Origin of the sequence: Leptolyngbya sp. NK1-12, from assembly GCF_032598965.1 — a bacterium.
In the GTDB taxonomy this organism is placed as follows: Bacteria; Cyanobacteriota; Cyanobacteriia; order Elainellales; family Elainellaceae; genus Elainella.
Genome location: NZ_CP053586.1, coordinates 685,686 through 1,608,431 on the forward strand (window position 1 = coordinate 685,686; position 922,746 = coordinate 1,608,431).

805 protein-coding genes, 7 tRNA genes, 11 pseudogenes and 1 riboswitch (2 of these 824 running past the window's edge) are annotated in these 922,746 nt (G+C 51.1%); of the genes and pseudogenes, 431 read left to right on the top strand and 392 right to left on the bottom strand.

Annotation, left to right across the window (positions count from 1 at the left end; translation table 11 throughout):
* On the top strand, positions 1 to 380 hold the final stretch of the coding sequence (locus HJG54_RS02395) for an ATP-binding protein (RefSeq protein ID WP_316433138.1). It extends 2,767 nt beyond the left edge of the window; 380 of the gene's 3,147 nt are visible here — the last part of the coding sequence; its start codon lies beyond the left edge, outside the window; the stop codon is at positions 378 to 380.
* Between the two features lie 129 nt (positions 381 to 509).
* On the opposite strand, the gene HJG54_RS02400 is transcribed toward HJG54_RS02395, so the two are convergent.
* Both HJG54_RS02400 and HJG54_RS02405 read right to left on the bottom strand, forming a co-directional pair.
* Positions 510 to 3,119: a M1 family metallopeptidase gene (locus HJG54_RS02400; RefSeq protein ID WP_316433139.1), complete on the bottom strand. Its 2,610-nt coding sequence runs from the start codon at positions 3,117 to 3,119 to the stop codon at positions 510 to 512.
* A gap of 215 nt (positions 3,120 to 3,334) precedes the next feature.
* Complete coding sequence (locus HJG54_RS02405) at positions 3,335 to 5,431, bottom strand: amylo-alpha-1,6-glucosidase (RefSeq protein WP_316433140.1); 2,097 nt, start codon at positions 5,429 to 5,431, stop codon at positions 3,335 to 3,337.
* A 246-nt stretch (positions 5,432 to 5,677) separates the two neighbouring features.
* On the opposite strand from HJG54_RS02405, the gene HJG54_RS02410 reads away from it, so the two are divergent.
* The 8 genes from HJG54_RS02410 (at position 5,678) to HJG54_RS02445 (ending at position 13,002) form a co-directional block, all read left to right on the top strand.
* A complete protein-coding gene (locus HJG54_RS02410; RefSeq protein ID WP_036001408.1) occupies positions 5,678 to 6,289 on the top strand; it encodes a peroxiredoxin in 612 nt (203 codons plus the stop codon).
* Between the two features lie 234 nt (positions 6,290 to 6,523).
* Positions 6,524 to 6,778: a hypothetical protein gene (locus tag HJG54_RS02415; protein ID WP_036001410.1), complete on the top strand. Its 255-nt coding sequence runs from the start codon at positions 6,524 to 6,526 to the stop codon at positions 6,776 to 6,778.
* A 20-nt stretch (positions 6,779 to 6,798) separates the two neighbouring features.
* Positions 6,799 to 8,016, top strand: a complete 1,218-nt coding sequence (locus HJG54_RS02420; RefSeq protein ID WP_316433141.1) for a murein transglycosylase A — start codon at positions 6,799 to 6,801, stop codon at positions 8,014 to 8,016.
* Between the two features lie 368 nt (positions 8,017 to 8,384).
* On the top strand, positions 8,385 to 10,310 hold the full coding sequence (locus HJG54_RS02425) for a cation:proton antiporter (RefSeq protein ID WP_316433142.1): 1,926 nt from the start codon (positions 8,385 to 8,387) through the stop codon (positions 10,308 to 10,310).
* Positions 10,311 to 10,537: 227 nt separating this feature from the next.
* Positions 10,538 to 10,672: a hypothetical protein gene (locus HJG54_RS02430; RefSeq protein ID WP_316433143.1), complete on the top strand. Its 135-nt coding sequence runs from the start codon at positions 10,538 to 10,540 to the stop codon at positions 10,670 to 10,672.
* A gap of 418 nt (positions 10,673 to 11,090) precedes the next feature.
* The gene (locus HJG54_RS02435; RefSeq protein WP_316433144.1) at positions 11,091 to 11,780 is read left to right on the top strand and encodes a MotA/TolQ/ExbB proton channel family protein; all 690 of its coding nucleotides are present in this window, start codon (positions 11,091 to 11,093) and stop codon (positions 11,778 to 11,780) included.
* A 107-nt stretch (positions 11,781 to 11,887) separates the two neighbouring features.
* Complete coding sequence (locus HJG54_RS02440) at positions 11,888 to 12,583, top strand: ExbD/TolR family protein (protein ID WP_316433145.1); 696 nt, start codon at positions 11,888 to 11,890, stop codon at positions 12,581 to 12,583.
* A gap of 248 nt (positions 12,584 to 12,831) precedes the next feature.
* Positions 12,832 to 13,002: a hypothetical protein gene (locus HJG54_RS02445; protein ID WP_158672999.1), complete on the top strand. Its 171-nt coding sequence runs from the start codon at positions 12,832 to 12,834 to the stop codon at positions 13,000 to 13,002.
* A gap of 151 nt (positions 13,003 to 13,153) precedes the next feature.
* Here HJG54_RS02445 and HJG54_RS02450 read toward each other — a convergent pair whose 3' ends face one another.
* The 3 genes from HJG54_RS02450 to gloA all read right to left on the bottom strand — a co-directional run bounded on the left by HJG54_RS02450 (position 13,154) and on the right by gloA (position 16,239).
* A complete protein-coding gene (locus HJG54_RS02450) occupies positions 13,154 to 14,368 on the bottom strand; it encodes a HEAT repeat domain-containing protein (RefSeq protein ID WP_316433147.1) in 1,215 nt (404 codons plus the stop codon).
* A gap of 187 nt (positions 14,369 to 14,555) precedes the next feature.
* On the bottom strand, positions 14,556 to 15,641 hold the full coding sequence (locus tag HJG54_RS02455) for a DMT family transporter (protein WP_316433148.1): 1,086 nt from the start codon (positions 15,639 to 15,641) through the stop codon (positions 14,556 to 14,558).
* Positions 15,642 to 15,807: 166 nt separating this feature from the next.
* Complete coding sequence (gene gloA / locus HJG54_RS02460) at positions 15,808 to 16,239, bottom strand: lactoylglutathione lyase (protein ID WP_316433149.1); 432 nt, start codon at positions 16,237 to 16,239, stop codon at positions 15,808 to 15,810.
* 169 nt (positions 16,240 to 16,408) lie between these two features.
* Between gloA and truB the strand changes: the two genes are divergently transcribed.
* Positions 16,409 to 17,323, top strand: a complete 915-nt coding sequence (gene truB / locus HJG54_RS02465; protein ID WP_316433151.1) for a tRNA pseudouridine(55) synthase TruB — start codon at positions 16,409 to 16,411, stop codon at positions 17,321 to 17,323.
* Here the strand turns inward: truB and HJG54_RS02470 are convergent.
* Positions 17,320 to 17,877 carry a pentapeptide repeat-containing protein gene (locus HJG54_RS02470; protein WP_316433152.1) on the bottom strand — a complete coding sequence of 186 codons (558 nt, stop codon included), beginning with the start codon at positions 17,875 to 17,877 and terminating at the stop codon, positions 17,320 to 17,322. The genes truB and HJG54_RS02470 overlap by 4 nt on opposite strands.
* A gap of 222 nt (positions 17,878 to 18,099) precedes the next feature.
* Positions 18,100 to 19,221, bottom strand: coding sequence for a ligand-binding sensor domain-containing protein (locus HJG54_RS02475; protein ID WP_316433153.1), 1,122 nt, complete (start codon positions 19,219 to 19,221; stop codon positions 18,100 to 18,102).
* Between the two features lie 286 nt (positions 19,222 to 19,507).
* Between HJG54_RS02475 and HJG54_RS02480 the strand changes: the two genes are divergently transcribed.
* Complete coding sequence (locus HJG54_RS02480) at positions 19,508 to 19,873, top strand: rhodanese-like domain-containing protein (RefSeq protein WP_316433154.1); 366 nt, start codon at positions 19,508 to 19,510, stop codon at positions 19,871 to 19,873.
* Between the two features lie 61 nt (positions 19,874 to 19,934).
* Positions 19,935 to 21,737 carry an ABC transporter substrate-binding protein gene (locus HJG54_RS02485; RefSeq protein WP_316433155.1) on the top strand — a complete coding sequence of 601 codons (1,803 nt, stop codon included), beginning with the start codon at positions 19,935 to 19,937 and terminating at the stop codon, positions 21,735 to 21,737.
* Here HJG54_RS02485 and HJG54_RS02490 read toward each other — a convergent pair.
* Positions 21,734 to 22,765, bottom strand: a complete 1,032-nt coding sequence (locus HJG54_RS02490; RefSeq protein WP_316433156.1) for a GUN4 domain-containing protein — start codon at positions 22,763 to 22,765, stop codon at positions 21,734 to 21,736. The genes HJG54_RS02485 and HJG54_RS02490 overlap by 4 nt on opposite strands.
* 334 nt (positions 22,766 to 23,099) lie before the next feature.
* Between HJG54_RS02490 and HJG54_RS02495 the strand changes: the two genes are divergently transcribed.
* From HJG54_RS02495 to HJG54_RS02510, 4 genes are all read left to right on the top strand, one after another.
* A complete protein-coding gene (locus HJG54_RS02495) occupies positions 23,100 to 23,735 on the top strand; it encodes an FMN-dependent NADH-azoreductase (RefSeq protein WP_316433157.1) in 636 nt (211 codons plus the stop codon).
* Between the two features lie 168 nt (positions 23,736 to 23,903).
* Entirely contained in the window at positions 23,904 to 24,890 is a 987-nt protein-coding gene (locus tag HJG54_RS02500; protein WP_316433158.1) for an NADPH:quinone reductase, read from the top strand.
* Positions 24,891 to 25,002: 112 nt separating this feature from the next.
* Positions 25,003 to 26,262 carry an FGGY-family carbohydrate kinase gene (locus HJG54_RS02505; protein WP_316433159.1) on the top strand — a complete coding sequence of 420 codons (1,260 nt, stop codon included), beginning with the start codon at positions 25,003 to 25,005 and terminating at the stop codon, positions 26,260 to 26,262.
* A 124-nt stretch (positions 26,263 to 26,386) separates the two neighbouring features.
* Complete coding sequence (locus HJG54_RS02510; protein WP_036001446.1) at positions 26,387 to 26,683, top strand: YkvA family protein; 297 nt, start codon at positions 26,387 to 26,389, stop codon at positions 26,681 to 26,683.
* A gap of 264 nt (positions 26,684 to 26,947) precedes the next feature.
* Here HJG54_RS02510 and HJG54_RS02515 read toward each other — a convergent pair whose 3' ends face one another.
* The 3 genes from HJG54_RS02515 to HJG54_RS02525 all read right to left on the bottom strand — a co-directional run bounded on the left by HJG54_RS02515 (position 26,948) and on the right by HJG54_RS02525 (position 29,341).
* On the bottom strand, positions 26,948 to 27,295 hold the full coding sequence (locus tag HJG54_RS02515; protein WP_316433160.1) for an antibiotic biosynthesis monooxygenase: 348 nt from the start codon (positions 27,293 to 27,295) through the stop codon (positions 26,948 to 26,950).
* 89 nt (positions 27,296 to 27,384) lie between these two features.
* Positions 27,385 to 28,053, bottom strand: coding sequence for a phosphoribosyltransferase (locus HJG54_RS02520; RefSeq protein WP_316433162.1), 669 nt, complete (start codon positions 28,051 to 28,053; stop codon positions 27,385 to 27,387).
* A gap of 406 nt (positions 28,054 to 28,459) precedes the next feature.
* Positions 28,460 to 29,341: a 4-hydroxybenzoate solanesyltransferase gene (locus HJG54_RS02525; RefSeq protein WP_316433163.1), complete on the bottom strand. Its 882-nt coding sequence runs from the start codon at positions 29,339 to 29,341 to the stop codon at positions 28,460 to 28,462.
* 865 nt (positions 29,342 to 30,206) lie between these two features.
* On the opposite strand from HJG54_RS02525, the gene HJG54_RS02530 reads away from it, so the two are divergent.
* Together HJG54_RS02530 and cphA are read left to right on the top strand one after the other, a co-directional pair.
* Positions 30,207 to 31,022 carry a cyanophycinase gene (locus HJG54_RS02530; RefSeq protein ID WP_316433164.1) on the top strand — a complete coding sequence of 272 codons (816 nt, stop codon included), beginning with the start codon at positions 30,207 to 30,209 and terminating at the stop codon, positions 31,020 to 31,022.
* A gap of 393 nt (positions 31,023 to 31,415) precedes the next feature.
* The gene (gene cphA, locus HJG54_RS02535; RefSeq protein WP_316433166.1) at positions 31,416 to 34,145 is read left to right on the top strand and encodes a cyanophycin synthetase; all 2,730 of its coding nucleotides are present in this window, start codon (positions 31,416 to 31,418) and stop codon (positions 34,143 to 34,145) included.
* A gap of 45 nt (positions 34,146 to 34,190) precedes the next feature.
* On the opposite strand, the gene HJG54_RS02540 is transcribed toward cphA, so the two are convergent.
* Positions 34,191 to 34,352, bottom strand: a complete 162-nt coding sequence (locus HJG54_RS02540; protein ID WP_036001460.1) for a twin-arginine translocase TatA/TatE family subunit — start codon at positions 34,350 to 34,352, stop codon at positions 34,191 to 34,193.
* Between the two features lie 86 nt (positions 34,353 to 34,438).
* Between HJG54_RS02540 and cbiE the strand changes: the two genes are divergently transcribed.
* Positions 34,439 to 35,746, top strand: a complete 1,308-nt coding sequence (gene cbiE, locus HJG54_RS02545) for a precorrin-6y C5,15-methyltransferase (decarboxylating) subunit CbiE (protein ID WP_316433168.1) — start codon at positions 34,439 to 34,441, stop codon at positions 35,744 to 35,746.
* Here cbiE and HJG54_RS02550 read toward each other — a convergent pair.
* Together HJG54_RS02550 and HJG54_RS02555 are read right to left on the bottom strand one after the other, a co-directional pair.
* On the bottom strand, positions 35,726 to 36,316 hold the full coding sequence (locus tag HJG54_RS02550) for a CPBP family intramembrane glutamic endopeptidase (RefSeq protein ID WP_316433169.1): 591 nt from the start codon (positions 36,314 to 36,316) through the stop codon (positions 35,726 to 35,728). The genes cbiE and HJG54_RS02550 overlap by 21 nt on opposite strands.
* A gap of 456 nt (positions 36,317 to 36,772) precedes the next feature.
* The gene (locus HJG54_RS02555; RefSeq protein ID WP_036001465.1) at positions 36,773 to 37,171 is read right to left on the bottom strand and encodes an AbrB family transcriptional regulator; all 399 of its coding nucleotides are present in this window, start codon (positions 37,169 to 37,171) and stop codon (positions 36,773 to 36,775) included.
* Between the two features lie 509 nt (positions 37,172 to 37,680).
* Between HJG54_RS02555 and HJG54_RS02560 the strand changes: the two genes are divergently transcribed.
* The 4 genes from HJG54_RS02560 to HJG54_RS02575 all read left to right on the top strand — a co-directional run bounded on the left by HJG54_RS02560 (position 37,681) and on the right by HJG54_RS02575 (position 41,915).
* Entirely contained in the window at positions 37,681 to 38,760 is a 1,080-nt protein-coding gene (locus tag HJG54_RS02560; protein ID WP_316433170.1) for a succinate dehydrogenase/fumarate reductase iron-sulfur subunit, read from the top strand.
* Between the two features lie 114 nt (positions 38,761 to 38,874).
* Complete coding sequence (locus HJG54_RS02565; protein WP_316433172.1) at positions 38,875 to 39,873, top strand: glycosyltransferase family 10 domain-containing protein; 999 nt, start codon at positions 38,875 to 38,877, stop codon at positions 39,871 to 39,873.
* Between the two features lie 131 nt (positions 39,874 to 40,004).
* Positions 40,005 to 40,994, top strand: coding sequence for an Npun_R2821/Npun_R2822 family protein (locus HJG54_RS02570; protein WP_316433173.1), 990 nt, complete (start codon positions 40,005 to 40,007; stop codon positions 40,992 to 40,994).
* A 15-nt stretch (positions 40,995 to 41,009) separates the two neighbouring features.
* Positions 41,010 to 41,915 carry an Npun_R2821/Npun_R2822 family protein gene (locus tag HJG54_RS02575; RefSeq protein WP_316433174.1) on the top strand — a complete coding sequence of 302 codons (906 nt, stop codon included), beginning with the start codon at positions 41,010 to 41,012 and terminating at the stop codon, positions 41,913 to 41,915.
* A 16-nt stretch (positions 41,916 to 41,931) separates the two neighbouring features.
* On the opposite strand, the gene HJG54_RS02580 is transcribed toward HJG54_RS02575, so the two are convergent.
* A complete protein-coding gene (locus HJG54_RS02580; RefSeq protein WP_316433175.1) occupies positions 41,932 to 42,222 on the bottom strand; it encodes a YggT family protein in 291 nt (96 codons plus the stop codon).
* A 78-nt stretch (positions 42,223 to 42,300) separates the two neighbouring features.
* Positions 42,301 to 43,626, bottom strand: a complete 1,326-nt coding sequence (locus tag HJG54_RS02585; RefSeq protein WP_316433176.1) for a M23 family metallopeptidase — start codon at positions 43,624 to 43,626, stop codon at positions 42,301 to 42,303.
* 285 nt (positions 43,627 to 43,911) lie between these two features.
* Here HJG54_RS02585 and HJG54_RS02590 point away from each other — a divergent pair, with 285 nt between their 5' ends.
* On the top strand, positions 43,912 to 44,178 hold the full coding sequence (locus HJG54_RS02590; RefSeq protein ID WP_316433179.1) for a hypothetical protein: 267 nt from the start codon (positions 43,912 to 43,914) through the stop codon (positions 44,176 to 44,178).
* 69 nt (positions 44,179 to 44,247) lie between these two features.
* Here the strand turns inward: HJG54_RS02590 and HJG54_RS02595 are convergent, their stop codons facing one another.
* Positions 44,248 to 45,108, bottom strand: a complete 861-nt coding sequence (locus HJG54_RS02595; protein WP_316433181.1) for a biotin--[acetyl-CoA-carboxylase] ligase — start codon at positions 45,106 to 45,108, stop codon at positions 44,248 to 44,250.
* Positions 45,109 to 45,351: 243 nt separating this feature from the next.
* On the opposite strand from HJG54_RS02595, the gene pgeF reads away from it, so the two are divergent.
* A complete protein-coding gene (pgeF, locus tag HJG54_RS02600) occupies positions 45,352 to 46,233 on the top strand; it encodes a peptidoglycan editing factor PgeF (protein WP_316433182.1) in 882 nt (293 codons plus the stop codon).
* A gap of 16 nt (positions 46,234 to 46,249) precedes the next feature.
* Here pgeF and HJG54_RS02605 read toward each other — a convergent pair whose 3' ends face one another.
* A complete protein-coding gene (locus HJG54_RS02605; protein ID WP_316433184.1) occupies positions 46,250 to 47,578 on the bottom strand; it encodes a dihydroorotase in 1,329 nt (442 codons plus the stop codon).
* Positions 47,579 to 47,970: 392 nt separating this feature from the next.
* Between HJG54_RS02605 and lepB the strand changes: the two genes are divergently transcribed.
* The 3 genes from lepB to HJG54_RS02620 all read left to right on the top strand — a co-directional run bounded on the left by lepB (position 47,971) and on the right by HJG54_RS02620 (position 50,510).
* A complete protein-coding gene (lepB, locus tag HJG54_RS02610; protein ID WP_316433185.1) occupies positions 47,971 to 48,762 on the top strand; it encodes a signal peptidase I in 792 nt (263 codons plus the stop codon).
* A gap of 159 nt (positions 48,763 to 48,921) precedes the next feature.
* Positions 48,922 to 49,365, top strand: coding sequence for a photosystem II protein PsbQ (gene psbQ, locus HJG54_RS02615; RefSeq protein WP_316433186.1), 444 nt, complete (start codon positions 48,922 to 48,924; stop codon positions 49,363 to 49,365).
* Between the two features lie 35 nt (positions 49,366 to 49,400).
* The gene (locus HJG54_RS02620; RefSeq protein WP_316433187.1) at positions 49,401 to 50,510 is read left to right on the top strand and encodes an NAD(P)/FAD-dependent oxidoreductase; all 1,110 of its coding nucleotides are present in this window, start codon (positions 49,401 to 49,403) and stop codon (positions 50,508 to 50,510) included.
* A gap of 7 nt (positions 50,511 to 50,517) precedes the next feature.
* Here the strand turns inward: HJG54_RS02620 and HJG54_RS02625 are convergent, their stop codons facing one another.
* The 4 genes from HJG54_RS02625 to HJG54_RS02640 all read right to left on the bottom strand — a co-directional run bounded on the left by HJG54_RS02625 (position 50,518) and on the right by HJG54_RS02640 (position 54,992).
* A complete protein-coding gene (locus HJG54_RS02625) occupies positions 50,518 to 51,264 on the bottom strand; it encodes a peptidoglycan-binding domain-containing protein (protein ID WP_316433188.1) in 747 nt (248 codons plus the stop codon).
* A 482-nt stretch (positions 51,265 to 51,746) separates the two neighbouring features.
* Positions 51,747 to 53,396: a GTP-binding protein gene (locus HJG54_RS02630; protein WP_316433189.1), complete on the bottom strand. Its 1,650-nt coding sequence runs from the start codon at positions 53,394 to 53,396 to the stop codon at positions 51,747 to 51,749.
* A gap of 142 nt (positions 53,397 to 53,538) precedes the next feature.
* Complete coding sequence (locus tag HJG54_RS02635) at positions 53,539 to 54,438, bottom strand: class II fructose-bisphosphate aldolase (RefSeq protein WP_316433190.1); 900 nt, start codon at positions 54,436 to 54,438, stop codon at positions 53,539 to 53,541.
* Positions 54,439 to 54,770: 332 nt separating this feature from the next.
* Entirely contained in the window at positions 54,771 to 54,992 is a 222-nt protein-coding gene (locus HJG54_RS02640; RefSeq protein WP_316433191.1) for a hypothetical protein, read from the bottom strand.
* A 300-nt stretch (positions 54,993 to 55,292) separates the two neighbouring features.
* Between HJG54_RS02640 and HJG54_RS02645 the strand changes: the two genes are divergently transcribed.
* Positions 55,293 to 55,859, top strand: a complete 567-nt coding sequence (locus HJG54_RS02645) for a hypothetical protein (RefSeq protein WP_316433192.1) — start codon at positions 55,293 to 55,295, stop codon at positions 55,857 to 55,859.
* A 406-nt stretch (positions 55,860 to 56,265) separates the two neighbouring features.
* On the top strand, positions 56,266 to 56,859 hold the full coding sequence (locus HJG54_RS02650) for a DUF3177 family protein (RefSeq protein WP_036001498.1): 594 nt from the start codon (positions 56,266 to 56,268) through the stop codon (positions 56,857 to 56,859).
* 17 nt (positions 56,860 to 56,876) lie between these two features.
* Here the strand turns inward: HJG54_RS02650 and mutL are convergent, their stop codons facing one another.
* The gene (mutL, locus tag HJG54_RS02655; RefSeq protein WP_316433193.1) at positions 56,877 to 58,583 is read right to left on the bottom strand and encodes a DNA mismatch repair endonuclease MutL; all 1,707 of its coding nucleotides are present in this window, start codon (positions 58,581 to 58,583) and stop codon (positions 56,877 to 56,879) included.
* Between the two features lie 498 nt (positions 58,584 to 59,081).
* A complete protein-coding gene (locus tag HJG54_RS02660) occupies positions 59,082 to 60,782 on the bottom strand; it encodes a DUF3352 domain-containing protein (RefSeq protein ID WP_316433195.1) in 1,701 nt (566 codons plus the stop codon).
* A gap of 214 nt (positions 60,783 to 60,996) precedes the next feature.
* Here HJG54_RS02660 and HJG54_RS02665 point away from each other — a divergent pair, with 214 nt between their 5' ends.
* The 6 genes from HJG54_RS02665 (at position 60,997) to HJG54_RS02690 (ending at position 68,200) form a co-directional block, all read left to right on the top strand.
* The gene (locus HJG54_RS02665) at positions 60,997 to 61,533 is read left to right on the top strand and encodes a hypothetical protein (RefSeq protein WP_316433196.1); all 537 of its coding nucleotides are present in this window, start codon (positions 60,997 to 60,999) and stop codon (positions 61,531 to 61,533) included.
* Between the two features lie 104 nt (positions 61,534 to 61,637).
* Positions 61,638 to 62,726: a hypothetical protein gene (locus HJG54_RS02670; protein WP_316433198.1), complete on the top strand. Its 1,089-nt coding sequence runs from the start codon at positions 61,638 to 61,640 to the stop codon at positions 62,724 to 62,726.
* A 162-nt stretch (positions 62,727 to 62,888) separates the two neighbouring features.
* On the top strand, positions 62,889 to 64,502 hold the full coding sequence (locus tag HJG54_RS02675; RefSeq protein WP_316433199.1) for a HAMP domain-containing sensor histidine kinase: 1,614 nt from the start codon (positions 62,889 to 62,891) through the stop codon (positions 64,500 to 64,502).
* A gap of 106 nt (positions 64,503 to 64,608) precedes the next feature.
* A complete protein-coding gene (locus HJG54_RS02680; protein ID WP_316433200.1) occupies positions 64,609 to 64,899 on the top strand; it encodes a glutaredoxin family protein in 291 nt (96 codons plus the stop codon).
* Between the two features lie 58 nt (positions 64,900 to 64,957).
* Positions 64,958 to 66,457, top strand: coding sequence for a UDP-N-acetylmuramoyl-L-alanyl-D-glutamate--2,6-diaminopimelate ligase (locus HJG54_RS02685; RefSeq protein WP_316433202.1), 1,500 nt, complete (start codon positions 64,958 to 64,960; stop codon positions 66,455 to 66,457).
* 129 nt (positions 66,458 to 66,586) lie between these two features.
* On the top strand, positions 66,587 to 68,200 hold the full coding sequence (locus HJG54_RS02690) for an ATP-binding protein (RefSeq protein ID WP_316433204.1): 1,614 nt from the start codon (positions 66,587 to 66,589) through the stop codon (positions 68,198 to 68,200).
* A 28-nt stretch (positions 68,201 to 68,228) separates the two neighbouring features.
* On the opposite strand, the gene serS is transcribed toward HJG54_RS02690, so the two are convergent.
* Positions 68,229 to 69,512, bottom strand: a complete 1,284-nt coding sequence (gene serS, locus HJG54_RS02695; RefSeq protein WP_316433205.1) for a serine--tRNA ligase — start codon at positions 69,510 to 69,512, stop codon at positions 68,229 to 68,231.
* Between the two features lie 939 nt (positions 69,513 to 70,451).
* On the opposite strand from serS, the gene HJG54_RS02700 reads away from it, so the two are divergent.
* Together HJG54_RS02700 and HJG54_RS02705 are read left to right on the top strand one after the other, a co-directional pair.
* A complete protein-coding gene (locus HJG54_RS02700) occupies positions 70,452 to 71,324 on the top strand; it encodes a PEP-CTERM sorting domain-containing protein (protein WP_316433207.1) in 873 nt (290 codons plus the stop codon).
* 183 nt (positions 71,325 to 71,507) lie between these two features.
* Positions 71,508 to 72,173 carry a class I SAM-dependent methyltransferase gene (locus HJG54_RS02705; protein ID WP_316433209.1) on the top strand — a complete coding sequence of 222 codons (666 nt, stop codon included), beginning with the start codon at positions 71,508 to 71,510 and terminating at the stop codon, positions 72,171 to 72,173.
* A gap of 25 nt (positions 72,174 to 72,198) precedes the next feature.
* Here the strand turns inward: HJG54_RS02705 and HJG54_RS02710 are convergent, their stop codons facing one another.
* On the bottom strand, positions 72,199 to 73,527 hold the full coding sequence (locus HJG54_RS02710; RefSeq protein ID WP_316433210.1) for a hemolysin family protein: 1,329 nt from the start codon (positions 73,525 to 73,527) through the stop codon (positions 72,199 to 72,201).
* Positions 73,528 to 73,899: 372 nt separating this feature from the next.
* Here HJG54_RS02710 and mfd point away from each other — a divergent pair, with 372 nt between their 5' ends.
* The 3 genes from mfd to HJG54_RS02725 all read left to right on the top strand — a co-directional run bounded on the left by mfd (position 73,900) and on the right by HJG54_RS02725 (position 78,823).
* The gene (mfd, locus tag HJG54_RS02715; RefSeq protein ID WP_316433211.1) at positions 73,900 to 77,424 is read left to right on the top strand and encodes a transcription-repair coupling factor; all 3,525 of its coding nucleotides are present in this window, start codon (positions 73,900 to 73,902) and stop codon (positions 77,422 to 77,424) included.
* 338 nt (positions 77,425 to 77,762) lie between these two features.
* The gene (locus HJG54_RS02720) at positions 77,763 to 78,053 is read left to right on the top strand and encodes a hypothetical protein (RefSeq protein WP_316433212.1); all 291 of its coding nucleotides are present in this window, start codon (positions 77,763 to 77,765) and stop codon (positions 78,051 to 78,053) included.
* Entirely contained in the window at positions 78,050 to 78,823 is a 774-nt protein-coding gene (locus HJG54_RS02725; RefSeq protein ID WP_316433213.1) for a Uma2 family endonuclease, read from the top strand. The genes HJG54_RS02720 and HJG54_RS02725 overlap by 4 nt, the downstream gene beginning before the upstream one ends.
* Before the next feature lie 15 nt (positions 78,824 to 78,838).
* On the opposite strand, the gene HJG54_RS02730 is transcribed toward HJG54_RS02725, so the two are convergent.
* On the bottom strand, positions 78,839 to 79,069 hold the full coding sequence (locus tag HJG54_RS02730; protein ID WP_316433215.1) for a hypothetical protein: 231 nt from the start codon (positions 79,067 to 79,069) through the stop codon (positions 78,839 to 78,841).
* A gap of 108 nt (positions 79,070 to 79,177) precedes the next feature.
* On the opposite strand from HJG54_RS02730, the gene HJG54_RS02735 reads away from it, so the two are divergent.
* Positions 79,178 to 79,435: a helix-turn-helix domain-containing protein gene (locus HJG54_RS02735; RefSeq protein ID WP_316433216.1), complete on the top strand. Its 258-nt coding sequence runs from the start codon at positions 79,178 to 79,180 to the stop codon at positions 79,433 to 79,435.
* On the opposite strand, the gene HJG54_RS02740 is transcribed toward HJG54_RS02735, so the two are convergent.
* Positions 79,420 to 79,878 carry a DUF29 domain-containing protein gene (locus HJG54_RS02740; RefSeq protein WP_316433217.1) on the bottom strand — a complete coding sequence of 153 codons (459 nt, stop codon included), beginning with the start codon at positions 79,876 to 79,878 and terminating at the stop codon, positions 79,420 to 79,422. The two genes, HJG54_RS02735 and HJG54_RS02740, sit on opposite strands and share 16 nt — an antisense overlap.
* Between HJG54_RS02740 and HJG54_RS02745 the strand changes: the two genes are divergently transcribed.
* The 3 genes from HJG54_RS02745 (at position 79,872) to HJG54_RS02755 (ending at position 82,768) form a co-directional block, all read left to right on the top strand.
* The gene (locus HJG54_RS02745; protein ID WP_316433218.1) at positions 79,872 to 80,084 is read left to right on the top strand and encodes a hypothetical protein; all 213 of its coding nucleotides are present in this window, start codon (positions 79,872 to 79,874) and stop codon (positions 80,082 to 80,084) included. The two genes, HJG54_RS02740 and HJG54_RS02745, sit on opposite strands and share 7 nt — an antisense overlap.
* A 37-nt stretch (positions 80,085 to 80,121) precedes the next feature.
* Positions 80,122 to 82,332 (top strand): pentapeptide repeat-containing protein, encoded by a 2,211-nt coding sequence (locus HJG54_RS02750; RefSeq protein WP_316433219.1) that lies wholly within the window; start codon positions 80,122 to 80,124, stop codon positions 82,330 to 82,332.
* Between the two features lie 163 nt (positions 82,333 to 82,495).
* Positions 82,496 to 82,768 (top strand): hypothetical protein, encoded by a 273-nt coding sequence (locus HJG54_RS02755; protein WP_316433220.1) that lies wholly within the window; start codon positions 82,496 to 82,498, stop codon positions 82,766 to 82,768.
* Here the strand turns inward: HJG54_RS02755 and HJG54_RS02760 are convergent.
* Positions 82,755 to 83,327, bottom strand: a complete 573-nt coding sequence (locus tag HJG54_RS02760; RefSeq protein WP_316433221.1) for a hypothetical protein — start codon at positions 83,325 to 83,327, stop codon at positions 82,755 to 82,757. The two genes, HJG54_RS02755 and HJG54_RS02760, sit on opposite strands and share 14 nt — an antisense overlap.
* 870 nt (positions 83,328 to 84,197) lie before the next feature.
* Between HJG54_RS02760 and HJG54_RS02765 the strand changes: the two genes are divergently transcribed.
* The 7 genes from HJG54_RS02765 to HJG54_RS02795 all read left to right on the top strand — a co-directional run bounded on the left by HJG54_RS02765 (position 84,198) and on the right by HJG54_RS02795 (position 91,294).
* Positions 84,198 to 86,201: a GspE/PulE family protein gene (locus tag HJG54_RS02765; protein ID WP_316433222.1), complete on the top strand. Its 2,004-nt coding sequence runs from the start codon at positions 84,198 to 84,200 to the stop codon at positions 86,199 to 86,201.
* Between the two features lie 118 nt (positions 86,202 to 86,319).
* The gene (locus HJG54_RS02770) at positions 86,320 to 87,435 is read left to right on the top strand and encodes a type IV pilus twitching motility protein PilT (RefSeq protein WP_316433223.1); all 1,116 of its coding nucleotides are present in this window, start codon (positions 86,320 to 86,322) and stop codon (positions 87,433 to 87,435) included.
* A gap of 134 nt (positions 87,436 to 87,569) precedes the next feature.
* A complete protein-coding gene (locus tag HJG54_RS02775) occupies positions 87,570 to 88,802 on the top strand; it encodes a type II secretion system F family protein (RefSeq protein ID WP_316433224.1) in 1,233 nt (410 codons plus the stop codon).
* A 333-nt stretch (positions 88,803 to 89,135) separates the two neighbouring features.
* Complete coding sequence (locus HJG54_RS02780) at positions 89,136 to 89,768, top strand: hypothetical protein (protein ID WP_051925871.1); 633 nt, start codon at positions 89,136 to 89,138, stop codon at positions 89,766 to 89,768.
* Positions 89,769 to 90,111: 343 nt separating this feature from the next.
* Positions 90,112 to 90,321, top strand: coding sequence for a DUF2997 domain-containing protein (locus tag HJG54_RS02785; RefSeq protein ID WP_316433225.1), 210 nt, complete (start codon positions 90,112 to 90,114; stop codon positions 90,319 to 90,321).
* A gap of 62 nt (positions 90,322 to 90,383) precedes the next feature.
* The gene (locus tag HJG54_RS02790; RefSeq protein ID WP_036001565.1) at positions 90,384 to 90,770 is read left to right on the top strand and encodes a DUF1257 domain-containing protein; all 387 of its coding nucleotides are present in this window, start codon (positions 90,384 to 90,386) and stop codon (positions 90,768 to 90,770) included.
* A gap of 71 nt (positions 90,771 to 90,841) precedes the next feature.
* Positions 90,842 to 91,294 carry a ferredoxin gene (locus tag HJG54_RS02795; protein WP_316433227.1) on the top strand — a complete coding sequence of 151 codons (453 nt, stop codon included), beginning with the start codon at positions 90,842 to 90,844 and terminating at the stop codon, positions 91,292 to 91,294.
* A 21-nt stretch (positions 91,295 to 91,315) separates the two neighbouring features.
* Here the strand turns inward: HJG54_RS02795 and priA are convergent, their stop codons facing one another.
* Positions 91,316 to 93,811 (bottom strand): primosomal protein N', encoded by a 2,496-nt coding sequence (gene priA, locus HJG54_RS02800; RefSeq protein WP_316433228.1) that lies wholly within the window; start codon positions 93,809 to 93,811, stop codon positions 91,316 to 91,318.
* A gap of 1,349 nt (positions 93,812 to 95,160) precedes the next feature.
* Here priA and HJG54_RS02805 point away from each other — a divergent pair.
* The 6 genes from HJG54_RS02805 (at position 95,161) to HJG54_RS02830 (ending at position 102,520) form a co-directional block, all read left to right on the top strand.
* A complete protein-coding gene (locus tag HJG54_RS02805; protein ID WP_420717378.1) occupies positions 95,161 to 96,192 on the top strand; it encodes an RNA polymerase sigma factor, RpoD/SigA family in 1,032 nt (343 codons plus the stop codon).
* 32 nt (positions 96,193 to 96,224) lie between these two features.
* Positions 96,225 to 97,223 (top strand): GNAT family N-acetyltransferase, encoded by a 999-nt coding sequence (locus tag HJG54_RS02810; RefSeq protein ID WP_316433231.1) that lies wholly within the window; start codon positions 96,225 to 96,227, stop codon positions 97,221 to 97,223.
* Between the two features lie 120 nt (positions 97,224 to 97,343).
* Complete coding sequence (locus HJG54_RS02815; protein ID WP_036001577.1) at positions 97,344 to 97,553, top strand: hypothetical protein; 210 nt, start codon at positions 97,344 to 97,346, stop codon at positions 97,551 to 97,553.
* Between the two features lie 75 nt (positions 97,554 to 97,628).
* The gene (locus tag HJG54_RS02820; protein WP_316433232.1) at positions 97,629 to 98,093 is read left to right on the top strand and encodes a hypothetical protein; all 465 of its coding nucleotides are present in this window, start codon (positions 97,629 to 97,631) and stop codon (positions 98,091 to 98,093) included.
* A gap of 134 nt (positions 98,094 to 98,227) precedes the next feature.
* A complete protein-coding gene (locus HJG54_RS02825; protein ID WP_316433233.1) occupies positions 98,228 to 101,722 on the top strand; it encodes an SUMF1/EgtB/PvdO family nonheme iron enzyme in 3,495 nt (1,164 codons plus the stop codon).
* 234 nt (positions 101,723 to 101,956) lie between these two features.
* On the top strand, positions 101,957 to 102,520 hold the full coding sequence (locus HJG54_RS02830) for a Uma2 family endonuclease (RefSeq protein ID WP_316433234.1): 564 nt from the start codon (positions 101,957 to 101,959) through the stop codon (positions 102,518 to 102,520).
* 464 nt (positions 102,521 to 102,984) lie between these two features.
* On the opposite strand, the gene HJG54_RS02835 is transcribed toward HJG54_RS02830, so the two are convergent.
* Complete coding sequence (locus HJG54_RS02835) at positions 102,985 to 103,605, bottom strand: TetR/AcrR family transcriptional regulator (RefSeq protein WP_316433236.1); 621 nt, start codon at positions 103,603 to 103,605, stop codon at positions 102,985 to 102,987.
* A 197-nt stretch (positions 103,606 to 103,802) separates the two neighbouring features.
* On the opposite strand from HJG54_RS02835, the gene HJG54_RS02840 reads away from it, so the two are divergent.
* Entirely contained in the window at positions 103,803 to 105,077 is a 1,275-nt protein-coding gene (locus tag HJG54_RS02840) for an HlyD family secretion protein (protein WP_316433237.1), read from the top strand.
* 113 nt (positions 105,078 to 105,190) lie between these two features.
* Here HJG54_RS02840 and HJG54_RS02845 read toward each other — a convergent pair whose 3' ends face one another.
* Positions 105,191 to 105,538 (bottom strand): four helix bundle protein, encoded by a 348-nt coding sequence (locus HJG54_RS02845; protein ID WP_316433239.1) that lies wholly within the window; start codon positions 105,536 to 105,538, stop codon positions 105,191 to 105,193.
* Between the two features lie 253 nt (positions 105,539 to 105,791).
* Between HJG54_RS02845 and HJG54_RS02850 the strand changes: the two genes are divergently transcribed.
* The 4 genes from HJG54_RS02850 (at position 105,792) to HJG54_RS02865 (ending at position 111,788) form a co-directional block, all read left to right on the top strand.
* Positions 105,792 to 107,891: an ATP-binding cassette domain-containing protein gene (locus HJG54_RS02850; protein ID WP_316433240.1), complete on the top strand. Its 2,100-nt coding sequence runs from the start codon at positions 105,792 to 105,794 to the stop codon at positions 107,889 to 107,891.
* Between the two features lie 5 nt (positions 107,892 to 107,896).
* Positions 107,897 to 109,000 (top strand): ABC transporter permease, encoded by a 1,104-nt coding sequence (locus HJG54_RS02855; protein WP_316433241.1) that lies wholly within the window; start codon positions 107,897 to 107,899, stop codon positions 108,998 to 109,000.
* 251 nt (positions 109,001 to 109,251) lie between these two features.
* Positions 109,252 to 110,376 carry an ABC transporter permease gene (locus tag HJG54_RS02860; protein WP_316433242.1) on the top strand — a complete coding sequence of 375 codons (1,125 nt, stop codon included), beginning with the start codon at positions 109,252 to 109,254 and terminating at the stop codon, positions 110,374 to 110,376.
* Between the two features lie 98 nt (positions 110,377 to 110,474).
* The gene (locus tag HJG54_RS02865; RefSeq protein ID WP_316433243.1) at positions 110,475 to 111,788 is read left to right on the top strand and encodes an efflux RND transporter periplasmic adaptor subunit; all 1,314 of its coding nucleotides are present in this window, start codon (positions 110,475 to 110,477) and stop codon (positions 111,786 to 111,788) included.
* A gap of 47 nt (positions 111,789 to 111,835) precedes the next feature.
* On the opposite strand, the gene HJG54_RS02870 is transcribed toward HJG54_RS02865, so the two are convergent.
* The 3 genes from HJG54_RS02870 to HJG54_RS02880 all read right to left on the bottom strand — a co-directional run bounded on the left by HJG54_RS02870 (position 111,836) and on the right by HJG54_RS02880 (position 116,345).
* Positions 111,836 to 113,302, bottom strand: coding sequence for an NAD(P)(+) transhydrogenase (Re/Si-specific) subunit beta (locus HJG54_RS02870; RefSeq protein ID WP_316433244.1), 1,467 nt, complete (start codon positions 113,300 to 113,302; stop codon positions 111,836 to 111,838).
* Between the two features lie 63 nt (positions 113,303 to 113,365).
* Positions 113,366 to 115,042 carry a Re/Si-specific NAD(P)(+) transhydrogenase subunit alpha gene (gene pntA, locus HJG54_RS02875; RefSeq protein ID WP_316433245.1) on the bottom strand — a complete coding sequence of 559 codons (1,677 nt, stop codon included), beginning with the start codon at positions 115,040 to 115,042 and terminating at the stop codon, positions 113,366 to 113,368.
* A gap of 355 nt (positions 115,043 to 115,397) precedes the next feature.
* Positions 115,398 to 116,345: a pentapeptide repeat-containing protein gene (locus HJG54_RS02880; protein ID WP_316433246.1), complete on the bottom strand. Its 948-nt coding sequence runs from the start codon at positions 116,343 to 116,345 to the stop codon at positions 115,398 to 115,400.
* Positions 116,346 to 116,620: 275 nt separating this feature from the next.
* Here HJG54_RS02880 and HJG54_RS02885 point away from each other — a divergent pair, with 275 nt between their 5' ends.
* Positions 116,621 to 117,073, top strand: coding sequence for a Fur family transcriptional regulator (locus HJG54_RS02885; RefSeq protein ID WP_316433247.1), 453 nt, complete (start codon positions 116,621 to 116,623; stop codon positions 117,071 to 117,073).
* Between the two features lie 206 nt (positions 117,074 to 117,279).
* On the opposite strand, the gene HJG54_RS02890 is transcribed toward HJG54_RS02885, so the two are convergent.
* Positions 117,280 to 117,353: transfer RNA gene (locus HJG54_RS02890), tRNA-Val, on the bottom strand.
* A 109-nt stretch (positions 117,354 to 117,462) separates the two neighbouring features.
* Here HJG54_RS02890 and HJG54_RS02895 point away from each other — a divergent pair.
* Entirely contained in the window at positions 117,463 to 118,848 is a 1,386-nt protein-coding gene (locus HJG54_RS02895; protein ID WP_316433249.1) for a TldD/PmbA family protein, read from the top strand.
* A 27-nt stretch (positions 118,849 to 118,875) separates the two neighbouring features.
* Here HJG54_RS02895 and HJG54_RS02900 read toward each other — a convergent pair whose 3' ends face one another.
* Positions 118,876 to 119,148 (bottom strand): GlsB/YeaQ/YmgE family stress response membrane protein, encoded by a 273-nt coding sequence (locus HJG54_RS02900; RefSeq protein WP_316433250.1) that lies wholly within the window; start codon positions 119,146 to 119,148, stop codon positions 118,876 to 118,878.
* A 137-nt stretch (positions 119,149 to 119,285) separates the two neighbouring features.
* Positions 119,286 to 120,290, bottom strand: coding sequence for an EamA family transporter RarD (rarD, locus tag HJG54_RS02905; protein ID WP_316433251.1), 1,005 nt, complete (start codon positions 120,288 to 120,290; stop codon positions 119,286 to 119,288).
* A gap of 265 nt (positions 120,291 to 120,555) precedes the next feature.
* Here rarD and HJG54_RS02910 point away from each other — a divergent pair, with 265 nt between their 5' ends.
* Positions 120,556 to 122,811 (top strand): ATP-binding protein, encoded by a 2,256-nt coding sequence (locus HJG54_RS02910; protein ID WP_316433253.1) that lies wholly within the window; start codon positions 120,556 to 120,558, stop codon positions 122,809 to 122,811.
* A 116-nt stretch (positions 122,812 to 122,927) separates the two neighbouring features.
* On the opposite strand, the gene HJG54_RS02915 is transcribed toward HJG54_RS02910, so the two are convergent.
* The 7 genes from HJG54_RS02915 to HJG54_RS02945 form a co-directional block, all read right to left on the bottom strand.
* Positions 122,928 to 125,096 carry a PAS domain S-box protein gene (locus HJG54_RS02915; RefSeq protein WP_316433254.1) on the bottom strand — a complete coding sequence of 723 codons (2,169 nt, stop codon included), beginning with the start codon at positions 125,094 to 125,096 and terminating at the stop codon, positions 122,928 to 122,930.
* A gap of 170 nt (positions 125,097 to 125,266) precedes the next feature.
* Entirely contained in the window at positions 125,267 to 126,679 is a 1,413-nt protein-coding gene (locus HJG54_RS02920; RefSeq protein WP_316433256.1) for a flavin monoamine oxidase family protein, read from the bottom strand.
* Between the two features lie 78 nt (positions 126,680 to 126,757).
* Positions 126,758 to 127,789: a glutaminase A gene (gene glsA / locus HJG54_RS02925; protein WP_316433257.1), complete on the bottom strand. Its 1,032-nt coding sequence runs from the start codon at positions 127,787 to 127,789 to the stop codon at positions 126,758 to 126,760.
* Between the two features lie 5 nt (positions 127,790 to 127,794).
* Positions 127,795 to 128,553, bottom strand: a complete 759-nt coding sequence (locus HJG54_RS02930) for a MinD/ParA family ATP-binding protein (RefSeq protein WP_316433258.1) — start codon at positions 128,551 to 128,553, stop codon at positions 127,795 to 127,797.
* Positions 128,554 to 129,038: 485 nt separating this feature from the next.
* Positions 129,039 to 130,877, bottom strand: coding sequence for an ATP-dependent zinc metalloprotease FtsH3 (gene ftsH3 / locus HJG54_RS02935; RefSeq protein WP_036001623.1), 1,839 nt, complete (start codon positions 130,875 to 130,877; stop codon positions 129,039 to 129,041).
* Between the two features lie 223 nt (positions 130,878 to 131,100).
* Positions 131,101 to 132,063, bottom strand: coding sequence for a quinolinate synthase NadA (gene nadA, locus HJG54_RS02940; RefSeq protein WP_316433260.1), 963 nt, complete (start codon positions 132,061 to 132,063; stop codon positions 131,101 to 131,103).
* 307 nt (positions 132,064 to 132,370) lie between these two features.
* Complete coding sequence (locus HJG54_RS02945; protein WP_316433261.1) at positions 132,371 to 132,574, bottom strand: hypothetical protein; 204 nt, start codon at positions 132,572 to 132,574, stop codon at positions 132,371 to 132,373.
* A 381-nt stretch (positions 132,575 to 132,955) separates the two neighbouring features.
* Between HJG54_RS02945 and HJG54_RS02950 the strand changes: the two genes are divergently transcribed.
* Both HJG54_RS02950 and HJG54_RS02955 read left to right on the top strand, forming a co-directional pair.
* Entirely contained in the window at positions 132,956 to 133,282 is a 327-nt protein-coding gene (locus HJG54_RS02950) for a BON domain-containing protein (protein ID WP_036001632.1), read from the top strand.
* A 134-nt stretch (positions 133,283 to 133,416) separates the two neighbouring features.
* The gene (locus tag HJG54_RS02955) at positions 133,417 to 133,962 is read left to right on the top strand and encodes a DUF937 domain-containing protein (RefSeq protein WP_316433263.1); all 546 of its coding nucleotides are present in this window, start codon (positions 133,417 to 133,419) and stop codon (positions 133,960 to 133,962) included.
* A 61-nt stretch (positions 133,963 to 134,023) separates the two neighbouring features.
* Here the strand turns inward: HJG54_RS02955 and queG are convergent, their stop codons facing one another.
* A complete protein-coding gene (gene queG / locus HJG54_RS02960) occupies positions 134,024 to 135,229 on the bottom strand; it encodes a tRNA epoxyqueuosine(34) reductase QueG (RefSeq protein ID WP_316433265.1) in 1,206 nt (401 codons plus the stop codon).
* 34 nt (positions 135,230 to 135,263) lie between these two features.
* Here queG and HJG54_RS02965 point away from each other — a divergent pair, with 34 nt between their 5' ends.
* Both HJG54_RS02965 and speA read left to right on the top strand, forming a co-directional pair.
* Positions 135,264 to 135,812 (top strand): phosphate-starvation-inducible PsiE family protein, encoded by a 549-nt coding sequence (locus HJG54_RS02965; protein WP_316435599.1) that lies wholly within the window; start codon positions 135,264 to 135,266, stop codon positions 135,810 to 135,812.
* 126 nt (positions 135,813 to 135,938) lie between these two features.
* Entirely contained in the window at positions 135,939 to 137,999 is a 2,061-nt protein-coding gene (speA, locus tag HJG54_RS02970) for a biosynthetic arginine decarboxylase (RefSeq protein ID WP_316433267.1), read from the top strand.
* 11 nt (positions 138,000 to 138,010) lie between these two features.
* Here the strand turns inward: speA and HJG54_RS02975 are convergent, their stop codons facing one another.
* The 4 genes from HJG54_RS02975 to HJG54_RS02990 form a co-directional block, all read right to left on the bottom strand.
* Positions 138,011 to 139,570, bottom strand: a complete 1,560-nt coding sequence (locus HJG54_RS02975; protein ID WP_316433269.1) for a S8 family peptidase — start codon at positions 139,568 to 139,570, stop codon at positions 138,011 to 138,013.
* 385 nt (positions 139,571 to 139,955) lie between these two features.
* Positions 139,956 to 140,828, bottom strand: coding sequence for a lipoyl synthase (gene lipA, locus HJG54_RS02980; protein ID WP_316433270.1), 873 nt, complete (start codon positions 140,826 to 140,828; stop codon positions 139,956 to 139,958).
* Between the two features lie 62 nt (positions 140,829 to 140,890).
* The gene (locus HJG54_RS02985) at positions 140,891 to 141,574 is read right to left on the bottom strand and encodes a queuosine precursor transporter (protein WP_316433272.1); all 684 of its coding nucleotides are present in this window, start codon (positions 141,572 to 141,574) and stop codon (positions 140,891 to 140,893) included.
* Positions 141,575 to 141,658: 84 nt separating this feature from the next.
* On the bottom strand, positions 141,659 to 142,945 hold the full coding sequence (locus HJG54_RS02990; RefSeq protein ID WP_316433274.1) for an SH3 domain-containing protein: 1,287 nt from the start codon (positions 142,943 to 142,945) through the stop codon (positions 141,659 to 141,661).
* Between the two features lie 238 nt (positions 142,946 to 143,183).
* On the opposite strand from HJG54_RS02990, the gene HJG54_RS02995 reads away from it, so the two are divergent.
* Positions 143,184 to 144,056, top strand: coding sequence for an SDR family oxidoreductase (locus HJG54_RS02995; protein ID WP_316433276.1), 873 nt, complete (start codon positions 143,184 to 143,186; stop codon positions 144,054 to 144,056).
* 66 nt (positions 144,057 to 144,122) lie between these two features.
* On the opposite strand, the gene HJG54_RS03000 is transcribed toward HJG54_RS02995, so the two are convergent.
* The gene (locus HJG54_RS03000; RefSeq protein ID WP_316433277.1) at positions 144,123 to 144,383 is read right to left on the bottom strand and encodes a hypothetical protein; all 261 of its coding nucleotides are present in this window, start codon (positions 144,381 to 144,383) and stop codon (positions 144,123 to 144,125) included.
* A 137-nt stretch (positions 144,384 to 144,520) separates the two neighbouring features.
* Here HJG54_RS03000 and HJG54_RS03005 point away from each other — a divergent pair, with 137 nt between their 5' ends.
* From HJG54_RS03005 to HJG54_RS35345, 9 genes and pseudogenes are all read left to right on the top strand, one after another.
* Complete coding sequence (locus tag HJG54_RS03005) at positions 144,521 to 147,715, top strand: valine--tRNA ligase (RefSeq protein ID WP_316433279.1); 3,195 nt, start codon at positions 144,521 to 144,523, stop codon at positions 147,713 to 147,715.
* A 176-nt stretch (positions 147,716 to 147,891) separates the two neighbouring features.
* On the top strand, positions 147,892 to 148,389 hold the full coding sequence (locus HJG54_RS03010) for a hypothetical protein (protein ID WP_316433280.1): 498 nt from the start codon (positions 147,892 to 147,894) through the stop codon (positions 148,387 to 148,389).
* Positions 148,390 to 148,595: 206 nt separating this feature from the next.
* Positions 148,596 to 148,733, top strand: coding sequence for a type II toxin-antitoxin system Phd/YefM family antitoxin (locus tag HJG54_RS03015; RefSeq protein WP_316433281.1), 138 nt, complete (start codon positions 148,596 to 148,598; stop codon positions 148,731 to 148,733).
* Positions 148,734 to 149,023: 290 nt separating this feature from the next.
* Positions 149,024 to 149,191, top strand: a complete 168-nt coding sequence (locus HJG54_RS03020; RefSeq protein WP_316433282.1) for an N-6 DNA methylase — start codon at positions 149,024 to 149,026, stop codon at positions 149,189 to 149,191.
* A 110-nt stretch (positions 149,192 to 149,301) separates the two neighbouring features.
* On the top strand, positions 149,302 to 149,445 hold the full coding sequence (locus HJG54_RS03025; protein ID WP_316433283.1) for a hypothetical protein: 144 nt from the start codon (positions 149,302 to 149,304) through the stop codon (positions 149,443 to 149,445).
* A 13-nt stretch (positions 149,446 to 149,458) separates the two neighbouring features.
* Positions 149,459 to 149,689: a DUF2281 domain-containing protein gene (locus HJG54_RS03030; RefSeq protein ID WP_316433284.1), complete on the top strand. Its 231-nt coding sequence runs from the start codon at positions 149,459 to 149,461 to the stop codon at positions 149,687 to 149,689.
* Between the two features lie 8 nt (positions 149,690 to 149,697).
* Positions 149,698 to 150,093 carry a type II toxin-antitoxin system tRNA(fMet)-specific endonuclease VapC gene (gene vapC, locus HJG54_RS03035; protein ID WP_316433285.1) on the top strand — a complete coding sequence of 132 codons (396 nt, stop codon included), beginning with the start codon at positions 149,698 to 149,700 and terminating at the stop codon, positions 150,091 to 150,093.
* Positions 150,090 to 150,398: pseudogene (locus HJG54_RS03040) on the top strand (restriction endonuclease subunit S); the annotation flags it as partial. The gene vapC and the pseudogene HJG54_RS03040, both read left to right, overlap by 4 nt.
* Positions 150,399 to 150,409: 11 nt before the next feature.
* Positions 150,410 to 150,866, top strand: a pseudogene (locus HJG54_RS35345) (transposase); the annotation flags it as partial.
* Positions 150,867 to 151,191: 325 nt separating this feature from the next.
* On the opposite strand, the gene HJG54_RS03050 reads toward HJG54_RS35345, so the two are convergent.
* Entirely contained in the window at positions 151,192 to 153,201 is a 2,010-nt protein-coding gene (locus tag HJG54_RS03050; RefSeq protein WP_316433289.1) for an ABC1 kinase family protein, read from the bottom strand.
* 425 nt (positions 153,202 to 153,626) lie between these two features.
* On the opposite strand from HJG54_RS03050, the gene recN reads away from it, so the two are divergent.
* Both recN and HJG54_RS03060 read left to right on the top strand, forming a co-directional pair.
* Entirely contained in the window at positions 153,627 to 155,480 is a 1,854-nt protein-coding gene (recN, locus tag HJG54_RS03055) for a DNA repair protein RecN (protein ID WP_316433291.1), read from the top strand.
* 323 nt (positions 155,481 to 155,803) lie between these two features.
* A complete protein-coding gene (locus tag HJG54_RS03060) occupies positions 155,804 to 156,982 on the top strand; it encodes a citrate synthase (RefSeq protein WP_316433293.1) in 1,179 nt (392 codons plus the stop codon).
* A 9-nt stretch (positions 156,983 to 156,991) separates the two neighbouring features.
* Here HJG54_RS03060 and hpsU read toward each other — a convergent pair whose 3' ends face one another.
* Genes hpsU through HJG54_RS03075 form a run of 3 tightly spaced genes read right to left on the bottom strand, consistent with a single transcriptional unit; the run spans position 156,992 to position 159,587 of the window.
* The gene (gene hpsU / locus HJG54_RS03065) at positions 156,992 to 157,624 is read right to left on the bottom strand and encodes a hormogonium polysaccharide biosynthesis acetyltransferase HpsU (RefSeq protein ID WP_316433295.1); all 633 of its coding nucleotides are present in this window, start codon (positions 157,622 to 157,624) and stop codon (positions 156,992 to 156,994) included.
* A 12-nt stretch (positions 157,625 to 157,636) separates the two neighbouring features.
* On the bottom strand, positions 157,637 to 158,596 hold the full coding sequence (locus tag HJG54_RS03070) for a glycosyltransferase family 2 protein (protein ID WP_316433296.1): 960 nt from the start codon (positions 158,594 to 158,596) through the stop codon (positions 157,637 to 157,639).
* A gap of 31 nt (positions 158,597 to 158,627) precedes the next feature.
* Positions 158,628 to 159,587, bottom strand: coding sequence for a glycosyltransferase (locus tag HJG54_RS03075; RefSeq protein WP_316433298.1), 960 nt, complete (start codon positions 159,585 to 159,587; stop codon positions 158,628 to 158,630).
* 323 nt (positions 159,588 to 159,910) lie between these two features.
* On the opposite strand from HJG54_RS03075, the gene HJG54_RS03080 reads away from it, so the two are divergent.
* Positions 159,911 to 160,450, top strand: coding sequence for a photosystem I reaction center subunit XI (locus tag HJG54_RS03080; protein ID WP_316433300.1), 540 nt, complete (start codon positions 159,911 to 159,913; stop codon positions 160,448 to 160,450).
* Positions 160,451 to 160,687: 237 nt separating this feature from the next.
* Here HJG54_RS03080 and HJG54_RS03085 read toward each other — a convergent pair whose 3' ends face one another.
* The 4 genes from HJG54_RS03085 to HJG54_RS03100 all read right to left on the bottom strand — a co-directional run bounded on the left by HJG54_RS03085 (position 160,688) and on the right by HJG54_RS03100 (position 164,082).
* Positions 160,688 to 161,638 carry a flagellar assembly protein H gene (locus HJG54_RS03085; protein WP_316433301.1) on the bottom strand — a complete coding sequence of 317 codons (951 nt, stop codon included), beginning with the start codon at positions 161,636 to 161,638 and terminating at the stop codon, positions 160,688 to 160,690.
* A gap of 198 nt (positions 161,639 to 161,836) precedes the next feature.
* Entirely contained in the window at positions 161,837 to 162,832 is a 996-nt protein-coding gene (gene ilvC / locus HJG54_RS03090; RefSeq protein ID WP_316433302.1) for a ketol-acid reductoisomerase, read from the bottom strand.
* Between the two features lie 96 nt (positions 162,833 to 162,928).
* On the bottom strand, positions 162,929 to 163,471 hold the full coding sequence (locus HJG54_RS03095; RefSeq protein ID WP_316433304.1) for a hypothetical protein: 543 nt from the start codon (positions 163,469 to 163,471) through the stop codon (positions 162,929 to 162,931).
* 182 nt (positions 163,472 to 163,653) lie between these two features.
* The gene (locus HJG54_RS03100; protein ID WP_316433305.1) at positions 163,654 to 164,082 is read right to left on the bottom strand and encodes a hypothetical protein; all 429 of its coding nucleotides are present in this window, start codon (positions 164,080 to 164,082) and stop codon (positions 163,654 to 163,656) included.
* Positions 164,083 to 164,138: 56 nt separating this feature from the next.
* Between HJG54_RS03100 and HJG54_RS03105 the strand changes: the two genes are divergently transcribed.
* From HJG54_RS03105 to HJG54_RS03120, 4 genes are all read left to right on the top strand, one after another.
* On the top strand, positions 164,139 to 164,960 hold the full coding sequence (locus HJG54_RS03105; RefSeq protein ID WP_316433307.1) for an SDR family oxidoreductase: 822 nt from the start codon (positions 164,139 to 164,141) through the stop codon (positions 164,958 to 164,960).
* Positions 164,961 to 165,011: 51 nt separating this feature from the next.
* Positions 165,012 to 165,881: a DUF6671 family protein gene (locus HJG54_RS03110; protein ID WP_316433309.1), complete on the top strand. Its 870-nt coding sequence runs from the start codon at positions 165,012 to 165,014 to the stop codon at positions 165,879 to 165,881.
* A gap of 297 nt (positions 165,882 to 166,178) precedes the next feature.
* Positions 166,179 to 167,618, top strand: coding sequence for a TldD/PmbA family protein (locus tag HJG54_RS03115; protein ID WP_316433310.1), 1,440 nt, complete (start codon positions 166,179 to 166,181; stop codon positions 167,616 to 167,618).
* A complete protein-coding gene (locus HJG54_RS03120) occupies positions 167,615 to 168,961 on the top strand; it encodes a TldD/PmbA family protein (protein ID WP_316433312.1) in 1,347 nt (448 codons plus the stop codon). Before HJG54_RS03115 ends, HJG54_RS03120 begins: the two co-directional genes overlap by 4 nt.
* Before the next feature lie 100 nt (positions 168,962 to 169,061).
* Here HJG54_RS03120 and HJG54_RS03125 read toward each other — a convergent pair whose 3' ends face one another.
* Positions 169,062 to 171,785 carry an ATP-binding protein gene (locus tag HJG54_RS03125; RefSeq protein WP_316433314.1) on the bottom strand — a complete coding sequence of 908 codons (2,724 nt, stop codon included), beginning with the start codon at positions 171,783 to 171,785 and terminating at the stop codon, positions 169,062 to 169,064.
* Positions 171,786 to 172,270: 485 nt separating this feature from the next.
* Between HJG54_RS03125 and HJG54_RS03130 the strand changes: the two genes are divergently transcribed.
* From HJG54_RS03130 to ispD, 4 genes are all read left to right on the top strand, one after another.
* Positions 172,271 to 173,152 (top strand): MBL fold metallo-hydrolase, encoded by an 882-nt coding sequence (locus HJG54_RS03130; protein WP_316433316.1) that lies wholly within the window; start codon positions 172,271 to 172,273, stop codon positions 173,150 to 173,152.
* A gap of 111 nt (positions 173,153 to 173,263) precedes the next feature.
* Positions 173,264 to 173,638: a hypothetical protein gene (locus tag HJG54_RS03135; RefSeq protein WP_316433317.1), complete on the top strand. Its 375-nt coding sequence runs from the start codon at positions 173,264 to 173,266 to the stop codon at positions 173,636 to 173,638.
* 35 nt (positions 173,639 to 173,673) lie between these two features.
* On the top strand, positions 173,674 to 173,946 hold the full coding sequence (locus tag HJG54_RS03140) for a DUF2584 family protein (protein ID WP_316433318.1): 273 nt from the start codon (positions 173,674 to 173,676) through the stop codon (positions 173,944 to 173,946).
* A 51-nt stretch (positions 173,947 to 173,997) separates the two neighbouring features.
* Positions 173,998 to 174,690, top strand: coding sequence for a 2-C-methyl-D-erythritol 4-phosphate cytidylyltransferase (gene ispD, locus HJG54_RS03145; protein WP_316433319.1), 693 nt, complete (start codon positions 173,998 to 174,000; stop codon positions 174,688 to 174,690).
* A gap of 499 nt (positions 174,691 to 175,189) precedes the next feature.
* Here the strand turns inward: ispD and HJG54_RS03150 are convergent, their stop codons facing one another.
* On the bottom strand, positions 175,190 to 176,116 hold the full coding sequence (locus HJG54_RS03150) for a methylenetetrahydrofolate reductase (RefSeq protein ID WP_316433320.1): 927 nt from the start codon (positions 176,114 to 176,116) through the stop codon (positions 175,190 to 175,192).
* Positions 176,117 to 176,378: 262 nt separating this feature from the next.
* On the opposite strand from HJG54_RS03150, the gene HJG54_RS03155 reads away from it, so the two are divergent.
* The 3 genes from HJG54_RS03155 (at position 176,379) to HJG54_RS03165 (ending at position 178,125) form a co-directional block, all read left to right on the top strand.
* Complete coding sequence (locus HJG54_RS03155; protein ID WP_316433322.1) at positions 176,379 to 176,726, top strand: cupin domain-containing protein; 348 nt, start codon at positions 176,379 to 176,381, stop codon at positions 176,724 to 176,726.
* Positions 176,723 to 177,430, top strand: coding sequence for a cyclase family protein (locus tag HJG54_RS03160; protein WP_316433323.1), 708 nt, complete (start codon positions 176,723 to 176,725; stop codon positions 177,428 to 177,430). The genes HJG54_RS03155 and HJG54_RS03160 overlap by 4 nt, the downstream gene beginning before the upstream one ends.
* Before the next feature lie 77 nt (positions 177,431 to 177,507).
* A complete protein-coding gene (locus tag HJG54_RS03165; RefSeq protein WP_316433324.1) occupies positions 177,508 to 178,125 on the top strand; it encodes a hypothetical protein in 618 nt (205 codons plus the stop codon).
* Positions 178,126 to 178,149: 24 nt separating this feature from the next.
* Here HJG54_RS03165 and HJG54_RS03170 read toward each other — a convergent pair whose 3' ends face one another.
* The 8 genes from HJG54_RS03170 to HJG54_RS03205 form a co-directional block, all read right to left on the bottom strand.
* Positions 178,150 to 178,851, bottom strand: coding sequence for a Crp/Fnr family transcriptional regulator (locus HJG54_RS03170; protein WP_316433325.1), 702 nt, complete (start codon positions 178,849 to 178,851; stop codon positions 178,150 to 178,152).
* Positions 178,852 to 179,193: 342 nt separating this feature from the next.
* Positions 179,194 to 179,625: a pentapeptide repeat-containing protein gene (locus HJG54_RS03175; protein ID WP_316433326.1), complete on the bottom strand. Its 432-nt coding sequence runs from the start codon at positions 179,623 to 179,625 to the stop codon at positions 179,194 to 179,196.
* 533 nt (positions 179,626 to 180,158) lie between these two features.
* Positions 180,159 to 181,061, bottom strand: a complete 903-nt coding sequence (locus HJG54_RS03180) for an inositol monophosphatase family protein (protein ID WP_316433327.1) — start codon at positions 181,059 to 181,061, stop codon at positions 180,159 to 180,161.
* 37 nt (positions 181,062 to 181,098) lie between these two features.
* Positions 181,099 to 182,508, bottom strand: a complete 1,410-nt coding sequence (locus tag HJG54_RS03185) for an N-acetylmuramoyl-L-alanine amidase (protein WP_316433328.1) — start codon at positions 182,506 to 182,508, stop codon at positions 181,099 to 181,101.
* 343 nt (positions 182,509 to 182,851) lie between these two features.
* Positions 182,852 to 183,475 (bottom strand): TMEM165/GDT1 family protein, encoded by a 624-nt coding sequence (locus HJG54_RS03190; protein WP_316433329.1) that lies wholly within the window; start codon positions 183,473 to 183,475, stop codon positions 182,852 to 182,854.
* A gap of 397 nt (positions 183,476 to 183,872) precedes the next feature.
* A complete protein-coding gene (locus HJG54_RS03195) occupies positions 183,873 to 184,493 on the bottom strand; it encodes a TetR/AcrR family transcriptional regulator (RefSeq protein ID WP_316433330.1) in 621 nt (206 codons plus the stop codon).
* Positions 184,494 to 184,641: 148 nt separating this feature from the next.
* Positions 184,642 to 186,774 (bottom strand): putative bifunctional diguanylate cyclase/phosphodiesterase, encoded by a 2,133-nt coding sequence (locus HJG54_RS03200; protein ID WP_316433331.1) that lies wholly within the window; start codon positions 186,772 to 186,774, stop codon positions 184,642 to 184,644.
* Between the two features lie 144 nt (positions 186,775 to 186,918).
* Entirely contained in the window at positions 186,919 to 187,608 is a 690-nt protein-coding gene (locus HJG54_RS03205) for an N-acetylmannosamine-6-phosphate 2-epimerase (protein ID WP_316433332.1), read from the bottom strand.
* Positions 187,609 to 187,791: 183 nt separating this feature from the next.
* Between HJG54_RS03205 and HJG54_RS03210 the strand changes: the two genes are divergently transcribed.
* The 3 genes from HJG54_RS03210 to HJG54_RS03220 all read left to right on the top strand — a co-directional run bounded on the left by HJG54_RS03210 (position 187,792) and on the right by HJG54_RS03220 (position 191,614).
* Positions 187,792 to 188,844 (top strand): glucokinase, encoded by a 1,053-nt coding sequence (locus HJG54_RS03210; protein ID WP_316433334.1) that lies wholly within the window; start codon positions 187,792 to 187,794, stop codon positions 188,842 to 188,844.
* 572 nt (positions 188,845 to 189,416) lie between these two features.
* Complete coding sequence (locus HJG54_RS03215) at positions 189,417 to 189,680, top strand: hypothetical protein (protein ID WP_316433335.1); 264 nt, start codon at positions 189,417 to 189,419, stop codon at positions 189,678 to 189,680.
* Positions 189,681 to 190,375: 695 nt separating this feature from the next.
* Positions 190,376 to 191,614, top strand: coding sequence for a sigma-70 family RNA polymerase sigma factor (locus tag HJG54_RS03220; RefSeq protein WP_316433336.1), 1,239 nt, complete (start codon positions 190,376 to 190,378; stop codon positions 191,612 to 191,614).
* A gap of 109 nt (positions 191,615 to 191,723) precedes the next feature.
* Here HJG54_RS03220 and HJG54_RS03225 read toward each other — a convergent pair whose 3' ends face one another.
* Together HJG54_RS03225 and HJG54_RS03230 are read right to left on the bottom strand one after the other, a co-directional pair.
* On the bottom strand, positions 191,724 to 193,277 hold the full coding sequence (locus HJG54_RS03225) for a hydroxysqualene dehydroxylase (protein ID WP_316433337.1): 1,554 nt from the start codon (positions 193,275 to 193,277) through the stop codon (positions 191,724 to 191,726).
* 116 nt (positions 193,278 to 193,393) lie between these two features.
* Positions 193,394 to 193,996, bottom strand: coding sequence for a Uma2 family endonuclease (locus HJG54_RS03230; protein WP_316433338.1), 603 nt, complete (start codon positions 193,994 to 193,996; stop codon positions 193,394 to 193,396).
* A gap of 142 nt (positions 193,997 to 194,138) precedes the next feature.
* Between HJG54_RS03230 and HJG54_RS03235 the strand changes: the two genes are divergently transcribed.
* Both HJG54_RS03235 and rlmN read left to right on the top strand, forming a co-directional pair.
* Positions 194,139 to 195,725 carry a Na+/H+ antiporter gene (locus HJG54_RS03235; RefSeq protein ID WP_316433339.1) on the top strand — a complete coding sequence of 529 codons (1,587 nt, stop codon included), beginning with the start codon at positions 194,139 to 194,141 and terminating at the stop codon, positions 195,723 to 195,725.
* A gap of 96 nt (positions 195,726 to 195,821) precedes the next feature.
* Complete coding sequence (gene rlmN / locus HJG54_RS03240) at positions 195,822 to 196,967, top strand: 23S rRNA (adenine(2503)-C(2))-methyltransferase RlmN (protein WP_316433340.1); 1,146 nt, start codon at positions 195,822 to 195,824, stop codon at positions 196,965 to 196,967.
* Here rlmN and HJG54_RS03245 read toward each other — a convergent pair.
* The gene (locus tag HJG54_RS03245; protein ID WP_316433342.1) at positions 196,906 to 197,202 is read right to left on the bottom strand and encodes a hypothetical protein; all 297 of its coding nucleotides are present in this window, start codon (positions 197,200 to 197,202) and stop codon (positions 196,906 to 196,908) included. The two genes, rlmN and HJG54_RS03245, sit on opposite strands and share 62 nt — an antisense overlap.
* A 482-nt stretch (positions 197,203 to 197,684) precedes the next feature.
* Complete coding sequence (locus HJG54_RS03250) at positions 197,685 to 198,635, bottom strand: stage II sporulation protein M (protein ID WP_316433343.1); 951 nt, start codon at positions 198,633 to 198,635, stop codon at positions 197,685 to 197,687.
* 285 nt (positions 198,636 to 198,920) lie between these two features.
* Here HJG54_RS03250 and HJG54_RS03255 point away from each other — a divergent pair, with 285 nt between their 5' ends.
* The gene (locus tag HJG54_RS03255) at positions 198,921 to 199,880 is read left to right on the top strand and encodes a hypothetical protein (RefSeq protein ID WP_316433344.1); all 960 of its coding nucleotides are present in this window, start codon (positions 198,921 to 198,923) and stop codon (positions 199,878 to 199,880) included.
* A 67-nt stretch (positions 199,881 to 199,947) separates the two neighbouring features.
* Positions 199,948 to 200,739 carry an RDD family protein gene (locus tag HJG54_RS03260; RefSeq protein ID WP_316433345.1) on the top strand — a complete coding sequence of 264 codons (792 nt, stop codon included), beginning with the start codon at positions 199,948 to 199,950 and terminating at the stop codon, positions 200,737 to 200,739.
* 15 nt (positions 200,740 to 200,754) lie between these two features.
* On the opposite strand, the gene HJG54_RS03265 is transcribed toward HJG54_RS03260, so the two are convergent.
* A complete protein-coding gene (locus HJG54_RS03265) occupies positions 200,755 to 201,012 on the bottom strand; it encodes a chlororespiratory reduction protein 7 (protein ID WP_316433346.1) in 258 nt (85 codons plus the stop codon).
* Between the two features lie 5 nt (positions 201,013 to 201,017).
* On the bottom strand, positions 201,018 to 202,049 hold the full coding sequence (pdhA, locus tag HJG54_RS03270; RefSeq protein ID WP_316433347.1) for a pyruvate dehydrogenase (acetyl-transferring) E1 component subunit alpha: 1,032 nt from the start codon (positions 202,047 to 202,049) through the stop codon (positions 201,018 to 201,020).
* A 1,118-nt stretch (positions 202,050 to 203,167) separates the two neighbouring features.
* Here pdhA and HJG54_RS03275 point away from each other — a divergent pair.
* The 3 genes from HJG54_RS03275 to aroH all read left to right on the top strand — a co-directional run bounded on the left by HJG54_RS03275 (position 203,168) and on the right by aroH (position 207,365).
* Complete coding sequence (locus tag HJG54_RS03275; RefSeq protein ID WP_316433348.1) at positions 203,168 to 205,513, top strand: IMS domain-containing protein; 2,346 nt, start codon at positions 203,168 to 203,170, stop codon at positions 205,511 to 205,513.
* A gap of 297 nt (positions 205,514 to 205,810) precedes the next feature.
* Positions 205,811 to 206,632: a signal peptide peptidase SppA gene (gene sppA, locus HJG54_RS03280; RefSeq protein WP_036001769.1), complete on the top strand. Its 822-nt coding sequence runs from the start codon at positions 205,811 to 205,813 to the stop codon at positions 206,630 to 206,632.
* A gap of 331 nt (positions 206,633 to 206,963) precedes the next feature.
* Positions 206,964 to 207,365: a chorismate mutase gene (aroH, locus tag HJG54_RS03285; protein ID WP_036008054.1), complete on the top strand. Its 402-nt coding sequence runs from the start codon at positions 206,964 to 206,966 to the stop codon at positions 207,363 to 207,365.
* 14 nt (positions 207,366 to 207,379) lie between these two features.
* On the opposite strand, the gene HJG54_RS03290 is transcribed toward aroH, so the two are convergent.
* Positions 207,380 to 208,663 (bottom strand): Glu/Leu/Phe/Val family dehydrogenase, encoded by a 1,284-nt coding sequence (locus tag HJG54_RS03290; RefSeq protein WP_316433350.1) that lies wholly within the window; start codon positions 208,661 to 208,663, stop codon positions 207,380 to 207,382.
* Between the two features lie 784 nt (positions 208,664 to 209,447).
* Between HJG54_RS03290 and HJG54_RS03295 the strand changes: the two genes are divergently transcribed.
* The 11 genes from HJG54_RS03295 to HJG54_RS03345 all read left to right on the top strand — a co-directional run bounded on the left by HJG54_RS03295 (position 209,448) and on the right by HJG54_RS03345 (position 221,229).
* On the top strand, positions 209,448 to 212,324 hold the full coding sequence (locus tag HJG54_RS03295) for a cation-translocating P-type ATPase (RefSeq protein WP_316433351.1): 2,877 nt from the start codon (positions 209,448 to 209,450) through the stop codon (positions 212,322 to 212,324).
* Between the two features lie 22 nt (positions 212,325 to 212,346).
* Complete coding sequence (gene recF / locus HJG54_RS03300; RefSeq protein WP_316433352.1) at positions 212,347 to 213,492, top strand: DNA replication/repair protein RecF; 1,146 nt, start codon at positions 212,347 to 212,349, stop codon at positions 213,490 to 213,492.
* A 139-nt stretch (positions 213,493 to 213,631) separates the two neighbouring features.
* A complete protein-coding gene (locus tag HJG54_RS03305) occupies positions 213,632 to 214,063 on the top strand; it encodes an ExbD/TolR family protein (protein ID WP_316433353.1) in 432 nt (143 codons plus the stop codon).
* Between the two features lie 119 nt (positions 214,064 to 214,182).
* Entirely contained in the window at positions 214,183 to 215,205 is a 1,023-nt protein-coding gene (locus HJG54_RS03310) for a PstS family phosphate ABC transporter substrate-binding protein (protein WP_316433354.1), read from the top strand.
* Between the two features lie 128 nt (positions 215,206 to 215,333).
* The gene (locus HJG54_RS03315) at positions 215,334 to 216,167 is read left to right on the top strand and encodes a hypothetical protein (protein WP_316433356.1); all 834 of its coding nucleotides are present in this window, start codon (positions 215,334 to 215,336) and stop codon (positions 216,165 to 216,167) included.
* A gap of 158 nt (positions 216,168 to 216,325) precedes the next feature.
* Positions 216,326 to 216,967 carry a L,D-transpeptidase gene (locus HJG54_RS03320; RefSeq protein ID WP_316433357.1) on the top strand — a complete coding sequence of 214 codons (642 nt, stop codon included), beginning with the start codon at positions 216,326 to 216,328 and terminating at the stop codon, positions 216,965 to 216,967.
* A 115-nt stretch (positions 216,968 to 217,082) separates the two neighbouring features.
* Positions 217,083 to 217,664, top strand: coding sequence for a putative glycolipid-binding domain-containing protein (locus HJG54_RS03325; RefSeq protein ID WP_316433358.1), 582 nt, complete (start codon positions 217,083 to 217,085; stop codon positions 217,662 to 217,664).
* Between the two features lie 57 nt (positions 217,665 to 217,721).
* On the top strand, positions 217,722 to 218,774 hold the full coding sequence (locus tag HJG54_RS03330; protein WP_316433359.1) for a low specificity L-threonine aldolase: 1,053 nt from the start codon (positions 217,722 to 217,724) through the stop codon (positions 218,772 to 218,774).
* Between the two features lie 176 nt (positions 218,775 to 218,950).
* The gene (locus HJG54_RS03335) at positions 218,951 to 219,292 is read left to right on the top strand and encodes a DUF4870 domain-containing protein (protein ID WP_316433360.1); all 342 of its coding nucleotides are present in this window, start codon (positions 218,951 to 218,953) and stop codon (positions 219,290 to 219,292) included.
* A 22-nt stretch (positions 219,293 to 219,314) separates the two neighbouring features.
* A complete protein-coding gene (locus HJG54_RS03340) occupies positions 219,315 to 220,391 on the top strand; it encodes an EI24 domain-containing protein (protein ID WP_316433361.1) in 1,077 nt (358 codons plus the stop codon).
* A 28-nt stretch (positions 220,392 to 220,419) separates the two neighbouring features.
* Positions 220,420 to 221,229: a sulfite exporter TauE/SafE family protein gene (locus HJG54_RS03345; protein WP_316433363.1), complete on the top strand. Its 810-nt coding sequence runs from the start codon at positions 220,420 to 220,422 to the stop codon at positions 221,227 to 221,229.
* A gap of 66 nt (positions 221,230 to 221,295) precedes the next feature.
* Here the strand turns inward: HJG54_RS03345 and def are convergent, their stop codons facing one another.
* A complete protein-coding gene (def, locus tag HJG54_RS03350) occupies positions 221,296 to 221,856 on the bottom strand; it encodes a peptide deformylase (RefSeq protein WP_316433364.1) in 561 nt (186 codons plus the stop codon).
* Positions 221,857 to 222,168: 312 nt separating this feature from the next.
* Here def and HJG54_RS03355 point away from each other — a divergent pair, with 312 nt between their 5' ends.
* A complete protein-coding gene (locus HJG54_RS03355) occupies positions 222,169 to 222,819 on the top strand; it encodes a molybdenum cofactor guanylyltransferase (protein WP_316433365.1) in 651 nt (216 codons plus the stop codon).
* Between the two features lie 103 nt (positions 222,820 to 222,922).
* On the top strand, positions 222,923 to 223,183 hold the full coding sequence (locus tag HJG54_RS03360; protein ID WP_316433366.1) for a hypothetical protein: 261 nt from the start codon (positions 222,923 to 222,925) through the stop codon (positions 223,181 to 223,183).
* A gap of 6 nt (positions 223,184 to 223,189) precedes the next feature.
* Here the strand turns inward: HJG54_RS03360 and HJG54_RS03365 are convergent, their stop codons facing one another.
* The 3 genes from HJG54_RS03365 to rsmH all read right to left on the bottom strand — a co-directional run bounded on the left by HJG54_RS03365 (position 223,190) and on the right by rsmH (position 226,721).
* Positions 223,190 to 224,104, bottom strand: coding sequence for a Uma2 family endonuclease (locus HJG54_RS03365; protein WP_316433367.1), 915 nt, complete (start codon positions 224,102 to 224,104; stop codon positions 223,190 to 223,192).
* A 122-nt stretch (positions 224,105 to 224,226) separates the two neighbouring features.
* Positions 224,227 to 225,435: a glycoside hydrolase family 10 protein gene (locus HJG54_RS03370; protein WP_316433369.1), complete on the bottom strand. Its 1,209-nt coding sequence runs from the start codon at positions 225,433 to 225,435 to the stop codon at positions 224,227 to 224,229.
* A 350-nt stretch (positions 225,436 to 225,785) separates the two neighbouring features.
* Positions 225,786 to 226,721, bottom strand: coding sequence for a 16S rRNA (cytosine(1402)-N(4))-methyltransferase RsmH (rsmH, locus tag HJG54_RS03375; RefSeq protein WP_316433371.1), 936 nt, complete (start codon positions 226,719 to 226,721; stop codon positions 225,786 to 225,788).
* Positions 226,722 to 227,185: 464 nt separating this feature from the next.
* Here rsmH and HJG54_RS03380 point away from each other — a divergent pair, with 464 nt between their 5' ends.
* The 5 genes from HJG54_RS03380 to HJG54_RS03400 all read left to right on the top strand — a co-directional run bounded on the left by HJG54_RS03380 (position 227,186) and on the right by HJG54_RS03400 (position 233,380).
* The gene (locus tag HJG54_RS03380) at positions 227,186 to 227,455 is read left to right on the top strand and encodes an ATP-binding protein (protein ID WP_316435600.1); all 270 of its coding nucleotides are present in this window, start codon (positions 227,186 to 227,188) and stop codon (positions 227,453 to 227,455) included.
* 7 nt (positions 227,456 to 227,462) lie between these two features.
* Positions 227,463 to 227,927, top strand: coding sequence for a response regulator (locus tag HJG54_RS03385; RefSeq protein ID WP_316433372.1), 465 nt, complete (start codon positions 227,463 to 227,465; stop codon positions 227,925 to 227,927).
* 731 nt (positions 227,928 to 228,658) lie between these two features.
* Entirely contained in the window at positions 228,659 to 230,953 is a 2,295-nt protein-coding gene (locus HJG54_RS03390) for an ATP-binding protein (protein WP_316433373.1), read from the top strand.
* A complete protein-coding gene (locus tag HJG54_RS03395) occupies positions 230,907 to 231,365 on the top strand; it encodes a response regulator (protein WP_036008071.1) in 459 nt (152 codons plus the stop codon). Before HJG54_RS03390 ends, HJG54_RS03395 begins: the two co-directional genes overlap by 47 nt.
* Positions 231,314 to 233,380: a response regulator gene (locus HJG54_RS03400; RefSeq protein ID WP_316433374.1), complete on the top strand. Its 2,067-nt coding sequence runs from the start codon at positions 231,314 to 231,316 to the stop codon at positions 233,378 to 233,380. Before HJG54_RS03395 ends, HJG54_RS03400 begins: the two co-directional genes overlap by 52 nt.
* Positions 233,381 to 233,391: 11 nt before the next feature.
* Here the strand turns inward: HJG54_RS03400 and HJG54_RS03405 are convergent.
* A tRNA-Val gene (locus HJG54_RS03405) sits at positions 233,392 to 233,463 on the bottom strand.
* Between the two features lie 195 nt (positions 233,464 to 233,658).
* On the opposite strand from HJG54_RS03405, the gene HJG54_RS03410 reads away from it, so the two are divergent.
* The 4 genes from HJG54_RS03410 to mgtE all read left to right on the top strand — a co-directional run bounded on the left by HJG54_RS03410 (position 233,659) and on the right by mgtE (position 239,589).
* Entirely contained in the window at positions 233,659 to 234,639 is a 981-nt protein-coding gene (locus HJG54_RS03410) for a cysteine synthase A (RefSeq protein ID WP_316433375.1), read from the top strand.
* A 38-nt stretch (positions 234,640 to 234,677) separates the two neighbouring features.
* On the top strand, positions 234,678 to 234,959 hold the full coding sequence (locus HJG54_RS03415; protein ID WP_316433376.1) for a (2Fe-2S) ferredoxin domain-containing protein: 282 nt from the start codon (positions 234,678 to 234,680) through the stop codon (positions 234,957 to 234,959).
* Between the two features lie 405 nt (positions 234,960 to 235,364).
* On the top strand, positions 235,365 to 237,953 hold the full coding sequence (locus HJG54_RS03420; RefSeq protein WP_316433377.1) for an EAL domain-containing protein: 2,589 nt from the start codon (positions 235,365 to 235,367) through the stop codon (positions 237,951 to 237,953).
* A 271-nt stretch (positions 237,954 to 238,224) separates the two neighbouring features.
* Positions 238,225 to 239,589 carry a magnesium transporter gene (gene mgtE, locus HJG54_RS03425; RefSeq protein ID WP_316433378.1) on the top strand — a complete coding sequence of 455 codons (1,365 nt, stop codon included), beginning with the start codon at positions 238,225 to 238,227 and terminating at the stop codon, positions 239,587 to 239,589.
* 4 nt (positions 239,590 to 239,593) lie between these two features.
* Here the strand turns inward: mgtE and HJG54_RS03430 are convergent, their stop codons facing one another.
* The gene (locus tag HJG54_RS03430) at positions 239,594 to 240,403 is read right to left on the bottom strand and encodes an HAD family hydrolase (RefSeq protein ID WP_316433379.1); all 810 of its coding nucleotides are present in this window, start codon (positions 240,401 to 240,403) and stop codon (positions 239,594 to 239,596) included.
* Between the two features lie 131 nt (positions 240,404 to 240,534).
* A complete protein-coding gene (locus HJG54_RS03435; RefSeq protein WP_316433380.1) occupies positions 240,535 to 240,927 on the bottom strand; it encodes a hypothetical protein in 393 nt (130 codons plus the stop codon).
* Positions 240,928 to 241,164: 237 nt separating this feature from the next.
* On the opposite strand from HJG54_RS03435, the gene HJG54_RS03440 reads away from it, so the two are divergent.
* The gene (locus HJG54_RS03440) at positions 241,165 to 242,271 is read left to right on the top strand and encodes a DUF1517 domain-containing protein (RefSeq protein ID WP_316433381.1); all 1,107 of its coding nucleotides are present in this window, start codon (positions 241,165 to 241,167) and stop codon (positions 242,269 to 242,271) included.
* A gap of 20 nt (positions 242,272 to 242,291) precedes the next feature.
* Here HJG54_RS03440 and HJG54_RS03445 read toward each other — a convergent pair whose 3' ends face one another.
* The 3 genes from HJG54_RS03445 to HJG54_RS03455 all read right to left on the bottom strand — a co-directional run bounded on the left by HJG54_RS03445 (position 242,292) and on the right by HJG54_RS03455 (position 248,703).
* A complete protein-coding gene (locus HJG54_RS03445) occupies positions 242,292 to 243,899 on the bottom strand; it encodes a TM0106 family RecB-like putative nuclease (RefSeq protein WP_316433382.1) in 1,608 nt (535 codons plus the stop codon).
* 322 nt (positions 243,900 to 244,221) lie between these two features.
* A complete protein-coding gene (locus HJG54_RS03450; protein WP_316433383.1) occupies positions 244,222 to 247,398 on the bottom strand; it encodes a hypothetical protein in 3,177 nt (1,058 codons plus the stop codon).
* Positions 247,399 to 247,821: 423 nt separating this feature from the next.
* The gene (locus HJG54_RS03455) at positions 247,822 to 248,703 is read right to left on the bottom strand and encodes an ABC transporter permease (RefSeq protein WP_036001828.1); all 882 of its coding nucleotides are present in this window, start codon (positions 248,701 to 248,703) and stop codon (positions 247,822 to 247,824) included.
* A 59-nt stretch (positions 248,704 to 248,762) separates the two neighbouring features.
* Here HJG54_RS03455 and folP point away from each other — a divergent pair, with 59 nt between their 5' ends.
* The 6 genes from folP to moeB all read left to right on the top strand — a co-directional run bounded on the left by folP (position 248,763) and on the right by moeB (position 254,116).
* Entirely contained in the window at positions 248,763 to 249,740 is a 978-nt protein-coding gene (folP, locus tag HJG54_RS03460; RefSeq protein WP_316433384.1) for a dihydropteroate synthase, read from the top strand.
* A gap of 555 nt (positions 249,741 to 250,295) precedes the next feature.
* Positions 250,296 to 250,961: a dienelactone hydrolase family protein gene (locus HJG54_RS03465; protein ID WP_316433385.1), complete on the top strand. Its 666-nt coding sequence runs from the start codon at positions 250,296 to 250,298 to the stop codon at positions 250,959 to 250,961.
* A gap of 35 nt (positions 250,962 to 250,996) precedes the next feature.
* A complete protein-coding gene (locus tag HJG54_RS03470) occupies positions 250,997 to 251,677 on the top strand; it encodes a Uma2 family endonuclease (protein ID WP_316433386.1) in 681 nt (226 codons plus the stop codon).
* A gap of 30 nt (positions 251,678 to 251,707) precedes the next feature.
* Positions 251,708 to 252,196 carry a M67 family metallopeptidase gene (locus HJG54_RS03475; protein ID WP_316433387.1) on the top strand — a complete coding sequence of 163 codons (489 nt, stop codon included), beginning with the start codon at positions 251,708 to 251,710 and terminating at the stop codon, positions 252,194 to 252,196.
* Positions 252,197 to 252,288: 92 nt separating this feature from the next.
* Positions 252,289 to 252,744, top strand: a complete 456-nt coding sequence (locus HJG54_RS03480; RefSeq protein ID WP_316433388.1) for a retroviral-like aspartic protease family protein — start codon at positions 252,289 to 252,291, stop codon at positions 252,742 to 252,744.
* Positions 252,745 to 252,940: 196 nt separating this feature from the next.
* Positions 252,941 to 254,116, top strand: a complete 1,176-nt coding sequence (gene moeB / locus HJG54_RS03485) for a molybdopterin-synthase adenylyltransferase MoeB (RefSeq protein ID WP_316433390.1) — start codon at positions 252,941 to 252,943, stop codon at positions 254,114 to 254,116.
* Positions 254,117 to 254,465: 349 nt separating this feature from the next.
* Here moeB and HJG54_RS03490 read toward each other — a convergent pair whose 3' ends face one another.
* The 8 genes from HJG54_RS03490 to HJG54_RS03525 form a co-directional block, all read right to left on the bottom strand.
* On the bottom strand, positions 254,466 to 255,746 hold the full coding sequence (locus HJG54_RS03490; RefSeq protein WP_316433392.1) for an O-antigen ligase family protein: 1,281 nt from the start codon (positions 255,744 to 255,746) through the stop codon (positions 254,466 to 254,468).
* 7 nt (positions 255,747 to 255,753) lie between these two features.
* Positions 255,754 to 256,437 carry a Uma2 family endonuclease gene (locus tag HJG54_RS03495; RefSeq protein ID WP_316433394.1) on the bottom strand — a complete coding sequence of 228 codons (684 nt, stop codon included), beginning with the start codon at positions 256,435 to 256,437 and terminating at the stop codon, positions 255,754 to 255,756.
* A 539-nt stretch (positions 256,438 to 256,976) separates the two neighbouring features.
* Positions 256,977 to 257,480 carry a hypothetical protein gene (locus HJG54_RS03500; RefSeq protein ID WP_316433395.1) on the bottom strand — a complete coding sequence of 168 codons (504 nt, stop codon included), beginning with the start codon at positions 257,478 to 257,480 and terminating at the stop codon, positions 256,977 to 256,979.
* 93 nt (positions 257,481 to 257,573) lie between these two features.
* Complete coding sequence (locus tag HJG54_RS03505; protein ID WP_316433396.1) at positions 257,574 to 257,993, bottom strand: type II toxin-antitoxin system VapC family toxin; 420 nt, start codon at positions 257,991 to 257,993, stop codon at positions 257,574 to 257,576.
* On the bottom strand, positions 257,990 to 258,244 hold the full coding sequence (locus HJG54_RS03510; protein WP_316433398.1) for a DUF2281 domain-containing protein: 255 nt from the start codon (positions 258,242 to 258,244) through the stop codon (positions 257,990 to 257,992). The genes HJG54_RS03505 and HJG54_RS03510 overlap by 4 nt, the downstream gene beginning before the upstream one ends.
* Positions 258,245 to 258,331: 87 nt before the next feature.
* Entirely contained in the window at positions 258,332 to 259,774 is a 1,443-nt protein-coding gene (gene wbaP / locus HJG54_RS03515; protein WP_036001866.1) for an undecaprenyl-phosphate galactose phosphotransferase WbaP, read from the bottom strand.
* Between the two features lie 21 nt (positions 259,775 to 259,795).
* Positions 259,796 to 260,923 (bottom strand): glycosyltransferase family 4 protein, encoded by a 1,128-nt coding sequence (locus HJG54_RS03520; protein ID WP_316433401.1) that lies wholly within the window; start codon positions 260,921 to 260,923, stop codon positions 259,796 to 259,798.
* A 546-nt stretch (positions 260,924 to 261,469) separates the two neighbouring features.
* Positions 261,470 to 262,771, bottom strand: a complete 1,302-nt coding sequence (locus HJG54_RS03525; RefSeq protein WP_316433403.1) for a TAXI family TRAP transporter solute-binding subunit — start codon at positions 262,769 to 262,771, stop codon at positions 261,470 to 261,472.
* 481 nt (positions 262,772 to 263,252) lie between these two features.
* On the opposite strand from HJG54_RS03525, the gene HJG54_RS03530 reads away from it, so the two are divergent.
* From HJG54_RS03530 to HJG54_RS03540, 3 genes are read left to right on the top strand one after another with little or no spacing between them, the layout of a single operon-like run.
* Positions 263,253 to 264,629 (top strand): DUF3747 domain-containing protein, encoded by a 1,377-nt coding sequence (locus HJG54_RS03530; protein ID WP_316433404.1) that lies wholly within the window; start codon positions 263,253 to 263,255, stop codon positions 264,627 to 264,629.
* A gap of 31 nt (positions 264,630 to 264,660) precedes the next feature.
* Positions 264,661 to 265,713 (top strand): S-layer homology domain-containing protein, encoded by a 1,053-nt coding sequence (locus HJG54_RS03535; protein WP_316433405.1) that lies wholly within the window; start codon positions 264,661 to 264,663, stop codon positions 265,711 to 265,713.
* Entirely contained in the window at positions 265,713 to 266,057 is a 345-nt protein-coding gene (locus HJG54_RS03540; protein WP_316433406.1) for a hypothetical protein, read from the top strand. Before HJG54_RS03535 ends, HJG54_RS03540 begins: the two co-directional genes overlap by 1 nt.
* A 51-nt stretch (positions 266,058 to 266,108) precedes the next feature.
* Here HJG54_RS03540 and HJG54_RS03545 read toward each other — a convergent pair whose 3' ends face one another.
* The 3 genes from HJG54_RS03545 to HJG54_RS03555 all read right to left on the bottom strand — a co-directional run bounded on the left by HJG54_RS03545 (position 266,109) and on the right by HJG54_RS03555 (position 268,882).
* Positions 266,109 to 266,495 carry a YidH family protein gene (locus HJG54_RS03545; protein WP_316433408.1) on the bottom strand — a complete coding sequence of 129 codons (387 nt, stop codon included), beginning with the start codon at positions 266,493 to 266,495 and terminating at the stop codon, positions 266,109 to 266,111.
* 23 nt (positions 266,496 to 266,518) lie between these two features.
* Positions 266,519 to 267,013 (bottom strand): DUF2127 domain-containing protein, encoded by a 495-nt coding sequence (locus HJG54_RS03550; RefSeq protein ID WP_316433409.1) that lies wholly within the window; start codon positions 267,011 to 267,013, stop codon positions 266,519 to 266,521.
* Between the two features lie 192 nt (positions 267,014 to 267,205).
* Positions 267,206 to 268,882 (bottom strand): alpha-amylase, encoded by a 1,677-nt coding sequence (locus HJG54_RS03555; RefSeq protein ID WP_316433410.1) that lies wholly within the window; start codon positions 268,880 to 268,882, stop codon positions 267,206 to 267,208.
* Between the two features lie 293 nt (positions 268,883 to 269,175).
* On the opposite strand from HJG54_RS03555, the gene HJG54_RS03560 reads away from it, so the two are divergent.
* The gene (locus HJG54_RS03560; RefSeq protein ID WP_316433411.1) at positions 269,176 to 273,093 is read left to right on the top strand and encodes a CAAX protease; all 3,918 of its coding nucleotides are present in this window, start codon (positions 269,176 to 269,178) and stop codon (positions 273,091 to 273,093) included.
* A gap of 296 nt (positions 273,094 to 273,389) precedes the next feature.
* On the top strand, positions 273,390 to 274,874 hold the full coding sequence (locus tag HJG54_RS03565; protein ID WP_316433412.1) for a calcium-binding protein: 1,485 nt from the start codon (positions 273,390 to 273,392) through the stop codon (positions 274,872 to 274,874).
* 112 nt (positions 274,875 to 274,986) lie between these two features.
* On the opposite strand, the gene HJG54_RS03570 is transcribed toward HJG54_RS03565, so the two are convergent.
* Both HJG54_RS03570 and HJG54_RS03575 read right to left on the bottom strand, forming a co-directional pair.
* The gene (locus HJG54_RS03570; RefSeq protein ID WP_316433413.1) at positions 274,987 to 275,436 is read right to left on the bottom strand and encodes a tetratricopeptide repeat protein; all 450 of its coding nucleotides are present in this window, start codon (positions 275,434 to 275,436) and stop codon (positions 274,987 to 274,989) included.
* Entirely contained in the window at positions 275,433 to 276,056 is a 624-nt protein-coding gene (locus tag HJG54_RS03575) for a hypothetical protein (protein WP_316433415.1), read from the bottom strand. Before HJG54_RS03575 ends, HJG54_RS03570 begins: the two co-directional genes overlap by 4 nt.
* Before the next feature lie 746 nt (positions 276,057 to 276,802).
* Between HJG54_RS03575 and HJG54_RS03580 the strand changes: the two genes are divergently transcribed.
* From HJG54_RS03580 to dinB, 3 genes are all read left to right on the top strand, one after another.
* Positions 276,803 to 277,213: a response regulator gene (locus HJG54_RS03580; RefSeq protein ID WP_036001896.1), complete on the top strand. Its 411-nt coding sequence runs from the start codon at positions 276,803 to 276,805 to the stop codon at positions 277,211 to 277,213.
* A 513-nt stretch (positions 277,214 to 277,726) separates the two neighbouring features.
* Positions 277,727 to 280,711 (top strand): PAS domain S-box protein, encoded by a 2,985-nt coding sequence (locus HJG54_RS03585; RefSeq protein WP_316433416.1) that lies wholly within the window; start codon positions 277,727 to 277,729, stop codon positions 280,709 to 280,711.
* 245 nt (positions 280,712 to 280,956) lie between these two features.
* Positions 280,957 to 282,051: a DNA polymerase IV gene (dinB, locus tag HJG54_RS03590; RefSeq protein ID WP_316433417.1), complete on the top strand. Its 1,095-nt coding sequence runs from the start codon at positions 280,957 to 280,959 to the stop codon at positions 282,049 to 282,051.
* Between the two features lie 67 nt (positions 282,052 to 282,118).
* Here the strand turns inward: dinB and HJG54_RS03595 are convergent, their stop codons facing one another.
* The 3 genes from HJG54_RS03595 to ruvC form a co-directional block, all read right to left on the bottom strand.
* Entirely contained in the window at positions 282,119 to 282,568 is a 450-nt protein-coding gene (locus HJG54_RS03595) for a hypothetical protein (RefSeq protein ID WP_316433419.1), read from the bottom strand.
* Between the two features lie 382 nt (positions 282,569 to 282,950).
* A riboswitch (cobalamin riboswitch) is annotated at positions 282,951 to 283,150 on the bottom strand.
* Between the two features lie 64 nt (positions 283,151 to 283,214).
* A complete protein-coding gene (locus HJG54_RS03600) occupies positions 283,215 to 284,495 on the bottom strand; it encodes a transposase (RefSeq protein WP_316435601.1) in 1,281 nt (426 codons plus the stop codon).
* A 191-nt stretch (positions 284,496 to 284,686) separates the two neighbouring features.
* Positions 284,687 to 285,169, bottom strand: coding sequence for a crossover junction endodeoxyribonuclease RuvC (ruvC, locus tag HJG54_RS03605; protein ID WP_316433420.1), 483 nt, complete (start codon positions 285,167 to 285,169; stop codon positions 284,687 to 284,689).
* A 574-nt stretch (positions 285,170 to 285,743) separates the two neighbouring features.
* Between ruvC and HJG54_RS03610 the strand changes: the two genes are divergently transcribed.
* Together HJG54_RS03610 and HJG54_RS03615 are read left to right on the top strand one after the other, a co-directional pair.
* Positions 285,744 to 286,151: a GNAT family N-acetyltransferase gene (locus tag HJG54_RS03610; protein WP_316433421.1), complete on the top strand. Its 408-nt coding sequence runs from the start codon at positions 285,744 to 285,746 to the stop codon at positions 286,149 to 286,151.
* A 177-nt stretch (positions 286,152 to 286,328) separates the two neighbouring features.
* Positions 286,329 to 287,861 carry an AAA family ATPase gene (locus HJG54_RS03615; RefSeq protein ID WP_316433423.1) on the top strand — a complete coding sequence of 511 codons (1,533 nt, stop codon included), beginning with the start codon at positions 286,329 to 286,331 and terminating at the stop codon, positions 287,859 to 287,861.
* A gap of 16 nt (positions 287,862 to 287,877) precedes the next feature.
* Here HJG54_RS03615 and HJG54_RS03620 read toward each other — a convergent pair whose 3' ends face one another.
* The 7 genes from HJG54_RS03620 to HJG54_RS03650 all read right to left on the bottom strand — a co-directional run bounded on the left by HJG54_RS03620 (position 287,878) and on the right by HJG54_RS03650 (position 292,007).
* Positions 287,878 to 288,537 (bottom strand): Na(+)/H(+) antiporter subunit B, encoded by a 660-nt coding sequence (locus HJG54_RS03620; RefSeq protein ID WP_036001903.1) that lies wholly within the window; start codon positions 288,535 to 288,537, stop codon positions 287,878 to 287,880.
* Positions 288,534 to 289,238 carry a DUF4040 domain-containing protein gene (locus tag HJG54_RS03625; protein WP_316433425.1) on the bottom strand — a complete coding sequence of 235 codons (705 nt, stop codon included), beginning with the start codon at positions 289,236 to 289,238 and terminating at the stop codon, positions 288,534 to 288,536. Before HJG54_RS03625 ends, HJG54_RS03620 begins: the two co-directional genes overlap by 4 nt.
* Positions 289,231 to 289,515 carry a monovalent cation/H(+) antiporter subunit G gene (locus tag HJG54_RS03630; protein WP_036001906.1) on the bottom strand — a complete coding sequence of 95 codons (285 nt, stop codon included), beginning with the start codon at positions 289,513 to 289,515 and terminating at the stop codon, positions 289,231 to 289,233. The genes HJG54_RS03625 and HJG54_RS03630 overlap by 8 nt, the downstream gene beginning before the upstream one ends.
* Positions 289,516 to 289,598: 83 nt before the next feature.
* Positions 289,599 to 289,865 carry a hypothetical protein gene (locus HJG54_RS03635; protein WP_036001909.1) on the bottom strand — a complete coding sequence of 89 codons (267 nt, stop codon included), beginning with the start codon at positions 289,863 to 289,865 and terminating at the stop codon, positions 289,599 to 289,601.
* Positions 289,862 to 290,245 carry a Na+/H+ antiporter subunit E gene (locus HJG54_RS03640; protein ID WP_036001912.1) on the bottom strand — a complete coding sequence of 128 codons (384 nt, stop codon included), beginning with the start codon at positions 290,243 to 290,245 and terminating at the stop codon, positions 289,862 to 289,864. The genes HJG54_RS03635 and HJG54_RS03640 overlap by 4 nt, the downstream gene beginning before the upstream one ends.
* The gene (locus tag HJG54_RS03645) at positions 290,242 to 291,675 is read right to left on the bottom strand and encodes a cation:proton antiporter (RefSeq protein ID WP_316433426.1); all 1,434 of its coding nucleotides are present in this window, start codon (positions 291,673 to 291,675) and stop codon (positions 290,242 to 290,244) included. The genes HJG54_RS03640 and HJG54_RS03645 overlap by 4 nt, the downstream gene beginning before the upstream one ends.
* Positions 291,672 to 292,007: a cation:proton antiporter subunit C gene (locus HJG54_RS03650; protein WP_316433427.1), complete on the bottom strand. Its 336-nt coding sequence runs from the start codon at positions 292,005 to 292,007 to the stop codon at positions 291,672 to 291,674. The genes HJG54_RS03645 and HJG54_RS03650 overlap by 4 nt, the downstream gene beginning before the upstream one ends.
* 966 nt (positions 292,008 to 292,973) lie before the next feature.
* On the opposite strand from HJG54_RS03650, the gene HJG54_RS03655 reads away from it, so the two are divergent.
* A complete protein-coding gene (locus tag HJG54_RS03655) occupies positions 292,974 to 293,831 on the top strand; it encodes a hypothetical protein (protein ID WP_316433428.1) in 858 nt (285 codons plus the stop codon).
* 156 nt (positions 293,832 to 293,987) lie between these two features.
* On the opposite strand, the gene HJG54_RS03660 is transcribed toward HJG54_RS03655, so the two are convergent.
* The 3 genes from HJG54_RS03660 to HJG54_RS03670 all read right to left on the bottom strand — a co-directional run bounded on the left by HJG54_RS03660 (position 293,988) and on the right by HJG54_RS03670 (position 296,659).
* Entirely contained in the window at positions 293,988 to 294,755 is a 768-nt protein-coding gene (locus tag HJG54_RS03660) for a sterol desaturase family protein (protein ID WP_316433429.1), read from the bottom strand.
* Positions 294,756 to 295,009: 254 nt separating this feature from the next.
* A complete protein-coding gene (locus tag HJG54_RS03665; RefSeq protein WP_316433430.1) occupies positions 295,010 to 295,903 on the bottom strand; it encodes a Uma2 family endonuclease in 894 nt (297 codons plus the stop codon).
* 141 nt (positions 295,904 to 296,044) lie between these two features.
* On the bottom strand, positions 296,045 to 296,659 hold the full coding sequence (locus tag HJG54_RS03670; protein ID WP_316433431.1) for a hypothetical protein: 615 nt from the start codon (positions 296,657 to 296,659) through the stop codon (positions 296,045 to 296,047).
* A gap of 708 nt (positions 296,660 to 297,367) precedes the next feature.
* Here HJG54_RS03670 and HJG54_RS03675 point away from each other — a divergent pair.
* The 4 genes from HJG54_RS03675 (at position 297,368) to HJG54_RS03690 (ending at position 300,010) form a co-directional block, all read left to right on the top strand.
* Entirely contained in the window at positions 297,368 to 297,568 is a 201-nt protein-coding gene (locus tag HJG54_RS03675) for a hypothetical protein (protein WP_316431171.1), read from the top strand.
* 43 nt (positions 297,569 to 297,611) lie between these two features.
* Entirely contained in the window at positions 297,612 to 298,436 is an 825-nt protein-coding gene (locus HJG54_RS03680) for a creatininase family protein (protein WP_316433432.1), read from the top strand.
* Between the two features lie 178 nt (positions 298,437 to 298,614).
* Entirely contained in the window at positions 298,615 to 299,211 is a 597-nt protein-coding gene (locus tag HJG54_RS03685; RefSeq protein ID WP_036001931.1) for a sigma-70 family RNA polymerase sigma factor, read from the top strand.
* A gap of 10 nt (positions 299,212 to 299,221) precedes the next feature.
* Positions 299,222 to 300,010 carry an anti-sigma factor domain-containing protein gene (locus HJG54_RS03690; RefSeq protein WP_316433433.1) on the top strand — a complete coding sequence of 263 codons (789 nt, stop codon included), beginning with the start codon at positions 299,222 to 299,224 and terminating at the stop codon, positions 300,008 to 300,010.
* A gap of 4 nt (positions 300,011 to 300,014) precedes the next feature.
* Here HJG54_RS03690 and HJG54_RS03695 read toward each other — a convergent pair whose 3' ends face one another.
* Positions 300,015 to 301,799 carry a hypothetical protein gene (locus HJG54_RS03695; RefSeq protein WP_316433435.1) on the bottom strand — a complete coding sequence of 595 codons (1,785 nt, stop codon included), beginning with the start codon at positions 301,797 to 301,799 and terminating at the stop codon, positions 300,015 to 300,017.
* Between the two features lie 166 nt (positions 301,800 to 301,965).
* Between HJG54_RS03695 and HJG54_RS03700 the strand changes: the two genes are divergently transcribed.
* Entirely contained in the window at positions 301,966 to 305,238 is a 3,273-nt protein-coding gene (locus HJG54_RS03700; protein WP_316433436.1) for an alpha-mannosidase, read from the top strand.
* 101 nt (positions 305,239 to 305,339) lie between these two features.
* On the opposite strand, the gene HJG54_RS03705 is transcribed toward HJG54_RS03700, so the two are convergent.
* A complete protein-coding gene (locus tag HJG54_RS03705) occupies positions 305,340 to 306,035 on the bottom strand; it encodes an aldehyde oxygenase (deformylating) (protein ID WP_036001940.1) in 696 nt (231 codons plus the stop codon).
* A gap of 243 nt (positions 306,036 to 306,278) precedes the next feature.
* Here HJG54_RS03705 and HJG54_RS03710 point away from each other — a divergent pair, with 243 nt between their 5' ends.
* The 9 genes from HJG54_RS03710 (at position 306,279) to HJG54_RS03750 (ending at position 314,472) form a co-directional block, all read left to right on the top strand.
* Positions 306,279 to 307,100 (top strand): carbohydrate ABC transporter permease, encoded by an 822-nt coding sequence (locus HJG54_RS03710; protein WP_316433439.1) that lies wholly within the window; start codon positions 306,279 to 306,281, stop codon positions 307,098 to 307,100.
* A gap of 398 nt (positions 307,101 to 307,498) precedes the next feature.
* Positions 307,499 to 307,711: a hypothetical protein gene (locus HJG54_RS03715; protein WP_211621553.1), complete on the top strand. Its 213-nt coding sequence runs from the start codon at positions 307,499 to 307,501 to the stop codon at positions 307,709 to 307,711.
* A 155-nt stretch (positions 307,712 to 307,866) separates the two neighbouring features.
* Positions 307,867 to 308,775, top strand: coding sequence for a segregation/condensation protein A (locus HJG54_RS03720; protein ID WP_316433440.1), 909 nt, complete (start codon positions 307,867 to 307,869; stop codon positions 308,773 to 308,775).
* A 219-nt stretch (positions 308,776 to 308,994) separates the two neighbouring features.
* A complete protein-coding gene (locus HJG54_RS03725; RefSeq protein ID WP_036001949.1) occupies positions 308,995 to 310,161 on the top strand; it encodes a sugar phosphate nucleotidyltransferase in 1,167 nt (388 codons plus the stop codon).
* Positions 310,162 to 310,421: 260 nt separating this feature from the next.
* Positions 310,422 to 311,090 carry a DUF2301 domain-containing membrane protein gene (locus tag HJG54_RS03730; RefSeq protein ID WP_316433443.1) on the top strand — a complete coding sequence of 223 codons (669 nt, stop codon included), beginning with the start codon at positions 310,422 to 310,424 and terminating at the stop codon, positions 311,088 to 311,090.
* A 188-nt stretch (positions 311,091 to 311,278) separates the two neighbouring features.
* Entirely contained in the window at positions 311,279 to 312,439 is a 1,161-nt protein-coding gene (gene dprA / locus HJG54_RS03735; protein WP_316433444.1) for a DNA-processing protein DprA, read from the top strand.
* A 104-nt stretch (positions 312,440 to 312,543) separates the two neighbouring features.
* Positions 312,544 to 312,939 (top strand): VOC family protein, encoded by a 396-nt coding sequence (locus HJG54_RS03740; RefSeq protein ID WP_316433446.1) that lies wholly within the window; start codon positions 312,544 to 312,546, stop codon positions 312,937 to 312,939.
* A gap of 32 nt (positions 312,940 to 312,971) precedes the next feature.
* Positions 312,972 to 314,003: a glycerophosphodiester phosphodiesterase family protein gene (locus HJG54_RS03745; protein ID WP_316433448.1), complete on the top strand. Its 1,032-nt coding sequence runs from the start codon at positions 312,972 to 312,974 to the stop codon at positions 314,001 to 314,003.
* Between the two features lie 106 nt (positions 314,004 to 314,109).
* Positions 314,110 to 314,472, top strand: a complete 363-nt coding sequence (locus HJG54_RS03750) for a DUF6464 family protein (protein WP_316433449.1) — start codon at positions 314,110 to 314,112, stop codon at positions 314,470 to 314,472.
* Between the two features lie 272 nt (positions 314,473 to 314,744).
* Here the strand turns inward: HJG54_RS03750 and HJG54_RS03755 are convergent, their stop codons facing one another.
* The 4 genes from HJG54_RS03755 to HJG54_RS03770 all read right to left on the bottom strand — a co-directional run bounded on the left by HJG54_RS03755 (position 314,745) and on the right by HJG54_RS03770 (position 318,967).
* Positions 314,745 to 316,220, bottom strand: coding sequence for a PPC domain-containing protein (locus HJG54_RS03755; RefSeq protein ID WP_316433450.1), 1,476 nt, complete (start codon positions 316,218 to 316,220; stop codon positions 314,745 to 314,747).
* Positions 316,221 to 316,646: 426 nt separating this feature from the next.
* Complete coding sequence (locus tag HJG54_RS03760; protein ID WP_036001963.1) at positions 316,647 to 316,847, bottom strand: hypothetical protein; 201 nt, start codon at positions 316,845 to 316,847, stop codon at positions 316,647 to 316,649.
* 150 nt (positions 316,848 to 316,997) lie between these two features.
* On the bottom strand, positions 316,998 to 317,999 hold the full coding sequence (gene fmt / locus HJG54_RS03765; protein WP_316433451.1) for a methionyl-tRNA formyltransferase: 1,002 nt from the start codon (positions 317,997 to 317,999) through the stop codon (positions 316,998 to 317,000).
* Between the two features lie 62 nt (positions 318,000 to 318,061).
* Complete coding sequence (locus HJG54_RS03770; RefSeq protein ID WP_316433452.1) at positions 318,062 to 318,967, bottom strand: OmpA family protein; 906 nt, start codon at positions 318,965 to 318,967, stop codon at positions 318,062 to 318,064.
* Between the two features lie 654 nt (positions 318,968 to 319,621).
* Here HJG54_RS03770 and HJG54_RS03775 point away from each other — a divergent pair.
* Positions 319,622 to 320,323 (top strand): hypothetical protein, encoded by a 702-nt coding sequence (locus tag HJG54_RS03775; RefSeq protein WP_316433453.1) that lies wholly within the window; start codon positions 319,622 to 319,624, stop codon positions 320,321 to 320,323.
* 67 nt (positions 320,324 to 320,390) lie between these two features.
* Here HJG54_RS03775 and HJG54_RS03780 read toward each other — a convergent pair whose 3' ends face one another.
* From HJG54_RS03780 to HJG54_RS03790, 3 genes are all read right to left on the bottom strand, one after another.
* Positions 320,391 to 321,563: a DUF4335 domain-containing protein gene (locus HJG54_RS03780; RefSeq protein ID WP_316433454.1), complete on the bottom strand. Its 1,173-nt coding sequence runs from the start codon at positions 321,561 to 321,563 to the stop codon at positions 320,391 to 320,393.
* Positions 321,560 to 322,165 carry a DUF3038 domain-containing protein gene (locus HJG54_RS03785; RefSeq protein ID WP_316433455.1) on the bottom strand — a complete coding sequence of 202 codons (606 nt, stop codon included), beginning with the start codon at positions 322,163 to 322,165 and terminating at the stop codon, positions 321,560 to 321,562. The genes HJG54_RS03780 and HJG54_RS03785 overlap by 4 nt, the downstream gene beginning before the upstream one ends.
* A 259-nt stretch (positions 322,166 to 322,424) precedes the next feature.
* On the bottom strand, positions 322,425 to 322,709 hold the full coding sequence (locus tag HJG54_RS03790; protein WP_316433456.1) for a DUF427 domain-containing protein: 285 nt from the start codon (positions 322,707 to 322,709) through the stop codon (positions 322,425 to 322,427).
* Positions 322,710 to 323,168: 459 nt separating this feature from the next.
* Between HJG54_RS03790 and HJG54_RS03795 the strand changes: the two genes are divergently transcribed.
* The 3 genes from HJG54_RS03795 (at position 323,169) to HJG54_RS03805 (ending at position 327,003) form a co-directional block, all read left to right on the top strand.
* Positions 323,169 to 325,127 carry a long-chain fatty acid--CoA ligase gene (locus HJG54_RS03795; protein ID WP_316433457.1) on the top strand — a complete coding sequence of 653 codons (1,959 nt, stop codon included), beginning with the start codon at positions 323,169 to 323,171 and terminating at the stop codon, positions 325,125 to 325,127.
* A gap of 113 nt (positions 325,128 to 325,240) precedes the next feature.
* Positions 325,241 to 325,690, top strand: a complete 450-nt coding sequence (locus HJG54_RS03800) for a YlqD family protein (RefSeq protein ID WP_036001973.1) — start codon at positions 325,241 to 325,243, stop codon at positions 325,688 to 325,690.
* Between the two features lie 2 nt (positions 325,691 to 325,692).
* Positions 325,693 to 327,003, top strand: coding sequence for a dihydrolipoamide acetyltransferase family protein (locus HJG54_RS03805; RefSeq protein ID WP_420717323.1), 1,311 nt, complete (start codon positions 325,693 to 325,695; stop codon positions 327,001 to 327,003).
* Between the two features lie 225 nt (positions 327,004 to 327,228).
* Here the strand turns inward: HJG54_RS03805 and HJG54_RS03810 are convergent, their stop codons facing one another.
* A complete protein-coding gene (locus HJG54_RS03810) occupies positions 327,229 to 328,677 on the bottom strand; it encodes an NCS2 family permease (protein WP_316433460.1) in 1,449 nt (482 codons plus the stop codon).
* 461 nt (positions 328,678 to 329,138) lie between these two features.
* Between HJG54_RS03810 and HJG54_RS03815 the strand changes: the two genes are divergently transcribed.
* On the top strand, positions 329,139 to 329,927 hold the full coding sequence (locus HJG54_RS03815) for a hypothetical protein (protein WP_316433461.1): 789 nt from the start codon (positions 329,139 to 329,141) through the stop codon (positions 329,925 to 329,927).
* Between the two features lie 225 nt (positions 329,928 to 330,152).
* Here the strand turns inward: HJG54_RS03815 and HJG54_RS03820 are convergent.
* The 8 genes from HJG54_RS03820 to HJG54_RS03855 form a co-directional block, all read right to left on the bottom strand.
* Positions 330,153 to 330,244: transfer RNA gene (locus HJG54_RS03820), tRNA-Ser, on the bottom strand.
* A 128-nt stretch (positions 330,245 to 330,372) separates the two neighbouring features.
* Entirely contained in the window at positions 330,373 to 330,843 is a 471-nt protein-coding gene (locus HJG54_RS03825; protein ID WP_316433462.1) for a response regulator, read from the bottom strand.
* Positions 330,844 to 330,915: 72 nt separating this feature from the next.
* Positions 330,916 to 332,904, bottom strand: a complete 1,989-nt coding sequence (locus HJG54_RS03830; protein WP_316433463.1) for an ATP-binding protein — start codon at positions 332,902 to 332,904, stop codon at positions 330,916 to 330,918.
* A 486-nt stretch (positions 332,905 to 333,390) separates the two neighbouring features.
* Positions 333,391 to 337,026 carry a methionine synthase gene (metH, locus tag HJG54_RS03835; RefSeq protein ID WP_316433464.1) on the bottom strand — a complete coding sequence of 1,212 codons (3,636 nt, stop codon included), beginning with the start codon at positions 337,024 to 337,026 and terminating at the stop codon, positions 333,391 to 333,393.
* 134 nt (positions 337,027 to 337,160) lie between these two features.
* Positions 337,161 to 338,321, bottom strand: coding sequence for a 4-hydroxyphenylpyruvate dioxygenase (gene hppD / locus HJG54_RS03840; protein WP_316433465.1), 1,161 nt, complete (start codon positions 338,319 to 338,321; stop codon positions 337,161 to 337,163).
* A gap of 131 nt (positions 338,322 to 338,452) precedes the next feature.
* Positions 338,453 to 339,160, bottom strand: coding sequence for an SDR family oxidoreductase (locus tag HJG54_RS03845; protein WP_316433466.1), 708 nt, complete (start codon positions 339,158 to 339,160; stop codon positions 338,453 to 338,455).
* Between the two features lie 88 nt (positions 339,161 to 339,248).
* Complete coding sequence (locus HJG54_RS03850; RefSeq protein WP_316433467.1) at positions 339,249 to 340,040, bottom strand: hypothetical protein; 792 nt, start codon at positions 340,038 to 340,040, stop codon at positions 339,249 to 339,251.
* 457 nt (positions 340,041 to 340,497) lie between these two features.
* Complete coding sequence (locus tag HJG54_RS03855; RefSeq protein ID WP_316433468.1) at positions 340,498 to 341,307, bottom strand: WecB/TagA/CpsF family glycosyltransferase; 810 nt, start codon at positions 341,305 to 341,307, stop codon at positions 340,498 to 340,500.
* Between the two features lie 907 nt (positions 341,308 to 342,214).
* Between HJG54_RS03855 and HJG54_RS03860 the strand changes: the two genes are divergently transcribed.
* Positions 342,215 to 342,664 carry an ATP-binding protein gene (locus HJG54_RS03860; RefSeq protein ID WP_316433470.1) on the top strand — a complete coding sequence of 150 codons (450 nt, stop codon included), beginning with the start codon at positions 342,215 to 342,217 and terminating at the stop codon, positions 342,662 to 342,664.
* 33 nt (positions 342,665 to 342,697) lie between these two features.
* Here the strand turns inward: HJG54_RS03860 and larC are convergent, their stop codons facing one another.
* Positions 342,698 to 344,131: a nickel pincer cofactor biosynthesis protein LarC gene (gene larC / locus HJG54_RS03865; RefSeq protein ID WP_316433471.1), complete on the bottom strand. Its 1,434-nt coding sequence runs from the start codon at positions 344,129 to 344,131 to the stop codon at positions 342,698 to 342,700.
* Positions 344,132 to 344,166: 35 nt separating this feature from the next.
* Between larC and HJG54_RS03870 the strand changes: the two genes are divergently transcribed.
* The 3 genes and pseudogenes from HJG54_RS03870 to HJG54_RS35350 form a co-directional block, all read left to right on the top strand.
* Positions 344,167 to 344,820: an L-threonylcarbamoyladenylate synthase gene (locus HJG54_RS03870; protein ID WP_316433473.1), complete on the top strand. Its 654-nt coding sequence runs from the start codon at positions 344,167 to 344,169 to the stop codon at positions 344,818 to 344,820.
* Positions 344,821 to 345,190: 370 nt separating this feature from the next.
* Positions 345,191 to 346,579 (top strand): HetZ-related protein, encoded by a 1,389-nt coding sequence (locus tag HJG54_RS03875; RefSeq protein ID WP_316433475.1) that lies wholly within the window; start codon positions 345,191 to 345,193, stop codon positions 346,577 to 346,579.
* 398 nt (positions 346,580 to 346,977) lie between these two features.
* Positions 346,978 to 347,769 (top strand): annotated as a pseudogene (locus HJG54_RS35350) (serine/threonine protein kinase); the annotation flags it as partial.
* Positions 347,770 to 348,192: 423 nt separating this feature from the next.
* Here the strand turns inward: HJG54_RS35350 and HJG54_RS35355 are convergent.
* From HJG54_RS35355 to HJG54_RS03905, 6 genes are all read right to left on the bottom strand, one after another.
* On the bottom strand, positions 348,193 to 348,366 hold the full coding sequence (locus tag HJG54_RS35355) for a hypothetical protein (protein WP_420717379.1): 174 nt from the start codon (positions 348,364 to 348,366) through the stop codon (positions 348,193 to 348,195).
* A 1,407-nt stretch (positions 348,367 to 349,773) separates the two neighbouring features.
* Complete coding sequence (ftsH, locus tag HJG54_RS03885) at positions 349,774 to 351,567, bottom strand: ATP-dependent zinc metalloprotease FtsH (protein ID WP_316433477.1); 1,794 nt, start codon at positions 351,565 to 351,567, stop codon at positions 349,774 to 349,776.
* 282 nt (positions 351,568 to 351,849) lie between these two features.
* Positions 351,850 to 353,808: a primary-amine oxidase gene (locus HJG54_RS03890; RefSeq protein WP_316433478.1), complete on the bottom strand. Its 1,959-nt coding sequence runs from the start codon at positions 353,806 to 353,808 to the stop codon at positions 351,850 to 351,852.
* A 230-nt stretch (positions 353,809 to 354,038) separates the two neighbouring features.
* Positions 354,039 to 354,929 (bottom strand): alpha/beta hydrolase, encoded by an 891-nt coding sequence (locus HJG54_RS03895; RefSeq protein WP_316433479.1) that lies wholly within the window; start codon positions 354,927 to 354,929, stop codon positions 354,039 to 354,041.
* 108 nt (positions 354,930 to 355,037) lie between these two features.
* Positions 355,038 to 355,706: a hypothetical protein gene (locus tag HJG54_RS03900; RefSeq protein ID WP_316433480.1), complete on the bottom strand. Its 669-nt coding sequence runs from the start codon at positions 355,704 to 355,706 to the stop codon at positions 355,038 to 355,040.
* A gap of 338 nt (positions 355,707 to 356,044) precedes the next feature.
* Positions 356,045 to 356,749, bottom strand: coding sequence for a rhomboid family intramembrane serine protease (locus HJG54_RS03905; protein WP_316433481.1), 705 nt, complete (start codon positions 356,747 to 356,749; stop codon positions 356,045 to 356,047).
* Between the two features lie 771 nt (positions 356,750 to 357,520).
* On the opposite strand from HJG54_RS03905, the gene HJG54_RS03910 reads away from it, so the two are divergent.
* The gene (locus tag HJG54_RS03910; protein WP_316433482.1) at positions 357,521 to 358,480 is read left to right on the top strand and encodes a DUF389 domain-containing protein; all 960 of its coding nucleotides are present in this window, start codon (positions 357,521 to 357,523) and stop codon (positions 358,478 to 358,480) included.
* Between the two features lie 28 nt (positions 358,481 to 358,508).
* Here the strand turns inward: HJG54_RS03910 and HJG54_RS03915 are convergent, their stop codons facing one another.
* Positions 358,509 to 360,266 (bottom strand): NAD-binding protein, encoded by a 1,758-nt coding sequence (locus HJG54_RS03915; protein WP_316433484.1) that lies wholly within the window; start codon positions 360,264 to 360,266, stop codon positions 358,509 to 358,511.
* Between the two features lie 176 nt (positions 360,267 to 360,442).
* Here HJG54_RS03915 and HJG54_RS03920 point away from each other — a divergent pair, with 176 nt between their 5' ends.
* The 4 genes from HJG54_RS03920 (at position 360,443) to HJG54_RS03935 (ending at position 364,768) form a co-directional block, all read left to right on the top strand.
* The gene (locus tag HJG54_RS03920; RefSeq protein WP_316433485.1) at positions 360,443 to 360,778 is read left to right on the top strand and encodes a hypothetical protein; all 336 of its coding nucleotides are present in this window, start codon (positions 360,443 to 360,445) and stop codon (positions 360,776 to 360,778) included.
* A gap of 297 nt (positions 360,779 to 361,075) precedes the next feature.
* Positions 361,076 to 362,245, top strand: a complete 1,170-nt coding sequence (locus HJG54_RS03925) for a DNA topoisomerase IB (protein ID WP_316433486.1) — start codon at positions 361,076 to 361,078, stop codon at positions 362,243 to 362,245.
* Positions 362,246 to 362,368: 123 nt separating this feature from the next.
* Positions 362,369 to 363,520, top strand: a complete 1,152-nt coding sequence (locus tag HJG54_RS03930; protein WP_316433487.1) for a leucine-rich repeat domain-containing protein — start codon at positions 362,369 to 362,371, stop codon at positions 363,518 to 363,520.
* Positions 363,521 to 363,808: 288 nt separating this feature from the next.
* Positions 363,809 to 364,768, top strand: coding sequence for a c-type heme family protein (locus HJG54_RS03935; protein ID WP_316433488.1), 960 nt, complete (start codon positions 363,809 to 363,811; stop codon positions 364,766 to 364,768).
* 3 nt (positions 364,769 to 364,771) lie between these two features.
* Here HJG54_RS03935 and HJG54_RS03940 read toward each other — a convergent pair whose 3' ends face one another.
* The 3 genes from HJG54_RS03940 to HJG54_RS03950 form a co-directional block, all read right to left on the bottom strand.
* On the bottom strand, positions 364,772 to 367,342 hold the full coding sequence (locus HJG54_RS03940; RefSeq protein WP_316433489.1) for a protein kinase domain-containing protein: 2,571 nt from the start codon (positions 367,340 to 367,342) through the stop codon (positions 364,772 to 364,774).
* 101 nt (positions 367,343 to 367,443) lie between these two features.
* On the bottom strand, positions 367,444 to 368,415 hold the full coding sequence (locus HJG54_RS03945) for a DUF1822 family protein (protein ID WP_316433490.1): 972 nt from the start codon (positions 368,413 to 368,415) through the stop codon (positions 367,444 to 367,446).
* A complete protein-coding gene (locus tag HJG54_RS03950) occupies positions 368,412 to 369,053 on the bottom strand; it encodes a sigma-70 family RNA polymerase sigma factor (protein WP_316433492.1) in 642 nt (213 codons plus the stop codon). Before HJG54_RS03950 ends, HJG54_RS03945 begins: the two co-directional genes overlap by 4 nt.
* Before the next feature lie 706 nt (positions 369,054 to 369,759).
* Here HJG54_RS03950 and HJG54_RS03955 point away from each other — a divergent pair.
* A complete protein-coding gene (locus tag HJG54_RS03955; protein WP_051925220.1) occupies positions 369,760 to 370,659 on the top strand; it encodes a calcium-binding protein in 900 nt (299 codons plus the stop codon).
* 108 nt (positions 370,660 to 370,767) lie between these two features.
* Here HJG54_RS03955 and HJG54_RS03960 read toward each other — a convergent pair whose 3' ends face one another.
* Positions 370,768 to 371,529, bottom strand: a complete 762-nt coding sequence (locus HJG54_RS03960) for an ABC transporter ATP-binding protein (protein WP_316433495.1) — start codon at positions 371,527 to 371,529, stop codon at positions 370,768 to 370,770.
* Positions 371,530 to 371,754: 225 nt separating this feature from the next.
* On the opposite strand from HJG54_RS03960, the gene trxA reads away from it, so the two are divergent.
* Together trxA and katG are read left to right on the top strand one after the other, a co-directional pair.
* The gene (trxA, locus tag HJG54_RS03965; RefSeq protein ID WP_036002030.1) at positions 371,755 to 372,078 is read left to right on the top strand and encodes a thioredoxin; all 324 of its coding nucleotides are present in this window, start codon (positions 371,755 to 371,757) and stop codon (positions 372,076 to 372,078) included.
* Positions 372,079 to 372,983: 905 nt separating this feature from the next.
* Entirely contained in the window at positions 372,984 to 375,212 is a 2,229-nt protein-coding gene (katG, locus tag HJG54_RS03970) for a catalase/peroxidase HPI (RefSeq protein WP_316433496.1), read from the top strand.
* Positions 375,213 to 375,344: 132 nt separating this feature from the next.
* On the opposite strand, the gene HJG54_RS03975 is transcribed toward katG, so the two are convergent.
* The 12 genes and pseudogenes from HJG54_RS03975 to HJG54_RS04030 all read right to left on the bottom strand — a co-directional run bounded on the left by HJG54_RS03975 (position 375,345) and on the right by HJG54_RS04030 (position 385,348).
* Positions 375,345 to 376,145, bottom strand: a complete 801-nt coding sequence (locus HJG54_RS03975) for an ADYC domain-containing protein (RefSeq protein WP_316433497.1) — start codon at positions 376,143 to 376,145, stop codon at positions 375,345 to 375,347.
* Positions 376,146 to 376,177: 32 nt separating this feature from the next.
* A complete protein-coding gene (locus tag HJG54_RS03980; protein WP_316433498.1) occupies positions 376,178 to 376,447 on the bottom strand; it encodes a pentapeptide repeat-containing protein in 270 nt (89 codons plus the stop codon).
* Positions 376,448 to 377,031: 584 nt separating this feature from the next.
* Entirely contained in the window at positions 377,032 to 377,532 is a 501-nt protein-coding gene (locus HJG54_RS03985) for a hypothetical protein (protein ID WP_316433499.1), read from the bottom strand.
* Positions 377,533 to 377,846: 314 nt separating this feature from the next.
* Positions 377,847 to 378,251: a DUF3574 domain-containing protein gene (locus tag HJG54_RS03990; protein ID WP_420717325.1), complete on the bottom strand. Its 405-nt coding sequence runs from the start codon at positions 378,249 to 378,251 to the stop codon at positions 377,847 to 377,849.
* A gap of 64 nt (positions 378,252 to 378,315) precedes the next feature.
* The gene (locus tag HJG54_RS03995) at positions 378,316 to 378,561 is read right to left on the bottom strand and encodes a DUF3574 domain-containing protein (RefSeq protein ID WP_316435603.1); all 246 of its coding nucleotides are present in this window, start codon (positions 378,559 to 378,561) and stop codon (positions 378,316 to 378,318) included.
* Positions 378,562 to 378,612: 51 nt separating this feature from the next.
* Positions 378,613 to 378,969 (bottom strand): annotated as a pseudogene (locus HJG54_RS04000) (DUF3574 domain-containing protein); the annotation flags it as partial.
* Between the two features lie 38 nt (positions 378,970 to 379,007).
* Positions 379,008 to 380,804, bottom strand: coding sequence for a calcium-binding protein (locus HJG54_RS04005; RefSeq protein ID WP_316433500.1), 1,797 nt, complete (start codon positions 380,802 to 380,804; stop codon positions 379,008 to 379,010).
* A 251-nt stretch (positions 380,805 to 381,055) separates the two neighbouring features.
* The gene (locus tag HJG54_RS04010; RefSeq protein WP_316433501.1) at positions 381,056 to 382,174 is read right to left on the bottom strand and encodes an ABC transporter substrate-binding protein; all 1,119 of its coding nucleotides are present in this window, start codon (positions 382,172 to 382,174) and stop codon (positions 381,056 to 381,058) included.
* Between the two features lie 41 nt (positions 382,175 to 382,215).
* Entirely contained in the window at positions 382,216 to 383,016 is an 801-nt protein-coding gene (locus HJG54_RS04015; RefSeq protein WP_316433502.1) for a peptidylprolyl isomerase, read from the bottom strand.
* A 367-nt stretch (positions 383,017 to 383,383) separates the two neighbouring features.
* Complete coding sequence (locus tag HJG54_RS04020) at positions 383,384 to 383,824, bottom strand: nuclear transport factor 2 family protein (RefSeq protein ID WP_316433503.1); 441 nt, start codon at positions 383,822 to 383,824, stop codon at positions 383,384 to 383,386.
* Positions 383,825 to 383,881: 57 nt separating this feature from the next.
* Positions 383,882 to 384,646 carry a hypothetical protein gene (locus tag HJG54_RS04025; RefSeq protein ID WP_316433504.1) on the bottom strand — a complete coding sequence of 255 codons (765 nt, stop codon included), beginning with the start codon at positions 384,644 to 384,646 and terminating at the stop codon, positions 383,882 to 383,884.
* A gap of 213 nt (positions 384,647 to 384,859) precedes the next feature.
* On the bottom strand, positions 384,860 to 385,348 hold the full coding sequence (locus tag HJG54_RS04030) for a DUF3291 domain-containing protein (protein WP_316433505.1): 489 nt from the start codon (positions 385,346 to 385,348) through the stop codon (positions 384,860 to 384,862).
* Positions 385,349 to 385,561: 213 nt separating this feature from the next.
* On the opposite strand from HJG54_RS04030, the gene HJG54_RS04035 reads away from it, so the two are divergent.
* A complete protein-coding gene (locus HJG54_RS04035; protein ID WP_316433507.1) occupies positions 385,562 to 389,179 on the top strand; it encodes an NB-ARC domain-containing protein in 3,618 nt (1,205 codons plus the stop codon).
* A 197-nt stretch (positions 389,180 to 389,376) separates the two neighbouring features.
* Positions 389,377 to 389,626, top strand: a pseudogene (locus tag HJG54_RS04040) (IS982 family transposase); the annotation flags it as partial.
* Positions 389,627 to 389,891: 265 nt separating this feature from the next.
* Here the strand turns inward: HJG54_RS04040 and HJG54_RS04045 are convergent.
* The 8 genes and pseudogenes from HJG54_RS04045 to HJG54_RS04080 form a co-directional block, all read right to left on the bottom strand.
* Positions 389,892 to 391,034 (bottom strand): sensor histidine kinase, encoded by a 1,143-nt coding sequence (locus HJG54_RS04045; RefSeq protein WP_316433508.1) that lies wholly within the window; start codon positions 391,032 to 391,034, stop codon positions 389,892 to 389,894.
* A 3-nt stretch (positions 391,035 to 391,037) separates the two neighbouring features.
* Positions 391,038 to 391,679 (bottom strand): YbhB/YbcL family Raf kinase inhibitor-like protein, encoded by a 642-nt coding sequence (locus tag HJG54_RS04050; protein WP_316433509.1) that lies wholly within the window; start codon positions 391,677 to 391,679, stop codon positions 391,038 to 391,040.
* A 369-nt stretch (positions 391,680 to 392,048) separates the two neighbouring features.
* Positions 392,049 to 392,969, bottom strand: a complete 921-nt coding sequence (locus HJG54_RS04055) for a calcium-binding protein (protein WP_316433511.1) — start codon at positions 392,967 to 392,969, stop codon at positions 392,049 to 392,051.
* A gap of 247 nt (positions 392,970 to 393,216) precedes the next feature.
* The gene (locus tag HJG54_RS04060; RefSeq protein ID WP_316433512.1) at positions 393,217 to 394,170 is read right to left on the bottom strand and encodes a J domain-containing protein; all 954 of its coding nucleotides are present in this window, start codon (positions 394,168 to 394,170) and stop codon (positions 393,217 to 393,219) included.
* Between the two features lie 908 nt (positions 394,171 to 395,078).
* Positions 395,079 to 397,050 (bottom strand): annotated as a pseudogene (dnaK, locus tag HJG54_RS04065) (molecular chaperone DnaK); the annotation flags it as partial.
* A gap of 231 nt (positions 397,051 to 397,281) precedes the next feature.
* Positions 397,282 to 397,917: a TVP38/TMEM64 family protein gene (locus tag HJG54_RS04070; protein WP_316433513.1), complete on the bottom strand. Its 636-nt coding sequence runs from the start codon at positions 397,915 to 397,917 to the stop codon at positions 397,282 to 397,284.
* Positions 397,918 to 398,081: 164 nt separating this feature from the next.
* Positions 398,082 to 401,660: an AAA-like domain-containing protein gene (locus HJG54_RS04075; RefSeq protein WP_316433514.1), complete on the bottom strand. Its 3,579-nt coding sequence runs from the start codon at positions 401,658 to 401,660 to the stop codon at positions 398,082 to 398,084.
* Positions 401,661 to 401,941: 281 nt separating this feature from the next.
* Positions 401,942 to 403,648, bottom strand: coding sequence for an AAA-like domain-containing protein (locus HJG54_RS04080; protein WP_316433515.1), 1,707 nt, complete (start codon positions 403,646 to 403,648; stop codon positions 401,942 to 401,944).
* A gap of 756 nt (positions 403,649 to 404,404) precedes the next feature.
* On the opposite strand from HJG54_RS04080, the gene HJG54_RS04085 reads away from it, so the two are divergent.
* Entirely contained in the window at positions 404,405 to 404,728 is a 324-nt protein-coding gene (locus tag HJG54_RS04085; RefSeq protein ID WP_036002052.1) for a DUF1825 family protein, read from the top strand.
* A gap of 17 nt (positions 404,729 to 404,745) precedes the next feature.
* Here HJG54_RS04085 and HJG54_RS04090 read toward each other — a convergent pair whose 3' ends face one another.
* The gene (locus HJG54_RS04090; RefSeq protein ID WP_051925877.1) at positions 404,746 to 406,644 is read right to left on the bottom strand and encodes a penicillin-binding protein 1A; all 1,899 of its coding nucleotides are present in this window, start codon (positions 406,642 to 406,644) and stop codon (positions 404,746 to 404,748) included.
* 215 nt (positions 406,645 to 406,859) lie between these two features.
* Here HJG54_RS04090 and tyrS point away from each other — a divergent pair, with 215 nt between their 5' ends.
* A complete protein-coding gene (gene tyrS, locus HJG54_RS04095) occupies positions 406,860 to 408,092 on the top strand; it encodes a tyrosine--tRNA ligase (protein ID WP_316433516.1) in 1,233 nt (410 codons plus the stop codon).
* Positions 408,093 to 408,126: 34 nt separating this feature from the next.
* Here the strand turns inward: tyrS and minE are convergent, their stop codons facing one another.
* The 3 genes from minE to minC form a co-directional block, all read right to left on the bottom strand.
* Positions 408,127 to 408,756, bottom strand: a complete 630-nt coding sequence (gene minE / locus HJG54_RS04100; RefSeq protein ID WP_316433517.1) for a cell division topological specificity factor MinE — start codon at positions 408,754 to 408,756, stop codon at positions 408,127 to 408,129.
* A gap of 74 nt (positions 408,757 to 408,830) precedes the next feature.
* A complete protein-coding gene (gene minD / locus HJG54_RS04105; RefSeq protein ID WP_036002060.1) occupies positions 408,831 to 409,637 on the bottom strand; it encodes a septum site-determining protein MinD in 807 nt (268 codons plus the stop codon).
* Positions 409,638 to 409,865: 228 nt separating this feature from the next.
* Complete coding sequence (minC, locus tag HJG54_RS04110) at positions 409,866 to 410,642, bottom strand: septum site-determining protein MinC (RefSeq protein WP_316433518.1); 777 nt, start codon at positions 410,640 to 410,642, stop codon at positions 409,866 to 409,868.
* A 607-nt stretch (positions 410,643 to 411,249) separates the two neighbouring features.
* Here minC and HJG54_RS04115 point away from each other — a divergent pair.
* Positions 411,250 to 411,975: a uracil-DNA glycosylase gene (locus tag HJG54_RS04115; RefSeq protein WP_316433519.1), complete on the top strand. Its 726-nt coding sequence runs from the start codon at positions 411,250 to 411,252 to the stop codon at positions 411,973 to 411,975.
* A gap of 13 nt (positions 411,976 to 411,988) precedes the next feature.
* Here HJG54_RS04115 and HJG54_RS04120 read toward each other — a convergent pair whose 3' ends face one another.
* The 7 genes from HJG54_RS04120 to HJG54_RS04150 form a co-directional block, all read right to left on the bottom strand.
* Positions 411,989 to 413,908, bottom strand: a complete 1,920-nt coding sequence (locus HJG54_RS04120) for a BamA/TamA family outer membrane protein (RefSeq protein WP_316433520.1) — start codon at positions 413,906 to 413,908, stop codon at positions 411,989 to 411,991.
* Positions 413,909 to 414,019: 111 nt separating this feature from the next.
* The gene (locus HJG54_RS04125; RefSeq protein WP_316433521.1) at positions 414,020 to 414,607 is read right to left on the bottom strand and encodes a hypothetical protein; all 588 of its coding nucleotides are present in this window, start codon (positions 414,605 to 414,607) and stop codon (positions 414,020 to 414,022) included.
* An 11-nt stretch (positions 414,608 to 414,618) separates the two neighbouring features.
* Complete coding sequence (locus tag HJG54_RS04130; RefSeq protein ID WP_316433522.1) at positions 414,619 to 415,692, bottom strand: diguanylate cyclase domain-containing protein; 1,074 nt, start codon at positions 415,690 to 415,692, stop codon at positions 414,619 to 414,621.
* A 558-nt stretch (positions 415,693 to 416,250) separates the two neighbouring features.
* On the bottom strand, positions 416,251 to 417,009 hold the full coding sequence (gene pyrF / locus HJG54_RS04135) for an orotidine-5'-phosphate decarboxylase (RefSeq protein ID WP_316433523.1): 759 nt from the start codon (positions 417,007 to 417,009) through the stop codon (positions 416,251 to 416,253).
* Between the two features lie 225 nt (positions 417,010 to 417,234).
* Complete coding sequence (locus HJG54_RS04140) at positions 417,235 to 420,714, bottom strand: DEAD/DEAH box helicase (RefSeq protein ID WP_316433524.1); 3,480 nt, start codon at positions 420,712 to 420,714, stop codon at positions 417,235 to 417,237.
* A 117-nt stretch (positions 420,715 to 420,831) separates the two neighbouring features.
* On the bottom strand, positions 420,832 to 421,017 hold the full coding sequence (locus HJG54_RS04145; protein WP_316433525.1) for a hypothetical protein: 186 nt from the start codon (positions 421,015 to 421,017) through the stop codon (positions 420,832 to 420,834).
* 15 nt (positions 421,018 to 421,032) lie between these two features.
* Complete coding sequence (locus HJG54_RS04150) at positions 421,033 to 423,180, bottom strand: polyribonucleotide nucleotidyltransferase (protein ID WP_420717380.1); 2,148 nt, start codon at positions 423,178 to 423,180, stop codon at positions 421,033 to 421,035.
* A gap of 699 nt (positions 423,181 to 423,879) precedes the next feature.
* On the opposite strand from HJG54_RS04150, the gene HJG54_RS04155 reads away from it, so the two are divergent.
* Positions 423,880 to 424,983: a hypothetical protein gene (locus HJG54_RS04155; RefSeq protein WP_316433527.1), complete on the top strand. Its 1,104-nt coding sequence runs from the start codon at positions 423,880 to 423,882 to the stop codon at positions 424,981 to 424,983.
* Here HJG54_RS04155 and HJG54_RS04160 read toward each other — a convergent pair.
* Entirely contained in the window at positions 424,980 to 426,092 is a 1,113-nt protein-coding gene (locus tag HJG54_RS04160) for an ABC transporter ATP-binding protein (protein ID WP_316433528.1), read from the bottom strand. The genes HJG54_RS04155 and HJG54_RS04160 overlap by 4 nt on opposite strands.
* Before the next feature lie 89 nt (positions 426,093 to 426,181).
* Between HJG54_RS04160 and HJG54_RS04165 the strand changes: the two genes are divergently transcribed.
* From HJG54_RS04165 to HJG54_RS04180, 4 genes are all read left to right on the top strand, one after another.
* Positions 426,182 to 427,885, top strand: coding sequence for an iron ABC transporter permease (locus tag HJG54_RS04165; protein ID WP_316433529.1), 1,704 nt, complete (start codon positions 426,182 to 426,184; stop codon positions 427,883 to 427,885).
* A gap of 62 nt (positions 427,886 to 427,947) precedes the next feature.
* Positions 427,948 to 428,457 carry a pentapeptide repeat-containing protein gene (locus HJG54_RS04170; RefSeq protein WP_316433530.1) on the top strand — a complete coding sequence of 170 codons (510 nt, stop codon included), beginning with the start codon at positions 427,948 to 427,950 and terminating at the stop codon, positions 428,455 to 428,457.
* Between the two features lie 273 nt (positions 428,458 to 428,730).
* Positions 428,731 to 430,167: a BCD family MFS transporter gene (locus tag HJG54_RS04175; protein ID WP_316433532.1), complete on the top strand. Its 1,437-nt coding sequence runs from the start codon at positions 428,731 to 428,733 to the stop codon at positions 430,165 to 430,167.
* A gap of 134 nt (positions 430,168 to 430,301) precedes the next feature.
* Complete coding sequence (locus HJG54_RS04180) at positions 430,302 to 431,108, top strand: inositol monophosphatase family protein (protein ID WP_316433533.1); 807 nt, start codon at positions 430,302 to 430,304, stop codon at positions 431,106 to 431,108.
* A 12-nt stretch (positions 431,109 to 431,120) separates the two neighbouring features.
* On the opposite strand, the gene HJG54_RS04185 is transcribed toward HJG54_RS04180, so the two are convergent.
* Complete coding sequence (locus HJG54_RS04185; RefSeq protein ID WP_316433534.1) at positions 431,121 to 432,191, bottom strand: hypothetical protein; 1,071 nt, start codon at positions 432,189 to 432,191, stop codon at positions 431,121 to 431,123.
* A 738-nt stretch (positions 432,192 to 432,929) separates the two neighbouring features.
* Here HJG54_RS04185 and HJG54_RS04190 point away from each other — a divergent pair.
* On the top strand, positions 432,930 to 433,478 hold the full coding sequence (locus HJG54_RS04190; RefSeq protein ID WP_316433535.1) for a chlorite dismutase family protein: 549 nt from the start codon (positions 432,930 to 432,932) through the stop codon (positions 433,476 to 433,478).
* 573 nt (positions 433,479 to 434,051) lie between these two features.
* Here the strand turns inward: HJG54_RS04190 and HJG54_RS04195 are convergent.
* Complete coding sequence (locus HJG54_RS04195; protein ID WP_316433536.1) at positions 434,052 to 434,636, bottom strand: carboxymuconolactone decarboxylase family protein; 585 nt, start codon at positions 434,634 to 434,636, stop codon at positions 434,052 to 434,054.
* A 106-nt stretch (positions 434,637 to 434,742) separates the two neighbouring features.
* On the opposite strand from HJG54_RS04195, the gene HJG54_RS04200 reads away from it, so the two are divergent.
* Positions 434,743 to 435,114: a winged helix-turn-helix transcriptional regulator gene (locus tag HJG54_RS04200; protein WP_036002077.1), complete on the top strand. Its 372-nt coding sequence runs from the start codon at positions 434,743 to 434,745 to the stop codon at positions 435,112 to 435,114.
* 161 nt (positions 435,115 to 435,275) lie between these two features.
* Here the strand turns inward: HJG54_RS04200 and HJG54_RS04205 are convergent, their stop codons facing one another.
* The 10 genes from HJG54_RS04205 to HJG54_RS04245 all read right to left on the bottom strand — a co-directional run bounded on the left by HJG54_RS04205 (position 435,276) and on the right by HJG54_RS04245 (position 442,158).
* A complete protein-coding gene (locus HJG54_RS04205; protein WP_316433538.1) occupies positions 435,276 to 435,758 on the bottom strand; it encodes an AAC(3)-I family aminoglycoside N-acetyltransferase in 483 nt (160 codons plus the stop codon).
* A gap of 66 nt (positions 435,759 to 435,824) precedes the next feature.
* A complete protein-coding gene (locus tag HJG54_RS04210; protein ID WP_316433539.1) occupies positions 435,825 to 436,379 on the bottom strand; it encodes a nuclear transport factor 2 family protein in 555 nt (184 codons plus the stop codon).
* Positions 436,380 to 436,524: 145 nt separating this feature from the next.
* Positions 436,525 to 437,037 (bottom strand): DUF1993 domain-containing protein, encoded by a 513-nt coding sequence (locus tag HJG54_RS04215; protein WP_316433540.1) that lies wholly within the window; start codon positions 437,035 to 437,037, stop codon positions 436,525 to 436,527.
* Positions 437,038 to 437,358: 321 nt separating this feature from the next.
* On the bottom strand, positions 437,359 to 438,123 hold the full coding sequence (locus HJG54_RS04220; protein WP_316433541.1) for a glutathione S-transferase family protein: 765 nt from the start codon (positions 438,121 to 438,123) through the stop codon (positions 437,359 to 437,361).
* An 80-nt stretch (positions 438,124 to 438,203) separates the two neighbouring features.
* Positions 438,204 to 439,652, bottom strand: coding sequence for an amidase (locus tag HJG54_RS04225; protein WP_316433542.1), 1,449 nt, complete (start codon positions 439,650 to 439,652; stop codon positions 438,204 to 438,206).
* Between the two features lie 14 nt (positions 439,653 to 439,666).
* Positions 439,667 to 440,329, bottom strand: a complete 663-nt coding sequence (locus tag HJG54_RS04230) for a TetR/AcrR family transcriptional regulator (RefSeq protein ID WP_316433543.1) — start codon at positions 440,327 to 440,329, stop codon at positions 439,667 to 439,669.
* Between the two features lie 166 nt (positions 440,330 to 440,495).
* Entirely contained in the window at positions 440,496 to 440,846 is a 351-nt protein-coding gene (locus tag HJG54_RS04235) for a DUF5615 family PIN-like protein (RefSeq protein WP_316433544.1), read from the bottom strand.
* The gene (locus HJG54_RS04240; RefSeq protein ID WP_316433545.1) at positions 440,840 to 441,100 is read right to left on the bottom strand and encodes a DUF433 domain-containing protein; all 261 of its coding nucleotides are present in this window, start codon (positions 441,098 to 441,100) and stop codon (positions 440,840 to 440,842) included. Before HJG54_RS04240 ends, HJG54_RS04235 begins: the two co-directional genes overlap by 7 nt.
* Before the next feature lie 154 nt (positions 441,101 to 441,254).
* A complete protein-coding gene (locus HJG54_RS35360) occupies positions 441,255 to 441,422 on the bottom strand; it encodes a DUF2268 domain-containing putative Zn-dependent protease (protein ID WP_420717326.1) in 168 nt (55 codons plus the stop codon).
* A gap of 45 nt (positions 441,423 to 441,467) precedes the next feature.
* Positions 441,468 to 442,158, bottom strand: a protein-coding gene (locus tag HJG54_RS04245) for an IS1 family transposase (protein WP_316433546.1) whose coding sequence is annotated in 2 segments (ribosomal slippage) — positions 441,468 to 441,828 and positions 441,827 to 442,158 — 693 coding nt in all. Because the reading frame shifts where the segments join, the coding sequence is not laid out codon by codon here.
* Between the two features lie 214 nt (positions 442,159 to 442,372).
* Between HJG54_RS04245 and HJG54_RS04250 the strand changes: the two genes are divergently transcribed.
* A complete protein-coding gene (locus tag HJG54_RS04250) occupies positions 442,373 to 442,609 on the top strand; it encodes a hypothetical protein (RefSeq protein WP_316433547.1) in 237 nt (78 codons plus the stop codon).
* 2 nt (positions 442,610 to 442,611) lie between these two features.
* Positions 442,612 to 442,848 carry a hypothetical protein gene (locus HJG54_RS04255; protein ID WP_316433548.1) on the top strand — a complete coding sequence of 79 codons (237 nt, stop codon included), beginning with the start codon at positions 442,612 to 442,614 and terminating at the stop codon, positions 442,846 to 442,848.
* Positions 442,849 to 443,145: 297 nt separating this feature from the next.
* On the opposite strand, the gene HJG54_RS04260 is transcribed toward HJG54_RS04255, so the two are convergent.
* The 4 genes from HJG54_RS04260 to HJG54_RS04275 all read right to left on the bottom strand — a co-directional run bounded on the left by HJG54_RS04260 (position 443,146) and on the right by HJG54_RS04275 (position 447,386).
* Entirely contained in the window at positions 443,146 to 444,045 is a 900-nt protein-coding gene (locus HJG54_RS04260; protein ID WP_316431724.1) for an IS110 family transposase, read from the bottom strand.
* A gap of 743 nt (positions 444,046 to 444,788) precedes the next feature.
* Entirely contained in the window at positions 444,789 to 445,853 is a 1,065-nt protein-coding gene (locus tag HJG54_RS04265; RefSeq protein WP_316431575.1) for an IS110 family transposase, read from the bottom strand.
* A gap of 93 nt (positions 445,854 to 445,946) precedes the next feature.
* Positions 445,947 to 446,351: a RidA family protein gene (locus HJG54_RS04270; protein ID WP_316433549.1), complete on the bottom strand. Its 405-nt coding sequence runs from the start codon at positions 446,349 to 446,351 to the stop codon at positions 445,947 to 445,949.
* 153 nt (positions 446,352 to 446,504) lie between these two features.
* Positions 446,505 to 447,386, bottom strand: coding sequence for an AraC family transcriptional regulator (locus HJG54_RS04275; RefSeq protein ID WP_316433550.1), 882 nt, complete (start codon positions 447,384 to 447,386; stop codon positions 446,505 to 446,507).
* 151 nt (positions 447,387 to 447,537) lie between these two features.
* Here HJG54_RS04275 and HJG54_RS04280 point away from each other — a divergent pair, with 151 nt between their 5' ends.
* Positions 447,538 to 448,596, top strand: coding sequence for an IS110 family transposase (locus tag HJG54_RS04280; RefSeq protein WP_316431578.1), 1,059 nt, complete (start codon positions 447,538 to 447,540; stop codon positions 448,594 to 448,596).
* Positions 448,597 to 449,244: 648 nt separating this feature from the next.
* Here HJG54_RS04280 and HJG54_RS04285 read toward each other — a convergent pair.
* The 7 genes from HJG54_RS04285 to HJG54_RS04315 all read right to left on the bottom strand — a co-directional run bounded on the left by HJG54_RS04285 (position 449,245) and on the right by HJG54_RS04315 (position 453,350).
* Positions 449,245 to 449,463, bottom strand: coding sequence for a DUF5615 family PIN-like protein (locus tag HJG54_RS04285; RefSeq protein ID WP_316433551.1), 219 nt, complete (start codon positions 449,461 to 449,463; stop codon positions 449,245 to 449,247).
* Positions 449,460 to 449,690 carry a DUF433 domain-containing protein gene (locus HJG54_RS04290; RefSeq protein ID WP_316433552.1) on the bottom strand — a complete coding sequence of 77 codons (231 nt, stop codon included), beginning with the start codon at positions 449,688 to 449,690 and terminating at the stop codon, positions 449,460 to 449,462. The genes HJG54_RS04285 and HJG54_RS04290 overlap by 4 nt, the downstream gene beginning before the upstream one ends.
* Positions 449,691 to 449,737: 47 nt before the next feature.
* Positions 449,738 to 450,136 (bottom strand): VOC family protein, encoded by a 399-nt coding sequence (locus HJG54_RS04295; RefSeq protein ID WP_316433553.1) that lies wholly within the window; start codon positions 450,134 to 450,136, stop codon positions 449,738 to 449,740.
* A 176-nt stretch (positions 450,137 to 450,312) separates the two neighbouring features.
* A complete protein-coding gene (locus tag HJG54_RS04300) occupies positions 450,313 to 451,098 on the bottom strand; it encodes an alpha/beta fold hydrolase (protein WP_316433556.1) in 786 nt (261 codons plus the stop codon).
* A 141-nt stretch (positions 451,099 to 451,239) separates the two neighbouring features.
* Positions 451,240 to 451,839 carry an ASCH domain-containing protein gene (locus tag HJG54_RS04305; RefSeq protein ID WP_316433557.1) on the bottom strand — a complete coding sequence of 200 codons (600 nt, stop codon included), beginning with the start codon at positions 451,837 to 451,839 and terminating at the stop codon, positions 451,240 to 451,242.
* An 18-nt stretch (positions 451,840 to 451,857) separates the two neighbouring features.
* Entirely contained in the window at positions 451,858 to 452,448 is a 591-nt protein-coding gene (locus HJG54_RS04310; protein WP_316433559.1) for a flavodoxin family protein, read from the bottom strand.
* Between the two features lie 89 nt (positions 452,449 to 452,537).
* Positions 452,538 to 453,350, bottom strand: a complete 813-nt coding sequence (locus HJG54_RS04315; protein WP_316433561.1) for a helix-turn-helix transcriptional regulator — start codon at positions 453,348 to 453,350, stop codon at positions 452,538 to 452,540.
* A gap of 679 nt (positions 453,351 to 454,029) precedes the next feature.
* Here HJG54_RS04315 and HJG54_RS04320 point away from each other — a divergent pair.
* Positions 454,030 to 454,227, top strand: coding sequence for a hypothetical protein (locus HJG54_RS04320; RefSeq protein ID WP_316433562.1), 198 nt, complete (start codon positions 454,030 to 454,032; stop codon positions 454,225 to 454,227).
* A gap of 161 nt (positions 454,228 to 454,388) precedes the next feature.
* Here HJG54_RS04320 and HJG54_RS04325 read toward each other — a convergent pair whose 3' ends face one another.
* Genes HJG54_RS04325 through HJG54_RS04335 form a run of 3 tightly spaced genes read right to left on the bottom strand, consistent with a single transcriptional unit; the run spans position 454,389 to position 457,697 of the window.
* Positions 454,389 to 455,735 (bottom strand): diguanylate cyclase domain-containing protein, encoded by a 1,347-nt coding sequence (locus tag HJG54_RS04325; RefSeq protein WP_316433563.1) that lies wholly within the window; start codon positions 455,733 to 455,735, stop codon positions 454,389 to 454,391.
* Between the two features lie 5 nt (positions 455,736 to 455,740).
* Complete coding sequence (locus HJG54_RS04330; RefSeq protein WP_036002089.1) at positions 455,741 to 456,130, bottom strand: response regulator; 390 nt, start codon at positions 456,128 to 456,130, stop codon at positions 455,741 to 455,743.
* A 40-nt stretch (positions 456,131 to 456,170) separates the two neighbouring features.
* On the bottom strand, positions 456,171 to 457,697 hold the full coding sequence (locus HJG54_RS04335) for an ATP-binding protein (RefSeq protein ID WP_316433564.1): 1,527 nt from the start codon (positions 457,695 to 457,697) through the stop codon (positions 456,171 to 456,173).
* Positions 457,698 to 457,901: 204 nt separating this feature from the next.
* Between HJG54_RS04335 and HJG54_RS04340 the strand changes: the two genes are divergently transcribed.
* From HJG54_RS04340 to HJG54_RS04365, 6 genes are all read left to right on the top strand, one after another.
* Entirely contained in the window at positions 457,902 to 458,117 is a 216-nt protein-coding gene (locus tag HJG54_RS04340) for a hypothetical protein (protein WP_316433565.1), read from the top strand.
* A 155-nt stretch (positions 458,118 to 458,272) separates the two neighbouring features.
* Entirely contained in the window at positions 458,273 to 458,428 is a 156-nt protein-coding gene (locus HJG54_RS04345; RefSeq protein WP_316433566.1) for a hypothetical protein, read from the top strand.
* 410 nt (positions 458,429 to 458,838) lie between these two features.
* The gene (locus tag HJG54_RS04350; protein WP_316433567.1) at positions 458,839 to 459,435 is read left to right on the top strand and encodes a hypothetical protein; all 597 of its coding nucleotides are present in this window, start codon (positions 458,839 to 458,841) and stop codon (positions 459,433 to 459,435) included.
* A gap of 536 nt (positions 459,436 to 459,971) precedes the next feature.
* A complete protein-coding gene (locus HJG54_RS04355) occupies positions 459,972 to 464,162 on the top strand; it encodes a PAS domain S-box protein (protein ID WP_316433568.1) in 4,191 nt (1,396 codons plus the stop codon).
* An 11-nt stretch (positions 464,163 to 464,173) separates the two neighbouring features.
* On the top strand, positions 464,174 to 465,262 hold the full coding sequence (locus HJG54_RS04360) for a hybrid sensor histidine kinase/response regulator (RefSeq protein WP_316433569.1): 1,089 nt from the start codon (positions 464,174 to 464,176) through the stop codon (positions 465,260 to 465,262).
* A 209-nt stretch (positions 465,263 to 465,471) separates the two neighbouring features.
* Positions 465,472 to 465,954 carry a cupin domain-containing protein gene (locus tag HJG54_RS04365; protein ID WP_316433570.1) on the top strand — a complete coding sequence of 161 codons (483 nt, stop codon included), beginning with the start codon at positions 465,472 to 465,474 and terminating at the stop codon, positions 465,952 to 465,954.
* 14 nt (positions 465,955 to 465,968) lie between these two features.
* Here the strand turns inward: HJG54_RS04365 and HJG54_RS04370 are convergent, their stop codons facing one another.
* A complete protein-coding gene (locus HJG54_RS04370) occupies positions 465,969 to 469,811 on the bottom strand; it encodes an NB-ARC domain-containing protein (protein WP_316433572.1) in 3,843 nt (1,280 codons plus the stop codon).
* Between the two features lie 286 nt (positions 469,812 to 470,097).
* On the opposite strand from HJG54_RS04370, the gene HJG54_RS04375 reads away from it, so the two are divergent.
* The 7 genes from HJG54_RS04375 to HJG54_RS04405 all read left to right on the top strand — a co-directional run bounded on the left by HJG54_RS04375 (position 470,098) and on the right by HJG54_RS04405 (position 479,877).
* On the top strand, positions 470,098 to 471,276 hold the full coding sequence (locus tag HJG54_RS04375) for a BMP family ABC transporter substrate-binding protein (RefSeq protein WP_316433573.1): 1,179 nt from the start codon (positions 470,098 to 470,100) through the stop codon (positions 471,274 to 471,276).
* 479 nt (positions 471,277 to 471,755) lie between these two features.
* Positions 471,756 to 472,862, top strand: a complete 1,107-nt coding sequence (locus HJG54_RS04380; RefSeq protein ID WP_316433574.1) for an ABC transporter permease — start codon at positions 471,756 to 471,758, stop codon at positions 472,860 to 472,862.
* Positions 472,863 to 473,032: 170 nt separating this feature from the next.
* Positions 473,033 to 473,965, top strand: coding sequence for an ABC transporter permease (locus HJG54_RS04385; protein WP_316433576.1), 933 nt, complete (start codon positions 473,033 to 473,035; stop codon positions 473,963 to 473,965).
* 186 nt (positions 473,966 to 474,151) lie between these two features.
* Positions 474,152 to 475,168, top strand: a complete 1,017-nt coding sequence (locus tag HJG54_RS04390; RefSeq protein WP_316433577.1) for a formamidase — start codon at positions 474,152 to 474,154, stop codon at positions 475,166 to 475,168.
* Positions 475,169 to 475,303: 135 nt separating this feature from the next.
* Complete coding sequence (locus HJG54_RS04395; RefSeq protein ID WP_316433578.1) at positions 475,304 to 475,987, top strand: cysteine hydrolase family protein; 684 nt, start codon at positions 475,304 to 475,306, stop codon at positions 475,985 to 475,987.
* A gap of 257 nt (positions 475,988 to 476,244) precedes the next feature.
* Positions 476,245 to 477,792 carry an ABC transporter ATP-binding protein gene (locus HJG54_RS04400; protein WP_316433579.1) on the top strand — a complete coding sequence of 516 codons (1,548 nt, stop codon included), beginning with the start codon at positions 476,245 to 476,247 and terminating at the stop codon, positions 477,790 to 477,792.
* A gap of 111 nt (positions 477,793 to 477,903) precedes the next feature.
* Complete coding sequence (locus HJG54_RS04405) at positions 477,904 to 479,877, top strand: calcium-binding protein (protein WP_316433581.1); 1,974 nt, start codon at positions 477,904 to 477,906, stop codon at positions 479,875 to 479,877.
* Positions 479,878 to 480,350: 473 nt separating this feature from the next.
* Here HJG54_RS04405 and HJG54_RS04410 read toward each other — a convergent pair whose 3' ends face one another.
* The 7 genes from HJG54_RS04410 to HJG54_RS04440 form a co-directional block, all read right to left on the bottom strand.
* Positions 480,351 to 480,839, bottom strand: a complete 489-nt coding sequence (locus HJG54_RS04410; protein WP_316433582.1) for a surface-adhesin E family protein — start codon at positions 480,837 to 480,839, stop codon at positions 480,351 to 480,353.
* Complete coding sequence (locus tag HJG54_RS04415) at positions 480,793 to 481,494, bottom strand: tetratricopeptide repeat protein (protein ID WP_316433583.1); 702 nt, start codon at positions 481,492 to 481,494, stop codon at positions 480,793 to 480,795. The genes HJG54_RS04410 and HJG54_RS04415 overlap by 47 nt, the downstream gene beginning before the upstream one ends.
* Before the next feature lie 242 nt (positions 481,495 to 481,736).
* Positions 481,737 to 481,808, bottom strand: a tRNA-Cys gene (locus tag HJG54_RS04420).
* 134 nt (positions 481,809 to 481,942) lie between these two features.
* Positions 481,943 to 482,329, bottom strand: coding sequence for an alr0857 family protein (locus HJG54_RS04425; protein WP_316433584.1), 387 nt, complete (start codon positions 482,327 to 482,329; stop codon positions 481,943 to 481,945).
* A 26-nt stretch (positions 482,330 to 482,355) separates the two neighbouring features.
* Entirely contained in the window at positions 482,356 to 482,886 is a 531-nt protein-coding gene (locus HJG54_RS04430) for an HNH endonuclease (RefSeq protein WP_316433585.1), read from the bottom strand.
* Between the two features lie 86 nt (positions 482,887 to 482,972).
* Entirely contained in the window at positions 482,973 to 483,164 is a 192-nt protein-coding gene (locus tag HJG54_RS04435; RefSeq protein WP_316433586.1) for a hypothetical protein, read from the bottom strand.
* Positions 483,165 to 483,361: 197 nt separating this feature from the next.
* A complete protein-coding gene (locus HJG54_RS04440) occupies positions 483,362 to 484,594 on the bottom strand; it encodes a saccharopine dehydrogenase family protein (protein ID WP_316433587.1) in 1,233 nt (410 codons plus the stop codon).
* A 162-nt stretch (positions 484,595 to 484,756) separates the two neighbouring features.
* On the opposite strand from HJG54_RS04440, the gene HJG54_RS04445 reads away from it, so the two are divergent.
* Together HJG54_RS04445 and HJG54_RS04450 are read left to right on the top strand one after the other, a co-directional pair.
* Positions 484,757 to 485,422 (top strand): SDR family oxidoreductase, encoded by a 666-nt coding sequence (locus HJG54_RS04445; RefSeq protein ID WP_316433589.1) that lies wholly within the window; start codon positions 484,757 to 484,759, stop codon positions 485,420 to 485,422.
* Positions 485,423 to 485,667: 245 nt separating this feature from the next.
* Positions 485,668 to 486,318 carry a DUF4126 domain-containing protein gene (locus HJG54_RS04450; protein ID WP_316435604.1) on the top strand — a complete coding sequence of 217 codons (651 nt, stop codon included), beginning with the start codon at positions 485,668 to 485,670 and terminating at the stop codon, positions 486,316 to 486,318.
* A gap of 48 nt (positions 486,319 to 486,366) precedes the next feature.
* Here HJG54_RS04450 and HJG54_RS04455 read toward each other — a convergent pair whose 3' ends face one another.
* Both HJG54_RS04455 and HJG54_RS04460 read right to left on the bottom strand, forming a co-directional pair.
* Positions 486,367 to 487,110, bottom strand: coding sequence for a response regulator transcription factor (locus tag HJG54_RS04455; RefSeq protein ID WP_316433590.1), 744 nt, complete (start codon positions 487,108 to 487,110; stop codon positions 486,367 to 486,369).
* 11 nt (positions 487,111 to 487,121) lie between these two features.
* The gene (locus tag HJG54_RS04460) at positions 487,122 to 488,318 is read right to left on the bottom strand and encodes a sensor histidine kinase (protein WP_316433592.1); all 1,197 of its coding nucleotides are present in this window, start codon (positions 488,316 to 488,318) and stop codon (positions 487,122 to 487,124) included.
* Positions 488,319 to 488,635: 317 nt separating this feature from the next.
* Between HJG54_RS04460 and HJG54_RS04465 the strand changes: the two genes are divergently transcribed.
* The 6 genes from HJG54_RS04465 to mscL all read left to right on the top strand — a co-directional run bounded on the left by HJG54_RS04465 (position 488,636) and on the right by mscL (position 496,062).
* Positions 488,636 to 488,785 carry a hypothetical protein gene (locus HJG54_RS04465; protein ID WP_316433593.1) on the top strand — a complete coding sequence of 50 codons (150 nt, stop codon included), beginning with the start codon at positions 488,636 to 488,638 and terminating at the stop codon, positions 488,783 to 488,785.
* A 114-nt stretch (positions 488,786 to 488,899) separates the two neighbouring features.
* Positions 488,900 to 489,448 (top strand): DUF3455 domain-containing protein, encoded by a 549-nt coding sequence (locus HJG54_RS04470; protein WP_316433595.1) that lies wholly within the window; start codon positions 488,900 to 488,902, stop codon positions 489,446 to 489,448.
* Positions 489,449 to 490,098: 650 nt separating this feature from the next.
* Complete coding sequence (locus HJG54_RS04475) at positions 490,099 to 491,613, top strand: calcium-binding protein (RefSeq protein ID WP_316433596.1); 1,515 nt, start codon at positions 490,099 to 490,101, stop codon at positions 491,611 to 491,613.
* A gap of 548 nt (positions 491,614 to 492,161) precedes the next feature.
* Positions 492,162 to 492,557: a hypothetical protein gene (locus HJG54_RS04480; protein ID WP_211619663.1), complete on the top strand. Its 396-nt coding sequence runs from the start codon at positions 492,162 to 492,164 to the stop codon at positions 492,555 to 492,557.
* 164 nt (positions 492,558 to 492,721) lie between these two features.
* Positions 492,722 to 495,373, top strand: coding sequence for a DUF4912 domain-containing protein (locus tag HJG54_RS04485; RefSeq protein WP_316433597.1), 2,652 nt, complete (start codon positions 492,722 to 492,724; stop codon positions 495,371 to 495,373).
* A 308-nt stretch (positions 495,374 to 495,681) separates the two neighbouring features.
* The gene (gene mscL / locus HJG54_RS04490) at positions 495,682 to 496,062 is read left to right on the top strand and encodes a large conductance mechanosensitive channel protein MscL (protein WP_316433599.1); all 381 of its coding nucleotides are present in this window, start codon (positions 495,682 to 495,684) and stop codon (positions 496,060 to 496,062) included.
* Between the two features lie 350 nt (positions 496,063 to 496,412).
* On the opposite strand, the gene HJG54_RS04495 is transcribed toward mscL, so the two are convergent.
* The 3 genes from HJG54_RS04495 to ftsH2 all read right to left on the bottom strand — a co-directional run bounded on the left by HJG54_RS04495 (position 496,413) and on the right by ftsH2 (position 501,300).
* Entirely contained in the window at positions 496,413 to 497,948 is a 1,536-nt protein-coding gene (locus tag HJG54_RS04495) for a glycoside hydrolase family 13 protein (RefSeq protein WP_316433600.1), read from the bottom strand.
* A gap of 528 nt (positions 497,949 to 498,476) precedes the next feature.
* The gene (locus HJG54_RS04500) at positions 498,477 to 499,142 is read right to left on the bottom strand and encodes a GNAT family N-acyltransferase (RefSeq protein ID WP_316433601.1); all 666 of its coding nucleotides are present in this window, start codon (positions 499,140 to 499,142) and stop codon (positions 498,477 to 498,479) included.
* A gap of 271 nt (positions 499,143 to 499,413) precedes the next feature.
* Positions 499,414 to 501,300: an ATP-dependent zinc metalloprotease FtsH2 gene (ftsH2, locus tag HJG54_RS04505; protein ID WP_316433603.1), complete on the bottom strand. Its 1,887-nt coding sequence runs from the start codon at positions 501,298 to 501,300 to the stop codon at positions 499,414 to 499,416.
* Between the two features lie 801 nt (positions 501,301 to 502,101).
* On the opposite strand from ftsH2, the gene HJG54_RS04510 reads away from it, so the two are divergent.
* From HJG54_RS04510 to HJG54_RS04530, 5 genes are all read left to right on the top strand, one after another.
* On the top strand, positions 502,102 to 503,169 hold the full coding sequence (locus HJG54_RS04510; RefSeq protein WP_316433604.1) for a ParM/StbA family protein: 1,068 nt from the start codon (positions 502,102 to 502,104) through the stop codon (positions 503,167 to 503,169).
* Positions 503,170 to 503,558: 389 nt separating this feature from the next.
* Positions 503,559 to 505,880: an ATP-binding protein gene (locus HJG54_RS04515; protein ID WP_316433606.1), complete on the top strand. Its 2,322-nt coding sequence runs from the start codon at positions 503,559 to 503,561 to the stop codon at positions 505,878 to 505,880.
* Positions 505,877 to 506,350, top strand: a complete 474-nt coding sequence (locus HJG54_RS04520; RefSeq protein WP_036002165.1) for a response regulator — start codon at positions 505,877 to 505,879, stop codon at positions 506,348 to 506,350. The genes HJG54_RS04515 and HJG54_RS04520 overlap by 4 nt, the downstream gene beginning before the upstream one ends.
* 2 nt (positions 506,351 to 506,352) lie before the next feature.
* Positions 506,353 to 508,989, top strand: a complete 2,637-nt coding sequence (locus HJG54_RS04525; RefSeq protein ID WP_316433607.1) for a response regulator — start codon at positions 506,353 to 506,355, stop codon at positions 508,987 to 508,989.
* 213 nt (positions 508,990 to 509,202) lie between these two features.
* Positions 509,203 to 509,643, top strand: coding sequence for a hypothetical protein (locus HJG54_RS04530; protein WP_316433608.1), 441 nt, complete (start codon positions 509,203 to 509,205; stop codon positions 509,641 to 509,643).
* 41 nt (positions 509,644 to 509,684) lie between these two features.
* On the opposite strand, the gene HJG54_RS04535 is transcribed toward HJG54_RS04530, so the two are convergent.
* The 3 genes from HJG54_RS04535 to HJG54_RS04545 form a co-directional block, all read right to left on the bottom strand.
* Positions 509,685 to 511,196 (bottom strand): M16 family metallopeptidase, encoded by a 1,512-nt coding sequence (locus HJG54_RS04535; RefSeq protein ID WP_316433609.1) that lies wholly within the window; start codon positions 511,194 to 511,196, stop codon positions 509,685 to 509,687.
* 61 nt (positions 511,197 to 511,257) lie between these two features.
* On the bottom strand, positions 511,258 to 512,814 hold the full coding sequence (locus HJG54_RS04540; protein WP_316433611.1) for a M16 family metallopeptidase: 1,557 nt from the start codon (positions 512,812 to 512,814) through the stop codon (positions 511,258 to 511,260).
* Between the two features lie 104 nt (positions 512,815 to 512,918).
* A complete protein-coding gene (locus HJG54_RS04545; RefSeq protein ID WP_316433613.1) occupies positions 512,919 to 513,218 on the bottom strand; it encodes a hypothetical protein in 300 nt (99 codons plus the stop codon).
* A gap of 373 nt (positions 513,219 to 513,591) precedes the next feature.
* Between HJG54_RS04545 and HJG54_RS04550 the strand changes: the two genes are divergently transcribed.
* The 6 genes from HJG54_RS04550 to HJG54_RS04575 all read left to right on the top strand — a co-directional run bounded on the left by HJG54_RS04550 (position 513,592) and on the right by HJG54_RS04575 (position 518,132).
* Positions 513,592 to 514,368, top strand: a complete 777-nt coding sequence (locus HJG54_RS04550) for an MlaE family lipid ABC transporter permease subunit (protein WP_316433615.1) — start codon at positions 513,592 to 513,594, stop codon at positions 514,366 to 514,368.
* 115 nt (positions 514,369 to 514,483) lie between these two features.
* Positions 514,484 to 514,885, top strand: a complete 402-nt coding sequence (locus HJG54_RS04555) for a DUF3119 family protein (RefSeq protein ID WP_316433617.1) — start codon at positions 514,484 to 514,486, stop codon at positions 514,883 to 514,885.
* Between the two features lie 122 nt (positions 514,886 to 515,007).
* Positions 515,008 to 516,252: a DUF3086 domain-containing protein gene (locus tag HJG54_RS04560; RefSeq protein ID WP_316433618.1), complete on the top strand. Its 1,245-nt coding sequence runs from the start codon at positions 515,008 to 515,010 to the stop codon at positions 516,250 to 516,252.
* 153 nt (positions 516,253 to 516,405) lie between these two features.
* Positions 516,406 to 517,068: a glycerol-3-phosphate 1-O-acyltransferase PlsY gene (gene plsY, locus HJG54_RS04565; protein ID WP_316433619.1), complete on the top strand. Its 663-nt coding sequence runs from the start codon at positions 516,406 to 516,408 to the stop codon at positions 517,066 to 517,068.
* Positions 517,069 to 517,077: 9 nt separating this feature from the next.
* The gene (locus tag HJG54_RS04570) at positions 517,078 to 517,203 is read left to right on the top strand and encodes a hypothetical protein (protein WP_316433620.1); all 126 of its coding nucleotides are present in this window, start codon (positions 517,078 to 517,080) and stop codon (positions 517,201 to 517,203) included.
* A 125-nt stretch (positions 517,204 to 517,328) separates the two neighbouring features.
* Complete coding sequence (locus HJG54_RS04575) at positions 517,329 to 518,132, top strand: SIMPL domain-containing protein (protein ID WP_316433622.1); 804 nt, start codon at positions 517,329 to 517,331, stop codon at positions 518,130 to 518,132.
* An 81-nt stretch (positions 518,133 to 518,213) separates the two neighbouring features.
* Here HJG54_RS04575 and HJG54_RS04580 read toward each other — a convergent pair whose 3' ends face one another.
* The gene (locus HJG54_RS04580) at positions 518,214 to 519,614 is read right to left on the bottom strand and encodes a UDP-N-acetylmuramoyl-tripeptide--D-alanyl-D-alanine ligase (RefSeq protein WP_316433623.1); all 1,401 of its coding nucleotides are present in this window, start codon (positions 519,612 to 519,614) and stop codon (positions 518,214 to 518,216) included.
* A 448-nt stretch (positions 519,615 to 520,062) separates the two neighbouring features.
* On the opposite strand from HJG54_RS04580, the gene rpsU reads away from it, so the two are divergent.
* The 5 genes from rpsU (at position 520,063) to sds (ending at position 527,019) form a co-directional block, all read left to right on the top strand.
* Positions 520,063 to 520,242 (top strand): 30S ribosomal protein S21, encoded by a 180-nt coding sequence (gene rpsU / locus HJG54_RS04585; protein WP_058881784.1) that lies wholly within the window; start codon positions 520,063 to 520,065, stop codon positions 520,240 to 520,242.
* 339 nt (positions 520,243 to 520,581) lie between these two features.
* Positions 520,582 to 521,394 (top strand): carbon-nitrogen hydrolase family protein, encoded by an 813-nt coding sequence (locus HJG54_RS04590; RefSeq protein ID WP_316433628.1) that lies wholly within the window; start codon positions 520,582 to 520,584, stop codon positions 521,392 to 521,394.
* Between the two features lie 110 nt (positions 521,395 to 521,504).
* Positions 521,505 to 522,989, top strand: coding sequence for a cation:proton antiporter (locus HJG54_RS04595; RefSeq protein ID WP_316433630.1), 1,485 nt, complete (start codon positions 521,505 to 521,507; stop codon positions 522,987 to 522,989).
* A gap of 616 nt (positions 522,990 to 523,605) precedes the next feature.
* Positions 523,606 to 524,508, top strand: a complete 903-nt coding sequence (gene murI, locus HJG54_RS04600; RefSeq protein WP_316433632.1) for a glutamate racemase — start codon at positions 523,606 to 523,608, stop codon at positions 524,506 to 524,508.
* Positions 524,509 to 526,047: 1,539 nt separating this feature from the next.
* Positions 526,048 to 527,019, top strand: a complete 972-nt coding sequence (sds, locus tag HJG54_RS04605) for a solanesyl diphosphate synthase (RefSeq protein WP_316433633.1) — start codon at positions 526,048 to 526,050, stop codon at positions 527,017 to 527,019.
* A gap of 285 nt (positions 527,020 to 527,304) precedes the next feature.
* Here the strand turns inward: sds and HJG54_RS04610 are convergent, their stop codons facing one another.
* Positions 527,305 to 527,772 (bottom strand): hypothetical protein, encoded by a 468-nt coding sequence (locus tag HJG54_RS04610; protein WP_316433634.1) that lies wholly within the window; start codon positions 527,770 to 527,772, stop codon positions 527,305 to 527,307.
* A 794-nt stretch (positions 527,773 to 528,566) separates the two neighbouring features.
* Here HJG54_RS04610 and hetZ point away from each other — a divergent pair.
* The 3 genes from hetZ (at position 528,567) to HJG54_RS04625 (ending at position 533,236) form a co-directional block, all read left to right on the top strand.
* The gene (gene hetZ / locus HJG54_RS04615) at positions 528,567 to 529,703 is read left to right on the top strand and encodes a heterocyst differentiation protein HetZ (RefSeq protein WP_036002200.1); all 1,137 of its coding nucleotides are present in this window, start codon (positions 528,567 to 528,569) and stop codon (positions 529,701 to 529,703) included.
* Entirely contained in the window at positions 529,696 to 530,727 is a 1,032-nt protein-coding gene (locus HJG54_RS04620; RefSeq protein ID WP_316433635.1) for a hypothetical protein, read from the top strand. Before hetZ ends, HJG54_RS04620 begins: the two co-directional genes overlap by 8 nt.
* Positions 530,728 to 530,926: 199 nt before the next feature.
* A complete protein-coding gene (locus tag HJG54_RS04625) occupies positions 530,927 to 533,236 on the top strand; it encodes a transglutaminase TgpA family protein (protein WP_316433636.1) in 2,310 nt (769 codons plus the stop codon).
* Here the strand turns inward: HJG54_RS04625 and HJG54_RS04630 are convergent.
* Together HJG54_RS04630 and HJG54_RS04635 are read right to left on the bottom strand one after the other, a co-directional pair.
* The gene (locus HJG54_RS04630) at positions 533,172 to 534,059 is read right to left on the bottom strand and encodes a DUF6816 family protein (protein WP_316433637.1); all 888 of its coding nucleotides are present in this window, start codon (positions 534,057 to 534,059) and stop codon (positions 533,172 to 533,174) included. The two genes, HJG54_RS04625 and HJG54_RS04630, sit on opposite strands and share 65 nt — an antisense overlap.
* 9 nt (positions 534,060 to 534,068) lie before the next feature.
* Positions 534,069 to 534,476, bottom strand: coding sequence for a ChuX/HutX family heme-like substrate-binding protein (locus HJG54_RS04635; protein WP_316433638.1), 408 nt, complete (start codon positions 534,474 to 534,476; stop codon positions 534,069 to 534,071).
* Positions 534,477 to 534,634: 158 nt separating this feature from the next.
* Between HJG54_RS04635 and HJG54_RS04640 the strand changes: the two genes are divergently transcribed.
* The 9 genes from HJG54_RS04640 to HJG54_RS04680 all read left to right on the top strand — a co-directional run bounded on the left by HJG54_RS04640 (position 534,635) and on the right by HJG54_RS04680 (position 543,819).
* Positions 534,635 to 534,883 carry a hypothetical protein gene (locus HJG54_RS04640; protein ID WP_316433639.1) on the top strand — a complete coding sequence of 83 codons (249 nt, stop codon included), beginning with the start codon at positions 534,635 to 534,637 and terminating at the stop codon, positions 534,881 to 534,883.
* Between the two features lie 1,016 nt (positions 534,884 to 535,899).
* Positions 535,900 to 536,703, top strand: a complete 804-nt coding sequence (locus HJG54_RS04645) for an SDR family NAD(P)-dependent oxidoreductase (protein WP_316433640.1) — start codon at positions 535,900 to 535,902, stop codon at positions 536,701 to 536,703.
* Between the two features lie 417 nt (positions 536,704 to 537,120).
* Complete coding sequence (locus HJG54_RS04650) at positions 537,121 to 537,306, top strand: hypothetical protein (protein WP_036002215.1); 186 nt, start codon at positions 537,121 to 537,123, stop codon at positions 537,304 to 537,306.
* A gap of 363 nt (positions 537,307 to 537,669) precedes the next feature.
* Positions 537,670 to 538,515 (top strand): choice-of-anchor W domain-containing protein, encoded by an 846-nt coding sequence (locus tag HJG54_RS04655; RefSeq protein WP_316433643.1) that lies wholly within the window; start codon positions 537,670 to 537,672, stop codon positions 538,513 to 538,515.
* A gap of 440 nt (positions 538,516 to 538,955) precedes the next feature.
* A complete protein-coding gene (locus tag HJG54_RS04660) occupies positions 538,956 to 539,867 on the top strand; it encodes an alpha/beta hydrolase (protein ID WP_316433644.1) in 912 nt (303 codons plus the stop codon).
* Positions 539,868 to 539,924: 57 nt separating this feature from the next.
* Positions 539,925 to 540,473: a nuclear transport factor 2 family protein gene (locus HJG54_RS04665; RefSeq protein ID WP_316433645.1), complete on the top strand. Its 549-nt coding sequence runs from the start codon at positions 539,925 to 539,927 to the stop codon at positions 540,471 to 540,473.
* 112 nt (positions 540,474 to 540,585) lie between these two features.
* Positions 540,586 to 540,792, top strand: a complete 207-nt coding sequence (locus tag HJG54_RS04670; RefSeq protein WP_316433647.1) for a hypothetical protein — start codon at positions 540,586 to 540,588, stop codon at positions 540,790 to 540,792.
* A gap of 130 nt (positions 540,793 to 540,922) precedes the next feature.
* Positions 540,923 to 542,881: an excinuclease ABC subunit UvrC gene (gene uvrC, locus HJG54_RS04675; RefSeq protein WP_316433649.1), complete on the top strand. Its 1,959-nt coding sequence runs from the start codon at positions 540,923 to 540,925 to the stop codon at positions 542,879 to 542,881.
* A 179-nt stretch (positions 542,882 to 543,060) separates the two neighbouring features.
* A complete protein-coding gene (locus HJG54_RS04680) occupies positions 543,061 to 543,819 on the top strand; it encodes a hypothetical protein (protein ID WP_316433650.1) in 759 nt (252 codons plus the stop codon).
* An 82-nt stretch (positions 543,820 to 543,901) separates the two neighbouring features.
* Here the strand turns inward: HJG54_RS04680 and HJG54_RS04685 are convergent, their stop codons facing one another.
* A complete protein-coding gene (locus HJG54_RS04685; protein ID WP_316433652.1) occupies positions 543,902 to 544,615 on the bottom strand; it encodes an ATP-dependent Zn protease in 714 nt (237 codons plus the stop codon).
* 74 nt (positions 544,616 to 544,689) lie between these two features.
* Positions 544,690 to 545,637: a D-alanyl-D-alanine carboxypeptidase family protein gene (locus HJG54_RS04690; protein ID WP_316433653.1), complete on the bottom strand. Its 948-nt coding sequence runs from the start codon at positions 545,635 to 545,637 to the stop codon at positions 544,690 to 544,692.
* Positions 545,638 to 545,850: 213 nt separating this feature from the next.
* On the opposite strand from HJG54_RS04690, the gene HJG54_RS04695 reads away from it, so the two are divergent.
* Positions 545,851 to 546,825 carry an AEC family transporter gene (locus HJG54_RS04695; protein ID WP_316433655.1) on the top strand — a complete coding sequence of 325 codons (975 nt, stop codon included), beginning with the start codon at positions 545,851 to 545,853 and terminating at the stop codon, positions 546,823 to 546,825.
* 46 nt (positions 546,826 to 546,871) lie between these two features.
* Here HJG54_RS04695 and HJG54_RS04700 read toward each other — a convergent pair whose 3' ends face one another.
* Entirely contained in the window at positions 546,872 to 547,360 is a 489-nt protein-coding gene (locus tag HJG54_RS04700; RefSeq protein WP_316433656.1) for a hypothetical protein, read from the bottom strand.
* A 383-nt stretch (positions 547,361 to 547,743) separates the two neighbouring features.
* Here HJG54_RS04700 and HJG54_RS04705 point away from each other — a divergent pair, with 383 nt between their 5' ends.
* Together HJG54_RS04705 and gap are read left to right on the top strand one after the other, a co-directional pair.
* Positions 547,744 to 549,177 carry a phospholipase D-like domain-containing protein gene (locus HJG54_RS04705; RefSeq protein WP_316433657.1) on the top strand — a complete coding sequence of 478 codons (1,434 nt, stop codon included), beginning with the start codon at positions 547,744 to 547,746 and terminating at the stop codon, positions 549,175 to 549,177.
* A gap of 235 nt (positions 549,178 to 549,412) precedes the next feature.
* Positions 549,413 to 550,435, top strand: coding sequence for a type I glyceraldehyde-3-phosphate dehydrogenase (gap, locus tag HJG54_RS04710; RefSeq protein WP_316433659.1), 1,023 nt, complete (start codon positions 549,413 to 549,415; stop codon positions 550,433 to 550,435).
* Between the two features lie 123 nt (positions 550,436 to 550,558).
* Here gap and dapF read toward each other — a convergent pair whose 3' ends face one another.
* Positions 550,559 to 551,401, bottom strand: a complete 843-nt coding sequence (dapF, locus tag HJG54_RS04715; protein ID WP_316433660.1) for a diaminopimelate epimerase — start codon at positions 551,399 to 551,401, stop codon at positions 550,559 to 550,561.
* 228 nt (positions 551,402 to 551,629) lie between these two features.
* Between dapF and HJG54_RS04720 the strand changes: the two genes are divergently transcribed.
* Positions 551,630 to 551,842 carry an Hfq-related RNA-binding protein gene (locus tag HJG54_RS04720; protein WP_036002247.1) on the top strand — a complete coding sequence of 71 codons (213 nt, stop codon included), beginning with the start codon at positions 551,630 to 551,632 and terminating at the stop codon, positions 551,840 to 551,842.
* A 39-nt stretch (positions 551,843 to 551,881) separates the two neighbouring features.
* On the opposite strand, the gene HJG54_RS04725 is transcribed toward HJG54_RS04720, so the two are convergent.
* Entirely contained in the window at positions 551,882 to 552,364 is a 483-nt protein-coding gene (locus HJG54_RS04725; protein ID WP_316433661.1) for a hypothetical protein, read from the bottom strand.
* A 366-nt stretch (positions 552,365 to 552,730) separates the two neighbouring features.
* Between HJG54_RS04725 and HJG54_RS04730 the strand changes: the two genes are divergently transcribed.
* Positions 552,731 to 553,780, top strand: a complete 1,050-nt coding sequence (locus tag HJG54_RS04730; RefSeq protein ID WP_316433662.1) for a YgfZ/GcvT domain-containing protein — start codon at positions 552,731 to 552,733, stop codon at positions 553,778 to 553,780.
* Positions 553,781 to 553,805: 25 nt separating this feature from the next.
* Here HJG54_RS04730 and HJG54_RS04735 read toward each other — a convergent pair whose 3' ends face one another.
* Positions 553,806 to 555,230 (bottom strand): ATP-binding protein, encoded by a 1,425-nt coding sequence (locus HJG54_RS04735; RefSeq protein WP_316433664.1) that lies wholly within the window; start codon positions 555,228 to 555,230, stop codon positions 553,806 to 553,808.
* Positions 555,231 to 555,325: 95 nt separating this feature from the next.
* The gene (locus HJG54_RS04740; RefSeq protein ID WP_316433665.1) at positions 555,326 to 555,877 is read right to left on the bottom strand and encodes a heme NO-binding domain-containing protein; all 552 of its coding nucleotides are present in this window, start codon (positions 555,875 to 555,877) and stop codon (positions 555,326 to 555,328) included.
* Between the two features lie 541 nt (positions 555,878 to 556,418).
* Here HJG54_RS04740 and HJG54_RS04745 point away from each other — a divergent pair.
* On the top strand, positions 556,419 to 557,582 hold the full coding sequence (locus tag HJG54_RS04745; RefSeq protein WP_316433667.1) for an iron-containing redox enzyme family protein: 1,164 nt from the start codon (positions 556,419 to 556,421) through the stop codon (positions 557,580 to 557,582).
* Between the two features lie 115 nt (positions 557,583 to 557,697).
* Here the strand turns inward: HJG54_RS04745 and HJG54_RS04750 are convergent, their stop codons facing one another.
* Positions 557,698 to 558,234: a thioesterase family protein gene (locus HJG54_RS04750; RefSeq protein ID WP_316433669.1), complete on the bottom strand. Its 537-nt coding sequence runs from the start codon at positions 558,232 to 558,234 to the stop codon at positions 557,698 to 557,700.
* Between the two features lie 218 nt (positions 558,235 to 558,452).
* On the opposite strand from HJG54_RS04750, the gene HJG54_RS04755 reads away from it, so the two are divergent.
* Entirely contained in the window at positions 558,453 to 559,292 is an 840-nt protein-coding gene (locus HJG54_RS04755; RefSeq protein ID WP_316433671.1) for a universal stress protein, read from the top strand.
* 149 nt (positions 559,293 to 559,441) lie between these two features.
* Here HJG54_RS04755 and psbM read toward each other — a convergent pair whose 3' ends face one another.
* Positions 559,442 to 559,549 carry a photosystem II reaction center protein PsbM gene (psbM, locus tag HJG54_RS04760; protein WP_036002266.1) on the bottom strand — a complete coding sequence of 36 codons (108 nt, stop codon included), beginning with the start codon at positions 559,547 to 559,549 and terminating at the stop codon, positions 559,442 to 559,444.
* A gap of 82 nt (positions 559,550 to 559,631) precedes the next feature.
* Positions 559,632 to 560,057: a 2Fe-2S iron-sulfur cluster-binding protein gene (locus HJG54_RS04765; RefSeq protein ID WP_316433673.1), complete on the bottom strand. Its 426-nt coding sequence runs from the start codon at positions 560,055 to 560,057 to the stop codon at positions 559,632 to 559,634.
* 244 nt (positions 560,058 to 560,301) lie between these two features.
* Between HJG54_RS04765 and psbB the strand changes: the two genes are divergently transcribed.
* The 6 genes from psbB to metK all read left to right on the top strand — a co-directional run bounded on the left by psbB (position 560,302) and on the right by metK (position 566,563).
* On the top strand, positions 560,302 to 561,834 hold the full coding sequence (gene psbB / locus HJG54_RS04770) for a photosystem II chlorophyll-binding protein CP47 (protein ID WP_036002269.1): 1,533 nt from the start codon (positions 560,302 to 560,304) through the stop codon (positions 561,832 to 561,834).
* Positions 561,835 to 561,953: 119 nt separating this feature from the next.
* On the top strand, positions 561,954 to 562,052 hold the full coding sequence (locus HJG54_RS04775) for a photosystem II reaction center protein T (RefSeq protein WP_036002272.1): 99 nt from the start codon (positions 561,954 to 561,956) through the stop codon (positions 562,050 to 562,052).
* A gap of 271 nt (positions 562,053 to 562,323) precedes the next feature.
* Entirely contained in the window at positions 562,324 to 562,896 is a 573-nt protein-coding gene (gene nrdR, locus HJG54_RS04780; protein ID WP_036002277.1) for a transcriptional regulator NrdR, read from the top strand.
* A 310-nt stretch (positions 562,897 to 563,206) separates the two neighbouring features.
* Entirely contained in the window at positions 563,207 to 564,175 is a 969-nt protein-coding gene (locus HJG54_RS04785; protein ID WP_036002280.1) for a 30S ribosomal protein S1, read from the top strand.
* A gap of 173 nt (positions 564,176 to 564,348) precedes the next feature.
* The gene (locus HJG54_RS04790) at positions 564,349 to 565,095 is read left to right on the top strand and encodes an HAD family hydrolase (RefSeq protein WP_316433676.1); all 747 of its coding nucleotides are present in this window, start codon (positions 564,349 to 564,351) and stop codon (positions 565,093 to 565,095) included.
* Positions 565,096 to 565,306: 211 nt separating this feature from the next.
* Positions 565,307 to 566,563, top strand: a complete 1,257-nt coding sequence (metK, locus tag HJG54_RS04795) for a methionine adenosyltransferase (RefSeq protein WP_316433678.1) — start codon at positions 565,307 to 565,309, stop codon at positions 566,561 to 566,563.
* A gap of 210 nt (positions 566,564 to 566,773) precedes the next feature.
* Here the strand turns inward: metK and HJG54_RS04800 are convergent, their stop codons facing one another.
* The 5 genes from HJG54_RS04800 to HJG54_RS04820 all read right to left on the bottom strand — a co-directional run bounded on the left by HJG54_RS04800 (position 566,774) and on the right by HJG54_RS04820 (position 572,077).
* Positions 566,774 to 567,142 (bottom strand): response regulator, encoded by a 369-nt coding sequence (locus HJG54_RS04800; protein ID WP_316433679.1) that lies wholly within the window; start codon positions 567,140 to 567,142, stop codon positions 566,774 to 566,776.
* A gap of 186 nt (positions 567,143 to 567,328) precedes the next feature.
* Positions 567,329 to 568,252, bottom strand: a complete 924-nt coding sequence (locus HJG54_RS04805; protein ID WP_063834728.1) for an SPFH domain-containing protein — start codon at positions 568,250 to 568,252, stop codon at positions 567,329 to 567,331.
* Between the two features lie 57 nt (positions 568,253 to 568,309).
* A complete protein-coding gene (locus HJG54_RS04810) occupies positions 568,310 to 568,783 on the bottom strand; it encodes an NfeD family protein (RefSeq protein WP_211627634.1) in 474 nt (157 codons plus the stop codon).
* 175 nt (positions 568,784 to 568,958) lie between these two features.
* On the bottom strand, positions 568,959 to 570,917 hold the full coding sequence (locus tag HJG54_RS04815; RefSeq protein WP_316433681.1) for an alpha/beta fold hydrolase: 1,959 nt from the start codon (positions 570,915 to 570,917) through the stop codon (positions 568,959 to 568,961).
* A 122-nt stretch (positions 570,918 to 571,039) separates the two neighbouring features.
* Positions 571,040 to 572,077 (bottom strand): glycosyltransferase, encoded by a 1,038-nt coding sequence (locus tag HJG54_RS04820; RefSeq protein ID WP_316433682.1) that lies wholly within the window; start codon positions 572,075 to 572,077, stop codon positions 571,040 to 571,042.
* Positions 572,078 to 572,195: 118 nt separating this feature from the next.
* Between HJG54_RS04820 and HJG54_RS04825 the strand changes: the two genes are divergently transcribed.
* Complete coding sequence (locus tag HJG54_RS04825) at positions 572,196 to 572,687, top strand: TIGR00725 family protein (RefSeq protein WP_316433684.1); 492 nt, start codon at positions 572,196 to 572,198, stop codon at positions 572,685 to 572,687.
* A 287-nt stretch (positions 572,688 to 572,974) separates the two neighbouring features.
* The gene (locus HJG54_RS04830) at positions 572,975 to 573,265 is read left to right on the top strand and encodes a DUF7219 family protein (RefSeq protein WP_316433686.1); all 291 of its coding nucleotides are present in this window, start codon (positions 572,975 to 572,977) and stop codon (positions 573,263 to 573,265) included.
* Between the two features lie 38 nt (positions 573,266 to 573,303).
* Here the strand turns inward: HJG54_RS04830 and HJG54_RS04835 are convergent, their stop codons facing one another.
* From HJG54_RS04835 to recQ, 4 genes are all read right to left on the bottom strand, one after another.
* Entirely contained in the window at positions 573,304 to 574,056 is a 753-nt protein-coding gene (locus tag HJG54_RS04835; RefSeq protein WP_316433687.1) for a metallophosphoesterase, read from the bottom strand.
* Positions 574,057 to 574,524: 468 nt separating this feature from the next.
* A complete protein-coding gene (locus HJG54_RS04840; RefSeq protein ID WP_316433688.1) occupies positions 574,525 to 575,241 on the bottom strand; it encodes a DUF1995 family protein in 717 nt (238 codons plus the stop codon).
* An 81-nt stretch (positions 575,242 to 575,322) separates the two neighbouring features.
* Positions 575,323 to 575,838, bottom strand: a complete 516-nt coding sequence (locus HJG54_RS04845) for a hypothetical protein (protein WP_316433689.1) — start codon at positions 575,836 to 575,838, stop codon at positions 575,323 to 575,325.
* Between the two features lie 241 nt (positions 575,839 to 576,079).
* Positions 576,080 to 577,954, bottom strand: coding sequence for a DNA helicase RecQ (gene recQ / locus HJG54_RS04850; RefSeq protein WP_316433690.1), 1,875 nt, complete (start codon positions 577,952 to 577,954; stop codon positions 576,080 to 576,082).
* A 117-nt stretch (positions 577,955 to 578,071) separates the two neighbouring features.
* Between recQ and HJG54_RS04855 the strand changes: the two genes are divergently transcribed.
* Positions 578,072 to 578,143, top strand: a tRNA-Gln gene (locus HJG54_RS04855).
* Between the two features lie 248 nt (positions 578,144 to 578,391).
* On the top strand, positions 578,392 to 578,694 hold the full coding sequence (gene ureA, locus HJG54_RS04860) for an urease subunit gamma (protein WP_036002301.1): 303 nt from the start codon (positions 578,392 to 578,394) through the stop codon (positions 578,692 to 578,694).
* A 52-nt stretch (positions 578,695 to 578,746) separates the two neighbouring features.
* On the opposite strand, the gene HJG54_RS04865 is transcribed toward ureA, so the two are convergent.
* Together HJG54_RS04865 and xseA are read right to left on the bottom strand one after the other, a co-directional pair.
* Positions 578,747 to 579,034, bottom strand: coding sequence for an exodeoxyribonuclease VII small subunit (locus HJG54_RS04865; protein ID WP_316433691.1), 288 nt, complete (start codon positions 579,032 to 579,034; stop codon positions 578,747 to 578,749).
* Positions 579,035 to 579,065: 31 nt separating this feature from the next.
* The gene (xseA, locus tag HJG54_RS04870; RefSeq protein ID WP_316433692.1) at positions 579,066 to 580,331 is read right to left on the bottom strand and encodes an exodeoxyribonuclease VII large subunit; all 1,266 of its coding nucleotides are present in this window, start codon (positions 580,329 to 580,331) and stop codon (positions 579,066 to 579,068) included.
* Positions 580,332 to 580,702: 371 nt separating this feature from the next.
* On the opposite strand from xseA, the gene recA reads away from it, so the two are divergent.
* Positions 580,703 to 581,776 (top strand): recombinase RecA, encoded by a 1,074-nt coding sequence (gene recA, locus HJG54_RS04875; RefSeq protein WP_036002305.1) that lies wholly within the window; start codon positions 580,703 to 580,705, stop codon positions 581,774 to 581,776.
* 69 nt (positions 581,777 to 581,845) lie between these two features.
* Here recA and HJG54_RS04880 read toward each other — a convergent pair whose 3' ends face one another.
* Positions 581,846 to 582,589, bottom strand: coding sequence for a hypothetical protein (locus HJG54_RS04880; RefSeq protein ID WP_316433693.1), 744 nt, complete (start codon positions 582,587 to 582,589; stop codon positions 581,846 to 581,848).
* A 382-nt stretch (positions 582,590 to 582,971) separates the two neighbouring features.
* Between HJG54_RS04880 and panB the strand changes: the two genes are divergently transcribed.
* Positions 582,972 to 583,763 carry a 3-methyl-2-oxobutanoate hydroxymethyltransferase gene (gene panB, locus HJG54_RS04885; protein WP_316433694.1) on the top strand — a complete coding sequence of 264 codons (792 nt, stop codon included), beginning with the start codon at positions 582,972 to 582,974 and terminating at the stop codon, positions 583,761 to 583,763.
* Between the two features lie 306 nt (positions 583,764 to 584,069).
* Here panB and HJG54_RS04890 read toward each other — a convergent pair whose 3' ends face one another.
* Positions 584,070 to 584,396, bottom strand: a complete 327-nt coding sequence (locus tag HJG54_RS04890; protein ID WP_036002313.1) for a hypothetical protein — start codon at positions 584,394 to 584,396, stop codon at positions 584,070 to 584,072.
* Between the two features lie 135 nt (positions 584,397 to 584,531).
* Positions 584,532 to 585,629, bottom strand: coding sequence for a magnesium chelatase ATPase subunit I (gene bchI / locus HJG54_RS04895; RefSeq protein ID WP_316433696.1), 1,098 nt, complete (start codon positions 585,627 to 585,629; stop codon positions 584,532 to 584,534).
* Positions 585,630 to 585,846: 217 nt separating this feature from the next.
* On the opposite strand from bchI, the gene HJG54_RS04900 reads away from it, so the two are divergent.
* The 5 genes from HJG54_RS04900 to HJG54_RS04920 all read left to right on the top strand — a co-directional run bounded on the left by HJG54_RS04900 (position 585,847) and on the right by HJG54_RS04920 (position 589,687).
* Positions 585,847 to 586,158, top strand: coding sequence for a hypothetical protein (locus HJG54_RS04900; protein WP_316433698.1), 312 nt, complete (start codon positions 585,847 to 585,849; stop codon positions 586,156 to 586,158).
* Complete coding sequence (locus HJG54_RS04905; protein WP_316433700.1) at positions 586,158 to 586,532, top strand: hypothetical protein; 375 nt, start codon at positions 586,158 to 586,160, stop codon at positions 586,530 to 586,532. Before HJG54_RS04900 ends, HJG54_RS04905 begins: the two co-directional genes overlap by 1 nt.
* 24 nt (positions 586,533 to 586,556) lie before the next feature.
* Positions 586,557 to 587,459, top strand: coding sequence for a glutathionylspermidine synthase family protein (locus tag HJG54_RS04910; protein ID WP_316435605.1), 903 nt, complete (start codon positions 586,557 to 586,559; stop codon positions 587,457 to 587,459).
* A 118-nt stretch (positions 587,460 to 587,577) separates the two neighbouring features.
* Positions 587,578 to 588,405: a 4-hydroxy-tetrahydrodipicolinate reductase gene (dapB, locus tag HJG54_RS04915; RefSeq protein WP_316433702.1), complete on the top strand. Its 828-nt coding sequence runs from the start codon at positions 587,578 to 587,580 to the stop codon at positions 588,403 to 588,405.
* A 574-nt stretch (positions 588,406 to 588,979) separates the two neighbouring features.
* Positions 588,980 to 589,687, top strand: a complete 708-nt coding sequence (locus HJG54_RS04920) for a phosphate ABC transporter permease (RefSeq protein ID WP_316433704.1) — start codon at positions 588,980 to 588,982, stop codon at positions 589,685 to 589,687.
* A gap of 208 nt (positions 589,688 to 589,895) precedes the next feature.
* Here HJG54_RS04920 and HJG54_RS04925 read toward each other — a convergent pair whose 3' ends face one another.
* A complete protein-coding gene (locus tag HJG54_RS04925) occupies positions 589,896 to 590,228 on the bottom strand; it encodes an MGMT family protein (protein ID WP_316433705.1) in 333 nt (110 codons plus the stop codon).
* Between the two features lie 168 nt (positions 590,229 to 590,396).
* Between HJG54_RS04925 and HJG54_RS04930 the strand changes: the two genes are divergently transcribed.
* Both HJG54_RS04930 and thyX read left to right on the top strand, forming a co-directional pair.
* The gene (locus HJG54_RS04930; RefSeq protein WP_316433706.1) at positions 590,397 to 591,230 is read left to right on the top strand and encodes a hypothetical protein; all 834 of its coding nucleotides are present in this window, start codon (positions 590,397 to 590,399) and stop codon (positions 591,228 to 591,230) included.
* 94 nt (positions 591,231 to 591,324) lie between these two features.
* Positions 591,325 to 593,202 (top strand): FAD-dependent thymidylate synthase, encoded by a 1,878-nt coding sequence (gene thyX / locus HJG54_RS04935; protein ID WP_316433708.1) that lies wholly within the window; start codon positions 591,325 to 591,327, stop codon positions 593,200 to 593,202.
* An 11-nt stretch (positions 593,203 to 593,213) separates the two neighbouring features.
* Here the strand turns inward: thyX and HJG54_RS04940 are convergent, their stop codons facing one another.
* Positions 593,214 to 593,789 (bottom strand): Uma2 family endonuclease, encoded by a 576-nt coding sequence (locus HJG54_RS04940; protein WP_316433710.1) that lies wholly within the window; start codon positions 593,787 to 593,789, stop codon positions 593,214 to 593,216.
* A gap of 96 nt (positions 593,790 to 593,885) precedes the next feature.
* Here HJG54_RS04940 and HJG54_RS04945 point away from each other — a divergent pair, with 96 nt between their 5' ends.
* The 4 genes from HJG54_RS04945 (at position 593,886) to HJG54_RS04960 (ending at position 596,230) form a co-directional block, all read left to right on the top strand.
* Positions 593,886 to 595,076 (top strand): tetratricopeptide repeat protein, encoded by a 1,191-nt coding sequence (locus HJG54_RS04945; protein ID WP_316433711.1) that lies wholly within the window; start codon positions 593,886 to 593,888, stop codon positions 595,074 to 595,076.
* Between the two features lie 104 nt (positions 595,077 to 595,180).
* Complete coding sequence (locus tag HJG54_RS04950) at positions 595,181 to 595,690, top strand: hypothetical protein (protein ID WP_316433712.1); 510 nt, start codon at positions 595,181 to 595,183, stop codon at positions 595,688 to 595,690.
* 23 nt (positions 595,691 to 595,713) lie between these two features.
* Complete coding sequence (locus HJG54_RS04955) at positions 595,714 to 595,986, top strand: BrnT family toxin (RefSeq protein ID WP_316433714.1); 273 nt, start codon at positions 595,714 to 595,716, stop codon at positions 595,984 to 595,986.
* Positions 595,973 to 596,230 carry a hypothetical protein gene (locus HJG54_RS04960; RefSeq protein ID WP_316433716.1) on the top strand — a complete coding sequence of 86 codons (258 nt, stop codon included), beginning with the start codon at positions 595,973 to 595,975 and terminating at the stop codon, positions 596,228 to 596,230. The genes HJG54_RS04955 and HJG54_RS04960 overlap by 14 nt, the downstream gene beginning before the upstream one ends.
* A 410-nt stretch (positions 596,231 to 596,640) precedes the next feature.
* Here HJG54_RS04960 and HJG54_RS04965 read toward each other — a convergent pair whose 3' ends face one another.
* Positions 596,641 to 597,369 carry an HAD family hydrolase gene (locus tag HJG54_RS04965; protein WP_316433717.1) on the bottom strand — a complete coding sequence of 243 codons (729 nt, stop codon included), beginning with the start codon at positions 597,367 to 597,369 and terminating at the stop codon, positions 596,641 to 596,643.
* A 195-nt stretch (positions 597,370 to 597,564) separates the two neighbouring features.
* Between HJG54_RS04965 and HJG54_RS04970 the strand changes: the two genes are divergently transcribed.
* The 3 genes from HJG54_RS04970 (at position 597,565) to HJG54_RS04980 (ending at position 601,494) form a co-directional block, all read left to right on the top strand.
* Positions 597,565 to 598,476 (top strand): ROK family protein, encoded by a 912-nt coding sequence (locus HJG54_RS04970; protein ID WP_316433718.1) that lies wholly within the window; start codon positions 597,565 to 597,567, stop codon positions 598,474 to 598,476.
* 475 nt (positions 598,477 to 598,951) lie between these two features.
* The gene (locus tag HJG54_RS04975) at positions 598,952 to 599,353 is read left to right on the top strand and encodes a hypothetical protein (protein ID WP_036002347.1); all 402 of its coding nucleotides are present in this window, start codon (positions 598,952 to 598,954) and stop codon (positions 599,351 to 599,353) included.
* Between the two features lie 227 nt (positions 599,354 to 599,580).
* Complete coding sequence (locus tag HJG54_RS04980) at positions 599,581 to 601,494, top strand: ABC transporter ATP-binding protein (RefSeq protein ID WP_316433720.1); 1,914 nt, start codon at positions 599,581 to 599,583, stop codon at positions 601,492 to 601,494.
* A gap of 24 nt (positions 601,495 to 601,518) precedes the next feature.
* On the opposite strand, the gene HJG54_RS04985 is transcribed toward HJG54_RS04980, so the two are convergent.
* From HJG54_RS04985 to HJG54_RS04995, 3 genes are read right to left on the bottom strand one after another with little or no spacing between them, the layout of a single operon-like run.
* On the bottom strand, positions 601,519 to 602,370 hold the full coding sequence (locus tag HJG54_RS04985) for an ion transporter (protein WP_316433721.1): 852 nt from the start codon (positions 602,368 to 602,370) through the stop codon (positions 601,519 to 601,521).
* On the bottom strand, positions 602,367 to 602,795 hold the full coding sequence (locus HJG54_RS04990; protein ID WP_316433722.1) for a VOC family protein: 429 nt from the start codon (positions 602,793 to 602,795) through the stop codon (positions 602,367 to 602,369). The genes HJG54_RS04985 and HJG54_RS04990 overlap by 4 nt, the downstream gene beginning before the upstream one ends.
* A 26-nt stretch (positions 602,796 to 602,821) precedes the next feature.
* On the bottom strand, positions 602,822 to 603,409 hold the full coding sequence (locus tag HJG54_RS04995) for a PAP/fibrillin family protein (RefSeq protein ID WP_316433724.1): 588 nt from the start codon (positions 603,407 to 603,409) through the stop codon (positions 602,822 to 602,824).
* A 387-nt stretch (positions 603,410 to 603,796) separates the two neighbouring features.
* Here HJG54_RS04995 and HJG54_RS05000 point away from each other — a divergent pair, with 387 nt between their 5' ends.
* The 5 genes from HJG54_RS05000 (at position 603,797) to HJG54_RS05020 (ending at position 608,024) form a co-directional block, all read left to right on the top strand.
* The gene (locus tag HJG54_RS05000) at positions 603,797 to 604,030 is read left to right on the top strand and encodes a DUF3134 domain-containing protein (protein ID WP_316433725.1); all 234 of its coding nucleotides are present in this window, start codon (positions 603,797 to 603,799) and stop codon (positions 604,028 to 604,030) included.
* A 165-nt stretch (positions 604,031 to 604,195) separates the two neighbouring features.
* Positions 604,196 to 605,341, top strand: coding sequence for a phospho-N-acetylmuramoyl-pentapeptide-transferase (gene mraY / locus HJG54_RS05005; RefSeq protein ID WP_316433726.1), 1,146 nt, complete (start codon positions 604,196 to 604,198; stop codon positions 605,339 to 605,341).
* Positions 605,342 to 605,524: 183 nt separating this feature from the next.
* Positions 605,525 to 606,736 carry a hypothetical protein gene (locus HJG54_RS05010; protein ID WP_316433727.1) on the top strand — a complete coding sequence of 404 codons (1,212 nt, stop codon included), beginning with the start codon at positions 605,525 to 605,527 and terminating at the stop codon, positions 606,734 to 606,736.
* A gap of 175 nt (positions 606,737 to 606,911) precedes the next feature.
* On the top strand, positions 606,912 to 607,304 hold the full coding sequence (locus HJG54_RS05015; RefSeq protein ID WP_316433728.1) for a DUF4346 domain-containing protein: 393 nt from the start codon (positions 606,912 to 606,914) through the stop codon (positions 607,302 to 607,304).
* Between the two features lie 243 nt (positions 607,305 to 607,547).
* Positions 607,548 to 608,024 carry a 2TM domain-containing protein gene (locus HJG54_RS05020; protein ID WP_316433729.1) on the top strand — a complete coding sequence of 159 codons (477 nt, stop codon included), beginning with the start codon at positions 607,548 to 607,550 and terminating at the stop codon, positions 608,022 to 608,024.
* Between the two features lie 40 nt (positions 608,025 to 608,064).
* On the opposite strand, the gene HJG54_RS05025 is transcribed toward HJG54_RS05020, so the two are convergent.
* The 3 genes from HJG54_RS05025 to HJG54_RS05035 all read right to left on the bottom strand — a co-directional run bounded on the left by HJG54_RS05025 (position 608,065) and on the right by HJG54_RS05035 (position 610,421).
* Positions 608,065 to 608,964 (bottom strand): retropepsin-like aspartic protease family protein, encoded by a 900-nt coding sequence (locus HJG54_RS05025; protein WP_316433731.1) that lies wholly within the window; start codon positions 608,962 to 608,964, stop codon positions 608,065 to 608,067.
* A 96-nt stretch (positions 608,965 to 609,060) separates the two neighbouring features.
* Positions 609,061 to 609,756 (bottom strand): 5'/3'-nucleotidase SurE, encoded by a 696-nt coding sequence (gene surE, locus HJG54_RS05030; RefSeq protein ID WP_316433732.1) that lies wholly within the window; start codon positions 609,754 to 609,756, stop codon positions 609,061 to 609,063.
* A gap of 101 nt (positions 609,757 to 609,857) precedes the next feature.
* On the bottom strand, positions 609,858 to 610,421 hold the full coding sequence (locus HJG54_RS05035) for an SRPBCC family protein (RefSeq protein WP_316433733.1): 564 nt from the start codon (positions 610,419 to 610,421) through the stop codon (positions 609,858 to 609,860).
* Between the two features lie 352 nt (positions 610,422 to 610,773).
* On the opposite strand from HJG54_RS05035, the gene HJG54_RS05040 reads away from it, so the two are divergent.
* The 6 genes from HJG54_RS05040 (at position 610,774) to hemC (ending at position 614,702) form a co-directional block, all read left to right on the top strand.
* Complete coding sequence (locus HJG54_RS05040; RefSeq protein WP_316433734.1) at positions 610,774 to 610,962, top strand: hypothetical protein; 189 nt, start codon at positions 610,774 to 610,776, stop codon at positions 610,960 to 610,962.
* 92 nt (positions 610,963 to 611,054) lie between these two features.
* Positions 611,055 to 611,237, top strand: a complete 183-nt coding sequence (locus tag HJG54_RS05045) for a hypothetical protein (protein WP_036002368.1) — start codon at positions 611,055 to 611,057, stop codon at positions 611,235 to 611,237.
* A gap of 36 nt (positions 611,238 to 611,273) precedes the next feature.
* Positions 611,274 to 611,648, top strand: coding sequence for a hypothetical protein (locus HJG54_RS05050; protein WP_211622645.1), 375 nt, complete (start codon positions 611,274 to 611,276; stop codon positions 611,646 to 611,648).
* Between the two features lie 18 nt (positions 611,649 to 611,666).
* Positions 611,667 to 611,969, top strand: a complete 303-nt coding sequence (locus tag HJG54_RS05055; protein WP_316433735.1) for an acylphosphatase — start codon at positions 611,667 to 611,669, stop codon at positions 611,967 to 611,969.
* Positions 611,970 to 612,117: 148 nt separating this feature from the next.
* Positions 612,118 to 613,491 carry an HlyD family type I secretion periplasmic adaptor subunit gene (locus HJG54_RS05060; RefSeq protein ID WP_316433737.1) on the top strand — a complete coding sequence of 458 codons (1,374 nt, stop codon included), beginning with the start codon at positions 612,118 to 612,120 and terminating at the stop codon, positions 613,489 to 613,491.
* A 248-nt stretch (positions 613,492 to 613,739) separates the two neighbouring features.
* A complete protein-coding gene (gene hemC, locus HJG54_RS05065) occupies positions 613,740 to 614,702 on the top strand; it encodes a hydroxymethylbilane synthase (protein ID WP_316433738.1) in 963 nt (320 codons plus the stop codon).
* Positions 614,703 to 614,715: 13 nt separating this feature from the next.
* Here hemC and HJG54_RS05070 read toward each other — a convergent pair whose 3' ends face one another.
* The 32 genes from HJG54_RS05070 to rplC all read right to left on the bottom strand — a co-directional run bounded on the left by HJG54_RS05070 (position 614,716) and on the right by rplC (position 633,959).
* Positions 614,716 to 616,011 (bottom strand): metallophosphoesterase family protein, encoded by a 1,296-nt coding sequence (locus HJG54_RS05070; RefSeq protein ID WP_316433739.1) that lies wholly within the window; start codon positions 616,009 to 616,011, stop codon positions 614,716 to 614,718.
* A gap of 125 nt (positions 616,012 to 616,136) precedes the next feature.
* On the bottom strand, positions 616,137 to 617,240 hold the full coding sequence (gene prfA, locus HJG54_RS05075; RefSeq protein ID WP_316433741.1) for a peptide chain release factor 1: 1,104 nt from the start codon (positions 617,238 to 617,240) through the stop codon (positions 616,137 to 616,139).
* A gap of 100 nt (positions 617,241 to 617,340) precedes the next feature.
* A complete protein-coding gene (gene rpmE / locus HJG54_RS05080; protein ID WP_036002378.1) occupies positions 617,341 to 617,574 on the bottom strand; it encodes a 50S ribosomal protein L31 in 234 nt (77 codons plus the stop codon).
* Between the two features lie 49 nt (positions 617,575 to 617,623).
* Entirely contained in the window at positions 617,624 to 618,037 is a 414-nt protein-coding gene (gene rpsI / locus HJG54_RS05085; protein ID WP_036002379.1) for a 30S ribosomal protein S9, read from the bottom strand.
* Entirely contained in the window at positions 618,037 to 618,492 is a 456-nt protein-coding gene (gene rplM / locus HJG54_RS05090; protein WP_316433742.1) for a 50S ribosomal protein L13, read from the bottom strand. The genes rpsI and rplM overlap by 1 nt, the downstream gene beginning before the upstream one ends.
* Positions 618,493 to 618,537: 45 nt before the next feature.
* Positions 618,538 to 619,428 (bottom strand): tRNA pseudouridine(38-40) synthase TruA, encoded by an 891-nt coding sequence (gene truA, locus HJG54_RS05095; RefSeq protein ID WP_316433743.1) that lies wholly within the window; start codon positions 619,426 to 619,428, stop codon positions 618,538 to 618,540.
* A gap of 32 nt (positions 619,429 to 619,460) precedes the next feature.
* Positions 619,461 to 619,811, bottom strand: coding sequence for a 50S ribosomal protein L17 (gene rplQ / locus HJG54_RS05100; RefSeq protein WP_036002381.1), 351 nt, complete (start codon positions 619,809 to 619,811; stop codon positions 619,461 to 619,463).
* Between the two features lie 55 nt (positions 619,812 to 619,866).
* The gene (locus tag HJG54_RS05105) at positions 619,867 to 620,814 is read right to left on the bottom strand and encodes a DNA-directed RNA polymerase subunit alpha (RefSeq protein WP_036008297.1); all 948 of its coding nucleotides are present in this window, start codon (positions 620,812 to 620,814) and stop codon (positions 619,867 to 619,869) included.
* A gap of 136 nt (positions 620,815 to 620,950) precedes the next feature.
* Positions 620,951 to 621,346 (bottom strand): 30S ribosomal protein S11, encoded by a 396-nt coding sequence (rpsK, locus tag HJG54_RS05110; protein WP_036002383.1) that lies wholly within the window; start codon positions 621,344 to 621,346, stop codon positions 620,951 to 620,953.
* 231 nt (positions 621,347 to 621,577) lie between these two features.
* Positions 621,578 to 621,961 carry a 30S ribosomal protein S13 gene (gene rpsM / locus HJG54_RS05115; RefSeq protein ID WP_036002384.1) on the bottom strand — a complete coding sequence of 128 codons (384 nt, stop codon included), beginning with the start codon at positions 621,959 to 621,961 and terminating at the stop codon, positions 621,578 to 621,580.
* A gap of 106 nt (positions 621,962 to 622,067) precedes the next feature.
* Positions 622,068 to 622,181, bottom strand: a complete 114-nt coding sequence (rpmJ, locus tag HJG54_RS05120) for a 50S ribosomal protein L36 (protein WP_072009746.1) — start codon at positions 622,179 to 622,181, stop codon at positions 622,068 to 622,070.
* Between the two features lie 230 nt (positions 622,182 to 622,411).
* On the bottom strand, positions 622,412 to 622,636 hold the full coding sequence (gene infA / locus HJG54_RS05125) for a translation initiation factor IF-1 (protein ID WP_036002386.1): 225 nt from the start codon (positions 622,634 to 622,636) through the stop codon (positions 622,412 to 622,414).
* Between the two features lie 234 nt (positions 622,637 to 622,870).
* Positions 622,871 to 623,431 carry an adenylate kinase gene (locus tag HJG54_RS05130; RefSeq protein WP_316433744.1) on the bottom strand — a complete coding sequence of 187 codons (561 nt, stop codon included), beginning with the start codon at positions 623,429 to 623,431 and terminating at the stop codon, positions 622,871 to 622,873.
* Positions 623,431 to 624,741 (bottom strand): preprotein translocase subunit SecY, encoded by a 1,311-nt coding sequence (gene secY, locus HJG54_RS05135; protein WP_036002390.1) that lies wholly within the window; start codon positions 624,739 to 624,741, stop codon positions 623,431 to 623,433. Before secY ends, HJG54_RS05130 begins: the two co-directional genes overlap by 1 nt.
* A gap of 98 nt (positions 624,742 to 624,839) precedes the next feature.
* Positions 624,840 to 625,286, bottom strand: a complete 447-nt coding sequence (rplO, locus tag HJG54_RS05140) for a 50S ribosomal protein L15 (RefSeq protein ID WP_036002391.1) — start codon at positions 625,284 to 625,286, stop codon at positions 624,840 to 624,842.
* A gap of 62 nt (positions 625,287 to 625,348) precedes the next feature.
* Positions 625,349 to 625,867 (bottom strand): 30S ribosomal protein S5, encoded by a 519-nt coding sequence (gene rpsE / locus HJG54_RS05145; RefSeq protein ID WP_036002392.1) that lies wholly within the window; start codon positions 625,865 to 625,867, stop codon positions 625,349 to 625,351.
* A 113-nt stretch (positions 625,868 to 625,980) separates the two neighbouring features.
* Entirely contained in the window at positions 625,981 to 626,349 is a 369-nt protein-coding gene (gene rplR, locus HJG54_RS05150; RefSeq protein ID WP_410503817.1) for a 50S ribosomal protein L18, read from the bottom strand.
* A complete protein-coding gene (gene rplF / locus HJG54_RS05155; RefSeq protein ID WP_211623426.1) occupies positions 626,346 to 626,885 on the bottom strand; it encodes a 50S ribosomal protein L6 in 540 nt (179 codons plus the stop codon). The genes rplR and rplF overlap by 4 nt, the downstream gene beginning before the upstream one ends.
* 95 nt (positions 626,886 to 626,980) lie before the next feature.
* Complete coding sequence (gene rpsH / locus HJG54_RS05160; RefSeq protein WP_036002395.1) at positions 626,981 to 627,382, bottom strand: 30S ribosomal protein S8; 402 nt, start codon at positions 627,380 to 627,382, stop codon at positions 626,981 to 626,983.
* A 23-nt stretch (positions 627,383 to 627,405) separates the two neighbouring features.
* Positions 627,406 to 627,951, bottom strand: a complete 546-nt coding sequence (gene rplE, locus HJG54_RS05165) for a 50S ribosomal protein L5 (protein ID WP_036002398.1) — start codon at positions 627,949 to 627,951, stop codon at positions 627,406 to 627,408.
* 147 nt (positions 627,952 to 628,098) lie between these two features.
* Complete coding sequence (gene rplX / locus HJG54_RS05170) at positions 628,099 to 628,410, bottom strand: 50S ribosomal protein L24 (RefSeq protein WP_316435608.1); 312 nt, start codon at positions 628,408 to 628,410, stop codon at positions 628,099 to 628,101.
* 32 nt (positions 628,411 to 628,442) lie between these two features.
* Positions 628,443 to 628,808, bottom strand: coding sequence for a 50S ribosomal protein L14 (gene rplN / locus HJG54_RS05175; RefSeq protein WP_036002404.1), 366 nt, complete (start codon positions 628,806 to 628,808; stop codon positions 628,443 to 628,445).
* Between the two features lie 37 nt (positions 628,809 to 628,845).
* Positions 628,846 to 629,097: a 30S ribosomal protein S17 gene (rpsQ, locus tag HJG54_RS05180; protein ID WP_036002406.1), complete on the bottom strand. Its 252-nt coding sequence runs from the start codon at positions 629,095 to 629,097 to the stop codon at positions 628,846 to 628,848.
* A 3-nt stretch (positions 629,098 to 629,100) separates the two neighbouring features.
* A complete protein-coding gene (gene rpmC, locus HJG54_RS05185) occupies positions 629,101 to 629,328 on the bottom strand; it encodes a 50S ribosomal protein L29 (protein ID WP_316433746.1) in 228 nt (75 codons plus the stop codon).
* A gap of 3 nt (positions 629,329 to 629,331) precedes the next feature.
* Positions 629,332 to 629,751 carry a 50S ribosomal protein L16 gene (rplP, locus tag HJG54_RS05190; protein WP_316433747.1) on the bottom strand — a complete coding sequence of 140 codons (420 nt, stop codon included), beginning with the start codon at positions 629,749 to 629,751 and terminating at the stop codon, positions 629,332 to 629,334.
* Positions 629,752 to 629,768: 17 nt separating this feature from the next.
* Positions 629,769 to 630,518, bottom strand: coding sequence for a 30S ribosomal protein S3 (gene rpsC / locus HJG54_RS05195; protein WP_036002411.1), 750 nt, complete (start codon positions 630,516 to 630,518; stop codon positions 629,769 to 629,771).
* Between the two features lie 135 nt (positions 630,519 to 630,653).
* Positions 630,654 to 631,013, bottom strand: coding sequence for a 50S ribosomal protein L22 (rplV, locus tag HJG54_RS05200; RefSeq protein ID WP_316433748.1), 360 nt, complete (start codon positions 631,011 to 631,013; stop codon positions 630,654 to 630,656).
* 45 nt (positions 631,014 to 631,058) lie between these two features.
* Positions 631,059 to 631,337, bottom strand: coding sequence for a 30S ribosomal protein S19 (gene rpsS / locus HJG54_RS05205; RefSeq protein WP_036002416.1), 279 nt, complete (start codon positions 631,335 to 631,337; stop codon positions 631,059 to 631,061).
* A 49-nt stretch (positions 631,338 to 631,386) separates the two neighbouring features.
* On the bottom strand, positions 631,387 to 632,250 hold the full coding sequence (rplB, locus tag HJG54_RS05210; protein ID WP_036002418.1) for a 50S ribosomal protein L2: 864 nt from the start codon (positions 632,248 to 632,250) through the stop codon (positions 631,387 to 631,389).
* A 22-nt stretch (positions 632,251 to 632,272) separates the two neighbouring features.
* Positions 632,273 to 632,581, bottom strand: coding sequence for a 50S ribosomal protein L23 (locus HJG54_RS05215; protein ID WP_036002428.1), 309 nt, complete (start codon positions 632,579 to 632,581; stop codon positions 632,273 to 632,275).
* Complete coding sequence (gene rplD / locus HJG54_RS05220) at positions 632,571 to 633,203, bottom strand: 50S ribosomal protein L4 (RefSeq protein WP_316433749.1); 633 nt, start codon at positions 633,201 to 633,203, stop codon at positions 632,571 to 632,573. The genes HJG54_RS05215 and rplD overlap by 11 nt, the downstream gene beginning before the upstream one ends.
* Before the next feature lie 111 nt (positions 633,204 to 633,314).
* Positions 633,315 to 633,959: a 50S ribosomal protein L3 gene (rplC, locus tag HJG54_RS05225; protein WP_316433750.1), complete on the bottom strand. Its 645-nt coding sequence runs from the start codon at positions 633,957 to 633,959 to the stop codon at positions 633,315 to 633,317.
* A gap of 811 nt (positions 633,960 to 634,770) precedes the next feature.
* Between rplC and ndhN the strand changes: the two genes are divergently transcribed.
* From ndhN to HJG54_RS05240, 3 genes are all read left to right on the top strand, one after another.
* A complete protein-coding gene (ndhN, locus tag HJG54_RS05230; protein WP_036002436.1) occupies positions 634,771 to 635,247 on the top strand; it encodes an NAD(P)H-quinone oxidoreductase subunit N in 477 nt (158 codons plus the stop codon).
* A 142-nt stretch (positions 635,248 to 635,389) separates the two neighbouring features.
* Positions 635,390 to 636,571 (top strand): circadian clock protein LdpA, encoded by a 1,182-nt coding sequence (gene ldpA / locus HJG54_RS05235; RefSeq protein WP_420717331.1) that lies wholly within the window; start codon positions 635,390 to 635,392, stop codon positions 636,569 to 636,571.
* A 129-nt stretch (positions 636,572 to 636,700) separates the two neighbouring features.
* Entirely contained in the window at positions 636,701 to 638,569 is a 1,869-nt protein-coding gene (locus HJG54_RS05240; RefSeq protein ID WP_316433755.1) for a R3H domain-containing nucleic acid-binding protein, read from the top strand.
* A 220-nt stretch (positions 638,570 to 638,789) separates the two neighbouring features.
* On the opposite strand, the gene glyA is transcribed toward HJG54_RS05240, so the two are convergent.
* From glyA to HJG54_RS05275, 7 genes are all read right to left on the bottom strand, one after another.
* Positions 638,790 to 640,058, bottom strand: coding sequence for a serine hydroxymethyltransferase (gene glyA / locus HJG54_RS05245; protein WP_420717381.1), 1,269 nt, complete (start codon positions 640,056 to 640,058; stop codon positions 638,790 to 638,792).
* Between the two features lie 526 nt (positions 640,059 to 640,584).
* On the bottom strand, positions 640,585 to 641,409 hold the full coding sequence (larE, locus tag HJG54_RS05250) for an ATP-dependent sacrificial sulfur transferase LarE (protein WP_316433757.1): 825 nt from the start codon (positions 641,407 to 641,409) through the stop codon (positions 640,585 to 640,587).
* A 107-nt stretch (positions 641,410 to 641,516) separates the two neighbouring features.
* Positions 641,517 to 641,996 (bottom strand): type II 3-dehydroquinate dehydratase, encoded by a 480-nt coding sequence (aroQ, locus tag HJG54_RS05255; protein ID WP_316433758.1) that lies wholly within the window; start codon positions 641,994 to 641,996, stop codon positions 641,517 to 641,519.
* A 305-nt stretch (positions 641,997 to 642,301) separates the two neighbouring features.
* Positions 642,302 to 642,439, bottom strand: a complete 138-nt coding sequence (locus tag HJG54_RS05260; protein ID WP_316433759.1) for a hypothetical protein — start codon at positions 642,437 to 642,439, stop codon at positions 642,302 to 642,304.
* Positions 642,440 to 642,598: 159 nt separating this feature from the next.
* A complete protein-coding gene (gene mdh, locus HJG54_RS05265; protein WP_316433761.1) occupies positions 642,599 to 643,570 on the bottom strand; it encodes a malate dehydrogenase in 972 nt (323 codons plus the stop codon).
* Between the two features lie 72 nt (positions 643,571 to 643,642).
* Positions 643,643 to 643,858: an NAD(P)H-quinone oxidoreductase subunit O gene (locus HJG54_RS05270; protein WP_316433763.1), complete on the bottom strand. Its 216-nt coding sequence runs from the start codon at positions 643,856 to 643,858 to the stop codon at positions 643,643 to 643,645.
* Positions 643,859 to 644,119: 261 nt separating this feature from the next.
* Entirely contained in the window at positions 644,120 to 644,923 is an 804-nt protein-coding gene (locus HJG54_RS05275) for a hypothetical protein (protein ID WP_316433765.1), read from the bottom strand.
* 133 nt (positions 644,924 to 645,056) lie between these two features.
* Between HJG54_RS05275 and HJG54_RS05280 the strand changes: the two genes are divergently transcribed.
* Together HJG54_RS05280 and HJG54_RS05285 are read left to right on the top strand one after the other, a co-directional pair.
* Positions 645,057 to 646,592 (top strand): SagB/ThcOx family dehydrogenase, encoded by a 1,536-nt coding sequence (locus HJG54_RS05280; RefSeq protein WP_316433767.1) that lies wholly within the window; start codon positions 645,057 to 645,059, stop codon positions 646,590 to 646,592.
* A 16-nt stretch (positions 646,593 to 646,608) separates the two neighbouring features.
* Positions 646,609 to 647,145 (top strand): GNAT family N-acetyltransferase, encoded by a 537-nt coding sequence (locus HJG54_RS05285; protein ID WP_316433768.1) that lies wholly within the window; start codon positions 646,609 to 646,611, stop codon positions 647,143 to 647,145.
* 299 nt (positions 647,146 to 647,444) lie between these two features.
* Here HJG54_RS05285 and HJG54_RS05290 read toward each other — a convergent pair whose 3' ends face one another.
* On the bottom strand, positions 647,445 to 648,575 hold the full coding sequence (locus HJG54_RS05290; RefSeq protein WP_316433770.1) for a DegT/DnrJ/EryC1/StrS family aminotransferase: 1,131 nt from the start codon (positions 648,573 to 648,575) through the stop codon (positions 647,445 to 647,447).
* Between the two features lie 234 nt (positions 648,576 to 648,809).
* On the opposite strand from HJG54_RS05290, the gene HJG54_RS05295 reads away from it, so the two are divergent.
* Both HJG54_RS05295 and HJG54_RS05300 read left to right on the top strand, forming a co-directional pair.
* On the top strand, positions 648,810 to 649,532 hold the full coding sequence (locus HJG54_RS05295) for a precorrin-2 C(20)-methyltransferase (RefSeq protein ID WP_316433773.1): 723 nt from the start codon (positions 648,810 to 648,812) through the stop codon (positions 649,530 to 649,532).
* 293 nt (positions 649,533 to 649,825) lie between these two features.
* Complete coding sequence (locus HJG54_RS05300) at positions 649,826 to 650,899, top strand: energy transducer TonB (protein WP_316433774.1); 1,074 nt, start codon at positions 649,826 to 649,828, stop codon at positions 650,897 to 650,899.
* 12 nt (positions 650,900 to 650,911) lie between these two features.
* Here HJG54_RS05300 and HJG54_RS05305 read toward each other — a convergent pair whose 3' ends face one another.
* Both HJG54_RS05305 and HJG54_RS05310 read right to left on the bottom strand, forming a co-directional pair.
* Positions 650,912 to 651,430 (bottom strand): DUF456 family protein, encoded by a 519-nt coding sequence (locus HJG54_RS05305; protein WP_316433775.1) that lies wholly within the window; start codon positions 651,428 to 651,430, stop codon positions 650,912 to 650,914.
* An 89-nt stretch (positions 651,431 to 651,519) separates the two neighbouring features.
* Positions 651,520 to 652,182, bottom strand: coding sequence for a cofactor assembly of complex C subunit B (locus HJG54_RS05310; protein WP_316433777.1), 663 nt, complete (start codon positions 652,180 to 652,182; stop codon positions 651,520 to 651,522).
* Positions 652,183 to 652,473: 291 nt separating this feature from the next.
* Here HJG54_RS05310 and HJG54_RS05315 point away from each other — a divergent pair, with 291 nt between their 5' ends.
* Positions 652,474 to 653,775, top strand: coding sequence for a D-alanyl-D-alanine carboxypeptidase (locus HJG54_RS05315; protein WP_316433778.1), 1,302 nt, complete (start codon positions 652,474 to 652,476; stop codon positions 653,773 to 653,775).
* 23 nt (positions 653,776 to 653,798) lie between these two features.
* Here HJG54_RS05315 and lptC read toward each other — a convergent pair whose 3' ends face one another.
* The 3 genes from lptC to metG all read right to left on the bottom strand — a co-directional run bounded on the left by lptC (position 653,799) and on the right by metG (position 657,457).
* A complete protein-coding gene (gene lptC / locus HJG54_RS05320; protein ID WP_316433780.1) occupies positions 653,799 to 654,962 on the bottom strand; it encodes an LPS export ABC transporter periplasmic protein LptC in 1,164 nt (387 codons plus the stop codon).
* A gap of 156 nt (positions 654,963 to 655,118) precedes the next feature.
* Positions 655,119 to 655,733, bottom strand: coding sequence for an NYN domain-containing protein (locus tag HJG54_RS05325; protein ID WP_036002486.1), 615 nt, complete (start codon positions 655,731 to 655,733; stop codon positions 655,119 to 655,121).
* 134 nt (positions 655,734 to 655,867) lie between these two features.
* Complete coding sequence (gene metG, locus HJG54_RS05330) at positions 655,868 to 657,457, bottom strand: methionine--tRNA ligase (protein WP_316433782.1); 1,590 nt, start codon at positions 657,455 to 657,457, stop codon at positions 655,868 to 655,870.
* An 830-nt stretch (positions 657,458 to 658,287) separates the two neighbouring features.
* On the opposite strand from metG, the gene HJG54_RS05335 reads away from it, so the two are divergent.
* Together HJG54_RS05335 and HJG54_RS05340 are read left to right on the top strand one after the other, a co-directional pair.
* Positions 658,288 to 659,007, top strand: a complete 720-nt coding sequence (locus tag HJG54_RS05335; protein WP_316433783.1) for a lysophospholipid acyltransferase family protein — start codon at positions 658,288 to 658,290, stop codon at positions 659,005 to 659,007.
* A 2-nt stretch (positions 659,008 to 659,009) separates the two neighbouring features.
* Positions 659,010 to 659,816: an alpha/beta fold hydrolase gene (locus HJG54_RS05340; protein WP_316433784.1), complete on the top strand. Its 807-nt coding sequence runs from the start codon at positions 659,010 to 659,012 to the stop codon at positions 659,814 to 659,816.
* A gap of 109 nt (positions 659,817 to 659,925) precedes the next feature.
* Here the strand turns inward: HJG54_RS05340 and pip are convergent, their stop codons facing one another.
* On the bottom strand, positions 659,926 to 660,873 hold the full coding sequence (gene pip, locus HJG54_RS05345; RefSeq protein WP_420717382.1) for a prolyl aminopeptidase: 948 nt from the start codon (positions 660,871 to 660,873) through the stop codon (positions 659,926 to 659,928).
* Positions 660,874 to 661,047: 174 nt separating this feature from the next.
* Between pip and HJG54_RS05350 the strand changes: the two genes are divergently transcribed.
* A complete protein-coding gene (locus HJG54_RS05350) occupies positions 661,048 to 661,428 on the top strand; it encodes a hypothetical protein (protein ID WP_316433786.1) in 381 nt (126 codons plus the stop codon).
* Positions 661,429 to 661,484: 56 nt separating this feature from the next.
* Here HJG54_RS05350 and HJG54_RS05355 read toward each other — a convergent pair whose 3' ends face one another.
* Complete coding sequence (locus tag HJG54_RS05355) at positions 661,485 to 661,679, bottom strand: hypothetical protein (protein WP_036002502.1); 195 nt, start codon at positions 661,677 to 661,679, stop codon at positions 661,485 to 661,487.
* Between the two features lie 625 nt (positions 661,680 to 662,304).
* On the opposite strand from HJG54_RS05355, the gene HJG54_RS05360 reads away from it, so the two are divergent.
* From HJG54_RS05360 to HJG54_RS05375, 4 genes are all read left to right on the top strand, one after another.
* Positions 662,305 to 662,652 carry an STAS domain-containing protein gene (locus tag HJG54_RS05360; RefSeq protein WP_316433787.1) on the top strand — a complete coding sequence of 116 codons (348 nt, stop codon included), beginning with the start codon at positions 662,305 to 662,307 and terminating at the stop codon, positions 662,650 to 662,652.
* Between the two features lie 101 nt (positions 662,653 to 662,753).
* On the top strand, positions 662,754 to 665,498 hold the full coding sequence (locus HJG54_RS05365) for a TIGR03960 family B12-binding radical SAM protein (protein ID WP_420717332.1): 2,745 nt from the start codon (positions 662,754 to 662,756) through the stop codon (positions 665,496 to 665,498).
* Positions 665,499 to 666,327: 829 nt separating this feature from the next.
* The gene (locus HJG54_RS05370) at positions 666,328 to 668,409 is read left to right on the top strand and encodes an Rne/Rng family ribonuclease (protein WP_316433789.1); all 2,082 of its coding nucleotides are present in this window, start codon (positions 666,328 to 666,330) and stop codon (positions 668,407 to 668,409) included.
* Between the two features lie 69 nt (positions 668,410 to 668,478).
* Complete coding sequence (locus HJG54_RS05375) at positions 668,479 to 669,117, top strand: ribonuclease HII (RefSeq protein WP_316433790.1); 639 nt, start codon at positions 668,479 to 668,481, stop codon at positions 669,115 to 669,117.
* A gap of 147 nt (positions 669,118 to 669,264) precedes the next feature.
* Here HJG54_RS05375 and HJG54_RS05380 read toward each other — a convergent pair whose 3' ends face one another.
* The gene (locus HJG54_RS05380) at positions 669,265 to 669,870 is read right to left on the bottom strand and encodes a DUF1997 domain-containing protein (protein WP_316433791.1); all 606 of its coding nucleotides are present in this window, start codon (positions 669,868 to 669,870) and stop codon (positions 669,265 to 669,267) included.
* Between the two features lie 267 nt (positions 669,871 to 670,137).
* On the opposite strand from HJG54_RS05380, the gene pheA reads away from it, so the two are divergent.
* Positions 670,138 to 671,013 (top strand): prephenate dehydratase, encoded by an 876-nt coding sequence (pheA, locus tag HJG54_RS05385; protein WP_036002515.1) that lies wholly within the window; start codon positions 670,138 to 670,140, stop codon positions 671,011 to 671,013.
* 32 nt (positions 671,014 to 671,045) lie between these two features.
* Here the strand turns inward: pheA and HJG54_RS05390 are convergent, their stop codons facing one another.
* The 7 genes from HJG54_RS05390 to HJG54_RS05420 all read right to left on the bottom strand — a co-directional run bounded on the left by HJG54_RS05390 (position 671,046) and on the right by HJG54_RS05420 (position 678,442).
* A complete protein-coding gene (locus HJG54_RS05390) occupies positions 671,046 to 671,687 on the bottom strand; it encodes an LON peptidase substrate-binding domain-containing protein (RefSeq protein WP_316433793.1) in 642 nt (213 codons plus the stop codon).
* A gap of 213 nt (positions 671,688 to 671,900) precedes the next feature.
* Positions 671,901 to 672,209: a 30S ribosomal protein S10 gene (gene rpsJ / locus HJG54_RS05395; RefSeq protein WP_316435610.1), complete on the bottom strand. Its 309-nt coding sequence runs from the start codon at positions 672,207 to 672,209 to the stop codon at positions 671,901 to 671,903.
* Between the two features lie 132 nt (positions 672,210 to 672,341).
* On the bottom strand, positions 672,342 to 673,571 hold the full coding sequence (gene tuf, locus HJG54_RS05400; protein WP_036002532.1) for an elongation factor Tu: 1,230 nt from the start codon (positions 673,569 to 673,571) through the stop codon (positions 672,342 to 672,344).
* Between the two features lie 25 nt (positions 673,572 to 673,596).
* On the bottom strand, positions 673,597 to 675,717 hold the full coding sequence (fusA, locus tag HJG54_RS05405; protein WP_036002533.1) for an elongation factor G: 2,121 nt from the start codon (positions 675,715 to 675,717) through the stop codon (positions 673,597 to 673,599).
* A 96-nt stretch (positions 675,718 to 675,813) separates the two neighbouring features.
* Positions 675,814 to 676,284 carry a 30S ribosomal protein S7 gene (gene rpsG, locus HJG54_RS05410; RefSeq protein ID WP_036002535.1) on the bottom strand — a complete coding sequence of 157 codons (471 nt, stop codon included), beginning with the start codon at positions 676,282 to 676,284 and terminating at the stop codon, positions 675,814 to 675,816.
* Between the two features lie 277 nt (positions 676,285 to 676,561).
* Positions 676,562 to 676,936: a 30S ribosomal protein S12 gene (rpsL, locus tag HJG54_RS05415; protein ID WP_036002537.1), complete on the bottom strand. Its 375-nt coding sequence runs from the start codon at positions 676,934 to 676,936 to the stop codon at positions 676,562 to 676,564.
* Between the two features lie 390 nt (positions 676,937 to 677,326).
* Positions 677,327 to 678,442 (bottom strand): metallophosphoesterase family protein, encoded by a 1,116-nt coding sequence (locus HJG54_RS05420; RefSeq protein ID WP_316433794.1) that lies wholly within the window; start codon positions 678,440 to 678,442, stop codon positions 677,327 to 677,329.
* Between the two features lie 374 nt (positions 678,443 to 678,816).
* Here HJG54_RS05420 and trmB point away from each other — a divergent pair, with 374 nt between their 5' ends.
* The gene (gene trmB, locus HJG54_RS05425) at positions 678,817 to 679,464 is read left to right on the top strand and encodes a tRNA (guanosine(46)-N7)-methyltransferase TrmB (RefSeq protein WP_316433796.1); all 648 of its coding nucleotides are present in this window, start codon (positions 678,817 to 678,819) and stop codon (positions 679,462 to 679,464) included.
* Positions 679,465 to 679,468: 4 nt separating this feature from the next.
* Here the strand turns inward: trmB and HJG54_RS05430 are convergent, their stop codons facing one another.
* Complete coding sequence (locus HJG54_RS05430) at positions 679,469 to 680,974, bottom strand: phospholipid carrier-dependent glycosyltransferase (protein ID WP_316433798.1); 1,506 nt, start codon at positions 680,972 to 680,974, stop codon at positions 679,469 to 679,471.
* Between the two features lie 214 nt (positions 680,975 to 681,188).
* On the opposite strand from HJG54_RS05430, the gene HJG54_RS05435 reads away from it, so the two are divergent.
* From HJG54_RS05435 to HJG54_RS05450, 4 genes are all read left to right on the top strand, one after another.
* On the top strand, positions 681,189 to 682,742 hold the full coding sequence (locus HJG54_RS05435) for an FAD-dependent oxidoreductase (RefSeq protein WP_316433799.1): 1,554 nt from the start codon (positions 681,189 to 681,191) through the stop codon (positions 682,740 to 682,742).
* 247 nt (positions 682,743 to 682,989) lie between these two features.
* Positions 682,990 to 683,523, top strand: a complete 534-nt coding sequence (locus HJG54_RS05440) for a cyclic nucleotide-binding domain-containing protein (RefSeq protein WP_316433800.1) — start codon at positions 682,990 to 682,992, stop codon at positions 683,521 to 683,523.
* Positions 683,524 to 683,527: 4 nt separating this feature from the next.
* Complete coding sequence (locus tag HJG54_RS05445) at positions 683,528 to 684,361, top strand: SirB1 family protein (protein ID WP_316433801.1); 834 nt, start codon at positions 683,528 to 683,530, stop codon at positions 684,359 to 684,361.
* Positions 684,362 to 684,492: 131 nt separating this feature from the next.
* The gene (locus tag HJG54_RS05450; RefSeq protein WP_316433803.1) at positions 684,493 to 686,001 is read left to right on the top strand and encodes a hypothetical protein; all 1,509 of its coding nucleotides are present in this window, start codon (positions 684,493 to 684,495) and stop codon (positions 685,999 to 686,001) included.
* A gap of 54 nt (positions 686,002 to 686,055) precedes the next feature.
* Here the strand turns inward: HJG54_RS05450 and HJG54_RS05455 are convergent, their stop codons facing one another.
* The 4 genes from HJG54_RS05455 to HJG54_RS05470 all read right to left on the bottom strand — a co-directional run bounded on the left by HJG54_RS05455 (position 686,056) and on the right by HJG54_RS05470 (position 690,334).
* Positions 686,056 to 687,159 carry a DUF3616 domain-containing protein gene (locus HJG54_RS05455; RefSeq protein ID WP_316433804.1) on the bottom strand — a complete coding sequence of 368 codons (1,104 nt, stop codon included), beginning with the start codon at positions 687,157 to 687,159 and terminating at the stop codon, positions 686,056 to 686,058.
* A gap of 74 nt (positions 687,160 to 687,233) precedes the next feature.
* Positions 687,234 to 687,602, bottom strand: a complete 369-nt coding sequence (locus HJG54_RS05460; RefSeq protein WP_316435612.1) for a HesB/IscA family protein — start codon at positions 687,600 to 687,602, stop codon at positions 687,234 to 687,236.
* Between the two features lie 123 nt (positions 687,603 to 687,725).
* On the bottom strand, positions 687,726 to 688,103 hold the full coding sequence (locus HJG54_RS05465) for a phosphomannose isomerase type II C-terminal cupin domain (protein WP_316435613.1): 378 nt from the start codon (positions 688,101 to 688,103) through the stop codon (positions 687,726 to 687,728).
* Positions 688,104 to 688,426: 323 nt separating this feature from the next.
* Positions 688,427 to 690,334 carry a phosphodiester glycosidase family protein gene (locus HJG54_RS05470; protein ID WP_316433805.1) on the bottom strand — a complete coding sequence of 636 codons (1,908 nt, stop codon included), beginning with the start codon at positions 690,332 to 690,334 and terminating at the stop codon, positions 688,427 to 688,429.
* 1,220 nt (positions 690,335 to 691,554) lie between these two features.
* Between HJG54_RS05470 and gltB the strand changes: the two genes are divergently transcribed.
* The 7 genes from gltB (at position 691,555) to HJG54_RS05505 (ending at position 701,938) form a co-directional block, all read left to right on the top strand.
* Entirely contained in the window at positions 691,555 to 696,186 is a 4,632-nt protein-coding gene (gene gltB, locus HJG54_RS05475; protein ID WP_316433806.1) for a glutamate synthase large subunit, read from the top strand.
* Between the two features lie 471 nt (positions 696,187 to 696,657).
* On the top strand, positions 696,658 to 697,134 hold the full coding sequence (locus tag HJG54_RS05480) for a DUF3574 domain-containing protein (RefSeq protein WP_316433807.1): 477 nt from the start codon (positions 696,658 to 696,660) through the stop codon (positions 697,132 to 697,134).
* A gap of 80 nt (positions 697,135 to 697,214) precedes the next feature.
* The gene (locus HJG54_RS05485; protein ID WP_316433808.1) at positions 697,215 to 698,543 is read left to right on the top strand and encodes a four-carbon acid sugar kinase family protein; all 1,329 of its coding nucleotides are present in this window, start codon (positions 697,215 to 697,217) and stop codon (positions 698,541 to 698,543) included.
* Between the two features lie 134 nt (positions 698,544 to 698,677).
* Positions 698,678 to 700,402, top strand: a complete 1,725-nt coding sequence (locus HJG54_RS05490; protein WP_316433809.1) for a CapA family protein — start codon at positions 698,678 to 698,680, stop codon at positions 700,400 to 700,402.
* 97 nt (positions 700,403 to 700,499) lie between these two features.
* On the top strand, positions 700,500 to 701,624 hold the full coding sequence (locus tag HJG54_RS05495; RefSeq protein WP_316433810.1) for a hemolysin family protein: 1,125 nt from the start codon (positions 700,500 to 700,502) through the stop codon (positions 701,622 to 701,624).
* A 149-nt stretch (positions 701,625 to 701,773) separates the two neighbouring features.
* Positions 701,774 to 701,855, top strand: a tRNA-Tyr gene (locus HJG54_RS05500).
* A gap of 11 nt (positions 701,856 to 701,866) precedes the next feature.
* Positions 701,867 to 701,938, top strand: a tRNA-Thr gene (locus HJG54_RS05505).
* Between the two features lie 453 nt (positions 701,939 to 702,391).
* On the opposite strand, the gene HJG54_RS05510 is transcribed toward HJG54_RS05505, so the two are convergent.
* Positions 702,392 to 702,706, bottom strand: a complete 315-nt coding sequence (locus HJG54_RS05510; protein WP_316433811.1) for a helix-turn-helix domain-containing protein — start codon at positions 702,704 to 702,706, stop codon at positions 702,392 to 702,394.
* Between the two features lie 4 nt (positions 702,707 to 702,710).
* Positions 702,711 to 702,932 (bottom strand): type II toxin-antitoxin system RelE/ParE family toxin, encoded by a 222-nt coding sequence (locus HJG54_RS35365; RefSeq protein ID WP_420717334.1) that lies wholly within the window; start codon positions 702,930 to 702,932, stop codon positions 702,711 to 702,713.
* 363 nt (positions 702,933 to 703,295) lie between these two features.
* Here HJG54_RS35365 and HJG54_RS05515 point away from each other — a divergent pair, with 363 nt between their 5' ends.
* The 7 genes from HJG54_RS05515 to HJG54_RS05545 all read left to right on the top strand — a co-directional run bounded on the left by HJG54_RS05515 (position 703,296) and on the right by HJG54_RS05545 (position 711,529).
* Positions 703,296 to 703,892, top strand: coding sequence for a hypothetical protein (locus tag HJG54_RS05515; protein ID WP_316433813.1), 597 nt, complete (start codon positions 703,296 to 703,298; stop codon positions 703,890 to 703,892).
* 18 nt (positions 703,893 to 703,910) lie between these two features.
* A complete protein-coding gene (locus HJG54_RS05520; RefSeq protein ID WP_316433814.1) occupies positions 703,911 to 704,138 on the top strand; it encodes a nucleotidyltransferase domain-containing protein in 228 nt (75 codons plus the stop codon).
* A gap of 482 nt (positions 704,139 to 704,620) precedes the next feature.
* Complete coding sequence (locus HJG54_RS05525) at positions 704,621 to 705,892, top strand: DUF1254 domain-containing protein (RefSeq protein ID WP_316433815.1); 1,272 nt, start codon at positions 704,621 to 704,623, stop codon at positions 705,890 to 705,892.
* Positions 705,893 to 706,198: 306 nt separating this feature from the next.
* The gene (locus HJG54_RS05530) at positions 706,199 to 707,524 is read left to right on the top strand and encodes a DUF1254 domain-containing protein (protein WP_316433816.1); all 1,326 of its coding nucleotides are present in this window, start codon (positions 706,199 to 706,201) and stop codon (positions 707,522 to 707,524) included.
* 430 nt (positions 707,525 to 707,954) lie between these two features.
* On the top strand, positions 707,955 to 709,712 hold the full coding sequence (locus HJG54_RS05535; protein WP_316433817.1) for an iron uptake porin: 1,758 nt from the start codon (positions 707,955 to 707,957) through the stop codon (positions 709,710 to 709,712).
* A 78-nt stretch (positions 709,713 to 709,790) separates the two neighbouring features.
* Complete coding sequence (locus tag HJG54_RS05540) at positions 709,791 to 710,564, top strand: calcium-binding protein (protein WP_316433819.1); 774 nt, start codon at positions 709,791 to 709,793, stop codon at positions 710,562 to 710,564.
* A gap of 50 nt (positions 710,565 to 710,614) precedes the next feature.
* Positions 710,615 to 711,529, top strand: a complete 915-nt coding sequence (locus HJG54_RS05545) for a MarC family protein (RefSeq protein WP_316433820.1) — start codon at positions 710,615 to 710,617, stop codon at positions 711,527 to 711,529.
* Positions 711,530 to 711,536: 7 nt separating this feature from the next.
* Here the strand turns inward: HJG54_RS05545 and HJG54_RS05550 are convergent, their stop codons facing one another.
* Entirely contained in the window at positions 711,537 to 712,181 is a 645-nt protein-coding gene (locus HJG54_RS05550; protein WP_316433821.1) for a Uma2 family endonuclease, read from the bottom strand.
* Positions 712,182 to 712,528: 347 nt separating this feature from the next.
* Between HJG54_RS05550 and HJG54_RS05555 the strand changes: the two genes are divergently transcribed.
* Both HJG54_RS05555 and HJG54_RS05560 read left to right on the top strand, forming a co-directional pair.
* Positions 712,529 to 713,824, top strand: a complete 1,296-nt coding sequence (locus HJG54_RS05555; protein WP_316433822.1) for an AAA-like domain-containing protein — start codon at positions 712,529 to 712,531, stop codon at positions 713,822 to 713,824.
* Positions 713,825 to 714,032: 208 nt separating this feature from the next.
* Complete coding sequence (locus HJG54_RS05560; RefSeq protein ID WP_316433823.1) at positions 714,033 to 715,418, top strand: metal-dependent hydrolase family protein; 1,386 nt, start codon at positions 714,033 to 714,035, stop codon at positions 715,416 to 715,418.
* A gap of 57 nt (positions 715,419 to 715,475) precedes the next feature.
* On the opposite strand, the gene HJG54_RS05565 is transcribed toward HJG54_RS05560, so the two are convergent.
* The gene (locus tag HJG54_RS05565) at positions 715,476 to 716,105 is read right to left on the bottom strand and encodes a hypothetical protein (protein WP_316433824.1); all 630 of its coding nucleotides are present in this window, start codon (positions 716,103 to 716,105) and stop codon (positions 715,476 to 715,478) included.
* 250 nt (positions 716,106 to 716,355) lie between these two features.
* Here HJG54_RS05565 and HJG54_RS35370 point away from each other — a divergent pair, with 250 nt between their 5' ends.
* A complete protein-coding gene (locus HJG54_RS35370; RefSeq protein WP_420717335.1) occupies positions 716,356 to 716,625 on the top strand; it encodes an META domain-containing protein in 270 nt (89 codons plus the stop codon).
* Positions 716,626 to 716,694: 69 nt separating this feature from the next.
* Entirely contained in the window at positions 716,695 to 720,348 is a 3,654-nt protein-coding gene (locus tag HJG54_RS05570) for an AAA-like domain-containing protein (protein ID WP_316433825.1), read from the top strand.
* Positions 720,349 to 720,384: 36 nt separating this feature from the next.
* Here the strand turns inward: HJG54_RS05570 and HJG54_RS05575 are convergent, their stop codons facing one another.
* From HJG54_RS05575 to HJG54_RS05585, 4 genes are all read right to left on the bottom strand, one after another.
* Positions 720,385 to 720,936: a hypothetical protein gene (locus HJG54_RS05575; protein WP_316433826.1), complete on the bottom strand. Its 552-nt coding sequence runs from the start codon at positions 720,934 to 720,936 to the stop codon at positions 720,385 to 720,387.
* Between the two features lie 18 nt (positions 720,937 to 720,954).
* Positions 720,955 to 722,148, bottom strand: coding sequence for an ImmA/IrrE family metallo-endopeptidase (locus tag HJG54_RS05580; RefSeq protein WP_316433827.1), 1,194 nt, complete (start codon positions 722,146 to 722,148; stop codon positions 720,955 to 720,957).
* Positions 722,149 to 722,574: 426 nt separating this feature from the next.
* Positions 722,575 to 722,862 (bottom strand): HNH endonuclease, encoded by a 288-nt coding sequence (locus HJG54_RS35375; protein ID WP_420717336.1) that lies wholly within the window; start codon positions 722,860 to 722,862, stop codon positions 722,575 to 722,577.
* Positions 722,849 to 723,070: a hypothetical protein gene (locus HJG54_RS05585; protein ID WP_316433828.1), complete on the bottom strand. Its 222-nt coding sequence runs from the start codon at positions 723,068 to 723,070 to the stop codon at positions 722,849 to 722,851. Before HJG54_RS05585 ends, HJG54_RS35375 begins: the two co-directional genes overlap by 14 nt.
* Positions 723,071 to 723,173: 103 nt before the next feature.
* Here HJG54_RS05585 and HJG54_RS05590 point away from each other — a divergent pair, with 103 nt between their 5' ends.
* The 5 genes from HJG54_RS05590 (at position 723,174) to HJG54_RS05610 (ending at position 725,064) form a co-directional block, all read left to right on the top strand.
* Entirely contained in the window at positions 723,174 to 723,302 is a 129-nt protein-coding gene (locus tag HJG54_RS05590) for a hypothetical protein (protein ID WP_316433829.1), read from the top strand.
* Between the two features lie 154 nt (positions 723,303 to 723,456).
* Positions 723,457 to 724,236 carry a DUF4058 family protein gene (locus tag HJG54_RS05595; protein ID WP_316433830.1) on the top strand — a complete coding sequence of 260 codons (780 nt, stop codon included), beginning with the start codon at positions 723,457 to 723,459 and terminating at the stop codon, positions 724,234 to 724,236.
* A gap of 62 nt (positions 724,237 to 724,298) precedes the next feature.
* The gene (locus tag HJG54_RS05600) at positions 724,299 to 724,604 is read left to right on the top strand and encodes a hypothetical protein (RefSeq protein ID WP_316433831.1); all 306 of its coding nucleotides are present in this window, start codon (positions 724,299 to 724,301) and stop codon (positions 724,602 to 724,604) included.
* Entirely contained in the window at positions 724,598 to 724,846 is a 249-nt protein-coding gene (locus HJG54_RS05605) for a type II toxin-antitoxin system VapC family toxin (protein ID WP_316433832.1), read from the top strand. Before HJG54_RS05600 ends, HJG54_RS05605 begins: the two co-directional genes overlap by 7 nt.
* On the top strand, positions 724,843 to 725,064 hold the full coding sequence (locus tag HJG54_RS05610) for a hypothetical protein (RefSeq protein WP_316433833.1): 222 nt from the start codon (positions 724,843 to 724,845) through the stop codon (positions 725,062 to 725,064). Before HJG54_RS05605 ends, HJG54_RS05610 begins: the two co-directional genes overlap by 4 nt.
* Positions 725,065 to 725,071: 7 nt before the next feature.
* Here HJG54_RS05610 and HJG54_RS05615 read toward each other — a convergent pair whose 3' ends face one another.
* Positions 725,072 to 725,635, bottom strand: a complete 564-nt coding sequence (locus HJG54_RS05615; RefSeq protein WP_316433834.1) for a Uma2 family endonuclease — start codon at positions 725,633 to 725,635, stop codon at positions 725,072 to 725,074.
* A 204-nt stretch (positions 725,636 to 725,839) separates the two neighbouring features.
* On the opposite strand from HJG54_RS05615, the gene HJG54_RS05620 reads away from it, so the two are divergent.
* The 10 genes and pseudogenes from HJG54_RS05620 (at position 725,840) to HJG54_RS05665 (ending at position 736,794) form a co-directional block, all read left to right on the top strand.
* Complete coding sequence (locus HJG54_RS05620; protein WP_316433835.1) at positions 725,840 to 726,688, top strand: bile acid:sodium symporter family protein; 849 nt, start codon at positions 725,840 to 725,842, stop codon at positions 726,686 to 726,688.
* A 26-nt stretch (positions 726,689 to 726,714) separates the two neighbouring features.
* Positions 726,715 to 727,689 (top strand): formylglycine-generating enzyme family protein, encoded by a 975-nt coding sequence (locus HJG54_RS05625; RefSeq protein ID WP_316433836.1) that lies wholly within the window; start codon positions 726,715 to 726,717, stop codon positions 727,687 to 727,689.
* Positions 727,690 to 727,725: 36 nt separating this feature from the next.
* Positions 727,726 to 730,080 (top strand): arylsulfatase, encoded by a 2,355-nt coding sequence (locus HJG54_RS05630; RefSeq protein WP_316433837.1) that lies wholly within the window; start codon positions 727,726 to 727,728, stop codon positions 730,078 to 730,080.
* A gap of 349 nt (positions 730,081 to 730,429) precedes the next feature.
* Positions 730,430 to 730,602 (top strand): annotated as a pseudogene (locus tag HJG54_RS35380) (pirin family protein); the annotation flags it as partial.
* Positions 730,603 to 730,833: 231 nt separating this feature from the next.
* Positions 730,834 to 731,169 (top strand): pirin-like C-terminal cupin domain-containing protein, encoded by a 336-nt coding sequence (locus HJG54_RS05640; protein WP_316435614.1) that lies wholly within the window; start codon positions 730,834 to 730,836, stop codon positions 731,167 to 731,169.
* A gap of 202 nt (positions 731,170 to 731,371) precedes the next feature.
* Positions 731,372 to 732,301 (top strand): HAD family hydrolase, encoded by a 930-nt coding sequence (locus HJG54_RS05645; protein ID WP_316433838.1) that lies wholly within the window; start codon positions 731,372 to 731,374, stop codon positions 732,299 to 732,301.
* Between the two features lie 31 nt (positions 732,302 to 732,332).
* A complete protein-coding gene (locus HJG54_RS05650; RefSeq protein ID WP_316433839.1) occupies positions 732,333 to 733,013 on the top strand; it encodes a sulfatase-like hydrolase/transferase in 681 nt (226 codons plus the stop codon).
* Between the two features lie 170 nt (positions 733,014 to 733,183).
* Entirely contained in the window at positions 733,184 to 735,550 is a 2,367-nt protein-coding gene (locus HJG54_RS05655) for an arylsulfatase (RefSeq protein ID WP_316433841.1), read from the top strand.
* Between the two features lie 181 nt (positions 735,551 to 735,731).
* The gene (locus HJG54_RS05660; RefSeq protein ID WP_316433842.1) at positions 735,732 to 736,340 is read left to right on the top strand and encodes a hypothetical protein; all 609 of its coding nucleotides are present in this window, start codon (positions 735,732 to 735,734) and stop codon (positions 736,338 to 736,340) included.
* 49 nt (positions 736,341 to 736,389) lie between these two features.
* Positions 736,390 to 736,794 carry a DUF1622 domain-containing protein gene (locus HJG54_RS05665; RefSeq protein WP_316433843.1) on the top strand — a complete coding sequence of 135 codons (405 nt, stop codon included), beginning with the start codon at positions 736,390 to 736,392 and terminating at the stop codon, positions 736,792 to 736,794.
* Here the strand turns inward: HJG54_RS05665 and HJG54_RS05670 are convergent.
* Positions 736,785 to 738,602 carry an ATP-binding protein gene (locus HJG54_RS05670; protein ID WP_316433844.1) on the bottom strand — a complete coding sequence of 606 codons (1,818 nt, stop codon included), beginning with the start codon at positions 738,600 to 738,602 and terminating at the stop codon, positions 736,785 to 736,787. The genes HJG54_RS05665 and HJG54_RS05670 overlap by 10 nt on opposite strands.
* A 366-nt stretch (positions 738,603 to 738,968) precedes the next feature.
* On the opposite strand from HJG54_RS05670, the gene lgt reads away from it, so the two are divergent.
* Both lgt and cobM read left to right on the top strand, forming a co-directional pair.
* A complete protein-coding gene (gene lgt, locus HJG54_RS05675) occupies positions 738,969 to 739,859 on the top strand; it encodes a prolipoprotein diacylglyceryl transferase (protein ID WP_316433846.1) in 891 nt (296 codons plus the stop codon).
* 284 nt (positions 739,860 to 740,143) lie between these two features.
* A complete protein-coding gene (gene cobM / locus HJG54_RS05680) occupies positions 740,144 to 740,932 on the top strand; it encodes a precorrin-4 C(11)-methyltransferase (protein ID WP_316433847.1) in 789 nt (262 codons plus the stop codon).
* Between the two features lie 25 nt (positions 740,933 to 740,957).
* Here the strand turns inward: cobM and HJG54_RS05685 are convergent, their stop codons facing one another.
* Both HJG54_RS05685 and HJG54_RS05690 read right to left on the bottom strand, forming a co-directional pair.
* Positions 740,958 to 741,539 carry a hypothetical protein gene (locus tag HJG54_RS05685; RefSeq protein WP_316433848.1) on the bottom strand — a complete coding sequence of 194 codons (582 nt, stop codon included), beginning with the start codon at positions 741,537 to 741,539 and terminating at the stop codon, positions 740,958 to 740,960.
* A gap of 214 nt (positions 741,540 to 741,753) precedes the next feature.
* The gene (locus tag HJG54_RS05690; RefSeq protein ID WP_316433849.1) at positions 741,754 to 743,667 is read right to left on the bottom strand and encodes a PAS domain S-box protein; all 1,914 of its coding nucleotides are present in this window, start codon (positions 743,665 to 743,667) and stop codon (positions 741,754 to 741,756) included.
* Positions 743,668 to 743,829: 162 nt separating this feature from the next.
* On the opposite strand from HJG54_RS05690, the gene HJG54_RS05695 reads away from it, so the two are divergent.
* Positions 743,830 to 746,052, top strand: coding sequence for an AAA family ATPase (locus tag HJG54_RS05695; RefSeq protein WP_316433850.1), 2,223 nt, complete (start codon positions 743,830 to 743,832; stop codon positions 746,050 to 746,052).
* A 125-nt stretch (positions 746,053 to 746,177) separates the two neighbouring features.
* Here HJG54_RS05695 and HJG54_RS05700 read toward each other — a convergent pair whose 3' ends face one another.
* The gene (locus HJG54_RS05700; protein ID WP_316433851.1) at positions 746,178 to 747,371 is read right to left on the bottom strand and encodes an RNA-guided endonuclease InsQ/TnpB family protein; all 1,194 of its coding nucleotides are present in this window, start codon (positions 747,369 to 747,371) and stop codon (positions 746,178 to 746,180) included.
* 197 nt (positions 747,372 to 747,568) lie between these two features.
* Here HJG54_RS05700 and HJG54_RS05705 point away from each other — a divergent pair, with 197 nt between their 5' ends.
* Together HJG54_RS05705 and HJG54_RS05710 are read left to right on the top strand one after the other, a co-directional pair.
* On the top strand, positions 747,569 to 749,278 hold the full coding sequence (locus HJG54_RS05705) for a hypothetical protein (RefSeq protein ID WP_316433852.1): 1,710 nt from the start codon (positions 747,569 to 747,571) through the stop codon (positions 749,276 to 749,278).
* Positions 749,279 to 749,283: 5 nt separating this feature from the next.
* Complete coding sequence (locus tag HJG54_RS05710) at positions 749,284 to 751,704, top strand: filamentous hemagglutinin N-terminal domain-containing protein (RefSeq protein ID WP_316433853.1); 2,421 nt, start codon at positions 749,284 to 749,286, stop codon at positions 751,702 to 751,704.
* Between the two features lie 310 nt (positions 751,705 to 752,014).
* On the opposite strand, the gene HJG54_RS05715 is transcribed toward HJG54_RS05710, so the two are convergent.
* The 5 genes from HJG54_RS05715 to HJG54_RS05735 all read right to left on the bottom strand — a co-directional run bounded on the left by HJG54_RS05715 (position 752,015) and on the right by HJG54_RS05735 (position 758,180).
* Positions 752,015 to 752,824: an ABC transporter permease gene (locus HJG54_RS05715; protein WP_036002664.1), complete on the bottom strand. Its 810-nt coding sequence runs from the start codon at positions 752,822 to 752,824 to the stop codon at positions 752,015 to 752,017.
* 25 nt (positions 752,825 to 752,849) lie between these two features.
* On the bottom strand, positions 752,850 to 753,704 hold the full coding sequence (locus tag HJG54_RS05720) for an ABC transporter permease (protein WP_316433854.1): 855 nt from the start codon (positions 753,702 to 753,704) through the stop codon (positions 752,850 to 752,852).
* A 38-nt stretch (positions 753,705 to 753,742) separates the two neighbouring features.
* Entirely contained in the window at positions 753,743 to 755,071 is a 1,329-nt protein-coding gene (locus HJG54_RS05725; RefSeq protein ID WP_316433855.1) for an ABC transporter substrate-binding protein, read from the bottom strand.
* A 239-nt stretch (positions 755,072 to 755,310) separates the two neighbouring features.
* Entirely contained in the window at positions 755,311 to 756,483 is a 1,173-nt protein-coding gene (locus HJG54_RS05730) for an ABC transporter ATP-binding protein (protein ID WP_316433856.1), read from the bottom strand.
* A gap of 449 nt (positions 756,484 to 756,932) precedes the next feature.
* On the bottom strand, positions 756,933 to 758,180 hold the full coding sequence (locus HJG54_RS05735) for a Zn-dependent hydrolase (RefSeq protein ID WP_316433857.1): 1,248 nt from the start codon (positions 758,178 to 758,180) through the stop codon (positions 756,933 to 756,935).
* A gap of 94 nt (positions 758,181 to 758,274) precedes the next feature.
* Here HJG54_RS05735 and HJG54_RS05740 point away from each other — a divergent pair, with 94 nt between their 5' ends.
* Complete coding sequence (locus HJG54_RS05740) at positions 758,275 to 758,517, top strand: hypothetical protein (protein ID WP_316433858.1); 243 nt, start codon at positions 758,275 to 758,277, stop codon at positions 758,515 to 758,517.
* 408 nt (positions 758,518 to 758,925) lie between these two features.
* The gene (locus HJG54_RS05745) at positions 758,926 to 759,333 is read left to right on the top strand and encodes a gamma-glutamylcyclotransferase (RefSeq protein ID WP_036002679.1); all 408 of its coding nucleotides are present in this window, start codon (positions 758,926 to 758,928) and stop codon (positions 759,331 to 759,333) included.
* A gap of 12 nt (positions 759,334 to 759,345) precedes the next feature.
* On the opposite strand, the gene HJG54_RS05750 is transcribed toward HJG54_RS05745, so the two are convergent.
* On the bottom strand, positions 759,346 to 759,843 hold the full coding sequence (locus tag HJG54_RS05750; protein WP_316433859.1) for a GNAT family N-acetyltransferase: 498 nt from the start codon (positions 759,841 to 759,843) through the stop codon (positions 759,346 to 759,348).
* 44 nt (positions 759,844 to 759,887) lie between these two features.
* On the opposite strand from HJG54_RS05750, the gene HJG54_RS05755 reads away from it, so the two are divergent.
* A complete protein-coding gene (locus HJG54_RS05755) occupies positions 759,888 to 761,690 on the top strand; it encodes a CocE/NonD family hydrolase (RefSeq protein WP_316433860.1) in 1,803 nt (600 codons plus the stop codon).
* A gap of 4 nt (positions 761,691 to 761,694) precedes the next feature.
* On the opposite strand, the gene HJG54_RS05760 is transcribed toward HJG54_RS05755, so the two are convergent.
* Positions 761,695 to 763,806 (bottom strand): M14 family zinc carboxypeptidase, encoded by a 2,112-nt coding sequence (locus tag HJG54_RS05760; RefSeq protein ID WP_316433861.1) that lies wholly within the window; start codon positions 763,804 to 763,806, stop codon positions 761,695 to 761,697.
* A gap of 495 nt (positions 763,807 to 764,301) precedes the next feature.
* On the opposite strand from HJG54_RS05760, the gene HJG54_RS05765 reads away from it, so the two are divergent.
* From HJG54_RS05765 to HJG54_RS05780, 4 genes are all read left to right on the top strand, one after another.
* Positions 764,302 to 765,009 (top strand): response regulator transcription factor, encoded by a 708-nt coding sequence (locus HJG54_RS05765; protein ID WP_036002687.1) that lies wholly within the window; start codon positions 764,302 to 764,304, stop codon positions 765,007 to 765,009.
* Between the two features lie 41 nt (positions 765,010 to 765,050).
* The gene (locus HJG54_RS05770; protein WP_316433862.1) at positions 765,051 to 765,695 is read left to right on the top strand and encodes an ABC transporter permease; all 645 of its coding nucleotides are present in this window, start codon (positions 765,051 to 765,053) and stop codon (positions 765,693 to 765,695) included.
* 136 nt (positions 765,696 to 765,831) lie between these two features.
* A complete protein-coding gene (locus HJG54_RS05775; RefSeq protein ID WP_316433864.1) occupies positions 765,832 to 767,166 on the top strand; it encodes a GAF domain-containing sensor histidine kinase in 1,335 nt (444 codons plus the stop codon).
* 115 nt (positions 767,167 to 767,281) lie between these two features.
* On the top strand, positions 767,282 to 767,512 hold the full coding sequence (locus HJG54_RS05780; protein ID WP_316433865.1) for a hypothetical protein: 231 nt from the start codon (positions 767,282 to 767,284) through the stop codon (positions 767,510 to 767,512).
* A gap of 69 nt (positions 767,513 to 767,581) precedes the next feature.
* Here the strand turns inward: HJG54_RS05780 and HJG54_RS05785 are convergent, their stop codons facing one another.
* Positions 767,582 to 767,731, bottom strand: coding sequence for a hypothetical protein (locus HJG54_RS05785; RefSeq protein ID WP_316433866.1), 150 nt, complete (start codon positions 767,729 to 767,731; stop codon positions 767,582 to 767,584).
* On the bottom strand, positions 767,709 to 768,377 hold the full coding sequence (locus tag HJG54_RS05790) for an ABC transporter permease (protein WP_316433867.1): 669 nt from the start codon (positions 768,375 to 768,377) through the stop codon (positions 767,709 to 767,711). The genes HJG54_RS05785 and HJG54_RS05790 overlap by 23 nt, the downstream gene beginning before the upstream one ends.
* 453 nt (positions 768,378 to 768,830) lie before the next feature.
* On the opposite strand from HJG54_RS05790, the gene HJG54_RS05795 reads away from it, so the two are divergent.
* Positions 768,831 to 770,273 (top strand): circularly permuted type 2 ATP-grasp protein, encoded by a 1,443-nt coding sequence (locus HJG54_RS05795; protein ID WP_316433868.1) that lies wholly within the window; start codon positions 768,831 to 768,833, stop codon positions 770,271 to 770,273.
* A gap of 20 nt (positions 770,274 to 770,293) precedes the next feature.
* Positions 770,294 to 771,247, top strand: a complete 954-nt coding sequence (locus HJG54_RS05800; protein WP_036002693.1) for an alpha-E domain-containing protein — start codon at positions 770,294 to 770,296, stop codon at positions 771,245 to 771,247.
* Between the two features lie 27 nt (positions 771,248 to 771,274).
* On the opposite strand, the gene HJG54_RS05805 is transcribed toward HJG54_RS05800, so the two are convergent.
* The 3 genes from HJG54_RS05805 to HJG54_RS05815 all read right to left on the bottom strand — a co-directional run bounded on the left by HJG54_RS05805 (position 771,275) and on the right by HJG54_RS05815 (position 774,657).
* Positions 771,275 to 772,420 (bottom strand): hypothetical protein, encoded by a 1,146-nt coding sequence (locus HJG54_RS05805; protein WP_316433869.1) that lies wholly within the window; start codon positions 772,418 to 772,420, stop codon positions 771,275 to 771,277.
* A gap of 39 nt (positions 772,421 to 772,459) precedes the next feature.
* Entirely contained in the window at positions 772,460 to 773,905 is a 1,446-nt protein-coding gene (locus tag HJG54_RS05810) for an MBOAT family O-acyltransferase (protein WP_316433870.1), read from the bottom strand.
* A 614-nt stretch (positions 773,906 to 774,519) separates the two neighbouring features.
* Positions 774,520 to 774,657 carry a hypothetical protein gene (locus tag HJG54_RS05815; RefSeq protein ID WP_316433871.1) on the bottom strand — a complete coding sequence of 46 codons (138 nt, stop codon included), beginning with the start codon at positions 774,655 to 774,657 and terminating at the stop codon, positions 774,520 to 774,522.
* Between the two features lie 384 nt (positions 774,658 to 775,041).
* Here HJG54_RS05815 and HJG54_RS05820 point away from each other — a divergent pair, with 384 nt between their 5' ends.
* The gene (locus HJG54_RS05820) at positions 775,042 to 775,911 is read left to right on the top strand and encodes a transglutaminase family protein (RefSeq protein WP_316433872.1); all 870 of its coding nucleotides are present in this window, start codon (positions 775,042 to 775,044) and stop codon (positions 775,909 to 775,911) included.
* A gap of 4 nt (positions 775,912 to 775,915) precedes the next feature.
* Here the strand turns inward: HJG54_RS05820 and HJG54_RS05825 are convergent, their stop codons facing one another.
* On the bottom strand, positions 775,916 to 776,671 hold the full coding sequence (locus HJG54_RS05825) for a proteasome-type protease (RefSeq protein ID WP_316433873.1): 756 nt from the start codon (positions 776,669 to 776,671) through the stop codon (positions 775,916 to 775,918).
* 226 nt (positions 776,672 to 776,897) lie between these two features.
* Between HJG54_RS05825 and HJG54_RS05830 the strand changes: the two genes are divergently transcribed.
* From HJG54_RS05830 to HJG54_RS05850, 5 genes are all read left to right on the top strand, one after another.
* The gene (locus HJG54_RS05830) at positions 776,898 to 777,104 is read left to right on the top strand and encodes an RNA-binding S4 domain-containing protein (protein ID WP_036002709.1); all 207 of its coding nucleotides are present in this window, start codon (positions 776,898 to 776,900) and stop codon (positions 777,102 to 777,104) included.
* 121 nt (positions 777,105 to 777,225) lie between these two features.
* Positions 777,226 to 777,648: a photosystem II complex extrinsic protein PsbU gene (gene psbU / locus HJG54_RS05835; RefSeq protein WP_211622353.1), complete on the top strand. Its 423-nt coding sequence runs from the start codon at positions 777,226 to 777,228 to the stop codon at positions 777,646 to 777,648.
* Between the two features lie 165 nt (positions 777,649 to 777,813).
* Positions 777,814 to 779,520, top strand: coding sequence for an L-aspartate oxidase (gene nadB, locus HJG54_RS05840; RefSeq protein ID WP_316433874.1), 1,707 nt, complete (start codon positions 777,814 to 777,816; stop codon positions 779,518 to 779,520).
* A gap of 155 nt (positions 779,521 to 779,675) precedes the next feature.
* A complete protein-coding gene (locus HJG54_RS05845; protein WP_316433875.1) occupies positions 779,676 to 781,244 on the top strand; it encodes a metallophosphoesterase family protein in 1,569 nt (522 codons plus the stop codon).
* A 739-nt stretch (positions 781,245 to 781,983) separates the two neighbouring features.
* Positions 781,984 to 782,877, top strand: coding sequence for a beta-1,6-N-acetylglucosaminyltransferase (locus HJG54_RS05850; RefSeq protein ID WP_316433877.1), 894 nt, complete (start codon positions 781,984 to 781,986; stop codon positions 782,875 to 782,877).
* Positions 782,878 to 782,955: 78 nt separating this feature from the next.
* On the opposite strand, the gene HJG54_RS05855 is transcribed toward HJG54_RS05850, so the two are convergent.
* From HJG54_RS05855 to HJG54_RS05865, 3 genes are all read right to left on the bottom strand, one after another.
* Positions 782,956 to 785,028, bottom strand: coding sequence for a response regulator (locus tag HJG54_RS05855; RefSeq protein ID WP_316433878.1), 2,073 nt, complete (start codon positions 785,026 to 785,028; stop codon positions 782,956 to 782,958).
* A gap of 1,159 nt (positions 785,029 to 786,187) precedes the next feature.
* The gene (gyrA, locus tag HJG54_RS05860; RefSeq protein WP_316433879.1) at positions 786,188 to 788,770 is read right to left on the bottom strand and encodes a DNA gyrase subunit A; all 2,583 of its coding nucleotides are present in this window, start codon (positions 788,768 to 788,770) and stop codon (positions 786,188 to 786,190) included.
* A 190-nt stretch (positions 788,771 to 788,960) separates the two neighbouring features.
* On the bottom strand, positions 788,961 to 790,247 hold the full coding sequence (locus HJG54_RS05865; RefSeq protein ID WP_316433880.1) for a cation:proton antiporter: 1,287 nt from the start codon (positions 790,245 to 790,247) through the stop codon (positions 788,961 to 788,963).
* Positions 790,248 to 790,620: 373 nt separating this feature from the next.
* Here HJG54_RS05865 and nei point away from each other — a divergent pair, with 373 nt between their 5' ends.
* Genes nei through HJG54_RS05880 form a run of 3 tightly spaced genes read left to right on the top strand, consistent with a single transcriptional unit; the run spans position 790,621 to position 793,705 of the window.
* Entirely contained in the window at positions 790,621 to 791,439 is an 819-nt protein-coding gene (gene nei / locus HJG54_RS05870; protein WP_316433881.1) for an endonuclease VIII, read from the top strand.
* A gap of 59 nt (positions 791,440 to 791,498) precedes the next feature.
* Complete coding sequence (locus HJG54_RS05875) at positions 791,499 to 792,278, top strand: Uma2 family endonuclease (RefSeq protein ID WP_316433882.1); 780 nt, start codon at positions 791,499 to 791,501, stop codon at positions 792,276 to 792,278.
* A gap of 32 nt (positions 792,279 to 792,310) precedes the next feature.
* The gene (locus tag HJG54_RS05880) at positions 792,311 to 793,705 is read left to right on the top strand and encodes an aminopeptidase P family protein (RefSeq protein WP_316433883.1); all 1,395 of its coding nucleotides are present in this window, start codon (positions 792,311 to 792,313) and stop codon (positions 793,703 to 793,705) included.
* A gap of 6 nt (positions 793,706 to 793,711) precedes the next feature.
* On the opposite strand, the gene HJG54_RS05885 is transcribed toward HJG54_RS05880, so the two are convergent.
* From HJG54_RS05885 to rseP, 10 genes are all read right to left on the bottom strand, one after another.
* On the bottom strand, positions 793,712 to 794,914 hold the full coding sequence (locus tag HJG54_RS05885) for a homocysteine biosynthesis protein (protein ID WP_316433884.1): 1,203 nt from the start codon (positions 794,912 to 794,914) through the stop codon (positions 793,712 to 793,714).
* Positions 794,915 to 794,939: 25 nt separating this feature from the next.
* Positions 794,940 to 795,149, bottom strand: coding sequence for a hypothetical protein (locus tag HJG54_RS05890; protein WP_316433885.1), 210 nt, complete (start codon positions 795,147 to 795,149; stop codon positions 794,940 to 794,942).
* 104 nt (positions 795,150 to 795,253) lie between these two features.
* Positions 795,254 to 795,757 (bottom strand): GyrI-like domain-containing protein, encoded by a 504-nt coding sequence (locus HJG54_RS05895; protein ID WP_316433886.1) that lies wholly within the window; start codon positions 795,755 to 795,757, stop codon positions 795,254 to 795,256.
* Positions 795,758 to 795,901: 144 nt separating this feature from the next.
* Positions 795,902 to 796,477, bottom strand: coding sequence for a protein-L-isoaspartate O-methyltransferase family protein (locus tag HJG54_RS05900; RefSeq protein ID WP_316433887.1), 576 nt, complete (start codon positions 796,475 to 796,477; stop codon positions 795,902 to 795,904).
* 44 nt (positions 796,478 to 796,521) lie between these two features.
* A complete protein-coding gene (locus tag HJG54_RS05905) occupies positions 796,522 to 796,905 on the bottom strand; it encodes a hypothetical protein (RefSeq protein WP_316433888.1) in 384 nt (127 codons plus the stop codon).
* Between the two features lie 243 nt (positions 796,906 to 797,148).
* Positions 797,149 to 797,451, bottom strand: coding sequence for a 30S ribosomal protein S14 (gene rpsN, locus HJG54_RS05910; protein WP_036002746.1), 303 nt, complete (start codon positions 797,449 to 797,451; stop codon positions 797,149 to 797,151).
* A gap of 83 nt (positions 797,452 to 797,534) precedes the next feature.
* Complete coding sequence (locus tag HJG54_RS05915) at positions 797,535 to 799,001, bottom strand: sensor histidine kinase (protein WP_316433891.1); 1,467 nt, start codon at positions 798,999 to 799,001, stop codon at positions 797,535 to 797,537.
* Between the two features lie 239 nt (positions 799,002 to 799,240).
* Complete coding sequence (locus tag HJG54_RS05920) at positions 799,241 to 800,668, bottom strand: hybrid sensor histidine kinase/response regulator (protein WP_316433892.1); 1,428 nt, start codon at positions 800,666 to 800,668, stop codon at positions 799,241 to 799,243.
* Positions 800,669 to 800,691: 23 nt separating this feature from the next.
* On the bottom strand, positions 800,692 to 801,429 hold the full coding sequence (nth, locus tag HJG54_RS05925; protein WP_316433893.1) for an endonuclease III: 738 nt from the start codon (positions 801,427 to 801,429) through the stop codon (positions 800,692 to 800,694).
* A 179-nt stretch (positions 801,430 to 801,608) separates the two neighbouring features.
* Complete coding sequence (gene rseP, locus HJG54_RS05930; protein ID WP_316433894.1) at positions 801,609 to 802,712, bottom strand: RIP metalloprotease RseP; 1,104 nt, start codon at positions 802,710 to 802,712, stop codon at positions 801,609 to 801,611.
* A 590-nt stretch (positions 802,713 to 803,302) separates the two neighbouring features.
* Between rseP and sbcD the strand changes: the two genes are divergently transcribed.
* The 3 genes from sbcD (at position 803,303) to menD (ending at position 808,787) form a co-directional block, all read left to right on the top strand.
* Positions 803,303 to 804,628 (top strand): exonuclease subunit SbcD, encoded by a 1,326-nt coding sequence (sbcD, locus tag HJG54_RS05935; RefSeq protein ID WP_316433895.1) that lies wholly within the window; start codon positions 803,303 to 803,305, stop codon positions 804,626 to 804,628.
* 804 nt (positions 804,629 to 805,432) lie between these two features.
* Entirely contained in the window at positions 805,433 to 806,788 is a 1,356-nt protein-coding gene (locus tag HJG54_RS05940) for a septal ring lytic transglycosylase RlpA family protein (protein ID WP_316433896.1), read from the top strand.
* 229 nt (positions 806,789 to 807,017) lie between these two features.
* The gene (gene menD / locus HJG54_RS05945) at positions 807,018 to 808,787 is read left to right on the top strand and encodes a 2-succinyl-5-enolpyruvyl-6-hydroxy-3-cyclohexene-1-carboxylic-acid synthase (protein WP_316433897.1); all 1,770 of its coding nucleotides are present in this window, start codon (positions 807,018 to 807,020) and stop codon (positions 808,785 to 808,787) included.
* A gap of 225 nt (positions 808,788 to 809,012) precedes the next feature.
* On the opposite strand, the gene psb27 is transcribed toward menD, so the two are convergent.
* The gene (psb27, locus tag HJG54_RS05950) at positions 809,013 to 809,411 is read right to left on the bottom strand and encodes a photosystem II protein Psb27 (protein WP_036002767.1); all 399 of its coding nucleotides are present in this window, start codon (positions 809,409 to 809,411) and stop codon (positions 809,013 to 809,015) included.
* Positions 809,412 to 809,698: 287 nt separating this feature from the next.
* Here psb27 and HJG54_RS05955 point away from each other — a divergent pair, with 287 nt between their 5' ends.
* From HJG54_RS05955 to HJG54_RS05970, 4 genes are all read left to right on the top strand, one after another.
* On the top strand, positions 809,699 to 810,421 hold the full coding sequence (locus HJG54_RS05955; RefSeq protein ID WP_316433899.1) for an AzlC family ABC transporter permease: 723 nt from the start codon (positions 809,699 to 809,701) through the stop codon (positions 810,419 to 810,421).
* Between the two features lie 59 nt (positions 810,422 to 810,480).
* Positions 810,481 to 810,795, top strand: coding sequence for an AzlD domain-containing protein (locus tag HJG54_RS05960; protein ID WP_316433901.1), 315 nt, complete (start codon positions 810,481 to 810,483; stop codon positions 810,793 to 810,795).
* 445 nt (positions 810,796 to 811,240) lie between these two features.
* A complete protein-coding gene (locus HJG54_RS05965) occupies positions 811,241 to 812,506 on the top strand; it encodes a S8 family peptidase (protein ID WP_316433902.1) in 1,266 nt (421 codons plus the stop codon).
* A gap of 183 nt (positions 812,507 to 812,689) precedes the next feature.
* Entirely contained in the window at positions 812,690 to 812,929 is a 240-nt protein-coding gene (locus HJG54_RS05970; RefSeq protein ID WP_316433904.1) for a ketohydroxyglutarate aldolase, read from the top strand.
* Between the two features lie 45 nt (positions 812,930 to 812,974).
* On the opposite strand, the gene HJG54_RS05975 is transcribed toward HJG54_RS05970, so the two are convergent.
* Positions 812,975 to 815,008, bottom strand: a complete 2,034-nt coding sequence (locus tag HJG54_RS05975; protein WP_316433905.1) for a CRTAC1 family protein — start codon at positions 815,006 to 815,008, stop codon at positions 812,975 to 812,977.
* A gap of 1,180 nt (positions 815,009 to 816,188) precedes the next feature.
* Here HJG54_RS05975 and HJG54_RS05980 point away from each other — a divergent pair.
* The gene (locus tag HJG54_RS05980; protein ID WP_316433906.1) at positions 816,189 to 816,938 is read left to right on the top strand and encodes an aspartate/glutamate racemase family protein; all 750 of its coding nucleotides are present in this window, start codon (positions 816,189 to 816,191) and stop codon (positions 816,936 to 816,938) included.
* 211 nt (positions 816,939 to 817,149) lie between these two features.
* Positions 817,150 to 817,488, top strand: a complete 339-nt coding sequence (locus HJG54_RS05985; protein WP_316433907.1) for a hypothetical protein — start codon at positions 817,150 to 817,152, stop codon at positions 817,486 to 817,488.
* Here HJG54_RS05985 and HJG54_RS05990 read toward each other — a convergent pair.
* The 4 genes from HJG54_RS05990 to HJG54_RS06005 all read right to left on the bottom strand — a co-directional run bounded on the left by HJG54_RS05990 (position 817,467) and on the right by HJG54_RS06005 (position 823,385).
* Positions 817,467 to 819,677, bottom strand: coding sequence for an EAL domain-containing protein (locus HJG54_RS05990; RefSeq protein ID WP_316433908.1), 2,211 nt, complete (start codon positions 819,675 to 819,677; stop codon positions 817,467 to 817,469). The two genes, HJG54_RS05985 and HJG54_RS05990, sit on opposite strands and share 22 nt — an antisense overlap.
* On the bottom strand, positions 819,670 to 820,071 hold the full coding sequence (locus tag HJG54_RS05995; protein ID WP_316433909.1) for a response regulator: 402 nt from the start codon (positions 820,069 to 820,071) through the stop codon (positions 819,670 to 819,672). The genes HJG54_RS05990 and HJG54_RS05995 overlap by 8 nt, the downstream gene beginning before the upstream one ends.
* Before the next feature lies 1 nt (position 820,072).
* Positions 820,073 to 822,829, bottom strand: coding sequence for an ATP-binding protein (locus tag HJG54_RS06000; protein WP_316433910.1), 2,757 nt, complete (start codon positions 822,827 to 822,829; stop codon positions 820,073 to 820,075).
* Positions 822,830 to 822,935: 106 nt separating this feature from the next.
* Positions 822,936 to 823,385, bottom strand: coding sequence for a hypothetical protein (locus HJG54_RS06005; protein WP_316433912.1), 450 nt, complete (start codon positions 823,383 to 823,385; stop codon positions 822,936 to 822,938).
* A gap of 452 nt (positions 823,386 to 823,837) precedes the next feature.
* Here HJG54_RS06005 and HJG54_RS06010 point away from each other — a divergent pair, with 452 nt between their 5' ends.
* Positions 823,838 to 825,373, top strand: a complete 1,536-nt coding sequence (locus HJG54_RS06010; protein ID WP_316433914.1) for an alanine/glycine:cation symporter family protein — start codon at positions 823,838 to 823,840, stop codon at positions 825,371 to 825,373.
* A 25-nt stretch (positions 825,374 to 825,398) separates the two neighbouring features.
* On the opposite strand, the gene HJG54_RS06015 is transcribed toward HJG54_RS06010, so the two are convergent.
* Positions 825,399 to 825,620 (bottom strand): hypothetical protein, encoded by a 222-nt coding sequence (locus HJG54_RS06015; RefSeq protein ID WP_316433915.1) that lies wholly within the window; start codon positions 825,618 to 825,620, stop codon positions 825,399 to 825,401.
* Between the two features lie 291 nt (positions 825,621 to 825,911).
* Here HJG54_RS06015 and HJG54_RS06020 point away from each other — a divergent pair, with 291 nt between their 5' ends.
* Both HJG54_RS06020 and HJG54_RS35385 read left to right on the top strand, forming a co-directional pair.
* The gene (locus HJG54_RS06020; RefSeq protein ID WP_316433916.1) at positions 825,912 to 826,334 is read left to right on the top strand and encodes a universal stress protein; all 423 of its coding nucleotides are present in this window, start codon (positions 825,912 to 825,914) and stop codon (positions 826,332 to 826,334) included.
* 25 nt (positions 826,335 to 826,359) lie between these two features.
* A pseudogene (locus tag HJG54_RS35385) lies at positions 826,360 to 826,479 on the top strand (plasmid pRiA4b ORF-3 family protein); the annotation flags it as partial.
* Positions 826,480 to 826,851: 372 nt separating this feature from the next.
* Here HJG54_RS35385 and HJG54_RS06025 read toward each other — a convergent pair.
* The 3 genes from HJG54_RS06025 to HJG54_RS06035 all read right to left on the bottom strand — a co-directional run bounded on the left by HJG54_RS06025 (position 826,852) and on the right by HJG54_RS06035 (position 833,818).
* On the bottom strand, positions 826,852 to 827,928 hold the full coding sequence (locus tag HJG54_RS06025; protein WP_316433917.1) for an ABC transporter substrate-binding protein: 1,077 nt from the start codon (positions 827,926 to 827,928) through the stop codon (positions 826,852 to 826,854).
* A 162-nt stretch (positions 827,929 to 828,090) separates the two neighbouring features.
* Positions 828,091 to 831,594: an AAA-like domain-containing protein gene (locus HJG54_RS06030; protein WP_316433919.1), complete on the bottom strand. Its 3,504-nt coding sequence runs from the start codon at positions 831,592 to 831,594 to the stop codon at positions 828,091 to 828,093.
* Positions 831,581 to 833,818: an AAA-like domain-containing protein gene (locus HJG54_RS06035; RefSeq protein ID WP_316433920.1), complete on the bottom strand. Its 2,238-nt coding sequence runs from the start codon at positions 833,816 to 833,818 to the stop codon at positions 831,581 to 831,583. The genes HJG54_RS06030 and HJG54_RS06035 overlap by 14 nt, the downstream gene beginning before the upstream one ends.
* A 433-nt stretch (positions 833,819 to 834,251) precedes the next feature.
* Between HJG54_RS06035 and HJG54_RS06040 the strand changes: the two genes are divergently transcribed.
* The gene (locus tag HJG54_RS06040; protein ID WP_036002802.1) at positions 834,252 to 834,470 is read left to right on the top strand and encodes a DUF4278 domain-containing protein; all 219 of its coding nucleotides are present in this window, start codon (positions 834,252 to 834,254) and stop codon (positions 834,468 to 834,470) included.
* A 336-nt stretch (positions 834,471 to 834,806) separates the two neighbouring features.
* A complete protein-coding gene (locus HJG54_RS06045; protein WP_316433921.1) occupies positions 834,807 to 835,298 on the top strand; it encodes a hypothetical protein in 492 nt (163 codons plus the stop codon).
* A gap of 249 nt (positions 835,299 to 835,547) precedes the next feature.
* Here HJG54_RS06045 and aqpZ read toward each other — a convergent pair whose 3' ends face one another.
* A complete protein-coding gene (gene aqpZ, locus HJG54_RS06050; protein ID WP_036002809.1) occupies positions 835,548 to 836,315 on the bottom strand; it encodes an aquaporin Z in 768 nt (255 codons plus the stop codon).
* A 1,486-nt stretch (positions 836,316 to 837,801) separates the two neighbouring features.
* On the opposite strand from aqpZ, the gene HJG54_RS06055 reads away from it, so the two are divergent.
* The 5 genes from HJG54_RS06055 to HJG54_RS06075 all read left to right on the top strand — a co-directional run bounded on the left by HJG54_RS06055 (position 837,802) and on the right by HJG54_RS06075 (position 841,916).
* Entirely contained in the window at positions 837,802 to 838,326 is a 525-nt protein-coding gene (locus HJG54_RS06055; protein ID WP_316433923.1) for a DUF937 domain-containing protein, read from the top strand.
* Between the two features lie 1,621 nt (positions 838,327 to 839,947).
* Positions 839,948 to 840,187 (top strand): hypothetical protein, encoded by a 240-nt coding sequence (locus HJG54_RS06060; protein ID WP_316433924.1) that lies wholly within the window; start codon positions 839,948 to 839,950, stop codon positions 840,185 to 840,187.
* 50 nt (positions 840,188 to 840,237) lie between these two features.
* A complete protein-coding gene (locus HJG54_RS06065; protein WP_036002822.1) occupies positions 840,238 to 840,516 on the top strand; it encodes a hypothetical protein in 279 nt (92 codons plus the stop codon).
* 21 nt (positions 840,517 to 840,537) lie between these two features.
* Positions 840,538 to 840,792, top strand: coding sequence for a hypothetical protein (locus tag HJG54_RS06070; protein WP_316433926.1), 255 nt, complete (start codon positions 840,538 to 840,540; stop codon positions 840,790 to 840,792).
* Positions 840,793 to 840,953: 161 nt separating this feature from the next.
* Complete coding sequence (locus tag HJG54_RS06075) at positions 840,954 to 841,916, top strand: hypothetical protein (protein ID WP_316433927.1); 963 nt, start codon at positions 840,954 to 840,956, stop codon at positions 841,914 to 841,916.
* A gap of 149 nt (positions 841,917 to 842,065) precedes the next feature.
* Here HJG54_RS06075 and glgP read toward each other — a convergent pair whose 3' ends face one another.
* Entirely contained in the window at positions 842,066 to 845,089 is a 3,024-nt protein-coding gene (gene glgP / locus HJG54_RS06080; protein ID WP_316433928.1) for a glycogen/starch/alpha-glucan family phosphorylase, read from the bottom strand.
* 601 nt (positions 845,090 to 845,690) lie between these two features.
* Entirely contained in the window at positions 845,691 to 845,873 is a 183-nt protein-coding gene (locus HJG54_RS06085) for a hypothetical protein (protein ID WP_316433930.1), read from the bottom strand.
* Positions 845,874 to 845,985: 112 nt separating this feature from the next.
* Here HJG54_RS06085 and HJG54_RS06090 point away from each other — a divergent pair, with 112 nt between their 5' ends.
* The 4 genes from HJG54_RS06090 (at position 845,986) to HJG54_RS06105 (ending at position 849,370) form a co-directional block, all read left to right on the top strand.
* Entirely contained in the window at positions 845,986 to 846,600 is a 615-nt protein-coding gene (locus tag HJG54_RS06090) for a hypothetical protein (protein ID WP_316433931.1), read from the top strand.
* A gap of 184 nt (positions 846,601 to 846,784) precedes the next feature.
* Positions 846,785 to 847,264 carry a hypothetical protein gene (locus tag HJG54_RS06095; protein WP_036002833.1) on the top strand — a complete coding sequence of 160 codons (480 nt, stop codon included), beginning with the start codon at positions 846,785 to 846,787 and terminating at the stop codon, positions 847,262 to 847,264.
* Between the two features lie 339 nt (positions 847,265 to 847,603).
* The gene (locus HJG54_RS06100) at positions 847,604 to 848,380 is read left to right on the top strand and encodes a hypothetical protein (RefSeq protein WP_063834735.1); all 777 of its coding nucleotides are present in this window, start codon (positions 847,604 to 847,606) and stop codon (positions 848,378 to 848,380) included.
* Between the two features lie 105 nt (positions 848,381 to 848,485).
* Positions 848,486 to 849,370: a hypothetical protein gene (locus tag HJG54_RS06105; protein WP_036002836.1), complete on the top strand. Its 885-nt coding sequence runs from the start codon at positions 848,486 to 848,488 to the stop codon at positions 849,368 to 849,370.
* Positions 849,371 to 849,499: 129 nt separating this feature from the next.
* On the opposite strand, the gene HJG54_RS06110 is transcribed toward HJG54_RS06105, so the two are convergent.
* Positions 849,500 to 852,394: a tetratricopeptide repeat protein gene (locus HJG54_RS06110; RefSeq protein WP_316433932.1), complete on the bottom strand. Its 2,895-nt coding sequence runs from the start codon at positions 852,392 to 852,394 to the stop codon at positions 849,500 to 849,502.
* 297 nt (positions 852,395 to 852,691) lie between these two features.
* On the opposite strand from HJG54_RS06110, the gene HJG54_RS06115 reads away from it, so the two are divergent.
* Positions 852,692 to 853,582: a formylglycine-generating enzyme family protein gene (locus HJG54_RS06115; RefSeq protein ID WP_316433933.1), complete on the top strand. Its 891-nt coding sequence runs from the start codon at positions 852,692 to 852,694 to the stop codon at positions 853,580 to 853,582.
* Positions 853,583 to 854,234: 652 nt separating this feature from the next.
* On the opposite strand, the gene HJG54_RS06120 is transcribed toward HJG54_RS06115, so the two are convergent.
* Both HJG54_RS06120 and HJG54_RS06125 read right to left on the bottom strand, forming a co-directional pair.
* Positions 854,235 to 854,861 (bottom strand): TenA family protein, encoded by a 627-nt coding sequence (locus HJG54_RS06120; RefSeq protein WP_316433934.1) that lies wholly within the window; start codon positions 854,859 to 854,861, stop codon positions 854,235 to 854,237.
* A gap of 415 nt (positions 854,862 to 855,276) precedes the next feature.
* Positions 855,277 to 856,290, bottom strand: coding sequence for a phosphoribulokinase (locus tag HJG54_RS06125; protein WP_316433935.1), 1,014 nt, complete (start codon positions 856,288 to 856,290; stop codon positions 855,277 to 855,279).
* Between the two features lie 775 nt (positions 856,291 to 857,065).
* Here HJG54_RS06125 and petH point away from each other — a divergent pair.
* Positions 857,066 to 858,289: a ferredoxin--NADP reductase gene (petH, locus tag HJG54_RS06130; RefSeq protein ID WP_316433937.1), complete on the top strand. Its 1,224-nt coding sequence runs from the start codon at positions 857,066 to 857,068 to the stop codon at positions 858,287 to 858,289.
* Between the two features lie 62 nt (positions 858,290 to 858,351).
* Here the strand turns inward: petH and HJG54_RS06135 are convergent, their stop codons facing one another.
* Entirely contained in the window at positions 858,352 to 858,993 is a 642-nt protein-coding gene (locus HJG54_RS06135) for a histidine phosphatase family protein (RefSeq protein WP_316433938.1), read from the bottom strand.
* Positions 858,994 to 859,219: 226 nt separating this feature from the next.
* On the opposite strand from HJG54_RS06135, the gene HJG54_RS06140 reads away from it, so the two are divergent.
* The 3 genes and pseudogenes from HJG54_RS06140 to HJG54_RS35390 all read left to right on the top strand — a co-directional run.
* Positions 859,220 to 859,546 carry a hypothetical protein gene (locus tag HJG54_RS06140; protein WP_316433939.1) on the top strand — a complete coding sequence of 109 codons (327 nt, stop codon included), beginning with the start codon at positions 859,220 to 859,222 and terminating at the stop codon, positions 859,544 to 859,546.
* 102 nt (positions 859,547 to 859,648) lie between these two features.
* Entirely contained in the window at positions 859,649 to 859,894 is a 246-nt protein-coding gene (locus HJG54_RS06145; protein WP_316433940.1) for a hypothetical protein, read from the top strand.
* 297 nt (positions 859,895 to 860,191) lie between these two features.
* Positions 860,192 to 860,389: pseudogene (locus HJG54_RS35390) on the top strand (calcium-binding protein); the annotation flags it as partial.
* A gap of 27 nt (positions 860,390 to 860,416) precedes the next feature.
* Here HJG54_RS35390 and HJG54_RS35395 read toward each other — a convergent pair.
* Positions 860,417 to 860,586 (bottom strand): annotated as a pseudogene (locus tag HJG54_RS35395) (P-II family nitrogen regulator); the annotation flags it as partial.
* 612 nt (positions 860,587 to 861,198) lie between these two features.
* On the opposite strand from HJG54_RS35395, the gene HJG54_RS06155 reads away from it, so the two are divergent.
* On the top strand, positions 861,199 to 862,422 hold the full coding sequence (locus HJG54_RS06155) for a sodium-dependent bicarbonate transport family permease (RefSeq protein WP_316433942.1): 1,224 nt from the start codon (positions 861,199 to 861,201) through the stop codon (positions 862,420 to 862,422).
* A 97-nt stretch (positions 862,423 to 862,519) separates the two neighbouring features.
* Positions 862,520 to 862,852 (top strand): P-II family nitrogen regulator, encoded by a 333-nt coding sequence (locus HJG54_RS06160; RefSeq protein WP_316433943.1) that lies wholly within the window; start codon positions 862,520 to 862,522, stop codon positions 862,850 to 862,852.
* Positions 862,853 to 863,078: 226 nt separating this feature from the next.
* On the opposite strand, the gene HJG54_RS06165 is transcribed toward HJG54_RS06160, so the two are convergent.
* Positions 863,079 to 863,291 (bottom strand): hypothetical protein, encoded by a 213-nt coding sequence (locus tag HJG54_RS06165; protein ID WP_316433944.1) that lies wholly within the window; start codon positions 863,289 to 863,291, stop codon positions 863,079 to 863,081.
* A gap of 400 nt (positions 863,292 to 863,691) precedes the next feature.
* On the opposite strand from HJG54_RS06165, the gene HJG54_RS06170 reads away from it, so the two are divergent.
* From HJG54_RS06170 to HJG54_RS06180, 3 genes are all read left to right on the top strand, one after another.
* Positions 863,692 to 864,486 carry a pre-peptidase C-terminal domain-containing protein gene (locus tag HJG54_RS06170; RefSeq protein WP_316433945.1) on the top strand — a complete coding sequence of 265 codons (795 nt, stop codon included), beginning with the start codon at positions 863,692 to 863,694 and terminating at the stop codon, positions 864,484 to 864,486.
* Positions 864,487 to 864,777: 291 nt separating this feature from the next.
* Entirely contained in the window at positions 864,778 to 865,542 is a 765-nt protein-coding gene (locus HJG54_RS06175) for a peptidylprolyl isomerase (protein ID WP_316433946.1), read from the top strand.
* A gap of 53 nt (positions 865,543 to 865,595) precedes the next feature.
* A complete protein-coding gene (locus tag HJG54_RS06180; RefSeq protein ID WP_316433947.1) occupies positions 865,596 to 866,291 on the top strand; it encodes a Uma2 family endonuclease in 696 nt (231 codons plus the stop codon).
* A 2-nt stretch (positions 866,292 to 866,293) separates the two neighbouring features.
* On the opposite strand, the gene HJG54_RS06185 is transcribed toward HJG54_RS06180, so the two are convergent.
* From HJG54_RS06185 to HJG54_RS06195, 4 genes and pseudogenes are all read right to left on the bottom strand, one after another.
* Positions 866,294 to 866,578, bottom strand: a complete 285-nt coding sequence (locus HJG54_RS06185) for a hypothetical protein (protein ID WP_316433948.1) — start codon at positions 866,576 to 866,578, stop codon at positions 866,294 to 866,296.
* A gap of 6 nt (positions 866,579 to 866,584) precedes the next feature.
* Positions 866,585 to 866,635 (bottom strand): annotated as a pseudogene (locus HJG54_RS35400) (hypothetical protein); the annotation flags it as partial.
* A complete protein-coding gene (locus HJG54_RS06190) occupies positions 866,617 to 866,793 on the bottom strand; it encodes a hypothetical protein (RefSeq protein WP_316433949.1) in 177 nt (58 codons plus the stop codon). The gene HJG54_RS06190 and the pseudogene HJG54_RS35400, both read right to left, overlap by 19 nt.
* Positions 866,794 to 866,806: 13 nt before the next feature.
* On the bottom strand, positions 866,807 to 867,673 hold the full coding sequence (locus tag HJG54_RS06195) for an NB-ARC domain-containing protein (RefSeq protein WP_316433950.1): 867 nt from the start codon (positions 867,671 to 867,673) through the stop codon (positions 866,807 to 866,809).
* Between the two features lie 402 nt (positions 867,674 to 868,075).
* On the opposite strand from HJG54_RS06195, the gene HJG54_RS06200 reads away from it, so the two are divergent.
* From HJG54_RS06200 to HJG54_RS06230, 7 genes are all read left to right on the top strand, one after another.
* Positions 868,076 to 869,044 carry a sodium-dependent bicarbonate transport family permease gene (locus HJG54_RS06200; RefSeq protein WP_316433952.1) on the top strand — a complete coding sequence of 323 codons (969 nt, stop codon included), beginning with the start codon at positions 868,076 to 868,078 and terminating at the stop codon, positions 869,042 to 869,044.
* 22 nt (positions 869,045 to 869,066) lie between these two features.
* Positions 869,067 to 869,378, top strand: a complete 312-nt coding sequence (locus HJG54_RS06205) for a P-II family nitrogen regulator (protein ID WP_316433953.1) — start codon at positions 869,067 to 869,069, stop codon at positions 869,376 to 869,378.
* 61 nt (positions 869,379 to 869,439) lie between these two features.
* The gene (locus HJG54_RS06210; protein WP_316433954.1) at positions 869,440 to 870,132 is read left to right on the top strand and encodes a carbonic anhydrase; all 693 of its coding nucleotides are present in this window, start codon (positions 869,440 to 869,442) and stop codon (positions 870,130 to 870,132) included.
* 185 nt (positions 870,133 to 870,317) lie between these two features.
* On the top strand, positions 870,318 to 870,932 hold the full coding sequence (gene bioD, locus HJG54_RS06215; RefSeq protein ID WP_316433955.1) for a dethiobiotin synthase: 615 nt from the start codon (positions 870,318 to 870,320) through the stop codon (positions 870,930 to 870,932).
* 15 nt (positions 870,933 to 870,947) lie between these two features.
* Positions 870,948 to 872,267, top strand: coding sequence for an adenosylmethionine--8-amino-7-oxononanoate transaminase (bioA, locus tag HJG54_RS06220; RefSeq protein ID WP_316433956.1), 1,320 nt, complete (start codon positions 870,948 to 870,950; stop codon positions 872,265 to 872,267).
* A 50-nt stretch (positions 872,268 to 872,317) separates the two neighbouring features.
* Positions 872,318 to 872,899 carry an Npun_F5749 family FMN-dependent PPOX-type flavoprotein gene (locus HJG54_RS06225; protein WP_316433957.1) on the top strand — a complete coding sequence of 194 codons (582 nt, stop codon included), beginning with the start codon at positions 872,318 to 872,320 and terminating at the stop codon, positions 872,897 to 872,899.
* Positions 872,899 to 873,081: a hypothetical protein gene (locus tag HJG54_RS06230; protein WP_316433958.1), complete on the top strand. Its 183-nt coding sequence runs from the start codon at positions 872,899 to 872,901 to the stop codon at positions 873,079 to 873,081. The genes HJG54_RS06225 and HJG54_RS06230 overlap by 1 nt, the downstream gene beginning before the upstream one ends.
* Here the strand turns inward: HJG54_RS06230 and cysE are convergent.
* The 3 genes from cysE to HJG54_RS06245 form a co-directional block, all read right to left on the bottom strand.
* The gene (cysE, locus tag HJG54_RS06235; protein ID WP_420717339.1) at positions 873,078 to 873,866 is read right to left on the bottom strand and encodes a serine O-acetyltransferase; all 789 of its coding nucleotides are present in this window, start codon (positions 873,864 to 873,866) and stop codon (positions 873,078 to 873,080) included. The genes HJG54_RS06230 and cysE overlap by 4 nt on opposite strands.
* A gap of 205 nt (positions 873,867 to 874,071) precedes the next feature.
* Entirely contained in the window at positions 874,072 to 874,413 is a 342-nt protein-coding gene (locus tag HJG54_RS06240) for a resolvase (RefSeq protein WP_316433959.1), read from the bottom strand.
* Between the two features lie 233 nt (positions 874,414 to 874,646).
* A complete protein-coding gene (locus HJG54_RS06245; RefSeq protein ID WP_316433960.1) occupies positions 874,647 to 876,134 on the bottom strand; it encodes an ABC transporter substrate-binding protein in 1,488 nt (495 codons plus the stop codon).
* Between the two features lie 401 nt (positions 876,135 to 876,535).
* Here HJG54_RS06245 and HJG54_RS06250 point away from each other — a divergent pair, with 401 nt between their 5' ends.
* Positions 876,536 to 877,219 (top strand): SOS response-associated peptidase, encoded by a 684-nt coding sequence (locus HJG54_RS06250; protein ID WP_316433961.1) that lies wholly within the window; start codon positions 876,536 to 876,538, stop codon positions 877,217 to 877,219.
* 51 nt (positions 877,220 to 877,270) lie between these two features.
* The gene (locus HJG54_RS06255) at positions 877,271 to 879,502 is read left to right on the top strand and encodes an Eco57I restriction-modification methylase domain-containing protein (protein ID WP_316433962.1); all 2,232 of its coding nucleotides are present in this window, start codon (positions 877,271 to 877,273) and stop codon (positions 879,500 to 879,502) included.
* Between the two features lie 74 nt (positions 879,503 to 879,576).
* Here HJG54_RS06255 and HJG54_RS06260 read toward each other — a convergent pair whose 3' ends face one another.
* Positions 879,577 to 879,798, bottom strand: a complete 222-nt coding sequence (locus HJG54_RS06260) for a hypothetical protein (RefSeq protein WP_316433963.1) — start codon at positions 879,796 to 879,798, stop codon at positions 879,577 to 879,579.
* Positions 879,799 to 880,002: 204 nt separating this feature from the next.
* On the opposite strand from HJG54_RS06260, the gene HJG54_RS06265 reads away from it, so the two are divergent.
* Positions 880,003 to 881,004 (top strand): helix-turn-helix transcriptional regulator, encoded by a 1,002-nt coding sequence (locus tag HJG54_RS06265; RefSeq protein WP_316433964.1) that lies wholly within the window; start codon positions 880,003 to 880,005, stop codon positions 881,002 to 881,004.
* Between the two features lie 7 nt (positions 881,005 to 881,011).
* On the opposite strand, the gene HJG54_RS06270 is transcribed toward HJG54_RS06265, so the two are convergent.
* Entirely contained in the window at positions 881,012 to 881,314 is a 303-nt protein-coding gene (locus HJG54_RS06270) for a HigA family addiction module antitoxin (protein WP_316433965.1), read from the bottom strand.
* 10 nt (positions 881,315 to 881,324) lie between these two features.
* Positions 881,325 to 881,612 (bottom strand): type II toxin-antitoxin system RelE/ParE family toxin, encoded by a 288-nt coding sequence (locus HJG54_RS06275; protein WP_316435617.1) that lies wholly within the window; start codon positions 881,610 to 881,612, stop codon positions 881,325 to 881,327.
* A gap of 309 nt (positions 881,613 to 881,921) precedes the next feature.
* On the opposite strand from HJG54_RS06275, the gene HJG54_RS06280 reads away from it, so the two are divergent.
* Entirely contained in the window at positions 881,922 to 884,426 is a 2,505-nt protein-coding gene (locus HJG54_RS06280) for a TonB-dependent siderophore receptor (protein ID WP_316433966.1), read from the top strand.
* Positions 884,427 to 884,587: 161 nt separating this feature from the next.
* The gene (locus HJG54_RS06285) at positions 884,588 to 885,406 is read left to right on the top strand and encodes an iron-siderophore ABC transporter substrate-binding protein (RefSeq protein ID WP_316433967.1); all 819 of its coding nucleotides are present in this window, start codon (positions 884,588 to 884,590) and stop codon (positions 885,404 to 885,406) included.
* Between the two features lie 39 nt (positions 885,407 to 885,445).
* Here HJG54_RS06285 and HJG54_RS06290 read toward each other — a convergent pair whose 3' ends face one another.
* Positions 885,446 to 885,637: a DUF4351 domain-containing protein gene (locus HJG54_RS06290; protein ID WP_316433968.1), complete on the bottom strand. Its 192-nt coding sequence runs from the start codon at positions 885,635 to 885,637 to the stop codon at positions 885,446 to 885,448.
* Between HJG54_RS06290 and HJG54_RS06295 the strand changes: the two genes are divergently transcribed.
* Complete coding sequence (locus tag HJG54_RS06295; protein WP_316433969.1) at positions 885,631 to 885,951, top strand: Uma2 family endonuclease; 321 nt, start codon at positions 885,631 to 885,633, stop codon at positions 885,949 to 885,951. The two genes, HJG54_RS06290 and HJG54_RS06295, sit on opposite strands and share 7 nt — an antisense overlap.
* Before the next feature lie 27 nt (positions 885,952 to 885,978).
* Entirely contained in the window at positions 885,979 to 886,209 is a 231-nt protein-coding gene (locus tag HJG54_RS06300; RefSeq protein WP_316433970.1) for a hypothetical protein, read from the top strand.
* Between the two features lie 107 nt (positions 886,210 to 886,316).
* Here the strand turns inward: HJG54_RS06300 and HJG54_RS06305 are convergent, their stop codons facing one another.
* From HJG54_RS06305 to HJG54_RS06320, 4 genes are all read right to left on the bottom strand, one after another.
* A complete protein-coding gene (locus tag HJG54_RS06305; RefSeq protein WP_316433971.1) occupies positions 886,317 to 886,466 on the bottom strand; it encodes a hypothetical protein in 150 nt (49 codons plus the stop codon).
* Between the two features lie 20 nt (positions 886,467 to 886,486).
* Positions 886,487 to 886,873, bottom strand: coding sequence for a FeoA family protein (locus HJG54_RS06310; protein WP_316433972.1), 387 nt, complete (start codon positions 886,871 to 886,873; stop codon positions 886,487 to 886,489).
* Between the two features lie 203 nt (positions 886,874 to 887,076).
* Positions 887,077 to 888,087: an ABC transporter substrate-binding protein gene (locus tag HJG54_RS06315; protein WP_316433974.1), complete on the bottom strand. Its 1,011-nt coding sequence runs from the start codon at positions 888,085 to 888,087 to the stop codon at positions 887,077 to 887,079.
* Positions 888,088 to 888,127: 40 nt separating this feature from the next.
* Entirely contained in the window at positions 888,128 to 888,979 is an 852-nt protein-coding gene (locus HJG54_RS06320) for a class I SAM-dependent methyltransferase (protein WP_316433975.1), read from the bottom strand.
* A gap of 89 nt (positions 888,980 to 889,068) precedes the next feature.
* On the opposite strand from HJG54_RS06320, the gene HJG54_RS06325 reads away from it, so the two are divergent.
* The 5 genes from HJG54_RS06325 to HJG54_RS06345 all read left to right on the top strand — a co-directional run bounded on the left by HJG54_RS06325 (position 889,069) and on the right by HJG54_RS06345 (position 894,227).
* Positions 889,069 to 890,082, top strand: coding sequence for an AraC family transcriptional regulator (locus HJG54_RS06325; RefSeq protein WP_316433977.1), 1,014 nt, complete (start codon positions 889,069 to 889,071; stop codon positions 890,080 to 890,082).
* A gap of 162 nt (positions 890,083 to 890,244) precedes the next feature.
* A complete protein-coding gene (locus tag HJG54_RS06330) occupies positions 890,245 to 890,484 on the top strand; it encodes a hypothetical protein (RefSeq protein WP_316433978.1) in 240 nt (79 codons plus the stop codon).
* Complete coding sequence (locus HJG54_RS06335; protein ID WP_316433979.1) at positions 890,472 to 890,912, top strand: type II toxin-antitoxin system VapC family toxin; 441 nt, start codon at positions 890,472 to 890,474, stop codon at positions 890,910 to 890,912. Before HJG54_RS06330 ends, HJG54_RS06335 begins: the two co-directional genes overlap by 13 nt.
* 167 nt (positions 890,913 to 891,079) lie before the next feature.
* The gene (locus tag HJG54_RS06340; RefSeq protein ID WP_316433980.1) at positions 891,080 to 892,306 is read left to right on the top strand and encodes an ABC transporter substrate-binding protein; all 1,227 of its coding nucleotides are present in this window, start codon (positions 891,080 to 891,082) and stop codon (positions 892,304 to 892,306) included.
* A gap of 130 nt (positions 892,307 to 892,436) precedes the next feature.
* Positions 892,437 to 894,227 carry an ABC transporter ATP-binding protein gene (locus HJG54_RS06345; protein ID WP_316433982.1) on the top strand — a complete coding sequence of 597 codons (1,791 nt, stop codon included), beginning with the start codon at positions 892,437 to 892,439 and terminating at the stop codon, positions 894,225 to 894,227.
* Positions 894,228 to 894,235: 8 nt separating this feature from the next.
* Here the strand turns inward: HJG54_RS06345 and HJG54_RS06350 are convergent, their stop codons facing one another.
* Complete coding sequence (locus HJG54_RS06350; RefSeq protein WP_316433983.1) at positions 894,236 to 894,817, bottom strand: EamA family transporter; 582 nt, start codon at positions 894,815 to 894,817, stop codon at positions 894,236 to 894,238.
* 116 nt (positions 894,818 to 894,933) lie between these two features.
* Between HJG54_RS06350 and HJG54_RS06355 the strand changes: the two genes are divergently transcribed.
* From HJG54_RS06355 to HJG54_RS06370, 4 genes are all read left to right on the top strand, one after another.
* Positions 894,934 to 895,332 (top strand): DUF1636 family protein, encoded by a 399-nt coding sequence (locus HJG54_RS06355; protein ID WP_316433984.1) that lies wholly within the window; start codon positions 894,934 to 894,936, stop codon positions 895,330 to 895,332.
* Between the two features lie 100 nt (positions 895,333 to 895,432).
* Complete coding sequence (locus tag HJG54_RS06360; protein ID WP_316433985.1) at positions 895,433 to 896,017, top strand: Uma2 family endonuclease; 585 nt, start codon at positions 895,433 to 895,435, stop codon at positions 896,015 to 896,017.
* A 248-nt stretch (positions 896,018 to 896,265) separates the two neighbouring features.
* Positions 896,266 to 896,832, top strand: a complete 567-nt coding sequence (locus HJG54_RS06365; protein ID WP_316433986.1) for a Uma2 family endonuclease — start codon at positions 896,266 to 896,268, stop codon at positions 896,830 to 896,832.
* Between the two features lie 94 nt (positions 896,833 to 896,926).
* Positions 896,927 to 897,589 (top strand): Uma2 family endonuclease, encoded by a 663-nt coding sequence (locus HJG54_RS06370; protein ID WP_316433987.1) that lies wholly within the window; start codon positions 896,927 to 896,929, stop codon positions 897,587 to 897,589.
* A gap of 148 nt (positions 897,590 to 897,737) precedes the next feature.
* On the opposite strand, the gene HJG54_RS06375 is transcribed toward HJG54_RS06370, so the two are convergent.
* Positions 897,738 to 898,439 (bottom strand): Uma2 family endonuclease, encoded by a 702-nt coding sequence (locus tag HJG54_RS06375; protein WP_316433988.1) that lies wholly within the window; start codon positions 898,437 to 898,439, stop codon positions 897,738 to 897,740.
* A gap of 171 nt (positions 898,440 to 898,610) precedes the next feature.
* Between HJG54_RS06375 and HJG54_RS06380 the strand changes: the two genes are divergently transcribed.
* The 6 genes from HJG54_RS06380 to HJG54_RS06405 all read left to right on the top strand — a co-directional run bounded on the left by HJG54_RS06380 (position 898,611) and on the right by HJG54_RS06405 (position 906,649).
* Positions 898,611 to 899,642, top strand: coding sequence for a helix-turn-helix transcriptional regulator (locus HJG54_RS06380; RefSeq protein WP_316433989.1), 1,032 nt, complete (start codon positions 898,611 to 898,613; stop codon positions 899,640 to 899,642).
* Positions 899,643 to 899,807: 165 nt separating this feature from the next.
* Entirely contained in the window at positions 899,808 to 902,390 is a 2,583-nt protein-coding gene (locus tag HJG54_RS06385; protein WP_316433990.1) for a TonB-dependent siderophore receptor, read from the top strand.
* A 309-nt stretch (positions 902,391 to 902,699) separates the two neighbouring features.
* Positions 902,700 to 903,644 carry an ABC transporter substrate-binding protein gene (locus HJG54_RS06390; RefSeq protein ID WP_316433991.1) on the top strand — a complete coding sequence of 315 codons (945 nt, stop codon included), beginning with the start codon at positions 902,700 to 902,702 and terminating at the stop codon, positions 903,642 to 903,644.
* A 650-nt stretch (positions 903,645 to 904,294) separates the two neighbouring features.
* Entirely contained in the window at positions 904,295 to 904,543 is a 249-nt protein-coding gene (locus tag HJG54_RS06395; protein ID WP_316433993.1) for a hypothetical protein, read from the top strand.
* Between the two features lie 527 nt (positions 904,544 to 905,070).
* The gene (locus tag HJG54_RS06400) at positions 905,071 to 905,772 is read left to right on the top strand and encodes a PHP domain-containing protein (protein ID WP_316433995.1); all 702 of its coding nucleotides are present in this window, start codon (positions 905,071 to 905,073) and stop codon (positions 905,770 to 905,772) included.
* 25 nt (positions 905,773 to 905,797) lie between these two features.
* Complete coding sequence (locus tag HJG54_RS06405; protein ID WP_316433997.1) at positions 905,798 to 906,649, top strand: DUF3598 family protein; 852 nt, start codon at positions 905,798 to 905,800, stop codon at positions 906,647 to 906,649.
* Between the two features lie 108 nt (positions 906,650 to 906,757).
* Here the strand turns inward: HJG54_RS06405 and HJG54_RS06410 are convergent, their stop codons facing one another.
* Positions 906,758 to 907,354, bottom strand: coding sequence for a chromophore lyase CpcT/CpeT (locus HJG54_RS06410; RefSeq protein ID WP_316433998.1), 597 nt, complete (start codon positions 907,352 to 907,354; stop codon positions 906,758 to 906,760).
* Positions 907,355 to 907,799: 445 nt separating this feature from the next.
* On the opposite strand from HJG54_RS06410, the gene HJG54_RS06415 reads away from it, so the two are divergent.
* From HJG54_RS06415 to HJG54_RS06430, 4 genes are all read left to right on the top strand, one after another.
* A complete protein-coding gene (locus tag HJG54_RS06415; RefSeq protein WP_316433999.1) occupies positions 907,800 to 908,726 on the top strand; it encodes a putative selenate ABC transporter substrate-binding protein in 927 nt (308 codons plus the stop codon).
* Between the two features lie 10 nt (positions 908,727 to 908,736).
* Complete coding sequence (locus HJG54_RS06420) at positions 908,737 to 909,486, top strand: phosphonate ABC transporter ATP-binding protein (protein ID WP_316434001.1); 750 nt, start codon at positions 908,737 to 908,739, stop codon at positions 909,484 to 909,486.
* 10 nt (positions 909,487 to 909,496) lie between these two features.
* Entirely contained in the window at positions 909,497 to 911,191 is a 1,695-nt protein-coding gene (locus HJG54_RS06425) for a PhnE/PtxC family ABC transporter permease (RefSeq protein WP_316434003.1), read from the top strand.
* Between the two features lie 99 nt (positions 911,192 to 911,290).
* Complete coding sequence (locus HJG54_RS06430) at positions 911,291 to 911,938, top strand: hypothetical protein (protein ID WP_316434004.1); 648 nt, start codon at positions 911,291 to 911,293, stop codon at positions 911,936 to 911,938.
* Positions 911,939 to 911,952: 14 nt separating this feature from the next.
* Here HJG54_RS06430 and HJG54_RS06435 read toward each other — a convergent pair whose 3' ends face one another.
* Positions 911,953 to 912,387, bottom strand: a complete 435-nt coding sequence (locus tag HJG54_RS06435; protein ID WP_316434005.1) for an SRPBCC domain-containing protein — start codon at positions 912,385 to 912,387, stop codon at positions 911,953 to 911,955.
* Positions 912,388 to 913,233: 846 nt separating this feature from the next.
* Here HJG54_RS06435 and HJG54_RS06440 point away from each other — a divergent pair.
* Positions 913,234 to 914,625, top strand: a complete 1,392-nt coding sequence (locus HJG54_RS06440; RefSeq protein ID WP_316434007.1) for a malic enzyme-like NAD(P)-binding protein — start codon at positions 913,234 to 913,236, stop codon at positions 914,623 to 914,625.
* On the opposite strand, the gene HJG54_RS06445 is transcribed toward HJG54_RS06440, so the two are convergent.
* A complete protein-coding gene (locus HJG54_RS06445; protein WP_036002967.1) occupies positions 914,622 to 916,064 on the bottom strand; it encodes a PLP-dependent aminotransferase family protein in 1,443 nt (480 codons plus the stop codon). The genes HJG54_RS06440 and HJG54_RS06445 overlap by 4 nt on opposite strands.
* A gap of 561 nt (positions 916,065 to 916,625) precedes the next feature.
* Here HJG54_RS06445 and HJG54_RS06450 point away from each other — a divergent pair.
* From HJG54_RS06450 to HJG54_RS06460, 3 genes are all read left to right on the top strand, one after another.
* Positions 916,626 to 916,937 carry a hypothetical protein gene (locus HJG54_RS06450; protein WP_316434008.1) on the top strand — a complete coding sequence of 104 codons (312 nt, stop codon included), beginning with the start codon at positions 916,626 to 916,628 and terminating at the stop codon, positions 916,935 to 916,937.
* A 213-nt stretch (positions 916,938 to 917,150) separates the two neighbouring features.
* Positions 917,151 to 917,681, top strand: a complete 531-nt coding sequence (locus tag HJG54_RS06455) for a GNAT family N-acetyltransferase (RefSeq protein ID WP_316434009.1) — start codon at positions 917,151 to 917,153, stop codon at positions 917,679 to 917,681.
* Positions 917,682 to 917,748: 67 nt separating this feature from the next.
* Entirely contained in the window at positions 917,749 to 918,276 is a 528-nt protein-coding gene (locus tag HJG54_RS06460; protein ID WP_316434011.1) for a DinB family protein, read from the top strand.
* Between the two features lie 125 nt (positions 918,277 to 918,401).
* Here the strand turns inward: HJG54_RS06460 and HJG54_RS06465 are convergent, their stop codons facing one another.
* Positions 918,402 to 922,746, bottom strand: partial view of a BTAD domain-containing putative transcriptional regulator gene (locus tag HJG54_RS06465; RefSeq protein WP_316434012.1) — the 3' portion only. The gene runs 80 nt beyond the window's last position; 4,345 of the gene's 4,425 nt are visible here — the last part of the coding sequence; its start codon lies off the right edge, out of view; its stop codon occupies positions 918,402 to 918,404.

Here is a 922,746-nt window from a genome sequence, read left to right on the forward strand (position 1 = left end):
CATCCCGCCCACCCGTGCGGGCGCTGGTCCAGTATTTGCAAACCGCTGGGTTTCGCAGTGCAGTCAGCCATAGTTGGGAAAAGGTACAGCATGCCCTCCAGCATCAAAGCGTTGATCTGTTGCTGTTCTGCGTCACTCCCGTGACCTCGGCTGCAATAGTCGCCCAGATGGTACATAGCCTACAACAGCTTGCCAATTATCCGCCGGTAGTAGTTTGGAACTACCATAGCCAAACGGCAACCTCTGCTTCAGAAGCATCCGAATGGAACCGAGTGGCCACTCGGATTTTGCCTCCATCTCTCTCAATCCTGGAACTGCTGGTCCAAATCAACCAAACCCTGGCTGAATCTCGTCAGCATTTGGGGGCAACTCAGCGGTGAGGGGAAACAGGAGTCATATCAAATCCGGTTGATCAGCCAGAGTTCGGATAGAGGCGTTTCGGCGAAACGCCTGTATAACGCGGCATTTAAATTTAGGGCGTTTAGTCGGATTTGATATCAGGAGATCCCTCAACCCACCTCTTGTTTTGCCTTCGCCTCCAGTGTTTCCAAACGGCTACGCAATTCCTGGTTGTCTTTCTTGAGCTGCTCCAGTTCTTCTTGCAGTTTTTTCACGGCTTTGTCAGGACCGATAGCTTTGCTGACTCGCTGTACCGCCTCTTCTGCCATTCGCCGCACCCGACCATCTGGGGTTTGCTCAATTAGAGCAGACAGCAGCCCCATCGCTTTGACGGTTTCCATTTGCCCCAAGGCGCTCACCGTAGCCACCTGGGTTAAGAAAAACGACTCGCGGGATAGCTCTTCCAACCGATTCAGAATCCGTTCTAGATTGACATTCGTTTGGCCGCTGGAGATGGCCCCTAGAGCACGAATGGCTGCCAGCCTCAACGCTTGGGGAGTACCTGCTTTGGTGTATTGCAGCACCAGATCGAGAGCGGCTTCTGAGGTCTTGAGCTGACTCAGGCCAGCAATGGCTCCACTACGAACCGTTTCGTTCCATCCAGCCCGTTCTGTCAGCACCGAGCGATAGAGCTGTAACAGGATTTCGGTTTCCGGACGGTCGTCGGAGCTTGCAGTGAAGTTTGCGGCAATGCTGCCCAATCCCGATAGGGCGGAGGCTTCCACGTAGTAGCTGGCGTCTCCTTGCTCAGCTACAGGCTTAAGAACAGCAAAACTTTCTGGCGTCTTGATTCTTGCCAGTGCACCCACCACTGACCGACGTACCCGCGCCTCTGGATCGGCCAAACCTTGCGTTAACTCAGTAAATGCCTGGTCCAGCTTGACGCTCCCCAACTGCTCAGCCACCTCGGCCCGCACAGCCCAGAATGGTTCTTGCTTCAGGGCGGCGGCCAATGCCTTCACTGCTTCTAAACCGCCCTTCTTAGCAATTGCTTCGGCTGCATAGATCCGAGATACCGGGTCTGGGTCGTACTGCAACTGAGCTTTCAGTTCGGCCAGCGGATACTCCAGCGTCACGGTTTTGAGGTAGGCATTGCCCACATCAAAGCTGACAAACTGGGGCTTCTCGGACAGCGGAAAATAAAAGCTCTGCTCATACTCATGCACCCGCACCGTGAAGGTTTGCAGCGAGGTGGTGCCTTCTTTGACCAATCCAAAACCAATCGGAACTTTCAGATCAAACAAGCCACTGCTGCTGCTGGTATCACCCGGTTTGGCCTGGGTTTGGGTAATGGTGATTTTGGCCAGCTTGCTGTCTCCATCCCAGGTGTAGGCAACTTTATATTCCGGATGGCCGCCGCGAAACACATACTGGTCAAACAAAAACTGCAAATTACGTCCGGTAGCTTTTTCGATTGCTCGCAGCAGATCCACCGTCTCGACCGTGCGGTGAGCATTGTCTTGCACAAAGGTGCGAATAGTTTTGAAGAACAGCTCGTCGCCCAACTCGGCCCGGATCATGTGATAGACACAGGCTCCCTTTTCGTACAGATGCCGGTCGTAGAGTTCGATCGCTTCTCGGTAGATGTGGGTGACAATTGGGCGGCGGTAGCGGGAGCTGTCTTCGCTCAGGTAGCTGCGGGCTTCGTTGAGCAGGTAATAGGCCGCTTCGTTGGCTCCATATTCGTGGTTCGTCCACAGGACTTCGGCATAGGAAGCCATTCCTTCTTTAATCCAGGCATGGGACCAATGCTTGATCACGACCAGATCGCCAAACCACTGGTGGGCCAATTCGTGTGCAACTAAGCTTTCAGCATTGCGGTTGTCGAGTGTGGCGCGTTCATCCAGCAGGCAGCGGTCGGTTAATAGCGTCGTGGAGGTGTTTTCCATCCCGCCAAAGATGAAATCTTCGACGCAGATCTGGGCGTATTTGGGAAACGGATAGGGATAGCCGTAGGTCTGGCTGAAGAACTCGATCATGCGGGGCGTTTTGCCCATGGTGCGGCGGGCGTCGGCTTCGCGGCCTTTTTCCACATAGTAGACCACGGGTTTACCCTGCCATTCGTCGCGCAGTTCGGCAAAGTCTCCCACGGCTAAGGTCATTAGGTAGGTGGGATGCACTTCCTTTTGCAACCAGTGGTAAATTTTGTCGTCCCCGATGGCCTCAGTTGACACCAGTTCACCGTTGGAAATAGCGAGATAGGGCTTGGGCACCCGGACGCGAATCTCGGAGGTCGCCAGTTGGCCAGGGTAGTCGAAGCAGGGGAACCAATAGCGCGAGTCTTCATCTTCGCCTTGGGTCCAGACTTGAGTTGGCTTGTGGGGATAATCCGGAGTTGGGGCAATAAAATAAATGCCACGCTGGGGTCTTTCCACCTGATAGGCAATGACGAGGGTGAGGGGCTTACCAGCTTGGGTGGTGGGCTGAAGCCGGATGTGCAGTTGTTCCCCATCGTAGTCAAACGGTTGCAACACATCATTAACTTGCACCGTATTAATCTGCAGATTCACAGCATCCAGCGTCAACCGATCGATCCCACTGCGGACTGGATTGAGCCGAATCTGACAGGTGCCCTGGTAGCTCTGATTCGGAATATCGAGATGCAAATCTAGAAAAATATGCTCTACTTGGCCGGGGCGATCCGGGTTGTAGTGGGGTTTTGCCCCTGGTAGCTCAAATGATTTGCGTCCGTTATTCTCATCGAAGGAAAAGTATGGCATGTACAGCTCGCCCGGATTCAACAGAATAATTCAACAAAAACAAACAACAAACTAGTGCGACCAATCAAGGAAGGGCAGTATAGGGATTTACTGTGCAAAATCAGTGAACTGACTCTCGTAGCTCCCCTTAGAGATAGGGCCTTCGCCAGTTTGCGATGCCACGGCACCAACAGCGGCTCTAGATTCAGAATAGAACAGACTCAGGCTAGCAAAAACTAATCCACTTCATCTTGCCTTTCCTGTGGAGGCTGCACCCAGTGGCGAATCACCTCAGCCACCGACCACGCCTGGGCAATCGCTCCCTTGGGAGCATGGGGAGCATCACCGTCAAACATTTCTGAAATGGACCCCAGACAGGCTTGGTGCTGAAAGTGGTGTAGCAAAGGCTGCCAGTCAAACGGAACTGGATCATCCGGATAAAACCGTTGCCAAGCTCGAATAAATGGACCAATCAACCAGGGCCATACGGTCCCCTGATGATAAGCGCGGTCCCGCTGCCAGATCCCACCACGATACTGTCCGATGTACTGCGGATCGGCAGGGTCGAGAGACCGTAACCCATAGGGGGTTAGCAGCCGCTGCTGAGCCACCTGCACCACTGAGCGACCAATCGCCTCTGAAAAACCACAGTGTTGCAGCGACAGGGCAATCACGGCATTGGGGCGAATCGTCCGGTCCGGCGAATCATCCGGGTTGATTGTGTCAAACAGATAGCCCTCAAGCAGATTCCAATAGATTTGCAGCGAACGTTTCACCTGCTCGGCTTGTGTCGCATAGCGGCGAGCCTGATTCGTCAACGTGGCGGCATCCATTGGTAAGAAGTCAGACTGAGACTGCTGCAATCGTTCTGCCCATTGCTGCGCCCAACAGAGCGCCGAATACCAGAGAGCGTTGATTTCTACAGGCTTACCGCGTCGAGGCGTCACCGGTTCCGCTTCCACCACCGCATCCATCCAGGTAAGCGCTACCTGCGGCGAATCCCACGTAACTAATCCATCAAAAGCATCGACCCGAATACTGTAGAGCGTGCCTGCCATCAGACCTTTATAGATGCCCCAAACCACGGCATACTGCTCTGCTAAAAACTCCCAGTCCTGGCTAGCCTCCAGATAAAGTCCCAAGGATTCCACCCACCACAGCGCCGCATCAATCGTGTTGTAAAACGGTTTGGCTCCAGCATCAGGAAAGGCATTGGGAATCAACCCCTGCTGGCAATATTGGCCGAAGGTGCGCAGCAGCCCCCTAGCCAGATCAAACCGTCCGGTTGCCAGCGTCAATCCTGGTAGGGCAATCAGCGTATCGCGGCCCCAGTCATTAAACCAGGGATAGCCCGCAATCATCGTCGGACCCTTGGTAGACGCCCGGTACACCAGAAACTGATCCCCAGCCTGCAACAATCGCCGCCGCAGCTCAGCCTCCGCTCTTACGCCCCCATCTTCCCTCGTTCGGCGAGGCTCACGAGCCGCATCTCCCCCATCTTCCTTCTCTTCCCCAGATCCCTCCCCCAACCGCTGCCGCTCCGCCATCAGCGCCTGCTCAAAACTATCCGCCTGTAAGGGTGAAGAAAATCCATCAACGCGAACGCATGCTTCTAGCGTCACGCTGTCTCCCGGAGCCATCATCACCATCAGACAGCCCGGACTGTAAAGGTCTTCGACATCGGCTAAGCCGCGCTGGGTTTCTTCGGGATAGCGGTAGCCCCAATACCAAATTCCGTCGGGTTGGTAGTCGCCGTGGGTCCAGGTCAACTGCCAGGGAGTGCCGAACCAGTCGGAGCGTTTGGCTTGCAACAAAATGCCGTTGGGTTCAACCCACTGGGCAAATTGAAGATCGGGCTGAGCCTGCTGCTGGTAGTGAAAAATTCGGTCGCCGATCAATGGCCTCAGTTTCAGAACGGCTGGTTGATGACCGTGGTACTGATACTGAATCAACACCCGATTACAGAATTGGGGTGCTCCTGTTGCGGTTGATACGAGACCGTAGGGCATCAACAACCGCCGAGTCAACTGCCAGTGAGATTGTCCCCAGATCCAAGTCGGCACCGGATCGACCTCAAACCCCTGCAATAGGCGATATCCAAGCGGCGCAACCGCTCCACTTTTCCAGAAATTAACGCCCAATTCCACCGATTGTCCGGCTATCTCCAGACTGGCATCAATGCGAGCCAGCAGCAAGGTTCGTTGCCCAGGCGGATCAAGAGCTGCGCTCAGCCAACCGTGGTAGGTGCGAGTATGGGCATCGCAAATGGTGCCGCTAGCAAAACTTCCCAATCCATTCGTCAGCAGCCATTCTTTGGTATCTAAATTATCCATGCCCCCTACGTTGAATGGCTGTTTGGTTTACCAGTCAGACTTAATTATTGGCAAACCTACGGTTTTAGGCAACAGGGAAGCAATACTCAGTACTGAGATTGCCTACCTCTACTCAAAATCGTTATGACTATGATATAGTTGTTACAGTTCTTTAAGCATATGCTCTGCTGGCGGCTGAAGCTTAGTCGGCTAGTTAAGAGCAACACTTTATTGAAAGTAGACGTAGTTAGTTAAGGAGATTCATTCATGACCCTGACCTACAGTTCCGAAGGATGTCTCCGGGTTGGTCAATCTGCACCTGACTTCACGGCCACTGCTGTATACGATCAGGAATTCAAAACAATTAAGCTATCAGACTATCGCGGCAAGTACGTTGTTCTGTTCTTCTACCCGCTAGATTTCACCTTTGTTTGCCCTACTGAGATTACCGCATTTAGCGATCGCTACGACGAATTCAAAGCCATTAACACGGAAATTTTAGGTGTATCGGTAGACAGCGAATTCTCTCACTTGGCTTGGACGCAAACCGATCGGAAGTCGGGCGGAGTTGGCGATTTAGCGTATCCGCTAGTGTCAGATATCAAGAAAGAAATCAGCGCAGCTTACAATGTGCTCGATCCAGAAGCCGGTATTGCTCTGCGTGGTCTGTTCATCATCGACAAAGATGGTGTGATTCAGCACTCCACAATCAACAACCTGGCCTTCGGTCGTAGTGTGGATGAGACGCTGCGGACGCTGCAAGCGATTCAGTATGTACAGTCTCACCCCGATGAAGTTTGCCCTGCAAACTGGAAGCCCGGTGATGCCACGATGAATCCTGATCCGGTTAAATCGAAGGAATTCTTTGCGGCAGTGTAGTAAAGTGATCGATTAAATCATCTGATTGGTTTCCGTAGGTGGGTTGCGACCCACCTTTTTTGTGGCTGTGATTTTGCTGCTGTGATTGCTGTAGGTTTAGGGTGGCGCTGTTGAACTGCTTTCCGATCGGGGAATATTGACAGGGAATGTTGACCCCGTTGCTCGACTAGGTGAATAGCCATTTTCCCTCGGGCTAACGTAGGGTATTGTTGTTAAGGCGTTGAGGATGATCCTATGCCCAGAACTCCGAGTGAATATGCCGTTCACATCCTGCTGGAAGGGGGGCACCGCGAAGAAGTCCGCTTCTCGACTATCCAGGATTTTCAAAAGTGGTATAGCGGCGAACTGGTGCCCAAATCCGGTTCCGATGATTTCATTAACGTGCCGCTGAAAACAATGCAGGGCGAGTATATGGTGCTGCGTCCGTCGCAGGTAGTGGCCTTGCGAGTAGAGCCAGTCTTCTACGGCAGCGTGGATCGAGATTTTTGAGGTTGAGTTTTTACATCGCGATGAAACCGTTTGTCTGGCTTGCTATCAGTTTGGGCACAATGCTCTCGCCTATGCCAGCCCAGGGGCCAATTCAGATCAGTCAGGGTGTAACGAGTCCAGACTCCGCTCCTCCGATTCAGACGAACCAAGAGCAGGCCAGACTCCCCCTCCAGCGGGTGGAATGGAGTGCAGAGGTGTCATCTGAGCTAGGTTTAGACGATCGGCTCTGGAGTCGGTCCAGCGATCGAGCGGCTTTGGTCACCGCTATCGACTACTCGCTTGACTATTTGCAAACGCCAGAAGCGGTCGCCGCCTATCAAGCCTATCTAATCTCTGACTTTAGCTTGGAGCGAGTGCGTCGGAGTTTGGCCCGATTTCGCCAGTTGGTTTTGACGGCCCGTTCGCCAGAAGCGCTCCGCTCGGCGGTCCAGCAGGAGTTTGACCTGTACCAGTCCGTTGGTTCGGATGGGGAGGGAACCGTCAGCTTTACGGGCTACTTTGAGCCGGTTCATGCAGCTAGTCGGGTTCGTACAGGCGACTTTCGCTATCCCCTCTATCGCCTACCGCCCGATTTGAAGCAATGGCCGACGCCGCATCCTACTCGTTTAGAGCTAGAGGGAGCAGATGGGTTGCAGAATCAGCGCCTCCGAGGGTTAGAACTAGTTTGGCTGCGGGATCGCCTGGAAGCCTATCTGGTGCAGGTGCAGGGGTCAGCCCGCCTCCAGCTCACAGACGGGTCAGTGATGGCGATTGGGTACGCTGGACGGACCGACTATCCCTATGTCAGTATCGGACGGGAACTGGTGAATGCCGGGAAGATTGCCGAATCAGACCTGACGCTAGCTGCCGTCAGAACCTACTTTCGCCAACACCCAGCCGAGCTAGATCGATACCTGCCGCGCAATAACCGCTTCGTCTTCTTCAAGGAAACAACTGGTTCACCGGCCACTGGCAGTCTGCGGGTTCCGGTCACGGCTGGACGCTCGATCGCGACCGATAAATCGTTAATGCCTCCAGGCGCTTTAGCCCTGATCTATACTCAGCTGCCTGAAAGCCAAGCAGAGGATGCGCTGCCCGTTAGCCGCTATGTGCTGGACCAGGATACAGGCGGAGCCATTCGCGGTGCTGGACGGGTCGATTTGTTTGTCGGGACTGGCACTGCCGCAGGCGAACAAGCAGGCCAAATCAACCACACTGGGCAGCTATACTATCTGCTGTTGAAATCCCCTAGTTCCTAGCTTGAGGCAATCCGGCTTGAGCGTAATCTGAGGGATACAGGTATCCCTCCTGGCCAGTGCTATGCTAAGTAGACTGTGGTAACTGATGTGTTACTTAAACTGTTCTTATAAAATAGAAGCACAACATAAATCGCGCTCATAGGTCCGACGACGGAAACCATTGATACTAGAATCAAGCAGTTGGGAGTAGGAACTGAAGCTAGGCATTCTCAAGACAGATTCTCAAGACCACGTCTGCTATTTCTTATGATTGCTGTGAAGTTGGATCAACCTTCGCTAGTGGTGAGTGGGCCAAACAGTGGACCAAGACCATCCGGCAGTGCAGCTCGGAATCAGAAATAGCGGGTAGTTCACCTGAGTCAGATTTTATGAATGCTGCTGCTCTTGAAATTACCCTCCAAATGGTCCTAGCCGTTATTGCAGGAATCGGTGCCCAAGTGTTGGCCGATTACCTCAAAGTGCCTAGCATCGTGTTTTTGCTGCTGTTTGGCATCCTGCTAGGGGCTGACGGTATGGGTTGGTTACACCCTAATATGCTGGGTGTTGGGCTAGAGGTGATTGTCTCCCTCTCGGTAGCCCTGATTTTGTTTGAGGGTGGTCTAAATCTGCAATTGCGCGATTTGAGCCGGGTTTCTGTTAGCCTACGCAACCTCGTCAGCTTTGGCGTTTTGATCACCTTGCTGGGCGGCGGTATGGCGGCTCACTGGCTGGGCGAATTTCCCTGGACGATTGCCTTTCTCTATGCCTCGCTGGTGGTCGTCACAGGTCCGACAGTGATCAGCCCCCTACTGAAGCAGGTGAAGGTAGATCGGCAGGTCTCAGTGCTGCTCGAAGGCGAAGGAGTGCTGATCGACCCAGTGGGTGCTATTTTAGCGGTGGTCGTCCTAGATATTATTTTGAACGGCGACACCGATCCCCTGTTTATTGTCAGCGGGCTGTTGCTCCGGTTGGGAATTGGCGGTGGCATTGGGGCATTGGGCGGCTGGCTGTTGAGCTATCTGCTGAAGCGGGCCTCGACTCTGTCAGATGAGCTGAAAAACCTGGTGGTGTTGGCGGGCGTCTGGGGGTTGTTTTGTTTGGCGCAGCTGATTCGCAGTGAGTCAGGTCTGATGACGATGGTGACGGCTGGTATGGTGGTGGGGGCAGCCTCGTTGCCAGAAGAACGCCTGCTGCGCCGCTTCAAAGGCCAGTTGACGATCCTGGCGGTTTCGGTGCTGTTTGTGCTGCTAGCGGCAGATTTGTCGATTGCCAGCATCTTTGCTCTGGGCTGGGGATCGCTGCTGACCGTTCTGGTGCTGATGTTTGTGGTGCGGCCGCTGAATATTTGGCTGTGCACCTGGAACAGCGATATGAACTGGCGGCAAAAGTGCTTCCTTTGCTGGGTGGCTCCGCGTGGCATTGTTTCGGCCTCGGTGGCGTCTCTATTTGCGATTCTACTGACACAACGGGGCATCAATGGCGGCGACTCGATCAAAGCCCTCGTATTTCTGACGATCATTCTCACCGTGTTTCTGCAAGGTCTTACAGCTCAGTGGGTGGCGCGCCTGCTGCGGATTACCTCCACCGAAGCTACCGGAGCTGTGATTGTAGGCTGCAATCCCTTAGGCCGCCTGATCGCCAAACTATTCCAGGACCGAGGCGAATCAGTAGTACTGATCGACACCGATTCAGAACAGTGCCAGATCGCTGAGGCAGAGAGTTTCAAGGTCTTTTCCAGCAGCGCCCTCGACGTAAATGTGCTAGAAAAGGCTGGATTAGCCAAAGCGGGAACGTTCCTCGCGCTCACCAATAATGCTGAAGTTAATCTAGTCTTGGCCCAGCGAGCTGCCGAAGAATTCAAACCACCCCGGATTTTTGCCGTTTTCCCTAATGAAGCTCAAGCCAATGCCAGCGCCAACTCGCCCAAGATCCAGCAGGCATTTACACCCCAGATGCCGCTGAAAACCTGGAATCGTTATCTGGAAGAAAAGGCTGTCAAGCTGGGCGAAACCGTCCTGCGCGACTCAGATCTGCAGTTCCAGCAAGCCCATTTACGAGCGCTAATTCGGGCCGGGGAACTGGTGCCACTGCTGCTAGAACGAGACGACAAACTGACCGTGGTGCCCGCAACCGAAGAGTGGCAGGTCGGCGATCGGTTGATTTATCTCCTGCACGATCCACGTCCCAAGCTGCTGCGTCAGTTGGCCGGTGGCAACAACCAATCCACGCTAGTGTTGGAAAAACTGCCGCGAGTCGAGGAAATTCCAATTGCGGCGCTGACGGTGGAAGTGGGCAGTGAAGGGGCGACCGGGTGATCGAGCATTATTTCGCCAGATCATGGCGGAGTCACGGCAAAGAACAACCAACTGTTTGGCAACTCAGTGCTCTATCGCTATCATGCTAGCCCTCTCTAGCGCGACTTGCCCGAGTCGATACGATACTGGCCGACAAGACTTAAAATCCCTCTCCCTTACCTGAAACATTTTTTTACAATTGATTAAGGCACATCATTCTGTGAAGCACTCATTGACTTATGGCAATTATGGACGATCGGAAAAAGCGGATTATGGAGCACCTGGCTCGCAGCACTGGAGATTTCATTAAGAAGCCGACTTCTACGATGTCGGACCAGCGCAAACAGCAGATCATGGATCACGTTCGCCGGACTAGCGGTTGATAGCAGCTCAACAGACGCATCATCTGCTCGATTGTTTAGTTGAGTTGCCTCCCTGCCTCTAGTGACTGGCGGGGATTTCTTTTAAAAAAATGGGATTCGCTAGTGGGAGCAGCTGACTTGGACTGGACTTTAAAAATCCTTTTGTTGGAGTTTGAGACGATTCGATATATTGGTCTGTTGAAGAAAGCAGATGCTAAAACAGGGCAGAAACTCTCTAGAATTGAGAAGTTTGTCTGAGTAAGTCAACCGAATCACTGGTCCAGAGTCATGGTGCAAGCGTCTTGTTTAGGGCGGGCGGCTTGTCTACACTCCATTTCCCCTTTGATTGGGTTGAATCAGTCAACTGGCAATTCAGCATTTGTTAAGTGAGCGTCCTTCTGGGTCGAGCTGCCGTTCAGCATGGAGGTAAAACCAAACCGTGAGTATTTCTGAGCTATTTGCCAGCGGTGGTCCCGCAATGGTGCCTTTACTGTTTCTCTCGTTTCTGGCACTGAGCACCATTATTGAAAGAGCATGGTTCTGGTCGAAGATCCTGACCCACGAACGGGAGATTGCGGGACGGGTGTTGGAGGCAGCACGACGCGATTGGGATGCGGCGACTGAAATTGCTCGCAAATCGTCGAACCAACCGATTGGGCGATTTCTTTACTCGGCGCTGGAGTTGCAGGATCCAGATCCGGAAGTGTTTCAACTGGCGCTGCAGGCAACCGCAGACGAAGAGTTGGCGACCATGCGACGGGGCGATAAGGTGCTGGAAGCAACAATTGCCCTAGCGCCCTTGTTAGGTCTGTTGGGAACGGTCCTCGGCTTAATTCGGTCACTCAGAGACATCCGAATTAGCGATATTGGTACTGATTCCACGGCTGGTGTAACGCTGGGAATTTCAGAAGCGCTGATCAGCACCGCAACGGGATTGATTGTGGCGATTACGGCTCTGGCGTTCTATCGCCTGTTTCAAGGCTTTATTAGTGGGCAAGCCAAGCTATTCCGTCAGTCAGGCAATGAGTTGGAGCTACTCTATCGCAAAGGTTGGTCCCAGCGCCATCGTGCAAAACCAATCCAAGATGCACCTGCTAATTTTGCGCCGCCGATTGTCGAGGAAAAGTAGGCAACTTCTGGAGCATGCTCTAGAGAATGATCAAGTAAACAAGCCAAGCAATAAGCAACAGGTCAGGGTTAACGAAACCAGCCGTTTAAGCTGTTGAGAATTTTGTTATGAAAATTGATTTAGATTCCACAGAACCCGACGTTCGGATTGAAATTGTCCCGCTGATTGACGTTATCTTTTGTATTCTGACGTTTTTTATCCTGGCAGCCGTGACGCTGACGCGCCAAGCCGCGATCAATGTCGATTTGCCTCGCGCCGCCAGTGGCACCACTCAAATGCGGCAAATTTTGATCGTGAGTGTGGATCCAATCGGTCAGGCCTATGTTGAAAAGCTGCCGGTCACCAAAGACCAGCTCTATCAGGCCATCGTGAATTTTCGCCAACAGAATCCAGAAGGCATGATGGTACTGTATGCCTCTCGGGCCGCTAGCTACAACGATGTGGTCCAGGTGCTGGATCTGCTGCGTTCTGCGGGAGGCGACCGAGTCGCTTTAGCGACCTTACCAGGCGAAGGTGACACCCCAAACGCGCCGAACGCGCCATTTCCTGACCTACCATCTGGTACTACAGTTCCTAATGGTTCGCTCTCCCCGACGCCACTTCCGACGCCGGGTGCTAATCCATTTAACTTAGATACTTTCCCCACCTCACCAGGTGGCGGCAATCTTCCCAGCCCCGGATCCAATGGTTCCAGTGGCTCCAATCCGGCGGATGGCTTGGGTAGTCCCTCTGGTTTGAGTAGTCCTTCCAGGCTGCCCGCTGCTTCTACGCGACCTCAGACGACGCCCTCTGGAGAAGATTAAACTGGAGAAAATTAAACCAGTCATTCAGGCGATCGGCTCTGCTTCTTGATTAATGTAACCTGTAGCTGAAAAATTGGCTGCCCTCAAGCCCATAGCGGATAGGGAAAATTTTTGAGCAGTGCCTATGTAATTTTTGCATTGATTTTTTGTGAAAGGTGCATCAAATCTAGCAAAATGTGTCTTTTGTTATAGACAGTAACCAGCCAGAATACGGCAAACTGTTGATATCGTAGTGCTGTTAAAAGATCATGGTCAGCAACCAAACGCAATCTGATGAAAAGCAGCGCCAGGCTGCCATAGACGGGTTTATCGGTGGAACTAACCAGCAGTTCAACTTTGATGTGTGGGCCGTTGCAGTCAAACGACAAATGCTAGCTGCGCTAAAGAAGCGGGAGAGTAATCGAGTGAATTGGGACTGATACAGCTTTCCTCAACTAGCAGGAATTCAGCTAGATTCACGTTGTGCTACTCCTATAAAAATGATTTTAGATATCTCTTAATCCTCGGTGCTTCACTGAGGCTTTATTTTGGGGATCGATTGGGATTTAATTGGACGCTATTTTTTGGCTTCTAACTTTTATCTTCTAACCCAGGCGAGCGGGGCGATAACGAGTCGGCGTCTCGTCGGTTTAATTCTCCAGCAGAATTCGTTGAATGAGTAGCTTGCTCCAGTTCTGGTAATGTCCGGAGGCGGTTCAGTTGGCCCAAGGCCCAGCGGGCCGTTTCCTGAACTTCTGCATCGGTATCGCTAGCGGCATACTGCACCAACTGACTCACCTGGGTGATCAAGTCATAGATGCGGGTCATGTCGCGAATCGCATTCTTACGGACATCAGCACTTTCGTCTTGTAGCGAGATCAACAAAGCTCGATTCATCGGCTTGAGGGCGCGGGTACTGATTTCGGCAATCGCGGCCAAGATCAAACTGCGCTGTTGAGAATCTGCATCTACCAGCAAATCTACCAAAGGCTGAATCGCCCGCGAATCGCCCCGCTGGCCCAATTCCCAAATGGCTTTACGTCGTTTGGCAACCTCGCTGTGGTGCAAATCGGCGATCAGGGCTTGCACAATGTCCACCTTTGCGAGGCGGGTTGTTGGTGTAACGCTGATCGAATCTGCAGCGTGAATGTCAGATTGAATATCAGATTGAGTACTTGAGATTGACATATCCGCCGTTTGAGGAGCCGAAACTGAAATGTCTGAAATTTGGCTCTCGCTTGGCGAATTGTCCGGTTGAACGGCCTTTGGCAAAATGTTGGTCTGGTCAGTAGCCGGATTAGCCGGATTAGAAGAGGTTGGATCGAGTATTTGAACGGCTGGTGCAAGGGAATTAGTCTTTGAGTCAGCCTGTCGAGCTGGATCAAACGAGCGGCGTTGCCAGGAACGGCGTCCTACTGCCACTCCTCCACCCGTCAGCAGCAGAGCAAGCATCACCCACCCCAACTGATTGGTTCCAGAGGAATTAGCTGCATTGGCCGCAGGCGTTGGGATAGATGCTGGCTCTGATGGAACCGAATTGGCCGTTGGGTTGGCTGCTGGATTAGCGACTGGCTTGGTGCGACTGGCTGAACCTGGATTAGCTGGAGCCGAGCTGGCTTTGTTCGCTGGAGGATTGGCCTGAGCGTTGACCTTAGCCTTAGCCGGAATGGAGCTAGACTGAACCGAACCCATTGAAGCCGGACTCGGTTGGGCTGGACTTGCCTGAACGCTAGCTGTTTCTCTGAGTTCCAAAAGCTCCAGACTCAGACAGGCCGCCACTAGCAGTAACTTGAAACGATGAACCATAGCATCGAAAAGCTGTTTACAGACCAACGGTAAACAGAAAATAAGTCAACTCAAGCCATATTTCCCTGTCCACAGGACTTGGGGGTATGACTTTTCTATATTAAGCCCCTGCAACCGCTAGGACGATCACAGGGGCAATCAGTAGGCTAGAGATAATAGGTAAAGCAACACCCGTTTAGCAGAATTTTTAAAGCGACGAAGCTTCCGATTCGGCTTCTACAGATCGCACAGTTGGTAAATCGGTTGATAGATCGGTTAGGTCAGCCCCATCCGGTTCTGGCAATGCTTCACCCGTACCCGAAAGCCACTGCCGCCAAGTTTGCATCCGTTGCCCTAGCTGGTCCCGCTGGTTAATTAGGTAAATGCTGATCAAGGTCAGAACCACACCAAACCACTGCAATGGATCCAGCACCTCGGCCAAAAACAAATTGCCAAACAGCAAGGCAAACACGGGTGTCAAAAAGGTAAGTGAACTAAAGCTCGTCAGGTTGCCGCTCGATGCGAAATAGAAGAACAAGCCGTAGGCAATGGCACTACCAAAAATAGTGGAATAGGCCAGAGCAACCCAATCTGAGCCTTGTAGATACTGCCACTGGTCCGCTTCCCAAACCGCAGAGCCAAGAAACAGAGGAATGCCACCCAGAATCATGTGCCAGCCCGTTGCAGTGACCGGATCGGCATAGCGGCTAACATACCGTACCATCACGGTTCCCACAGCCATCGATAGAGCAGCTAGCAGCATCAACCACTGGCCGTTTTGGAACACAGCCTCCACAATCGACGGTTGCTCCAGCACCACATTGCCCTGCCAGAAGCCCAACAACCAGTCCTGCGGAATGCCCAACAAACTGATGCCTACCACGCCAAAACACAACCCCAACCAGCCCCACAGCCCCACCTGCTCACCAAACAGCAAACGGGCCATCAGGGCTACCGCTAGTGGCTGCGAGTCAATCATCACCGAACCAAGTCCAGCTCCGGTCCGCATCAAGCCCTCGGCTAAAAAGCCTTGAAATAGGGTACCGTCTACCAACGCGAACAAACAAATCCAAAACCAGGCTGACCAGCCCTTCGGCTGGGGTCTTCCCATCCAGAGTGAAGCCAGCAGAATTAATCCACCTGCGGGCAGCAGCCGCACGCCTGCCATAAATAGGGGCGTTGTGTGGGGCAGCGTCCCCTTCATCGCGACCATTGCTGTGCCCCACAGGAAGAAGGGCGCAATCAGCAGCAGCGGAGCGAAGGGCAATCTTGACTCAGTTAGCTTGATGTGCATGGGCTAGTCGGGTTCAGTCCTAGGTATTTACCTGATTGTAGTCAATTATGTATTTCTGTTAAGGAAATTAACGTTAAATTTCCTACAATTCGACCCCTGCAATTCAGCCTTAGACTGAGTGCTCCTTTCTGATGGCTATTTCAAACTGCTTAAATTTCATTTGGCGCTAAACGGTTTGGGCTGTAGCCGTCTGACGTTCAGCAGCCGATCCCTGCGTGCCCAACTGAATCAGCTCGACTTTGTAGCCATCTGGATCTTCCACGAATGCAATCACGGTGGAGCCATGTTTCATCGGCCCTGGTTCGCGAGTGACTTTGCCTCCCAATGCTCTGATGCGGTCGCAGGTTTGGTAGATGTCATCCACACCAATTGCGATATGGCCGTAGGCATTGCCCAAGTCATAGTGATCGGTTCCCCAGTTGTAGGTCAGCTCCAGTACCGTGTGGTCCGCCTCATCGCCATAGCCGACAAAGGCCAACGTGAACTCACCACCTGGATAGTCTTTTTGGCGCAGCAGCTTCATGCCCAACACATCGCAGTAGAACTTCAGCGATTCTTCTAGATTGCCGACGCGCAGCATGGTGTGCAGTAAACGCATAGGGTTCTCCTCGTAAGTGATTGAGCGCGTAATTGCGCTTGATTGCTCCGGCTCGATTTCTCTAATCGAGAGCCAGTTGTTCTACTAGTTGTTCTACTAGTTGTTCTACTAGTTGTTCTACTGAAAGGGTAAAGTAAAAAGGCTCAAGGCTGCAAAATCATCAGACACCGTGCAAGGATTCCTGAATCTCCACAAACCGTTTGGCCTCACCTCCCATGATTGTGTGGCTCGCGTGCGGCGGTTACTGAAATTGAAGCGAGTTGGGCATGGTGGGACTCTCGATCCAGCAGCAACAGGTGTTTTGCCTATTGCGATTGGGAGAGCTACACGCTTACTGCAATATCTGTCCCACGAAAAAACCTATCGGGCCAAAATTCGGTTTGGGATCACTACCAGCACCGATGATCTGGCAGGCGAAATCCTTACCCAAGCGCCCGCAGCCCACCTCAGCCTAGCCCAGCTCCAGCGGGCACTACCGCAGTTTCAAGGCACGATCGAGCAGATTCCCCCCAGCTATAGTGCCATTCAGGTCGGCGGCAAACGGCTGTATGAATTGGCCCGCTCTGGACAGGCTGTAACCGCTCCCAAGCGCACAGTAGAGGTACATCGGATTGAAATATTGGCCTGGCACCCAGGGGAATTTCCCGAACTGGAGCTTGACATTGCCTGCGGCAGTGGCACCTATATCCGTTCGATTGCGCGGGATTTGGGTGCAGTTTTGGGCATCGGAGGCACCCTGGCCGCCCTGATTCGCACCAGCAGTAGCGGCTTCCATCTGAAGGACAGCCTGACATTGGACCAGTTGGAACAGCAAATTACGGCCAATTGCTTCGGACCCCTGCCACCAGCCCTAGCGCTGCAACACCTGCCGCTGATCACCCTGCCCCTACCGCAGGCCAATGATTGGCAACAGGGCAAACGTCTCGTTTGGGAGGAATTGCCAGATTCTAAGCAGGCTGATCTAACCCTGCTCCTATCCACTCCCTGTCGCCTGCAAACCAGCAATGGCGCATTCCTCGGTATTGGGCAAGTCACAGAGACCCAGAGCGGCAAATTGCTGATCCCAAAACTGGTCTGGAGTTAGGTGCCTTTCTCATCCTCTGCTAAATCGTCCCTACGATAGCCATCAGGAAAGATGGTGGTTTCATCATAGAGAGCAGCCTGGATGTTGGCAGCAATCGCACGAAACAGCGTACAGCGATGCAGGTTGGCTCCAGTAAACTCAGCCTGTTCTAGATTGGCGTCAGTCAGGTCTGCTCCGGTCAGATCGGCATTGGTGAGGTCGGCTTGGCGCAGGTCAGCGCTACGCAGGTTGGCCTGGATCAGAGTAGCGGCTTGCAGGTGGCAATACCACAGATCGGCCCGGAACAGGTTGGTTTCACTCAAATTGGCCTGGGAAAGATCGGCCATTTGCAACCGACTGTTACCCAACTCGGCTCCTTGCAGGTTGGCTCCTTGCAGATTAGCGCGGCTGAGGTTGGCATAGGGTAAATAGGCTCCTCGCAGATCGCTGGCTCGTAAGTCGATCTCCTGTAGATTGCATTCAAATAAATTGGCTTGACTTAAATCAACATTGCTAAAATCGCGTCTGCCGTTGGCGTAGTCGGCCAAAAGCTGTTTAACACTGATTCGTTGCATATAATCAAACGTTTTTGGCAAAAGAAAGCACTATCCCCTCGCTAGAGCGGTAGCGCGTTTTTTTGAGTATTTATGCTTATCTAGCAATAAATGTTTACATAAGTGGATTAAGAACCGGCCTTTACTTAATTTTTTTTTCAAGCTTGAAAAGAAAAGCTAAAGAAATACTCGGTTCGGCCCAGTTCAGTAGTAATGGGGCAGCCTGCTCAAGGCCAGCTAAAATCAAGGACGGCTCAAGCCCAAGTGTGGTCTAGCTCGTCCTGTTGTCAGGCTGACCCAGGCCAATCCCTCACGAGTGCCAACCCAGGTTTTGTTGCCGGTATTAGTGGCCACATCTAATATCCGCCCAGAGGGTAGTCCAGGAATCTCGTTGACGATAGCGCCATTGTAGCGATTGACCACATATAACCCATTGTCTGTACCGACCCAGAGAAAACCGAGATCATCAAACTGAAGCGAGGTAATGCTTCTGCCACGAAAGGCTGTTACTGACCGCTCTACATCGCCCGATTGGGGATCCACCACCAGTAACTGGCTCGGCGTCCCAACCCATAGATCGCCGTCTGGAGCCACAGCCAATGCCTGCACTGTTGCGCCCGGCAGATTGGCGCTGCGGTTGATGATAAATGCGCTAGCCGTATTCACTTGCACTAAGCCATCCAACGTTCCTACCCAGAGTTGACCTGCCCGATCCAGGGCTAAAGCATTGGCACTTTCTCCAGGTAGAGTCTGGAGAGTAGTCATCAGCAGTCCTTCATCCGGGCTAATCAGGGCCAAGCCTTTGTCGGTGCCCACCCAGAGGAAGCCACGTTGGTCCACGAGCAGCGACAGGACTTTGTTAGACGGTAAGGCAAAGTTCTGAGCCGTAATTTCGTTACTGCGCGGATCAACCCGCTGCAAGCCGGTATAGGTACCAACCCAAACACGACCCACTCGGTCTTGGGCCATGTCGCCAATGACCACATTCGGCAAACTTACCCGCTCTAAAATACGGCCTGTGTTCGGGTCCAGATTCGCCAAACCTTGCCAAGAGCCGACCCAAAGGTTCCCACGAAAATCCCGTTGTAGAGCTGTAACGCGATAGTCTGGCTCCAGCGGTGGCGGAGTGGGCCGGGGCGTGAGGCGGGGCAGCAGTCGAGGCAACGGGGGACGGGGCGACGGATCTGGAACTGAGGGGGACGGTGACTCGGTTGGACTGGCGATTGGACTGGCGATTGGAGTCGCAGGACTAGCTGGCGGTTGAGCGACTGTAGCCAGTGGATTCTGAAGTAGATTCAGCAGCGGCAACGTCGCTACAACCAGCCCAGACCCAAGCAAAACCCGAAGATGTTTAGGCACGTCCATGATTTAGTTCAACCCAATAATCCAACCACACCGTTTTTTAATTCTATTCTGAGAAGAAAATCGTAGCGCGGTGTTAAGGAATTTTTGTGGAACGCGATCGGCAGAAGAGTAGATGGGTGGGATGAGACGCATCGGAAGTGAGTACAATTGCTTATTTAATTTCACTGCAAATGTCAAGAATGCATAACTTAAGTAATCAGTAAATATTTTCTCAATAAAAATTTGCGCAACCTGAGAAATATTGTTACATTGCAAGGGAACTCCCACAGTTGCCAGTTGAATTCCTATGCTGTTTGGTATCTTGCCGCTTGCACCTCTGCGGCCCAAATCTCGTGTCTATGACCTGAAGGCTCGTCTCGATTGGGGTAAGCCAGCTTTGACGATTATCGATGTGCGCGAGCGCCATGAATTTCAGTTCAGTCATATTCTGGGTGCCATCAATATGCCAATGCCCGAATTGACTCGCCGTGCCCGCGCCACGCTGGAACTCGATCGCGATATCTACCTCTATAGCGATACCGACGAAGACACAGCACTAGCGGCTCAACAGCTTCGTCAAGCTGGATTTTGCAACATCTCGGAACTGCAAGGCGGGCTACCAGCCTGGAAAGCAATGGGCTACCCGATCGAAAAGGGGTTTGTGGTGGCTTAGGGTTCCTTTCCCCTATCAGGCTTTCCTAGCGATATGATCCAGAAAGCCGAGCGCAGGGGAGATGACCGCTGGAATGCTGAAGCTGAAATGGAATGTGGGGTTGAGGCAAGCAATGACGTTGCTATTGACCCTGGTATTAATCCTGTCGCTGGTGGCCTGTAATCCAAGTCAGTTTCGCACGCAGGCCGCCCAGGTGCCTCGGTTGGTGAGAACTACGATTAGCGAACCCAAAACGTTTAATTACGTCACGAGTGATGACGCTAACTCTTCTGAAATCATCGCCTTGCTATACGATAGCCTGCTGTCTACCAACGGAGTGACGGGGGAACTAGAGCCTGGGCTAGCGGAATCGTGGGAAATTTCCCCAGATCAAAAGCGAATTATCTACAAACTGCGACCAGGACTGAAGTGGTCGGACGGCACTCCGATTACGGTCGATGATATTGTCTTTACCTACACCGACATTATTTTCAACGAGAAAATTCCCACCAGTACGGCAGATATTTTCCGGATTGGCGATGAAGGGATATTTCCTACGGTGCGCAAGCTAGATGAGCAGCGGGTGGAATTCGCAGCACCCGAACCCTTTGCGCCGCTGCTGCGGTTTGCAGGTGGCGCTTTTTTACCTAAACACGCGCTGGAGAAAACGGTTACGACCCTAGACTCAGAAGGCAATCCGCAGTTTTTGTCAACCTGGGGCACCGATAGCGATCCGAAGCAGATTGTTGGCAGTGGCCCTTATCGGATCAAGAGCTATCAGCCAAGTGAGCGGGTGATTTTAGAGCGCAATCCCTACTACTGGCGCAAAGACGCCCAGGGCAATCAGCAGCCCTATATTGAGCAATTCATTATTCAAATCGTGGCTTCCACCGATGTGTCGCTGATGCAGTTTCGGGCCGGTGGCGTCGATTTAGAAGGCGTAACACCCGATTCCTTTTCGCTGATCAAACGGGAAGAAGAGCGCGGTAATTTTAGGATTTACGAAGGTGGTCCGGCCCTCAGCTCGCAGTTCCTCAGCTTTAATCTCAATATGGGTAAACGCAACGGCAAGCCGGTCGTCGATCCGATCAAGTCGCGCTGGTTTAATACCCTAGAGTTTCGCCGAGCGGTAGCTCACGCGATTGACCGCCCCACCATGATCAACAATATCTACAAAGGTCTGGGAGTGCCGCAGCATTCACCGATCTATATTCAAAGCCCCTATTATTTTCCGCCAGAAAAGGGACTGCCGACCTATGAGTATGACCCGGCCAAAGCGAAAGAGCTATTACTCCAGGCAGGCTTTAAGTATGATGCCGCCAATCGGTTAGTGGATGCCGAGGGCAATCTGGTGCGTTTCTCGCTGATCACCAACGCGGGCAACAAAATCCGTGAGGCGATGGCGACCCAAATCAAACAGGATTTAGCCCAGATTGGCATTCAGGTTGACTTTCAGCCAATAGCCTTCAATACGCTGGTCAGCAAAATGTCGGACACGTTGGACTGGGATGCAATTTTGCTTGGTTTTTCTGGGGCGGGGGTGGAGCCGGATGGAGGCCGCAATGTTTGGTCGCCCAACGGCCGGCTGCATGTGTTTAACCAAACTCCTGCTCCTGGGCAGCCGCCTTTGGAAGGACAGCAATTTGCCGATTGGGAAATAGCACTGGGTCGTCTTTATGTCCAGGGTGGGCAGCAGCTCGATGACGAAAAACGCAAAGCCATCTATGCCGAAGCCCAAGTACTAGCGCAAACCTATGTGCCGCTAGTTTTTCTGGTCAATCCCCTATCGCTATCGGCAGTCAGCAACCGGATTCAGGGAGTCAACTATGCCGCCCTTGGCGGTGCCCTGTGGAATATTCATGAGCTGCAGCTCACTGAGAACTAAGCAGGTTTCGGGTTTGAACCAATAGTTGCATCGGTAGCAGTTGCTCCCGGTCCAGACGAATTCTGGGCAATCACGCTCATGCGTCCCATGAGCGCCTGCATACCGCCCACCCAACACCACCAGCCCATATAGGGCAAGGCTGGGAGATGACCCGGTTCTGCTGCTAGGGAATAGTCGAGCGATTCGTAGTTGATCCAGGAATTGATCCGGTACCAGCCTACGAGCCGAGCAAATATTTCAAGATTCTCTTTCTTAGCCGCTCTCACCTGTTGCCAGATCCGGGATTGGACACTCAAGCCAAACTGAGGAATGCCTTGCTGATCAGTACTAAACTGAATCCAGAGCTGATCAATCGTCTGCAAATCCTGCTTGGGAATGCGAGCCACATCGATTAACTGCAGGGTTTTGCCTTGCTGGCCGCTGGCGGTCAATAAACATTCATGGGTTTCGTGATTAGCGGCCTGCCAATCTCGCTCATTCAGCCGTCGCCAGAGCCGCGTGTAGTTCGCGTTTCGGCCAGAGCGCAGCATTTGAACGGGTGGAATTCTGCGGTTGGGGATGACTAAAGCCGCTTGCCATTGGCGCAATTGCTGTTGGCTGGCAGGTGTTAAGGCGAGCGGAAAATTTTCTCGTTGCAAAGCGGCAAATAGCTGTTGGTCAAAAATTGTCCAACGAACTACTAGATTGATCGCTCTCGCTGTTCTTCTAGATAGATTGAGGCGAATTCGCACTTGTCGCAATTGGGGTCTTGAAGTTTGCCAAGTGCGCTGTTTGCAGGTTTCTTCAACCTGTTGATAATAGAACAAAATATTTTTGTAAACTTCCTGTTCGACTCTGGTTTTGGTGCTCTCGTCTAGGGTGTAGTTCACCAATCTTTGGTGCCAGCGCTGGGAAAGCTTCCAGTCTTTGGCATCCTGAAACGGTGCATGTCCGGTTTTGAGGCGCTCCACCAGCGCTTCGCAATACGCTGTTTCTGCTTCGAGACGGTATCCCAGAATCCCAGAACCCGTGGAAATTACTGTAGCCATAGGTGTAAAAAGTAGTGACGTTCAGGAAACCCAGCATCAGTACTCTATAGGAGCAAAGGCTGGCTTTTATGCAGACGTTAAGCAGTTGACGTTAGATGATTATCGAAACCGTTATCGAGTGATGGTGTAGATGGTATGCACGCAGAAGATTGTTATTTGAAGAACACCCTGAAATTTCGTCCGAGTTTCTACGGAGAGCTTCAGTGAAGGAATACAGGATTTCGGAAAACCTGACTGGAAAGCCGCAGGAAGCGGCAGAGCAGCAAATTAGTCGATGCAACCTCGGCAATCAGCGGTATAAGTGAGAGCAGGACGTTGGGCAAGGAGCACTGATATGAGCGTTTCGCAGAGACCCTTACTGCTGCATCTAGACTCTAGCCCTCGTCTGCAACAGTCATTTTCGCGACGATTGACACAACGGTTTGTAGATACATGGGAACAAGCTAACCCAAATAGTCGGATTTTGTATCGGGACATTGGTCGATTTCCAGTTCCTCATATCGATGAGCTTTGGGCCGCGGCCTACGAGGCAGAACCCACCTCGCGAACGCCAGAGATGCAAGCCGCACTGACCCTCTCTGATCGGTTCATCAACGAACTTGTGACTGCCGAGCGCTATGTGTTTGGCATTCCCATGTACAACCTGACCATTCCTTCCAGCTTCAAAGCCTATATTGACCAGATTGTTCGTCGCGATCGGACTGTGTCGTTTCAAACTGGCAATCCAGAGGGGGCATTAAAAAATAAAAAACTATTGGTGATCACTACGCGCAAATTCAGCTACCGCTCTGATTCTGGTCGAGCTGAACGCGATTTTCAGGAGCCTTATCTGCGCAGCATCTTTGCAATTCTTGGCGTCACGGATATCACCTTTGTTCATGCTGATCATCTGGCTGCTGAGGTTGACATTCAACAGCGGTTCCTAGCTGAAGCAGAGCAAACGCTCGATGCCTTGGCACTGCAGTGGTAGAGAGTTTGATCAAAATTGATCAACGCTTTTATGAATAATTTTTCTTAAATAATCTGTAATCGCAACAGTCTTGATTGTGTGACTTGAAATTTTATGGATGCAGAAATACTGGGATGAAATAGCGGCACGCAGCTGATTACAGTTCAAGAAACAGGAACAGCAAACTATATGAAAGCAGCATGGTATGAGCGATTAGGGCCAGCACGGGAAGTTTTGATTGTTGACGAAACCGCCGTTCCTACTGTTAACCCGGGGGAGGTGCTCGTTCGGGTGCATGCTTCGGGTATTAATCCGTCCGATGTAAAGCAGCGCAGCGGTTGGGGTGGGTTAAAGATGCGATCGGCACGGGTGATTCCCCACAATGATGGAGCGGGCGTGATTGAAGCCGTTGGAGAGGGAGTTGCGCCTGAACGAGTCGGTGAACGGGTTTGGCTCTATAAAGCCACCTTTTCGCACTCGATGGGCACAGCTGCAGAATATGTAGTGGTTCCCAGCAACCAAGCTGTGCCACTGCCAGGGACCACCGACTTTGCCGAAGCGGCCTGTTTAGGAGTCCCCGCCATGACTGCCCATCACTGTTTGTTCAAGGATGGTGCGATTGAGGGGCAGACGGTGTTGGTTACGGGAGGCGCTGGAGCGGTGGGCTATTATGCCGTGCAGTTGGCCAAGTGGGGAGGCGCTCAGGTGATTACTACCGTCAGTTCTGAGGTCAAAGCCAAAGCGGCTAGAGCAGCCGGGGCTGATCATGTGCTCAATTACAAAACAGAAAACGTAGTCGAACAAATTCGGGACATCACCGGCCATAGAACTGGAATTGATCGGGTAGTAGAGGTGGATTTTGCCGGAAATTTGAGTATGAATTTGGCAGTATTGAAAACCAATAGCGTTATTGCCACCTATGCCTCTGATTCTGATTTCAACGCCCAAATCCCGTTCTATTCGCTCATCTACAAAAACCTGACGGTGCACTATGTCCTGGTCTACGCTATGTCCGAAGCAGCCCATCGCGCTGCTATTCAAGACATCACCACTTGCCTGACCACAGGCATACTGAAACATCAAATCGCCCATCGCTACAGCCTCGACCAAATCGCTACCGCCCATGAAATGCAGGAAAGCGGCACTGTAACTGGCAAGCTTGTCATTCAGTTTTGATGTCATCCCCCTGATATTGGTCAAATAACCCAACCACTTCCCAGCAACCATTCCTCTCCCCTCGTTCGGCGAGGCTCACGAGCCGCATCTCCTCCATCTCCCCTACCTCCCCATGTCCTCCCCCACCTTCCTCGGCATCGACTTTGGCACCTCCGGAGCACGCGCCATCGTAATCAACCTGCAGGGTGATATTCAGTCCCAGGCCACTCGGCCCTTTACTCAGCAGACGACGACTATTTGGCAAGCTAGTCTATTTGAGCTGATCCAACAGCTTCCTGTCCCGTTACGCCAGTCCTTACGCGCTATTGCCATTAATGGCACGTCTTCTACGGTGCTGCTGTGCGATACGGTTGGCCGTCCCCTCGATGCGCCGATTTTGTACAACGATGACCGGGGAGCAGCCGTACTCGATCAGGTTAGAGCAATTGCACCGGCTCAGCATACTGTGATCAGCGCTACATCGAGTTTGGCAAAGCTGCTGTGGTGGATCAAAGAACAAGGCATCAAAGTTAACAGCCAGACCGAACGGCCCTATTTTTTGCATCAGGCCGATTGGCTGGCTTTTTTGCTGCACGGCAAACTGGGCATCAGCGATTACCATAATGCCCTGAAACTGGGCTATGATATCGAGCATTTGCGCTATCCTGACTGGTTGCAGAGGCTGCAATTGCCAGTTTACTTGCCAGATGTTTTGGCTCCGGGTCAGGCTGTTGCACCAATTCGGCCTACCCTGGCATCCCAATTTCAGATTCCGACCGACTGCCTGATCTGCGCTGGCACAACCGATAGTATCGCTGCCTTTTTAGCCAGTGGAGCCAGCCAACTCGGAGAAGCCGTGACCTCGCTTGGTTCAACTCTGGTGCTAAAACTGCTAAGTCAAACTCGGCTTGAGGACACCCGCTACGGCATTTACAGCCATCGGTTAGGCAATCGCTGGCTTGTGGGAGGAGCATCTAACACAGGCGGGGCGGTACTCAAGCAGTTTTTCAACCAGGCGGAACTGCAACAGCTCAGTCTGCAAATTCAGCCCGATCAGCCCAGTTCGTTGGATTATTACCCGCTGCTGAAACCCGGAGAACGCTTTCCGATCAATGATCCAACCCTCACGCCTCGTCTAGAACCGCGCCCCGATCAGCCGGTTGCTTTTTTGCATGGCCTCCTCGAAAGCATGGCTCGAATCGAAGCCCAAGGCTATCAACTGCTGCAACAGCTTGGTGCGGCTCCCGTAACGCGAGTTTACACAGCGGGTGGTGGTGCCCAAAATCCAGCTTGGACTGCCATACGTGCGCGTCATCTGCAGGTGCCGGTGCTGCCTTCGGCTCAAACTGAAGCGGCCTACGGAACTGCACGTCTGGCTCAACGCAGCAGCTAGTAATTCCAGCTTAGGAGCGTATCGGTTCTCTACCCTAAAATCGATTCGGATCTCTCCCCAAGCAAGTTACTCTACAGTCAACTTGCACCTGTCAGAATAAAGAGGAAATCGAGAGGAACACGCCATGTCTAATTCGTTTACTGATTGGTATCGCAAATTGATTCGCAACTCCAAATACCGCTGGTTGATCATTCTAGGAACGCTGTTCTATCTGCTCAGCCCCATTGATCTATTGCCCGACATTATCCCAATCGTGGGTCAAATCGATGATGTATTGATTCTGACGGTGTTGGTTTCAGAAGTTTCGCAGATTCTGATTGAGCGAATTAGAGCCGTCAAAAGCAAAGATACAGATGCGGTTGCCGATCAATCAACTGCGTCTACCGATTCGGTGGATGTTAATGCGGTTCAGGTTGACTAATCAAGCATGAGGCAGATTCGCCATGCTAGCAATCGTTCATCAGTCTGATTGTTTACTTTTGTTCCAACCTGTTTACCAATCTGTTCATCAATTGGTTCTTCAGAAACAGGAAGCAACATCTGCCTCTGCCTCTAACCGTCTCGCCTTAGCTAGCTAATCGACTGTAGTTGGGTACTTGCATGGGCTAGTGAGTGTTATATCCCCTATATCTCCACTCATTCTTATTCCAATGCGTTTCGTTATTAGTTTACCCCTACTTTCAGCTTACTTAAGCGAATGATCATCGGATTCATCTTCAGGTTGAATCTCACAAACTACTTCGCAAAATGAAGTAATGGGATGGCTAGCGAATAAAGGAGCCATCTGCTTGAGAATAGTTTCGTTTGCCTCGTTGCGATTGGCTTCCATATCGGCGGCGCTCTCCCAAAAAATAATTGCGATGCCGCGATCGGTACCCGGTTCCTGCATTAAATAGGTGCCTTGAAAGCCTTCTCCGTAGGTGGCAATTGCCTGCTCATAAAGCCGCTGAGCTTCTTCAAACTTGCCTGCTTTAAATTCGCCAATGGCTACGTAGGCAAACTTGTGCTTTAAAAAATCTTGAAAATCCGACATAGTATCCTCTCCAGCAAACCAACCAAGTGGCTTTCAGTCTACCGCAACTCAATTACTGAACCGCGAACTGTCTGGTTATCTTCAGATTTTCAACCGAGCGAACATTCTGCCTGATTTTCTGCCGCCTGCTTCAGCAACCGACAAACCTCTTCATCCGTAGTCTGGGAAAAATCTTTGTACCACATACCAATCGAATACAGTGGTTCAGGTGTGGCTAAACAAACGACATCTTGGACCAAATTCTTCAAAGCCTCACAGACGGTCGCAGGAGCAACCGGAGCGGCTACAACAATGCCTTGAGGATGCTGCTTTTGAAGCGCGGTAATAGCTGCTCTGAGAGTGGAACTGGTCGCGATACCATCGTCTACTAAAATAATCAGCCGATCGCGGATCTGGGGAATGGGACGGTCGCCTCGGTAGGCTTGCATCCGGCGGTCTAGCTCCTGTTTTTCACGACTAGCCACTTCTAGCAAGGCTTGCCGCGAAATCTTCATACTGCGCAGCACGTCGTTATTGAGAACCATGATGCCGTCGGGAGCAATCGCTCCCATGGCCAGCTCTTCTTGCCCCGGTACCCCCAGCTTGCGAACCAGGCAAATATCCAACGGCAAATTTAAAGTTTGGGCAATCTCAAATCCTACTGGCACCCCACCTCGCGGTAAGGCCAGCACCAAAGCACCCGAACGATCGGCGTAGTTGGCTAGCTTGGCAGCCAGTAATTTTCCTGCTTCGGCCCGGTCATGAAACTTGGAATTCATAGAGATGGACCTCCTGTGCCTGTACTGATTCACCTGTACTGATTCACCTGTACTGGGAGGCGTTATGGAAGAGAGTGGGACTTGCGTTTCCTCGATTGGTTCCGCTTCAACTATTTTCTCTTTAACTTTAGTGACCCAAACTTAGTAACCTAAACTTATAGTGACCCAAAGCCTGTTTGAAGACCCCCACCTGAAGGTTTGAATTCAACACCGCCGATCCCAATTTGACCTGTCTTTTGATAGAAATCAAAAGATTGATCAATCGAAGTATGGACAAAGGCTGTTGGCTCGCTAAAGGCGTTGGCTAGAGGGAGCCATATTTCCTCAGGCTATCTCGATTTTCCTCAAGCGCATCAAAACCTTGGATATTCTTTACGGTTGCAGGCACAGCTAATCATCGGAATCGTTAGAACAGAGCACCCACAATCATACCTATCAATAGAACAAAGCCGAGCCAGACATTTTGGCGGAAAACTTGGCCATACAGGTTAGGGTCGGGATGTGACGCACGCAGTTGCCAGTAGTGCCATAGCCAGCCAGCACCCACACCAATCAGTGCCAACCAGTAGCCCCAGCCCAAGGATGTAGTCAGCCCTTCTCCTACCAAAAGCAACACACTACCCACCAAGCACAGGCCCACCACCAGCGGCGACTGTGCGCCAAAAAAGCGAGCGCTCGAATTGACGCCAATTCGCTCGTCGTCCTCCCGGTCGGCCATTGCGTAAACTGTATCGAAGGCCAGCGTCCACAGTACGGTCGCACCCCACAGCAGCCAAGCCGCTCGGTCTAAACCGGCGGTCACCGCACTCCAGCTAATCAATACCGTGAATCCCCAGCAGAGCGACAATACCAACTGCGGTACCGGAAAGACGCGCTTCGCCAATGGATAGAGCAGAATGAATGGGACTGCTGCTACGCATAGCCAAAAACTAAATGGATTTAGATAGGCAGCTAACCCCCAAGCGCAAGCAAAGGCCACGATAGCCACGCCAATTCCGGTTTTAATGGAAAGAGCACGAGCCGCTAAGGGACGATTGCGGGTGCGGGCCACCTGTGGATCAATATCGCGGTCCCAGAGGTCATTCACCACACAGCCAGCGGCACTCGTGGCTAAGCTTCCCAAAATAATTACCAGCACTAATTGCCAGGGTGGGGTTCCATTGGCAGCTAAGACGACAGCCCACAGAGCTGGAATCATTAGAATCAGCCGGCCAGCCGGTTTGTCCCAGCGCAGCAGTCGGGCAACGGTTAACCAAACAGGTTCAGATTGAGAAGGCTGAGTCAGCATGGGCGCAGGTTACATCTAAATCAGATTCAATCAACAAAAAATTCAATCAACAAAAAACTGAGGCTACCAATCGTAGTCTACACACCGTAGTCTATACAAAAGTCTAACCTTCTTAACCTTTTAAATAGGCCGCAAGAAGATTTTGTCTTTATTTAGCCTCTCAAAGCGTCAAGGGTTGAGCTATCAAACTGCCAAATTCCTGACTGGCCGGTTAACCGGTTCCCAAATCAAGAAAAGCAAATAAATATAGAACGCTATTGGAACCTGTAGAGAGAAACTGGAGTCGCAAACCCTAGTAAACTCAGGTCTGCCAAAGCGGCAGACTGTATCTGAACCATCAATTCCAAGGGGCAAAGTCAGCCATAATCAAACGAAATGGTTGTCAGCAATACTGCTGCAAACGGTTGTTGCAAAAAACTTTTGCAGACTCTTGCCCCGCTCAAGCTGCTGATCGAGATGTAGAAGTTCCTGAACGAATGGCAGAGACAGGCAGACGGCTAATAAGGGATCTTCGTCTCTGCATCGATTGGTCTCGCCAGCAGACTGCTAAATAGGGACAGCTTGAGTCTGTCTCAGAAGTCTGTACCAGGTTAACCCTTTTGCCGCTTGGGTTCTGAGGATTTTGAGGAACTTCTTCTGCTTTTAGGATAATTTAAGAAAGGATTGAGATTGTTTCCAAGAGCCGTAGAGATAGGCCAACTACTCTCCTTGATAAAGTAAGCGGACTTGACTGTAAAGTAAGCGAATGAATAGAAATGGCATCATGTTCAGTCGGTTTCTGGAGCAATTAATTCAGCGAGTGCCCAAATTGTCGTCCAGAAACGATATGATGCTGCAACTAGATTCACAACCCCTTGAGCAGAGGATGCCTCAGCCCACGAAAACAGCCGTCTTAGTGATTGGCGGAGCCGAAGATAAAATTCATGGACGACAAATTCTGCAAACCTTCTTTCAGCGATCGGGAGGTGCAGATGCTCGCATTGCGATTATTCCTTCTGCCTCGCGAGAGCCGACCGTGATTGGCAGCCGCTACCATGACATCTTTGAAGAGATGGGAGCCAAGGCCATCGAGGTGCTGGATATCCGAGAGCGGGAGCATGGCGAAGATGCGGTCTGGCAAGCCTTTGTGGAAGACTGCACTGGCGTGTTTATGACTGGCGGAGACCAGTTGCGGCTGTGTGGTCTGCTGGCCGACACCCCGATTATGGAACGCGTGCGGATGCGGGCGCAGATGGGAGAAATTACCCTGGCTGGAACCAGCGCTGGAGCTGCCGTGATGGGATATCACATGATTGCGGGCGGTGGCAGTGGCGAACCCCCCAATCGTTCGCTGGTTGATATGACTACAGGTTTGGGGATCATTCCAGAGGTGATTGTGGACCAGCATTTCCACAACCGGAATCGGATGGCGCGGTTACTCAGTGCAGTTGCTTCCAACATCGACAAGATGGGAATTGGCATCGATGAAGATACCTGCGCCATGTTTGAAGGCAACGGCACGTTTCAGGTGATTGGCAGAGGCACTGTCACCGTGGTTGATCCTACCGACGTATCCCACACCAACTATGCTCAAATCAGCGCCACCGATCCGATCAGTATTCATAACCTGCGGGTGCATATTCTCAGTCATGGCGATCGGTATGACCTGCACAAACGTCAGGTAGTTCCGGCTAACCGCTAATCGATGCCGCTTGATGCCTAACTCTAAATGGAGTACGGAAAATAGAGTACAGACAGGATATTTAAGCAGAGGGACGACTTAGGATGAAAGATACGGCGTTATGGAAATAACCTGTCAAAATGAAAGTTACACCCTCAGAAGCCAACTGAATCACCCCTATTCATCTAAATTGAAGGGGTATGATCTTGCAAAATCCTGCCTTTTGATCTGACCGTTGAGCTGCTACTACACCCAGCCGATGGCTGATTTTGCCCATCTGTTTCTGAGAAGTTTTTGCAAGTTCTCAGGCCAAACTGTTCGTGGTGAACGGTTTAGTGCTTTCTGAGGTTAAAGACTAGACTAGTGTTGCGCTTGCTGTCCTGCCGCTAGAACATCTTTTTATTCGATTACCCTATGAAAATTCTCAAAACTCAAACCCTTCGTGGTCCGAATTACTGGAGTATTCGTCATCATAAGTTGATCGTGATTCGTCTCGATCTAGAAGGTCTGGCAGCAACCCCGACCCACCAAATTCCTGACTTCTACGAAGGGCTAGCAGAAGTGCTCCCCAGTTTAGCCGAACTCACGTCTGCTGATGATCCAGATGGTTTTCTAGAAAGAGTTCGTCGAGGCACCAGCTTAGCGCAGGTTGTGGAGCATGTGGCTCTAGAGCTACAGACAATGGCTGGCATGCCGGTTGGGTTTGGCCGCACTCGTGAAACCTCAGATCCTGGCGTTTATCAGGTGGTGTTTCAATATGTCGATGAGCAGGCAGGGCGCTATACCGGACGGGCGGCAGTCCGGCTTTGCCAAAGCATTATCGAAACGGGTAGTTACCCGCGCAGTGAACTAGAGCAGGATCTCCAAGACCTGCAGAATTTTGCGGCCCAGGCTGCCCTTGGCCCCAGTACTGAAAATATTGTCAAAGAAGCTGAAACCCGAGGAATTCCCTGGCTGCCCCTCAGCGCCCGCTCGTTGATTCAGCTTGGTTATGGTGTGCACCAAAAGCGCATTCAGGCGACCCTTACCGGCAACACCGGCATTTTGGGGGTAGAGCTAGCGTCTGATAAGGAAGGAACAAAGCGAATTTTGCGGGATGCTGGAATTCCGGTTCCACGGGGTGCCGTGATTTATTATCTAGACGAATTGGAACAGGCGATCGAGGATGTGGGCGGCTTCCCGATTGTGATTAAACCGCTAGACGGCAACCACGGACGCGGAATCACGATTAACATCAACACTTGGGAATTGGCAGAAGAAGCCTATGATGCAGCCAAAGAGGTGTCGAAAGGCGTGATTGTGGAACGCTACTACCGGGGGCGAGATCATCGAGTACTGGTGGTCAATGGCAAGGTGGTGGCGGTAGCAGAGCGAGTGCCAGCTCATGTTGTTGGAGATGGCAAATCTACAATTTCAGAGCTAATCGATGAAACAAACCGCGATCCGCGCCGGGGCGATGGCCACGAAAACATCTTGACGCGCATCGAACTAGACCGCACCTCTTGGGAACTGCTGGAGCGTCAGGGGTACGACCTGGATACGGTGCTTAATCGTGACGAAATTTGCTACCTGAAAGCAACGGCGAACCTCAGCACGGGTGGTACGGCGATTGACCGCACCGACGAAATTCACCCCGAAAATGTCTGGATTGCCCAGCGAGTTGCCAAAATTATTGGCCTCGATATTGCTGGTATCGATATTGTCACCTCCGATATTTCCAAACCACTGCGGGAAGTGGATGGGGTAATCGTAGAAGTGAATGCCGCCCCTGGCTTCCGGATGCACTTCTGCCCCAGCGAAGGCATTCCCCGCAATGTGGCCGAACCAGTGCTGGATATGCTGTTTCCACCTGGTACACCCAGCCGAATTCCGCTGCTTTGTGTCACTGGTACAAACGGCAAAACGACCACGACCCGCCTGCTGGCCCATATTCTTAAATCGATGGGGCGCACGGTGGGCTACACCACTACCGACGGCATCTACATTGGTGGCTATCTAGTAGAGAAGGGCGATACGACCGGCCCCCAAAGTGCTCAAACAATTCTGCTGGATCCGACGGTGGAAGTGGCGGTTTTAGAAACGGCACGGGGTGGTATTTTGCGCTCTGGCTTGGGCTTTAGCGAGTGCGACATCGGGATTGTGCTGAATGTGGCTGCTGACCACTTGGGCATTGGCGATATTGATACGGTAGAAGATCTGGCCCACCTCAAGAGTGTGGTCGTTGAGACTGTTCAGCCCAACGGATATGCCATTCTCAATGCCGATGATCCCTTAGTGGCGGCGATGGCAAGCCGGGTGCGGGCGCAGGTGGCCTACTTCTCGATGAATGCTGATAGTCCCTTGATTCGCAGTCATACCCAGCAGGGGGGGTTAGCCGCCATCTACGAAAATGGCTATCTCTCGATTCTGAAAGGCGATTGGACCTTGCGAATTGAACAAGCGGTGAATGTGCCGATTACGATGGGAGGACGGGCACCCTTTATGATCGCCAATGCGCTGGCTGCGAGTTTAGCTGCCTTTGCTCACGGCATCCGGATTGAAGATATCCGCACTGCCCTACTGACCTTCCAGGCCTCGGTAGGCCAGACGCCAGGACGGATGAACCTATTTAACTTGGGTCATTTCCATGCCATGGTGGACTACGCCCACAATCCGCACAGCTTTGAAGCGATTGGCGCTTTTGTCCGCAATTGGCCGGGCGAGAAGATTGGGGTAGTTGGCGGCCCTGGTGACCGGCGTGACGAAGATTTTGTGGTCCTGGGTACCCTGGCAGCCCAGATATTCGATCGGATTCTGGTGAAGGAGGATGACGACAACCGAGGGCGTCCCCGTGGTGATGCCGCTCGTTTGATTGTGGAAGGAATCACTGCTGCTCAGACCCAGGTAGCTTACGAGGTGATTCTGGATGAAACCACAGCTGTCAATACTGCCCTCGATAAGGCTCCAGCCGGCAGTTTAGTGGTGATTTTTCCCGAAAGCGTCAGTCGGGCAATCAAGCTGATTGAAGCGCGCAATCCGCGGACCGAACTCGCCCTACCGCCCCACACATCGATCGGCGCTATGAATGGAGAAGCCGCCTCATCAACGGTGAGGGATAGCGCTGTGGCTGCCGAATCGCAAGAATATGTCCAGTCGGGGGGCTGAGGCTCTTTCTTCCTAACCCCCAAGGGCCTGCCGCCTTCGGTTGGCCTATTCTTCTGCGTCGGCTTCGTCTGATTTACCGACTTCTTCCTTAAAACCACGCAGAGTTTTCCCTAGGGCATTGCCCAATTCAGGGATTTTTTTAGGACCAAAAAAGAGTAGCGCAGCCAGGGCAATTAAACCCACTTCTGCCCAACCAAGATGTAGCATGACAGTCTCCTCGCGGTGGTCTAGAACGTGATTCCTTTTTAACTATAAGGTTTAACTATGAAGGGAGTTGCGAGGAATTGAGATGGATGGCTAATCAAGCCCTTACTCCAGTGCAGGTAGTCGGGATTGGCTTAGATGGAGCAGATGGTCTAACCGAATCGTTGCGTCTCTTGATCGAGCATGCCACACTGCTAGTTGGCAGTGAACGTCACCTCAGCTATTTTCCAAATCATGCGGCAGAGAAATTGCCTCTGACTAATTTTCGCCTAGTCATTGACCAGATCCGTTCCCGCGTGGTCGCCTCAGATCGGACCGATCTCTCTAAGTTGGCCAATCCGTTAATTGTAGTGTTGGCATCTGGTGATCCCCTGTTTTTTGGTTTTGGGCGGCTGCTGCTGACTGAGTTGCCAGCGGATTGGTTGACGTTCCATCCCCACCTCAGCGCAGTACAGCTTGCTTTTAGCCGCATTAAGCAACCTTGGCAAGATGCTCAGTTAATTAGCGCCCACGGACGCTCACTGGATGAGTTGACCAAAGCCCTACAGCGGGGAGCCGAAAAAATTGCCGTGCTGACCGATGGCACCAATACTCCAGCCGAGATTGCCCACTTGGTAGTGAAGCTCGATCATCCAACTCAATACCAAATCTGGGTTTGTGAAAATTTGGGCGGTGCTCAAGAGCGGGTGCAATCCTTTAGACCAAAAGACCTGCTGACCCAAACGTTTGACCCATTGAATGTGGTTGTGCTGCTGCGGCTGCCGGACACGGTACGCCAATCGCTCAACCCTGAGAAATTGCCTTTGTTGGGCATCCCCGATTCCCACTTCCTCAGCTTTAGTGACCGCCCTAGGCTCATGACCAAGCGAGAAGTCCGCATTCTGGCTCTGGGTGAATTAGCGCTGCAACCTCAGCAAATCGTTTGGGACATTGGGGCTGGGACCGGCTCGGTCGCGATTGAAATGGCGCGGCTCTGTCCTACAAGTCACGTCTATGCCATCGAACAGACGGCAGCAGGGGTGAGTTTAATTCAGCAAAACTGCCAGCGCTTTCAGGTAGAAAATGTAATTCCCATTCATAGTGCTGCGCCTGATGCATTGCTCCATCTACCCGCGCCGGATCGCATCTTTATTGGGGGCAGTGGCGGCCATTTAGTCCCGATTCTCAACTATTGCAGTCAGCACCTCCAACCAGGAGGCAGGATAGTGCTAGCGCTGGCAACCCTAGAGCACCTGACTGATACGATGCAGTGGTTAGCAGGTCAACCGATTTGGCAACACCAGCTTCTCCAGATTCAGCTCGCTCGCTCAGTACCAGTTGCCAATCTGAGCCGTTTCTCACCCTTAAACCCAGTCATGCTGGTCATCCTCAGCCGCTCAGAGCAACCAACTAATTAACCCCAGCCCAGTGGTCAGCAAAAATAGCAGCCCTAGAATTCCTGCTAAGGGTTTACCTGCTAAGCCGGTCAGCCAAGCCGGAGCTTTGCTATTGGAATGAATGGATAGCGCATCGAGACTCGCAATCACCCAAACCCAACCAGCATGTAGTCCCCAGGCCAAACCTAAATTCCCGCTATCCACCCAACGGGCCAGCACCAGCACCATTCCCATCAACCACAAACCGGGGAGCTGAGGCAAGACTGATTTTCCTTCCCAAACGCCATGCAACAGAGCAAAAATCCCACTAGCCACAGCAGTTGCCAGCCACACCGGCAAGTCTCGCTGGAGCTGATTCTGCAGAAAACCGCGAAAGATCAATTCCTCTGTCCAGCCGATCCAGAGTGCTAAACCTAACATCAACAGCACCTGCCAGTAGACTCCTAAATCTGCTTGAGGTTCTGCCTCAGGCGTGGGTGATTGATCAAGCCAACCTAGGCCATACTGCACGGCAAATAAAAGCGCTAAGCTTGCACTGCCAATGGCAAAACCCCATCCTACGGCTGCTAACTGGGATTTTGCTAAGGACATACCGTAGGTTGTAAAGCTAGTACCCTCAACCCAACAAAAGCCCCACAGTACGAGAGGCGCAAGCAAATATAGCGAAGCCAGCAAAGGCAATTTTTGAGCAGCAGTGCTGGGCTGAAATGGTCGCCAATTTAGTTTAATAGCGCTTGGAATAGCAAACGGTAACCACAAACCGAGCCAAATCGCAAAGAAACTAGTAATCTCGAGTAGCGAAGGAATTCGGGTCAAATGAACTCACTTAATTACAAATAATTAAAGACACCTGAAGAAGATTGACAAACCGGATAGAAGCTCAGCCAAATAACAGGCTAAACCACCTCAATTCAAGTTTATTTAAGGCGCAGACCGCTTATCAGAAACTTGAGTGAAAAACCGAGCACTCCATTAATTTTTAACAATTAATGCGTTGGCAACGTTACTGACCTCTATGCCTGAAAATCAGGACAACTATCCAGCAAGCTATGCTTCCGTATCGTCTACGTCATCTTCGCTACTACTAATCTGAATTAAATGAATGTGCTTGTAGCCTAATTTAATTTCAAACTCATCTCCAGGCTTCAATCCCATCTTTTCCGTATAGGTTGAGCCAATAACAATCTGTCCGTTTTTATGGACACTGACGCGATAAGTCGGTTCCCGGCCACGACCGTCCTTGGTACCTTCTGCATCGAGTGTAGTACCTTTGGCTTCTAACAGAGCTTCAAAGAAATCTGCCAAATTAACACGAGTTTGGTTATTCTTCCCAACTGTGTAATACCCACACCGTTTTGCTTTTTCTCGTCGCGGTAAGTGCGAAAGCTCCTTCACTTTTTGTAGTAGGGCTTTGCCCGTCAATGGAGCTGTTGCAGTTTCAGTCATCGCTTCCCGATTGTCCGTAAAATTCCAAATTGCTAGGCAGAGATTGTCTCTTAGTTTTATATAAAATAATAGCTTTAAATCTCTGTGATTCAGTAAAGACTTGAGCAATTCAGCAGTAAAACAGATGAAGCTTGGTCAAATACTTGATCAAATTCAAAGATTTCTAAAAATTTTACAAGTCTTCTTTTAAGATCAATTTTTTTGATATTTGACCAATTAAGCCACTTATTTAATTATTGAAAGTGTTGGTTGTGTCCTAAGCTGCTGATCTGCTAATCCATCCTCTACAGACATGCTGGAAAAGGAGATGAATGCAGCCCAGGCAAGACCATTAAACATGCTCTCAGTTGAATTCAGTTAGATTTAGTAGAGCAGTTGCTAGCACGTGATCCAACTAAAGTAAACATCAAAGTAAACAATCAGATTAAACCAATCCGGCAACTCCGCCTAGCTAGAAAGATTAGGACTAAACTGGAAACTAGGACTCATTAATTCATTCGTTTCAATTTATGCACGTTCTTTTTCAGGTGATCCGGCAAGATGCTGATGCGGCACCTCGAATTCAAACCTATCAGTTGGACGTAGAGCCGGGAAACACCATTCTGGACTGCCTCAATCGCATCAAGTGGGAGCAGGATGGAACGCTCGCCTTTCGCAAAAATTGCCGCAACACGATATGTGGAAGCTGCGCCATGCGGATCAACGGTCGGTCTGCCCTAGCATGCAAAGAAAACGTTGGCAGCGAATTGGCCCGGCTCCAAGAAATTGCAGCCCATTCTCCTATGCAAAACGGCACCGCTGATGTACCTACTATCACTGTCGCCCCAATGGGCAATATGCCGGTGGTTAAAGATCTGGTTGTCGATATGAAAAGCTTCTGGGACACCCTGCAAGCGGTCGATCCCTTTGTCAGTACAGCAGCGCGCCAGGTGCCGGAACGGGAATTTTTGCAGTCCCCGGCAGAGCGGGAGCGGCTGAACCAGGTCGGCAACTGCATCCTCTGTGGTGCATGTTATTCCGAGTGCAACGGGCGGGAAGTCAATTCAGAATTTGTCGGTCCCCATGCCCTGGCCAAAGCCTATCGCACTATCGCTGATTCTAGAGACAGCCAGACTGAGCAGCGGCTAGAACGGTACAACGAAGGTACAAAAGGTGTCTGGGGCTGTACTCGCTGCTACTACTGCAACACGGTCTGTCCAATGGGTGTGGCACCAATGGAGCAGATCAGCAAAATCAAGCAGGAAATTTTAGACCGCCTTCCCACCGAAAGCAGTCAAGCCCAACCGGTGAGCCGTCCGATTCGTCACCGGCGAGTGTTGATTGAGTTGGTTAAGCAAGGTGGCTGGATCGATGAGCGGCGATTTGGGGTCAAGGTGGTCGGCAACTCCTTCCGTGACCTAAAAGGACTATTTAGTCTCGCACCTTTAGGCTTCCGGATGCTGGCTCGTGGTAAGTTCCCCATGAGCTTTGAACCCTCAGAAGGCACGGCTGAAGTCCGCTCGTTGATCGAAGCAGTCCAGAGTTTGGAGCAGCAATCCCAGCAATCTCAATTCCATCAATCTACTGTAGAAGCTAGCGACAAAAGCTAGCGACAGAAGTTAGGACCAACTCTAGCATCCTCTGCCCTCGGCTCGCGTCTGTTGCCCTGTTTGCCATTCCGGGAACTCTACACATGACCCTTGGTTCTCGGTGAAGCAACAGGCATGAGCAAAAAAGTGGTTGGCATGATTACCTCCTATGAGGGATTATCTCAAGGAGATTGGCTGTGGAAGCAAACGCCGCAGCCTTTTGGTGTTTGGAAAGATATCCAAATTCTCAGAAATGCACCAAACCCAGATTTTTTGTTGCTGTATCAGTACAATTTCTTTCAATCTGCAGCAACCTCCCGGTGCAACCGCCTGTTGAGCAACCCTCTCGGTATTCTGAATCCGTTTCAAACGTCTAATCAGCCGCAACCAGCTGCCGCTTTGGAGTCGTCAGCTCCTGATCTACGAGGAATAGCAAAAGAACGGGCGATCTATTTGCTGCGCGAACCACCCCTGCCAGAAATTCTGCAAAAAAATCAGGCGAACTACCTCGCTGCACAGGATTATTGCGGCTATGTTTCTGGGCCTGATGACTCTGCCCCCACACCAGACTATATGCCCGCCATTTGGTATGTCTCCAACACGTTTGAGGAATTAGACAAGGGCCGTGTACCCGATAAACTTCGCGCTTGCAGTTGGATTACCTCTGGGATTAATCGGACTGAGAACCACCGGAAGCGGTTGGACTTTCTGCATCAGCTCCAGCAAACTCCAGGCGTTCAGATTGATGTGTTCGGTCGCAATCTACCAGCCACAGTGCAAACCATTGGGGAGCTGCAAAACAAATGGTACGGCATGGCTCCCTACTACTACAACCTGGCGATTGAAAACTATGCTGACAATCACTGGTACGTCAGTGAAAAGCTGTGGGATGCCCTACTTTGCTGGTGCCTTCCCATCTACTACGGTGGTCCCGCAGCCGATCACCTCTTGCCTCCAGACAGCTTTCTGCGGTTACCCAGTCTCGATGAAAAAGGAGTGGCCTACATCCAAGAAGTTACCTCTACTCCAGAAGCATGGTACGCCGCTAAAGACGCTATCGCCGAAGCTCGCCAAATCATTCTGCACAAACTCAACCTGCTCAACTGGCTCTCAGAATTTGTAGAGAAGTTTTAAGGTTTGGTCGCATAGCGTCTCCGCAGGAGAAATTTTGTCGCTTGCGTCTGCACAGCAGTATTTCATCTCCCCTACCTCCCCCATCTCCCCTACCTCCCCCATCTTCCCCATCTTCCTCACCCACCCTCTCCATGAACGGAATCTGCACCCTCGCGAACGATCTCGTCTACGACCAACTGATTGCCTTGCTCAACAGCATTGAAGCTATCTATGGTCACACAATGCCGGTTTGCATTTATCCCTACGATGACCGGGTTGAAAAAATTGCCGAGGCTATCCGAGCACGGCCCCAGGTTCAGCTCTATCAGGATCGCGCCTCCATCGAACGCTGGGATCAGTTTGTGCGTCAAATTTGGGATTTACATCCAACGGCGCGGCAGCGCTGGGGCAATAGCGATCCCGCTTACTATCATCGTGTAGGTACCCATCGGCGTTTTTGTGCTTTTGATGGCCCATTTGAGCGCTTCCTTTACATGGATGCCGATACGCTGCTGCTCGACTCGGTAGATTCTATTTTTGCTGCCCTAGGCCGGCATGATTGGGTCGTGTATGACTTTCAGTACAAAGACCCGACTCATGTATATGAAATGGGTACAGCCAAGCTGGACCAGATATTTGGCCTGGAGCGGGTGCAAACTGAAATCTTTTGCTCGGGATTTTATGCCTCGAAGCGCTATTTGTTTGACCAAGCGGCTAGAGAGCAGTTGTTGCAAGCTTTACGAAATGGCGATGCGGAAATTCTTTATCCCATGGCTCCCGATCAAACCATTCTCAACTACATGGTGATGAAATCGGCAATCTCGTCGCTCAACCTCGCCTTGAGCCTGCCTGCATCGCAACGAACGGGGAACTCAGTAACTTCGCCCCACTTTATCGAGCGAGATCACCGGCTCTATGACCGCGGCAAACGGCTCACCTATCTACATTACATCGGTATTTCAAGCCAGTGGTTTGCTCGCCTCTGTGCTGGTGAAAACATTGATTTTCCGTATCGCGATCTTTTTTTGCACTACCGCTATCTCAAGGAACCCCGTCCATCCTTCTCTACCCTGCCCAAACCCTACAATGCACGGCCCAGCTTAATGCAGCGGGTGATCAAGAAAGTCGGGCTAGGTCGCTAACTTTAGGAGAAACTCATGCGTGGAATTTATATTGTTGCAAATGACCGAGTCAGTGAGAATGCAATTGCCTTACTTAGTAGCATTCGAGCCTACGATGACCAAGTTCCGGTCTACCTAATCCCATTTGACGATCAATATCAGCAGGTAGCAGCTAGCTTAGCTGAGCTGTATCAGGTGCAGGTCTTTCCTGATCTGGAATTTCTAGAGCAATTCACCCAAACGATTGGCCAGATCTTCGATCGCGATTTTCTGCGGTTGCCCAATAAAATGCGGAAGCTAATCGCCTGGTTTGGCCCGCTAGAGGAATTCCTTTATATCGATACGGATATTCTGGTCTTCCAGAAAATTGCGGAGGTTCTGGATTACCTGTCGGAATATGACTTCCTCTGCTGCGATTATCATCATGCTGGAGAAGGCTTGAAAAATGTCTTCTCAGAATTGGTACGGGAACAGGGCATCTTCAGTGAGGCCCAGCTCCAGGATGTGTTCAACAGCGGCTTTTGGGGATCAAAAACAGGTGTGATCTCAGAAGCGCAAATGTACGAACTGCTGCGCGAGTGCGCAGCACACCGCGAATATTTCGACTTTTCTCAGCAAACAACCGACCAGCCAATCCTCAATTACCTGGTGCTGAAAGCGATGCCCAAACGGCTCAATCTGGTGCGAACGATGGAAAACGCCCCTGGCAGTTGGGCTGGCTCCGCTCATTTCCAGGAGAAAAACGACAGGCTCTACGACCGGGAACAGCCGCTTTGGTACCTGCACTGGGCTGGAATTGCCATGCGCCCCGGCAGCCCCTACCGCTCTCTATGGGAGTACTACCGCTACCGCAATCAAGCTAAACCGGAATTTATCGCACCGCTCAGCCCTAGCAAACCGCTATGGCAACGAGCGCTAGCAAAACTGACCGCAAAAAAATAGCTTTCTTCTTTATTTCTTAGACTCGATTTAGCATCGTCAACAATCCCTGTTGCCCCAGCAGAATTTCGCGTAAAAAGCTGAAGATGCCCACCCAGACGATCGGGGTGATATCTACTCCACCGATGGGGGGCACCAGCTTTCGCAAGGGAATCAGAAATGGCTCTGTGGGCACCACTACTAAATTAAACGGAAATCGGGTTCCGTCAGCTTGGGGGTACCAAGTCAGGACGATGCGGAAAATAAACAGAAAAATCAGCACCCCCAGCAGGGGACCTAGAATCAACGAGGCGATTGAAGTTGCAGTCATAAACGATCCAAAAACTCTAGCATAGGTGCGAAAACGGCCTATCAAGATACACCCGTTCCCGCAACCACTTTGATCTTATCAATCCTGGGTCTGTGCTTGAAGTTTTGTTTCAGCTTTGGCTTCGGACTGGGTGCCTGGTTGAATGTCTGCCTCGGATTCGGCTGTAGCTTCGGATTTGGTTTGAGCCATTTCTAGCGCTTTGGTAAAGCTAGCGGAGCGAATGGTAGCCAGTTGGGGTGGATAGGCTAAGCCCAGCTTCAGGGCGCTGACAAACTGTGACAAAGCATTTTCTAGAGCACCGCCCGCATCCATGACAATCCAGCCGTTGGGTGTTTTCTTGCGGAACTCAAAGTGCAGGTGAGGACCAGTAGACAAACCGGTGCTGCCAACCCGTCCGATTACTTCGCCCTGCTTCACGGTTTCACCTGGCTTGACAAAAATTTCCGATAGGTGGGCATAAAGGGTTTCTTCGGCACCGTTCTGGTGTTGTAGCACTACGGCCAGCCCGTATCCTCCCATGAAATCAGCCACGGCCACTTTGCCGTTAAACGCTGCCAAGACAGGAGTTCCGTAGGGCGCTCCTAAGTCTGTACCAGAGTGGAATCGACTTTCTCCCATGACGGGGTGAATGCGCCAGCCAAATGCTGAAGTAATGGCAGCCGGAATGGAGAGCGGGAACAGAAAGCTGAGGTTGGCGTTGCTCAAGCGCGCGGGAGGACGAATCGTTAAATTGTAGTAATCGCGTCCAGACGGAGTAGTTCGCCCACCATAGACCACACTCAGGCTCATGTCGCCAAAATTGCCTGGATTGGCCTGGAAACCGTTCTGGGAAGTTGCTTCTCCTAGGCTATAGGAACAAACGCTATTCGGCACCCCGCCGCCGGGTTGAACGACTGCCTCACAGCCTGTGGACCGCTCAGACAGCACCACGCTTGGATTATCGGTAGCTCCTAATGAATAGGGCGTCGGATCAATCAGACCACCTGTGCCGGACTGACCAAAGGCGGATTCCGCTTGTTCGCTCAGGTTGGGGCTGATCAATGGTGAAGACGCATCAGCCGGTTGGGTTGATGCATCGGATGGTAGCTCGCCAGCCGGACTAGACAGCTCCAGATCTACAGATCTAGAGGGAGCAGGCTCAATCGGCGCAGGTTCAGGCACGGGTTCAGGCGGAGCTGTGAATGATTCTACAGGCGCTTCTATAGGCGCTTCTACAGGTGGGAGAGCCTCTGCCGCGGGTGGATCGGACAGCAGCAATTCTTGAGCACTGGGTACAGCCATATCAGAAGCGGCTTGCGCCAGAACTGGAGCTGCGGTTCCCATGCTGAGCCAACAGAGTCCTCCCAACCAGAGGAGACTCAGATGGGGGTGACGATAGGCTTTGGCTGAATTCGCGTGAGTCATTCCTCAATCCTTACAGACGACGGGCTGCTTTAATCGCTTAAATGGGGCTTGTTACACTCAACCCCTAGTGTCGTGTCAATGCCAATTAAAAATATCACATCCCGACGGGAAGCAGTTTGGCCTTGTTCCAAGCAAATACCCTAATCTTTATCCAGCAATTCAACATGTAAAGATTCCTCCAGTCGGTTAATAAAGATTTGATTAGAATCTGATCGACATCGGAAATTGGGCCACCAGACTGGGAATTACAAGCTATGTCTAGCGATCGATCAGTGTCCGGAACTTATGCGTCGTCGCCTGCACCGACTCGGACTGTCTCTACTGCTTACTGCTGGGGTAATTGTTTGGCAACAGCAGGAAAACAGCCGTTCAGCCAAGCATTTGCCGTTTCCTTTTACGGCTCAAACCACCACGGCTCAAATCACCACGGCTCAAACTGCAAATAACCACCAGTTACCAGAGAAGGCCAACCGCGATTCAGACCTACGCGCCTTCCTGAAAGCCGTACAGCCACTGCAATTATTGAATCATGACGAGCAAAAGCGTGACTGACACCTCCGAAAATCTCTGGGATTTTTGGAATTCAAATATAGTTGATTAACTATTGATTTGATCAACTAACTAGCCATAGCCGAGACTCAATTCACCTGGTTTCACCCAGATCTGGGTCGATGGTCCAGCAGACGTCAGTTCAACCTGTAATGCTCCATGTGGGGAAACCCCAATTACGATTCCGCGCCTTCCATCGATCGTGACGGCTTGGCCCAAATTAATCAATAGGCTCTGGTAATTCACCATGAGGGCATCAATTCCCTGTTGGCAGTAGGTGCTATAGCCCCGGAGCAAACCCGCAATTGTGACGGCAGCCAGCTCTTCTAAAGACTGAACTGGCGATTGCATTGGTGAATCTGATCTGGCCAGAATTGACTGTAGATTAATTCCGCTGGGCGGTACTGGGTTTTGCCAGTTGATCCCGACTCCAATGACTGCTTGGCGGAGGCGCTGTTGGCTGATTCGCGTTTCCGTTAGAATGCCGCCTAGTTTACGCCCCTCAAAAACCAGATCATTCAGCCATTTGATCCCCACTGGAATGCCCTGTTGTCGAAGGGCAGCGGCAATTCCCCAAGCGCTACACAGGGTTAAATGTGGCCCGCAATCCACCGGAAGATTGGGAGTGAATCCAAGCGATAGGTACAGTCCACCGGGAGGGGAACTCCATTGGTGGCCTCGCTGGCCCCGCCCTGCCGTTTGCTGAAGGGCAATTACAATCACATCAGGCACATCAGGCACATCAGGCACATCAGGCACATCAGGCTGTTCGTCCTCCTGCTGCAACCGTTCCCAAGCGACCTGATTAGTAGAAGGAGCTGTTTCCACCAGATGCAGGTGAGCCGGAACCACCGCTAAAAGCGTTGCGTCAGGGCAGATGGCAACACCCAGAGTGGCTAGGGAGGTTTCGAAGCGGGAGCGATCAAATGTCATGGCTGGATTTACGTCGGGTTCGGTCGCGGAGGTTTGTGAACCTGCCTAGCAGTCATCAATGCGAAGCGACTGCTTCAAGCGAAGCTAAAAGCAGAGCTAAAAGCAAAGCTAAATTACTCAGCATACAAGGCCGTCCGCGTGAACTCCGCTAAGTGAGTAGCTGGGTTGAATTGTGTCTAATTGTGAACCGAGATAGCGGTAAGCTTTGGAAGGCAGCATGCAATTTGATTAAACCTTAGAATTATGCACACCTGGCACTGGCATACCTGGCAAGGCGCTTCCTACTTAACCTGTAGTTTGCTCAAAGATTGGGCACATGGCTTTTTGACCCAGCAGTTCTGGTCTCGTCCGCCAGAGGCGTTAGTGGACATGCTTCGGCCAACGGCTCAGGTCTATCGCGTTAAACAGGTGCATGGCGACCGGGTGCTCAACGCTTCGGCTTTGGAACCCATGAGCCGTCTATCTAGTCCACGGGAAAAGGCTCCTGAAAGCCCAACTCAAAACTCCACTGCATCTGCTGATCCCGTGTTATCAGAAGCAGACGGACTGTTTACCACCGATACGAATCAGGCGATTTGGGTTTGTACCGCCGACTGCACACCTGTTCTGATTGGTGACATTGCCACCGGTCAGGTTGCCGCCGTTCATGCGGGATGGCGTGGTACAGCTGCCGCGATCGTGCCCAAGGCGATTGAGCAACTGCAAGCTCAGGGTAGCCAAATTCAGGATTTGCGGATCGCAATGGGGCCAGCTATTGCTGGAGAGGTATATCAGGTTTCCACAACCGTTGCCGCTCAAGTGGGCGCAACCATACTGCCAGATACCGGACAGCCAGATCCGGTGAACCCACAGGCAGCACTTGCAGATACTGACGAGATTCTGGCCCAACTGCGGCAATTACCCAACTCCCCCATACTCGACGATCCCCAACCAGGACGAGCACGACTTGATGTCCGTCGAGTCAACGCCATGCAGCTTGAGCAACTCGGCATTGAACCCAATCAGGTGGCCATTGCGCCTTACTGCACCTATCAGAACCCAGAGCTGTTTTTCTCCTATCGGCGTCAGCCCCAGAAGAAAGTGCAGTGGTCTGGTATTGTCAGCGGCGGTTCGGATGACGTATGAACGACGACTGTATCCATTACTCCTTGAACATTAAGGCTCGTCCGCGCACATCAGTATGAAGTTTGCCGTATTCGTAGACCACCTGGCCGCCCACAATTGTCACCACAGCCCAGCCGGTCAGATCCCATCCTTCAAAGGGACTCCAGCCGCATTTGGTCTGTAATTCTTCGCGACGCACCGGACGGTAAGTATTCAGATCGACCAACACTAGATCGGCGTCATATCCGGGGGCAATTCGGCCTTTATTGGGAATGCCATAGGCTTCAGCTACGGCAGTAGACATCCAGTGGGCAACTTGAGGAACGGTGCAGCGGCCCTGCATGGCTTGGGTGAGCATCAACGCCATTGAGGTTTCTACTCCTGGCATTCCAGAAGGAGTATTGGGGTAGCCTTGGGCCTTTTCTTCCAGCGTGTGGGGAGCGTGATCGGTGGCAATGAAGTCGATCACTCCATCGAGTAGCGCCTGCCAGAGGACTTCATTGTCGTGGGGCGAACGCAGCGGTGGATTCATTTGGGCTAGGGTACCAATCGTTTCGTAAGCGCTGGTATTGAGCAGCAAGTGCTGGGGTGTCACTTCGGCAGTGACCCAGGCGGGTTTGTCTTGCCGGAGTAAGTCGGCTTCTTCAGCGGTAGACATGTGCAGAATGTGCAAGCGGCGCTGGTATTTTTTCGAGAGTTTGAGCGCCAGTTGGGTAGCCTGCAAAGCAGCCTGATTATCCTGGATTTGGGAATGAATGGCCGGATCGGTAATGCCAGCAAACTGCTGACGGCGCTGCAAAATCCGATCCTGGTCTTCCGCGTGGACCGCAATTAATCGATTGCCGTGAGCAAAAATTTCTTCCAATACCGGTTCCCGATCGATCAAGAGTGGGCCGTGCATTGATCCCATAAAAATCTTGATGCCGCAAACTGGTCTGGCTTGCAGCAGTTCAGTCAGATTGTCTCCGGTGGCCCCAATAAAAAAACCATAGTTGACCAGGGATTTTGCAGCAGCGCGGCGTAGTTTGTCGTCTAGAGCCGCCTGATTGGTCGTTAAAGGGCGTGTATTGGGCATTTCCAAGAAGGAGGTGATTCCGCCCCTGGCACAGGCACAGCTCGCGGTGAACAGGTCCTCTTTGTGTTCCAATCCTGGTTCGCGGAAATGCACCTGCGGATCGATCATTCCGGGCAACAAAGTCAAGCCTGTTGCGTCAATTTCTCTGACGTCTGGGGCGGGATCGGCAATCTCTGGTGCGACTTGTAGGATCGTGTGGTCGCGGGTCTGGACATCGCCCAGTAGGAAGGTACCATCGGGTAGCAAAATTCTGGCGCGACGAATCAGCAGCGAGGAAGGAGAAGCAGTCATAGTGGGTTTAAGGTACAAAGCGTTACATTGGGTTTAGCCCATCGGGTTGGAGCGGTTGGTAGCACCGCTGGTCGCACATCTCGAACGGTGTGGCTTCAGCCAGAAGCGTAGCCAAGACCAATTCAACACCAACTCAGCCAAATCATCATGCGTCTCATGCAATGGTTGCAGTTAGCGGATCTCCAGTTAGAATTCATTAAGTCTATAAGTCTACAAGTCTATAAGTCTACGACAGCAAGTCTATGACAGCAGAGGTTGCATGAACGGTTTGATGTTGCATTCTTTGATACATTAGCGATCCATCAGCGCGATGCTTTTACTTTAGACTACTGTTTACTTTTGTCTAACCCAAATCTTTGTCCGCCCAAATCAAGGGGCATTTGTCCGAACCCATGCCAACGAATCCAAATCCAGATTTTTCTTCGGAAACAGAGCATTCCAAACAACCAACCCCTACCGGGTCATCCTCTAAGAGTCCTGGTAAGAGTACCGGGCGGCCTCCCCAGAAAGATTCAGAGGGAGGTTGGAAGGAGGTTGCCAAAACCATCGGCCTGAGTCTAGTGCTAGCGCTGGGAATCCGCCAATTTGTGGCCGAAGCTCGCTACATCCCATCCGAATCGATGGTGCCAACGCTGCAAATTAATGACCGTCTGATTGTGGAAAAACTGAGCTACCGCTTTCATAGCCCAGAGCGGGGTGACATTATCGTGTTTATGCCGCCGGATGCTGCCGGACGCTACTGCCTAGGCATCCAGGACCCAAACGTCAGAATCAAAGATGCATTTATCAAGCGGGTCGTGGCATTGCCAGGTGAAAAAGTAGAGGTGCGAGAGGGTACAGTTTTCATCAACGATCGGCCGCTGCAAGAGAGCTACATTGCCGCCAAGCCGGAGTATCAGCTCCCCCCCAGTATCGTACCGCCAGATTCGTTTCTAGTATTGGGCGACAACCGCAACAATAGCTGCGATGGACACTTTTGGGGACCAGTCCCTAGCGAAAATATTATTGGGCGGGCTGCATTTCGCTTCTGGCCGCCTAGCCGCATGGGAGGCATCAGCGAACAACAGCCGGTCTTAGGACCACCCCAACCTCCTGCTTCACTCGTCCAGCCCACTCCTCTAGAACCCCAGCCGCTAGAGTCGCCGGGTCAGCCAATCCCAGGAGCGCCACCTGCCCAGCCCTAACTGCCTAACGCAGATCACGACTCGGGGATGCTATCGGGCTTGAGACCCCCCAGTCTCCTTTCGCCTCTTTAACCAGGGACAGGTTACTGATAAGGTCAAGGTAGAGCAGATGCTCTGCATAATTTGGTGAGCAAGTTAAACAATTTAGACGATTTAGACATGGCACGTTTTCGATCGATCTTGGCTTTCGTTTTAGTTATCGTTACCACCCTCCTGATGAGCTGCGGGAATGCCACACCAACGGCAAAAGGCCCCCTGTATACTGATGCTCAGCTAGAGCAAATCCAGCGCTACAGCGAAGAGGTCCAAACCCTGCGCGACCGGATGCTGGAAATTCCTCCGCTGGTGCAGCAGCAGCAGTGGAACGACGTAGAATCCTTTATTCACGGTCCGCTAGGAGAATTGCGGATTAGAATGAGCCGTCTGGCCCGTTCCCTCACGCCCAAGGTTCAAAAGGATGCGCTGGCGGCAGCCAAAGAGGTATTTGAGCATCTCAATGCTATCGACGAAGCAGCTCAAGAGCGAGATAGCGTCAAGGCGTTGCGCAACTACAATCAAGCTCTGCAAGATTTTGAGAGCTTCTTCCAGTTTCTGCCCAGCTGAAGAATGACGCTAACGTTCTGAAACAACCAAGCTGAATGAAGCATGTTGTTGTAATTGGCTGTGGGGTTGTAGGAGCAATGATTGCCTATGAGCTGAGCCAAATCTCTGCTTTACAGGTAACGGTGCTCGATCGGCAACCCCCTGCCCAAGCCGCAACTGGAGCGGCTTTGGGTGTGTTGATGGGCATCATTAGCCAGAAAACCAAGGGCCGAGCTTGGGCTATGCGGCAGGCTAGCATTCGGCGCTACCGCACGCTGCTACCCGAACTAGAGGCTGATGGTCAACAGCTGACCTGGAATCGCCAGGGCATTTTGAAGCTGTGCTTTGCCAATGAGGATCTGGAACGCTGGCAAGAATTAGCTACTTTACGGCAGCAGCAAGGTTGGCAACTTGAACTCTGGTCGCCTGCGCAGGTCCAGGCTCACTGCCCTCAGATCGACAGCTCTGCCATTACAGCCGCCATCTATTCGCCGCAAGATTATCAGGTAGACCCAACTGCTCTCACGCTAGCTTTGGTCAATGCGGCCCAGCAGCGGGGCGTTAGCTTTCACTTTGATGCAGATGTGCAAACGTTGGTCGCCAGCCAGCCGCACTACTGCGAGCAGGTTGTCACCTCCGTTGGATCGGTATCTGCCGATTGGCTTGTGATTGCCGCAGGGCTAGGGTCAACGCCTCTGACTGCCTGTTTGGGCCAGACGGTGCCGACTCACGCAGTTCTGGGCCAAGCCATGCGGGTTCGTCTCCCCCAGCCCTTGGGAGACCAGACCTTTCAGCCTGTGATTACCGGCAATGATATCCACATTGTGCCAGTTGCTGATCACGAGTACTGGGTAGGAGCAACAGTAGAATTTCCAGTTGACCAAGCGCCAATTGTTGCCGATTCAGAGCAACTCACAGCCGTTTGGCAAGGGGCAATTGACCTTTGTCCGGCCTTGGCTGATGCGACAATTCTAAAAACTTGGACCGGACTGCGTCCCCGTCCCCAAAACCGGGCTGCACCCATTGTGGAACCTTTGGCAGGTTATGCCAATGTTTTCCTAGCCACTGGTCATTACCGCAACGGCGTCTTGCTCGCCCCTGCCACAGCTCAGCTGGTGCGTTCAGCTTTGGAGACGCATGACTTTACAGACTCCGAATCTCGCTAACCCGCTTCTAGCAACCCCCCGAGGCACAGTTCAAGATATCTGAATCAGGAGGCTCGGTTGAACCTCGGTAGCGCTCAAAGTAATCTACACGGGCATCAAAGCCAAATCCTTGCAAGCGTCCGGCCACTTCACGAGCGCTGGCGTAATTTGGATAGCCACCCGCATTGATGAAGGTACCTGCCAGAGCACCATCTAAAACTGCATTCGGCACAATTTGCTGCACTGCCGCTAGATTACCAGATCCGCCTGGCACAATTACCACATAGGGGCCAATGACCGCAGGTGGCAATACAGGAGATGGCGGCTTGATGCCAGGAACCAGAATATTATTTGGCACTGAGCTGACAGGTATCCCAGAATCAACAACTGGCGTGTAGGAAGGGCTGGACGCAATCGGCACACCTCCAAACAGAGCCGTCCATGTCTCTGGACCTACCACCCCATCTACTAACAGACCATTGCGTCTTTGGAAGTGCATTACTGCATCTCGGGTTTGACAGCCAAAAATGCCATCTGCCGGAATACCCAGCGCCGCTTGCACGTCCGCTACATCAGGTCCTTTAGCGCCCAAGCTCAGCGAAGTTGCATAGGCTTCGGCAGTCATACTCAGCACGCCTCCAATCACCGCCAAGCTTAACAATCCTTTCCACGCAGAGCTTGACAATTTTTGAGTCAGCACCTTAAATGGCTTCAGCTTAGGAGGTATGCCTGAGCTTTGGTCAGCAAAGGCAAAGTAATTTGATAGCGATTTCATGGTTTCCTCGCTCAACTTTGTGATTGTCTGTACAAACTCAGGTGCGCGGCAATGGCTCGATCCGGCAATCGGGCCTAGCCACTCTAAGCTATGAGATTGCGGCTGTCTTGGGAATCAATTTGCATTAGCCCCGGCAGGCTACGCGTTTGTTGTTCCATAACAGCAGTTGCTTCTCAGACCCGAACGGCACAATCCTTCTCAGGTCAAGCAGCAAATCTCCTAGGCTTTCTCCTGAATTATCTTTTACTAATATTTATTCTCTCTCGAAAATTTGTCTGACGCTAGATGCTAAAACGGTTCGAGGCGATTATCCGTTGCGGGTCTCTGCTAAATCTAGCGGTACCGTCCCAATTTTATCCGGTGAATGACGCCATAATTAGCGTTATATAATTTTTTTACGGAAGGGATATTTTTTTGCCTAGAGCAGGTGGTTTTCTGCATCTAGTGTCTTATTTTATCTTTTAATCAGAGAATAATCGCTTTTAGCGGGAACTCCAGTGCTGGGACTCCAACTTGGCTTTCAGCTCATCTTTAATTCGGTTGAGAATTGAAGTTTCATCGAGTGAGGCGAGAATCTGATCCACCACTGCTTTGGGGCCGTTGGGTCCCCAGGTAGCGCCATTCGCTAGATAGGTTTTGCTGACCTGGCCAATGCTGTAGGAAGCCAAGCCACCAATTCCCGCTTGAGTCAGGGCAATCGTCATATAGGGCAGCAGCGAAACACCACCAGTAGCCGGAGCCGATAATCCCAAAAAGCCTTTCAACGAACCCAACCCCAGAATGCCAAGCAGCTCGGTTGCCGTCACCCCCCCCATGCTGATCAAGATTTTCCGCAACAGCTGAATGGCATCCTGCTGAGTCATGGAAATGCCGTAGAGCCGAGATAGAGTTAGAATCATGGCCCCATCGATCACGGCACTGCTGAAAAGGTCTAGAACTGTCACCGGATTCAGGGCAATCGCCACCGCTTTGGTCATTACCGTATTCCAGATAATTTGCTCAGCACTATGCTCCCGAATCGCCATTTTGCGCTGCACTACCTGTTCGTGAATGTCATCGGCATACAGCATCGTGTTTAGGGCCACCAGCGACTTGCCTTCCCGATGCAAGATTTCTAGAATCTTTAGCTTCAGGTCTTCGACTTGAGCGCTGCCGCGATGCAGTTGTGCTACAAGCTGCCCATCGGAACGCCGCATGGCTTGCGCTACCAGGGGGGACGCCGCCGCCATCACAATTTCATCGGGCGATAACAGTTCCCGCACCCGCTCGTCGCGAATTTTTTCGTAAATAGCCTGCCGGTCTGCCTGAGGATATTGGTCGATTTTATTGAACACCAGCAAGATCGGCTTACTGGCCTGTCGCAGTTCCGAGAGCGCCTCAAACTCAACCTTAGTAATGTCTCCAGCTACAACAAACAGAATCAGATCGGCCTGTTTTGCTAACCGTCGCGCCAAGGCTTCACGAGATTCACCATCAATTTCGTCGATGCCAGGGGTATCGATCAGCTCGATGCGGGAGTGGCCTGCACCCGGCAACGAAACGCGCCATAGATCGTTGGTACTGCCTGCCACAGATTCTCGGGTGACGCTCCATTCGGCGGTTTGGACCGTTTGGGTGACGCCATGAATCGGACCAGTCTCGAAGATGTCTTGACCCAGCAGCGCATTCAGCAGCGAGGATTTACCCCGTCCCACCATGCCAAACACAGCAATCTGAATCACCTGGCGATCAAGCTTGTCGAGCATTCTCTCTAAACTGTGCAGCTCGACTTCCAGTCCAGAGCGCTCGCGAGCCGACAAATCGAGCCGTTCCACCAGTTCATGCAGCACATCTTGCGCTTGGCGATAGTGCAGTTCGGCCTGGATCTCGCCTAGTTCAGTAACAATATCGGTTAGATCCGGATCGATCAAGGCCAAATCCGATGTGGGAGCCGTATCTGAATTGATCAACTCTAGATCAACTGGATCAAACAAATCCGCTTCGTCAGTCAATTCAGGAAAGGGATTGTTGGCGGTTGACTGCTCTGGTTGACTGGCTGGTTGATTGGTTGGTTGATTGGTTGATTGATTGGCATAACGGCGTTTGTTTGCCTGTTCGGCCTGTTCAGCATCAAAAGCATCAAATGAGGTCAATTCCAATCCTCCACATTACCGGCTTGCTTCAGCAGCGGTAAACTAAATGCGCTCATAGAATCTGCTCGCACAAATTCCTACAAGCAGGTTATCTCTGCTGACTACAATGCTGAGCTACCTCAATTTTAGGAGATGCAAAACCTTACCGGACGGTGTTTGTCAACATCTGGGCATAGGGAGTCTGATGCAAATGCGCTTTGTTGCCTGACCCAAATAACTGCATTTTTTCGATCACGACCTGTTGCATGGCGGCAATTGACTGTTCCATGCAAGGCAGTAAATCAGCTTTGCGAGCATTACAGATATCCGATTGCAGGGTGTGCATATAGGCTTGTCGCACCTCAGTATTGACATTAAATTTGCAGACCCCAAGCTGAATCGAGCGGCTAATCATGGCGGCAGGTAGACCAGACGCACCGTGCAGCACCAGCAGCATATCCTTACCAACAGTTTCACCGATCCGGATTAAGCGATCAAAATCCAATCTGGGTTCGCTGCGGTATTCTCCATGCACATTCCCAATTGTGACTGCTAAGGCATCAACTTGAGTTGCGCGGACAAATTCCCCTGCCTGTACTGGATCGGTCATTTTGGCTTCTTTTTCAGCAACTGATAAGCCATCCTCGGTACCACTGATGCGGCCAATCTCCGCTTCGACTACGGCACCGTAACGATGAGCTAACTGAGTCATTTCACGAGTGAAGCTTAAATTTTCGGCATAGGGCAAATGGGAACCATCGGCCATAATCGAGTTCATACCTGCTTCTAGCGCGAACCGAATTGCTTCAGCAGAGGTACTGTGATCGAGGTGAACCGATATCGGCACGGTAGCAGATCGAGCGGCTTCTAAGCAGAGCGACACGAGTGGAGAACCGCCATACTTCAACGAACTAGGATGGATTTGCAGCATCGCCGGACTTTGCACAGCCTCTGCTGCCGATACAACGGCCCGCACGCCCTCCAGATTGTAAATATTGAAGGCTCCAATCGCGTAGATGTGACGTCGAGCCGTTTCTAACAGTTCGCGGGTTGAACTCAGCATAGACGCACTCCTAGCCACGAGAAGAGATTGTTCAAATCATACCCCGTAGCCTGGGCAATGGCTTGTAGCAATGGCTTGTAGCAATAGTTATGTAGTAAGTAGAACAACATAATTAAACATGAAACCCAAAGGGGGTGTTGTCGCCGCCCTTCGGGCGGCGACAACACCCTGATCTTGGTTTTAATTAAGTTGAATTACTTAGTAGCTTGTGGCGATTCGCTGAAGTGGGTTGGAATCAGTTGCCAAAAGTGTGTTAGTCAGCGCTAAGCAAGAGAGCAGCAGATGTAGAAAACACTCAATTTATAGATGGTTATAGATGGGAAGTGTAAAAACTAACGAGTGCCGCCACCACTGCGATGTCGAGGCATGCCAGTACCAAAGGTAGGAAAATCGGCAGTATCAGCAGTCACGATAGTAGCGTCCATAGTGGCATCCATAGTGGCGTCCAGGGGCCGTTGAGATACGACGGATGGAATCGACCCGATTGGAGCAAAAGGTAGGAGAGCGGCCACGATCAAGAAGCTGTGTAGTAGGAGAAAACATTGTTTGCGCATGGTCGTAATCCTTGGGGCATCAGCAGGTCTAAGGATTACTAGGCTGGGTTTTGTCAAACTATGCAGCGGCAGAGGGTTGAAGTTAGCAATTCATCACAATTGCTCCAATCATCTAAATCAATCCAAGCAATCCAAGCAATCCAAGCAATTGATCCAACCAACCAATTGATTGATCAAAATCATCAAACGCGAGCAAGCTGCCTGCACTTTATGAAACCAGGTTGAGTGACCAACTCGAAATTTTTGATCCAGAAATGTCTATGATCGATGTTAGAGATAGATGCTAGATCCTGTGCCAACATGCCGAAATTCGCCGATATTCGCGCCTGGGAACAAGCTGAAATGCTGATGCAGCCGGTGTTTATTCGCGTGATTGACAACATTCGCAAGCAGCTCGAGCAAAGCACCTGGCAAGGTACCTATCAAGATACCCCCATCTGGCCGGAAGGGGTACCAGAAGAAACAAAAGCACGAGTGGCCCAACTCCAAGCGCAACTTGCAACCGCAACACCCGAAGAAGCGGAAGAAATCGAAGAGCAATTGGCGCGGCTACCCAGCCCTCAACCCAGCTATATTCTGTGTTTAAAGAAAGGAGAGCGGCAAATTACGGTAGATCTCTGGCAACTCTGCTATCAAATCTGCTTCCGCAACTATAGTCCGGTTTTGAATGCGCTCGATCAGGATCTGATTGTGGAGGTCGATACCCGCTTAATAGACAATATGGGTGAGGTAGACTGGCTGCGACTCGACGAAAAAGCCAAACAGTTAATTGAGCAAATCTTTGTTAGCCTTTCCCCCCACCGAGTGGCTGCCGACCCAGATGATTCCGAGCCGCTTGAGACAAATGAACCTGAATCCGGTGAATAGGTGTAGAAACAACAGCTTATACCAACCACTGATTCCATAGAAGTTGAATAGAATAATCTATTCACAAGCGATTCATGGCCCAAACAAAACCGGCAAATCATCTCGTCATTATGAATTGAAGCGAATAGATATAACCTTACATATGATCTTTAACACAGGACAGGACTAACTACTTGGCTAACTACTTAACGATGAGCGGTATGTAGATAATTACAGCTGCTGCTGAATCAGTGGTGATTTAGTGGTGATTCAGTGGTGATAATGAAACTGCATATCAGTCCACCAACCAGCCCTAAATCAGCTCGCTTAGTTTTGCCCTAATCTCCTACCTATCAGGCACGAAGCGAATGATTGATGCTACCCTTAAGTCTGGATCTTTGATTAGAAAAAACGTTATAGGGCTTCTATGTCACAGGACTTGCTGCGCTCGCTGGTTTGGATGGACTACAGACTGGCCGTGCTATTTACCGTAATTCTGCCGCTAATCTTATTGATTTGGGCATTTGTAAAGCGGGCCGAAGCCATGCAGCGGTTGCTGATCATCTACTGGCGCGTTGCGAGCCTACTGGCTATCACAATCTACCTTCTGATTGGAAATTTTCCAATTGGCTTTATGACTGGTTTCCTCGCCTGCATCCTAATTCCGCTCAGCCTCTGGTTTTGGGCCGATCTGAATGAGGAGATCTATGAGCAGTCGTCGTCTCCCTTGAAGCTGACGTTCACTTCCTGGCGTTGGGCCGTCAGTGTTTACAGCATTTTAGGGGCCATAGCCAGTATCCCGTTTCTGCAATGTGCCATCTCCCAAGCTGCCTTTGCGACCCCCTTTTGTCAGGTTTGGCTGGAGGCTCCCTTGGGTTTCAAAGATGCATTCCATCCCAAATATCAACCGGGCTTCTTGGGATTCCTCGGAATCACTGCCTTGATTATCTACGTGCTCTATTTCGGCTACTTTGTGCTGGTGCGGTTGGGAAAACAGGGACGCTCTGCCGTTGAGCAGTAAGATTCGGTTCATTTGGATCAATCTTCAATGCCGTGGCTTTTACCGATTACCCAATGCCGTCGGAAAAAACGAGCCAAACTAGACTCTTCCAGCGATAGGTAGATAGGACGCCCATGCGGGCAGGTGCGAGGGTTGCGAGTGCACTGCCACTGCTCCAGCAATGTCTGCATTTCGAGCAACGACAGCGGTGTACCGTTGCGAATGGCCGTGCGGCAAGCAGTAGCCACCAGAGCCGATTCTAGGTTTCCGCCTTGGCTCAGCTCCCAGAGCGCCTCTCCACAGTCCGCCCGCTCCGCCAGCATTTCGGGAGCCGAACGGACCGCCCACCGCTGCTCTCCAAATGGTTCTACTTCAATGCCCAACCGCTGCAACTGTTCCAACTGCGCTGTTGATAGCGGTCCCAAAACCAGGGGCGAAGCCAGCGGGACAATCTGCCAACGGTTGCAAAGCTGTTCGTAGAGGACCCGCTCATGGGCGATATGTTGTTCGATCAGCCACATCCCGGTCGGGTGCTCAGCCAAAATGTAGCGGTTGTGAACTTGGGCAATTGCCTTTAAAGGCAAAAGGGTTTGGGGTGAGCGGGCGGCGGCATCGTCTGAAGCAGGCGACTCTGGTTGAATTACACGGCTGGTGCGGTAGATGCCATCCGCTTCGGCTACTTTCAAGACTTGGCTGAGGCGAGCAGCATGAGCAGCCTCTGGAAGTTGGCTCAGGCTAGACTGCAAGGCTTGATCGATCGCCTGCTGAATCTGAGTTTGCCATTGGTCTAAGTAGCGCAGGTAAATCTCTGTTTTGGCCGGATGGCGGTTCCAATCAACTTGAGCAGGGGGCACCTGGAGATGCAGAAAACACACCGGAAAGCGCTCTCGCGGCAGGGCACGGCGGAGAGTACTGAGCACAACCTGCGTCAATTCGGGCAACTGCACGATCCGACCATTGACGGCAATGTGAATCCAATCTGGACGATGGCGATGACAGCGATCGGGAAGGCCGAGGAGTAGGTAGAGTGATGCGGCGGAAAGTGAGGTGGGGAAAGTGGGGGACGGGCTGAGTTCCTGGAAATCGCTGGGTTGAGCCTCCTTGAGAAGCTGCGTCAGGATAGACTTGGCTGAGGCTCCTCCCCAAATTGCCAACCAGGGTCGGTCATTCTGCTCAACTTGCCACGTCACCTGGGGATGACACAAGGCTAACTGCTGAACCACCTGCTGCACGCTACGAAGCTGTTGGGTTGGACTTGGTAAACTTTGGCGACGCGAGGGCCATTGGGCAAACAGATGGGAAGCCGTCACGATGGTGCCCGTTGCTAAGGCCACGGTTTGGACCTGAACTGGCTCGCCCTGACGATTATAAGTGACTCGATAACCGCTCTCACTGTGATTAAAGCGACTACAAATTTCTAAGTCAGCCAACTGAGCAATGCTGTGCAGCGCCTCCCCGCGAAATCCCAAACTGTGAACCTGCCCCAAATCGGCGGTGGTTTGAATTTTGCTGGTGCTGTGGGGAAGGGCAGCCTGTTCTAAATCGGTCAACGTCATGCCGATTCCATTGTCAGTGACACGGACACGCCAGCAGTCGGTCCAAACAGAGATGCTGATGCGCGTCGCGTTGGCGTCGAGAGCGTTTTCGGCCAGTTCTCGCACTACAGCTGCTAGAGAGTCGATCACTTCTCCAGCCGCAATTAGATGAATGACTTCAACTGGCAGAGCCTGAATTTGCGTTGTCATGCCTTTCAGTGTAGTGCGTGGCCACTGATTTGTGAGCCTGGGTATGAGCTTCGGTATGAGCCTTGATCCGAACTGAGTGGCGAGACACCTCATCCAACCGAGTGGCTGAATGAGTTAAGCCAGTAGGAGGAATGGGTGGGCATCAGTGGGCGAGATTTTTCCATGTCAAAATACCTACTTAGGTGAAACAAGCGGTGGAAGTGGAAAAGCGACAAAATTTCTACATTGAAGGTGTGAGTAATCAGCAACTGCGCTAAGTAAGTGTAATGAATAGAATGATTCAGGAACCCGTAGCACCTTCATTGCCAAACAAAAATCGGATCGCATTTACCATCAAACACACCGTGATATCACTGAGTGATACTTGCCGTATTTCTTGCGCTGCTGCTAACCGCTGTTTAGACCACTGCTGGCTGGATGATGCTCAGCGCGAGCAGGGAGAACGCTGTTTGGTAGCCTGCTGGCAAAGCTTGCACCATGCCGATCAGCACCCTGAAACTATGCTCCATCCAGATGCAGCCAAATCGCTCCCCGCAGGCCAGCTTCATCCGTGCCATAGCTGCTGATCACAGCAGAACGCAAGCTACTGACAAGAGTTTTAGGCAGTTCCAATCCGCGTATGGAACGCAGTAGCTGCTCTAGCGCCTCCTGGTTTAAGTACAAATAGCCCTGGTTCGGGGTTTGCAGTTGGGCGATGGCATCCTTGATATCAGAGGTTGTGGCTGACTGAGCAGCGAGAGCTTGTTCTAATGCTTCGAGCGAGGTGGCAAAAAGCTCATAGTCACCAATTGTTGTGCGCACTCCTGCTACTTCCGCTCGCAGAGATGTAAGCTCTGGTTTAGCCGCTTCAGTTTTAAGTTTGATCCAGGCAGAAATAGGTTGGTTATCTAGCGATAAAGCCCCAAGACTAATGCCCTGCTGTTGGGCGACTTGGTCAAGCTGTTCAATGCTTGTCTTGGTTTCTGCCGTCTGCTGCGCCACAAACACCCAATCAGACTGAGACCGACCATTAGCGGGGAGTTGGACCAAGGCATATTCCCCAGTCACCCAATCCAGTGCATCGTCCGGAAACTGGAGTTCCCACTGCTGTTGCAACCGCAGCCAGGGCTGCTGCAATTGACTGTGCTCGGCACGGTTTGGAGAGCCATCGGCCCAGATACTAGCAATTTGACTTTGCCACTGAGTTTGAGTGGTGGGCAGGTCGCGACTAGCGATGGCAAATCGGCTGTTGGTGGGAATGAATTGCAGAATGGGACTGGCATTAGTCATTGCTCCCCGGACCGGCTGCGCGTTGGGAGTAGTGGTTAATAGCAGCGTATCGGCCAACAATCCTTGCCTTGCAGGCTTGAGCGCCGCCGCCATCGCTTCATAGTGCGGTTTCTCTAAACCAGATTCGGTGGCTGCTATCTTAGATGCTGTTGCAATAGTGCTGTCAGCTAACCAATTGCCAAACTGAGCCAAATTAACATAAACCAAGCCCAGTTTTGACCCGGTCAATTTTTCTAGCGCTTGCTGATAGGTAAAGCTCTGCTCCAGATTTAAATCAGATACTTGGACGTCGTTTAGCGCTTCTCGCATCACTTTGGGATAGTTAGCAAACAGAACATAGCGTCCTCCTACAATTGCGCTAGTTAAGCTGGGTTGCCCAGCGGCTATCTTTTTATTGGCAGCATGAATTAACTGAACTCCAGCAAACTGCTCGAATACCAGGTCACGAGCATTAGCGCGTCGTTGCCAAAAGGACTGTAGCGATTCTTGGGCCAATTCTGGATCATCAGCCACCAAAACCAAAAGATAGCCAGGCTGCAACCCATCCGCTGCATCCCGGTTGACATCGGGTGTTGTCAGCGCAAATGTCACTTCATCGCCCAACCAAGTTTTGAGATCACGGTCGTAATCCAAGCCGCTGCTAGCAAATACGCTTTGCTGCCACTGGCGCAGTCCAGTTTGCAGTTGGCGACGATTGGCTGGCGAGGTTTCTGCTAACCAAAACGACTCTAACCGCTCGGGGTTGACCAGCAGCGTTACCATAGCTACCGCCTGCCGCGAGACAAACATGGCCGTGGTTGGTTGAGTTGCGATTTGTTTGGGTACTTGTGCCCCACTACGAGCCGTCAGCCAATAGGCTCCTGCCGTCCCGATCAACAGCAGCACAAGCACAACGCCAGCTAAAACCGAAAAAAAGGAGCGGGGTTTCATGGGTCACCCTTGATGGATTACGCGATTCCGAATTACAAACGGATTACAGAGTGGATGCCATAGCTACAGAAGGTGCAGCATCCAAACAGACCACCCCTTAGTGTAGTACTGCGGGTGCAGCAAGCCAAAAGGTGTCAAATTTTAACTTGTAATTGGTTCTTGTCACCAACTGGCTGTTTGTAACCCTGTTTGTAACTCTTTCTGTCACTAATTTATGCTGATTGTGATTTGTCCGGGTGTACATCCCCCGGATTTAACCGCTAGTTTTGTGCAAGCACTCGATTGGCCTGCTGAGCCGCTGGTTCTTACTGAGCGATTACCCATCTATTCTCCGCCTCATATTCTGACGTTCTTACTCCAGCAAATCCCCCCATCACAGCGTCAAACACCGATTTTGCTGATTGGGTTTAGTGCCGGTGTTGTAGGCGCAATTGGGGCAGCCTACCTATGGCAAATCTTGGGTGGACGAATTATGGCCCTGATTGCGATAGATGGCTGGGGAGTGCCGCTATTCAGCCCGTTCCCGATCCACCGCATCAGTCACGATGCTTTTACCCACTGGAGTTCAGCCTTACTGGGAGCAGGACAAGCCAGCTTCTATGCTGAGCCAGCTGTTGCCCATTTAGAGCTGTGGCGTGCTCCTCAAACAGTTTGCGGTTGGTCAGTCCAATCATTTGCACCGAGATACCACCGAATCACTGCCGCCCAATTTTTACATGACTTATTGCAGCATTACCAGATCAACGCTTGAGAAAATTAAAAAGATGATGAGGATCGGTGTCACTGCTATTAAAGATGATTTAGTTAAAGATATTGTTGTAAGAATTTAGAACAAATCATCAACTCAGAATCAGCATGGACAGACGACCTGAATCGAGCAGGAACGGAAAGTCAGAACTGAATGGTAAAGTGATTTACCCGATTGTTGAAGTTAGGCGGGTAGTGCAGCCGCGAGTTTACACACGTCGGCACCCGTCCTTGTTGCCGTTAGTGTTTCTCTGTTCAATGATCGGGTTGGGAATTGTTCTGTTTGTCAACGGCACTAGGCAGCTAGAAACCAGCGAGCAAGTGCCTAGGTCTGAAGCATTTCGCTGGGCTGTGAATCGAGCTATGAGTGCCGCAGAACTAACTCAAACGGCCCAATCAGCTAAAGAATGGCAGCAGGTAGCCAACTGGTGGCAAGAAGCCGTGAAGCTGATGCAGGCAGTTCCTAAATCAGACGCTAACCATGCCGTGGCACTAGCCAAAATTACTGAATATCAGACCAATCTGGCCTATGCTCAAAATCGCTCAGCCGCTGCTGCTGACCAACCTGCCGCTACGAAAAACCTCTGGGGCATTGGCTCCCGCCGGGCAATGGTCCTCAAACTGCAAGGCCCACCAACCGAAGTCGATCGCTATGATTCCATGTGTAAAGAAATCCTCCATTATGGCAAAAGCAGGATCGAGCTGAGTAATGGTATGGTGACCCAGTATGAAGACTTTGACCGCAAATTCAAGGTCTCTGAAACAGAACCACCTCCTTCAGCCCGCAGTGGTTCAGCCTGGAACCTAGGTTCAACAAAGGAAGATGTGTTTCAAATTCAAGGAACTCCTACCCGGATCGTCAACTATGACTACTCGGACCGGGAAACGCTGTACTACGGCAGCAGCACTGTTGAACTAACCAAGCAGCGGGTCACTGGCTATAGCAACGAAGGTGGCAATCTTCGAGTACGGATTGTGCCAATCTTGAGCGGCAACGAGGGCGCGGGTAACGTTTGGACGCTGGACTCTAGCCGAGAGGAGATTCTGCGGGTCCAGGGTACTCCAACTCAGGTGTTACTCGATAATTCAGCCTGCTCTGAAACGTTTTACTATGGCAGCAGCAGCATCAACTTCAAGAATGGTTTTGTAGCTGGCTATGACAATCTCGACAGGAATCTGCGTGTCAAAACCCGATAGGCCGCATTAAGTGTCTTGCCCTATAGAATCTGAACAATCTGAACAATAATTAACAGAGCCAGTTAAGGGGGAGATCGCGAATCGGTTGGTTCGGTTTTGAGCTTGTTGCAACTCCACAGATACCAGTATTGTCGTAGTAGAGCGCCTTCTAAGCCTCTTTCTATGCCTAGACTATTGCAACAGAGTCGATGCAGTCTCGTGTATAAGTGGTATCTACCAACATTAAGTGAAATCTTGAGCCTGAGTGGGTTGGAGCAAAACCAGCACCCCATTCAGGACAATCAATCGCACCAATTTCCGGCTCAGCAGCGCCTCAAAGCCGAGCGGGAATGGGCAGGAGCGGTTGCGGCCCTCAATGGCTTATTGCAGCAGGGGGTCGAGTCTGAGTCTACCACGCTCAATAGCGCACCTCAGGGTAGCCAAAATACGCCACCTGTGACAGGATTGCTGCTCTCTGGCCCGTTTCCGGTGTTGCAGCAGGCCGCTTGGATGGATCAAATTGCCACCTGGGTGTTTACGGTGGGTTCACCGGGAGAAGTGGTGCAGCTTTTGCCAGCCGCTGAGCACAAACCAGAGGTTCCCTGGAAAGAAATTCCTACCCTACCGCTACGTCCCGATGATCCCTTGGCAGCTGAGCAGTTTTGTCTGGCGCTGACACCAGAGTTTAGTTTGGTCATGACGCTGGGAGAAACGGCAGCCCATCAACCCGCGTTTCTGTTTTCGTTTGATCCAGACGTAGTGTGGCAAGTATGGCGGTCGCTTCAGGCTCGGTTACAGCTTACGGCTCCCCCGCTGGCTGCTGCTGTTGACCGCATGGTGAAACAATTCACTCCCGTCGTGCCGGACTATCGCATTGTCACCCAATTCAGCCGGCTGATGTTGGCTAATTTGCCCGAACCCTTTGAATTAGTAGGGAAGCGGGCCGTCTCTCAGGCTACAGTGGTTGAGCCAGTAATGCCAACTGCTCCAGCTACTCCGCCATCTACCCCGGCAGTGAGTACTCAAATGGAGAATGCTGCCGAATCTGTGCAATCAACGCCTAGCAACTGTGTCGATGCCGAACTGTTGCAAGCGCTAGCCCACGAAGTGCGGACGCCCTTAACCACGATTCGCACTCTCACTCGACTGTTGCTCAAGCGCAAAGACCTGAATCCTGATGTGCTAAAGCGACTAGAAGTGATCGATCGGGAATGTACTGAACAAATCGACCGCTTCAACTTAATTTTCCGAGCGGTAGAATTGGAAACCACGCAAACCAAGCAGGCTTTGATGCCGCTTGCGCCGATTTCTCTGACTCAGGTGATTCAGCAGAACTTAGCGCGTTGGCAACAGCAGGCCAGTCAGTACAGCCACAAGCTCGATATCCTGCTGCCGCAAAAACTGCCAATGGTGGTCACCGACCCGGTGATGCTGGATCAGGCGCTAACTGGACTGATCGATCGCATTACCCATCGCCTGCCGCCGGGGAGCCATATTCAGGTGCAGGTAGCGCTAGCTGGACATCAGTTGAAGCTGCAATTCCTCTCTCAGCCCCAGTCGGCATCAACCACCCTGCCAAAGGATAGCAAAGCCAAAATGGGATTTGCTCCAGCGGTGCGCTCGATTGGCCAACTGCTGATGTTTCAGCCCGAAACCGGCAGCCTCAGCCTCAGTCTGGCGGTGACGAAGAATTTGTTCCAAGCGCTTGGCGGCAAAATGACTGTGCGCGAACATCCTCAAGCGGGTGAAGTGCTGACTATTTTTCTGCCGCTCGCTTCTCGCAAACCCGAAGAGTAGTGTTTACTCAAGGATTAGTGTTTAATAGTCTCCAGAGATTTGAGAAATTTAGAATCTCTAGATAAGGTTGCGACGCTACTTTGCAGCTTCTAGAGGAGAATAAGCAATGCGACTGATCTTATACAGTAAGCCAGGCTGTCATCTCTGCGAAGGGTTGCAGGAGAAGCTAGAGCAAATTTCCAGCCTCGATTTGCAGCTAGAAATTCGCGATATTACCAGCCGCGACGATTGGTTCCAAGCCTATCAGTACGAAATTCCGGTGCTGTTTCTGGCTGGTTCGACCCCAGATGCAGCCCCGACTCCGATTCCACGTCCTTCTCCTCGTGCTTCAGTGGCCCAGCTTGAGCAGATGTTACAAAAATATCTGACGGAAGCGGCGAAAAATGAGACAAAATAAGCGCAAGCAAACGCACAAAAACGCAAAGAGACGAGTTTGAGGCAGAAGGAGTGTGGAGATGAAGCTGAAACAACTGTTGGCAACGCTATCGGTATCTTGCCCTGAGCATCCAGCTCTAGAGACGGAAGTGAAGGGTTTGACAACCAACTCCCATGCCTGTCAACCGGGAGATGTGTTTATGGGCATGCCGGGTACCCGCGTCGATGGTGGTGAGTTTTGGCCGAGTGCGCTCACGGCCGGGGCAATTGCTGCCGTGGTGTCTCCGGCAGCCGCCGAAAAGACCGCCAGCGTGATCCAGACCCACAATGCCTGTGTAATTCCGATGGCGGATATGGCTCAAGCCTGTGCCCAGCTCGCTGCCGCGTTTTATGACTATCCAGCCCAAAAGCTGAAGCTGGTGGGAGTGACGGGCACCAACGGCAAAACAACCACTACCCACCTGATCGAGTTTCTGCTGCTGCAAAGCCAGCAACCCACTGCTTTGTTGGGGACTCTTTATGCCCGCTGGGCTGGTTATCAGCAAACCGCCGTCCACACAACTCCCTTTGCGCTCGAACTTCAGCAGCAGTTGGCAGAAGCCGTCGCCGCAGGGTCCCAGTTGGCGGTAATGGAGGTGAGTTCCCATGCGCTGGCTCAAGGGCGAGTGTTGAGCTGTCCGTTTGAGGTAGCGGTGTTTACCAACCTGACGCAGGATCACCTGGACTACCACAAGGATCTGGAAGACTACTTTGCTGCCAAAGCGCTGCTGTTTAGTCCGGATTACCTAAAGGGGCGGGCGATTGTCAATCTCGACGATCCTTACGGGCGTCGCCTAATCAAGCAGTTGAACCCAGCGCAGGTCTGGTCCTATAGCGTTACCGATCAAACCGCAGATCTATGGACCAGTGATCTGGTGTATGAAGCAGAAGGCGTGCGAGGTCGGCTACACACACCGCAAGGCACAATCGAGTTTCAGTCGCCGCTGGTGGGACAGTTTAATTTAGCAAATCTGCTGGCTGCTGTAGGAGCCGCCCTGCATCTAGGGGTGGATCTGGCTACGATTGCCGCGGCTTTACCGCGTTTTTCGGGCGTACCGGGTCGGATGGAACAGGTGCAGATTCGGTCGGATCAGGATATCAGCGTGATTGTGGATTATGCCCACACGCCAGATAGTTTAGAGAATATGCTGCGGGCAGCCCGTCCATTTATCAGCGGGCGGATGATCTGCGTCTTTGGTTGTGGCGGCGACCGCGACCGCACCAAACGTCCCAAAATGGGGGCGATTGCGGCTGAACTCTCCGACTGGCCAGTTGTCACCTCTGATAACCCGCGTACCGAAGATCCAGAGCGAATTCTGCAAGATATTTTGACTGGCATTCCGGCCTCCGTGAATCCTACGGTAATTGCCGATCGGGCTGAAGCAATCCGCACTGCCATTCTGCAAGCCCAACCTGGGGATGGCGTTTTAATTGCCGGTAAAGGCCACGAGGACTATCAAATTTTGGGCACCGAGAAGGTGCATTTCGACGACCGGGAGCAGGCACGGGCGGCTCTAGAACAGCGCTTGCTCGGTAGTTGACAGCGAGCTTGCTGAAGGCGAGCTGAAGGCAAATTGAGCAATTATTGACGTGGTTCAAGTTTGGGAAATCGACCATGTATAGAATGAGTTAGGTGCAGAGTCAAGTTTCCTTTTTTACCGTTCAATGTCATGAACCCATTACCCCAACCAGATGTGTCGTTGTATGAGCTAGCTGTCAACACTGACCCAACGCCGCATCCCCTTCAGCTAAGCCCCACCACGTTCAAATCGATCGTGGGATTGTTTCTAGATTTTTTAATTGAGCAGAATTTACCGGCTACGATTTGGCTCAAATTACCGCGAGGCGAGGCGTGGCAAGCCGAAGTCGATCGCTTCTGCCAATTGGCTACTGCACCATACTCGATCTACAGCCTGCAAACCTATCAGAAAACAGACCCAAACCAACCGAGCCAACCCGTCACCGCTACGCCAGTCAAGCCGTTATCAGCCGCCGCTAACTGGGAGGGTCTGCGGATTCAGAGAGCAGGCCGAGAGTTACCAGACTTGCCGCTCGACGATGTCGGACTTGACGATGTCCCCGGTTTTTCCGATAACCCAGCCGAAAACTCCAGCATCCACTATTTGCCTCTGGCACCCGACAGTCAGTTAAAACGCGAGTATTTTCTTTTAGTTGCAGCTCCTGCGTTCTACGGTTTAGTGTTGACCCATCGGCCTCGTTCGGTACAGCTAAGCGAAGTCGCCAAGCTGGGCCAAAACCCAGATGACAGCTTGGAGCGCAAGCACCCGCTGTTGGGCATTTGTTCGTTTGAGCAAGTGGTGGTGCAGAAAGTGCTGGAAGCTGGAATTCACTCCGCCATTTGCTTTGGGCAACCCGATGCAGCAGCGAACCAAACACTTAGCGATGGATTGATCTCTTGGGCCAATCTACAACAGCACAACTCGGTTGAACCGCTTGATCCAGCTTTGCTCGGTCGGCTCTTGACCAAACAGATTCAGCGCCAAGAAGACCTGTGGCGAACAAGTGCGGCCCAGCGACGACAGGTAGAGCACATTCCCCAATTGCAGCGAGAAAATCAGGAACTGCTGACCGCACTCCGCCTGAAAGATGAATTTATCAAAACAATGGGACTGGAGCTACGCACGCCCTTAGCCACGATGAAGACGGCCCTGTCGCTGCTGAATTCTCCGAGTGTCAAACCACCCCAGCGTCAGCGCTATATGGAGATGCTGAGTCAGGAGTGCGACCGACAAAGCTCCTTAATTGCTAGTGTTTTGGACTTAGTGCAGCTAGAGAGCAGCGCCGAAGAAATGCCAATGGAATCGTTGCGATTGTCCGACATTGTGCCGGGTGTGGTCAGCACCTACCAGCCTTTAGCCCAAGAGAAGGGTGTCATGTTGGCCTATGTGGTGCCAGAGGATTTGCCATCCGTGTCTTGCCTCTCGGCCTGGTTGAAACAAATTGTGATTAATCTGCTAAACAACAGCATCAAATTCACCCCCAAAGGCGGCCAAGTTTGGGTGCGTGCCCGTCAGCAGGGGGACTCGGTGCAGCTCGAATTCCGCGATACGGGGATTGGCATCGCCTCCAGCGACCTGCCGCGCATTTTTGAACGCTTTTATCGAGCACGGGGACTCCAAACCGAAGACAGCAACGGTGTGGGGTTGGGATTATCGATTGTGCAACAGCTTTTGCTGCGCTGCGGCGGTTCCATTTCGGTGAAAAGCAAACAGGGCGAAGGCTCGGTTTTTACCGTGCTGCTGCCAGTTGCCTCCGAAGGATAAGGGTGCAATTTGGAGTCGCCAGACAGATTCAAGCAATCACATCTCGTCCCAAATAGGGCTGAAGCGCTTCGGGAACGCTGACCGTGCCATCTGGCTGCTGATAGTTTTCCAAAATTGCGGCCATGGTTCGCCCCACGGCTAGCCCGGAGCCGTTAAGCGTATGCAGAAACTGAGTGCCCTTTTTGCCCGCCTCTTTGAACCGCAGATTACCGCGTCTGGCTTGAAAATCTCGACAGTTGGAGCAGCTTGAAATTTCGCGGTATTTGCCTGACGAGGGCAACCAGACTTCAAGATCGTAAGTTTTGGCTGCCGCGAATCCCAAATCACCAGTGCAGAGTTCAATCACGCGATAGGGCAGTTTCAGCGCTTGCAGAATCGCCTCGGCATCCCGCAGCAGGGTTTGGTGCTCTTGCTCTGACGTATCGGGATGAACAAACTTAAACAGCTCTACCTTGTCGAACTGGTGCAGACGAATCAGACCGCGTGTATCGCGGCCATAGCTGCCGGCCTCTCGACGAAAGCAGGGGGTATAGGCGCAGTAATGCAGCGGTAGCTCTTCAGCGGCCAGGATCTCATCTCGGTGCAGGCTATTGAGCGCCACTTCAGCGGTGGGCAGCAGCCAGAGGTCGTCTTTGTCGCACTTGAAGCTTTCTTCCGCAAATTTGGGCAACTGGCCCGATGCCGTTAGAGAGGTTGTATTCACCAAGAAGGGCGGGCTGACTTCCAAGTAGCCCGCTGCCGTTTGTTGATCCAGCATGAACCGAATCAGCGCCCGTTCCAACGCAGCGCCTGCTCCCACCAAGGTGACAAATCGACTCTGGGCTATTTTCACCGAGCGCTCAAAGTTGAGAATGCCAAGCTTTTCGCCGATTTCCCAGTGGGGCAGAATGTTTGGGTTCTTAGGCAGATACTCGTCGCCCCAACGTTTGATTTCAACATTTTCTTCCTCGTCTTTGCCGAGAGGCGTGGTTTCGCTGGGTAAGTTGGGAATCGTCAGCATCAGCGCTTCCAACTGCGCCTTCAACTCCTTTTCCTGCGGCTCTAGTTCGCTCAACTGAGCCTTCACCTGGTTGCCCTCGTCCCGCAACACCTGAATTTCCGGATCATCCTTCGCGCCCGATTTGATTTTTTGACCCACCAACTTGCCGATCTCGTTGCTGCGGGCTTGGAGTTGGGAGCGATTTACCTCTAGCTGCCGCTGCTGCTGATCGAGTTGCAGAATCTGCTGAATCGGTTCGCTGTAGTCGCTGCGGCGGTTCAAACGGGCAAGAAACTGGTCTGGATTTTCCCGGAGTTGTTTAAGGTCAATCACGGTAGTTTACTCTGGCTGAATTTGCTGAATCGTACTGAATCTACAGCTTTTTCCGCTCTGGTAAGGTACGAGAGGTGTGGGGCCGAAGTCCCCACGCAGAGGCACGGCCCCTGCACCCCATTTTTTGTACTTCATTAGCCTGGAAAAGGCTGTAATTTACTGATTTACTTGGCTAGATTTACTTGGCTAGTTTACTGGGCTAGAGTTCCGAGTCACCAATCGGACTGCCAATACATCAGGATAACCTTTCTTGTGGAATTTGCTGAGCAGGTGAGCGTTCTTTCCTTAGAGGATGTTTGAAACGGATCAAACGTGTTGCATTGCCCCCCAACCCCCACCCGTGGGGCAGGACTTCCGATCCCGTATTTCGGTGCCCCCCAACCCCCCACCCGTGGGGGACTTCCAATCCCGTATGTCTGGTTCACAATCCCCATCGATGGGGGATGTAGGGGGCTGGTTCAAAGTCCCCCACTAGTGGGGGATTTAGGGGGCGGTGCGGGTTGCATCGGCGACTTTTAAAACACCCTCTTAGTTCAGAATTGCTAGTTCAGAATTGCGAAGATTGACTTTTCTGGAAGCCATTTAAGTAAAGTTAGCTAGGTGGAGCCAAGGATAAAACAAATCGAAACTCAGCACTTTTTAAGAGCATTAGCTAGTGACACCACGGACTGGTAGTCTACATCTTTATGAACAGATCTTTGAGATTACGTGTTTTCAATAAAAGCAGTTATGAAGACATTAAGGCATGTTCATAAAAGGCCGAATTCTAGCTTTCGTTTGTTGAAATACTACAGAGTTTTCTACTACTTTCTACCTGTCAATAGAATTCATTTTTTCTCAAGGATTAACAACAAAAAATCCGTGATTTTTCTCGCTTGTTTCTGTTTGGCTCCACACCATAATGCGAATTGTCAGACGATTGAGCATGAGGGAAAAACCATGAGATCTGCTCGCAATACTCTCTTTTCTGCCACGCTAGCTACGATTGCTACGATTACGTTTGCCAGCTCTGCTGAGGCAATTTCTTTCAAGATTACTAAGGGCATTGCCAATCCATTTACGGGTGCAACAAATGAGGGTGCATATTCTGATTTTGCTGGGATGAAAGGCACTACCACGATTGATTTTAATTCGGGCTTTGGCAATCAGGGTGATAAGACGGTAGTAGCGGCAAAAGATAAGAAAGGGAAGGCTTTAGTTACCTATCACTTTGAAAAGGGAATGGAAACCAGCAGTGGTCAAACCGGCGTTTATGCTGACAAATGGGCACCTGCTGGATGGGAAGCAACGACCACTCCCAAGTCAAATGATTCCGTGAATTACATCAAGGATGAAGCCGGCAAGGTGATTGGTGAGTCGGTCTACAACGACTCCAAGTATCTGGCTGTGTTCAGCGGCAATATGATGCGCATCACCTTTGCCAAAACCATGAACTACTTTGGTATCAATTGGGGTGCAATCAGCGGCGGTAATACCTTTTCCTTTTTCCGCAACGGGCAGGAAGTTAAAACCTTCACCACGGCGGATGTCGATCCAGTTGCGCCGATTCGGGCGAGCTGGCAGAACGGGGGTGAAGGCAGTGGCTATCTCCACTTCTACTCCAGCGGCAAGGCTGACATCTTCGATGAGATTCGGATTACTCAAGCTGGCGGCGGCGGTTTTGAGACCGACAACCACTCCTTCCGCGCCGGTAGAGATGGCTTCGACTTTGACAATCCTGAGGACGTTCCCGAACCCGCAATGACGCTGGGGCTAGTGGCAGTCGGCAGTGCATTTCTACTGAGGCAGAGCCGCAAAAAGGAACTAGCTTAGTTTCTAGTTCACTTCAATACATTTCAAATCAGGATTCAGAGGATGGGCACTGCTCATCCTTTTTCGTTTTAATTCAATTTCTCTTCTTGCCTCTTGCGGTTGTCTTCTGTTCTGAAAGTCTTTTGTTTTAGAATGCAATGTGCCACTTTAATCATCTGGCGGTTAAAACCGCGGCTATACAAAATGTCGGACAAGACTTTTCTTGATGCCTCCCTCTACCAGTATTTACTCTCGGTTTCGCTGCGGGAGCCAGAGGTTTTACAACAACTGCGGCAAGAGACGGCTAACCATCCGATGAGCCAGATGCAGATTGCCCCCGAACAGGGACAATTCATGATGCTGCTGGTTCAGTTGATGGGAGCGAAAAAAGCCTTAGAGGTCGGCGTCTTTACGGGTTACAGTTCGCTGGCAGTGGCCTTGGCCCTACCTGCTGATGGCAAACTGATCGCCTGTGATGTGAGCGAGGACTATACCAACGTGGCCCAACGCTATTGGCAGCGAGCCGGTGTGGCTGACAAAATTGATTTGCGGATTGCTCCGGCCCTTGAAACCTTAGATGCTCTCTTAGCCGACGGGCAGGCCAACAGTTTTGACTTTGCCTTTATCGATGCCGACAAAAGCAACTATCCAGGCTACTACGAACGCGCCCTCCAGCTTGTGCGCCCAGGTGGCCTGATTGTCATCGACAATGTGCTGTGGTCTGGACGGGTGGCTGATCCGGACGTGCAAGATAACCGCACCCAGGCGATCCGCGCTTTTAACCGAGCGCTGCATCAAGACGACCGCATTTTCCCCTGTATGATCGCGATTGCCGACGGCCTGACGCTAGCTCTGAAAAAGTCGGCTTGAATTGCTGAAATTCCGTTAATCCTGGTTAAATTCCGCTGCCCAACTCCTCGCTGTTCAGATTAGATTTTGGCGGCACTACTAGCACCTTATCAACCCGGTTGCCGTCCATATCCATTACTTCAAACCGAAATCCTTCCCATTCAAAATGGTCCGACGATTTGGGGATTTGTCCCAGTTGGGTAATCACAAACCCGCCCAGCGTCTGGTAATTGCCACGATCCTCACCGGGTAGCTCATCCAAGTCCAGTAGGTCTTTGATTTCCTCAACCGAGAGCATGCCATCCAGCAACCAGGAGCCGTCTTCGCGTTGAATAATCTGTTCTTCGGGTGGGTTATCGGCAAAGGGGACATCGCCAATAATCACCTCCATCACATCATTCAGCGTTACCATGCCTTGAATCACACCGTACTCGTCCACGATCATGGCGATATGGGTCCCCGATTGCTTAAATCGTTCCAGCACCTTCAGCGCCGGGGTGCTCTCTGGCAAAAACAAGGGTTGGCGCAGCAAAGTCGCCAGATCGATCGGTTCACCAGATAGGCTGCGGGTCAGAACATCGGTGACATGTACCACGCCAAGCACATTATCTAGAGTTTCTTGACAAACCGGAAAGCGGCTATGGCGGCTCTCGACCATTTTGCGACGGTTGATTTCGGCGGAGTCGTTTAAGTCGAGCCAGACAATATCGGGCCGGGGGGTCATGATGCCGCTCACCCACTGGTCGCCCAGCCGAAATACCCGCTCCACCATGTCCTGTTCAGCCGCTTCAAACATGCCGGCTTCGGCTCCCTGCCGCACCAAAACCTTGATTTCTTCTTCGGTCACTAACGGCTCGGTGGAAGCAACATCGGCCCGCAGCAGCTTCAGCACCGCTTCTGTGGATAGGCTCAGCAAATGCACAATCGGACTGGTGAAACGGGCAATGCCGCGCATCGGCACGGCCACCGCAGTAGCAATTCGCTCTGGGCTATTGAGGGCCAAGCGCTTCGGCACGAGTTCCCCGATGATCAGCGACAAATAGGTGATCAGCAATACCACAATCCCGAAGGCAATCGCCTCACTCGAAGCTCGCAGAGCCGGAATCAGGGAGATGTAGGGCACGAGACTGCCAGCTAGGGTAGCACCGCCAAACGCACCGGTAAGAATGCCGATTAGGGTGATGCCAACCTGGATCGTCGAAAGAAATTGATTGGGCGAATTGGCGAGGTCAAGCGCCACCTGGGCCTTGTGGTTTCCCTGCTCGACCAGCTCCTGAAGTCTGGCTCGACGGGACGATACAATCGCCATCTCCGACATGGAAAACAAGCCATTCGCCAGGATCAGCAGCAGGATTACCAGGATTTCGAGGGACATGAACGATGCTAACGCCTATTTTGTAAGAGTGAATTTGAGAGCACATATCCAGAGCTGACCGATCGGCTTCACCCAACCGAGCAGGTTATGCCGCAGTTCTGGATATAGAGCAAGGTAACATTCTCTCACTTCAGTTGGCTGATCCTGATGCATCAGGATTACTTGGGCAGAGCCAGATCATGTCAAAATGGTGACTTTAAGTAAATTCCCGGCAGCGAAAGTTTATTGGTTTATTTGACAGCAGGCTCCACCCAAGCGGGGAACCCGCACTCTAGCGCAAAGGACAAGGCGCGTCGGGTAGTTCACAATATAAAAGCATCACAATAGATAATTGGTTGCTGTCATTGCGTTTGTGGTTCTTTTCCAGGGTCTATGGCTTTTTCCTCCATCACACGGGCGTTAGCACGACTGCCCCTTACGAATGAACTCCTCACGAAGCTGAATCAGCAGCGGGTGCTGACGCTGAACGGCGTTGCTCGCTTGCCCAAGGGGATAGTGGCTTCCAGCTTAGCCCAAGCTCAGCAGCGCAATTTACTAGTGATCACCGCCACGCTAGAAGAAGCCGGACGCTGGGCAGCCCAACTGGAAGCGATGGGTTGGCCAACGGTGCACTTTTACCCCACCTCAGAAGCGTCGCCCTATGAGCCGTTTGATCCAGAGTCGGAAATGACGTGGGGCCAGATGCAGGTTTTGGCCGATCTGCTGAAAGTCCAAGACCCAGACACCGCCACATCCAAAGCTGCCGCACCCGCCGCCATTGTTACCACCGAACGCGCCCTCCAACCCCATCTGCCGCCAATTACTGCCTTTCGGCCCTATTGCCTCACGCTCTCCAGAGGCATGGAGTTAGACCTAGAAGCCTTGAGCCAGCAGCTTGCCAACTTGGGCTATGAGCGGGTGCCGCTGGTAGAAACCGAAGGGCAGTGGAGCCGTCGCGGCGATATTATCGATGTTTTTCCGGTCGCTGCCGAACTGCCGGTGCGCCTGGAGCTGTTTGGGGATGAGTTGGACCATTTGCGCGAATTTGATCCGGCCACCCAGCGCTCGCTCGACAATACCGATCGGCTGATTCTCACCGCCACAGACTTCAGCCCGATCATCGTACAGGGGCTACGAGACGAGAGCGATCCGCAACAGGGATTTAAGCCAGAAGTGCGAGCCTTATTGTCGGCAGAGGAACTGGAACAGCTACAGGCTGGTCAGCCTCCGGAAGGGATGCGGCGGTTTCTGGGTGCCGCGTTTGAGCAACCCGCCTCGCTGCTAGATTATTTGCCCGAAAATACGCTGATTGCGATTGACGAAGTCGAACAATGCCGCGCCCACAGCGATCGCTGGTTTGAACATGCCAACGAACAATGGCGCGAACTGGCTGCCAGCTCAGAATCTCGCTCACCACTTCCCGCAATCCATCGCCCGTTCACGGATTCATTAACCGCCACTGAACCCTATGAACGGCTTTATCTATCCGAGCTAGCCGAAGAAGGCAACGGGTTAAATTTGGCGAGTCGTCCGGTCCCGGCCACGCCGCATCAGTTCGGTAAACTGGCAGAAACGCTGCGGCAAGAGCGGGATCGGGGCTTTTCGGTCTGGCTAGTGTCGGCCCAGCCCTCTCGTTCGGTGGCACTGCTGCAAGAGCATGACTGTCCGGCTCAGTTTGTACCCAATCCGCGCGACTACCCGGCAATCGACAAACTGCAAGCCCAACGGGTTCCGGTTGCCGTCAAGTATTCCGGACTGGCCGAGCTGGAAGGATTTATTCTGCCCACGTTTCGCTTAGTTGTCGTTACGGATCGGGAGTTCTTCGGGCAGCATTCCCTGGCCACACCCAGCTACATTCGCAAACGCCGACAGGCCGCCTCCAAACAGGTTGACCCGAACAAGCTTCAGTTGGGCGATTATGTCGTCCACAAAAATCATGGGATTGGCCGGTTCCTGAAGCTAGAGAGCCTGACGATCAACAACGAAACCCGCGAGTATCTGGTACTGCAATATGCCGATGGCTTGCTGCGGGTGGCGGCGGATCAGCTCAATGCCCTGTCTCGCTTCCGGGGGGCGGGCGACAAGGTGCCGGAACTCAGCAAAATGACCGGCAAAACTTGGGAAAAAACCAAGAGCAAAGTCCGCAAAGCCGTCAAAAAGGTGGCGATCGATTTGCTGCAACTCTATGCCCAACGCGCTCAGCAGCAGGGATTCGCCTATCCTCCCGATACGCCTTGGCAAGAAGAACTGGAGGATTCTTTTCCCTATCAGCCCACGCCGGATCAGCTCAAGGCGACCCAGGATGTGAAGCGCGATATGGAAGATGCTCGCCCGATGGATCGGTTGGTCTGCGGCGATGTCGGCTTTGGTAAAACCGAGGTAGCGATCCGGGCCATCTTCAAAGCGGTGACGGCTGGCAAACAGGTGGCCTTACTTGCACCCACAACGATCCTGACTCAGCAGCACTACCACACGCTGAAGGAACGCTTTGCCCCCTATCCGATTCAGGTCGGTCTGCTGAACCGCTTCCGCACTGCCGAAGAGCGCAAAGAGATTCAGCAGCGATTGGCGACTGGTGAATTGGATGTGGTGGTGGGCACCCATCAGCTTTTGGGCAAAGGCGTCCAGTTCAAGGATTTGGGTTTGCTGGTGGTAGACGAGGAGCAGCGCTTCGGTGTCAATCAGAAAGAGAAAATCAAATCGCTGAAAACCCAGGTGGATGTGCTGACCCTCAGCGCCACTCCGATTCCTCGCACGCTTTATATGGCCCTGTCGGGTGTGCGGGAAATGAGCCTGATTACGACACCACCGCCTTCGCGTCGTCCAATTAAAACCCATTTGTCTCCCTACGATCCGGAAGTGGTGCGGACGGCAATTCGGCAAGAGCTGGATCGAGGCGGGCAGGTGTTTTATGTGGTGCCTAGAGTCGAAGGGATTGAGGAAGTTTCGGCTCGCCTACGGGAAATGATTCCCGGAGCCAGAATCGCGATTGCCCACGGCCAAATGATGGAAGGCGAACTCGAAGCGACGATGCTCACCTTCAGCAACGGTGAGGCAGACATTCTGGTTTGTACCACGATCATCGAGTCAGGGTTGGACATTCCGCGAGTGAACACCATCCTGATCGAGGATGCCCAGAAGTTTGGCTTGGCCCAGCTTTATCAGTTGCGCGGTCGAGTCGGGCGAGCCGGAATTCAGGCCCATGCCTGGCTGTTTTACCCGAAGCAAAGTCAGCTTACCGATACAGCACGGCAGCGGCTGCGAGCGATTCAGGAATTCACCCAGCTTGGCTCTGGCTATCAGCTGGCCGTGCGCGATATGGAAATCCGCGGCGTGGGCAATTTGCTTGGCGCAGAACAATCGGGCCAAATGGATGCGATTGGCTTTGATCTATACATGGAAATGCTGGAAGAAGCAATCAAGGAGATTCGCGGTCAAGAGATTCCGCAAGTTGATGACACGCAAATCGACCTCAACCTGACGGCCTTTATTCCAGCCGACTACATCCCCGATCTGGATCAAAAGATGAGCGCCTATCGAGCCGTAGCTTCGGCCCAAACCAAACGCGAACTGGCAGAAATTGCCGCCGACTGGAACGACCGCTACGGAGCAATGCCACCTGCTGCCAGCCAGCTTTTGCGCGTGATGGAACTGAAGCAGCTCGCCAAATCGCTTGGGTTTAGCCGCATCAAGCCCGAAGGCAAACAGCATATTGCCCTGGAAACCCCGATGGAGGAACCGGCCTGGAATTTGCTGAAGGAAAACCTGCCGGGGCACCTGCAAACTCGCTTTATCTACACACCCGGTAAGGTGACGGTACGCGGATTAGGCGTGCTCAAAGCCGAACTGCAAGTAGAAAATTTGCTCGACTACCTCAACCGGATGAAAGGTGGGTTGCCCGAAGCGGCAATTGCTTAGAAGCGCCTTGCTCATCTCGTTCTAGACAGCAGTTGCTACCTGATGTTTGGCAGCTTCTTAGAGGATGGTTTAAAAGGCGCCGATGCAACCCGAACCGCCCCCTCCATCCCCCATTCTGTTCGTTGCCGCGCTCGAAGCGCGAGGGGGGACGTTGAACCAGCCCCCTAAATCCCCCATCAACGGGGACTTTGAACCAGAACTACGGGATCAAAAGTCCCCCAATAGTGGGGGATTTAGGGGGCAATGCAACATGTTTGATCCGTTTCAAACATCCTCTTAGTCAGGATGTTCACCATTGAATTCCATGCCAAAATCTAAATACTCCAGTACTATCAACTATGACTGAACGACTAGATCGCATTGAAGCCGCCATTGAAGCCAATACCGCAAACATCGATAGAAATGCAGCAGAAATTTCTAGGCTTCAAGTGTCCCTCGCAGAGGAAAGAGCCGCGATTGCTGAACTGCGTGCAACGGTAAACTCGCTCGTGCAGGTGGTGGAAATTCATCAGCGCAACTTTGAAGTAAGTCAGCGCAACTTTGAGGCAGGTATGACCGAAATTCGAGGCTTGCGAACCGAGAGTCAGCGGCTACTAGAGCATCTGTTTGGTCGAGGAGAAAATTCATGACCACACTCCTTTCCCCTACTCCAACCACTGAACCTTTCTATCCGAGTGCTGACGGTGAACCTGTGGCAGAAACCTACGATCATCTCTACGCGCTCTTAACCGTTCTGGAAGTGTTACGCCAACATCTGGAAGGCCGCCAAGCCACCGTCTTGGGCAATCAGTTTCTCTACTACGCTCAAGGTTATCCCCGCTTGCGGGTGGCACCAGACGTGATGGTGATTTTCGACGTAGCGCCCGGTGGCCGCGACAATTACAAAATCTGGGAAGAAGGTCAGGTGCCGAGCGTCATTTTTGAGATGACCTCTGAAAGCACCCGCGAGCACGATCAGGTCTTTAAGCGAACGCTTTATGAACAGCTCGGCGTGCAGGAATACTGGCTATTTGATCCCAAAGGCGAATGGATTCCAGGGCAGTTACAGGGCTATCGATTACGCGGCGAACAGTATGAGCCAATTCAAGATTTTTGTAGTCAACCTCTTCAGTTGCGGCTACAGGTTGAGGGTAAACTGATTGGCTTTTACCGACAGGATACCGGTGAAAAACTGCTGGTACCCGATGAACTAGCTCAAGCCCTGCGGCAAGAGGTGTTTGCTAGACAACAAGCCGAAGCAGAGGCCGAGGAAGAACGCCAGCGAGCTGAACAAGAACGCCAACGAGCTGAACAAGAACGCCAACGAGCTGAACAAGAACGCCAACGAGCTGAAGCCGCAGAAGCCCAGGTCGAGCAGCTCAGAGCCAAGTTACGAGAGCTAGGCTCGGAATTAGAGTAGAAGCGGCGAAACCAGTTAAACCCGTGGACATTTGAGGACAGCAATCGCTTCGCCTGGATTTTGGGTGGGTAAGGGCTGGCCCCAGTCTCCGACTTCGGCAAATCCTTGCAGGTAGAGTTGGTGAATCGTGGTCAATACCCAGTTGGGTTCGCCAATCAAGATCACCCGATTCCAACGCGGATCGAGGTTAGCAAAATTGGGGGCAGGAGGATTGAAATCCCCACCCGACAAGAATTCTTCAGCCATAAAAATCTGTCTTCACAGAGGTGTTTGTAATTACAAACACTATCACTCTATCGGTTGTTTGTAAACACAAACATTTACTTGGTTATGCGCCTCTGACACTATTGGGGCATGGGAAAGGCAGGGAAAGCGCTTAGGCAGGTACTAGAAACCTATGGGATTAGCCAAAATCGATTGGCGGTGACAATGGGGATCAACCGTTCTACGGTCTACCAATGGTTTAAGGAAATTACCGATCCTTCGGCTGAATCTGTGACTGAAATTGTCAAAGCTCTGCGTCAACTCAACGAAACGGCGGCAGAAGACTTTATTAATCTGTATCTGGAACGAACTCGGCAGGCTGACCAGTCCGATCACTCTGGCAAATAGTCCAAATCCAGCACCTGTTCTGGCGTAAACGGACAGTCGTTGGGAAACTCGCTGATAGGTTTGTCGGTCTCTACAGCGGCTAGCTTACGTGCTGCTTGGTAGCTTTTAGCAAATCGTTGCTCAAAATACCGTCTTAAACTTGGACTTTCTTCAAATGCCCGCTCTAGCCGCCTGCGATGCTCCAGCAACGTATATCGCCAACTGCTCGACCGTTTTTCTGGCTGATACTGATACTTGAGCAAATGCATCAACACTATTTCTAGATTGCTCTCCACTGTGCGCCGTTCACTTCGGCCCATATCCGCGATTTCTTCGGCTAGGTTTTCTAGATCCAGCTCGTCTAGTTTGCCCGTGCGCAGCAAGTGTGCCATTTTTTCTAGCCAGAGATAATAGTCTTGTTCGTAGAGACTGGTTGCCGGGGATTGGGGAGAGGGAGTTGTCATGGCATTGTAAACTCAAGCGTCCAGATGGGTTCTTTTTGATTTTGCCGCAGGTTTGGAAGAGCCTATCGCTGCGCTTGGCATGTTTCTTAATGAATCGAGCGATCTTTTTCGGGTCGGTCAAGGATATTCTGATCGAGTGCAGCCGTCAGTATCACACCATTGAAAACCGCTTGTTTCAGCCGCCAATTTTGCTCATGTTTGTCTGAGACCTTTCAGCCCAGCAACTCTATTCGAGAATTTGCCGTGGCAACTCAGTGTCGTTCATCGCGGTTTACATCAACCATTCGTTTGCTCGCCAATCTGATTAAGCTGATTTTGCTGCTGAGTATTGTGATGGCCGCTAGTAGCTGCTGGTATTCCCAACCTGCTGTTGCTGCCGTTGCCCTGCCGGAACGCGCACCCCTGACCCTGGAATTGTTGCAGGCGCGGCTGAAATCACCAATGCAAACCGAGGGCATCCGAACTCTGGATTTGCGTCAGCTTGTGATTGACTTGCGCCCCGAAAATGTAGCCTTCCGCGACCAGTTTTATCACCTGATTCAAACCCAGATTCAGCGGTCTCAGGAGGCGCTCGGCATCGATCTGAGCTACTCGGTGATCCAGGGAGAATTTAAATTCAGCGATTTGGGTCTGCGGACACCGCTGTATGGTCAGTCGCTGTTGCCCATCTTTAGCGAAGCAGAACAGGCCCAGCTTGCCCGCGATCGGCGGCGGCTTTCTCAGTTGAGCCAGTTGTCGCGCTCTCTATTGATGCAGTCTCAGGTGACTCCTTTGCAAATTACAGTTCTGCGGGCACCACTGCTGCTGGTGCAGACTCGATTTGAGGGCTTTGTTAATTTCACCAATACTTTCTTTTTAGGCCGGGTGGAAGCGCAGGGAGCCACCTTCACCCAAGAGTCGGATTGGTCTGAAACGCGATTTAGTCGCTCCGCCAACTTTGCCAATGCTGTGTTTCAGCGTGATGTGCGGTTTCGTAGCGCCATTTTCTTTAATCGCGCCCGCTTTAATCAAGCGCTGTTTCAAGGAAGCGTCAATCTTCAGAGCAGTGAATTTCGAGCCTCAGCTAGCTTTAATCAAGCCGTATTTCAACAGTTCGCCAATTTCACCCGCATCCAGTGGCGAGACACCGCCGATCTGTCTGTGACCCGCTGGCGTGATGCCGTCCTGTTCGACCGCGATCAGTTTTTCCAGGCGCTGTTTTTGAGTGAAGCCGTGTTTGAAAAAACCGTCAGTTTTCGGCAGGCCGAGTTTGATCAAACGGTGAATTTACGCGGAGCCACGATTCTCGATCAGGCCGATTTTGCCGATGCCCGCTTTGCTGAACGCGCCTATCTAAACGTGCCGAACTTGCAGTTTGATCCAAGGCTGGCCAGGATTTTGGGCGATCCGGGCAAAATTGGTCGCGTGTTGTCAGTCCCGACGCTACAAGGCAACGAAACGCTGCTGCGCAATCTAGTACAAAACTTTCGCCAGCTACAGGAAATCACCGACGCTAATGAGATTCAATACACCACCGAGAAACTGCGCCTGCGCCAGTTGCAGCAGCGGTTGCTGGGCATCGATCTGAACTTTGCCAAGCCTGCCGTTCTCAAACAGGTAGGCTTTTCTGAAAAACAGATCGCCGCCATTCAGGCTGCTCGCGCTGAACAACCTTTCCGCAACATCAGCGACCTGCTGCGCATCAACCAAATTGACTTCGCTACCTATGTGAAAGTGCGCGACCGGATCACGGTGGGTCAAGCCTCGACTCCTTCGGGTTGGTTATTAGATGGCTTTCACTGGGTCGGACTGAGTTTGCTGTTGCTGCTGACGCGCTATGGCACCAGCTTTTGGCTCGTGCTGGGGGTAGGGCTAATTGCGGTGGCACACTTTGGCGTGCTGTTCTGGCTGCTCGATCGATTTCGACGGCTGCATCCTCGGCCGATTGTGCCAACCGTCTCGGAAATTCTCTGGGTGGCAGGCGGGTTTACGCTGCTGACCCTGTCTGGCTTGGCGGCCATTTTTCGCGTCGGAGACTATCCCTGGTATACGCTAGCCTGTCTGGAGCTGGTGATTGTGCCGGTTCCTAGCCTACTAGTACTGCTAACCTACTGGCAGGGACGCTACCACGATCTAATCAGCGAAAGCTATCTAGTAGAGGATAGCAGTCTCCGGCAGTTGCGGTTTTTGATTGGCCGTTTGCCGAATATTCCGTTCACCCCTACCTTTCGAGAAAGATTTACGCCGATTGTCTGGGACCGTCGCTGGAGCTGGCTCAACTATTTTGACTTCAGCCTGAATAATCTGATGCGGTTCGGCTTCAACGATCTGCGCCTACGCGACCAGCATATGCCCGGTCTGATCACCGCTTTGGTCTGGTATCAGTGGAGCCTGGGCATTCTCTACTTCGTTTTGCTGCTGTGGACGCTTTCCCAAACCATTCCCGGACTCAACTTGTTGATTTATTTCAAGTAACCCGGATTAGACAAATAACTCATCTAATACCATTTCCCTTGAATCGGGCTACAGATTACACCGTCCAACGGGTTGCGGTATGCCGCTTCCATCATTCAAAACTCAAAACTCAAAACTAAGAATTGATATAATCCATCGGACGATGAATCAGTGAGGTGCTGGGATGAAACTGAATGGGTTGGCTGCTGTTAGTGTCATGGTGCTTTTGGAGTTGGCTCAGAAGTTAGGAGCTAGGAGTCAGAAGGTGGGGTTATGGCCCTGTCGTTGGTTCCCCAGCAGATGCAGTCTCAGCTACTACAAGCCCACCCTACTCAAGCCCAATCTACCGTTTCTCAAGGTGCTCCACCGCCAGTCCAATTTCCAGATCCCTATCCACCCATCCACCGTTCGGCTGAGCCGCTCACGGCGAAGCCCATCCACCCCTACCGCTGCTTAATCGCATCCAATAAAGCCGTCAGCGCCTTGTCTTCCGAAGAGTTGATCTGGCGGTCCAGCATCGCAATGCCCACTGCTTTGGAAAGGGCAACTGCCGCGACATCGGTATCGAGTTCTTCGGTCAACTGATCGAGCGATTGGGGCACCTTCAATGCGGCTCGGATGCCGGCCAGCATCTCCTCCTCGAAGCCTAGGCTTTGCAGTTGCGGATAGAGGGATTCCCACTCCAGCGGACGATCGGGATTGCCAGCCTGAATTACATAAGCCAACAGCCGCTGAAGTTTGCGTTCCTGTACCGGCGTGAGCGGCGAAGCTTGGGGTTGGGTCGGTGCGTTGGCTCCATTGCGCTCCAGGTTCTGCAAAATTTTTTCCCAATCGCAATCGTCGCAGGAGTCAGGTTTACCTACGGTCAGCGAAAGCTGAATTCGATTCGATTCGGTGTGCAGTTGGGTAACGTTGGCCTGCACGCCCAAAAACCCTAGCCACTGAGCAATGGTCGTCACCAGAGTTGAATAGGTGGCATGACTGTTAGCCAGAAGCCGAATTTGGGTGCGAACCATGGGGCGCACAATTTGTGACAGCATACCCTTTTGATGTGAAGAACGGCATAAAAGAACTAATAGATACTAGAACTATTGCTTTATCGCTCAAAATAGTCAACGTTTAGCGAGGCTTGGTCATCGTTTGTTCAAACCAATACCCTCTCGCAACTTGCTAAATCAGAGCTGTTATTCTCTCCAAACCTTGTTTAATGGTTACATAGAGTGCTTCTGTGATCTTTGGCATAAGCTACCTTAAAGCGAAGGTGTAGAATCACCCTAGGCTTAGGGGTCTCTCATGGTTCAGGGTGCTTCAGCGGTTAGTGATTGAATGCATGTGTTTAATTTTGTTTCGCGATTGGTTAGCAATAAGGTTTCGCCACCAGAGCTTAGGTTAAATGTCTGGCAGATAGACTAGCGTTGCAGATGTACCGGTTGGTCTTTGGCATCTGGCAAGGCAGGTGTTTGGTCTGCCTAAATCAAAGTAGGCCAGTTTCAGTTTTTAAAGCTGAATAGCCAAACTTTATTAGTAACGATCGCTTTTGAGGTACCACTTTTGGAGGATTGTATTCTAGGGGATTGTAAATTCCCTGATTACATTGAATCCCGTAGTTAGTTTAATTAGATTCGGTTTGCTCAGGTGCCATCTATCTATGATTCTGCCTATGATTCTGCGAGTTCCGAATAATCGTCCGCTTCAGTTTAGTTTTTACGTTTCTGAGAAATTTTTGAGCTAAACGCGATTTTAAATTTATTTATTCTGGCCTTGGTTTTATCTGTCTTTGGTTGGTCGTTGGCTGATGGTGCCTTTCTGAACCCATCCAGCAGGAGTCAATTCAGCCAAGACTTTTGGGAACACTCTACTCTGTAAGGAACCTATCTGCATCAGCTATGGCTAATTCCTCGTCGCAGCGGCGCGCCCTGATCGTTCAACACAATTTTTCTCCCTTCAGCAACAAACTGGTTCAGTCGGGCTTTGTCAACAATGAACAGATGCAGCAAGCGCTGATTGAAAGTCGCAAGTCAGGTCGGCCACTCACCGATGTGCTGGCGATGATCACCGGGCAACAGTTGCCGCCTGATTTATTACGTCAATATAAGAAGCAACAGCTATTTGAACTAAAAATTCTCTATGGCGTCGAGTCGCTGGACCCAGAGATTAACCAGATCAATGCCAGCCAGCTCAGTCAGCTGATCGAGACCTTGATCCCGGTTGATATTTGCCGCCGCTATCGTCTGATTCCACTTAGCCGCACCGACGGAGAACCGCCCTCGGTGTTGGTGGCAATGGTGAATCCCGATGATCTAGCAGCCCAGGACGACCTGAACCGGATTCTGCGCCCGCAGGGATTGACACTGCAGCGAATGGTAATTACCGCAGAGGATTACCAGCGCCTGATTTCCCAGTATCTAGACGAGCAGGTTGAACGACAAAAGCAGCTGGAGTTTGAATCCAAAGTTGATGTCAAATCCGATATTGAAAACCTGGATTATCTCGACTTAGAAGAGCCGGCAGATGATCTGGAAGTCAACCTGGATGCGGCACTCGAGGATGCAGATGCAGCTCCCATCATTACATTGGCAAATAAGATCCTGGCGAAAGCGCTCCAGGACGGTATTTCAGATATCCACATCGAGCCGCAAGAAGACTATCTGCGGATTCGGTTCCGCAAAGACGGGGTATTGCGCCAAGGGCTAGATCCACTGCCGAAAAAGATTATTCCAGCGGTAACGGCCCGTTTTAAGATCATGGCCAACCTCGATATTGCCGAACGGCGCGTGCCCCAAGATGGCCGGATTCGACGTCTGTTTGACGGTCGCAAAGTAGACTTCCGGGTCAATACCCTACCCAGCCGCTACGGTGAAAAGGTCGTACTGCGGATTCTGGACAACTCGGCTACCCAGCTCGGTTTGGATAAGCTGATCACTGACCCCGAAACGCTGCATATCGTCAAAGAAATGGTGTCGCGTCCGTTTGGGCTGATTCTGGTGACGGGTCCAACCGGTTCCGGAAAAACCACGACGCTCTATTCGGCCTTGGCCGAGCGCAACGATCCGGGTATCAACATCAGTACGGTAGAGGATCCGATTGAATATTCGCTACCCGGTCTGACTCAGGTGCAGGTGCTGCGCGAAAAAGGCATGGACTTCGCCTCGGTACTGCGAGCTTTCCTGCGGCAAGACCCGGATGTGATTCTGGTGGGTGAGACCCGCGACAAGGAAACTGCCAAAACCGCCATTGAAGCCGCCTTAACCGGCCACTTGGTTTTGACCACCCTGCATACCAATGATGCTGCCAGCGCTATTGCTCGGCTCGAAGAAATGGGCATTGAGTCCTTTATGGTCTCCAGCTCGTTGATTGGAGTACTAGCTCAGCGACTGATGCGCCGTGTTTGTCCTGATTGCCGCATTCCCTACAATCCCAGCTCCGAAGAGCTGGCCCGCTTTGGTTTGTCGAGTTCCCGCGATGCAGAAATCACCTTCTATCGAGCCAATACCCTCACTAACGAGGAAATTCATCAAGCCAGCGTCGAGAATAGTCTTTGCCCCACCTGCAAAGGATCGGGATATAAAGGCCGCTGTGGGGTCTACGAGGTGATGCGCGTGACTGAACGCATGCAGACTCTGATTACCGAAGGCGCTCCCACCGAGCGGATCAAGGAAGCTGCCGTCGAAGAAGGCATGAAAACCCTGTTGGCCTATAGCTTGAACCTAGTGCGTCAGGGGGCAACCACTCTGGAAGAAGTGGAGCGGGTCACCTTTACCGATACTGGTCTGGAGGCGGAGCTGAAAGCCAAACGTAAATTGTCGCTTACCTGTCGCTGTTGTGGTGCTGAGCTGAGGCAGGAATGGCTGGACTGCCCCTACTGCACAACGCCCAGATTTCAGGATTAAAATTGCCGGTTGACATAGCAGAAAAATCTCAGTTTTGATTTTCCTACCCCCTTCCGCTACTTGACCGCTGTTTGACCAACAGCATTGGCGCACTTCCCTGGCATAAGGAGAGAACGTTATGGAGCTAATGATCGAAGACTTGATGGAACAACTAATCGAAATGGGCGGGTCTGATATGCACCTGTCGGCGGGTCTGCCTCCCTATTTCCGGATTAGCGGTCATCTCACCCCAATTGGCGATGAACCAATGACGGCAGAACAGTGCCAGCGGCTGATCTTCAGCATGCTCAACAACACTCAGCGAAAAAACCTAGAGCAAAACTGGGAGCTAGACTGTTCCTACGGCGTCAAGGGCTTAGCTCGTTTTCGGGTAAATGTCTATAAAGATCGAGGCACCTATGCCGCCTGCTTACGGGCGCTTAGCTCCAAAATTCCCAGCTTCGACAAACTCGGTCTGCCGGATGTGGTGCGGGAAATGTCAGAAAAGCCACGCGGGCTGATTCTGGTAACAGGGCCAACCGGTTCGGGTAAAACCACAACGCTGGCCGCCATGATCGACCTGATCAACCGCACTCGGGCCGAACACATTCTTACCATCGAAGACCCCATTGAATTTGTCTACGAGCCGATCAAAAGCCTGATTCACCAGCGCCAGTTGGGCGAAGATACCAAGAGCTTTGCCAATGCGCTGCGAGCTGCCCTACGGGAAGACCCGGATATTATTCTGGTGGGGGAAATGCGGGACCTGGAAACGATTTCGCTCGCCATCTCCGCCGCAGAAACGGGCCACTTGGTCTTTGCTACGCTGCACACTAGCTCTGCTGCCCAAACCGTAGACCGGATGATCGACGTATTTCCAGCAGAGCGGCAGCAGCAAGTGCGGGTCCAGCTCTCGAACTCGCTAGTTGCCGTCTTTAGCCAAACCTTAGTCGCCAAGAAAAACCCCAAGCCTGGTGAATTTGGGCGGGCAATGGCACAAGAGATCATGGTTGTCACGCCCGCAATTGCTAACCTGATTCGGGAAGGCAAAACCTCACAAATCTACTCGGCGATCCAAACTGGCGGCAAATTGGGCATGGTGACGCTAGAAAAGGTGCTGGCCGATCTGTACAAAGCAGGCACGATTTCCTTTGAAGCGGCCATGTCCAAAACCTCTCGCCCGGATGAATTGCAGCGACTGATTGGCAACGCCCCCATGCCCGCCAAGCCCGGTATGCCTGCCGCTGCTAAGTAGGTTACACCCGATGAGGGGATCAGCCGCATGCAAGACGCTCAAAAAGATCGTTCATTCCGAGACAAATAGATCTACGATGAACGAAAAATCCCCTGACTGTCCTGAGAACTTCTTCACTTCGATGGTTGTAAGCTATGCCTACCTATGTCGTTCGAGCGAGAGACACTAAAGGAAACCCAAAACGCGAAAAAATCACGGCTAACTCCCCGTCCGAGGCTCGCACGGCTTTACGGGAAAAAGGACTGTTTGTCCAAGAGCTGACCGAAGACCGAGGGTTGCTTGAAAAACTCAGCACTCTTGACCTCAAGGACATCCAAACGGCTTTGACCAGCGTCACGGTGAAGGACAAGGCGGTGTTTTCGCGCCAGTTTGCTGTGTTAATCAATGCGGGAGTTGCCTTGGTGCGCGGATTAGGCGTGCTTTCCGATCAGTGCCCCAATCCTAAACTCAAGAAAGCGCTTCAGGAAATTAGCGCCGATGTGCAACAGGGCACCAACCTCTCGGATGCAATGCGGAAGCACCCCCATTGCTTTGATGGCCTCTATGTCAGCATGGTACAGGCTGGTGAAGTCGGCGGTGTGCTGGATGAAGTCATGAACCGTCTTGCCAAGCTGCTAGAAGATGTGGCGCGACTGCAAAACCAGATCAAGTCCGCCATGACCTACCCGATTGCGGTCGGCACAATCGCGATTCTGATTTTTCTGGGCATGTGTATCTTCCTGCTGCCCATCTTTGCCAACATCTTCGAGGAATTGGACGCTGAGCTACCCGCCTTCACCGCCTTCATGATTGGCATTAGCAACTTTCTACGTAGTCCCTATGTACTGATCCTGGTTGCAATTTTGCTGTTGCTGGGCTTTGCCTACCGGCAGTACTACAAAACCCGGGTCGGCCGCGAAACGATGGATCGGTTCTTTCTGAAAATGCCCCTATTCGGCGATCTGATCCAGAAGACTGCTACAGCTCGCTTTTGTCGCACCTTTGGTGCCCTGTCTCGGTCGGGTGTGCCAATTCTGACGGCGCTGGAGATTGTCCGGGATACGGCAGGCAATCAGGTGATTGCCAATGCGGTAGATGAGGCCCGCAAGGAAGTGCAAACCGGCGGCATGATCAGTTTGGCGCTGCAACGCGAAAAGGTATTTCCGGTGATGGCAATTCAGATGATCAGCATTGGGGAAGAAACCGGCGAAATTGACACCATGCTGATGAAGGTGGCTGACTTCTACGAAGACGAAGTGGAGCAGGCGGTCAAGGCCCTCACCAGTATCCTGGAACCGATCATGATCGTGATCCTGGGGGGCATGGTCGGATCGATTCTGGTCGCCATGTATCTCCCCATCTTCGGCATTATGGATGCAATTAAGTAAATATGCCACTTTGGCTTGCTTTGACTTGTGAGTGTCCCCCTGCTGCGGTAGGGGGATTCTACTGAGATGGGTGATTCAAGTCATTCCGTTGTCTTCCAGAACTCGCTAAAATGCGAAAGACTTGCTCGTCTCGCTTGCAAGCCTCCTTGATTGGGGGATTTAGTAAAGTCCCAGCTATCCTGCTGCCAACCGTTAAACGTTTTAAATTAAACGTTTCAAACTAGGCGTTTCAAACTAGGCGTTTCAAATCTCCTTAAATTCGCTAGCTACCAAATAAAAAAGCTTGATTTCAACCCTTTGATGCACTCGCGCAATTATTTCAACTTTTCTGATATGCCGGTTAAACAAATCCATTACGAAGAAGTTTTAGCCGAATGTAGTGATTATCGGGGAGCGATTGCCCTGCTGCGTCAGTTTCGCCCTTACCTAGAACTGATTCCCAGCATGCGTCGCCCTCAAGAGAGCGTGATTCCCCTGCCCCTGCCGCTGATTCGGCTGCGCAATCCCGTTTCTGCCGCGGCGACTAGACAAACCGATGTAGCGTCGGGGGAAGTAGTGCGGCTACCAGCTGATATCGCGATTTTGATGTGCGACCCGGAATGGAAGATTAAAACCGGGGTTGAGATTTTTGTGTTGATCCATCAGCCCCATGAAGATTTTTCGGCGCTGTTGGGCCGCTGGCGACAAACCCAGATTTGGCTGAATCAAGGCTACGAGTGGATCATGCCCAAACGCCATCAGCATCTGCTCAGTGAGGGAGCCGACGATATTCACCCGCTGTTTGTAATTTTTCCAGAGACCCCAGAGCGGATTCGGCGAGGCTTACGCGGTGCCTGCTTACCCTATGTAATGCAGACGGTTTATGCCTTGGATGAAGGGGAATGGCTCGACGACGCCCTAGAAGCTAGTACAGATGATTTACTGCTGGATGACTCGTTTATCAACACCGACGACGCCCTCGATTAGCCAAGCTGGCCTTCAAACACCGAGAAATTCATAGAATCTGGTCTATCCACTCCCCAAAAGATTGATCATCAAGCCTCCGCTTTTCTACCCAAAGGTATCCTTGACTGCATCGGTGAGTTAAGCGAAACTAACTTAAGAACTGAAGTATAGCCTCATTGTTTTGCTAACTTTTTTAACTTTTTAAGGCAGACTAATTCGTTTGGTCAGAGTTAGTTAACAATAGACTCATTTACACTTGCAGGCTATGTGTAGTTTTCCTACTTGTGCAGTTAGTGTAAATAGCTTGGCAAGTTGCTGCCAGTAAGGCTGTTGTAGTTGTGGTTTACGCCTGAGGACTAGTGGAATGGAAACGCTGGAGTTCATCATTTATCCAGACGGTCGAGTGCAGGAAAAGGTAACAGGTATCATTGGGGCCTCTTGTGCCGAAGTTACAGCGGCGATTGAGGCTCAGCTAGGTCAAGTGTTAAGCCAAGAAACAACCTCTGAATATTTTGCTCAGTCTGTGCAGCAGTCCGTGTCGGCTCAAGCTCAAACAACCTACAGCGAGTGGTAACTATCACCGCTTGGTTCTCGTGTCCTGTCCAGTTTCATCCAGTTTGTTTAACGAAATCTCCCATGTCACACTTTAGCCAAATTAAAACCCAAATTCGAGACCTCACCTCGTTACAGGCGGCTTTGACCGATCTGGGCGTTGCCTGGAAGTCTGGACCTCAACCTGTGCGAGGCTACCGTGGACAAACTCGGACCGCCGAGATTGTGATCGAGCAAAGCAATGGCTACGATATCGGCTTCAGTCAGAATCAAGACCAATACGAGCTGGTGGCCGATTTGCAATATTGGCAACAGCCGCTGACGGTTGAGGGCTTCCTCAGAAAAGTCACCCAGCGCTATGCCTACCACACCGTACTGAAGGAAACCGGCCGCCAAGGCTTTCAGGTAGCCGAACAAGAGCAAAACCCAGATGGCTCGATCCGGTTAGTGGTTCAACGCTGGAGTGCCTAGGTTCACTTTTTCGTAGAAGCCCGCTCCAGTCGGGCTTTTGTTTTTTAAATTCTTTTACACAAGAGATTGGCATGGATGAATTCCACTCTCCTGCAACCAGTTCCACCCATTCCTCCACTGACTTTGCTGCCAATTTAGCACCAGAGCTTGGCGGTCACTTACGGGATGCCCCGGAGCGGACTGGGCTGGAGCCAGAATTAGGCGGCATAGTGCGCCAGAAGGGAGTCTACGTCGATGAGATTACCTGCATTGGCTGCAAGCACTGTGCCCATGTAGCTCGCAATACCTTCTACATTGAGCCAGACTATGGCCGTTCACGGGTAATTCGTCAGGATGGGGATTCCGAAGAAGTGATTCAGGAAGCCATCGATACCTGCCCGGTAGACTGTATCCACTGGGTGGACTACACCGAACTCAAGCGGCTCGAAGAGGAACGCAAATATCAAGTGATTCCAGTCGTTGGCTTTCCGGTGGACCGGGCCGTGGTGGCCGTGCGGCGGCGGCAGCAGCGGAAAAAGCAGTAGATTGCATGCAATCACCGCAAGTCATAGCAAATGCAGCGGATCCACATCGACAGTTAAGCTGATACCGGCAGGACAGTGGGACCGTAGCTCCGCCAGATCGGGCAGAGGCAGTGGGACGCTGGACCAGGATTTGAGCAGAATTTGCCAGCGATAGCGTCGCGCCACGCGCGGAACCGAGGCAGCAGTGGGACCCAAAAGCTCGCAGTCGGGTTGGTTTGCTAGCACCTGGCGCAAAAAATCAGCTAGCTGCTCAGCCGCTTGACCGACCGTGGGCGCATCTAACCCACTCAGCCGCAGCAACAGCAACTGGCCATAGGGTGGATAATGCAAGGCAGCCCGATGCTGTAATTCGGTGGTAACAAAGGCAGCATAGTCCTGGCGCGCTACCGCTTCAATGACCGGATGCTGGGGCGAATAGGTTTGGATTACGACTCGACCCGGATGCTCTCCCCGTCCGGCTCGTCCAGCTACCTGGGTTAGGGTCTGAAAGGCTCGTTCACTGGCGCGGTAATCGGCTAAGTGCAGCAGGCCATCGGCAGCCACTACCCCTACCAGCGTTACTTGGGGCAGATCGATTCCCTTGGTCAGCATTTGGGTTCCGACCAGCAGATCGGCTTCGCCTTGAGCAAATCGGTTCAGCAAGGCCCGGTGAGCGCCCTTGGTGCGGGTGGTGTCGCTGTCGTAGCGGATGCAGCGCAAATCGGGCAGAAGCCGGTTCAGTTCTTGAATTAGCCGCTGTGTGCCGCTACCAAAATACTTTAAGTAAGGAGAACCGCAGGCCGGACAGGCGTGAGGATGGGTCTGCCGATAGCCGCAGTAGTGGCAATGTAATGATTCGTAACCACCTTCGCGTGGTTGGTGATAGGTGAGTGAGACATCGCAATAAGGGCATTCCATCACGTAGCCACAGCTGCGGCAGGAGACAAAGGTGCTGTGCCCCCGCCGGTGTATAAACAGAATGCCTTGCTGGGATTGGCTTTTGAGATTTTGTAGCACCTGTTGGAGCGAACGGCTAAACAAGGAGCGATTGCCTTGGCGCAGTTCTTCCCGCATATCCACGACTTCGATCGGGGGTGGAGGCTGGGCGTGAATCCGCTCTGGCAAGGAAAGATAGCAAGTCTGTCCCTTGGTCTCAGGAGGGTTGAGGCTTGGCTTCACACTGAGCCAGGTTTCCAGCGATGGAGTAGCAGAACCCAAAAGCAGGGGACAGTCAGCCAGTTGAGCACGCCATTGGGCTACGGTGCGAGCATGGTAGCAGGGGGCAGGCTGGTCTTGCTTGAAGCTATCGTCGTGTTCTTCATCGAGGATGATCAGACCCAAGTTAGCTAAAGGCGCAAAAATCGCTGAGCGGGTGCCAATCACCACCTGAGGAGTTGCGTTCAGCATTTGCCGCCAAGTATCATAGCGTTCTCCAACGGACAGCGCACTGTGATAGACACAGACTCGACTGCCAAAGCGGGCACGAAAGCGATCCGTGAGTTGGGGCGTTAGGCCAATTTCAGGCACCAGCACTAGGGCTGACTTTCCCTGGTGCAACAAGGGCGCAATTGCCTGTAAATACACTTCGGTTTTGCCTGAACCGGTAACGCCATGCAGCAGCAGTTGACTAAATCCAGAAACGGACGTTAGCGTTTCTAACGCTTGCTGTTGGGCTTCGGTCAGAACCTTGGGTGGATCGGGCTGACATACGGACGTGGCCTCCAGCCGCAGCACCTCCCTAGACTGGATCAGCAAATAGCCTTTTTGCGCCAGGGTTTTCAGCATCGAAGAGCTGACCTGGCAGGTCTGCAGCAACTCCTGGAGTCCGATTTCGCCACCGCGCCGCCGCAACACATCCACGACTTCCTGCTGCCGGGGGCTGAGATCGCCAACTCCCATTTCCGCCGTCAACGCCACCATCTGTCGCTGTTTAGGTCGCACCGGTGTAGGGGATTCCAGATAACTTTCTACCCAGCCTTGCTGCAACAATTCCCGCAGTCCCTGGTTGGCGTGCCGCACCTGCCGTTGCAAATACTGCCAGGAATAGTCTCCCTGTTTTTGGTTTTGCAATAGCTCCAGGATGCGCTGGGCTGCCGGGTGAAATAGCGGTGCTTTGCTGGGTGGGGTCAAGAGACGAATTCGGCGCTGAGAGCGAGCCAATAACCCTGGGGGTAGAGCAATCCGGATCACCTGCATTAAGGGAGTGCGATAGTACTCGGCAACCCGCTGTAACAATGTCCAGTAGGTGGGCGGGAAAAAGCCAGGGCTGACCACGTCCGCGATTGGCCGCACAGCAGAAGGGTCCAGATCAACAGGTAGCTGATCGACCCAGCGAATCGCAATTGCGCCCACCTGTTGCACCCCAAACGGCACGCTCAAGACATCGCCTGCTTGCACTGGCAGAGCCGGCGGTACCGAGTAGGTGTATAGCCCCTGCGCGCCCGGACAATCGACCAAGACTTCGATCCACCGTTGCGGCAGGGATGCATCAGATGCATCAGAGTAAATCAAGTGGGACTCAGCTACGGCGAATATCATAGCAGTGCAGGCAGCGCATTTAAGTACATCTATACTATTATTAAACCGGAATCAAACCGAATCAGAACTGAAGAAGGATTAAAGCATATCCGATTGTCTGAATAATGACTGAGATAAAACTTGGCAATTTTATACTTAAGTTGATCTTTTGTTTCATTCATTTAAGGACTTTAAATTTCTTAAACTGAACAAGCTGACGTGGGCGAGGCAGCGACAGCCCTAAACGCTAGACAAGCCAATGGCCCATCCCAGATTGATTTCACAAATTATTAGATTACTGTTTTATTACAAAAAGCGTTGCAGTCACTGGGTTGCACGGACTGCACTGCCCGACTCAACCGATTTTTTGCAAAAAATTTGGGTTGGGTACTTGATATCAGACGAGAGACTGCTATATTAGACTCACCTTCAGCCAAGTTCTAAGGTTGGGGTGCTTCAAGCAGTTAGGGGCGTTTTCCGAAGTTGCAGAGATGCTGTTACACAGCAGTTTGCCAATGTTGGTTAATCCATTTGCATTTAGGAGCGGAATCCATTACCCTGTAGCTGTATTTTTCGGAGGGCTGAGTTCTTAGCAAATAGCAGCGTTGATTTAAATCTCTCTGAAGTTAGGCTTGACACTGGGGAAAAGTCCTGTAGATTAGCCTTAAGTTGAAATCATTAGTTGGGCAGACATCATTTCGTTTCTGGTAATCAGTTCGATAGAGTCTTCAGAAAGTTTTTTGCCGCTGTTTCGCTAGGCGATTGTTGTTCTTGCAGCTATCTCCCAATAGCTTCTCAAAACCTTGAATTTAGGTGATTGCTCAACAGGGTAGTTGCACTGTTGAAGTTTATTCCTAGATTTATTGTCCCGATTTGGTTTACCTAGTTTGGTGATTGGATCGATTAAAGCAATTGATTTAGTTATACCGAACGAAATCGAATGAAATCGAACGAATTTGGCTTATGGAGAATGGGGTTGCGTTTGCTGATGGCATGCTAATGCCAAGGAAATGAGTAACCGATCAGAACCGCTTTATTTATTGGTTTGATTGAAATTGGTTGAAATTGGTTGCATCTGAGAGCAGGCATTTCCCACGAGGTTTAGCTACTGCTGCATTCCTTGATCAGGTTGATCAAACTTGGTTACGCACCGTTACCCTGTTGGCCCCAATCGACCCAAACAGTTGACTCACAAAACTACGACGGCGTTATTCAATCACAACTTACAGATAATGAGCAATTCCATTCTTAATTCAACGGATCCATTACGGCTAGCTGATTTGGGCGATGCCTATTTAAGTGAGACAGAAACAGATATAGTTCAGTCTATGGACATTTCTGAAGCTGCGCGTGCCGTCGAAGGCAGTGAAATGGCCGCCATCATTGGGTTTGGTTCAGAAGAAGACCTCGAAGATCTGATGGCTAGCCGCGCTTCGGGATATCGCAAAACCATCTCGGACGATGCGGTCGGAGCGTTCTTCAAAGAAATGGCTCGCTATCCGCTGCTGAAGCCCAACGAAGAGGTAGAGCTAGCTCGCCGCGTTAAGTTTTTAGGCGAAGTCGAAGAGTTGCGGCAACAATTGCAAGATGAGCTAGGGCGGATGCCTACCAAAGCAGATGTCGCAGCCAAATTAGAGCTAACCGAACGCCAGCTAGAACATCGGCTGTACTTGAGCCGCGTGGCTAAGCGCAAGATGATTCGCTCGAACCTACGTTTGGTGGTTTCCATTGCCAAACGCTATCTGAATCGGGGCGTTCCGTTCCTAGATCTGATTCAGGAAGGCGCACTCGGCCTAAACCGGGCCACCGAAAAGTTTGATCCTGACAAGGGCTACAAATTCTCTACCTACGCCTACTGGTGGATTCGCCAAGGTATCACCCGTACCATTGCCAATGACGCCCGCACAATTCGCCTGCCCATCCACATTGTGGAAAAGCTGAACAAGCTGAAGAAAGCCCATCGCGAATTGCGCAAAGAATTAAATCGCAATCCGACGGAAATGGAATTGGCCGCAGCATTGGATATGACGGCAGATCAGCTGCGTAATTTGCAGCAGGTACGGCGGCGCTCGCTGTCGCTGAATCATCGCGTAGGCAAAGGTGAAGATACGGAATTGATGGAATTGCTAGAAGATAGCAGCACTCAATCTCCGGAAGCCCAAATGAGTGAAGCGATGATGCGGCAGGAGATTTATGCAGTTCTAGGCGAAGTGTTGACCGAACGAGAACGCGATATTATTGCTCTGCGCTACGGCTTAACTACGGGTGAAACCCACACGCTAGAAGAAGTTGGCGGTATCTTCAACCTATCACGGGAACGGGTGCGACAAATTCAAACCAAAGCGATGCGAAAATTGCGCCGCCCGCAGGTAGCCTCCCGTCTCAAGAGCTGGCTGCGCTGAGTCAGTAGCTACGTTCTATTTCTACATAATTCATGCCTGACTCCGTTATTCCTTCTAGCGACATCCAGTCTGCTCGCGTTGCCATTCGCTCGGCTGTGTCTAGCGATGTGCCGACCCTGTTCAACTTAATCAGGGAACTGGCAGAATATGAGCATCTCGCTGATCAGGTTGTCGGTACGGTTGAGGCACTCCATAGCCACTTGTTTGACCAGTCCTGTATTGAAGCATTGGTGGCCGAGTCAGATGGGCAGGCAGTTGGATTTGCGCTCTATTTTGTCAATTACTCCACATTCCTCACTCAACCTGGTTTTTATTTAGAAGATCTGTTTGTGCGGCCAGCCTATCGGGGTTGTGGTGTGGGGAAGGCGCTGTTATCAGCATTAGCGAAGCTAGCTCTAGAGCGAGACTACGGGCGGCTAGAGTGGAGCGTTTTAGATTGGAATGCCCCTGCAATTGGATTCTATCAGCGAATTGGGGCACAAGTTTTACAAGATGCCCGCATCTGCCGTGTGACTGGAGCGGCGTTGCCATTGTTAGCTGAGGGTGGATCAGCTGGGTTGTCATGGAATCTGCGTCCAATTACGGCGAATGACATCGAGGATGTTTTTGCGCTAGTGAGAGCGAATATTGAATATGATGGCAATTTGCATCTATTTGTAGGCAGTCCAGAGGCATTGGCCGAGCATTTGTTGCAGCACTCCTACGCTGAAGTGGTGATTGCCGAGCAGCATCAGCAAGCGGTTGGTCTGGCGCTATTTTGCACCAACTACTCCACCTTTTTGACCAAGCCAGGATTGTTTGTTGAAGATTTATTTGTGCGGCCAGAGTATCGCGGTCAGGGCATTGGGCGTTCGCTATTGGCCTACTTGGCCCAGCAGGTGCTCAACCGCAACTACGGCAGATTAGAATGGTGCGTTCGGACCTGGAATCAGCGAGCGATTGAGTTCTACCAACGACAGGGAGCCGTAATTTTACCCGACTGGCGTGTCTGTCAGCTCTATCGAGATGCCATCGAGCAGTTAGCGGCCTGAAGGGTTGATGGAGCTAGGATCCAGGAATTTCTGCATTTTTGGAAAAATTTTTCCTTCCTAGCAGCAGGTTGATTTAGGCTAGAGGGTGGCTATGCCGACACTACGGTTGGAGGAATATCTATGGCAACGATTTGGGTAAACGAGCAGATTGATCCCTGCGGTATCATTCGGGCCTGCATTGCTTGCTGTGACGAAACTCAGGCACAGGAATGTCACGATTCGTTTGAGTCGAACCTGACGCTAGAGCAAAAAGCGCAGGGCTGGGTAGCCCAAATCCGGACGGTGGAATCTTGGGATGAAGTGCCGGTGAATGCGCTCAAGCTAGACTGAAAGTAAGTTTTGAGTTTTGAGTTTTAAGTTTTGAGTTCTAAGTTTTGAGTTTTAAGTTTTGAGTTTTAAGTGCTAATGCTCGAATCTCGCTTGGTGCAGGCTCGGCTATTACTTTGGCAGATCTGGCAGGTTTTGCGCAGGCTGGGACAGCATGTGATGGCGCTGATCATTGCTGTTTTGATGCCATGGGCTATCTGGCTGGGTTTGCCTTCGCTATTTGGGTACTGCACTGGCGCTGAAGTGAATGCAGGACTGTTGACAAACTTAATTGAGGCGGCGCTGCCGCTGACAGAATGCGAAGAAATCCTCCAGCCGGATGCCGCCGAACGACGCGGTCCCATGACAGAAGCACGGCCTGATCTCAACCACTGGATATTACGAATCGAAGCTCCCATCAACGCAAATGAGTCCGTGCTGCTGCCCAATCAGCCTCTACAGTTCAATTTACTCAACCTGTTTGACCAGCCTTACTACACCACCTTCCCCGATGCCTCAACCCATCTAGTTCAAGAGCCAGCCATGCGGCCCCTGTGGATGTAAGCCCGTCCAGACGGATGCCCAGCCTCAGGTAGAACCAGCCGAGGAGGGAAGTGCTAGGACATGGAGCTAATTGGCCATTTCTCCTTTGCGGTTAAACTGAGATTACTTATCTCCACCCTGTTCAAAATCAACGAATGAGCCAGTGGGTTCGGCGCTTACTGCTAACTGTCACTGTTCTAGCGACCATCCCTTTGGTGTTGGCACCTGTTAACCGTGAGCCAGCCTGTGATTCTAATACGCTAGATCAAGCCGTTGAGCAGCTTGCAGATGATCAGAAGCGTACTGATGCCCAAAGCAGATTAGAACAGTGCAGTGCAGCATCAGCTAAATCTCTTGCTTTTGCCCTGAATGCTGATACAGCCGCTATGCGTGTTGCTGCCGCCAAAACCTTGGGACAAATTGGCTGGGAGGCAAAGTCGGCAGTTCCGGCTCTGGTGTCGGTGAGTCAAGAAGATAGCGATCTGCAAGTGCGGAGCGAGGCGGTTCGGGCGTTGAGTGCGATTGGTCGAGACAGTCAGAGCTATTCTGACCAATTGCGAGGGTGGCAAACCGGAGAAATTTCCGACCTGCAAGTGCTGCAACAACAACTGAATACGGTGTTGGCTGCACTAGAGAAAGATCAACGAACCTGGCCAACCAAAGCAGCGGATTTAGATGCCCTGAGGCGGACTCGGAATGTGCTGCAAACACAGTGGCAAAATTTGACTGATCAGCCGAGCTATCAGGTCGTTTCTTGGGTACAGGCTTATCCCTGGATCGCGGCAGCAGGCTTGCTGGGATTGGTTTTGATTAGCAGCTATGGCGGCATTTTCCTGCTGAGGCCCATCTGGTTACTGAAAGTTGGGGATGAACTCGTCAAAACCATAGCCAGAATTCCGGCAATCGGCCCATGGCTGAGTAGCTTGCTGCAAGGATTAGTGCCGTTGAAGTATCATTCCCGCGTATTGGATGCTTGGGTTGCTCAGCAACGGAATACGGCAACTGCCAACTTCACCAGCCCGGTGAATATCACAGTAGGTGACCGCGCCATTCATGTGCCATTACCTGTGAAGTTCAATGGTAATTCTGAAACGGAATTTGGACCGCAAACTCTCCGGCCTTGCTTTCAGCAATCGCGTCTGTGTTTACTGATTACCGGCGAAGGAGGAGCGGGAAAAACCAGCCTTGCCTGTCAGATTGCCCGCTGGGGTTTGGAGCACAAACTGGCAAAGCACGCCATTCTGCCCATCTTGATTGAGCAGGAGTTGGAACCATCCGACAACTTACTAGAGGTGGTGCAGGGTCGGCTTCAGGCACTGGTGGCTGCCGCAGAGCCATTAGATCCACCTCTGATTGCAGCCCTGTTGCGAAAACGGCGCATCCTGGTGATTGTGGATCACCTATCGGAAATGACTAAACCGACGCAAACCAAAATTTGCCCTGCTGATCGGGAGTTTCCCATTCATGCCCTGATCGTTACATCCCGCCTGCTAGAACCTTTAGGTGGTGCTCCCAAGACGGTGCTGGAGCCAATGCGAGTTGAAGGCAACCGGCTGTCTGAGTTTGTCAATGCCTATCTGACAGCCAAAGGGAAACGGCATCTGTTTGAAGATGAGGATTACTTTGAGATTTGTCGCCGCTTGTCGCGCATGGTTGGGCAGCGCAATATCACGGTGTTGCTGGCCAAGCTCTATGTTGATCAGGCAATCGAGCAGCAGCAAGGAGCGGGTGGAACGCTGCCGGATTCGGTTCCAGAGTTAATGCTGAGTTATCTGAATCAGCTCAATCGTGCTATTGAACCCGCCAATCAGTGCGATCCGCTTCAGGTGCAGCAGGATGCCGGGGTGATTGCTTGGCAGTGTCTCAAACAAACCTACCGTCCTGCGGCGGCCAAACAGGCAGATATTCTAGCGGCCTTAGCCGTTCAAGGATCGGAAGCAGATGCCGAAAATCGATTAATTTATCTGGAAACCCGACTACGCCTGCTGCAAACGCTAGAACCCGGAAACAAACTGCGGATTGTTCTAGACCCTCTAGCTGAATACTTGGCGGCCCACTATCTAGTGGACTGGTTCCATTCTCCCTCAATGCAGACAGCCCCTGATTTCCTGACCGAGTATTTCCAGGAGTTAAGTGAGTCTCAGTCCAGTTGGGCGGACCCGGAAGCGATGTGGCGTCAGTTCTTCGCCTCGATTGATCAACGGTTGGACCAGGCTAACGAAACCCCAGAGACAATTCAAGGATTTTTGCTGGCCGTGCGCGACTGCTGTTTGGCAAAGCCGCAGGAAACCAGGATTCCCGCCTTTGTCCCAGAAGAACTGGCCCGTAAAGCCGGATTAGACCCAGAAAACTTGCGGCTGATGCAGGAAAAACGCCGCGTTCGCTTGCTGATTTCAGAACTCTCGGATCCAGAGTTGAAATATCGGCTTCGGGCAGCGGAAGATTTGAGTCAGTTGGGAACCAGCGCCAAAATCGCCGCGGCTAATTTGATCGGCATGCTGGAAAATCGCAATCAAATCCTGGAGGCACGGCAGGCGGCAGCCCAAGCCTTGGGTAAATTGGGCATGGGGGCAGAAAACCTGCTGGCGCTTTTGACTGATGTTGACGAAGAACTGGATATGCGGCGCAGTGCGGCGGAAGCGTTGGGCGTGATGAAAGCCGGAACCGAGCAACTGCTGCGCCTTCTGGAGGATGGAAACCAGCCCTTGCGGCTGCGCCAGAGTGCGGCCAGAGGTTTGAGTCTGATTGGGGCACCTAGCGGAGCGGCGGTGCCGATGCTGATCGTGACGTTGCAATCTGACCAGGCTATCACCCAGGTGAAATCGATCCCAGTCTGGAAGGAATGGCTCAGCGAGGAATTGAGCCTGGATCTGGTGCAGATTCCGGCAGGTGAGTTTGTGATGGGGTCGCCTCCAGAGGAAGTGGGGCGGGATTGGTACAAGAATTCTTACCCCGAATTGGAGGGAGTGGATGTCGAGGCACAGCATCGAGTAGCGGTGTCCGCCTTTGCCATGAGCCAGTTTCCAATCACGCAGGCGCAATGGCGGTTCGTGGCATCGCTTCCTAGAATTAAGCGAGATCTGGACCCCGACCCGGCCCATTTCAAGGGCGGTCAGCGTCCGGTAGAAGCAGTGTCCTGGTATGACGTAATCGAGTTTTGTGCTCGCCTATCGCAGCATACGGACAAAACCTATCGCCTACCCTCGGAAGCCGAGTGGGAATATGCCTGCCGGGCTGGCACCACGCAGCCGTTTCATTTCGGGGAAATCCTTTCGACCGATCTGGCTAACTATGACGGCACCTACAGCTATGGCAACGGCGAACCAGGAGTCTATCGCCAACAAACGACGGAAGTCGGCAGTTTTGGTGTAGTGAATGGATTTGGCTTAGCCGACATGCATGGCACTGTCTGGGAGTGGTGTTTGGATCACTGGCATCCGTCCTATCAAGGTGCACCAACTGATGGTAGTGCTTGGGTCGCCGATGGAAATGATCGCTACCGAGTACTGCGCGGCGGTTCCTGGTTCCTCAACCCTGGCTACTGTCGCTCTGCTTACCGCGGTCAGCTCACCCCCGGTAATCTAGACATTCTCGTTGGTTTTCGGGTCGTTTGTGTTTCCCCCTGCACTCTTCAGTGTCAGAATCGGTGAATGGGAATTCACTGAGCGTACCGCAGAAGAGTCCAGATTTGCTCCCGTGATGCTCACATCAGCATCCAAAAATTAAACCGAGCCGGATGGTTTGGTAGGTTCGCCGAAAACCCGTCCGGTTGATTCAATAATTCCATAGTATTTTTGCACTACAGTACTATGGTGCTATGGTGGGTATGAACCCTTCTAAGATAGGTACAAGCCTTATCCAACTCCTGTTGCAAGGAGGTTCAAATGGTACAGTCTCCATCTAAACCCATTACTTTAGAGGAATTTCTGAAGCTGCCAGAAACTAAGCCTGCCAGTGAGTACATTGATGGGCAGATTATCCAGAAGCCAATGCCCCAGGGAAAGCACAGCACAATTCAAACCGAGTTTTCTACTACTATCAATGCGGTTCTTAAACCTCAACAAATTGCACGAGCGTTTTCAGAACTGCGTTGCACGTTTGGTAGGCGCTCAACGGTTCCAGATGTATCTGTGTTTACTTGGGAGAGAATTCCCCGTGACCAAAATGGTGAGGTTGCTAATACCTTTCCGATAGCCCCTGACTGGACAATTGAAATCCTGTCACCTGACCAAAGTCAAACAAAAGTAACCAAAAATATTCTGCATTGTCTTAATCATGGAACTCAAATGGGTTGGTTAATTGACCCCGATGAGCAAACTGTTTTTGTCTATCTTCCAAAGCAGCAACCAGAAGTGTTTGACCAGTCAGAGCAAAAGCTGCCAGTTCCCCCCTTTGCCAATGAGTTAAATTTGAGTGTAGGTTTGGTATTTGGTTGGTTGCTGGAGTAAAGCGGTCCATGTAACCGCACGTCTCACAATTCAAATGCCGCCGACGGATGAAAGCTGCTGATGTTGGGTTCAAGGTTATCTGCTGCCGCACAACTTTACCGTTGGGCAGCTCATCTCAACCATGCCGATACTTGGCACCTGCGACAAACTATTTTTTCAAATCTGGTGTTTGCGAGATGTCAAATGATTCGCAACTTTCTCGCTTCCCATGTGGCAAGTATAAATCCCTTAAGGATTCAAACGATTGGAATTAGGGGATGTCATTAGGTCATTAGCCTACAACTTTATTTTGGAAGCACTATGTCTATGCAGCTTCACATTAAATCAACGCTGCTACCCAACCTTGCCTAATGCTGCAATTTGTTTGGGTCAAGAGCATTTGGGTCAAGAGCCAGCCGTGCAGCCTCTGCGGATATAAGCCTGAGCACTAGAAGCAATAGGTAAGCTATTGATCGAAGTATAGGTTAACTCGAATCTGAACGCTGCACAATTAGCGCCACGAGCTGTTTGATCACCCGCTCGCCCTCCAGAGGCGAAACCTGTTTGCCGTAGAGAATTTCCTGAGCCAGCAAGAACGAAACCAACGATCCAGAAAAAATATGGGCTGCTGCTTCTGGGTCCGTGATCTTGAGTTCTGGATGGGCACGAAAGTAAGCGCTGAGCATCTGGCGGCCTCGGTGAATCACGGTGCGGCTATAGAGTTGAGCCAATTCTGGAAACCGCGCCGACTCGGCAATCAGTACCCGAAATAGATTCAGGTATTCTGGGTTGCCCAGCTTATGCAGAAACACCGTCGCCAACTGGTGCAACAGCACGTCCGGCTCACCGTGCAGATCCTGCATGCCCAGTTCCCGCTGCAAGCGATGGATCGTCACCCGCTCGACTAGGGCGGTAAACAGACCTTCCTTATCTTGAAAATGGCTATAAATCGTTTGTTTCGAAACGCCTGCTGCCGCCGCTACCCGATCCATGCTAGTACCAGCATAGCCGTGGTTCAAAAACACCTGAATCGCGCCCTGGAGAATTTGCTCGCGTTTCTCAGCTAAGGGAGAATCATCCAGTCGCTTTGGTTTTGCTGCTCTCACAGGCAAGCTCCTCAGATAGGGAAATCAGCATGTAAACAATTCAAACAGAACCTTGCCCTTTAGAAGGGGACGATCTAGGATTTGTCGTAATTCATCATACTGGACAGTCTAGTTTGATGACTAGCCAGGTTCACAGATCGATAAACAATCGATAAACATTAGCCCAATAACCTTGCTTCAGAACGGGGAGAAGCGCGATGGCACAAACTCTTCCAGGTCCACAAACGGGTAGCCAGCGTCAGCTAGAGCCAGCCGAGGGACGAGACTCACCCAAACGTTTAGCAAAAATCCGTCGTCTGCTGCCACTTGGATTAGCGGTTGTAGGGGCCGGAGCCGCCGCTTGGTATTTCTTCTCCCGTCCCGAATCCGACGCTTTAGAGTTCAGTGGCCGCATCGAGGGCTATGAAACCGATATAGGGGCTAAAGTGCCCGGACGAGTGATTGATGTGACGGTACGCGAAGGGGCAGAAGTGCGGCAGGGGCAACTGCTCGTCAAACTCGATGATGATGAAATTCAGGCGCAGGTGGCCGGAGCCGAAGCACGAATTCGTGCCGCCAAACAGCAAGAGCAAAACGCCCGCCTCCAGCTTTCGGTAATCGAGAGCCAAATTACTGAAGCGGAATTGCGCTGGCAGCAGTCCAAGGGCGACACCACCGGACGAATTTCCCAGGCCGAAGCCCAAGTGGCCACCGCTACTGCCCAGCTCAAACAGGCCGAGGCGCAGGCAATCGAAGCCCAAGCCCAGCTCAATCTGGCCCGAACTGACCGCGATCGCTATGCCCAACTGGTGCAGGACGGAGCCGTCACCCAGCAGCAGTACGACCAGCGCGAAACCACCTATCAGGCTGCCCAAGCCACCCTAGAGAGCCGCCAAGCCGCCGTCGCTGCTGCCCAACGTCAGGTCAATGCCGCCCAAGGCAACCTGACCCAATCCCAAACCACCAGCCTCAATCCCGACATCAACACCGCCCAGCTTAATCGCCTCACCACCCAGCTCAAGCAGGCTCAAGCTGAACTCAAAGCGGCCCAAGCCGAAGTTGCCAATGTCGAAGCCGAGCGCAACCGCATCCAGGCTCAGCTCAAAGAACTGACGATCAACAGCCCGATCAATGGCGTCGTTACCAGCCGCAGCGTTGAACCGGGCGTTGTAGTTACGGCGGGAAAAACTCTGCTGTCGGTGCTGGACTTGAACACTGTCTACATGCGTGGTTTCATTCCCCAAGGTGACATCGGCAACGTGCGCGTCGGCCAAACTGCTCGCGTCTACCTCGACTCCAATCCCGATCAACCCCTAAATGCCCGCGTAGCTGCTGTCGATGCCGAAGCTTCCTTTACGCCAGAAAATATTTACTTCAAAAAAGACCGAGTCCAGCAGGTATTTGGAGTGCGCTTAGCGATTGAAGAGCCGGGGGGATTTGCCAAACCAGGCATGCCGGCTGATGCGGAGATTCTAGTTGAGAGGGAGAGATGAATTGAGTTTTGAGTTTTGAGGTTTGAGTTGCGGTGGGATAGGGGGGAGGGAGAGTTTTGAGTTTTGAGTTTTGAGTTTTGGCTTCCGGTGAGTCAGCCGAACCGAGTTTTAAGTTAGGAGGAATGGGTGGTGGTTTTGACGATGGCAGTGAGGATGCGGATTAGCTCTTCGACATGGGCGAGTTCTTGATCAACTGCAAAATCGATTAGTTTGGATTGTTGTAAGAGGCGTAACCAGTACTTTGTTTCTCTAGCTTCTTTAGAGGCGATAGCCATTTTGGCGAGAAAATCTTTACGGCTTTGCCCTGCGCTTGCTTCTTCTACGTTTGCTCCAATACTCGTGCCACTCCGCAAAAGCTGTTTAGACAATACATATTCCTTTCGCACCTGAAGCATTCGATACAGCTCAATAATTTCCAAAGCAAATTCAAAACTCTTCTGTTGAATAATACTCTCCGCCATAAATTTTCTGAATTACCAAATTTCCAACTCATATCACCACTCCTATCCTTCCCATAGAAAACCTCAAACCATCTCCCAAAACCTCTTTAAAAACCTCAAACCTCAAACCTTCCCTCCCCCCTATCCCACCGCAACTCAAACCTCAAAACTCAAAACTCAAAACTCAAAACTCAATTCATCTCTCCCTCTCAACTAGAATCTCCGCAACTCAAAACTCAAAACTCAAACCTCAAAACTCAAAACTCCCCTCCCCATGTCCCACTCCATTGCAACTCAACACTCAACACTCAACACTCAACACTCTTTTCATGCCATCCAAGTTCGAGGGTTACAAAAACGCTATGGTCAGATTGCGGCAGTACGCGGTGTTGACTTTACGGTACAACGAGGAGAAATTTTTGGGCTGATTGGTCCCGACGGGGCGGGCAAAACCACCACATTTCAGATTTTGGCAGGCGTGATGGAAGCTAGCACTGGTGAGGTGGAAGTTTTGGGACGGTCGCCTCGTGAGGCGCGGTTGGGCATTGGTTACCTGACACAGCAATTTTCGCTTTATTTGGACCTGAGCATTGACGAAAACATTCGCTACAGTGCCGGATTGCGAGAAGTGCCGCCCCATCGGCTGGCTGAACGCCGCGACCGCTATCTGAAGCTGATGAACCTGGATCGGTTTGGCGATCGATTGGCTGGGCAACTCTCAGGCGGGATGAAGCAAAAGCTGGCGCTCTGCTGTGCCCTGATTGCTCAACCGGATGTGCTGCTGCTAGACGAACCCACAACCGGCGTTGATCCAGTATCGCGACGGGAATTTTGGGATATTTTGGCAACCTTGGCCAGTCAGGGTGTAACGATGGTGGTAGCGACGCCCTACCTGGATGAAGCCGAACGCTGTAACCGGATTGCCCTGATGTACGAGGGCCACATTCAGCAAACCGGCACCCTAAAACAACTGCGGCAAAGTTTGAGATTGCAGCGCTTGGAAGTGCGGACTAGTCAGTTGGCAGCGGTAGAGCGGGTGTTGACGGAGCAGATTCAGGAGTGGCAGGGAGGTAGAGATGAGGGAGATGCGGCTCGTGAGCCTCGCCGAACGAGGGAAGGTGGAGGAGAGTTTCCGTTGGTGGATGTGCAGACGTTTGGCGATCGGTTGGATGTGTTGGTGCATTCCCATCAGGCGGGAGAGGCCGCAGTGCGGCAGATTCTTCAGCAGCACCGGCTCCCGCTGGACTCGGTAGAAGCAGTAGAAGCCACGCTGGAAAATGTGTTTGTTACCCGTTTGCGACAGCAGGGAGCCGATCCGCCTTTTATTCCCCTACCGCGCTCAGAACCACCAAGACTCGGTTCGGCTGACTCACCGGAAGCCAAAACTGAGAACTCGGTTCGGCTGACTCACCGGAAGCCAAAACTTACAACTTCTAACACCGCCATCCAAACGCGTCACCTCTATAAGCAGTTCGGTAATTTTCAGGCGGTTAAAGATGTGACGCTGCAAGTCCGCTATGGCGAAATTTATGGATTGCTGGGGGCCAATGGTGCTGGCAAAACGACCACAATCAAAATGCTGTGCGGGCTGCTGGAACCGAGCGGTGGCGAAATTTCTTTAGCAGGCGAGCAGCGTAATCTGCGGAGTCCGGAACTACGGCGACGAATCGGCTATATGAGCCAGAAGTTTACACTCTATGATGACCTGTCGGTGGTGCAAAACCTGGAGTTTTATTGCGGTGTGTATGGAGTGCCGCGTCCTCAGCGTCGTCAGAAAATTGACTGGGTGCTGGAAATCTGCGGTTTGGTGGGGCAGGAGGATATGCTTACCGGACGCTTGCCCGGAGGGTGGAAACAGCGAATCGCCTTTGGAGCCTCGGTGATGCATGAGCCGGAAATTTTGTTTTTGGATGAGCCAACATCAGGCGTGGATCCGTTGGCCCGCCGGCAGTTTTGGCGGCTGATCGAGGATTTTGCCCGTCAGGGAACGGCAGTGCTGGTGACGACCCACTATCTGGAGGAAGCCGAACACTGTAACTCGATGGGCTTTATGGTAGCAGGAGCCGTGGTAGCCGAAGGTTCACCTAGCCAAATTAAAGCTGCCCAACCCGGACAGTTGATCGAAATCGTCACGAACCAAACCCAAGCCGCTTCGGATTTACTCAAAACCCAGCTCGATTCTTGGCGCGTTTCGATTTTTGGCGACCGGCTGCATGTGGTTCTGGATCATCCCGATACCGAAATTGCTCAGATCCAAACACTATTTCAGCAGTACCAAACCGATACCTCACCCTTACATATCTATTCGCTGCGTCGCGTTCCTTTTTCCCTAGAAGATGCATTCATTGGAATCGTTCAACGTGTGGAGATTTAATTGCCATGAGAATCTGGAGTCAATGCGTGAAGGAGCTAGCCCAATTTTTGCGGGACCGCCTCACGGTGGCGTTAGCGTTCATTTTGCCGTTACTGACCCTGTTCATTTTTGGCTTTGCGATTCGACTAGAGGCTAAAAATATTCCTGTCGCCGTTCAGGATTTCGACAACAGCCCCCTCAGCCGCAGCTACATCGAACGTCTATACGCCACTAATCAACTTCAGTCGAGCCGTTGGGATGGAATCGGTTCGCCTCAAGCTGCCCTCGATCAGGGAATTGCCAAAGCTGCGGTGATTATTCCGCCTGAGTTCTCCCGACGGATCAAAGCCGGTGAAACCAGCCCGGTCCAGGTCTTAGTAGACGGTACCGATGTCAACAACGCCCGCGTCATCCGCAGCAGCATTGAAGCCACTACCCGCTTCTTTGTCCGCAATTCCCAATTGCAAACCAACCCTTCTCTAATTCAGGTGCGCAGTCGCATTTGGTTCAACCCTGGGCGGCAAGAATCCCTCTACATTGTTCCAGGTACCTGTGCCGTGATTCTGTGGATTTACCCCTCGTTGCTGTCGTCGATTGCGATGGTGCGAGAAAAAGAGCAGGGAACCATCATTCAGGTCTATGCCTCTAGCCTCAGTGCTGAAGAGTTGATTTTGGGCAAAGGTTTAGCCTATCTAATTGTTGGGCTTGGCATTGCCGCAGTGGTGATCTCAATTAGCGTAATCATCTTTGGCTTACGCTTTGCTGGCGACCCCACTCCATTCTTGATCAGCACGCCGATCTTTGTAGCCTCTGCCACGATGTTTGGTCTGATGGTAGGCACTCGTGTTCCCAACGTCACCACTGCTGTTCAGGCTGTTGCGACAACTGGATTCTTAACAGCCCTACTCCTCTCGGGCTTTATTTATCCCCTTAGCAATATTCCGTTTCCCCTTTCCCTAATTTCCAATATTATTCCAACGCGCTATTTTATCCCCATTATTCGTGACGGATTTGTACGGGGCACCGGATGGCTAGGCGTCTGGTTTTACCTGCTGATGCTAATGCTGCTTTGCCTGCTGTTATTCAACATAGCTCGTCGTAACCTCAGCCGCATGCAGCTTCCTGATTAGTTGAGTGGACGGGAAGACGGGGAGATGGCGGCTCGTGAGCCTCGCCGAACGAGGGAGATGCGGCTCGTGAGCCTCGCCGAACGAGGGGAGATGGGGGGCTAGAGTAAAATGAAACACTGCTACTGCCTCCGGCGACGCGACGCGCAGAAGTCAGCTACAAAACTACGCGCTCTCCCTAACGGCAAGCTATCGGCAAACGCGCAGGTTATGCCACCAAAACTTAAAACTCAAAACTTAAAACTCAAAACTTTATGCAAAAGCTTCTCTCTCGCCTACTCAATAGCCGGATTTGGGCTTTGGCCATCAAAGAAATTAACCAGATTTTGCGCAACAAACAGTTGATTTTTCTGCTGGTGTTTCCGCCTACAATTCAGCTTTTGGTGTTTGGCTTCGCCCTTAGTCCCGATGTGCAGTTTCTCAAGCTGGGAATCGTGGATTATGCCAATAGCCAGATGAGCCGCGAACTGGTGGCTGCCATGACCGAGAACCAGATTTTTGTGGCCCAAAGCTATTTGTTTAACGAAACTGAGCTAGCTGAACAGGTGCGATTGGGACAGGTGACGGCAGGACTTGTGATTCCGCCCGATTTTGATCGCCAGTTTCAGCAGGGACAATCACCGGAAATTCAGTTGCTGATCGATGGCACCGACGCTAATACGGCTGGTATCGCCAATGGCTATATGACCCAAATCGTCAATCGGTTTAGCCGCCGCCAAGTCAACGCCAGTCCACCCTTAATTGAACCGGAAGTTATTTTTCTCTACAATGCTGGACTCAATAGCACCTGGTTTTTTGTTCCTGGCGTCTTGGGCTTGGTGCTGACCCTGACTAGCTCGCTGGTTTCCTCCTCAGCGGTAGTGCGCGAAAAGGATACCGGCACCTTAGAACAGCTGTTGATGACGCCAGCCGCCGCCTGGGAAATTCTGCTGGCAAAAATTGTGCCTTTGTTTATTCTGCTGATTGGCGATGTGTTTTTAGCGCTGGCCGTAGCCAAGATTGTTTTCCAGTTGCCGTTTCGAGGCAATATGCTAGTCTTTTTGCTTGTATCTGCCGTTTATTTATTCGTTGGTATCAGCATTGGCATTCTGCTGGCTACTATTGCCAAAAATCAACAACAGGTCGTGCTGACGTCGTTCTTTGTCAATTTGCCGCTGATCCAAACCTCTGGGGCAATTGCACCGATTGAAAGTATGCCTGCATTCTTTCGTTATCTGTCGCTGTTGAATCCCCTGCGGCATTATGTGGCGATTGCTCGCGGGTTTCTGCTCAAGGGCGTGGGGGTAATGGAGCTGTGGCCACATGTGTTGGCGTTAATCGGGTTTGCTATTCTGTTGCTGACAATCAGCGTCAAAAAGTTTCGCAGTCAGTTGAGCTAGGCAGTCACTGAAGTTAGACCAGTTCGGTTAAACAGTGAGTTGAACCAGATAGGGTGATAATAAAAGCAGCTTCGGCTATTCCCCCTCGCATTTCTGCCATGCTGCCGTTTTCCCATCCTTCGCTTCGGCGCAAGCAATCTGTCAACTGGGTTATTCTCTCAGTCAGTGGTTTGCTGTTGCTGGGTTGCAATCCTGCTGCCAACACCAACGCCCAATCGGGGGCTGGTAGACCTGGAGATCCCGATGCGCCGGTTGCCGTTGAAACTGCGGTCGCTCAAACTGGCAGTCTGGAGGCGGCCATTGAGTACACAGGCACCACTGCTCCGGTGCGCGAAGTTTCGCTGCGTTCCCAGACCGAGGGGCGATTGTTGGACTTAAGCGTTGATATAGGAGATCGAGTCAGTCGGGGGCAGCCCTTAGGCCAAGTCGATAATCAGCTTTTAGTAGCACAGGTCAACCAGCAACGAGCCGAGTTAGCCGCCCTCGCGTCAGAAGTGGCCCAGGCCAAGGCCGAAGTCAGCGATGCCAAAGCCCAGGTCGAGCAGGCGCGGGTTGAATTGCAACAAGCCCAGGCGGACGCCAATCGCCTCCTTGCCCTCAGCCAGGAAGGAGCGATCACAGCCCAAGCCGCAGAACAAGCTGTCACGGCTGCCCGCACCGCAGAACAAACGTTGCGATCGGCCCAGGAGCGTGTCCGCACTCGACAGCAGGCCGTCATGGCTACCCAGGGGAGAGTGGCTGCCCAGCAAGCTACCCTAGCCGAAGTGCAAGCGCGGGAAGCTTTCTCAGCCTTAACGGCTCCAATGGCCGGTGTGGTGTTGGAGCGGGTGGCTGAACCGGGTAACTTGCTCCAACCAGGCGATCCGGTCCTGAGGCTAGGCGACTTTAGTATCGTCAAAGTGGTGGTGCAGGTGTCGGAGCTAGAGCTGGGCAACTTGCGAGTTGGACAATCGGCCCAAGTCCGGCTCGATGCTTTTGCCAACAGCGCTCCGCATCGTGCAGAGAACACAGACAGCGTCCGAGGAACCATTGCCCGGATTTCTCCCGCGGCTGACCCCACAGCCCGATTGGTGCCCATCGAAATTACCCTACCCAACCCAGAAGGACGGATCGGGAGTGGCCTATTAGCACGGGTGCAGTTTCAGTCTAGCCAGAGCAATCGGGTAGTTGTGCCAGAAAGGGCATTCACAGTAGGGGGAGATGCAACTAAGCCAACCGTATTTGTTTTACAGGGAACAGGCGAGGAGAGAAAAGCCGTTGCGCGCTCGGTACAAATTGGTGAACGTGCTAATGGACAGGTGGAGATTCGCTCTGGTCTACAGCCAGGAGATACGTTTGTGGTTCGCAGCAATCAACCACTGAAATCAGGCCAATCTGTGCGCTTGAGTATTCTTTCTGAAACATCATCGTGAGCGATTGCTCGAGCAATCATCGAGAGGTGAAGCCGGAGGGCTATTACCTACGAGCGACTAGCTGCAAGCGGCGACACTGCCTCCTGCTCAACCATCTTGCTTAAAATCGCATCCATGTTCTTGCGGGCATCTCCGAATAGCATCCAGGTATTATCTTTATAGAATAGGGAATTCTCAATTCCTGCATAGCCGCTAGCTAGGCTGCGCTTCATCACGATCACAGTCGCGGCCTTCCAAACCTCCAAAACTGGCATACCCGCAATCGGACTGTTGGCATCTTCTAGCGCACTTGGGTTCACCGTATCGTTGGCCCCAATTACCAACACTACATCGGTTTTGGGAAAATCCGGGTTGATTTCATCCATCTCTAGGACAATGTCGTAGGGTACGTTGGCTTCTGCCAGCAGCACGTTCATGTGCCCGGGTAATCGGCCTGCCACAGGGTGAATCCCAAACCGTACCTCGATGCCACGCTCCCGCAGCAGTTTGGTAATTTCCGCCAGAGGATGTTGGGCCTGAGCCACCGCCATGCCGTAACCTGGTACTACGATTATTCGCCTAGCAGCACACAACCGATTCACTGTCTCCTCTATCGTCGTCGTCTGCACTTCACCCGTCGTTTGTTCGCCTTGTGGTGTCGCAACACCAGTTCCAGACCCAAAACCGCCCAGAATCACGCTGAGGAATGAACGATTCATCGCTCGACACATGATGTAGCTGAGAATAGCACCGCTGCTGCCGACCAACGCTCCGGTGATAATCAGCAAATCATTGGAGAGCATGAATCCAGCCGCAGCGGCTGCCCAGCCTGAGTAACTATTCAGCATCGAGATGACTACCGGCATATCTGCGCCACCAATCGCCATCACGAGATGAACGCCCAGGATTGCAGCGAGAACCGTCATAAACAATAAAGATTGTAATCCAGTAGGGAATGCGTTAGATAATCCAGCAGATACCCCACTGCTGAGATTTGCGCTCATAAATTGCGCGCCCAGAGCAATCGATGCTAGCACTAACCCTAGATTCAGCCAGTGACGGGCCGGTAACAGCAAAGGTTTACTGCTAATTAGTCCCTGCAACTTTCCAAAGGCAACAATTGAGCCAGTAAAAGTAACTGCACCAATAAAGACACCAATGAAAATTTCCAGCTGATGAATCGTGGCTTCTGCTCCAGTGAGGGAATCCGGTTGCAGGTAATTAGAAATGCCAACTAAGACAGCCGCCGCCCCCACAAAGCTGTGCAAGATTGCGACCATCTGTGGCATCGCCGTCATCGCTACCCGAGAGGCCGCCAGCATACCAACCACGGCAGCAGGCAAAACAGCTCCTGCTAGAATTCCGTCACTGTCGATTCCAAGACCAATGGCGGTCGCCACAAAGGCAATTATCATTCCCACCATGCCATAGAGGTTGCCTCGACGCGCCGTTTCCTGGTTAGACAACCCTCCTAAACTAAAAATGAACAGGACGCTAGCAGCAATGTAAGCGACGGTCTGAAGATTTTCGAGCATGATTGATTCCCACAGTTATTTCTGAATCTATTCTTAGAGCGACTTCTGAACCCGCATCTGAAGCTATTTCTGAAACATCTTGAGCATGCGTTGCGTCACCCAGAATCCACCAACAATATTGATGGTTCCTATAAAGACCGCAATTGCCCCCAAAACAGTCGTAGCCAACGAGGCATTGGTCAATTGCAGCATGCCACCAATGATGATAATGCCACTAATTGCATTGGTAACGCTCATCAACGGTGTGTGCAAGGCAGGTTTTACATTCCAGATCACTTGCCAACCTACAAAGCATGCAAGCACAAAGACTGTGAAATGGGATAGAAACGAAGACGGTACCCAGAAGGCAATCGCAAGCAATGCAACACCTGCCAGAAGCATCCAAATCCACGAGGTAGGAAGCTCTTGTTGCTGGCTGGAGTCAGGGGTCGAAATAGGTTGGGCAGAGGATGAGGCGGTTGTTCGCGGCGGAGCGACAGTGGTTTTTCCGTCCAGATTGTTCTGCTGAGTGGGGTTTGTAGACGCTGCCTGAACCGGCAGAGCAACAGCATCTTTCTTGGGTAAAGGCGGCGGATAGGTAATCTCACCGTTGTAGCTGACCAGCGCGCCACGAATCACCTCATTCTCTAGATCAATCTGGTAGTGCTCTGCTCCGCCGAGTTCTGCCAGCAAATGGCAGAGGTTGGTGCCATAGAGTTGGCTAGCTTGTTGCGACATACGGCTGACCAGATCCGTCAGGCCGACAATCGTGACTCCTTGATGATGAATGATTTTGCCCGGTTGCGTAACAGCACAATTGCCTCCTTGCTCAGCTGCCATATCGACAATCACCGATCCGGGACGCATGGTTTCTACCATCTCCCGCGTGATCAGCAGCGGCGCTTTGTGACCGGGAATCAGCGCTGTAGTGATAATAATATCGACCTCTTTGGCTTGAGCCGCAAACAGCGCCATTTCAGCCTGAATAAACTCCTCGCTCATTACCTTGGCATAGCCACCTTCACCGCTGCCATCCTCGGCAAATTGCAGCTCCAAAAACTCAGCTCCTAGGCTTTGCACCTGCTCTTTTACCACTAGACGTGTATCAAAAGCACGCACAATCGCTCCCAACCCCTTTGCCGTTGCAATTGCGGCCAGACCAGCCACACCTGCTCCAATCACTAAAACCTTGGCTGGGGGAATCTTGCCAGCGGCAGTAATCTGACCGCTAAAGAACCGTCCGAAGTGGTTGGCGGCTTCAATTACAGCCCGATAGCCTGCCAAGTTGGCCATTGAGCTTAGGGCATCCATTTTTTGGGCGCGAGTAATCCGGGGTACCGCATCCATTGCCAACACCGTCGCTTGGCGAGCCGCCAGTTTAGCCAACAGGTCTAAATTTTGCGCCGGATAGATAAAACTAATCAACGTGCTACCTGCCGCCAGCATCTCGGCTTCGTGATTTCCGGTTGGCCGGACGGTTGGAGGCCGCACTTTCAGCACAATATCAGCTGACCAAACCGTTGCTGCATCGACGATTTGGCACCCCGCCTCGCAGTAGGCAGCATCTGCAAAGTGAGCTGCTTCGCCAGCTCCTGATTCAATCAGAACTTCAAACCCCAGCTTCTGCAAAGTTTTCGCCGTTTCGGGTGTGGCTGCAACCCGATCTTCCTGCTCAACAATTTCCTTAGGAATGCCGACCGATTTTTTAGTTTTCTGGGCTTGGGCGGGGAACGGTTCTAATCTAGGTACAACGTCTACCATAAACTCTCCTCGATGCGGCGATTTGGACTAGAGGAAACGAGTGTTCAAGCGCTTTTCAGGCGAAGCAAAAAAGATGTTCCAAAAGCATCACGCTAGCGTAATCGTTGGAACGCCTCTGTTTTTGATTCTGTTTTTGAAGTGATTGCAGTTTGATCTATGGGATCATTCTACTCTGCTCTTGTTACTTTGAATACAAAAGTAAACACTGACAGAATTCGATCCTTTACAAATCAAAATATTAAAAAACACTACAAAGAACCGAACGGTGACCAAAAATCAACAGCAAGCTTGTAAACGTTTTTGAAGATGTTGAATGCAGCCTCGTTTAGAAATAACTCTATCCTCATCAACCTCATCAATTAGAGCGGACAGTACTTTGAGGTAAAATCGCCCAATTCAAATTTGTCTCCTTTAAGCTGCCTAGATTCAGCTTGGCATTGCTCAGATCGGCACCCCGTAGAATGGCGAAACTTAAATCAACCTCGGTTAGCACGGTTTGGTGCAGTATGGCAGCGCTCAAGTTGGTTTCCCGTAAACTAGCCCAGCTCAGATCGGCCTCGGTCAAATTGGCCCTAGTTAATTCGGCCCAATCCAATCTAGCGCCCCGCATTTCTGCCAGCATCAGCGTGGTATCGATCAAGTTGGCGCAAGATAAATTTGCACCCGTCAAATTCACACCGTTTAGATGGGCTTGACTGAGGTTGGCACCACCCAGATTGATGGCGCTCAGATTGGCTCGGCTCAAGTCAGCTTCCTGTAGTACGGCATTACTGAAATCGGCTCGCTCCAGATTAGCGCCGCATAAAATCGTTCGGTGCAGCTTTGCTCCAATCCCATGCACTCGGCTTAGATCGGCAGTTGATAAATCAGCCTCACTCAGATTGGCAGCATTCAGGTTGGCTCCAATCAGGTTGGCAGCGGTCAACGTAGCTCGTATCAAATTGGTCTCATGCAGGTTGGCTCGACTGAGATTAGTCTGATCCAAAATTGTCTGTCTCAACGTGGCTCGCCACAGGTTCGCTCCGCTTAAATCTGCCCTGGTCAGATCCACTTCGGATAGATCAGTGCCGGATAGCTTTGCTCCACTCAGACAAGCTTCCCGCAAATTGGATTGCCGCAAAACGACTCCATTTAAGTTCACATCGATCAAATTGGCTCCGCTTAGATCCACCCCAATCAAAACGGCTTTTCTCAACGTAGCTCCCCTGAGATCGGCTTCATGCAGGTTGACCTCACTCAGGTCTACAGCCCCGAAGTCCCGCTCTCCTGTGGCATATCGCCGTAGGAGTTCTTTTGCGTCCATAGAATTTCTATGTTCTATAATCGTTGTTTTTATAAATCGTTAATTTCAATCATAGGTTGTTTTTCAAAGCCCTATCTCTTCTCTTTCCTTTGATTTCTCTTTTTAGTTATATTTATTCATGTTTATGCTTCAATTTTACGCATGGTCGGTATGAGTACAAATAGACAGGCCAGAAGATATAAACTCGTAATGAGTACTGCTTAACTCTAGTTTTGTGTAGTATGGAAATACTGGCCATAATGTGGAGCTGGCCATAACGTGGAGAAGCTAGGTTTATGGCTCCCAGTTTGAAGTCCTACGAAGAGTGTCTAATTTATTGTCGTCAGCAAGGAATGCGCTTAAGCAATCAACGTCAGCTCGTTCTCAAGCTTTTGTGGGATACGGATGAGCACCTGCCCGCTAGCGAAATCTACGATCGGCTGCGTCAGCGGGGTGAGGCTATCGGTCATACTTCGGTGTACCAAAACTTAGATGCGTTAGCGAAAGCTGGAGTGATTGAGCGTGTTGAACGGGCAGAAGGATGTCTCTACAGCCATCACACCTCCTCCCATTCCCATGTTCGTTGCCTGGACGATAACCGTCTGCTAGATGTCGATGTGAAGCTGCCCCCAGAGTTGGTGAAAGCAGTCGAGCAACAGATAGGGCTTAAAGTAATTGATTACCACATTGAATTTCTCGCCTGTAAGCCATCAGAAAACGCCGATGTTGTTGATCAAGACGTGATCTGATGCAGGGTCAACCGCTGGATAATTCTGGCAACCCGCTGCAGATTGTTCTCCCAATCGGATAGCACATGAAATATGAGAGAACCTCCGGGGAATTCCATCGACATAATCGTCCGCTGACTCTATACCTCTCTTAGCTTGCCAGCCGTTTCCTCAGATCAGCCGACCTCCAGGCAAACTGAATTCTCCACTGGCTACCATACAAGCGATGGACACAACTGGACTCGAACCAGTGACCCCTACGATGTCAACGTAGTGCTCTAACCAACTGAGCTATGCGTCCGTGACGATTTACTAAAGTAGCACATTTTTCGGTCAGACGGCAAGTGCGACCAAGAAGCCGAACCATGTCTAGAATATAGAGACACCCTTGCAACTGAGAGGATTCACTCGTGGTCACGTCTGTTTCACTGCAAGATCGGCTTTCGGATGCCATCGCACCCTATCGCAATCAGGTTGACTATCTAGAAATTCGCTTAGAGCAGAGTGAATCGACGGTGATTGCCTATCGGGGCCGCCAGTTGGATGCGGTGGATCGCAGCTTTTCTTTGGCCGGCGGCATTCGGGCCTGTCATAAGGGCGGCTGGAGCTTTGTGACATTCAACGGGTTGGCCGATCTGAACCAGCGCATCGAAGAAGCGATTGCCCAAGCTAAGCTAATCGGTAAAGAAACAACCCATCTCGCCTCAGTCGAGCCGATACAAGACTATGTCGCAGTCGAAATTGCCAGGGACCCACGCGGTATCGCATTGGATGTGAAACGGCAGTTGGTCGAGGGTTACAATCATCTACTGCTGGAGATGGACCCGCGCATTCAAACCACCATGACCAGCTACAGCGATCGGTTTGGCGTCACTTATTTCGTCAACTCGTTGGGTAGCTGCATTGCCCAGGAACGGCTGGATGTGTCGGGACGATTTGGCGTGGTGGCTCGCGGTGAAGGCAACGTGGTACGGCAGGGATTTGAATCGGTTCATTCCCGTTCCGATTACAGCGTCTTGGAAGGAATTGAAGCTCAGGTCAAGAGTGCAGCAGAGCGGGCCGTACGGCAGTTGGAGGCCAAGCCAGTCAAGGGTGGTCAATACACAGTGATTCTCGATCCCTATCTGGCTGGGGTGTTTATTCACGAAGCGTTTGGGCATTTGTCGGAAGCAGATTTTGTCTACGAAAATCCCAAAATGCAGGAGTTACTGGTGCTGGGCAAACCAATGGCGATTCCTCAGCTAAATGTGGTGGATGATGCTACCATGCCTGGACTGCCCGGTTCGCTGAAATACGATGATGAAGGGGTTCCGGCTCAGCGCAAGTACTTAATCAAAGACGGAATCTTGACCCAGCGTTTGCATAGTTTGGAAACCGCCGGCAAGATGCAGGAACAGCCTACTGGCAACGCCAGAGCACTGAATGCCGCCTATCCGCCAATTGTGCGGATGACAAATACCGGAATTGAAAGCGGTGACCAAACCTTTGAGCAAATGCTGAGCGATATCGAAGAAGGCGTCTATGCCGTGCGGATGCTGGGCGGTCAAACCAATGGCGAGATGTTTACCTTTGCGGCGGCAGAAGGCTACATGATTCGCGATGGGCAGTTGGCTGAACCAGTCAGCGACGTCACCCTCAGTGGTAATGTCTTCCAGACGCTCAAGGACATCGAAGCGATTGGTAATGACTCGATCTACCGTAATGGCGGCTGCGGCAAAGGGGGCCAGTCTCCCTTACCGGTAAGTGTGGGTGGCCCCCATGTGCGCATCAAGAACGTGGTTGTAGGCGGTCGCTAGAAGCTAGCTCTTTACTCGGACTTATGTTTACAAAGCTCGGCTTCTCACCAGCAGTCCCCAGAGATAGATGGTGATGATTGCGCCGAGCGTGGCGATAAACAATCCGGGAATTGTAAAGCCTACGGATGCAAGCTGCAAAGTTCCAGTCGAAAGCAACGTGTACAAACTGCCACCCACGAATGCTCCAACGATGCCAAGCAGGATAGTACCGAGAATACCACCACCGACGTAACCGGGATAAATGGCCTGGGCAATTGCACCAGCCAAAAGTCCTAAAATAACCCACGCGATAATTCCCATCGCTACACCTCCAGAGTATATTGAAAAAGTATTGATTGATACGATCAATCGTTACGTTCAGATTACGAACTAGAGCTAGGAAACTGCTTCTATCTAGAGGGGTAGCTAGGTGAACCAAAAGGAGTAAAGTGACTCTGCTAGCTCACGCGCTGGATGCGCCACGCAGTCAGGCTATAGACCGCGAGCGCGGTCCAGATTAAGCCAAAGGTGATCGCGTGCGTCTGGGTGAAGGGTTCGTGATAGAGAAAAACACCCAAGATCAGCTGCAAACTGGGAGCCAAATACTGAAAAAATCCTAAGGTCGAGAGCCGGAGGCGTTTAGCGGCATTGTTAAACCAGAGCAGCGGGAACGAGGTGACAATACCGCAGCCAATAAAAAGCCAATTCAATGTCCAGCTCGTATTCCAGTGGCCGGTACCGGTACTCGCTCCATAGCCAACAATGGCTAGCGCGACGGGTGTAATCAGTAAGGTTTCCACGGCCAAGCCCGCCATGGGCGCTACCGCCACCACCTTGCGTAATAGCCCATAAAAGGCGAAGGAAAAAGCCAAGCCCAGAGCAATCCAGGGCACTGCCCCAAACTGCCAAACAAAATAGGCAACTCCTAGTCCAGCCAGTAAGACAGCGATCTGTTGCCCCCGGTACAGCCGCTCTTTCAAAACCACAAATCCGAGCAGGACGTTGACGAGAGGATTGATAAAATAGCCGAGGCTAGTCTCTACTACCCGATCGGTATTAACGCCGTAGATATATAATCCCCAGTTAAAGGCGAGTAAACCTGCCGTCAGCAGCAGTGCTCTCAGATATTGGGGCTGCCAGACCCGCCAAAATTCCGCTCGTCGATTTTGTAACCACAGTACCGCGATCAGCAGCACCGCCGACCAGATCATGCGATGGCTCAACACTTCCACCGCAGGCACTTGGGCAAAAAATTTCCAGTAGATCGGCAGCAACCCCCAAGAACCGTAAGCCAGAATTGCGTAGAGGGCACCGACGGGCATGAATGAAGTTGGATCGGACTGAAGAGAACGCGCCACAGGTAAACCAAACAACTGCAATGGAATGGGCTTGAACCAGCCGCAAAGCCCTACGGTAACGCAACCAAGCTGTAATTGACAGGTACACTTCGGCTGCAATTCCATAGGCACAGAAAGAACCTAAACTGCGCGGGGGGTAGGGGTAAGGGGTAGGGGGTAGGGGGTAAGGGGTAAGGGGTAGGGGGTAGGGGGTAAGGGGTAAGGGGTAGGGGGTAGGGGGTAAGGGGTAGGGGTAAAGCTTAGTCACTGCGAGCATTAACAGTAAACAGTAAACAGCATCTGATGGGTTGGGGTGCTTGAGCAAATCGGCTGAGTTATTTGTCTCTGGCAATGGGGAAACTTAGAAGCATATTCCCTGCTCGATGCGGCTATGCCATTGAATGCCCCTAAACTCAATGCCAAACTGAACGCCCTGAACCATAGTGTCCTGCGCCAAAAATTCCGATTTCCGCAACCTCTACCCCAACTGCCCTTGCTGGCCGTTCTAGTCGTACCGTTTCTACTACAAATCTTCACTGCGGTAGGGCTGGTCGGATATTTTTCCTTCAGGAATGGACAAAAAGCGATCAATGATTTAGCCAATCAGTTGCAGCGAGAAGTCAGCGCCAGAGTCGATCAGCATCTCGATTCCTATCTAGCATTACCCCATCAGATTAATCAAATCAACCTAAACGCGATCAAGCAGGGAATGCTAGACCTCTATGATCTGGACAATTCAGGGCGCTACTTTTGGAAACAGGCGCAAATTTTCAAGCAATTTGGCTTTATTGGCTATGCGCTGGAAGATAATACCAATTCGGGAGCATGGCGCTGGCCGCAGGGACATAATGCGGCAATTATTTACCATCCCGGCGGCAGTTTGAAGGATTACACCTATGAGGCCGATCAGGACGGCAACCGCAAAAAGTTGCTGCATGTCACTGATTTCTATGCTCCGGCAGGCGATTCCTATGTGGAGGCGGTGAAAGCTGGTAAAGCCCTCTGGACGCGCATCTACACGCTGGACGAGTTTGAGGGCTATATTGCCGCCGCTGCTAACGTGCCGATTTACGATGCCAACCAAAAATTAATCGGCGTATTGGGCATTGATTTGTTTTTGACAGAAATCAGTGCCTTTTTGCAGCAGATCCAGGTCAGTCCGACTGGGCGCGTGTTCATTATGGAGCGGGACGGCATGCTGATCGGCAATTCCAGCTCTCAACCCACCTATCGAGTCGAAAACGGCAAAACTCATCGCCTCCGGGCTACCGACAGCGATGATCCGCTGATTCGGGCTACGGCGAGCTATTTGCAGCAGCAATTCAACGGCTTTCAGCAGATTCAATCCCCTCAGCAGCTTACGTTCCAGTTCAATCAAGATCGCCAGTTTGTAGAGGTTTCACCTTGGCAAGATGAATATGGAATCGATTGGCTGGTGGCGGTCGTAGTGCCAGAGTCGGACTTTATGGCTCAGATCAATGCCAACACTCGCACTACGACTACCCTATGCTTAGTGGCGCTGGCGGTCGCAACAGTGCTGGGAATCTACACCTCACGCTGGATTACCCGAACAATTTTGCGCTTGGGCACGGCAAGTCAGGCCATCACCGCCGGGAATTTGAATCAACAAGTCCAACCGTCTGTGATTCGAGAGGTCAACAGCTTAGCGCAATCGTTCAACCAAATGGCATCCCAGTTGCAAGCCTCGTTTTTGGCGCTGGAGCAAGTGAATACTGAGCTGGAAGATCGAGTAGAAGCCCGGACCGCCGCTTTGACCGCTACGTTAGAGGAACTGCGTCGTACCCAAGCCCAAATGGTGCAAAGCGAAAAAATGTCGGCTTTGGGTCAGATGGTGGCCGGCGTAGCTCACGAAATCAACAATCCGGTGAACTTCATTCACGGCAATGTGGACCATGCCCAAGCCTATGCTGAAGAATTGCTGCACCTGTTGCAGCTTTACCAACATCACTATCCCAAACCAGTGCGAGAGATCCAAACTGCTCTCGACGCTGCCGATCTGGAGTTTATCGAGCAAGACTTTACTCAGCTCTTCCACTCGATGAAACTGGGTTCTCAACGCATTAGCGACATTGTCCAATCACTACGCTCCTTTTCCAAGCTAGATGAGGCGGGAGTTAAAAGCATCGATCTGCACGAGGGAATCGACACGGCGCTGCTGCTGCTGCAACACCGTTTGAAACCCCAGCCGGGTCGATGCAAAATTCAGGTCATTCGAGACTATCAGCAGCTACCACTAGTGGAATGCTATCCTGGTCAAATTAACCAAGTATTTATGAATATTCTGAATAATGCTATTGATGCGCTAGAAGAAGCAATTTATATCGAAGGTTTAGTCGAGCCAGTTATCAAAATTCGTACAGTAGCTAGTGAGAATGAATTTGTAAAAATTTATATTTCTGATAATGGAATTGGGATAAACCCAGCGATTGTTCCACGCCTATTTGACCCATTTTTTACGACTAAACCAGTTGGCAAAGGCACTGGTATCGGCTTATCCATTTCCTACCAGATTGTGACCGAAACCCATCGTGGCTCGCTGGAATGCAATTCCGAAGTCGGCCAAGGCGCTGAGTTTGTGATTACGATTCCAACACATTACAATACTGCAAGAGAAGGCAGTAAGTAGGTCAACCGTTTTTTTAGATCCTATAGTGGGGGTATCTTGCCGGCTGCGAGTGGGACGCTCGCACTCTATTTATTTGTTTAAGAAGTATCTCGTAATATTCAATACAAGGTACTTCTTTAGCTCCAAAATTCATCGAGATTCATATCTGCCATTTCCTGCTGCACTTCCTGAAAGTAGGTACTTTCGGTTAACATAGCAACTTCCTTTTCCCGCTTGTTTTGGTCAATTTCGATTCTCAATTCTTCCAATTGTCGTTTTAACTCATCCTCGCGACGTTTGCGCTCTGTAATATCTTGAACAATACCTTCGTAGTAGAGAATTTGACCACTGTTGTCTTTTACGGCACGGGCATCAACCTGTGTCCAAATGATACTGCCATCTTTACAATAGCAACGGTATTCAAAATCTTTGACCGTATCTTGGGCTGCTAGCAATGCTCTAAATTCAGCCCGCTTTTCTGGATCAACATAAAGTTGCTTGCCAATATCAGTAACACTTTCGAGCATCTCACCGGGCGAATCATACCCATAAATCTTGGCCAGGGCTGGGTTCACATTAATGTACCGACCGTCGGGCGTAGATTGAAAGATCCCTTCTAAAGCATTTTCAAAGATGCTGCGATAGTTTTCTTCGGCAATCCGTAACGCTTCTTCGGCTTGCTTGCGATCGGTAATATCGCGCACCATAATCAATATTTCATTGTCTCCCAATACCAGAATTCGGACTTCTTCATCCTGGGCTTGACCATCCATGGTCAGGCGTTGTTCATAGACCTGCAATTCACCTGTGGCTAGCGCTTTTTGGATGTAGTGCATTCGCAGTTCCGCTAAATCGGGCGGGAGTGATTCCTGCACAGTATTTCCAGGATTAAATCGCCTGACGCCGTGAACTCCTCGTAAGCGATCGCTCCCCACAATATCCAAATAGGTGCCATCTCCTTTGGCACGAATCATTAAATCGGGGATAGCGGTGACAATGGCGCGGTTCGTTGCTTCGCTCTGGCGGAGTGCAGCAAAGGATTCCTCTAGTTGTTTCGCCATCGAGTTGAAGGAACTTGCCAGGGTATCAATTTCCGTAATCAGGCCGGGTTCCACCTGCTGATTGAGTTCCCCTTGAGCCAGCTTGTCGGAGGCTTGAGAGACTCGCTGGATTGGCTTTGCAACCCAACGAGACGTGAAGATCCCAATTGCGATCGCCGCCGCCAAAGCTCCTAGGCTCAACCACAGAGCATTCCGGCGACCCGCATGGATTTGCCCCATAAAATCTGATTCGGGAATGGTAAGAACCACCAACCAATCTAAATTGCCATCCTGAAACGGAAAAACTTGAACATATTGCCGTTCTCGATTCAGGTTGAAATCGAGTTGTTGAACCGACTGAATGTCGTTGAGTTGGCGAAAATGACGATTGAGCTGCTCGGCGGTTGTCCGAATCGTGGCATTCGGACTGGCGGTGGCCAACAGTCGTTCGCTCGCTTCGCCTTCCCCAACCACCATCGCCTCTTCAGACGAAGTTGCCACTAGTCGTCCTGATCGCTCCATAATAAATGCAGTGCCGGTCTGACCAATCTTCAGGTTCCGCAGGAACATACTCAATTCCTGGGGCAAGAAAAGGTCAGTTCCACAAACTCCTATCAGCGCATTACTGGCTGGATCATAGACCGGGAAGCTGGCCGTAATCGTAGGAAACAGGGTGGAAAAGGCAAGGTAAATGTCGCTCCAAGCTTCTCCACCCGCTGTCTTTGCAGCCTGATACCAGGGACGCACCCGTGGATCAAAGGGTTTATCAAAACGGCCCCTAGGCACGGTACGATTGCCCCGATCATCCAAGACAAAGCCCTGGCGGATAAAGTTTGTATCCGCATTGCTGAATTGCAGCACAATTTCCGTGCGGTCTTGCTCCGACAGCCGCCTGGCTCCCAAAAAACCACTCTGCTCATCCCCACAATACACAAAACTTAAGGTTTCATAGAGCTGCAACTGTTGCCAAAAGTGATAATGCCCCCTGGGGTTGCTGACATCAATATCTCCCTGGGCAAGGGCGGTGGCATTCAGGCGGTTGATGGCCTTGGGAAGGCTAACGTAGGTCTCTAGCCGTTCCGTAATCCGACTGGTCAATTCGGTGCGGAGCTGACTGGCAACCTCGTTAACGGACTGTTGCGCACTGCGGTAGACAATCCAACCCACCAGCCCAACGGCAGTAATAATCTGCAATACAAAGGGGACGACAAGGGTAGTCCGGAGGCGGAATTGACCTGAAGATTTCCTGGTAGCTTTACCAATCATTGATGCCATCTCCACCCACAATCCAGTCCTGCGACTTGCGTTCTGGTGCAGTGACATTGGATCAGTACAATCCGAAATTCTTGGAACGTGCAGAGGAGGAATTTGCGGGTAAGGGCAGTTTGTGTAGAGTTCATAGTACAGTTTGTATCTGGTTGTATCTGGCAACTTGTCTAACGGGCGGCATGAACGTCCTGAGCGGCATGAATGGCCGATTCGATTGCTCCCTGAATCCAGCGAGTCTTGAATTTGCTGCAATGATCTCCGGCAAAATACACCCGCCCTTCTGGAGCAACAATATCGTTGAAACTGGACATCGTACCGGGTTCTAATAACGCCCCGACCCCACCCGCGTAGGGATCGTTACCCCAGTGGTGATACACCGCGACTTCAAAGGTGCGATCGATTTGGGGGTGAATTTCTCGCAGATTTTCGATCGCCTGCCGGATCAGATAATCGCGGGGCAAACTGGCAAAACAGATTGCATCCCGCCCCCAGGTGTAGCTGGCAAGCAGCGCCCCTCGCCCCGTCTCCTGCCCATGTTGAGGATAGAAGACATTGCGAATCGCTAAATCAGTCACGGAGCCGCCGCCGTGGATGCCATCATCATTCTCCCAAAAGCGCGAACTGCACTGCATGAAAATCTTCGAGGAGGAGTCGTAATTGAGTTGACGAATAGCGCGGCGTTTACGCGGGGAGAAGGCGGGAGTGACTTCAATGTGCCGCATCAAACTGAAGGGAATCGTGACAATCAGATAATCTGCGGTTTCTTGAAACTGTCCCGCCAGCGTTTGATAAGTGACCGTGACTTGATTGGCGGCGTTGTCGATCGCCTCCAGGGATGCCCCAAGCCGGATGTGTTTGCCTAGAATCGGCAGAAATGCATTCGGTAACGCATCTGAGCCATCCACCAGATAGACCATGTTGGAAAAGGTATTGGAGTATTCATGATGCAAATAGCTGACAAAGGAGGAATTCATCCGAGATTCGACATTGCCCAAAATGCCCAGCATCTCGATCGCCCCTTCTGACCAGCCTGAATGACGCAGAAACCCCCGCAGGGAAAAATGATCGTATTCTGCAATGATCTGATCCCAAACGGCTTCCCCCTGCTCCAGGACGCGATCGTAAATCGGCTTGAACGTAGCTTTCAGCAGATCTTCGGGGTGTTTGCCTGATTCGTGGGGATGCACATCAAAGACAAATTTCTGGGGATCAAATTCCTTGCGCCGCACCCGCTTGCCTTGCAAATAAATGTAAGCATTGGGATTTGTCACGATAAAGGGTTCGGTTTTGAGGCGAAATCGTCTGACATACGCCATCGTCAACTCGTGACTTTGCGGAATGCGCATCGCTCCCATTTCAGCCCGCAGTCCGGGAGCCAGCCCATCTCGCACCGTGTAAATGCGTCCCCCAACCCGGTGCTGCGCCTCCAAAATCGTGATCTTGTGACCTGCCCGCTTCAGCAGATCGCCAGCCACCAGTCCTGCCATCCCTGCCCCCACAATCACAATCTTTTTGGGGCGGCTATTCCCAGGCTGCAAACCTGCTTCGATCGTAGCTAACATCTCAGTTTGGTGCATCATACCTCCTTATTCTGCTGTAGAAACGGTTGAATCCAGGAATATTGAGTGCTTTCGATCATTCCTCGGATAAACCTGCCCCTACCAATCATTGATGCCATCTCCACCCGCAATCCAGTCCTGCAACTCGCGTTCTGGTGTAGTTACATTGAATAAGTGCAGCCCAAAGTCTTTTGCAAGCTCCTCACAGACCTTAATGCCGCGTACACTGTTGCCCTTTGCATCTAGGGGTGGAGAGAAGGTGCCAATGCCCAATTTCCCTGGAGCGATCGCCGTAATCCCACCACCCACGCCACTCTTAGCCGGTAGCCCCACCCGGTAGGCCCACTCGCCGGAGGCATCATACATGCCGCAGGTCAGCATCACGCTAATTACGTCCTGGACATAGCGTTCATCGATCGCCCGCTCTTTCGTAACCGGATTCACGCCGCCATTCGCCAGTGTAGCGGCCATCATCGCCAGATCTTTAGCGTTCACCAAAATTGAACATTGCTGGAAGTAGAGATCTAATGTTTCATCAATATTGGGGCTAACCATGCCAAAGTTCAACATTAAGTAGGCCATTGCCCGGTTGCGATAGCCTGTGGCTTTCTCAGATAGAAAGACGGGCACGTTGATGTCATGCTCTCGACCGGTGTAGCGCTTGAACATTTCCAGCAATCGTTTCAGGCGTTCGGTGCCGGTTTTGCCTTTGATCAGGTCGGTCGTGGCGATCGCGCCGGCGTTCACCATAGGATTATAGGGGCGATTCGTCACCTCATCCAATACGATTGAATTAAAGGCTTCCCCGGTTGGCTCCACGCTCACCTTGCTGTTGACATACTCCCGACCATGATCTTCTAGCGCTAAGCCAAACACGAAGGCTTTGGAAATTGACTGAATCGTAAATAGCTGGTCACAATCTCCCACTTCAAAGACATGTCCATCCTGCGTCACCACGCAAATGCCAAACCACTCTGGTTTTGCCAAGGCTAATTCAGGGATGTAATCGGCCACATTTCCCTGATTGAGGGAACGATATTTCTCGTACAACTCATTCAGATAGCTACGGAAGGGAGACGTAACCGCTGTGATGGAACTGGTAAGGGATTGCAAATTTCCTAGCTCAGACACGGCGTTTATCCCTCCACAATTTGTTGGGCCACATGGCGAAATTCTTGGCTCACTGGATGTTCCGGGTATTTCACACAAAATACCCCTTCACTGGCGAGCTGGACGATATCTTCCGATAGGGGAAACACTCCCGCCACCGTTTCGCTATAAGTTTCTTCCACTTTCTGTTTCAGCGCTTCTAGATTCAGCTTGCTGTGAGCTTTGTTGATAGTCAGCAGCATTCTGCGAACGTTGAGTTGCCGTGCCACATCGATTGTGACTGCCGTGCCCTGGTAATCTTGCTTGTCGGGGCGTAGAATCAGAATCAGCACATGGGAGATAGCAATCGATAAAAAGGTTTCCTTGGATAAACCGGGATGGGTATCAATAAACAAATAATCTAATTGCAGCGCTTTAACTAAACTACGGAAGCCATCATTCATCAGCTTGACATCGTAGCCATCTTTTAAAATGCGAGCAATATCATCTGCTTTTACGCTAGAAGGAACCAGATAAAGTGTACCGTTGCCATTCAGCCCGACATTATTACTAACATCATAGGCAGCATCTTCGATTGCAATTTCTCCCCATAAGTAGCTATTCAGGGTTTTGCCCATCTGCTCTGGCTCTAAGCAAAACAGATTATGAATTCCTGGCGAGGGAACATCCGTATCTACAACACCCACACGATTTCCCAATGCCGCAACAGTGGTGGCTAAATTGGCAGTAAAGTTGGACTTACCCGTCCCACCTCGATATGAATGGACTGAAACAACTTTCGGCATATTGATATCTAAGATGTAGAAAGGCTTGTATCCGGCAATGTACCAGATAATGTTAAATACAGCAAATGTTATGCATTTATTAATAGCTATTTTTTTAAAGAAAAATGTATTATCTGAAACAGATTTATTGTTTCAGATGTGCAGTCGTAGTTAATTTAGTCCGCTTACTCGAATCACGGTTCTAGCGAGTTCTATTCAACGAAAACCCAGGCAGCTATTGCTAGCCGCAACTTCGCAATTCTCCACTGAGTTCTCAACTATAGCTTGCAAAGGTCTGCCTCACCTATATTCCTGACACATCACTAATACCCTTTCTTCCTTGTAATTGGGCCACAGCTCACAAGGCTTACCAGACTGCGTTGTGCAGGTTCCGTAACTTAAAACTAAGAGGATATTGCACTGAACAGACCTGCATATCGACGCAAAAAAGGGTGGCTTTTGCCACCCCAAATTTCTGAATTCAAACTAGTCTAGATTCGGTGAACTCAGGCAATCGAAGCCACTCTCACATCGTTGGTGGCCAGTAGCTCCTGTAGCTCTTCCGCATCAACCGTTTCCCGTTCAATCAGCATCTCTGCCAACTTATCGAGTACGGCTCGGTTCTCAGTCAAGACCGACTTGGCGCGGCGATAGGCTTGATCGACTAAGTTACGAACTTCATCGTCAATCGCAGCAGCCGTTTCTTCTGAGAAATCCCGCTCGGCCATGATGTCGCGTCCGAGGAACATGCCACCCTGAGACCGACCCAGCGCCACCGGACCCAGCCGATCGCTCATGCCGAACCGCGTCACCATTTGACGAGCCACTCGCGCTACTTGCTGCAAGTCATTCGATGCGCCGGTTGTCACCTCTTCTTCGCCAAACACCAGCTCTTCAGCAATCCGTCCGCCTAGAGCGACGGCCATCTGGTTTTGCAGATAGGAGCGGGAGTACAGGCCCGAATCCATCCGGTCTTCGCTGGGCGTGAACCAGGTTAAACCACCGGCACGACCACGGGGAATGATGCTGATTTTCTGTACCGGATCGTAGTCAGGCATCAGCGCGCCCACCAGAGCATGACCGGCCTCGTGGTAAGCCACCAGCGACTTGCGCTTCTCGCTCATCACCCGGTCCTTCTTCTCTGGACCTGCCAAGACCCGGTCGATCGCATCGTTGACTTCATCCATCGAGATCTCGGTCAGGTTGCGACGGGCAGCCAGAATCGCGGCTTCGTTCAGTAAGTTGGCGAGATCAGCGCCGGTAAAGCCAGGAGTCCGGCGGGCAATCTTCTCCAGATCCACATCCTTAGACAGGGTTTTGCCACGCGCGTGGACATTCAGAATTTCTAGACGACCCGTGTAGTCAGGCCGATCCACCACCACCTGCCGGTCAAATCGACCGGGGCGCAGCAAGGCCGCATCCAGTACATCCGGACGGTTGGTAGCCGCGATGATGATGATGCCCGTGTTGCCCTCGAAGCCATCCATTTCGGTCAGCAACTGGTTCAGGGTTTGTTCGCGCTCATCGTTGCCACCGCCGAGACCCGCGCCCCGCTGCCGACCTACGGCATCGATCTCATCGATAAAGACAATACAGGGCGCATTGGCCTTCGCCTGCTCAAATAGATCCCGGACCCGCGAAGCACCAACGCCCACAAACATCTCTACAAACTCAGAGCCGGAAATGCTAAAGAATGGCACACCCGCCTCGCCCGCAACCGCCCGCGCCAGCAAGGTTTTACCGGTACCGGGAGGTCCGACTAGCAGTACACCTTTAGGAATTTTTGCCCCGACGGCGGTGAAGCGATCGGCGTTCTTCAAAAAGTCCACCACCTCAGCCAGTTCCAGCTTCGCCTGTTCAATCCCAGCCACATCGCCAAAGGTAACCTGAGTCTGCGGCTCCATCTGCACGCGGGCACGGGACTTACCAAAATTCATCGCTTGGCTACCCGGACCGTTCTGGGCACGACGCAGCACAAAGAACAGCACCACCAGCAGCAGGAACGGAATCAACAAGGTACTAAGCACCCTGGCCCAGACATTATCTTCTGCTTGAGGTGAAACCGAGATATCAACCCCATTGGTCTGCAAAATGTTGAGTAGTTCTGGATCGGCAGGCAGGTTGACCGCCACTCGCTGACCGTCACTGGTCGTCACCAGCGCTCTAGAGCGATCGGCACTGATGTTGACCTTCTCGACCTGACCCGTTTCAACCCGATCAATAAATTGACTGTAGCGCCAAGAAGCTGTGCTCTGGGGCTGCCGGTCTAGCAAGGCCGTTGCTAAGAAAACGACCACCACCACCAACAAGGCATACAGTCCTGCATTTCTCCACCGCTTATTCACCGAGGCTTTTCCTCCTAAAACTTTTAGTGCGAGGACAACTCATATTCTTAATATTTATTAATGTAACCGATCCCTTGCCAAATTGCGCTGGGTTCGCTATCGCACTATAGGACCATTTTGCCATTTGTGATTGGAAATGGGGAGATGGGTGGGGAGTAGGGGGTGGATGAGTGGGGGGTGGGGGTGGATGAGTGGGGGGTAGGGGGTAGGGGGTGAATGGGGATCAGCTCATTTCTAGCATGCGTTGGATTGGTTTGAGGGCGGCGAGTCGGGTAGATTCGGGTAGGGTGACTTCGGGAGCGCGGTTTTTCATGGCTAGATAGAGTTTTTCGAGGGTGTTGAGGCGCATGTGGGGGCATTCGTTGCAGGCGCATTGGTTCATCGGTGGGGCGGGGATGAACTGCTTGTTGGGGGCGGCTTTCTGCATTTGATGGATGATGCCCGGTTCTGTGGCTACGATAAATGAGTGCTGGGCACTTCGCTGCACATAGTTCAATAGAGCCGTGGTGGAGCCGATGTATTGGGCGTGGCGCAGGACGGCGTCTTCACATTCGGGGTGGGCAATCACTTCTGCTTCGGGGTGCTGGATCTGCAACTGCACAATCTTCTTTTCTGAGAAGGTTTCATGCACCATACAGCTCCCCTGCCACAGCACCATGTCGCGTCCGGTCTGTTCAATCACATAGCGGCCTAGGTTGCGGTCGGGGGCAAAAATAATCGGCTGATCTGGCGGAATTTGGTTGACGATTTTGACGGCGTTGGAGCTAGTGCAGATAATGTCGCTCATCGCCTTGATCTCGGCGGTGCAGTTGATGTAGGAGATCACCAGATGGTTGGGGTACTGGGCTTTAAAGGCGGCAAAGGCATCGGGAGGGCAGCTATCGGCCAAAGAGCAGCCCGCGTTCAGATCCGGCAGCAGCACCAGTTTATCGGGATTGAGGATTTTGGCGGTTTCAGCCATGAAGTGAACGCCGGCAAACACAATCACATCGGCATCGGTCGTGGCGGCCTGTTGCGACAAGCCCAAGGAATCACCCAAATAATCGGCCACATCCTGAATGTCGGGATCTTGGTAGTAGTGGGCCAGAATTACCGCATTCAGTTCCTGCTTAAGCGCAGCGATGGCACTGAAGTAATCAATCGGGGATGTCGTTGGTTTTTGGTAAAAAAGTGTAGTTGCAAACACAGTTATTCGTTGATTTCTGTTGATTGAGCTAGAAAGATAGGGATGTTTAGTCCTCTAATTATAGTTTTTCTTACCAAAAATGACTGCGGCAGAACTGGTGAAAATTAACGGATAGCAGCAAGAGCTGAGCGATACTGCGCCCTATTCCATGAACTCTGGGCATGACGGCAAAGATTAGTACGCAGTTCGCTAACGGGCCACAGGTAAACCTAAACCGTGAATCAGGATGCCGAGGATCTGATCGAGGTTCGCACGATCTGCCTATGCTGCCCTCCTGATTTTAGGAGGCAGTTAGTCAGCAGTAGGTTTACAAATCTTCTGGGTAGACCCACTGGGGTGGAGCCATGCGCTTTTTGCGGATTGCTTCTTCAGCGATCTCCAGCATCCGGTCGAGCGATGTTTCCTGAATAAATTTAGCGGCCTGTTCTTGATACTCCTTGTTCGGGCACTCGTCACCCAAAACACAGCCATTCACGCAGGCTTCTGCGCAGTTCACCTCAGTTGGATTCATCAGTGTGCTCCTCTCTTTCGATTCAGTCAGATGTTCGGTCGGATATCTGCCGCAGATTGCGCTGCACCATTTGCCATTTTGCCATGATAGAAAGTTTACTTGTACCAGTTTGGGGCCAATCGTCCACGGCTTACTAACGAAAGCGGTTGGTTCAAAGCTATTGTTTCAAGTCATCCAGCTAGCCCAAATCTGACCTACGGCTGATCTGCGCTTAACGAGTGGACTGTACAATCCTGCGTAGTTCAATAATCATCTGAGCGCTGGAACTAATTCACACCAGCTTATAGACGGAACCTTTAAATTAACCTTTCCTTTTTCCGGGGTTAAGGCGGTTCGCTGATAATCTGACTGATTGATTCTACTTTCTGTGGAGATGAAATTATGGGATTTTTGAATAGAATTTTCGGCAAAAAGAAAGAAGAAGTTCCAGCGACTCCTCCTGCCCCTAGCGATCCGGGAATTCCGCCCGCCAAGGTAGGACTGAATGGGGAATTCGACGAAAGCGGCCTAGCTAAGCGGGTAGCTTTAGCGTTCGATAATGATGCTGAGTTAGAGCCTTTGGACAATCTCTGGGTAGCCCAGCTTAGCAGCAAAGTCGTGCTGAAAGGCAAAGTACCCAATCAGCAATTGCTTGATAAGGCTGTGAGAGTTGCCAGCGGTGTAAATGGTGCTACCGAGGTTGATACCAGCCAGGTTACGGTTGGTTAGCTCCTAGGTTCGTAATTAGTCCATCACTGTGATAGAGACGGGAAGAGCACGCCCAGTGACCAAAGTGCCTGCTTTACCCGTCTTTTTTTCGCCATCAAATCAATCTACTGCTCAAGTTTAGTAAATCTGGAATCATGGGACTTTTTGATCAAATCCTTAGCGCGGTCAACAATCCGAATCAGCAGGCTAGCCCAGATCAGTTGGGTGCGATTCTTAACACCGTGCAGCAACTATCAAATCGACAAGGGTTGAATCCATCGACCACGCAAACGGCAATGTCGGTGGTGGGCAGCTACGTCCGCTCGGCCCTCCAGCAACAACGCAACGCAGGCGGCAATGCCAGAGCCGAAGCGATTGTGAACCAATATGGCGGCACGAGTCCCAGCCTAGGTGCCCTAGACGCTTTGTTTTCTCCTGCCCAGCAGCGCCAAGTGGCCGATGCCGTGGCTCAGCGCACCGGCATTAGTGCCGATCAGGTGATTGCCCTGTTGCCGATTCTGGTGCCGATTGTGCTGAATCTGTTGAAGCAGGGTTCCACGACCCGGACTGCGAATGCCCCAACTGCCAACACCACAGGCAGCAATTCCGTGCTAGACAGCTTCCTTGATGCCGACGGCGATGGTGACGTAGATGTGGGCGATGCCATGTCCCTAGCAGGCCGGTTTTTGAATCAGCGTTAACGCCAGTTCCACACCGCGCCATACCCATTGCTTCACCCGTTTGCTTCACCCGTCAGGACGGCTAACTCGACTCACTCGACGTTGAGCCATCTAGATTAGCGCGGGCATTGCGTCTCAGCATGGCAGGCTTAATTCGGCGCAGAGCTGAGGCAGGAAATCGGCGCTCCCACTCCTCGTCGCTGAGTTGGGCCAGTTCGTCCAGAGTAGGTGCCACATTCCAGGGATAGGGCTGAAATTCGACCACATCGGTTTCCTGCGCAAAGCGCTGATTCCACGGGCAGACATCCTGGCAAATATCGCAGCCCGCGACCCAGCCTTGCATTCGCTGAGCGATCTCTGGCGGCAGGGTTTCAGCTCGATTCTCGATTGTGTGATAGGCGATGCAGCGATTGGCATCCACCACAAACGGTTGAATAATCGCCTGAGTCGGACAGGCTTCCAGACAGCGGGTGCAGGTGCCGCAATGTTGGGTATGGGGTCGATCTGGCATCAGCTTTAGATTGGTCAGCACTTCGCCCAAAAACACCCAAGAGCCATATTCACGGGTGATTACGTTACTGTTCTTAGCGATCCAACCAATCCCAGCCCGTTCGGCCCAAACTTTATCCTGTACCGGGCCAGTGTCCGCATAGTAGCGCACTTCAATCGGTTCAGTGTCTGAGCCTTGCGACGTGAGCCATAGCGTCAGGGCCTTCAGTTTTTTGTGCAAAATTCGGTGATAGTCGCGGCCCCAGCCATAGCGAGAAATTTTGGCATAGCGGCTTCCTTCACGCTTCCTTTCCTTATCTGGACGCTGGTGCGGTGTGTAGTAGTTCAAGGCCACGCAAATCACCGACTGCACCGACGGCATCATGGCCCGAATATCTCGCCGCCTTGGGTTCGCCATCCAGTCCATGTCAGCGTGGTAGCCCCTGGTTAGCCAGGCTTCTAGGGGAGATGGGGGAGATGGGGGAGATGGGGGAGATGGGGAAACAGGATTGTCCAAGCCCCGTGAGTATGCTACAGGTTGGTGTTCACGAAGCAAGTACAAAGCACTTAGCGCGTCTGTTGCCGCAGTTCGTTCGTTACCGTAGTCTGCCCGAAAACCGAAGGACTTAGGGTTTTCACCTTCCTCACCTTCCCCACCTTCCCCCGTTCGGCGAGGCTCACGAGCCGCATCTCCCTCACCTCTCCACTCCTCCACCGCCGCAATTCCCACCTTATGAAAGCCCAACTCTAGCGCTTTCTGCTTGATTTGCTCTGGGCTGATGGAACGTGAAATAGACATGATGAAACAGGATTTTGGATGAACTTTGAGCCAGATGCACTCGGATTTGCCCAACCCAACTATTCTAAAAATTGGGAGGTTGGGACAACATCTTCGTCCTGCTCAGTTGTCCATGCGGTTTTTGCAACGATTCATTCAACAACTTACATCCCCTAGCAGCAACGAATCCTTTCTGGGCCGGGTTAAAAAAGTCGAGGTTCTGGTTGCCAAACTATTGTCAATCTTGATGATTGGTGTATTGCTGGTGGCCTTGGCCGATTTGGGGCTGGTTTTATTTCAGGAGCTATTTGCAAAGCCACCCTATGGGTTTTTCTCAACCACCTTGATCGAGATTTTTGGCGCGTTTCTGAATATCTTGATCGCGCTAGAGGTGTTAGAAAATATTACGGCCTATTTGCGCGGTAGCGGCATTCGGATCGAGCTGGTGATTATCACTGCCCTGACGGCAGTTGCTCGTAAGATCGTGATTTTTGATTTTGGCAAACTCTCTGGTTTGGAGTTAATTGGCCTAGCGGTAGCGATTTTTACCCTGTCGATCAGCTATTGGTTAGTACGACGCACGAATCGGATTCACAAAGACTGAAAAAGAAAAGACTGAAAAAGAAAAGACTGAAAAGCCGGAATCCTGTTGGCCTCACTACCCACAGCGACCAAATGAATACGATAAACTAGCATTTCGGGCAATTATTCTGAGGTGACAACGCAAAGAATGGCAAAGCAATCGATCGGACCGGCCATTAGGAATGGCACGGCTGCTGAACAGTCTACTGAGCAATCTACTGCATCGGTGTCCCGTTCGGATCAGGCAGCCCCGACAGCAGCGACGCGGCAGGAAACAGACCGGCAGGAAGAAAAGCGACGCTGGACGATCGAAGATAGCGAAGCGCTCTATCGAATTCAGGGCTGGGGCGAGCCGTATTTTTCGATCAACGCGGCGGGTCATATCACGGTTTCTCCCCAGGGCGATCGAGGCGGTTCGGTAGATTTGTTTGAACTGGTCAACGCGCTGAAACTGCGAAATTTAGGTTTGCCTTTACTAATTCGGTTCTCGGATATTTTGGAAGACCGCATCCAACGGTTGAATGCCTGTTTTGCCAGAGCGATCGCCCGCTACAACTACCCCGGTACCTACAAGGGCGTATTTCCAGTCAAGTGCAATCAGCAGCGCCATCTGGTAGAAGACTTGGTGCGGTTTGGTAAGCCTTATCAGTTTGGCTTAGAAGCCGGATCGAAACCAGAATTGTTGATTGCGCTGGCTACATTAGACACACCCGGAGCCTTACTGATCTGTAACGGCTATAAAGACCGCGAATATGTTGAAACGGCGACATTGGCACAGCGATTGGGCTATACGCCGATTATTGTGCTGGAACAGGTGGAAGAGGTCGATCTGGCGATCGCGGCAGCTCGCAAACTGGGTGTGAAGCCGATTTTGGGAGTGCGGGCCAAGCTGAGTGCCAAAGGAATTGGCCGCTGGGGTACCTCAGCGGGCGATCGGGCCAAGTTTGGCCTCACGATTCCGGAAATTATTCAGGCGGTGGAGAAGCTAGGGGCCGCCGACATGCTCGACTGTTTACAGCTACTGCACTACCACATTGGCTCTCAGATTTCGGCGATTAATGTGATTAAAGAAGCGATCCGCGAAGCTAGCCAAATCTACGTTGAGCTGGCCCATCTGGGCGCAAACATGAAATATCTAGATGTAGGCGGCGGCCTCGCAGTCGATTACGACGGCTCCAAAACCAACTTCTATGCGTCCAAAAACTACAGTATGCAGAACTACGCCAGTGATGTAGTCGCAGAAGTCAAGGAAGCCTGCGAAGAGCGGAATATGCCCGTCCCTACACTGGTGAGTGAAAGCGGGCGAGCGATTGCCTCGCATCAGTCGGTGCTGGTGTTTGATGTGCTGGGGACAAGCGATGTGCTGCCGGAACTGCCGGAACCGCCCCACGAAAAGGATCCGCTGGTAATTCGCAACCTCTACGAAACCTACCAGTCGATTAGCGTCGAGAACTACCAGGAAGCCTATCACGATGCCACCCAATTCAAAGAAGAAGCGGTGAGTATCTTTGGCTTTGGCTACCTCAGCCTCACGGATCGTGCCCGCGCTGAACGCCTCTACTGGGCCTGCTGTGCCAAAATTTTGGAAATTGTCCGGCAGCAGGAGTATGTCCCCGATGATCTGGAAGACCTAGAAAAGATCATGGCCTCGATCTACTACGTCAATCTGTCCGTATTTCAATCAGCTCCTGATAGCTGGGCAATCGATCAGCTCTTTCCAATCCTGCCGATCCATCGCTTAGACGAAGAACCAACTCGCCGCGCCACCTTGGCTGACCTCACCTGCGACAGCGATGGCAAAATCGATCAGTTCATCGATTTACGTGATGTCAAGTACGTGCTGGAACTGCATCCGCTCAAGCGCAAAGAAGGTGATGGCACCCAGTCCCACGAGCCATATTACCTGGCAATGTTCCTCAACGGGGCTTATCAGGAAATCATGGGCAATTTGCACAACCTGTTTGGCGACACCAATGCAGTCCACATCACTCTGACGCCCAAAGGCTACCAGATTGAGCATGTCGTTAAGGGCGATACCATGACCGAAGTACTGGGCTATGTGCAGTACGATTCTGAAGATCTGGTGGAAAACATTCGCCGTCGTACCGAACAAGCTTTGCAGGAGAGCCGGATTACTCTGCAGGAATCCCAGCTCTTACTGCAAAACTATGAACGTAGTCTGAGTCGCTATACCTATCTGGCAATTTAAGGTCTAGGGATTTAAGGACTCACCTCAACATTGCGTGGGTTAGCCGTCCGGGTCAAGATGCTGTAAACCTGGCTGGGAGCTAGGTTAGGGTTAGCGCTCAGCATCAGGGCGGCTACTCCTGACACATGGGGAGCCGCCATTGATGTGCCATTGAATTCAGTAAATTGCTCCAGCGGTAGGGTAGAACGAACGGCCACCCCCGGAGCCACTACAAAATTGCCCAGAGAGCGCCCAGCCGGATTGGAGAATAGTGCCATTCGCTGCTCTCGATTCACGGCCCCAACGGCAATTCCCAGATTGTTGATCATGGCGCGGAATGCTAGCTCTGAGGGTTGCACCATACCTTCGTTAATCCGATCGTTGCCAGATGCAACCACCACCACTATCCCCGCTTGAGCGGCCCGTTGCAACGCTGCCCCCAGCTCAAAATCGTAGCGAATTGCCTTGCGCAGGCTGAGGTTGATCACTTTGGCACCATTGTTAATAGCGTAATCAATACCGCGAATAACATTGAGATTTAAGGTTGGGTCGTCAATCGTTGAGTTTTCGTCAAAGACGCGCAGCGGCATGATTTTAGCATCAGGAGCTACGCCGGTGACGCCAGTACCATTGCGAGCAGCCGCGATCGTTCCGGCTACGTGGGTACCATGTCCATCGGTGGGTAAATCATTAGGATCATTATCATTGCTAAGAAAGTCCCAACCACGCACATCATCGATATAGCCGTTTTGGTCATCGTCAATTCCGTTCGCGGCAATTTCCTTTGAGTTAGTCCAGATGTTGTTCGTTAATTCAGAATGGGTGTAATCAACGCCAGAATCAAGCACCGCCACCGTGATTCCCTGTCCGGTGAACCCCTGTTCCCAAACTGCAGGAGCTTGCACCAGATCCCGACCCCAATCATCGCCACCCAATAGGGTATTGGTGCGGAAAGCAGGACGATTAACTGCTCTAGCTACGGCTGATCCTGCATCAACTAAGCCCGATCCGTAGAAAAAGTCAAACTCGCTGGAAGAGGCTGGATAAACCCGAAAATTAATGGTATAGCGCCCCGTGGCTCGCGGATTTTCGCTAGTAACCCGCAATCGATACTGCACACCTGGTTTGACAGTGAAAACCAGCCGTGAGTCGGAACTGAGAAAATCACTACCATCGGTAAAGCGCGTGTTGAAACCGCTCAAGAGGAGCCTGCCTCTGCGGCTGCGGCCTCCCACCAAGTAGAGATAGGAATCAAACTTACGAGACCGCAGGCTGACTTCTACCAACTGCCCAACTCTCGCGCTCCTTGGTAGGGACCAGTCTTCGTAGTAGTAACGCTTCCTGGCATTCGGGTCGAGCCGATCTCGCCGATCCAGGCTGCCGACGCCCTGAAAGCGTTTAACCCCCGTGTTGGTCTGTGGGCCATCCTGAAGACGATAGGGTCTAAAGGCCAAGGATTTAGCAAGGCGCTGCTGGCGTTGTTTCAGGGGAGCTGAACTGGGGCTACTCCCCAACATAGGCAGCGAAGCTGGGAGTAAAGAACGAGAACCAAGACGGGAGGTGAAGTTGCTCATACTTTCTAACGTTGTCATCAACAGTTTCATCGGGAACCACTCATACCAATTCCCTGCAAAGCCGATTCTGCATCAGATGCCATCGCTCGGTACAGTAATTGATGACAGTAATTGATGCAGCGGCTAGGTTTCACAATTGCGAATTGCGAATTGCGTTTTTCTGACGGCATGTCAGTATTACTGATTGGTAACTGATTGGTACAAGACTGCTCTGATGTTATCAACAGCTTGGTTGGCAAGAGGAAAAAACTATACAGCGTTTTTCTACTCATGTGAGGTAGAGGGTTGTGGGGACGAAGCCACCACGCAGGGGCAGTGCCCCTGCACCCCGTTTTTCGTACTTCACTAGCCTGAAAAAGGCTGTAAAGCTCGAAGTAAGCTCTTAATTCTGCTTGGTCTAGGTTCACCTACGCGGATGCTGCTGCATCAGCACTCGCACCTGCTCAGCGTGATAGGAACTGCGCGTCAGTGGCGAAGACACCACCTGCAAAAAACCCAATGATTCACCAAACTGCCGCCAAGCGTCGAACTGTTCGGGACGAACGAATTCCTGCACGCCTAAGTGTTTGGCGCTGGGCTGGAGGTACTGGCCGATGGTTAAAATATCGCAATCCACCGTCCGCAGATCCTGGATTACCTGCCGCACTTCAGCATCGGTTTCCCCCAAACCGACCATAATCCCCGATTTGGTGTAAATCTGAGGCGCAATCTCCCGTGCCCGCTGTAATAGATCCAGTGAGCGCTGATAGTCTCCTTGCGGACGGGTGCGGCGATACAGGCGTGGCACAGTTTCGGTATTGTGGTTCAACACTTCGGGCTTGGCCTGCAAAATCATCGCCAAGGCGTCCCAATTGCCACAGAGGTCTGGAATCAATACTTCAATCGTGGTTTGGCGCGAAACCGCCCGCACCGCAGCAATACATTCGACGAACTGAGATGCACCTCCATCAGCCAAATCATCCCGATTTACCGAGGTGATCACCACATGGTTCAGGTTCATCCGCCGCACGGCTTCCGCCAGTCGAGTGGGTTCGGTTGAGTCAAGCGGCTTTGGTTTCTTCTCAAAATCAATATCGCAATAGGGGCAGGCGCGGGTACAGGCCGGTCCCATGATCAGAAATGTGGCAGTTCCGGCATTGAAGCATTCACCAATATTGGGACAGGAGGCTTCTTCACAAACCGTATTCAGCCCCAGATCGCGCAAAATGCCTTTAACGTTACCAACTCGCTCCCACTGCGGTGCTTTCACCCGCAACCACTCTGGTTTGACTGTCACGTGACTCACTCACTGAATGTTACTAAACTTCATTCTATGCCATGCGTTTCGGCGCTCACTAGCTAGCGACCTGCCCCCGTGAGCCGGAAGGGATTGAAATTGGTATGGCGGTCATAGTAGTCTTCTCGCTCTTGCTGCTTCAGCCAGCCCGTGACGGCATAGGTGACTGGGGTAAACAGAATCTCGACGCCGCACTTAAACAAATAATTCGAGACAATCAAGGTCCAGAGTAGACTATTGGGCACCACGCCGGTAAAGGCAATCAGAATAAACAGAGCCGTATCGATGACCTGTCCGATTAGGGTAGAGCCAATCGTGCGCAGCCAAAGCTGTCTGCCGTTGGTGATTAGCTTCAGCTTGGCCAGGGTGAAGGAATTGGAAAACTCGCCCGCAAAGTAGGCTACGAGGCTAGCGATTACGATACGGGGCGTCAGACCCAGAATCTTTTCATATGCCTCTTGGTTCGGCCAGTCGGGAGCAGGCGGCAAGGCCCCTACGATCATGAAGGTGAGCGACATCAGCAAAGCGGCACAAAAGCCAATCCAGATCACCTTACGGGAGCGGCCATAGCCGTAGACTTCGGTGAGAATGTCGCCAAAAATATAGCTGAGCGGAAATAAGATAGTGCCCCCATCAAAGGTCAAGGGGCCAAATGCCACAATCTTGGTCGAGGCGACGTTGGAAATCAGCAAAACGGTGACAAACAGCGCCGTAATTGTGTCGAGGTGCCGAAAGGATTTGTTCACAGGATAGTTAACAGAGCAGCTAGGCGTAATTCACACTTACCCATTTTACGTGTCATTTCAGGCAAATTAGGCTCTACGGCTCGGCTAGTTGGGCACTACCAGATCGCTCCGCACCCAGCCCATACCGCCACCGACTCCAACCTGATACCAGATATGGCCATCCTCGCCCTGAGCACTGCCAAAGATCTGCACGGGTTCCCCCGGAGCCGCCATTCGTCGCACCCGCGAGTTGGGGCTAGCATATTCTCGGATGTTGATCGCAGAGCCTGGATCTCTAGCAGTTAGAACCGCGCTGCCACCCATGCCATAAGGCGGTCCCCCATTGCTTGGAGGCTGCTGTGGATAAGGGGGTTGGGAATAGGGGGGTTGCGCGTAGGAGGGGGGGTAAGGCAGCGGCGAGTTCGGTGCTTGAGAGTAGGGCGGTTGGGTGTAGGGCGGTTGGGTATAGGGCGATTGGGCAGGGGGCGACTGGGCAGGAGGTGCTTGAGAGTAAGGTGGCTGAGAATACGGAGGCTGGCTGTAGTTCGGTGAGTTGGGGGTTGGCATCGGGGCAGTTCTACGAGGAGCAGACGGATCGGGAGATTGCTGGACCGCAGGCGGTTGGGCTGCGACTAGATCCCCCCGCACCCATCCGGCAGCCCCGGACTCGGACCGCACCTCATACCAGGTGTAGCCATCGCTGCCTTGAACCTGATTCGAGATCTGAACCCGCTCTCCTACAATGCCAGTCGCCTGGATATCAGCCTCGGTACTAGCACTACTGCGAATATTGATTGGGGCAGTGGGATCGCTGGCGCTTAAATAGGCGGTTTGTCCCACCTGAGCCGGGTTGCCTGCTTGGTGAGGCGGTCGATTCGCAGGGGGTTGCGTCCCTGGTTGAGCTGGATTGGGAGACGGCTGGGTAGTTTGCTCAACTACACCACCAACCGCTTTGGCCAAACTCAAGGCTTTGGCATAGCTGGTAAAGCTAGCAACTTGAACTGTAGGGATGCCACTTTTGTCACGGGTGGCGCTGATGGCATCCCCGCAGTATTGGGAGCGAATTTCCTCGATATTGCCACCATCTACAAACACGGAATACCAGGTGCCGCTCGGTTCAGAAGTGCGATCGCCGCAGGTAGGTAAGGGAAAGGCAAACTGGGAGGATTCAGCCGCAGGACTTTCCGTGCCGCTCGCCGATGGGCTAGGCTGGGGAGGGTAGGTTGCCGCATTGGGGTCAGCCGCCGCGTCTGGCTGAGACAGCATTTCATCCTCGTAGAGGGGAGGCGCAACGCAAGCCGTTAACAGCCCCAAACACACCAGAGTCAGGAGCAGCTTTTCAGAACGATACCGATGAATCAGCATGAAGGGATGGGTCGCTCTGGGTTTCATGGAAAACAGCCTTCAAAAATGTGGGTGCAGCAACTGGTTCATGAATAACGAAACTGAATCGAAAATTGCGACCAAGCATTGGAACCGGAAAATTTCCGATGCCGCTAGATGGAGAGGCAATAGAAAGCCAAAATACGGTACATCTGGTGTTAAGAGCCAGTTTAGCAGTTTATTCAGATCGTCCGTATTATTCTATCTCCAACTAAATTAAATCAACTCAAATGAACCCCCAGCCCAGATGAAAAAGCTTCTTGTGACCGGAGCCAGTGGCTTTCTAGGATGGCATCTCTGCCAGCTCGCCCAATCCCAGTGGCAACTCTACGGCACCTACCACACCCATCCCAGTGAGGTTCCCGGCGTCACCCTGCTGCCGCTGGATTTGACCGACTATCAGGCCATCAAGCAGGTGATGCAAACCGTGCAGCCCGATGCAGTGCTGCACATTGCCGCTCTGTCTAGCCCTAATGCCTGTCAGTCCGATCCAGACCTGTCCTACCGCATCAATGTAGTTGCGTCTTGGGAACTGGCGGGACTCTGTGCCGAAGCTGGAATTCCCTGTGTTTTTACCTCGTCAGAGCAGGTGTTTGATGGGTTGAATCCGCCCTACCGTGAGACCGACCCAGTCTGCCCGATCAACCGGTACGGTGAGCACAAAGTGGCAGCAGAGGTAGGAATGCAGGAGCGCTGTCCTGGTGTCGTGATTTGTCGAATGCCGCTGATGTTTGGCGCTGCCCCCACGGCTAGCAGTTTCATCCAACCCTGGATCAAAATGCTGCGAGCCGGACAGTCGATTAATTTATTCACCGACGAAATTCGCAATCCAGTCAGCGGTATGGATGCAGCTCAGGGAATTTTTCTGGCGCTGGCTAACGTCAAGGGAATTATTCATCTAGGCGGCATCGAACGACTCTCGCGTTATCAGTTAGGCTGTATCTTGGCCGAGGTGTTGCAGCTCCCGATCGATCAGCTCAACCCTTGCCGACAGGCCGATGTTCAAATGGCAGCTCCCAGACCGCCCGATGCCTCACTCAATAGTGAATTGGCCTATAGTTTGGGATACCAGCCTAAGGGTTTTAAAGACGCGATCCTAGCCCTACAAGCTGAGCTGTGAGGTCCGCTGAAGTGCGAACTAATTGAAAAAGTACACTCAAGTGCACTGGAGCTTTCACCCAATCTGCTACTCGGCGAGAAGGCTGCGCCTAAGAGTGGTGTTTGCCTGCATGAAGGCTTCAATATCTGCTGCTGCTGCTTCTAACGCTTGCAAACTAGAGGTTTCGGTTGCTACAGCGTTAACCACAGTTGATGCAGGCTGCTCTTGGTTCAGGGTTTGGTTGGATGCTGGTGCGGTGGGGGCTTCTAAGCAATCCGCAAGCTGATCCAAAGAGGCAATGAAGGCCTGAGCCGCAGCATGACGGAGTTCCTGCTGGTGGTGATCCATATAAAATGGCTGCCCCAATGAACAATAAGCTTTAAGGTTCCCACTATGGACCAGTTTATTGCTGCCCGCGTCAAGTAAAAGCTTTTTTTAATAAACTACTAAGATACTAAGAAGCGTTCTCGTTACCCAATCAACCCATGACCGCAGCGATTCCCACCCTCGCCAGCCAGTACGATCCCGCAGTGACCGAAGCCAAATGGCAACACTTTTGGGAGGACAAACAGGTCTTCAAGGCCGATCCCAACCGCGAAGGCGACCCCTACTGCATCGTGATTCCGCCGCCCAACGTCACGGGTAGCCTGCACATGGGCCATGCCTTTGAAAATGCCTTGATCGATACGCTGGTCCGCTATCACCGCATGTTGGGGCGCAATACGCTCTGGCTCCCCGGCACCGACCATGCCAGTATCGCCGTGCAGACGCTTCTAGAAAAAGAACTGCGCCAGCAGGGAAAAACGCGCTATGACGTAGGACGGGACGCCTTTTTGAAGCGCGCCTGGGAATGGAAAGAGGAATCGGGCGGCACGATTGTGGGACAGTTGCGTAAGCTGGGCGTCTCGGTGGACTGGTCGCGGGAACGGTTCACGATGGATGAGGGCTTGTCGCGAGCCGTACTGACAGCCTTCAAGCAGCTTTACGACGAGGGGTTGATTTATCGCGGCAAATACATGGTCAACTGGTGTCCGGCCAGCCAGTCGGCAGTGTCGGATCTAGAGGTGGAAAATCAGGAAGTCAACGGCCATCTCTGGCATTTTCGCTATCCGCTTACTGATGGGTCTGGTTATGTAGAAGTGGCGACGACTCGACCGGAAACGATGCTAGGCGATACGGCAGTGGCGGTGAATCCTGACGATGAGCGCTACAAGGCGATTGTGGGTAAAACGGTGCTGCTGCCTATCATGAATCGGGAGATTCCAATTATCGCCGACGAGTATGTCGATGCCTCCTTTGGCACCGGCTGCGTCAAGGTGACCCCGGCGCACGATCCGAACGACTTCGAGATGGGCAAACGCCACAACCTGCCCATGATCAACATCATGAATAAGGACGGCACCCTGAACGAGAATGCTGGCGAGTTTGCCGGCCAGGATCGATTCAAGGCCCGCAAGAACGTGGTGCAGCGCCTAGAGACAGATGGCGTTTTGGTCAAAGTCGAAGACTATAAGCATACAGTGCCCTACAGCGATCGGGGCAAGGTACCAGTGGAGCCGCTGCTCTCGACCCAATGGTTTGTCAAAATTCGCCCCCTAGCTGACAAAACGCTGGACTTCCTCGACAACAGAGGCGAACCCGTATTCGTACCGGAACGCTGGACCAAGGTATACCGCGATTGGCTGGTGAGTTTGCGCGACTGGTGTATTTCCCGCCAGCTTTGGTGGGGTCATCAGATTCCAGCCTGGTATGCCGTCAGCGAAACCAACGGCGAAATCACCGACGAGACGCCCTTCTTTGTGGCCACCAGCGAAGCCGAAGCCCGCGCTCAGGCCGTGGCTCAGTTTGGCGACACTGTGCAGCTTGAGCAAGACCCCGACGTACTCGACACCTGGTTTTCTTCGGGACTCTGGCCCTTCTCGACGATGGGCTGGCCGGAACAAACCGCCGACTTGGAGCGCTACTATCCCACCACCGTGCTCGTGACTGGCTTTGACATCATCTTTTTCTGGGTGGCGCGGATGACCATGCTGGCGGCTCACTTCACCGGGCAAATGCCGTTTGGCACTGTGTATATCCACGGTTTGGTGCGGGACGAAAATAACAAGAAAATGTCCAAGTCGGCCAATAATGGTATCGATCCGCTGATTTTGATCGACAGATACGGCACCGACGCGCTGCGCTATACCCTGGTGAAAGAAGTGGCCGGAGCCGGTCAGGATATCCGTTTGGAATATAACCGCAAAACTGATGAATCCGCTTCCGTCGAAGCCTCGCGCAACTTTACCAACAAGCTGTGGAACGCCTCTCGGTTTGTGATGATGAACCTGGACGGCAAAACCCCAGCCCAGCTCGGCCAACCCAATCCTGCCAATCTAGAACTGAGCGACCGTTGGATTCTATCGCGCTATCACCAGGTAGTGCAGCAGACCCGCCGAGAACTCGATAGCTACGGTTTGGGAGAAGCGGCTAAAGGACTGTACGAATTCATCTGGGGCGACTTTTGCGACTGGTATATCGAGCTGGTCAAGTCACGGCTGCAAGCGAACGCAGATCCGACCTCTAGACAAGTGGCCCAACAGACGCTGGCTTATGTTCTGGAAGGCATCCTGAAGCTGCTGCATCCGTTTATGCCCCACATTACCGAGGAGGTTTGGCACACGCTGACCCAAACTGGAGAGGAGCGCTGTTTAGCCCTGGAAGCTTACCCCGAAGCAGATACAACCCTGATTGATCCCGATCTAGAGCAGCGCTTTGATCTGCTGATTGCCACGGTTCGCACGATTCGCAACCTGCGGGCCGAGGCAGACATCAAGCCGGGTGTGAAAATCAAAACCTTCCTAGAAACTGAAGACGAGCGGGAACGGCAAATTCTCACCGCTGGGCAGACCTACATCCAGGACCTAGCCAAGGTGGAGGACTTAACAATCAATGGCCCAACTGATGCAGAACCCGTCCCGTCTGAACGAGCGGCTAGAGCAGCAGAATCCCCCATTGACGCTGACACTCCTGTGGAGTCCTCTAGCCAGCAGATTTTTTCTGGCACTCTGCCTGACAGCAACAAAGCCGTCTACAAACGAGCTGCCGTGACGGTGGGTTACCTTGTGCTGTTGCTGATTGGTGCCAAAATTCTGTTGGCCGTTGTGGGAGCTGTCGATGACCTGATCCTGATTTCGCCCTTGCTGAAGCTGATTGGGGCTGGCTACACTGCCTGGTTTATTTACCGGTTCCTCAGCCGAGCCGAAATGCGGCAGGAACTCCGCGAGCAAATTAATCAGGCCCGCGAGCAAATCCGAGGCAATTTCACAACCCAACCCATGCCGGTAGAGCCGCCGATCCCCACAACCGTGGTGCCAGTGCCGCCACCCGTCTCCCCGCCGCCCACTCAGCCGCCCTCTAGCCAGTCCAACGCCAGTCAGCAAATTGCCAGCGTAGTGGGCACCGTGCAGGTGGTGATTCCGCTGGCAGGTGTGGTAGATGTGGATGCGCTGAAGGCCAAACTTCAGAAAGATCTGAGTAAGGTGGAAGCCGAGATTGCAGCATTGTCGCAGCGGTTGGGTAATACTAATTTTGTGGATAAGGCTCCCGCTGAGGTGGTGCAAAATGCTAGAACTGCGTTAGCAGAAGCCGAGAAACAGGCAGAAATCCTGAGGGAGCGCTTGAAACCGTTGCAATCCTGAGGTGTCAGGCTAAGGCACAAACTTTGCGATTCGCTAGCTGATTGTTCCTGTGAAATGTCGTCACCCGATCCTGTTGCCTGTCCTCTTGATCCGAGTGATCCGAGCGAACCCCAGCCGCACAAAGCAGCAGGATCAAAGGATATACTTTTCTCAACAATCAATCCCGTTTCACGATCATGTGGCATCTGGTTCAGGTAAAAAGGAACGATCCTGAGGGCAAAGCTTATCTACAGTTACTTGCCCAGCAAAAGGCTGAACATGCCTGGACAGTAGTGTCGGATGAGGGAAATGACCTCTGTATCGACAGCTCCACCGATGGGTTTGCCGAAAATGGCTATCTTGAGGGGGCACTGCTGTTGGCGGAATTGACGACCTCACGCCAAGTGCAAAGGGTGCAGGACGCTACCCCCTGGATTTTGGAGCTGATCGAACAATACCTGGGAGCAGGTGTCAGCCCCGCATTACTGCAAGAAGAAGTACAGCGAGCCGAGCAATGGCGGCAGTCTCTCACGCTCAAGAGTCAAGAATTGCAGCGTCGTGCTTTAGAGATGGAAGCTCGTCGGGAGCAAATCCAGGAACTAGAGGAAAACCTGAAGCAAGAAAAAGAGAAACTTGAAGCGCTGGCAGCTCAGTTTAAATCCAACATTAATGGTTCAGACGATCAATCCACCTGACTCGCTTTGATATGGGCACTTACTAGAACACATGGTTGACCGGGGTCAGCAAGGTTGAAATTCAAATACAAGGTGTGTGACTGCACAGGCAGTGGCATTCAATTCAATTCGACGCTGTTGCCTCCATATCCAGAGTTGACAATAACTCAGATGTGGTGTTGGCTATCCTGTGATTAAATAGCCGTTTGGATAGCTATCTCTTGACCATGTCTGACCCTTTCCCTCAGTATTCCATTGCCCAAGCGCGCGACCAGCTTGCCCAGTTGATCCATCAGGCGGAGCAAGGAACTCCCGTTGAGATTACTCGCCGGGGAAAACGAGTGGCAATTATTTTGTGGGAATGATTTGATTCTGGTTACAAATAACACCTCAGATTACGCAGATTTCCAAAATCTGCAACTTCAGAACTGATTTATTCCTTAATTCATGCCCTGTTTATACCTGCCACCAGTGATATTGTTCAAAAGCTATGGAACCTATGTAACGTCTTGCGGGACGATGGTGCTACATACTTGCAATATGTCACTGAGCTGACTTACCTGCTGTGCCTTGAGATGATGCAGGAGACTGGGAATGAGTTCCAACTCTGCATACGATTTTGCGGCTGCCAACGAGGATCTTTTATGCTCAGGGCGTGAAAACGAACGTTTTGTTTTTCACACAAGGCAAAAAGGAGAAGGGAAACACTCAAGAGGTTTGGGTGTATGACATGCGTGCCAATATGCTTCAGTTTGGCACGCGCACCCAGCTCACCCGATCGCACTTTGCCGAGTTTGAAGCAGCGTTGGCGATGATCCGCTAGGGAGTCCTGCCAGTCTTGCTAAACGCAAAGACACAGGCGAACAGGGACGGTTTCGCCGATTCACTCGTAATTGGATTGCCGATCGCAACGAAAACCTGGATATTGCCTGGTTGCGGCATGAGGACGAAAACGGGACTGAGGAATTGCCCGAACCCGCTGCCCTTGCCCAGGAAGCCATGATTGAACTGGAAGCGGCGATCACAGAGCTTCATGGAATCCTGGCAGAATTGGGAGAAGAGGTCGTTGAGTTGTAGAAGGAGGTAAACCATGACGCTTGAGCAAGCCATTTTAGAAAAGGTGCGATCGCTATCGCCTGACAAACAGCAGGAAATTCTGGACTTTGCTGAGTTTTTGCTCCAAAAATCCCGGACGGCTTCTCCTCAGAAATTGTCCATTCAGCCTAAGCAATCGCTAGCAGAGTTTTATGGCTGTATTCAAGATGAGACTTTCATCAGACAGCCCCAAGGTACGCAACCTGACCGAGAACTTTTGGCATGAGATATTTGTTGGATACTAACACCTGCATTGTTTACTTAAGGGGGAGAAATTCCAATCTGAGGCAGAGGCTGGATAATACTCCAGTTCAAGATATGGCTGTTTGCTCAGTCGTAAAGGCAGAACTGGCTTATGGAGCGATGAAAAGTGCGAACCCACAACAAAATTTCGCATTGCAGCAAGCATTTTTGCGACAATTCACCTCCTTACCTTTCGATGATCTTTCAGCAGTGGCATTTGGAACGATTCGCGCACAGTTAGAAACCGTAGGAACCCCAATCGGCTCCTATGATCTGCAAATTGCCGCGATCGCTCTTGCAAACAACCTAACCCTGATCACGCACAACAACACCGAGTTTAGCCGTGTGGATGGTTTGGAGATCGAAGATTGGGAGGTTGAAGTGTGAGTGAGCTACCCGAAGGTTGGATTTATACACTTCTTTCAGACGTTGCTCCCTGGCGTTCAGGTGGTACACCGTCTCGTAATAATCCTGTGTATTACGGGGGTAGCATTCCGTGGATCAAAATTGGAGAGCTTGGGCAAGGAGTTATTACAGACACAAAGGAAAAGATTACCGAGCTAGGCTTGCAGAACTCAAGTGCCAAGCTCTTTCCTAAAGGTTCCGTAGCAGTAGCGATGTATGGTGCCACTATTGGAAAAACTGCAATTCTAGGGATTGAAGCAGCAACCAACCAAGCCTGTGCAGTGGGCATTCCAATAGAAGGGCTAAACAGATTCACGGGCAACAACCTAAGGACAAAGACAAGCGCTACAGCGTCCATGCACCCGAAACCAAATGCATTGCCAAGGGCAAAGTTCACAAGCACTACGAGTTTGGATGCAAAGTAGTGCTTGTGACGACCCTCCAAAGCAACTGGATTGTTGCTGCCGATGCTGTGCATGGCAATCCCTATGATGGGGCAACGTTGAAAGAGGGCCTCAAGCAGACCGACCGTTTGACGGGGCAGCGGCCCAAGCAAGTTTTTGTAGACCAAGGATTTCGGAGCAAAGCTCACCATCCCGAAGATGTTGAAGTGGTGATTGCGAGTAGGGGCAAACGCCCCCCTCAAACGCTTGCTGAAGCGCCGGAGTGCGATTGAACCGGTGATTGGTCATACTAAGCAGGATCATGCGCTCAAACGCAACTACTTGCGGGGCAAAACGGGAGACCGCATCAATACATAGTGGCTCCGCTGGTTAAGCTTGCTCCAAACGCTTGAACAGAAGTTTTTCAGGGACGACTATTTAGGGGGCAGATCCCTGCCATGTCATTCAGCAAATGTCTCAACCGATTCATAACCTGGGAACATAAACCTGACTACGGATTAACCCTGGCTTATAAAATGGCTGACATTATTGCTAAGCACTGGCCAAATACTGACAGCTAAGTGATAGCTAAGCTTGCGGCTGTGTTCTCACCCGTGAGCTAAGCATAGGGCTAGCGGTTTGCGGCAGGCAAAGCACTCTATTGAGAGAGAAGCTCAACCAGTTCTACTAAGCATTTCTACTGAGCAGTTCTACTGGGCAGCGCTGGTGTCTTGGTAGGCGTGCGATAATCATTTGCTCCACGCAGGTCTGGATCAGTGCGCAACAGCAGTTCCCGTATCAGGCGGGCGGCGGCGCGTTGGGCGAGGCCATTGACAATGTGTTGACCAAACTCATGAGTTTCTGGTTTTACCAGGATGCGCGGAATCAGCGGCACAAGCTGCATCGGATCAAAGCCAGGGGTTTCCTGTAGCAGATCGATAATCCGCATCACATGATCTAACGTGCTGGGTTCAGTAGTGGCTAATGGGGCCTGGTGCTCTAGTCCAGCCCATTCCCAGAGCTGTGCCCGCACCTGCTCGATGGCATTCCGCCCCGCCGCATCGATGCCTTTGATAATTTCTTCGGCCAGGTTGTCGCGAATGAAGGCTCCCCGTTCCGACAGCAGGAACTCCAGCGTTTGTTCCAGCACCTGGTTAATATCGTAATCCGGACTGTTGCGGGCATTGCGCAGCAAATTCTCCAGACGATTCCAGCGAAACCGACCATTCTTGAACAGTAAATCTTGCAGCGAAGCGCGCAGTTCCGGCGATGAGTCGGTCAGGAGCCGTTTCGCGACATAGGGATAGGCTTTGCTCAGCACCTTGAAATTCGGGTCTACATTGATGGCAATCCCTTCCAGCGTCACCAGCGAGCGGATGATCAGCGCATAGTAGGCGGGCACTCGGAACGGAAACTCGTACATAATCTCCGAGAGCTGATCGGTGATGCTCTTGATGTTAATTTCTGCCACCGTGCCATTCAAGGCATTGTCGAACACGCTGGCGAGAGCGGGCACAATCGGCGCCAGGTCGGTTTCGGGTGACAGGAACTCTAGCTTGACATAGTCCTGCGCCAGCGAATCAAAATCGCGGTTCACCAAATGCACCACGGCCTCAATCAAGCCATAGCGCTGGTAGGGCTTCACCTCGCTCATCATGCCAAAGTCGAGGTAGGCCAACTTACCATCAGGAGTCGCCAGCAAATTGCCAGGATGGGGGTCGGCGTGAAAGAAGCCATGCTCTAGCAACTGCCGCAGCGAACACTGCACGCCCACATCCACCAAGTAGCCCGCATCGATGCCCTGAGCGCGAATTTCCTGGAGTTGGGTTAGCTTGGTGCCGGTGATCCACTCCATGGTCAGGACGCGCCGCTGGGTATATTGCCAGTAGATGCGCGGTACATACACATCCGGTAAATGACCGTAGAGTTGGGCAAACCGCTCGGCATTGCGTCCCTCTTGCGTGTAGTCCATTTCTTCAAAAATGCGGGCACCAAACTCATCCATGATGCCAACCAAATCGCTGCGGATGCGCTTGAAGTTCTTGTTGGCCCACACGGCAAGCTGCCGCAGAATGTAGAGATCGAGCGTAATCTGCTGCGCCAAACCAGGACGCTGCACTTTCACCGCTACCGTTTCGCCACTCTTGAGTTTGCCTTTGTACACCTGCCCTAATGACGCCGCTGCCAGCGGATGATCCGACAGTTCGGCGTAGATCTGATCCGGCGAGTCTCCCAGCTCCTCTTCGATAAAACGAAAGGCAATCTCATTTGGGAAGGGCGGCAACTGGTCCTGTAGCTGGGCTAGTTCTTCCAAATAGGCAGGTGGCACCAAGTCGGGCCGAGTCGAAAGCGCCTGCCCCACTTTGATATAGGCCGGTCCCAGCGTCGTCAAAATTTCGCGCAGTTGAGCAGCTCGCTTCGGCTGTTTACGTTCCACTGAGTTGGTGCGCCGATCCCACCAGAGAGCCACCATAAACGTAGAAAAAATCCAAAACACGCTGAGGATGCGGCCCCAAACTTGCAGGAACCGCCCCCGATAATGCTGGGCAATCGCCACCGGATCGTACCGTTGTGCCACCGCCTCCGGATCCAACACATTCACCTGCACCGATTTGAGGTGTTCCTCTGGAGCGGGATGAAGTTCACTTTCAACTACAATTCCTGGAACTGGCTCGGTGCCTGAATCAGACGAAGATAGGGTTTGCATTGAGTCTCCGGTATATCGATCAAGCAGATTCCAACAAGCGATTCTGAATAATCTATGAATAATCTAAATAAACAGTGGGTTGCGCTTCCCTGTTTCACTCTACTCATAACCAGGTTGTGTTCTGGTCACTACGCCAGCGCGATAACCAGTCTGCCGCAGTACGGATTCCTGATAGCTTGCCGATCGGACCTCAATCAGACCTCAACCTGCCGCAGAACCGACTTAATTATATGTAAAGCATTGTAAATGTATTGTAACAGTGCAGTGGGGTCTTGTCTTGACCAGACCGGGCTAGGCTGAAGGGTAGAGGAGCGGCAGGGCTAGATCTGGTTGTCGCTTTCACCTTAGGAGTGATTGAAAAGCAAAGTCAACCACTAAACTGATAGATGAGTGTCTTGGCTCTACTACTCCGTCGTGATTGATTCATGCTGATTTCCCTTCAGATTGAAAACTTTGCCCTGGTTGACCAGCTCGATTTGGAATTTGGTGCCGGACTCAATGTATTAACGGGAGAAACAGGAGCCGGAAAATCGATTATTTTAGATGCACTCGATGCGGCCTTGGGTGGAAAGGTCTCTAGCCGCGCTATTCGCACCGGAGCCGAACGTGCCCTGATTGAAGCGACCTTTGACCTCGATCCATCCCTGATTGCCTGGTTAGCCGAGCAGCAAATCGAGCTGGTGGATGACATGACGCTAGTGTGCAGTCGGGAAGTGGTGGCGGGCCGAGGCAATGTGCGCAGTCGTTCCCGCGTCAATGGCGTGCTGGTGAACAAACAGCAGATGGAATTTTTGCGCGACCGGTTGCTGGAAATCACGGCTCAAGGCCAAACGCTGCAGCTCGGTCAACCCAATTTGCAGCGCGAATGGCTGGATGGTTTTGGGGGAGTCGCCCTAATTCAGCAGCGGGAACAGGTGGCTGCCGCCTACCAGGTAACCCAACAAGCTCTGCAAGCCCTAGAAAAGCGACGCCAGTTTGAGCAACAGCGCCTGCAGCAGCTCGATCTATTCGAGTATCAGGCCAAGGAACTGACTGCAGCCCAGTTGACCGAACCCGACGAACTCAACCAACTCGAACAGGAACGCCAGCGGCTCAGCCATAGCGTGGAGCTACAGCAGCAGAGCTATCAGGTCTATCAGGCGCTCTACCAAAACGACAGCGGCGACTCAGCCTGTGCCGATTTGTTAGGCGAAGCAGAGAATTTGCTGACGGATATGTTGCGCTACGACTCTCAGTTGCAGCCGATTCTGGATATGGTCAGCGAAGCGCTAGCGCAGGTGGAAGAAGCCGGACGGCAAATCAACGCCTATGGCGAAAGTTTGGAAACCGATCCAGAGCGGTTGCAGACCGTCGAGGAGCGAATCGTCCAGCTCAAGCAGATCTGCCGCAAATATGGCCCTACCCTGGCTGATGCCATTGCTTACAGTCAGCAAGTTCAGCGGGACTTGGAAGAACTCAGCGGTGGTGGCCAATCGCTGGAAGTGCTAGAGAAAAACTATCAAGAGCGTCAAGCCGCTTTGGAAGCTGCCTGTGCCCGTCTCACTGAGCTGCGTCGATCGGCTGCTAATCAGCTCGAAGCCTTGCTGGTGAAGGAATTAAAACCTTTGGCAATGGACAAAGTCCAGTTCAAAGTCGAGATTACGCCCATCGCCCCCAATGCAACCGGCGCGGACCGAGTAGCCTTTTTGTTTAGCCCCAACCCCGGCGAACCGCTGCAACCCCTGGCGGAAACCGCCTCTGGCGGTGAGATGAGTCGGTTCCTGTTGGCACTGAAAGCCTGCTTCTCGCAGGTGGATGCCGTTGGCACAATGGTATTTGACGAGGTGGATGTGGGGGTATCGGGTCGAGTAGCGCAGGCGATTGCCGAAAAGCTACATCAGTTGGGCCAGCAGCATCAGGTTTTGTGTGTTACCCACCAGCCGATTGTGGCGGCAATGGCCGATTCTCACTTTCGTGTCGATAAGCAGGTAATTGACCCCAACGGCAAAAAGCGTGGCAAATCCAAAAAGGCAAATGCTGCTCCAGCCACCAATGGTGCCCAGCCCGACTCCGAGGTGAGAACGGTGGTGCGCGTGATCTTGCTGAACGAACAGCAGCGGCGCGAAGAACTGGCCCAAATCGCGGGCGGCAAATCAGACCAGGAAGCGATTGCCTTTGCCGATTCTCTCCTAGCGCAGGCGGCCCAGACCCGCTCAGCCAAATCGACCAAAGCTACCTCCAGTCGGGCTGCTGCTAAAACCAAACCCCTTTCCAAAGCGAAGACACTCCATCCCAATTGAGCTGCTGAGTCAGCCCTTTCTTAAGTTTGGTCAGCTAAACTGCCGCAAGCGGGTCTGGCTTTGTATCATGAACATCTAAGCAGTTGTTTTCTGGTGCAGCGGTTTGGAGAGTTGCGCCATCTGGTACCATTTCCTCCTGAGGTACCTATAGTTCTGATGAATCATGCCGATTCATGCCAGCAAACTCAGACTGGTTCAAGGCAGACAAAACCAGGCAGAGGAATGTGTAAGGCTTAGATGGGTCAACCAACCTGTCAATCTTAATCAGCGATTGCTCAATTCAATTCGCTCAGTTCAAATCGTTTCGGGCACATGGTGAAATTATGACGTTCTGCGAATACAGACCCGGCCTGGAGGGGATTCCGGTCACACAATCCAGCATCAGCTTTGTCGATGGGCAAAGGGGCATTTTGGAGTATCGAGGTATCAGCATCGAGGAACTGGCTCACCACAGCACATTTCTAGAGACCTCGTTTCTGCTGATTTGGGGCCATCTCCCCTCCAAGGACGAACTGGCCGAGTTTGAACATGAAATTCGCTACCATCGGCGCTTGAAGTACCGCATCCGCGACATGATGAAGTGCTTTCCCGAAAGTGGTCATCCGATGGATGCGCTGCAAGCTTGTGCCGCCGCCCTCGGTTTGTTCTACTCCCGCCGCGCGCTCGACAACCCGGTCTATATCCGCGATGCAGTGGTGCGGCTCTTGGCCAAAATTCCAACTATGGTAGCCGCCTTTCAACTGATGCGGAAGGGAAATGACCCGGTGCAACCCCGCGATGACCTGGACTATGCTGCCAACTTCCTCTACATGCTGAAGGAGCAGGAACCCGATCCGCTGGCCGCCCACATTTTTGATGTTTGTCTAACGCTACACGCGGAACATACCATCAATGCCTCGACGTTCTCCGCAATGGTGACCGCTTCCACCCTGACCGATCCCTACGGCGTGGTTGCCTCGGCCGTTGGCACCCTGGCTGGACCGCTGCATGGCGGTGCTAACGAAGAAGTGATCTGGATGCTAGAGGAAATCGGTTCGATTGATAACGTCGAGCCGTACCTGGACGATTGCTTGCAGAAAAAAGCCAAAATCATGGGCTTTGGGCACCGAGTCTATAAGGTGAAGGACCCGCGAGCGATTATTTTGCAGGAGCTAGCCGAACAGTTGTTCGAGAAGTTTGGCCGCGATGAGTACTACGACATCGCTGTAGCCCTAGAAAAAGCCGTTGAGGAGCGCCTGGGTCACAAAGGCATTTACCCCAACGTTGATTTCTATTCGGGTCTGGTGTATCGCAAGCTGGGGATTCCGACGGATTTATTCACGCCGGTGTTTGCGATTGCTCGCACCGCTGGCTGGCTGGCCCACTGGAAAGAGCAGTTGGCTGAGAACCGCATCTTCCGCCCAACTCAGATCTATACTGGCGACCGCAACATGCCCTATGTGCCGATCGAAAAGCGCCAGTCGGCTCAAGATCAAGCCCTGCTTGGCATGGTCACTGGCTAGAGAACTGGGTTACAAATTCGAGATCTGCCTGAGATAGCGGGGCTGACAGGGGCTACCCCAGCACACCTGCTGATTTGGCATGTCTCGCAAAACGGTACTGCGCGCCCCGATCACCGCATTGGCTCCGATTTGCACTCCGGGCGCAACAAAACAATCCGTCGCAATCCAAGCTCCATTGCCAATGATAATTGGAGCGGTTTTCAGTCCAAAGGCCGGGTCCTGGAGGTGGTGACTGCCGGTACAGAGGTAGGTTTTCTGAGAAATGACACAGTGCTGCCCGATCGCAATTCGGTCGAGACTATAGAGCACCACATCATCGCCAATCCAGCTATAGTCGCCAATGCTGACGTTCCACGGATAGGTAATGCGGGCAGTGGGACGAATGCTAACACCCTGGCCGATTTTGGCTCCAAACAGACGCAACACCGCTACCCGCCAACGATGAGCCGCATGAGGCGTCAAGGGGAACACAATTGCCTGCACCAACCACCACAGTAAAATCACTGCACCGGGTCGTCCTCGGTCAAACCAGGACTGATCATAGTGCCGCAGATCGACCAAGGCCGGAGCATTAGGATCGAAGCAGAACTGAGGATGATCGCGATCGCTGAGGCAAGGCGGCTGGGAATTAGTGAATGTCATAGGTGAGTTCAATCAAGCTTCGGGCTGGGGAATGGGATCAAGCGAGGCAGGGGTTGCAGCTATCGGAGCCGGATCAGTCACTCGATCCAGATCAGCCACCTTATTCAGACGACCGCCGTATTGCAGCTCGTAGAGCTTGACGCCAATTTGATATTCGTATTGGCTCAGCAGCCGCGCGTAGATGTAGCCCGCCTTGCCGTCTAAAAAGCCTAAACGCAGCACATAGGCTAGGAAAAATCGCAGTGTTGGTTTGAAGGGGAGTCGCACCCAAATTTTCTTGAGAAAACGCTTCCGCTGCACTGAATCGCCGAACAAACTTGCGCCAATTGTGCCACCTTCTCCCATGCCGGTGAGCAGATTGTAATACACTCGCGCCTCCCAGTTGGAATAGCGATTATGACGCTCTAACCAGTGGAACATGTCGCGAAAATCGATGTGGTCCATGTCGTGTTTGAGATAGCCCACTTTTCCCTCTAGCACTACATGCTCATGCACTTCGTTATCGCCTGTGTTGCGAATCTCTTCGGTATTCAGGTTTTCGTAGCGGCCCTTGGCATGACGGAATAAGCGCAGATTCCAGTCGGGGTACTTGCCTCCATGCCGAATCCATTGCCCCAGAAAGTAAACGCGACGGTTGAGGTAGTAGCCGTCATAGTCGGGATTCTGAATCGCGATGGCAATCTCGTCCCACAGTTCCGGCGGAATCCGCTCATCGCAGTCAACGATCAGCACCCATTCATTGCGAAACGGCAAATTTTCTAACGACCAGTTCTTCTTCTTGGGCCAGCGGCCATTGAAGTGAAACTGCACTACGTTCGCGCCATACCGTTCGGCAATTTCCACGCTTTGATCGGTGCTCTGGGAATCGACGACAAACACTTCGTCCGCACGGGCAACACTGGCCAAACAAGCTGGCAGATTCGCTTCTTCGTTCTTGGCCGGAATCAATACAGAAACAGGAATTTTATTCATGGTTTAGGTTGGTGGAATAAAAACTTGAAACTTATTTAGCCTTCAGCATTCCTGCAACAGCCGCTTTGAGATAGCCAATTTGCCCATAGGCATAAGCCAAGTTGTCGAACCGGGCAGCAGGATCATTCAAATACTTGAGCGAACGGTAGAGACCCCTGAGTAAACGTTCACTGCCTCTTGTTAGTTGGCCTAACCCCGCTCGTCCTGCAAGCTGTTCACGGTAACATTCACTGATGCCTTGCCACCAGCCTCGATTTAGAAACCAAACTTGATTCAACCGTTCGGGAGCGACATGGTGAGCCACATGGGCATCGGGTAAGTAGGCCACCTGCCAGCCCCGTTTTAGGGCCAGTTCGGTCATGTGCAGTTCTTCGTTCGAGAGCAGGCTTTTACCAACTCGACCCAGGTTGACATCAAAACCGCCGACTTGCTCTAGGAATGAGCGTCGAATCGAGTAGTTTAAACCACGCGGCGTCAAGCCAGGTCGATCGATCAGAACCGTTGATTTGCCCAAATCATAGGCACCTAAATTGCTAGCTAATCCGGTTGAGAGCCAGCGGGGCGGTTGGCAACCTTCGGGCCAGAGCAGGGTAACCCGACCACCGGCAATCGCTAGCTTTTCGTTTGCAACATAGGCGGCGTACAAGACCGATAGCCACTGGGGACTTGCTACCGCATCATCATCTAAATAGGCCAAGATCGGAGCTTGAGTGTGTTTTGCACCCGTATTGCGAGCAATGGATAACCCGGTGATCGGTTCGTAAACATAGCGCAGACGAGGATCTCTAGAACGGCCTGCAACCACCTGCTTGGTATCATCGGTTGAAGCATTGTCTACTACAATCACTTCAAATTCACCGGCGAACTCTTGCTCCAGTAAACTATCGATGGCAGCCCCTAGATAGGAGGCTCGATTGTGGGTGCAAATGATCGCAGCAATTTGGGGATGAGGCAGAGAATCCGACAAGGAATCAGGCAAAGGATCAGACATAAAACACAGAACCCGTGGGCGGGGTAACGTTCACCCGCTAGAGTGCCCAGACCGATGCAGCGGCTAACTGTCACTAACTGCAATAAACCAGTCCAAATTTGACTAAGCCTATTGATTAAGACTATTGATCAAGACTATTGATTAAAACCATTAACCAAGGCCAGCAAATCAAATTGGCGGCTGTTATCGCGACTACGGTGAGGCGCAACTTCAGCTCTTCCCTAGAGTGGAATCCTGTTTCTACTGGTTTGTGGCTTGGGACAGACGGTTTGCTGAAGAGAAATGCTTAAGATAGCCTGCAATCCTACAGATTGGTTGAAAATATGGCTACATTCGTTGAACAGGTTGATCGCTCGAAAGAGCGCCCCCGCGATCCGAGAAACCGTGAGGTTGTGCATTCCGTAGGCGACCCACAGGTTGGTAATTTGGCGACGCCGATCAACTCGTCTGATTTAGTCAAAGCGTTTATTAGTAATTTGCCAGCTTACCGGAAAGGACTGTCCCCTATCCGACGCGGCTTGGAAGTGGGTCTGGCTCACGGCTACTGGTTGGTGGGGCCGTTTGCTAAGTTCAATCCACTACGGTTCACGGAAGTGGGAACGCTAGTAGCGCTGCTCTCGGCGATTGGCTTAGTCGTGATCTCGACTCTGGCCATTTCCCTCTACGCCGCTGTAAATCCGCCTGCACCCGTAGCAACCCTGACCACTCCCAGACCACCCGAAGCCCTGAAGCGCCAAGAAGGTTGGGATGAGTATGCTGCAGGTTTCTTCTTGGGCGGCGTCGGTGGTGCTGTGTTCGCCTATGCAATTCTGGCGAATGTGGATGTGCTGAAGAACTTCCTGAATTTAGTCGGACTAGATTAGCGCAAGTCTGCCAAACCATTCAGTCCTGCTGCGGCTGAGATTAGCGCACAGAGCATCTAATCTCAGCTTCTACCACAAAACTCAGAGCGGAGCAGCCAAAAGCATAATTTTCTTTAGAAACAGGCGGTATTCAGCGGCATTGTCCCATAACAAACATTTTGAGCCAGCAGGTTTCAGCGTATTAATCAGGAGTGGTGGCAATTCAGTTAAACTAATTCACCTGTATCTCCCCTCCATCTAGGGAGCAGATCCTTGCACTCGTTCAATTAGCTCTTGACGGGACAATTGTGACAATTGCAGCAAGATCGCACTATACTCTTCAACCGGCAGTTGCAATAAGGTGGGAATGACGGCTAAGAGTTGCTCATCCAACTCGCCAAACCGCAGTTTCAGTAGATTCTCTACAACTAGTCGCTGTCCCCGTTGTTGCCCGCGCTGCTCTCCACGCTGCTCTCCACGCTGCTCTCCACGCTGCTCTCCACGCTGCTCTCCACGCTGCTCGACCTGCTGCTCCCACTCCAAGAAAGCTCGCGATAGCGTCATCACCAAACCATCCTCCTCGTTGTCGAACGCTTGACTCAATTCTATATTGATTTTCCAATTTGCTAGGATTCGCAGCGCCATTATCCGTCGCGGATCTTCCCTAGAGAGCGCCAACACCTCCTCAATTGCCTGCTGCTGCGTGCTACCCTTGCCCAAGACCCGGAGCCACAGCGTCTCCTCGGTGGCTGGAAGCTGATGAATCGAGACAATCGCCGTTTTGTGGGCGGGGGGCAACCAATAGATACCGGGGAGCCAGTCGTCACTGGGGCTAGCACCAAACTCACGCAATAGGGTTGCCGAAACGGAAGCGGTGAGAATCCAAAGCTGGGGCAGTTGATTATCGCTGAGGTTGGGCTGACGGCGTTGGACATCCGCTTGCAGCCACAGTAGCTTGAGTAGACAGGAGCGCACTTCAGCGAGACTGGGCGGATTGCGATAGGGTTCTAGCAAACAAGGGGTGGCAGCAATGCGTCCCAGCAGTCCAAGCGAGGCAAGCTCAGCAACAGATTGGGGAGTAGGAATGAAGTAGAGATCAACCTGCTTGGGTTCACCCGGTATTTCGTAGCTGCGTTCAACCGTACCAAAGGGAGCGAGGAACTCATCAAGAAATTGTTTGGTGTATTGATCAAAGCGAAGACGAGTCACTGATTGTAAATAGTGTTGTAATTTGATTGTGTATTACTTTGCTACAGGAACGAGTAGATTTTGTTGCTTCTCTCACCAGAAAGCTTGAGAATAAGGGAAGTGAGAAAAGAGCATCAAAAAAGACCAAAGCAAAAAACACGCTTGGCCTCTCTGATTCCCTACCGCAAACAGTAGGAAATTGATTTTTTCTAATCTTGATTAGGCTTTCTTCAGCCAGCTAAACATGGCCCGCAGATCCTTTCCGACTTCTTCAATTGGGTGCTCAGCTTCGCGGCGGCGCATGGCGGTAAATCCAGGTTTGCCGGCCTGGTTTTCTAGAACAAATTCTCGCGCGAATTGGCCGGTTTGGATCTCGTGCAGGATTTTCTTCATTTCGGCGCGGGTGGCGTCAGTGACAATGCGAGGGCCACGTGTCAGGTCGCCGTACTCAGCAGTGTTGGAAATACTGTCGCGCATTTTAGCCAAGCCGCCTTCTACGATCAGGTCTACGATCAGCTTCACTTCGTGCAAACACTCAAAATAGGCTAGCTCCGGCTGATAGCCTGCATCAACCAGGGTTTCAAATCCGGCTTTGATCAAAGCGCTCAAGCCACCGCACAGCACCACCTGCTCACCAAACAAATCGGTTTCGGTTTCTTCCCGGAAAGTAGTTTCCAAAATTCCAGCGCGGGTGCCGCCGATTCCCTTGGCATAAGCCATCGCCCGGTCGCGAGCTTGCCCAGACGCATCCTGATAAACCGCAAATAAACAGGGCACCCCTTCGCCCTGCGTGTAGGTACGACGCACGAGATGACCCGGACCCTTGGGCGCAACCATGACGACATCGACATTAGTGGGAGGCACGATCTGAGCGAAGTGGATATTGAAGCCGTGGGCGAAGGCCAACACGTTACCTTCCTTCAGATTGGCCTCGATCTCATTTTTGTAGACCATTTTCATGGTCTCGTCGGGCAGCAGAATCATGATCAGATCGGCGGCGGCGGCGGCATCGGAGACGGATTTGACCGTTAGCCCTTCGGCCTCGGCCTTCGCTGCTGACTTACTGCCGGGATAGAGTCCGACAATCACATTCATGCCGCTGTCCTTTAAGTTGAGGGCATGGGCATGGCCTTGAGAGCCGTAGCCGATAATCGCAATGGTTTTTCCGGCTAATAGGTCTAAATTCGCGTCAGCATCGTAGTACATCCGAGCCATAGGGGTCTCTCCATCCGCAAGCGTGTATCTGCAAGTGTTAGATCATAACAGAAACTGATGTCACCCAGCGTTACCCCGGCTGAAACGACGCCAAACCTACTTGCTGGTGGGCAGAAACGGACGCATGATCATAAACCCGGCTCCGAAGGCCGATAAAACTACTACCAAAACGGTTAAGGTGAGCCACAAACCGCCCAAGCCTTTCGCTGCTTTCGTTTGCTCGATGCGTTGCGGGGTGGCAGCTTCTTCGGTCAACCATTCGCCCTGCGGCTCTCCAGGAGTTCTCAGCCGAGCGGCCATTGCGGAAGCGGCAGCTGTTTCTTCCCAAGTGGGGCGGTCGGCCATTGAAGGGGTGCCCTGCTGAGGAGGACGCGGCGGAATCGAATAAAGGCCATGATCGGCATTGATCCACGGCTGTAGACTCAGCACAGACTGCACGACGCGCTGCATCTCCTGCCGCAGCATCAGGTTTTCTTGACCAAGCTGCTGATTTTTGCTGTTGAGCGAATCCACCATTGCCCTTGTGGCCTGCAATTCGGCAGCCAGCTCTCGATACACCGAAATCGGCACCGAAGGAGCACCGGAACCAGAGGCAGGAACGGCAGAACGAGCAGCGGAGTGAGATTGATTTGACTTCATGTGGCCTACGACAACCTTTGATGAGTTTCATCCAGGAAAGACATGCCCAGAATGGTAGTTGAACTTGCGGATTTTGGCATGAATTTGGAGCCAGATTTTTGTAAAGGGGAGGGACGAAGCATTTGCTAAATCGTCTAAAGTGCGAGCATACAGAATCTATCAGCAAATGCTTCGCCCTTACTTTAAGCGGCAAAGGGTTTGATCCAGCCCCGCTGCATCAGGCGATTGAGGATTAGGGCTACAATGCCAAACAACAGCAGGCTCTCTAGCAATCCCAGGCTAAATGACCCATAATCTAACTTCGTTTCGAGCTGGGGTAAGCACCGGACTAGACTAAACGCCAGCACCGCACCAGACTTAAGCTGAAAATTTTGATCCTGCCGCACGATATAGCGATAGGTGACGCCAAACAAAAAGCCGCTGATGCTAGCCACGCCGAGATGAAGCAGGGTGGACCAATCCAGCAACTGACTCAGCCAGGTATCGTCATCGATGAGATGGTTGCGAATCCAGACATTGCTACTCACAGTTGCCAAACTCACTAACGTGGCAGCAATGGCTCCAGTCAGCGCGGCTTTGAGAGATTCAATTCGCTCAGCAGCTTGATTCATGGCGCTTGATTCGTGGTAGGTAAAGAAGTGATCGGTCTAGAAGAAATACGAGCTTGATGAACGTTACTATTATCGGCTGTGGCTATGTGGGTTCGGCAGTGGCGCGATGCTGGCGGCAGCAGGGATTGACCGTAACAGCCACGACCACGACCCCTGAACGCATCCCCGAACTAGCTCAATTGGCGGATCGGGCGATTGTGGTACAGGGAACCGACGCTTCTGGGCTGCAGGCGTTACTGCACCATCAGCAAGTGGTGTTGCTGAGTGTGGGTGCCCCCAATCGTTCACTCTACCAAGACACCTACCTGGCAACGGCGAAAACCCTGGTCCAGCTTCTCAGCCAAAATAGCAGCGTCGAGCAGGTGATTTATACCGGCAGCTATGCCGTCTATGGGGATCATCAGGGCGCTTGGGTGACGGAGGAGTCATCGATTGCACCCGCCAACGAAAATGGCGAAATTTTGGCCGAAACCGAGCGGGCATTGCTCAGCGCCAGTAGCGATCGCCTCAAGGTTTGCGTATTGCGCTTGGGCGGTATCTATGGTCCGGGTCGAGAGCTGGTGAAAATCTTTGGGCGAATTGCCGGCACGACGCGGGCGGGCGATGGCACTGATGCCAGCAACTGGGTGCATTTAGACGACATTGTCGGCGCGATTGAGTTTGCCAGAGTGCAGCAGCTTCAGGGTATTTATAACCTGGTGCAGGATCAGCCAATCACCACTGGCGAGCTATTTGACGCCATTTTTAGCAAGCACAACCTGCTCCCAATTCGTTGGGATCCGGCTCAGCCCAGTACTCGCCCTTACAACGCGCGGGTTTCTAATCAGAAGCTGCGGGCGGCGGGCTATCAGGTTCAGCATCCGGTGATTGAACCGTAGGCAAAACCTCCTCAACTTGTTCAGCTATCAACAAACCTAGTGAATCAGTCCATGTCTACCCTAGAGTTTTTTGCGAGTCAGACTGCCGTTTTAGCCACGATGCACCGCAAAGAAGACGTAATTGCACCGCTGCTAGAGCAACAACTAGGACTGCAAATTGTCGTGCCTCAGAATTTTAATACCGATCGGTTTGGTACCTTTAGCCGCGAGGTGAAGCGGGCGGGCAGCCAGCTAGAGGCGGCCCGGATTAAAGCCCAAGCAGCGATGCAGGCCACTGGAGCAGCAATCGCTCTGGCCAGCGAAGGTGCATTTGGTCCCCACCCGGCTATGCCCTATTTGCCCTGCAATCGAGAATTGGTGCTGCTGCTCGACTCGCAAAATCAATTGGAAATTGTCGGCGAAGCCCTTTCTACCGAAACGAACTTTAGCCAAACTCAGGTGAAAACGCTGGCCGAAGCACTTCAGTTTGCCGAACGGGTCGGGTTTCCGCAGCATGGGCTAGTGGTGATTGCCGGTGAGAATGCTGGTACGGATACAGTAACGGCAGACCAAATCATCAAAGGCATTGTCACCGAAGCGCAATTGGCTGATGCGTTGGAATGGGCCTTGGCGCAGACGCAAACCGCCTGGATTGAAACCGATATGCGAGCCATGTACAACCCAACCCGGATGCAGGTGATTCGCCAAGCCACCGAGAATTTAATCGCCAAGGTCAAGCAGTCCTGCCCCCACTGCGGTCGTCCGGGGTTTGAAATTCGAGAGCGCAAAGCCGGCTTGCCCTGCGGTCTCTGTGGCTTACCAACGGCTCTGACCCGTGCGGTGATTTATCGGTGTCAAGGCTGTGGCTTTGAGCAAGCCGTCGAATTCCCTGACCAAGTCACTACAGCCGATCCCACCTACTGCTCCTACTGCAATCCCTAGCTAGTCAACTCAGCAGTTGCTATAGCCAGTCTGTTTGATCACTTTTTAATCACCTTTTGATCCCCTGTAGAAGGCAGAGACCGAACCTAGATCACCCTGCCAGTGCGGCTGATTCGCTAGAATTTAGGTCTGTCGCTCGCTCTTTGCTGGGCTTACCAAAATTGATAGGTTTCGTTCTGCATAACCAGGAGGCCGATTAACGATAAGCAACTTCCAGTATTCGTTTTAGCTTTCATCTTGCATTTCTAAACTGTATTGTTGGTTATTCCATCCTCTTAAAGGAAACAAAACGCTGAAATGATCGCTGAATTATCAAAAGCTCTTGACTCGCTGGAGATCGCTGCGGATTGGAGCGGGTTACGAGTCGTGAAAGAAGCTAGCACCTATCGGTCTGTGCGAGACGGACTGCCGCAGCGCAATGGCAAATCAACCACCCAAGGCGTTATGGTCGAGGTGATGGTCAACGGTCAGATTGGTTATGGTGCGACCAATTCGCTTCAGGCTGCCAACTTGCAAGCTGCTGCGGAGGTGGCCTATCAACAGGCGCTAGCGGCCAGCCGCTGGGCAATTTATCCGCTCACCCCTGCCGTGCGTCCCAAAGTCACCGGCCAGTACAGTTCCCCCTTTGTCAAACCAGCCGACGCGCTGTCGCCGCAGGAAATCAACGACCTGCTGATGCGGATCTGTCAAACTTTGAAGGTGTCGGATCGGATTGTGCAGACTACCGCCACGGCAATTACCAACGAAATCGAATCCTGGTTTGTCAGCAGCAATGGGTCTGAGGTCTATCAAAAATTCCTGATGCTGGAAACCGGCTATAACGCTACGGCTCAGGATGGGGCGATTGTGCAACAGCGCAGCAATAATGGTCATCTGGCCAACTGTTATCAAGGTGGCTGGGAGCTGTTTGTTTCACCAGATCTGTGGTCGCAGGTGCAGCAAATCGGCGAACAGGCGGTGGAACTGCTAACGGCAGAAGAATGCCCCACCACCGTGACCGATCTCGTCCTGGCTCCCGACCAAATGATGCTGCAAATTCACGAAAGCGTAGGGCATCCGCTAGAACTAGATCGGATTTTGGGCGATGAGCGCAACTATGCCGGCGGTAGTTTTGTCAAACCGACAGATTTCGGCCAGCTTTCCTATGGCTCCGAACTAATGAACATCACGTTTAATCCTACCGTGCCGGGTGAATTCGCCAGCTACAGCTTCGACGATATTGGTGCACCAGCCACGCGAGAATATCTGATCAAAGCCGGTACCTTGCTGCGCGGTTTGGGCAGTTTAGAGAGTCAGGCCCGCATCGGCAAACCGGGGGTGGCTTGTGCGCGGGCATCCTCCTGGAACCGGCCTCCGATCGACCGGATGGCGAATTTGAATTTGGAACCCGGCACCGACTCGTTCGAAGAGTTGATCGGCGATATCGAACAGGGCGTTTACATGGAGGCCAACCGCTCCTGGTCCATCGACGATCAGCGCTACAAGTTTCAGTTCGGCTGCGAGTACGCCAAACGGATCGAGAACGGCAAACTGACCAAAACCCTACGCAACCCCAACTACCGCGCCACTACGCCGGAATTCTGGCATCGACTGGTACGCGTCGGCAATGAATCTACCTGGCAGATGTACGGCACGCCCTACTGCGGCAAAGGCGAACCCAATCAGGCGATTCGGGTAGGACATGGCTCGCCGACCTGTGTATTTGCTGGCGTGGAAGTGTTTGGAGGTGGAGCGTGAAGCTGATTGCAATCGATGGTTTAGAGCAAACCTTTGACCGAGTGGCGACAGCGCTGTTGTCCGATCTCCGAGCTGACGAGCAGTTGCGCCTAACGCTGATGGGTGAACAGAGTCAGTTTATTCGATTCAATACGGCCAAAGTGCGGCAGGCCGGCTGTGTCGGAGACGGCACCCTCAGCCTCACCCTGATGCAAGACCAGCGCAACGGCTATCGCTCGATTCCCTTTACCGGCGATTGGGAAACCGATTGGCCGCTGGCCCAAACCGCCCTAGCCGAACTGCGCCAAGAAGTCCCCCAGTTGCCGGTTGATCCCTATCTGGTGCTGCCCGAAGGCAATGCGACTAGCCGCGAGATTCACCAGGGTCAGATCCTGGCTCCCGACACCGTCGTTGAATCCCTGTTGCCGCAGGTGCAGGGCCTCGATTTTACTGGCATCTATGCGGGCGGTTCGTTGGTGCGGGCCTATGCCGATTCGGCTGGGCAGAAACACTGGTTTGCTACCGACACCTTCTCGCTGGACTATTCCCTGTTCACCGCAGATGGACAAGCTGTAAAAGGCACCTTCGCGGGCAACCAATGGGATCCAGTAGCCTATGAAGCGAAACTCGCCGATTCTAAACGCCAGCTTGAACGCATGGCCCAACCGCCCAAAGCAATTCCTCGCGGTCAGTACCGCACCTATCTAGCTCCCGCTGCCGCTGCCGAACTGATTGGGCTGTTTTCGTGGGGAGCCGTGAGCGAAGCTGCCCTTCAGCGGGGTGGTAGTGCCCTGGGTTTGCTGCAACGGGGTGAAAAACAGCTTTCTCCAGCCTTTACCCTAACGGAAAACTTCCAGCGGGGGCTGGTGCCGCGCTTCAATGAATGGGGCGAAATTGCGCCAATAGAACTGCCGCTGATTGTAGAAGGCCGCTTCAAAAACACGCTGATTAGCTCCCGCACCGCCAAAGAGTATGGCAAAACCGCCAACGGAGCTGCAGGTGGGGAATATCTGCGCTCGCCCGAAGTCACCCCCGGCACGCTAGCCGCCGAGCAAATTCTGACTACCCTCGACACTGGCCTATATCTGTCGAACCTGCATTACCTCAACTGGAGCGACCGGCCCACTGGACGGATTACCGGCATGACGCGCTATGCCTGCTTTTGGGTCGAACACGGCGAACTTGTAGCCCCAATCGAAAACCTGCGCTTCGACGAAAGCCTCTACCGGTTTCTCGGCGATAACCTGATCAATCTCACCGAATTCCAGGAATTCATTCCCGAAGTCGGTACCTATGAGAACCGCAGTCTGGGAGGCATTTGGGTACCTGGATTATTAGTTGAACAGTTCACCTACACGCTTTAAAACTCAAAACTTATCTCAGATCCAACTAAACGCCCTAATTTAGCCGCTGTACTGTAGAGGCGTTTTGGCAAAACGCCTCTACTACGCGAACTCTGGCTGATTAACCGGATTTGATATGACCTGCCCCTCTAGCCATCGGCAACTGAATCATAAACGTTGTGTGGCCAGAGTGACTCTCAACGTGAATTTCTCCGTTCAGCTTTTCAACTAAGCCTTTGACTAACGCTAACCCCAAGCCAGTGCCGCCATGCTTCCACGGATCGGTGCTGGGAATGCGGTAAAACTTGTCGAAAATGCGCTCCTGTTCATCTTCCGGGATTTCGGTGCCAGAGTTGGTGACGCTAATCAAAAAGGTAGGACTACCCCCATTCGCAGGACCGGGATCAGCTTCAGTCCGTCTCGGCACCTCAGTGCTGCGGGCCGCTGGTTTGGCTGAAGCCGTTTCCACAATGCTCGCTGTAACCACAATTTGTTCGCCAGCCGGGGTATATTTGCAGGCATTATTGAGCAATTCGCTGAGAATGCGTTCCAGATCCGACAAATCGGTCGTTAGGGGTGGCAATTCGGGTGCTAGCTCTAGCTGAAGCTGCTGGTGTTGTAGTTGCGCTCGCTCGACAAACGGCTCTACAACATGGGGAATCCAGGTTTTCGGGTCGATGGTGGTAGGGACATAGGGTTCGGTGCCTGCATCGAGGCGCGATAGATCCAGCAGGTTATTGATCAGCGTAATTTCTCGCTGTCCCTCATCCTTGAGGATTTGCAAATAGCGAAAGACCGATTCAGCCGTGGCCTCGGTTAGCCCAATCCGCTCCAGGCTCATCTCCAGAAGCTGGGTCGCCATTTTGATATTGGCCATTGGTGTCCGCAGCTCGTGGGAAACGGTGCTGAGGAAGTCGTCCTTGATTCGGTGCAAATGTTCTAGCTCCTTGACTTGGGCCTGGGCCATTTGGTAAAGCCGCGATTGACGTAGAGCAATAGCGCACTGATTGGCCACCTGCTGCACCAAGCGAATTTCCTCTGGATTGAACCACCACTGATGCGATTTAAACAACCATAGATCGCCCAACACTCCCTGGTCATCGGTGACCGGACAGGCCAGACAAGCAAACCGAGCATCTTCACAAACGTCCCGCAGCAGTGGCTGGGTGAGGCAAAACTGGGCATACTGCCGTTGCAGCAACTGCTGATAAAGTTCTGGAACCTGGTCCATCGCCATTGATTTTCCCTCAGCTTTGGGATAGTCAGCGCAGAGATACTCGTAATAGACCGTTGAGGTGCGAGTTTCCAGATTGTAGAGCGCCACATCACAGCCCTGAAGGCCCAGTTCCAGCGCCAGCTCTCGCACTACGGTTTGCAAAATTTGGGCTTCGTCAAGACTATCCCGCACTTTTTCAGTAATTCGCCGCAACAGATCTTCAAACTCCAGGGCTTGTCGCAGTTGGGCCGTCTGTTCACGCACTTGAGTTTCTAAGGTAGTATTGGCAACCTCGATCTGCTGAAAGGAAAGACCAAGCGTTTCCGCCATTTGATTAAAGGCTTGTGCCGTGATCTGGATCTCCTGAATCGGCAGCACTTCTGGTACTCGTTGGTTCCGATCTCCGTTCGCCATCGCTTGGCTGGCTTGGCTGAGTTGCTGCATAGGTTTAGCGATCCAGCTAGAGGCCAATATGCCTAGACCCAACGCGATCAAAACAGCCGTGAGACACAACAATACGGTAACGCGACTATTGTGGTCGATCTGAGCCATGAAGTCGGTTTCGGGAATCACCACTACAATCAGCCAGTCCAACCCCAACGAATCGCGATAGGGCAAGACCCGCACATATCCCCGCTGTCCGTTGTCTGAGAAAGTCAGATGCTGAGGAGTTGTGATCTGGGCAAAGTCGCCAAACTGCTGCAGGAGCTGTTGAGCCGTCTGCCGAATTAAAGGATGGGAACTATCTGCTGCAGAAACTTGGCTCAGTTTCACCTTACCGTTTTGCTGTATGGTGCGATAAGGCAAGGCGTCGGTTGAGGTACCAATCAAGTTGCCATTGCGCTCAACAATGAACACCAAACCAGTTGCACTGATCTGGAGACTATCCAGAAATTGGTCAATCACAGACACCACCACGCCCGCTGAGGCGACTCCTTCTAGCTGGCCCGTTTGCAGATCGTAGATTGGCACATTGGCGTTGAGCGACAAATCGCGATTGTCTGGGGTTTGAAAAATCTGGCTCCAGACGGGTCGTTTGGCTTGCACCGCAGCCCGATACCAAGATATTTGCCGTACATCCGGCTTTAGGAAGGTTCCAACCAACCGAGTTTTCTCACCCGTTGAGTCGAGCTGATAGTTATGTACTTGGCCCTGGTCAGACGGATCCAGCTTCAGCAAATGCAGGCCGCCGCGTCGATTCACCGCTCGTAAATAGCCCTGCTCGGTGCCAATCAAAATGCCGCTGACCGAGTTAAACTGCTGCAACTGATGGAATAAATACTGCTCCAGAGCTGGGGGATTGTTCAACTCCAACTGGTTGAGCTGCACCGCATTTTGATTAATTGCCGTAATGAACTGCGGCGTTGCTAAATAGGTTTCCAGCTTCAACCTCACCCGCTCGCTAATTTCATTCTGGAGCTGCACCGCCAACCGATTCACCGTTTGTTGCCCGTGCCACCACGACAGCCAGCCGATCAAGGCCACCACCACTACAATCTGGATCAGGCTGGGAACTGTCAGCAGAATACGAATCGGAATTTTCTGGAAGTAGCCAATTCCCGAACATTTGCCAGCAGACTTTAAGGAAGGAACATCACGACGCAGCATGAAATCAGCGAAGTTGCTCAAGAGGTTTATCACCTGCTTTCACAGCTACAGGCAACTAATCAGATGAAAATTAGATGAAATTGACAAAGCGTAGGAGTCAAAAACGAAAAACCGCCGGAGACAAACTATAGCCAATCTGGAGCCGATCTGAGCAGATTTTGTGCAGGTGAATTCGGGATTCTACCGCTACCTCATTGCTAATTGATAGGGTGACGCTCTGCAAAACTGAGTTTGAATTCCCGCTGCCGACTTCAGCTCCCTTGACTCAGCCGAACAAGGTATCGATGGAAAGTGCAGAACTGGGGTAGAAATTAAACCAAAGCACCCTGATCTGTGAAAGATTTTCCACAATAGAGATAGTGCCTACAGAATCATCAGACAAAATCATTAGGCAAATTTTTCAGCGATAGACAAGTAGAGAGGAAACGAGTGTCTGCGAAGATGCACTGAATGACTACCTTAACTAATGACTATAACCTGCAGATTTGGCTAGGAGCGAGTTTGACATGGCTCATTTAACCCAACGCCGTCCCGAAAACACGGAAGGCGATTTCTACGTCGATTCCACCTGCATTGATTGCGATACCTGCCGCTGGATGGCACCAGAAGTATTCTACGAAATTGGCGATCAGTCGGCGGTCTATCATCAGCCAACCAATGAAACTGAACGCCTACGAGCAATGCAGGCGCTGCTATCCTGCCCAACCGCATCAATTGGCACGATCGAAAAACCGACTGATATCAAACAAGCCCAAGACAGTCTACCGAATCAGCTAGCCGAGCGAGTATATCACTGTGGCTATCACGCTGAACGCTCATTTGGAGCCGCGAGCTATCTGATTCAGCGCCCCGAAGGTAACGTGCTGGTTGACTCCCCCCGGTTTGCACCACCCCTGGTCAAACGTTTGGAACAGCTCGGAGGCGTGCGCTACCTCTACCTCACCCATCGCGACGATGTGGCCGATCACCAAAAGTTTCGTCAGCATTTTGGTTGCGAACGGATTTTGCATCAGGATGAAATCAGCAGCAGCACTCGCGATGTTGAAATTAAACTCACTGGCCTAGACCCAATTCAATTTGCTCCGGATTTGCTGATTATTCCGGTGCCCGGTCATACCAAAGGCCACACGGTTCTGCTCTACGACCAAAGGTTTCTGTTTACCGGCGATCACTTGGCCTGGTCCCCGCAGTTGAATCATCTTTACGCCTTTCGCAGTGCCTGCTGGTACTCCTGGACTGAATTAACTCACTCCATGCAACGCTTAGCCAACTACTCGTTTGAATGGGTACTTCCCGGCCACGGACGCCGCTTCCACAGCGACCGAGCCACCATGCGGCAGCAAATGCAGCAATGCCTAGCCTGGATGGAAGGGAAAGGGAAGTTTTAAACTTTAAGGTTGGGGGCAACCGCAGTTTGAGTTAGAAGGCAACAAAGTCAGGTGGGGTGAACCGGTGTAGGGATGATAGGGTGAAAGGGATGTGATTGGCCCGATTGCCTCATGGATATTAGCGGCACTTGGCTTGGAACCTACTGGCAGAATGGTCTACCCACTCGCTTTGAAGCCACCTTTGTGCAAAGCGGTAATTCCCTCAGCGGCAGCATGCTCGACGACAATTATTTGGGCGAAGCACAGCTCAGTGGTGAGGTGGTTGGGCGCAGCATTCGGTTTACCAAACGCTATCTCACCAGCTCACCCAATCCGGTCGATTATTCCGGCACAATTGCCGAGGATGCCAACTCGATGGCGGGCAATTGGCGCATTGGCTGGCTGTATTCGGGCAAATGGGAAGCGCATCGCTCGAATCAGGATTTGATGGCGGATCTAAAAAATCGCCTAGAGCAGAAGGTGCCCGCAACCGCCAATACACCATAAATACACACCACAAATACATTGTGAGAGCAATACCGATGGGAATGCCCTGTCAAGTCAATAGCATTTTGAAGCTGGCTCGTGGTCAAGATTTTCCGGAACCGCTGTTGCTGAATGCGTCCCATCAGGCGATTAAGTCAGGTTATCGGATTATTCCGCTCGATGTGCCGCTGCCCCTGGTAGATGAAGCATGGCTAGCTTACGCCGATGTGATCATTCATCAACTAGTCTGGCAAGACAACACAACTACGCTCAGCTTTACAATTAACCGGCTTTACGAGACTCCCTTTTCGGTCAAAATTGAGGAGTAAACGGATCGGAGCGCCGCATCCCAACTCTGATTATTGCAGGGGTATCTAATCGTGCATTTGTTAATTCCAGCTGCCGGATCGGGTCGCCGTATGGGCAGTGAACGCAACAAACTGCTGCTGCCGCTATTGGGTCAACCGGTGCTAGCCTGGACGCTACAAGCCGCGAAACAGGCCGAATCAATCGAGTGGATTGGCATTATTGGGCAACCCTGTGATTGGCAAAACTTCAAAGCGATTGTGGCGCAGCTTGGACTGGAAGATACGGTGCAGTTCATTCAGGGGGGGGCCACCCGGCAAGAATCGGTTTATTGCGGCCTCAAGGGGTTGCCCACAACGGCAGATCGGGTTCTGATTCACGATGGTGCCCGCTGTCTGGCTACACCCGATTTGTTTGATCACTGCGCTGAGGCTCTGCGGGACTGCTTAGGGCTAATCGCCGCTATCCCCGTGAAAGACACAATCAAAGTAGTGGATGCTCCGACTCAACTGATCACCGCAACGCCAGACCGCAGCAACCTCTGGGCGGCCCAAACACCGCAAGGATTCGTGGTACAGGATCTCCTTCAGTGCCACGAGCAGGGCATTCGTCAGGGTTGGGAAGTCACCGATGATGCCGCCTTATTCGAGCAGTGTGGTCTACCGGTGAAAATTGTGCTCGGAGAAGAAACCAACCTGAAAGTAACTACGCCGGTGGATTTGGCAATCGCTGAGTTCATTCTGAAACAACGCTCGATGCTCCCATAGGATTTCAGTGAGAAACAGGGGCAGAAGCAGGGACGGTGGAAATCAACAAAACGGATGCCCTCACTCCAGAGGAAGCAGCAGAGCTTAACGCGATTGGAGAACTCGATCGCATCTTCACCTATCTCAACTCGCTTCTGGTCGCTCAGCAATGACGCTCAGCAAATAATATCTAGATATCGAAAAGGGTAGTGGTTTATGGTATCTACGTGATATCATTTACAAGCAATACTGATTGAGTAACTTAAGACAACATCGATATCACCTCCTGCTGATTCTAAGTCAAGATGGTTTAAAATACGAAAACCCCCAAACAGGGTTTGTTTGAGGGCTGGAGTTCCTGAAAATCGTCACTGGTGATAATAATGACAATTAGATAAAAACTTTACAAGAGGGGTTTGACCCATTCAAAAAGAATGAAGCAGCGATGAAGCACTTGTAAAGCAACGATGAATCACCTTGTACAGTAGAGCAAACGGCAGACCTGAAGGGCGTTGCAGTCTCATCCAGCTACTGCTGCAACTCCCGCCCGGTCCAGAATTTGCGGAATCAAATCTTCCCGCCTCACCGCCATAATGTGAACCCCTTGGCAAAGCTGACGCGCCAGTTTGACTTGCTCTGCCGCAATTTGTACTCCTTCGTCCAGCGGATCCGTCGCCCGTTCTAACCGATCGATCAAATCTTGCGGAATCTGTACGCCCGGAACATTGCGGTTGATAAACTGGGCATTTTTGGCTGACTTTAGCAAGAAAATTCCGGCCAGGATCGGCTTGTTGCAACCTGCAGCAATTTGATCCATGAATTTTTCCAAGCGGTCAAAGTCCGAGATCAGCTGGCTCTGAAAGAACTTTGCTCCTGCCTCTACTTTGCGTTCAAACCGGCGTTGTAGCCCAGACCAGCTCGGACATTGAGGGTCTACCGCGGCTCCCGCGAACAGAGCCGTGGCTCCATCCGGTAAAGGTTTGTCGTTGAAATCTACACCTCGGTTGAGCTTATCAATCAGCTTCAGGAGCCGCACCGACTCTAGCTCGAATACGCCGCGAGCAGTGGGATGGTCGCCGGCCTTGATTGGGTCGCCAGTCAGCGCCAGGATGTTCTGAATTCCCAAAGCCTGAGCGCCCATCAGATCAGCTTGTAGACCAATCACATTCCGGTCGCGACAAGCCATTTGACAGACAGGTTCCAGTCCATGCTGTCGTAGCAAAACTGCCGCCGCTAGCGAAGACATCCGCAGCACTGCGCGACTGCCATCGGTAATATTCATGGCGTGCACGCGCCCTTTCAGCAATTGGGCCATTTGCAGCATGTGAGTTGGATCGCCGCCTTTGGGGGGCATCACCTCTGCGGTAATCAAGAACTCTTTTGCCTCAACTGCTTGCTGGAAGCGGGAAATCGGAAACGCTAGTTCAGCCGGAGAAGAATTGGACATGATCATTCAGTAGAAGATTCGGAAAAGCAAAGTTGAGTAGGTATAGCCAGAAGCAGCCGACTGCAACGCTATTTATGAGTCTATAGACTCAATGTTTAAATTCCTCTGTCTGAATGTACGAATTCATTGGCTTTTTGGGATTGGCTCAGGTTTTGTGTTTTTTTAACAAATCATCGTCGTTGCAAGTTCCGCAATCTGCTGGTCCGGTTAGATTTGCTGCACACTATGGAGTGATAGAAGAAATTTCACCCACTGGCAGCCAATGAAACGAATTGCTCTGAATGACTTGCCTGAAGAATCAGTGTCCCACAATCCGGCTATCAAAAAGAAGGTAATGCTGCGTTTGGGTGAGCTTCCCCACCTGACCAACTTCTCCCAAGCTCGGTTTGCCCCCGGCCAGGTTGCCGCAGCCCACGCTCACACCGATATGTGCGAGGTGTTTTTTGTCGAGGCGGGCGCTGGACTGATTTGCATTGATAGCCAGGAGTATGCCCTGACGGTCGGCACCTGTGTGGCGGTGGAACCGGGTGAGCAGCATGAAGTCCGCAATACGGGTTCCGAAGAGCTGGTGCTGACCTATTTTGGCCTGCGGGTGGAGCCAAGCCAATGAACCAAATGCCTTGGCGCGTGGTAGACCTGACCCATCCCCTCACTGCTACCATGCCCCTCTGGGCAGGCGATCCGGCCATCAAAATCCAACCCTGGGCTAGCTACGACCAGGAAGGCTACATGATCAATCGCCTGACCATCGGTGAGCATAGCGGTACCCACTGGGGCACACCCAACAGTTTCATTCCCAACGCCAGAAGCGCCGATCAGTTTACGGCACAGGAGCTGGTGGTTCCGGCCGTGGTGTTGGATAGGCGTGAATCGGCTGCACTCAACCCCGATTACTGCCTTTCTTTGGCCGATGTCGAAGCTTGGGAGGCAAGGCATGGGCTAGTTCCGTCCGGTAGCCTTGTGATTCTGTTTACCGGCTGGCAAGATCGCTGGAGCCATTCTCCTAGCTTTTTTAACCGAGATGCGCAAGGAACCTGTCACTTTCCGGGCTTTGGGGCAGAGGCCGTGGCCTTTCTGATTGCAGAACGCCACATTGTTGGCCTGGGAACCGATACGCATGGAGTCGATCCGGGAAGCGATCCTACCTACGCCGCCAGCATGGCTATCTATGAAGCTGACGGCCTCATTCTGGAATGTTTGGCTGGACTCGATCAACTGCCTCCAACGGGTGCAACTCTGGTAATCGGAGGATTGCCGGTTCAAGGCGGTTCGGGCAGCCCTGCCAGGGTATTGGCCTTGATTTCGGCAGTATAGAAGGTTACTCGGCAACTCACTGCTGCATCTTGGGGCGACTTGGGAATCTTGAGTATGGTCCTGCTCTAGCCTTCCTTATGGGTAAACTACGATTGACTTCAGCCAACTTGCAGCAGCAGTTGCAGCAGCTCCGATTTCAACAGCACAACATTCTACACCAATCCATTGTTGTGGGGCAGGTCGGGTTGCTGACCTGCGGAATTTTGCTAACCCTATTGGCAGGTCATAGTACCGCCCACGAAGGCTATGCCCGTCAGCGCCTCCAATTTCAGCGAGAGCGGCTTTCTAGGCCAACGGCAGAGCAACCGCCTGCATTTAAGCCAGGAACACTGGGAGTTTGCCATCTGTATCAGCTGTCGGGCTATTTAGCGATTGATCCACAGGGACAGGTAGTGCCCTTGAGTGAGTACTGTGAGCAGCAGCGCAATTGGGCCTGGTACGAAACCGGCGATTTTTGGCAAGAATTCCGTGAAGTGGCCAGTGCTGAAACGCTCAGCTATGCCCAAACCTTGGACCGCGACAAAGTCGAAGCCTACGCCCAGTCGATTTGCTCTTTCTTGGCCAACGGCAGCACAGTGCAGGAATTGGCCGAGATCAGAACAGATGCTCACCTCCCGGCAGATTTTGAGCGAGCGGTGACCGTAGCCGCGGTGAAGACCTTTTGTCGAGAGCATCGCCAGCAGATCAGAGAATAGGAGTTGGAGGCTAGTTTCAGCCCTTCAGACCAGAGTTCGTTCCAAGGCGGCCACATCGGGGATGCAGAGAATATCTCGCTCCCGCTGGATTAACCCTTTCTTTTCCAGCTTGCTGAGGACGCGGGTGACGGTTTCTCTAGCTAAACCACTGAGGCTACTCAACTCCCGATGGGGCAAATTGGGAATTTCGATACCTTGTTCACCAGGCTTGCCTTGCCCATCGGCCAAAAACAACAAAATGTCCGCTACTCGCGAAACGCTATCCGACTCTCGCAGCCGCAAACGTCGGTTAACCTGCCGCAAACGACGAGCCATTAACTGTGCTAGACGGATACCGGACTGGGGTTCGTTTGTCAGTAATTGTACGAAATCCTGAGCTGGCATATTGCCAATGATGGTAGGAACCAGCGTAATCACATCCGTGGACCGGGGGACTTCGTCGAGTGCTGCCATTTCGCCAAATAGCTCACCCTTACCTAAAATGTTGAGCGTTACCTCCTTACCATCTAAATTGTAAGTCCGAATTTTTACCCAACCGTCTAGAATAAAATATACTGAGCTGCCCCAATCGTTTTCGAGAAGCAGCACCTGGTTAGGAGGATGGTTTCGCACAACAACATGAGCCAAGGCTTGCTCAACGCTAGCCTCTGGCAAACCCTTGAAGAAAGGATTAGAACGAATTAGCGAAGCATCCCGTGTTTCGCGGGAATTGTACCGATCGTGCATGGAACCATGCCACTAACAATAGAGGGAGCAGTGAAGCAGACAGAAATCAGAAAAAACAATCAGAAACAATCAGAACTTATACACCCCGAAAACTGTACCAAGTCAGAAACTAGACAAACTAGAAGGACATTGTCGATTGCCAACTGTCCCCATCCCAGCGTAGCCGATTTTTTCTCAGTTAGATGAATTAACTGAGTTTAGTTTTAATTAAGTTTTAATGGTTGGCTTAGTTGTAACTGTTCAAGTTTAATCCCGTTAGACCAAAATAAGCCTAAGGGGCAGACTCACAGAGATCATAGCCCAGAGTCTACCCCAACTTTTGACAAAAGTTTATCAAGTTATCTATTCGCCACCAATACTGATGCTAGTACCGTAGATTTGAGCATCGGTTAAATTCAAGGCCTGCATGGTTGCGCCGGTTACATCCGCATGATATATGACAGCACGAGTTAAATTGACGCTGGTCAGGTTGGCTTCATTGAGGCTGGCATTGGTGAGATAGGCACCCGTCAGGTTAGCGCCTTCTAGATCGGCACCCGTTAGGTCTGCGCCTTCTAAATTCACACCCGTCAAGTCGGCACCGCGCAAATCAGTGCCGCGCAAATCAGCCCCAATCAAATGAGCTTGGCTGAGATCGGCATCCCGGAGGTCGCAACCCGCACAGGCGCGAGTATCAAGGAGTTGCTGCACATGGGCCGGGTTTTCCGCTTGAGCTGGGAGCGTCAGCAATAAGGTCGGCAACAAAGTCAGTGTTGCTAAAATAGAACGCTTCATAATCCGTCCTCCGTAAAATCGAGATGCTACGCGGTTGCTTCAACGGCCTTCTGATTAGCTACAGAGGCAATACTGCAAATTCCGAAAGCACAGCCAAGCCTCGGTGTCACAGGACAACGCTAAACCCCAGTCGCCCACCGGTTCAATCAGTCGCTTAAGTCCTTAAGAATGGCTGGAGCTTAACCCACGCATAGCGTTGCTATGGAATCTATGGAATATCCAGTTGGCAAGTTTCAATCAAAGCATTAACCAGAGCCGTGAAGCGATATCTCCTAACCTGCTTCTCCAACTCAAACCGATTTGACTCACACGGACAGATTCACCAACTCAAACAAGAACACGGCTCAAACTACATTCGCAATCACACCTAGTAGCCACCAAAACTTAGCAGTCACCAACAAGATGGTTATTATGGGCTTTCTAGCTTTTTCTAGCCTACTTATAGCGTAGAGTGTCAGGCTCAAAATTGCCTCACCCAAATGAAGGAAATGCCGCCGTCTGCATTCATTCTATGCGGCTAGAGGCAGAGCCTACTAAAATCGTTGTTCCGGTAACGGGCAGCACTCTAAAACGGCTTGCTGCAGGCAGGGTAACAAAGCCGTCACATAGCTACGCCAGCCAATAATGATGGGCTGCTGATGGGCCAAGGACTGGGCATCAATTCCATCGGGCATGAATCGTAAGGGTTCGCCGTTTAAGTCGCAACAAACCAAGCCAGCCGCTTGGGCCAAGGCAACCGGAGCTGTGGTGTCCCATAGTTTGACGCGGCGATTCAGGTACAGGTACAGTCCAGCCTGACCGCAGATGACTTGCAGCACCTTGAGGCCAAAACTGCCAATCGAGCTAAACTGAGCAGCAGGAATCAGATGAGCAATGGCGCTACCAAAACGTTTCTGATCTCTATATCCCAACAGAATGGGGCAGAAGTTGGCGGACGGATGGGCCGGCTCGACCGGCTGGAGTGGTTCTGCGGAGGCCATTCCTGTTGCTTGAAATAGGCCAATCTCAGAACCACCGTAATAAAGCTGATGAACCGCTGGAGCGTAGATCCAACCCGCCACTGGCTGATGCCTCACGAGCAGTCCGGCCATGACCGCATAGTGGGAGCGGCCGTGAATAAAGTCATCAGTACCATCTAATGGATCGACAAACCACTGTCGATCGGAAGGGGTAGCAAAGGCGCTCCAGGAATCTGGATTTTCTTCGCTAATGATGCAATCTGCCGGAAACAAACGTGTCAATCCTGCAGTGAGTTGCCGGTCCAAAGCACGATCCACGTCAGTGACATAGTCGTGCTTGCCTTTTTCATACACCTGAAACTCGTGGGCAGCCATTTGCTGGGCGGTCTGTCCGCAGCATTGCATCAATTGACGCATGGCTTGAATTTGGGCAGCGGTGAAGGGTGGCATGATCAGGGGTGGAGTGGAAGTAGTCAACTGTATTCTCGCTAAAGCATCCACTCAACGGTAGCGACTAGAAAGTATCGACAATGTATTGCAGGATTCCACGAGCAACAGCTTTGGCCAGAAGCTCACGAAAGTTGGAGTCGGCCAGTCTAGGAGCATCTTCTGCACCCGTCACAAATCCCAATTCAACCAGACTAGCTGGCATGTTAGTGCGTCGCAAAACAAAAAATCTGGCTTCTTTGACACCGCGATTGTTCATGCCAGTTGCCTCCAGCAAGCTGTCTAGCAGGTAGGCGGATAACTCTCGACCAGCAGCAGACGAGTAAAAATAGGTTTCGACCCCATTGACATCAGGGCGGCTCATGCTGATGGCATTGGCGTGGATGCTGACAAAAATATCGGCGTTGGCGCGATTAGCCAGAGCAACGCGAGGTTCAAGGCCCACTTCACGCTCATCGGCGCGGGTCAGAATAATCTCAGCTCCATTCTGTTGCAGCAGTTCGGCTACCCGCAAACTCACCTCCAGAACAATATCGGTCTCCCGTAGACCCCCAATGCCAATCGCCCCCGGATCGCGTCCGCCATGACCTGGATCGATCACAATCAAAACGCGCTGGTTTGCCACATTTGGCAGTTGGTCTAGGGGAGGCAGGATGCGCGTCCGAGTGGTTTCACCCGGAACAAACCGCCGCTGGGGACGCCCAGCCAAGCTCAGCGCAAGCGACTGACTGACCCGGCTAATTTCACCAATTTGTACACCCGGTGCGGGTTGTAAGCCAATTATCACACCGCTTTCAGCTTGTTGGGCACGCAGGCTTAGCAATGGGCTGCGGTTATCCAACGTAGGGTTCGTGAAATCTCTAGCCAAGCGAGCTTGAGGAATGCGAATTTGATAGGTGGAGGTAGTCTGGTCCCAGCCGCTGGTATAGTTGGTCAGAGGTTGATCGGCCCGAATTGTCACACCTCGACCGTTGGTAGCGACTTCAACCGTTTGAATCACAGCTGCATCAACATAGGGAATGACTTCGATCGGAATGCGGGTTTCACGGTCACGGTTAGCGCGGCGCTCAGCTCGACTGAGGCGTCTGGGAGGCGGCAGTTGCACACTCCAGCCCGTTTGGCTGGTGCCCTGTACGATTACCTGAGCGGGGTCAATCGTGTATTCGTTCTCCAATTCGATCACGATTCGGGCAGTATCATCGTCTTCGCGGCGGATTTCAATCTCGTCGATGGCTCCGTCTCCATCTTCGCGGATGCGCCTGCGCTCTAATGACGTGTTGGGTAGGTCAATGACCAACCGCACCGGATCAGTCAAAAGCTGGACTCTTGGTTGAACCGGCTCATCGGTACTGAAGATAAGCTGGTTCTGAGCCTGATTGAACTGCCAGGACTGTAGCCTCGCGGCTTCTGCAGATAGGGAAATTAACAAAACACTGAGGGTGCCCAGCACGCCGGACATTAACCAGGGAAGTTTCACAATTCGGATGGCTCCTCGCGATTATCGCGATTGATCACTCAAGGATTGGGAGTAAATGAGGTCGATGAAGTGAGTAAATCTGGGACTCGATTGACCTTACAGAATGGGGAGACAAACAGCAGCAAAATCTATCCCAGTCAGAGCAGCAAGCCCCCTGAGGACATCATGACTTCTACCCGCATCCACGATATCAAAGAACGGCTTCTTCGGGTCGAGGGGCGAGATCTTTTTCGCTACCAATGCCCTAGCCAACTCAGTAATTGAAGCCACCCAGACCCTAATCAACGATTAGAGCAAATGCAGAGCCAGTAACAAATCCTACCTTACTCGTTACTTGCTATCCTTAAGCATGCAGCAGTTCATACAAACCAACAGCAGCAAAAATCAGGAATAGCGTACCGCCCAGCATAGTAATCGTGCGTTCAGAAATACGGCCACACACCATTCGCCCGCAAACTACTGCAATGGCGGCGCAAACAGCATGACCTAGAATAGCGCCTAACGCCACACCGATTGGATTGTTAGCCGCCGCAAGGGCAATCGTAGCGATCTGAGTGCGATCGCCCCACTCTGCTAAAAAGGTCAACCCAAAGGCTTCTGTGACAATGGCAAAGGGAGTATGCCGCTTGGGCAGCTTTTCTTCAGCCTGCTTAACCGCCATCAGTGCTTCTTGCTGCTCTTCCACGCAGGCTTGATCCGTCATCTGACTAGCGTTGTAGAGTAATTTGAAGCCAAAGCCCATAAACAAGAGCACTTTAGCCCAATGCACATAAACGGCTGGCAGTAGGGTAGCCGCCTGACCAAATAGCACTGACAAAATGGTCATCAGAGCCAAGGCTGCCACTGCCCCTACAAACACCCAACGCCGGGGATGACGCATCGCCAAAATAGCGGCAATAAAAAACGTCTTATCGCCCAGTTCGGAAACGGTAATTAATAAAAGCCCTGCGGTAAAAGCAGTCAACATCCTCAAGCTCCTCTCTCAAATCGGTAGGGAATCAATGGATTTGAGTGAGCTTGATGAACCAATAAGACTCCACCAAGCTCACATCTGTGAACTTAGTGAAGGTCTCACTTACAAGCCTCTGAACGCTCAGAATGAAAACACGGCTTTACCCTACCTTGCTTCATCCAGACTTTAAGCGATCAGCGCCTGTCACTTAAGCCAGGTTCATCACCAGTATGTTGACTTAAGTAGTCTAGCCTACGAGAAATTGGCTGAAAAACCTTTTTAAGAAAGGCTCAAAAGTGCCTCTATGCTAGCAGCTACTCCCCTTCGCTTCAGGATGAATCTAACGTTTGATGCTGTTCTCTGTCAATAGGTAGAGGCAAAATGGATAGTCAGGCACTTGAGTAACCAAGTTTTAAGAAGCAGGCGCAGCCAGCACCCCATTTAGGAAAATATCGGCCATGCCTTCAGCCATCTCCAGCATGGCTTGGGGAGACGAATCACCAGGCATAATCGTGTCTCGACTGAACCCGGCAATGGTAAACATGCCTAAGAAAACTTGAGCCACAATTCGAGGATTCATGCGGCGATAGATGCCCTGATCCATTGCCGTTTCAAAAAAAGCTTCCGCCACATCCGTCATTTTAGTGATCACCTCAGACTGAATTTGTTCGCGTAGGTCTGGATGAAACTGCGCTTCCATGAAGCAAACCCGCAGCAGATCAGCATTTTGGTGTAGGTTCAGCATCCGTTTCCGCATCACCTGAGCGATGGCTTTGTAACTGGCCATTTCACTCAACTCGGTGAGCAAATCCGTCAGAATTTCGACCCAACCTTGAGTGGCAACCTCGATCAAAATCGCTTTTTTATTTTCGAAGTGACGGAAAATTGTCCCCTCAGCAACACCAGCTTCCTGCGCCAAATCCCGCGTGGTCGTACCATCATAGCCGTGGCGAGCAAACAGCTTCCTAGCGGCTTGTAAAATGCGAGTTTGGGTTTCTACCTCAGTCGAAGCATTGGAGAAAACAGGGCGCATAATAGCAAATTACCTAGGGTTATTTAGCCGATATTAGCGGTATTACCTGCTGAAGTGATGGGGTAATCCGTAAAACTTTACAGATTATTACTGAATTGATCAAAAGGTTGATGCAAATCGCTGCGCAATCCCAGGAAATTTAGCAATTCTACACACTGCGGTTGCCAAACGGCTTAAACTGGCCCTGCTCTAGTTCCTGCGTCAACAGGGTTTCGATCGCTTGCACATCTCGCGGTTGGGAAAACAAATAGCCTTGGGCGTATTCACAGCGGAGCGAGCGGAGCTGAGCTAATTGCTTGGGAGTCTCCACCCCTTCAGCCACCACCTCCATGCCCAGATTCCAGGCCAGGGTAATGATGGTTCGCACGATTGCCAATTGTTCGCCATCGATATCTACCCGCTGAATAAAGGAGCGATCGACCTTGAGCGTGTCAATCGGAAACCGATGCAGATAGCTAAGAGAAGAATAGCCAGTGCCAAAATCATCAATCGCCAACTGAATGCCAAGTTGCTTCAACTGAGTCAGCGTGGTAATCGCCGATTCGGCATGGCCCATTAGGACGCTTTCGGTAATCTCTAGCTTCAGGTATTCACCAGCCAGTTCGGTTTCTTGCAAAATTTGGTACACTTGGTCAACTAAGTAGGGCGTAAACTGCTTACTGGAAAGATTAATGTTCACCGTCAGGGGTTGCCAGTCGGGGAACTGCTTTTGCCATTGGCGCATCTGACGGCAAGCTTCTCGCAACACCCATTCGCCAATTGAGTTAATCAAGCCGCTTTCTTCGGCAATCGGTACAAACTTGGCCGGTGAAATTAGCCCCTGCTGGGGGTGCTGCCAGCGAATCAGAGCTTCAAACCCCACGAGGCGATTGGTGCGCAGAGAGACTATGGGCTGGTAGTGCAAGCGTAATTCTTGCCGCTCGATCGCTCGCCGCAGGTCCGTTTCCATTTGCAGCAAGGCCACTGCCGAACTGTGCATGCGGGGATGAAAAATTTGATAGCGGCCTCTTCCCTGGGTTTTAGCCCGGTACATAGCGAGATCGGCATCGCGCAGCAGATCGTCTGGACGGTTAAAGCCAATGCTGCTGAAGGTAATGCCAATACTGGCGCTGGTGAAAATTTCTCGCCCTTCCAAATTGAATGGAGCGGACAGTTCCTGCAGAATTTTCTGAGCAGCCATAATCACCTGATCATGGATTTTGATGTTCTCCAGCAGCACAACAAATTCATCTCCCCCCAATCGGGCAACCGTATCGTTGGGGCGCAGGCAGGTTAGAAGCCGCCGTGATATTTCACTCAGAAGCTGATCGCCAATGGCATGCCCTAGACTGTCATTGATCATCTTGAAGCGGTCTAGATCAATAAACAAAACCGCGAATAAATAGTCGGGTTTACAACGGGCCAAATCGCCAGCGGACCTTAAGCGTTCCATCAGGAAAACCCGGTTGGGTAGACCAGTCAGAGTATCGTATAACGCATCATGAACGAGCCGTTCTTCAACATGTTTGAGGCCAGTCACATCAGTTTGAATGCCTACAAACCGAATGGCTTTCCCAAGAGCGTTCCGGACCACTTGGCCGCGACTGAGCACCCAGCGATAGCTACCATCTTGATGCAAAATTCGATATTCGCTTTCAAATCGCCAGCTCAATCCTTCTAGGTGAGCAGTCAGTTCTCGCTGGACCCAATAGCGATCCTCTGGGTGAATTCGCTCCAACCAAGCGTCGGGGCAACTGTCAATCTCGGTTTCCTGGTGTCCTAGCATCCGTTTCCACTGAGGCGAAAAGAAGATGCCATTGGTTTCTAGGTTCCAATCCCAGAGGCCATCGCCGGTTCCTGCGAAAGCAAGCAAATAGCGTTCCTCATTCTGGTGTAGCTGATCCAGCGCCATGCTGAGCTGCTGCTTTTCTTGCAGAGCGTGAATCACATACTCCAACAGTGAGACTGTCAAATCCGCCTTTGAGAAACAGGTGATGCCGCTCAACCGAAAAACCGCCTGTTCCTCGGGGCTGTCGGTCAAGAATAGAATCATCCCTTTATAGTTATCAAAGATTGACTCATGTACGAGTCCCAAGACACTGTGTTGCCCTAGCCGGCTGTTGAGTAGATAAACCTGGTGCTGTTGTTGCGCTAACGATTGCAGAACGGCTTCAAAGGTTTCTACCTGTTCCAGCTCATACCGTTGTTCAGGATAGGTCTGAAATTGAGCAATTAACCCAGCAATTAAGATAATATCTTCGGGATCATCTTCGGCTAAAAGGATACGGACTGATTTGCACATAGCTCATGGGATCCACCTCGATCGAGTGAAACATAAGGTCCAACCGAGAGTATTTTCAGAATTCCCACAATTTAGCTCAATGCTCAATTTGGATAAGCGGTTGGATGCAGATCCGCTTGATGCTCACATCGATGTTTACACAAACTAATTTTGCAGGGCTGCACAGTAAGCCGTGACAAGGGCGTCGATACCCGTAATTGCTGTGCCAACTACAATCGCGTAGGCCCCTAGGTCGAGCGCCTGTTGGGCCATTTTGGGTGAAGCAATGCCGCCTTCGCAAATTACGGGAACCTCCAGCTGCTCTACCATTTGGCCAAGTAGATCAAAGCCCGGTGGGGTGAGGTGCTCGGTTGCTGACGTATACCCATAAAGCGTGGTACCGACCAGATCGGCGCCAGCTGCGGCAGCTTGCAGCGCAGCATCCAGGCTGTCCACATCGGCCATCACGGGTTTGTCGAGCTGCTGGTGAATTTGTTGAATCAAGCCAGCAACCGTTTCACCGTTTGGACGTGGGCGTAAGGTAGCATCAATCGCAATAATATCGGCACCGGCAACAGCAATAATTTTGGCGTGATCAAACTGGGGTGTAATGTAAACCTGATAGCCTGGGAGCTGCTGTTTCCAAAGGCCAATGATCGGCACATCGACTCGCTGCCGCACCGCTTGAATATGAGACGGTGTGTCAATCCGGACTCCTACCGCACCGCGATTCACGGCAGCCTCCGCCATTGCAGCAATTACATTCGGATCATGCAGAGGCGATTCAATGGGCGCTTGGCAAGAAACAATCAAACCCTGGTGCAATTGCTGAATTACCGAAGAAGACTCTGGCATAAAGGGTGGAGGAATCGGAATATTGATCAAGCCTGATCAAGCCAGTCTCTGGCCTATCGTTCACCCCCAGTTAATCATAAATTGCCTCGGATTTGAAACCGCTCAAGGCGGATCTCACAGCATGGCTGAGAAACTAAGCTTGAATAGAGAAGCAAATTATTCCAGTTCACCCAAGCGTATACCATGACACAGCTACTGGCAGGAGATACAGGCGGCACAAAGACCATTCTGCGGTTAGCGGAAGCCTCTCCCAGCGAAACAGGTATCCCCAAGTTAACCACTCTATATGAGAGGCGTTTCATTAGCGCTGAATTTGTCGATCTGGTGCCGCTAGTGCGCAAATTTCTGACCGAAGCGGCGGTGGAATTAGGCTACATGCCCGCTCCGGAGAAGGCCTGCTTTTCGATTGCTGGACCTGTGATTAACAATACTTGTAACCTGACCAACTTATCCTGGTTTCTAGACGGCGCTCGGCTACAGCGCGACCTAGGCATTGCCAGAGTTGAGCTGTTAAACGATTTTGGTGCGGTCGGACACGGCATCGCTGGCCTGGAACCATCCGACCTTTACACCTTACAGGAAGGAGAACTCCAGCGTCATGCACCCATTGCTGTAATTGGTGCTGGCACCGGGTTGGGCGAAGGCTTTTTAATTCCAGTTGACGATCAGTATCGTGTGTTTGGGACCGAAGGGGGACACACAGACTTCGCTCCCCGCTCAGAATTGGAATTTCAGCTTTTGAAATATCTGCGAGACAAACTCAGCCTCTCGCGAATTTCGGTAGAACGAGTGGTGTCGGGCATGGGCATTGTAGCCATCTACCAGTTCCTGCGCGACCGGCAGGCAATTGGCGAATCGCCCGAGGTAGCTAGCGCCATTCGCACCTGGGAAGGAGAAGCCGGCCTGACCGAAAAATCAATTGACCCAGCTGCAGTCATTGCAGTGGCAGCGGCAGAGCAACAGGATCCACTCTGTAAAAAAACAATGGAGCTGTTTGCAGAACTTTATGGCGCAGAAGCTGGCAACTTAGCCTTGAAATTGTTGCCCTATGGTGGGCTTTATATTGCGGGTGGGGTAGCGGCGAAAAACCTGCCGCTGCTAAAGTCAGGTATTTTCATCAAATCCATGAACGATAAGGGACGCATGCGGCCTCTGATGGAGCGAATCCCCGTCCACGTAATTTTGAATCAAAATGTTGGGCTAATTGGAGCTTCGCTTTATGCACTAAAGCTGTAGCAGGATCCCTATCCAGGCTAGCAGCCTAAAACTACTCGTAATGCATGGATGGCTAGAAATGTAAAGCAATGTTTGCTTGAATCAATCACCACATGTTCCTATATCATGACATTTGGTTAAAGAAAGCCTTACTCGCCGGATTCTCTGCAACATAGTTGTTTGCGTAGAACTGGTATATCAGCCAACCTTAACTATTACTTATGAGTATAGTTAGCTATTGCTTTACAAAGCGTTTGTCTATAGCGGTTATAGATGCGAAATCACTTCTTGCAAAGTTACCGCTGCCAGCTCAACCCGCTAGCCTTCAAGCATCAGGTTGATAATGAGCAACTCGCGGACGCAGGTTTCGTCTGCGTAGGCGTGACTTCAGTTGCCAGCATCTAGTGTCTATCAATGCTGATGTTTAATGCAAGCTGCCTCCTAATTACCTACACTTTGCAACTGCCGCTTGGCAGGAAATTTGACAAAAATAAAAAATTGTATCTTTAGTTACAAAATTCTTGTTTACAGCTGCTATTGCCCCTAGAATAGTAGCAATAGATACTGATTTTTTATATTTGGGATTGGGTCCGATGATTGATTGGGACGAAGCGTTTGAATATTTGCCGGGTTTAACAGTCGAACTGAAATCGCGTCCTGGTGTTGTAGATACGGTGGTTGGCTACGACCTAACAATGGTGCCACCGATTTGGCTCAAGAATGACCCTTGCCCTCGCTATCCGCATGAATTGCGGGTTGTATCACGGTCGAGTGTACAAGCCTGTAGCTTAAATGCTGACGTTGCAAGCAATCAGAACCAAGCGGGTTCCAATGCCGGCCTGTTGTCAATTCGCTGATCTCAATTTGCGAGTCAGGCTCAGCCAGAAGAGCAACGTTAGCTAGAAGTCGAGGCGGTTACGCGCAGGGTTGATCCGCGTATTGATTCACTCACAACGAAACTGCTGCCTGACGATTGTGCAGCTCAATGACCAGAGAAGCTTACTCAAAAAGCTTTAACCGATCCGCCCCAGAGAGTAGCTGCTGTGAGTAAGCTTGTAAGTGCGTTTACGCGACGCATCGTGCCAGTGTTGGAGCGTCGCTGTTCGTATACCTTATTCTTTGGATAAGGAAAATTTATAGGCAAATATTCGTCATGATGGGTTTGTGATTTGACATCAGCGTCAGATTATGAAAAGCAAAGATTAATTACGAATAGTGTAAAACGGTATAAGCTGGAGCAGAAAAATAAGAGAATATCAATTCTGCGCAAATGGCGCATCCAGCTTTACAATAAATAGACCCTCATACAATTTCAAGCTCTAGCTACAAACGGGAGGCTCAGGACGGTTTTCCCCCTCATCTCTTCCCGTTATTTTGTGGTGAGCTTTGAAAGAATTAGTAGTAGCTGCCTACTTGACCGGGTCGGGTGATTGTCAATCCCCAGGTCAGAGGATGTATCGTGCGGAGGTTTCTCTGTATGGTGACATCCGAAGGTTTTGTATGGCAGTTGATTGGCCTGCATATAAGCGGATTATCTATAGGAGACAGCTCTATGATCATTACAACTCAACGAAAACGAGCCGCCCCTAAGGCTGGCAAGGTGCCCTTTACTCATAAAACCGCTCGTCGTTCTATCCCTGAGCCGGAGATAACGCTTGACTCCAGCAAGGTTGATCTCAGTCAGCAGAGCGGACTCAGCCCAGTTGAGCCAACTGCTGTGATCCCCGTATTGGAATCAGAGCCAGAGCTTGGGATCGATGATGGTTTACTGGATAGCGTTGATGTGCAATTTACCGCAGCAAATAAAGCCGACTCGACCTATCTTGGGGATGCGGTCCGGCAATATTTGGTCGCGATTGGTAAATTTCCACTGCTGACGGCTGAACAGGAAATCGTCTACGGTCGGCAAATCGAGCAAGGTCAAGCCCTACTAGCTGCTCAGCAACGAGCGCAGGAGAAGTTTGGGCTAGGCGATGCCTTACCGACATTAGAACAATGGGCTGAAGCAGCTGAAGCAACGCCAGAACAGGTGCAGCGAACGATGAAAGCCTATCAACAAGCGGTGGATAAGCTGGTTGTCCACAACCTCCGCTTGGTAGTAGCTGTCGCCAAAAAATATCTCAACAAGTCGAAGCGGTTAGATTTTCTAGACTTGATCCAGGAAGGGACGGTAGGACTGCGTCGCGGGGCAGAAAAGTTTGAGATCAGCAAAGGCTATAAGTTCTCAACCTATGCCTACTGGTGGATTAGACAAGGCATCACTCGCGCCATTGCCGAACAGGACAACATGATCCGCCTGCCGATTCACATTAGCGAGAAGTACAACAAGCTAAGAAGAAGCCGCGCTATCTTAACCGGTCAGTTGGGACATGCTCCCACCCTGGCTGAGGTCGCAGAAGCATCGGGGATCGATGAGACTAAAGCTAAGAACATCATTGAATCTGTCAAGAGTAACGCCACCGCTTCGCTATCACATCGAGTCGGGAAGGACGAAGACAGAGAGTTGGGTGATCTGATCGCAGATGAGCATCATCAAAGCCCGGATAGCATGTTGGATGCCATGACTCAGCAAGAGATGGTAGCCGATCTGCTCAGCGAGCTAAAAGAAAAAGAAAGACAGGTGATCATTTTGCGATTTGGCTTGGATGACGGTACTGCCAGATCTCTACAAGAGGTTGGGAATATTTTGAACCTCTCTAGAGAACGGGTGCGCCAGATCGAGCGCAATGCGATGACTCGGTTGAAAAGTCTGACTAAGACCAAAAAAGTCAGCATTGATCTCGTATTCTAGTTTTCCATCCATTTCGGAATTAACATCTGTGTATTCAATTCTCAGCTCCGTGGGGGTGAACAACCGTTTGTCTCCACGGAATTTTGTTTCTCGGTTTTTGCCTCTTCCTTTAAGGCAACCAAATATTGGGCAGCAGTTGACCAATCGATCTTCTAGCGCTTTGATTTAGCCAGCGCGCTAGTTGAATGTGGGCCTCATCGGGTTCTACTGGGATAATGGCCGCAGGAGTGCCCATCCTGAGCTGAGCGATCACCTGGTTAGCCGCCTCTAGGCCAGTCACATAGGCTTTTTCCTGCGACCAAGATCCATGCCGGCTGACAATCCAATCGCCGCTCATCCAAACATTTTCGATGCAGGTGGTTCCTGGCAACATTGAGGCATAGCTGCCTGGCGCAAAATGAGTAACCGCTCGCGGCAGGCGAATTACGCTGCTATCTACCACCATGGCGGTACGAAATTCTGGAACGCAGGTTGCCAGATCGCGCTGAACTTTAGCCACGATCTGCTCATCGTCCAACGGCAAAAGCTGATTAGCATGGTAGAAATCCGCCTCGATAACGCTGCCCGACGCATCTTGCCATTCATTGTGCAGGGCGTTTAGATCAAAAAATGTCCAGCCCGTGGTGGCATCAAACCCAAAGCAAGCGTTGGATGGTAAGGGCACCTTCACCCTGCAGTCAAACCACAGACGAGTTGCCAACACATCCACCGCACCCAGATTCATCAAATTACAAAATTGCGGTAAGCGCCGCAAGCTAGAGCTGTTACTGACTATCTTCTGCATGCCGGTCACGCCCACCGCAAAAATCACGCCATCGGCTGCAAAGCGCTCCTCGCCACAAATCACCGCTTTGGCTCGCAGGTAAGATTGGGCTGGCGCTGCCAATCGATCCCCATTTTGCTCGCTGTTCTCCAACACAATATCGGTAACACGTCGATTGGTCAGCACCCGTCCGCCTAGCTGCTCGATTCGCTGTAACCAAGGGCGAAAGATCAGTTCTCCCACCGTACCGCGACACCAAACCACATCGAAGTTGGGCTGATGGGCCAGGATGAAGTAGTAGAGCATTCCCAGGGCTGCCGCAGCAGAGCATTGTTCACCGGGTGCAAACAGTCCCACCAACAGCATTGGTTCAAACGAATCGCGATAGAGCCTTGCCGAAACTCCAAACTGCTTAAACAGCTCACGGGCCGTTACCGGATCGTAGCACCGCCAAGCCTCGTCTGAATTGTCAAAGTCGATCAAGGCATAGAGCAGTGGCAGGGCCGAAAGACGGTCGCTGAGGGGCAATCGGCGGAAGTTGGGATACAGAAAGGTGCCGAGGGGAGTGGGCAGCCAGGGTTCAGCCTGAAAAATGGGCGATTCCACTTCTAATCCGGTAGGGGAATACTGAGCCGAGCGCGTCCAGTCGGTAAAGGGCTGCAAGCCCAACTGATCCACTAGAGAAAAAATATTGCGATAGGGGTACCAAAACCCATGAATGCCAGCCTCAACTGAGCGTCCCTGCGTCGTTTTCCAGCCGGCTACTAGCCCACCAGGATAGGCTCCTGCTTCTAGTAAGGTGACATCGTATCCTTGCTGCGCCAGGTGATAGGTGGCTCCCAGACCGGCCCACCCTGCTCCAATCACGACAATACGCGGACGCTGTGAATCCTGAGACATGATTCTTCTTTCCAACCGAAATTGCGCTTCACTGTCTAGGGAAATTTTGCACTCAGCACTGGCTCTCAAATATCCACCCCTACGATGGCTCGATTGCTGGATCGATCCCACTGTTTCTATGCCACCAATTCGTCAAATTTTTGCTCAAAAATCCGGCTGAGATCTAATACAAATCCAGGCAAGAGATCCTCGCCAGATAAACTAACTGGGGCATCAAGCACTTCGACGGGTTGTTCTGGGCGATAAATTTCTACCTGTCGATCTTGAGGGTTGATCAGCCAACCCAGCAGTACGCCATTATCAATGTATTCCCGCATTTTGGCACGGAGCACTTCCAACTCATCTGATTCAGAGCGCAGTTCAATCACGAAGTCTGGAGCAATGGGGGGAAAGCGACGCTTTTGTTCTGAAGTCAAAGCATCCCATCTGGCTTGCTTGACCCAGGCAGCGTCCGGAGAACGATCAGCACCATTGGGCAGCTTGAATCCAGAGGAAGAGCTGAAGACAACTCCCAAACTGTTTTGACGATTCCATAGGCCCAAATCAATAATTAGGTCAGCTTCGCGCTTACCTCCTTCTCCGCCGACCGGTGACATGACGACTAATTCTCCGTTTGATGTCCGCTCAAACTTACCATCGGGGTTGTTCTGGCAGAGTTGATAGAAGGCTTCATCTGTAAGTTCAAAGGGTGGAGATAGCTTTACAGTGACAGCGACCATAGTCAATTACAAAATGTAGAGATTATCAGAGAAGGCAGCATCACTACTAGGCTAGACCAAGATGGTCCAGGTAGACTGACGCGAAACAGGCGACTATGATTAGCGAGGTATTCTATTCATCTCACTGATCATCTCAACGATTATGGAAATTGCGTCGGCGCTGAATGCTGTTCAGGGCGAGGAAATGATTGAGGCCAATCTGAAACAGTTTTTGTTAGTTTTGTCGATCTCGTTAGGCGTAGCAACATTACCACAGGTTTTTAGTTGGTTGCGCCAAATTCCCTATACCCTGTTGCTGGTGATCGTGGGACTAGGGTTGGCCTTTATCGATGTGCGGCTAGCGGACTTGTCTCCAGAATTGATCCTGTCGATCTTCTTGCCACCGCTGTTATTTGAGGCGGCCTGGAATCTGAAATGGTCCGAACTGAAGCGGAACCTCGTGCCGATCAGCCTTTATGCCGTATTTGGGGTAGTGATTTCGGTCGTGGGCGTGACGCTAGGACTGAACCAACTGGCTGGACTGACGCTAACGACGGCCCTGCTGCTGGGAGCCAGCCTCTCCGCCACCGATCCGGTTTCGGTGATTGCCTTGTTTCGCGAATTAGGGGTCGGCAGCCGCCTATCGACAGTGATGGAAGGCGAAAGCTTGTTCAATGATGGGATGGCCGTAGTTGCCTTCGAATTTCTGGTGGCATCCTCCTTGGGAACGATTGAACCAACGCTACAAACCACACTGATTCAGTTCATTCAGGTGGTTGGAGTCGGCCTTGCGGTAGGAGGATTACTGGGATTTGGCATTTCGTTTCTGACGCAACGGTTTGATTTGCCGCTGGTAGAGCAATCGCTGACGTTGGTATCAGCCTATGGTAGCTATCTGCTAGCTGAAGAGTTTGGCGGCTCAGGTGTGATTAGCGCGGTGATTACGGGGTTGATTTTGGGCAACTTCGGCTCCCGGATTGGGATGAATCCCCGCACCCGGATTATTGTTACCGAGTTTTGGGAATTTCTCGCCTTTTTTGTCAATTCAATTATTTTTCTGTTGATTGGCGATCAGGTGCGCTACACCAATCTAGTGGGAAATCTTGGCATCATCGCCATTGCTATCGGCGGCATGATCGTAACGCGAGCCATTAGTGTCTATGGTCTGGGTAAATTAAGTAATGTGATCACCGAAACGGATTTATCGCTGGGCGAACAGACGGTGCTATGGTGGGGCGGACTGCGGGGTTCGGTGTCGATTGCCTTAGCGTTGAGTGTGCCAACCCAACTGCCAGAGCGGGATATGATTATTTCCACTGTGTTCGGCGTAGTGTTATTTACGCTATTAGTGCAGGGACTCACAATCAAACCGTTACTGCAAAAACTGAATCTCCTAGGAGACCAGCCCTTACGACAGCAGTACTCTGAATCGGTGGCTCGGCTGGCGGCGCTGCAGCGAGTTTTAGAGTATCTTCAGACAATTGACGACCGTCCCGGCATCGAACCAGATTTCTATCGCTATCAAGAAGCTCTGCTCAAAGGCGAAATTAGCCGGTTAGAGACCGAAATCGACAAGCTCCAGAACAGCTATCCCAATCTGCGCGACTACATCACCGACCAACTGCGAGAAGAGCTGTTGAGTGTGGAAGCCAATACCTACGCCGAGCTAGTCCAAACCGGACGACTGAATCGGGAACTGGCTCCTTTCTTGCAACAGACTGCAGAAGGCAACGACACTTTGCAAGCATGAGTCTAAAGCACAGAGTCTCGAGCCATACCTGAGTGTTGCGCCGCCATCCAGCTCCCACCGGTAAGATAGAGAAGCGAATCCGAGTTGCCATTGGTCATGTCTCTTTCCTTCTCTACCGAGCCAGTTCAGCCTTCCCTATCCGTCTCTCCTCTAGAGCAGCCGGGTGGACAAGCTGCCGCTAAACCGCTTCTAGGCCAATCCCTAGCTGATTTAACCGCCTGGGTTCAACAGCAGGGCCAGCCTGCCTATCGCGGCAAACAGCTACATCAGTGGATTTATCAACAAGGCGTGCGCCATCTCAGCGACATTTCCGTTTTTCCTAAGCAGTGGCGGACTGAACTGACCGATGTTCCCGTCGGGCGCTCCACTCTGCACTACCGCTCGCAGGCCCCGGACGGCACGGTCAAATTTCTGCTGCGTCTCAGCGATGGCCAAATCGTAGAAACTGTCGGCATCCCCACCTACAAACCAACCCTAACTCAACCCTCAACCCTCAACCCTCAACCCTCCCTAGACCGCCTCACAGTTTGTGTCTCGTCTCAAGTCGGCTGCCCAATGGCCTGCGATTTTTGCGCCACGGGTAAGGGCGGCTTTCAGCGCAACCTGGAAGTACACGAAATCATCGATCAGGTACTGACCGTACAGGAAGATTTTGGGCAGCGGGTCAGCAATATTGTGTTCATGGGCATGGGGGAACCGCTGCTGAATAGTGAGAATGTATTAGCTGCCGTGCGCTCGCTGAATCAAGATGTGGGGATTGGGCAACGCCTGATCACGATCTCGACCGTTGGCATTCCCGGACGAATCCGACGACTGGCCCAACATCAGCTTCAGGTCACGCTGGCCGTGAGTCTGCATGCCTCTAATCAAACGCTGCGAGAACAGCTAATACCCAGCGCTCGTCAATATCCGCTAGAGGCGTTGCTAGAAGAATGCCGAGAGTATGTCAACCTGACGGGGCGGCGGGTCACCTTCGAGTATATTTTGCTGGCCGGATTAAACGACTGTCCAGAACATGCCGTAGAGCTAGCTAACCATCTGCATGGGTTTCAGAGCCACGTCAATCTGATTCCCTATAACCCAATTCAAGAAGTCGATTATCAGCGCCCCGACGAGCGACGGATTCAAGCTTTTGTCCAAGCGCTGAAGCAGAAGAAGATTGCCGTGAGCGTGCGGCGCTCTAGAGGTTTAGCAGCGGATGCGGCCTGTGGGCAGCTTCGGGCGTCCCAATCGCAGCCTTGATCACCGAGTTAGCCGATTTAAAGTTAGCCGATTTACCAAAGGGAATACCGGGTGCATAGGCTTCGATCACTCTGCCGGTTTGGGAGCAGGTGGTCATCAGATAATCGCATTCGGGACACTGAGTATGAATGCGCTGATGGCTGATGGCGTGATAGCGCTCTGCTGGGCTGCCGCAATTGGGACAGCGAACCATTTCTATCACTGAATCAATCGCCAATTCTACTCTTGATTCCACGTTTGATTCCACATTTGATTCCACTGATTCAACTGTTTGCACGTTCATTTGCACGTTTAATTCCCCTTTGAATACTTGCATTAAAAGATTGCCCTGAAACCACAGCAGTTTCTCCAAACTGCCGGAATCACTGTTTACAAGGCTGTTTACAAACTGTGAATACTCAAGTCAAAACAATCAACCAATCTTAAGAAGATTAACGATTGGATTTTCCTAATCCAGCTCCCCTATTAAATCATGACTAGAAATCTTCAAGAAAACAAGATGAAAATCATGAAAACTCTATAGGGATCAGCAGAATAGGAGCTAGTTTTTATTTAAGGTTTTCTTAAGGTAATGTTCATCTGCCCACAGATAGGTAGCCTATTTTTAGAGAAAAAGTAATTTATGTTACGGATTTTTAAGAAATTCTTCAGATCTAGCTTGGTAAGGATGGTTTTAGTTTGCTGACTTGCTATGTTTAACCTTCATTTGAATTGGCACTATTTACGTTGATTGAAGTAATAAATTAAGCCCACCAACAGTCCAATTCCCACCAGATATTTAATCGGGTTTGGAACCAAGGGGCTAGGCGAGAAAAATCCTTCAATGGCTCCAGCAATCACTAGCAACGGTACAATCCCAAACACAAGCTGAGCCGCCTGTTGCCCATAGAGCTTGAGCGCATCAACACGGCGATATTGACCCGGAAACAGAATTGCTCTGGCAATCAAAAAACCAGCCGCCACAGCTAAAAAAATAGCGGGGAGTTCTAGCGAACCGTGGGGAAACACAAAGGCCCAAAACGGAAAGGCCAAGTTGTTCTGCCCTACCAAAGCGCCAATTGTACCTAGCAGCACACCGTTAATCAAAACCACATAGGTCGTCAGTAAGCCTGCCGTGATCCCACCGGCTACGGCCATAAATGAGACCCTGATATTGTTAATCATGATGCTGCTGGAGGCAAATGGCTCAATTCCCACAATCGATCCAGTCCACAACTCCTGCCGATCCCGCACCTGGGAAATCAGCTCCGACGGCACCACCAGCGCCAAAAAGGTCGGATCGCGCCATGCTAACCACCAGCTCACCACGGCAGCTAGCCCAAACAACCCTATAGCTAAGGCAATATAGCCTCTGGAGCGCTGAACCACGGCTGGAAACCCCCAGCGGTAGAATTCGCGCACGGCATTCCATTCTTGCTGCCTTGAACCTTGATAGATCTGGGAATAGGCGCGGGTAGCCAGAGCTTGCAAATTTCGCACGACCAAGTCACCGACCTGCTGGGTGCGGGCACGGGCCAGATCAGCAGCAACCGAACGATACAAACTCGCCAAGGTTTGAATTTCACCAGCGCTGAGGGATTTTAGACCGCGTTTTTCCACCTGATTGAGCAGCGTATCAAGCTGTTTCCAACTCTGTTCTCGACGAGCAATCCAGCGCTGAATGTTCATAAACCCTGTAGTAATCGCAGTTTAAACCGGGAAAACTGACACCAGCCTAACCGATTCCCTACGGCTGAGCACTGTTTCACTGGGTTTTTGCTGGGTTTTCGCTAGCAGTCTGCATCTTTTATGGTTGAAATGGAAGCAGCATACCTGAGCAATGTGGCTGAGCCATCTTCTGTAAAGAAGAACCGCAAGATTAAGGAACCCAGTTCATGGGAAGGGTATCGTCTTGATTAGAAATGGATTTTCTAGGGCTTGTCTGTATACCAGCGATAGTGGAGCAAAAATCCGATGACTGCCAGTTCTAACCTCCAAGGTCCTCTCAGTGTCGGCAATGTGGTCAGTGCCGGGTTACGCCTATACAGCAATCATTTCAAGCAGTATTTTGGCACCGCTCTACTTGCCACCCTATGGGTGATTTTGCCAATTGTAGTGATGGCATTTATCGTTGGATTTTTTGCTGTAGCACAGAATTATTACGCCCTGCTGGGGCTGATTATTCCAGCCTGGATCGTTCTGTTGCTTTACTGTATTGGCAAATACATGGCTGGTTCTGCGGCCATTTCTCGGCTTGCCTTTGGCGAGCTAACCAGCGAGCCGGAAACAACTCGCGATGCCAAGCGGTTTACCAACTCCCGCCTCTGGTCGTTTGTTTGGATGTCGCTGCTGCTGGGACTGCTCTACTTCAGCGTTGTGATAGCGGCCTACATTGGTATAGCAATTGTATTTGTGGCGATTTTTGCAGCTTTGGGAGTAAACCCTTTCAGTGCTCCCCAGCCCAATGTTAGCGATCCTGGTTTGCTGATTGGGATTGGCCTATTATCGATTCTGCTGATTCTACTGGTACTTGGCTTGCTGCTGTGGTTGGCAGCTCGGTTCGCGGTTCCAGAAGTGGCTTTGGCCGTAGAAACTGAGGTGGGAGCAATTGAATCCCTTGGCCGCAGTTGGCGTTTAACCCAAAAGAATGGTTGGCGAATCATCCTGATCCTAGCTGTCACCTTTCTAATCACCCTGCCCTTGGTTATTCTGATCCAGCTCTTGACCAATCTGGTGCAAGGAGGCTTTGCTGCCGTTGCATCGGACCAGACTGTTGACCCGGCCCCATTTTTGCTGCTAATTTCCTATGCCGTCAGCTTCTTGGGTAATGTGTTTATGCTGCCGCTTTGGCAGGCGATCAAGGCTGTGATTTACTATGACCTGCGCAGCCGTCGGGAAGGATTTGGTCTGCAACTGCGCGACCGTCAGATTTAGTAACTAGCTTTGTTGATTGGATGCAACTTTTTTTGCTCCAGCTCTCCTCGCAACCGCTGTCCTGACTATGCCCTTGTTCAAACACGTTAAACTAACGACTCCTGAAAGCGTTGAGCTAGAGTTTACGCTGGCGGGCATTGGCAGCAGAGCACTGGCTTTGCTGATCGACTATCATCTGCTGGGCATGGGGTTAGTCGGATTTTGGATCCTTTGGATTATTTTTGCCAACCGCTTGATGACCTATCTCAGTCGGCTGGAGATTAATTACAGTCAGGTGCCGCTCTGGCTGTTGGCGATTGGTCTGCTAATTTCGTTTATTGTTTACAGCGGCTACTTTGTTTATTTTGAAGTTGTTTGGCAAGGGCAAACGCCAGGCAAACGGTTTGCAAAGATTCGGGTGATTCAAGATGACGGCAAACCTGTTGGCCTATCACAAGCAGCACTGCGAGCACTCCTGCGGCCCATTGACGACATTCTATTTATTGGCGTTTTCTTTATTTTCTTCGGTCAGCAAGAGAAACGAATCGGCGACTGGGTAGCAGGGACGCTGGTGATTCAAGAAGCACGCCCCCAGCTCAAGAAAACCCTGTCCATCTCAGAGACAGCCCAGCAGCTAGCAGCTCAACTGCCGGAAATAACTGACTTAACCCAACTGCTGCCGGACGATTTTGCAGTGATCAGCGAATACTTGCATCGACGCGCTGCAATGACTAGACCAGCCAGACGAGAACTGAGCCTGAAGCTAGCCCGTGAAATTCGCGCCATTATCAACCTGGAGGAAATTCCCCCGGAGCTGGACTCAGACCAGTTTTTAGAGGCCGTGTATGTCGCCTATCAGCAGCAGTTTCCGACCTACTAGCCACCCTTCTAGCTGCTACTTCTCTAGTCGCACCACAAACCACTGCAGGTAGTGAGCCGGATCGAGATTGAACTCACAGGCAGTTTCCATCAGATGGCGTGCCTGGGTATCCAGATCGGTGAACTGACTCAGATCAGGTGGAAGATCGTCTTGCTGATCCGCCAAGAGGTCCTTCAGTTTTGCTAACAGCTCATCGGCCGTGAGCAACTGCTCGGGCAGATTTGGCTCTAGCACGACATAGGCATCCCCTTGGTACATGATCGGGTCAGGCATGGGCCTTACTCATCCTCTGCAAATACAAACCGGTACAGTTCGCTGGGGTCGGGTTCGGGGCTGGATTGAGCAAACTCAACTGCCTCGTCCACCTCTGCCTGAATCCGCTTCTCGATTGCCTTGAGTTCGTCTGCTTGGACTAGCTTCTGGTCGATCAGATGATTCGCCAGTTTTTTGAGCGGATCGCGGGCTAACCAGGTTTCTTTTTCAGCTTTAGAACGCAATTCATCCGGATCGGCCAAGGAGTGCCCCCGGAAACGGTAGGTGAGGCATTCGATCAGGGTTGGGCCTTCTCCAGCGCGGGCGCGAGCAACTGCCTCTTGCGCTACGGTGCGAACGGCTAGCACATCCATTCCATCTACTTCGATCCCAGGCATCCCAAATACGCTGGCTTTTTTGAAAATCTCTGGCTGGGACGTGGCCCGCTCGTGCGCCATGCCAATCGCCCACTTGTTGTTTTCCACCACAAAAATAATCGGCAGATCCCACAGAGCTGCCATGTTGAGACACTCGAAAAACTGACCGTTATTGGTAGTGCCATCGCCAAAGAAAGCTGCCGTCACCTGATCGGCAGCTTCATCCCCCATTACCTCTCGGCGATACTTGGACTGAAAGGCTGCACCCAGTGCTACCGGAATGCCTTCTCCAATGAAGGCATAGCCACCCAATAGCCGATACTCTGCAGAAAACAGGTGCATCGAGCCACCTCGACCTTTGCTACAGCCCGTCGCTTTGCCAAATAGCTCAGCCATGACATTACGAGCCGGAACGCCAACGCTGAGGGCGTGGACGTGGTCGCGGTAGGTGCTGCAGACATAGTCTTCTCCTGGTCGCATTGCCTTGATTACACCAGTAGAGACAGCTTCTTGTCCGTTATAAAGGTGGACAAATCCAAACATTTTGCCGCGATAGTACATTTCAGCGCACTTGTCCTCAAAGAAGCGCCCGAGCACCATGTCTTCATAGAGCATCAGGCCGTCTTCACGGGAAATGGGGGCAATCGAGGGTAGCGTTGGAATTGTCCGTTCCTGAGTCATGAATTGATAGTATCCTTAACAGTAGTAAAACAACAGTAAATCTCAGATCGGTTTAGCCGACTGGTTTAACCTGGGGTTTGGGTTAATAACGCAGTTCTAGATATTATCAAGTTTCGGGGTTACGAATCTATCTAGTTCATCACCACTTCATCTCTGGACTGCATCTACTTAAATTCTGTTAAAAAGCCCAGTCTCGCCCGATTGTACGTCCCGATTGTACGTATTGAGTGTGTGCATCAAGACCAGCATTTGAAGCTTCATTTTGTACTGACTCCACTCCTCACCAGCAGGGCGTCTTGCACCATCAGGATAGGTTTTGCCACAAAGCTGTTTGCAGACAAATCCTTGCAGACAGATCACAGATTTGCTAAACCTGCTCTCAGGAGGTGTGTCGGCTAATCACGGCTAATCAATCAGCTAATCAATCAAGTTAATTCGATTCCAGAACTGGAAACTGGTCTGAAGTTTGTTCGCATCTTTGGTTCGCGCCTCTGATACGACTCCCTGGATATGGCTCTCCCAATATATATCGCTTGTCTAGACAGCTCAGCTTAGGTTGGTGACTCTACTCCGCCCTGCCAGCGCTACTCGTTGATTCCCCGACTTTTTCACCTTATAACTCTATTCTGCTCCACGATATAGCGCGATTTTCTTATCTTCTGATCAGAAAAAGGTTTAATCCTAACACTAAGAAGCATGGAAACCATAGATTCTAAATTAGGGAAGCACTAGTCCAACTCGATTAGCTCGTCCATCGGATGGAATTTTCTCAGCAAGTCCGTGTGGTATAGATGGAGATCCGCTAAAATTGACGAGCCTTGCCTGGTATCGCAAGGAGCAAGGGAGTACATAAGTTCGCAGTGGCAGTGATGCATAGAGTTTAATCTTTTTTACTGCACGTAACGAAGGGGTTGCACTTCTCAAGAGTCCAGCGTATAAAGCAGGGTAAGTTTTTAGTAAACTCTCCGGTGACGAAACGCAAAATTGATAATGGTTTGCCCCTACCAGAGGCAAAACTATGGAGTCAACCTTTGTAGTTGCTGAACGGTCGAGGTCTATCGTAGAACTGGGGAAAGTTTACTTTTAGTGTCAGTTGTAGATTGCAGGGGATAGGGAACGTGCGAATTCCGCTGGATTACTACCGGATTCTTGGTTTACCGATTCAGGCGACTGCCGAACAGTTGCAGCAGGCTCATCGTGATCGGATCCAGCAACTTCCCCGTCGCGAGTTCTCCGAGGCTGCCATTGTGGCTCGTAAGCAGCTGATCGATCAGGCTTATGGCATCCTTTCCGACCCGGTTCAGCGTCAAGATTACGACGCCAGCTTTTTGGCGAAATCCTATGACCTGCTCGACACTGGCAAACTAGAGGGCGAGGAAGAAGCTGCACAGCCGGAACCGCTTGATCCAGAGTGGGGAATCGATCCCTACACCCCCTGCATTGAGATCGAGGAATCCCAGTTTATTGGGGCGCTGCTAATTCTGCTGGAGCTGGGCGAATATGAGCTGGTGCTGCGGTTGGGGCGTCCCTACTTGGGCAATGGCTCTTCTGGAATTGCAGATGGCAAACTGGGTGATCCAGAGATTGTGACCGCTGATATTGTGCTGACGGTTGCTCTAGCCTACTTGGAATTAGGTCGGGAGCAGTGGCAGCAAGGGCAGTATGAGAACGCTGCTGCTTCCCTAGAGAATGGGCAAGATCTGCTGTTGCAGGAAGGGCTGTTCGCCAATATTCGGGGTGAGATGCAGTCCGATCTGTTTAAGCTGCGCCCTTATCGGATTTTGGAGCTGGTATCGCTGCCGGATCAGCATGAAGAAGCTCGGCGGCAGGGCATTAGTTTGCTGGAAGATATGCTGCATGATCGGGGCGGCATTGATGGTAGCGGTGACGATCAGTCAGGGCTGGGGGTGGATGATTTTCTGCGATTTATTCAGCAGTTGCGCAGCTATCTCACTTCAGCCGAACAGCAGATGCTGTTTGAAACCGAGGCCCGTCGTCCATCTGCAGTAGCTACGTACTTAGCCGTCTATGCCCTGCTGGCGCGTGGATTTGCTCAACGTCAGCCAGCCCTAATTCGTCGCGCCAAGCTGATGCTGGTGCGGTTGGGCAGTCATCAGGATGTGCACCTCGAGCAGGCAGTTTGTTCACTGCTGTTGGGCCAAACCGAAGAAGCTAGCCGTGCTCTAGAGCTGAGTCAGGAGTTTGAATCCCTGGCTTTCATTCGTGACCATTCTCAAGGATCGCCCGACCTGCTGCCAGGGTTATGCCTATATAGCGAACGCTGGTTCCAAAATGAAGTATTTCCCCACTTCCGGGATTTGCAGCAAAAGCAGGCATCTCTAACCGAGTATTTTGCCGATGAAGATGTACAGGCTTACCTAGAAGAGTTACCCACGGAGCCTGCTGCTTCCACTCCACCAGCTGCGGCCTATCCAGCGCCCTCACGGCGGGAGCTAAACCTCTCTAGCGAGGCGCAAACGATTGGCCGCGATGTGAGCCCCACTTATGCCTCGATGCCAAGCGCTACGGCAACAATGGAACCTGGCTACTCCACCGCACCCAGTCCTGCTGCGACCACATCGGCACCGCAGACCGGGCAGACTGGCAACCAATCGGCCTCTCGCTTAGGCAAAAATCCCCGCGAGCGCTCAACGCCCGTGCCCCAAGAAGCGATTCGTCAGCCCTCTGTCAACGGTACCCGCCCGTCCGCCCGTCGTTCAGCCCGCCTAGCGGCGAATCTACCGGCTAATTTGCGCCTCGATCGGATTTTGCTGTTGGCTGCCTTGGGTCTATTAGGGCTAATGCTGCTAGGTTTTCTGGTGGGTAAGCTGCTGAATCGGCCCCAAACTAACACGGCTTCTAGCAGCAATACGGTTGGAACCAATCAGGCCACTCCGGCTCAAACTGGCTTTTCTGCTTTTGTGAATGAGCAAAAAGACACGATTACAGCCAGCGCGCCCCTCAGTGAAGATAATGCACCCGAAATTGTTAAGGCGTGGCTAGATGCTAAGGCAGCCGCTATGGGCGAAAATCATGACATCGAGCAGCTTGAGCAAGTTCTGATCGATCCAGCTTTAGCTCAGCAGCGGGCACGAGCCGAAGACATCAAGGCTGAAAATGCCCATTGGAAGTTTGAACACTCCAATATCGAGATTGTTTCGGTTGAAACGGACGAAACAGCAACCTCCACAACCGACGCAGCCGAAGCTGCAACCACCGATGGAACCGATACGGCGGATGCAGACCCCACTAATGATGCCGATTTAGAACTGGACGCTGCTAATAACACTAACGAGGATGGTCAGCAAGCCGCGATTGAAGCCTTGGTGAGCGAAAAGGCAGAGTTCTACACCAATAGTCAAATTGATACGACTGCCTCCTACGACTCAACGGTGCGCGTCCGCTACAGCCTGGTGCGCCAAGATGGACAGTGGCGGATTCAGGAAATGCAGGTCTTGGAATAAGGCTTGAGTTTTCTAGTTTTGAGGTTTGGTGGCAGAGCCTGTGTGCAGCACGCTGATTTGAGTTTTGTAGCTTGCTTCTGCGGGTCGCGTAGGCTTGCCAGGGGCAGTCGCAGTGGTTTGAGTAAATTCAGGATAGGCAAACTCAGTGACCTCTGTGTCTCTGCGGTTCGCATTCCTCCGCTGGCGTCTGCAGTCAAAGTCTCCAAAATCAGAACTGCATGCTTACGGCTGCCTCAACTGCCTGATTTAATTTTGTACACTGGATCACACAACATCAGCCTCACGAGTAAATAACGCATGGTTTGGCCTTTTAAGCCTCGGTTTCGCAAACAAATTGCCCGAATTGAAGTTACAGGAGTGATTGCGGGGGCCACTCGCAAACATCTGCTTGAAGCCTTAAAAACAGTTGAAGAACGCAAATTTCCAGCTCTGCTGCTGCGGATTGACAGTCCGGGTGGGACTGTCGGTGACTCGCAAGAAATCTATAGCGCCCTGAAGCGATTACGCGACAAAGTCAAAATTGTGGCCAGCTTTGGCAATATTTCAGCCTCTGGCGGAGTCTATATCGGCATGGGAGCCGAACACATTGTCGCCAATCCCGGTACCATCACCGGCAGTATCGGCGTGATTTTGCGCGGCAACAACCTGGAACGGCTGCTCGACAAGATCGGTGTTTCCTTTAAAGTGATCAAGTCAGGCCCCTATAAAGACATTCTTGCCTTCGATCGGGACTTGACCCAGCCGGAGCAGACCATTTTGCAAGAGCTGATCGATACTAGCTATCAGCAGTTTGTCCAAACAGTGGCCGAAGCTCGCAACCTGACGGTGGACACGGTCAAGAGTTTCGCTGATGGCCGCATCTTCACGGGTCAGCAAGCGCTAGAGTTGGGGATTGTGGATCGGCTTGGAAGCGAAGAAGACGCCCGCCGCTGGGCTGCCGAACTAGCCGGACTCGACCCCGATAAGACCCAGTGCTACACCCTGGAAGAGCCAAAAAGCCTGTTAAGCCGGATTTTGCCTGGTCGCAGCCAGGTTTCGCCCGCCTTTGCCGCTGGCTTAGATTGGGTCGAGTTCGAATTGTCTACGAGCGGCTTACCACTGTGGCTTTATCGCCCTTAATCGCCCTTAATCGCCCCTAATAGAGTTGAGGTTTGAGCGTTGAGGTTTGAGTTAACTGGGTCAAGCGTCTGGTTTGAGCAGTGAATTTTGAGTTGTGATTTTGAGTTGTGAATGCTGAGTTTTGAGTTAAATTGGGTCAAGCATCCAGAGTACGATTCATAGTTAGTGTGTACTAATTAACACTCATAGATGATTTGAGCACCCCATTCATACCAATTCTCTGAATGCAAAAATTAAAGCTAATTGGTTCAAAACTTGAATCTCAAACAAACTTCAAGGCTCAACTCAAATCTCAAATTTCAAAACTCAGCATTTAAGGGAGGATACCTACGTGGGCTGGAAAGTCAGGGCAATTCGGGGAGCAACAACGGCGGCAGAAAATTCTAAGGCGGCGATTCGAGAGGCCGTCACAGAGTTACTCGATGAACTCGAACGCTATAACCGGCTCGACCCTGACGATATCATCAGCATTACCTTCTCGGTGACTCGCGATCTAGATGCGATTTTTCCAGCTTCCGTTGCCCGCGAACGCCCGCTGTGGCAAAATGTACCGCTGTTGGATGTGCAGCAGATGCATGTTGAAGGAAGCCTAGAACGCTGCATCCGCTGTTTAATTCACATCAATACTCCCGACCCCTATGTCAAAATTCACCACGCCTATCTAAGGCAGGCCAAACACCTGCGGCCCGATCTGAGTATGGTGGATTTAGGTATGGTAACAATACCCGAATAGCCGCAGAAGAGCGGCTAGCTAGTGTAGTCATCCCGCGTGCCTTTGGCTTCGATGGCTTCGGCCAATCGCTTTAAAGCATGGACATAGGCGGCGGTCCGCATCGAGCAGGACAGTTCGTGGGAGATCACCCAGATCAGCTCGGTTTCGCGGGTCATTTTTTCCTTCAGGCGCTGGTTCACCTCTTCCAAACTCCAGTAGTAGCCGCAGCGATTCTGCACCCACTCAAAATAGCTAACCGTGACGCCGCCTGCATTCACCAGAATATCGGGAAATACCTGAATGCCTTTTTCCTCTAGAATTTGATCGGCAGCCGAGGTAATCGGTCCATTTGCCACTTCAAAAATGAAGGGTGCGCGAATGCGAGCCGCATTTTCTCCAGTAATCTGATTTTCTAAGGCCGCTGGTACCAAGATATCGACATCCAGTTCTAGTAATTCGGCATTGGTCAATACTTCGTGATCAATACTGTTGCAAACCGTGCCTTTGCAATACACGGCCTTGATGCCTCGGGTTGACTCTTTAAACTGACGAATGCTGGGAATATCCAGCCCCTCTGGGGCATAAACTCCACCCTGGGAGTCGCTTACCGCTACGACCTTATAACCAGCTCGGAACAGCAGTTCCGCAATCACAGAACCGGCATTACCAAAGCCCTGCACCGCAACTGTAGTTTCCTCCGGACGCCGGTCATACTTCGGCATCAAGGTTTGAATCGTAAAGAAGGCCCCCATTGCTGTGGCCGTTTCGCGTCCTAGGCTGCCGCCCATTGTCAGGGGTTTGCCAGTAACTACGGCTGGAGTAATTTGTCGTCGGATTGTACTGTACTGGTCCATCATCCAACCCATAATCATCGGATTGGTATAGACATCGGGGGCCGGAATATCAATATCGGGGCCAATAAAATCGGCGATTAAGTCAATATAACCGCGACTCAAGCGTTCCAGTTCAAACTTGGACAGTTCCTTAGGGTTGAGCGTAATGCCACCTTTGGCTCCACCAAAGGGAATACTGAGCGCCGCACACTTAAACGTCATCCAAAACGCCAGGGATTGCACCTCATCGAGGGTGACACTAGGATGAAAGCGGACACCACCTTTGGTGGGACCCCGGCTGTCGTCGTAGCGGACGCGGTAGCCTTGAAACACCCGCAGCGAGCCGTCATCCATGCGGACTGGAATTGAAACCGTCAGGCTAGCTTTGGGAAACTTTAAGCGCTCGATCGCATCTTCGTGGATCGTGACGTATTGCAAAGCTTTTTCCAGCCGTTGATTGGCGTCTGATAAAAGAGTGGCTGTCATAATAAACATTTCCTCCTGCACAGGCGGGGTGAATGAAGAGAGCGCCTGGCACATTGCTTTATTTTCTATTAAACTGTATCAAAAAATACAAAATTGGGGGTTTGGCATGAAAGGTTAGGTTTCTTTACGGAAATTAATCTGGTTAGGAGGCAGGAGGCAGGAAACACGAGTTAGGAAGGAGGAGGCACAGTAAGCAACAGTCTGGGTTTTGACTATTGGGAGTATGTTCTTAAATCAAGATTTTGCTTCCTATATACAGCGTTTTTCACTCATGTGAGGGGTGAGGGGTGTGGGGGCGAAGCTCCCATGCAGGGGCGCTGGCACCCCGTTTTTCGTCCTTCACTAGCCTGAAAAAGGCTGTGAAACAAGGGCTTGGATTGTTTGGTTGGATTGTTTGGTTGGACTGTTTGGTTGGACTGTTTGGGAAACCGTCGCTGTTCAAACTCCCCTACCGGTGGAGGATTATAGCCTTGCAGGCATCCCAGAAAAGGGAGCGGACCAGACGACAAAATCCTTTTCAAACAGCTGTTTAGGAAAAATTCTGGCTGTTGAAAAAATCTAACCCCTGACTCCTGACTTCTGACTCCCAACCGTTATAGGATCGCTATAGCCTCTAGCTTCACGGCCCTGGTTATAGTTTGGTTACAGTTTAGTTATTGTTTACATAACTCATCATGTCAGAAGTGCTAGCGCCCTAACTGCTTAAGGTTAGGATGGAGTTTTGTGATCAATTTCTGATTCTGATTGTTCTCTAGATTATTTTGATTGTCGCCGCATTGAATCCATGACCACCGAAATAAAAGCGAGCCAGCGAATGCTCTGGCACACCTCCGATGCAGATCGAGCGCTGGAACTGTTGCAGAGTAACCGTCAAACTGGCTTGACTGCTCAACAGGTGGCAGAACGGCAGCAGCAATATGGCCTGAACGAGCTAGAAGACACGGGCGGACGTAGCGCTTGGGTGATCTTGCTCGATCAGTTCAAAAACATCATGCTGATCATGCTGATTGCGGTGGCGATCATCTCAGGTTTACTGGATTTTGCTGACTGGCGAGCCGGAGAACTGCCCACAGGCGATATTCCCTTCAAAGATACGGTCGCGATTTTGGCGATTGTGATCCTCAACGGCATTCTGGGCTACATGCAGGAGAGCCGTGCTGAGAAGGCCCTAGCTGCCTTGAAAAATCTGGCCTCGCCGCGGGTTCGCGTGGTGCGGGAAGGCCGAATTAGCGAGATTGACGCTAAGGATCTGGTACCGGGGGATGTGATGTTGATGGAGGCCGGCATGCAGGTCGCAGCGGATGGTCGCTTGCTGGAAGCGATCAACTTGCAGGTGCGAGAAGCCGCCCTCACCGGGGAAGCCCATGCCGTTAGCAAACAGGTCCACACCCAACTGCCCGAAGACACATCTGTGGGCGACCGGACCAATATGCTGTTCCAGGGCACCGAAGTCGTTCAGGGACGCGGCACAGCACTCGTTACCAATACCGGCATGCAGACCGAGCTGGGTAAAATCGCCTCGATGTTGCAATCGGTTGAGACTGAGCCAACTCCTTTGCAGCAGCGAATGGATCAGTTGAGTCAGGTGCTGGTCTACGGCTCGCTGGCGCTGGTGGCGGTGGTGGTGATTGCGGGGTTGATCATCTCGGGCGTCGGCAAGTTCCGCGAGCTGTTGGAAGTGTCGCTGAGTATGGCGGTGGCCGTCGTTCCAGAAGGTTTACCGGCGGTAATTACCGTAACCCTCGCCTTGGGGACCCAACGAATGGTGCGTCGCCATGCCTTGATTCGCCGTTTACCTGCTGTAGAAACCCTCGGTTCCGTTACAACCATTTGTTCCGACAAAACGGGCACCCTGACGCAAAACAAAATGGTGGTGCAGATGGTTAGCTCAGGGAGTGGGGCCTTTCGTGTCACAGGCGAGGGTTACTGTCCCGAAGGCGAATTTCTGGTGGCCCATAGCCATACTCCGATTCAGGTTGCCAGCTATCCCGATCTCCATGCGCTGCTGTTGGCGGGAGTGTTGTGCAACGATGCGGCCTTGCAAAAAGAACAGGGCGAATGGGCGATTATTGGCGATCCCACCGAAGCAGCCTTGCTGGTGGTCGGCGCAAAGGCTGGACTAAACCAGAGCGATTGGACCTATCGTTTACCCAGAGCAGACGAGATTTCCTTCACCTCGGAGCGGAAACGCATGAGCGTGATTCTGTCTCGCCAGCTCGAAACCAACGGTAAAACGACTCCTGTATCTAATGCTGAGCTGCCCTTCGTCGTGGCTGATGCCCGATGGATTCTCTGCTGCAAAGGCTCACCAGAGCTGGTGTTAGAACGCTGTCAGCAGATTCAGATCGGCAAAACCGTGCAACCCCTCACCCCTGATCTGCGGCAGCAAATTCTGGAGGAAAATAACCATTTCGCCAGTCGGGGGCTGCGCGTTTTGGGACTGGCCTATCGGCCTTTGGGGACCCGTCCGCCATCAGGGGCCGAAGAAGCCATCGAGCAGGAGATGGTGTGGCTGGGGCTAATCAGTATGCTAGATGCGCCCCGCTCTGAGGTGCGGGAGGCGGTGGCCCGCTGTCGAACTGCCGGGATTCGTCCAGTCATGATTACGGGCGATCACCAGTTGACGGCGCAGGCAATTGCGGAGGATTTAGGGATTGCCAGCCCCGGCGATGAGGTATTGACTGGGCGCGATCTAGAAAAAATGGACTTACCCGAACTACAGCAGCATGTGGATCGAGTTAGCATCTATGCTCGCGTGTCGCCCGAACATAAACTGCGAATCGTCCAGGCGCTGCAGAAACAAAACAAAATTGCGGCCATGACGGGCGATGGTGTGAATGATGCGCCAGCTTTGAAACAGGCGGATATTGGGATTGCGATGGGCATTACCGGCACCGATGTCAGCAAAGAAGCCAGCGATATGGTGCTGCTCGATGATAACTTTGCCACAATTGTCGCCGCTGTTGAAGAGGGTCGAGTTGTCTACACCAATATTCGTCGCTTTATCAAGTACATCTTAGGGTCCAATATCGGCGAAGTGCTGACGATTGCCGCCTCACCGCTAATTGTTGGAGCCGCCGGAGTGCCCTTGTCGCCGCTACAAATTCTCTGGATGAACCTAGTTACCGACGGTTTACCGGCTCTTGCCTTAGCTGTAGAACCCGCCGAACCCAACGTGATGCAGCGCCCGCCCCATGACCCCAGCGAAAGTATTTTTGCTCGCGGTTTGGGCTGGTACATGGTGCGGATTGGGATCATTCTGGCAATTATCACAATTGTGCTGATGGCATGGGCCTATCCCTATACACAGGCTACTCCCGGCGATCCGCAACGCTGGAAGACGATGGTGTTTACCACCCTGTGTCTGGCGCAAATGGGACACGCGATGGCGATTCGCTCTAACACGCAGCTCACGGTAGAACTGAATCCATTCACCAATCCCTTTTTGTTGATTGCGGTTGGGTTAACCACGATTTTGCAGTTGATGCTAGTTTATGTACCACCCCTGCGCGATTTCTTTGGCACCCACTACCTGAATGCCACCGAACTTGGCATTTGTATTGGCACTAGCCTATTGATGTTTGTTTGGGTGGAGCTAGAAAAACTGTTCTGCCGCTGGTATTTTAAACGGCGACCTGGCCGCATCAATCCCGTCGATTAGGCCGCCTGATCCAATCATTGGCATGTATCTCAAAACCCTCCATCTGAAGCAGTTTCGCAACTATCACGACCAGCAGGTGGAGTTTGTTGCGCCCAAAACAATTCTGGTGGGAGATAATGCCCAGGGCAAGTCGAATCTGCTAGAGGCCGTAGAACTGTTGGCGACGCTGCGCTCGCATCGAGCTTTGCGGGATCGCGATTTGGTACTAGATGGGGAACAGGTTGGGCAGATTCAGGCGACGCTGGAACGGCATGAGTCTCCTGTGGACTTGGCTTTAACCCTGCGCAGCAACGGACGCCGCACCGTCAGCCTCAATGGCGAAACCCTGCGCCGCCAGCTTGATTTTCTGGGTGTACTCAATGCTGTACAGTTTTCCAGCCTGGATCTGGAACTGGTGCGAGGCAGTCCGGGAGAGCGACGCAACTGGCTCGATACTCTCCTAACCCAGCTCGAACCGGTGTATGCCTACATTTTGCAGCAGTACAACACCGTACTCCGGCAGCGCAATGCCTTGCTGAAACAACAGCGCCTTGACGATCTGGCCCTTCCTGCCAACGCTCCGCCCCACTCAGCAGCCGACCTGACCCAACTGGCGATTTGGGACGCCCAGCTAGCCGCGATTGGCGCGCGCGTCATCCGCCGTCGCAGTCGGGTGATCGAACGCTTGGCTCCCTTAGCTCAATCCTGGCATCAGGCCATCAGCAACAGCACCGAGCAGCTAGAGATTCGCTATGCGCCGAATGTAACCATCACAGAAGATGATCCGGCATTAATTCAGCAGGCATTCCTCGACAAATTGCAGCAACGAGCCGTAGCCGAACAGCATCAGGGCACCACGCTGGTCGGCCCCCACCGAGACGAAGTGGAATTTATCATCAACCAAACCCCAGCCCGCCAGTACGGTTCCCAAGGCCAGCAGCGCACCCTTGTTTTGGCGCTGAAGCTGGCAGAACTGAAATTAATCGAAGCCGTGATCGGCGAACCTCCGCTGCTGCTGTTGGACGATGTCTTGGCAGAACTTGACCTGAACCGGCAAAATAAGTTATTGGAAACGATCCAGGATCACTTTCAGACCTTGATCACCACTACCCATTTGGGAGCCTTTGATGCCCAGTGGTTAAAATCCTCGCAAATCTTGACAGTAAAAGCTGGCCAAATTCAAGTCTGAAGCAGAGTTAGAATAAAACGTGAATATGGAATTGAGCTTGAATAAAATGAAAATATGAATATGAATGAAAATATAAATATGAAATGATTGGATTTACTGAATAGATTCCCCAATCAACCCAGCCTAACTTGAGGTAGTCATGCGGTTCAGAAATCGACAAGCAGATGGAGAACTACCAGAAGTCAATCTGGTACCGATGATGGATGTATTAATGACGGTCTTGACCTTTTTTATCATCGTCTCAATGACCTTGACCGGACGGCAAATCACCAATGTCACCTTGCCTCAAACCGATGGAGCAGGGGTCAAAACCGAGAACGAGGACAAGGCATCTCTGGTGATTGGCTTGAACTCAGAAAATCAGATTGTCCTGGAAGACAACGTGATCGATACCAATCAGCTCTCTGATGCGATGCAGACATTTTACACCGAGCATCCTGATGGAGTTGTGCTGCTGAAAGCTGATCGCGACTTAGATTACAGCAAAGTGGTGCAGTTGCTCAGAACCATGCGTGACATTGGCGGCGATCGGGTTTCGTTAGCAATTGAACGCCAACCCGAATTGGATTAACCAAACCATAACCTGAACTTAACGCTTTTATCTTTCTTCATATCACCATTTCTTAATCCTCATCCGTTACGGTGTCAGTGGCGAAACGTACTTATCTGATGCACCAAGGAGTGTAACGTATGGTGGCGAACGGAGTTCGAGGCAAATTAAGCCGATTCACTCTGTTTGTGGCGGCTGGAGCGGTTGCGGCAACCCTTGCTTCCGTCCCCGCAGTATTTTCTCAAGGAACTTCAACAATTAAAATCGACGGTTCAAGTACCGTCTTTCCGATTACAGAAGCAATGGCTGAAGAATTCCAGGCCGCCAATCGGGGCGTTAACGTCACCGTTGGGATTTCCGGTACGGGCGGTGGGTTTGAAAAGTTCTGCAATGGCGAAACCGATATTTCTAACGCTTCTCGCCCGATCAAATCCTCTGAAATGGAGGCGTGCAAGGCGGCTGGCATCGAGTACATGGAATTGCCCATCGCCTACGATGCTCTGACCGTGGTGGTTAATCCTCGCAATAGCTGGGCTTCTAGCCTGACGGTGGAAGAACTAAAAGCGATGTGGGAACCGGCGGCCCAGGGTAAAATCACCAACTGGAATCAGGTGCGATCCAGCTTCCCCGATGCCCCGCTGAAGCTGTTTGGCCCTGGCACTGACTCTGGCACATTTGACTACTTCACGGAGGCAATTGTTGGCGAATCGAAAGCCAGCCGAGCCGACTACACCGCCAGCGAAGATGACAACGTATTGGTGCAGGGTGTATCTCGTGACGAAAATGCGCTTGGCTACTTTGGCTTTGCCTACTACGAGCAAAACAAGCAGCGCATCAAGTCGGTTCCGATCGACAATGGCGATGGTCCAGTAGCTCCCAGCCGCGAATCGGTGGAGGACGGTACCTATCAGCCCCTGTCGCGGCCGCTGTTTATCTATGTCAGCAAGCAGGCAGCTGAACGGCCAGAAGTGCGCAACTTTATTGATTTCTATCTCAGCAGCACCGACTTGGTCACAGAGGTGGGTTACGTCCCTCTGCCCAGCGAAGCCTATGAGCTAGCGAAGCAAAATTTCCAAGCCGGCAAGGTCGGCAGCGTTTTTGCCAATCGGGAAACCGTGGGCGTCAGAATTCCGGATCTGCTGCGGCTAGAGGGCCAGCAGTAAGCGCTGAGGCACCGCTAGTTCAGGGATGCATTAACCAGCTGACTAAATTCATCAATTGAACCAATTGAGTCAATTCCAACTCTTGGGGCAGCAATTTGTCCCAAGGGTTTTCTATGGAGGCATGTGCTATGAAATCTCTACTCACATTTGTCGCCCATCCGATGGTAGCCCTGTCCCTTCTCCTACATGGATTGCTGCTGGCGATGCCTCTGCCACCCGCACCGGAACCAATCCCTGAAGAAGAGCCAGAGGAAGAAGTCCAAATTTCTAGCTTAAAGTCCCTGACCCGGCCTGCCCCCAAGCCAACGCCTACCCCAGTGGCGACACCTACCCCCCTACAGCCCAAACCGCCAGTACAGAAACCCGTTGTGGCTCGCCCACCCGTTCCTCCTCCAGTTCCTCCTCCAGTTCCCACACCAACTCCCATAGCGCCGTCTCCCACGCCCACACCGACCGTGGCTGCCACCCCTACTCCCGTCGCGACGCCTGCCGTGGAAGCTAGCCCTTCCCCCGAAGCAGACCAGGAATTGCAGGATTTTTTAGGACAGTTTCAAAGCAGCATCGGTGGTGTTGGAGCCGACGAAACGGCTGGACTCGGCATCCCTTATTATCTGTTTCAGCAGCCAGAGCTATTTTTTACACCGGATAGCCTGGCAGCAGCCGACAGCAATGGCACAGAACCGGTCAGGGTGGATGGAATTGACGACATTTTGTGGGCATCGCGCAAGCGACCAGATGCTGTTTACCAGGAATTGCAAACTCTATTCGAGGGCTTCAGCTTCACCGAGGCTGGTGAATATGGAGGTGGAACACTCTATCAGGTCACCAAAGGCAGCACCGTTCGCTTTATCAACCTAATTCAATCCACTGATCGAACTGCCACCTTTGTTGTGATTTGGAATCGCGATCCCAATGTTCCAGCCGCGACAGCAACCATGCCAGTCCCAGCCGCCGCTCAGTAGCTTGATACTTCTTCTGCCGCAACTAGGTGCAAAATGGCAAGAGACGCTAAATTATTACGTAGGTCGTCTTGAGCTTGGCTTGAAAATGCGGCGGTATGAGCCTTAAACTTCTCCGTTTCTTCCACCCAGCCCGACTCCGTGTAGTCTGCTTTGCATCTGTGCTGTCAATTTTGCCAGTACAGTCACTTAATGCGTCGCCCCCCGATCCCAATTCGTTCCCTGCAACGCCAACGATTCAAAATTCACCGCATCTACCCGTTCATCCAGTCAGTAGTGCTCCAGCTTCTACTGCCAATTTTGTCCCCCAGAACGTCCTAGACGCGGCCAATCGGCTGGCAGCAACTACTACTGTTCCTCCCTTGCCAGGGCTGGGCTATGCCGATCGGTTTTTACCTGCGCCTGACCTGCGAGCCAATACCCGCTTGGTAATTAGGCTAAACGAGCGGCGCGTGTATGTTTATCAAAAAAATCAGGTTGCTACCAGCTTTCCGGTAGCGATTGGACGCGACGGCTGGGAAACACCCGTGGGGCGGCATCAGGTCATCCAAATGCTGCATGATCCGATTTGGGAACATCCCTTTACCGGCGAACGGGTTCCTCCAGGCCGCAATAATCCTTTAGGGGCACGCTGGATTGGCTTCTGGACCGATGGTACTAACTATATCGGCTTTCACGGCACACCCAATGAAGAAACCGTCGGGCGGCCCGCGTCCCACGGCTGCGTTCGCATGTACAACCGAGATGTAATTAAACTATTCGAGATGGTGAAAATCGGCACTCCGGTTGAGGTCATCCCCTGATGTTCCCTATGTTTTCGTGATACAGATGACCGGAATGCTTCACCGTTCCATACCTCAGCAAATCAATTGAATCAGAGGCAGCAGTCGATTCGAATGCAAGCAAGGGAGAGAAGCAATGGATCGAACCGTGATGTGGATGCAGTGGAACAACTTAGGGATGGAACAACTACATATCGAGAATAATCAGAATGGCATTATAGCTGATAGCGTAGTAGTTGGAGTAAAGGATGGTAAACCGTTTAGAACACGCTATCAGATTGATACCGATCAGGATTGGCAGGTGCGAAAACTGCAAATTGAATTGCTCAATGCAGGTGGAACGGGGTTAACCATTCATTCAGACAAAGAAGGACAGTGGTGGCAAAACAGCGAGCAGCCGATTCCACAGCTAAGCGGTTGCCTTGATGTCGATTTATCAGCAACGCCCTTTACCAATACGTTGGCTATTCGACGGTTGGCCTTGCAACCCGGAGACTCCTGCGATCTGACTGTGGTTTATGTTGCCGTTCCAGAAATGCAGGTTCGAGCTGTGCCACAACGCTACACCTGTTTGGAGATTAATTCTCAGGGTGGCATTTATCGTTATGAAGCTCTAACACGAAACTTTTCAGTCGATCTCCTGGTTGACCGCGATGGACTCGTGATTGAATATCCCCAAACGTTCCGTCGAATTTGGTCGGTTGAAGAACCACGTTAATCTTTAAGAAATTCATTTTTGGATTCGGCTCTAAACTCAACTTCTAATCAAACAAACATGAATTTAACCCCAGATCTACCAGAACAGTTCGCCAGCGATAACTATTCTGGCATTTGTCCAGAAGCACTTGACTACATGCTGAAGGCCAATTATGGCAGTGCACCCGCCTATGGAGACGACTACTGGACGCAACGAGCCGCCGATCAGTTTCGAGAATTATTCCAAACCGACTGCGAAGTCTTTTTCGTGTTCAACGGTACCGCTGCTAATTCGCTCGCCTTGGCTGCCCTCTGTCAGTCCTACCACAGCGTCGTGTGTCATGAAACAGCCCATATCGAAACCGATGAATGCGGTGCACCTGAATTTGCTTCGAATGGCTCCAAGCTGCTGTTGGGTAAGGGCGAAAACGGCAAACTCACACCTGCTGCGATCGAAACTATCGTGCAAAAACGCACGGACATTCACTATCCCAAGCCCAAGGTGATCAGCCTCACCCAAGCCACCGAGCTAGGCACACTCTACACTATTGATGAACTGCTGGCGATTCGAGCCATTGCCGACCGCTATCAGCTCCGCATTCACATGGATGGTGCCCGGTTCGCCAATGCCGTAGCCGCGATGAACGTCACGCCCGCTGAACTGACCTGGAAATGTGGCGTCGATGTGCTGTGCTTTTGCGGCACCAAAAACGGCATGGCAGTTGGTGAAGCAATCATTTTCTTCGACAAAGCACTGGCCGAAGATTTTGCCTATCGCTGCAAACAGGCCGGTCAGCTTGCTTCTAAAATGCGGTTTATCTCGGCTCCCTGGGTTGGGTTGCTGGAAACTGGGGCTTGGTTGCACAACGCTGATCATGCCAATCAGTGCGCAGCTTACCTAGAGCAAAAGCTACTGCAAATTCCAGGTGTGCAGATTCTGTTTCCAAGAGAAGCTAACGCGGTTTTCGTCAAACTACCCGAAGCGGTGATTGCAGCACTGCGGGCTAAAAACTGGCTGTTTTATAACTTCATTGGCAATGAAGGAGTGCGGTTCATGTGCTCTTGGGCCACGACTCCAGCTCGGATTGATGAACTGGTGCAGGACTTAGAACAGACGATGTGCAATTCATAGGTTGTAATTCATCATTAGGTTCGGGAAACGCCAATGTAGAGGTAGGGAACTCTACAACTGGCATTACGTTAGTACCAGTAGGATATAGCTGTGAACTAAATTTCTGCAAATAATTTTGCAAATGATTTGTAGAATTTGCAGAATCCACCGCTGAAAACTCAATCAGGAGAGCGCTCATGCACACTACTACCGATGTCGAAAAGCGTAAATTGCTATCATCCTTATGCCACGGCTCTATCTTTTTTAGTGCCTTACTCGTTTCCATAGCTGTGCCGATCGGCATCTGGTTTGTTTCAGAAGATCCGGTTGTGAAGGAAAACGCCAAAGAAGCGCTCAACTTTCACTTCAACGTTTGGCTATATGGAATATTGCTAGTTCCTCTATCGTTCATCACCTTTGGTTTGGCAGGCGGCCTCTGGTGGCTCGTTCATTGGGGCTTGACCATCTGGGCGATTTATCAATGCTTGAACACTCCCGATCAGCCCGTTCACTACCCGTTTATTTTCCGGTTGCTTTAGTCAGAAGTGATGCACCACTGCTATGCCCCAACCCACTCCCCCTAGCTCACCCCCACTGCGACGCGGGCCGGGCAGTTTCTTGATTGGAGCGTCCTATCCCTTACGAGCGTTGAAGTTACTGATCGAAACGCCGCGCCTGCGCCGGGATGTGCTGCTGCCGATTTTGCTGAATCTGGTAATTGGCGTGACGCTCTATGCCGGACTGCTGTTCACTGGACTACAGGCGATCGATACGCTGCTAGCAGCCTTGCCCACCTGGATAGCCCATACACCTCATCTAGAAGTTAGCTGGGCTGGGGATTGGTCTACTGTTTGGTCTACTTGGTGGTCTAGCTGGTGGTCTACAGCCACAGCCGCCTTACCCCATTGGAGTTGGCCTAGTTTGCCATCCTTTCATTGGCCAACTTGGCTGCCTGCGTTGCCGGTCCTGCATCTACCATCCTTCCATTTGGCCCTGCCAGACTGGTGGCCGTCTTTACCGAAGCTCGTCGTGCCAAGCTGGGTGGCAAATCTATCGGATCTGGGTTTGGCAATTCTGATCTGGATTTTGCGGTTGGTGCTGGTGGTGACGCTCCTGCTGATTACCGGGTTCATTTTGCTGCAATTTGGCGTGCTGTTGGGGTCGCCCTGGTATGGGCATCTCTCCGAAGAGATGGAAAAGCTGCAAACCGGGCGGCTCGGTCTGATTTCAGTGAATCCGGCAGTGGAGATCGGGCGGGTCGTGTTGTACGAGCTGAAAAAGCTAATCTTGACGGTTGGGATTGGCTTGCCCCTGTTGCTTTGTCATTTTTTTCCGGGGCCGGGAACGCTGATTGCTACTACAGGCGGAATTACGCTGGCGGCCACCGTGGTTTGCCTTGATTTTTTGGATGCGACCCTAGAGCGACGCCGTCTCCCCTTTCGGCAAAAGCTCAACACAATTCTGCGCACCCTGCCGGCGAGTGCAGGCTTTGCCCTGGCTTGTTTGACGCTGGTCAGCATTCCCTTCTTCAATTTGCTGGCAATTCCCGTCTGTGTGGCAGCGGGAACCCTGTTTGCCTGCGATTGGGTATTGCCACAGCTACAAGAGCCGCAGACCGCTCGGCGCAAAATGTTGTAGAGTAGGCAAGCCGCGCTGGGATTGGGCCATGCTAGAAACACCATTGGGCTGGGGTTTGCTGTTCGTTTTGGGCAGCTTTACTGGCGTTTTGTCTGGCTTACTGGGCATTGGCGGTGGCTTGCTGATGGTACCCGCTCTGACGCTGTTTGGTGTGCCCCTGGTGCAGGCAACGGCAACTAGTTTAGTGGGAGTGTTTCTCAGTTCGATATCGGGCAGTTTGCGCAACTTCAGAGCCGGAGAACTCAACTGGCGCGTCTCGCTAGTACTGGCCGGGTTTGGCATCGTTACCGCTCAGGTAGGCGCGTGGTTGGGCGATCAATTGCCAGATGCCTTGCTCTCGATTGGGTTTGCGGTACTGCTGCTCCTGACGATCTACCTGATGAATTTGCGGCAGCGATTACAGCGCCAGCAAGCTGGCAGTCAAGATGCTACCAAAACAGTTTCTGATTCAATTCGCTGGAAGCCAACCGCAGCTATTGGCTTACTGGCAGGCGTGCTGTCAGGATTGTTTGGCGTCGGTGGTGGTGTCGTGATGGTGCCACTGCAAATGCTGTTTTTAGGAGAATCAATCAAAGCGGCGGTGCGGACTAGTTTAGGGGCAATTGTGGCGATTGCCATTTCTGGACTGGCCCAACATGCATGGAATGGCAATGTGCTGTGGATCCCCGGACTTTGTTTGGGAATGGGTGGTGTTTTAGGTGCTCAGTTTGGAACTCGGTTGTTGCCTCGCTTACCCGATCAGACGGTCAACTTACTGTTTCGGGTCTTTTTGATCGGTTTAGCGGTGTATATGCTCCTGAGAGGACTTTCTGCTTGGGGCTTTCTAAACTGGGTTTGAACTATAGTTGCAACAACTTCAATGGATGAATAAACGGTGTCTTCTATAAGTATTCAGCGACTGGTATCAAGCAACCGTGCGAGTCGGAACTAGACGACAGAGATATTCTTGGTCGGTAACAATGTCTCTAACGCTTTCGAGGCGATCAAGAAATACCATGCCATTCAAATGATCCAGCTCATGCTGAAAGATGCGAGCTACAAAATCGGTCAGCTCTTGACGAATTAGCCCGCCCTCGCGGCTGATATACTCCACCTCGATCCAGCGATAGCGCGGCACAAGTCCCCGGATTCCCGGCACGCTAAGGCATCCTTCCCAATCCTTCACGACCTCTCCGGAATGGCTGACTAGATGGGGATTCACCATCACCGTTGGTTCCATCACTGGCGCATGCGGATAGCGAGCATTTGGACGAGATGCCACAATCAACAACCGATAGGGAACAGCAACTTGGGGAGCCGCGATCCCAACCCCGTTCAACTCGATCAAGGTAGTGAGCAAATCATCGATCAACGCTTGGATGTTGCGGTCATGGACATTGTCAATCGGCTGAGCAATCTGGCGCAAAATTGGATTGCCCAACTGGGAGATTTCTAAGCGCTTGGGCGCAGTTTGTACAGTGGTCATAGCTTGCCTCGCTTGACGATAGACCTCCAGCCTAACTTTACCCTGATCTTTTCAGCCATGTCGTATCCCTTAAGGCTAAATTTATTGAGTCCTTGCTGAAAATTAAAGCAAAAGTTTTAAGCTTTAAACTTTGAGTTTTAAGTTTTAAGTTGTGAACTGTGAGTCTGGACAACCGGCAAACGTATCAAAAGGTTTACTTAATCATCAGCGGGCAAGTTTTGGGTCTGAAGTTGTGAGGATGGTTGAAAACTGGTGAATATAATTCCGGTAAGAGCAAAGTAGTTGTAGGAATCGAATTAGATATGAGGTGACATGGCACAGACCAAGCTACAAAGAATTAATGCTATTGTGCTGGCGGGTGGACTCAGTTCCCGCATGGGGCAAGACAAAGCCTTGATTGCGATCGATGGAGTGCCGTTGCTGCAACGAGTCTGTTGGGTAGCACTGCAATGCGTCAATTCGGTTTATGTGGTGACGCCCTGGGTTGATCGTTATCGTCCGCTGCTGCAAGACTCTGACCCGCCAATTCAGCTAGTGCAGGAAGTGCCACTGCCGAACGAAACCATTTCTTCAACCACCACTCATGGCCCCCTGATCGGATTTTTGCAAGGGCTGTCCCAGGTTCAAGCCGCTCCAAACGATTGGGTGCTGCTGTTGGCTTGCGATTTGCCCAACTTAAGTCCAGAGATTTTGCAGCAGTGGCTGAGTGAACTACCCTCTACTGCAACCACCACTATTGCCTGCTTGCCTCGGAATCCGGCGGGCTGGTGGGAACCGCTATGTGGCTTTTACCGAGTTGGGTGTAGGGCCTCGCTAGCGGCCTATGTACAAAATGGCGGACTTTCGTTCCAGCAATGGTTAGCCAATCAAGCGGTTGAAGCCTTACCCTTGACTGACTTTGAGATGCTGTTCAATTGCAATACACCAGAGGAGTTGCGGCAGGTGCGAGGCCATCTTGAGTGAGGGATAAAAATGGGAGAGAGGCAAAAGCCAGGAGTCAGAAGCAATTTGATCTAATGACAGTCTATGGTGTAGCTTTTGATAGTAAGGTTTGTCTGTAATGCCTATGGGTAGCCAATCAACTTTCAGAACTGTTTTTCTACTCGCCTTGATGGGGGGCTGGTTGATTGTAGGCGCATCGCTGATGTACCTGTTTCCGCTATTGGCGGATCTTTTAGTTTCCTCGGAGCGTACTCACGTGTGGATGCAAACCCTTAGCCGCAGTGGTTACAATCCTATGCTGGCTGTAGTTGCAGGAGGCATCACCCTGATTATTACCGTGATAGGTAATATTATTTGGCACCAGCGGTCTGAGGGCAAAATTTAGAGTATTTTAGAGTATCAATTTGCCTTTGCAGTAGTCTTCGATCTGAGCTGCTGACAATCCCAACAGTTGAGCAACTTGTTCCATCGCCATGCCGGTTTCTAACAAATTGCGAGCTGCTTGCAGCAGTTGAACTTGGGACTGCTCTGCATCAGTGAGTAACCAGTTCCCCTCTTGATCGCACCAGCGCAACCAAAAACCGGGCACGGCTTCAAACACGCCTTGCCAAATCCCCAAACCAATTTCTAAATCCGCTAACCAGACAATTGGATTATTTGCGTTCAGCGGTTGTTCTTGATATTGACCGCCATCGAGTTTGAAGTAGCGTAACCGTTGTGTATGGCGGCTATAAACCAAATAGTGAGGCACCCGCAAATAGCGCTCGTATACCTCTAATTTAGTAGGGGAGGTAGGAGGTGCAGTAATGGGTTGTTCAGAGTTATTTTTTGGGTCACTTTCCACGGGATTGGCTGCGGCTGTAGACGATGCTGGGTTTGTCACTTGAGCTGTTTGATCGTAAAAGCGTCCCAAATCTTCCATTTCCGTACCGGGAGACAGAAACTCAATCATCACGTAGGGGTTCTTGCCTTCTTGCCAAACGACATAACTACGCCGCAGGTCTTCGCCTTCATACAAGTGCGGCACATCAACGGCTAAAAACCAGTCAGGCCGCTTATACCAAAGCGGGTGATTGACATCGTAGTACAAATTCAGGTCAGACGCTGTAAACCAATTTTCGCGGCTATATTCCCGCAAGCGAAGGGAACTGCTCAGCAACTGAGGCTGAAGATCATGAAATACATCTGGCACACCCGGCTCCTGGGGATTCTCACTCGGCAAATCGTACATGGTCGGCAGCGTTTCACGCGGTGAGCGAGGTGGATCAACCTGCTCTAGACTCGGTTTGTGAGTAATGGGAGTCATCGTCACCCTCAGCAGTTAACTACATGCTTTATCCCTAGTTTTACTCCAAGTTGGGACCTGCGGAAATTTTGACAGCAGCCAAGTTGCTGATCTACGAATGCACTGCGATCAGCACATGCCTGTTAAAGCCGAGTTGAGCGAACGGCCTGGTAGGGAAAGAGGGACTGAAATCCCGCTTGCCGTTGTTCTGGAGGCTCTGGTGCATAGTCCCACAGGCTTTCGTAGTAGAAAAAGCAGATGCCTAACCCCTGAGCGCGGGCCGACTGGGTTTGGGCTTGAATCATGGACATTGCCACCGGATTGTTGCGTAGACCAGTCAAGATACCGATACCCGTAGGAATTTTTTGCCTCGCTTCTCGAATTTCTGAACGAGTGATTTGCTCTAGAAAACTTTGCAGATTGGGACGATACACCTGCACAATCAGCTCATCCACCGCATTTTGCCGCACCCACGCCAGCCAGTCCTGAAGATGGAAGCGATAGGCGAAGTCATAATAATTAGGCGAAATCGAGAAAATGGCCTGCGGTTTAACCGCTTTGACTGCGTTGTGTAGCTGCACCATAAAGGCAGTGATTTTGTTGGCTCGCCAGCGCACCCAATCCGGATCCTTGGGGTCTGCCGGAGGGGTCTTGCCAGTTTCTTTTTGGTACAAACTAATCGTGTAGCTATCGTAGCCGAATTCGTTCGGCAAGCTCATGTGATCGTCAAACTGAATGCCGTCAGCATCGTAGCGAGTGACGATTTCGAGTACAAGACTAGAAATAAACTGCTGCACCTCTGGACGAAACGGATTCAGCCATACCACTTCCCCAGCGGCGCTCATTGAGGTTTTGGTACCATCCTGCTTTTGCGTCAGCCAGTTGGCATATTTGGTCGCCAGTTCTGAGGTGGGTGGAGCCATAAAGCCAAATTCAAACCAGGGGACTATAAGCATGCCGCGAGCATGGCCCTGAGCAATCAGATCGGCCAGGATATCCTGACCCTGAATGCCGCGATAGACAAAGGATTGAATCCCAGCTTGCTGCACCACCGTACTAGGATACATGGCATAGCCCGCATTCCAGACCACCGGATAGATTGTATTGAAATTCAGTCGGGCCAGTTGACCAACTGCATCCTGTAGTTTGGCGTGATCTCGCAGAATATCAGTGTCGTTGGTGGTCATCCAGACGCCGCGAATCTCCTGCCGGGGATATTGGGCCACCGTTGGGACAAAGGCACTCGCCATCAGCACCGCCATCAACGATAGCAAAAACAAGGCTGGCAGCAACCATCGGGTTGAGCATCGCCATCCTTTGGTCATGAAACGGGTCATGTTAGGCACGGTCATAGGCTGAACTGGGATGGAAGCAAGCGATTGGACAAATGACACCCCCCCAAACCGGGAGCAAATCGACTAGCCCTATAGTCTACAAGTTTTTGGCCGGGTTAAATCACTCTTGCTGGATTTGATTTAGACAAATGGCCAGTATATTGACCTGTTGGCAATCACAGGCGCTTGAAAATTTGAATGATTTGCTGACCAAATGGTTCCTGAAGCTCAGTAGATCGAAAATGAATTCGTTTTGCTCGCTAAACTTGAGTTCGTTCGCGCAGTGTGTGCATAGCACAATCCTCTTCTGAGATGCGCGCAGGGCTATTATGTCGATAATAGTTATCTTGAATAGTTATCTTGAATAATTATCTTGAATAGTTATCTTGTGGATCGATTGAATATTCATCAGCTATTCGCATTGCTATTCGCAGTTTGGCAGAGCGAGCACGGGAATTTTGCGCGATTTCGGTTTCACCGGGTGCAATTGGCTTTTTGGTGATCACTCGCAAAAGGTCTGAGTCCTTGAGGGCGTGTTTGACGATTCGATCTTCTAAACTGTGGAAGCTAATAATGGCCAGCCGCCCGTTAGGTTTGAGCCACAGGGGTGCTTTTTGTAGAAAGGTTTGCAGTACGTCTAGTTCTTGGTTGACGGCGATGCGCAGGGCCTGAAAGGTGCGGGTAGCTGGATGAATTCTGCCATAGCGGTAGGAGCGCGGCACGGAGTGAAAAATGGTTTCTGCGAGTTCGGTGGTGGTCTGAAACGGTCGGCGTTCGACAATCCGGCGAGCAATTTGGCGTGATAGTCGCTCTTCGCCGTAGGTGTAAATTAGATTTGCCAGGTCAGTTTCGTTCCAGGTGTTGACAATCTCAGCGGCGGTTAGGTCTTGTTGGGGATTCATCCGCATATCTAGCGGTGCCTCTTGCCGGAAACTGAAGCCCCGGTCGCCCCAGTCAAACTGGGCTGAGCTGACGCCTAAATCGGCCAAAATGCCGTCAAATCGCTGGTTTCCTGGCTCAAAAACGGCAAAGTTAGTGTGGTGAAACTGTACCCGATTGCCATACTCGGCTAACCGTTGCTGAGCGGCTTGCAATGCCTGTGGATCTTGATCTAACGCTGTCACTCGCACATCGGCTGCGGCTGCCAGAATCAGGGCGCTATGACCACCGCCGCCCACGGTGGCGTCCAGATAATGCCCGCCTGCCTGAACCGCCAATCCCTCAACTACCGCTGACGCTAGGACAGGAATATGCACAAAGGCTTGATTTTCTTGGCTGACAATTGGCTCCACAGGGTTGCCCATCTCGACTGTCCTTCAGCTTACCGCATTCTAAAGTTTCGCAATATGATGATAATCCTCAACTCGATGCAGCCAGGGACCGAGCGAATTCGTCAGATTGTTTTGTCGCTGCGCACCTTCTCTCGCACGGACGAAGCGGAATTCAAATCTGTAGATGTCCATAGATATTCATGAAAGAGATATCTATGAAAGAGATATCTATGAAAGCATCGAAAGCACCCTGCTGATTTTGCAACACCGACTCAAAGCCCAACCCCCACGCCCCGTGATTGAAGTTATAAGATTACGTAAATCTACCACTAGTTGAATGCTATACTGGACAGATAAATCAGGTTGTTATGAACCTTTTGGTGAATACGATTGATTCCCTTGAAGACAGCAGCGCAAGGCGATCTTAAGACACCATAGACAGCCCGAATCAAATCACAATCCGAACTGCATTTGATACAGACTGGGCAGAAGTTGCCATCGCCGATAACGGTAGCGGTATGCCACCAGAAATTCAACAGCGAATTTTTGATCCTTGCTTTACCACCAAACCACCTGGAAAAGGCACCGGAATGGACTTATCGATCAGCTACCAAATCATTACAGAAAAACATGGTGGCAAATTAGAGTGCTTTTCCACTCCTGGGAAAGGCACCGAGTTTATGATGCGAATTCCTTTACGTCAATCAGTTCCTTCATTTCAGGGAAAATTTACGCCATCGACCGAAATTTCGGTCTTAATGAAGTAAAGTTTGGATGAGAGCATCTTTTGACCCGGATATGGAAGAACCTGCGGCAGAGCAATTGATTTTGATTGTGGAAGATAACCCTGACCACATTCAGACCATTCAACAGACACTAGCCCAAACAACCCTACAGCCGCAGATTATAGCCATTGGCAACGGGGAGCAGGCGATGCAATTCCTGCGACAACAGGGCGACTATGCGAGTACCCGCCGACCCGATTTGATTTTGCTGGACTTGAATTTGCCTGGAAAAGACGGCAGAGAACTGTTGGCCGAGCTGAAAGCCGATCCCCAGCTGCGGCGCATTCCGGTGGTGGTCCTAACTATGTCAACCGAGGAAACGGATATTTTGAATAGCTACACGCTCCAAGGCAATTGCTATGTGATTAAATCCTCGGATCTGGAACAGCTTGCCCAAATTGTCAAACGGATTGAAGAATTTTGGTTAGAAATTGTAACTCTTCCAGGAGAGTAAGCGTTCACATAATTAACTCTTTGTTTTAAGAAAAATGCACCTTTATTGTTTAAAACCAAGTTTTGATTGGATTTTGCTGTGATCCAAAACCAATTTTTTAATTTTTCAAAGCTTTTGATTTATTTAATAATTCTCTTTAGTCAGCCCCCATGCTGCAATCCACCACTGTACGGAAATCAGGGCATTCTTGCCCAATGCTAGCGCCCTAACAGATAGCGATTCAGCCTAGTAGAATATGAGGGAAATGGCGGCAATTGAGTTGATTAATTCGATAGCTAGCTGAATCGCTGCAATCTGCGTTGACCAAAATAGGATGTAAATGAACTAGTTCTTTTGTTGACCACCCGTCCTGATTGACTGGCAAATCTTTGGTTTTGCCATTTTGTTTAGCAGGAAATCAATTTCCTAGCTCATAACAGAAGTCCCCAAATCCGTCAAAGGAGAAGGATTTAGTCCATTTGAATGAACTTACGCTACTAGCTCGGAATTTCAATTCTGAGCAGGTTTTATATCAGACAAACAGCCATCACTTCAATTCGCGTTCTGCCCTTTGAGTTAGAAAGTATTGAAAGATTGCTACATCACTTGCACCTTCTCAAACCTAGGTGTGGTGATTTTCTAGCTTGCTTGAGAACGCTATCAGCTTCATTGCCCGTTTCGTTTTCATTAGCTGCAAAAAACCGTTTTACTCACCTTATCCATTACTTTGTGTGGAGGTATCCATATCCAATATGAACCTAGAGCAAACACCGAATCTGACTAGCCTGAAACAGCCTTCGATTCGTAGCTTGACGCAAATCCAACCCCACGGCGTTCTGCTGGTTTTGCAAGAGCCAGATTTAACAATTTTGCAGGCCAGCCGCAATGTTTCGACTGCCTTTGACATGTCCGTAGAACAGGTAATTGGCAAAACCTTAGACGAGATTCTCGATTCGTTTCAGGTGGATCGGTTCCGCACGGGCTTGAGCTACGAGAATCTGGATTTGATCAACCCTACGAAGGTCTGGGTGCGGCGGAAAGGCGATGATTATCTGGTGTTTGATGCGGTGTTTCATCGCAGTGCCGACGGGTTCTTGGTATTGGAACTAGAGCCAGCCTTGACGCACGAAAATATTCCGTTCTTGAGTTTTTACCATCTAGCGCGGGCCTCGATTAATCAGCTAGAAGCCACCTCGAATCTGCAAGATTTCTGTCAAATTATTGTGCGGGAAGTCCGCAAGGTAACGGGGTTTGATCGGGTGATGCTCTACCGATTTGACCAAGACGGGCATGGCGAAGTGGTGGCGGAAGAAAAGCTGGCAGAAATGGAATCCTACCTGGGACTGCACTATCCGGAATCGGATATTCCCCAACCCGCCCGCAAGATGTTTCTCTCCAATTGGATTCGGGTAATTCCCGATGCCAAAGCCTCGCCGGTGGAGCTGTATCCTCGCCAGAATCCGATCACCAACCAATCCACCGATCTAACCCTCTCGATTTTGCGCAGTGCCTATCCCTGCCATCTGGAATACCTGCACAACATGGGCGTCGGAGCCTCGCTGACGATCTCGCTCATTAAAGATCAAACCCTCTGGGGGCTGATTGCCTGCCACCACCGCACGCCGAAACAAGTGCCCTACGAGCTGCGCAAAGCCTGCGAATTTTTGGGCCGAGTGATTTTTGCCGAGATTTCCACCCGCGAAGAAACGGCAGACCACAACTATCGAATCAAGCTGGCTCAGGTGCAATCCGCCCTGGTCGAATGGATGTCGCAAGAAGATAATTTCATCGATGGCCTCACCCAACACGAACCGAATTTACTGGAATTAGCCAACGCTAGCGGCGCGGCGATTTGCTTCAGCGGCCACTGGACGACCCTGGGCCGCACCCCACCCGAAGACGAATTGAATTACCTGGTGCAGTGGCTCGCCAAAACTGTGGATGGCGAAGTGTTCTACACCGATTCGCTGCCGCTGGTTTACTCCGACGCAGAGCGATTCAAGGATGTGGCGAGCGGTTTACTGGCGATTCCAATTTCCAAACGCAGCTATGTGCTGTGGTTCCGGCCTGAGGTGATCCAAACCGTGAACTGGGGCGGCGATCCCCACCATGCCTATGAGGTGCAGCAGAGCGGCAATGACCTGAAACTCTGTCCGCGGAAGTCGTTTGAGCTGTGGAAGGAAACGGTACGGCTGAAGTCCTTGCCCTGGAAGCCGGTCGAGATCAAGGCCACGCTAGAACTGCGCAAAGCGATTGTCAACATTGTGCTGCGGCAGGCAGAAGAACTAACTCTGCTGGCTCAGGATCTAGAGCGCTCGAACGCCGAACTGAAGAAGTTTGCCTATGTCGCATCCCACGATTTGCAAGAGCCGCTGAATCAGGTGGCCAACTATGTGCAGCTTTTGGAGATGCGCTATGACGAAGCCCTGGATCAAGACGCTAAAGAGTTTATCGGCTTTGCGGTGGAAGGTGTCGGCCTGATGCAAACCCTGATCGACGATGTGCTGGCCTACTCCAAGGTAGATTTGAAAGGCATCGAGTGGGAGTTGACTGAAGTGGAAATGGCTCTGAATCAGGCCCGCAATAATCTACGCGGACGAATTGCCGAAACCGGCGCGGTGATTACTTCAGATCCCATGCCCACGATTGTGGCTGACGGTACCCAACTGATGCAGTTGTTCCAGAATCTGATTGGCAACGCGATCAAGTTCCGCAAACCCGAAGAGCCACCCCAGATTCACATTGGCGTGCAGCGACAGGAAGACGCGTGGCTGTTCTCGGTGCAAGACAACGGCATTGGCATCGATCCGCAGTTTGCCCAGCGAATTTTTGTCATCTTCCAGCGGCTGCATACCCGCGATGAATATCCCGGTTCAGGCATGGGGCTGGCCATCTGCAAGAAAATTGTCGAGTGTCATCGGGGCCGCATCTGGGTGGAATCACAACTCGGTGAAGGGGCCACTTTCTATTTCATGATTCCGGTAGGAGGGCGTGAGCGCAATGCTGGCGGACGCAAAAAGCAAAATTATCTTTCTGGTGGAAGATAATCGCGGCGATATTCGCTTAATTCAAGAAGCGCTGAAAACCACTGCCGTTCAGTGTCAGGTGATTGTGGCACGGGATGGCATGGAGGCAATGGCCTACCTGCGGCAGGATGGGGATTTTGCAGAAGCGGTGCGTCCGGACCTAATTCTGCTCGACCTCAACCTGCCCAAAAAAGACGGGCGAGAGGTGCTGGCGGAAATCAAAGCCGATCCAGCCCTCAGGCACATTCCTGTCGTGGTGCTCACTACCTCGCGTAACGAAGAAGACATCTGCAAAAGTTATGATCTGCATGTCAACTGCTATATCTCCAAATCACGCAACTTGGCTCAGCTATTCAAAATTGTCCGGGGGATTCAAGAATTTTGGTTGGAAACTGCAACATTGCCACCGCCCGCTCCAGCGGTAGAATCTTGATCAAAGTGCTGTTGGTCGAAGATAATCTAGCCGAAGCTCGGTTTCTGCAAGAAGTGTTGCAGGGAACCCTCCTGAGCCATTTCCAACTCACCCATGTCAAACGCTTAGCCGAGGCAACCGAGCAACTTAAAATCACCTGCTTTGACGTGATTCTGCTCGATTTGACCCTGCCTGACAGTACCGGCATTGCCTCTCTCGATACCTTGCTGGGCCAAGCTCCCAACCTGCCGATTGTGGTGCTCACCAACACCAACGACGATGAACTAGCCGTAGAAGCGGTACGGCATGGCGCACAGGATTACCTGTTTAAACGCCAAATTAACCAGGCCGTGCTAGTCCGCTCACTCCACTACGCAATTGAGCGCAAACATGGAGCCGAAGCGCTGCGCGAAGCCAACGAAGCTTTGGAGCAACGGGTACAGGAACGCACGGCAGAACTGGCCACTAGCAACGAACTACTGCGACAAGAAATTGAATGGCGGCAAGGCATTCAAGAACGTCTGGAGTTGGCTCAGCGAGCCGCCAAAATCGGCATGTTTGAATGGAACATTCAAACTCACCAAATCACCTGGACTGCAGAACTAGAAGCCCTCTACGGACTAGATCCCGGCAGTTTTGATGGCCGCTTCGACGCTTGGATACAAGCCCTCCACCCGGATGATCGCAGTCAGATCGAACAAGAACTGTGGCAGGCCGTTCGGATCGGTGAGGGCATCAACAGCGAGTTTCGCATTCTCTTACCCGCTGGAGAAATCCGCTGGATCGCCATCAAAGGTAGCCTGTTTCGAGATGCGACAGGTCATCCCCTGCGGCTGATTGGCATCCACATGGACATCACCGAAAAGAAGCAGCTCGAAGCCCAGTTTTTGCGGGCACAGCGTTTAGAGAGCTTAGGCACCCTAGCTAGCGGCATTGCCCATGACCTCAACAATATTCTGACGCCGGTTCTAGCTGTAGCTCAGTTACTGCCGTTGAAACTACCCGATGCCGATGAGCAGGTGCAGCGGATGCTGGTGATTTTAGAAAGCAGTGCCCGTCGCGGTACCGAGCTAACTCGCCAAATTCTCTCCTTTGCCCGTGGGGTCGAAGGCAAACGCGGCTGTTTGCAAATCAACCATCTGCTGCTGGAAATTCAAAAAATCATTCAGCAAACATTGCCCAAATCGATCGAAATTCTAGTCGATCTACCTGCTGACTTATGGACGATTTTAGGCGATGCCACCCAACTCCATCAGGTATTCATGAATCTCTGTGTCAACGCTAGAGATGCTATGCCAGAAGGCGGCATGCTAGAAGTTACAGCTAAAAACCAAATTATTGAGCAAGAGTATGCCCGTCTTCATCTAGATGCTCAGCCAGGAGCGTATGTAGCTGTAACTGTAAGTGATACAGGAACGGGGATGACATCGGATACATTACACCGAATTTTCGATCCCTTCTTTACTACCAAAGAAATTGGTAAAGGAACAGGACTGGGACTCTCAGCTGTCCTGGGAATTGTCAAAAGTCACGGTGGCTTCATCGATGTGCAAAGCCAAATTAACCAGGGCAGCCAATTTACCATCTATTTGCCCGCTAGCCAAGCCGACGACATGCCTCCTGACGAACCGTCAGAGTTACCTTTCGGCCAGCAGGAATGCATTCTGGTTGTAGACGATGAAGCAATGATCTGCGAAACGACCAGAGCTACTCTGGAGGCATATAATTACCGTGTGCTGACGGCCAGTAGCGGTATTGCAGCAATCACCCTTTTAGCTGACCATCCCACTGAAGTTCACACCGTACTCGTTGATCTGATGATGCCTCAAATGGATGGGTTGGCCGTTATTTCAGTCCTACAGCGGTTTAATCCTAATCTCCGTGCAGTGGCTATGAGTGGCCTCCATTCCCCCGAAACGATTGCCCAAGCCAAGCACCTGGGCTTCCAGGACTTTCTGCTCAAACCCTTCACCACTAAAGAACTCTTGCAAGTCGTCGCAACCCAAACTCGCCTACGAACGACTAATGGCCAATAGCAAACAAAAAATGGGCGATACTGGATTCGAACCAGTGACCCCTTCCGTGTGAAGGAAGTGCGCTACCACTGTGCTAATCGCCCTAGATTCCTGCCGGAGCTGAACCACTCTAAAAGTTGGGTGTAGGGTCCGCTCCGGAGTACTATATTAGCTCAAAGTTCCACCTTTTGGGAAATGCCAGCCATGAATTTCGGGCCTTTTTATAAAAGTTAGTTTGGTCGCCCCCATCCACACCTCGATCGGTGAGAATTTTATAGGTACAGCTAGGTAATTCGAGCATGGATATCAAAGACGGATTTGTAGGTGCAGTCGGCAATACCCCCCTAATTCGGCTCAACAGCTTTTCTGAAGCAACCGGATGCGAAATTCTGGGCAAGGCAGAGTTTCTCAACCCTGGTGGGTCGGTGAAAGACCGGGCAGCACTCTACATCATTCAGGATGCTGAAGAAAAAGGGTTACTGAAACCGGGCGGCACCGTCGTAGAAGGCACGGCTGGCAATACCGGGATTGGCCTCGCCCATATCTGCAATGCCAAGGGCTACAAGTGCTTAATTATCATTCCCGACACCCAATCGCAGGAAAAGATGGACATGCTGCGGACGCTAGGAGCTGAGGTGCGGCCCGTACCGGCGGTCCCCTATCGGGATCCCAACAACTACGTCAGGCTATCTGGCAGAATTGCGGCTGAGATGGAGAATGCAATTTGGGCCAACCAGTTTGATAACCTCGCCAACCGCCGTGCCCACTACGAAACTACTGGGCCAGAGATTTGGGCGCAAACCGACGGCAAAATTGATGCTTGGGTCGCAGCAACCGGAACCGGCGGCACCTATGCAGGCGTCTCGTTATTTCTAAAAGAAAAAAACCCAGACGTGAAATGCGTTTTGGCCGATCCAATGGGTAGCGGTCTCTATAGCTATGCCAAAACCGGAACGATTACAATCGAGGGAAACTCTATCACCGAGGGGATTGGCAATAGCCGCGTTACCGCCAATATGGAAAATGTGCCGATCGATGATGCAATGCAAGTCGAGGATCCAGAAGCGCTGCGGGTAATCTACCAACTGCTGCGCCAAGATGGGTTGTTTATGGGTGGTTCGGTGGGTATCAATGTCGGAGCTGCGGTTGCTCTAGCCAAACAACTCGGTCCTGGCCACACGATTGTCACCGTGCTGTGTGATGGCGGTGCCCGTTACCAGTCTCGTCTGTTTAACCGCGAGTGGCTGGCGAACAAAAATTTGCTGATCGATGGCATCTAAAACTAAGCGTGTGTCAGCTATAGTCTGTCGCTCTCACCATGTCCACTAAAACTGTTCTGATTTGCCAGAACACCACCTGTCGTAAAGCGGGAGCGGCCAAAGTGCTGGCAGCTTTTCAAACTGAATTCTCGCCCAACGCCACAATCCAGGGCTGTGCCTGTCTGGGTCAATGTGGCAACGGGCCGATGGTGCTCGTGATGCCCGACCAGGTCTGGTATTCTCGGGTTCACCCTGATGAAGTACCGACTATTGTGCAGCAGCATCTGCGGCGTGGTCAGCAGGTCAAGGCTTTGTTATATCCTAAATATCATCCATCCTAAGGGAATCTACAGAAGCTTTTGATAGCTTCAAGCAATCTAGTCTGTGAAACTGCGCTTGCTGCGCTCCAACGGCTCAGCTTTATTGAAGATAACCCAGAATTAGCGATACGCTTGATCTGACCCATTTCTCAGTTCGGTTCTATCTATATTTTCTACTAGAAAAAAATACAGACCTGCTGATTTTAGAGTTTCACGACTTCACCTCTTACCCGCAATTTCTCTAGCTCAGGTACCTAGGCACACAGCCATGAGCCACTAGCTTGAGCAATGCTTGATTCCCAGCGATGCCGATAGTCTGTCTTCTATGCCTTCTGGTTCTGATTTGGAGTGCCTTCCCAGAATCATAAGTCGTTTCACCGAGTCCCAATCAGCCCAATTTCAACGTGAGGGGTGCAGCCGCTGATTATGACCAAGTCACCGCTGGTATTTAACCAGAATCGCTACTACAAGGGGTTTGCTCATACTGGTCTTTCCGCGAATCTACTCACGCAAGCATTTCCATTCTATTTAGCCTTTCGGGCCGACGGCCAGCTCGTGCAGATTGGAGATGCCATGCAGCGGCTCTGTCCTCACCTCACCCCAGGTCAACCAATTGATTACTACTTTCAGCTTCGACAACCCAGCGTTGAGTTTCAATCCCTGACTCAGCCGCTCGATGATTTGCTGCGGTTGGAATGTCTAGCTAACCAAGTCCAGTTTGAAGGCCGCGCCATTTATGTTGAACAGCAGGAACTGATTTACTTTCTTGGCTCGCCTCGCCTCGATGATGCCTACGCCTTAAATTCACTGGTTGCTAAGGTGGCCAACCGATCCAGTCGCGGTGCCGCCTCGGATATGCTGCTATTGCTTCAGGCGCGCGCCACCAGCCTATCGGATACACGCCGACTGGCTGAAAAAATTGCCGAACAGCGGGCTGAGCTACGGCAGGCCCTGCGACAGGCTGAGCTAGCTACGGCAGTATTAGAGCAAGCGGCTGACGCGATTGAAATCACCGATGCCGATGCCCGTTTACTCTACGTCAATCCAGCCTTCGAACGCATTACCGGCTATCAACGCGATGAGGTGATGGGCAAAACCGTTGCCGAATTGTTTTGTCTGGGACAGCCCGACGAGATTTTGTATCAAGAGATTGCCCGAACCATTGCGGCAGGGAAGGTCTGGCAAGGCTCCTGTATGGGTAGGCGCAAGGACGGCTCATCCTATCCTCAAGAAGTGACGATTTTTCCAATTCACAACAAAGCGGGACAAATTACCAATCGCGTCGCCATCAAGCGGGATGTTAGCGACCGTCAACGCACCCAAGAAAAGCTGGGCAATTCCCTTTCACTGCTGCAAGCCACATTTGAAGCCACTGCCGACGGCATTTTAGTCACGAATGGGCAGGGAAACATCCTCAATTTCAACCAAAAGTTCGCTGAGCTTTGGCAAATATCAACTAATCAGCTCATTTCTTGGGATCAGTTTCATGATCTGAAGTTCATCGCTCGCTTTCTCAAGCATCCTTACCAGTTTTCTAGCCGGATCCAAGAACTCTACACACAGCCGCAGATTGAAAGCCACGACATTTTGGAGCTGAAAGACGGGCGCTATCTGGAAGGACGGTCCTGTCCCCAGCGCTCAGGCGATTCCGTAATTGGGCGAGTCTGGAGTTTTCGGGATGTCACTGAACGGCTGCAAACCGAAGCCAAAATTCGTTACCAAGCCTCTCACGATCTGCTCACTGGCTTGCCCAACCGGATGTTTTTCAATCAGCGGCTAGCTGACGCACTAACTGAGGCGATTCGGCAGCAAAAGCTCTTAGCCGTGATGTTTATAGACCTGGATCGCTTCAAGCTAATCAACGACTCATTGGGACATGCTGCTGGAGACCAGTTGCTGCAAGAAGTTGCACAGCGGTTGCGCACTTGCCTGCGGAAGCACGACCTAGTGGCGCGCTGGGCTGGTGATGAGTTTACGCTGCTCTTAACCGATATCAACTGTGTTGAAGATGCTGTCACCATTGCCCAAAAGATCCTCTGGGCGATGAAAGCTGACTTTAAGCTAGAGGGGCACAGGCTCCACATTAGCAGCAGCATTGGCATCGCAGTTTACCCCAACGATGGTGAAGACGCTGAGACTCTGCTCAAAAATGCCGATGCCGCCCTCTACCGGGCCAAAGACAGCGGACGCAATGGTTATCATCTCTATACCTCGGCAATCAACTCAGAAACCTCGGAATGGCTAGCGCTGGAAAGCCACCTGCACCGTGCTCTGGAACGCCGGGAGTTTGTGCTGTATTACCAGCCGCAGGTGAATGTGGTAACAGGGGAGATTACCCAAATGGAAGCGCTTTTACGCTGGCAACACCCAGAAATGGGGCTAGTGTCGCCCGCTAAGTTCATTCCCCTAGCCGAAGAAAATGGTTTGATTGTACCAATTGGCGAATGGGTGCTGCGTACTGCCTGTGCCCAAACTTGCGCTTGGCAGGCGGCTGGTTTACCTCCAGTCCAAATTGCCGTCAATCTTTCGGCGCGTCAATTGCGGCAGCCCAATTTGGTCGAGATGGTGGCGCAGGTGCTGAGCGATACGGGATTGGCTCCCCGCTACCTGGAGCTGGAAATTACCGAAACCACCGTGATGAAAAACGTGGAGCTGACCAAAACAATTCTCTGCGAACTGCACCGCATGGGTGTTTCGATGGCAATGGATGATTTTGGCACTGGCTATTCGTCGCTCGGCTATCTGAAGAAATTTCCCTTTAATACCCTCAAAATCGATCAGTCCTTTGTGCGAGATTTGACCACCGATCCAAACGACAAGGCAATTGTGGCCGCCATTATTGCAATGGGACGAGTGCTGAATCTGAAACTAGTAGCCGAAGGCGTTGAGACCAAGGTGCAAGAACATTCGCTGCTCTCGCTCGACTGTGAAGAAATGCAGGGCTATTTGTTTAGTCCGCCCCTATCAACCGAAGAAGCGACGCTGCTGCTAGAGAGTCAGCTTTTGCACTCTTGAGATCCACTCGCGAATCTGATTAATCCGGATGGTTGCTTCGGTTTATGCCGATTTTTTGAAAATGGATGTAAATTGTGAATCTCCCTTCTGGGGGTAACCACTCAGACGCATTCGCGGCTAATATGTACATTAGCAGTGCTATGCCCCTAGGCGGCACTGATGTTGAATTTAGAGTTCTTATGGACCGAAGTCCATTCCCCCACAGTACATTCCCTCTCTAGGCTGGTGAGCCGTTAGTCTCCCAGCGCGTGGGAGGCTATAGGAGGTTGTCATGCTCACTACCCCAGAGAAGCACATTTCTCTAGCAGAGTTTACTGGGACAGAAGTTGCGGGCTTAAACCAAGTCAAATGGGAGTTGAATCAACTTCCGGCTGTGGATGTTGGTGATTACATTGTGGATCTCCCGTCCGAACGGCGCGCCATTGCCTTCCGACTGCTGAACAAAGACATTGCTACTGATGTATTCGAATATCTGCCGCCCGACATTCAGGAAGAGTTGATCAGCTCCTTGCAAGCGGCGGATGTGCGGCGATTGGTGGAATCGATGCGTCCCGATGACCGGGCCGAACTGTTTGACGAACTACCCGCCCGGATTGTTAAACGCCTGCTGCAACAGCTCAGCTCCAGCGAACGCCAAGCCACCGCCACGATCCTCGGCTATCCGGAAGGCACGGCAGGCCGGGTGATGACCACTGAATATGTGCAGTTGCGCGAAGGGCTGACCGTTGGTGAAGCGCTGGAAAAAATCCGTTCGACTGACCAAGACAAAGAAACCATCTACTACGCCTATGTCACTGACGATCAGCGGCGCTTGGTGCGGGTGGTATCCCTGCGGCAGTTGTTCTTCACAATTCCGACAACGCTGGTGCGAGATGTGGCCAGTACCCGCGTGATCAAAGCCTACACCCAGATGCCGCAGGAAGAAGTGGCGCAGATCATGAAGCGCTATGACCTGATTGCCTTGCCAGTGGTGGATCGGGAAGACCGGCTGGTGGGGATTGTCACCATCGATGATGTGGTGGATATTCTGGAAGAAGAAGCCACCGAAGATATCCAAAAGCTAGCGGGTGTCAGCGGCGGTGATGAATCGGCCCTAGCTTCGCCCCAAGTTACACTACGCAAACGTCTCCCCTGGCTGGTAGGCAACATTGCCCTTTATATTGGTGCAGCGAGTGCAATTGCACCGTTTCAGGGGGTGATTTCGCTGGTGCCAGTTCTGTCAGTCCTGATGCCGATTTTGGCCAACAGCAGTGGCAATGTGGCGTTTCAAGTTCTGTCTGTAACGGTACGGGGCTTGGGTGTAGGCGAAATTACTCCTAAAGATACGCTGCAAGTTTTGCGCAAAGAGATTTTAGCGGGAATCGGAACGGCGCTGGTGCTAGGACTTGCCCTGAGTCTGCTATCTCTCGTTTGGGCACCGCCGCACGAACGCTGGGTTGGGGCATTGGCAGGACTGGTAATGCTGACGAATGTGCTGCTTGCTGTCACGCTGGGCACCCTGTTGCCGATGGGCCTAAAGCGGCTCAACCTCGATCCAGCCCTGATCAGCGGCCCCCTGTTGACCACTACCCTGGATGCAGTTGGGTTTCTCACCTTCCTCAGTCTGATTTCAGTTGCTTTGCGGATAGTTGGATAGATTTTTACTGGAGACGTTCATTAGAGCGTCTTTTTTCATGACTTTTCATATACGACACGAGTTCACAAAAGCCTGCAACTTCAGCCTTCTGAGTCAGATAGGCAGGTAGATGGGTGATTTGGTCTACATAGTGCCGCAGGTTCGCGACCCCGACTGAAACCGGAAAATAGTTGGGGTCGAACAAACTCTGGTCATTGGGGCTGTCGCCCACAGTGATGACCTCAACTGGCGTAAGCTGCGGAAAATAGCGGTTTAGAACCGTTTGCAGGCCGATTGCCTTTTCCTGCTGCAGCGGCTTGATATGACATTGCACCGTACTATAGGTAAACCCCCAGCCCTGCTGATGACAGCGGCTCTGCATGTGCTGCAACTCTCTTAAGCTCAGCCCTTGCACATCGAAGGTCCAATCTGTGATCCGAAACGGATTGTCGGTGGACTCTTGGATTTTGGGGAATTCTCGCTGTAAATCAGCGAACATCTGCGCCAGCTTTTGGCGATGCTCGACGCGATTAGAAATATCAGACAGGCCAATAGCTACTTCGTCTCTGGAGTAGTACAGGCCCCCGTTTTCAGCAATTGCTCCAGCTACGGGCAGATAATGCACAATCGCACTGACCCATCCCGCCGAACGTCCGGTGACAATCAGCACAGGAATACTAGCCTCTGCTAGCTCCGATAGGGTTTGCAGCAGTAGAGGAGTAAATTTTTCTGCCTGCGTCAGCGTACCATCCATGTCGGTAGCAATCAAACGCACTGATTGAAGTGCAGCAGAGGTGAGTGGCTGCAAGGGTTGCCAGGATTGGGTAAAGGTCATGGGCAGAATTTCAACTATGACTTTCAACTATAGTGTTTGCCAGAAGAGATAGGCCACTGTTGTGGGCGCGAAGCGCCCCTACAACAATATCTCCGTCCTCACTGTCGTGGCGACGGCTATATAACTTTCAACTACAGGCGAACACGAGTAAGAAGCCAAGGCATGAGCGCAAACACACCCAGCATGATGTAGTAGATTGTGCCAGAGACCGGATCAGGGTTGATCAACGATTCAGTCGGCGACAATCCGCGCAGTCCCATACCGACCGCGATCTCTGCCAGCAGCAGCAGACCTAGAGCAATCAGACCCAAACTAAATAGACTCCAGGAATTCGTGAAATCAGCATGCTGCCTCACCCAACGCGCCGCTAGCCCAATTGCAATCAACATCAGCGGCATCTCCAGCAGCTCAGCCATTCTAGTTCCAACATGGGGCGCAACCAACAGGACGCGAATAAAACCAAGCACAAATCCAGCCCCGAAAACAATAGCAAAGTAAATTACAGCTAGCTTGAATACCTGCATAGGGCAATCTGGTGGAAGATAAGAAATAAAAGGGAATAGCGACAGGGAATTCTGAGAAACTACCAGGTAGCTTACAAGGCTCTCAACTGAATAACTGGTTAGAACGCTGGTCCTACAACTAGTACCTAAAATCTTATTGGTTGTCTTACCAAAAGTCAGGGTAGGATTTGAGGCGAGGCAGGCCAGAGAAGGTTAGAGAAAGCTAGAGAAGGTTAGAGAACAACAGGGAGCAAGAACATGTACCGCAATGGCAGACCGCGCTTGTTTTGGTCATTGATTTTACTATTAGCATTGGTGAGTACGCTGTGTCTGTACCAACTTGCGACTACGACACTACACAGTGCCCTACAACAGGGAGTACTATCGGCCAATGTCAATCAAGCCGCGATTTCTGGCGGACGGGCTAAAGGCGGCACCTTTAATCGGCCCTCGTCGCCAGCCCCCAGCTATAGCCCAACTCCCAGCTACAGTCGGTCTGCTCCCAGGGGTTATTCAGAAGGTTACTCTGATTATGATGAACGGCCAAGCCGCCCCTATCCCCGCTCTTACTATCCCAGCTATCCGGCTCCCGCACCGATTCTAATTCCCTTTCCTGCTGCTCCTGGTCCAACCTATATCCCCAGCCCAACCTATGCTGAACCCGTAGACGACGGATTAGATGTTGGCTTCATTTTTGTATTGCTGGTTTTAGGTTTTGCTGTTTTACCGATTGTTCTCAACTATATTCGTTTAAGTTCTACTAAATCTGAGCAAACGGGCGCTGATCAGCTAAACGAATTGGCAAACGACGTGGTAACTGTGACGCGGCTACAGGTAGCCTTACTCGCTCAGGCTCGCGAACTTCAGCGAGACTTAACGACCCTTGCCGAGCAAGCAGACCTGAGCACCAAGCAAGGTCTATCCGAACTACTGCGGGAGACGATTCTGGCCCTGTTGCGCAACCCGGAGTACTGGACCCATGCGCGCAGCAGCTCCCAAACCCTAAAAACTCGCGAAGCAGGCAGCCGCCTGTTTGAACGCCTCTCTCTGGAAGAGCGCAGTAAATTCAGCATGGAAACGCTGGTGAATGTGGGTGGCCAAGTACGTCGCCAAACCCTGCCGACCAGCGATGCTGATCCGGCGGCTTACATCGTCGTGACCCTGTTGGTAGGTACCGCCGATGATTATCCCTTGATCGGTACGGTGCGGTCCACTAGTGAACTGAAACAGGCACTGCAACGGTTGGGTGCGATTTCCCCCGACTATCTGCTGGTCTACGAACTGCTTTGGACACCACAGGATGAGCGAGACAGCCTCAGCCGCGAGGAGTTAATTGCCCAATATCCAGACCTGGTCCAGCTTTAGAGACCCACCCACTCACCCACTCACCCACCCATTAAACGCAATGAAGAATGGGGAGTCGGCTGACAGAACTGAACTAGCCAATCCTTAATTCGATAGGTCGCGCGGCAGTCGTCTTCGTTGTAGCGCAGGATCGCGTCTAGATATCGCTGTTCACCCGTTTCCATCCATTGGGCAAACCAGCAAATCGACTGGGCACCGCCAGCATCCGGATCGCGCCAGTTGAAGCCGAGCCAGCGGGCAATTGGCTTCAGGGCATAGCTCTCAACCGGCAGAATTGCTACACGGGTAACGCGCTCATGCAAATCGATAAAGCGGTGCATCAAGGGTTCTACCAGCTCCGGAGGCGTGTTGTAGACTTCTCCTAGCCGCCGTACTGCCTGCACCTCGTAGGGGCAAAAGTGAAAGATGGGCGCATCGGCATAGCGCCAGACAAGATCCAGAAACTGTCGCCAAATTAGTTCTTCTTCGGCAGTCGATTGGGCCAGCAGCGGGTAGAAAGTTTCGGTCTGAGTAACCCGGTTGACCACGAGTAGCCCATGCAGATAAATCAAACTTGGTTCTGGTGCAGCTTCGATGTCGAAGTAGAGTTCGATGGGCGCAGTGGGCAGTTCATCTAGGGAGAGCAATAGCTCGGCAGGCTCTGACGCATCGGCAATTGCCTGGTTATAAAGCATAGCTTGCGCCTGTTTCACCAACCGCTGGGCGACTTGCAGGCCGAACCCAGGGAGGTTTTCCAACTGCTTGGGATTAGCTGAGGCCAGTGCTTCCAGGGTAGTTAGCTCAAGAGCGCGCAAATGCGTATAGCGACTGGGCGTTACCCCCGGCAGCAACGATAGGTGGGTATCAATTTGGGCCAGTTCGTAGCAATGGTTAAACCACTGGCAGAGGTCGCAGCGGTTATGGGCGATAAACACTTCCGGTTCTTCGGGGTGCAGCAGGGTTTGAATGCAGTCTCGCAAAATGTCCTGCATCCGGGGCACCGTTTCAGTCAGGTTCACCGCATAGGCTCCCCGCTGCCGCAGAAACAGCCAGCCAGTTTCCGGCCAAGCTCCCTGCACTGCAGTTAATACATAGGCATGAAAGGCAACAGTAATCTGATAATCCATTTTGGGCCGTTTGCCCAGGCGAATATCGGCAGGTACATAGATCCAATCACCAAAGATCGACTGACCGGGCTGTTTAATCAGCAAATTGGGACAGCTCACGAGCCGCAGGCCATTCTCTAGCTCGACCAGCAGCACTGCCTCAGCGATTCGCTCCACGCCCTGCTGCATCAGAGCCAATGTAGCGGTAGCTCCTGCGGTCCAGTCTCTGGCTGGATATTGGGGCCGGTGGGCTGTTTCCTCCCTGAGGACAGTTTGCCGATGGGCTAAACTATCTTGCCGCAGCTTGGCGACATAATCGCTCGGCGGGTCTCGCTGCTCTGGATCGCCATATAGCTCTAGAAAGGCTCGCCGCTGACAGCGCTGATATTGAAACAGCAAATCGTCTGTTAACCAAATGCCCTCCGGACTCGACTGAACGGGCACAGAGGGCAGGGGCAACAAGTTTTTAGACACTAGAACCGAGAAGGCTGGTTGGCATCCCTCAGCCTCCTGGAAGTTAGGTCGGTGAGGGCTAACGGACAAGAGCCTCCTGCTTAGACAGGGCAAAACTGCCAGAGGCATGAAGAGCGAGGCGTCTCAGTGGCGATTCTGCTATCGGCCAACCGCAGGACTGAGTAAGGCTGCACAAACTTCGACTCAGGTGCGTTCGGCTCAAAGGGGTTCGGCTAGCGGCCTGTCGGCAATGGCTCATACCGGCTGGGATCTCACAGAGAGGTTGGATCTTTGTTGAACCAATTCCCTATGAATGTAACTTGATTTCGACCTGTTTGGCTATGGGGGCAGAGATTTTTATATTGGCAAGGCTGGCAAAACGCTAACCAACTAGCAACAACTGCACAGAAACCTAACTGCCATACTCCGCATCTGTCACCATTTGCGAGGTTGTAGCCTGCGGCTTCAGCCAGGGAATTTTGGCATCCTGAGCTAGCTTCAGCGCCACCGCATGAGCACCATAGCGATTCAAGTGGCTGGGGTCAGAAAAGTAGCTGTATTGCGTGGTCCATTGTTCGCTCAGGTCGCGGAAGACAAAGTTGCGCTGCTGCAAACTGAGCTGCACCATATAGTCGCGAAATTCCTGCTCGTATTCCAACCGTACTGGATCAAGGTAATCCTCAGTCAGGGGCAGATTAACAAACACCACCGGAATCTGGCTAGCTGCGGTGAACTTTAACAATGCCTGCAGCGCCGCCTCTTGGCTGCCGGAAATGCGGAAGTTTTCGTAGTCACTATCGTATGCGCCTAATACTCTGGCGTATTTCTGGTAGTAGGTGGCCGGATTAAACTGGGTTGCCAGCGACAAAAAGCCGGTTTCATCCGGTAGGGATTGGCCCGTTTTGAGAATTTCGCTCACCTGTGAATCCGCATCATCCGCCCCGGATGCCACATCCGCTACATCACCGGGCAACAGGCGAACCATTTGCTGCTGTAGCCAATGTTTCAACTGGTCTCGGTCGGTTTGCCTGCCGGTGAGTTGACCCACTTGCTGACTCAACCAACGGTCGATCGACTGGTAGCTATCAGTCAAGCTGGTGTTGATACTGGGCTGGGCGGCGGGAGCGGTGGTCTCTGTTGAGCTGTGGGGAATGGCGAGCGTTCCGGCCAACAGTTCGCGATAGGCGGGCGACGCTACCATGCCGTTATAGGTAACATCGACTGTACCGCTGTTAAAGGCCCGTGCGCCATCGGCCCAAACGATCATACGGGGAAGCTGTTCGGGGGTAAGAATATGCTGCACCAATAGGTTCACCACCTGAGCGGTTGCGCCATTAATGCCAAAGTTGAACACCTTAGCATCGTCATAGCCCAGATCGGCCAGGGCATTTTGCAGCGCCAGTGGATCAACCCCTCGCAGCGCTCTGGAGCTGCCGACAATCAGCACATCCGGCGGACCAAACTGCTCCACAAATCGATAATAGAGCTGAAGTTTTTCATCCAGCAGCGGGCTGTTGAAGCTGGGCAAGGACGGGGCTTCAGCTAAAATTTCTGCCGTGATCAACGGAGCCGTTTGGCTGCGAGGCGTGTAGGCCAATCGGGTCGGCTTGGTAGATGCATCATTTAGCGGAGTTGGCTCAGAGCGAGTAAAGCTACTGCTGTTAAAGGTATCGTCTTGCGGCGGTTGGGCTGCCTGTGGCAACTGGGGCATTGGCGAAGCAGTCTCGGTCTGAGCCGTTGTAGGTTTAGAGGCAGCAGAGATGGTTGCTGATTCACCACGGGGTTTGGCTTGAGCCAGCTTTTGAGACACCTGCCCCAGAATCCAGTTGGTTTGCAGCAGCAGTAACAGGCCCGCCGCGCCCCAGATCCAGACAATTTTCTGACCCTGCGGGCTGCTCTGACCGGGTAGAGCATTCACACCTGTGGTGGCATGGGGCATAAATAGCTGGGAGCGTAATAGGAACTGCTGAGTGCTCTGAAGCAAACGCCGCTGCCAATTCGTCCAGACGTTCTGAATATCTTCAGGCGTCAGATCGGGCCGAATAACAGCTTCACCAGGCTGGGGCAATAGGTCAGCCACATAGGCGTCGGTAGCGGCAAATTCGGGCGCGACTTCGGGCACCAAGCGGGAACGTGCCACAAAGTCGATGCCATAGCTCCAGAGCGGTTTCTTTTGTCCAGCGCGGCGGCCATAGATGCGCACTCCGGCAATCCCAGGGAGATCGAGCTGGCGCAAAAAGCGAATTACCGTTGGAGTGACCTGCTTGCGGTCTGGACAGCGAAACGCCTCGCTCATCACATGCAGCAAATCTTGCTTGGGCAATAGCCGCAGCCGAATCCCGCCGGTCGCGAGATAGGCATCCAAATCCGAGTTAAGCAGGCGGTGCAGCAAAAAGGCGATTGCTTCCCAGTCACCCTGTTTGGCTAGGGTTAGGGCCGATTCGGCCAAAGCAGGATGCTGAGCGGCTGGCAAATCCAACCATTCCACCCAGACGGGTGTGTCCGATTCGGGCACCTGACCATAGAGCGTAGCCGCATGAATTCCCTGGGGCGCAATCGCTTCTAATAGTAGAGCCAAATCGGCTTTCAGGCGCTTGTGCTGGTCGATAATTAGGCTGGGCGGTTCGGACGGCTGGGCGGCACAGCAGAGGTGTAGCGTTGTAGCGTTCAGCGTCGCAGTAGTGATCTGCAAATGCAGCGAGCGAATGTCCTGATTCAGCAAGCGTTGAATCGCCATCACATCACCCCAGCGTGCCCAGTCGCGCAGCATCGCTTCTGGCGGCGTCAGGTCTACACGCAGGGTCCAGTCGGGTCGGGTTTCTCCAGCCACCTGAAACAAAATTACAGCGTCGTGAAACCCTTCGATTTCGAGCTGGCGCAACTTTTGCGTAATCGGCTCACTCAGCAAGGACGGGTCAGGGCTATAGGCAGCTTCGCAGGACACCCAGAGGCGTTTGCTGGTTAGCGCCAGAGGCAAGTCTTGTGGCAAATCTTGCGGCAAGTCTTGCTGTACCGTAGCTGGCGGCACGTAGGGAATTGCTTTCACACTTACCCGCACACCCACACCCAGTTCATTCAGGGTTTCACTCAGGTAGCAGGCAATTGCCATCTCCTCTCCCCGTTTAGCGAGGACGGTGTTGGAGAGGGTGAGGGCAGCCAGATCGGGTGGAGGGCTGACGGGCTGACGGGCTGATGGAGTCGGGGCGACGGTGGCTAGGGCTGGGGTGCAGAGTTGGGCAAGGTGGTGATCTAGTTGATTTAGATAAATGGGGGCGACCCAGGCAGGGCGTTTTTCGTCGGGTTGGCAGCCGTATAGCCGCACTTGATAAAGCAGTGGTTCGCCAGCGGGCAGCAGCTTAGTAAAGTCTGTGTCTTTCAGAATCGGCAGCAGCCATTGCAGCAGTTCGGTCTGATCTGGGCAGGGCGTTTGACGACAAAGCAGGTGCAGGGTATTACCGCGCAGCCGATATTGAATCTTGAACCCGCGACGAGCAAACGTGTAATGCAGCCACTGCTCTAATCGGGAGGTGGTGCGCTTAAAAGCGTGATTTTGACCTGGTTTAGCAGACTGGTTCGCAGACTTAGACATGCAACTCTAAACGCTTGGCTGGCTAGACGAGTGGGTAGACACAGGCTATGCCCTGGTCGGGTACTTGCCGGGCATCTATCAGGCATATAGAATACTCGCTCTTTTGCAGATCGCTCACGCCATGTTAACGATGTTAGTAACTGGATAAATGGCTGGTCAATTGAAAAGCACCCAGATTCAGGCAAGCTAAATCTCTAGGCTGGCGCTACAATTCTTTGCCAGAACAGCATTGTAGCCGTTTGAGAGAGCTTAGGCAGGCGCTCTGACCTCGACCCCAAATCAAAGGCTTTGGGCAATAATTCTTTATTTTACTTAACAATTCGACCAAGCTAATTGTGACCGTGATGTCAAAATCTTTATTAAGCGCAAGAGGAAAAGAGAGGCTTCCATCCGATCTTTAGGAGCTAATTGTCAGATATTTTCCTACTCCTGTCTCGACAGGGGATTAATCAACTCGTTTAACCCTTCTCCAATCAACGACAGCCCCACCACAAGCAATGTCAGCGCCAGCCCAGGAAACAGGGCCGTCCACCAAATCCCTGTCGGTAGGGCATCCAATGCCTGCTGCAAATCACGGCCCCATTCCGGTGTTTCTTCTGGTAATCCCAAGCCGAGAAAGCCCAGTCCCCCCAACACGAGTACGGCATCAGCAGCATTCAGAGTAAAGAGAACTGGAACACTCTGAATGACATTAAAAAATAGATAGCGAAACAACACATGCCAGGTTGAAGCACCCATTGAGCGAGCAGCTTCGATGAATAGTTCTGTCTTAACGCTGACCGTATGGTTGCGCACAACCCGATAATACTGTGGAATATAGGCAATGCTGAGGGCAATCGCCGCATTCCAGATGCCTCTACCTACCACAAACGCCAGCGTCACCGACAGCAGCAGCCCCGGCAGCGTGTAGATGGTGTCCATTAAGAACAGCAGTGCCCGATCCAACCTGCCGCCCAAGTAGCCGCTGACCATGCCCAAGGGCACTCCAACCACCAAACTCAACACCGTTGCTGCCACCACTACCTGCAATGCTGCCTGCGTGCCAAACAATGTGCGCGAAAACACGTCGTACCCTTGCCGAGAGGTGCCAAACCAGTGGGCCAGCGAGGGCGGTTCGTGAATTGGGTTTGCTAAGGCTTCCATCGGATCCTGAATCCAACCCCAAGACTGAAGCAAGGGTGCGAACACAGCGATTAGCACAAATAGCAGCGTGATCACAATTCCAGCCACCATCATTTGGATCGAAAGGCGCGGGTACTGGGAAAGGCGACGCAAACCGGGAAGACGAAATTGACTGACAGCCATGCGTGCAATTGGAAAAGAATCTGTTTCATCTTACCGTTTACGTGTAGTGCAGTTAAAACATGCTATATAAACTTCCTCTACCGTCCAACTCTACCGTCCAACTCTACCGTCCAAAGTTGATTGAAGCCAGAATGACGAATTCTCAACCTTCAGTTACGCTCAACACCTCACTCACTCTCAGAAACCAAACCTTTGAGTGGGGCAGCCAAACCTATCTGATGGGCATTTTGAATGTGACTCCCGACAGCTTTAGCGATGGCGGCCAGTTCAATACCCTAGAATCAGCCCTAAAGCAGGCTCAGCACATGGCGACTAGCGGAGCGCATATCCTCGATGTTGGTGGCCAGTCTACTCGGCCTCAGGCAGAAGATATATCGCTAGAGACCGAGCTACAGCGGGTTGTGCCGGTGATTGAAGCCATACGCTCCAGCTCCGACCCTGTCCTCCAGGCAATTCCCATTTCCGTTGATACGACTAAGGCCGAAGTTGCCAAAGCCGCCGTGCTGGCCGGAGCCGATTTGGTCAATGACATCTCGGGGGCTACGTTTGATCCAGCTATGCTGCCAACAGTGGCGGAATTGGGCGTGCCTATCGTCCTGATGCATATTCGCGGTACGCCCAAAACCATGCAGCAACACACTAATTACCAAGACCTGATCGGTGAACTCGTCCATTTTCTGGCCCAACGAGTTGAAGCCGCCATCGCTGCTGGCATTGCTCCTAACCAGATTCTGCTCGATCCCGGCATCGGCTTTGCTAAAACCTTCACCCAAAATCTAGAGATTCTCCAACAGCTTCCTCAACTGCGGAGTCTCGGCTTTCCATTGCTAGTTGGCACCTCTCGTAAAAGCTTTATCGGCCACATTCTCAACCAGCCCGATCCAAAACAGCGCGTTTGGGGAACAGCAGCCACCTGCTGTGCCGCGATTGCCGGCGGTGCGGATGTACTGCGAGTACATGATGTGCCAGAAATGCGAGATGTGTGTCGAGTTACAGATGCCATCTGGCGATCGCATGGCCCTAGCATTGCTCCTTAATCCCTTAATGTTGCATCTCTATTGGTTGAGTGGTTCACTCTGGGATGGATACTGATTAATAATTTCTAGAATCCGTGGCGTAAACACCTGGTTGCTAAGCTGAATGGATGTTTGGAGAAGCTGGGGTGTAACCATAACTAACTTTTCACCTGTTAGGGGTTGATAACGGTGCTAAGTAAACTCAAACTTATCCATTCTGTTTGCTTCAATATAGATTTAACATATTCGTAGAAATTGAATCTCTGCATTAACAACTTTACACGTTTCAAATCATTCGACGCATCAAACAATAGCTTGAGTGCTTTCAGCCACCTATGTAGAACACAATCAGTTTCTCATATCACCAGCAAGACATTCGAGCGGGTTGGGGCATTTAACTCGCTGTCAACAAAACATCTTCGATCAGGGCAGTGGTCTCTTCATATCGAGTCATATCGAGTCATATCGAGAATTAATTCTTGTCAGCGCAAAATTTTAAAACTCTGCCATCGTTCCCATCCTCCCCCCTCCACCCCCTCAGGTACGATAAAAATAACGCACAGGGGAAACAAAATCATGGGACAAGAAATTCTCGATATTGGCTATCTAGCACTGCCAGAGAACCCCAACGGTCTGGGAGTAATTGTGATTCAAGAATGGTGGGGGTTGGTGCCACACATCAAGTCGGTGGCGGATCGGTTTGCGGCTGCCGGATTTGTCACCCTAGCGCCTGACCTCTACAAAGGCAAAATAACCACCTCCCCAGACGAAGCAGGCCGGATGTTGATGGCATTGAACATTGAGCAGGCTGCCAAGGATCTGGAGTCAGCCATCGATTGCGTGTTGAAGCACCCGGATGTGAAGCAGAAAAAGCTGGGCGTGGTTGGCTTCTGCATGGGCGGACAGTTGGCGCTGCTGGCGGGTACTGTGAGTGACCATGTGGGAGCAATCGTAGACTTCTACGGCATTCATCCCAAGGTGAGGCCCGATTTCTCGAAACTCTCGGCTCCCGTCCTGGGATTTTTTGGCGAGCAGGATCCGTCCGTACCACCCGCAGCGGTCTATCAGTTGGAGGCTGACATTCAGCAAGCCGGAGGCACCATCGAAGTGCGCATGTACGGCAACGCAGGCCACGCTTTTTTCAACGACTCGCGTCCAGAAGCCTATAACCCAGAAGCCGCCGCCGATGCTTGGCAGCGCACGCTAGCTTTCTTACAGCAGCAGCTAACCGCTCAATCTTGACTCATCAGTCTTGACTCATCGGTCGCGAGGTCCTCATGAACCCAATTTCAATTGCAGATATTCCTCCACTGGAAAGCGGTGATCACCTCACGAGTGAGGAGTTTGAGCGGCGCTATCAAGCTATGCCTGATCTCAAAAAAGCCGAACTGATCGAAGGAGTTGTCTACGTGCCAGCCGCCCTCCGCTTTAGAAGTCATGGCAAACCGCATGGCCACATCATGACCTGGCTCGGTACCTATGAAGCCGTGACACCCGGTGTAGAGATAGGCGATAATCCCACAGTTCGGCTAGATCCATTCAATACACCTCAACCTGATGCAGTACTGTTAATTAGCGAAAATGCGGGTGGACAGGCCCGAATCAGCGCAGATGACTATATTGAGGGCGCACCCGAACTCGTGATAGAGGTTGCAGCTAGCAGCAGTGCGATTGACTTGTATGAAAAGAAACGAGCTTATTGCCGGAATCATGTGCAGGAATATTTGGTTTGGCAGGTGTTGGATCAAAAATTTGACTGGTTTCTACTGCACGGAGATGACTATGCATCGTTAGAGCCAGATGCTGATGAAATTCTAAAGAGCGCTACCTTTCCAGGTCTGTGGTTAGCCAGTGCAGCCTTACTGAGCGGTGATATGGCGCATGTGCTGGCTGTTCTACAGCAGGGTCTTCATTCACCAGAGCATACCGACTTTGTAAAGCGGCTCCAGCAGATATAATGTCCTCTTCGCAGAAGATAGAAGTATGAAATGCTACGCCTGACTCCAGACCACCTGCAAACGCTGCACCACCACGCCGAACGCACCTATCCAGAAGAGTGCTGCGGGATTCTCTTGGGTGCGATTCAGCAGCAGGCAGACCAACCTCACAAAACGCTGGTAGACCTAATCGAAACCGAAAACGCCTGGAGTGAAGCAGTCGCGGCTGAGCTTGAGTCAGTGGGCATTGCATCATCTCGTCATGCGTCAACAGCAGCGCGTCGGGACCGCTACTGGATTGATCCGCAAATGCTGCTTCAAGCCCAAAAACAAGCTCGTGATCGCGGCTTACAGATTATCGGCATCTACCATTCTCATCCGGATCATCCAGCGATGCCGTCCGAAACCGACCGCCTGCTGGCCTGGGCAGAGTACTCTTACATCATTCTTTCAGTGCAGCAAGGCAAGGTAGCCGAGACTCGCAGTTGGTCACTGGATGAACATCATCAGTTTCGGGAAGAAAAGTTGGTGGTGCGCTAGTGGTTTTCCTGCGGCTTTCCTGTGGTCTGCATGTTGTGAAAAACCTGGCATAGTTAAGTTAGCAAGAAATTCGGGCAAGTTGGAGTAGAAAGATGCGACGCAGAACACCAGACAACGAGATGGGAAGAATCTTGACCACTTTGACTATCACGAACCGACTTGATGAGGGACTTGCATCCCGTGGCGTTATTTCACCTGAGCAAATTCGCTCTGTGACGCTCAAAAACGTTTTAGTCGATACCGGAGCCACGACCCTCTGCCTACCTGCCGAAACGATTGCCCAACTTGGACTGGAGCTGCTGAGGGAGGTTGATGTTGCTACCGCTACCGGAATTGGCAAAGCCAGAATTTTCCAGGATGCCAAAATTTCCCTGCTCGGACGCGAAGGCACGTTTGAATGTCTCGAACTCTCCGGCGGTCAAAACCCACTGCTGGGTGTGATCCCCCTGGAAGCGCTTGGGATTGAGCTAGATCTACAAAACCAGCAGCTCGTTCTGTTGCCAATCAGCCCAACGCAAACCTACTTAACCATCCTCTCAGTCGCTTAGAGACTGGAAATAACATTGAACACCTGCTGTTGCGTCATTTCCAGCATCTTTCGCCGCCACAGCAAATCTAAAATCTAACCAGCAAAATCCAAAATCGCGCATCTCTACTGCTTCAATAGAAAGACAGCCACATTTTCAAATACCCCTCAAACACCCCTCAAACAGTTCAACCCTTTCATGATCTTGCAAATTTGCCATGCTCAATCCCAATCTGGATGAAGTCCAGTTAAGTAAAGACGACTACGAACGCTATTCCCGTCACCTGATCCTGCCAGAGGTTGGGGTAGATGGACAAAAACGCTTGAAAGCAGCTAGCGTGCTCTGTATCGGCACCGGGGGATTAGGTTCGCCCTTGTTGCTCTATCTAGCGGCAGCTGGAATCGGACGGATCGGCATCGTTGATTTTGATGTGGTGGATACGTCTAACCTGCAACGGCAGGTGATTCACGGCACCTCCTGGGTCGGAAAACCCAAGATTCAGTCTGCCAAAGATCGCATCTTGGAAATTAACCCCTACTGTCAGGTAGACCTCTACGAGACGCGCCTCAGTTCCGAAAACGCGCTGGGTATCGTCGAACCCTACGACATTGTGGTGGACGGCACCGACAATTTCCCCACTCGCTATCTGGTCAACGATGCCTGCGTGCTGCTGAACAAGCCCAACGTCTACGGCTCGATTTTCCGGTTTGAAGGACAGGCCACGGTCTTTAACTACGAAGGCGGCCCCAACTACCGCGACTTGTATCCGGAACCACCCCCGCCGGGACTGGTGCCTTCCTGTGCTGAAGGCGGCGTGCTGGGGATTCTGCCTGGAATCATCGGCGTGATTCAGGCCACCGAAACCGTAAAGATTATTCTGGGCACTGGGCAAACTTTGAGCGGTCGCTTACTGCTCTACAATGCGCTTAACATGAGCTTCCGGGAGCTGAAACTGCGCCCGAACCCAGACCGCCCGGTGATCGACAAGCTGATTGACTACGAAGAATTCTGCGGGATCCCGCAAGCCAAAGCAGCCGAAGCCCAACAGCAGTTCAATATGGAAGAAATCACAGTTCAACAGCTCAAACAAATCCTCGACAACGGCGCAGACGACTACGTACTGCTCGATGTCCGCAATCCAAACGAATACGAGATCGCCAAAATTCCTGGCTCGGTGCTGGTGCCCCTGCCCGATATCGAAAACGGCGACGGAGTTGCCAAAGTGCAAGAGATGCTCAACGGCCACAAGCTGATTGTTCACTGCAAAATGGGCGGACGCTCGGCCAAGGCGATCGGCATCCTGAAGGAAAAAGCGGGTATCGATGGCATCAATGTCAAAGGTGGCATCAACGCCTGGAGTCAGGAAGTCGATCCGTCGGTACCGCAGTACTAGGCACGGCAACTAGGTGGTAGCCCCCTAAATTCCCCTCTCTGGGATGCCCGTTAGGGCCATATCGTGGAGGACTTTGAAAGTCCGGTTCCACCCAGAATTGGCTACGGTATACACACAAGTCGAAGATCCCCCCATCTCCCTTACCCAAAGGGGGGAACCGGAGGCGAAGCCTGGGCGCAGTCCATACCAACCAAGAATTGAAGTCCCCCTTGATAAGGGGGATTTGGGGGGATCCAACCCTTACATTGAGTCGCAATCGAGATCTGTGTACACGGTAGGAATTGGAGGGAGCAATTATCCGCCGATTCAGCAACGCCTAGGATCAGTTCGATCTGCCTCGATTCAATAGTCAAGCAGGTGTAGTCTCTGAACGCACCTGCTTTTGCGTCAGCGAGTATAGCCCAGCTAATACAACCCAGTTGGTGCCGTTAATCCGGGCATCGTAGAAAGTGACATCAAATAAGGCAAAGGCGACACAGCCCGCAAATGAGAGCAGATAGGCGAGGAGAATTGCTCGGTTCGTGGGGTCGTCTGACCAAGCTCCAAGCTGCCGCACGGCTCGATAGCAAATTCTGCCGACGAACAGCGTGACTAACAGCATTACCGGAATGCCGGCCTCAACCGCCAGCAGCAGCCAAAAATTGTGGGGATGGGCGACAAAGTCATAGTCTGGAATCAAACCGGGCGGGTATTCCAGCTTATAGTTACCCAAACCCCAGCCGAGCAGCGGGCGCTGTCTCAGCAAGCCCAGAGCAAACCGCCAAACCCCAACCCGCGGATCGTCAGCCCAATCGGCCACAGCCAGCGACCGTCCGCCAATCCCAAACCAGGCTGCGCCCGCTACCAGAGCTGCGACTCCTACCAATCCGGTAATCAAAATCACACGACTCGCTTGGGTAAACAAGCTAAACACCAGCAACTGACCGACTGCCACCAGTAACCCATTGCGCGAGCCAGAGGCAAAAATCCCCAGCAAACACGAGAAAGTGCCAATGTAGAGCAAAAGCATTTGCCATTTCGGCAGTAAAAGCGGCTGTTTTGCCAGCGAATCTTCTAACATCGAACTTTGGCGGCGCTGCCAGGAGTAATAGAGAATCAGCCCCAGCCCCAAGCCCAGCACCAGCACCAGATAGCTGGCCAGCGCATTTGGATGCCCAAACATCACCATGGCTCGACCGGCATGGGGACGCGCCCGATACCACCGCGATAAGGCAGTCCGCCTCAACCAACGCGGAATTCCTTCTGCCCGCAGCACATATTCCAGCATTGCCAGCAGGTTGATCGGAATCGTGGCAATCACCATATCGGTGGCGAGTCGGGCCAGTGGCTCAACTCCCTTCAGCAGGTAGGGCAGCACCGAAAACAGCAGCAAATAGGGCAGAAAGTTAGCTAATTGCAAAAACGCTTCGGCCCGATTCGCGGCAAACAAACAGCTCAGCAGCAGCAATCCCGTGATTACGAGCAGCAAATTTCGAGTCGCGCGGTCCAATGCCGACTGGCGAAACTTGGCATAGAGCAACCCGATTACCGCAATCAATCCGGGAAAGACGGCAAAGTAGAAGTAGGGCAAGCTGACAAAACTGAACCGAAACAGCTTCCAGATAAAAGAGAGGGAGCGAAGCGTTTGCATGAAATGATTATTGATTCAACCGCTGTATGAATGCAGTATGTTCAGATGATTGCAATCCTGCTTGCAAAACTGCCAGTACCTGTTGCATGTTTCCAGTTAATAACTCTGTACTCGCCAACCGTAGCCCTGGAAATACCCGGCTGCATAAGATTCCTGTTGCATCTATCGGTAATTGTACATATTCTCCTTGCTCCAGCACAAACCAACTTAGTGTTTGGTCGAGCACTTGCCAGACGATATACTCCTGCACACCATTGCGACGGTACACCTGTTTTTTAGCATGTAGGTCAATCGCTGCACTGCTAGCGGCAATTTCCACAATTAGCTCAGGTGCCCCTTCAATGTAGTCATCATCGCTCAATCGGGCTTGACCTCCGACTGCTGGGTCAATCAGCAAAACAGCATCAGGCTGTGGTTCGTTGTCTAGGTCAAGCCGTACCGTTGGATTGTTGCCCAGTAATACGCCAGGAGTTGCCGTTGCATAGGTAAATAACCAGCCAATCATCCAACCATGCGGTTGACCACGGCTTCTAAACCGCAGCGCAGCAGGCATGTAGACAATTCCTTCAATCAATTCGGCTTTTTTGAGGTTGGGCATTGCGGCATAGCGTCGCTCAAATTCATAGCGGTTCAACCGATCGCCATTTTCGAGCGGAGGAATGGTCAGGCGTTGGGTCGGAGGTTTAACCATAAGTGGTGGAGAATAGACCTATGCTCATTCTATTGAATCGCTTGGCTTTCGCTTCACCATTACCCAAACGCAAGCGCTCGATTAGCTGATGGGCTTAAAGGATTAGTCATTGTTTGGTTCGTCTTCTTCATCGAGCATTCCAAATAGGGCAGTAGCTCCGGCAATCGTGTCAACCTAGCTTTTGACTTCGCCCTTCTCCTACCCGCGAATCCATTGCGGGTTAATCAGGGAAGTCTGCTCTAGGAGCAGTCTTCTCGCAGAGTCGCAGACTAGACGAGGTTTTAGTCTACAGGAGCACAATCGTCCCCTATTCTGTTTCTATCCAGCGGCATTAGCAAAGGTTCAAGCCCGAATTTTTGACCATCAAGCGCGATGGGTTGAAGTTCGCCATCGCATCTCCACCATTCAACCGCGATGGGCTGAAGTACAACGGTGAATCTTCAAGATTGGAAGGCGATTGTTCCAGCTACAACTCCGAACTGCCAAAGTTCAAGCGTGATTCTCCAAGATACGTGCAGCATCCTCAGCCCATCAACGGCCTAACTTGCCTGTTTAAGCGGCGTATTAGCAGGTTCAGCAACAGACTTCGCAGGTTTGGTTTTGATCGCTTTGAATAAACTACCGAGCTGTTCGGCAATTGCTTTTAGGCCCGGAGTCTTTTTGGCGGCGGTTTTCACATAGTCATAGACCGTGAGGCTGCTGCTCATCGCTTCACTGCTAACGGCCATCAGCGTATCATCCACCTGTTCGGTGAGTTGGCGCAACAGCATCAGCAATTCACTCAGATTGCTAGCAAGCCGGTAGTCGTTGGCAAAACCTTCTAGATCAAAACTAGCGGGCAGAATGTTGCGATTGCTTTGGGCGACACTGAGGCTGTTTTGCACAAAGGCGAGGCGTTTGTCTCCCATTTTGTAGAGCCGCTTGCGTTCCTCGGCGCTGAGGGTAATCAGGAAGGGCAGTTTTTGCTGAATTGTGGCGATTGCCTGTTTGATCTCTTGCAGCTCGGCGTCGGTGAGGGTCGTGTTGATGTCTGAGTAAGGCATAGGTCAGGTTCCCGAATCGTTTGTCTGTAGAGTTCCCTCACGACAGCGATTCGCAACGCCATTTTTCTATGTCTTACCTTCGTCTGCCTTTCTCTAAACGGGCGGCATGATCACAGGAATCACCTGATTAGTGTCCTTACGGTAAATTTGAAAGTCGCTATCAAGTGTAAGAATGGCACTGCCTCTGTACTGCTCCGCCATTCGCACTAAACAGGCATCTGCTAGCGACATCGGAACGGAATGGTAGCGGCTCATCAATCTCCTGACAGCCACCGCTTCTTGACCCAGATCAAAAGGAATCTGGAGATAGCCATCTGCAATTAGGGATAGAACCGTCTCTTCCCCTGCATAAGTACGGCGGAGCAAGAAGCACGCTTCAGAAATGACTGCTTCACAAGTTAACAAAGGCTGTGCAATTGTGGTTAATTCTGCTGTCACCCAAGCGTGCCACTGATCTTGAGGTTTCAGGAAGGCAACCAGTGGACCTGTATCTAACAAAACTTGCTGTCTCATTCCTCGCCAAAGCCTTCCATGTAAGCTTTGTTCGTCGATAAATCTGAAGGTCCTCCTTCCAAACAGCCAATATAGTCTCTGGCAGCTTCTAGAAAGGATATGCTGGGCTGCTCTGCCTGCTCGGAAGGCTGCTGATTTATGGCTCTCTCCTGCTTACTTCTGAGGAATTTTGCGAAGTCCAAAACCTCTTGTTGTTCGGTTGAAGAGAGCGTCTGTAAAGTTTCCAGGATCTGCTGTTGAATTGGTTGCATAAGGGTCCTGCCTCATTTTCTTCATTGCTTTAACTACTCTAAGTCTTCAGCGAGGCTTGCTGCCCTTACCGACTTAATACCAAGCGCTCAATACGCGCCCTCACCCGACAGCACCACCCAAACCGTGCGTAGCAGAATATAGACATCCAGCCAAACCGACCAGTTGCGGACATAGTAGGCATCGAGGCTGACCCGCTCCTCGTAGGTGATGTTGTTGCGGCCAGAAACCTGCCAGAGGCCGGTGAGACCCGGAATCACCTTGGTATAGAGCGGAAACTTGTCGCCATAGCGGGGAATCTCCTCATCAATGATTGGGCGCGGCCCCACCAGGCTCATTTCGCCTCGCAGAATATTCCAGAGTTGGGGCAGTTCATCCAGGCTAGTGCGGCGCAGAAACCGACCGATGCGAGTCACACGCGGGTCATAGCGCAGCTTCTGGTCGCGTTCCCAGGCTTCCCGCAGTTCAGGATGCTGTTCAAAATAGGTTTTCAGCGCATAGTCCGCGTTTTGGACCATGGTGCGAAACTTCCAGGCTTTAAAGGGCTGCCCGCCTTGCCCGATGCGGATCTGGCTGTAGAAAATGGGTCCAGGCGAGTCGAGTTTAATCAACAGCGCAATCAGCAGAAACAACGGCAGCACCAACAGACCGCCAATCAATGTAGCAGCCAGATCGATCAAAAACTTGGTCAAACGCGGACCGGGTAGCAACAGCCGCTGCCGCACTTCTAGACCCAGGACACCGCCCATATCCTTGGCTTCCACCCAGAGGCTCGAAAACTCAAACAGATCGGGGATCACCAGCAAGTGGGCAAAACTGCTGCCATAGCGCTCCAGCAGACTCAGCAACCGATCGCGCGGCACTCCTGGCATTGCCACAATCGCGTAGGGAATTTTGCGCGTCCGGGCCAGGGCAGGTGCTAGCTCCACACCACCCACCACCGGCACGCCATGCAGCGAACCATGCTTTTTGGGATCGTCATCCAGCACCAGCACCGGCTTGAGGCCAATTCCGGGACGACGCTTGAGCGTGCGAATCACCATACTGCCGGTTTTGCCCGCACCCAACACCATCGTCGGGTAGCCCCACCAGCGCTTGCGGGCAAACAGCAATCGTGCCACCGCCCGACAGACAATCACCAGCAGCAGCGACAGCGCCCAGGCCATCACAAACACACCCCGCGAGTAGATCTCACCTTCTCGCTGCATAAATACCATCGCCGCCAGGGCCAGGTACATCAGAGTTGTGGCCAGACAAAGCCAGCGCATCTCATCCACCGGGCTAATGGCAACGCCGGGATAGAGTCCCACAATCGCATAGGCGGCAATAAACAGACCCAGGACAGGCCAAAGCTGCCAGTACAGCGAGGGAGCAAACTGTCCTTCTAACGCCAGCCTGGTATAGACGCTGATGATGCTCGCCAACACGATCGCCAACAGGTCGGCCCCGATCATCACGGCGTAGGTCGGCCAGGATCGCGTCGAGATAGTCAACGCCACGAGCGCAGGGGGTAACGTGCGGTTAAGTTGCATTGCAATTTATTACTCCTCACGCTAATACTGTAGGGCATCCTTCCGCTGAAATTCTGTCCATTTTTGATCGATATAGGCAGAAAGTTCTTGGCGGAACCGCTCTGGCCTAAATTTTTCGGCATTTTGGCGCAATTGGTCGGGATCAAATGCGATTTGCCCAGTTTCAAAGGCTTTGACCGCATCGACTAAGCTGACCACCGTTTGTTCGGGAAATAACAGGCCGGTTTTGCCTGGAATCACCGTCTCGGCGGCTCCGCCCTTGCCGTAGGCAATCACCGGTGCTCCGGCAGCCTGCGCCTCGACCAGCGTAATGCCGAAATCTTCAGCGGCGGCATAGACAAATGCCTTACAGCGCTGCATCAAATCGACGATTACAGCCTCGGATTGGTGTCCCAAAATCGTCACGTTGGGGCGAGCCAGCGACTGGAGAAACTTGCGCTCGGCTCCATTCCCAACCACGATTAGGGGCAGTTGGAGCTGGTTAAAGGCTTCTACAATTAGACCAACCCGCTTATAGGGCACAAACCGGGACAACACAAAGTAAAACTCCTCGCGCTGCTGCTTGGGCACAAACTGCTCGACCGCCACCGGCGGATAGATGACGCGAGCCGGACGCCGATAGGTTTTACGAATCCGCTGCGCCACAAACCGCGAGTTGGCAATAAAGTGATCCACCCGATTGGCGCTGGCCACATCCCACAGCCGCAGATAGTGCAACACCAACTGGGTCAACCCTGCCTTGAAGCCGCGCGTCAGCTTGGCTCCCTGTAAGTACTGCTGCTGCAAGTCCCAGGCATAGCGGATGGGGGTGTGCATGTAGCAAATATGGAGCTGATCGGCGCGGGTCGTGACGCCCTTGGCAACGGCATGGTTGCTCGACAAAATCAGATCGTAGTCCGACAGGTCAAACTGCTCGATTGCCAGCGGCATCAGCGGCAGATAGTTGCGAAAGCGCGGATTAGCAAAGGGCAGCTTTTGCAGAAACGAAGTTGTAACTGGCTTGTGCTGAATAAAAAACTTTAGCTCCTCAGGCAAAAACTCCACCAAACTAAACAGATCAGCCTCTGGATAAAGCCGCAGCATTTGCTCCACGACCCGCTCTGACCCGGCATAGGTGACGAGCCATTCGTGCACAATGGCAGTTTTCATGGGCGTTTCACTCTCACACTTCTCGTGATTGTCCCAGAGAAGGGGACTCGATTCATCTGTCTGATAAAGCTACAGCTTTCATAAACAGGTTGTGAACAGGGGGTGTGGGGGCAGTGCCCCCACGCAGGGGTTTCACCCCTGCACCCCTTCATATCCTGCAAAGGATGGCTGTAGTTGATAAAGCTAAAGGAACTTGTCAATGTCTGAACGCCTCACCTCAGCCAATCAAAACGCCCATGAGACCCACTAACGACAATTCCAGCTTCTCTCTGTCGATTAGTCATTCAAGGAGCAAACAATCTTCTAAACAGATCAACATCATCAATTTGCAGATCCGTAGTGCCAGCGTCTCGCTGGCACGGGCAAGATGCCCGCACTGCATCTACTGTATTAATTAATTAGGTCAACTTAATTTGGTTGACCTAATTAATGCTGATGATATTAATGAAGTAATTTGAGACAACATACCCTGTGCAATCTCCCAACACTCAGAGCAATCGGTATTTTATGACTCCTACCCCCTACCCCCTACCCTACCCCCTACCCTTAATTGTTCTGATAAGTACGCTGATTCATCACGATCATTTCCCGATGCCGCAGGGTAGTCATGGCCACCTCCCAGGGAAACACGAACGATTGGAAGGATTCGGGCGAAATTTTGTCGATGTCGAGATCGATGACAACGCGCCGCAGAATCTCGAAGAGCTGAGTGCGGATAGCTTCTAACTCGTCTAGATCTTCTGTTTGCTGCATCTGCTCAATCAGGGCCAGAATTTTTTGGTTGTACAGGTCAGCCCGATTTTTTTGTCGGCCTTGGAGCCAGAGGCGCAACTGCCACAGACCAGATACAGCCAAAACGCCCACCGAGAACATCAGGCCAATCGGTTCAGCATACTCTACCAAAAAGATGGGCCGATCCTTGTCGTAAAACGCCTGTGCTCCTGGATGTAGCGGCAGTCCCAAATTCTCGCCCGATTCTGGCAACCGCATAGTGGCCGCCCGTGGATAAATGGCCACAATTTCGTTGCGAAAATCAAACAGGGTGCGGGTAATCTCCTGAATTACCTCGGTGTTGGCATCTTCGCCAGTAATCAGCACAGCTCGCACGCCCACCACTGGAAGCGTTTCGGGCGGAATCGGACCTGCACCATCGTAGGTACCTTTGGGAATGGTCGAGGCTTCCAGATAGGGCAATGACAACCGCAGTGAATCGACTTGATCGATGGCAACAAGCTGGGAACGACTGGTTTTCAGCAGCTCACTCATAGCTGGGTTCCCCAGGGCCATGACTCGAAACAGGGCATCTACGTCTCCCTGTTGCAGGGCAGCATAGGCTTGTTGGGGTGGCAGGGGCAGGGGGGTAAAACCAGGCTGGGCCTGTGAGCCTAACCCATAGTGCTGACTCAGTAGCCAAAACAAATTGTAGGAGCCGCTGCCTTTTGGCATCAAAGCAACTCGTTTGCCCCGCAAATCCTGGACAGACTGAATTTGCGAATTGGCGCGTGCCACAAGATGAAACACTTCTGGAAACAAATAGGCAACCGCTCTAGCCGTAGGCCGACTGGGGGTGTCGCTTTGCACAATTGCTAACTGGGCTGCTTTTTGGTCCAATAGCTCCAGATTTTCCTGTGCTCCGGCGGTTTCCTTGACCGTAATCTTGATTTTGGGATGGTGGCGGCTGACTACCGTGGCCAAGGCTTCGGCAAACGCATAGTACTCTCCCTCCTTGCTGCCCGTGGCAATCACGAGCTGATGGACTCGATTTTGGCTGTGCACCCACTGCACGGTGAATCCAATTGCGGCCAGTACGCTCAACAACACGAAGGGCAGCGTAAATTTAGGTTGCATTTCGCCTCTGTTTTGGGGAATTTGATTTATTTTAGATGGCTTTCCAGCAGACACTAGGCTGGATTGGGCTACAGTTTGGGACTACAGTTCTGATTTTAGAAAAGTAAAGGTTTGGCAAAAATCACCAAGGCAGCAATGGATACAAAACAAGGAGTTTTTCGCTGAAATAGGTTAATTTCCAGAGGGGAATCCTCCTCAGGAGCCTTGTCCGATGGAAACGCCTGTGCTTAACTACATAGCTGAAGAAAACCCACAGACAATTGGAACTCTTCAGTTCGACTCAGCCGTCTCTAGAGAAAAGCTGACTAGCGAGTAGGGGCGTAACGGTTAAGGTAATACGGACTTTTCAGGGTATCCTAGCCTAGTCCTTCACCGTTGCAATGACTTCAGTTTTGGGCAAGAGTTTCTGTAAAAAACCTTGGCTAGGTTTCCGGTTTGATGTTCTTTGCTTGTTGACTCACACTTTCCATTAGGTACAACCATGAGCATGGCGTTTTGGCAGCGTTTGGCAGTTCTGGCAATTTTGGGGCTTGGCAGCGTCAGTCCGGCGGCAATGGCAGCCCAATTTGAGCAGCAAGAAGTGGATCAAGATCGCTTCATCGTGGTGGCTGCGCCGGGCGGAGAAATTGGCTACAAGCTGCTGATTTTGGAGCAACTGAACGATAAACGTCCCTGCTGGAGCGAAACAGGCAGTAACCCGTCTCAGGTCGAACCGCTGCTGCTCAGCTTTGACTTTACCGGGATTTGCAACCGGATTGTGGACAGCAATGGCTTCTCGGTCCGCACTGCTGGGCAGGATCAGGCGTTGCACTATAGCCTGCGCATCGTTCGAGACGGTAACGACCTGGTGCTGGTGGCCGATGCCAATGCCGATCGGGATACATTGATTGAGATTGGCCGCACCTACGGGATGCCAAATGGCTTTAGCCGAATTGTTTTGAATCCCGGCTGGCGGTTGACCCGTCGCGCCTTTAACGGTCGGCCTGTGGGCCATATTTACCTCACCTACGACCAGCCGATCGAAACGCTGATTGCTAGCTCGCGTCGCAATCTGGGTATGGGTGGCCCAGCCCCCGCTCCAACTCTGCCGAATCCTGCGCCAGAGCAGTTCCCTGCTGAAGCGGAAAGTATCATTCCTGTGCCTTCTCTGCCGCCTGGAGATGCGCCTGTTCCCCCACCCCCGCCTCTGAATCCCAGACCTGTACCCACGCCTCCAACCGGGTCACCCAATAGCACAGCTCCGAGTAACCCAGCGCCCAGCCTCAGCAGTATTCTGCCACCGCCGCCGCCCGCTAACCCAACGGATACCCCAACGGATACCCCAACCGATGCGGCTCCGGAATCTCCTCCCACAATTGCCAATCCACCTGCAGATAGGGAAACACCATCTGCTGAAGCAACCCAACCCAATCGCCCAGTCCCCCAACGCACCAGTTCGGCCCCTAGTCGGGTCAGTCCCCCTGCAGTGGGAGTTCCGGCCACGTCCAATTCGGGAGGAGCGGCACTGCGGCCCCGGTCCCAGCGGCGAGTCACAGGTTCTTCTGAATCAACGACCGAACGGACCACAACTGCTCGTAACGCTAACCGAAATACCACCCAAGCGGCCAACCGTTCAGCGCCTGAAGCAGATTCATCGCATGATCAGACGCTAGCCGAAACCTATCAGGTAATTGTCGTAGCCGACGATGCCGAACTGCAAGACAAGGTGCGGGCTATTTCTCCCAGCGCCATTCTGACGACGATCAACGGCCAGGTAGTGATGCAGGTAGGACTATTTCGGAACCGGGAAGACGCCGACCGGCTGCAACAAAGATTAAGTTTAGAGGGGTTGCCAACCGCTGTAATTCCCGTAAGATAGCCAGTAGAGAAAATTCTTGAGGTGCATTGCCATGGCTGGTCAGCCCCCTTCTCCTGGCTCCGATCGCAGAGATCCGCTCAGCTTCGATGAGCTAGTTGCCCTGATTGTAGCTTTTCTCGTGATTGGAGCTGTACTGTGGTGGAGTTTGGGGCGTCGAGCCGAAACCTGGTTGGGGCAGCTCTCTCCTGGTCTAACTCGCAGTGAAGCAGAGCCATCGCCCCTAGATCCGGCTCAGCGTGACACCGTCGAAGTTGCACCGGTTGGCCCCACCGCTGGCCCCACAACTCCTTCACCCCTGCCTCCCGGCACAGTAGGGGGAACGGTGGATCGGACTACGGTTGGAGTGTCGCCTGCACCTCGTGGTCCGCGCACAGTAATTATTCCTGCAGTTCCTGGTTTGCCCAGGGCGGCTGAGCCTGAAGCCTCGCCTGCTGTTCCATCTCCATCGCCCCAGGTTGCTCCTCAAGTGGTTGTTCCCAGTCCGTCGCCTGAAGCGGCGGTCAACTTCCCTGACCTTTCACCTAATTACTGGGCCTATCCTTTCATTGCAGAGCTAGCCAGACGCGGCATGATCTCTGGATTTGAAGACGGTAGTTTTCGTCCGGACCAGCCGGTCACTCGCACTCAGTACGCCACTCTGGTTGGCGAGGTGTTGCCTGATGTCCGGCAGGAGTCCCAGGCTTTTCCCGATGTGCCGGTTAACTTTTGGGGCAAGCCAGCGATTGACGAAGCTGTGAAGTCTGGGTTTCTGAGGGGCTATCCTGACACCAGCTTTCAGCCAAATCAGCCCATTTCTCGGATGGAAGTGTTGCTGTCGCTCGTGAACGGCTTTCAGTTGCCCAAACCTGCTGATCCAGCTGCACCGCTGCAAGTTTTTCAAGACCGCGATCAGATTCCGGAATGGGCCAGACCCGCTGTAGCCGCCGCCACTCAGGCCAATGTAGTTGTCAGCCATCCCAACGTCAATCAGTTTAACCCCAACCAACCTGCAACACGGGCCGAGGTAGCTGCTATGCTGTATCAGGCGTTGACCACCACCGGGCAACTGCCGCCGATCCAGTCTAACTACATTGTTCGACCCTGATGCTTGATTTTGAGGATTATTCCCTAACCCAGCCCGCCGTCCTGGTGACGATCTTGGCGGAGGCGATTTTGCGCAGCAGCATCGAAAAACTGTTGAAGAACCTGAAGGTCTACGGCTATTCTGTCAGCGAGGTAGACGGAGTAGCGAAGCGAGTACAGCGGTTTGGTACAGCTCCCTCCGAAGCAGCTCCGACCGAAATTGAAAACTATACTACTGTCAGCATCGAGATTCGGGCAGTGGTCTCAGCCGAGCTATCGAATGTAATTCTCTATGCCCTGAAGGAACAGCAGCGGGAGTTTGCGATTGTCGTGTATCGCCAAAAGATCGAGGCGCTGCTAGAGTAAGCGCTTAGAACTAGGACCAAGCTTAGGCACTGAATGACCTTCAGGCTTAACTTAAGTCTTGATCAGAATGGCGACGAAGGCAAAGATGCCAATCAGCAGCAGAGAAGTAGCCACCACAACCCCGTGGGAACGCCGTGAGATGTAGAGATAGTCATCGCGCTGAATGCGCTTCAGTTCCTGTCGGTGCTCCAGGATGGCAATAGTAATGGCATAGACGCCAACGGCAATAAACATTAACCCCACCAACCGCGACAGCCGAATTACGTCTGGATCCGTTGTGGCTCGGTTAATTGCCGCCACAATCTGATCAATCCCAAACCCAAAGCTAATCAGTGAGAGCGAGGTGCGAATCCAGGCCATGAGGGTGCGTTCTGCGGCGGCGCGGTTGCGCTCCTTGGCTAGCTCGTTGGTCAGATTTCTGGGAGGCGGTTGGTTCATAGATCGGGCTTACCGAGACCAACCTATGGCTGCTTTTGGACAGAGGTAGCTAGTTTCTGGAGGCGAGTCCACTGGTGCCGCAGTAGATAGCCGAACACTAGCAGGTTAAGCACCAGAATCCCACCTCGGCTCCAGGCAGGATGGGTCAGTAACTCGTAGGCCTCGACCAGCAGCGGCAGCCCCACAAACAGCAGCATCAACAGGTGTGCCCATTGCTTGTGGTACCACAGCCCAACGGTGACAATGCCCAGCACAATTGCATAAACGCTAGTCAACTGAGCCACTAGTTGCAGATGCTGGGGCTGGATGTGCAAAACCGTGTTCAGCAGCCACTGACTGAGGGCCGATTCCTGATCCAGTCGGTCTTGAATAAAGGATTGGACAAAGACAATCAACGCATCGTAATTTCTCCAGCTAAAGGCACAAATCAAGCTAATGGCGATCAGGCTAAAAACAACGAACCCTTTGTAGGCAACGATAGCCTTTAAGCTGATTGAGCGTTGAATCTGACTGGTCATAGATTTGATTGAGGAGTCATTTTGAAAGCATAACAGACAAAATGGCACAGTTGCGCTTGGTAGGGCAGCCGTGTTCGTTTGACAGATTCGTTTGGCAGATTACTTCTACCAAGACAAAACAAGACCAAACAAGACCAAACGATCTCCCTTTCTGGAGAAGAACGAAGGGAAGATCGTTACCAAATCCTGGCGTTAGTCAATCATCGCAATCCCAAACGGTGAAACTAGTTCCGACAGCAGAGACTGCAACGTTTGCTGTTCCACCCAGACGGAAACCGATCCTCCGTTACAGCGAAACTCGCCCCAGCCGTGCTGATTGGTTTGAATTGGCTGTTTAATGTGCTCCGTCAGGTCGTAGAAGGTGGCATTGGGTTTACCTACTTCCATCCATTTGCTGCCTCCCGGTCCGTCGCTCATAATTACCGCCATTGCTCTGGGATGCTGTTCGGAACCCAGGCGCGTCCAGCCAATCACATCGGGATGGTCGAAGTAGTCGTATTGGGGACCATAGGCAAAATGCTTGCGGGCAAACAGCAGTCGGTCGATGATCCACTTGTGCGAGTCCATCCAAATTTCATACTCGTTACCATCCCGTCCCTTATCTCGGTAATGAGCACCGTAATAATCTGCATAGAATACACAGGGATAGCCTTCAGCCCGTAGCAGAATGATCGCATAGGCCAGCGGCTTAAACCAAGATTCCACCATTGATTCCAGAGCTTGCAGCGGCTGGGTATCGTGGTTGTCCACCAGCGTCACGGCAAATAGGGGCAGGTGTTTCATCAAGGTATTATCTAAAATGCTGCGCATATCATAGTAGCCGCCAGCCTTACTGGCTCGATGGAAATTGTAGTGCAGCGGCACGTCAAATAGATTGAGCTGACCGCCAGCATTGCCAATGTACCAGCTCAAAGTACCAAAATCTTCTGTCCAATATTCACCCACACAGAATAGATCGCGTTGTGCTCTATGTTCCAGATGACCCAGCCAGTCGGTAAAGAAATCGCCCTGAATATGCTTGATCGCATCTAGGCGGAATCCATCCACTCCGATCGTATCCATCAGCCACTCGCCCCAATATTTCAGTTCGCCGCGCACTTCTGGGTGGTTGACATCGAGGTCGCAGCCCATCAGGTAGTCATAGTTGCCTAACCGCAGATCGACTTTATCCTCAAAGTTTTTATCCTTCATGCGGTAAACAGCTCGGTAGCCTGGATCGTAGCTGTTGTAATCGACCGAATCGAAGTGCCACCAGCGCCATTTCATGCTGGAATATTTATCACCGCGTCCAGGAAAGTCAAACCGAGTCCAGGATTTGATATTGCGCGGTTCACCCAAAGGACGATTGCGGTCATTCGGATCAAATGGAATGGCTGCAAATTCTTCCTCAGCATCACCGCCCATCTTGTGATTGAAAACAACATCAGCGTAGATCTGCAACCCAGCCTGACGAGCTGCTTGAACTGCGGCTGCATACTCCGCTTTTGTGCCGTACTTCGTCCGCACCGTTCCCTTTTGATCAAACTCGCCCAGATCGAATAAATCATAGATACCGTAACCAACATCATACCCACCACCATTCGCTTTGCAGGCAGGCGGTAGCCAGAGAGCCGTAAATCCAGCCTTCGCCAGATCCTTTGCCGTTTGTTTTAATTCATTCCAGTGATTGCCATCGGGTGCAATATACCAGTGAAACCACTGCATCATGGTGCCATTGAATTCAGCAGAGGCTTTGCGCGCGACTAGGTCTGGGTAGTTCTCGTCCAGCCAAGTTTGCAAAGACGTTTTGGCAGCTTCTAGCACTTGGGGACTTAGCTCTTTCCCCAAGGATTGAAACCGCTGCTGTAACTGTTGAAATACATTAGCCATAGGTTTAAGGAATCATTAGGTTGCACTAAAGACTTTACACTAGGGCGGCTGATCGCTGGGGTTCGCGGGGTAACGTTATGGGGAGGTGGGGAAGGTGGGGAAGATGGGGAAGATGGGGGAATTGGTAGTTTCTGGTTTAGGAATGACTGGACTATGTATGGTCAATGACTATGTATAGTCATTGACTATTACAACCACAGCTTTCTCTCTAACAACCGATAATAAGATGGCAATAGTTTGGCATGATCGGTAGGTTGTGGTGAGGCTGGCGCTAGCAACGAATGGGGGGAAGGATGGAAACTGCGATTCCGTGGGAGCTATTCGGCGGAGCCTTTGGGCTAAGTGCGGAAGTGTTTCAAAAGACGGATGCGATTCCTCACGGTCTGACTGGGGCGCTGCTGATCGTGCTGCTGGCCCAACTATCGCTGGCAATTGGGCAAATTATTGTTTTGTTTGTCAATCGGGTGAAGCCCATCCGGTTTGTGTTTAGTTTGCTGATCAGTGCGGTGCTATACACGTTTGGCTTTTTGTTTCTCGTGTTTAGCACATGGCTGATCTGTCAGTTGCCGTGGTCGGCGTCGGTGTCGTTCCTGACGCTGGTGAAAGTGCTGGGGTTGAGCTATGCGCCGCTGCTGTTTGGCTTTTTGGGAGCCTTGCCCTATCTAGGTGAGCCGATTTTGACGCTGCTGTCGGTTTGGCATCTGCTGGCAATGGTAGTCGGGTTCAATGCCGTGACGCAGGTGGGCATTGGCGAGGCGGTTGGCTATGTGGCTTTTGGTTGGGCGGTTAAGCAGATTCTGGAGCACACGATCGGCCAGCCGATTGCCAAGTTTGGTAAGTCGGTTGCAGATTGGGTGGCTGGCGTCAAACTGGCCGAGAACCAGGAAGAACTGGTGCAAATCATCAAAGCAGGGCTGGGGCCATCGTCTCCCATTTTGGCGGCAGAACAACTTCGATCGGCGCGACAATCGTTTGAGCAATCGGCTGAACTGTGGTTGCGAACAGCACTACGCCAACGAGTTCCGTCTCCAGCCACTTCGATTGGAGTTGATCTTTCTACCTCTGAGCCGGTCAAACCCGAACCCACTCGTAAACCCAGCAAACCCGAACCCACGATTGATCCGGTTTCCTCTGCCATCCCCCCAGCCTCTGGTGCAGATTCTGGTTCCAATTCGGGCGTTGATGCCGTTGCAAATCAGTCTTCGCCAAGCTCGACGGCTCAAGCCTTGGGTCTCGTTGCAGCACTGCTGGGCATGGTTCTGCTGTTTGTGCTGGTAGCGTTCTCCCTCAGACCGATTCAGTTGGCATTGTTGGGTTGGCACGACAATTTACCAGAATTGCTGCAAGTTCTGGTTGATTTGGCTTGGCTGGGGGTGATTGCCCTGGTGTTTGCTGGTTTGCTGGCACCGCTAGAAACGCTGGGCTGGTGGGCAGGCTGGTACGACGATGATGTGGCCACCGCTGCGGAAACCCAGAGTCGAGCTACTGCAACGCCAACCGGCGACAGCTTGTTCCCAACCGCACCCACCTCTGCCGCTCAGCCTGTCCCTCCTGCTTTTCTGCCTCTGGCTCAAACCGATGCGCCCAGCCGCTACGTAATTTACCTCGATGGGATTGGCCAATCCGGTGAGGAATATACTCCTGATGTGGAAGACTTCTTGGCGGCGCTACTGCCAACTTTGCCCAAGGATGTGGCCTTTATCCGCGGCCTAATGATGTACTCGGTGCTGAACAAGCCGTTAGATCAAGATCGACCGCTGGCGTTTCTGTGGCGCATGGCTGATAAAATGCGGTGGAGCAATCCGGCGGCTCTGTTGGGCGTTTTGCTGAATCTGCGCAATCTAATTATCGTGGCCGTGTCAGCCGATAAGCGCTATGGCCCCATCTACAACCAGGGCATTGCTCAGGTGCTCTACAACGGATTAATTGAGCGTAACTATCAGCCTGGCAGTGGAGTGCCCGTGACGTTGGTTGGCTTTAGCGGCGGAGCACAGATGTCAGTAGCCGCAGCCCCCTATTTGCGGCGAGCGATTGAAGCCCCGATTGAGGTGATCTCGCTGGGTGGCGTCATCAGCGCCAACAATAATTTTTTGAAGCTGGATCACCTCTACCATTTAGTGGGCGACCGGGATGTTGTTGAGCGCTGCGGCCCGATTTTCTTTCCCGGACGCTGGAAACTGTTTCCCCTGTCCTACTGGAACCGAGCCAAGCGCCAAGGCAAAATCAGCATCACTTCGCTAGGACCAGTCGGGCATCAAGTTCCAGGCGGTATCATGGACCCCGATCCAATTTTGCCCGATGGCCGCAGTCCGCTTCAGCAAACGGTTGACCTGATTCAGCAAATCCTCACCGACCAGTTCTTAGCTCCTCAGCCAGCCAAGCCAAAAGCGCTCAGCAACTATGACCTCTACAAACGGGCGGCTTTCAACGATCCGGCCTACTACCCACTTGAGCAAACGGTTGACCCAAACTGGTATCACCCAATTGGCACCTGGATGGGGCGGCTGATTTTGCCACAGCTCCATGAACGGCAGGCTATTCGAGGTGTGTTGTTTGAAGTGCACCATGCGGATAGGGGCTATGAGCATCTGGTGGGACAAATCGTCAAATTGCGCTGGATTGATACGCCGTTGATCAAAAGTTTTGTTCAGGCGGCTCGGCATGACGTTCACTTTAGCGCTGCGGCAGACTATTCCAGCGAGTATGGCGGCTTAGTTCATCCCGAACGGTTGAACCATTGGCGGCAGGTAGGGCCACTGGAGTCGTTGGCCGGTGCCCATCCCACCGATGACCTGATCGTGATGCTGGACGGCGAGGTGCAGGTCGAAGACAATACCACCCTGCGGATCGTCAATCAACCCGTACAAATTACCGGACGCTACTATGGCTTAGTACGATTCCTCCAGCCAATTGCGGGTAGTGACCAGTTTCGCGTCGAGCATTTTAATCCCACTACAGGCCAGTTCGATGGAGGAACCGAAATCGTCCGCCTGCCGCCCGTGATCGCCGATCAAAACGGCTGTTTTCCCTCTACCACTCGCGCTCTGGAGCAGTCTCCCCTGAACGAAATGGGCTGGTACATCTATGGGGCCAAGGATGGGGCGGGTCTGTTTGTAGTTCAGTCCTACGCACCCCGGTCGCTGCTGCGGCTCCAGCCCGATCAGGTGATTTTCGGCTACAAGCCAGCCTACCGCTATATTCGCAAACAAACCTGGGCCAACATCAAGGCCAAGAAGGGGCAGATCAGTTCGGTACTCTTGAGTCCAGAGCTGAGCCTGCAGGAACCAAATGCACCAGAGCTAAATGTACCAGAGCTGGATGCGCAAGAGTTGCAAGAGTTGAAACACCAACAAGCCATTGACGCTTGGCCAGAGGGTACCCGCGCCTTGGTGCTGCATACCTACGGTGGCATTGGCGGCCAGAAACGGGAACCCGCAGCGGCGACGCCGTTGTTTTTTGGCCATTTTGCCTATGGCTTAGCCACCGTGGTGCGCGATCCGCTCACGCACGAACTGCGGTTTGAAATTCAGTACTACCAGGTCTACACCCACAACACCGATGGCATCGTTGCGGGAACGCTGCACTGGTCGCGCTATATGGGCGATCGGCAGTTTGGTTGGGCAGGGGTGCGTCCGGTCTGTGACTTGCTGGTGAAGCTGGACGCCTTTACCGAGGATTTTGAGATCTACGGCTACAAAAGCTCGCCCCTGAACCTGATGCTGCGTCACTTGCAGGTGATGACGGCCCGCTACCGGATTGGTGATGGCACCGGCGGCACCTATGTTGGACTGGCGAATAACTGCTCGCAGGATTCCAACCAAGCGCTGTTTGCCAGCCTCAACAGTTTGGAGCGGGCGATCGAGGCCGATGCGGTGTCGCTGCAAAATTGGTTGTCGAGTTCGCAACAGGCAAGCCGCTATCAGCGGTTGGTGGAGTTGATCAATGCCCTACAGCGGGAACTGCAACCCTTGGGTGCTCCCCGTTCCGACTGGCAGAAAAACGAATACAACCTAGGCTGCACCCTAGAAGATAGCCCCTTGCGCAACTTCAAAGCGGGGTTGGGAAGCTGGCGCACTCTCCTGCCCCGCTTGGCTAGCGATACGGTCGTGCGCATCTTTTTGCAGTTCGATGCCTCAGTTTGGGTGCTGCGGACTAACCAAATTGGTGGTTATGACCCAGACATAGAACCAATTGCCCCGATGACGCTTTGAAGTTCATTTAGTATCCCTGGTAGCAATTTGCAAATGCTGGGAACCCTGGAACAGGTCTGCGCTGGATTTGTATTCTGTGGTGTTACGCCTACAAGCTGAGCACTACAGCCTGCACTTAGTTGAATGACTTACACTCCATCCAGGCTGTTTTTGCCATCGTCTACTCCTAAGACGAGCAGTAGCCGTTGCAGACCTAAATTTTATCGGATTGGTTTTGCTAGAGCAGCTTAGGAAAGCTGGCTGCTCTGGTTTTCTCTGCTGATTCGCGCTATCAACTCAACAACAGAGGAGCTTTAATGGTTACTTCCCCCATCAACCTATCTGGCCTCAATGGTACAAATGGTACGACGCTATTTACTGATACCAATAGAGCGTTAGGACCATTCGGTGACATCAATGGCGATCAGATCAGCGATTTTCTCGTCAGGGATACCAACAATCCTCCGGGTCAGACCGGTAAGGCTTATATTCTGTTTGGCACGCCCACCTATCCCGCCTCATCTACTTTCAATCCCGCCAACCTGAATGGGGCCAACGGCTTTGCGGTCAATCTGCCCAGAACGCCAGATCCAAACAATCAAGTTACCCCCTTTATCGAAGCGGCAGTGCATTCACCCGGCGACGTTAATGGCGACGGCGTCAATGATTTGATCATCAGCTATTCCCCTGCCAACGCTCAAGTTCCCGGATCCGGTGAAGTCTCAGCTCCGGCGGTGGTGCAGGTTATCTTTGGACGCAAAACTGGCTACACGCCTATTCTAGATACGAGCAATCTGAACGGTACCAACGGCTTCACAATTACCGGCGGCTACTTCTACAGCAGTAGCGATCTCAACAATGATGGCGTCAGCGATATTGTGCTGGCCAATCCCATTGCCTCACCCAATGGTCAAGCCCAAGCCGGACAACTCTATGTGCTCTATGGTAAGCGCAACGGCTTTGCAGCCACAGTTGATGTCGGAGCGATTAACAGCACCAACGGTTTGGTGATCAACGGTACCGGAGTGAATACCCGCTTGGGCGCATCTGACTTTGAATCGAGTGGTGATTACAACGGAGATGGTATTTCCGATTTAGGCATTTTTCGCAGTGGCTTCGGTCCTGGAGAAACCGTTACAGCTCAACTGCCCAACTACATCATCTACGGTTTCAATGGTGCTGTAGCTGGATTAACCACAACCGCGCCCAACATCGATGCGGCTGGAGTCAATGCCCCGCTGGCAGTTGATTTGGCAGAAAACACTCTCGGCATTGATTTTCCCGGCAGCCCCCTGATCCGAACATTGCTGGCTGGATTCCTCAATGTTAGCGGCACAGCACTCGACGATGTCTTGCTTGGCGACGATGCCAATAACTCGCTGGCCGGAAATGCCGGCAACGATGTGATCGAAGGTCTAGACGGTGATGACCTCCTGGTAGGTGGTGCTGGCTTCGATACGCTCACCGGCGGTGGTGGCAAAGATACCTTTGGCTTTGGCATCGGACAAGCTTTCAACCGCGCCTTGATCGGCGTGGATCAAGTCACCGACTTTGGCGTCAGGGAAGACAAGATCCAAATTGATCGCACCACCTTCACAAAAGTCAAGAATCTCTCGTTCGAATCGGTAGAAAATCTGAGGCAGGCTCGCCGCAGCAATGCGCTAATTGTCTACAACGAAAGATCTGGCGCGTTGATCTACAACGAGAACGGTGCGAGAAACGGATTTGGCAATGGAGGTCAGTTTGCGTTGCTGACGGACGGCCTGAATTTGACAGCCAGGAATTTCTCTGTGGTAGCCTGATTTGTCGCTACCTAAAACCTGATAAAACGATGCTCACCCCCCGATGCTCACCCCCAACCCTGAGTCAGGTGTTGGGGGTGAGTATCTGCTTCTGATTGTTTGAAAGTTTGCTCTATTTGATTGGGTTAGTGCCATTATCCAACAGTTCGGCAGCCTCAGCGTAGGAACGGGTGGTTTCAGGAATGGATTTCAGGATAGCTTTAGCTTCGGAGATTTTGCCCTGTTTGAGCTTGGCCTGCCCCAGAGTCAAAATGGTTTCTGCCCACAGATCTTGTAGTTGATTCGCTCTGAGGAAATTCTCGTCTTCGACGGGAATTGTTTGCAGCAGGGCAATCGCGTCTACATAGCGGGAACGACTAGCCAGGGAAAACGCCATTTCAATCACATTGTCGGACAGGTCGGCCTTTGGATTGACGTTAGATTCGGAGGCGGCGTCTGGCAGATCTGCCGTAGCGTCAGCCGAGGCCTCAGCAGGTGAATTTAAACTCGATAGGTCATGTCCCCAATAGCCCCACAGACCGAAAAAGATCAGTGAGCCTAAAAATGCTAGCCTCAGCCTCATGGGTTTACCTCCTGAACAGTTGTTTTTTCAGGTTTAGTCGCAGCAATTAGCTTGATCGGCAGAATTGCAGCCGTCATCAAAGCCAACGGCAAGTAAACCACCATGTTTTCTTCAGCTCGATGCATAAATTCCTGCAGGAAGAAGTACCAGAAAAACAGCATCCCAGTGCCATGTAGGCTGTTCCAAAGCCAAGGTGAAATCCGGCGACGGATGTTTCGGAAAGAGGTCACGGTCATCGCCACCAAGAAACCGTAGCAGATAATCGATAGAATCAACTCTAGCCCTTCAATATTCGGCTCTCGCGTCATTATGATTAAGGTTGTGAAACCAAGGGCATGGTAAAGATAGACAATCGCAAATGCCAAACCCAGGTATTTTCGATTGGCCAACAGCCAGTAAGCTTTGCGTGACGGAATCAGCTTATACAAGCTACCGCTCAAACTCAGCATGAAAAACAATGGAAAAGAAACGCGGCCCGTGGCTCGAATGGTCAGCAAAACGCCAGTTTCTGTCAAGCCATGGGCGAACAGCAGTAATAGCATCATTGTTGCTACGCTAATTGACGTTAGCGTTACAATCTCCCAGGTTCTGAACCGATCCCAACGCATAAGTTGCAGCATAACTTTCACTTGGCACTCATTATTTACTTCTGGTTTTATCCAGCGTTCGATCTCTCGTCATGGATAGATGCACTGATAAGACTATCTAGCGAGTTGATTAAATAACCAGAACATCATATATTTCCATTAAATTATATGAACCTGCCTTACATTCTAGGCTCTTATTTTTCCTATCTAAAAAATCTTTAAAGCCAGCTCACATAGAATACCGCTAATATATTTCGGAGACTGACTAGCACAGTTGTAAATTAATATCCCTATCTATCCCAATAGACATTCAACTTCTAGCTGCGCTCGAAATCTTGCAATAGAATTCTGCAATCCTGGCTCAGAAGCTGGTCAAATTCAGGAGAACTGCACCCGCCTTACAACTCTAATGAAGGCTTCTGTCAAAGCATAAGCAATATCCTATAGTTTTACAATGAAGAAGCCGCAGGGTTCGATAGAACTTTACAGAATGCCTGTGGTTACTGCTGTTATCTTTAAGATATAAATTCGCCAGCTAACCTGTAAAGCCCTTGAGGAAATAGCGGCTTACACCACAGCGATTGCCGACGCTACTTTAAAGTTGAGTCTAAAATTAAGCTACAACGGCAGCCTATCCGCTGAACCTAGCTATTTGCACATCTTCCCTAAGCAGGAGGGCGAACAGAAATCACTCTTTTGTGAGAGACAGCCCAACCCCCTCAGCGAAGACAATAATCTTATCTCTACCTGCACAGTATGTTGCCAAATACACAGTTCTAATGAATGTTTTGCGCTCTAAGCCAGTTTCTGAAGCCAGCCGCATCCTGGTGATTGATGATATTGAAGATAACGCTTTTTTACTACAAACGCTTCTAGAGAGTGAGGGCTATCGGGTTGAAGTAGCTAGCAGTGGGCCAGTTGGGCTGAACTTAATCGAAACCACCCCGCCAGATTTGGTGCTGCTCGATGTGATGATGCCAGAGATGAATGGCTTTGAAGTGGTGCAGCGAATTCGCCAAAACTCCACCCTCCCGTCCATTCCAATTTTGTTGATCAGCGGCCATGCTGAAGCTGCATCAGCCCAAATAGCGGGGATTCGTGTAGACGGATTTGTTAGTAAACCAATTGATTTTGAGGAACTATTGAGTCGAGTTCGGGCAATTTTGCAGTCTAAGCCTGTCCTGAGTTAGCCTGGTCTGAGTTAGATAGGGCCACAGCGAAGTCTGCTTTCTTTGGAAACTACCTTTGGAACCTACTTGTTGCATAACGCCAAGGTTGTTCTGATTCGTTACAGTCGATAAGCAGGCATTTGAGCTTAGAACACTGCACCGCCCGTGAAGCTAAAACCATTCCATGAATTCGGATGCTGCGCCATCGGTTGTTGCAAGCGTGCCTTTGGTCAATCTGGCCTAGAGGCGCTGTAGAAGCTACTGGTATCGAAGAAAAGCTATAAGTTTCTTAGGAAACATCTAAATTAAGCAGGATTTAACTCTATCTAAGGGTAGTTCAGCCTTTGCTCCTTTTGGGGGAGGATAGAAAAATTGACTCATCGAGTAGCATAGATGGCCTGTGTATTGCTCGCTTCGTTCTCTGTTGATTTTATCGATTGATACCTAATGTTGACTGCTGTTGACTGCTGAATTGGGTTTAGATCGGCCAAGTTTTAGGTGACATAGGGGTGCATTAGCAGGAGAACGAAATCCATGAGTCAGTTCAGGCAGGCAGACGATGAGTCTTTCAATCTAGATTGCACTTCAGCTCCAATGCAAGAACCGACAAAAAATCAGTTTAGTGAAGCAGCCTATCGCACCATTGTTGAAACCCAAACCGAGCTGATCTGTCGCTTTTTGCCTGACGGTACCCTCACCTTTGTCAATGCAGCCTATTGTCGCCATTTTGGAGCTTCTGCCGAGCAATTGATTGGTCAGAATTTTCTAGATCTGCTGCCCAACGGTGAAGAATTACTGGTGCAACGCTACCTAGAACAACTGGCAGCCCTGACACCTGAGCAGCCCATTCTGATGCAGGAACATCGGGTCAAAACAGCAGAGGGAGAGATTCGTTGGCAGCAGTGGAGCAATCGCGCCATCTTTGCGGCAGATGGTCAGTTGGTGGAATTACAGGCGGTAGGGCGAGATATTACCACCCGCAAACGGTTAGAAATTGAACTATCGCGCTCAAATGAACGGTTCGAATTGGCGGCGGCGGCTGTGAATTGCCTGATCTACGATTGGGATTTAGAGCGTGGTACGGTGGAACGCACGCGGGGGCTGCTGTCGCTGATAGGCTATACGCCAGAAGAAGCCGGGACAGAGCTGAATTGGTGGAGTGCGCAAATCCATCCGGATGATTTACAGTCAATTGAAGCCTCATTTCAGACCAACCTGGCAACAGCCGAGCGATTTTGCTACCAATATCGAGTCCGCCACAAACAGGGGCACTACATTTGGGTGGAAGATCAGGGCCGAATCATGCGAAACGCTGCCGGAGATCCAATCCGCGTGGTGGGCAGCACGATGGATATTACCCATCGCAAAGAAACCGAAGAAACGCTACAACTGCAAGCCCGCGTGCTGGAAAGTATGGGGGAAGGCGTGGTGATGTCGAATGAGATTGGCCGAATTGTCTTCACAAATCCCACCTTTGACCGGATGTTTGGCTATGAGCGCGGCGAACTGTTGGGGCAGCCGGTGACGGTCCTCAGCGATTTGCCGCCAGACGACGCCAACCAGTTGGTGAGTGACTGCATTAAAACCCTGCGAACACAAGGCGTTTGGGCTGGAGAGGTGCTCAACCGTCGAAAGGACGGAACCAGCTTCATTGCTGGAGTCTACATCTCTGCCCTCTATGTGGATGGTCGCCCCTATTGGGTGGCAGTGCAGCAGGATATCACCGAGCGAAAACAGGCAGAGACAGCGCTGCGCCAAAGTGAGGAACGGTATCGCTTTCTGGCCGAATCGAGTTCAACGCTGGTTGCTTCGTTGGATTACTCCACAACCCTGACCAACTTGGCGCGCTTAGCCGTGCCGTTTCTGGCGGATTTTTGCTTTTTCGATCGCGTGGCGACTGAGGGCAACCTACAGCGCGTCGCCTGGCACCATCGCGATCCGGCAGAGCAGGCTTGGTTTGCTCAAATTCAACAGTTTGTTCCCTCACTCGATTGGCAAAACTATCCTGTAGTTCAAGCATTACGCAGCGGCAAGGCTAGCTTTGTGCCCCATGTCACCGAGTCGTGGCTAGAGGCCATTACCACCAGTCGCGAGCATCTGCAATTTATGCAAAGATGTCGTCCCCAATCCTGGATCACCGTACCGTTATTAGCACAACAGCGCAAACTAGGAACGCTCACCTTTTGCCGCACCGACTGCCACTACTGCGAGAGCGATCTGCGTTTAGCTGAAGAATTAGCTCGTCGGGCTGCCCTCGCCCTCGACAATGCCCAGCTCTATCACCAGGCACAGGACGCCAACCGGATCAAAGACGAATTTTTGGCTGTACTATCCCACGAATTGCGTTCTCCGCTTAATCCCATCCTGGGCTGGTCGAAGCTCCTTCAGCTCAAGCATCAGGACACCAACCTACTGATGCGCGGCCTAGAAACAATCGAACGCAACGCCAAACTGCAAACCCAGCTGATCGAAGATCTACTAGATGTTGCCCGGATTTTGCGAGGCAAGCTCAGCCTCAATATTCACCCAGTCGATCTGAAATCGACGATTGAAGCGGCGATAGAAACCGTGCAGCTGGCGGCAGAGGCCAAATCAATTCAAATTAGTACTCGCTTTGAACCTGCAATGGGTTTAGTTTCCGGTGACTCTAGCCGTTTACAGCAAGTGGTTTGGAACCTCCTCTCCAATGCTGTCAAATTTACTCCAACCGGCGGACGGATCGAAGTGCGTTTAGAAAGGTATGAGTGCAGCTTGCGGGAAGCGCAAAGCTCCACAGTTCTCGCAGAGTTAAAGGATCCCGCTAGCAACTTCCACCTAAACACTCAGAACTTACAAAATTACGCTCAAATTACCGTCACTGATACCGGTAAAGGGATCAATCCAGAGTTTTTGCCCTATATTTTTGACTATTTTCGACAGGCGGATAGCTCAACCACGCGCAATTTTGGGGGACTGGGCTTGGGGTTAGCGATTGTGCGGCATATTGTAGAGCTGCATGGGGGGACAGTGCAAGCAGCCAGTCGGGGCGAGGACCAGGGCGCTACGTTTATCGTTAAACTACCGCTATCGCAAACCAGTCAGGGATTGAAGCATAGGTCCGCTATGCCTGTGACAACGTTGGATCACCAACCGTTGCAGGATGTCTCGATCTTGGTTGTAGATGATGAAATTGATTCACAGGAGTTAACAACACTTGTATTGCAGCAAGCAGGAGCTGTGGTATTAACAGCTTATTCGGCTGATCAGGCTCTAGATATCCTATCGCAATCAGCAATTGACATATTAGTCAGCGACATTGGTATGCCAGAAGTGGATGGCTACATGATGATGCGCCAAATTCGGGCGTTGCCAGAAACGACAGGCATACCGGCAATTGCTCTGACAGCCTATGCTGGCGAGTTTAATCGCCAAAAAGCATTAGCCGCAGGATTTCAGCGCCACTTGGCAAAGCCAGTCGATCCCGATGCCCTGATTGCCGCCATCACGACGCTAATCAAAGAGTTTGGCAGCGTATGCTAGTCCTTCACTGCCATTACAGCCGTGATTCAGCCATGCTGGGAAAACCAAGCTGTGTAAAAACAAGCTACCGCGATTTGATTTACCAATAAGCATCCTGCCCCAGGATTGGTGTTTGGTTCTGCCTATCTGCTTATAAACTTCTTCTGATCGAATCCTTCAGCGATCGAAATCTTTCGGCTCAATTATAGTACATTTGTACGTAGTGACTCGACATGCCCCTTGTTTGACCCAGACGGATTGCTGCTATGACCGCTATTCGCAAAGTCATTCACATTGATATGGACGCCTTCTACGCCTCGGTCGAGCAGCGAGATCAGCCGAGCTATCGAGGCAAACCGCTGGTAGTAGGTGGCTCTCCGTCCCAGCGCGGCGCAGTGGCGGCTGCTAGCTATGAGGCACGTCAGTTTGGCATCCACTCGGCAATGCCCTCGCGCACTGCCTATCAAAAGTGTCCTCAGCTGATCTTCGTTAAGCCCCGCTTTGAAATCTACCGAGCTGTATCCGACCAAATCCGCGCTATCTTCTACCGCTATACAGACCTGGTTGAACCGCTGTCGCTTGATGAAGCCTACCTGGATGTAACCGAGAATAAGCTCGGCCTGCCTTCTGCTACCTTAATTGCCCAGGAAATTAAACGGTGTATTTATCAAGAAACTGATTTGACGGCTTCCGCAGGCGTATCAATCAACAAGTTTCTGGCCAAGATAGCGTCTGGCATGAACAAGCCGAATGGCCTATTTCTGATTCCGCCAGAACAGGCTGAAGCCTTTATTGAGCAACTGCCAATCGAGAAGTTTCATGGCATCGGTCCGGTAACAGCAGCAAAAATGCACCAACTCGGTATCCGCAACGGGAAGGATCTGAAGCAGTGGTCCCAATCTGAGTTGGTTCAGCGCTTTGGCAAAGTCGGAGCATTCTATTTCCAAATCGCCAGAGCTGAGGATAATCGCCCCGTGCAGCCCCGTCGCATCCGCAAGTCGATTGGAGCAGAAACCAGCTTTGAAGCCGACCTAAACGGACGCGCCGCCCTGCTGAGTGCCATGAGCGAAATCGCTGACCTTCTGCAACAACGGCTTGCCAGCCGGCAGACCCGTGGCCGCACGCTAACGCTGAAGGTCAAATACGCCGACTATCAGCAAGTCACCCGTAGCAAAACGCTGCCCCATGCCACAGCCGATGGCAAGCTTCTGCTGACCTTAGCCCAAGAGCTACTGGACGCCACCGAAATAGATCACAAGCCAGTACGATTGGTGGGGCTGACCCTCTCTAACCTGGACGGTGACACATCTGAGGAGGCAGACTATGTGCAGCTCTGTTTGTGGAACGAGCATGCCTACTGAGGCTGATGAGACGGATTGGGAAGCATTCAGCTACCAACTCAACCTGGCCAACATTCGGTTGGTCACACTACTCTCCTTGGAGGATTAAGCCAGGTTGGAACTCTGGCCAGCGGCACAACACCTGTTCGCAGCAGTCTATAGGAGAAATCTTCAAATTTTGCAGCAGACTGCAATCTACTTCACCATTACCTTTAACCAAAGCCACAATTGCTCGCATGGGATCATAGGTTTCGATTGTCTCCAGCAGAGCATCAACCACGTCTTCCTCCAGATCCAGACTCCGTAAGTAGTTTGCAGCTCGGCACCGAGGAATAAAAGCCGGTCTAAACGCTACCAGATCAAGGCTCCAGTCAGTAGCTGGATGAAGAGCGTCTATGATCTCACAGACCACCATACCCCGTCCAGCATTCAAGTAGTCATTCCAAGCTATATATCCAATGATTAAAATATTTTGTCGAATAAACGAACTTTGCCAGTGACTGACATACCCAGGCCAGACACTATTGCTGTATTGCATGCTTGCTCTCCCATGCCAAGTTGTCTGCGTTCACTCTATCTCTAAAGAATCTCAGAAGAACGAGAATTCCTGTTTCTCGTATCGTTCGTTGCACATAAATGCGCCGCGCCTCGCACGTTCTTTCGCGAGTTTCTCCGCGCGTTCAAGCCCTGATTCTAGTCACGTGATCCAGCAGATGCCTCAATTTCTATACCACGCCCTAATTACAATTCTATGCTGCTGATCAACAGAGGCTGGAAGCTGATGCAGATCTAAATCAGAGCGTTTACAACGAATTAATTCTAGGAGAGCCAAGTTCACCATCATCCGTACCTCGCAGATGAAAAACAACAGGAAACGAGCCACTTGTCGCATTAAATCAGTGCATTAGATCAATGCACCGAAGTGCGCTGGCGCTATTGGCGGGCATCCTGACTTACGATTTCAAATCGAGAATAGATTTTGGATCGCGCTGATACCGCTAATCGAAAATCATCCGTCTCACATCGTTTACAGTTGCGGGACAGTGTCGGATTTGCACCGAGCTTTCCCCCTTGCGTCTGGTGACTGCTCCCCACCAGAACCAATAGGCTATTTGCAGATTAACATACCCAACGCGCAACAGCCCACTATCTTAGATTAATGCAGCAATTCTCAGTATGGAAAATCAACTGGTGTTAGGTGGGATTTCTAGCTCTAAACCCTCAAGCATAAAGGTGAGCAGGTGATCCCAATTGTTGAAATACAGGTAACGGGTCAACGCCCGCAAATCATCAAAAAAGGTTTTGCGAGTGGGCAAATGAGATCGCAACAGCTTGTATTTCTGGTCGAGCAACTCCAGTAAGGTATGAAACAGCAGGGACAGGATGTTGAGGGTAGCGAGGAATGAAGCAAGATGCTGCTTGCCATGCCCAAAATTGTGTTCGAGGTTGTAGCCCTTGGTCTTGAGGGTGTTGTTATTCTCGTTTTCCACCTTCCAGCGGGTACGACCGGCTAGGACGACCTCTGCCACAGTGTCGTCGGTAATTGGATGATTGGTGGCAAAGGAATTTTTGTAGACTACCTTCCCATCTGGGCGGCTCACCGTCAGTTCGCACCAATTCACCAAGAGCGCATCATCCCCATCTTTGAGGGGCACGTCGTTGAGGTAGCGGTAGGTATAGGTTTCCTCGACCTTTCCAGTCCAACGTTTGGTCGTCACTGTCGGTAAATCAATGCCTTCGAGATGCTCATAGAGGGTAGCGTGAGACTCCGGACGGCATACCAGAATGAAGTCGAATTGTTGAGCTAAGAGCTGTTGGCATAAGGGTTGATGACAGTAGAGGTCATCGCCCAAAACCGTTACATTGAAGGCACGGTAGCGTTGTCCGTACTGCAAAAACCACCGTTTGGCGGCTGCATTCTCACAGTCTTGTTTGTCATGCCCATCTTGCGGTACGACAAACTCAGGCACCAATGGAATCACCTGAGATTGACCCGGACAAACGATGACTGGAGTGACCACACTATGAAAATAGTACATCTCTCCTGACTTCAACTGGCGCGTTGAACACTGCGGGCAATGGATTTGGCTCGNACCGAAGTATTCGGTGCCATCGATTGCCATGAGCAGAGTGTCGGCAAACGAGCGCAATCTCTTCAACTGTCCCTGTTGCTCCAACACCTGCAAGATTTCCTCAAAGATGGGAAATACCTGCTCTGGTTTCACCCCATCGAGCAACGCCCGAATCTGGTTGTCACTCGGTATCTGATGTACTCCAAACAGACTTTGGGCATTACTATGACCTTTACTGCCCTCCATCATTCGCTGGTATGCCAGAAATGACGGGGTTTGGGTGAAGAACACGCTAAACGCGCTCAAGGCTGCATCTTCCATCCCATAGCGGGTATTCTTGCCCGTGCGTTTGTCCGGTAGCGAGGACAGGCGCTGGCGAAAGGAACCAACTATTGTGTCAAACAACCCCCGTTCTTTCAACGGTTCTGGCTCTCTTGGCTCTCTTAGATGTTCTTACAATACCGATATTTCCAGGACTTGAACAGCTTTTCGCCAAAATGAGAATTGCTGAGATTAATGAGACTGATATTAGGTAGATGGGTAGATGGGTCAACTCAACCTGGCATATCAGCCAGTTTTGGGAGCTAACTTTGGAACCAGGCTGCCAGCGCTAGGGCTAACCCATCAGCCGCATCATCGGGACGGGGGATTTTATCAAGATTCAACTCTCGGGCTACGGCTTGCTGCACCTCCTGCTTGCCAGCATTGCCATACCCGGTCAGGGCCTGTTTCACCTGAGCTGGAGTAAATTCTACAAACGGCAACCGGCACTGGGCCAAAACTAGCATGACTACACCTCGCGCCTGAGCTACGGCAATTGTGTTACCCATTTTGTAAAAAAACAGTTTTTCAATTGCGACTAGATCGGGCTGCATGTAGTTCAACAAATGATGCAAGTCGTCGTAGATAATGCAAAGCCGATCCCCGATCGCCTGCTGAGCCGGAGTTTGAATAATACCGAAGTCCAGAATCGAAACCTGTCCTGTGCCGTTGCCCGTGCTGCACACAATCGCGCCAAACCCCAGCGTTGCCAATCCTGGATCGATGCCTAGAATGCGTTTCTCCATGCCACCAGCAAACCGCGAAAAGAGATTCTTCAAACGATACCGCAAAATTGGGAAGGTAGGGGGATTGGGGCAGAAACCAGGAGCCAGGAGCCAGAAGTGAGAAGCCAGGAAAAATTCTGAATTTGGCAGGCTTAATTCTGGTCTACGGATCAGCAAAAGGCAGGACTAGAAGAAATTATGTAAAGTTCATCGATTTATCGTGTTTCTGCTATAGGATGATGCTTGCATTAAGATATTCACAAAAACTTTATACTTGTTCATCAATTCTTTAACTAATTTATTTTTCCATACACTGAGTCGTCTACGGCAATCCTATATCTACTATCTACATAGTGACTGCACGCATAATTGCTACTGATCGCTAGTGATCGCGTCAAAAAATTGGCTTCCCCGGTCCTCTATCCTTTCTCCTTGTTGGACAAGGTGTAGTCAGATGATTGCTAACTTCCGATCAAGAATTTGAAACTTGCCTCCTGCTTCCTGTCTCCTAGCTCCTGACTCCTGACTTCCAACGTATATGATCCACATCGCTTTAGCTGATTCTCAACTAGAGTTAGAACACTGTTTTCCCATCATGCAAGGGTTGCGTCCTCACGTAATTAGTGTCGAAGAGTTTATTAAGCGGGTGCAGCAGCAGCAGGAGTATGGCTACCGTCTGGCCTATCTAAAGGTTGAGGATTCGAAGCGTAACGACCAAGCTGACGGTCTAGCCCCTGACACCATCAAAGCTGTGGCAGGATTCCGAATTTCCGAAAATTTAGCGTGGGGAAAATTTCTCTACGTTGACGATCTGGTCACTGCCGCCACAGAGCGCTCCAAAGGTCATGGGGAACAGCTCATTCATTGGTTAATCGACTATGCCCGCCAGCACCAATGCCAATCCTTCCAACTCGATTCTGGCGTCCAGCGCTTTGCCGCCCACCGCTTCTACTTCCGTCACCGCCTAGAAATCACCAGCTACCATTTCACCCTCAACCTCTAACGCCCCCCACTCCCCACTCCCCACTCCCCACTCCCCACTCCCTACTCCCCCACTCCCTACTCCCCACTCCCAACTCCCCACTCCCCACCCCCTACTCCCCACCCCCTACTCCCCACCTCCTCGCCAACCCCCCTACCATCACGCCACAATAGTGGATAGTGAAATCACCGAAGAATTATGCCAGCAGAACAGACGGATGGGTTTGCTGACAATTGGGCCTATTTGAGAACCGAGCTGCATTGGTTGGAGCGGCTGCTGATGGCGGCGGTAGCCAAACAACGCAAGGAAGCCAAAGAGATTGATCGGGTAGCGCAATCGAAGGCAGATCGGGCGACGAGCCATTGGTGGAAGGGGATCATTACGGCAGAAGGCAACATCGCCTATGACGAATATCGTCAGCCGGCAGGCGTGAAAACTAGCTATAGCAGCCAGATTGAGGCCCAAATTCAGGCTAGCCAGCGGCAGGGGATTGTGCTTGCCTTACCGGCCCTGCGGGATCGGTTGGGATTGAATCTGTTTGAGAAAAACCTGGTGTTGATGAGCTTAGCGCCTGAGGTCAACCGCCGCTATTCTAAGCTGTACCACTATTTGCAGGGCGAGGATAGCCCTGCCAAAACCGATTTGCCGACGCTGGATCTAGTGCTGCGGCTGCTGTGTAAAAACGACCAGGAATGGCGAGTGGCTCGCAACCATCTGATGGGCAGTTCGCGGCTGATTCGCCACAAGTTGCTCAACTTTTTGCCTGCGGCTGAAAACACGCTGCTGAATGCGCCCCTGAAACTGTCAGTACCGCTAATTAACTACCTGCTGGCCGATCATCCCACCCTACAAACCCTCGATGAATTGCTAACTCCAGCCGATGCCAGCAAACCGACCGAACCTGCAGCTCCCGCTTTGATTCGGAAAGTGCCCCGCGTCGCTACACCTGTGCTGTTGCAGCACATCACCCTAACTCAAATCTGGTCTGATCTAGTTCTGCCGACCTCCACTATTGAGCAATTGCAGCAGATGGCTAAGCGGATTCAGGGTTACAGCGCTGCCGTCGAGAATTGGAACTTAGCTTCCGAGGCGATGGTTCCACCAGGATTGGTCGCTCTCCTGACTGGCGAGCCAGGAACGGGCAAAACGGCGGCGGCCTTGGCTCTGGCAACTGAACTGCAAACTCCGCTCTGGCAGGTAGATTTAGCTGCAATTGACCCGATTGACTACACCGATCTGCTGAGTGAAATCCGCACTACGGCTCCTACGGTGCTGCTGATTGACTCAGCCCAGGTCTGGCTGAAGCGGGCGGCTTTAGTGTCGGCAGTGCAACTCCAGCAGTTTTGGACAGAGCGGCGGCAGCAGGCAGCGATCACGCTGTTCAGTCTGACCCACTCGGCAGCCGTACAGGTGCGTTGGCAACGGCAACTCGATCAGCAGATCCAGTTTGTGCCACCGGGAGCAATTGAGCGTTTGTTGCTGTGGCAAAATGCCTTTCCAGTCAAGGTGCCCCTAGAATCGGATATCAATTGGACTGCGCTAGCCGAATTGCCCCTGAACCGCCGTGAGATTCAAACCCTTGGGCAGGAGGCTATCTGCTATGCCGCAGCTGAATCTGCGAGTGCGGTTAGCCTATCCCACATTCTGCAAGCCTTGGTTCAGTACGGTTGGCGGGTTGAAATTCAGCCACTGCGTCCCAAACGCCGCTCTAAGAAGAAAACCGAAGCCTGACCTGCCTTTGGTTGGCCTACAGCAAGCCGCGATAGCGGATAAAAATCAAAATCGCCGCCCAAGACCCCAAGGCTACTTTCACGGCCACCAGAATATTCAGCAAAGGAACCACACCACCGCTGACCAACGCCCCCAACTCGCCATGCGGTAATTCCAAACCCGCCAGGGTGATCACCGACAGAACAATAAACACCAGCACCGACAATTTCTCCCAGGTCGCGGCCCGCCAGCGCTGGTAGATAGATTGCATCCATTCGGTAGACGAGGTAATGGCAATCAAACCAATTGCGGTGCCGCCCGCCACGCCCGCCGCAAAGCCACCTCCCGGACTCAAATGGCCCCGAATCGCTAGCTCAATCCCTACCAAGGCAGCAATCGTAGCCCCCAGCCGGGCCAGCACAATCGAAGGCTGATCGGTAAACCGATACACAATACTGGACGGCTTTTCGTTGGCCAACAGGAAGTTAGCCCCCATAATTGCAATTGTGAAGACCACCACTTCATAGATCGTGTCATAGAGGCGATTGCGAAAGATGATGCCCGAAACCGCATTCGGAACACCACTATCCTGCACCACTGCATCGACAATCGAGAGAGAGAACTCCGGAGCCGGATTCGGCATAATCATGATTTTGATGTACAGCAGAATTCCCGCCAAAATATAAATCCATTTCATGGCTGCTGCTCTCCTACAGGTGCTAAAACTGGACCGACTTCTGGTGAAGTGGCTAGATCCACATAGGTGAGGTTGGCAGCAGGAGACGTGAGTTCAGCTTGCAGAATATCATAGAGACGACGAATTCGAATGCGCAGGGAACAGAACGATTCATCATGTAGATTTATGCGTTCCGAGTTAGGTTCAAAACCAGCTTCAGAGAAATATCTATCTTTATGTTCTATTCGAAGGGCAGCGTGAATTTCTTTGTCCACTAACGCTTGCTGCAAGGCTTGGGAATCCGGATAGGGGACTAGTTCAAGTCGCAGATGGTGTTTACCGCAAACAGTGCGTAGATCACTTAAAAGTGGCGCAAAACTCGGCTGCTCAGAATTAGCCTGATCAGCCTGCTGCAAAGCAACCAGCGCGTCATCTGATTTTGATGCAGCTTTCCAATCTGGTATTGCTTCCTTCAGTACACCCAGCCGCATCACCAGCGACGAACGCACCGCCACTGCATACAGTGTAATTGCCAACATGGTGCCTACCAACGCTTCGGTCAGGGCCACATCTGCTGCGCCTAAAACGGTATAAACTAAGGCGGCCACCGCGCCTAAAATCCCGCGCAGCACCAGCGCATGATAGGGGTTGGCCTGAGTCACCAGTATGGAGGCCGTCAACGGTAACAGGGCCGTCAGCACATATACATAACTATCAGTCACGGCTACCTCCGTTACTAGCACTAGAACAATAGGCCAACACATATCCCAGCATGGTATTCCAAAGGGCGAGGCAAATAATTGCCAGCAACAGCAGCGGCCATTCTCTGGGAATTTTCAGCAGCAAGCCCACTACAATTGCAATTGAGCCAAGGGTATCGGCAACCGATAGGCTGTGCAGCTTGAATAATACCGAGCGCTTACTGAGCAGATCCGCTGTGCCCCAAAACCAAAAGACAATGCCAGTAGCAATACAAAAATAGCTCAACAGATTGATCATAGTTGCTATAGACAAGTTCTATATGTACTTTATACACTTCATGTACTTCATGTACTTCATAAAATCCACTAGCTTTCAATCATTCATGTGCTCGCTAAATCATTCATGCGCTTGATAATATGGGCCAGCAGCATCAATCCAGCATTGCCAACGCTGAGGATAATCACCCCGACCACGCCAATCATCCAGTCATCCCGCAGCACCGAAATCACCAGAATTAGAATCGCTGCCTTAGATGCCACACTGGCAAAGGCTAACATTCGCTGCCAAATATCTTGATCCTTACAAACCGTGTAAATTGGAATCAGTAGGGCCAGAATCATGGCAATCAACGCCAGGTTCAGGATCATCGTCTCTTCCTCCTGCGCACATAGTGAACTTCGTACCAACCCTCTTCGTGGTATTTCACAACAATCGTTTTGGGTGTGAAGGTAATCAGAAACACATCTAGGAAGATCAATCGCGACGAGCGGGGTGCTGGCACCCGTTCCATGACGATCTCTTCTTCAAGATGCGGATTCAGAATCATGTCGAATGATTCAACATAGGCTTGGGGAATCGCAACGATGATTTTCCAAAACGATTGCAGCCAATCCCTGAACCGCTCAGAACCCGGGAAGCCTCTGGGTAATATCAGAGCAATGATTACGCCAATGATGATATTGGCCAAACTGAAATTGGCCGTGAGCAGGAACCAAATAGTTAATCGCAGAATCAGATGTCCGATCATGCCCACACCATCCAAAACAGTAAGATCAACATCAAGCTCATCACTCCGATTAGATGATCAAATTCCTCTAGCACCCGCGGCAATTTGACAGTGGTGCGGCGAAAGATAGCAAAATAAGCCACCCAGCCCAATCCTATAATCGCTAACGGTTTGGCAATATTTGCCAGGGTATATGCCTCGAAATACACCACATTAGCAATCAGCAACCCACCGATCAGCAAAATTACTGCTGCCCAAAAACCGGGTTTGACGCTAGCTGACTCTTGGGACTTATGGGGCAAAAAGATAAATTTGGCAAACGAGATGGCCGTTCCCAATGCTGCTAAATTCATTGCCATTGGCTGCCAAGGCGCTAAGCTTTTCATGGTCAGCACCTTTGCCCCAAAGCCCGACAGCATTGGAAATCCAGAAATCGAGAAACTTGCCATCACCAAGGCAATCCAGATCGGGGTGTGAATTGGCCTGTGCTGCAACTCCTTGAAATTGCGGCTCGGCAGGGCACCGGCAATCAAGAACAGCGCTGATTTGACCAGACCGTGAGTCAGGGCATAAAAGCCACCCACAACAGGAGCTGCCAGAATAAATCCTAGCTGGGAAACCGTGTGAAAGGCCAGCATGCGCTTTGTATCTTTCTCAAATACGGCATAGCCCACTCCCAGCAGCGCCGTTCCAACCCCAAACAGCCGTACAATCGGGTCGAATTCTTCTAATACCAAAGCACAGCGCAGCAGCGGGTATACGCCTGCCTTTACCACCACCCCCGACAGCAAAGCCGATACCGGCGTCTCCGATTCGGAGTGGGTCAAGGGCAGCCACAAGCCCGATACAAAAATTCCACCTTTCACCAACAGCCCCAGGAACAGCAGCGCCACTGCCTCAATTGGAGCATCCTGCAATCCGGCAAAACTAAACGAATGATGGGTTTGGTACACCAGCACTGCGCCCACCAGATAGAACAGCATCGCCGTATTGCTGACAAACAAATAGCGCAGCGCCACCCAAATCGAGCGATCGGTGCGGGAATAGGCAATTAGTAGAAATGCTGCAATGCTCAGAACTTCCAGCGCCACATACAAGCTAATAAAGTCGGAACAAACAAAAGCAGCATTGACACTACCATGCAAAATAGTCGCCTGAGCGTAAAAAAAGGCACTTTTACCGCTCTGCCAGCAGTAGAACAGCACCGCCATCGTCACCAGCGCGTTCGTCAAAATGAAGAAGCCACTGAGCGAATCGGCTATCAGGGTGACGCCAAAATGATCGAGCAACTGCAATGCGACCGGTATGGGCTGAGTGAACAACAGCACCGCATAGGCCGCCGATGCTAGAGAGGTTACTAGGGCCAGAGACCGATCAAATCGGGGACAGAGGTAAATTACAAACCCCAGAAAAAAGGGCAGGGCAATCCAGGCAATCGTGATTATATTCATGGCGTGTTACCCTTCTCGATCTCACTGCTTTCCAGCGTTGGGTTATCCCGTGCCAGCTTCATCACCCCAACCAGCATCAAGGCTTGGATCGAAAAGCCAATCACGATCGCGGTCAAAATCACCGCCTGAGGGACCGGATCCGCATAAGCGCCACGGTTGGCGTCCGAAAGAATTGGTGTGAACAAGCCATTGCGGGATGCAATCAGCACGTAATAGGCGACGACCCCAGTGCTCATCACATCCATCGAAATAATCTTCATCACCAGATTCTGTTTCAGGACGATGCCAAAGAATCCGCACAATATCGTTGCAAATACACAGGCTTCTAACACAGTTCCCCTTCCCTAACCGCGTCTCATGATTATCTCAACCGAAAAACCAACCGAAAATCGCAGTTCACGATACGCTGATTCCAGCCATTAGTTTCAGCCGTTGACTCAATGGCTTGACTCAACTCTGGCCGCGACTCCGGACCTGGCAATCAATTGCCAGCCCAAATCGCAACCGCCGCTAACCAAAATTGCCGACCCTGGTGCCTTACTCTCCTCCTACCCACCTAAATTACATAGTGAGCATAGACTAATAACAATGATTAAGCATTTATCGATAGTAATTTGATGATACTTGATTCGGTTGCTTCTGACGAGACCTGTCGACGATGATTAAATATGCCTATCAGATTCGGCAATTGAATAAACAATCTGCAAGCCGAAGCAGCGGTAGCCTGTCACCACTCAAACCTGAAGCACCCCAATCCTCGCTGTGGATTCGGCCTCTTCCCTTTCAAGCAATCTAAGCCCCCAGGATCAGTTAGTGAACCCCGATTTATTCCTCTAGCTAACCAAAGAGTTGCCCAATTGTCAGGTTAAAGGACTCGGCAGCAGGGACAGGAATGCGATACGTTTGGCGCTGCTTATGCTGCATATACAGCTAGGGTGCGGTCAGCGAATAATTTGACCGCCGATGAATGCACTAGCGGGTTTGGTTTCCGGCAGCTTAAGAAATTCATCGAACGTCAGCGGTTTGGAAGAAGCTTGACCCACTGCCATGTCTGAAGCGCGATGAGTTTATTGTATCGAAGACGTACCCAGTTCATGCACTCCAGGGAATACTAAACTACGTCAATTCAAGGCTTGGGAAAAATGCTGGTATTTTTCTTACATGGAGTAGCAACCAAAAATGCTGACTATGCCAAACCGCTATAGAATCTGCTCCGCAATGAATTTAATCGCCGCAAACAGCCGTTACCCCATTTTTATGCTGGTTTTTGGGGCAATGTATTTAAGCAAACCGGACAGATGTGGAACTGGATTCATCACGATCTGCAAGCTCTCAAAGCCAGCAATCCTCAATCTGATACTCACGATGTCTTTCGCTATCAAGAAATGCGAGAAAATTTCATTTCTCAATTCTTTGGAGATACGCTGACCTACTTTAATCCAGAACGGGGCTTTGATATTCGAGATACTATTGCTGAGCAACTCTACAAATTTTTGAAATATCATTCTCAAGAAACAGAGCTGCATATTGTCAGCCATTCTTTGGGAACGGTGATTTTGTGGGATGCACTGTTTTCAGATCGGTTCGCAGATGATGATCCAGCCTATACGATTCGGTCTTTGATCGCTCCGTCTGCTCAAAGCCTGCCTAGGAAGGCGCGACTAAAAAGCATAACTACAATGGGATCACCCATTTTGTTCTTTAATATGATGCTGGATGTTACGCCCAAGCAGATTAGAACATTCCTAGCTCGCTACAACGCTGAGCCATTCAGATGGCTGAATATCCTGCATGCATCAGATATAATTGCTTATCCACTTCAGTCCAGCTTGAATATAGAAAGTATCCCAAATCTGTTCTTTCGCGATCGATACATTTGGGCAGATGCCAATATTGCTGAGAAGACTGCAAGAACCTTTGGTCAAACCCACGCAGCAATGGCCGTAGGAGTCAGCGATGCTCATGGCTCTTATTGGCAAAGTCGCGGCACCGCAAGGTTTATAGCAAGCAATCTTGTAGGTGATACAAATTCAATTGACGCCCTGAAGATTGACCCAGATACAGATACTCTAGCCGCTACTGATTACGTTGGGAACCTTTTGAATTTATCCAGTCAGTTCATGAGCCAGAAATTCAAAGACTTTAGCAGCACTTGAAGCAGCACTTAATCATTAGCCACCTGAGCTGATCTCCCCCAGGTTATCTCACCTAATTGGCCTACAATATATCGGCTCAGTTCGAGCAACTCTCCCCTGCTGAAGTCAGTTCAGTAAAGATCGCAACGCTTCTCCCAGAGTCGCCATTCCTGATGGTCACTGAAAACGACAACCCCTGCTGCGCATCTGCTCCTCGTAATCAGGGTCATGAGTGCCTAGCAGCTTATCCCAGAAGGTAAAATACAGACCATAGTGCACTCTGTATTTGAGGTGGTGAATCGAATGATGGGCCGGACCAATAAACCATCTGCCTAGCCAATCATGGGGAAACGATAGAGGTAGCCGATCGATCCCCAGGTGATTTACCACTGCCCATACCGTCATCGTAACAAGTACGGCAATTAAAGTGATCAGGTGAAGTGGAATAATAAAGACAATTCCAACCAGAAATAGAGATTGAACAACAGCCTCTAAAGGGTCAAACGCAAACGAAGTCCACGGGGTAGGATGACGTGAACAATGATGACCTCGATGCAACCAAGAAAACAGTAAGCGATGGTGAAATAATCGATGAGTAAAATAGAAATAAGTATCTTGAAGTATTAATACAGCTACGTAACTAATTCCTAAATACCAAAAGCCATATTGTTGAGGATAACTATATAATCGAGTAATGCCCCAACTATACCCTGACATGATAAACGCTGCCGCTAATGCAAATATCCCAGCTGATAGGACAGAAAGTTTAATATCATGCCAAATTGACTGCCAGGTTGGAGATTGATACTGCAAAGGATGATTAATAAAAACTTGGCTGAATGGTGAATAAAAAAATAAATATGTTCCTCCTGCTATTAGGAAATAGCGCAATAAAATAATTGCAAAAAAAGCAATGCCGTAGAACCCAAATGAGTGATCTATCATTCAATCTCCTTGCTACTCCTGATCTGCTAGCTCCTTCGACGTAAGGAACAAGACTTAACATGACAAGTTGATCCATCAGGGTCTCACCTTATGTTAAATCCTTTTACCTTAGTAGAAGGATACAAAAATCTAAAGGAATTTTTGACCACCTACAGGGTGATGTTAATCCAGCCGAAAGTTGAAGATCACTGACAACCCAATGCTCTCGACGCTATGGGTAAGCATCTTCTCTACTTGAGGATTGCAAGAAGAATTTACAGCGTTGATGGGTCAACTCCTAGTTCCTGTAACTTTGTAGCTAAGCGCTCAGCCCGCTGCTTTTCTTGCTCAGCCCGCTGTTTCTCTTGTTCAGCCCGCTGTTTCTCCTGTTCAGCCCGCTGCTTTTCTTGCTCAGCCCGCTGTTTCTCTTGTTCAGCCCGCTGCTTTTCTTGTTCAGCCCGCTGCTTTTCTTGCTCAGCCCGCTGCTTTTCTTGCTCAGCCCGCTGCTGAGCAGCTTCCTCTGGGAGTAGCACTAGCTCCCCCTCAGGAGTGTAAAACCGCAGCCATAGACAACTCCCAGATGCCGGTTCCCAATCAATTGCCCCTTCCCAAGTGCCCAGCCATAGACCTAGAGTTTCGCACCAGAGCCAACCGCGATGGTTGGGGGCTAGGGGTTGATAGCCTCTAGCTAAATCGAGCCGCCAGCCTGCTAAGGAAGTAGGAGCGAAGGGATCAAAAACAAAATAGTCGGGCGTGCGGAAAACTTGCTCGTAGAGGTCTTTTTTGACTCCCCGATCAACGGCAGCAGTGCTAGGAGAAAGCAGTTCGATAATCACATCGGGATAGCGACCGGCTTCTTCCCAAACGACCCAACCTTGTCGCTCTCGATTCGCTTCTACCCCTAATACAGCAAAAAAGTCGGGGCCTCTAAAGTCGCGGTTCATAGCTTGGTTGCGGCTGTAGTAGACAAACATATTGCCGCCTACAAAACTATCGGGTCGGGATAAAAGTGCTTGCTGTGCTGAGCGGATCAGCACATTCATGGCAATGCGATGTCGATTACTTTCCAAGGGTTCTCCATCATCAAAAATCAAATCAGTTGGAGGGGATGGGGCTTCCCAATCCAATGACTCGTCAGTCTGAAGATTCAAGGTGGTCTCCGGAAGCATGGCTCGTACCTCCAGCAAGTTTTTTCAATTATATAGACGGAAACCCCTCCAGAGAAGTCTTGCCCAGCGCATACTGCTTGCAGATGATGCTAAATTTACGCAAGCAGTAGCAAAATCTCCCTGAGTCGCTGTGCTGTGATCTTACTCAACCATTGCCCTAGCTTGAGGCGCATATACAGTTTTCCAGGCTTCGACCGTTCCTTGGCCAATTTCACTGTCAATCGTTTCACCGCTTTCTGTAATCAGGCGAATACTGATATTGCCCTCTGGTGCATTTTGTAACGCCTCAGCCAACTCCTCGCTGATTGGGAAGGTGCTGTTCTGCCCAGAAACTTGAAACACCTGATCGTTAATTTTAATAAACAGACTAGTGAGAGTGCGAGCATAATTAAACTCGGAACAACCTAAATCAAAAGAGAAGCCAGAATGAAAAGGCCGACTCAAGCAATCTTGATCACGGGCGACTAACAAAAACCGTACCGATTGCGGACTCCAAAGGCTCTGGACCTCGATACGAGCAGTGGTGTTGAGAAAACGCTCGTAAAAGTAGTTACGGTCAAATACACCGACAAAGCTGCCTTCAAACGGGTCGTCAATTTGAACCGGCTCCGACCAAGGCAGATTTCTGCTAGTTCCTAGAGCAGCAGAATCAACATTGGGCAATTCAGCACTAGGCAACTCAGCCGCCTTTCCCGACAGGGCACCGATTGCCACAATGCCCAGCATTCCCAAGCAAATTACTCCCCGCCTAACCATAGCTTCCTCGGATTGACGAGACTCTATTTTGACGATAGCACAAGGGCTTAGAGTCGGTAGGCGATTAGATTTGGCTAGATCTGGGCGAGATGATGACTGCTTAAACCCTATCGTGATTGGGCAGGTGATACTCAATGTTCCGCAGATTAAGCAATAGCAAGTCCAATATACGCTTGCGTTTCTGCAGGGTAGTGCACTGAACCTCTTGCTTCGCCTGCTACTCTACGAGCAGGCTGCGCCTACAGCAGCCTTCCCGATTAGCCCGCAATTGATTCGTGAGTGAGAGAAGTGCAAAGTCAAACGCTGGATTGACACAAAATTCTGAGCAGACCCCTACATTTTGTGAAGCAATGGTTTGAGCTAAGCGAGTGGTTCCATTGTAGGCAACGTTCAGCAACCGTTAACAATTGCACTCACACGCTTGTGTTTCTCGATGCTTTAGTTTATGCTTTGCGGTACTAGTGCTTCTCGGTCCCGAAGAAGGTTAGTATGCCCGCTCAAGGCAGACTACTCGGGCGCTGATCCAAAAGTGTTCCTACCACTTAAGGACCAGCTCACCTGACTTCCTGGAATGAGCAGGAAGCAAGGCTGTGTTGATTGTACTGTGCAACGATACCGTCTAGGCACCTCGTTTGATGCGTCTCTGAAGTCAGGCATGCGCCTTGAGCGATTTCTTGACTGAAATCAACACAAGCGAGGCTATACAATATGACTACTGAATTTAACGAACTGCTAGACGCAGGCGATCATGCTGGCGTGCAAATCTGGATTATTGGTACAAGAGATCAACTGATCCACCAAATCAACGAGTTCTACGTCAGGCGGATTGCCACCGACCGCAGCCGCTTCACGCCCCTGATTCCGGCTCCCTTTGGCCGAGACAAATACATGACGATGTTGATCCGATAAGATCCGATCAAATCTCTAACTTCATCGTCCCATTTCCAACCCTATGCACAGCTTTATTCCACCTCAGCGTTTCTTTCCCTACCTCACCTGGACCGACATTGCTCAAATGCCCGACCGCGAGAATGTGGTGATTTTGCAGCCGGTGGGTGCGATTGAGCAGCATGGTCCTCATTTACCGCTGATTGTGGATGCGGCGATCAGTGTAGCTGTCTTGGGAAACGCCCTCGAACAATTGGAAGCTGACGTGCCGGCCTATGCGCTGCCGCCGCTCTACTATGGCAAATCCAACGAGCACTGGCACTTTCCGGGCACAATTACCCTAACTGCCGCTACCCTGACGGCAACACTGATGGAAGTAGGACAGAGCCTGTATCGGGCGGGGTTTCGCAAGTTTGCTTTAGTAAATGGACATGGCGGCCAGCCGCAGATTATGGAGATCGTGGCGCGGGATTTGCATCAGCAGCACGAAGATTTGATGGTGTTTCCATTGTTTGTGTGGCGCGTGCCGAATGCAGCGCCTGAGTTACTGACAGAACAGGAGTTGGAGTTGGGCATTCACGCTGGCGATGCAGAAACCAGCCTGTTGCTGTCGATTTTGCCAGAGCAGGTCAACATGGCGGCGGCTGTGCGCGAATATCCGCAAGATTTACCCTCCCAGAGTTTACTCAGCATGGAAGGCCAGTTACCCTTTGCCTGGACCACCCGCGATCTGAGCCGCAGCGGGGTACTGGGCGATCCAACTGTGGCCACCAAAGCCAAAGGCGATCAGATTCTGGCTTCTTTAGGAGCGAGTTGGGCACAGGTGATCCGCGATATTTACCAGTTTCAGCAACCCAAGGCGTGGAAGTCTGCTCAGGTGTTGCAATGAAAAGTTGTAGTGCAGCTATCCAGTTTGTGAATCCAGTGGAGCCTGTTTTGCGTATATCAGAGAGTTAAGCGAGATCGGGTAGCCCGCAGATGATCATGCAAATCCTTATTAAAATCATGGCAGATGATCATGAATTATCTGTTCCCCGCCCAATCTCGGAGCTGTTCTAGGAAAGCACATGAATCCAGATTCCTCTGCGCTTAGACCCACAGCCGCTTCAATCTCATCCGAATCATCTGACCTGGAATTGCTGACTGCTTTGGCAGCAGGGCAAGTGCATGCCCTCGGCATCCTCTATGACCGCTATGCCAAATTGGTCTACAGCCTTGCGTTCAAGATTCTGGAAAACTCTGAAGAGGCGGAGGACATTACTCAGGACGTGTTTCTGACGCTTTGGCGGCGCAACACCTACAATCCGAGCCGCGGATCGTTAAGTAGCTTCCTCACCACCATGACCCGCTCGCGCGCCATTGACAAACTGCGGTCTAAAGGTGCTCGACTGCGGGTAATTCAGCGGTTGCAAGGCATTGTCCGCACCGAACCTAGCTCCACTACGCCCCTAGAGCAGGCATCGGTCGGAGAGCGCGCTCAGTTGATTCGGGATGCCCTAGCCCAACTTTCAGAAACCGAACGTCAAGTGCTGGAAATTGCCTACTACGAAGGGCTGAGCCAGTCGGAAATCGCCAAGCGGCTGAACATTCCCCTGGGAACTGTCAAAACCCGCTCTCGGCAAGGATTACTCAAACTTCGACAAACTTTACAAGACTATATCTAACGTCTGTGCTATGACCCGTTCTGCGCGACCCGACAATTGGCAAGACTTAATTGCAGGCTACGCGCTTGGCAACCTCAGTCCAGAGGAAGCTGAGGCGTTGCAGCAGTTGTTGTCCGAGCATCCCGAATTGGCCGAGGAGGTCAATCGCCTTCAGGAGGTATTGGCTTTGATTCCCTACGATGTACCGGAACATGACCCCCCCGCTCATTTACGGGAGGCAATTCTGGCCGCTGCTCAAGCCGACGAACCGCTGCCGCGCCTGTTTGACCCCACCCATGCTGGACTGCAACCAGACAAATCAGAGCCTCCCCAGCCGATCAAACCCCGTCCTGCCATCCACTGGTGGGGACTGGGTGGAGCCATTGCGGCGGCGGCCTTGCTGGCCCTGGGATTAGAAAACCAGCGTTTGCGTCAAGAAGTCGAAACCAATCGTCCGATTGTTGCAGCTCTGCAACAGCCCGATGCCCGCATCTATGCCCTGGAAGGAACAGAAAACGCAGTCGGAGCCTCTGGCAGCATCGTGATTACTCCCCAACAGCAGCAGGTGCTCGTCGTGGCGCAAAATCTCCCACAACTGCCGCAAGGACAAGCCTATCGCCTCTGGGCCATGCCCAAAAATTCCAAAAATCCTGCCTACTGCGGCCAGTTCAACACAGGGACCAACGGCACAGTCTCAACTCTCTGGTCGATTTCGGAAGCTCGATGCCAAACGGCTCCCAGTCAGCTCCTAATTACTGCCGAATCGGCCACGGCTCCACCTGTACCGCAGGGCGAGTTGGTGATGAAGAGTCGAGGGTAGAGAATCAGGACTTGCGGGTCACCCATCGCCAAATCCGAGCAATCCATTTCTCGATCCAAGCCATGCCTTTGTCGATCCATTCCAGCAGGCGCTCTAGGGGATGCTTGACATAGCCAACAACCTCGGCCTCAGCCTCAATCCAGCTTGGCGGCATCATAGCGGCTTCTTCTTCGTTGGCTGTATCCAGCGAGGACAAAGGTGGCTGGAGGGGATGGCGTGCCCAGGCAGACGCTGGAGCCTGATGCAGATCGGCGTCCCATTCCTCGGCAGCAGATGGCGCGGGCAGATTAGTTGAGGACGATTGCACTACGGCTGAATCATTTGAATCATTAGATGATTTGGATTGACGCAAGTTTGCCAATCTAGATTTGATTGCTTTTTCTAGCGCAGCGGTATCGGTCAGTTCCCAATTGGTCTGATCAACCGGGCGGAGGGCTGAGTTCTGTGGCAAAATTCGGCGCAGCGAATGTTTGAGCCAGTTGCGATTGTTGTTGGTTATGGGATCACTTGCGGCAGCAGTACTGGTTGGGGCAGGCGGAGTTACAGTACGAGTGCCCTGAGCGGCATTGGGCAGCTCAAACAGATCCTCCATCGTCAACCAGGGGTAGGCTGTGGTCTGAGAAGGCAAGGCTGGTGGCTGTTCTCTCAGGCCGGGAAGTTGACTCAGCCAGTGATCGATCAGGGCGAACCAATCGTTTGCCAAATCTTTGGGCAGGGAGGAGATGGAATCGGTTGGCTGTCCAAGCGGAGCGGGGGTGAACTCAGCGGGTTGAAGCTGCCCCCCGTTGCGTTGGAAGCTGGTCTGTTTGAAGGCATCGAGTCCGGCGGAGAGTCCGGCAATCAGCAGAGCGCTGGCGGTTTCTCCGGCTCGTTCTAGCCAGTCATAAAACTGAGCTTCAACGGCGACCCAAGCGGGCTGGGCCGATTTCATCCCTGCATCAACCGGACTGCTTGGTAGCAAGAGGCCGCCTGTTTCATAGCCAAGACGCGATTCCTGAAACAAATTCAGAGCTACCGCTACCGAACCCCGCTGCATCCAGGCCATGATTGCCTGCAACAAACGAATCGGCGGTAGGGCGTTGGGCTGGACCTTAGCTAGCGGTAAATAGTTGGATAGGAGCGGCTGCTGGGAGGGGGTGGTGAGTCGTCGTCGTCGCCAATAGCTGGCTAGCTCCCAGACCATGCGGCGCGTTAGTTCGGCCTGCTGATCGCTAGTCAAGATATCTAAAATCTGGTTGCGCGTCGTCACGAGAACCAGACTGCCGGTCTCCAATCGGGAGGCAATCCCCTGAATTCGGACTGCCGATACATCCGGGACCGAAGCAGCGCTCGCATCAATCGCAACGGCGGCTGAACTAACTGGCTTCATCCGAATCGTCATGGGCTGATCGGGATGCTGCCGCGCATAGAGGGCCAGCTCCCGCTCCAGATTCGACTCGGATTCCGCCGGAAGCAACAGAATGTCTTGACTGCCGGGTAAACTCACCTGCACCGAAGTCAGGGCAGCCAAGGTCTTGCGGATCGGGGTATCGGCAGCTAGGGAACCCGATGACCCAATCGCTTGGGTTGCGGCCCGCAGGCGTGGTACGGTTTGACGAGCGGCCTGCTGAAGCTGTCTACCAATCAATCGTGTCGTCTGAAATCCCAGATAGATCGGGTACAGCAAAATTTGCACACCCCAGACCGTTGCCACCTTTAAGTGTCGCCAAGTTTGTGCTGTTTGCGTTTGCAGCCGCAGCGATTGCCGCAGCAGAAAATTAAAAACTTTGCTTTGGTAGTGTCCGGACATGGTTGACACCGAGAAACGAGAGCAGTCAGGCTGGAGTGGCAATTGAGGCGAACCAGGGGGAGCAACCCGGTGGCAGAACTGTTAGCCAATCATTAGACTTAGTTTTCCAGTACCCGTTTTTCAACCCTAGTTTTCCAGCAGCACTGCCCTGATCTTAACCGGAAATATGACCTACTCAGCCATTCCTTCTGCTGTGCGGAATTCCGCGACCAATAGCCAAATTACCGACGCGATTCGTCGATTGCGGCAACTCAACCAGCGCGATGTTCAGGTCAACTGGCGCAGCTACTCTGGCGATCTGTCCTTGGCACAAGCACTATCGGCTTGGCAAACCTGGGCGCAGGTGGCTCCGACGGCAAACAATCAGATTACCTGGCCAAAGGGGCGGCGGGTGCTGTGGCTGGGGCAACGGATCGGGGTGCCGCACAATTTGCAGGGCTATTACCTCCAGGGGCTAAGCTTGCGGCTGGCCTTGCTGTGGTGGGCGGAACGGGCGCAGATCTACGTCAACGGTCAACTGGTGCAGGAGGGCGATCTGTTCGATAGCTCCACCCGAATTCTGCTGAGTCGAGCCGTCAAAATTGGGGATACGGTAGATGTGTTGCTGCGGCTGGAAAGTCCCGGCCATGACAATGGAGCCTTGGTGCGGGCCACCTGCCTCTATGAGCTGGCCTCACAGGCTGTCAATCCCACCGCCGAACCCGCCTTTGTCGCTGACGAACTGGCCGTTTTACAGGAATTCCTCAACGCCTTCGCGCCGGAAAAACTAGCGAATTTGGCCGCGGCGCTGGCCCAACTGCCCTGGTCTGTTCTCAGCGTCACCGACCGTCAGAGTTTTGATGCTGGGCTGGCGAAACTGCGCGAACAGCTCAAACCCCTCAGCGATCTAGTCAAACAGCGGCGATTGCAGCTCGTAGGCCATGCCCACCTGGATATGGCGTGGCTGTGGCCGGTAAACGAGACCTGGCAGGTGGCGGAAAACACCTTTCGGTCGGTGCTCAACTTGCAGCAAGACTTCCCCGAACTCACCTTTTGTCATACAACTCCAGCTCTCTACGCTTGGTTAGAGCAAAACCGCCCCGCTCTGTTTGCCGCGATTCAGGCCAAGGTGAAAGCCGGTACCTGGGATGTTTCTATAGCACCCATGTGGATCGAGCCAGAACTGAATATTGCCAACGGTGAATCGATTGCTCGCCAGCTCCTCTACGGCCAGCGTTACCTCCAGCAAAAATTCGGTCAACAGGGCACCATTGCTTGGCTGCCTGATACCTTTGGCTTCAACTGGCAGCTACCCCAACTCCTCCAACAGGGCGGCGTGGACTCCTTTGTCACCCAAAAGCTGCGCTGGAACGATACCACCCAGTTTCCCTACCAGCTCCACCAATGGCAATCGCCTGACGGCACTCAGGTACTCAGCCTCCATTCCGCTCCCATCGGCGAAGGCATCGACCCAGTCAAAATGGCCCGCTATAGCTGCTTCTGGGAACAACAAACCGGCCTCTCCACAGCCCTCTGGCTGCTTGGCGTTGGCGATCACGGCGGTGGCCCCACCCGCGACATGCTAGAACTGACCCGCCGTTGGCAGCAATCCCCCTTCTTCCCCCAACTCGAATTCACCACCGCCCAAGCCTATCTAAACCAACTATCACAACCAACCAATCAAGAAGCTCCAAACGAACCAACTCAAAACTCAAAACTCAAAACTCAAAACTCAAAACTCAAAACTCAAAACTCAAAACTCCCCCTCTGGAACTCCGAACTCTACCTAGAGCTTCATCGCGGCTGCTACATCAACCATGCCGACCAAAAGCGGTTCAACCGCCGCTGCGAGGACACGCTACACGAAGCAGAGCTGTTTGCCTCTCTGAGCATGCTGCTGACGGGGGCTGCTTATCCCAAAGCCGAACTAGAGGCCGCCTGGAAAAAAGTTTTGTTTAACCACTTTCACGATATTCTGCCCGGTACATCCATTCCGCAAGTGTTTGTCGATGCCAATCGAGACTGGCAGGCGGCCCTAGATACCGGCTGGAATGTGCGGCAACAGGCGATGCAGGCCATTGCAGCCCAGATTGACCGACCGGCTCCACCCCATCCGCAGGCCCGCTTAGTTGTGGTGTTTAACCCCCTGAGCTGGACTCGCTCCGAACTCGTGACGGTGTCGATGCAGCAAACCCAGGATGAACGCGCCTGTTTCTGGCAAATTTGGGACCTGAACGGGCGGGAAATTCCCTCCCAGCCCCACTGTTGGCGAGAAGGCGCTACCACCTACTGTCAAATTTTCTTTCAGGCAGAAGCTGTGCCGGCGATTGGCTATCGCTGCTTCTGGGTGCTGCCCCGCAGTACGGGCAATCCGGTGCCGCCGGTGAACAATACCAACTTCGTCTTGGAAAACGAGCGGTTGCGCGTCGCGGTGGATCGAGCTACAGGCAACCTGTCCCAGCTCTTTGATAAAACCTACCAACGCGATTTGCTCAGCCGAGGCGGCAACGAGCTGCAAGCCTTCCGCGATCAGGGCCAATACTGGGATGCCTGGGATATTGCTCCCAACTACGCCCAATATCCGCTGCCGCCAGCCCAATTGCAGCAAATTGTCTACGCAGATCAGGGCAGTCTCACCACCCGAATCCAGGTGATTCGTCGCATCGGTCGCTCCACCTTCACTCAGGTTTACATCCTGGACAAAGGCTCGTCTGTACTCAAGATCAACACCCAGGTTGATTGGCAGGAACGCCATGTCCTGGTCAAAGCAGCGTTTCCGTTCAACATGAATGCGGCTCGTGCCACCTACGAGATCCCCTGCGGGGTAATCCAGCGGACCACCCGACCCCAAACCCCGGCAGAACGAGCCAAATGGGAAGTGCCCGCCCTGCGCTGGGCTGATCTCAGCGATACCGCCAGCAGCGACTCCTACGGCGTCAGCATTTTAAGCGACTGCAAACACGGCTACGACGCCACCCCCAACCAGCTCAGGCTATCCCTCCTGCGCGGCTCCCAGTGGCCCGACCCCAACTCCGATCTGGGTCAACACCAGTTCACCTATGCCGTTTACCCCCACGACCGCGACTGGAAAACCGCCCAAACTGTGCGACGCGGCTATGAGCTGAATCAGCCGTTGCGGGTACTAGTAGTAGCACCCAGCTCCCTACAGCGCCGAGGCGGAATCACCCTGCCGCCCATCGGCGACTTTTTGTCGCTGCCCAGCAATTTCCTGCTTTCGGCCTTCAAGCCAGCAGAGGACAATCCCAATCACTTGATTCTGCGCGGCTACGAAACGCACGGCATGACCACCACCCTCAACTGGCAGAATGGTTTGGGCGCAACCCTGCGGCAAGTGATCAACCCTAACGGCACGCGGGTTGACCTGCTAGAGCAACCGACTTCAGCTTCTGGTCCGATTAACCCCTGGCAAATCGCCACCTACCGATTCGAGCGAATTTAGGGTGATGGATTTGATAGCAACAATATGACAGCAATAGGGCAACAATAAAGGCGACCCAATGGATCGCCTTCTAAACATTCTATAGATCTGAATCAAACCATTTAAGCAGCAGCCAGTCCGTGGGCCGACATCCGCATGATGTCACGCGGACCAAAGCCGATATTGCTCAGGGCTTCGCCGTAGCTGATCATAAAGTCCTCTACTAGAGCCTCTTTCTCCATACCCAGGACGCGGGCATCGGTCTCTACCTGGTTGAGCATCCGCCAAACAATCGGCAGGTTCTGACGGTTGGCTTCTTCTAGCTCGGCCTTAGAAGACTCAAAGTTGGCCTTTAACCACTCTTCGCCAAAATTCAGATGCAAATACTCGTCTTTGACCACCCCTTCCGTGATCTTGCGCGCGAAGTCATCGGCAACTGGAATGTAGATGTTGTAGGCCGAGATCGCGAAGCACTCAATAATCAACGACTGAATCAACAAACAGGTGACAATTCGGCCCTCAGCGGCGGCAATTTGGAAGTTTTGGTGCAGCTCCGCAAAAAACTGCTTGGCAAACTCCATATCGGGAGTTACTTGAAGATTACGTCCACAGGCTTGAAACCCTTTCATGTGGCGGCTTTCCATTTTTGCTAAGCCAAGCAGATCATCTTTTGATTCTGGCAGTAGCTCAGCGAGCCGTTGATAATTGGCGTTGGCTTCCAACTCGCCTTCAATCACAATGGCATTGATGCGGCTGTAGGCGTCTTTGTAAGTTTCGCTATGAAAATCAATGTCAGGGCTGATCTCAAGCTGCTGCATAAAGTCCCTCGTTTCTTCGGTAGAAATGTGCCGATTTCTATGGATACTATCAACTTAGTTAAAGCATTCAAACTAGGCGTCTGGGTTCAAATACTTAGATGATTCCAGATTACACCTTACCGGGTCAAAACAAATATTCATAAGCCTGTCCTGTCCATCGAATCAAACTCTAGTTAATGAAGCGATCCATAAGCTTCAATGATGAATTAAGCCTTACCCGTTCGGATCTCTAGAAAGACAGAGATGCAGTTCGATCATTTTTTGATTCGTTTTTTGACTCGCTTTCTGAAGGCGCTGAATCTGGTGCTCCTGCTAGTGGGCGCAGCCCTAGTTTTGTTGCCTCTAGTTGTGGTGCTGAGAGCCGCCTTTAGTGCTACACCATTGCTCGAAGGCTGGACCTTGGCCAATCTACAAGCCGCATGGCAGCGGGGCCATTTTCTCTTAGCCTTTGCCAACTCAACTCTGGTGGCGCTGGCCGTGACCGGCTTCCAGATTCTGACTTCCACCCTGGCGGGATATGCTTTGGCTCGCCTCAAGTTTTGGGGACGGCAAACCGTTTTGCTGGTGATTTTAGCTACCCTGGTGATTCCGTTTCAGCTCCTAGTAATTCCAATTTTCTTGATCCTGAAAACGGGCCATTTAATCAACACCTACGGCGCGCTAATTCTGCCTACTGCGGCTAATGGCTTTGGCATTTTTTTGCTCAAACAGTTTTTTCAGACCATTCCTGTGGAGCTAGAGGAAGCTGCCGCTCTGGATGGGGCCACTCGACTGCAAATCTTGGTTCGAGTCATTCTGCCGTTGGCTCGTCCCGCCATGCTGACCCTATTTCTCTTCACCTTCATTGGAGAGTGGAACGATTTGTTTAAGCCGCTGGTATTCACTACCAGGCCGGAGCTGCGGACCGTTCAGCTTGCCTTAGCCGAATTTCAAGAGCAGTTTACCAACAATTGGTCGTTGCTGATGGCAGCGGTTGTAATTGCGACTCTACCGATCGTCCTGCTGTTTATAGCCTGCCAGCGCCAGTTCACTCGCGGAATTGCCGCATCCGGAATCAAGAGCTGACCCTGTGAAACTAGTAGAGGCCATTAGAGCCTATCCAAAAACCCTTCGGAGTTTTGAAATTCAAAAACTCTGACGAGCTTACTGATTTGTAGGTAGTCAGGGAAATCGGATAGGCAGTAACAGAGCTTTATAAAAGCAGCTCACTGACATTTGATACCTTAAGAAATGTTACTGTCCCCCAACTTAGCGGCGAAATTACGGCAAACATGGCAAGATCTAAGTACTTTAGATCAGGGCAATCTGAGTCACACCAGCTGGTATGCCTCTTTAGAGAGGGCTGACTGTGGTTCGGTTGCAGAATTGCTGATGTAAGCGGTACCTGCCATCGCTACTTTGTTCTGGCAGTCTAGCTGCTTCGCTTTAACCTTAAAAGAATAATTTGGACCTAAACTGTAAAAATGACTACTCCAAATGAGTTTACTCAGTGTTTGAACCTAGCTAGAGCACTTGATTTGATTACCTCTAGCCGCACCGTTGGGGGAGTCCTCTACGTCTACAACGCTGCAGGCTATGCAAAATCCTGGGAGAGCTTCATTGCCGAATATCCCTTGGAGCGGTTGCAGGCAATGGTCAAAAATCAACGGCAGCTACCTAAGTTTAGATCCACTTAAGCATCCACTTAAGCAAATGAATGGCTCAGGCTTTTTTGACCCCCTTAACCCCTGGAGTCTTTGGGTCCCCCTCTGTTTGCTGGGGCTAATTTTTCTGGCGGCAATTTACTTTGTTCGCGTTAGTATCAGGTAGTAGCCGTTATGCCAAACTTGCCATGACTCTTTCCCTGGCTCAGAATGCCATTGCTCTACTGATCGATTTGGCAGAGCGGGGAGAGATTGACCCTTGGGATGTGCAGGTGATCGAGGTGATCGATCGCTTCTTGAGTAAGTTAAAGCCGACAGAAGCCACAGAATCAGGTTCAACAGGGCGGCCACCCTATGAGGCAGATTTGTTTGAATCTGGACAAGCATTTCTCTATGCTTCGATTTTGCTGTTGTTGAAGGCGGATAGTTTAGCTCGTTTGGAGTCCGACAATACCAACGAGGTAGAGCCGGCTGAGTTTTTAGAAGATGTCATCCTGGACCGTCCGCTTCTGATGCGATTGGAGCAGCAAATTCGGCGTCGAGCGACAGCCCCACCAGTGCAGAAGCGGCAAGTCACCTTGCAGGAGTTGATCGCTCAGCTGAATCTGATCGCGACAGCAATGGCGGATCCCAAACCCCGGCGATCGGTGCGGCGGCCCCGACCTCAGTCCCGCACCCAAGCGATGCGAGCCATTGCCCAACTGGCCCATGAAGAAAATCTGTCGGAAATTGCGGCGGTGTTAGAGACATTTCTGGCTGAGCATTGGCAACAGTTCAATCAGGTCAATCAGGAACAAGACTGGCTAGATTTTGAATCACTGCTGCAATTTTGGTCAGCTGCTCAGATCGAAGCACCATCCCCCAGCTCAGCAAAAGCCAAACCTAGCGAACCGTCTGCTTCCACAGTTCATGCCCCCACCCATGCCCCAACCATTCACGATAGGGTGGGCGTGTTTTGGGCACTATTATTCTTGTCAGCCCAATCTAAAGTGGAGCTGGCACAACAAGAGTTTTACCAAGATCTGCACATTCGCAGTCTGGTGCCTCCCTCGGAAGATACCGATGCCCCGGATGCAGCTCTACCACCGTTGGATTGATTGAAATCTTGCGAAATTCATCATCATGATTTCGTTGAGTTTTGCTTGTAGTGTGAATTGGATGTGAATTCTACAAAATTGTCGTAGCCGATCTGATCTTTTTCAAAGATTATGAAAAACTGGAGAGAGCTAACTGCGTTGTTATCGTGCATCCAGCATTGCGCATCCAGTATTGCGCATCCAGTGTCAACAGCTCAGGTTGAAGAGGACTAGAAGTTTATGAAAGCCATGATTTTGGCAGCCGGTAAGGGGACGAGGGTTCGTCCAATCACCTATACCACCCCTAAGCCAATGATTCAGATCCTGCAAAAGCCCGTAATGGAGTTTCTGGTCGAACTCTTGAGGCAGCATGGCTTCAACGAGATCATGGTCAATGTCAGCCATTTGGCGCACGAAATTGAAAATTACTTCCGGGATGGTCAACGCTTTGGCGTGCAAATTGCCTATTCGTTCGAGGGCCGGATTGTTGATGGCGAACTAATTGGAGAGGCATTAGGCTCAGCCGGAGGCATGCGACGTATCCAGGATTTCAACCCCTTCTTTAACGATACGTTTGTGGTGCTCTGTGGTGATGCGCTGATCGATCTCGATCTCACCGAAGCAGTGCGTCAACATCGGGAGAAGGGAGCCATCGCTACTGTTGTGACCAAAACCGTGCCGCGAGAAGAAGTCTCCAGCTATGGTGTGGTGGTGACAGACGAGCAGGGGCGGATCAAAGCGTTCCAGGAAAAACCCTCAGTAGCCGAGGCATTGAGCACCAACATCAACACCGGGATTTACATTTTTGAACCAGAGATTTTCAAATACATTCCCTCGGGTGTGGAATATGACATTGGTGGCCAGCTTTTTCCTAAGCTGGTGCAGGCAGGTGCTCCCTTCTATGCCATTGCCATGAACTTTGAATGGGTGGATATTGGCAAAGTGCCCGACTACTGGCAAGCCATTCGAGATGTGTTGCGCGGCAAAATCAAAAATGTGCAAATCCCAGGACAGGAAGTTGCGCCGGGAATTTACACTGGCCTGAACGTAGCCGTGAATTGGGACAAGGTAGACATTCGAGGCCCGGTTTACATCGGCGGCATGACCCGGATTGAAGATGGTGCCACCATTATTGGTCCGGCGATGATTGGCCCAAGCTGCCATATTTGTAGCAATGCCACAGTAGATAATAGCGTGATCTTTGAATACTCTCGCTTGGGGCCGGGGGTGCGCTTGGTGGATAAGCTAGTGTACGGTCGTTACTGCGTCGATAAGACGGGAGCCGCGATCGATGTACAGGCTGCCGCCCTCGATTGGTTGATTACGGATACTCGTCAAATCATGCCAGCTAGTCCACCCGAAGAGCACCGGGCGATTGTGGAACTGCTGAGTATCGACAGCAAATAGGTGGAAATTAAAGAACGAGGGCAAATGGGCTGGTGGGCTGCTAGCAGTTTCCTCCAACCCGGCAGGTCAATCTCTGCCCGACCTAGCGAGTCCGTGTTGCATACAAGGCCAAGCGGCTCCTGCCCCTCGCTTCTTGTCAGCATCACCCCTCTGCCGATCGCAGCACACTCAAAACTCAAGATTCCGTCTTTCACTACTGCTCTCTGCTGTGCTCTCTGCTTCACAGTATCCTAGGGAATGAAGGACTCAAGGTAATGCATATGAGTGCAGCGACGGAATCGATAGAACTTGTAGTCTACCAGGGGCAATTTGGCGAATTTACAATTACCACTGCGGATCGCCGAGGAGTGGTGATTTATCGAGCCGGACTGATGGTAGCCGCCCTGTGTTTTGCCATTGGGGCAACACTGGTACTCTGGCGAGCTAATGATCCAGCCGTGCAGATGGCGATGACTCCGCTCTACACCCTATTTACGGTTGCTCTAGGGGTGGGTTTAGCAACCATCCATATCTATCTGGCCGCATTGCATCGAGCACTCCAGATCTTTTGGTTGATTGGTACAGTAGCATCCTTGTCGGTGGCCCACTTCTACTCCGAACCGTTTGCTGTCACAGTGTATCAGCATCCAGAGACCATTTTGGGCGTTGGCTTCACCTTCGCTGCTTTGACGGGCATTTTTTTCAAAGAAGCATTTTGTTTTAATCGGTTAGAAACCAAACTCTTAACGCTGATTGTGCCGCTGCTGCTGCTTGGCCATTGGTTGGGCGTTCTGCCGCTCATCGCAGAAAAAATCCTGCTGGCTGCTTGGGCCGTGCTATTCGTAATCTTTGCTCTCCGAAAAGCCTTTCAGCCCATTCCTCCCGATATTGGAGACAAGAGCGTATTCGAGTATCTAAAGCAGCAATCCAAGCAGCAGACAGTGGTCTAGATCCTCCTGTAGCTCGTCGATGCTTTTGGGCATACTGAAGCTGACACAGGCTCAAGCACACGAGTTCCGGCTGAATGGCTGGTATGGGCGACGGCAGATTTAACTGGGCGTTGGCTGCTGAATCGACCTGACCAAAAGATGCTCTGAGCGGTGATTAGCGTGGTTTACAGACGCAGAAGGAGCATTCAGTGACAGCACGCGCATACTGGTTAGCATGGTCGCAAATTCCAGGAGTTGGTACCATTTTGCTCAAGCGTCTGCACGAACAGTTTGGCTGTGTTTCAGTGGCCTGGGAAGCGGATGCTGTCGATCTAGAAACTGTGGAGGGAATTGGCTGGCAGACCGTTGAAGTGATTCTAAAAGAACGACAAAAGCTGGATCCAGAGCTGCTGCTAGAACAGCACGAACAAGCCAATCCCCACTTTTGGACTCCTGCCGATCCAGACTACCCCCGCTGGCTGTTTGAAATTCCCGATCCTCCATCTGTGCTTTACTACCGGGGTCAGGTTGAGCGGCTAGAAAATCAGGGTATGACACCCACCGTCGCCATTGTCGGCACCCGCAGCCCGACTGACTATGGCAGACGCTGGACTCGTCGCTTAAGCTCCACCTTGGCGCAGGTCGGATTCACGATCGTGTCTGGCCTGGCAGAAGGCATTGACACCGAAGCCCATCAAAGTTGTCTGGCGGTCGGCGGACGCACGATTGCTGTGTTGGGAACCGGTGTGGATGTGGTTTATCCCTACTTCAATCGCGGTCTCAGCAAACAAATTGCCAAACAAGGATTATTAGTGAGCGAGTATCCGGCTGGCACTCAGCCCGATCGGGTTCATTTTCCCCGCCGCAATCGCATCATTGCTGGCCTGTGTCAGGCTACGCTGGTGATCGAAGCACCGCAAAAATCGGGTTCTTTGATTACGGCCAGACTGGCCAACGAATACGGACGAGACGTTTATGTCCTACCCGGCACTTTAGACAACCCCAAGGCAAGAGGCTGTTTGCAGATGCTCAGCCAAGGTGCTCAGCTGATTTTGGGAGAATCCCAATTGCTAGAAATGCTAAATGCTCTGCCTCGCCTTGGGCAATCAACACTCCAACAACCGACCACAGAGCAGCTTTCGCTCTTATCCAGTCCTGGCCGGTCGCATCCTGCACCTGTGGCAGAACCCGCCAACCTAGAGCCTGAATTGCAACAAGTCTTACAGGCGGTTGCCGCAGAACCAGTTTCTCTAGATTTAATTGTGCAAAACGCTGGGCTAGCAACCAGTGCGGTATTGAGTGCTTTGACTCGGCTAGAGCTAATGGGGTTGGTCTCGGAACTACCCGGAATGCGATACCAGCGTGGATAAGCATCGAGTAACCCGTTCAGCAAAATCGCTTGACCAACTCACGGTTCTCTAGTGCTATTTTCCAGTGCCATAGACTATTGCCCTACAAATGCTCGGAGGCTCTGATGCTGCAAGGCAAAACTCTGCGGGTTGCCCGCCCAACGGATCGGCTCAACGAAGTAGTTCGGTTCTACACAGACGGACTAGGGCTACAGATTATTGACCACTTCGAAAACCATGAAGGCTTTGATGGGGTAATGGTTGGGATGGCAGGGGGACCTTATCACTTCGAGTTCACCCATCATCGCGGACATTCAGTCGGTCGTGCACCAACGCCCGATCATCTGATTGTGTTTTATTTGCCCAATCGCCAGGAGTGGCAGCAGATCGTTGACCACATGAAAGCATGTGGGTACGAGCCGGTCGCATCCTATAACCCCTATTGGGATCGGTGTGGAGTAACGTTTGAAGATCCGGATGGGTATCGCGTGGTTCTCCAGAATGCAGCTTGGGAGCTATAAGGGTAGAACCGCAGTTGCATCTTTGAGGATTTATGAGCCTACGCGCTTATCCCACCCTAACCGGTCAACCGCCGACTGTGATCGCCCATCGAGGCGCAAGCGGTTATTTGCCTGAGCACACCCTAGCCGCCTACCAACTAGCCATCGAGCAAGGCACAGACTTCATTGAACCCGATTTAGTTGCGACGCTGGATGGGGTATTGATTGCCCGTCACGAACCCAATCTTCTCCACACAACAAATGTGACTGAGCTGACTAACTTTGCCGATCGTAGAACGCAGGTAGTAATCGATGGTGTTGAGCAGGAAGGCTTTTTCTGTCATCACTTCACGCTGGCGGAAATCAAGCAGCTACGGGCTAGGCAACCGCATCCGTATCGCGATCAGTCCTATAACGATCGGTTCGAGATTCCAACCTTATCGGAAATTATTGACTTGGTGCAGCACGTTGAAGCCACCACTGGATGCAAAATTGGTATCTACCCCGAAACTAAGCATCCAACCTATTTTGCCCAGCTTGGCTTGGCGGTAGAAGAGCGGTTGATTACAACGCTAGTGGCTCAGCGTTTCACCGCACCCGATCGCGTTTGGATTCAATCCTTTGAGGTAACGAACTTAAAAGATACGCTGCCCAGCTTGATGCGTGTCGCCGGAATTCAGCTACCGCTGGTGCAGTTGTTTGGGCTAGAATCCCAGCAGCCTTATGATTTTGTCGTCAATCATGACCCACGTACCTACGCAGACCTGCTCATGCCGGACAGGCTCGACATGTTCGTTTCCTCCTATGCCAGCGCGATTGGGGTTTGGAAACGCAATTTTGTGTTAGCTGAAGCTACAGTGAATGGCAACGAACGCCTCACCGGTGAAATTTTGCCATTGGTGAGCCATGCCCACGCCGCCGGCTTACAGACGCATGTCTACACATTTCGCAACGAAGCTATTTTTTTAGCAACGACCTATGCCGGCGATCCCATCGCAGAGTACCAACAGTTCTATACCCTTGGTGTAGATGGCGTTTTTTCCGATTTTCCCGATACAGCTCGACAGGCAATAGCTGTCAACTAGCCATAACTCAGGCAAATTTTGCTCTAGCCAACTCGACTCAATCTGACGAAACGGAAGCGAGTGCGATACCATCCTTATAATTATGTAAGCCGCAACACAGTTGCTTATGGAGCCAGACTCATTACCAACAGAGGTGATTCTGAATCACCCGCAGCGAACCCTCGGCAATATTCGCCTCGATTGGAATCCCCAACCAGGAGCCTACCTCGACCTAGAAGGCAAAACCTACACCGTACTAGAGCGGCGGCATCGTTATCAATTTAAGTCCGGAAAATATCGCTTGCAGAAAATAGCGCTCTACGTTCAATCCGCAAAACGCCCCGAAGAAATGAGCTGGGTGGATAGCCATTGGGTGATTGGCGATGCCACCTGTCGGTTTAACGCCCACTCTGAACTCGTCCGCTGTGCCGTCAACCCTTCTGGTCCCTGCCAGACCTGCCGCTTTTACGAACGCGAACCCGCAAGCTGAAGCCGGTTCTTCAATTCTTTAGTTGATTGAATGCTTAAATCCTGATCGATCCATCACAAAGAGGCGTTTTGGCAAAACGCCTGTACGATATCGCAAAATGCCTGTACGATTCAGCCTTTAAATAAGGGCGTGTAGAGGCGTTTTGGCAAAACGCCTGTACGATATCGCAAAACGCCTGTACGATTCAGTATTTAAATAAGGGCATGTAGTCGGATTTGATATTAGTTGTTTGAGAGGATGTTTGCAGGGAACATCCTCCCAGCAAGATTTTCCTAAACGGTTAAGCTCAGCGAATAATTGGTTGGAACACTGCTGCTTCTAGGACTTACTCCAATCAAGTAAGTACCAGCCTGCAAATCTCTGGTGATCTGGGACAGGAACGTAGAGTTAAAGTTGGTATCTGACACCAAAATTTCTCCATTGTCGATCAGGCCATTGCTGTTAGTGTCTCGAATCAGTTGAATTCGCGTGTTTGCAGATGAGCCTGTGACTCTCACCTGAAGATTGGCAGGGTTGGCTACGGTGAATCGATAAAAATCAACCGAGTCCAGCAGCCCGACATGTTCTTTAGCGGAGAAGGTTCCGGAAAATACACCCAAATCGAAAGCCGTAGGCAAGGTGTTTCCTGGATCGGATGACAACGTTCCCCCAAACGGAGTTGCCACCAGATTCAGCGTGTACAGTGTAGAACTACTGGCACTTCTAGGTTCTACGCTGACAAAGTAGGCCCCTGCCGGCAGGTCTTGAGTAACTCGAGATAGAAAATTAGAGCTGAAGTTGGTATCAGAGGCCAGAACTTCGCCGTTATCAATCAGACCATTCCCGTTAATATCTCGAATTAACCGAATCTGCGTATTGGCCGATGTTCCACTCACACTGATCTGAAGATTAGAAATGTCGTTCAACGTGAATCGATAGAGGTCGGTTGAATCTAGTTTGCCAACATATTCTTTGGCAGAGACGGTACCAGACAGGGAACCTAGATCTCGTGCAACCGGCAACGTATTTCCTGGCTCTGGTAAGGGACTACCCCCAAACGGCGTGGCAACAAGACTGAGTTGATAGGGGGTCGATGTGCTGCTGCTAAGAGGTGCAACTCGCGCAAAGTAGGTGCCCGACGGCAAGTCTTCCGTCAGGCTGGCCAGATAGGGCGCTGAGAAATCACTGCCAGAGGCCAAAATTTCGCCGTTGTCGATTAGCCCGTTGTTATTCCCATCCCGAATCAGTTCAACTTTTGTACCTGCAACAGAACTATCGACCCTAGCCTGGAGGTTGGCAATATCGGTCAGGGTGAACTTGTAGAGATCTCCTGTATTGGTCCCACCGACAAGATCTTGATTGATATAGGTTCCAGTCAAAACGCCAATATCGCGAGCCGTGCTCAAGAGTTCGCCAGATTCGGCGGTTGTGGCTGAGGCAGTCAGCTTGTAATTGACGGTTCCACGTAGGCGTTGAATGCCAATAAAGTAAGTACCCTCGGCCAGCTTCCCGTTGAATGTCCTGGCTTGGGGGCCACTCTTGAAACTCTGTAAAACAGAACCTTGGCTATTCCGCAGGGTAATTCTTGCACTTGATCGGCCTCTGATCCGACCCAGTGTTAGCCCGAAGTCACTGCCCCCAGACAGGCTAAACCTCACGAAGTCCACTTTGTCTTTTTGGCTGACAAGACCGTTGATGCGCTTGTTACCGCTTAGAATTCCAACATTACGAGCGCCTTTAAGCGTATTGTCTTTTTTGCTAATTGACATGAGTTCCAACAACAAATTGACAAATTTAATACCCCGACCATTCTAATCAAGTTCTCGACCAGTGGGTAGAGCTAGCCAGCACCAAGGGTTAGCTTCACCAGGCTATTGTAGTAAACTCGGTTAGGTACAATTGTCAACAGACACATCAAAACTTAGAGAATACGTAAAATTATGGAAAAGTTGGCACGTTCAGATCAGGCTGTATTGCATTAGTTGAATGGTGGCGACTCAGATTATTCAAGTTATTCAAGCGTGAGTTCGCTCGGATCGGCTAAAGCTTTAGTTTCTAGAAGAACCAGTTGGATTTTGATTCAGCCAATAAAAAGCTCCAACACAGTTACTGCTGGAGCCAACCATAAACTTTGTAGATTTGTTGTAGATTTGGTAGCTTTGTAACGCTTTGTAGACTTGATGTTGGTGCGGGTTTTATTTCAATAACCGAGTAACACGAACATCATACTCAGTGCATTTGGGATGCTCGCTTCTAGCTTGCATGCGTGCCATACCGGTGGCAAGCTCTTTGGATTCTGCATCGATCTCGTACCGGCTCGTTTCGCTGTGGAAGACATTGCTGGTCATATCTGGATATTCCCGAATGTCTACCAACACCTCATAGGTATGAACCATACTGGCACCTCCCTTTGCAGGGTGTAATGAAGAGATTAATGGGATCAGTATAGAAATAGAACTAGGTGCCTATCCCGCGACGAATACAATTCTTTAGTTTTTGTTAAATTAAGTTAGAAGTTGGCTGAGATTAGTTTGGATAAGTTGAACTCACAGTTCACCCAAAATTTCTCCTACCTGCAGCCGCGTGCCGTTAACAAAATCCCAGCCGGCCTGTGCCCGTTTTCCAGCCATTTGCACTTCCCGCAGCAGCAACAGCCCTGCTCCGGTTTGCACCACAGCACCCTGATTTTTCAGTAGACCTATCACGGTTCCGGGCTTTACGGCCATGTTACTCCAAGTGGACCATTCCGGTTCAGCCGCTTGCAGTTCGGTCGGTAGCAGGGTTTGTTCCACTCCACCCAGCGGTGCGGTTGCCACTAGCTTCAGAGAACCACTTCTGAACGTTGTAACGCAGTTAGGATAAAAGCCGCGAATTTGATTGTGCAACGCCAGTGCAGATCTGGTCCAATCGAGCTGATAGTCCTGCTTCTGAATCAGGGGCGCATAGGTGGCTTGGGCATCGTCTTGCGGAATCGGCTGAATTGTACCGGCCTCTAGTCCTAGCAGCGTCTCTACTAGCAGGTCTGCCGTTAGCTGCGAGAGCGTTTTTGCCAAATCTAGCGCGTTGTCAAACAGGCCGATAGGCGTGGTGGCCTTCAATAGCATTGGTCCCGTATCCATGCCGGCATCCATTTGCATGGTTGTGATCCCCGTTTCGGTTTCGCCGTGATAAAGGCACCACTGAATCGGCGCAGCTCCGCGGTATTTGGGCAAAATCGAGCCATGACCGTTGATACAGCCCAACCGGGGCATATCGAGAATCGCTTGGGACAAAATTTGCCCATAGGCAACGACCACGAATGCATCGGCCCCAGCCTGACGCAAACTCTCTAGCGTTTCTGCATCCTTCTTGACACGACGCGGCTGCCAAACCGGAATCTGATGGGCAACCGCAACTGCCTTGATTGGGGATGCCGACAGCTCATTGCCCCGGCCTCTGCGTTTATCAGGCTGGGTGACTACGGCCAAAACCTCGAAGGACTCATGCGCGAGGAGCCGTTCTAGGCTAGGCACCGCAAATTGAGGCGTTCCAAAAAAAATCAGTTTCATCAGCAGCAACTGGCAGACGGTTTTCCCATTCTTGCTTGGCGATTCAGTTTGAATTGATTGACTTAATTGGGGTTGATCACGATTTCAATCCGACGGTTGCGCTGGCGGTTTTCTGGCGAATCATCGGGCACCAAAGGGCGATTGTGGCCATAGCCGATTGTTACCCAATGGTAATCCTCCAATTGGGTAGATAGATATTGCTGAACTGCTTTAGCTTGCTCTAGTGTTCGCTGCCGATCTGCCTCAGCCGACCCCTGATTATCGCTATGGGCACCGACCTGAATCGCGGCCTTGGGATAGCGCTGCAAATCGGTCAGAATGCTGTTCAAAATTGCTTCTGTCCCTGGACCCAGCGTGGTTTCTGTGTTGGCAAACAACGCATCGCTGGGTAACGTCACCATCAATTGCTGCTCACCGTTGACGGTGTTGCTCGTGGCTGGGGCAACAAAAGTTTGGCTGGTTGGAGCTGTAGTAAAACTGCTGAGCCGTTCCTGAATCGCCTGAATCCGTTTTTGAATTTCCTGCACCCGGTCGGCTAGAGGTTCGCTAGAGGTGCTCGTCAAGGTTTGTAGTTCGGCCTGAAGCTGAGTTAACTCGGCCTGAAGCTGCTGCCGTTCTGCATCCGTCATTGGCGAGACTGAAGGTAATGGGGAGGCAGGAACCGACGGAGCTACTTCCGAATTGGGTTGTGGGGATTGACCGCGCCAAGTTTGCGGTAGCTCTTTCAAGTTTCCTACAAACGATTCTGAACTGCGCAACAGCCTCTCGGCCAGTGGCGGCTCTTGAATTTGGGCTGGATACAGTTGAGCAATCGCAATGCCAACCGCGGCAGCTAAACCGCCACCCACGCCCAGCAGTAACAACCGCCAGACCAGGGTGAATATTGCCCGTCCCCAACTGAAGCCAACAGGTGCAGGAGCAGCCCGCTTGGTCGGTTCGGGAGTTTGGGTCGTCGGGGAATTAGTCATGCTTACCTCAGGCACAATAGGCACAATTTTGCTTAGGCACAATTCTGTTTTGGGGATGCTTACTCAACTCGCCGCACCATCAGTCTATCAATCTGGACTCTGAACCTGCTTCGTGAACCCTAGTCGGGTTACTAGTTGACAAGAATTAAGCAAATTTGTCAAGTCCCGTTTATTACAAAATTCGGCTGAATGAAAACTTTCGTGAGGGGGTGTGCTGAAAGCAGTTCAAGTTGCTATACAAGAGATAGCAGCGAATTCATGAATTTTTAAGTACGCTCAGGTGGGTCTGCAACAGCATACTCCTTGCTTGCTGCAATTTTCGATTCTGGGCGAAATCATCGATTGGATGGTGTGTTGGGTGATTGCTGAAACCAGGATTGCTGGGTCTTGTGGCAGCTAGTCATGCAATTGCTACAGGCTATAGCCAATGGTTTTAGTACATGTCCGGTGGCCGTAGCGGTGTAGCCCTATAGCCTATTGCTAGCCATTAATTGCTAGCCATTAAGCGTTTGCTACTTCCCGATTAGGCTAAAAATTAGGTTTTTCTTCAACTTAATTCTTTTTTATAGAGTTCTTGTCCGTCCGGCTGCTGGTTTGCGGTCAGTTTTGTTTACGCTTTTTTACGCCTCGCTAGCCCTCTCTTGCCAACCGCCTATGACGTCATCGTCCCATTCCCATCCCTTCGATCCACTAAATAGCCCCTATCCCGTTCCTTGGAATTGGGTGACAGCAATGATGGCTGAAACGGTGGCTTCCTCCACTCCAGTATTTCGCTATTACCGCAGCCAATCGTTGATTTCTCCCAATGGGGACTATGCCGCCTACAGCCGCATTCAACTTCAACTTTCAAACAGCTTTACTCAGAACCGGATTGCCAGTATTCTCTTTGTCGAAGATTTACAGACGGGAGAGCTGCAAACCATTACTCCGGCGGCTCCATTTGCAGATAATCCCTTTGTTGCCGATGCTGTTTTAAATCAACCGGGAACCATTGCCATGCTCATACCTGTAGCCTGGTCGGAGCGGGGCGAACGTCTGCTGGCCCGCGAGTTTGAGTCTATGTTTGGCAGCAGCTTGGCTTCAGATTTCGCCGTGATTTGGGAGCGGCACTCCAACCGCACCTATACGCTGGCCCCGACTCAAATCCAATACAGTAATGCAGTGCTCTTGGGCTGGAGCCAAACCTACCCCAGTCGCGTGCTGTTTCGGGCTGGCAATATGGGCGATGAGGACTGGCCGCTTTATGCAGTGGATGCTAGCGGTCAAACTACCTATGCTGCCGAAGACGAACCCATCACCTTTGGTCAAATCACTAGCAGCAACTGGGCTGGCCCTCAGGGCTACTCTTGTGCCTAATCATCTCGCCTCAAAACAAAAGTTTGAGTCCGGTTTGTCGCTCTTTCAGGGTTTAAGCGACAAGGCTTTAAGGTGATGGCGTAGGCGAGGCTTCCGCTTCGGGGTCTGTCGGTTGACCGTCCCAGGGGCTAACCTCTAAAACGCCATCCGATTTGAACACGACGCGAAACTGGGCGATTGGCTGCTTAGGAGCAGTTTCTGCTGCATCTGGACTTGCATCTGTAGGGCTGCCGTCACTAGGAGGAGCCGTTGAGCCGAACTGAACATCCGCCAAGGGAACATCGGATAGGTAGGTCAATGCGGCATCGTTAGCAAACTTGTAGCCAACAATTTCACCGCTTTGGTTGACACCGACTCGGTAAACTAGTTCTCCATCAAAGGTCGGGTTTTTCTTCCAGTCCAGATCTAACCGGTCATAGAGCTGAACAGTAAGGCGATCCAACTCAGCTGGATCGGTAATTTCGGGAGCATTGTCCAAACTCAAACCCGTACCTTGAACCGCCGCTGTCGAGGCTGGAGCAGGTGAGCCAGTGGCTTCCGGACTGGCTTCTGGAGTGGGTGACTCCGGTGGAGGACTCGCTGGAGGCGAAGTTGTTGCCTCACCGGCCGGAGAGGCCGTAGGAGACGATTGCTCTGTCGAAGCCTCTTCTGAGATGGATTGGGGACGACGAGCTTCAGGCACAGGCAGCATGAACAGCAGGGCCGCGGCAGCCGCCAAGCCAGTTACCCCAATGGCTGCCGGAGCAGCTCGTTTGGCAATTGGTTCCTGTGAAACAACATAGCGTCTAGACAGCGGCTCTAACTTGGGAGCAAGGTCAGGTAAGGTTTGGGCATCGGCAACCATCTGGTCGATCGCTTCTACCAAGTCAAAGAACTGCACAGTGGTTAGATCGATTGCTTGAACCTCCGCTGGCTCTGCTTCTGGCTGCACGGTGAGACGGTGCAGATTATCGCCTACCTGCTCAATTTGCACCAATCCGGTCTGTTGGCGGCGATCGCGGTGGATCAGGTGGCGAATGCCGCTCAAATAGCCTTGGGCATAGTCACTCACCGATAGCACCAAGCTGTCTAAAAACGCTCGGCCTCCGGTCAGGGGAGCTTTTTGCCCAGCCAAATGACATTCCACGTTCGTCACCATCGACAGCAGCGGGCGTCCGCTTGTGGTCGTAGCCGTCTCACTGCTCAACCCCTGCAAAACCAGCTTGCAGTTTGGCAAGCTGTACTGGCGCTGTATCGTCATTCCACTTCTCCATCAAACAAACTGCTCCAGAGCCGCTGCACACCCGCTGTGCCAGTACAAAACAAGAGCTGACTCAGCAGTTCTAACGCTAACTTGTTCAATTTTTCATCACTGCTGTAGGCAATCACACCGGCTCGTTTGGGATTCATTCTGGCCCGAAAGTGAGCACGGAACCGCTCCAAGTAATTCGATAGCCGCAGGTGATGGTCAGGAGAAAGCTGCTTTTCCAGTAACTGGTCGTAAACCATTAGCAATTGACGAATCAGCACCGTCAGCCGTCTGGCCCGATGACAAATGATCACGACCAGCGCCTTAGCTTCTTTAAAACTGAGCGGACGCCGCTGATTATTACGCCGCAGGGAATTGGTGGCTCGAATCCGCCAGAGTGTAACCCGATTATCAACAATATCTTGCAGCCCTAATTCTTTGACATCTGCGAGAAATGCTTCGGAACCGCCCAACTCCAGCGCTTCGATGGCCAGCAATAAAAAATCGATTTGCTGACGAGTGCGGCGCGGACAGACGCCTTCTGACACTTTTGGATCGGGAAGGGTATCGAGCAAAATAGACACAGACTGAGTGGGCGGATGACTTACTTGCATGTCCCTCACAGGAAAAATCAGCAGCATTTTATCAAACTAACGACCTGTTGCGAGTGAAGCGCAAGGAGGGATCAGCCTGACCAGTCTCACATCCTAGCACTTCTCCGCCAAAACAAGCCGTGAGCGCCTGTTGCCGGTTTAGTATGCCCGCTTCTAGGCTAGCAAACTCATGCGTTGGTGCCTGCTGTCAGAATCCAGGAGTCAGGATTCTGGATTCTGGAGTCAGGATTCTGGATTCTGTCTCCTGATTAAGAGATATTCACGCTTCTACCTTGACGCCGCGCCAGAAAGCTACATAGCCTTCAATGTTTTTAGCTGCATCTTTGGTCTGGGGATAGTACCAAGCCGCGTCTTGATTTACCTGGCCGTCTACCTCAATCGTGTAGTAGCTGGCAATCCCTTTCCAAGGACAGGTGGTGTGCGTATCGCTAGATTTGAAATACTCAGCGTGAATTGTATCGGGTGGAAAATAATAGTTGCCCTCCACGACTTCACAGCGGTCACTTTCAGCCAATACGGCTCCATTCCAAACAGCTCTGGGCATGATGGTCTCCCTTACAAACATGACTTCATGAACATTACAAAGCTACAACCATAATCTTTACAAAAGCTGCTTTGTAAAAACACAGTTGAAACCAAGCAAATCAAACCAGACTCAGGCAGGACAGATCATTTTCTGTCTCTAACCACTGATATTTTAAGCATCGACAGGCAAGGCTAAAAATAAAGAGAATTTATGCTTTTGGGGCGCTTCGATGTTAATTTTGCAGTAGTAGCTCAATCAGGAGCCTTGGGCAGCAGCCATTGTCACTTGCCTTCATCGCCTGTATTCTTCATACCGCACCGGACGTTTGACTGGAGAAACGATTGCTAGACAAACGGTTACTGGACAAACGGTTACTGGACGAACAGTAACTAGAGGAACTTTGATTTAACGATCAGCGGTTATCATTTCAAGCTTTATCATTCAGTCATTTCAAACAAAGCATTCAGGACATATCCTATGAATCTCACACGCGATCAGGCTTCTGGCACAACTCGACCCGACAGCAGAACCTATAGCCAGATTCAAGCCCTACCAGAAATTTGGGGAATCGTGGCCCAGCGTCCGGAGGTGGCTAATTTGGTGGCCCTATACGACCCCCACAGTCAGCCAGCGGTAAAGATCACATTTGCCCAGCTCTACGAAACTATTCGCCAGTTTGCTGCGGGGTTACAGGCGCTGGGAGTCCAGCCAGGAGAGCATATCGCCCAGTTTTCGGACAACAGCCCTCGTTGGCTAATTGCCGATCAGGGAATTATGACCATTGGTGCGATCAACGCCGTGCGCGGCTCTCAGGCTGATCGAGAAGAGTTGCAGTTCATCCTGGAGCACAGTGACAGTATTGGTTTGGTGATTCAAGACCTAGAGACTCTGAACAAAGTGCGCGAGTATTTGCCGCCGCTGCCAATTCGGTTTGTGATTTTGCTCACCGATGAGACGCCCCCGGATCTAGGCGAAATCACGACCTTCAACTTTAGCCAATTGATCGATCTGGGAGCCAATCACACACTTCAGCCCGTGCGCCCCAGCCGCGACAGTTTGGCAACCCTGATGTATACGTCCGGTACGTCGGGTCAGCCCAAGGGGGTAATGCTAAGCCACCATAACCTGATCTCGCAAATTCTGGGTGCCTATGAAGTAGCCCAACCCCAGCCCGGAGAGCGGGTTCTCAGTATTTTGCCGATCTGGCACTGCTACGAGCGCACCTTCGAATATTTTGTGCTGGCCTTTGGCTGCACTCAGGCTTATACCAACATCCGCTTTGTCAAAAAAGATATTAAAGACTTTAAGCCTCACTATATGGTAGGCGTGCCGCGCCTCTGGGAATCGATTTATGACGGCATTCAAAAACAGCTCCGCGAACAGCCTGCCAGCAAACAGCGGTTGGCCCACTTCTTTCTAACTCAGAGCGACCGCTACATCAAAGCCCGACGCATTATTCAGGGGCTGAGCCTAGATAATCTGCATCCATCTCTAGCAGAACGAGTTGTGGCTGCCTTGGAGTCGCTGGTGTTAGCTCCGCTACATTGGGTCGGCGATCGGTTGGTTTACCAGAAGATTCGAGCCGGCGTGGGTGGCGCAGTTAAATTTTTGGTTAGCGGCGGTGGTTCGATTGCCGAACATCTAGAAGATTTCTTTGAAGTCGTAGGCATCACTATTTTGGGTGGCTATGGTTTGACCGAGACCTCACCGATTACCCATGTTCGTCGTCCCTGGCGCAACATTCGCGGTGCAGATGGACAACCCCTGCGCAATACCGAAACCCAGATTGTTGATCTAGAAACCCGCAGGCCCCTACCACCCGAAAAGCAGGGTTTGGTGATGATTCGAGGCGATCAGGTGATGCTGGGCTACTACAAAAATCCGGAAGCCACGAAAAAAGCAATTAGTCCAGAAGGCTGGTTTGATACTGGCGATTTGGGCTGGGTATCGAACCAGGACGATCTGGTGATTACGGGTCGGGCCAAAGATACGATTGTGCTGACGAACGGCGAAAACATTGAACCCCAGCCGATCGAAGATGCCTGTTTACGCAGCCCCTACGTCGATCAGATCATGCTGGTCGGTCAAGATCAGAAAGTACTGGGAGCGCTGATTGTGCCGAACCTGGAAATGGTGCAACAGTGGGCCGCCAGTCAGAATCTTTACATCCAGCTTCCTGATGACCCCAACCCCGCTCCCGTTGGTGCTCAAATCATTGGCTTAGAAGATAAACCAGTCCAAGACCTGTTTCGGCAAGAGCTGAACCGAGAAGTGAAAAACCGTCCCGGCTACCGAGCAGACGATCGAATCGGTCCGTTCCGCTTACTGTCAGAACCCTTTTCGATCCAAAATGGACTGTTGACGCAGACCTTGAAGATTCGCCGAGCCGTCGTGACCGATCGCTATCGCGGTATGATTGACGAGATGTTCGATTGATTAAAGAACCATTAGAAAATCAGAACCTGGAAATTAGAGAGCATGTTCTGACGTTTCCAGCTTTGATTTTTGCTTCTTCTTTTTGCTAACCCGTAGTTCCTTAGCCTCCATTCATGGAAATCTCGAAGCCTCATCTGCTTTTAAAGCGAGCCATTAACGTTAAAGTCGTTGTCACTCCTCGCTGGAAAGAGGAGGTACAGCAGCAATTGCAAGCCCAGATCAACCAGCTTGACGGCCAATTGCAACAGCTAGAAACTCAAGGACAACGCATGATCGCGGAGGTGCAAAAGCAAAGTCCGCAACCCACGGATCCAACCGTGTCTCAGCAAATTTCCAATATCCAAGTGCAGGTCAACCAGCGAAAAAGCGAAATTTTGGAAAAGAAGAACCAGATCTTGCAGCAGCTTCAGCAGGTGCAGCTTTTGGAAATGGAACAAGAAGTGAATCAGGGGCAGATCGAAGGGTTTTTCCGCGTAGAAACCGGGGATAATCTGATTCGGAAAATGCAGGTCGAAGTCCTGTTGCGGGACGGCATCATAGAAGAAATTCGTGGAGATGTGTAGCTGTGATTAGAGAGATTTTCATGCCTGCTCTCAGCTCTACCATGACTGAGGGCAAGATTGTGTCTTGGGTCAAACAGGCCGGCGACAAAATCGAAAAGGGCGAAACCGTTGTGATCGTCGAGTCGGACAAAGCCGACATGGATGTGGAGTCCTTCTATGAAGGCTATTTAGCAACGATTGTTGTGCCCGCTGGCGAAACCGTGGCCGTGGGAGCCGCTATTGCCCTCGTCGCAGAAACCGAGGCCGAAATTGAACAGGCCAAGCAACACGCCACTCAGGCTCCTGCCGCACCGGAAGCAGCACCCGTGGCTTCTGTTCCTGCCGCTGCTGAACCGGTTGGGGTCTCCGCTGGCGGTCTTGAGAGCAATGGCAGTAATGGTAGTACCTCGGCCCCCAGTGGCCGTCTGATTGTGTCTCCCCGCGCTCGCAAACTGGCTAAAGAACTCAAGGTTGATCTGTCTACTCTGAGGGGTAGTGGGCCGCATGGACGAATCGTGGCCGAAGATGTCGAAGCCGCTGCGGGTAAAGTTAGCGCAGCTCCTGTCTCCAGCGTTGCTCCGGTTACCCCATCTCCAACTCCTGCCGTCTCTGCCCCCACTCAAGCCCCGGCCCCCAGCTTTACTCCGGCTGCGGTTCAGCCTGGACAAGTAGTGGCTCTCAATACCTTGCAGCAGGCGGTTGTGCGCAACATGAACGCCAGCCTGCAAGTGCCGGTCTTCCGCGTCGGCTACACGATCACCACCGATAGTCTGGACAAGCTATACAAGCAGATCAAGCCTAAGGGTGTGACAATGACAGCTCTATTGGCAAAGGCAGTAGCCATGACGCTGCAAAAACATCCCGTGGTGAATGCGTTTTATACCGAACAGGGAATCAACTACCGCTCTGGCATCAATGTGGCCGTGGCCGTAGCGATGGAAGATGGCGGGCTGATTACCCCCGTACTGCAAAACGCCGACCAAATGGACATCTACTCGCTATCTCGCCGTTGGAAGGATCTGGTGGATCGCGCCCGTGCCAAGCAACTCCAGCCCGATGAATACAGCACTGGTGGCTTCACCATTTCTAACCTAGGCATGTTTGGCGTCGATCGGTTTGATGCGATTTTGCCACCTGGCCAAGGAGCGATTCTAGCAGTGGGTGCGTCTCGTCCGCAGATTGTGGTTGGAGCCGACGGCATGTTTGGTGTGCGAAACCAAATGCAGGTTAACCTCACCTGCGACCACCGGATTATCTATGGTGCTCACGCCGCTGCCTTCCTGCAAGACCTGGCTAAACTGATCGAGACCAACGCCCAGTCGTTGACGCTGTAGCTAGTCAGAGCAATGGGCTGGCGATTCACGGCTCAACTGAAAAATAGGCACACGAAAATAGAAACATTGGGGTGGGTAATTGCTCACCCTCTTTTGTATTGTTCAGCATGATTCGACAGAACAAAATCAGAGCAAACAAAAAAGGGCACATCAAGTGCGCCCTCTGGATAGACCAACCATCTCGTGAATCCTATCTGGTGAATTCAGCAATTACTTCATTCCGCCCTACTCAAATCGCAGTGTTGTGAAGATAAAGCGAGCAATAAAAATAGCAGCCAAGATCCAGGTGATGAGCGGCACTTCATTAGCCCGTCCCTTCACCAGCTTGGCAAACGGATAAAGGATCAATCCAGCTGACAAACCAGCCGCAATCGAAAAACCAAAGGGAATAAAGAAAATCGTAGCAAAGGCTGGCAGTGCCTCCGTAAAGTCATCCCAGCGGATGCTCGTCACCGCACTCATCATTAGCACACCCACGATCAACAGAGCTGGAGCAGTTGCAAAGGCCGGAACGGCCTCAAAAATCGGCACAAACAGCAGCGCCACCAGAAACATGATGGCTGTCACAATCGCCGTAAATCCGGTTCGACCGCCTTCTGCAACACCCGCTGCCGATTCAGCAAAAGTTGTAACCGTTGATGTTCCTAAAACCGCACCAGCGGTTGTAGCAATGGCATCAGCAAATAGGGCTTGGTTAGCACGCGGCAATTCACCATTCTCGTCAATGTAGCCAGCTTGGGTGCCTACACCCGCTAAGGTGCCGATTGTGTCAAACATGTCAACAAACAGAAACACCAGCATCACGGCTACAAAGTCGATGAAATTACCAGCATTAATGCCGCCCAAGCCGACAAAAGCTTGACCAAATAGGTGCGAAGGAAACGCCGGAACCTCGGCAATGCCCTTGGGCGGAGCCGCAACTCCAAAGATCCAGCCCAACAGTGCCGTGCCTCCAATTCCCCAAAGCAAAGCTCCCTTGACGCGACGAATCATCAAAAATGCCGTCAGAAAAATACCGACCGTAGCCAGGACAGTCGCGGGTTGACGAAAGCTACCAAAATCGGTTTTCGTCACTTCGTTAGCAATAATTAATCCCGCTCCTCCGGTTTCAGTTGACCCCGATAACCCAATATAGGCTAGAAACAAGCCGATACCGACGGTAGTGGCCGCCTTAATGGCAGTAGGAACTGCCGTGAGCAGATGGCGACGAATATCAGTCACTGTCAGAGCAATAAAAATCAATCCTTCGATTAAAACAGCGGCCAAGGCGACCCGCCAATCGATTCCTAGCCCCAGCACCACCGAATAGGCAAAAAACGCATTCATTCCCATGCCGGGAGCTAGCGCAAACGGATATTTAGCCAGTAAACCCATTGTGAGGGTGCCAATTGCCGAGGACACACCAGTCACAATCACTAGCTCTCGAAATAGATCTCTAGGGGCATTGAGAAAAACCGCATCAGACATGATCAACGGATGCACTACCAAAATATAGGCCATCGTCATAAACGTAGTTACACCCGCTAGAATTTCAGTACGGAAATTCGTTCGGTAAGAATCAAATCGAAAGTAGCGGGCAACTGCCGCTTGCCAGCCTGTGTAAGACGGAGGTGGATCCGAGCCAGGACGTTCGAGTTCTAGGTCATTCATCCCACGTTCAGTGCTTTCACTCATTCCCCAACGGTCTCCAAAAGAAAATAAAAATAACAGTTTGGTAAGCCATTCCAGAAATGTGACAAGATATCGTGGCTTAGATAGGTGAGCTGGTTCAGTACTCTATATAACATTTCTGTCCTAATCAGGTCTGCGCCAGTCTGGGTAGCCCGATTATCCTTAGACAAGCAGAGATTTTCCTGGATAGGTGGGTGAAATACGAGCTTGCTTCTAGAGCGCAATTAGAGCAATTAGCTGAGTAATTGAACCGCTATAGAGCACGCCAATCGACGATAACAAAATCAATGTATTGCAATTGATTGCAACTTAATTTGAAATTCGGCTTGACTTGCAGTTTAGAATAGTTTTGTAAGCGTTGTATGTAATTGAAAAATTATTTTGAATTTATTATTTCATATAAATTCGTTAGCCAATCTATCAATTTAATTTTAGCTGTACTGAACGAGAGGACGAACAGAAAAATGGCTATCTGGGAAAGCATCAGGACTTTGATCAAAGGCAGAGACATTGGCAATATCAAGTCCATCAATGATAGTCTTATAGCCAGTTTGGCAGCCACTACAGACAAAACCGCTGAGCTGGCATCTCCGTCTCCCATAAATGAGTCTATTCCCACCGCTAGTTTAGTGATTGAACACATTGTTCCCAGGGGCAAGGGATTGGAGTTTCGCTGGTGGCATAGCAAGCTGACCCGAGCTGCAAGTCGGCATCAAGGCTATCTCCGCACCGACCTATGCGCGCCTATCAAGGGTTCACAGCTCAAGTGGTACTCAATTCTTCATTTTGACTCGCCAGAAAATTTGAACCGCTGGTTGAAGTCGCAAGAGCGCGACAAGCTGATCGAATCAGGACGCAAGATCTTTAAAACCTATCAGTTCAAGTCCTTTAGTACTGGTCTGGAAGGATGGTTTTCCCACCAGACGGGTTCAGAGCAGTTCGGGTTGGGTCCACCTGCTTGGAAACAAAACTTGGCGGTGATTTTGGCGCTTTATCCGGTAGTGATGCTGCAAGGGTTGCTGTTTAGCGAGCTAGGCATAATGCAGGATTGGCATCCAGCCAGTTCTATGTTGGTCAATAATTTGATCACCTCATCGATCTTGACTTGGATAGTCATGCCGTTTGTGACGCAATTGATGAATTTCTGGTTGCAGCCTGCTCATCAACCCATGCCTACTAAAACTAATCTCTTGGGGACAGCAATAATTGCGGGTTGTCTGGGGGTGGCACTGGTATTGTTTAATGTGATGTGAGGTGCTCAGAGCAGAATAGCTACTAGGGCGTGTTTTAAGACCCTGGTTTGATCCCCCTATCCCCCCTTGAAAAAAGGGAGGAACCGTAGGCGAAACCGGTGGGTCGCACCTACCAAACACGGCTTGAAGTTCCCCCTTTGTTTTGTCAACCCAGAGGTTTTACCAACCCAAGGCAACTCTGGAGGCTAAACCAGTAAAACCTAAGCTAAAAAACGAGCTAAAAAACGGAGAGGGAGGGATTCGAACCCTCGGTACGGACTTTCGAACCGTACAACAGATTAGCAATCTGCCGCTTTCGACCACTCAGCCACCTCTCCAGGTGGTAAGGCTTCACCATGATAGCAGATCCTTCCCCCTAGGTCGCAACCCCTTAGCTGCAAGTGTTGTTGCAAGTTGTGAACTACTTTGGTCAATCCTGCCGAGTTTGAGCATTTGATTATTAATCCTATTGCCCCAGTGCCCTAACTTGATTAAGGGCTTGCTGAAGCTGAGATTCACACTCTTCTAGCTGTTGACGTAATTGGTAAATGGTTAGCTGCGTTTTTACCTTGATGAGAACCTCGTCCAAATGGAAAGGTTTGGGAATGTAATCGATTCCCCCGACTTGGAAAGCTTTGACTTTGTCGGCTAGCTCGTCTGCAGCGCTGAGAAAAATCACCGGGATCGCACAGGTAGATGGATTCGCTTTCAAACTGCTACAAATCTCATAGCCATTCATGTCGGCCATTTTGATGTCCAGCAGAATCAGATCGGGTGCTAGTGCCTCAATTGCCCGTAGTGCCATTCCGCCCGTAGTAGCTTTGCGAACGTTATAGCCCTGTTTAACCAACAGATCCGACAGCAAACGGATGTTATCTCGAACGTCATCGACAATCAAAATATCAAATTTCTGGTTTTCCTCTAGTGCAGCGTCCATAGGGCAAGATTGATGGGGCAATTAATTTTGTTGCTCGCATGATTCATTCAGTTGATTGAGGAGCCACGGATTCTAGCCGTGGTTTTGCCCAAGCTGAGCTACGGCAGCAGCAATTTTGTCGAATTCAAACTCGTCTGTCAAAGTCTTGAGAATTTTAGCTAAAGTAGCTTGGGGCTTCGGAATTTCCTGAATCAATTTGGTGATCCACAAGTCATTGCCTTGGAGAGCTGCCTGATGTAGCTGATGAATCCAAGGCTCTGGCATGAAGCGCAGCATTGTCGGCTCGAGCTGATTGGAATAGGAACTTGAGACAAAGGCATCCCATGTTTTGGAACCTTCAGCATAGAGATAATCCACACCAAGCTGTTGGGCGAGTTTTTCAAACACCTCCTCGGCCTGAAAGGGCTTACTAATAAAGTCGTCGCACCCCGCGGCTAAAATGTTCTGGCGCTGCTCTTCAAAGGCATTTGCTGTCAGAGCAATAATTTTGGTTGGCGCTAAAATGCTGCCGTTGCCGCTCAATTGCTGCTCTTGGTCTCGAATTCGCCGGACCGTATCACAGCCATTCAGCACCGGCATCCGCATGTCCATAAAGATGAGATGGGGCTGCCAAGCTTGCCACTGCGTCAGAGCCTCTTGTCCATTTTCAGCAGACCGCAGTTCTAGACCCGGCAGGTTGAGCAGCTTCAGCAGCAGTAAGCGACTGGCCGGATGATCTTCTACAATCAAAATTCGATGGGTGGGCTGATGGGAAGCAAGACCAACGATAGCTCCTTTGTAATCCACCGGCTGCTCCCCTGACGAACATTGAACGGACTGGCTTTCCGTCAAATCCGCCTGAATACAGAACGAGAACTGGCTGCCTTGGTTGAGCTGACTTTGAACCAAGATTTCTCCCCCTAATGCCTGAATGTATTTCCGACTAATTGCCAATCCTAGACCCGTACCTTCCAGCGATTGCAGCCCGGTTTGGGTTTGGTGAAAGGGTTGAAACAACCGTGCCAATTCCTCGACGGCCATACCCGGTCCTGTGTCTACAACATCAAACTGGATCTGGCAAGCCGTTTTGGTAGGTAACTGAGCTGAGATTGCCTGCACTCGTAGCGTCACCCTGCCCTGCTGCGTAAACTTAATGGCGTTGTTGAGGAGATTGATCAAGACCTGCCGCAGTTTACCTTGATCGGTTCTGATAATTTGCGGCAAGTCTGGACCGTATTCAAACACAAGCTGAAGTCCTTTCGCTCCAGCTTTGAAGCGAAACATGTTCTCCAAACCATCCAGCAGGTGATGTAAATTGAAGATCTCGGTATGGCAACTGAGCCGTCCGGCCTCAATCTTAGACATTTCTAGAACATCGTTGATCAGGGTCAATAAGTGCTCTCCGCTACTGCCGATAGTTTGCAAATCGCGCTGATGTTCGACGGTTAGGGTTCTATCGCGACTGAGGAGCTGGGTCAATCCTAAAATCACATTCAGAGGGGTGCGCAGCTCATGACTCATATTGGCTAGAAATTCGCTCTTGGCTTGATTCGCAGCATCCGCCGCTTTTTTGGCTGCTTCCAAGGCAGCATTGGCCTGCATCAGCTCAGCGGTGCGTTCCTCTACTCGAATTTCCAGCATGGCTTCGGCCTGTTTACGTTGGGCAATCTGCTGCTGCAATTCCCGGTTTACAAGCTCTAACTGCATCGGGCTTTTGAGCGACAGAAATTGGGGCAAGAGTTCCACCAACCGCAAAGCAGTGTAGCAGGAGACTAAAGCCGTCATCGCTCGTTCTAGGCCAGAAACCCAATAGGCCGGATACCAAAGCGTCCAAATATCGAGCAAATGCCCGGTGCCGCAGAGCACAATGAACGCGCCAAACAAGAAAAACACGTTTGGGAAGGGCATATCTTCCCGCTTGCGGACAAAATAGATCAGAATGGCCGGAATCGAGAAGTAGGCAACTGCTGTCAAGGCATCACTGAGTACATGCAGCCAGACGAGGGGTGTTTGCCACAGATAGCAATGGCCATGAGGAATATACTGGCTGGGAAACAATAAATTCTTGAGCAGTTCTAGCATCTCTAAAGAAACTCCAACGATCTGAATCGAGACGTGCTGTTCTGCAGTTAGCCATCAGATGCAATTCGGTTATTCTGAAGTTGAAACGGGACGGTTACCTTTACTCAAGCTGTGTACATTGGCCCTGAGGCAGCTAGTAGACTGAAATAAGTACATTGAAATAGATAGACAATAAAACTAGGCTGAAACTCGCCTGATTCCTCTGGCTGTAGAATAGGTTGCTATACCCATTGCCCTTAAGGGGCACTCTGAGACCCACCAGTCACAAGCATTTACCATAAAACATTTGCTGTAAAACTCAGGGTGCAAGTATCCTGCCCATCCGCAACCTGGAGGCCACAAGACACTTACACCTTGACCAGCAAGCGACGATTTTCAAACTTTTGACAAACTTTGCTGTTACCTAACTCCGGCAGGAAGTGAAAGCAGCAAAACGCACCTTTAACCTCCTTCTATTTGTACCAGACCCATTTTAGGAAGGCTATCCTAAGCGCTAAAATATTTTGCCACAGGATGATAAACGATGATAGCCGTAGTAGACTGCTCTGGATAAAGCTGTTCACTTTCGTCCATCGACATGGCAATGCGCTCTGCACCCAGCAGCTCTAACTGGCGGTACTGGTCCTGAATATTGGGGCAAGCCGGGTAGCCGAAGCTATAGCGAGACCCCTGATAGCGCTGGGCCAGCATATCACGGATGTTGTCTGGTTCCTGATCGCCATAGCCCAACTCGCGGCGAATCCGAGCGTGCGACCATTCGGCTAGAGCTTCTGCCATTTGCACCGCCATCCCGTGGAAGTAGAGGTAGTCGGTATAGTTGTTAGCCTTAAATAACTCCTGCGCTTTTTCGGTCGCAATATGGCCCATCGTCACGGCCTGCATCGGAAACACATCGAACCGGTTCGCCTCTAGGGGCAAGAAAAAGTCGGCAATGCAGAGCCGGCGCATAGATTTCTGGCGCGGGAAGGTCCAGGTGACTAAAGGAGTTGCCGTTTGGGGCGTCAATCCTTGTTCGATCACACTGGGATCGTAGATCGTTACCGAGTTGCCCTCTGCTGCACAGGGGAAATAGCCATAGACGAGCTGAGGACGCAGCCACTCTTCGCTCTTTAGCCGCTGTTGCCATTGCTCCAGAATCGGATAAACCTTTTCGGTTAGAAAGGCATCGTACTCTTCGCGGGATTGGTCTTTGGGTTTGCGGAACTGCCACTGTCCGGCAATTAGAGCTTGCAAATCCAGATGCCAGAACAACTCATCGAGCGGAATATCTTCTGAATTAAGAATTTGCGTGCCCCAGAAGGGAGGTGTGGGCCGGGGAATGTCGATCTCGACTGCTTCCGAGCGGCGGGTATCGAGCACCTCTGGCTCAGCAGGTTTTTCGGTCTTGGCAGCACCGTTTAGCTCCTGTTCGGCAGCTTCTACGGCTTGGCGTCCCTTTTGGTTGTACTGGGCGTAATCTTCAGTAAAACCTTCCAGGTCATCCCATTTGCCTTGCCGTTTAGCGGGCATCAGCCGATCCATAAAGGTGAGGTCGGCAAAGGCATCCTTGCCATAGATCACCTGACCGCTGTAGGTGTTCTGGCAATCTTCGTAGACGAACTTGGGCGTCAGGGCCGCTCCACCCAAAATAACTGGCACCGTAATGCCGCGCTGGTTAAATACCTCCAGGTTTTCTTTCATAAAAGCCGTGGATTTGACCAGCAGGCCACTCATGGCAATACAGTCTGCCTTGTGCTCGTGGTAGGCGTCAATAATGTTCTCTACCGGCTGCTTGATGCCGAGGTTAATCACCTTGTAGCCGTTGTTGGTCAGGATAATATCCACCAAGTTTTTGCCGATGTCATGCACATCTCCTTTGACCGTGGCGATCACAAATACGCCTTTTCCATCGCTGGCATCGGTCTTCTCCATCAGCGGTTCCAGGAAGGCAACAGCTGCTTTCATCGTTTCTGCCGATTGCAGCACAAAGGGCAACTGCATTTGTCCAGAGCCGAACAGTTCACCCACTACCTTCATGCCATCCAGCAGGAATGTGTTGATGATTTCCAGCGGCTGGTACTGCTCCAGGGCAATCTTCAGCGCCTCCTCTAGGCCAATCCGTTCACCGTCGATGATGTGCTGCTTCAGACGTTCTTCAATCGGCAGGTCGGCCAGCGACGATCCAGACCGGGCATCCTTGGCGCTGACGCCTTCAAACATCGTGGTCAAAGCAGTTAAGGGATCGTAGACGCAAATATCACCCTCGAATCGGCGGCGGTCGTAGATCAGATCGCGACAAACCTCCTGTTGCTCGGGGGTAATTTTGGCCAGGGGCAGGATCTTGGCGGCTGAGACAATTGCTCCATCCATGCCGGCCTGCATCGCCTCATGCAGAAACGTGGAGTTGAGGGTAATCCGGGCTGCCGGACTGAGGCCAAAGGAAATGTTGGACACGCCCAGCATGAAGTGCACCCCAGGCAACTGCTCGCGGATCATCTGGATTGCTTCGATCGTGGCTTTCCCATTTCCCCGGTCCTCCTCGATCCCAGTTGAAATGGGCAGCGCCAGAGTATCAAAGAAAATCTCGTGGGGCGGAATACCAAACTCTACGGCATCTCGGTAAGCTCGTTGAGCAATCTGGAATTTCTTGGCGGCAGTGCGAGCCATACCGTCTTCGTCGATTGTGCCGACAACCACCCCAGCCCCGTATTTCTTAGCTAGCTCCAACACTTTAAAGAAGCGCTCTGGTCCATCCTCGTAGTTGGTGGAGTTGAGGATACATTTGCCGCCTGCCACCTTTAGACCGGCTTCCATTTTGGTCCATTCAGTCGAGTCGAGCATTAGCGGAATCGTAACGTTCGTGACCAGCCGCGAAACCAACTCCTGCATGTCCCGCTCACCGTCCCGGCCCACATAGTCTACGTTCACGTCCAAGACATGGGCACCTTCCTTTACCTGGGATTTGGCAATCGCAATCAGGCCATCCCAGTCGTCGGCATTGAGTAGCTCGCGCACTTTTTTAGAACCACTAGCATTGAGACGTTCCCCCACAATCAGGAAGGAATTGTCCTGCTGGTAGGGTTGGGCCGTGTAGATTGAGGCCGCCGCCGGACTGTAGTTCAACGCCGGACGAGGCGTCTCCGAGGCATAGACTTGGCCGTTCATCCAGGCGCGCTGATTGATCCGCACTGCCCGTTCCTTGGGTTTCAGGGTTTTGGCAATTTCGGCCAGCTCCTTGATGTGATCAGGTCGGGTACCGCAACAGCCACCAATTACCTGCACGCCCCAATCTTCAACAAACTTATGCAGCGCCAGCCGCAGTTCGGTCGGCGTCAGCCGGTAATGGGCATGGCCACCGACGTTCTCTGGCAAGCCAGCATTGGGGATACAGGACACGACGAACGGTGCGTTTTCAGTCAAATATTTGATGTGGTCAGCCATGCGGTCAGGGCCTGTGGCGCAGTTCAGCCCTAGAATATCAATCGGATAGGGTTCCAGAATCGCCAATACGCCGCTGATGTCGGTACCCACCAGCATCGTGCCCTGAACTTCCATCGTCACCGAAACCATCAGGGGACGGCGCTCTCCCTTCTGCTGAAACACCTCTTCGACCGCATTCAGGGCAGCCTTGATTTGCAGCACATCCTGACAGGTTTCCACAATGAATAGGTCAACGCCGCCGTCAAACAAGCCCTCAGCCTGAACCATAAACCCTGCCTTCAGTTCGTCGTAGCTAATGTGGCCCAGGGTGGGTAGTTTGGTTCCCGGCCCAATCGAGCCTGCCACAAAGCGCGGTTTCTCAGGGGTAGAAAACTCGGTCGTGCATTGTTTGGCCAATTCAGCCGCTGTTTTGCTGATTGTGTAGGCCTGATCCGCCAGATTGTACTCAGCTAGAACTAAGGGACTGCTGCCGAAGGTGTCAGTCTCAATCACATCAGCTCCAGCCGCCAAGAAATCTCGGTGAACTTTGGCAATGGCCTCTGGTTTGGTTATGACTAGGTATTCGTTACACCCTTCGTACTCTGCTCCGCCAAAGTCTGTTGCTGTCAGGTTTTGCGCCTGAATATTGGTTCCCATTGCTCCATCAAAAACAATCAATGGGCGATCGGGGTGATGAAGACGAGTCAGAAAAGGGTTACTCATGGGCGTTGCTCAAATCTGTCCGAAGTGATAAAGCTAACTCTAGATTATCAAGCCCTCCAGGCGATGCGAAGTTGCTCAGCGATGAGGTTTTCGTAAAGCCATGTAAAGTCGGATCAAAACAATAGCTAACTCATTCATCGCAGACTGCCGCGTTTGATTTGTTCTCGTTCAATTGCCTCGAAGAGCGCCCGAAAATTACCTTCTCCGAAGCCTTCGGCGGTACGCATCGGTTGATGGTTCTGACCGTAGGGCATTTCGAGCCGGTAGGTGCGGCGCTCAATTAGCTCAAAGAAAAACGTGGGCTGGTCAAAAATAGGCTGAGTAAAGGCTTGTAGCAGTAAGGCCTGTGGGTTATCAGGTGGCCAATCTGCCAATACTTCTTGCTGAGCCATCGCCTGCCATTCCTGAAGGCTGAACTGAAACCCCGGACGCTGCCCCAGTTGCTCATAGTAGGTCATCGGTACCGACAAAAACGCCAGACCTCGTTGGCGTAATTGGGCGATCAGCGGCAAGATTTGATCAGTGCGGAGAGCGAGGTGCTGAATGCCAGGGCCACGATTCCAATCCAGAAATTCCTGAATTTGAGACGTGGAAGAGGCTGGTTCGTTAATTGGGAATTGTACTGATCCGCCTGGGTGACATAAAACCTGGCTACAGAGACCAGAACGCTCGGTTTGAATCGCAAAATTCTGACGGCGCTGGAGGCCAAAGACAGCCTCATACCAGCCAATTGCTCGCTCCAGATCGCCCTGCTCTACATTCAGGACCACATGGTCGATACCAATGAACTCAGAACCAGTTCTGTCAGATGTGAATCGGTCAGGATTGGCTGGTGAGCTAGCGTGGATTGGTTCGATCAGCGTGTGCTGCAAATCCCCCCAGCCTCGGATCTGAGCAGTTTTCTGCTGACGGCTCTGGCTATACTGAATCGGTTGCAGGATCGTTGCGCCCGCTTCTACCGCCCGCTGCAAGACGGTTTCTAGACTAGCAACTTGAAAGGCCAGATCTGCAACTCCTGCGGGATGCCGTTGCAAGTAGGCTGCAATCGGGCTGGCTTGTGAACAGGGTGAAGAAACCCAGAACCGAATTGCGGAGTTGCCGAGTTCTACCGTTATGCTGTGGGCTGTCCTGTGGGTAGCGATTTGCTGAAAGCCAAACGTTTGAGTGAACCATTTCTGCCAGCGTGAGGCATCTTCGACATAGAAGTGAACGTGGTCAATGTTCATCACTGCTCCAGTCGATTCAAATCCGACCCGGTCAGGCAAAATTGTGCCAGGCAAAATCTTGCTAGGCAAGGTTGCAGCAAGACAAACAACGCAGGTTGAATAACGTCCACTCCTACCTCCTTTGCAACACGCTAAAGTTTGCCAGCAGTTTAGCCTATTCTGCTGTAAAGCCGAGAGTCACTCTGGATAGAAACTTGACATTAGAGAAAAACATGGCTTTCCGGTTGGAGATTGATTTCCAGCGGAATGGCTTGGGGTTCTAGCGTCAGGGTAAAGGCAATTGTCGCTGCGGCTGTTTCGGGACGCAACATTTTGCTGCGGTCTACTTTTAAGCTGACATTGTCCCAAAATGGCGAATCAATGCCGCCAAAGTAGAACAGCGTAAATTTGACACCAAAGCGCTTAAGTTCATCGGCCATTGCCTTACTGAAGCCAACAACACCAAATTTAGAGGCGCAATAGGCAGCAGCCATCGCCATTGGATGCTTGCCCAAAATCCCAACCAAATTGCAGATATGTCCAGACTTCTGCTCTTTCATCAGGTTGGCTGCAGCCTGACTGGTGTAAAAGCTGCCCTTCAGGTTCAGATCCAGCATGTAGTCTAAATCAGCCGGTTCTAACTTGTTGTACTGCTTCAGCAGACCGGCTCCAGCTGCATTCACCAGCACGTCAATCTTGCCAAACTGGGCCACGGCCTTTTGCATTAAAGCCTCTGCTTGACTCGAATCGGTAATGTCGGTTGGAACCACAAGTGTCGGGGTATCAGACACAGAGGCGGCCAAATCAGTGAGTTGTGTTTGATCTCTGGCCGCTAGCACTAAACTCGCGCCTTGCGCTGCCAACAAAGGAACCAGGGCACGACCAATACCGCCCGTTGCGCCCACAACGACAACTACTTTAGATTGCATGTTTACATTTCTTAAGATTTCTTTCTTATCATACTGAGCCGCTCAGGTTCGCTCAAGGGCAGGCGGTTCCTGCTCAGCATGCTTCCATTCAGCGTTGGGGCGTTGCTAAGGCTTTGTCGATGCATTTTGGCTTGTACTGATTCACCGGATACTGATCCAAATGGCGATAGAGCGCAATCCCAGCACTAATGCGGCAGGTAAAAAATTCGACTACAGCCTGTCCGTCGGGTAAAACCTTTACCTTGGGAGCCAAATCCTTGGGAGGCTCGGTTTGCCAGTGCCACTTCGCTCGCTGAGGAATCGCATCGATTGGGCGGTGGTGCGTCCAGTTCCGATAGGCTCCAAGTGCCCCAAATTCTCGCAGTTCGCGACAGAGCAGCGATGCGACTAGGAATGAAACGGCTGATCGATCGCCATCAATTGCCTCCATGAAATCCATCAATGCGCCTTCGGGTTTCGGTGGCTGCTTAAAATTGCCGCTGGCTGGTAGTGCTTTCTCTAAATGGGCGGTAGTTGCTAGTTCTTCGGGCACAGCCAATACCAATCCAGCCCCATTGTCTCCATCCCGGTATAAGTAACTCACTAGCCGCCAGGTAGGCTTCAAGTCTAGTCCTGGCAGTTTCAGCAACGCTGCGCCTGGGTTAACCATGCTGACTGACCAACGTCGCAGAGATTGAGGGGCTGTAATTTCTTCTGGCGTCAGCCCACCGAAAGCAAACACGCTACTCAGATCATCTAGCGATTTTGGTTCTGGAATGTCATCAATGTCATCAATTCCAGTCCAAGTCTGAACTTGCTTGTCCGCATCAACGACAATCGCATTCTGAATGTACTGTCTGACTTGCTGAACTGCTGCTAACGGAAACCTTTGGATTGACATGTATAGCGCAAGAGCATAGAGGCTAGCAGCCCTGCTGACCGGGCATGATTTACTTCATCGCAAATTGAGGCCATGAAACTTGCTTATCAAACAGCGGCACGTCTGACAAGCCTGCTGTCAGCTCTGCCCTTCTAGTTTCTAGAAAAGAACCATCGGTGCAGAGATATAGCAACTCAACATCGTATCAGTATTCAAGGTTCCCGTATTTTCCAGGTTAACTACCAAATTACCCTGAACGATAAACCATTCAGGGTAATAAGGATCCATATGGAACTTCTATGTCTCTACAGCAGTTTCTAAGAGACTGTTTGTAAATGAATTTTAAGAGGCTAGAATCGACTTCACATCTGATCCTCCCTAACCCTCCTTAAATAAGGAGGGAACCGAGTTAAATCTCTGAAGTCCCCCTTAAAAAGGGGGATTTAGGGGGATCTCAATCTTTGTTTACAAACAAGCTCTAAATCAGCAAACTATCACATTTGACCGGGCTACTCGGCTTTTGCTCTTGTGGCTTGGCATCAGCAAAGGGTTCAACGTAGAGATCAAGCAGCTGCAGCAGGGCATACCAAAAAAAGGACGGTCCTTCGATCAAATAGCGCTTCCAAAGGCGACGCGGTTCTGAAAGCAGCCGATGCAGCCATTCCAGCCCCATCTCGCTGATCCAACGAGGCGCACGACTAACGTTGCCAGCCTCAAAATCGATGGTTGCGCCGATGGCCATAAAGATTTTGATGTTTTTGAATTGGTCGCGATACTTGTAGATAAATTTCTCCTGCTTTGGGGAACCGACCCCAATCGCAAGTACGGTTGCTTCAGACTGGTTAACCAAGTCAATCAGCTTCTGACATTCAGCTTCATTGTTCTCAAAGCCATAGGATGGGGAATGGGCACCGACAATGATTTCTCGCCCAACTTTGGCATTGATGCGTCGTTGGGCTTCAGCCGCTACCCCTTCAGCCGCTCCCAGCAGGAAGATTTTGATATCTCTGTTGCTGCGGTGGTACCAGTAGAAGGCTGGGAACAAATCAGAGCCAGAAATTTTTTCGCAAATTGGTGAGCCAAGCAGTCGCGAAATGTAATAAAGAATTTTGCTATCGCAAGTGCGAAAATCTGCCGTGCTGTAAGCTTCAAAGAACTCCCGATCTTTTTGCAGCCTGACCAAATGATCAACGTTAGGGGTAAACACAACTCCTTGATTCAGTTTCAGCAGCAGCTCTGCCATTGTTAGGTTGTCAATTGCCGTATTCAGTAGTTTGACGCTGCTCATCTAAAACACTCCTCTCAACCCGTTTCTATCAGTTTCGTTAACCGCTACTGAATTCAATCAGCGGCCTTACAGAGACTGCCTTCTGCTCGAATCAAGCCCATCAGGAGCAGTATGCCTGCATTTTTGATCACATAAAGTTCTACAACAATCACCGCAGAATTACTGAAACTGACGTTTGAAACTAAACATTAAATATCAAACATTACCAAGTTACTAAAACTTAAGTTAGATACCGCTGAACTGCTTGTGCTGTGTCCTCTAGAGTTACATTTCTGCAGCAAAAATGCCAGCTTCCAGCGGCAAGTTTACTGAAACCTCACAACTCAATGCTGCCAACAGCTAGCTGCCTGATGAATTCAATCCGTATCTTCTCGAGTTAGGGCGTCAATTCACGGAGGAGCAACCCTTGCCTCTTCACAGAAAATTCACACTTCTTTCTATTTCTAGCCAACTTCTAACTCTATGCTCGCCTCTAGCCTAGGAAGGCAGCAATTGGCCCAGGAAACTACAGAGCAACAAACTGGAGAGATAAATTTGTAACACAAACGGAACAAACTGTACTGTAGCTTTTACCTGTTGCTGGAATGAGTTGGAATGATAGGGATTCACCTTGATAGGTTTATCCACAAACTAGCCGCAGTGTCAATAGTAGGTTAGTAGTACAGATGTTGGTCCTACGGGGGCCGAATCATAGTCCGAAGACGCCGTTGGCAATATGCTACTATGGGGGTATCCCAGTGGGTGGAGCCTCAAAACTCGCCTCACGTCAGGATTTGCACTGTTACAAATCGAAATGAGGCGTAATGGCAAATTCAGTTAGGTTTACAGGGAATTTCCCTGATCGGCAGGGGCAGTTTAATCCTTGCACTGAGCAATTAATCCACTTGAAGGCTTTGAGGTTGTCTGAGTGATTGCTATTTCACTACGCCCAACTAGTCGTAAGTGGGGCACAGTTAGTTTCGCCTCTACCCTGCACTTATGTCCGGTTCTAGATCTGTTGGTTGCTGATGTGCCGCTCAAATGGCAGCCTGATGTCCGCTTAGGTTTACAAGAGGCGCTTGTGAATGCGGCCAAGCATGGCAACAATCTGGATCCTAGTAAAACTATTCTTGTCGAATTCTTTGTCCTAGAGGATCAGCACTGGTGGGTAATTTCGGATCAGGGAAATGGGTTTGTTCCCAGTTGCTCTACCAACCTCGACGACAGCAAGACGGATATTAACGATATTGATGAATGCGGGCGAGGGTTGTACATCCTTCACCAAATTTTTGACCAGGTCCACTGGAATGGTGCGGGAACCGAACTCCGCCTCTGTAAACAGGTTAGGAGCCGCACAAGGCAGCCCTTAGTTCGTTGAATTGTTGAATCCCTGATCACACTTAGGTGAGCATCAATCTGCCTGAGTTGGCACTTTAGCACTCCTCTGACTGTACCAGGCTTGTAGCGCTAATTGGTGCACTTCACGCCAAGGCAAGTTATGCTGCTGAGCGAGCTGGGCACAATCTTCATATTCGGGTTGCACGTTCGTAATCGTACCGTTGTGGCGGGCTATTTTGAGCCGAACTTGACCATAGGGAATTGTCGCGGTTTCAATTACACGTTCTAATACCGATCGTTGCTGAATAGAATGCCGAATTCCCAAGGTAGTCGTTTCCCGAAATAGAATAGCCTCGCAGGTATCTACCTGTGCTGGATCGCAAATGACTGTCAGCAACACGCCAGGACGAGACTTTTTCATGCCGATACTTTGGGTAAACACATCCAGTGCTCCTGCTGCCAATAAGGCTGTCATAACATAGCCAATTGCCTGAGGATTCAGATCATCGATTTGAGTTTCTAGAACTGCAACCGTATCCAATCCAGCCTCTGGTGTTGCCGCTTCGGCAACGCTCTCGCTTGCTGTACCTGGATTAGCAGCAGGATGGGACAAGGATTGATGGGGATGGTGAGCGACTGCCTCAGCCTTGCTGTCTGCCTCGCCAATCCACAGTCGCAAAATATTGGGAATGGCAAGATTGGTTGAACCCGCGCCTAAACCAACCTGTTGTAGCAGCAGCGGTGGTGGTGCTCCAAACCCAGTGGCTAATGTGGTGACAATCGCAGCCCCTGTCGGTGTGACTAACTCTTTCTCAATCCCATTGCTGTAAATAGGAACTTGCCGCATCTCCCAAAGCTTGAGGACTGCTGGTGCCGGAACTGGAAGGCGACCATGCGCCGCCCAAACTGTGCCGCCTCCAATCGGCAACGCTGAGCAGTAGAGCTGTTCAATGCCCAACCAGTCCAATCCTAGACAGGTGCCCACAATATCGACGATGGCGTCCGTAGCACCCACTTCATGGAAATGAACTTGCTCCGGAGGAATACCATGAACGGCAGCCTCAGCCTCGGCTAAGCGACGAAAAACGGCCAAACTCCAGTCCGTGACCCGGACCGGCAGATGGGCTAAGCGGATTAGCTGTTCGATCTCGGGCAGATGACGAGAATGGGGGTGGGTTGCAGTGGGTGATTCTTGATGGCTGTGGTCGGGATCGGAATGGGCGTGGGCGTGGGCATGAGCAGTGGAGACAGCAGCCTGTAAATCGGTGGGTGAATCGACTGTATGCCCATTGGAGCTAGTCTGGGAGCACAAATGAACATAAACTTTGGTAGCCTGCTGACCGTTGCGATGGACCAACTCTGCCTGCAAGCCATATTCACGGTTCAGTCCCAATCGTTCTAGTTGCTCAGCTAGATAGGCAAGCGGTACTCCCGCATGAACCAGGGCACCCAGGCACATATCGCCCGAAACTCCAGTCGGACAGTCTAGGTAGGCTACTTTTGTCATAATTGCAGCGTCAGGTAGTTGAAGCAGGGGGTAGCATGGCCGTCATTTATAAGCTCCATCCAGAATCTCCCCAGGCCCATGGCGTGGCCAAAATTCGAGAGGCCCTGCGGGAGGGAGCTGTGATTCTTTATCCCACAGACACAGTCTACGCGATTGGTTGCGATCTAAATGCAAAATCAGCTGTAGAGCGGGTCCGACACATCAAGCGAATGTCAAATGATAAGCCACTGACGTTTCTGTGCTCCTCCTTATCTAATATTGCGGCCTATGCGCAGGTTAGCGATGCGGCCTATCGGTTGATCAAACGACTGATTCCAGGCCCCTACACGTTTTTGTTGCCTGCTACCAAACTTGTGCCTCGGTTAGTGATGAGTCCAAAACGGAAAACAACCGGCATCCGCGTTCCCAATCACACCATCTGCCAAGCCTTGCTGCAAGAGTTGGGGAATCCCATCATTTCTACGTCGGCTCCCAGCGTTATTCATCTGGAGGATCAGCCGATTACGCCAACAGAGTTATTCGACCGGCTGGATAAGGTTGTAGATGTGGTGATTGATGATGGTTCAATGGTGGGCTACCGTGTCTCCACAATCCTGGATTTAACCACAGACGAACCCGTGGTGATTCGCAAGGGCTTGGGTTGGGAAGCCGTGGCCGAGCTAGAGCTAGCAGAAGCGCATGAGGGCTAGCAAGTGACGGGTGAGAACCAGTTGAGAAACTGGCCGATTTACAACACAATGCAGACAAATCACCGAGCTAGGGCAAGAATTGCTCAAGTCGTTACACGAAGTGTGTTTTAGCTCACAGAGACTTGACAATTACCCCTAGCCGATTACGTCAAAATAGAGGATCAGGAAACCAGTTAAAAAAGTGACAGTGTTTTTTCCGAAAAATTCGCAGTCCCTCTGAGCCATGTTGTAGACACAGAAAGTGGAGCAGAAACAACTTCGCTCGTTTTGGACTCCTAGTTCTTAAACCCAGTATTTCTTGAATTTAGGAAGATCCACAACTTGCACCCGGTGTGATTCTGCCTGCTGTTGTGCATCACCGGAAACAGCCATGAATGTTGAACCTGTAAACTCTGCTAGTTCCCCCAACTCAAACGATCATCCATCTCAACCAACTGAGATTGCTTCGACCGGGGTGCCATCATCTGAATTGCTGAAACAGCCAAAATCGCTAAAACAGCCAGAATCGCTGAAACAGCTGGAACAGTCTGAACGGTCCCAACGGTTCGAACAGCCTAGCCAGCCGACTGTCCTGCAACCAGAAACACTGGCTACTTCTTCTAACCACGCTCCCGACCCGCTTCAGGACGAAAATCAAACTTTGACGCTGGTTCAGCAGATCTTAACGGAGTACCAAGCCGAGTTACCGGCTCTGTCAGCGTCGGTGCGGGCAGTTGTGACTCGAATCGCCGTTGAAGTTGTACGCATTTGTAGTAAGAGCGACCGGATTTACAATTCCGGTGAGGTGCAATTCTGGCAGATGAAACTAGCTCGTCTGCGCATGCAAAAATGCCTCAACTACTATCGGCTTGGCTCTCGACAAGGTCGCGTCGAGTTGATGAGCCACTTGAGTACGATGGTCTATCGCCATATTGCCCCCCATCAGTCACAGCTCGGCTTTTCGGCCCGCTACAACGCAATTGAAGATTTCTTGCAAGGGTTCAACGTTGAAGTGCTCAAAGCCTTTCGGCGTGAGAATGGACTCGATGCCAACTACTGCCCCAAAACTCGCCTAGAGCTTGCCGAGTACATGGCCTTTACCGAGCAGTATGCCAAGCGGCACATCCTGCTGCCAGGACAGCGCAAACAGCAGTTAATTGTTTTGCGTGCTCAAGGGTATGCTCAACGTCAACCTCCCGAAGCCGTGCTCGACCTGGAACTAGCAATGGACTCAGCCAAGGGAGAAGAAGCGGAAATGCACAGCCGCTCAGCCATGATGCAGCAGGTGCGTGAACAGATGGTTGCCGAAACTGTTGATCCTGCCGACTCGGTGATCCGTGACCGGGTAATTACGGAATTAATCGAGTATCTGGAAGAACAGGGCCAACCTGATTGCGTTGAATATCTGATCCTAAAGCTGAAGGATCTGTCTGCGCCCGAAATTGATGACCTGCTCGGTCTCTCTCCCCGTCAGCGTGACTATTTGCAGCAGCGCTTTAAGTACCATGTCGAGAAGTTTGCCCGCTCCCATCGCTGGCAGTTGGTACACCAATGGCTAGGAGCAGACCTCGACCAAAATCTGGGCATGACTCAGCAGCAGTGGGATCTCTTTCTTAGCCGCTTGACGCCTGATCTACAGCAGCTCCTGCAGCTCAAGAGTAAACAACTTGAGGATCAAGAGATTGCTAAAATTCTGAAATGCACACCTGTGCAGGTGAGAAAACGCTGGGTGAAGCTACTGAATTTGGCTTGGGAAGCTCGCAATAGTTCAACCGTGTAGTCGTTGACCTACTGCATCGATGCCAATCGATGTTAAGATTTGCACCAAAGCAGCTATGCAAACAACAATTGAACCACTTCAGTCGATGGATTTCTTCAGCTGAATTGATTTTTCGCAGCTCTACTTGATTTGTGCATTCCAAGTTCGTGCTGCGGTGACGGGGGCAACCACCATATTCAAAATCTAAAAGAAATGAGATGATGTCATGGTTCTAAAACTTTGTTGTTGTAACTGATATCATTACGCTGTTGCTTGATCAGGGTGATTTCTGCGTTCTCGACCGCTCCGCTTAGTCGTTAGGCTACGGATGCAGGTTGATGAGTTGACTGCTAGAACAGCGTTGAGCGAGAAGGAGCCGCATAGTGACAGCAGGATCAGAGTTAACCCCTGGAACCTTAGTGGATCGCCGCTACCGAATTCAATGCACCCTGGGACGGGGCGGATTCGGACGGACATATTTAGCAGCCGATGAACGGCGCTTCAGCGAACTCTGCGTGCTGAAAGAATTTGTACCCAACAGTCAGGCCGATCCGGTCGTGGCTCAAAAGCTGCGCGAGCTATTTCAACGGGAAGCCGCGATTCTGCACCAGCTCAATCATCCGCAGATTCCAAAGTTCTTCGCTGGATTTGAGGAAGATGAGCGTCTGTTCATTGCTCAGGAATACATCGACGGTAAAACCTATTGGCGATTGTTGCAAGAACGGCAGCGACAAGGCTGTTCCTTCAATCAGCGGGAAATTGTAGCCTGGCTGTGGAGTTTGCTGCGAGTGCTGGATTATTTGCATTCGCAAAATATCGTGCATCGAGATATTTCTCCCGACAACATCATGCTGCCAAAGGGGAAAACCACGCCGGTTTTGATCGATTTTGGCGTTGTGAAGCAGGTGATCCCGCATTTGCATGTGGCCAATCCCAGCGATCCAGACGATTTAATTCAAGCGTCGGTTTCGGTAGGCAAGTTTGGCTATGCACCTTATGAGCAAATCCGCATGGGGCAGTGTTCACCTCGCAGTGACCTCTATGCATTGGCGGTGACGGCTGTAGTGCTACTGACCGGAAAGCCGCCCAATCACTTGCTTGATTCCAAGTCTCTGGAATGGAAGTGGAAGCGCTTGGTCCGGCTAGATGCTCGACTATTGCGGCTTCTGGAGATGATGATGGCCGACAAGCCCCAAGACCGCTATGCGACGGCTCAAGCCGTTTTGCAGGCGTTACAGCCGCTTTATGAGGCGCTAGATTCCCTGGAGCTATGGCCAGTTTCTCCGGCAAAGCGGACTAATCGGGCGAAGCAGACAGCCACAGGCAGGCGAACTGCAAACCAAGCTCACCCACCCACTCAGGTAGAATTGGTAAAAGCAGCCGCAGTTGTTCAAAAGCAGGCTCGTGATGTAGCTGCTGATTTGAATTCAGCAAATTTGTCCCAGCTCAATCGAGAAGCAACGGCTGATTGGGTTACCCAAGCCACAGCAGTGACCGGCCACCTACTCACGACCCAGCTCGATCCTCAGCCTGATTCGCCCGTTACACCACTCTTAGCGGAACAGGCAACGATTTCACAGACAATTTCTCCAACGATTTCAGATCAAGGAGACGGCACGCTAGCAAATCAAGCTTTATCCGCTCAACTCGCGACTCAACCGACTCAGATCGAAGCAGCAATTGTCCCTGCTCCTAAGCAAACGTTGGCTTGGTCGAAGATGGGGACCGATATTGCCGGAACCAATGTTACCGGAACCAATGTTACCGAGACCGATATTGCTGAGACCAATATTGCCGACAACCTGCATCCGCTATCGTTTGTCGGCCGACTGCAGCAGATTCGGGCGGCGATTCTGCATCTCCCCCAAGATCAGCGAGGCAATGCCAGACGTCCGTTACGGATGTCTCTGCGGCAGGCGGTGGTTTTAGGGGCACTAGCGTTGCTACCGGTTGGTGGGGTGTTAGTTGGCATCTGGTCGCCCTATCTTGTTCCGCTTTGCTGGGCTTTAGAGAATTGTGTTGGAGAGCAATCGGCAGAGGAGCGCTATCGTCAGGCGCTTGAGCAGGCCAGCAGTGCCAGCATCCTGATCGAGCAGGCTCGCGACTTGCAGGATTTGCAAAATGCTCGCCCGCGCCTTGCTGATTCTATTGCTCAATTGAATACGGTTTCTGATAGCTCCAAGGTTTATAGAGCAGCTAGCGCAGTCCTGCCTCGATACCAAGCCCTGTTGGAAACGCTGGATTATACGCTGGAGAAAGAGACCAGAGCAGCGCAGTTGTTGCACCGGGCGGAGGCAGAAGCTCAAAAAGCGGCCGAACAAACTAAAGTTGCCACAACTCTTCAGCAGTTTCAAGCAGCCCAATTACAGTGGCGACGAGCTTTGGCAACGCTAGAAGCTATTCCTGACGGCAGTTTTGTCCGCAATCCGGCCAGTGCTCGCACCCAGGAATATCGAGCCAGATTGGATGCTGTGAATCTCAAGGTAGCTGCTGCTACTCCCAAATCACCCCAGCCATCCACTGCCACTCAGCCGACGCCCCAGCCCAACCTAGTTGGACAATCCACCCAACGCCCCAGCCCGATGGTCTCAGTAGCGGCAGCTATTCCAGCTCCGGCCCAACCAGCCCCAGCCCAAAGCACTTCCCAATCGGCAACTGCACCGGCGCAGAAACCCCAGCCCCCAACTCGGCCTGCCAGTCAGCCCACCAATCGCTCCACCAGTCACTCCAACCGACCTGCTGCTCGTCCAACCCAGAGTACTCCACCCCGCAGTGCTGCGACTACGGTGGCCCAGCAAACGCCCCACACTAGTCCGCTAGAGATTGCAAACCGTTGGGTAGCAGGTAGCTTCTTGACCTCAGCGACCCAAACTCTCAACGATGTCTCCGTCTGGATCGACGGCAAACGCACCGAGGCAGACGGTAAATTTATCGCCAACCTCTGGATCCAGAACCGCAGCGGACGTGGGTTTAGCTTTGTGCCGCTCTATGCCGAATCGAGAGATAGCAACGGCAATACCGTGCGTTCGCGCGTGTTGTTTACCGGCACTGGCGATACCATGCTGGAACCGGGTGAGTTGCTGAATGGGCAAATTTACCTGTTAGATCAGCCCGCAAATCGCAGGCTGACCCTAGTAATTCAAGAGAGCACGAGCGGCGATCGCACCTTCCGGATTCCCTTGTAAGGTATAGATTGTTAAGGTGCAGGCTGGCCTCTAACCGTTAGTCAACCAAGCCTGCAATTCTGTAGGGGCTTGCACCTGAGCCAAAATTGCCTGGAGCGGCTCGCCTTCCAGCACCTCTTGCTTCAGGAGGACTTGGGTGGCCGCTTCCAACAGGTTTCGATTTAGCCGCAGAATCGCCAGCGCCATTGCGTAGGCTTGGTCAAGGCTGTGCTTGACTTGGCGATCGATCTCTGCGGTCACCTCGGCACTGATGGCACGGCGGGTACTGCTGCCGTCTATAAACTGGGCGGCGTTCTTTTCAAAGGCAACCGGACCCAGGTGACTCATACCGTACTGCGTCACAGCTCGCTCGGCCAAATCGGTAGCTTTTTGGATGTCATCACTGGCACCAGACGAGATCTTGCCCAGGCTGATTTCCTCAGCAGCCCGTCCGCCTAGCAGAGTGGCGAGTTGGCCCCGCAGTTCATCTTCTAGCAGCAAAAAGCGATCGGTTTCTGGCATTTGCAGCGTATAGCCCAAAGCTGCCAATCCGCGTGGCACGATCGAAATCTTGGTCACTTTGTGGTGACCCGGCATCAAGGCACCCACCAGCGCATGCCCAATTTCGTGATAGGCCACGGTTTGGCGCTCCAGCGGAGTGAGAATTCGCGACCGCTTCTCCAGCCCAGCTACGACCCGTTCGATTGCCTCTTTGAAGTCAGCCATCAGTACGGCTTGACGATTGTTGCGAGCTGCCATTAGCGCAGCCTCATTCACCAGGTTGGCCAAATCAGCACCGGCAAAACCAGCGGTTTGGCTAGCAATAGCATCTAAATCCACATCCTCACCCAGAATTACGCCCTGTGCATGCACCCGCAGGATCTCGGCTCTCCCACTCTTGTCAGGTCGATCGACTAAGACTTGCCGATCAAAGCGACCGGGACGCCGCAAAGCCGGATCGAGGATTTCGGGCCGGTTGGTAGCCGCCAACAGAATCACACCCTCGTTACCGTCAAAGCCATCCAGTTCGGTCAGCAGTTGGTTCAGCGTTTGTTCCCGTTCATCATTACCGCCGTTAGGAATGCCGCCGCCGCGAGTTTTGCCAATGGCGTCCAGTTCATCGATGAAGATAATACAAGGTGCTTGCCGTTTGGCGCGGCTGAACAAGTCCCGCACACGGGCCGCCCCTACGCCCACAAACAGCTCGACAAATTCCGAACCGGACATGCTCAAGAAAGGTACTCCTGCCTCGCCTGCAACGGCCTTAGCCAATAAGGTCTTACCGGTGCCCGGAGGCCCAACCAGCAGCACGCCCTTAGGAATTTTGGCGCCGATTTTGCGGTATTTGTCGCCGTTGGCGAGAAAATCGACCACTTCTTGCAGTTCCTGCTTGGCTTCATCGACGCCAGCCACATCAGCAAAGGTGACTCCAGTTTTGCCCTGGCTATAGGTTCGGGCATTGCTTCTGCCTACCCCCAGCCCCACACCAAGACCGCTGCCCATGCCGCTGCCGACTCCACCGCCTGCCTTATTCAGCTTGAGCAGCCAAGCAAACGCACCCAGCATCATCCCCAGCGAAAGCAGCAACCCCAGAATGCCAGCATTAGTGCCGTTTGTATCGGTGGTTGTATCGGTGAGAGTAGTGAATTCGACGCCGTGACTTTGCAACAAACTAACGAGGTCATCATGGCGGTCGGTGGGTTGGGTGTAGTAGGACTGACCGCCAAATTCGGGTTTGAGGGTGTATTCGATCTGGTTGGGTCGAATCGTCACCCGTTGCACCTGGGAGGCTTGGACCTGCTGCACAAATTTGCTGTATACCTGTGGGCGGGCTGCCGTTTTCATAGCACTGATTCCTGTAGAGATAGGGAGAAACCGCAAGAAGCCAAACGAGTTATCAGAAGTCAGAGATCAAGCTGCTTCACTCCTGTGAACCTCTTACAGTGTTGATTTTGCCGCAACGGCCGTGTAAGCAACGGGATGGAATCACGACTCAAGCGTTAGGGGCTTCCGAAGAGCACTCATCTCCCTTACGGTTGTTACCACCCGCTGCTTAGGGTTTTCTCTACTGCATCAGGCTGAAGCACCTGTGTTGGCTCAATGGGTGTTGGCTCAATGGGTGTTGGCTCAATGGCAAGTCTGGGAGGTTTCACCGGAGCTGGATTGATTGATGTCTGCCTGCAGCGGCACATCCAGAGCCGGATTGGCATCAAAGAAACCAACGGGTTTAAGCAGGAAGCCCGCATAGGCCACTGGCATGATTGGAAAATCTTCTGGTCGGGGAATATGGTGATGGCCAAACATGTACCACACCACCAAGTCTGTGTTTTCAATCGAGCGGTTGGCCTGGGTCCATTGCGGTAAGCCTTCACCGCCAGGATGCTGATTGGGGTAGTTGCCGGTTGGATAGCGCTCCAAGGGACTGTAGGGTGTCACCCAGAGATGTTTAGTCATAAACCCAGCCCGTTTCAGAATCGGGGCGTCGGGATGGGCAAAGGGCAACACATTTTCTCCCGGCACCAGCTTGAAGCCCACGGGTTGGCCCAAGCGGTTATGTTGATTGGGATTCACCACTTTCCAGTAGCGCGCCTTCAGGGGGTCAACGATTCGCTGCGCTGCCTGCTCGGTTTTCAGCAGGGTGGATTCGGCGTAGAAAGCATTGCCATAGGGATTATCAGGTCCTGGCGGTTCGGCGGCTGTATTCACTTCGTAGACCGAGTTTGCTGTGCCATCCAGGTCAAAGTCGAGGCGCATACAGAAGAAGTGCTGATGGTTGAGGGCATTTAGCTCCGGGGCGACGACGGTACCGTATTTGGGATAATCGACCAAGGCAGCGCAGAGGAGAATGCCGGTCAGTTTCACCTCGTATTGGATTGTGCCGTCCTGATAGAAATACCAGAAGAAGCCATATTCGTAGTTGTCCACTGTGGCAATAAACGACACCACCAAACGCCGCGAGCGTCGCACTTCTACCTCATCTAGCCGCCAATCGGTGTGCTTCCAGAGAATGCCATAGTCTTCTTCATGCATACAAACGGCATTTTCGGTGATAGCAACCTCGCCCCGGCTGTTGGTCAGCACCCCATCAAAGTAGCGAATTTCCCCCAAGCAGTCGCAGCCCAGTTTCAGGGAATTAGCCAGCATGCCGACGCCATGCTCTCCCAAGTCAAAGGCGTTTTTGCGGAAATGCTGCGGACGCGGATCCCCATAGGGCACCACCATTTCGGCCATCGAGGCTCGGTAGAGAATCGGTCGGACCCGACCCTGATCTTCGTAGCCTACGGTATAGAGGACCAAGCCTTCGCGGGGCGTAAACCCAATCCGAAACTGCCACTTCTGCCAGCGTACAAAGTGCCCTTCCACCTCAAAACTGGGGCCTTGGGGTTGAGTAATATGCAGCGGCTTAATATCTGGGCGCAGGGAGGGCATAAAGCGGGCCGCATATTCGCTCGGTTCGGGCGGTACTGGCACCACTCCCATATCCTCGATCCGCACTACCTGCATTTGATTGAGGTCAACCACGGGCACCACTCCATCGATTGGACGGGCATAGAAGTTACCGTCAGGGCGGCTACGCAAATAACACAAACAGCGCGATAGCCTCATCCCCACTTCGTCGGCAAAGCCAAAGTTGCCAATCGCCCACGGGTCTACCACGACTAGATCCAGATCGGTAATGCCGCGCTTTGCTAACACGGCTTGAAATTCCGGATGGGCCTTTACCGCCGCCTCGCACTCGGCCAGTTCATCAGCCATGATGTTGGGCTGTACGCCCGGAATGGGTTGCCAAGACAAAACTTTGGTTTGAGTCAAGGAGACGATTGCCTCGTAGGTCGCCCCTGTCGTATTGTCCAGCAGAATCAAAAAGGCTTCCCGCTCGAAGGCATCACCGGGCTGGAAATTCAGCACCATTGCCTTGGGTGGCTCATGCAACGTGACACAGGGAAACCGAAACTGCTCGCCTACCGGGTATTCACTTCGCACAATCGCAACGGCGGCCTGCACTTCTACAGCGGTTAATGGCTCTAGAGGATGCTGAACCTGATGGAGAGAGGCGGAGTTAGAGAGGTTTTGGGTTGTGGTCATGGGGGGTGGGGGTGGGGAGTGGGGGGTAGGGGGTGGGGAGTGGGGAGTAGGGGGTGGGGAGTGGGGGGTGAGGGGGCAATGGCAAAATTAAACCAAACATAGGGCAGGCATCCTTCCTGCTGACGGGTTAGATGTCTGCACTACAGGTTTACCGAATCGTTCGGGTGACCTACTTAGATATAGTAAACTCACCCCTCACCCCTCACCCCCTACCCCTCACCCCCTACCCCTCACCAAATCCCATAGGCTAGCCTGATCTCATGCAGGGCCTGCTGTAGATCCTGGGCATGCACCCAGCCGACAAAACCGGCATAGAGACACTGCCCGTCCGGGGATGCCACAAACACATGATCTACCCCAAACGGATTGACCCACGTGCGGATTGAGCTGCCGTCCTTGAGATACATCACCACTTCGGCTCGCTTAAAGTCGCGGGGGTGTCCGTCGGTCATGCCTGGTACGGCAGAGAGTTTGTGAATAATTTCGTTGACTTCAATCGACTCACCGATGGTGAAATCATCCCAAAAATTGCGAATCAGGGCGGCCACTGCCGGGTGGTCTCTTAGCGCCGCATGGGATTCGGGAATGGAAACGTAATGGACGTAGGCAAAGCGAGTGCAGTTAACTGTAACCGTGCCGTCACTGCCTCCGTCAATGTCACCGGCAATTGCTAAAGTGGGAATCACTGCCGCGATTTCGGTAGCCATTGGTTTGCGATTACAGCCCAAATCCGCTGCGATTCCTAGGCCAATACCAAATGGATCCAAAATGCGTCCCAAATCGGCTCCACCCACAGGCGATCCAACCAAAACTAGCGAATGCACTCGTGGCCACCAGCTCCGATGCCGATGCAGCAGTTCGATCCAAATCAACCCACCCATGGAGTGACCCACAATCCGTAGGGGCACCTCTGGATAGGTCTGAAGTTGCTGAAAGGCAACTTTTTCCACCATTTGGATCAACGGTTCAATCCGCAGCCAAGTTTGAATAAATCCCAGATCTGGGGCAACAATTAAAGCGTTATTGGCGGCCAATTGGCTAGCGAGATTGAGCATTGCTCGATTATCATCCGCCCAGCCATGCTGCACAAACAAAATAAACTCTGGCGCTTGGGACGACATAGACCTGTGGATCGCAATTAGGGGACCGATTGAGTTAAATAGCTGCTCTCAATAGTAGTCCAACAGGAGCTGAGTCGTTTTGAAGATTAGTGGAAGATAACGTTTAGATTATTGAATCTGGTTGAAGACCATCATCATTACTATTAGCGATAGTGTAATCGCACCTGTAACCATGAGGTTGCTTCGACTTGAGGTTGGCTGAGGAGCGGGCTGGAGCCAGAACTGGATCGTCTTTGTAACAAACGGCATTACGGTCCAGGTGAGAATCGAACTGGAGATAACATTGTTGACGAGCATTGCGCTAGCTAGGGACCAATCCTGCATGATGCCCAGTTTGGCAAATAGCAGCGTTTGCACCATTACCGTTGGGTATAGGCCGAGAATTACTGCCAAATTTTGCTTCCAGGCCGGTGCTCCCAACCCCACCTGATCGGAGTTTTTTTGGCGCGAAAACCAACCTTCCAGCCCGGTTTCAAACGATTTGAATTGGTAGGTTTCAAAAAACTGCTGACCTTCTAGCAGCAGCGCTTCTCGCGTATCCGACTTCAGCCATTCCTGCAACTGCTGAGGAGACTCAAAGTGCATAATTGAATACCACTTGAGCTGATGGGCATTGACGGGCGGGCAGAGATCAGTGCGAATATAGCCTCGAAACTGGCGGGCAGTTCGTCTTAGTCTGGAATGCCAGGATTGGAATGCCGCAGCCTTGTCCTTCGGCACAATCGACTCAAAAATCAGGCTGGCATGGTGGGATGAATTAGACTGTAAACTTAGCATTGGTAGAAACTAGAAAATATAAAAACTAACAATTCAACGGCCTTTGCTTTGCCTGAAAGGCAAAAACGAAGGGCTAAAATGCATCATTTGCTACATTTTATATTTTTCTTTTATTTCTCCAATTACATCGCGCCTTGGGCAGAACTTCTGTTGGCCAATACATCTACCCTAATGTAGAGTAGAACATAGATTGGACGTAGAGTTAAATGACAGGCGGTGTGCAGCCATTCTCCCTTAGATATACTTTTATAGATACACAAACTGGGCGGTAAAAGCAATTCAAGAAACATAAGCTTAAGAAGCATAAGCTTAAGAAGCATAAGCTTAAGAAGCATAAGCTAAGAAGCGTATCGGTCTCTAGAAAACAGCCCAAACAGTGGGGCCAGCAACATGCCAAACACAAATCCACCGGCATGTGCCCAATAGGCGACCCCTCCTTCCGCATTCACATTAGTAGGCACGTTCAGACTAGCAACGCTAAAAAGCGCCTGCTGAAAAAACCAGAAGCCCAAAAAGAAAATGGCCGGTATGCGGACGGTGAAGAAGAAGAAGCCCAAGGGCACTAAGGTAGTAATTTTTGCCTTTGGAAACCGCAAAATGTATGCTCCCAAAACACCAGCAATCGCGCCACTCGCTCCTAGTGAAGGAATTGTTGAATCCATTGAAAAGAACCAGTGGGATAATGCTGCCAGAGCGCCGCAGATGAGATAAAAGAGCAAGAATCTGAAGTGGCCCATCTTATCTTCGATGTTGTTGCCAAATATGGCCAGGAACAGCATGTTGCCTGCAATATGCAAAATACCGCCATGTAAAAACTGTGAGGTAAACAAGGTCATTAACTCTGGCAACAGCAAACTTGTGTCTCCGCTGTTAAAGGCAACCGTTAAATCCTTAGGGACTACAGCATAGCGGAAAAAGAACTGTTCCAACTCCGTTACCGGCAGACTAAGTTGATACAAAAACACTAAAACGTTGGCCAGAATCAGCAGATAAACTACATAGGGAGTAGTTTGGGTGGGATTGTTATCGGTAAGAGGAACCACAATAATCCTTCCTTGTTCGCAACGGAGACTCGTTTACCTTCAGCTATTTGCCTTCAGCTATTAGAAGCTGTTTGAAAAGAATCTTGTCGTCTGGATCCGCCCCCCTTTCTGGGATGCCCGCAGGGCTATAATCCCCTACTAGTAGGGGACTTGGAACAGCAACGGTTCGAGAAAGTCCCCCAGAATGGGGGATATAGGGGGCTTTTCAAACGGATTCTTAGAGCGGGTGACCGCTGATTTGAACCCAAATCTATCAGCCTCTTGCCATTGTAATTGCCTAATTCTATACTGACAGGCTTTTCCATAACAGCCTGTAGTCTAGATGGATGGGCTGATGAGGAGATGGGTCACCGAGAAAGGTTGCCTGTAAGCTGCGCTGATTAGTAAATTCTGCTCAGTTTAGCCTCTGTAGCAAGAGAGATATTGGTTCAAATGGATTTGCACCCTTGCTGAATTGGTTCCTAAACGGCGGTTAGGCTGGGAGAAGTCGCTGCCCATCTGCAACGGCTGAAGGTAAACAGTTGGTTAGGCAATCAACTTTGATTAGCATGATCCTAGGCCGAGAAACAAATCAATCGAGGATCTAATCAAGATGAACAAATTAGCACTTTCAGTGCCTTGAAAGGCGACTAATCCCAATTCTCTAAAGATCGGATAACTTTGAGCCGAATCAATTTCTCAAATTATTATCCACAGAATCTCAACGTAGGAGGGAAACAGTTGGTGAATAACATTCGAGATCGATTTCGTCACTTCAGGCAAAGAACAGCAATGCCCATCCAACTAGAGAAGCTTCAGACCGAGCTGCTAGCTGAATCAACCCTAGACTCCTCCTACATTGTGCTAATTGTGGCCTCCTGTGCTATCGCTACCTTTGGCCTCTTGGCTAACAGTACGGCTGTGATTATTGGGGCGATGATTATTGCACCGTTGATGCTGCCGATTCGCGGTTTAGCCTTTGGTGCCTTGGCGGGCAATGTTGATCTGTTTCGGCGGGGCTGGGTGGCTGTGGCAGTAGGCACCTTGTTGGCAGTGGCAATTTCTTACAGTTTGGGGCTACTGGTCGGGTTGCCTAGCTATGGAAGTGAAGTGCTGTCGCGCTCGGAACCAACCCTGCTGGATTTGGGAATTGCGGTCACGGCTGGTGGGGTGAGTGGCTACGCCAAGGTGCAGCCCAAGATCTCTGGCAGCCTAGCCGGAACTGCAATTGCTGTAGCCTTAATGCCGCCGGTCTGTGTGATCGGCTTGGGGTTGGCGCAGGCCAACGGGGCGCTCAGTTTAGGGGCGTCTATTCTCTATTTGACGAATTTGCTGGGCATCACCTTGTCTTGCATGTTCACCTTCCTCCTATCGGGCTGCACTCCCTTACACCGGGCACGCAAAGCCTTGAGTTGGACGCTGATTTTAACTGGAATTCTGCTGATTCCGTTGGGGATTAGTTTTGTGCGTCTGGCCCGGCAGGTTCATCTAGAAGCCAACCTGAGACGGGCGCTGCTGAACCGAACCATCACCTTTCAGCGAGTGCAGTTACTAGACAGTCGAGTCAACTGGGTGGCTCATCCCCCCGAAGTGCGGCTGAGTGTCCGTGTTAAAGAAGCGATTACCCCTAGACAGGTTGTACTCCTAGAGGAGTTCCTGGAATCAGAAATGGGCCAACCCTTTAGATTGATTTTTGAAGTGGGAGAAATTATAGAAGTCACCAGAGAAACTGAAACTGGAGAAACAGAATAAAGCAGTGAGCCACTGCTACTGGAAAGCTCTATTCCTCGTTCACCAGCCCAGAATAATTTAGCTGGGAAGATAGGGTAGAGGGCTGACTGCGCCAAAGCAACTCTAGCTGGGTTGCTGGTATGGTTAGGTACAACACATCTCCTGGATTCAATTCCAGGTCGAGGATGTTCCAACCGTGGGTGGTTTGATGTTTGGTTTCGATGTAAAGGGGAACAAAATCCACCTCCATCGCCGCATCTTTGACGCGCTTACCGCAAAACGGATGGGCTGGAGTAATGATGGTGGCTAGGGCGACCCAGAGAATATCTGCCGTCATGCCGTTACCGAGGATCCGTCCGCCCAGGGCTGCAGCTGCAAACGAGGGGGCTGCCAATTCGGCAGGGCTAAACACGGCCTCAAAGTCAAACACGCGCTGGGCCAGGGGCGCAAATTGGGGATTTTGGTTGCGCACAATCACCGGCAGCTTGGCTGATAGTCCCTTCGCAGTCAGGGCGATTTCTAGATTTGCTACATCATTGCTCGTGACGGCTAACAGAGCCGCGGCCCCTGCTGCATGGGCCGTTTGTAGCGTGGCGGCCAAGTTGGCATCTCCCTGAATCACAGGTACTTTGAGAGCACGGGCCACATTCAGAAACCGATTGTTTGGATCGCGTTCAATAGCTACGACTTCACAGCCGCTGGCATGCAGCTGACTGACAATCTGAATGCCAACCCCGCCCAAACCACAGACGATGTAATGATGGCGATGGGGTACGCGGGCCGTATTCCAGAACTGTTGTAGTCTTGTGCCTAGGACAAAGTCATTCAGCAATGCGTAGAAAATACCGACGACTGCCGCACCTACCAGCATCAACATCACGGTGAACAGTTTAATATCTGCTGGAGCTGTTTCAACCACATCTTCATTACCGCCAGCACCGGTGATCAACCCAACTGAGAAGTAGAGCGCATCGACTAGCGAAGTGTGCATGCTAGCTGCTGTGTAAATCAGGGTTGAGCCAATAATCGTGGTTAGCAGGACCAGCGAGATCCAAATTGTCGGCCGAATATGCTGCTGAAAATAGCGAATGCCTGTAAACAAACCAATCAGTTTTTGCCGGAGGTTGCGCTGGCTAGTATGGACCTGAGGCTGGGTGGCAATAATCAACCGATCGCCGGGTTGCAAATGTTTGCCACACACAACTGCCGAAACTAAATCCATCCGGTTGCGAGCCGGTAGATAATAGATCAGCATGCGGGAGCGCTCTTCCCACAGATCGCTGAGTTTGCGCCCTCGCCAGGGGTGGTTGTCGTCGATGTATTCTTCCCGAATCGGCCAGGTTTGGTTAAACAAGCGCAACTGCCCAATTGCCCGACTGCCCAAGGCGGCAAAGGCAAACACTGGAGCCGCCAAGGCTGCCACGCTCATGGAAAAATGGTCCGGCAGGGTGTGATCTAACCGATCGCCCAAACTGGCATTAAACAAGCGATTGACAATCCGAATTCGGGGATTCAGGACTCGCGCCTGGGTCAGCACCGCCAAGTTCAAGGCATCGTCACTGGTGGCCAGCACCAGCGTATGGGCCTCGCGGATGCCAGCAGCCAAAAGCGTGGAAGCAGCCCATAAATCCCCAATCACAATCTCGTCTCCGGTCTCTACCTCGTGATCGGCTAGGGGACGATTGTTGATGCCCACCACAATTGCGCCCTGCTGCTTCAGTAATCGAAACACTTGGTAGCCCGCGCGACCAAGCCCACAAACGATAATGCGGGTTTTCATAACCTCTGGAACATCAGCATCAGGCATAGCGCCCATTACTCCTTCATTGTTGGTGAGACGGTAATTTGGGAATGTAGCCAATCAGACGGAGTGACAACATTTTCTGGAAAACTGGCGATCTATTGCCCAGCCTATTTCACCGAACCTGGATTTTGCGGGAACAATAGGGAAGATTTAACCCTTTCCCATGCTTTCCTAGATCTATGGCTCGTAAACTTGCGCGTATCTCTGCCAAAATTAGCACCATGCCTCGGCTCAAGTCTGAGGCCACTACCCATCTGGAGCTGTACAAACTTCAGATTGAAAGGCAGCGCCTTCAGCAAGAAATGGAAACCCTCGAACAGCGTCGGCAACAAATTCTCGATCGGCTGTCGGTCCTCGATATGCAAGTTGCCCAGTTGGATAAGCAGTTGGATAAGCAGTCGAATAAACGGTTAGGTAAGACAACACTAAACCACGCTTCTGAACAGAACCCTGCTGCACCGGCTAATCCGTTTGGCTCAAGTGAGGCATTCAACACGCTGTTTTTGGAATACTAACCTGATCGGCTTTTGGAATACTGAGCTGACCAGCCTGAGCTGTGCCAAGCTAACCGCTAATGGAAGCGCTACAGCCCTAACAAAATTGCGGCCTAGCTACCTGCACCTAAGGCAAAGGCCCAGAATCGGCTTTCCCGCTCTTCGGGCAGTTCTTCTTTCAAGACGTTAAGCACAACGCCAGCCAAACAGCTTAAATGCCCCTTTTCCTTCGCAAGGACGAGGATGATCTGGATGGGTTTTGACTACAGTGCAATTAATTACAGCAATTCGTTGCACTAAACCAGTACTTGATCACCTATGGGGCGCGCAGTTCAACAGCGAACAGGTCAGCAGGGAACCGGTCGAAAGCGAACCGTTCACAAGCGAAACATCCACCGACAAATTCAGTCTATTGTCAGCTCCGATCCGATCGAGTCGGCTGAAGCCGTAGGGTTGCAATATGTGACCGACGCGTCTCCGGGGATTCGGCGGCAGCGCAAGGGCAAAAATAAGTTTGGCTACATTGGGGTAGATGGTCAGCCGATTCGCGATCCAGATGAGATTCGTCGGATTGAATCCTTGGCGATTCCGCCGGCCTACGAAGATGTGTGGATTTGTCCCTTACCCAACGGGCATCTGCAAGCTACTGGGCGAGATGCAAAAGGCCGCAAACAGTACCGTTACCATGCCCTCTGGCGCACAATTCGCGATCAGACCAAGTTTACGCGCATGATTGTATTTAGCCAGTCGTTGCCAACGATTCGGCAGCGGATTGAGCAGGATTTATCGCTTCCCGGTTTACCGAAGCAGAAGGTGCTGGCGGCAGTGGTGCGATTAATGGAACTGACCCGGATTCGAGTCGGAAATGAAGAATATGCTCGTGCGAACCAATCCTATGGTTTAACTACGATGCAGGACGAGCATGTAGATATCAAGGGCGCTAAAATTCGCTTTTGCTTTCGCGGTAAAAGCGGTGTAGAACATGACATTGAACTCAATGACCGTCGCTTAGCAAAAATTGTTAAACGCTGTCAGGATATTCCAGGCCAGGATTTGTTCCAGTATATCGATGAAGCAGGTGAATACCAGACTATTAGCTCTGGAGAGGTTAACGATTATCTGCGAGAGATTTCCAGTCAGGATTTTACGGCAAAGGATTTTAGAACCTGGGCCGGAACGGTATTAGCCGCTTCTCATTTGGCTGAAACCGAACTGTGCACTTCCGAAACCGCAGCAAAGAAACAAATCACCGAAGTGGTCAAAATTGTGGCGACCCATTTGGGCAATCGGCCTGCTACCTGCCGCAAATACTACGTCCATCCCGCTGTTTTTGAGGCTTATTTGGATCAGACCCTGTATGAGGTGATGCAGCAACACGCAGACCAAGTGATTGAGGATCAACATGCCCTGCGGGCTGAAGAACTGGCGGTAGTAAAGCTGATTGAGCAGCAGCTTGTGCGGGAGCTGGAGCAAAAACTAGCGAGCTAGCAGCCTACAGGAAATAAGGCATTAGAGCAGACAATTTGCATGATCGGGAACCTTAGCGTAGCTGCGATCGTATAATCATTCAGCTCAAGCGAGTTCAGTTCGTGGTTGAATGAGGAGTGCAGTATGGTCAAGCTAGAGCGAATGGCGCAGCAAATTATCCCGAAACCAGTGAAAATCCGTCTTGGCAAGGGGCATTTAGGAAGCTCAATCCGCGATCGGCTCCTGACTCAAAAATCCCTATCCAAAGCAGCCCAAAGTTGGCAGGCCAGAGAAAAAATTCCTCTCCTGCTCCTGCTGGCTGCAATTGGATGCGGCAGTAGTCCGGTTCTCGCTCAAACCGAAGCTAATAGCTTTGCTGATCTGTGCAGCCGTCGCGATGAGTTACCTCGCAGTGCTCGCCGCACGATCAACACCCTGCTGGACAAAGCCAAAACCGAAGATTGTGCTGAAGCTCAGCAAACCCTGACTAGCCGCAGCATTCTGGATTTAAGCAGCAGTGATGTGGAAGATCTGACACCACTGCAATCCCTGCCTCACTTGCGCCAACTCAACCTCTACGACAATCGAGTCGAAGACCTGACGCCCTTGCAGTCCTTACCTAATCTGACTATCCTTAGCCTCACCCAAAACCGAATTCGTGACATCACACCGCTTCAGTCTCTGACCAAGCTGACCAGTCTCAACCTAGACGGCAACCGCATTTCTGACATCAGCTCCCTGTCAACGCTGACCAACCTGACCGCCCTCGACCTCAGCAGTAACGAAATTAGCGACCTGACTGCCCTTAGCCCGTTGACTAAGCTGGATTTGCTGGGATTAAACGCAAATCGCATTTCTGTCTTAACGCCGCTGCAACCTCTGACCAACCTGTCGCTCTTGGGGCTGGCCGACAACCAAATTACCGATTTAACGCCACTGCAATCTCTGACTAATTTGGCGGCCCTCAGCCTCAACAACAATCAGATTACCGATCTGACACCGCTGCAATCCCTGACGCGCCTGACGATTTTGGGACTGGACGGGAATCAAATCACTACTCTCAACGGGCTTCAGGCATTAACTAATATCGACACGCTGGGCCTCAGCAACAACCAAATTACCGACTTAACGCCCCTGCAACCGCTCACTAACCTGACCGCCCTCGACCTCAGCAACAACGAGATCACTGACCTTGCGCCCCTGCAAGGGTTGACCAACCTGCAACTGCTGAACCTGCAGAACAATGATATTAATAACAGGGCTTGTCCTGTTAGTTCAGAGATCTGTGAGTTTTGAGCAGGGCCGTTAGGTCTACTCCAGATACGGCCATCAATTAATAAATCCTAATAAATGCCGCAATCCAGCTTGGTTTGGGTTACGATTTGTAATCAATTCAGACAGCGTACAGATTAGCTCTGGATTTGGCTGAATAGGGGTTTAGGGGCATCGTCTAGGCCAATCTCACTCTAAGTTCAATCGGATAATAACGTTTAAGTTCAGAACGGTTTTTAGCTGGACATTCTCTAGGTTGAAAAATTTTGTTCGCTTATAACATACTCAATCTAATTAAACTTTTATAAACCTATGGCTCTACCCTTTGCATCCTCGTTTAGAGATCTGGATTTAGCTCGTAAATTTAGCTTGCTGCTGTTCTTAGTGTTTTTGGGCGGCATTATTGTGAGCGGTGTTGCCCTGTCCACTATTCTCAATCGCAATGCTCAAGACGTGATTTCGTCGAAAGCGCTGATGATGATGGAGACGATGAACTCGGTGCGACACTACACCAACAACCAAGTCAGGCCCGAACTGGAAGGCCGCTTGGTGAGCGAATTCTTGCCTGAAACAGTTCCAGCCTATTCGGCTCGCGAAGTGTTCGAAAAACTGCGGGAAAGCCGCACCTATAGCGATTTCTTCTACAAAGAAGCGACGCTGAATCCCACCAATTTACGTGACAAGGCCGACGGATTTGAAGCCCAGATTGTTGACCGGTTTCGCCAAGATGCCAATCTACCAGAGGTGCGCGGCTTTCGGGATACTCCCAGCGGCGAGTTGTTCTATATCGCCCGTCCGATTGCGATTACGGCAGCGAGCTGTTTGCAATGTCACAGTACGCCCGATGTGGCCCCGGTCAGTATGATCGAGCGCTATGGTACGGCAAACGGGTTTGGCTGGAAGCTCAACGAAATTGTGGGAGCGCAGATCATTTCGGTTCCGGCGCAGCAGGTGCTGAAAAACAGTCGGCAGGCATTCTTCCTGATCATGGGTACGATTACCGGCATTTTTGCCCTGGCGACCCTGCTGGTCAACCTCTGGCTGCGACGCTATGTGGCTCGGCCCCTGAAGCGAATGGCGCAAGCGGCTGAAGCCGTGAGTACGGGCGACCTCGATGCCGAATTTGAATGGAACTCGAAAGATGAAGTTGGCAGCTTGGCCGAGGCGTTTCGCCGCATGAAAACCAGTCTGGTGATGGCGATGAAGCGGCTGGATCGCTATCGTATCAGTAAACGCACGATGAATACGGAAGGAAGAAGTTCGGAGTTTTGACGCTTATTTCCCCATCTGTCGAAGCATCTGCTGCCGAAAGGCGTCTGCTTGTTTAGCATTGGGAATTTCTGCGGCGATGGTTTGGATCAGCTGCTGGCGGCTGAGCTGGGGCGACTGGGCCAAAATCTCATCGAGAATGCAATCGGCCATCGGGCCAATCTGCCGCGCTAGTTCTCGCCGACAAGTTGTCAAGAAGTCGGGCGTGAGGGGCAGGAAGGCCGGCCTAGCAGGGGGTGGATTCGTCGTTGTTACATCGAGTTGGGGTTGAGGCGGCTGGGGTGGAGCAGGTGGAGCAGGACTGACCGGAGGAACCTGTTGCAGCAACGCTCTGGCTCTGGTTCGAAACTGGTTGGCCTGTTTTAGATCGGGAATTTCCGCCGCGAGGGATTCGATCAGGGCGGTGGCAGTGAGCTGGGGTTGCTGGGTCAGAATGTCGTCCAGGATATAGGCAGCCATTGGTCCGATGCAGTGGGTGAGTTCGCGCTGGCAGTGGTGCAAAAAGGTAGGTGATAGAGCAGGAGCCACCGCTGGCTGAGGCGCGAGGGTGACCGCATCTGGCCGGGGTTGGGCCGTGGTCTGTTCTGGAGACGGCTGAAAGGATAGCAGTACCTGGAGATCGGCGAGGGCGGCTTGGGCTGTGGGATAGCGGTGACGCGGATTTTCAGCCAGCAGTTTGACGAAAAGGGGACGCAGTTTAGTACTGATCTGCGAGTGCCAACGCGGTTCCGAGTGAGTTTGTTCTAGCAGCCACAGCGGATTGCGTCCGGTCAGCAGCACCAGGGCCGTCATCCCCAAGCTATACAGGTCACTCGATGGAAAGCACTGCCCAAGCTGCATTTGCTCTGGCGGCGCATAACCCGGTTTACCGATACGAGAAGCCTGATGCAGCGATTGCAAACTGCCAAGTTGCCGCGCCCAGATCTGGCTAGCTACCTCTTTGACAATGCCAAAATCAATCAGCACCGGAGGCGAACGCCGCTGCGGCAAAATCACGTTTCCAGGCGAAATATCGCGGTGGATAATATTCATGCCATGCAGATACTGCAACACCGGTAGCAAATCCTGCAGCCACTGAATCACCTCGATTTCCAAAAAAGTTTCGCCTCGCTGCTGCCGCTCTTCGAGCAGCTCTAGGTATGTTTTACCGTCGATGTACTCTTCCACAATAAACAGCCGATCCTCCTGGGTGAACCAGGCCAAAAATTTGGGAATCTGGGGATGGCTGACCTGATAGAGCACTTTGGCTTCGCGTTCAAATAACTGGCGCGAGCGCTGCAACACCGTCGGACTACGATTCGCGGGCGCAAATTCCTTCAACACGCACAAATCGCCAAACCGATAGGTATCGGCAGCTAGATAGGTGCGGCCAAACCCTCCCTGCCCGATCTGGCGCTGAATCTGGTAGCGGTCGTTGATTAGGATTGGCTCTGGGGCGGGCGACAATGGCTGAAGAGGTCCTTCCTCTAGCAAGGGCTGAGTTGGAACGGCTAGGTTGCGCAGACGGCCCCCCAACCCCTGCCAAGTTGGTGGAATCACGGCTGGATTCTGGCAGATCACCGGCAGCCAAGTAGCGCAGGGATATTCGTCTTCGATGCCCTGGAGAATTTCTCGCGCTTCCCGCACGGCCAAATAGAAGGGTTCCCCTTGGGCAAAGGCGGTCAGAAACGACTTGAGAAATTCCTGCGCCACCTGATCCGGCACGGGTTCCCGCATCACAATGATCTGAGGGATATGCAAATCCTCGAGTTCGCGAGCCAGCCCCAAGCCATCGCACGAGTTAAAGATTGCTACCTGCAGCCCCCGTTCGACCACGCGCCTCAGGGCATATTTGAGCTGATCCAGGGTGAGGCTGTCGGTTTGGTTGAGGGCAATTTGCCCCCGATTGCCGTCAGTATAGCTGTGGCCGGCGAAGAACAAAATATCCCAGTTTTGTCGCCATAATTCTTGGGTCAGGGCCTGGCGAGTCGGTTCTACTAAAAAGCTGACGTTTGCGCCTGAGAGCTGTTCCAATAACCGCCGGTCGGTTTGGGTATCGATGCCGTTGCTGTTGCCCAAAATCGCCAGCACATTCACGCCCAGTTTATCGGGCCGGATCGCCGCCACCCGTTCGTAGATCGAAGCCCCCAAAGCAATTTCGCTTTTGGGATAGCGATCGCAAAAATCCCATAGATGCCAGGGCAGCCGTCGCACATCCAGGTTGGGAGTTTGTACAATCACCCGCACCTGATCGGAGGGCATGAGCTGCTCCAGCAGTTTTTCTCGAATTGGGCGAAACGAGGCAGCATAGAGCCAGCCATTCAAACTGTCGGTGAGGGCATGAGCGGCACTCTGGCAGGCTTCGCGCTTAGAGACATTCAGATGCTGGATGGTTTCCGCATCGAGCCGGAGCCGCTGGTTCAAGCTACGGTAAGCCCCAGCCCAGTCCTGATAGGCTTGATACAGCTCTGGTGCTGCTGGCAGCCGACCAATCGTTTCCACACTGGGATGCTGCCCCTCTTCACCAAACTGGAGCGCCACTGGAAATCCGTGCTCAAGACTGCCATCGCCTAACTTTAACAGGACGAGCTTACCCACGATTGCTTTGTTCTAACCATCCTTTTGCTGTATGTACTTGTTGTATCTACCTTTTGTATTTACCCTTTGTATCTACCTTAGCGGAGATCAAATCACAAAAATCACACCACAAAATGCTCACTCAGCACCGTATCTTGCAGCTCAATTTCTAGCCTCAGTAATTCTCCTGGCCTACCTCTAAACCGCAGTTGGATGTAATCATCCGCTGGGCGTGTCCTGGTTTCTAACACAACCGAGCCAGCTTGATCCAGTCCGACCAGTCGCAGCCCTGCCGGTAAACCTGTCCCTGCTTCAATGGGGTGGATCTGCACATAGACACTGCGCTGTTGCTCAGAGCGGGGCCGCACCTCGACGACCAGCACCAATGGGTAATCAACCGTGGCGGTACTGAGGTGAATCAGCTTGGCTCGTCGTAGCGTCTCGGACTCAGCCGGAATGTCTTCTGAGGTGGTTTCCGCGGCACTGCGAAAGGCAAAGGCCGGTTCTGTGTAGAGCGAATCCAGCAGGGATTCAATCGTCTGCCAGCTGGCGGTCGCCTGTCCGACTAGCCACTGACCTAAATCGGTTGCCATGCGGCTGATGCTGGGGGCTGCTTGTTGCTCTAGATGCACCCGGTCAATCAAGGCGTCGAGTGAATCGAATTGATCCAGCGGCAAATGTTCAGTCATGACAGTGGGCACAAACCCCAGCAAGGTGGCTTCTAGATTCACCAAATCCAGCTGCACAGCCACATATCCAATCCGATCGGCCCACACCTCTGGCGGAATCAGACATACCGATGCGTTTGGCTCCACGGGGCGACATTCTAAGCGACCGACACCAACCAACTCCAGATCAGCCACATTAGCGGCCAACCGTTTGAGCGGCTGCCAACTGTCGCCTGCATTCAGGTCCGTAGCGATGCCCAGCATCTGGCAATAATCCTGCAGCGCATACACCGCGAGCGTATTTTGCCGTACCTGTTCGGCTTTGGCAGGAGTGGGTTGCTGCTGCGCAAACTGATCTGCCGTTGCTCGCGCCAATCGCGTCATGGGCAGCGTAACCGTGAGCTGTTGGGGAAAAGTAGTAGTCATGGCTCTAAATATCCTTCGGCTTTGCCAAATTGACACAAACGCGGCAAACATTGACGCTGATAAAAATTGCTCAGGGTTGAGATCGGTAGCTTGAATTCTGCCGAGAGGTCTTTCCAGCTTACTTCAGGCGGCAGCCGACGCAACAGCAAAACCTGACAGTTCACTTCAGGATGATTCGCAATGTGGGTACGACGCAACTCTCTGGTAACATCCCGTTCTATCCATTCTCGCACGTCTTCCAGCAATGGAGGTAAATCTGCCGGAGCTGCTAACCGATCAATCGGATCAGTCACTGGATCGCTGCTATCTGCCGGAACTGAACTGGCGCTGATGGTTCTGGTCTGCTGTTTTTGCACCTCTAGATAAAACTGCTGCAGCTGACGTTTCAGATAAAAATTCAACCAAGTGATCAGGCTGCTGCGCTCTGGGTCATAGGCTTCGCCTGTATTTGCTTCACAAATGTTCTGACAAAAATACATCCAGGTTTGCTGCAACGCATCTGGATAGTAAGCAGTTGTATCTCGCCAGAGTTTGGGCTGCACTAAATTGACAATTCGGGTGAGATATTTTTGCCGCGCTGGACTGCCCGGTGGATGTTGACAAGCCTGGATCACGAGCTGGTGGAGCTGTGCTCGCAACCCTTCGCCTCCCTTACTTCCACTATTTTCTAGGGGGCTATCAGACGAACTATCGGACCTAATTTGGCAACTCATAATTTCGCAACCCGTATCAGTAATTCAGCCATTGCTGACTCAAACAGCGGCCTATTCTGCATCATTCAGCGATTGCAATCGCAATTAAGGCCGTCTTTCGTAAAGTTTTGTGAACAACCAGGTAAAACCCCTGCTTGCCGCTAATAGCTCTATAGCGGTGAACGAACTCTCTCTGAAATGTAAACCGACTCTCACAAGTAACGTCCTATAAATCTTAAGGAGAACGACCAATGAAATCGAATCGAATCGCTCGTGTGACTGCTACTGTAATCGGATTTGCTCTGTTAACCGTAATGGCGGCCGATCCCGCCTTCGCTTCTCACAGACGCCACCACGGTCATCACGGTCATCACGGTCACCATGGTCACTATGGTCATCATGGTCATCATGGCTGCTACAGATACCGCTAATTCGCCAATCCATGAACGCAAAGATGAATAGGGTTGTCAGACGTCATTGGTCTCTATCAGGTCTAGCTATACCCGCAAGTTCAGTGTCCGTAGCCGCCCATAACACCTGTAACCACAGTCAACGACTCGTGATAGCCCTGATTCTCTTGCTTATACAATCCCTTTCGGCTATGAGTTTTTAGCTCAAGAACGTCTACTTTTCTACTACAAGGAGAACAACAATGGGAACTTATGTTGGCAATGACTCAAATAATGCAAAAACCGCTGCAATGGAATGGAACGATGGAGATTGGTGGAATCCGTTTGATGGCTATTATGAATGGCGTTCCTGGACCATGACCGGCAAAGGTGGTAGCGATCAGCTAACCGGCGGAGCAAAAAATGATTACATCTACGGTGATTATAAACTAGGCGCGTACTCGGTGACAGGAATTCCAGGCAATGATGTGCTGACAGGGCGCGGGGGCGATGATTATCTCTATGGTGAAGAGGGCAACGATACCCTCTACGGCGATTTTGCCTTCGGTAGCGGTACTGGTGCTGGCAACGATTATCTCAACGGCGGCAGTGGAAATGATATTCTTTACGGTGAAGCTGGCAACGACACACTTGTAGGTGGCTTCGGCGATGATTACCAAGATGGAGGAACTGGCAACGACGCACTTTACGGTGAATCGGGAAATGACAGCTTAGTAGGCGGCTCCGGTAACGATTACATCAACGGCGGTGATAGTAATGATAACCTTTTTGGTGGATCAGGAAATGACACATTAGTAGGTGGCTATGGCAACGATTATCTAGACGGCTATGGCAACACGCTATACGAGAAAGATCAACTTATAGGCGGGTATGGAGCTGATCGATTTGCGCTTGGCTCTAGCACCAACGTGTATTACAAAGGGGATGGCACCAATGGCTACGCTACGATTCAAGACTTTGTATTTGGCGATAAAATTCAGGTTAAAGGTGCACTGAATGGTTACACCCTAGAGAAGAACTACGACTGGGGTGTTGGCACTTCGGCCAAAGATACGGCCATCTTCCACAGCGGCGACCTGATTGGCGTGGTGCAAGACAATATCAGCATTCAGCTCAATTCATCCTATTTCACGACGCTTTAATTTCACTGCTACAAAAGCAGATAGAGCCAAGAACGCCCAAAAACATAAAGCGGTAACGGGTCAGGACTAGTCTGGCCCCTTTTTGCTGATCTCGCTCCACAAGCTGGATTATGCGACTTCCTCTACCCGATCCAAATGCGCCACCACGGGCATCAAATGGCCATCCTGCACCCGCAGCACCCGATCGGCAGAGCGAGCAATATCTGGATTGTGAGTCGCCATCACCAGCGTTCGACCGGCTTGACGAGTCAGGTTGAGCAATAGTTCTAAAACACGCTGTCCGGTTTCTTCATCCAGGTTGCCGGTCGGCTCATCGGCCAAAATTAGAGACGGATCGTGAGCCAAGGCCCGCGCAATCGCCACGCGCTGCTGCTGACCGCCGGAGAGTTTATCGGGATAGGTATCGAGCCGATCCGCCAACCCTACCTGCTGAAGTAACTGGGTTGCGCGCTGCTGGGCTTGCCGAAACGGGTGTCCGGCCAACTCCTGTGGTAGCGTCACATTTTCTAACACGGTCAGAGTGGGAATCAAATTGAAAAACTGAAACACAAACCCAATCTGGTCGCGTCGAATCAAGGTGCGCGAACGTTCGTCTAGGTCGGTAATCGCCTGCCCATTGATCCGAATCGTGCCAGAACTGGGCTGATCGATGCCGCTAATCAAGTTGAGCAGTGTACTCTTACCGCTGCCGCTATGCCCCAACAGCACCACAAATTCTCCGGGTGCAAAGGTCAAATTCACCTGATCCAGCACAGTCCGCTGCATGTCGCCTTCTTGGTACTGCTTCGACAAATTTTCAATTTCCACTAAAGCTCCAACCGATGTGGAAGCGGCTGAGGAACTGTTGATCGGACTGGACTGAGCTGTCATGGTGGCTGCTGGGAGTAAAGATTCTGTTACAGATCTTAAACTCAATTGGCCTGGAGCGCTAAAAAGTGAGTGCTTTTGCTGTCTGAAATTGACCAACCTCAATTGACCAACCCCGAAATTGACTGAGCCAGGATTGTCGCAACGGTGGCAGTTTTTCGTATTGCCGAAAAGTATTGACGGTAACTCACGGTAACTATGAGAGAATACTGTTTTGCAGGAGACCTCATGGCTGCCCCTTATATTCAAGATGAAAGCGAGTTTGATGCACTCTTGACAACCGAACCGCTGTTTGTCGTAGACTGTACTGCGACTTGGTGCGGTCCTTGTAAACTGATTGCTCCGTTGATTGACCAACTGGCTGAGGAGTATAGCGGTCGCGCCAAGGTTTTTAAGCTCGATATGGATGCCAACAAATTTGTTGCCAAGCGATATGGCATTCGCAGTATTCCGGCTGTCATGTTTTTTCAACAGGGGGAGTTGGCAGAGACGCTGATTGGAGCTAAACCCTACGAAGAATTTAGTAACACCCTGACTCAATACCTGGCATAGCACAACATAGTACCCCTGCCGATTTTCTAAACTGCTCAGCTTCTAAACTCTCGGCAATGAACCTGACGCGCAAGTTTCGCTGCAAATCTGCGCCTCTTTTTGGCTGCTTCGGCAAAATCGTAGGGCGTTAGATGTTGCCATTTCTACGCCGAAGGCTCATCCCCGCTGGGGTTTAGGGGGATTGTGCGATGCACACACTGCGCGAACAAACCTAAGTTCGGTAATCCAAACGAATCCACTTTTGATCTACTGAATCTCGTTACATAGCTCGCCTGCGCTTGTAGTCTCCCAATCGTTACTATGACAGGTAACAGCAGAGGGCTATTAGTATAACCATTTATTTCGAACCTTGAATTTGCGTTTCGAATCATAACGTTGTTTATATTTCCGGCCAGTTATATTTCCCATCGATTATCCCAATAATTATCAGTGTGCTATTTATTTGCAGTACCTGTTATTTGCAGTACCTGTTATTTGCAGTACCTGTTATTTGCAGTACCGGCAGTACATCAAAAAACACACTACGACACTCGATAGGGAAAGACTATGAGCGGCGAAAGCGGATACCCGCCTACAGGCAGCGGTCAGAAACTTAAAGCTCGTCATGTGCTAACCGAGACTGGCGGCAGCATGACTTGAACCTGAGCATCCTCCACCAGCATTCCCCTTTGAATGTAATCGGGAAGTGCATTGGATTTGCTGTCTCAACCCAACTGACACAGCGGGAAATCGCACTATAGGAGATTCAGCAATCGCACTTATTACAATAGCTTAAGAGCGTCCCTAAAACGAACTCATACCGATTATGATTAAATCCATGACTATTTCGGGTCATTTAAATTGCTATTCTTGGTCGCTCTCACTTGCAACCGTAGATTAGCGTTTTTTCAAAGACAGGAGACATTATGAGTAGCGGAAGCGGATGCCCATTTACGGGCGGCGGGCAAAAACACCAGCCTCGTCATGTGCCGACGAACCGAGAGTGGTGGCCGCATTATTTGAATCTGAGCATCCTTCATCAGCATTCACCCCAAGGCAATCCAATGGGTGAGGACTTCAACTATGCTGAGGAGTTCAAGACTCTCGACTTAGCTGCCTTGAGGGCAGATATCTATGAGCTGATGACCACCTCTCAGGATTGGTGGCCAGCCGATTACGGTCATTACGGGCCGCTCTTCATTCGGATGGCATGGCACAGCGCTGGCACCTATCGGATTGGCGACGGTCGCGGCGGCGCAGGGTCGGGTAGCCAGCGGTTTGAACCGCTCAATAGCTGGCCCGACAATGCCAACCTCGATAAGGCGCGCATGTTGCTGTGGCCCATCAAGCAGAAATACGGCAAGAAAATCTCGTGGGCCGACCTGATGATCTTCGCGGGCAATTGCGCCCTAGAGTCGATGGGCTTCAAGACGATCGGCTTTGCCGGCGGGCGCGTGGATGTCTGGCAGCCAGAGGAAGACATCTACTGGGGATCGGAGAAAGCCTGGCTTGGCAACGAGCGTTACGAAGGCGATCGGGTGCTGCTGAATCCCCTTGCCGCCGTCCAGATGGGCCTGATCTACGTCAACCCGGAAGGCCCAGATGGCGAACCTGATCCAATCGGTTCAGGCCGAGACATTCGCGAGACCTTTGGTCGGATGGCGATGAACGATGCCGAAACGGTTGCGCTCACGGCGGGCGGACATACCTTCGGCAAATGTCATGGCGCGGCTGAAGCGACGCATGTCGGTCCTGAACCTGGAGGGGCCACCATCATCGATCAGGGGCTTGGCTGGAAGAGCACCTACAACACGGGAGTTGGCGCTGATGCGATCACCAGCGGCATCGAAGGCGCATGGACTCCGACGCCAACCCAGTGGGACAACAGCTATCTCGAAACCCTGTTCAAATATGACTGGGAGCTAACCAAGAGTCCGGCTGGCGCGTGGCAGTGGAGACCCAAGGACGGCGCTGGCGCTGGTACGGTACCCGATGCCCACGATCCATCGAAACGGCACGCCCCGATCATGACCACGGCGGATATGGCGATGAAGATGGATCCCATCTACAACCAGATTGCACGGCATTACCTTGAGCACCCAGACGAGTTTGCTGACGCGTTTGCTAAGGCGTGGTTCAAGCTAACCCACCGCGACATGGGACCGCGATCGCGCTATCTTGGCCCAGAGGTTCCTGAGGAAGAGTTCCTGTGGCAAGATCCCATTCCCGCTGTCGATCATGAACTGATTGATGAGCAGGACATTGCTGCGCTCAAAGCCAAGATTCTGGCTTCGGGATTGTCTGTCTCCCAACTGGTTTCGACCGCTTGGGCGTCGGCGTCCACGTTCCGCTGCTCTGACATGCGCGGTGGAGCCAACGGAGCGCGGATTCGGCTAGCGCCGCAGAAGGATTGGGAAGTCAACCAGCCGGAGCAGTTGGCAACCGTGCTGCAAACCCTGGAGAGAATCCAACAGGAGTTCAACAGCTCGCAGTCTGGCGGCAAGCGGGTTTCGATCGCTGACCTGATCGTTCTGGGTGGATGCGCAGGCATTGAAGAGGCGGCAAGGAGGGCTGGTCACGAGGTGACGGTTCCCTTCAAACCGGGACGTACCGATGCGTTGCAGGAGAAAACGGATGTCGAGTCCTTTGCTGTGCTGGAGCCAACCGCAGACGGGTTCCGTAACTACACTAGCGGCAGACACAGCGAATCGCTTGAGGAACTGCTGGTCGATCGGGCGCAATTGCTGTCCCTATCAGCCCCTCAGATGACGGTTCTGCTAGGCGGCTTGCGCGTTCTGGGTGCCAACTATGGCGGATCTAAGCATGGCGTCTTCACTCATCGGCCCGAAACCTTGACCAATGACTTCTTCGTCAACCTGCTTGACCTGGGCACGACCTGGAAGGCAACCTCGGAAGATGAGTATGAGTTCGAAGGAAGCAGTCGCAAAACCGGCGAACTCAAGTGGACCGCGACCCGCGTTGACCTAATCTTCGGCTCGAACTCCCAACTCCGCGCCCTCGCGGAAGTCTACGGAAGTGTGGACTCGCAGCAGAAGTTTGTGAATGACTTTGTGGCCGCATGGGACAAGGTGATGAACCTCGATCGCTATGACCTTCGCGCAGTCCAAGCGAAAAGCGCTGCAAGGGGTTTCTAAGCGCAACTTCAACCGATGAGCGGGTGAGCAGAGGTTGAGGCTACGCTAATCGGCGGGAGTTCTGAACGCAAATAGAAACCAGAGACAAAAATTAGGGCGGTGTTTCACTTGTTTTGAAATGCCGCTCTAGCTCTATTTCCTTACGTTAAAGCTGTTGTAACCTACAATGGACTGGTTAAATAGCAATGCTTGTGGAATATCTGTCGCATTTCGACCAAGATGCAACATCGCTTTCAACTTTTGTGGGCATTCCTGCTGCAATTGCTTCAGCGAGTCAGGATAACGAGTTCGATGCAGTAAAACTGCTCCTCCAGGGCTCCATGCTGCTTCAAACACCATACCGCTGTTGGGAGTGGCTCGTTGAATGTTCAAGCGATCGTAGACATCAATGGGTGTTCCTTCCTGGGTGTGTGCGATGCCATCACCACAGTAGTCTGCCCGGAGCATTCGAGTACACGCCTGATGGTAATCCCGCAGAGATTGACCGTTGACCTGTTGCCACGGCTTGTAGCCTAAGCGGAGGCATTTCACCAATACGCTATTCGTACAAGCAAAGGTAATTTGTCCGTTATCGAGGTGGTTCCCAGCCTTATCCCACTGCCCTGATAGCGGAATGGCTTGAATCATGCCGTTGCGGTCTGGTTGACAAAGATTTTGCCATTGGGAATTATGAGATTGCTGGCGCAAAACCGTGTAGAGATAAAGGTCATGATCCCGGAAGTCTCTCTCTACATTGACAATCTTGAGCGTTTGTGGGTGTCCCTGCTCGTCGGTGGTGTTCAAGGTAGCACCAATCAGGGATTTGCCTTTGAACGATGCTGAATTTTGAGCGCCAGAAAATCTCTGATTGAGAGAATGGGAGGTAACAGAATTACATCCAGCGAGCGTTATACCTAACGTAGCAAAAGCAATCAGCCAGGATCGATAGTCCATCTCAAACACCTTCTCAAGACAAACTATTCAATTCAACGGTTAACGTGCAGAACTAATTGGCTTCCCTCAAGTTGCAGTTGCAATGATGGGTGAGAGCTAGTTTCAAGATGCGTACCATTAATCCTCAAACCGTTGAGTCCCAAACCATTGAGAACTACACCGTTGAGAGCTACACCGTTGAGATTCGCTCCATTAAGATTTACCTTGGTTTCGATTTCTGACAATAAAGGAGTGAGTCCCAAAAGCAAACCTGCGCTCAGCACCAGGCTTGACGACAAACGTAGATAAAAATTGCGTTGCATGATTGATGTTCTCCTGAATGAATAGTTAGCACCTTCGATTTGAGCTTCCTTATATCAACTCGTAGGTTTATCGCTCACATACTTAGCGTAGAAATTGAAGTTCTAATTGTCAGCTTGAAAAAGTCGGATAAAGTCAGAAGAAATTAGAGCCTGGGTAGATTTTGAGTCAGAAAGTAGCTTTGTTGCATGAAGGGGTTGCGGATGGGCGACGTGATAGGGTTGAGGCCCCACTAACAATCCTTCACAGCAATAAAACTCAATCAGAGCGACAGCTATCAGGAAGATAGCTTAGTGAATGGAATTTTAGTCGAGCTAGAAAGCGAGTAAACAGTCTCACAAATTAGAAATCAGGCGAGCTTTTCGCAGAATCGATCGCAATACCGTATCCGTTGTTCTCGAAGAAGTTGAGCAATCACATCGGCGCGATCTGGTACTTTGTGCATCATTAAAACGCTTCCCTGCGCTCCTAACCATTACGATTCACCACTACCCATCCAAAGTGCATGAAGCAACGTTAGATCATCAGTGCAGCAGGGTTGGAACTAGAGTCTTTCTGTTGTCAGAATGAAATTCATAGCAGGCTACTAATTCGCTAGGAGTGTATTCTCTGAAGATAGATCAAGATTGAGAGCTGCCTTCAGATTCTCTGGCTGCACGAGGTGCAGATATTGTTCTATGAGATTGGGCGGCAATAGCTCAATCAGAACTTCATTCTCAATCCAGAACTCAATCAGGTCAAAAAAGCCTTGCCGGCTACAGCGCACCGCACGCCATCCTTCACGATCGGCGATCGCATAAATTTCTGCTTCGCTGATCGGCACTGCAATATTGACATGGCTAGCCGTGTAGCCAATGGCATTTGGGTGAGAAGCGTCAAACCAGACAGAGTCTTTGTTCTGCGAACCCGGTTTGAGAACCGTGTCTTTGGGCAGAAACTCGATCGCCGTACCATAGGAATCAAAACTGAGCGTCACAAAGCTACCAGGATGGCCGGGAAAAGGAATTGCTCTCCCCTGCCATAGTTCCGCAATGACTTCAGCAACATGAAGCGGATTGTTAACCGCAAATGAAATGTGATGAATCATGATAGAAACCTCTCAGAAACTAAGAAAATTAGATGAGCAAATGTGAGCAAGGCTTGAAGCTCTCAAGATTGTCGCAGTGCCATATCTTTCAGAATCATTTTCAGCTTCTCCGATCGCAAGAAAGCAAGATATTGCGGTGTAAGCATTGGAGGCATTAACTCCAGCAGCGTATGATTTTCAACCCAAAATTCGATGACTTCAAAGAATCCCCCAGCACTGATCCGGAGAGAACGCTAACCTTCGCGATAGGCGATCGGCAGCGAGAACTTGGGCGGCATGGAGCGGTTCGTTCGCTGACATTGAGCAATGGTGAATCATGGCAATAGTCTCTGAACAAGGGAAACAGAGGAGGGGACTTCGGGCGTTGTGAAAACAGACTGCTGATTGGGTTCAACAATTTTGCTTGAAGCAAGATTCGATTGAGTTGAGCCGATCGATACATCACTGCTGACATCAAAAGCAACGCTTAAGGTTTCATCCACAACGGCTAGAACTGATTCTTGCTGGAATTTTTGCTTGTAAGTGCCAATGATTTGATTGATCGAATTCTCGTTGGCTTGTGTATCTTCGAGAATGAGAGAAACAACCTTGCTGGGTTCACGAATCAGCCGATTTATACTGTCGAGAAACTGTCCTTTGGCATCGTAAACGGTTAATCCATCGGGAAAGCGAGGCGTGATTTCATCGCGGAGAAACTGATTGAATTGGCGATTGCTCACTTGTCCTGTGGTTCCAATATTTTGTCCGAAAAACAGATCGACTTGAATGAGTTCAGGAGTTACATCATTGTCGATCAGATCTTCTCCTTTCGATAATTAACGACACAACTTTACTGAATTCCTGAATCGAATCGTAGGAGCAATCTTGCGACTGTTCTTCTGCGTCATAAACGGTCAACCCATCTGGAAATCGAGGAGTTAATACATTTTCAAGAAATTGATTAAATTGACGATCGCCTCCCCGTCCTTTTGTTCCAATGCCATCAAAATACAAATCGACCTGGATTAGCTCAGGCGTGGGATCATTCACGATCAGATCTTCACCCTGACCAAAGCCAATTGCAACATCCTGATTCTTTACCTGCAAAACCGATTCCTGCTGAAACTGCTGTTTGTAAGCGTTAATAATTTCATCGATCGCCCGCTGATTGCTAGCCTGATCTTTGTAAACGAACGAGATGACCTTGCTGGGTTCCCGAATTAAGTTTCCGCTACTGTCCAAAAACTGTCCCTTTGCGTCCTATTCTGTCACTCCAGTAGGGAACCGAGGGGTCACAACATCTTCAACAAACTGCTGAAATTCCTGTTCTGTCACTCGTCCTGTCATTCCAATATTGCGTCCAAAATATAAATTCTGTTGAATCAGTGCTGGAGCTGTTTCGCTTCCAGGAAGCACCGGATACTGCATTAAACCGTTGAAGTTTGCGATCGTTGCCATTGGAATTCTCCTTCTGATTAAGTTGAGATGGTTATCAACTAAAGAACGCGGATATTAGCAGCCCTCAAAGCGACATCGGTTTGCAGGATTGCTAGCTGAACTTTTGCTGCGCCACCTAAGCCATCAGAGTCGTAGAACAAGGTGCGTGTGCCGCTGTTGTAGATGAAGCGATCGCTGGCATCTTGAGCATTGCTGCCCAGGCGAAATTGGCGTATTGTAATTTGCTTGCCTGCCACCAGACCGCCACCGAAACTGCTGGCAATGACGTCGATCGTTTCATTGCTGGCAAAGTCAGTAATCAGGTCACGCCCTTCGTTGGGAGCATCGAATCGGAAGCGATCGACCCCAGCCCCGCCAGTCAGGGTGTCATTGCTCAAGCCGCCTGCCAACGAGTCACTGCCAGCTCCGCCAGTCAGGGTGTCATTGCTCAAGCCGCCTGCCAACGAGTCACTGCCATTGCCCCCCGTCAAAATGTCTCTGCCTGCTCCCGCCTGAATCATGTCGTTGCCGATGCCACCGTTGTAAGTTACGGTCATCGTCGTGCTGGTCAGATTGCCTGCATCGATCGTGTCGTCGCCTGTTCCGCCGTTGATTGTCAGCCGATCGGCATCGGCATTGGTGATGGTAATTGCTGCGGGCAAGCCCGTGATGTGGATGTTGTTAATCGTGTTTCTCAATCGAATCACATCGATGCCTGCGGTGCCATGACCAATCACAGTGTCGCTTTGACCATCGCCCCTCCCGTCTGGGCCTGCCAAGTCAACATTGACCTGAGTTACATCCGTGCCGCTCAAATCATTCACAGTGATGGTGTCTGTGCCTAGCAATGCCGCAAAGTTGATTCGCTCGACATCGTTCAAATCCAACACGACCGCTTCCACATCGCGGCTAAAGAAAACTCGTCCGCCGTTGGCAGCAATATTAATTTGTTCTGAAGCGGCAGTCCCGGTGAATTGCAGCGTGTCGAAGTTTGCTTGACCCTCCACCACATCGTTACCGTCACCCGTATCCCACTGGAAGACATCATTGCCCGCACCCAGCACCGCTACGTCGTTCCCCTTTTGTCCATCCACGAAATCATTGCCATCGCCGCCCTGCAGCGTATCTGCTCCATTGCCACCGAGAATCGTGTCATTTCCAGCACCGCCATCAACGGTGAGTTGAATCGATGAAGCCAGATTGTTCGCTGCGGAGAAGGTATCATCCCCACCATTCATATTCAGGATCAAATTTTCGGTGGTGCCAATGTCTAAGGTGAACGGAGCGGGGTTGACGCGATCGAGACGTACACGAGAGCCATTGGCAGTTACAACAAAGGCTTCGCTACCACCGCCGCCGTTCACTTCACTGATATCGGTATTGTTGCCGCCTTCATTCAGATCGGTGTCATCACCGGGAATCCAAACGCTGCGATCGTCGCCATCTTCGCCAAACACCTGATCGTCTGCATCTCCTCCGGTCAGAACATCGTTTTCTGTGCCGCCAAGAAGGAGATCCGCTCCGCCTTTGCCCAGCAGCGTGTCATTACCTGCTTCCCCAAACAGTAGATCGGCGCTAGATCCGCCTGTGAGGGTGTCGTTACCAGATCCGCCAGACAGAAGTGCCCTTGGCAGTCTGCCGTTTGCTTCGTTGAGGGTAATTCTGTCATTTCCTCCCAGTCCAGAACCCTGAATCAAAGTAGTATTAGCGACGGTTGGTATGCCACCAGAAACTACAACGGCTCCACCGTTGACAAGAATTTGTCCGGCTGCATTGCGGCTGACTTCGATCGTATTGTCTAAGTTATCTCCGGTGATGGTAAGGATACCTGGACTAAAGCTTGCAGAAACTGCCATAAAATCTGTTTCCTAACTTGTATTGAGTGGGAATAAAAATGTCGTTGGGGCACAGCGAAGCTGGAGTTAGAACACCAGCGGATGTGACTCAAACTTTGCTGGCGATCGAGTTGAGTTTGAAGGGGCGGCTAGAGGCTTCTCAATGGAGATAAGTTTGTGGAAGCGAGCTGTGGAATTGGTTGAGATAGATTAGTTTTAAAATTGAAATGCGACATTTTACTTTTTCGTTGTGCTATATCTAGCGCAAGCAGTTAGATACTTTTCAACTCAGTCCAATACTCGTCATAGAGATCAATTGCTTTACCTATAGGAGCAATGGTTTCGTACTTTGCCAGCGTTTCAGAAGTTGGATAAAGATTTGTGTTCTCTTTAAGTTCACTTGGCAATTGTTCAAAAGCTGCTTTATTGGGGGTAGCAAACATCAATTTCTCAACAGCAAAAGCAGCGTTTTCAGGCTTCAGCATGAAGTTTATCCAAGCATAGGCAGCATTCAAGTTCGGCGCAGTTTTAGGAATTACCAGTGTGTCCGTCCAAACCGATGTGCCGCTTTGAGGAATGACGTATTTGAGATGAGGGTGCTCTGTAGGTAGAGAATTTCCAATAATGGAATAGGTCATGCACAATGCTAAGTCTCCAGCAACCAAGCTATCTTCCCAACCAAACGATTCAAAAGAAGCAAGTGCAGGCTTTAGCTCTCGCAATTTCTGATAGGCTGCTTCGAGTTCTTTCGGATTGGTCGCGTTGTAGGAATAGCCGATCGATCGCAATGTTGCTCCCATGACTTCACGTACATCATCTAGCAAAGTGATTCGACCTGATAGCGCCTGCTTTTCACGCCATAGAAACTCCCAATCGGTTGGTTTTGATTGCAAGACTTCAGTGTTGTAGATTAGCCCAGTTGTGCCCCAGCTTACAGGAATGCTGTGCGTGTTATGAGGGTCATAAGGCGGATTTTTCCACTTGTCTAGCAGTTGATTAAGTCCTTGCAAGCGAGTATGATCAATCTGCGTTAGCAACTTCAATTCAATCATTTGCTTCACCATGTAGTCGGAGGGATAAATGATGCTGTATTGATTTCCTCCTCCAGCTAGAAGCTTGGTAAGCATTGTTTCATTTGAGTCATAGACATCAGCAATTATTTTGATCCCGGTTTGTTCAGTAAATTGCTGGTACACCTCTTCATTCGAGTAGTCTGCCCAAGTGTAAATGCGGAGCAAATCATTAGAGCTTGACTGAGAGAAACTTGAATCGTTTAAAATCGATCGCTGACAGCTTCCTAACGCTACAGTAGAAGCAAATGCAGCAGAAAATTGTAGAAATCGTCGTCGGGTTGATGTTAGATTAGAGGGCTGTTTTGGTTGTTGTCTCATGGTATTTCTCAGGTCTTCAGAAATGTGTTGCTTTACTGCAACTATGCAGCAGCAGCTTCATTGGCTTTTGCAAAGCTAGCTGGTACAAAACCAAGCCAAGCTTTGTCTCGATCGCTAAGCTGCTGCACTTGTTCTTGTAGCCAAGCATCAAATTTTTCCTGGAGCAGTCGATCGCGCATCTGCTCATCGAGTTGGGCAGGAATAAGCTTTTCCAGGCGAACAATCATGCACCATTCACCCAATCCAAACGGTTGAACATGACCCATTGGGCTGGTGTGAAGTAGGTCGGCTAGCTGGGTGTGCAGCGTCCCCAGTTCGACAGGACCAATGAGTCCGCCTGTTTCGGCTTCTGTGCCTTCAGAATATTGCTGGGCGAGTTCTGCGAACGACTGTTCGCCTCCGGAAACCCGAAAAAATAGTTCTTGAGCTAGGTCGCGATCTTTGGTGCGCAAAAGTGAGTAAATGACGCGATCGAACTCATGCTTGCGCTGAAGAAAATGTGATTCAAGACTGTGCCCCCAGGTAGCCTGCTTGAATTTTTCAATTCGCAGCGATCGCGTCGCCATTGCTTCAAATTGAATTTGATTTAGACCACAGTGCGATCGCCACATCTGCTGTTGATCTTCAGTCATTAGATTCCAGTGCTGGTAGAATTGCTGGCAGGCTAATTCAATTTCTTCGACTGTGCATTCGATATTTGCGATCGCGCGATCAATGATGCTTTCATACAGCAGTTGTGGAATGAGCTGATAATTTGCTAGCAACAAAAAGCTGCCTTGAGATATAAAAGTTTGACAGAAATCCTCTAAGAGGGAATTGGAAAACTGTAGAGCATTATTCATGGTGCACCTCCGTAAAATTAGCTCGTTGCTGCCAAACTTAGCAGCGATCGTGCCAAACAGCTACGTGGTCAAAATTAACCTCAAATTGAGTATTTCCCTTCGACTGGCAACCTTGTAAAATGTAATCGCCTGCACCATTAAGTCGCAGAGATATTAACACTCTTTTCAACTGGCATCCGGAATGCATACTCATCTCATTTTTAGGGTTCGAGCTAACGACCAAGATAAGCGGCGATAGATAATCTCAGCTGCACGACCAAAATTTCTCGCCCGTCCGCTTCATCAATTTGTTAGTTAGATACCACCACCGATGGCTTTCAACGAATTGAACTTCCGCCACTATGCAAGTTTTAGAAAGTTTAGACCTTCAAACCATCGCGGTAACGCTGCCACCAACGATTTGCCAACCGCTTTTGCCTCTACGCCAAACTCTCATGTAGCGGTAATCCCCTGCGAAGGCCTTTCCTAAATACGTGCCACTCAAGAAAATGTGAGCTGATGCAAGAACAAAGTGTTCGCTCCAAACTCGTATTTCTAGCTCTTTAGGCACAAACTCGTGAAACTGAGTACCACCAGTACGATGCAAGTCTAAATCCATCGCTTTAGTTGCTAGTTCACCAGTTGGTCCAACGAAAAGCAGATCATCGGCAATGAGCGCGTCTAATTCAGATACGTCGGAGGCTGACATTGCGGTGTAAAGCCGCACCTCATACTCACGAATTTGAGTTTCAATTTCTGAATCCATATTTCCTACTACAGTTTTGACTACACTTATACGACTCCTCATTGCTGTCTCTTCGATTTGCATGTTGTCGCCCTTGTCTGTAGAAAAAGTATTTCTGGCGATCGCCCTACCAAGTTCAAATTAAGCAGCCGAGTGATCGAAAGCAGCCTCGAATTTGACATTACCCTTCACCTGACAAACCTGAAGGATGTAGTCACCTGCTCCGCTGATATTTGAGATGGTGTCAAGATTGCCAGAGCCAGTTGATCGCACCACAACTTCGTTTTCATCAACGAGTCCGTTGCGATTGAGATCTTGTACCACACGCGCATTAATTTCGCCTCTCTTGTTACCAAGCTCTCGAATTTTAATGCCAAGGCTTTCGCCCACATCAAGTGAGAAAGCAAAATTGTCTGCGGTGTCGTTTGCACTAACCTGGTTGCGACGAGTCAGATCTGCTGAGATGTTGCCAATCTCAAATTCTCGACTGGCGATGCCGTTTGGAGCACCGCTCGCGACCCGATTCATATTCAGTCGAAAGATGAACCTGCCCTGCGGCGCATCCGCACGATTATTCACGACACCGATGATGTAGTGTCCCGAAGGTAGGCTCACATTAATAGATTCATTGACACCATTGCGCCGGATATTAGAAGCGACAACAGGCTCCCCTAGATTGACATCCAATCGACCATTGCGATTGACGTCTCGGAAAATTCTCATATCTCCATCGCCATTGTTTTCGCGATCGAGATGAAACATACCAATGTTGATGTTTGAGGAAGCGCCTCCGATCGAGAATGCGTATTCGCTTGCAATGTCGTCTAGTGTACTGGCTCGACCAAGGTCGGTTTCTGATCGACCGACATCGAAAAAGCCAAAATTGACGCGATCGATGGTAGCCATATTGCCTCCTTTGAAGGAAATAGAATTTTTACAGTGCGCTTGACAGAACATGAAGCGAAACGAAAGAGATGAGTTCAATTTCTTCTCAATTTCAGCAACCTTTCACTCACATATTCAGAATAGAAAATGACAGTTTGTTTGTCAGTCTGAAAAAGTCAGATGGAATGTCTGAAAAATCAGCTTGTAAAATCGGGAAATGTCAGGTGCGATCGATTAGATGTTGATCATTACAGGTGGCGGGTAGGGTTTGGCAAAGGTGAAACATTCGGGTGAATCTCCGTATAGGGCAAGTTGTTCCAGCTTTGCTTTTCCTTCCTCAACCGTGGGTAAACAGTCAGCAGGAATCCACCATAGGGCAAGATGCTCACCTTGGTATCGTTCAAACCAGTTGCGACGACGGCTAAAAAATTCACCGTGCAAGGTTTTATAAACATAGTCCTTTAGCTGCTCTACGCTCTGCCAAACCGATAAATTAACCAGCATTCTTGGATCGGGATAGGCTTGAATATCGGTTGCGTTGCCTGATGAGGATTGCAATCGCCAAACAAAACCTGGACTTTGATCTGCAACAGCATTCACCTCGTTCAGTGCAGCAGCAAACTCAGCCATGCCTGGATCGCTTAAAGGAGCTTTCATCAAAGCAATGTTGATTTGGGCAAGATGATACTGCTGATGTAGTAAGTTCGCTGCTTCTGTAGTCATAGTTCTTTGCCTCAATGAATTTAATCAGAGAATGCCTACGTATTATCGATATAGCTTCAGTATGGCTTTGCCCAATCGCAGGCTCCAGGGAAAATAAAGCAACTTATGGGTAACTTAAGCGGTAAGTTAAGAGAATGCTTGAAATGTATGATTCTATGTTTGCCCCTTAAGCCCCTGAATTGAAGAACTTTCAATCGAGTTCCAGTAAGCGTTATGGAAAGTAAGCGCAATCTTCGTAGGCGTGGAGTGGTTTTGACCGCACAGGGACAACAGAAACTACAGTCCGCACGGCGCAACGCAGAAATCGCGGAAAACTTTGGCGAACGCTACACGCTAGAGGAACTGAGTGAGCGCACTGGACTATCGTTGAAGACGATTACTAAGGTATTAGAGGCTCGAACCACGGTTGATAAGCCAACGCTTGAAGCATTTTTTCATGCCTTTCAGATCCTGCTGGAGCGTCAGGATTATCGCTATCCCAATGAGAATTCGTCCCTTCAAGAGGTCGATCGTGAGCAGGAGCGTCTGCAAGCGCGACAGCGGGTAAAGCTCCAGATCGACTGGGGAGAGGCTCCAGACGTATCCATGTTTTACGGTCGTCAGGCAGAACTGGCGCAGCTCAGGCAGTGGATTGACGAGAACGAATCGCCGCGTCGCTTGATTGCAATCCTCGGTATGGGAGGTGTGGGTAAAACGGCTCTGGCAACAAAATTGCTGCATGAAGTCCTTAATAAGGACATAGACGATCGCCCCTTTGAATTTGTGATTTGGCGATCGCTACGGAATGCACCCACCCTCGAAGCAATCCTGACGCAGTGGCTGTTAGTTCTATCGAATCAACAGGAAACGCAGCCCAGTTTGCAGAGTTTATTACACTACTTACAGCACCATCGCTGTTTACTGGTTTTAGACAATTTAGAGACGATTCTGAGCAAAACAGCAGGGGTTTATCGTCCAGGCTACGAAGGCTATGGCGAACTCTTGCGTTTAATGGGTGAAACACCACACCAGAGCAGCCTAATCGTCACAAGCCGCGAGAAGACGATCGAATTGAGTACCCTGGAGGGCGAGCATTCTCCAGTTTGCTGTTTGACCCTCAAGGGTTCAGATGAGGCAAGTCATTTCCTGCTACAAGCAAAGGGATTGAAGGGAACGGCTGCACAACAAAAAGAGCTGAGCGATCGCTACAGTAACAGTCCATTAGCGATCAAAATTATTGCTGCAACAATTCAAGATCTGTTTGATGGAGACATTAGTGCCTTCTTGCAAGAAGAGGCACTAATGTCTCAGGGGATTCGTCGTTTACTTGATCAACAATTTGAACGGCTGTCTAGCTTAGAGCAGGCAATCATGTTTTGGTTAGCCATTAATCGCGATTGGACAGGAATTGATGAACTTAGCACTGATCTATTACCAGCGCAATCCCGCAGCAAAATTTTAGAGGCGATCGAAAGTTTGCACTGGCGTAATCTGATTGAAAAAAAGCAGGGAACTTATACACAGCAGCCTGTTGTGATGGAATACGTGACGGAGCAATTAACTGAGCAAATGAGTGCTGAACTGCTGGCTGTGAGCGAACAAACGCCTATCTTGCTGCATCGTTACCCACTGCTGAAAACAACCGTGAAAGATTACATTCGGGATAGCCAACGACGGTTGATTGTGGATGCGATCGCTCGTGAACTGCAAGCAACTCTTGGTTCTCAGGTTGCAACTACTCAACATCTCAAAACTTGCCTTGCGACATTGCATCCAACCATTAATAATTTGGCAACATTCATACCAGAACCCAGTTACGCCGCAGGCAACATTCTGAATTTACTCTGTTATCTCGATGTCGATTTGACGGGCTGCAACTGTTCTGGTTTGGCGGTCTGGCACGCTTACTTGCCGAATGTTCCCTTACCTCATAGCAATTTTGCCTATGCCGATCTGCGACGATCGCAATTCACCAATGGCTTCGGTGCAGTGTTAGCAGTCGCATTTAATCCTGCTGGCACCCATTTTGTCAGCGGCGAATTGAGTGGCTATCTGCGATTGTGGTGCGTCAGTGACGGACAAGCCATTTGGACTGTGAAAGCCTACAATAACTGGGTTCACTCGATTGCTGTGAGTCCCGACGGCAAAATCATCGCTGTTGGAACGACCGACTATCCCATTGAGTTTTGGGACTTTGCCACAGGCAATCACCTGCGATCGCTGGTCGGGCATCGCGATCAGGTTTACTGCGTTGCCTTTCATCCCACCCAATCGCTATTAGCATCCGCCAGCGGTGACACCACCATTCGCCTGTGGGATACCGAAACAGGAACCTGCCTGCACAGCTTTGAGGGAGAAGACGGACATGCCGATCAAGTGCAAGCCGTTTGTTTTAGTCCCAAGGGAGATTACCTGATCAGCGGCAGCAGCGATCGCACCATTAAGATTTGGCACCTCAACACTAAAAAACTACAGCAAACGCTAACCGGACACGAGGATCAAGTTTTTAGTGTGTCCCTTCATCCCCAAGGTGAATGGCTCGTGAGCGGCAGCCCAGACGGAACCATCAACTGGTGGCAGATTAATCCAAAGACCTTTGAAGCAACCCTCGCGCATACTTTCAAAAATCAAACCCCTCACGTTTCTTCCGTGCTGTTCAGTCCTGATGGTTCCCTCTTAGCCAGTAGCTGTGCAGATTACACCATTCGCTTGTGGGATAGTCAGACGATACAACCAATCCGAACGCTTCAGACTCACCATAGCTGGATTCGTGCCCCCAAATTTAGTCCCGATGGGCAAACGCTGCTATCGGGCGGTGCCGACTATACCATCAAGCGATGGGATATCAGCACCGGACAAGTGCTAAAAACCTGGCTGGGGTATAGCAACTGGATTTGGGCATTGGATGTGAGTAGCGATGGCACCAGAACTGTCAGCGGGCAGGGCGATGGCACCGTTCGGATTTGGGATACGGCAACAGGTAACTGTTTGCAAACCCTGCGCGGTCATACCAACTGGGTGTTAGCGGTAGCTTGCAATCAGGATTGCAGTTTAGTGGCGAGTGGCGGCGGCGACAACTCGGTGATTCTTTGGCAAACCCGCAGCAGCAAAATGATCAAAACGCTGACTGGACCTACCAGCCAAATCTATTATCTGCAATTCAGCCCTACTGATAATCTGCTTGCTAGCAGCAGCGGTGATTACTCGATTCGGCTCTGGGACATTGCCAGCGGTCAGCTATTGAACGTGCTGCACGGACATCACGACTGGATTCGCTCAGCCGACTTCAGCCCGGATGGGACAATGCTAGTGAGTGCAGGGCAGGACATGATCGTGAACCTTTGGGATGTGCATACTGGGACATGTTTACAAACCTGGCAAGACTTCGATACGTGGGTGTGGGGAGTGAGTTTTCATCCCGAGGGCGATCGCATCATTACCGCATCGGGCAACACGTTGAAGCTCTGGGACGTAAACACCGGATCGCTCATCCGAATTTATCAAGGGCACTCCAAACGAATCCGCAGCGTTGTCATCAGTCCGAACGGAGATTGGCTGGCATCGGGGGGGCAAGATAATTTGATTCATCTGTGGGATATCAAAACGGGCGATATTCTCAGAACCTTTTTGGGTCACACCGATCAAGTTTTATCCATCAAGTTCACACCGGATAGTTCCTGTTTAATTAGCGGTAGCGCAGATGAAACAATTAGAATTTGGAGTGTCGAAACGGGGCAATTGCGCCAGATTCTGAAAGCAGAAGGTCTTTACGAAGGGATGAATATTACTGGGGTCAGGGGGCTGAACGAAGAAGCGATCGCAACGCTCGTCAAACTTGGTGCACATCGATAGTTAGCGACAACAGCGCTGTCTCCTGAGATCAATGATGTTCACCCCTTTGCGATGGCAGAGTTGAGAGCAAGAATGCGATCGCGGCTCAGACGAGTTGCATTGGAAGCAGAACCCAACCGTTTGCAATTTGCAGACTTAACGCGATGTACAACTAATTTTTGAAAAGAAAGTCCCACAGACGATGCTAGAAATATAACTTGTGGGACATGGTGCAGACGATTGGTGGGGTGCTGATTGGGGACAAAGGTTATCTCTCTGCCCCACTCCAGCAAGAACTGCGAGCGGTTGGGGTTGAGTTAACGTTTCTCAATTGAAAAAGTTTGGGCACGGGATGTGTGGCATTTGACCAGCCGGCTGAACCGAAAGCTGCTAGCTCATACAGTTTGTCGATGGCTCAATTGCCACAGTGCTCAACCCTTGCAGTTCGACCAGCTTGTGTCACAGTAGGTTTAGTCGCACATCGCGTCAGAATACTGGATCTAAAGCTACTGGACATCAGCAGGTTTTACAAAGGCAACACAGAAACAAGCAAACCGTGAAAAATTGAAGAAATGTATCTGAGGCGTTGCTCCTACAGCGTAGAGTATGTACCAAATCCATCTAATCCACAATCGTGTTAGATACAGCCTTTTTCAGGCTAATGAAGTACAAAAAATGGGGTGCAGGGGCCGTGCCCCTGCGTGGGGACAAGCCCCTTAATGTCGCTTTTGATCTAAGACCAGATTCTCACATCTCTTGGACCACTGACTTTCTCGCGAGCAACCGGCAAGGAAAAGCGGAAGGTACTGCCTCTACCCAGTTGGCTCTCAACTTCAATTGTTCCTCCATGCAGTTCTACCAAGCGCTGACAGATGGCCAGTCCGATACCAGTGCCACCCGAACTCCGATCCCGTGAGCGATCAGCTCGCCAAAATCGCTCAAACACATGGGGCAGATCTTCAGCCGCGATGCCCTGGCCAGTATCAATCACCGCAATCCAAACCTTATCAGCCTCTGGATAAACTTTGACAACGACAGAGCCTTTTGGGGTGTAGCGCAAGGCGTTACTGATCAAATTGACCACAATTTGATCAACCCGCTCCGGATCGGCAAGGACACGGGGTACTTCCGGCGGGCAGTCCAGCAGCATTTTGGGGCTATTTTCGGTCAAGAGCTGGTCAGCAAAGCGTCGCACGATCGAGGCCAGCAGGGGATGGAGGTCGATGGGTTTGGCATCGATGGGCAGATAACCCGCCTCCATTTTGGAGAGTTCTTGTAAATCGTTGACCAGCCGCTGCATGCGGGTTGTTTCCCGTGAGAGGCGCTGGTAGATGTCGCCAGAGGGTTCAATCGTGCCGTCAGCGAGTCCTTCCAGGTAGCCCTTCAGCACAGTCAAGGGAGTACGCAATTCGTGCGTCAGGTCGCTGACCAGTTCGCGGCGGCGCTGCTCGACTCCTTCCAACGTGGCAGCCATCCGGTTGAAGCTAGTGGCGAGCTGATCGACTTCGGGAATTTCGTTGGGCGGCAGACGTTCTTCGAGATGACCAGAGGCAAATTTCTTAGTGATTTCCTCCATCTGAATCAGCGGCTGCACAATTCGCTTCGAGATCAGATAGCTCAGGGCACCGGCAGTAGAAGCTCCGATCACAACAGACCAAAAGGCTCCTTTGCTCCAAGCATCATCAAAACTGCGAATCAATTGGGTCCGAACCTGCCGCACGCCTAGGCCACCTACCTCGATCTGCCGTAGATAAAAGGCAAAGAACCGGGGCGAGGAAATTTTACCAATCGTCAGCAGGGTCAGCAGTCCCACTACCATGACAATGACGTGGGAAAAAAACAAGCGTGAGCGCAGTCCAACTTTTGTTTTATCCATAGACTAAGATTGGCGTTTATACCGTCCCATCAGTTCCGCTTCAGCTAGGATATGGTCTTTCAAGGCGGTTCGGACTTCGGTTGAGGTTACACCAGGCGGCAAATCCAGAACGGTATCCAGGGCATACAGCCGAAAAAAATAGCGATGCGTGCTGTTCGTTGGATTTGCTTGATTGCCTTGGTTCTCCCCAGGGATATTTTCAAGGCTACTGGACCTGGGTGGACAAGGGCCTCGATATCCATATTGACCGAAATCGTTTTTACCTTGCACACCGCCTGTGGTTAGAAACGGCTGAGCTGGGATAGCGGTTGGTAAGGATTGCGAGTCAGGCGGCAGGTCATACAGAACCCAATGGGTAAAAGTACCGTTTGGCGCATCTGGATCGTCCAAAATCAGCGTAAAGCTCTGGGTTCCTTCTGGTGGAGCGCTCCAGCGTAAAGCAGGTGAATGATCGGCGCCATCGCAGGTGAATTCGACTGGAATGAATGCTTCTGGCTCAAACGCGGGACTGGATAAGTCTAGGGTTTGAGATCGCTTAGTTCTATTATCCGCTGATCGGCTGCCTTGATCGCAAGCGACTAGCCATCCTGCTAGGACCACGCTAGTCCATTCCAACAAGCGTCTTCGAGTCAGCGAGTTTGCCATGCCTAAGCTTATTTTATCGTTGAAGTAAATTGTAGCGAGGATTAGGAGCAGTCTACTCCCCTAAAAGTTTTCTATAGAGCTGCACAAATGGGAACTGCACAAATACTAAGGAGAGCAGTAAATGGTGAATAGTGTTTCGGGGTGAGGGGTGAGGGGTGAGGGGTGAGGGGTGAGGGGTGAGGGGTGAGGGGTGAGGGTGTTGATTATAAAGCGCTCGGGTTAGTAAGAACCGCACGAATGCAACCTGATGGATTTTGCAGAATCAGATGCTTGAATCGGAGGGTAAAAGAAAGAAGGCACGCTATTGGTGCCTTCTAAGGAGCTGAGTGATTGAGGAGCATTTCACTCGGAGCAAATCAGGATCAGCGATTAGCCGATTAACTCAAATGCACTATCAACCGTGATTGTGGGTGCACCTTGCAGCTTGGCAAATTGTCCGCCAGTGCCATAGCCAGCCGCCGTGCCGTTGGGGTTGAAGAAGATATTACCTGTGGCGCGGCTATAGAGCACGAGTTTGCTGCTGGTTGCAGCGGCAGCATCCGTGGCCACAATACCAATCTCAGAGAGATCATTGATGCCAAAGGTAGTTTTATCCAGCGTGACCCGATCGAAATCGTTGACAAAGTCAGTGATGGTGTCGATGCCAAAGTTAGCTCGCGTAAAGACCGTATTGGACTCGAACTGAAACTTATCGGCATCAGCACCGCCCGTTAGGGTATCGTTGCCTGCACCACCCACTAAAATGTCGTTACCGTTGCCGCCATTCAGGGTATCGGCAGCCGCTCCACCGTCTAGGAAGTCATTTTCACTGCCGCCACTGAGGATGTCGCCACCCGCTTCACCATAGAGGAAATCGTCGTCCTCAGCGCCGTTGAGTCGGTCTGCACCCAGGCCACCGTAGAGGGTGTCATTGCCGATTGATCCTTCCAGAATGTCGTTGCCGTCGTTGCCGAACAGCGTGTCATCACCCTCTTCACCAAACAGCCGGTCGCCACCCGTGCCGCCGTTTGCAATGTCATTGCCGTTCCCGCCAGACAAGCGATCACTGCCATCACCACCATTGAGTGTATCGTCGCCATCACCACCGTTCAAAGTGTCGTTATCAATACCGCCATTCAGCGTGTCATCACCTTCCCCCCCGTTGAGGACATCAATTCCAGCGGCTCCATCGAGCAGGTCATTGCCTCCCAGTCCATTCAACGTATCGTTGCCTTCAAACCCATTGATCACATCGTCGGAGCTAGTACCAAACAGGATGTCATTGCCAATCGTGCCGTTAATTGTCGTCATAGTTTTCTTTCTTGCTTATGAGATAGAAGTGATTGGTAGATTGGCTTCCCCTATGTAGCAAGAATGACATTGGCAAACAAACTGTTCATGAAGAACATGTGAGAAGTTTTTCATGAAAAATTTTTCATGAGAATTCTTCATCTGCCTCTAAATGCCGTCAGCCGGCATAGCACGAGCACAAGGGTATCTTGTGCCCCCAAGGTTGCTGTCAGCCTCAATGCTTGTCAAGATGACCGGCAGACTTTATCTAAACGGGTAAATTGGCCCGGGGATTAAAGGTTTCGAGTTGGCGCAGCTTTTCGTAAAGATCGCGTTCCTGGGAAGACAAATCCCGTGGAGCAACGATTTGGATTTCCACAATTTGGTCGCCGCGCTCATCATCGATCGGATAGCCTTTGCCGCCTAAACGCAGCTTTTGTCCAGACCGCACTCCCGGCGGAATCATCATTTTTACCAGTCCATCCAGGGTGGGTACCTCAATCGGACCGCCTAAAACCGCTTCGGCAGGGGTAATCGGCAGTTGGCAATAAATATCAGCACCATCGAGCTGGAAGAAGGGATGGGGAGGCACCTCGATGTTCAAGAACAGGTCACCACCGGCTACCCCCTGTCCGCGCAAGCGAATCTTTTGCCCTGTCACCATTCCAGGAGGCATGTTGACCTCTAGGGACCGTCCATCTTCCAGGCGAATTCGTTCGCGTCCGCCGGTGTAGGCTCGTTCCAACGGAACAGTGAGGTTAGCTTCGGCATTGCGGGGGTTGCGGGAAACGGTGTAGGCCGTTTTTTTGGTGCCGGGACGATAGGGATCACGTTCGCTGCTGGGGGCCGTTTCAGTGCGGCGGTTGAGCAATTCATCGACAAAGGAGTTGAAGTCGCCAAACTGGCTGAAGTCCATGTCTTCGGCTGCCGTTCGGCCAGGGGAACGGTTGCCCCAGGCGGTTTTGGCCCAGTTGGCGGCCTCTTGGAAGCCGCTTTGTTTCCAGAAGCTGCTGTATTTGTCGTACTGTGCCCGCTTATGGGGATCGGACAGAACTTCGTAAGCCTCCCCCAGATCCTTAAATTTCTCCTCTGCGGTTTTATCGCCCGGATTCATGTCCGGATGGTACTGGCGAGCCAGCTTGCGAAAGGATTTTTTGATCTCGTCGATGGTGGCGTCTCTAGAAACTCCTAATATGGCGTAGTAGTTCCGAAAGTTTTGCATGGAAGCAGAGAATTAAGAATTAGGGGATGAGTTGTAAGTTTTGAGGTTTAGCCGCTATAGCCATTCATCTTCGTCGCCCCATTCGTCGTCTAAGGCATCGTTGTAGTGATTCGGCTGAGCTGGGCGGCGGTCAGCCGCGGGAGTGCGACGGTTAGGTTGGGAATAGGGATCGCGATTGGCGGTATCTCTGGTCGTGTCTTTAGTTGTGTCCCTGGGCTGGCGTGAGCGTTCTGCGTTGGGTTCGCGACTATAGGAATCACGATAGGAATCGTTGTAGGAATCAGCATAGGAGTCGCGATAGGGATCCCGTTCTTGTCGTTCCTGGGAATAACTCTCACGAGAATTTCCTCTTGTGTAGGTGTCCCTGGTGTAGCTATCGCGGTTGGTACTGCCTCTGGTGTAGGTTTCGCGGGAATCGTCGTAGTCATCGCGGTAGTCATCGCGGTAGTCATCGCGGACAGAATCGTCACGCTTGCTGCGGCTATAGTTATCCCGGCTGTCCCGGCTGTAGCTATCGCGATTAGAGCTATTGCGGGGAGGCTCGTTGCGCTCATAGTTATCGCGCTCGTAATTATTGCGCTCGTAATTATCGCGCTCATAGTCGCTGCGGCTGTAATCGTCTCTTGAGCGCGAGCGCTCTGAGGTTGATTCACCACGGCCGACACTCCAGTCGTCCTGGCTGTAGCTTTCCCGATCGTAGCTGCGATCGGCGTTGCGCCCGTAGTCTGAGTTATAGTCTCGATCGCGTCCATAATCTTCGCGCCGGTAATTATCGCGCCCATAGCTATTGCCAGTATTGCCAGTATTGCCAGTACTGCCAGTATTGCCGCTATTGCCATAATTATTGGAGCCGTAGCTACTGCCATAACCGCCGTAGTTGCCATAGCTGGAGCCGTAGCCGCTGTTATAGCCCCCGTAGCCGCTGCGCCCCCCATAGGCATCACGACCAAAGTCGCGCCGGTCATCGTAGAAATCATCGTCATCACCAAAGAATTCTTCACCCAAATTGGAGAGGGTGCGGCGAATCGAACCGAAAAAGTCGCCTTCTTCTTCGTCTTCTTTGGTGATTTGGTAGACCTCTCGCTGCAATTCATAGATGGCATCGCGCAGATCGGCTTGAGTAGTGTCGATGCCGCGATCATCATCTCGCTTCAGATAGTCACGCAATTCCTGCACCAGGTTTTCGATGCGGCGACGGTAGGAGCTAGCAAACTGCATGCCAAAATCAAGCGCCACTTCCCGGAGCTGGCGTTCGGCCTCAAAGGTGAGGGCTTCGGCCTTGGTGCGTTTTTCGATCCGGTCGCGCTTCTGGCGGTCCTCGTCAGCAAATCGCTCCGCTTCTTCGATCATCCGGTCAATCTCGGCATCGCTGAGGTTAGAGGCTCCCTGAATCGTGATGCCTTGCTCGCGTCCAGTAGTGCGGTCTAGGGCAGTAACTTGCAGAATGCCGTTAGCATCGATGTCGAAGGAAACGGTGATCTGGGGAATACCCCTAGGAGCGGGCGGAATCCCCATCAGCTTGAAGCGGCCCAGGGATTTGTTATCCGATGCCATTTCCCGCTCGCCTTGCACCACGTGAATTTCTACCATTGTCTGGTTGTTTTCCGAGGTCGAAAACACATCGGAGCGCCGCACCGGAATCGTAGTGTTACGCGGAATCAGCTTCTTCATCACGCCGCCAATCGTCTCCAGCCCCAGCGATAGGGGTGTGACATCCAGCAGCAAAATGTCCTGCACTTCTTGGGTCAAAATGCCAGCCTGAATTGCGGCTCCAATCGCCACGACTTCATCCGGATTGACGTTTTCGTTCGGCTCCCGGTCAATCAGCGAACGCACCAACTGGCGCACCATCGGCATGCGGCTACCGCCTCCCACCAGCACCACTTCATCAATTCGGTTGGGAGACAATCCAGCATCGCTAAGGGCCTGCTTCACGGGCTGGCGTAAGCGATTCACCAGATCGACACAGAGATCTTCAAACTGGGTGCGAGTCAGGCGCGTTTCCAAGTGCAGGGGACCATCGGCACTGGCGGCAATAAACGGCAGGTTGATTTCCGTGGAGCCGACGCCCGACAGCTCAATTTTTGCTTTTTCGGCAGCTTCAATCAGGCGCTGCAAAGCTTGCCGGTCGGTACGCAGATCAATCCCTTCTTTTTCCTGGAACTGATCGGCCAGCCAGTCCACAATCCGCTTATCAAAATCCGCGCCGCCAAGTTGAGTATCGCCGCTAGTGGCTTTGACTTCAAACACACCATCCCCAATGTCGAGAATCGTGACATCGAAGGTGCCGCCGCCTAAGTCAAACACCAGAATCGTCTGATTGTCACGTCGATCCAGTCCATAGGCGAGGGAAGCAGCGGTGGGTTCGTTCAAGATCCGCAGCACCTCTAAGCCAGCAATCCGGCCTGCATCGCGGGTGGCCTGTCGCTGAGCGTCATTAAAGTAGGCGGGAACAGTAATCACAGCGGCGGTGACAGGTTCGCCTAAATAGCGGCCCGCTTCTTCAGCTAGCTTGCGCAACACCATCGCCGAGATTTCTTCAGGCGCAAAATCTTTCTGCATCCGGGGGCATTTGATCTTGATGTTGCCCGTTACTTCGTCTCGTCGAATTGTGTACGGCACTCGCTTCGACTCCGGGTTGAGTTCGGCATACTTGCGACCCAAAAAGCGTTTGATGCCATAGAAGGTATTTTGCGGATTTAGCACCGATTGCCGCCGCGCCATCTGTCCTACCAATCGCTCACCGTCCTTGGTAAAGGCTACGACAGAGGGGGTTGTCCGCATTCCCTCAGCGTTAGCAATGACAATGGGTTTGCCGCCTTCCATCACAGCAACGACCGAATTGGTTGTTCCTAAGTCAATGCCAACTACTTTTCCCATTCGCTGCGGCTCTCCTCGCTGATTGCTGACTAACTGCTGCCTAATTGCTGCCTAATGCGATCTAAACTGGCTGCCTAAACTGTAATACGGCAAAGTGGCTGCCTTCATTGTATCTTGCTACCCATAATGGATAGGGTCGGGTTTTCCGTCAAGCCAGAGAACCGTCCAGTGCAGGGTTGATGTCTTAACGTTGGGATCGGTTTCTTGCTGACTGGGGATTTTGGAGCTTCCTCACTTTTGGGGTTTTAGCAGCGGCAGCAGCGACAGTAAGGCCAAGCAGACCACTGCGGCCATTAATTGGGTCAATCCCTCGCCACGAAAGGCTTTTAGGCCAGACTCACCCAACCAGGTATAGGCCGCCGTACCGGGAATGATGCCCAAAAATGTACCCAGCGCGTAGGGCCGCAAGTGAATCGGGGTTAACCCAAACAAGAAGTTGACCAGGTTAAAAGGCGAGATCGGAGCCACGCGAATCGCTAAAACACAGCGTAACTGATGGCAGCTTACCATCTGATTCAGTTTTTGCATGATTTTGTGTTGACTGAATCGGTGCTCGATCCGGTGTCGCAGCAGCAAGCGAGCCAGATAAAACGCTGCGATCGCTCCCAGAGTTGCGCCAATGGTTGATAAAATTGTGCCCCAAACCAGCCCAAACACGGCTCCGCCACTCACGACCAGCCAAGTTCCCGGTAAGCCAACGGCAGTCGCCATCACATGGGCAATCAGAAACAGCACCATCGCCTTTCGACCTGCCATGTGGAGATAGTTGATTAAAGCAGGCTGATCAACCAACAACTGACAGGGCAAATAATGGCAAAGAACGGCTGCCCCTAATCCAAACAGCAGCAAGAGGAGATGAGTGGGCATTCGTTGCCAGCGGCCTATCATCAGCGATTGTCCTTCGACGGTCGCTTTAATTGAACTCTGCTTGGCTGAAATTTTGCTGAATCCGACCTGAGAAGCGATTAAAGAATTCTGAGCGTGACCGAGGTGATGCTCCTACCGGTTCTGCCTCCTACCGGTTCTGCCTCCTACCGGTTCTGACAAAGCGAGGGGTTTCGATTGCCCGCCGTGTCTTGAAGGGCCATGTCTTGAAGCTGTAAGTAATCCTGTATCCACTCGCATCCATGTCTTTGGAGAGCGCCCGTATCCAGGACAAGCTGTAAATCCCAAAGGAGTCCTGTGCGGTCGTCACTGACGGAAACGAGGATGCGGCTATCGGGACTGAAGGCAACGGCTCGGACAGGAGCTGTATGGCTATCGAGCGTGGTTAGCTCTTCGCCATTCTGGTTCCAAAGTTTGACCGTGTTATCTTCGCTGGCAGAGGCAAACAATTGCCCATCAGGGCTAAAAGCGACATGATTGACCTTGGCTTGATGGCCGCGTAGGGTTTTGAGTAAGGTGCCATTGGTGCTCCAGATCTTGATGGTTTTGTTCCAGGTTGTGGCTAACTCGGAGCGCCTGGGGTCAAAAGCAACCGCTCTGATCTCCACATCGTAGTCGCCGAAACTAGTCAGCAACTCGCCCTCGCCACGCCATTCTGTGCGGCTAACTGAGTCTATCGGGCTGGGGGAACTGGGGTTACTCCTCCATAGCCGGATGGCTCCATCGCGGCTCACTGAGGCCAGTAAGGGATCGATTGGGCTAAAAGCCAAATCATTAACCGATCCCACATGGCCAACCAGGGTACGCACCAAACGACTGTCTTGTTGCCAGAGCTTGATCAGGGAGTTTTCACTGCTAGAGGCGATCGCCTGACTTGTAGGGCTGAAGTCGATAGCCAAGATTGGCGACTGGTGTTCGCTAAAGGTTTGCAGCAACCGACCCTCTGTGTTCCACAGTTTGATGGTTTTGTCGTGACTAGCTGACGCCAAGATTTGCCCATCGGGGTTGATAGTCAGGTCAGCGATACCGGCTTCGTGCCCGTTGATCAGACGCAACTGTGCGCCTTTGCGATTCCAAATTCGTAGAGTCCGGTCTTCGCCAGCGGTAACGACGGTTCGATTGGTTGGATTAAAGGCAACAGCAGTCACGGCGGCTTCGTGCCCAACCAAGGGGGTCCGAAACGTGTTGTTGATGGTCCAGAAACGGATCGTTTCATCATCGCTAGCTGAGGCAAGAGTGCGCCCATTACGGCTAAACGCCAAGCCTCGAACAGGTTTGATATGTCCCTTGAGAGTTGCGAGCAGCACACCCTCGCGATTCCATAGCTTGATCGTATTGTCTCGGCTGGCAGAGGCAACGATTTCCCCATAGGAACTGAAGGCCAGATCGTAAACGCTAGCCCGGTGATCTTTGAGGGTGCGCAACAGCTTGCCGTTGAAGTCCCAAATTTTGAGCGTATTGTCTTCGCTGCCAGAAATGAGCACCGGGCTGTTGGGGCTAAAGGCAACGGTATTGACTCGATCCCGATGGCCGCTGAGAGTGGCTACCAATTTGCCGCTGCGTTCCCATAACTTTACGGTGCGATCTTCACTGGCCGTTGCGAGCAATTTCCCATCTCGACTGAAGGCCACGTCCTGCACTGCCTCTTGATGCCCTTTAAAGCTGGCAAGCAAGTTGCCGTCGGCGGCCCAGAGCTTGATCGTGCCATCTTGACTTGCGGAAGCCAGCGTCTGCCCTTCGGGACTGAAAGCAACGGATAGAACTCTGCCAGCATGGCCAATCAGACGATGCAGTTTTTCGCCGTCCTGATTCCACAAAATCAATGTCCGATCATCGCTAGCAGAGACGAGCAGGCGACTATCCGGACTAAAGGCAACTGCTCCAACCCGATCGCTATGGCCATACAGCGTTTTAATCAATCTGCCGTCACGCTGCCAGAGGCGGATGGTGCGATCTTCACTGCCCGAAGCAAAGCGTTGATCATCCGGGCTAACGGCAATGGCTAGAACGGCACTCTGATGCCCTGTGAGGCGATTGGTTTCACTGGTATTGTAAACGGCCTGTCGCAGCACTTTGGCGACTTGGTTGGCGACCCGGTTTGTGGTGGCCGCATCGGCAAACCGGACTGCCCGCAGCTTTTGCGTGGCCTCTAGAGCCGTAGTCAGGGCATCGAGTCCCTGATTGGCGGCATAGAAAGTTTCGGACGCGGTTGCCAGCGCCTTGACCTCTTTGATAGCAGCCTGCTGATACTGGCTAAAACTCACAACACCCAGAACGCTAACCAGCATGAGCTTAAAGCTGACCACTCCCAGCCATAGCCGCTGTCGTCTAACACTGCGTTTCTCGACTGCTAGACGGGTTTCAACTTCCTGCAGTCGGGCAGCTTCTAGAGCCTGCTGTATTTCCTGTTGCGCTTGCGTTTGACTGGCGGCCAAAAACTGGTAATCCAAATCGCTGAGGCTTTTTCCCTCTGCCCAACCCTGAGCATCGAGTAGGGCCTGCCCCCGGAGCAGGCGGGATCGATCTTGGCGGTCTGACCTGACCCAGGCATCGAGTGCATGAGCATAGGGGCGAAGGGTAGCCAACTGTCGATTCGTCCAGGTGAGATCAAAAACCTGCTGGTAGATGCGATTTTTGATGCAAAGGGTGCCCTGCTGCCGAATCACCAAGCCGGATAACAAGAGTTCGATTTGCTCGCGGCTATCGTCTGTAGAGATGGAGGACGTAGGGGAGTGAGGATGTTCTGGGGTATTCGCTAGCAGAATTCGTTGGTAGAGATTGAGCAAACGTCCGGCCCGCTGTTCGTTGTAAAGTAACCGAGCGCGAATGGTCCGCAGATGTTCGGGTTCATCTTGTGCCTCCCACTGCTGCAAAATGCTAGTTTGCACCAAATTTTCGATCCAAAAGGCTTCTGTGCCAGGTGGAATGATCAGCAGAGGGCTGCCGCTGGCTTCAATGGCGCGGAGCACGAGTTGACAGAGCTTTTGCGTCAGAAATGGCTGGCCGCCAGTCCAATTGAGAATCTCGCGCAGCAGCGTTTGGGGGTTGCCAATTTTGCCCTCTAAGGTTTGGGCTAACGGCTGGGCCTCATGTAGCTGAAATCCTTGTAAATCGATAGCTCTACCGATATTGAATGGAGTTTTGGTTTTATCGCGCACTAAATCTGATGGGGTAGCGACGCCAAAGAGGGCAAAGCTAATGCGCCTATAGGCTGGATTGAGCGGGCGTTGGTTGTAGCAAAAACGAATCAGGGCAAAAAAATCATCAACCGCAAAGGGCAAGCTGAGGATACTATCAATTTCGTCAATAAAAATCAGCAGGGGATCGGTGGGATAGTGGGGCAACAGCACCTCACTAATAAACCAACTCAGCCGCTGAAACGGCCCCAGGTCTTGCTGTTGCCACCATTGTTTGAGATTAAATTGTTCGGTGAGGTCAAATCCCATCCAGAGGGCATAGGCAATGCCCTTGTACCATTGCTCCAGCGTCACAAGCTCGCTGCCGATACAAGTCATGTCAATCACCGCACAACGCCAGCCCAGTTGCTCTAGCCGATGTTTAGTGCGCACCAGTAGAGAGGATTTACCCATTTGACGAGCGTTGAAGGCATAACAAAACTCACCCTGCTGCAAGGCTTCATAAATCTCGACATCCGCCTGCCGCATCACATAGGTTGGGTGATCGACCTGGAGGCTACCTCCCACTTGATATTCAGGATTTGTCATCAACGTTGATGCTGTATCAATTGTTTAAGCTATGTAGATCCCATCATTAGTTTGAAGATCCATAGTGCCAGCGCCTCGCTGGCGCGGGCAAGATGCCAATTTGAAGATCCGCAGTGCAAGGTCTCGCTGGCGCGAGGGCGCAAGCAAGATACCTGCACTCCATCTACCGTTTAATCAGGTTGCGTTTAATCAGGTTGCGTTTAATCAGGTTGACCTACTTATGAGTTTGACAACGACTGGCCCTGGCTTGCACTCCCCCCGCCCCGATTTCTGTTTCCTGCCTAAATCTCCACCGAAGTCACCTGATTGCGCCCTCGCCGTTTTGATTGATAGAGCGCTTGGCTCACTGCCGTTAACAGCAAATTGATAGAACTGCCTGCACTGGGCAGGGTTGAGGCAACTCCGGCACTAACCGTTAAGACCGAACTGGGCAGGCCATCAACCATCGAATAGTTGCAGGCTATCTCTAGGGCCGCGACCTGGAGGCGAATCGTTTCGGCCAAAAAGGCGGCGCCATTCAGATCGGTTTGGGGCAGCAGCAAGATAAACTCTTCCCCGCCATAGCGAGCTACCAGATCGGCAGGGCGTTGCACCAGCTCGCGCAAATTAGCTGCAATTCGCTGGAGACATTGATCGCCTGCCGGTTGGCCGTAGGTTTCGTTGTAGACCTTGAAATAGTCAATGTCAATCAAGATTACCGACAGCGGAGCCTGCTCGCGGATGGCCCGCTTCCATTCCGCCTGAAGATGGACTTCAAACTGATGGCGGTTGGCAAGCTGCGTGAGTTCATCAGGCTGAGTATGTTGAATAGGCTGAATAGGCTGAGGACCTGGAGGGTCTGGAACCGTGAGGGGAGATACGAGCGAAGAAACTAACTGATCGAATCGAAACCGCGACCGACCCAAGTGCTCTAGTTTCAACAAAACTTCTCGATAGGAAAATAGCTTTTCTTTAAAGTACATCTGGTAAAGCGTACAGCTCGGCGTCACCCGGTCTCCGTCTAAGAGAATCAGGCCCAAGCCATCTAGCTTATAGACCAAAGCGGGTTCCACTTTGATTGCCGCATCTGCCGAAATGATTTGTTTAAAGGCATCTTCTAGGTTGGGTTCTGCTTGCAGTACATTCAGCAAACGCCGCAGGTGATCGCCAAAAATCCCGGCTTCAGTGGCGGCATGGTTCAACAGCTCCTCTGGAGGCAGCTCGGCTCGACAAAAATGGTAGAGCGCCAGGTTAACTAAATAGGGATGCCCCCCGGTCAATTCCTGTAGAGCTGCTAATCGAAACAGTCCGACTTCAGTATCTACCCAATCTAAGCCATAGCGCCGCGCCAGCTCCTTGACCTGTTCCAGGGTAAACCGAGGCAATTTGAGCGGCAGCCCTACGTTGAAGGGAGATTGGTTAATATCGAGCGGCACATAGGCATCGGTGGAATACACCACAACAAAACGCAGCTTTCGCCAGTTTTCAGCCTGCTTTGCTTTTTCATACCAGGAGCGCAGTAGTGATAAAAACTCACGGGCTAAGCGCGGGTATTCAAACAGTTCGTCTACATTACTTAAAGCCAGGACAATGGGCCGATTTAGCGAGGTGAGCAGGTAACTTTGCCAATACAAACTACAGCTCATTTTGCTGCCGACTTCCTCATCCCAGTACTGATCTAAATCAGGCTTCAGCTGCGACTGACGGCTGGCATTGGCTGAAAACCAGCGCAGTAGGGAATTGATTGACTCTAAGCTCAGTTCATCGACTTCGCGAAAGTCGATCTGAATGATATGGCACCCGTGAGCGGAGGCATGGGCCAACACTCGGTTTAACAGCGAACTCTTCCCCATGCAGTGGGGCGCTTTGATCCGCAATAGGCTGCCCGGCTTTTCAATTTCAGCATAGGCGAGCTGCTCGACTGGCGGGCGCTCGATATACAACGGAGAAGTCAACGGAATCGGTCCGCTCGGAAACTCCACAGAACTGCTTTGAAGATCGGGCTGCATCAGAACTACCTTATAAACTCCTTTAACTAGCTAAATCGAAGTATCAGGAACCTCCATTCTTCCGATAGACAAGAGAAAGCCCCCGCTAGTAGGTGCATCAATCATCAATACAGGGCAAATCTTCGGGCGAGGCGCAGGGCTACTTCTAACCAGGTAAAAAGGCGATCGTAAACTGGGGACCGCCAACCTCACCTGACAATGACAACGGTAGGAGGGCGATCAGATAGCAAACTTCTCTGATGCCTGAGTTCAATCGCAATTTGCTCAGCGCGTCTTGAAAAATAATAGAATAGCCCTACACTAACTCCGCATTTACTTGCTGCATTTACTAACTCTACATCGATAGCTAAAGAGCAAACAGTGGCTCACGTTAACATCGCTTGCCCATTGTCTATATTTGCGAATGATAGGATAATTTCAGCAATTTCTGTACAGTGCCAATCCAAGCCCCAATCGCTTTAGCCCAGGTAGAGATATCCGATCCTGAGGTGTTGGACAGACTGGACTAGAATTAAGTTGATTTACATATTGCTGCTAATGGTGTTTGTCAGTTAAAACTTGCCTACTTACACCCTTTAGTGAATGATTTGACAGCTTAATGATTGTGGTGGTAATTGCTATCTAGTTGACTCCCACATTAAATTGCACGTTAAATTATGCTAACAGGGCAATTAAGCATTTCAATTGGCAGAATCTCCACTTAGTGGATTAGGGACACGCATAGAAGATGCACTAGGAAATCCATAGTATAGAACGATGGGATTTTTCGATTCTGAAATTGTTCAGCAGGAAGCAAAGCAGCTATTTGAGGATTACCAATCCTTGATGCGTTTGGGTTCAGACTACGGCAAATTTGACCGGGAAGGCAAAAAAATCTTCATTGAACAAATGGAAGCGATGATGGAGCGCTATCGGGTGTTTATGAAGCGCTTTGAACTTTCAGAAGATTTTATGGCTCAAATGACCGTAGAGCAGCTCAAAACCCAGCTCGGCCAATTTGGCGTCACGCCTCAGCAAATGTTTGACCAAATGCACCTGACGCTAGAACGAATGAAGGCCGAACTGGAAAGAATGCCGTAGGAAGAGTAGAAAAAGAACTAGGGTTTAACAAAATTTGACATCGGCTTAAAGGTCTCAACCGGGACGCCTTCTAGCGCTTTATACATGAAGCTGCGCCAGACCGGGGCAACATAGCCACCACCCGTTGCTCCTGTGCCGATAGGGCTATAGTCGTCGTTGCCAACCCAAACCGCTACTGCCAGTTGCGGTACATAGCCGACAAACCAGATGTCCCGTTCTGCCGAGGTGGTTCCCGTTTTACCTGCCGCAGGGCGGTCGATCCGAGCCGCAGTCCCTGTGCCGCGCGTGATCACGTCCTGTAGGGTCGAGTTGAGAGCTGCCACCGCCCACGGGTCTAGTACGAGCTGAGGACGGGGAGTATTATCAAGCAAAACGTTGCCCTTACTGTCGGTCACCTGCACAATAGTCGTCGTTTCCGAATGCCAGCCGCCATTGGCAAAGGTAGCATAGGCTCCGGCCATCTCGTAAGGTGTTAGATCCACCGCTCCTAACGGTAAAGATGTAACTGGTTCCATCGGACTTTTGATACCCAAAGTGCGGCAAACTTCAATCACTCGGTTGATCCCAACTTCTTGCCCTAGCCGAATCGCTGGAATATTGCGAGACTGAGCTAGGGCCTGCCGAATTGACATGGCACCATAGAAACTACCGTCATAGTTTTGGGGCGTGTAGTAGCCATCACCATCGGGATAGGTGACGGGTGTATCCATCACCACCGAATCGGGAGCGTAGTTGCCTGTGGCAAAGGCCGCATAGTAGACAAAAGGCTTGAAGGCAGAACCGGGTTGCCGCAGTGCTTGTACTGCCCGGTTATACTGGCTCTTGCTGTAATCTACCCCGCCTACCATTGCTTTCACAAAGTGGGTTCTGGGGTCCACTGCCACCAGCGCCATTTGGTCGGCATAAATGCCTTGCCGCTGAATCGATGCCAGCCCATTACGCACCGTTTCTTCTGCTTTGCGTTGCAGATTCAGGTCAATTGTAGTTTGAACCCGCATGCCGCCTTGCAGTACGGCTTCTCGCCCAAACCGGCTGGTCAGTTCAGCCACCACAGCATCCGTAATGTAGGGAGCCTGACTGGCGCGGAAGGAGGTAATCTCGCCCAGTTTGAGGGGAGTAGCCTTGGCTTGAGCCACTTCCGCATCGGTAGCCCAACCAATTTGCCGCATTCGTTGCAGCACAATCGCCTGTCGCTCCTTCGCCTTTTGGTAGTCCACAAAGGGGCTAAACACCTCTGGGGCCTGAATTAATCCCGCCATCATACTAGCCTCGGCCAAATTCAGCTCGGAGGCTGGTTTATTGAAATAGCTTTTGGCCGCTGTTTCCACTCCGTAGGTATTGTGACCCCAGTACACCTGATTCAGATACATCTCCAGAATCTGGTCTTTTGTGAATACCTGCTCTAGACGGAGGGAAAGTACGGCTTCTGCCACTTTGCGGCTCATCGTCCGCTCAGGGGTCAAAAACAGGTTTTTCACCAACTGCATTGTAATTGTGGAGCCACCTTCAACGGTCTCCCCTTCTTCCATGTTGGCAAGAAAGGCACGGGCAATCCCAGATGGATTAATTCCATGATGCGAGAAAAAGTAGCTGTCTTCGATTGCCAGTACCGCCCGCTTCAGATCGGGTGAAATTTGATTCAGGTTGACGACCTCTCGATTTGCCTCATCATGGATGCTGTCGAGCAGGGTGCCGTTCATGTCGTAGACGTAGCTAGTTTCGGATGGAATATAGTTTCGCAGCACCCGTACATCGGGTAGGTTGCGAAAACTCAGCGCCAAGCCGACCAAGCCACCTGCCACAATCGAACTTGCCAGCATTGTGATGCCCAAGATGGTTCCGGCTGAAACCTGCGCCACGGATTGGGCATACTCCAGAGCCGGATGCAGATTACCCGTAGATTTAGGCTTTTTCACTGGGGGCTTTTTCGGTTTCACCGGGTTCGGTTTCGCTGAATTGGTTCTGGCAGTATTAGAAGACACAGCCGTGATAATTCCCTAAAGTTTTGCAATTATAGTAGTCTGGTTGCCCGGAATTTGCCCAGACTTGTCCAGGATTTATCTGGTTGAGGCTGGATTGGTCCCGGTACGTTCAGAAGAGTTTAACGGATCTAATTGGAAATCTGCCAAATATGGCTCTTGAAACATCACAAAATGTAGCGCATCCTTTCGCCTGGTTGGAACGGGGAACGGTTGAAATTTTTCCGCAGCAGCCGGATTCCCAAGACCCTGACGAGAATTTGATTGCCCGCCTCAACCAAACCGACCGACCGCTCAGGATTAAGTTTGGAATCGACCCGACAGGATCGGAAATTCATCTGGGTCATAGTATTGTTTACCGCAAACTGCGAGCATTTCAGGACGCTGGCCACACGGCAGTTTTGCTGATTGGCGACTTCACAGCTCGGATTGGCGACCCTACGGGCAAATCGGAAGTGCGGAAGCAGCTCACCGAAGCGGAAGTACGGCAAAATGCCCAGACCTATCTCGACCAACTGCGCCCCATTTTGGATTTTGAGACCCCCGGACGGCTAGAGATCCGCTACAACTCTGAGTGGTTGGCTAAACTCGACCTGTCCAAAATTCTGGAATTGCTCGGCACCATGACGGTGGGGCAAATGCTAGCCAAAGAAGGCTTTGCCGAACGCTACAAAAAGGAAACCCCGATCTACCTGCACGAATTTCTCTATCCCTTGATGCAAGGCTACGACTCGGTGGCGCTAGCGGCGGATGTTGAGTTGGGCGGCACCGATCAAAAATTCAATCTGGCGGTAGGTCGGGATCTGCAGCGCCATTTTGGTCAACGTCCCCAGTTTTGCCTGCTCATGCCGATTCTGGTCGGGTTAGACGGGGTACAAAAAATGTCCAAATCGCTGGGCAACTACGTCGGTCTAGCCGAAAGTGCCGAGTCGATGTATGCCAAACTGCGCAAAACGCCCGATAGTTTGCTCGAAAGCTATTTCACGCTGCTGACCAATTTGCCGCTCGAAGAGTTGCCTGCTGACCCACGGGAGCAACAAATTTTGCTGGCGCTGGAGGTGGTCAGCCAGTACCACGGACGCGAGGCAGCCCTGAAAGCCAAAGCTGCTGCCGAAGCGGTGGCCGGCGGCAAAGGGGGAGAAGCGGCTGTCGAAGCTGAGTTTTCCCTCAGTCAGGTAGAGTTTCCGGCCAAGCTGTTTTATATTCTCAGCGCTAGCGGCCTGTGCAGCAGCAGCTCAGAGGCGCGTCGCCAAATTCAGGGTGGAGCGGTGCGCTTAGATGGCGAGCGAATCGATGATACGGATCTTACCTTCGAGGACAAAGCCGCCCTGCTCGGCAAGGTGCTACAGGTTGGCAAGCGTAAATTTCTGCGGCTAGTAGCTTAAGGAAATGTAGCCAAAGGGAATTCAGCTTAGGGAATTAGGGTTTGTTCGGGTTAGATGGGTTGGCATCAGTTGGCAGGCTATCACCATTTGTAGGGGTTGGGTTGAGCGGGTCAGGGTCTGCGGTGTCTGTCGAGGGGGTGTCTGTCGAGGAGGTATCTGAGGTATCTATGGAACCCCCACCTACTAGAGGCTCCGGGCCGCTGATAGCGGTCCCAAGAGGTGCGGTAGCTGGTTTGGCCCTGGATTCAGACGGGGCAGTATACGGCTCGATCAATGAATTCAAATTGCTGGTAGAAACATCTAGTTCCTCAGTCGGTAGCTCCGCCGAGTCGAGTTCCAAAACCTCTTCGGTTGCAGCTACGGGTGGCAAGGTCTCGACATCTACCGTCACCTCCTTTCCCTCTTTGACTTTGCGGATCGGTAAATTAGCAATCAGAGCGGTAGTTCGCTGGTCGCTTTCGAGGGAAAACTCCGATTCTTCGGTATCAATCTCCACGTAGCGAGACACTACTTCTAGAATTTCTTGCCGCATCTTTTCCACAGTGGCCGGGGACAGATCCGTTCGATCGTGGGCTAGCACAATCTGTAAGCGGCGTTTGGCAGAAGCGCGACTATTCTCTTTCTTGTTACGAGAGAAAATTCGGTCAAGTAGTTCGGTTAACATGGAGCATTGTTGAAGAAAAGGCATGAGGCTGAGATCAATTTACCCTGGCAGATAATAAATCCCCGACAAAAGAATTATGGCTTGTGGCCTTGAAAAAAACGACGAATCCGCGAGAAAAAGTCGTCAGGAGGCGCGGATAAATCCATAAAAGGCACTTTTTCTCCCTCTAAGCGACGCACAATGTTGCTAAAGGCAGTGGCAGCCGAGGATGGATTTTCGGCCAAAACCAGCGGCTCACCTCGGTTCGTCGATACAATGACTCGCTCATCGTCAGGAACCACACCCAAGAGCGGAATGGCCAAAATATCTTGCACATCCTTCACCGACATCATCATGTCCTGTTCAACCATGGCAGGTCTGAGCCGGTTAATGATCAAATACATCCGTTTCACATCGTTGGCTTCTAGCAGTCCTACAACCCGGTCCGCATCGCGCACAGCAGCCACTTCGGGAGTGGTGACAATAATTGCTTCACGGGCCGAGGCAATCGCATTTTGAAAACCCATTTCAATGCCAGCCGGACAGTCAATCAAGATGTAGTGAAAGGCTTTAGTTAGGGCAGCAACCAAGCGCTTCATCTGATCAGGAGTAACGGCATCTTTGGTGCGATTTTGGGCTGCGGGCAGCAGGGCCAGGTTGGGCTGGCGTTTATCACGCACGAGGGCTTGATCCAAACGGCACTCGCCGGCCAGCACTTCAACGGCCGTGTAAACAATGCGGTTTTCTAAGCCGAGCAGCAGATCGAGGTTGCGTAAGCCAAAGTCAGCGTCCACGACTGCAACCTTATGGCCACGCTGAGCTAATGCCATACCCAGATTTGCAGTTGTCGTGGTTTTACCCACTCCTCCCTTACCCGATGTAACAACAATAATGCGACTCATGAGGCTGAAAAAATGAGAACAAATGAATTTTAAGGCTTAAGTGTAGAAGACGGTTGACTGCATCAGACAAGCCAACGTTATTTGGTTTTGCTGCCAGACCAGTCTAGTTTGCCAGATGGCTCGATTTGACAAGAGGGGTTATAGAGATAGGACTCATTCAACTGAATCTCAACTGAATTGCACAACCCAACCGTTACTCCCGGGCAAAGAGACGCCTATTCTGGACACCTATTCTAAAAGCGCCTCACGTGAAAAGTCAGAGGCTTTAGCAATGCGGATACCATCACCAGTTACATAGGCAACTTCAGGCCAATACTGATCCGGTGGAGTTTGGGGGGCACGCGCCATAAAGTCAGCTATCCGGATCTGGGTTGGCTCCATGCGCAAAGCCAGGATTAAACAGCGGCTATTCCCGGCTGCACCCGCCTGTGCCACGCCCCGTAATGCACCCCAGACCAACACATCTCCGTCTGCCACAATCGAGCTGCCCGGATTCACATCGCCTAGCACAATCACGGTACCAGGATGGCGAATTTCCACCCCAGACCGCACCGTCGTTTCGATGTAGAGCGGTTCGGCCAGAGCCTGACCAGACTCCTCTTGGTTTAGATGCACAATCGGCGGTTGCTGCTCCACAGAAAAACCAGCTGTAGCAGCGGCCACAGCTGTTTGGCGACGAGTGGTATGGACCCGCTTGAGCTGAAGCTGAGCATCCGTCAGGGCATCTGCTATGGCCTGGAGTTGACGCGCATCCAACAACCGATCACGAGCAATCAAGTGCACAGGCGTGTTTGCTTGCCAAAAGCGCTCGGCGGCATTCAGGCGCTGCTTCAACTGCTGCCAAAGATCAGTCCAAGCGGCGGTGGGAGTAGTCATCTCGCGCTCGGGCGGTAGCAGCAACAACAGCTTGCCTCCCTCTCCTCTAAAACGCACTTGAGGCACAGAAACAGACTCTGTAGCTTGGGGAATCGAGGTTACGGGAGTTGGTACAGAAGGATCAGTCATGTAGGAGCCGAAGCGATGGGAAAGATGGAAAAAACCGGTAGCTGAATTAACTCTCCATCTTAATCACTGGGTTGAAGTTGAGCACAAATTCTGTAAAAACTTCCCTACCTTCCTCCTAACCCAAGTGCCGGTACCAGGAATAAACCCCATGTAGAGTGATCAGGATCACAAGAAGACCGTGATTTAAATCGCCATCTTTAACCCAGTGACCTAGCATACTTAAGGAGACTCAACTCTAGCCGAGTCATCAACAGGGAACACACGACTTGCCGACAGGGTCCTTTTTGGAAACTGTCGGTTTTTTGTTGCAAGCATCATAAATCACCCACATGGGCGGAACATCCGAGACAACACCGAACCTTGCTTTTTCTATTTATAGCTATAAAGAGATTGAGTGATATTCAAGTTACTCTTGAGGTTTGGCTCCGTTTGGTTCTGTCTTGAAGTAGTTGGCACAGATTTTGTTGAAATAGTCTAATATACATGCCTTAATGGCGATGCCACGCTGGACCGCAAAGATCTAGATTGTGATAGCTGTTTATTACCTTACCCTTAACCTGTAACTGCACATTAACTGCACACTGTAACTGCTTGCCCAGAACGACTCATGGCTACAGAAGACGACCAAATGGATCTGTTCAGCGCGATTGCTGTCAATCCGAAACCTGCCGCAGCCCTTGACCCAAATTTCGATCCAGAGTTAATTCCCACCAGTGCCAAAGTGCCTGTTCTCCCTGGAACCTATGGATCAATGGAAGAAATGTCGCTGCATTGCAACCGCTGCCACCGCTGCGACCTAGGGGCCACCCGCACCTATGCCGTAGTGGGGCGAGGCAACCCTCAAGCACCGATTTTGATTGTGGGAGAAGGACCAGGCCAGAACGAGGATGAAACAGGATTACCCTTTGTCGGCAAAGCTGGACAGTTGCTCGACAAGATTTTAGAGTCGGTAAAGCTGACCGAGGCGGACGTTTTTATCTGCAACATTGTAAAATGTCGCCCTCCTGGTAACCGTACTCCTACGCAGGATGAGATGGATGCTTGCCGTCCCTATCTGTTGGAGCAGATTCGCATGGTTGATCCACAGATCATCCTGCTATCAGGAGCATCAGCGGTCCGAGGGTTGATCGGTGACAAACGCGGCATTACCAAAATCCGAGGGGAGTGGATCGAGTGGGAAGGACGGCTCTGTATGCCGGTGTTCCACCCAGCCTATTTGCTGCGGAACCCTTCGCGAGAGAAGGGCAGTCCCAAGTGGTTAATGTGGCAGGATATTCAGGCAGTGCGCACCAAGTTGGATCAACTTCAGCAAGCCAGCGCAGATGCAGATTAGGCCCTAGAGCCATCTAGAATTTTTCTCCGGCGGTCAGTACGACCTGACTGGCTCCATCGTCGTTAATGCTGAATTCGAGCCGGAATAAGCCCAAATCAGTGTCAGCTCGTAATCCCAGGCCAAAGACAAAGCCGTCTTCTGGTTTGCGCCGACTCACAGAAGGCTCGCCAATCACGTCATCGGCAGACCCCAACGTAGAAGCAAAACCGCTAAAAATAGCGCCACCCAAATTCACATCGCGCCGCAGTAGCTCGAAGTTGATAATTGGGAAGCGGTATTCGGCTGCCACGAGGGCAAATCGACTGCCCGAAGCCAGACCATCTCCGGCATAGCTACCCAGCGGCCCCGCCTCAATACTGAAGGCGTCGTAGGGCGGCACATCGCCAAACATAGCCCCTGCTTGGGCATTGAACACGAGTGTCCGGGGTCCTTCTGCAAAACCGAATAGATCGAGGGGGAGGAAGTGGGTGTAGTTGGCGCTAAGGCGCGTGTAGGTGATACTGGCAGCCCCAATCGGTATGGCTTGGTCAATTCCGAACCGAAGCCGGTCGCCATCAAGCGGTCGATCGAGGTTGTCCAGCCGATTCAGTTCGCCGGAAAACTGAACGGTTAGTAGCTCGTCAAAATCAGAGCCGACAATCAGCCGTTCGCCCAGTTGATCCCGGTCGAAGGTGTCACGTTCAAAGGCGGAATTATGGATCGACACCTGCTGATAGTTGACTCCCAGTGCCAGAGTTAGGTCGGTAGCCACTGGCCGAAACACCTCTATACCGCCGCCAAACCGGTGCACCCAAGGCGTGTTGCGGTTCGGCAAATCCACATCGCGAGCACCACCTGCAAAGACTCGCTGCACCGAGCGCTGGTTGAAGATGTTAAAGGAAATGCCGGTAGGATCGTTGCCAATCCACGGATCCCGAAATACCAACTCGGTGTCAAATACCTGCACCCCTCCTCGGATTTGCAAGGTTAGCTCTTGATCATTGCCGCCCAAATTTAAAAATCTGACGCTACCGTCGGCAGATAGCCCTGTGTTTTCGTCAGGGCCTTGGCCCAACGCTGGATTCTGCTGAAACGGGCCTTCCAGCGCCGAGGGAGAGGGGTTGACCGAATACAGCCCTAACACGATAGGGCTTCGCTCTTCCACCAAAATCACCATGACCACTTCATCAGGATTGGCGGCAGGTTCCAGTTCAATCCCAGCAGATCGGACGACTGCCATCCGTGAAAGCCGATCTAACCCTTGTTGCGCTAATACTTCGTCATACGGTGTGCCTGGTTCCAGATCAAATTCCCGTAAAAATACGGAAGGGCGGGTATGGCCCTCAAAAATTTCACCATCTCTTCTGAAAAATCTGACTTCAATATCGGTGATTGTCTGTCCAGATCCGGCAGGAGCAATGCCATCAAAAAGTAGACTTGGGCCAGCAGGAGTAAATTCTACTTGTACAGGAGGCTCGGCTGTTTCTGGTTCAGAATCTTCCTCTGGTCGGGACGCGGGCGGAGTTTGAGAGGTAGTCTCAGGAGCGGTTAGATCAGCAGCTGAATTGGAAGAGGCATCTGGTAAGGGTGCGTCTGATAACGGTACATCTGGTAGGGATGCATCTGGTAAAGGTGCGTCTGTGGAAAAATCAATGGGCAATGGTTCGCGAATCGTTGAATCCGTCTCAGAGGCGGTTTCAGCCGGCGCTAATTCAGGGGCAGCATCAAGTTCAGCCGGAGTATCAGTCAGAATCCGATCAGTTGAGGTTGCACCTGATGGCGCTGTTTCCCAGCTATAGTACAAAACGCTTGGCTTTGGAATGGGCAGTTCAGCGTTGCTCTTGTCTACGAAAACTAAGGGCAGCCCAACTCCTAACAAAGCCGTTAAAACAGGCGTCCAACCAGGTGGAATAGCCAGGGATAAGGCACACGATCGGGTTTGTTTAGTACTCACACCACTGTCTCCAAAAAAACCGAGTACCAAAATCAAATCAGATCTTGCTGAAGCGGGCAATGATGTTGCACCACTTCTAGTCTGGAAATTAATCAAAATCAATCTTTAAATTTATGAATCAATGCTGCCGGCCTGGCAATCTCTCAACCAGAGGCGAATCGCTTGGGCAATCACGCCTTGGCTGCTGTCGCGGGGTGGGGTCGGAGGTTCGTCACCAGGGTAATTGCCCACTGTCGAAAGCATGAGCACAAACCGCCAACTATTTTCGGTTTGTGCCAGAAAGAGCCAATGGTAGTGCTGTAATTGAAAGGCTTCTCCCGAAAAGTATTGTCGCTCTAGCGTGGTGAAGAAAACCTGCGGCACTTCGCTCTCGGTGGCCGATTGATATTCTCCAGCCTTGAGGGTGAGTGGCTCGTATTCTGGATTGCCCGCTAGCAGAACGTAGCCGGGGCGTTCACGGGTGCGATGCTCAGTATAGGCCCGTTGGCTAACTCGATTGGCATAGCTAGGCAAATCGCGCAGCAGCAGCGGTATCAAGGCTTCGAGCCGGTTGGGACACTCTATCTTAGGGCGGATGGGGGTGGAAGCAGGAGTGGAGGAAGCAAATTGCGTTTGAGCGGCAGCCGATGCAGGTCCCCAGGCACTGACTAAGGCTAGGAGGATTAGAGTGAAGCGATATGCTGGGTTGCTGGTACGCATGCTGGGGTTGCTTAAGCGAGGCGCAGATCGCATTCCCCTAGAGAAAGGCGATTGATCACCGTGCAATTCCGTCCTCTTGATTTTGCCCGATAAAGGGCGCTATCGGCACTCTGGATCAGCTGGTTCAGGGAACTGCTGGAGTGAGGTACGGTACTAGCAATGCCAACACTCAGCGTCACGTAGGGACTGACCGCTGAACCCTGATGGGAAATCTGGAGCTGTCTAATCACAGTCTGAATTTTGCGGGCAACTTGAATTGCTCCTAGGGCTGGCGTATCGGGCAGAATCAGAGCAAACTCTTCACCGCCATAGCGGGCTACTAGATCCGCCGGACGTGCAGCCGCTTTGATCAAAGCATTTGCGACTCGACGCAGACATTCATCTCCGGCTTGATGCCCATAGGTGTCGTTATATTGCTTAAAGAAATCGATGTCGCAAAGAATAATAGAAAGGGGAGCCTGTTTGCGTTTGAGCCGCCACCATTCTTGATTTAAACGGTCATCAAAATGACGACGATTGGCAACCTGAGTCAGCCCATCCATAAACGCCAACCGCTCTAATTCCTGATTAGCCTCGTGCAGTACAACTTCAATCGCAGTGCATCGCTGAATTTCTTGCTCTAGTGCCTCGGTTCGTTCCCGCACTTTCTGCTCTAAAGACTGAGAGTAATCCTCTAGCTTGCGGCGTGACTGCTGAATTTCCTGAGACATTTGGTTAAAGGACTTTGCCAAAACTGCCAATTCTTCTACCCGCCCCACATCAACCAGTTGACATTCACCTTGGGCAATTCTACGGCTGGCTTCGCTTAAACGCAAAATCGGCCCGGCCAACTTACGGCTGAGGTAAAGCACCATAGCCAGAGTGACGCTCACCGAGAGCAGGCACAGCATTAAAGTGATCAGCGTATGATCCAGATCGTTCGTTTGCTGATTTTGCAATGATAGCAGCCCAATCACTCCCACCGTAGTCAACATCTGTAACAGGCAGGGGAACACCAGGATCAGCAACAGCGGGATACTTTTAGGCGGTTTTGGATTAAGCGCCGTATCAGGCATCAGAGCAGCGAGTCGAATTGGCAAGTGCATAGGGACGGGGAGAATAGCAATGGGTTTCGCGCAGCGCAAGCGCTAGATGACCTACACCATAAAGCTAGATCTAGAACAGAGACGTGAAAATTAACCTAAAATTAAGGCGAGTGATGAGCTTAAGGTGAATAATGCGAAGAGATAGATGCGGGCTTCACGGCAAATCCGTTGAGAGACCGAGGTGAGTTTTTCCTAAACCCTGCCTGAGCTTGCTGAACGGTGCACCTAACCTAAGAGTATTTGAGGCGACTAAGTATAGATAAACGCTTCCCTGGATTACGGCTCTATAAATTTGACCGCAACTGGAATCGGGGAAGTAAAAAGTCAGCATTAAGTCAGTTAATTTAAGTCAGATAATTAAAACGGCAAGTAGCGCCTTTTAAGCTCTATACAAGCTTTATACAAGAGAATCAACACGCTACTGGTGATTTCCGAAAGTAATCCCAAAATAAGGACGCTGCACGGAAAAGTAATAGTTGATATCTCTAGATCTTATGAAAATCTTTTGATATCGCTCTCCGTACTTTCTCTATAGATCACCTAGGTGAATGACTGTAATCACAGCAATTCTGCTGAGATGCGCTCGAATGCTGCCGCTGGGTCAGCTGCTGTAGTGATAGGGCGACCAATCACCAGGTAATTAGCTCCTGCTTTTAGAGCGGCGGCCGGGGTCATGGCCCGCTGTTGGTCACCTTTCTCAGCCCAAGTGGGACGCACACCCGGACAGACTAACAAAAACTCCTCGCCACAGATACTACGAAGCTGTGCCACTTCTTGAGGTGAGCAGACAGCACCTGCTAAACCGCTGGCCTGAGCCAATAGAGCCATTTGTAGGGCATAATCGTTCAGCTCTAGGGGAATCTTCAGTTCCAAGGCTAAAGCGCGGGCCGTTAGGCTGGTCAATACGGTAATCGCAATCAGATTGGGCGGCTCTACGTTACTAGCCATTGCCCCTGCGACCGCAGCAGCTTGGGCTGCCTGTAACGCTGTTTGGCCGGCAGCAGCATGCACCGTGAGTAGTTCGACACCATACTGAGCAGCAGAACGGCAAGCTCCGGCCATGGTGTTGGGAATATCGTGAAACTTAAGGTCGAGGAAGACTTTTTTTTGCCGTTCTTTGAGAATCGCTAAAATTCTCGCTCCGCTACCGACAAATAGCTCTAGGCCCACCTTCCAAAACGTCACCTGAGGCAGTTGGTCGAGGAGGGCTAGGGCAGCAGCTTCCGTAGGAACATCTAAAGGCACAATAATCTGATCGGCTGGTGACATATCGGCTGAGGTACAGGAGAGCTGAGGTGCAGGAGAAATGATGGACACTCGTTAAAAACTAGCAGTAAATTTGTGTTGTTTTAGTAAAGTCGAACAATTCTCCCTTGTTTCTACGGATGCAGCTACCTATGATGTGATCAATCTAACTTTCATCCTTGGTTGGCAGTTAAAACGTATCAATCATTGGTTTAGGATCATAGGTCAGAATTAGGGCATCAAGCGTGGATGCCCTTTTTTCTTTGGGAACTGCTAGTTGTCTTGCTAATTGTTTTGCTAGTTGTCTTCATCGTCAATCACCGCAGCGCGGTCCAGTAGCAACAAGTTACGCAGGGCATCGGTATCCAGTTCGGTAAGCCAGGTTTCGCCCGCGCCCACTACTTGTTCTGATAGAGCTTTTTTGCTCTCGATTAGCTCGTGGATTTTTTCTTCTAAAGTGCCGGTGCAGACAAATTTGTGCACCTGGACATTGCGAGTTTGGCCGATGCGGAAGACACGGTCGGTGGCCTGATTCTCAACAGCCGGGTTCCACCAGCGATCAAAGTGAAAGACGTGATTTGCTCGCGTTAGGTTTAGGCCCACACCACCCGCCTTTAGGGACAGGATAAAAATGCGGGGTCCCTGCGGATCATTCTGGAAGCGGTCGATCATCTCTTCGCGCTGCTTTTTCGAGGTGCTGCCGTAGAGGAAGATCACCTCCCGGTTAAAGGTGCGTTCTAGGTGGGGTTGCAACAGCTTACCCCACTCGGCAAATTGGGTAAAGATCAGACAGCGGTCACCTTCTAGCAGTAGCTCTTCCAGCATTTCTTCGAGCCGTTGCAGTTTGCCGGAAGCCAGCCGAAAGTCGGAGAGGTTGGTCTGCTCTAAGGACGTGTCTTCCTGGAACAGCAATGGATGGTTGCAAACTTGTTTGAGGCGAGTCAAGAGAGCCAAAATCATGCCCCGCCGCTGGATACCTTCAGCCGATTCGATCTCAACGAGAGATTGATCGACCAACTGCTGATAGAGTGTTCCTTGCTCGGCAGACAGACCACAGAAGACGGTCATCTCCTGCTTCTCTGGCAGATCCTGAATAATTGTCCGGTCGGTTTTGAGTCGGCGTAGAATAAAGGGCTGCACCAGAGAGCGCAGGGTTTTGAGGGAAGCGGTATCACCGTAGCGTTCAATTGGGATGGCAAAGCGGCGCTGAAAAAAATTCTTGGGTCCTAAATAGCCCGGATTCAGGAAGTCCATAATCGACCAAAGCTCGCTCAGCCGGTTTTCAACCGGGGTACCGGTAAGGGCAATGCGAAACTGGGCATCGAGCTGCCGCACCGCCTGGGACTGCTTCGCGTCGGCGTTTTTGATGTTTTGGGCTTCATCAAGCACAATTCCTTGCCAACTCACAGTTTGCAACGCTTTCAGATCCCGGTGAACGAGGGAATAGCTGGTAATCACCAAGTGCTGCTTTTGCACAGCTTTGGCCAACGCTTTGCCCTGGGGGCGGCGGTCGCCGTGGTGCACAATGGCTTTGATGCTGGGACCAAATCGCCTGATCTCTCGTTCCCAGTTGCCCAGCACCGAGGTGGGGCAAACCAGCAGCGTTGGTTTGTCCAGCAGGTCTTGGGCCTGCAAATGCAGCATAAAAGCAATGAGCTGAATGGTTTTGCCTAGCCCCATATCGTCGGCTAAACACGCTCCCAATCCCCAGCGTTCCAAAAAAGCTAGCCAGGAAGCTCCGCGTACTTGATAAGGCCGCAGCTCGCCCCGAAACGATTGGGGCACTTCGATCGGCTCGACACTCTGGTTGCCGGACGTGAGGGTGTTGATCAGCTCTTGCAGGGCACCGGACGCCTCAAACCCCAAAACCGGCAGCTTTTCTATCATCTGGGTGTCGCCGGTACTAATGCGCAGGGCATCTTCCAGCGACAGGGAGGTCTGGTCTTTGCGGCTCTCAAAAAAAGCTTGAGCGGCGCGGATATCTTGCGGGCGTAGCTCCACCCATTCGCCGTTGATTTCCACTAGAGGCGTGTTCAGGGCAACTAGCCGATCAAACTCGCTGCGAGACAACCGCTGGCCGCCAATCGTTAGCTCCCATTTGAAGTTGAGCAAACTCTGTAAACCGAGCCGTTGATTTTTGCCCAGCTTGGGTGTCTCAGCCTGGACTCGCAGGCCCAATCGATTGGCCCAGCCTTCCTGATTGGCTAAGTTCGGCGGCAGGATGACGCCAAACCCACTGTCCTGTAAACGCCAAGCCGTGGCTTTAATGAATTCGTATACTTGCAGCGGATTCAGCTGGCAGGACTGGGGTTGGGCCGTTTGTAAACTTGGCTCCAGTACTGGATAAAGCCGTGATGCTAGGCCCAAGCCGGCCAACAGGGTTTCCTGTGGAGCTTCAATCGTGCGGCCCATATACTCCAATCGATCCACCGGATTATTCCAGACCACTCTGGCACTAACCAAGAAATCTGGGTCATGCACCGATTGCAGGAAGTACTCCAGGGTCCAGTCCTGCCCGCTGGTGGGGGGATGGAGGTAGAAGCAAGTCCGAAACGTAATTTGCCGCTGGGACTGGCGCTGCACGGGTGCAGTCCATTGCTGCAGCGCTGCTTCTAGACGCTCTAGGCGGGGTGCTTCGCCTTTGAAGTTTTTTTCGTGTCCTAATGCCTGAAGCCATTCGCGTAGGGCAATGTCTTTGGGGAGGGGGGCGGTGGGCAGCGGTTGGGCGGCAGCGGCTGCTCGTACTTCTGCTTCGATGGTGCTGTTGAGGAAGCCGAGAATGATTGACGCTGGATCGGCAGCCATCAAAGAGCGGTCTGGGTTAAACGGGTCGCTGAACCAATCAGTTCGGCAGATTCCCGGCATGTGGTGGACTAGATTCTCCAACCGGGATTGATCCACCGCACTGTCTAGTAAAACCTGCCAGTGGGCTGTGTAACCACCATTGGATTGATGCGTTAACTGAGGTAAAAACTTACCCCGCGCCAGTAAATCTAAGCGCCAGCGAGCTACATGGGACCAAAAGCGCAAATCTGCTCCCAGCCAAGAGAGCCGTTCATCCTGAACCGAAGTTAACGGCAGGGACTGTAATAGCTCGATCGCTTCTTGAGCGGTTAACCGCAATCCCTGCACCTGCCACGGCTGCAATTCTAAAGTTGCTTGGGCAATTTGGTCGTCCTCCAGATCAGACAAAACTTCAGCACTAGAATGCTGCGGCAAGAAAATGGCACCGGCAGGGGTCTCCAAGTGGTATGTGGGTAAGGCGCAGGTTACCGTCTGCCAGCGTAGCGAGGCCAGATCCAGAGCCGGCTCCAGCATTTGGGTCTGCTGGCGCTTGCGAGCACGGCCCAGCGGCACGGGAGGATCTAAGGAAAAATCAGCCACCGTCCAATTGATCTGATGCGACCGATGCAGCGTGCGGAGAAACTTTCTAATCTCAGCCACACTCATGACGAACGGATGGCTGAGCGGATTCGCGTCGGTCAAGTGCCAGCGTTGCTCATCCTGCAAACTTTCTGCTTGTAGACTTTTTGCTTGTGAACTTGCTGACTGTAGCAGATTGGTAGACGCAGCTGAATCTGAATCCGCATCTTGCGGATTGGATTGGGAACCAGACCGTTGCGCACTCGATTGGCTAGGCAATGCCACTGGCTCAATTCTGCGCCAAGTCTCACCCCAAAGAAAAAAGCAACCAGCCCAAGGATCCGTATCTGCCTCTGGTTGACCTGCTGATGAGCTTTGAATTTTGGGAATCCAGCTACCGTGTAAGATTGCCATGCGCGCGCTCTGGATGGCATAGGGAATGGCATATAAGGCAAATCCCGCGGAAGCCTAGCCCGCTTCAGTTCAGGCGCAACTTCCTAGGCAATGCAGTAGAGACCTGCAGGGATTGACTTATTGTACATCTCGAATGCAGAGATGGGGGAGATAGGGGAGATAGGGGAGATAGGGAGCAATATTTGCCGAGTGGGGGCAGGCTACGCGAACACCTTCCCTATCTTCCTCATCTCCCCCATCTTCCTCATCTCCCCCATCTTCCTCATCTCCCCCATCTCCCCCAGTTTTTCGACGAAATGCCACCCGCAGCCCTGACACTTATTGGGTTGCAGCCTCACGGGCCGCCGCCGCTTCATCGGGATGAATGCCGAGACGGGTGAGGTTGATGCGTCCGCGGTTATCGATTTCTCGCACTTTGACAATTACTTCGTCACCAATTGCGACTTCGTCTTCTACCTTACCGACGCGGTAGTCGGCGAGTTGCGAGATGTGGATCATGCCTTCCTTACCAGGGAGGAATTCCACAAAAGCTCCGATGGGGATGATCCGGGTGACTTTGCCAACATAGACATCGCCAGCGCTAAGTTTGCGGGTCATGCCTTCGATGATGGCGCGGGCCTGTTTGGCTTTGCTGCCATCTACCGCTGAAATGGTGACGGTACCATCATCCTCGATGTCGATTTTGGCTCCGGTTTGCTCGGTGATGCCTTTGATGGTTTTACCACCGGGGCCAATGATCATGCCGATCAGGTCTGGCTCGATCTTGATGGTTAGCAGACGCGGCGCAAACGGAGACAAACTAGCTCTGGGCTTGTCGATGGCGGCCAGCATTTTTTCCAGAATATGCATGCGGGCAGGACGGGCTTGGTTAATGGCATCGGCCACCACCTGGATCGCCAGACCGGTAATTTTCATGTCCATTTGCAAGGCGGTGATGCCTTTGTCGGTCCCGGCTACTTTGAAGTCCATGTCGCCCAGGAAGTCTTCGATGCCCTGAATGTCAGTGAGGATGCGAACTTCTTCACCTTCCTTGATCAGTCCCATGGCCGCGCCGCTGACGGGTTTGGCAATCGGGACACCGGCATCCATCAGCGCCAGAGTCGAGCCGCAGACTGATCCCATGGAAGTCGAACCATTCGACGACAGCACCTCCGAGACGACCCGGATCACGTAGGGAAAGTCTTCCTTCGGCGGAATCACCGGCATCAAGGCGCGTTCGGCTAGGGCACCATGCCCCACTTCTCGGCGTCCAGGAGAACGCATAGGTTTGGTTTCACCCACCGAGTAGGGCGGCATGTTGTAGTGATGCATGTAGCGCTTTTCGACATCGGGATGCAGATCGTCTAGCTCTTGGGCTTCTCCTGGCGTGCCCAGCGTCACCACAGACATGACCTGCGTCAACCCCCGCTGAAATAGGGCGCTGCCATGCACACGCGACGGCAACAAACCAGTCTGGCAGGAGATCGTCCGCACTTCGTCGAGTTTCCGGCCATCTACACGCACCCCGTCCTCCACAATCTGACGGCGCATCAGCTTTTTAGTGATGTCTTTGTAGGTGTTGCTGAGGGCTTTCGGGTCGCTAGAGGCAGCTAGCCGCACTGGATCCTCTTCGGGTAAGGATTCAATCGCTTCACTCACCTGTTCTTTAATTTGATCAAGGGCGGCATCCCGCTCTGGCTTAGCCAGCTCAAACTGGCGCAGGATCTGCTGGACTGGTTCCGTGACCCGTTCGGTGATAAAGGTTTCCAGGGTTAGGTCCACTTCTGGCTCTGGCTCTTTCACCAGTTCAAGTCCGAGTTCGGCAATCAGATCGCGCTGAGCCTGGATCAAGTCGCGCACCACTTCGTAGCCAAAATCGATCGCTTCGAGAATATCCTGTTCAGGCAACTGGTTGGCCCCGGCCTCGATCATAATCACGCCATCGGGAGAACCCGCCACGACCAAATCCAGATCGCCCGCTTCAATCTCTTGATAGGTGGGATTGATAATAAAATCATCGCCAACCAAGCCGACGCGCACGGCTGCCATCGGGCCATTAAACGGGATCTCAGCCAGTAAGGTAGCAATCGAAGCGCCGGTCACAGCTAAAACATCGGGGGGCACTCGCTCATCGAGCGATAGGGTGGTCGCCACAACTTGAATATCATCCCGCAGCCAGTTGGGGAACAGCGGACGCAAAGGCCGGTCAATCAGACGGCTAATCAGCGTGGCCCGCTCTGGAGGGCGACCTTCTCGACGCAGAAACCCGCCCGGAATTCGTCCTGCCGCATATAGCCTTTCTTCGTAGTCCACCAACAAAGGCAAAAAATCAATTCCTTCGCGTGCGGCTGCTCTTGTAGCTGTGACCAAAACCGCTGTATCTGCTGACTGGATTAAAACTGAACCACCGGCCTGAGGCGCTAACAAACCTACTTTCAGTCGAATATCCCTTCCATCTACGGATATTGACTTGTCTACTTCTTGCAACATGAAGCGCTAATCCTTCTCTTATTCTTCTCTTGAGGCAATCGTAACATTGATATCCCTGTACTGATGCGAAACGGATACCACTTTTGCTAAACACGGCTGCATTTTATCTGAGCGTTAATCGAGTCAATTCGAGCAGGGGCATTGGGTCGAGCCATTTTGGTGCTTAAGAGTAGATGCTTAGGAGATGCTTAGGAGTCAGAAAAAGCAGCAGCCAAAACATCAAAAACTCAAGCAGTACGAGCCTAAATGTTCCACGCCGGACGAATTGCTGTTTCAGTGATGCGGTTGTTTCATGGCTTCTAAAAATCGTTTGAAAAGCCTTCTACATCCCCCTATGTATTCTGGGAGACTTGCCGAACCGTCGCTGTTCAAAGTCCCCACGTAGGGGATTGTAGCCCTGCGGGCACCCCAGAAAAGGGGCGGCTCCAGCGCAAGTCCTGTTCAAACAGCTTCTAACGGCTGTTTGAAGCCAATCGAGCGAGAAGCACATCCAAATTCATGGGCAGCTAAGTAAAGCATGGAGTAGGGTTCAGACTTAATCAACTTTTCCTATTTCAATTCGCAATCGATTATCAAAAAGCTCTAGACTCAGTTAAGAATCGTTTGCAACTACCAGCAGTTCGTTCGATTCTCTGGGGTATTCAGCTTGGATTGCTGATGGGCAGCAAAGCCAATAGCGCATAGATTTGACGGTTGGTGAGTACGGTTGTGGGTAACGTGGGTAACGTGGGTAAACCAATTCTGAAATCGCTTCCCAGGCCACTGCGCTGGCTGATTCGACCCGCTCTTCTGGGGTCAATCGGTCTGCATGTGCTGGTATTGCTGCTGCCACTTCCAGAGCAGGCCAGCCTGGATGCAGCCCGTCGCCAAGACGTAGAAGTCAACGTGACTCGCTTACCCGAACAACCGCCAGCCCCCAAGCCAACCGCAACCCCCAAACCGACGCCCACCCCCTCATCGCAAGCAGTTCGTCCCTCACCGCAAGCAGTTCGTCCCTCACCGCCGCCTCAGTCAGTCGCTCAACCTCTTCAACCTGCACCCCGTCCGCCTGCTGTCACCCAGAAGCCGCCTGTCGCTCAGCCCAGCCCCTCACCCGTTGCTTCTCCTACCCCAACGCCTGAACCGAGTCCCGATCCGGTGCCACCACCGGCGGTGCCGTTTGCCGATCTACCTCTATTAACTGGCAGCCAGACCGGCTGCTTTGGCTTGGGCACCTGTCATGAAATCACCGATGGCACTCACTTCCGCACAGCTGGACAAACCCTAGAGCAGGCGCTGCAAGCTCAAGGCTATACGGTGAAGCCGCGCGAAGATTTGGAGGAGACCGGGCGTAAGGTCTATGAGCTGACGAAGGGCAATAAAACTCGCTATCTCAATGTTTTGTCTTCGGATGTGGGCAGTACGATTTATCTGGTGACGCCCCAGCCTGTCAGCCTGGATCAACTTCAAATCAGCGAAACTCACAAGGCTGAACTAGAAGCCATTCTGGATAGCATCAGCAGCGGCTCTGTCAACCCTACCCAGTTGACCCAGCCTGAAGCGTTTTTTGCCGGAACCACGCCTCGTCCTGAAACCGGCAGTCAGCTGCGATTGGTTGCAGGCCGTTCGCCGCAAGAGTTGCTAGATGGGTTGACAGGTTCGTTGCAAGCTCAGAATTTTACTCTAACGGAAGCGGGCGGCTACGGTAACGGTTTGCTCTACGAAGTCACCAAGGGAGCCTACACCGGCTATCTCAATCTCGTGCCCACGGTGGACCGCAGCGGTACCATCGTGGTTTTGTGGACAAATTTACCGAGCTAAGCGGCAAATACTCGCAGCACGGCAGTTTCGGCAATCTGGGGGCGCACCGCCGCACCAACTGGCAAGCGCTGGTCCACCGGAGTTCTGGCGATCAGATCCTGTCCAGAGGCAAGGCGAATGCTGTAGCGGTATTCACGGCCCAAAAATTGCCGGTCCTGGATTGTGGCAGTGCCAGTCTGTTCATCGGGATGTAAGCGCAGATCCTCTTGTCGCAGCATCAAGTTAATCGCCTGACTGATAGCCGACTCTGCGCCTCCAGCTCTCACAACCCGATCCGGTGGCACACACCCAATTGGGGTTTCAAATACAGGTCCCTTGGGCGTCGCGGGTAGAAAGTTGGCCTGGGTGACAAACTCGGCCACAAACCGAGAGGCCGGCTCACGATAGAGGGCTTCCGGTGTACCAATTTGCTCTAGACAGCCCTGCCGCATCACCGCTACCCGGTCGGAAATCGAGAGGGCTTCTTCTTGGTCATGGGTCACAAACACAGCCGAGGTGCGAGCCGCCTTGAGGATATCCCGCAACTCTTGCCGCAACCGTAGACGCACCTGTACATCCAAATTGCTGAGCGGCTCGTCTAGAAGCACCAGAAACGGATGGGGAGCCAAGGCCCGCGCCAGAGCCACGCGCTGCTGCTGTCCCCCCGAAAGCTGATGGGGATAGCGGTTGTCCATGCCTTCGAGTCCAACTAGGGCAATAGTCTCCTGAACACGCTGCTGCACGATCCCGTTCGGTTTTTGACTCAGGCCAAAAGCAATATTCTGGCTGACGGTGAGGTGGGGAAACAGGGCATAATCCTGAAACACCATGCCGACTCCACGTTTTTCTGGTGGAATCCACTGCCCAGAACCGGCCACACACTGCTGACCAATCTCGATCGTGCCGCGCTGGGGTTGCTCAAATCCGGCAATCAGGCGCAGCAGTGTAGTTTTACCACAGCCAGAGGGACCCAGCAAACTCAGGAATTCGCCTGACTGCAGCGTCAAACTCACGTCCCGAACGGCAGGCGGATTTTGGTTCGAGAATTGGCGCGTCACGCCATCGAGGCGCAGAATTGGCTCGGACGGAACCTCGGATGTAGTCAATGAAACAGAAGCAGGATAGACCATCGCAGCAAGAGAATCTACAGCGTCTAGGTTTATAGTAAGAGACGGCTGCAAGATATTCTCATTAACATTTTTTTTGGGAGTTTTGTCGAGTGGTTTTCTCGTCTCTCACCACAATCCCGCGTAAAGCACTCCAATCGCTAGGGGTGCAAGGATGGACGCTTGGCGTGGCGCTGATTGCCCTGTTAATTGCGACGCCGCTGCTGGTGGTACTGAGCAGTATCTTTGCCGATACGGGTGCGGTCTGGCAACATCTCACCTCTACGGTTTTACCACGTTACATCGGCAATTCGCTGCTGTTGGTGCTGGGCGTCAGTTTAGGAACCGGCCTGATTGGCGTCAGTACAGCCTGGTTGGTGACGATGTGCCGCTTTCCGGGTAGTCGGATGATGCAGTGGGCTTTGCTGTTGCCGTTGGCTGTACCAGCTTACATTTTGGCCTATGTCTACACCGAACTACTGGAATTCTATGGTCCGGTGCAGACCAGCCTGCGGGCCATCTTCGGCTGGACAAGCGTGCAGGACTACTGGTTTCCGTCGATTCGTTCGATGGGAGGTGCGATCGCCATGCTGAGCCTGGTGCTCTATCCCTATGTGTATCTATTGGTGCGGGTGGCGTTTCTCGAACAGTCGATCTGTACGCTAGAGGCGAGTCGTTCTTTAGGCTGTGGGCCTTGGCGCAGTTTTTTGCGGGTGGCTCTGCCGCTAGCTCGACCGGCTGCCGTAGCAGGACTGGCCCTGGTGATGATGGAAACCCTGAACGACTACGGCACAGTTCAGTTTTTTGCGGTGGATACCTTCAGCGTCGGGATTTATCGCACCTGGTTCAATATGGGCGAACGGGTTGCGGCCTCGCAATTGGCAGCCTGTCTGTTGGTTTTTGTGCTGTTGGTGCTGCTGCTCGAGCAATGGTCACGGCAACAAACTCGCTACTATCAGAGCACGAGTCGCTATCAGGCAGCGTCTCCCTACCAATTGCAGGGCGGACGGGCCATACTGGCGATGTTGGCCTGCGGCTTACCGATGCTGCTGGGCTTTCTGGTACCGGCCCTGGTGCTGCTGCAAATGGCCACCGCTAGAATAACCGAGCGATTCGGGGAACGGTTTTGGATTCTGGCTCGCAACAGCCTCACCCTGGCATTGCTGACGGCGGCAATTGGCCTGGTGCTATCGCTGATTCTGGCCTACGGATTGCGCCTACGTCCGAGTAACTTGATGACCCTATCGGTGCGAACGGCGGCGATCGGCTATGCGGTTCCCGGTTCGGTGATTGCCGTGGGCGTGCTGATTCCGATGGGCCTGCTCGATAACGCCATTGACGCCTGGATGCGCTCGACATTTGGGATCTCTACCGGATTGCTGCTCAGCGGTACGATTGCGGCGCTAGTGTTTGCCTATCTAGTGCGGTTTCTGGCCGTCGCGTTTAGCACCGTAGAATCCAGCCTGATCCGGATTAAGCCCAACCTTGACGATGCAGCTCACTCCCTGGGACATGGCTCCACTCAAACGCTGTTGCGGATTCATGTACCCCTGATGACTGGCGGTCTGCTGACGGCGATGATTTTGGTGTTTGTGGATGTGATGAAAGAACTGCCCGCCACGCTGATCGTCCGTCCCTTTAACTTCGATACTCTAGCCGTGGAGGTGTATCGTCTGGCGGCAGATGAACGCTTGGCCGAAGCCGCAGCCCCCGCTTTGGCCATTGTAGGGGTGGGAATTTTGCCGGTGATTTTGCTAAGCTGGCAGATCGCTCGGTCGCGGGAAACCGATAACCCGTCAAGAATCGGCCAGGGGTGAATAAACAGGCAAATAAACAGGTGAAAAATAAGTGAATAAAGACGTGAAAAAGAGGTGAGAACGTGAAACCAAATCAGAACATTATTAAACAATATTTTCTCCTGTTATTAAGCGGCTTAACTGCCCTGAGTATCGCGTCTTGCGCCCAACCCAAACCCCAGGAGCGGCTGCTGTCAGAAAAGAAATGCCCCAAATGCGATCTGCAAGGCATGGATTTGAGCCAAGCGCAGCTCGAAAAAGCCGAACTCAACAATGCCAACTTGAGCGGAGCTAATCTAACCGGAGCCAATCTCAACGGCGGCCTGCTGGATAGCGCCAATTTACAATCTGCTGACCTGCGTGGAGCCAATCTCAGCAGTGCGGGCATGGGCATGGCCGATTTAAGCCAAGCCAACCTGACCAACGCCAATTTGCAAAACGCCTACCTACGCGGAGCCAACCTGACGGCAGCAGACCTGACCGGCGCCAACTTAGAAAACGCCGACCTGAGTGCTGCCAAGCTAGATCAAGCCAAGCTCGACGGAGCCAACCTGAAGGGTGCCATCCTACCAGACGGCCAAATTCAAAAGTAATTGCTGTAGGGATTTCACCAAAAGCATTAGATTGGTTGAAGGAATAGTTTGGGGAGTCAGGTGTCAGGTATCAGGTGTGATTGGTGAGGCGACTCTGAATGCCGTAGGATTCCGTAGAAATGGATTAACCCATGACAGCCGAAGCATTCACCACAAAACTCATGCACCCAACCCCAAACTGGCCAACCAAAACACGTCCAACCTTTACCAACCTTTACCAACAAACTTCATAACCAACTCAAAACTTAAAACTCAAAACTCAAAACTACTCCTATGGCTATCGGTGATTCTTCTACCCCAAACGCCTCCAACCCGCGTCGCCCCACGCTGAGCCTGTTGACCATGTTTCGGTTAGGGCTATTTCAAATGGGACTGGGCATCATGTCGATTCTTACCCTGGGCGTGCTGAATCGCGTCATGATCAAAGAGCTGGCTATTCCCGCTACGATTGCTGCTGGGACAATCGCCATGCACCAGTTTGTAGCTCCGGCGCGCCTCTGGTTTGGGCAATTGTCGGATGCGAGGCCGATTCAGGGCCATCACCGGACAGGCTACGTGTGGCTCGGCTCGATTTTGTTTTCGCTAGCTGCCTTTTTGGCAGTGCAGGTGATGTGGCAGCTCGGCACGAGCATCCAGAGTGGGTTGACCGGGCAGGCATCAATGTGGACAGCAGTGTTGGCTCTGGTGTTTGCCCTCTATGGAATTGCCCTCAGCGCTAGCTCAACTCCATTTGCCGCTTTGCTAGTGGATGTTTCTGATGAAGATAATCGCTCCAAGCTGGTGGGCGTAGTCTGGTCGATGCTGATGGTGGGCATTGTGGTAGGCGCGATCCTGAGTTCAAGACTGCTGCCCCAGCCGGTGAGCTGTCAGGAGTTGGGCACAGCCAACCTAGAGGTGCTGAGGACGGGCATTGATCGCTTGTTTCTGATTGTGCCGGCGATTGTGATAGGTCTGACGGTGTTAGCCACCTTTGGCATCGAGAGAAAATACTCCCGCTTCGCCGAACGCTCTAGCTTAGTGGAACGGGAAGATCAGATTACGCTGAGTCGGGCACTGCGGGTGCTGACGGCCTCTCCCCAAACTGGTCTGTTTTTCACCTTTCTGCTGTTTATGACCATCAGTCTGTTCATGCAGGATGCGGTGATGGAATCCTATGGCGGTCAGGTATTCGGGATGTGCATTGGCGAAACGACTCGATTGAATGCCTTTTTTGGCACCGGTACGCTGGTGGGGATTGGCTTGAGTGGCTTCGCGGTAGTGCCCCGCATCGGCAAAAAGCAAACGGCGCGGCTGGGCTGCTTGATGGTGGCCTTTTGCTTACTGCTGATTATCATCACCGGCTTTAGCGGCAATTCCAAGCTGTTGCAGTATGGGCTGCTGTTGTTTGGCTTTGCCTCTGGCGTCACTACCACCGGAGCAATCAGCCTGATGCTGGATCTGACCGCGGCTGAAACGGCTGGCACCTTCATTGGCGCATGGGGACTGGCGCAGGCGTTGGCCCGAGCACTGGCAACGGTACTGGGCGGTGCGGTGCTGGATGTGGGCAAACTGCTATTCACCAACCTGACACTGGCCTATGGGCTGGTATTTGGCCTGCAAGCTGTGGGCATGGTAACGGCGGTTTGGCTGCTGAGCCGGGTGAACGTGGCCGAATTCCGTAGCAACACGAAAGCAGCAATTGCTTCGGTACTGGAGGCAGAATTGGATTAGGTGAACTGTCCCGAACGCTTGGCCCTTGACGGTTGTCTGACGAATGTCTGACGGTTGTCTGACGCAACCGAACCAACCGCAATCTCAGCAATTAGCGCTACAGTAGTGCCACAGCCTTCACAATCACTCCCGCAATGACAGATTTTTGGCAGCAGATTCTCAGTTTCGCCGAAGCCACAACCGCTCGTGTAGGGACCCAATTACTGCAAGCCGTGGAGCCGTCCCGAGCCGAAGAGAAACCTGACGGCAGTTTGGTGACGCAATTTGACCAATGGGCCGATGCTGAGCTACGCCGATCGATTCAGGCCGCGTTTCCAGAGCACGGCGTCTTGAGCGAAGAAGTTGAGCATATTTTCCCGGATCGCGACTGGTGCTGGATTATTGACCCCATCGACGGCACCACCAACTTCGCCCGGGGAATTCCGCTCTGGGCTATTTCTCTGGGGCTGCTCTATCGCGGCACGCCGGTATTTGGCCATGTCTATGTGCCGCCCTTGGGTCACTCGTTTCACGGATTCTGGTACGGTAACTCTGGCTTAACCGGGCCGACCGGTGCCTGCTTGAATCACCAGCCGATTCACACCAGCTCAGATGCCCCCTCGGGCAATCAGTTTTTTAGCCTCTGTGCCCGCAGCACTCAAGTGTTACAGCATCCGGTGCCCTGCAAAATCCGCATGTTGGGTGTAGCCACCTATAACTTGCTGACGATTGCTACGGGAGCCGCCCTAGGTGGAGTAGAAGCCACGCCCAAAATCTGGGACATTGCAGCAGTTTGGACGATTGTGCAGGCAGCAGGCGGCGTTTGGTTCCCGTTAGGGCCAGAGCCATTTCCCCTCCAACCCGGACAGGATTATGGCCGTCAAGCCTATCCCACTCTGGTAGTCAGTCGTCCGGAGCTGCTAGATACCTTTCTGCCGCTAGTCGAGTTTTTGAAGCGCTAGATGTTTGGCCTACTAGAACTTTTGGCCCACATAAATCGAGCGCACCTCACCATTGCGCCGCACAATCGCTTCTTGATTGCTAATCGAAACAAGCGTCCAGCCACTGGAGCCAATTGGCTCACCAATGTTGACGCGCTGAGGGGTGCCATTTACATCAAATAGAGCTGCCGAGCGGTCGCCTAGCTCCAAAACGCCAATCAGCGTGTGGTTGCTCGCCGCCGCAATATTGGGCACCGGACTGGAGCGGGCCGCAGGCGCTGGACTAGGAGTAGAGGCCCGCTGCGCCGCGGGGTTAGCAGTGGCTGTCGGGGGTGCTGCAGGAACTGTACCGGGTGCAGATGCAGGCGTTTGAGCTGAAGGGTAGATGGGCACATAGACCCGTTCAATCACACTAGGAGATGCTGCCGGACTAGGAGACGGACTAGGAGGCACTGGCGATACAGCCACCTCCGCTTCTTTCTTGGCTAAACGGTCGAGGGCACGACCAACATACTGGAGAAAGTCCTGCTTCTCCTGTGCTTTGGGATCGGTGGGGGACGCGGCCTCCCTGGGAGTCGGTTCTTCAGCTTGTTGCTGCAATACCATCAGCCATACCTGCGTCAACTGGTCCCGAAACAGATAGGAAAGTATCCCAGCACTCAAGAGCAGCGAACTGCACAATACCGCCACCCAAAAGGAATTCCACCGCGGTTTGCTGGGGGTCGGCTCTGCTGTTGGCTCTGCTGCTGGGGCTGGCTCAGATTCCTTCAGCTCCGGTGGTTGGGGAATTAGATCGCGGGGAGACAGTTTAGGCGGCAGAATGGTTTCTAAGGGCAAAACAATCTGCGGTGCAGCTGGCTCAGCAACTGGTTCAACAACGGCCTGAGCAGAGGAGTCAGCGGCTTCTTCCACGGGCAGCGGTACGCCTCGTTCTAACATGCGCTCTACATCTGCAAACAGCATGCCAATCAGGGTATCAGCATTGGTTTCCATGTCATTGGCAGTCACCGCTTGGCTGAGGTCAAAGCGCAGGGCAGCCAACTCTTCGGCAGCAGTATCTTGAGAGGCAGGAACAGTTTGAGGATCGCTGACGGGTTGAGTCATAGCAAATAGTGATAGACACGAGCGAGTGAATGATAGCGCAGGCCGGTGAATTTGATGCGGCCCCAAGCACTAGAACCTGAAATTTAGCAGATCCGAATCTAACTGTCACCTATCAATCTGCTATCAATAGCGTTTTCTACAGCGATGTTATTGAAAAAGACGCTACAGGTGAGCCTGACCGGATTGCTAAGATTTTTGATTTTTGATTTGTTCAGAGCATGTCGGTTTCGGCTTACCTCGCATTAGGGCTGCAAGTAAGGATGGTAGGAGTCAAGCTTCCCAAAGCGACATTCGGCGAGCGCACTGCCCCTATGGGGGCAGAAAAATCAGCCGTCAGCCGACGGGAGGCAGGAGAGCAGGAAGCTCTTCTTGATCTCTGGTTATCACCCAATAGGGTAAAACTTGTCGCTATAGCGATTAAGTGCACCTGCACGCACTTCCGGAAATGAGATGCCAGCTATGAGAGTCTAGCTTCTGTCTTCTGAGTTCTATTTGTTCTATTCTCTGCCTCTTTATCGGATCAACATCGTCATGTACTTTGTAATACATTTTTACGCAGTGAGTTCAATATCCTTTGTTATCACTGAGTCTAAATTCGCTGTACCAGACAGAATCTCTCAGTTAAAACTCATTGTAGAGTGTCTTCACTTAGCTAGACTGATTCATGTTCTCCAACCGAGCTTCTCAAGCTTCTAGTTAGAGAGGAATAAAATACCTAAAGTGATAGGACCAATCAAAATGAATAACCACTTTTCGTTTGTTGGTGGCAAGCAGGGTACATGGCGAGTGAAAGATATACGCAATATTTCTGGTTCTCTTTTAGAACCAGTTGAGAGAGTGAATGTGGTGAATCATCGTGTTACGGAATTGCCATCGGATAGCGCGTGGGTGCTACGAAGTTTTACCAGTAATATTCGCTACGCCAAGCGTGATGAACTCAATACATTGCAAGCAATCCAGCCAGGACTAAATCGTGCGGAAGCAGTCTGTGCCGTGCTGATTCCTATTAAAAAATCAGCTCAGTGGTGGGAAATGGCACAAGATGAGCGGCGAGCTATTTTTGAAGAAGAGTCTCACCATACAGCAACTGGTTTAGAATATCTTCCAGGGGTTGCCCGTCGGCTACTGCATTGTCGGGATCTCGGCGAACCCTTTGATTTTCTCACCTGGTTTGAATTTGCACCGGAATACACCCATGCCTTTGATGAATTACTGTTGCGGATGCGTGCCAGTAAAGAATGGCAATATGTGGAACGCGAGGTAGAGATTCACCTGAATAGACAGTAAGATCTCGTTAAGATCTCGTTACTACCGCAAGCCAACCAGACGATGAAGCGGACGGCTAGGAGATCAGGAGATACTAAGGTTAGTAGCCGCCGCTTATCTTGGCCGTTAGAGCTTGTTTGTAAACAAAGATTGAGATCCCCCTAAATCCCCCTTTTTAAGGGGGACTTCAGAGATTTGACTCGGTTCCCTCCTTATTTAAGGAGGGTTAGGGAGGATCAGATGTGAAGTCGATTCTAGCCTCTTAAAATTCATTTACAAACAGTCTCTTAGCCTGCATGTGTTGAGCGCATTTCAATTCAGCAAAGGAGCAGGGTTCTCTTGTTTTCAGAGAGTTTTCTACCCCAAGCAACTGAACGGCTGATTCTCCGTCGGGTTATTGAGCTGGAGCTAGAAAGGTTTCTTGTTTACCGCCAACATCCTCAAGTAGCTCGATTCCAAGGTTGGTCAATGCCCTCTGACATTGCAGCACAATCCTTTATCAACGAAATGCAGACAGCAGCGATCGGGATACCAAGTGAATGGTTCCAAATTGCGATTGTCATTCTCGTTCATTATCAAAATGTTTGACCGCACCTAAACCTTATCTGTGTTCGATTGCATTGAGATAATTGGTTTTTCCCATCTTAGCTTCTCGACTGCTTTGTCTAGAGGCGTACCTGCAATCGAGTTCGTATAGTTGCTCATTGTCTTAACTGCAATTCCCAAAATCACCTCAAGGGCTTGCTGAGCAGAATAACCGACAGCCAAAAATGCCTTTAATTCAACTTCTACAATCTTTCCTCGATTTAAGATCAAGGACTTGGTAAATTGCCGCAGTGATTCAAGCCTTGGATCTTCCAATTTTGTGCCCTGTCTGAGTGCCTCGATCTCGCTCGAAGCCATACCCGCCATTTGTGCTAGCTTAGTATGCCAGGGAACACAGTATTCACATTGATTTTCAAAGTTAGCTGTTTGATAAACAACCTGGCGCTCGATCGGTGATAATGACGTGGTATCAAACAGTTCCCAAAGGTGAACATATCCTTCAAGTAAAGCGGGTGACTCCGCCATAACCCTTTCTAGATTCGGAATCATACCCAGGCTCCTCTTGGCTTGCTCAAGGAGTGGCTTGGAAGCTGCTGGTGCAGTCATTTCGGTGTGAATTTGAAACATTGTCATCTTGTAGTAATTCCAATTGTTGTGTTTCGTCAGTCAAGATAAACGACTGCTAGCTAAACTTCAAGTAGATACTTTTTAGTAGGGTAGATACTTTTTAGTTACAAACATGGAATCATCAGCGAAGGTAGACTCAGGAAATTTTTCCAATCCAACAATTAACTTAATTGCGATGTTCGAGGACTGCCTTGGATGTAAATGGACAATTCATCTTCTAACGCAAATTCGCTGTGGGACCAATCGCCCTGGTGCATTGGTAAAAACTAAAAAGGGATTGACAACCAAGGTACTCAATGAATGTTTGACAAGATTGGTTCAATTTGGCATTGTCGAGAAGTTCACTTATTCAGAACTTCCTCCTCGCGTTGAGTATCATCTAACTTCCTTTGGGCAGGAGTTTGCTGAGATTCTTGATCAAATTGAAGCCTTACAGCGTAAATTCAAGATGGACAGCGATCGCTCTACCGAAAAGCGAATCTAATTTCTTTCATCCTGTTGATGACTGTAGAAAGCAACATCATTGATAGGAAAAGTCCAAAAATGAAATTCCCTTACAATGAAGATGAAAAAGTGAACTTAATAAGAATGAAACTGATATCGTTTCCCAATTAGCTCTCTTGACTTCGTCGGACTCAGAGATGGTTATGTATCCTCATCGCTGACCGCAATAGCAATATCGAAATGAAGCACATCTTCGCGTACTCCAAACTTCGTATAGAGCGCAATCGCAGGGTCATCCCCAACAACCGCCTGTACAAAAATAACATAGGCTGCTCGCGCTACAGCGATCTTCTTTAATTCCTGGATTAGTGCGGTGGCAATGCCTTCGCGTCGATGCGCTGCTGCAACAGCCAGATCGTAAATATAGATTTCACTTCGCTCCTGCTCAAACTTCCGGAGTTCGTAAGCGGCAATACCTCCGACTACTGATCCATTTTTTAACGCTGCGAGCGCGATGAAATAATCGCTGCTTAACAACCGCTTGAGATAGGCAGCGCTTGGGCGAAACGAGCTATAGGTATCAACTTCGTTGAAAGCCTCACCAAAGGCAGTTAATAAGCCCTCCATAAGTGGCAGGTCGCTTGCGGAAAGCTGGCGAATGCTAATTGGCTCAGAGGATGACATTTTCCATCTATTGATTGGGGTGACTTTGAACGTTCAACACCGTGCAAGTTTAAGGAACTCTGGCCTTCAAACCATCGCAGTAACGCTGCCACCAACGATTTGCCAACCGCTTTTGCCTCTACGCCAAACTCTCATGTAGCGGTAATCTCCTGCGAAGGCCTTGCCTAAATACGTCCCGCTCAAGAAAATGTGAGCTGATGCAAGAACAAAGTGTTCGCTCCAAACTCGTATTTCTAGCTCTTTGGGCACAAACTCGTGAAACTGAGTACCACCAGTACGATGCAAGTCTAAATCCATCGCTTTAGTTGCCAGTTCACCAGTTGGCCCAGCGAAAAGCAGATCATCGGCAATGAGCACGTCTAATTCAGATACGTCAGAGGTTGACATTGCGGTGTAAAGTCGCGCTTCACACTCGCGAATTTGGGTTTCAATTTCTGAATCCATATTTCCCACTACAGTTCTGACAACACTTAACAATTCCTCATTATTACCCATCGCCTCATCAAGGTGCCTCCACCGATTGCCTCTAGGACTTCCCGGTTCAAGTGAATCGCCTCCATCCACAAGTACGGGAGATGTGTGCGGAGCCAGCCCCTGAGCAATTAGATTTTCAGCAAGCATAAGTACTCATCAAGCAAATTTAATTTCCTTCACCCTGATGGTGCTTCAGCGCATGGAGTACTAACATTCCGTTGAGCGGCTATGAGTAACCTTTGCAATACCACCAAGATCTCTCAACGGTCCGCTTCGACCGGAACCTTAGGCTTCATTCCTTTCTTATTAATGGTACCAAGTGCATCATGTAATCTCGTTTTCCAATTGGTACACCAGCCATGCGAAGAATGTCATAAGCCGTAACCATGTGGAAGTAAAAGTTTGGAATGAGAAATTCATTGACATAGGCATTACCAGACAACTCGATATAGAGACTCTGTCCCAAGTCAATGCGCGTCACCTCAGCTAGCTTTGCATCTTCAACATTGATACCCAAAAGAAGTTCCTTCGTGTTTACTATGTGCCCGTATGCCTGTGCGAGAGATGTGACATCTGGATCTAGATTATCCGCAGGTTTACCATCACACCAGAGAGCAAAGTTGCGTGGTTGATTGCAGGTGAAAGCAATCTGTGTACCGAAGGGAAACATATCAGCCGCGATGCGCTTCTGAAGAAACGACTCATCATCACAGAAATGAGTTTGAGCTGACTTCAAGAGATGTTCAAGAGTCGCTAAGCGGCTGTGGAAAACGATTCGGATTGAATCTACATTCTGACTTTGCATTTTGCGCTCCCTCAAAACTTACTCTATGAATCCTAGCTGTATCTAGAACAAATTTCAGCCTAACGATTCAGTTCAGCGGCGGTAGATAACTTAGGCATCACCACCAACCACCTCCATTCCGCCGCTGCAACGATTTATGGGGGTACGAGGCTGAGATTGAGGAGTACCCTCAATTTTAGAACTCGGCAAAGGTGAGTGACGACTTTGCAACGCGGTAACATCCGATGTCTATAACAATATCGCATGCACTCGCCTCTTACCCCTACTTCACCTGACGAATTCTCAGGGCATATTGTTAGCCTGCTGGTCAACACCGCGCTACTATACACCTTGAACATAGCGCTCCTCCTGATAAAGGCGCAAAGCGTATTGACCTGCAACTGTTTCCCGCAGGATTTGAATTTGTTCCACCATCTCATCAGGGAGTTGGTTCAATTTAGGAAAGCGTCCACCATATTCAGGTGGCACTATGCCTGGTGCCGATAAACTGGCAAATGCTAAATCTGCCGCCGAAAAGCAATCTCCCACTAGATACCTACGCCCATCTGAGAGACGATCGCTCACCACGTTAAACATCTGTTGAGTTCGACGGTATGCAGCCAATGCACTTTCACGATGAACGTTGTAACTGGAATGGACTAAATACCGGGTCAAGGGAAATAGCACCGGAAATAGTAATTTCTCCCACGCAGGAACGCCTTCGCACCACAGTTGTTGCATTACACTGCGATTCTGAAGTGCATAGAAATACCCCCACTGTCTTGTGAAGACACCGAGTTCGTGATTAAATTGCGCTTCTAACGCTTCGACTTCATGCCGTAATACTGGTGAAGCTGGATACAGTTTTAGATGAGCAGATGCTACGGTATCTAGATACTTGAGGATATCTGCTGAATCTTTGAATATTTCCGTTTCAGTTACAAGAACAGGAACACTGCTCCCGCCCAACGGGGTTGTTTTTAGCCGATGCAAGGGAGGGAGATGACACTCTTCGACATAGGGAAAACCTATCCGATCCAGCGCCCACCGAACTTTCTCACAGTAATGACTGATCTGAAATGTGATGAACCGAGACGCAACTTCCATCAATCACTCCCAAGAAACTACACCTTGTCTATAGCACCAAATCGTGATGACAGTTGATGTATCTGCTGTGCAACAGCATTTCACTTTAATTTTGCTGCCCCAACTGCTTTTTGATCTTGCCAGTGCAAAGGGGGATGATGTTGGTTCCAAGAAGTTGCTCTCTCAAGCTGGGCAGCTACTGCGATGATTGTTGTCTCAGCACCAGGACGACCTACAAGTTGTACACCGAGCGGTAAACCATCTGGTGTAAACCCTGCTGGAATAACAATCGCAGGTTGTCCAGTGACGTTAAAGGGTGGGCAAGGTGCAATCCAGCGAATGATGTTTTCTAACTCTTTAGCCGCTCTGAGTTTTGCCCATTCTCCAACTCGAATCGTGGGATGCATTAAAACAGGCAGCACCAACACATCAACCTCATTAAAATCGGCAATTAATCGACGGGCAAGCTGATTCAGCTTCATCATTGCTTGAGGATAAGCACCACTGGGGAGAGAACGCGATCGCTTCAGCAATAGGCGGTTCAGTTTCCCTAAAAAGATTCTTGGAACTCCAACATCAACCGTGGCTTGCCAAATGATTTTCAGTGGGTCAATCAGCTCTGAAAAATCTAAATCAATCGGCTCAATCAAGTGTCCCAGATTTTCCAATACTTTCACCGTCTCTACCACCGCTTGGGCACACAATGGATGAGCAGTTCCAACAGGCTGTATGGTGGCAGCAAATCCAATTCGTAAATTTGCCGGAGATTGTTTAGTTGCTTCTAAAAATGAAGTTGGCGGTGATGGTAACCAGTACGGATCACCCAGGACATAGCCGGACATCACATCTAGTAAGGCAGCAGCATCAGCCACGGTGCGAGCAATGCTTCCTTCTACCCCAAACCCTCCTAGTTTTTCACCCAGAGGAGCCGATGAAATACGTCCTCTAGAGGCTTTGATCCCTACTAAGCCACAACAGGCTGCTGGAATTCGCACAGAACCTCCTGCATCTCCTCCTTGTGCGATCGCACAAAGTCCTGCTGCCACGGCTGCTGCTGAACCACCGCTGGAGCCGCCAGAGGTATAGCTTAAATTCCAGGGATTGCGGGTGGGCGGAAACCCTCTTGATTCAGGGTATGGAGATGTGCCGATTTCAGAGGTTGCTGTTTTGCCGAGAATAGTGAAACCTGCTTGCCGAATCCGAGTCACTAAACCTGCATCTTCTGTCGCAATTCGTTTTTTCAATAAATGAATGCCGTAGGTACAGGGGACTCCTGCTACTGGCGCAAAGTCTTTGATCGCAATGGGTACTCCAAAAAATGTTGGTAATGAGGATGAATCAGCTTGAGGTGCAGCCAATTGCTCCGTTTTGGCTTTTGCCTCTGCAATAGCTCGTTCTGCCATGACTGTGAAAAAGCTGTTCAAGGAAGCGTCGAGTGTCTGAATGCGATCGAGGTGAAGCTGAGTCAATTCAAGCGGTGAAATGACCTTGTTGCGGATCAGTTGAGCCTGTTCCAGTGCGGAGGTAAACGCCAGATCAGTAGAGTTCATAGTAGATGTATTCACTAATGATCAGATTTATGTTTTGAACCACGACGATGATTCATTTGCTGTTGTACAAATCCATTCAATAATATGTTGATCAGGCGTTCAAAACTTTCATCAATCGATTGGGACAAAACAAATAAGCCTACTTGTTCTGCTTGAATAAAACCATGAATAGATGCTTGGAGAATACGAATCGTATGAACGATATCATCGGTTGACAAATCAAATGGTTTCAACAGCCCTGCGTAAAACTCAATTTCAGCAGTGAGGAGATGAGTAGATTCTGGTTGATCTAATCGGAATGGAGTTGTTGTTGTCACACTATAGAGGTTGGGATGGGCTTTAGCAAAGTCACGTTGAGCATGAGCAGCAACCTTTAAGGCAAGGGTTGGTTCTTCAATTCCTGAGACTCGTTGCATGACAAACTCTGATGCTCGTCGATAGCCCTCTATAGACACAGCGAAGCGTAGTGCCCCGTTCCCGGCGATGTGATTATAAATTGATGGCGGCTGAATACTGAGTTCTCTGGCAACACGGTTAACTCCCAGTGCCGACTCACCTTCTCGTTCCAGCAAGGCGATCGCTGTATCAACAATGTCCTTTTCTGTCAGGGTTTGTCCTTTAGGGCGAGGCATATTGGCGCGCCAAAAACTAATGTTATTAGTAAAAACTAACTTCATTAGTTTTGTCAAGTATTCAAGAAAATGCTAAAAGCTCAGTCTTGGACAACTTTTGCAACAGCCAGTTGGGCAGGCTAACGTTGCCCATCACCCGCCGCAGATAACCTCAAACTCCAACATATAACCTCTTGACAGTCGGTGTGCATGGGCATATTACCAGACCGTTTCACCACGGGAGATACTGAACTTGCCCCTCCAACTCTCCCTCCTGACTGCACTCTACAAGCACAAGCATATCCTCAATGACCCGACCGATTAGAGCATCTGCACTGATTTCGACCACCCCCGGCATCGGCTGACCTTTTCTGACTCGATCGTAAGCATAACGAGTAATCGTAGCGACATCATGAGTTAGGAGAACGCGCCCTTCTTGCGCTGCCCATTCCAAGATAGTTGGATCATCTTTGCCTGATAACCCAACATCTTGCACACGAACCATGTCAAGCATCGGATTACGGCGAAATAGCCCTCGAACGATTGTGTTATCAAAATTCTCATCAACGAGCAGTTTTAACATGCTTCGTGTTCTGCTCTACGAGCAAGCAGGCGGTCGCGCAAGCCTTGCGGGTCAAATTTTGCTTGAGTCATAGCGCGAACTTCTTGTGCTTGTTGCCATCGTTGCTGCAAGTAGGCTTCTACTTCTGATTCGTGCTTGAGATAGAAAGCGATCGTGGCATAAACGTCAGCCAACTTCAGCGATGGATAGCGGTAGACTATTTCTTCAGCCGTTGTGCCTTGGTGAAAAGCGGCAACCACCGTATCCAGGGTCACACGAGTTTATCCGACGAGAATTACTCCATCTGCATTTGCCTTGAGAGGAGCGGGTTCAGCCACAACTTCTAAAGTCATAAGCACCAGTAAGCTCATTGCTTCGATGGTAGCAGATTCACCTCAAAATCTGAGCGAGATTAATTGCACGCTGCAATTAAGCCAGACTTTGGAAATGTTCAGCAGGTTCATCGTATAGTCTCGATGCTTTTCTACCCTGCTTACTGATATATCTGCTCACCAGCTCAAAACCCAATGTGTAACCTGCATAGAGGAGTATCTCATCACTCTGACCCAAAAACCACTCAGCATGACCGTAGTTCACATCCGAAAAACTTGGAATTGCGGCGTTGCTGAATAGGAATATGATTCACTCAGGGACAGGTACATCACCAAATTTGAGATAGTGTAGTAGCGATCGAATTGAATGCGCCAGCATTTCTACTGACTTGGAATAATACAACGTTTTGCGATGTAATCGAGCCAGATAATGTCGTAAACAAGTGTTTTCCCCTTCCACTCTTGTCATGTAAGTTTTGCTCACAATTTGGTCTCCGTCTGGAATGAAACCCGGATAAACACTCCAACCATCAGTAACATAAAAATAGCACTGCCAGGTCGCAACGATCGCCCACAACGGTCGAAATGTTTCCGCACTATGGTCGTCTAGAATCCACCCTAAGATCCCTTTTCTAAAGTGGTCAACGGCAGTCCACAGACAGATTTTGTTTTTTTGAGCCAACAAACGTCTCCAGTTCATCCAATTCACCAACTGTAGGCGGAACATCTGGAGCATACGCATCAGGTAACAATTCACCGATTTGTTTGACCCAAGTAATGACGGTAGTATGGTGAACGCCTTTAACTCGTTCAATGGCGCGAAATCCCATGCCGTTGACATACAGTTTGAGACATTCACGCTTGAACTCATCGTCATAGCCAGAAGGTGGATCATAGGTTTCAATGAACTGTCGGCGACAGTTCTTACACAGGTAATTTTGTTTACCTCTTTGCTTGCCGTTCTTACTGATACTAGTTGAACCACATTCAGGACATTGCATTGTTCTCACCCTGATTTCATATTCTCATTATGCAACGCCACAGAGCATTCAGGTGAGTCAAAAATTATTGTCTGCGGCAATTGTAAACAGAAATTGCGAGTTCCGATTCGGAGTTCTAGATTGCTTGTAAAATGCAAAAAATGTCAGCAGAGTTTTATCACTAGGCAAAGTAAAGTAAGTTAGTATCAAGCAGCACTTTTCGGGCTGCCCTGGCGTGGACTTTGAGATTATTAGCGATATCACTAATATTGAGGTAATTGCCACAGGCACAGGAATTCGCGATCGGGCACGACTACAGAAGCAGTATGGTCGAGGCAAATGGAGAAAGTTGAAGGGTATTGCACAGGTTCAGCTTCCAAACGGTATGATACGGTTAGCCGAGATCCATTGGTATGAGGCTCATGGGATCGGCAAAAAAGAGTTCAAGCTCAAGTTACCGTTCCTGGATTGACTATGAAAACTGAGCAAGCCCAATCAAATCAGTTTGCGGTGTGCCTGAACAATGAAGGCTATAAAGCATCATTGGAAGTCGGCAAAATATACCGAGTGATTGTTGATGAGGAAGCAAGTGCAAACGGGCTGATTCGGGTCATTGACGAGAGCGGTGAAGATTATGCTTTCTCTGCAAATCGTTTTTACCCGATCGAAGTGCCAAAACCTGTAGAAGAGGTGTTGTTATCAGTGGATTAGCAGCGCCAGCAATACAACAATATGCCCTGAGTCCGACGAAGTCAAGGATATTGACCCTAAATTCTATTTTTTGGCTCTTTTCTTTGTCTTCTTCAGATTCTCTTGTTCGTTCTTATATACAGAAAATCACAGCATAAATGTTTCAGGGTCGAGGTTAACTTTTGCTCAGTCCTGTTTTCACATAAACATCATTTTCTTAATTCTTCTTGTGTTGCTTTGATTCTTATTTCGTATCTTCTGTAAGTGCTAAACTCTGCACTAATGGTGAACCTTTTCGTTTCAATGTCATCAAATACTTCACCTCATCATACGCTTCCCTGTCTTACCAACAACGGAACACAATTCGGATCCACTTGAATGCCAGCGCTCGAATTGTTCCTTGATGCGTCTGGCAATGCTCGGCAGTAAAACCTGCAACTGGGCGATCAAGGCTGCGACCAACAGTTGCAGAGGCTCAACAATCCCTGCATCTTCGGTTAACACCACGCCTTGCTCAATCTGCTCCAGACGACGGTTGATGGTCTTGGCTTGCACTACATGATGCGTCCTGAAAAACTGCTCTAGTTCTGCTTTTGGAGCTGATTGTGCAGCTTGGAGACTCGGATAGCAACTCAAAAACTCACAAAACACCTGGGTATCTTTGTCCTCAAACCATTCCAACCCTTGAGGATAATATCCTTTGAGGGCAGCCGTGATGCGATTGGTCAAGCGCACCTTCTCTGCCACGAGCATCCGTCGATTCTCCACTAATTGCTGGAGCGATCGCAGTTTGGCACTGCTCGGTTTCCAGGCTTTGAGTTTGTCAATGTGCTTAAGCAACAACTCCACTAGAATTTGAGCATCGGTGGGGTCAGCTGTAGCACCAGAGGGAGCAAAGGCTTGACGATACTTGGCAACCGTTTGAGGATTAACTGGATAAATCACGAGAAACTCGTACTTGCACAACGCATAAATCAACGGTCCCCGTTTCTGCTCGGTACAAACGGCGATTGTCTCTCGATTGAATCGTTTCCTTAATCCTTCGACCCAGGCATCGATCGCTTCGGGTTGGGAGCCGATGACGGAAAACTCAAGCTGTTGGGGTGTTGGATCATAAAGGCAAATATCATGCTTTTGGTCAGCCCAATCAATGCCAATGTAAACTGTGTAAGGAGATGGGATGGTGTCCAGAACTGGCGAAGCAGCAGTCTTTTTCATACTTACCCCTTGAAGAGCAATGGGTTCAGATGAAGCTCGAATGCTCCCAACTTCAGGCGAAAGGATGATGGCAAGGTTTGCTAACGTCAAGCCCTGAGGATTCGTTAGTTGAAGCAGGGACAAGAGGGGAGTGCGTGCGATATTGTTATGGACATCGGATGTCATCCCGTTACAAAGTCGTCACTCACCTCCTCCGAGTTCTAAAGTTGAGGGTACTCCTCAATTTCAGCCTCGTACCCCCATAATCCTGGTGCAGCGGTCGGTTGAGAGATCTTGGTGGTGATGCAAAAGTAATTTGCCGCCGCTGAAGGGGAACGACTATGAAGCCGTGTCTATGTCAAGCGGGTTTTGGGATTTGTGCGTGAGGGAGTTCTGCAATTTAGCCGAACGAAACCAATCATCCAAGGTAATAGGATGAGGTTTAGTCTTTATAACAGCTTCCTCAAGATGCGACGGATTGAGTTCTAAACGACTATCCGAGGTGTCAATGCAGTTCGTATTTCTAGTTCTAGAGGTACAACTTGAGCATTGTCTCAATTATCTCTGCAAAATTACTTGTCTTATTCGTTAGATCAACAGTGTTTCATGTTAGTTCCGAGCTTCAAGATCAAGTAACACAAACTTATCCAATCACATCTAAGTTGGCTCTCTGCTGCGTTGAGTGGAACTTTGTCGCTTGTCTTATTCGTTAGATCAATAGTGTTTCATGTTAGTTCCCAGGTTCAAGTTCAAGCTGACAGGAGCTATGAGCTGGGTGATGTTGAGGCACTCAATAGAGGCGTGCTATCTTGCCAAGGTTGTTTGTGCCTCAACATCGCCCAGCAGCGCACTAAACGCTTTCGGGCTACGGCAATAATAGCGATTTTCTTACGAGTTTTCTGTCCGCCATAAATTCGCTGATAAATACTCTCTGCCCACGGGTTGTAACGCAGCATCACCCAGGCCACCTCAACGCATGCACTGCGCAGAATGCGGGAGCCTCGACAGGTAATTCTGCCCAAGCGATTGGTTTGACCTGATTGTCTTTGGTCGGGAACCAACCCTGCATATGCCGATACCTGACGGGCATTCTTGAAACGGTGAGGATTATCCAACGCTGCAACAATGACCTCTGCCGTTCTGCGTCCCACCCCCGGTATGGTTTGCAGAAGTTGCACCTGTTCATCTTGTCTCGCCACCTTTTCAAGCTGCTCATCGACTTGTTGTAATTGTTGCCAGAGGGCATCAAGGCTCTGCAACTCCAGGTCAAGTTCACCTCGCCAAAATTCATTCAGTTGACACTCTGCCAGAGGTTTGCGGTATTGACTTAAGGTTTCAATGCCTGCGGCAGTCCAAGCTTTATGTCCACTGGGAATGCTGATGCCCTGATGGTCAAACAACGCTCGAATGTGATTCTGAATGCGGTTGATACGATTGACCAGGGTTTTACGGTACTTCACTCCTAAGCGATATTGACGACGTTCTGCCACCGGACCATGAACCGCTGACACTTGCTCAAGGGCAGTGAGTTTCGCCAGTTTGAGCGCATCATCTTTATCGGTTTTGCGTTTGACATGTTTCCATCGCCACGCCTCGGCACTGGGATTGGCGACTAAGACCTGGTACCCCAAGCTTTGGCAAAAGTCATGTACCCAGCCTGTAATTGAACTGGTCTCTATTACGATTTGGTCAGGTTTGGTTTGATTCAATAGCTGCTCCAATGCCCACCGTTGAGTGGCGATTGTCTCGAACTCACTCTGGTTTGGGGTGGTGTTGAATAAGCAGGCAACGGAATTGTATTTACCCAGGTCAATTGCCAGAATCTTCATGCTATCCTCCGGGTGTGGGAAGGTGGTTTGAGTGGTTTCTTCTACTTTCCCACGGCTTACATAGATTCTTTATGCGGCGATCGCTAACCAAAGTTACTCTAAAGCTGCTGTAGCCTCTATTTCTATCAAGAAATCCTTAACAGCAAGCGAGGAAATGCCAATCCAAGTTGTCGCTGGAGGATGATTTCCAGGGAAAAACTCCTTCAGCCCTTCTGCAATCACATCACCCTCTGTATCAGGGTCGTAGTTCACCATATAAATGCGTAACGCCACAATATCCTTTAGTGACCCACCAACCGCTTCCAATGCCATCCTCACATTCGTTAGACACTGCTGCATTTGTTCTTTGCGATTAGCACCTACCACTTCCCCTTCGGCGTTGAACGGTGTTTGACCAGACAAGTATATTGTCCGTTTACTAGTGCTAGTAACAATTTGAGAGAAACCGTATTCCATGCTGTCAAATAGCAATGTTGGATTGACGTACTCTTTCGACATGTTTACCTTCCCTAAGAAAGAAGAAAATACCAACAAGTTGAGTGAAAATCTGACCAACTTATGCATACTACGCCCAGCGCAGCTAAGGCACTTCAACTGTTGTTTTGAGAATACGGCTTTACTGAATTAGAGTCTTACAGGTTATTGCTCGTTTTACAGATTCTTGCTGCTTTTCTCAGAAGCGAAAGCTCTTGGTGTGATATTCAGGAGACGCTTAAAGTGATGGCTGAGATGACCTTGGTTAGCAAAGCCGCATTCAAGAGCAATATCAGCAAGATTCGATTTTTCCTGTAGCAGCAATTGCTTTGCTCTCTCCACACGTTGTCTAATTAAATACTGATGTGGAGTAATACCTGTTGATTGTTTAAACAATCGAGCAAAGTGATATTGACTCATACCAGCAACTTCAGCTAGCTGAGACAACCCTATACTTTGAGCAAGATGTTCATCGATATATTCAATTATTTGAGATAATTTAGGCTTGGGCAATCCATCTTTATACTCTTGAACAAATGGTCTACCAGGTGAGTTGATTTTGAGAATGTGAATTGCAAGCATCGCCGCTGCTGAGTCAGCATACAAACGACCAGATGGGCATCCAGATTCAAGCTCAGACTGGAGAGCCTTTGCAATTTGTAGAATTAATGGATCACTCATCTTAAATTGCGGCAATAATTCAACATGATCTGCACAAATAGATTCATAAGCAACTTGTTCAAGTAGTCGTGACTCAAGAGCAAGCAGGATACAGCTATTTTTCTGTTTCCAAGTTAGGGATTTACTCATACCTGCGGGGCAAAAGATGATGTCTCCGCTATTAAACCAATAGCGTTTGCATCGACTATCTAGTGAACACTCAACTAAAGATGGCATACTTAAGTCGCTACAGATTGTTAGTGTATGCTCTTTGAGAAGATGTTCCGGAATCTCACAAGCAGGCAGTTGATAGTAGGCAAGAAAAATGTGATTCCACTCTGCTTGATTGCTTGATACAAGAGGTGCAACAGGAGTAATTTTACTGGCTATATCTCTCATCTCATCACCTCCCAACGGATATCTTCAAGAATATCGCTGAACCAGTAATCTAAGAGAATCTATGCAAGCCGTGAGAGGTAAGAAGAAACCTCCGATACCCTTGAGGATAGGACGTTTCACTTCCACTCAACGATAAACCTCGGAGGCTGATATGAAGATTCTCGCAATTGACCTGGGAAAATTCAAGAGCGTGGCTTGCTTGTTCGATACCGAAACCAACCAAGCCGAGTATGAGACGATCGCGATGCAGCAAGTTGCGCTTGAAGACTTGCTGCAACGGAAACAGCCGCAGAAGGTGGTGATTGAAACCTGTACCAACAGCAACTGGGTTCATGATATTTGCCAGGAACACGGCTACGAAGTTTTGGTAGCTAACCCGAATCAAGAAGCATGGCAATGGCGCAACGTGAAGCGCAAAACGGACAAAGATGATGCGCTCAAACTCGCTAAACTTGCTGCGCTTGAGCAAATTAGCCCAGTGTATGTTCCAGCCGCCCAAACCCGCCAGTACCGCCGCTTGGTGAAATACCGCAAAACTCTGGTTTGGCGAATGAACCAAATCAGGAACAGCATTCGGGCACTCTTGATGGCACAAGGGTTAACCCTGCCTGCTCGTGCCAGAGCCTGGACGCTGGAAGGGTTGGCAGAGTTGAGCAAACACCGCAAACCGTTAGCCGAGTGCCAGATTGACGAGTTATGGAAAGGCGAGCTGGATGTGGAATTGACGCTGCTCGATACGTTGGAAGAGCAACACGACCAAGTTGAGAAGCAACTCAATCAACTTGCCAAACAAGAAGAACGGGTTCAACTGTTGATGACAATTCCAGGAGTGGGACGACGAACCGCAGAAGTGATTGTGACCGCGTTGGATAAACCGGAGCGCTTTGCCAATGCTCGGCAAGTTTCTGCCTACGCAGGCTTAGTGCCTGACCAGCGACAATCGGGGCAAACGAATCGATTAGGAGCGATTACGCGCAGAGGGTCCAGGTTACTACGAGGAGCATTAGTCGAGGTAGCATGGATGCTGATTCGCTTCAACTCTTGGGCACGACAGACCTTCGAACGTATCTGTGGAGGGCAGAAAACTCGCAGGAAGACGGCGATTGTGGCGCTAGCTCGAAAGCTTTTGGTGAGATGTTGGGCAATGCTGAGAGACAAACAACCTTGGAACCCAGAGCTGATAAACAATCTAAGCATTAGCAACGCATGATGAGTGTTTGGTGATTGAGCGTTGGTGGAAAGAAACTGACTGGGTAAGAAGTTGATGATTGATGGGTTAGGTGAGATTTTTGAGTGCGTGAGCTTGCAGTTATGCTTAACTTACAAGAAGTTGACTAAGCGAATAAGCCACGCACTTTGCAAAGACTCTTGAGACAATGCAGTGATTACAGCTTCAAATGTGAGAATGTAAACAGCATTGACAATTCGGATAGTCGGTTAGAAACAACCTGACACAATTAATTGTGAACTTGAAATACATTGACTGTATTCATCTTGGTAAAAGATGAGAACTTAATGCTGTCAAAAAGTTGATATTTGATTAACGACCGAAAGCTAAAATCCTGTTGACAGGCTCACGGCTTCATAGAGCATAACGTTGCCCATCACCCGCCGCAGATAACCTCTGCATCATAACCGATCAACTTTCAGCGGTCGGCGTGCATGGGCTTTGTTATGCGGCGATCGCCATTATGTTTTCTCCTTTTGGTAAAAACTAGGAAAGAGATCCAAAGCCATCCATGCATTACGATAAAGCAAGTAGCGATAAATTCTCATCTTCATAAAATAATTTAATCGCGTTAAAACTCCGACGCAGCAAATTTTCAACTTGTGATGTTGAACAATTTCCAAGGCGAAGCTAAATAACTTTCGGTGGATTTCCAACTACTAAGCTCAGGTCGTGCATGCCAGCGTCTTTCGAGATAATCATCAAATCATTGTCTTTTACATAATCCCAAACGATTGGATCGATCGTTGCTTTCATGTCTACATCTCGGACGTGAAGTGAGTTTGGGAAAAGATCGCTCAAACGGTTCGGCACTTTAGGCGATAAGTTTTCATCAAACAGTAATTTCATGCGGATAAGGTCGCAGTCATAAATCGACGCTCACGGTCAGCGGCATAAGCAATACAGGCTTTAAAGTCTTCTCGTGTCAAATCGGGAAAATCATCGAGAATTTCCGCTTCAGTCATCTCGGAAGCTAAATACTCAAGCACTTCATAAACCGTAATCCGCAAGCCACGTACACAAGGCTTACCACCGCGTTTATCGGGCTCGATAGTGATGTAATCTTTATAGTTCACAATTGAAATTATTGACATTCTGTTCTTGCCATTTACGCAATCTTAGACTACAGTTGCTGCTTTGGCTCTGTCATCCACTGGACAAGTTGAATCACAATACCATTTGGATCGCTGACTTGAAAGAATCGTTCTCCCCAGGGTTCGGTTTCAATTGCAGTCGTAATCGTTACCCCTTCTGCTTGTATTCGCTCATATTCTATATCGATGTCATCTACCACTAAGGCGATCAACAAACCGTCTGCTTTATGTCCGCGCAGATGAATTGGCTTGAAGCTTTCCAGCCCAGTTCTCAGGAAGATTAGGTTAAACCCAACATCTTTCCTAGAGAGTGACACAAAGCCATCGGCTGACATTTCCTCGCTAAAGCCGAAGTGTTGCTTGACAAATGTGGCGGATGCATTTACATCATCAACATTGAGTGAGATTGCAGAAGCAGTGACTTGCATAAGTTATAGTCCTAATCAGTACAAAAGATTACATTCGGGCTACCTTTCCGAGCAACCGCCCGAACTGCCTAATGGTTCGCTTGAGCGATTGCAAACCATCTTCGCAATGCACCAAGATCTTTCAACAGACCACTCCAAGCGAATTATGAGATGATAAAGCCGTTGGATGAGTGATGTTAGGCGTCATTAAAGAACGCCGACACCACTGGAGCGACTACCTCAGCAGAAGCCCCGTGATCCTGCCCGTCCAGAATTATGAGCTTTCCCTGGGGCAGAATCTCCGCGATCCGGGTGGCAGCATCTCGAAAGAAATCTGGGCTAGCTCCCCCAGCGATCACTAGTGTCGGGATCCTGATGGTCTTGACGAGTTCCAATGGTATCGTCCCCCCTCGCTCGAAGTCTCCCATGACCTCGTGGTCATACACCATCGTAGGAGCTATGGCGAGCATCGTGGGATCGGTACGAATGTCCTCGATCGCTTCATCTGGCATGCCAGAGGCTGTCATAAAGAGGGTGATGGCATCAACCCGTTTACCCTCTGAGAGGGCTGCTTTGACGCTCTCAGCAAGTTCGCGCGAACTTCGTTGGCTTTCTTCATCGTCAGAACCATACGGCGGCTCATGCAGCACTAGCTTGGTCATAGCCAATCCGCTAGCTGCGGCATTCAAGGCGAGACCCGCGCCGGAAGAATGGCCATAGATCGACGCAGTACCACCAACCTCTTTGATGAGTGCAGCAATGTCCTCGATCTCGCGCTCAACCGTATACGGATCTGTATCGCTGCTATCGCCCCGTCCTCGACGATCGAAGTTGATTACCGTGAACGACTGTGCGAGTTGCTCGGCCAATTCTTGAGTCTTGCTTCGGTCGCAGAGCAGGCCGCTCACTATGATTACTGGTGGGCCATGACCAACGCGGTCAAAGGCTATCTTCGTTCCGTCTTGCGATGTGACATGATACACTTTTGTTCTCCTGTTTTCACTTGACTAGGCCGCGCTTCGTGTGATGTCTGACGTTGCCAATTACCCGCCACAAATCATCTTTGCGTCATAACTGATTCGCTCTTAACGGTCAGTGTGCATAGTTGTTGTTATGCCGGAACACTAAGTATATTCCTCAGAATAATCTAGGCGATCGAGTATCTCGCAACCTCGTGGGGAGAGCCGATAACCGCCTCGCGCAATACTTATAGTAAGCCCAAGGCTCTTTAACTTACGGACTTTCACTTTGAGTACCTGTGTATCTAGATTTGCTAATCCTGCAAGTTCTGTAGCACGTAGACCTGGATGCTGTTTAATCAGTCGTAGAATTGTCATTGTCCAGGAACCATCTTGGCTCTTTAAATCAAGATGTGTAAGTTTCTGGTGGACTTTAGCTAGCTCGTCATCTGTGAGATCAACCTGCTCCCTCAACACCTCACGAGGATCTTGTCCCGCAAAGTGAAATTTGATGCGATACAACGCACTCTCTTGATTTTCGTTTAGCGTATGAAATAGCTCTGAGTAAGATGAGCAGCCAGCCTTTTGAGCATCTTCTGGTGTAATCTCGTCAACATGAATCACTGTCACTTCGTCGATTGCTAAGATACCAACGGCTGTTCTAAGCTGACCCCCTGTTTTCACAGTTGGACGTTTCCATCGGCGAAATGCTAACGTGACTGTCCCATCTGCAATACGCTCAAGAACTTGTTGTTTGATCAACATATTACTTAAAGAATTGGGCTATTTGATTCGATGTACCCATTTTGCGAGGCGCTGTCCAAAGTGTTTGCAGCTTAGCCGATCGCCTGGATGCAGTTCTGGTTCTTTGCGCTCAAAATCTAAATAGGTTTGCCCCATCACACCTAAATAAGATCCGAGCCGATTGGTTTTATCGGTTGAACCTTTTGCTGTGCAATCAATTTCCCCTGGATTCACCCACACCATGCCATGTTGTGCCGCGAGAATGCTGAAATAAATTAGTGTATTGAGTTTGTCACCACTGAGAGCAGCACCATGCGTAAATCCACCCGCTAGTTTATCTTTCCAAGATTCCTTAAACCATGTTTCACTTGTGAAATCGGCGAATGCTTTGAATTGAGCAGCAGCGCCGCCCATATAGGTCGGAGAGCCAAATATAATCGCATTTGCCATTTGTAGGCTTTCCATAAATGTTTGATTAACCCAGCGTCCATCCTTGATTTGCGTTCCTTCAATTCTTAATAGATCAACGCGAGTATCAGCGTGACAATAGACCCCAGAAGCGATCGCTTCGGCCATGAGATGCGTATGTCCTATACCAGAAAAGTAGATGATTGCGACGCTGCCCATCATGAATCATGACTCCCTCAAGTTGATAGCAAGGTTGATGATAGGGTCATTATGGCGCAGCATGGAGCTTGAAGGATTGTAAAAAAATGACCTCAATTCGATAGCTCTACATGACAAGGATGGAAGCCACGCTTTGCCACATATTCAGTAGGTGTACAATTCGCAAACGTCCGAAAATCATGGATGAGGTGGGACTGATCGAAGTAGCCGCAGGTAAGAGATATATCCAACCAATCGATCTGCTTTTTGCCCTTGATGAGACAAAGAACTCGCTGTAATCGCCGAACTCGACAATACAGTTTGGGAGTTAACCCCACCCGATCGCGAAATAGCTGGTTAAAGTGGCGAGTGCTAAACCCTATTTGACTTGTCACCGTACTGACCGGAGAAGTCGGTAAGCGCTCAAACTCCCGCAAGGCAAAATCAACGACTGGATGATAAGCGAGAGGCTGCATAAAACTTAATAAGAACTGCTCCAGTACCAGAAAACGGGTTTCTGTCGTCGGTTTCTCTAGCAAGCGACCGCGTAGTTCTGTAGCTGACCCCTGCCATAATTCCTCCAGCGAAATGATTTGATTATGCAATTCTCCCCCAGGAATTGTGAAGAACGCCGCACTCCCCCCTGGCTTAAAATGTGCCCCCATCACAGAACAGTTTTGATCTTTAGCAATGATGAAGCCTTTGGAATGGACACCACAGATCCTTGCGCCTTTGGTACTACCGCACTGAGTCTTGCTGTAAAGATCAAAAAGTGGGATCTCGTCTTCGTGGAGGTCGATCACCAACTCCATCGAGCCAATCGGCAATAAGCATGAGCGCGATGGTGACTTATCTCCCTCCCAGTACCATAGAAATTCAACGAACTGTGAGAGCGGCGATCGAGGCTGGTAAGTCTGATAAATCATATGGTTTTGTCAATTAATCAGCCTCTACAAATAATCTTTAGGCAACCGCATCAGCCTAGAAATTGAGCGCATAACTACTAGTTAGACTGAATTTTTCCGTCTAATCACCCTGTCAGGGCAGATATACCGAAACATTTCGGGCTATTTCGCTATACAGCAGGTGAGATGGAAACTTCTCTGCATAGTACTCCTGATTCAGGCGATTATACAGAAACTTTCAGCATCTTTTCCATTTCCGCTCTCAGTGTGCAGTGTATCAATTACGGTAAGTAGCACAAGAGAACGACGAAAGCAAAGTCAAGAAATTCTGCAGCAAGTCCCCAACGTCATCCAACTCAAACACGCTTCCTGTTGCATCCAGCAGACCTACCTTGAGTCAAGTTCAACAATTGATGACAACATGCTGCCATACGCTTGTGTTTGACCATCTTTTGTTCTATCCTGTCCAATACTGGTTTGCTCCGCCCTAGGGCAACCAGACCCCTGGCTTAAGGCTCAGGGCGCTGATCCAGAGTGCGACCAACACCCGTGGACCAGCTAACCTAACTTCCTGTAGTAGGCAGGAGGTGAGGCTGTGTTGATTGTACAAGATCAATGAGCAGCCTCGCTGATGTCCCCAGTAGTTAGGGCAAACTGCCTTAAGCCATTTCTTCCAACTTCATCAGCGAGGTTACAAACAATGACCACTGAGTTCAACGCACTGTTGAAGAATCCTTGTGACGAGCGAGTGCAGATCTGGATTATCGGCACACGGGACCAGGTGATTCACCAGATGAACGAGTTTACCGTCAAGCAGATTGCCAGTGACCGTGCCCGATTTACACCTCTGATTCCTGCCCCCTTTGAAGGCAAATACATGACTGTGTTAGTGAGGTAGGAAACAGTCCAGTGCAGCCCTATACAGTCATTCAGTTAGAGAAGGTGGCTGCAAGCAAACAAGATCCCCCAGCCCTGGGGGATTGTAGCTCTTTCGTATCCTGACTATACACTCAGCTATTATCGAGGACAATCACCATCGCTTGTTGAGTTTGTTACAGACTAAACGGCGATGGAAAAATATTGACAGTTATTTCGCCCCAATTTTTTGGCCTGATATAGCGCTGTATCGGCCTTCTGGAGTAATGTGGTCGCATCCAGGCCATCGTCAGGATAGATGGCAATCCCTACACTGGTAGTGACGTGCAAAGAATGACCTTCCAATACAAAAGCAGGCTGGAGAGCCGCAATTAGTCTGTCAGCCACCGCGCTTGCATCGTTTCGACTATTGATGTGAGGCAAAAGCAGCACAAATTCATCTCCCCCCCAGCGGGCCAACAGATCGATCTCTCGGAGACAGGCACTGAGGCGTTGCACCACCTGTTGCAGCAAACCATCCCCGATCGCATGGCCCAGGGTGTCGTTGATTTGCTTAAATCGGTCCAGGTCGAGAAACATGACGGCTAGCAGGTCTCGTTGCCCGTCTGAGGCATCCGTTACTTGAGCTAGTGCTTCAGCAAATTTTTGGTTGAATAGAATTCGATTCGGCAAATTGGTAAGCGGGTCATGCAACGCCTGGTGTTTGACGATGGCTTCGGCCTGTTTCGCTTGGGTGACATCGCGGAAACTCCAGACCCGACCGACGATCTGACCGTTTAGGTACTGGGGGCGTAGGTAATATTCAATTACTCTGTCATTTTTGAGTTGGAAGAAGTTATGTGCTTCTGTGTGAATTTGAGTCAGTAGATCCTGGAAATAGGCTACATCCGGCGCGAACAAAGCATCCAGGATAGAGTCGAGCGATTGCTGCGGGCAATCCCCTAATACTTGATCTGACAGGTGCCAGATCCTAGCAAACCGTTGATTAAAGCTGACAACGTTCCCTTCGTTATCCAGCACCAGAATTCCGTCTGCGGTTGCTTCTAGAGTTGCCAATAGCAATGCCAACGAGCTTTCTAACCGGGCATTGATCTGCTTGAGCGATGCATTCTGTTCGGCTATCTGCTGCTCTTGCTGGAAGCGGCGTAAGGCTTCCGTCACGGTCAAGATGAGATCCGTTTCATCCCAGGGTTTACGGATGTAGCGATATAGAGCCGCCGCATTTACCACATTCCCTACAGAATCGGCATCAGCCTGACCGGTTAGCATGATCTTTAAGGTCTTGGGATAGAGGGAGTGAAGCTGAATCAATAAAGCATCGCCCTCCATGCCGCGCATTTTTTGATCCGAAATGATCAGAGGAATTTGTTTGCCTTCCGCAACTAGTTCTGCACAGAGTAACAGTGCATCTTCACCGCTACTGATCAGCTCAATATCATAATCTTTGCCGAAATTGCGCTTGAGTTGTTGCCCTAAACTTCTGAGAATGGTCCATTCATCATCTACACAAACAATTGCCGCTCGTATCATCGATATCAATCCAGTGCCGTACTAATCACTTGCTGCAACTCTGCCTCAGTCCAGGGTTTGTGGAGGCAGGCATAGAGATTTGCTTCTCGTCTCGCTCGCTCAATTGCGGCTTCGTCAGCTTGCCCCGTCAACATCACGGTAACAATTTTAGGAAAGCGCTGATGCACTTGAGTCAAAAATTCATCGCCTTTGATCCCAGGCATTAACCAATCCGAGACAATGATCAAAATTTTGATCTCTTCGCTGATTAGTTCATCGATCACGATCCAGGCTTCTTCAGCATTTTGAGCAACCTCATAGATATAGCGATTGCCAAAGCAGCGTTTTAGCTGTTCTTTCAGGCATTTCAAAATAGTGACTTCGTCGTCTACACAAAGAATTGCTGCATCGGACATGATTCAGTATCTCCTAATTCATTCCTTAGTTTTCTCCACGTTAAACCGCTCCAATCGGCAGCCAAACCTTGAATTGAGTGCATCCAGGCTGGCTTTCTACCGCAATATAGCCCTGGTGTTTCTCAACAATCTTTTGACTGATATACAGTCCTAGCCCGCTGCCTTCTCCTGCGGCCTTGGTGGTAAAAAAGGCGTCAAACATCCTCTGCTGCACTTCTGGAGAGATCCCAGAACCTGTGTCTGTAATGCTGACTTCCACTCCGTCATCCTGTTGGCGAGTTGCCAGCATCAGCTTTCCCTTTGACTGCATCGCCTGAATAGCATTATGAATCAGGTTAGTCCAGACCTGAATCAGCTCATCTGGATAGCCCCAGATTGCAGGAATGGGTTGATAGTCGCGAATTAGTTCGATATTGCGCTTCAGCTGGTTGTGATAGATCTCGATTACCGTTTCTAATCCATCTGTGACTTCCACGCGCTGCTTTTTCCCGATTTGGTCAAACCGAGCATAGCTCTTCAAGGCAAAAACGATTTTGGCAGAACGATCAACAGCTCGTAGAATCATTTGGTTATTAATAAACGAACAGGTCAGGTTATAGGCAAACTGCACCGCCCATTCACCCTGGTCACCTTTTAAGAGAGGTGCTAAAAACTCAGTTTGTTCATGGATGCCCATGTCCATGAGTAGATCAGCAGTGTCTCTGGCATTTTCAAGTCCATACTCCTGAAGTTGAGCCGTGAGTTTGCGCTTCAGCGCCCGGTTTTCAGTGGATGCAATCAGAGGTTGACTATTGAGTGCTCGCTCGACCAACTCAAAGAAGCTCGCCTGTTCTGCATCGTTTAACCGTTGGTGTAGGTAAGGCAGTTCGACCAACGCTTCCTGTAGTGCTTTGTGAGTGTTGTCAGCAGACGCTTTGATAGTACCCAAAGGATTATTGATCTCGTGCGCCACTCCAGCAATTAACTGCCCCAAAGCTGCCATCTTTTCCTGCTGAATCAGCTGGCTTTGCGTTTGCTGCAGATCCTGCAAGGCAGTTTCGAGAGCTTGATTTTTAGCCCACAACTTGTTGCTGAATCGGTGAAACAAACTTCCAATAATTGCAGCGGACAAAATCAACGATGCACTGGTGCCAAAATCGGCAATTCTACGTGTCTGTTCCTTTTGTTCTATAAATCTTTTTTCTAGAATTGCAACTTCAGCGTATAGATCATCGTAGATTTCATCAATGCCATCTGCATCAATATCGATTGCCTCTTTGATCTTGCCTTGAGCAATTAGCCCCATGGCGTCATCAATCTCGGTCCTGTAGAGCATATAGAGCGAAAACAGGTTGCTGAGGCTGTCTTGTTGATCAAGTTGTTGCAGCTCATTCAGAATGATATCAGTACTCTGGCGATTTTCAGCTAGCTCCTCAGTCAAATTCTCATCGATCTCACCTTTCGCAATCCCTTCCCACTCCAAAGCGTTGAGTCTGCTTACTTGCTCTTTTAGGCGGGTTAGAAGCAGTCTGGTGTTATTACTGCGCTCTGCAATTTGATTGAACTGATAAATGGCAGTAGCACTCATGATTGCAGCAATCAGTGCTGTCAACAGTACAGACCACGTTGACAATTTGGGCTTGAACTTGGGAATCGGAGTAGACGAAATAGATCCTATCAGTTTAGGGGTACTAAGCATGGAATCAAAACGTGAAAAATAAAGTGAAATTGGTATCGGGTTCGGGTTTTGCAGGCCAGCCAAAGTAGTGTCAGCATTGTTAGATGAGGTCAAATGAAATCAAATGAAGTCAGCAGTTTTCCGCAAGCTATTGCCGTTCTAGAGGATATTACTGAGGCTAGTTCTGCAATAATTGGCCGCAATAGGATCATTTTTCCCGGAATTTCCCTAAAAATTCACATGCTTGCTACCGTTTGCCCCGAATGCGCCTTGCGTTCAATTATTCTCTGTAGTAATACGGTGAAGCTAGTCAACATTACTGCCGACTAATTCGTCTTTGGCCGTTTTAAATTAAAAACTCTCACGAATAGATAATTCAACAAGTCAAAAATCATGCCCAAACTTAGCATCACGCTACTTAATCAGCACATTAGTCAAGTTAAAGATGGATTGGCTGCATCAAGGCAGAAACTTTAAGTGAAAGCATGCTGATTGACTACCTGCTCCTGACCTACGGCAGATCGCTGATTGTCAGTATTAATACCCCAGAAATTGATATACTAATCCTTAAAATTGAACATGATATTCGCGTGTTCCTGACGGGGTCATCCACTGCTTTGCTGTTGCCGTTGCGTGAGTGAATGGTGAAGTGAATCTAGCAATTCGCCAATCCATACACATTTTTCTATATGTGGAGTTTGCACCATAGAGTCGTGACTCGCTTGACCTACTCTTGACTGACTAAGCAATTGCGTGTCAAGGCACTGTTCTACAGTTGGAAAACGGCACGATTTGTGTCGTTTGTGTTGATGTTCGCATCGATGTTATTGATTCTGGGCTGTTCAGATTGGGTATCTCTTTAATGCAGGCGTACTTTGAGCCTTCTGCATCTGTTAGTTGCAGCCTTTTTCAGGCTAGTGAAGTACGAAAAACGGGGTGAAGGGGCAGTGCCCCTGCGGGGGCTTCGCTCCCACACACCCTATACCTCACATGAGTGAAAAATGCTGTAAATTGGCTAGTTAAATCGACTGACTTGCATCTATCGTGGACCATGCGACTTTCTTGCTACACGCAGTACTACTTGCGCCAGTTTTTATACCAATACGCCTGCTGCTGGCATTACCCTCTTTTTGGTGTTGGGCTACAGTCCTATCTGCAAGAAGACATCAATTTGCGTTTGCAGCAACTCTGTCCCAATCATAGAGAGCTTCAGGGCAAGTTGCGGGAGCTAGAAAAACTGATCGAGTTACATCGAAAAGTAGACACAACTGCATTTTGCGCCCGTCAAAACATTAGTCAACTTGAGCAGAGAATTCTTTGGCTACTGGGCTTGAAGTTTCTAGCTCTCCTACCAATGCTCGCCGTGACCGTCATTCCAGACCATGCCGCATCCCGCTTTCGCTTTATCCTCGACCACAACCTGTATCAGGGCATTCGATACACCGATCAGCTCTACGGTAGAGTTATAGAATTTGGGGCAGACTATAATCTGCCTGCTTGTCACGTTCTATTTAGCTTGAGTGGGCACCATACTGACGTTGTGCTGACGGTCTCTAAATCATGTCACGAAATTTGGCTGAATCTGCGAACTCCAATTTATCAGGAGATATATAAACCGAAGTACGGCATAGTACAAAACGCTGCTTAGAGGACAATCTAGAAGAATTGAGGTGAGAAAAATCAACGGCAAGACAATCAGCAGCATTCAGGAGCAAAAAGTGATGATAGCTTGGGAACTAAGTCAGGAAAATCATGTACAACCAACAGGTCCAATAAAGAGGAGCAGTAGATCGCAAATCCTGTTGAGATCCCCCCTCCCCTTCCTTACAAAAAGCTACCGTGTACACCGATCTCGATCGCGACTCAATGCAAGGGTTTGATCCCCCTAAATCCCCCTTGATAAGGGGGACTTCAATCCCTGGTTGGGATGGGCTGCGCCCAGGCTTCGCCTCCGGTTCCCCCTTTATTTAAGGAGGTTAGGAGGGATCTTCGACTTGTGTGTATACCGTAGCTTACAAAAGGGGGGGAACCAAGCCAACCGTGGTTTGAAGTTCTCCTTGACAAGGGGGATTATAGCCCTGCGGGCATCCCAGACAAGGGGAATTGTGCTATCACACACTGCGCGAACGAACCCAAGTCTAGTAGGCAAAATGACTTCATTTTCGATCGACTGAGGATAGGGTTATGCGCTCCGATTTGCCTGATTTAGAGGTTGCTCTTGGACAAGCCGATTTGCTGTTTCGAACCTTGTTTGAGCAGTCTGGTGTGGGGATTGCTTTCCTGGACTCAGACCGGCGTGTCATCAAGGCGAATCAGAAGTTTTGTGACCTGTTGAGCTATCACACAACCGACCTGCCGCTACCCTTGTCAGACCTGATTCATCCTGAGGATTGGCAGCTGCTCTGCATTGGTATTCATACCTTAGACAGCGGCATTCAGTCCAATTTTTCGCTTGAGAAACGCTACATCTGTAAAAACGGTGTTCTCCTGTGGGCCAAAACCACCGTGGCTCGTGTGGGTGAGGTCAGTAGCGCTCCCCAGCTCTATACGTTGATGGTGCAGGATATTAGCACCTGCAAGCAAACCGAAGCCGCCTATCAGCAGCGAGAGGCCCAACTCAGCAGTATTCTCAACTGTACGAATGCAGCGATTGCCCGCCTGCGTCGCCTTTCCGATCAAGAGTTTGAGTATGACTACATGTCGGCTGGCTGTCAGCAGGTGTTTGGTTTCAGTGCCGAAGAGTTTCTCGCCGACAAACACCTATGGCGCTCGCATGTGTTTCCAGATGATTTAGCTAAACTGCTGCTGCCTGAGCAGGTAACCCAGCCCAGGGTGTTAACGGCAGAGTATCGCTTTTATCACAAAGATGGCAACCTGCGCTGGATTGCTGGCTTTGTCACGGCTGAGTGGGACGCTGCCTCGAATAGCTGGGTGTTGACAGCTATTGACGTAGACATCACCGAGCGCAAACGCACCGAGGCTGAACTGCGGGAAAAAGAAGCCTTTCTACGCAGTATTTATGAAGGCGTGAGAACTAGCATCTTTGTCGTTGATATCACAGCAGATGGCGATTTTCACTATGCGGGATTCAATCCGGTCCACGTTAAGATGACTGGCATCGCTAACGAAGCACTGCGCGGTAAAACGCCAGAACAGGTGCTGCCGCCCACAACCGCCGCTGAAGTGCGCAGAAATTATCAACGCTGTGTTGAAGAGGGGGGGATCCTCTTTGAGGAGAGGCTCTCCTTCCAAGGCCAAGACCTATGGTGGCAGACGCGCCTGACGCCTTTACAAGATGAGCAGGGGCGCATTTACCGCATTGTCGGCACCAGCAATAACATCACCAAACGCAAACAGGCCCAAATGGCCCTACAAGCAAGCCAGGAGCGACTGAACTTTCTACTCACCTCCTCGCCTGCTGTGATCTACACTGCCAAGCCAAAGTCTCCCTATACTGCCACCTTTGTGAGCCAGAACATCGAAACATTAACAGGATATAAGGTTGAGCAATTTTACCAGAAGTCCGGCTTTTGGCTACAGTGCCTCCATCCTGACGATATTTCCGTCGTGCATCAGGCGATCACGCAGCTGATCAAAAACGGACATGTCAGCTATGAATACCGGTTTTTGCATCCATCTGGCAATTATTGCTGGCTCCAAGATGAGGCTAAACTGATCCGAGATGCGGCGGGTGCTCCAGTAGAAATTATTGGCTACTGCATCGACATCACCAGCCGCAAAACCGCAGAATTAGCGCTACAGCAGTTAAATACGGAGCTAGAGCAACGGATTCAGTCCCGCACTGCCGCCCTGCAAGAAAGTGAGGAACTGTTTCGCCAATTCACCGAAAATATTCCCAAGGTGTTTTGGATGGAAGACCTGGAGGGAAATTTACTCTACGTGAGTCCCAGTTTTGCCGAAGTCTGGGGCATTCCAACCGCGACCCTCTACCAGAACCCGAAAGCATGGCTGGATGCGGTGCATCCGGAGGACCGCATCTGGATGGCGATTGTGGCAATTAATCGGTTGGAATATCACGAAGAAGATATTGAGTACCGGATTCTGCAATCGGACACAGACATTTGCTGGATTCGGGAGCGAGCTTTCCCTATTTATAATTCTCAAGGAGCAGCCTACCGAGTAGCCCGCATCGCCGAAGACATCACGGCGCAAAAGCAGGCAGAAGCTGAAATTCACCGCAGCCGCGATTTATTTGAAGCTGTCTTTCAAGAATCGGCTGACGCAGTTTTTCTGGTGGATCCAGTCACATTGTTGATCCTCAACTGCAATCAGCGAGCCGTCGATCTGTTTGAAGCCAACCACACCGATGAGTTGATCGGCATTCAGGGGCACACGCTGCATCGCCATCCATTTTGGGGGAACGATGTGCTAGTCGCGCAGCAACAGCTCGCGGCAAACGGCGTCTGGAGTGGTGAAATCGAATACTGCACACTGAGGGGACATTTTTTTTGGGGTAGCATTGCCGCCAAGACAATTCATATCGCTGGGCGAAAAATGACGCTCGTTCGAGTGTCTGACATCAGCCAACGCAAGCAATCTGAACAACTCTTGCAGCAACAGGCAAATCGGGAAGCTTTGCTGCGCCAGGTGGCTTTTCGGACACGCGAATCCCTCAATCTCAACTATATTCTCACTACCAGCGTCAATCAGGTACAAGCGTTTTTACAAACCGATCGGGTGTTGATCTTTCAGTTTGAGCCAGAGGGCAGCGGCTATATTGCGGTGGAGGCGGTTTCTGACCCTCAGTTCTCCATTCTGGGAGCACACTTCCACGATCCTTGCTTTTCGATGCAGGTGGCCGAACGCTATCAGCAAGGACACACGAGCGCCATCAGTGATATTTACAGCGCAGATCTAACCCCTTGCTATGTAGACTTTTTGGCCCAGTCCCAGGTGCGCGCGAATTTAGTAGTGCCAATTCTACAGGATCAGCAGCTCTGGGGCTTGCTGCTGGCTCACCACTGTACAGCTCCGCGCCACTGGCAGCCGTTTGAACTCGATCTCTTGACCCAATTTGCCGATCAGGTCGGGATTGCGATTCGCCAAACTAATCTCTACGACACCCTCAAAACTCAATTATCAGAACGCCGACGGGCGGAACAAGCCCTGGCGCAACAAGTGCAGTATGAGCAACTGCTGCAAACCATTTCTCAACAAATTCGCAGCTCTCTTCGGTTAGAAGAAATTCTGGCCGCTGCCGTAACTCAGGTGCAGCAGGTCTTGCAGGTGGATCGCGCCCTTGTCTTTCGCCTATACGCCAACGGAACTGGCTGCGTGATCAAAGAAGCTACATTGCCCCAGTACCCGGTTACAGCCGAGATGCGGTTTCCAGAAGAGCAGTTTCCGCTGGAGTGCCGCACCCTGTATCAGCGTGGGCAAGCTCGTGCCATCACCAATGTAGACAATGACATTCTGGCAGACTGCTTAGTAAAGTTCATGCACCAGATTCAGGTGAAATCTAAACTGGTGGTACCAATTGTGCAGAGCGATGAGGAAACTGGCTCAACGGTTTGGGGCTTACTGATTCTCCACTCCTGTGCTGTCTATCGCCAATGGCAACCGGCGGAAGTGGAGCTGATGCAAAAGGTGGCGGTGCAAATGGGAATTGCGATTCAGCAATCGGAGCTGTATGTGCAGCTAGAAACTCAGCTCAAGCAAAAAGAGATTTTGATCAAAGAAATTCACCATCGGGTCAAAAATAACCTGCAGGTGATTTCTGCCATGCTAAAGCTGCAAGCTCGCGCGACTCAAGATACAGCCGTCCTCGATGTTTTAGAAGATAGCCGTAATCGCCTCCGCGCTATTGGGTTGATCCACGAAATTCTCTACCGCTCGAACGATCTAGAGCAGCTCAACTTCGACGAATATATTCAGAAATTAGCAAACACGATTCTGGCAACACATAGCAGTGCGAACCAAGTGCGTCTGGTTTACCAACTGCAACCCGTTTGCCTCAACCTCGATACGGCGATTCCCTGTGGGTTGCTGCTGAATGAACTAATCACGAACGCTATTAAACATGCTTTTCCGAATGGACGTAGGGGCGAAATTTGTGTTGGGTTAGAGGCAGTGGGAAATACATCTCCGCCTATGCCAGCTCTGCATACATATCCGCCTATAGCAGAACGGGATGAAATGATTGCTTCTCAATCGCAAACGCACTATATTTTATCCGTTCACGACAATGGAATTGGCATGTCTGCTGATTTTGATCTGAATCATCTCCAATCGCTAGGACTCAAAATTGCTTATGATTTAGCTTTGCAATTGCAGGGAATTCTAACATTAGAACGAACACAAGGCACCCGTTTTCAACTGATCTTTTCTGAATTGAAATACCGCAAACGACTCTAGCCCCCACCATCATGGAACTTGCCAGAATATTAATTACTGAAGATGAAGTCCTAATTGCTAGAGAAATTGAAATGACTCTGCAAGAATTGGGCTATACTGTCACGGGCATCGCCGCCAACGGGCAGGCCGCCCTCGATCAAATCGCCGCCACTCAACCTGATGTGGTGCTGATGGATATTGTCATGCCTGGCGATGCAGACGGGATTGAAACAGCCAATCGGATTCGCACCCAGTTTCGTCTGCCGATTGTTTTTCTCACCGCCTATGCCGATGCCGATACTTTACAACGAGCTAAAATTACTGAACCCTTTGGCTATGTGTTGAAGCCATTTCAACCCCAGGAATTAAATATTGCAATTCAGATTGCGCTAGTGCGTCATCGAGCTGAGCAATTCCATCTGGAAACCTTACGCAGCAACATTAGTGCAGTTCTGCCGCATGAGATCAACACGCCATTGCACAGCATCCTTGGATTCATCGATGTATTGTTGCGTTATCACAATACGATGTCTGCCACCGAAATTTTGGAAACCTTGCAATGTATGCGTGAAGTTGCTCAAAAGCTGGAAAGAGGCTGCCAAAATGCGTTGCTTTACACGAAGCTAGAAGTGATAGCTACTGACCCGGTACGAATTGGACAATTGCAGCAGCAAGAAACCCCCTTTACACCTGATCCAATCGAGAACACAGCCGAGAAGACCGCTAGAGACTTTAACCGTATTGCCGATCTGAGGCTGGACTTGCAAGATCTACCAGTGCGAATGGCTGAGGTTTACCTGAGAAAGATTGTGGCAGAACTGGTTAACAATGCGCTTCAGTTTTCTGAACCGGGCACGCTGATTTGGGTGAGAAGCTATTTAGAGGAGCAAAAGTTCTGTTTGGCGATTGGCGATCACGGTAGAGGCATGACCGCAGATCAGATTACTCGAGTTGGAGCCTACATGCAGTTTGAGCGCCAGATGTTTGAGCAACCGGGGTTGGGGTTGGGGCTTTCCCTAGTGCAGCAGCTTGTCAGGTTACATGGTGGCAATGTGGCGATTCATAGTCAAATCAATCAAGGTACAACAGCAACTGTACGTTTGCCGATGCCGATTATTTGATGGTTTTGGCTCTTGAGGAGGAAGTGGGGGAGGTGGAGGCTCGTGAGCCTCGCCGAACGAGGGAGATGCGGCTCGTGAGCCTCGCCGAACGAGGGAGGTGGGGAAGTTATATTAAATTCAACAGATTTGATATTAGGATCAGCACAAAGCTCTGGGAGGAAACTCCAGATCCTACAGCGCTAAGCAATCGTTGAACAGCTAATCTAACCATGAACAACAAATCATCTTTGATTCTCCGGGCTGAGCAAATTGCCACCAGTATGCAAACTTTCTCGCATCCCTGGAACCCCCGATCAGAAATTTCGGGCACATACTTGGGCCGAACTGTAGGGCTGAAGCGTACTGGCGTCAATTTTGCGAAGCTGGCTCCTGGTAAGGAATCGTTTATTTACCATTCGCATTACTGCGAAGAAGAATGGATGTATATTCTATCTGGTCATGGTACGGCAGAAATTAACGGAGAGGAATTTGCAGTGGGTGTAGGAGATTTTATCGGATTTCCGACGCCTTCAGTTGCTCATCATCTCAGGAATACGGGTGATGAAGACCTGGTGTATCTAATGGGAGGAGAGAACCTGGATGTCGAAATTGCTGACTTTCCGAAATTAGGCAAGCGAATGCTGCGACGGGGAGATACAGTCGAAATTTATGATGTCTCTGATGCTAAACCGTTTGGACCGTTGCAGGCATGATATCGCAACTCGAATCAACTCGAATCAACTGCTCCCAAGAGCTTCAAGTTGATCTGTTGCGCTACGGTTAAGCCACTGGCGTTGCTAATGGTCATACCTTCATAGGGGCGGGGAATGCGGAGGGTAGTGCTGAGCTGGTCTTGCTGCCATAGTTTGATCGTTTCATCCTGGCTACAGCTCGCTAGTTTGGTGCCGTCTGGGCTATAGGTGAGGCATTTGACCCAGCGGTCGTGAGCCGGAATACTGTGGCGGCAGGTGCCGTCCAAGCTCCAGAGTTTGATTGTGGTATCGGTACTGCTGCTAGCAACGGTTTGGCCATCGGGGTGAAACGCCAAGGAGAGCACCGGCCCTTGATGGGCCACAATCGTTTGTTCACAAACAGCCTGCTTCAGGTTCCAGAGTTTGATTACCCCATCCGCACTGCCACTGACCAGCGTGAAACCATCGGGACTCAGGGCAACGCTGCGGATCCAGCCCTGATGGCCGACTAAGGTTTGCCGCAACTGACCGCTGGCCGCATCCCAGAGCTTTAGGGTTTGATCCTGACTGCCGCTGACCAACAGGGTTCCGTCCAAACTCAGGGCCGCACACCAGACACCGCCGGCATGACCCTGGAGGGTTTGGTAACATTCGCCGGTTTGACTGTCCCATTGTTTGAGGCTGCCGTCCAAGCTGGCGCTCCAGAGCGTAGTGCCGTCGGGACTGTAGAGCACGGCAAGAATCGCATCCTGGTGGCCAATTAACCGGCGCAACAACTGCTGGGTACGCCGATCCCAGATGCAGATGGTTTGATCTTCACTGGCACTGGCGAGCCGCGTTTGGGTCGGACAAAAGGCCACCGACCAGATCCAGCTTGTATGCCCCGCTAGGCTGCCCAACAGCGCTCCGGTCTGGGCATTCCACAAGCGAATTTGCCGATCCTGGCTGCCGCTGGCGAGGGTGGTACCGTCTGGGGCAAAGGCCACTGACCAAACGCCGTTGCTGTAGCCCTGAAGTGTGCGCAAACAAAGGCCCGTCTGGCTGTCCCATAGCCGCACTGACTGATCCTCACTGCCGCTGGCAAGCCAATCGTTTTCTGGGCTAAAGGCCACCGCCGCCACCCAACTGCTATGCCCGGATAAAAGGCGCAGACTGTCTCCAGTGCGATAGTTCCACAGGCGAACCGTGCGATCCTCACTGCCGCTAGCTAGAGTGCGGCCATCACGGCTAAAGGCAATCGTGCGGATTGGTTGATTGTGGCCCTCTAGTGAACGTAGACACCGACCTGTTTTGGGATTCCACAGCTTCAGATCGCTGTCGGCTCCTCCACTGGCCAAGATCTGCCCATCCGGACTAAAGGCAACGGCCCGCACCCAGTGCGAATGTCCACTGAGAACGCGCAAACACTGACCGCTGACCGCATCCCAGAGGCGAATCGTGCCGTCGTAGCTGGCGCTGGCTATTAGGTTAGAGACACTCGCTCCTGCGATGGTAATTCCCACCGGACTAAAGGCCACCGACCGCACTTCATCGCTGTGGCCACTGAGCGTATGCAGCAACTGGCCCGTGCGCACCTGCCAGATCCGAATCAGGTGATCTTCACTGCCGGTCGCCAGCAACTGCCCATCCGGACTAAAGGCCACCGAAAACACCCGATCGCTATAGCCGCGTAGCGTCCGCACACAGGTGCCCGTCTGCACATCCCAAAGATGCACGGCCCGATTGGCACTGCTAGCCAACCACTTGCCGTCCGGACTAAAGGCCACCGACCAGATCCAGCCTTCATGGATGCGGCAGCTCAGCAGCGGTTTGCCTTCCACCACCTGCCAGATCCGCACTTCGTGATTCACATCGCCCGTCGCCAACAGTTGGCCATCCGGACTAAAGGCCACCGCCAAAACCTGACTGAAGGTTTCCGTAAACACCGACCGCGATAGGTCCGCCCCCGCCAAGTTGACCTGATGCAAATTCACGCCCCGCAAATAGGCATTCCAGACCGTTAATCCAGAAAAGTCCCAGCCGGTCAGGTCTACCCCCATCTGGCAAAGCAAATTGAGCAAATTACCTCCGACATAACCCATCTGCTGTACGGGCAACTGCCGGAGTTGCACTAGCATTTGCCGCACCGCTTGCGTCAGTTCGGTCAGAGAATGAGTCGCCAACAGCCGTTCCACGATTGGCTTCAAGATCAGCCGCGTTTGGGTTTCGCGAATGTAGTCTTTTACTTGAGTTTGGATCAGGGCATGCACTTGAAGCGGCGAAAAAGATTGCGGCGAAAAAGATTGCGGCTTATCCTGTGTGTTCACGGAACTATAACTCAAAGCTTGACCAAAGCCATTCAACTTAAGATTCAAGCCTGAGCACTGAACACTAATTTCTTCAGCAACTTGGGTGATCAACCGTTCGGTCATATATTCCATCACCACAGCTTGCAGGGTGAAGCGGGGCTGGGTTTTGCCAGCAGCTTTGTCGATTAAACAGCGGCGTTCCAAGGAGGCTAAGGCTTCCAGCAGCTGCCCTAGGGCAATCGGCGGCGTGAAGTTGGCCCGCAGTTGGGACAGGGTAATCGGCTTGCGAGCAATCGCCAACCAGTTCATCACCTGTTGCTCTAGCGGCGAAAGCCGGTCGATCTGCTGGGCTAGCAGATCTTGGATGTCGCCAAACACTGAGGTACCTTCTTGCAAACAGTCAAGAAAACTGGCCACCTGCCCATCAAATAAATCTTGAATCACCGGGGCCACCATCTTCAGCGCCAGCGGATTGCCAGAATAGTGCTCGATCAGGCGCTGCCATTCGCCGGAAGTGGCCGTAAAGTCGCCTTTGAGGTTGAACAGCGCTTGGCCAATCTGCGGCGATAGCCCAGCCAACCGCAGCGAACGAATCGGTAATGCTTTGCCCTCCAGCGCAGCGATGCCTTTGGGTTTTTCCCGACTGGTTAGCACTAATGTACTCTGATGCTCGGTTTGCCCCAGTCGTTGCCACAGCCCATCGTAGGCTTCGTAGCCGGGTAGATAGCCGCCGCCAAAATCCCCCTGACGCATCACCGTTTCGCCGTTGTCTAAAACAATCAAGCAACGATGCTGCCGCAGGTAGTGTAACAAGTGAGAAATTTGCTGGTCACTACTTTCGGGCAGTTCGGTTTCGCGCTGATTGGAGAGAATCTGAATCAATTCAGTTAACAAATCAGACAAAGGCGGAGCATTCCGCAGTGAACGCCAAATCACATACTGAAAGGATGGGGCAGAGCGACGCGCCAGTTGAATCGATAACGACGTTTTGCCAATTCCACCCATGCCAAAGATACCAACCAAGCGGCAGCGGTCTGACCCAATCCACTGCTCCAGTGTCGCCAGTTCCGCATCCCGACCATAAAAGCCCGACGGATCGACGGCATCGCCCCAGTCGTAATGCGGTGCAGTTGATACAGAGGACTGCGAACGCGGCGCAAACGCTACGCTGGCAGTTTCTATGTCGGCAATGGTCAATCCCTCGCTGGTCGCCTCGATTGGAGGAGCCGCGGTCTTGGGCCAGTTGAGCGTGGATGTTGGATTGGCGGGATTGAGGGCAGAAGGGGGAGAGGGGGATGAAGCGGTGAATTCCGATTGCTGGAAGTCGGCCTTTATAACATTTCCATTAACTCTGCGCCGCACAACGAGCTGTAGATTATGCTTAGTGACCTTTTCATCCAACACCTGCGAAAGCAGTTGCCAGAGCTGGGAGCCGGTTTGCTTGACATAGCTGAGTTCATAGCCCGACTGTCGGGCAATTTCGCCATAGGAGCGGTCTTCCCAGGCAGAACGAAACACCGTCCGTTGCAGCGAGTTCAGACGATTGTGGCATACCGACTCAACAACAGCTAAAGCTTCTTCAGGGGTCATACTTACAACAACGCCGCTAGGGCACTCAGAACTAGAAATTCACGAACCAAGCAACTGCTTGATCCGGCGATTGAAATATCGCGTCAATACCCAATCATCCAATCACACCCACCGGCATCCTATAAACTTACTTGCTCGCCCTTTGTTACGTAGCTAACAATTTCACTCCGTCAAAGCCTAACTTTTTCCGTACTTTTTGCTCACTTTTTTCGCACCTTTTCGCACCTGCAAGCCAAACCAGCTCTGATACACTTTGCTCAATCTTCGCGGTAAGGGAGCGACGAACGTGAGTCAGCATCGGGTTTTCGGTTTATCTCGCCGTCAGGTTGTGCGTGGGTTACTGGCGACTGCGGCCTTTGGAGCAACTGCAAAACTCAGCGGTTGTACCTCTTCGGCCACTCAGGGCACTGCTAGTGCTGAAGGGGAACCCCTCACCGTTGGGTTTATTTATGTCGGTCCTAAGGATGACTATGGCTACAACCAGGCGCATGCCGAAGGCGCGGCTGCCGTGGCTAAAAAATTTAGTTGGATGAAGCTGGTGGAAGAAGCCAACGTTCCCGAAACCACTGCCGTGGCCGAGTCGATGCGCAGCATGATCGATATCGACGCAGCAAAAGTGCTCTTTCCCACCTCCTTTGGCTACTTCGATCCCCACATCCTGAAGCTAGCCGAGGAGTATCCCGATGTGCAGTTTTTCCATGCGGGTGGGTTGTATCAGGAGGGCAAAACTCCCAAAAATGTGGGCAGCTATTTCGGCTACATCGATGAGGCGCAGTACGTTGCTGGAGTCGTGGCTGCCCTTACCTCCAAAACTGGCAAACTCGGCTTTGTGGGTGCCAAACCGATTCCGCAGGTGCTTCGCAACATCAATAGCTTTACTCTGGGAGCACGCAGCGCTAAGCCCAATGTCACCACGCAGGTCGTCTTTACCGGCAACTGGGCCGAACCGATCAAAGAAGCCGAGGCCACCAACAGCATGGCGGATCAGGGCATCGATGTCGTGACCTGCCACGTAGATAGCCCCAAGGTCGTAATGGAGACCGCAGAAAAGCGAGGCATCTTTAGCTCTGGCTATCACGCTGACCAAACGGCCCTCGCCCCTAAAGGATACCTCACCGGAGCTGAGTGGGATTGGAGCAACATCTACAGCAAAATCGTCGAAGATGTTTACGCCGGTAAAACGCTGATGGATGGCGGCATCGATCATATTTTGCGCGGTGGCCTCAAGGAAGGCTTCTGTAAACTATCTCCCTACGGTCCAGCCGTCAGCGCCGATACCAAAACCAAAGCCGACGCGGTTAAAGCTCAGTTTATGGATGGCAGCATGGTGATCTACAAAGGCGAAATCAAAGACAACAAAGGCAACGTCGTGATTGCTGCCAACGAAACCCTGAAACAACAAGACCCCAAACTGGAGCAAATGAATTACCTGGTTGAAGGGGTGATTGGTTCGATCGGTAGCTAATTCAAAAGTTTTGAGTTTTGAGTTTTGAGTTTTGAGTTTTGAGGGGAGCTATAAAAGTTTTGAGTTTTGAGTTTTGAGTTTTGAGTTTTGAGGGGAGCTATAAAAGTTTTGAGTTTGGCTCTGACTAGTCTAACTGAGAGCAGAGACAGCCACTTCAACCCAGAACTAAGCACACAAAACGCAGAACTCCTATAGTCCACCACTTCAACTCAACACTACGCGCTATGCCTAACGGCAGGCTATCGCCAACTGCGCAGGCTCCGCCAACAAAACACTGCTACTGCCTACGGCAACGCTGCGCGACACGCAGAAGCAAGCTACAACACTCAACACTACGTGCTCCGCATAGGCTCCGCCACCAAAACTCAACACTCAAAACTCTCATACACCTCCCAACTCAAAACTCAACACTCAAAACTCAAAACTTTCATACACCTCCCAACTCAACACTCAAAACTCAACACTCAAAACTTTTCACTATGCAATCTTGGCGTCGCACATTGGAATCGCTCTGTCTCTCCTTCGGGGCAATTTTGGTTGGGTTGCTACTGTTTGGCATCTTCTGCGCGGCAGTGGGTGCAAATCCGTTTGCGGTCTATGGCTCGATTTGGAAGGCGGCATTTGGCAGTTGGAGTACATTCCAAAATACATTGATTCGCGCGTCTCCGCTGATGTTGAGTTCGCTCTGTACGGCGTTGCCCGCCCGCTTGGGGCTGGTGATCATCGGCAACGAGGGAGCGCTGATTATGGGAGGATTGCTGGCCGTTTCGGTGGGATTAACTCTGGGAACCGCTGTGCCGCCCATCATTGTGCAAATGGCAATGGCCTTAGCTGGTATCTTGGCGGGTGGGCTGTGGATTGCAGCAGCCGGAGCCTTACGCCATTACCGAGCCGTCAACGAAACCATTAGCAGCCTGCTGCTCAACTACGTCGCGATTGCCTTGCTGAATCACCTTGTCGGTGGGCCAATGCGGGATCCTAGCTCGCTGAACAAGCCTTCGACCTATCCCCTAGCCGAGGTGAATATGCTGGGGGTGATTCCCGGGACGCGGGTGCATTGGGGCTTGGTGTATGGCCTGATCGCCTGTTTAGTCACCTATGTCCTGATGCAGCGCACCACGTTTGGCTTTGCCGCCCGCACCGCCGGAGGAAATGTACGCGCCGCTCGAATTGCCGGATTGCCAGTCGGAAAGCTAACGGTGATCACCTGTTTTCTGGCGGGTTCCTGTGCCGGATTAGCCGGGATGGTGGAAGTGGCGGCAGTGCAGGGGGCAGCGAACGAATCGCTGAATGTGGGCTATGGCTATGGCGGCATTCTGGTGGCCTTTGCTGCTCGACATAACCCGTTGGCAGCCGTATTAATTTCCCTGTTGGTGGGCGGCATTTTAGCCAGTGGCGGCATCCTGCAACGCGCTCACAACCTGCCTGACGCAACGGTGCTCGTGTTTCAGGGCTTGGTGTTCCTGGTTGTGCTCTACAGCGATTCGCTCTACGGCAAGATTCCCTTCTTCAAGGAAAAGCCGATCATGGTCACGCCTCCCTCGCCACCGCCCAGCCCAGGAGAAGAACCCGTCGTCACGGCCTAGTTCGATAAGTTTTGAGTTTTGAGTTTTGAGTTACAAGGTTAAAGGATACTAACCCTGTTCTTAGTCTAATGAGTCAGCCGAAAACTCAGAACTCAAAACCCTGCTCCACAGACGCTTCCAAAACTCAAAACTCAAAACTCAAAACTCAAAACTCAAAACTTACTGTAGTTATGACAGCAGAAACAACAGCATTGGGATGGTGGGGAGTACCCCTGGCGATCATTGCCGGAACGATGCGGGGCGGAACGCCGTTCCTGTTCGTGAGTTTGGGTGAATGTTTGACCGAAAAAAGCGGCAAGATCAACCTCGGTTTAGAAGGCACGCTGCTGACCGGAGCCATGAGCGCCTATGGCATTTCCTACCTGACGGGTTCACCCTGGCTGGGGGTCGTGGTGGCCGGAGTAGCCGGACTCTTGCTCGGTGCGATTCATGGCTGGTTGTCGCAGCAGCCCCGTGTCAACGATGTGGCCGTCGGCATTGCCATGATCATCTTTGGCAGCGGTGTGGCCTTTTTCTTTGGCAAGCCGTTTATTCAACCCTCTGCGCCTCAGTTGCCGACGTTTAACCTGGCAGGAGGCAATGTTCCGCCAGCGGTGGAGGCCGCCTTGCAAATCAGCCCCCTGTTTCTGCTGGGCTTGGCGATTGCGCCGATCATGAAATGGTTCTTTCAGTCCACCCGCTGGGGGTTGTACATCCGCGCGGTGGGAGATAGTCCCGATGCAGCCAGAGCCATGGGCGTCTCCATCTTTAAAGTGCGGATGCTGAGCGTGATGGCCGGAAGTTTTCTAGCCGGAATTGGCGGCGCGGCGCTGTCCCTCTACTATCCCGGCGTCTGGACCGAGCGCATTTCGAGCGGGCAGGGCCTAATGGCAGTAGCGTTGGTCATCTTCGCCCGCTGGAATCCGATGCTTTGTCTCTGGGCCTCGCTATTGTTTGGCGGTGCCCAAGCCCTCGGTCCCGCCTTGCAATCGGTGGGCATCAAGGAAGGCTATTACCTCTTCAATGCCGCTCCCTACGTATTGACACTGTTGATTATGATCTTCACCTGCTCTCCGAAACGCACGCTAGCAGGTGCACCGGGAGCGTTGGGCACGGACAGTTAAGCGTTGGGCAGTTAAGCGTTGGATGAGATGGGTGGATGAGAGAGATGGGGGAGATGGGGAAGGTGGGGAGGGAAGGTTAGTGCAATCGGTATCTCAAGACTATGTGTTACGCAGGTTTGGCCTTGCTGCGATGCCGAAGGCTACTCAAAACTCAAAACTCAAAATTGATAACTCGCAGGTAATTCTATGAGTGGATTGGGTGGGTTAAATAAATCTCCGAATGGTGTGGTGCTGGGCTTGGTGCAGCTTCAGTTGCCGGATGTGAAAACTCCAGAGGATCTGGCGGCGCAGACCAAACGGATTTGCACGCTGGTGGGAAAAGCGCGTCGCAACATGCCCACAATGGATCTGGTGGTTTTTCCAGAATATGCGCTGCATGGGCTATCGATGGATACAAATCCTGAGATTATGTGCCGTTTAGATGGCCCCGAAGTGGCAGCGTTTAGTCAAGCCTGTCGAGATCATCAGATTTGGGGCTGCTTCTCGCTTATGGAGATCAATCCCCACGGTAATCCTTACAACAGTGGCATTATCCTCGACGACCAAGGGGAACTGCGGCTCTACTACCGCAAGCTGCATCCCTGGGTGCCCGTCGAGCCGTGGGAACCCGGTAATCTCGGTATTCCCGTCTGCACCGGACCCAACGGCAGCACACTTGCCCTAATCATCTGCCACGATGGCATGTTTCCCGAAATGGCGCGGGAATGTGCCTACAAAGGCGCAGAAATCATGATTCGCACCGCTGGCTACACGGCTCCGATTCGACATAGCTGGCAAATCACCAATCAAGCCAATGCTTTTTGCAATTTAATGTACACCGCCTCGGTCTGCATGTGCGGCAGCGACGGCACATTTGATTCAATGGGCGAGGGCATGTTTGTCAATTTTGACGGAACACCGTTGGTGATGGGTAGTCATCGCCCCGACGAAATTATTACTGCCGAACTGCGGCCCGACTTGGTGCGCGAAGCGCGTCGGCATTGGGCAGTCGAAAACAACATTTACCAACTCGGCCATCGCGGCTATGTGGCGGTCAAAGGTGGTGCGCAAGATTGCCCCTACACCTACATGCAGGATCTCGTCACGGGCACTTATCGCTTGCCCTGGGAAGATGAGGTGATTTATACCGACGGCACAAGCTGTGGCTTCCCGGCTCCAACTCGCACCTATCAAGGAGAAGATGTATCGCTGTCGAATGTTTGAAGCCATTCAGAAAAGTCTCAAAAAAGTCTCAAATATTTCAGTTCCTCCAAGTCCCTTGCAAGTGGGGGATTTAGAAGGTCAAACCGCCCCAAACACCGGCAGATTAAATACAGTTGAGTTCATTAGGTTGAATTTATGGGACGTTTTGTAGAAGCTGACCCCTACCCTTATCCCTACAACGGCGATCTGCGCCCGCAGAATACCGTCGTGCTGGTGATCGATATGCAGATCGATTTTTGCGGCAAAGGCGGCTATGTCGATCAGATGGGCTACGACCTATCCTTGACCCGCGCCCCCATCGAACCGATTGCCAGACTGCTAGCGGCAGCCCGTACCGAAGGCTATCACATCATGCATACCCGCGAAGGCCATCGTCCCGACCTAGCCGACCTACCTGATAACAAACGCTGGCGCTCCCAACAAATCGGAGCCGGCATCGGCGATCCTGGCCCATGCGGCAAAATCCTAGTCCGCGGTGAACCCGGCTGGGAAATCATCCCCGAATTAGCCCCCCTACCCGGCGAAGTCATCATCGACAAACCCGGCAAAGGTTCCTTCTACGCCACCGATCTAGATCTAGTTCTGCGACAAAAAGGCATTCAGAACATCGTTCTCACCGGCATCACCACCGATGTCTGCGTCCATACCACCATGCGCGACGCCAACGACCGCGGCTACGAATGCCTGATGCTCTCCGACTGTACCGGAGCCACCGACTACGGCAACCATCTAGCCGCCCTCAAAATGATCAAAATGCAAGGCGGCGTCTTCGGCGCAGTAGCCGACTCCCAAGCCTTCATCGAAGCCATCAGTAATTAAAGTTTTGAGTTTTGAGTTTTGAGTTTTGAGTTTAGGAAGTGAGTATTGGTTGAGTATAAGTTGAGAATTTAATCGATAATAAGCTCAACAACGTCATTTAAGCCTAAACATTCAAAAGAACAAATCAACAGCACCAACTCAAAACTCAAAACTCAAAACTCAAAACTCAAAACTCAAAACTCAAAACTCAAAACTCAAAACTCAAAACTCAAAACTCAAAACTCAAAACTCAAAACTCAAAACTTATACCATCTCCCATGACCACCCTCCCCGCACCCACACCCACAACAACCCTCGAACGTCCGCCCGATCTGCAAGTCAACGGTATGACCAAGCAGTTTGGCAGTCTGGTAGCGCTCGATAATGTGTCGCTGCATCTGAAGCCGGGAACCTTTCATGCCCTACTGGGTGAAAATGGCGCAGGCAAAAGTACGCTCGTCAAATGCGTGATGGGCTTTTATACTCCCACGGCGGGCGAGGTGCTGCTAGACGGCCAGAAGGTGCAGATCGATAATCCTCGCAATGCGCATCAGTACAGCATCGGCATGGTGTATCAGCACTTTACGTCGGTTCCGGCGATGACGGTGGCAGAAAACCTAGTGCTGTCGCGGCTGGATAGTCCGGCTGTGATCAACTGGGCTGCCGAGATGGAAAAGCTACAGGCGTTTATGGCAACCTCGCCGTTTCAGGTGCCGTTGGATTTGCCGGTGGGCCAACTGGCTGCCGGACAAAAGCAAAAGCTGGAAATCCTCAAGCAAATCTATCTGCACAGCCGCATTTTGATTCTGGATGAGCCAACCTCGGTGTTGACACCCGCCGAGGCCGATGAGGTGCTGGGCCTGTTGCGCGAACAGGTGACGGCAGGCGAACTGAGCGTGCTGATCATCTCCCACAAGTTCCGGGAAGTGATGGCCTTTTGCGACGAAATTACCGTGCTGCGCAAGGGGCGGTTTGCGGGCAGTGGCTTGGTCAAGGATCTGACGGTGGCAGACATGGCCGAAATGATGATGGGCGAAAAGAAAGAGCCAACGCCCGTCGCTAAAGCGACCCACCACGATTCGCTGCCGGTGCTGGAGGTGCACCAACTCTGCGCCAATAAGGACAATGGCGTTGAGGCCATTTCCAACCTGGACCTAACCGTGTACAGCGGCGAAATTGTTGGCATTGCTGGCATTTCCGGCAACGGTCAGCGCGAGTTGGTGGAGGTGCTGGCAGGTCAGCGACCAGCAACCTCTGGCGAAATTCGAGTCAACGGTGAGCCATACTTTGCAACGCGGGCTGAAATGTATCGCCACAAAGTATTTGCTCTGCCGGAAGAACCACTGCGCAATGCCTGTGTCCCTCATATGAGCGTGGCCGAAAATATGGCCCTGCGCACCTTCGACCGACCGCCCCAAGCCAAGGGCTTCCTGCTGCTGCTGCAAGCGATCCGACAGATGGCGCTGGGCCTGATCCACCAGTTCTCGGTCAAAACCCCTTCCCCGGAAACCCCCGTCAGTAACCTCTCAGGCGGCAACGTACAGCGCACCGTTCTGGCTCGCGAGCTTTCGGCAGACCATATCAAGTTACTGATTGCCGCCAACCCCTGCTTTGGCCTCGATTTTGCCGCGGTCGATTTCATCCACACCCAAATTGTCGATGCCCGCAACCGGGGGGTGGCCGTCCTGTTAGTCAGCGAAGACTTGGACGAACTATTGAAGCTCTCAGACCGGATCTTGGTGATTAGCGGCGGCCAGTTCACCTACGAAAGCTCGATTGACACGGCCGATTACACCGCGATTGGTCAAGCGATGGCAGGGCATTGAGAAACTAGGTTCCATCCCTGAATAAACTGCCAAACCCGTTCCTACTGAATCTACAGAGGGGCACAAAGCGTTGGTCTAGCCCCCAGCACACTAGATTCAGGAGAAATAGAAATGGCTACTATCAAAGGCACACCGCTCGATGACATTCTGTTTGGCACAGCGGGCGATGACTTGATCCGAGGGTTGGCGGGCGACGATGAACTCAGAGGCAAGCAGGGCAACGACAAGCTCGTGGGCGGCGCAGGCGACGACAAACTCGTGGGCGGTGGTGGGAATGACATCCTGCAAGGTGGAGGCGGTGACGATGAACTGCTGGGCGGTGGTGGCAACGATACGCTCAAAGGTGGCGCAGGCGAAGATGAGCTGAAAGGCGGCGGCGGCGACGATCTCCTCAGCGGTGGGGCAGACGATGACATCCTCGATGGTGGATCGGGCAATGATGTTCTGGATGGCGGCTCTGGCGATGACCAGATGGCAGGCGGCAGCGGCGATGATACTTACATCGTAGACAGCGCAGCCGATCAGGTGACTGAAACCGCTGGGGCCGGGAATGACACGGTGAAAGCCTCGATTAGCTATGCCCTCACGGCCCATGTAGAAAACCTGACTCTAACTGGATTTGCTGCCATCAACGGGACGGGCAACGGCCTCAACAACACCATTATCGGCAACGATGCAGACAACGTTCTAAATGGCGGTGTAGGTAATGATACGTTGATAGGCGGCGGTGGCAATGACACCTATATTGTAGACAGTAGCGATGATGTAGTAGTGGAAGCTGCCGGCACCGGAACAGATGTCGTCCAGGCTTCGGTGAGCTACACCCTGTCTAACCATGTGGAAAACCTGACTCTGACTGGATCTGCCGCCATCAACGGTACAGGCAACGGCTTGAATAACATTATTATTGGAAACGATTCTGACAATAACCTGAGTGGCGCTGCTGGAAATGATTCCCTGACGGGTGGTGCAGGCAATGATACCCTCGATGGCGGTACCGGCGATGATGCAATGGCAGGTGGGACCGGCAATGATACTTACATCGTAGATAGCACCGGAGATACAATCACCGAAGCAGCAGCAGCCGGAATCGATACGGTACAGTCAGGGATTACCTATACTCTGGGCGCAGAGCTGGAAAACCTCACCTTGACTGGGAACAGCGCTATCGACGGCACCGGCAACAATCTCGATAACGTGATCACGGGCAACAGCGCCAACAACGTCCTCACCGGCAACGCGGGTGACGATACCCTAGACGGTGGCTTGGGAGCCGACACGATGATTGGCGGCAGCGGCAATGACACCTATGTGGTGAATGAAGCAGGGGATGTGGTGACAGAAGCATCCGCCTTTGGTGGCACCGAAGATACGGTTTTGTCATCGATTAGCTACACACTGGGAGCCAACCTAGAAAACCTCACTCTGACCGGAACCGATCCAATCAATGGCTTTGGCAATACGCTAGACAACACCATCATCGGCAATGATGCCATCAACTATCTACGCGGCGAGGACGGCAACGATGAACTGTTTGGACGGGGCGGTGATGATGAACTGCGCGGCAACACGGGCGACGATACCCTCCACGGTGAAGACGGCAACGACCTGCTGCGCGGCGGCAACCAGAATGACACCCTGCTGGGCGGTAACGGCAATGACACTTTAGTTGGAGTGAATTTCCTCTCGGCTACACCGGGTCGTGGCGAAATTGATACCCTCACTGGCGGCGCAGGCAACGACACATTTGTCCTCGGCACCTCCAGCGAAGTGTACTACGACGATGGTGTATCCAGTCCTGGGTTTGGCGGCAACAGCGACTATGCGCTGATCACTGACTTTGTCGATGGTCAAGATACGATTCAGCTCAGAGACATATTTACCCCCATCTTCTCCAACTACACCATTCAAAATGCCACAATCAACGGCGTCAGCGGAGCCGCCATCTACCGGACAAACACGACCATCTCTGGATTCCCACCTGCTTTCGTCAGCCGCCACGAACTAATTGGCCTAGTGCAGGGAGTAGATGCGAGCGCCCTCACATTTGGCACAGCCAGCGGTGGCATTGTTAATCTGAGCTAGGTAAGCGCAACTGATCCGTCAAACCAATGCACGAGTGAATAAAGCATCTACCAAATTCTTCTGCAACAATGCTACAAGCATTTGTAGGGTGATGAACTGAAGCGAGGACAGTTGAGCTTGTAGATAAGCTTGGTAGATAAGCTTGGTAGATAAGGCAACATTCTTGATAGTAAGGGGTGAATTTAGCAGATTCACCCTTATTTTTTCGGCTTTGGGTTTTCGGCTTTGGGTTGCCCATGTCCACTGCCATGCCTGCTCTTCAACTTCACTATCATCTCTTGATCTCAACCATAGTTCTAAGCATATACAGCCTTTTTCAGGCTAGTGAAGTACGAAAAACGGGACGAAGCTCCCACACCCCCTATACCTCACATGCATGAGTGAAAGACGCTGTATACCCCGTTCCTAATGAAAGGCAGCGGCATCAGTCAAGCTATGATTGTTGCACTATTCTAAAGCTATTCCTTCTAAAGCTATTCCTGCGTGCAAACATAGCGGATGACATTAGCAGCACTGCTCTCTGTCATGGGTTGGGTAAGGGGGCCATTATTGCCATAGTCAACTCGCTCAATCACTTGCCGATTCTGATCAAAGATCACCAATCGGCGGGTGCGTTCTACCCCAGAAGTGCAATCTGCCGAGCGATAAATCATTACTCCATAAACGGGTTGCTCTACTTCAAAGTCTAGAAACGCATTGTTGGCCTGTTTGAACTCTCGATATTCCCAATAGCGAACGATGTTTTCAGATCGCTGAATCGAATTCTGATCCACTAGAAAGCGATCTCCTACTGCATTCACAGTCACCTCAACCCATGCTTCAGCGGCCTTTACGTTAGAACTCCACCCAGCTGTAATAGCCATTATGGTCATCGCCATCAGGTGCAGCCCCTGCTTGATCCATCCCTTCATCGCGTTACTGCGCTCCTGCTTGACCAGATTGATTACGGTAGCGTTCCACATTTTGAATAGCCCGTTGAGCATAGGCGTCATTCGGACGTTCATCTAAGGCTCGCTGAAAGTGTAGCAATGCGGCTTCGTAATCCTTCTGTTCCACGGCAGCATATCCTGCTTGCATATACCGATCATAGGGGGTGCTTTGGGGCTGATTCGAAGCCGGTGGAGCTGAATTTGGTGGAGCGGCTGCCGCAGGGGTTCCAGACTGCTGCCGGTAGAAGCTGAGCACTTTTTGAGTATAAGCCGCTGTCTCACCGCTATTGTAGCGAGATGGATCACCTGTCATCCACCAAGCGGCGGCACGGCGGACCGCAGTTGCCTCATCATTGCCACTGTTGCGATACTCTTGTTGCAAAACATCCCGCATCACACAAACCAAAATGGTGCGTGCAGTCGCTAAATCGGCCTCAAATTCCTGGGGAGAGAGCGATCTGCCAATACAAGCCTCGGACCAGCGCGGAATGTTTGGTGCTTGAATCTGCCAGTCGCTGTATAGCCCATCATTGGGATTGCCGGTCTGAGGAGCCGCTTCGCGCAACGCCTCCACCAGTGAGCGCACCTGTTGATCGGATTGCGCCTGAGCAGGCAGGATGCCTGAGCTAACGCCGATTGCTATTACAATAATTGTTCCTTCAATCCATCGCTTGATTCGTAATCGCATGATTGAAATCTGGCAACTTTCGGGCAACAACTACAGCAATTCTATGCGAAAAGTAACCGATTTATTTTACCTCTCTTGACAGGTTTTTCGACACAACAGATATCACATGCTGTTCACTCAACCATACTTAATAGCAATCAACTCGAAGGAACATATCGCTGTTGATAGCGGCAGGCGAGCATCAACCTCACCAATTTCCTATTCAAGCAGAGGATCGAAGAACCGTGCTTTGCGAAGCTTAGACTCCAGGGAGAGAATCGAACTCTCGCTTGTCGGTTTTGCGGACCGATGCCTTTCCATTTGGCGACCTGGAGATTATGGCGCTTATATTACTTTTATACTACAAATACACTACAAATCGTCAAGAGGGTATTACAACTTTTTGGGCGGAGGGGAGAGCGATTGCAAAGAAAAAGTTGGATCGCCCTCTCCCACTTGGTTTGTCTCCTCACGCTAGGGAGGAAATGTGAGCCGCGCTGATCTGCCACAGCCTGTAGATCAGGAATTCAGTTCGGTCACTCATTAAGGTCAAAAACATGCCTTCATGAGCGTCTCTGTCTTCGGCAATCCAGCTTCCGGTCAGACTGACTTCTACAAACTCGCGATCTACAGGCAGCAGAGTGACGGTTGAGCTAAGCTCCCGTTGTAATGCTGTTTCTAGCACTTTTAGTTCACGAAGATCAGCCCGCAGCAGAAAGCAAGCACAACCCGGTTCGACATGGAACGATTGTCCCAACCGCATGGCCAAAACAACCCGCTGGGCAATGAGCAGTTCGGGCGTTGTCAGAGTGCGTTCCATGTACAGCCCAACTTCGGTGTAGTTCAGCTTCAACATTGGTCTTGTCTCCTTTCAGGTTTATGTCAGGTGTCAACAGGCGCCTGTTCTTTCCAAAACTGTTCGGCAAAAGCAATGGCTGGGTGAATCGGCGCTTTCGGTTTCGTTCTCAGCACCATTCCCGTTTCATGTAAGAGGCGGTCAGCTTTCGTGGCATTGCAGGTCTGGCATGCGGTCACCACGTTGTCCCAGGTATGGCCGCCCCCTTTGGAGCGGGGAATCACGTGATCGAGGGTCAGATGCTTGGTGCTGCCGCAGTACTGGCAGGTATGGTTGTCACGGCGAAAGACTTCCCGACGGCTCACGGGTGGCACTTTCCAGTGCCGCTCTGGATTGACACTGGTCAAACGAATGTGTTCGGGAATCTGGAGGATAACGCTGGGAGAACGTACTTCCCATTGCTGAGTGCTGCTAAATAGGGACTCAGCCTGACCCGTGACCAGCAGCACAATTGCTCGTTTGAGGTTAACCCGCGCTAAGGGCAGGTAGTTCTTGGAGAACACCACAACCTGGTTTTGAAGTATGGATGGTTGCCCATTCTGCTGTTGAGCCTGCATTGGTTTCACTCCTCAAAAAACAACCCCCACCTCTGAATGCAGGAGCGGGGGTTGAGGAAATTGATATAGGTTTCCTTATGTTGGTGTCAGGGTTGCCCTGCACCTCCCGCTCTTAGTCGATTGATCTGGATTGAGCCATCCAGCAATGGTTGTAAAAATACCTGCATCGGCGGATCTACCGCCACTACACCGACCCATCGCTTCAAACGCAAATAGCACCGATGCTCTGCCCAGACCGTAATCCGGTCGGCAATGCGTGGCGCTACGTAAGGTGGCAAGAAGGATGGGTATCATGGAACGTTGCAGTACTCGTATTACAAAACTTGCTGTCTACATACTACACTTGTAGTATTAAAGTGTCCACCCTTTGATTGGAATTGAGGATGTCCGGTTATGGATACATAGGGGCGAGGTGTGATTACGGGAACGGGAGTAACCGATTGCAGAACTTGGTTGCAGAATTTGATTACAGAATTTATGGATTGATAGCTACAGTCATCCCAGTCCGACGTAACCTTTCTGCCAGAACCTCGCCCAACCCGGTTGCTGGCGTGAGAATGCCGCCGCGCATCGGACCTCCTGGCAGCTGATCTGTTTGAAGTGCCAGACTCAAAGCTGATTCACAGACAAATTTAACCGTGGCTCGATTGCCAGGATCGCCCTGATCCCGAATTAGTCCCCGCAGCTTGCGGCCATCAACGGCGGTGCCCACCAGTTCGCAGGAAAACCAGCCTTGATTCATCGTTTGCTCCGAAGGACCGCTACCGGGTTGGGGCAGGATGGGTTGCAGTAGCGATCGCAATTGGGATTGTTGCAGAACTCCTGTAAACAGGGCAAGTCCAGCAGTCACACCTGTTGCCTTCAGCCAGGCCAATGGCTCGTCAAACTTGAAATACTCCTGATAGGCAAAGTCGGGTCCGTAGGGTTGTTGCCATTCCTCGTATAGGGCAGAACTGCGGCGGACAATGCGGGTGTTCACGGGACCCATAAAGAAGGGACCAACCCAGGTGTTGAGGTCGGCATCGAAGCTTGGCGTTTGGGGGTCACGGTTGCCTTCGGCTACTTGAGTATCAGGTGGGGATGGATTGAGCAAAAAAGGTTGATACATCTGAGCTGCTGCGTCTGAATCGTAGAGGTTAAATGCAGATGCCAGGGTGCCACCATTAAACCCACCAAACGCCTGAAAATAGGCATTCACCTGCTGACAAGGCAGACCCCATTCTCGTTGTATGTGACGAACCACCAGATAAGTGCCGAGATCGGATGGGACAGAATCAAAGCCGCAACAGGGAATGATACGGGTGCCATTGGCGGCAGCTTCGGCATGGTAGCGATCGATCAGAGTTCTGACCCAGGGGGTTTCTCCCGTAATATCGACGTAATGAGTTCTGAAGCGAACGCAGGCATCGACAAGAGCAGTGCCGTAGAGGGCAAAGGGGCCGGCAGTGGTCAGCAACACTCGCGTCTGCGCAACGATTGCCTCGATCGCCGGCTGATCTTGACTGTCGGCCACTAGCACATCTACTTTGACGCCCATCCGATCGCGAACTGCCTCTAATTTCTGCCGGTTTCGTCCGGCGATTGCCCACCGCACCTGTTCTGGAGACGCATGGTTAGCAAAGTACTGCACGGTCTGTTGGCCCACGAAACCGCTAGCCCCGTAGAGGACAACATCATAGGGGCGCTCAGGAGTTAAACGTTCGGACATTGCAGCATTCCTTACAGGGTTTCCACTGGCAACTTTAATGCTCCATCGCAGCTTAGCAGATTCCTCATCAGGAGCAATTCGTTCTTAATCCCTTCTCCTAATTTCAGCTAGGCTATGAGTGGGTTTTAGCAACGCTGCTCTGGTACAGCCGTTGGAGTTTATATGGCAACTTATCTGATTACAGGTGCAAATCGAGGCATTGGGTACGAGTACTGTCGTCAACTGCAAGCACGAGGAGAAACAGTAATTGCGGTCTGCCGCACGGCCTCTGAAGAATTAAAACAGCTTGGGATACAGATCGAGGAAGGCATTGATATTACCTCGGATGCTTCAGTGGCGGGCTTGCAGAAACGCCTGGGAGATACTGCAATCAATGTCTTGATCAACAACGCTGGCATTCTTAAGCGCGTAACGCTGGAAAATTTGGATTTCGACAGCATTCGAGAACAGTTTGAGGTAAACGCACTGGGTGCTTTACGGGTCACGCATACGCTCCTGCCCAATCTCAAACCTGGCTCCAAGCTTGTGTTGATGACCAGCCGCATGGGGTCGATTGGAGACAACACCTCTGGCAGTTCCTATGGCTACCGCATGTCCAAGGTGGCCTTGTCGATGGCAGGAAAATCGTTGGCGCACGACCTGCAACCGCGTGGGATTGCGGTGGCGATTCTGCATCCTGGTTTAGTGCAAACCCGCATGACCAACTTTACAACAGGCGGCATTACACCAGAAGCATCGGTAAAGGGATTATTGGCTCGAATTGATGAATTGTCGCTAGAGAATACAGGCACGTTTTGGCACGCCAGTGGTGAGGTGTTGCCGTGGTAACTACAGCCTAATCATCAGGGCAGAACCTGACAGAACTGACCCACTAGGTTTGAAAAACTGTCTTAAATATCAGTATTTCAGCACTATTAAAGCAGCCGCATTATTTTTCATCTCGACTGTATATTGAGATATTGCTTAATTTCCACAATCCTGTACTCTTTAAGTAGTTCCTACAGCTTCCTTGGATTCCCTGTAATCCATATTGAATTATTGTATTCAACTTTCAGGAGGTGCTCTTGGATAGCGTGACTTCTATCTTCTCTAACCTGGATTGGGAAATTCTGCTCGATTTTCTGCTCGGAATCAGCTTAAGCGCGGCTTCTGGCTTCCGGGTCTTTATCCCGCTTCTAGTAATGAGCGTCGCGGCTGTCATTGGCCATATTGATTTGCCTCCAGATTTTGACTGGATTGAGACCAATCAAGCCTTGCTTGTATTTGCGATCGCCAGCGCAGCAGAGATTGCGGGCTACTATATTCCCTTTGTTGACCACTTTTTGGATATTATCCTAACGCCAGCCGCAATCGTAGCGGGCACCTTGATCACAGCTTCGATTCTCCCTGACACAAACCCCTTGTTGCAATGGACAATCGCGGTGATTGCAGGCGGAGGAACCGCAGGATTGACCAAAGGCATGACAAATATTGTTCGTGCTATTTCTCTAGCCATTTCAGCGGGACTGACTAATCCCGTTGTCGCGACGATCGAGTTAGTGCTTGCAATTACGATTGCTGTATTGGCCATTACAGTACCTTTGCTGGCAGGTATCTTGGTGATTGTTGGATTGCTGCTAGCGGCACGGAGAATTCGCAAGTTTCTGGTCCAAAACCCATCTTTGGCTAATGCTCCCATAACTGATACTCCCGTAGGTAATGCTCCCGATGAAGTTCCCCAATAGGAAAGACTATTGGTTTGGAGCATAGATCCGGCTGTGGCCTGATGGCAGCTAGGTTCCGGCAATGTTCAATGAATGGGCGTAGATGGCAAGCTGTGCTCGGTTGCGCAAATTGAGGCGATTCAGTAGGTGAGTGACATGAGTTTTGACGGTTCCTTCTGAAATGTAGAGCTGCTGGGCAATATCGCGATTGGTTAAGCCTGCACCAATTAGATGCAGCACTTCCTCTTCTCTGGGAGTAAGCGGAATCGGGGGTGATTTGGGGGCTGGGGCCACATTGGTGGACGGTAAGCCAGCTATGAGTTTTTCCATCAGTCCGGGAGCGAGTTGGGTATAGCCTAGCTGCACAAACCGAATCGCCTGCGCTAGCTCCTCCGACGGCATATCTTTGAGTAGATACCCCTTCGCACCGGCCCGCATGGCGTCTGTAATGTACTGATCATCATCAAACGTACTCAGCACAAGCACTTTCACCTGCGGATAGTTTTGTGTAATCGCACGAGTTGCCTCTCGCCCATCCATCACCGGCATGCGCACATCCATCAGCACCACATCAGGCAGCAGCTTTGCCACTTGTTCAAGGGCAACCTCACCGTTATTGGCAATGCCCACTACTTCTAAATCCGGTTCCAGGGAGAGCATCGCCTTTAAGCCCTGGCAAATCAGGTTTTGATCATCGACGAGCAGCAGGCGAATCATGATTGGGTGGGGGTGAGGGGTGAGGGGTGAGGGGTGAGGGGTAGGGGGTGAGGGGCGTTCGGCGAAACTCACGAGGCGTGGATGAGCAATAGTCACTTTTTACTTGACTAGACTCCTTCGAGCGGTAACTCAACGCTGATGCGACAGCCGGAGCCGGGTTCGGTGTCGATTCGCAATGTGCCGTTCAGCATCGCCACTCGTTCGTGCATTCCATGCAGTCCAAATCCACTTCGATGGGTTTGGAACCGAAATCCGCGACCGTTATCAGCAATAATCAGACGCACCTTCTCTGCAGTTTGCTGGAGCCGCACTTGAACCGCTGTCGCCTCGGCATGCTTACAAATGTTGGTTAACGATTCTTGGATGACTCGGTAGATGGTTTTTGAGACTTGGGCGGGTAGGATGGCTGGTAAATCAATTTCAGTGTTTACGGTAACTCCAGTGCTCTGACAAAACTCTTGAATCAGCGCTGCAATGGCGTGCTCTAGCGGTTCTTCCCGGTCGGCATCGGCTCGCAAGGTATGGACCGACTGCCGGACTTCTTTCATAGCAACGGTACCCAAGCGCTGGGCTTGTTCCAAAAAGGGTTTGGCCTCGGATGGGTTGCGCTGCCATAGCTTGACTGCGGTTTGGAGCTGCACATTCAGCGTGGTTAACGCATGACCAAGCGAATCATGAATTTCGCGGGCGATGCGGTTGCGCTCCTGCACGGCGGCCAAATCCTCAACTTGAATCGCGTACTGCCGGAGCTGCTCATGGGCCAACGCTAATTGCTCTTGCGTTCGCCGTTCCGTTAACAGCACATTCACCAATTGGCCGACAAAGAATAGACCCAAGCCAAACATTAAAACTTCCGCAACCTGATGCATCCAAATTCGCTGTTGCTCAACGTTCGGCAGCATCAAGGGTGTCAGAGTATTAATGTATTGCACCTGATGCACCAGAAACAGCATCAGCGATAGACCAGCTACAATCCAGCGTCCAGGCGGGTCAAACAGGAAGCAGCTCCGGATCATTACAATCAAGTACAGCGTTGGCAGGATATGCAGATAGCCCAGCGTAGTGCCATAGAAGATCAGGCCGATTTCGATGGCGGTGTAGAGATAGCGAATCGGCGTCTTGCCGCTGGGCAGTAACCACCCCATGACACCCAGCGATACCAAGATCAAAATATGCTGTATGGGTAAGCTTTGCCGCTGCCATGCTTCGATTGCCGCCATTGCCCCACAGCTTGCGAGCATCAGCCATTCGGTGTAGAGCAGGAACCGAAACGGTTGGGGTTGGGTTTTGAAGAGAGCAATCATAGGAGTGAACCGCAGAAGGTGATTCTCTAATAGATACTGCGAATTGGGCAGCAATTCCAGAGTTTGGTCGAATTTTCTAACTTTCGTTGATGCTCACCCGCCGGGGGTATGACGAAGGATAGAGCCAAATGGCTGAGATTGGCAGTGAATTGGCAGGCTGAAAATGTCTATTTCGTTGAGTTGGTCTCAAGACCTTCTTCAGATGGTTTCAACAGAGGGATTGCCTACGATACAGGTATAGCGAATGCCAGAAAACCCGAAACCAAGCAACGAGCTGATTCGCTAGATGCCCCCATTAACTAAGGAACGTCACGACAATGGCTAAGATACGCGGTACAAACGGCAACGATACGCTGCAAGGCGGTGCAGAAAACGACTCAATTGTGGGTCTAGGCGGCAACGATTTTCTCTCAGGCGGAGCTGGTAACGACACAATTCGTTCGTTAATGTTCAAGGTTCGGTGTTAACTAGCAATGATTTTTCGATTCTGCCGGAAGGAGCCGTGGCTTCTCCAGCCCGATAATTTGTATTGCTTGAGATTTGACCGTTAAATTCATTTGAAAACTAGGAGAAAATTGATCATGAAGTACACAGCATTATTCACACTGGGTCTATCGACTGTGCTTAGCGGCTATGCAATTGCTCAAGCGGTTTCACCTTCGGCCTCCTCCTTGGCTCTATTGCCAAGCGAGATTCAGGCTCCAGCAGACCAGCAGCTTTTACTAACCGTCAGAGCTGAGGGCGACCAGATTTACACCTGCCAAGCCAAAGCAGATGTGCCCAATCAGTTTGAGTGGACCTTGAAAGCCCCGGAGGCATTACTTTATGACGAGCGTGGTCAAGAAGTCGGTCATCACTATGGCGGTCCAAGCTGGGAGATGAAGGACGGCAGCAAAATCGTTGGTCAGCTTCAAAGTAAAGTCGATGCGCCTGAAGCGAGTGCCATTCCCTGGCTGCTGCTGCAAGTCAAATCCCATGAAGGCGATGGAGTTTTGAGTCAAGTTAATTGGATTCAGCGCGTTAATACAGTCGGTGGCAAAGCGCCGCAAACAGGCTGCAATTTAATGCATCAAAATCAAGAAATTCGCGTCAATTATGCGGCAGACTACTACTTTTTTGGACAAGAATAGTAGAGATTAATCAAAAGATGATTTTGCTCTTGTCCATTTGTGAATTCTGAGTTTCTTTAGCCTCCAAGAGCAATTATGAATATCCAATTGGTAATAGAAGCATCTTTTCATTCTGTAGGCTATTTAGGCAGTAAGCTTTACATTCCAGGATGGCAAAATCGTCTGCATAAATCTCTACCAAAATACCATCATCTGCTGCTTAGCAGCTTCTTCTATTACCGCAAAGATTCTTGGCTACATCGATTTGGCTTGAGAAGAAAATAGACTGAGAAGCGGCTTCTGAAACTAGTCCTGCTGTTGCGGATGGGTCTAGCCTGAAGCTCTTTGCAGCAAATCAAAAATAAATTCTCCTTGATATCTACTCTGGTCTTGTCAGAAATTTACCTGCAAGGTCAGAGTTTTTATTTTTGATATTCAAGCATACCCACAAATGGTATATCTTTCTATCTTCAGAGATTCTCTGACTTTTTCTAACTTTTGCTGACTGACACTTTCATTTTAATTTTCTAGATTAGATTCATGAGCAAATAAAAGCTTGATTCCAAGATAGAGACAACAAGTAGAGAGTATTCCAACTCAATGTTCTCAGATCTAAAAGAAAGCAATTTCTCATACATGAACCCACTTATTTGACAAAGGACAAACGAACAATGGCACGTTTTGATGGAGACGACAAAAACAATCAGCTCTTCGGCACCTCTGAAGCTGATCAAATCAACGGTTTCGGCGGCAATGATCTCCTCGTCGGCGATGCGGGTAACGATACCCTTGACGGCGGTTTGGGAGTCGATACGATGCGCGGCGGCAGTGGTGATGATTTCTACCTCGTTGATAATTCTGCCGATGTCGTGATTGAGAACGCCAATGACGGAGTTGACACCGTTTCATCTAGCGCTAACTTTACTCTCAGCGCCAACGTTGAGAACCTATTTCTGAGAGATAATGCCAGGATTGGAACTGGAAACGACCTGAATAATATCATTCAACTGCCTACGGCCACATTGACTTCTGCCCCTTCGGTCACCCTCACTGGTCTAGGCGGTAACGATACACTAATTAGCGGTGTTGGTAATGACGCGCTCGATGGTGGTATCGGTAACGATACAATGAACGGTGGTGGTGGCAACGATACTTATGCAGTTGATAGTTCAGGTGACGTTATTCAGGAAGCTGTAAACGGTGGAATTGATACGGTAATATCCACTGTTGATCACACACTAGCAGCTAACGTCGAGAACCTGACGCTATTCAACGTGGTCACTCAAAGCACGGCGTTTAACGGCACAGGCAATGAACTCAACAACACAATTTTGGGCAATGCCTTTAACAACACGCTGCGAGGCTTGGCAGGTAACGACAGCATTGATAGCGGTTTTGGTAATGACACGCTAGAAGGCGGCGATGGCAACGATATCTTAATCGGCAATTCTGGCAATGACACATTGAACGGCGGTGCTGGTAATGACACCATGCTTGGCGGAACTGGCAACGATGTTTATTTGGTCACAGATGCAGACGATATTGTCGATGAAGGAACGGGCACGGCGGCTGGAATTCCTTCGCTGGGCGGTGTCGATCTGGTACGCTCTACCGTTGACTTCACGCTGGGTCGCAATATCGAAAACCTGACCCTGGAAGGCACTGCTGCCAACGGGACCGGCAACGAGCTGAACAACGAGATTCTTGGCAACGGTGTGGCGAACGTGCTGGAAGGTTTAGCCGGCAATGACCGCATCCTCGGTGGAAATGGTAACGACATCCTGCGAGGTGGGCTGGGCAACGACAACCTGCAAGGCGACCGAGGCAGAGATGTGATGACCGGCGGTGAAGGGGCAGATGGCTTCTTCTTCGATCTGAATTCACCGTTCAATCTGGGGGCAATTGGTCAAGACACAATCAGAGACTTTACATCTGGTGTAGACCGCATCGTACTAGATGAGACGACCTTCGGACCACTGTCCAGAAACGATATTGCCTTGGTAGCTAACGATAGAGATGCTGCGATCAGCAACAAACGCATTGTCTTCAGCGAAGAAACCGGCAAACTGTTCTTCAACGCGAATGGTAGCGCTAGAGGATTCGGCAACAATGGCAGCGGCGGCCTCTTTGTCACCCTGCAAGGTACGCCTGATTTTGCGGTTAGCGATATCGTGATTCAACCCTAGTAGATTCAATTCTGGAGATTCAACCGCAATTCTGAGCCAAGGCATCATAGAGCGCTATCAATAGAGCAAATGTACCATCTGCATCTACCAACCATCTGGCTTATCTCTAGCCGCTCTCTAGCCGCACTAACCAAACATTTGGATAGAACGAATGCTCTGAGCATACTTAATCAAAAATTCAGGATTGCTGTATTATTCCAGCTCCGAGTGCTTGAAGTAGTCGCTCCCATGTTCCCACCGGGCATGGGATTTCTGCTTATCTACGTGAATCCATACCGAGGATCTAGACGGCATCCCGGTGATTAGGCATCTGTTGAGGCAGTTGTCTGCAAGGATTCTTGACAAAACTGGGTATTTGGTTACTGTAGTTTAATTACAGTTAATGAAATGTATATGCTTGGTTTAGTCTGAGTCGGCACCTCAATCTTAATATCGACATCGATAGCAGTGTATTTCCGTACCATAAAGTGCTCTATGCACTACGGGCTGCTAATCCGAATCTGATATTCTGACTCTGCAAATGTTGAATAATCAAGAGGTTGTTAAAAATGGAAGGGTGTGCAGTTACAGATCTGAAAGTTGACAGCAAGCGCAACTGTTTCTTCCTCGATGCCGGATTACTGCAACGAATTCAGCAGGAGACCGCCGTTTCAACCCGATTGGAGCCGGGAACCAATGTAGTCAAGATTCGCGCTGGTGCATTCAATTACCAATCAAATTCTGGTCATCAAGGCGAGCCAATGGTGCTGCTTTGGATCTATGGCGGCAAGGTAATCAACAAAAAAACGGGTATTCCGGTTGGAGCAACCTGGTCAACTCTGAATGGTTACGATGATACCTTGACGCTAGAGGTTCTGGAACCCGCTACACTATGTGCCTTTTTCTTTGACACCTATCTAGAAGACAACGACGGAGAAGTGCATCTCTCGGTCGTTCGAATTTAGCCTCTGATGCCCTGGATGGTTTCGCGATATTGATAATCAAGGCTGAGGTGTAACAGTACCTCTAGCGTACAGATAAGCATTCAGAATACCCATTCAGATAGCTAATGGCGTTGGTCTGTTCCTGAATCGCGCTTCACTGATGACTATTATTTTGGGTGTCAACCATGCATTCCAGAAATATTCTTTTTTTCAAGCTTTTCGTTGCGGCGTTGGCTCTCACAGCGACTCCCAAGCTGCTGGCCGAGACCTTCGCCATACCGTCTGTTTTGGCGCAATCTCCTTCGCCGACCTCGTTTCCCCTACCTGAGTCCCTGCCGGAAGGCGCAACTGTCAAGGTCGATGGCTCGACCAGCATGACCGTAGTGAACGAAGCGCTCAAGGATCGGTTTCAGCAGAGATACTCTGGCTCTACGGTTGAGCTAGCAGCCAACGGCACAGACCAAGCGCTGCAAGCCTTACAAAATGGTGACATTACCGTGGCTGCCGTGGGCCGTCCGTTGACCGATGCTGAAAAGGCACAAGGGTTGGTGGAAGTGCCGATCAATCGCGGCAAAATCGCCATTATCGTCGGTCCAGAGAATCCGTTCCAAGGCGACATTACCTTCGACCAATTCGCCAGGATCTTCCGAGGTGAAATTACCGATTGGTCGCAATTGGGCGGCCAGCCCGGTCCAATTCGCTTTGTGGATCGGCCGGATTTTAGCGATACTCGGAAATCGCTGAGTAACTATGCTGTGTTCCAATCAGCTCCGTTTGAAACTGGTCCCAACACTACCCAGGTTGCTACCGATGAAACGGCTGCTGTAATTCAAGAACTAGGCCGAGATGGAATCAGCTATGCCATTGCCGATCAGGTGCTGAACCAGAGCAATGTCAAGATCATCCCGATGCACCAAACGCTGCCCGATGACCCGCGCTATCCCTTCTCGCAACCGCGTGGCTATGTCTATAAGGAAACCCCAGATTCGGTTGGGCAGGCATTTCTAGGTTTTGCTACTTCGGCACCGGGTCAGGAAGTAGTGGCAGCAGTTGCCGCCGGAGCGGTAGCAGGAGCAGCCTCTGGAGCCGTAGGGACCGCCTCACCTGGAGCCGTATCCCCTGGGGCTGTAGGAACTGCCTCACCTGAAGCCGCTAGTCCGTCTCCGGCAACGGCAATTAGTCCATCTCCAGCAGCAGTCAGCCCTTCACCCGAAGCAGTGGCCCAAGCACCGGCAGCCGAAGGCACAACCGAAGCCGGAGGATTTCCCTGGTGGTTATTAGCAATTCCGATTTTGGGTGGTTTGCTATGGTGGCTATTGCGGGGTCGGGGTGGCCCAGTCCCAACGGCAGCCTCGGGTCCAGCAGCCGTGCCAGCTCCGGTGGCAGCAGTCCCTCCTCCCGTGCGAGTTCCCGATGGCCGCATTATTCTCACTCCGCGCGATTGTCGCCATGCCTATGCCTACTGGGAAGTGCCCGAAGAGCGCAAGGCCCAATTCCGGGAGCAGGGTGGCCGCAAGCTGGCACTTCGGCTGTACGATGTCACCGACATCGATATGGACCGTCAGGTGCCGCACAGCGTCAAGCAGTTTGACTGCCGCGAGGCAGATCCCGATCTGCATGTGCCGATTGCCGTAGACAACCGGGACTATATTGCCGAACTGGGCTATGTCAGCGAAAACGACCGCTGGATGAAAATCGCACGTTCCGAGCCGGTGCGGGTACCAGCCTGTCCAGCTCCAGAGCCAAGACCAGTTACTGCCGTTGCTCCTGGCATCGCAGAACCCAAGCCGGTAGCGCCGAAAGTACCCGAACCAACGGCTAAAGCAGGAGACACAGCGCTAGCCACCGGAGCAGCTATCGCGGGAGGAGCGGCCTTGGCGGGAGCAGCCATCGCGGGAGCGGCTAGACCCACACCGCCAGCTGTTGCCCCAGTCCCTGCCGCACCCCCTGTACCGACAACTCCATCTCGCCTGATTCTGACAGCCCGCGATTCGCAGGATGTCTACGCCTACTGGGAAGCACCAGAAGCAGAAAAGATGGCGTTGAAGCAACAGGGCGGCGAACAATTCGGCCTGCGGCTGTACGACGTAACCGACCATGACCCAGCCCGGCCCCTGCCGCCAGTGCTTCAGCAGTTTACTTGCGATGAGACCGATCAGGATCGGCATATCCTGGTGCCTGCAACCAACCATGACTACCTAGCCGAAGTTGGTTACACAGCCAGAGATGGCCGCTGGTTAAAGCTAGCTAGCTCAAATACACTACATGTCCCTGCCAGTGCAGTAGGGGCGGCCCTAGCTGGAGGAGCCGCTGCTGCGACTGCTGCCATTGCCACCACTGGAGCCGTGCGCTCAATTGCCAGTGAGCCAAGACCAGCCGAAACCGATCGACTGCAGCCTCCCCATGCTGCACCTGTAGCCCAAGCTGCCGCACCGCTGGAAACCGGTCGCTGTTCAATCAAGAACATCACCGTCCATAGCCGTCACAATTGCTATTTACTAAGTCAGGAGCAAATGCGGCAGTTGGAAACCCAGACGGCGGTGACTAAGGTACTGTCGCCAGGAACCCACCTGGTGCGGATCAAGAGCGGTGCCTTTGGCTATGAGGCTGGGCAGGGCGAGCCAATCGTGTTGCTCTGGTTCAATGGTGGCACGGTGGTCAACAAAAAGACGGATATTCCCGTCAACGCAACCTGGTCTACGCTGAATGGTTACGATGAAACCCTGACGCTGGAGGTACTGGAAACCACAACGCTCCATGCCTTCTTCTTCGATACTCATCTCGATGACAACGAGGGAGAAGTCACGCTGTCGGTGGTCAGCCTACCAGCGCTCTAATCCAGCCCTCTATTCCTTCCGGAGCAGTTAGTTTCAGTTAGGCTCCGGAGGGGACCAGAGGTGGAAGCAGAGGTAGAACTAGAGGTAGGAGCAGGACAGGATTTCTAGCTCCTACCTGATTTTTGTCAGCCTTAAAACCTAGACTGAGCCCGTAATTTCCGCCAAACAGCCTGCTGCGGAATTGGCTGGATGCCGTATGATTTGGCAACAGGGTTTCTACTAGAGAAAAATCCGGCGATCCGGCTATCGGATAAATTCTATTGAGTCTATTGAGACGAATGCTACCTGGTGAATGAGGAGTAGAAATAATGGCAAGACGTAGAGCAACAGGATTCCTGAAAGATTTTCAAGACTTTATTAATCGCGGCAACGTGGTTGAGTTAGCTGTTGCGGTGGTAGTAGGTGGCGCTTTCGGCCAAATTGTAGATGCTGTCGTCACTTTGGTTACAGGAGCAATCCTCAATCCCACGCTCCAAACCTTGGGAATTGATCGGATCAGGGACTGGCCTGCTGGTGAACTGCTGATCGCAATCATCAACTTCCTGGTGATTGCCTTTGTCGTGTTTTTAGTTGTGCGAGCACTAGAGCGATTTAAGCGGAAAGAAGCAGAAGTAGCCCCCGATCCTCAACAGCAGCTTGCAGACGCCGCGAACCGACTAGCCGCAGCGCTTGAATCTCGGCAGCTTTAATCCTCATTAAACAGCACTAACAAAGGCAGGGCGTCCCTCAACGTAAACGCCCTGCTTTTCTTTGTTCATGCCAGTTTTCTTCGTAGCAGTTTTCTTCATACCAGTTTTCTTCATACCAGTAGTCGTAGCAACCACACGCTTGTGACACTCGACCTCAACAAGCCTCAACAAGCCTCAATAATTGAGCTAAACAAGAACTCATGGGCAACCAAATTTCCAAAAGCTATAGCACAAGAGGGCCAGAAAAGACCAGCCCCCATCTCCTGCCACCTGATCCAGAGCCGTCAGAATAACCAGAATCAGCGGTCATCTGCTGACTCCTGACTCCTGACTCCTTAGAGCCACCCCCTCTAAGTCAAAATAATCCCCGTCTGGGGCGGCAGAGCCAGAAACAGATTATCGGCAGTCCAGACCACCTCTATCGTGTCCTTCGGTCTAGTTTCCGCAGTAGAAGCTGCTTCTGCTGATGCTTCTGCTGATGCTTCTCCCCGCTCTGGTGTTTCCCTCGTGTTAAAGAGGATATAGCTCGGCTGGGCACCCAATCGCGTTCCAACTGACTCCAGGTCAATTTTGCCGTAGGTATCCGCCGCATTGACGGCAATGATCAGCACATCCCCCTCAAAAATGCGAGCAAACACATAGGTTTTATGGTCTTCGCCCAGGAATCGGTATTCCCCAACCCGAAGGGACATGCGAGCATGGCGCAATCCAATCAGCTTCCGGTGACATTGCAACAGATTTTCGTCCCACTCCTCTACCGGCGGGAAACCACGACGGGCATCTGGATCGAGGCCACCCGGTAAACCAACTTCATCGCCGTAATAGATGCTGGGAGCACCCGGAAAAGTCAGCAGCAGCAGTGTCGCCAGCTTGACCGCGTTAATATCGCCATTCGTCATCGTCAACAGACGGGCCGTATCGTGGCTGGCTAGTACATTCAACTGGGCTAATTGAATTTCCCAGGGGTGGGCATGCAGCAATAGCTGGATCTTCTCGGCGTAGGTGAGGGCGTCAATCCCCGGATAGGGTTCATAGTCGCGGTCCTGCACATGCACCGGATCAATGCGGTCCCCGGCCACGAAGGCAATCGTGGCTCCGGCAAAGATGTAGTTCAGCACACCATCAAACTGGGTGCCATCTAGCCACTGACGGGTATTAGTCCAGACCTCGCCAACCAGATAAGCCTCAGGATTGATCGCCTTAACACGAGTGCGAAACTCCTGCCAAAAGCCGGGTTCAGTGATGCAAAACGGCACGTCCAAGCGCCAGCCATCCACGCCGCAGCGAATCCAGTGCTCGGCAATTCGCATAATGTACTCGCGCACGGCCGGATTAGCGTGGTTGAATTCGGGTAAAGCGCGATTGCCATACCAGCAGCCGTAGTTGGGCGGACGTTCTGACTCGTAGGGAGCAATCGGCCAGCCTTCGATCTTGAACCAATCGACCCAGGGCGAATAGGGGCCATTCTCGACAATGTCGTTAAAGAAGAAAAAGCCCCGCCCCACATGGTTAAATACCCCATCGAGCACCACCTTCATGCCCCGCGCATGGGCTGCATAGAGGAGTTGGAAAAAGGCTTCATTCCCGCCCAAAAGGGGGTCAATCTGATAGTAGTCGTGGGTGTGGTAGCGGTGATTCGAGGTGGATTGAAAAATCGGCGTGAAATAGATGGCCGTGATGCCCAATCCCTGGAGATAGTCCAGCTTCTCGATCACGCCCCAGAGATTACCGCCTTTGTAGCCCTGGAGGGTTGGTGTCGCCTCCCACGGTTCCAGCAGCATCGGTGCAAGCTGATAGGGCGGCGTCAGCGATCCCTGAGCGAACCGATCTGGAAAGATTTGATAAAAAACGGCATGTTTAACCCAATCTGGTGTATGTATCTGCATGAATGTCACGACTTTACCTGATACCCCACTGCTAAGCTACAGGTCAAACCGCAGTCTTCGCTGTAGCCCTCTAAACTCATACCATATGCTTTTAGGATTGGGTATGGCAGAGGGGTAGATCTGGAGACTGGGGGAAGTCAGGAGTCAAGAGTCGGAAGCAGTCAAATCCGGTTGATGGGCCGTTCTGATAGATCTGTCTCAGTGCCTCTAAACTGTTTGGCAAATGCTTTGTTCTTACATGAATCTGTCGGTAAGCCATTGGTTTGATAGGGGCAGGATGTTTATACAACGCCCATATTAGAGACTGTTTGTAAATGAATTTTAAGAGGCTAGAATCGACTTCACATCTGATCCTCCCTAACCCTCCTTAAATAAGGAGGGAACCGAGTCAAATCTCTGAAGTCCCCCTTTTTAAGGGGGATTTAGGGGGATCTCAATCTTTGTTTACAACAAGCGAGTCAAATCTCTGAAGTCCCCCTTTTTAAGGGGGATTTAGGGGGATCTCAATCTTTGTTTACAAACAAGCTCTTAAGCGAATCCACTGCGATCAGCTTTGTCTAGATTGACGATGGGTGTCCGCCGAGCTGCACCGCTCGCTAAAGTCGTTTTATCTTTGAAGTCTAAGTAAATTAGCGACACCATTTGTGAATCGTCAGGCGAATATTTGAACGGTTGGGTATTGGCTCGCTGCAAACCAATTTTGAGATACAAATTACCTGGTTCAGGAAAGGCAACCGCTGCAAACGTATAGTCAAATGTTTGGTGAAGCTGCTGATAAGTTTGTCGCACTAAATTAAACAATACACTCGACTTATTGCGATAGTCGGGATGAATCACTAACCGGTTTACTTCTAAACTTTTAGTCGTTTTGAGAAACGTAGGAATAGGATGGTAAAGCTCTAACTCAAAGCTTGCATTGAGAGGACGGCAAAAGCGCCAGCAGGCGACTAATTTTTCTTGATCAAAGGTGCCAAACCAGGTTGCAACATCATCGAAATTATCAACAAATCGCGGAATTTCTTCATCGACTAAGACTCGAATTCCAGACGGATTATCTGAATTCGGCAACCATTTCATTTCCTCTACAAAGACTTGATAAATCAATCTCTGAGCTAATTTAATTTCAGCTTCATTTAGCTGCTTGCTCACATACCGTCTTTGCCTAGATTGCTCTAGTGCTCGTGCTTCAACCATATTAATTGTGTGCCTCAAGATGAGCCTAATCTAGTCGCTGTAGGCTGTTCAAAAGGTCAGTTGAAGTCAGAAAATGGTCAGAAATTAAGTCATCATTTCCTAGCTGGCGCAGGCCGATTTTGTTCGTATAGCCGCAACTTTAGTCACCAACATTGAACCAATTCCCATCAAATTCCAGGATTATTTTCAACAAAAAGACCGAGCAGGAATCCCCACCCGGTCCTCACAATCAAGCATTAAAGATCAAAGATCAAAGATTTAACTTCACACCCTACAGCTTAGGCACATACTGTTCCTTTTCTGGAACGGGAGTATACTCGGCCACGATCTGGCGGAATTCTTCCCCATCGATGGTTTCCTTTTCGATCAGCAAATCCACTAGTCGGTCAATCACCACCCGATTGTCCCGGATGAGCTTGCAGGCAACATCGTAGCAGTGCTCTACAATTGTGCGTACCTGAGCATCAATTCGGGCCGCAATTTCCTCGGAATAGTCGGAGCGGGTCATCCAGTCCCGTCCCAAGAAAACTTCGCCCTGCTGACTTTCCAGCGACAGTGGACCCAGATCCGACATACCGAAGCGCGTCACCATCTGGCGAGCCATGTTGGAGACCTGCTGCAAATCGCCACCTGCACCCGTTGTCACCTCGGCATCACCGAAGATTACCTGCTCAGCGGCGCGACCACCCAGCGCCCCGGAAATCCGAGCCATAATTTGAGCACGAGAAATCAAGCCTTGCTCTTCGCTAGGAGTAAACCAGGTCAGACCTTGCGCTTGTCCCCGCGGAATCAGCGTCACCTTCTGCACCGGATCATGAGCTTGCAGCAATGTTCCCACAATCGCATGGCCGATTTCGTGATAGGCAATCAAGCGCTTGCTCTTGCTGTCTACCAGAGGTGTACCTTCCATGCCAGCCACTACTCGGTCCACCGCATCGTCGATTTCCAGCATCGTGATGGCTTCTTTGCGACGACGGGCCGTCAGAATTGCCGCTTCGTTCAACAGGTTTGCCAGATCTGCGCCGGTAAAGCCAGGAGTACGGCGGGCGATTGCTTCTAGCGACACTTCGGGAGCCAGCTTTTTGTTGCGGGCATGGACTTGCAGCACTTCCAAGCGGCCTTTGATGTCGGGTGCGTCTACCGTAACTTGACGGTCAAAGCGGCCCGGTCGCAGTAAGGCAGAATCCAACACATCCGGCCGGTTCGTCGCTGCAATGATGATGATGCCTGTGTTCCCCTCAAACCCGTCCATCTCGGTCAGCAACTGGTTCAGCGTCTGCTCCCGCTCATCATTGCCTCCGCCAATCCCGGCTCCCCGCTGCCGCCCCACCGCGTCAATCTCATCGATGAAGATGATGCAGGGCGCATTCTCCTTCGCCTTCTTGAACAAGTCCCGCACCCGCGAGGCTCCGACTCCCACAAACATCTCGACAAACTCGGAGCCAGAGATGCTAAAGAAGGGCACGCCCGCTTCGCCCGCAATCGCTTTAGCCAGCAGGGTTTTACCCGTACCGGGAGGACCCACCAGGAGAACACCTTTGGGGATTTTGGCTCCCACGGCCGTGAAGCGTTCGGGCTTCTTCAGGAAGGAGACGACTTCTTGCAGTTCTTCTTTGGCTTCTTCGATGCCTGCCACATCGTCGAACATAACGCCAGTTTTGGCTTCCATCATGAAGCGCGCTCGCGATTTGCCAAAGTTCATCGCCTGTCCGGGACCACCGGGCACGTTGCTAGAGCGGCGGAACAAAAAGAACAAGCCGCCAATCAACAAAATCGGGAAAATCAGATTCCCCAACAGGCCCCAGATGGCCCCATCATTGCGAGGCGGATGGACATCAAAGCTGATATGGTTTTCCCGCAGTTTAGAGATCAACTCTGGGGCATTGCCAGGAAGATCGACCCGCAGGCGCTGAATCCGTCCATCGAGTTCAGGATCGGTTGCTTCAACAATTGCCGTTCGTCCGCTTTCATAGAAATCAACGCTGACAATCCGGTCTTGCGCCAAATAGTCTAAAAAGCGGCCATAGGTCATGCGGGTGCTAGCCGTGTTGCTACCCATATTCATTGGCGACGCAGAAAATGCACCTTGCCAAAGAAAAAAGCCGATTACCAAGAGCGGCAATGTCCAGAGGAGAACAATTCTCCAGGAAAGTTTCATAGTTTAAGCTGCCTCTATTCGTTAGGTCTGCAAAGCCAAAGGATGAACTGCGATTGCCCTGATCATAGCTAGCCGCTTCACCCTCTGGACATCAGATTGAATAACCGTAATTAGCCCCCTGCCCCACTGCCCAATTACAGCAACAGCAGTCAAAGCTTTATACCGATTTTCTTAACTGAGAGCGAATCTTAACTAAATTTAACCTAATTTACGAAGACTGAGCAACCGCGCTGGGTAGGCAACTGACTCAAAGCCTTGAATTTTCAGGTTTAATCCAGCAAGGCGAGTGGGTTGTCCTTGGCTAGTTGTGCTCCACGTCATCTAGCTAACCATTGCGATCCTGAGAGACCAACCGCTCTTAAACCAGACCCTGACGGACGAAATACAGAAAAAATTCTGAATGTTCAGTCAAGCAACAGCTAAAGCAACCTTTAGCTTGCATCCTTTCAAATCGTTTCTAAGTTTTGTAGAGTATCCAAACAGTTGGCTCAATCTAACTAGAACAGATGTATTATTTAGGCAAGACTCGTTTAGACCCAATGTGCTTAGACCCAATGTGAGATCTCACAGAGATCTCAATGCCAAGAGAAATGGGCAGGAGAAATGGGCAGGAGAAATGGGCGCTTTTGCGCTAACTTCTACTCCTTTTAGGGCAAACCAACTCGGATTGCAGGTTTGACACAAAATTGCTGTATTCAGCTCGGCTTGACAATTCTTGGGTTTTCCAACACGCTCTTACCATACTGTTCGTCTTGGTATCCCAATTGTTTATTTGTCTATAAATAGAGGTAATTTAGCTTCATGGCAGGCAAACAACCGTCTCCTTCTCTCGGAACCGTACTCAGCGTCGATCTAGGCAGAACCTCTACAAAAGCTTGTATTAACCGGAATCCAGATCAAGTCGTGTTGATTCCCGCCAATGTTGCCCACCTCACGGTTGATCAGGTGCGACGAGGCAGCTTTGAATCTCAGCCCACTGACCCGCTGCTAGACATGTGGTTAGAGTTTCAGGGCCGCGGCTTCGCGATTGGGCAGCTCGGAGCCGACTTTGGCGCTAATTTAGGCGTAGGTCAATCCAAAGTCGAAGATGCATTAGTCAAGGTGCTGGCCTGTGTCGGCTACTTTAATTTGAAAGATAAGCTGTCGGTTGTGCTTGGCCTGCCCTACTATTCGCAAGAGCAGTTCGACCGCGAAAAAGAGCAAATCACCAGCCTGCTGCGTTCGCCCCATGTGATGAGCTATCGGGGTGAGCTGACCACGATTGATATCGAGCGGGTTTGGGTGATGCCAGAAGGCTACGGCAGCCTGATCTGGTGTGAAGCGCAGGAGAAGAAAGCCTCTAGTCCCGATTTTCCCCAGCTCTCAGTCGCTGTAGTAGACATTGGGCACCAAACCACCGACTTTCTGATGGTGGATCGCTTCCGGTTTGCCAGAGGAGCCTCCAAGAGTGAACCGTTTGCCATGAGCCAGTTCTATGAGCAGGTGGCCGCCCAAATCCAAGGAGCTGACAGCCAGTCGCTGTCTCTAATCGAAGCGGTGAACCGACCCGAAGGCGAACGCTTTTTCCGCCCCAGAGGCGCGACCAAACCCACCAATCTCGACGATATTCTGCCCAGCCTCCGCAAGAGCTTTGCGCGAGAGCTATCTTCACGACTGATGGATTGGCTACCGGAGCGGGTCACGGATGTCGTCGTGAGCGGCGGCGGCGGCGAGTTTTTCTGGAATGAGTTTCGTCCGCTGTTGCGCGATGCTCAGCTTAAGGGCCATCTAGCGAAACCATCCCGGCGAGCCAATGCGCTAGGACAATACATCTACGGCGAAACCCAGCTTGTGGTTCTGGGTAACAAAATGGCGATGGCAAAAACCTAGCTTTTAGGCAGCTTCTGAGAAATAAAATTCCCCCAATTTAACTGCTGTACTGCGCAGGCGTTTTGCAACGCCTCTACGTCCTGCCTCCCAACCTCCCTATTTCACAACCCATAGGGACAGGCCATCAATCTCTAAGTCTTTCCTAAGATTGAACAGCAAGGCACATCTGAAGGTGGATAATCGACCATAGCGTATGCCATTGGGTGCGTCCAATTTGTCTTATTTGTCTTATTGGATTGACCTACCTATCCGATTACTCTGACTGCAAGTCAGTAAACTCGTCAGAGTTTTTGAATTTCAAAACCCCAACGGGATTTTCGGGTAGGTTCTTGTAGCTTATCGGCCTTATCGGATTTCTCATGCTGAAATGAGAGTTTAGGAAGCAGGGCATGACTGATGCAACCGCTAATTCGACCCATTTAACCCATTATGACCAGGCAGCGATCCATGCTCCAGGTCAGATCCAGCCTCATGGCGTTTTACTGGTGTTGCAACCAAACCTGGAGATAATTCAGGTCAGCCGTAACACCCAAGAAATTATTGGCCGTCAACCAGAAGAATTACTAGGCCAGCCCCTGTCCAACTTGCTGAGCGCCAAACAGATTCAACTGATTCAACAGTGTTTGGTAGGAAATTTTGCCAGTATCAATCCTCTCGATCTAGCCATCAAGTGCCAGAATCGCTCGGTTTACTTTGATGGAATTGTGCATCGTTCCGACTCAGCCATTATTTTGGAACTGGAGCCAAAACGGGACCGCAGCAAAGTCAACTTCTTCGATTTTTATCATCAGGTTAAAGGCACTATCACCCACATTCAGCAAGCAGCCACGCTGGTTGAAATGTGTCAGCTTGTGGCAAAAGAAATCCGCCGCATCACAGGCTTTAACCGGGTGATGGTCTATCGCTTTGACCAGGAAGAGTCTGGCAGCGTCATCGCCGAAGATACCGATCAGGAAACGCCCTATCTAGGCTTGCACTATCCAGCCTCAGACATTCCCCCAGCCGCCCGCCACCTCTATACCCGCAACTGGTTACGGCTGGTACCAGATGCGAGTTACCAACCCGTACCCCTAATTCCGGCTCACAATCCTGTCACTCACCAACCGCTGGATCTGAGCCTCTCGGTATTGCGCAGCGTTTCGCCTTGCCATCTAGAGTATCTGCACAATATGGGCGTGACGGCCTCGATGTCGATCTCCCTGATTCAAGACCAAAAACTCTGGGGGTTGATCGCCTGTCACCACACCTCAGCCAAATATGTTCCTTACCGCATCCGCACAGCTTGCGAGTTTATCGGGCAGGTGATGTCTGTCGAGCTAGCTAATAAAGCTGTCACAGAAGACCTTGACTATAAACACCGCTTGAAATCATTGCAGACCCAATTTGTGGGAGCGTTATCTCAGGCTGAGCATTTGCTGGATGGCATGATGCAACTGCAAACCCAATTGCTTGAGCTGGTCAATGCTACCGGAGCGGTGATCTGTAGCGGTAAACGCTATGTTCGAGTCGGTCAAACTCCATCCGAGGAGGAAATTCAAGCCCTGCTCGATTGGATCAAACCGCACCTACAGCAGAATTTATTTGCAAGCCGCTCGCTTTCTAGAGACTACCCAGCTGCCCAAGCGTTTCAAGCTGTTGCCAGCGGCGTCTTAGCTTTAGAAATTTCGCGGGTGCACCACAATTACATTCTCTGGTTTCGTCCGGAGGTGATTCAAACCGTAAACTGGGGCGGCAACCCGAATGAGTCAGTAACAGTTGGGACAAATGGCAGCCGGCACCTGTCTCCGCGCCAATCCTTTGATTTGTGGCAGGAAACCGTGCGGGGCTGTTCCTTGCCCTGGGAAGCTGCCGAGATTGAAGCCGTAGCCGAACTGCGTAGCCTGATTGTTGGGATTGTGCTGCGGCAGGCTGATGAACTAGCCTCGATGAATTTTGAACTCCAGCGGAGCAATGAAGAACTCGATTCTTTCGCCTATATTGCCTCCCACGACCTGAAGGAACCACTACGCGGCATCCACAACTACGCCCACTTCTTGATGGAAGACTATGGCGAAGCCCTGACCGAGGATGGCGTTGCCAAACTGCAAACCCTGGTCAAACTGACCCAGCGGATGGAAAACCTGATCAACTCCCTGCTGCACTTCTCTCGCCTAGGACGCGCCGAACTAATTCGACAAACGGTGAATCTGGACGAACTGGTGCATCAGGTGATCGCTACTCTCATGATTGCCCGCCCCCAAACCGAAGTCGAGATCCGCATCCCTCGCCCCCTGCCTTCTATCCAATGCGACCGCGCCCAAGTCAACGAACTCTTCACTAACCTGATCAGCAACGCCATCAAATACAACGACAAATCCGAAAAATGGGTCGAGATCGGCTGCCTTGAGGCCCACCCAAGCGCTCCAGGTTTTTCTTCCCCATCTTCCTCGTTCGGCGAGGCTCACGAGCCGCCATCTTCCCCATCTCTCTTATCCTCCTACATCTTCTACATCCGCGACAACGGCATCGGCATCGCCCCAGAGCACCTCGACCAAATCTTTCAGATCTTTCGTCGTTTGCATGAACGGGATGAATTCGGCGGCGGCACGGGCGCAGGCTTAACGATTGCTCGCAAAATTGTGGAACGGCATGGCGGCAGAATTTGGGTCGATTCGACCCCTAATCAAGGCAGTACGTTTTATTTCACCCTGGCAGCGGAGGCTGATACATGATTCGCACTTCAACGTCCCCAGTTCGACAATTACCCCCAATGTTGATTGTGGAAGACAGCAACGAAGACTTTGAAGCGCTTCAGCGGTTTCTGCGACGCTCGCCGCTAGCAGTTCCAATCCAGCGATGCACTAATGGCGAACAGGCCCTGGCATTTCTCTATCGCACTGGCAAGTATGTGGATCGCGAAAGTGCCCCCCGCCCCGGCCTGATTGTGCTTGACTTGAATCTGCCCAGAACCGACGGACGCGAAGTGTTGCGCCGGATTAAACAGGATGAGGGGTTGAAAACCATCCCAGTGGTGGTATTTACGACCTCCGACAACCCCAAGGATATCGAAGACTGCTATCGCTACGGGGTCAATAGCTATATCGTCAAACCAATCGATTTCACTCAGCTCAAACGCGATATTCAGATGCTCGTGGATTACTGGTTTGAAATAACGACGCTGCCCGACCGGCTGGAGGATTGATCATGCCTCAAACGTCCCGTGTCCTGTTAATTATCGATGATTCGCCTGAAGACCGGGAACTCTACCGCCGCTACCTGCTACGCGATCGGGATCATTCCTACACGGTTCTAGAAGCAGGTCTGGGACGACGCGGGCTGGAACTGTGGCAGCAGCACCATCCCGATGCCGTCTTGCTCGATTATCGGCTGCCCGACCTGGATGGCTTGGAGTTTCTCGCCAAACTACAACCTCCTCCTCAGCAGCCCTATTTACCCGTGATCATGATCACCGGACAGGGCAATGAGGCAATTGCAGTCCAGGCTATGAAAGCCGGTGCTCAGGATTACCTGGTCAAGGAACAAATCACACCAGAAGAACTGCACTTAGCGGTGAATGGGGCGATTGAGACTGTGCATCTCCGCACCCAACTGCATCAACGCATCGAACGGGAGCGGGTCGTTTCGCAAATTACGCAGAAGATCCATCAAACGTTGGACTTAGAAGAAATTCTGCAAACTACTGTAACCGAGGTGCGGCAGTTTCTCCAGGCTGATCGGGTCTTTGTCTATCGATTCCAGCCCGACTTTAGCGGCATCGTGGTGCTGGAATCTGTGGGTGATAACTGCGTACCCGTTATGGATGCCCAGGTGGAAGACCAGTACTTCGTAGAAACGCGGGGAGAAGACTATCGGCAGGGGCGCATCCAGGCTGTTGCAGACATCTACACGGCGGGTTTGACCGAGTGCCACGTCAATTTGCTGGCACAATTTCACATTCGGGCCAATCTGGTCGTACCGATTCTGCACGCAGATGCCCTCTGGGGTCTCCTCGTTGCCAACCAATGCTCTGCACCCCGCCAATGGCAACCGCTGGAGATTGACCTGCTCAAAGAGCTGGCGACTCAGTTGGGAATTGCGCTGCAGCAGGCAGAACTTTACCAACAGGCCCAAACCGAACTGACAGAACGCAGGCGAGTTGAAGCTGAACTACGGGAAAGCGAAGCCCGCTTGAAGCTAGCCTACAAAGCCACCCGCTCCGGGCTGTGGGACTGGAACATTATCCACAACAGTATCTATGTGTCCGAAGAATACTGCGCTCTGTTTGGGTTGGACCAAACTCGGCAAGAGCTGAGCTACGAACAATGGTTAAACTGCTTGCATCCAGATGACCGCCCCGCCGCCAGTGCTGCCATCAGCCACGCCATTCAGCACCAGCAGGACTACTACGAGGCCGATTACCGCATCCTCTCTCCCGTTGGTGCAGCAGATCACAGCTCTGGGGTTCGCTGGATTGCCTCTAGAGGGCAAATTTTCTACGATGTCAGCGGTCATGCCGTTCGGATGCTGGGCAACGTCCAAGACATTACCGAACGCAAACGCGTCGAAGCCGAACGCCAGCAGGCTGAACTTGAACGCGATCGCCTCCTGGAGCAGGAGCAGGCCGCCAGAGCCGAAGCCGAACGGGCCAATCGGGTCAAGGATGAGTTCCTCGCCATTCTTTCCCACGAGCTACGAGCACCACTCACCCCAATTATGGGCTGGGCGCAACTGCTGCAAACAGGCCGATGCGACGCCACCAAAACGGCGAACGGCCTTGCCATGATCGAGCGATACGCCAAAATCCAAGCCCAACTCATCAATGACCTGCTGGATGTCGCCAAAATTTTGCACGGCAAACTCAGTGTCAATGCCGGTCCCGTCAACCTGGTGCTCATGATCAAGTCGGCAATTGATACCGTCAGAATCGCGGCAGCTGATAAATCAATCCTTTTGCATGCAGTCCTTGACCCGGTTGGGCAGGTGTGGGGCGATGCGGCTCGCCTCCAGCAAATTGTCTGGAACCTGCTCTCTAATGCAATTAAGTTCACTCCCGAGGGAGGAAGGGTTGAGGTTCGCTTAGAGCGGGTGCAGGATGGAGGAGATGAAGGAGTATTATCTTCCTCATCTTCCCCACCCTCCTCATCTTCCCCACCTCCTACCTTCCACGCTCAAATCACCGTTACCGACACGGGCAAGGGAATTAGTCCCGATTTTCTGCCTCATATTTTTGAATCGTTCCGGCAGGAGGATGCATCGACTACGCGCAAATATGGCGGCTTGGGGTTGGGATTGGCCATAGTTCGGCATTTGGTAGAAGCGCATGGAGGAACCATCTCTGCCGACAGCAAGGGAGAGGGACAGGGAGCGGTGTTTACCGTGCGATTGCCGTTGCTCGATCCAGAACTACAGCAGAATCAGCCGGAAGACTCACCGACCCAAGAACTGGATCTGACTGGGGTGCGAGTTCTGGTAGTTGATGATGACCTAGATGTGCGGGAATTGCTCGCCGCATTACTGAACCAATTTGGGGCAGAGGTTTTGACGATTGCTTCGGCATCTGAAGCATTAGCTAGTTTGGAATCATTCCGGCCCGATGTGCTGATTAGCGATATTGGTATGCCCGTCATGGATGGTTATGCTCTGCTGCAACAGGTGCGTTCCCTGCCGCCGAATCGAGGTAGAGAAACACCAGCCATTGCGCTGACGGCTTATGCGAGGGCAGAAGATCAGCAACGCGCTCTAGCCTGCGGTTTCCAGCGCCACATTCCCAAACCCCTGGATTTGAAGAAATTGATCCAGACTGTCTCTGAGCTAGCTCGGCGGCCTCAGCACTCACCTTAGCCAAAACTAAGGGCTTCATCTCTCTAACCGCAAAATTGGGCACTGGGAATGAGAAATAAACATGAAACAATAAGCATGAAATAAAAACCAACTCAGCGTTTGTCAATCCAGATGGGTCCTGCTGCTATCTAGGCAAGACGGCAAATCTGACAAATCTGGCAAATCATCGCACCACCCGTATCCAGCGTTATCCAGCGTTTGATTCTAGCCCCAATGACGTCTAGCAAACCGAAATCAAGCTATGTAGTCAAGTTTGCCTCCACTGAGGCAGACCAAGATTTGTTGCAGGCGGTTGAACAAGCGCTCGCAGATCAGACCTACAAAAGCTTCAGTGATCTGTGCAAGCAAGCACTGCGACTGATGCTGATACCAACCGAAACAACTGTCGCCCTGCCCCTGCTGACGGCGCTAGAGCAACAGGTGATGACGCTGCAACTTCAGCTCATGCAGCTAGAACAGCGCTCTAAAGAAGCCCAAGCTGCACATGCCCCAGCGCAAAACTATACCGAATTACAGCAGCAGGTTGAGCAGTTGACGGAACGAGTCAGTTGGTTAGAGCAAAAGTGCACAACGCTGGAAGAGCCACCCACCCCTGCGTCTGACGCTCCCGATCCACTGTTGTCTCGCCTCGCGCCCTTATTAGAGGACTTTTAGTTGGAAAATTTTTGAATCAGTCCAACTGACCTCAGTTGCCCTCAGCTTTTAGCATTTGGAATCGAGACATCAATTTTTGTGACTTTGGCATCGGGAGTCAAATCGCTGAGGGGCGGTTTAATTGCCGATGCATTTCCCACCACCAGCGTCACCAGCTTCTCAGGCTGTAAATAGGTTTGGGCGACTCGCTGGACATCAGCAACGGTGGTAGCTTCCAAGCGTTTTTGATATTGGAAGATAAAGTCCTGGGGATAGCCGTAGTAGTCGTAGCGCATCACTCGCGACAAGGTTTGGAACGGCGTTGCAAAGTTGAAGATAAAGGCATTCAGCACCGAATCTTTGGCGCGAGCTAACTCGGCTTCTGTAATCGGGGCAGTGCGAATTTTTTCGAGTTCGGTCAGAGTAGCCTGAATCAGCGGCACCGTCGCATCCGAGCGAGTTTGCCCACCTGCCACAAACACGCCTGGATAGTCAAACTGGGGTGCCCAGAGGGCGTAGACCGAGTAGGCCAAGCCTTGCCGCGACCGCACTTCGTTCACTAGCCGTCCGCCCAAGCCGTTCAGCACCTCGTTCATAATCGAGAGGGCTGCGTTGTCTGGATGATCTAGCTTGCCGCCCAAGTGCCCTAGCTGGACGGTACTCTGGCTCAACTGCGGCTGATCGACTAGGAAAACCCCGCCCATTTTTGCCTGTCGGACTGGAGGCAGTGATTTCCATAATTCTCGTCCGACTGGGTTTGTCGTTGGCTGCCAGTCGCCGAATAGGTTTTCGATTAAGGACCGCATGGCTTCGGTGTCAAAGTCGCCCAAGATTCCCAACTGCATGTTGTTGGGGTAAAAGTACCGCTGATAGAAGTTCACTACATCGGCACGCGAAATGTTGTCTAGCGTCTTGTATTCCACAGTGCGGGCATAGGGGCTATCGGCTCCGTAAATCAGCTTTTGAAATTCCCGACTGGCAATTCCATCAGGGCTGTCGTTGCGGCGAGCAATCGAACCGCGCCACTGGTTTTTAGAAAACTCGAGCCACTCGTTGGGAAAGGCAGGTTGACGCAGCACTTCGGCAAACAGGCCCATCACCTCTTCGGCATCTTCGGTCAACGCACTGAAACCTCCGCTGCCCGCCGTAGTGTTAATTCCAATTTCGATCGAGGCTGCCCGCTGTTCTAGAAACTGATTCATCACCTCTGCCGGATGCTGAGTCGTGCCACCAATCCGCATCACCTGTCCGACAATGCTAGCCAAACCGATCTTATCAGCCGGCTCCAGCCGATCTCCGGTGTAAACGGTTGCCACACCACTCACCAAAGGCAACTCGTGATCTTCAACTAAATACACCTTGAGGCCATTACTCAACTCAAACCGGGTATAGGGCGGAATCTTCACCTCTGGCGCGGGTGGGAATTGCATCTCGGTATAGTGACGGGGGGTAACGGCCAAGGCAGGGGCACGACCAAAGCCAATCACAATCAGCAGCGACATCAAAATCGCCATGACGCTATAGCGCAACCATTTCTGCGGTTGACCCTGACGCCAGCAGTGTATCCGTGCCATTGAGTAAGCTCCTGAGGGGAAGTGGGGTGGGAAGGAGATGGGGAAGTAACCGTTGAGATTTTCAGCTGTCAGCGGCCATCAGTTTGCCAACTGTGAGGTTTTGCGGCTGGAAGAGCTGGTTGGCAACGCGCTGCACATCGGCGGCGGTGACGGCCTCGATCGCGTTGAGTTCTGCAAATAGATTGCGCCAACTGCCGGTTTTGGCTTCGTATTCAGGCAGCAAGCCGGCCATACCCTGGTTAGAAGCAAGAGTTTGCAATAGACTGGCTCGGGCTTGGGTCTTGACCTGATCTAGCTCAGTGGCAGAGACGGGTTCAGTTTTCAAGCGGTTGAGTTCGCTAGCCACAACGGTTGCCACTGCTTCAATGGTGTGACCGGGAGCGGTTTGGGCATAGAGCAACACCAGATTAGAAAACTGATCGCCTGGAAAGGAGGAAGAAACATTCACATTCAACGCCAACTGCTGCTGTACTAAGGCGCGATAAAGGCGGGAGGTGCGTCCGCCGGTCAGCAAGCTGGCGATCATTTGGTAAACCGCGTTGTCTGGATCGGTGAGAGCCGGACGCTGATAGCCCTCCATATACCAGGGTTCGGTGGGCATATTGACAGTGACAGAACGCGGTTCCGTCTGGGCAGGTGCAGTCACCACCAAATCGGGTGCGCCTGATTTCGCTTGATAGCGGCCAAAGTAAGCTTCAGCCATTTGCTTCACTTGCTTGGCATTCACATCGCCCACAATCCCGATCGTGATTCGGTCAGGCGTGTAGTAGGTGTCGAACAAGTCCTGAATATCGGCGCGGGTTAGGCTACGGATGTCCGCTTCGTAGCCAATTACCGGGCGTCCGTAGGGGTGATCGGGCAGAGCAGTTTCTAGAAACGCCTCAACTAGCTTGCCGATGGGAGAGTTGTCGGTCCGCATGCGGCGCTCTTCCAAAATCACGTCCTGCTCTTCAAAAAACTCACGAAACACGGGTTCCGTAAACCGCTCTGACTCTAGCGACATCCACAGCTCTAGCTTGTTGGCCGGAAAACTGTAGAAGTAGCGCGTGGCATCGGCTGATGTAGTGGCATTGAGGCCAACCCCGCCTGCCTGTTGGACAATTTGACCATACTGATTCTGTTTGACCAAGGCGGCAGCGGCAGCTCTGGCCTGAGCAAATTCTTGCTTGAGTTGGGCAACTTGCTGAGTCTGACCGGCGGCCTCTGCCGTTTTGATCTGCTCAAATAACTGATCGAGGCGATCAAGCAAGGGCTTTTCGGCAGCATAGTCTTGAGTGCCAATCCGAGTGGTGCCCTTAAAAGCCAAGTGCTCCAGGAAGTGGGCCGCTCCCGTTTTACCGGGCTGTTCATAGGCCGACCCAACATCCACATAGGTCATGAAGGACACCGTCGGCGACTGATGCCGCTCCATGACAATAAACTTCATGCCGTTTGCCAAGGTAAATTCGCTAATCTGACGCGTCACCCGCTCGATGTAGGGCTGAATGTTGCTGCCAGTCGTTTGGGCAATTGCCGTAGCTGGAGCACAAGTCCAAATTACGACCAACAGCAGGCCCAGGGTCAGCATTGAGCGCCACTGCAACGGTCGGCTGAAGCGGAAACAGGAAAAAAAATGCATGAAAGGGGATCCGAGCAATACCAATAAACCAGGATAGTTGATCCAGGATAGTTACGCTCTGGCCCGGCAAGTGATTTAGGTGAGCAATTTAAAAATTAAGCGGTTTACTGGTGATGATTGCGCAGATTCTGGAAGCGGTAAAACGTGTAGGTATCAAACAAAACGCCAGCCAAACTGCCGACCGAACCAATCACGATGATGCCACGCCAAACACTGCCGCTACCAAAGACTTTCAGAAAACTCGCAATTTGCTCTAGGCTACCGGTACCAAATGCTTCTAGATGGGGAAGATAGCTAATTACGGCTGAGCCAGCTAACAGAATGCTGATCAGCAGAACGGGAGCGAGAAACGTAAAAATGCTGGTTAGCAGTAAAGACCGCAGCAAATTGGGTAAAGTGCTCATATTCAGGAATCAACACTCCATGCGACTAATGAGACAGAATTTAACTGCCCAATCCATCTGATTCCATTTCCACCATAGGAGGGGATTGGCATAATTCAACCCAACTGTGAAAAATCTTAAGTAAACCTTAAAAAGCTTTTTGAAGAGCCGTAAATCAGCTTCTCAGAAAAGATTGTCCTTCTCGGATGCAAAATACCGCTAGGGTAGGTAGAGCAGGATTTACGTTGTCTCAGGCTGATTAGAAGCCGATTAGGACCAGAGTGGATTCGCCCAGCCAGTCGGTTCACTCATGTTGCAAAAATTCGCTATGGTTTACATGACATCGCTAACGGTGCTGCCCCCAACGGCGCTAGAAAGTTGAAGGACTGTAGGTTTGACTAAACCGACTCGTCACTCTCCGCTCAGACTCTGGAGTCAGCGTGCGCTGGCCGCCACCTTTTTGGCTGGACAGGTGATCGTTCATTTATTAAAGGGAAAAATTCACCGTCGCAATACGCTGGAGCAGCTCAGAATCGTGGGGCCTGACTCGCTGGGCATCATGCTGCTGACAGCAACCACGATTGGCATGGTATTCACCGTTGAAGTGGCCGCCGAATTTCTGCGGTTTGGGGTAGGGTCAGCGGTGGGTGGTGTTTTGGCGATTGCTCTGGGGCGCGAGATGGCTCCTTTAATCACAGCCGTGGTGCTGGCCGGACGGGTTGGCTCTGCCTTCGCAGCAGAAATTGGCACCATGCAGGTGACTGAGCAAATTGACGCCCTCTACATGCTTAAGACTGATCCAATTGATTATCTGGTGACTCCCCGAGTACTGGCCTGCTGCATCATGACCCCCATTCTGACAATTCTTTCATTCGTCACGGGCATGATTGGCGGCATGATCCTGGCCGATACGATCTACAACATTTCCAACAGTGTTTTCCTAGATTCGGTGCAGCTTTTATTGAAACCGCGAGATCTCGTCTGCGGCATGATTAAGGGCTTGGTATTTGGTTGGCTGATTGCCGTGATTGGTTCCAGTTGGGGTTTGACCACCAGCGGCGGCGCTAAAGGGGTAGGACAATCTACAACTACAGCAGTTGTCACAGCTCTACTGATGATCTTTATTAGTAACTTTTTCCTGTCGTGGCTGATGTTTTCGGTCCTGAAATAATTCTGAAAAGCATTCTCATTCATCGCATCTGCTTCCGAGTTCCCCCTCCTTCATCTCCGCGTAGCCTTAAAATAGGGGTAAGCCAAATCTCAACTTTTATTAAGAAAACTTGCAAGTGACAACCACATCAGATGCTTCTAATCTGCCTGCCGCAACCGAAACGGTGGAGTTGGCTCCCAGCTACGCCCTGCCGATTGGGCTGGTGCTATTGGCGTTACTCTTGTTTTGGGTTCAGCCCTGGTTTAGTGGTGTAATTGCCCTGTTGGCAGTATTTCTGCTGTTTCAAACGGCTACTATTCGCCTGCGCTTCACAGAAACAGCCCTCGATGTTTGTCGAGGCGAAAAGTGCCTGCGTCACTTTCCCTATCAAGATTGGCAAAACTGGCGAATTTTCTGGCCCCGTCTGCCGATTTTGTTTTACTTCCGAGAGGTAAAGAGTATTCACTTTTTGCCGATTTTGTTTGATCCAAAAGGATTGAAAATTTGCCTGGAGCAGCGTTGTCCTACAATTTCCTAATTAGCAATTTCTAAATTGGCTGTATTGGCTGGCTGTCATATAGACTGCTCCCTGGTTTATCCCTGAATTAAATTCAGCCCTTCCTGGCATCATGCCACCGTTGTTATTCACCGATTTCCGCTATGAATCCAGACGAGTCCCAAACACCAGAGTCACTCAACTTATCCCGTCCTGATGGGACTGAGTCGTCTGCTGAGTCAGGCACGCCCAGCTCTCAACCGTTGCGTGAGCCATTAAATTTGTCCTCCCTGGGAAATCCCACTCGTACTGAAGCGGACGATTTGGCCCGTCGAGTGGCTGAATTGCAGCAGCAGGAGAAGGCCCTGCGGCAAGAAATTGCGTCGCTGCAAACTTCCTACAATGCCATGCTGCAAAAGCAGATCACTGACGCCCAAATGGCCCTAGGCCGGGTAGTAAAGGAAAGCGTCACCGAGCTAGAACAGCGCCGCCAAACCCTCCAACTTGCGGTTGAACAGCTAGAACGCCGCCAGGAGCGGATCAAAAACGAAATGCGAACCACCTTTGCCGGAGCCTCTCAGGATCTAGCCATTCGGGTCCAGGGCTTTAAGGATTACCTAGTTGGCAGTTTGCAGGATCTCGCCACGGCAGCCGAACAGTTGCAGCTTGTGCCGGCTCCCGAAGAAGCTAGACGGCCATCGGTGATCAAACCAGAAGCTGTCATGGAGGTGAGAGACGCCAGAGACAGTAGACCCAGAGAGTCTAGAGAATCTAGAGAATCTAGAGAACCTAGAGAAGCGAAAGAGCCGCGTGAGGCTACCAGACGCGACGCTGCAGACGCAGACGTGATCACCACGCCTAAGTTTGCCGAACAGGGCTTTCAAGAACAGGCTAAACGGATTCGCAAACTGCTGGATCAGTACCGCTCCACCCCCGACTACTATGGCCCCCCCTGGCAACTTCGCCGTACCTTTGAGCCAGTTCATGCTGAGCGCGTTTCTAACTGGTTTTTCACCCAGGGTGGACGAGGGGCAATTCGCACAATGGGATCCCGTTTGCAGAACATTTTGATCGCCTCTGCGGTAATTTCGGTCCTCAACGAACTGTATGGCGAACGCCTGCGCCCCTTAATTTTGGGTAATTCTCCCGAACGCTTGGGCGAATGGCGGCGCGGCTTGCAAGACTGCTTGGGCGTTTCGCGGGCCGATTTTGGTATCGATGAAGGAATTGTCCTGTTTGAAGCCCCCGAACCCATGGCCCAGCGGGCCGATCGGCTAGTCAAACAAAAGCAGTTGCCTCTGATCATTCTGGATGAGACCGAGGAGTTTATTAGCGTTTCGCTGCTGCAATTCCCACTTTGGCTAGCCTATGCACCCGATCCCAATGCACCTGGTCCGATGATGTATTAACAACGGATCCGATTTCTGTGACTGCAAATCAGCCAACCTGTCAGAGTTTTTGAATTTCAAATCTCCGGAGGTTGCAGATCGGCTCTAAGGATAGAGCAGACCTGATAGACTGATACTGCTTGGCATCAAGGGCAGATCACGAGGGCAAAATCAATGATTTGGGTGGCTTATGCGGCATTCGTTGCGGTCGTTGCCTATTTGTTTGGCTCCATTCCGACCGGCTACTGGGCCGGGCTGCTGCTAAAAGGCATCGATATTCGCGAGCATGGCTCAAAATCAACTGGGGCCACTAATGTGCTGCGGACTTTGGGCAAGGGGCCAGCGATTGTGGTGCTGTTAATAGATGTGCTCAAGGGAGTTGCGGCGGTTGGATTTGCCCGTTGGCTCTACTCGCTACCAGCAGCGGTTACGGCAATTCCAGCAGGCTGGAGTCTAGAAGGCTGGCAGCCCTGGATGATTACCCTGGCAGCCCTGATGGCTGTTCTGGGACACAGTCGCTCGATCTGGATTCGCTTTACCGGCGGTAAGTCGGCTGCTACCGGCTTGGGAGTGCTGTTGGCAATGGCATGGCCAGTTGGAGTAGGGATTCTGATCGTATTTACGTTGGTGCTGGCAATTTCTCGGATTGTGTCCTTAGGGTCAATTGCGGCAGCGGTAGCAGCCATAGTGCTAATGTGGGCTTTTCAGCAGCCCCTGGCCTATCAGCTGGTGGCGTTGGTGGGCGGGCTGTTTGTGATCTGGCGGCATCAGGCCAATATTCAGCGGCTGCTGGCCGGAACTGAACCTCGCTTAGGTCAACGCTCTGATGCTCAGTAGAAGGCCAGTATGACTAGTATGGCAATTACGGCAGTTCTGGCATACTTTTCCCCGCTTCTCCTCTATACCAGTCAGCCACTTTACCTGCCAGCCACTTTACCTGCACTGCAAGGAACGGTAGCCAGCTCCTGCTGATGTTCTAGAATGCGTGATCTCCACAAGCTCAATGTAAAGAACTTGTCTGCTTCAGGAATTTCTCGCAGTTCTGCTGTAGAGATGTTGTACACAATACTTGACTGTACTCGTCTGAAGCGAACTGTATGTCTCAGTATCCCATTCTCTCCACGGCCCTCACCCTGGCTGCTGTTGTTACAAGTGTTACGAGCGGGCTAATCGGCATCCCTGAAGTTGCCCAGGCCGAAACGCTGCCTTCATCCACCGAGAGGCTGATGGCCCAAGCAGAAACTGATACGCACGATGGTAGCCTGTCTGTTACCGGCGTCAGCCAACTCACAGCTTCGGCAGATCAGGCCGTGATTGTGTTGTCCTACTATCCCAACAGCTATTATTCGGCAGACTATTCAGATCCCGACACGACACCGCAAATCCCCCAGGTGCTGCCTTCAGATATCCAGAACGTAGTCGATGCGCTGACTACAGCAGGCGTATCGGCAAGTAACGTTAAAGCATTCCCTGATTACACCTCTGCCGGATCGATGCGAGTCCGACTAACGCTTGCCCAACCCACTCAAGCCAGAATCGAGCAAATGATTGACACAGCTAATACAGCAGTGATCAAAACCAATCGCTATACAGCTAGCGGCGCGGTTGTGGGCTACACCCTCAATAATTGTCAAGCGGTTGAAAACCAAGCTCGCCAAGCCGCTATGGCCGATGCTCAAAATCGGGCTACAGCTCTGGCTAGTGTGGCGGGTGCCCAAGTGGGTCGGGTTTACTCGCTCTCGGAGACGGTGAGTTGGGGCAACAACTACAGCACCGTTTGTCCAGCCAGTTCTGATCCAGCCGCTTATACCGATTACTATTCGTTGCCAATGTACGATCCGTCTCTGCCGCCTACGGTGCGAATCGTTTATTCGCTGAATGTCACCTATGAGATGAAGTAGCAAGCGACTCGAAATTGAATAGATTTAGCTTCGACTGAAGCAGGGTGGGAGCGTCTCACCCTAATTTTTATTCGATACTTTTTATTCAAGACTGTTCTTATTTGATACCGTTGCAGCGCGAAACTGTTCTACGACCTGATCCAAACCAACCGCTCGTGATGCCTTAAACAGAAGCCGATCGCCCGGTTGAACTAGCATCTGTAAACGTTCTACAACTGCCGCCTGACTTGAAAACTGCTCAGCAACCAGCGGCAACGCTCCTTCCGCCATCGCTTCACTTTCGATCGGATCGGCCAAAATCAGCAGCGCATCGAGCCGCAGTTTTTGCACCGCCTGACCAACTCGGTAATGAAACTCAGCTGAGCGGTCTCCCAGTTCTTTCATCGTACCTAATACAGCGATGCGACGCTGACCTGCCGTATCGGCTAGCAACTGCAACGCGGCCAGCATCGACTCTAGACCGGCGTTATAGGTCTCATCTAAAATCACAATGTCATTAGGCAACAGATAGCGACGAGCACGACCCTGCGGCAGTTCTACTGTTAGTCCCTGTTGGAGTGGGGTCCAGTCGATTTGCAGGACGTTGGCAACTGCGAGGGCAGCCAGATAATTGAGGGCATTGTGTTGACCGGGTAAGGGCAGCGGCAGTTCCCTTCCTGCTACCCGCAGCATATTGGCATCGAGTAGCTCACCTTGCAAGTCGCCCCCCGTTAAGCCATAGGACACGACGTTACCGTGCCAAAGCTGAGCGGCGGTTTCCATCAAGCGCAAATTGTCGTAGTTGAGGATGGCTACCCCTGAGGCGGGCATCTCTTGCAGCAGTTCACACTTGGCGTTAGCAATCGCCTGTTCTGACCCCAGTCGCCCGATATGGGCCGTCCCCACATTGGTAATCACCGCAATATCAGGAGAAGCAATTTGGCTCAGCAGCGCAATCTCGCCCGCCGCCCGCATCCCCATTTCAATCACGGCAAAATTGTGCGCATCGGTTAATTCCAACAGGGTTTTGGGTACACCAATTTCGTTGTTGTAGTTTGCTTGAGTTTTTAACACTCGGCCCTGAGTCCCGAGTACCGCGGCAATTAACTCTTTCGTGGTGGTTTTCCCTACCGACCCCGTAACGGCAATCACTGGAATCGAAAACTGCATCCGCCACCAGTGCCCCAACTTCTGATAGGCCGCCAGCGTGTCTTCCACCGGCAGCAAGGAAAAATTATTGGCTGTAAGATACTCAGCGGCAGAGTGTTGCTCCATGAAATAGCGATCCACAATGGCTGCGATCGCTCCCTGCTGCTGAGCGGTTTGAATAAATTCATGCCCATCAAATCGCTCGCCTCGCAAGGCCACAAATGCAGCTCCTGGAACTATACTGCGGCTGTCAGTGCTGATCTGAGTCACGGCTGCATCAAGAGATGTGTCTGAAGCGGAGTAGGGCGAGACAGCCAGAACCTGAGCCAGTTGATGCAATCTAAGAGAAACCATGATGGATGCGATGACGGATGCAATGCTAAACAATTCGACGCGGACCGAGATGCCAAATCTCGAGATGCAAAACGAATAGCAGTCATCATACTGCCATCGTGAGATTTCCTCATAGTTTTTATTAACGAATCCAAGTGAACCAAGGCTTGAGTCTAGCCAAGAGACTGAGTTATTGTAGGATTTGGGTTTTTACCCAGAGGCAATTGAATCGCCATTTACCTACGACAGGCAAATCGCAGACATTGGCACAGGCTGCGCCATGCAGCGTCCGATCAGATTTGTGGCTCAGCAGGGTGACTGGTTAGTTTGAAGGCTACCTGCATCAGTCCTTCAAGGATTTCTTAATGGTGATTTTTCGTTGCTATTGAGAGCTTAAAATTTTTAGAATGTCTACAATTGCCCATTTTGTAAACCCGTCCTCTAGTCCATCGAAAAAGGAGAGAAAAGCATGACCCAAGTGGTCTTAGGAGAAAATGAAGGAATAGAATCAGCACTGCGGCGATTTAAGCGCCAGGTTTCTAAAGCAGGTATCTTGGCCGATGTAAAGAGCCATCGCCACTTTGAAACACCGCTCGAAAAGCGGAAGCGCAAAGCAATTATGGCAAGACGGAAGCGTAGATTTCGTTAATCAGCGCGATTGATTGACTTACTGAGTTTCAGTAGCTGTGAGTCTGGTGGGGAGGCATAGGCGTGTTATGCCTCCTTTGCATTTCGGTTATTGCTGTACTCTGACTGTTGCTGTACTTCAACTTTCGATTTCTCAGCTGTTTAGTTCAGTTTCGGTTTAGTGATGTTCTGGTTTACTTACGTTTCGGTAGGTTATGGCTTGGTTTAGCAGTTGGCTTAATTATAAGTGTTCCTTAAGGGTCTCTAACTCTATAGACTTGATATACAGACAGACTTTGAGCCGTAGACGCTTCCTACCCAATGTCTGAGTCTGTTGGTTGCTCCTTTCGTCATAACTATTATGAAATCTTATCTCGCTGCTGCGGTTCAAATGAATAGCCTGCCGGACCTGCATGAAAATTTGGCTCAGGCCGAAGACCTGATCGATCTGGCGGTGCGGCAAGGGGCTGAACTCGTTTGCCTACCAGAAAATTTTTCCTTCCTAGGTGATGAAGCAGCCAAGATCGCTGAAGCAGAAACCATTGCTCAAAGTAGTGAAAAGTTTCTCAAAACGATGGCTCAACGCTATCAGATTACTCTCCTTGGCGGTGGTTTTCCGGTTCCGACCGCAGCAGGTAAAGTCCATAACACCGCTCTGTTAGTGGGAGCCAATGGCGAAGAGTTGGCCCGCTATGAGAAGGTACATTTGTTTGATGTCAACCTACCCGATGGCAACACCTATCAAGAGTCTGAGACTGTTCTGGCCGGTACGAATTTGCCGCCTGTTCACCCCTCCAAGGAATTGGGCCATCTTGGTCTATCAGTTTGCTATGACGTGCGCTTTCCCGAGCTTTACCGTTATCTATCGCAAATGGGTGCCCATGTGCTGTTTGTGCCCGCTGCCTTCACAGCCTACACCGGCAAAGACCATTGGCAAGTGTTGCTCCAGGCTAGAGCTATCGAAAACACCTGCTACGTAATTGCCCCAGCCCAAACTGGACGCCACAATTCCCTGCGGCAGTCCCACGGCCATGCCATGATTGTTGATCCTTGGGGCATCATTCTGGCCGATGCGGGCGACAAACCCGGCGTAGCAATTGCGTCAATTGAGCCGTCCCGCCTGGAGCAGGTGCGCCGTCAGATGCCCAGCCTCCAGCACCGAGTTTTTTCCTAGATCTTTGGCTAACAGTTGTTGCTGAGGCTCTTGCTTTGAGCAACCAAAATCTGCGGAATTGCTTACCAAGCTACTCCTCATCTTGTTAAGAACCATGTACAGTAGACTGAATGAGTTTCGCTGTATACATGGTCAATGTGAGCACTGGCATGGCTTTCTTTCTATCGATTCCATCATTGCTTTCGCCCTTACTCCCGACCTCTCTACTGGCACAAGTCGCAGAAGCCGCAGAAGTGACAAACGCGCAGCTTGGCCCACTTGTGTTAGCGGGGGGGCTACTCAGCTTGGTAATTATTTACCTAGCCTCCAAACTAGTTGGAGAACTTTGCGCTCGCGTTAATCTACCGCCTGTTTTGGGTGAGTTGATTGGGGGCGTAGTGGTCGGTGTTTCGGCCCTCAACCTGCTAGTTTTTCCAGAAAGCGCAAGTCATGGTACAGATGCATTTGTAATTAAATTTCTGGAATCAACCGCGGGTTTAGCTCCAGAAGCGGTTCCTAAAGTAGCGGAATCGATCGGGGAAGTCATCTCGGTGTTATCAGAAATTGGCGTCATCATCCTGCTGTTTGAGATTGGCCTAGAGTCGGATCTAAAAGAGTTGATTCGCGTTGGTCCACAAGCGGCAGTGGTAGCTGTAGTTGGGGTGGTGGTACCATTTGTTGCCGGTACAGCAGGGCTAGTGGCGCTGTTCAATGTGCCGACGGTGCCTGCCATCTTTGCTGGAGCAGCCCTAACCGCCACGAGTATTGGCATCACGGCCAAAGTTCTAGCAGAAATCCAGCAGCTCAGCTCTCGGGAAGGGCAGATCATCATTGGCGCAGCAGTGCTAGATGACATTCTGGGGATTATCGTGCTGGCGGTAGTGGCAAGCCTAGCTAAAACCGGAGAAATTCAGATTGGCAATATTATCTATCTGATTGTAGGCGCTGGCGTTTTTCTAATTGGGTCAATTCTGCTGGGTCGATTCCTCGGCCCTTACTTCGTAGCCCTGGTAGATCGCATGCAGACCCGTGGACAGTTGCTGATCTCATCGCTGATTTTTGCCTTTATTCTGTCTTATATTGGCGCAGCGATTCAGCTTGAGGCGATTTTGGGTGCATTTGCAGCTGGGCTAGTGCTGGCCGAAACCGAGAAGCAGAAAGAGCTGGAAGAGCAGGTGGTACCCATTGCCGACATGTTAGTGCCCATCTTTTTCGTCACAGTGGGGGCCAAAACGGACGTGAGTGTTCTCAATCCCCTCAACCCAGCGAATCGAGAAGGCTTGATCATGGCTGCCTTTTTAGTAGTTGTTGCCATTATTGGTAAAACGGTGACTGGACTGGCGGTGTTCGGGCAACCAGGCATCAACCGACTGGCAATTGGAATCGGTATGGTACCACGAGGCGAAGTGGGATTGGTGTTCGCTGGCGTTGGCTCTGGCATCGGGATTCTATCTAAACCGCTGGAAGCTGCGATTATCGTCATGGTGATTCTGACTACGTTTTTGGCTCCTCCCCTATTGCGATTAGTGTTTCAGGAAGGTGAACCGGAGCCGATTCAAGAAGGCGTTACTCAGCCAGCCCCGGAAGTCGCCGAATCAGTGCAGGAATCCAATTAGCGTGCTCTTGATCAGTGTCAAGTTTAGTCGTTTGGCGCGGAATGCCTGTGCTAAACTCTTCCGTCAACAGCGCCTCTGGCAGTTTGTTAACCCTATCGCTTTTGCCTGGGCTGTAGCTTGGCCTAACATGCAAAAATGGAGGCCAGCCTTTGACCTATTGCTGATTTGTCTGTTTGCCCCCATCTTGCTTTGGCAGGAAATTACAGCAACAAAATGCTACAAAGGCAACTAGCAAGAATTGCAATTAGGCAGTACGATAAGCAAACTTTTATCGGTTGAGGAGTGTAACGATGATTGTCTGGATCAACTGCGCCCTACGCTGCGAGTTCCTAGGTATCGCAGTCAGCCCGTTTAATCAGCGGATGTCCCTCTGTTGAATGGGCTTAAGTGAGCTGCAATCGCAACACCACTGATGACAGACGCTGTGTTTATCATCACCGTATTGATCATTGGCTGGGGTTAGTTGGCTGAGGTTAAAGGTGCTCAGCAACATTAGCAGTCCATTTCGAAATCCTTTGATACCGATGTGATGCCCCGTTTTCCCGCTGTCCTGTATTTTCCTTGGTGGAGGGGCCGGGTGCTGTTATTGATATCCAGGCAATTTGCTTCGAATCTTATGAATCCATCTCTTTCTGATCAATCCTTTCAATTCACAGCTTCGGCTGCCCGTGATCTCCAACGAGCTAAGATTGGCATCTTCGACAGTGGAGCAGGCGGTCTGACAGTTTTACGAGAACTGTATCGCCAATTGCCTAACGAATCGATCCTTTACTTTGGAGACACGGCCCGCCTACCCTACGGAATCCGTTCTCAAGCAGAGATTCTACAGTACGTGCGAGAAATCCTGGTTTGGATGCTGCAACAGAACGTCAAGATGGTGGTGATGGCCTGTAATACAAGTTCCGCTCTAGCCTTAGAGACAGTGCGTTCAGAATTTGGTATTCCAATTTTGGGCATTATCCTGCCAGGGGCGCGAGCCGCTGTCCAGATGGGCAAACGCATTGGTGTTATTGCTACTCCTGCAACGGCTAACAGCAATGCTTACCGACAGGCAATTCAAGAAATTGATGCGACGGCCCAAGTATGGCAAGTTGGCTGTCCAGAATTTGTGCCCCTTGTAGAAAACAATCGTATCCACGACCCCTACACCCGCCAAATTGCGCAGGAATACCTTGCTCCTTTGCTGGAACAGCGGATTGATACGCTGATCTATGGTTGCACCCACTACCCCCACTTGGCTCCAGTGATCAAATCGATCGTGCCGCGCTCGGTGAAGTTGATTGATCCAGCAGTGCATGTGGTGCAAGCCGCGGCGCAAGAGCTAGAAATGTTGGGGTTGAGAAGTATACGTCCAGCCGTGCCAACGCAGTTCTATGTCAGCGGTTGCCCTCAAACCTTCACTCAACTATCGGTGCAGTGGCTGGGCTGTGCTCCGTTGGTACAACAAGTCAATGTAGCTCGGTTTGCTGCACCTTACTTGAGTACCAAAAGTCGGGATGGTGTTAAAAGCCAAAGCTAGAAGAGGGGCATGAGATTCAGATTTGAATTTTGGGTATGAGGTAATAGAGCAACTGCTAGCAATACAAGATGACAAACTGCGGTCTCACGCTGTTGAAGTTGATTGTCACGCAAGTTGTATATCTCAATACACAATTCAGCTTAAAGGCCTATCCTCTGCCAGATCTCCTTTTCTGAAGTTCTGAAGGCCAGTAGAAACAAATGCAGATACCAGGATTGGGTCAAAACCGTTTCCAGGTACCTGCATCTTGCTAACTGATCAATTGCAATAGGAACAGAAATAAAAACAAGGTAGATGCAGCCTTAGCTCGCTTGTGTTAGGTCACAAGCCACTAGCGGCTGAACAAGTTAGCTCTGAATAGTCAGTCAATCGTATCAATCGTTTAGAATCAATCGTGTAGGATGGCCTACCTAGAACTATTTATAGAAATGGGACTAAGCGCGTGATCGTTCGGCTAGTTTTAGCAACACGTAAACAGTTAAAACATAGCCAGTAGCCAGTATAGGAATAATCAGAGGAATTGCGTCATAAGCCATAAGTCAACTCAACAATCAGATGCAAGGACGACAAAGTAAGGCGGAGCATCAAGACTCGCACAAATACAGAGTCGCGGGGTTGTGAGAATATGCTAAGAGTCGCCGACATCACAAGGATATCGACCAATCGAACATACATGCCCTCTAACCCACTGACACTGAATGGATCTTCTAAAACAAAGCAAAAAATTGCCTCATCCCAGAGGAACAACCCTGAAATCAGGAACTCCATTCAGCCACTAGAACCAACAAGCCAAAAATCGATCGCAGACCGAAAAGTAGACTGGGTTCTGACACTAGCATCAGTAGGCTGAAATAAATCTGCCCGCTCGCACTGAATTTATGAAATTTTGAAATCCCTATCTATCAGACTAGCATAGGATTCTAGTGTTGTTGGGGCAATTTTTCAACTAAGTTCATACATTTTTTGCCCTTGCTTTTGCCCTTGCTTTTGGGCTTGCAGAACTCCACCAAACACAGGTTTTCACAAAGCCTACAGAAATGGTTCAAAACCTATATATAGCGTTTGACCCAACTAACCCCAGCCTACCTGTGCCTGACCAACCCTAGATTGATTGACAATCGTTTGCTATGGCCCTGGTAGACGCGAGTAGCTCCTCTGTGCAACCCCTCCAACACGGCTCGCCTCCGATTGTCTTATAGGTCCGAGTAGTCCAGAAGCGGGTTTTGCCTACATGAGTCCGGCTTTAACCACTAGCGGTCCGTCAATTGATTCGTCAAATTGCTTCTTTAGTTGCGCTAATCAGTTGTACTAACGATCTATCCAATTGCTCTGACTGCTTCCTCTGACTACAAGTCAGTCAACTCGTCAGAGTTTTTGAATTCAAAAATTGCTTTGGGTTTTCGAATCGGCTCTAATCAAGGGAAGCGCTAGGAATCTTTCAGAAAATCTTGTCGATCCACGCCTTTCCCCGGAGGCTTAGCTTAAAATAAAGGTAAGATATGTAAAATTTCGTAACCTAACGCCAGCGTCAGCTTATCCATGACCTCAGCTACCTCCCTCTTTTCTCCCGTTGAAGCGGATCTGCGTCTTCTAACTGAAAACCTGAAGCAATTGGTCGGAGCACGGCATCCCATCCTCTATGCAGCTGCCGAGCATTTATTTGGGGCAGGTGGAAAACGGCTGAGGCCAGCAATTGTGTTTTTGCTCTCGCGAGCCACAATGCCAAATCAGGAAATTACTGCCAAACATCGTCGCCTAGCCGAAATTACAGAGATGATCCATACGGCTAGCTTGGTTCATGATGATGTGATTGATGAAGCAGAGTTACGGCGGGGCGTACCAACGGTTCACAGCAGCTTTGGAAATCGAGTTGCGGTTCTGGCAGGTGATTTTCTGTTTGCCCAATCGTCCTGGTATCTGGCTAACCTTGATAACTTGGCTGTAGTCAAGCTGCTGTCTGAGGTGATCATGGATCTGGCAGAAGGCGAAATTCAGCAGGGTCTAAATCGATTTGATGCTAGTTTATCAATCGAGGCGTATTTAGAAAAAAGCTATTACAAAACCGCTTCTTTAATTGCTAACAGCTCTAAAGCAGCAGGATTGCTGAGCGGCGTCCCGGCAGAGCAGGCCCAGCACCTCTACAGCTATGGTCGTCATATCGGGCTAGCATTTCAGATAGTGGATGACATTTTAGATTTCACTGGCTCTAGTGAGGCACTCGGCAAACCGGCCGGTTCAGATTTAAAAAGCGGCAATCTAACTGCTCCGGCCCTATACGCTCTAGAAGAAAAACCCTACCTCGAAAAGCTGATCGAGCGTGAATTTGCCCACGAAGGCGATTTGGAACAGGCTCTTGCTTTGATTGAAGACAGTCGGGGCATTGAACGTTCCCGTGAGTTAGCTGCCCATCATGCTCAGCAGGCGGTTCAACACCTATCTGATCTGTCACCATCGGAATCACGACAAGCCTTGATTGAGTTAGCTGACTACGTATTGAGCCGATTGTATTAAATTCTCATATCAGCTCATACTAAGTCATTCAACTTAATTAAAACGGTAGTGCTAAACAAGTGAGGATGTGCCGCGCTCCGCGCGGCACATCCTCATCCCAAAACCATTACTTCTTGAGCACTACCATTAAAACTAAGATCAGGGTGTTGTCGCCGCCCTTCGGGTTTCATATTTAATCATGTTGTTCTACTTAGTTACCTATCCGATTTCTCTGACTGCAAATCAGTCAACTCATCAGAGTTTTTGAAGTTCAAACCCTCTTCGGGATTTTCGGATAGGCTCTAATTAAGCAATATCTGGTGGCAAACTAGACCGACCGCGTAGAGATTGAACATACTGTTCGATGGACTGGCGCAACCCTTGCCGGCTCACCTCAGTGCCCGTTTGATCGACAACTGGCCCAAAGAAAATAACGCTATCAACAGGTTCCATTGCCAGCAGCTGAAACAAAATCTGAATCACCGGAACCGGTAGCGCCATAATTTGTGGATCCTCGGTGGCAACACTGGTTTTGACGGCATTCAGCGATGGGTAGGCATAGACCACATTTTTGGTGACATTCGGTTGGGTCCGGTGCTTTAGGGTTGTCATCACCCAGTTCTGCTCTAGATTCTGCAAAATGTAGTACTGCGAATACTGAAGCTGATTAGCAACCGCTTTAAATACAGGAGCAATCAATTGGATCTCATCCGTTTTAGCTCCATAGAGAGGGGCTTGCTCAATCAATTGCTGGATTTGCTCGTCGATAGTCATTAGTCATCCAATGGGCAGTTAATAAATAAACAATTGTTGAATGGTTCAAGTGAAATTCAGTAAAACGGCAAACCGGCTCATTTACCTTGGCGCATTCACCTTGGAAATTACCTATGGTTGACCTGCGGCCTTCTTAAACAGCTCACTTACCAGTCTAATCGGTTGATTTCTTGTTAGATTTACTCCAATTTTGGGCATCTTAAACAGGGATCACCCGTAAGTCAACCAAACTTTAGGTAAATAACAGCGTTTTTCACTCATGTGAGGTATGGGGGTGGGGGGGCTTCGCTCCCACGCAGAGGCAGTGCCCCTGCACACCGTTTTTCGTACTTCACTAGCCTGAAAAAGGCTATGTTTTAGGTAAATACTTTAGGTAAATAGAGTGCGGGGCAAGGCACTAGCACTGTAGAACCTGAAATAACCTGGTTGGCTTGCTTACTATCTACCCGATTTCTCTGGCTGCAAGTCAGTAAACCCGTCAGAGTTTTTGAATTTCAAAATCCTTTCGGGGTTTTCGGATAGGTCCTTAATCGTTGAGCGCGGTTGACTTCAGCTAATCAGAAGGCTCTAGCCGTTCAACGCCGACAAAAGCAACACTCTGGCAATTCTGCCATTGCTGCTCAATCTGATATCAAGTTCCCGATCAAATGCAAATTTTTGGTCAATTTTTCTGTGCCAAACTCCGGGAAATTACGAGGGTTTGATGAATGATGTATTCATTAAGCGTCGGTCACTGTCAGGTATGCTAGGTTTGTAGCCAACACGACCATCAGGGGGAGGCAAGCGAAAGAAGCGTGGAGGCGGTTTTTCAGCTCATATTGGGCGAGCTTAAGCAGTCTACTCACTCTTCTGAGCAGAAATGTCGGGAAGTCGCTACTCGCATTACCGAGGAAGTGGACCGCATTTGCTCGGAAAGTCAGCGTATTCAAGCCTCAGGAGATATTGAAGCTTGGTCTATCAGCTTAGCGCGTCATCGGTTAAAGCAGTGCTTGAAGTATCATCAGCTCGGCTCCCATCGCGGACGGGTGGAATTGCATAGTGGTCTCAGTGCGGTGGTTTATCGCTACATTACACCGCCCCAAGTGCAGTCCAGCTATCAGGCTCGCCTAACGCTGATTGAAGATTTTTTACAAGGATTTTATATCGAATCTTTGAACGCCTTCCGGCGAGAAAATCAGCTGCCACCCACCTATCGGCCCCGCACCCTGCTAGAACTAGCCGAGTACATGGCATTTACCGAACGCTACGGCAAACGTCGCATTCCTCTACCGGGTCGCCGCAGCCAGCAGTTGATTATTCTAAGAGCACAGACGTTTTCGCAGCAGCAACCACCCGAAACAATGGTGGATATTGAGCAAGCTGCCGAAGGGGGTGGAGAAGGAGAGAACCGGAGTGCGGTTTCGCTACCGCAAGTGCGGGAACAAATGATGGCTCAAGAGCCAGAGCTACCCGAGGACACCCTGCGCAAGAAGGTAATCAAGGAACTGATGCGCTATCTGGAGGAACGACAGCAGCAGGACTGTGCGGACTACTTTGCCCTGCGGCTCCAGGATCTACCCGCGAATGAGATTGAAGCAATTCTGGGTCTGACGCCCCGCCAGCGCGACTATTTGCAGCAGCGGTTCAAGTATCATCTGATTCGATTTGCACTATCCCATAACTGGGAACTGGTCCATCAGTGGTTAGAAGCGGATTTGGAGCGCAATCTGGGCTTAACACCGCAAGAATGGCAAATGTTCCAAACCAACATTACGCCTCAGCAGCAGGAACTGCTCCAACTTAAGCAAAAAGGAATGGATGACAAGGCGATTGCTCAGATCTTAAGCTGCACTCCTACCCAAATTCAAAAACAATGGACGAAATTACTTGAACAAGCTTGGGAAATTCGCAACAATTTAATATCCGGAGCAGGTGCATTAACTGATGAATAAAGACGCAGAAGCCATAAATCAGTTTTTGGCTTGGCTATTGCAAGAACCAGACCCGGCTACAGCGCCATCAGGGAAAGACTCCAGCCCAACTGCGGGTTCGGAAGAGTCCGGGACAGTGGATTTGCAGCCTCACACTGATCCACTGGATTCAGAAGTGGAGGCCATAGGGGCTGACCAGCCTGAATCGAGTGCCGTTTTTACTGAGGACATTTCATCATTAGAACTCGGAGAAATACCTGCTGTGCAAGATCGTTTTTATGCCATTATTAAGCGCCGCCTGCGAGCGGAAATTGAGCGCAACCCACCCTTATTTCCCTGGGAATCCAGACTATGGGACTACGAGTCTGAACAGCCCGACCTGATGGGTGCTGAAGCCATGTCCACCTCGTTCTGGGCTACGCAATTGCAAGCGCTCAGGCTACCCATTGCCCTGCCAGAACCCATCCTCGAGCAAATCTTTGCCGAATGTCGTAAGCTGGCTACTGCTTCGCTACGCGAGGGAGTGAAGCTCGTCCGGGCTGTAGAGAACCTCTTTCCTGAAGATTTACCCACTCTCAATTATTGGGCGGGACAGGTTTTGGCAGAACCGGTTCGCAGTCCCAGTCAAACCCTTCCGGCTAACACGCTGCCGCAAAGCTACGAACTCGCCAATCCAACTCAGCAAATGGTGCTCTCCTTACTGGCAGCACGGCAGGTTCTAGATGCCATGACAATTCAGGTATCGGCGGACTATCCACACGCTCAGCGGCAGTGGTTGACAGCAGCCGGTGAACTGGTATTGAACGTTGAGTATCAGCCGGAAGCAGCACGGATTCGCATTCAAGCCTGGCTGCCTGCACCGGGTCGGCTAACCATGAAAGGACAGTCCCAAGAGGTGACAGAAACTTGCTCTCAGTCAGAAACACTGAGTTTGGAGTTGAGCTATGCAAGCGCAGGTGAAACCTATGGGCTAGAGGTCGAACTAGAGGCCGCTCATCAATCGCCATTTGTGTTTGCCGTTCACCTTACTCCAGAACTAGCTTGAGTAGGTTTGAGTCAGCAAATATAAGTCGGGCTAGGGCGTTGCTCATCGTTTACTAGTTGCTGATGCAAGAAATTGGCCTGTCCGGTGGTGGGGTGCTTGTGTAATATTGCCTTTTTCAGCGGCTGGTTTCCCACTCTCCTATAGGGTTTGGTTACAGTAGGGGTTAGAAATGATACTCCTACTGTTTTGCTGTTGCTCAATGTCTAGCCCTTTGCACCAACGTCAGTCCTCTACTCCAGCCTTACTGAATCTTCCTGTTCTGAAACAAATTTGGCTGCGGCTTGAGGAGCAACCGCGCCCAGAGCCAGAAGACTCACTTCTGTTGCGCATTCTAGTACAAGCCTTGGTGACGGTTGGAATTCTAGCCACAGACTTAGCTGCCGCCGACAGTGTCGATACGCTCAGAATTAGTCTGTGGGCAGTTCCTGTCAGTGCGCTCGGGGCTACCTGGAGCTGGTACCAACGCCGCAAACGTAATATTCCAGTCAAATTTTGTATTGCCATCGCCATGCTGATTGCGCTGGGTGTGTTTTTTGTGCGCCTATGGGGAGAGCGCAACGATACGCGACTCGCTCTAGCAACGCTGCTGATTCATCTCCAGGTGTTTCATAGTTTCGATCTGCCACGCCGGAAAGATTTGGGCTACTCGGTGGTGATTGGTTTAATTTTGCTGGGTGTGGCGGCCACTCTTAGCCAAACCCTAACTTTCGCTCCCCTGCTGCTGCTGTTTTTGGCGATTGCCATTCCCGTGCTGGTGCTCGACTACCGTTCGCGGTTGGGATTGCCAACTCAAGGTGTTCATCTAGGTTTAGGGTTGACATCGAAGCGCTTCGGGCAATTTTTGGCCATTGTGCTGAGCTTGGGGCTGGTCATTTTCCTAATGATGCCGCGTTTACCAGGCTATCAGTTGCGCTCCTTTCCAGTGAGTGCGCCAATTCCGTTGCCACAGCAGTACAACAGTAGCACCATTATCAATCCAGGCTATGTCCAGGAAGGAAATAATGGCACAGGCAGCGGTGGGAGTGCCTCAGGACTGAATTCAGCGGCGGGGCCAGGTGAACTCAACAAAGACTTCTATTACGGCTTCAACAGCAAAATCAATCAAAATCTGCGGGGCACGATGACGCCGCGAGTAGTGATGCGGGTTCGCTCTCAGGCACCAGGCTTTTGGCGCGTGTTGGCGTTTGATCGCTACACCGGCCAAGGATGGGAAATTTCACGCAATGCTGAAGAACAGGTGGAAAAACTGGAGCGGCCGGAGTGGTCATTTCGGTTTAGCCTGCCGTGGTCGGTGACGTTAAACCGCACAAAAGAAGTGATTCAAACCTACACGGTTGTTTCAGATCTGCCGAATTTGATTCCTGTCTTGTACGAACCGAAGGAACTTTACTTCCCGACTAACGTAGTAGCAATGGACAAGGAAGGCGGATTGCGGTCGCCTGTTTCTCTGTCGGAAGGCTTGACCTATACCGTTGTTTCAGAAGTCCCCTATCGAGACCGGACACGGCTTAACCAAGCTCCTGTCCGTCCACCCGCCTCAATCGGCACCTATTATTTGCAGCTGCCATCGAGGGTGACAGAACCGTTGCGGCAGCAAACCGAAGCCATTCTGGCCCGCGCTCCTAAACCCCTAACTACGCCCTACGAAAAAGCACTCTATCTGGCTCAGTACTTAAAGCAAAACTACAAAATTCAGCCCGATTTACCTTTTTTTGAGCCAAATGAGGATTTGGCGCTGGCTTTTCTAACTCAGTACAACGGCGGCTACCCGGATCATTTCGCGACGACGCTAACAGTAATGCTGCGCTCGATTGGCATCCCAGCTCGGCTAGTGATGGGATTTGGCGCTGGCCGATTCAATCCCTTCACCGGATTCTACGTAGTCCGCAACGTGGATGCCCATGCCATGACGGAAGTTTATTTCCATAAATACGGCTGGTTCACTTTCGATCCAATTCCCGGCCACGAACTTTTGCCGGCTTCGATCGAAGAATCCAGCAGCTTTGGCGTTTTGCAGCAATTTTGGAACTGGGTGGCTGGCTGGTTACCTTCGCCACTGACCGGCTGGCTGAATCAACTGTTCGAGCAAATAGCGGCTGGACTGGGCTGGGGGTTAATGGCCCTAACGGCTTTCTTTTCCCAAGGTTGGGTAGGAATGCTCTTCGGCATTGGCCTGATTACTGGTCTGGCGTTTTTGGGCTGGCTGGGATGGAGCGCTTGGCAGGCATGGCGCTATCGTCGCTGGTTGGCCAAACTGCCGCCGATGGAGGCCATCTACCAACAGATGCTGCAATACTTGGCACAGCAGGGACTTCAGAAACAGGCCGCCCAAACTCCTCTAGAATATGCGGCTGACTGTCGGACCCGTTACCCCAACGAACAGGCAAAGGCGATTAACGAAATCTCCCAAGCCTATGTGCACTGGCGCTATGGAGGCCAACGGCCTAACTTGACTGAGTTGAAGGAACTGTTGGGACGGTTGCAGCCGAGTAGGAGCGGGAAGCCATAGCAGGCTGGCGAAATTCCATCCGATAGCGATACAGAGCCACCGGACGAGGCGACGAAAAGGGATTGTCGCTGGCAAGGGTTTTGAAATAGTCGGGATCCTGAGGCGACAGGTAGATAGCCGTAATCTGATCGGCAACAATGAGCGGTTGGTCAGTCTGATCAGGATTGGGTTGATAGCTGTAAGCCGTGGTATTTTCGACTTCGTTGAAATAAAGTTGAGGCGCACCGCGAAATTCCTGCTGGAAGAACTCAGTTGTGATGAACTCATGCGGCGTAGGTGTTTCAGCGGCCCGCTCAGTGACAGTAGAAACTAACTGCCGATCCCCCTTGAGTAGCGTAATCTGGCGGTTTGGATTAGCGGGATCAACTTTGACGGCCAGCACCGCCCGCTCACCCAAATAGGCTTTCGCCAACTGCATGCCGTTGTATGCCCGATCGGATACCCAATGCTTTGATTGAAGCTTCGATTGAGCGGAGACGCGCATCAATCCAGACGCCTGAGGTTCAACAAACCGCACCTGAAAGTGAATCGGCTGGTTGAGGAACTGCCGGTTACTCTCAAATCCGGGTGTCACGATCTCTGGCGCGAGCGGTGCGGTCATGTCTACCAGTGTGGTTGTAACCATCCATTCGCCAGCAAACCAGTCCGGATAGATCAGATCGCCTTGAGCAGGTTGGACCGGCGGCTTACCTTGCCAGTTGGGATACTGTTCAATTCGTGTGGCCAACGGTGATTGGCTCGATGCCGCCAACGCAATCCCGCTACAGAGCAACCAAAGCAGCAACAGCCCGCCCAGCCAAACCAAACGCCATTTCCATTTCATAGTTTCATCTCACAGGGCCTCTACCGGAGCCGGCTGCCAGATTTCGCCATACTGTTCCTTCAAGGCATGCCATGCTTCCACCTGACCAGGCGTATATTCTCCCGGTTTACCCCATTGTAGAAACAGGCTCAGAGCGGGTTCCATTTGCTCATCTAGAAAGCGAATCGCGTAGGTCGTAAAGTTGCCGCGCTTGGCTTCGCCGGTTTCAAACTTCACCTGAGTGATTTTGTCCATATTCAGGTGAAATTCATAGCCTTCCTGATGCATATTGGCGTATTTGCCCTTGGGCAGCTCAGCATAAAACAGTTTGCTGATGGTACCCCGCACTTCTAAAACTGCCGCACTGCTAGTCACAATCATCCGCAGGAGGCCCAGCGATTCACAAGCTTCTAAAAATTCCTTCAGCGTTGCAGCCATGATCAGTATTCGGAGAAAGACTCAACGGCATCCTATCACTGGCATGACGTGTTTTAAAGGCCAGAGTTGCCAGCAAAACTGGAAGATTCACTAGAACGTTGGCTGAATAGTTCGCTATGCTAGCATGACCGACCATTGACCGCATTGGCTTCAAGCGTATGCAGCCTAAAACAAACAAGCAGTTTGGCTGGTTTGGCCTGTTGATGATAGCCGTTATCAGTGGATTGATCGTCAGAGTGGTGGGCGATCCCCTGGTTGAAATGTTCAGCCCCAAAATCGCAGATTTGACCGAAGGGGCCGGGGAGTGGCTGGAAGATTGGTTCGAGGATAGGGAATGGCGTGAGAAACTGCAAGACTGGCTGGATTCAGATCCTCAGCCTGACCGAAATCGCTCATTCTGGCATTGAAGTCATGCACTACCCCCAAGAGAGACAGGCAGATCATGAGCCCCCACATCTGCCTGTCTCGTTACCTGGGTAGGATCCGGTAAAGAATCCTTCTCTTCAGGCTATCCTGATTATCCGAATGGATGGCTAATTTGCGATGAAGTAACCGCGAGAATTTCGTAAATATCCAGTTGACAGGCAAGTTGTATTAGTTTGATTGATTATCTCGCCTGCGCAGGTTTTGTCTGGATAGATGCAGCCTTAGCAGGCCAGCATCAGAAGTTTTCTCAATCAGCCTAGTCAGTAAATGAACGAGGCAATAGAGCATGGGGCGGATTGCCTCACTCCCTTGCTATAAAGTCCTTAATAAATAAAGTCAAACTGCGCTCTACCGAAAATCGATCAGCACTAGGCTAAGCACAATGAGGCACAAAATCAAATGAATCAAATGTAAACTTATGTAAAGTATCAGCTTTTTCGTTAAGAAATATTGCAGGATTTTGATCCCCTTGCTAGCGTTGGAGAGTCCTGGTGATTCCAAACAGGTACGCCAAATAGGTATGCCAAATAGGTATGCCAAATAGGTACGACTGTTGTAGGAATATAGGAGGTCAACTTATGGATCCCATCCAAAACTGGCTTCAAGTCCAAAACCTTACCTATCAAGTGCAGTTTGTTCTGTGGAAACCAGTACTGTTTAGCTGCTAGAAGCCATGGTTTAGCTTTTTGCAGCTCATGAATCTAGCTCATATTTATTGGGGGTTAAGAAGATCAACGCTAGATTCACAAGTGCACACTAGTATTGTTTTCAGTGTTGTTGCTTTGTTCTACTCTACTGCAACCGTGACTATAGCCGTAGCGTAGAGACAGCAATATCAAGATATAGCAGCACATTCCCGTAAGGATATCGTCCTAATACTGAGTAGCGGTATCAAGTTCATATCGTCGAAATGTCACTGAAGTATCACTGAAGTTGTTCTCAGTTGTTCTGCAATTTTGTTGAGTGCAGAATCGACGCCATTCTGGAGGTTCTTGAGATGAATATTCAAGGAAAAACGGTGCTCGTGACCGGAGCTTCTCGTGGCATTGGACGTGCAATTGCGCTGGAACTGGCCAAACATGGAGCCAAACGGTTGTTGCTGCTGGCCCGAGATCATCAACGCCTTGGCGACAGCGCCAAGGAGGTTGAAGCATTGGGTGCAGAATCGATCATCTTGCCGTTAGATTTGTCCCGACCGGTTGAAGTGAATATTGCAATTGCCCAAACCTGGCGGGATTATGGCCCGATTCATTTGCTGGTCAACTGTGCTGGGATTGCTCACCAAACTCCCTTCTTGCAGTCAAGATTGGCCCATGTGCAGGAGGAAATTGGAGTTAATTTGGTAGGAATGTATACCCTAACCCATTTGATCGCCCGCCGGATGGTAGCTCAACGACAGGGCACAATCGTGAATGTTTCTAGCCTCATGGGTAAGGTGGCCGCTCCGACTATGGCGACCTACTCGGCAACGAAGTTTGCCATTGTGGGCTTCACGCAAGCATTGCGCAGTGAACTAGCAGGTCACAATATTCGTGTCGTTGCCTTGTTGCCGTCTCTTACCGATACCGATATGACCCGCAATTTGATCTGGTTTCGTTGGGTGATTCCTACAACACCGCAGCGAGTGGCGCAAGCCCTGATCACTGGCCTGCAGAAGGACTCCCCCGAAATTCTGGTGGGATGGCAGAGCCATTTAGCAGTATGGGCTAACCGAATCGCGCCGCGACTGCTGGAAAAGGTGTTGCGGCTGGCCGCCCCTCTACCCGAAACACGCCTGAGATTCTATTCCAAACTCAGGTAAATTGCCCAATCGCATGCTTGGGCAGATCCTACAGTCCTAGCATTACAGATGGCAGGAGACCTCCTTACCCTTTCACTCGGTGAATGCTTTTAGCTGCTGGATGTGCGGGGAGTTCTTCAGCTCCCCCTTTCGCCTAGGGCTAATATCAAATCTGATTAAACGCCCTAAATTTAAATGCCGCGTTGTACGGGCGTTTCGGCGAAACGCCTCTACGCGAACTCTGGCTGATCAACCGGATTTGACATAACATATTACTTTTGCGGAATTTCTATTCATTGAACTTAATGATGGGTTTATAGGTTTAAAGATAAGATCAAATTAATTCAAAGGAATCAAATGGTAACTTCTTTTTATGTAGTTTGATAAACCTTTGAAGACAGTTTTTCGTACAGATCTTTACATGGGGGAGTAACGATCATGATTACGACAGACAAATGTGATGTTGAAGTAGCGTTTGAAACGCGCAACCATAAAGGCCATTTTATCCAAGAAAGGATTTACAAGTTTCTTGGGATCGACCAGTCGGGCTGGGCGTTGATCTGCCAAGATGAAGCGACTTGCCATTATGTGGATCCGGATTGTTTGAAGGAGATTGAAGAATAGGGGCATATATTCTGACAGCTGAGTTGCTTAATTTGAGGATTCAGTAATTTCCAGAACTCGTGCTTGAGCCGGATTGGGAAAATTACGAATGACTAATTAAAAGAGACAATCTATGCTCTGGTGTAATTAGTAATAGCACGGAGAGACAGGCTAAAACAGGTAGGAGCAGAGGCTGGTCCTACCGCTGATAGGGGCTAGAACTTCAAGTGAGCAAGGGTTATATCAAATCAACATGAACCTTGAGCGAAAACTGAGCGTTTGGCGAAAAAGAATTGAACTCTAAAGGTGTTGTATCTGCTGCGTTCGCAATTGGCGAAACCGCACGCAAGATATGGTTGAACCCTTTGGAGGATCAATAGCAAAATGAATTTTCGTCGCTCACTCCTTGCACTTTCACTGAGTACTCTGGGTCTGTTCGCAGTTTCCAGTCCAGTTAAAGCGTTTAGTTTTGAATCTCCTGCCGATCTGACTGGAGATAGTATTTTTGATGATGCTGATTACAATCAGAAATACGCTAAAGGTGATCAGAAAACATTCACCGCTAAGTACGTGGTTGAGAGTCGTGCTGGTAATAACAATCCAGAAGCTGGGGTTTGGGAATCGGGTGCCTTCAGCAGCAACTACAACTCGGCAGGAACCGATTATTCCAATAGCTTTATTGCTGGCAGCGGTAGGGGTCATACCTGGACGAAAAATACCTTCGTAGACTTTTTGCTGCAATATACGGGCACCCAGCTGATCTACCAAATCGGCAGTCAGAAAATTACACTCAATGTGGACGCGGCAAAAGGTCCGATTACTGACTTGATGATTCGTACAGCCGCTGGACTGCGGACCAATGCTCAACAGCCGAATAACCCCAACCAAAACACGAGTTTCAGTAAGGTGGTGCTGAGTGATTTGAGCTTGGGTGGGGCAAATACAGCTTCGCTTCAGTCTGCGTTTAGTCGAGGCGAGATGACGGCCCAGAAAACTAGAGATGTGGACTATCTGCGAGTCAAAGGTTTGAATAACCAGGCGTTTACCTTAACGGGTAAGGCGATGCTAGATTGGGGTGATGCTATGCCTCAAAACTCGAATCTGGGGTTCCAAATTAAAATCGGCTCAACGCCAACTGAGGTACCTGAACCTGGAACAATGGCTGCACTGGCTCTAGCGGGAGCAGCAATGGTGAAATTTGGCAAACGCAAGCAGCATGCTGACAGTTGAGCTGAATTGAACGAATTAGTAAATGAACTGCTAAGCCGCTGAAGCTCAATAGAACTAGATTGAGCCGGTTGAATTGAACCCATGAAATGAACCAACTGATTGGGTGGGCAAGTCCCACCCTTTTTTGATTTTTGATCATTAACGTTTTGCTGGTTGCTGTCTGGATTGTTGTTTGAACCATTGCATCCTCTAGCGCAAGATTTTGACAAAATACCGCAAGAATCGGGCGTGACCTGCGGGGTGATTCTCCCTACAGTAAAAGCATTCACTTAATGAAGGAAAACGGTGATGAAAGCTATTGCGGCTCTGGTTTCGATGTCTGTCTGCTCACTAGTATGCGCTGATTCCGTTTTGCTGCCAGCTTTTGAATTACAAGGTTTTGCATCCCAAGTGTCTGCATCAACACCCAGTGTCCAGGTATTGAAGGAGAAGCAATCGTAATGGAAACGAATATTTTACAGCCCGGTGCTAATCGAGTCACATTTCAAAGTGAAGGAGAAACCCTGGTTGGCGTGCTTTACCTGCCGGTTACGTATCAACCGGGAGATAAATTACCAGCCATCATCGTCACTGGTTCTTGGACAACCGTAAAAGAGCAAATGGCTGGACTCTATGCCCACAAACTGGCCGAACAAGGTTATGCCGCACTTGCCTTCGATTTTCGCTACTTTGGTGAGAGCGGTGGCATCCCGCGCAATTATGAATCGCCCGCAGCTAAGATTGTCGATATTCAAAACGCAGTCAGCTATTTGCAAACCGTTGATGCCGTAGACAGTCAGCGAATTGGCGGGTTGGGGATCTGTGCCAGTGCAGGCTACATGGCAGTTGCAGTCGCTCAAGATCCGCGTATCCAGTCCTTTGTAGCTGTGGCTCCCTGGATTCATGACCGACATTTGGTCGAAATGATCTACGGCGGCATGGCTGGAGTTGAGGCCAAACTGGAGGCAGGGCGTGCAGCTAGACACGAATTTGAGCAGACAGGAGTCGTTGAGACTGTTCCAGCCATCAGCACCACAGATGAAAATGCGGCGATGTTCGGAGAATTTGATTACTACCTCAACCCAGAACGCGGAGCCATTCCCCAGTGGGGCAATCAATTCGCCGTCATGTCTTGGGTGGACTGGTTGACCTTCAGCCCCATGCCCCAGGCTAGCCAAATTAATGTGCCCACTCTATTTATTCACAGTCGGGATGGTGCTGTTCCTGCGGGAGCGGAACAATTTTTTGCCGATATTCCTGCCCCAAAGCAGTTTGTTTGGATGCCTGGAATACAGTTTGATTTTTACGATCAGGAACCAACTGTTAATCAAGCTGTACAAACAGCTGTTGAGCATCTGAAACAAACGCTCTAAATAGTTTTCAATCAATCTGTGAACAGGATAGATGACAGCATAGTAAATGCTAAACCTATGATATCTAATCATCTCACCTGCAATCGTCGTCGCATTCTCGTTGCCAGTCTGGCTGGCAGTACTGGTTTCTTAGCTGCTGCAACGGCCTCGGCTCAAAACCCACGGTCTTCAGGAGAACACGCGATGAATGGTTTGGAAATCACCAACGCCGTGAACCGGATTGCCATCTTATCAGACCTGCGCAATTGGGACGCGGTACGAGCTTGCTTCACTGAACAGGTCCACGTTGATTACACGTCCCTAACTGGTGGAGAGTCAGAGACAATCGCAGCAAATGCTTTAGTAGAGCAGTGGAAATCAGTTTTTGAAAGCACCTTCAAAACAACACAGCACCTACTCGGCAGTCACTCGATTACCATCACTGGAGACAGCGCCACCTGTCTTTCCCATTTTCAAGCCCGCCATGTTCCGCTTGATCCAACAAAATCAGTGTGGACCCTGGGCGGTTACTATACCCACAAACTGGTGAAACAGAACAATCAGTGGCTGGTCGAGGCCATGACAATGGTTTGGACTTGGGAAGAGGGCGAGCGGCCTTTTGCGTGAGAAAAGCAGAGCAGCCGTTCAGAGTCATTCAGAGCAGATGCTTCCTCCCGAACCGTCTTGAAAATGCGTCTTTAAAATGAGAGGCAGAAGCATTCTCCAGAGGACAGCAAGCATGGTTAATGATGTAGGCTGGATGACTCAAGAAGACTGGTTTAACGTGGGTAAGGAAGACGCTTGGTTTAAGCGGCCCAAACATCCGCCAGAGCAAGATCCGCAAGCCGCTAGCCTCTACGATCTGGGCTATAGCGAGGGAGTGATTGAGCGCCCGCCCACTGCATCCAACCCGATTGAAACCAGGTCTTCAACTGAGGATCACTAAAACCAGGAAATCTCTCCCAATCCATTCGGGCGTCCACCACTGCACGAGTAAAGCAACAGTAAAGCAACAGTAAAGCAACACAGTATGCTAGAAAGTAGCCACCAAAAGCCGGATAGGACGCCCTGCCCCTATGACCGCTCCCACCAAGCTGATACCCCTGATCAAAGACCCCGATCGCCTCGAAGCTCGCTTGAAGGAAATTCCGCCAGAACCGGGCGTTTACTTCATGCGCGACACCACCGATCAGATTCTCTACATTGGCAAATCCAAGAAGCTGCGGGCACGGGTACGCTCCTACTTCCGGGACAATCATGAGCACAATCCGCGCATTGCCCTGATGGTGATGCAGGTGGCCGAAATCGAGTTTATCGTCACCGATACCGAAGCCGAAGCGCTGGCGCTGGAAGCCAACCTGATTAAGCAGCACCAGCCCCACTTCAACGTCCTGCTCAAGGATGACAAAAAATATCCCTATCTCTGCATTACTTGGAGCGAAGAGTATCCGCGCATTTTTATCACCCGCAAACGCCATTTGGGCAACGCTAAGGACCGCTACTATGGCCCCTATGTCGATGTGTTTGCCCTCCGCAGTACACTTCGATTGATCAAGCGAATTTTTCCGTTGCGCCAGCGGCCCCAGCCTCTATTCAAAGATCGGCCCTGCCTCAATTACGATATTGGTCGCTGTATGGGCGTTTGCCAAAAGCTCGTCTCTGCCGAAGAGTACCGGAAAATTATGCAAAAAGTGGCGATGATTTTCCAGGGACGCACCAAAGAGCTAGAAGAAGTCTTAACAGCCCAGATGGAGAAGGCTGCTGAAGAGCTGAACTTTGAATATGCAGCTCGACTGCGCGATCAAATCAAAGCGATTCAGTCCCTCAATGCGGATCAAAAGGTGGCATTGCCGGATGATACGGTTTCCCGCGATGCCATTGCCCTGATGGCGGATGATCATCATGCTTGTGTGCAACTCTTTCAGGTGCGAGCCGGACGGTTAGTAGGACGATTAGGGTTTGTGGCTGATGCCCAATCCGGTACGCCGGGTGCGATTTTGCAGCGCGTTTTGGAAGAGCACTTTGCTACAGTTGATCCGGTGGAAATTCCGGCAGAAATTCTCACTCAGCACGAATTGCCCGAAGGCGAAATGCTAGCCGAGTTTTTGTCTACCCGCAAAGGGCGTAAGGTAAGTATTTACGTGCCGCAGCGCCAATCGAAAGCTGACCTGATCGAAATGGTAGAGCGCAACGCTGGCTATGAACTGGCCCGCACACAGCGTTTTGCCGACCGCAACAATCAAGCCATGCTCGATTTGGCTGATATTCTGGATCTGCCCGATATACCGCACCGGATCGAAGGATACGATATTTCCCACATTCAAGGCTCGGATGCGGTAGCTTCTCAGGTAGTATTTATCGATGGATTGCCTGCTAAACAGCATTACCGCCACTACAAAATCAAAAACCCCACAGTGCGAGCCGGTCACTCTGACGATTTTGCTAGTATGGCGGAGGTGATTCGGCGGCGCTTTCGCAAGTACGACAAAAGCAAGGAGATCAATAACTCGTCTTCTCAGCCAATTGCTGCGGCAAATTCGAGCAGCGTTCTCTCTCCCAAGCCAGATGCGGATTTTCCTGATTTAATCATGATTGACGGCGGCAAAGGTCAGCTTTCGGCGGTGGTAGAAGTGCTGCGCGAAATGAACCTGTTAGAAGATGTGAAAGTGGTTAGTTTGGCCAAACAGCGGGAAGAAATCTTTCTGCCGGGAGAGTCGTCACCGTTGAAAACCGATGCCGAGCAGCCTGGAGTTCAGCTTTTGCGACGCCTGCGAGACGAGGCTCACCGTTTTGCCGTCAGTTTCCATCGTCAGCAGCGCAGCGACCGGATGCGGCGTTCTCGTTTAGATGAAATTCCTGGGCTAGGCCATCATCGCCAGAAACAGCTCTTGGCCCATTTTCGGTCCATTGATTATCTACGCGAAGCGACACCGCAGCAAATTGCCGAAGTACCTGGAATTGGACCGAAAATGGCACAGCAAATTTATGATTATTTTCATCCTCAAACTCCTACAGAAGATACAGCTTTTGTATAGCTTTAGTAGTAGATGAGAAAAATTTAGCGAGAATTCCAGATATCAAGCAGCGAATAAAGTGTTTCTTTAGGCGAAGGTAATCAATGAAATAACTTGTTCTTTGGGCAGAGGCTTGTCACGATCACAATCTTTAAGCTGCATAAGAGTACGTGAAAGCCAATTATCAAACGAGCAAAATCATGAATATTCGCCATAATTCATTGATCACAAAAGCGATCGGCTTTGTTAGTGCAAGTGCAGTTGCGGCATTGGTTGGCCTACCTGCTCTAGCCCAATCCACGATTCGCTACGATGTCCGACCCGGATCTGAGGCTGAATCTCCTTCATCACCCGCTCCTAGTGCTGGTACCGCCACCACCGATCCAGCCTACGGCAATCCTAGCGTGGATCAGAGCAACAGGCCAATGCAGCGCGGTTCTGATATGAATTCCCCTGAATCTTCTGAGAGAGGACCCAGCACCGTCGGCGAAGGTGTTCCCGGTCCGAGTGAAACTCCTTCTGGCAGCCCTAGCGTCCCAGGCACATCCACCTATGATGACCCTAACGAAGCCACTGAAACCGATGCGTCTGAACCTAGTAATCCGGTCCGTCGCGAAGCTTTGAACGAATCGAATCGGACAGGTGGCTCTACCCAAGGACCAAGCGTCGTTCCAGGTGAAGCCTACCCCGGCCCCAGCGAAACTCCTTCCGGCAGCCCCAGTGTTCCGGGTAATTCTAATGTTGATGATCCAGGCAATCGGCGTCTCTCTCCCACTCCTGAGCGAGATGCGCTAAATGACACCAGCGATACGGATGAAATGGATCAGAATGATGACATGGACCAAACTGGACCAAGCGTTGTACCTGGCGAAACCTATCCCGGTCCCAGCGAAACTCCTTCTGGTAGCCCTAACGTTCCAGGCAACTCTGAGGTTGACGACCCAGGCAGAAATCGATAGGCTAACAACCTTGAAAAACTTAGTCTGATCCTAGTCTGATGTCTGAGAGGGGGGATGAATGCGATCCTACCCTCTCACATTTTCAGCTTTTAACGTCGTTCGTGTCAGTTGCTTGGTGCTGCTCAATCAGTTGCTTACAGGCTTCAACCGGCACTCGCTGAGCCATTGCTGTGACCAGCGCATCATAGGCGGCTCGATTCGATTCCAGTAGGGTTTTAGCTTGTAAAATCGCCCATCGCTCCTTTAAAGCGCCTTCACTGTCGGACCGCTTGAGCTGGGACCATAGCAACCGCAGTTTCAGCCGATCATCCCCCCCACCTTCGACATTACCGTAGGTGAGCTGCTCAGCGGCAATCCCGGCCATCCAAACAGTACAAAAGCGATCCAGTAATTGAGTAGACAACTGGGTAGACTGCCCCTGTTGCAGTTGGAGTTCCAAAGGTTCTAAAGCAAAACTCACCCCACCCCGTCCGGGTTGCCCTTGGCGAAACGACTCCCAAGCGCTGAGAGTGTAGCCTGTGACTGGAATCCCTAGCAAATGCGCGGCCAAAAAATGACCGGCTTCGTGCTGCACAACTCGCGCCCGATGCTCAGCCGAAAAACTAGCGAACCAATCCACAACTAAATTGCCAACCTGTCCGCGCCAGCTCAGGGTATCCAGCGTTGCTACGCTCAAAATTCCAAAGGTGACCACGGCTGGAACAAATGGAGAAAGGTGCAATAGTGGTCCCAGCAGGCTGGTCATCACCAGCGTGAAGATGGTAATTGCAACGAGGTTGAGGGTCGTCTGACTCATGGGCTAATTGATAATAAGGACAAATGACAGGACGCTAAAGCATGCCTTCTTTTACTCTACCCTTACTTCTACCCTTACCTGGTCGATTCTGAGGTTGAGCCTTTGGCCGCTTCTGGACCACTTTTTTCTGAGCTTCCAGACTGCTGATTTGGATTTGCTGGAGCAGGGGCTGAGGCTTCTTCCCCTACGGCTCTGCTGCCCTCGGTTCTAGCTCGATAAAACGTCTCAAGGCTTTGCCGGTCACCAACAAACCGCCAGTGCCAAGGCTCATAGCTGACGCCATCCTGGTTATCTTTTGGAAAGGACAATTCAAAGCTGTAGTAGGCCGCGTTCTTTTGTAGCCACTTGAAGGCTTCGGTATTCTCAAACTCAACTTGCAAATCGGTACTGGGCCGGTCTGCATCGCCAATATCAATCGCATAGCCCGTATGATGTTCGCTATGCCCTGGAGGCGCACTCACTGCCGCTCGCTTTGCTGCCACTTCGCCTCGTTCGGCCTTGACATCGAAAAACAGCGATTCTTGCTCGGCTATCGAGCGAAAACCAGATAACGGTACAAGCACAATCCCGTCTGCTGCTGCTGCTGCTGCCATCTGATTGAATTTTTTAGCTGCCGGTTGCCGAAGTTTGATGGATTTGTCAAGAGCCAGCGGCTCCAGTTCAGCAGCAGGAGCTTCTTCGTAGGGCAAATGCCCCAATAGGGGAGCCGATTCAGCAGCGGTAGATGCATTCGCCTCCGGCTGCGAAGAATCGGGCGAGGCCGAGGTGGACTCAGTCTTAGAAACCGAATTGGTCACTTCACCCGACGTGGCAGAAGGCTGGGAGCGCAACGTTAAAGCGAGAGGGATGGCAATCAGCACCGCAAGGCCCAAGCCACCAATGCCCCAGAGCCAGGAACTGCGTTTTGCAGTCTGCTGCGACATTCCGGTACCTTCTCGCACCGCTTCAGGAATATCCTGGGCTGGGAGTTCTGACAGTTCTGGCAGTTCATCTGAGATCTGCGGTAGACCTGTATCGTCCACAAGTCAATCCTCCTGCGTTAGGTTCTGTCACAAATCTAGTCAATTCTAGACCAGGGCGATTGCCTTCCCTATGTTAGCGAGCCAACCGCAAAACGAAATTCTTTCTATACTGCATCAAGCAGTGGTTGGCCTGATTGATGAACCGTTAGATAGGCCTTTAGATAGGCCGTTAGACAGCGAAATAGTAACACCCTATCCCGTTTCTGTAAAAACATGACTGGACTCGAAAATCTGTGGAAACTGTACTTACCGCTGGTGGGATGGGTGGTTTTTGGGGTGATCTTGGGCTACAAACTGCCACAATCGATTCCACTGGTCCTAGGCAAGTTCTTGTTTTGGATTGGGGTGCCTCTTAGCATCCTGACCTTTTTGCAACAAGCAGATCTTTCTGCCTCAGTTTGGATTGCACCGATGGCAGCCTGGGCCGCCATGCTGTTAGGAGCAGGCTTGGCCTGGCTATGGGTCCAACTCCACCTGCGTCTGCCGTTTTTCCGCTCTCCATCAGATCGCCATCACCTCACTCAGCGGCACTACCCGCTACAGCACCCTCCCTCTCAGGGCAGCTTTTTACTGGCCGCAATGGTTGGAAACACGGGCTACCTAGGCTATCCGGTTGCGTTGGCCCTGGTTGGTCCCCAATACTTCGGCTGGGCCGTGTTTTATGACACCCTAGGAAGCACCCTGGGAGCCTACGGCCTCGGTGTTCTTTTAGCAGCCCATTATGGCAAGACTGCAACGAACCAAGCTCAATTTCTGCTAGCGCTAATCCGCAATCCGGCCCTATGGAGCTTCTGGATCGGCCTCGGATTGAATCAGTTGACCCTTCCTATAGCGGTAGAACAAGGGATGCAAGGCATTGGTTGGACGATGATTGCCCTATCGTTGTTGCTCTTGGGAATGCGGCTCAGTCAAATTCGCTCTTGGGGAAGTGTGCAGCAGGCAAGCATCAGCCTGAGCATTAAAATGCTGCTGGTTCCCCTAGTGCTAGGCTTAAGCCTGTCTCAATTTGGCATTCATAGACCGGCCCAGTTAGTAATTGTGCTGCAAATGGCAATGCCGCCCGCTTTCGCTACGCTGATCATTGCTGAAGCTTATGATCTTGACCGCGAACTAACGGTCACGACCCTCGCCTTGGGTTCACTGCTCTTGCTACTGCTACTGCCGTTCTGGCTAATCTTGTTTTCCTAGTCGAGTTTCCTATTAGACTAACTTAAACCTCAGAAGGTGAGAAGCGCTAACCCACCCAGTTGACATCACCGTCAGAAGAGCCAACCGAAGGCAGTGGTTTTGAAATCGGAGCTTCCCGTCGCACAAAGGTCTTAGGTACTGTTGACCTGTCGCTTACAGAAGCAACCTTGATGCCCGGTTTTGGGGTTCCCTGAGGTTTGGAATTAGAAGTAACACCAGTTTGAGCAGTTTGAGCAGTTTGACCACTGGCTCTGTGGCTTGCCAGATGCTCTCGCTGTTTCTCTTGCCGCTTCTGGGCTTGCCGCTCCGGCTCCACTACCTTTGTCATAATCCACTCAACCGTTTGCTCCTTCAGCCACCCCCGCGCAACAATAATTTCGCCAAAGCGCATTCCAGTGGCCTGCTGGTCATTGAGGGCTACATTAATCTGGTCTGCGGTCAATAAACCCGCATCAACTAAATAGCTGCCAATTTTCTTGGCTGAAGTTAGGGTCGAGATGCTCGGAACGTGATATCGATCGCTGCTGTCTCGCATGTTTCACTCCAATCCAAACACTACTAGTCACATCGAACACGGAGGGGGCTAGCCTTCCAAGGCTGAGGCAATCTTGCTAAAACAACGTGTCTTGACCGGTTCAGCTGCCGTTGGCTCAGCCGTAGCTTAAACCTTGACTGTGAGCTGTGCTGTGAGCTGTGTCGATCATCCCATCAGGAATTTGTTTGAAGCCGAACCCTCTACCTTATGCGGCTGGTTGATATTCCTATCAGTATAACAACTGAGTTTATGGAGTCTTGATATAAGCTTTTACATTTCTTTTACATTTTCCAAAAATCTTCTGAAATTCCGGAATTTTGATAGAAAAACCTAGCTTTTGGGTATCTCTAAAACAGTTTTTAGAGAGTTGAGTCAGAAATTTCGTGCGTCTACTAGCTTCTCCTCTGCTGCGGTGGGGTGGACTCTTAGTAATTGTCCTACTCCTGTTCGCCAGCCTGGGTTTAAAACGGCGCAGCGCGGCGGAAATTTCCTTACTCCAGCCCCTGCCGCAAGATCCGCAAATTCAGGCTTACTTCAACCACTCGCAAGCTGCGGCCTATACCGAACCCTATCGCCAAACCTATCGTCTCGGAGATGACCTAGAGCAGGTTGTCCTAGACGGAATTGAGGCTGCCCAAGTGTCGATTGATCTGGCTGTGCAGGAATTGAACCTACCTCGGCTTGCTGCGGCCCTTCGCAAGAAACATCAAGCCGGGGTACGGGTGCGCATCATCTTAGAAAATTCTTACCGTCGCCCCTTGAGTCAGCTCAACCCCTCTGAGGTGAAACAGCTCGACCAGCGAGGTCGTAGAAAATATCAGGACTTCGTCCGCTTCGTAGATCAAAATCAGAACGGTCAGCTAGAACCCAGCGAAATTGCAGCCCGAGATGCAGTTTTTATGTTGCAGGCGGCAAAGGTTCCCCTACGCGACGATACGGCAGACGGGTCCAAAGGTAGCGGCTTGATGCACCACAAAGCTCTGATCATTGATGGCCGGACTGTGATTATGGGATCGGCCAACTTCACCTGGAGCGAGATGCACGGTGATTTTTTATCTCCAGCCAGTCAAGGTAATGCCAACCACTTGCTGCGGATCGAGAGTCCTGCCTTAGCGCAACTGTTTACCCAGGAGTTCAATTTAATGTGGGGTGGAGAAATACGCTCGCGGGCAACCAGTCGCTTTGGTTTACAGAAACCCTATCGTCCAGCCCAAACTATTCGCTTGTCACCCACCTCTCAAGTGACGGTGCAATTCTCACCCACCTCCCGACGTCTGCCTTGGTCCCAGAGTGTGAACGGCCTGATTGGTCGCAGCCTCAACCAAGCCAAGCGTACTATCGATTTAGCACTGTTTGTCTTCTCAGAGCAGCAGCTCAGTAATTTACTCGAAGCCAAACACCGTCAGGGCGTTCAGGTGCGGGCTTTGATCGAACCCAGTTTTGCTTACCGAGACTACAGCGAAGCGCTAGATATGTTAGGCGTTGCTTTGCCCAATAGCCGCTGCCGCTCCGAAGCCAACAACCGCCCATGGAAGACTCCCATCACCACCGTTGGCGTGCCCCAATTGTCCGAAGGCGATTTGCTTCACCACAAGTTCAGCATTATTGACGGACAAACCGTGATCACTGGCTCGCAGAATTGGTCCGATGCAGCCAACAGCAACAACGATGAAAACCTGCTCGTGATCCACAATCCAACCGTTGCTGCCCACTTTCAGCGCGAGTTTGAGCGGCTTTACGGCAATGCCACCCTCGGTCTTTCTGCCACCCTGCAAGCGCGGATTCAACAACACCAACAGCGCTGCCGTGGCGTTTGAATGGCTCCACCAAGTCAATCAAGGTCCGAGCAACCAGTTCTTAAGGAAATTGGATAACAGAAAGGGTGTATCCAGTTCCAGTGCTAAGCTTCCTACTGAATCGACCTTTGGGGTTGATAGTTTTAGCGATGCGCTGTTTTTTAGACAGGATTTGATCAATCCCTCCAGTAGATGGATGTCAAGGTCTAAAATTGGCTGCTCACTGTACATAGAGACTGACTAAGGAGCTTTAGCTATGCCGGTAAAAGTGGGTATTAATGGGTTTGGTCGCATCGGGCGGCTGGTGTTCCGGTCTGCTATTCAGAACCCGAATATTGATTTTGTTGGAATTAACGACCTGGTTCCTCCGGACAATTTAGCCTATCTGTTGAAGTACGACTCCACCCACGGCACCTATCACGGCTCAATCGAAGCCAAAGAAGATGGTATTGTCGTAGATGGCAAATTTATTCGCTGCACCGCCATTCGCAATCCGGCAGAACTGCCCTGGGGTAAGGACGAAGCCGACTACGTAGTTGAGTCTACGGGCCTATTTACGAACTATGACGGGGCAGCCCAACATCTGCAAGCAGGCGCTAAACGAGTCGTGATCTCAGCTCCGACTAAAGATCCCGACAAGATCCCAACCTTCGTAGTCGGTGTCAATCACCATCAATTTGATCCGGCCCAACATGCCATCGTATCCAACGCTAGCTGCACCACCAACTGTCTGGCTCCGGTTGCCAAAGTGCTGCATGAGAAGTTCGGTATTGCTGAAGGCTTGATGACTACGGTTCATGCTATGACGGCCACCCAGCCCACTGTAGACGGACCCAGTAAAAAAGACTGGCGCGGAGGACGGGGCGCATCCCAAAACATTATTCCTTCCTCCACTGGCGCAGCTAAGGCTGTAGCGCTTGTGCTACCGGAACTAAAAGGCAAACTCACCGGCATGGCCTTCCGCGTCGGCACACCGGATGTGTCCGTGGTCGATTTAACCTTCAAAACGGAAAAATCCACCCGCTACAGCGACATCTGTGCTGCCATGAAGGAAGCCGCCGAAGGCGAACTAGCTGGCATTCTCGGCTACACCGAAGATGAGGTGGTCTCGATGGATTTCCGCACCGATTCCCGCTCCAGCATTTTTGATGCTAAGGCTGGGATCGAGCTAAATTCCAACTTCTTCAAAGTAGTATCCTGGTACGACAACGAATGGGGCTACTCCTGCCGCGTCATCGACCTGATTCTGGCAATGGCCGGAAAAGAAGGACTACTCTAGATTAGTTTTGAGTTTTGAATTTTGAGTTTTAAGTTGAAGTTTGAACGTTGAAAGATCAGTTTTGAGTCTTCAGTTGAGGCTTCAACTAATATCCTGTACAAGTACACCACCCAAACTCAAAACTCAAAACTTAGAACTCAAAACTCCTTCAAACACTCTGGTTGCTGGTCCAGTCATATAAAGCCGCTGGTTGTCTGCCCACTCAATTTCTAGGCAGCCGCCCGGAAGTTCAATGGTGGCACGTCGGTCACATTTACTGTTTAGAACACCGGCAACTAGAGAGGCACAGGCTCCGGTACCACAGGCCAACGTGATGCCAGCTCCCCGTTCCCAGACCCGCATTTTCAGGTAGTTTGGGTTCACGACCTCGATAAATTCAGTGTTGGTGCGCTGAGGAAAGGCTAAATGATGTTCAAACTGAGGTCCAATTGCTTCTAGCGGGATCGCGATGACATCCTCGACAAAGGTGATGCAGTGGGGATTGCCCATGCTAACACAGGTAACCTGCCAGGTTTTTTCCGCCACTTGCAGCGGGACATCGACCACTTTTGCATCGGCTGCCGTCAGCGTGGTGGGAATTTCAGCTGCTAATAGGCGAGGTACACCCATGTCCACCGTGACCTGTCCATCTGAATTGAGTTTTGGGGTAATTACCCCCGCTAAGGTGTGAATGCGGTAGGTAGCTTCGAATTGATTGTCTAAATCGGCAATGAATTTGGCGAGACAGCGAATGCCATTACCGCACATTTCCGGTTCAGACCCATCGGAGTTAAAAATCCGCATTGTGTAGTCTGTGCCATCCTGACCCGGTAATGCAAAAATTACCCCATCAGCTCCGATTCCAAAATGGCGATCGCACCAAGCAACAGCTTGTTCGGGGGTTAGGCAAGGTTCTGGGGAATGTCGATTATCAATCAGAATAAAATCGTTGCCCAAACCGTGATATTTGACAAACTCAATCGCCATGCTGTGCTCCATTTTGGAATTCGATCAAATAATGAAAGATAGGAGATCCAACTACCTTGCGCAATTTTTTGACTCTACCTGGGATTTCTATAAGATGTAAAGTCACAATCATCCTACTTTAGGACAGATCAGCCCCTAGGTTATCCAATTCAGTAGGAGACCCGTAAGACAAAACAATCCACGTTGTTCGTCTGTAAACTCGATCACTTTTTCTAACCTGAAGGACCTATGCCTGAACTAGAAACTGGATTACCCAACGTGCGCCAAGTTCAATCCCTGATCCGCGAAGGCGTTGAAGTCGAACTAAAGCTGGTCACTAACGACTTACTGACCGGAAAAATTCGCTGGCAGGACTCAGATTGTCTCTGCCTGTTCGACCACTACGACCAGCCCACTATCATTTGGCGACAAGCTATTGTTTATATGAAACCAAAATCCTAGGCTCAAACGACCTCTCAGTACCTCTCAGTATCTCAAGCCTTACTGCAGCAGGTTCTGCGATGGACGTTCAAAACAGCTACCTGCACTATTCGGCGACATCCGTTCTTTAAAGGAGCGACAGCGATAAACCATAGCCCGTTCCAATACCGCCCAAGCAGAAGCGTCTAAATTATCAAAATTCACAGTTTCTGGAACCTCTAGAGTCGCTAAAGCCTGCCGTAGGGAACTGGCTTGTATCAAAGACCGCAACAATACAGGATTGCGCTGCTCAATGGCTCGCCGCAATTGCTCTCTCACAACATAAAGTTCATCAGTTGAAACAGTTCCAACTTGGGTACTGTCCTCATAGGGCAGTAAAGTTTTCGGGGCAGGGACCGATTCGGGCGCTGGAATGGATTGGGTAACAGGTCTCGCACTAAGTTGGGGAGAAGGCGGCAGTGATTGTACAGACGAGACCTGAGTTGGAGAGTGAGTACGAATAGCAACGCTGGCCCCAAGTAGCGCTGAGCCAACTGCAATCATGATAATAAAGCTGCGAAAATTCATTGATAGTAGGTTATATATAGGTACTCACTAACTAGATACAGAGTTCTGGCCAACATTTCAGGCCGATTGCTCCGCTTCTTCAATTAGCACAGATGCACTCCAGCATGCATGGCTGGCACCTCGCTAAAACCAGAAATTAGAAAGGGTCAATTATCCAATTGGCTCACTCCTAAGCCGCTACAGAGCTGATGTTTGGTTACACAAGGCTCTAGCCATGATCCCCATAAAGCTGTCCCAACTGACCTGCTCCATCATGTAACAATTGTGTAACGATGATTATAGGATGATGGTTGTAACATTTCTACAATTTCGCTTTCCCCTTTTGAGCATAGAGTGAATGGGATGATGCAGCAGTTACGAGAGCAACAAATTGCCGTAGGAGCCGTAGTTTCAGCAGAAGCAAAGGTTCCTACCAGTTTTGGCAATGATACCGCCGCCCTAGAGGCTGTTCAGCATGGAGTTGCTCTATACGATCGCTCTCATTGGGGTCGTATTCAGGTTACAGGAGAAGACCGCATTCGGTTCTTGCACAACCAGACCACAAATAACTTCAATGACCTCCAACCGGGGCAAGGCTGCGATACGGTTTTTGTCACCTCGACTGCTCGTACCCTCGATTTAGTCACGGCCTATGTGCTGGACGATTCTGTCTTGTTGCTTACATCACCAGGCTATAGCCAGCACCTGATCGATTGGATGGATCGATTTATCTTCTTTGCCGATCAGGTGGAACTGAAGGACGTCACCGAAACTACAGCTAGCTTCAGTTTGCTGGGTCCAGCCAGCGATGAGTTGCTGCAGAAATTGGGAGCTGATGTTATCGTCGGTCAACCGCTTGCTAGCCACAGGTTGCTCAGCTTGAATGGCATAGAAGTTCGAGTTGGAGTAGGCAGCGGTCTAGCGATTCCCGGGTACACCCTATTCACTTCAACCGATCAGGCCGCATCCCTATGGCAAACTCTGTTTGCAGCCACAGCTATACCAATGGGCGAACAGCTTTGGCAGCAGTTACGGATTGAGCAAGGCCGTCCTGTACCTGGACAAGAATTAACCGACGACTACAACCCCTTGGAGGCGGGTCTTTGGCATACCATTTCCCTCAGTAAAGGCTGTTACATTGGGCAGGAAACAATTGCTCGCCTGCATACCTATCGCGGTGTCAAACAACAGCTCTGGGGTATCCGCCTGTCTCAACCGGCTGAACCTGAAGCTGTAGTGATGGTAGGTGACGAAAAGGTAGGTCGTCTCACAAGCTGTATGCAAACAACAGACGGCTATCGCGGCTTGGCCTATATTCGCACCAAAAATGTGGAACCCGGACTACAAGTCAAAGTAGGAGATAGCGAAGGCGAACTCGTTGCCCTGCCCTTTGTGAACCACGAGTATCTATAGCGACCCTCGCATAGGACCGTAGTTCCTAAGCGGCCCGCTGTCGCCGTTGCTGAACTGGAATTTCAATAATGAACTCGGTTCCTTCGCCCGGAGCTGAATCACACCGAATTGTTCCGCCATGCCTCTCTACCACAATTTGATGGCTGATTGATAAGCCCAATCCGGTTCCTTTCCCTACAGGTTTGGTTGTAAAAAAGGGATCAAACAAGCGGGATTGCACTTCTTTGGAAATGCCAGGACCATTATCTGCAATATGAATCGCGATCCAATCTGAATTGACTACTCGCGTCTGAATCCGAATCTGGCTTAGTTTGGCTCTTGTGATTTTGGGCCGTTTTAGTTCATCCTGCTCATCGAGCGCATCAATAGCGTTGCTGATCAGGTTCATGAATACCTGATTTAACTGGCCGGGATAGCATTCTACTAATGGCAGTGTCCCAAACTCCTTAACTATCTGAATGCCTGGATGATCAGGTTTTGCCTTCAAGCGGTTGTGCAGAATCATCAGCGTGCTGTCAATGCCCTCATGAATATCAACCCCTTTGACTTCTGCTTCATCGAGTCGGGAAAAACTGCGGAGAGACTTGACGATTTCGCGAATTCGATCCGTTCCTACCCGCATCGACTTCAACAGTTTAACCAGGTCATCTTTAACGAAATCTAGATCAATTGCTTCAATCTCCGCTTGAATTTCTGTGACAGGAGTTGGATAATGCTGTTGATAAAGCTCTAGTAGATGCAAAATCTCCTGCGTATATTCAGTGGCATGAATAATATTGCCGTGGATGAAGTTGATCGGATTGTTGATTTCATGAGCCACACCCGCAACTAACTGCCCTAAACTCGACATTTTTTCACTCTGGACGAGCTGTACCTGAGTCGCTTGCAATTCCCTCAGGGTTTGTTCGAGCTGCTGCGCCTGCGCCCTAGCAGTTTGGGCAATTTCTTCTTTTAAGGCCAACACGCTTTGCAATTGCGATTGCTTCTGGGTCAAGTTAGTCGTTAGGTTCTGAGCATCCGTCAGGGCAGTATCCCTCACCTGCAAAAGAAACAGGAAATCCGCAATCGGATCATGGATAGCAAAGTCCTTGAGCTTAACGCCAATTGGAGTCAGATCGCTGACATTGGTGACCCAGAGCGAGCAAAGAAAGAAAATAGCATCATGGTCATCCACATACATCATTTGGCCCTTGAGCTGCATTTTGCCTTCCAAAGACTCCAGCAAAAAGATGGAGCGTGATCGTTTTTGAATGATGTCAAAATCAACTGGAATGCTGGGGCGACTAATTCGGAAATGCTGCTCCAACTGGCTGCCCAGTAGCGGTTTAGGACTAATCCGCTGCAGAACTTCTCCCACTTGCATGATCTCCCGATTTCGGTTGAACACAATATGAAAAGGAAAGGCTTGGGCAAACCATTGGGGTGGTAGGCTCAGATGATGGGAAATCATATGCAAATCAGAATTCTATGCATTGGTAAGAAGATGATTGAGTTAGTAGACGCTGATTACAAATTGCAGAAATATGACGAACATGTCAAAGTGAATTAATTTTGCCTATACCGAACCGAAAACTCGTCGTGATCGTTTCCTTCTTCTCTACTCTTAGTCTGTGTAACATTCACTTTGGTGTTGAAACGCTTTCCTAAACCCTGAATTAAGCCAAAAACCATTGGAGTCAGCCCTTGCCGATGCGAGTAGTAGTGCAAATTCAGCGTCTCCTCTTTCACGTCGGTGCACTCAAATGAAGGAGGCTGAAGCTTCGGGAAAACAACCCCAACTCGTGCATGAAGATTGTCTAGATTTTCCAAAAATTCGGGTAAATTATCACCACACATATCAATGATCTCAGCAAAACCTTCACTAGCGGTGTATTGCACCCAATACTCTCCAAAGGCTTGCATGATTTCCGAACTGGACAGATTTAGCACCTGGCTTGCAGCCTTAACTAAGCGATGCGTGAGGTCATCGGGGTAACTCTCTACGTTCACAAACGTTTCTATATCGATTTCAGCTTGCTGCTGCACCATTTGCCACGATTCTTCCCCAAAGCGAGTGCATACCATATCTTTGAGCGCTTTATTAACTAAGCCATACATTGTTAATCTCCTAAAGGGTTCTGCTACTGCTATTTCAGGCTTGCAAACATCAATTTGGTCAGCATGTCAGCATGACAGTCAGAGTGGCAGCAGCATCAATAGCTACAACTCTGGCATCATCATACTTAGTATTAATAATCACTATACTCTTGTTTCTATAATCTCATAGAAACAAGGCTGCACAAGAAAAATCAGCAATTTGGCCCATTCCTAGCCAATCCATCTCTATGTAACGCTTCTATAAGCAGCTATTTTACTTGATATTAGCCATCCTCTCAGTATTATCCCAGTTAGATTATGTCGCTTATACGACATCAATTCAGTAGTTCTAACACTACTTGATCAGACTGATCCGCTTTTTGATTAACGAAGTACTGGTTCGATCAAATTTGGCTCACTACTTGGCTGAGGAATTGCTTTCGCTAGGACAATCAAAACTGAGGTTCTAGCAAAGGCAAAGTAATTCTTCAATCGAATAGGTAGCTAGTGCAATCACCCGTGAATTCTTGCTAGTTAAATCAATCGTTACTGAGGAGTTCCTATGGTCTGCCTCCCTCTCATGCATCAAGATCCTCCCCTAGAAACTTTGCATAAAATTGTTCAAGAACATCCCTTCTGGAATAATTCCCTGTTTCAGGCATGCCGGCAGGGAGAACTGACAAAACAGGATTTTGCCTACATTTTTAGCCAATATTATCTTTACTCCAGAAACTTTACTCGCTACCTAGCAGCCGTGATGGCGAGTTGCGACAACGATAGGCTCAGAAACCGTTTAGCCCAAAATCTCTGGGAAGAAAGTGGCATCGATCAAAGCCGTACCCATGCCGAAATTTTCCGCACATTTTTAACCTGTTCTCTCGGTATTCATAATTTAGAAGCAATTCAATATACTAGCTCCACTCAATTTTTCGCCCAGGAGTATCAAAGAAATGCAGCCTGCCCCGATCCGATTTGGAGCAGCGCTTGGCTTTCCCTCGGTACGGAAGGAATTGTCTCTCGGATGTATCAAATTTTTGTTGAAGGGCTGTGTCAAGCAGGCATTCCTGACTCAGAATTAGAGTTCTTTCACATCCACATTGATTGTGATGATGAGCATGCTGCTACATTAGCGGAAATTATGTGTTTCTACTCGGACCGTCCTGGCTGGTTTGAGATGTGTCAACAGGCTGCAGAGCAGGCGCTTTCACTACGGGCTAATTTCTTTGAGCATCTCTATGAGGAAATTCTTCAGTCCCGGTCCCAAGCCTTATTTGAAGTTGCTAAAAATCGTTGTTCTCTGGTTGCTCAGGTCGGCGATCTGTCCCAACTCAAACACAGTCACTCTACTTCAGGCAACCCAATCTACAGCAATGTCAACGAACGGCTCAATATTGAATTTAGCGTTGAACGAATGCTATTTCCGGCCACTCAAGTGCTTGATCCGCGGATTGTACGGATTCCAGCAGGCAAAGCCAACGAACGCCATCGCCATGCCCACGAGACCTTGTTTTACATTCTTGAGGGCAGTGGTACGGTGCTAATTGACGAGGCTGCGATTGAGGTAACCGCCGGAGATGCGGTGTTTATTCCCCGTTGGTGCATTCATCAATCGCGCAACACGGGAACTGATGAAATGGTAATTTTAGCTGTCACCGATTTTGGTCTGACTTCTAAGCTGTTAGGAAACTATGACCAAAAAACTCGCATGAAGGTGCTGTCAACTTAGGTTGGTATTCCCTGAACTAGTTTTCAGATCTCATTTCGTGAGCTGTTTTGTTAGCGGTAGCTGTAGTTTACTCTCGACCCATCGTTGCTTTCGTCTGCAGCGGTGGGCTGTTGCTTTAATCAGAGAGTTTGGTGAGAGCTTCTAGGATAGCTACAGGCAACCGCCGCACAATCTTGCCACTCTGGCTCTCTATCACCACCAACGTCACTTGGGCTGTAACATACAATTCCTGACCATCAAGTGATTGGATCTGATAATCCCAGTGGATCCGCACCCCTTTCATTCCTAGCATTCTAGTTCTAACGACCACTGAGGCTCCCATCTTCAAAGGGCGGTGATAACGAATTGTCAGTTCCACTACAGGTAACTCATATCCCGTTGCCACCCAATCGGCATAATTAACTCCAATCGATCGCAAACACTCGACCCGCGCCTCTTCCAACCAGGTGATATAAGTGCCGTGCCACACCACACCAGAACAGTCAGTATGATGAACCTGAACCCGCACCGGATACTCGAACCAGTTTTCAACGGGTTGGACTAGATGATCAGCATTTGCGGAAATCTGCGTTTGCATGAAATCACGATTCAAAACCTTCTTCCTCACTTTACCGAGAAAGGGACCATCCCATTGCCAAATGACTTTAGGCATCCTCCAGCTGTAATTGAGCTGTAATTGAAACGATAGTTTGCAACTAGTGTTTCGGCATTTTGGCTGTCATACACTGAATCTTGAGCCATTCACCGTTCAGCGAGCGATAACCAACTGCCACCGAACGGCAGAATGTTGGTTGCTGGCACAAGTTTGCTGGCCCAATCGCTTGCACTGCACGACGCTAAGCCGTAAAAAACAGAGATTTAGGAGTCCCTATGATAGAAAACATTTTGCTCGCCCTCTCCGGCACTGGCCAAACACGAGACATGCTGAAGATGCTGATGGATATTCCCATGTTTCAGCGTGCTTCAGTTACGGTCCTCCATGTTGTTCCGCCCCAAGTAACAGCAGACGGCATGACCGAAAAGCTGGAAGAAGGAGGAAAGATGCTGGCTCAGGCGGTTCAGGATTTGAATCTGGAACCGACTCGGATTAACCCCATGCTGCAACAGGGCGATCCCAAAGATGTAGTGTGTCGAGTCGCAGAACAGATCGATACGGATCTGATCATTATGGGGTCGCGTGGCCTCAAGCGGATTCAATCGATTCTAGAAAACTCAGTAAGCCAGTATGTGTTCCAACTCTCGTCCCGGCCCATGCTGTTGGTTAAAGATGACATTTATGTCAAAAAAATCAACCGGGTTATGGTGGCCCTGGACAAATCTGAGTCGGCTCAGCAGTGTCTCAAACTAGCCCTAGCTCTAGCCCGCGACATCAAAGGCGGACAGCTTATCCTGGTTCACACTAATCCCGACCTGAAAATCAAGCCCGGTGAGATTGCGGCTAACCCGAACGAGGATCCAGTTCTGATTCCAGCTATCAATGAAGCCAAAAAGCTGGGGATTAACTACAAGTGCGTTGCTCCTGAAGGCAAACCGGGCGAGCGGATCTGCCAAGTTGCCGAAGATCTGAATGTAGATTTACTCATCCTTGGCTCACCCGATCGCCGACCTTCGATCGCCAAAGGGCTTCCCGATCTAGACCGCTTGCTCGGTCAATCCCTTTCTGACTATGTGCGAGTCTATGCCAACTGCCCAGTTTTACTGGTGCGGTAGATGATAGCTACAAGCATGATAGTCAAAAGCAACAGCTTTGCCTAGGTTCCGCAGCAACAGCAAAAGCGCCAGAGCCACTAACTACGACTCGGCGCTTTCTACTATCAAAACCTAACAGCAATCACAAATGCGCAGACGCAAAGTGAAACTTATTTCGCCTCGCGGCTGGCCGTCTGGATGTAAAGAATCAGCAGGAAAACAGAAGGAACCAACACAAATAAAACAGTGGCAACAAATCCTAGATCATTAACTTCCATTCGAGTCCGCCTCTACAACAACAGCTTTTAAAACTATAGGACAAGCATACACCTCAAGCTCAATCAAAACGAGTGATGAGGCTTACTTACCTGGCTTTGTTTCCACGCTGACTGGACCATAGACAAGCGTTTGACAGGCCAAACGACAGTTGTTAGGGCGTTTCTTGAGCTTGCGATTTTCTACCTCGGTGCGAGGAGAAAGATTTTCCATACCTTCGGTAATGGCAACGACACAGGTTCCGCATTGACCATAGCCACCACAGTTCATTAACTTACCGGTAAAGGTATACAGATCAATGCCGTTCTCCAGCGCTTTGAACCGGAGGTTGGCTCCACTGGCCGCAACCACTTCTCGATCTTCTTTAACAAACTTAATATTTGCTGACAAAAAGGCTGGTTTCTGGGTATCCGTCTCAGGAACAGTGGTACCGGCCTGCTCCAATGGCGAATTTTCTGGGTTCTGGACATCAGAAACCACGGTTGCTTGTTCTTCAGAGCCTGTCTGCATAGCGCTTGCAATCCCCTCTCACTCTGGTTACACTTCTTTATACACTTTCATTTTTACAAGCTTATTGTCAAACTGTCTAAAGAATTGGTTTGCTCAAAGCTACCAGGCTTTATTGGCCTGGAGCGTGGGCGACAGTGGGCAATCGCTGCTGTACGGTGTCCCTTAATCTGGTAGGCTTACCAGTATTAAGCACCTTAATAAAAAGCTGAAGGAAGCGTTGAAACGTATAGGAGGAGCGTAGTCGATGGGACTACCCTGGTATCGAGTACACACAGTCGTCCTCAACGATCCAGGACGATTGATTGCTGTACACCTTATGCACACTGCTCTCGTGGCAGGTTGGGCTGGCTCGATGGCGTTGTATGAGCTGGCAATTTTTGATCCAAGTGACCCTGTCCTGAACCCAATGTGGCGTCAGGGCATGTTCGTTTTACCCTTCATGGCACGCCTGGGTGTCACCGGATCTTGGGGTGGGTGGAGTGTCACAGGCGAAACCGGCGTTGATCCTGGATTCTGGTCATTTGAAGGGGTGGCTGCAGCTCACATCATTCTGTCTGGTTTGCTATTCTTGGCGGCCTGCTGGCACTGGGTGTATTGGGATCTGGAACTGTTCAGAGACCCCCGCACGGGTGAACCCGCGCTAGACCTGCCTAAGATGTTCGGTATTCACCTGTTCCTGTCTGGTCTACTTTGCTTTGGGTTTGGAGCCTTCCACCTGACCGGATTATTTGGTCCTGGCATGTGGGTATCCGATGCCTACGGATTGACGGGCAGCGTCCAACCCGTCGCGCCTGCCTGGGGACCGGAAGGATTCGATCCCTATAACCCAGGCGGAGTTGTCGCTCACCATATCGCGGCTGGTATTGTTGGCATTATTGCTGGTCTGTTCCACTTAACGGTTCGTCCACCAGAACGCCTCTACCGCGCTCTGCGGATGGGGAACATTGAGACCGTGCTGTCTAGCAGTATTGCAGCCGTGTTCTTTGCTGCCTTTGTGGTAGCCGGAACCATGTGGTACGGCAGCGCAACGACACCAGTTGAACTGTTTGGTCCAACCCGTTACCAGTGGGATAGCGGCTATTACCAGCAGGAAATTCAGCGTCGAGTTCAGGCTAGTATCGCCGATGGAGCCAGTCCGTCTGAGGCATGGGCGTCTATTCCGGATAAACTCGCCTTCTATGACTATATTGGCAACAATCCAGCTAAAGGCGGTCTATTCCGAACTGGTCCAATGGTCAAGGGCGATGGCATCGCTCAGGAATGGTTGGGTCATGTGGTGTTCAAAGATGCGGAAGGGCGCGAGTTGTTCGTGCGTCGGATGCCAAACTTCTTTGAAACCTTCCCAGTTGTGCTGACTGATAAGGATGGCATTGTTCGGGCTGATATCCCGTTCCGCCGAGCCGAGTCGAAGTATAGCTTTGAGCAAGTGGGTGTAACCGCTAGCTTCTACGGTGGTGCCTTGGATGGCCAAACCTTTACCGATCCGGCTGTGGTCAAGCGGTATGCGCGGAAAGCCCAGCTCGGTGAAGCGTTTGAATTCGATACTGAAACCCTCAACTCTGATGGTGTATTCCGCACCAGTCCTCGAGGTTGGTTCACCTTTGGACATGCTTGTTTTGCGCTACTGTTCTTCTTCGGACATATCTGGCATGGTTCTAGAACTCTATTCCGCGACGTGTTTGCGGGTATCGATCCAGACCTGTCGGAAGAGCAAGTCGAGTGGGGCTATTTCCAAAAAGTTGGAGACAAGTCTACTCGTCGTAAGCAACCCGTTTAGAATTTAAAAAGAATAGGGTTTAGCAGATCGTTGGCAGCTCGATTTTGCGACGTCTGCTAAATCTATTTCTAGGGCAAAGCAGTAGGTCAATTGGTTGAATAGTTAGGAGAAGTCAAACTATGGAAGTTGTTGCATACGTTCTGGTTCTAACGCTGGCGCTGGGTGTTCTGTTCTTTGCAATTGCATTCCGCGAACCGCCTCGCATCAGCAGAGACTAAGGCACCATTAAAAACCAATCAAATAAAAACGACAAAACTAAGAGCTGCGAGGTCAAGTCCGGTCTCCTTAAAGACAACATTTAGATGGGATGAGGTCTTGACTCTATTTGAACCTGAGCAATCCTTTAATCTGATTAATTCCCTAGTCAGATTAAAATAATTGGACTGCTCAGGTTTTTGCATAGGCAATTGCAGTATGATGACATTGGATGCCAGAGGTATCACTTGAATTCCGTCTCTTATCAGGTTAGTTTCCCGGAGGACATTTGCTATGCGATGCCCATTTTGTCAGTTTCCGGACAATCGGGTTTTAGAATCGCGTTCAGCGGAATCCGGGCACAGCGTTAGACGCCGCCGAGAATGTTTGAGATGCGGTCGGCGCTTCACCACCTACGAACGAATTGAGTTTGTTCCAGTTGTTGTTCTGAAGAAAAGCGGCGAACGAGAGTCCTTCGACCGTTCCAAGCTGCTGAGAGGCATTGTTACCGCCTGTGAGAAAACAGGGATTGCCCACTCCAAACTAGAGGGTATTGTCGATGAGATTGAAGCCGAGCTGCAACAGCGTTCTGCTCGTGAAGTATCGAGTACAGAAATTGGTGAACTAGTTCTCAAACATTTGCAAGGCTTGAATGAAGTAGCCTATATTCGTTTCGCCTCAGTGCATCGCCAGTTCAAGGGGATTCGTGATTTTATTGAAACCTTGAATCACTTACAAAGTTCAAGTGAGCAGTCCGATGTGACCATGTTATCTCCTAACGAAGATACATCCTCTGAACTCGATCCTGCTGCAACTGCAACCGAACCTGAGGAAGAGTTGGAAACTTCATCTATGAGTCATTCTTAAAGCTATCAAAGCGTTGTTACTGAGCTGTTCATTGGTTGTATCGACGTAAGGCAAAATAACTAAGTTCAACCCACCATTGAGATGCCTAGCAATGCCGGAAACTTTCTAGCGGCAGGAGTGGGCTGATTGAGAAAATTAAGCTATGATAGTTTTTCTATGGTCTAATACTTTCGGGGCTACAGGCCTTCTGGAACAGGCTTCTACTGTTGGCTTAAGTTCATTTGGATAGATGGTGTTCGCTTATCCAATTGCTTTCATGCCTTAGACCACTTACATTCATCACGGAGACAAACACCAGGAAACACATCGCATGGTCAATCAGGAAGTAATAGATATTGGCTTTACTCACGAGGATTTTGCTGCTCTCCTCGACAAGTATGATTACCACTACAGCCCTGGGCAAGTTGTTGCTGGAACCGTGTTTAGCATCGAGCCGAGGGGCGCTCTGATTGACATCGGTGCTAAAACAGCAGCTTACATTCCAATTCAGGAAATGTCCATTAATCGAATTGACAGTCCTGAGGAGGTCCTCCAGTCCAATGAGACTCGTGAGTTTTTCATTCTTACCGATGAAAATGAAGATGGACAGCTGACGCTTTCGATCCGTCGGATTGAGTACATGCGTGCATGGGAGCGAGTGCGGCAACTCCAGGCTGAAGATGCCACCGTTCGCTCTGCGGTATTTGCCACGAACCGAGGCGGCGCACTAGTCCGGATTGAAGGTCTACGGGGATTCATTCCTGGCTCGCACATTAGCACCCGGAAGCCGAAAGAAGATTTGGTTGGAGAAGAGCTACCGCTCAAGTTTCTGGAGGTGGATGAAGACCGCAACCGTCTAGTTCTGAGCCATCGCCGTGCTCTGGTTGAGCGGAAGATGAATCGCCTAGAAGTGGGCGAAGTAGTAATTGGTACGGTTCGTGGGTTGAAACCCTATGGTGCCTTTATTGATATTGGCGGTGTTAGCGGTCTGCTGCACATTTCCGAAATTTCCCATGACCACATTGATACGCCCCACAGCGTTTTCAACGTCAACGACGAAGTTAAGGTCATGATTATTGATCTGGACGCCGAGCGGGGACGGATTTCGCTCTCTACAAAGCAGCTTGAGCCTGAACCAGGTGATATGGTGAAAAACCCCCAAGTGGTTTACGACAAGGCGGAAGAGATGGCTGCTAAGTACCGCGAGCGAATGCTGCAACAGTCTCAACCTGCTGCTGAAGCAGCCGCTCCTGTTGAAATGCCCGTTGAAGAGGAGTTACCTTCAGCAGAAGAAGAATAGGTTGAATAATCTACTGGATTAACGATATTTGATTGCATGCGAGGAGGGATGACCCTCCTCTCTTTTATGGGCGCTACTTCTACCACAGCATTTCTCGAAGGTGCTGGTAGATGCTTTGGGCAATTAAGGCCGTTTTAACCAAATTGGTTAGTACTCAATAGCGGAGGTGCTACTTGGTAACAATTCGCTGCCCAGGTCAACTCTTCCAAAACATTCAAGCGATTATTTTTGATAAAGACGGTACTTTAGCAAGTTCTGAAGCCTATCTCCGCAACTTGGCCCAACGGCGAGCGCGTCTAATTGATGCTCAAGTTCCTGGTGTTCAAGGACCTTTATTGATGGCGTTTGGGATCGACGAAAATCGAATTAACCCAGCAGGATTGATGGCTGTTGGAACCCGATTGGAGAACGAAATTGCCGCAGCTGCTTATATTGCTGAAACGGGAAAAGATTGGGTAGAGGCTTTGCAACTAGTTCAGGCAGCTTTTTCAGCAGCCGATCGACAAATGCTTAAAAAAGCTCAAGAAACTCCTTTAATTGAAGGTGCATTAGAGTTAATTCAGAAATTAGCAAATGCAGAAGTTAAACTTGCTCTTCTTTCATCGGATAGTGCTACAAACGTAGACGAATTTGTTGAACATTACAATTTACAATCCTACTTCCAAGTAATTTTTGGGGTAAATCAACAGTATCCAACCAAATCAAATCCTCAACTTCTTCAGCATTTATCAGTCTCACTCAATGTTTTGCCTCAACACATGTTGATGATTGGAGATTCGCAGGTTGATCTGGAGATTGCAATCCAAACCTGTATGGCAGGCTGTATTGTTTTCACTGGGGGTTGGACCTCTGCCCTTTCTTCTAAATCTCCCGCAGCGAAGTGTACAATATCTCGATTTGATCAAATTGAGATAGGATAAGGCTTTCAGTGATTTTACACATTAATTTAAACGCTAAAAAAAACAAAACTCGTGGGATCACTTACCAAAATTTCATACTGTTTCGTGGAGGAGATCGCTGAAATTTACATAAAGCAATGAAGCGTATGATATTCTCCAAAGTTAATGAAGCATTTTTTAGCTGATTTCAGTTTGCTCGTTCCTGTCGTTTAGTTTTAGAGAGGACATTCGCTTGACTCGTCATTACCTCTTCACATCGGAATCTGTGACCGAAGGTCATCCTGATAAGATTTGCGACCAAATTTCAGACACTATTTTAGATGCTCTACTGGCCCAGGATCCCACGAGCCGTGTAGCAGCAGAAGTAGTTGTCAATACGGGTCTGGTACTGATTACGGGAGAAATTACCTCCAAAGCCCAAGTTAACTTTGTTGACTTGGCTCGCAAAAAGATCGCAGAGATTGGCTATACCGATGCCGTTAACGGCTTCGCTGCCAATAGCTGCTCTGTCTTAGTAGCACTCGATGAACAATCTCCCGATATTGCTCAAGGGGTGGATCAGGCACATGAGACTCGTGAACAGGCAAGTGATGAAGAGCTAGATGCAGTTGGTGCTGGTGACCAAGGCATTATGTTCGGCTTTGCCTGCAACGAGACGCCCGAACTGATGCCGTTGCCAATCTCGCTGGCCCATCGCATTGCCCGGAAGTTAGCTGCAGTCCGCAAAACAGGGCAGCTTCCCTATCTGCGTCCTGATGGCAAAACCCAAGTCACTGTAGCTTACGAAGATGGCCGCCCGGTTGGAATCGATACCATTCTGGTTTCAACTCAGCACACGGCGACGATTGGAGACATCACCGATACTGCGGCTGTGCAAGCCAAAATCAAAGAAGACCTTTGGACCTACGTAGTTCAACCCTGTTTTGCTGATATTAATGTCAAGCCCGATGCCAACACTCGCTTTTTGGTTAACCCGACTGGCAAGTTTGTGATTGGCGGTCCTCAGGGTGACTCTGGCTTAACGGGCCGTAAGATCATCGTCGATACCTATGGCGGCTACTCGCGTCATGGCGGCGGTGCGTTTTCTGGTAAGGATCCCACCAAAGTGGATCGCAGTGCTGCCTATGCCTGCCGCTATGTCGCTAAGAATATTGTGGCAGCTGGATTAGCAGAAAAATGCGAGGTTCAGCTCAGCTATGCAATTGGGGTTGCCAAACCCGTTAGCATTCTGGTAGAAACCTTCGGCACCGGAAAAATTGATGATATGCGTCTGCTGGAGCTAGTGAAGCAGCACTTTGAGCTGCGACCTGCTGGTATCATTAGAAACTTCAATCTCAGCAAGCTTCCTGCCGAACGGGGTGGGCGATTCTATCAGGATGTTGCGGCTTACGGCCATATGGGTCGAGAAGATTTGGATCTGCCTTGGGAGCAAACCGATAAAGCTAATCTGCTGAAACAAGCTGCTAGCGAGTTGCTGTCAGCAGTTTAATTAGCAGCGTGAGCATTGATCTATTCAAGTAGCTGACTCAAGTAGCTGAATAAGATAACTGCATCGAGCAAGCTCAGCAACTTAGTAACGAAGTCAACATAGTCTCAAGTTGAGACAGTATCAAATAAGGGGCAGCTGAAGGTGAATCGCCAACAGTTGTCCCTTTTTTAACCGAGTTTTTTATGAGCTTTGTTGAACATGTCTGGGAGATCATTTGGTATGCAAAAGCTGCTTCACAGTCTCCAGCATTTCCCCAGGTTGAAACGGCTTTGTAATATAGGCATCAGCTCCCTGCTTCATACCCCAGTAACGATCAAACTCTTGGTCCTTGGTAGAACAAATCAAAATAGGAATATTTTGAGCAACCGGATCATTCTTAATCCAGCGGCATAATTCATAGCCGTTCATTTCCGGCATTACTAGGTCAGTGATAACGAGATCAGGGGCCTTGGTCTGAATTTTGGCTTTGGCTTCCAAACCATTGGCTGCTTCAACTACGGTCAACCCTCCCTGCTTCAACAGCTCTGAGAGCATTTGTCGGACGGTTTGACTGTCATCGACCACCAAAACTATACTCATAGCGTTTTGCTCATCTCAGAAATTCTGAAACAGGGAAGCGGGAAATCAGCTTGGCAAGAGATCACAGACAGGAGTTGAAATAGCCGCAAAGCGGAGTACGGATAGGTTGTAATCTAGCTGCTTGATCTACTTTCTTTCCTTAGCAGTATTCCCAGAACTTAAGCTATCTGCCGCAATTGGAAAGGACTATTCAGTTTGGCCATTGGTATCACCAGTTTCTTCAGCTTTGGGAGCCTGTCTGAAGGCAGCAGGGGGATAATCAACCAATCGATCGCGCAGCAGCGCATCAATGTTTTCGGTAATATCGCGTGGGTTCATGAAAATTACTTTAGAGTTGTCGCTTTGCCCCAACTGCAGGTTGGCATCAACGTAGCGCTGCATGACCAAATAGCGCAAAATATCTTGGGGGTCGGCTTGGGTTGGCATCGCGTCAGCAATTCGCCTGACTGACTCAGCCATCGCTTCTGCCTGCTTAATCGCCGCTTGACGATCACCTTCTGCCTCAGCAATCGCCGCTTCTCGTTTGCCTTCTGCCTCAGCAATCGCCGCTCGTTTTTTACTCAGGGCAGCCCGCTCACTCTCAAGTGACTTTTGTAAGTCCTCGTTTTTGATTTTGATGTCTTGAATTTCAACGCGCGTCACCTTAACTCCCCACGGCTCTGTTGCATCATCCAGACTTTCCAACAAGGCTCTGTTGATTTCTTCACGAGAGGAATAGGTTCTTTGCAGATCCATTTCGCCAATTTTAGAACGCAACGTTGTCCCCACCAGGTTCTTTAACGCTGTGCTGACATCATCGATTTCGTAGTAAGCAGAGTACAGATCAATGATGCGCCAGAAAATTACCGTATCAATCGTCAGGGTTACACTATCGTTGGTGATCACATCGCTCGGTTCAATGTCCAAGATCCGTTCTCGCGTGTTGGCTTCGATAACGACTTCATCGATGATAGGCAAAACACCAAAATTCAAACCTGGCGTTAATTTGCGGTGATAGCGGCCCAATCGTTCGACCAATGCTTCATTGCCCTGGTTCACCCGTCTCACAGAGCCAACGGTTGCACCAACGACGGTTAACACAACTGCAAAAACCCATACCAATGTATTCATTGTCTTGTTTCCCTCTCCAGGCGGCGGCTATTTGAGTAGTTTCTAGAGATTAGCCAGTTAAGTCACTGTGTCGTAAGGTTCGTCCGTAAAATCAAGCGGTAAAACAATTAACGTTAGCCCATGCCTACCCACTACCTGCACAGTCTGCCCACTGGCAATACTAACGTCTGATACTTGACAGCGAGCCTTCCAGAGCGCGCCTTCGTAGGACACCCAGCCCACACCGCCTTTGGGGATCATTTCGGAGACAACGGCTTCTGTATCGGGCAGTTCCTCTTTTGTGGGCAAAGGCACCATTCCCCGCAACACGATAGTTAAAGCAATTGAGAGAATACCCCAAAGCACAATTTGTAAAGCCACTGAAGAAACCGAAAGGGCCGCAATCGCCGTAATGATTGCCGCAATCCCCAACGATGCCACCGTTGGCTCTCCAACCACTACTCCGAGCAAGATAAAAATAAAACCAAGAATAATCCAGAGATTGAAACTGGGCGGACTGGGAACATTAGCAGCAACTTGTAGCAAATTCACGGCAGATCCCACCCTTAGATAAGCTATTAAATGTGAAGTTAAATGACGTTAAATAGACGGAGAAACCGATGTTGGGTTCTGTTTCAAATTTAGCGAAAGAAAGCAAAAATATGCCTCGACGTGAGGCTGGTAGACAAAAATCTTCTCTTTGAAAGATGGCTACAGCAATTTTTGCCTAGTGATCAACTGAATCTCTTACTGCTGCCTTACGCCGCCATCTGAAGAATTGATTTGCGGCTAATGGGACTCCACCCGGTAGGATAAACATGACCAGCGGCAACCCACCCAGCAAACAATTGAGTTTGTTGTAGCAAATGCCCTGCTGGGACTCGGCTTTGCCTTTGGCAAGAGTACTAGAAATGAGCTGCTCCATCGGTAGAGCCGCCATTTTCAAACGTTGGGAAAAATTGGGCGGCAGTTGGGAATTTAGCCTCAGCTTCAGCTCTGTTGATGAAAAGGATTGAGCATAAGCAGCCGTTAGAAAAGGAGCATAGCGATTAGCTTCGGGGGTTAGCTGCTGCACGAATGCCAAGCTGACTCCTCGTAAAAGTTGTCTGAGCGCTTCTGTTTCCTGTTCTGGACGTTCTCGAATAAAAAGACTCTGGGTAAAGACATGGTTGAGGTTGGCTGGATCACCAACGCTCAGATGAGTTCCACCAATCGCTGTTAGCAAAAACTTGGAACCTTTGAGCTGAGTGAACGGCAAAAATTGCTGACTGACAGCGGGCGTAATGGTGTCATCAGTGCCTGCCAGCATCAGGGTCGGCACAGTGACCTGAGCCAAACTCTTGGGATCAAATAAGCGACCAATGGCTGGATTGAGCACAATCGTTTGTACAACCCGCGGATCCCGCAAGCTTTCCTGCGCATCGGCCTGCGCATCGGTCAGATCGGCAGCACTACATTGCAGCAAATCTGCCGGAGAAAACACAACTGGATTGGGATCATTACAGAACTGCTGCAAATGCTCCAGACTGAGCTTGGCTCCTGCCAGCGCCAGGGCCGTGTACCCACCTAGGGAATGGCCAATTACCGTCACCTCTTCTGTATTAAATTTACCGTGCAGCGTACTAGAGAATTGGTTCAAACGGTTGAGGCGATCGAGGACAAAACTTACATCCTGTGGGCGATCAAGAAATTCTGTGGCCGGAAGCAGGTTATTTTTTAATGTCGTGCGCGACTGACTAAACGAATTTCCCGTTAGCCAAGCCACATTGCTACCTGGATGCTCCAACGCCACGACCGTCAGCCCATGCGAGGCCAAATGGTAAGCCAGATACCCCAAAAAGCGACGATCAGCTCCAAAGCCGTGAGAAATCACAACAAGTGGACCGTGAGTCCGGCGCGTCCAGTACAGATCAACTGGAATCGTTCGTTCACGCTGGTAATCTCTCAGCACCATCGTTTGTTTCCAAACCCAATAGGATCCAGCCTTGGTCGGATCGATGGCGCTGCGGATGGGTTGGCTCTTAACAGTTAGTTCCCGCTCCAGCACCGAACTCAGCGCCTGACTCTGCCAATAGGGCAAGTTGAGCTGAGAGGCTAACGCAATGGCTGAAGTAGCGTCGATGGTGACGGTTTGCTTTGGAAAGGCTCGCAACAGCCCTAAAAGGCTAATTCCACCTGGCTGTTTGGCTGCCTGCATCAGCGCTACCTGCAATTGGGTTGGGCTAGCGTCGGGGATCGCCACTTGTAGCGTATTAAGAAAACGCTCACCGGCAGAAGAGTGCAGCAAATCTTCCACTAGCTTGTCGCCAATACTAGGGTCAAGGTGGAGCCGACTCCGCAATGTATATCGCACATCGGCGTTCAGCAGCGGTGCATAGAGCTGCAAGCCAGGAGGGATTTCTCCTGTATCGGCAAAACGCTCTAGATCGGAAATAGCTACAGATTGTTTGAACGGCCCTAAACGTACAGCCACCCGTTCCGCAGCCAACCCTGGTGTCGCCATTCCCCCTAACATCAGCGCCAGCATCCACAGCGTTCCTAAAGCCGCCTTTTTAGGAGAGCCAGACCAAGATACTTTTTCAGGTAGGCTGCTGAACCAGGAACGAGCAATAGCAGACCACTCACTCATCCCCTGATTTGTCCATTTGCTCGTCCATTGACTAGAGGACAACGAGGATTGACGCATGGTCTGATGGGGTCGTCTAAGCTGAAACCAAGGAACAATATTCACTGGCATTTACTGGCATTTACTGGCAATCGATTCAGGAATCTGCTAACCGAGATGGTTGCTAGAAAGACAAGCGCCTTTCAGCCTTGATCTCGTGGTGGAGAAAGCTGTGCTGCCATAGGGGCTAGAGGTTCCGGCCAAGAAAACCAGACAATTTCTCGCGCTGCATCTGGTAAACGCGCCTGACGCTGTCCCTGAGCACGAGCCTGCTGACAAAGTAAATTAAGCGGTGTTTCTACCATCGCATCAATCCAACCCAAAAGGCCAGTCCCACTGTGATTAACTTTTATAACTGTAACTGGCATTTCTTTTAGTAGCCAACGACTCCATCGGTAGATCCAATCTCGCCAAGTCAGTTCTTTCATCAAGCTAACTCCATGAAGCTGATGCAGATAGCGATTCGAGCGCCCATAACGTCTCCACTGACTGCGTAATTCCGCCAATGTCGCCCGATGCCGATGCCGCACCATTGCCTGCTCGGCAAACTGAATTTGCCAGCGGCCCTGTTGCAGGATCCGCCAGCAGAGATCAGCATCTCCACCCGTAGTCAGATGAGGGCGAAACAGGCCAACTTGTTCCAGCATTGAGCGCCGCACCGCTAGATTGGCGGTCTGACCATAGGGCAGAAATGGATGCGCTAGGGTATGGGTCTGGGATAGGGTAGCCTGACGATCCGCATAGCGTTCTAGCAACGTCTGCCCCGGTAAGGCGACAACCTCTCCAGCTACAATGCCAACCGAAGGTTCGCTGAAGGGTTGGAGCAGATGCATGAGCCAGTCGGACTGGGGACGGCAATCGGCATCGGTGAAGACAAAAATTTCTCCTCTAGCGGCTCTTAAGCCAGTGTTGCGGGCGGCGTAAGCGCTCTGAATCTCGGTTTCGCGCAAATAGCAAAAGTTGGATAGGGCTGAATCAGAGATGAAACGTTGTACAATCTCAGCCGTGCGATCCGTGCTGTTATTGTCTACCAGCAAATACTCAACCCGTTCGTTGGGATAGGTTTGCTGCCGCAGACAAGTTAGCAGATCGGGCAGATCGGCTGCGCCATTATAGATGGGAATAATCACAGACACCAGCGGCAGGGCATCAGCAGAAGAGCAAATGGAATTAAAAATCATAGTTTTAGGGGTTGATCAAGGAATGATCAATCGATCTGCCTTCAGTTTGCCCAGCGCACCTAAGTCGGCATCATGATAGAACAGCATAGAGCTTGGCTTAGAGAGCCGAAGAGAAGTGATGAGGCAGGCTATTGTAGGTGTTATGGGTCCGGGCGAACAGGCTACGGCTACCGATTGGCAGCTAGCCTACGATCTGGGGCAACGAATTGCTCGGCAGGGTTGGATTCTGCTCACAGGCGGTAGAAGCGTTGGAGTGATGGATGCAGCCAGTCGCGGTGCAAAACAAGCGCAGGGGTTAACGATTGGCATTTTGCCCGACTCCAAAACCACCGATGTGTCAGCAGCCGTTGATATTGTGATTCCAACCGGTATGGGCAATGCTCGCAATGTGATCAACATCCTCAGCAGTCATGTGGTGATTGCCTGCGGTATGGGCAGTGGCACCGCCTCTGAAGTAGCTTTGGCGCTCAAGGCTCAAAAACCGGTGATTTTGCTTAACGTCAGTGTGACCTGTGCGGCATTTTTTCAAGAACTGTCTGTCTATGCTGTAGTGGCTCAAAATCCAGAGGCCGCGATTGAGCTAGCCCGACAAGCACTGAAGAATATCTGAAGGAGCTTTGTTAAGCTATGGTGTGCAGCAGTCAAACTTTGTTTGTGTAGACGCCAAAAGCTAGCAAGAGTAAACTAAAGCTCGTATGCGAATTCAACCAACCATACTGTAGGCATACTGTAGGCTGCAAATTCCGTAGGCTACATCTCACGGTTCTGGCGTCCTCTTGTACCGTTCTACCTGATTTGGTTACCTGTTTTCATCAGCCAACCTGCCATTACCTGGTATTAACCAGCTTCAGTTAAATGGTTAGGTTTCTCTGGTCAACCTATTCCTTCCTAAAATCTGTGGCAGACAAAGAAGATCAAAAGGACCAATTTTTCTACCCACGCGCCCGCTACTACGGCGACTTCAAGCCAGAAAATTTAGCTTTTAACGCTAATCTACAAGAATTTGCTCAGCGAGTGGCCTATATTTGCGGTTTAGAAACGGGCGGCAAACTTGCACCGGAGGAAGCCTATGAAGAGATTCGTCGCTTATGGAAGCAGCTAAAGCGCTCAAAAAGTGAATTGCTAGATACCCCCAAGCCGCCTCCGCCCGAATTACCGAATGGCGAAGACCTGCCTCCCGGAGGGTGAAGGGGCTGTTTTTATTTAGCTTAGGAGTTTTATTTAGCTTAGGAGTGGAGAAGCTGGTGGCGCTTGAGCACTCTAGCTGGATTAACTTGAACCGTCGCCTCTGGCAAAGGCAGCACCCGCGCTTTGCGCTGAAACACATTCACCTGGTAAACCTGCTGATGCGTCATATCAACGCCTGTCAGCCAACCGCTTTTGGGATGATAGGCACCTGTGTCGATATCCAACCAACCCTGGCCCTGAGCCAGTGTTCCAGGTGCAACGCCCGGTAGAGTAAAGGTGATGGTATGGCCCGTGATGATTAGCTTATCGGGGAAATAGGGTTTGGCAGTGCTGTGAAACTCTTCCCGAATCCAGCAGTATTCGTGGGCCGTTTGCTCATGGATAGGTAGATCAGGATGTAACCCAGCATGGACCAGCCAGATATCGCCTAAATCAACATGAGTCGGCAGGGTGCGCAACCAATCGAGGTTTTCTAACAACGTTTCTGGTTTGCTATAACTGGCAACCGTGGACTGACCACCGCTTTGCAGCCATGCTTGCAGAGCTAAGTGAGAGACCTTAGTCCCTGGGAAAGCTTCTAATAAAAGCTGTTCATGGTTGCCAAGCACGCAGACAAAGTCATTTTCTCTGACAAACTGAACCACTTGAGCACTCTTAGGACCGCGATCAATTAAATCGCCAACGAAATAGAGTTGATCCTCTGCTCTAGGGTCAATCGCCTCTAACAGCCTCATCAAACCGTCGTAATGACCGTGCACATCACCAATGAAAATGCGACGACCGCTAGACACGCTAATTCAATCCTTTGCTAAAACAAACAGTAATCAATGGCTGAAAAGATACCCCTGGTTGGGTTGTGGCGCTTGTTTACAGGTCAGGCGCTCAACGTAAGCCTAAAACCCATTCAAATTTCGAGGGTCGATGCATCCAGGACTGGGTTTCGCACCATAAGCGACGATTTTCTAGCTAAATCTAATAGTGCCCTCGAACACTTCAGAATTCATCAACTATCTTTAGGATAGTTTGAGTAAGCTACGATACGCTATCTTCATCCAGCGCTTCATTCAGGCTCAGTGCACTAGTGGGTAACTAAGGCTGAACGATCAGCCGGAAGCACGCGCTACAGGCCCAGCTCAAGGAGCAAGTCAGCGGCAGGCAACTAGCAGTACATAGGATAGAGCCGCCAATTATTCCCTACTCGTTCTCTACAATCTCTACAATTCGATACTTGCTCTGATGCAGATATTCATCGGCTTGACCTACTGACTCAAAGCCCGCAGAAACTCCTGCATTGAAGCCATCAAACCCTTCTTACGCAGCGGCTGAGCCTCGTCCGGATTTTCTCCGGTTGCCGCCATCAAAATTTGATCTAGCGCTTCACCGACCGGTTTTTGAGGCGTTTCTGAAACCAGTTCGTAATCAGAATCTTTTTCAACCCAAACCTGCCAACCCGACGGATAGGCCCGAAAAATCGCCGCCTTTTCCAAAGGTTGCAAATAATAGCAGGACTCAAACAGGTTCAAAAACCGCTCCCGCAGTCGGCGGCCCGCCAAACCAATACCAATGGTGACAATATCCTCCATGCGCGGATTCAGCACCACCACCGGACGATCCATCGCCACCTGACACAATTGCTCCACCTCCTGCACCTCTACAGAAGACGGCTCAACAAATAGAATCAACTGCTCATCGGGTTGAATCTCCGAGTTCAAATCACGAATGCCTCGAATCGCATAGGGCTTTTCTCCCCAATCGCGGCGAGCCAGAGCCGCAGCGCCAGCATCTGGAAAGTAGACCCGCAACTGACTACCCAAGTCTTCAAACGCAGGAATGAATTGCTGGGCAATCGGCATCATCTTCAGTTCGGGGAACAGTAGCTCCACCTGTAAGCGGGTATAGCCAGCGTCTAGAGCGGCTTTGGTTGCCACTTTAGCTTGCTCAACGGCTTCTTCCAGGGTTTGAGGGAGATTGGGCATGATAAATCTTAAAAAAACTAGAAAAATCAGACTTCAGCTAAATTCTTAAATCAAATTCTGGGTCTTTTCAGTAGATCGGCATCAGATGGCAGTAGGGTCAATGTAACCTTGCAGGTTCAATGGATTCAGTTGGCGCAAAATTCGGGTCGCTTTGTTAGTGACATTTGGAGCACCGCCGACCACTACAATATATTTGCCTTCTTTAAGAAAATTTCGGTACGGTAGTGCGTCGCCACTGCCTACACTCAGGCCAACTCCACCACCGACAAAAAAGCTGCCCATCGCGCCAGCCACCGCCCCCAGTAATCCCCCAATCACATGGTTGCCTAAAGTTCCAACCGCTGGAACAAGCTGATATTGGGTGGAGACGTTAAACAGCCATCCGCCAATAAATCCAAAGGGAACCAGCCACATAGCCATGAGTTTGGCCTGCTTACGGGCAGGCTTTTTAGGATCGATAAAGCCAAATTCATCGGCAGTTTTATAGCCATCTCCAATGATGCTGACTTGGGACATGGGCATGCCCTCTTGCTCCAGTTGGGAGTAAGCAGCCTCTGCTTCAATTCGATTGGCAAGAACAGCAATCACATAGTTCATACTAACCACTGCATCGGGAACTGCATTTGAAACAGCTAACCGACTCAATATATCTAGGCTCAATTTATATTTCCACCATACCAGTTGACGTGCTCCCGCAGGCTCCGCTGTCAGAACTGTGCACTATGCCTAACGCAGGGGGTTATCAGTAGTGGACAAGAGACCCCGTCTTCTATTTGGCATTTTGTCATTCCCACGCAAACACAGTTCAATTTAACGCTCAAAACTCAACGCTCACAGCTTAAATCTTCTCCTGCTCTTGGCAAAACTTGCGAATCGTTTCCACAAAGCGAGGACCATAGCGAGCCAGCTTGTGGCTACCCACCCCAGAAATTTGCGAGAAGTCATCGATGGTCTGAGGCTGAAGTTGGGCCATCAGGCGCAGGCTAGAGTCGGCGAATACTACATAGGGCGGCACAGCCTGTTCATCAGCAATCTGCTTGCGCAGCTTACGCAGCAGGTCGAATAGCATTTCGGCATTGGCTTTGGCTTCGGTAGACGCACTTTGGACTACGGTTGGCCGGTTGGGTAAGGAGATGTACACCGTTCGCTGCTTGCGCAAAACTTCCCAACTCAAAGCATTTAGCTTTAGAACTGAATAACCATCAGCGGTTTCATCCATCAGGCCCTGGTGTAGCAGGGAACGTCCTAGGGTACGCCATTCTTCTGCTGTGTGGTCTTTGCCAATCCCATAGGTGGAAAGCTGGTCATGCCGGTTAGATAAAATCCGCTTTTCCTTAGAACCGCGCAGCACCTCAATAATGTAGGTCATGCCATAGCGCTCTTTGCAGCGAGCCACACAAGACAAAAACTTTTGCGCTTCAATCGTCCAGTCTTGCAGGGAGCGGGGGCGCAGACAGTTATCGCAGTTGCCGCAGTTGCCAGCAAACCGTTCGCCAAAATAGCCCAACTGAATCGTGCGGCGGCACTCGATTCCCTCTGCGTAGTCGATCACCTGGCGTAACTGCTGACGGGCAATTTGCTGTTCGGCCTCTAGCGGTTCACCCGTGAGCGGATCCACCTTTTGGTCAATCAAGTATTCAATGGTGCGAATATCACTAAAGCTGAAGAACAAAATGCATTGGGCGGGTTCGCCATCGCGTCCGGCGCGTCCCGACTCTTGGTAATAGCCCTCCAGATTGCGCGGCAGGTCGTAGTGAATCACAAACCGGACATCGGGCTTGTTGATCCCCATACCAAAGGCGATTGTCGCTACCATTACCCGGACATCATCCCGAATAAAGCGGGTCTGATTCTGTTTGCGGACGGTATCACTCAAGCCTGCATGATAAGGCAATGCTTCGATACCAGCCTCTTGCAGCCGTTGGGTAATTTCATCCACTTTTTTACGGCTCAAGCAATAAACAATCCCTGCACCGGAGGTTTGACGCATCAGGCGAATCAGTTCCCGGTAGGCTTGCTTGGGCTTGGGGCGAACTTCGTAGTACAGGTTGGGCCGGTTAAAGCTAGCAATGTGAATTAACGGCTGCTGTAAGCCGAGCTGCTGCATGATGTCTTGCCGAACTCTGGCGGTGGCTGTAGCAGTGAGGGCCAGTACGGGCACGGTGGGATAGCGCTGCCGCAGTTGCTGGAGCTGCCGATATTCTGGGCGGAAATCATGCCCCCATTCGGAAACGCAGTGGGCTTCATCGATGGCCAAGGTGGAAATGCCGATCTGAACAGCCACCTGATCGAGAAAGTCGAGAAAGGTCTCGGTCAAAATCCGCTCTGGTGCGACATAGAGTAGTTTGATTGCGCCTTGAAGAATCTGCTGGGACCGCCGCCGCACTTCTGCTCCGCCCACGGTGCTGTTGAGAAAAGTCGCACCAATGCCATTGTCTTGCAAAGCTTCGACCTGATCTTGCATCAGCGCAATTAGGGGAGAAATTACAATGGTCAAACCGGGCTTGAGCAGGGCCGGAAGCTGGTAGCAAAGGGATTTGCCGCCGCCAGTGGGCATGATCGCCAGCGCATCCTGGTTTTGTAGAACAGCCTCGATGATGGACTGCTGCCCTGGCCGAAAGCTGTCGTAGCCAAAGAAGTATTTCAGGGCTTGTTCTGGGCGGTTGAGTGAAGCGTGGTCGAGTTCAGTAATCAGCGGCGGTAAAGAAGACATACAATCCAATCCGATTTTCCTTTTCTCATACTGCCTGAAACTGGGTTTGATGGAGAATCTGACTAAATTCTTGACATGTTGCGGAATAGTGCTGCTAGAATGATTGAGGCTGCGCGATGGGGTGTCGCCAAGCGGTAAGGCAGCGGGTTTTGGTCCCGCCATTCCTAGGTTCGAATCCTAGCACCCCAGTTGATTTTTCAGTTAGCTTTTCGACTGTAGCAGATGGGCCTTTCGCCCAGCTTTGCTGGTAACTGAGCAGCGGTGGATTCGGCTCGAGGCAGATCTTTGCTGGAGCGGCTGTTGTAGCTAGGCTACCCAGTTAAGGGTAATCTTGCACAAGGTTTGCTACCAAGATTGTGGGGCTGATGACAAGTGGATTTTCTATGTCAGAGTATGCTACTTTCTGCTGACGAACGAGATTCTCCCGTCCAAATTCTATGCAGCTAACTCCACAAGAAAAAGACAAACTGCTGATTTTTACAGCCGCCCTATTAGCAGAACGACGCAAAGACAAAGGTTTGAAGCTCAATTACCCGGAAGCCATTGCCTATATTTCAGCCGCAATTTTGGAAGGTGCCCGCGAAGGACGCACTGTAGCAGATTTGATGACCTATGGCACGACGCTGCTAACTCGTGCCGATGTGATGGAGGGCGTCCCGGAAATGATTCATGAAGTGCAGGTAGAAGCCACCTTTCCAGATGGTACAAAGCTGGTCACTGTTCATGATCCGATCCGGTAGGATTTGCTCCGATAGACCTATGTATTGGGCATCCATGCTCTGAATTGATCACTTAAAACGCTTCTGGCTCGTCCAAAAGCGTTTCAATTAGTAAGTCCACTTGCTGCTGCTGCCGTGTCAGAAAGGTCTCGCACTGGCGGAGCTGCTCAACGGCAATGGCAAATTGCTCGAACACTTCAGATAGTTCCAGTTCACCTAGCTCAATCCGATTGATGATGGCCTCCACTTCCGTCACGGTTACTTCATAATTCCAGTCAGGTGGGAACGTTGGATTGGTAGCTTGCTCCAACGGATTAGAAAACTGATTAGAAAGCGCTTTGGTGGAATCCGGATCAGTCATAGAGCTATCGGTTCATGGTTCTAGCAGGTGATTAAGAGTCGAGTAAAGGCGTATCCGCAGCAGGGGATGAACTAATTTCGTTTACCGTCACCTTGAGTTGGCCCTGAGCAAGCTGCACGGTCAACTCCTGGCCAAGTGTCACTGCTTCTACCGACCTCACCACCGAGCCGTCTGTTTGTCGGGCAACAGCATAGCCCCGCCGCAGGACGGCTGCTGGATCAAGGGTAAGCAGCTTCTGGCGCAGTAACTGGCAGTGCTGGGTCGCTTCTTGCAGTCGCCGGCTAGTGGATTGAATCAACTGCTGGCGTTTCCAAGCGATCGCTTGAGCTTCTTGCCGAATCTGGCGATCGAGGTGAAGCCGATGCACCCGTCCCTTCAGGCGATAAAGCTGCTCAGAGGCATCTTCCAAATACTCTGTCACAACCTGGCTGAGTTGGGCAATGCGCTGGCGATGCTCGGCATATAGATCGGCCAACAGAGGAACCGCTTGTTCAGCGGCGGCAGTCGGCGTGTGGGCACAGACATCAGCCACTAGATCGGCCAGAGACTCATCGCGCTGATGCCCAATCCCGGCTACGACTGGAATCGGACAGGTAGCAATTGCCCGCACAACCCGCTCGTCGTTGAAGCAAACCATATCCTCGGTGGCTCCACCACCGCGTGACAAAATCAGCACTTCGGCTCGCCCGTCTCGCACAACTCGATGAATTGCTTGCACAATCGATCCAGGAGCTTGTTCTCCCTGCACTAGCGCCGGAGAGAAGAGCACCTGCAGACCGGGATGGCGTCGCTTCAGGGTGCGTTTAATGTCTCCCCAAGCAGCAGCCTGCGGCGAAGTAACAACGGCAATGGTTTGAGGATAGGGGGGGAGTGAGCGTTTGCGGTCTAGATCAAATAAACCTTCGGTTTCCAGGCGTTTACGAAGCTGACGATAGCGGAGTGCTCGCAATCCTTCCCCCGCAGGCAAGGCTTGCCACACAATTAGCTGGTAGCTGCCGCGTTGGGGATGTACATGTACCCGTCCCAGAATAATCAACTGCTCTCCCGGAGCGGGCAGAGTTGCTAAACGATTCAACTGGTTATTCCACACGACACAGCTAATTGCCGCTTCAGCATCTGGATCCTGTAGGGTAAAGAAAAGACCACTGCGGTAGCGGGTGGCGCTAGAAACCTCACCCGTCACCCACACCTGACGCAACTGATTATCCTGTTCGAGCAGGGCCTGAATATAGGCAGTCAAACCGGCCACGGAAAGCGCGGTATCTGGAATCAGCAGACTCGGAAGATTAGAGGTCATTGGACACAAGCAAACTATTTTTTCGTGACCATTTTTTAACGGCTATGGTTAATTCTAATTTTATTTAGTACATTTGTATGGATAGAAGATCAACCAAGTAGGATGGAAGTAGGAGATCAAACAGTCTGCTTATAGAGTAACGAACTTGGCTAAAACCGAACAGTACACTGGATTGCATTACGCGAACTTCGCCTTGCAGGGCAGTTTGGATGAAACACCGCTTGTGGTTAACCAGTTGCTCCAAACCAGTTGCTCCAAACCAGTTGCTCCAAACCAAAAGTCTGCGAGTAGACTGAAAGCAATCTGCCCCCCGAACAAGCTACGTCTTTGAGATTTACAGCATATTTACAGCATTCTGTTTTGAGGTAGGAATGGCTAAAACCAGTAATGAAACGTCTGAGCGCGATAAAGCCTTAAATTTAGTTTTGACCCAGATTGATCGCACCTTTGGCAAGGGCACTATCATGCGGCTGGGAGATGCGACCCGGATGCGGGTTGAAACCATTCCCAGTGGGGCACTCACTCTAGATCTAGCCCTAGGCGGCGGATTGCCCAAGGGCCGGATTATCGAAATCTACGGTCCAGAAAGCTCTGGTAAAACCACGCTGGCTCTGCATGCGGTAGCCGAAGTTCAGAAAGGCGGTGGTGTAGCAGCCTATGTAGACGCAGAACATGCCCTCGATCCCACCTACTCGGCAGCCCTGGGGGTCGATATTGGCAATTTGCTGATTTCCCAGCCCGATACGGGAGAACAGGCGCTAGAAATCGTCGATCAGTTGGTGCGGTCCAACGCGATTGACATTGTGGTCGTGGACTCGGTGGCGGCGCTTGTACCCAGAGCCGAGATCGAGGGAGAGATGGGAGATGCTCATGTCGGCTTGCAGGCCCGTTTGATGAGCCAAGCTCTGCGGAAAATTACCGGTAATATCGGTAAAACCGGCTGTAGCGTGATTTTTATTAACCAGCTCCGGCAGAAGATCGGCGTCAGCTACGGTAACCCAGAGACCACTACGGGCGGCAATGCGCTTAAGTTCTACGCTTCGGTGCGGTTGGATATTCGCCGGATTCAAACCCTGAAGAAAGGGAACGAAGAATATGGCACCCGCGCCAAGGTGAAGGTGGCTAAAAACAAAATTGCCCCGCCGTTCCGCATCGCCGAGTTTGATATTATCTTCGGCAAGGGCATTTCGACGATGGGCTGCTTGGTGGATTTGGCCGAGGAAACTGGAGTAATTGTACGGCGAGGAGCTTGGTATAGCTACAACGGGGAGAACATCAGCCAAGGCCGCGACAATGCCGTCAAATACTTCGAGGAGAATCCAAACTTTGCCAAGGATATCGAGCAGCAGGTGCGGCAAAAGTTAGAGATGGGAGCGGTAGTCTCCGCCAACTCGGTTGCGCCGATGGATGAGGACGACGAGCTGGAAGATTATGAAGAGGAATAGCTGATTCCCCCTAGCCCCCCTTCAATTCAAAAGGGGGGAACTTACTGATGTACGTTTATGTATGAGTTTTCACGGGTCGTTTTTGGCATTTGCCAAGATCACCATGTCCTTTCCTACTACTGGACTGCGGGCCAGCAGCGTGCCTTCCAAATCGGCCAGTTCGAGTTGATTAAAGGCTAGCTTCTTCGCTCGTTTGAACAGTTCATTGGCGAGCTGGTTGCGTTGGGCATCAGTGAGACTATACCAGTCATTCCCAACGATCACCGTGAGATGATTGCGCGAAAAATTAGCTTGGACTGCTTGAATTAAGCCTGCTGCATACTCGGCTGTAACTTCAGCGAGCTGTTCCTGGATAGCCGCAATCCGGTTGGGGTCGGGAACGGGGTCTGGTGCTGCTTCCGTTCTGTTCCGGCGAGCCACTTGCCCAGGCTGATCAGGTTCGTTGGCAACGGCAGGGGAACGGTGCGTTAGGAGGGTGAGGGGCAGCCAGAGCAGCAGGACGAGCAGTACAGCCGCTACAGCAGTAATCACCGGATCGGGCAGTTTAGCACTCCAGGAGGCTGGTAAAGCAGCACGCACCTTGGGTAAGAGCACTGTCCAGGTCTGCCACGCCCATTTCAGCAAAGCCAGGATGAGCCGCCAGAGCTGAAGTAAGCCACTCAGCACAACGGGGACAAACGCCAGCACGATTTCCCAAACCTGCCGCAAGATTCCGAGGGCAGCTTGTAGCCTAGACCGAGAAGCTGCACTGGCTGGAGGTGTAGATTTGGCTGGTTCGGGTGTATCCGGCTTCTTAGGAGGCTCTTGCGACATAGAATTTCTCCTTAACATATAGTCATGCAGCTAGTCATGCAGCATTCATGGAGCGAGGAACTGCCTGAAATGGGCCTAGCGATGCAATAGTTGAGCTGACTAGCTGCTGATTTCACTTTCCACCGCTGCATCTACAGCCTTTTTCAGGCTAGTGAAGTACGAAAAACGGGGTGCAAGGGCACTGCCCCTGTGTGGAGGCGAAGCCCCCCATCCCCCATACCTCACATGAGTGAAAAACGCTGTATCTCCTCATGGTATGAGATTCTACTCTCAATCCGATATTGGCAGCCCTAAATCCACATCAAGCAACCTCCTGCGGTATTCTGAAGGCAGAAGCAGTTGCCCGATTTAGTTGCCCGATTTTTGACAGGGAGTCTTGCTCATGGCAGTCACCACGCAACAATTGATCCGATACAAAAAAGAGGGGCGTCCAATTGTGGCTCTAACTGCCTGGGACTACCTGATTGCTCGTGCCCTAGACGAGGCTGGCGTTGACTTGATCATGGTCGGGGACTCATTGGCAATGGTGGCCTTGGGCTACAGCACCACGCTGCCTATTACGCTCGATGAAATCATCCATCATGCTAAGGCCGTGCGGCGCGGTGTAGAGCGAGCGCTGTTAGTGGTGGATCTGCCGTTTATGAGCTATCAGGAAAGCCCCAAGCAGGCCCTACGTTCAGCCGGTCGGATTATGAAAACCACGGGTGCAGCGGCGGTGAAACTAGAGGGTGGTTATCCCGCAATGGCAGAAACAGTTTCGCGGCTAACGCAGGCTGGAATTGCCGTAATGGGGCATGTAGGCTTAACGCCTCAATCGGTGCATCAGTTGGGCGGTTTTCGCAAGCAGGGCAAATCGTCGGAAGCGGCAGAGCGGATTTTGTCGGAAGCAATTGCACTGCAAGACGCTGGAGCCTTTGCCATTGTACTGGAGCACATCCCGGCTGAACTGGCCTTGCAGATCACACAAAAATTAACCATTCCCACAGTTGGAATTGGGGCAGGGCCGCACTGCGATGGGCAGATCTTGGTAACGGCAGATTTATTGGGCCTCTCAAGCTGGCGACCATCCTTTGCTAAAGCCTATGCTGACCTGCATGGAACCATTATTGAAGCCGTACAATCCTACGCCAAAGAAGTGAAAGCGCATGAGTTTCCGCCTTCAGAGGGCGCGTAGAGTAGCAAACAGTTGATAGAACAACCAGATAGAGCAATCAATAGAGCAGAATTCCCATCAGCTTACATAGGGGCATTACGGAATCAGGACAAAGTGAGATGTATTTCCTGATGTAAGCCCCCTTACCAATTCAAGAGAAATTACATCAATAACCACAGAGTCATCTAGATTTCTATTCTGCATACACTCAATATACAGAATAGAAAATTCAGAGTTTCTTTGTTTGTGCTGTTAATACTCCAGGAATTGCAACCTAGCATCAGCAGATGTATAATCCGTCAGTTCATCATGAATGGTTATCAAGATTCACATACGTGTTAACGCAGTAATCTTGGCCAACTTATCTGCTGCTAGTCCTTCCAATTCACTCAGTTGTAGCCATCCTTCTCGAACCAACGAAGCCAGAACAAACACTAGAACCGAATAGCGATAGTCATACTTACCATCGATTTCATGTCTGCGAGCACTCAGAAAGTCATGCAATCGCCAAACATCATCAATCTCAGTGAGTGAACTAGATTGCTCACGTACTGTTTTAACTAGATAATCGAGTTCTCGTTGATAGGCATTGTTAAAAGCAGTGCGAGCAATTTGCTTTTCTGTTTGTGACCATGTAGTATCGGTTGCTTGCATAACAAATTCTGAATCGATTGAGTGCTTTTTCTTATAGTTATCTTACAGGATTCTCCCTTAGCTCTGAACTAAAAAAGTGCCCTTTTAAGAGCACTCCTCTGAATCATTCACCCATTACTGCCAATAACCAGCATGCTAACCTTTACCGTTTTGACTCTCGGTATCGGCAATTCCAAACACCTGGTTAAATACTTTTTCCACCTTGTAGCCAGAATCAATTGACTCTAGCGGATCTTTGCGCAAACGGTGCCGCAGCGCCATTACCACTACCCGTCGGATGTCATCTACCGTTACTTCAGTTCGTCCTTCGTAGGCCGCCAGCGCCTTAGCCGTGCGGTTAGTGACAATATCGCCACGCAAGCCATCTACATCGAGTTCAGCGCAGACCTGGGAAATTTTCACCTTCAGGTCGTGGTCAATCGTCACTGACTTGAGCAATTCCTGCGCTCTGATCAGCTTCTGCTGAAGTGCTTCCTGCTGTGGCTGATACTTTTCTAAAAAGGCTTCCGGCTCTTGATCAAACTCGGAGCGCTGTTCTACTATTTGTACCCGCAGCGCTGGATCTTTCACGGTGCGGATCTCGGCATGGAGGCCAAATCGATCCAACAACTGGGGCCGCAGTTCGCCTTCCTCAGGGTTGCCAGAGCCGACCAAGACAAAGCGAGCCGGGTGACGAATCGAAATGCCTTCCCGCTCCACCGTGTTCCAGCCAGAGGCCGCCGAATCCAGCAGCACATCAACGAGGTGATCATCCAGCAGATTCACCTCATCCACGTAGAGAATGCCACGATTAGCTTGGGCCAACAGCCCTGGTTCAAATGCCTTTACGCCTTCAGAGAGAGCTTTTTCAATGTCAATCGTGCCACAGACCCGGTCTTCGGTTGCGCCCAGCGGCAGGTCGATCATGGGCACTTTCTTTTTTACCGTTTGAATCGGCTGCCCATCTTCTAGCTGCTGTTTAACAACATCGCTCATCAAGCCCGGATCGCTGGGATGGCTATTGAAGGGATCACCTGCTACTACCTCAATTTCCGGCAACACATCCGCCAGAGCGCGAATCGTGGTGGATTTGCCGGTACCGCGATCTCCCATAATCATGACGCCGCCAATTTTGGGATCAATCACATTCAACAGCAGCGCTAGCTTCATTTCCTCTTGGCCGACAATGGCCGTGAAGGGAAAGACCGCTCGACGAGTTGACACTTTAGTGGGACTGGCGATGGCAGTAGTCACAGAATTTAACCCGAAATACTAAACAAAACATGAAATGACTGTTTCCCATTGTGACATAGAGCGGGAAACGAAATCAGCCAGTTAGGCGAGTTGGGCAAATTCATGCGAAATCATTAGGCTGGTAATTGTAGTTCCTGTTGCTCAATTACTTGTTGAATCGTCACTTACCGGAGGTCTCTCTGCACTCGCTCCGGTGATTTTGAGGATTACCTCAGCCATGAATGCCAATAAATTTAATCCTTCTGAATTTCTTCTGGTTCTAGCCATTTTGGGTGTGATTACCGGAGGGCTAGCTGTAGTTAGTTTCTTTAATCAATCGAGTCAAGATCAGGCTGATTGCGTTGAAACACCCCAAGCGCCTGAGTGTGACAGCAATGGTGCAGGTAATGGCGCAGGTAGCAGAGGCGTTATCAATCCGGTTAGAACCTCAGGCGAGAAAAGCAGCCCCAGTAAAGGCAACGTTTCCGGCAAAAGCACTGGCCGCGGTGGGTTTGGCAGCTTTGGGCGCGGTGGATTTGGAGGAGGCTAATGCAGCGGTCCGATTCTGAGTTTAATTACTCTGCCTTTAACAGTCCTGAATTTAACAGTCCGCAGCGACAGCGCCTGTTTCGCTCTCTGGGCATGCCCTGGTACAACCTCTGCCCGATCAACGACGACGGAGTGCCGGAAACCGACAAGCAAGTGCCCTATGCGCTCTACCATTGCCATCGGGTTGCGCCTCGGATGATCCAGGAGATCCAACGCGCCTCGGAACGGGTAGGGCAAGTCTTTGCAGCTCTCCAGCCCCTGATTCGTGCCTTGGATGCCAATACGCTGCTCAGCTACGGGTTCCCAAAAGAGAGCATCCGACTGATCAAACACGACACCCTGCCTCCGTTCTGCATGCGCTTGGACTGGTGCTGAAACGAAGCCACCGGCACGCGGAAAATCATCGAAACCAACTGCCAAACGCCTAGCTTTTGGTTTGAGTGCACCACCGGCAATCGGGAAGTGGCGCGGCATTTTAGCTTAGCTGACCCAACGCCGTTGGCAGAATCGCGGCTGAGTCTGTCGCTCGATCTGCATCTGCAACGGGCGGCCCGTCGGCTCAACAAATCGATCGAGGACTGTCACATTGGCTTTACGGCGTTGAACAACCCGGAAGACATGGGCACAATGAAGTGGCTGAAAAACCATGGCCACTACGACAGCATGGTGTTTCCGATCGAGTGGCTCAGAATCAAAGACGGCAAGTATTTATTTTATGAACGCACAGGCAGGCCGATTGATATTCTGTTCATGTGGTATCCCCTGGAATGGGCGATTCACGATCTAGACGAGCAGGGGCGAGCACTTTGGTCGGCGCTAGAAGAGCTGATCCTGAGCGGCAAACTGGTGATTGTGAACTTTGCCTCGGCGTTTGCCTTGCAGCCCAAAAGCGTTCTGGCCTTGATCACCGATTTGGGGCTAGACGCCTTTAGTGACGAGGCAGCCGCCGCGATTTTTGACTACTTTCCTAAAACCACGCTGACGCCAGACTCATTTCCGGCTTCCTACTTTGCCAAACCGATTTTAGGCAGACAGGGTGAAGGCGGATTTGCCGTTGCTGCCGGTGCAACCAAAGCCCGCAGCAGCAACAATTCGACCTGGTACACCCAGCAAGACTATGTCTATCAGGAATTGCTCGACCTGCCGCAAATCTCGATTGCCGGTCAATCTCTCACAGCTCTCTGGGGCGCTTGGCTCTACAACGATGGAGCTGATCGCTATTGGGCTGGCGGCGTGGGTCTACGAGTTTCGCAAGGCTCAATTACCGATGACTATTCCTACTGGTGCCCGATTGGTTGCTAACAGAGTTCCGCAGAGCCTGAGTTCACGAGCACACATGATTCTAAAATGCCTTTAAACTAGCCAAATAGCTTGGCAGCTTCCTGCTCTGTTTGGCGCTATTCTTTATCGACCTTGAACTATGACAACTCAAGCTCCGATTCCAGTCGTGATCAACGGTGCCGCCGGTAAGATGGGGCGTGAGGTGGTGAAAGCCGTTGCTGCTGCTTCAGATATGGCCCTGGTCGGAGCAGTGGATCGCAATCCCAATTTGCAAGGGCAAGACGCGGGGGAAGTGGCAGGCATCGAAGCGTTGGAAGTTCCGATTGTGAATGACTTGCAAGCAACGCTGGTGATGGCTTTGCAAGAACGCCAGTTGCCGGTGATGGTAGACTTTACCCACCCCGATTCAATCTACGAAAATGTGCGAGCCGCCATTGCCTACGGCGTGCGTCCGGTCGTTGGCACCACAGGGCTGAGCGCCGAACAGATTGAAGACCTAGCTGATTTTGCCGACAAAGCCAGTATGGGTGGTGCGATTGTGCCCAATTTTTCGATTGGCATGGTGTTGCTGCAACAGGCGGCGATTCGCGCCTCTCAGTATTTTGATCACGTTGAAATCATTGAGCTGCACCACAACCAAAAAGCCGATGCCCCCAGCGGCACAGCCATCCAAACCGCGCAATTGCTGGAAGAGATGGGCAAATCGTTTAATCCTCCCAGAGTGACCGAAACAGAAAAGCTGCCTGGAGCCAGGGGAACCCGGACCGAGGAAGGAATTCGTATCCACAGCGTTCGCTTGCCAGGACTGATTGCCCACCAGGAAGTCATCTTTGGTGCGCCGGGAGAAATCTATACTCTCCGCCACGATACGAGCGATCGCGCCTGCTACATGCCGGGAGTGCTGCTGGCCATCCGCAAAGTGATTCAGTTGAAATCGTTGATCTATGGCTTGGAAAAGCTACTGTAACGCGATGCGCAACTTTCATTTGTCTGGCAACTTTAATCGTGTCTATACAAAAATCTGCGTGTTTGCAGACAGATGCGCGAACTCAGTCTAACCATCATGACTTTCAACCTGCGAAGGCAAGGTTTGTCTGTGTAGCTGCGGTTTTAACCGCTTCTCGAAGTCTTAAAAATTGGCAAAAAAATTGCCTGACCCCATAAGCCCCCAAGGTCAGGCAGTTCACCTGTAAGGACGCTTTCCTAGCCGGAAGAGCAAAACAACCCAATTGCCCCCTAGTTGTTCAGCCCTTCCGAATTGCGTTCTCCAGAAGTGATTTCATTGTGTCTTTGTCCATAGGCTTGCGACTTTGGAAGATATACTGAATTTCCCAGCGTTTTAGGCCATAGAAGCGCTGAATTCCGTAATTTAACCCTTGATGGCTGCTTTTCTGGAAGCAAACTGCCATTTGTCATGCCATTTGTCACGCCATTTGTCACGTCACAGAGGGTGGTTGGCGCGAGGATTAAACTCACAAGTGTTAGGCTCAGAATGTAGATTAGATTGGCTGACAACTCGGCAAGGCTGCACCTGGATTGGTATGTTGATTCCGATTACCCGCAAAAAATTCGAGGAATTGATTCCGCTGACGGCTACAGCAGATCAATACAAATATTACTGGGGCAAATTTCCCGATATTTTGCAGCGGGTGCTGATTTCCGTAGCGGCAGTGGTGGCGGTTTTGATTTTAAGGGCCATCACCGGCGGTCGGTTTGAAATCATCATTGCCTTTTTGGGCGCGGCGGCGGGTTTGTATTGGCTCTGGGAGCCGGTTTATCGCGCCACACGCCGTAATTGGGAATGCCGCAAATACAAATACAGCGGCTTCTTTCGGGGTGAAGTCTTGGATTTGTTTGTGACCGAGGAGCTGATCGGCAAAGAAGAAACCGTCAACAAGCAAGGTGAGCTAGTCATCATCGAGAACCGAGAGCGGCGCATCAACCTGGACATCGGGGATGAAACCGGATTTCTTACCACGGTACAGGCTCCGTTGCTGCGCATCCATCGCTCGATCCGGCGGGGTGACGTGGTCGAACTGCTAGTCATGTCCAACCGGCCTGACCTCAGCCGGATTTCGTTTGTTTCGGATGTGTTTTTGCCCGACAATGACCTTTGGGTGTCAGACTATCCCTATGTACGCAAAGATATTTTTATGGATGTCAGCCGTCGCTTGGGGCAGCAGTCGGATGGGTGGCGCGGCGAAGACAATCTAGACAATGAACCGAGAAGACGGATCAGGAAGTTCTAATACCCTTTCCCTTTGAACTACAGACTCAAAACTCAAAACTCAAAACTACTATCAAGTTCGGCTTGCCTTTGAGCTACAAACTCAAAACTCAAAACTACGCGCTATGCCTAACGGCAGGCTATCGCCAACTGCACAGGCTCCACCACCAAAACTCAAAACTGCTATCAAGTTCAGATTGCCTTTGAGCTACAAACTCAAAACTCAAAACTCAAAACTCAAAACTGCTATCAAGTTCGGCTTGCCAGAGATAATCCTTCAGGCTAATTTTGCCTTCAGGACTAAACTGCACCCCTTCTTGTTCTAAAAGCGTGCGCTGCAAATGGTCATCTCCATGCCGAAAGGGGGATTCTGAGATTTCTCCTTTAGCATTGATAACGCGATGCCACGGCACTTCTAAACTATCGGTGACGCGATACAGGGCATAGCCCACCAACCGCGCCTGACCGGCCATGCCCGCTAGCGTAGCGATTTGCCCGTAGGTGGCAACTTTACCGACTGGAATTTGGCGGACAACAGCATAGATGGTGTGGTAGGCAGACATAGGATAGGCTCCTGGCCAACACGGCTACAGCAAATTTGAATGATTGGCTTGGCTGAATTGGATACCCCGATGGTTCAGCGCCAGCAAGCTTGGTATGCTCGTGTCAAAATTCGGTAAAACTGTTTATTAGACTTTGATCTAGACGGACTTTATCTTAAGCGAATTCCTGTGAAAACCAATACCCTTACCCAGTTTGCTTCTGAGTTGCAGCATTGGCTCCATCAAACTGAGGCGGCCTTGCCCGTCTCGCTGCAAAGGCGACTCCAGCGGCTGATTCATCGGACCACGACCGCAAAGGGCTGGCTGTGGGCAGGGATCGGTTTCCTGCTGCTCTGGGTTTGGATCTGGCAGTGGGTGTTGTCGATTGCCGTGGGGCTGAGCGTGATGGTGGGGGTGTATCTGGCGCAGCAAGGCCGGTTAAAGCTGTCTTGGTGGGGCTGGCAAAAGCTATGGCATCGCTCGAATCGGGCAACGACGCTGGCGGCGATGGCTGGTCTGCTGGCGCTGGGCAGTACCTATTTAGCCACAGCGGTTTGGCTCGAGTCGGATCAGCACTGGCTGGCTACGAGTGTTGTGCTGGAGGGATTTGGGATTCTGGCGATTTTTGGTCTCTTGCTTTGGCAAATGCTGGATCGTCAATTTCAGCAGCAGGATCAGGGAAACGAGCAGTTTCAAAAATTTCTGGCGGATTTATCCCATGCCGATCCGCTGAAACGATTGATTGCCGTGCGCCAGTTAACTCAGGCGGTCCTGAATCCGGTTGCTGCCGATACTGGGATGTCGATGGCCCCAGAGCATTTGGCTGAGTGTTTTCGCTTGATGCTGGACCGGGAGACTGAGCCTTTGGTGTGCAGTGCCTTGATGGAAAGCCTGCAACGCCTCAATCCAACCCGTCAGTTAGCAGCGTCGCGACTGAGTCCGATGTCTGCTCGTCCGGTTGGCAAAGCGCCTCATCTGCGGTTTAGCGAGGACTACGGAGAGGCCGATTACGGTGAAGAATAGTTGAGGTTTGTATCGAGGTTTGCGATCTCAGGGTTTGGCTTTAAAGCTATAAGTGAGTCCTTTCAGCTATTAACCCCACTGCAAAACTCGTCTTATGGATCGTTTCTTTACTGTTCAAACGCTCTCGCAAACTCCAAACCCGCAGCAGATTATCTATGCGGCAATGCACCAAGACTATGCCGAGAATTTTGTCTGGGACGAGCGCGAGCATTTCCCCAACGAGGCGGATGCGGGAGCCGTTGTCGTTAAACATTTACTGGCCGGCAACCGGGGCCATTATGGACCGCTAGAACATCCGCAAATCGTTCTTAACTGCGGCTTTTTCCCTCACTCGACGATGCAGCAGATTCGGACTCACAGGGTCGGCGTCTCCTTTGATGTTCAGTGTCTGGCTGGAGATACGGAAGTCACCTTGCTTCACGCATCAGGTCGTCTTAGAAAAATCAAAATCTCTAAACTGTACGATCTATGGGCCAATGGCGAGGCCGCCATCCGCGAGCGGAAGATTCGCGGGCGTCACGGTGAGCCTCCTGGCCTCTATCGCAGAGATTGCAAAACTCGGCTCAGAAACATGAAGCTGCGAGTCCTGAATGAAGAGACCGGCATCTTTGAAATTGGCCATATCCAAGAAGTTTTTGCTCAAGGAATCCAGCCAGTCTATCGGCTCACCTTAGAGGATGGCAAAACGCTAGATTGCACAGAAAATCATCGCCTGTTCACGAGCAAGGGCTGGCAAACCATGAAAGACGCAACAGGTCTGATGGTTGACGCAAATCGAGAGGTAATTGGCTACACGCAAACTTGCTATTTAATGGCCAATGGCGTGATTGTAGGCGAAGGGCTATATCGCAATAAAGAATGGCTACAACAGCGCTTGCAAGCTGGTTTAACTGCAAGGCAAATTGCCGCTGAAGCAGGCTGCTCGATTGAAGCCGTGAAAAAGTGGGTATATGCCTATGGACTACGACTGAATAAGGCTAAGTTGGGTACTCTCAACCCGTGGAATCGAGGGCTGAAGGGCGCTTACCGCCTGAATCTGACTCCAGAAAAGCGCCGGGAGCGACGCGAGCGCAGCAGACAGATTACCCGTCGAGGCCCAGACAGCAACTTTTGGAAAGGCGGCGTCACTGAAGAGCGGGTTGCAATTGGTGCATGGACTCGTACTATTGCTCCTCAGATTCACGAGAAATTTGACTACACCTGTCAGCGTTGCGGGATTCGAGGTGGAACACTCCATGCCCATCATCTTCTGCCTGTCTATGCCTGTCCTGAAAAAGCTTTCGATCCGGCCAATTTGGTCACGCTTTGTAAAACTTGCCATGAGTTCATTCACCAGCAAAACCAGGAATTGAGCTTTGCCCAGACAGTTGTCCCCATTCAAGCCCTGCCTCAAAAACCTAAACCTAGAGGCAACAAGCTGAAAGCGCATCCAGTGAAAGTGGTGCAAATCAAGTATTTAGGTTTGCAGCGAACGTATGATCTGGAGGTTGCTGGAGAGTGGCACAATTTTGTGGCTAATGGTGTCGTGGTTCACAACTCGTTTCGTTACACCGGCAGCCGCATCATTGATGTGGTCGAAGGCAAACGCGACATCGAAGAAGTCTTTTACCTACGTCCAGTTGGCTCCTATAGCGACCGTCAAGGCAAACGCTACGACTACACCGAAACGCTGCGGCAGCAAGACTTAGACTGGTGCCTCAAAGCCTGCTATCGCTACGCCGAGCGGATTCAGCAAGGCTTTTCAGAAGAACATGCCCGTGGCATCATTCCCTTCGATGTGCGGCAGCATTGGGTGATGTCGGCGAATGTGCGCTCTCTGATGCATTTGCTCGATCTGCGTTGGAAGCTAGATGCCCAGCTCGAAGCCCAGCAATTATGTGAGCTGATCTGGAAGTCGTTCAAAGAATGGGTGCCCGCCATTGCCGAGTGGTACGAAGCCAACCGGGCCAAAAAAGCCAGATTGGCGCCCTAATTCACCAAACGCTAGAGGATGCCCTGTAAATCGAGCACAAATCCAGGCAGCACCGCTTCTCCAGAAAGTTGGGTGGGAGCGGTGAGCACCTGTTTCGGCTGACCCGGTCGGTAAATTTCTACCTGTTGCCCCTGCGGATTGAGCAGCCAGCCCAAGCGAGCACCATTGGCCATGTATTCCTGCATTTTGGCCTGTAGCGAACTGAGGCTATCACTCTCGGACCGCAATTCAACCACAAAGTCAGGACAGAGGGGTGGAAAGGTGCGGCGTTCTTCGGGAGTCAGGGCATTCCAACGGGATAGGGCGATCCAGGCAGCATCAGGGGAGCGAAACGCACCGTTCGGCAACTGAAACATCGTGGAAGAGTCAAACGCCTCGCCGGTACCATCTTGGTCCAACCAGTTGCCCAACCGCTGAGTTAGCTTACGATTGCGGCTACCGCTCTCTCCTCCAGTCGGCGACATCACGACTAATTCTCCGGCTGCGGTTCGTTCCAGTTTGGTGTCCGGGTTGGCTTGGCAGAGGGCATAAAACTGTTCAGGTGTGAGGGGCAGCAGCGGTTTTAAGTTGAGAGTGATGGCCGTCATAGTGGAGTTGCTCGCTTCACTCAGGTTACGTACACTATAAATCTTTGCTCTTACATTCAAAAAATACATTCAAAAAACCGTCAGCGGAAAGCCACGATGCGTCTCAGCTTTTGCATGATCGTCAAAAACGAAGCAGAAAACCTGGCTCGCTGCCTCGCTAGCGTCCAGCCTATTGCCGATGAACTGATCGTGCTAGACACCGGCTCCACCGATGACACCGTCGCGATTGCTGAATCATTGGGTGCAAGCGTGCACCATTTTACCTGGACTAATGATTTCTCGGCGGCTCGCAACTATGCCTTGCAGTTTGTCAGCGGCGATTGGGTGCTGGTGCTCGATGCAGATGAGGTATTGGTGCCAGAAGTTGTTCCAGCGCTCAAACAAGCCATGCAGCAGAAAAACGCACTTGTGATCAACCTGATTCGGCAAGAAGTGGGTGCCACCCAGTCGCCCTATTCGCTGGTGTCCCGGTTGTTTCGGCGTCATCCTCAAGTATATTTCTCGCGCCCCTATCATGCGATGGTTGATGATAGCGTAGCTGCGCTGCGGCAAACCGAACCACACTGGCAGGTGGTGAACTGTGCACAAGTGGCGATTTTGCACTATGGCTATGAACCCGGTGCGATTGCCAGCCGCAACAAGCTGGAGAAAGCTCGATCGACGATGGAAGAATTTCTGGCAGCCCATCCCAACGATCCCTATGTGTGCAGCAAGCTGGGGGCGCTTTACGGACGGATGGGAGACTGGCAGCGAGGAATGGTGCTGTTGCAGCAGGGTTTATCCCAACCCACGGATGCACCCGTCTGCTACGAGTTGCACTATCACCTGGGCATTGCCTATAGTCAGCTAAACGATGATCAGCAGGCAGAATTGCACTATCGCAACGCCATCGCCCAGCCAATTCTGGACTCCTTGAAGCTGGGAGCCTACAACAACTTAGGTAACTTGCTGCAAGCTAGAGGTGATTTCATCCATGCTGAGCAGCTCTACCGCACCTGTTTAACCATCGACCCCAACTTTGCCATCGGCCACTACAACTTGGGCATGATCCTAAAGGCAATGGGCCAAATGGAGGCAGCGGTTGCCCACTATCAAACAGCAATTCAGCTCAATCCCAACTATGCCGAGGCTTATCAGAATCTCGGCGTCGTGCTGCTCAAACTCGGCAACGTCCCCCAAAGTTTAGCAGCATTCCGTCAGGCCATTCAATTCCACAAGCAGCAAAACAACCTCAGCGAAGCCAAGCGCCTACAGCAAGGACTAGCAGAGATGGGATTTCAAGTCTAAGTCAAACGCCCTAATTGAATTAAACTTCTGCTCATTAGCTTGTTAGCCTGCTTAGGAATCCAGTGTTATAAAAGATTTTTTAAGTTAGAGGCGGTAACTTCAGAATGTGGAAACGAAGAACATTCCATGAGTGCGCTGAGGAATTAGAAGTACTCAGCCAAGATTTTAGAGACGCTTATGTAAATAAATCGAAACTAGAACAACAAATCCAAGAGAAAATATTACAGGAAGCTTCTGAAAGAGGTATTGAAATCTTGCGGGTGTTAGCTCTTTCAATCCGATCAGAACAAGACTTTGGTGGCATTCCTTCGATTCGTACAACAGTTGGTGCTTTGAAACGTTCTGCAAACACCAGTGAAGTTTTGTCTACGTTAAATAGTTATCGACCACCTTACGATGGAAGAACTGGCTTCGAGCCTCTTTCACTTAGAGAAGCCTTGAACAAAATCGCTCATGCAAATCCCTATAGGGCTGGCTTTTTTGCAGATAGTGCCGTTCATGATCTTATTCTCTCTGGCAATCACGGTTCTAACACTTGGATAGCTATTGTGTCGATCGCTGATCTTTGTCGTGTGATCAAATCTCTTCCAGATCAAAATGTGCAATTAGTTTAAGTGAGCAGAGATACAATATCTTTATGCAGTTTGACTGGGATGAAAACAAGGCAGAGCGCAATCTATCAAAGCATGGAGTCTCATTTGAGGAAGCAAAAACTGTTTTTGATGATCCTCTCTATGTTGATTTCTACGATCCAGACCACTCTGAAAACGAGGAGCGTTATCTTCTCGTTGGACAATCAAGCCGAGGACGATTGTTGATTGTGTCGTATACCGAAAGGGGTGATTCAATCCGCCTTATTAGTGCAAGACAAGTGACACAAACCGAGCGAGAAACCTATGAAGAGGGATAAGTCAGAGATGGAAGATGATTTACGGGCAGAATATGACTTCAAGAGTCTTCGGGTCAGAAGGTTAGGCTCTGGAAGAAAAAGTTTTGGTGGAACTACTGTAAGGTTAGAACCTGATGTTGCAGAGATGTTTCCTAGTGCTGATGCAGTTAATGAGGCGCTACGATTCTTGATCAGAGTGATGCGGGATAATCAGGCGATCGCTCCAACGGCACAGGCTGACAAGTCAAATGCAGCAGACGATTGATAGCCATTGGTGCTGAGTTCGATGTTCTCTGCCGCTGCACAACTTTGCCGTTAGACCGACTAGGTTTTGAGTTCAGGTTTTGGGCAACCCCATCTGCGTTGTTATTTTTTGGTCGTTGCTAACAGGTCACTCGTTTGGACTCAATCAACTGGTTCATTCTCAAAAATTGGGAGACTGAAGACCCATTCCGATTGGAGTGGTTTTCTCCATTTCAGCAATCATTAGGTTCTTTCCTCCTGTTCAACAGCTTGTACTTCAACCAGGATTTGCAAGATTTCCAACCAAGACGATCCGTGAGGTACGGTCTGACAATGCCGTTACACACCAACCGTATCGAGTTGGTCAAGCTGATCAATCGAGTTGATTTCAAAACTCAAAACTCAAAACTCAAAACTCAAAACTTAGTTCCCCTACCCCTCCACGCTTTTTACTAGCGGTTTCTCTCCCGCAAACACCTGCCGCACCCGCTCAAACTCTAAATCTGACAAGTAATCCACAGCCCAGTTTGCCTGTCGCTGCATCATGTGAAACGGGTAGGAATTGGCTACACCCACCACCTGCATTCCGGCAGCTTTAGCGGCTTGAATTCCCGCTGGCGTATCTTCGATCGCCAAACACTCGGATGGTTTGAGATTCAGTCCCGGATCACGCTGATTTAACCGCTCGACTGCGAGCAAGTAGCCGGTTGGATCGGGTTTGCTGACTCGGATGTCATCGCCGGCCACAATTATCGAGAAATATGGGGCCAACTCTAGCCGGGTTAACACTAGCTCAATTTCAGACCGCACAGCTCCGCTCACCACCGCCATCGGCAACTGGGCAGCTCGGATTTGAAAAATCAGATCGGTCAGTCCGGCATAGCTGGGTAGCGTTTCCAGATTAGCCAACTGTTCGGCATAGGCCCGCGATTTTCGGGCAATCAGGTTATTCAGATACTCATCAGTGACAACTCGCCCCCGCCGCGCTAGCAGTTCCGTCAGACAAACTCGATCGCTGCGGCCCAAACAGACTTCCCGAAACTCCTCTGATTTGGGCCGCAAGTTTTCTTCGATTAAAATCTGCTCTAGCAACCTCTGGTGCAGCGGCTCGTCGTTGATAATCACGCCATTGAAATCAAACAGAACCGCTTTCAAAACCATAGATTATCGAGTCTTCGCGTACCGCAACTGCTAATCCTGAATCTGCGAGGATTATATCGTTTTATATCACGCCTTTCTGCTGGTCTGTTGCCCCTCACTGTACTCAACGCGCGATGGAGCTGAATTCGGATTATGGTTGAAGGTATTCTAAATTACCGATAAATCAGGTTACAGACAGAAGGTATAGAAGGCAATATGACGGTAGCGGATCATTCTTGCGAAGAAGTAATTGGGATTGATTTGGGCGGTAGTGCCATCAAACTGGGCCGGTTCGATGCAGAGGGGAATTGCTTGCAGTCGCTCAGCGTGGCCACGCCCCAACCCGCCTATCCAGAAGCGGTGCTGGCAGCAATGATAGCCGCGATTGCACAAATTGACCCAGAGGGTAAAACCGTGGCCATCGGCGTTGGAACTCCAGGTCCGGCAGATGCAGCCGGTCGAATTGCACGAGTGGCGATTAACTTAACGGGTTGGCGTGATATTCCACTGGCCGATTGGTTAGAAGCGAAAACCGGCAAACCCACCGTGCTCGCCAATGATGCCAACTGTGCCGGCATGGGAGAATATTGGCTCGGTGCAGGTCGCCATTTTCAGCACCTGATTTTGCTCACCCTGGGTACGGGCGTCGGCGGTGCCGTGATTCTAGACGGCAAGCTGTTTACCGGCCATGACGGATCGGCGGGAGAACTGGGATTGATTACCCTCAACCCCGATGGCCCTGCATGTAACAGCGGCAATAACGGTTCGCTAGAACAATACACCTCGGTTCGGGCAATTCGGCAACGCACCGGACTAGAACCCGATCAACTAGGCGCGAGAGCCAGAGCAGGCGATCCAGAAGCCCTGGCGTTTTGGCAAGCCTATGGGCGGGATCTAGGTGCCGGTTTAGCCAGTTTAGTGTACGTGCTGACCCCAGAAGCCATCATTATCGGTGGCGGAGTCAGTGCCAGCGCCGAGTTTTTCTTTCCGACGGTGTGGCAAGAATTAGAGCGGCGGGTACTGCCCAGCTCTCGCTCCAAACTTCAGTTGCTAAAAGCCGAACTCGGCAATCAAGCTGGCATGGTGGGAGCCGCAAAGTTGGCATGGCAGAAGGCGGGGAAGCTTTAGTTTTGAGTTTTGAGTTTTGAGTTTTGAGTTATCAGGGTCAATTCAGAACACTGGTAGCCGACAACGTAAATGGCTTGCTACGCCACTACCACTCGAAACTCGGTTCGACTGAGCGTTCGACTGATTTTTTTGGCCCCACAGGCGTTGACCTGAGCTTAGTCGAAGTCTCACCAGAAGCCAAACCTTAAACCTCAAAACTTTTGTACCTACCCCAAAACTCAAAACTCAAAACTCAAAACTCAAAACTTTTGTACCTACCCCCACAACTCAAAACTCAAAACTCAAAACTTTTTTAACCCATCAGTTGTAAAACTGTCACAGTTCCCCTGTTCCAGGGTTTCTCGTAAGCGCTAGGATGCAATGGTAAGGGGTGATACATTCTACCAATTGACAGCCTTTGGCACACGTTTCTATCAGCCTTTCATTCAGAATTTCATTAGCTTCAGCATATACCCCTGCCTGAAGGAGGAGCACTATGAAACGATCCATTGATTGGGTGCTCATACCCACTGCGCTTGCTGCCACATTAGCCATCACCACGGTTGCTGCTGCCGACACGGTGCAAACTCCCCTCGCTTCAGCCGTGACCGTATCGGGCAGTTCTGGGCAAAATCAAAGTCAGTGTGGCTTTAACACTGGCTCACCCACCCAAGTGATTGTGGTGAATCAACCTACTCCCCTACGCTTCAAAGTCCAAAGCCAAGGCCAACCCACGCTCTGGATCACCGGTCCGGTTGAACGTTGCGTCATGGCAGATGGCTCAGCCGGCGGCAATATTGAGGTACCGGGCGTATGGCAACCGGGAACCTATTCGGTCTACGTCGGTAATCAAATTCAGGGCGGACAACCCTACACGCTGTCGATCATTCCAGAATAATTGCAGCTCTGACTGCTGACTCCGGTTCGGCTGAGCGCTCGACTGAGCGCTCGACTGATTTTTCTGGCCCCATAGGGGCAGTGCTCACGCCGAAGTCTCACCGTCGCTCGCGGAGCGCGTTCCACGAACGAAGCCTGACTCCTGCCAGATCAGTTACAACAATTCTGGACTGGACGCTGTTAAGATCCAGCTAATCAATCAAAGAGTTACTGGTTTGTCCTGATCCCATGAGTGACACTATCCTTGCCGTTCGCAATCTGCAAGTGCAGTTTCAAACCAATCAATTCCCGGTTCGAGCAGTTGACGGCATTTCCTTTGAAGTCAAACGGGGCCAGACGATTGGGATTGTAGGGGAATCGGGTTCGGGCAAATCAGTAACGGCTTTATCGGTAATGGGCTTGGTGCCAAATCCACCCGGTCAGGTGACCGGCGGTGAGATCTGGTTTCAGGAAACAGCAGATAGCCAGCCGGTTGATTTGTTGCGTCTCAGCAAAGAGCAACTGCGGCCATACCGGGGCGGCAAAATCTCGATGATTTTTCAGGAGCCGTTGAGTTCGCTGAATCCGGTTTACACCTGTGGTTATCAAATCATTGAAGCGATTCGGCAGCATTGCCCCGACATCGCCCCTGCGGAAGCTCGCCGTCAAGCGATTAGTTTGCTGCAAGAAGTCAAACTATTGCCCAGCGACGAGGAACTCGAACAGCGGTGTTTACAGGAATGGCACAAGCAAAATCCTGCGAAGCTCTCGAATCGGGAAGTAGCCCAGCAGGTGAATCGGCAAAAGCAGGCCATGCTGGACCGCTACCCCCACGAGCTGTCGGGCGGCCAAATTCAGCGAGTCATGATCGCGATAGCGATTTGCTGCAATCCTGTTTTGCTGATTGCTGATGAGCCAACTACCGCCCTGGATGTCACTGTCCAGGCGCGGATCCTCGATCTGCTGCGGGAACTGCGCGACCGGCGCGGTATGGCGATTATGTTCATTACTCATGATTTGGGCATCGTTGCCGAAATTGCTGATCAGGTGGCAGTGATGTATCGCGGCAAGATTGTGGAATCCGATTCAGTGTGGAAGATTTTTGCCAATCCCCAGCATCCCTATACCAAAGGGTTACTCGCCTGCCGTCCCCGGCTTGATCACCGGATGAAGCAATTGCCCACGGTTGCCGACTTCATGGAAGTGACAATTGACCCAGACGGACAGCCAATTATTCAGGAGAAACCGCTGAGCGTCGAGCAGGCTTTGCGCGTCAATACCGAGGTCAGCAGTCAGGATGCTGGCCAACGCTGTAGCAACTTGATGCAGCAAACCCCGATTTTGTCGGTACGGGACTTACAGGTAGGCTTTCCGGTACGCGGCACGTTTGGGCGGACTCAGCGCTATCTAATGGCGGTCAGCGGCGTTTCGTTTGATGTGTACCCAGGCGAAACGTTGGGATTAGTGGGCGAGTCGGGCTGCGGTAAAACCACCCTGGCGCGGACCCTGTTGCGGCTGATCAAAGAGATCAGCGGACGCATCAGTTTTGAAGATCGGGATATCACTGATCTCAACCCCAAACAGCTCCGCCAGCTCCGACGCGAGATGCAAATCATCTTTCAAGACCCCTACAGCTCGCTCGATCCACGCATCACGATTGGGGAAGCTGTAATGGAACCGTTGAAAATTCATGGAGTTGGCAATGCCCGCGAGCGGTTGCAGCGCATGTCCTATCTATTGGATCGCGTCGGTATCGATCCAGGGTGCAGTCAGCGCTATCCCCATGAGTTTTCCGGCGGTCAGCGGCAGCGGATTTGTATTGCCCGTGCCCTGGCCCTCAATCCTAAGTTCATCATCTGCGATGAGTCGGTGTCGGCGTTGGATGTGTCGGTGCAGGCGCAGGTGCTGAATTTGCTGAAGGAATTACAGAATGAGCTAAATCTCACCTATATTTTCATTTCCCATGATTTGAGTGTCGTCAAATTTATGAGCGACCGCATCATCGTGATGAACGGCGGCAAAATCGAAGAAATTGGTTTGGCTGAGCAGGTGTACCGACAGCCGCAGCAGGCATACACTCGTCAGCTGATTGCATCGATTCCTACCGGCAATCTAGAAGCGATTCGCAATCGGCAGTTGCAGCGCGGGTTTGTCGTCAGCTAGAGCCTCATCGCTGTTAGATTTGCGCTACTTACTGTTATTGACTGTGACCCGGCTCACGGTCGGCAGTTCGCAGGCATTGCCCACTTTCGACAATTGCCAGCCGCAAATTTTGCAGTAGCGGGCATCGGCATCGTGGGTTTCTAGCCCACAGTTTGAGCAGAGTGTTTCCACCTGATTCGAGGTCTTGATGAGCTGCTTGATCAACTCGCCCACCTGCCAGGGAATCAACGCGATCCCGGTCAAAATCATCAGCACTGCCAGCAGCCGACCGACTTGGGAAACCGGCGTAATGTCGCCATAGCCCACGGTGGTCATCGTCGCGACCGAGAAATAAATCGCATCTAAAAACGTGGTAAACCGACTGGAATTAATCGGATGTTCAACCTGGTAAATCAAACCCGAATAGATAAAAATAATCGTGAAAATGGTGAATAAAATTCGGGCAAAAATAGCGCTATCTTGACGGGTGACATAGCCAAAAATTGTTCGTCCTTCAAAAAATCGAATCAAGCGCAGAATCCGAAACCAACGAAAAATCCGAATAAAGCGAATATCCAGCGCCGTAAACAGAAACGGCAGAATCGCCACCAGATCAATCAGCGAATAGGGATTGAAAACAAAGCGCAGTTTGTCCTCGGCACTCCAAAACCGCAGAATATACTCGATCGTAAAAACCACCAGAATCAGATCATTTAGAATCGCCAAAACCGCCTTGACTGAGGCCGGAATTGAATAGGTTTCAGCCACAAAAATGGCAGACGATAGCAGCACCATACCTGTGATCATCAGGTTGATGGCTTTGCCAACCGGCGTTTCAATATCTTCAAAGTAAAACCTGACTTTTTGCTGCCAATTCTGATAGGCTGATTGCGTCATTCCCGATCCCCGATTTGGACAAATTCCACTTCGCCAAAAATGGCCGATGGATGAGTGTAGTATTTGAATTCCATCAAATTGTGAAACGGATCTTCTAAAAAGAAAGTGCGATGCTCTAACGGCGACCCCGTGAACCGATACTTTGGCGATTGGTAAAACTTCAAGCCTTTTCGCTGCGCCCGTTCTAATAACGCTTCCCAATCCGCTTCGGCTAGAAAAACCAGACCAAAATGGCGTGGATAGATCCCCGGTTGCGGAGTCAACAGCTGATCGGTGAGATGGGCTACTAGCTGATGACCATATAGATTCAGAATCACCGATTTGGCATTTTCTCGCCCTACGGCACAACCTAGCCCGTTGCCATAGTACTCTTTAGCTGTCGCAATGTCGGCAACGGGAAACGCCAGATGAAAGAGGGTTTGCATTGTCATAGCCCTGCTCATTTACCGGATCAAACTGCCTTCGTTAAAACAAATACATTACCCTCGTTGCCTCTGCCAATTCGCAGATCATCATCTAGATAGGTAATTTCTAGCCAGCCGCGCTGCTCGCGAGCCGTGATGTTGAAATCAATCGCCGGAAATTTTTGGCCTGCTTCAATCCGTTGAATAAAGTGGTCGGGTGAACGATAGTCAACCAGTCGCTGCAAGCCAATAATCGAGCGTTCAAAGCTAACGTTAACTCGCTTTTCTGATACGGGGTCAAACCTCGCGGCCACGCTGACTAACCCTTCCAGATAGGGTAAACCATAGACCTCGGCAATATTGTAAAGTGTGGCAGTTCTAGCTCGAATGCATTGATAGATCTGGCCCAGTTTTAGGAATGGAAACTGATCAATCCGCAGCAGTCCCTGGCTGGTGGTGTAGATCAATCGCCAGTTGCCGTTCAGCTTATCGACCGCTTCTAGCGGCTGGGGGGTAGGGTTGCGGTCTTCTAATTGGGCAATTGCAGAGAGGATAGCCAGTTGCTCCGACTCGGTTGCCAACAGGCCCCGATTTTTACCCGCAATCGCTTCCAGTAATGTAGATTTACCAAGCATAATGCCCTCTTCAGATGAAAACTGAGTGACCAGAGATCGGTTCAAACTGCCCGTCGAGGCGGGTGGCTAGGTCCGCCAGCCGCATGGTTGACCAGAGCCAGACATCTTTAAAATCTAAACTTTGAGATCTAAAACCAGATCTAGACCAAATCGGTCGTCGGTGATCGTCAAGTTAAATCAAAATGATTGCGACTAAGTCAGTCCGATTCAGCCAAATATTTCAAATTGTTTCACCAAACGCTTGGTGTTGACATCAAGTAGGATTTAAGCTAGTAGTATCGAGGGTTTTTGGTTGGTCCGCTGGCGATTCAGTGAATTCGCGTGGCCAGCCGCTCGATCTCCATGTTTGCTACCATTAGCTGATCCAAACTAACCACGCTGTTAACTATGCATAATCCTGCTCTACACGAGGTTCCTCGCAACCAACCCGCTGCACCAATTCCTTTACAGCAAGATGCTTCTATCTTAGATTGGCTAGAGGGAACCGGACGCCTGCTGTCTCGCGATGTTTCCGATTTTGACTTCTCCGAAGATGAAGAAGAGATCAGCGAGCTGATGTCCGGTGACGATGCCACCTTTGATCTCGATGATGATGACGATTCCCTCGACTTGGAAGAGTAAGCTGCGGTTGTAATTAAGAATTTGGAATTCCAGAAAATTCAGGTAATCATTCGGTGATCCATTTTGAAAATTCTGTGGCATGATTCCAGCACTAGTTTGGATTTGCAAAGAAAAACTTTGATTTCCTGAAATTAGGCTGGTAGGCTTTGTAGTGTGTGGTGTGGAGTGAAATCTGAAATTGTGGATGCCAAGATAACACCGGACAGAAAGACACCGATTATTTCCCAAAAATCTATCAAATCCATCGGACTGTCTGGATATCGTCTGTTTTTAACACTGGGTGCAGGACTGACAACGACCGCTTTGATTCTGGACTGGATTGCTGGCCGCTCGCTGGCTTCCGGTTTTGGGTTGACTCTGCCTTTGGTTGTAACTGCCTTGGTGGCCGGCATGCTAGGACTGTGGGTTGTCCCCCTGCTGCGCGATCTAAAAGCAGGTCAGGTGATTCGCCAAGACGGCCCGCAAGCGCATTTGAAGAAGGCCGGCACCCCAACCATGGGTGGGATCTTCTTTGTCCCTGCGGCGGTAGTAGTGGCTCTGTTCTGGACCGGGTTTGCGCCCAATGTGGTAGCTGTATCGGCTCTGACGTTGGCCTATGCCGGAATTGGCTGGTTGGATGACTGGCAAATTTTGCGGCGCAAGTCTAACAAAGGCATTTCCCCGAAGCTGAAACTGGCCCTACAAGTTCTCTTCGGTGGGTTGTTTTGCGGCTGGCTGCTTTGGAGTCAACCGGCGGATGTATCTACGATCGTTTTCCCGTTTGGGATGACGCTTTCGCTGGGCTTGCTGTTTTTGCCGCTGGCCTGGTTTGTTCTGGTTGCCGAGAGTAATGCTACGAATCTCACCGATGGTTTGGATGGATTAGCGGGCGGCACGGGTGCAATTGCGCTGCTGGGATTGGGTGCGTTAGTGGCTCCCACGGCTCCAGAGCTGATGGTCTTTTGTGCCTGCATGAGCGGTGGCTGCCTTGGGTTTCTAGCGCACAACTACAATCCGGCGCGAGTGTTCATGGGCGATACCGGCTCTCTAGCTTTGGGTGGAGCCTTGGCTGCCGTGGCGCTGCTTAGTCACTCGTTGTTCGGTCTGTTGATTCTGAGCGGGCTATTTCTGGCTGAAACCCTATCGGTGATTGCGCAGGTTGGCTACTATAAGGCCACCAAAGATACCAATGGAATCGGCAAGCGCTTGTTCAAAATGGCTCCTTTGCACCATCACTTTGAGCTGACCGGCTGGACTGAGACTCAGGTGGTTTCGCGCTTCTACCTGATTTCGGCTGTATTGGCACTGATCGGTTTGCTGCTGTGTGTCTAGCAGTGCAGTTCCCTACAGGTTCGCCAAATTGAACCCAATCGATAGCTGGCAAAATCTTTGCTTGAGGCGGGGCAGTTGACCTTGCCTCATTTTTAGCGATAGGGTAAGACTACCTGACTTAACAAAACGTCAGATTAAGTCGTTTGCACCGCGAATGCAGGTAGACAAACCAGGTAGTCAAACATGGTATCCAAAGGATTGCTGTTACCGGGCGTTTTGTTGGCATTAGCCTATGGGCTAAAAACAGTTGCTCTTCCAGAAGCCAAGCAGAATACACCCTCACAAAGGACTTCTACTGCCGCTGAGCCGCGTTCTGCTAATCAATCGGCATCAGGCGTTGACGACGATCGGGCTAACGGCTACTCTTCTCGCCTATCGGACCTGATCCTACCGCTGCCGCCCATGGCACTGCCGGAGTTGCTGCTGCCCCCCTACAATTTTCCCTCCTTCGACAGCGAACGACTCGACCAAGAGCTGCAGCTTTATTTACAGTACCTGCGCACCCACGGCAAACCCGATGTTCTGATCATCGGCAGTTCTCGTTCCCTTCAGGGTATTGATCCGGCAGCGTTAGAAGAAGCTTTGGCTGCTCAAGGCCATCCGGGGCTAAAGGTGTATAACTTTGGCATCAATGGTGCCACAGCCCAGGTGATGAATCTGCTGATGCAAGATATTTTGACTCCTGAGCAGTTGCCGCGTCTGGTGATCTGGGGCGATGGCTCGCGGGCCTTCAATAGCGGTCGGCCAGACCGGACCTACAGCCAAATTGTGGCATCTCCTGGCTACCAGCGAGTGCAGCAGGGTGAACGTCCAATTCCATCTCGCACCACCGATTGGGAGATTCCTACCTTCGTGACCACAGCAAACAAGTCTCTGGCGGAGTCTGTGGCAGCAGCCAACGAAACGCCAGTTGCTCCCGATCTAACCCTACAAGGATTCCAAACCGTAACCGAGCAGTATGATCCCAGCAGCTACTATCGACGCTACCCGCGAGTTTCAGGCCGGTACGACAACAACTACTACAACTTCAACCTCCGAGGCGATCAGACTGATGCAACGGTATCCCTGGCCAACTTTGCTCGTCAGCAGGGGATTACGCTAGTCTTCGTTAACTTGCCTCTCACCCGCGATTACCTGGCTGATACAGTGCGGCGGAATTACGAAACTGAGTTTCAGCAGCATATGTGGCGATTAGCAGCCCGCGAGCGCTTTATGTTCCGCGATCTCAGCCAACATCCAGAGCTGGTCAAAAATCACTATTTTGCCGATCCTAGCCACATCAATCGTCACGGAGCACGGGCTGTAGCCTTTCAGCTCGCTGCTGACCGCACGATTCCTTGGCATATTGTTGGCTCTGCTCCGACTTCCCGCTCTAGTGCCAATCCATCACCTTGAGCTTGCAGAGATTGTCAGACGACTTTATTGAGATTGATTTTATCCAGACTTGATCATCAAGCCTGATCGAGAAGAATTCTGGGGGATAAACTGGATCAAGGACGGCAGCAAACTTCGATTACAGAACACTCAATTCCAGAACCGTAGTTTCCCCTTAACCTGATTTGCATAAGCTATGTTAACCACCAATTCCCTGGCTGAAGAACGAGCAGCTTTAGACAATAAATTATCGAATCGCTTCATTGACCTTGACCCCGCCGGCTACTTCGTCATCTTTGTGGATCGGGAAGCCCAGTTAATTTGCGCCAAGCACTACACCAATGTGATCAACGACCAAGGGCTAGCCTGTGATCCAGAAACTGGAGAGCCGCTACCCTGCAATGTCAAAGTAGAGCGGGTACCAACGGCGGTTTTTACAGGCCGCACGGCTAAGGAACTTTGCATCAAGATTTTTGAAGAAACCCAACCCTGCCCGATCACCTATCTAGACCACGCCGCCTATTTGGGACGAGAATTTGTCCGGGCGGAAATAGCGCTACTGAATGGTCAGGACTATGTGCAGGACTAGGACACACAATTAAGTCACTAGTATCAAGTCACTAGTTAAGACACTTAAGACACTACATCAGCCCTCAACCAGACTGGAAGCCAGAATAAAGCGCAGGGAGGAAATCCCTACTCCATGATTTACTCAAACTGCCAAAATTTGCTTATAACGAAGAGAGAGCTGTTTGGCAAATTTTCCCTGTTTTGCTTGATAGGGCAATTTGTTTGGTCACCGCTGTTCAGCTAGAACTTCCGCTATGCAACCATGACTACCACACCTCACGAAACCTACTACCGCTCTGAAGACGCGCAGCAAATTCTGAATCTGGCGATTGCACGACAGGCAGAAGCCGGTGAGCTAACCCGCACCCAACTGTTTGAAATTGCTGCTGAGCTGAATATTGCCCCAGCCGATATTCTGGCTGCTGAACAGGAATGGTTAGCGCATCAAGGTAAACAGGCGGAACGACAAGCTTTCGATCGAGTGCGGCAAGGACGGTTTCGGTCGCAGGCGGTGAAGCATTTGATTTTTGCAGGGTTCTTTTTGGCCCTCTACCTGTTATTTGGTGGGCAGTTCTGGCTATTTCCGGTGTTTGTGGGCGGGGTCAGCTTGGCCCTCTCAGCCTGGAAGACCTATTTCTTGAGCGAAGACGATTATAACCAGGCGTTTCAGCAATGGCGGCAACGGCAGCGGTTGAAACAGACGGTCACAAGCCTCGTCAATCGCTGTTTGGGCGTCTGATGGCGATTTAGGGACGCAATGACCAATCTATTGCTCGTGATCAAGAACGCTCGCGGAATTCAACTTCGTAGGCGCGAATTGTCACATCATAGTGGCCGAAGAAATCATGCCCAAGCAGTCCTATATCGAGTTCCGGCCCAGCCACCGCCACCAATACATCACGAGCGACGGCACCCTCTACCTCCATCGACTGGACATACCCAACCGGAAAGGCCACTCCTTTTTGACTAGCCGTATCAACCGTGGCCTGGGCAATTGGCACTACGCCCAAACTGTCCGCCATTTTGCGAGTAATTAATGTGCCGCTGGCTCCGGTATCCACAATCATGTCAAATGGCTGCTCATTGTTAAACAGAACCCGGATCACAGGCGTGTTTCCCTCTCGGCGCACAATTGGTGCGTAAAACACTCGATTGCTGCTAACTGGAGCAGGAATAGCGACTTGGGGAACGGCAGCCGCAATGGGTGCAGATACAGCAGTTGGTTGCTTCTGGGGTACCCGTGGAGGCAAAATAATCACTCCAGTCGGGTTAGGAGCAGTTGGCCGATTGGCCTGTTGTTGCGCATAGGCCAAATTCTTTTGGTAGTCGGCTAGCTTTTGCCGCACCTGAGCATGATGGGGACTTGCAGCCGGAACCGATTTCATTAGTTCAATCGCCTGCCGCCAGCGATTCGCGACCAGTTTCCAGTCATCGCGCGATTGGGCCGATTTGCTGATGGTATAGGCACTCGATGCCCGGTCAATGGCCAATCGAAATGGATCAATCTTAGAGGTTGATGCTTTAGCTGGGGTAGCCGGATCTGGTTGAACTGCTGGGGCAGTTGGTGGCGGCAGGGATGATTCAGCGGACAGCTCCGGACTATTGCTACAGGCGCTGGTAGAAACTAGTAGACTCGCCAATCCAATCAAGGCGACACTCGATTGATATGGTTTAGGCATAACAGCACTCTCTCAAGAATTTCAGCAAAAGACGCCTTGTCAACGCGACTACTGCGAACCCACTCAGACTGAACAATTAAGCCTGGACCATTGGGTTCACTCCCGGTGGTTCCAGAGTTGCACTTGCGTGACCGCAATATTGCCAGAGAAACACACATCAACATCGGAGCCTGGATCGCGTGCCCGTTTGCCATACTCCCCGGCATATTTTAACGTTCCCGACTCTAGCGCTTGATAAACTGCCGGTAGGGGTTGGGTGCACAAGGGGCAGAAAACAATATCCACCTCAGTCACCGAACCATCCGGATGGGGCAAATTAACGTTCCAAAACCTGCCTGCTGGAGAGGATTGGTGCCTCAGCTTGTCGATCACCAGGGATGCCCAGTTGGCAGCCCGCTGCCAATCAATCGCTCGCCTTTGGTGAATGTAGTGAGAAATAGCAATCCCCGGCACTCGATACAGAGCAGCTTCTCGAACGGCGGCCACCGTCCCAGAAATGTGAATATCCGCGCCCAAATTGCCGCCTGCGTTGATTCCCGATAGGACTAACGTGGCATCAGGGCAGATCTGGCTCAAGGCAATCCGAATACAATCCACGGGTGTGCCATCGACAGCATATTCATAATTCGAACGCTGCTCAACCCGAATCAGGCGAGCAGTCGTCACCTGATGACTACAGCCTGAGTGATGCTGGAGCGGCGCAACAACAATTCCCTGCCCCCCAACCGCTTGCTGGAGTGCTCGTAGCCCAGGCGCATCAATTCCATCGTCATTCGTCAAGATGAACGTCATCTAGAGATCGTCCAATTATCAAACAAGCTAAGCATTGCCTTCGCTATGCTGACGGAACTAAATGCCAACCCATCATCATTATGAATGAAACGGAACTGAAACTACTGGCGGCAGATCACTCGCCGCATTGAGCGCATGTTGGTCGGCAGGTCGAGCCGAATGCCTTCTTGAATAATCTGGGTGGGAATTGGAAGGGAAGGAGTTGCTTGGACAGAGTAAGTCAGAAGTGTACCGGCTTGATGATCATGCAGTTTGAGGAGCGCCGAAAAATCGTGAAAGCTGCCTTTTTCTAACTGAAATTGAATTTGATGCCAGCGGGGCTGGATCGTTTCAAAGGCTTTGAGATAAATTTCTACCTGAGCTGTGAAGCAAAGAAACGTTTTGCCCGCAACCTGGTAAAGCCGCTTGTAGCTACGAGAGCCATCATGGCTAGAGATAATTTGGCTGTGGGTTAAACTGGGAAAATATTGCACCCAGCGTGGATAATCGATCAACTGCTGCCAGACCTGCGACCGCTCTAGTGGCAAATACATTTGCGCTGTAACAGCTCCGCCCCAGGCCGAGTGGGATCGGGTTTGAAGCAGGATCTCTCCACGCAACAAAGCCGTCTGGTGAGCGGTATCCCATCCAAGATCGATCGCAGGTTCAACAAGCGCTAAGGTCATACGTTACTCGCTATATCTAAAAAATTGCGACTCGCGGCTATCAAGCTCTAAATCTTTCTAAATCCGCCTCGCCATTGTCTTCAACTAGGGTGCCTCAACTCACTCAACTGCCTGTCGTCAACTGGGAAATTAAATTCATCCTACTAGTATCTAGAAATGTAACTTCACTGCCCTTAGTTGTAGTTCCTAATGGCTGAAGATACAAGCTAACTTTTTGGGGTTGATGTGAAGATCTAAAAAATTTCTTTGCTGGCGAACTTTCCGTCCCACGAGCTACAAGTCCGTGTAAGAATAGGTCTGCTAAAAGCTAGGTTTGCCATTTGCTGTTGACAGGAGTTGATAGGAGGGTTAGGTGAGGCAGTCTCCCAATCTTGGTATCCGAATTTTCTTGTATGTTGCTGGTATTTTGTTGGTGATCATGGCACTGGTATTGCTGCTGCAAGCGTTTGGCTTCCTAACCGACATTCCCCGAACGGCGATTTATGCGCTAGTGCTGCTGGCAATTGGCGTCGGCATTTTGTCGGCTCTGCGCAACCGATAGGGGTTCTATTCCAGTTTCAGCGCAAATCCCCACCGTGAGTTCTGTTATGCAATCTAATTCAATCTAATTCAATCTAAATGGTAGGTAGGTTTATGCTTAAATCCATGCGACCCACCACGCAGCTTTTTCTGTTTGCCCTCGGCTTGACGGCTGCCGTATGGATCCTACGCGGGATTGGGATTTTGACCTTTTTGCCAGGGGGCATCATCTGGCTGCTGATCTTGCTGTGCATTGGCACGGGTGTGGTGAATGGCTTGATGGGAACCCGTCGATAAGGCAAACTGAGCTAAAGATTGGCAAATGCGAGCACTATGATCACCCTCTCTTCCGAAGAAATTGACCAATATCGTTCCCAACTAGCCGATAACGAAGTAGCGCTGCGGGCGCTCAATATGATCGAAGACTGCGAGGGAGATCTGGAAGATGCCGCCATTGCCTTAGCCCTCCAGGTAGGGCAGGAACCCGATCGCACCGAACAGTGGCTAGACGGAGTGGCAAAACGATGGCGGGTTTTTCTCTGCCAGACGGGGATCAAGGAAGCGATTCAAGCTGGAACTGTTAGCAGTGCGATTAATCTTCTGGCTCAGGAAACCAACATTCCAACGGTTCTGGCCACTCCGGTGGTACTCTATGTTGCCAAAACCGGTATCGACGATTTTTGTAAACCGCTGCAAGAAAAACTCTAGGTTGACTGGAAAGTTCCTATGAATCAACCGCCTTCTGATCGGATCCGCGCCCATGCGATCATCTCAGGTCGGGTGCAGGGCGTGGGCTATCGGGCTTCTACCTGGGATATGGCCCAATTGCTGAAACTCAGCGGCTGGGTGCGCAACCTGCGAGACGGACGAGTGGAAGCCGTGTTTGAAGGGACACAGGCACAAATCGACGAAATGCTCCGCTGGTGCCATCAAGGCCCGCCCGCTGCCAAAGTCACTGCTGTAGATGTAAACTACGAAACTCCTGAAGGACTGCAAGAGTTTGAGGTGATTAGTTCCGTAAGGTGGTAACATGTCCTCGTTTTTTGCCCGGTTACTGATTAGATATCCAAACTAACCATAGAAATTACAGTCCAACCCAGTTGAGAGAAAATATGGGCAGAATAGAGGAGATCTAAACCTAAAGCTAAGCTCCTACCCCTTCCCAACCTGAATTGCTATGCAGTCCTCCCAAGACACCTCATCCGCTCAAGCTCGCCAAACCCGCCAACAGTTTGTTAGCCCAGAAGATTATTTGTCTTATGAACTGGGCAAGGCGGTGCGCGAACTGCCGCCCCTCTACACCCGGCTGCTAGCTGGAACCCTGTCAATGCTCGTATTTGGCGCAATTGGCTGGGCGCATTTTAGCAAAGTGGATGAAGTGGCAACGGCTCAGGGTGAACTGATTCCCTCAGCTCAGGTACGGCCCGTGCGTGCTCTAGAGGGGGGCATTATCAGTGAAATTCGCGTCCAGGAAGGAGACCAAATTAAAAAAGGCGATGTGCTGTTGGTGCAGGATCCGGCTCTGAATCAGGCAGAAGTGGATCGGCTCGAAAAAATTGCGGTTGCGGTGCGGCAGGACATGGCCCGGCTGAAGGCGGAAAGTGAAGGCCAAACGAAAACAGGAACGGCTTTGCAAGATCAGCTTTTGACAGCTCGGCTGCGCGAGTTTGATACCCGTCAAGCGGCTGCCACTGCCGATGCCCAACGCCAGCGGGCTGTGATCGCTGAAGCCAAGGCCCAATTCGCCAAACTGGAAGGCAATCTGGCCAATGCTCGCACCGCGTTAAAAAATGCTCAAGAGCGAGAAGCCAGTCTGCGTAAACTGGTCGATGGGGCAATTCCACGCTTTGATTATCTAGAAGCGAAAGATCGATTGACGGAGGCTGAAGATCGGGTCAATTCGTTGCAGCAGGAGATCGCAGCTCAGCGGCAGGCAATTTTGCAAGCAGAGCAAGCGTATCAGGCAGCTCAACAAACGACGAATCGGCTAGGCTCCGAACGGCAGAGCGAAATTCTCAGTCAACTGAAACAGCGCCAAGAGGAGCTAGCTAACATCGAAGGCCAACTGACTCAGGCCCGCCTCAGAACTGAAGGCCAGACAATCACGGCACCGGTGTCTGGAAAGGTTTACGATGTCCAAACCACGCTAGGCGAGCGTGCAGTTGCACCGGGGCAGGAGTTGCTGTCGATTCTGCCGGATGACGAGGATTTATTGCTAGAAGTCAAGGTACTTAACCGCGATATCGGTTTTATTAGCAACGGTATGCGGGCCAAGGTGAAGCTGGCCACCTTTCCATTTCAAGAGTTTGGCACCATCGAGGGTGAAGTGGTACAGATCAGCCCCAACGCCACGATCGATCGGGAACTAGGCCCAGTATTTGAGACAAAAGTAAAGCTGAAGCGCAAGGACATTATTGTCAACGGTCAGCCGGTCGAACTGACGCCGGGTATGGCCGCTACGGCAGAAATTGTGACTCGGCAGCGGTCAGTTCTCACCTTCCTGCTCGAACCAATTACTCGCCGCTTTAGCGAAGCCTTCACGACTCGATAATGCCAATAGCAATCTTCTTCCATCAATCTCTTGCACCTTCGGTTCCCAGACTGCGGTAAGCTGGTTAGATGGTCAAAATTAGCTTGACATGCAGCCTGAATGGGTAGGATACCTAATTCAACTCAATATTTCAATTCTCTAGTTACTTCACTAGACAGTAATACGAACTAAATTAGCCTGCATGTTTCCCGATTGTTTAATTTTGGTCGCGTTAACATCATTTTGCATTTTTAGATCACGCTTCACAAATGGTTTCTAGTCCTCCTCGTTCAATTCGGATTGGCTCCCGCAAAAGTCAACTGGCTCTTGTGCAAACTCATTGGGTGCAAGCCGAACTTCAGCAACGATTCGCAGATCGTAAATTTGAAGTTCATACGATGAGCACCCAGGGTGACAAAATTCTGGATGTGGCGCTCGCCAAGATTGGTGACAAAGGCTTATTCACCAAAGAGTTGGAAATCGGCATGTTGCAAGGCGAGATTGACTTTGCGGTGCATTCGCTCAAGGATCTGCCGACTCGGCTCCCGGAAGGATTGATGCTTGGCTGCGTTACGGAACGGGAAGATCCTGCCGATGCGCTCGTGGTGCATGCTCGCCATCAAGATAAGCAAATCGATACCCTGCCCGAAGGTGCTGTGGTGGGCACCTCCTCGTTGCGTCGCTTAGCTCAGTTGCAGCACCATTACCCGCATCTGGCGTTTAAGGATATTCGCGGCAACTTAAATACTCGATTACAAAAGCTAGACGCAGGCGAGTTTGACGCGATTATTTTGGCGGTGGCCGGGTTGCGGCGGCTGGGAATGGCAGAGCGAATTCATCAGGTTTTGCCGCCGGAAGTGTCGCTTCATGCCGTCGGTCAGGGTGCGTTGGGCATCGAGTGCCGCGCGGAAGACAGCGAAATTCTGGAGTTGCTAAAGGCATTAGAACATCAGCCCACTGCCTACCGTTGCTATGCTGAGCGGTCGTTTCTGCGCGAACTAGAAGGCGGTTGCCAGGTGCCGATTGGCGTCAACACAACCATCGAAGGCAATACGCTGACGCTGACCGGCATGGTCGCCAGCCTGGATGGACAGCAGATGGTTAAAGACAGCATCTCTGGAGCAGCAACCGAGGCCGAGGCACTAGGAATACAACTGGCTCATAATCTCCGCCAGCAAGGAGCAACGGAAATCCTGGAGGCGATCTTTACTGAGATCCAGCGGGGATCTTAATTCACGTTCACGCTCAGCTCAGCTCCTCGCTCTCCAGGGCATCAACTGAGTACAGCCGCTCTGGCAAGACCATATCCCGCACAAATCGATATAGCTCTGCTTCTGATCGCCCTTCGAGCTGCTGTTCCTTGAGGGCGATTAGTCCGTCTGCTAACTCGGCGGCTCGCTTTTTGTAGGAGTTGTTCGCCGTCAGCAGATCCAAAAACACCTCTCGCTCGATCTGAAGCCGGCTGGCATCTTCGGTTAGGTGGGAGGCATAGGCAAGCGAATCAACTTCATATTTGAGCAGAAAGATCAGGGCATTGCTGAGCTGCTGGAGCTGTTGCTGCAAGCGGCGGGTATCAAGTTCTAACCGATCAAAGCCGACCTGACCATCAATGCGCAGTTCCACAATCGGAGCATCGGCTGGACGCAAGCGGTTTTGCTGAATCGCCTGCTGGACTTGGGCAATCGCCTGCTGCTCTAGTTCTTCGACTGACTCTTGTCCATTGGTTGAGAGCTTTAACCGCACAACGTCCCGCTGGTAATAATCCTGTTTCAGCTCGGCCTGAATGCCAGTTTCGTTGATTTCTACCAGATAAACTCCCCGCTGGTAGCTGGCTTCCTCCACGCTGTTAGCTTCGATGGAGCCAGGGTTGAAGATCCAGTTTTCTAAGCTATAGCTCTTGTGAATATGCCCCAATGCCAAATAATCAACCCCCGCTTGTTTCAGGGGCAAGACATCAGCATATCTGAGCGCACCTTGATAGCGCGCGATCTGTCCTTCTAGGCCGTGGTGGAACATCAGAATCGTTGGCCCAGCACTCGGAGGTAGTTTGCCCATTGCGGCAACAATCTGCTCGATTGCTTTGGGTGCTGAAGTTCCGTACCAACTCGATCCCAAGACTCGCACTCCGCAATCTAGATCGATATAGGCACCAGAGCGCCCATTCCACGGACTATAAAACGATTCCTCAGCAGTGGCATCACCCGGTTCCAGCAGAATCAGCAATCCCCAGTCGGCCAGATAGCGCAACCAGTTGGTTTTGGTACCGTAGGGACGGTTGTCGTGATTCCCCTCAATCGCCAGCACAGGAATACCGGCTTTCTGCAATTCCTGCAAACAGTACTGCGCCTGATTTAAAGTCGCGGGCTGAATGTTGCGATGCTCAAATAAATCACCGGCAATCAGGACAAAGTCTACCCGCTCTGCAATCGCGTATTTCTCGATCGCGTCATTGAAGGCATAGAAAAAATCCTGCGTCCGCTCTTTGCAATCGTAGCGGTCAAAGCCCAGATGAACGTCAGCCAGATGGAGAAAGCGAGGCATAGACACAAGTACAGATGAACTGACTCATTCTATGCTCGAATCAGTCTAGCGTCCAGAGGGTAAACAAATGTTTTTAATGAGTGCTTGTGAGCAATTCTGAAAAAGACGTTGGCGGAGGGGGCTTATCAGACCGCAGCTGTAGTGGATGCTGCCAGTTCTTCCAGTCGCTCCTGTTGGTCTTGAGAAATACAAGACTGAATCACCGATTCTAAATCACCCTCCAACACCGGGTTCAACGTGAAGTTCTGGCCCAAGCGGTGGTCGGTCACGCGATTATCTTTGTAGTTGTAGGTGCGGATTTTTTCTGAGCGCGCACCTGTACCCACCTGAGAACGCCGCATTGAAGTGACGGCTTCCTGCTGTTCCCGTAGCTTCATTTCATAGAGTTTGGCCCGCAGAATTTGCATCGCCCGCTCGCGGTTTTGCAGTTGGGACCGCTCTTCGGTACAAAAGACACGAATGCCTGTGGGTTTATGAAACAAATCGACCGCCGTTTCCACCTTGTTGACGTTCTGACCACCCGCTCCACCCGATCGAGCGGTAGTAATCTCCACATCCTTCGGATCAATCTCGACATCGACCTCATCGACTTCCGGCATCACGGCCACCGTTGCTGTCGAGGTATGCACCCGACCACCCGCTTCCGTCACCGGAACTCGCTGCACGCGATGCACACCGGCCTCGAACTTGAGTTTGCTGTAAACCTGATCCCCTTGAATTTCCAAAATCGCTTCTTTGAAGCCACCCATATCGCCGAGGGATTCACTCACCAGCTTCACCCGCCAACCCTGACTCTCGGCATAACGGGAATACATCCGCACCAGATCGCCAGCCCAGATACTTGCTTCATCGCCGCCAGTACCAGCCCGAATTTCCAGCATGATGTTTTTTTCGTCGTTTGGGTCGCGGGGTAGCAGTAATACCTTCAGCCGGTTCTCTAGGGTTTCGATTTGGGCCTCTAGTTCCTCAATTTCTAGACTGGCCAACTCCTTCAGTTCGGGGTCAGCGCTAGCGTCTTTGGCAATTTGGCGCGCTTCTTCCAGTCCCTGCTGTGCTTTCTTCCAGGTTTCGTAGGTGTCAACGGTTTCCTCTAGCGAAGAACGAGCCTTGGCTAGCCGCTGAAACTCAGTCGGATCGGTCGCTACATCTGGATCCGCCAAACGTCGCGTCAACTCGTTGAAGGTTTGCTCAACGGATCTAAGTTTGTCCAATAAATAAGCTTCAGCCATAGGAACCGCCAACTGATACGAACTGGAATGTCACATTTGAAAACAGCAAAAGCAGTCAAGCGAAACCACTGACTGCACGTTAACAAGCAAGTGACAATCGCTATTTCTTCTTGGCGTCGCCAGACTGACTGTCCGTCATACCGTACTTACGCAAGAAGCGCTCGACTCGACCTTCAGTGTCAATAATCTTTTGCGTACCCGTGAAGAAGGGGTGATTTCCGGACCAGACGTCAACATGCAGCTCTGGCTTGGTGGAGCCGACCGTCATCACGACTTCGCCATTGCAGTATACTTTTGCCTCTGGGTACCACTGGGGGTGAATATCTTTTGCCATAATTCTCTACCAACCTAATTGAAATGAACTAGACCGCTTGGCATCAGCCTTAACGCTTCGAGTACTGAGGTGCCTTACGAGCCTTGTGCAAACCATACTTCTTACGCTCTTTGGCCCGTGGGTCGCGGGTCAGGTAGCCTTCGACCTTCAACGGCTTGCGGTTATCGGGATCGAGCTGACAGAGCGCCCGTGCCACGCCTAACCGAATCGAATCCGCCTGCCCGGTTAAGCCACCGCCGCGCACATTGACCAGAATATCGTACTCGCTCTCTAATCCTAGCGTTTCCAAAGGAGCCTTTGTAACCGCGAGGTAGCCCGGATTGAACTGTAGATATAGATCGCCAGGTTTGCCGTTGATCGTCAGTTGGCCGCTGCCAGGAACTAGCCGCACACGCGCTACGGCAGACTTCCGCCTCCCAGTGCCCCAGTACATAACGCGCTCGCTTCTCTCAGTCGCTTGCATTACTTATCGCCTCCAGGAATAGTCTTAATCTCTAGAACTTCAGGTTTTTGAGCTTGATGGGGATGATCGGGACCCGCATAGACCTTGAGCTTGGTAAACAATTGACGCCCCAAGGTGTTTTTCGGCAGCATGCCCTTCACCGCTTGCTCCACGATCCGCTCCGGCAAACGAGCTTGGAGCTGGTTGAACGTCTCGGTTTTCATACCACCAGGCCGACTAGAGTGCCGGCGATACAGCTTTTGGCTGCTCTTTTTGCCAGTCACGACCACTTTGTCTGCGTTGACCACAATCACAAAATCACCCGTATCCAGGTGGGGAGTGTAACTGGGCTTATTCTTGCCGCGCAGCACCATCGCGATCTCGCTAGCCAGACGCCCTAGGCGCTGATCAGCGGCATCCACAACATACCAGTTGCGTTCGATCGTATCGATTGGAGGAAGATAGGTCTTGTTCATGATTCGTCAGTTGTTCTTTGCAAGATAATCAAAAGTCCGGGAGGTTCAACCAAAGCAGGAAACGGGTTCAGCCATCGATGGCAAGGTCAACTGCGGCTGCGTGTCAAACCAAATTTCCGGTGAGAAGGGAAACTCAGGATAACCCACTCGCAGCAGACACAACCCTTGAGGTGGTGCGGCATATTTGACGAGATCCCGCCGCTGCTGTTGCCAGAGTTCTGTAAACTCCGCAGGCGAGCGATCTCCGCGACCCACCTCAACTAGCATACCGACTAGCAACCGCACCATGCCATACAAAAAGCCGCTGGCCTGCAGCTCGATTTGGATGAACGGACCTCGACGGATACACTCAGCGGCCTGAACATCCACCCACGAATGAGCGCGACTCGAACCAGCCCGGTGGAACGCGGCCAAATGCTGCCGCCCCAACAACGGCTCCAAGGCTGCCTGCATCAAGGACGCCTCTAACGGCGCAAGGTAATAGTGCCAGGTAAAGGGCCGCACAAATAAGTTTGGGCGAGCATCGGTGTAGATAGTGTATCGATAGCGCCGCCAACAGGCCGAAAAGCGAGCATGCCAAGTTTGCTCTACCGGAGCTGAGCCTCGAATCAAAATATCGTTCGGCAGACGACTGTTGAGGATGCTGGCCCAACGGTGGGCAGGGATATGGCTGGGAGCCTCAAAGTGAGCCACCTGCGCGGCGGCATGAACTCCTGCATCGGTACGGCCGGCCCCATGCAGCGTTACCGGATGATCCAACACAGACGCAATCGTCCGCTCGATCTCTTCCTGCACAGAACGATGTTGAGGTTGCCGCTGCCAGCCATGAAAATGAGTGCCCAGATATTGAATCACCAGGGCCACTCGCTGAGTCGGCTTGGATGAAGAGTGCCCCTTATCCAAACCAGACGACATTGATAACAAACTGACAGACATAATCGTTATCCGATTCCAGGAGCGCTTACTGCTCAAGTCAACTCAATAATGGCCATTTCGGCGTTGTCTCCCTTCCGGTTAACGGTGCGGAGTACGCGGGTGTAGCCGCCTTGGCGATTGCCATAGCGCTGAGGAGCTTGTTCAAACAGGGCATGCACCAACTGTTTGTCATAGATATAGCCAAGCGCTTCACGCCGAGCCGCTAAGGAACCATCTTTGGCCAAGGAGATCATCCGCTCTGCTTCAGAACGAACCGCCTTAGCCCGCACTTTAGTGGTTGTGATCCGCCCGTGGCGAATCAGTTCCGTAGTTAGCGCTCGCAGCAGTGCTTTACGCTGGTCAGCAGGTTTGCCCAATTGTGGGACGCGACAACGGTGACGCATAGTTTTTGCAGTTCAAATCAGCTAGAGTACAGTACAGTCAATCAAAAAACCCAATCTAGGTAGACCGAGAGGATTTATCGTGGGGTAGCGTGATGCCCAACCGATCCTGTAGAGCTTGAATCACCTCTTCAGCCGATTTGGCTCCAAAGTTCTTGATCTCCAACAAGTCTTCCTGGGTGTAGTCCAACAAATCCGCAACCGAGTTAATTTGAGCACGCTTCAGGCAGTTATAGGCTCGCACCGATAGCTGCAGTTCCTCGATCGGAATTTGATTAGCTGGATCGACATCAATCTCGTCGGCGTCATCAATAGGCGCAAAATCAATTTCCCGCAGCGGATTGAACAAGCCAACCAAAATATCAGCAGCCTGACTCAAGGCTTCTTGAGGCGTCAGGCTACCGTTGGTCCAAACTTCCAGAATCAGACGGTCTTTCTCTAGTGAGCCACCCACCCTGGCATCTTCCACGGTGTAGTTCACCTTGCGGACCGGCATAAACACCGAGTCGATTTGCAAAAAGTCCAGGGCTGACGTTTCGTCGCGGCCCCGCTCGATGGCCCGATAGCCAATCCCCTTTTCAACTCGGCACTCGATCTCTAACGTATGCCCTGCCGCCAGCGTGGCGATATATTGCTCCGGATCGATCACTTGAACTTCTGCTGGAAAGTCGAAGTAACCTGCGGTGATTGTCGCTGGCCCTTCCACTCGCAGCCTCCCAATCTGCGGTTGGGAGGAATAGCTTTTGAGGACAACCTCCTTCATGTTCAGCAAGATGTCCAGCACATCTTCCCGCACGCCGGGGACAGTCATAAACTCATGAGACACTCCGGCAATCCGTACAGCCGTCACCGCAGCCCCTTCTAGGTTAGACAGCAGAACCCGTCTCAGCGCATTGCCGACCGTGATTCCCTGCCCTCGATCGAGCGGTTCCAGCACAAACTTGCTGTAGGAGCTGCGGTCATCCCCGGTATCCGATTCCACACACTCAACTTGAAACTGTGCCACAGTCAAACCTCCCTTCTCCTTAGCCCTAGAAAGCAAACCTAATTCCGCCAATCCGTTCCCAACCTGAGATAACGGTTAACATCAACCTGTCCTCAATTCCTCAAATCTCTATTGCTTCTGCTGCGGGAGCTAGCACTTACACCCGACGCCGCTTGGGAGGCCGACAACCATTGTGGGGAATGGGCGTTACATCTCGAATCAACGTAATTTCCAAACCAGCCGCTTGCAGTGCCCGGATCGCCGTTTCCCGGCCAGAGCCAGGACCGCTCACCATCACCTCGATTTGCCGCATACCTTGCTCAGTTGCCCGTTGGGCTGCCCGCTCAGCTGCCGTTTGCGCCGCATAGGGAGTTCCTTTCTTCGCGCCTTTGAAGCCGCTAGCTCCAGAGGACGACCAAGAAATAGTCTCGCCATTTACATCGGTAATGGTTACGATCGTGTTGTTGAAGGTCGATTGGATATGAGCCACTCCATTGGGCACATTCCGCTTCTGCTTTTTAGCTCCCGTCTTTCTGGTGGGTTGTCGTGCCATACGCCGTTATCTCTCGTTAATTAGACTTAGTGATTCTCGTTGATTAGACTCGTTCATAGAGCAGACCAGCCAATGCCTAGTCCAAGCAATTGTCAGGAAAATTGACTGTAGGCGGTGAGTGGATTGCGAAAAAGCTGAGACGTAGTTCCCCGACCAGCTTTTCTCAGACAGACAAAAACAGCGACTAGGGGGACCCATTTCGCTGCCAGATCCAACTTCCCAGATACGGCCCTATTTCTTGCTGGGCGCTTTCTTCTTACCTGCTACAGTGCGGCGACCACCCCGGCGGGTCCGAGCATTGGTTCGCGTTCTTTGACCCCGAACGGGCAGACCCAACCGATGGCGACGACCTCTGTAAGTGCCAATGTCCATCAATCGCTTGATATTCATGGACTCCCAACGTCTGAGGTCACCCTCAACCTGGTAGTCGCCCTCGACGGCTTCCCGCAGCGCAGCCACTTCGGCATCGCTTAAATCTTTGACTCGCGTATCAGGATTTACCCCAGTCTTCGCCAAAACTTGCTTCGAGCGGGTTAATCCAATTCCGTAAATATAGGTCAGACCAATCTCTACACGTTTATCCCGTGGAAGGTCTACTCCAGCTATCCGCGCCACGTTTTATTTCTCTCCGTTTCGCTGCTACAATCTAACGATTTATACCAGGACTGAAATTCTCAGCCGATGCTCAGCATCTCATATCCAGTTGCGCGACCAAGGGAAACTACCCTTGACGCTGCTTATGCTTCGGGTTGGAGCAAATCACCATGACCCGACCCTTGCGCCGAATCACCCGACATTTTTCGCACATTCTTCGTACAGATGCTCGGACCTTCATGTCCCCAACCTATGACTACAAACTTAATATATTAGCAAACTGCAATTAATCTGTCAATGTTAAAGCAATGACTAATAAAACAGGTAAAAAATGGAATCTGTTCATTCGGTTATCGTTTAGATAAGCTAGACAGCCATTGTGTAGATGCCTAATGCAGGCGTGACCAGCAACCGAATTAGTTGCCTCAAAGCTAGCAGCAAATCACTAGCGCAACCGTCCTATCAACTTACCTATTTCTTGCGTAAACGGTAAGTAATTCTGCCTTTAGTTAAGTCGTAGGGCGTCAGTTCCACCTTGACTCGATCACCGGGCAGGATCTTGATATAGTTACGACGGATTTTGCCAGAAATATGGGCTAGGACATTAAACCCGTTATCTAAATCGACACGGAACATGGCATTCGGCAGTGAATCAGTCACAGTGCCTTCCATTTCAATCAAATCTTGCTTAGACAATTTGCTCTCCTCAACTAATCAACAAAAAATGAACTTATTAAAGCAGCTGGGCTGAATAACCGCTGGGTTGAATTGCTGACTCGGCTAAATTAAACTCACGCAGTCATCCTAGACCCAAGCCACAGAATTTCATTTCTAGCCTAACAAATGTTTAAGAAAGTTGGTTTTTCGCAGTGATCTCGATCAACTTACCCCAAAGTATGCTTGTTCTCACCTTCTCAGGGATGAGCCGAATCAAACCTTAGGGCGAAGGATTTGGCCCAGCTTTTGATTCACCTGGTCAATAGTTTGATCGCCGTCAATTGAAACCAACTGCTGGCGCTCGCGGTAGAAATCAATTAGAGGAGCTGTCTGCTGGCGATACACCTCTAAACGATGCCGAATCACTTCTTCGGTATCATCCTTACGGCCTCGGCCCAGGAGACGCGCCACCAGGATCTCGTCGGGCACTTCAAAGTTCACCACATAATCGCAATTCTGATGAATTTGCGAGAGCAGCTGATCTAAGAAGGTTGCCTGAGTGATGGTGCGGGGAAACCCATCCAGAATCCAACCAGAGGCTGCATCGGATTGGTTTAGCCGTTCTTCGACTAAATCGAGGATGAGCTGGTCTGGCACCAATTCTCCCCGATCCATATAGGATTGGGCTTTTTTTCCCAGCTCAGTTTGTTGAGTCACTGCATTCCGGAGAATGTCGCCGGTCGAAATATGAGGGATGTGATGGGCCTGGGCCAGAGATTGAGCTTGAGTTCCCTTGCCAGCTCCTGGAGGCCCCAAAAAGATCAATCGAGCCACTACTGTTTCACCATCCCTTCATAGCGTTGAGAAATCACATAGGTCTGAATCTGCTTAGCCGTGTCAATCGCCACACCGACCAGAATCAGCAGAGAGGTTGCGCCCAAACCCTGGAAGGTACGAACCTGGGTGGCCCCTTCCACTGCTGTTGGGATGATGGCAACCAGACCCAAGAAAATCGCACCCAAAAACGTCAACCGATTCAAAACCCGCTCGATGTATTCGCTAGTCGCTTTCCCTGGACGAATCCCCGGAATGCTGGCTCCCATCTTCTTCAAGTTCTGCGCCATATCAACTGGGTTGATGATCAAGGACGCATAGAAGTAGCTAAAGAACAGAATCAGCGCTAGATACACAACCACATACAGCCAATGCCCAGGGCTGAGATAGCGAATCACTTGATTCAGGATTTCGTTATTGGGCAAGAACTGCACCAGCGAGGCCGGTAAGAACAGCACCATTGAGGCAAAGATGATCGGCATCACGCCGCCCTGATTCAACCGCAAGGGTAAATAGCTGCTCTTTTCTAGATAGAGACGTCGTCCCACCTGCCGCCGAGCCGAGATGATTGGGATACGGCGGGTACCTTCCTGGACGAACACAATCCCCACGATCATTGCTAGGAACACCAGCAGCAGGATAATCACGCCACCCACCAAGCTGCGGTCGCCACTCTGGGCTAGCTCAATCGTTTGCCCCAAGGAGCGAGGTAAGGTTGAGACAATACTGACGAAAATCAGCAGCGAAGCCCCGTTACCCACTCCCCGTTCAGTGATCAGCTCGCCGACCCACATGACAAACATGGAACCTGCCGTTAATGCCAGAACCGTCTGAGCCACGAACATGGGTCCCGGATTAATGGCGTATTGGCTGATGAATAAAGAAATACCGATGCTCTGGAAAATTGCCCAGGCTAGCGCCACATAGCGAGTAATTTGAGAAATCTTGCGGCGTCCGGCCTCACCTTCGTTTTTCTGTAAGTCTTCTAAGCTAGGAATCGCGGCGGCCATCAACTGCATGATGATGGAGGCGTTGATGTAGGGCAAAATTCCTAACGCAAAAATGCCAAGGGCTGAAATGCCGCCCCCAGCCAAAATATCTAAAATGCCAATTAAATTACCCAAGCCGCTGCCCTGCAACCCTTGCTGAAAGGCCGCACGGTCAATACCGGGCACTGGAATATAAATCCCTAATCGGATCAGGATCAGCATGCCGATAGTAACAAGCAGCCGACCGCGAAGACCGGCTGCCTGAGCCATTTGCACAAAGGTTTCCTGAGCCGTGGGGGTCTTATCTCGACTAACTACCATAAACAGATACCTCTAGTGGCGGGATCTAGCGCATCGCTAGAACAGAGAGTCTCGATGCCAAAATTGAGTCAAACGTAATTTTGCCTACCACCCAAATTCTAGCCGACGACTTCGCAAGTTCCCCCAGCCGCTTCGATCTTCTCTTTGGCTGTAGCTGTGAATGCTGCGGCCTGGACCTTGAGGGCAACCGAAAGATCGCCATGACCCAGAACCTTAAGGGGACCGTCGTCAGTTGTGATAATTCCGGCGTCCATTAGAGAAGCCAGATTCACCTCGGTATTTTTGGCTAAATCCGCCAAGTCGCCGACGTTGATAATCGTGTAATGCTGACGATTGATCAACGGAAAATGCTTCAACTTAGGAATCCGGCGGTATAAGGGCATTTGCCCCCCTTCAAACCCAGGCCGAGTCGGACGGCCCGAACGGGATTTTTGACCCCGCATGCCAAAGCCACAGCTTGCACCTTGACCCGCCGCGATCCCGCGCCCAACCCGGCGCTTACGTTTTTGTGAACCTGCCTTGGGGGCAGCGTCTTCTAATCTCATGACTATCCTCTCAACTCAAGTGATTGGGTAACTATAGTCTTGCTCAGAAATCTGCTGAGCGCTCAGGCATAAAGGTTCTCGACCGGAATACCTCTTTCTTCAGCTACCTCCGAGAAGGTGCGGAGTGAGGCTAGGGCATTTGCTGCAGCTCTCGCATTGTTGAGCGGGTTGTCAGAACCGAGTTGCTTCGCCAATACGTTGCGGACACCGGCCAGTTCCAGAACGGTCCGCACGGCACCCCCAGCAATTACCCCCGTACCCGGAGCAGCAGGACGCATCATCACTTTGGCTCCACCCCCAGCTCCGTTCACCGGATGGGGAATCGAGTTAGCTTTAGTCAAGGGCACTTCTACCAGATGCTTTTTGCCATCAGCCACGCCCTTACGAACAGCACCAATCACATCACTGGCTTTGCCGACGCCGACGCCGACCTGTCCTTTCTCGTTGCCCACAACCACGATCGCGCGGAAGCTCAGCTTTTTACCACCCTTTACGACCTTGGTGACCCGGCGGATTTGGACCACCCGCTCTTGCCAATCGGTTTCCTTCTCTTTAGTTTTGGTTTTGCGACGATTCGCCATCTTGCCTTTCCTCAAATCTGCGGCAGTTAGAAATTCGAGTCATATCAAATCCGGTTGATGAGCCAGAATTTGCGTAGAGGCGTTTCGCGAAACACCTGTACACTTTGTTGATATTAGAAATTTAGTCCGCCTTCTCTAGCGGCATCAGCCAAAGCTTTTACCCGACCGTGATACAGATTGCCACCTCGGTCAAACACAACTTGCTGCACCCCCTGAGCAATCGCTCGTTCAGCTATTAGTTTGCCAATCCGAGCCGATGCTTCACAGGTGGAACCTGATTCCAGCTCGGAGCGCAGATCGGCCTCTAGGGTAGACGCTGCTGCCAAAGTACGATGCTGGCTGTCGTCGATTACCTGGGCGTAAATATGCTGGTTGGAACGAAATACTGCCAGACGAGGCCGCTCTGAAGTTCCAACAACCGTGCGCCGAATTCGGCTGTGGCGACGACGAGTTGATTCTTTGCGTGTCCGTTTCATGATTATTTCTTCCCTGCCTTACCAGCCTTACGTCTAACCATCTCGCCCGCGTACCGGACTCCCTTGCCTTTGTAGGGTTCGGGTGGGCGAGCCGCGCGAATTTGGGCCGCTACGTTACCGACAATTTCTTTGTTGATGCCGGACACAACTACGTTTGTGTTGTTTTCAACGGCAAACTGAATGCCATCCGGTGGTTCAATCTGAACCGGGTGACTATAGCCCAGGCTCAATACCAGGTTGCGTCCCTGCACCTGAGCACGATAGCCAACCCCTTGAATCTCTAAACGCTTTTGAAATCCCTGAGACACTCCTTCCACCATGTTGGCAACTAGAGTGCGGGAAAGACCGTGGCGCTGACGGGCAACCCGAGAGTCATTGCGACGGTTGACTAGAATCGTTTCGCCTTCTTGCACCACTTCTACCTCATCCGGCAGTGTGCGAGCGAGTTCACCTTTTGGCCCCTTGACTGCTACATGCTGATTCGCGATGGTTACAGTCACGTTCTTAGGAACTGGAATTGGGCGTTTACCAATACGAGACATGATTACTTTCTCCTAGACACAATCATCAGCAGTAGTAGTCTTGAGGTTCTGTTAATGAATGCAATGCTGACTTTAACGCCAACGACGTTGCGGCGCTACCAGACATAGCAGAGGACTTCGCCTCCTAGCCCTTGCCGTCGAGCATCCCGGTCGGTCATGATGCCGCTAGAAGTGGAAATAATGGCAATCCCAATTCCGCCTAGGACCCTCGGCAACTCCTTACGATTCGAGTAGACCCGCAGTCCCGGTTTGCTGACCCGCTTCAGCGTATTGATAATCGGACGACGATTCTTGCCTTTGTATTTCAGCGCAATCACCAAACTCTTTTTAGTTCCCTCTTCTTTCTCAGAAAAGTCGATAATGAATCCCTCTTCTTGTAAGACCTTCGCAATGCTGCGGGTCATCTTCGTCGATGGAACCTCTGTGGTTTGATGCCGCGCTAAATTTGCATTCCGAATCCGCGTCAGCATATCTGCAATAGTGTCGTTAGCCGCCATAGTTTCCTCTTAATGAAACTGCCTCAATTGTCCCGGAAGGGCATTCCTAATTCCTTCAGCAAAGCACGACCTTCTTCATCCGTGTTCGCAGTGGTGATGATGGAGATATCCATCCCTCGAATTTGGTCGATGGTGTCGTATTCAACTTCAGGGAAGATGAGCTGCTCTCGAATTCCCAAGGTATAGTTACCTCGACCGTCAAAGCTTTTTGGGCTAACCCCGCGAAAGTCGCGAATGCGGGGAAGCGCTAGGTTCATCAGTCGGTTCAAAAACGCATACATCCGATCCGAACGCAGCGTTACCATAATCCCGACCGGCATGCCTTTGCGGATCTTAAATCCAGCAATCGCCTTCTTGGCTCGTGTAACGACTGGCCTTTGCCCTGTGATCAACGCAATCTCGTTCAGTGAAGATTCCAGTGCCTTAGCGTTCTGCGCCGCTTCTCCTAAGCCTCGATTCACCGTAACCTTAACCAGTTTGGGCACTTGGTGCACGTTTTCGTACTGAAATTGCTCGATCAGCTTGGGGACGACCTTCTCTTTGTAAAGTGACTTTAGACTATCTGCCATAATAATTCTCCTGCCTTTTCCCTGGGCTTGGTCAGGGCCTACAAATTTTGAGTTTTGAATTTTAAGCTCTTAGTTTTGAATTGGATTTAACTCTGATGTTGAAACCTTCTCGGTCCAACTCAAAACTTAAAACTCAGAACTCAAAACTTAATCAATAACTTCTCCAGTTTTCTTCAGCATTCGTACCTTGCGGCCATCGCTGTTGAAGGTATAGCAGATTCGGCTTGCCACCTTTTGCTTGGTGGAGTACAGCATGACATTGGAGCTGTGAATCGGAAATTCAATCGTAGTGATTTGGCCCGACTCGCCTTCTTGCTGAGGTTTGACGTGCTTGGTTTTAACGTTGACCCCTTTGATCAGCACTTTGCTGGTTTCAGGGAAGGTGCGCAATACTTCGCCAACCTTGCCCTTTTCGCTGCCTGCAATTACCTGGACCGTATCTCCCTTCTTAACGTGCATTTTGTAACGCACAGGTTTTTTTTGCTTCGCCATTAGAGCACCTCCGGAGCCAGAGAGACAATTTTCGTAAAGTTTTTGTCCCGCAGTTCACGTGCAACTGGACCGAATACCCGTGTTCCTCTGGGGTTGCCTTCCGCGTTGATGATCACGGCAGCATTATCGTCAAACCGAATGCTCATGCCGCTTTCTCGCCTCAGGCCTTTTTTGGTTCGCACGACTACCGCTCGCACCACATCAGATTTCTTCACTGCCATGTTCGGAAGGGCATCCTTCACCACAGCAATGATCACGTCACCCACATTGGCATAGCGACGGTTGCCACCCAGTACTCGAATGCACATTAGTTTGCGAGCACCGCTGTTGTCTGCCACATTTAGATAGGTTTCTTGCTGAATCACTGTTAGCCTCCCTGGATACTGGAATTTTGGTTAAAAATTACGCCTCAGGGACATGGCTAAGAATGTCTACCACTTCCCAGCGCTTGGTGCGGCTGAGGGGACGCGTCTCCTGAATTCTCACCCGGTCGCCGACCTGACACTTGTTTTCTTCATCGTGGGCCTTAAACCGCTTGGTCCGAACCACAATTTTGCGGTACTTGGGATGGGGAGCACGGTTCTCGACGGCCACCACAACGGTTTTATCCATTTTGTCGCTGACGACTAAACCAATACGTTGCTTGACTGCCATACTTTACTCCTCGGTTGCTTCGCTCTTAGAAGCCGCTAGCTGCCGTTCCCGCTCGATGGTCATTAACTGAGCCAACCGATGACGCAGGTGCTTGAACTGGTGAGGCTTCTCTAATTGACGGGTGGCTTTCTGGAAGCGCAACTGAAACAGTTCCTTCTTGGTTGCCACAATCTGATCGTTTAACTCTTGATCGTTGAGATCGCGAATTTCCTCAATTTTGGGCAGAGGCATAGGTTACGACTCCTCCGCTTGGCGCGTAATGAACTTGGTTTTAATGGGTAACTTATACTGGGCAAGGCGCATGGCTTCACGGGCCGTTGCTTCCGGCACGCCAGCGATTTCAAACAGAACGCGACCGGGCTTGACCACAGCCACCCAAAACTCGGGGTTTCCTTTACCCGAACCCATCCGAGTTTCAGCCGGACGCATCGTCACTGGCTTATCGGGAAAAATCCGAATCCAGATCTTGCCACCCCGGCGAATGTAGCGGGTCATGGCTCGACGGCTAGCCTCGATCTGACGCGAGGTGATCCAGCAAGGCTCCAGAGCTTGGAGAGCAAAGTCGCCAAAGTTGATTTCGTTACCAGCGGTCGCCATTCCCTTCATGCGTCCCCGCTGTTGCTTGCGGAATTTAGTTCTTCTAGGACTTAACATGGCCAAATACCTTCGATTTATCCTTCGTTGGAACGATCTTCGTACTGCTGGCGACGACGCTGTTGACGACGACGGGGTTGGGCATTGTTGGGTTGGGAAACTTCCTCTTGACCAGGAATAATTTCGCCCTTGAATACCCAAACCTTGATGCCCAGAATGCCGTAGATAGTCTGAGCGGTGCGATAGGCATAGTCGATATCGGCCCGCAGGGTATGGAGGGGCACTTTACCTTCCCGCGTGTACTCGGTGCGGGCAATTTCTGCCCCGTTGAGACGACCGCTGATTTGAATTTTGATGCCTTCAATCCCGGCTCGCTGTGCTCGCTGAATCGCCTGCCGTACCACCCGACGGAACGAAACTCGGCGCTCCAGATCACGAACTACGTTTTCCGCAATTAGAGCCGCGTCAGCATCAACCCTGGCCACTTCAACCACATTGATCCGAATCTGGCGATTGCTGTCCTTCAGCGCCCGCTGCAAACCGTTCCGCAATTCTTCGATCCCCTGACCACCGCGACCTACCACTACACCAGGGCGAGAGGTATGGATCTCCAGATCAATCTGATCAGCCTTGCGCTCGATGCGAATCTTGGCGATTCCTGGACTATCAAGGCTTTTCAGCTTGTAGGGATTAGTTTCGAGAAAGTTGCGGATAGTGTAGTCTTCTTGCAGCAGTTTGGGATAGCGATCGGAATCAGCAAACCACCGAGATTTGTGCTCTTGGGTAATGCCGAGTCGAAAACCAACTGGATGAATCTTCTGTCCCACGGTACGTCCTCTTCAAATCAATAGTTTTGAGTTTTGAGTTTTAAATTTTGAGTTAAGGGAGCCAAATTTTCAAACTTAAAGGAAGGCAAATTCGAGGCTAAGAACTTAAAACTCAAAACTTAAAACTTAGAACTTTCATTCTTCCCCGCTCGGTGCAACCGCGATTGTGATGTGACAAGTCGGTTTGCGGATTTGGTAAGCCCGTCCCTGGGCACGAGGCCGGAAACGCTTCAGCACCGGGCCTTGATCGGCAAAGGCTTGGGTGATCACCAGATCGGTGGGTTCATATCCCTGATTGTGCTCCGCATTGGCCACCGCCGAACGCAACACCTTCAGGACCGGATCGCAGGCTCGATAGGGCATAAACTCTAGAATAATTAGGGCTTCCCGGTAGGAGCGTCCCCGAATTTGATCCAAAACCCGCCGCACCTTAAACGGCGACATGCGAATATATCGAGCAACCGCTTTAACTTCTTCTCCAGCAGCAACAGCCATAATCTTCTCCTTCAGCGATTCGCCTATCGCCAATTACTTTCTTCTCTAGCGACGAGCTTTCTTATCACTCTTAGCGTGACCTCTAAAGGTGCGGGTTGGAGCAAACTCACCCAGCTTGTGGCCCACCATCTGTTCGGTCACGTAGACGGGCACATGCTGGCGTCCATTGTGCACGGCGATGGTATGCCCAATCATCTGAGGCAAAATCGTGGACGCACGTGACCACGTTTTGATCACTTGCTTTTCCCCTTTGGCATTGAGTGCTTCTACCTTGCTGAGTAGGTGATCGGCAACAAATGGACCTTTTTTCAGTGAGCGCGACATGGTACCAAACCTCTGTTCAACCTTGCATCCTTTTTGTTTAACTTCAGCCCTACGACTCTCTTCCGCCCCGGCCCCGCTTCGAGGTACGACGACGACGGCGAACGATCAACGCATTGCTTTGCTTCCGCTTCTTGCGAGTCTTAGCGCCAAGTGCAGGCTTACCCCAGGGGGTAACTGGTCCCGGACGCCCAATCGGAGCACGACCCTCACCCCCACCATGCGGGTGATCCACCGGGTTCATAACGCTGCCTCGCACTTCCGGACGACGGCCCTTCCATCGTTTGCGGCCTGCTTTGCCCAAACTGGTGTTCCGGACATCGGCGTTACCTACCTGGCCGATGGTGGCATAGCATTCCCGCCGCACCATCCGCACTTCAGTTGAAGGCAGCTTCAGTGTGACAAAATTGCCTTCCTTCGCCACTACCTGAGCCGAAGCTCCAGCCGCCCGCACAATCTGACCGCCTCGGCCTGGAATCAGCTCAATGTTGTGAACCGTAGTACCCAGCGGCATATTGCCCAAAGGCAGCGCATTGCCCACTTCAAACGGAGCGTCTGGTCCGGAAACCACCGTGGCTCCTACTGCCAGCCCAGCCGGATGCAGAATGTAGCGCTTCTCACCGTCTTGATAGTGGAGCAGTGCAATCCGTGCATTGCGGTTGGGGTCGTATTCGATCGCCGCCACCTTAGCTGGAATGTTGTGCTTATTGCGGCGGAAATCCACAATCCGATATAGCCGCTTGTGGCCGCCACCCCGATGCCGACAGGTGATCACACCGCGATTGTTGCGACCTTTAGGCCGATGCACAGAGCGAGTCAGCGACTTTTCTGGCTCATCGCGAGTAACTTCCGCAAAGTCGGAAACGACCCGCTCACGAGTCCCAGGGGTGTAGGGTCGATAATACCGAATGCCCATAGTTAATTAATCTCCGAAGATACTAAACTTCAGGGAACAGGGTGATCGAATCCCCTGGTGCCAGTGTCACGACCGCTCGCTTATACTGCGAACGATGTCCGGCGAACCGACCAATTCGGCGCTGCTTGCGGGGTGGGTTGTAGGTGTTGACGCCCACCACCTTGACATCAAACAACTCCTCAATCGCCGCCTTAATCTGAGGCTTGGTAGCCTGAGGCACAACCTCGAAGGTGTATTGGTTGTTTTCCAATAACAACGTCGCCTTCTCCGTCACCAAGGGGCGGCGAATCAAATCGGGCAGCATGCGAGGGTCAAATTGCTCAGTCACCATAGACCTCCTGAATCGTCGTAAGGGCGGATTGAGTCACCACGAGCTGATCAGCCGCCAAGATGTCAAATACATTGAGGTTGCTCGCAGAAATCATTCTCAGGTTGCTGATGTTACGAGCCGACAAATAAACATTGTCGTTCCGCTCGGCCACGATCAGCAGCACCTTCGACTCTGGCTCAATTCCCCAGCGAGCCATGGCCTGCACCAGCTCCTTGGTCTTAGGACGGGGCAGGTTGTCGCTGAAGTCTTCTACCACGATCAAATCGTCAGTGCGACTCTGAAACGCAGTTCTCAATGCCAGTCGCCGCTCCTTGCGGTTCATCTTGACGGAAAAATCTCTCGGCTTGGGGCCAAAGATCACACCGCCCCCTTTCCACAGCGGCGACCGAATCGAACCCGCACGAGCACGACCCGTTCCTTTTTGCCGCCAAGGCTTACGACCACCGCCACTCACTTCCGCGCGAGTCTTGGTGGATACGGTGCCCTGACGGGCATTGTGCATCTGCCGCACCAAAGCCCGATGGACGATGTGGGCTGCACTTTCTTCTTTAGCGACTCGCAGATCGAGCGAGGCTTGCCCCACCTCTGCTCCCTGCCAATCTTTTACTATGCACTCAACCATGACTCGCTATACCTTCACTCACGGTGGCAAAACACTATAAAAAAACCAGATACTGTTTAGCTTTGTTTAGCTTTTGGATTTTAAGCCTGTGAATTTTTCAGCCGCGATCCGTTACGCCTTCGCGCGCCCAACCGACTTAGCCGGAACGATGTTCACTAGAGCACCCGGCTTACCAGGCAGTGCGCCTTTGATCAACAGCAGGTTACGTTCGGCATCAACTCGAACAACCGTCAACTTGCGCACCGTGGTGCGGGTATTGCCCAACTGACCGGCCATTCGCTTACCGGGATAAACCCGACCGGGCGTTGTTCCGGCACCTGTTGAACCAGGCAAACGGTGATTCTTAGAACCATGGGCCATTGGACCCCGCTTAAAGTTGTGACGCTTCTGATAGCCTGCAAAGCCGCGACCAATGCTAGTACCAATTACATCAACCAACTGACCTGGGGTGAAACTGTCTACCGTGAGCTGCTGCCCCAAGTCAAAACTGGCCGTATCGTCCAGCCGGTATTCCTGCAAGTAACGCAACGGTGTCGCGCCAGCTTTCTCTAAATGCCCAAGCTCAGGCTTATTCAGGGCTTTTGCGGCTACTTCGCCATAACCGACTTGAATGGCGGCATACCCGTCAGTTTGTTTAGTTTTGACTTGAGTAACCGTACATGGACCCGCCTGAACGACCGTTACAGGAATAGCAACCCCCGTCTCGTCGAAAATCTGAGTCATGCCGAGTTTTGTGCCGAGAATCCCAATAGACACAGTTCTGGTCTCCCTTGTTCTACCTTTTGCACCTTTTCCGTTGAAGCTGAACAGGCAGCGATCTCGCAGCGCTCTGTCCGCTTCAGACACACCAGCAAAAAATCAGCAGCTCTATACTCATAAAGAGCCACTTTCAAAACAGCAGATTCATGACACGAACCCGCAGACGGAAAAGTCGATCAATACGCTCTCACTTCAACCGGCTTGAGGACTTAAACAGAAGGTGCATCTGTCAGTATCCCGCGCCCAGAGAGCAACCACCGCGTTTATCAGCATTAATAAGCAGCCCAGCAATCGACTCGAAACAGCCCACAGCACAAGAGCTATCTAATGAAGTCGATAAACGCCAAAGAATGCATAGATTCGGTTCAACCAATCTGTCAAACTGACTTTTAGGAAACCGATTCAGCCCCTGGCTGCTCTAACCTGAATTTTGGCAACAGCTATTTATCATAAGACAATTTTTTACAAACTGTCTAGTCTTTTTTGAAATTGGGATTGGTTTAATCAACATGCTGGCGGTTAAAACCGCAGCTACACAAACTAAAGTGGCATACACGCACTTCCAGCAAAGCGTTTTCCCTTGGTGGCATTCCCAACTTACTTTCAAATTGAAGTGACTCACCAGACAAAATCGGTCAAATCCATTAGCTCGCCTTATGCCACAGCTAACAAAGTCCATTGCTTTTCTCAGCCGAATTCAACCAGATTCGACTTGAATCGTGCCTACGCGCCCACTACAATCAAGACTTGTGGTCCTAATCCTAATAATTATCGGGAAGTCCAGATTTACCCTCAAGGCGAGAAACCTATGGCATTGATTACGACTGGTAAGCCCTTTATTCGAAGCTTAGAAGCGACGGGCGCATTGGGACTGTACGTTCCCCTCGAAGGTGGGCACGAGGGGCGGTATCAGCGTCGTTTACGAGCGGCTGGCTATGAAATTCTCCACATTACAGCTAGAGGGTTGGGGGATCTGTCGGCTTACCTATTAGGAGTACATGGAGTCCGTCCGCCCCATCTGGGCAAAAAAACGACCGAACGAGAAGGCGCTGTTGGCTATCGCTACTTTTTGCCTCCAGCCGCTACTTATCAATTGGAACAGCTACCGCCCAAAGCAAAGGGGTTAGCGATCTGGATGCTGGAAGGTACAGTTCTATCACAGCAGGAGCTTCAGTTTTTGGTGAGCTTGCCCCAGCAAGAACCTCGAATTAAAGTCGTGGTTGAAATGGGCGGCGGCCGCGAGTTCAGTTGGAAACCTTTGGCTGACTTCTTGGCGGCGGCCTAAGCGCTGACATCGCTGCTTTGGATTACGCTTCCATCAAATTGCGTCAGGCAACGCTAACCGCGATACATCCTAGTTCCAGGTTCCATAGTAGGCTAGTCCAAGGCACTCGCCTTTTTCTGTATAACCTTTTAGTATAGTAAGGGTGACTAACTTGTATCGTCCCTTACGATCTTTAAGGGAAGGTTCTTGGTTCAAGCTGATTTGCGGCGCGAGTTTCCAGAATCTTCCTGCTGTGAGGAGCTTAACGCTGGCTTACGCTTTAGCTGGGGCTGACTGTATTGATGTTGCAGCCGATCCAGCCGTAATTGCCGCTGTTCAGGAGGCATTGAGGGTAGTTGCTGACCTTGCCACCGCTGCTCGATCGCGAGGCTATGGAGTTGAGGGGCTGCCTTGGCTGATGGTCAGTCTGAATGATGGGGAAGATCCTCATTTTCGCAAAGCGCAATTAGATCCAGCCCTTTGCCCTCCGAGTTGCCCTCGTCCGTGTGAGCAGGTCTGCCCAGTTCAAGCCATTGTGTTTGAGCGGCCCTTAGATGGATTTTCAGGAGTTGTGGATAGTGTCTGCTATGGTTGTGGACGCTGTTTAACCATTTGCCCGATTGATCAAATTACCGCCCGCTCTTATGTGTTCACACCTACAGCTGTTGCTCCCTTGGTGCTGGCCGGAGTCGATGCGGTTGAAATTCACACCCAGGTAGGCCGACTGGCTGACTTTAGTCGCCTATGGCAGGCAATTGGCCCCTATATACCGCAATTAAAGCTAGTTGCGATTAGCTGTCCCGATGACGACGGCTTGATTGACTATCTCTGGTCACTTTATGACCTGATCGCCCCCCTGCCCTGTGCCTTAATCTGGCAGACCGACGGCAGACCGATGAGTGGAGATATTGGTGAAGGTGCAACCAAAGCAGCGGTAAAGCTAGGCCGCAAAGTGCTAGCAGCGAAACTACCAGGGTTTGTTCAGCTTGCTGGCGGCACCAATCGCCAGACTGTATCAAAGTTGCAGGCGCTTGGGCTAACGAAACAGACAGTCGAGCAATCATCCTATATTGCTGGAGTCGCCTATGGCAGCTATGCGCGTTCGCTGCTTGCGCCGGTTCTAGAGGCGCTGGAACACCACAGCACAGCTAACTTAGAACCAGACGCTGGCATCCCGCTCCGGCTAGAAAACTATCCAGACCTACTGTGGCAGGCCATTGATTATGCCCATCGGTTCGTATCTGAGCTAAAACAATTGCAACTCCAACGGTCCCCTGCACCGATTTCGACAAGTTCTACAACGATTCCTTCCACAACCCCATCGAGGAGCTTCCCATGCAGTTAAGCATCAAACCTCTGGCTATCGAGCCTTTCAGTAGTCAGCCTTCCCATTTTTTGAATCAGGTTCAAGCCAGCTCTACCCATTAGCTTTATTGACAAACCGTTTCACAGCCTTTGTACTCTCGAACTATCCATGATATTCAGCGGCAACAATCTTCCTGAACAGCCCAACCATCAGCCTTCCAATCCACCTTCTCCACCACGCTCGCTTGCCCAAGACTCCGAAACCTTCCAGATTACCGACGACCTACCCCAACTCCTAGACATCCTTCCTGGCCCGATTCGCCAGGTATTGCAACGCCATCCCCAACGGGACAAGTTGGTGGAGGTGGTGCTCGATTTAGGTCGTCGGCCTGAAGCCCGCTTCCCCAACGCAGCCGAGTATTTATCAGACCAGCCCGTCACCAGAGCCGATTTAGATTATTGCATTGAACGGGTCGGCATGTTTAGCGGTGATAATCGGGCTGGCATCGAACGAACGCTGCATCGCATTAGCGCCATTCGCAACCGGGCGGGTGAAGTGATTGGCCTGACCTGCCGAGTTGGGCGAGCCGTGTTTGGCACCATCGGCATGATTCGCGACTTGGTGGAAACTGGCCGATCGATTCTGATGCTGGGGCGACCCGGTGTGGGTAAAACCACTGCCTTACGAGAAGTAGCCCGCATCCTGGCTGACGAATTGAATAAGCGAGTCGTGATTATCGACACTTCGAACGAAATTGCTGGCGATGGCGACATTCCCCACCCCGCAATTGGTCGGGCGCGGCGGATGCAGGTGGCTCGTCCAGAATTGCAGCATCAGGTGATGATCGAGGCGGTAGAAAACCACATGCCAGAAGTGATCGTGATCGACGAAATTGGCACGGAGCTTGAAGCCCTGGCCGCTCGCACGATTGCCGAACGAGGGGTGCAGCTTGTCGGTACGGCTCATGGCAACCGCATCGAAAATCTGATCAAAAACCCGACCCTGTCGGATCTGGTTGGCGGGATTCAGTCCGTTACCTTAGGCGATGAAGAGGCGCGGCGGCGCGGCAGTCAGAAAAGCGTACTGGAACGCAAAGCCCCACCCACGTTTGATATTGCGATTGAAATGCTGGAGCGTCAGCGCTGGATTGTGCATGAAAACGTATCGGAGACGGTAGATAGTCTGCTGCGGGGTCGGCAGCCTAATCTTCAGGTGCGTACTGTAGATGAAACCGGCAATGTCGTCGTTACCCAGGAACAGGCGGCTGCCCCTGCTCTTCGCCCCGTACCATTTACGGGAACGCCCCTCACACCCGGACTGGCGGGCAAATCATCAAGCGGCTGGCGGGCCTCAGGACAAATGACTCCAGTTCCACCAGCACGGGAAAGCTTCAGCTACAACCCATTGCCAGAACCGCCCCTACCTTTCATATCAGAACGGCAACAGTTTGATCAGTTGTTGAATGATTCGTTTCCTGCCCTGAGTGAGGCCGACTTGAGCGCTCAGCTCGGCACTGGCCCAAATGGGGAGGATTTACCCCTGCATGTCTACCCCTATGGTCTGGGACGACATCAGTTGGAGCAAGTGATTCAAACCCTGAATTTACCAATTGTCCTTACTAAGGACATTGACGGTGCCGATGCGGTATTGGCCCTGCGGTCCCATCTCAAAAACCACTCGAAGCTGAGACTGCTAGCCAAGAATCGCCAGTTGCCCATTCATGCCGTCAAATCGAACAGCATTCCCCAGATCGTTCGGTCCCTGCGACGGCTGCTGCATTTAGAAGATGTCGGCGTCGAGGAGCCGGGAAACTTGGCGTTGCTCTACACCAACGGAGACGATGATGAGATCGAAGCCTTAGAAGAAGCTCGCTTGGCGGTTGAGCAAATTGTGATTCCAAAGGGCCAGCCGGTAGAGTTGTTGCCGCGATCGGCGAAAGTGCGAAAAATGCAGCATGAATTGGTCGAGCACTATCGGCTCAAGTCCACTAGCTTTGGCGAAGAACCGAATCGGCGACTGCGGATTTACCCAGCCTAGAGCGCCAGCAAATCAAGGCTGAAAAAGGCTGAAAAATCAAACGAAAAAGGGACGCACCGCGCGCCCCTAAAAGCATCATGCCAATAAGTAGAACAACATAATTAAACATGAAACCCAAAGGAGATGTTGTCGCCACCCGAAGGGCGGCGACAACACTCTGATCTTGGTTTTAATTCAGTTGAATTACTTATCACTTAAAACTCAAAACTGGGAACTGGTATTAAACCAGAGCCGGAACTGACGCTTGCAGATGCGGATAGAGCGGGAAACGCTCACACAGGTTCGCAACCCGCTGGCGGCAGGTTTCAGCTACCGACTCATCTTCGGGATTGAGCAGGCGATCGGCAATGATGTCGGCAATTTCAGTGAACTCCTCGGTACCCATCCCGCGAGTGGTCATGGCCGGTGAACCCAACCGCAAGCCGCTTGTGACGAAGGGGGATTCGGGATCGAAGGGAACCGTATTTTTGTTCGCCGTAATGTTGATACCACCCATCAGTTGGTCAGCCCGCTTACCGGTCATCCCAATCGAGCGCAGATCTACCAGCATCAGGTGATTGTCAGTGCCGCCGGAGGTGATCTTGAAGCCACGAGCCTGAAGTTGAGCCGCTAGCGCCTTGGCATTCTCGATCACATGACCCGAATAGGTCTTGAATTCGGGTTGCAGCGCTTCTCCAAACGCCACGGCTTTGGCCGCAATCACATGCTCTAGCGGGCCACCTTGAGTACCGGGGAATACGGCCTTATCCAGCTTTTTGCCCAGTTCTGGATCACGGGTCATGATTAGACCACCCCTGGGGCCGCGCAGGGTTTTGTGGGTGGTCGTAGTGACAACATCGCAATGGGGAATCGGGTTCGGGTGGTGTCCCGTAGCAACCAGTCCGGCAATATGGGCAATATCGGCCAACAAGTAAGCTCCAACCTCATCGGCAATGGCGCGGAATTTCTCGAATTCAATCACACGAGGATAGGCCGAGTAGCCGCAGATCAGAAGCTTAGGCCGATGCTGCAACGCCAGATCGCGAATTTGATCGAAATCTAGCCGCTCTGTTTCTTTGTTGACACCATAATGCTGGACCTTGAACCACTTACCCGACACATTCACCGGCGATCCGTGGGTCAGGTGACCGCCATGGGACAGATCCATGCCCATAATCGTGTCGCCCGGTTCCAGCAAGCTTAGAAATACCGCAAAGTTGGCTTGAGCACCGGAATGGGGCTGGACGTTGGCATGGGCGGCACCAAAGAGTTGTTTAGCCCGATCAATCGCCAATTGCTCAGCCTGGTCAATGAATTCGCAGCCACCGTAGTACCGCTTATTGGGCAGTCCCTCTGCATACTTGTTAGTCAACACCGAACCTTGAGCCGCCAACACCGCAGCCGAGGTAAAGTTTTCGCTGGCAATCAACTCCAAGTGAGAACGCTGACGCTGTAGCTCCTTTTGCAGAATGGCCGCAACAGCCGGATCAGTTTTCGCCAAAAAATCCATATTTGTTTGAGACACGGGTGAACTCCAATTAGGTAATACGAAGTTAAAGAAGAAAAAGCTTAAAACTGGCGCGAATACCTATGGCTTGCTTCGACGCATGCAACGTAATAGTGCCAGTGATAGTTACCAGTGTTTTGCCAAGCCAGCCGTTTAAGGAATCTTCCGGTATTTGCTCAAGTATTTTGCCCAAACACTTGATTGTAACGGATCTTGCAATCGCCACCCTAATGGTTGAATGAAGTCGAGTGAATCATTGAGCAATGTTGCCGAAAGTGAAACGAGAAAACGAACGGAAGAGTGCACCGTTGCGTCAAGACAGTTCTACAGCCAAATCAACAACAGCTCGATAGAAATGAACTTACTTTAATGTTTTTTGCCTGAAGCTGAAACGTAAGTTCACAATCTGCCAAGGACTCTTCATTGAATTTCCAGAATCGTTAAGCGCTGATTAAGTGTGATCTTTAGTTTTCAATCGCTCTGTTTGAATTTCAGTTTGAATTGAAGCCCCTTGACAGTGACAGTCTATTTAGGCACCCGTTGCAGCGAGCTGGAGCACCTGGTTCAGTTTGCCACTGCGATAGCCTTCTAAATCTAATGTGACATAAATAAACCCGTAGGACTGGAAAGCGGCCACCAAACTTGGCAAATCGGCGCTTAAAACAAACTCCTTAATCTGCTCTGCCGGTAGCTCAATCCGGGCCGTATCAGCCTCTGACCGCACCCGCAAATTCTTCAAACCCAAGTTACGCAAATAGCGCTCCGCCCGCCCGACGCGCTGAAGTTTAGCCACGGTAATTTCTTCACCGTAGGGAAAGCGAGAGCTGAGGCAGGGTTGCGCCGGTTTGTCCCACCAGGGTAATCCCAAAAGTCTTGCCAGTTCTCGTACCTCCAGCTTCGTGATGCCAACTTCTGCCAACGGCGAACGAGCACCCCGTTCCTTGGCAGCCTGAATGCCGGGACGATAATCTGACAAGTCATCGGCATTGACTCCATCCACCACATAGGGATAGCCCCGCTCTAGAGCCAGCGGTTTGAGGGTATCATGCAGTTCGCTCTTACAGAAATAGCAGCGGTTGACTGGATTGGCCGTGTAGTTGGGATTTTCCATTTCATGGGTTTGCACCACCTCATGGGCAATGCCCATTTCGGCCGCCTGAATCCGCGCATCCTCCAAATCCTCAGGCAACAGCGAGGGCGATTCAGCCGTCACGGCCAAAGCACGTTCTCCCAGCACATCGTAGGCGACCTTGGCGACCAAGGTGCTGTCAATACCACCAGAGTAGGCGATTAGCGCTCGGTCCATCTCAGCAAACAGATTTCTTAATTGCTCCAGCTTTGTTGTTAATTCCATGTCCTTCAGCAAACCAACCACGAATATCAGCTCTAACCTATCTAACCTAGCGAGTCTTTGACTACAGTCGTTGTTTGGCTTGTTCTGAGAAGAAGTAAGAACAGACTTCACATCGGGTTTTGCTGCCGTAAATAATGAACCAGAGCGAGCAGCCCCAACCGATAGCTCTCTGAACCGAAGCCGCTGATTTGACCAACCGCGACCGGAGCAATGTAGGAGTGGTGACGAAAGGCTTCTCGCTTGTAGACATTGCTGAGGTGGACTTCAACCGTGGGAATGGCAACTCCGGCAATCGCGTCCCGGATAGCAACGCTGGTGTGGGTATAGGCTCCTGGATTGATCACAATCCCCTGATGCTGACCGAACGCAGCATGAATTGCGTCTACTAGCGCTCCCTCATGGTTGGACTGGAAGGCAGTCACCTTCACTCGCAGCGAGCGTCCCTCCTGCTCTAGCATCTGGTTGATATCAGCCAGGGTAGTGGCACCGTAGACCGTGGGTTCCCGCTGTCCCAATAAATTCAAGTTAGGGCCATGCAGAACTAATATGCTGTGGGTTAAATTTCCGGTTGAATCCGTAGCAGTCAATTCGTCCTCCCTGTTTGCTCAATTTTTTAGCACACTCAATTTTTTAACAACAGAAAGGGGCCGAACTAACGACCCCTCTCGCGGACTATTCTTTTCATGTAGTCTGTTGAAATACAAACACTCAACAATCAAACGCCCTTGACCTAACAAGTGGCATCTCACAGAAAATCACCTCAGCCAAATTATCAGAAACCTATCTGCAAAGCATTCAAGTTTCCACATCGTTTGACTCATAAACCGCCAGCTTGCAACCCATCGGCAGCTCACAAATTGGTGAAACCAAAATTGGTGAAACTAAGGTTGGATTAACGACGGCGCTGGGGTTCTCTCACCGGCACTGGAATCGGCTCAGGTTCGGGTTGCGCTTCTGGACCCAAGAGCGCCTCAACCAGTTTCCGCGCCCACTCCTTCAACTTTTCCAGAATCTGTTCGATGTAATCCATTAATTAAAATGCTCCTTCACCTCAGCCAGGAACAAGTCAGATCAGGGGGTACTGACCCGATAAAGCTTGTGTTTAACTTTACCATTTCATCATAACCAATCGACAGAAATGATCAAGGGATTGCTGGCTAAATTTCAGTTCAACCCTGGATAGAAATTGCTAGATGGGTTGCTCTAACAAATTAAATGCTTGATGAATATTTTGCTGAACGGCCTGAGCCGATTTCGCTAGGGCTGTATGTTCTGCCTCGGTCAGGTTAAGTTCTAGCACCGCTTCGACACCGCTACAGCCCAACCGAGCCGGAACGCCAATGAAGACATCCTGTAAGCCATACTCGCCTTGCAGATAGGAGGCCACAGGCAACCAGCGATGTTGATTATGCAGAATAGCCTCTACCATCACATAGGCCGACGAAGCAGGCGCATAGTAGGCACCGCCGGTTTGCATCAGCTCGACAATCTCTGCCCCCCCATGCCGAGTCCGCTCTACCAAGCGTTCGATGGTAGCAGTATCCATTAGTTCGGTAATCGGAATTCCGCTCACGGTAGAGTAGCGCGGCAGTGGCACCATCAAATCCCCATGACTACCCAGCACCATCGCATTTACATCCGCCGTCGAGATGCCCAACTCGATCGCGATGAAGGTTTGAAAGCGGGCAGAATCCAGGATGCCAGCCATTCCCATTACCTGGTGAGGTGGTAACCCACTCACTTTCCATGCTAGGTAGGTCATGGCATCCAGCGGATTGGTGACAACCACCAGCACCGCATTAGGCGAATACTGGAGCGCCTGCTTTGTCGCATCAACCACAATCCCGGCGTTGGTCTTCAGCAAATCATCCCGGCTCATACCGGGTTTGCGCGGCAGACCAGCAGTGATTACGACCACATCCGAGTTGGCCGTATCTGCATACTGATTGGTCCCTGTGATATAACGATCGTGCCCCTCGATGCCTCTGGCTTCCATCAGGTCTAGGGCAATGCCTTGAGGCCGTCCACTGATGATGTCCAGCAGCACCACATCGGCCAAATTCTTTTCGGCAATTCGTTGCGCTAGGGTTGCACCCACATTCCCTGCACCAATTACCGACACTCGTGTTGGGCGACAGGCTGCAAAAGAAGATAAAGTCATACTCAAACCACCCGCCTTGTTGAGTCCTCGTGGTTCGATTATGACGTTTTCAACCTGGCAAATGGTGGGAATTTAACCAACCTTTTCCAATTGATCGGCCCGCAGCCAAATGTTGGGCGTCGGGACATAGCCAAACTTCACCAACACATAATCGCCTTTGGCGTCTACCACTTCTCCCTTGGTCTCAAACAGGTAGGGAGGAAATCGAGGATCGCTGGCCTGAGCTTCCAAGCTATTTTCCAGCTTTTCCCGCACTGCCCGCACCAGATCGCCTTTTTTAACTGCCATACGCTCTACCAAACCCAATTCTAAACAATGTAAGTTTTGCCTGATTCCTTGCCAATCTTACCGGATTTGCAGCGGTGATCGGAGCAACCGTTGTGCTGAGACAGATTGGCTTCTCTGATGTTCAAGATAAAATAAACCGGCGATTGAAACCACGTCTATACAAACAAGCTCCGTCTGCGGAGGTTAGTAATCAAAATACCAATCGGTGCAGGCTGAATTGGTACAGTAGGCTTTGTGTCTACAATCCCCAATCAGGAAAGATTAATCCTGGGCAGGCCGTTCAATCCCAACCGTGCCGTCCGGATTCTCGATTACCTTACCACCCAAAGCTTCAATCTTCTGAACGGCCGTTTTACGAGTGCGTTCATCGGGTGCATTAGACAAAACCATGACCCAAGCTGCCACCTGAGCCGTTTTGCTACTGGGGTTAGAGGCCAAAAAGTCTGCCGTTTGCTGAGAGGAGCGAGCCACCTCTTGACTGCCTGGAAAAGAAGATTGAGCCGCCCATTGCGCTGCTGTCAAAAATGACTGTCTGGCCGCTTCAGAGTCTCCTAGAAACAGCAATTGATCAATGCCGAGTTGCCGCCAAGCGATGTAGGCATCAGGGGGAACATTCGGCTTGAGCGACTGGAGGGCTGTTTTCATGATGCTAGTCGAGCGTTCCGGTAAGCCCGCATAGAGTGAAGCACTGGTTGAGAGGAACGTATATGCCTGAAGGAAGTAGGGGTCCCGCTTCAGAATCACATCAAAAAAATTGGGGCTGAGGCTGTAGTCAGTCTTCTGACGAGCTGGTTCGTCGCCGAAGTATTGCAGAAAACTGAGGAAGGTCCAGTCGGCGATTAGGTTATCAAACCCGAAGGTAGGTGCCTGCTGTAGGAGGGCCAGACGCACTTTTTCTGCCTCTACGTCTCGAAGAATCTGTTCGGCTGAAGCGGTTTGACTACTGGCTTGTAGTTTTCCGAGTTGCAGCCATTGCAGCCAGCCGACTGCGGCAATCCCAGCCAGAATCAGCAAGCCTGTGATCAGAAGTTGCTGCCATTTACGCTTCAATCCCTTCATCGCCATTAAACATTTGACTGCGCTATAAGTTTCCCCTAGATTGCCCCGAACCTATTGCAAGCTGAGATTCCGCCCGATCAACTTGGTCATTCTAGAGAATGGAATGTCAAGATGAGAGAAGCAGAACTGCCCAACCCCTATGCCGGACCATCCTTCGATTGCTCAGCACTATCATGAACGCACTAAGTATAATCCCAAAACTCTGACCAACCACGAACTGGACTGGTCGAAACAACCAGTGCCGTTTAAGGAATATCGGATTGGTACCTCCTTTGACCTCAAGCCCTATTTAACCAACGAACCTGGAGCGATTGACAAAGACCAGGAATGGCAGCGCCTCTCGCGGCTGTTGTTTTGCAGCTACGGCCTGACGATGAGGATTATGACGACGATGAGCGGGGATCCGGTCTATCTGCGGGCCGCTCCATCTGCAGGTGGGTTGTATCCGGCGGAGGTGTATCTGATTTCTAGAGGCACGCCGATTCTACCAGCTGGGTTGTACAGCTATCAGCCGCAGACGCACTCGCTGATGCATTTCTGGGACAGTGAGGTTTGGTCGCCGCTGCAAGCCGCCTGTTTTTGGCACCCCACGCTGGACGCTACCCAGATTGCCCTGGTGATTACAGCCGTATTTTACCGCTCGGCTTGGCGCTATCAGGATCGGGCCTATCGCCGGGTATTTCTAGATACGGGCCATCTGCTGGGCAATGTTGAACTGGCTAGTGCAATTAACGACTACCGGCCCCATCTAATTGGCGGCTTTATGGACGAAGCGGTGAATCGCCTGCTGTATCTGGATAGCGAACAAGAAGGAGTGCTGACGGTGGTTGCTCTAGCCGATCTGCTGGATGTGCGACAAAACTTGCCTCTGGCTCCCACAGCCCTGGCCTCCAAAACTCAGACGGATTATCCTGTTATTCCCGATGGTGAGCTACTGTCTTACTTACACGACGCCAGCAGCATTCCTGAGATTCCCAACCCACCGCTGCTCAAGGACATGGTAGCGGAGCGGTCGAACCAAACCGCACCCTCTCAGGAAGATAAATATAACTTTCCGTTTTGTCTAAAGGTGCCGACTTCCACCTCCCCAATCGACTGGGGTGAACATTTGGGCGAACTAGAAAAAACGATTTTGAAGCGGCGATCGACGCGGGCCTATAGTGGTGCTGCCCTGACGTTAGATGAACTGAAAGCGCTGCTGGATTTCACCTATCAGCCCCAGAGCTATATTGATCAGGGTTTGGACTGCAATCCAGACTACTTTGATCTGGGCTTGATCGAAACCTTTATTGCCGTGTCGGCGGTGGATGGCTTAGAAGAAGGCTGCTACTACTACGCCCCCAAAGCACAAGAGCTACGCCAAATCCGATTTAAGAACTTCCGGCGAGAGCTGCACATGCTTTGTCTGGGCCAAAATTTGGGGCGCGATGCGGCAGTCGTGCTGTTTCATACCGCCGATCTAGCAAAAGCAGTAGCTCAGTATGGCGACCGGGCCTATCGCTACTTGCACATGGATGCGGGCCACATGGGGCAACGGCTCAACTTGGCAGCCATTCATCTAGGCTTAGGGGTGAGCGGCATCGGGGGCTTCTTCGACGACGAAGTGAATGAGGTGCTGGGGATTCCAGTGGATGAAGCGGTTTTGTACATCACGACGCTGGGTAGACCCAGGTAAAGGCAGGGACAATTTAATGTTTTCTCTACGCCTCCTGACCCTAGCCGATGCCACCCAACTAGCCGACTATCACCAGCGCAACGCCGAATTTCACCGCCCCTGGTCGCCATTGATGCCACCCGACTATGCAACACCCGCCTTTCAGGAACAACGCCTGCGCAACTACTTTCGGCGTCATAACTGGGGCGAGCAGTATCGGTTTGGAATTTTCACTGAAGCAGTGCTTGATCAAGCATCTGTGCAATTAATTGGCACAATTACCCTAGCTGCCGTTGAGCGGGAGTTTTTTCAAAACGGGCGTTTGGGGTATTCGATCGATCAGCAGTATCAAAATCGGGGGGTAATCACAGCCAATCTGCAAAAGGTAATTCACTTTAGCTTTGTGGAGCAGGGATTACATCGTCTAGAGGCCAGCATCATGCCCCACAATGCTGCATCTCGGCGGGTGCTGGAGAAATGCGGTTTTGAAAAAATTGGCTATTCGCCCAACTATCTGCAAATCCAAGGAGTTTGGCGAGATCACGAGCTGTATATGCGATTAGCGGAGGAGTGAACCGGTGAGCATTCAATTAGCCGCGATTGAAATGCGGTCTAGGGTAGGTAGCCGCGATTGAAATGCGGCCTAGGATAGGAAGTCCACTTGAAGTGGACTAGTGGGTTGAAGGTAAGTCTCTTTGGAACTTGGTGATCTGAAGTGAGCTAGTGGGTTGGAATCGAGTCCTGGAGGGACTTTGGTAGGTTAGCCCGCAATTCTATTTGCCGGACATGTTTTGCATCACCTGCTCTGCGGTCAGCAACAATCCTGGCAATAGAGCCGAAATAAGCTTAAAACTCAAACCTGTAAACTACGGGCTACGCCACCAAAACTTCCTTCAGCGCATACACCACCTGCTCCTGCTGCGCCGTCGTTAGCTCTGGAAACATCGGTAAGGAGATCACCTCATGGGCCACCTGTTCGGTCACAGGCAGAGTTCCGGGCGCATAGCCCAACGATTGATAAACCGGCTGACGGTGCAGCGGTATCGGATAGTAGACGGCTGTACCCACGCCCTGCTGCTGGAGCCACTGCCGGACTTGTTCCCGATAGCTGCCATCGCTAGCTTCGGTTGGTGATAGAACTCGAATCGTGTATTGGTTCCAGACATGCCCCTCAGATGGCTTGGGTCGGATTAGATTGGGCAGCGGAGCCAGCAAGTCATGGTAACGAGCCGCGATTGCCTGCCGGTTGGCGTTCCACTCGTCTAGATGGCGCAGCTTGATCTGGAGCACCATCGCCTGAATCGCATCCAAGCGGCTATTGATGCCAATTTCCTCATAGACATAGCGCTGAGTTTGGCCGTGGTCGCGCAGTTTTCGCAGCTTTGCTGCCAGTTCTGGGTCATTGGTGGTAATCGCTCCGGCATCGCCGCAAGCTCCCAGATTTTTGGTGGGATAGAAGCTGAAGCAGCCCACCTGTCCAATGCTGCCTACCTTTGCCCCAGCCCAAGTCGCGCCCGTGGCCTGAGCGCAGTCCTCGATCACCCAAAGCCGGTGTGCCTCTGCGATGGCCATTAGCTGGGTCATGTTGACCGGATGCCCAAACAGATGCACGGGAATGATTGCCTTTGTCCGCTCGGTGATAGCCGCTTCTAGTTTTGCCAGATCCAGGTTGAAGGAGTCTGGCTCGATGTCTACAAAGACAGGAATTGCCCCAACGGCGCTAATCGTCTCAGCCGTGGCAAAAAAGGTGAACGCACTGGTAATCACCTCGTCTCCAGAGCCAATTCCTAGTGCCCGCAAAGCCAGGTACAGCGCATCCGTACCCGAATTACAGCTAATGCACTCGGCAGTGCCCATATACTGAGCAAACTGCTGCTCAAACCCTGTTACGGCAGAACCACCGATGTACCGCCCAGAAGCCAGAATCGCAAGAACGGCTTCACCCATTTCGTCGCCAATCAGCTTATACTGCTGACTCAACTCAAATGCTGGAATAGAACTCACTCGTTTACACCACACGCTATAGCTAATTAAATCCGAACTGGAGCGATCCATATGCATGATCCAAATGATCCATATGCATGATCAATCCAGCACTATCTTCCCCGATCTTTTACGCTGGATGAAGTCTTTCATGGCAATCAGGTAAGAAAGTGGTGTTTCGGTTCACCCATTCCCTGCAGTTAATTGCTGCCTTCTGTAGTCTTTTGATAGTTTTTGTACAGTTTTTGCTCAGCTATGCCTTCTACCCTTGGTACTCTTTACGGCATTGGAGCCGGTCCTGGCGACCCAGAGCTAATTACCCTCAAAGGACTGCGCCTACTCAAGCAGGTTCCTGTCGTGGCCTATCCGGCTGGTCTTCGCGGTAAACCGGGCGTGGCAGAACAAATTATTCGCCAATGGCTGCCTTCAGATCAAACTCGGCTAGCGCTGCATTTTCCCTATGTGCAAGATGATGCCGAATTGCAGCAAGCTTGGCAGGCTGCCGCCGCTGAGGTTTGGCCGTATCTAGCCGCTGGGCAGGACGTGGCGTTTTGCTCCGAAGGCGATATTGGGTTCTACAGCACCTTTACCTATCTGGCCCAGACTTTGCAACTAAGCCACCCTGATGTGCGAATCGAAGCTGTACCCGGCGTTTGTTCACCAATGGCCGCCGCTGCTATGCTGGGGATTCCGCTAACTATCCGCGCCCAAAAACTTGTGGTTTTACCAGCGCTCTACAGCGTTTCAGAATTGGAAACCAGCCTCGACTATGCCGATGTTCTAGTTTTAATGAAAGTTAGTTCGGTTTACGAACAAGTCTGGTCTGTGTTATGCCAACGAGGGCTTTTGCAGCGCAGCTACGTAGTGGAGCGAGCCACCTTACCGCAACAGCGGGTCTATAGGGATCTGAGCCATTACCCTTCGCTGCAATTGCCTTATTTCTCGTTGCTGATTGTTTTAAAAAGTGTTGAGTGTTGAGTTTTAAGTTTTAAGTCTTGAGTTACGAACCAGTTGGACAAGATTTCTGGAATTGCCTTCACTTCTAGATGCATCGCTCAATTAAGGGTTTGGCCAGATTCTACAGTGCCTATAAATGTCTTGCTGATCTTGCTGACAGCCACCAAGACATCCGCACTTATCTGAATGATGAATGGCTATCAACTCAAAACTCAAAACTCAAAACTCAAAACTCAAAACTTACCCCCTCAGGTGGCAACTTTCGCTAACCTAGGCGTAGAATTTCTAAGGCCGTGATTGAGTGGACGGACGTTATGGCATCCTCTAAGCAGTTTCAGGATCGAGCAGCGACGCTTGGGCAGCGATGGCAACAGTTGTGGCGCAACCCGACTGCGGTATCAGCCATTGCTTCGCTGGGTGCTCATGGTTTGCTGTTTTTGGCCTTGCCGTTTCTTCCCGATACTTCGACCAAGGCTACCGAATCGGAAATTCGTCGCTCGGTTGGAGTGGTGGAACTGACACCAGACGAACAGAAGCGCCTGCCAGATTTTTCTACTCTGCCGCCAATCGAGCTGCCGCCGCTTTCAACCCCTAAGCCCGACGATGCGGCTCCCTTCTCGTTTTCCGATCTACCGAAACCCTCTACCACTCTGCCTGAACCGTCGGATTCGCTATTGGCTCCGCCGCCACTGCCAATTTTCATTCCGCCGATTGCTCCACCGCCACAGCCTTACCAGATTCAGATTCCAACCACGCCGCCAGTAGCCGCTTCGCCTCAACCTTCTGCTCCACCGTCGCCGGAACCAACTGAGACACCCCAAGCGGACACCCCATCACCCCAACCTCTTCCATCGGTAGCTGTTGAGGATGGGCCTCAGTTATCTCAGGATAATGCTCAGGCTGATGCCAACACCCAACCCAGCCCCACACCCCGCTCCGAGGAGCAAATTCAGCAGGATCTGATTGCCCGTCAGCAAGAATTGCGCGAACTCTATACCTACAATCCATCGGGCACCAGCGTCGAGGAGGGCAATATCGGCTTTGTGAACTGGTTCCGAGAGGTGTTTGGTCGAGACTATAGTGAAGGCGATGCCAAGCCAATCCAGCAAGAAGCAGAGGCCGAATATCCCAAATTGGCCTGTCCGCTGAAGCAAAGTCCGCGGGCAGTAGTGGGAGTGGTTGTGGATGCAGAGAATCAGATCGTCGGCGAACCGGAAGTGCTGCAAAGCTCTGGCTATCGTCTGTTTAACGAAGAAGCGCTGAAGGTAATTGAGTCCTACCCCTTCGAGAACTCAACCGGCAAAGAGCAGGTTTATCTGATTGGGGTGAAATTTGAGTACAGCGAAGAAGTCTGCCCGCCTGGACTGGCTCCGGCTCCAACCGGCTGATGCTAAAGCCACTTATCCCATGACTTGCGGCCAGGTTGTGGCGATAAACACAATCATCGCAATCAAAGCCAGTAACCCCTCGATCAGGTTGCCAATCAGAGTGCCAACCACGATGCCAATTCCGGCCCGAACGGCTAGCTTCAAATCCCGCCGGTAGAGAAACTCGCCAATAATCGCGCCCAGCAATGGACCGATCAGCAGGCCCAGCAGCGGACCGCCAATCAGCGAAGCGGGCAACAGGCCAAACACGCCCAGCAGTAGACCAACGATGGCTCCAATCTGGCCCCATTTGCTGGCTCCAGCCTGCTTTGCACCCAGATAGGTAGCTAAAAAGTCAATCAGCGAGTTGGCGAGTAACACCACAATCGTCACCGCAATTGGAATGCCCAATCCGGCAAAGCCATTCACAAGCCCCCAAACGATAATCGCCCCCAGAATCAAAATTGCTCCTGGCAGGGCAGGCACCACAGCGCCGATGACTCCAACGCCCATTACAGCCAGCAGTAGCCAGTAGAGTGCAGTTATTGGCATGGGTCAAGCATCCTTTAATTGTTTATTGGGTTGATGGTTGTATCTATTGTGGCGGTTAGGGTGAACTTTCGATGACTGTCAGCAATGACTCAGCTTTCCGAGGTAAGAGAGAGCATTTCTTGCAGTGTATTGTCTAACTTGTCGGCTAAGCCCGCGATCCAAGTTTCGTCCTGTTGGGTATAGCTGCGAGGAGCATTCGCTGCCAGGATCATCACCCCCCGACTGCCGAGCGGTTGGCAGATCACACCTTGGGTATTTTCCGGCAAATAGTCAAATTCCACTCTGCCCGGATAAAGCTTCAGGGCAACCAAATAGACGGGGTTCTGGGTTTTCAGAACACGCTGCACAATTGCACCTGGTTTAACCTCGGCTTGTGGCCCCAAAATACCCCGGCGCAGCAATACCCGTCCGTCATACCAAACGACAACAGAGCGCGTTACCGTGTTAGTCAACAGCAGGTGAGAAGCCCAGGCCAGCTCGGTTTTGATCGGGTCAGGTAGGTCAGGCGCTAGCTCAAAGCCTTCTTCGCCGACTAGCTGCACGGCATCCGGTGGTTTCGGCTGAACTCGCTGCCACAATAGGCCAGTTAGAATCAACAGGGCACTCAGGATCACCCCCAAGGCGTCGGAGCGAGCCTGCGAGTCGGTTAAGGCAGGGGTAAGGAGCCGATTTGCCATCAGCAGTAAACCAGCCAAAATGCCAACGGCAATCGGTAACTGGCGCAAAACTTGATTTTGATCGGGTTTAGCCATTGCTCCAAGGGTTGCTTCTCCTCTACCCTACACCCGACATGGCCTTGCTAACCAAAGAGGCACAGTTTAATCCACCATCGCCCACTTAGAAAATGCTTGGGAAAATGCTTGGGACAAACGGCTCGGTTGAGTCGGTCCAAACTCAGGCTGAGCGAACCCAGGCGTAAATTATCAATGAAGCTGAGACATTGCCCTTCCGTTTTTCAGCAAATCAGCTATCCTAAATCGGTGAGTTTTTTTGTATCGTTCCATTGTCCACACTGAATAGAGCAGCGTTTGCAGAGGATTAACGTGCTAGAACTTCTGGGCGGACTCTTCTCCTTACTTTTTCAACCCTCTCCTAAACTGCAACCCTTGCAGGCTACCAACTGGTCTCCCTGGCTCGATCCGGTTTGGGTGAAGTCAGCGGTAGCTCCCAGCCCCGACCCGGTGGCCCAGCTCGCCCTACAGCAGCATTTGGCCGCCTTAGCCGCCATGGGATTACCTAGCAGCAATCAGGCGGTGTGGATGCAGACCGGCCATCAGGTGCTTGTAGCCCACCAAGGAGAAATACCCCTGCCCGCTGCGTCCCTCACCAAAGTAGCCACAACCCTTGCCGCTCTGGTCAAATGGGGACATGCTCATCAATTCGAGACGGTCTTCAGCACCAACGCGCCAATTCAGGACGGAGTACTGCAAGGCGATCTGATCGTCCAGGGGGGTGGCGATCCGCTGTTTGTGTGGGAAGAAGCGATTGCGGTGGGCAACACCCTCAGTCAAGCGGGCATCCGACAAATCAAGGGGAACTTGGTTGTCACGGGCAATTTTGCCATGAACTTTGAGACGGACCCGTTTACGGCTGGGAATGCCCTGAAACAAGCGCTCAATGCGAACCTCTGGAACGGTGAAGTCGAAATTCAGTACCAGAAATTACCACTCGGTACACCTCGCCCCCAGATCGAGATTTTAGGCGGCGTTCAGGTGGGTGGCGCGAAGCCTGCCTCGATCCGGATTTTGCGGCATCAGTCACTGCCAATGGTGGATTTGCTGAAGGCGATGAACATCTACAGCAATAACGTCATGTCAGAGATGATGGCCGATTCGGTAGGAGGAGCAGCAGCCGTAGCTCGGCAAGTTACGGAGCTAACCCAAATTCCGTCATCCGAAATTCAAATCATCAATGGCTCTGGCTTAGGAACTGAGAATCGCCTCTCGCCTAGAGCCGTCACCACGATGCTGATCGCCACCCAGCGCTACTTGCAGGCCCGCAAGTTGACAATTGCCGATATCTACCCGGTGATTGGCCGCGATGGTGGTACGCTAGAAGGCCGGCAGACTCCTCGCAGCACCGTTGTAAAAACCGGCACGCTCAATGAAGTCAGTGCATTAGCAGGCGTCCTGCCTACCCGCGACCGGGGGCCAGTCTGGTTTGCGATCATCAACCTGGGCGCGGGCAATCTCGACAGCTTCCACAATCAGCAGGATCTACTGCTAACGCGAGTGCAGCAAGCCTGGGGCGATGACACGCTAGTTGCGATCCAACCCACCGAGCAAGGCAACGAGGAGCTGAAGCGATACGGCACGATGCTGCGCAATCAGCTTTTGAGCCAGTAATTTTCAGCCAGAAATGCTTCCGCTTAACCACCGGGTACCAGATCCTGCTGGGGCACAATCTCGGTTACAACTCGCCCACCGCTGACCACAACGGTGCGATTTTGCAGCTTACCGACGGCTTTGGCTCCCCGCAGCGTCGCGGGCGGATCGGGCTGTACGTAAACCACATCTCCAGTAGCAGTGACTTCTTGAGAATCTACTTTCCAGGTCAAGTCATTTGCCGTTAACTTGGACTGATTCTGCGCCGTTGCATTGACGTTGCCGTTGAAATAGGCAATTTGAGGCTTTAGCTCCATGCGGCCCCGGTTTGAGCGAATTGTGATTTGCTGCTGGCGATGCACGGTGGTAATGGGCTGGTCGGCCACCAGGGTTTGTTGATCCACATTCCAAATCAGCGAATTGCCGCTAATCTGCAAGGGTGGCTCTAGGATGGTTAGCTGGGCATTTTGCTTCAGATGGGCCGTTTTTTTGACCAGATCCACTTCTGCCTGGTTTGCCGTCGCCTGGTCGGTAGCCTTGTCGCCCTGAAGCCGCTGCACCTGCACGGGCCGGTCGGCCATCACTTTTTCGTTCTTCAGATCCCAGATTACATGCTCGGTTTGTAGGCGCAGCTTTGGATCTTCGGTAACAGCATTTACCTTGCCCGTCAGTTCGGCTCGGCGCTGTTTGTTGAGGAGCTTACCCTGTTCTGCCGAGAGTTTAATTTTGGGATGGGAACCGCGCAGATTGCCCTTGAGCATCAGCACATCTTGCTTGGGCTGCCATTCCAACCGATCGGCCCGCAGCACCGCACCGCTTTCGGTATCAGTGGCCACAACCTCTCCGCGCAGCAAAATCCGTTCGCCGCTTTTGAGAATTTCTCCTTCTCTGGCCTGAATCCGGTAGATCGGCTTGCCGTCCTGGTAGAGCTGACCGGTCGGAGATTTCACCTTGGCCGTCTGCTGATCGGGAGTATAGATAGCCTGAGCTGCTCTGACCTTCCAGAGCACCCGCCCCTGTTCGTCCGCTTCCTCTAGCGTGATGTTGTTGAAGGCTAAATTGGTGTCCAATTCTTGAGCTGCCGAGCTATCTTCTGCTAACTTCTCAGCACCTCGATTACCTTGCCGACAGCCACCTGCCGCCACTGCTACTACAAGCAGAAACGGTACCAGCGCCCGCAACCAGTCGATTCGATATTGCATCTCCATTGCTTCTTTCTCTCTTCCCGCTCTGTAGAGCCGTCTCTGGGCACCAAGGACCTTACTAGCAAGCATGACACATTTAGCTCCCAGACGGCTTGACGCACCATGGCAGTTCTGGGTTGCTATTTACGTGGATCACTGGAGAGAAGTTAACCCAGTAGCTTATTCCTCAGTGGGTTGCTCTTCAATCAAGCCAATTCCTGAAAGAGGCCGGTAGGTATAGCCCTGACGCGGAGTTTTCTGAATATCTTCTTTGATCGAATCCAAGTCGATGTAGCGATCGGCTACATTGATCAAACTGTCGCTAGTCATCGAGCGCAGACTCACCACTTCGACCCGCACGCCTCGATAGCTGACCGCATCCACCGCATAGGCCAAATCCCCGTCCCCACTCACCAGCACCGCCGTATCGTAGGAACCGACCAGGGCCATCATATCGACGGCAATCTCTACATCTAGGTTTGCTTTCTTAGATCCATCTGGAAGCTGTACCAGATCTTTTGAGATCACCCGATAGCCGTTGCGGCGCATCCACAGCAAAAAACCTTGCTGCTTCTCATTGGTGCGATCCACACCGGTATAAAAGAAGGAGCGCAACAGCCGCGAACCCGCCGTTAACCGACACAGCAGTTTGGTGTAATCAATCTCAATTCCAAGCTGAAGGGCAGCATAAAACAGATTGGAGCCGTCAATAAAAATTGCTACCCGGCCCCGATTTTCTAAAACCTGCTCCGGCGTAAATATTGTTTCGTTTTCTACTTGGTGATTGTTGAACATGATTTGTCATACCTCTTTTTTTATTAGAGAAGTTAAACGATAAAGATGTAAAGATTGATTTAATGCCACAATACTTCAGCTCCTAAACCGCTATCTGAGCTGTCTAGATATACCTAAGCAAGACCCAGCCCGCGCTACGGCAGTTCCAACCGTTGGAAGACAGGTTCGGGATCATTTAAGACTTGGCCCGCCGGCAAAACTCCCCAGGTGCTATGTTTGGCAAATGGTACAGTCACTGCCACATCAAGCTGATTAAAGTCCACCAAAAAGCCAAGCTGACCATAGACCGCATTGCTAAGGCGAGGCACAATCGGTGAGAGCAGATAGGCCGCCAACCGCACGGATTCCAGTACTGTATAGAGCACTTGCTCAACTTCAGCCTGCTTTCCTTGCTTATAGAGCGACCACGGGGCTTGCTCATCCACATATTTGTTGCCAGCCTGCACCAGGGTCAAGATTTGGGCACAGGCATGACTAAACGCCAGATCCTGATAAGCCTGCGCTACTTCGCTGCCCAACCCTGCTCCCCTCGACCGCAGTCCATCTATCAGAGAACCATCTGCGTCTGTTACTGATGGCACCTTGCCATCGCAATACTTATGGGCCATTTTCAGCGTCCGGTTCAGCAGGTTGCCCAAATCATTGGCAAGGTCAGCGTTAAGCGTGTTAATAAACCGGGTTTCGCTAAAGTCACCATCGCGGCCAAACTCAATCTCTTTTAAGAAGAAATAGCGGACGGCATCCGCGCCATAGCGATTGACCAAATCCACCGGATCGATGACATTGCCCAGCGTTTTGCTGATTTTTTGCCCATCTTTAGTTAAAAAGCCATGACCAAACACCCGCTCTGGCAGTGGTAAATCCGCCGACATCAGCATCGCCGGCCAATAGACCGCATGAAATCGCAGAATATCTTTGCCAATCAAATGTAGGTTGAAGGGATACCAGGTCGCCGTTGCATTCGCCAAGGTCGGGGCTTGGTCTGGTTCTAACAAAGCCGTCACGTAAGCCAGAAGCGCATCAAACCAAACATAGATGGTGTGGTTGGGGTCAGCGGGGATCGGAATCCCCCAGTCGAGATTCACCCGTGAAATCGAGAAGTCTTGCAGTCCGCGGCTAACAAAGCTCAACACCTCATTGCGGCGGCTTTCCGGCTGGATGAAGTCAGGTCGTTCCTGGTAGAGTCGCTCTAGCTGGCTCTGGTATTTCGACAGGCGAAAGAAATAGTTTTGCTCGTCTCGCCATTCGGCTTTTTTGTTGGGGTGTAACGGGCAATACCCTCCTTCTAGCAGATCCCGCTCTTCCTTGAACTCTTCGCAGGAGACGCAGTACCATCCCTGCTGCTGGCCTAAATAAATATCGCCCCGTTCCCACACCCGCTGAAAAAACTCTTTGACGATGGCTTCGTGTCTTGGGTCAGTCGTGCGAATAAAGCTATCTACTTGAATGTTGAGCAACTCCCAAAGAGATTTAAACTCCTTGGCAATTAAATCACAGTGCTCCTGCGGCAGCCGACCCAACGCCTCAGCCGTGCGCTGAATTTTCTGTCCATGCTCATCTGTGCCCGTAACCAATCGTACCGATTTTCCTTGCAGCCGCTGAAACCGAGCTATTATATCTGCGGCAATCGTGGTATAGGCACTGCCGATGTGAGGGACATCATTGACATAGTAAATGGGCGTTGTGATCGAGAATGTTCCTTGATTCGTAACGCGAGAATCCATGAGGTTATTAAAAACTACCGCTTAAACTACCAATAACTATACTCGAAGGATGAAAGAGGAAGCTGGATTACCGGTTCACTTTCGTGACTCCAAACTTCTAGAGTACTGTTTGCAGTGCTTTACCGTTAGCTGATCTACTGTTAATGCATCTACACCTATCTAGTTTCACCGGGAACAAAGGACCATTTCAGGAATAATTGAAGAAATAGAACGTAAGCTTTAAAGTTTTCTCAGGAAATCTCAAAGATGGTTAATCTGACGGAGTGCTAAGGCTACAAAGCCAACAGATGGCCTAAATTCAAGTTCAGTCAATGCTTAGGCAATTATAAAAAATAATCAGAGTTTTTGATGCTTTCGAATCAATACAGTTGATTTTCTTTCGTCTCTAATCGTTTCCGAATTAAGGAAAACCAAGACAGATGTGCAACTTTTGTGCAGCCATTCACGTATGCAGCTAGTTTGGAACGAATCAATTTTGCGATTCAAATTATCAGCACTCTAGATGAATTGGCCGCTCGTAATCGTCAACAATTAGTTTGGAATGAGTTAAGTCTAGGAATGAATCGGCTAATTTTCCTCTCTTCTCTCGGTTTGCTTATCGCATCCATACATGTCTATACAATTGATGCAATACCATTGCAACTTTAAGCAAAGGTTAAATCTCTGCTCTTGATTTAAGTCGTTGCAAACCCACTACATTAACGGCGTTAATCCGGAAGCAGCTACATAAGTCCCCCTTGCGGCAATCGGCAGACCCATCATTTGATATAGGCAAAGCACTAGAAGAATACTCTAGTATGAAGAAAGGTTAAGCTAGACGTTTCATCAGAATGCCAGTTCACAGCCCGCTACTCATTTCCCAACAACTGCTTGCTGCTTTAGGAACTCGGAGCTTTACTCATCATTCCGACCGAATTCCCCATGAAAGTGCAGTTGTGGTGGTTAGTAACCATCGCAGTTTTATGGATGCACCACTATTAATGAGTGCGTTGAATCGACCTATTCGCTTTGCCTGCCATCATTACATGGGCCAAGTGCCGCTATTGCGAGATTTTGTGCTGCGCTTAGGCTGTTTTCCGCTTGATGCACCTGAGCATCGGCAGCAGAGTTTTTTTCATCAAGCAGTTCAATTGCTGCAAACTCAGCAGGTTGTTGGCATTTTCCCAGAAGGAACCGAACCCATGGTGCATCTCACACCTCCACGGCAGGTTGGTGAGTTTCATCGTGGCTTTGCCCATTTAGCCCTACGAGCACCCGTTCGGGATCTGGCAGTTTTACCGGTTGCTATCGCTTCTCAACACGAAACGACCAATTTTCCAGTTCCGCTTAAGTTTTTGAGTTTGTTTGATCCGTCCGAACCGTTGTTTGATCAAGCCGGATGGCATCCGATGGTGATGTACCAGCGAGTGGATCTCTTGGTGGGAAAACCCTTGTGGATCACCGATGCTCAACGTCAAAGCTATCAAGGCAGACAGGCCAAAAGTGTCGTTGCTGACCTGATGAGCTATTGCCAGAGTGAAATCACCGATTTGCTGCAATACGGTTGCTAGACATGTCAGAGACGCCTTATTTTCTTGTCCTCCGCTCACCCAGACCCCGCCAACCTAATGCACCTCTCTTTATCTACTTGCCCGGTGGAGACGGTACTGGCCAGCTCTTCTATCGTCAATTGGAAGGGCTTGAAAAAACCTTCGACATTCGCTGCTTGGAAATTCCTCCCGATGACTTAAACGGCTGGGATCTGCTGGTGGAACAGGTCGTGCAGCTCGTTGAGGCAGAAGTGAAGGAATATCCCCGGTCAGCAGTCTACCTTTGCGGCGAATCGTTTGGCGGCTGTTTGGCCCTGAAAGTGATTTTGCATGCGCCCTATCTATTTGATCGGTTAGTGCTAGTCAATCCGGCTTCGGCCTTTCGGCAACAGTCTTGGCTCTATTGGCTATCGTTTTTAGCCCGCCCGGTGCCGGAAGCGGTCTATCGCATGTTTTGGCTATGGTTTCTGCCGATTCTTGCCTCGCTGGGACGCATAGAATCCAACGACCGACGCGCTTTGTTAACTGCGGTGCAGGGCATGACGCAAGAAACCTCGGTGTGGCGAGTTGGCCTCCTGCGAGAATTCGACATCAACGATGATCAGTTGCGGCAGATCAAGCAGCCAACCATCGTGATTGCTAGCGGTCGGGACAGTATTTTACCATCCGTTAGCGAAGCTGAGCATCTGTGTGCACTCATACCTCAAGCTCGAGCCTACGTGTTGCCCGATAGCGGCCATGCTTGTTTGTTAGAGGCCGATGTAAATCTATACGACATTCTCAAATCGCTTGATTTTTTGCCAGTGTCGCAATTGGTAACCGAGAGCTAATCCTGCACTCAGGATGGGATTCTGGCTCTGTGATTGACGAATCAGGAATTCGTCAGGAGTTCGTCAAGAATTTGGTCAGGTTAGACTCACCGCCAACTGCTAGCACGGCTTACAACTGGGCAAAGCGGTCAGTTGCCTCAATCAGGGCGCTGCGAATTCCCGGCTCGGTCATTGAATGGCCTGCATCAGGAACTACGATAAACTCAGCCTCTGGCAGTGCTCGGTGCAGTTCCCAAGCCGATACCATCGGGCAGACCACATCGTATCGTCCCTGCACAATCACAATCGGCAGATGACGAATCCGATCACATTGCATCAACAGTTGGTCTTCACGCTCAAAGAACCCTTTATTAACAAAATAATGGCACTCGATGCGGGCAAAGGCATCCGCAAATTGAGTCTCGCCAAACCGCTGCTGCAAATTGGGATCGGGAAACAATTTACTAGTGCTGGCTTCCCACACCGACCAAGCTTGAGCAGCAGTGGCTCGTACTTCAGGATCAGTATGGGTCAGACGTTTATAATAGGCCGTGATTAAATCTTGCCGTTCTTCTGGCGGAATTGGCTGGAGATAGGCTTCCCACGCATCGGGAAACAGATAGCTCGCTCCCTCTTGATAAAACCAGCGTAGTTCCTTTTGTCGTAGCAGAAAAATTCCGCGCAGAATCAGCGCTCTACAAGCAGACGGATGGGATTGGCTGTAGGCAAGCGCCAAAGTGCTGCCCCAACTGCCACCAAACACAACCCACTGGTCAATTTCAAGCTGACTGCGGATTTTCTCAATGTCGCTCACCAAGTCCCAAGTCGTGTTCTGGCTTAGCTCGGCATGGGGCGTACTCTGCCCACAACCGCGCTGGTCAAACAGGACAATCCGCCATTTCTGTGGATCAAAATACTGGCGATAAATCGGATCAATGCCGCCACCGGGGCCACCGTGCAGGAAGATGACTGGCTTGCCGCCTGGATTACCGGCCTGCTCGTAGTGCAGTGTGTGCAACTCGGAAACCTTCAGTTTGCCTGTTTGATAGGGTTCGATCGGTGGATACAGTTCTCGCATAACATCCGCTTCCATAGCGCCAATCCGCTTCAGAGTTTAGCGTGTTGCGATAGCACCGACTCAGATCCTGTTTAAAATTGAGACTTGAGATGCACATGCGGCTCAAGCAGTTCAGCTGCTAGCTGACTGTGGACAAGCGACTCTGTAATTTGTCTGTAACTTGGTTCTAGGACTATGCCTGACAGCAACTGCTATGAAATTCTTTGCCTGGAGTATCAAGACACCGCCTTATACGGAGAAGCCATTCAAATCATCCAAGAGCGGAATCTCTGCTGGTTGCGACCCCTAGCATTGCTGCAGCAGACGCAGCAGGAGCGGGCATTACCAATTCTGTATGACTTGCGCCAAGGGTCAGATTTACTCTGCCCTCACACCCTGATTCGAACAGCGCTAGATACAGAAGTACTGCCAATCCTGGCTCAATTAGAGAATCTCAAGGCCAGCTGCGCAACCCCAGTTCCTGAACCGGTAGCGCACCAGCAATTGCAAGCTTTTATTCGTAAAATTTGCCAAGCTCAACCTGACGCCTTTCGGCCAATGCACCCATCAAGCTAAGCCCAAGTTCAATCTGTGGGGTAGTGGTTCTTGTTTAGCGGTTAGAGATTTAGAGATTAAGGGCTAGGCACCAGACGAATCCGGCCCGCATCCATTTCTGACATTAACAGTTCCAGGGCTTCATAATCGGCGTCAGAAATATAGCCCAAACGGCTCAGCTCATAGTTGATCTCGTTTTCGATATCGGGTGTCAACTGTTTGATATACAAAGCTTTGGCAACAAGTTGACGAATCACATGGGTTGTTTTCATGGTCCATCTACTTCAAATAGTGGTGAGGGCGATTTCAGGTTAAATCTTCGGCTAGACCCTGTCTAACTCCCATGATCACTATCATTGGCTAGCGTGATATCTATCACAGGGTGCTATTTCACGAATCTAATCCCTTACTCCAGCTTGAGCGAGCAGAATTCCGGATTTTGCAGAAGATTTGCAGAAGATTTTAATCTGAGGCTTTGGCTTGAAGGGTTAAGGTGATGACCTCCTCAAACGCTCGAGCAACTCCTTTGAGTTAAGGGCGATTCTACCGTTGCTAGTCCTACGAATGACGACTTTAAGACTTTTTTAAACTAGCGGTGAAGTATATAGAGTTGTACTGATACCCGACATAGAAATGTCACGGGCATCAGCTAACTTTCGAGCAGCTGAGATAAAGCCCAGATGAAGATTTTGTATTGTCCTATACTTAGGGCTGTATTTTTTTACTCAAAACTTTAAAGAGGAAATTTTGAAAGATGAAGATTCTGCAAATCTGGTTGAATCTAGTACTCTATCTATAGACGTTCCATAGGCGTCAAAGCTATTGTCTGTACATTCCAGAAAAATGGTTTCCCAGGATTCGCAGTCAGTATTACCGCTCCGAAGACAGGATCAAACGATGCAGGAAAGCTCTTTCGCTCACTCCGGAACAACTGTTATTCAACCCCATGGCCAGATTAATTCAGCGAATGCAGCCACGCTTCAGCAGCAGCTAGCTGAAGCCATCTCTTCTCATGAGCATTCCGCTCTCCTGGTTGACATGAGCAAGGTTGAATCCCTCGACAGTGCAGGTTTGATGGCGTTGGTTTCTACTTTGACCCTGGCACAGCGTTTGAACAAACAATTCAGTTTGTTCGGTATTTCCGCTTCCGTGCGAATCATTTTTGAACTGACTCAGCTTGATCGAGTATTTGACATCCTGGATGATCAACATGGGCAACCAGTCCGGGAAATTGCCGTTGCCTAAGTTCGGTGCGTTCTCGGTCCGGCTTACTCAGCTTGACTACCACAAGCTCGGACATTCGGTAAGATGAGACTTGAACAAGTCCGTATCGCTGAGTTCCGAGATTGGCTGTGGCAAGTGTAGAACAGTTATTAACGCCAGAAATCGCGCGTCCTGCTCGTTACCTAGGCAACGAACTGGGTGCTGTGCATAAACCTTGGGAAGGGTCTCAGATCCGTTGGGTTTTGACCTATCCAGAGGTTTATGAGGTCGGCGCATCCAATCTAGGGCACATCATTCTCTATAGTATTTTGAACGCGCAGCCGCGCCAGTTGTGTGACCGAGCCTATTTGCCGGCACCGGATCTAGCAGCCAAATTAAGGGCAACTGCCACTCCTCTATTTGCAGTTGAATCCAGACGGCCATTGAGCGAATTCGACATTTTAGGCTTTAGTCTCAGCTACGAGCTAGGGGCAACTAACGTGCTGGAAATGCTTGACTTGGCGGAAATTCCCTTAACCTGGCGCGAGCGCAGAACAGCAGATGTGTGGGATGTCACCAAAGGCAGCTACCCGCTGATCTTTGCCGGCGGGCAAACCGCTACGTCCAACCCCGAACCCTATGCCGACTTTTTCGACTTTATCGCGCTTGGAGACGGAGAAGAACTGCTGCCAGAAATTGGCTTGGTGTTGGAAGAAGGCAAGGCCGCAGGCTTGAGCCGAGAGGAGATACTGCTTGATTTGGCCCAGGTCCCTGGCGTCTATGTGCCCCAGTTTTACGATATGGCAGATGATGGATCGGTTCAGTCGAATCGGTCCGATGTGCCTGAGCGAGTGCTGCGGCGAGTTGCCACACCAATTCCGGCCTACTCGATTGGCTTAGTCCCCTATGTAGAAACAGTACATGACCGTCTGACGATCGAAATTCGGCGGGGCTGTACGCGAGGCTGCCGCTTTTGCCAACCTGGAATGCTAACCCGTCCAGCCAGGGATGTGGAGCCTGAGCAAGTAATCGAGGCGATCGAGCAAGGCATGCGGGCTACTGGTTATAACGAATTCTCGCTGCTTTCCCTCAGTTGCTCAGATTACCTAGCGTTGCCTGCCGTTGGCGTCGAGGTCAAAAACCGCCTCAAGGGAGAAAATATTTCGCTGTCGCTGCCCAGCCAGCGGGTGGACCGATTTGATGAAAACATAGCCCATATTGTGGGTGGTACCCGCCAGTCGAGCCTGACCTTTGCCCCTGAAGCCGGAACCCAGCGCCTGCGCGACATTATCAACAAAGGCTTGACCAACGAAGAGTTGCTGCGCGGCGTCAAAACTGCCTATGAGCAGGGATGGGACCGGGTCAAGCTCTACTTCATGATTGGCTTACCAGGTGAAACCGATGCAGATGTCTTGGGCATTGCCGAAACTTTGCGCTGGCTACAACGGGAATGTAGCGCCAAAGGCCGAAAGCGATTGGGCTTTACCGTTACCATTTCGAACTTCACACCCAAACCTCACACACCGTTCCAGTGGCATTCGGTTTCGACCGCTGAGTTCGAACGCAAGCAGGAGCTATTGCGCCAGGAGTTGCGCACTGTTCCTGGCACCAAGGCCAACTTTACTGACGTGCGCATCTCGGCAATGGAAGACTTTGTGGGCCGGGGCGATCGTCGCTTGGCTGCCGTCGTTCGGCGAGCGTGGGAACTAGGTGCCGGAATGGATGCCTGGTGGGAGAGTCTGGATCGGGCCTTTGCCGCCTGGGCCCAGGCCATTACGGAAGCAGGACTCACCTGGAAGTATCGCCAAATTGAAACCGGCGAGTGGAATCTGTTTCAAGCCCAACCACTGCCAGATGAACACCGAGCAGATCGACCGTTTCCTCAAAACCCAGCCCAGCAGCCAGCGACAGATCTCGAATCGGCTCCTAGTTGCGATACGCCTTTACCGTGGGACCACATTGATACCGGCATCGATAAACAATGGCTCAAAGCTGACCTTCAGCGGGCACTAGAGGCGGCTACCGTACCAGACTGCTCGTTTGATGGCTGTTCTCACTGCGGCGTCTGTGGAGCCGATTTCGGCCACAATATTGTGGTGCCACCACCACCGATTCCGACCTTCACCGGTCATTTTGTCCCAAATCAAAACCGTGCCCAACGATTGCGCCTTTGGTTTGGCAAGCAAGCTGACATGGCCCTGATCAGCCATCTAGACCTGATGCGTCTATTGGACCGTGCCGTTCGACGAGCCGCTATTCCAGTCGCATTTACCGGCGGGTTTCATCCGGGTCCACGTATCGTTCCAGCCAGTGCGCTGCCCTTGGGGACAACCAGCTCCGGTGAAATCGTTGATTTTGACTTGACCGAGCCGATGGAACCAGAAGCATTCAAGCAGAAGTTGGCTGCTCAACTGCCTGAGTCCATTCCCCTCTATCGAGTCGAGTCGATTGCAGTCAATTCTGCCTCAGCAACTCAGTTGTTGGAACAGGCTGAATATGTGTTGGCAATACAGTGCCTGGGCAGCTCAGAAACTAGGTCAGAGACAGAACCAGCTCCGGCCACCTGGCAATCCTGGATCGACCAAATTTTAGCCAGCTCCCAAATTTTAGTGGAGCACACCACGAAATCGGGCAAGGTGCAGCAAATCAACCTACGAGAGCGATTATCTGAATTAGAGCTTCTCGCGCCGGAGCAGATGCCCCAGGCGATGAAAGATTCAGCCATACTGCCTTGGGTGGGTGTGCGCTATGTGGGTAGCTGTCGCAACGATGGAGCTTTACTACGACCAGAGCATGTCATTCAGATGCTGGAGTTTGTAGCGCAGCAGGAGTTTCAGTTGAGGCAGATTCACCGGCAGCACCTGTTTTTAGCTACATTGCACGAGTGACCGCAACTTGGCCTTTCCTCCTAACTTTACTCCTAGGCGCTGAGTGGCTTTTCACCAATTGATGCCACACTCGCTAGAATTTTAAGTAGAGCAACAAATAGCTCGACCAGGTTATTGTTCAGATCCAGTTCAGATTTAACAGTGCATTTGCAAAGCATGTGTTTAGCACAAGCCTCTTGTTTGCTGTGGGCACAGCCTCTTGCTCGCGGTAGGCAAGGTAACTGCACTCTCTATCTGTTGCTAAATGGGTTGAACAATTCAGAAGGTCAAAAGGCGGCTTAGAAGGCGGTAGTTTGCTTCTGCCCTTATCTTGTAGAATCCCACCCTACCAGATTGGCTTATGGAGTTTTTATAAACTTTTGCCCACCGTTTTAGCAAAATGTTTGTTGTACTTGTGGCGTAAAACTTTGTCCGCGCTATAATCTTTGCAAGAGAAGCCGTTGCAGACTCATTTCTCTTTCCGGTTGCTAGTGGTTCAACCGGTGCCAGATACAGGGCGAAGTCTGCTTCTGCAAAGTTTTTGTCTTACTTCCAGTTCCTGGGTGCCTGTCTTCCTAGAAAGGTATCGGGCGAAGGGTTCTATTGTTTGATTGTTGTTCAATCATTGAGTGCTTTAGAGATCCATACCAGCTTTCCTAATGCTTGCTGGGCGCTTTCCGCTATCTTAGTCCGCTATCTAGGGGTGACCCCTCTGAGATCAATCGAAGTAGGATGTCTCGGAAAAATAGACTGTGCCATGTCAGAACTCGGCTATGAAACTGCCTGTACCAGCGTCGATGGCACAGATAGAGTTAGTGCCTTCAATGCTGAAAATTTTTGAGGAAATTGAATGCCAAAGCAAATTATTATCGCTGAGCAGCACCGGATTGCTGCCGTTTTTTCGGAAGATCAAATTCAAGAGTTGATCGTTGCTAAGGGAACCCATCAGGTTGGAGATATCTATCTAGGCGTTGTCGAAAATGTCTTACCAGGTATTGACGCCGCGTTTGTAAATATTGGTGACAGCGAACGTAACGGGTTTATTCACGTCACTGATTTAGGGCCACTGCGGCTGAGAAAATCTGCCGGTTCCATCACAGAACTACTTGCTCCGCAACAAAAAGTGCTTGTGCAGGTTATGAAGGAACCGACTGGCAACAAGGGGCCGCGTTTGACTGGGAACATCAGCCTGCCAGGGCGCTATCTAGTGCTGATGCCCTTTGGTCGCGGCGTCAACCTGTCCCGTCGGATCCGCAATGATACTGAGCGCAATCGTCTCAGGGCACTCGCCATTTTGATCAAACCGGCTGGAATGGGACTACTGGTCCGTACCGAAGCGGAAGGCATGGCCGAAGAAGCCATCCTAGAAGACCTGGAAACCCTGCAGAAACAATGGGAAAGTATTCAGCAAGAGGCGATGACGCTGCGTCCGCCTAGCCTGTTGAATCGCGACGATGATTTCATCCAAAAGGTTTTGCGCGATGTCTACAGCGCTGACGTTAACCGGATTGTGGTAGATTCTCATACGGGCTTGAAGCGCGTCAAGCAACACTTGGTCAACTGGAGCGGCGGCAAAAGTCCTCAAGGGGTGTTAATCGACCATCACCGTGACCGGGTGCCAATTTTGGAGTACTTCCGCGTTAACGCTGCAATTCGGGAAGCACTCAAGCCGAGGGTTGACTTACCCTCTGGTGGCTATATCATTATTGAGCGCACGGAAGCCCTGACCGTAATTGATGTCAACTCTGGCTCCTTTACGCGCTCCGCAACAGCCCGTGAAACGGTACTGTGGACCAACTGTGAGGCCGCGGCAGAAATTGCCCGTCAGCTTCGTTTACGCAACATTGCAGGCGTGATCATCGTGGACTTCATCGACATGGATTCTCGACGTGACCAACTGCAAGTCCTAGAGCAGTTCAACAAAGCGCTGCGGGTTGACAAGGCGAGACCTCAAATCGCTCAGCTTTCCGAATTGGGCTTGGTTGAATTAACGCGCAAACGCCAGGGCCAAAATATTTATGAGCTGTTTGGGCAAACCTGCCCGACCTGCAGTGGGTTAGGGCATTTAGTGCATTTACCGGGTGAAATTGAGCAGGCGGTGCCTGAACCGGTAGAAGTGCTGCGGGTAGCCCCCGTTGCAGAACCGCGCATTGCTCTGCGAGAAACTTGGGACCGAAATACTGATGAGTTCGATAATGACGGTACTTCTGACTTGCAGGAGTTGGATTTAACCAATCATCCCAACTATCAGGAACGCAGCCGAGGTGGCGATCGGCGACGGCGACGCACTCGTTTGAAGAATGAACCGCCAGTTAAAGGCGGACTGCCGCGGGTTGGAGTTGAGTTAGAAACTGAAGAAGAGGTTGGTCCGGCTGAGGAGACCCCAGCCTACCGAGTCAGTCCGATTCGTCCGGCTAAGGAAGCTCGCAGTGAGAAACCTGAACGGAATCGGGGAAGGCGGGAAAAACCGCCTGCCGAACCACCGCAAGTGATTTCGGTGGAAATGACACCGGAAGAGCAAGATGTCTACGCTCTAATGGGTATCTCTCCACTGGTATTAGCTTCAGAGCCTGTCAAGGATCCAAAATCAACCATCATTGCGATTACGGCCCCCGGTGAGTCTCCTCGATCTGACTATCAGTTGGCTGCTGCCCAAACTGGACGAGCCGCTGAATCTGCTCTGGCCAATGATGCCGCAGGTGATGATGCTGCAGGTGATTTCGACTACGATGGAGACCCGGATGACCTAGAGGCGGAAATGGCAGTCAATGACGAATTGGATACCGCTGATATCGCCGAGACTGCGAACGGCTCTGGGTTTACGGCACCCACGCTAGCGAATTCCGCACCCGGCGGCTTTAATCCTGCCGAAGTTGGAATCGACCCCAGCAGACGGCGGCGGCGGCGGCGGTCTTCAACCTCAGGTGGGTGATTCAATCTGTATTCTGAGACTTCTGAGACAAGGCAGTGATAGGACAATGACAATGGGGAATCTGCCACGATGCAGCAGTTGAGTTTGTCGTTGAGTGATTCGTCTGATTTATTCGGGCATCCGTATTTTAAAAGCGAATTAGTTGCGGGTGTGGATGAAGTAGGACGAGGCGCGCTATTCGGTCCGGTGGTAGCTGCGGCGGTGATTTTGCCCAGAACGGCTTTGGCTCCACTCCAGCAGGCTGGTGTTACAGACAGTAAACAGCTCTCGCCCCTTCAACGTCAAACTCTCGCTGCTCAGATTCAAGCCCTTGCCCTCGACTGTAAAATTGGGCTGGCATCAGTATGGGAAATCGATCGCATTAATATCCTGCAAGCTTCGTTACTAGCAATGCGACGCGCCGTTCGTCGCCTTCAGCCCCAGCCGCAGTTTTGTTTGATTGATGGGAACCAACGGATACCTAACTTAGAGATGGCGCAACAGACTATTGTTCAGGGCGATCGGCAGTCGCTTGTAATTGCGTCAGCTAGCATTATTGCCAAGGTTTGGCGCGACCAACTAGTCGTTCGTTTAGCAGCCCGCTATCCTGGTTATGATTTGGCCACAAACAAAGGGTACGGTACCCCTAAACATCGGCAAGCCCTTCAGCAGTTAGGAGTTTCCCGTCAACATCGCCGTTCCTTCAGCCCCTGCCGTTCGGATAGTTGAGGCTGCTCAATGCCTACAATCGAGTGTCTGTAGCTTGTAGAGGCCAAGCAGATTCTCAAAAACCCTGATAGCGCTTTGCTCAACAACCCGCGAAGGCGGGTTTTGCCTTATATGGGCAAGGTTGCTAACCGCCAGCATCGTTCGCAACTAAAGAGCCGATCCGTTGGGCGACAGTAAAGCCGATTGATCGAGTCCAATTCCTAGCGTTTGAGGCGATGCCTCGCTTTGGGCAGCTACCCAAAGACAGTAATCTGACAAAAGTTGGTGAACCAACCGCTGTTTGATGGTTAACAAAACACTGCGCAACAATCCATTGCCCGTTGTTTCTACTAGAGGCCGAGGTGTCAGCGATAGAGGAGGAGGTAGATCAACCTCTACCTGAAGGTCAGCCCGCCCTTTCAGATAGGTTTTGGCTGCTTGCTGCACAGGAGATAATTGCCCCATTAGGCCCAAGTGGAAGCGCCGATTGATATACTCAATCCCGCGAATTTCGCAGCCAATTGAGCGTAGATAGATAGTTCCATCCGATTCTGCCCAAATTCGTAGATCAACCGTGGGCTGCAGGCTCAATGTCATAAAATGGAGCGGTCGCATTTTGAAGCGAAAGCAGTCATTGCCCAATAGCTCCACTTGAGTTGGGTCAATCAAGGCATGAATTAGACGCTGCGGCTGACGCAGGTAATGTTGAATCGGAATCGGCTGTTCAGGAACGGCGATCTCGACCGATTGCACAGCGGAGAAGCGAACATTCATATCAGTTTCATTAAGGAGCTTTGAGTAGCTGCTGTCAAAGTGTTTAAATAAATTTTACAATTTCTCCCAGAAAACAACCTTGACTTTAGAGAGTATAGTTCTCTGAGTGCTCACTTTCTGAGTAAAGTTCACTGATTGTTGCATTCTTTTACACTGCATTACTCCTTTAGACTACTTAAAGCTATACCTGCGAAAAACTGGCTGCCAGTAGTTGCAGTCTTAAGCCCCGCTATTCTCTACTGTTTTGAAAGTTGCAGAACCAACTCTATGGCTACATCAATTGCCCACCTTGGCCCATCAGGAACTTATGCTGAAAGTGCAGCTCTGGCTTGCGCCCAGCTCTTTAGCGCTAAAACTGGCGAAGAGTATATTCTTTGCCCCTACCCCAGTATTATCCAAACCATTTACGCAGTCGCAAACCAACAGACTCGTCTAGGTGTTGTTCCGGTTGAAAATTCGATTGAAGGCGGCGTGGGAGCTACCCTGGATACGCTATGGCAGCTCGATACGCTTCAAATCCAGCAGGCTTTAGTTTTACCGATTTCCCATGCTTTGCTCTCCTGCGCTAGCAGCCTAGGTACAATTCAAACGGTCTATTCTCATCCACAAGCGCTAGCTCAATGTCAGGGATGGTTGACTAAGTATTTACCGACGGCCCAACTGATTCCAACCAATTCCACTACCGAAGCGCTGCAATTTTTGAATCAAAGTTCTACGATTGCCGCCATTGCCCCTCAACGAGCTGCCCAGCTCTATAATCTGCCAGTTCTGGCCTATCCGATCAACGACCATCCAGATAATTGCACCCGCTTTTGGGTATTAAGTCTGGACAGTTCCTCAGTTGGTAGTCATACCTCATTAGCTTTTAGCATTCCAGCCAACGTGCCGGGGGCGCTTGTCAAAACGCTACAGGTATTTGCCAAACGCGACCTCAACCTCAGTCGGATTGAATCTCGCCCAACCAAACGATCGCTGGGCGATTATCTCTTTTTTGTAGACATTGAAGCCAGCCTGCAATCCGATGCGGTGCAATCAGCTTTGCTAGAACTACAGCATGAGACCGAAAGCCTGAAGGTGTTTGGCAGCTATACAATTCAAACCGTTGACCTATCGTTGCTGTTTGCGTCCCAACAGCAAGGCTGAAGCTAGAAAATCATAAGTCGCATTAAAGAAGACTATGTAAAAGCATCCTTCAGCGCAGCACGAGCAGCTAGATGATTGCGAGTTGTAGTCAGAATCTCAGCTTCCCTTTCTAACCGAGTCGCAGTACTCTGCATTTCTAAGAGGGATTGTTGTTCTCGGGCCACACCTTTAAGGTTGCCGGCAACCCAATAGGAAAGCTCAATCGGAGAATTGGGAATGTCATCGGGCAGTTCAATTTCTTGGCCTGTAAGCTTAACTGATAGCTGAACCACATCGCGCAGCAGTTGATCTACATCTGTCATCAAACCATGCAGATCGCGCTCGGTTGGCTCGTCCTCAATCCACTCAACGAGTCCAATATAGTAAGGCTTTTCTCGAACGTAATCCAACACGCGAAAACGCTGCTGACCAATAGTTTTGATATACATTCGATCATCGGGCGTGCGCTCGTGATAAATCACCTCGGCACAGCATCCTACGGTCGCTACTTTGCCATCCATCGGATCCACCATCAATACTCCAAACCGACGATCGCTCTGGAGAATAGTGTTCATCATGATCCGATAGCGAAACTCAAAGATATGCAGAGGTAAGGGGATACTGGGGAACAAAACAACCTCAGGCAAGGGGAAGAGAGGCAATTCACGAACAGCAACTGATGAAGAGAAGGCCATTACACTTCAAAGCCCCGTAGGGTGGACTCAACGTAGAATTAAAACAACTTAACAGTAAGTCGCAGCTCCAGAAAACTACTGAACTACTGAACTACTGAGATGGGTAAAAATCGAAATAAGTAACAAAAAATAATAGAGTAGTTACAATCTGCAACCACTCTAATTAGTTTATCGCATTGTTAAAAGGGTGTGCTTTGGAGGAAAAGGCGAGTTCTACAGCTTCACCTCAATGTCAACGCCGGCGGGTAGATCGAGTTTCATCAGGGCGTCAATCGTCTTGGAGGACGGTTGATAAATATCAATAATGCGGCGATGGGTGCGTGTTTCGAAGTGTTCGCGAGAATCTTTATCGACGTGAGGCGAGCGCAATACACAATAGATCCGCCGTTTTGTAGGGAGGGGGATCGGACCAATCGCGGTGGCATTCGTGCGGTTTGCCGTCTCGACAATTTTTTCGCAAGAGGTGTCGAGGAGGCGACGGTCAAAGGCTTTGAGGCGAATGCGAATTTTTTGTTGCTGGATAGTTGCCATCAGAAGTTTCTCAGTTACTAAGTTTTCTAGGTTCAGTTCGTTCACACTGGAGCAAAGGAATTCAGCAGCCAAGTTTGTTACCCCCAGCTGCTGAATCCTAGGCCATCAAAACCGAGCAGGCTGTTACTTGATGATCTTAGAGACCACACCCGCACCAATGGTCCGGCCACCCTCACGGATCGCAAAGCGCATCCCTTGCTCAATTGCAATCGGGCTGATCAGCTCAACCGTTGCCTTGATACGGTCACCAGGCATAACCATTTCAGCATCGCTGCCGTCATCAGCCGTAAAGGCCTTGATGGTGCCGGTCACATCAGTGGTTCGGACATAGAACTGAGGCTTGTAGCCGGCAAAGAAGGGAGTCTTCCGGCCACCTTCCTTTTCGGTCAGGACATAGACCTCACCCTCAAATTGAGTATGAGGAGTAATCGAGCCGGGTTTAGCCAGGACCATGCCGCGTTCAATATCTTCTTTCTTGAAGCCCCGCAGCAGTAGACCAGCGTTATCGCCCGCCATACCTTCTTCCAGACTCTTCTTGAACATCTCGATCCCGGTCACGGTTGTCGTGCGGGTTTCGCGAATACCGACCACTTCAACGGTTTCGTTGAGCTTGATCTTGCCGCGCTCAATTCGTCCCGTCGCCACAGTACCCCGACCGGTGATGCTGAAGACATCCTCAACAGCCATCAAGAACGGCTTGTCCACATCGCGCTCAGGAGTAGGAATGAAGGAGTCAACGGCATCCATGAGTTCATAGATTCTGTCGACCCACTCATTGTCACCCCGCTGGGTTTTGGGATTCTTCTGCATTGCTTCCAATGCCATCAACCCAGAACCGCGAATAATGGGAATATCATCACCAGGGAAGTCATAGCTGCTGAGCAGTTCACGCAGCTCTAATTCCACCAGTTCCAACAGCTCTTCATCATCTACCTGATCGATCTTGTTCAGGAAGACCACAATGCTGGGTACGCCGACCTGCTTCGCCAACAGGATGTGCTCTCTGGTTTGAGGCATCGCACCGTCGGTAGCCGCTACCACTAGGATGGCACCATCCATCTGAGCCGCTCCCGTGATCATGTTCTTCACATAGTCAGCGTGACCAGGACAGTCCACATGGGCATAGTGGCGATTTTCAGTCTCGTACTCCACATGGGCTGTGTTGATGGTGATACCACGAGCTTTCTCTTCCGGAGCAGCGTCAATCTGATCGTAGCTCTTGGCCTGAGCTTGACCCAGAGCCGCCAACGTCATCGTGATCGCAGCCGTCAAAGTGGTTTTACCGTGGTCAACGTGACCAACCGTACCAATATTAACGTGGGGTTTAGTCCGTTCAAATTTTGCGCGTGCCATGTATCTATCCGTTCCTCTTTACTGACTATGCGTTCCCTTTGTTCTTTGCAATGATTGCTTCAGCCACGTTCCGGGGAACTTCCTCGTAGTGACTGAACTCCATCGTGAATATGCCCCGACCTTGGGTTTTAGACCGAATATCAGTAGCATATCCAAACATCTCCGCTAGGGGGACTTTCGCCGTTACCTTTGCTACCCCTTGCTCCGTGTCCTGACCTTCAATTTGACCTCGACGAGAGTTGAGATCACCGATAACGTTGCCGATGAAGTCTTCAGGAACCTCTACTTCAACCTTCATCATAGGCTCAAGCAGAACTGGTGACGCCTTCATAACGGCTTCCTTAATTGCCATTGAGCCGGCAATCTTGAACGCCATTTCTGAGGAGTCAACATCGTGGTAGGAACCATCCACCATCGTGACCTTCAAGTCAATTACCGGATAGCCGGCCAAGATACCAGTCTCGCAAGCTTCTTTCATCCCTTGTTCTGCTGGTGGAATATATTCCCTCGGAACCACACCACCGACAATTTTAGAGACAAACTCGAAGCCAGTACCTGGCTCACCCGGTTCCAACTCAATCACAACGTGACCATACTGCCCCTTACCACCACTCTGGCGGACAAACTTACCTTCGGCTCGCACAGGCTTACGAACTGTTTCGCGGTAAGCTACCTGAGGTGCACCGACATTTGCTTCTACCTTGTACTCCCGCTTCATCCGATCCACCAGGATATCTAGGTGCAGCTCACCCATACCGGCAATCACAGTCTGATTGGTTTCTGGGTCAACGCTAACTCGGAAGGTTGGGTCTTCCTCAGACAGAGCCTGTAGCGCTTTGGAGAGTTTCTCCATGTCCTGCTTTGTCTTCGGTTCAACGGCAACCGAAATCACAGGCTCAGGAATAAACAGGGACTCCAGAATAATTGGCTTAGTTTCGTCGCAGAGGGTATCCCCAGTGAAGGTATCCTTCAAGCCTAGGGCTGCACCCAAGTCACCTGCCCGCAGCTCGTCAACCTCTTGACGCTCATCGGCTTTCAAGACAATCAAGCGAGAGATCCGCTCTTTCTTGCCTTTGGTGGCGTTGTAGATGTAGCTACCTTTGGTGAGTACACCAGAGTAGACCCGAATAAACGTCAGACGACCATAGGGGTCAGCCATAATCTTGAACGCCAGAGCTGAGAACGGCTCATCATCGCTTGCCGTCCGCACAGCCGTGCTGCCATCGGGGAGGGTACCTTGAATTGCTGGAACCTCCGGCGGAGAAGGCAAATAATCCACCACCGCGTCGAGCAAAAGCTGGACGCCCTTGTTCTTGAAGGCAGAACCGCACAACACCGGTACAATCGTGCCCTCGATCGTCCCTTTACGCAACGCAGCCCGAATTTCTTCTTCCGTGAGATCTTCGCCGCCAAGGTACTTCTCAATTAAGTCATCATCAACTTCGGCTACCGATTCCACCAGTTTGACCCGATACTCTTCCGCAACATCCTTGATGTCATCAGGAATGTCTACGACCTGAATGTCGGTACCAATATCGTTGGTGTAGGCATAAGCCTTCATGCGCACTAAGTCAACAATGCCTTTGAAGTCTTCTTCGGCACCGATAGGAATCTGAATTGGAACGGCGTTGGCCCGCAGCCGGTCGCGCAGTTGCCCATAGACCTTAAAGAAGTTCGCACCCATGCGGTCCATCTTGTTGATGAACGCGATGCGAGGCACACGATAGCGATCCGCTTGCCGCCAAACGGTCTCAGACTGGGGCTGAACACCACCGACCGAGCAAAAGACCGCAATCACACCGTCCAGCACACGCATGGAACGCTCCACCTCAATCGTGAAGTCTACGTGACCAGGGGTATCAATAATATTAATGCGATGCTCCAGAGCGCCTGATTGAGGCTGAGTTGGGTTCTCTGGGTCACGCCTTGTCCAAGCCGTACTGATCGCAGCAGCAGTAATCGTAATACCCCGCTCCCGCTCCTGTTCCATCCAGTCTGTTACAGCGGTCCCCTCGTGAACCTCACCGATCTTATGAACAACGCCAGAGTAGTACAAAATCCGCTCTGTTGTTGTTGTTTTACCCGCATCAATATGTGCGGCAATTCCAATATTACGTACCCGTTCAAGCGGGATATTACGTGCCACAGCTACCTCCTTAAAGCTTTCGCTGCAGTTGCTTGCTTACTGCTTCTGTTAAGATTTTATACTTTTCTGCTGGGTCTCGATGTAGTTCTTGCAAATTTAGTAACGGTAATGGGCGAAAGCCTTGTTAGCCTCGGCCATGCGGTGAGTTTCTTCCCGTTTGCGGATAGTCGATCCAGTCTCGTTAGCCGCATCCATCAACTCATTGGCTAACTTGCTTGCCATAGTGCGACCCGAACGCTGTCTAGAAAATTGAGTCAACCAACGCAGTGCCAACGCAGTACCCCGCTCAGAGCGAACCTCCATCGGAACCTGATAGGTTGCACCACCAACCCGCCGTGCCTTCACTTCCACCAAAGGCGTAGCGTTTTTCACAGCCCGTTCAAATAGCTCTAGTGGGTCGGAGCTAGTCCGCTCTTCCAGAATTTTGAAGGCATCGTAGACAATGCCGTAGGCGATAGACTTTTTGCCTGCCCTCATCAAACGAGCCACCATCATATTCACTAGGCGGCTGTTATAAACCGGATCAGGCGTGACTGGACGTTTTTGAGCAGCAGTTCGACGAGACATGGATAACTAACCTTAAAGATTTGTTCAAGCAAGACTAGAGTAATACACCAACCCCTTCCGACAGTCCAAAATGACCGCACGAAATTCTCAAACCCCACACAGCGAGAAGCGATGTTGAAATGAATTTCTACTTCAACGTTTCCCTCTACATCTGTCCGCAACCAGAGCTTAGCCACAACGACCTTACATTCAAGCCGCTACCGCTGCAAAACTGGCGGCGTGATCCATCGCCAATCAAAGTAAAATCGTCACTGGAAGCACCCTGCCTCCAGATAACTCAAGCTTTTGGACGTTTAGCACCATACTTAGAGCGGCCTTGCTTCCGATCCTTCACTCCGGCAGTATCCAACGTACCGCGAATGATGTGGTAACGGACCCCAGGCAAATCCTTGACCCGGCCACCCCGAATCATAACCACTGAGTGCTCTTGCAGGTTATGACCAATACCCGGAATATAGGCAGTGACTTCAAAACCAGACGTCAAACGAACCCTAGCAACCTTACGCAGTGCAGAGTTAGGTTTCTTGGGCGTCGTGGTATATACCCTCGTGCAAACACCGCGACGCTGAGGGCAGCTCTTAAGAGCTGGAGATTTCGTTTTCTTTTGAACTTTTTGGCGTTCGTTATGGATAAGCTGCTGAATAGTTGGCATGAGCTAGGATAAACTTTACCCTTGTAATGAATTACAGTTGACCTCAGTTTTCACAGTCTCTAACTATATCGATTTTAATGGATGACTGTCAATTTGTGTTTTTTATAGGTTTTCTAATATCTGACAAGATTTGCGAATATATAGGAATATATAGATGGTTAAGAGCAGTTAAAACCGCGACTACGCAGATACAAGAGACCTGGACAAACCCATACAAATAGTACGGACAAGGCAACGCAGACAAAACGCGCCTGTGCGAACTTTCAGGGTCAATTCAACCGGGGTCAATTCAACCGGGGTCAATCTACAGGATCAAATTTACAGGATCAAGATACAACTCTCCCGGTAGATTTGCGTGCACATACTCTATGAAAAGCTTCACTAGTTCATTCAAGCCTTTTCTAATTTGAGAGTAGCAAAATTATCAATTAGCTGAGGCTTGCCTTCCTGATCTACAGCACCGAAATTAGTGAGAAAACGGCGGATTGGATCGGGTAGGTGGGAAAAGTCAAACACAGCATCGCCATTGGCAATATCGGCCCAGAAGTAGCGCAGCTCTGGAACAATCGTTTCGGCTTGAGCATGAGGCAAATTCAAGGGCGGGTGGGTTAACAGCTTTAACATAAATGAACTAGATCGTTCGCCCATCCATTCCCGAGATGAGTGTAGCAAATCAGACCAGTCTGGCACCTGGGTGACTCGACCTGACTCAATTTGGAGCCAACAATTGCCTGCATCATCCTGCTGAAATTCCAGTACCCGATAGGGGTGAGGATAGCTGACTAGGGAACCTGTCGTAATTTCATACAAACCCTGATGCTGGGTTACATCTTGAACATGCAAGTGGCCAGTAAATAGTAGCTGGACTCCTGCTGCCTGCAGTAATGGCAAAAGCTCGTTGCTATTCTCCAGCATATAGCGTCGTCCCAAAGCGCTGGACCGTTGGCCTGGCAGGTGTTCCAGAACATTGTGGTGCAGCATGACTAACAGCAGTTCATCTCGGCTTGCGGCTAGCACCTGTTGCAGCCATTCAAGCTGGTCTGGATCAAGATAACCAGAATGGAGCTGCTTGCCTTCTAAATCAAATCCATTCGAGTTTAGTCCTATCAACCGGACACCGGGCAGTACCTCGCAGGTGTAATAAGGTTGAGCTAGATCTGTGTAGCCGAATTTCTGGTAATAGCGAGGAAAATCGGCCAAGCCAATGGTCTGTGCTGTCGCTTCTCGTTCCACTACATCATGATTTCCGGGAATTACATAGACCGGGTAGGGAAGCTGGGCTAAGCGTTGCACCAACCAAGCATGATTATTGGGTTCCCCATGCTGAGTTAAATCACCGGGGATCAGCAAAAAATCCAAATCAACATGGCTCAGTCGTTCTAGGACCGCTTCTAGGGCCGGAATGCTGACCTCAACTAGATGGAATCGTTTGGGGTGGTGCCAAATTGTCTGAGGTAAAGCGATGTGGGGATCGCTGAGAATAGCAAAGCGGAATTTAAGACTCATTTAGTAAACCAGTTGGTTAAACGAAATTCTCTCTATGGAGAAGAGCTAGAGGCTGAAAAAGGGACAGCAGGCCGAATCAAGCGACTCATCCTTCATCTTTACATCTTCTCGATCCTCTGTTGCAATTCCTTTTTTATGGTCCAGCTCGCATATTTCTGCTTGCTTGCTACCGATCCGATTTCTCTGATTTCTCTGACTGCAAGTCAGTAAACTCGTCAAAGGTTTTGAATTTCAAGCCCCTTCAGTAATTTCGGATAGGCTCTGAATGCAGCTCAACTCGCGACTGGCGCGGTGCTCCTTGTGGCTAGAGAAGCGGTTAAGGTCGGGCTTAGGAGCGCTAAGATCGGTAGCTGAGTCGTAATCAGGAGAATCCAGTGCCCGTTGTTCGAGTTCGCCAGCATGTCAATCCGTTAAGTCAGAAATATCAGCAGCCACTACAGCTACCAGATTGGCACAAGGTTTATGCGGCACCGATGCAGCCGCTGCACCTAGACATTGGCTGTGCCAGGGGAGCATTTTTGCTAGAAATAGCTCAACAGCAGCCGGAGCGGAACTTTTTAGGTTTAGAAATACGGGAACCGCTGGTGTTGAAAGCGAACGAATGGCGCGATGAACTAAGGTTAGTGAATTTGCACTACCTGTTTTGCAACGTCAACTCGGCTCTCCGGCCCTTGCTGGCATCGTTGCCACCGGGTGTATTGCAGCGTGTTACGATTCAATTCCCTGATCCCTGGTTTAAGAAGCGCCACCAAAAGCGGCGAGTGGTACAGCCAGAGATGGTGGCACTGTTGGCTGACTATTTAGCTCCTGGTGGCATGGTGCTACTGCAATCTGACGTAGAAGCTGTTGCAGTGGAAATGTGCGACCGCTTTGAGGCCGAGTCTCGATTTAGACGACAGAACCAGGATTGGGTAGCGACTAATCCTTTACCCGTGCCTACCGAACGCGAACAGTCTACGTTGGCTAAGGGTGAACCGGTGTACCGAGCTGTGTTCCTGAAAAAAGAACCTGAAGACGCCTAGAGAACTAGATCCAGGAGGGGAACCAGCGACGCAACTGCAAGCCTTCTGGCGACAGCGGCAATCCTAGGAATAGCGGCATCCAAAACACAAAACCAATCAGCACTAGACCAGTTAGCGTAATGGCAGCGGATTTTTGCCAAGTCTGATGGCCTTGCCACCAGCGGTCGATCAACAAAGCTAACAGCAGCACGGCAAACACTAGCGATCCCATGTAGTGATAGATAAACAGACAGCGAGTCACCCGGACCCATGGCAGCAGGTTCGCCGCCCAGTTGATCAGTAAATAAGCCACAGCCCAGACGTAGGCAGGCGAGAGTGGAGCATGTTCAGCTACTTCGCCGCTATTAGATTGACCTGCTGATAGCTTTTGCCAGATTTGCTGAGCCAACAGCACCATGAGCAGAACAACGACGGCCGTGGAAAACCACCAGAGAATCGGATTTCCCATAGCGTGCACATCATAAATGACGGTAGCGGCTTCGGCAGGTAAGGGTGGCCCCACTAGCGGTAAGGCTTCCTCAGGAGTTTGGGTGGTTTTGTAGAAGTAGGCAACCGGACGTAGCATCAGCGGCCACGTATGCCACAGAGAACAATAGGGATGGGCATCTAAGCCACCCACCCGCTTGTGGTAGTCAAACGTTTCAAGCTGCAACTGCCAGAAAGTGCTGCTGCCAGGATCAACATAGATATAGGGCAGCCAGCTCAGATAGTAGGTCAGAGCAGGTACGAGCGCGAAAGCAACCAGGATATGCCCTAAATGCAGCTGAGTTAGATTTTGCAGCGGTGACCGGGGCTGGTAAGAGTGCAGGGTTGTGAATCCAGGGGCTGTAAGGCGCGATTGCACCCAGGCGACAATCCAAGCTATTCCCCAAACTGCATAGGCCCCTAACAAAAACCCCATGCCATTCCATTTGATTGCCGCAGAGCCACCAAAACCAACTCCAGCCAAAATCAGGTAGAACCAGCGCTGCCAAGCAGTTGCCTGTAGAGCGACGAGCAAAAACAGATGTCCCAGTAAACCAAACAAAACCAGGTAGACATTATTGAGAGCATAGCGCGACTCAACCAGAAACAAGCCATCTGCACTGATCAACAGTGCAGCAATCAAAGCGTAGCTAGAACGGCGAGTTAGCTGATAGGCAATGGCTCCTATCACCAGTGGAATGAATGCGCCTGTCAAGGCATTTAGCCAGCGATAGCTGAAGGGAGACAGCAGCAATCCGGTGAGGCCGTTTTTCGGATCTACATTGCCCCAGGGTAGGTGATTACCAATCCAGATGCCGATCGCAATGATGTAGGTGCTGAGGGGCGGATGGCCGGTAAATACGATTTCACCCTTGAGGAAAGCGCTGGCGAACTTGGCGTAGTAGACCTCGTCGAATACCAAGGTGTTGAACCGAGACAGGCCCCAAAATCGCAGCAGTAGAGAGAGCAGAAAGATTCCCGCCATGCCGATTCCAAACCAAGGAAACTGGCGAGATTTGGCTTGCGCAGAAGTAGTCAACGGCATAGCAATCAGCTCAGAGAATCCAGCACACCATTACTGTCTTATCTACCCTACCGTAAGGCTCTGAAATCAAACCCTGAAATCAACAGCCTCTCTTGTTGAAAGCCCGCCCAAAATTGAAATTTCGATTGGTTCGTCAACCAGCTTGGTGACAGCGAATCCTAGCTAGCCATTCCATCTTCTTCTAGGATCAAGAAAGCCCTGCTACGAGTCTGCCATGAGCCTGACCGAACAGATTCTTGCCCCACTGCCCGACAACCCGTTAGATAGCCTGAGACGAGCGGACCAGCTTTGGCGAGCATACCGGGACGCCTCTCTGCCATTGCCGACGGTTGTGAGAGAAGATCCCCAGCCGCTGGAGCTAGTGGATTGGGACGTGGTGATCTGCGGCGGCACGCTAGGTATTTTAATTGGCGCGGCTTTGGCCCAGCGAGGTTGGCGAGTAGCGCTGCTCGAACGAGGGATACTGCGCGGGCGCACCCAGGAATGGAACATTTCTCGCCGTGAGCTACAGGTTTTGGTTCAGCTGGGCTTGCTGTCTGCTTCCGAGCTGGAGCAGGCGATCGTGACAGAGTATAACCCGGCCCGGATTCAGTTTCATCAGGGGGTAGAGCTGTGGGTCACGGATGTGCTGAATGTGGGTGTCGATCCGGTCTTTTTGCTGGAAACTCTAAAGCTCAAGTTCTTAGCCGCTGGCGGCCAACTATTCGAGCAGGCTGCATTTGAGTCGGCAGTGGTTCATCCCAATGGCGTCAGCATCACAACGACCGATGCGACCCAATTTACTGCCCGGCTGCTACTAGATGCGATGGGCCACTTCTCACCGATTGCGCGGCAGACTCGACAGGGGCAAAAACCAGATGCGGTTTGTCTGGTAGTAGGCAGTTGCGCCCAAGGATTTCCAGATAACCGGACCGGCGATTTGTTTGCTTCGATCACGCCAACCCAGAACCAGTGCCAATACTTTTGGGAGGCGTTTCCGGCCCACGACGGCAGAACGACCTATCTCTTCACCTATCTTGATGCCGATCCAGCTCGTCCCAGCCTAGAAGCTTTATTTGAGGATTATCTGCGGTTGTTGCCTGCCTATCAGGAAGTGGAGCTGTCTGAACTGCAGTTTCAGCGGGCGCTGTTTGGCTTTTTCCCCTGCTATCGGCAAAGCCCGTTACCCGTCCGCTGGCATCGAGTGCTGGCTGTGGGGGACAGTAGCGGCAGTCAGTCTCCCCTCAGTTTTGGTGGCTTTGGGTCCATAATCCGCCATTTGGAGCGGTTGACACTGGGAATTCATGCGGCTCTAGACGCCGATTTGCTGCAGCGGTCTGATCTAGCTCTGCTTCAGCCCTATCAACCGAACTTAGCTGTCACCTGGCTATTTCAGCGAGCCATGAGCGTGGGAATACAGCAGTCGATTCCGCCTCACCAGATCAATCAGCTTCTGTCGGGTGTGTTTGCCCAAATGAGCCAGATGGGCGACCGGGTGCTAAAGCCGTTTTTGCAGGATGTCGTTCAGTTTCCGGCCTTGTGTCAAACTATGCTGCGAGTTTCGCTGGCCAATCCTGGACTGGTGATTAAAGTAATTCCGCAAGTGGGACTGTTCACCCTGTTGGAGTGGTTGATGCACTTTGCTCTGTTGGCAGTTTACACGATGCTTTATCGAGTGGGGAGAGCGCTTCAGCCTTGGAGCAAACAGCTATCTGCCAGCCAACGCTATCGGTTTGATCGGTGGCTGGAGGCTTGGCAGTACGGCTCTGGGCAGGATTATCACGAGTAGCCATTGCCGGGGTTAGGTGCCGATAAAATTGGGGCTTGCTGGGGTCAAATCCAGCAAATTTTAGCTAGATTTAATTTCCTGACGCAAAATTTAGGCGATTTAACCTGCAGAATTTTCTTATCGGAACTTCTTATCGGAACTTAGTTTTTCGCTCCGTTCAGCCACACGATCGCAGGTTCAGATCTGAGCCAATCAAGCTAGGCCAGGTTGAAATCCCTTCATTCTATAGAGCTTATAGAGCACCAATATGAAAAAAGCACTTTACATGCTCTCCGAGTTTAGCGATCGGGACTTTGATTGGCTGATGCATGCGGGCAAACGTAAGAACGTGCCTGCTAAAGAAATTTTGATCTACGAAGGAGAACCTACCGATGCCTTCTACCTGGTTCTACAAGGAACGCTGGCGGTGAGCGTTGAGGCGATGGGAGGCGAAGAAATTGCCCGCCTTGGGACCGGAGAGATTGTGGGTGAGATGTCGTTTATTGATAGTCGCCCTCCGGCAGCAACCGTGAAGGCCGTTGAAGACTCGCTGGTGTGGGCTATTCCCCGGATGAAGCTGGCCGCCAAATTGTTGCAAGATGTCGAATTTGCATGCCACTTTTACCATGCGATCGCCGTGTTTCTGGCCGATCGCTTGCGCGGTACCGTTAGCCGTTTGGGATACGACAAGGAGCATCCACCCAATGATGACGAAAGCAACGTCAACCCGCAGGTGATCGACAATTTAGACCTGGCTAAGGCACGACTCAACTGGTTGCTCAACCGTCTGCGAGGAAGCTAGTTGCATGGAGTTCTCACTGGCACGGCAGCGCTTTTATCAAGAGATTCACCAGCCCGATGCTGAAATCAATCTGGGCAGAGCCGCGTTATATCTAGCTCAAGAAGAATATCCAGAGCTGGACGTAGAAGAATACCTGAATGCTATCGATACAATGGCCGCCGAGGTTGCAGAACGGCTGCCGCCCCAGAGGTATCCGCTGCGCATCATTCAAACTATCAACCAATACCTGTTTGCAGACCTCAAGTTTCGCGGCAATACGGATCAATACTATGACCCACGCAATAGCTATCTGAATCAAGTGATCGACCGGCGGACTGGCATCCCAATTACGCTATCGCTGATCTATCTGGAGATTGCCGCCCGCATCGACTTCCCGATGGTAGGGATCAATATGCCTGGTCATTTTTTGATTCGCCCAGTAGGGGAAGGGATGCAGATCTTTGTCGATCCGTTCCATCAGGGTGAGGTGTTATTTGCTGAAGATTGCCAAGACCGATTAAGCCAGATTTTTAGCCGTCCGATGCAGATGCAACCAGAGCAGTTGCCCGCGATTAGCCCCCAGCAGTTTTTGGCGCGGATGCTGGGCAACCTGAAGGCAATTTACCTGTCCAAGGGTAAGATTCAGAAGGCACTGGCAGCTATTGACCGAATCCTGTTGCTGTTTCCAGATTCGATCACCGACCGCCGAGATCGGGGCTTGCTCTACTACCAATTGGGCCGGTGGCCGGAAGCCTGCCGCGAGTTAGAGACCTACTTGGCTGAAGAGCCACTCGCAACTGACACTGGTTTGATCCGAAGCCTATTGCAACGCATGCAGAACAGCGAAGGCGCTGAGTAGAGCCACCCATCAGAGCAGTTGGGCCTCTAGGCTTTAATACATCTAAGTTTTAATACATCTAGGGACAAAACAGCAAAACTGAGCTATAAAGACACTACATCTTGCCTCAGCTCTGTATCCCTAAAACGGTGATGGTCAATTTGCTTCCCCTCTCTGCGACTGATGGCTCGCTGCTCGACTCGGCTGAAGCAGGACGCGCGCTGGTGTCTTTGGGTTCAACTCCCGATTCACCCCGGTCGCTTAGTCTTGATCAAGTCATGCTGAAGTGGTCTGATGCCCTGCCAGAACTGGCAGCCCCAGTGGCCCCTGCCCAGTTGGCCGCCATGCAGCGGCTCGTGAAACGAATTGCCCAGTTGCGTTCAACCAACAATCAAGCCACGGATACTCCAGAAACGCTGCTGCCCTACGTGTCCTCCGAAGCGCAGGAGGTTTTGCTTCAGTTCGGCCACACTCCGTGCAACTCAGCAGTGCCTTCTGAGGCAACAGTAGGCCAGACGGCAGGATTACAGCCTGAAAAGGTTCAGCTACTTAAAAAACTAATTCCTTACTGGCTCTGGAGCATTGCCAGGAGCACCCATGAGACCGTGCAGTTGATCGAGGGCGTGACTGCTGATGTGGAACAGGGTGATCAAACCTGGCAGGCAGGAATCGTGCGTTTAGTTGTGATGCTAGAGCTAAAAACCGAGCGGGGTGTAGCGAAACTTGATCTCGTCACAGAGCAGCCCACGCTGGCACTACTACACAACAGCCGGATCCAAATCCAAGCTAGCCTACTCACCCCACAGCCCACGGCAGCTTCGGTGCTACTCCAACAGCTAACGGCTCAAATTATCGCCACTGAACCTGCTTTGACACCATTTTTCCACGGGCTGACAGCCGATTGGCTGATTCCCCAGTTCGACTGGCAATCTGGGAACGTGAGCCTGCAGCTAGGCTTGGAGTTCAGCCCCAGCCCGATCAGTTCGTCTGAATCTACTGGCCCCCCGCTCCTCCTCCGCTTCAGTCACCCTGCTTGGCTGGAACAGCACATCACCAGCGCGGTCGAGCACCAACTAACGCAGCTTCTGGCTCACTGCCGCTTGGCTGCCCCCAGTCGTGCCGATGCCTTAATGGCAATTGTGCAACAGGGCTGTACCGCTATTGACCAGTTGCAATTCTCGCTCAGCTTAGCTAGCCGCACGTTTGCTCAACAGTCTTTGCCCCTTGATGAGTTGGGGCTACGGCTCCTCTGGGGAATTAATCGCACAGCCTATGAGGTGATGCAATTCACTAGCGGCGTTCGGGTCAACCTATGGCAACCTCAGCAAGCCCAGTCCAATGGCATCCTCAGATTTGTGGTGCAGTTGGTGATTCGAACACCCATGCAGGAACAACAGTTCGACTTAGTGCGGCGCGCTTTAGGATCCCCCCCCGCTTCCCCAATAGCAGCAGCGATTGTGCAGTCGAGCGAGCATGAGTGGTGCCTGCAACCAACCCTATTAACTCACCTAGAAGCCAGACTGTGGCAACAGATTGAGCACAATGCACCTGAACTAGCACTGCTGCGCTCAGACACCGAGGTCAACATCAAAACCGATGGGGCCATCTGGCAGAGCGGTGTGATTCAGCTCCAGACAGCCTTTGAATTCATAGCCCACTAGCTCGCTGTTGCCAGCTGAGATGTCCCCCAACCGCTTAACGAACCCGATATGAAACTAGAAGGGCAAGCGAAATACATCCCCATACACGCTATCCTGATCGACGCGACGCGACGAGTTGGGCGAATCGTAAAGCACGAGCAGAGCATTGGCTTCTCCTAGGCAGGGAAAAAGCGCTATTCCTTCGGCTTTATCGCCGCTGGAGCTGTAGGGCAATTCAAACACACACTCTAGCGAATTGGACTCTAGCTCGCAGACAGTTTCATTGAGTCTATGCAAGGCATCTCGCCAGCAGTAAAGACGCTGCGTCCCGGTCAAATCCATCGTTGGTCCGGCCAGGATCAGCAGATCATCACCATAGAAGCAAATATCACGGATTCCCAGGCCGTCTAGCTGCAAGAAATGTTTTCGATAGCGCTGCTCGCTTGACTCCAATGGCTTCAGGGCCAGCGTGTCAACGTCGGCGTCCTCCAGCTCCAGCTCCAGTAGAATGGCCCAACCCCGCAAAACAGGCCCCCGCAGACCTAAAAACAGCCGATTTTGCCGCACTGCTATACCTTCAACATCGAACCCGTTTTCTTTTCCAGGCAGCCGATTTGCCACATAGTCAGCCAGATGGTCATCATGATGTAGCGCTTTCATCAAGTGATTGCCCTGCTTTTTCTGCTTGAGGCAGGCTGCGGTTAACTGCCGATCGGGCTGCTTGGGGTCAGGGCAGGACTGATGGAGTTGACCCTCTACAACCGGGATACGGGCAATTAGGTAGCGATTGGGATCGGGTTGCACTTTCGTTAGCCGCTGGATATCCTTTTCTAGGCTTTTGCCTTTGGGCTTTTTGCGTTTGGTGCTGTGGGAACCGGTCAGCCACAAATAAGAGTCGGCATAATCCAATCCCTCGATGTCGATTTCTCCCAAGCTGTCGTCAATCTTCAGAATCTCATGCAGCGGAAACGGCTCATGATTGCCATATTCGCAACATTTCAGGACTGATAGCCGATCCAGCGTATTTAGCTCTTGGTCATCAATCTGACTTAATTCGTCAGAACCAACCCAGAGGTTGCCATCAGAGTCCAGAGCAACAGCAGATAGATTGCTGAGTAGGCTCCTAGAACCGGACCTGAAACGCAATAGAACTCGACTCAGCAGAAATGACTCCGCCATAGGGTTGCAATGGGTTGAATTAAAACGGTTAACTAGAGCCGACTATAAACCATCCGCTGGACTACCGCCGAGCCTCAAAGCATACAATCGTCTGACGGCACCGTAGCTTGACGAGCTGGATCAACCGAAAAGGAGTTCCCGCAACCACAGTGACTGACAGCATTTGGGTTGTGAAAGCGAAAACCGCCCCCCATCAAGTCTTCGGAGTAATCCAGGCTGAGGCCGTTTAGATAGGTCCAGCTTTGGGAGTCAATGACCACCTGAATTCCATCACAGTCCACGACGCGATCATCAGGCGCAGTTGTTGGGTCGAGGTCCAGCGTGTAAAACCAATCCGCGCATCCACCTGCCTGAACCCCCAAACGAAATCGCGCCCTAGCATCCAGACACTTAGACTGCATGCGCTGAACTTCGCCAATTGCTGCTTGACTGAGGTGAATCATCGCCACGGTTCTACAGAAGGATTGCTTACAGCCTTTGATCTTACCGCTTTCTCTAAACTAAAACAGGGCAGGCGCTGCCTACCCCATCTAGAATCTGTTCTGAGCTGAAGTTATCTGAATAGCCTAGCCGCGAGCATAGTCATCCTGATAGCGAACGATGTCGTCTTCACCCAGATACTCGCCATTCTGCACCTCAATCAGCACTAGTGGAATCACGCCAGGGTTTTCTAACCGATGCTTTGTGCAGGCTGGCACATAAGTGGACTGATTACAGAACAGCAGCTTTTCTTCTTCACCGCAGATCACCTTGGCCGTGCCAGAAACGACAATCCAGTGCTCGCTGCGATGATGGTGCATTTGCAGACTGAGCCGATGGCCTGGCTTCACCTCAATCCGCTTGATCTTATAGCCCTGCCCTTCTTCCAAAATTGTGAAAGACCCCCAAGGGCGTAATTCGGTTGCCGCGATCCCTTTCGGCACAATGGAATTGCTCAGCGTCAGAGCAGCAGCGGGTTGAGCTTTTTCTTTGGGTTGAGCCACGTTTATTTCTCCTTGGACAATTGCAAGACCGATGTGTAAACCAATGGTGAGATGCTTGGTTGTGCAATGATGCGGTTAAAATCTTCGCAATTACAGGGACACGAAAACCGAAGATAACCATATCAAAATGTTCCCGGTTTCCGCATCGTTTCCGTCAGTACTTTACCGGATTTACATGCATTCTTCATTCAGGTAAGGCGCTGTTCAATGTAGCTTTATTTTGCTGCACTTCTCAAGCAATCACCTGACTCAAACGGCTCAACCTAGAAGATGATCAACAAACTTTAGGAATTGGGCTGGATGAATACGCCGATGCCATTGTGGACAGGTGCTGCCGTAGCGGCCGAGCGGTTGAGGAGTTGGCCACCCAGATACAGTGTGGTTGAGCTGCCGCCATCCAGGTTGAGGGCGTTGACAAAACCCATGCGCTGGGCGATCTGAGCGATCTCGGCCAGGGTAGGACCGGCACCACTCACACGGTTGTGGACCGTTAATAGCGCTAGGGTGCCTTCAGCCGTCGTGGCAATCATGCTGCGGGGCGCAGCTTCCTGGATAAAAGCGGTTGAGAAGCGTTCGGACTGGGGATTCAAAACAACGCGGCGGTTTTGCAGCAACAGGGGTCCTGCTCCTAAAACCTGGGCATAGCGACTAAATTCGTCGGGTTGAGTTAGGCCGGTGAGCTGGAGGCTGGTACCCACAGCCAGCGTGTTCAGCACAGTGTTATCGGCTCGCACCACCAAAAGATAGCCATCCGACGGAATTGGCACGGTAGTTTGGCCAGCTTTGAGAATGCGCTTTTGATCGACAACGCGGTCTTGGCGTACCGTAATCACCACTTCGTCATCCAGAATCGTTTTGTAGCTGCGGCCCCAGTCGGGGGTGTAGCGAGCCACGCCTGCTCCCACATAGCCGCTGTTGGTAGACTGCATCACCAGCCGCTGACCGCCAGAAGTCATCAAAGTTTCCTGCAGGCTCAGGTGGCCGACCGTCGCTTCGCCTGTGTCATTCCAGCCAATCGCGCCCCGGTTCAAAATTGGCCCAGAGATCCAGCGGCTCTCACTGCGAATCGCCCCCAGGGGCAGCTGATTGTTGCGGTTAAAGAAGCCAGCATTGATGGCGGCGATGCCTTCCAGCCGCTGGATCGTTGCCGAGAGGGGAGCCGTACCCACATTGCCTGTCGAACTGCTGACAATTGGCCTTAATGACACACCTGGCTGGCGCGGGTCTACCTCTAACTTGACGACGGGAAACCGCCCGCTATTGATCTGCACCCACCGCTGCTGCCAACGGACACCCGGTGCCCAAAGAATATTGCGTTCTACTAGAGAATCTGGACGCACATCAATCAGCAGCCGGTTAGGGTTATCGAGCGACCAAACTCGCGGACGCAGACCATTGGCATAGCTAAGGCGAAGCACGGTGCGATTGCCATTAGCCTCCAGCTTCAGCGACTTGATCTGCTTCCCAGCCTTGGCCGCAAAACTACTCGCAACGGCAGGATTCAGGCGGGCATCAATCGTGACAGTTGTTTCCCCCTGCTGTTCGCTCACCCGCCAAGGAGCAGCCTGATCCAGGTCAATCACCACCCGGTCTCCCCAAGTTTGGGGACCTTGCCGCACCGCATTGACCTGGGCCTCAGGCGTAGAAATCTGGAGGTCTTCTCCCTGCACCTCCACCCGCCAGCCAAACTGCTGCGTTAGTTTAGAGATATCGACATAGCGATACTGCTTGGTTAACCAGGTAGCCAAATTCAACGGCGTAGTACGGTGATCTGAGAACCATTCCACTGGCTGTTGGGTGACGTCGCTGGTGTCAAGCAACTCGATGCCCAGCGCTTCGATCAATCCCGCATCGGCAATGCCCAAACTTTGCTGCCGCTGGCTCCAAGGAATCTGCAATTTCCGGCCATTCAGGGTGATTTGTCCACCGTGACGGGTGATAGAGACCGGAATCGAAGCCTGAGCCAACGTGGGAACCCAAGCCGGACTGTGAGCCGCTGGAGACAGCACAAAGTTTTGAAACGGTTCAGCATTGCCCTGCTGCTTGTTGAACATCAGGGAAAGGGCAACGACCACTAGGGGCGAGAGGAGTACGAGTCTAAATCGGCCTAGGGGAGAAGAATGGGGGAGATAGGTGCTTTGAAATCGACGATGCCGTAATCGACGATGGTGACGAGTTCTAGCTCTAACCACGGTTTTTATCTTCGAGTGTGAGGAGTGAACGGTACTGGTAAGTGTTGTTACAGATATTGGTATTAGGTGATCTGCGAAAACGCATCCTAGCGAACCGGCATAGCTCGAACGGCTACCGAACATGAGAATGGGGTTTGAGTTCTGGAGGTCCGTACTGCTTGCTGAAGGATCAGGTGCTTAAGTACTCGTTTTCCAGAATTTCCCACCTTTGCCCGGATGAGGAGAGGGATTTTACAAATCGTTGCCAACTGAATATACAGCGTTTTTCACTCGTGTGAGGTATGGGGGTGTAGGGGCGAAGCCCCCACGCAGAGGCACTGCCCCTGCACCCCGTTTCTTGGACTTCACTGGCCTGAAAAAGGCTGTAAGTGCAATTCTGATATCAGCCCGATTCTCAGCAGATGTCAAGCATCTATCAAAAAACGGTTACTGTAGTCACCTTTGTTTAGGCGATTAGTTTCATAATTGAAGAGGAAGACAACCCTGTCGTTCATGGTTATTGAAGGAGTGTTAAGGAGTAAGCAGCAGAGTGATTTGGGGCATTGACCGATTGGATAGCCTTCTAGCTAGTCAACCCACAAATTCAAAAATGCAACCAAAAATGATTGATTGAGCCTAGGTCCGAGGGATTGCCAAGGTGAAACAAATTTTTATAATATTTTTACTCTGTCCTTTTCATAGTTCATAGTGTTGCTCTTGGTTAAGCGGTTGGCTTGACGAGGCGGGCGTTCCGCAAAGGGTCATCTTATGCTACAGCCTTTTTCAGGCTAGTGAAGTCCGAAAAACGGGGTGCAGGGGCAGTGCCTCTGCGTGGGGGCTTCGCCCCTACACCCCCATACCTCACACGAGTGAAAAACGCTGTAATTCCAGAGAGCCGATTTCAAGGAGTGTGACTGAAGCAACTCCAGTTAATTGTTCTCTCGTAACCTTACACCAGCTTTAATTTGTGACCCACTTTACATTCAATAGCTTGGAATCGTGCCAATGCCTGAACAACGGTTGGCTCCGGTGATTGGCTCTGGTTGGTGGCGTTTGTGCAACCAGATTTGAACAATTCCTAAGCGCTATTTTAGTCTTCGTTCTGACTGCAAATCGTGAAAGATTAGTAAGTATTGGTAAGCGTTAGTGAAGCTTTTTTCCTAAGTTATTCGTTCAAATAAGTTCAAAAAGAATTGCATCCGGTTTAAGTGAATTTGTCACCTCGTGGGGGTAATACAAGCGTGAATCAAAGTCAATGGAACAATCAGGGACAAGTTGGTTATGCTGGTCAGCCGTGGCTCATAGAAGAAAGGGATGCCTGCGGCGTTGGCTTTATTGCCGATCAATATGGACGAGCTAGCCACGATCTGATTCGCAAGGCCCTGACGGCTGCAACCTGTATGGAACATCGGGGCGGTTGCAGTGCGGACCGAGATTCAGGCGATGGGGCAGGCTTAATGACGGCCATTCCCTGGGAGCTGTTGCAGGAATGGATGGCCGCGGCAGGTATCAGCGTCTCTTCTACGGATCAGCTTGGCGTAGCAATGATTTTTCTGCCGCAGGCAGAAGAAGTGGCACAACAAGCTCGCCAAACCGTGGAGGCAACTGTCACTGCCGCTGGGTTGAGGTTGCTAGGTTGGCGTAAGGTGCCAATCAATCCAGCCGTTTTGGGCAGGCAGGCCAGAGAAAACCAGCCCCAGATCGAGCAAATTATTGTTCAGTCGGATCTAACCGGAGAAGCACTAGAACGGCAGCTTTACATTGCCCGCAAGCGGATCCAGCGCTCTCAACCCGCCGATACTCGCGATAACCTGGCCTGGAAAGACTTCTATGTCTGCTCTTTCTCTCACCGCACAATGGTCTACAAAGGCATGGTGCGTTCCGAGGTGCTGGGTACCTTCTACAGCGATCTGACCAACCCGGCCTACAAGAGCGCCTTTGCCATTTACCACCGCCGCTTCAGCACCAACACCATGCCTAAGTGGCCTCTGGCCCAGCCAATGCGGTTTTTGGGTCACAACGGAGAAATTAATACACTGCTGGGGAACATCAACTGGATGATGGCGCGGGAAGCCGATCTAGCCCTGCCGCAATGGGGTGATGATCTAGCCATCCTCAAGCCTACGGTTGATCCAGAGCGGAGCGACTCGGCCAACCTGGACAATGTGATGGAGCTGCTGGTGCAGTCGGGGCGCAGTCCGCTAGAGGCGATCATGATTATGGTGCCAGAGGCCTATCAAAACCAGCCGGATCTAGACGAGCATCCCGAAATTGTCGATTTCTACGAGTACTACAGCGGCATTCAGGAACCCTGGGACGGTCCAGCGCTGCTGGCCTTTAGTGACGGCAAAGTGGTCGGTGCCACGCTGGATCGCAACGGTCTGCGTCCAGCTCGCTACAGCATCACCCGCGATGGCTTGATTGTGGTGGCCTCGGAAGCAGGAGTCATCGAGCTGCCAGAAGCCGAGATTGTGGAGAAGGGACGCCTCGGCCCCGGTCAGGCAATTGCAGTCGATCTGGAACAGCATGAGATCCTGAAAAACTGGGACATCAAGCAACGGATTGCCAGCCGGCATCCCTATGGGGAATGGCTCGCCGCCCATCGTCGCGAACTCCAACCACAGGCGTTCCAAGACGCTACCCAGCTCGATGTCGAGATGCTACTGCGGCAGCAAATTGCCTTTGGCTACACTAGCGAAGATGTGGAAATGGTGATCGAGGAGATGGCGTCTCAGGGCAAGGAGCCGACCTTCTGTATGGGCGATGATGTGCCGCTAGCCGTGCTGTCGAGTAAGCCGCGTCTGCTCTACGACTACTTCAAGCAACGGTTTGCCCAGGTCACCAACCCGGCAATTGACCCCCTGCGGGAAAGCTTGGTGATGTCGCTGTCGATGCAGTTAGGGGAAAGAGGTAATTTCCTGGACGTAAAGCCGGAATATGCCCATTTACTGAAGTTAACCTCTCCAGTCCTTAACGACGCCGAGTTGGAGCAAATTCGCCAGTCCGAGTTTGCCACTGCCGATCTTGCAACCCAGTTCAAGATTGCTGATGGCCCGGATGGACTGCAATATGCCGTGCACCAACTTTGCCAGCAGGCAACCGCAGCTGTGCGAGACGGCAAGAAAATCTTGATTCTCAGCGATCGCCAGTCGCCAGCCGGAGTAGGAAGTCTCAGCCTAGACTATAGCTACATCCCACCCCTACTCGCCGTTGGAGCCGTTCACCATCACCTGATTCGGCAAGGTCTGCGGATGAAAGCCTCGCTGGTGGTAGACACAGCCCAATGCTGGAGCACCCATCATTTTGCTTGCCTAATCGGCTATGGAGCCAGCGCAGTTTGCCCTTACCTGGCATTGGAAACCGTGCGGCACTGGTGGTCCAGCAGCAAAACCCAGAAGCTGATGGAAACGGGCAAGATTAGCCCAGTCAGCCTGACGGGAGCACAATACAACTACCGGAAATCTGTCGAGGCCGGTCTGCTGAAGATCCTGTCGAAGATGGGTATTTCGCTGCTGTCGAGCTATCAGGCAGCGCAGATTTTCGAGGCGATTGGCATTGGTACTGACTTGCTGCATCTGGGCTTTAAGGGAACTGCTTCACGCTTGGGTGGGTTAAGCGTGGCCGACTTGGCGCAAGAAGTGATCAACTTCCACAGCCGCGCCTTCCCAGAACTGACGGTGAAGAAGTTGGAAAACTACGGCTTCTTCAACTACAAGCCGGGCGGCGAATACCACATGAACAGCCCCGAAATGGCCAAACACCTGCACAAGGCGGTGGCTGCTAAAAACTACGACCACTACCAGCTCTATCAGAAGTACCTGGAGGAACGGCCCCTGACGGCGCTACGCGACTTGCTGGACTGCAAGGGTGACCGACCCTCTCTACCGATTGAAGAGGTAGAACCGGTCGAAGAAATCGTTAAACGCTTCTGTACGGGAGCAATGTCGCTTGGCTCGCTGTCTAGAGAAGCCCACGAAACGCTGGCAATTGCCATGAACCGATTGGGTGGCAAGTCAAATTCGGGCGAAGGCGGCGAAGATCCAGTTCGCTTCCGGGTGCTGGACGATGTGAATGCAGCGGGAGAGTCGGCGCTATTCCCGCACTTGAAGGGGCTGCGCAACGGCGACACGGCCAACTCGGCAATCAAACAGGTGGCATCGGGTCGGTTTGGCGTTACGCCCGAATATCTGATGAGTGGCCAACAGTTGGAAATCAAAATTGCTCAAGGCGCGAAACCAGGGGAAGGTGGCCAGCTTCCAGGTAAAAAGGTGAGTCCCTACATTGCGATGCTGCGCCGCTCCAAGCCGGGAGTAACCCTGATTTCACCGCCCCCCCACCACGACATCTACTCGATCGAAGACTTGGCCCAGCTGATTTTCGATCTGCACCAGATCAATCCGGCAGCCAAAGTGTCAGTGAAGCTAGTGGCGGAAGTCGGAATTGGCACGGTGGCGGCAGGAGTCGCCAAAGCCAATGCCGATATCATTCAGATTTCTGGTCACGATGGCGGCACGGGTGCCTCTCCCCTTAGCTCGATCAAGCATGCAGGTGTGCCCTGGGAGCTGGGCGTCACCGAAGTGCATCGAGTTTTGATGGAAAACCAACTGCGTGACCGGGTACTGCTGCGAGCTGACGGCGGCATGAAGACCGGCTGGGACGTGGTGATGGCGGCTCTAATGGGGGCAGAAGAGTACGGCTTTGGCTCAGTCTCAATGATTGCGGAAGGCTGCATCATGGCCCGCATCTGCCATACCAACAATTGTCCGGTGGGCGTCGCTACTCAGCAGGAAAAATTGCGGCAACGGTTTACAGGTATTCCTGAGCATGTGGTGAATTTCTTCTACTTTGTGGCGGAGGAAGTACGCTCGCTGTTGGCCCGCCTGGGCTATCGGTCGCTGAAGGATATCATCGGTCGGGCCGATTTGCTAAAGCTGCGCGAAGGCGTCCAGATCACCAAAACCCAAGCCCTGAATCTAGACTGCCTGATCAACTTGCCCGACACCCGCACCAATCGCAGCTGGCTGGAGCATGTCGAAGTGCACAGCAACGGTCCTGTACTGGATGACGAAATTCTAGCTGATGTTGACATTCAGGCGGCGATTCGTGATCAGGGTACGGTCAGCAAAACCTATCGCGTGGTTAGCACCGACCGCACCGTAGGCGCACGGGTATCGGGTGTGATTGCCAAGCAGTATGGCGATAGTGGCTTTGGCGGCCAGATTACGCTGAATTTTCAGGGCAGCGTCGGCCAAAGCTTCGGTGCCTTTATCCTGTCTGGTCTAACGCTGAATCTAGAAGGTGAAGCCAACGACTATGTCGGTAAGGGCATGAACGGGGGTGAAATCATCATCAAGCCGTTTGCCAGCGCCACCTACGATCCAGCTCAGAATGTGATTGTGGGCAACACTTGCCTCTATGGAGCCACAGGCGGCACTCTGTTTGCCAACGGTCAGGCGGGTGAGCGGTTCGCTGTGCGGAACTCCTTTGGCAAAGCGGTGATTGAAGGTGCAGGCGACCACTGCTGCGAATATATGACTGGCGGTGTGGTGGTAGTGCTGGGTAAGGCGGGCCGCAACGTTGGAGCCGGAATGACTGGCGGACTCGCCTACTTCCTGGATGAGGATGGTAGCTTCCCCACTAAGGTGAATCCGGAGATTGTCAAAGTACAGCGAGTGGTGACTGCTGCTGGCGAACAGCAGCTAAAGGAACTGATCGCTGCCCATCTCGACCGCACCGGTAGCCCCAAAGCCAAGCAAATTCTCGGCCATTGGAGTGAGTATCTGCCCAAGTTTTGGCAAGTGGTACCACCGTCGGAAGCCAATAGCCCAGAGGCCGATCCAAATGCAGAAAAGGTGCTGACTTCTGTGCAGTAACAATGAATTCCATTAATCCTTGAGTTGATATGAGGGTAAGCAATCAAGCTTACCCTTTTTTATTTTTGTAAGTTGTGTGCTTTTGGCTCAATGCAGTATTGAGACTGCAAGACACTGACTTTATATAGCCTTTGCCAGAAGAAATAGAACAGAGATATTGTCATGGCGACGGCTATAGAATCTTTCCAATCATTCAATTGATCAACTTAAGCTTTCCTACCTATTTGTCAAAATAGGTCTTCCTGATGGATATCTAACATTCAATTATTGATTTTTGCACAGGATTCATATTTTCCACATTCATATTTTCCACGGTTAGTTTTCCTGAAAAATCAATTTAAAATCACCCATAAAATCCCCATCATTCGTCTTCTCAATAAATTTATACTGAATATCTCTATTTGCTTAGTACTACAATCATTTCAGCTTCTAATACGAAAGACGATGTTTATCAATGTAAAACATTATCTTATGTCTATTCTGCAGAAAAATTTACTTAGCAGTATTTGTCTTGCCGGTGCATTTACGCTTGGTACTGCCTTGAACTTAGAAACCAAATCTCAGGTTGTGCCAACGCCCCAAGCTCCGCTGCAGCAGGTACCTAGCTTGGATACGATGCAAGCTCCAGGAGAAGTGCTGACAGAAGTATCGCTCTATTTCGGTTTAGCCAAACCAGGAGGAGTCGTTTCTGAGACCGAATGGCAAGCATTTTTAGCACGTGAAATTACACCCCGCTTTAGAGACGGACTAACCGTTTTAGATGCTTACGGACAGTATCTTGACCATGATGGCACCCTGATTCGAGAAAACACTAAGCTCGTAATTTTGATTTATGCCAACAGTCCAGAAAAGGAAGCAGACGTTCAGGCAATTGTGGATACCTACAAACAAGCCTTTCATCAAGAATCGGTATTGCGAACAAGCAGTCTAATCAAAGCAGCCTTCTAGAAACAGGCTATCAACCTGGCCAGTAATTCCAGGCACCCGACCCCCTATAATAAACGCTAGCCGCTACCTGAACGCTGCCAATGACTGCCAAACCTAAAATTATTGTTCTAGATGATGATCCGACTGGATCGCAAACGGTACATAGCTGCCTGCTGTTGATGAAATGGGATGTGGACACGCTGCGGCTCGGCTTGGCAGATGAATCACCAATCTTCTTTGTTTTGACCAACACTCGAGCCATGACGTCCGAAAATGCCCTGGCCACAGTGCAGGAGGTGTGCCATAACCTGAAGCAGGCGATTGCAGCCACAGGCGTTCAGGATTTTTTAGTTGTGAGTCGCTCTGATTCAACTTTGCGCGGTCACTATCCGGTAGAAACAGACGCAATCGCAGCCGTGTTGGGATCGTTTGATGCCCATTTTCTGACGCCAGCCTTTTTTGAAGGAGGGCGATTTACTCACGATAGCATTCACTACTTAATTGTCAATGGTGTACCTACACCCGTCCACGAAACCGAATTTGCCAACGATTCCGTATTTGGTTACAAACATAGCTACTTGCCCGATTACGTAGAAGAGAAAACCCAAGGCCGAATCAAAGCGAATCAGGTAGAACGGTTTTTGTTACAGGACATTCGTTCAGGCGTACTCGAACGCTTAATGCAGTTGCATGACAACCAGTGCGTCGTAGTAGATGCCGAAACCCAGGCCGATATGGATCGGTTTGCCGCCGATGTACTTCGTGCCACGGCCCGAGGCAAACGATTCTTGTTTCGCAGTGCTGCCAGCCTGTTAACCGCCCTCGCCGCTCTGCCTCCCCAACCGGTTGCCCCCGAAGCAATGGCCAGCTACACCCGCAACAACAAACCAGGCGCGGTGATTGTTGGCTCCCATGTCAAGAAGACAACTGAACAGCTAGAAGAGCTATTGAAAACCGCCGGCACCGTCCCAATTGAGGTCGATGTGGTGCATCTATTAGAAAACTCCGAGGCTCAACGCTCTGAGCTGTTAAACCGCACCCTAGATCAGATTCATCAAGTTCATCAGGCAGGCAAAACTCCAGTGATTTTCACTAGTCGGCAAGAGCTTACTTTTGAAGATGCACAAACGCGGCTGGACTTCGGTGTCGCCATCTCTACGCTGCTAATGGACATTGTGCGCGGGCTGCCCGACGAGATTGGTTTTCTAATCAGCAAAGGCGGCATCACCTCTAATGACACCCTCAGTACCGGCTTGGCTCTCACCGCCGCTCGCCTGCTGGGACAAATTCTGCCCGGTGTCTCGGTTGTGCGGACTCCCGACGATCATCCCCAATTTCCTCGTTTACCAGTGGTGCTATTTCCGGGAAATGTCGGCGATCGCTATGCGTTGGCAGCAGCCTATCAGCGTTTTTTGGCTGCGCCAGCTTGAGGAAAGGGCAGGAGGCAGAAGTTGACTCCTGTCTCCTGTCTCCTGTCTCCTCTCCCAACACTTCCCACCCGTTCAATCCACTTTTTTACTCCAGGCATATAATAAAGCATTTTCAATTTCAGCCGTGGAGCGATATGGTCGATCATCGAACGGTACTCAAGCTGGCGAGGCAGGGAGAGGCGCAGGCAATTGCGCAGTTAATTAATCAAGCCCTAGTGACGAAAGGAATTCAGGTGCGGGCGGTGCGAAAAGCAGACTGTCTGCATGTGCTGCTAGAAGCGAGTCAGCTTCCTGAGCGGCTCACCTATTCGCGGATTGTGTATGCGGCAGTCTTGTGCTTGGGAGCACCATCGATTCAGATTCTCCAGGTCTACGGACGCCAACAGGGAGAGAAATTACCCGCTTGGTCACAGGCTTTTCGCTTAAAGCCGGTGGACGCTGCTGCAAATAGCCAACCAGTTCAGCCCAACCACGCTCCAAAAGCACCCGTAGCAACCCAAACGGCAACCATCCCAGCCAAATCTGCCGATTTAGTAGAGCCAGCCAAACCCCAGCCGGTTGCCTCTGCATCGCCGCCTTCCCGTTCCAAGCTCGTGCCAGTTGCACTGTCTGTTTGTGCGGGTCTGGGTTTTCTTACCGGATTGAGCTACCTGAATGCGATGGAGGAAGCCCAGGAGACCGGAGCAGATAGCGGACCGGATGCTTTGACTACTGCCACCCCCCAGCCCACTTCTACTAGCCCACTGGATAATCCAGCCCTAGCCACGTTTCCTGCCGCCTCGCCACCTTCTGCCGCACCGACCCCATCGTCACTCGCACCGGCTAATTCACCTCCGGCCTCACCGATGGCCTCACCCACTGCCACCCCGGTTGCCGTCACCATCAAAGCCGTGGGGGATATTATTCCCGGCAGTAACTACCCCGGCAAATGGCTGCCCAGCGAACCGGGAGAACAGTTGGCCGCAGAAACAGAAATGCTGTTCGGCAACATCAAACCGTTCTTCAACGAAGCGGATATCTTGTTTGGCAACTTCGAGAGTACCCTGACCGATTATCCCTATCCGGCCAAAGATACGAGCCAGGGCATGACCTTTGCCTTCCGCACGCCACCCGTCTATGCCCAGATGCTGAAGGAATTGGGGTTTGATGTGCTGAGTGTGGCTAATAACCACTCATTCGACTTTGGCGATCAGGGGTTTGCCGACACGATTAACCACATCGAGCAGGCAGGCATGAAGGCAGTTGGCAAGAAAGGGCAAATTGTCTACACCACGGTTAACAACGTCACTGTAGCGTTTATTGGCTTTAGCTATCTGCCCGATCACAACCAGATGCATGATTTGGCGACGGCTGGGACATTGGTGCAAGAGGCGAAAAAACAGGCCCAGATTGTGGTGATTTCAGTCCATGCTGGGGCAGAAGGCTCGGATCAAGTTCACACCAGAGACCAGACCGAATATTTCTTTGGTGAAGACCGAGGCAATTTGGTCCAATTTGCGCGCGGGTTGGTGGACCAAGGTGCAGATCTGATTCTGGGGCATGGTCCCCATGTGCCACGGGCAGTCGAACTGTATCAGGGCAAGCTGATTGCCTACTCGCTTGGTAACTTTGTGGGCTATGAAACTCTTTCGACCGTGGGCACCTTGGGCTACTCGCTGATCCTACAAGCCCAGATGGACGCGAACGGTGATTTTATCGGCGGCAGAATTATTCCAGTAGCCCTGAATGGGCACGGCATCCCCAAACTCGACGATTTCTTTCAGAGCGTGGTCCTAATTCGCAATCTGACCTTGACCGACTTCCCGCAAACCCCGCTCAGGATTGATGATATGGGATATCTCTTGCCAGTCCGCAATTAGGTATACGCTAGGGACAACTCCAGGAGGTTATCATCTTCGAGAGAAGCCCTGTAGATTTCGCTATAATCGACTATCGCACCGCGCTCCAAATTGTCCTGTGATTTCTAGCTCAACTGAATTGATTCCCCCCCTGCTCGCTCAAGCCAATCCGATTTTGGGAGCAGTTTGGATTGACCTTGGGGTTTTGGTTTTAATGCTGACTCTCTCAGCCTTCTTCTCCGGCTCTGAGACGGCAATCACTGCCCTCGACAACCTGAAACTGAGGGCGTTAATCAAAGAGCAAGGCGACCGCAGCGGTATTTTCACATTGGTGTTGGAAAAGCGGGCGCGGTTCATTACCACGCTCCTGATTGGCAATAACCTGGTCAACAATTTCTCGGCGATCTTAACCAGCAATTTGTTTGCCGTGTGGTTTGGTGCCAACGAAGCGGTGGTTTTGATAGCAACCGTGGTCGTAACGATTATCGTGCTGATTTTCGGCGAAATTACGCCCAAGTCACTGGCGATTAACAACATTCTGCCGATCTTTCGAGCAGTGGTGCGTCCGATTTACCTCCTGTCCAGAGTATTGTCCTGGTTTGGCATTACCTATCTCCTAGAGGCGATTGCCCAAGCCGCGATTCGGATCTTTCAAGGTAACGTGGTGCAGCCCGGCGAATCGGTGAAGGATTTGCAGTTGATGATTGAAGTGCTAAGCGGCAAAGGCCAGCTTGACCTCGACAAACGCCAACTTCTGAGCAAAGCCCTCAGCCTTGATCGCCTCACTGCGTATGACGTGGTTAAACCCAGGGTCGAGATGCATACCATCTCCCAGGAGGCGACCCTGCAAGACCTGGTAAACCTCTGTCTGGAAACCGGCTATTCTCGGATTCCGGTCCAGGAAGAGTCGAAAGACGAAATTGTTGGAATTGTGCACCTGAAGCGAGCACTCCAGTCCCTCAACACGCTGCGCCAGCAGGGCTGCGATGGCAATGCTCCTGTTACTGTGGCTATGGATCCACCCGTATTCGTCCCGGAAGTGAAACGAGTGGCTGACCTGCTGAAAGAAATGCTGCAACAGCGGATCCATCTCGCCATTGTGGTGGATGAATATGGCGGCACAGTCGGGCTGATTACCTTAGAAGACATTCTGGAAGAGTTGGTCGGTGATATCTACGACGAGAGCGATCTGCCCACCCGCACCACCTATCCTGGACGAAATCGCTATCTACGTCGCGGCTAGCCTGCTTTCCGAACCTTGCGGCAACTGAGCTAACCAGGGCAGAGGCTCCCGAATTAACTGCCGCGATGGAAATTTATTCAAAAAATCCGCTCACAGCTCTCGCCAGATTCCCAATTAAGTGTGCTATGATTAGCAATCGTGGATGAGGCGGGTCGGTGCCCGAGTGGTTAATGGGGGCGGACTGTAAATCCGCTGGCTACGCCTACGCTGGTTCGAATCCAGCCCGGCCCATCCACGAAATTGCCCGTGTAGCTCAGTGGTAGAGCACACCCTTGGTAAGGGTGAGGCCATGAGTTCAATCCTCATCACGGGCTTTGGCTAAAACATAAGTGCAGTAAGGCTTCTGGCAGTTAGCTCGAAGCCTTATTTAATTAGTACACCCATGAGTAACCTATAACAACCTATGCCACTTGTAGCCGAACCTTGCCCATAGAATTGGCATCCAACTGGTATCCAATTAAAAGGTATGGCTGCAAAACATGGAACGGTCGCAATCAACTCTTTTCCTGTAGCAGATGTTATGCAGCCTGAGATCTGGATAAGTAGGTGGGCGCAATGATTGAGAAGACGCATTTCGACTCTGCTCAATGCGCAACGTTTCGGGAAGCAGAGGGTTGAGCGGAGTCGAGACCCGGCATTGTGAGTATGACAGACTCAGGGAGGGGTCTTATGCAGATTAGGGGAGGGTGGATCCGTCTATAAACAAGTTGGGCTGCTTCAATCCTCGGTTGGGACAGTACAGCAAAGTTATCTGTGGGGGCTTGAGTTCAACCTACTTGTGCAATCACTTGACCAATTTCTTGAGGAGTTGCACCTGTTGCTAACATTGCTCGAATTAACAGTTCAATTGAGACTGAAGCGTCACCATTTTCTGCTTTTGCAATACGAGGTTGGCTTGAGTGTAGTTTATCTGCTAGCTCGGTTTGAGTCATTAACTGTTGCCGTCGTTCTTTTAGATAACGACTAAGTGCAAGTTTAATCTCGATAAGTGTTGTTTCTTCTGGAGTAAGGTCTAGAAATTCTGAAACCGTTCCAACCTTCCAACCCTTCTCTTGTAGTTTTTTCTTCTTAGATTCTTCCATGATTCTAACCATCCAAGTCGTTGTCGTATTTACTGAGTCGTTTTTGGCAGGTATCAATCACACTGGCAGGTGTTGTTCTAGTTGTTTTGTTAAATACCTCAAGAATTAAAATTGCGTCCTCGTCAATACGGTAGATGATTCTCCAGTTCTTTTGTGCGTCTCGAATTCGTAGTTCATGGCAGTGTGCCCCAATGCTGGGCAGCGGCCTTGAGTGAGGCAAGCCCAAATTTTCACCCTACTGCAATCGTCGCAACAACACACCTGTTTCTATACGTGCTTCTTGGCTAAAGGGTGGGGTTTTGACTTCCCCATGAAGCCAAACCAATGGTTTATCTGTTTCGTCCATGCATTATTTATATCATATCTGATATAAATAATGTCAGTTAACGCAGCCCAACAATTGCGGTGCAGCAGATTGAAGGAACTGCTGGTGCCGAGTTCAAGAGGATCGGCAACCGCTGACCGCAATCGTTATGCCGCAAGGCAGTCGATGGAGACAGCAATTGAAGTTGATCTGTCGGTATCTAAAATTAAGTAATTCAAGATAATCTGTGAAGTAAGCTTTCAGGTTACTTGCGGAGCGTCAGAAATGGATGCAACTCCTAATCAAAGATTAGAATATCTTTACAAAGAGTATGTAAGACTTAATGACAAGGCAGAAGACTTGATAAATAGCACTTACGACGATTTCAAGTCACTTGGAGTAGTAGGGGCAGTTATCATTGTCTGGAAACCAATTTCAGAAATCATTTTGCCCACAATTCCAAAGCTGGATTCCAGTCTATTTTTGTTCCTGGGTTTTTTGAGTTTACTTATAATTCTAGGGTTGGTTGCACTATCAAATTTAATCAAACAATCCTATTCATGGTATTTTGTCTATAACTTACAAGCATATGAAGTGGAGATAAAAAAAGAATTAAGGGAGGCAGAAGATTCACGAATTTTTAATTTCAATTTAGGTAAGGGAGAGACAAGATTTATCATAGCGTCATACCGCTTGACATTTAGAACGTTTGTGCTTTCGTTTGCTAGTTTTATTACTTTCGTACCGTTTGTAATTCTTTGTTATTCAAGTGTTTTTTATGCAGTGCTCTATTTGTCGATATCACTTATTGGATTTTTAGCCTATCTGCAAATCTTTAAAAGAGTATTGAAGCAATATTCAAGCAATAAGTTTTTGTTGTGAATTGACTCTAAAACTGACATGACGATTGCAGTGATCGAATTACCAATGGAGAAAATTGCTGAGTTTTGTCACAGATGGCAAGTGAAAGAATTCGCTCTGTTTGGCTCTGTCCTGCGCGACGACTTTCGCCCCGACAGCGACATCGATGTGATGGTGCAATTTCACCCAGATGCTCACCCCACTTTCCGTACCCTAGACCAGATAGAAGCAGAACTTAAAACCATTTTCGCTCGAGACAAGGATTGAGAAAGTTAACTGGCAGATTGAAGCGGCACATGAGGAGTTGCAAGTCATTGCTGACAAAAGAGGTCCGCACAGAGTTGACACTACTCACCGCCAAAGCGAATCATGATTTGGGTGGCACGAGGGGCAGACATACGCAATACTTTTGCTTAACTTCAATAGCATAGCCACTTCACGCCTAACTTTTGCTTAACTTCAATCCATCGCAGCAAAAGTTCGCTCCCCTTCCTTCAGCTTTCCTCTAAGGTTTTATACATCAGGCAATATTTCTTATTCTGGTTGGGTTTTAGAGCATTCCTAAGGTAGCTGATCAGCCTTTCAAGCCTGCTTTTCACTATTAAGGTGATTCAATTTGCCGTGCCATCAGATTCAAGTGCCAACATACCAAGTTTATCAAGACAACTATGAATGACTCAGTCAAGCAAGCCGACGAGATTTACGCCGTCGCTAAAGAAGCCTACTTTTATGCCTACCCGATTGTCAGCATGGACGTAACCATGCGCCAAGCGACCAACGTGCCAGACGCAGCCTCGATCAACATGCGCGCGCCGATCAACCAGTTCGCTCATGTACGCAGCTACCCACGGGCAGAAGAGAAGGACGTGGTGCGGTTCAATTTCGACACACTCTACTCCTTTGCTTGGCTCGACCTCTCCCAAGAGCCGGTGATTTTATCAGTTCCCGACACCCAGGGACGGTATTACCTGCTGCCGATGTTAGATATGTGGACAGACGTATTTGCAGTCATCGGTAGCCGTACCACGGGGACAAAGGCTGGCACCTACGCGATCGTGCCGAGGGGTTGGAATGGAACGTTACCAACGGGTGTCACCCAAATCGTAGCCCCAACGCCAACGCTCTGGATTCTCGGTCGCACGCAGACCAATGGCCCCTCTGACTACGCCAACGTCCACAAAATACAAGATGGCTATAAGCTGACTCCCCTTTCAAAGTGGAGTTCTCAGGAGGGCGACTACACGCCACCGACAGACGTGCCGACCGATTCTACGGTCGATAACACCACGCCTCCCTTGGTTCAGGTCAACCAGCTCGATGGCACTGCTATGCTGACCCGACTGGCAGACTTAATGGCGAAGCATCCACCGCACCCCAACGACTACCCCATCCTGTTCCGCCTACGACGAACATTCAGGATTGAACCCGGAAAGCCGTTTGATGCTCAATCGCTCGACCTTGAAACAGTTGAAATAATCAACCGGGCAGCCAAGGACGCGCTCGCAGAGATGCCGGCAGCAATGCGGAAGGCAGGTGCCTTCATTAACGGCTGGAATATCGGCACCGAGAATATGGGCACCTACGGAACGTCCTACAAGCGTCGCGCCTTTGTTGCACTTGGAGGGCTGGGATGTAACCTGCCAGAGGACGCCGTTTACCCGACTGCTTTTGTAGACGGTGAGGGAAATCCCTTAAGCGGGGTGAACAACTACGTGCTGCACTTCGAGCAGGGCAAAACCCCACCTGCAAACGCCTTTTGGTCAATCACGATGTATGACAAGGAAGGATTTCAGGTGCCGAATCCGATCAATCGATTTGCGATCGGCGATCGCGACTCACTCACATTCAATCCTGACGGCTCGCTCGACATCTACGTGCAGGCAGAGTCACCTGGAAAGGACAAGGAATCCAACTGGCTTCCCGCACCCAAAGGGCTATTCGAGCCAACCATGCGACTCTACTCACCGCGCCCAGAAGTTCTGGATCTAACATGGGCACCACCGCCGTTCAAGCAGGTTTAGATTCCCCCTACCCCCCTTAAAAAAGGGGGAACAGAGCCAGAAGTGGTTCGAAGTCCCCTTTTTAAGGCGCTCGCCCACCACGAGCGCTTTCCTGGGGAGTAGCGGAGCCAGAAGTGGTTCGAAGTCCCCCTTTTCAAGGGGGATTTAGGGGGATCAAACCCAAACACTGCAATCAAGATTCAGTTTGTTTTTGATCTGCTGAGGTCAGTTGACCCGGATAAACCGATTGAATTGAACCGATTTTGATTCAGTGAATGACGTTCATGTATCAAATTATTGATTTTTAAGGATAACGCAGAGATGAACATGAAACTCTCAGTTGAGGAAGCCTACGAGATTGCCTGCAATACTTACATCTACGCCTATCCTATGGTGTTGATGCAGGTGACGCAGAATGTCGGGTGTAACGTTGCCGAACCGATTGGCCTGCGTGCGCCAGTCAATCAAATCGCCCACAATCGCGAGTTCCCCGATGCCACCTATACGGACGTGGTGCGACCAAACGCCGATACGCTCTACAGCGCCCTTTCCTTCAATGTCGCCAAAGAGCCGCTGGTCATCAGCATCCCCGACTCTGGCGGACGCTACTACCTGACCCCCTGGCTAGACTGGTGGACTGACATATTCACGGTTCCAGGAAGTCGGACAACGGGCAACGACGCCATCACCTACGCCATTGTCGGCCCAAACTGGCAGGGCATCTTACCCGGCGGGGTGAAAGAGTATCGCAGCCCGACCGCATCGGGATTGTTAATTGGCCGCACGCAGACCAACGGTAAGGCTGACTACGAGGCAGTACGAAAGTTTCAGGACGGCATCAAGGTGGTGCCCCTGAGCGCCTACGGCAGAGCCTACACGCCACCCAAAAACACCGTGAATCCGAATCAGGATATGTCCGCTCCGCCCGACCAGGTAGACAAGATGGATGCCGCAACCTTCTTCGGCCTGTTTGCCGAGCTGATGAAAGACAACCCGCCCCATGCCAACGACTATCCAATGATCGATCGCATGAAGCGGATCGGCATTGAGCCGGGAAAGAGTTTCAAGCTCGCTGATACGCCGCCAGAGGTACAGGAAGCCCTGAACGCCGCTCCAGCCGCCGCCCTCAAACTGATCAAGCAGGTTTGGGCTAACTCCGGCACATTCACAAATGGCTGGCGCACGAACTTGACCGCTATCGGCACCTACGGGACTGACTACCTGCACCGAGCGGGGGTTGCCTACGCGGGGCTGGGAGCAAACGTGATCGAGGATGCCATCTATCCAACCGTATTTAGCGATGGAGAGGGGCAACCGCTGCACAGCGACAACCAGTATGTGTTGCACTTTGAGAAAGACCAAATCCCGCCAGTCCGCGCTTTTTGGTCACTCACCATGTACGATGAGCGCCAGCTTTTTACCGCTAATTCGATCGATCGATATGCAATCGGCGATCGGGACAATCTCACGTTCAATCCTGACGGTTCACTGGATCTGTACATTCAGCGAGAATCGCCTGGAAAGGACAAAGAATCGAACTGGTTGCCAGCTCCGCAGAGTGGTTCCTTCACAATGAATCTGCGCCTCTATTGGCCAAAGGCTGAAGCCCTCAACGGCAGCTGGGCACCGCCAAGCGTGAAGCGGGTGAAATAGGTATTTGACCCATTACTCAAGATATGGAATCTGCGTCTCCCGCTTCTCAAGCGTACAATTTGTGTGTGAAGGAGTGAAGCCTATGTTTTCGTTAATTCTGATGCGTTGTCTGTTCATATCGACTCTTGTAGGTATAGTTGGATTACTCAATCTATCCGCCACTGCGTTTGCATCAACCGATGTTGATGTAGAAACACAAGATGGTCGCGTAGAGTCAAATTTGATAGAAGATTCAGAGAGTTCGTCAACCATCAATTTGCTAACTGTTTCGTTAACTACAGATGAACATGTAGCCGACATTGCCACATTAGGTTCCGCAAATCCACAGAATAATCTTGACCATCACATCTCAGATAGCTCTATCCTATTTCAATTGATTACTGAGTTTACGCCACAGGATACAACAGTTAGATCATCAGATTCAGATCAGTTGAGTCAAGTTACTCCTACAGATCAAACGGCTGAGGAACAAACTGCTGAAGGAAAACCTGTACCAAATAATACGGCATCTGACAACGCATCTGACAACCTATCTGACAACCTCCCTGACAACAATGAGATTGACTCAACTCGCTCAACTGACTTGCTGGGTTCAGGAACCCTTGACCAAATCACCTCCGTGACGCAGCTCTCTGATGTGCAGCCGACGGATTGGGCCTATCAAGCCTTGCAGTCGCTGGTCGAACGCTATGGCTGCATTGTCGGCTATCCAGACCAAACCTATCGCGGACAACGTGCCTTGACTCGGTTTGAATTTGCCGCAGGGGTGAATGCCTGTCTGGATCGGATCAACGAGTTGATAGCCGCCAGCACAGCCGACGCAGCAACCCAAGCAGATTTAGCAACGCTGCAACGCTTACAAGAGGAATTTGCCGCTGAGCTGGCTCAGCTGCGCGGGCGGGTGGATGTCCTGGAAGCTCGTGTTTCTGAACTCGAAGCTAACCAGTTCTCAACTACAACGAAGCTGAGTGGCAATGCGATTTTTGCTGTAGCGGACGTGTTTGGAGAAAATGACAGCAATCAAACCGTCTTTCAACACCGCGAAAACATCAGCTTGACGACCAGCTTTACAGGTCGAGATCTGCTCCTTATAAGCTTGTTTGCCGGCAATGCTCCGGTTGGCAATTTGAATGCAGACCCTCCCTACACGGGCACCTTTGATCTACCAGGAATTGAGATCAGCGGTACGGTAGGAGGTGTCAATCGGACGATTACAGGTACTACAGCAGAAGGAACATTGTCTTCTACGTTTGGGGCAACAACGGGCGATACACTGCAAGCCCTCACCCTCGCCTATAGTTTTCCAGTGGGCGAGCGGTTAAACATTGCAGTTGCTCAGACTCTATCGCCGTTTCAGCTCTATGCTCCAACTCTGAACCCTTACCTAAGCGACTTTGAAAGCGGCACCGGAGCCATCAGCATCTTTGGCGAAAACAATCCCATCTATGCCCTCTCTGGGGGTGGCACGGGCGTGATTCTCAACTATGCGCTGACGGATTCTCTCACCCTCACCGCCGGATATCTTGCTGATGGCTTAGCAGTAGGCAATCCAGCTCCAGGTAATGGTCTGTTTAATGGTGGCTATGGCGTGTTGGGACAACTCACCTGGAGGGTGACAGACAACTTCTCAATTGCAGGCGTATATACCAATGACTATGCGCCCTCTGGACGCTTCGGCTTCAATTACAACGGTGTGGGTGTGACCGGAACGGCAGTTGCAAATACGTTGGCAGGTCAAGATCTGCTCGGGACTCGCATTGCGGAACAGCGAATTGGCGCCATTGATCAATCTCCAGTCATTACCAATGGCTATGGCGTGCAGTTCAACTGGCAATCCAGCTCAAGATTCTCGATCAGCGGCTGGTTTAGCACGTTCTATCCGCGTTTGATTGGCGAAGGCGACGGTAATATTCTCACCTATGCGCTAACCTTTGCCTTTCCTGATTTGGGGCAGCGGGGCAATCTGCTGGGACTCGTCGTGGGAGCAGAACCCTATTTAACCGAGATAGGGGGTAATCCGCAGGAGTTTGATGTGGATGTGCCGCTACACATTGAAGCCTTTTATCGCCACCGCTTAAACGACAACATTTTCATTACGCCTGGGATAATTTGGCTAACGGCTCCGAATCAAAGCAACGATAATCCTGATGCCGTAATTGCCACGCTCAGAACCACGTTTCTGTTCTAGCAGGGGCTGAGGAGAGAGTGCAACCTTGAAATTATGCAAATTGAATAATCTAGATATTTGCCTTGGAAAGAAGAAATCGTGAAAAGAATTTTTGCGGCATCAGATGCCATTACAAGGGGATTTGTCGATGACGTTGTTGATATTGTCGATGATGTTGCTGATATTGTAAACGATATTGATAATAGCATTGATGATATCGAAGATGACATTGAGAGTATTGGCGATACGTTTGATGACGACGACGATGGCAATGGCGACAATAATAGCGGCAACAAGAACAAGCTAAAGGGAACCAAAAAAGACGATCAGATTGAGGGCAACAATAAGAACAACAATCTCAAGGGACTGCAAGGCGATGACGAAATCGATGGTCGGAATGGCAACGACTCGCTGTTTGGCGGCAGCGGTGATGATACGCTAACGGGCAATAATGGCAACGACCGACTGGTGGGTGAAGGCGGCAAAGATACCTTGGCAGGAGATGACGGCAACGACCGGCTAGAAGGCGGCGGTGGAGATGATGTCCTGTTTGGCGGTAGGGGCAACGACTCGCTCGACGGCGGGGATGGTAAAGACATTCTCTTCGGCGGCAAAAAGGGTAACGATACGCTGTTTGGAGCAGGCGGTAAGGATATCTTTGCAACGAAGCGCCAGTCCGGATTAGACACGGTGGTTGATTATCTGGATGGCTTTGACCGGATTGGTTTGGCGAAAGGCTTGCAGTTCAATCAGCTTGACTTTACACAGCAAGCAGGCGGCGTGTTGATTAGTGCAGGATCTGATCAGCTTTTGTTGGTTAACAATGCACTGGTGAGTCAATTCAAAAAGAATGACTTCGTGAACGAAAGATAGTAAACAAATTGACCGAAAACCTGTGATGAAACTTGGTTCAACTATCACCTATGACACAAGTTCCCCAACGTAGAAATAGGCTGTACTGGCTGGTTGTCCTCGCCCTGGTATTTATGATCATGGGTGCTAAAGGCATAAGTACTAAAGACAGTAGTTCGACGGTTCAAATCACACCAACTGAGCCAACAGCAGCCGTTGTAGCCCAATCTCCAGAGACACCCCTGCCGCCCAGCACTCCTTCAACGACACCCCAGCCCGTTGTCACGGATTGGCGAAAAGTTGCCGATGCCATTGCCACTGCGCCAACGACCAACAAAGCGACCGCCTTTAATTTATTTATTATCTTTTTTGTAACGCTGGGGCCGCTCAAGATCATTCCTGCATTCGTGCAGCTTACGGCTCAAGCTGATTCATCCTTGCGGCGACAAATGGCGTTTCGTAGCACTCTGCTCGCTACAACAGTAATTTTATTTGTGGCGATCATTGGTCAAAATATGGTGCGGGTCTGGCGGGTGCAACTTCCTGCCCTGATGCTTGCTGCTGGAATTCTGCTGTTCCTGGTTTCGTTGAACATGGTGATGACCCAATACGGAGCAATCATGGGAGCTAAACCCGCTGCCTTAAAATCCTTTCCTGATCCTCCGTCTCTTGAAGCCGTTGTTTCGCCGCTGACGTTCCCGACCATTTTGCCCCCCTTCGGCATTGCGATTGCCCTGACGATCGTGGTGGGTGTCAGTCAGCTTGGTCTCGACACAACCCCTGTCTTGGGGCTGCTGCTGTTGGTCATGCTGCTCAACCTGCTGGGGATGCTGGCAGCACGACCGATTCTAGGCTTCCTCAGACCTGTCACCCTACAAGTGCTGGGGTTTGCCCTAGCTGTGATGCAGTTGGCTCTGGGCATTGAATTTATCCTCTCTGGGATTGAACTTCAGGCTCTGGTAATTCAGCGGATGATGGCGCTGTAGGTAGCGACTACTCCTCTACGCTCGATCGCTGCTCGTTGATGCCCTGACGAAACGCTTTTGCGGCTGCCAATGGATTGGGATTCAGCACACATTGAGTCAGCAAATTCATATCTAAATCGGGCAAGAGTTCACTGCGGGTAATGGCTTCGTACCCAAAGCTATCCTTAAACTGAGTCGCATCTTCGCGCCAATGGTAGATGGAGAACTGGTTATTTTGCCAAAACCACACTTCCCGGACTCCCAGGCGACGAAAACGCTCCAAACGGTTGATTCCCCCGCTGGTTACGACCACTTCAATCACCAGATCGGGCATCTCTTTGTCAGTGCCAATGCAGTAGCTCTCATCGGGTTCCGCACCGACTTGTTGTTCTGCATTGCGAAACGTGGTGGAGCCAGTGGGGAAATACTCGGTGTCTGTTTCTAAAAAGTACATTTCCAGCAATGTGCCAATGCGAGATTTTCCAGTTTCGTGCCGACGACTCGGTGCCACAATTTCTAACACTCCATCCAGATAATTCACCCGATAAGCCAGACTATCCCCTAATTCAAGCAGCAACGCCTCGTACTGCGCCCAGGTGACGTTGGCAATGATGCGTCGCTCTTCCGGATCATCCAACTTCAACCGTCTCGATAAGTCATCTAGCAGAACCATAAGCGATCGGCTTCTCTTTGAACTCGCTCTACAGACATTGTAAACAACGATAACGACCTATTCACGCACTCGGAGAGCCAGTCCTTTTCGGGGAGACGGGCTTTTTGGGTTTGAGTCTGGTACTATACTGATGACTAGTTCTGGCTGCGATATGGTTCTTTCATACGACGATATTGGGATGGCACAAGGTGCTGCCCTGTTATTCCACGCGATGATTAACGGTTTCCTGATGGCATTCTTCATATCAAACTGATTCAAAATAAAACTTTATGAAGGCTATGGAAGCGCGATCGATCAAACGACATCGTGGATACGTTCTCAGCGAGGCAGGTAGACATAAGCTTCAGATGCAATTGTCGCAGTTAGAGTCTCACAAGGGCTACAAATTTACGCTGCAGGTTCTGGCGCGGCAAACTCAATTGGTTGAACCGCAAGGATTACACTCTACGACGATTAAAAAGATTGTTGAGCATCAAATCGGGGTGGACGAGCGATCGATCAAAACTTTGTTTCAGGCATTGGAACTTGAACTAGAGCCTCAAGACTATCACCCCGCAACTCAGCAGGAAAGTTTGGTTAAGCTGGTGGGTGAGCGCGATGAACCAAACGCGATTGAGTTAGAACCGAGTCAATCTCCTGATTTTCCGGGCGGTCCGGTGCCGCTGAATTCTCCCTACTATATTGAACAACCCGTTCTGCAAGCGCGAGCCTGTTCTGAGATTAGCCGGCCGGGGGGCTTAATTCGAGTCAAAGCGCCCCGAAAGATGGGAAAAAGTTCGTTTACGCTGCGGTTGCTGCATCATGCGACATCGCTCGGCTACCGTGTGCTTCAGGTGGATCTCAAGCAGGCAGATGAAACGGTGTTTTCTAGCATCGATCGCTTCCTCCGCTGGTTTTTCACCACCCTGAGTTATCAACTCGATCGTCCCTCTACCTTAGACGACTACTGGAACGAGCAAGCCGGGAGCAAGGTTAGCAGTACGATCTATCTGCAACAGGTTTTACTGAAGGACGCTGCTGCGCCGATCGTCCTAATGTTGAATGAGATTAATCGTGTGTTTGAATATCTGGTTATTTTTCGTGAGTTCTTGCCGTTATTGCGTTCCTGGTATGAAGAAGCCAAGAGTGGTTCAACGCTACAGAAACTGCGATTTATCCTCAGCTATTCCACCGAAATATACGTGCCTCTGAATCTGAATCAATCTCCCTTCAATGTGGGCTTACCGATAAATTTACCTGATTTAACCGCAGAAGAGGTTCAAGTTCTCGCTCATGCTTATGATCTTTCCAGTGAGGTTGTGCCTCCCTTAATGGAGTTAGTAGGTGGTCATCCTTATTTAATTCAACTTTCACTCTATTATCTTTGGAGTGGCCAATCGACGTTTCCCGAGCTATTAAAAAAAGCATCTACGCCCGTTGGTATTTATGCCAATCATTTGAATCAATGCTTAGTTCATTTACAAAGTGAAGCCAGGTTAGCAGAGGCATTTCAGCAAGTGGTGCAAGCAGACGCAGGCGTAGACTTAGAGCTAGAAGTCGCCCGCAAGTTAGAAAGCCTAGGCTTAATTAAATTTGACGATGTTTGTCTCGCTAAACCATCTTGTGCGTTGTATCAACGGTTTTTTGCTACCCTGCTCATTTAGCAGTACTTCATGCAATAGTTTCAAGTATAAAGAAAACAGTGGTGAACGCAAGTTACAGCCGTTTTCATCTTGGTAAACCACAGGGTAGAGGTGAACGGTCGTTCGCCCCTACTGAGGTTTGTGGTGTATGAATGTGAAAATGGCTGTAAGATATTTTCATTATATAGACTGAAATATCGCTACTTTATTGTGCTTAGGAAGTATACATATGCGATTTCGCTATTCGATCATTTTAGGGACTCTGTTACTGCTGTTAATCGGCTTCATTACACAAATGGGATTTGCTCAGGATCAGTTACCTTCTGAAAATCAAAGTCAGGAATCCACCAGCGTCTTGTTTGAGAATGTGCGAATCTTTGACGGAACTTCTGAACAACTGTCTGCACCGTCTAATGTGTTAGTCGTTGGCAACAAGATTCAAACCATTTCTACTGCGTCGATTTCTGCACCTACAGAAGGTCGTGTCAGCCGGATTAACGGTGAGGAACGGGTGCTGATGCCGGGGCTGATCGATGCCCATACCCACCTGTATTGGGAAAATATCCCAATTGAAACACTCGCTTCTCCCAACACACCTGTGGAAACCCTCGACAAGGCAGTGGAAACCACCGCGAAAAATGTGCTGCTGCGCGGGTTCACCAGTGTTCGTGATATGGCAGGGCCAGTCTTTAGGGTGAAAAAGGCGATCGACGCAGGAAAGGTGGTAGGCCCTCGGATCTATCCGTCTGGAGCAATGATTTCCCAGACCAGTGGACACGGTGACTTCCGCGAACTCTCAGAGTTGCCCAGAACTCCAACAACTCCTCTCAGTCGAGGGGAATTACTGGGAGCAGGTGCTGTTGCCGATGGAGTCGATGAAGTCCTCCGCCGTACTCGTGAGCAACTGATGCAGGGTGCCAGCCAGATCAAGGTATCCGCAGGAGGGGGTGTGGCATCGGACTTTGACCCGCTAGATGTGAGTCAGTACACAGAGTCCGAATTACACGCTGCTGTTGAAGCCGCTGCCAGTTGGAATACCTACGTGACGGTTCATGCCTATACTCCCACTGCCATTCAGCTTGCAATCCAAGCAGGAGTCAAGGCGATCGAACATGGTCATCTCATGGACGACAAGACAGCCAGATTGATGGCTGAAAAGGGGATTTGGCTATCGATACAGCCATTTTTAGATGACGAAGATGCGATTCCTGTACCGGAAGCAAATCGCAGCAAACAAGTGCAATTATTCCAGGGTACCGATACCGCTTATGCCTTGGCTAAGCAATACAATCTCAAGACCGCTTGGGGCACAGATACACAGTTCGATGCGAGACTGGCAACCCGACAGGGCGCACAGTTGGCCAAAATGGTGCGCTGGTACACACCTGCCCAAGTGCTGAGAATGGCAACGAGTACCAATGCTGAGTTACTGGCATTGTCTGGCCCCCGCAATCCCTATCCTGGTGAATTGGGTGTGGTTAAAGAAGGGGCGCTTGCTGATTTGCTGCTGGTGGACGGTAATCCGCTGGAGAACATTCAGTTGATCGAGGATCCGGCAAAGAACTTTGTGGTGATCATGAAAGACGGAAAGATTTACCAGAATCTGCTCGGTTGATTGCAGCGAATCGTAGATTCATCGGATCGATTCTTGGGTTGTGCCATAGACGGTATGTCATTGACTCAGCATTCTGATAATTTCGTCATTGAGTTCTCGAAAAACATATCGTGGACTCACCTCATCCAGCATTTCAACAATCCGCTTTGTCTGTGCCAGCGTAAGCTCTCTGTTGCCCGTCAACGACTCCAGCTTGACTCTGATCACATACTCTCGGATCTCGTCCACAGAGGCTCGGTTGGCAACCATATCGGCAACGATTTTGCTCGACTTCGCAAACTGAATAAAATCTTTATTCAAGAGTTGGTAGGACAATTCACCCTTTTTGTTAGTGTAGGCTTTGACGATAGCCTCGTACTCGGCACTATTCACAATAGCCAGTTCTTCCGGCGACTCTTCGTCCGGATCCACGGCTTCTTGATTACCACTGAGTTTTACGGCTCCCCGTCGAGAATAGGGCATACCAGATGTCAGTTCGATCGCCTCCTGAAAAGCTGCGATCGGAAACGTTTCAAGATTGGTATTTGCTGACGGTTCAGGGGTGCCTGTCCGTCTATTGACTGAGGCTAGCCCAGGTTGAGACGTGTCATAGCGCAAAATTACAACCCCTGGTTTTCCATCCTTGAGCTTCTGGCGATACGCCGCAGCCTCTATGGTAGACAACTCAACTATTTTTGTTCTAATCACGATCGCACCTTATGAAAATGGTCTGAAAGCTGATTGTTTCAGCCTTCATAATATCAAGGAACCTCCGCTGGACGCACATATCCCTCAAAGCGGTAAATGATTACCGTTATGCCATCTCTGCCATCTCTGCTGCTCAACCGATAGGACCCTAGCATAAACTTCCCAACAATCAGTGTATACGATTGCACATTACCGGTAAAGTCAAATCAGCCCTTCTCACCCTGCTCCAGACACTGAACTGACCGCTGAGTTGGCGGGCGATCGGCTCTTGGGTTCAGGCGGCTATAATCGTTTTGTGGGCGGCTACCAGACGGAGGGCGATCAACTGAGCATTGAACCCCTTGCCTCTACTAAGATGGCTTGTGAGGAAACTGACTCTTTTAGAGGATGTTTTAAAAGTATCAAACGTGTTGTATTGCCCCCCAACCCCCCACCCATGGGGGACTTCCGATCCCGTAGTTCTAGTTCAAAGTCCCCCATTGATGGGGGATGTAGGGGGCGGTTCGGGTTGCATCGGTGACTTTTCAAACACCCTCTTAGAAATAGATAGAAATAGAACTTTCCCATTTAATACTTCCCAGGTGGTCGAATGACAACCTATCAGTCATATCAATACTGTGTGGGCGGCAGTCTGTCTGTCGATGAGCCGACCTATGTGGTGCGTCAAGCGGATGCTGAATTGTTTGAGGCATTGATGGCAGGAACGTTCTGCTATGTGTTCAATTCTCGTCAGATGGGGAAGTCTTCGTTACTGTTTCGAGTTCGTCGCCTGTTGGCAGAGCAGGGAGTTCGGGGTGCTTTTCTCGACATGACGAGAATTGGCAGCGAAACGGTTTCAATCAGCCAGTGGTATGGGGGCATTATTTCAGAGCTATGGCGCAGTTTTGAGTTGGAGGTCAATCTCCAATCCTGGTGGCAACAAGTCAACCATCTCTCCCCGATTCAGCAGCTCAGCCAGTTCATTGATGATCTGTTGCTGCCTGCCTTTCCTGATCAGCGCTTGGTGATTTTCATTGATGAGATTGATAGCGTTCTCAGTCTCAGTTTTCCGGTGAATGATTTTTTTGCCTTCATCCGCTCTTGCTATACCCAGCGATCGGCCAATCCAGCTTACCAGCGTTTAACCTTTGCGCTATTTGGCGTGGCGACTCCGATTGACTTGATGCAAGACCGCCAGCGCACCCCCTTTAACATTGGTCAGGCGATCGAGCTACATGGGTTTCAGGCCAGTGAAGTTGAGCCGTTGGTGCAAGGATTGGTGGGAATGGTTGACGATCCGCAAGCGGCCCTCGATCGGATATTAGACTGGACCAACGGACAGCCCTTTTTGATGCAGAAACTGTGTCAGTTAATCGTCGAGCATCAGTACAGCAAACGGTCAACACAGAATGCAAAACCCATTACTAGCACTGATCTGGTGGATCAATTGGTGCAATCCCGGATTATTCACAACTGGAAAACGCAAGATGATCCTGAACATTTCCGCACGATTCGCGATCGAATTCAGCGTGACGATCAACGCGCTGCCAGAATGCTATCTACCTATCAGCAGATTTTGCAATCTAGTCCTTCAGCCTTGAAAGAACAACGGGTCAAATCTGAGCGGGTAAAAGTATCTGAGCGGGTAAAAGTAGATGATAGCCGTGAGCAGATTGAGTTGCTTCTGTCGGGGTTGGTCGTGCAATCGCAAGGATATCTGCAAGTCCGGTGTCCCATTTACGAAAAGATTTTCAATTTAACCTGGATTGAGCAACAGCTTGCCGCCCTACGCCCCTACTCAGAAGGATTTAACGCCTGGACGGCCTCACAGCAGAAAGACCACTCCCGTTTGTTACGAGGACAATCCTTGAGGGGTGCGCTGGCATGGGCAGATGGCAAAAGCTTGAGCGATCTCGACTATCGCTTTCTGGCAGCCAGTCAGGAATTGGAGCAGCAGGAAGCCCGCAGCAAGCTGGAGCAGCGCAATCTGCGACAGCAGAACCTGATTCTGTCGTTAGTTAGTGTCGGCTTGCTGATTTCTACAGGGTTGGGGTTAGCCATCTTTGCCCAATATCGTCAGGCGCTAGAGCGGGAACAGCAGCTACGTGCCAGCGAGATTCAAGCCCTTGCCTCCTCCTCGGAAGCGTTCTTTGCCTCTGGGCGACGGTTGGATGCGCTGGTGCAGGCTATCAAAGCGCAGATTGGATTGCAAGCGCTGAAACAGAACGATCGAACAGCCGATCGACAAGGGAAACTTGCCTCAAATGTCACTCAAACCGAATCGCAGTCCCCCAACCCAAATGAAACACTCCGTCAGCAAGTCAAGCTAACCTTGCAGCAAGCGGTTTATGGGGCGATCGAATCAAATCGGATATCGGGGTTTAAGGGAGGCGTGAACAGTATTGCCGTCAGTCCCAATGGTGCTCATATCGCCACAGCCAGCCTCGACGGCAGCGTGCAGCTTTGGAGACCCGATGGTTCCCTTCTATCCACTATGCAAGGACACAAAGATCGTGCCTGGAGTGTTACCTTCAGTCCTGACAGTTCGACGTTGATGTCGGCGGGAGGAGATGGGAAAATAAACCTCTGGGATCTAAACGGAAGATTGTTGAAGACGCTAGAAGGGCATCCACTGGGTGTGTGGCGAGCAATTTTTAGCCCGGATGGATCACTGATTGCCTCTGCCAGTCCTGACCAGACCGTCAAACTCTGGAAGCGAGATGGGACGTTGTTGAAAACCCTTCCGCATCAGGGTCTTGTGTTTGGTATCGATTTCAGTGCTGATGGTCGATCGTTAGTAACAGGTGCCTACGATAACCAGGTGAGAATTTGGCAAATTGGTAGCCCATCATCTCCCCAGTTTGGCACTCTGTTGAACACCTTAAGCGGGCATGGCACGGGTGTCACCAGTGTGATTCATAGCCCCAGGGGGGATTTAATTGTATCGGCAGAGCAATACGGCACGATAAAACTGTGGCGACCCAATGGCACATTAATCAAAACGATAGAAATCGTTAGCGGGTTTACGAATCTTGCCTTTAATCCTGACGGTGAAACCTTTGTTTCGGTAGATGCGGATGGAATGGTGAAGCTGTGGCGCTACGATGGCTCACTTCTTGCCACCTTTAAGGGACACGATGGTGAAATTCGAGGGGCCGCATTCAGCCCAAATGGTGAAACGATTTTTTCAGGAGGTTTAGATAAAACGGTACGGTTCTGGAAACCTGAAGGAATGCCATTTTTAACTCTCCTGCGTCACCCCACAGAGGTGAGGGCATTAGCAATTAGCCTCGATGGCAAGCTGATCGTGACAGGCACGAGTAGCGGTACAGTTTACCTGTGGGATCAGAAAGGTAAACTCCTGCGTTCCTTGAATGCCCATGAAGCCGTAGTTCAGGACATTGCCTTTAGTCATGATAGTAAAACGTTTGCTACGGCAAGTTGGGATGGCACCATTAAGCGTTGGGATCGCAATGGCACTTTACTCAATCTGTTCCGTGGGACAACGGCTACTCCGGTTGCGAAACGAACGGTTGCCTTTGCTCCGCAACGCGATGCGAATAGCCCCAATGGTGCTTATCTCGCAGCGGGTGATTTCAATGGTGGCAAATTCACAATCTGGAATCAAACTGGAACCCTGGTGAGAACGGTGTCAGCCTGTTCTTCGATTGTAGGCGCAGTCGTATTTAGCCCCGACAGTCGAACGATCGCCACCGGGTGTAACGACAACCAAGTTAAGCTGTGGAGCCTAGACGGTAAATTTCAGAAAGCCTTCAAAGGTCATCAAGGGATTGTGCGGGCGGTTGAATTCAATCCAGATGGAACGCAGCTTGTTTCTGGCTCTGTTGACGGTACTGCTAAACTCTGGCGATCGGACGGTACGTTGTTGACCACCTTTGCTCAGCATACTGCGCCGCTTTGGAGTGTGGCTTACACCCATCATGCCCGCTATGGCGGTAGCTTGAATCCCCTGATTGGTTCTGCATCCGGCGATCGCACAGTCAGACTATGGCAACCAGACGGCCCACTGGTAGCAACCCTCAACGCGCACACCGGAACAGTGAACAAAGTTGCATTCAGTGCAGATGGTCGCAAGGTCTTCTCCGCCAGTGCTGACGGTACTGCGATCATCTGGGATCTCAATACCATTGTTAATTCTGGAAATATGTTGAAGCTCGGCTGTGAATGGATTGCGGGTTATCTGCAAAATAATGCTGATTTACCAGAGGACGATCGAACCCTCTGTGATGCAGCTAACAACTAGAGCGTCGGTACAGAATTAATCTTTGCAGTTTCGAGTTCATCGCATCATGTCTTCCCACCAGCGTAGTAAAGGATGATTTCGGTGTGGCATATAGCGTCCTCTAGTTCGTATGCCAGTAAGTGCAGATTGTAAAATAGCAGAAGAAAGATTCCCTGTCTCTGACCAGTTTTTGACTATTTCTAAAGTTGAGAGAATTTGCAGATGAGGTGCTTCCCTTTGAAAAAAGGAAATCGCTTTCTTATCATCGGTAGCTATCGCCCACTCTCGGTGAACTGCAATTGCACAAGTTGCTGATTCACCATCATCGCCCAGCTCGAAAACATAGTTTACGAATGTTTCCTCCTCCTGATCAGAATTGAAATCTACGATTGAGAGAATCCCCTTTTCAATAGCTGCTTCAAACTGATTTACATCTCCGCTATCCTCGTCCATCAAGCGTTGAAAAGTAAGTAATTCTCTTTCTCTAACGACTTCAGTAACTACAACTTGAGCTGGAATGGACTTTACAATCTCGATTAAATACCCTGAAGCACAGAAGTTCATGACACAACAAGCATCAAGAACTACATGGGAGTGTTTAATTTCCATGACTTATCTCCCAATGCTCTATGCTTGTCGTAAATCCAAATGGGCACTTTCTTCTAGCATCCCGCTTGAATGCTCACGTAATACTTCCGCTATGCGTCTAGCTTCTAGTCGATCAACACCTAGGAAATCTGCAAAGCGTCCTTCAGTGATCAGACCTTGATCCAACGCTTCAATGGCAAGGTGTTGATAATGAATTGGAAGTACATCAGCCCGCTGATCGATTTCTTCTAAACCTAGCTCTTGCTGCACCTTCCTAACCTTCAATCCTCGATCGCGCAAACGATCCCAAGTTCCTGATGGAAGCAGTTCCATATCTTCCAACCGATAAACAAGAGCTTCTATAGACACCCCATAATAATGAGCAAGGGTAAACAAATTGGTTGGAGTAAACTTGCCATGAGTCCGATGCATATCTTTAAATCGGCTCAGTAAGCTACTTGTGGGCATTAGAAAATACTTCGGAAAAGCTTCGGCTAATCGTTCACTCTCTGGAATCCTTTTATATTGCCCGTCAAAATCAACGACAGGCTTTCGTCTATGAGCCAGAAAATGCAAATAGCCATGCGCCATAGACCAACGCCGCCGTTCCTCGTAGTGACCCAAGTTTATTGCCATACAGCCACCAAGCTGTTCATCATAGCTGTAAATTTCTGAATATTTGGCTGGCATATTTAGGTAGAACACTCTAATCCCTACACTCTGCTCTAAGATGTCTCGCAGCATTGGAATTGGGCTATCCCCCAGACCAAGCCGTTGCCGTTCTGCGATCGCAATACTTTCCGCCGCTGCCTCTATCGGCATACTAGCCACGTCATATTCCTGAGGATAGTTACGCGGAATTGGAGCATCCATTATCTTTTCAAGCTCCAAGTAGTTGCGACACAGTTTTTCAAAACGCTCAATAATTGGAGTTATTCTTGCTTCTTCCTGTTCATTTCGCTGATAAGCAGCACGGAACTGAACCTCAAATGGCTCAGTGACAGGACTGGAACGAACGAAATCGCTGACAGCTCGCCCGTAAGCACGAGCTAATTTTATTAATTCATTCGGCTTAAGACGCCGCTCTCCCTTTTCAATCGCAACAATGGTAGTGCGTGCAGCATCAATAACCTTAGCCGCATCAGCTTGGGTCAGCCCACTCTTCTTCCGCGCTTGTTGCAGGAGTTCTCCTAATTTTCGTAAATCAATATTGTCGAGAATGTTGGTAGCCATAGCGTTTCCCTTCCACCCTTACTGAATCGCCATGTTATGGACAATATCTCCATCGGGCATGATAACCTCCGCCTCTCGGAGTTCTTTGATACCCCAAAGCTAACCTACGCATCTGACATTGTCAACTATTTTTTTTGATTTTTCTCATAAATGTCAGATTAGGGTTTTGGTAGATACTCGAATGGCTTTATTTACAGGCAATGTGAAGGGGAGATAATGCTTGTCAAGATGAAGCTCTGGTTCCAGTGTAAGTTGGACTGTGTGAGGTGAACCCAATCGGTTGGAGCGGACTGCCGAAAGATCCTGATGCTCAGTTTCAAGCTACTTGCAGCTGCTCAAGCGAACCGTTCTCGATGTTCATCATTGAGATCCAATCAATTACAAGTTGCCCGTCCAGTCGGGGTTTTACCAATAATTCGTAGGACATCAGCTGACCAGATGAAATGGTCTGACCATTGTTGCTCGTGGGTTAAAGAGCGGAACTTCCGTCTCCGTTTCCGGATCTATCCCAGTTATGAAATTGTATCGCCTTTCATTGCAACGACGGCAAGCGAGAGCCAGGTTGTTCAGATCGTCACTGCCGTTGAGTGATCGGGGCTGGATGTGATCAACTGAGAGTGGCGCAGAACTGAGCAGTTCGGGATAGTGGCAATATTCGCACTGGAATTGGGCGCGTTGTCGAACAGCCTCGTAAAGCGATTTAGGAATGGTCATTCGCCTTGGCAACTATTACCGCGTTGATGTAGCTGAAGATTTCGTCTAGCTCCCCGATCGCTTCTAGCTCAATGGCTTCTTCTACGGTAAGGAGGTCTGCTTTCTTCTTGTCAAGCAGGGTTTGTAGGCGATCGCCTAATTCATCTGTAAATTTGAATGGTGTCAGGTTATTGATCCGCTGAACCTGTAACCCCTTGGGGATAAGCATTGAGGGTTTGAGGAGTGTTGTCATTGCTGTGTAACATCACAGTGGATGGGTTAGTCAGATCGTAGCAGTTTATGCCTAAAGTCACTGGTCATCAACCCAGGGAATGACAACAGTTCAGGTTCAGGAGGCACTCTTGCAGCGCTTTGGTAAAACCAGTCAGGCGTTACTGGCGGATTCAGAGTTAATGGAGTGGTTGAGGTGGTTAGAGGAGCAGGGGCGATCGATGCGTTGATCCCGACATTCTGCGAGTTACCAGCCTATGATAGAAAAACTCTCGAAGCCCTGTGTTTTCCCGCTCGTAAGGGGTTCAATTCATGAATATTCAACTAATTGAGTCACTTGTCCAAGTCATTCTGGCATGATCAAAACAGAGTGCAGGTGTTGCCATGCGATCACCCTTTCCCGGAATGAATCCGTATCTGGAAAACCCAGAGCTATGGTCAGAAGTCCATAGCCGCTTAATCGTGGCGATCGCAGATGACTTAACCGATCATCTCAGCGAAAAGTATCGGGTGGCGATCGAGAAGCGTACTTATTTCAGTGGGGGAGATGATAGCCTGCTGGTGGGAATTCCCGATGTTTCTGTCGTGGGCAAATCGCCGGAACAAAGCCAGCTTTCTGCAACTGCAACGCTGCCCGTTGAACCGATCACAGTGACAGTGCCGATGGCGGAGGACGTGCAAGAGCGGTATCTAGAGATTCGAGAGGTAGCAACTGGATCTGTCATCACCACGATCGAGATTTTGTCTCCCAAGAACAAGCGATCGGGGGAAGGACGGCAGGCATACAATCGAAAACGTCATCAAGTTCTAGCCAGCCTAACCCATCTCGTAGAAATCGATTTGCTCCGGGGTGGGCAACCTTTACCCATTTTGGGAGTTGCCCGGTCAGATTATCGAATTTTGATTAGTCGCAGCGATCGGCGTCCTTCTGCTCAGCTCTATGCATTTAGTGTCAGACAGAGAATTCCTCAATTTACTGTCCCATTGGCAGCGGGGGATGAGGAACCTGTCTTAGACTTGCAATCGATCGTAGAGAGGGTGTATGAGCGAGGACGGTACTATCTGGCGATTGATTACACCCAGCCTGCCCAACCGCCGCTATCAGAACAAGATGCGATCTGGGCTACAACGATCGTGCAAAACTATTTCAATCAGAAGGGATAAATAAAATCTCTTGCAAATCAGGTTTTCGGGATTACATGACTACCCTTGATAAGGAGGAACTCATGAACGTGCAATTAATTGAATCACTTGTACAAGTCATTCTGGCATTACCAGAAGAAGAACAAGCAGCATTGTCAAAAAAACTTGCCGAGGCACAGTTAGCAACAACCCATTCTCAACCTAATTCTGAAGAGATAGGCGAACAGATCCTTCAACCCCTCATTGCGGTGGGAAGAGTTATTCCACCCGCACACCATTCAGACATTCCAGCTATATCTGAAGCAGATCTCAAAGTCATGGTTAGCTCTATCCAAATTTCTGGTAAACCCCTTTCAGAGACAGTTATCGAGGAACGTGGTGAATGGTAGATGCCTATTTTCTCGATAGTAGTGCCCTCCTCAAACGCTACGTTCCTGAAGTTGGTACAGCTTGGATTCAATCCATTACCGATGCCCAAAACCAAAACCTGCTGATCGTTGCCCATATCGCTTGGGTTGAAATTTCCAGTGCCATTGCGCGCCGCCAACGAGAAGGCACATCAGCAGTATTCAAGCCAATCAAATTTTGTCAGCATTCCGTGCCCACTGGAACACGCAGTATTTCATTGTGACGATCGACCATACAGTCATCGATCTAGCAGGGCAACTGGTCAATCAACATCCCCTCAGAGCCTACGATGCAGTCCAGCTTGCCGCAGCTTTAAGCCTTCAAGGGCAATTGTCACTACCTAATGTTGCATCCTTCACCTTTTTGACAGCGGACACTCGCCTACTCGCGATCGCGCAAGCTGAAAGTCTACTTGCTGATGACCCCAACCTTCATCTCTAAGCAAAGCTCACTCTAACAACCAGGCAAACACATCCTCGATCGTCAGGTGTAACTCACTGACAAACGGTGGCATGGGAAGGACTTCATTCGGTTCATCAAATACTTCGGTTTCCTGCTTCGGACGATAAACAAACACGGTTTGCTCCTCCGGATCGATCAGCCACCCCATTTGGGTTCCATGCTTCAGGCAATGCAGAATATTCTTTGTGACTTTTGTTTGACTTTGATCTGGAGACAGAATTTCAATTGTCCAATCTGGCGCAGCAGAGAACGTATTCGCCACTTCCCCATTTTGATCACGAGGAATCCGATTCCAAAGAAAAACTACAATGTCAGGAACAATAGAACGACTACCAAAAGTACAACGTAGCTCAGGAAACGCACGAGCAATCCGCTTAGACTTTACTACACCATTGATAGCGGGTACAAGTTCCCCTTGAATGGCACTGTGTTTTCCTTGAGGCATCGGTTTCTGCACTATTTGACCATCAATGTACTCACTCGCGGGTTCCGTTTCTGGTAATTGCAAAAACTCTGCCAAGGTTAGTGCTTTGGATGGTATTTGTACCATTTGGACTTACCCTTCAAGCTCCCAGATCAAATGCTGAGTTCTATTCTACCTAAAAAGCAATGCCGTCCCTGTGCCGCAGCAAAAATCCTTATCTTCTGCCTAACTTCTCAAATCAGGCGCTTAACTTCAGACTTCCATTCATTCATTTCAACTATCCTCGTTTTGTCCTCTAGTCATATAGGCGTGTAGCTGGCCGTGCTCCCTATGAGCGACTCAACTCTATTGCTCTGTTCTAACTTAGCGAAGTTGACGCTGTTCTCGCTGATGTTGTCTCTAGGGGTAACGCTGCGACTGGAACAAATTCTCTTGCTATGGCAAAGACCAGGACTTCTCAATCGTTCTATTTTGGCGATCGTCGTTGTCGTACCGATGCTGGTAGCACTGGTGGTATTTTCGTTTCAGCTACCCCAAGAGGTTGAGATCGGGTTGATTTTAACCGCAATTGCTCCTGGGACATCTTTAACATTTTGCCTACCTCGGCAGGGTCGAGCAGAATCCTACGCAGTCGCATTGCAAGCAACAGTTTCTCTGTTAGCTGTGATTACTGTACCGATGACGATCGCCATTCTGCAAGAATTCTTTCCGCCTGAGGCGCAAATTTCACCGCTTAATGTGGTGCAGCAACTGGCAGTGGCTCAATTTCTACCTTTAATGATTGGTATGACGGTGCGATATTGCTGGTCAGATTTTGCCGATAACCTGGAAACGCTACTTGGTCAGGCTGCCAACGTACTGCTTTGCATTTTAATTCTTTGGATTTTAGCAGAGCAGTTAGACGCTGTTTTACACATTGGACTTTTCCCGCTCATCATGATTGGGCTATTGGCGCTGGTTTCTCTTTGGATCGGGCATTTCCTGGGGGGGCGAGAAACGTCTACTCGCGTCACATTAGCCACAACAACTGCTACTCACAGCGCGGCTCTGGCATTATTCATCGCCATCTTAAACTTACCTCACTTATCTGTATCCCCTGCCATTGCAGTTTATGTTCTGGTGTCAGGTGCACTGACGATCGCCTATCTAACTTGGAATGTTGCATTGCAGATGCCTTAACTTATGTTGCTCTTGAGAATATTGCCATGACTCAATTTCTTCTCGCAAAACCACCATCGATTCAATCCAATCGTCCTCCTGCCAAAGATATGGTGTGGATTCCAGGCGGTACATTTTTGATGGGTTCTAATGATTACTACCCGGAAGAAGCCCCGGCTCACAAGGTTGCAGTCGATGGCTTCTGGATGGACAAGTATCTAGTGACGAATGCTCAGTTTCAAAAGTTTGTCAAAGCCACAGGATATGTCACGTTTGCAGAACGGCCTGCGAATCCGGACGATTACCCCGGAGCCAAGCCGGAACTGTTGCAGCCGTCCTCAACGGTCTTTATTAAACCCGATTGCCCCGTCAGCAAAGACAATCACTACAACTGGTGGAGCTACATGCCTGGTGCGAACTGGCGACATCCAGAAGGGAAAGGCAGTTCGATTAAAGGACGAGAGCACCATCCGGTGGTGCATCTGGCTTATGAAGATGTGGAGGCATACGCTCAGTGGATTGGTAAGGAACTGCCGACCGAGGCAGAGTGGGAATTTGCCGCACAGGGAGGACTGGAGGGATCTGCGTTTGCCTGGGGGAATGAACTGAATCCTAAAGGTAAACAGATGGCAAATACCTGGCAGGGTGAGTTTCCGTTTGAAAACCTGTGTACCGATGGCTACGATCGCACCTCTCCCATCGGCGTTTTCCCAAAAAACGGCTACGGACTCTACGACATGATCGGCAATGTTTGGGAATGGACAACCGATTGGTATCAAGAACATGGGCAGATCAAAAAAAGTCCCTGCTGCACCACAACCAATCCGCGTGGAGGAACGCCGGAAACCAGCTATGACCCCCAGATGCCCGCAATCAAAATTCCCCGTAAGGTGATCAAGGGCGGTTCGTTTTTGTGTGCGCCCAGCTATTGTCAACGCTATCGCCCAGCCGCGCGAATGGCACAACCGATCGATACCAGCACCTGTCATCTCGGCTTTCGTCTGATTATGCGAACGCAATAACGATCGAATCACAAATACTTGACTAAGGGAAGCATTATGTCACTCAAAGAATACCGATCTGGAACTACTTTCCCCGGTGTAATTGGACGCACTGCGGATGTCTCTACTCCTGCCTGGCCGGAACCCAATCGGGCTAAAGCAGGGGCAGCGAATGTGCTGTTTATTGTGCTGGACGATACGGGGTTTGGGCAGCTTGGCTGCTTTGGTAGCCCGATCGCCACTCCCAACCTGGATGCACTGGCAGCAGACGGTTTGCGCTACACCAATATGCACACGACTGCGCTTTGCTCGCCCTCCCGTTCCTGTATGCTGACGGGGCGGAACCATCATTCCAATGGCATGGCTTGCATCACCGAAGGCTCGATGGGCTATCCCGGCTCCAATGGCAACATTCCCTTCGAGAACGGCTTTCTGTCGGAAATCCTGCTGCAAAAGGGCTATAACACCTACGCCGTTGGCAAATGGCACCTGACCCCGACTGAACAAATCAGTGCGGCTGGGCCTTACGATCGCTGGCCATTGGGGCGTGGCTTCGAGCGCTATTACGGTTTTCTGGCGGGCGACTCGCATCAGTATTATCCAGAGCTTGTACGAGACAACACCCAAGTTGAGCCAGAGACCACTCCTGAAGAAGGCTACCACCTCACTCCTGATCTGGTGGAAAAAGCGAAAGCGATGATTGCCGATGCCAAACAGGTTGCGCCCAATAAACCCTTCTTCATGTACTTCTGCACAGGAGCCATGCACGCGCCGCACCATGTCCCCAAGGAATGGGCGGATAAGTACAAGGGGCAGTTTGATGACGGCTGGGATGCTTATCGGGAGAAAGTGTTTGCCCGCCAAAAAGAGATGGGCATCATTCCGCCGCATACGGTTCTGTCTCGCCATGATCCGGATGTGCAGGACTGGAACTCACTCTCAGCAGACGAGCGCCGCCTCTATGCCCGGATGATGGAAGTCTTTGCCGGATTTCTGGAACACACGGATCATTACATCGGTGAGCTAATTCAGTTCCTCAAGGATCTGGGTGAGTATGACAATACGCTGATTATGGTGATTTCCGATAACGGAGCCAGTTCTGAAGGCGGCCCCACGGGTTCGGTGAATGAGGGCAAGTTTTTCAACAATGTGCCGGAAAACCTGGCGCAGAATCTGGCGGCGATCGACGAGATTGGCGGCCCCAAATACTTCAACCATTATCCCTGGGGCTGGACTCATGCCGGAAACACACCTTTCCGCCGCTGGAAACGCGAAACCTACCGGGGCGGGATTAGCGATCCGTTCATCGTCACCTGGCCCGCCGGAATCAAGGCAAAAGGCGAGATCCGCAGCCAATATGCTCACGCGATTGATATGGTGCCGACGGTGCTAGAGGCGCTGAAGATTGAGCCACCTATCGCTATCCGAGGCGTCACCCAATCGCCGATCGAAGGAGCCAGCTTTGCCCATACCTTTGATGCTGTCGATGCCGCCAGTCTGCACCTGACGCAATACTTCGAGATGTTTGGGCATCGCTCCCTCTACCATGACGGCTGGCGGGCAGTCTGTCCCTGGCCGGGCACATCGTTCACAGAGACGGGCGGACGGTTTGGCGATCCGATTTCCTATGACAAGCTGACGGAACTGGACGCGCACGGCTGGGAGCTATACAACGTGATGGAAGACCCTGCCGAAACCAAGAACCTGGCTGAGACTGAGCGCGAACGTCTGATTGCCATGATCGGCATGTGGTACGTGGAGGCAGGCAAGTACAATGTGCTGCCGATCGACAGTCGCGGCACCCTGCGCGGTGCGGTTGCGCGTCCTCAAATTGCCGTTGAGCGGAAGCAGTATGTCTATTATCCCGGCACTCAGGTTGTACCCATTAATGCAGCCCCTAGACTGACAAATTGTGCCCACTCGGTTTCGGTGGAGGCAACTATCCCAGAAGCAGGAGCCACAGGCGCATTGTTCTCGATGGGCGGTACGGATGGCGGCTTTGTGGTTTACGTGCAGAACGGCAAGCTGATCTATGGCTACAACTACGTGGCAGATAGCTTCTTCAGAATCGAGTCGTCGCAGCCCATACCCAGCGGTCGCCACATTTTCAGCGTCCAATTTGACCCGACTGGCCCGGCTGATATGGCTAATGGCAAGGGCACGCCTGCCCACATTACGCTGCTGGTGGATGGCAAGCCCGTCGGCGAAGGCAATCTACCCGTGACGATTCCCATACAGCTTGGTCTGGCGGCGGGTGTCGCCATCGGAGCTGATCCCAACTCACCGACGCTGCCCGATTATCAGCCTCCCTTTAAGTTCACCGGACAGGTACACAAGGCGTTTGTCGATGTCACAGGCGAACCTGTCGAAAACTACGAAGCCAAAATGCGAATGTATCTGGCGCGGCAGTAGGTTGAGATCCCCCCTAGCCCCCCTTAAAAAAGGGGGAACCGTTCGCGAAGCGTGTGTGAAACACATACCAGAACAGTTTGAAGTCTCCCTTAAAAAGGGGGATTTAGGGGGATCAATCACTAGCTTTTTGAACATGAATCATCCTTCTCCTGACCTAGAAACGTTATCAATCATGTCAACGATCAAATCAGAGACAAACTCTAATCCAACTCTCAAAAAGCTGCGCTGCATTCAACGGGGCGTTGATCGCCACTGGGTCGGTAATGGTTTCCCGGTGCGAACGCTGTTGTCCTACCCATCCCTGGGAGCAGCGATCAGTCCGTTTTTGCTGCTGGACTATGCTGGGCCAATGGAATTTCCGCCGACAACGGCGCGGCGCGGCGTCGGGGAGCATCCGCATCGCGGCTTTGAAACCGTCACAATCGTCTATGCCGGAGAGGTGGAACATCGAGACTCGGCTGGCGGCGGGGCATGATTGGCCCTGGTGATGTGCAGTGGATGACCGCTGCTGCTGGCGTGGTGCATGAGGAGTTTCACGCGCCCACGTTTGCCCAACAGGGCGGGCTATTCGAGATGGTGCAACTTTGGGTGAATTTGCCTGCCAAAGACAAGATGGCTCCCCCTCGGTATCAGGGCATTTTGCAGCAGCAGATTCCGGTTGTAGCGCTACCCGATGGACAGGGAACGGTGCGGGTAATCGCAGGGGAATTTGCCGGACACAAAGGACCCGCTCAGACCTTTACCCCGATTCAGATGTGGGATTTGCGGCTAGAGAGTCAGACTGAGCTAACGGTTCCCGAAGGCTACACAACACTCCTGGTCGTGCTGAAGGGCGTGGTGCATGTGAATGGATCGGATGCCATCACCACAGCCGAAGTGGGATTGTTCGATCGATCTGGCACAACGCTGCAAATTAACTGTACGCAGCCGGTGACAGCCTTGTTACTTTGCGGTGAACCAATCGATGAACCGATCGTGGGACAGGGGCCGTTTGTCATGAATACGCAAGAGATTATTGAGGCGATCGTCGATTACCAGAGTGGCAAGATGGGAGCTTTATCGCCTGTTTCATCGAATTCTAGTGCTTGAAAAATGGTGGCTGTGTTGATCCCCCCTAGCCCCCCTTCAAAAGGGGGGAACCGAGCCAAGAACATTCAAAGTCCCCCTTAAAAAGGGGGATTTAGGGGGATCGAGATCGTTCTGGTTACGCAGAGGAGAAAACCATGTGAACAAACGAATTCATCTATTGATAACTAGTTTTGTAATTGCTCTTGTATTTTTGAGTGAAATAATGCTTCCAACTCCTGCTCACGCTACAGGCGATCCGCTGCCATCCTGGAATGACGGCGAAGTGAAACAGTCTATTATCGAGTTTGTTGCTCGCGTTACGACCGAAAACAGTCCCGATTTTGTCCCTGTTGCTGACCGAATTGCCACCTTCGACAACGACGGCACACTCTGGGCAGAACAGCCCGTTGTGCAGGGGATGTTTGTGCTGGGAAAGCTGCAAGCAATGGCGGCGGCAGATCCTGCTCTGACTCAGAGGCAGCCCTTCCAGGCAGCATTAGAGGGAGATGTGGAGTACTTCAAGCAGGCAGGTGAAGCGGCAATTATGGAACTGCTTACCGCCACCCACAGCAACATGACGCAGGAGCAATTTCAGCAGGAGGTGCAACGGTTTTTTGACACGAGCGTACACCCGAGGCTGAATGTGCCTTACACGAAAGTTACCTACAAACCCATGATCGAATTGCTGGAGTATCTGCGAGCTAACGGCTTTCAAACCTGGATCTGTTCTGGCGGCGGCATTGATTTTATGCGGGTGTTTTCGCAATCACTTTATGGCATTCCACCAGAGCAGGTGATTGGCAGCAGCGGCAAAGAAGAATTTATCCAGCAGGACGGTAAGTATGTAATCTGGCGCTTGCCTGAGATTCTGCGGATTAACGATCAGACAGGCAAGCCGATCGGCATTGATTTGCACATTGGCAAGCGTCCGGTATTTGCTGCTGGAAATGAGCGAACGGGCGGCGATATTGCCATGCTTACCTACTCTCAGGGGCGGTCTGGCGCTTCGTTCCAACTGCTGATCAATCACGATGATGCTCAGCGAGAATTTGCCTATCAGGAACCTGACAATGCTTCCCTGAATGCGGCACAGACAAACGGTTGGCAGGTTGTCAGCATCAAGAACGATTGGAAGACTGTTTTCTTCCAGTAATCACAACTCTCAAATCAAGGAGACTAAATCCATGCCTAACGGCAAACCTAATATTCTGATCATCTGGGGCGATGATATCGGGATCAGCAATCTCAGCTGCTACAGCGACGGACTGATGGGCTATCGCACCCCCAACATCGATCGCGTTGCCAACGAGGGAATGCGGTTTATTCACTACTATGGTGAACAAAGCTGTACGGCGGGTCGGGCTGCCTTCATTACCGGGCAAAGCGTGTTTCGCTCCGGCTTGAGTAAAGTCGGGCTGCCTGGTGCGCCGCTGGGATTCAGGGCTGAAGATCCCAGTACTGCGGAACTGTTGAAACCGTTGGGCTATCGCACGGGGCAGTTTGGCAAAAACCACTTTGGCGATCGGGACGAACATTTGCCGACGATGCACGGGTTTGATGAGTTCTTCGGCAACCTCTATCACCTCAACGCTGAGGAAGAGCCAGAGCATCCTGACTATCCTAAACCAGAGGAATTTCCTCAGTTTAAGCAGAGATATGGGCCTCGTGGAGTGCTGCACTGTTGGGCGGATGGCAAGGGCGGACAGCGGATTGAAGATACCGGGCCATTGACCAAAAAACGGATGGAGACGATCGACGCGCAGTTCTTACAGACGTTTAAGGACTACCCACCTCGCCAAAAAGCCGCCAGCTTCTCGATCGATCAGGCTATGGAGAAGTTAGAAGTGGGACTGGGAAGCACCTAGGATGCAGGTTTATTGGGGCGATCGTGCTTTTTGAATCAGGAGCGATCGTCAATCCCAATTCATGATCTCAATTCATTCACAGTCGCTGACAAAACCAGTGCGATTTGAGCAAAAGTTTTCTTCCAGTGAAGATTGCAATCCAATCAATTGATATTCAGAGGAGCAATGTGATGACATCCAACAACGCGATTCCACACGATATTCTACCCATTCCCGATCGCCAACACGTTGGTTTGACGACCTACGATGCCAAAGACCCCAATACAAAATATCCGCCCATTGAACCGTTGCGTCCTCCATCAGGTGCCCCCAATATTCTGGTTATCTTACTCGATGACGTAGGCTTTGGTGCTTCCAGTGCGTTCGGCGGCCCCTGCCACACCCCAACTGCCGAGCGGCTGGCCGCCAATGGCTTGAAGTACAACCGCTTCCACACCACTGCCCTCTGTGCCCCCACCCGACAGGCATTGCTGACGGGGCGCAATCACCACTCGGTGAACATGGGCAATATCACAGAGATGGCAACTTCTGCACCGGGCAACAACACGATTCGTCCCAAAAATAAAGCGCCGATCGCTGAAACGCTGAAGCTCAACGGCTATTCCACTGCCCAATTTGGCAAATGCCACGAAGTGCCCGTTTGGGAGACCAGCCCGATGGGGCCATTCCACCAGTGGCCGACAGGCAGCGGCTTTGAGTACTTCTATGGCTTCATCGGCGGCGAGACAAACCAGTGGTATCCCGCCATCTACGAAGGCACCACCCCAGTCGAACCCGACAAAACCCCGGAAGAGGGCTACCACTTTACGGAGGACATGACCAACAAGGCGATCAAGTACGTGCGTCAGCAAAAGGCCCTGATGCCCGATAAGCCGTTCTTCATGTATTTTGCGCCCGGTGCCTGCCACGCACCGCATCATGTGCCAAAGGAGTGGATCGACAAGTACAAAGGGCAATTTGCTCACGGTTGGGATAGGCAGCGAGAAATCACCTTTGCTAAACAAAAAGAACTGGGCGTGATTCCCGCCGATGCTGAACTCACTGCGCGCCATGACGGAATTCCCAGTTGGGACGAAATGCCAGATCAACTGAAACCCGTACTGGAACGGCAGATGGAGATCTATGCCGCGTTCCTGGAACACACCGATCACCATATTGGTCGCCTGATTGATGCCCTGACTGATCTGGAAATCCTGGACGACACGCTGATCTACTACATCCTGGGCGACAACGGCGCTTCGGCAGAAGGATCGCTCAACGGCTGCTTTAACGAGTTGGCTATGCTGAACGGCATGGGCGGCTTGGAAACGCCGGAATTCTTGCTGAGTAAGATCGATGATTTTGGTGGCCCGGATGCCTATAATCACTACGCGGTTGGCTGGGCGCACGCCATGTGTACGCCTTACCAGTGGACAAAGCAGGTGGCATCGCACTGGGGCGGCACCCGCAACGGCACGATCGTCCATTGGCCCAGAGGCATCCAGTCCAGGGGCAAAGTCCGATCGCAGTTCCACCATGTGATTGATATTGCGCCAACGCTGCTGGAGGTTGCCCAACTCCCCCATCCCACCGTCGTCAACAGTGTGCAGCAAGCTCCTCTAGAAGGGGTGAGCATGGTTTATTCCTTCAATGATGCCAGTGCGGCTGAGCAGCACGAACTCCAGTATTTTGAAATGTTCGGCAACCGAGGCATCTATCACAAGGGCTGGACTGCCGTCACCAAACACCGCACCCCCTGGGAGACCGGTGCCGTGCAAACCGTTGCCTTCGATGATGACGTATGGGAACTCTACGACACCAACACCGACTGGACGCAAGCCCGTGACCTGTCAAAGCAGCACCCCGACAAACTGCACGAACTCCAGCGGCTGTGGCTGATCGAAGCCGTCAAGTACAACGTCCTGCCGCTCGACGATCGCTTCGCCGAACGGGTCAACCCCGATATCTCTGGACGACCGCAGCTCATTCGCGGCAATACGCAGATTCTATTTGGCGGCATGGGTCGCCTGAGCGAAGCCGCAATTGTGAACATGAAAAACAAGTCGTTTGCGGTGACGGCTGAGATCACCGTACCAGAAAGCGGTGCAGAAGGGGTGATCATTGCTCAGGGCGGCAGTGTCGGCGGGTGGAGCCTCTATGCCAAAGCAGGCAAGCTCAAGTATTGCTACAACTTCTTCGGGCTAAAGCTTTTTGTGACTGAATCGACCAGCCCCATCCCATCCGGTAAACATCAGGTGCGACTGGAGTTCAAATACGATGGCGGCGGTCTGGCTAAGGGCGGCGATGTGTCACTCTATGTAGACGGTCAGCCCGTCGGCACAGGACGAGTAGATGCCACCGAACCAATGGGCTTCTCGGCAGATGAAACCTGCGATGTCGGATTTGAAGCCGGATCGCCTGTTTCACCGGAGTATGCCCCCCGCGACAACAAATTCAGCGGCGAGGTGGAATGGGTGCAAATCGATTTGGAGAAAGACGACCACAACCATTTGATTACGCCAGAAGAACGATTCAAAGTCGCAATGGCACGTCAGTAGTCTTGATCCCCCTAAATCCCCCTTTTTAAGGGGGACTTCAAACCAGCGTTGCCTACGGTTCCCCCCTTTTCGCAAGGGGGGCTAGGGGGGGATCATTCGACCTGTGTGTACACAGTAGATTCAAAAAGGGCGATCGCCACTCTCAATTCATTCAATTCACTAACAATCGCTGACAAAACCAGTGCGAAACTTTGAGCAAAATGCCAATTCCCTCGACAAACTGCTGATGTTCATCAGTAGTGTGGTAGGAGGTGCCGTATCGTTAATGCTGATCAAGAACGCCCCTCCCGAACAAGCGGCGATCGTCTGTAGTCTGGTCATGGCTGGCTTATCCATCGCCTGTACTCAACTGACCAAACCATCGCTCTGGTGGACGGCAGTAGGCGCGATCGCGGGTATCATCATCGGTACGGGTATAGCCCTGTCAGAATTCGTGGCTCAAGGACAGGCACCCTTTGAGTTGCGAGTTCGCTGTATCATTGTTGGCGTGCAGGGTCTTGCAGGCTTCATTGCTGGAATGCTTCTGGGCAGAAAGATTCATAATCCCCATGTCCCGCCTCTAAAAACGTTTCTCTCTAGGTTAGGCGCACTCACCACCGGACTTTTTGGCGCTACGGTCACCATCGAATATATCTTGGCTGGACTTGAAGTAGCGCGGTCACTCTCAAGTAGACTCAGCACCACATCCACCGTGCTGATCACTACCTTTGTAGTGCCAGGTGCAATCGGATATTTGTTAACCGAACACAGAACAAATATCAAGCGATCCGAAACCAGTGAAAGCGAATAGGTATAGCGTTTTTTAGTTTCCTGCAACAGTTCAAAAGATGGTCATTGAAATGGAACTCATTGAACCGCTAGAACAACATTTACACTTTTTTATCAACGTTCTGAAACTGTTGCTGGAGACGATCGCAGCTATCTGCGTGCTAATCGGTTTAATCAGAACCCTGCAACTGTCTGTAGCGATTCGACAACGGCATAGTGTTCCGCTTCCCTATCTAAAGCTCCGCTTGCGCTTTGGGGCGTGGTTAGCCCTGGCATTGGAATTTCAGCTTGCATCTGACATTCTCAATACAACGGTAGCTCCCACCTTTGAGACTTTAGCCAAACTAGGGGCGATCGCCCTGATTCGGACATTTCTCAACTACTTTCTGGGCAAAGAACTGAAGGAAACCTACGAACTTGAGGAAAAGGCTAAAAAGCATTCCTATGCTAATTCACTGTTACGTCATCATCCCTGAAGAGTTAGCTGCTCAGACACAAAAGGCAGCATTACAGTCACGGTAGTTCCACCAATGGATTCCGAGGAATCAATCATCAATTCTCCGTTATGAGCTTCCACAATTTGTTTGACGATGGCTAACCCCAAGCCATTGCCGGATGATTTGGTTGTAAAAAAAGGTTTGGTTAAGCGAGGCAACAAATCACCTGGAATCGGCTCACCACCGTTGTGAATCTGCACACAAACCGTGCGTTGCGGCTGGCAAGCATCGATTTTCCAGGTAATCGACTCACCCAGGGCAACAGCTTCACAGGCATTGCTAATCAGGTTAATGAATACCTGCTTCAGTTTGTCTCGATCACCCAAAACGCGAATCGGATCAACGGGCGTGAACTCGATTGGTCGCCCTTGGGCTGCAGGCATGGTGCGCATCGTTTCCAGCATTTCCTGAATTAGCGTATTCAGTTCCAACTCGGCCAAATCTAGCTTTTGACAGCGCGCATATTGCAGAATTTCGTTCAGCAACCGCTGCAACCGTTCGGCCTCTTCCAGGGCCAGTTCTAGCCGCAGGCGGGCACGGTCCGATAGCTCAAGCGTCTGAAAGGATTGTAGCCCCATGATTACCGTAGTGAGTGGATTGCGCACCTCATGCACGATCATGGCCGCCAGCTCGCCAATTTCTGCTAGCCGCTCTAGGGCTTTTTCGGTTTGTCGGCGTTCGGTGATGTCGTTGGCAACCGAGAGCAGGCATTCTTCACCGTTCAGGTTGATTAGTTCCGCTGAAAACAGAATGGCTCGCGGTTCTCCTTGCTTGTTGCGGAAGGTATATTCCCGATTGCGGATCGAGCCAGTTTTGCGGATTGTGTCCACCATTTCGGCCCGGTGTTCTGCGGCAGCCCAGAGGTTCAGATCAGTTGCGGTGTGGCCCAGCACTTCTTCTAGCTGCCCTCCATACAGTTGGAGAAAACTGTCGTTCACCTCGATCAATCGTCCGTCCGTCAGGGTGCTGATCAAAACCGCAGAAGGACTAGCGCGAAATGCTCTAGAAAACTTTTCTTCCGACTGGCGCAGGGCCACTTCCGCCTGCTTGCGCTCGCTGATCGCCTCCCAAACTTGGGCATACATGGCATCAAAGGCGGCGATCACTTCACCTAGCTCATCATCTCGGCGGAAGGGCAGGGATTTGAATTCGGGCAGGGGTTGGTCTTGGCGGATCGCTTGCCCCAGTTTCAGCAAATCGTTCCGCAGCAGCAAAATGGGCGTCACCAAAATTCGCTCTAGCCCAATCAGCGTCGCCACAGTGACAAACACCGAAATGATCATCACCAGTAAGGCAATCCGACCAATGAAGGCCAGTAACTCCCGCTGCACCGAGCTGGCATCATGACGAATGATTAGAAAATAGCGATCGGCCAAGGGCGGCAATGACCAAACTGCATCATAGTGAGCCGCTCTTTGGTCATACAACGCCGTGCGGTTGGCTTGGACTTGCTGAAGCGTCAGTTGCGGCACTTCACCAAAGCTGCCCACTAGCTCTCCCGATGCTCGATACAGCGTCCCACCCCGCACCGAATTGGGAGCCATCTGCTGCAAGGTCGCCAACAGGTCTGTGTCCGAGGCCGGCAGCCCCAACGCTGCTAAACTGCCTTCGACCCGCGCTGCTGAGAGGTTTTTGAGGGAGGTGAGCAATTCCTGCTGGCGACGATAGATCGAAGGCAACAGAATGATTGCCTCAATCACCAGGATGCTGCCAAACACCCAGAGGACAATGCGCCGCGATAATTTCGCCTGTAAAAATGATTGCATTGCCCCAAACTTAGAGGACACGCGGTTGACCTCCTTCCAGTTGCCAGCGGTGAGCTGTTGATTCGTTATTGTAGCAAGCAGGGGGGAGGGGGGAGGGGTGAAGGGGGAGGGGGTAAAAGGATCGTTGCTTTGGGTGAAACAAGGGATTAGAGCAAGGGATTAGAGCAAGCGATTTCAAAGACAACAAGATTCAAAGACAATAAAAAGCAGCCGTTGGAAGGGCTGCATGCATTAATCTTTCACCTGATTTGTTAGCAGCTTATCATTGCAGCAATGGGCTGTCGGTTTTGTAGCGCACATCTTTGGGCTTGCCTATCCTCAACACCCATCCACCAACCCAACCCGGTACAATCGTTATTTGTATCGTCACGGCGAGGCAGAGCACTCATGCTGCTATCTTCCACTGTTTTGGCTGATTTCGCTGGCCTTTTGGCACAATTTGCCTCTCCTGGGCCAATGATCGGGCCATTGCCGATTCGCTGGTACGGTTTTTTGATCGCGTCTGCGGTTCTGATTGGCGTCAGCCTATCCACCTATTTAGCCAAACGGCGCGGGCTGGATCCAGATATCATCAGCGATTTGTCGCTGTGGCTGATCATAGCGGCCATTCCGGCGGCGCGGCTGTACTATGTGGCCTTTGAGTGGGACAACTATGCCGATAAACCGGGCGAAATTTTCGCCATCTGGCATGGTGGCATTGCCATCCACGGAGCAATTTTGGGCGGGCTGCTAGCGTCGCTGATTTTTGCTCGACTCAGAAAAGTCTCATTTTGGCAGCTTGCCGATCTGGTGGCTCCCTCCCTGATTTTGGGGCAGGCAATTGGCCGTTGGGGCAATTTCTTCAACTCTGAGGCGTTTGGTCGCCCGACGGATCTGCCCTGGAAGCTCTATATTCCACCGGCGCAGCGGCCTGCAGGCTATACTCAGTTCGACTATTTCCATCCCACCTTTCTTTACGAGTCGCTGTGGAACCTAGGCGTATTTGCCCTGCTGATGACGCTGTTTTTCCGAGGGCTGAAGCCAGGGCATCAGCTCAAAACCGGCACGCTGTTTCTGGTCTATTTGATTGGCTACAGCATGGGTCGCTTTTGGATCGAGGGATTGCGCATGGACAGTTTAATGCTAGGGCCGCTGCGCATTGCTCAGGTGGTGAGTCTGGTTTGCATTGCCATTGGTGGGCTAGGGCTGTTCTGGCTCTATGGCCGCAATCGTTTTCTGCCTGATGTTGTCCCTCCAGCCGAGGCCAAGCCGGTTTCGTCGTCTAAGCCACCTTCGTGATCACTAGTCTGGTTCACGGTGTGGCTAAAGCAACCTCAACCCACTCCCAACCAAAACCCAAAGAAAAACCCCAGAGTTTCCTCCGGGGTATGAATCAGGGTGCATCTACCATCCACTTTTACTCAAGATCGAGGATGTGTCCGAAATAACCGAGGTGTTTCATCAACCTTTTAAATTAGGCAGCGAATTGTCAAAGATTTTACAGAGATCATCCCATCAAGCCAATTTTCTGCACAACCGTGAGGCAGTATGCTTGAGCCAATCCTTTAGCCAAATATACGGAAATGAGTGAGTTAAAAACGAAGCTAGCCCCCGCCGTTTACCTGATCGGAGCTGGACCGGGCGATCCTGACCTCCTGACCATCAAGGCTCAGAAACTGCTGATGCAGGCGGATGTGATTCTGTTTGCCGATTCCCTGGTGCCCAAGCAAATCCTGCAATGGGTCCGTTCAGACGCAGACGTGATTCCTACCGCCAACAAAACCCTGGAGGACATTCTGCCCTTGATGATCGAGCAGGTGCGGGCCGGCAAGTCGGTAGCTCGTCTGCAATCGGGCGATCCCAGCCTCTATAGCGCCATTCATGAGCAGATCCAGGCGCTCGCTGCCGCCGCCATTCCGTTTGAGGTGATTCCTGGCATTAGTGCCTTTCAAGCCGCTGCGGCCAAGCTCAACGTCGAGCTAACTGTCCCAGAGCTAGTGCAGACAATCATTCTGACCCGCATCAGCGGACGCACTCAGGTGCCAGAAACCGAAGAATTGGCTGCTTTAGCGTCTCATCGTGCCAGCCTCTGCCTGTACTTGAGTGCCCGCCATGTCGAAACGGCTCAAGCCAAACTGCTCGCACACTATCCACCAGAAACGCCAGTCGCAGTTTGCTTTCGGCTCGGCTGGCCAGATGAAAAGATTTGGATCGTCCCCCTAGATGAAATGGCGGCCCTAACCACCCAGGAAAACCTGATCCGCACAACGCTGTATCTAGTCAGTCCCGCCTTAAACAGCAGCCAGTCGGCCCACCCGGCTCGTTCCAGGCTCTACAGCCCAGAACATACGCATCTATTTCGGCCCCGCTGAGGCGAGGCAGGGCGAGGCAGGCATCTTACTGTCCAACATTAGGATCAGAGCCAGTTGGGGGAACTGTCGTACTGTCGGGAACGGCGGGTTGGGTAGGCTGGGTAGTGGCATCCGACTCGGTTTGAGGCTGGGTGGGTTGAGTTGCCGGATCTGGAGCTGGAGGCACAATAATCTCAGTTTGTTGAGGGGCACGTTCAATAATTGTAGTGCGCTCAGTGGTTTGGGTATTCTGCGGCTGCGAAGTCTGCGGTGATGGGGTAGGTTGTGGCTGAGTTGGACTGGGAGCCAGACTAGGAGAAGTGGTCGGCGGATTGGACTGGCGATTCTGCGAGAGGAGCGCAATGGCAGCCAAAGTTAAACCCACAATTGACGCTAAAATTACGCCGACCACAATCCCAGTTGCAGCACTGTTGTTCTCACGAGTTCGCCGCAGGTTTTCTCGCACTCGTTCTTCTTGCTGTGCCTCGGCATAGCCATTCCGATAGGCAATTTCATCGGATGTAGCGGGTCGGGTGTGGATCGTCTCATCGGCAATTGGTGCAGGATTTTCATCGGGATTGGGCCGATTCAGATCAGGTCGATTAGAAAAATCATTTCCCCTAGTCATATGCAGTATACCTCCAGTTATCTAAGCCAACATTAGGCTGTTCAAAATCCGGTCAAAATACACACGGTCAAAATACGAACCGTTCAAAACCGTTTTTCACAGCTCTAACTTAGCCACTCAACCGGCAAAATCCTGCTCTCCTTTAGACAGGGAGTTCCTCTGTCTTAGGAGATAAGTTGGAGATAAGTTAGTGACAAAATTCACCCAGTCAAAATTAACCTAGTGATGACTGCTCGATTGCCTGCTGCGACCACTGCATGATCTGCTCAAACTCAAATTCTTCAATCTTTAGCTGTAGCTCCTGTGCTAGGCAGGCGTGTTCCGCAGGTAGGGACTGAATTAAGGCAAACAGCGTTTTCTCGTCGAGTTGGATGGCAGCTCGATATAGCTGTTCTAGCCAAGCCAAGGGCATGACCAGCAGAGCATCTGCGACTGGATCAGGGGAGGCTGAAAGGCTGTCTAAAGGCTGACCTGACGGCTCGCAAGGAGCATCCAATGAACTATCACTCGTACCATCTACAGCTGCATACCCCGATGGCTTGATGCAATCTCGATACGGATGACCAAACGACTCAGTGAATAAGTCACTCAATGATTCTAAGGATTCTGAAGCTGTTGTTGCAGCAAACTCTGAAGCAACCTTGTCAAAGTTGGGCAGCCAAGGTTGGGGTTCGAGGCGAGACAGGTCGAGAATGCGGTTGATCAGGCTGAGAAGTTCTTCGCCACTGCGATGGATGATCGCGATGTGTTGGCGCTGTGTATCTGTGAGGGAATCGTCTTGAGCTAGCAATTGACTGAAGCCGAGAATTGCATTTAACGGCGTGCGTAGCTCATGGGTAACGTTTGCCAAAAAGATACTCTTAGCGCGGTTGGCAGCTTCGGCGGCAACTTTGGCCTGCTGCAGCTCTGCCTCAAACTGCTTGAGTTCAGTAATATCCAGCTCAATGCCGTCCCACACCGTGCGGCCATTGGCTAAGTGACGGGGAGCCGACCGCAACTGTGACCATTGGATGCCGCCAGCAGGCGTGCGTTTCCGCATCTGCATTTCAAACAAGGTTAGATTTTGGCGTGAAAATTCGGCTAGCTCTGCCATCTGCTGTCGATCGGCCTCGACAATTAAATCATGCAGCACATTGGGGTCTTGCAGCACCGCTTCCGGCTTGACCCCCACCAATCGTTCAATCCCAGCCGAAATGTAGGTGAAATAATAGCGGTCGGGCGGTTCATGCACGAACTGGTAAATCAACCCCTTCGGCAAATTATCTCCCAGCGTTCTCAGCAGGTATTCTCGTTCTTGGAGAGCTAGCTCTGCCTGCTTGCGGTCGGTAATGTCGGTGACAAGGGCACAGCACCCCCGCACCCGCCCATCGGCGGCTCGATCGGGAATCAAGGTGACTGCCGTGTAGCGCATACCGATCTGAGGATCGGGCTGAGCGGCTTCATAGACCACCGGAGTGCCGGCCAGAGCCTGTTCGATTTGGGGCCGCACCACCTGATAGGCAGCTTCGCCCAACACGTCCCAAATGGGCCGACCGCAGATTTCGTCGCGACTCCGGCCAAAGCGTTGCTCGTAGGTGTGGTTGACAAACTGATAGCGCTGCTCGGCATCCAGATAGGAAAGGTAAACTGGCAGCGCGTCGGTCAATAGGCTCAGGCGTTCCTGCTGCTGACGCAACTCGGCCTCGGCTTGGCGGCATCGGTTGTGATCTTCAGTCAGGGCTTGCAAAACCAGCGTCTGGGTAATTAGCCCAACCAAGCGTTCCTCAGCATCCACCACCGGCAAATACTGCACCGAGTGCTGCTGCATGCGCTCCACAATCATCAATAAATTTAAGATTTCGGTAGTGGCGCAGCAAATTAATGGCTGTACCATCAAAGCAGAGATTGGCTGCTCCCAAGAAGTTTGAGCCGCAACCAGATGGACGAGATCCCGCTCTGTGAAAATTCCAACCGGCCTCTGCTGGTCTAGGATCAAGATACAACCAACTTGAGCCTGGGCCATCTGAGTAACAGCTGTAGCAGCTGGGGTATGGACAGCCACCGTAGGCGGATCGACAAGCATCACCTGCTGGAGCATCGGGTCAGATGCGGGTGAGCTATCTCGCCAAATCCTATCTGCCGATGCCATAGAATTGCCAGCTCATACTCATAAATTTTCCTTAAGATAAATTGAGATAGAAAAAATAAATTAAAGAATCCTATATTAGTTCCTATTTATCGTTAGCATTCCCATTTTAAGACGATTTTCTCTCTAGTTAATACCTTTCCCCTCATATCTTTGTTTCTCAAAATGACGTTATTTGACTACCGCCACCAGCAGCTCATCGAGCGGGAAGCCCCATTGGCAGCTCGGATGCGTCCACGCACGCTCGATGAGTTTATTGGGCAGGATCACATCATTGGGCCGGGGCGGTTGCTGCGTCGCGCTATTCAAGCTGATCAGCTCTCGTCTCTGATCTTCTACGGACCGCCCGGAACCGGCAAAACCACGTTAGCCCGTATCATTGCCAACACGACCCAGGCCCACTTTATTGCCATCAATGCGGTGTTAGCAGGGGTAAAAGAGCTTCGAGATGGCATTGCGGTAGCGCAAGAGAAACGCAAGATGTATGCCCAAAAGACCATCCTGTTTGTCGATGAGGTGCATCGGTTCAATAAAGCTCAACAGGATGCATTATTGCCTTGGGTTGAGAACGGAACGGTGATTTTGATTGGAGCAACTACAGAAAATCCTTACTTTGAAGTCAATAAAGCGCTGGTCAGCCGTTCGCGAATTTTTCAGCTCAAGTTGCTGAACGAAGCCGATTTGCGTCAGGTGATTCAACAAGCACTTCAAGACCCGCTCAGAGGGTACGGCGAGCTTAACATCAAAATTGACGAAGCGGCAATTGCTCATTTAATCAATGTGGCAAATGGAGATGCACGAGCAGTGCTGAATGCGTTAGAGCTAGCGGTAGAAACCACGCCACCTAACTCGAACGGAGAAATTCAAATTACCCTAGCGGTAGCTGAGGAATCGATTCAGCAGCGGGCCGTCCTCTACGACAAAGAAGGCGATGTGCATTTTGACACGATTAGCGCCTTTATCAAAAGTGTGCGGGGTTCCGACCCGGATGCAGCCCTCTACTGGCTGGCTCGGATGGTGTATGCTGGCGAAGATCCGCGCTTTATTCTGCGCCGTCTGCTGATTTTAGCCAGTGAGGATGTGGGCTTAGCCGATCCAAATGCAGTTGTGGTGATCCATGCCTGTGCTGAAGCGTTTGAGCGGGTGGGAATGCCCGAAGGACGCTATCCTTTGGCTCAGGCCACGCTGTATCTAGCAACAGCACCCAAATCCAACAGCGTCATGGGGTTCTTCGATGCCTTGGCCGCCGTAGAGCGAGAGCGGGAAGCCGAAGTGCCCACCCATCTACGAGACGCCAACCGTGATAAGCATGGCTTTGGGCATGGGGCGGGCTATCTCTATCCCCATTCCTATCGGGAGCATTGGGTCGCGCAGCAGTATTTGCCGAGCCATTTGCAGGGGCAAATGTTTTATCAACCCTCGGACCAAGGCTATGAGGCACAAATCCAGCAGCAGGTAACCCGACAGCGCGAAGCCCAACTCGCGGCCTTAGTGGAAGGCTTGGGAGTGGCCTTACCCGAGGTGCTGACCTTCAGTCCGACGAATGCAGGCACAGAGCGTTGGTTGCAGCGCACCCTCAGCCAAGCCGGAGAGCGGTTGGGGCAAATTCGCGATCGGTTGTTTTGCCTTGCAGAACTTCAGCGTCACCATGTTGTGCTCGATCTCAACGCTGGCAGTGGGTTGTTGACTTGGGAGGCGGTACGCCGTGTGCCCGAAGGAGGCGTCTATGCCTGTACCCCCAATCCGACCGACGCGGCAGCCCTAACAGAGCAAGCAGCCTTACTGCCAGAATTGATTCGTCCGGTAATTCTGTCGCTGGCACGGCAAGATCTATCGGCTCACTTTACCCAGGCTGACCTCCGGTTTGATCGATTGATTGGGCGCAATGTGCTATCAACGGAGCCTGATAAAGTCGCCCTGCTCCAGCAATGGTTGCACCTACTGCGGCCCAAGGGAGCAATTGTCTTAGCGGAAACCCTTCCTCGTCACACCCAGCGGCTCTATGCCCTGATCGAGGCTAATTCGCTTTCCGGCAAGCTTTATCAACGTTTAGTTGAGGCAGAAGAAGCAATTTACACTGACTCTTCAGATGCGATGGTGAATTGGAATGTAGAAGATCTAGTGAGTCAGTTAGGGAAACAAGCTAGTATCGACAATCGCCAAATCAGAACTGAGATTGAACAAACTATAACCGACATCCAGATTACCTCCACAATGATTGAACGCTGGTTTAGCCCAGGCAAAGACCGACCCAGCTACCGTGACCATCTCGTTCAGGTTTTGTCTACCGCAGAACTCAAAACCATACGTCAAGCCTTTACCCGATCACTGACCAATCAGTCCGTGCAATGGCATAGCGCAATTGGCTTTATACGAATCGACCGCTGAGAGCTAGGGCGAGCATAAATGCCTGTCAAATTTGCCTGTCAAATTTGCCGGATGAGCTGTACTTCTGAAGGAATTAAACAGAAACATGCTGATTGCATTCCTACAATTGGTAAGCTTCCCCAGCCCTAAAGGGCGGGGCTTTCAGTAGCCCTAAGAACCGTGTCCTGCAAAGAGCAAGACAGAATCCTTGAGCCTCCAGGCAGCGTTACGGACTGCCCGATTAACGAAATATTGATCGCACCATTTAAATCAGCGTCACCATGCCATCCACAATGCCCACACTTAAAAACCTTCTCACTTCGCAGCCCGATATGCAGGCAGCGGTGGCAGGTCTGCGAAGTGTAGGCAGGACTGATGGCTACAACCTCCACGCCTTCCCTGATACCCTTGTAGGCCAGAAATTGCCTGAGCTGATAGAACGCCCACGAATTGGAACGTCTTCGCTCAATTTTGCTCCGAGGTTGCTGGTTTGTCCTCTCCCTAATGCCGGTCAGGTTCTCAATCGCAACAATCGCGTTGAGAGACTTGGCCTCACGGATAATAGCAGCGCTGATGCTATGGTTCAGCCAGCTTTGAAAGCGTCGTTCTTTCCCCGACAGCCGTCGCAAGAGTTCGCGGCATCTACGCCTAGAACTCCTTGTGCCTTTCGTTCGCGTAGCGTCTCGTTTACGAGAGGCTTTCGCCTGAACGGATGCTCTCGTATTGCTGAACTTGTCCCTGATTTGATTCAACTGTTTGCCGTCCCAGCCTTTTCCGGTACTGGTTTTGGCAATCTCTCTACGCCCAAAATCAACGCCAATCACCTTATCAGACTTGATTGGATCAGGCGCATCATCAGTCAACTGGATGTGGATATAGTATTGTCCGTCTTTAAGCTTGCAGAGTTGAGCAGACGTTGGTTTACGTCCTTTCAGCTTGCCTCGCTGATAGTTGCCGACATCGAGCTTGATATGTTCACGCCCAGTCAGCAATGTCAGACTGACAGACCAATCCTTCTCGCGAAAAGAAAATATCCGAGCATCAAAGTCAGCCGATGTCGGCTTGAATTCCTTTACTGGCCTTCCTTTCAGCTTCGCAGTTTTGCGGCTTGCTCCAACTCTGGCACAAACCCTGACAGCCTGATTTGCGCTCAAACCAAACTGCTCCCTCAACTGCCGGTAGACATGACTTTGAATTGTGGTCTTGCTCGTTATTTTTGGCTTGACCTGCTCATTAGCAAAATTGCAAGCATCTGCAAACGCCTGAAGCAACTTCTCGATTTGAGTAACCTGCTTAGAAGTAGGTTGAAGCTTGCAAGCCAGTGTCAGAGTTTGCTCCATTCCACAATCATATCACAAGTGAGGTGCTCATGTCTCATTGCTCGCCTACGGCTCGCTTGCTATCCCTCCCCATGCCTAAAGGCAGGGGCATCTCGCGATTTTTTGTGAATAAATCGCCATAAGCCACCCAATAAGTGTTAGGAAAAAGTTACACCCTATATATCGACCCGAACGGGAAAACCTCGAAGGTAGGATCTATGTCAAACGCAGATAATAAGCTAAGGGGTGCTAAGAATCTGGGCGTTCTAAGTTCGCCCATCAGTCGAACGGATAAGGTTGGGCTAACCGATCAAGATGATTTGTACCGCGTCAGTTTGAAGCAGCGCAGCCGTTTGGATCTGACCCTGACCAAACTGGGAAAAGGTCGGTGTGCGGTTGAACTTTACGCGCTGAAGCGTCCCCTTGCCCAAGTCCTGCGTCAAATCGGCAAGCTCGATTTTAGAAAGATTGGGCGGAAAGAACGCAATGCCAACTTAAAACTCATTCCAGCCGCCCAACAAGGCCGCAGCCAAAATGCCGGGATTTATTTTGTCCGAGTGCTGCACCAAGCCGGCAACAGCCGTTATCGCCTCCAGGTAGCAGTTGATACAGCGAATCCTACTGCCAGTCTCAGCGCTTCGAATCTCTCGGTTGGTGGCAATAGTAGCTATGATTTTACGGTCACCTACAGTGATGATGTAGCTGTTAACGTCAATAGCCTTACTAATAACAACATTCTAGTCACTAGCACCAATGGATTTAATCAACTTGCTAGTCGAGTTTCGATTAGCAATACCGGAAACGGCACGCCCCGGAGTGTCACCTACCGAATTACAGCACCGGGAGGCAGTTGGGATAGTGCGGATAACGGCAGCTACAGCATCACGCTACAAGCCAATCAGGTGAGCGATACGAGTGGTAAATTCGTCGCCCCAGGTTTGTTAGGCAATTTTCAGGTCAATATTTCTCAAACGCCTGTATCCGATCAGGAAGCGCCCACAGCTAATCTGCTTAGCGTTGATTCCAACACTCGTGATCTAACAGTTGTCTACAGAGATAATGTGGCTATCAATGCTGCCAGCATCGATGATAGCGATCTTCAAGTCATCAGTCCTAATGGTTCCCAGCTAGTCACCCGGGTAATTGCCAATAACAGCAGTAACAGTACAACCCGGACTGTCATTTATCGGATCACGCCACCGGGCGGCAGTTGGGATAATGCCGACAATGGCAGCTATAGCATTGCTCTGCAGGCGAATCAAATTAACGATAGTAGCAGTAATTTTGCTGCCGCCAAACAGCTAGGCACCTTTGAGGTCAACATTCCGCCGCGTATAGGCAATCAATACTCGATCACCGGTACCGATGAAACCAATATTTCGGCTCAATTTAAACTCTTCTCCACCGCACCCGATGGAAATCCCATCCCCGATCAGGCAGGCAGCAACCTCACGGGTCTGTTTACTGGCGCAATTGGCAATTTTACATCTGGGTCAGGACGCTTAGAGAGCATCAATAGCCCTGATTTAGTTGTGCCTTTTCAATCGGATAATAAAGTATCGTTCGAGTCACTGAATCTGCGAGCAGAGTTACTGAACTATAATCCGGTAGCTCAAACTGGAACGTTGGAATACAGATTCTTTCAAGAGCCGGTGAATGAATTTCAACCGGGAGTCGATAAAACTATTTTCGGGTTGAGGTTTACCATTACTGAGGATTTTGTTGCGAACTTCGATCTGAATCTAGTCGTCAACTCACTGGAGTATATTGTGCAAAATAACTTGCTGGGAGATGGCTCTAACAGCAATAAGCTCTCAGGTATCGGCTTTTCAGACGATCCGATTTGGCAAGGTAAGGATATTGCAGGCGGCAGTGTTTTAACTCCGCCTGCTACGACTGGGCCCACAAATTTGGTGGCTAAAGTCTGAATGCTATGAAACTTTTTGACTTCAAATTCTGGCTAATCAACGGCAGCAGTCTATTCTGGTTGCTGACTGGCAGCATAGCAGTAGCTCAAATCCGACCCGATAATACATTGCCTGAAAATTCTGCGGTGACTCGTCGAGGCAATACCACGGTAATTAACCGAGGTACCCGCAGAGAACGCAATCTGTTTCATAGCTTTGATCGATTTTCTGTACCTAGAAACAACACCGCTTCATTTCAAGAGATCCCACCAGACGTTGAACGTATTTTTGCCCGTGTGACTGGCTCTAACCGGTCTGTGATTGATGGCTTGATTGAAATGCGGGAACGCAGCGGGCGGATCAGTGCTGCTGATTTGTTTCTGCTGAACCCTAACGGTATCATTTTTGGCAAGCAGGCGGCATTAAACATCGGCGGCTCGTTCATCGCCAGCACTGCTAACCATATTCAGTTTGCTGACGGCTTTCAATTTAGTGCGGTCAATCCGCGAGTCGGGCCGTTGCTAACAGTGCAGGTGCCGATTGGTTTACAGTTTGGGCCGCGTCCGGGAGCGATCAGCAATCGTTCGGCTGTGGGGCTACAGGTTGATGTGGGGCAGTCTCTCGGTCTAGTCGGCGGGCCGATTACCATGACGGGTGGCAGCGTAGCAACCACGGCAGGGCGGGTTGAACTCGCGGCGGTAGGTAGAACGGGCGTTGTTAACCTGCTGCCCCACGAGCAAGGCTGGAGACTAGAACTGGCCAGCCGCCAAAATCTTGTGGACATCCGTTTATCCAATCATGCCGCTGTCAATACGGGCAATCAAGGCGGAGAGATTCAGATTCAAGGTAGGCGTATCACGTTCACCCAAGGCAGCGTGGTAGCCGCCGATGCCTCAACTGGTACCTCAACTGGAGGGCAAGCAGGCAGATTGCGGGTTGTGGCTTCGCAGCTAGTCGAGCTGTCGGGCGTTTCGCCGGAGGATGGAAATCGACCCACTGAGCTACGCAATGAAGTTTATCGGCAAGCGACGGGTGAGGAGGGGCGTTTAATTATCGAAACAAGACGGCTGGTCCTACGGGATGGAGCACAGATTTCAACTGGCACCTATGGAGCCGGACGAGGCGTGGATTTGACCATCAGGGCGTCAGAGTCAGTTGATTTGATTGGCGCAGCCCCCAATAATCAATATCCCAGCGGTTTATTTGCTCGGACCAGGCGGCGCGCAAGCGGAAATAGTGGCAATCTAACCATCGACACCAGGCGGTTAACGCTGCAAGCAGGAGCGCAAATTTCTACCGACACACTAGGAGCAGGCGATGCTGGCAATGTGACGGTGAATGCACTGGAATCGATTGAAGTAGCAGGCCGAGACCCCGATAATCTCAACTCTAAGCAGGGAGCCAGCGGCCTATTTGGGCAAGTTAGACCGAATGCTACCGGAAACGGCGGCAATTTAACGCTACAAACTGAACAGCTGATCGTGCGCGGCGGAGCGCAAATCTCTAGCAATACGTTTGGGGCCGGACGAGCGGGCACTGTCACCGTTAATGCGGCTGATTCGGTGCTGCTCAGCGGCACGGCTCCAGTCGAACGGGACGACAACATCAGCGGTATCTTAGTCTCGGCTGAACCGGGGGCCAGCGGAAATGCCAGAAGATTGACCCTAACCACCCCACAGTTGACTATTGAAGACGGAGCCAGAATATCCGCAGACAACTTTGGCTCAGGCAATCGAGGTGGCGTGGCTCAGCTCAACGTAGCAAATCTGATTTTAGACCGAGGCGAGATCAAGGCCACCACCGTCTCTGGCCAAGGCGGCATCATTCGGCTATCGGGCACTAACTCACTGCGGATGCAGAATCGCAGCCAGATTACAGCCCGCGCAGAAGCAGACGCCAGCGGTGGCAATATTTTCATCGACGCGCCCAACGGCTTCATCACGGCTGCTCCTAACCAGGACAACAACATTCTGGCTAGCGCCAATCGCGGCCAAGGAGGCAACATTCGCATCGACGCCAGAGGGATTTTGGGTTTGGCCGAACGCCGGAACACGCCTCAAACCAGCGATATTGACGCCAGTTCTGATTTTGGCGCACCTGGAACCGTGATCATCAATAGCCCAGAGATTGATCCCAGCACCGCACCGCCCGATTTGCCTTCAGCCCCAATTCGGTCTGAACTAGCACAAGGGTGTCAAGCCGAGATCGGACAAGCGACAGCCGCATTTTTCAACACCGGTCGGGGAGGTATCCCGCCGACGCCTTACGAACCCTTTAGCAGCAGCCCAATTCTGGAAGATGTTCGCTTACCCAGCCAAACAACCGCATTATCTTCCCCATCCGATTCGCCTGTCGAAGCCCAAGGCTGGATCAAGAATCAACACGGTGACGTTTTGTTAGTAGCAGAGCTGCCTGCCCATCCTGCCGCTCGCTGTCAGCTTCGTTGAGTTACAGCGTTTTTCACTCATGTGAAGTACAGGGGATGTGGGAGCTTCGCCCCCACGCAGGGGCAGTGCCCCTGCACTCCGTTTTTCGTACTTCACTAGCCTCAGTAGATCGCAAATCCTGTTAAGATCCCCCCTCCCCCCCCTTACAAAAGGGGGAACCAAGCCAACAATGGTTTGAAGTCCCCCTGAGTAAGGGGGATTTAGGGGGATCAAACCCAAACCTAGAGAGCTAAACAAATTCATTTTCGATCTACTGAGCCTGAAAAAGGCTGTATATCAAATCAATATTAGATCAAACGACACGCTATCCCTACTGCTGCTGCCGTTTTGAAAACATCTGAAAGCCGATAAAGGCAATCACAATCATCGTGAAGGAAAACAGCGTGGTCAGCGTTCCCAGGGCATAGAGGGCCGGAGACGTCACGTTAGTAGTCATGCCGAATACTTCCAGCGGCAGGGTGTTGTCCTGTCCCGAAACCAACGAAGTGCGGGTGAATTCGTCGTAGGAGAGGGTGAAGCTGAGCAGTCCAACGCCGATTAAGCTGGGTGCAATTAGCGGAAACACAACTTCCCAGAAGGTTTTGGTGTCATTGGCTCCCAGGTCACGAGCGGCTTCTTCATAGGAGGGGTTGAAGCGGTTGAACACCCCCAGCACAATCAAAAAAGCAAAGGGCACAGTCCAGGTTAAATGCGCTCCCAAACCTGAAGAGAACCAGTTGGTCTCCAGTCCCAACACCTGAAAGGCAATGCCGATGCCCAACGACACCAGCACGCTCGGCACAATCAGGCTGGAAATCGTCAGATAAAACAGGAACGTAGCCCCCCTAAACCTGGCACGAAACGCCAGCCCCGCCATGACGCTGACAATTAGCGACAGCAGCAGTACCCCAATACCCAGAATCAGCGACCGCTGGAACGCCTCCACAAAACTGCCGACCCGCTGCTCCTGAAATACCTGCCCCAACCAATAGAAGCTAAAACCGCGCATCGGAAACGTGAGGGTTCCGTCTGGCCCCTGCAATGACAGCATGAAGATGGCAATCATCGGGCCGTAGAGAAACAGTACGAACAAACCAAAGAAGGCAGCCAGAAAATAGAAGGAGAGGGGGCGTTTGTTCATAATGGTTAGAGATGGTTAGAGATGGTTAGAGTTCCTTGCGAATATCCACCACTCGCAGAATACCGGCTACCAGGAAGAGAGTGACGATTAGCAGCACCACGGCATTGGCGGCAGCGAGGGGATATTGCAAACTGCCAATTTGGGTTTGGATCAGTTTGCCGACCGAGGCTGATTGCCCCCCTCCCATCAGGCGGACCGTGATAAATTCGCCCATCACCAGCGTCACGACAAAAATTGAGCCGATGGCAATGCCGGGAGCCGTCAGCGGCAAAATGACTTCCTTGAGAATCTGAAATCCTGATGCTCCCATGTCTTCAGCAGCGGTAATCAGGTTGCGATCGATCCGCATCATGCTGTTGAAAATGGGCGCGATCATAAAAAAGTTATACAGATGCACCATCCCCAGCACGACGGCAAAGTCGGAATACAGCAACCACTCTACCGGCTGCTCGGCCAAATTTAGGTTTAACAGCAAACTGTTGATTAAGCCTTCCTTGCCCAGGACAGGAATCCAGGAAATCATCCGGATAATGTTAGAAGTCCAGAACGGCACCGTACAAATTAGAAATAAAATAATTTGCAGCTTCTGATTTTGAATATGAAAGGCGAGGAAGTAAGAAACTGGAAAGGCAATCGCCAAACAGAAAAACCAAACCAAGACAACGTATTTGAACGTATTCAGGTAGGTTCTTAAGGAGACTTCTGTAAACACGTCCGCATAGTTACTCAGCGTAAAGCCAGGTACCATCGTATAGCCGTTAAACTCCCAGAAACTGACTAACCCGATCATCAAAATCGGAAAGATCAGGAACAGCAGAAATACCAACGTCTGCGGTGTAGCCAGCAAATAGGGCTGAACCCCTTTCCAAGTTTTATACATACAGAAGCCTCCCCCATGCGCTCGTAGCTACGTCTTAGCTACGAGGCAATAAACTCGTTCCACTTCTTGACCAAATGCACCTGCTCATCCATCGTGGAGTTCCAGACAACGACGTTACCCATCCGCTCTTTGAAGGAGCCGCCATCGCGCACAGCGCCCTTTTTCTCTAGAGTTTTGCCAAACGGATCGACCATGTCTTCGGCAGCAGGTTTGCCTTCGTACCAGAAATCCCACTCGGCAGGTTTCATGAACTTGCGAGCGTTTTCTGGAATAGCGCTGTAGTAGCCCTGGCGGCCCAAGAAGGCTCCCATCCAGCCATCCAGCATCCAGTTGAGGTACTCGTAGGCAGCATCGAGCGAAACGCCAGACAGATTTTTCGACAATCCGACGCCACCGCCCCAGGCCCGATAGCCTTCCTTCAGGGGGGCATAGACGCACTGAATGCCCTTCGATTTTACGGCAGTCACGGCAGGTGACCACATCGATTGCAGCACCACTTCCCCCGCCGCCATCAAGTTCACCGATTCGTCGAAGGTCTTCCAGAAGGCTCGGAACTGGCCGTCGCGCTTCTGCTGCTTCAGGATGTCGGTAATTTGGTCGATTTCGGCCTTGGTCATGTTGCCTTTGTCGCCAAACTTCATCAGGCCAGCCGCCTCTACCACCATCGCGGCATCCATGATGCCGATGGAAGGAATGTCCAAAATCGAAGTTTTGCCTCTGAACTGGGAATCGAACAACTGTGCCCAGCTCTCAATCTTAGTAGAACCGATTAAATCGGGACGATAACCCAGCGTATCGGCGTTGTACTGGAACGGAATCAGCGTGGCCCAATTGGTCGGCTCGGTAGCAAACTCCTTGGAATCCTGATCCTGGAGGTACATCACCTTGTAGGGATAGGTGCCCTGGGCCTGCTCCACCTTCATGCCGTCAAACTTGTTTTGGGTGAAGATCGGCACAATTTTGTCGAATTCCTTGATCTTGCTGACATCGATGGCCTGCAAGTTGCCAGAAGGCACCACCAGCGGCAAGCTGAAATATTCTCCGTCAAACAGGTCATACTGACCGGGCTGGGTGATGGCGATCTGGTTGTTTTCTTCGGTGCTGAGTGCCCGCACATCGATCTTGAAGCCCAGGTCTTCCTGCGCCTTGTTGCGAATTTCGTTGATCTGGGATACACCCGTGCCAATCATCCGCAGCGTCACATCTTTGACCTGATTCGTGTTCACTTCGGGACCAGAAGCCGGATTGTTGGGTGTGCCGCTGGGAGCTGAAGCCTGCTGGGTATTGCTAGCACAGCGGGTCACCGCAATCGCAGCACCAGCCGCCAACCCAGTCCGAATCACATACCGACGAGAGATCTTAGCCATAGGAGATACCATTTTCTAGAAGGACCAAGTGAGTGAGGAGTAAAACACGACTCTAAACAACAATCGATGAGCAAATTTACATAATAAGCTGAAGCGAATGGGATATGTTAAGTGAAACCAATTGGACACTGCTTTAACGGTAGCTTTAATGATATTGCTTAACAGTATTGCTTAACAGTATCGATAGCAGCCTCCCAGATCCCCAACTCTGAGGAGATGTATCACTATCTAATGGGAATCTAATGGGACAGAAATACGCAATTTTCCGTGGTCCAGCTCAAGGTGACAAGCTGTCCTTCCTGAACGGGATTAGCAATCCAGTCATGGCTCCGCACTTTGTAGGTGAGTTCTGCTCCAGTTGCTTCCACCATCAGCGAAACGCGAGTCACATAGCCCGTGAACTCAATGGCTACGACACGAGCCGTCAGCTGATTGGGGAGGGTTGAGTCCGTTGGCGGGTAGGGGGTCATGGTCATGCTGTCACTGCGGACGCAGCAGGCTGCCGTCATGCCCAGATCAGCAGCTTGACCACGACAGAGAAACGAGCCAATGCCATCGACATCGAGTCGAAGGATCGCGTACTGATTGCCCTGAAGGACATCGCTGATCTTGCCAACGAAAATGTTGTTATCCCCAACGAAGCGGGCCACAAAGCGCGAGGCGGGCATCTGAAAGATCTGCTCTGGTGTGCCAATCTGGTCAATGCGTCCGTGGTCCATCACCACAATTTGATCTGACAGGGCAAAGGCTTCGTCCTGCCCATGGGTCACCTGAATGAAGGTCATGCCAAACTGCTTTTGCAACTTGCGCAACTCACTGCGGGTTCTGACGCGCAGGTTTTCGTCTAACGCACTCAGGGGTTCATCGAGCAGCAGCACCTGAGGCCGCGTCACAAGCGCTCTGGCTAGGGCGGCTCGCTGTTGTTGGCCGCCACTGAGTTTGGCGGGCTTGCGTTGGGCAAATTTGGTCAAGCCGACAATTTCTAGGATTTCGTCTACCCGCTGGATTCGTTCCGCCTTGGGCAGATTGCGCATTTTTAGCCCAAACTCGACATTTTCCCAAACGGTTTTGTGGGGAAACAGGGCATAGTTCTGAAACATCATTGCCGTATTGCGCTGAGCCGGTGGCAGGTCATTCACCCGCCGGTCGCCAATCAGCAATTCGCCGCTGGTAATGTCTTCGTGGCCTGCAATCATGCGGAGCGTAGTGGTTTTACCGCAGCCGCTTGGCCCCAGCAAACAGGTGTAGGAGCCTGCCGGAATGTCCAGGCTAATATTTTCAACTGCGGTAAACGAACCATACTTTTTAGTCACGGCTCGCAAGGTAACACCAACAGCCTGAGACGCGAGTTCCTGCTGAAGCTTAGCCGTTGCGGTAGGTTGTGCCTCAGATGCAGACACCGATGAGTTCATAATCCACAATCAAACGTTAGAACAGGATAGACGGAAAGGGGATAGGTGGAAACATGAGCGCAAATTACACTATTTCAATACTCGAAATTGTCAACGTAGACACATCAATGCTCTGCTCAACGCTCTGCTCAACGCTCTGCGAACTATCAGCAAGCTAGATCAGCAACCGGGGCTGAAGCATCAGGACGGCACGCTGTAAAGGATCTGAAAAGCGCTTCACTGCTGTAGCCAAACTGGCTCGGTCTCTTTAGCTCCGTCTTGATCAGGACTTCAGGCAGTTTTGGTGTGTATGCGGTGTGTATACCTATGCTCCACAAACGGTTCCCCTTGCCGGGAGAAGGATGGGGGATCAAACGAATGAACTCAATTGTATGGCTAATCTCGCGCCTCCTCTAGCAGGCGCGATAAGACGTAAATTTTCTCAATATTCTTAACTTAAGCGGGTTGTCTTAGCAGACGTAGGCTGCATCAAGCTGGAGCAAGGTGTGCAGCAGCACATTCGCCCCTTGGGTGCACTGTTCCGGTGAGGTGTATTCAGCACTGGAGTGGCTCAACCCTTCCTGGCTGGGCACAAAAATCATACCCATATCGGTAATCCGGCCAATTTCTAGCGAATCGTGACCGGCACGGCTCGGCATGTAGCGGTGGCTAAGCTTCAGCTCTTGGGCGACGAATTCGATCGTTTTCTGCACTAAGGGAGCGGCGGGCGTCGGTTGCACGCAGAGCACCGGAGTCACATCAATTTCCGTACTAGTGTCCGCAGCAATCTGGTTTAGCTCGCGCAGCAATCGCGACATCATCGTATCGAGGCAGTCTTGTGACAAATCGCGCATGTCCACCGACAGCTCTACCTGACCCGGCACGATATTCACGGCATTGGGCGCTACAGTCAGATAACCCACGGTGGCAACCGGCTGGCTGGGCATGCTGAGGGCAATTTGCTTGACGGCCAAAATCACCTGCGCAGCAGCTACCAACGCATCCTGACGCATATCCATCGGAGTCGTGCCGGCATGGTTGGCCTGGCCCTTGATCGTAATCATCTGCCGCAGCATTCCCACCACACCCTGAACCACGCCAATTTCTGTTTGGGTGTGCTCTAGAACCGCTCCTTGCTCCACATGCAGCTCCACAAAGGCGGCCATATCGTCACGGCTGCGACGGGCCGAAGGAATCTCATCCCAATTGCCGCCAATTGCTTCTAAACAGGATTCGATTGGCTGACCGACCTTAGGCTGGTAGCGTTCGGGTGCGTTCAGCACCACCGTGCCCGCCATTGCCTGACTGCCAATCATTGAGCTTTCTTCGTCGGTAAAGACAATTACTTCCAGCGGATGCTTCAAGCGGACGTTGTTTTCCCGCAGGGTGCGCACCACTTCAATTCCAGCCAGCACACCCAACACGCCGTCATAACAACCCCCCGACGGCACCGTATCGATATGGGACCCCGTAGCCAGAGCTGGGGCATCCTCGACGCTGCCCGCATAGCGACCAATAATGTTGCCAGCGGCATCGGTACGAACGCTCATCCCAGCTTCGATCATCCATTGCTGCACCAGATAGCGAGCTTGCAGGTCTTCTGCGGAAAACGCCAGCCGACAAATATCTCCATTGGGCAACTGACCAACACGGGCCAAGCGGTTGATGCTGGCATTGAGGCGACTGTGGTTGACCGAGAGAACCGAAAGAACTTGCATGAACACTCCTCCTTTGAGTTGATGCGAGATTAGATTGATGCGAGTAAATCTGAGAGGGTTGGGCAGTGGGTAAATTACTAGATTTGAGAACTGGATGAACTGGCCAGGGCTGAAGCGACTTCTGAAGAGTTTTGAAAAATGCATGCCTGAATACGCCATCGGGGGTCAGCTCAATGCTCTAGTGGATGGGAGGACTATGTTCATCCAGGTGTTGGCCCCAGTTAGGGTGGATAAACTGTCCAATCCACGAGAAATCAATTGTTTTGAGCAAGCTGCGCATGGCGTAATTGGCGTAGAGCGTAAAAAATTTTTCTATCTTGCAAAGTTTGCGAATTAAGTCTGCGAGCCAACTGCTCTAAAGCAGTAAAGGCATTTTTTAACTCCTGCATACCGTAGACTGTATACAAAAATTTCCAAGAATGCAGTGTAGCGCTATACAATCCTTCACGTCCTCCTCCGATAGGGTATGCCTTGAAAATCGCTAACTGATAGCCTCAAGCAGAAGTCGAACCGGCAATCGCAACGAAATTCAGCGCCGATGTATCCAATATATTAACAATTGCTCAGTTTTCTCCATATTTCTTTACCTTTCTTTGTTGAAATCGGAGTCACTTTACCCTTTCGTATTCCTCTGGGGTTGGCTGATTGTGGGGGTGGATTGCCCTGTGCTACTCTGTGCCGGTATGCTGCATACCGTTAGTTCAATCCAGCTACTTAGCCCAATCCAATTACTTTAGTGATGCTTATGACGCAAACCAGTGGAACCCGACAGGTGTTTATTTGCGGTTCAGCCCTGCGTGGCCAGCCGGATCACCAGAATCTTCAGTCTGCTAAGTTCATCAAAGAAACCAAAACCCAACCCCTCTACCGGCTCCATGCAGCTGAAAACGGTTGGCATCCAGCCATCTACCAGGTCGGAGCAGACGGCATTTCCATTCCGGGAGAAATTTATGAAATGACGGTTGACCAGTTCGAGTATCTAGCCGCCAATGAACCTCCCCACATGTATCCCACCGAAGTTCTGCTCGAAGATGGCGACACCGCTACGGCTTTCTTCTATCCGCAGGAACTAGTCGAAAAGTACAACTGGCCGGATATTTCCAGCTATGGCGGTTGGGCAGCCTACAAGCGGGCAACCGCAGCCGTCGGATAAGGGTTCTAGAACTCAGGCAGGATTTTGCCATCCGGCAATGATCACGCCGCGTCTGATGCCGTCCAGTTCGGCTATGGCGGGTAGGTGTCCCATTGGTTTGAAGCCAAAGCGATGAAATAGTTTGCGGCTGGCCTGATTGTGATCAAAGTAGATGGCCAGGAAGGTGGTCACGCCTAAGCGAGGGGCGGCCTCTAGCATTTGGCTCACCAATAGCGAACCGTACCCTTTGCCCTGGTGCTCTGGCGCAATGTAGATACTGATCTCGGCGGTGGCATCGTAAGCGGGGCGGCCGCCATAGAACGAGGAGAGACCAATCCAGGCGACTATCTCTTCTGCAAGCGTCAGAACCCAGAGGGGACGGCGTTCTGGATTGTGGTTGAAAAACCAATCGCGGCGGCTTTCTACTGTGATCGGAAACAAATCGGCGGTGGAGTTGCGGCTGGGAATGGCGGCATTGTAAATCGCCACAATCGCGGGTAGGTCAGCTTCAACGGCATCACGGATCTGCATAGCGTCTTTTCTCGAATCTCCATCTTTAATAGTTGTAAGCGCTCATGGTCTACCCGGTTGGTTCCAAACAAACGCTTTCGATGCTAACCCGCGACGGCGTCAGGCTAGATGCAGATGTATATCGCCCCGACAGTGCAGACAGCTTTCCTGTCCTGCTGATGCGCCAGCCCTATGGCCGAGCCATTGCCTCTACGGTAGTGTATGCCCACCCCAGCTGGTATGCGGCCCAGGGCTATATTGTGGTGATTCAGGACGTGCGGGGGCGCGGCTCCTCGACAGGCGAATTCGAACTATTTGCCCACGAAATCACCGATGGCGAAGATGCGGTCAACTGGGCTGCCAACTTACCCCAAAGCAACGGTCAGGTAGGCATGTATGGCTTTTCCTACCAGGGCATGACCCAGCTTTATGCTGCCGCAGCTCGTCCCCCGGCTTTGAAAACTATCTGCCCCAGCATGATTGGCTATGACCTCTACCACGACTGGGCTTACGAAGGCGGTGCCTTTTGCTATCAGCTCAATCTGGGTTGGGCGATTCAGTTGGCCAGCGAAACGGCCCGTCGCCAAGCCAACTCAGACGCCTACCGGACGCTCTATACCGCTGCTCGCAACTTGCCGATCACCGACCCAGTGGATTTGCATTCTGGTATCTTGAACCAACTCGCGCCCAACTCCCACTACCACGACTGGCTCGCTCACCCAGAACCAGACGCATACTGGCAAATCCTCTCGCCCTGCTCCTACATGGAGAACGTAGATTTACCAATGCTGCATATTGGCGGTTGGTATGATACTCATCTGCGCGGCACTCTGCGCTTCTATAGGGACATGGCTGCTCGCAGTCGGTTTCCCCAGCATCTGATTGTGGGACCCTGGGCACATCTTCCCTGGGGGCGCAAGGTCGGCAGTGTGGATTACGGCCCCGAAGCCAATTCCCCAATCGATCGGCTGCAACTTCGCTGGTTTGATCAGTTTCTCAAAGGCATTGATACCGGCCTGCTGGATCAGCCTCCTGTTTGCTTATTCGAGATGGGCAGTAACCGCTGGCGGCAGTTCGATCAGTTTCCCAGCCCTGCGCCTATCGCCTATCGTCTGGTTACAACCGGGCTGGCAGCGATGGATGAGCGGGAGGGGAGGTTGGAGCCGGTGAGGGATGGGGGAGATGCGGCTCGTGAGCCTCGCCGAACGAGGGGAGATGGGGATTCAACACAGTGCTTTGCAGCAAGCGACAAAACTCAAAACTCAAACCTTGGTTCGGCTGATTCACCGGAAGCCAAAACTCAAAACTTAAAACACTGCCTTCCCGATACCTTGGTTCATGATCCGTGGCGTCCGGTGCCTTCGCTGGGAGGGCATGCTGGCTTTCCGGCTGGATCGTTTGAACGCAGTGCGATTGACTGCCGCTCAGATGTACTGACCTACACCACAGAACCATTAGCTGCTGATCTACACCTAGCAGGCGAGATCACGGTTGAGTTGTACTGCACCGCCGATACCCCCAGTTTCGACCTCTGCGCCATTCTCTCCGAAGTCAAACCCAACGGCAGTGTCTACAACATCACCCAAGCCTATCAGCGCCTCACCTCCCCTCGTTCGGCGAGGCTCACGAGCCGCATCTCCCCCACTCCCCACCAGCTAACCCTCCAACCCACCTGCATCCGCATCCCTCAGGGCAGCGCAATTCGTCTCAGCATCAGCGCGGCTTGTTTTCCGGCCTATGGAGTGAATCCCGGTACGGGAGCTGCCGTGCATCAGGGATGTCTACTAGACGCTGGCGTGATCACGATTGCCATCTTCAGCGAATCGAATGGTTTGTCCTGTGTGTATCTAGCCATACAGCAAAACTGAAGCGTTAGATACTAACGAAGTCAGCCGCGGTCAAAGCATCGGCTGTCACTCCCGTCAGTTCGGCTAGTGTTACTCGGCCATATTGGATCTGCGTCACTTCTCCGGCTTGACGGATCGAAAGCTGATTGAACTTGAGGGTACCTACCAAACCCAGTTTGTCTACCCCAACTGCAAAATCCAGAATTTTATCACTGCCTTCGTTATAAACCAGCGCAAACGTGTCCTGGCCTGCCCCTCCGGTTAACTGATCGTCGCCTGCACCGCCCCAAAGCAAATCGTCTCCCTCGCCGCCAAATACCCGATCGGCTCCGGCTTCTCCGTAGAGCTGGTCATTTGCGCCGCCGCCGGTTAGCTGATCATTGCCCACCCCTCCGTAAACCCGATCATCGCCTTCCCCAGCTGATACTGTGTCGTTGCCTGGTCCCGCCAAAATTAGATCGGTTCCAGCCAGGGTTTGAATTCGGTCGTCGCCGCCCTGCCCTAGAGCCACAAAGTTGAACAGAGCTGTTGGAGTCAGAATATCGTTGGCTTCGGTGCCGCGCAGCACGTTAGCATTTTCGGGTGGTAGCAGCACATCTAGAAAAATAGCCGCTGGGACTCCATAGTTACCGTCTTCGTCTAGCCCTTCGACAAAAATCGTGCGGCGTCCGGGAGCAAGGTTGCTTGTATTTACGGCAGCCTCCAACGTCTCAACTGGGCTGTCAAGATCTCCGCTTTTGGGCAGCATGTCGAACAACAGCGCTTCTGGCACCCAAGAAGGGGCATCGATGCTGTAACGGGCACCGGCAACAATTGGAAGTGGCAAATCGGCAGAGCGACTGGAATCAATCGTTGCAGAGAGGTTGACTGAATTAGTGATTCCCACAATGGCCTGCCCCGAAGCTAAGCTGAGCGAGCGCACATCCGGCCCCAGCGGCAGCTCATAGGGACTGGCAGCAGCTTTGACAGCATAGGCTAGGGCAGGCAACAGTTTGGGAACAATTTCCGATTCAAAAACAGCGCTGGTTTCAAAGGCTTTAGTGCCTGCCGAGATCGTGTAGCTGGCGGCTCCCAGGATTTGATAGACCCAATCAATCGCAGTTCCAGATGCAACCCCCTGGCTGCTGCCTTGGCGCACCTCGTAGGCGCTCGGAGTTGGGTTTGTGCCAGTTCCATTCGAGTTGGAGCCAGCTGTAAAGGAGCTGAGTTTTAATCCCAGGTTACGCAGTTCCTCTTGATCAGCCGCTGGAGCAGATTTCCAGTTATAGGGATAGAGAATTTGATTGCCGCTGCCCTGGAGGTTGATGAAAACACCGGGTTGATCGTCGCTCTCGTCCCCACCAAAACTCTTAAACAGGTAATTGCGCAGGGCTAGAGATTCGGGTTCCGAGAAAGCCGCACTGCCTTGGTAAACGGGCGAGGCTGGATCGAGACTGGCTCCATTTGCTACCTTGCCCCACTGGAGATTAAAGTTGCGGTCGAGATTGACGCCATAGTCGGGAAAAGGAGCGGGCGATTGCCCATCCGGTACCGTGGGGTTGGCATTCTTTTGCCAGGGGTTACCGGCCTCGGCCAGCTTGCGTCCATCCGGGTTAACAATCGGCACGATGCGGATATCAAAATAATCGAGCAGCCAGGTGGCTTCTGGCGCAACGCCATAGCTAGCCACTAGAAATTCAGCGAACCGGGTGGCCAATTCTGTGCTGACATAGTCTTGCCCGTGAATCGCGGCCTGAAGCAAGAATACGGGTTTGGGTTGGTCTGCCGCCGGTTGGCCCAACTGCAAGGCGAAAATATCATAGCCGGGCGCTTCGTTGTTGCTGACCTTGTTGTAGCTATCACCAATATCAACCCAAGTCGCCAAAGCCGGATTGTCAGCAGCGAGCTGGGCCAAGCTAGCATAGGTGGCTTCAACGGTGCGGTAGCTATCAAACTTGGCGATAGTGGAACCGGCGATAGTGGAACCGGCGATAGTGGAACCAGTTTCGCTTGAACTCGCTAGAGTCGGTTGATCACTAGAAACACGCAATGGGCTAGCTGGACTAGCCGGGTTACTAGAATCAGAGGGTAGATCAGAGGGTAAATCAGACCGTGAATCAAACAGTACATCAGACGATAAATTAGACAAGTCAGACATAGTTACTATCAACAGGGGTAGGAGAAAGTAGACCCAGAGAACCGAAAAGGATCTAAGCCTAAATCAAGCCCAAATCAAGCCGAATTAAGCCCCAGAACTTCCAGTGAGTAATTTGGCTAAACGATTTGGACTCTATGATTTGGGCCGAATGATTTGGACTAAGAGGCCAAACCGATCGAGCTGATGGCAGGTCCACTCAAAGAACCAGAATTTAAACAGCAATTGAAGCAACAGAGTCTCAATAGGAAACAGCAGCAAAGCAACGAATGCATCCCCTAACCTCAGTAAAATGCGTCATCTGCTAGTTATTTGTCAAGATTTTGTTAAATTTGACCCAGCCCAGTTTGGATCAGGTCGCATTGGCCGGATCCATTGGCCAAATCCATTGATCGGATCCATTGGCCAGAGCAATTGGCCAGAGCAATTGGCCGGATCCAACAGATGCATGACCCTCGTATGTCACTATAGACTTGGATTTCTGAAAGCAGACAAGTCATGCAAATCTTGATCGTGGAAGACGAAGCTGAAATTGCTCAGCTGATCCAGCTCTATTTAGAAAAAGAAGGCTTCACCTGTCGCACTTGTCGCGATGGCGTGACGGCACTGCAAATTTTTCAAGAACAACAGCCCGATCTGATTATTCTCGATTTGATGATTCCGGGCTTAGATGGCCTAGAAGTCTGTGCCCGCATTCGCCAAAAACCTGGCAACAAGGATCCATTTATCTTGATGCTGACTGCCAAAGGGGAAGAGATTGACCGGATTATTGGCCTCTCGACCGGAGCCGATGACTACCTGGTCAAGCCGTTTAGCCCGCGTGAGCTGGTGGCGCGAGTCCGTGCCCTACTGCGCCGCACCCTCCGCCAAGGTGGACAGAGCCGCGTGTTTCAAACGCCCCATTTTGCAGTGGATGTAGATCAGCGGGTAGCGCACCGGCAGCTCGATGGCCAAGACTCCGAAACGCTGGACCTGACAACGCTAGAGTTCGATTTACTGACTACCTTTCTCAGCTATCCTGGACGGGTCTGGAATCGAACCCAGCTGATCGAGCGGCTGTGGGGCAGCGATTTCTATGGTGATGAGCGGGTAGTGGATACCCATGTGGCCCGGCTACGCAAAAAAATCGAACCCGATCCGGCCAATCCCACCTTTGTCAAAACCGTGATTGGGGTGGGGTATAAATTTGAAGACGCATTAGTTTGAGCCAATTCTTTCAGCTACTTCTCTCAGCCGATTTTAAGCCGATGGATGTATTTATCCGCGCCTACGAGCACGCAGCCGGCAATTTCAATACCTTACTGACAGCCCTACAGCAGCATCTGGTTCTCGTCCTCGTGCCGCTGGCGATTGGGCTAGTGGTGGGATTGCCGTTGGGCCTATGGAGTGCTCGCTCCCGTACAGCAGCAACGATCTTGATTAACGGGTTCAATGGCCTGCGGGTAATTCCCAGCCTAGTGGTTCTGTTCGTTTTTGTTTCGGTGCCGTACTTTGGCCTGAATGTGCGTTCGGCGATTGTGGCCCTGACCCTGCTAGTGATGCCGCCAATTCTAATCAACACCGATGTTGCCTTCCGCAGTATTGATCCGATGATTCGAGAGGCAGCTTACGGCATGGGTATGAGTAAAAGGCAAGTCCTCCGCTCGATCGAGGTACCGCTAGCTTTGCCGGTTGTAATCACAGGCATCAAAATCGCAACTATCGAGGTGATTGCTAGCGCAACCTTAGCCGCCTTCATTGGAGCGGGCGGCTTGGGCCGATTCATTGTGCTGGGCTTTGCGCAATACGATCCGGCTATTTTGCTGGTGGGAGCCATTCCGGTAGCGCTGTTGGCAGTGCTGGCAGAAATTGCCCTAGGTCAGCTCCAGCGGGCGGTACAACCTCCTCAATAATGGCCTCAATAATGGCCTCAATAACGAGCCAGCAATTGGGTATTTTAGATTGCGCCTTTAGCCAACACCATTTCACTCAAAAACCACCAAAGCGTAGAATCAATGATTGATCGCAACGCTCAGCATGCCAGGTTCTATGTCCCTTGCCATATATCTCAACATACTCGATGAGGTATTGCGTCAGTTCAAGTACAGCCAAGACGAATTGCAGCGAACCTATGGTTTTGGCAATCGTCTACAGAGCATTGCTGACAAAGTCCGCGATAGCCTAGACGAAGCCCAAATTCTGCAAACCGCTGTGCAGGAGTTGGCGATTGGGTTGGGAGTTGATAGTTGCGATACTGGCATTTACGATTTGCAGCACGGTACCTCAACCGTTGCCTATGAATATGTAGCAGGGCAAGTGCTACCTGTGCAGGGGTTGGTGGTTTCAATGCTGGATTACCCTGAGGTCTACAGTCAGTTGTTACAGGGGCAATATGTCCACGGCTGCTGGTATCCGCTAGATCAAAAGATCCACAATGTACGGCGGATTTCAGGGCACTTCGCTGCTTTAGTTCATCCCATCATCGATAACCAGCAGGTAATTGGCGATTTATGGCTCTATCGCGTCGGAGCAGAAGGGTTTGAACCCGAAGAAATTTGGCTGGTGCAGCAGGTTGCCACCCAATGTGCAATTGCTATTCGGCAGGCTCGACTTTATCAAGCTGCTCAGGCCCAGGTAACAGAGCTAGCTCGACTGAATCGCCTCAAGGATGATTTTCTCACTACGGTCTCTCACGAATTGCGGACGCCAATTGCCACGATCGCCACAGCGGTACAAATGCTAGAGCTGGAATTGCAGCGCATTGGGGTTGAGCTGGCAGCCAATCCTGGCCTCCAGTTCTACCTGACGGTATTGCAACAGGAAAGCCAGCAGGAAATCATCTTAATTGACAATCTGCTGGCCCTCACCCGCATTGAGTCTGAAACCGAACCCTTGGTTTTGACGACCATTGACCCCCACATTTGGGTGGCTGATGTGCTCGAACCCTTTGCTGACTATGCCAATAGTCAAAAGCAGCAGCTAGAGCTAGATATTCCAATCGATTTGCCGCCCCTTACCACAGATGTCGCTGACCTGGAGCGGATTTTGACTGAGCTATTGACCAACGCCTGCAAATATACCCTTGCCGGAGGGACGATCACAGTCTCGGCTGCGTTGTGGAATCCCTCGCCTCCTAATTCGGCCCCCATGCTAGACCTAACGATCTGCAATCCAGGCATTTCGCTCTCAGCCGATGAGTGCGAGCGTATTTTTGATCAGTTCTATCGTTTCCCCAGTAGCGCTCCCGGCAAACAGCAGGGCATAGGATTGGGTTTGGCGCTGGTTAAAAAACTAACGACCCGAATAGGGGCTACGATTGAGGCTAAAAGCAGCGCAGACCATCTGGTATTCAGGCTACGTCTACCCCTCACGGCATCGAATTAATTTCTGAATCAGTTGAGCTACATTGGTAATTGAGTCTGTCCGGGTGCATTGGCTTTCTCAAGGACGGACATTGATCCGCTCTATGATTTGGCTAGAAAATCAAGGACTTGAGTTTATGCTTCCTAGCGATCGTTCCCAACCCAACTTTCGTTCTAGACTGAATGCCTGGCTATACAAATTACGCGAATGGATTCGTCAAGAAATTGTGGATGACGATCCTTGGGACGATGAAACGCTATTTCCGGATGGGCAAAACGGTTCTGGTCAGCCGATTATCTTAGAACCAGCAAAGTTGGAAACACTGACCAAACAGCTACCCACTGTAGATGATTACAGTTCCAATTGATTCAACACAACATATCCAGTCCTGTCATAGCAACTCACAATAACCTTCTTGATTGCGTTTTGATACGTTTTAAGTAATCAGCCTGACGATTAGACGTTCCTGTAGCGCCAACATCTCTCTGGCATCCAGCAGAACCAGTGAGCCTACCAGTGCCATCAGAGCACAGGCATCTGCTGCGACAAACCAGCCGCCCTCACTATTGCATTTGTATGCTTTCATTCAACTTCTGGAGTGAGGAACGTTTAATCCGACGCGCAGGGTTTGCAGCCCACTCTAATCCCAGGAAAGCTGTATTAATCGCCAATGCCAGCAGAGAGACAACGATAGCACCCAGCCAAATTTTGTCATCGCGTTTTTGGGCAATCCCGTCAAACAATAGGGTTCCCAGTCCTCCTGCGCCGAATTTAGCTCCAATCGTAGCGATGCCAATGGTGACAACGGTTGCAATCCGGAGTCCGGCCAAGAAGATCGGTAGAATCAGTGGTACCTGAATTTGCCACCACCGTTGCCAATAGCTCATTCCCATGCCTCGTGCTGCTTCCAAGACAGCAGGCTGGATCGATTGTAAGCCCACCACCAGACTGCGCACCAAAATCACCTGAGCATAGAGCACCATTGCCGCAATCACAGACCAGGCATTCAACCCGAAAAACGGTACCAGCAGAATAATTAGAGCTAAGCTCGGCACCGTGTAAAGAATGCCTAAAATGCCCAAGAACGGTACATTTAACCACCGGTAGCGGCTAATCAACAGCGCCAACGGCAACGCAATCAACACCGACAGCACCAACGTCAGGCTAGTCATTGATAGGTGTTGCAGCAGCAGTTGCCAAACGGTAGCCGGATTCTTCAGCAGGTATTCCATGTAGATCAATTTGCTATCTGATATAGCGATCCTAATATCAGTTGGAAACTATCAGTTGGAAACTATCAGTTGGAATTGGTCTGGCTCAATTCTTTGAGTACGGCTTGGTGCTTGAATATCGTGGATCCCAAGCTCCTCAACTCAATATTTGGATCTGCCCCTTTTCTGGGATGCCCACAGGGCTATCATCCCACTGGTAGGAAATTTTGAACAGCAACGGTTCGAGAAAGTCCCCCAGAATGGAGGATGTAGGGAGCTTTTTAAACCGCTGCTTCGGATTGCCTCAAACTTCTGCCAACTGACATCCCGATAGCGCAACCTGCCGCTAAGTAACGGCCAAGTAATGGCTAACAGTCAACAATTCCAATGTCAATTTGTATCTTAAGCTACAGATAGAAGCAGGAGGGAACGTCTAGCTTCTACTAATCGATAGCTAATCGTTCCTATCTCAAGGTGCAGTTCAACCAGTACGATCCAGGCGATTATTACGACGAGCTGTTTGAGGCGAAAGATCAACCTCGCCCCGAGGCCGCCCTGCTGATTGAGCGAATCAACTCCATGTCAATGGCAGAGCTTCAGCAGCGGCAGCAGGCAGCTCAAAATGCCCTATTCCGGCTCGGCGTCACGTTCAATGTCTACAGCGACAGGCAAGGTACTGAACGGATCCTGCCATTTGATATCATTCCTCGCATCCTGTCAGTTCGAGAATGGGAATGGCTAGAACGCGGACTAAAGCAGCGAATTGAGGCCCTCAATCTGTTTTTGACTGATATTTACAGCGATCAAAAAATCCTCAAGGATGGGGTGATTCCCTTAGAATTGATTGAATCGGCTAGCGGCTTTCTCAAGCCCTGTATGGGGTTGAAACCCTCTCAAGGCGTTTGGTGCCACATCACCGGGACCGATTTGGTGCGCGACCGCGATGGCCAATGGTATGTGCTGGAAGACAATCTGCGCTGTCCTTCGGGTGTCTCCTATGTGCTGGAGAATCGGCGCGTCATGAAAACCACCTTTCCGCAGGTGTTCAACCGCATGAACATTCTGCCGGTGGATGACTATGCCAGTCAGTTACTAGAAACCCTGCTGCACCTAGCCCCAACCGGGCTACCGGAACCAACCGTGGTGGTACTAACCCCCGGCATCTACAATTCTGCCTACTTCGAGCATTCCTTTCTAGCCCAACAAATGGGTGTGGAGCTGGTTGAAGGCCGGGATTTGGTGGTGGCGGATGGCTATTTGCAGATGCGCACCACCCGCGGGCTGAAGCGGGTTGATGTGATCTATCGCCGCATTGATGATGATTTTCTGGATCCGCAGACATTTCGCTCCGACTCTATGCTTGGTGTCCCCGGCATTATGGATGTGTATCGAGCCGGACGACTGGCGATTGCTAATGCCCCAGGCACCGGCGTAGCAGACGACAAGGTAATCTATGCCTATGTGCCCCAAATGATTCGCTATTACCTGGGCGAAGAGCAAATCCTGCCCAATGTGCCGACCTACCTCTGCTGGGAAGCGGATCAGCAGCAGCATGTTCTGCAAAATCTCGATAAACTCGTGGTCAAAGCCGCTAGCGAATCGGGAGGCTACGGCATGTTGGTGGGTCCCCACGCCACGCCAGAACAGCGGGAAGAGTTTGCTGGACGCATCCAGGCAAAGCCGCGCAATTACATTGCCCAGCCGACGCTTTGTCTTTCCCGCGTACCGACCTTATTTGAAGACCATTTTGAAGGCTGCCACGTCGATCTGCGCCCCTACATCCTCTACGGCAAAGAAATTTATGTGAATCCAGGTGGCCTGACTCGCGTTGCGCTGCGGCGGGGTTCGCTGGTAGTCAACTCGTCACAAGGGGGGGGAAGTAAAGATACATGGGTGGTGGGGTGGGAAAAGTTTTGAGTTAATTTTGGCCTTAAATTATGCTCAGTCGGGTTGCGGATTCAATTTACTGGCTCAATCGCTATGTAGAACGGGCAGAAAATATCGCCCGCTTTGTCGATGTCAATTTGAACTTGCTGCTGGATGCGCCGGTGGTGATGACCCAACAGTGGGAGCCACTGATCATGACAACCGGCGATCTGCCGCTGTTTCGGGAGCGCTATGGCAAGGCAACGGCAGACAATGTGATCCAGTTTTTAACGTTTGATCAGAATTATTCCAACTCGATCCTTTCCTGCTTGCGGGCAGCGCGGGAGAACGCTCGATCGGTACGGGAAATTATTTCATCGGAGATGTGGGAGCAGGTCAACACATTTTATCTGATGGTCCTGGATGCATCTCAAGTTCAGCCCCTACCTGCCTTGCCTAGCTTCTTTGCCGAAGTGAAGATGGCAAGCCATCTGTTTGCCGGCGTGATGGATGCCACCATGGCCCACAACGAGGGCTGGCATTTTGGCCGCTTGGGGCGTTTGATTGAACGGGCCGATAAAACGGCGCGCATTCTGGATGTGAAGTATTTCATTTTACTGCCAGAAGTCAATTATGTCGGAACGGCACTGGACGAACTGCAATGGATTGCCTTACTCAAGTCGGCCAGTGGCTATGAGATGTACCGCAAACGGCAACGCCGTATCAGCCCGACTGACATCGCCAAATTTTTGATTCTGGATCGGGAGTTTCCCCGCTCGATTCAGTTTTGCCTCCTAGAGGCCGAGCAGTCCTTACACCAAATCACTGGCTGTAGTCCCGGCACCTGGAACAATGCTGCCGATCGAACGCTAGGCCGCCTCCGCGCTGAGCTAGACTTCATTACGATTGAAGAAATTATCCAAACTGGACTACACGAATTTCTCGATCACATTCAAATTCAGCTCAATTATCTAGGCAGGAATATCTTTGAAACGTTCTTCTCGCTGGAGAAAATACATTCCTAAATCTATTCCCTGTGATTGGCTGTTGATCTAAAGCGCCTCTTGCTTCCACTGTTCCACAAGCTGCACCACCTCTGGATTTTGGCGTGCCCACGCTTGCCGTTCCGCTCGAATGGTTGCCAAGTGAGATCCGATAGTATCTGTTGTCACTAGCGTACCAAAATCGTCTGGAATGTCGGCTTCATAGCCAAGTACTCGGTTGAGAACCAGATCCCCGATATGGGGCAGGTAGTGGGAACTTTCTAAGTAGTTTTGCATGTCGTCTGAGATTGGCTCTGCTGTGATGCTGTTGTAACCAGAAAAATCCCAGACTGGAGTGATTTTTACTACTTGACGTTTCCAGTCCTCAAAGGCTGGCCACAGCCCTGCGGCATGAATCGCTTCCCACTGGGTGACATGAGCTGGAGAAATGAATACTTTCAGGTCAATCCCTTTTTGCTGGCAGGTGTCAACGATGGCCTGTAGATAGCCGAGCTGCTTCTGGGAGGTTTGGTAATCATCATACCAATGTTGAAAATAGGCAGTTTTGAGGTGGAGTTCAAACACATCCTGCGTTGAGCGGTCGGTCGGATTATGGCGAATTAGCCTGCCGTTGCTTAGATAGTAATCTTTAGGAGTGGAGCGGCTAAGATTGGTAGCAAGCGTGGCCACACTCGACTTAAACGTATCGGTCGAGAACAGAAACGGCGGTAGTTTTGGCAAATGATCAGTTTGTTTGAGCGTATTCTCAAGCTCTGGTGCAAGCTGCTCACCATTCCCGTCTTCCTTGACACCAAAGGCAACCATATCGATGCCAATTATCACCTGCTTCAGGTCGGGCTGGTTTGCCAAGGCATGTTCAAAGTAGCGCATAGCCTCATACATGTCGCCAGCCGGAATCGCCAAATTGTAAGCCGGTTGGACCAATGCCGGATGCTCCGGATTCAAACCGATATCGGCTCTGGAGGTACCCAAAAAAATGGTCTTTGGCCGGATCCGCATGACCTGAACAGCTTTGAATGTTCTGGTATCCTTGCTGCTGTCAGGTTTCAGCTCAGTTAGATTAGCTAGCACTTGAGTACCAGCCAAATGGTATGGATCAACAAGCGCATTGACACCAACGACAACAGCCGCATTGACCAAAATGAAACTTGCCAATACGTTAGAAAATTTCCGGTATGGATCAGTATTCTCCATTTTCGATTGATGCTCCTACTGATGAATAGTTTCAGTGTTCTAAAACTGGAAGTATAAAAATTCAGAAACCCGATTGAGCGAAAATAGGCTGAGTGATGCCACGATACTGATAGCAAACGCCCACCACCAGTTGGGTTTAAAGTGGCGCATAATTTGCTGGGTATTCGGCAGCAACACCACACCCAATAACAGCAGAATCAGCAGTTTGGGATTGCCTTGATAGACGAGTTGATTGGAGAATTGCACACCCAATGGCGACAGCCACTGCAACAAACTTTGAAAGCCACTCGGCAGAATAATTGGTTTTCCTCCTAGCATGGCACTCAGCAGGTGCATCGCATCTTGGAAACTGCTCGCCCTAAAAAACACCCAGCTCACCACAACGGCAAAGAAAGTAATCGTCCAGCCCAAAACCGCAGGCAAGCGCCAGTTCAATTTGCGCCATCCGTGATTGATCACGAGAAATAGGCCATGTAACCCGCCCCAAATCACAAACGTCCATCCGGCACCATGCCACAGGCCGCCCAGCAGCATCGTAATCATCAGGTTGGTGTAGCGACGAACTTCACCGTAACGGTTGCCGCCTAGCGGAATATAGAGATAGTCCCGCAAAAATCGAGACAGCGTCATGTGCCAGCGTCGCCAAAAGTCAATAATTGAAATGGCTTTGTAGGGAGAATCGAAGTTTAAGGGCAGTTGAAGATTAAACATCAACGCCAAGCCAATCGCCATATCGGAATAGCCGGAAAAGTCAAAATAGAGCTGGAGCGTGTAGCTCAAAGCCCCAACCCAAGCCTGAAAAAAACTGGCATTGGCGGCATTTTCAAATGTGGCATTGGCCCAAGGTGCAACAGCGTCTGCAATCAGTAATTTCTTAGCGAGACCCAGAAAAAACCAGGTCAATCCTATAGATAGATTTTTGAATGAGAGCGTATAGGTTTTAGTATCTTCTAGTTGGGGAATCAGCTCGCTATGTAGCAGCAGTGGGCCTGCAATCAGCTGGGGAAAGAAGGAGATAAATAGGATATAGGTGAGAAAATCATAATCTTTGGTTTCTTGCCGGTAGCAATCTACTAAATAGGCAATTTGAGTAAAGGTATAAAACGAAATACCCAACGGCAAAATAATGGTTGGGATCAGTAAATTGAGGTTGAGTAAACCACTGAGCGACGCGACAAAAAAGCCAGCATATTTATAGTAAGCAATTAATCCTAAATTACAGCCAATTCCTAACCAGAGCAGCGCTTTTGCATGGCGACTTTGTGGTTTTGCATGGCCAATGTATTTCCCCAGATAGTAATTGAACAATATTGATAAGACGAGCAGAGGCAGATAGGCAATATTCCAATAGCCATAAAAGAACAAAGAAGCTAGCGTCAACCAGATTTTGGCAATTTGGGGCGAATAGTGGCGAGTCAGATAAAAGAATACAACAGTTGTGATTGGGAGAAATCCCAAAATAAAGATATAGGAATTGAATAGCATTGGTTTATGAGTAAAGGTCAGATTGATTTAAGTGAAGCTAACAATAAATGGTGATGTAAATGGTCCTGTGTTGCTTAGTTGCCTGACCTTTCCGCAGATGAATCGGTGGCTAGTGAAGCAAGTCCACTATACGCTTGCGTTCCTGCAGGGTAGTGCACTGAACCTCTTGCTTAGTCTGCGTGAGCAGACTTCCCTGATTAGCCCGCAATGGATTCGCGGCTGGGAGAAGTGCGAAGTCAAACGCTGGATTGACCCAAAACTCTGACCTTGGCTAAATGCAATATTGCGTGCCAAGGCGATGACACTAAAAAACAGCAACTTCAGCCAAATTTAGTAATCAGTGGAATTATTGCTGTTTTATTACACAGTTCCGGCTAGCTAACAAATTGCTGTCAACTAACAGACAACATTTCCGCAACATTTGGCTCTACATACCAACTCTATTCTGCTGTGCCCACTCAAGTTCACAACTTACTGATGTCCTTTCAGTATGAATAGAACAATCCTGATGAATATCCGCGAACATGGGGATCGCCGAGCAAACTGGCAGGTCCAAGAGGGCACGCCATCTGACAGCTTTCTAAATGAAGCGTAAAAGCTTTGTCAGGGCTGCATCACGGTGGAGTTACACCACCAGGTACCCGCACAGCAATCACCTTTCTAGTAATTGCTTTGACTTGAATGCTAATAAATTTCTTGAGGCCGGTTTGCAGCCGAGGGTTGTAGATGAACAGAACAATTAGTGACGGCATTCAGGACCTCCTACAGGCATGCCTTCTAACAGAGATTGCCGACCAATTTCTAGCAAAGAAACCGGTAGACGCCTACCGCTAAACTCTTAGCAGGCATTTAAAGTCAGACTTGGCAAACGAGGATTCGAAAGCAGTACATGCACCAAACCCTGCTAATGATTCATACTCACGCATGGATCCTTGAATATCAAGAGAATTACTGAGGACTTTGACGAGTCTTTACATAACCAGGAATTTCTATAAAGCTGGATTACGTGGATGCCTACCAAGACGCGAAAACAGCATCACCGTTGGCATCACTACGGCTAAATTGAATACAATTTTGTTGCTTTTATCTTCTATGCTGATAATTTTGAGCAGCTTAATCCTGAATTTTCTCCGAACGTGCGTTACCAAATTACCCATCAGATTCGTTACAAATACGAGCGTGCTGTTGTTTTAGCACCCCACTTTCTGCGCTTGCGTCCTCGCTGTGATATCACCCAGAAGTTGCACCGCTTTAGCCTAGAGGTTGAACCAGCCCCCGAGCAGGTTTCTGAATTGGTTGACCTCGACGGCAACGCGACCCTAAAAGCTTGGTTTGCTGAGGAGGGAGCACAGGAACTAGTCATTCAAGCTGTCTCTGAAGTAGAAACCTTTCGCACGAATCCCTTTACTTACCTGTTGGAACCTTGGGCCGTAACCCTACCGATCAACTACCCAGTCGCCCTATGGCACCAGCTTCAGCCCTACCTGAGCGGGCAGTTTGCCGGAGGTGTGACACCTGCTCCGGATCCAACCGCAGCTCAGCTTGCTCAAGAAATTTGGCTAGAGACTAATGGAAATTCAGTGGCCTTCTTGTCAGAACTAAATCAGCGCATCTATCAAACCTGTGGCTACACGCTGCGAGAAACGGGTAGTCCCTATCCGCCCAGCATTACCTGGAGTCGCAAATCAGGATCCTGCCGGGATTATGCAGTGCTGTTTATGGAAGTTTGCCGAGCTGCGGGATTGGCTACGCGCTTTGTCAGCGGCTATCAGGAAGGCGATCTGGATCGGGATGATCGTCACCTCCATGCTTGGGCTGAAGTTTATCTGCCCGGCGCTGGCTGGCGCGGCTATGACCCAACCCACGGGCTTGCCGTTGCCGATCGCCACATTGCCTTGGTCGCCACCCCCACCTCCAGAGACTCAGCCCCGGTCAGCGGCAGCTTGAAGACCACCGGAGTCCCGGCGGAGATGGAGTATTGGCTGAAGATTGAGATTTTGGCTTGACCCCCTATTCTCCCCTCCCCTCATCCTGATAATGCTCCCAGTCAATGTTGGGCATGCGCTCGAAAGCTTCGCGTAGAGAAATTTCCCACAGCTTACGGATTTTTTCCAGGTAGGGATCGCCAAGGCGGAGGCGGAGGTGGTGCCGAATCAGGAAGCTGTTGACTTCGTACATGACCAGGCTGATCGGCGGCCCAACAGAGATATTGGATTTCATGGTCGAATCGATCGACAGCAAGGCTCCTTTGGCAGCTTCTTCCAGAGGAGTCTCGAAAGTGAGGGTGCGGTCGAGAATCGGTTTGCCGTATTTGGTTTCGCCGATTTGCAGGAACGGGGTTTCTGCGGTGGCTTGAATGAAGTTGCCCTGGCTGTAGATCATATAAAGGCCAGGTAGCTCACCGCGAACCTGCCCGCCGAGCAGCAGGGTGCATTTGTAGTCAATTCCATCCCGCTCTAGCCAAGGGCGCTCTTGCTGCTGAATTTGCCGCATCCGGTTGCCCACATAGCGAGCCACATCGTACAGGGTCGGAGCGTTGTGCAAATTTTCGACATCTTTTGATTGCAGGTCTTGGTGCAGCAGGTTCATCACTGCTTGGGTGATTGACAGGTTACCGGACGTGCAGAGCACGATCACCCGATGACCTGGATCGGAAAAGTCGAACAGCTTTTGGTAGGTTGAGATGTAGTCCACACCGGCATTGGTGCGCGAATCTGCCGCCATTACGAGGCCGTAGCGGGTGACAATTCCGAGACAGTAGGTCATGTCAGAAAAATTAACGATTAGCAACGCTCCTTCCAATCTTACGACTAGCGATTGGTTTTGCTTTTGGCGCTACGCTAAATCTAGATCTGCATCTGCATCTGCATCTGCATCTAAATCTGCATCTATAGCCGTCGCCACGACAGTTGGGACAGAGATATTGTTGTGGAAACACTATAGATCTGTCTTGTGGAGTCGTGTTGTGGAGTCGTGTTGTGGAGTCGCTCAAATGACGGCCAATCCAAATAGCATCAAACTCGATCAGTTTCTCAAATGGGTGGGAGTGGTTCAGACCGGCGGCGAGGCAAAGCTGCTGATTCAGCAGGGGCAGGTGAGCGTGAATGGCGCGGTAGAAACCCGACGCGGACGGAAGCTAGTGGAAGGGGACCGGGTTGCCGTTTTTGGCGAACGCTTTGTTGTGGGTGGACTCGACTGATTTCTCTCAGGGTTCTCTCTCTAAAGTGGGGATGAATAATGATAGTCTCTAAGTAAATGCTGTGTGTACAGAAAAGTTTAGTATGAAATTTGATCGACTAAGATTGGGAGGGATCAAACCGATGAAACGACTGCTTGGCGTGTTGGCGGCGCTCGGAGTCCTGTTGGCGGGCTTGGGATGGTTGGGACAGCCACAATCAGCGATGGCACTCGAGTGGAATAGCTTGTCGTCCCCCATGCTGCTGGCCGTAGAACCCCGCAACCGCGCGGATGACAAATTGGCAACCGAATTTGGTAAAAAAATCGACTTGAACAATACCAACATTCGGGCATTTATGGAATATCCAGGGCTGTATCCGACCCTGGCCCGGAAAATTCTTCAGAATGCTCCCTTCGAGAAAGTGGATGATGTGCTGGATATGCCGGGATTGAGCCAGCGGCAGTTGGAAACTCTGCGGGCAAACATGGATAACTTCACAGTTTCTGCTCCAGAAGATGTATTCGTAGAAGGCGGCGACCGCTTCAACAACGGCATCTATCGTTAGGGCCGCAAAGTGGGATCGGGTTTACCTGACTCGCCATCTAACTCCTAGCGGGCATGTAGATATCGCTCTTGGGTATGGGGAGGTGCAGCCGGTGCTGTAACCTGTTCCACAATCTCCGAGGGCGATTTTTTGTACTCTATGAAATTGCGTAATCTGTAATAGCCTGTGTCCTATTCTGCATGGCCCAATTCTGGACAAAGCACAGTTCGATTTGATGTGCTGGTGGTAGGTGGGGGAGCCGCCGGACTCTACACGGCTCTGTGCCTGCCACCTCACTTTCAGGTGGGATTAATTACTAAAGATGTCTTGTCCCTCTCGGCCAGCGACTGGGCACAGGGCGGCATCGCGGCGGCGATTGCACCAGAGGATTCACCCACACTGCATATTCAGGATACACTCCGGGCTGGAGCCGGCTTATGTGAGCCAGAGGCGGTTCGGTTGCTAGTGGAACAGGCTCCCCGCTGTGTTCAAAATTTGGTTGAAATGGGAGTGGCGTTTGACCGGCACGGCGACGCCTTGGCCCTCACGCTAGAAGCCGCCCACTCACGCCGACGGGTCTTACATGCAGCGGACACGACCGGACGGGCGATGGTGACAACCTTAATGGCGCAGGTGCTGTCCCGCAAAAATATTCAGGTTCTGCAGCAGGCGTTTGCCCTCGATTTGTGGTTAGGCCCCCAGGGGTGTGAGGGCGTGCGGCTAATTTACGACTCCAAAATGATTTGGCTGCGAGCCGGAGCCGTGGTGTTGGCGACGGGTGGCGGCGGTCAGGTCTATGCCCAAACCACCAATCCGGCCCTGAGTACAGGCGATGGCGTGGCAATGGCATGGCGAGCGGGTGCCCAACTACGCGATCTGGAATTTGTCCAGTTTCACCCCACGGCTTTGACCCAACCGGGTGCGCCCCGCTTCCTGATCAGCGAGGCAGTGCGTGGCGAAGGTGCCCATCTCATCGATGCTGAGGGCCGTCGATTTGCCTTCGACTATCACCCAGCTGGAGAACTAGCTCCCCGAGATGTGGTCAGCCGTGCCATTTTTGACCATTTGCAAAAAACTAGCTCCGAGCCTGCTAGCGCCTATGTTTGGCTAGATCTACGCCCAATCCCGGCGGAAACCATTCGGCGTCGCTTTCCCAACATCATCCAGGTTTGTCAGCAGTGGGGAGTGGATGTCTTTCAAGCGCCAATTCCGGTTGCTCCTGCCGCTCACTACTGGATGGGGGGCATCACCGCCGACAGCCTCAGCCGTACCACAATTCCAGCCCTCTATGCGGTGGGTGAAACGGCCAGCACAGGGGTCCACGGAGCCAATCGCCTCGCCAGTAACTCACTGCTGGAATGTTTGGTCTTTGGTGCCCAACTCGCCGCGCTAGAAGTTCCCCCTCCTGAGGCAGAAACCGCTCCCATGCCAGATCTAGACAAATCTACACCCACAGAGATTAACTTGTCCGCTTTGGATCTGGCCCAAATCATAGAGTGGCGACATCGCTTGGCTCGGCTGATCTGGCGCAGTGCGGGCATTTGCCGCGAGCAGGCCGGGATGGAGCAGGCAATCACCCAAGTAGAAACTTGGCGAGCAGAGTTTGCAGCATTATCCGTGAGTCAGGCGCTTCTGGCAGAAATGCATTCCAATAGCACCTTGGCCTTAAGCAATACCGAACCAAAAGCCTTGCGGCAGTGGGGTGAATTACGCAATTTACTGGATATTGCCATGCTGATGCTAAAGAGCGCTGCCTTCCGCACCGAAAGCCGGGGTGGTCACTATCGAACCGACTATCCCCAAACCGACCCCAACTGGCAGGTTCATACCCTGGTAGAAGGCGAACGCTGGTACCGCTCGGCTCCCATTAACAGCTCGACCGACCCAAACTAATCAAGCACCCGACCATCACCCGTGCTTTCTCCACCTCCTCCATCCATGGTTAGAAATTCTGCCAATCGTGCTCTAGGTGCTTGCTGCTGAGGGCTGACCTAGCCTAGAATCCAAAGGCTAAAAGCCAAATTCAAGCGTTACTCAAGCGTTGATCGATGGAATTTGTTTCTGACCCACCCACTTCTGTCAAGATTGCCAAAATGAAGCAGCGGGTGCGCTGGCAGCATCCCTTGATCGTGGAACGGGGCATTGACCAAACACGACTCCTGATCGACGACGGGGGCGCAGACGATTCAGAGTTCTCGTTTTTGGTGATTGGTGACAGCGGGTCTGGTTCTCATCGGGGGCATCATCCCCAGCGCAAAATTGCCGAAATGATGCTGCAGCAGGACGAAGATAGCCGATTTGTGATTCATACCGGCGATGTCATCTATCTAGTTGGATCCAAGGAGTATTACTTTAAAAACTTCATTGATCCCTACCGAGAATTTCTGGTGGGCGGCGAACAAGCCAAACGGATCAAATTCGACCGCATGGTGTTCAATCGCCCGTTTCTGTTGGTACCAGGCAACCACGATTACTACGATTTACCGCTGCTCTATGGAGTTTTGGCTCAGGCGGCAGCACCCCTCCGCTACCTACTGCGCTCTCGGCTTGATTTTGATGTGGGATGGCAAGGTTCCCAGCAAGGTAAAGCCTATGCCCAAGCATTTTTAGATTACCTGCTCAGTACCGATGAGGCAGCCTTGGCTCAGCATCTAGATGCCCATTACACCGCTTCTAGCCCTAGTGGACGCTGCCTCTGCTATCAGCCTAAACAGTTCACTCGCTTACCCAATCGCTACTATCAGTTTCGCTACGGCGGAATTGACTTCTTTGCCCTCGATTCCAATACGTTTAATTCACCGCTGCCGTTATCGCAAGGGGAACAAGGCGAAGCCCAACGGCGGCAGTTAGAGCAGCGACGGCTCGAGGTGCAGCAACAGCAACAGCAGCTTTTGCAAACAGCAAGACAGCTAAACCCCAACAATCCAGACGAAGCTGAGCAACTCGATGACTGCCGAACCAAATTAGAGCAGCTTGAGGAAGTCGAGAAGGATATTGACAAACAGTTGGCTGCCGATCCCGCCACAGTGGTAGATACTGAGCAATTGGAATGGCTCAAGCAGCGATTGATTGAGTCTTGGCAGACCGAAACGGTGCGAGGGCGCGTCCTATTCTTCCATCATCCGCCCTACGTGACTGAGGCAACCAAATGGCACCAGGGGCAAACATTAGCGGTGCGGTTGCGGTTACGAGACCTGCTCAATCAGGTCGCAGCCACAATTGGTGAAACATCGCAGGGACGCCCCCTTGTAGATTTAGTTCTGAATGGCCATGCCCATTGTCTAGAATATCTGCAAACAGGTGATACGGGCTATGCAGATGCCAATATTCACTGGATTGTTTGCGGTGGCAGTGGCTATAGCCTGCGACGACAGCGGCAAGAAGGACCCGAATTATTTGAACCCTGTCCGGAGCAAATTGGTAAACAGCGCTCAGTGGCCCGCTCAATGCTGTTTGTGGGCCGTCATGGGCAGGGAGCCTACAAGCGACGTCCTTACTCCTTTTTGCGTATCGATGTGAAGGACGGCATCCCACCCCGGTTTGTGATTCGACCCTATATAGCGGAACGCTATCGGCATCGGTGGTACGAGCATAGCTTGGCAGGGTTTGAGATTTAGCTGGTGAGATTTAGCTGGTGGGGTGTTAGCTGGAAATGGGCAATACCTACCCTGATCTGGCTGAGGCAGCAATTAATTGCCCTTTACAAGAACTTAACTTTAGGTTTACGTAGCCCTGCCGCAACTTAGGAAGAAGTTCACAATCGAGGGTTCTCTCGCTCAGTATACTGGGGGCATAAAGATTGATTGGGTGTGCTACTTGTTCTGGTGTCCGTGTTTCTACCCTGAAGAGATGACCTCAACTGATATCAGGATTATCGTTTATTGAATCTTGTCTTGAATTTTGGTGTGCTCTCCCCCCTACTTTGAGCTACGGTGTCCACACAAGTCGAAGATCCGCCCTACCCCCCTTCAATAAAGGGGGAAGAGGCGCAGCCTGTGCGCAGCACCTACCAATCAGGGATTAAGTCCCCCTTGATAAGGGGGACTTAGGGGGATCACCCCTTCCATTGATTCGCGATCGAGATCTGTGTACACGGTAGTTATTTTGAGTTGACTATATCTGGCTCGTAAGAGTCTGGTTCGTGGGAATAGGATGTTTTTCCCCGTGGCCGTAGTGAAGGAACTGGGTTATCTAGCTGAGCTATTGAATCAATAGATGATTTCCGATTATCAATTTGAAGTTTTGGCTTAGCTGTTTAGCCTATCCGATTGAAACAGAAGTGACTAGTCATAGCTTTAAACCGGCTGAGGCAATCCTGGTGGTCCCTGTACTCTTGATAATTTCAGGAAGATTTCAATGAAGCTAGCTTACATCATTATGGCGCACCAACAACCTCAACAGTTGAAGCGTCTCATTACTGCTCTGCAAACCGATACAGCCTCTTTCTTTATTCATTTTAGTAAGAAAGCCGAATCTGCCTACCAGGAAGCCATCGAACTACTGAAGGATGTACCAAACGTCTACTTCGTGCCCAGACGGTATACCTTTTGGGGCCATCCCAGCCTGGTCAAAGCAGCGCTGTCAGGGCTACGGGCGGTCGTAGAGTCTGGAGTTAGCTACGATTATGTTTCACTGCTGTCTGCTCAAGATTATCCGATTAAGAAAATTGCGGATATTGAGCGCTTCTTTGAGCAGAATGCTGGCAAGCAGTTTATTGATTATGCACCAGTAGATGGCACTAATCCCCGCGCCGTGGGAATTCCACCTTGGAGCGGTATTTCCCGCATTGAGTCCTGGTACTTTATGTACCGCAGTAAAAAGATTCGCATTCCGATAAAGCGCAAATTACCCTACGGATACAAACCCTATATGGGATATCTATGGTGGTCGTTCTCGCGCGAGTTTGCTGAATATGTGATTGAGTTTTTAGATCAACATCCGCGCTACACTAAGTTCTTCGATCATGTTTTCATCTCAGATGAATTCTTTTTTCAATGCATCCTGCTAAATTCGCCGTTTAAGCACGCAGCTGTTAATGACGATTTGCGGTTTGCTGATTGGGAAAATCCTAACCCAACCGTACCAGCTACGCTGCTCACAGCCGATTTCGAGCGGCTACGAAACACGCATCATCTGTTTGCCAGGAAGTTTGACGCCAAACGCGACTCGGCAATTCTAGATCTAATTGATCAAAAGATTTTGCAGCCGACCGAGGCTCCGCAGGACAATGAGCTTGTCAGTATCATCTAAACCATAATCTGGGCTATCACCTATAGTGCTTGCCAGATTAGCCGATCTGATTAACTTCAACCTCTGCTCTAGCATACGCTAGGGTGCCTCGCGGCCTACGGCCTTTGCTACAACCGCTACTAGTTCTTGCGGTTCTACAGGCTTGGGCACATGCATTTGAAATCCAGCTGCCAGTGCTCTGGCCTGATCTTCGGCGCGGGCATAGGCGGTGAGGGCAATCGCCGGTATCTGGTTTCCCCGATCCGATTCTCGATCTCGCACTTTGCGAATCAGGTTATATCCGTCTTCGCTGGGCATGCCAATATCACTCACCAAAACATGCGGATTGAATTGCTCTAGATATTGAATCGCTTCTTGAACCGAGGCCACTGCCGTGACTTCTGCTCCAGATTCTTGCAGCACCATGGTGATAAAGTCGCGAGTGTCGTTGTGATCTTCAACCACAAGCACCTGAATGCAGTCGAGTGATGGTAGCTTGCCATGGCCATTTTGCAATGGGTTGGATGTAGGCTGGCTCGTTGTTGCATTCGTGACGAGCAGCGGCAAGTTTACTGTAAAGGTTGCGCCTTTTCCCTCACCCGCACTGTCTGCCCGAATCGTGCCTCCATGCTGTTCTACTAAATGACGCACAATAGCTAAGCCCAAACCAAGGCCACCGTAGGGGCGGGTAGTGGTGCTATCTGCTTGCCGAAAGCGATCGAACACATAGGGCAGGAAATCAGCGCTGATGCCAATACCCGTGTCGATAATCTGGATTTGGGCACAGGCGGATGGCTCGATCAGTCGGGATGCGATCGTTTCCCGGAGGGCTGGACTATCCGAATTGCAATAATTTTGCTCAACTCGTAGCAATTTAACGGTGACGCGACCGTTTTGATCGGTAAACTTGATGGCGTTCGATAGAAGGTTCCAAATAATCTGCTTCAGCCGTTCCGAATCGGCATAGACCTTGCCGAGCATCGAATCTAACTGGCATTCAATTTGAATCGATTTATCATTAGCAAGCGGCTGTACCGTTTCAATCACTGCTTCAATCAACGGAATTACCGACAGGGGCTGCATGGTGAGCCGCAGTTTGCCGCGAATGATTTGGGATACATCCAGAATATCTTCTATTAGTTGGGCCTGGGAGCGAGCATTACGTTCAATGGTCTCTAGGGCGCGAGCGGTTGTCGCTTCATCAAACTTACGGTTGAGCAGAAGCTGTGCCCAGCCCAGAATCGAGTTGAGTGGGGTACGCAATTCGTGGGAAACAATCGCCAAGAACTCATCTTTCATTCGGTTGGCTGCTTCGGCTTGCTGACGGGCAGCCTGTTCGCGGATAATCTGGTCCCGTGCCGCTTCGGCTTGCTTGCGGTCGGTAATGTCTTCGAGAGTGCCAACATGCCCCAACAGGTCGCCCCGATCAGACAGCATTGGCGAGGTGCGCACATGTACCCACTTCAAACCCTCTGGGGTTGCGATGCGAAATTCATCTGAATAGGCGTGCCCTTCTAAAATGGCCTGCGACCAATCCCTGAGGATTTTCTTGCGATCCTCACTGCAAATACTGTTTGTCCAATCGGTTTGCCAGTTTTGTTGAACCGTAAACCCGCAGATGGCCTGACAGCTCGGATTGGCATAGGTATAGCGTCCGGCAGTATCCATCAAGAAAATCCCTACCGGCGAGCAGCGGCTCAACAGCCGAAATCTTTCTTCACTGCGCTTGAGTTCATCGTTGATGGCAGTCAATTGAGATGCCTGCCGTTCTACCTCTAGGGTTTTGCGAAACAAATCGGTGAAGACCGTTACTTTCGAGGTCAAAATAGCCGGGTTGATCGGCTTGAACAGGTAATCGACCGCACCCAGCGAGTAGCCCTTTACCATAAAATCATCGCTGGTGTTAAAGGCGGTGAGAAAAATAATTGGGGTATTGCGGGACCGCTCTCGCTGACGGATCAGGGTAGCCGTTTCAAACCCGTCCATTCCAGGCATTTGCACATCGAGCAGAATTACGGCAAAGTCTTGATGCAGCAAACAGCGCAGCGCTTCTTCTCCAGAATAAGCCTTAACCAAGTTCTGGCCTAGATCGCCCAAGATTGCCTCCAAAGCAACCAAATTTTCTGGGTGATCATCCACCATTAGCACGTTCACGGTCGGTTCAAGCTGCATAGAGTGGCTAAGGGAAGAAGCTAGAGAGAGGCCAGGAACACGAGAATTGAGTCAGCCTCAGACAAAACGACATTACTATTTTGACCATTATCCTGCCATAGGATAGGGATCCGCCCTCTATCATAGGGCAGAAGCACCACCCTTGATCTCTAGCTCAAGACGTAGAAGCAAGTTTCTATAGCTGAGAGCACTACTCTCCTCTACCTGAAAAATCAATAGGTCATCTTCTGCTCTGGATCTGCTCTAGATCTGCTCAAGGGCCGTCTACGCTGACCATCGAAATGGATACCTATCGTCAGGCTTAGGCTGACTTAGGCTGACTTAGGCTGACTTAGGCTGGTTCTCTACCTTTGGCGATGGACAATACGAACTGTGAAGCCCCATCAGCAGCGAGTGAGGAACTGGCTAGCGACTACCAGCCGAGCGACGAGGATCATCAAAACGCAGCATATATCAATCAACAGCCTGGATAGCTTAGCATTGGTCACATAGGGGCAATTAACGGCTTTACAGCTGTTTTGGTATTTTTGCTGGAGCAACGCATCACTATCGCGGTACTGAGTAATCTGGAGTCTGCCCAGCCGGACAGCCAGCTTTAACGCTTTATCCTACCTCGGAGACAGTTTTTTGTACGATCGATAAATTTACAGGTAGTCTTTAATTTATCAGAAAATTGCACAATAGAAAGCATGCCGCAAACTATAAGAAGACATGAAACTATTTTCCTTAAGAATATTCAGAGAACATAATAAAGTTTTTAATAAATGATTTTTAATTATTTAATGTGAAAAGCTAACAGAATAATTGAGAAGCAATTAGCAAGTAATTGATTTTTCTATACAATCCACAGAGCAATCCTGCTTAGCACATGGCGGTAAGGCATAGAGGGAGACTTTAGCTTCAAGAGCGAGAGAAGGGCTTCGGCAATCACAAGAGACACGGAGCATATTTAGTCGGCTGAGAATGTCACCAAGATTCGAGGGAAGAAGCTGTTTAAACCGTCCTGCTCGACGCTTCAGACTTCCGCCTAATATTTTGAGAACCTCAGGAGAGCAGGAGAACCCCAACCCTGAGTGCAGTTAGAGTTCTCCTCAATCACCCGTTTCAGTTTTCGCAGTTTCAGCCAAACTCAAACCACGAAATTGAACCAGCTTATTGCCTACTCTTCCACCTCAGCCCCTTCAGCTCCTTCAGCCCCTTCAGTCGTTGGAGGAACCAGCGCTACCGCCACAATTGCGTCATCATCATCCAGCCTCTGGACACGCACACCTGTAGCTGCCCGTGACTGGCAGGAAATGGCCTTGACTGCTTGCCGGATAATAATGCCGCGACTCGTAACCAGGATAATTTCGTCGTCTTCGTTGACAATCCGCAGTGAGGCCAGACGGTCATTCGCTTTGCGGAACTTGATCGAGCGCAATCCCATGCCAGCCCGATTTTGGAGACGGAATTGGGTGATCGGCACCCGCTTACCCAAGCCGCCCATTGTAATGACTAGCGCCCAGGGACCTTGGGTATTGCATTCGGCTTCCAGTTCCTCAGATTCGCTGTCAGCGTCGGCCTCGTCACCTTCGGCAATACTGGCAACCACCTGACTCGGCAGAATATCCATGCTGATCAGCTCGTCGTTTTTCTTTAGTGCCATCGCCTTGACGCCACGAGTGGGACGGCCCAGGGGACGCAACTGCTCGTCAGTGGCCCGGAAGTGAATTGCCATGCCCAGGCGGGAGCCAATGATGATGCTGTCTTCGACCCGCGCCAGCCGCACCCACCGCAGCTGATCGCCCTCTTCCAGGGAAATTGCGATCAAACCATTGGCCCGGATGTTGCTGAAGGCCGAAAGCTGAGTTTTCTTGATGAAGCCTTTTTGAGTTAGCATCACCAGATATTCCTCATCGGCAAATTCCGTAACCGACACAACTGAGGTAATCTTTTCTTCGTGAGAAATCGGCAGCATTTGTACAATCGGGGTGCCGCGCGCTGTGCGCGATCCGGTGGGAATTTGATAGGCCTTCAAACAGTAAGCTACACCTCGATCGCTGAAGAACAGGACATTGTCGTGATCGCAGCAGGTGAGGAAATGTTCGATCCCGTCATCCTCTTTCATCCGGGTTGCAGCCTTACCGCGAGTAGCTCGGCTTTGGGCTTCAAACGTACTGACCGGCATACGCTTAATGTATCCCTGTTCCGTCACCAGAATAATCGCCTGTTCATTCGCGATTAGATCTGTATCGACTAGTTCGCCATCGGCTCGTTCGATTGCGGTGCGGCGTGGGTTGGCATAGGAGGATTTGAGGGCAGCAGCCTCAGTTTCGATAATCTGCAAAATTCGCTCGCGTTTTGCCAAGATGTCGCGCAGATCGGCAATCTTGAGCTGTAGGTCTTCGTGCTCTTGCTGGATCTTTTCGGCTTCTAGAGCGGTCAAACGGCGCAACTGCATTTGCAGAATTGCATCGGCCTGCACGTCGGACAAGCCATAGGTTTCGATCAGCTCTTGACGCGCGGTTGGGGCATCAGCAGCATGGCGAATCAGGTCAATAATCGCATCCAGGTTTCGCAGCGCGATCAGGTAGCCTTGCAGGACATGGTCTCGCTCCTCGGCTTTGCGCAGCTCATAGCGCGTGCGGCGAGTAATGGTTTCAACCCGGAAATCGAGGAAGACCTGTAACGCCTGCTTGAGGCCAATCGTTTGCGGCTCACCGTTGACCAGCGCCAGCATGTTGACGCCAAAGTTGGCTTGCAGCGGGGTTTGCTTGTAGAGGTTATTCAGCACAACTCGCGGATAGGCATCGCGGCGTAGCTCGATCACAATCCGCATACCGTCTCGGTCGCTTTCATCACGAATGTCAGCAATTCCTTCTAAGCGGCGTTCGTTGACCAGTTCCGCAATCTTTTCAATCAGAGCGGCCTTGTTGGTTTGGTAGGGCAATTCAGTGACGATGATCGCATCACGGTCGGGCCGTCCTCGATGCTCGATCGTTTCGATGGTGGCAACGCCGCGCATGGTGATGGAACCGCGTCCAGTAGTATAGGCTTCGCGAATGCCGCTGGTGCCAAGAATTTGACCGCCGGTCGGAAAGTCAGGACCGGGGATGTACTGCATTAACTCGCTGTTGCTAATGTCAGGATTGCGAATCAGAGCGACAACGCCATCGAGCAGTTCCCCTAAATTGTGAGGCGGAATATTGGTAGCCATGCCGACGGCAATCCCAGAAGAGCCGTTTAGCAGAAGCTGCGGGACACGGGCGGGTAGAACCAGAGGCTCTTGCTGCGAGCCATCAAAGTTGTCGGTGAAATCGACTGTGTCGGACTCGATGTCTTGCAGAAGGGCGTTGTTGGTGAGGGCCTGCAAACGACACTCGGTATACCGCATTGCGGCGGGCGGATCGTTATCGATCGAGCCAAAGTTGCCGTGACCATTGATTAAGGGATGGCGCATCGAGAAGTCTTGGGCCATGCGGACCAGCGCGTCGTAAACGGCGGTATCTCCATGAGGGTGGTATTTACCCAGCACTTCCCCGACCACACGGGCGCATTTCCGGAAAGGACGGTCATGCATCAAGCCCAATTCATGCATAGCATAAAGAATACGCCGGTGAACTGGCTTAAGACCATCGCGAGCATCTGGCAACGCCCGACCCACAATTACGCTCATGGCGTATTCCAGGTAGGAGCGGGACATCTCGTTGCGTAGATCGGTGGGGACAATCCGTTCCTGTATTGGCTCCTGGGAAAAGGTCATATCCTGCAAAAAACTCCAAATCTGTGCGATTCCAGCAGCGAATTCAAAAAATCAAGCAATCTTTGCTATTCTGACTCCTGGTAGTTGCCAAATATCGCGCTTTACCTCTAAAATTTTAGCGCATTTTGCCTATGAGTGAGATGCAGGATAACTATACAGCTTGGCCCGATCTGCTAATGGAAATTCTTGATCAATCCATATCGGCTTCTCGGTCTACTTCTTCCTCTAACGTTTCCGGTTCTAGCCGATTCTCCTGACCAAAGCGTTTCTCGTACCAGTTCATCAGGGGCGTGGCGCTAATGCCGTGGATGATCACCGACAAAGTGATTGTGAAGAACGTGATCCAGCTCAGGGGTGAGGCGATTTCGTCAGGGATGCCGTCGCTTAGAGCATAGGTGAGGTAGTAGAGCGAACCGACACCGCGAATCCCAAACCAGCCAAACAGCAGCCGAGTTGTAGGGCGCAGGTTGTCCCCAATCGTGCTGATCCAGGTAGCAATCGGGCGAATCAGAAAAATCAGCGCTCCGGCAATCAGCAAGGTTTGTCCGCCGTAGGTAAAGACTGGCTCAATCCGCAGCATGGCTCCGACCAACAAAATGGTTCCAACTTCCAACAAGCGTTCCATCAAGCCAGTGAAGTGGAGCTGAGAAGTTTTCTCTTCTGAATCGAGCGAGCGGCTGCGACGCACAAAAACCCCCGCCACAAACACCGCCAAGAATCCGTAACCGTTGATGGCTTCTGTTAGCGCATAGGTAATCAAGATCGTTGCTAGCGCAATCAAATCTTCCATCTCTTCTTCGACACCATAGGCGCGCCGCAGCCGTTTACTCAGGGCGTTGATTATTCGGGCAACCACAATTCCACCGGCAATTCCAGCCGTAATTGCCCAAATCAAATCTACAGCCACCCAACTCTTAAACCAATTGTCCCATTGGTTATCCTTCAACCAGTACAAACCAAAGTAAACAAAGGGGAAGGCTAGAGCATCATTCAAGCCTCCTTCCGACGTTAACCCAAAACGCAGTTCGTTGTGATCGTCTGTGTCGGTCAGCTGCACTTCGGATGCCAAAACCGGATCGGTTGGAGCCAAAATTGCTCCGAGTAAAATGGCCGCGCCCCAGTCATATCCCAGACCAAAATGGGCCAGCAAAGCAATTGCGCCAATTGTTAGCGGCATTAGCAATCCAATCAAACGTACTGTGGAATGCCAAGCCCATGGATTCAATGGACGATTCATTTTAATGCCGCAAGCGAACAGCGACACGATTACCACAATTTCAGTCAGCCGCTCTAAGAATTCGGCATCTGGCGACAGGTCAATGATGCCAAACCCGTAGGGACCCAAAAATATGCCAGCAATCAGGTAGATCAGCGCGTAAGAAAGCGGCAGTCGAGTGATCCAACTCGAACCCAACGTTACGCCCAGCAACAGGAGCCCAATCACTAGAAAATCCCAGATATGTGAATCAATCGACATTTGAATATCCCGTTACTTTGAAGAGGTTGAATAAACAACTTTGAGATAGCCCAGTCGCAAGGCTAGCAAAACTGGGTCAAAAACACGTCTATCACCAGATACAGCTTTGTTGTAGCCAAATTCACTGATGGATGCTGGCGGCTCAAAGCCACGCCTACACAGACAAAACCCGTCTACAAGGGTTCATTATCCTGCTCAGAACCGGCGCAGGGTATTCGACAAAGCTCAGCCGAGTGCCGACTTAATCTGTGTAGCAACGGTTCGAACCGCTACAAACAAACGATTTGTCAGCCAACTAGATTTACTGAGTCAAGTTTACAGATCACTTGAACTGATAGGCTGGTAGGCATGACCTGTAGCGTGCGGATCAACCATGCCAGAAGGACCGGAAATTAAACGGGCGGCGGACGAAATCGCCAAAGCGATTCAGTCTCGTCCTACCACCAGCGTCTTTTTTGCGTTTGCCCATCTCAAAGCCTATGAAGCAATTCTGCAAGGCCGAGAAGTCACCGTGGTACAAAGTCGAGGTAAAGCGATGCTGATCCGGTTTGATAATCAGCTCACGATCTACAGCCACAATCAGCTTTACGGTAAATGGATGATTCGTCGCGTGCATGATTATCCTCAAACCACACGCCAACTGCGGCTGGCGATTCATAACGAAAAGAAATCTGCCCTGCTCTACAGCGCCTCTGAGATTGAAGTGCTCGATGAGATTGCGCTAGCCTACCATCCGTTCTTGAGCAAATTGGGGCCGGACGTGTTGGATACAGCGACTACGGTAGAGCAGGTAGCAGAACGTTATCTAGACAAGCGCTTTTACCGGCGGCGGTTGGCGTCATTACTGTTAGATCAACAGTTCCTCTGTGGTTTAGGCAATTATTTACGCAGCGAAGTATTATTTGTAGCTCGAATTCATCCACTCTTGCGTCCAGGTGATTGTTCCACAGAACAAATTCTAAGATTAGCTGAGGCGTCAATTCAAGTTACTCATCAGTCTTATCGCTGCAAGGGAATTACGAACGATTTGCAGTTGGCCCAATCCCTGAAGGCGGCAGGCAAACGGCGCAGCGAATATCGCCATTACGTATTTGGCCGCCAACACCGCTCCTGCTACATCTGCGGTACGCCGATTGTGAAAGAAGTTTTGGCTGGACGAAGGCTCTATTATTGTCCAAATTGTCAAACTTAGAGTAAGCCTAATCCGCCTAGCTCCTGTACGATAGAAACATCAAACAATGCTACTGAGCTATGACTCAATCGATTTCAGCCACTTCTTCAGTGTCTTCCGAGAACCCTACAGAGGCCGGTTCTCCAGAGGCTTCTCAGGCGCTGTCCAAAGATGTTATTTTTCCGCAAGGAGAGTTCTGGAGTGATGAGCCGCCGTTGGAAAGCGATCGACATCGGGATCAAATTGAGCTGTTGATCCGCCTGCTAAAAGCTTGGTGGCAGGAGCGCAACAACTTTTATGTGACAGGAAATTTAACCATCTATTTCAGTCCGAATCAGAAAAAATCTGAGGATTTCCGTGGTCCTGATTTCTTTGTGGTGCTGGATGCGGAAAAACGCGATCGCCGCAGTTGGGTTGTCTGGCAAGAAGATGGCAAGTATCCCAACGTGATTATTGAACTGCTGTCGGATTCTACTGCCGCTGTGGATAAAGGACTCAAAAAACAAATCTACCAAAACACGTTTCGCACACCCGACTACTTCTGGTTCCATCCCGACACGCTAGAGTTCAAGGGCTTTCATTTGGTGGATGGAGTGTACCAGGAGTTGGAATTTACCCCCGAAGGCTGGTTGTGGAGTCAACAGTTAGGCCTATATCTCGGCATCCTAGACGGAAAACTGCGCTTCTATACCCCTGAGAAGGAGTTGGTTTTGCTTCCCGAAGAAGCAGCTCAGCAACAGCTCGAACAAACCAGTCAACAGCTTGAACAAACCAGTCAACAGCTCGAACGAGAGCGGCAGCGGGCACAGCACCTAGCAAACCAATTGCGAGCAGCTGGGATTGATCCTGATCAGATTTAATTATTTTCGTTCTACTTTTATCTACTTGAACTATGCAGCTTAGCGATCGCCCTACCGTCTCTGATTCCCTTGCTGACACGCTGCGTCAACGTCGGCAACGGCTAGCGTTCCCTGGTTCTGCGGTTCTTTGGTCGGGGCGCAGCAGCTCTCGTAATTTTGCGGCCAACACCTACCCGTTTCGGGCCAGCAGCCATTTCCTCTACTTTGCCGGCCTACCCTTGCCGAATGCGGCAATTCGCCTAGAAGCAGGCCGCTTGGAGCTATTTATGGACGATCCGACTCCGACGGATATTCTCTGGCATGGTGACAGTCCACGACGCGATCAGATTGCGGCTGAGATTGGCGCAGATGCCGCTTATCCGTTGAGTCGGCTGAAGGCGTTCGCAGAAGGGGCCGCCACGCTTCCAGTCATTGATGCAGCCACTCGGCTCCAACAATCGCAATTGCTCGACCGCATGTTGACGCCATCTACCATGCTGCAAGGCATTGACCGAGAGTTGGCCGAGGCGATTATCCAACTGCGCCTGAGCCACGATGATTTGGCGATCCGGGAAATCCGACGGGCAGCAGCAATTACAGTTGCAGCTCACGAGGCAGGCATGGCGGCTACGCTCCCAGCTAAAACCGAAGCAGAAGTGCGGGCGGCAATGGAGCAGGTAATCATGGCACACAACACGACCTGCGCCTACACCAGCATTGTCACAGTTCATGGCGAAGTGCTGCACAACGAGCACTATCATCATCCGATTCAGGTGGGCGATTTGCTGTTGGCCGATTTGGGCGCAGAAGCTCCGTCAGGCTGGGCTTCCGACGTGACGCGAACTTGGCCGGTATCAGGACGCTTTTCTTCGACGCAACGCGACATCTACGACGTTGTGTTGGCCGCTCATGATCAATGCATTCAGGCAGCGCGTCCGGGGGTGGAGTACCGCGATTTGCATTTGCTGGCAGCGTCAATCATTGCGGCAGGACTGGTAGATTTGGGTATTCTGCGCGGCTCGGTTGAAGCGTTGGTAGAAATGGATGCACATGCGCTGTTTTTTCCCCACGGGGTTGGTCATTTGCTGGGGCTGGATGTGCATGACATGGAAGATTTGGGTGATCTGGCGGGCTATGCAGCAGGGCGGACTCGCAGCGAGCGGTTTGGGTTGGGCTATTTGCGATTAGATCGTCCACTTCAGGTAGATATGGCGGTGACCATCGAACCAGGATTTTATCAAGTGCCGGCAATTCTCAATGATTCGGAACGGCGCGAGGAATATAAAGACGTAGTAAATTGGGAACGGTTAGCGCAATTTTCTGATGTACGCGGGATTCGAATCGAAGATGACGTATTAATTACCGAAGTCGGAAGTGAAGTACTGACGGCCGCACTACCGACTGAGGCAACAAAGATTGAACAGCTTGTCCAGAATGCCTCAACCTAACCTCACTCAATCTAAACTGATCTGACTACCCAGCCGGTCCTGCGCCAAAAACATCCGATCGTTCGGCAAGTGGGCAACGGGTTCTGTCAAGGTAAAGGTTCCAGCCTCGATCCACTGCTTTAGCTCCTGCGCTACTAAACGCGACAGATAGACGCTGGCTAGCGGAGCTGTCCGGACAGTTTTACCATCAATAGTAATGCGGCCCGATTTGAGCTGGGCATAGCTCACCAAACCAAACGTGGGTCGGACTCGGCGCGGAATTGAAAAGTCTACAACTGGGGCTACCAGGTCCTGATCTTGAACGGCACAGTGGGCCACGACTTCTTCATTCAAGACAGGCAGCGGTACTCCTACACCCAGCATCAGTCCCGGTCCGTAACTTTTGAAGTAGCAACCCCGAACCCAACGCGGATTCATTTGTTTGGCATTTCCGATCAACGCTAGGGTAGCAGCTGGTCCTACGGGGGTACGGTTAGGCAAACGCTTTTGCAGGGGAAAATGCTGTGTTCCTTCCCAGGCCACATAGCCAATCCCGCCGCCTAAAAAAATTCGCGTCCCGATGCCAATTAACTGCAAGTCCGGATCGTTCATTAAGGGTGAAATAGCACCTGGATTGGAATAAACAGCGTTACCCAAATGGGGTTGGAGCGGACCCAGATAGGTATACAGCGGACGATCACCACCGTTGACGCCAACGATAAAGTTCTGGTACAGGTTACGGGGATTGAACAGATAAAACTGGTTGATGCTGTCTTTGGTGATGGTCGTTTCAAAGGAGGCACGAGAATAGCAGTCGGTGACTTGTCCCAGTGCCCGCAGATGGACTGCTTTGCCTGCGATCAAATCAGCAATCACATGGCCGCCGCCGCGCTCTCGCACTTCTTCGCCGTCGCTAGATTCACCGTGGGGAGTGCTATAGTCGGCAACTTGGGTTGCGCCTAGGTAGAGATCGACTGCGCCAAACCCGGAATAGGCCGGAACGCCATCCAGCCAGCACTGCCGAATTTTGATTGGCGGGTCGGTGTGCCCAATGTTGAGGATGGCCCCAGACGACTCCATCGGCTCAAACGTGCCAGTCGTGATCACATCCACGCTTTTTGCAGCTTTGGTAACCCCCATGTCCTGAACCTTGGCTTTCAGTTCCTCCACGGTCCAAACCACGGCCTGCTGCCGCTGAATCTTATCGTTGATTTCTGCAATCGAGGCCATAGAAGGAAGTTGCGATCAAAGGCTATCAAAGTTTATCTTTTTCAAACTTCTTTTCAAACTGCCAGCGCCGCCATGCCAAAATACCTGCCAAAATAATCGTCGGAGACAGAACCAAGGCCAAGGCAATTTCTGGTGTAGCCGGAATCTGGAGTAGAGGCACAAGGTATTTGATCGCTACTGCCAAAATTGTTGAAAGAACCAGCAGTTTCATCACAAAGAGCCACTGACTATCCATGAACCTCTCTAAACTCTCTAATTCGACTGGATGGGACAAGCTGTTGGAGTGTTTTTAGCCTAATGCATTGGGGGGACAGTTGGAGTGTAATCACAAAAAATCAGCTACTTGACGCCGATAAAAATACTCACCTGTCCCGGTTCATACACCTCAAAGTCAGTGGCGAAGGCCCGTTGATAGCAAGAATTAGAGGCAAAGTAATGCCAGATTTGCTGCCACAGGTGCAGAACTGACGTGACGGGTGAATTGAGCCAGCTAAACACAAGGTAAGAACCAGCCGGAATGGTGATACCCACCATGTTTTCTAGCGGGTTGTCGATGCTGCTGACCTCGACTGCCACAATCAGAGAATAGGCCAAATGCTCACTGAAGCGATCGCTGCTGTAGTTGGTGTAAACACCATAAAGCACCTGAGAATTGACGCAATCAGGAATATCGAGCCAGAGTTGCTCGGCGACAAAACGATTCCAGAGATGAGGAATTTCTGCCGTAGCGGAATTCATTTCGCGTCGATGGCTGGTGCACACCTCCATGCCCATGACCAGCAGTTCATCTCTCTGCACGAGGTGTGGCGTGACGATTTTGATCCCCGCATGGCAGCCTTCCATAACCTGACCTCACAGTTTAATTTGCAGCGATATAATTTTACATAGTACAAAAGTACCATATAGTCAAGGAGATCAGGCAATTATTCGAAAGATCTTTCAGCAATTCACAACTATTTGAGGTGGTTGGGCTTAATGCAAACAGCTCTAGCCCTCAGCGCACCACGGATAAAAAGGCGTGTCAGTCATTGGGATAAACCCCCCTGGGATTCGTTTATTTTCCTCTAGGTCACCTGCTGCATTTTTTCCAAAGGAAGCAATCCAAGAACTGGCATGTGCTCTGAGTGGACAAACCAATACGCCGTTGTTCATTAGCTGGTCTACTAATGGGCTGGGTATTTCATATTCAGCCGAAGCCCAAGCAATAATTCGAGTATAGGGAGCACCGTCCGGTTGGCCTGACCTCCCGTCACCTAACAGTACGCGCACATTTGTGCAACCGTCCTGTTGAAGCAGCAGACTAGCACGCTCAATCATCGCGGTATCAATGTCGATGGACGTAACCGATCCCTTCACACCAACGATATTCGAGAGAAGGGCCGTACTATAGCCAGACCCAGTACCAATCTCAAGAATCTGATCACCTGGACAGGGACAAAGCATACGCAGCATCTGCTCAATAATTTTTTGGGCAGATGACTGGTGAACCTGCGAACCATCCTCATAGCGGGTGTAGTAATCAATGTTGACACGGAAAAAACTCTCGGCAACTACATCAACCATAGAGTCATGGTGCTGGCGCACCTCTGGAAGCTTCTAGATGACAATCAACCCAACAATGACTGCGCTGCTAATTGAGGTACATCGCTCGGCTCTGGAACAGTAGTTGTTGATGGTCTTCTACTATACCACCATGCTCGCAGCGTTGGCGGTAGCTTGACGGCGTAGAGAGTGACAACAAAACTATGGCCAGCGTATTCCTGCCCAACGACTTCGACACAGTAAGAAGGGCTGTTTTTCGTGGCCAGATCGGGCACGAACCGTTTACCAATTCTGCGCCAGCTTGGTTCTTTGCCTCGCCATTGCAGGCGACAGCAGGGCCAGGGCAACTCTTCTCGGTCGAATAATCGGCAGCAGGGACCAATTACCCGGTAGGTGAAGTGACAACCGGGGCTATAAAAGGTTTGTCCGTGTTGGAGCGGATGCTGCATCACTCAAAAGCCTTCAGAGTAAAGAATTGCATTCCAGGATAGCACTGCTTGCCGAGAGAGCAATCTACCCTAACAAACAAGAGCAACAAACAAGAGAGCGACCGCAACTCCATCTTGAGTCCGATCGCTCTGTCCTAAAACATTCATTACTAATACTTTTGGATAGCTTACAGCAACCTCAGCCAGATTGCGGTAATGCCTGACTAGGGCTGGTATATAGCTGTGCTAGCTAGCTGGACTGACTCACCAGCTCGATTTCACCACGCCGGGCAGCAAACCTTGGTGGGCCATTTCCCGCAGCACATGGCGAGATACACCAAAATCGCGGTAGTAGCCTCTGGGACGCCCAGTCATCCAGCAGCGGTTGCGAACTCGGGTCGGAGCGCTATTGCGCGGCAATTGTTGAATTTGACGGTGGATCTCTAGTCTTTCCTGTTGGGTCTCAGCGCTGGCAAACTGCTCCAGCAGCATTTCCCGCTTCTGAGCGTACTTGGCCACCAGCTTTTGGCGCCTTTTCTCCCGCTCAACCATGCTTTTCTTTGCCATGAAAGAGTTTTAGCCTATTTAATACAGCATTTCTAATTGTATCGAACTTCTGGGCTGATTGCCCAGGTGATACTCAAGAATGCTTAGAAAACAGTTTGAGGACTTTCTGCTACGGCTTCAGAGAATTCCAACGGCAGAAAGACCGAGAAGGTAGTTTGTCCCGGTTGGCTCTCAACCTCGATGCGTCCAGCATGACGTTCGACAATTTTTTTCACGATGCTCAAACCCAAACCACTACCTTCGCCTTTGGGCTTGGTGGTGAAAAACGGATCAAAGATTCTAGCCTGTAGTTCGGGTGGAATCCCTTTGCCGGTATCGGTAATATCTACCCGAATATCGTCCTCGGTCCGAGTAACGGTGATGGTTAGAATGCCACGGTAGTCCATACCATAGAGGGCATTGCTGAGCAGATTTGTCCAAACCTGGTTCAGTTCGTCTGGAAAAGCCAAAATTGTCGGAAAGTCGCCGTAGTTTTTCACTACTTCGACACCGCGCTTGATCTGATTCAGGTGCAGGGTAAGCGCCGTTTCGATGCCTTCCACGACATCGGTTTCGGTTTTTCTGCCGCTGGCATCCTGGTGAACATAGCGCTTCAAGGCCAATACGGTTCTGGCAGCTCGGTCGGTGGCAGTCAAAATGGTGCGGGTGCTTTTTTGCAGGCTGGCAAGCTGATACACCGTATCGAGGATTTGACGGCTATGGGGATGGCGAAGCAGCGCTAGAAAGGGATCGATATTCTCGTAAATCCCGATATCGACTAACGTGTCCGCCACCACATCGGCATCGGCGATGGCGCAGGCTTCGAGTTTCTGCATCAGCAGGCGCTTGAACTGACGTTTTTCGCGACTGGATAGGCCGGTCAGCAGCGGCATAGATTCTAGCGATTGATGCAGCAGGGCGAAAAAGAGCTGCCAATGGTCTGGATCGATGGCTTGCAAAACCCGGGTGAATTGCTCTAAATTTTGGGTCAAGACATGATTGACAATCTCTGCCGAAGAGCGAATCGCGCCTAGCGGAGTGTTGATTTCATGAGCAACGTTAGCAACCAGCTGCCCTAAAGCAGCCATTTTTTCAGCCTGAATCAATTGGCTCTGGGTGGTTTTGAGTTGGTTTAGCGTCCGGATCAAGTCTTCGTTTTTTTGCTGGAGTTTGGTTTGCAGCGAGCAGATGGTGAGATGGGTTTTGATCCGGGCAATGGCTTCTTCGATTTGGAATGGCTTGGTGATGTAATCCACTCCACCCACAGCAAAGGCTTTAACTTTATCGAATACATCGCTCCAGGCGCTGAGAAAAATTACCGGAATATGGCTGGTACGCTCGTCAGCTTTGAAGCGGCGGCAAACTTCATAACCATCCATTTCGGGCATGTTGATGTCCAGCAAGATCAAATCAGGCGGCAGCTTTTGGGCCGCAGATAGGGCTAAGCGACCATTGGGAGCAGCTCGGACCTTGTAGCCTTGTTCGCTTAAAATACCAACTAGCAGCCGGAGGCTATCTGGCGTATCGTCAACGACCAGGATATTCATCTGGGTCTGGGTCTGCTGGTCCATAGGGAACACTGTTTCAGCTCATGCCATTCTGAGGTCTGGATTCTAGATTTTAGATCTTGGTAGCAATAAGCGGCTGAACTGCCAGGTACCAATTGTTCCCGATCCGACTGTTTTGCACCCAATTGCTGCTTGCTGATATAGGCTCTATTGTCAGGTAGCTATGGCAGGTAGCTATGGAGTTCGCCTAGACTTCAGTTTGCCCAGGCTTCAGTTTGCCCAAATCGACTGGTAGGATTACTTTAGCTGCCGATTGGTATGTTCAAGGGCAGCTTAACTGTAAAGGTTGTTTGGCCGTTTTCGCTACTGACAGCGATGCTTCCCCGCAGTTTTTCAACTCGCTTCTTGGCGATAGTCAGTCCCAAACCCGTACTGCCCTGATGCCAAACGTTGTGATTGGGAATGCGGTAGAACTGCTGGAAAATGAGCGCTTGTTGCTCTGGAGGAATTTCCACACCTGAATTACTGATGCTGATCCACAGTTCGGAGTGGGCCAGGGAGGTTGCGATCGAGGGTAGGGCTACTGCTCCGCCTAAACGATCAAAAGCTTCTAACTCGGAGGCATCAGTCCCAGAAGGACCGGCATCGGGTGGAGTAGATAGGACTTGAACCGTGACCGTGATGGTTTCTCCGGCAGGGGTGTACTTCCAGGCGTTGGTCAGCAGCTCGGTCAGGGTTCGTTCCAGGTGGAATAGGTCAGTCGTAAGGTTGGGAAGCGCAGGAGGCACCTCAATCTGCAAGTGTTGTTGGCGCTCCTGCATGCGTTCGATGAACGGTTCGGCAATATGGGGAATCCAGAGATTGAGGCTGACGGTAGACAAGTTTAACGATTCACTGCCGCTATCTAGCCGCATCAGGGCCAGCAAATCATTGAGCAGGTCGGCTTCTTTCTGGCATTCAGTCCGTAGAATCTGCAAGTAACGATCGCACTGCAGCACGGTGTCGGGAACGCCCAACTGCTGTAAGCGCACTTCTAACATCTGAGTTGCCATGCGGATATTAGAGATTGGAGAGCGCAACTCATGGGAAATCGAGTCCAGAAAATTGTCTTTGAGCTGGTTTTGGTACTCCAAATCCTCAATCTGGGACTGCAAGGCTTGATAGAGCTGCACCTGCTGCATAGCAAGGGCTAAATAGGTTTGACTGAGTGCTTCTTGCGTTTGAGTTTGCTGCCAGAGCTGCTCTTTCGACTGCTGAAGTGCGGCAAGGGATTGCTCTAGTTGCTGGACGGTGGCCTGTAGCTGGCTGTTTTGTAACTCCAGTTCGCGAGTGCGATGGTAGTTTTGAATCGCTTCCAACACGGTTGAACGCAGATCGTTGGACTGCCAGGGTTTGGCAATGTAGCGATAGAGGCTGGCAGAACGAATCGCCGTACCCAGAGTCTCTAAGTCGGCATGCCCCGTGATCATGATGTTGAGGGTTTGGGGCGAGCGAGTATGGATTTGCTGCAGCAGTTCATCGCCCCGCATTCCAGGCATAATCTGGTCGGCAAATACGAGCGCGATTTCGTATTGATCGACTTGCAGTTCTCCAAACAGCTCTAATGCTTCTTCGCCACTTTCTGCCGTCTCAATTAAGCAAGTGTCACCCAACACCTGTTTCAACTCGATCTTAAGGCTCTCGAGAACGGTGGGTTCGTCATCAACGCAAATAATGGCAGACTTGCTCATAGACAGGCAGTCCTGAGTTCAATTCAGGGCGATATGGCTTGGGGAAGAACCGGCAAGGCTTTGGTTAAATCCGCAGCAGGACATAAATCAGCTAAAACGCAACTGCCACAGGCAGGGTTACGAGCATTGCACACAGCCCGCCCGTGGTAAATTAGTCGGATTGACCAATTTTCCCAGTCGGGTTGGGGCAGCAGTTTGATCAAATCGCGCTCAATCCGAATCGGATCAGCTTCTTTGGTGAGGCCCAACCGTTGGCTTAGCCGTTTGACGTGAGTATCCACAGTGACGCCTGCGTGAATGCCATAAGCATGGGCCAAAACCACATTCGCGGTCTTGCGAGCCACTCCAGGCAGCTTCAGCAGCTCATCCATTGATTGGGGCACCTCTCCACCAAATTCGCTGACAATCATGCGGCAAGCGGCCTGAATATTTTTAGCTTTGTTGCGGTAGAAGCCGGTAGAGCGCACCAATTGTTCGATCTCACTCAGGTCAGCACTGGCCATCGCGGGCGCATCGGGAAAGCGGCGAAACAATTCTGGCGTGACTAGATTGACCCGTTCGTCAGTGCACTGGGCCGAAAGGATTGTTGCCACCAAGAGCTGAACTGGCGTTTCATAGTTGAGCGTACAGGGAGCTTCTGGATAGAGGCGCTTCAACCGAGTTAAGATTTCCGACGCCCTTTGCTTTTTGGTTCCCAGCTTTTTGGTTCCCAGCTTTTTGGTTCCTGGGTTTTTCGCTCCTAATTTGCGTGTAGTAACCACTATCGAACAGGGTGGGAGTGTAGAAGATGGAGAGACAGCAATGCTTTGCCCAGTGTGAAGCCGAGCAGTCTGTTAGGCAGTGATCCCGCTCACACGTTGTTGAGTTTATTCAATTTTCCAAACTTAAATGGCTAGACCTCAGAGAGCTAGTAACCATTCTCAAGATTTACTAAAACGACTCATTGGAACAGGCGTTGGAATACTTCAAGCTGAGCCGTGTCGCGCACAATCAGAAAAATGCCCAGACCGAGTAGGAGCACTAACCCTGTTTGCATGACATTTTCTTGAATGCGGGTAGGAATGGGTTTACCGCGTAAGCCTTCTACCAGTAGAAAAGCGAGTTGCCCCCCATCGAGAGCAGGTAGCGGCAGGATGTTGATGATGGCCAAGTTGATGCTGATGATAGCCGTGAAGGGAAATAAGGTATTGGCATTAGAAGAGGCTAACCCTGCACCCTGCTCAACAATTTTGACCGGACCTGCCACCTTACTAGCAACCGAAGGAAAATCAGTAAATAGCGACCAGAAGCCATTCACAGTGGTAACAAACATGCTCTGAAACTGCTCGGCAGCCAAACCCAGCACTTCAAAAAATCCATTGGGACGACGGTAGGCGGTAATGCTGCCATTGGGAGCCAACTGTACGCCAATCCGAGCCACGCCATCATCTCCAACTTTGGGTGTGACGCTCACCTGAAGCTGACGTTCGCCCCGCTGCACCTTCAAATCGACTGGATCATTCGGGTTATCACGAATCACATCCATCAGAGTGCGAATTGCCTGCTCGGATGCCCCCAGCTCTTGACCATCTGCCGCGAGAATAATGTCACCCGACTTGATGCCAGCCAATGCCGCCGGTGATTCCTGAGACGTCACTTCCGGCACAATCACACCGGGCTGAAAATCAAACTTTTCGGGTACACCAATCACACTATATTGGGCTACAAACACAAAGTAGGCAAAAATTAGGTTGGCAATCACCCCAGCGCTGATCACAATTGCCCGGTCCAAAACAGGCCGATTCCGCAACAGGTTGGGATCGTTGGGCGGGATCTCGCTGTCCGGATCATCATCGGGAAAGCCAACAAAGCCACCTAGCGGAAAGGCGCGAATCGCATATTCGGTTTCCGGTCCCTGATATTTCCATAAAATTGGGCCGAAGCCAATCGAGAAGCGATTCACATGAATACCTTGGAGCCGCGCCGCCAGAAAGTGCCCTAGTTCGTGAACCACAATGAGCAGCGCCAAAACTGCGATCGTTGCCAGAGTCCAAAACAATGACATTACCCCCAAAAACGTTTCTAAGTGCCTTCGTCTATTCTAGATTGCGGTTGCAAATCCGACTTTATATATAAATATAGATAAGTAGGTGGGCGCAATGATTGAGAAGACGCATTTCGACTCCGCTCAATGCGCAACGTTTCGGGAAGCAGAGGGTTGAGCGGAGTCGAGACCCGGCATTGTGGAGCGAAGATTAATTTAGCCTACCTACTTAGAGGATGTTTTAAAAGTCGCTATTGCAACCCGAACCGCCCCCTAAATCCCCCATCAATGGGGGACTTTGAACCAGAGATACGGGATCGGAAGTCCCCCACTAGTGGGGGATTTAGGGGGCGATGCAGTACTTCTGATACTTTTCAAACACTCTCTTAGGAGCCAGAAGTCAGAAGTCATCCTATACAAGTAGTTTTGTTATGTCAAAAGATAGAACCAGGATTTCTACTTCGTTCACCGTCCTCTTTCGACTCCTTCGACAAACCTGCCCCACCTCCACGCCTGACGCCTGACTTCTGACTCCCTCAATGATGCTAAGGTTGGGGCAGGTGCTGGCCTTTGCGAGCTGGCGCTGAACGCCTTCGTCAAAGGGCTTTATCATGATCAAGATTCTCCATCTTTCTGATATTCATCTGGGTAGCGGATTTTCTCATGGGCGAATCAATCCAGAAACGGGACTGAATACTCGTCTGGAGGATTTCGTGGCTACTCTGGGGCGCTGTATTGACCGGGCAATTGCTGAGCCGGTGGATCTCGTTTTGTTTGGTGGAGATGCGTTTCCGGATGCCACGCCGCTGCCAATCGTGCAAGAAGCTTTTGCCGCTCAGTTTCGCCGCTTAGTGGATGCTCAGATTCCGACCGTGCTTTTGGTAGGGAATCACGATCAGCATTCACAGGGTGCGGGTGGAGCGAGTTTGTGCATCTATCGCACCTTGGGAGTGCCTGGGTTTGTGGTGGGCGATCGGCTAGAAACGCACCAGATTCAAACTCGTCATGGCAGAATTCAGGTGATTACGCTGCCGTGGCTGACGCGCTCTGCTCTATTAACCCGGCCCGATGCCGACGGGCTATCGCTCGCTGAAGTAAATCAATTGCTAATCGATCGCCTGCGCGTGGCGCTAGAAGGAGAGATTCGCCGCTTGGATCCCAACCTGCCGACGGTGCTGCTCGGCCATCTCATGACGGATACAGCTCAGTTTGGGGCAGAGCGGTTTTTAGCCGTTGGGAAGGGGTTTACGGTTCCCATGTCGTTATTAGCTCGCCCGTGTTTCGATTACGTAGCGTTGGGGCATGTGCATCGCCATCAAATTTTGGCAGAACAGCCGCTGGTAGTTTATCCGGGCAGTATCGAACGGGTGGATTTTAGCGAAGAGCAGGAAGAAAAAGGCTTTGTCCTGGTTGAGGTAGAACCGGGTCAGGCCACGCTAGAGTTTTGTCCTCTGCCGGTGCGTCCATTCCGAACAATTCGGGTCAATGTATCGGATGTAAAAGATCCTCAGGCAGCCCTGATCGCAGCCATCGAGGCCGAAGAGTTTACGGATGCGGTGGTGCGATTAATTTACCAGGTACGACCAGACCAGCTCGACCAGATTGAGAGTCATTGTTTACACCAGTATCTCAGTGCTGCCCATACCTATACGATTCAGGCCGATTTAGTCAGCCAACTGGCTCGGCCTCGGCTACCAGAACTAGGAACCGGCCATGCAATTGATCCGGTAGATGCATTGAAAGCCTATCTCGATAACCAACCTCATTTAGCCGATATTGCAGCTGAAATGCTGGATACGGCTGCGGCGCTTTTGACAGGTGAGCCTGCGGAGTGGACCAGCTCAGACTTGGCAATCACTCCCCAACTAGCACCACTGAATGCGGCTACTGGTCTTGAGACGAGTACGGATGAGGCAGCTCAACTGCGTCTGTTGTGATACTGAGTTTGCAGTTCTTCGAGTAATTGAATACGTACTTAAATTCTGTTGTGATACTGAGTTTGCAGTTCTTCGAGTAATTGAATACGTACTTAAATACTTTGACTTGGTGTTGCGGCTTCTACGCAAAGTCCATCAGGTCAAGGCTGGCACGGAGCTACTGATGGCAACTAGAGCAATTGGCGACTAGAGCAATTTCTGCTTTGTTTAGCTTGCTTTATTTGGCTGGGCTGATTCGCTTAGCCTACCTCAGGTCCAACTCGCTGACCTGGGCCTCGCAAAGGCTCGACGAACGCAATCCAATCAAGCGCCTTGGGCTGCGGAATTAATTTCGCCTACGCCCGAATGGGTGCTGAAGGGCCGCAATTACTCTCTAATTTAGGCTTACTCTCCAGGCTAACGAGCCGCATCTAAATATGGGGTGAAATTATTATAAAGTTTTCATAAAGTTGCTTTTTGTAAATATTGCCTAGAAGCCTCACCTGACAGAACTTTCGACCCCAAATTTCAATATGAAGATTATGTAAAGTTACGTCGTTTATCCGTGATCCCGGATCCAATCTACAAAAACTTCATGCTACGCTGTTGCAGTTCCTTAGCCCGGAGTGAACACGTAACGAGTACGAGTTAAGCATTTTGTAGGAGTTTTGTTGATCCCGCTAATCAGTGGGCTTGATACAACTCCCCGCACTGCCGAGACTCCATAGGTTTTAGTCCGCTGCCAAGTTTGGCTTGTGAGGTTGGGTAGCGTTGCTGCCCGATCCCGGCGAAAGCCTATCTTCAGGTACTATTCACGATGGATGTATGAATCAAAAACTCTTAAGCGGTTTTACCGCAGCTTTGTTGGTTTCCACGCTGGGATTAGCACCTTCGGGATATGCTGACCAGCAGCAATCAACAGACGAACAATCGGGAGTAAGCGTTTCTGAATCAGGGTCTGCTGCTCAGGTCGCTTCCGCTTCGGCTCTTCGGGATTCCAGCTTGGAGAATCCTGAGAATGCGCAAAGTCAGGAGCAAGCCGTTCAACCTCCTGGCCAAGCGTCTAACGGAATCAGTTCAACAACTGCAATTCCTTCCCCTTCTGACGAGAAGGTTGGTGAAAAAGTTTCTACTCCGGCAGTTGCTCCAGCCGCTGCCCCCTCTACCTCGAACTCAACTGCGGCTGAATCTAGCGGTAGTCAACCTGTAGAGGTTGTCAAGGTTGGGGAATATCAGTCCCAGGACGCATCACGAGCTAATGCTACGGTTGCCACCATCCAACCCCATCCGTTACAAGGCCGCAATGCTGCCACGCTTTATGTCCGCAATATCCCTGTTTTAACGTTTTTGGGCGAAGCTGTGGGCGAATCTGCCTCTGGTGCACAGGCTAATCAAGCAGCAAGCTCCTCTAGTGGAGCAGAGGTTAAGGTCGCTAGCACTCAGGCCACCTCTGGTACAGCTGCTGCGATTCAGGCCAATTCGGCTGAGCCACTTACCGAATCGACCTCACCCATCCCCGATACCATTCCTAGTAATGTCAGCACCGATTCCACTGATTCTCAGGATCCGGTGTGGCGGGCAACCGCGACGGCAGCTCGCTTAAACCAGCTCTACCGAGACAATGTCAGCGCTGATGAGATTAAAATCTCTTGGGATGCAGCTCGTCAGCAGTATGTGATCAAGGCGAAGGATACGGAAATTGTGACGGTCGATGAAAGCACAGTTCTACCGGACACAGTTGCTAATTCATCGGGTGATCTGTTGCAGGCCACGAACCGGATTCGGCGGCAGATGGGCGGTGCATCCCCATTGGCCGGCATCGAAGGCGACCCGAACGGCATCCGCCAAGTAAGTTTGGGTAATTTGAATCTGCGTTTCTCCGGTTATGCTTCCTGGTATGGGCCTGGATTTGATGGCAATTACAGCGCCAGTGGCGAAGTATTTAATCAAAACGCGCTAACGGCGGCCCATCCGTCTTTGCCGTTTGGCACCAATGTGCGGGTGACCAATATGGATAACGGCCAGTCGGTTGTGGTGCGGATCAATGACCGCGGTCCCTTTGCTCATGACCGAGTGATCGATTTGTCGGCAGGGGCCGCTCGGATTATTGGATTAATTCACTCTGGTGTAGCTCCGGTTAGCCTAGAAGTTTTGGGCGTAGCTGGTACAGCGTCAAATTAATCGGCTTACTCTGATCGAACTCTTAGGGCTAAAGACGAACAGATTAAGAATCAATGAATCCAACGATTCAAATGAGGGCGCAGCAATAGCGCTCTTTTTGCTGTTTGAAGCAGTTCAACCCAGCGGGCCGAACAACTGGCAGCTCCAACTACGCGCCTTGGGAATCACCCCAGATTGCTAGCCTCGTAAGCGACAATAGAAGATTGTGCCAGCTCTATGCGCCTGCTTCATGCCAGTTCACTTTCACAACGTCAATACAATCTGGGCTTCTGTCCTAGTTGAAACTCTGCATCGGCTAGGATTAACAACAGCCATTATTTGTCCTGGCTCGCGTTCAGCTCCGTTAGCGGTGGCATTTGCTCAGCACCCGGCGATTGAGGCAATTCCAATTCTGGATGAGCGATCGGCAGCTTTTTTTGCGATTGGTTTGGCTCGCCACACTGGAATTCCGGTGGCTTTGGTTTGTACCTCTGGCACGGCTGGAGCCAATTTTTATGGAGCCGTGATCGAAGCGCGAGAAAGCCGGATGCCGCTGCTGGTGCTGACTGCAGACCGCCCCCCCGAATTGCGAGACTGCAACGCTGGACAGACTGTTGATCAGCAAAAACTTTACGGGACGTTTCCCAACTGGTATAGCGAACTTGCAGTACCCACCCTTGACCTCAATCTACTGACCTACCTACGGCAAACCCTAATTTATGCCTGGGAGCGCACGCTCCATCCAGTAGCGGGAGTCGTCCACCTCAACATTCCATACCGCGATCCGCTAGCCCCCATCCCACAACCAGACGCCCAAGCCTTCGCCGACCAATTTCCACCCGACTTTTTCAGCACCGTCCAGCCCAACACCTCTTCCCCCACCGTCCCTCATTCGGCGACGCTCACGAGCCGCATCTTCCCCACTCCCTTCCCTGCCTGCGAACGTGGTCTAATGATCGCCGGACTGGCCCAGCCACAGTGTCCTCAAACCTATTGCCAACTGGTAGCGCAGCTCTCTCAAGCCCTCCAGGTTCCTGTTCTAGCAGAAGGATTGTCGCCGCTGCGCAACTATGCGAAGCTAAATCCTAATTTAATTTCCACTTATGATCTCATCCTGCGCAATCCAGAACTGGCTGAGAAGCTAGCGCCGGACTGGGTGATTCGAGTGGGAGAAATGCCCACCAGCAAAACCCTGCGGCAGTGGCTGGCGCAAACCCAACCGCAGCAGTGGATCATCGATGCAAGTGACCGCAACCTCGACCCTCTGCATGGCAAAACGGTGCATCTACGCAGCTCGATTGAGCAGGTAGCGTCCCACTTGGGAACTCCCAGTGAATTTCTTGGCGAGTCCATGACCTATTTATCTCTGTGGCAGCATTGTGAAACTCAGATGCGACAGGCGCTGGATCGGGAGATGGCTGCCACAGAAGTCTTGTTTGAGGGCAAGGTGGCGTGGCTGTTGTCTCAGTACTTGCCGGAAGCAACACCTTTGTTTATTGCTAGCAGCACGCCGGTGCGGGATGTCGAATTTTTTTGGCAACCGGGAAACCGAGCGATTCGGCCCTATTTCAATCGGGGGGCCAACGGTATTGATGGAACTCTATCAACTGCACTTGGCATCGCCCACCGCAATCAGAGCAGCGTTTTGTTGACTGGCGATTTGGCACTGCTGCACGATAGCAACGGGTTTTTGGTCAGCCATCAGTTAGTTGGCCATCTGACGATTGTTTTGATCAATAATGAAGGCGGCGGCATTTTTGAATCGTTACCGATTTCGGGCTTTGACCCCCCGTTTGAGCAGTTTTTCGCCACACCGCAGGTAATTGACTTTGGGCCGCTTTGTCTGGCCCACGGTGTAGAGTATGAACGCATCGAATCGTGGCAACAGTTGATTCATTGCCTCAACCCACTGCCGACTGAAGGCATCCGCCTGCTAGAAGTGCCGTGTAGTCGCAAAGCCGATGCCCAAATGCGGCGAGAGCTGTTTGAGCGCTTGAAACAGTCAGCACACTGGGGCTAAAGGCTACCTTATACGTAAGTCAATCTAATCATCTGAACGATGGGTAGGGCAAGCATTTCGCTGGCGGTGGGCAAGATGCTCACGTTCCGCTTCGTGGTTCTGCTGTCATCAGTCAACAATGGATCAAGTCAATCAACGTTTAGCCTTCATCTAAAAAAAGAAGGGCGTACCAGCAAGCGGACGCCCCCTATAGATCTAGCGGAGAAATCTTGTCAAAATTTAAGCCTAAGCTTCGCGCTTCAAGGCAGCTTCGACCTGTTTGAACTCTAGCTCCAGCCGGTTCTTCAACTTCTCTGGTACCGGACGATTGGGATAGGAGCTGTAGTGGCCTGCCAGCGAGTTCAAAGCTGTGCGCATGGTAGTAAACGAACTTAGCTTCAGCAAGGAGCCATCGCGGCGATAGGTGGCCGAAAACTGATTGATTTTTTCACGGGCCTCTGCCTGGGCAGCGACTTTGTCTGGCGAGTCATCAGGTAGATCGAGTGCAGCTCTGAGGCTTTCAATTACTGCCAATGTATCCTGACGGTAGTTGCCGCTCAAGCCACCGGGAGCACTGGAACAGCCGGTCAGACCAACGACAATCACAAGTGCCAAGGCGATTAAACCCGATAACAATCTTCTCATAAAACCTCAGTGTCACAGAGCGCAACCAAATTTTAAATTTACAGTTATCCAGAGTAAATTGACCCTAAGGATAAACTGCCCATAGCCAATCTTATCCTGATCTTGATCCCGATTAATACCTACCTGGGCAGACAACGGAACAGAAAATTAGTTTGATTAGCCGGATTGCCCTGGAGTGAGGCATCCCCATCTGAGAAAACCCTGAAAAAACATGGCTGAAAAAATATCCAAGACGAGCCAACGGTGGTTGGTCTAAGCTGACATAGTTTCACGTTGTGCAGAGAGTAATGGAACTTAGTCAGCGTCAGTTTTCCAGGAGAACAGCCCAGTCAGAGTTTTGGGCAGGGTGTCGGGCAATTATCCCGCTGGTCGTGGGAGCGATTCCCTTCGGAATTATTTTCGGCACGTTAGCGGCCAGCAGCGGCCTCTCCCATGCTGGAGCAATGGCGATGTCTGCTTTTGTATTTGCTGGCTCCTCCCAATTTATTGCCTTAGGGCTGTTGAGTGCCGGTACCGCCCTTCCGCTGATTATTTTGACTACGTTTGTCGTGAATTTACGTCATTTGCTCTATGCCGTCAGCCTAGTGCCCTATGTGCGCGATTTACCTCAAGTTTGGAAACTACCGATCGGCTTCTGGCTGACTGACGAAGCGTTTGCAGTGGCCATTGCTCGTTATCATCAACCAGATCCGTCTCCCTATAAACACTGGTTTTATCTGGGAGCGGCTTTTTTCATGTATGCGAACTGGCAACTTTGTACCTGGGTAGGGCTAACAGTTGGTCAATGGATTCCCAATGCAGCTGCCTGGGGTTTAGATTTTGCTATGTCTGTTACGTTCATCGGTATGATCATCCCCTATTTGATCAATCATTCAATGTTTGCCGCCGTTCTAGTAGCTGGACTCGTTTCCCTTTTAGCTCATGGATTGCCACACCAGCTTGGCCTCATAGTCGCCGCCATTGCCGGAATTGCTACTGGCGCGCTAGTCGAGCAAATCAAAAAAGCTTGATTGTTCTCCATCTTTCTCATCTTTTCTCCTCTCCCTCATTCCCCATTCCCCTCACCTCTATGAATGAATTTCTCCTAATCACCGGCATGGTCATTGTCACCTTTTTGATTCGCTATCCGGTTTTGGCCATGAGCGGACGGCTTCAGCTAGCACCTTGGTTTTTGCAGCTTTTGCGCTTTGTGCCACCCACAGTTCTAACGGCCATTGTAGTTCCTGCTGTCTTGATGCCAAACGATCAGCTGTGGCTTGATTTCACGAACGCTCGCTTGATCGGAGCCATAGCGGCTGTGGGAATTGGAGTGTGGCGCAAGAATTTGCTGCTGACCATCGTGGTTGGCATGCTGGTGTTTTTCATCTGGCAATGGTTGCTTTGATCCACTATCTCCATTTTCCGCACCTGCCAATATCACCCTCGTGGGTACTGGGCATCTTTTCAAGCAAGTGCCTAAATGGGTTTGTGAGGTAGCACTGCTCGACTGGCGCTGAGACTGCTTTCAGTAACGATTCGGCAACTATCGAGTAGGGCAACTGAACAGACGGTATGCTGATACTGAGGGGTCAACCCTGAGGTATGGCGTACAGTTTTGGGCAGGATTGCTGGTGTGGAGTTTCGTTGCGCTCAATTCAAATTAGTTCAAGTTAATTCAAATCAATTCATTTAATCAACCTGAATCTCTTGTCACTGGGTTGGTCACTAGGTCGGTCACTTGATTGGTTCAACGCGGTATCAACTTCAATATCAGCAATCCTATCGCTTGATTTTCAACTGCTATTAAATCAAGAGGCAATTGGTAAGCAATGGTGAATAATCTGAATTCTATGACAGCTCAGCCTGAAATGACAGGGCGCTACCTGGTTTTATTTCGCGAAGGTGCAGTGAATGAAGGCATGCAAACGCTGACTGAAGCGACTGGTCTTGGGATGGCTAGCGACGAGGCGGCAAATCCCCCGATTGTGTTGAGTACGCTGGGAGTGGCTGTGGTGGATGTTGCACCTGAGCAACTCCAGTCGGTGCGGGCTTCGGCAGAGGCCGACAGCGCCATTTTGGCGATTGAACCCGAACAGGTGGTCTATGCTCTAGAAGAACCAGACTTTATGCCACCCAAGCTAACGCAATCGGGTCAAAACCTGGATATTGCGGTGGATTACCTCAGAGGTTATCGGGATGCAGTGAATCACCTGATTGGCAGTTTGCTCCCGGCTGAGCAGAGCCAGTTGACGCAGGCTGTAGATGAATCAGAATCAACCTGGGGGCTGCAAGCCACGAGAGTTGTAAACTCCTGTTCTAGCGGCATGGGAATTAAAGTAGCAGTTCTCGATACGGGCTTTGACTTAAATCATCCTGACTTTGTAGGTCGGGTCGTGGTTAGCAAGTCGTTTATTCCGGGTGAGGCCGTGCAGGATGGCAATGGTCATGGAACTCACTGTATCGGTACAGCCTGTGGCTCGCGTGCACCCGGTCGCTTACCCCGCTATGGGGCCGCCTATGAGGCAGAAATTTATGCTGGAAAAGTCCTGAGCGATCGGGGCAGTGGAACCGACAGCGGCATTTTGGAAGGCATTGAATGGGCAATTTCTAACGGCTGTGAGATTATTTCTATGTCGTTGGGGGCACCCACTCAAATTGGCACGCGCTATTCACCCATCTACGAGGCAGTGGCGCAACGAGCGCTCCAGCGTGGAACGTTGATCATAGCCGCAGCAGGCAATGAAAGCCGTCGAGATTTGGGGATTTTCAATCCAGTGGCGCGTCCGGCCAACAGTCCCTCAATTCTGGCTGTGGGCGCTTTGGATTCAGATTTGCAAATGGCTCGCTTCTCGAATCGGGGTCTTAATCCTGACGGAGGGCAGGTGGATATTGCTGGTCCTGGGGTAGCGGTTTATTCAAGCTGGCCGATGCCAACTCAGTATCGCACCATCAGCGGTACAAGTATGGCAACACCCCATGTGGCTGGAATTGCAGCTCTTCATGCTGAACGGTCTGGCTTGCGAGGTCAAGATTTATGGAATCTGCTGATGAAAACGGCCCGTCGGCTACCGCTAGCTTCAGAAGATGTGGGAGTTGGCTTGGTTCAAGCTCCATAGATTCTGTAGATTCTGTAGATGACTTATAGAATCTGAAGTCGATAGTTTGTTGCGGCTACCGATTACGTGATTTCAATTCAGTTGAACATTAAATAAATAACAGCTTAGATCTCATACTTTTGGGTATGGGATCTGCTGTGTTTAGAAGGCAAAATACAATATGTAAGTAGGCTGGTGAATACTATGTCTGATCTAGAAGTAACGGTTTTAGTGGATGACCAGCATCGGGGTCAAATCTCAGAAGTAGTTGAGGCACTGCAAGCAGCAGGAATGAGAGTGGCACAGTGTATGCAGCAAATTGGTGTGGTCGCGGGAACTATTGAGTCTACACAAATGGATCGTCTTTGTCAGATTGAAGGGGTGGCAGCCGTGGAACCATCCCAATCGTATCAACTTGAACCACCGGATTCTGAGGTGCAGTAGATCAACGGCGGTTGAAACCATGACTAAACAGGTGACTAAATCAACCTATCGATTAGGTGCATAATGGACTGTCAAAAGCTGACCTACTGCCGGAGATTGGATTTCTTGGCGCTTGCCGTCGGGCCAGGTGATTTGAATGGCTTCAGCGGCTGGCTGTTGTCCTAAACCAAAATACAGGCGGTAATGGCCCTGCGAGTAATGCGAACCCTCAGCTTGCCCTACAGCCTGAAGCTGTTTGTGGTTAGCCGTGATTACTGTAACCTTGGCACCAATGGCTTGACGATTGCCTTTTGGCCCTACGAGCTTGAGCTGAAGCCAGTGATTGTCTGTTAACTGGTTACGGTAAAGGGTTGCTTGTCCATAACCATTTTGAGCGAGTTGAAACAACCCGTCTCGCGTACCGTTATTGTCGAGATCAGCCCAGGTGCACCAGGCAAGGTTGGTTGAAGGGCTGGTAAGCGCATCAGCTAAAAGGGATGGGGCTGCACTCAGCAACTGAGCCGCCTCAAATTGCTGGTTGGCTAACTGACGATAGAGGCCACTGGGAGCAACATGGAGGTCTTGGAGGCCATCATTGTCGTAATCGACCCAGTTAGCGGTAAGGGCGTTTGGGGGTAAGCCAGCAGCTGCGGGACTAATGACGGTGTAGCGTCCACCTGTGTTGATTAACAACAAACTGGACTGGGGTGATGCTGCATAGACATCAATATCACCATCTCGATCATAATCGGCAAGGGCTAGTTTTCCGATTTCAATTCCAGCAGCAGAAATACTTTGTCTCCGGCGAAACTGTTTGGCTTGTTTATTGTAAAGTTCCAGTTTGCCGTTGCGGGCAATCAGCAACTCCTGGTCGCCATCATTATCCGCATCTAACCACTCGAACTGGCTGGAATCACGAAAGTTGAGGTTTTGCTGAGCCGCGACGTTGGTAAACCGGCCATTAGGTTGCTGCTGAAACAGTTGATTGGGGCTCTTTAAACCCGCAATGTATAAGTCGAGCCGATTGTCCTGATTAAAATCTACCCAGGCAACTTTACGAGCACGGCACCCCTGTTTCTCGAATCCAAGCTGAGCAGCTCGGTTTCTGAATCGACCATTACCCAGGTTCGTGAAGAATTCGTCTTTGGGTTGGCTAGTGCTGGGGAATTTGAGAATTTGACCCCGTAGTCCTCCCCTAGCCATGAATACATCCATGCGATTGTCACCCTGATAGTCGGCCCAGGCCATGCTGTGGCGATCGCGTAGTTGTAATTTAAAGGTATGGCTCTTGGGATGAATTTGCTGCCCACCGACATATACTTGCTGTAAGGGCAATGGTTTATTCAATTTGAAAGCATAACTTATTTCAGAGAATCTCGTGTTTAATATTAAATGCCCATTTGGACGAATTTTGAACCGAATTCGAGTTTGAAGCCCCTGTTGCCATGCAGAATGCCTGATCTGGGCACTGGCTTGGTGGCGGTTCAAGATTTCCACGTTAGATTTGCGGCTTCTAGGAGACGGGAGGACAATTTCACCCTGAATCAATCGACCACCTTGCTGCCGAAGATGTAATTGATTGTCCATACTCCGATAAATATGGAGACCTTTAAGATGGGCAGGTGGCGTGTAATTGAAATCTCCCAAGCCGGGAAACTGCCGGTCTTGGTCGAGATTCCACTGGGATAGGACATCGGTAAAACTGCCGAATGGGCTGCCTAGCAGCAAATTTTCAGTTGCGTTGTGATTGGTGGTAAAAACATCAAAAATATTGTCGTTATTAGCATCTACGACCCCTAGATCGTATAACCAGCCCTGTTTGAGGGGAAATGGAGACGCCTCAAATCCAGTTGTGTTACTGATTGCTCTATCTAAGTTAGGGGAGAGGTCGCCTTGGCTTAAGCAAGATTGACAGCCGCAGCATCCGTAGATGCGTTGACCTGTCTGTTTACGAGTATTAATGCGTTGCCTTTGAGGTCTGCCAGAACCTAGTTTTGATAAATTCAGAGACGTTTTACTAGAGATAGACGCTGGTCTACCTGAGATGTTTCTATTTTCGGCACGGTTTCGAGCAAAATGTTGTGGCAGGGTTGTTTCCAACAATTGCTTAGGATTTTTAGAGCCTAGATTGAAGTACCGATTAGTTTGTTGATGCGCAGGCCAATTATTAGCCTGTCCAGATTGTAGGTGGCTTAGCATATTTGTTAAGTTTGAGTGCATGAGAAAGTTGCGTGCCGTTCCAGATCAGAGGCAGGCAGTAGAGTAGTTTTCTGACTTGAATGGGTTAGTAAAATTAGCCAGGCAGAATCAGCAGAACAAGCCGGCTCCAAACTCCCTACAGATAGATTCCAGAACTTGAACTGTAATCAAACTCTAGATGCAATTGGTTCTACCGTAGAGATATAGTGTTTGCCAGAAGAGATAGGACATTGTTGTAGGCGCAAAGCACGTCCACAACCATATCTCTGTCCTAACTGTCATGGCGACGGCTATACATTTAGAACGACAGAAAAACTAAATTGCTAATCGCTTAGTAAATTGCTAAGTAAATACTAGGGAAATGCTGACTCCTGATCACTGGCTCTTGCTTGGGAGTACTGTTTTTGCAAGCAGCTTGATGCATTGATTCTTGATGGATTAATTCTTGATGCATTGATTCTTGATGCACCTGATTTGAAATGCGAAGCGCTTTCATGCAGGTGGTTAAAATCAATCTAGCCTCGTTTTAGTCAATTAGGAGTCAGATCGCAGTCATCATAAAGTCAGAACAGAATTATTAAATTGTCAGAATATAGTCAACTACAGCCTTTTCCAGGCTAATGAAGTACAAAAAATGGGGAACCCGCTCGTAACTCTTCAAAGTGGGCAGCATTGGGGGTTTGGGGGCAGCGAAGGCTTGGACATCCCTGCCGGCATGCTCCTGCCGGCATTCTCTAACTCTGCCGAAGTAATACACCAGAGGATGCGGATAAAATTGCTTATCCGGAACTATATTGTAAATATTAGACAAATAAATTGTGAATGTTTCGTGAACACAGTTATGTGGGTAATTTAATTTGTCAAATCAGCGGCCTCAGTATGGCGACAAAATTCAAACGTAGACTCGAGACAGGCTAGTCATCTGTTCTGAGCAGGTTCTAAGCGACTGATTCAGCGATTCGTGACCCCTATCTCTGACTCCTACCCAGCAGATATTCACAATTCATTGAAGACTGCTATATAGTGGCTGATAAATAGTGGCTGATAATCAATAGCACCCACCAACTGATTTTGGTATCTTATGCAGCGCCCCATTCGAATTAATGTAATTAACGGCAACACGTTTGAGCCAATGACCCAGGGGATTGATGAATCTGCGCAGGCGGCTTGTTTTCCTGGGACTGAGGTGGTGACGACGCAGCCCAAGGCTGGTCCTCAATCGTTGGAATGCTATTACGATGAGTATTTAGCAATTCCGGGCATTCTGGAACAAATTATCCTGGCTAACCGTGATTTTGATGCCTTTGTGATTGCCTGCTGGGGAGATCCAGGGCTGGAAGCGGCTCGCGAAATCACGACCAAGCCAGTGATTGGGATTGCGGAAGCCAGTATGTATGTAGCGAATATGCTGGCGGCCCGCTGGGGGGTAGTAACGACGCAGCATCGCACGCTGGATATTATTGAGAAGACGATTTATAAGGCTGGCTTTGCCCATCGCTGTGTTTCGATCCGCACAACTGGATTGGCAGTCATCGAAACAGAGACGGCCCGCCAAGCAACGATTGACGCGCTAGAGCAGGTTGGACGACTGGCAATCACTGAAGATAAGGCGGAAGCCCTCTGTCTAGGCTGTGCAGGGATGAGTCGATTAGATGTGGAATTGGAACAGCGTTTGGAAGTTCCGGTGATTGATGCAGTAGCAGCGGCGGTGAAGCTGGCAGAAGCCTTGGTTGGGCTGAAGAAGCAAACGAGTAAAGCGCTGACCTATCAATTTCCGGGGATCAAACCGATCAAGGGTTTTCCTGAGCATATGCAACCGCCGTTTTGCTAAGCAGCGCTGCATAGTTTTGATAGATTCCTGCTTTCTGTTGGTGCGATCCTTGCTTTGCTGACAGCAATGTCTAGAGCATGAGCCATTGCATCATCAGCGTTCTTACCAGCCAAGCCATGAAGTGCATAAATAGGCTGAGCTGCACCTAAATAAGTCATAGAGCTGATAGATCCCCGTCAGCTCTGGCTCCCTCTTTTTGGAGGAATCAACCATGCGGCCTTCTATTGAAATTACCCCCCCAGCTAGAGTGCATCAGCAGACGGCTCCACATCTGTTTCTTTTGCTGAGTTTGAGCAAATCCGAAGTCGAGATGTTGCGATGGCACCGGCAGAACAGGTACTGCGTAGAACAGCTCGAATGTGTAGTTTCTCGCTCCGATCTGAGGGAATTAATTCAATGGGCGTTGCAGGAGAGTTATGCTCCAACCCTAACTACGGAAGAAAAATTACAGCTTTTGGATCTGGCCTGGAACGTACAGCAGTTGCTATGGGCAGATGATACGGTCAACGAACAGCAAATGACTTGCATTTATCCTGAGCTGCACAAATGAAATTTGCCTGATGGTAATACATCGCATCGCTGTTTCAACATCTCCGTTGCAGAATTAGCTGGAATAGCCGGAGAAAATAGATATCCCTGGACATATTCACAGCCCAATTGCTGGAGGCGAGCCAGTTGGGATTGATGTTCTACTCCTTCAGCGATCACCTTCATGTTCAAACTATGGGCTAGCACTACAATCGATTCAGTAATTTTGAGGCTTTCATCGTTATCGCAGAGGTCTTTGACAAAGGAGCGGTCCACCTTAAGGTGATTCACCGGAAAGCGGTGCAAATAGCTCAGTGAAGAATAGCCGGTACCAAAATCATCGAGGCTGAGTTTGATACCAGTAGCACTGAGCTGCTTTAACCGATCGCCAGCCACTTCGGTATTTGTGATCAGGGAGCTTTCGGTAACTTCTAGCTTCAGGTGATGAGGTTCTAGCCCTGTTTCTGCCAGAATCTGGGTAATGCGGTCAGTAATATCGGGCTGAAGCAACTCGCGTCCGGATAGGTTGACGCTCATGTATCGCAAGCCGCTATTGGGAAACTCTGCTTTCCAGCGCTGCATTTGGTGACAGGCTTCCCAGAGAATCCAGCGGCCCAGCGGAATAATCAGCCCGGTTTCTTCAGCAATTGGGATAAATTCGGCAGGCGCGATCATGCCTCTGGTGGGGTGGTGCCAGCGCAGCAGTGCCTCAAAGCCAATAATTTCGTGGGTAGCGGTGGCTAGAATCGGCTGATAGTAAAGCTGTAGCTCTTGTCGTTCGATGGCCAGCCGCAGATCGGTCTCCAGATGCAGCCGTTGCACCACCTGTGCATGCATCACGGTGTCAAATACCGAGTAGCGCGACTTGCCTTCAGCTTTAGCTCGATACATCGCGATATCGGCATTGCGAAGAAAATCTACGGCTGTTTGATCAGAAAAATCAAACTGCTCGGAACCGCTCTTGTTTAACACGATGCCAATACTGGTATTGAGGAAAACCTCGTAGTCTTCCAGCTTAAAGGTTTGGCTCATGGCCGTCAGAATCCGGTCGGCTACCTGAATCGCGTCGGCTAAATCCTGGATATTTTTGAGCAAAATGGTAAATTCATCGCCGCCGAACCGGGCCAGTACAGCTTGATTGTGCTCCGCACGGCTCACAGAGCCAGCGGTCAAACAATTGCGCAACCGCTGGGCTACCGCCTTCAATAAATGGTCGCCCTGCTCATGGCCCAAACTGTCGTTGATCAGCTTGAATGAGTCCAAATCCAGTAAAAACACCGCAAATCGGCAGCCTGGGTCATGCTTGGCCTGGGTAATGGCCGTTTCTAGCGCCGACATGAAGGCCACCCGATTCGGTAATCCGGTCAGGGCATCGTGATAAGCACCGTAGCGCAGTTTTTCTTCTGCCTGTTTTCGCTCGCTAATGTCTTGAAAGGCAACGATGGCATAGATGACTTCGTTTTGACTATCGCGGATTGGCGTACCAGATACCTCCAGCGGAATTCGCTGCGCGTCTCGTTCAATTTCAATATTGTCAACGCTGGAGTTTTCACCTTGTAAGGCCCGTATGCCCGGCAGCTGCTCTAGCGGATAGGACTGCTGGGAGCCAGCAATGTAGGTGGAGTAGGGCAAGTCTGGGGAGGTTCCCGGCAGCAGGTCGTTGCCCAACAGGTCGCGTGCCCGTTGGTTTGTGTAGTAGGTTTGCCCCCGGCGGTCATGTACTCCTACCGCCACCGGAATCGCTTCCAGGAATTGCCGCAGCCGTCGTTCACTTTGCAGTAGAGCTGCATGCTGTTCCAGCAATTGTTTGTCTTGAGTGTAGCGGCGTAGAGCCTCACGTACCGTCAGGCGCAGGTCAGTTTCGTCCCAGGGTTTGCAGACATAGCGGTACAGGCTAGCCGAATTAATCACATTGACTACAGCTTCGAGGTGGGTTTGGCCGGTTAGCAAAATTTTCAGCGTTTTGGGATATTGGGCGTGCAGTCGAATCAGCAGCTCATCGCCCGCCATGCCTGGCATGATTTGATCGCAGAGAATCAGCGGAATTTCAATTGCGGCAGCAGTCAGTTCACTAAACAGCTCCAGCGCTTCTTCACCACTTTCAGCTAGCTCGATTTCGTAGTCGTCTCCAATCAAACGAGTGAGTTGGTCACGCAAGCTGAGCAAGACCAGTCGCTCATCATCTACGCAAACGATTGTGCCTTTACTCATCGACTTGCTCCAAACCCGATCGGATGATACCAATTAGTGTGGCTTCATCCCACGGTTTGGGAATGTAGGCGTGAAGGTTGGCAAATTGACGGGCATTTTCGATTGCTGCTTCATCGACCTGTCCTGACAGCAAAACCGTGACAATTTTAGGAAACCGCTGGTGTACTTTGATCAAGAATTCATCTCCACGCATACCGGGCATGAGCCAGTCAGAAACAATAATCAAAATTCTAATTTGCTCTAGGCTCAACTCTTCAATGACTTCCCAAGCTTCATCAACTGTTTCGGCAAATTCATACCGATATCGATCACCAAAATGTTTCAGAATTTGATCCCGCAAACTTAACAGAACAATTCGCTCATCATCTACACATAAAATAGCTTGGTCGGACATTTCACTCAGCCTGCCACATCGGTAACCACACGCTAAAGGTAGTATGCCCAGGTTCACTTTCTAACTCAACGTTGCCGTGATGCTTAGCAACAATGCGCCGCACAATATCTAGCCCCAAACCGCTGCCTTCACCAACAGGTTTAGTGGTGAAAAACGGTTCGAAGATGCGATCGCGAATTTCAGGAGGAATGCCGCTACCCGAATCGGTAATCTGCACCACTACATGCTGGTTTTGTTCAGTTACGGTGATAGTGAGCCTGCCTTGATAGTCCATTGCTTGTAGCGCGTTATGAATTAGGTTCGACCATACCTGGGTCAGCTCTTCGGGATAGCAGAGAATTTTGGGAACGGTGGCATAGTGTTTCCGCACTTCCACACCTCGTTTGAGCTGATTGTGATATAGCGTCAATACCGTATCAATGCCATCGATGACTAGCGCTTCCACCATTTGGCCGGATGCATCGTAGCGAGCATAGTTCTTCAAAGCAAACACGATTTTGGCCGCTCGCTCCACAGCCAGCATAATATTTTGGCTATTGTTTTGCACCACCGAAAGCTGATAGGCCGTTTCCAAGACAAAGCGGTGATTTGATAATTGCAGCAGCGGTAGCAAAGGCTCAGCTTCTAACGCTTCGGGAGCAAGGTTCATTTTGCTGAGCAAATCGGCTAGTTTATCAGCTTCGGGAATGGCACGAGCAGCCAGAACCTGCTTGAGGGCACGACGCAACTGGCGTTCTTCCCGAAATGACAGCGGCTCTCGCGGGGGCTGAGCCATTTGCAAAAGCTGGAAGAAATCGGCCAAACGCTCCGGGGGAAGGACTTGAAACAGGTGGGGCAACTGCTGCATCGCCTGGTCTAGTGCCCCAGAAATGTTGCTAATCGATGCCTGGATTGCGCCAAGGGGGGTATTGATTTCGTGGGCAATACCAGCCACGAGCTGTCCGAGGGCGGCCATTTTTTCCGACTGCACCAACTCGTCTTGAGTGGCCTGCAACTGTTGCAGCGTTTGGGTTAGCTCTTCATTTTTGGTGCGCAGGGCGGCCTCGGCTTGCTTTTGTTCACTGATATCCCGCGCCACCCAAATCACAGTTTCGCTGGAAATTGGCGAAATGTTCGCAGCAAACCAGGCTTCCTGCTCAGCGATGGGAAGGCTATATTCCACTTGGTGGGGTCGCTGCTCATCCAGTACGGTTTGCACATGGCGCGTTACTTGATCTGCAAAGTCAGCGGCAAATACCTCGTGAACCGTTTTGCCGAGCAGTGCCTCCCTAGACGGATAAACCGACTCTGGGTAGGGAGCAGTAATTTTGAGGTAGCGCCCCTGACGATCTAGGACAAAAATCAGTTCGGTCATGGCTTCAAACAGGCCACGCAGTTCGGCTTCCGCCGCAGCCAATGAGGCAGTACGCTCTTGAACCCGCTGCTCCAAGTCGCGATTGGTAGATTCGAGGGCGGCAAAGGAAGCACGCAGTTGGCCAGCCATTTGGTTAAACGAGGTCGAGAGTTCCCGTAACTCTTCGGTATGCCTCACCTCAATGGTTTGATCGAGATCGCCTGCGGCGATGGCTTTGGCGGCCTGATTCAGTCGCAGAATTGGACCCGTGACCCAGCGGGCGGTAAACATACCAATGGCTACCGACAGGACAAAGGCAACCCCCCAGAGGGCAATCGTCAGGCGGGTATTTTGCTCGATCTGCGTCATAAAATCCCCTTCCGGCACGGCGATCACCACCAGCCAATCCAATCCAAGCGCATCGCGCCACGGCGTCACCTGAATAAACTGCCGCTCTTGATTAACCTGAAACTCTAGCTGCTGGGATTGGTGAATTGCCGCAAACTGTCCAAACTTTTGGTGTAAATGCTGGGCAACCCCCTGAATTAGCGGATCCGAACTGTCTAAGGCACTGAGGCGTTTAGCTTCGCCATCTGCCACTTGATAGGCGGGTTGCTTGCTGCTGGTTGCCACGAGGGAACCATCCCGCTCGATCACAAAAATCCGAGCCGACGGACTAACTCGTAGGGTGCGCAAAAATTCGCTGATGCCCGATAGCAGCAAATCAACGCCAATCACGCCGATCAGAACCTGGTTACGGCCATAGACCGGGTAGCTAGAGGAAATTGACAGCACTTCTGGCTTATCGTTCCATTGGTAAATTTGGCTCCAAACCGGACGCCCAGCCGATGCCGCAGCCGCATACCACCCTTCTGATTGAACTGGGTCTGGCGCATCTATCACCTTGCCCCCAACCCGATTGCCTTCACGATCCGTCTGGTAAATCGTCATCGTGTTTAGAGACGGCTTGCGGGTCTCGTTGATCAGAAACTGGTTGTTCTCTAGACGCTCAACGCCAATAAACTCACCGGCTTGATTGGCATAGTTGATATACCCCACATCGAATATCTGCATCTGCTTCCAGAACAACTGCCCAAGCTGCTCAAAATTGTCTAGCTCCAATACACCCAATTCAATTGCATCGAGGTTAGTTTGATTAATTTCGGTTGGTGTGGCCAAAAATTGATCGAGGTGCTGCTCAACCCGATTGCCCACCTGCCCCAACAGCTGATTGGCCAGATCATTCACCGCCTGCTGGCCATTGCGGAACGACAAGTAGCCCACTAAACCTACCGTGCCAGCAATTTGCAGTACAAACGGCACGACTAGTACCGTTCGCAGGTCAGATTTGGCTAAAAACTGCTGAAACGGTTTAGCAAAGCGGCTAAATTGCTGTAAGCGCATATAAAAACTGATGTTAATCACCGAAATTGTTTCCTCCGAGCCTATCTCAGACCTCAGGCAGGGAAATCGGCGTTTTCATCAGTTTCACGGTTGATTGAGGAGGGCTTAATCGAGCCAACTGTGGAATTTACTGAACCGAGTCGCCAGTCGCATTATTACTATCAGCGTCTGGAGAGGCCAGCAGGCGAGTCGCTTCAGCATGCATCAGAGCAATGTCAGGATCGCGCTGAATGGCTCGATAGTAGCGTTTTTCTAGAGATGAGCCGGTTTCGCAGGGTTGGAGCATAGTGCGGGCCTTTGCCAATAGCGCCTCCACTTGGCCCAGAGTGATTGGCTCCTTGGCACTCAAGGCATCATCAATTTCGACAATGAACTGCGACATCGGGCGCAACCAGCTAAACCAATCATGCTCAATCACCAGCCGAAAAAATTCTCCGCTGGATGGAATACGGCCATAGAATTGCTCGTAAACTGCCCGCTCCGAATGCAGCAACGCCTTGTGCAGACGCAACAGAACGCCTCGGAACTCCCGCAGCCGCTGAAAGGAAGAATCTAGTGATGAATTTGCTGAAGCCATCAATTCGTACTAAACACAGTGAATCATCTTTTTGATCTTGTCATAATCTCGCCGATCCAGGCGGGTGAGTTGCCCCAGTGGGGGTTGTCAATGGCAGTGGTCCTTCTGAATATATCGCTGTAATATCAGCCCAGTAATATCAGCCCAGTAATATCAGCCCAGTAATATCAGCCCAATTGACCTACTAAGCTGTCAGCTCGGTCGCGTACCCACGCCAACAGGTTTTGCTTGTGTAGCGTTATAAGAAATCGAAAAATTTATGCATTTGCTACATTCTATTGACTCAAACTCTTCTACCTTTACAAAATAGGCAATGGTTCAATTGTTTCAATGCAGTTGTCATGAAGAAAGTAACAAAAACAGGTGATAGTATTTCTCAGCAAAAAACCGGCATCCACCTCAGGGAAGAATATCCAATTCAACACTCAGGGAAAAGACGAGCAAGCAGCGGAGTGACTGCAGCACTGTTGATTGGCTTTTTCTTGCTGATTCCAATCCGGGCGTTGGCACAACAGCCAGAAGCAAATTCATCAGGTGGATTCTTAGATTCACTGAATAACGGCTTCGCCCAAATTGTAACAGTGCTGTCCGGCATTTTCTTCTTTCCAATTGGCGGCGAAAATGGCTTTCCGTTAATTGTGCTGTGGCTGATTGCAGCTGGAATCTATTTCACATTTCGGATGGGATTCATTAATTTCCGAGCCTTCAAACATGCGATTGATGTGGTGCGAGGAAAATACGATGACCCCCATGATGCGGGTGAAGTTTCCCACTTTCAAGCCCTATCGGCAGCCCTGTCGGGAACGGTCGGTCTAGGTAACATTGCCGGGGTGGCGGTCGCGATTCAGCTCGGCGGTCCGGGGGCAATGTTTTGGCTGACCCTGTCGGGCTTATTTGGTATGACGACCAAGTTTGTGGAATGCACGCTGGGCGTGAAATACCGTCGCGTCCTAGAAGATGGCACCGTGCTGGGCGGTCCAGCCTATTATTTGACCAGAGGTCTATTGAATAAGGGGTTGGGTTCGATGGGACGGGGATTGGCCGTGCTGTTTGCCCTAGTGACGATTCCGGCCAGCTTGGGGGCACCCAACATGTTCCAGTCAAACCAAGCTTACGCAGCAATAACCAACCTGATTCCAGGTCTACCCAACTGGCTGTTTGGCATTGGGCTAGCGATCCTGTCGGGCATCGTGATTTTGGGTGGGATTCGCCGAATTGGAGCCGTGGCCGAAAAGCTGGTACCCGCAATGGCGCTGATCTATGCGGCGGCCTGTCTGTGGATTATTTTGGCCAATCTATCCGAAGTACCTGGAGCCATTGGCACGGTAATCCGAGAAGCGTTTGCGCCGACAGCCGTAGCAGGTGGGATTGTTGGCACAATGGTGCAAGGAATCCGCCGAGCTACATTCTCCAATGAGGCCGGAGCCGGCTCGGCAGCAACTGCCCATGCCGCTGCTCGAACCGATGAACCCGTGCGAGAAGGTATTGTGGCCTTGCTGGAGCCATTCATTGACACGATTTGCATCTGTAACCTGACGGCGATTGTGATTGTCCTGACGGGCGTGTATCAGAACACCAATTCGGAACTGGGTGGCGTAGCTCTGACCACTCAAGCCTTTGGCTCGGTGATTGGCTGGTTCCCCGTGGTTTTGAGTATTGCCGTCTTTTTGTTTGCCTTCTCGACGATTTTGTCTTGGAGCTATTATGGTGTACAGGCTTGGACCTATCTGTTTGGTCCGCGTCGCCTGATTCTGTTTAAGTTGATCTATCTCTTCTTTACGTTCTTAGGACCAATCGCTAGCCTATCAACCGTAATTGATTTCAGCGATATGATGTTCTTCTCGATGGCAATTCCCAACCTGATTGGCTGCTATATTCTCTCTAACGAAGTCGCTGCTGACCTGAAGGACTACTGGCATCGGTTGACCTCTGGCCAAATGCCGACCTATGCGGAACAACAGGCGGTTGAGATTGGCGCGAATCGATAGGGCAACATTGACAGGGCAACAAGGACTACTGCAAGGGTTTCGATGGCTGAGCCGCATGATTGCCCATCTGTGCTAGCTTGGCATGACGTTCCCAAGGTGGGGTGGACTGATACTCGCCATAGAACTGACTGAAGCGCCAGAAGGTTCTAACTGCCTGAATCAGCCGTTTACCTAAGGACCGAACTGGCCAAGTTGAACCGTGAGTTTCTACAGCATGTTCTACGTGATCTAAAGGAAGACGTGTCATAGTAACCTCGTAAGGGTGGGATAATTGATGGCCTGCTACTTCCCAATCTAAGAAGTTTCCCAGGGGTGATCAAAGCATGGCGTTCATAGAATGTATGAGCAAAATTGCTAAGAGCATCCCTTGGGTCATACCGCTTGGAAGCATGGGGTTTTGAATAGTTTCGCTTGGCTCTACTTCTAGAGTGCGCTGAAGCAGCGAATTCGAGTAGATGCAGTTGGCCATAATTTGATTCAGTACAGATTCCCTTGCAGCCTTTGCAATACCAAATACGCTTTATTCTGGAGGCAAGCAATGAGCTGGTTAAAAAAAAATAAAGTAATGGTCCCGATTGATTTCTCAGAGCAGTCGTTTGCAGCGTTGGCTGTGGCGCGTGAGATGGTTGAGGCAGCCAACCAATTACATGTTTTCCATGTTTTACCGATGCTGCATCCTACTGATCCAGCCGTGGTCTGGAATACAGTAACAGACGAAAGCCGGGAACAAAAGGTAGAAGCAGCTCTGCAAGAAAAGCTGACTAGTGCCGGATACGCTAGTGCCCAAATTAACGTGGTAATTGGCAACCCAGATCGGGAAATTATCAACTACGCCAAGGCCAACGATATCGATTTAATTGTAATGCCAGCTCATGAAGAGCGAGGGTTGAGCTTTCTGTTTGGCTCTATCACTGAATATATTGTGCGCCATGCGTCTTGCTCGGTGCTGGTCGTGCGTTAGTTTTGACTAGGGCTATTGGTTTGATGTTGGTGATGCTTGGTGGCATCAGGTCCAGGTGTCAGCAATTACGGCACCCCAGCCAGAGGTTGAGTATCCTCGCATCACCGAACGCATCGGGGCTAGCCCGCCTCAGTATATAGATTGAGGAATTCTGGGCGCTTTTGAGAGGCAGAGCGCTTAATTGGACGGGCGCTGGCTGGCAATCCTCCCGACGATATTGCTGATCAACTTCGGGATCTGCTGCTGGAAGAAATCTATTCTCAGCGTCAAGCAATACATGCTAATGCATAGGCTGATGCCGCCGACTGCTCCACCATTTCGCAAAGTTCGTTGTATCGCAAGCTGATTGCTCAAATTGGAAATTGCCCCGATGCTAAAGGGTTTCTAAATTCTCCGAAATCTGCCGAAAAACCCGTGTAATCATGGGCAATAAATCTCTGGAGGATGGCGGGCTATGGATCAGCAGCGAATTCAGGCGTATGTGGAGTCCTGTCTGCAAAATTTTTCGCAGGCTGACTCAGGTTGAAGGAGATGGACTACTAGTTTTGATGGCGTCCCAGGCGGCCTCGTAAAGCCTGCTGCTCTCACCCACATGCTTCAGATGCTTGAGTTTAGCAAACAGCTCTGCCGGAGGATAAATACCAGGATTGCCTAAATCGGAGGGGGTGATCAGGCCAGCCTGCCGCGCCGTGCGATTGGGGGAGCCATACTGGGTGAAGTTAGAAATGCGGGCCGAAACCGTTGGTTCCAGGATGAAATTGATGAATTGCTCTGCGAGCTGCCGATGTTGGGCTTGAGCCGGAATTGCCATGTTGTCAGTCCAGATGATGCTGCCTTCTTTGGGAATGGCATAGCGCAGGTCTGGGTTCTCCTTCATCACCTGAAAAATGTCACCACTCCACTCAAAGGCTAAATCCACTTCGCCTTGATTCAGCAACGATTGGCCAATGTCATCCGCAAAGGCAGCGATGGTATCTTTCTGTTTGATCAAAAAATCTCTAGCTTGATTGATTTCTTCAACTTTCTCTGTGTTGGGGTCATATCCCAGAAACAGCAGCACGGCACCAATGGTGTAGCGCGTATCGTCCATCCAGGCGATTCGGCCCGCATATTGGGGCATAAACATAGCCGTCCAACTATCGATTTCCTTACCTGTTGTTTCCAAGTTATAGCCGATGCCAAGTGTTCCCCACTGGTACGGCACACTGTAACGATTGCCCGGATCGTAATCCGAATTGAGGAAATTGGGATCGATGTGCTTCAGGTTGGGAATCTGCCTAGCATCAAGCGGTTGCAGCAGCCCTTCAGTTGCCATCATCTGAATCATGTAATCAGCCGGAAAAATCAGATCATAGTTAGTATCTCTAGCTTTGACACGAGCGTACATTTCTTCGTTACTGCCGTAGGTATCGTAATTAATCTTGACGCGATATTGCTGTTGAAATTCTTCCAAGACTTCTGGAGCAATGTAGGTATCCCAGTTGTAGATGTTGAGTTCCGTAACCGCGAGCTGCTGAGCCTGGAGTTGCGGCAGGCCGACGATTGAGAGGGCTACGGTGAGGCAGAGGATTAGCAGGAAGAGGCGGCGTTTCATGGGTGAGGGGTGAGGGGTGAGTAGGGAGTAGGGAGTAGGGAGTAGGGGGTAGGGGGTAGGGAGTAGGGAGTGTTGACTGTAAAGTGCTCTGGTTGGTAGATATAAGGTGAACTCCAGGTGAGGGAATCAATTTGTTCGTCTCACTCGTAGGAGAGGCAGAAGTTAGGGAGAATTCTGGCTCCTGTCTTTTGCCTTCTGACTCTTGACTCCTGGCTCCTGAGCACATAGTTCAGGAGTATTAGCGTGAGTTCGCAGATAGGTGGTTAACCATTGACAGCCCTGGTGCAATAGCTGATCGAGGTCTTCAACGGCCCAGAGGCGGACCATGCCATCGGCACCGGTTGTGGCTAGAGTGCGGCCATCGGCACTAAAGCTGAGGCTAAACATGGCTCCTGCTTCACTGCGATACTCGGCCAGCAGTGTGCCAGCTTGATTCCACAGCCGTACGGTACCGTCTGCCCCAGCGGTAGCGATCAGTTGACCGTCGGGGCTAAAGTCTACTTGGTGAACAATACCGGCATGGCCTTTGAGCTGCCGCAGCAGGTTGCCGCTTCGGTCCCATAGCTGCACGGTGCCCTCGGTACCAGTTGTGGCAAACTGTTTACCATCGGGGCTAAACCGAGCATCATAAACCGCACCGGCTTGTTGTTCTAAGACTTTCAGGGATTTACCTGCCCGATTCCACAACCGCACGGTGCCGTCGGAACCTGTGGTCAGCAGCAACTGATCATCTGGGCTGAAGTGGATGCTTTTGACCCGCCCTTGGTGACCTTCGAGCACGAGCAGCGGTGTCCCGTCTCGTTCCCAGATGCGGGCGGTTGACTCACTGCCGACAGCCAACAGCTTTCCATTAGAGCTAAAACTGATGCTAAAGACACCGCCTTGGTGGCCTTTGAGTTCGCGCACCAGTTGCCCATTTAATTGCCAAATTCGCACCGTGTCCTCAAATCCACCTGCGGCCAACAGTTGACCGGTCGGATCAAAACTGACGCTCAAGGCTCTGCCTTGCAGTCCGGTAAACACAGCGAGCGGCTTACCGCGTCGAGTCCACAGGCGCACGGTGCGGTTTTGACCAGCGGTGGCTAGCATATTGCCATCAGGGCTAAAACGAATGCTGTAAATTTGGTTTTGCTGTCCACCAAATTCTCGCAGCGGTACTCTAAAACGTTCCCAAAGTCGTAGTGTCCCGTCGTTGCCTGCACTCGCCAGCATTAAACCATCGGAACTAAAGCTGACGCTGTTGACCCGACCTTGATGGCCCCTAAAGTCTGCCAGCGGTTCGCCCGTATCGCTCCATAGACGTAGCACGCCATCATCCCCCACGCTTGCCAAGGCCAACCCATCGGGGCTGAACTGAACCTGATTCACCTTGCCTTGGTGCCGCCTAAACTGGGTGACTTTCTGGCCTGAGCGAGTCCATACATCCACTCCATCGACGCCAGCTGTGGCTAAAAGCTGTCCGTCGGGACGAAAGCTGAGGCTTGTGATCCAGCGCTGCGATTTGGCAAAGGCAGAAACAGTTTTACCATCTCGATTCCAGAACCGCACTCCATCCAAACCAGCCGTGACCAGAAGTTTGCCATCTGGACTGTAGCTAACTGCATGAATTTCGCTTTGATGCCCTTGCCAAACTTTGAGCTGTCGCCCTGCCCGATTCCATAGCCGAATGGTGCGGTCTTGGCCCACGGTGACGATCCGCTGCCCATCGGGACTGAACGTCACAGCCATCACAGCTCCCCGGTGTTGCTGCATGGAGGCAATCAACCGACCCGTCCGATCCCAGAGCCGGGCACCATCAAATCCGGCAGTGGCAATCCGTTGACTGTCGGGGCTAAAGCTGACGCTCTTGATCCAGCCGGTATGTCCCTTTAGCTCAGCTATCAAGGTTTGATCCCGGTTCCACAGCCGCACCGTCTGGTCTTGGCCGACACTGGCGAACAGCGAACCATCGGGACTAAAGCTAACGCTCAACACACGGCCCTGATGGCCCAAAAGCTGGTTTTTTTCTCGAATTCGATCCAAAATCGACTGCAAAGCAAACAGAGGACTGGTAGCCGGATAGCGGTGTAGCGGGCGGTTATCCTTGACTAGGGCCTTCAGCTCTTGCCCGGTCTGCATGGCCGACAGCAACGCCTCAATTTGCTCAAACTCGAACTGCTGCAATGCGCTGATTCCTGCCTGCTCTAAGCGGGTGCCGGTCCGGGCTTCTCGCTGCCGATAGGCCGTGCTAGCCGCAACAATGCCTGCAAAGACGGCCAAACCCAAACAGCCAGCCAGAATTGCGGAACCGATGCGAATTCGTTGAACTGCTTCCTGATTTGCCGCGGTCAAAATTAGGGATGCCTGCTTCTCCTGTTCTAGAAACAGCTGCATTTCCTGTTTGGCTAATTCCTGACTGGCCGCAAGAAAGCGGTAGTCCTGGCTGCTGAGGTATTTGTTTGCAGCCCAGGACTGTGCATTGAGGAGGGCTTGCCCCCGCAGCAGGCAGGATTGATCTTGCTCTGCCGAAGCAATCCAATGGTTGAGGGCTAGGGCATAGGGACGCAGATCGGCTAGGGCTTGCTCTACCCAGGCGCAATTGAATACTTCAGCGTAGATGCGATTATGAACGCGCAATTTACCTTTGTGGTTGACCACTAACCCGGTCAGACGCAGCTCCATTTGTTCAGCACTGCCATCGGCTACAAGTCCAGCATTTGGGTCATCAATAGCAGTTTGATCTAGCACCTGTTGATACAGTCCGAGCAACTGTCCGGCTTGGTTAGGATTGCGCAAGACACGGTCACGAATCGTCCGCAAATGTTCGGGTTCATCTTGTGCTTCCCAATTATCCAAAACTCGCTGCCGAATTAACTGAGCAATTTGGTCGGGTTCTTCCCCACTGGCGATGGGGCTGGTCAGCGTTTGCACCAGGCGACAAACCTTTTGGGTCAGAAACGGTTGTCCATCAGTCCAGGCAAGAATTTCAGCTAAGACTCGCTCTGGATGCTCTGCATAATTAACCAACCCAGGTAAGAGCGCTGCTTTGGCTGGTTCTAACTCAATCCCAAACAGATCAATAGCTTCACCAATATTAAAAGGTGTCTGTTCTTTGTTCTGAATTAAGTTAGAGGGTGTTGCCACACCGAGTAAGCAAAACGTCAATCGCTTATAGATTGGATCATCAACTCGATGGTTATAGCAGGCACGAATAAAGGCAAAGAAATCATCTTTAAAGGAAATCTTGAGAATGCTATCGATCTCGTCGATAAAGACAACAACTGGCTGAGAGAATTCTTGCAGTAGTATATTCTCAATAAATTCCTTCAGCCGTTGAATCGGAGATAGAACCTCCTGTTCTCGCCACCAAGTTCTAAAATCAACTTTTCTGCTTAGTCCAAATCCCCGCAGCAGTTCTGAAACAATTGCACCATACCATTCTGCTGGTGTTACATTACTGCCAATACCCGTGATATCAATCGATCCACACCGAACTCCAGCCTGTTTGAGGCGTTTCATCACTTGGACCCGCAGGCTCGATTTTCCCATCTGCCGCGAATTTAGCACATAACAATAGTGCCCATCTTTTAAGTGGTGAAACAGATCGTGATCCGCCTGCCGCTCCACATAGGTAGGATGCTGGTATTCCAGAGAGCCACCAACCTGATAGTAATCATCGCTTAGCATAGGGATCAAGCCGTTCTTGGAAGTATTGCCGATACAGTTCACAGCGAGGCACAACAGAATCTCCCTGCCGTGTAATCAGACCCATACTATAGAGTTTATAAACATGCGTAATCGATAAGCGAATTGGCTGCATAGCGGTTACTACTTGGTGAAACGCTTCTGCAAGCTGTGGCTGTTGGTTTAGCGTGACCCAGTGGCGGCGTAGGTGGTCTTCATAGATGCCTGTATTTGTAGTAGCTTCGGCCAGCAGTTGATCGAGCGGCAACCCCTGACAGATCTGATAAAGCGCCAAACGAATTAGGTAAGGATGACCGCCGACCACCGCCATGAGTTGCTCGATCTGGGCTGGTTGCCAAACCAACTGATGGGCTGACACCAGCGATCCTACCTCGGCAGCAGTGAATTCTCCCAGCTCGACCGGCAAGCCCACATTAAAGGGCGATTGGTTGATATTTAACCTGCCATAATCTTCGGTGGAGTGAGCTACCACAAGGCGCAATTGCTCCCACAGCTCGATAGTTTTGGCTTCCTCATGCCAGAGGCGCAGCATCGAAAAGAAGCCTTGAGCAATCTCCGGTAAGACAAATACACAATCGACTTCATCCAGCGCCAACACCAGGGGACTGTCCAGCGTTTCCAGCAGATGGTCTTGCACATAGGTGGTACAGTTAAAGATGCTGCCTCGATCCTGCTCCCAATAGTGGTCTAGTTGGGCCGGACGGTGCAGCTTCTGGCTAATGCAGGCACAAAACCAGCGCAAAAACCGATCCAGACTGCTGAGGGCATTGTCTTCGGCCTGGCGCAGGTTCAGCCGTACCGTGCCATAGCCCAGCTTGCTGGCGTGATCGACAATTCGCGTCATCAACGAGGTTTTGCCCATTTGCCGGGGTGCCTTGATGCGAATCAGTGCTCCTGGCTTGGCAATGGTTTGGTAGCAGCGCGGCTCAATCGGTCGCTCAACGTAAAACAGAGAGCCAAGTTTCACCGAACCTTCAGGCAGTTCCGGCCCTGCTAGGGCTTGATCTTCAGATAGACGGGCTAAGAGAACAGAACTGGGCGGCTTTGCCGCCGAGACAACCGGTGCTTGGGAGAGGTAGGGCTGATAGTCACTGAAGATTTCGAACTGGTTAAGGGGGGTTTGCAGCAGTTGCTCCAAGCTCGTTTCTTGTCGCCAAATTTGGTAGAGGGCTGTTTGTACCAGGTAGGGATGCCCTCCCAGTAAGGTTGTGAGCTGTTCGACCTGGAGCGGAGTCCATGTCAAGTCATAGCGCTGGACCAACTGCTGCACCTGCTCGGTTGTAAATGGCTTCAGCTCAACCGACAAGCCCACATTCAGCGGTGATTGATTCAAATTAGTCGGCAAAAGCACCTCGGATGAGTAGGCGATAATCAGGCGCAATTTTTTCCAATCTTCTCGCCGTTTAGCCGCTTCATGCCAGGTGCGTAGCAGGCCCAAAAACTCGATCGTCAAGTCTGGATTGAGAAAAATCTGATCGAGTTCATCCAGGCTTAAAACCATTGGCTGGGGGCTGTGGGGCAGCAGGTATTGCTCAAAATAGATCTTGCTGCTGAGCTTACTGCCAAGGGTGTCGTCCCAGTAGTCTGAAAGCTGGTTAGGAAGCTGTAGCCCCAGCGTGACGTTAATACAGAGCCAGCGCAACAACTGGTCTAAATCCTGGAACACTTCTTTGTGGGCAAGCTGAAAGCTTAGGGAGAGGGTGCGGTAGCCCAAGGTTTCCGCGTGCTGCAAAATTCTGGCAATCAGCGAGGTCTTGCCCATCTGCCGGGGTGCTCGAATTCGGACCAGCGCACCTGGTTGGGCAATCAATTTGTAACAGTTTGTTTCAATGGGTGGGCGCTCGATGTAGGAAATTGACCCTAGCGAGACTTGCCCTCCTGGCAGTTCTGGTTCTACAATCTGAGACGAACTGGTTTCTTCCTCAGGTATCTGGGGGCGGGCGTAGTCTTCTGACTCTAAGGTGAGTTGAAAGGCCCGGAAGCAAGATTTTAACGTTTCACGATCTACACCCAACTCGCACTTCAGCACTCTCACCAGCGTATCAACCGACAGCCCTGTGCGCTCACTCAAGTTTTCCAATGTGTAGCGACTGCCCGCGTTTTCGGCAATTTCTGCCGACAGTTTAGCCGCTAGCAGCCTCTCTAACCCTTGAGATGTCAGGACAACACCACGTCGGCGTCTGTGGAGCGGTCGATTTACTTGCATTGGCCCATTGTCAGACTCAGAAACTCAGCCAGAGAACGAACCGAAAAACTCATCCAAACAGCGAACTCAACCAAGGCACCCAAGTTTAGCTTGACACCCTTTTGATCCACTTCAACTGTTGTTTAGGCCTAACTTCAGAAAAAATCCGAAGTTAAGGGAGGCTAATTCGGAGATAAGAGGACGTCTTCTGATTTTAGATTGATTTTGGACAAACTGGTTATTGATTCGGTGATTTGGTCAATAAACTTGTAGCGCCCAGTTAATGTCCAGTTAATACCCGGTTAATGCCCAGCCCGCACCCAGCCCGCAGCAAGTTTGGCCATGTAGCCCTGCAATTTCTAAAGTTTGGACTTAACTCCCTAAACTGCGATTGTTCTAATCGGGCAGGTAAGGGAAACTACCAGTAGTTCTTTAGCCCCCCTACTAGATCGACATGAAACTCACTTATCGCGGTATCAGCTATTCTCCAGCTTCGGTTGTTTTGCCTGAAATCACTGCTGTGACCGTAGGCACTTACCGGGGAACCACTTCGAAAATTCAGCACTACCGGATGCCGTTGTCGTCTCAAAAGACGGTGAACTTAAGATATCGTGGTGCCTACTACCAGCCTGTGGCTCATGGTCCAGCCGAGCTGATTTCGGCTCTAGCGTAAGCAGTAGCTATCGGTAATTAAAGGCTTTCAGGGCTTACGCCAAGGAATTCCTCTCTAAGCCCCCCCGGTCGAGGAAGCCGAGTTCTCATAGCTCTCTGGCACAACGCTTAAGAACCACCTAGTAATTTTCCAGTTCTATGAGTTCAGTTCACTCAAACAGGACTAGCAAATTGCCCAGGCCATTCTTAGCTAGTGTTTCAGCTGCTTTAGAGAACTGTGCGTAAGCTCTGATTTCCTAAAACTAGTTCTTAAACAGCAAATCGAAGTTATTTAGTGATTGAAGTTGCCAACCTATGAATCGGCTTTGTTGCACCCTAGTGATTGGAGTGACAAACCATGTCCTTAATTAACCCTGATTGCGAGCTTGTTGTGCTCCTTTACGAAGATTTGCCCCGCTGGATCGACCATCTGCTGATGCATTTCAAAGCCGAGGATGTGTTATCCCAGTCTGGTGCTGATTCAGATGCTGCTCCGATCTGGCCGGCCACCGAGGCTAGCTTGACCTCTCCGCTAGAAGCGCAAACTATTCGTCAGCTTCTCAACTATGCCAAGCGCAAACTGCAAACTTCTCGCATGCCCCATTTTCTCAGAGTCACCATGTACTTGAGAGTTTGTTGTTTAGCGATTCAACACAACCTGCTAAGCGAACAGCAGATTGCTCTGGGTAGCCTCTACCACACGCTGCTGCACTGGTTATGGGAATGTGAACCAGACTGGTGGGAGCACTGCACAATTACAGATAACCGTGGCATTACATCGTCCAATGCCCGTGTTCAGGATTTGCTAAAACCTTTACAAGATTTTGTCAGTCAGTTTGCAGAGGCGTAGATGTGATTTTCAATGGTCTTTTAATGGTCTTTTAATGGCCAACAAATTATGGTTAACGAACCCATGATTCATTGAACCAATGGGCCAATAAATCGATAAATGACTAATAAGACTAATAACAATAACAACTAAAAAGTAAAAAGTAAAAAGTGGGGATCGAGCAAAACTGGCTTTTCCAGGCCCAATCCCCACCGTAGCATCATTCAAATGTATTGATCTTGTTCAACCAAGATGAAGTGCTATTGCACCCTAAACGGTCTCTTCAATGCGATTCACTTCACCCACCGTCGGCTCACTAAACACCGTCGAGTAGGCTAAACCAGCCAAAATAGCCCCTAGGATAGGAGCCAACCAGAATAACCACACCTGGCTAAACAGCTCTGGTCCAGCAAATATAGCTACACCCGTACTACGAGCCGGATTCACCGAAGTATTGGTTACCGGAATGCTGATCAAGTGAATCAACGTCAAACACATACCAATCGCAATTGGTGCGAACCCTGCCGGCGCTCGTGTGTCAGTTGCACCCATAATTACCAACAGGAAAATAAACGTCAGCACCACCTCGGCTAAGAAGCAGGCAAACAGCCCATAGCCACCCGGTGAATGCACCCCAAACCCATTAGTAGCCAGCGGGTTGGAACCAGTTAGGGCAAAGCCATCCCGACCCGAGGCAATAATGTAGATAACACCACCAGCTACAAGCGCACCTAGTACTTGAGCCACAATGTAAGGCAGCAACTCAGAAGCCGGGAACCGCTTACCAGCCCAGAGGCCAAAGGAAACCGCTGGGTTGAGGTGGCAACCAGAGATGTGGCCGATAGCATAGGCCATTGTTAAAACCGTGAGACCAAACGCCAAGGAAACCCCAAGAAAACCGAGACCAAAGAAGTTGGACGTTTCTGGAAACCTAGCGTCGTAGGGAAAAGCCGCGGCAAGGACAGCACTACCGCAACCGCCCAGAACAAGCCAGAAGGTGCCGATAAATTCGGCAAGGCAACGTTTCGTCAGTGGCATCTATAGAACTCCTTAATTAACAGCTAATTGCAGCTAACTATTCGACTCAACTCATGCAGCAGCCCAAACTGGCTGTAAATTCAGGTTGTGAGTTCAAAATTATAGAACTTTGATCGCTCTACAACCTGAAATTTCATCATTTAATTAGGATCGTTATGCCGAATGTATGTTGAATAAGAGGATGCACCTCAAAGTTACAGTCAAGTTACAGCCACCCCACATTGTGCTTTCACATTTGGCAGGAGTCAATCCGCATTTTAGGAAATGCAAAATTAAGTTTTGCTTCAGATCCGCTGAATCAGGGAAACAACGATCAAGTAGATTCCAGTAAATGCCGATCCGCTAGTAGTCAAGTAGTAGTCAAGCTTGGGGCAAAGCACCGGCTGGAGGCTAAATTGAGGCTGATACTCGCTTGGCAACCTGCCCAGAAACTCACTCAGAAACCGATTCAGAAACTGATTCAGAAACTGATTCAAAAGTCAGGCCAGGAACCAACCTGGGAACCAGCCTGGGAACCCAGCTAGCGGTTGAAACATCATAGATGAGTACTAAGATGAGTACTAAAACTCAAGCACCTGCCGATTCATTCCATTCATTCGCTTTTCCAGTACATGATTCCCTGTTCCTGTCAAGCGCCATGACGCGCAATCTCACGGCAAAAAATGGCTGAATTTTTGCAAATTTTTAGTTTGAGCTAGATCACTAGCATGGCGGATGTTCTGCTTTGTGGATTCCCCCTATGCTTTGAAGCGAGGAAGCCTAATCAGACAGAACCAAGTCAGAACTGTATTCCTGTTCCCTCTGCTTCACCCTTCGGTGATTCTGGGGGAACAGGTTCCCTAAACTACTCAAAGCTTCCAACAGTATTTCCAGCTGAATTGTAGGGTGCTTAAGAAGGTGATTCCTGTGAGGTTAAACAGGTTAGTAATTTTCTTAGTGCTGACCATATCCGCTGCAATTTTCGGACTGTTACCCGAATGGTCGGCCAGATCAGATTCTTTGCAGAAAGCAGCCCATCGTTATTACGTTCAAGGCTATCAGCAAGGTAAGGCGGATGCGATGGCTCTCAAGGACTTTCAACCAAATTTGCAGGTGACTGATCGGAAAGCGTTCGAAGCACAGTATGCTCGTGGATATAGAGACGGTTATAAGCTAGTGAATCGCTAAGCGGAGATACAAGTGGCCCATATGCCTTGGTTACCTAGCTATGAGCACTCGTGCATTTTCTGTTCTGCCCAAGCTGAATGCCTGAGTTACATAGCTAGGTGCTGTAAGTTGCAACGGGTCAGTTCCAAGCTCTGAGCTATTACCAACAGTTGCTACGGCATACGAGGTTCGGCGTTACAGGTAGAAAGAGTTGAGGTTAAGCTTCTACATTCATTCATCGATTAGTTCAGAAATTTGTTGGTTTGTAGTGCCTTAAATCGATCTGACCTAGCTTAATCTTTACCTGATTTTAATTCACTGATAATCATGAGGTAAACCGATGGGACTATTCTTTGATGTTTTGCAGGCAATCAATAATCCTAATCAGCAAGGAAGCGTTTCGCAACTTGAATCCATTACTCGCTCCGTTCAGCAAGCGACAAGCAACCAAGGCATCGATGCAGGCACAACCCAATCTCTGATATCGGCATTGGGCGGCTTTCTCCAACCAGCCCTGCAACAACAGCAATCTATGATGGGAAAAAACCAACTAGAAACGTTGCTCGGTCGCTTTGGCGCTGGCACAACCACAGCTAGTGCATCTACTGTCTCAGCTTTGTTTCCACCCCAGATGCAGCAGCAAATGATTCAAACGATTGCCCAGAAAACTGGCATAAGCTCCAATATTCTAGGGAGTATTCTGCCGCTCCTGATTCCAGCTGTGTTGGGTCTCCTCGGTATGGGGGCTAAAACAACTGGAACGGGTGGTGGCAATCCGTTACTGAGCGCCTTCCTAAACAGCAGCGGAAATACCGACTTGGGTGATGTGTTTAAGTTTGCAAACCGGTTTCTCAGCCCTGTGTAGGTATTGGCAAGTTATTATAGGGCTTGTTTGTAAACAAAGATTGAGATCCCTCTGAATCCCCCTATGCCCGCAGGGTAGGCTTCGCCTACGGTTCCCTTCTTTTATAGGCTTTGCCTTCTCCCGTTAGGGTAGGCTACGGGGTCTACACAAGTCGAAGATCCCCCCTAACCCCCCTTAAATAAAGGGGGAAGAGGCGCACCTACCAATCAGGGATTGAAGTCCCCCTTGATCTACGCCGAAGGCTCATTCTCGTAGAGGTTTAGGGAGATTTAGGGGGATCACCCCCTGCATTGAGTCGCGATCGAGATCTGTGTACACGGTAGGTTAGGGTAGAAGGGTGAGTCAGATGTGAAGCCGATTCTAGCCTCTTAAAATTCATTTCTAAACAGTTTCTCAATGTCATTACTTAGCCATTTCTTAATACAGCGTTTTTCACTCATGTGAGGTGTAGGGGCGGTGCCTCTATACCCCGTTTTTCGTACTTCACTAGCCTGAAAAAGGCTGTAGGTGAATAGACTGTCTTGCTGTTGCTGTGATGCTAATCCACTACATAGAACAAGTGATCTGATTTTAATAATTAAGAAAAAATTTAATTTTATCGCAGGAACTAAATAGGTTAAGCTTCAAAGATTCCTATCTTTAATCAGTCTAATAATTTTTTTAATTAAAGCTTTCGGACCGCTTCCCATATAGGTTTTTGCTATAGGTTCAAGTCAAAATCTAGAAAATAAAATCAGGAAAATAGATAAAAATGTTTGGTAGAGCACTTCAAAAAAATCGATCGATTTGTTATCCTTTTTGATATTGGGCTTATTAGTTCTCCTATCAGTTCATCTGACAGCTTCTTCTGAGATAGGTTTTTTCAAATTTTCCCAAGAAAGCTTCTTAAAACAATTTTTGTAACCTGAATTTTTTCTAAAAGCCATTTCCTGCTGAGAGCTACATTTTCTCGGATTACCAATCAAGCAGGTTTTTTGATTGTAGAGATAGCATCTGTCACAGTTTTGCTGATTTCACTCCGAGCATATGAAGTTGGCGGATAGTACATTTAGTATAAATGGATAAGGGTTGTTCAGGTTGAAGCATCGGCGGATCAATGCGATTTGGTTTGTTGTAAGGTGTTACGATGCCAGATTTAACGCTCAAACTCTGTGAGGTTAGGAAACTTACCATTTAACCTTATGCTCCTAGCTGCACACTAGCCTCTGAATTACAGGTTAGATACACTTCTGCGGCAGCGTTTTTTGCTGCGCTAATTCTTGAATTTGTTCTGAACTTCTTCTGGCTATATCTTCTGGCTATATTGTTCTGCTGAATTGTTTCCTTCTTTTTGTTCTGATTCCTAGAGATATCAGTAGGGGGCGACCCATGACTAGATTTAGCGGCTGTTGATAAAAATCAGCCTCTTTGAGACTTTTAGAAAAAAGAATATTGAAGTAAAGGTAATGCCTTAGAGCCGTTGTTTGAACAGATTCTCACTAAATCAGCGGCCTGTTTTGCCATGAATTTCTAGTAAGAGAAAGCTCAATTTTTTCAATAAAAAATTCAATTTTTGGGTTTACTTTTACCCTTCAAATAGTTAGAATACCTCTTGGAAATCCTATCAGGGAATAATTGAATTATGAGCGAGCAAACAAACAACTACCTAATTCCAGCCGACATCAATGCCCTCAGCTTTGATAGCTTTGGACGTGACCCCCGACGGGATGTGGTTTGTCTCTCTCCGATTCGGACTATCATCCGCAGAGAAGAGGAAATTACCCTCGTTCGCAAGGTGCGCAAGGTAGAGGAAGTTGACGCAGGTCTGGCCTGTCCGGCTACCAGTCAAACCATGTCCTCCAATCCCTTTACTCAGCAGTAATCGTTGCAAAGACTGGCAACATCGCTGAAGATTCACTATTGGTAATTACCATGAGCGAACAAACGAATAGTTACATCATTCCAGCCGACATCAATGCCCTCAGCTTTGATAGTTTTGGACGTGACCCTCGACGGGATGTGGTTTGTCTCTCTCCGATTCGGACCATCATCCACAGAGAAGAGGAAGTTACCCTTGTTCGCAAAGTGCGCAAGGTGGAAGAAGTTGATGCAGGTCTGGCTTGCCCGGTAAACAGTGCGACGGTAACGTCTAACCCGTTTACGAATCAGCAGGCAGGCTATGCTCAGCAACCTCAAACCACCGGTGTCTAATCCCTAGTTTTAGTGAGCACTATGAGCAATCAGCCTAACGGTCAAATGATTCCGATGGACATCAATGCCCTCAGCTTTGATAGCTTTGGACGTGACCCCCGACGGGATGTGGTTTGTCTCTCTCCGATTCGGACTATCATCCGCAGAGAAGAGGAAATTACCCTCGTTCGCAAGGTGCGCAAAGTAGAGGAAGTTGACGCAGGTCTGGCCTGTCCGGCTACCAGTCAAACCATGTCCTCCAATCCCTTTACTGACGGGGAAAAAAAAACTTACTAGTTGACGAGGCTGGTTCTGCTAGCCCCATTCCATCAGCTTCTACCTATCCAACCAGTTACCAAGCTGCATCGACCAGCGGACGGGTTGACCAGGTTGATGTATCTCAGTCTGCTTCTCCATCTGGGCAGGCTGAGTCTTTTTATCAGCCTACTTCTCAACCCATGTCTCAACCCATGTCTCAACTTGCCTACCAGCCTACGGTTGAGACCGGAGAAGCCCGTTTGCCAGATGAACCCAACCCCGCAGCTCCAGCTGTTGTGACGACCTACCAAACCACGGACGATCAAACCTCCCGAACAAGCTCCCAGACGACTACCGACCCTGGACAGGGGTACCAACCGCAGTCGCTCGGTGGCTTCCACGAAGATCTGGTTGTCCACAGTCAGCGAAACTGCCTTTACATTGCTCCCGATGCCATGGACAGGCTCCAGCAGCAAACGGCAGTGTCTAGGTTGCTCCAGCCGGGACTATACACCATCAGACTTAAGAGCGGTACGTTTGACTATCAAATTGAGTCAGGGCATCCCGGTGAGCCGATTGTGTTGCTCTGGGCCTATGGTGGCAGAGTAGTCAATCAGAAAACTGGGATTGAGGTGGGTGCCACTTGGTCTACCCTGAATGGCTACAATGACATGCTGCTGCTGCGGGTGATTGAACCAGCCACCCTCTGCGGGTTCTTCTTCGACACCTATTTAGAAGACAACGAGGGAGAAGTAGTCGTTTCAGTAGAAGGACCGGGCTACAGCGATAACCTGACGGTCCACAGCAAATACAACTGCCACTTTATTGATCCAGACACTATGCGCAGCTTGGAGCAGGAAATTTCTGTTTCCCGAACCTTGCAGCGCGGTACCTACATTCTTCGGATCAAGAGCGGCGCGTTCGGCTATCGATCTGAACCTAGCCTTCAGGGCGAGCCAATTGTATTGCTCTGGATCTATGGCGGCAAGGTGGTCAACCAGCAGACAGGGATTGAGGTTGCTGCAACTTGGATTTCTCTGAATGGCTACAGCGATATGCTGCGGTTAGAAGTTCGAGAAGCGGCCACAGTTTGTGCCTTCTTCTTCGACACCTACCTGGAGGACAACCAAGGCGAAGTGACCCTATCGGTGACTCGGATCTAAAGTCGGATCTAAAGTTATCTAAAGTCAGGTCAACCTGACAATTGGCCAAATAGCAAAATGTGATCGGCAGCGGGTTAACGACCTGTTGCTTTTTTGTTTCTCTTTGCTTTCTAATTTTGCTTTCTAATTTTGTTTCCCAATCTTGTTTCTCACGGTGTAGATAAAAACTGCCCCATCTGAGCGATGGTCAAAATCGACATCCAGGTCCAATTTTTTTGATCCTGATAAGCCTGGCTGATGCGCTCCTGACAGTTCATATACGACTGGTAATCCGCTAGCACCAGATTAGGGTCATTGTTGATCAACCACTCGATCAAGGGTTTGAAAACGCTGCTGTCGCCGTAGGAGAAATAGCCGGATGCGATCAAATCCAAAGCTTGCTTTAGGTCTGGATCGGTGTCATAGAGCTGCCAGGGATCATATCTGGCGTTGAGGCGTTCGGCTTCGGTGGCCGTCATGCCGAAGAGAAACAGGTTTTTGGCTCCGATGGCTTGCCGCAACTCTAGGTTGGCACTGTTGGGTGTTCCGATGGTAATAGCGCCATTCAGGGCAAATTGCAGCGGTATCAGACTCGGCACATCTTGATCGGCTAGCGGAATCTGCTCGGCTAAATCCGTTGCCGCATAAACATGACGGATGGTTTTATAGTGGTTGTCCGCTAAAACAATCACCTGTAGCCGCCCCTGGACATCTGGATCACCATTAATGGCATCTGACACAGCCCGGATCAGTTGGGCAATGGCAGCGGCAACCGGATGATTCGGCACAGCTGCACCAACAAATAGGCAAGTCCGCGGCACAGACCGATGCGCGAAGCGCTGAATCGTATCGGTGCTGGCATTGGTTTTGAGACGGGCATAGAGGGTGATGATATGCAGCAGATTCAGCAACTGGCGCTTGTTGGCCTCGATTGGCATGGCTTGCACATCGAACAGGGAATTGAGATTGACCGCAATGCCCGTCTGTTGGTGGATATAATCCACCAAATCCTGTTTGGCTGCCCGTTTCGCCTCCCACCAGTTACCGCAAAATTTAGCATTATCGACTAGGGATTCAAGCTGCTGCAACTGTTCAGGGTGAATCATCCAGCTATTCCCCAACCATTGCGTAATCAGGTTCGTTAAGCGAGGATTAGCTTGAGCTAAAAAGCGGCGCGGTGTAATTTTGGCCGATGTGTCACTAAATCGTTCGGCATACATGTCGTTGAAGTCTGCTAGAAGCGTGCGTTGAAGCAACTGGGTGTGAAGCGGGTATACACCAGCAATCGGGTCACTACCAACACAGGCGAGGTGCAGCATACGGAGATTACCACTACTTTGATCGATCAGCGACATGCGACCAATACGCTCCTCATCTGCAGGAAAACGGCTCCGCACCTGATCCAGAAAACGCCGGTTAATTTCATGGATGATTTCCAGATGTCTGGGCAAGAGCTGGTTGAACAACTCAATTGGCCACTGCTCACCGCGTGCAGTTGCAGTCAAGTGATACAGGCGGCAGCTACAGAGCTTTTCAGTGATTGACCAAGCCTGCTCCCAGTCGAGCTGATGTTCATCGACAAGCTGGTACATCAGTTCTGCCAGAGTTAAGGCCGTGGTCGGATCATTTAACTGCACCCGAAAGTGGTCGGGCAGCGACTCCAGCGGACGTTCAGCCTCGAGATGGAGCCGGATCATATCTTGAACAGCCCCAGAGGCGAGTAAGAACCATTGCTTCCAGCTCAGTTCTTGCTGCTGATCGGAAGGGTTGACGGCAGGTGAGGAATGAGGTTGACGTAGCAGTGCGGTATTTGCTTTCCACAGTCGTAACCGATTAATCGTCTCTGTCTCGTATCCCGAAATCAGCAGATCCAAGGGAACTGCCTGTACCACTTCTGCGGCCACCCAGCGTTTGCGATAGTGTCCCTGCTCGTCGGTATAGAATTCGGTATGGCCACCAAACTTTACCTCAACGCTAGCAGCCTGTTCCAGCTCCCAGATAGTTCGGGTTAAATCATGTTCATCCAGGGCAGACGATGCATCGTCAGGTTTGTCACGTTTGTCAGGTGCGTCAGGTTTGCCAAGTGCGTCAGGTGCGTCAGGCTCGCTAAATTTATCATCGGAATAAATCCCATATCCGATTGCAGCAAGGCCAACGGTTGTGTAGGCTTCCAAATTACTGCCAACTAGACAACCTAAACCGTCCGTCTCCTGTTCTGACCAGTTTTCCTGTTCACAGAGCTGGTCTAAATTCAGCCCCAATTCTTGCAGGGCTTGCCGGACTAGATCGAATAAACCCAGATTGGCCAGATGATTTTCTAGCTGCACCCCCACGGCATATTCAGGAGAAATCTCAACCCGCACGGGTTGGATTTGGGCCAATGGCTCAGTGGAACTGAACCGCAGCAGACGTGCTCGCACCATTGCTGCCAAGGCTACATAGGCATCTGCACCGGTAGCGGTTTGTGGGGTTCGATGTCGGATATGATACAACGTATCCACGAACGCCTGTTGAAATATTCGGATGTTGAAGGATTCGCGAGTTGCAATTGGAATAATTTTTGCCATCGCTGCATCTATTGCTGAGATAGGGTTGGGTGTACTATCTACCTGACTGGCTGTACAAACTTCCAGAGACGGATCAGCTGGATTTAAGCTACTAAATGCCTTCAGTGTTGCCAGGTCTGCTGTTGATTCAGTGCTCTCCGCGGCAGCTCCTGTATTTATCACTTGTGCATCTGTTACTTGTGCTTCTGTCACTTGTGCTTCTTCAAATTGATCAGCATCTTGATTAGCATCCTCTTTAACAATTTCAGTTTCTTCCGTTAGGTTCTGATCGGGCAAACAAGCAGCTAAATCGAAAGGTTCCTCTATTTCGCTTACTCCAATTACCTGATCAGCCTGCTGTGCTGCCGTCTCGGATGGATCTGTATTTTCGATCACATTTTCATTTGTTGAGTTCATTTCGTCCTTTACAGTTGATGCAATCGTTTCTGGTTGATTGACCACAGCCGTTTCTGTTTCAGCCCTTTGTGATTCCTGCTCCCCCAAATCGGGGAGGTTGGACTCAGAGCCATCCCCTTCCAGGTTCAAAACGGCTCCAGACCTTGATGACCAAATTCCTCTCGTCAAAACCGCAAGCCCTGCGCCCAACAGCACCACTGGCAGTAACCATAAAGCATTAGCAGAATCCATACTGCGTAAAGTTGCTGACTTATCGCCCCAACTTGCTAAGGATCAAACGTGAAGTGTTAAAACTTTTGAAAGATTTTTCAACGTTGTCATTTTTCAACATTGTCTTAGTGTGCTGCGTCTTAGTGTGCTGCGTCTTAGTATGCTGCGCGCTCACCAACCAGATGGTTCCAAGTCAAGCTATTCTCCCAGACAGCAGCCAACTTTAGAGGTGATATGAAATACATCATTCAGTATATAAACTTTGAAAACTGATTACATCGATATGTTTATAAGAAAGCTTTATGCATAGATTAACTAGCGTTTGTTTATGATATCAGCAGATTATGATGAGAGATTCTGATCAGTAACCGCCGAACTGTCCCGTAGAAGCGATAGGTAAAGACAAGAAGTTCCAAATATTCTAAATATTTGTCAGCAAACTTTGAAAGTGCAGCTAGATTTGGTATACTGCCCCCAGCGTTGGCTTCCTAAATCCTCCTCGTAGGAAACTAAATAGCTTCTTGATTTGGTACTGGTTTGGTACTGGTTTGAAAAATAAATTTCGTGGAGCTTTGCTTCCAGACCGTTCTGATTGGCTTTTTTAGCGCTTTTTGATGTTGCCTCAGTAGCTTGGGGCGTTGGTTTTGCGCATTCCATCAAAGTCGATTGTAACAATGTCTTGAGCAACAATGTTTTGAGCGTGAAATTCCAGATCGCCGAGATCTTCTGCCTGAAGTGTTCGAGCGTTGATTGAGGTGAATGGTTGGATGTTGACGAGCAGCAGGTGTGTTGCTTGGAACTGCATAGCCCATCGTCCGAATTTGCAATTTCGTTTTTTAAAGTGTGGACATAAAATTATGCAACACGTGAAATTCTCTAGGTTCCCTAGTGCTTTAGTAGTTGCCTCAGCAGCTTTAGTGCTTTCAGTATCTCCTGGCTATGCTCAGAGTGTTTCTCCAGAATTGGAAACTCGCGCTCGAGATGCCTGCACACAAAAAGCGCAAGCAGACGGTTTCACTGTTCAGGATGTGGTTTCGGTGGCGGCGGCTGATGCCGATACGGTGAATGTTGTACTCAACTTAAATCGAGACGGCCAGCTTTACAAATTAACCTGTGGCTATAGTGCTTCTCAAAACAGCGCCATCGTGGGAGACAGTGCGGGTACAACTGCTACCAGGACCTATCAACCCTGGCTCAATCCCTGGCTGCTAACGTTGCTGCCATTACTGGTAGGGCTGCCGCTGCTGTTAGCTTGGACAAAAGGCCGCAGTTCAGACGAGTATCTCCGCTATACGGGTGTAAAAAATACTCGCGTACATTACGGTGAACGCTCTGAGGCAATCGTGAAAACCGATGGCTCGATGCTGGATATATACTCTGGCCCAGCTAGCAGCTATCGAGTTACTGGCAATCTCCGCAATGGCCAGCGAGTACTGCTATCAGGACGGTATGAAAATAGCTGGGTAGAACTCGCAGATGGCGGCTGGATTCCGGCGCAGTATTTGGAGACCCATCCTCGCTTTGTATCCTAGAGTGCATTTTCTAATACTGCGGAACAGCCTACACTCTAAAGCAACCAATATTAAAGCGAGAATCAGCGAGATTTTCGGCAAATATCTGAGGAAAGGACTGTTTATGTGATTTCTATTGCTGACATCTGCTTCTTACTCAATAATGCTAGAGTTATCTGAAGTTTTCAATTGGAGAATTTGCACAATGGCAACCTACACCCCCCAAGAAATGACCACGATTGCCGAAGCCCCTATGATGATCGGTATGGCGGTTGCAATGGCCGATATGGGAATTGTTTCGACTGCAATTGAGGCGGCAGCGATGTCAAAAGAAGTGTCGGGTGCTGCTGCCAAGTATCCCAATAACTCGATCATCCAATCGGTGTTCTCAGAAGCCGCGATCAAGAGCGGTGCAATTAAAATGGAAAAGCCGGACATTAAGCCAGAGGATGTGCAGTCTGGTGCCGTAGTAGACAAGGCTTTAGCAGCAGTCGATGCGGCCGTGGGTGTTGTATCGGGCAAAGCCACTCCGGAAGAAATCACTGAATTCAAGCAGTTTGTTTATTCCTGTGCCGACGCGGTTGCCAATGCAGCGGGCAGCGGCTTGTTCGGTTCTGGCAACCCCAAAGTCAGTGCTCCAGAAGCAGCGGCGCTAGCGAAAATTAAAACAGCTTTAGCAATTTAATCGGCGAGTTGATCGGCAGCCGATACCTGTTGATTATAAGCATTGATTATCGTCGGCTAGATTGAGGCTGGCTTACCTGCGCTTCTACCTAGAATCAATTCTTCGGGTAGAGGCGCTATGTTCATGTTGTTATTGCCACTTCATTTCTGGAGCAATCCGTGGCTAAGTCGCTGAAATAATCTGCTGAATCTCAAAGTTAATTTGCATTCTTTTGCAAAGCTCAGTTATTGCGCAACTCTTCCGTTAGAATCCAAATATCAATTCTCCAAAGAATCCACTGTACAGCTCAATGTACGACTAAACGGAATTGGTGTTATTCGCTTTTTTAGGGAGATAACAATGGTTTTTGCTCGCTGGTCTAGGATATTTGTCCCCATTTTGTTGAGCCTATTGCTCTTTATTACGTCTTGTTCCAGTACTCCTTCGCGCTATTCACAGGTGCAAAAAGACACAACCCGGTGGGGAGCACCCGGTGCGGTTGCTAAAAAGGCCGAGAAGGGCGGCACGTTCAATCAGTTTTTCCCCGATCCAACTCGTTCTTATGAAGTCATCCCCACCCAGGAAAAGAAAGGGTTTGCTGAATATAAAGTGATCAAGGATGGCAAGACGGTGGCAATGCTGTCGATCAACGATACCCTCAGCCTGCCGACTGCTGCTGCTAAATACAAAAACAGCACCGAAAAAATTGCGGGCTATCCAGCTGTAGATCAGGGCACAACCACGACTGGCATTTTGGTGAATGACCGCTATCAGGTTAAAGTGCTCTCTCGCGATCCTTCCTTTACAAAAGAAGACCGGGTAGCTTGGCTGCAAAAATTTGACCTGCGGGGCTTGGCCAAATTAGAAGGAGCAACCACCACAGCGAAGCAATCTAGCCCAAGCGAGGCAAAAACACCCAAATTGGCTCAACCCAATCCCCCTGTTGCTGAACCGGTCCTGACCGATGCTAAATCCCGTGCCGCTACTATCAAGGCCAAGGCCGACGAAGTTAGGGCCAAAGCTGCCGCTGCGATGGAAAAAGCCGCTGCTGATTCAGCCCAAGCCAAAAAAGCCCAACCCGGAGATGAGTATCCACCGATGCTGAAGCCCCTGTTGGCCCCGCAACCTGCATCTTAATTAAGCTGAATAACCAAGCTGAACATTAACTGAATTGCTTGTTCAGCGCGTTTAAGTTCAGCATGTTTAAACCGCTTTCGCACTTTTACGCTTAAGGAGTCGATTGTGAGTAAACCCATATATCAGTTGGTGGATGAGTTGCCTAAAGGTGGCCTCACCGTAACCGCATTAAGATCTCTGGATTTTGTGATTCCAGGCCAGTGGAATAATCTGGTCGGATTCGACAATACAATTCGAACCGTCACTGGCGAAACCGACGAAGCTCTGATTCAGCAAATTGGTGAACGCGCCGTTACGCTCTACAACGATAAATCTCAAGGCTATCAGCGGGCACTCTGGCTCTATGAATCGGTCGATTCGGCAGCGGGATTGCTGGGAGCCGCCGCAATTGCCAACCGGATTGGGCAAGATACGTTCTTGGGATTTTTGAAGCACCTGACGCCCAAGCCTGAACGCGCCCAAAGTATTGACCTCTGCATCAAGCTGGTGACCGAACTGGTGGCCTTCTGTCAGATCAACGGCATTCCCGGTGACAGTATTGGTGATTTCTTGGCGGCCCTGAAAGACTACAGCGGCGAGTCGCTGATGCGGATGGCAGCTCTAGTTTCCTTCGATGGCTTGATTCCGCTAGGAGCGGGCTTTACCGAAAAGGCGCTTTCTGTCCTCAAGGGCACCAGTCCCTCTGAGCTGAGCCATAACCAAACCTTCAAGGGTGTCGATGAGCTAATTCCGGGTGATGACAACGCGAGCAAACTCTCCTTTATTACCCAAAGCTTTGAGTCCACCAAAGGCTGGATGGAAGACTTTGTCTCTTCCCGCAATCTGACGCAGGGCGATTTGGTGAATAATCTTTCTAAGTTTGTCGAGATCTCCAGCGATAAGCTGGATTATCTGGGGGCGTTTCTGGATGTCACCGTGAAGTATTACCGCCATACCGGCATCCAAACTCTGGCCCGCCGCCTGATCGAACGAGCCGTGGCGGAGATCTGATCAATCTTAAGCTGCCTTGTGTGGCTTTTGTTTCGAAGCGAAAAGTGGCTGGTGGGGTTAAGGCTCTGCCAGCTTTTTCAAGCTAATGCCAACCCAACTGATGCCAACTCAACTCGCATCAGTTTTCGTTTAGCCTTCCTGAATCAGGTCTTTGAACCAGTCGTCGCGGGCAAGCTCTTTGAAGTTGGGGTCGGTTTTGGCTTCTTTGCGATAGCGCGGATTCAGGTCGATGGCCTTTTGCAGATTTTCCATTGCCGACTCAGTTTCGCCTTGCAGGGCGTAGCAGATAGCGCGGTTATAGTAGGCGCTGGCAAAGTCAGGTTTGATTTTGATCGCACGGTTGAAGCTGGCGATGGCCTCCCGGTCGCGGTTGAGCTGCAGCAGGGCGTAACCTCGGCTATCCCAGGCTTTGTGGGAATCGGGCTGAAGTTCGGTGACGCGATCCAATGAGGCGACAGCATCGGCATAGCGCTGGAGTTCCAACAGAGCCATACCGCGATTCAGCCAGGCTTTGGCATTTTCTGGATCGACCTGGGTGGCTTTGTCAAAGGCGGCAAAGGCTTCTTCCGAGCGCTGTAAGGCTCCTAGGGCGACGCCGCGATTGATATAAGCTTCCGAATAGTCGGGCTTGATCTCTAGCGCCTTATCATAGGAGGCCAGCGCCTGCTCAAATTGTTTGGAGCGGTTGAGGGTGATGCCGCGATTCAGCCAGGCTTTGTAGTCCTGCGGCTGGAGTTCTACAGCACGGTCAAACATGGCGATCGCCGCATCATATTGTCGCAGTTCCATCAGCACAATCCCCTGGTGATACCAGGCTAGGGGATTGTCAGGCTGGAGCTTGGCAACTCGGTCATAGGCCGACAGCGCGCCTTCGTAGCGTTTCATTTCCTCTAGGGCGCGGCCTCGCTTCATCCAGATGTCGGCATTGTCAGGCTGGCTGGCCAGGGCTTTGTCGTATTGGTAAATCGCAGCCTCGTAGTCACCGGTAGCAAATAGGGCTTCTCCTGACTGCACGTAGTCTTCCGGCAGGTAGAACAATTCCGGCTGGCTAGCCTTGAGGCGATTGATTTGATCGCTCAGGTTGGCGAGTTTTTCCTGGGTTTCGGATACAAAAGCATCAGCAATATACTGAGGGGTAATTTCGCCTAGCTTTTGCAGAATAGCAGCCTTTTCAGCCTGGGCTTCCTGTTGCAGCGCGGTCAACTGGGCTAACAGCTCGGCTTCGGCCTGCTGAAGTTGGGCCAGGGTTTGTGCTTGCTGATTCGCAGCTCCCGACTGCAACTCGGCTAACTGAGCAGCGTAGCGAGATTCAATCTTCTCCAGGTTTTGCCGCATCCGTTCCCGCTGGGACTGAACATCGCCCTTGAGGCTGGCGAGTTGGGCGACTAGGTCAGCTTCGGCCTTCTGCAGATTTTGCAGCATTAGATCGCGGCTCTCTTGCCCACTGGTCTGAAGCTGGGTGAGCTGATGGTTGAACTCGGCCTGCAATTGGTCCACCAACTGTCGCACTTCGGCCTGTTTAGCCTGGGCATCGACTTGCAAGTCAGAGCGCTGGGCCGTGAAATCTGCTTCGATCCGTTCCAGAATCTGCTGCAATTCATACTGTTTCGCGGCGGCGGTAGCTTGCAGATTAGCCTGTTGGGAAATCACCTCGGCCTGCAACTGGTCCAGAATCCGCTGCAGTTCGGTTTGTTTGGCTTGGGCGGCAAACTGGAGTTCGGCTTGCTGGGCGGCAAACTCACCATCGAGGCGGGCCAAGTTCTGCTGAATCGCTTCGCGCTGAGCCTGAATATCAGTCTGGAGCTGGGTAATGCGCGTTGTGAACTCAACTTCCGATTGACGCAGGATGCGCTGCAGTTCGGTTTGTTGCGTCTGGATATCACTTTGCAGCTCGGCGCGTTGGGCCGCAAACTCCTGCTTCAATTGGGCAATGTCTTGCCGCACCAGCTCTTTTTGAGCCTGAATTTCTACCTGGGCATTGGACCGCTGCGCCACCAGCTCAGTCGAGAGATGCTCCAGAGTTTGCCGGATTGTTTCCCGCTGGGCCAGGATATCGGCCTGAAGCTGGGACAATTGGGAGGTCAGCTCGATGCGGAATTTTTCTAGATTGGCGTAGAGTTCGTTGCGGTGCTGGGAGGCGTCATTTTGCAACTGATTCAAGTTGGCGACGCAGTCCGCTTCGATGGCCCGCAGCCGTTCGGTCAGCTGGTCGCGCTGTTTCTGGGCATCGGCAGTCACAGTTTGCTGCATTTCAGTCAGGTAGGAGCCAAAATCGGCCTGTAGATCCACCAAATGCTGAATCGCCTGGTCTTTGTGCTGGTTAGTTTCGGTTTGCAGTTGGCTGAGCTGGCCTGCAAAACCGCCGCGCAATTGGTCCAGCTCCTGCACAAACTGGTCCCGCTGCTGCTGAGCATGGATTTGCAGATCGGAAAGTCGTCCGGCTGCCTCCGACTCGATCTGACCAAACTTTTTCTGCACGGTAAGCAACTGGCTTTCCAGAGACGCCATCGTTTCTTTCTGGCGGCGAGCCACTTCAGACAGCAGACCATCTAACGTATTCTGTTTGACTTCAATCTCGCGCTGAAAGGCGCTGGCATCCTCGCCTAACTGGTCGGCATAGTCCTCATAGTGGCGCAGAAGCCGTTTAATTTCCTGCTTGGCACTGCTAATCTGGCTTTCTAGATCGCCAATTTCCTTGAGATGGGACTGGACAATTGCCGTCACTTCCCGGATTACCGACCGCCGCAGCAAATAAAGCGCAATCAAGGCTCCTGCCGTAATCACCACAAGCGTGCCCAGCATGACGTTAAACAGCATGGCAGTGCGGTTCAACGCATCTAGACGCTGCTGGATCGCCTGCTCGGTTGGATCGGAGGCTGGGGCAGAGGTTTGAGCCAGCAGTTCGGCCTTGGCGGGTCCGACAACGGGCACCTGCGCCGAGGCTGCATCAACCGATAACAACAACAGAGAGAGCACAATACCTTGCTGTAATCCGGTCAAAAGCTGGAAATTTTTGCGCTTCATCAGGCGGTTCCTCTGTCGCGTTGCGGTTGAAGTTGAAGAAGATTAAGGGATTGGGGAAGAAAGGGACAATCGCCCATCTTTTCAAGGGTAATCAAAATTATGCCGAATGATGGGAGGAGATCAAAATCCCAGCCGAGATTTGCTGATTTATTGGCGAGTCAGGAGCCTGTAGGCCGATAGAATTCTATGCAGATGGACTAACGGCAGGTGATGGCTAGGTGGGTTTGTGTAGCAGCGGTCGCTTAGCGGAGCCGCTTTGCGTCTACAATCGCCGTAGACAAACAGCCGGTCGGTTCGATGACCTCACTACCCCAATTATCAGTCGTTCAGTTTAATATCTTGACGGTGGATCCGCGTGGGCAGCCGCAATCTCAACAGTCCCAATCAGCCCAGGTTTACTGCGAATTAGTCAACGGTGTCAGTTTAGAACTAGTGGCGATTCCAGCCGGTTCCTTCCTGATGGGAGCACCGAAAACTGAACCGGGTTGGCACCCCAGTCAGGGGCCGCAACATACGGTCAACCTCAATCCCATTTGGATCGGCAAATACCCGGTGACGCAGGCCCAGTGGCGTGCAGTGGCAGCCCTCCCGCTAGTCAATCAACCGTTAGCTAGTCATCCCGCCTGCTTCGTCGAGGAAAACCGTCCAGTTGAGCAGGTCTCCTGGTATGAGGCTATCGAGTTTTGCCTACGCTTATCGCACCACACAGGCCGCTCCTACCGTCTGCCCAGCGAAGCTGAGTGGGAATATGCCTGTCGAGCTGGCACTACTACGCCCTTCTACTTTGGCGAAACCCTCACCACCGATCTGGCCAACTACTCTGGCGTCAACTGGGACTATCAGGGCAAGATTTGCAGCAAAGGAGCTTACGGCCAGGGACCAGAAGGCGTCGATCGCCGTGAAACCACCAAGGTCGGGGAGCTGGGCAGCGCCAATACCTTCGGCCTATACGACATGCACGGCCAAGTCCGGGAATGGTGCCAAGATTGCTGGCATCGTAGCTACGAAGGTGCCCCTACCGACGGCAGCGCTTGGACTGAAGCCGACGGCCAACAGCGAATCCTGCGGGGTGGGTCCTGGAATAGCAGCCCCAATGCCTGCCGTTCTGCCTTTCGTAATAAATTAGATGCCGACGCTCAACTCTACGATGTGGGGTTCCGCGTAGTGAGTGATGGCTTGCCTATGTGAAATCTGAGGGTGAATGCTTATGTGAAGTATAAGGGGTGCAGAGGCAGTGCCCCTGAACCTCGCCTGAAAAAGGCCGTAAGTTGAACAAGAGTAGGGCAGCTTAAATAAGGATTGATCCTAAACGTCCACAACCTCTGACCGCTCTGGTGAAGGGTTGCGCCTTCCGTTGGTTGCGACAAAGTGGAGGAAGCGACAGAAACTCCACAGCCGTTTAGGTCAAAGTCATTCATATCACAATCCGTTAGGCCAGATTTGGGCCAAGTTGTCTACAGCCTTTTTCAGGCTAGTGAAGTACGAAAAACGGGGTGCAGGGGCAGTGCCCCCACGCCCCTATACCTCACATGAGTGAAAACGCTGTATATCTAAAGTCATCAACATCAAAGTCATCAACGTCATCAATGTCAAAGCGATTGATCTAGCCAAGTCAATGTAGCCCAGATGATGTCACAAATAATAATGCTGACTGCATCTCTGACGTCGCTCTCCTTCGAAACGCAGTAAGGAGCCACAGCGGTATAACGCTCCTTCAGCACAGTTTGTGATTTTGTTATGTCTTCAACTTATCAGTTCAGTTGGCTAATCCTGCTGATCTTGAGAAAGATTTCCACTTTGACCAGAGAAAATTGGTTGGCAAAATAAAGCACACCAAAAATCATTTGGCCCCTTGAAATGCAGCAGCAAAGAAGTCTAGCTCGCACTGCATGGCATAGCGGTAGGTGGACTGCACTAGGGGCGTCAGGGTGGCATAGCGGTCGGCTAGTTCGGCTAACTGCTGCGCCAACGGTTCAAACTCGTCGCTGCTGTAGGTGCGAATCCAGTCGCTGTAGGCATGGGTTGGAATGCCGTTGATAGCCAGCTGTTGGCCCAAAAAGGCATAAAGCTTCATGCAGGGCAGCATCGCCGCCGCCGTCACCCCCACATCCTGGCTCCAGACCGTCGCCAGCAAAAAATCTGTATAGCGTCGGGTGGCGGCACCCGGTTTCACGGTCTGCAAATCCACGCCCCACTGTGTGGCATACCCCTGATGCAGCTTGAGTTCCTGTAACACGCCTCCTGCTAGCTCGTGAAACACCGTAAATCCTGACCAATCGGGCGCTTTCGCAGCAGCTACGCTATAGGCGCGAGCAAACGCTTCCAAAAAAAACGCATCCTGCCCGACGTAATAGGCAAATTTGGTTTTTGGCAAGCTGCCATCGCCGATGCCCTGCACAAACGGATGCTGGAGACAGGCTGTTGCTAGATCTTGATTGGCTTGCCAGAGGGTCGCGGAGAGAGACATGGGGGAGGGGAAGGGGGAGTTTTGAGTTTTGAGTTTTGAGTTTTGAGTTTTGAGTTTTGAGTTTTGAGTTTTGAGTTTTGAGTTTTGAGTTCGGGGAGAGGGTGAGGGGGGAGTTTTGAGGAGATAGGGCTTGTATTAAGTAGGACAACCCAATTAAACAGCAGATGGAGTGTGGGCATCTGGCTTAATCTAGCGAGAGGCTGGCATTACGGATCTGTAATGAATGATGTTGTGAATGATGCTGATCTACTTACCTTCCTTTGGTTGGCTACAGGTGACAACATGTAACTGTCTGCCTCATACAGATTCTGTCACTCAAAACTCAAAACTCAAAACTCAAAACTCAAAACTCAAAACTCAAAAAAAAGGGGGCATTGTTGTGCAACACCCCTGTTTGATTCATTTTTGAGTCGGTCTAGTTGCTGACGGCTTTGGCAGCTAGTTTGGCTTCACCGCCGACAAGGCGTTCGTAGGTAGCACGCATTTTTAGACCAACCAAGACTTGGAACAGGCCGGTACCGTTGGTGGAGCCAGGATATTCTTTGTGCTTCAGCAGCAGCTCGGTCATTTCACCGTAGTACTTGGTGGAGGTGTTGCTGAGGTGGCTCTCAATATAGATCATTTCTTCGAGGCGATCGAACTGGCCATCTACTTCCAGGATCGATACGCTGTTGCCGTAGTAGGTATCGGGGCCATAGAACATGCGGATACCCGGATAGGAGCAGGTCAGCTTGCGTCCGCAGGGAATCCAGTCAATCGTCGATCCTTCGTCGAACAGGTAGACTGGCTCGAAGCCCTCCACCCCATCTTTTTGCACCAACCGCACTCGCAGTACCTTCCGCTCGGTGTCGTTGGGAATTAGCTTGGTGGGTAGTACCTGAATCACCGCATCGGCATACTGTTTTTGCACATCGATGTAGGCATTGAAATCGGGGCGGCGAGATTCGATTTGGGCCAAAACATCTTCGTAGGTGTGACCCCGCTCGGCCATGTCACGCTGGATCTTCCAGGCAATTTTCACCTCATCATCGATGTCGAGGTAAACGCTGAAATCCAACAGCGAGCGGACACGCTCATCGTACATCGGATGCAGACCCTCAATTACCACAATCGGCGTGGGCACAATCCGCTCTGGTGGATCGATGGTGCCGGTTTCGTGGTTGTAGATCGGCTTCATAACTTCCTGACCTGCTTTGAGCGCTTTCACCTGCTCGTACATCAGGTCAAAATTATTGGCCTTGGGGTTGAGTGCGGTGACGCCTACTTCCTTGCGCTGCTTACGATCCAGACTGTGGTAGTCGTCTAAGCAGATAACAGTCATCAACTCTTCACCAAACAAATCGGCAAGGCGGCGAAGAAAGGTTGACTTACCGCATCCGGAGTCTCCGGCAACACCGATCAAGACCACACGGTCTGGCTTACTGGTCATAGGGTTCCTCTATGGTCTAAAACAACTGCATCAATATGAATTTAAACTTTTAAGAAAACGGTTCCTCTGGTTGGAGGTTCCTCATAACTAGCCGCTATAATTAGCTGCTTGCTTGCCTAGAGAACTCAGCACTGCTAAAAGCCGCAATCTTAAGCAGCCCGAGCAGGATTAAAAGCAACCTGGAACAGGTCGCCAATCATCCAGTCCGGGTCGCAACCTACTCCAAAACTAGATAGGTATTTAATCCTATCCGTTACTTGGAATTCTACCAAAACGTGATCCCCACTACAAGGTAGGGCTGGAAATTACTTTGGCGATCCCCACTTTATGCTAAGGGCAAGAGGGGCCAGAAGTGAAGCGTTGAGAATTGGGAGTTTAGGAGTCAGAATACAGGAGTCAGGAGTCAGAATATTTGCTTTGCTTATAGGTGTGATAAATAACAAAATGGGTTGTTTTTGTATGATTGGATACTACAACTCTGAAATCAATCTAAAAATGGATTGTTTTTGACAGTCTTGCCATTAAAGTCCTGAGTATGGTGATGCAGGGGTATGGGGTCAGACCATTCTTAAATCTGACCTCCTTGGTGTGTTTGAGGAAGACTTTGGCAATGCTACGCTAGTACACACTAGTCTAAGGAAACGAGCTAGAGCTGAGCTAGAGCTAAGTCAAGGCTAAGCCAAAGCCAAGCGAAGGCATCGTTGATCTAGGCATGGTGTGGTGAAAATGGCGCTTTGCGCCGAATTAATAGGGTTAGGAGAAGAATCGATTAGCAATGTACAATCCAAGCGCAGCGGGTGGTGTTGCCAGCACAGCTTATGGTAGCCGCCTTTTCATCTATGAAGTAGAGTGTCTACGCCAAAACGGAGAAACTGACAAAATGGGCTACCCGATTCGTCGGAGTGGCAACCTGTTTATTACGGTGCCTTACTCCCGCATGAATCAGGAAATGCAGCGAATCGCTCGCCTCGGTGGCAGGATTGTCAGTATTCGCCCATACGATGGCACTAGCGCCAGCAACGGTCAGGTTTCCTCCCGCACTGAACCCCAACCTGTTCAGTCAGCAGAGGCAAGTAAACCCATGACTCAAGCGAAAGAAAAACCAGCAAAGCGGACTGATGTTCCTGTCAACATCTACCGACCAAATAATCCCTACATCGGCAAGTGTCTGTCCAACGAAGAGCTTGTAGGTGAAGGCGGCATTGGCACGGTGCGTCACCTCAAGTTCGATATCTCGGGAGGTGATCTGCGCTATCTCGAAGGTCAGAGCATTGGCATTATTCCAGATGGCACCGATGCCAACGGCAAACCCCACAAGATTCGTCTGTACTCAATTGCCTCAACGCGCCACGGCGACGATGTGGATGATAAAACCGTTTCTCTTTGCGTGCGTCAATTAGAGTACAAGCATCCTGAAACCGGCGAAACCGTTTACGGAGTCTGCTCCACCTTCCTGTGCAATCTGGAAAAGGATGCGGATGTCAAGATCACGGGACCCGTTGGTAAGGAAATGCTGCTACCCGATGATCCAGAGGCCAACATTATCATGATGGCAACCGGGACGGGTATTGCTCCTTTCCGGGCCTACCTCTGGCGCATGTTCAAAGATGCCGAAAAAGCAGCAAATCCTGACTACCAGTTTAAGGGCTTTGCCTGGTTGATTTTTGGTATTCCCACCACACCCAACATTCTCTACAAAGAGGAGTTGGAGGAATTGCAGCGCAAGTACCCCGACAACTTCCGTATCACCTACGCTATCAGCCGCGAGCAGCAAAACTCAGAGGGCGGCAGAATGTACATTCAGCATCGGGTAGCAGAACATGCGGATGAGATCTGGAACCTGGTGAAGCAGGAGAAAACTCATACCTACATCTGCGGTTTGAAGGGCATGGAAGACGGCATCGATGAGGCAATGGCAACTGCCGCCGCCAAAGAAGGCATTACCTGGAAGGAGTATCAGCGCTCGATTAAAGAACGCTGGCACGTGGAAACTTACTAGAAATTGCCAAGCCAAATTTAGCTCAATTCATTACCAGGGGAATTCGTTCTCCTGGTTTTTTGTTAAACAAACGTCCGCATCGAGTAGGGTAAGTGACCCGTATCGTTGTGCGAAATCAGCATAGTTTGATCATCGTCCTTGATTGAGATCTCACTGACACCACAGTTGTGATTATCTAGATGAGTCCAATACTCCGGTGAAATGCGCATGGCTCGACAGGCCAAATAGCGGATCAAATTACCGTGGCAAACGATGACTTCATGTTGTTCGGTATTTACAAATTCAGCATTCGCAGTTTTAGCAAACTCAGCTTCAGAAGGCTTAGCCAAGGACTCAGCCAAAGGTTCAGTAAAGTAATAATGAAATACTCTTTCCACTCGGCGTTCGTGTTCAGCGATTGTCTCAAGTGGAATCTCAGCCATCCAGGCGGCTGGCTGAACCGGCAAGCAAGGAATGCATTCCCTCAGCAGCGGCGATGCTTGCAAGACAGCAGCCGGTAGTTTCGAGCCAATCAGTTCTGCCGTTTGACAAGCTCGATGCAGGTCGCTGTGATGGATCTTGCTGATGGGCAACTGAGATAGGCGCTCGGCAGTTAACAGGGCTTGCTGCTGGCCCAAATCGGTTAGATAGCCATGGACATCTTTCGGTTCGGTATTGGCGTAGGCAGCCTGTCCGTGTCGCACCAAGTAGATTCGTCGCCCCATAAGTTTCGCTACAACAACTGAAACTGATACTCCTCAATACGATACGACAGATGGGAACTTCAGATGCTAGGGGTATCAACCTGCACCAATCTCGGCAGGCAATAGCTTGGTAACTTCACCAGACGGAGTCAGGTTTCTGGATTGCTAAGGAGGGAGTGAACGCAAACCATACTTTTCTGAAGTCGCACCATACCTTGCAATCGGTTTGCATACTCCAAGTCCATACTTGCCTGTAAAGACACAGACTCAAGCTTCGCCTATCGTAGTAGATGTCAAGGCAAGCAAGACGCAAGCCCAACCAAGAACTAGGCAACGATATTGGAACGGCAAACAATCATCTATCCCGTCAGCTTCCGCCAAACTTTCCGCATGGTTAGACGCTATTGTATCTACTTTGATTGGCAGTTTGATTCATCCCAGTGAACCCGTGATTCACTATGAGTGCGATCAGCGTGGAGAAATCTGGCGAGTGTATGACCCTGAAACTCAGCGAGAGGCGGTGTTTTTCAACGAGAACGAGGTGCGAGTGTGGCTTGAGCGCCGCTACCACTAATAGGCTGAGCGAATTGGCTAGTTGATTCTGGATTTTTGATTCACAGTTGTTACGAGTTATTTATTACGAATCATTCACTTTAACGAACTAGGAGCATATTCTATGCAACGCTCAATTTTCGCAGCATTGTCTACAATCGCATTGATGAACTTGTATAGCTTGCCTGTATCAGCCCTGAACGGACGCTTTGAAGCATCGCGAGAACAGGTGATGAATAAAGCTGAACAGCGATTCGATAAGTCACGCCAAGAAACGATCGAAAAGTTGAATTCTCGGTTTGAGAAATCACGTGAGCAAGTGATGAAAAGCTCAACCAAAGATTTGAGGAATCGCGCGAGCAGACAATGAACAAATTAAACGAACGCTTTCAAGAATCACGGGAACAGCAAATGAATAAACTGAATTCACAATTCGAGGAATCACGCGAGAAGTGATAAACAAACTCAATGGACGCTTCGAAAAATCGCGCCAAGAGATGCTGAACAAGTAAATCGATACGGCGAAATGCATGCATGGCAGAGCCATGCCCCAAGCAAGCAACCTCACTCAACAACGAGATGCAACAATGGCACAAATCAACGGCGACAACAACAGCAACTTTCTGTCTGGTTTTGCAGAGGCAGACGTGATTAGGGGAATGGGGGATTCGATATTATCGATGCGGCGGCTGGAAATGATTACGTCTTTGGTGGAGATGATGGCGATACAATCTTTGGACGAGAGGGTCAAGACAGTTTGTATGGTGAAGTTGGCAATGACCTTATATATGGTGAAGCTAGCAATGATCAAATTGATGGTGGAATTGGTGAGGACTGGCTTTACGGCGGTGCAGACCTCGATACGCTAAACGGATTTAATGGTAACGATTGGCTCGACGGCGGCAATGGTAGTTTGTCCCGACGAGCACACGTTGCGACTGCCTTTACCACCAGCTTCCACCACCGTAAGCCGGTAGCCCCGGCTTCATCGATGATCTTGACGATCATGTTCAGCAGTAACTTTTCCATGACGATGACGAGCTTGTTGGCTCGCTGGGTCATGTGGATTACCTCTTGATGCGTTCTGTTGCAACAATCAAAGACAAAACTCTATGATTTTACCTTGAACCATAGCGGATTATAGGTTTCGGCTATCAAAAGGTTCAGCAAGTTTGAGGCAATCAAATGCTGCTTATTGCCAAGCATTGCATAAACTTAAAAATATGGTATTTGCTTGAAGTATAGACTTATATCTATTAAGTATCTATAAATTCAAATCAATTCAACGAAAGCAGCTCAATGGGATTGTTGCGCAGAGAGCGATCGCAATTCACACGAACTAGAGGCGGGGAGCGCCAAACAAAAAAGAAAACCTTATGATTTGCATTTAATATTGCGTTTCAAATCACATGTTAGGGAGCGCAAAAATTTGTCCATTTCAGAATAGACTTAAATGCATAGAGATTCGAATCTTGATAGATAAGAATCTATGAGAAGTAGTACAGCACAGCTATCATCGTGTAACCCCGTTGGGAGAGCGGCCATCCCTGCTCATGCTCTCGGCAGGTTCTCGCATAACGCCTGTGCTGTACGGGTGAAGCGTTTCACCCGTACTCTTTAAAGCTCACTTATCACAATAATCGTTCCTCGTTAGAGGAGGGGAGGGAAGTATTAGTGGATTTCTTGTCTTATTTCTTGATGGACTTCGTGAAGCAGTTGCAGTCCCCAACACTCAGCTTTTTGATTGGTGGCATGGTCATTGCTGCCCTTGGTAGCCAATTGGTAATTCCAGAGTCGATTTGTAAGATCATCATCTTCATGCTGCTCACTAAAATCGGTCTGACCGGTGGTATTGCGATCCGCAATTCCAACTTGACGGAGATGATTTTACCCGCACTGTTTTCTGTAGCAGTAGGGATTCTGATTGTATTCATCGCGCGCTTTACGTTGGCCAAGCTGCCGAAGGTCAAAACCGTGGATGCAATTGCGACTGGGGGTTTGTTCGGTGCTGTGAGTGGCTCTACCATGGCCGCCGCCCTGACGCTCCTGGAAGAACAAAACATCCGATACGAGGCATGGGCTGGCGCACTCTATCCCTTCATGGATATCCCAGCACTCGTAACTGCGATTGTGGTGGCCAACATTTATCTCAACAGAAAGAAGCGTAAGGCAGACGAGTATCTCAGTAAGCAGGAGTATCCCAGTACCGCAGGAGAATATACCAGTACCGCAGGCCCGTCTCTCAGTCCCGCAGGCGCATCTCTCCCCGCAGGCACGTCTTTCAGTACCACAGGCGATTATTCCAGTCCCGCAGGCACGTCTCCCAGTCCTGCAGGTGATTATCCCAGCAGCCGACAAGAGTATCGCAGCAGGAAGAAGGGGCCTGCGGATAATCGGGTCAAGATATGGCCAATCGTGCAGGAAAGCCTCCAGGGGCCTGCCCTATCGGCAATGTTGCTCGGCCTTGCTCTTGGCCTGCTCGCTCGGCCAGAAAGTGTCTATGAAAACTTCTACGATCCCCTCTTCCGCGGCTTGCTTTCGATCTTGATGCTGGTCATGGGTATGGAAGCTTGGTCAAGGATTGGCGAATTGCGCAAGGTGGCCCAGTGGTACGTCGTGTATAGCGTGATGGCACCGTTTGTGCATGGACTCATCGCTTTCGGTCTCGGTATGATTGCCCACTACGCCACAGGATTCAGCATGGGCGGTGTCGTGGTTCTGGCCGTCATCGCCGCCTCCAGTTCAGACATTTCAGGTCCGCCCACACTGCGAGCCGGTATCCCGTCGGCCAATCCCTCCGCCTATATTGGTGCATCCACAGCCATCGGTACACCGATTGCAATCGGCTTGTGTATACCGTTCTTCGTCGGGCTTGCCCAGGCGATAGGCGGCCTCTAATCCCAGATGGGTCGCGGTCTGTCGGCACTCTCTTGACTCGGCAGACCAAGCAACTCAACATATAAGATCAATGTACGTAGGTAAAGAGGTAACCAACATGGCCAAGCCAGCCAAAAAGCTTGTCATCGTCACGGAAAAGATTCTGCTGAAAAAGATCGCCCAGATCATTGAAGAAGCCGGGGCGACTGGTTATACGGTGTTAGAGACTGGCGGTAAAGGTAGTCGCAACGTGCGCTCGTCGGGACAACCGAGCGTTTCTGACACTCAGGCGAATATAAAGTTCGAGGTGCTCACCCCGGATCGGGATATGGCCGAGAATATTGCCGACCAGGTCGCAGTGAAGTTTTTCCTCGATTTTGCGGGCATTATCTATATCTGTGATGCAGAGGTACTGTACGGGCACAGTTTCTGTGGGCCAGATGGCTGTTGAATCGAAACGACGCAGACCTAGAAAGCCGGGGTCATGCCCCGGCTTTCTAGTAGCCGTATTTCTTGCCTGCGGGACTTGAGTTTCATAAGAACAACTTTGTCAGGAATCTGACGAATGAAGCGACGCCAAAAAACCAGCATCACCCAAGGCTTCTCGGACATCAGCAGAGAGATGGCGAGCGTCTTTCAGTTTCATAGTGTCTGACTGAAATGGCTACACTTCCATGTTAACCATTTATCGCTCTGAGTAACTTCCAGAATCTAGGGCCCACATCCCGCTGTAGATAAATGAGCGAATAACCTGACGCTTCAGCAATTTGTTCATAGGTCTGATTTTCCCAAGCGCCGACTAGCAGAGCAATTTCTGCCTCTGAAAGCGATCTGTCAATTTGAGCGGACATCTCTGCACTAATAACTTCAAGGGCTTGAGTTATATCCATTTTGATTCTGCTAATTTGCAACCTAGTAATTTCATTACATCAGGTATTCTTTCCGGATTGCCAGCACCGTATTCTGATCAAACCATACTTTTCTGAGGTTGGTTCATACCTTCCAAAATCCTTTACATACTCTAACTCCATACTTTTCTGTAAAGACAGCGACAAAAATTCCGCCTATCTTAGTAAGTGTGAAGGCAACCAAGCCGAATCAAAACCACGCGGAGTGAACCAGTGAATCTCTTCCAGTTCTAGAAATAAAGCCTCCGCAGTTCAAATTTTTGAATCTCTCTGGTTTTGCAGCCTTGCAGCTCTTTTAATCCACTGCCACGGGCAGGATGGCTGAGATTTGCTGTGGTTTGCTTTCACTGTATTCCGCTTAACACCTCAAGAAGAAACACTCATGCCTGAGATTAACGTTGGTCGAATTGGTTTAACCCCTATTACTTGGACTGATTATGTTGGCACAGCTAAAAATGGCGATGATATATTCAGCGACGGTCCAGAAGATATCTACAAATTCAGTATCGATAATCAAGGTCGAAACATCAACCTGACATTGCGCGATATTGCATCGGGACAAAACGCAACGCTGCAATTATATCGAGATGTCAACGGTAATGGTAGATGGGATGCTACAGATCAAGCTCAAGGACTGTTGGCCTCTTCGGGCAATCCAGGCAACAGCGACGAGTCGATTAACTATCGGGGCGCAGCAACCGGAGGCACCTATTTTGCCAGAGTTTATAACTATGGTTCAGGTACTACCTACCATCTAGATCTTTCTGGCACCCTGTCAAATGGCAGCAGCTACGACCGTGCTAGTAACCTGTTGCCAAAAGAGGTAGCTGTGGGCAGATTAGTGAGCGATCGCAGCTTTAACAGCTCTGTGAGCGACGCTAACACCACGAATACCTACGCTTTTTCGGTGTCAGCACCACTATTTCAGCGTACTAAGGTGGATTTCATCCTGAATGGGCTGAGCAATAATGCTGATATGCGTTTGGTCAGGGACTCGAATAATAATCGCATCGTCGATCGCGGTGAGGTGATTGCTAGCTCAATGGCAGGCGGTATTTCAGCCGAAAAGATTTCTGCCTCTCTGAGTTCCGGCAATTACTATTTTCAGGTTTACCAATTCAGCGGCAACACCAACTACAACCTGACCATGGACCACAAGGGAACTTCGTTCAGCTAGTACGAATTCTTCAATATTAGGGTTACAGGAGGAGCTAAGGGGACCGATATGACTCGTATATATTCTTATATATACACTTGTGTAGAAAGTCTCCTGCTCCACCAGCCTTGGTAGAAAGTTTTGTAGCCTTTAGATTTTGAGTTTTTTTGGCGACACCGCGAGCTTGCTGTTGAATCACCAAGTCATTGAAAGTTTGCGGTTTTGTCTTTCTAAACTATTGTCCTTAGTTCCAAATTCACGGAGAAGAATCAATGGCAATTTATTCCATGTATGACTAGGAGCATCATCACAATGGCACAAGTTCTACAACTCAACAATCATATAATCAATGCCGAAGAAATTATTTCTCTGTTGACTCGCTATCAACTTATTCCACAATTGCTGTGTGAATCGCTCATTGATCAAGCGACTGCGACAATTGAATGCACAACCGAGGAAGTCGCAGTAGCCTATCGAGAGTTTGATTGGCAATGGGGGATTACTTCAGAGGATGAACGACAGCAGTGGCAATCTTACTACGGGTTAACGGCAGTACAGTTAGACCATTTAGTGACTCGAACACTCAGGGTAGAGAAATTTAAGCAAATTACCTGGGGGCACAAACTGGAATCCTATTTTCTCAAACGTAAAACCCAATTAGACCAGGTCATCTACTCCCTATTGCGCGTTACGGATCACGATTTTGCAAACGAGCTGTACTTCCGCATTCGAGAAGGAGAGGAATCCTTTGCCGAATTAGCTCGTTACTACTCTGAAGGTCCGGAAGCTGCTACAGGTGGTCTGCTCGGCCCGGTTGAGTTGGGTAGCCTTTCAATCCAGTTTGCTCAGTTACTCTCTGGTCTGCCAGTCGGGGAAGTCCAGCCGCCAATTCCTCTGGGCGAATGGCAGATTATTGTTCGGGTTGAAAAACAAATGCCAGCCCAGTTAGATGCAGCCATGCGTCAGCGTTTATTGCAGGAACAGTTTGAAACTTGGTTTCAACAGCAAATTCGCCAGCTTCCACCGTTAGAGCAGATTTGGATGGGCGTGAGAGCCGAGCAAAAGCAAGCAGCATAGCAGGCTTAAAGGCGCTATAGTTGGATCTAAGCTACCTCGGTGAGGGTTGTGCCATGACATCTCAATTGCAGCCTGTCCTCAAACCGGAGATTACTTACCCCGAAAGCGATGGACGGCCCATGTCGGATAACACTAAACAGTTTCGCTGGATTGTGGTGATTCAGCAGAACCTGGAATGGCTGTTTGCCGCGATCGCTGATGTGTTTGTAGCTGGCGATTTGCTTTGGTACCCGGTTGAGGGAGATAACAAAACCTGTCAGGCTCCAGATGTAATGGTGGTATTTGGCAGACCCAAGGGCGACCGCGGCTCCTACCGGCAGTGGGAAGAGGGCAATATTGCGCCGCAGGTTGTGTTTGAGATTCTCTCTCCCAGCAATACCCAGACCGAGATGAATAAAAAGCTGGTATTCTACAACCGCTACGGTGTCGAAGAATATTACCTCTATGATCCCGATAAGAAGGATTTGAGCGGCTGGTGTCGCAAGGGCGAACAGTTAGATATTATTGACCCAATTGACCAGTGGACCAGTCCCCGTCTGGGCATTCGGTTCGACCTATCTGGCGAGGAACTACAAATCTATCGTCCAGATGGCAAGCGGTTTCTCACCTATGTCGAAATCGCTCAACAGGCAGAGCAGGCCGAACAGCAGCTAGAGCAAACCGAACAGCAGCTAGAGCAGGAGCGGCAACGGGCAGAGCGCTTAGCCGCACACTTGAGAAGCCTCGGCATTGACCCGGATCAGGTGTAGGGCTAGGATTCGATCGCACCTAACGCCTTGAGGGTCATTTTCTGCGCTTCTGTTAGCCCAGTCACGCCAGTGATGTTCATACCTTCATAGGGGCGTTCAGCGCGAAGGATATTTTCGGTACTGCTCCTAACCGGATTCCACAGTCGAATCGTGCAATCGGCACTGCTGCTAGCCAGAGTTCGCCCGTCTGGACTCCAAGCCACTGCTCGCACCCAGTTATCGTGACCCCGCAGGGCACTCAGGCATTCTCCAGTCGCGGGATTCCAGAGCTTGATTGTTGGATCCACACCTCCACCCGCCAGCCTCGCTCTATCTGGGCTGAAGGCTACTGTCCGCCTTGTAATCCCCTAGATTCGATCAGGGCCAAGGCCGCTTCCGCTGAACCAGTCAAATGCAGCGACCGCACCCCACTGCCTTCTAGCGCCCCCACTTCGGCTGGCTTTTCCCGACTAGTGAGCAGCAAACAGCTTTGGTGAGAGGCTTCCCCCAACAGCTTAAACAAGTCACCATACGGCTCATAATCGGGCTGACAGTAGCCGGCTCGGTCGCCTTCCTGGAAAATACGTTTCCACGTTGTCGAAAATCAGCAGACAGCGGTGGATGCGCAGATAGTGCAGCAGGCGGGGCAGGGTAGCCTGGGTTTCCTGTTGATTGGACAGAAACTGCACCAGATCGGCCAGCAGGGTGGGCAGTGGGGGGACATCCCGCAGCGATCGCCACACCACATACTCGAACTGATCTTGCAGCTGATGCGCGATTTTGGCCGCCAGCGAACTCTTGCCAATTCCACCCATACCCAACAGCGCAATCAAACGGCAGTGCTCCTGCAAAATCCATTTCCTGAGGGTATTTAACTCTTCGATGCGGCCATAGAAGACTGACACATCAACCGCTTCACTCCAGTCGGTAGCAATCAGGCCGGGAGGCGGTTTAAGAGCAGCCTGCTGTAGAGCAGAGATTTGCGAGCGTTGAGTGGTATGGCTCGCTTCTGCGGAGTTGGGTTGCAACGGTTGAGGTGCAGGGGGCGACGGTAGAGTGGGGGGTGCAGGGGCGCTAGCTGAACTGGGAGTAGGATCTAGCTGAGCACTTGAAACAGTAGAGCTTTGTGCTTGCTGCAGAGTGAACTCAAACCTTTCTAAAACCGCCCAAACTGTAGTTTTGTTGAGTTTGCGGTCAAAAACCTGGCTCAGCAGTTTCCAAAATTTGGGACCAGCATCTCGTTGCAGATAATTAAGGGAATAGCCAGAGGCTGCAGCGATTTGCTCGTAGGTATAGTCATGCCATGCGCCGGTCAGGAGGGCAATTTCAACTTCGGTTAATGGCCTGCCCATGTCGGCAAGCATTACCTGATTGACAATTTCAAGTCCTTGCTGGAAGTTCATCTTTACCGCCCTACCATCCCGATTGCAGTTCTGATTGCAGCTCAAACAACATCAGTCCGACTGGCAACCATATTAAATTACATGTTTTTATATGAAGTATTTTGTCATACCGGATTCAATAGATTGTTTGCTTTTGATTGCGAGCTGATCGACTCAGTTAACTGAGTAGCAGCCGGCCAACTAGCCCAGGATCCAGTTAAAAACTAGTTCCTAGCCTCACTCCATCTGTTGCACCCTCTGAGTTTCTATTGGTCTAGTTCTATTAAACAGCTCGAAAATACTGCATACCTGATTGACATAAGGTAACTGTACGCGATACATCATGAGTCAACAACTCGGTATGTTTTTTACAATGCAAAGTTTTCTTAAGCTTCGGTTTTCTCGGTATGAGGAGGGATAGACATGGATACCAACCTGATTCTATCCAACATCCTGAACCCACCTATTTTGTTCTTCTTTTTGGGCATGACGGCTGTGTTCGTCAAGTCCGATTTAGAGGTGCCCGCTCCTTTTCCTAAGCTGCTCTCGCTGTATTTACTATTTTCGATTGGGTTTAAGGGCGGCGTCGAGCTAATCAAAAGCGGCATTACGCAGGAAGTCATCCTGACCCTGCTGGCAGCCATGATCATGGCCTGTTTTGTGCCAATTTATACCTTCTTTATTCTGCGACTGAAGCTGGATACCTACGACGCGGCAGCAATTGCGGCGACCTACGGTTCAATTAGTGCGGTCACGTTCATTACGGCTAGCGCTTTTCTCACCGAGCTAAGCATCGATTTTGATGGCTACATGGTGGCTGCCCTGGCCCTGATGGAATCGCCAGCCATTATTGTAGGGCTGATTCTAGTGAATCTGTTTACTGTAGATGGCAAGCGGGATTTTTCCTGGCCGGAGGTGCTACAAGAAGCGTTTCTCAACAGCTCGGTGTTTCTCTTGGTCGGCAGTTTGCTGATTGGTGTATTGACCGGAGAGCATGGCTGGCAGGTGCTGGAACCCTTCACACAGGGCTTGTTCTACGGCATTCTCACTTTCTTTCTGCTCGATATGGGGCTAGTGGCGGCCCGTAGAATTAAAGACTTACAAAAAACCGGCGGTTTCCTGATCTTATTTGCCATACTGATTCCAATAGTGAATGCAGGGATTGGGTTACTGATTGCTAAATTTATTGGCATGCCTAGGGGAGATGCGCTTTTGTTTGCGGTGCTTTGCGCCAGTGCTTCCTACATTGCGGTTCCAGCAGCGATGCGGCTGACCGTACCAGAAGCCAACCCCAGCCTCTACGTATCAACTGCCTTAGCGGTAACGTTTCCATTCAATATTATTGTGGGAATTCCGCTATACCTGTATGCAATTAATCTGATGTGGACCTAAAACGAATTGTGGAGCTGAACTCATGCATCTTGTCAAAAAGATTGAAATTATTGCCAATTCCTTTGAACTGAGCAGAATCCTGGATAGCCTAGACCAAGCAGGTGTATACGGCCATGCGGTGATTCGCAACGTGGCGGGTAAGGGACTGCGGGGCGGAGCAGAGGATCTGGATATGACCATGCTCGATAACGTCTATATCCTGGCCTTTTGTGCGCCAGAGCAAATCAAGCCGGTGGTAGAGAATATCCGGCCACTGCTAAATAAATTTGGTGGCACCTGCTATATCTCGGATGTGATGGAAATTCGCTCGGTGAAATGTGTGGCGTCGCTGTAAGCTCCGAAAATCTCGTCAAACCTGTTAATTTATTCAACTCGATCAACTAAATATTACTAAAATGAAACACTTTATTGAACGTCGCGATTTTTTGAAACTCGGCGCAATTGGTGCACTCAGTCTGTTAGCAGCCGCTAATGATTGGTTTCAGGCCGAGGCTGAAGCTGCCGAATTGTCCTCGCTCAGCCCTGATGAAGCGCTGCAAAAGCTGCTCGATGGCAACCAGCGCTTTGCCCAACACCACCCTAACTATCCAGATCAAACCGAACTGCGGGTGCGGGAAGTGGCTCAGGCGCAGCATCCCTTTGCTACGGTTCTGAGCTGTGCCGATTCGCGAGTGCCGGTAGAAATTGTCTTTGATCAGGGCATTGGCGATATTTTTGATGTGCGGATTGCCGGAAATATCGCTACCCCTGCCGCAATTGGCAGTATCGAGTATGCAGTGGCGCTGCTGGGAACGCCGCTGCTGATGGTGCTGGGACATGAACGCTGTGGCGCGGTGACGGCGGCTGTGAAGAACGAGGCACTTCCCGGCGAAATTGGTACTTTTGTAAAGGCAATTCTACCAGCAGTAGAACGAGTGAAGGATAAACCGGGCAATTTGGTTGATAATGCCGTTGTTGCGAATGTTCACTATCAAATTGAACAGTTGCAGCAATCGTCGCTGTTAACGGAGCGGTTGCAGTCTGGTCAATTGAAGATAGTTGGCGGACGTTATGATTTAGATACAGGCAAAGTTATGATTATTACCTAGTTGCGATAATATGGATGACATTTTCCCTGCCGTGTCTACCCGCAAAGGTGAGTTTTATTTGTGCAGACACGGTTTTGACCGCCAGTTCAGATAGCTGATGGGAAGATGGATTTAACTGCCAGCAAGCTGTAGAGCAAGCTACAGAGAAAGCTACAGTGAGTGTGTCGATTGACTTAGCCAACCCTATGCCATTTCCTGCTCAATTTTTTGTTGCCGGCACAGATACCAACGTCGGAAAAACTGTTGTCTCAGCCATGTTGACGCTGGGACTAGGAGCCGCCTATTGGAAGCCTGTGCAGTCTGGGTTAGAGCCAATCACCGACACCGAGTATGTGCGCCGAACCACCGGGTTGGACGCTTCCCACTTTATTCCAGAGCGGTTTCGTCTCACCGAACCCCTGTCGCCCCATGCTTCAGCCGCCATTGATGGAGTTGAAATTGGCCTGAGTGATTTTCAGCGTCCTATTACCACTAAACCGCACCTGATTGTGGAAGGAGCTGGAGGCCTGATGGTGCCACTGAATCAGCGTGATTTCATGATTGATCTAATCCAACACCTCGATCTGCCCGTGTGTTTGGTGGCTCGCAGCACACTAGGCACAATCAACCACACCCTCCTCTCGATTGCCCAACTGCGCCGCGCTCAGGTGCCGATTCTGGGCGTGATTCTGAATGGTCCTAAAAATCCCAGTAACCGGGAAGCGATTGCCCACTACGGTCAGGTGCCAATTTTGGGCGAATTAGAACCCCTAGCAGCCATTAATCCTGATACACTCAAACAGGCATTTGCTCGTCTCTAGCCGGTTCTATTGCCTATGCACCCCCATCTCTGGTATCCCTACACCCAAGCCAAAACCGCACCATCACCGCTCAAGGTCAAGTCTGCTCAGGGCATTTGGCTAGAGCTAGAGGATGGCCGTCGAGTCATGGACTGCATTTCGAGCTGGTGGGTGAACCTGCATGGCCATGCCCATCCCCAAATTGCCGCCGCCATCTATCAGCAGGCCAAAACCCTAGAGCAGGTGATTTTTGCTGGATTAACCCACGACCCAGCCGAGCAGTTGGCCGAGCAGCTCTTGCAGTATTTGCCGTCTGGCCTGAATCGGGTCTTTTATTCCGATAATGGTTCCACGGCTGTAGAAGTGGCGTTGAAGATGGCCTATCAGTACTGGGTGAACAAAGGAGTGAATCTAGGAGTAAATCCAGGCGCGAATTTAGGCGCGAATTTAGCTGAGCAGCGCGGCACGTTCATCGCCTTCGCCGGAGCCTATCATGGCGATACATTTGGCACAATGGCCGTTGGAGCACGCTCGTTGTTTTCTCAGGTGTTCTCTGATCTGTTATTTCAGGTGGAGTGTGTGCCGTTTCCAGCTACCTATCTGGGCGATCCTGCCGTGCAGTCTCAGGAAGATGCCGTACTGGAGTTGCTGGAAACCAAACTGGAGCAGATGCCCTATGCCGGTATTTTGATTGAGCCACTTGTGCAGGGAGCTGGCGGAATGCGGATGTGCCGGCCAGAATTCCTTCAACGTTTACGCCAAATCGCCAATCAGTTCAATACTCTGTTAATCTTTGACGAAGTGATGACTGGATTTGGCCGTACCGGCGATTGGTTTGCCTGTGTTAAAGCTAACGTTCAGCCAGATATTATTTGTTTATCTAAAGGGATTACTGGTGGCTTTCTGCCCCTCGCTGTGACCATTTGCACCGAAACAATCTACCAGGCATTCTACAGTGACGATCCGCTCAAGACGCTATACCACGGCCATAGCTACACGGCTAATCCCCTCGGATGTGCGGCAGGACTGGCCTCCCTGAAGCTGATGCAGGAAAACGAGTCGCGGTTCAAAGGCATGGAAACTAAACATTGGCAGCATTTGGCCGCTCTAGCAACCCATCCCAAACTAGAGAACCTGCGGGTGACGGGCACCATCGCCGCGATGGACATTGTCACCGACGCCGAGACCAGCTACCTCAATCCAGTCGGACCGCAACTGCGCCAACAGGCACTAGACCGAGGTGTGCTGCTGCGTCCGCTCGGTAATGTGCTATACCTGATGCCGCCCTATTGCATTACCGATGATGAACTGACGCAAGTATACGAAACCATTGCCGCAATTCTGAAAACCCTCTGAAGTAAAAACTTCTCATCCACCCATCTACCCATCTACTCATCCACCCATCCATGGCCCTTGCTCCCTGGCGTTCTCCCCTAGCCCGTGCCCTGCATCTCAATCGTTCGCTGATCTATGCCCGCTATGTGCAGTTGGCAACCGTTCGCACTGATGGTCGTCCTGCCAATCGCACGGTGGTGTTTCGGGGCTTTCTCGACTCTACAAACCAGCTCAAGTTTATTACCGACGATCGCAGCGAAAAAATCGAGCAGGTTGCTAAGCAGCCCTGGACCGAAGTTTGCTGGTATTTTCCCAAAAGCCGCGAGCAGTTTCGTCTGTTGGGGCAGTTAAGGGCGGTTGGCGCGAATGGGCCGGAATCATGGCTGAAAGCGCGTCAAAGCCAGTGGCAGGACCTCTCGGCTGCCGCTCGACTTCAGTTTGCCTGGGCCGCTCCTAAACAACCGCGTGCCGAAACCAGTGCCTTTCACCCACCCCCACCCGACCCGATCCAACCGTTGCCGAATTTCTGTTTGCTGCTGCTCGATCCGGTGCAGGTGGATCATTTAGAGCTACGCGGCGATCCCCAAAACCGCAATCTTTACATCTATAATCCAGAACAACAAACTTGGCAGATCGAGGCGATTAATCCCTAATGCAGTTATCGGTAATAGAAAAGGGACTTCAGCAAGGACGTGAAGAAGAGCGGCGAATTTTGACACTGAATTTGCTGCGTGAAGGAGTATCGCCGGAAGTGATCGCACGAGCTACCGGGCTGGCGATTGAGCAAATTCAGCAGTTGCAGACCACTATGCCGCCCAGTCCTGCCGATTCCTAGATCCCAGCTCCGTCCAAAAATTGCTCGATCACCTTGTCATCAATTCGGCAGCGGTCATGTACTGCATGACTCTGTGCTGGCAGTTCACCAACAGCGACCCCAACCGGAAGTGCTATAGGGCTAGTAGTGCGTTGCAATTCTTGTACCTGTTGTTCTAAAGCTTCGATGCGGTCTAGCAAGGCTCGGATCACCTGAGCTTCCGAGTCTGGCAGTTGACCGTGATCGAGAGGATCGACCCGTTCGCCAGCTCGGTAAACAATTCGGCCTGGAATGCCAACCACGGTACAGTTTGCCGGCACATCGCGCAGCACCACCGAACCCGCGCCAATCCGGACATTATCGCCAATCAGCAGATTGCCCAACACTTTGGCCCCGGCTCCAACCACCACATTTTCGCCCAGCGTCGGGTGGCGTTTGCCGCTTTCCTTACCCGTACCGCCTAACGTTACCCCTTGATAGATCAGGGCATAGTTCCCTACTATCGCCGTTTCTCCGATCACCACTCCCATGCCGTGGTCGATGAACACGCCGCGTCCAATCGTGGCACCAGGGTGAATTTCGATCCCCGTCAAAAAGCGAGCGATGTGGGAAACCAATCGGGGAATGAAGGGCAGATGCAGCTTAAATAACTGATGGGCGAAGCGATGCAGCAACAGAGCCTGCAAGCCAGGATAACAGAACAGTACCTCTAGCCAGTTGCGTGCCGCTGGGTCGCGATCAAAGATGATGCGAAAATCTTCTCTGAGAGTCTGTAGCACGGATTTCAGCACAGGTTGTTGCCCCATCGCAGAACAAAAACTACCACTTTCCAGGCTAATACATTTCGGTCTACTTTTGCTGAGAAGAAGCTGAAAGGCAAATCAGAAAATCGTGAGGGTTGAAATATTTGTAGGAGTGGGGAGATGCGGCTCGTGAGCCTCGCCGAACGAGGGAGTGGGGAGATGCGGCTCGTGAGCCTCGCCGAACGAGGGGAGTGGGGTTGTTTGACTTTTATTGTTGTTTTAGGGTTTGGTGGATGCTTTTTAGTTCGGCCAGGATGGCTTGCAGCAGTTCGTGGGTGACGGTTTCTGGGGGTTGTTGCACTTCAATCGTGACCTGTTTGATCCCCAAAACATCCTGCGCAAATCGGGCTACTTCGTTGGGGTGGAACAGTAGGGGATCATCTTTGTTGACCCGCAGTTCTGGATTGAGCCGACGGGGATCATAAGGTGGATTGAGGATCTCTGGATTGGTGTTGGCATAGCGGTAGACCGAGGCACGGGAGCGATTTAGGGCTTTTTCGACGGCTTCAACGGTCATTAGTCCCTGAGGTGGGCTGGTTTCAAATGGCATAGCTCGGTTCTAGTTCGGCAACGATAGACTATAAGGGGTAAACGCCATCGGCTACAAGCGATCTATTTTAGTCCTAAGATGGGATTTTTGTGTCTCACTTCAAGAATGAATAGCACAATTAAGTCTTACAAGTTTTACCCTTAGGCTGCGCCTTGAGGAACTGCCAGAGGAACGCCAATAGTGTTTCGTTATCCCATTCGGTCAGGGAAATTTCCAAGGGCTGAAGCTGTTCGTTACGGAGACTGTACAGGAGGTACGGGAGCAGGAGCAGATCTAACAGGAGCAGATCTAAAGCGATATTCGCCTGAGCTGTTCGATTGAACTTGAATCAACACAGGCGTCAGACGGCGATCGCGGGTATCTAGAAATCGCACTGAGTCTCCCGCTCCTGAGGTTGAAAAGTCAGGATTTTGCAATGCTCGTTGTAATTCGCGGCGGGTCTTGCCCTGTTGCAACCCGGCAATCACGGCACGGGTAGCATCGTAAGCTGTAGCGGTGCGCCAATTGACAGTCGCTCGCCAAAGCCTCTGGGCGCGTTGAGCAAAGTCAGGATAGGCATCTGGACTCCAGGGAGCAACCAGCACTAAGCCCTCTACGGCTTGCTGTCCATCCTGAGTAATTTTCTGCGTGTATAGCGATGGACTGCCGAATAACGCGAGCTGCCCGTCATTGGCGCGTGCCACCTCGATCGCGGGAGCAAGATTGTTGATACTCGGCCCCAAATACAGACTGTTTGCGCCTTGCTCAATCGCTCTGGCAATCGCTTGTTCTGGATCAAAGGCACGGGAGGCAAAATTGCACAGATCATCGCCCTGCTTGTTTGTTACCTTAACCACTTCACCGCCATTGGCCGTCAATGTATCAACGAATGCATCTCTGAATACAGCATTATCTGGGGCAGTGGCATCGTAGCAAATCAGCATCTTCGCAGGCTGAGACAATTGTTCGGATAGCTGTTCCGTTAGATGCTCAACCAAAGCAGCGGCTATCGATTGAGCAGTTGGAACGGCGCGGAAAATATAATTCCCCACCTTGGCGACGGCTGGATTGAAGGTGGTAGGAGAAATCATCACCAAGCCATGTTCTTGGTAGATAGGAGCGGCTCCTAGCGACGCATCGCTAGTATTGTGTCCCACAACTGCTAGAACATCTTGATCGTTAACCAAAACGGTAGCAATCTGCCGGGTCAGATTCGGATCGTTACTATCATCAATAATTTCAACTTCTAAGCCGACATTGTTAATACCACCGCTGCGGTTAATTTCATCCTGGGCCTGGGCCACCCCCCGCAAAATTTCCTGGGCCACGTTGACGGCTTTGCCAATTGGGACGCTAGTGGCAATCCTATAGGTTGGGCGTTGGGCCGCTCGCAGTCGAGCATTGTTGAGATAGATCAACGTTTCGGGATCATTCGGCTTAAGTTGCAATGATTCCTCAAACCATTGCACGGCCATTTGATACTCTGCGGCGGCAAAGGCGGCGATTCCCTCTCGTTTGGCTAATGTGTCAACATCGTTGATTAACTGCCGCTCTCCCAGGCTAAAGCGATTTGCCAGGGCTACATTCAGAGATGATGACGCAGAAGACTGTTCTCCTTCTAGTTGAGCAACCTGTGAAGTCAGACGTGGAGAAAGCCAAAACCATAAAATACCGAGAATTCCTACTGTAATCAGCAATGAAATCGCTAATAGAAAGCTCTCTCTAGAATTCCTAGAAGACATATCTCTTCCTAGAGCATTACAAAATTGGCAAAGGCCCAAATACGACATGGACAATTCGTATCAAGGCTAATGGGGGTTAAAACATTAATTCAGTGATTCCGTAGTCCGGGCAGCTCACCCGCTGTAAGATGCCTGCCCGACGGTTTTCTTAGCTTCCATAAGCCTAGAGAAGCTGACTAAATCCCATAGACCTAGTCACTCTGTAAGCACGGTATGACTAAGAGCTACTCCTCCGATAAACCTATAGACTCAGTTGCTCCAGCAGATATGCATCGAACAAGGAAGCAATCAGCGATCTAGAAAATCAGCGATTCAGAAAAACAGTTAAATTCTAGCTCGCTACAGAGGTTACCTGATCAAACGATCGTTAATATAAAGAAGAACGGGATGAGGGCGCAGTTATGTGTGGACGATTTACCCTGACTCAATCTGCCGAAGCGATTGCGGAAGCCTTTGATCTGGATGAGGTGCCCAGATTTGTGCCGGGTTATAACATTGCTCCGACCCAACCTGTGCCGACGATTCGGGCCAGCAAAACCAGCGGACGGGAGTTTGATTACCTCTATTGGGGTCTAATTCCGTCCTGGTCTAAAGATCCGACTATCGGTGCTCGCATGATCAATGCGCGGGCAGAAACCGTGACCGAAAAGCCTTCGTTTCGGACAGCCTTTAAGCGGCGGCGTTGTCTGATTGTGGCGGATGGCTTCTACGAATGGCAGAAACTTGGCTCAAAGAAGCAACCCTACTATTTTCAGCTCAAAGATCACCAAATTTTCGGCTTTGCCGGTTTGTGGGAACACTGGCACAGCCCGGAAGGTGACGAGATTCAATCCTGCACGATTCTGACCACTGCAGCGAATGAATTAATGCGTCCGGTGCATGATCGCATGCCTGTGATTTTGCATCCCCAAGATTATGATCTGTGGCTTGATCCAACAATTCAGACCAGCGAGCGGCTGCATTCCTTGTTGCGTCCCTATCCCGATGCAGAGATGCACGCCTATCCGGTCAGCACCAGAGTCAATAGTCCCCAGAATGACAGTCCAGATTGTATTGCTCCGCTAGAGCAAGCCTCAGTGGATTGAGGAAAACGATGATCGATAAGACTGACCCATATTACTGAACGGATTGCGAGCGTGGTTGTTGATCGTTCCAGCCTAGAGTTAGAAAAATCGATTTTGCAGTTGGCTGCTGAATGGCAAAAATTGATCGCCAATGACTTGACCCGTCGCTATTTTGAGTATTCTCCTGCTGTCATCAATCAGACTGGATTTAATATTATTGTCGCTATCCTCTGCCTTTATCTTTGTGAAGCTCGACAGATTATTCGGCCTGGCACACTCAAGGCATTACAAAGTCAATCTAATTCTTATCTACAATTAATCCAGCTTTGGCAATCCTGCTATCTGCGTTGGGGTGACAACCTAACCATGTTTGCCCTACCGTTGCCCCTTGTTCTCTCTGATTCGCTGCTGCAGGAAATGCTTTATAATTTATACGATTCCAGTGATGCAAAACTGTCGGTAGCGATTTTGGGGCAGGTATACGAGACCGTCCGGGTCGCCTCTGAGCCACAACCGGTCTACAGTCAGAAAAAACAGTTCTCTTGGCGTAAATCCGGCGGCATTTACTATACACCCAAACCAATTGTGCAGTACATGGTGCAAAGTACAATTGATCAAACGGGTTTACCGTTGCCTCAAATCCTAGATCCAGCCTGCGGCGGCGGTGCGTTTTTGATTGAGGCGTATCAGTATTTACTTGAGCATCAGCTTGATTGCACAGGTCAATTTTTACATCCATTCCAGCTATCTTTTGCTCAGCGTCAGCGTGTATTGAATTGTCTGCATGGAGTTGATATTGATGCTCAGGCGGTTGCGATTGCACGATTATCCCTCTGGTTAAAGCTCTATGAGGGTAGCAGCTATCATGGAGCTAATTTTTTTGACATTTCCCAAATTAAAATTCACTGCGGTAATGCCTTGAGCAGTCTAGATCGTACCGAAAACGCTCCAGAGTCACTTGCATCCTTTGACTGGCAGACCTTCTTTTCTGAGGCTTGGAGAGCAGGCGGTTTTGACATTGTGCTGGGCAATCCGCCCTATGTAGATGCCGAATCCATGACGTTATACTTACCAGATTGGCGGTCCTATTGTACGACCCATTATCAAACCGCTACAGGCAACTGGGATCTGTTTTGTATCTTCATTGAAAAAGCGCTGCAGCTCTGTCGGTACGGCGGCATTACCAGTTTACTAGTGCCCAACAAGCTCTTCTCGGCTCAGTATGCTGGTGCTGCTCGTTCGCTCTTGTTGCAAAAGACGCAATTAATATCACTGCGTGATTACTCTCGTGTTCCTATTTTTGATGCCTCAGTTTATCCAATTGTCTATTTAGCTCAAAAGTATGTTCCTGGTTCGGTTAATCAAACAGTTACTCAATCAGTCAATCAGATAACTGCTGCACCAATCTACGAGCAGATGGCCAGCATTGAACAGGTTGCCCATTCCCATACGCTAGATCTGCATTCCTGGATGGACAAAACTACCCAACCCTGGTCGATTGGGGTGCAAGTCCAGATCAAGTTAATGCAGCGGCTCGATCAATTGCCCAAGCTGAGAGATGTGGCCCAAGTCAGCGGAGCCGCAACCGTTGCTGAAGCCTATGAGCTGCAATCGCAAATTCAAGACACCCCTAGTCCAACCGAAGCTGATTTGCAGTTTGTCAACAGCGGCACGATTGATCGGTATCGGATTTTGTGGGGGCAAAAACCAGTACGGTATTTGGGCAAAGTGTATCGATATCCGATGATTGCCGCCGTTAATCTCGTCCATCTGCCGCCCAAGCGGTTAATTCAGGCGCAGCAGAGCAAAATTATCGTGGCGGGAATGTCTCGGCGATTGGAATGTGCTCTGGACGAACGGGGTAGGATTTTGGCTGGCAAATCAACCGTTGTAATTCTGCCCCAACCGATGCCGTCTCAAGGCGCAACTATGACCGTCGATCTGCGCTACCTGCTGGGCTTACTGAACAGCCGGCTGCTCAGCTTCTATTTGCAGACTCGCTTTAGCGGCAATCGTCTCCAGGGTGATTATTTTCGCATCGGGCCACCACAAATTAGAGAGTTACCCATAGTTCTACCCGATCTAGAACGTCCTGATCAATTGCAACCGTACAATCAAGTGATTGAGTTAGTGGACACTCGCCATAAATTAGATTGCGCTTCTCTAAACCAGGTTAACTCACGAACAAAGCTGCAATTTGAGTCAGGGGCAATTGATACTGAAATTGATTCTTTAGTCAACCAAATTTATCAGCTATCTGCCGCAGAAATTTCCGCACTCGATGAATGTGAGTATCTATGCTAGCAGTTATAACCAGTTGCCGGCCAATGCACCACAATAAAGTACAATCCTGCCAATCTACATAGCCAAACCATCACCTAGCTGAACATTACCCGATTAGATCCAAGTTTCCAAGTCTTCGCCTGCTGCCGCGAATGCCAAAACTGGCGATACATACCATCCTGGTTGATTAAGCTGTCATGTGTTCCCTGCTGCACAATCTGTCCCTGATCCAACACCAGAATTTGATCGGCAGACGGCACCGTACTGAGGCGATGCGCTGTCGTAACACCAGATTTCGGGCACGCCCAGCCGTGCATAGATTGGAAGTGGAGGGGTGGAGGGGCTTCGCTGTGAGCGGCTCAGCCGAACGGTGGGGTGTGGAGGAATCGTCTTGATTTTATTGCCATGGTTCGCAATAGAGAGTCATTGGTGCTACCCTTCAGAGTGAGATGAGAAGAGCACGCATTCTAGGAGCAGAATCATCGCTTTTTTCTTCAGCAAACCAATATCCTGCTGTTCATATGACGATTTCCCTGTCCCAGCAAAGCTACACTGATTTTGAGCAGGCGCTTTATGCTCAAGCTCAATATCCTGACTCAGCCGATGGCATGGATCTGTTACTTCAACAGCCCGCTTGGTTTGCAACGGGTTATACCAGGGAAGTTGAACTGCGGCAGGGGTTGAGATTGCAAATTCTTGATTTTCGGTTGTGCGATCGCTGTGAAACGACGTTGCCAGACCAAGAGGGAGCCATATCGTTTCATTTCCATTTGTCAGGGGAGCACCAAGATGCTTGCACAGAGGTGAGCAATTTGGAATATGCGCTCTATGGTAGCGGTTTAGCACCCAAACACACCTTGATTAGTCCAGACCGATATCCTGCCTTGGAAGTGATCGTTGACATGGAGCCAGAGAGTTTTGTTTCATTCATCGGTCAGGGCGGCGAATTGCCATTGGAGTTCCAGCATTTAATTCAGCCAGCGGATCAGACACACTACACTCGTGTAGGCACTATCTCACCTGCAATGCAGGGCATTCTCTGGCAAATTATTCGCTGTCCCTATCTGGGGTTGCACAAACGCATGTATTTGGAAGGCAAGGCGTTGGAGGTGGCGGCATTAGTGTTGGAGGAAGAGCGCGAGGTGCAGCAGGGACGGCAACCACTTCTAAGTTTGAAGTCCGATTGTGTCGATCGGATTCATCGTGCCCGTGAGATTTTGATGCAAAACTTGCATCAGCCACCGTCGTTAATGGAGTTAGCGCGGCAGGTAGGCTTGAATGATTATTCGCTCAAATGTGGGTTCAAGCAGGTGTTTGGCAAAACGGTGTTTGGCTATTTGCACGACTATCGCATGGAACAAGCTAGCCAATTGCTGATGTCGGGTGAGATGAAGGTAGAAGAGGTGGCAGCGGCGATCGGGTTTGAGAGCCGTAGCTATTTTTCCATTGCCTTTCGCAAAAAGTTTGGCATCACTCCCAAAACGTACCAGATGCAGTGTAGAACAGGTGGGAGGCAAATCTAGCCTGTTGCTATCGATTGATCGGTTGAATGCGTTCTAATGCTTCAGCCTCAGCCAACTGAGCATGGTACAAATCCCACCCTTGTTGATTATTCAACCAAAAATCTGGCGACATCTTAAAATATCTGGCTAATCTTAAGGCAGTGCTAGGCGTGATACCTCTACGACCGTTGATGATTTCATTGATCCGTTGATAGGGAACATGGATTGCTTCTGCAAGTTGCCTTTGGGTGATTCCCATTGGCTTTAAGAATTCTTCTAATAGCATTTCTCCGGGATGAGTTGGGGGACGATGGGTGGGAATGCGTATCATAGTGATCTCCTCAGTGATAGTCTACTATCTCTACTTCGGTAGCACCTTCCGGCATCCAGATAAAACAGATTCGATATTGCTGGTTGATCCTGATGCTAAGCTGACCTTCACGATCGCCCTTCAGAGGTTCTAACGGATTACCTGGAGGAACTCGTAAGTCATCAAGAGTTGTTGCAAAATTAAGTTGATCTAATTTTCGTCTAGCATTAGCCCACAAAAATTGGGGGCAAGCCCTGAGTGCTTTCTTGGAAGCCACACCATGAAGCCACACCATTGAAAATATCCTCTGTTGCCTCATCTTTAAACGAAACAACCATGGTATCCCAGTATCACGGCTACTATGATACCAAACCAATGGATACTCAGCACAAAAACTCCGGTTAGCGAACAAAAATATTCCCGTTAGCGAACAAAATCGCTTCACTCTGCCCCACCAAACCGATATCTTCTTGAAAATAGTTATCAATTAGGTGGGAGTGTGATGGTGCGGCTGCATAGCATGATCGTTTTGGCAGGTCTGCTTTCAATGTTAATCGCTCCCTGTGCGTGGGCAGAGGAAACAGGAACTGGGGTAGAAACCCGGGAGGATGGGAGCGTTGGAGAGAGGATGAGTGGGAGCGTGGATGAGTCTGAGCAATCTACCACCCCATCTGTCCCACTGCTCCGCAGCAGGCTACTACCCATCCACCCCATCGCCTCACCACTGCTCTCCGATCTTGACCAACCTGCCATAACTGTCGCAGATTGGATCGCCCAAATTGAAGCCTCGCTCGTGCAAATTACTGCTGTGCAACTCGAAGCGACAGAAACGGGATTGCGAGTGATCCTGGAAACAGACAATGGCTTGCTGGACGTGCCGGAAACCCGATCGGTAGGCAATGCCCTAATTGCAGATATTCCCAATGCCACGATCGCAGAGGAATTTTCTCAGGCAAACCCGCTTGAGGGCATTGCGCTGGTGAGTGTGACGAGTTTACCAGGCAATCGAGTCCGCGTTGCCATCACCGGAACCGATGCACCACCGTCTGCCGAAATCAGTGCTGAGGAGCAAGGGTTAGTGCTAGCCGTGACGCTGGGAGATGCTAGCGCAGTTGCAGAGGAAGATGCGATTCAAGTGGTGGTGACGGGAGCGCAGGATGAAGGCTATAACCCATCAAATGCTTCTGTAGGAACCAGAACCGATACGCCATTGCGCGATATCCCTCAGTCGGTTCAGGTTGTGCCGCAACAGGTACTAGAAGATCGTCAAGCCAGAAGCATCAGAGACGGATTAGAAAACGTCAGCGGTATAGCCGCAATTACTAGTTCTGTTTCGACTAGACAGTATTTTACAGCCCGAGGCTTTGAACTCTACTCAGGTTTTCTTGTCAATGGCATCCCCGACCCAACGATTGCTCAAGATGCAGGTTTTGTCAATTTAGAGCGGTTAGAGGTTTTAAAGGGGCCAGCTTCCGCTTTATATGGCGATAGCGGTTCAAGTCTGGGGGCTACTGTTAACTTTGTGACTCGGCAACCTTTACCGAATCCCTTTTATGAAGTGAGTGCGATCGTTGGCAGCTTTAACAATTATCAGGGAGTACTTGATTTTTCTGGGCCTTTAAATGATTCCGAAACAGTTCTCTATCGCCTGATTGCTGCTTACCAGAGCAACGAGACATTTGTTGATTTTAATGAAACTCAAACATTTTCTATTGCTCCTAGTTTGAGCTTTAGCCTGGGATCAAGAACAGATCTTGTTGTGGAAGGCGATTTTTACCACCTAAGAAGAAACGGAGCATACAATGGGTTGCCAGCCGTTGGAACTGTGATAGCTAGCCCAAATGGAGAACTCAACCGCAGTTTTAACGGAACAGGACCACAAGAAGATATCTCGGTTGTTAATGGCAGGGTTGGATATCGTCTTGAGCATCGATTCAGTGATAACTGGGAATTGCGTAACGCATTTCTCTATTCGTTTTATGCTGACAGCGCAGACTCAGCAACCATCCTAGTTGATGGTCTAGCCGACGATAACCGTACACTTGAGCGCTTTGGCACTACTGGTGATATCGAGTCAAGTAACTACTACCTAAACACTGACTTGCTAGGCAGCTTCCAAACTGGCACTATTGATCATCGGCTGCTATTTGGCTTTAGTTTGAGTCGCAGTACAACGACCTTCGATGTTGAAGATGCAGCAGCAGAACCAATAGATATTTTCGATCCAGTTTTCGATCAAACTGTTGTTTTAACTGGCAATAGTAATTTTATTGAGTCTACAACTAGAGATGCGCTTGGTATTTATCTCCAAGATCAAATTACATTAACAGAGAATCTAAAACTTCTGTTGGGCGGGCGCATCGATATATTTGAAGAACGAAAAGATAACCCGATCGACAATGTGGAAACAAGCCAATCAGACACTGCATTTAGTCCACGAGTGGGGATTGTTTATCAACCGATTCCACCGATTTCTCTTTATGCCAGTTATGCTCGATCGTTTACACCAACTATTGGCACATCCGCTAGCGGAGAAGCATTTGAACCGGGGCGTGGAACGCAATATGAAATCGGGATCAGGGCTGACATCAATGGTCAACTCTCCGCAAACCTTGCTTTCTATGATTTGACTCGCACTAACGTAACAACAACCGATCCAGACGATTCTAGATTTTCAGTTCAGACTGGAGAGCAAAAAAGTCAGGGAATTGAGTTAGATATTAGTGGTGAAATTTTACCAGGATGGAACATTATTGGAGGATATGCCTACAATGATGCCAGAGTCACAGAAGATAACACAATTCCAGTTGGCAACCGCTTGTTTGGTGCTCCCGAACACTCCTTTAACCTATGGACAACTTATCGAATTCAGCAAGGTACTTTTCAAGGGCTAGGGTTTGGATTAGGTTTTAACTACGTTGGGGAGACACAAGCAAACCTGGCTAATACAATTGAACTGCCCAGTTTCTTCCGCACCGATGCCGCCATCTTTTATGAACGCGATCGATTTCGTGCTGCTGTGAATTTCCGCAATCTGTTTGATGTGGAATACTATTTAGGGCGTGGTTCTGACACCTTAGTTTATGCAGGTGAACCTTTCACGGTTCAAGGAACAGTTTCTTGGCAGTTTTAAAACGCTGAATAGCCATGAGGATTTCGTTTCGTCACTTTGCTGACTGGCTTCTCTTGGGAATCTCAACCTTAATGCTAATTTCGGGTTGCAATGCCGTTAACACTACTCGTGTGATAAATGCCCAAGCACAAAGTGGGAGTTGCCGTGTCGTCCAGCATACGATGGGTGAAACTTGCATCCCTCGCAGTCCTCAACGGCTTATCCTCCTTGGGAAAGATACCTTAGCTAATAGTCTGGCATTGGGTGTCAAACCAATCGGATCGGTATTTACCCCAAACGATCCGCTGCCAAGTTATCTGCAAAATAAAGTGGATGGAATCGAATCGGTTGGAGAATTTAATACCCCTAGTATCGAAAAGATTTTACGGCTTAAACCTGACTTAATTCTGGCTAATTCTTATTACACTCAACAGAACACCTACAAGCAGCTATCACGAATTGCACCAACCGTTGTATTAAATGTTCCTTATCCTCCTCCTTCTTGGAAAGAACAGTTAGAAGAACTAGCTCAGGTATTAGGTAAAGAAAAGGTTGCTCAGCAATTCATAAATAATTATTGGCAGCGGATTGAAAAGCTTCAACAAACCTTGGGTGATCGCCGCTATACGTTAACGATATCGATCGCAGGTGCTGATTCTTACGATCTTTGGATACAGGGAGAAAACTATCTTTCAGCGGAGGTTTTAAGAGATGTTGGATTACAACGTCCCCAAGCTCAAAGAGGAGATTTTCTGTATATCAATGCATCTGAAGAAAAAATATCTATGCTTGATGGAGATATTCTTTTCTTTGTAACTCGGAGTACAGTAGAAGATCTACAAGCGATAGAGAAACTTAAGCAAAAACCTTTATGGCAACGACTCAATGTCGTTCAACGTAATCAAGTTTATTTCGTAGGTGTACATTGGTCTAACCCAGATATTTTCGCAATCAATGCGGTTCTCGATGACCTGGAAAAATACCTGGTCAACTCACCCTGAGCTGATGCTCAGCCAAACTGTTCCCCTAAAAACCAATCGCTAACGTTGCTCCTGCTCTGCCAACCAAGCCTGTAGGTCATCCAAACTGCTGAAATCCAGCAATGCTTCACTGAGGTCTTCTTGCAGTATGGCTTGATACGTCACAAACTGTCGCATCACATCCCTCCTGATGATTTGTCTAATCACTGCCTCCTCAAATCTTAACCCAGCCAGCACATAGGCGGATGCCATTGCCTCATGCTGCTGTACTTCATCCGCTATCTTCAAACGACTGGTTTTTTGGGGTAGATATGGGAATTTACCATACAACAGGAATGACTCCGTTAGTGCCGATCGTGCCCGATGGGTTTCTCAGCTTAGGGGTAGAACGCCGAAAAGGTGGGGAGTCCCGCAAGAGTTATGTGGTGTGGGAAGAGGCAGATATAGTGCCCACGATGGTGCTAGAAGTGGTGTCGCTGACTCCGGGCGGAGAATATGACACGAAAATGACCATCTACGCCAAGTTGGGTGTGCGCTACTACGTTATCTATAACCCTCAATACTGACAGTGCGACCAGCATCAACCGTTTGAAGTGTATCGTTTAGAAAATGGCGTATACCAGTTGCAAATCGGCGAACCCTACTGGATGCCGGAGGTGGGATTGGGGATTGGGCGATCGCGCTATACTTCTGGAGCGGTGGAACGGGAAGGACTCTATTGGTATAACGAACAAGGAAAGCGGTATTTAACGCCAGAGGAACAACTGACACGCTATCGCCAACGATTTGGCGATTTGCCGGAGGAGCCACCGGAAGGTTACTAGGGCGTGTTTTAAAACCTTCTGATAGTTTATTGATCCCCCTAATCCCCCTTAAGAAGGGGGACTTTGAGCGGTTCGGTTCCCTCCTTTTTAAGGAGGGTTAGGGAGGATCAAAGAGTTTTGAAACACTGCCTAAATTCCGATTGACGCGGCAGCGATCGCTTACCCTCAAACTCGTTCCATTGCCAAGTGAGTTCCCCACCTTGTTGCGCCTCTTCCCACAGCACATCATATTCCGCAGACGTAATAATCTTCGCCATATTCCGATCGATGAGTTGCTCTAAAGCGGCGTACTGACCATCACTTGTTGCGACATCCGCGCTCCCAGTCCTAATCGCGTATCACCGATTGTCACAACGACAGAGCCATTTAAACTCCGGCTAATTATTTGAGCTTCAGCACCGGGGCAAAATCCCATATGGTGAAGATGTTGAATTGTATGAGGGTTGCCTCTAAGACTGACGATGCAAAGACGATCGCCCACCTGTGCTTTTGCCAGCGGCATGACGGACAATTCAAGGCTAGCAGCTTCCCCCAAGTCTCTATCATCTGCGCCATAGGTGGGTAGGGCTTCTCGTTCTAGATTGCCACCCAAGAAGGTGAAACTCCAATCTTCTCTGGGTGACGGGTTCAACCGATCGATCGCGGAAGGCAGTTTTTTGATCATGGCACCCTCAACATTGAGATAATGATTCCCATCCACACTGTAAGGCTTTTCTGAATTTACTGAAAGTAATTCTCATTAATTACATAAAATGTTGAATTAAACCATCACCTAACAACAGTGATACGGGACAACTTTAGACCGAATTAAGTCTCCGCAAAAGAACCATCGGGCAACAGCGCGATCGCAACTCGACCAATCTGCACCTACTGTTCCTGTTCATCATGAACTTGCACATTATTGGATGCGAGAACATCTCGAATCCTGACGGGCATGACACCATTGGGCGGAAATGCCCACCACTCGCCATTGCGACAGAAGGGATCGCCATAGCCATGTCCTTTAGTGTCTATTGAGTTGAGAGGAGGTTGAGGAAACAGTTGAGGATAAATGATGGGCAGTAATTGATTAAGCATGAGCCGGATCAGGCGCGTGCCGTTGCCAGAGTGCCAGAATTGTTCAACCTCGTGAACTTGATGGGTTTGCACTGCTTTTAGTTGCTTCCAAATTGGGTGATTGGCAAGCTGCTGGGAGAGTGGCGCGACCGAAGGCGGATAGGTTTGCACAAAGATGACATCAGGATTGATCTGGAGAATACGATTGAGCGAAACAGTCATTAAACCGGGTTCCATTCTTTGACCTGTAGGTTCAATCCAGGGATAGTAAGTCAATGATTGCAGCAGGTTGCCAAAGGTTCCAGCATTGGTCTCAACAATGAATCGACGGTAGAGGCAATTCAACGTGGAGCCACCCATCATCAACATCGTCTTTTTATGATGTACTGGGATAGTCGTACGGCATGTTTCGAGTTGAGTTTCAAGTTGCTGAATGGCAGCTTCTGCTTCAGTCATACGTCCTGTCAATTGAGCGACATCGCGCAATCGAGTTAGCGCCGTGTTATATCCACTGCCGCTCATGAGGTAGGTTGGCGCAATTTGCCGCAGCCAGCGCTGATAAAACCGATGGGGAAATTCCCAACCCAGGATCAAATCGGGTTGAAGATTGCGGATACCTTTCAAGTTTGGCAGCATCCAGGAACCGATAGGGGTAAATTGCTGGGCGCGTTCTCCATAAAATTCAGGGCGATCGGCAATACCTTGAGAGAGATAGCCGACAGGTTCTAAACCGAGTTCTGCAAGAACATCAATTCCGGTTGCTGTGAGGCACACAATTCGTTCTGCAGGTTGATTCAAGTGAATTATCTGTGTCTGTTGCATCTGTTACTCGACATGAGTCAGCGTGATGATTTTGGTTGCGTCATGATTTATAGCTTCCCATTTGCAACCGCACAATTCGACCTGAGTTTCTGAACAGTGCTAACGGAACAAACGGAAGCAGTTGCGATATAACCCGCCAAACAATCGGTAACCGCTGCGGATAGTCAAGAAACTGAGTTAAATAGAACTCCTCCTGCCTCAACTGAATCCCTGGTCCCCAGGTTTCGAGTTCGTGGGAGTCATCAATGCCCCATTTGAATTCGGCATTCGTCTTTGAGACGGTGTCATGTCCTTTAGTATTACGAGTACGCTTGCGATCCATGACATCAAACAGGACCTCAGCCGGAGCAAAGCGGTTACCAATTGCCTGGAGTAGCGCTTTATTTTCTGCCTCTGATAGGTAGGGCGAAACGCCTTCATAGAGAATCATCATCGGTTGATGGGGCTGCCGCTGAATTGCATCCATCCAGGTGAAATCCAGAATCGATTGGGCGATGAATTGATAGCGACTGTTCTCTTGAAAGAACTTGCGCCGCAGGGCAATTACTTCTGGAAAATCTACCTCGTACCAGTGCACCTCACCGTTGTCGATGCGAGAGAATCGCGTACACATACCGGCACCGAGATTGACAATGACAGCGCTGGGGTAGGTTTCGAGAAAGTTTCGGACAATTTGGTCGTAGGTCCGCACCCGTAGAGCGCAACCGAGTTGAGATCCCCAACCTTTTTCGTATTTGGCAAAGTCATAATCTAGTCGTTCTGCAATCTCGACGGCTTTAGCATCAGACAAAATTGGGTCTGGACGCCGGGTCTCAATTGCACGGGCATAGAGGGTAATCATCAGCGTTTCCGCGACACCCGTTAGCTGATCGGTTGGTTCTCGCACTTGCATAGCATGATAGTTAAATAAGGACAATTGTGGTATGATTATTGCAAACTCTTCTCATCTAGGTCAATCGTTCAGCTTGATTTAATTCCACCATGTCGCTCATTCTCACCGAATCAGACTGGGAGGAGCTGTGTCAGCAGGCTCCCAACCCACAACCAGACGAGCGAATCGATAATTTGATCGATAACTTGGAGGAGTGGGCAGGAGTGCCAGAGCAGCTTGGTTGCGGTTATCATCGCAGTCTGGAGCTAACACCTGGACTATGGTTAGACTTCTATCAGTACAAATTTCATCAGGATTTGATGGTGAAAGCGCCCGTCCATGAGCATCCGATTCAGATCGGCATTCACCTGTCAGGCCATATTTACTTTGATGGGGTTCATCCCAGCCTAGGTGAAACTTGCGGCTATTTTTCAGGCAGCGGCATGTCGCCAGCCTATGTGGAAAAGTACCGAGGCGGAGAGCAAGTTACTATTGTTAGCGTGAACATTGAGCCAGAATGGCTCGACTCATTTCTACGAGAAGATCAGCAATATAGTTCTGGTACACGAAAATTTCTGTTCAAGCACAACGATTGGGAAGCATCCGTTTATCCGACCGTAACTCCGGCGATGCGATTGCTGGTTCAACAGATCTGGAATGCTCCCTATCGCGGTGCAGCAAAATGTCTGTACCTGCAGGCCAAGGTGTTTGAACTGTTGGCAATGCATTTGGATCTGCTCTCAGGTCAATCGGATCAAGTACAACATCTACCTCGCCTCAAACCCGAAACCATTGCCCGTCTCTATTACGCCAAGGAGATTTTGACAACGCAATTTGAGCATCCACCCTCGTTACTAGAGCTAGCAAAACAGGTGGGGCTGAGCGACCGCACCCTGCGGCGTGGGTTTCAAGGATTGTTCGGCACTACGGTAATCGGATATTTGACCCAGCAGCGCATGCAGCGAGCCAAACAATTGTTACAGGAAGGAGAATGGACGGTCGCAGAAGTGGCTCGCACAGTCGGCTATGGGCATTTGGGACACTTTGCTGCAGCCTTTAAGCGTCAGTTTGGGGTCAATCCTAGGGAATGTTTGATGGGCAAGGGGGTAGGGGGTAGGGGGTAGAAGGGTGAGGGGCTTCGACGCGAGCGCACTGCCCCCATGGGGCCAGAAAAATCAGCCGAACGGTGGGGGGTAGAAGGGTGAGGGGTGGAGGGTGGTTGTAATGAAGTATCTCTTCTCAACGCAATACAATGGATTCAATCGGCCCTAGGAGAAGAGATGGGTATGCAAACTGCGCTTCATGTCACAACCAGAGTTTTGCCTGGAAACAAAATTGAGATTGAGCTGCCGCCTGGTTCAGAGGGACAGGAAGTCAATGTCTTCGTTGTGTTACCGGAGCAACCACCAGCTAAACGAGTCAATGTTTTGGAACTGATTGAGGAAGCACGTCGCTATCGAATTGGAATGACAGGAGAGCAAATTGATGCGTATTTACGAGAAGAGAGAGCATCATGGGACTTCTGACCATTTCCGATTCTAGCGTGATTTATGTTGATACTTCAGTGGTGATTTACACCATTGAGCAAGTTCCTGGTTATCATACTCTTTTAGAACCGCTTTGGGTTAAGTTTGAAGCAGATACAATCAGTCTACTGAGCAGCGAATTGATTCTGCTGGAGGCATTGGTTCTTCCCCTCCGCAGAGCTAATGCGACTTTGACGAGTGCCTACGAACAGCTTTTGCTAGCTTCCAACTTTCAGTTGATTCCCATCAATCAGCCGATTTTGCGGTCAGCAGCTCAGCTACGCGCCACAACTAATCTGAAAACTCCAGACGCCATCCACGCTGCAACTGCTCTAGCCGCTCGTCCAACGCTGTTTTTGACCAACGATAGCCAGTTTCGGGCCGTGGCCGGTTTGCCTGTTGTTCTGAGTGAGGGGCTGACCTCCTAATCGGCAGTGGCGACTCGCATGCCGATCTGCGAAGGCCGTTTTTGGATCAGAGAAAGCCGTTTACCGCATAGACACCGTCACAGCGATTCTCTAGACTGCTCTCTATTGCTATTAAGAATGATTTCTAACAGCGTAGCTTGATTGGTGTGAGAGTGATTGAGATGCGGATGGTGTGGTATTCGGGTTCGGTGCAGTTGGCGTTGGTAGCGGCTCTGTCAGGCAGTTTGGTCGGTGCATTGGCATTGCCTGGATGGGCGCAGGAGCAGCAAGCGAATGATGCGTTTTCTGGTTTGGGTACTGAGTTAAACCGGCAGGCAAACCAGCAGGAGGCGGATTGGTTGCTGGAATCTGAATGGGCTGGTGCTGGAATTGCGCAACTGAGTGAGTTTGAGCAACCTGCTACAACGATCACAGATTGGATTGCTCAAATCGAAGCCTCGCTGGTGCAAATAACCAATGTGCGAGTCGAGGCGACTGAAGCCGGACTTCAAGTAATCCTGGAAACAGACAGTGGTTCCCTAGAGGTGTCGGAAACTCGCGCCGTGGGGAATGCGCTGATTGCCGATATGGCCAATGCTACCCTTGCGGAAGACTTTTCTCAGGCAAATCCAATCGAAGGAATTGCGCTGGTGAATGTAACGCAATTGCCGGGAGAACGGGTAAGAGTTGCGACCTGCCCTTACTGCATTAAGTCAGATACGCTTAATCAGTTTGTTGCCGATATTCCGCTAGTTGGTCATTGGGAGCAACCATCTTTAGAGAAAATTCTCAGTCTAAAACCTGATTTAATTGTGGGCCATATCTGGCAAAAGCAATACTATGCGCTCCTATCTGCGATCGCACCTACAGTGATGATAGATACGGATAGTGAAGTCGATTTTAAGAAAAATTTGAAGTATTTGGCTGCAATCCTGGATAGGAGTGATCGAGCTGAGGAAATTTTGGCTGAGTACAATGAGCGAATTCAAAAATTTCGGCAACAGCTCGGCGAAAAGCTGAAAACCAAGACGGTATCTGTTCTTCACCTTTATGGATCAGGCCCAACCGTTCATGTTTATGGATCAGATTTTGCTCCATATGGTCAGGTCATGATCGATGCAGGTATACCACTCATCCCTGCGTATAAAAAGCTCAAAGGTTACTTAGAAGTGAGCCTTGAAGCTTTACCTGATTGGGATGCTGATATTCTGTTCATTGATGTACTCCGTAAAACAGATTCTGAGAAACTTAAATCACTATCGTTCTTGAAACAACCGATTTGGTCAACATTAAAAGCGGTGCAAAATGACCGAGTCTATGCAGTGAGTTGGGCTAGTACTGTTGCCGGTCCAATCACAGCTAATCAATTGATCGATGACCTTTATCGTTACTTTGCCACTATAGACGAAGACTAGTGAAACAGTTTGGAAAAATTGAATCGCATCGCATGAATCTGATAGCGAGTGCTGTGGTTAAACCCGCGCCATATTAAACTACGGAATAGTTTATTTTTTCTGCAAAACCTATCATCTCCGCGTGCGACCAATGGCAACCCGTTCTGCTTATCCCCTCCTGCGTCTGCTCCGCTATGCCAAACCCTATCAACCGCAAATCTGGGGTGCGATTGCCTGCTCTATCTTCCGCACGTTGTTTGACTTAGCTCCTCCCTATCTGATTGGCGTTGCCGTTGATGTGGTGATTGAGCAAGAAGGCTCCCTGCTGGCAAGACTTGGGATTCAAAATACCCTGACTCAGTTGTTGGTGCTGTCGCTGCTGACGATTGTCACCTGGGGCTTAGAATCGCTGAGTCAATATGGAGCCGATAAACTCTGGCGCAACTTGGCTCAGACGATGCAGCATGAACTGCGCGTTGATACCTACAATCACCTACAGGAGTTAGAGCTAGCCTACTTTGAAGACCGCAGTAGCGGCACCCTGCTGTCGATTCTCAACGATGACATCAACCAGCTAGAGCGATTTCTTAACTTTGGTGCCCAGGATATCCTCGGCTTCTTCACCCGCGTGTTTGCCGTGGGCTTCAGTTTTGTGCTGCTGGCTCCTGGAATTGCCTGGTTAGCAATGGTACCGATTCCTTTAATTCTATGGGGTACGTTCGCGTTTCAGTCCCGCTTGGCTCCTCGCTATGATGCGGTGCGCGATCAGGCTGGGCTAATTAACAATCGCCTTGCCAATAACCTCTCTGGGATTGCCACGATTAAGAGTTTTACTGCCGAAGCCTACGAACGTGAACGAGTCTACCAGGAAAGCAATGCCTACCGGCACAGTAACCAACGAGCGATTACTCTGAGTGTGGCCTTTCAGCCCGTGCTGCGGTTTTTCATTCTGCTGGGGTTTGTGCTGACGCTGTACTTGGGCGGGCGGGAAGTGCTGAATGGTCGCTTGAGTGTGGGCACCTACGGCTTTATGGTGTTCATTGTGCAAGACCTGCTGTGGCCCTTTACGGAGCTGAGCGAAATCATGGATGAATACCAGCGGGCAATGGCTTCAGTGCGGCGGGTGATGGGGTTGCTTGATACCCCAATTGCGATTCCCCACGGTGAACGGTTGCTACCGCTCAGTTCTGTTAAGGGAGCAGTACAGTTCGAGAACATTACCTTTGCCTATAACGGTCGGACTCCGGTGCTCAAGTATTTATCTCTGTCGATTCCCGCCGGAAGCACGATCGGGATTGTGGGGGCAACGGGGTCAGGCAAGAGTACGCTCGTCAAACTGTTACTCCGCTTTTACGAAATTCAGAGCGGACGGATTTTGATCGATGGCGTTGATATTCGCGAATTGAATCTGTTGGATTTGCGGCGCTGCATCGGCTGGGTGAGTCAGGATGTGTTTTTGTTTCACGGCACGGTCGCTGAAAACATTCGCTATGGTAGCTTTGATGCCAGTCGTGAGCAAATTATCCAGGCGGCAAAGTTAGCAGAAGCGCACGAGTTTATCGAGCAACTGCCCCAGGGATACGACACGATTGTGGGAGAGCGGGGACAAAAGCTCTCCGGGGGCCAGCGCCAGCGGTTAGCGATTGCCCGCGCCATTCTCAAAGATCCACCAATTCTGATTCTGGATGAAGCCACATCGGCGGTGGATAACGAAACCGAAGCCGCGATTCAGAAATCCCTGCAAACGATTACCCAAAACCGGACTACCATTGCCATTGCCCACCGCCTCTCCACAATTCGCCATGCGGACTGTATTTACGTGATGGACAACGGTGAAATCATCGAGCAGGGGACTCACGAAGAGTTGCTGCTCTTAAACGGAATTTATGCAGGGCTATGGCATGTCCAGTCGGGCGAGTTGCAATTGAATTCTTTTTCCTAGGGCATCTCCTAGGATATTTCCTTCTCTGGATCAATCACGGCATCAACTACAGGCAAATTCGTGGGAGCAGTTATCGGGTTAACTTCAACTGGTTCAATCAATTCAACCTCTACACTCGGAACATTGATTGGTGCAGTGGCTGAGGCAAAGCCACCTTCTGGATAAATCAGCACTAAGGCTCCTGACATAATCAACCCGGCTCCCAGGATTGTTTTTAGGGTCATTGCTTCGCCCAGAAACAGGAACGACAGAATCAACACCAGGGCCAATCCCAACTTATCCACCGGAGCGACCCAGGAAGCAGGTGCCATTTGCAGCGCTTTGAAGTAGCAAAGCCAAGATAGCCCGGTCGCTATACCAGAAAGCACTAAAAACAGCATGGTTTTTTCAGAGATGGTGAATAGCCCGCGCCATTGCCCGCCCACTCCGACAATTCCCCAAGCGATGATTAAAATAACGACAGTGCGAATCGCAGTCGCCAGATTGGAGTTTACATTCTCTACACCAACCTTTGCGAAAATCGCCGTTAATGCAGCAAAGACTGCTGAAAGTAAAGCAAAAATCCACCAGCTTTTGTCATAGTGTGTCATGCGCAATTTCCTGTTTCCCAAAGAACCGTGACCCAATAATTAGCCCAATTGCATTAAATTCCATCCAGTCGTATGATAGATGAGAATCTTTGTCAAGAATCTCTGAAAGAGCCAGTATGACTCAGCATACTCTATTCATCTGCAAATCCTGCAACTCGGTACACTCGGATGATGTCGATTACGAGAAGGCAGAAGGGGCTGTTTTGTTGAATCAATTACAGGATATGCATCAGGAATGGCCTGATCGAGATCGGCTAGAAATTCGGTCGGTGGGCTGTCTGTGGACCTGCGATCATCCCTGTGCAGCGGCCTTTTCAGGACCCGATAAAGCGACGTATCTATTTACGAAAGTGCCTACCGAGCAGGGGGCAGAAGCTCTATTGCAGTTTGGCGAACTGTATCTCAATAGTAAGGCTGGGAACATCCCCTGGAAGCAATTTCCAGAAGCCTTGCAATCTGCCGCAGTCGCTAAGATTCCATCCATAGCTGGCAGCAGTGAGGACGAGGAGGCGTAGAACCCCTGAGATTGGTTAATTTCGACCGTCTTTGAGTCAAGGTTGAATCAGTGCTATTCAACGCATCACTTCTGCTTTCGTCGTGCCACTGGTCAACGTCATGATTCAGCAGCTCAGGCCACGCTTCCAAAGCTTTGACGAATATTTAGCCTACGATGATGGCACAGACCGGCTCTATGAACTATTCAATGGAGAACTGATTGAGGTGCCGCCTGAATCTGGGATTAATGTTCAGATTGCTAATCGCCTATTTTTGAGGTTTGCTTTATTGCTTGGACCAGACAGAGTTCGAGGACAAGGGTTGGAACTGGAGGTGCGCGGCGAACCCCAAAATCGCTACCCTGATCTGACAATTATCCGAGACGAACATGTCTTGCTCTTAGCCCAACGAAACACAATTCGACTGACCATGCCGCCACCGCTGTTGGTTGTTGAAGTTGTGAGTCCGGGGGAACTTCAGTGGCAGCGGAACTATGTGCCTAAACAAATCCAGTATCAAGACATTGGCATCCCGGAGTATTGGATCATAAACCCGCAAGCGCAAACCGTGCTCATCCTAGGATTGAACGAGAACAGCTATATCGAAATAGGGACATTTTCTGGTGATGAGCCAGTGCAATCGCGGCAATTTACTGACCTAACTCTGACGCCCAATACTTTATTCGCTACTGAACCTAAGGAATGAATTTGCTCGGATTGGTCACACTTGCCTCTACCGCAATCACAAGTTCTCTGCTAGTGGCGCGTCAGCTGTTGGAAGCGGGTGAAATGACCGTAAGCCGCACGCGCCGTCGGATTTGTCAGTCGCGGCCACTTTGCCGCTGCGTTTAAGCGACGATTTGGTGTAAATCCAAGTGTATACATGACACGCAAACGGTAAGCTAAGCAAACATTTGCTTAGAATAAAGTTATTCGTTGAAACGGAGCGCCCCTATGAGCCAGTCAGCCACCGATCGAGTCCGCTGGACGACCGCAGACCTGGATCTGCTGCCTGACAACGGCACTCGCTACGAAATCATTGACGGTGAACTATTTATGACCAGAGCGCCACGCTGGAGCCACCAAAAAGTTGCTGGTAATATCTGCGCTGAGTTAAGCCGTTGGTCTGATGAAACAGGGCTGGGAGAAGCAACAACAACGCCCGGAATTATCTTTTCCGATGCCGATAACGTAATTCCCGATGTGGTGTGGGTCAGCAAGGAACGGTTGGCAATGCTGCTGGATGAGGCGGAACATTTGACGGGTGCGCCAGAATTGATTGTGGAAGTTCTATCGCCCGGAGAAAACAACGAACGGCGTGACCGAGAAATAAAACTCAAGCTCTATGCCACTCAAGGAGTACGGGAGTATTGGATTGTCGATCTCCAGTTGCAGCAAGTTCAGGTCTATCGACGGCAACAGGCTACCCTGCAACTTGCAGCGACTCTGTTTGTAGATGACGAAATCAGTTCACCACTTTTGCCTGGTTTTGCTTGCCCAATTACTCGCTTTTTCCGTTAGCTCCAATGCCTTTGCTACATGATCTGTCCACTAAAATGGCTCTAGCTCCTTTGCCCGCTAGAGATTGATTATGGTGTTGCAACAACCTCGTTCTATGCCAGTTCCCCCCCTAGAGAGTGGCGATCGTCTGACTCGTGCTGAGTTTGAGCGCCGCTATCAGGCAACTCCAGAAAAATTCAAAGCCGAACTGATCGAAGGAGTGGTTTACGTGGCATCTCCAGTCAGAGTTTTTCATGGCACACCTCATGCTGCTCTAGTTGGTTGGCTAACTGTTTATTGGGCGGCAACGCCAGGGGTGAGTGTAGCAGACAACACGACTACGCGACTGGATATGGACAATGAATCCCAACCGGATGCCTTGCTCCGCATTGAAACAGGCGGCAACTCAACTATCAGCGAAGACGGCTACATTGAAGGAGCATCCGAACTGATCGCAGAAATTGCCAGCAGCAGTGCCGCGATTGACCTGGGAGCGAAGCAAAATGCCTATCGCCGCAATGGTGTTCAGGAATATTTGGTGTGGCAAACCTTCGAGAATTGCTTGAGCTGGTTTCGGTTACAAGCGGAGGAATTTGTCTTAATTGAACCGGATGTTGATGGGATCATTCGCAGCAGTTTGTTTCCGGGGCTATGGCTGGCAGTGCCCGCGTTGTTAGAGGGCAGGATGATGGAGGTGCTGAGTGTGCTACAAGCCGGACTTGCTGACCCCGCGCATCAAACCTTTATTCAGACGTTGACATCCCCCAATCTCGAATAAGCATCTCTAAACGGGTTGTCTATCATAGGAGTGACGCACTTGAAAGCTGAAAACTCGATCCCCCTGTCCCCCCTTAAAAAGGCTACTGTGTACACAGATCTCGATCGCAACTCAATGCAAGGGTTGATCCCTCTACGTGGAAGTAAGCTTATAGCTGCTGTTGCAACTGCTCTACAAAGGCAGCATGTTCTGGTGAGTGAAGTCCCTGTTGCAGGACCTCTAGCACATGCGTCATTTGGTTACTCAACAGGGACTCGACTGCTAACCATAAGCCCGGAAACACCCGACTGCGAATGGTGCCATCGGGATCAGGAGAGAGTAACTGATACTCTCCATCTGTGAGCCAGAACCACTCCAATTGATTGTCATAGGATTGCCAGATCACATATTCCAACACGCCATTGCGGCGATAGACCTGCTTCTTGATTCCGATATCGATGGCAGCACTGCTAGCAGCAATTTCCACAATCAGTTCTGGCGATCCTTCAATATAGCCATCAGAGCTGATACGGGTTTGCCCACCTGCATTGGTTTCAATAAACAGCACAGCATCTGGCTGCGGCTCATTATCCAAATCGAGCCTGACCGTTGGCTCAACACTCAAGTCAACTCCAGGAGTCATTGCCTGATAGACCCCCAGCCACGTCATGACTCGACTGTGGGGTTTGCCGTGCTGCTCATGTCTTAAGGGAGATGCCACGTAAACGATTCCTTCGATTAGCTCTGCTTTTTTGATGTCGGCTGCTGCGTAGCGCCGCTCAAATTCGGGACGAGTGAGACGATCGCCACTTTCGAGCGGAGGCAGGTGTGGTAGGGCAGAACTGGCGTGAGGGGGCACTTGTTTGACCATGGTCACGTTCTCGGAGCGTGGGATCCTGTTTTAGGATACTGTTTACTGTAGCAAAGTCAGGAATGCAAAGTCAGAAATGCCTTAAGCCTGAGGATCGCTGAATTGCCATTTGTTGAGCAATCACGGTATGAATAGTTAAGAATATTATCAATAAGATTTAACCATTTAGTTATGGCGCTCGCATCCTATCGACAATCTCCAATTACGCTCTCGCAGGATGAGTATTTTGGGTTGATGCAGGAAAGTATGGCAGACGAGTTTGGGGCTGCTTTAGATTTTGCTTCAGATCAGTTTGATTTTACCTGGAGCTATCCCTCGCAGCTTGGCAACGGCCATATTCGAGATTTTGGTATCCGAGAAGGATTGGTATTGTCGATCGTGGATTACGCTCCTCATCAGGATTTAGTTCTCATCAGCACTGACCGGGAACACCCCATCGAACTCACCTACATCCTGGTTGGAGCCGTATCCGGTATGGCCGAGATGCAGGCCGGACAACATGGTTTTTATGGCAGCGGCATGGCTCCGGGCGGAATTTACAGAAACCGAGCGAATCAACACACTGTTGAAGTCAGCATTCATCTTGATCCAACGCTTCTTAGCCAGTGGGTTAACGGCACACCAGATCAGCTTCCACCGAGGTTAAGGCATTTGGTGAAGCCATCCGATCAACTCTTTTTCTCCCAGATCTGTTCAACAACTCTAGCAATGCAGATGGTCTTGCAGCAGATCTTGCAGTGTCCGTTTCAGGGCTTGACAAAGCAGATGTATCTGGAGAGTAAAGCATGGGAACTGCTCGCGTTGCAACTAGCCCAAATCTCAGATGCCGAATGTTTTGCTCATAAACCTAAGCTCCTTAAACCAGAAGACATCGAACGGATTCACTATGCCAAAGACGTGTTGATTTCTCGCCTAAGCAATCCCCCTTCCCTGGTTGAGTTAGCTCGATTTGTCGGCATTAATGATTGCAAACTCAAAGCCGGATTTCGCCAGGTGTTTGGCACAACTGTGTTTGGCTATTTGCACGATTGCCGCATGGAGCGATCGCGTCAGTTACTAGAAGCGGGTGAAATGAGCGTTGCAGAAGCCGCCCAAGCCGTTGGCTTTGTAAACCGCAGCCATTTTGCCATTGCCTTTCGCAAAAAGTTTGGGGTGAATCCCAACACCTACCGCAGAGGCAAGTTGAGGCAAAAACTCCGCTAGCCATTCAAAAAAGCTCCGTCCACCATTCAAGCCAATTGACCACACCCTACCCAAATCCGGTACGCTTCTTAAGAAAGATTATCAACTGAAGATAGGAAGAATGAGATATCTAACCTGATATCTCTTCTTCGAGCTTTCCATTTTTAATTTTTGGTGTGTGGTGTGATGATCAAGCAATTCCGGTATTGGGTCGTTGGCGTGAGTCTGCTGTCAGTGCTGCTGCCAACCCCTGCAAAGGCACAAATGGAGCGTGAAGGAGCAGAGGAGTTAACCAGTGAAGAGTCCTCTACCCCCTCGCCCCTCACCCCTTCCACTGCACCGTTCCTCTCTGACCTTGAGCAACCCAACACAACCGTAGATGAATGGATCGCGCAAATTGAACAGACGGCAGTCCAGATCACAGGCGTGCAGGTGAATGCAACCGATACGGGTTTAGCAATCACGCTAGAAACCGATCAGCCATTGCAGGTGCCTTCTACCTCTGTGGTGGGGAACGCGCTGATTGCCGATATTGCCAATGCGGTGCTGGCCTTACCCGAAGGAGAAGAGTTTCAGCAGGCAAATCCTACAGCAGGAATTGCGCTGGTGAGCCTGACGAGTTTGCCCAATAACCGGGTGCGAGTGGCAATTACCGGAGTCGATGCGCCGCCCACTGCCAACCTGAGCATAGAGTCAGCGGGATTAGTGCTAGCCGTTACGCCCGGAACCGAGGCCGCAGGAACTGATGAAGATGCGATTCAAGTGGTGGTGACGGGGGAGCAGGGCAGTGACTATTACGTTCCAGAGGCCAGCACCGCTACTCGAACCGATACGCCCCTCCGCGATGTGCCGCAGTCAATTACGGTGATTCCTCGGCAAGTGATCGCGGATCAGGGAGTCACGCAAATTAGCGATGCCCTCCGCAACGTCAGCGGTGTTTCCAGTCGATTTTCTTCCCTCAGACCAGATGGTGATGCGGCGATCATTCGGGGTTTTGAAAGCTTTGGTTACTTTTTTACCAATGGCATTCGTAACCTCGGCCCTGGAAGTGCTTTTCAGCAGGAACTGGCGAATGTTGAGCGAATTGAAGTCCTCAGAGGCCCAGCCTCAGTGCTCTATGGGCAAGGAGAACCGGGCGGCTTGATTAATCTAGTAACAGAGTTGCCCACGGATGAGCCTTTCTATGAGGTCGAGGGCACGATCGGCAATTATGACTTTTATCGTCCCGGTATTGATATTTCGGGGCCACTCAATGACGGCGGCACGATTGGCTATCGCTTAAATGCCCAGTATCAAAATTCCGGCACTTTTGTTGATTTTGTGGATATTGAGCGAATTTTTGTGGCTCCGGTGCTGAGCTTTGAGTTGGGCAGAGACACTTCTTTAATTCTGGAAGGCAGCTATTTGAGGGATTCTCGCAATATTTATCCAGGTTTACCCGCTGTGGGAACGGTGTTAGAGAATCCGCTGGGAGAGGTGCCCCGATCGCGCTATTTAGGTGAACCCGACTTTAGTGATGTCACCTACGAGAGCTTCAACATTGGCTACCGTCTGGAACATGAGTTCAGCGAAAACCTGAGAGTTCGCAATGCCTTTCGAGTTGAGATTGCCGATGTGCTGGAACGGGACTTAATCGGATTAGGCCCGTTACAACCCGACAACCGCACCGTTAATCGTAATGCCTCCACTACCTCTGGCGGAACGACAACCTATTCACTAGTAACCGATGTTGTGGGCAGGGTAAGCACCGGATCCGTGAATCACGATCTGCTATTTGGCATCGATCTGCGTCGCCAAACCGAAAGCTTTGAACTATTTTTCGGTGGCGACACCATTGACCTATTTGACCCAGACTATGGCAACCGCGATTTTGGACTGGAGCGGGGCTATGATGCCACTCAAGTTCGCAGCTATGTCGGAGTTTATGCCCAAGATTTGATCTCAATTTTTGACAATCTGAAGCTATTGCTGGGGGCGCGGTACGATTTGGCTAATCAGGAGTATATCGGCAGATTAGAGGGAGAAAGCACCCTATTTCAGCAGGATACGCAACTTAGTCCTCGCGTTGGAATTGTGTATCAGCCGATTCCTCCGGTTTCTCTGTATGCAAGCTGGAGCCGTTCGTTCTTTCCGTTGGGTGATTTCGGCGATCGCAATCCCGACGGCACTCCCTTTGAACCCACGACCGGCGAACAGTTTGAAGTGGGCGTGAAAACCGAGTTTTTGGATGGCAGACTAGCCGCAACTCTAGCCGCCTATGAAATTACCCGCCAAAATGTATTAACCGATGATCCCGATCGCCCCAACTTTAGAATTCAGATTGGTGAACAACGCAGCCGAGGCATTGAGTTTGATGTGGCGGGCGAAATTCTCCCCGGTTGGAATCTAATCGCCAGCTACGCCTACACCGATGCAGAAATTACTGAAGATAACAGCGGCAATGAAGGTAACCGCCCCAACAACGTGCCCCAACATAGCGGCAGCCTCTGGAGCACTTACGAAATTCAATCCGGCGATTTGCAAGGCTTAGGTTTGGGAGCCGGAATTTTCGTCGTGGGCGATCGTCCCGGTGATTTAGCCAATACGTTTGATTTACCGAGCTATGTGCGAACCGATGCGGCTATTTTTTATCGACGTGACAATTGGCAAGTCCAGCTCAACCTCAAGAATCTATTCGATGTAGACTATTTTGAAAGCGCGATCAGTCGCAATAGTGTCAGCCCTGGGGCACCGTTTACGATTCTGGGAACCGTTTCCGTTCGCTTTTAAGAAACTGTTTGTAAATGAGTAGAAAGATGGCTGAACTGCTCTCTGGAATTAGCTCCTCCCTAACCTTCGTTGAAAACGCTACGGCGTATACACACGTTGAAGATCCCCCCTAGCCCCCCTTCCACAAAGGGGGGAACCAAGCCAGAACTGGATTGAATGGGTTGGGTTGAAGTCCCCCTTTTCAAGGGGGATTTAGGGGGATCCATACCTTGTTGACAAACAGTTTCTGATTGATTCTATTTTGGTGATTTCAAGTTAATGGTTTACTCCGTTCGTCATGCAATCAAGTGGTGTTTCCTGAGTGTATTAATGCTTATTCTGATTGCAGCATGTAATAGCAAGACCATTCAGAACCCAACCACTCAGAATGATCGTTCTTCTCCATCTATTAGCCGCACCGCCAGTCATGCGATGGGGGAAACCCAGGTTCCAGCCAACCCCCAACGAGTCGTCACCCTGGATACAGGACACTTGGCAAACGCGCTAGCTCTGGGCATCCAGCCCGTTGGTTCGACTGCTTGGTACCGCACAGAACACCAGAGCGGACTGGGTCCAGTGGAACCCTATCTAGCCAATCGGGCTGAGGACCTGACAATTCTCGGCTATGGTTTCAGTGCCGATCAGGTGAGTTTAGAAAAACTGCTGACGGTTCAGCCTGACCTGATTATGGCAGTTTCACCCCACAGAGCGATTTATGATCAACTCTCGCAGATTGCCCCCACTGTGCTCTACGACTATCCCAGTGGCGACGGCTGGAAGAACTTTTTGCGCTCGTCGAGTGAAGCGTTAGGCAAAACTCAGAAAGCAGAAGCATTGCTGCGAGACTATCAGCAGCGAATTGCAGAATTTAAACAGAAAATGGGCAGTCGTCTTACCATGCAAGTTTCGGTGATTCACCCGCTCAGAGAGGGAACACGGATCATGTACAAAGGATTCTTTGGCGGCAGTGTAATTCAAGACGCTGGATTGTCGCGCCCACCTGAACAGGACCAGGATGGATACAACTCACAGCCTGTCTCGTTTGAATGGATTCCGAAAATGGGTGGTGATGTGATTCTTGTCATCTCATTTAGGGATAGAGATAGCCTGAAATTGGTTGAAGACTTAAAACGTAATCCGCTGTGGTCTCAGCTAGAAGCAGTCAAACAAGGCAAAGTATATCCAGTGGATGCAGAACATTGGTATGGAGGTGATATTGTCACCGCTAATTTAGTTCTAGATGACCTGTTTAACCATTTGCTGAGAGCAGAGTGAGAGCCTGCGATTTTTTTGTGATTGTTTGTGGCATCGCCCATCCTTAGAGGGTGTTTTAAAAGTCGCCGATGCAACCCGAACCGCCCCCTACATCCCCCATCAATGGGGGACTGTGAACGGAGTACTTTGAAGGGGGGACGTTGAACCAGCCCCCTACATCCCCCATTCTGTTGGTTGCCGCGCTCGAAGCGCGAGGGGGGACTGTGAACCAGACATACGGGTTCGGAAGTCCCCCACTCGTGGGGGATTTAGGGGGCAATGCAACACATTTGATACGTATCAAACATCCTCTTACTGACGAAGCCAGAAAACTAGATTGACACAAAATTCTGGACCATCCCCAAAAGGCAACCTGCCCCCACTTCTGCCAAATAATTTTCTTGATGCGGTTGCATTTGCCGCATAATCCCGGTATTGTATCAGATTAAGATTGTTGCTTCTGTGGGCACAATCCGGCTACCCAAAAATTTAGCCGTCGCCCCTAGCTGTTGAGAGCAGCACCAGGGCGACTAACCCCTTCGACTGTACACACCAGTCTGGGAGGCTAGTGGAGTATTTTAACACTCCTTAGCCATCCTGCGCTGTGCTTGGCGGGGTGGCTAAATTTTTGGGGTTTCTTCCAACCCTAAAAATTCCAAGGAGTGTTTACTATGGCAGATGAGTTTCTGTCCGATTTACCGTTCGATTTTAATTCACCCAGTCTTCCATCCAGCTCCAACTTTGGTGAGCGCGAGCGTTTACGGTTGATTCTGATTGGTTCTACCGCAGGTGTACAAGAAATGATTCACCGCCAGCATCAAGCCGGCATTGCCGATGCGGGTTCCTGGAGTCGGTTACTGCCCGTGCCCAACTCGGATGAGGTGATGAGTATTTTGCTGCTGTATCGCCGCAGGGAGTGAGGGGGGGAGGGGCTTCGACGCGAGCGCACTGCCCCCATGGGGCCAGAAAAATCAGCCGAGCGGTGAGGGGGTTTGTATTACCAAGGTTTTTCCTGTTTTGTCTTCTGATTCATTCTTTGGAAAGTTTTTCCCATGCTTCAGACCCAATTAGGTACGGAAGTCCCCCAGAATTGGGGGATTTAGGCTTCGACGTGAGCTCAGCCGAACGGGGGCCAAAAAGCCTCGAATCCTAACCGGCTCGGTTTGTGTGTCCACCATAGCTTACAAAAGGGGGGAACCAAACCAACAACGATTTGGAGTCCTCCTTTTTAGGTGTTTAAGGGTGTCGTTTAAATAACAGTCTTGCTGAGGTTTGGCCAGCTAGCCGCTTTCACATCTGAAGCGAAACTCATCTCTACGACTGAGGTTCAGTCCCTACTCTGTGAGTTGTCGGGAGTCCTGAAAGGACGGTTGGGCAAGATACCCCGGTTCCAGATCGGGTCGGCTATAGTAGAAGACGAAATATGAACAACCGTTAAGGTAGCAGTATGGCTGTGAATCTAGCTGGCAGTAGGGCTTCCTGTGGTGCTCCAGATGCAGCAGCACTTCGATCTGTATTCGAGACCATTACGGTGGAGAGTTGTCCGCGCTCGTTCAACTTTCACATGCATACGGTCTGCTCTGACGGCAGGTTACAGCCAGAGCAGTTAATCCACCAAGCGGTTGAAATTGGTCTGCAAGGGTTAGCGATTACCGATCATCACAGTGTCAACGGCTACTTGAGGGCACGGCAATGGCTGGTAGCTCAGCGGCAAATCCAGCCGGAGCGGGTGATCCCGCAGCTCTGGACCGGAACTGAAATTAACGCTGGCCTCCTCTCCGATGAGGTGCATATTCTGGCCTATGCCTTTGACCTGGACCATGCGGCGATGCAGCCCTACTTGCAGGGAGCCACACCCACAGGTAAAAGCTACCAGGCGGCTCAGGTGATTGGCGCGATTCAGCAGGCCGGTGGGTTGGCGGTGTTGGCCCATCCAGCCCGCTATCGTCGTTCGCCTCAGGAGTTGATTCCCGCTGCGGTGGATCTGGGCATCGATGGGGTTGAAACCTACTACGCCTACAATAATCCGTCTCCCTGGCGGCCCAGCCCCAAAGAAACCGAGGCAGTTGGTAGCTTGGGCAACCGCTATAGTCTGCTCCACACCTGCGGTACCGATACGCATGGCCTGTCGCTGTTGCAGCGCCTCTAGAGTAGTAAGGGAGTAGAAAACCGGCATGACTGATTTGGGGGCATCATCCCAGTGGAGCAACCTGCTGCAAAACCTGGGCGCGTGGCAAGGCTCATTTACGCAAATTTCTCCAGATGGAACCATCGAAGCAGACAGCCCCAGCTTGGTGACGCTTGCAGGACTGAACGACAACCGCACCGTGCGGCAGACGATCCAAAAGTTTTCCTCAACCGGAGCGGTGATCTATGACCGGGTACTGGAATACAGCTCCTTGAATCGGGGCGTTTTGGTTTTCGAGAATGGCGCCTTTTCCCAGGGGTCGATCCAGTATGGTCCGTTTTCCGAGTTTGGTGCAGAGCTGGGTTTTATCGACGGGGATCGGCGGTTGCGGGTCGTGCAGTTGTTTGACAAGGCCAGTCAGTTAGCCAAAATCACTCTGATTCGGGAACAGCGGCAAGACACACCCATTGCTGAATCGCTGCCACCTATCCAATCTCTGACCCCAGAGCAGCTAGTGGGCGAATGGCAGGGGGAATCGGTGACGCTCTATCCCGACTGGCGCAATCCGGCCCGTTATTCGACGCGGCTCTCAGTGAGGTTGGAAGGCAACCAACTGCATCAGTCGATCAGTGCTCCTGGAATTGAACTAACTTCGACTGCGCAGGTAGATGGCCCGATTCTGCGCTTCCAGCAAGGTCGCTATCCGGTACAGGTATTGCTGCTGCCCGATGGTGCTTCGGCGACAACGCCCCTAACGGTTCCGCGCGGCCAGTCGTTTTTTCTAGAAGCAGGCTGGCTACTGCATCCCAACCGGCGTCAACGCATGATCCGCAGCTACGATGCGCGGGGTGAGTGGGTCAGCTTAACCTTAGTTACAGAACAAAAAATTTCTTCGTAATCAGAAAATTACAAAATCGTCCTGATCGACCCCTTTAAGGACGAAGAGTGTAGTGGTAGATGCACCCTAAACACTAGTCCCTGGCTTCCCGCCGGGGATTTTTTGTTGCTAGGTAGCTACAGGAAGCTCGGCAGCAAAATCCTGCCGCTTGTGAAACTGATAGGGTCCCATCAGGGCACCCCACAGCAGCTTGCCGGTGTCAGGATCGACGCCACGGTCCCAGCTCAGAAATTGCGTCGCCGTCGCCTCGAAGCCGAGAATCACCTGGCGGGTTTGGCCATTGTACTGGAAGCAGCATTTGGCGTCGGGGTCGGGGTCGGCTTTGAAGCGCTGGTTGGTATAGGTAATCGTTAGCTCACAGCCAGGAAGGGCTTCTAAATCGTCGAGGGTGAGGGTTTGCAGTCGTTCGGGCTGGGCACCTGCACCCTTAAACCGTTCGGGTTGCTTGAAGGCCAGGTATTGGGCGCGCCCCTGCTGGGGGTTGTCGCTCGGCTGCAAAACCAGAATCCGCTGTCGGTAGGGGGCATCCAGGTAGAGCGAATTGGCCTGCTCGCAAAACAGCGCCAAGCGGCCCTGAATCCGAAACGGTAAGGGACGCTGCCACAGCCGTAGGCTGACAAACCACACGGGCTGGTCTTGGGCTTGGGGCTGGTTGTCAAATTCTCCGGCCAGCCAATGGGCTAACTGGGTGAGATCAACGGTCATGATTGGTCCAACAGAGCTATATACAATTTATGATGGTCCTCGGCTGGTTGACTGGCGTTGGGGGTGGTTTTTCCTTTCGCTGAAGACTAGCCCAGGCGGCAGGTGTTTGGCCCCCTAAATCTCCCAATTTTGGGGGACTTTGAGAAACTGCAATGCCCCAACCTAAAGGCTCCAATCAAAGTGGATTATCTATATTCTTACCTCGTTCTTACCTCGCAATTACTATCCAAAGCACTTTCTAGTGAGCATCACCCATCTACCGTTCGGCTGAGCCGCTCACGGCAAAGCCCATCCACCATCTGCAGAAATCTGCTCACCATTCCCTGCTCTCGTTAGTAAGAGCGCTGGTTCGGAAGTTCCCCAAAGTTGGGGGATTTAGGGGGCCAAAAACCCTGAACATGGCAAAAACATCCTAGAAAAATTGTAGAAACAATCGTCGAAACGTATGGTTTACTTCGCTAAAAAACTGTTGATAATTGCGACGCTGCTGCTGCCGATCGTGGCCTGTGCACCTAATCGCTCTGCTGCTCCAACGGGTGAAACTACAGGTGAAGCTCAGCAACCCTTAGTCACGGGAGCCATTCCCGATCAGGACCCGGAGAAACTTCAGCGGCTGTATGGTCAACTTTCGGAGTATCTAGAGCAGGAGTTGGGGGTGCCGGTCGAATATAAACCCGTAACCGACTATGCGGCGGCAGTCACGGCCTTTAAGGTGGGCGATCTGGATCTAGTGTGGTTTGGTGGCTTGACCGGAGTGCAGGCGCGGCTTCAGGTGCCCGGTGCTGAGGCAATTGCCCAGCGCGACATCGATGCCAATTTCCATAGCGTGTTTATCGCCAACAAAAAAGCTGGCATTCAGCCCTTGACGGATATCAACGGTCTGCAATCCTTGAAGGGCCGCACGATCACTTTTGGCAGCGAGTCTTCCACTTCTGGACGGCTGATGCCGCAGTATTTTCTCCAGCAGGCCGGAGTGAAATTAGAAGACTTCAAAGGCCAGCCCGGGTTTTCCCAATCCCACGACGCCACAATCAAGCTGGTGGAAGCCGGAACCTACGAAGTGGGTGCCTTAAACGAGCAGGTGTGGAAAAGTCGGGTAGCAGCGGGCGAGGTGGACCTTAACCAGGTAGACGTCATCTGGCGCACGCCGGCCTACTACGACTATCACTGGGTGATCAATCCCGCCGTCACCGAGCGCTACGGAGCCGATTTTGTCGAGAAGGTGCAGGCGGCTCTGCTGAAGCTAGATCCGACCGTCCCCGCACAAAAAGAAATTCTGGAGCTGTTTGGAGCCAGCAAATTCATTGCTACCGAAAATGGAAACTACCAACAAATCGAAGCGATTGGGCGACAAATCGGCAAAATCAAATGAGAATGTGAATGTGAATGTGAATGAGATCCTGTTTGAGCTAAAGCAGGTGAACCAGCAGTTCGGGCGATTGCAGGCGCTGGCGGACCTTGACTTGCAGATTCGGGCCGGGGAACGGGTGGCGCTGGTGGGTTCGAGCGGCGCCGGGAAAAGTACGCTAATTCGCTTACTCAACGGCACGCTACGACCTACCGGAGGCGAGGTTTGGGCGCTAGGACGTTGCCTCAGCCGTTTATCGCCCCGTCAACTGCGGCAAGTGCAGCAGCATATCGGTACGATCTACCAACAGTTTCACCTGGTCGATTCGCTAGCTGTGATTCACAACGTCAACGCTGGTCATCTCAGCCACTGGTCATTTGCCAAAGCCCTATTTTCGCTGATCTATCCGCTAGAAACAGAAACGGCAGCGATTGCTTTACGGCGAGTTGGCATTCCCGAAAAGCTCTATGAGCGGACCGATCGGCTTTCGGGTGGGCAGCAGCAGCGGGTGGCCTTAGCGCGAGTGTTGGTGCAGAATCCGCCGGTGATTCTGGCTGATGAACCGGTTTCTAGCCTGGATCCAGAACGCAGTCGAGAAATTATGGCCCTGCTGCGGGACTTAGTCACCGAAACGGGAAAAACGCTGGTCGTGAGTCTGCACTCGATCGATTTGGCGCTGCACTACTGCAACCGGGTGATCGGACTACGCGAGGGCCGGATGCAGTTTGATGCGCCAGCCGACGCTGTGACCAAAGCAATGATCGAGGCGCTGTATCGGTTGTAGGCGAGCTGTGATGGATAACAAACCACTTCAGACCGTACCTCGTCCGGCTTGGCTGCATCAACGCCTGCGCTGGGCAGTGATTGCTCTTATCGCGATTGCGGTATCACTCTGTGCAGTTGGATTGCAGCCGGCGATTTTTAACTGGAACGGCTTGGGGCAGCTCTGGCAGTTTTTGGCAGCGAGCGGGCAGCCGGACCTGAGTGCGGAGTTTTTGGCAGTGGTGTGGCGAGCAGCTCTGACGACATTGGCCTACGCGGTTTGCGGCACCTGCCTCAGTTTGTTGATCGGAGCAGTCGGGGGCTTGTTGGCCTCGGAAGTCTGGTGGTTGGCGGTTTTGCCTCATCAGAACCTGCACCGTTCCATCAGTTCAACGATTCGCATGATTTTGGCAATTCCCCGCGCCATTCACGAACTGATTTGGGGACTGTTCTTTGTAAATATTTTGGGACTCGATCCGCTAGTGGCAATTCTGGCCATCGCGATTCCCTACGGAGCAATTGTCGCCAAGATATTCTCGGAGCTATTAGATGAAACGCCGCGTCAACCTCTGTTTGCCTTACTCAACAGCGGTGTTCCTGCTGCTAACGCTTTTATCTACAGTCTGATTCCGCAGACGTTCCTCAATTTTGTCTCCTATGCCTTTTACCGCTTTGAGTGCTCGATTCGCTCGGCTGCCGTGTTGGGTATCATTGGCGCAGGCGGCTTGGGCTACGAAATCCTATTAAGTCTCCAGTCGCTGCGTTACCATCAGCTCTGGACGCTGTTTTTGGCATTGTTTGTTCTGAATGGCGCAGTGGATTGGGGCAGCGCCTGGTTACGGCACAGGCTGGGGTCTCCGACTCGGTTGGATTTAAATCTACGACGGCCCACCAGAAGCAGGAGGCAATCCAAACCTGGTGATCCGCTGGTGCTAGGAGCTGGAATTGGTCTTCTGGCGCTGATTCCCTTCAGTTTTTGGTATGTGGCAGCAGATTGGACGAAGCTGTGGTCGCCCCGCACGGCAACACTGCTGGCAGAGGTAGGCCAAGCCATCTGGCCGCCGCGTCTAGAAACCTTACCCCAGCTAGGGCCACTGTTATTACAAACGCTGGCGATGTCGATTCTGGCGATTGCGATTGCTGGCATGGGTGGGGTGCTGTTGGCGTTTCCGGCGGCGCGTAACGTCTGGTCGCCCAACGGATTATTAGCAGGCCATACCACGTCTGGTCTGGGCCGAATCTGGGCATGGACTCGACTGTTGCTGACGCGGGCATTTCTGCTAATGGCACGGGCGATTCCGGCTCCGATCTGGGCTTTGGTGGCGCTGTTTGTGCTGTTTCCAGGCATTCTACCGGGAGCGGTAGCGCTGGGCATCCACAATCTGGGCATTCTGGGTCGCCTGATGGCCGAGGTGGTGGAAGATCTGGATCCACGTCCGGTGGTGGCTTTGAAAGCGCAGGGAGTAACGGCTCCGCTACTGTTTCTCTATGGCGTGTTGCCGCTGACCGTGACCCGGTTTTTGGCCTATATCCTCTACCGCTGGGAGGTCTGTACGCGGGAAACGGTGATTGTCGGATTGGTGGGAGCGGGTGGCCTGGGCCGGTTGCTGACCGAGCAGCTCAGCAGTTTTGACTATCAGAATCTGCTACTGACGCTGGCAGGCTTTGTGGTGCTGACGTTTGTGGTTGATTGGATTAGCGGTACAGCTCGGCGGGCGTTGCGATGAGAGTTTTCAAAGGCTTTATCTTCCGGTGCTGACAGAGCTGGACTGTAAGGAGAAAATGGGTAAGAGCGTCGTTTATGTCGTTAACGTGTTGAAATTCCTATGAATCGCCAATTTATTGCTCCAGTTGCCGTTCTGACTGCAATTTATGGGTTAGTTGGGGGCTTGCCGCTGCCAGCGCAGGCTCGTGAACGAAATGAAACAGAGGCGGTGAGGGAAGCTGAGATTCCGGCGGGGCAGGTGATTCCCTTTGCTTGCTATGACCGAGCCGGTAATGTCATCTTCACGACGATCAACCCGCAAGAAACGGTGGGTTGGGAGCTGGGCTGCCGGGAAGTCCAATATGAAAGCAGCAATCTCGACTCGCCGCCAGCGCTGTATTTTCAGTGCTACGACGTGAATGGCGGTATTGCATTTAACACGGTTGACCCAGAGGTGGCGGAAGACTCGGAGCTATTTTGTCGCGAGATCGGGACTCGCGTTTCCACTCCTATTCCGGCCCGTCCCATCCATTACGAATGCTACAACACCGATGGCACCCTCGCCTTTACCACCAGCTACCCGCAAGACACCTTCGGCTGGAAACCGGGCTGCCGGGAGCTACAGCATCGCAATGCCGTCCTGGCTCAGATCAGCGAACCGTCCCGCACTGCCTATGAGTGCTTCGATGCTAATGGCAATATCGCTTTTACCACGTTTGATGCTCAAGACGTAAAACGCTGGAAACTAGGCTGCCGAGAGCTGCGGTAATCCAGTAACTAGGGTCAATAGCCTTCCACATAGTACTTCAACTCGCGGGCCATCCGCCGCAATCCCTGCTGCTGATCTTGGCGCAAAAAGGGCAGGAACAGCCGGGTCGTAATCCCTGACACCGTCTCACGATGGGTGTATTTAGTCCGATTTCGGCCTATATCCTGTAGCTCAAACACATGCTCACTGCGATACCCAGGAGCCGTCGTCATCCAACGCAAACACACCTGCGGCTGAAGTAAGAGGATGCGCGGCTCAAATTCGGTTTCGGTTTCTTCCCGCAGGCGACGCAGCGAGAGCTGAACCGTCCGCCCCTGCACAAACGGCAGGTCAGGATTGCGGTCATACAAAAACGTGTTCCACTTCAGCCAGTTCTCTTTCCGCACAAGCGCGTCCCAAACTACTGACTTTGGTGCATTGATTTCGATTTCGGCGTACAAGCTGGGCATGGGGAAGTTTTGAGTTTCAACACATAGAGACGTTTCGCAAAACGTTTGTACATCTTTGTACATCTACGCCTACGCAAAACGCCTGTACAGCATTTGAATTAAGGGATTCAATCGGATTTGATAGTAGTGGCGTAGTACGTGTTTTTTGTTTAAGTAATTCAGCTCAATAAATCAGTATAAAGTGCGGGCACCTTGCCCGTCGCCAGCTTCAGCCCGATTAGCATAGGGCGCGTTTGTGTAGTGTGTGCCTAGCACATCTGCATAGCACAATCCCCCGTTTCTGAGATGCCCGCAGGGCCATAATCCCCCTAACCCCCTAATCCCCAGCGGGGATGCCCCTTCGGCGTAGATCAAGGGGAACTTCAAACCACGGTTGACCCGGCTCTTCCCTTTTGTAAGCTACGGTGTACACAGGCCTCGATCGCCACTCAATGCAAGGATTTGATCCCCCTAAATCCCCCTTATTAAGGGGGACTTCAATCCTTGGTTGGCAGGTGCCCACAGGCTTCGCCTCCGGTTCCCCCCTTTCCTCCGGTTCCCCCTTTCCTCCGGTTCCCCCCTTTCCTCCGGTTCCCCCCTTTCCTCCGGTTCCCCCCTTTATTTAAGGGGGGTTAGGGGGGATCTTCAACTTGTGTAGACACCGTAGCCTTTTGTAAGGGGGGCTAGGGGGGATCCCAACAGGATTTGCGATCTACTGAGGTTGCAAAACTCAAAACTCAAAACTCAAAACTCAAAACTTTATTTGTCTATCTGAGTACAACCCACCATGCTCAGTTTCCCTAAACTGGGGGAGATAGCGAGTATGATTAAGTTTTGTCAAGTGCAAAGGAGCACATCAGCAACGATATGGTCAGTCTGACTCCCAATCCTAGTTTTAGTCTCACAATTCGGATTTTGATTCCCAATCAAGCCGGTATGTTGGCAACGGTGACGCAAGCGATTGCTTCAGCCGGGGGCAGCATTGGTCAGATTGATCTCATCGAGCAGACGCGCAAAGCCCTGACGCGGGACATCACGGTGGATGCCTCTAGCACCGAACATGCAGAGACAATTGTGGCGGCGGTCAAGGCCTTGGATGACATTAAGGTGCTGAATGTGTATGACCGAACGTTCAATTTGCACCGGGGTGGCAAAATTAGCGTCCACAGCAAAATTCCGCTCAAGAGTCAGGATCAGCTGGCGATGGCCTACACGCCTGGAGTCGGGCGGATTTGTACGGCAATTGCCAACGATCCGGGACAGGTGCATAACCTGACGATTAAGAGCAACACCGTAGCGATTGTCACTGACGGTAGTGCCGTCCTCGGCTTGGGAAATTTGGGGGCCGCCGGAGCCTTGCCGGTGATGGAAGGCAAAGCAATGCTGTTCAAGGAATTTGCTGGCATCGATGCCTTTCCGATTTGTTTGGCGACGCAAGACACGGATGCGATTGTGGAAACCGTAAAGAATATTGCACCCGTGTTTGGGGGAGTGAACTTAGAAGATATTAGCGCCCCGCGCTGTTTTGAAATCGAAGCCCGCTTGCAGCGCGAGTTGGATATTCCAATTTTCCATGACGACCAGCACGGTACGGCGATTGTATCATTAGCGGCTTTACTCAATTCGCTGAAGCTGGTTCAAAAATCCATCGATCAGATTCGGATTGTGATCAACGGTGCGGGAGCTGCAGGTGTGGCGATTGCGCGATTGTTGCAAAAAGCTGGAGTCGAGTCGATTGTCCTGTGCGATTCGCGTGGCATTCTTTCCAAGAGCCGCAGTGATTTGAACGACCAGAAGCGAGAGTTTGCGGTAGCTCAGAGTGGTTCGTTGGCCGATGCAATGGTGGGGGCGGATGTGTTCATGGGCGTGAGTGCACCGGGCGTTGTGACGCCGGAGATGGTGAAATCGATGGCTGTTGACCCGATTGTGTTTGCCATGTCGAATCCAATTCCAGAAATTCAGCCGGAACTGGTTAGCGAAGATGTGGCAGTGATGGCGACTGGACGCAGTGACTATCCGAACCAAATCAATAATGTGCTGGCCTTTCCGGGTATTTTCCGAGGCGCGTTAGATTGTCGGGCCAAAACTATGACAACCACCATGTTTCTAGAAGCGGCTGAAGCAATCGCCTCGTTGATCAAAGTTTCGGATCTGGATAGGGAACATATTATTCCTTCCGTATTTGACGAGCGCGTTGCTCCTACCGTTGCGGCTGCCGTTCAGCATGCGGCGCGTAAAGAAGGGATCGCTGGCAATTAAAGTTGCTGACGGATCAATTCGCCCAGCGTCTGCATGGCCTGATCGATCTCGTCGGACCAGGGTAGACCGCAGTTGAGCCGGAAACAGTTGTTGTAGCTCCCAGAGGGCGAAAAAATCACGCCGGGGGCAATGCTGACATGGTGCTGAAGAGCAGTTTGGTAAAGGGCGAGCGAATCGAAGCCTGGTGGTAGTTCCACCCAAAGGACATGGCCGCCATTCGGACGAGTGACGCGCGTTTCGGCAGGAAAATAATCGCAGATGGCCTGGGTCATTCGCAGCATTTGCGATTGATAAGCCCGCCGCAACTGACGCAGATGCCGATCATAGCCGCCGTTGGCCAGGAACGCCGCTACTGTAAGTTGGGGAGCAATCGCCGTGGTTTGATTGATCACCCACTTGAGCTGTTCGACTTTGGCCTGATAGCGCCCTGGGACCGACCAGCCCACCCGCAAACCGGGCGACAGGGTTTTGCTGCAAGATGAACAATAGATGACTAGTCCTTCTCGGTCAAAGGCTTTCAGCGCTTTGGGGCGGGTGCCTTCAAAATACAGATCGCCGTAGATATCATCTTCGATCAGCGGCACTTCGTATTGAGCCAGCAATTCCACCAACTGTTTTTTGCGCGGCTCACTCATACAGGTGCCAAGCGGATTGCTGAAATTGGAAACCAGCGCCACAGCAGCAATCCGTCTCTTTTGCAGCACAGTTTCTAGATCCGACAAGCACAGCCCTTCGCGGGGATGGGTCGGCAGTTCTAAGGCTTTTAGATGCAGGATTTCCAGCGCTTCCAGCAGACCATAATAGGTGGGGGACTCGATCGCGACGGTATCGCCGGGTTGGGTGACGGCTCGCAGGGCTAAAAACACCGACTCAAACGTACCGTTGGTGGTGACAATTTCATCAGGCGTAATCGAGCAGCCCGCATCCATCAGGCGACGAGCCACCTCATGCCGCAGTGGTTCACAGCCGGGAGGCACATCATACTCGTGGGCGGAAACTTGATGCTGCCGCAAAATTTGTCCGGTGAGGCGGTTCAGGGCGGCAATTGGCAACAGCTCCATGCTGGGCACGGCGGCCCCTAGCTTGACCGTTTGGGAATCGCGAATCGAACAGATCACCTGAAACCCCAGTGAATTATCGACGTGATAGGCTTTGCGAGGCGGAGTAGATTGCTGCGGTTCGCTGGGTGCCCTCAGCGTCGGTTGCTTGACGTAATAGCCCGACTGAGGCCGTGCAGCAATTAATCCCCGATCTTCGAGCAGCCGATAGGCTTCCAGCACCGTTGAGATGCTAACCGACCACTGCTCATGCAGCTTCCGCACCGAGGGCAACCGATCGCCGACTTGTAATGTACCTTCAGCAATCAACCGCTGAATTCGGTCCGCTACCTGTTCGTACAGGCTTTTATCGGGAGAATGATCGAGTAGTTGAATAGCCATATGGGTGAATGGATGGATAGGTGGATGGGGTGTAGAGTGATAGTTTTTGTAGAGTAGGGTGAGGTGCAGCCGTCGGGAACCAATACAGTTACTTTAATTTGTGACCATAACAGTTCGCCAAAGTTCAACTGTTACCATAACAATTTAGCTCAACTGCATCTGTGCAGATCAATTTTGATCGGGGAAAATTCAAATTATTGAAGCAGTGTTGATTGTTTGATCGATTCAATTAAAGATTAAATCGCAGCCCCAATCAGGGGACGGAGTTTTGCGCTCAAAATTCTGAGCAGTTTAATCAGATTGGGTTAGGAGCGGTATACCATCGATTCACGATTTCGTTACTAGCAGTTTTGCTATCACGGGTTTGATCGCTCCTTTGAATCAAATTTGTAGGCTGAATCAGTAGTTTCGGGTTTTTCAGTCCTTCTATCTGTTTTATTCATAGAAGCCATCGGCTCAGCCTTTTGAATCATCGAAATCATCTTTGTAGAGTAGAACAATCCAAGCGAACAATCTCACTGCCCACCATTTATTCCCATTATTCAACCAAGAGGCAATCCTATGGAAAGCTACAATCCCGCATCGGAAGTAAATATCCAAGTTGAGTCCCAATCCAATATTGTTCCATTTCAGTCTCCTCGTCGCTCTGCCTCTGCTTCACAAGGCTCAATCTGGTCGCGGCTCTGGAATGGCTTATTCCAACTGCTAATGCCCAAAACCGAACCGAGAATTGTGCAAAAGTGTGAGCCAAACGGCAATGAATACTATCAGGTGTACGATCCAGTGACTGGCAATTCCAAAACCTTCAGTTCAGAAGAGGAAACGCGCATCTGGCTCGACCGACGCTTCTATGAAACCTCGCGCAATTGGTAGAACTTGAGATTGCCAAATGAGTATTGCTCTGAGATTCTATCCAATTACCTGCCACGGTGATTCACAGCTGATTTCACCAGCTCTGCACCGTGGTTAACTCTCCCTTCCCAGGATTTACACTTCTCGTTGACTAGCCAGGACAGCTTACATAGGTCATTACTCTACATCTTATCCACTTCTTCATCGCTTTGATTATCAGAAATATTGCTTACCATGAACCTCACCATCCGTCCGGTTGAGTTGGCTGATGTGCCGCTATTGTTCGCATTTATTCAAAAGAAAGCTGAATTTGATAGAAGCTTGGGCGCATTTTCAGGTCAACTGCAAACGAGTGAACAGGCGTTGCGAGAAACTTTGTTTAATGCTGCTCCCTATGCCACGGCTGTATTTGCAGAAGTGGATCGGCAGCCGGTTGGGTTTGCACTCTACTACTTTCGCTATTCCTCGTTTCAAGGTCGTCCTAGCCTGTGGCTGGATGATTTGTATATCGATGCATTTAAGCGGGGACAGGGAATTGGCACTCGACTGTTTCAGCATTTAGTTCAGTTAGGGCAGTCTCACCGCTGTAGCCATATGGCTTGGAACGCTCATGAAGATAATCAGCGTGGCTTGCGGTTCTACCAAAACATGGGAGCTAAAATCATTGACCAACAGGGAAGCATACTGTATTTTCGGCTAAATCTACCAATCGATTTTTCAATTAGTGCAGCACCAGCAAAATCAGCTAATCAAATTGTGGGATAACAACTGCGGTAATTCAAAGGTAATTCAAATTTGATATTATTTCGAGAAAGATTCTGAGGTACTCGTGATGGAACGCACTTATTATCAAACAATGGCGGAGTATAACCAATGGATGAACGAAAAACTATATGCCATCTGTGCTGATATTCCTGATAATGTGCGTAAGCAAGATCGAGGGGCATTCTTCAAATCGATTCATGGCACCTTGAATCACCTACTGTTCGGCGATCGGATCTGGATGGGCCGCTTGACTCGAACTCCGTTTTCGGCTCAGCTTGGGGAAGAACTTTACAGCGATTTTGCTGAACTGCGTCAACAGCGCCAAATCACCGATTGGCAAATTCTGAACTGGGCGCAGCAGCTTTCTCCCGAATGGCTGAATCAATCCTTGACCTACACTAGTGGGGTGGATGGCAAAAGCCGCACGTTACCCCATTGGCTCCTAGTGACGCATCTGTTTAACCATCAAACTCACCATCGCGGCCAGCTCACGACCCTACTCAGTCAGTTGGGCTACGATCCGGGTATCACAGATCTACCCTGGTTGCCCAGCCTGACCCAATCATCTTGTACCACATCCGACAAAACGCCCTAATTTAACAAACGTTTTGCAAAACGTCTCTATGGGCACAGACGGTTCGCAAAACGTCTCTATGGGCATAGACGTTTCGCAAAACGTCTCTACGTGGATTTGATGTACAAATGTTTTGCGAAACGTCTCTACGTTAATAAACCGCTATATAACTCTTGCGTTAACGGGCTTGGATCAACGCCCAACTCTTCGCGTAACGTTGTCATACATTGATGATAAATCTGTAAGGCACTAGCCCGATCGCCGCTCAGGTCATAGAGCCGCATCAACCGCTGGTAGCTGGCTTCTCGCAAAGGTTCTAGCTTGAGGAGCTGTTGGGCATGACGGAGGGCCGTCTGGTAGTCCTGCTGGTGTTCAAGTATTTGGACCAGCTTGTCTAATACCTGGAGCCGCTCTTGGCGTAATTGCTCGCGTTCTATTTCGAGCCATTCGTTGTGTAAGTGAGGCAGTAGATCACCCGAATAGATGCTCAACGCCTGGATTGAAGCAGCCTGAGCCTGGGGGAAATTTCCAGCGATTGCGACGGCGTTTGCGGTGTGAATGGCTGCCTGAAATTCGGCGACATCGAGCGTGAAGGGTGCGTCGGATCGCCACTGCATTGTTTTGGCATCGGTTTGGATGTAGGTGTCGGCATTGGGCAACAGTTGGCGGAGGGTATGTAGCTCTTTGCGCAAATTACCGCGAGCTTGGCTATCTGAGGAATCGGGCCATAGCAGAAATGCCAGGTGCTGACGCAGTTGGGGTGTATGGCGGTGTAGTACCAGGTAGGCAAGGAGAGTCTGCAAACGTTCGCTGGAGAAGCCAGTGACGGGTTTGTCATCGTAGGTGAGGTTGAACTGTCCCAGCAGTTGAATTTGCAGGATGGGTATGGTAGAAACTAAAGGGTGCAATGGGTAGCTTGAACTAGATGGCCGCAGAGAGGCTGTTTCTGCTAGCTCTGTGGAATTGCTCTCTGCCGTAGGAGCTTCAATCTCTGCTGTAATATCTATTGCTGGTACGGGTTGCAATTCGATAGCTCCCAGGCTTTTTAGCGTTGATAGTTGCGCTTCTGTTAATCCCTGCACCTCCGCAATGTTCATATTTTCGTAAGGACGATAGACTCTCAGCGTTTTCAAGCATTGTCCTGTAAGAATCTGCCAAAACTTAATCGCCGCATCCGCACTGCTGCTAATCACGGTGCCATCCAAACTCCACTGCAACGCTAAAACCTTGCTGTCATGGGCAAACAGTTGCTGGAGACATTCGCCGGATTCCACGTCCCACAATCTCAGCGTTTGATCGGCACTGCCGCTGGCTAGAAATTGCCCATCCGGACTCCAAACCACTGCCCTGACCCAATCTCGATGCCCCTGCCAAGTACCTCGACTAGTGAGAGATGGCAACTGCCATAGGCGAATTGTGCAGTCGGCACTGCCGCTAGCAAGAATCGTTCCATCTGGACTCCAGGCCAGCGACAGAACTGTATCTTGATGCCCCTGCAAAACCGCCAAACAATCACCTGTTTGAGTATCCCAAATCCGAATCGTGTGGTCCGCACTGCCGCTGGCCAACAGCGTTCCATCCGGACTCCAGGCCACGGTTCGTACCGAGTTGGTATGTCCGACAAACCGCTTCAGGCAGATGCCTTGATTCACATCCCACAACCGCACCACCGGGTCCGCACTGCCGCTGGCGATGATGGTTGCTTCAGGATGCCAGTCCAGTGCCCAAACCCAGTCCATGTCTCCTTGCAGCACTTGCAAACCCTGGCCCGTTTCTAGTTCCCAAATTTTGATTGTTTTATCATGGCTGCCGCTAGCGAGCTGTTTGCCATCGGGACTCCAATCGAGCGCTGTTGCCCAGGTATTGTGGGCCTTGAGTTCTAGCGTCACTTGCTGCAAATCGGTTCGCCAAACTCGCACGGTGCCATCGGCGCTACTGCTTGCTAATATAAACGGATCCGGATGACATGCAATCGCCATCACAAAATTAATATAGCCCTGCAGTGAGGCCAAACAATCGCCAGTTTCTGGATTCCACAACTTCAGCGCTTGATTCACATCACTGCTGGCGAGCAGAGGTTTAGCTGCACACCAGGCAACCGAAAATACTTGATTGGTATGTCCTGGCAACACTCGGATACACTGACTGGTTGAAATCTGCCAGATTCTCACGGTTTGGTCGCTGCTGCCGCTGACCAGACGAGTGCCGTCTGCATTCCAGGCCAATGCCTGAACCGTATCGCTATGTCCGCTGAGCGTTTTGCATTCGAGCAATTCCCGATCCCAAATCCGAATGGTGTGGTCATCACTGCCGCTGGCTAACAGTCCATCGGGACTCCAGGCTACTGCTTGCACGCGATCCTGATGGCCCTGCAACGTTTTCAGACAAGCACCCGTGTGGCTATCCCAAATCCGAATGGTATGGTCATCACTGCCGCTGGCTAACAGTCCGTCCGCGCTCCAGGCAACGGCTCGAACCGTGCGGCTATGACCTGCTGGCTGAAGCAACATCTGACCCGTATCGCTATCCCAAAGGTGAATGTAGCCATTACTGCAACCGCTGGCCAAAATGGATTCTTGGGGATGCCAGGCGACCGAGAATACACAGCCGCTGTTTCCCTCTAATATTTGCAAACATTGTTCGGTTTGAATATCCCAGAGTCTAATCATGCCATCATCACTACCGCTAGCTAGGATAGTGGTTCCAGGTTTCCAGGCAACCGAGAGAACACAACTTGTATGGCCGCTTAACTTAGCTAATAGTTGAAACGTGGTGGTATCCCAGATCGAGACCTTACCGCTACTGTCAGCACTGGCTAAAAAGCGACCATCTGAGCTAAAGGCAACCGAGAGGATATCGGTAAACGAACGGGTAAAAACGGTTTTGGCAAAATTAGCAGCAGCAAAGTTAACCTGGTGCAGGTTTACCCCTTGCAAATCGGCATGCCAGATTGTCAAGTTCGAGAAATCATAGCCAGTCAAATCCAAACCGAGGCAACAGCAAAGATTGAGCAGGTTACCCGCTCCATAACCCGATGTGTGAAAGTTGAGCTGGCGCAGCGTTTCTATTGATTTCTTTAAGTGACAATCCAGCGCATCGGTGCTGCCGAAGGCGTGGGTTAGCTGTTCAGCGATCGGTTTCACAATCAGCCGCCGTTGACTTTCTCGGATATAGTCTTTGACGGTTGTTTTCATCCAGGCATGGGTCAAGAGCAGGCGAAATTCCTGATTGAATAATTCAGCCGTTACCTTTTCAATCAACCGATCGATAAAATACTCCATCACAACCGGCTGTTGGGTATAGGTTCCCGCCTGTTTCTCAATCAATGAACGGCCATTTAGATGCTCTAGAGCTTCTAGTAAGCGCGGTTTAGAAATCACAGGAATAATATCGGCCTGCAATTCGGCTACGCTCGTCCATTCTCGATTGATGGCTAACCAATACATGATGAAGGTTTCTAGCTCGGAGAGCCGCCCAAACTGTTGATCGAGCACGCGCCGAATGCCGTTGAACACCAGTGTGTCCTGCTGCAGGAATGCGTCAATATCGCCATCAAATAATTCTTGAATCGATATAGAGACAATTTTAACGGCCAATGGACTATATCCATAGCGTTCACTGAGCTGTTGCTTTTGCTCTAGAGAACCTATCAACCGTTTCGTCTGCATGATTTCTTCAGCCGCTTCGGGTGAACCAGCTAATTGCAAGGTACGCACGGCATTGCCTTCACAGGCTGCAACCTCGGCTGGTTTTTCTCGGCTGGTCAAAATTACACAGCTTTGATGGGCACTCTCGGCTACGGTGCGCAGCAGCTCGCTGTACTGCTCATAGCCAGTACGAAACTGGCCGACAAATTCCTGGTCGAGAATCGTCTCTAAGTTATCCAACAGGATCAGACAGCGGTGAGTTCGCAGCCAATGAACCAGTCGCCGCAGGTTAGGCTGGGTATCTGCTTGGTCAGAGAGAAACGGAACCAGTTCCGCGAGCAGTACCTCTAGTGGAGGAGCGTTTCGCAGCGAGCGCCAAATCACATACTCGAACGGGCGGCGGTCGGAGTCTGTCTCCACCAACTGCTGCACCAGTTTGGCAGCTAGCGCCGTTTTGCCAATCCCACCCATGCCCAATAGGGCAATCAGACGGCATTGGTTTGGCCCAATCCACTCTGCTAATGACGTGAGTTCCTGCTGACGGCCATAGAAGACAGAGACATCGGGGGCTTCGCCCCAGTCGATCTGAGAAAGTGGGGGGTAGGGGGGTAGGGGGGTAGGGGGCGAGGAAGTGGGGGGGCAGGGGGAATGATCTTGGGGGGATTGGAGGTAGTCGTTGGGGGTTAGATCGAGGCCAAAAGCTTGAAAGTAGGCAGCCACCGTTTGCCGATCGACGGGTGTTTTGCGATTTCGTACTTTCGTCAGCGTGTTGGGGCTGAGGCCAGTGCGCTCGCTCAGTTGCTTCAACGTCAAGGGGCTGGGATTGGCGTGGGCCTGCTGTTCG

Excerpts from the sequence above, each read along its gene's own strand:
- HJG54_RS02400 (WP_316433139.1), bottom strand. The coding sequence starts at position 3,119 with ATGCCATACTTTTCCTTCGATGAGAATAACGGACGCAAATCATTTGAG.
- HJG54_RS02405 (WP_316433140.1), bottom strand. The coding sequence starts at position 5,431 with ATGGATAATTTAGATACCAAAGAATGGCTGCTGACGAATGGATTGGGA.
- HJG54_RS02410 (WP_036001408.1), top strand. The coding sequence starts at position 5,678 with ATGACCCTGACCTACAGTTCCGAAGGATGTCTCCGGGTTGGTCAATCT.
- HJG54_RS02415 (WP_036001410.1), top strand. The coding sequence starts at position 6,524 with ATGCCCAGAACTCCGAGTGAATATGCCGTTCACATCCTGCTGGAAGGG.
- HJG54_RS02420 (WP_316433141.1), top strand. The coding sequence starts at position 6,799 with ATGAAACCGTTTGTCTGGCTTGCTATCAGTTTGGGCACAATGCTCTCG.
- HJG54_RS02425 (WP_316433142.1), top strand. The coding sequence starts at position 8,385 with ATGAATGCTGCTGCTCTTGAAATTACCCTCCAAATGGTCCTAGCCGTT.
- HJG54_RS02430 (WP_316433143.1), top strand. The coding sequence starts at position 10,538 with ATGGACGATCGGAAAAAGCGGATTATGGAGCACCTGGCTCGCAGCACT.
- HJG54_RS02440 (WP_316433145.1), top strand. The coding sequence starts at position 11,888 with ATGAAAATTGATTTAGATTCCACAGAACCCGACGTTCGGATTGAAATT.
- HJG54_RS02445 (WP_158672999.1), top strand. The coding sequence starts at position 12,832 with ATGGTCAGCAACCAAACGCAATCTGATGAAAAGCAGCGCCAGGCTGCC.
- HJG54_RS02450 (WP_316433147.1), bottom strand. The coding sequence starts at position 14,368 with ATGGTTCATCGTTTCAAGTTACTGCTAGTGGCGGCCTGTCTGAGTCTG.
- HJG54_RS02455 (WP_316433148.1), bottom strand. The coding sequence starts at position 15,641 with ATGCACATCAAGCTAACTGAGTCAAGATTGCCCTTCGCTCCGCTGCTG.
- gloA (WP_316433149.1), bottom strand. The coding sequence starts at position 16,239 with ATGCGTTTACTGCACACCATGCTGCGCGTCGGCAATCTAGAAGAATCG.
- HJG54_RS02470 (WP_316433152.1), bottom strand. The coding sequence starts at position 17,877 with ATGCAACGAATCAGTGTTAAACAGCTTTTGGCCGACTACGCCAACGGC.
- HJG54_RS02475 (WP_316433153.1), bottom strand. The coding sequence starts at position 19,221 with ATGGACGTGCCTAAACATCTTCGGGTTTTGCTTGGGTCTGGGCTGGTT.
- HJG54_RS02480 (WP_316433154.1), top strand. The coding sequence starts at position 19,508 with ATGCTGTTTGGTATCTTGCCGCTTGCACCTCTGCGGCCCAAATCTCGT.
- HJG54_RS02485 (WP_316433155.1), top strand. The coding sequence starts at position 19,935 with ATGACCGCTGGAATGCTGAAGCTGAAATGGAATGTGGGGTTGAGGCAA.
- HJG54_RS02490 (WP_316433156.1), bottom strand. The coding sequence starts at position 22,765 with ATGGCTACAGTAATTTCCACGGGTTCTGGGATTCTGGGATACCGTCTC.
- HJG54_RS02495 (WP_316433157.1), top strand. The coding sequence starts at position 23,100 with ATGAGCGTTTCGCAGAGACCCTTACTGCTGCATCTAGACTCTAGCCCT.
- HJG54_RS02500 (WP_316433158.1), top strand. The coding sequence starts at position 23,904 with ATGAAAGCAGCATGGTATGAGCGATTAGGGCCAGCACGGGAAGTTTTG.
- HJG54_RS02505 (WP_316433159.1), top strand. The coding sequence starts at position 25,003 with ATGTCCTCCCCCACCTTCCTCGGCATCGACTTTGGCACCTCCGGAGCA.
- HJG54_RS02510 (WP_036001446.1), top strand. The coding sequence starts at position 26,387 with ATGTCTAATTCGTTTACTGATTGGTATCGCAAATTGATTCGCAACTCC.
- HJG54_RS02515 (WP_316433160.1), bottom strand. The coding sequence starts at position 27,295 with ATGTCGGATTTTCAAGATTTTTTAAAGCACAAGTTTGCCTACGTAGCC.
- HJG54_RS02520 (WP_316433162.1), bottom strand. The coding sequence starts at position 28,053 with ATGAATTCCAAGTTTCATGACCGGGCCGAAGCAGGAAAATTACTGGCT.
- HJG54_RS02525 (WP_316433163.1), bottom strand. The coding sequence starts at position 29,341 with ATGCTGACTCAGCCTTCTCAATCTGAACCTGTTTGGTTAACCGTTGCC.
- HJG54_RS02530 (WP_316433164.1), top strand. The coding sequence starts at position 30,207 with ATGCCTCAGCCCACGAAAACAGCCGTCTTAGTGATTGGCGGAGCCGAA.
- cphA (WP_316433166.1), top strand. The coding sequence starts at position 31,416 with ATGAAAATTCTCAAAACTCAAACCCTTCGTGGTCCGAATTACTGGAGT.
- HJG54_RS02540 (WP_036001460.1), bottom strand. The coding sequence starts at position 34,352 with ATGCTACATCTTGGTTGGGCAGAAGTGGGTTTAATTGCCCTGGCTGCG.
- cbiE (WP_316433168.1), top strand. The coding sequence starts at position 34,439 with ATGGCTAATCAAGCCCTTACTCCAGTGCAGGTAGTCGGGATTGGCTTA.
- HJG54_RS02550 (WP_316433169.1), bottom strand. The coding sequence starts at position 36,316 with ATGTCCTTAGCAAAATCCCAGTTAGCAGCCGTAGGATGGGGTTTTGCC.
- HJG54_RS02555 (WP_036001465.1), bottom strand. The coding sequence starts at position 37,171 with ATGACTGAAACTGCAACAGCTCCATTGACGGGCAAAGCCCTACTACAA.
- HJG54_RS02560 (WP_316433170.1), top strand. The coding sequence starts at position 37,681 with ATGCACGTTCTTTTTCAGGTGATCCGGCAAGATGCTGATGCGGCACCT.
- HJG54_RS02565 (WP_316433172.1), top strand. The coding sequence starts at position 38,875 with ATGAGCAAAAAAGTGGTTGGCATGATTACCTCCTATGAGGGATTATCT.
- HJG54_RS02570 (WP_316433173.1), top strand. The coding sequence starts at position 40,005 with ATGAACGGAATCTGCACCCTCGCGAACGATCTCGTCTACGACCAACTG.
- HJG54_RS02575 (WP_316433174.1), top strand. The coding sequence starts at position 41,010 with ATGCGTGGAATTTATATTGTTGCAAATGACCGAGTCAGTGAGAATGCA.
- HJG54_RS02580 (WP_316433175.1), bottom strand. The coding sequence starts at position 42,222 with ATGACTGCAACTTCAATCGCCTCGTTGATTCTAGGTCCCCTGCTGGGG.
- HJG54_RS02585 (WP_316433176.1), bottom strand. The coding sequence starts at position 43,626 with ATGACTCACGCGAATTCAGCCAAAGCCTATCGTCACCCCCATCTGAGT.
- HJG54_RS02590 (WP_316433179.1), top strand. The coding sequence starts at position 43,912 with ATGCGTCGTCGCCTGCACCGACTCGGACTGTCTCTACTGCTTACTGCT.
- HJG54_RS02595 (WP_316433181.1), bottom strand. The coding sequence starts at position 45,108 with ATGACATTTGATCGCTCCCGCTTCGAAACCTCCCTAGCCACTCTGGGT.
- pgeF (WP_316433182.1), top strand. The coding sequence starts at position 45,352 with ATGCACACCTGGCACTGGCATACCTGGCAAGGCGCTTCCTACTTAACC.
- HJG54_RS02605 (WP_316433184.1), bottom strand. The coding sequence starts at position 47,578 with ATGACTGCTTCTCCTTCCTCGCTGCTGATTCGTCGCGCCAGAATTTTG.
- lepB (WP_316433185.1), top strand. The coding sequence starts at position 47,971 with ATGCCAACGAATCCAAATCCAGATTTTTCTTCGGAAACAGAGCATTCC.
- psbQ (WP_316433186.1), top strand. The coding sequence starts at position 48,922 with ATGGCACGTTTTCGATCGATCTTGGCTTTCGTTTTAGTTATCGTTACC.
- HJG54_RS02620 (WP_316433187.1), top strand. The coding sequence starts at position 49,401 with ATGAAGCATGTTGTTGTAATTGGCTGTGGGGTTGTAGGAGCAATGATT.
- HJG54_RS02625 (WP_316433188.1), bottom strand. The coding sequence starts at position 51,264 with ATGAAATCGCTATCAAATTACTTTGCCTTTGCTGACCAAAGCTCAGGC.
- HJG54_RS02635 (WP_316433190.1), bottom strand. The coding sequence starts at position 54,438 with ATGCTGAGTTCAACCCGCGAACTGTTAGAAACGGCTCGACGTCACATC.
- HJG54_RS02640 (WP_316433191.1), bottom strand. The coding sequence starts at position 54,992 with ATGCGCAAACAATGTTTTCTCCTACTACACAGCTTCTTGATCGTGGCC.
- HJG54_RS02645 (WP_316433192.1), top strand. The coding sequence starts at position 55,293 with ATGCCGAAATTCGCCGATATTCGCGCCTGGGAACAAGCTGAAATGCTG.
- HJG54_RS02650 (WP_036001498.1), top strand. The coding sequence starts at position 56,266 with ATGTCACAGGACTTGCTGCGCTCGCTGGTTTGGATGGACTACAGACTG.
- mutL (WP_316433193.1), bottom strand. The coding sequence starts at position 58,583 with ATGACAACGCAAATTCAGGCTCTGCCAGTTGAAGTCATTCATCTAATT.
- HJG54_RS02660 (WP_316433195.1), bottom strand. The coding sequence starts at position 60,782 with ATGAAACCCCGCTCCTTTTTTTCGGTTTTAGCTGGCGTTGTGCTTGTG.
- HJG54_RS02665 (WP_316433196.1), top strand. The coding sequence starts at position 60,997 with ATGCTGATTGTGATTTGTCCGGGTGTACATCCCCCGGATTTAACCGCT.
- HJG54_RS02670 (WP_316433198.1), top strand. The coding sequence starts at position 61,638 with ATGGACAGACGACCTGAATCGAGCAGGAACGGAAAGTCAGAACTGAAT.
- HJG54_RS02675 (WP_316433199.1), top strand. The coding sequence starts at position 62,889 with ATGCCTAGACTATTGCAACAGAGTCGATGCAGTCTCGTGTATAAGTGG.
- HJG54_RS02680 (WP_316433200.1), top strand. The coding sequence starts at position 64,609 with ATGCGACTGATCTTATACAGTAAGCCAGGCTGTCATCTCTGCGAAGGG.
- HJG54_RS02685 (WP_316433202.1), top strand. The coding sequence starts at position 64,958 with ATGAAGCTGAAACAACTGTTGGCAACGCTATCGGTATCTTGCCCTGAG.
- HJG54_RS02690 (WP_316433204.1), top strand. The coding sequence starts at position 66,587 with ATGAACCCATTACCCCAACCAGATGTGTCGTTGTATGAGCTAGCTGTC.
- HJG54_RS02700 (WP_316433207.1), top strand. The coding sequence starts at position 70,452 with ATGAGATCTGCTCGCAATACTCTCTTTTCTGCCACGCTAGCTACGATT.
- HJG54_RS02705 (WP_316433209.1), top strand. The coding sequence starts at position 71,508 with ATGTCGGACAAGACTTTTCTTGATGCCTCCCTCTACCAGTATTTACTC.
- HJG54_RS02710 (WP_316433210.1), bottom strand. The coding sequence starts at position 73,527 with ATGTCCCTCGAAATCCTGGTAATCCTGCTGCTGATCCTGGCGAATGGC.
- mfd (WP_316433211.1), top strand. The coding sequence starts at position 73,900 with ATGGCTTTTTCCTCCATCACACGGGCGTTAGCACGACTGCCCCTTACG.
- HJG54_RS02720 (WP_316433212.1), top strand. The coding sequence starts at position 77,763 with ATGACTGAACGACTAGATCGCATTGAAGCCGCCATTGAAGCCAATACC.
- HJG54_RS02725 (WP_316433213.1), top strand. The coding sequence starts at position 78,050 with ATGACCACACTCCTTTCCCCTACTCCAACCACTGAACCTTTCTATCCG.
- HJG54_RS02730 (WP_316433215.1), bottom strand. The coding sequence starts at position 79,069 with ATGGCTGAAGAATTCTTGTCGGGTGGGGATTTCAATCCTCCTGCCCCC.
- HJG54_RS02735 (WP_316433216.1), top strand. The coding sequence starts at position 79,178 with ATGGGAAAGGCAGGGAAAGCGCTTAGGCAGGTACTAGAAACCTATGGG.
- HJG54_RS02740 (WP_316433217.1), bottom strand. The coding sequence starts at position 79,878 with ATGACAACTCCCTCTCCCCAATCCCCGGCAACCAGTCTCTACGAACAA.
- HJG54_RS02755 (WP_316433220.1), top strand. The coding sequence starts at position 82,496 with ATGAAACTGAATGGGTTGGCTGCTGTTAGTGTCATGGTGCTTTTGGAG.
- HJG54_RS02760 (WP_316433221.1), bottom strand. The coding sequence starts at position 83,327 with ATGGTTCGCACCCAAATTCGGCTTCTGGCTAACAGTCATGCCACCTAT.
- HJG54_RS02765 (WP_316433222.1), top strand. The coding sequence starts at position 84,198 with ATGGCTAATTCCTCGTCGCAGCGGCGCGCCCTGATCGTTCAACACAAT.
- HJG54_RS02770 (WP_316433223.1), top strand. The coding sequence starts at position 86,320 with ATGGAGCTAATGATCGAAGACTTGATGGAACAACTAATCGAAATGGGC.
- HJG54_RS02775 (WP_316433224.1), top strand. The coding sequence starts at position 87,570 with ATGCCTACCTATGTCGTTCGAGCGAGAGACACTAAAGGAAACCCAAAA.
- HJG54_RS02780 (WP_051925871.1), top strand. The coding sequence starts at position 89,136 with ATGCCGGTTAAACAAATCCATTACGAAGAAGTTTTAGCCGAATGTAGT.
- HJG54_RS02785 (WP_316433225.1), top strand. The coding sequence starts at position 90,112 with ATGGAAACGCTGGAGTTCATCATTTATCCAGACGGTCGAGTGCAGGAA.
- HJG54_RS02790 (WP_036001565.1), top strand. The coding sequence starts at position 90,384 with ATGTCACACTTTAGCCAAATTAAAACCCAAATTCGAGACCTCACCTCG.
- HJG54_RS02795 (WP_316433227.1), top strand. The coding sequence starts at position 90,842 with ATGGATGAATTCCACTCTCCTGCAACCAGTTCCACCCATTCCTCCACT.
- priA (WP_316433228.1), bottom strand. The coding sequence starts at position 93,811 with ATGATATTCGCCGTAGCTGAGTCCCACTTGATTTACTCTGATGCATCT.
- HJG54_RS02805 (WP_420717378.1), top strand. The coding sequence starts at position 95,161 with ATGGCCGCCATCATTGGGTTTGGTTCAGAAGAAGACCTCGAAGATCTG.
- HJG54_RS02810 (WP_316433231.1), top strand. The coding sequence starts at position 96,225 with ATGCCTGACTCCGTTATTCCTTCTAGCGACATCCAGTCTGCTCGCGTT.
- HJG54_RS02815 (WP_036001577.1), top strand. The coding sequence starts at position 97,344 with ATGGCAACGATTTGGGTAAACGAGCAGATTGATCCCTGCGGTATCATT.
- HJG54_RS02820 (WP_316433232.1), top strand. The coding sequence starts at position 97,629 with ATGCTCGAATCTCGCTTGGTGCAGGCTCGGCTATTACTTTGGCAGATC.
- HJG54_RS02825 (WP_316433233.1), top strand. The coding sequence starts at position 98,228 with ATGAGCCAGTGGGTTCGGCGCTTACTGCTAACTGTCACTGTTCTAGCG.
- HJG54_RS02830 (WP_316433234.1), top strand. The coding sequence starts at position 101,957 with ATGGTACAGTCTCCATCTAAACCCATTACTTTAGAGGAATTTCTGAAG.
- HJG54_RS02840 (WP_316433237.1), top strand. The coding sequence starts at position 103,803 with ATGGCACAAACTCTTCCAGGTCCACAAACGGGTAGCCAGCGTCAGCTA.
- HJG54_RS02845 (WP_316433239.1), bottom strand. The coding sequence starts at position 105,538 with ATGGCGGAGAGTATTATTCAACAGAAGAGTTTTGAATTTGCTTTGGAA.
- HJG54_RS02850 (WP_316433240.1), top strand. The coding sequence starts at position 105,792 with ATGTCCCACTCCATTGCAACTCAACACTCAACACTCAACACTCAACAC.
- HJG54_RS02855 (WP_316433241.1), top strand. The coding sequence starts at position 107,897 with ATGAGAATCTGGAGTCAATGCGTGAAGGAGCTAGCCCAATTTTTGCGG.
- HJG54_RS02860 (WP_316433242.1), top strand. The coding sequence starts at position 109,252 with ATGCAAAAGCTTCTCTCTCGCCTACTCAATAGCCGGATTTGGGCTTTG.
- HJG54_RS02865 (WP_316433243.1), top strand. The coding sequence starts at position 110,475 with ATGCTGCCGTTTTCCCATCCTTCGCTTCGGCGCAAGCAATCTGTCAAC.
- HJG54_RS02870 (WP_316433244.1), bottom strand. The coding sequence starts at position 113,302 with ATGCTCGAAAATCTTCAGACCGTCGCTTACATTGCTGCTAGCGTCCTG.
- pntA (WP_316433245.1), bottom strand. The coding sequence starts at position 115,042 with ATGGTAGACGTTGTACCTAGATTAGAACCGTTCCCCGCCCAAGCCCAG.
- HJG54_RS02880 (WP_316433246.1), bottom strand. The coding sequence starts at position 116,345 with ATGGACGCAAAAGAACTCCTACGGCGATATGCCACAGGAGAGCGGGAC.
- HJG54_RS02885 (WP_316433247.1), top strand. The coding sequence starts at position 116,621 with ATGGCTCCCAGTTTGAAGTCCTACGAAGAGTGTCTAATTTATTGTCGT.
- HJG54_RS02900 (WP_316433250.1), bottom strand. The coding sequence starts at position 119,148 with ATGGGAATTATCGCGTGGGTTATTTTAGGACTTTTGGCTGGTGCAATT.
- rarD (WP_316433251.1), bottom strand. The coding sequence starts at position 120,290 with ATGGAATTGCAGCCGAAGTGTACCTGTCAATTACAGCTTGGTTGCGTT.
- HJG54_RS02910 (WP_316433253.1), top strand. The coding sequence starts at position 120,556 with ATGCCATTGAATGCCCCTAAACTCAATGCCAAACTGAACGCCCTGAAC.
- HJG54_RS02915 (WP_316433254.1), bottom strand. The coding sequence starts at position 125,096 with ATGATTGGTAAAGCTACCAGGAAATCTTCAGGTCAATTCCGCCTCCGG.
- HJG54_RS02920 (WP_316433256.1), bottom strand. The coding sequence starts at position 126,679 with ATGATGCACCAAACTGAGATGTTAGCTACGATCGAAGCAGGTTTGCAG.
- HJG54_RS02930 (WP_316433258.1), bottom strand. The coding sequence starts at position 128,553 with ATGCCGAAAGTTGTTTCAGTCCATTCATATCGAGGTGGGACGGGTAAG.
- HJG54_RS02945 (WP_316433261.1), bottom strand. The coding sequence starts at position 132,574 with ATGAATCCAACTGAGGTGAACTGCGCAGAAGCCTGCGTGAATGGCTGT.
- HJG54_RS02950 (WP_036001632.1), top strand. The coding sequence starts at position 132,956 with ATGGGATTTTTGAATAGAATTTTCGGCAAAAAGAAAGAAGAAGTTCCA.
- HJG54_RS02955 (WP_316433263.1), top strand. The coding sequence starts at position 133,417 with ATGGGACTTTTTGATCAAATCCTTAGCGCGGTCAACAATCCGAATCAG.
- queG (WP_316433265.1), bottom strand. The coding sequence starts at position 135,229 with ATGTCTATTTCACGTTCCATCAGCCCAGAGCAAATCAAGCAGAAAGCG.
- HJG54_RS02965 (WP_316435599.1), top strand. The coding sequence starts at position 135,264 with ATGCACTCGGATTTGCCCAACCCAACTATTCTAAAAATTGGGAGGTTG.
- speA (WP_316433267.1), top strand. The coding sequence starts at position 135,939 with ATGGCAAAGCAATCGATCGGACCGGCCATTAGGAATGGCACGGCTGCT.
- HJG54_RS02975 (WP_316433269.1), bottom strand. The coding sequence starts at position 139,570 with ATGACAACGTTAGAAAGTATGAGCAACTTCACCTCCCGTCTTGGTTCT.
- HJG54_RS02990 (WP_316433274.1), bottom strand. The coding sequence starts at position 142,945 with ATGAAACCCAGAGCGACCCATCCCTTCATGCTGATTCATCGGTATCGT.
- HJG54_RS02995 (WP_316433276.1), top strand. The coding sequence starts at position 143,184 with ATGAAAAAGCTTCTTGTGACCGGAGCCAGTGGCTTTCTAGGATGGCAT.
- HJG54_RS03000 (WP_316433277.1), bottom strand. The coding sequence starts at position 144,383 with ATGGATCACCACCAGCAGGAACTCCGTCATGCTGCGGCTCAGGCCTTC.
- HJG54_RS03005 (WP_316433279.1), top strand. The coding sequence starts at position 144,521 with ATGACCGCAGCGATTCCCACCCTCGCCAGCCAGTACGATCCCGCAGTG.
- HJG54_RS03010 (WP_316433280.1), top strand. The coding sequence starts at position 147,892 with ATGTGGCATCTGGTTCAGGTAAAAAGGAACGATCCTGAGGGCAAAGCT.
- HJG54_RS03015 (WP_316433281.1), top strand. The coding sequence starts at position 148,596 with ATGTCTGACCCTTTCCCTCAGTATTCCATTGCCCAAGCGCGCGACCAG.
- HJG54_RS03030 (WP_316433284.1), top strand. The coding sequence starts at position 149,459 with ATGACGCTTGAGCAAGCCATTTTAGAAAAGGTGCGATCGCTATCGCCT.
- HJG54_RS03050 (WP_316433289.1), bottom strand. The coding sequence starts at position 153,201 with ATGCAAACCCTATCTTCGTCTGATTCAGGCACCGAGCCAGTTCCAGGA.
- recN (WP_316433291.1), top strand. The coding sequence starts at position 153,627 with ATGCTGATTTCCCTTCAGATTGAAAACTTTGCCCTGGTTGACCAGCTC.
- HJG54_RS03060 (WP_316433293.1), top strand. The coding sequence starts at position 155,804 with ATGACGTTCTGCGAATACAGACCCGGCCTGGAGGGGATTCCGGTCACA.
- hpsU (WP_316433295.1), bottom strand. The coding sequence starts at position 157,624 with ATGACATTCACTAATTCCCAGCCGCCTTGCCTCAGCGATCGCGATCAT.
- HJG54_RS03070 (WP_316433296.1), bottom strand. The coding sequence starts at position 158,596 with ATGAATAAAATTCCTGTTTCTGTATTGATTCCGGCCAAGAACGAAGAA.
- HJG54_RS03075 (WP_316433298.1), bottom strand. The coding sequence starts at position 159,587 with ATGTCTGATCCTTTGCCTGATTCCTTGTCGGATTCTCTGCCTCATCCC.
- HJG54_RS03080 (WP_316433300.1), top strand. The coding sequence starts at position 159,911 with ATGGCTACATTCGTTGAACAGGTTGATCGCTCGAAAGAGCGCCCCCGC.
- ilvC (WP_316433302.1), bottom strand. The coding sequence starts at position 162,832 with ATGGCTCGGATGTACTACGATGCTGACGCGAATTTAGACCTATTAGCC.
- HJG54_RS03095 (WP_316433304.1), bottom strand. The coding sequence starts at position 163,471 with ATGAAGTCAAATCAATCTCACTCCGCTGCTCGTTCTGCCGTTCCTGCC.
- HJG54_RS03100 (WP_316433305.1), bottom strand. The coding sequence starts at position 164,082 with ATGAATCAAGCTGCTGAGCGAATTGAATCTCTCAAAGCCGCGCTGACT.
- HJG54_RS03105 (WP_316433307.1), top strand. The coding sequence starts at position 164,139 with ATGAACGTTACTATTATCGGCTGTGGCTATGTGGGTTCGGCAGTGGCG.
- HJG54_RS03110 (WP_316433309.1), top strand. The coding sequence starts at position 165,012 with ATGTCTACCCTAGAGTTTTTTGCGAGTCAGACTGCCGTTTTAGCCACG.
- HJG54_RS03115 (WP_316433310.1), top strand. The coding sequence starts at position 166,179 with ATGATCGCTGAATTATCAAAAGCTCTTGACTCGCTGGAGATCGCTGCG.
- HJG54_RS03130 (WP_316433316.1), top strand. The coding sequence starts at position 172,271 with ATGGCTCATTTAACCCAACGCCGTCCCGAAAACACGGAAGGCGATTTC.
- HJG54_RS03135 (WP_316433317.1), top strand. The coding sequence starts at position 173,264 with ATGGATATTAGCGGCACTTGGCTTGGAACCTACTGGCAGAATGGTCTA.
- HJG54_RS03140 (WP_316433318.1), top strand. The coding sequence starts at position 173,674 with ATGGGAATGCCCTGTCAAGTCAATAGCATTTTGAAGCTGGCTCGTGGT.
- HJG54_RS03150 (WP_316433320.1), bottom strand. The coding sequence starts at position 176,116 with ATGTCCAATTCTTCTCCGGCTGAACTAGCGTTTCCGATTTCCCGCTTC.
- HJG54_RS03155 (WP_316433322.1), top strand. The coding sequence starts at position 176,379 with ATGAAACGAATTGCTCTGAATGACTTGCCTGAAGAATCAGTGTCCCAC.
- HJG54_RS03160 (WP_316433323.1), top strand. The coding sequence starts at position 176,723 with ATGAACCAAATGCCTTGGCGCGTGGTAGACCTGACCCATCCCCTCACT.
- HJG54_RS03165 (WP_316433324.1), top strand. The coding sequence starts at position 177,508 with ATGGGTAAACTACGATTGACTTCAGCCAACTTGCAGCAGCAGTTGCAG.
- HJG54_RS03170 (WP_316433325.1), bottom strand. The coding sequence starts at position 178,851 with ATGCACGATCGGTACAATTCCCGCGAAACACGGGATGCTTCGCTAATT.
- HJG54_RS03175 (WP_316433326.1), bottom strand. The coding sequence starts at position 179,625 with ATGAAGCGTTCTATTTTAGCAACACTGACTTTGTTGCCGACCTTATTG.
- HJG54_RS03190 (WP_316433329.1), bottom strand. The coding sequence starts at position 183,475 with ATGTTGACTGCTTTTACCGCAGGGCTTTTATTAATTACCGTTTCCGAA.
- HJG54_RS03195 (WP_316433330.1), bottom strand. The coding sequence starts at position 184,493 with ATGCGCCCTGTTTTCTCCAATGCTTCGACTGAGGTAGAAACCCAAACT.
- HJG54_RS03200 (WP_316433331.1), bottom strand. The coding sequence starts at position 186,774 with ATGTGCAAATCAGTCCGTATCCTTTTAGCCGAAGATGATCCCGAAGAT.
- HJG54_RS03205 (WP_316433332.1), bottom strand. The coding sequence starts at position 187,608 with ATGCCAGAGTCTTCTTCGGTAATTCAGCAATTGCACCAGGGTTTGATT.
- HJG54_RS03210 (WP_316433334.1), top strand. The coding sequence starts at position 187,792 with ATGACACAGCTACTGGCAGGAGATACAGGCGGCACAAAGACCATTCTG.
- HJG54_RS03215 (WP_316433335.1), top strand. The coding sequence starts at position 189,417 with ATGATTGATTGGGACGAAGCGTTTGAATATTTGCCGGGTTTAACAGTC.
- HJG54_RS03220 (WP_316433336.1), top strand. The coding sequence starts at position 190,376 with ATGATCATTACAACTCAACGAAAACGAGCCGCCCCTAAGGCTGGCAAG.
- HJG54_RS03225 (WP_316433337.1), bottom strand. The coding sequence starts at position 193,277 with ATGTCTCAGGATTCACAGCGTCCGCGTATTGTCGTGATTGGAGCAGGG.
- HJG54_RS03230 (WP_316433338.1), bottom strand. The coding sequence starts at position 193,996 with ATGGTCGCTGTCACTGTAAAGCTATCTCCACCCTTTGAACTTACAGAT.
- HJG54_RS03235 (WP_316433339.1), top strand. The coding sequence starts at position 194,139 with ATGGAAATTGCGTCGGCGCTGAATGCTGTTCAGGGCGAGGAAATGATT.
- rlmN (WP_316433340.1), top strand. The coding sequence starts at position 195,822 with ATGTCTCTTTCCTTCTCTACCGAGCCAGTTCAGCCTTCCCTATCCGTC.
- HJG54_RS03250 (WP_316433343.1), bottom strand. The coding sequence starts at position 198,635 with ATGAACATTCAGCGCTGGATTGCTCGTCGAGAACAGAGTTGGAAACAG.
- HJG54_RS03255 (WP_316433344.1), top strand. The coding sequence starts at position 198,921 with ATGACTGCCAGTTCTAACCTCCAAGGTCCTCTCAGTGTCGGCAATGTG.
- HJG54_RS03260 (WP_316433345.1), top strand. The coding sequence starts at position 199,948 with ATGCCCTTGTTCAAACACGTTAAACTAACGACTCCTGAAAGCGTTGAG.
- HJG54_RS03265 (WP_316433346.1), bottom strand. The coding sequence starts at position 201,012 with ATGCCTGACCCGATCATGTACCAAGGGGATGCCTATGTCGTGCTAGAG.
- pdhA (WP_316433347.1), bottom strand. The coding sequence starts at position 202,049 with ATGACTCAGGAACGGACAATTCCAACGCTACCCTCGATTGCCCCCATT.
- sppA (WP_036001769.1), top strand. The coding sequence starts at position 205,811 with ATGGTTTGGCCTTTTAAGCCTCGGTTTCGCAAACAAATTGCCCGAATT.
- HJG54_RS03290 (WP_316433350.1), bottom strand. The coding sequence starts at position 208,663 with ATGACAGCCACTCTTTTATCAGACGCCAATCAACGGCTGGAAAAAGCT.
- HJG54_RS03295 (WP_316433351.1), top strand. The coding sequence starts at position 209,448 with ATGACCACCGAAATAAAAGCGAGCCAGCGAATGCTCTGGCACACCTCC.
- recF (WP_316433352.1), top strand. The coding sequence starts at position 212,347 with ATGTATCTCAAAACCCTCCATCTGAAGCAGTTTCGCAACTATCACGAC.
- HJG54_RS03305 (WP_316433353.1), top strand. The coding sequence starts at position 213,632 with ATGCGGTTCAGAAATCGACAAGCAGATGGAGAACTACCAGAAGTCAAT.
- HJG54_RS03310 (WP_316433354.1), top strand. The coding sequence starts at position 214,183 with ATGGTGGCGAACGGAGTTCGAGGCAAATTAAGCCGATTCACTCTGTTT.
- HJG54_RS03315 (WP_316433356.1), top strand. The coding sequence starts at position 215,334 with ATGAAATCTCTACTCACATTTGTCGCCCATCCGATGGTAGCCCTGTCC.
- HJG54_RS03325 (WP_316433358.1), top strand. The coding sequence starts at position 217,083 with ATGGATCGAACCGTGATGTGGATGCAGTGGAACAACTTAGGGATGGAA.
- HJG54_RS03330 (WP_316433359.1), top strand. The coding sequence starts at position 217,722 with ATGAATTTAACCCCAGATCTACCAGAACAGTTCGCCAGCGATAACTAT.
- HJG54_RS03335 (WP_316433360.1), top strand. The coding sequence starts at position 218,951 with ATGCACACTACTACCGATGTCGAAAAGCGTAAATTGCTATCATCCTTA.
- HJG54_RS03340 (WP_316433361.1), top strand. The coding sequence starts at position 219,315 with ATGCCCCAACCCACTCCCCCTAGCTCACCCCCACTGCGACGCGGGCCG.
- HJG54_RS03345 (WP_316433363.1), top strand. The coding sequence starts at position 220,420 with ATGCTAGAAACACCATTGGGCTGGGGTTTGCTGTTCGTTTTGGGCAGC.
- def (WP_316433364.1), bottom strand. The coding sequence starts at position 221,856 with ATGACCACTGTACAAACTGCGCCCAAGCGCTTAGAAATCTCCCAGTTG.
- HJG54_RS03355 (WP_316433365.1), top strand. The coding sequence starts at position 222,169 with ATGGCACAGACCAAGCTACAAAGAATTAATGCTATTGTGCTGGCGGGT.
- HJG54_RS03360 (WP_316433366.1), top strand. The coding sequence starts at position 222,923 with ATGGGTAGCCAATCAACTTTCAGAACTGTTTTTCTACTCGCCTTGATG.
- HJG54_RS03365 (WP_316433367.1), bottom strand. The coding sequence starts at position 224,104 with ATGACTCCCATTACTCACAAACCGAGTCTAGAGCAGGTTGATCCACCT.
- HJG54_RS03370 (WP_316433369.1), bottom strand. The coding sequence starts at position 225,435 with ATGACCGTGCCTAACATGACCCGTTTCATGACCAAAGGATGGCGATGC.
- rsmH (WP_316433371.1), bottom strand. The coding sequence starts at position 226,721 with ATGGGCAACCCTGTGGAGCCAATTGTCAGCCAAGAAAATCAAGCCTTT.
- HJG54_RS03385 (WP_316433372.1), top strand. The coding sequence starts at position 227,463 with ATGAGAGCATCTTTTGACCCGGATATGGAAGAACCTGCGGCAGAGCAA.
- HJG54_RS03390 (WP_316433373.1), top strand. The coding sequence starts at position 228,659 with ATGAACCTAGAGCAAACACCGAATCTGACTAGCCTGAAACAGCCTTCG.
- HJG54_RS03395 (WP_036008071.1), top strand. The coding sequence starts at position 230,907 with ATGCTGGCGGACGCAAAAAGCAAAATTATCTTTCTGGTGGAAGATAAT.
- HJG54_RS03410 (WP_316433375.1), top strand. The coding sequence starts at position 233,659 with ATGGATATCAAAGACGGATTTGTAGGTGCAGTCGGCAATACCCCCCTA.
- HJG54_RS03415 (WP_316433376.1), top strand. The coding sequence starts at position 234,678 with ATGTCCACTAAAACTGTTCTGATTTGCCAGAACACCACCTGTCGTAAA.
- HJG54_RS03420 (WP_316433377.1), top strand. The coding sequence starts at position 235,365 with ATGACCAAGTCACCGCTGGTATTTAACCAGAATCGCTACTACAAGGGG.
- mgtE (WP_316433378.1), top strand. The coding sequence starts at position 238,225 with ATGCTCACTACCCCAGAGAAGCACATTTCTCTAGCAGAGTTTACTGGG.
- HJG54_RS03430 (WP_316433379.1), bottom strand. The coding sequence starts at position 240,403 with ATGACCTTTACCCAATCCTGGCAACCCTTGCAGCCACTCACCTCTGCT.
- HJG54_RS03435 (WP_316433380.1), bottom strand. The coding sequence starts at position 240,927 with ATGCAGGTATTCAAGCTAGCTGTAATTTACTTTGCTATTGTTTTCGGG.
- HJG54_RS03440 (WP_316433381.1), top strand. The coding sequence starts at position 241,165 with ATGTACCGCAATGGCAGACCGCGCTTGTTTTGGTCATTGATTTTACTA.
- HJG54_RS03450 (WP_316433383.1), bottom strand. The coding sequence starts at position 247,398 with ATGTCTAAGTCTGCGAACCAGTCTGCTAAACCAGGTCAAAATCACGCT.
- HJG54_RS03455 (WP_036001828.1), bottom strand. The coding sequence starts at position 248,703 with ATGGCTGTCAGTCAATTTCGTCTTCCCGGTTTGCGTCGCCTTTCCCAG.
- folP (WP_316433384.1), top strand. The coding sequence starts at position 248,763 with ATGCTATATAAACTTCCTCTACCGTCCAACTCTACCGTCCAACTCTAC.
- HJG54_RS03465 (WP_316433385.1), top strand. The coding sequence starts at position 250,296 with ATGGGACAAGAAATTCTCGATATTGGCTATCTAGCACTGCCAGAGAAC.
- HJG54_RS03470 (WP_316433386.1), top strand. The coding sequence starts at position 250,997 with ATGAACCCAATTTCAATTGCAGATATTCCTCCACTGGAAAGCGGTGAT.
- HJG54_RS03475 (WP_316433387.1), top strand. The coding sequence starts at position 251,708 with ATGCTACGCCTGACTCCAGACCACCTGCAAACGCTGCACCACCACGCC.
- HJG54_RS03480 (WP_316433388.1), top strand. The coding sequence starts at position 252,289 with ATGCGACGCAGAACACCAGACAACGAGATGGGAAGAATCTTGACCACT.
- moeB (WP_316433390.1), top strand. The coding sequence starts at position 252,941 with ATGCTCAATCCCAATCTGGATGAAGTCCAGTTAAGTAAAGACGACTAC.
- HJG54_RS03490 (WP_316433392.1), bottom strand. The coding sequence starts at position 255,746 with ATGCAAACGCTTCGCTCCCTCTCTTTTATCTGGAAGCTGTTTCGGTTC.
- HJG54_RS03495 (WP_316433394.1), bottom strand. The coding sequence starts at position 256,437 with ATGGTTAAACCTCCGACCCAACGCCTGACCATTCCTCCGCTCGAAAAT.
- HJG54_RS03500 (WP_316433395.1), bottom strand. The coding sequence starts at position 257,480 with ATGCCTTACTCAGACATCAACACGACCCTCACCGACGCCGAGCTGCAA.
- HJG54_RS03505 (WP_316433396.1), bottom strand. The coding sequence starts at position 257,993 with ATGAGACAGCAAGTTTTGTTAGATACAGGTCCACTGGTTGCCTTCCTG.
- HJG54_RS03510 (WP_316433398.1), bottom strand. The coding sequence starts at position 258,244 with ATGCAACCAATTCAACAGCAGATCCTGGAAACTTTACAGACGCTCTCT.
- wbaP (WP_036001866.1), bottom strand. The coding sequence starts at position 259,774 with ATGCAACTTAACCGCACGTTACCCCCTGCGCTCGTGGCGTTGACTATC.
- HJG54_RS03520 (WP_316433401.1), bottom strand. The coding sequence starts at position 260,923 with ATGAAAACTGCCATTGTGCACGAATGGCTCGTCACCTATGCCGGGTCA.
- HJG54_RS03525 (WP_316433403.1), bottom strand. The coding sequence starts at position 262,771 with ATGCAACCTAAATTTACGCTGCCCTTCGTGTTGTTGAGCGTACTGGCC.
- HJG54_RS03530 (WP_316433404.1), top strand. The coding sequence starts at position 263,253 with ATGAGCATGGCGTTTTGGCAGCGTTTGGCAGTTCTGGCAATTTTGGGG.
- HJG54_RS03535 (WP_316433405.1), top strand. The coding sequence starts at position 264,661 with ATGGCTGGTCAGCCCCCTTCTCCTGGCTCCGATCGCAGAGATCCGCTC.
- HJG54_RS03540 (WP_316433406.1), top strand. The coding sequence starts at position 265,713 with ATGCTTGATTTTGAGGATTATTCCCTAACCCAGCCCGCCGTCCTGGTG.
- HJG54_RS03545 (WP_316433408.1), bottom strand. The coding sequence starts at position 266,495 with ATGAACCAACCGCCTCCCAGAAATCTGACCAACGAGCTAGCCAAGGAG.
- HJG54_RS03550 (WP_316433409.1), bottom strand. The coding sequence starts at position 267,013 with ATGACCAGTCAGATTCAACGCTCAATCAGCTTAAAGGCTATCGTTGCC.
- HJG54_RS03555 (WP_316433410.1), bottom strand. The coding sequence starts at position 268,882 with ATGGCTAATGTATTTCAACAGTTACAGCAGCGGTTTCAATCCTTGGGG.
- HJG54_RS03560 (WP_316433411.1), top strand. The coding sequence starts at position 269,176 with ATGGAAACTGCGATTCCGTGGGAGCTATTCGGCGGAGCCTTTGGGCTA.
- HJG54_RS03565 (WP_316433412.1), top strand. The coding sequence starts at position 273,390 with ATGGTTACTTCCCCCATCAACCTATCTGGCCTCAATGGTACAAATGGT.
- HJG54_RS03570 (WP_316433413.1), bottom strand. The coding sequence starts at position 275,436 with ATGAGGCTGAGGCTAGCATTTTTAGGCTCACTGATCTTTTTCGGTCTG.
- HJG54_RS03575 (WP_316433415.1), bottom strand. The coding sequence starts at position 276,056 with ATGCTGCAACTTATGCGTTGGGATCGGTTCAGAACCTGGGAGATTGTA.
- HJG54_RS03580 (WP_036001896.1), top strand. The coding sequence starts at position 276,803 with ATGAATGTTTTGCGCTCTAAGCCAGTTTCTGAAGCCAGCCGCATCCTG.
- HJG54_RS03585 (WP_316433416.1), top strand. The coding sequence starts at position 277,727 with ATGAGTCAGTTCAGGCAGGCAGACGATGAGTCTTTCAATCTAGATTGC.
- dinB (WP_316433417.1), top strand. The coding sequence starts at position 280,957 with ATGACCGCTATTCGCAAAGTCATTCACATTGATATGGACGCCTTCTAC.
- HJG54_RS03595 (WP_316433419.1), bottom strand. The coding sequence starts at position 282,568 with ATGCAATACAGCAATAGTGTCTGGCCTGGGTATGTCAGTCACTGGCAA.
- ruvC (WP_316433420.1), bottom strand. The coding sequence starts at position 285,169 with ATGGAGAAACGCATTCTAGGCATCGATCCAGGATTGGCAACGCTGGGG.
- HJG54_RS03610 (WP_316433421.1), top strand. The coding sequence starts at position 285,744 with ATGCAAGGGTTGCGTCCTCACGTAATTAGTGTCGAAGAGTTTATTAAG.
- HJG54_RS03615 (WP_316433423.1), top strand. The coding sequence starts at position 286,329 with ATGCCAGCAGAACAGACGGATGGGTTTGCTGACAATTGGGCCTATTTG.
- HJG54_RS03620 (WP_036001903.1), bottom strand. The coding sequence starts at position 288,537 with ATGAAATGGATTTATATTTTGGCGGGAATTCTGCTGTACATCAAAATC.
- HJG54_RS03630 (WP_036001906.1), bottom strand. The coding sequence starts at position 289,515 with ATGATCAATCTGTTGAGCTATTTTTGTATTGCTACTGGCATTGTCTTT.
- HJG54_RS03635 (WP_036001909.1), bottom strand. The coding sequence starts at position 289,865 with ATGATCCTGAACCTGGCGTTGATTGCCATGATTCTGGCCCTACTGATT.
- HJG54_RS03640 (WP_036001912.1), bottom strand. The coding sequence starts at position 290,245 with ATGATCGGACATCTGATTCTGCGATTAACTATTTGGTTCCTGCTCACG.
- HJG54_RS03645 (WP_316433426.1), bottom strand. The coding sequence starts at position 291,675 with ATGAATATAATCACGATTGCCTGGATTGCCCTGCCCTTTTTTCTGGGG.
- HJG54_RS03655 (WP_316433428.1), top strand. The coding sequence starts at position 292,974 with ATGTGGAACTGGATTCATCACGATCTGCAAGCTCTCAAAGCCAGCAAT.
- HJG54_RS03660 (WP_316433429.1), bottom strand. The coding sequence starts at position 294,755 with ATGATAGATCACTCATTTGGGTTCTACGGCATTGCTTTTTTTGCAATT.
- HJG54_RS03665 (WP_316433430.1), bottom strand. The coding sequence starts at position 295,903 with ATGCTTCCGGAGACCACCTTGAATCTTCAGACTGACGAGTCATTGGAT.
- HJG54_RS03670 (WP_316433431.1), bottom strand. The coding sequence starts at position 296,659 with ATGGTTAGGCGGGGAGTAATTTGCTTGGGAATGCTGGGCATTGTGGCA.
- HJG54_RS03675 (WP_316431171.1), top strand. The coding sequence starts at position 297,368 with ATGACTACTGAATTTAACGAACTGCTAGACGCAGGCGATCATGCTGGC.
- HJG54_RS03680 (WP_316433432.1), top strand. The coding sequence starts at position 297,612 with ATGCACAGCTTTATTCCACCTCAGCGTTTCTTTCCCTACCTCACCTGG.
- HJG54_RS03685 (WP_036001931.1), top strand. The coding sequence starts at position 298,615 with ATGAATCCAGATTCCTCTGCGCTTAGACCCACAGCCGCTTCAATCTCA.
- HJG54_RS03690 (WP_316433433.1), top strand. The coding sequence starts at position 299,222 with ATGACCCGTTCTGCGCGACCCGACAATTGGCAAGACTTAATTGCAGGC.
- HJG54_RS03695 (WP_316433435.1), bottom strand. The coding sequence starts at position 301,799 with ATGTCCGGACACTACCAAAGCAAAGTTTTTAATTTTCTGCTGCGGCAA.
- HJG54_RS03700 (WP_316433436.1), top strand. The coding sequence starts at position 301,966 with ATGACCTACTCAGCCATTCCTTCTGCTGTGCGGAATTCCGCGACCAAT.
- HJG54_RS03705 (WP_036001940.1), bottom strand. The coding sequence starts at position 306,035 with ATGCAGCAGCTTGAGATCAGCCCTGACATTGATTTTCATAGCGAAACT.
- HJG54_RS03710 (WP_316433439.1), top strand. The coding sequence starts at position 306,279 with ATGCAGTTCGATCATTTTTTGATTCGTTTTTTGACTCGCTTTCTGAAG.
- HJG54_RS03715 (WP_211621553.1), top strand. The coding sequence starts at position 307,499 with ATGACTACTCCAAATGAGTTTACTCAGTGTTTGAACCTAGCTAGAGCA.
- HJG54_RS03720 (WP_316433440.1), top strand. The coding sequence starts at position 307,867 with ATGACTCTTTCCCTGGCTCAGAATGCCATTGCTCTACTGATCGATTTG.
- HJG54_RS03725 (WP_036001949.1), top strand. The coding sequence starts at position 308,995 with ATGAAAGCCATGATTTTGGCAGCCGGTAAGGGGACGAGGGTTCGTCCA.
- HJG54_RS03730 (WP_316433443.1), top strand. The coding sequence starts at position 310,422 with ATGAGTGCAGCGACGGAATCGATAGAACTTGTAGTCTACCAGGGGCAA.
- HJG54_RS03740 (WP_316433446.1), top strand. The coding sequence starts at position 312,544 with ATGCTGCAAGGCAAAACTCTGCGGGTTGCCCGCCCAACGGATCGGCTC.
- HJG54_RS03745 (WP_316433448.1), top strand. The coding sequence starts at position 312,972 with ATGAGCCTACGCGCTTATCCCACCCTAACCGGTCAACCGCCGACTGTG.
- HJG54_RS03750 (WP_316433449.1), top strand. The coding sequence starts at position 314,110 with ATGGAGCCAGACTCATTACCAACAGAGGTGATTCTGAATCACCCGCAG.
- HJG54_RS03755 (WP_316433450.1), bottom strand. The coding sequence starts at position 316,220 with ATGTCAATTAGCAAAAAAGACAATACGCTTAAAGGCGCTCGTAATGTT.
- HJG54_RS03760 (WP_036001963.1), bottom strand. The coding sequence starts at position 316,847 with ATGGTTCATACCTATGAGGTGTTGGTAGACATTCGGGAATATCCAGAT.
- fmt (WP_316433451.1), bottom strand. The coding sequence starts at position 317,999 with ATGAAACTGATTTTTTTTGGAACGCCTCAATTTGCGGTGCCTAGCCTA.
- HJG54_RS03770 (WP_316433452.1), bottom strand. The coding sequence starts at position 318,967 with ATGACTAATTCCCCGACGACCCAAACTCCCGAACCGACCAAGCGGGCT.
- HJG54_RS03775 (WP_316433453.1), top strand. The coding sequence starts at position 319,622 with ATGACGTCATCGTCCCATTCCCATCCCTTCGATCCACTAAATAGCCCC.
- HJG54_RS03780 (WP_316433454.1), bottom strand. The coding sequence starts at position 321,563 with ATGACGATACAGCGCCAGTACAGCTTGCCAAACTGCAAGCTGGTTTTG.
- HJG54_RS03785 (WP_316433455.1), bottom strand. The coding sequence starts at position 322,165 with ATGCAAGTAAGTCATCCGCCCACTCAGTCTGTGTCTATTTTGCTCGAT.
- HJG54_RS03790 (WP_316433456.1), bottom strand. The coding sequence starts at position 322,709 with ATGCCCAGAGCTGTTTGGAATGGAGCCGTATTGGCTGAAAGTGACCGC.
- HJG54_RS03795 (WP_316433457.1), top strand. The coding sequence starts at position 323,169 with ATGAATCTCACACGCGATCAGGCTTCTGGCACAACTCGACCCGACAGC.
- HJG54_RS03800 (WP_036001973.1), top strand. The coding sequence starts at position 325,241 with ATGGAAATCTCGAAGCCTCATCTGCTTTTAAAGCGAGCCATTAACGTT.
- HJG54_RS03810 (WP_316433460.1), bottom strand. The coding sequence starts at position 328,677 with ATGAGTGAAAGCACTGAACGTGGGATGAATGACCTAGAACTCGAACGT.
- HJG54_RS03815 (WP_316433461.1), top strand. The coding sequence starts at position 329,139 with ATGGCTATCTGGGAAAGCATCAGGACTTTGATCAAAGGCAGAGACATT.
- HJG54_RS03825 (WP_316433462.1), bottom strand. The coding sequence starts at position 330,843 with ATGGACGCTGCACTAGAGGAAAACCAGAAATTTGATATTTTGATTGTC.
- HJG54_RS03830 (WP_316433463.1), bottom strand. The coding sequence starts at position 332,904 with ATGCTAGAACTGCTCAAGAATTTATTGTTTCCCAGCCAGTATATTCCT.
- metH (WP_316433464.1), bottom strand. The coding sequence starts at position 337,026 with ATGAGTAACCCTTTTCTGACTCGTCTTCATCACCCCGATCGCCCATTG.
- HJG54_RS03845 (WP_316433466.1), bottom strand. The coding sequence starts at position 339,160 with ATGCAATCTAAAGTAGTTGTCGTTGTGGGCGCAACGGGCGGTATTGGT.
- HJG54_RS03850 (WP_316433467.1), bottom strand. The coding sequence starts at position 340,040 with ATGTCAATCCAAAGGTTTCCGTTAGCAGCAGTTCAGCAAGTCAGACAG.
- HJG54_RS03855 (WP_316433468.1), bottom strand. The coding sequence starts at position 341,307 with ATGAGCAGCGTCAAACTACTGAATACGGCAATTGACAACCTAACAATG.
- larC (WP_316433471.1), bottom strand. The coding sequence starts at position 344,131 with ATGACAAAAGTAGCCTACCTAGACTGTCCGACTGGAGTTTCGGGCGAT.
- HJG54_RS03870 (WP_316433473.1), top strand. The coding sequence starts at position 344,167 with ATGGCCGTCATTTATAAGCTCCATCCAGAATCTCCCCAGGCCCATGGC.
- HJG54_RS03875 (WP_316433475.1), top strand. The coding sequence starts at position 345,191 with ATGAATGTTGAACCTGTAAACTCTGCTAGTTCCCCCAACTCAAACGAT.
- HJG54_RS35355 (WP_420717379.1), bottom strand. The coding sequence starts at position 348,366 with ATGCAGGTTGTCGGCAATATTGGTCTCAGCAATATCGGTCTCGGTAAC.
- ftsH (WP_316433477.1), bottom strand. The coding sequence starts at position 351,567 with ATGAAAACGGCAGCCCGCCCACAGGTATACAGCAAATTTGTGCAGCAG.
- HJG54_RS03890 (WP_316433478.1), bottom strand. The coding sequence starts at position 353,808 with ATGACCACAACCCAAAACCTCTCTAACTCCGCCTCTCTCCATCAGGTT.
- HJG54_RS03895 (WP_316433479.1), bottom strand. The coding sequence starts at position 354,929 with ATGTCGTCCCAAGCGCCAGAGTTTATTTTGTTTGTGCAGCATGGCTGG.
- HJG54_RS03900 (WP_316433480.1), bottom strand. The coding sequence starts at position 355,706 with ATGCTAAGTTTACAGTCTAATTCATCCCACCATGCCAGCCTGATTTTT.
- HJG54_RS03910 (WP_316433482.1), top strand. The coding sequence starts at position 357,521 with ATGCCCATCCAACTAGAGAAGCTTCAGACCGAGCTGCTAGCTGAATCA.
- HJG54_RS03915 (WP_316433484.1), bottom strand. The coding sequence starts at position 360,266 with ATGCCTGATGCTGATGTTCCAGAGGTTATGAAAACCCGCATTATCGTT.
- HJG54_RS03920 (WP_316433485.1), top strand. The coding sequence starts at position 360,443 with ATGGCTCGTAAACTTGCGCGTATCTCTGCCAAAATTAGCACCATGCCT.
- HJG54_RS03925 (WP_316433486.1), top strand. The coding sequence starts at position 361,076 with ATGGGGCGCGCAGTTCAACAGCGAACAGGTCAGCAGGGAACCGGTCGA.
- HJG54_RS03930 (WP_316433487.1), top strand. The coding sequence starts at position 362,369 with ATGGTCAAGCTAGAGCGAATGGCGCAGCAAATTATCCCGAAACCAGTG.
- HJG54_RS03935 (WP_316433488.1), top strand. The coding sequence starts at position 363,809 with ATGGCTCTACCCTTTGCATCCTCGTTTAGAGATCTGGATTTAGCTCGT.
- HJG54_RS03945 (WP_316433490.1), bottom strand. The coding sequence starts at position 368,415 with ATGACTACTACTTTTCCCCAACAGCTCACGGTTACGCTGCCCATGACG.
- HJG54_RS03955 (WP_051925220.1), top strand. The coding sequence starts at position 369,760 with ATGGGAACTTATGTTGGCAATGACTCAAATAATGCAAAAACCGCTGCA.
- HJG54_RS03960 (WP_316433495.1), bottom strand. The coding sequence starts at position 371,529 with ATGACAGCTCAGTCCAGTCCGATCAACAGTTCCTCAGCCGCTTCCACA.
- trxA (WP_036002030.1), top strand. The coding sequence starts at position 371,755 with ATGGCTGCCCCTTATATTCAAGATGAAAGCGAGTTTGATGCACTCTTG.
- katG (WP_316433496.1), top strand. The coding sequence starts at position 372,984 with ATGAGTAGCGGAAGCGGATGCCCATTTACGGGCGGCGGGCAAAAACAC.
- HJG54_RS03975 (WP_316433497.1), bottom strand. The coding sequence starts at position 376,145 with ATGGACTATCGATCCTGGCTGATTGCTTTTGCTACGTTAGGTATAACG.
- HJG54_RS03980 (WP_316433498.1), bottom strand. The coding sequence starts at position 376,447 with ATGCAACGCAATTTTTATCTACGTTTGTCGTCAAGCCTGGTGCTGAGC.
- HJG54_RS03985 (WP_316433499.1), bottom strand. The coding sequence starts at position 377,532 with ATGATTCATCACATTTCATTTGCGGTTAACAATCCGCTTCATGTTGCT.
- HJG54_RS04005 (WP_316433500.1), bottom strand. The coding sequence starts at position 380,804 with ATGGCAGTTTCTGCAAGCTTTAGTCCAGGTATCCTTACCATCACCGGA.
- HJG54_RS04010 (WP_316433501.1), bottom strand. The coding sequence starts at position 382,174 with ATGAGACAACAACCAAAACAGCCCTCTAATCTAACATCAACCCGACGA.
- HJG54_RS04015 (WP_316433502.1), bottom strand. The coding sequence starts at position 383,016 with ATGAATAATGCTCTACAGTTTTCCAATTCCCTCTTAGAGGATTTCTGT.
- HJG54_RS04020 (WP_316433503.1), bottom strand. The coding sequence starts at position 383,824 with ATGCAAATCGAAGAGACAGCAATGAGGAGTCGTATAAGTGTAGTCAAA.
- HJG54_RS04025 (WP_316433504.1), bottom strand. The coding sequence starts at position 384,646 with ATGGCTACCATCGATCGCGTCAATTTTGGCTTTTTCGATGTCGGTCGA.
- HJG54_RS04030 (WP_316433505.1), bottom strand. The coding sequence starts at position 385,348 with ATGACTACAGAAGCAGCGAACTTACTACATCAGCAGTATCATCTTGCC.
- HJG54_RS04035 (WP_316433507.1), top strand. The coding sequence starts at position 385,562 with ATGGAAAGTAAGCGCAATCTTCGTAGGCGTGGAGTGGTTTTGACCGCA.
- HJG54_RS04045 (WP_316433508.1), bottom strand. The coding sequence starts at position 391,034 with ATGGATAAAACAAAAGTTGGACTGCGCTCACGCTTGTTTTTTTCCCAC.
- HJG54_RS04050 (WP_316433509.1), bottom strand. The coding sequence starts at position 391,679 with ATGGCAAACTCGCTGACTCGAAGACGCTTGTTGGAATGGACTAGCGTG.
- HJG54_RS04055 (WP_316433511.1), bottom strand. The coding sequence starts at position 392,969 with ATGACGACAATTAACGGCACGATTGGCAATGACATCCTGTTTGGTACT.
- HJG54_RS04060 (WP_316433512.1), bottom strand. The coding sequence starts at position 394,170 with ATGCAAAACTTTCGGAACTACTACGCCATATTAGGAGTTTCTAGAGAC.
- HJG54_RS04070 (WP_316433513.1), bottom strand. The coding sequence starts at position 397,917 with ATGCCCACTCATCTCCTCTTGCTGCTGTTTGGATTAGGGGCAGCCGTT.
- HJG54_RS04075 (WP_316433514.1), bottom strand. The coding sequence starts at position 401,660 with ATGACAAATCCTGAATATCAAGTGGGAGGTAGCCTCCAGGTCGATCAC.
- HJG54_RS04080 (WP_316433515.1), bottom strand. The coding sequence starts at position 403,648 with ATGCAGCCCGATCTTCAAAGCAGTTCTGTGGAGTTTCCGAGCGGACCG.
- HJG54_RS04085 (WP_036002052.1), top strand. The coding sequence starts at position 404,405 with ATGGGATTTTTCGATTCTGAAATTGTTCAGCAGGAAGCAAAGCAGCTA.
- tyrS (WP_316433516.1), top strand. The coding sequence starts at position 406,860 with ATGGCTCTTGAAACATCACAAAATGTAGCGCATCCTTTCGCCTGGTTG.
- minE (WP_316433517.1), bottom strand. The coding sequence starts at position 408,756 with ATGTTAACCGAACTACTTGACCGAATTTTCTCTCGTAACAAGAAAGAG.
- minD (WP_036002060.1), bottom strand. The coding sequence starts at position 409,637 with ATGAGTCGCATTATTGTTGTTACATCGGGTAAGGGAGGAGTGGGTAAA.
- minC (WP_316433518.1), bottom strand. The coding sequence starts at position 410,642 with ATGACTGATCCTTCTGTACCAACTCCCGTAACCTCGATTCCCCAAGCT.
- HJG54_RS04115 (WP_316433519.1), top strand. The coding sequence starts at position 411,250 with ATGGCTACAGAAGACGACCAAATGGATCTGTTCAGCGCGATTGCTGTC.
- HJG54_RS04125 (WP_316433521.1), bottom strand. The coding sequence starts at position 414,607 with ATGCGTACCAGCAACCCAGCATATCGCTTCACTCTAATCCTCCTAGCC.
- HJG54_RS04130 (WP_316433522.1), bottom strand. The coding sequence starts at position 415,692 with ATGCACTTGCCAATTCGACTCGCTGCTCTGATGCCTGATACGGCGCTT.
- HJG54_RS04140 (WP_316433524.1), bottom strand. The coding sequence starts at position 420,714 with ATGGCAATCTTACACGGTAGCTGGATTCCCAAAATTCAAAGCTCATCA.
- HJG54_RS04160 (WP_316433528.1), bottom strand. The coding sequence starts at position 426,092 with ATGGTCTATCCTGCTTCTGTTTCATTGACTACATCCGAGGTTCCGTCC.
- HJG54_RS04175 (WP_316433532.1), top strand. The coding sequence starts at position 428,731 with ATGGCTATCGGTGATTCTTCTACCCCAAACGCCTCCAACCCGCGTCGC.
- HJG54_RS04180 (WP_316433533.1), top strand. The coding sequence starts at position 430,302 with ATGACAGATTTTTGGCAGCAGATTCTCAGTTTCGCCGAAGCCACAACC.
- HJG54_RS04185 (WP_316433534.1), bottom strand. The coding sequence starts at position 432,191 with ATGACTCAACCCGTCAGCGATCCTCAAACTGTTCCTGCCTCTCAAGAT.
- HJG54_RS04190 (WP_316433535.1), top strand. The coding sequence starts at position 432,930 with ATGAATAACCACTTTTCGTTTGTTGGTGGCAAGCAGGGTACATGGCGA.
- HJG54_RS04195 (WP_316433536.1), bottom strand. The coding sequence starts at position 434,636 with ATGACAATGTTTCAAATTCACACCGAAATGACTGCACCAGCAGCTTCC.
- HJG54_RS04200 (WP_036002077.1), top strand. The coding sequence starts at position 434,743 with ATGGAATCATCAGCGAAGGTAGACTCAGGAAATTTTTCCAATCCAACA.
- HJG54_RS04205 (WP_316433538.1), bottom strand. The coding sequence starts at position 435,758 with ATGTCATCCTCTGAGCCAATTAGCATTCGCCAGCTTTCCGCAAGCGAC.
- HJG54_RS04210 (WP_316433539.1), bottom strand. The coding sequence starts at position 436,379 with ATGCTTGCTGAAAATCTAATTGCTCAGGGGCTGGCTCCGCACACATCT.
- HJG54_RS04215 (WP_316433540.1), bottom strand. The coding sequence starts at position 437,037 with ATGCAAAGTCAGAATGTAGATTCAATCCGAATCGTTTTCCACAGCCGC.
- HJG54_RS04220 (WP_316433541.1), bottom strand. The coding sequence starts at position 438,123 with ATGGAAGTTGCGTCTCGGTTCATCACATTTCAGATCAGTCATTACTGT.
- HJG54_RS04225 (WP_316433542.1), bottom strand. The coding sequence starts at position 439,652 with ATGAACTCTACTGATCTGGCGTTTACCTCCGCACTGGAACAGGCTCAA.
- HJG54_RS04230 (WP_316433543.1), bottom strand. The coding sequence starts at position 440,329 with ATGAAGTTAGTTTTTACTAATAACATTAGTTTTTGGCGCGCCAATATG.
- HJG54_RS04235 (WP_316433544.1), bottom strand. The coding sequence starts at position 440,846 with ATGTTAAAACTGCTCGTTGATGAGAATTTTGATAACACAATCGTTCGA.
- HJG54_RS04255 (WP_316433548.1), top strand. The coding sequence starts at position 442,612 with ATGAAAACTGAGCAAGCCCAATCAAATCAGTTTGCGGTGTGCCTGAAC.
- HJG54_RS04260 (WP_316431724.1), bottom strand. The coding sequence starts at position 444,045 with ATGAAAAAGACTGCTGCTTCGCCAGTTCTGGACACCATCCCATCTCCT.
- HJG54_RS04265 (WP_316431575.1), bottom strand. The coding sequence starts at position 445,853 with ATGAAGATTCTGGCAATTGACCTGGGTAAATACAATTCCGTTGCCTGC.
- HJG54_RS04270 (WP_316433549.1), bottom strand. The coding sequence starts at position 446,351 with ATGTCGAAAGAGTACGTCAATCCAACATTGCTATTTGACAGCATGGAA.
- HJG54_RS04275 (WP_316433550.1), bottom strand. The coding sequence starts at position 447,386 with ATGAGAGATATAGCCAGTAAAATTACTCCTGTTGCACCTCTTGTATCA.
- HJG54_RS04280 (WP_316431578.1), top strand. The coding sequence starts at position 447,538 with ATGAAGATTCTCGCAATTGACCTGGGAAAATTCAAGAGCGTGGCTTGC.
- HJG54_RS04285 (WP_316433551.1), bottom strand. The coding sequence starts at position 449,463 with ATGAAATTACTGTTTGATGAAAACTTATCGCCTAAAGTGCCGAACCGT.
- HJG54_RS04295 (WP_316433553.1), bottom strand. The coding sequence starts at position 450,136 with ATGCAAGTCACTGCTTCTGCAATCTCACTCAATGTTGATGATGTAAAT.
- HJG54_RS04305 (WP_316433557.1), bottom strand. The coding sequence starts at position 451,839 with ATGTTGATCAAACAACAAGTTCTTGAGCGTATTGCAGATGGGACAGTC.
- HJG54_RS04310 (WP_316433559.1), bottom strand. The coding sequence starts at position 452,448 with ATGATGGGCAGCGTCGCAATCATCTACTTTTCTGGTATAGGACATACG.
- HJG54_RS04315 (WP_316433561.1), bottom strand. The coding sequence starts at position 453,350 with ATGATTTATCAGACTTACCAGCCTCGATCGCCGCTCTCACAGTTCGTT.
- HJG54_RS04320 (WP_316433562.1), top strand. The coding sequence starts at position 454,030 with ATGACCACTGAGTTCAACGCACTGTTGAAGAATCCTTGTGACGAGCGA.
- HJG54_RS04325 (WP_316433563.1), bottom strand. The coding sequence starts at position 455,735 with ATGATACGAGCGGCAATTGTTTGTGTAGATGATGAATGGACCATTCTC.
- HJG54_RS04330 (WP_036002089.1), bottom strand. The coding sequence starts at position 456,130 with ATGTCCGATGCAGCAATTCTTTGTGTAGACGACGAAGTCACTATTTTG.
- HJG54_RS04335 (WP_316433564.1), bottom strand. The coding sequence starts at position 457,697 with ATGAGTGCTACTGCCATTTATCAGTTCAATCAAATTGCAGAGCGCAGT.
- HJG54_RS04340 (WP_316433565.1), top strand. The coding sequence starts at position 457,902 with ATGAAATCAAATGAAGTCAGCAGTTTTCCGCAAGCTATTGCCGTTCTA.
- HJG54_RS04345 (WP_316433566.1), top strand. The coding sequence starts at position 458,273 with ATGCTGATTGACTACCTGCTCCTGACCTACGGCAGATCGCTGATTGTC.
- HJG54_RS04350 (WP_316433567.1), top strand. The coding sequence starts at position 458,839 with ATGCGACTTTCTTGCTACACGCAGTACTACTTGCGCCAGTTTTTATAC.
- HJG54_RS04355 (WP_316433568.1), top strand. The coding sequence starts at position 459,972 with ATGCGCTCCGATTTGCCTGATTTAGAGGTTGCTCTTGGACAAGCCGAT.
- HJG54_RS04360 (WP_316433569.1), top strand. The coding sequence starts at position 464,174 with ATGGAACTTGCCAGAATATTAATTACTGAAGATGAAGTCCTAATTGCT.
- HJG54_RS04365 (WP_316433570.1), top strand. The coding sequence starts at position 465,472 with ATGAACAACAAATCATCTTTGATTCTCCGGGCTGAGCAAATTGCCACC.
- HJG54_RS04370 (WP_316433572.1), bottom strand. The coding sequence starts at position 469,811 with ATGACCCCTGAAGAAGCTTTAGCTGTTGTTGAGTCGGTATGCCACAAT.
- HJG54_RS04380 (WP_316433574.1), top strand. The coding sequence starts at position 471,756 with ATGCAATCTTGGCGTCGCACATTGGAATCGCTCTGTCTCTCCTTCGGG.
- HJG54_RS04385 (WP_316433576.1), top strand. The coding sequence starts at position 473,033 with ATGACAGCAGAAACAACAGCATTGGGATGGTGGGGAGTACCCCTGGCG.
- HJG54_RS04390 (WP_316433577.1), top strand. The coding sequence starts at position 474,152 with ATGAGTGGATTGGGTGGGTTAAATAAATCTCCGAATGGTGTGGTGCTG.
- HJG54_RS04395 (WP_316433578.1), top strand. The coding sequence starts at position 475,304 with ATGGGACGTTTTGTAGAAGCTGACCCCTACCCTTATCCCTACAACGGC.
- HJG54_RS04400 (WP_316433579.1), top strand. The coding sequence starts at position 476,245 with ATGACCACCCTCCCCGCACCCACACCCACAACAACCCTCGAACGTCCG.
- HJG54_RS04405 (WP_316433581.1), top strand. The coding sequence starts at position 477,904 with ATGGCTACTATCAAAGGCACACCGCTCGATGACATTCTGTTTGGCACA.
- HJG54_RS04410 (WP_316433582.1), bottom strand. The coding sequence starts at position 480,839 with ATGTGGAACGCTACCGTAATCAATCTGGTCAAGCAGGAGCGCAGTAAC.
- HJG54_RS04415 (WP_316433583.1), bottom strand. The coding sequence starts at position 481,494 with ATGCGATTACGAATCAAGCGATGGATTGAAGGAACAATTATTGTAATA.
- HJG54_RS04425 (WP_316433584.1), bottom strand. The coding sequence starts at position 482,329 with ATGTTGAAGCTGAACTACACCGAAGTTGGGCTGTACATGGAACGCACT.
- HJG54_RS04430 (WP_316433585.1), bottom strand. The coding sequence starts at position 482,886 with ATGCAGGCTCAACAGCAGAATGGGCAACCATCCATACTTCAAAACCAG.
- HJG54_RS04440 (WP_316433587.1), bottom strand. The coding sequence starts at position 484,594 with ATGTCCGAACGTTTAACTCCTGAGCGCCCCTATGATGTTGTCCTCTAC.
- HJG54_RS04445 (WP_316433589.1), top strand. The coding sequence starts at position 484,757 with ATGGCAACTTATCTGATTACAGGTGCAAATCGAGGCATTGGGTACGAG.
- HJG54_RS04460 (WP_316433592.1), bottom strand. The coding sequence starts at position 488,318 with ATGATTGCTCTCTTCAAAACCCAACCCCAACCGTTTCGGTTCCTGCTC.
- HJG54_RS04465 (WP_316433593.1), top strand. The coding sequence starts at position 488,636 with ATGGCTAAGATACGCGGTACAAACGGCAACGATACGCTGCAAGGCGGT.
- HJG54_RS04470 (WP_316433595.1), top strand. The coding sequence starts at position 488,900 with ATGAAGTACACAGCATTATTCACACTGGGTCTATCGACTGTGCTTAGC.
- HJG54_RS04475 (WP_316433596.1), top strand. The coding sequence starts at position 490,099 with ATGGCACGTTTTGATGGAGACGACAAAAACAATCAGCTCTTCGGCACC.
- HJG54_RS04480 (WP_211619663.1), top strand. The coding sequence starts at position 492,162 with ATGGAAGGGTGTGCAGTTACAGATCTGAAAGTTGACAGCAAGCGCAAC.
- HJG54_RS04485 (WP_316433597.1), top strand. The coding sequence starts at position 492,722 with ATGCATTCCAGAAATATTCTTTTTTTCAAGCTTTTCGTTGCGGCGTTG.
- mscL (WP_316433599.1), top strand. The coding sequence starts at position 495,682 with ATGGCAAGACGTAGAGCAACAGGATTCCTGAAAGATTTTCAAGACTTT.
- HJG54_RS04495 (WP_316433600.1), bottom strand. The coding sequence starts at position 497,948 with ATGCAGATACATACACCAGATTGGGTTAAACATGCCGTTTTTTATCAA.
- HJG54_RS04500 (WP_316433601.1), bottom strand. The coding sequence starts at position 499,142 with ATGGTTGAAGCACGAGCACTAGAGCAATCTAGGCAAAGACGGTATGTG.
- ftsH2 (WP_316433603.1), bottom strand. The coding sequence starts at position 501,300 with ATGAAACTTTCCTGGAGAATTGTTCTCCTCTGGACATTGCCGCTCTTG.
- HJG54_RS04510 (WP_316433604.1), top strand. The coding sequence starts at position 502,102 with ATGGCAGGCAAACAACCGTCTCCTTCTCTCGGAACCGTACTCAGCGTC.
- HJG54_RS04515 (WP_316433606.1), top strand. The coding sequence starts at position 503,559 with ATGACTGATGCAACCGCTAATTCGACCCATTTAACCCATTATGACCAG.
- HJG54_RS04520 (WP_036002165.1), top strand. The coding sequence starts at position 505,877 with ATGATTCGCACTTCAACGTCCCCAGTTCGACAATTACCCCCAATGTTG.
- HJG54_RS04525 (WP_316433607.1), top strand. The coding sequence starts at position 506,353 with ATGCCTCAAACGTCCCGTGTCCTGTTAATTATCGATGATTCGCCTGAA.
- HJG54_RS04530 (WP_316433608.1), top strand. The coding sequence starts at position 509,203 with ATGACGTCTAGCAAACCGAAATCAAGCTATGTAGTCAAGTTTGCCTCC.
- HJG54_RS04535 (WP_316433609.1), bottom strand. The coding sequence starts at position 511,196 with ATGGCACGGATACACTGCTGGCGTCAGGGTCAACCGCAGAAATGGTTG.
- HJG54_RS04540 (WP_316433611.1), bottom strand. The coding sequence starts at position 512,814 with ATGCATTTTTTTTCCTGTTTCCGCTTCAGCCGACCGTTGCAGTGGCGC.
- HJG54_RS04545 (WP_316433613.1), bottom strand. The coding sequence starts at position 513,218 with ATGAGCACTTTACCCAATTTGCTGCGGTCTTTACTGCTAACCAGCATT.
- HJG54_RS04560 (WP_316433618.1), top strand. The coding sequence starts at position 515,008 with ATGAATCCAGACGAGTCCCAAACACCAGAGTCACTCAACTTATCCCGT.
- plsY (WP_316433619.1), top strand. The coding sequence starts at position 516,406 with ATGATTTGGGTGGCTTATGCGGCATTCGTTGCGGTCGTTGCCTATTTG.
- HJG54_RS04570 (WP_316433620.1), top strand. The coding sequence starts at position 517,078 with ATGACTAGTATGGCAATTACGGCAGTTCTGGCATACTTTTCCCCGCTT.
- HJG54_RS04575 (WP_316433622.1), top strand. The coding sequence starts at position 517,329 with ATGTCTCAGTATCCCATTCTCTCCACGGCCCTCACCCTGGCTGCTGTT.
- HJG54_RS04580 (WP_316433623.1), bottom strand. The coding sequence starts at position 519,614 with ATGGTTTCTCTTAGATTGCATCAACTGGCTCAGGTTCTGGCTGTCTCG.
- rpsU (WP_058881784.1), top strand. The coding sequence starts at position 520,063 with ATGACCCAAGTGGTCTTAGGAGAAAATGAAGGAATAGAATCAGCACTG.
- HJG54_RS04590 (WP_316433628.1), top strand. The coding sequence starts at position 520,582 with ATGAAATCTTATCTCGCTGCTGCGGTTCAAATGAATAGCCTGCCGGAC.
- HJG54_RS04595 (WP_316433630.1), top strand. The coding sequence starts at position 521,505 with ATGAGTTTCGCTGTATACATGGTCAATGTGAGCACTGGCATGGCTTTC.
- murI (WP_316433632.1), top strand. The coding sequence starts at position 523,606 with ATGAATCCATCTCTTTCTGATCAATCCTTTCAATTCACAGCTTCGGCT.
- sds (WP_316433633.1), top strand. The coding sequence starts at position 526,048 with ATGACCTCAGCTACCTCCCTCTTTTCTCCCGTTGAAGCGGATCTGCGT.
- HJG54_RS04610 (WP_316433634.1), bottom strand. The coding sequence starts at position 527,772 with ATGACTATCGACGAGCAAATCCAGCAATTGATTGAGCAAGCCCCTCTC.
- HJG54_RS04620 (WP_316433635.1), top strand. The coding sequence starts at position 529,696 with ATGAATAAAGACGCAGAAGCCATAAATCAGTTTTTGGCTTGGCTATTG.
- HJG54_RS04625 (WP_316433636.1), top strand. The coding sequence starts at position 530,927 with ATGTCTAGCCCTTTGCACCAACGTCAGTCCTCTACTCCAGCCTTACTG.
- HJG54_RS04630 (WP_316433637.1), bottom strand. The coding sequence starts at position 534,059 with ATGAAATGGAAATGGCGTTTGGTTTGGCTGGGCGGGCTGTTGCTGCTT.
- HJG54_RS04635 (WP_316433638.1), bottom strand. The coding sequence starts at position 534,476 with ATGGCTGCAACGCTGAAGGAATTTTTAGAAGCTTGTGAATCGCTGGGC.
- HJG54_RS04640 (WP_316433639.1), top strand. The coding sequence starts at position 534,635 with ATGCAGCCTAAAACAAACAAGCAGTTTGGCTGGTTTGGCCTGTTGATG.
- HJG54_RS04645 (WP_316433640.1), top strand. The coding sequence starts at position 535,900 with ATGAATATTCAAGGAAAAACGGTGCTCGTGACCGGAGCTTCTCGTGGC.
- HJG54_RS04650 (WP_036002215.1), top strand. The coding sequence starts at position 537,121 with ATGATTACGACAGACAAATGTGATGTTGAAGTAGCGTTTGAAACGCGC.
- HJG54_RS04655 (WP_316433643.1), top strand. The coding sequence starts at position 537,670 with ATGAATTTTCGTCGCTCACTCCTTGCACTTTCACTGAGTACTCTGGGT.
- HJG54_RS04660 (WP_316433644.1), top strand. The coding sequence starts at position 538,956 with ATGGAAACGAATATTTTACAGCCCGGTGCTAATCGAGTCACATTTCAA.
- HJG54_RS04665 (WP_316433645.1), top strand. The coding sequence starts at position 539,925 with ATGATATCTAATCATCTCACCTGCAATCGTCGTCGCATTCTCGTTGCC.
- HJG54_RS04670 (WP_316433647.1), top strand. The coding sequence starts at position 540,586 with ATGGTTAATGATGTAGGCTGGATGACTCAAGAAGACTGGTTTAACGTG.
- uvrC (WP_316433649.1), top strand. The coding sequence starts at position 540,923 with ATGACCGCTCCCACCAAGCTGATACCCCTGATCAAAGACCCCGATCGC.
- HJG54_RS04680 (WP_316433650.1), top strand. The coding sequence starts at position 543,061 with ATGAATATTCGCCATAATTCATTGATCACAAAAGCGATCGGCTTTGTT.
- HJG54_RS04685 (WP_316433652.1), bottom strand. The coding sequence starts at position 544,615 with ATGAGTCAGACGACCCTCAACCTCGTTGCAATTACCATCTTCACGCTG.
- HJG54_RS04695 (WP_316433655.1), top strand. The coding sequence starts at position 545,851 with ATGACTGGACTCGAAAATCTGTGGAAACTGTACTTACCGCTGGTGGGA.
- HJG54_RS04700 (WP_316433656.1), bottom strand. The coding sequence starts at position 547,360 with ATGCGAGACAGCAGCGATCGATATCACGTTCCGAGCATCTCGACCCTA.
- gap (WP_316433659.1), top strand. The coding sequence starts at position 549,413 with ATGCCGGTAAAAGTGGGTATTAATGGGTTTGGTCGCATCGGGCGGCTG.
- dapF (WP_316433660.1), bottom strand. The coding sequence starts at position 551,401 with ATGGCGATTGAGTTTGTCAAATATCACGGTTTGGGCAACGATTTTATT.
- HJG54_RS04720 (WP_036002247.1), top strand. The coding sequence starts at position 551,630 with ATGCCTGAACTAGAAACTGGATTACCCAACGTGCGCCAAGTTCAATCC.
- HJG54_RS04725 (WP_316433661.1), bottom strand. The coding sequence starts at position 552,364 with ATGATTGCAGTTGGCTCAGCGCTACTTGGGGCCAGCGTTGCTATTCGT.
- HJG54_RS04730 (WP_316433662.1), top strand. The coding sequence starts at position 552,731 with ATGATGCAGCAGTTACGAGAGCAACAAATTGCCGTAGGAGCCGTAGTT.
- HJG54_RS04735 (WP_316433664.1), bottom strand. The coding sequence starts at position 555,230 with ATGATTTCCCATCATCTGAGCCTACCACCCCAATGGTTTGCCCAAGCC.
- HJG54_RS04740 (WP_316433665.1), bottom strand. The coding sequence starts at position 555,877 with ATGTATGGCTTAGTTAATAAAGCGCTCAAAGATATGGTATGCACTCGC.
- HJG54_RS04745 (WP_316433667.1), top strand. The coding sequence starts at position 556,419 with ATGGTCTGCCTCCCTCTCATGCATCAAGATCCTCCCCTAGAAACTTTG.
- HJG54_RS04750 (WP_316433669.1), bottom strand. The coding sequence starts at position 558,234 with ATGCCTAAAGTCATTTGGCAATGGGATGGTCCCTTTCTCGGTAAAGTG.
- HJG54_RS04755 (WP_316433671.1), top strand. The coding sequence starts at position 558,453 with ATGATAGAAAACATTTTGCTCGCCCTCTCCGGCACTGGCCAAACACGA.
- psbM (WP_036002266.1), bottom strand. The coding sequence starts at position 559,549 with ATGGAAGTTAATGATCTAGGATTTGTTGCCACTGTTTTATTTGTGTTG.
- HJG54_RS04765 (WP_316433673.1), bottom strand. The coding sequence starts at position 560,057 with ATGCAGACAGGCTCTGAAGAACAAGCAACCGTGGTTTCTGATGTCCAG.
- psbB (WP_036002269.1), top strand. The coding sequence starts at position 560,302 with ATGGGACTACCCTGGTATCGAGTACACACAGTCGTCCTCAACGATCCA.
- HJG54_RS04775 (WP_036002272.1), top strand. The coding sequence starts at position 561,954 with ATGGAAGTTGTTGCATACGTTCTGGTTCTAACGCTGGCGCTGGGTGTT.
- nrdR (WP_036002277.1), top strand. The coding sequence starts at position 562,324 with ATGCGATGCCCATTTTGTCAGTTTCCGGACAATCGGGTTTTAGAATCG.
- HJG54_RS04785 (WP_036002280.1), top strand. The coding sequence starts at position 563,207 with ATGGTCAATCAGGAAGTAATAGATATTGGCTTTACTCACGAGGATTTT.
- HJG54_RS04800 (WP_316433679.1), bottom strand. The coding sequence starts at position 567,142 with ATGAGTATAGTTTTGGTGGTCGATGACAGTCAAACCGTCCGACAAATG.
- HJG54_RS04805 (WP_063834728.1), bottom strand. The coding sequence starts at position 568,252 with ATGAATACATTGGTATGGGTTTTTGCAGTTGTGTTAACCGTCGTTGGT.
- HJG54_RS04815 (WP_316433681.1), bottom strand. The coding sequence starts at position 570,917 with ATGCGTCAATCCTCGTTGTCCTCTAGTCAATGGACGAGCAAATGGACA.
- HJG54_RS04820 (WP_316433682.1), bottom strand. The coding sequence starts at position 572,077 with ATGATTTTTAATTCCATTTGCTCTTCTGCTGATGCCCTGCCGCTGGTG.
- HJG54_RS04825 (WP_316433684.1), top strand. The coding sequence starts at position 572,196 with ATGAGGCAGGCTATTGTAGGTGTTATGGGTCCGGGCGAACAGGCTACG.
- HJG54_RS04840 (WP_316433688.1), bottom strand. The coding sequence starts at position 575,241 with ATGCCCAATCTCCCTCAAACCCTGGAAGAAGCCGTTGAGCAAGCTAAA.
- HJG54_RS04845 (WP_316433689.1), bottom strand. The coding sequence starts at position 575,838 with ATGAACTATGTGATTGCTGTTCTTGCCAATCGAATTGAAGCAGAGGCT.
- recQ (WP_316433690.1), bottom strand. The coding sequence starts at position 577,954 with ATGTCTTCTTTACCGCCGCTGATTACTGAACTCGACCACGCTTCACTC.
- ureA (WP_036002301.1), top strand. The coding sequence starts at position 578,392 with ATGCAGCTAACTCCACAAGAAAAAGACAAACTGCTGATTTTTACAGCC.
- HJG54_RS04865 (WP_316433691.1), bottom strand. The coding sequence starts at position 579,034 with ATGACTGATCCGGATTCCACCAAAGCGCTTTCTAATCAGTTTTCTAAT.
- xseA (WP_316433692.1), bottom strand. The coding sequence starts at position 580,331 with ATGACCTCTAATCTTCCGAGTCTGCTGATTCCAGATACCGCGCTTTCC.
- recA (WP_036002305.1), top strand. The coding sequence starts at position 580,703 with ATGGCTAAAACCAGTAATGAAACGTCTGAGCGCGATAAAGCCTTAAAT.
- HJG54_RS04880 (WP_316433693.1), bottom strand. The coding sequence starts at position 582,589 with ATGTCGCAAGAGCCTCCTAAGAAGCCGGATACACCCGAACCAGCCAAA.
- panB (WP_316433694.1), top strand. The coding sequence starts at position 582,972 with ATGGCAGTCACCACGCAACAATTGATCCGATACAAAAAAGAGGGGCGT.
- HJG54_RS04890 (WP_036002313.1), bottom strand. The coding sequence starts at position 584,396 with ATGCAAGCAACCGATACTACATGGTCACAAACAGAAAAGCAAATTGCT.
- HJG54_RS04900 (WP_316433698.1), top strand. The coding sequence starts at position 585,847 with ATGAATGCCAATAAATTTAATCCTTCTGAATTTCTTCTGGTTCTAGCC.
- HJG54_RS04905 (WP_316433700.1), top strand. The coding sequence starts at position 586,158 with ATGCAGCGGTCCGATTCTGAGTTTAATTACTCTGCCTTTAACAGTCCT.
- dapB (WP_316433702.1), top strand. The coding sequence starts at position 587,578 with ATGACAACTCAAGCTCCGATTCCAGTCGTGATCAACGGTGCCGCCGGT.
- HJG54_RS04920 (WP_316433704.1), top strand. The coding sequence starts at position 588,980 with ATGTTGATTCCGATTACCCGCAAAAAATTCGAGGAATTGATTCCGCTG.
- HJG54_RS04925 (WP_316433705.1), bottom strand. The coding sequence starts at position 590,228 with ATGTCTGCCTACCACACCATCTATGCTGTTGTCCGCCAAATTCCAGTC.
- thyX (WP_316433708.1), top strand. The coding sequence starts at position 591,325 with ATGGATCGTTTCTTTACTGTTCAAACGCTCTCGCAAACTCCAAACCCG.
- HJG54_RS04940 (WP_316433710.1), bottom strand. The coding sequence starts at position 593,789 with ATGACGGCCATCACTCTCAACTTAAAACCGCTGCTGCCCCTCACACCT.
- HJG54_RS04945 (WP_316433711.1), top strand. The coding sequence starts at position 593,886 with ATGCGTCTCAGCTTTTGCATGATCGTCAAAAACGAAGCAGAAAACCTG.
- HJG54_RS04950 (WP_316433712.1), top strand. The coding sequence starts at position 595,181 with ATGTGGAAACGAAGAACATTCCATGAGTGCGCTGAGGAATTAGAAGTA.
- HJG54_RS04955 (WP_316433714.1), top strand. The coding sequence starts at position 595,714 with ATGCAGTTTGACTGGGATGAAAACAAGGCAGAGCGCAATCTATCAAAG.
- HJG54_RS04960 (WP_316433716.1), top strand. The coding sequence starts at position 595,973 with ATGAAGAGGGATAAGTCAGAGATGGAAGATGATTTACGGGCAGAATAT.
- HJG54_RS04965 (WP_316433717.1), bottom strand. The coding sequence starts at position 597,369 with ATGGTTTTGAAAGCGGTTCTGTTTGATTTCAATGGCGTGATTATCAAC.
- HJG54_RS04970 (WP_316433718.1), top strand. The coding sequence starts at position 597,565 with ATGACGGTAGCGGATCATTCTTGCGAAGAAGTAATTGGGATTGATTTG.
- HJG54_RS04975 (WP_036002347.1), top strand. The coding sequence starts at position 598,952 with ATGAAACGATCCATTGATTGGGTGCTCATACCCACTGCGCTTGCTGCC.
- HJG54_RS04980 (WP_316433720.1), top strand. The coding sequence starts at position 599,581 with ATGAGTGACACTATCCTTGCCGTTCGCAATCTGCAAGTGCAGTTTCAA.
- HJG54_RS04985 (WP_316433721.1), bottom strand. The coding sequence starts at position 602,370 with ATGACGCAATCAGCCTATCAGAATTGGCAGCAAAAAGTCAGGTTTTAC.
- HJG54_RS04990 (WP_316433722.1), bottom strand. The coding sequence starts at position 602,795 with ATGCAAACCCTCTTTCATCTGGCGTTTCCCGTTGCCGACATTGCGACA.
- HJG54_RS04995 (WP_316433724.1), bottom strand. The coding sequence starts at position 603,409 with ATGCTTGGTAAATCTACATTACTGGAAGCGATTGCGGGTAAAAATCGG.
- HJG54_RS05000 (WP_316433725.1), top strand. The coding sequence starts at position 603,797 with ATGCATAATCCTGCTCTACACGAGGTTCCTCGCAACCAACCCGCTGCA.
- HJG54_RS05010 (WP_316433727.1), top strand. The coding sequence starts at position 605,525 with ATGGTATCCAAAGGATTGCTGTTACCGGGCGTTTTGTTGGCATTAGCC.
- HJG54_RS05015 (WP_316433728.1), top strand. The coding sequence starts at position 606,912 with ATGTTAACCACCAATTCCCTGGCTGAAGAACGAGCAGCTTTAGACAAT.
- HJG54_RS05020 (WP_316433729.1), top strand. The coding sequence starts at position 607,548 with ATGACTACCACACCTCACGAAACCTACTACCGCTCTGAAGACGCGCAG.
- HJG54_RS05025 (WP_316433731.1), bottom strand. The coding sequence starts at position 608,964 with ATGCCTAAACCATATCAATCGAGTGTCGCCTTGATTGGATTGGCGAGT.
- surE (WP_316433732.1), bottom strand. The coding sequence starts at position 609,756 with ATGACGTTCATCTTGACGAATGACGATGGAATTGATGCGCCTGGGCTA.
- HJG54_RS05035 (WP_316433733.1), bottom strand. The coding sequence starts at position 610,421 with ATGACCTTAGCGCTTGTTGAACCTGCGATCGATCTTGGATGGGATACC.
- HJG54_RS05045 (WP_036002368.1), top strand. The coding sequence starts at position 611,055 with ATGCTTAAATCCATGCGACCCACCACGCAGCTTTTTCTGTTTGCCCTC.
- HJG54_RS05050 (WP_211622645.1), top strand. The coding sequence starts at position 611,274 with ATGATCACCCTCTCTTCCGAAGAAATTGACCAATATCGTTCCCAACTA.
- HJG54_RS05055 (WP_316433735.1), top strand. The coding sequence starts at position 611,667 with ATGAATCAACCGCCTTCTGATCGGATCCGCGCCCATGCGATCATCTCA.
- HJG54_RS05060 (WP_316433737.1), top strand. The coding sequence starts at position 612,118 with ATGCAGTCCTCCCAAGACACCTCATCCGCTCAAGCTCGCCAAACCCGC.
- hemC (WP_316433738.1), top strand. The coding sequence starts at position 613,740 with ATGGTTTCTAGTCCTCCTCGTTCAATTCGGATTGGCTCCCGCAAAAGT.
- HJG54_RS05070 (WP_316433739.1), bottom strand. The coding sequence starts at position 616,011 with ATGCCTCGCTTTCTCCATCTGGCTGACGTTCATCTGGGCTTTGACCGC.
- prfA (WP_316433741.1), bottom strand. The coding sequence starts at position 617,240 with ATGGCTGAAGCTTATTTATTGGACAAACTTAGATCCGTTGAGCAAACC.
- rpmE (WP_036002378.1), bottom strand. The coding sequence starts at position 617,574 with ATGGCAAAAGATATTCACCCCCAGTGGTACCCAGAGGCAAAAGTATAC.
- rpsI (WP_036002379.1), bottom strand. The coding sequence starts at position 618,037 with ATGCAAGCGACTGAGAGAAGCGAGCGCGTTATGTACTGGGGCACTGGG.
- rplM (WP_316433742.1), bottom strand. The coding sequence starts at position 618,492 with ATGAACAAGACCTATCTTCCTCCAATCGATACGATCGAACGCAACTGG.
- truA (WP_316433743.1), bottom strand. The coding sequence starts at position 619,428 with ATGTCTGTCAGTTTGTTATCAATGTCGTCTGGTTTGGATAAGGGGCAC.
- rplQ (WP_036002381.1), bottom strand. The coding sequence starts at position 619,811 with ATGCGTCACCGTTGTCGCGTCCCACAATTGGGCAAACCTGCTGACCAG.
- rpsK (WP_036002383.1), bottom strand. The coding sequence starts at position 621,346 with ATGGCACGACAACCCACCAGAAAGACGGGAGCTAAAAAGCAGAAGCGG.
- rpmJ (WP_072009746.1), bottom strand. The coding sequence starts at position 622,181 with ATGAAGGTCCGAGCATCTGTACGAAGAATGTGCGAAAAATGTCGGGTG.
- secY (WP_036002390.1), bottom strand. The coding sequence starts at position 624,741 with ATGGTAGTTAGTCGAGATAAGACCCCCACGGCTCAGGAAACCTTTGTG.
- rplO (WP_036002391.1), bottom strand. The coding sequence starts at position 625,286 with ATGAGATTAGAAGACGCTGCCCCCAAGGCAGGTTCACAAAAACGTAAG.
- rpsE (WP_036002392.1), bottom strand. The coding sequence starts at position 625,867 with ATGGCGAATCGTCGCAAAACCAAAACTAAAGAGAAGGAAACCGATTGG.
- rplF (WP_211623426.1), bottom strand. The coding sequence starts at position 626,885 with ATGTCTCGTATTGGTAAACGCCCAATTCCAGTTCCTAAGAACGTGACT.
- rpsH (WP_036002395.1), bottom strand. The coding sequence starts at position 627,382 with ATGGCGGCTAACGACACTATTGCAGATATGCTGACGCGGATTCGGAAT.
- rplE (WP_036002398.1), bottom strand. The coding sequence starts at position 627,951 with ATGGCAGATAGTCTAAAGTCACTTTACAAAGAGAAGGTCGTCCCCAAG.
- rplX (WP_316435608.1), bottom strand. The coding sequence starts at position 628,410 with ATGCACGTTAAGAAGGGAGATACGGTCCAGGTAATTGCAGGCAGCGAA.
- rpsQ (WP_036002406.1), bottom strand. The coding sequence starts at position 629,097 with ATGGCAGTCAAGCAACGTATTGGTTTAGTCGTCAGCGACAAAATGGAT.
- rpmC (WP_316433746.1), bottom strand. The coding sequence starts at position 629,328 with ATGCCTCTGCCCAAAATTGAGGAAATTCGCGATCTCAACGATCAAGAG.
- rplP (WP_316433747.1), bottom strand. The coding sequence starts at position 629,751 with ATGTTAAGTCCTAGAAGAACTAAATTCCGCAAGCAACAGCGGGGACGC.
- rplV (WP_316433748.1), bottom strand. The coding sequence starts at position 631,013 with ATGGCTGTTGCTGCTGGAGAAGAAGTTAAAGCGGTTGCTCGATATATT.
- rpsS (WP_036002416.1), bottom strand. The coding sequence starts at position 631,337 with ATGTCGCGCTCACTGAAAAAAGGTCCATTTGTTGCCGATCACCTACTC.
- rplB (WP_036002418.1), bottom strand. The coding sequence starts at position 632,250 with ATGGGCATTCGGTATTATCGACCCTACACCCCTGGGACTCGTGAGCGG.
- HJG54_RS05215 (WP_036002428.1), bottom strand. The coding sequence starts at position 632,581 with ATGGTGACTGAGCAATTTGACCCTCGCATGCTGCCCGATTTGATTCGC.
- rplD (WP_316433749.1), bottom strand. The coding sequence starts at position 633,203 with ATGGTTGAGTGCATAGTAAAAGATTGGCAGGGAGCAGAGGTGGGGCAA.
- ndhN (WP_036002436.1), top strand. The coding sequence starts at position 634,771 with ATGGCATTGATTACGACTGGTAAGCCCTTTATTCGAAGCTTAGAAGCG.
- HJG54_RS05240 (WP_316433755.1), top strand. The coding sequence starts at position 636,701 with ATGATATTCAGCGGCAACAATCTTCCTGAACAGCCCAACCATCAGCCT.
- glyA (WP_420717381.1), bottom strand. The coding sequence starts at position 640,058 with ATGGATTTTTTGGCGAAAACTGATCCGGCTGTTGCGGCCATTCTGCAA.
- larE (WP_316433757.1), bottom strand. The coding sequence starts at position 641,409 with ATGGAATTAACAACAAAGCTGGAGCAATTAAGAAATCTGTTTGCTGAG.
- HJG54_RS05260 (WP_316433759.1), bottom strand. The coding sequence starts at position 642,439 with ATGGATTACATCGAACAGATTCTGGAAAAGTTGAAGGAGTGGGCGCGG.
- mdh (WP_316433761.1), bottom strand. The coding sequence starts at position 643,570 with ATGACTTTATCTTCTTTTGCAGCCTGTCGCCCAACACGAGTGTCGGTA.
- HJG54_RS05270 (WP_316433763.1), bottom strand. The coding sequence starts at position 643,858 with ATGGCAGTTAAAAAAGGCGATCTGGTGCGGGCAGTGCGGGAAAAGCTG.
- HJG54_RS05275 (WP_316433765.1), bottom strand. The coding sequence starts at position 644,923 with ATGGCGATGAAGGGATTGAAGCGTAAATGGCAGCAACTTCTGATCACA.
- HJG54_RS05280 (WP_316433767.1), top strand. The coding sequence starts at position 645,057 with ATGCCGGACCATCCTTCGATTGCTCAGCACTATCATGAACGCACTAAG.
- HJG54_RS05285 (WP_316433768.1), top strand. The coding sequence starts at position 646,609 with ATGTTTTCTCTACGCCTCCTGACCCTAGCCGATGCCACCCAACTAGCC.
- HJG54_RS05295 (WP_316433773.1), top strand. The coding sequence starts at position 648,810 with ATGCCTTCTACCCTTGGTACTCTTTACGGCATTGGAGCCGGTCCTGGC.
- HJG54_RS05300 (WP_316433774.1), top strand. The coding sequence starts at position 649,826 with ATGGCATCCTCTAAGCAGTTTCAGGATCGAGCAGCGACGCTTGGGCAG.
- HJG54_RS05305 (WP_316433775.1), bottom strand. The coding sequence starts at position 651,430 with ATGCCAATAACTGCACTCTACTGGCTACTGCTGGCTGTAATGGGCGTT.
- HJG54_RS05310 (WP_316433777.1), bottom strand. The coding sequence starts at position 652,182 with ATGGCTAAACCCGATCAAAATCAAGTTTTGCGCCAGTTACCGATTGCC.
- lptC (WP_316433780.1), bottom strand. The coding sequence starts at position 654,962 with ATGGAGATGCAATATCGAATCGACTGGTTGCGGGCGCTGGTACCGTTT.
- HJG54_RS05325 (WP_036002486.1), bottom strand. The coding sequence starts at position 655,733 with ATGTTCAACAATCACCAAGTAGAAAACGAAACAATATTTACGCCGGAG.
- metG (WP_316433782.1), bottom strand. The coding sequence starts at position 657,457 with ATGGATTCTCGCGTTACGAATCAAGGAACATTCTCGATCACAACGCCC.
- HJG54_RS05335 (WP_316433783.1), top strand. The coding sequence starts at position 658,288 with ATGCCAGTTCACAGCCCGCTACTCATTTCCCAACAACTGCTTGCTGCT.
- HJG54_RS05340 (WP_316433784.1), top strand. The coding sequence starts at position 659,010 with ATGTCAGAGACGCCTTATTTTCTTGTCCTCCGCTCACCCAGACCCCGC.
- pip (WP_420717382.1), bottom strand. The coding sequence starts at position 660,873 with ATGCGAGAACTGTATCCACCGATCGAACCCTATCAAACAGGCAAACTG.
- HJG54_RS05350 (WP_316433786.1), top strand. The coding sequence starts at position 661,048 with ATGCCTGACAGCAACTGCTATGAAATTCTTTGCCTGGAGTATCAAGAC.
- HJG54_RS05355 (WP_036002502.1), bottom strand. The coding sequence starts at position 661,679 with ATGAAAACAACCCATGTGATTCGTCAACTTGTTGCCAAAGCTTTGTAT.
- HJG54_RS05360 (WP_316433787.1), top strand. The coding sequence starts at position 662,305 with ATGCAGGAAAGCTCTTTCGCTCACTCCGGAACAACTGTTATTCAACCC.
- HJG54_RS05370 (WP_316433789.1), top strand. The coding sequence starts at position 666,328 with ATGCCAAAGCAAATTATTATCGCTGAGCAGCACCGGATTGCTGCCGTT.
- HJG54_RS05375 (WP_316433790.1), top strand. The coding sequence starts at position 668,479 with ATGCAGCAGTTGAGTTTGTCGTTGAGTGATTCGTCTGATTTATTCGGG.
- HJG54_RS05380 (WP_316433791.1), bottom strand. The coding sequence starts at position 669,870 with ATGAATGTTCGCTTCTCCGCTGTGCAATCGGTCGAGATCGCCGTTCCT.
- pheA (WP_036002515.1), top strand. The coding sequence starts at position 670,138 with ATGGCTACATCAATTGCCCACCTTGGCCCATCAGGAACTTATGCTGAA.
- HJG54_RS05390 (WP_316433793.1), bottom strand. The coding sequence starts at position 671,687 with ATGGCCTTCTCTTCATCAGTTGCTGTTCGTGAATTGCCTCTCTTCCCC.
- tuf (WP_036002532.1), bottom strand. The coding sequence starts at position 673,571 with ATGGCACGCGCAAAATTTGAACGGACTAAACCCCACGTTAATATTGGT.
- rpsG (WP_036002535.1), bottom strand. The coding sequence starts at position 676,284 with ATGTCTCGTCGAACTGCTGCTCAAAAACGTCCAGTCACGCCTGATCCG.
- rpsL (WP_036002537.1), bottom strand. The coding sequence starts at position 676,936 with ATGCCAACTATTCAGCAGCTTATCCATAACGAACGCCAAAAAGTTCAA.
- HJG54_RS05420 (WP_316433794.1), bottom strand. The coding sequence starts at position 678,442 with ATGAGTCTTAAATTCCGCTTTGCTATTCTCAGCGATCCCCACATCGCT.
- HJG54_RS05430 (WP_316433798.1), bottom strand. The coding sequence starts at position 680,974 with ATGCCGTTGACTACTTCTGCGCAAGCCAAATCTCGCCAGTTTCCTTGG.
- HJG54_RS05435 (WP_316433799.1), top strand. The coding sequence starts at position 681,189 with ATGAGCCTGACCGAACAGATTCTTGCCCCACTGCCCGACAACCCGTTA.
- HJG54_RS05440 (WP_316433800.1), top strand. The coding sequence starts at position 682,990 with ATGAAAAAAGCACTTTACATGCTCTCCGAGTTTAGCGATCGGGACTTT.
- HJG54_RS05445 (WP_316433801.1), top strand. The coding sequence starts at position 683,528 with ATGGAGTTCTCACTGGCACGGCAGCGCTTTTATCAAGAGATTCACCAG.
- HJG54_RS05450 (WP_316433803.1), top strand. The coding sequence starts at position 684,493 with ATGGTCAATTTGCTTCCCCTCTCTGCGACTGATGGCTCGCTGCTCGAC.
- HJG54_RS05455 (WP_316433804.1), bottom strand. The coding sequence starts at position 687,159 with ATGGCGGAGTCATTTCTGCTGAGTCGAGTTCTATTGCGTTTCAGGTCC.
- HJG54_RS05460 (WP_316435612.1), bottom strand. The coding sequence starts at position 687,602 with ATGATTCACCTCAGTCAAGCAGCAATTGGCGAAGTTCAGCGCATGCAG.
- HJG54_RS05480 (WP_316433807.1), top strand. The coding sequence starts at position 696,658 with ATGTCTATTCTGCAGAAAAATTTACTTAGCAGTATTTGTCTTGCCGGT.
- HJG54_RS05485 (WP_316433808.1), top strand. The coding sequence starts at position 697,215 with ATGACTGCCAAACCTAAAATTATTGTTCTAGATGATGATCCGACTGGA.
- HJG54_RS05490 (WP_316433809.1), top strand. The coding sequence starts at position 698,678 with ATGGTCGATCATCGAACGGTACTCAAGCTGGCGAGGCAGGGAGAGGCG.
- HJG54_RS05510 (WP_316433811.1), bottom strand. The coding sequence starts at position 702,706 with ATGGAAGAATCTAAGAAGAAAAAACTACAAGAGAAGGGTTGGAAGGTT.
- HJG54_RS05515 (WP_316433813.1), top strand. The coding sequence starts at position 703,296 with ATGGATGCAACTCCTAATCAAAGATTAGAATATCTTTACAAAGAGTAT.
- HJG54_RS05520 (WP_316433814.1), top strand. The coding sequence starts at position 703,911 with ATGACGATTGCAGTGATCGAATTACCAATGGAGAAAATTGCTGAGTTT.
- HJG54_RS05525 (WP_316433815.1), top strand. The coding sequence starts at position 704,621 with ATGGACGTAACCATGCGCCAAGCGACCAACGTGCCAGACGCAGCCTCG.
- HJG54_RS05530 (WP_316433816.1), top strand. The coding sequence starts at position 706,199 with ATGAAACTCTCAGTTGAGGAAGCCTACGAGATTGCCTGCAATACTTAC.
- HJG54_RS05545 (WP_316433820.1), top strand. The coding sequence starts at position 710,615 with ATGACACAAGTTCCCCAACGTAGAAATAGGCTGTACTGGCTGGTTGTC.
- HJG54_RS05550 (WP_316433821.1), bottom strand. The coding sequence starts at position 712,181 with ATGGTTCTGCTAGATGACTTATCGAGACGGTTGAAGTTGGATGATCCG.
- HJG54_RS05555 (WP_316433822.1), top strand. The coding sequence starts at position 712,529 with ATGCAATTGTCGCAGTTAGAGTCTCACAAGGGCTACAAATTTACGCTG.
- HJG54_RS05560 (WP_316433823.1), top strand. The coding sequence starts at position 714,033 with ATGCGATTTCGCTATTCGATCATTTTAGGGACTCTGTTACTGCTGTTA.
- HJG54_RS05570 (WP_316433825.1), top strand. The coding sequence starts at position 716,695 with ATGACAACCTATCAGTCATATCAATACTGTGTGGGCGGCAGTCTGTCT.
- HJG54_RS05575 (WP_316433826.1), bottom strand. The coding sequence starts at position 720,936 with ATGGAAATTAAACACTCCCATGTAGTTCTTGATGCTTGTTGTGTCATG.
- HJG54_RS05580 (WP_316433827.1), bottom strand. The coding sequence starts at position 722,148 with ATGGCTACCAACATTCTCGACAATATTGATTTACGAAAATTAGGAGAA.
- HJG54_RS35375 (WP_420717336.1), bottom strand. The coding sequence starts at position 722,862 with ATGACCATTCCTAAATCGCTTTACGAGGCTGTTCGACAACGCGCCCAA.
- HJG54_RS05585 (WP_316433828.1), bottom strand. The coding sequence starts at position 723,070 with ATGCTTATCCCCAAGGGGTTACAGGTTCAGCGGATCAATAACCTGACA.
- HJG54_RS05590 (WP_316433829.1), top strand. The coding sequence starts at position 723,174 with ATGACAACAGTTCAGGTTCAGGAGGCACTCTTGCAGCGCTTTGGTAAA.
- HJG54_RS05595 (WP_316433830.1), top strand. The coding sequence starts at position 723,457 with ATGCGATCACCCTTTCCCGGAATGAATCCGTATCTGGAAAACCCAGAG.
- HJG54_RS05600 (WP_316433831.1), top strand. The coding sequence starts at position 724,299 with ATGAACGTGCAATTAATTGAATCACTTGTACAAGTCATTCTGGCATTA.
- HJG54_RS05605 (WP_316433832.1), top strand. The coding sequence starts at position 724,598 with ATGGTAGATGCCTATTTTCTCGATAGTAGTGCCCTCCTCAAACGCTAC.
- HJG54_RS05615 (WP_316433834.1), bottom strand. The coding sequence starts at position 725,635 with ATGGTACAAATACCATCCAAAGCACTAACCTTGGCAGAGTTTTTGCAA.
- HJG54_RS05620 (WP_316433835.1), top strand. The coding sequence starts at position 725,840 with ATGAGCGACTCAACTCTATTGCTCTGTTCTAACTTAGCGAAGTTGACG.
- HJG54_RS05625 (WP_316433836.1), top strand. The coding sequence starts at position 726,715 with ATGACTCAATTTCTTCTCGCAAAACCACCATCGATTCAATCCAATCGT.
- HJG54_RS05630 (WP_316433837.1), top strand. The coding sequence starts at position 727,726 with ATGTCACTCAAAGAATACCGATCTGGAACTACTTTCCCCGGTGTAATT.
- HJG54_RS05640 (WP_316435614.1), top strand. The coding sequence starts at position 730,834 with ATGTGGGATTTGCGGCTAGAGAGTCAGACTGAGCTAACGGTTCCCGAA.
- HJG54_RS05645 (WP_316433838.1), top strand. The coding sequence starts at position 731,372 with ATGCTTCCAACTCCTGCTCACGCTACAGGCGATCCGCTGCCATCCTGG.
- HJG54_RS05650 (WP_316433839.1), top strand. The coding sequence starts at position 732,333 with ATGCCTAACGGCAAACCTAATATTCTGATCATCTGGGGCGATGATATC.
- HJG54_RS05655 (WP_316433841.1), top strand. The coding sequence starts at position 733,184 with ATGACATCCAACAACGCGATTCCACACGATATTCTACCCATTCCCGAT.
- HJG54_RS05665 (WP_316433843.1), top strand. The coding sequence starts at position 736,390 with ATGGAACTCATTGAACCGCTAGAACAACATTTACACTTTTTTATCAAC.
- lgt (WP_316433846.1), top strand. The coding sequence starts at position 738,969 with ATGCTGCTATCTTCCACTGTTTTGGCTGATTTCGCTGGCCTTTTGGCA.
- cobM (WP_316433847.1), top strand. The coding sequence starts at position 740,144 with ATGAGTGAGTTAAAAACGAAGCTAGCCCCCGCCGTTTACCTGATCGGA.
- HJG54_RS05685 (WP_316433848.1), bottom strand. The coding sequence starts at position 741,539 with ATGACTAGGGGAAATGATTTTTCTAATCGACCTGATCTGAATCGGCCC.
- HJG54_RS05690 (WP_316433849.1), bottom strand. The coding sequence starts at position 743,667 with ATGGCATCGGCAGATAGGATTTGGCGAGATAGCTCACCCGCATCTGAC.
- HJG54_RS05695 (WP_316433850.1), top strand. The coding sequence starts at position 743,830 with ATGACGTTATTTGACTACCGCCACCAGCAGCTCATCGAGCGGGAAGCC.
- HJG54_RS05700 (WP_316433851.1), bottom strand. The coding sequence starts at position 747,371 with ATGGAGCAAACTCTGACACTGGCTTGCAAGCTTCAACCTACTTCTAAG.
- HJG54_RS05705 (WP_316433852.1), top strand. The coding sequence starts at position 747,569 with ATGTCAAACGCAGATAATAAGCTAAGGGGTGCTAAGAATCTGGGCGTT.
- HJG54_RS05710 (WP_316433853.1), top strand. The coding sequence starts at position 749,284 with ATGAAACTTTTTGACTTCAAATTCTGGCTAATCAACGGCAGCAGTCTA.
- HJG54_RS05715 (WP_036002664.1), bottom strand. The coding sequence starts at position 752,824 with ATGAACAAACGCCCCCTCTCCTTCTATTTTCTGGCTGCCTTCTTTGGT.
- HJG54_RS05720 (WP_316433854.1), bottom strand. The coding sequence starts at position 753,704 with ATGTATAAAACTTGGAAAGGGGTTCAGCCCTATTTGCTGGCTACACCG.
- HJG54_RS05725 (WP_316433855.1), bottom strand. The coding sequence starts at position 755,071 with ATGGCTAAGATCTCTCGTCGGTATGTGATTCGGACTGGGTTGGCGGCT.
- HJG54_RS05730 (WP_316433856.1), bottom strand. The coding sequence starts at position 756,483 with ATGAACTCATCGGTGTCTGCATCTGAGGCACAACCTACCGCAACGGCT.
- HJG54_RS05735 (WP_316433857.1), bottom strand. The coding sequence starts at position 758,180 with ATGCAAGTTCTTTCGGTTCTCTCGGTCAACCACAGTCGCCTCAATGCC.
- HJG54_RS05740 (WP_316433858.1), top strand. The coding sequence starts at position 758,275 with ATGAACTGGCCAGGGCTGAAGCGACTTCTGAAGAGTTTTGAAAAATGC.
- HJG54_RS05745 (WP_036002679.1), top strand. The coding sequence starts at position 758,926 with ATGACGCAAACCAGTGGAACCCGACAGGTGTTTATTTGCGGTTCAGCC.
- HJG54_RS05750 (WP_316433859.1), bottom strand. The coding sequence starts at position 759,843 with ATGCAGATCCGTGATGCCGTTGAAGCTGACCTACCCGCGATTGTGGCG.
- HJG54_RS05755 (WP_316433860.1), top strand. The coding sequence starts at position 759,888 with ATGGTCTACCCGGTTGGTTCCAAACAAACGCTTTCGATGCTAACCCGC.
- HJG54_RS05760 (WP_316433861.1), bottom strand. The coding sequence starts at position 763,806 with ATGTCTGACTTGTCTAATTTATCGTCTGATGTACTGTTTGATTCACGG.
- HJG54_RS05765 (WP_036002687.1), top strand. The coding sequence starts at position 764,302 with ATGCAAATCTTGATCGTGGAAGACGAAGCTGAAATTGCTCAGCTGATC.
- HJG54_RS05770 (WP_316433862.1), top strand. The coding sequence starts at position 765,051 with ATGGATGTATTTATCCGCGCCTACGAGCACGCAGCCGGCAATTTCAAT.
- HJG54_RS05775 (WP_316433864.1), top strand. The coding sequence starts at position 765,832 with ATGTCCCTTGCCATATATCTCAACATACTCGATGAGGTATTGCGTCAG.
- HJG54_RS05780 (WP_316433865.1), top strand. The coding sequence starts at position 767,282 with ATGCTTCCTAGCGATCGTTCCCAACCCAACTTTCGTTCTAGACTGAAT.
- HJG54_RS05785 (WP_316433866.1), bottom strand. The coding sequence starts at position 767,731 with ATGAAAGCATACAAATGCAATAGTGAGGGCGGCTGGTTTGTCGCAGCA.
- HJG54_RS05790 (WP_316433867.1), bottom strand. The coding sequence starts at position 768,377 with ATGGAATACCTGCTGAAGAATCCGGCTACCGTTTGGCAACTGCTGCTG.
- HJG54_RS05800 (WP_036002693.1), top strand. The coding sequence starts at position 770,294 with ATGCTCAGTCGGGTTGCGGATTCAATTTACTGGCTCAATCGCTATGTA.
- HJG54_RS05805 (WP_316433869.1), bottom strand. The coding sequence starts at position 772,420 with ATGGAGAATACTGATCCATACCGGAAATTTTCTAACGTATTGGCAAGT.
- HJG54_RS05810 (WP_316433870.1), bottom strand. The coding sequence starts at position 773,905 with ATGCTATTCAATTCCTATATCTTTATTTTGGGATTTCTCCCAATCACA.
- HJG54_RS05815 (WP_316433871.1), bottom strand. The coding sequence starts at position 774,657 with ATGCCGTCACTAATTGTTCTGTTCATCTACAACCCTCGGCTGCAAACC.
- HJG54_RS05825 (WP_316433873.1), bottom strand. The coding sequence starts at position 776,671 with ATGACCTACTGTCTCGGAATTGTCACCCGCTACGGCCTCGTAATGGCG.
- HJG54_RS05830 (WP_036002709.1), top strand. The coding sequence starts at position 776,898 with ATGACGGCCAATCCAAATAGCATCAAACTCGATCAGTTTCTCAAATGG.
- psbU (WP_211622353.1), top strand. The coding sequence starts at position 777,226 with ATGAAACGACTGCTTGGCGTGTTGGCGGCGCTCGGAGTCCTGTTGGCG.
- HJG54_RS05845 (WP_316433875.1), top strand. The coding sequence starts at position 779,676 with ATGGAATTTGTTTCTGACCCACCCACTTCTGTCAAGATTGCCAAAATG.
- HJG54_RS05850 (WP_316433877.1), top strand. The coding sequence starts at position 781,984 with ATGAAGCTAGCTTACATCATTATGGCGCACCAACAACCTCAACAGTTG.
- HJG54_RS05855 (WP_316433878.1), bottom strand. The coding sequence starts at position 785,028 with ATGCAGCTTGAACCGACCGTGAACGTGCTAATGGTGGATGATCACCCA.
- gyrA (WP_316433879.1), bottom strand. The coding sequence starts at position 788,770 with ATGACCTTTTCCCAGGAGCCAATACAGGAACGGATTGTCCCCACCGAT.
- HJG54_RS05865 (WP_316433880.1), bottom strand. The coding sequence starts at position 790,247 with ATGTCGATTGATTCACATATCTGGGATTTTCTAGTGATTGGGCTCCTG.
- nei (WP_316433881.1), top strand. The coding sequence starts at position 790,621 with ATGCCAGAAGGACCGGAAATTAAACGGGCGGCGGACGAAATCGCCAAA.
- HJG54_RS05875 (WP_316433882.1), top strand. The coding sequence starts at position 791,499 with ATGACTCAATCGATTTCAGCCACTTCTTCAGTGTCTTCCGAGAACCCT.
- HJG54_RS05880 (WP_316433883.1), top strand. The coding sequence starts at position 792,311 with ATGCAGCTTAGCGATCGCCCTACCGTCTCTGATTCCCTTGCTGACACG.
- HJG54_RS05885 (WP_316433884.1), bottom strand. The coding sequence starts at position 794,914 with ATGGCCTCGATTGCAGAAATCAACGATAAGATTCAGCGGCAGCAGGCC.
- HJG54_RS05890 (WP_316433885.1), bottom strand. The coding sequence starts at position 795,149 with ATGGATAGTCAGTGGCTCTTTGTGATGAAACTGCTGGTTCTTTCAACA.
- HJG54_RS05895 (WP_316433886.1), bottom strand. The coding sequence starts at position 795,757 with ATGGAAGGCTGCCATGCGGGGATCAAAATCGTCACGCCACACCTCGTG.
- HJG54_RS05900 (WP_316433887.1), bottom strand. The coding sequence starts at position 796,477 with ATGGTTGATGTAGTTGCCGAGAGTTTTTTCCGTGTCAACATTGATTAC.
- HJG54_RS05905 (WP_316433888.1), bottom strand. The coding sequence starts at position 796,905 with ATGCAGCATCCGCTCCAACACGGACAAACCTTTTATAGCCCCGGTTGT.
- rpsN (WP_036002746.1), bottom strand. The coding sequence starts at position 797,451 with ATGGCAAAGAAAAGCATGGTTGAGCGGGAGAAAAGGCGCCAAAAGCTG.
- HJG54_RS05915 (WP_316433891.1), bottom strand. The coding sequence starts at position 799,001 with ATGGACCAGCAGACCCAGACCCAGATGAATATCCTGGTCGTTGACGAT.
- HJG54_RS05920 (WP_316433892.1), bottom strand. The coding sequence starts at position 800,668 with ATGAGCAAGTCTGCCATTATTTGCGTTGATGACGAACCCACCGTTCTC.
- rseP (WP_316433894.1), bottom strand. The coding sequence starts at position 802,712 with ATGTCATTGTTTTGGACTCTGGCAACGATCGCAGTTTTGGCGCTGCTC.
- sbcD (WP_316433895.1), top strand. The coding sequence starts at position 803,303 with ATGATCAAGATTCTCCATCTTTCTGATATTCATCTGGGTAGCGGATTT.
- HJG54_RS05940 (WP_316433896.1), top strand. The coding sequence starts at position 805,433 with ATGAATCAAAAACTCTTAAGCGGTTTTACCGCAGCTTTGTTGGTTTCC.
- menD (WP_316433897.1), top strand. The coding sequence starts at position 807,018 with ATGCCAGTTCACTTTCACAACGTCAATACAATCTGGGCTTCTGTCCTA.
- psb27 (WP_036002767.1), bottom strand. The coding sequence starts at position 809,411 with ATGAGAAGATTGTTATCGGGTTTAATCGCCTTGGCACTTGTGATTGTC.
- HJG54_RS05955 (WP_316433899.1), top strand. The coding sequence starts at position 809,699 with ATGGAACTTAGTCAGCGTCAGTTTTCCAGGAGAACAGCCCAGTCAGAG.
- HJG54_RS05960 (WP_316433901.1), top strand. The coding sequence starts at position 810,481 with ATGAATGAATTTCTCCTAATCACCGGCATGGTCATTGTCACCTTTTTG.
- HJG54_RS05965 (WP_316433902.1), top strand. The coding sequence starts at position 811,241 with ATGACAGCTCAGCCTGAAATGACAGGGCGCTACCTGGTTTTATTTCGC.
- HJG54_RS05970 (WP_316433904.1), top strand. The coding sequence starts at position 812,690 with ATGTCTGATCTAGAAGTAACGGTTTTAGTGGATGACCAGCATCGGGGT.
- HJG54_RS05980 (WP_316433906.1), top strand. The coding sequence starts at position 816,189 with ATGCAGCGCCCCATTCGAATTAATGTAATTAACGGCAACACGTTTGAG.
- HJG54_RS05985 (WP_316433907.1), top strand. The coding sequence starts at position 817,150 with ATGCGGCCTTCTATTGAAATTACCCCCCCAGCTAGAGTGCATCAGCAG.
- HJG54_RS05990 (WP_316433908.1), bottom strand. The coding sequence starts at position 819,677 with ATGAGTAAAGGCACAATCGTTTGCGTAGATGATGAGCGACTGGTCTTG.
- HJG54_RS05995 (WP_316433909.1), bottom strand. The coding sequence starts at position 820,071 with ATGTCCGACCAAGCTATTTTATGTGTAGATGATGAGCGAATTGTTCTG.
- HJG54_RS06005 (WP_316433912.1), bottom strand. The coding sequence starts at position 823,385 with ATGGCTTCAGCAAATTCATCACTAGATTCTTCCTTTCAGCGGCTGCGG.
- HJG54_RS06015 (WP_316433915.1), bottom strand. The coding sequence starts at position 825,620 with ATGACACGTCTTCCTTTAGATCACGTAGAACATGCTGTAGAAACTCAC.
- HJG54_RS06020 (WP_316433916.1), top strand. The coding sequence starts at position 825,912 with ATGAGCTGGTTAAAAAAAAATAAAGTAATGGTCCCGATTGATTTCTCA.
- HJG54_RS06025 (WP_316433917.1), bottom strand. The coding sequence starts at position 827,928 with ATGAAACGCCGCCTCTTCCTGCTAATCCTCTGCCTCACCGTAGCCCTC.
- HJG54_RS06030 (WP_316433919.1), bottom strand. The coding sequence starts at position 831,594 with ATGCTAAGCGATGATTACTATCAGGTTGGTGGCTCTCTGGAATACCAG.
- HJG54_RS06035 (WP_316433920.1), bottom strand. The coding sequence starts at position 833,818 with ATGCAAGTAAATCGACCGCTCCACAGACGCCGACGTGGTGTTGTCCTG.
- HJG54_RS06040 (WP_036002802.1), top strand. The coding sequence starts at position 834,252 with ATGAAACTCACTTATCGCGGTATCAGCTATTCTCCAGCTTCGGTTGTT.
- HJG54_RS06045 (WP_316433921.1), top strand. The coding sequence starts at position 834,807 with ATGTCCTTAATTAACCCTGATTGCGAGCTTGTTGTGCTCCTTTACGAA.
- aqpZ (WP_036002809.1), bottom strand. The coding sequence starts at position 836,315 with ATGCCACTGACGAAACGTTGCCTTGCCGAATTTATCGGCACCTTCTGG.
- HJG54_RS06055 (WP_316433923.1), top strand. The coding sequence starts at position 837,802 with ATGGGACTATTCTTTGATGTTTTGCAGGCAATCAATAATCCTAATCAG.
- HJG54_RS06060 (WP_316433924.1), top strand. The coding sequence starts at position 839,948 with ATGAGCGAGCAAACAAACAACTACCTAATTCCAGCCGACATCAATGCC.
- HJG54_RS06065 (WP_036002822.1), top strand. The coding sequence starts at position 840,238 with ATGAGCGAACAAACGAATAGTTACATCATTCCAGCCGACATCAATGCC.
- HJG54_RS06070 (WP_316433926.1), top strand. The coding sequence starts at position 840,538 with ATGAGCAATCAGCCTAACGGTCAAATGATTCCGATGGACATCAATGCC.
- HJG54_RS06075 (WP_316433927.1), top strand. The coding sequence starts at position 840,954 with ATGTCTCAACCCATGTCTCAACTTGCCTACCAGCCTACGGTTGAGACC.
- glgP (WP_316433928.1), bottom strand. The coding sequence starts at position 845,089 with ATGGATTCTGCTAATGCTTTATGGTTACTGCCAGTGGTGCTGTTGGGC.
- HJG54_RS06085 (WP_316433930.1), bottom strand. The coding sequence starts at position 845,873 with ATGCAGTTCCAAGCAACACACCTGCTGCTCGTCAACATCCAACCATTC.
- HJG54_RS06095 (WP_036002833.1), top strand. The coding sequence starts at position 846,785 with ATGGCAACCTACACCCCCCAAGAAATGACCACGATTGCCGAAGCCCCT.
- HJG54_RS06100 (WP_063834735.1), top strand. The coding sequence starts at position 847,604 with ATGGTTTTTGCTCGCTGGTCTAGGATATTTGTCCCCATTTTGTTGAGC.
- HJG54_RS06110 (WP_316433932.1), bottom strand. The coding sequence starts at position 852,394 with ATGAAGCGCAAAAATTTCCAGCTTTTGACCGGATTACAGCAAGGTATT.
- HJG54_RS06115 (WP_316433933.1), top strand. The coding sequence starts at position 852,692 with ATGACCTCACTACCCCAATTATCAGTCGTTCAGTTTAATATCTTGACG.
- HJG54_RS06120 (WP_316433934.1), bottom strand. The coding sequence starts at position 854,861 with ATGTCTCTCTCCGCGACCCTCTGGCAAGCCAATCAAGATCTAGCAACA.
- HJG54_RS06125 (WP_316433935.1), bottom strand. The coding sequence starts at position 856,290 with ATGACCAGTAAGCCAGACCGTGTGGTCTTGATCGGTGTTGCCGGAGAC.
- petH (WP_316433937.1), top strand. The coding sequence starts at position 857,066 with ATGTACAATCCAAGCGCAGCGGGTGGTGTTGCCAGCACAGCTTATGGT.
- HJG54_RS06135 (WP_316433938.1), bottom strand. The coding sequence starts at position 858,993 with ATGGGGCGACGAATCTACTTGGTGCGACACGGACAGGCTGCCTACGCC.
- HJG54_RS06145 (WP_316433940.1), top strand. The coding sequence starts at position 859,649 with ATGCAACGCTCAATTTTCGCAGCATTGTCTACAATCGCATTGATGAAC.
- HJG54_RS06160 (WP_316433943.1), top strand. The coding sequence starts at position 862,520 with ATGGCCAAGCCAGCCAAAAAGCTTGTCATCGTCACGGAAAAGATTCTG.
- HJG54_RS06165 (WP_316433944.1), bottom strand. The coding sequence starts at position 863,291 with ATGGATATAACTCAAGCCCTTGAAGTTATTAGTGCAGAGATGTCCGCT.
- HJG54_RS06170 (WP_316433945.1), top strand. The coding sequence starts at position 863,692 with ATGCCTGAGATTAACGTTGGTCGAATTGGTTTAACCCCTATTACTTGG.
- HJG54_RS06175 (WP_316433946.1), top strand. The coding sequence starts at position 864,778 with ATGGCACAAGTTCTACAACTCAACAATCATATAATCAATGCCGAAGAA.
- HJG54_RS06180 (WP_316433947.1), top strand. The coding sequence starts at position 865,596 with ATGACATCTCAATTGCAGCCTGTCCTCAAACCGGAGATTACTTACCCC.
- HJG54_RS06195 (WP_316433950.1), bottom strand. The coding sequence starts at position 867,673 with ATGAACTTCCAGCAAGGACTTGAAATTGTCAATCAGGTAATGCTTGCC.
- HJG54_RS06200 (WP_316433952.1), top strand. The coding sequence starts at position 868,076 with ATGGATACCAACCTGATTCTATCCAACATCCTGAACCCACCTATTTTG.
- HJG54_RS06205 (WP_316433953.1), top strand. The coding sequence starts at position 869,067 with ATGCATCTTGTCAAAAAGATTGAAATTATTGCCAATTCCTTTGAACTG.
- HJG54_RS06210 (WP_316433954.1), top strand. The coding sequence starts at position 869,440 with ATGAAACACTTTATTGAACGTCGCGATTTTTTGAAACTCGGCGCAATT.
- bioD (WP_316433955.1), top strand. The coding sequence starts at position 870,318 with ATGCCATTTCCTGCTCAATTTTTTGTTGCCGGCACAGATACCAACGTC.
- bioA (WP_316433956.1), top strand. The coding sequence starts at position 870,948 with ATGCACCCCCATCTCTGGTATCCCTACACCCAAGCCAAAACCGCACCA.
- HJG54_RS06225 (WP_316433957.1), top strand. The coding sequence starts at position 872,318 with ATGGCCCTTGCTCCCTGGCGTTCTCCCCTAGCCCGTGCCCTGCATCTC.
- HJG54_RS06230 (WP_316433958.1), top strand. The coding sequence starts at position 872,899 with ATGCAGTTATCGGTAATAGAAAAGGGACTTCAGCAAGGACGTGAAGAA.
- cysE (WP_420717339.1), bottom strand. The coding sequence starts at position 873,866 with ATGGGGCAACAACCTGTGCTGAAATCCGTGCTACAGACTCTCAGAGAA.
- HJG54_RS06240 (WP_316433959.1), bottom strand. The coding sequence starts at position 874,413 with ATGCCATTTGAAACCAGCCCACCTCAGGGACTAATGACCGTTGAAGCC.
- HJG54_RS06245 (WP_316433960.1), bottom strand. The coding sequence starts at position 876,134 with ATGTCTTCTAGGAATTCTAGAGAGAGCTTTCTATTAGCGATTTCATTG.
- HJG54_RS06250 (WP_316433961.1), top strand. The coding sequence starts at position 876,536 with ATGTGTGGACGATTTACCCTGACTCAATCTGCCGAAGCGATTGCGGAA.
- HJG54_RS06260 (WP_316433963.1), bottom strand. The coding sequence starts at position 879,798 with ATGCACGGCTGGGCGTGCCCGAAATCTGGTGTTACGACAGCGCATCGC.
- HJG54_RS06265 (WP_316433964.1), top strand. The coding sequence starts at position 880,003 with ATGACGATTTCCCTGTCCCAGCAAAGCTACACTGATTTTGAGCAGGCG.
- HJG54_RS06270 (WP_316433965.1), bottom strand. The coding sequence starts at position 881,314 with ATGATACGCATTCCCACCCATCGTCCCCCAACTCATCCCGGAGAAATG.
- HJG54_RS06275 (WP_316435617.1), bottom strand. The coding sequence starts at position 881,612 with ATGAGGCAACAGAGGATATTTTCAATGGTGTGGCTTCATGGTGTGGCT.
- HJG54_RS06280 (WP_316433966.1), top strand. The coding sequence starts at position 881,922 with ATGAGTGGGAGCGTGGATGAGTCTGAGCAATCTACCACCCCATCTGTC.
- HJG54_RS06285 (WP_316433967.1), top strand. The coding sequence starts at position 884,588 with ATGGGTGAAACTTGCATCCCTCGCAGTCCTCAACGGCTTATCCTCCTT.
- HJG54_RS06295 (WP_316433969.1), top strand. The coding sequence starts at position 885,631 with ATGCCATTGCCTCATGCTGCTGTACTTCATCCGCTATCTTCAAACGAC.
- HJG54_RS06290 (WP_316433968.1), bottom strand. The coding sequence starts at position 885,637 with ATGGCATCCGCCTATGTGCTGGCTGGGTTAAGATTTGAGGAGGCAGTG.
- HJG54_RS06305 (WP_316433971.1), bottom strand. The coding sequence starts at position 886,466 with ATGGCGAAGATTATTACGTCTGCGGAATATGATGTGCTGTGGGAAGAG.
- HJG54_RS06310 (WP_316433972.1), bottom strand. The coding sequence starts at position 886,873 with ATGATCAAAAAACTGCCTTCCGCGATCGATCGGTTGAACCCGTCACCC.
- HJG54_RS06315 (WP_316433974.1), bottom strand. The coding sequence starts at position 888,087 with ATGCAACAGACACAGATAATTCACTTGAATCAACCTGCAGAACGAATT.
- HJG54_RS06320 (WP_316433975.1), bottom strand. The coding sequence starts at position 888,979 with ATGCAAGTGCGAGAACCAACCGATCAGCTAACGGGTGTCGCGGAAACG.
- HJG54_RS06325 (WP_316433977.1), top strand. The coding sequence starts at position 889,069 with ATGTCGCTCATTCTCACCGAATCAGACTGGGAGGAGCTGTGTCAGCAG.
- HJG54_RS06330 (WP_316433978.1), top strand. The coding sequence starts at position 890,245 with ATGCAAACTGCGCTTCATGTCACAACCAGAGTTTTGCCTGGAAACAAA.
- HJG54_RS06335 (WP_316433979.1), top strand. The coding sequence starts at position 890,472 with ATGGGACTTCTGACCATTTCCGATTCTAGCGTGATTTATGTTGATACT.
- HJG54_RS06340 (WP_316433980.1), top strand. The coding sequence starts at position 891,080 with ATGGTGTGGTATTCGGGTTCGGTGCAGTTGGCGTTGGTAGCGGCTCTG.
- HJG54_RS06345 (WP_316433982.1), top strand. The coding sequence starts at position 892,437 with ATGGCAACCCGTTCTGCTTATCCCCTCCTGCGTCTGCTCCGCTATGCC.
- HJG54_RS06350 (WP_316433983.1), bottom strand. The coding sequence starts at position 894,817 with ATGACACACTATGACAAAAGCTGGTGGATTTTTGCTTTACTTTCAGCA.
- HJG54_RS06355 (WP_316433984.1), top strand. The coding sequence starts at position 894,934 with ATGACTCAGCATACTCTATTCATCTGCAAATCCTGCAACTCGGTACAC.
- HJG54_RS06360 (WP_316433985.1), top strand. The coding sequence starts at position 895,433 with ATGATTCAGCAGCTCAGGCCACGCTTCCAAAGCTTTGACGAATATTTA.
- HJG54_RS06365 (WP_316433986.1), top strand. The coding sequence starts at position 896,266 with ATGAGCCAGTCAGCCACCGATCGAGTCCGCTGGACGACCGCAGACCTG.
- HJG54_RS06370 (WP_316433987.1), top strand. The coding sequence starts at position 896,927 with ATGCCAGTTCCCCCCCTAGAGAGTGGCGATCGTCTGACTCGTGCTGAG.
- HJG54_RS06375 (WP_316433988.1), bottom strand. The coding sequence starts at position 898,439 with ATGGTCAAACAAGTGCCCCCTCACGCCAGTTCTGCCCTACCACACCTG.
- HJG54_RS06380 (WP_316433989.1), top strand. The coding sequence starts at position 898,611 with ATGGCGCTCGCATCCTATCGACAATCTCCAATTACGCTCTCGCAGGAT.
- HJG54_RS06385 (WP_316433990.1), top strand. The coding sequence starts at position 899,808 with ATGATCAAGCAATTCCGGTATTGGGTCGTTGGCGTGAGTCTGCTGTCA.
- HJG54_RS06390 (WP_316433991.1), top strand. The coding sequence starts at position 902,700 with ATGCTTATTCTGATTGCAGCATGTAATAGCAAGACCATTCAGAACCCA.
- HJG54_RS06395 (WP_316433993.1), top strand. The coding sequence starts at position 904,295 with ATGGCAGATGAGTTTCTGTCCGATTTACCGTTCGATTTTAATTCACCC.
- HJG54_RS06400 (WP_316433995.1), top strand. The coding sequence starts at position 905,071 with ATGGCTGTGAATCTAGCTGGCAGTAGGGCTTCCTGTGGTGCTCCAGAT.
- HJG54_RS06405 (WP_316433997.1), top strand. The coding sequence starts at position 905,798 with ATGACTGATTTGGGGGCATCATCCCAGTGGAGCAACCTGCTGCAAAAC.
- HJG54_RS06410 (WP_316433998.1), bottom strand. The coding sequence starts at position 907,354 with ATGACCGTTGATCTCACCCAGTTAGCCCATTGGCTGGCCGGAGAATTT.
- HJG54_RS06415 (WP_316433999.1), top strand. The coding sequence starts at position 907,800 with ATGGTTTACTTCGCTAAAAAACTGTTGATAATTGCGACGCTGCTGCTG.
- HJG54_RS06425 (WP_316434003.1), top strand. The coding sequence starts at position 909,497 with ATGGATAACAAACCACTTCAGACCGTACCTCGTCCGGCTTGGCTGCAT.
- HJG54_RS06430 (WP_316434004.1), top strand. The coding sequence starts at position 911,291 with ATGAATCGCCAATTTATTGCTCCAGTTGCCGTTCTGACTGCAATTTAT.
- HJG54_RS06435 (WP_316434005.1), bottom strand. The coding sequence starts at position 912,387 with ATGCCCAGCTTGTACGCCGAAATCGAAATCAATGCACCAAAGTCAGTA.
- HJG54_RS06440 (WP_316434007.1), top strand. The coding sequence starts at position 913,234 with ATGGTCAGTCTGACTCCCAATCCTAGTTTTAGTCTCACAATTCGGATT.
- HJG54_RS06445 (WP_036002967.1), bottom strand. The coding sequence starts at position 916,064 with ATGGCTATTCAACTACTCGATCATTCTCCCGATAAAAGCCTGTACGAA.
- HJG54_RS06450 (WP_316434008.1), top strand. The coding sequence starts at position 916,626 with ATGGAAAGCTACAATCCCGCATCGGAAGTAAATATCCAAGTTGAGTCC.
- HJG54_RS06455 (WP_316434009.1), top strand. The coding sequence starts at position 917,151 with ATGAACCTCACCATCCGTCCGGTTGAGTTGGCTGATGTGCCGCTATTG.
- HJG54_RS06460 (WP_316434011.1), top strand. The coding sequence starts at position 917,749 with ATGGAACGCACTTATTATCAAACAATGGCGGAGTATAACCAATGGATG.